Source organism: Methylobacterium sp. TK26 (assembly GCF_055361565.1).
In genome coordinates, this window is sequence record NZ_CM143965.1 from 2,278,374 (window position 1) to 3,158,850 (window position 880,477).

The 880,477-nt window shown below is 69.5% G+C and carries 876 protein-coding genes, 11 tRNA genes, 3 other RNA genes, 7 pseudogenes and 1 riboswitch (1 of these 898 running past the window's edge); of the genes and pseudogenes, 429 read left to right on the top strand and 468 right to left on the bottom strand.

The window, feature by feature from the left end:
* Positions 1-13: 13 nt before the first annotated feature.
* Positions 14-781: an SDR family oxidoreductase gene (locus ACXJ1Y_RS10920; protein ID WP_463846310.1), complete on the bottom strand. Its 768-nt coding sequence runs from the start codon at positions 779-781 to the stop codon at positions 14-16.
* A 16-nt stretch (positions 782-797) separates the two neighbouring features.
* The gene (locus tag ACXJ1Y_RS10925; protein WP_463846311.1) at positions 798-1,508 is read right to left on the bottom strand and encodes a GntR family transcriptional regulator; all 711 of its coding nucleotides are present in this window, start codon (positions 1,506-1,508) and stop codon (positions 798-800) included.
* Between the two features lie 131 nt (positions 1,509-1,639).
* Between ACXJ1Y_RS10925 and kce the strand changes: the two genes are divergently transcribed.
* From kce to ACXJ1Y_RS10940, 3 genes are read left to right on the top strand one after another with little or no spacing between them, the layout of a single operon-like run.
* Positions 1,640-2,569 (top strand): 3,5-dioxohexanoate:acetyl-CoA acetone transferase, encoded by a 930-nt coding sequence (gene kce / locus ACXJ1Y_RS10930; RefSeq protein ID WP_463846312.1) that lies wholly within the window; start codon positions 1,640-1,642, stop codon positions 2,567-2,569.
* 56 nt (positions 2,570-2,625) lie between these two features.
* Positions 2,626-2,856 carry an antitoxin gene (locus ACXJ1Y_RS10935; protein WP_463846313.1) on the top strand — a complete coding sequence of 77 codons (231 nt, stop codon included), beginning with the start codon at positions 2,626-2,628 and terminating at the stop codon, positions 2,854-2,856.
* Positions 2,853-3,275: a type II toxin-antitoxin system VapC family toxin gene (locus ACXJ1Y_RS10940; protein WP_463846314.1), complete on the top strand. Its 423-nt coding sequence runs from the start codon at positions 2,853-2,855 to the stop codon at positions 3,273-3,275. The genes ACXJ1Y_RS10935 and ACXJ1Y_RS10940 overlap by 4 nt, the downstream gene beginning before the upstream one ends.
* On the opposite strand, the gene ACXJ1Y_RS10945 is transcribed toward ACXJ1Y_RS10940, so the two are convergent.
* From ACXJ1Y_RS10945 to ACXJ1Y_RS10960, 4 genes are read right to left on the bottom strand one after another with little or no spacing between them, the layout of a single operon-like run.
* Positions 3,272-3,583 (bottom strand): DUF167 domain-containing protein, encoded by a 312-nt coding sequence (locus ACXJ1Y_RS10945; RefSeq protein ID WP_463846315.1) that lies wholly within the window; start codon positions 3,581-3,583, stop codon positions 3,272-3,274. The two genes, ACXJ1Y_RS10940 and ACXJ1Y_RS10945, sit on opposite strands and share 4 nt — an antisense overlap.
* 4 nt (positions 3,584-3,587) lie before the next feature.
* A complete protein-coding gene (locus ACXJ1Y_RS10950; RefSeq protein WP_463846316.1) occupies positions 3,588-4,958 on the bottom strand; it encodes an FAD-binding oxidoreductase in 1,371 nt (456 codons plus the stop codon).
* A gap of 33 nt (positions 4,959-4,991) precedes the next feature.
* Positions 4,992-6,599, bottom strand: a complete 1,608-nt coding sequence (locus tag ACXJ1Y_RS10955; protein WP_463846317.1) for an acyl-CoA synthetase — start codon at positions 6,597-6,599, stop codon at positions 4,992-4,994.
* Complete coding sequence (locus ACXJ1Y_RS10960) at positions 6,599-7,615, bottom strand: TRAP transporter substrate-binding protein (RefSeq protein WP_463846318.1); 1,017 nt, start codon at positions 7,613-7,615, stop codon at positions 6,599-6,601. The genes ACXJ1Y_RS10955 and ACXJ1Y_RS10960 overlap by 1 nt, the downstream gene beginning before the upstream one ends.
* 230 nt (positions 7,616-7,845) lie before the next feature.
* Here ACXJ1Y_RS10960 and ACXJ1Y_RS10965 point away from each other — a divergent pair, with 230 nt between their 5' ends.
* Entirely contained in the window at positions 7,846-9,480 is a 1,635-nt protein-coding gene (locus ACXJ1Y_RS10965; RefSeq protein WP_463846319.1) for a dihydroxyacetone kinase subunit DhaK, read from the top strand.
* 9 nt (positions 9,481-9,489) lie between these two features.
* Positions 9,490-10,440, top strand: a complete 951-nt coding sequence (locus ACXJ1Y_RS10970; protein ID WP_463846320.1) for a D-2-hydroxyacid dehydrogenase family protein — start codon at positions 9,490-9,492, stop codon at positions 10,438-10,440.
* A 4-nt stretch (positions 10,441-10,444) separates the two neighbouring features.
* Here ACXJ1Y_RS10970 and ACXJ1Y_RS10975 read toward each other — a convergent pair whose 3' ends face one another.
* From ACXJ1Y_RS10975 to ACXJ1Y_RS10995, 5 genes are read right to left on the bottom strand one after another with little or no spacing between them, the layout of a single operon-like run.
* Positions 10,445-11,509, bottom strand: coding sequence for an ABC transporter permease (locus tag ACXJ1Y_RS10975; protein WP_463846321.1), 1,065 nt, complete (start codon positions 11,507-11,509; stop codon positions 10,445-10,447).
* Positions 11,506-12,429, bottom strand: a complete 924-nt coding sequence (locus tag ACXJ1Y_RS10980; protein WP_463846322.1) for an ABC transporter permease — start codon at positions 12,427-12,429, stop codon at positions 11,506-11,508. Before ACXJ1Y_RS10980 ends, ACXJ1Y_RS10975 begins: the two co-directional genes overlap by 4 nt.
* Positions 12,426-14,018, bottom strand: coding sequence for a peptide ABC transporter substrate-binding protein (locus ACXJ1Y_RS10985; RefSeq protein ID WP_463846323.1), 1,593 nt, complete (start codon positions 14,016-14,018; stop codon positions 12,426-12,428). The genes ACXJ1Y_RS10980 and ACXJ1Y_RS10985 overlap by 4 nt, the downstream gene beginning before the upstream one ends.
* A complete protein-coding gene (locus ACXJ1Y_RS10990; protein ID WP_342165718.1) occupies positions 14,018-14,455 on the bottom strand; it encodes a GlcG/HbpS family heme-binding protein in 438 nt (145 codons plus the stop codon). Before ACXJ1Y_RS10990 ends, ACXJ1Y_RS10985 begins: the two co-directional genes overlap by 1 nt.
* A 13-nt stretch (positions 14,456-14,468) precedes the next feature.
* Positions 14,469-14,969 carry a GAF domain-containing protein gene (locus ACXJ1Y_RS10995; protein ID WP_463846324.1) on the bottom strand — a complete coding sequence of 167 codons (501 nt, stop codon included), beginning with the start codon at positions 14,967-14,969 and terminating at the stop codon, positions 14,469-14,471.
* A gap of 305 nt (positions 14,970-15,274) precedes the next feature.
* Here ACXJ1Y_RS10995 and ACXJ1Y_RS11000 point away from each other — a divergent pair, with 305 nt between their 5' ends.
* Positions 15,275-16,555: a glycosyltransferase gene (locus ACXJ1Y_RS11000; RefSeq protein WP_463846325.1), complete on the top strand. Its 1,281-nt coding sequence runs from the start codon at positions 15,275-15,277 to the stop codon at positions 16,553-16,555.
* A gap of 93 nt (positions 16,556-16,648) precedes the next feature.
* Complete coding sequence (locus ACXJ1Y_RS11005; protein ID WP_463846326.1) at positions 16,649-17,641, top strand: SDR family oxidoreductase; 993 nt, start codon at positions 16,649-16,651, stop codon at positions 17,639-17,641.
* 135 nt (positions 17,642-17,776) lie between these two features.
* On the opposite strand, the gene ACXJ1Y_RS11010 is transcribed toward ACXJ1Y_RS11005, so the two are convergent.
* A tRNA-Lys gene (locus ACXJ1Y_RS11010) sits at positions 17,777-17,852 on the bottom strand.
* Positions 17,853-17,953: 101 nt separating this feature from the next.
* Complete coding sequence (locus ACXJ1Y_RS11015) at positions 17,954-19,528, bottom strand: 2-isopropylmalate synthase (RefSeq protein WP_463846327.1); 1,575 nt, start codon at positions 19,526-19,528, stop codon at positions 17,954-17,956.
* Positions 19,529-19,940: 412 nt separating this feature from the next.
* On the opposite strand from ACXJ1Y_RS11015, the gene leuB reads away from it, so the two are divergent.
* From leuB to ubiB, 3 genes are all read left to right on the top strand, one after another.
* Positions 19,941-21,050: a 3-isopropylmalate dehydrogenase gene (leuB, locus tag ACXJ1Y_RS11020; RefSeq protein WP_463846328.1), complete on the top strand. Its 1,110-nt coding sequence runs from the start codon at positions 19,941-19,943 to the stop codon at positions 21,048-21,050.
* 103 nt (positions 21,051-21,153) lie between these two features.
* Complete coding sequence (gene ubiE, locus ACXJ1Y_RS11025; protein ID WP_342165724.1) at positions 21,154-21,927, top strand: bifunctional demethylmenaquinone methyltransferase/2-methoxy-6-polyprenyl-1,4-benzoquinol methylase UbiE; 774 nt, start codon at positions 21,154-21,156, stop codon at positions 21,925-21,927.
* 13 nt (positions 21,928-21,940) lie between these two features.
* The gene (gene ubiB, locus ACXJ1Y_RS11030) at positions 21,941-23,503 is read left to right on the top strand and encodes a 2-polyprenylphenol 6-hydroxylase (protein ID WP_463846329.1); all 1,563 of its coding nucleotides are present in this window, start codon (positions 21,941-21,943) and stop codon (positions 23,501-23,503) included.
* Positions 23,504-23,509: 6 nt separating this feature from the next.
* On the opposite strand, the gene zapE is transcribed toward ubiB, so the two are convergent.
* Positions 23,510-24,742 (bottom strand): cell division protein ZapE, encoded by a 1,233-nt coding sequence (zapE, locus tag ACXJ1Y_RS11035; RefSeq protein WP_463846330.1) that lies wholly within the window; start codon positions 24,740-24,742, stop codon positions 23,510-23,512.
* 266 nt (positions 24,743-25,008) lie between these two features.
* Between zapE and ACXJ1Y_RS11040 the strand changes: the two genes are divergently transcribed.
* On the top strand, positions 25,009-25,605 hold the full coding sequence (locus ACXJ1Y_RS11040; protein ID WP_463846331.1) for a GNAT family N-acetyltransferase: 597 nt from the start codon (positions 25,009-25,011) through the stop codon (positions 25,603-25,605).
* Here the strand turns inward: ACXJ1Y_RS11040 and ACXJ1Y_RS11045 are convergent.
* A complete protein-coding gene (locus tag ACXJ1Y_RS11045) occupies positions 25,602-26,309 on the bottom strand; it encodes a ComF family protein (RefSeq protein WP_463850094.1) in 708 nt (235 codons plus the stop codon). The genes ACXJ1Y_RS11040 and ACXJ1Y_RS11045 overlap by 4 nt on opposite strands.
* Positions 26,310-26,383: 74 nt before the next feature.
* The gene (locus ACXJ1Y_RS11050; RefSeq protein ID WP_463846332.1) at positions 26,384-26,614 is read right to left on the bottom strand and encodes a hypothetical protein; all 231 of its coding nucleotides are present in this window, start codon (positions 26,612-26,614) and stop codon (positions 26,384-26,386) included.
* 146 nt (positions 26,615-26,760) lie between these two features.
* Between ACXJ1Y_RS11050 and ACXJ1Y_RS11055 the strand changes: the two genes are divergently transcribed.
* The gene (locus ACXJ1Y_RS11055; RefSeq protein ID WP_463846333.1) at positions 26,761-27,642 is read left to right on the top strand and encodes a class I SAM-dependent methyltransferase; all 882 of its coding nucleotides are present in this window, start codon (positions 26,761-26,763) and stop codon (positions 27,640-27,642) included.
* Positions 27,643-27,664: 22 nt separating this feature from the next.
* On the opposite strand, the gene ACXJ1Y_RS11060 is transcribed toward ACXJ1Y_RS11055, so the two are convergent.
* Positions 27,665-27,904, bottom strand: a complete 240-nt coding sequence (locus ACXJ1Y_RS11060; RefSeq protein WP_463846334.1) for a DUF2188 domain-containing protein — start codon at positions 27,902-27,904, stop codon at positions 27,665-27,667.
* Positions 27,905-28,030: 126 nt separating this feature from the next.
* On the opposite strand from ACXJ1Y_RS11060, the gene ACXJ1Y_RS11065 reads away from it, so the two are divergent.
* Entirely contained in the window at positions 28,031-28,294 is a 264-nt protein-coding gene (locus ACXJ1Y_RS11065) for a hypothetical protein (RefSeq protein WP_463846335.1), read from the top strand.
* Between the two features lie 2 nt (positions 28,295-28,296).
* Here the strand turns inward: ACXJ1Y_RS11065 and fabI are convergent, their stop codons facing one another.
* From fabI to fabA, 3 genes are all read right to left on the bottom strand, one after another.
* Positions 28,297-29,127: an enoyl-ACP reductase FabI gene (fabI, locus tag ACXJ1Y_RS11070; RefSeq protein ID WP_463846336.1), complete on the bottom strand. Its 831-nt coding sequence runs from the start codon at positions 29,125-29,127 to the stop codon at positions 28,297-28,299.
* A gap of 99 nt (positions 29,128-29,226) precedes the next feature.
* The gene (gene fabB, locus ACXJ1Y_RS11075; protein WP_463846337.1) at positions 29,227-30,453 is read right to left on the bottom strand and encodes a beta-ketoacyl-ACP synthase I; all 1,227 of its coding nucleotides are present in this window, start codon (positions 30,451-30,453) and stop codon (positions 29,227-29,229) included.
* Between the two features lie 183 nt (positions 30,454-30,636).
* Positions 30,637-31,176 carry a 3-hydroxyacyl-[acyl-carrier-protein] dehydratase FabA gene (gene fabA / locus ACXJ1Y_RS11080; RefSeq protein WP_243955714.1) on the bottom strand — a complete coding sequence of 180 codons (540 nt, stop codon included), beginning with the start codon at positions 31,174-31,176 and terminating at the stop codon, positions 30,637-30,639.
* A gap of 191 nt (positions 31,177-31,367) precedes the next feature.
* Between fabA and irr the strand changes: the two genes are divergently transcribed.
* Positions 31,368-31,886 (top strand): Fur family transcriptional regulator Irr, encoded by a 519-nt coding sequence (gene irr, locus ACXJ1Y_RS11085; RefSeq protein ID WP_243955713.1) that lies wholly within the window; start codon positions 31,368-31,370, stop codon positions 31,884-31,886.
* A gap of 54 nt (positions 31,887-31,940) precedes the next feature.
* Here the strand turns inward: irr and ACXJ1Y_RS11090 are convergent, their stop codons facing one another.
* Positions 31,941-32,492 (bottom strand): SH3 domain-containing protein, encoded by a 552-nt coding sequence (locus ACXJ1Y_RS11090; RefSeq protein WP_463846338.1) that lies wholly within the window; start codon positions 32,490-32,492, stop codon positions 31,941-31,943.
* A 193-nt stretch (positions 32,493-32,685) separates the two neighbouring features.
* Here ACXJ1Y_RS11090 and ACXJ1Y_RS11095 point away from each other — a divergent pair, with 193 nt between their 5' ends.
* Positions 32,686-33,684: a 2-hydroxyacid dehydrogenase gene (locus tag ACXJ1Y_RS11095; RefSeq protein WP_463846339.1), complete on the top strand. Its 999-nt coding sequence runs from the start codon at positions 32,686-32,688 to the stop codon at positions 33,682-33,684.
* On the opposite strand, the gene ACXJ1Y_RS11100 is transcribed toward ACXJ1Y_RS11095, so the two are convergent.
* Both ACXJ1Y_RS11100 and ACXJ1Y_RS11105 read right to left on the bottom strand, forming a co-directional pair.
* Positions 33,681-34,301, bottom strand: coding sequence for a Crp/Fnr family transcriptional regulator (locus ACXJ1Y_RS11100; protein ID WP_463846340.1), 621 nt, complete (start codon positions 34,299-34,301; stop codon positions 33,681-33,683). The genes ACXJ1Y_RS11095 and ACXJ1Y_RS11100 overlap by 4 nt on opposite strands.
* Positions 34,302-34,365: 64 nt before the next feature.
* A complete protein-coding gene (locus tag ACXJ1Y_RS11105; protein ID WP_463846341.1) occupies positions 34,366-35,673 on the bottom strand; it encodes a flavin monoamine oxidase family protein in 1,308 nt (435 codons plus the stop codon).
* An 89-nt stretch (positions 35,674-35,762) separates the two neighbouring features.
* Between ACXJ1Y_RS11105 and ACXJ1Y_RS11110 the strand changes: the two genes are divergently transcribed.
* Positions 35,763-36,464: a sulfate transporter family protein gene (locus tag ACXJ1Y_RS11110; protein WP_463846342.1), complete on the top strand. Its 702-nt coding sequence runs from the start codon at positions 35,763-35,765 to the stop codon at positions 36,462-36,464.
* 94 nt (positions 36,465-36,558) lie between these two features.
* On the top strand, positions 36,559-37,833 hold the full coding sequence (locus ACXJ1Y_RS11115) for an efflux RND transporter periplasmic adaptor subunit (RefSeq protein WP_463846343.1): 1,275 nt from the start codon (positions 36,559-36,561) through the stop codon (positions 37,831-37,833).
* Positions 37,834-37,835: 2 nt separating this feature from the next.
* Here the strand turns inward: ACXJ1Y_RS11115 and ACXJ1Y_RS11120 are convergent, their stop codons facing one another.
* On the bottom strand, positions 37,836-38,213 hold the full coding sequence (locus ACXJ1Y_RS11120; RefSeq protein ID WP_463846344.1) for a cupredoxin domain-containing protein: 378 nt from the start codon (positions 38,211-38,213) through the stop codon (positions 37,836-37,838).
* 231 nt (positions 38,214-38,444) lie between these two features.
* Between ACXJ1Y_RS11120 and ACXJ1Y_RS11125 the strand changes: the two genes are divergently transcribed.
* Positions 38,445-41,207 carry an EAL domain-containing protein gene (locus ACXJ1Y_RS11125; RefSeq protein WP_463846345.1) on the top strand — a complete coding sequence of 921 codons (2,763 nt, stop codon included), beginning with the start codon at positions 38,445-38,447 and terminating at the stop codon, positions 41,205-41,207.
* Positions 41,208-41,242: 35 nt separating this feature from the next.
* Here ACXJ1Y_RS11125 and ACXJ1Y_RS11130 read toward each other — a convergent pair whose 3' ends face one another.
* From ACXJ1Y_RS11130 to ACXJ1Y_RS11160, 7 genes are all read right to left on the bottom strand, one after another.
* The gene (locus ACXJ1Y_RS11130; protein WP_463846346.1) at positions 41,243-42,625 is read right to left on the bottom strand and encodes a class II 3-deoxy-7-phosphoheptulonate synthase; all 1,383 of its coding nucleotides are present in this window, start codon (positions 42,623-42,625) and stop codon (positions 41,243-41,245) included.
* A 93-nt stretch (positions 42,626-42,718) separates the two neighbouring features.
* Positions 42,719-43,042 (bottom strand): RNA polymerase sigma factor region1.1 domain-containing protein, encoded by a 324-nt coding sequence (locus tag ACXJ1Y_RS11135; protein WP_243955700.1) that lies wholly within the window; start codon positions 43,040-43,042, stop codon positions 42,719-42,721.
* A 54-nt stretch (positions 43,043-43,096) separates the two neighbouring features.
* Positions 43,097-44,476, bottom strand: a complete 1,380-nt coding sequence (gor, locus tag ACXJ1Y_RS11140) for a glutathione-disulfide reductase (RefSeq protein ID WP_463846347.1) — start codon at positions 44,474-44,476, stop codon at positions 43,097-43,099.
* Positions 44,473-45,687, bottom strand: a complete 1,215-nt coding sequence (locus ACXJ1Y_RS11145) for an O-antigen ligase family protein (protein WP_463846348.1) — start codon at positions 45,685-45,687, stop codon at positions 44,473-44,475. Before ACXJ1Y_RS11145 ends, gor begins: the two co-directional genes overlap by 4 nt.
* Positions 45,688-45,694: 7 nt before the next feature.
* Complete coding sequence (locus ACXJ1Y_RS11150) at positions 45,695-46,237, bottom strand: DUF2059 domain-containing protein (RefSeq protein ID WP_463846349.1); 543 nt, start codon at positions 46,235-46,237, stop codon at positions 45,695-45,697.
* Positions 46,238-46,266: 29 nt separating this feature from the next.
* Positions 46,267-46,980: a ribose-5-phosphate isomerase RpiA gene (gene rpiA / locus ACXJ1Y_RS11155; protein WP_463846350.1), complete on the bottom strand. Its 714-nt coding sequence runs from the start codon at positions 46,978-46,980 to the stop codon at positions 46,267-46,269.
* A 127-nt stretch (positions 46,981-47,107) separates the two neighbouring features.
* Complete coding sequence (locus ACXJ1Y_RS11160) at positions 47,108-47,572, bottom strand: hypothetical protein (protein WP_463846351.1); 465 nt, start codon at positions 47,570-47,572, stop codon at positions 47,108-47,110.
* Between the two features lie 127 nt (positions 47,573-47,699).
* Between ACXJ1Y_RS11160 and gph the strand changes: the two genes are divergently transcribed.
* On the top strand, positions 47,700-48,377 hold the full coding sequence (gene gph / locus ACXJ1Y_RS11165) for a phosphoglycolate phosphatase (RefSeq protein WP_463846352.1): 678 nt from the start codon (positions 47,700-47,702) through the stop codon (positions 48,375-48,377).
* 6 nt (positions 48,378-48,383) lie between these two features.
* Here the strand turns inward: gph and ACXJ1Y_RS11170 are convergent, their stop codons facing one another.
* Positions 48,384-49,538, bottom strand: coding sequence for a pyridoxal phosphate-dependent aminotransferase (locus tag ACXJ1Y_RS11170; protein ID WP_463846353.1), 1,155 nt, complete (start codon positions 49,536-49,538; stop codon positions 48,384-48,386).
* A 123-nt stretch (positions 49,539-49,661) separates the two neighbouring features.
* On the opposite strand from ACXJ1Y_RS11170, the gene ACXJ1Y_RS11175 reads away from it, so the two are divergent.
* From ACXJ1Y_RS11175 to aat, 4 genes are all read left to right on the top strand, one after another.
* Entirely contained in the window at positions 49,662-50,438 is a 777-nt protein-coding gene (locus tag ACXJ1Y_RS11175) for a DsbA family protein (protein WP_463846354.1), read from the top strand.
* Positions 50,439-50,601: 163 nt separating this feature from the next.
* Entirely contained in the window at positions 50,602-51,069 is a 468-nt protein-coding gene (gene accB, locus ACXJ1Y_RS11180) for an acetyl-CoA carboxylase biotin carboxyl carrier protein (RefSeq protein WP_463846355.1), read from the top strand.
* A 20-nt stretch (positions 51,070-51,089) separates the two neighbouring features.
* A complete protein-coding gene (gene accC / locus ACXJ1Y_RS11185; protein WP_463846356.1) occupies positions 51,090-52,442 on the top strand; it encodes an acetyl-CoA carboxylase biotin carboxylase subunit in 1,353 nt (450 codons plus the stop codon).
* Between the two features lie 57 nt (positions 52,443-52,499).
* Positions 52,500-53,180, top strand: a complete 681-nt coding sequence (aat, locus tag ACXJ1Y_RS11190; RefSeq protein WP_463846357.1) for a leucyl/phenylalanyl-tRNA--protein transferase — start codon at positions 52,500-52,502, stop codon at positions 53,178-53,180.
* A gap of 7 nt (positions 53,181-53,187) precedes the next feature.
* Here aat and ACXJ1Y_RS11195 read toward each other — a convergent pair whose 3' ends face one another.
* Positions 53,188-53,838: a DUF2155 domain-containing protein gene (locus tag ACXJ1Y_RS11195; RefSeq protein WP_463846358.1), complete on the bottom strand. Its 651-nt coding sequence runs from the start codon at positions 53,836-53,838 to the stop codon at positions 53,188-53,190.
* A gap of 87 nt (positions 53,839-53,925) precedes the next feature.
* Positions 53,926-54,339 (bottom strand): NADH:ubiquinone oxidoreductase subunit NDUFA12, encoded by a 414-nt coding sequence (locus ACXJ1Y_RS11200; protein WP_243955680.1) that lies wholly within the window; start codon positions 54,337-54,339, stop codon positions 53,926-53,928.
* A gap of 481 nt (positions 54,340-54,820) precedes the next feature.
* Between ACXJ1Y_RS11200 and ACXJ1Y_RS11205 the strand changes: the two genes are divergently transcribed.
* The gene (locus ACXJ1Y_RS11205) at positions 54,821-58,525 is read left to right on the top strand and encodes a vitamin B12-dependent ribonucleotide reductase (protein ID WP_463846359.1); all 3,705 of its coding nucleotides are present in this window, start codon (positions 54,821-54,823) and stop codon (positions 58,523-58,525) included.
* 125 nt (positions 58,526-58,650) lie between these two features.
* On the opposite strand, the gene ACXJ1Y_RS11210 is transcribed toward ACXJ1Y_RS11205, so the two are convergent.
* Genes ACXJ1Y_RS11210 through ACXJ1Y_RS11235 form a run of 6 tightly spaced genes read right to left on the bottom strand, consistent with a single transcriptional unit; the run spans position 58,651 to position 66,167 of the window.
* A complete protein-coding gene (locus ACXJ1Y_RS11210) occupies positions 58,651-60,366 on the bottom strand; it encodes an alpha/beta hydrolase (protein WP_463846360.1) in 1,716 nt (571 codons plus the stop codon).
* Positions 60,367-60,370: 4 nt separating this feature from the next.
* A complete protein-coding gene (locus ACXJ1Y_RS11215) occupies positions 60,371-62,806 on the bottom strand; it encodes a glycosyl hydrolase 2 galactose-binding domain-containing protein (protein WP_463846361.1) in 2,436 nt (811 codons plus the stop codon).
* Positions 62,807-62,809: 3 nt separating this feature from the next.
* Positions 62,810-63,778: a DUF1839 family protein gene (locus tag ACXJ1Y_RS11220; protein ID WP_463846362.1), complete on the bottom strand. Its 969-nt coding sequence runs from the start codon at positions 63,776-63,778 to the stop codon at positions 62,810-62,812.
* 6 nt (positions 63,779-63,784) lie between these two features.
* Positions 63,785-64,753 (bottom strand): amino acid--[acyl-carrier-protein] ligase, encoded by a 969-nt coding sequence (locus ACXJ1Y_RS11225; RefSeq protein ID WP_463846363.1) that lies wholly within the window; start codon positions 64,751-64,753, stop codon positions 63,785-63,787.
* The gene (locus ACXJ1Y_RS11230) at positions 64,753-65,916 is read right to left on the bottom strand and encodes an acyl-CoA dehydrogenase family protein (protein ID WP_463846364.1); all 1,164 of its coding nucleotides are present in this window, start codon (positions 65,914-65,916) and stop codon (positions 64,753-64,755) included. Before ACXJ1Y_RS11230 ends, ACXJ1Y_RS11225 begins: the two co-directional genes overlap by 1 nt.
* Positions 65,913-66,167: an acyl carrier protein gene (locus tag ACXJ1Y_RS11235; protein WP_463846365.1), complete on the bottom strand. Its 255-nt coding sequence runs from the start codon at positions 66,165-66,167 to the stop codon at positions 65,913-65,915. The genes ACXJ1Y_RS11230 and ACXJ1Y_RS11235 overlap by 4 nt, the downstream gene beginning before the upstream one ends.
* Before the next feature lie 417 nt (positions 66,168-66,584).
* Between ACXJ1Y_RS11235 and ACXJ1Y_RS11240 the strand changes: the two genes are divergently transcribed.
* From ACXJ1Y_RS11240 to ACXJ1Y_RS11250, 3 genes are read left to right on the top strand one after another with little or no spacing between them, the layout of a single operon-like run.
* Complete coding sequence (locus ACXJ1Y_RS11240; protein ID WP_463846366.1) at positions 66,585-67,292, top strand: ImuA family protein; 708 nt, start codon at positions 66,585-66,587, stop codon at positions 67,290-67,292.
* Positions 67,258-68,736 carry a DUF6504 family protein gene (locus tag ACXJ1Y_RS11245; protein WP_463846367.1) on the top strand — a complete coding sequence of 493 codons (1,479 nt, stop codon included), beginning with the start codon at positions 67,258-67,260 and terminating at the stop codon, positions 68,734-68,736. The genes ACXJ1Y_RS11240 and ACXJ1Y_RS11245 overlap by 35 nt, the downstream gene beginning before the upstream one ends.
* Positions 68,733-72,020, top strand: a complete 3,288-nt coding sequence (locus tag ACXJ1Y_RS11250; protein WP_463846368.1) for an error-prone DNA polymerase — start codon at positions 68,733-68,735, stop codon at positions 72,018-72,020. The genes ACXJ1Y_RS11245 and ACXJ1Y_RS11250 overlap by 4 nt, the downstream gene beginning before the upstream one ends.
* Before the next feature lie 3 nt (positions 72,021-72,023).
* Here the strand turns inward: ACXJ1Y_RS11250 and ACXJ1Y_RS11255 are convergent, their stop codons facing one another.
* Positions 72,024-72,200 (bottom strand): hypothetical protein, encoded by a 177-nt coding sequence (locus ACXJ1Y_RS11255; protein ID WP_463846369.1) that lies wholly within the window; start codon positions 72,198-72,200, stop codon positions 72,024-72,026.
* A gap of 135 nt (positions 72,201-72,335) precedes the next feature.
* Here ACXJ1Y_RS11255 and ACXJ1Y_RS11260 point away from each other — a divergent pair, with 135 nt between their 5' ends.
* Entirely contained in the window at positions 72,336-72,785 is a 450-nt protein-coding gene (locus tag ACXJ1Y_RS11260; protein ID WP_463846370.1) for a hypothetical protein, read from the top strand.
* On the opposite strand, the gene ACXJ1Y_RS11265 is transcribed toward ACXJ1Y_RS11260, so the two are convergent.
* Together ACXJ1Y_RS11265 and ACXJ1Y_RS11270 are read right to left on the bottom strand one after the other, a co-directional pair.
* On the bottom strand, positions 72,786-72,953 hold the full coding sequence (locus ACXJ1Y_RS11265) for a hypothetical protein (protein WP_463846371.1): 168 nt from the start codon (positions 72,951-72,953) through the stop codon (positions 72,786-72,788). It lies immediately after the preceding gene.
* A 149-nt stretch (positions 72,954-73,102) separates the two neighbouring features.
* Positions 73,103-74,011 (bottom strand): histone deacetylase family protein, encoded by a 909-nt coding sequence (locus tag ACXJ1Y_RS11270; RefSeq protein WP_463846372.1) that lies wholly within the window; start codon positions 74,009-74,011, stop codon positions 73,103-73,105.
* 143 nt (positions 74,012-74,154) lie between these two features.
* Between ACXJ1Y_RS11270 and ACXJ1Y_RS11275 the strand changes: the two genes are divergently transcribed.
* A complete protein-coding gene (locus ACXJ1Y_RS11275; RefSeq protein ID WP_463846373.1) occupies positions 74,155-75,297 on the top strand; it encodes a ceramide glucosyltransferase in 1,143 nt (380 codons plus the stop codon).
* A 10-nt stretch (positions 75,298-75,307) separates the two neighbouring features.
* Here ACXJ1Y_RS11275 and ACXJ1Y_RS11280 read toward each other — a convergent pair whose 3' ends face one another.
* From ACXJ1Y_RS11280 to ACXJ1Y_RS11295, 4 genes are all read right to left on the bottom strand, one after another.
* Positions 75,308-75,790: a hypothetical protein gene (locus ACXJ1Y_RS11280; protein WP_463846374.1), complete on the bottom strand. Its 483-nt coding sequence runs from the start codon at positions 75,788-75,790 to the stop codon at positions 75,308-75,310.
* A 182-nt stretch (positions 75,791-75,972) separates the two neighbouring features.
* Entirely contained in the window at positions 75,973-76,476 is a 504-nt protein-coding gene (locus tag ACXJ1Y_RS11285; protein WP_243955651.1) for a hypothetical protein, read from the bottom strand.
* Entirely contained in the window at positions 76,473-77,948 is a 1,476-nt protein-coding gene (locus tag ACXJ1Y_RS11290) for a chromosome partitioning protein ParA (RefSeq protein ID WP_463846375.1), read from the bottom strand. The genes ACXJ1Y_RS11285 and ACXJ1Y_RS11290 overlap by 4 nt, the downstream gene beginning before the upstream one ends.
* A gap of 559 nt (positions 77,949-78,507) precedes the next feature.
* Positions 78,508-79,158 (bottom strand): metallophosphoesterase, encoded by a 651-nt coding sequence (locus ACXJ1Y_RS11295; RefSeq protein WP_463846376.1) that lies wholly within the window; start codon positions 79,156-79,158, stop codon positions 78,508-78,510.
* Between the two features lie 536 nt (positions 79,159-79,694).
* On the opposite strand from ACXJ1Y_RS11295, the gene ACXJ1Y_RS11300 reads away from it, so the two are divergent.
* Together ACXJ1Y_RS11300 and ACXJ1Y_RS11305 are read left to right on the top strand one after the other, a co-directional pair.
* Positions 79,695-80,033: a hypothetical protein gene (locus ACXJ1Y_RS11300; RefSeq protein WP_463846377.1), complete on the top strand. Its 339-nt coding sequence runs from the start codon at positions 79,695-79,697 to the stop codon at positions 80,031-80,033.
* Between the two features lie 44 nt (positions 80,034-80,077).
* A complete protein-coding gene (locus tag ACXJ1Y_RS11305; RefSeq protein WP_463846378.1) occupies positions 80,078-80,548 on the top strand; it encodes a hypothetical protein in 471 nt (156 codons plus the stop codon).
* A gap of 9 nt (positions 80,549-80,557) precedes the next feature.
* Here the strand turns inward: ACXJ1Y_RS11305 and ACXJ1Y_RS11310 are convergent.
* Positions 80,558-80,642: transfer RNA gene (locus tag ACXJ1Y_RS11310), tRNA-Leu, on the bottom strand.
* Positions 80,643-80,771: 129 nt separating this feature from the next.
* On the opposite strand from ACXJ1Y_RS11310, the gene ACXJ1Y_RS11315 reads away from it, so the two are divergent.
* A complete protein-coding gene (locus ACXJ1Y_RS11315) occupies positions 80,772-81,353 on the top strand; it encodes a YqaA family protein (protein WP_463846379.1) in 582 nt (193 codons plus the stop codon).
* A gap of 2 nt (positions 81,354-81,355) precedes the next feature.
* Entirely contained in the window at positions 81,356-81,844 is a 489-nt protein-coding gene (locus ACXJ1Y_RS11320; protein WP_463846380.1) for a disulfide bond formation protein B, read from the top strand.
* On the opposite strand, the gene ACXJ1Y_RS11325 is transcribed toward ACXJ1Y_RS11320, so the two are convergent.
* The 4 genes from ACXJ1Y_RS11325 to cpdR form a co-directional block, all read right to left on the bottom strand.
* Positions 81,841-82,293: a DUF1178 family protein gene (locus ACXJ1Y_RS11325; RefSeq protein ID WP_463846381.1), complete on the bottom strand. Its 453-nt coding sequence runs from the start codon at positions 82,291-82,293 to the stop codon at positions 81,841-81,843. The two genes, ACXJ1Y_RS11320 and ACXJ1Y_RS11325, sit on opposite strands and share 4 nt — an antisense overlap.
* A gap of 19 nt (positions 82,294-82,312) precedes the next feature.
* Positions 82,313-83,152 carry a carbon-nitrogen hydrolase family protein gene (locus ACXJ1Y_RS11330; RefSeq protein WP_463846382.1) on the bottom strand — a complete coding sequence of 280 codons (840 nt, stop codon included), beginning with the start codon at positions 83,150-83,152 and terminating at the stop codon, positions 82,313-82,315.
* Entirely contained in the window at positions 83,145-83,414 is a 270-nt protein-coding gene (gene grxC, locus ACXJ1Y_RS11335) for a glutaredoxin 3 (RefSeq protein ID WP_463846383.1), read from the bottom strand. Before grxC ends, ACXJ1Y_RS11330 begins: the two co-directional genes overlap by 8 nt.
* An 85-nt stretch (positions 83,415-83,499) precedes the next feature.
* A complete protein-coding gene (gene cpdR / locus ACXJ1Y_RS11340; protein WP_003603128.1) occupies positions 83,500-83,856 on the bottom strand; it encodes a cell cycle two-component system response regulator CpdR in 357 nt (118 codons plus the stop codon).
* A gap of 210 nt (positions 83,857-84,066) precedes the next feature.
* Here cpdR and ACXJ1Y_RS11345 point away from each other — a divergent pair, with 210 nt between their 5' ends.
* On the top strand, positions 84,067-84,978 hold the full coding sequence (locus tag ACXJ1Y_RS11345; protein WP_463846384.1) for an N-formylglutamate amidohydrolase: 912 nt from the start codon (positions 84,067-84,069) through the stop codon (positions 84,976-84,978).
* A gap of 203 nt (positions 84,979-85,181) precedes the next feature.
* Here the strand turns inward: ACXJ1Y_RS11345 and ACXJ1Y_RS11350 are convergent, their stop codons facing one another.
* A complete protein-coding gene (locus tag ACXJ1Y_RS11350) occupies positions 85,182-86,048 on the bottom strand; it encodes a UTP--glucose-1-phosphate uridylyltransferase (RefSeq protein ID WP_463846385.1) in 867 nt (288 codons plus the stop codon).
* A 166-nt stretch (positions 86,049-86,214) separates the two neighbouring features.
* Between ACXJ1Y_RS11350 and galE the strand changes: the two genes are divergently transcribed.
* The 3 genes from galE to ACXJ1Y_RS11365 all read left to right on the top strand — a co-directional run bounded on the left by galE (position 86,215) and on the right by ACXJ1Y_RS11365 (position 89,890).
* Complete coding sequence (galE, locus tag ACXJ1Y_RS11355; protein WP_463846386.1) at positions 86,215-87,207, top strand: UDP-glucose 4-epimerase GalE; 993 nt, start codon at positions 86,215-86,217, stop codon at positions 87,205-87,207.
* Between the two features lie 3 nt (positions 87,208-87,210).
* Positions 87,211-88,398, top strand: coding sequence for a lytic murein transglycosylase (locus ACXJ1Y_RS11360; RefSeq protein ID WP_463846387.1), 1,188 nt, complete (start codon positions 87,211-87,213; stop codon positions 88,396-88,398).
* A gap of 91 nt (positions 88,399-88,489) precedes the next feature.
* The gene (locus tag ACXJ1Y_RS11365; RefSeq protein ID WP_463846388.1) at positions 88,490-89,890 is read left to right on the top strand and encodes an SGNH/GDSL hydrolase family protein; all 1,401 of its coding nucleotides are present in this window, start codon (positions 88,490-88,492) and stop codon (positions 89,888-89,890) included.
* Between the two features lie 12 nt (positions 89,891-89,902).
* Here the strand turns inward: ACXJ1Y_RS11365 and ACXJ1Y_RS11370 are convergent, their stop codons facing one another.
* The 4 genes from ACXJ1Y_RS11370 to gltB all read right to left on the bottom strand — a co-directional run bounded on the left by ACXJ1Y_RS11370 (position 89,903) and on the right by gltB (position 96,661).
* Positions 89,903-91,336, bottom strand: a complete 1,434-nt coding sequence (locus tag ACXJ1Y_RS11370; protein WP_463846389.1) for a glutamate synthase subunit beta — start codon at positions 91,334-91,336, stop codon at positions 89,903-89,905.
* A gap of 79 nt (positions 91,337-91,415) precedes the next feature.
* Entirely contained in the window at positions 91,416-91,706 is a 291-nt protein-coding gene (locus ACXJ1Y_RS11375) for a BrnA antitoxin family protein (RefSeq protein WP_463846390.1), read from the bottom strand.
* Entirely contained in the window at positions 91,648-91,938 is a 291-nt protein-coding gene (locus tag ACXJ1Y_RS11380) for a BrnT family toxin (protein ID WP_463846391.1), read from the bottom strand. Before ACXJ1Y_RS11380 ends, ACXJ1Y_RS11375 begins: the two co-directional genes overlap by 59 nt.
* Positions 91,939-91,963: 25 nt before the next feature.
* Positions 91,964-96,661, bottom strand: a complete 4,698-nt coding sequence (gene gltB, locus ACXJ1Y_RS11385; RefSeq protein ID WP_463846392.1) for a glutamate synthase large subunit — start codon at positions 96,659-96,661, stop codon at positions 91,964-91,966.
* A 499-nt stretch (positions 96,662-97,160) separates the two neighbouring features.
* On the opposite strand from gltB, the gene ACXJ1Y_RS11390 reads away from it, so the two are divergent.
* The gene (locus ACXJ1Y_RS11390) at positions 97,161-97,994 is read left to right on the top strand and encodes a hypothetical protein (RefSeq protein ID WP_463846393.1); all 834 of its coding nucleotides are present in this window, start codon (positions 97,161-97,163) and stop codon (positions 97,992-97,994) included.
* 3 nt (positions 97,995-97,997) lie between these two features.
* Here the strand turns inward: ACXJ1Y_RS11390 and fdhD are convergent, their stop codons facing one another.
* Positions 97,998-98,750 carry a formate dehydrogenase accessory sulfurtransferase FdhD gene (fdhD, locus tag ACXJ1Y_RS11395; protein WP_463846394.1) on the bottom strand — a complete coding sequence of 251 codons (753 nt, stop codon included), beginning with the start codon at positions 98,748-98,750 and terminating at the stop codon, positions 97,998-98,000.
* 259 nt (positions 98,751-99,009) lie between these two features.
* On the opposite strand from fdhD, the gene coxB reads away from it, so the two are divergent.
* The 10 genes from coxB to ACXJ1Y_RS11445 all read left to right on the top strand — a co-directional run bounded on the left by coxB (position 99,010) and on the right by ACXJ1Y_RS11445 (position 108,260).
* Complete coding sequence (gene coxB, locus ACXJ1Y_RS11400; RefSeq protein ID WP_463846395.1) at positions 99,010-99,849, top strand: cytochrome c oxidase subunit II; 840 nt, start codon at positions 99,010-99,012, stop codon at positions 99,847-99,849.
* A gap of 51 nt (positions 99,850-99,900) precedes the next feature.
* Positions 99,901-101,532 (top strand): cytochrome c oxidase subunit I, encoded by a 1,632-nt coding sequence (ctaD, locus tag ACXJ1Y_RS11405; protein ID WP_463846396.1) that lies wholly within the window; start codon positions 99,901-99,903, stop codon positions 101,530-101,532.
* A gap of 201 nt (positions 101,533-101,733) precedes the next feature.
* The gene (locus tag ACXJ1Y_RS11410; protein ID WP_463846397.1) at positions 101,734-102,669 is read left to right on the top strand and encodes a heme o synthase; all 936 of its coding nucleotides are present in this window, start codon (positions 101,734-101,736) and stop codon (positions 102,667-102,669) included.
* Positions 102,670-102,675: 6 nt separating this feature from the next.
* Positions 102,676-102,840, top strand: a complete 165-nt coding sequence (locus ACXJ1Y_RS11415) for a cytochrome c oxidase system small membrane protein (RefSeq protein ID WP_243955622.1) — start codon at positions 102,676-102,678, stop codon at positions 102,838-102,840.
* A gap of 11 nt (positions 102,841-102,851) precedes the next feature.
* Positions 102,852-103,469 carry a cytochrome c oxidase assembly protein gene (locus tag ACXJ1Y_RS11420; protein WP_463846398.1) on the top strand — a complete coding sequence of 206 codons (618 nt, stop codon included), beginning with the start codon at positions 102,852-102,854 and terminating at the stop codon, positions 103,467-103,469.
* A gap of 109 nt (positions 103,470-103,578) precedes the next feature.
* Entirely contained in the window at positions 103,579-104,436 is an 858-nt protein-coding gene (locus ACXJ1Y_RS11425; protein ID WP_243955619.1) for a cytochrome c oxidase subunit 3, read from the top strand.
* 117 nt (positions 104,437-104,553) lie between these two features.
* The gene (locus ACXJ1Y_RS11430; protein WP_463846399.1) at positions 104,554-104,913 is read left to right on the top strand and encodes a DUF983 domain-containing protein; all 360 of its coding nucleotides are present in this window, start codon (positions 104,554-104,556) and stop codon (positions 104,911-104,913) included.
* The gene (locus ACXJ1Y_RS11435; RefSeq protein ID WP_463846400.1) at positions 104,910-105,650 is read left to right on the top strand and encodes an SURF1 family protein; all 741 of its coding nucleotides are present in this window, start codon (positions 104,910-104,912) and stop codon (positions 105,648-105,650) included. Before ACXJ1Y_RS11430 ends, ACXJ1Y_RS11435 begins: the two co-directional genes overlap by 4 nt.
* A gap of 223 nt (positions 105,651-105,873) precedes the next feature.
* Positions 105,874-106,992 carry a dimethylsulfone monooxygenase SfnG gene (gene sfnG / locus ACXJ1Y_RS11440; RefSeq protein WP_463846401.1) on the top strand — a complete coding sequence of 373 codons (1,119 nt, stop codon included), beginning with the start codon at positions 105,874-105,876 and terminating at the stop codon, positions 106,990-106,992.
* Between the two features lie 14 nt (positions 106,993-107,006).
* Positions 107,007-108,260 carry an SfnB family sulfur acquisition oxidoreductase gene (locus ACXJ1Y_RS11445; protein ID WP_463846402.1) on the top strand — a complete coding sequence of 418 codons (1,254 nt, stop codon included), beginning with the start codon at positions 107,007-107,009 and terminating at the stop codon, positions 108,258-108,260.
* Between the two features lie 11 nt (positions 108,261-108,271).
* Here the strand turns inward: ACXJ1Y_RS11445 and ACXJ1Y_RS11450 are convergent, their stop codons facing one another.
* The 3 genes from ACXJ1Y_RS11450 to ACXJ1Y_RS11460 all read right to left on the bottom strand — a co-directional run bounded on the left by ACXJ1Y_RS11450 (position 108,272) and on the right by ACXJ1Y_RS11460 (position 109,736).
* On the bottom strand, positions 108,272-109,159 hold the full coding sequence (locus ACXJ1Y_RS11450) for a cation diffusion facilitator family transporter (RefSeq protein ID WP_463846403.1): 888 nt from the start codon (positions 109,157-109,159) through the stop codon (positions 108,272-108,274).
* 87 nt (positions 109,160-109,246) lie between these two features.
* Positions 109,247-109,483 carry a hypothetical protein gene (locus ACXJ1Y_RS11455; protein ID WP_463846404.1) on the bottom strand — a complete coding sequence of 79 codons (237 nt, stop codon included), beginning with the start codon at positions 109,481-109,483 and terminating at the stop codon, positions 109,247-109,249.
* A gap of 4 nt (positions 109,484-109,487) precedes the next feature.
* Complete coding sequence (locus tag ACXJ1Y_RS11460) at positions 109,488-109,736, bottom strand: hypothetical protein (RefSeq protein ID WP_463846405.1); 249 nt, start codon at positions 109,734-109,736, stop codon at positions 109,488-109,490.
* Between the two features lie 168 nt (positions 109,737-109,904).
* Here ACXJ1Y_RS11460 and ACXJ1Y_RS11465 point away from each other — a divergent pair, with 168 nt between their 5' ends.
* The 3 genes from ACXJ1Y_RS11465 to ACXJ1Y_RS11475 all read left to right on the top strand — a co-directional run bounded on the left by ACXJ1Y_RS11465 (position 109,905) and on the right by ACXJ1Y_RS11475 (position 111,334).
* The gene (locus ACXJ1Y_RS11465; protein WP_463846406.1) at positions 109,905-110,609 is read left to right on the top strand and encodes a glutathione S-transferase N-terminal domain-containing protein; all 705 of its coding nucleotides are present in this window, start codon (positions 109,905-109,907) and stop codon (positions 110,607-110,609) included.
* A 3-nt stretch (positions 110,610-110,612) separates the two neighbouring features.
* A complete protein-coding gene (locus tag ACXJ1Y_RS11470; RefSeq protein WP_463846407.1) occupies positions 110,613-110,999 on the top strand; it encodes a UCP034077 family protein in 387 nt (128 codons plus the stop codon).
* Positions 111,000-111,115: 116 nt separating this feature from the next.
* Positions 111,116-111,334, top strand: coding sequence for a hypothetical protein (locus ACXJ1Y_RS11475; RefSeq protein ID WP_463846408.1), 219 nt, complete (start codon positions 111,116-111,118; stop codon positions 111,332-111,334).
* Position 111,335: 1 nt separating this feature from the next.
* On the opposite strand, the gene ACXJ1Y_RS11480 is transcribed toward ACXJ1Y_RS11475, so the two are convergent.
* The 6 genes from ACXJ1Y_RS11480 to ACXJ1Y_RS11505 are packed head-to-tail and all read right to left on the bottom strand — an operon-like array spanning position 111,336 to position 119,311.
* A complete protein-coding gene (locus tag ACXJ1Y_RS11480; protein WP_463846409.1) occupies positions 111,336-112,022 on the bottom strand; it encodes a response regulator in 687 nt (228 codons plus the stop codon).
* On the bottom strand, positions 112,019-114,733 hold the full coding sequence (locus ACXJ1Y_RS11485) for an ATP-binding protein (RefSeq protein WP_463846410.1): 2,715 nt from the start codon (positions 114,731-114,733) through the stop codon (positions 112,019-112,021). Before ACXJ1Y_RS11485 ends, ACXJ1Y_RS11480 begins: the two co-directional genes overlap by 4 nt.
* Positions 114,734-114,737: 4 nt before the next feature.
* The gene (locus tag ACXJ1Y_RS11490) at positions 114,738-115,343 is read right to left on the bottom strand and encodes a K(+)-transporting ATPase subunit C (RefSeq protein WP_463846411.1); all 606 of its coding nucleotides are present in this window, start codon (positions 115,341-115,343) and stop codon (positions 114,738-114,740) included.
* A gap of 14 nt (positions 115,344-115,357) precedes the next feature.
* On the bottom strand, positions 115,358-117,442 hold the full coding sequence (gene kdpB, locus ACXJ1Y_RS11495; RefSeq protein ID WP_463846412.1) for a potassium-transporting ATPase subunit KdpB: 2,085 nt from the start codon (positions 117,440-117,442) through the stop codon (positions 115,358-115,360).
* Between the two features lie 41 nt (positions 117,443-117,483).
* Positions 117,484-119,199 (bottom strand): potassium-transporting ATPase subunit KdpA, encoded by a 1,716-nt coding sequence (gene kdpA / locus ACXJ1Y_RS11500; RefSeq protein ID WP_463846413.1) that lies wholly within the window; start codon positions 119,197-119,199, stop codon positions 117,484-117,486.
* 22 nt (positions 119,200-119,221) lie between these two features.
* Positions 119,222-119,311, bottom strand: coding sequence for a K(+)-transporting ATPase subunit F (locus tag ACXJ1Y_RS11505; RefSeq protein WP_463846414.1), 90 nt, complete (start codon positions 119,309-119,311; stop codon positions 119,222-119,224).
* Between the two features lie 272 nt (positions 119,312-119,583).
* Here ACXJ1Y_RS11505 and ACXJ1Y_RS11510 point away from each other — a divergent pair, with 272 nt between their 5' ends.
* Positions 119,584-120,144: a PepSY domain-containing protein gene (locus ACXJ1Y_RS11510; RefSeq protein WP_463846415.1), complete on the top strand. Its 561-nt coding sequence runs from the start codon at positions 119,584-119,586 to the stop codon at positions 120,142-120,144.
* A gap of 56 nt (positions 120,145-120,200) precedes the next feature.
* Here ACXJ1Y_RS11510 and ACXJ1Y_RS11515 read toward each other — a convergent pair whose 3' ends face one another.
* The 3 genes from ACXJ1Y_RS11515 to ACXJ1Y_RS11525 all read right to left on the bottom strand — a co-directional run bounded on the left by ACXJ1Y_RS11515 (position 120,201) and on the right by ACXJ1Y_RS11525 (position 122,400).
* Complete coding sequence (locus ACXJ1Y_RS11515; protein WP_463846416.1) at positions 120,201-120,653, bottom strand: cupredoxin domain-containing protein; 453 nt, start codon at positions 120,651-120,653, stop codon at positions 120,201-120,203.
* 93 nt (positions 120,654-120,746) lie between these two features.
* Positions 120,747-121,340: a hypothetical protein gene (locus ACXJ1Y_RS11520; protein WP_463846417.1), complete on the bottom strand. Its 594-nt coding sequence runs from the start codon at positions 121,338-121,340 to the stop codon at positions 120,747-120,749.
* Positions 121,341-121,509: 169 nt separating this feature from the next.
* On the bottom strand, positions 121,510-122,400 hold the full coding sequence (locus ACXJ1Y_RS11525; protein WP_463846418.1) for a LysR family transcriptional regulator: 891 nt from the start codon (positions 122,398-122,400) through the stop codon (positions 121,510-121,512).
* A gap of 108 nt (positions 122,401-122,508) precedes the next feature.
* On the opposite strand from ACXJ1Y_RS11525, the gene kdgD reads away from it, so the two are divergent.
* From kdgD to garD, 5 genes are all read left to right on the top strand, one after another.
* Positions 122,509-123,423, top strand: a complete 915-nt coding sequence (gene kdgD, locus ACXJ1Y_RS11530) for a 5-dehydro-4-deoxyglucarate dehydratase (protein WP_463846419.1) — start codon at positions 122,509-122,511, stop codon at positions 123,421-123,423.
* A gap of 103 nt (positions 123,424-123,526) precedes the next feature.
* Positions 123,527-124,876, top strand: a complete 1,350-nt coding sequence (locus tag ACXJ1Y_RS11535; protein WP_463846420.1) for an MFS transporter — start codon at positions 123,527-123,529, stop codon at positions 124,874-124,876.
* Between the two features lie 78 nt (positions 124,877-124,954).
* A complete protein-coding gene (gene gudD, locus ACXJ1Y_RS11540) occupies positions 124,955-126,307 on the top strand; it encodes a glucarate dehydratase (protein ID WP_463846421.1) in 1,353 nt (450 codons plus the stop codon).
* A 33-nt stretch (positions 126,308-126,340) separates the two neighbouring features.
* A complete protein-coding gene (locus ACXJ1Y_RS11545) occupies positions 126,341-127,912 on the top strand; it encodes an aldehyde dehydrogenase (NADP(+)) (RefSeq protein ID WP_463846422.1) in 1,572 nt (523 codons plus the stop codon).
* A 19-nt stretch (positions 127,913-127,931) separates the two neighbouring features.
* The gene (gene garD, locus ACXJ1Y_RS11550) at positions 127,932-129,506 is read left to right on the top strand and encodes a galactarate dehydratase (RefSeq protein WP_463846423.1); all 1,575 of its coding nucleotides are present in this window, start codon (positions 127,932-127,934) and stop codon (positions 129,504-129,506) included.
* A 6-nt stretch (positions 129,507-129,512) separates the two neighbouring features.
* Here the strand turns inward: garD and ACXJ1Y_RS11555 are convergent, their stop codons facing one another.
* Positions 129,513-130,133, bottom strand: a complete 621-nt coding sequence (locus ACXJ1Y_RS11555) for a PAS domain-containing protein (RefSeq protein WP_463846424.1) — start codon at positions 130,131-130,133, stop codon at positions 129,513-129,515.
* Between the two features lie 205 nt (positions 130,134-130,338).
* Here ACXJ1Y_RS11555 and ACXJ1Y_RS11560 point away from each other — a divergent pair, with 205 nt between their 5' ends.
* The 9 genes from ACXJ1Y_RS11560 to ACXJ1Y_RS11600 all read left to right on the top strand — a co-directional run bounded on the left by ACXJ1Y_RS11560 (position 130,339) and on the right by ACXJ1Y_RS11600 (position 141,110).
* Positions 130,339-131,109, top strand: coding sequence for a polysaccharide deacetylase family protein (locus ACXJ1Y_RS11560; RefSeq protein WP_463846425.1), 771 nt, complete (start codon positions 130,339-130,341; stop codon positions 131,107-131,109).
* Complete coding sequence (locus ACXJ1Y_RS11565; protein ID WP_463846426.1) at positions 131,106-132,128, top strand: glycosyltransferase family 2 protein; 1,023 nt, start codon at positions 131,106-131,108, stop codon at positions 132,126-132,128. Before ACXJ1Y_RS11560 ends, ACXJ1Y_RS11565 begins: the two co-directional genes overlap by 4 nt.
* Positions 132,129-132,187: 59 nt before the next feature.
* Positions 132,188-133,420 carry an O-antigen ligase family protein gene (locus tag ACXJ1Y_RS11570; RefSeq protein WP_463846427.1) on the top strand — a complete coding sequence of 411 codons (1,233 nt, stop codon included), beginning with the start codon at positions 132,188-132,190 and terminating at the stop codon, positions 133,418-133,420.
* Between the two features lie 411 nt (positions 133,421-133,831).
* Positions 133,832-134,962 (top strand): DUF1972 domain-containing protein, encoded by a 1,131-nt coding sequence (locus ACXJ1Y_RS11575; protein ID WP_463850095.1) that lies wholly within the window; start codon positions 133,832-133,834, stop codon positions 134,960-134,962.
* Positions 134,959-136,329 carry a lipopolysaccharide biosynthesis protein gene (locus tag ACXJ1Y_RS11580; RefSeq protein ID WP_463846428.1) on the top strand — a complete coding sequence of 457 codons (1,371 nt, stop codon included), beginning with the start codon at positions 134,959-134,961 and terminating at the stop codon, positions 136,327-136,329. The genes ACXJ1Y_RS11575 and ACXJ1Y_RS11580 overlap by 4 nt, the downstream gene beginning before the upstream one ends.
* Positions 136,326-137,498, top strand: a complete 1,173-nt coding sequence (locus ACXJ1Y_RS11585) for a glycosyltransferase (protein WP_463846429.1) — start codon at positions 136,326-136,328, stop codon at positions 137,496-137,498. Before ACXJ1Y_RS11580 ends, ACXJ1Y_RS11585 begins: the two co-directional genes overlap by 4 nt.
* A 21-nt stretch (positions 137,499-137,519) precedes the next feature.
* Positions 137,520-138,653 carry an endo-1,4-beta-xylanase gene (locus ACXJ1Y_RS11590; RefSeq protein ID WP_463846430.1) on the top strand — a complete coding sequence of 378 codons (1,134 nt, stop codon included), beginning with the start codon at positions 137,520-137,522 and terminating at the stop codon, positions 138,651-138,653.
* 322 nt (positions 138,654-138,975) lie between these two features.
* Complete coding sequence (locus tag ACXJ1Y_RS11595; protein ID WP_463846431.1) at positions 138,976-139,920, top strand: hypothetical protein; 945 nt, start codon at positions 138,976-138,978, stop codon at positions 139,918-139,920.
* Positions 139,917-141,110 carry a GNAT family N-acetyltransferase gene (locus ACXJ1Y_RS11600; RefSeq protein ID WP_463846432.1) on the top strand — a complete coding sequence of 398 codons (1,194 nt, stop codon included), beginning with the start codon at positions 139,917-139,919 and terminating at the stop codon, positions 141,108-141,110. The genes ACXJ1Y_RS11595 and ACXJ1Y_RS11600 overlap by 4 nt, the downstream gene beginning before the upstream one ends.
* A gap of 68 nt (positions 141,111-141,178) precedes the next feature.
* Here the strand turns inward: ACXJ1Y_RS11600 and ACXJ1Y_RS11605 are convergent.
* Positions 141,179-141,263: transfer RNA gene (locus ACXJ1Y_RS11605), tRNA-Leu, on the bottom strand.
* A 92-nt stretch (positions 141,264-141,355) separates the two neighbouring features.
* Positions 141,356-142,768, bottom strand: a complete 1,413-nt coding sequence (gene leuC / locus ACXJ1Y_RS11610; RefSeq protein WP_463846433.1) for a 3-isopropylmalate dehydratase large subunit — start codon at positions 142,766-142,768, stop codon at positions 141,356-141,358.
* A gap of 188 nt (positions 142,769-142,956) precedes the next feature.
* On the opposite strand from leuC, the gene ACXJ1Y_RS11615 reads away from it, so the two are divergent.
* Both ACXJ1Y_RS11615 and ACXJ1Y_RS11620 read left to right on the top strand, forming a co-directional pair.
* Entirely contained in the window at positions 142,957-143,925 is a 969-nt protein-coding gene (locus ACXJ1Y_RS11615; RefSeq protein ID WP_463846434.1) for a 2-hydroxyacid dehydrogenase, read from the top strand.
* Positions 143,922-144,824 carry an AprI/Inh family metalloprotease inhibitor gene (locus ACXJ1Y_RS11620; protein ID WP_463846435.1) on the top strand — a complete coding sequence of 301 codons (903 nt, stop codon included), beginning with the start codon at positions 143,922-143,924 and terminating at the stop codon, positions 144,822-144,824. Before ACXJ1Y_RS11615 ends, ACXJ1Y_RS11620 begins: the two co-directional genes overlap by 4 nt.
* Positions 144,825-144,827: 3 nt before the next feature.
* On the opposite strand, the gene ACXJ1Y_RS11625 is transcribed toward ACXJ1Y_RS11620, so the two are convergent.
* From ACXJ1Y_RS11625 to ACXJ1Y_RS11640, 4 genes are all read right to left on the bottom strand, one after another.
* Positions 144,828-145,442, bottom strand: coding sequence for a cytochrome b (locus ACXJ1Y_RS11625; protein ID WP_463846436.1), 615 nt, complete (start codon positions 145,440-145,442; stop codon positions 144,828-144,830).
* 79 nt (positions 145,443-145,521) lie between these two features.
* Positions 145,522-146,121: an NAD(P)H-dependent oxidoreductase gene (locus ACXJ1Y_RS11630; protein ID WP_463846437.1), complete on the bottom strand. Its 600-nt coding sequence runs from the start codon at positions 146,119-146,121 to the stop codon at positions 145,522-145,524.
* Between the two features lie 98 nt (positions 146,122-146,219).
* Positions 146,220-146,879, bottom strand: coding sequence for a class I SAM-dependent methyltransferase (locus ACXJ1Y_RS11635; protein ID WP_463846438.1), 660 nt, complete (start codon positions 146,877-146,879; stop codon positions 146,220-146,222).
* A 2-nt stretch (positions 146,880-146,881) separates the two neighbouring features.
* A complete protein-coding gene (locus ACXJ1Y_RS11640; RefSeq protein WP_463850096.1) occupies positions 146,882-148,024 on the bottom strand; it encodes a glycosyltransferase family 4 protein in 1,143 nt (380 codons plus the stop codon).
* A 113-nt stretch (positions 148,025-148,137) separates the two neighbouring features.
* Between ACXJ1Y_RS11640 and ACXJ1Y_RS11645 the strand changes: the two genes are divergently transcribed.
* Complete coding sequence (locus tag ACXJ1Y_RS11645) at positions 148,138-149,265, top strand: DNA topoisomerase IB (protein WP_463846439.1); 1,128 nt, start codon at positions 148,138-148,140, stop codon at positions 149,263-149,265.
* 7 nt (positions 149,266-149,272) lie between these two features.
* On the opposite strand, the gene ACXJ1Y_RS11650 is transcribed toward ACXJ1Y_RS11645, so the two are convergent.
* Together ACXJ1Y_RS11650 and ACXJ1Y_RS11655 are read right to left on the bottom strand one after the other, a co-directional pair.
* Complete coding sequence (locus ACXJ1Y_RS11650) at positions 149,273-149,950, bottom strand: LuxR C-terminal-related transcriptional regulator (RefSeq protein ID WP_463846440.1); 678 nt, start codon at positions 149,948-149,950, stop codon at positions 149,273-149,275.
* Between the two features lie 193 nt (positions 149,951-150,143).
* Positions 150,144-151,055 carry a GGDEF domain-containing protein gene (locus tag ACXJ1Y_RS11655; RefSeq protein WP_463846441.1) on the bottom strand — a complete coding sequence of 304 codons (912 nt, stop codon included), beginning with the start codon at positions 151,053-151,055 and terminating at the stop codon, positions 150,144-150,146.
* Positions 151,056-151,223: 168 nt separating this feature from the next.
* Here ACXJ1Y_RS11655 and ACXJ1Y_RS11660 point away from each other — a divergent pair, with 168 nt between their 5' ends.
* Complete coding sequence (locus tag ACXJ1Y_RS11660; RefSeq protein ID WP_463846442.1) at positions 151,224-151,448, top strand: hypothetical protein; 225 nt, start codon at positions 151,224-151,226, stop codon at positions 151,446-151,448.
* Here the strand turns inward: ACXJ1Y_RS11660 and ACXJ1Y_RS11665 are convergent.
* Together ACXJ1Y_RS11665 and ACXJ1Y_RS11670 are read right to left on the bottom strand one after the other, a co-directional pair.
* The gene (locus tag ACXJ1Y_RS11665; protein WP_463846443.1) at positions 151,429-151,812 is read right to left on the bottom strand and encodes a hypothetical protein; all 384 of its coding nucleotides are present in this window, start codon (positions 151,810-151,812) and stop codon (positions 151,429-151,431) included. The genes ACXJ1Y_RS11660 and ACXJ1Y_RS11665 overlap by 20 nt on opposite strands.
* A 114-nt stretch (positions 151,813-151,926) precedes the next feature.
* Positions 151,927-152,082 (bottom strand): hypothetical protein, encoded by a 156-nt coding sequence (locus ACXJ1Y_RS11670; RefSeq protein WP_463846444.1) that lies wholly within the window; start codon positions 152,080-152,082, stop codon positions 151,927-151,929.
* Positions 152,083-152,352: 270 nt separating this feature from the next.
* Here ACXJ1Y_RS11670 and ruvB point away from each other — a divergent pair, with 270 nt between their 5' ends.
* The 3 genes from ruvB to ybgC all read left to right on the top strand — a co-directional run bounded on the left by ruvB (position 152,353) and on the right by ybgC (position 155,018).
* Positions 152,353-153,411, top strand: coding sequence for a Holliday junction branch migration DNA helicase RuvB (ruvB, locus tag ACXJ1Y_RS11675; protein WP_463846445.1), 1,059 nt, complete (start codon positions 152,353-152,355; stop codon positions 153,409-153,411).
* 340 nt (positions 153,412-153,751) lie between these two features.
* Positions 153,752-154,471, top strand: a complete 720-nt coding sequence (locus tag ACXJ1Y_RS11680; RefSeq protein WP_463846446.1) for a DUF4142 domain-containing protein — start codon at positions 153,752-153,754, stop codon at positions 154,469-154,471.
* Between the two features lie 136 nt (positions 154,472-154,607).
* Complete coding sequence (gene ybgC / locus ACXJ1Y_RS11685) at positions 154,608-155,018, top strand: tol-pal system-associated acyl-CoA thioesterase (RefSeq protein ID WP_463846447.1); 411 nt, start codon at positions 154,608-154,610, stop codon at positions 155,016-155,018.
* On the opposite strand, the gene dnaA is transcribed toward ybgC, so the two are convergent.
* From dnaA to ccmA, 4 genes are all read right to left on the bottom strand, one after another.
* The gene (gene dnaA, locus ACXJ1Y_RS11690) at positions 155,009-156,535 is read right to left on the bottom strand and encodes a chromosomal replication initiator protein DnaA (RefSeq protein ID WP_463846448.1); all 1,527 of its coding nucleotides are present in this window, start codon (positions 156,533-156,535) and stop codon (positions 155,009-155,011) included. The two genes, ybgC and dnaA, sit on opposite strands and share 10 nt — an antisense overlap.
* Positions 156,536-157,014: 479 nt before the next feature.
* Entirely contained in the window at positions 157,015-157,281 is a 267-nt protein-coding gene (rpsT, locus tag ACXJ1Y_RS11695) for a 30S ribosomal protein S20 (RefSeq protein WP_243955527.1), read from the bottom strand.
* A 1,197-nt stretch (positions 157,282-158,478) separates the two neighbouring features.
* Positions 158,479-159,147: a heme exporter protein CcmB gene (ccmB, locus tag ACXJ1Y_RS11700; RefSeq protein ID WP_243955870.1), complete on the bottom strand. Its 669-nt coding sequence runs from the start codon at positions 159,145-159,147 to the stop codon at positions 158,479-158,481.
* Positions 159,144-159,794, bottom strand: a complete 651-nt coding sequence (ccmA, locus tag ACXJ1Y_RS11705; RefSeq protein ID WP_463846449.1) for a heme ABC exporter ATP-binding protein CcmA — start codon at positions 159,792-159,794, stop codon at positions 159,144-159,146. Before ccmA ends, ccmB begins: the two co-directional genes overlap by 4 nt.
* 118 nt (positions 159,795-159,912) lie before the next feature.
* Here ccmA and ACXJ1Y_RS11710 point away from each other — a divergent pair, with 118 nt between their 5' ends.
* Positions 159,913-160,116, top strand: a complete 204-nt coding sequence (locus ACXJ1Y_RS11710; protein WP_463846450.1) for a hypothetical protein — start codon at positions 159,913-159,915, stop codon at positions 160,114-160,116.
* Here the strand turns inward: ACXJ1Y_RS11710 and ACXJ1Y_RS11715 are convergent.
* A complete protein-coding gene (locus ACXJ1Y_RS11715; RefSeq protein ID WP_463846451.1) occupies positions 160,094-160,855 on the bottom strand; it encodes an RNA methyltransferase in 762 nt (253 codons plus the stop codon). The two genes, ACXJ1Y_RS11710 and ACXJ1Y_RS11715, sit on opposite strands and share 23 nt — an antisense overlap.
* A 171-nt stretch (positions 160,856-161,026) precedes the next feature.
* On the opposite strand from ACXJ1Y_RS11715, the gene ACXJ1Y_RS11720 reads away from it, so the two are divergent.
* A complete protein-coding gene (locus ACXJ1Y_RS11720) occupies positions 161,027-162,241 on the top strand; it encodes an NADP-dependent isocitrate dehydrogenase (protein WP_463846452.1) in 1,215 nt (404 codons plus the stop codon).
* A gap of 230 nt (positions 162,242-162,471) precedes the next feature.
* On the top strand, positions 162,472-162,702 hold the full coding sequence (locus ACXJ1Y_RS11725; RefSeq protein ID WP_463846453.1) for a hypothetical protein: 231 nt from the start codon (positions 162,472-162,474) through the stop codon (positions 162,700-162,702).
* 4 nt (positions 162,703-162,706) lie between these two features.
* On the opposite strand, the gene ACXJ1Y_RS11730 is transcribed toward ACXJ1Y_RS11725, so the two are convergent.
* Both ACXJ1Y_RS11730 and ACXJ1Y_RS11735 read right to left on the bottom strand, forming a co-directional pair.
* Positions 162,707-163,144, bottom strand: coding sequence for a DUF3429 domain-containing protein (locus tag ACXJ1Y_RS11730; protein WP_463846454.1), 438 nt, complete (start codon positions 163,142-163,144; stop codon positions 162,707-162,709).
* A 171-nt stretch (positions 163,145-163,315) separates the two neighbouring features.
* Complete coding sequence (locus ACXJ1Y_RS11735; protein WP_463846455.1) at positions 163,316-166,456, bottom strand: hypothetical protein; 3,141 nt, start codon at positions 166,454-166,456, stop codon at positions 163,316-163,318.
* A gap of 378 nt (positions 166,457-166,834) precedes the next feature.
* Between ACXJ1Y_RS11735 and ACXJ1Y_RS11740 the strand changes: the two genes are divergently transcribed.
* Entirely contained in the window at positions 166,835-168,619 is a 1,785-nt protein-coding gene (locus tag ACXJ1Y_RS11740) for an acyl-CoA dehydrogenase C-terminal domain-containing protein (RefSeq protein ID WP_463846456.1), read from the top strand.
* A 15-nt stretch (positions 168,620-168,634) separates the two neighbouring features.
* Here ACXJ1Y_RS11740 and ACXJ1Y_RS11745 read toward each other — a convergent pair whose 3' ends face one another.
* The 5 genes from ACXJ1Y_RS11745 to aroA form a co-directional block, all read right to left on the bottom strand.
* Positions 168,635-169,915 carry an O-acetylhomoserine aminocarboxypropyltransferase gene (locus ACXJ1Y_RS11745; protein WP_463850097.1) on the bottom strand — a complete coding sequence of 427 codons (1,281 nt, stop codon included), beginning with the start codon at positions 169,913-169,915 and terminating at the stop codon, positions 168,635-168,637.
* Between the two features lie 73 nt (positions 169,916-169,988).
* On the bottom strand, positions 169,989-170,612 hold the full coding sequence (locus ACXJ1Y_RS11750; protein ID WP_463846457.1) for a DUF938 domain-containing protein: 624 nt from the start codon (positions 170,610-170,612) through the stop codon (positions 169,989-169,991).
* Between the two features lie 58 nt (positions 170,613-170,670).
* Positions 170,671-170,746 (bottom strand) — tRNA-Lys (locus tag ACXJ1Y_RS11755).
* A 56-nt stretch (positions 170,747-170,802) separates the two neighbouring features.
* The gene (cmk, locus tag ACXJ1Y_RS11760) at positions 170,803-171,441 is read right to left on the bottom strand and encodes a (d)CMP kinase (RefSeq protein ID WP_463846458.1); all 639 of its coding nucleotides are present in this window, start codon (positions 171,439-171,441) and stop codon (positions 170,803-170,805) included.
* A gap of 1 nt (position 171,442) precedes the next feature.
* Positions 171,443-172,792, bottom strand: a complete 1,350-nt coding sequence (gene aroA / locus ACXJ1Y_RS11765) for a 3-phosphoshikimate 1-carboxyvinyltransferase (protein WP_463846459.1) — start codon at positions 172,790-172,792, stop codon at positions 171,443-171,445.
* A 236-nt stretch (positions 172,793-173,028) separates the two neighbouring features.
* Between aroA and ACXJ1Y_RS11770 the strand changes: the two genes are divergently transcribed.
* From ACXJ1Y_RS11770 to ACXJ1Y_RS11790, 5 genes are all read left to right on the top strand, one after another.
* Positions 173,029-173,409 (top strand): TIGR02300 family protein, encoded by a 381-nt coding sequence (locus ACXJ1Y_RS11770; RefSeq protein WP_463846460.1) that lies wholly within the window; start codon positions 173,029-173,031, stop codon positions 173,407-173,409.
* Positions 173,410-173,547: 138 nt separating this feature from the next.
* Positions 173,548-173,623, top strand: a tRNA-Ala gene (locus tag ACXJ1Y_RS11775).
* A 68-nt stretch (positions 173,624-173,691) separates the two neighbouring features.
* Entirely contained in the window at positions 173,692-174,288 is a 597-nt protein-coding gene (locus ACXJ1Y_RS11780; RefSeq protein WP_463846461.1) for a hypothetical protein, read from the top strand.
* 10 nt (positions 174,289-174,298) lie between these two features.
* A complete protein-coding gene (locus ACXJ1Y_RS11785; RefSeq protein WP_463846462.1) occupies positions 174,299-174,712 on the top strand; it encodes a DUF2147 domain-containing protein in 414 nt (137 codons plus the stop codon).
* 117 nt (positions 174,713-174,829) lie between these two features.
* Positions 174,830-175,114 (top strand): hypothetical protein, encoded by a 285-nt coding sequence (locus tag ACXJ1Y_RS11790; RefSeq protein ID WP_463846463.1) that lies wholly within the window; start codon positions 174,830-174,832, stop codon positions 175,112-175,114.
* 53 nt (positions 175,115-175,167) lie between these two features.
* Here ACXJ1Y_RS11790 and alaS read toward each other — a convergent pair whose 3' ends face one another.
* The gene (gene alaS, locus ACXJ1Y_RS11795) at positions 175,168-177,831 is read right to left on the bottom strand and encodes an alanine--tRNA ligase (RefSeq protein WP_463850098.1); all 2,664 of its coding nucleotides are present in this window, start codon (positions 177,829-177,831) and stop codon (positions 175,168-175,170) included.
* Positions 177,832-178,108: 277 nt separating this feature from the next.
* Between alaS and ACXJ1Y_RS11800 the strand changes: the two genes are divergently transcribed.
* From ACXJ1Y_RS11800 to ACXJ1Y_RS11810, 3 genes are all read left to right on the top strand, one after another.
* Entirely contained in the window at positions 178,109-179,290 is a 1,182-nt protein-coding gene (locus ACXJ1Y_RS11800; protein WP_463846464.1) for a transglycosylase SLT domain-containing protein, read from the top strand.
* Positions 179,291-179,433: 143 nt separating this feature from the next.
* Positions 179,434-180,006, top strand: coding sequence for a response regulator (locus ACXJ1Y_RS11805; protein ID WP_463846465.1), 573 nt, complete (start codon positions 179,434-179,436; stop codon positions 180,004-180,006).
* A gap of 72 nt (positions 180,007-180,078) precedes the next feature.
* Positions 180,079-180,897, top strand: a complete 819-nt coding sequence (locus ACXJ1Y_RS11810) for a transglutaminase family protein (protein WP_243955493.1) — start codon at positions 180,079-180,081, stop codon at positions 180,895-180,897.
* A 6-nt stretch (positions 180,898-180,903) separates the two neighbouring features.
* Here the strand turns inward: ACXJ1Y_RS11810 and ACXJ1Y_RS11815 are convergent, their stop codons facing one another.
* Positions 180,904-181,497 (bottom strand): DUF3578 domain-containing protein, encoded by a 594-nt coding sequence (locus ACXJ1Y_RS11815; protein ID WP_463846466.1) that lies wholly within the window; start codon positions 181,495-181,497, stop codon positions 180,904-180,906.
* Positions 181,494-182,628, bottom strand: a pseudogene (locus ACXJ1Y_RS11820) (anhydro-N-acetylmuramic acid kinase). Before ACXJ1Y_RS11820 ends, ACXJ1Y_RS11815 begins: the two are co-directional and overlap by 4 nt.
* A gap of 113 nt (positions 182,629-182,741) precedes the next feature.
* Between ACXJ1Y_RS11820 and tyrS the strand changes: the two are divergent.
* Positions 182,742-184,013, top strand: coding sequence for a tyrosine--tRNA ligase (gene tyrS, locus ACXJ1Y_RS11825; RefSeq protein WP_463846467.1), 1,272 nt, complete (start codon positions 182,742-182,744; stop codon positions 184,011-184,013).
* On the opposite strand, the gene tatC is transcribed toward tyrS, so the two are convergent.
* The 8 genes from tatC to gltX all read right to left on the bottom strand — a co-directional run bounded on the left by tatC (position 184,010) and on the right by gltX (position 192,067).
* The gene (gene tatC, locus ACXJ1Y_RS11830; protein ID WP_463846468.1) at positions 184,010-184,810 is read right to left on the bottom strand and encodes a twin-arginine translocase subunit TatC; all 801 of its coding nucleotides are present in this window, start codon (positions 184,808-184,810) and stop codon (positions 184,010-184,012) included. The genes tyrS and tatC overlap by 4 nt on opposite strands.
* Positions 184,807-185,358, bottom strand: a complete 552-nt coding sequence (gene tatB / locus ACXJ1Y_RS11835; protein WP_463846469.1) for a Sec-independent protein translocase protein TatB — start codon at positions 185,356-185,358, stop codon at positions 184,807-184,809. The genes tatC and tatB overlap by 4 nt, the downstream gene beginning before the upstream one ends.
* A 91-nt stretch (positions 185,359-185,449) precedes the next feature.
* Entirely contained in the window at positions 185,450-185,722 is a 273-nt protein-coding gene (locus ACXJ1Y_RS11840; RefSeq protein WP_342165121.1) for a twin-arginine translocase TatA/TatE family subunit, read from the bottom strand.
* 157 nt (positions 185,723-185,879) lie between these two features.
* Positions 185,880-186,887, bottom strand: a complete 1,008-nt coding sequence (nagZ, locus tag ACXJ1Y_RS11845) for a beta-N-acetylhexosaminidase (RefSeq protein WP_463846470.1) — start codon at positions 186,885-186,887, stop codon at positions 185,880-185,882.
* Between the two features lie 172 nt (positions 186,888-187,059).
* Positions 187,060-188,427, bottom strand: a complete 1,368-nt coding sequence (locus ACXJ1Y_RS11850; RefSeq protein ID WP_463846471.1) for an SPOR domain-containing protein — start codon at positions 188,425-188,427, stop codon at positions 187,060-187,062.
* A 51-nt stretch (positions 188,428-188,478) separates the two neighbouring features.
* Positions 188,479-190,230: an arginine--tRNA ligase gene (gene argS, locus ACXJ1Y_RS11855; RefSeq protein WP_463846472.1), complete on the bottom strand. Its 1,752-nt coding sequence runs from the start codon at positions 190,228-190,230 to the stop codon at positions 188,479-188,481.
* A 167-nt stretch (positions 190,231-190,397) separates the two neighbouring features.
* Positions 190,398-190,673 carry a hypothetical protein gene (locus tag ACXJ1Y_RS11860; protein WP_463846473.1) on the bottom strand — a complete coding sequence of 92 codons (276 nt, stop codon included), beginning with the start codon at positions 190,671-190,673 and terminating at the stop codon, positions 190,398-190,400.
* Positions 190,674-190,735: 62 nt separating this feature from the next.
* Positions 190,736-192,067: a glutamate--tRNA ligase gene (gltX, locus tag ACXJ1Y_RS11865; protein ID WP_463846474.1), complete on the bottom strand. Its 1,332-nt coding sequence runs from the start codon at positions 192,065-192,067 to the stop codon at positions 190,736-190,738.
* A gap of 200 nt (positions 192,068-192,267) precedes the next feature.
* Between gltX and ACXJ1Y_RS11870 the strand changes: the two genes are divergently transcribed.
* The gene (locus ACXJ1Y_RS11870) at positions 192,268-192,570 is read left to right on the top strand and encodes a hypothetical protein (RefSeq protein ID WP_463846475.1); all 303 of its coding nucleotides are present in this window, start codon (positions 192,268-192,270) and stop codon (positions 192,568-192,570) included.
* Positions 192,571-192,658: 88 nt separating this feature from the next.
* On the top strand, positions 192,659-193,930 hold the full coding sequence (locus ACXJ1Y_RS11875; RefSeq protein WP_463846476.1) for an NAD(P)/FAD-dependent oxidoreductase: 1,272 nt from the start codon (positions 192,659-192,661) through the stop codon (positions 193,928-193,930).
* Between the two features lie 7 nt (positions 193,931-193,937).
* Here the strand turns inward: ACXJ1Y_RS11875 and ACXJ1Y_RS11880 are convergent, their stop codons facing one another.
* From ACXJ1Y_RS11880 to ACXJ1Y_RS11910, 7 genes are all read right to left on the bottom strand, one after another.
* Positions 193,938-194,408 (bottom strand): hypothetical protein, encoded by a 471-nt coding sequence (locus ACXJ1Y_RS11880; protein ID WP_463846477.1) that lies wholly within the window; start codon positions 194,406-194,408, stop codon positions 193,938-193,940.
* Positions 194,405-194,803 (bottom strand): hypothetical protein, encoded by a 399-nt coding sequence (locus tag ACXJ1Y_RS11885; protein ID WP_463846478.1) that lies wholly within the window; start codon positions 194,801-194,803, stop codon positions 194,405-194,407. The genes ACXJ1Y_RS11880 and ACXJ1Y_RS11885 overlap by 4 nt, the downstream gene beginning before the upstream one ends.
* A 58-nt stretch (positions 194,804-194,861) precedes the next feature.
* Entirely contained in the window at positions 194,862-195,281 is a 420-nt protein-coding gene (gene dksA, locus ACXJ1Y_RS11890) for an RNA polymerase-binding protein DksA (RefSeq protein WP_463846479.1), read from the bottom strand.
* A gap of 156 nt (positions 195,282-195,437) precedes the next feature.
* Positions 195,438-196,454, bottom strand: a complete 1,017-nt coding sequence (locus ACXJ1Y_RS11895; protein ID WP_463846480.1) for a hypothetical protein — start codon at positions 196,452-196,454, stop codon at positions 195,438-195,440.
* A 2-nt stretch (positions 196,455-196,456) separates the two neighbouring features.
* The gene (locus ACXJ1Y_RS11900; protein ID WP_463846481.1) at positions 196,457-197,830 is read right to left on the bottom strand and encodes an MBOAT family O-acyltransferase; all 1,374 of its coding nucleotides are present in this window, start codon (positions 197,828-197,830) and stop codon (positions 196,457-196,459) included.
* A 100-nt stretch (positions 197,831-197,930) separates the two neighbouring features.
* Positions 197,931-198,095: a Flp family type IVb pilin gene (locus ACXJ1Y_RS11905; protein ID WP_243955460.1), complete on the bottom strand. Its 165-nt coding sequence runs from the start codon at positions 198,093-198,095 to the stop codon at positions 197,931-197,933.
* 202 nt (positions 198,096-198,297) lie between these two features.
* Positions 198,298-199,563 carry an Hsp70 family protein gene (locus ACXJ1Y_RS11910; protein WP_463846482.1) on the bottom strand — a complete coding sequence of 422 codons (1,266 nt, stop codon included), beginning with the start codon at positions 199,561-199,563 and terminating at the stop codon, positions 198,298-198,300.
* A gap of 135 nt (positions 199,564-199,698) precedes the next feature.
* On the opposite strand from ACXJ1Y_RS11910, the gene ACXJ1Y_RS11915 reads away from it, so the two are divergent.
* On the top strand, positions 199,699-201,189 hold the full coding sequence (locus ACXJ1Y_RS11915; RefSeq protein WP_463846483.1) for a helicase HerA domain-containing protein: 1,491 nt from the start codon (positions 199,699-199,701) through the stop codon (positions 201,187-201,189).
* Between the two features lie 7 nt (positions 201,190-201,196).
* Here ACXJ1Y_RS11915 and ACXJ1Y_RS11920 read toward each other — a convergent pair whose 3' ends face one another.
* A complete protein-coding gene (locus ACXJ1Y_RS11920) occupies positions 201,197-201,622 on the bottom strand; it encodes a flagellar assembly protein FliX (protein ID WP_463846484.1) in 426 nt (141 codons plus the stop codon).
* 284 nt (positions 201,623-201,906) lie between these two features.
* Between ACXJ1Y_RS11920 and ACXJ1Y_RS11925 the strand changes: the two genes are divergently transcribed.
* From ACXJ1Y_RS11925 to ACXJ1Y_RS11935, 3 genes are read left to right on the top strand one after another with little or no spacing between them, the layout of a single operon-like run.
* Entirely contained in the window at positions 201,907-202,974 is a 1,068-nt protein-coding gene (locus tag ACXJ1Y_RS11925; RefSeq protein ID WP_243955868.1) for a flagellar basal body P-ring protein FlgI, read from the top strand.
* A gap of 12 nt (positions 202,975-202,986) precedes the next feature.
* Positions 202,987-203,343, top strand: coding sequence for a rod-binding protein (locus ACXJ1Y_RS11930; protein WP_463846485.1), 357 nt, complete (start codon positions 202,987-202,989; stop codon positions 203,341-203,343).
* The gene (locus tag ACXJ1Y_RS11935; RefSeq protein ID WP_463846486.1) at positions 203,330-203,803 is read left to right on the top strand and encodes a hypothetical protein; all 474 of its coding nucleotides are present in this window, start codon (positions 203,330-203,332) and stop codon (positions 203,801-203,803) included. The genes ACXJ1Y_RS11930 and ACXJ1Y_RS11935 overlap by 14 nt, the downstream gene beginning before the upstream one ends.
* Before the next feature lie 4 nt (positions 203,804-203,807).
* Here ACXJ1Y_RS11935 and ACXJ1Y_RS11940 read toward each other — a convergent pair whose 3' ends face one another.
* The 5 genes from ACXJ1Y_RS11940 to ACXJ1Y_RS11960 form a co-directional block, all read right to left on the bottom strand.
* Positions 203,808-204,122, bottom strand: coding sequence for a hypothetical protein (locus ACXJ1Y_RS11940; RefSeq protein WP_463846487.1), 315 nt, complete (start codon positions 204,120-204,122; stop codon positions 203,808-203,810).
* Positions 204,122-204,382 (bottom strand): hypothetical protein, encoded by a 261-nt coding sequence (locus ACXJ1Y_RS11945; RefSeq protein WP_463846488.1) that lies wholly within the window; start codon positions 204,380-204,382, stop codon positions 204,122-204,124. The genes ACXJ1Y_RS11940 and ACXJ1Y_RS11945 overlap by 1 nt, the downstream gene beginning before the upstream one ends.
* Positions 204,383-204,540: 158 nt before the next feature.
* On the bottom strand, positions 204,541-206,112 hold the full coding sequence (locus ACXJ1Y_RS11950) for a flagellin (protein WP_463846489.1): 1,572 nt from the start codon (positions 206,110-206,112) through the stop codon (positions 204,541-204,543).
* Positions 206,112-207,980, bottom strand: coding sequence for a flagellar hook-associated protein FlgK (gene flgK / locus ACXJ1Y_RS11955; protein WP_463846490.1), 1,869 nt, complete (start codon positions 207,978-207,980; stop codon positions 206,112-206,114). Before flgK ends, ACXJ1Y_RS11950 begins: the two co-directional genes overlap by 1 nt.
* A 38-nt stretch (positions 207,981-208,018) precedes the next feature.
* Positions 208,019-209,404, bottom strand: coding sequence for a flagellar hook protein FlgE (locus tag ACXJ1Y_RS11960; protein ID WP_463846491.1), 1,386 nt, complete (start codon positions 209,402-209,404; stop codon positions 208,019-208,021).
* Between the two features lie 298 nt (positions 209,405-209,702).
* Here ACXJ1Y_RS11960 and ACXJ1Y_RS11965 point away from each other — a divergent pair, with 298 nt between their 5' ends.
* Together ACXJ1Y_RS11965 and ACXJ1Y_RS11970 are read left to right on the top strand one after the other, a co-directional pair.
* A complete protein-coding gene (locus tag ACXJ1Y_RS11965) occupies positions 209,703-210,170 on the top strand; it encodes a BLUF domain-containing protein (RefSeq protein ID WP_463846492.1) in 468 nt (155 codons plus the stop codon).
* Between the two features lie 6 nt (positions 210,171-210,176).
* The gene (locus ACXJ1Y_RS11970) at positions 210,177-210,638 is read left to right on the top strand and encodes a response regulator (protein ID WP_463846493.1); all 462 of its coding nucleotides are present in this window, start codon (positions 210,177-210,179) and stop codon (positions 210,636-210,638) included.
* Positions 210,639-210,651: 13 nt separating this feature from the next.
* On the opposite strand, the gene ACXJ1Y_RS11975 is transcribed toward ACXJ1Y_RS11970, so the two are convergent.
* Positions 210,652-212,265 (bottom strand): peptide chain release factor 3, encoded by a 1,614-nt coding sequence (locus ACXJ1Y_RS11975; RefSeq protein WP_463846494.1) that lies wholly within the window; start codon positions 212,263-212,265, stop codon positions 210,652-210,654.
* A 177-nt stretch (positions 212,266-212,442) separates the two neighbouring features.
* Here ACXJ1Y_RS11975 and ACXJ1Y_RS11980 point away from each other — a divergent pair, with 177 nt between their 5' ends.
* Positions 212,443-213,954, top strand: coding sequence for a DUF1800 domain-containing protein (locus tag ACXJ1Y_RS11980; RefSeq protein WP_463846495.1), 1,512 nt, complete (start codon positions 212,443-212,445; stop codon positions 213,952-213,954).
* Positions 213,951-215,123 carry a DUF1501 domain-containing protein gene (locus ACXJ1Y_RS11985; RefSeq protein WP_463846496.1) on the top strand — a complete coding sequence of 391 codons (1,173 nt, stop codon included), beginning with the start codon at positions 213,951-213,953 and terminating at the stop codon, positions 215,121-215,123. Before ACXJ1Y_RS11980 ends, ACXJ1Y_RS11985 begins: the two co-directional genes overlap by 4 nt.
* A 7-nt stretch (positions 215,124-215,130) precedes the next feature.
* Here ACXJ1Y_RS11985 and ACXJ1Y_RS11990 read toward each other — a convergent pair whose 3' ends face one another.
* Positions 215,131-216,177 (bottom strand): threonine aldolase family protein, encoded by a 1,047-nt coding sequence (locus tag ACXJ1Y_RS11990; RefSeq protein WP_463846497.1) that lies wholly within the window; start codon positions 216,175-216,177, stop codon positions 215,131-215,133.
* Between the two features lie 250 nt (positions 216,178-216,427).
* Between ACXJ1Y_RS11990 and rpsU the strand changes: the two genes are divergently transcribed.
* Positions 216,428-216,754: a 30S ribosomal protein S21 gene (gene rpsU / locus ACXJ1Y_RS11995; RefSeq protein WP_243955433.1), complete on the top strand. Its 327-nt coding sequence runs from the start codon at positions 216,428-216,430 to the stop codon at positions 216,752-216,754.
* 103 nt (positions 216,755-216,857) lie between these two features.
* On the opposite strand, the gene ACXJ1Y_RS12000 is transcribed toward rpsU, so the two are convergent.
* Positions 216,858-217,253, bottom strand: a complete 396-nt coding sequence (locus ACXJ1Y_RS12000; RefSeq protein WP_463846498.1) for a response regulator — start codon at positions 217,251-217,253, stop codon at positions 216,858-216,860.
* A gap of 325 nt (positions 217,254-217,578) precedes the next feature.
* Between ACXJ1Y_RS12000 and ACXJ1Y_RS12005 the strand changes: the two genes are divergently transcribed.
* Both ACXJ1Y_RS12005 and ACXJ1Y_RS12010 read left to right on the top strand, forming a co-directional pair.
* Positions 217,579-218,376: a class II glutamine amidotransferase gene (locus ACXJ1Y_RS12005; RefSeq protein ID WP_463850099.1), complete on the top strand. Its 798-nt coding sequence runs from the start codon at positions 217,579-217,581 to the stop codon at positions 218,374-218,376.
* Between the two features lie 117 nt (positions 218,377-218,493).
* Positions 218,494-219,927, top strand: coding sequence for an NAD-dependent succinate-semialdehyde dehydrogenase (locus ACXJ1Y_RS12010; protein ID WP_463846499.1), 1,434 nt, complete (start codon positions 218,494-218,496; stop codon positions 219,925-219,927).
* Between the two features lie 7 nt (positions 219,928-219,934).
* On the opposite strand, the gene ACXJ1Y_RS12015 is transcribed toward ACXJ1Y_RS12010, so the two are convergent.
* A complete protein-coding gene (locus tag ACXJ1Y_RS12015; protein WP_463846500.1) occupies positions 219,935-220,141 on the bottom strand; it encodes a SlyX family protein in 207 nt (68 codons plus the stop codon).
* Between the two features lie 32 nt (positions 220,142-220,173).
* Positions 220,174-221,328: a GGDEF domain-containing protein gene (locus tag ACXJ1Y_RS12020; protein ID WP_463846501.1), complete on the bottom strand. Its 1,155-nt coding sequence runs from the start codon at positions 221,326-221,328 to the stop codon at positions 220,174-220,176.
* 156 nt (positions 221,329-221,484) lie between these two features.
* Here ACXJ1Y_RS12020 and ACXJ1Y_RS12025 point away from each other — a divergent pair, with 156 nt between their 5' ends.
* Positions 221,485-224,121 (top strand): MGH1-like glycoside hydrolase domain-containing protein, encoded by a 2,637-nt coding sequence (locus ACXJ1Y_RS12025; RefSeq protein WP_463850100.1) that lies wholly within the window; start codon positions 221,485-221,487, stop codon positions 224,119-224,121.
* On the opposite strand, the gene ACXJ1Y_RS12030 is transcribed toward ACXJ1Y_RS12025, so the two are convergent.
* Positions 224,108-224,545, bottom strand: coding sequence for a Ros/MucR family transcriptional regulator (locus tag ACXJ1Y_RS12030; RefSeq protein ID WP_463846502.1), 438 nt, complete (start codon positions 224,543-224,545; stop codon positions 224,108-224,110). The two genes, ACXJ1Y_RS12025 and ACXJ1Y_RS12030, sit on opposite strands and share 14 nt — an antisense overlap.
* Positions 224,546-224,882: 337 nt before the next feature.
* On the opposite strand from ACXJ1Y_RS12030, the gene ACXJ1Y_RS12035 reads away from it, so the two are divergent.
* Positions 224,883-225,980: an NAD(P)/FAD-dependent oxidoreductase gene (locus ACXJ1Y_RS12035; protein WP_463846503.1), complete on the top strand. Its 1,098-nt coding sequence runs from the start codon at positions 224,883-224,885 to the stop codon at positions 225,978-225,980.
* Here ACXJ1Y_RS12035 and ACXJ1Y_RS12040 read toward each other — a convergent pair.
* From ACXJ1Y_RS12040 to ACXJ1Y_RS12060, 5 genes are all read right to left on the bottom strand, one after another.
* Positions 225,977-226,693, bottom strand: coding sequence for an LrgB family protein (locus ACXJ1Y_RS12040; protein ID WP_463850101.1), 717 nt, complete (start codon positions 226,691-226,693; stop codon positions 225,977-225,979). The two genes, ACXJ1Y_RS12035 and ACXJ1Y_RS12040, sit on opposite strands and share 4 nt — an antisense overlap.
* A gap of 6 nt (positions 226,694-226,699) precedes the next feature.
* On the bottom strand, positions 226,700-227,104 hold the full coding sequence (locus ACXJ1Y_RS12045; RefSeq protein ID WP_463846504.1) for a CidA/LrgA family protein: 405 nt from the start codon (positions 227,102-227,104) through the stop codon (positions 226,700-226,702).
* Positions 227,101-227,571 carry a tellurite resistance TerB family protein gene (locus ACXJ1Y_RS12050; RefSeq protein ID WP_243955420.1) on the bottom strand — a complete coding sequence of 157 codons (471 nt, stop codon included), beginning with the start codon at positions 227,569-227,571 and terminating at the stop codon, positions 227,101-227,103. Before ACXJ1Y_RS12050 ends, ACXJ1Y_RS12045 begins: the two co-directional genes overlap by 4 nt.
* Positions 227,572-227,682: 111 nt before the next feature.
* On the bottom strand, positions 227,683-228,357 hold the full coding sequence (locus ACXJ1Y_RS12055) for a response regulator transcription factor (RefSeq protein WP_463846505.1): 675 nt from the start codon (positions 228,355-228,357) through the stop codon (positions 227,683-227,685).
* Positions 228,354-229,739, bottom strand: coding sequence for an ATP-binding protein (locus ACXJ1Y_RS12060; protein WP_463846506.1), 1,386 nt, complete (start codon positions 229,737-229,739; stop codon positions 228,354-228,356). The genes ACXJ1Y_RS12055 and ACXJ1Y_RS12060 overlap by 4 nt, the downstream gene beginning before the upstream one ends.
* A 355-nt stretch (positions 229,740-230,094) precedes the next feature.
* On the opposite strand from ACXJ1Y_RS12060, the gene ACXJ1Y_RS12065 reads away from it, so the two are divergent.
* Positions 230,095-230,985 carry a hypothetical protein gene (locus ACXJ1Y_RS12065; RefSeq protein ID WP_463846507.1) on the top strand — a complete coding sequence of 297 codons (891 nt, stop codon included), beginning with the start codon at positions 230,095-230,097 and terminating at the stop codon, positions 230,983-230,985.
* Between the two features lie 4 nt (positions 230,986-230,989).
* On the opposite strand, the gene ACXJ1Y_RS12070 is transcribed toward ACXJ1Y_RS12065, so the two are convergent.
* From ACXJ1Y_RS12070 to ACXJ1Y_RS12090, 5 genes are all read right to left on the bottom strand, one after another.
* Complete coding sequence (locus tag ACXJ1Y_RS12070) at positions 230,990-232,720, bottom strand: DEAD/DEAH box helicase (protein ID WP_463850102.1); 1,731 nt, start codon at positions 232,718-232,720, stop codon at positions 230,990-230,992.
* A gap of 225 nt (positions 232,721-232,945) precedes the next feature.
* Positions 232,946-233,182, bottom strand: a complete 237-nt coding sequence (locus tag ACXJ1Y_RS12075; protein WP_463846508.1) for a DUF6894 family protein — start codon at positions 233,180-233,182, stop codon at positions 232,946-232,948.
* A gap of 144 nt (positions 233,183-233,326) precedes the next feature.
* Positions 233,327-233,614 carry a hypothetical protein gene (locus ACXJ1Y_RS12080; protein ID WP_463846509.1) on the bottom strand — a complete coding sequence of 96 codons (288 nt, stop codon included), beginning with the start codon at positions 233,612-233,614 and terminating at the stop codon, positions 233,327-233,329.
* A gap of 28 nt (positions 233,615-233,642) precedes the next feature.
* Complete coding sequence (locus ACXJ1Y_RS12085; protein ID WP_463846510.1) at positions 233,643-234,395, bottom strand: FAD-binding oxidoreductase; 753 nt, start codon at positions 234,393-234,395, stop codon at positions 233,643-233,645.
* Positions 234,370-234,975: a sulfite oxidase-like oxidoreductase gene (locus tag ACXJ1Y_RS12090; RefSeq protein WP_463850103.1), complete on the bottom strand. Its 606-nt coding sequence runs from the start codon at positions 234,973-234,975 to the stop codon at positions 234,370-234,372. Before ACXJ1Y_RS12090 ends, ACXJ1Y_RS12085 begins: the two co-directional genes overlap by 26 nt.
* Before the next feature lie 139 nt (positions 234,976-235,114).
* Here ACXJ1Y_RS12090 and ACXJ1Y_RS12095 point away from each other — a divergent pair, with 139 nt between their 5' ends.
* Positions 235,115-235,420, top strand: a complete 306-nt coding sequence (locus tag ACXJ1Y_RS12095; RefSeq protein WP_463846511.1) for a hypothetical protein — start codon at positions 235,115-235,117, stop codon at positions 235,418-235,420.
* On the opposite strand, the gene ACXJ1Y_RS12100 is transcribed toward ACXJ1Y_RS12095, so the two are convergent.
* The 3 genes from ACXJ1Y_RS12100 to ACXJ1Y_RS12110 all read right to left on the bottom strand — a co-directional run bounded on the left by ACXJ1Y_RS12100 (position 235,378) and on the right by ACXJ1Y_RS12110 (position 237,951).
* Complete coding sequence (locus ACXJ1Y_RS12100) at positions 235,378-236,334, bottom strand: DMT family transporter (protein WP_463846512.1); 957 nt, start codon at positions 236,332-236,334, stop codon at positions 235,378-235,380. The two genes, ACXJ1Y_RS12095 and ACXJ1Y_RS12100, sit on opposite strands and share 43 nt — an antisense overlap.
* Position 236,335: 1 nt before the next feature.
* Complete coding sequence (gene infA / locus ACXJ1Y_RS12105) at positions 236,336-236,611, bottom strand: translation initiation factor IF-1 (protein ID WP_238250273.1); 276 nt, start codon at positions 236,609-236,611, stop codon at positions 236,336-236,338.
* 218 nt (positions 236,612-236,829) lie between these two features.
* Positions 236,830-237,951 carry a branched-chain amino acid ABC transporter substrate-binding protein gene (locus ACXJ1Y_RS12110; RefSeq protein ID WP_463846513.1) on the bottom strand — a complete coding sequence of 374 codons (1,122 nt, stop codon included), beginning with the start codon at positions 237,949-237,951 and terminating at the stop codon, positions 236,830-236,832.
* A 213-nt stretch (positions 237,952-238,164) separates the two neighbouring features.
* On the opposite strand from ACXJ1Y_RS12110, the gene ACXJ1Y_RS12115 reads away from it, so the two are divergent.
* The 3 genes from ACXJ1Y_RS12115 (at position 238,165) to ACXJ1Y_RS12125 (ending at position 242,612) form a co-directional block, all read left to right on the top strand.
* Positions 238,165-239,370: an amino acid aminotransferase gene (locus tag ACXJ1Y_RS12115; protein WP_463846514.1), complete on the top strand. Its 1,206-nt coding sequence runs from the start codon at positions 238,165-238,167 to the stop codon at positions 239,368-239,370.
* A 118-nt stretch (positions 239,371-239,488) separates the two neighbouring features.
* A complete protein-coding gene (locus tag ACXJ1Y_RS12120) occupies positions 239,489-241,120 on the top strand; it encodes an ABC1 kinase family protein (RefSeq protein ID WP_463846515.1) in 1,632 nt (543 codons plus the stop codon).
* A 259-nt stretch (positions 241,121-241,379) separates the two neighbouring features.
* Positions 241,380-242,612, top strand: a complete 1,233-nt coding sequence (locus ACXJ1Y_RS12125; protein ID WP_463846516.1) for a sensor histidine kinase — start codon at positions 241,380-241,382, stop codon at positions 242,610-242,612.
* Here ACXJ1Y_RS12125 and ACXJ1Y_RS12130 read toward each other — a convergent pair.
* A complete protein-coding gene (locus tag ACXJ1Y_RS12130; RefSeq protein ID WP_463846517.1) occupies positions 242,609-242,938 on the bottom strand; it encodes an Hpt domain-containing protein in 330 nt (109 codons plus the stop codon). The genes ACXJ1Y_RS12125 and ACXJ1Y_RS12130 overlap by 4 nt on opposite strands.
* Before the next feature lie 149 nt (positions 242,939-243,087).
* Here ACXJ1Y_RS12130 and ACXJ1Y_RS12135 point away from each other — a divergent pair, with 149 nt between their 5' ends.
* The 6 genes from ACXJ1Y_RS12135 to ACXJ1Y_RS12160 all read left to right on the top strand — a co-directional run bounded on the left by ACXJ1Y_RS12135 (position 243,088) and on the right by ACXJ1Y_RS12160 (position 250,881).
* Entirely contained in the window at positions 243,088-244,548 is a 1,461-nt protein-coding gene (locus ACXJ1Y_RS12135; RefSeq protein ID WP_463846518.1) for a sensor histidine kinase, read from the top strand.
* Positions 244,533-245,912, top strand: a complete 1,380-nt coding sequence (locus tag ACXJ1Y_RS12140) for a sigma-54-dependent transcriptional regulator (protein WP_463846519.1) — start codon at positions 244,533-244,535, stop codon at positions 245,910-245,912. The genes ACXJ1Y_RS12135 and ACXJ1Y_RS12140 overlap by 16 nt, the downstream gene beginning before the upstream one ends.
* A 134-nt stretch (positions 245,913-246,046) precedes the next feature.
* On the top strand, positions 246,047-247,357 hold the full coding sequence (locus tag ACXJ1Y_RS12145; protein WP_463846520.1) for an MFS transporter: 1,311 nt from the start codon (positions 246,047-246,049) through the stop codon (positions 247,355-247,357).
* A 10-nt stretch (positions 247,358-247,367) separates the two neighbouring features.
* On the top strand, positions 247,368-248,627 hold the full coding sequence (locus ACXJ1Y_RS12150; RefSeq protein ID WP_463846521.1) for a metallophosphoesterase family protein: 1,260 nt from the start codon (positions 247,368-247,370) through the stop codon (positions 248,625-248,627).
* A 36-nt stretch (positions 248,628-248,663) separates the two neighbouring features.
* On the top strand, positions 248,664-249,929 hold the full coding sequence (locus tag ACXJ1Y_RS12155; protein ID WP_463846522.1) for an arsenic transporter: 1,266 nt from the start codon (positions 248,664-248,666) through the stop codon (positions 249,927-249,929).
* A gap of 28 nt (positions 249,930-249,957) precedes the next feature.
* Positions 249,958-250,881, top strand: a complete 924-nt coding sequence (locus ACXJ1Y_RS12160) for a DMT family transporter (protein ID WP_463846523.1) — start codon at positions 249,958-249,960, stop codon at positions 250,879-250,881.
* On the opposite strand, the gene ACXJ1Y_RS12165 is transcribed toward ACXJ1Y_RS12160, so the two are convergent.
* A complete protein-coding gene (locus ACXJ1Y_RS12165) occupies positions 250,878-251,087 on the bottom strand; it encodes a hypothetical protein (RefSeq protein ID WP_463846524.1) in 210 nt (69 codons plus the stop codon). The two genes, ACXJ1Y_RS12160 and ACXJ1Y_RS12165, sit on opposite strands and share 4 nt — an antisense overlap.
* Positions 251,088-251,224: 137 nt before the next feature.
* Here ACXJ1Y_RS12165 and ACXJ1Y_RS12170 point away from each other — a divergent pair, with 137 nt between their 5' ends.
* From ACXJ1Y_RS12170 to eda, 3 genes are all read left to right on the top strand, one after another.
* Positions 251,225-252,334, top strand: a complete 1,110-nt coding sequence (locus ACXJ1Y_RS12170) for an asparaginase (protein ID WP_463846525.1) — start codon at positions 251,225-251,227, stop codon at positions 252,332-252,334.
* Between the two features lie 114 nt (positions 252,335-252,448).
* The gene (edd, locus tag ACXJ1Y_RS12175; protein WP_463846526.1) at positions 252,449-254,272 is read left to right on the top strand and encodes a phosphogluconate dehydratase; all 1,824 of its coding nucleotides are present in this window, start codon (positions 252,449-252,451) and stop codon (positions 254,270-254,272) included.
* Positions 254,273-254,453: 181 nt separating this feature from the next.
* Positions 254,454-255,083 carry a bifunctional 4-hydroxy-2-oxoglutarate aldolase/2-dehydro-3-deoxy-phosphogluconate aldolase gene (eda, locus tag ACXJ1Y_RS12180; protein WP_463846527.1) on the top strand — a complete coding sequence of 210 codons (630 nt, stop codon included), beginning with the start codon at positions 254,454-254,456 and terminating at the stop codon, positions 255,081-255,083.
* Positions 255,084-255,090: 7 nt separating this feature from the next.
* On the opposite strand, the gene ACXJ1Y_RS12185 is transcribed toward eda, so the two are convergent.
* From ACXJ1Y_RS12185 to ACXJ1Y_RS12195, 3 genes are all read right to left on the bottom strand, one after another.
* Entirely contained in the window at positions 255,091-257,202 is a 2,112-nt protein-coding gene (locus ACXJ1Y_RS12185; protein WP_463846528.1) for an ABC transporter ATP-binding protein/permease, read from the bottom strand.
* 145 nt (positions 257,203-257,347) lie between these two features.
* Positions 257,348-258,850 (bottom strand): NAD(P)/FAD-dependent oxidoreductase, encoded by a 1,503-nt coding sequence (locus ACXJ1Y_RS12190; protein ID WP_463846529.1) that lies wholly within the window; start codon positions 258,848-258,850, stop codon positions 257,348-257,350.
* Positions 258,851-258,914: 64 nt separating this feature from the next.
* Positions 258,915-260,114: a glycosyltransferase family 87 protein gene (locus ACXJ1Y_RS12195; RefSeq protein ID WP_463846530.1), complete on the bottom strand. Its 1,200-nt coding sequence runs from the start codon at positions 260,112-260,114 to the stop codon at positions 258,915-258,917.
* 118 nt (positions 260,115-260,232) lie between these two features.
* On the opposite strand from ACXJ1Y_RS12195, the gene ACXJ1Y_RS12200 reads away from it, so the two are divergent.
* Positions 260,233-261,999 (top strand): hypothetical protein, encoded by a 1,767-nt coding sequence (locus ACXJ1Y_RS12200; RefSeq protein ID WP_463846531.1) that lies wholly within the window; start codon positions 260,233-260,235, stop codon positions 261,997-261,999.
* On the opposite strand, the gene ACXJ1Y_RS12205 is transcribed toward ACXJ1Y_RS12200, so the two are convergent.
* From ACXJ1Y_RS12205 to ACXJ1Y_RS12235, 7 genes are read right to left on the bottom strand one after another with little or no spacing between them, the layout of a single operon-like run.
* Positions 261,996-263,225, bottom strand: a complete 1,230-nt coding sequence (locus tag ACXJ1Y_RS12205) for a molybdopterin molybdotransferase MoeA (RefSeq protein ID WP_463846532.1) — start codon at positions 263,223-263,225, stop codon at positions 261,996-261,998. The genes ACXJ1Y_RS12200 and ACXJ1Y_RS12205 overlap by 4 nt on opposite strands.
* 11 nt (positions 263,226-263,236) lie before the next feature.
* The gene (gene moaC / locus ACXJ1Y_RS12210; RefSeq protein WP_463846533.1) at positions 263,237-263,725 is read right to left on the bottom strand and encodes a cyclic pyranopterin monophosphate synthase MoaC; all 489 of its coding nucleotides are present in this window, start codon (positions 263,723-263,725) and stop codon (positions 263,237-263,239) included.
* Positions 263,722-264,591: an indole-3-glycerol phosphate synthase TrpC gene (gene trpC / locus ACXJ1Y_RS12215; RefSeq protein ID WP_463846534.1), complete on the bottom strand. Its 870-nt coding sequence runs from the start codon at positions 264,589-264,591 to the stop codon at positions 263,722-263,724. Before trpC ends, moaC begins: the two co-directional genes overlap by 4 nt.
* Entirely contained in the window at positions 264,588-265,625 is a 1,038-nt protein-coding gene (trpD, locus tag ACXJ1Y_RS12220; protein WP_463846535.1) for an anthranilate phosphoribosyltransferase, read from the bottom strand. Before trpD ends, trpC begins: the two co-directional genes overlap by 4 nt.
* A 32-nt stretch (positions 265,626-265,657) precedes the next feature.
* The gene (locus ACXJ1Y_RS12225; protein ID WP_463846536.1) at positions 265,658-266,272 is read right to left on the bottom strand and encodes an anthranilate synthase component II; all 615 of its coding nucleotides are present in this window, start codon (positions 266,270-266,272) and stop codon (positions 265,658-265,660) included.
* A 59-nt stretch (positions 266,273-266,331) separates the two neighbouring features.
* Positions 266,332-267,852, bottom strand: coding sequence for an anthranilate synthase component I (gene trpE, locus ACXJ1Y_RS12230; protein WP_463846537.1), 1,521 nt, complete (start codon positions 267,850-267,852; stop codon positions 266,332-266,334).
* Positions 267,852-269,753, bottom strand: coding sequence for a peptidyl-prolyl cis-trans isomerase (locus ACXJ1Y_RS12235; RefSeq protein WP_463846538.1), 1,902 nt, complete (start codon positions 269,751-269,753; stop codon positions 267,852-267,854). Before ACXJ1Y_RS12235 ends, trpE begins: the two co-directional genes overlap by 1 nt.
* Positions 269,754-269,949: 196 nt before the next feature.
* Between ACXJ1Y_RS12235 and tpiA the strand changes: the two genes are divergently transcribed.
* The 6 genes from tpiA to ACXJ1Y_RS12265 all read left to right on the top strand — a co-directional run bounded on the left by tpiA (position 269,950) and on the right by ACXJ1Y_RS12265 (position 276,124).
* A complete protein-coding gene (tpiA, locus tag ACXJ1Y_RS12240; RefSeq protein WP_463846539.1) occupies positions 269,950-270,711 on the top strand; it encodes a triose-phosphate isomerase in 762 nt (253 codons plus the stop codon).
* Between the two features lie 90 nt (positions 270,712-270,801).
* Positions 270,802-271,716 (top strand): polyphosphate kinase 2, encoded by a 915-nt coding sequence (gene ppk2, locus ACXJ1Y_RS12245; RefSeq protein ID WP_463846540.1) that lies wholly within the window; start codon positions 270,802-270,804, stop codon positions 271,714-271,716.
* 139 nt (positions 271,717-271,855) lie between these two features.
* The gene (gene secG / locus ACXJ1Y_RS12250; RefSeq protein ID WP_463846541.1) at positions 271,856-272,272 is read left to right on the top strand and encodes a preprotein translocase subunit SecG; all 417 of its coding nucleotides are present in this window, start codon (positions 271,856-271,858) and stop codon (positions 272,270-272,272) included.
* A gap of 165 nt (positions 272,273-272,437) precedes the next feature.
* A complete protein-coding gene (gene pyrG, locus ACXJ1Y_RS12255; protein ID WP_463846542.1) occupies positions 272,438-274,066 on the top strand; it encodes a CTP synthase in 1,629 nt (542 codons plus the stop codon).
* Positions 274,067-274,139: 73 nt separating this feature from the next.
* Positions 274,140-274,592, top strand: coding sequence for a DNA polymerase III subunit chi (locus tag ACXJ1Y_RS12260; RefSeq protein ID WP_463850104.1), 453 nt, complete (start codon positions 274,140-274,142; stop codon positions 274,590-274,592).
* A 14-nt stretch (positions 274,593-274,606) separates the two neighbouring features.
* Positions 274,607-276,124 carry a S10 family peptidase gene (locus tag ACXJ1Y_RS12265; RefSeq protein ID WP_463850105.1) on the top strand — a complete coding sequence of 506 codons (1,518 nt, stop codon included), beginning with the start codon at positions 274,607-274,609 and terminating at the stop codon, positions 276,122-276,124.
* On the opposite strand, the gene ACXJ1Y_RS12270 is transcribed toward ACXJ1Y_RS12265, so the two are convergent.
* The 8 genes from ACXJ1Y_RS12270 to hemA all read right to left on the bottom strand — a co-directional run bounded on the left by ACXJ1Y_RS12270 (position 276,121) and on the right by hemA (position 282,850).
* A complete protein-coding gene (locus tag ACXJ1Y_RS12270) occupies positions 276,121-276,498 on the bottom strand; it encodes a DUF423 domain-containing protein (protein ID WP_463846543.1) in 378 nt (125 codons plus the stop codon). The two genes, ACXJ1Y_RS12265 and ACXJ1Y_RS12270, sit on opposite strands and share 4 nt — an antisense overlap.
* A complete protein-coding gene (gene yihA / locus ACXJ1Y_RS12275; RefSeq protein ID WP_463846544.1) occupies positions 276,495-277,157 on the bottom strand; it encodes a ribosome biogenesis GTP-binding protein YihA/YsxC in 663 nt (220 codons plus the stop codon). The genes ACXJ1Y_RS12270 and yihA overlap by 4 nt, the downstream gene beginning before the upstream one ends.
* A 1-nt stretch (position 277,158) precedes the next feature.
* Positions 277,159-279,027: a membrane protein insertase YidC gene (gene yidC, locus ACXJ1Y_RS12280; RefSeq protein WP_463846545.1), complete on the bottom strand. Its 1,869-nt coding sequence runs from the start codon at positions 279,025-279,027 to the stop codon at positions 277,159-277,161.
* On the bottom strand, positions 279,017-279,478 hold the full coding sequence (rnpA, locus tag ACXJ1Y_RS12285) for a ribonuclease P protein component (RefSeq protein ID WP_463846546.1): 462 nt from the start codon (positions 279,476-279,478) through the stop codon (positions 279,017-279,019). Before rnpA ends, yidC begins: the two co-directional genes overlap by 11 nt.
* A gap of 77 nt (positions 279,479-279,555) precedes the next feature.
* Positions 279,556-279,690, bottom strand: coding sequence for a 50S ribosomal protein L34 (rpmH, locus tag ACXJ1Y_RS12290; RefSeq protein ID WP_238205808.1), 135 nt, complete (start codon positions 279,688-279,690; stop codon positions 279,556-279,558).
* A gap of 183 nt (positions 279,691-279,873) precedes the next feature.
* Entirely contained in the window at positions 279,874-280,419 is a 546-nt protein-coding gene (locus tag ACXJ1Y_RS12295; protein WP_463846547.1) for an adenine phosphoribosyltransferase, read from the bottom strand.
* 68 nt (positions 280,420-280,487) lie between these two features.
* Positions 280,488-281,288: an inositol monophosphatase family protein gene (locus tag ACXJ1Y_RS12300; protein ID WP_463846548.1), complete on the bottom strand. Its 801-nt coding sequence runs from the start codon at positions 281,286-281,288 to the stop codon at positions 280,488-280,490.
* Positions 281,289-281,554: 266 nt separating this feature from the next.
* Positions 281,555-282,850 carry a 5-aminolevulinate synthase gene (gene hemA, locus ACXJ1Y_RS12305; RefSeq protein ID WP_463846549.1) on the bottom strand — a complete coding sequence of 432 codons (1,296 nt, stop codon included), beginning with the start codon at positions 282,848-282,850 and terminating at the stop codon, positions 281,555-281,557.
* Between the two features lie 52 nt (positions 282,851-282,902).
* Between hemA and ACXJ1Y_RS12310 the strand changes: the two genes are divergently transcribed.
* From ACXJ1Y_RS12310 to ACXJ1Y_RS12325, 4 genes are all read left to right on the top strand, one after another.
* Complete coding sequence (locus ACXJ1Y_RS12310) at positions 282,903-283,139, top strand: hypothetical protein (protein ID WP_463846550.1); 237 nt, start codon at positions 282,903-282,905, stop codon at positions 283,137-283,139.
* A gap of 134 nt (positions 283,140-283,273) precedes the next feature.
* The gene (gene murA / locus ACXJ1Y_RS12315; RefSeq protein WP_463846551.1) at positions 283,274-284,563 is read left to right on the top strand and encodes a UDP-N-acetylglucosamine 1-carboxyvinyltransferase; all 1,290 of its coding nucleotides are present in this window, start codon (positions 283,274-283,276) and stop codon (positions 284,561-284,563) included.
* 50 nt (positions 284,564-284,613) lie between these two features.
* Complete coding sequence (locus ACXJ1Y_RS12320) at positions 284,614-284,916, top strand: type II toxin-antitoxin system HigB family toxin (protein ID WP_463846552.1); 303 nt, start codon at positions 284,614-284,616, stop codon at positions 284,914-284,916.
* A gap of 14 nt (positions 284,917-284,930) precedes the next feature.
* Positions 284,931-285,308 carry a helix-turn-helix domain-containing protein gene (locus tag ACXJ1Y_RS12325; protein WP_463846553.1) on the top strand — a complete coding sequence of 126 codons (378 nt, stop codon included), beginning with the start codon at positions 284,931-284,933 and terminating at the stop codon, positions 285,306-285,308.
* Positions 285,309-285,350: 42 nt separating this feature from the next.
* On the opposite strand, the gene ACXJ1Y_RS12330 is transcribed toward ACXJ1Y_RS12325, so the two are convergent.
* Positions 285,351-285,647 (bottom strand): hypothetical protein, encoded by a 297-nt coding sequence (locus tag ACXJ1Y_RS12330; protein ID WP_463850106.1) that lies wholly within the window; start codon positions 285,645-285,647, stop codon positions 285,351-285,353.
* A gap of 198 nt (positions 285,648-285,845) precedes the next feature.
* Here ACXJ1Y_RS12330 and ACXJ1Y_RS12335 point away from each other — a divergent pair, with 198 nt between their 5' ends.
* Genes ACXJ1Y_RS12335 through ACXJ1Y_RS12350 form a run of 4 tightly spaced genes read left to right on the top strand, consistent with a single transcriptional unit; the run spans position 285,846 to position 288,614 of the window.
* Positions 285,846-286,289 carry a DUF2948 family protein gene (locus tag ACXJ1Y_RS12335; protein WP_463846554.1) on the top strand — a complete coding sequence of 148 codons (444 nt, stop codon included), beginning with the start codon at positions 285,846-285,848 and terminating at the stop codon, positions 286,287-286,289.
* 18 nt (positions 286,290-286,307) lie between these two features.
* On the top strand, positions 286,308-287,603 hold the full coding sequence (gene hisD, locus ACXJ1Y_RS12340) for a histidinol dehydrogenase (protein WP_463846555.1): 1,296 nt from the start codon (positions 286,308-286,310) through the stop codon (positions 287,601-287,603).
* A gap of 10 nt (positions 287,604-287,613) precedes the next feature.
* A complete protein-coding gene (locus tag ACXJ1Y_RS12345) occupies positions 287,614-288,108 on the top strand; it encodes a UPF0262 family protein (RefSeq protein ID WP_463846556.1) in 495 nt (164 codons plus the stop codon).
* 35 nt (positions 288,109-288,143) lie between these two features.
* Positions 288,144-288,614: an arsenate-mycothiol transferase ArsC gene (locus tag ACXJ1Y_RS12350; RefSeq protein ID WP_463846557.1), complete on the top strand. Its 471-nt coding sequence runs from the start codon at positions 288,144-288,146 to the stop codon at positions 288,612-288,614.
* 3 nt (positions 288,615-288,617) lie between these two features.
* On the opposite strand, the gene ACXJ1Y_RS12355 is transcribed toward ACXJ1Y_RS12350, so the two are convergent.
* From ACXJ1Y_RS12355 to ACXJ1Y_RS12365, 3 genes are all read right to left on the bottom strand, one after another.
* Positions 288,618-288,962: a hypothetical protein gene (locus tag ACXJ1Y_RS12355; RefSeq protein WP_463846558.1), complete on the bottom strand. Its 345-nt coding sequence runs from the start codon at positions 288,960-288,962 to the stop codon at positions 288,618-288,620.
* Positions 288,963-289,060: 98 nt separating this feature from the next.
* On the bottom strand, positions 289,061-289,666 hold the full coding sequence (locus ACXJ1Y_RS12360) for a YceI family protein (protein ID WP_463846559.1): 606 nt from the start codon (positions 289,664-289,666) through the stop codon (positions 289,061-289,063).
* 98 nt (positions 289,667-289,764) lie between these two features.
* Positions 289,765-290,790, bottom strand: coding sequence for a polyprenyl synthetase family protein (locus tag ACXJ1Y_RS12365; protein WP_463850107.1), 1,026 nt, complete (start codon positions 290,788-290,790; stop codon positions 289,765-289,767).
* A gap of 189 nt (positions 290,791-290,979) precedes the next feature.
* Here ACXJ1Y_RS12365 and ACXJ1Y_RS12370 point away from each other — a divergent pair, with 189 nt between their 5' ends.
* The 5 genes from ACXJ1Y_RS12370 (at position 290,980) to ACXJ1Y_RS12390 (ending at position 293,556) form a co-directional block, all read left to right on the top strand.
* Positions 290,980-291,204 (top strand): putative signal transducing protein, encoded by a 225-nt coding sequence (locus ACXJ1Y_RS12370; protein WP_463846560.1) that lies wholly within the window; start codon positions 290,980-290,982, stop codon positions 291,202-291,204.
* On the top strand, positions 291,201-291,923 hold the full coding sequence (locus ACXJ1Y_RS12375; protein ID WP_463846561.1) for a tRNA1(Val) (adenine(37)-N6)-methyltransferase: 723 nt from the start codon (positions 291,201-291,203) through the stop codon (positions 291,921-291,923). The genes ACXJ1Y_RS12370 and ACXJ1Y_RS12375 overlap by 4 nt, the downstream gene beginning before the upstream one ends.
* Positions 291,924-292,001: 78 nt before the next feature.
* On the top strand, positions 292,002-292,799 hold the full coding sequence (locus ACXJ1Y_RS12380) for a heme ABC transporter permease (protein WP_463850108.1): 798 nt from the start codon (positions 292,002-292,004) through the stop codon (positions 292,797-292,799).
* An 8-nt stretch (positions 292,800-292,807) separates the two neighbouring features.
* A complete protein-coding gene (ccmD, locus tag ACXJ1Y_RS12385; protein ID WP_463846562.1) occupies positions 292,808-292,954 on the top strand; it encodes a heme exporter protein CcmD in 147 nt (48 codons plus the stop codon).
* Complete coding sequence (locus ACXJ1Y_RS12390) at positions 292,951-293,556, top strand: DsbE family thiol:disulfide interchange protein (protein ID WP_463846563.1); 606 nt, start codon at positions 292,951-292,953, stop codon at positions 293,554-293,556. Before ccmD ends, ACXJ1Y_RS12390 begins: the two co-directional genes overlap by 4 nt.
* 4 nt (positions 293,557-293,560) lie before the next feature.
* Here the strand turns inward: ACXJ1Y_RS12390 and ACXJ1Y_RS12395 are convergent, their stop codons facing one another.
* Together ACXJ1Y_RS12395 and ftsY are read right to left on the bottom strand one after the other, a co-directional pair.
* Entirely contained in the window at positions 293,561-294,169 is a 609-nt protein-coding gene (locus ACXJ1Y_RS12395) for a septation protein A (RefSeq protein ID WP_463846564.1), read from the bottom strand.
* A gap of 4 nt (positions 294,170-294,173) precedes the next feature.
* Positions 294,174-295,511, bottom strand: coding sequence for a signal recognition particle-docking protein FtsY (gene ftsY / locus ACXJ1Y_RS12400; RefSeq protein WP_463846565.1), 1,338 nt, complete (start codon positions 295,509-295,511; stop codon positions 294,174-294,176).
* Between the two features lie 44 nt (positions 295,512-295,555).
* Here ftsY and ACXJ1Y_RS12405 point away from each other — a divergent pair, with 44 nt between their 5' ends.
* Positions 295,556-296,296: an RluA family pseudouridine synthase gene (locus tag ACXJ1Y_RS12405; RefSeq protein WP_463846566.1), complete on the top strand. Its 741-nt coding sequence runs from the start codon at positions 295,556-295,558 to the stop codon at positions 296,294-296,296.
* Positions 296,297-296,382: 86 nt separating this feature from the next.
* Here ACXJ1Y_RS12405 and mtaB read toward each other — a convergent pair whose 3' ends face one another.
* Entirely contained in the window at positions 296,383-297,642 is a 1,260-nt protein-coding gene (gene mtaB, locus ACXJ1Y_RS12410) for a tRNA (N(6)-L-threonylcarbamoyladenosine(37)-C(2))-methylthiotransferase MtaB (protein ID WP_463846567.1), read from the bottom strand.
* Positions 297,639-298,529 (bottom strand): diaminopimelate epimerase, encoded by an 891-nt coding sequence (gene dapF, locus ACXJ1Y_RS12415; RefSeq protein ID WP_463846568.1) that lies wholly within the window; start codon positions 298,527-298,529, stop codon positions 297,639-297,641. Before dapF ends, mtaB begins: the two co-directional genes overlap by 4 nt.
* 197 nt (positions 298,530-298,726) lie before the next feature.
* Here dapF and ACXJ1Y_RS12420 point away from each other — a divergent pair, with 197 nt between their 5' ends.
* From ACXJ1Y_RS12420 to tam, 5 genes are all read left to right on the top strand, one after another.
* Positions 298,727-299,455, top strand: coding sequence for a GyrI-like domain-containing protein (locus ACXJ1Y_RS12420; RefSeq protein ID WP_463846569.1), 729 nt, complete (start codon positions 298,727-298,729; stop codon positions 299,453-299,455).
* 113 nt (positions 299,456-299,568) lie between these two features.
* Complete coding sequence (locus ACXJ1Y_RS12425) at positions 299,569-300,312, top strand: endonuclease III domain-containing protein (protein WP_463846570.1); 744 nt, start codon at positions 299,569-299,571, stop codon at positions 300,310-300,312.
* Positions 300,313-300,419: 107 nt separating this feature from the next.
* On the top strand, positions 300,420-301,469 hold the full coding sequence (trpS, locus tag ACXJ1Y_RS12430) for a tryptophan--tRNA ligase (protein WP_463846571.1): 1,050 nt from the start codon (positions 300,420-300,422) through the stop codon (positions 301,467-301,469).
* Positions 301,466-302,170, top strand: a complete 705-nt coding sequence (locus ACXJ1Y_RS12435; RefSeq protein ID WP_463846572.1) for a haloacid dehalogenase type II — start codon at positions 301,466-301,468, stop codon at positions 302,168-302,170. The genes trpS and ACXJ1Y_RS12435 overlap by 4 nt, the downstream gene beginning before the upstream one ends.
* A gap of 20 nt (positions 302,171-302,190) precedes the next feature.
* A complete protein-coding gene (tam, locus tag ACXJ1Y_RS12440; RefSeq protein WP_463846573.1) occupies positions 302,191-302,973 on the top strand; it encodes a trans-aconitate 2-methyltransferase in 783 nt (260 codons plus the stop codon).
* Positions 302,974-302,995: 22 nt separating this feature from the next.
* Here tam and ACXJ1Y_RS12445 read toward each other — a convergent pair.
* The 7 genes from ACXJ1Y_RS12445 to ilvN form a co-directional block, all read right to left on the bottom strand.
* A protein-coding gene (locus ACXJ1Y_RS12445) for an IS630 family transposase (RefSeq protein WP_463846574.1) occupies positions 302,996-303,951 on the bottom strand; the annotation gives its coding sequence in 2 pieces (ribosomal slippage) (positions 302,996-303,600 and positions 303,600-303,951; 957 coding nt in all).
* Between the two features lie 85 nt (positions 303,952-304,036).
* The gene (locus tag ACXJ1Y_RS12450; protein WP_463846575.1) at positions 304,037-304,690 is read right to left on the bottom strand and encodes a pyridoxamine 5'-phosphate oxidase family protein; all 654 of its coding nucleotides are present in this window, start codon (positions 304,688-304,690) and stop codon (positions 304,037-304,039) included.
* Positions 304,691-304,799: 109 nt separating this feature from the next.
* Complete coding sequence (ilvC, locus tag ACXJ1Y_RS12455) at positions 304,800-305,819, bottom strand: ketol-acid reductoisomerase (RefSeq protein WP_342165243.1); 1,020 nt, start codon at positions 305,817-305,819, stop codon at positions 304,800-304,802.
* Positions 305,820-305,951: 132 nt separating this feature from the next.
* On the bottom strand, positions 305,952-306,596 hold the full coding sequence (locus ACXJ1Y_RS12460) for a glutathione S-transferase family protein (protein WP_463846576.1): 645 nt from the start codon (positions 306,594-306,596) through the stop codon (positions 305,952-305,954).
* Entirely contained in the window at positions 306,593-306,967 is a 375-nt protein-coding gene (locus tag ACXJ1Y_RS12465) for a type II toxin-antitoxin system PemK/MazF family toxin (protein ID WP_463846577.1), read from the bottom strand. The genes ACXJ1Y_RS12460 and ACXJ1Y_RS12465 overlap by 4 nt, the downstream gene beginning before the upstream one ends.
* Positions 306,951-307,244: an AbrB/MazE/SpoVT family DNA-binding domain-containing protein gene (locus tag ACXJ1Y_RS12470; protein WP_463846578.1), complete on the bottom strand. Its 294-nt coding sequence runs from the start codon at positions 307,242-307,244 to the stop codon at positions 306,951-306,953. Before ACXJ1Y_RS12470 ends, ACXJ1Y_RS12465 begins: the two co-directional genes overlap by 17 nt.
* A gap of 53 nt (positions 307,245-307,297) precedes the next feature.
* Complete coding sequence (ilvN, locus tag ACXJ1Y_RS12475; protein WP_342165247.1) at positions 307,298-307,840, bottom strand: acetolactate synthase small subunit; 543 nt, start codon at positions 307,838-307,840, stop codon at positions 307,298-307,300.
* A gap of 110 nt (positions 307,841-307,950) precedes the next feature.
* Here ilvN and ACXJ1Y_RS12480 point away from each other — a divergent pair, with 110 nt between their 5' ends.
* Positions 307,951-308,886 carry a class I SAM-dependent methyltransferase gene (locus ACXJ1Y_RS12480; RefSeq protein WP_463846579.1) on the top strand — a complete coding sequence of 312 codons (936 nt, stop codon included), beginning with the start codon at positions 307,951-307,953 and terminating at the stop codon, positions 308,884-308,886.
* A gap of 15 nt (positions 308,887-308,901) precedes the next feature.
* Here the strand turns inward: ACXJ1Y_RS12480 and ACXJ1Y_RS12485 are convergent, their stop codons facing one another.
* The 5 genes from ACXJ1Y_RS12485 to aroQ all read right to left on the bottom strand — a co-directional run bounded on the left by ACXJ1Y_RS12485 (position 308,902) and on the right by aroQ (position 314,702).
* On the bottom strand, positions 308,902-310,677 hold the full coding sequence (locus ACXJ1Y_RS12485) for an acetolactate synthase 3 large subunit (protein WP_243955266.1): 1,776 nt from the start codon (positions 310,675-310,677) through the stop codon (positions 308,902-308,904).
* Positions 310,678-310,983: 306 nt separating this feature from the next.
* Positions 310,984-312,429 carry an amidase gene (locus ACXJ1Y_RS12490; protein WP_463846580.1) on the bottom strand — a complete coding sequence of 482 codons (1,446 nt, stop codon included), beginning with the start codon at positions 312,427-312,429 and terminating at the stop codon, positions 310,984-310,986.
* Positions 312,426-313,478, bottom strand: coding sequence for a dihydroorotase (gene pyrC, locus ACXJ1Y_RS12495; protein ID WP_463846581.1), 1,053 nt, complete (start codon positions 313,476-313,478; stop codon positions 312,426-312,428). The genes ACXJ1Y_RS12490 and pyrC overlap by 4 nt, the downstream gene beginning before the upstream one ends.
* 7 nt (positions 313,479-313,485) lie before the next feature.
* Positions 313,486-314,184, bottom strand: coding sequence for an orotate phosphoribosyltransferase (locus ACXJ1Y_RS12500; RefSeq protein WP_463846582.1), 699 nt, complete (start codon positions 314,182-314,184; stop codon positions 313,486-313,488).
* A 59-nt stretch (positions 314,185-314,243) separates the two neighbouring features.
* Positions 314,244-314,702: a type II 3-dehydroquinate dehydratase gene (gene aroQ / locus ACXJ1Y_RS12505; RefSeq protein ID WP_463846583.1), complete on the bottom strand. Its 459-nt coding sequence runs from the start codon at positions 314,700-314,702 to the stop codon at positions 314,244-314,246.
* A 137-nt stretch (positions 314,703-314,839) separates the two neighbouring features.
* On the opposite strand from aroQ, the gene ACXJ1Y_RS12510 reads away from it, so the two are divergent.
* The 5 genes from ACXJ1Y_RS12510 to fixJ all read left to right on the top strand — a co-directional run bounded on the left by ACXJ1Y_RS12510 (position 314,840) and on the right by fixJ (position 320,161).
* A complete protein-coding gene (locus ACXJ1Y_RS12510) occupies positions 314,840-315,685 on the top strand; it encodes a 3-oxoadipate:acetyl-CoA acetyltransferase (protein ID WP_463846584.1) in 846 nt (281 codons plus the stop codon).
* Between the two features lie 46 nt (positions 315,686-315,731).
* Positions 315,732-315,805, top strand: a tRNA-Gly gene (locus tag ACXJ1Y_RS12515).
* 169 nt (positions 315,806-315,974) lie between these two features.
* Positions 315,975-317,864, top strand: coding sequence for a heavy metal translocating P-type ATPase (locus tag ACXJ1Y_RS12520; RefSeq protein WP_463846585.1), 1,890 nt, complete (start codon positions 315,975-315,977; stop codon positions 317,862-317,864).
* A gap of 148 nt (positions 317,865-318,012) precedes the next feature.
* Positions 318,013-319,563: a PAS domain-containing sensor histidine kinase gene (locus ACXJ1Y_RS12525; RefSeq protein WP_463846586.1), complete on the top strand. Its 1,551-nt coding sequence runs from the start codon at positions 318,013-318,015 to the stop codon at positions 319,561-319,563.
* Positions 319,553-320,161, top strand: coding sequence for a response regulator FixJ (gene fixJ / locus ACXJ1Y_RS12530; protein WP_463846587.1), 609 nt, complete (start codon positions 319,553-319,555; stop codon positions 320,159-320,161). The genes ACXJ1Y_RS12525 and fixJ overlap by 11 nt, the downstream gene beginning before the upstream one ends.
* A gap of 74 nt (positions 320,162-320,235) precedes the next feature.
* On the opposite strand, the gene ACXJ1Y_RS12535 is transcribed toward fixJ, so the two are convergent.
* Positions 320,236-320,553, bottom strand: coding sequence for a phasin family protein (locus tag ACXJ1Y_RS12535; protein WP_463846588.1), 318 nt, complete (start codon positions 320,551-320,553; stop codon positions 320,236-320,238).
* Between the two features lie 198 nt (positions 320,554-320,751).
* On the opposite strand from ACXJ1Y_RS12535, the gene ACXJ1Y_RS12540 reads away from it, so the two are divergent.
* The 3 genes from ACXJ1Y_RS12540 (at position 320,752) to ACXJ1Y_RS12550 (ending at position 322,696) form a co-directional block, all read left to right on the top strand.
* Entirely contained in the window at positions 320,752-321,444 is a 693-nt protein-coding gene (locus tag ACXJ1Y_RS12540) for a helix-turn-helix domain-containing protein (RefSeq protein ID WP_463846589.1), read from the top strand.
* 101 nt (positions 321,445-321,545) lie between these two features.
* Positions 321,546-322,361 (top strand): universal stress protein, encoded by an 816-nt coding sequence (locus tag ACXJ1Y_RS12545; protein WP_463846590.1) that lies wholly within the window; start codon positions 321,546-321,548, stop codon positions 322,359-322,361.
* Positions 322,361-322,696 carry a c-type cytochrome gene (locus tag ACXJ1Y_RS12550; protein ID WP_463846591.1) on the top strand — a complete coding sequence of 112 codons (336 nt, stop codon included), beginning with the start codon at positions 322,361-322,363 and terminating at the stop codon, positions 322,694-322,696. The genes ACXJ1Y_RS12545 and ACXJ1Y_RS12550 overlap by 1 nt, the downstream gene beginning before the upstream one ends.
* 57 nt (positions 322,697-322,753) lie before the next feature.
* On the opposite strand, the gene ACXJ1Y_RS12555 is transcribed toward ACXJ1Y_RS12550, so the two are convergent.
* Both ACXJ1Y_RS12555 and ACXJ1Y_RS12560 read right to left on the bottom strand, forming a co-directional pair.
* Positions 322,754-323,560, bottom strand: coding sequence for a universal stress protein (locus ACXJ1Y_RS12555; RefSeq protein WP_463846592.1), 807 nt, complete (start codon positions 323,558-323,560; stop codon positions 322,754-322,756).
* Positions 323,561-323,625: 65 nt separating this feature from the next.
* Positions 323,626-324,027, bottom strand: coding sequence for a BON domain-containing protein (locus ACXJ1Y_RS12560; protein WP_463846593.1), 402 nt, complete (start codon positions 324,025-324,027; stop codon positions 323,626-323,628).
* A gap of 191 nt (positions 324,028-324,218) precedes the next feature.
* Here ACXJ1Y_RS12560 and ACXJ1Y_RS12565 point away from each other — a divergent pair, with 191 nt between their 5' ends.
* Both ACXJ1Y_RS12565 and ACXJ1Y_RS12570 read left to right on the top strand, forming a co-directional pair.
* Entirely contained in the window at positions 324,219-324,458 is a 240-nt protein-coding gene (locus ACXJ1Y_RS12565) for a biotin attachment protein (protein WP_463846594.1), read from the top strand.
* A gap of 153 nt (positions 324,459-324,611) precedes the next feature.
* Positions 324,612-325,430 carry a universal stress protein gene (locus ACXJ1Y_RS12570; protein WP_463846595.1) on the top strand — a complete coding sequence of 273 codons (819 nt, stop codon included), beginning with the start codon at positions 324,612-324,614 and terminating at the stop codon, positions 325,428-325,430.
* A 40-nt stretch (positions 325,431-325,470) separates the two neighbouring features.
* Here the strand turns inward: ACXJ1Y_RS12570 and ACXJ1Y_RS12575 are convergent, their stop codons facing one another.
* Positions 325,471-326,034 (bottom strand): chemotaxis protein CheB, encoded by a 564-nt coding sequence (locus ACXJ1Y_RS12575; protein WP_463846596.1) that lies wholly within the window; start codon positions 326,032-326,034, stop codon positions 325,471-325,473.
* A gap of 364 nt (positions 326,035-326,398) precedes the next feature.
* Here ACXJ1Y_RS12575 and ACXJ1Y_RS12580 point away from each other — a divergent pair, with 364 nt between their 5' ends.
* The 4 genes from ACXJ1Y_RS12580 to ACXJ1Y_RS12595 all read left to right on the top strand — a co-directional run bounded on the left by ACXJ1Y_RS12580 (position 326,399) and on the right by ACXJ1Y_RS12595 (position 331,884).
* Positions 326,399-327,628, top strand: a complete 1,230-nt coding sequence (locus ACXJ1Y_RS12580) for an NRAMP family divalent metal transporter (RefSeq protein ID WP_463846597.1) — start codon at positions 326,399-326,401, stop codon at positions 327,626-327,628.
* A gap of 155 nt (positions 327,629-327,783) precedes the next feature.
* Entirely contained in the window at positions 327,784-328,071 is a 288-nt protein-coding gene (locus ACXJ1Y_RS12585) for an MTH1187 family thiamine-binding protein (protein ID WP_463846598.1), read from the top strand.
* A 78-nt stretch (positions 328,072-328,149) separates the two neighbouring features.
* Positions 328,150-330,465, top strand: coding sequence for an FdhF/YdeP family oxidoreductase (locus ACXJ1Y_RS12590; RefSeq protein ID WP_463846599.1), 2,316 nt, complete (start codon positions 328,150-328,152; stop codon positions 330,463-330,465).
* Between the two features lie 54 nt (positions 330,466-330,519).
* The gene (locus ACXJ1Y_RS12595; RefSeq protein ID WP_463846600.1) at positions 330,520-331,884 is read left to right on the top strand and encodes a pentapeptide repeat-containing protein; all 1,365 of its coding nucleotides are present in this window, start codon (positions 330,520-330,522) and stop codon (positions 331,882-331,884) included.
* Positions 331,885-331,887: 3 nt separating this feature from the next.
* Here ACXJ1Y_RS12595 and ACXJ1Y_RS12600 read toward each other — a convergent pair whose 3' ends face one another.
* Together ACXJ1Y_RS12600 and selA are read right to left on the bottom strand one after the other, a co-directional pair.
* Positions 331,888-332,358: a MarR family winged helix-turn-helix transcriptional regulator gene (locus ACXJ1Y_RS12600; RefSeq protein WP_463846601.1), complete on the bottom strand. Its 471-nt coding sequence runs from the start codon at positions 332,356-332,358 to the stop codon at positions 331,888-331,890.
* A gap of 156 nt (positions 332,359-332,514) precedes the next feature.
* On the bottom strand, positions 332,515-333,918 hold the full coding sequence (gene selA / locus ACXJ1Y_RS12605) for an L-seryl-tRNA(Sec) selenium transferase (protein WP_463846602.1): 1,404 nt from the start codon (positions 333,916-333,918) through the stop codon (positions 332,515-332,517).
* Between the two features lie 130 nt (positions 333,919-334,048).
* On the opposite strand from selA, the gene ACXJ1Y_RS12610 reads away from it, so the two are divergent.
* Positions 334,049-334,387, top strand: a complete 339-nt coding sequence (locus ACXJ1Y_RS12610) for a hypothetical protein (RefSeq protein ID WP_463846603.1) — start codon at positions 334,049-334,051, stop codon at positions 334,385-334,387.
* Here ACXJ1Y_RS12610 and ACXJ1Y_RS12615 read toward each other — a convergent pair.
* The 5 genes from ACXJ1Y_RS12615 to ACXJ1Y_RS12635 are packed head-to-tail and all read right to left on the bottom strand — an operon-like array spanning position 334,348 to position 339,855.
* Entirely contained in the window at positions 334,348-335,388 is a 1,041-nt protein-coding gene (locus tag ACXJ1Y_RS12615; RefSeq protein WP_463846604.1) for an ABC transporter ATP-binding protein, read from the bottom strand. The two genes, ACXJ1Y_RS12610 and ACXJ1Y_RS12615, sit on opposite strands and share 40 nt — an antisense overlap.
* Positions 335,385-336,383, bottom strand: a complete 999-nt coding sequence (locus ACXJ1Y_RS12620) for an ABC transporter ATP-binding protein (protein ID WP_463846605.1) — start codon at positions 336,381-336,383, stop codon at positions 335,385-335,387. Before ACXJ1Y_RS12620 ends, ACXJ1Y_RS12615 begins: the two co-directional genes overlap by 4 nt.
* 10 nt (positions 336,384-336,393) lie before the next feature.
* On the bottom strand, positions 336,394-337,290 hold the full coding sequence (locus ACXJ1Y_RS12625; protein ID WP_463850109.1) for an ABC transporter permease: 897 nt from the start codon (positions 337,288-337,290) through the stop codon (positions 336,394-336,396).
* A 20-nt stretch (positions 337,291-337,310) separates the two neighbouring features.
* A complete protein-coding gene (locus ACXJ1Y_RS12630) occupies positions 337,311-338,252 on the bottom strand; it encodes an ABC transporter permease (protein WP_463846606.1) in 942 nt (313 codons plus the stop codon).
* A gap of 7 nt (positions 338,253-338,259) precedes the next feature.
* Complete coding sequence (locus ACXJ1Y_RS12635) at positions 338,260-339,855, bottom strand: ABC transporter substrate-binding protein (protein WP_463846607.1); 1,596 nt, start codon at positions 339,853-339,855, stop codon at positions 338,260-338,262.
* A gap of 364 nt (positions 339,856-340,219) precedes the next feature.
* Here ACXJ1Y_RS12635 and ACXJ1Y_RS12640 point away from each other — a divergent pair, with 364 nt between their 5' ends.
* The 4 genes from ACXJ1Y_RS12640 to ACXJ1Y_RS12655 all read left to right on the top strand — a co-directional run bounded on the left by ACXJ1Y_RS12640 (position 340,220) and on the right by ACXJ1Y_RS12655 (position 342,769).
* Complete coding sequence (locus ACXJ1Y_RS12640; RefSeq protein ID WP_463846608.1) at positions 340,220-341,812, top strand: ABC transporter substrate-binding protein; 1,593 nt, start codon at positions 340,220-340,222, stop codon at positions 341,810-341,812.
* Positions 341,813-341,855: 43 nt separating this feature from the next.
* Positions 341,856-342,047, top strand: a complete 192-nt coding sequence (locus ACXJ1Y_RS12645) for a DUF3606 domain-containing protein (protein WP_463846609.1) — start codon at positions 341,856-341,858, stop codon at positions 342,045-342,047.
* Between the two features lie 15 nt (positions 342,048-342,062).
* Positions 342,063-342,368 (top strand): hypothetical protein, encoded by a 306-nt coding sequence (locus tag ACXJ1Y_RS12650; protein WP_463846610.1) that lies wholly within the window; start codon positions 342,063-342,065, stop codon positions 342,366-342,368.
* A 212-nt stretch (positions 342,369-342,580) separates the two neighbouring features.
* Entirely contained in the window at positions 342,581-342,769 is a 189-nt protein-coding gene (locus ACXJ1Y_RS12655) for a putative motility protein (RefSeq protein ID WP_463846611.1), read from the top strand.
* 15 nt (positions 342,770-342,784) lie between these two features.
* Here the strand turns inward: ACXJ1Y_RS12655 and ACXJ1Y_RS12660 are convergent, their stop codons facing one another.
* The gene (locus ACXJ1Y_RS12660; RefSeq protein ID WP_463846612.1) at positions 342,785-343,132 is read right to left on the bottom strand and encodes an ArsR/SmtB family transcription factor; all 348 of its coding nucleotides are present in this window, start codon (positions 343,130-343,132) and stop codon (positions 342,785-342,787) included.
* A gap of 106 nt (positions 343,133-343,238) precedes the next feature.
* On the opposite strand from ACXJ1Y_RS12660, the gene ACXJ1Y_RS12665 reads away from it, so the two are divergent.
* Positions 343,239-343,985, top strand: a complete 747-nt coding sequence (locus ACXJ1Y_RS12665) for a glucose 1-dehydrogenase (protein ID WP_463846613.1) — start codon at positions 343,239-343,241, stop codon at positions 343,983-343,985.
* A gap of 19 nt (positions 343,986-344,004) precedes the next feature.
* Here the strand turns inward: ACXJ1Y_RS12665 and gcvA are convergent, their stop codons facing one another.
* On the bottom strand, positions 344,005-344,883 hold the full coding sequence (gene gcvA / locus ACXJ1Y_RS12670) for a transcriptional regulator GcvA (protein WP_463846614.1): 879 nt from the start codon (positions 344,881-344,883) through the stop codon (positions 344,005-344,007).
* Positions 344,884-345,014: 131 nt separating this feature from the next.
* On the opposite strand from gcvA, the gene ACXJ1Y_RS12675 reads away from it, so the two are divergent.
* Both ACXJ1Y_RS12675 and ACXJ1Y_RS12680 read left to right on the top strand, forming a co-directional pair.
* Positions 345,015-346,193 (top strand): MFS transporter, encoded by a 1,179-nt coding sequence (locus ACXJ1Y_RS12675; RefSeq protein WP_463846615.1) that lies wholly within the window; start codon positions 345,015-345,017, stop codon positions 346,191-346,193.
* Positions 346,190-346,612: a GFA family protein gene (locus ACXJ1Y_RS12680; protein ID WP_463846616.1), complete on the top strand. Its 423-nt coding sequence runs from the start codon at positions 346,190-346,192 to the stop codon at positions 346,610-346,612. The genes ACXJ1Y_RS12675 and ACXJ1Y_RS12680 overlap by 4 nt, the downstream gene beginning before the upstream one ends.
* 215 nt (positions 346,613-346,827) lie before the next feature.
* Here the strand turns inward: ACXJ1Y_RS12680 and ssrA (ACXJ1Y_RS12685) are convergent.
* The 8 genes from ssrA (ACXJ1Y_RS12685) to ACXJ1Y_RS12720 all read right to left on the bottom strand — a co-directional run bounded on the left by ssrA (ACXJ1Y_RS12685) (position 346,828) and on the right by ACXJ1Y_RS12720 (position 354,113).
* Positions 346,828-346,998: a transfer-messenger RNA gene (gene ssrA, locus ACXJ1Y_RS12685) on the bottom strand.
* 84 nt (positions 346,999-347,082) lie between these two features.
* Complete coding sequence (locus tag ACXJ1Y_RS12690; protein WP_463846617.1) at positions 347,083-347,361, bottom strand: adenylosuccinate synthase; 279 nt, start codon at positions 347,359-347,361, stop codon at positions 347,083-347,085.
* 93 nt (positions 347,362-347,454) lie between these two features.
* Positions 347,455-347,530 (bottom strand) — tRNA-Val (locus ACXJ1Y_RS12695).
* Positions 347,531-347,637: 107 nt separating this feature from the next.
* A complete protein-coding gene (lon, locus tag ACXJ1Y_RS12700; protein WP_463846618.1) occupies positions 347,638-350,067 on the bottom strand; it encodes an endopeptidase La in 2,430 nt (809 codons plus the stop codon).
* Positions 350,068-350,308: 241 nt separating this feature from the next.
* Complete coding sequence (clpX, locus tag ACXJ1Y_RS12705; RefSeq protein WP_243930939.1) at positions 350,309-351,580, bottom strand: ATP-dependent Clp protease ATP-binding subunit ClpX; 1,272 nt, start codon at positions 351,578-351,580, stop codon at positions 350,309-350,311.
* Positions 351,581-351,759: 179 nt separating this feature from the next.
* On the bottom strand, positions 351,760-352,386 hold the full coding sequence (locus ACXJ1Y_RS12710) for an ATP-dependent Clp protease proteolytic subunit (protein ID WP_243952693.1): 627 nt from the start codon (positions 352,384-352,386) through the stop codon (positions 351,760-351,762).
* Between the two features lie 126 nt (positions 352,387-352,512).
* Complete coding sequence (tig, locus tag ACXJ1Y_RS12715; RefSeq protein WP_463846619.1) at positions 352,513-353,907, bottom strand: trigger factor; 1,395 nt, start codon at positions 353,905-353,907, stop codon at positions 352,513-352,515.
* Between the two features lie 121 nt (positions 353,908-354,028).
* Positions 354,029-354,113 (bottom strand) — tRNA-Leu (locus ACXJ1Y_RS12720).
* Positions 354,114-354,270: 157 nt separating this feature from the next.
* Here ACXJ1Y_RS12720 and ACXJ1Y_RS12725 point away from each other — a divergent pair.
* A complete protein-coding gene (locus ACXJ1Y_RS12725) occupies positions 354,271-355,749 on the top strand; it encodes a multicopper oxidase family protein (RefSeq protein WP_463846620.1) in 1,479 nt (492 codons plus the stop codon).
* On the opposite strand, the gene ACXJ1Y_RS12730 is transcribed toward ACXJ1Y_RS12725, so the two are convergent.
* Positions 355,742-357,262, bottom strand: coding sequence for an NAD(P)H-hydrate dehydratase (locus tag ACXJ1Y_RS12730; RefSeq protein WP_463846621.1), 1,521 nt, complete (start codon positions 357,260-357,262; stop codon positions 355,742-355,744). The genes ACXJ1Y_RS12725 and ACXJ1Y_RS12730 overlap by 8 nt on opposite strands.
* A 162-nt stretch (positions 357,263-357,424) precedes the next feature.
* Here ACXJ1Y_RS12730 and ACXJ1Y_RS12735 point away from each other — a divergent pair, with 162 nt between their 5' ends.
* Together ACXJ1Y_RS12735 and ACXJ1Y_RS12740 are read left to right on the top strand one after the other, a co-directional pair.
* Entirely contained in the window at positions 357,425-357,763 is a 339-nt protein-coding gene (locus ACXJ1Y_RS12735; protein WP_238248076.1) for a P-II family nitrogen regulator, read from the top strand.
* Between the two features lie 166 nt (positions 357,764-357,929).
* Complete coding sequence (locus ACXJ1Y_RS12740; RefSeq protein WP_463846622.1) at positions 357,930-358,103, top strand: DUF2735 domain-containing protein; 174 nt, start codon at positions 357,930-357,932, stop codon at positions 358,101-358,103.
* Positions 358,104-358,169: 66 nt separating this feature from the next.
* Here ACXJ1Y_RS12740 and ACXJ1Y_RS12745 read toward each other — a convergent pair whose 3' ends face one another.
* Both ACXJ1Y_RS12745 and ACXJ1Y_RS12750 read right to left on the bottom strand, forming a co-directional pair.
* A complete protein-coding gene (locus tag ACXJ1Y_RS12745; RefSeq protein WP_463846623.1) occupies positions 358,170-359,204 on the bottom strand; it encodes a glutamine synthetase beta-grasp domain-containing protein in 1,035 nt (344 codons plus the stop codon).
* A gap of 373 nt (positions 359,205-359,577) precedes the next feature.
* Complete coding sequence (locus tag ACXJ1Y_RS12750; protein ID WP_463846624.1) at positions 359,578-359,730, bottom strand: hypothetical protein; 153 nt, start codon at positions 359,728-359,730, stop codon at positions 359,578-359,580.
* 671 nt (positions 359,731-360,401) lie between these two features.
* On the opposite strand from ACXJ1Y_RS12750, the gene glnA reads away from it, so the two are divergent.
* Positions 360,402-361,811 (top strand): type I glutamate--ammonia ligase, encoded by a 1,410-nt coding sequence (gene glnA, locus ACXJ1Y_RS12755; RefSeq protein ID WP_463846625.1) that lies wholly within the window; start codon positions 360,402-360,404, stop codon positions 361,809-361,811.
* A gap of 253 nt (positions 361,812-362,064) precedes the next feature.
* Here the strand turns inward: glnA and ACXJ1Y_RS12760 are convergent, their stop codons facing one another.
* Entirely contained in the window at positions 362,065-362,691 is a 627-nt protein-coding gene (locus tag ACXJ1Y_RS12760) for a ribonuclease D (protein WP_463846626.1), read from the bottom strand.
* A gap of 146 nt (positions 362,692-362,837) precedes the next feature.
* Here ACXJ1Y_RS12760 and ACXJ1Y_RS12765 point away from each other — a divergent pair, with 146 nt between their 5' ends.
* Positions 362,838-363,266 (top strand): cupin domain-containing protein, encoded by a 429-nt coding sequence (locus ACXJ1Y_RS12765; RefSeq protein ID WP_463850110.1) that lies wholly within the window; start codon positions 362,838-362,840, stop codon positions 363,264-363,266.
* 4 nt (positions 363,267-363,270) lie between these two features.
* On the opposite strand, the gene yddG is transcribed toward ACXJ1Y_RS12765, so the two are convergent.
* The gene (yddG, locus tag ACXJ1Y_RS12770) at positions 363,271-364,149 is read right to left on the bottom strand and encodes an aromatic amino acid exporter YddG (protein WP_463846627.1); all 879 of its coding nucleotides are present in this window, start codon (positions 364,147-364,149) and stop codon (positions 363,271-363,273) included.
* Positions 364,150-364,534: 385 nt separating this feature from the next.
* Here yddG and ACXJ1Y_RS12775 point away from each other — a divergent pair, with 385 nt between their 5' ends.
* Positions 364,535-366,214 carry a porin gene (locus ACXJ1Y_RS12775; protein WP_463846628.1) on the top strand — a complete coding sequence of 560 codons (1,680 nt, stop codon included), beginning with the start codon at positions 364,535-364,537 and terminating at the stop codon, positions 366,212-366,214.
* 335 nt (positions 366,215-366,549) lie between these two features.
* Positions 366,550-367,926 carry a 2-hydroxycarboxylate transporter family protein gene (locus ACXJ1Y_RS12780; RefSeq protein WP_463846629.1) on the top strand — a complete coding sequence of 459 codons (1,377 nt, stop codon included), beginning with the start codon at positions 366,550-366,552 and terminating at the stop codon, positions 367,924-367,926.
* Between the two features lie 16 nt (positions 367,927-367,942).
* On the opposite strand, the gene ACXJ1Y_RS12785 is transcribed toward ACXJ1Y_RS12780, so the two are convergent.
* Positions 367,943-369,010, bottom strand: a complete 1,068-nt coding sequence (locus ACXJ1Y_RS12785; RefSeq protein WP_463846630.1) for a GSCFA domain-containing protein — start codon at positions 369,008-369,010, stop codon at positions 367,943-367,945.
* 68 nt (positions 369,011-369,078) lie between these two features.
* Here ACXJ1Y_RS12785 and ACXJ1Y_RS12790 point away from each other — a divergent pair, with 68 nt between their 5' ends.
* Complete coding sequence (locus ACXJ1Y_RS12790) at positions 369,079-370,116, top strand: WcbI family polysaccharide biosynthesis putative acetyltransferase (RefSeq protein WP_463846631.1); 1,038 nt, start codon at positions 369,079-369,081, stop codon at positions 370,114-370,116.
* On the opposite strand, the gene ACXJ1Y_RS12795 is transcribed toward ACXJ1Y_RS12790, so the two are convergent.
* On the bottom strand, positions 370,101-370,499 hold the full coding sequence (locus ACXJ1Y_RS12795; RefSeq protein ID WP_463846632.1) for a response regulator: 399 nt from the start codon (positions 370,497-370,499) through the stop codon (positions 370,101-370,103). The two genes, ACXJ1Y_RS12790 and ACXJ1Y_RS12795, sit on opposite strands and share 16 nt — an antisense overlap.
* Positions 370,500-370,856: 357 nt before the next feature.
* Here ACXJ1Y_RS12795 and pal point away from each other — a divergent pair, with 357 nt between their 5' ends.
* The 5 genes from pal to glmM all read left to right on the top strand — a co-directional run bounded on the left by pal (position 370,857) and on the right by glmM (position 377,058).
* On the top strand, positions 370,857-371,375 hold the full coding sequence (pal, locus tag ACXJ1Y_RS12800; protein WP_463846633.1) for a peptidoglycan-associated lipoprotein Pal: 519 nt from the start codon (positions 370,857-370,859) through the stop codon (positions 371,373-371,375).
* Between the two features lie 82 nt (positions 371,376-371,457).
* On the top strand, positions 371,458-372,477 hold the full coding sequence (ybgF, locus tag ACXJ1Y_RS12805; RefSeq protein WP_463846634.1) for a tol-pal system protein YbgF: 1,020 nt from the start codon (positions 371,458-371,460) through the stop codon (positions 372,475-372,477).
* The gene (tilS, locus tag ACXJ1Y_RS12810) at positions 372,474-373,538 is read left to right on the top strand and encodes a tRNA lysidine(34) synthetase TilS (RefSeq protein ID WP_463846635.1); all 1,065 of its coding nucleotides are present in this window, start codon (positions 372,474-372,476) and stop codon (positions 373,536-373,538) included. The genes ybgF and tilS overlap by 4 nt, the downstream gene beginning before the upstream one ends.
* Before the next feature lie 64 nt (positions 373,539-373,602).
* A complete protein-coding gene (gene ftsH / locus ACXJ1Y_RS12815) occupies positions 373,603-375,525 on the top strand; it encodes an ATP-dependent zinc metalloprotease FtsH (protein WP_463846636.1) in 1,923 nt (640 codons plus the stop codon).
* A 192-nt stretch (positions 375,526-375,717) separates the two neighbouring features.
* Positions 375,718-377,058 (top strand): phosphoglucosamine mutase, encoded by a 1,341-nt coding sequence (gene glmM, locus ACXJ1Y_RS12820; RefSeq protein WP_463850111.1) that lies wholly within the window; start codon positions 375,718-375,720, stop codon positions 377,056-377,058.
* A gap of 7 nt (positions 377,059-377,065) precedes the next feature.
* Here the strand turns inward: glmM and ACXJ1Y_RS12825 are convergent, their stop codons facing one another.
* Positions 377,066-377,410 (bottom strand): MmcQ/YjbR family DNA-binding protein, encoded by a 345-nt coding sequence (locus tag ACXJ1Y_RS12825; RefSeq protein ID WP_463846637.1) that lies wholly within the window; start codon positions 377,408-377,410, stop codon positions 377,066-377,068.
* Positions 377,411-377,640: 230 nt separating this feature from the next.
* On the opposite strand from ACXJ1Y_RS12825, the gene ACXJ1Y_RS12830 reads away from it, so the two are divergent.
* The 3 genes from ACXJ1Y_RS12830 (at position 377,641) to ACXJ1Y_RS12840 (ending at position 379,749) form a co-directional block, all read left to right on the top strand.
* Positions 377,641-378,519 carry an outer membrane protein gene (locus ACXJ1Y_RS12830; RefSeq protein ID WP_463846638.1) on the top strand — a complete coding sequence of 293 codons (879 nt, stop codon included), beginning with the start codon at positions 377,641-377,643 and terminating at the stop codon, positions 378,517-378,519.
* Between the two features lie 193 nt (positions 378,520-378,712).
* The gene (locus ACXJ1Y_RS12835) at positions 378,713-379,474 is read left to right on the top strand and encodes an outer membrane protein (RefSeq protein ID WP_463846639.1); all 762 of its coding nucleotides are present in this window, start codon (positions 378,713-378,715) and stop codon (positions 379,472-379,474) included.
* A gap of 14 nt (positions 379,475-379,488) precedes the next feature.
* Complete coding sequence (locus ACXJ1Y_RS12840) at positions 379,489-379,749, top strand: hypothetical protein (RefSeq protein WP_463846640.1); 261 nt, start codon at positions 379,489-379,491, stop codon at positions 379,747-379,749.
* Here ACXJ1Y_RS12840 and ACXJ1Y_RS12845 read toward each other — a convergent pair whose 3' ends face one another.
* The gene (locus tag ACXJ1Y_RS12845; RefSeq protein WP_342164104.1) at positions 379,750-380,298 is read right to left on the bottom strand and encodes an HNH endonuclease; all 549 of its coding nucleotides are present in this window, start codon (positions 380,296-380,298) and stop codon (positions 379,750-379,752) included.
* A 557-nt stretch (positions 380,299-380,855) separates the two neighbouring features.
* Between ACXJ1Y_RS12845 and ACXJ1Y_RS12850 the strand changes: the two genes are divergently transcribed.
* Entirely contained in the window at positions 380,856-383,483 is a 2,628-nt protein-coding gene (locus tag ACXJ1Y_RS12850) for a DUF3772 domain-containing protein (RefSeq protein WP_463846641.1), read from the top strand.
* Here ACXJ1Y_RS12850 and ACXJ1Y_RS12855 read toward each other — a convergent pair.
* Positions 383,480-384,490 carry a diguanylate cyclase domain-containing protein gene (locus ACXJ1Y_RS12855; protein ID WP_463846642.1) on the bottom strand — a complete coding sequence of 337 codons (1,011 nt, stop codon included), beginning with the start codon at positions 384,488-384,490 and terminating at the stop codon, positions 383,480-383,482. The two genes, ACXJ1Y_RS12850 and ACXJ1Y_RS12855, sit on opposite strands and share 4 nt — an antisense overlap.
* A 126-nt stretch (positions 384,491-384,616) precedes the next feature.
* Here ACXJ1Y_RS12855 and ACXJ1Y_RS12860 point away from each other — a divergent pair, with 126 nt between their 5' ends.
* Positions 384,617-385,138 (top strand): CAP domain-containing protein, encoded by a 522-nt coding sequence (locus ACXJ1Y_RS12860; protein ID WP_463846643.1) that lies wholly within the window; start codon positions 384,617-384,619, stop codon positions 385,136-385,138.
* A gap of 6 nt (positions 385,139-385,144) precedes the next feature.
* Here the strand turns inward: ACXJ1Y_RS12860 and ACXJ1Y_RS12865 are convergent, their stop codons facing one another.
* Positions 385,145-385,978, bottom strand: coding sequence for an OmpA/MotB family protein (locus ACXJ1Y_RS12865; protein WP_463846644.1), 834 nt, complete (start codon positions 385,976-385,978; stop codon positions 385,145-385,147).
* Position 385,979: 1 nt separating this feature from the next.
* Positions 385,980-386,753: a motility protein A gene (locus ACXJ1Y_RS12870; RefSeq protein WP_463846645.1), complete on the bottom strand. Its 774-nt coding sequence runs from the start codon at positions 386,751-386,753 to the stop codon at positions 385,980-385,982.
* 241 nt (positions 386,754-386,994) lie between these two features.
* Here ACXJ1Y_RS12870 and ACXJ1Y_RS12875 point away from each other — a divergent pair, with 241 nt between their 5' ends.
* Entirely contained in the window at positions 386,995-388,773 is a 1,779-nt protein-coding gene (locus ACXJ1Y_RS12875) for a glucan ABC transporter ATP-binding protein/ permease (RefSeq protein WP_463846646.1), read from the top strand.
* Positions 388,774-388,847: 74 nt separating this feature from the next.
* Here the strand turns inward: ACXJ1Y_RS12875 and ACXJ1Y_RS12880 are convergent, their stop codons facing one another.
* From ACXJ1Y_RS12880 to ACXJ1Y_RS12890, 3 genes are all read right to left on the bottom strand, one after another.
* Positions 388,848-389,276: a hypothetical protein gene (locus tag ACXJ1Y_RS12880; protein ID WP_463846647.1), complete on the bottom strand. Its 429-nt coding sequence runs from the start codon at positions 389,274-389,276 to the stop codon at positions 388,848-388,850.
* Positions 389,277-389,362: 86 nt separating this feature from the next.
* Positions 389,363-389,860: a DUF192 domain-containing protein gene (locus ACXJ1Y_RS12885; RefSeq protein WP_463850112.1), complete on the bottom strand. Its 498-nt coding sequence runs from the start codon at positions 389,858-389,860 to the stop codon at positions 389,363-389,365.
* A 111-nt stretch (positions 389,861-389,971) separates the two neighbouring features.
* Positions 389,972-390,565: a cold-shock protein gene (locus ACXJ1Y_RS12890; protein ID WP_463846648.1), complete on the bottom strand. Its 594-nt coding sequence runs from the start codon at positions 390,563-390,565 to the stop codon at positions 389,972-389,974.
* A gap of 322 nt (positions 390,566-390,887) precedes the next feature.
* Here ACXJ1Y_RS12890 and ACXJ1Y_RS12895 point away from each other — a divergent pair, with 322 nt between their 5' ends.
* Entirely contained in the window at positions 390,888-391,871 is a 984-nt protein-coding gene (locus tag ACXJ1Y_RS12895; RefSeq protein WP_463846649.1) for a heparan-alpha-glucosaminide N-acetyltransferase, read from the top strand.
* Position 391,872: 1 nt separating this feature from the next.
* On the opposite strand, the gene efp is transcribed toward ACXJ1Y_RS12895, so the two are convergent.
* Positions 391,873-392,439 carry an elongation factor P gene (efp, locus tag ACXJ1Y_RS12900; RefSeq protein WP_463846650.1) on the bottom strand — a complete coding sequence of 189 codons (567 nt, stop codon included), beginning with the start codon at positions 392,437-392,439 and terminating at the stop codon, positions 391,873-391,875.
* Positions 392,440-392,600: 161 nt separating this feature from the next.
* Here efp and epmA point away from each other — a divergent pair, with 161 nt between their 5' ends.
* The 5 genes from epmA (at position 392,601) to ACXJ1Y_RS12925 (ending at position 396,855) form a co-directional block, all read left to right on the top strand.
* Positions 392,601-393,629, top strand: a complete 1,029-nt coding sequence (gene epmA, locus ACXJ1Y_RS12905) for an EF-P lysine aminoacylase EpmA (RefSeq protein ID WP_463850113.1) — start codon at positions 392,601-392,603, stop codon at positions 393,627-393,629.
* Entirely contained in the window at positions 393,626-394,675 is a 1,050-nt protein-coding gene (locus tag ACXJ1Y_RS12910) for a lysine-2,3-aminomutase-like protein (protein WP_463846651.1), read from the top strand. Before epmA ends, ACXJ1Y_RS12910 begins: the two co-directional genes overlap by 4 nt.
* Positions 394,676-394,831: 156 nt before the next feature.
* Positions 394,832-395,287 (top strand): glutathione S-transferase family protein, encoded by a 456-nt coding sequence (locus ACXJ1Y_RS12915; RefSeq protein WP_463846652.1) that lies wholly within the window; start codon positions 394,832-394,834, stop codon positions 395,285-395,287.
* 84 nt (positions 395,288-395,371) lie between these two features.
* Complete coding sequence (locus ACXJ1Y_RS12920; RefSeq protein WP_463846653.1) at positions 395,372-396,022, top strand: RraA family protein; 651 nt, start codon at positions 395,372-395,374, stop codon at positions 396,020-396,022.
* Between the two features lie 5 nt (positions 396,023-396,027).
* On the top strand, positions 396,028-396,855 hold the full coding sequence (locus tag ACXJ1Y_RS12925; protein ID WP_463846654.1) for a YdcF family protein: 828 nt from the start codon (positions 396,028-396,030) through the stop codon (positions 396,853-396,855).
* Here the strand turns inward: ACXJ1Y_RS12925 and ACXJ1Y_RS12930 are convergent.
* The 8 genes from ACXJ1Y_RS12930 to ACXJ1Y_RS12965 all read right to left on the bottom strand — a co-directional run bounded on the left by ACXJ1Y_RS12930 (position 396,792) and on the right by ACXJ1Y_RS12965 (position 401,554).
* Positions 396,792-397,091, bottom strand: coding sequence for a DUF3253 domain-containing protein (locus ACXJ1Y_RS12930; protein ID WP_463846655.1), 300 nt, complete (start codon positions 397,089-397,091; stop codon positions 396,792-396,794). The genes ACXJ1Y_RS12925 and ACXJ1Y_RS12930 overlap by 64 nt on opposite strands.
* Positions 397,088-397,837, bottom strand: a complete 750-nt coding sequence (locus ACXJ1Y_RS12935) for a DUF599 domain-containing protein (RefSeq protein ID WP_463846656.1) — start codon at positions 397,835-397,837, stop codon at positions 397,088-397,090. Before ACXJ1Y_RS12935 ends, ACXJ1Y_RS12930 begins: the two co-directional genes overlap by 4 nt.
* 55 nt (positions 397,838-397,892) lie before the next feature.
* Positions 397,893-398,177, bottom strand: a complete 285-nt coding sequence (locus ACXJ1Y_RS12940; RefSeq protein ID WP_463846657.1) for an acylphosphatase — start codon at positions 398,175-398,177, stop codon at positions 397,893-397,895.
* 13 nt (positions 398,178-398,190) lie between these two features.
* Positions 398,191-398,622, bottom strand: coding sequence for a gamma-glutamylcyclotransferase family protein (locus ACXJ1Y_RS12945; RefSeq protein WP_463846658.1), 432 nt, complete (start codon positions 398,620-398,622; stop codon positions 398,191-398,193).
* A gap of 22 nt (positions 398,623-398,644) precedes the next feature.
* Complete coding sequence (locus tag ACXJ1Y_RS12950; RefSeq protein WP_463846659.1) at positions 398,645-398,770, bottom strand: hypothetical protein; 126 nt, start codon at positions 398,768-398,770, stop codon at positions 398,645-398,647.
* On the bottom strand, positions 398,767-398,997 hold the full coding sequence (locus ACXJ1Y_RS12955) for a hypothetical protein (RefSeq protein ID WP_243955027.1): 231 nt from the start codon (positions 398,995-398,997) through the stop codon (positions 398,767-398,769). The genes ACXJ1Y_RS12950 and ACXJ1Y_RS12955 overlap by 4 nt, the downstream gene beginning before the upstream one ends.
* A 13-nt stretch (positions 398,998-399,010) precedes the next feature.
* Positions 399,011-401,014, bottom strand: a complete 2,004-nt coding sequence (locus ACXJ1Y_RS12960; RefSeq protein WP_463846660.1) for an acetyl-CoA carboxylase biotin carboxylase subunit — start codon at positions 401,012-401,014, stop codon at positions 399,011-399,013.
* A 99-nt stretch (positions 401,015-401,113) separates the two neighbouring features.
* Positions 401,114-401,554, bottom strand: coding sequence for a hypothetical protein (locus tag ACXJ1Y_RS12965; RefSeq protein WP_463846661.1), 441 nt, complete (start codon positions 401,552-401,554; stop codon positions 401,114-401,116).
* 316 nt (positions 401,555-401,870) lie between these two features.
* Here ACXJ1Y_RS12965 and ACXJ1Y_RS12970 point away from each other — a divergent pair, with 316 nt between their 5' ends.
* The 4 genes from ACXJ1Y_RS12970 (at position 401,871) to ACXJ1Y_RS12985 (ending at position 405,634) form a co-directional block, all read left to right on the top strand.
* A complete protein-coding gene (locus ACXJ1Y_RS12970; RefSeq protein WP_463846662.1) occupies positions 401,871-402,800 on the top strand; it encodes a histone deacetylase family protein in 930 nt (309 codons plus the stop codon).
* A gap of 145 nt (positions 402,801-402,945) precedes the next feature.
* Entirely contained in the window at positions 402,946-403,539 is a 594-nt protein-coding gene (locus ACXJ1Y_RS12975) for a TadE/TadG family type IV pilus assembly protein (RefSeq protein WP_463846663.1), read from the top strand.
* Between the two features lie 2 nt (positions 403,540-403,541).
* Positions 403,542-404,243, top strand: coding sequence for a TadE/TadG family type IV pilus assembly protein (locus ACXJ1Y_RS12980; protein WP_463846664.1), 702 nt, complete (start codon positions 403,542-403,544; stop codon positions 404,241-404,243).
* Positions 404,244-404,245: 2 nt separating this feature from the next.
* On the top strand, positions 404,246-405,634 hold the full coding sequence (locus tag ACXJ1Y_RS12985; protein ID WP_463846665.1) for a vWA domain-containing protein: 1,389 nt from the start codon (positions 404,246-404,248) through the stop codon (positions 405,632-405,634).
* 21 nt (positions 405,635-405,655) lie between these two features.
* Here ACXJ1Y_RS12985 and ribB read toward each other — a convergent pair whose 3' ends face one another.
* On the bottom strand, positions 405,656-406,726 hold the full coding sequence (ribB, locus tag ACXJ1Y_RS12990; RefSeq protein ID WP_463846666.1) for a 3,4-dihydroxy-2-butanone-4-phosphate synthase: 1,071 nt from the start codon (positions 406,724-406,726) through the stop codon (positions 405,656-405,658).
* Positions 406,727-406,779: 53 nt separating this feature from the next.
* A complete protein-coding gene (aroC, locus tag ACXJ1Y_RS12995) occupies positions 406,780-407,877 on the bottom strand; it encodes a chorismate synthase (RefSeq protein WP_463846667.1) in 1,098 nt (365 codons plus the stop codon).
* Positions 407,878-408,084: 207 nt separating this feature from the next.
* On the opposite strand from aroC, the gene ACXJ1Y_RS13000 reads away from it, so the two are divergent.
* A complete protein-coding gene (locus ACXJ1Y_RS13000) occupies positions 408,085-408,729 on the top strand; it encodes a L,D-transpeptidase (protein WP_463846668.1) in 645 nt (214 codons plus the stop codon).
* A 66-nt stretch (positions 408,730-408,795) separates the two neighbouring features.
* Here the strand turns inward: ACXJ1Y_RS13000 and ACXJ1Y_RS13005 are convergent, their stop codons facing one another.
* Positions 408,796-409,137: a hypothetical protein gene (locus ACXJ1Y_RS13005; protein ID WP_463846669.1), complete on the bottom strand. Its 342-nt coding sequence runs from the start codon at positions 409,135-409,137 to the stop codon at positions 408,796-408,798.
* A gap of 134 nt (positions 409,138-409,271) precedes the next feature.
* Positions 409,272-409,763: a phasin gene (locus tag ACXJ1Y_RS13010; RefSeq protein ID WP_463846670.1), complete on the bottom strand. Its 492-nt coding sequence runs from the start codon at positions 409,761-409,763 to the stop codon at positions 409,272-409,274.
* A 247-nt stretch (positions 409,764-410,010) separates the two neighbouring features.
* Here ACXJ1Y_RS13010 and ACXJ1Y_RS13015 point away from each other — a divergent pair, with 247 nt between their 5' ends.
* The 5 genes from ACXJ1Y_RS13015 (at position 410,011) to ACXJ1Y_RS13035 (ending at position 418,776) form a co-directional block, all read left to right on the top strand.
* A complete protein-coding gene (locus ACXJ1Y_RS13015) occupies positions 410,011-412,434 on the top strand; it encodes a sensor histidine kinase (RefSeq protein ID WP_463846671.1) in 2,424 nt (807 codons plus the stop codon).
* 237 nt (positions 412,435-412,671) lie between these two features.
* Positions 412,672-414,618, top strand: coding sequence for an acetate--CoA ligase (gene acs / locus ACXJ1Y_RS13020; RefSeq protein ID WP_463846672.1), 1,947 nt, complete (start codon positions 412,672-412,674; stop codon positions 414,616-414,618).
* A gap of 133 nt (positions 414,619-414,751) precedes the next feature.
* Positions 414,752-415,126: a DUF485 domain-containing protein gene (locus tag ACXJ1Y_RS13025; RefSeq protein ID WP_463846673.1), complete on the top strand. Its 375-nt coding sequence runs from the start codon at positions 414,752-414,754 to the stop codon at positions 415,124-415,126.
* Entirely contained in the window at positions 415,126-416,814 is a 1,689-nt protein-coding gene (locus tag ACXJ1Y_RS13030; RefSeq protein WP_463846674.1) for a cation acetate symporter, read from the top strand. The genes ACXJ1Y_RS13025 and ACXJ1Y_RS13030 overlap by 1 nt, the downstream gene beginning before the upstream one ends.
* 273 nt (positions 416,815-417,087) lie before the next feature.
* Entirely contained in the window at positions 417,088-418,776 is a 1,689-nt protein-coding gene (locus ACXJ1Y_RS13035; protein WP_463846675.1) for an MFS transporter, read from the top strand.
* A gap of 56 nt (positions 418,777-418,832) precedes the next feature.
* On the opposite strand, the gene purH is transcribed toward ACXJ1Y_RS13035, so the two are convergent.
* The 3 genes from purH to ACXJ1Y_RS13050 form a co-directional block, all read right to left on the bottom strand.
* Entirely contained in the window at positions 418,833-420,431 is a 1,599-nt protein-coding gene (purH, locus tag ACXJ1Y_RS13040; RefSeq protein ID WP_463846676.1) for a bifunctional phosphoribosylaminoimidazolecarboxamide formyltransferase/IMP cyclohydrolase, read from the bottom strand.
* Positions 420,432-420,528: 97 nt separating this feature from the next.
* Positions 420,529-422,283 carry a heparinase II/III family protein gene (locus tag ACXJ1Y_RS13045; RefSeq protein ID WP_463846677.1) on the bottom strand — a complete coding sequence of 585 codons (1,755 nt, stop codon included), beginning with the start codon at positions 422,281-422,283 and terminating at the stop codon, positions 420,529-420,531.
* Positions 422,284-422,407: 124 nt separating this feature from the next.
* A complete protein-coding gene (locus ACXJ1Y_RS13050; RefSeq protein WP_463850114.1) occupies positions 422,408-423,313 on the bottom strand; it encodes a metal ABC transporter solute-binding protein, Zn/Mn family in 906 nt (301 codons plus the stop codon).
* Between the two features lie 209 nt (positions 423,314-423,522).
* On the opposite strand from ACXJ1Y_RS13050, the gene ACXJ1Y_RS13055 reads away from it, so the two are divergent.
* The 6 genes from ACXJ1Y_RS13055 to ACXJ1Y_RS13080 all read left to right on the top strand — a co-directional run bounded on the left by ACXJ1Y_RS13055 (position 423,523) and on the right by ACXJ1Y_RS13080 (position 430,955).
* The gene (locus tag ACXJ1Y_RS13055) at positions 423,523-425,316 is read left to right on the top strand and encodes an ABC transporter ATP-binding protein (RefSeq protein WP_463846678.1); all 1,794 of its coding nucleotides are present in this window, start codon (positions 423,523-423,525) and stop codon (positions 425,314-425,316) included.
* A gap of 126 nt (positions 425,317-425,442) precedes the next feature.
* Entirely contained in the window at positions 425,443-426,531 is a 1,089-nt protein-coding gene (locus ACXJ1Y_RS13060) for a branched-chain amino acid aminotransferase (protein WP_463846679.1), read from the top strand.
* Between the two features lie 188 nt (positions 426,532-426,719).
* Entirely contained in the window at positions 426,720-427,505 is a 786-nt protein-coding gene (locus tag ACXJ1Y_RS13065; protein WP_463846680.1) for a hypothetical protein, read from the top strand.
* 73 nt (positions 427,506-427,578) lie between these two features.
* Positions 427,579-428,232 (top strand): ABC transporter ATP-binding protein, encoded by a 654-nt coding sequence (locus ACXJ1Y_RS13070; RefSeq protein ID WP_463846681.1) that lies wholly within the window; start codon positions 427,579-427,581, stop codon positions 428,230-428,232.
* Between the two features lie 119 nt (positions 428,233-428,351).
* Positions 428,352-429,593 carry a KpsE/RkpR family capsule polysaccharide export protein gene (locus ACXJ1Y_RS13075; RefSeq protein WP_463846682.1) on the top strand — a complete coding sequence of 414 codons (1,242 nt, stop codon included), beginning with the start codon at positions 428,352-428,354 and terminating at the stop codon, positions 429,591-429,593.
* A gap of 159 nt (positions 429,594-429,752) precedes the next feature.
* On the top strand, positions 429,753-430,955 hold the full coding sequence (locus ACXJ1Y_RS13080; RefSeq protein WP_463846683.1) for a hypothetical protein: 1,203 nt from the start codon (positions 429,753-429,755) through the stop codon (positions 430,953-430,955).
* Positions 430,956-431,064: 109 nt separating this feature from the next.
* Here the strand turns inward: ACXJ1Y_RS13080 and ACXJ1Y_RS13085 are convergent, their stop codons facing one another.
* Positions 431,065-431,697: a hypothetical protein gene (locus ACXJ1Y_RS13085; RefSeq protein ID WP_463846684.1), complete on the bottom strand. Its 633-nt coding sequence runs from the start codon at positions 431,695-431,697 to the stop codon at positions 431,065-431,067.
* A 125-nt stretch (positions 431,698-431,822) separates the two neighbouring features.
* On the opposite strand from ACXJ1Y_RS13085, the gene flhA reads away from it, so the two are divergent.
* On the top strand, positions 431,823-433,970 hold the full coding sequence (flhA, locus tag ACXJ1Y_RS13090; RefSeq protein ID WP_463846685.1) for a flagellar biosynthesis protein FlhA: 2,148 nt from the start codon (positions 431,823-431,825) through the stop codon (positions 433,968-433,970).
* Positions 433,971-434,147: 177 nt separating this feature from the next.
* Positions 434,148-435,284 carry a diguanylate cyclase domain-containing protein gene (locus ACXJ1Y_RS13095; RefSeq protein ID WP_463846686.1) on the top strand — a complete coding sequence of 379 codons (1,137 nt, stop codon included), beginning with the start codon at positions 434,148-434,150 and terminating at the stop codon, positions 435,282-435,284.
* Between the two features lie 7 nt (positions 435,285-435,291).
* Here the strand turns inward: ACXJ1Y_RS13095 and ACXJ1Y_RS13100 are convergent, their stop codons facing one another.
* The 3 genes from ACXJ1Y_RS13100 to fliI all read right to left on the bottom strand — a co-directional run bounded on the left by ACXJ1Y_RS13100 (position 435,292) and on the right by fliI (position 438,296).
* Positions 435,292-436,359, bottom strand: a complete 1,068-nt coding sequence (locus ACXJ1Y_RS13100) for a lysylphosphatidylglycerol synthase domain-containing protein (protein ID WP_463846687.1) — start codon at positions 436,357-436,359, stop codon at positions 435,292-435,294.
* Positions 436,360-436,476: 117 nt separating this feature from the next.
* Positions 436,477-436,884, bottom strand: coding sequence for a flagellar export protein FliJ (gene fliJ / locus ACXJ1Y_RS13105; protein ID WP_243954966.1), 408 nt, complete (start codon positions 436,882-436,884; stop codon positions 436,477-436,479).
* A gap of 59 nt (positions 436,885-436,943) precedes the next feature.
* Positions 436,944-438,296 carry a flagellar protein export ATPase FliI gene (fliI, locus tag ACXJ1Y_RS13110; protein ID WP_463846688.1) on the bottom strand — a complete coding sequence of 451 codons (1,353 nt, stop codon included), beginning with the start codon at positions 438,294-438,296 and terminating at the stop codon, positions 436,944-436,946.
* Positions 438,297-438,720: 424 nt separating this feature from the next.
* Here fliI and ctrA point away from each other — a divergent pair.
* Positions 438,721-439,419 (top strand): annotated as a pseudogene (gene ctrA / locus ACXJ1Y_RS13115) (response regulator transcription factor CtrA); the annotation flags it as partial.
* Positions 439,420-439,829: 410 nt separating this feature from the next.
* Positions 439,830-440,681: an outer membrane protein gene (locus ACXJ1Y_RS13120; protein WP_463846689.1), complete on the top strand. Its 852-nt coding sequence runs from the start codon at positions 439,830-439,832 to the stop codon at positions 440,679-440,681.
* Between the two features lie 287 nt (positions 440,682-440,968).
* Here the strand turns inward: ACXJ1Y_RS13120 and ACXJ1Y_RS13125 are convergent, their stop codons facing one another.
* Both ACXJ1Y_RS13125 and cysS read right to left on the bottom strand, forming a co-directional pair.
* Positions 440,969-441,724 carry a trypsin-like serine protease gene (locus ACXJ1Y_RS13125; RefSeq protein WP_463846690.1) on the bottom strand — a complete coding sequence of 252 codons (756 nt, stop codon included), beginning with the start codon at positions 441,722-441,724 and terminating at the stop codon, positions 440,969-440,971.
* Between the two features lie 25 nt (positions 441,725-441,749).
* Positions 441,750-443,132 carry a cysteine--tRNA ligase gene (cysS, locus tag ACXJ1Y_RS13130; protein WP_463846691.1) on the bottom strand — a complete coding sequence of 461 codons (1,383 nt, stop codon included), beginning with the start codon at positions 443,130-443,132 and terminating at the stop codon, positions 441,750-441,752.
* 309 nt (positions 443,133-443,441) lie between these two features.
* Here cysS and ACXJ1Y_RS13135 point away from each other — a divergent pair, with 309 nt between their 5' ends.
* The gene (locus ACXJ1Y_RS13135) at positions 443,442-443,789 is read left to right on the top strand and encodes a hypothetical protein (protein ID WP_342164164.1); all 348 of its coding nucleotides are present in this window, start codon (positions 443,442-443,444) and stop codon (positions 443,787-443,789) included.
* 12 nt (positions 443,790-443,801) lie between these two features.
* Here ACXJ1Y_RS13135 and ACXJ1Y_RS13140 read toward each other — a convergent pair whose 3' ends face one another.
* Positions 443,802-444,320: a CreA family protein gene (locus tag ACXJ1Y_RS13140; RefSeq protein WP_463846692.1), complete on the bottom strand. Its 519-nt coding sequence runs from the start codon at positions 444,318-444,320 to the stop codon at positions 443,802-443,804.
* Between the two features lie 158 nt (positions 444,321-444,478).
* Here ACXJ1Y_RS13140 and ACXJ1Y_RS13145 point away from each other — a divergent pair, with 158 nt between their 5' ends.
* From ACXJ1Y_RS13145 to mdcB, 3 genes are all read left to right on the top strand, one after another.
* The gene (locus ACXJ1Y_RS13145) at positions 444,479-445,528 is read left to right on the top strand and encodes a DUF2865 domain-containing protein (protein ID WP_463846693.1); all 1,050 of its coding nucleotides are present in this window, start codon (positions 444,479-444,481) and stop codon (positions 445,526-445,528) included.
* A 58-nt stretch (positions 445,529-445,586) separates the two neighbouring features.
* Positions 445,587-447,662 carry an OmpA family protein gene (locus ACXJ1Y_RS13150; protein ID WP_463846694.1) on the top strand — a complete coding sequence of 692 codons (2,076 nt, stop codon included), beginning with the start codon at positions 445,587-445,589 and terminating at the stop codon, positions 447,660-447,662.
* Positions 447,663-447,740: 78 nt separating this feature from the next.
* Entirely contained in the window at positions 447,741-448,562 is an 822-nt protein-coding gene (gene mdcB, locus ACXJ1Y_RS13155; RefSeq protein ID WP_463846695.1) for a triphosphoribosyl-dephospho-CoA synthase MdcB, read from the top strand.
* Positions 448,563-448,568: 6 nt separating this feature from the next.
* Here the strand turns inward: mdcB and ACXJ1Y_RS13160 are convergent, their stop codons facing one another.
* The 4 genes from ACXJ1Y_RS13160 to ACXJ1Y_RS13175 all read right to left on the bottom strand — a co-directional run bounded on the left by ACXJ1Y_RS13160 (position 448,569) and on the right by ACXJ1Y_RS13175 (position 451,687).
* Positions 448,569-449,615 carry a DUF2778 domain-containing protein gene (locus tag ACXJ1Y_RS13160; RefSeq protein ID WP_463846696.1) on the bottom strand — a complete coding sequence of 349 codons (1,047 nt, stop codon included), beginning with the start codon at positions 449,613-449,615 and terminating at the stop codon, positions 448,569-448,571.
* Positions 449,616-449,812: 197 nt separating this feature from the next.
* Positions 449,813-449,887, bottom strand: a tRNA-Thr gene (locus ACXJ1Y_RS13165).
* A 77-nt stretch (positions 449,888-449,964) separates the two neighbouring features.
* Positions 449,965-451,083 (bottom strand): 3-dehydroquinate synthase, encoded by a 1,119-nt coding sequence (gene aroB, locus ACXJ1Y_RS13170; RefSeq protein WP_463846697.1) that lies wholly within the window; start codon positions 451,081-451,083, stop codon positions 449,965-449,967.
* Between the two features lie 10 nt (positions 451,084-451,093).
* A complete protein-coding gene (locus tag ACXJ1Y_RS13175; protein ID WP_463846698.1) occupies positions 451,094-451,687 on the bottom strand; it encodes a shikimate kinase in 594 nt (197 codons plus the stop codon).
* Between the two features lie 268 nt (positions 451,688-451,955).
* On the opposite strand from ACXJ1Y_RS13175, the gene ACXJ1Y_RS13180 reads away from it, so the two are divergent.
* The 3 genes from ACXJ1Y_RS13180 to ACXJ1Y_RS13190 all read left to right on the top strand — a co-directional run bounded on the left by ACXJ1Y_RS13180 (position 451,956) and on the right by ACXJ1Y_RS13190 (position 453,664).
* On the top strand, positions 451,956-452,105 hold the full coding sequence (locus tag ACXJ1Y_RS13180) for a histidine kinase (protein WP_342164178.1): 150 nt from the start codon (positions 451,956-451,958) through the stop codon (positions 452,103-452,105).
* Positions 452,102-453,046, top strand: a complete 945-nt coding sequence (locus ACXJ1Y_RS13185) for a site-specific tyrosine recombinase XerD (RefSeq protein WP_463846699.1) — start codon at positions 452,102-452,104, stop codon at positions 453,044-453,046. Before ACXJ1Y_RS13180 ends, ACXJ1Y_RS13185 begins: the two co-directional genes overlap by 4 nt.
* A gap of 99 nt (positions 453,047-453,145) precedes the next feature.
* Entirely contained in the window at positions 453,146-453,664 is a 519-nt protein-coding gene (locus ACXJ1Y_RS13190; RefSeq protein ID WP_463846700.1) for a MarR family winged helix-turn-helix transcriptional regulator, read from the top strand.
* Positions 453,665-453,741: 77 nt separating this feature from the next.
* Here ACXJ1Y_RS13190 and ACXJ1Y_RS13195 read toward each other — a convergent pair whose 3' ends face one another.
* Positions 453,742-454,107: a c-type cytochrome gene (locus ACXJ1Y_RS13195; RefSeq protein ID WP_243954937.1), complete on the bottom strand. Its 366-nt coding sequence runs from the start codon at positions 454,105-454,107 to the stop codon at positions 453,742-453,744.
* A 211-nt stretch (positions 454,108-454,318) separates the two neighbouring features.
* Here ACXJ1Y_RS13195 and ACXJ1Y_RS13200 point away from each other — a divergent pair, with 211 nt between their 5' ends.
* Complete coding sequence (locus ACXJ1Y_RS13200) at positions 454,319-454,447, top strand: hypothetical protein (protein ID WP_342164181.1); 129 nt, start codon at positions 454,319-454,321, stop codon at positions 454,445-454,447.
* A gap of 4 nt (positions 454,448-454,451) precedes the next feature.
* Here ACXJ1Y_RS13200 and ACXJ1Y_RS13205 read toward each other — a convergent pair whose 3' ends face one another.
* Complete coding sequence (locus tag ACXJ1Y_RS13205) at positions 454,452-455,726, bottom strand: nucleotide sugar dehydrogenase (RefSeq protein WP_463846701.1); 1,275 nt, start codon at positions 455,724-455,726, stop codon at positions 454,452-454,454.
* A 59-nt stretch (positions 455,727-455,785) separates the two neighbouring features.
* Positions 455,786-456,799, bottom strand: a complete 1,014-nt coding sequence (locus ACXJ1Y_RS13210) for an NAD-dependent epimerase (RefSeq protein WP_463846702.1) — start codon at positions 456,797-456,799, stop codon at positions 455,786-455,788.
* A 176-nt stretch (positions 456,800-456,975) separates the two neighbouring features.
* Here ACXJ1Y_RS13210 and ACXJ1Y_RS13215 point away from each other — a divergent pair, with 176 nt between their 5' ends.
* The 7 genes from ACXJ1Y_RS13215 to ACXJ1Y_RS13245 all read left to right on the top strand — a co-directional run bounded on the left by ACXJ1Y_RS13215 (position 456,976) and on the right by ACXJ1Y_RS13245 (position 465,283).
* The gene (locus ACXJ1Y_RS13215; protein ID WP_463846703.1) at positions 456,976-457,188 is read left to right on the top strand and encodes a NepR family anti-sigma factor; all 213 of its coding nucleotides are present in this window, start codon (positions 456,976-456,978) and stop codon (positions 457,186-457,188) included.
* A 65-nt stretch (positions 457,189-457,253) separates the two neighbouring features.
* Complete coding sequence (locus ACXJ1Y_RS13220) at positions 457,254-458,216, top strand: glycosyltransferase family 2 protein (RefSeq protein WP_463846704.1); 963 nt, start codon at positions 457,254-457,256, stop codon at positions 458,214-458,216.
* Between the two features lie 263 nt (positions 458,217-458,479).
* On the top strand, positions 458,480-460,612 hold the full coding sequence (locus tag ACXJ1Y_RS13225) for an exopolysaccharide transport family protein (RefSeq protein ID WP_463846705.1): 2,133 nt from the start codon (positions 458,480-458,482) through the stop codon (positions 460,610-460,612).
* Positions 460,613-460,625: 13 nt separating this feature from the next.
* Positions 460,626-461,987 carry an O-antigen ligase family protein gene (locus ACXJ1Y_RS13230; RefSeq protein ID WP_463846706.1) on the top strand — a complete coding sequence of 454 codons (1,362 nt, stop codon included), beginning with the start codon at positions 460,626-460,628 and terminating at the stop codon, positions 461,985-461,987.
* Positions 461,984-463,447, top strand: a complete 1,464-nt coding sequence (locus ACXJ1Y_RS13235; protein WP_463846707.1) for an oligosaccharide flippase family protein — start codon at positions 461,984-461,986, stop codon at positions 463,445-463,447. The genes ACXJ1Y_RS13230 and ACXJ1Y_RS13235 overlap by 4 nt, the downstream gene beginning before the upstream one ends.
* A complete protein-coding gene (locus ACXJ1Y_RS13240) occupies positions 463,444-464,484 on the top strand; it encodes an NAD-dependent epimerase/dehydratase family protein (protein WP_463846708.1) in 1,041 nt (346 codons plus the stop codon). The genes ACXJ1Y_RS13235 and ACXJ1Y_RS13240 overlap by 4 nt, the downstream gene beginning before the upstream one ends.
* 1 nt (position 464,485) lies before the next feature.
* Entirely contained in the window at positions 464,486-465,283 is a 798-nt protein-coding gene (locus ACXJ1Y_RS13245) for a WecB/TagA/CpsF family glycosyltransferase (RefSeq protein ID WP_463846709.1), read from the top strand.
* A 4-nt stretch (positions 465,284-465,287) separates the two neighbouring features.
* On the opposite strand, the gene ACXJ1Y_RS13250 is transcribed toward ACXJ1Y_RS13245, so the two are convergent.
* Together ACXJ1Y_RS13250 and ACXJ1Y_RS13255 are read right to left on the bottom strand one after the other, a co-directional pair.
* Positions 465,288-466,172 (bottom strand): DUF6492 family protein, encoded by an 885-nt coding sequence (locus tag ACXJ1Y_RS13250; RefSeq protein WP_463846710.1) that lies wholly within the window; start codon positions 466,170-466,172, stop codon positions 465,288-465,290.
* Positions 466,173-466,195: 23 nt separating this feature from the next.
* On the bottom strand, positions 466,196-467,389 hold the full coding sequence (locus tag ACXJ1Y_RS13255) for a Gfo/Idh/MocA family protein (protein ID WP_463846711.1): 1,194 nt from the start codon (positions 467,387-467,389) through the stop codon (positions 466,196-466,198).
* Between the two features lie 126 nt (positions 467,390-467,515).
* On the opposite strand from ACXJ1Y_RS13255, the gene ACXJ1Y_RS13260 reads away from it, so the two are divergent.
* The 11 genes from ACXJ1Y_RS13260 (at position 467,516) to cobJ (ending at position 479,662) form a co-directional block, all read left to right on the top strand.
* Positions 467,516-468,463 carry a glycosyltransferase family 2 protein gene (locus ACXJ1Y_RS13260; RefSeq protein WP_463846712.1) on the top strand — a complete coding sequence of 316 codons (948 nt, stop codon included), beginning with the start codon at positions 467,516-467,518 and terminating at the stop codon, positions 468,461-468,463.
* The gene (locus ACXJ1Y_RS13265) at positions 468,460-470,079 is read left to right on the top strand and encodes a glycoside hydrolase family 44 protein (protein WP_463846713.1); all 1,620 of its coding nucleotides are present in this window, start codon (positions 468,460-468,462) and stop codon (positions 470,077-470,079) included. Before ACXJ1Y_RS13260 ends, ACXJ1Y_RS13265 begins: the two co-directional genes overlap by 4 nt.
* Positions 470,080-470,118: 39 nt before the next feature.
* Positions 470,119-470,306, top strand: a riboswitch (cobalamin riboswitch).
* A gap of 33 nt (positions 470,307-470,339) precedes the next feature.
* Positions 470,340-470,528: a CbtB domain-containing protein gene (locus tag ACXJ1Y_RS13270; RefSeq protein ID WP_243954908.1), complete on the top strand. Its 189-nt coding sequence runs from the start codon at positions 470,340-470,342 to the stop codon at positions 470,526-470,528.
* Between the two features lie 16 nt (positions 470,529-470,544).
* Positions 470,545-471,282, top strand: a complete 738-nt coding sequence (locus ACXJ1Y_RS13275) for a CbtA family protein (protein WP_463846714.1) — start codon at positions 470,545-470,547, stop codon at positions 471,280-471,282.
* On the top strand, positions 471,275-471,652 hold the full coding sequence (locus tag ACXJ1Y_RS13280; protein WP_463846715.1) for a DUF1636 family protein: 378 nt from the start codon (positions 471,275-471,277) through the stop codon (positions 471,650-471,652). The genes ACXJ1Y_RS13275 and ACXJ1Y_RS13280 overlap by 8 nt, the downstream gene beginning before the upstream one ends.
* Entirely contained in the window at positions 471,649-472,683 is a 1,035-nt protein-coding gene (gene cobW, locus ACXJ1Y_RS13285; RefSeq protein WP_463846716.1) for a cobalamin biosynthesis protein CobW, read from the top strand. The genes ACXJ1Y_RS13280 and cobW overlap by 4 nt, the downstream gene beginning before the upstream one ends.
* Positions 472,684-472,697: 14 nt before the next feature.
* Positions 472,698-476,000, top strand: coding sequence for a cobaltochelatase subunit CobN (cobN, locus tag ACXJ1Y_RS13290; protein WP_463846717.1), 3,303 nt, complete (start codon positions 472,698-472,700; stop codon positions 475,998-476,000).
* Positions 475,997-477,466: a ferredoxin-like domain-containing protein gene (locus ACXJ1Y_RS13295; protein WP_463846718.1), complete on the top strand. Its 1,470-nt coding sequence runs from the start codon at positions 475,997-475,999 to the stop codon at positions 477,464-477,466. Before cobN ends, ACXJ1Y_RS13295 begins: the two co-directional genes overlap by 4 nt.
* On the top strand, positions 477,463-478,125 hold the full coding sequence (locus ACXJ1Y_RS13300; RefSeq protein ID WP_463846719.1) for a precorrin-8X methylmutase: 663 nt from the start codon (positions 477,463-477,465) through the stop codon (positions 478,123-478,125). The genes ACXJ1Y_RS13295 and ACXJ1Y_RS13300 overlap by 4 nt, the downstream gene beginning before the upstream one ends.
* A complete protein-coding gene (locus tag ACXJ1Y_RS13305) occupies positions 478,125-478,904 on the top strand; it encodes a precorrin-2 C(20)-methyltransferase (protein WP_463846720.1) in 780 nt (259 codons plus the stop codon). Before ACXJ1Y_RS13300 ends, ACXJ1Y_RS13305 begins: the two co-directional genes overlap by 1 nt.
* Positions 478,901-479,662, top strand: coding sequence for a precorrin-3B C(17)-methyltransferase (gene cobJ, locus ACXJ1Y_RS13310; RefSeq protein ID WP_463846721.1), 762 nt, complete (start codon positions 478,901-478,903; stop codon positions 479,660-479,662). The genes ACXJ1Y_RS13305 and cobJ overlap by 4 nt, the downstream gene beginning before the upstream one ends.
* On the opposite strand, the gene ACXJ1Y_RS13315 is transcribed toward cobJ, so the two are convergent.
* Entirely contained in the window at positions 479,629-480,405 is a 777-nt protein-coding gene (locus ACXJ1Y_RS13315) for a cobalt-precorrin-6A reductase (RefSeq protein WP_463846722.1), read from the bottom strand. The two genes, cobJ and ACXJ1Y_RS13315, sit on opposite strands and share 34 nt — an antisense overlap.
* On the opposite strand from ACXJ1Y_RS13315, the gene cbiE reads away from it, so the two are divergent.
* From cbiE to ACXJ1Y_RS13335, 4 genes are read left to right on the top strand one after another with little or no spacing between them, the layout of a single operon-like run.
* Positions 480,404-481,639 (top strand): precorrin-6y C5,15-methyltransferase (decarboxylating) subunit CbiE, encoded by a 1,236-nt coding sequence (gene cbiE / locus ACXJ1Y_RS13320; RefSeq protein ID WP_463846723.1) that lies wholly within the window; start codon positions 480,404-480,406, stop codon positions 481,637-481,639. The genes ACXJ1Y_RS13315 and cbiE overlap by 2 nt on opposite strands.
* Positions 481,615-482,037 (top strand): cobalamin biosynthesis protein, encoded by a 423-nt coding sequence (locus tag ACXJ1Y_RS13325; RefSeq protein ID WP_463846724.1) that lies wholly within the window; start codon positions 481,615-481,617, stop codon positions 482,035-482,037. Before cbiE ends, ACXJ1Y_RS13325 begins: the two co-directional genes overlap by 25 nt.
* Positions 482,034-482,813, top strand: coding sequence for a precorrin-4 C(11)-methyltransferase (gene cobM / locus ACXJ1Y_RS13330; RefSeq protein WP_463846725.1), 780 nt, complete (start codon positions 482,034-482,036; stop codon positions 482,811-482,813). Before ACXJ1Y_RS13325 ends, cobM begins: the two co-directional genes overlap by 4 nt.
* Positions 482,810-484,129 carry a cobyrinic acid a,c-diamide synthase CobB gene (locus tag ACXJ1Y_RS13335; protein ID WP_463846726.1) on the top strand — a complete coding sequence of 440 codons (1,320 nt, stop codon included), beginning with the start codon at positions 482,810-482,812 and terminating at the stop codon, positions 484,127-484,129. The genes cobM and ACXJ1Y_RS13335 overlap by 4 nt, the downstream gene beginning before the upstream one ends.
* A gap of 30 nt (positions 484,130-484,159) precedes the next feature.
* Here ACXJ1Y_RS13335 and ACXJ1Y_RS13340 read toward each other — a convergent pair whose 3' ends face one another.
* Positions 484,160-484,573, bottom strand: coding sequence for a helix-turn-helix domain-containing protein (locus ACXJ1Y_RS13340; RefSeq protein WP_463850115.1), 414 nt, complete (start codon positions 484,571-484,573; stop codon positions 484,160-484,162).
* A gap of 371 nt (positions 484,574-484,944) precedes the next feature.
* Here ACXJ1Y_RS13340 and hmuQ point away from each other — a divergent pair, with 371 nt between their 5' ends.
* The 8 genes from hmuQ to ACXJ1Y_RS13380 all read left to right on the top strand — a co-directional run bounded on the left by hmuQ (position 484,945) and on the right by ACXJ1Y_RS13380 (position 493,169).
* Positions 484,945-485,253, top strand: a complete 309-nt coding sequence (gene hmuQ / locus ACXJ1Y_RS13345; protein WP_463850116.1) for a heme-degrading protein HmuQ — start codon at positions 484,945-484,947, stop codon at positions 485,251-485,253.
* 383 nt (positions 485,254-485,636) lie between these two features.
* A complete protein-coding gene (locus ACXJ1Y_RS13350; protein ID WP_463846727.1) occupies positions 485,637-487,145 on the top strand; it encodes an undecaprenyl-phosphate glucose phosphotransferase in 1,509 nt (502 codons plus the stop codon).
* A 55-nt stretch (positions 487,146-487,200) separates the two neighbouring features.
* An RNA gene (ffs, locus tag ACXJ1Y_RS13355) (signal recognition particle sRNA small type) lies at positions 487,201-487,299 on the top strand.
* Positions 487,300-487,335: 36 nt separating this feature from the next.
* Positions 487,336-489,207, top strand: coding sequence for a DNA polymerase III subunit gamma/tau (locus ACXJ1Y_RS13360; protein ID WP_463846728.1), 1,872 nt, complete (start codon positions 487,336-487,338; stop codon positions 489,205-489,207).
* Between the two features lie 168 nt (positions 489,208-489,375).
* Positions 489,376-489,699 (top strand): YbaB/EbfC family nucleoid-associated protein, encoded by a 324-nt coding sequence (locus ACXJ1Y_RS13365; protein ID WP_243954872.1) that lies wholly within the window; start codon positions 489,376-489,378, stop codon positions 489,697-489,699.
* 7 nt (positions 489,700-489,706) lie between these two features.
* The gene (locus ACXJ1Y_RS13370; protein WP_463846729.1) at positions 489,707-490,993 is read left to right on the top strand and encodes a glycosyltransferase family 61 protein; all 1,287 of its coding nucleotides are present in this window, start codon (positions 489,707-489,709) and stop codon (positions 490,991-490,993) included.
* 68 nt (positions 490,994-491,061) lie between these two features.
* Positions 491,062-491,814 carry a class I SAM-dependent methyltransferase gene (locus tag ACXJ1Y_RS13375; protein WP_463846730.1) on the top strand — a complete coding sequence of 251 codons (753 nt, stop codon included), beginning with the start codon at positions 491,062-491,064 and terminating at the stop codon, positions 491,812-491,814.
* Between the two features lie 332 nt (positions 491,815-492,146).
* Positions 492,147-493,169: a glycosyltransferase family 61 protein gene (locus ACXJ1Y_RS13380; RefSeq protein ID WP_463846731.1), complete on the top strand. Its 1,023-nt coding sequence runs from the start codon at positions 492,147-492,149 to the stop codon at positions 493,167-493,169.
* Positions 493,170-493,220: 51 nt separating this feature from the next.
* On the opposite strand, the gene ACXJ1Y_RS13385 is transcribed toward ACXJ1Y_RS13380, so the two are convergent.
* Entirely contained in the window at positions 493,221-494,840 is a 1,620-nt protein-coding gene (locus tag ACXJ1Y_RS13385; RefSeq protein WP_463846732.1) for a phosphoenolpyruvate carboxykinase, read from the bottom strand.
* Positions 494,841-495,199: 359 nt separating this feature from the next.
* Between ACXJ1Y_RS13385 and recR the strand changes: the two genes are divergently transcribed.
* The 4 genes from recR (at position 495,200) to truA (ending at position 498,107) form a co-directional block, all read left to right on the top strand.
* Positions 495,200-495,805 (top strand): recombination mediator RecR, encoded by a 606-nt coding sequence (gene recR / locus ACXJ1Y_RS13390; protein WP_463846733.1) that lies wholly within the window; start codon positions 495,200-495,202, stop codon positions 495,803-495,805.
* 88 nt (positions 495,806-495,893) lie between these two features.
* A complete protein-coding gene (locus tag ACXJ1Y_RS13395; RefSeq protein WP_463846734.1) occupies positions 495,894-496,409 on the top strand; it encodes a peptide deformylase in 516 nt (171 codons plus the stop codon).
* Positions 496,410-496,416: 7 nt separating this feature from the next.
* Complete coding sequence (gene fmt, locus ACXJ1Y_RS13400; protein ID WP_463846735.1) at positions 496,417-497,346, top strand: methionyl-tRNA formyltransferase; 930 nt, start codon at positions 496,417-496,419, stop codon at positions 497,344-497,346.
* Complete coding sequence (gene truA / locus ACXJ1Y_RS13405) at positions 497,346-498,107, top strand: tRNA pseudouridine(38-40) synthase TruA (protein ID WP_463846736.1); 762 nt, start codon at positions 497,346-497,348, stop codon at positions 498,105-498,107. Before fmt ends, truA begins: the two co-directional genes overlap by 1 nt.
* On the opposite strand, the gene dapE is transcribed toward truA, so the two are convergent.
* The 3 genes from dapE to ACXJ1Y_RS13420 form a co-directional block, all read right to left on the bottom strand.
* Entirely contained in the window at positions 498,089-499,252 is a 1,164-nt protein-coding gene (gene dapE, locus ACXJ1Y_RS13410) for a succinyl-diaminopimelate desuccinylase (protein ID WP_463846737.1), read from the bottom strand. The two genes, truA and dapE, sit on opposite strands and share 19 nt — an antisense overlap.
* 10 nt (positions 499,253-499,262) lie before the next feature.
* A complete protein-coding gene (locus ACXJ1Y_RS13415; RefSeq protein ID WP_463846738.1) occupies positions 499,263-501,578 on the bottom strand; it encodes an amylo-alpha-1,6-glucosidase in 2,316 nt (771 codons plus the stop codon).
* Between the two features lie 153 nt (positions 501,579-501,731).
* On the bottom strand, positions 501,732-502,862 hold the full coding sequence (locus ACXJ1Y_RS13420) for a glycosyltransferase family 4 protein (RefSeq protein WP_463846739.1): 1,131 nt from the start codon (positions 502,860-502,862) through the stop codon (positions 501,732-501,734).
* Positions 502,863-503,233: 371 nt separating this feature from the next.
* On the opposite strand from ACXJ1Y_RS13420, the gene rpmI reads away from it, so the two are divergent.
* From rpmI to chrA, 6 genes are all read left to right on the top strand, one after another.
* Positions 503,234-503,437: a 50S ribosomal protein L35 gene (rpmI, locus tag ACXJ1Y_RS13425; protein WP_007561407.1), complete on the top strand. Its 204-nt coding sequence runs from the start codon at positions 503,234-503,236 to the stop codon at positions 503,435-503,437.
* 49 nt (positions 503,438-503,486) lie between these two features.
* Entirely contained in the window at positions 503,487-503,867 is a 381-nt protein-coding gene (gene rplT / locus ACXJ1Y_RS13430) for a 50S ribosomal protein L20 (RefSeq protein ID WP_463846740.1), read from the top strand.
* 148 nt (positions 503,868-504,015) lie between these two features.
* A complete protein-coding gene (pheS, locus tag ACXJ1Y_RS13435) occupies positions 504,016-505,098 on the top strand; it encodes a phenylalanine--tRNA ligase subunit alpha (protein ID WP_463846741.1) in 1,083 nt (360 codons plus the stop codon).
* Positions 505,099-505,145: 47 nt separating this feature from the next.
* Complete coding sequence (gene pheT, locus ACXJ1Y_RS13440) at positions 505,146-507,566, top strand: phenylalanine--tRNA ligase subunit beta (RefSeq protein ID WP_463846742.1); 2,421 nt, start codon at positions 505,146-505,148, stop codon at positions 507,564-507,566.
* Entirely contained in the window at positions 507,563-508,435 is an 873-nt protein-coding gene (locus tag ACXJ1Y_RS13445; RefSeq protein ID WP_463846743.1) for a DUF1186 domain-containing protein, read from the top strand. The genes pheT and ACXJ1Y_RS13445 overlap by 4 nt, the downstream gene beginning before the upstream one ends.
* Positions 508,432-509,784 carry a chromate efflux transporter gene (gene chrA, locus ACXJ1Y_RS13450; RefSeq protein WP_463846744.1) on the top strand — a complete coding sequence of 451 codons (1,353 nt, stop codon included), beginning with the start codon at positions 508,432-508,434 and terminating at the stop codon, positions 509,782-509,784. The genes ACXJ1Y_RS13445 and chrA overlap by 4 nt, the downstream gene beginning before the upstream one ends.
* Positions 509,785-509,788: 4 nt before the next feature.
* On the opposite strand, the gene ACXJ1Y_RS13455 is transcribed toward chrA, so the two are convergent.
* From ACXJ1Y_RS13455 to ACXJ1Y_RS13470, 4 genes are all read right to left on the bottom strand, one after another.
* Positions 509,789-512,458 carry a TIGR02302 family protein gene (locus ACXJ1Y_RS13455; RefSeq protein WP_463846745.1) on the bottom strand — a complete coding sequence of 890 codons (2,670 nt, stop codon included), beginning with the start codon at positions 512,456-512,458 and terminating at the stop codon, positions 509,789-509,791.
* Between the two features lie 58 nt (positions 512,459-512,516).
* Positions 512,517-513,725 carry a polyhydroxyalkanoate depolymerase gene (locus ACXJ1Y_RS13460; protein ID WP_463846746.1) on the bottom strand — a complete coding sequence of 403 codons (1,209 nt, stop codon included), beginning with the start codon at positions 513,723-513,725 and terminating at the stop codon, positions 512,517-512,519.
* 336 nt (positions 513,726-514,061) lie between these two features.
* Entirely contained in the window at positions 514,062-514,301 is a 240-nt protein-coding gene (locus ACXJ1Y_RS13465; protein ID WP_463846747.1) for a hypothetical protein, read from the bottom strand.
* Positions 514,302-514,456: 155 nt separating this feature from the next.
* Entirely contained in the window at positions 514,457-514,627 is a 171-nt protein-coding gene (locus ACXJ1Y_RS13470) for a hypothetical protein (protein WP_463846748.1), read from the bottom strand.
* Positions 514,628-514,868: 241 nt separating this feature from the next.
* On the opposite strand from ACXJ1Y_RS13470, the gene ACXJ1Y_RS13475 reads away from it, so the two are divergent.
* Together ACXJ1Y_RS13475 and ACXJ1Y_RS13480 are read left to right on the top strand one after the other, a co-directional pair.
* A complete protein-coding gene (locus ACXJ1Y_RS13475; RefSeq protein WP_463846749.1) occupies positions 514,869-515,519 on the top strand; it encodes a Maf-like protein in 651 nt (216 codons plus the stop codon).
* Positions 515,516-515,701 (top strand): DNA gyrase inhibitor YacG, encoded by a 186-nt coding sequence (locus ACXJ1Y_RS13480; protein ID WP_463846750.1) that lies wholly within the window; start codon positions 515,516-515,518, stop codon positions 515,699-515,701. Before ACXJ1Y_RS13475 ends, ACXJ1Y_RS13480 begins: the two co-directional genes overlap by 4 nt.
* A 7-nt stretch (positions 515,702-515,708) precedes the next feature.
* On the opposite strand, the gene ACXJ1Y_RS13485 is transcribed toward ACXJ1Y_RS13480, so the two are convergent.
* Positions 515,709-517,727 carry an ATP-binding protein gene (locus ACXJ1Y_RS13485; protein ID WP_463846751.1) on the bottom strand — a complete coding sequence of 673 codons (2,019 nt, stop codon included), beginning with the start codon at positions 517,725-517,727 and terminating at the stop codon, positions 515,709-515,711.
* 179 nt (positions 517,728-517,906) lie between these two features.
* Between ACXJ1Y_RS13485 and ACXJ1Y_RS13490 the strand changes: the two genes are divergently transcribed.
* The 9 genes from ACXJ1Y_RS13490 (at position 517,907) to ACXJ1Y_RS13530 (ending at position 529,957) form a co-directional block, all read left to right on the top strand.
* A complete protein-coding gene (locus ACXJ1Y_RS13490; protein WP_463846752.1) occupies positions 517,907-519,550 on the top strand; it encodes an FAD-dependent oxidoreductase in 1,644 nt (547 codons plus the stop codon).
* A 90-nt stretch (positions 519,551-519,640) separates the two neighbouring features.
* Positions 519,641-520,375: a hypothetical protein gene (locus ACXJ1Y_RS13495; protein WP_463846753.1), complete on the top strand. Its 735-nt coding sequence runs from the start codon at positions 519,641-519,643 to the stop codon at positions 520,373-520,375.
* A 34-nt stretch (positions 520,376-520,409) separates the two neighbouring features.
* Complete coding sequence (locus tag ACXJ1Y_RS13500; protein WP_463846754.1) at positions 520,410-521,345, top strand: LysR family transcriptional regulator; 936 nt, start codon at positions 520,410-520,412, stop codon at positions 521,343-521,345.
* Positions 521,346-521,542: 197 nt separating this feature from the next.
* On the top strand, positions 521,543-523,195 hold the full coding sequence (locus ACXJ1Y_RS13505) for an acetolactate synthase large subunit (RefSeq protein WP_463846755.1): 1,653 nt from the start codon (positions 521,543-521,545) through the stop codon (positions 523,193-523,195).
* Between the two features lie 19 nt (positions 523,196-523,214).
* Positions 523,215-524,390 carry an iron-containing alcohol dehydrogenase gene (locus tag ACXJ1Y_RS13510; RefSeq protein WP_463846756.1) on the top strand — a complete coding sequence of 392 codons (1,176 nt, stop codon included), beginning with the start codon at positions 523,215-523,217 and terminating at the stop codon, positions 524,388-524,390.
* Between the two features lie 131 nt (positions 524,391-524,521).
* Positions 524,522-525,346 (top strand): poly(R)-hydroxyalkanoic acid synthase subunit PhaE, encoded by an 825-nt coding sequence (locus ACXJ1Y_RS13515; RefSeq protein WP_463846757.1) that lies wholly within the window; start codon positions 524,522-524,524, stop codon positions 525,344-525,346.
* On the top strand, positions 525,339-526,481 hold the full coding sequence (gene phaC / locus ACXJ1Y_RS13520) for a class III poly(R)-hydroxyalkanoic acid synthase subunit PhaC (protein WP_463846758.1): 1,143 nt from the start codon (positions 525,339-525,341) through the stop codon (positions 526,479-526,481). The genes ACXJ1Y_RS13515 and phaC overlap by 8 nt, the downstream gene beginning before the upstream one ends.
* 79 nt (positions 526,482-526,560) lie before the next feature.
* Positions 526,561-528,489, top strand: a complete 1,929-nt coding sequence (locus ACXJ1Y_RS13525) for an acyl CoA:acetate/3-ketoacid CoA transferase (RefSeq protein WP_463850117.1) — start codon at positions 526,561-526,563, stop codon at positions 528,487-528,489.
* Positions 528,482-529,957: an NAD-dependent succinate-semialdehyde dehydrogenase gene (locus tag ACXJ1Y_RS13530; protein WP_463846759.1), complete on the top strand. Its 1,476-nt coding sequence runs from the start codon at positions 528,482-528,484 to the stop codon at positions 529,955-529,957. The genes ACXJ1Y_RS13525 and ACXJ1Y_RS13530 overlap by 8 nt, the downstream gene beginning before the upstream one ends.
* Before the next feature lie 17 nt (positions 529,958-529,974).
* On the opposite strand, the gene ACXJ1Y_RS13535 is transcribed toward ACXJ1Y_RS13530, so the two are convergent.
* Positions 529,975-530,199, bottom strand: coding sequence for a hypothetical protein (locus tag ACXJ1Y_RS13535; protein WP_463846760.1), 225 nt, complete (start codon positions 530,197-530,199; stop codon positions 529,975-529,977).
* 287 nt (positions 530,200-530,486) lie between these two features.
* On the opposite strand from ACXJ1Y_RS13535, the gene ACXJ1Y_RS13540 reads away from it, so the two are divergent.
* The gene (locus ACXJ1Y_RS13540; RefSeq protein WP_463846761.1) at positions 530,487-531,500 is read left to right on the top strand and encodes an NUDIX hydrolase; all 1,014 of its coding nucleotides are present in this window, start codon (positions 530,487-530,489) and stop codon (positions 531,498-531,500) included.
* Here ACXJ1Y_RS13540 and panB read toward each other — a convergent pair.
* From panB to ACXJ1Y_RS13560, 4 genes are all read right to left on the bottom strand, one after another.
* Positions 531,497-532,315: a 3-methyl-2-oxobutanoate hydroxymethyltransferase gene (gene panB, locus ACXJ1Y_RS13545; protein WP_463846762.1), complete on the bottom strand. Its 819-nt coding sequence runs from the start codon at positions 532,313-532,315 to the stop codon at positions 531,497-531,499. The two genes, ACXJ1Y_RS13540 and panB, sit on opposite strands and share 4 nt — an antisense overlap.
* Before the next feature lie 99 nt (positions 532,316-532,414).
* Entirely contained in the window at positions 532,415-533,005 is a 591-nt protein-coding gene (locus ACXJ1Y_RS13550) for a rhodanese-like domain-containing protein (protein ID WP_463846763.1), read from the bottom strand.
* Positions 533,005-533,814, bottom strand: a complete 810-nt coding sequence (locus ACXJ1Y_RS13555; RefSeq protein ID WP_463846764.1) for a quinoprotein dehydrogenase-associated SoxYZ-like carrier — start codon at positions 533,812-533,814, stop codon at positions 533,005-533,007. The genes ACXJ1Y_RS13550 and ACXJ1Y_RS13555 overlap by 1 nt, the downstream gene beginning before the upstream one ends.
* Positions 533,815-533,855: 41 nt before the next feature.
* A complete protein-coding gene (locus tag ACXJ1Y_RS13560) occupies positions 533,856-534,824 on the bottom strand; it encodes a quinoprotein relay system zinc metallohydrolase 2 (RefSeq protein WP_463846765.1) in 969 nt (322 codons plus the stop codon).
* Between the two features lie 106 nt (positions 534,825-534,930).
* Here ACXJ1Y_RS13560 and ACXJ1Y_RS13565 point away from each other — a divergent pair, with 106 nt between their 5' ends.
* On the top strand, positions 534,931-535,515 hold the full coding sequence (locus tag ACXJ1Y_RS13565; protein WP_463846766.1) for a TetR/AcrR family transcriptional regulator: 585 nt from the start codon (positions 534,931-534,933) through the stop codon (positions 535,513-535,515).
* On the opposite strand, the gene queC is transcribed toward ACXJ1Y_RS13565, so the two are convergent.
* From queC to ACXJ1Y_RS13585, 4 genes are all read right to left on the bottom strand, one after another.
* Positions 535,496-536,218: a 7-cyano-7-deazaguanine synthase QueC gene (gene queC, locus ACXJ1Y_RS13570; protein WP_463846767.1), complete on the bottom strand. Its 723-nt coding sequence runs from the start codon at positions 536,216-536,218 to the stop codon at positions 535,496-535,498. The genes ACXJ1Y_RS13565 and queC overlap by 20 nt on opposite strands.
* A complete protein-coding gene (queD, locus tag ACXJ1Y_RS13575; protein WP_463846768.1) occupies positions 536,208-536,564 on the bottom strand; it encodes a 6-carboxytetrahydropterin synthase QueD in 357 nt (118 codons plus the stop codon). Before queD ends, queC begins: the two co-directional genes overlap by 11 nt.
* Positions 536,565-536,664: 100 nt before the next feature.
* Entirely contained in the window at positions 536,665-537,624 is a 960-nt protein-coding gene (locus ACXJ1Y_RS13580; protein WP_463846769.1) for a dihydrodipicolinate synthase family protein, read from the bottom strand.
* A gap of 99 nt (positions 537,625-537,723) precedes the next feature.
* Entirely contained in the window at positions 537,724-538,401 is a 678-nt protein-coding gene (locus tag ACXJ1Y_RS13585) for a GntR family transcriptional regulator (RefSeq protein ID WP_463850118.1), read from the bottom strand.
* A 117-nt stretch (positions 538,402-538,518) separates the two neighbouring features.
* Between ACXJ1Y_RS13585 and ACXJ1Y_RS13590 the strand changes: the two genes are divergently transcribed.
* Positions 538,519-540,111 (top strand): ABC transporter substrate-binding protein, encoded by a 1,593-nt coding sequence (locus tag ACXJ1Y_RS13590; protein WP_463846770.1) that lies wholly within the window; start codon positions 538,519-538,521, stop codon positions 540,109-540,111.
* Between the two features lie 57 nt (positions 540,112-540,168).
* Here the strand turns inward: ACXJ1Y_RS13590 and cobT (ACXJ1Y_RS13595) are convergent, their stop codons facing one another.
* Positions 540,169-541,194: a nicotinate-nucleotide--dimethylbenzimidazole phosphoribosyltransferase gene (gene cobT / locus ACXJ1Y_RS13595; RefSeq protein WP_463846771.1), complete on the bottom strand. Its 1,026-nt coding sequence runs from the start codon at positions 541,192-541,194 to the stop codon at positions 540,169-540,171.
* A 107-nt stretch (positions 541,195-541,301) separates the two neighbouring features.
* Here cobT (ACXJ1Y_RS13595) and cobS (ACXJ1Y_RS13600) point away from each other — a divergent pair, with 107 nt between their 5' ends.
* The 3 genes from cobS (ACXJ1Y_RS13600) to ACXJ1Y_RS13610 are packed head-to-tail and all read left to right on the top strand — an operon-like array spanning position 541,302 to position 543,063.
* On the top strand, positions 541,302-542,126 hold the full coding sequence (gene cobS / locus ACXJ1Y_RS13600) for an adenosylcobinamide-GDP ribazoletransferase (RefSeq protein WP_463846772.1): 825 nt from the start codon (positions 541,302-541,304) through the stop codon (positions 542,124-542,126).
* 32 nt (positions 542,127-542,158) lie between these two features.
* Positions 542,159-542,371: a DUF1289 domain-containing protein gene (locus ACXJ1Y_RS13605; protein WP_463850119.1), complete on the top strand. Its 213-nt coding sequence runs from the start codon at positions 542,159-542,161 to the stop codon at positions 542,369-542,371.
* Positions 542,368-543,063 (top strand): retropepsin-like aspartic protease family protein, encoded by a 696-nt coding sequence (locus tag ACXJ1Y_RS13610; protein WP_463846773.1) that lies wholly within the window; start codon positions 542,368-542,370, stop codon positions 543,061-543,063. Before ACXJ1Y_RS13605 ends, ACXJ1Y_RS13610 begins: the two co-directional genes overlap by 4 nt.
* 101 nt (positions 543,064-543,164) lie before the next feature.
* Here the strand turns inward: ACXJ1Y_RS13610 and dusA are convergent, their stop codons facing one another.
* Together dusA and miaA are read right to left on the bottom strand one after the other, a co-directional pair.
* Positions 543,165-544,196 (bottom strand): tRNA dihydrouridine(20/20a) synthase DusA, encoded by a 1,032-nt coding sequence (gene dusA / locus ACXJ1Y_RS13615; protein WP_463846774.1) that lies wholly within the window; start codon positions 544,194-544,196, stop codon positions 543,165-543,167.
* Positions 544,197-544,232: 36 nt separating this feature from the next.
* Positions 544,233-545,153 (bottom strand): tRNA (adenosine(37)-N6)-dimethylallyltransferase MiaA, encoded by a 921-nt coding sequence (gene miaA / locus ACXJ1Y_RS13620; protein ID WP_463846775.1) that lies wholly within the window; start codon positions 545,151-545,153, stop codon positions 544,233-544,235.
* Positions 545,154-545,166: 13 nt separating this feature from the next.
* Between miaA and serB the strand changes: the two genes are divergently transcribed.
* Positions 545,167-546,060, top strand: coding sequence for a phosphoserine phosphatase SerB (gene serB / locus ACXJ1Y_RS13625; protein ID WP_463846776.1), 894 nt, complete (start codon positions 545,167-545,169; stop codon positions 546,058-546,060).
* Here the strand turns inward: serB and ACXJ1Y_RS13630 are convergent, their stop codons facing one another.
* From ACXJ1Y_RS13630 to ACXJ1Y_RS13660, 7 genes are all read right to left on the bottom strand, one after another.
* Positions 546,061-546,903: a hypothetical protein gene (locus ACXJ1Y_RS13630; RefSeq protein ID WP_463846777.1), complete on the bottom strand. Its 843-nt coding sequence runs from the start codon at positions 546,901-546,903 to the stop codon at positions 546,061-546,063. It abuts the gene before it with no gap.
* Positions 546,904-547,196: 293 nt separating this feature from the next.
* Positions 547,197-548,711 (bottom strand): DegQ family serine endoprotease, encoded by a 1,515-nt coding sequence (locus tag ACXJ1Y_RS13635; protein WP_463846778.1) that lies wholly within the window; start codon positions 548,709-548,711, stop codon positions 547,197-547,199.
* A 121-nt stretch (positions 548,712-548,832) separates the two neighbouring features.
* Complete coding sequence (gene hflC / locus ACXJ1Y_RS13640; protein WP_463846779.1) at positions 548,833-549,795, bottom strand: protease modulator HflC; 963 nt, start codon at positions 549,793-549,795, stop codon at positions 548,833-548,835.
* Positions 549,792-550,976 (bottom strand): FtsH protease activity modulator HflK, encoded by a 1,185-nt coding sequence (hflK, locus tag ACXJ1Y_RS13645; protein WP_463846780.1) that lies wholly within the window; start codon positions 550,974-550,976, stop codon positions 549,792-549,794. Before hflK ends, hflC begins: the two co-directional genes overlap by 4 nt.
* Before the next feature lie 241 nt (positions 550,977-551,217).
* A complete protein-coding gene (locus ACXJ1Y_RS13650) occupies positions 551,218-551,709 on the bottom strand; it encodes a dihydrofolate reductase (protein ID WP_463846781.1) in 492 nt (163 codons plus the stop codon).
* A 2-nt stretch (positions 551,710-551,711) separates the two neighbouring features.
* Positions 551,712-552,506: a thymidylate synthase gene (locus ACXJ1Y_RS13655; protein ID WP_463846782.1), complete on the bottom strand. Its 795-nt coding sequence runs from the start codon at positions 552,504-552,506 to the stop codon at positions 551,712-551,714.
* A 60-nt stretch (positions 552,507-552,566) separates the two neighbouring features.
* Positions 552,567-553,460 (bottom strand): CPBP family intramembrane glutamic endopeptidase, encoded by an 894-nt coding sequence (locus tag ACXJ1Y_RS13660; protein WP_463846783.1) that lies wholly within the window; start codon positions 553,458-553,460, stop codon positions 552,567-552,569.
* On the opposite strand from ACXJ1Y_RS13660, the gene ssrA (ACXJ1Y_RS13665) reads away from it, so the two are divergent.
* Together ssrA (ACXJ1Y_RS13665) and ACXJ1Y_RS13670 are read left to right on the top strand one after the other, a co-directional pair.
* Positions 553,440-553,621, top strand: a transfer-messenger RNA (tmRNA) gene (gene ssrA / locus ACXJ1Y_RS13665). The two genes, ACXJ1Y_RS13660 and ssrA (ACXJ1Y_RS13665), sit on opposite strands and share 21 nt — an antisense overlap.
* An 18-nt stretch (positions 553,622-553,639) precedes the next feature.
* Positions 553,640-554,260 (top strand): SspB family protein, encoded by a 621-nt coding sequence (locus tag ACXJ1Y_RS13670; RefSeq protein ID WP_463846784.1) that lies wholly within the window; start codon positions 553,640-553,642, stop codon positions 554,258-554,260.
* A gap of 105 nt (positions 554,261-554,365) precedes the next feature.
* On the opposite strand, the gene ACXJ1Y_RS13675 is transcribed toward ACXJ1Y_RS13670, so the two are convergent.
* The gene (locus ACXJ1Y_RS13675) at positions 554,366-555,766 is read right to left on the bottom strand and encodes a cytochrome P450 (RefSeq protein ID WP_463850120.1); all 1,401 of its coding nucleotides are present in this window, start codon (positions 555,764-555,766) and stop codon (positions 554,366-554,368) included.
* Between the two features lie 155 nt (positions 555,767-555,921).
* Between ACXJ1Y_RS13675 and fumC the strand changes: the two genes are divergently transcribed.
* The 5 genes from fumC to mepA all read left to right on the top strand — a co-directional run bounded on the left by fumC (position 555,922) and on the right by mepA (position 559,546).
* Positions 555,922-557,331 carry a class II fumarate hydratase gene (fumC, locus tag ACXJ1Y_RS13680; protein WP_463846785.1) on the top strand — a complete coding sequence of 470 codons (1,410 nt, stop codon included), beginning with the start codon at positions 555,922-555,924 and terminating at the stop codon, positions 557,329-557,331.
* A gap of 63 nt (positions 557,332-557,394) precedes the next feature.
* Complete coding sequence (locus tag ACXJ1Y_RS13685; protein ID WP_342164292.1) at positions 557,395-557,592, top strand: DUF4169 family protein; 198 nt, start codon at positions 557,395-557,397, stop codon at positions 557,590-557,592.
* A gap of 9 nt (positions 557,593-557,601) precedes the next feature.
* Positions 557,602-557,829 carry a ribbon-helix-helix domain-containing protein gene (locus tag ACXJ1Y_RS13690; RefSeq protein ID WP_463846786.1) on the top strand — a complete coding sequence of 76 codons (228 nt, stop codon included), beginning with the start codon at positions 557,602-557,604 and terminating at the stop codon, positions 557,827-557,829.
* Positions 557,830-557,924: 95 nt separating this feature from the next.
* Positions 557,925-558,542 (top strand): ParB-like protein, encoded by a 618-nt coding sequence (locus ACXJ1Y_RS13695; RefSeq protein WP_463846787.1) that lies wholly within the window; start codon positions 557,925-557,927, stop codon positions 558,540-558,542.
* An 83-nt stretch (positions 558,543-558,625) separates the two neighbouring features.
* The gene (mepA, locus tag ACXJ1Y_RS13700; RefSeq protein WP_463846788.1) at positions 558,626-559,546 is read left to right on the top strand and encodes a penicillin-insensitive murein endopeptidase; all 921 of its coding nucleotides are present in this window, start codon (positions 558,626-558,628) and stop codon (positions 559,544-559,546) included.
* Here the strand turns inward: mepA and ACXJ1Y_RS13705 are convergent.
* The gene (locus ACXJ1Y_RS13705) at positions 559,543-560,469 is read right to left on the bottom strand and encodes a sugar kinase (protein WP_463846789.1); all 927 of its coding nucleotides are present in this window, start codon (positions 560,467-560,469) and stop codon (positions 559,543-559,545) included. The two genes, mepA and ACXJ1Y_RS13705, sit on opposite strands and share 4 nt — an antisense overlap.
* 110 nt (positions 560,470-560,579) lie before the next feature.
* Between ACXJ1Y_RS13705 and ACXJ1Y_RS13710 the strand changes: the two genes are divergently transcribed.
* On the top strand, positions 560,580-561,452 hold the full coding sequence (locus ACXJ1Y_RS13710) for an SDR family oxidoreductase (RefSeq protein WP_463846790.1): 873 nt from the start codon (positions 560,580-560,582) through the stop codon (positions 561,450-561,452).
* 7 nt (positions 561,453-561,459) lie between these two features.
* Here ACXJ1Y_RS13710 and ACXJ1Y_RS13715 read toward each other — a convergent pair whose 3' ends face one another.
* Positions 561,460-562,209, bottom strand: a complete 750-nt coding sequence (locus tag ACXJ1Y_RS13715; RefSeq protein ID WP_463846791.1) for a Crp/Fnr family transcriptional regulator — start codon at positions 562,207-562,209, stop codon at positions 561,460-561,462.
* 220 nt (positions 562,210-562,429) lie between these two features.
* Between ACXJ1Y_RS13715 and dgcN the strand changes: the two genes are divergently transcribed.
* Positions 562,430-563,443, top strand: coding sequence for an N-acetyltransferase DgcN (gene dgcN, locus ACXJ1Y_RS13720; protein WP_463846792.1), 1,014 nt, complete (start codon positions 562,430-562,432; stop codon positions 563,441-563,443).
* Positions 563,444-563,445: 2 nt separating this feature from the next.
* Positions 563,446-564,429, top strand: a complete 984-nt coding sequence (dgcA, locus tag ACXJ1Y_RS13725) for an N-acetyl-D-Glu racemase DgcA (RefSeq protein ID WP_463846793.1) — start codon at positions 563,446-563,448, stop codon at positions 564,427-564,429.
* Between the two features lie 24 nt (positions 564,430-564,453).
* On the opposite strand, the gene ACXJ1Y_RS13730 is transcribed toward dgcA, so the two are convergent.
* The 3 genes from ACXJ1Y_RS13730 to ACXJ1Y_RS13740 are packed head-to-tail and all read right to left on the bottom strand — an operon-like array spanning position 564,454 to position 567,412.
* Positions 564,454-564,798 (bottom strand): DUF1491 family protein, encoded by a 345-nt coding sequence (locus tag ACXJ1Y_RS13730; RefSeq protein WP_463846794.1) that lies wholly within the window; start codon positions 564,796-564,798, stop codon positions 564,454-564,456.
* A gap of 9 nt (positions 564,799-564,807) precedes the next feature.
* The gene (locus ACXJ1Y_RS13735) at positions 564,808-565,488 is read right to left on the bottom strand and encodes a peptidoglycan-binding domain-containing protein (protein WP_463846795.1); all 681 of its coding nucleotides are present in this window, start codon (positions 565,486-565,488) and stop codon (positions 564,808-564,810) included.
* Between the two features lie 22 nt (positions 565,489-565,510).
* A complete protein-coding gene (locus ACXJ1Y_RS13740) occupies positions 565,511-567,412 on the bottom strand; it encodes a sensor histidine kinase (RefSeq protein ID WP_463846796.1) in 1,902 nt (633 codons plus the stop codon).
* Positions 567,413-567,670: 258 nt separating this feature from the next.
* Here ACXJ1Y_RS13740 and ACXJ1Y_RS13745 point away from each other — a divergent pair, with 258 nt between their 5' ends.
* Positions 567,671-567,976 (top strand): hypothetical protein, encoded by a 306-nt coding sequence (locus ACXJ1Y_RS13745; RefSeq protein WP_463846797.1) that lies wholly within the window; start codon positions 567,671-567,673, stop codon positions 567,974-567,976.
* A 24-nt stretch (positions 567,977-568,000) separates the two neighbouring features.
* On the opposite strand, the gene ACXJ1Y_RS13750 is transcribed toward ACXJ1Y_RS13745, so the two are convergent.
* Together ACXJ1Y_RS13750 and ACXJ1Y_RS13755 are read right to left on the bottom strand one after the other, a co-directional pair.
* The gene (locus tag ACXJ1Y_RS13750; protein WP_463846798.1) at positions 568,001-569,095 is read right to left on the bottom strand and encodes a hypothetical protein; all 1,095 of its coding nucleotides are present in this window, start codon (positions 569,093-569,095) and stop codon (positions 568,001-568,003) included.
* A gap of 104 nt (positions 569,096-569,199) precedes the next feature.
* Positions 569,200-569,661 (bottom strand): GNAT family N-acetyltransferase, encoded by a 462-nt coding sequence (locus tag ACXJ1Y_RS13755; protein ID WP_463846799.1) that lies wholly within the window; start codon positions 569,659-569,661, stop codon positions 569,200-569,202.
* Positions 569,662-569,786: 125 nt separating this feature from the next.
* On the opposite strand from ACXJ1Y_RS13755, the gene ACXJ1Y_RS13760 reads away from it, so the two are divergent.
* Positions 569,787-570,077, top strand: a complete 291-nt coding sequence (locus tag ACXJ1Y_RS13760; protein ID WP_463846800.1) for a hypothetical protein — start codon at positions 569,787-569,789, stop codon at positions 570,075-570,077.
* A 118-nt stretch (positions 570,078-570,195) separates the two neighbouring features.
* Here ACXJ1Y_RS13760 and ACXJ1Y_RS13765 read toward each other — a convergent pair whose 3' ends face one another.
* Positions 570,196-570,711, bottom strand: coding sequence for a Ros/MucR family transcriptional regulator (locus ACXJ1Y_RS13765; RefSeq protein ID WP_342164311.1), 516 nt, complete (start codon positions 570,709-570,711; stop codon positions 570,196-570,198).
* A 348-nt stretch (positions 570,712-571,059) separates the two neighbouring features.
* Here ACXJ1Y_RS13765 and ACXJ1Y_RS13770 point away from each other — a divergent pair, with 348 nt between their 5' ends.
* On the top strand, positions 571,060-571,467 hold the full coding sequence (locus ACXJ1Y_RS13770) for a PaaI family thioesterase (RefSeq protein ID WP_463846801.1): 408 nt from the start codon (positions 571,060-571,062) through the stop codon (positions 571,465-571,467).
* Positions 571,468-571,470: 3 nt separating this feature from the next.
* Here ACXJ1Y_RS13770 and msrA read toward each other — a convergent pair whose 3' ends face one another.
* On the bottom strand, positions 571,471-572,127 hold the full coding sequence (gene msrA, locus ACXJ1Y_RS13775) for a peptide-methionine (S)-S-oxide reductase MsrA (protein WP_463846802.1): 657 nt from the start codon (positions 572,125-572,127) through the stop codon (positions 571,471-571,473).
* A gap of 172 nt (positions 572,128-572,299) precedes the next feature.
* Here msrA and ACXJ1Y_RS13780 point away from each other — a divergent pair.
* Positions 572,300-572,785: pseudogene (locus ACXJ1Y_RS13780) on the top strand (PAS domain-containing protein); the annotation flags it as partial.
* Positions 572,786-572,800: 15 nt separating this feature from the next.
* Here the strand turns inward: ACXJ1Y_RS13780 and ACXJ1Y_RS13785 are convergent.
* The gene (locus ACXJ1Y_RS13785; protein WP_463846803.1) at positions 572,801-573,121 is read right to left on the bottom strand and encodes a PetM family of cytochrome b6f complex subunit 7; all 321 of its coding nucleotides are present in this window, start codon (positions 573,119-573,121) and stop codon (positions 572,801-572,803) included.
* Positions 573,122-573,269: 148 nt separating this feature from the next.
* On the opposite strand from ACXJ1Y_RS13785, the gene ACXJ1Y_RS13790 reads away from it, so the two are divergent.
* Positions 573,270-573,938, top strand: a complete 669-nt coding sequence (locus ACXJ1Y_RS13790; protein ID WP_463846804.1) for an HAD family hydrolase — start codon at positions 573,270-573,272, stop codon at positions 573,936-573,938.
* A 394-nt stretch (positions 573,939-574,332) separates the two neighbouring features.
* Positions 574,333-574,632, top strand: coding sequence for a hypothetical protein (locus ACXJ1Y_RS13795; protein WP_463846805.1), 300 nt, complete (start codon positions 574,333-574,335; stop codon positions 574,630-574,632).
* A 22-nt stretch (positions 574,633-574,654) separates the two neighbouring features.
* Here the strand turns inward: ACXJ1Y_RS13795 and ACXJ1Y_RS13800 are convergent, their stop codons facing one another.
* The 3 genes from ACXJ1Y_RS13800 to argH form a co-directional block, all read right to left on the bottom strand.
* Positions 574,655-575,356, bottom strand: coding sequence for an invasion associated locus b family protein (locus tag ACXJ1Y_RS13800; RefSeq protein ID WP_463846806.1), 702 nt, complete (start codon positions 575,354-575,356; stop codon positions 574,655-574,657).
* A 125-nt stretch (positions 575,357-575,481) separates the two neighbouring features.
* Positions 575,482-575,763, bottom strand: a complete 282-nt coding sequence (locus ACXJ1Y_RS13805; RefSeq protein WP_463846807.1) for a hypothetical protein — start codon at positions 575,761-575,763, stop codon at positions 575,482-575,484.
* A gap of 99 nt (positions 575,764-575,862) precedes the next feature.
* Positions 575,863-577,254, bottom strand: a complete 1,392-nt coding sequence (gene argH / locus ACXJ1Y_RS13810; RefSeq protein WP_463846808.1) for an argininosuccinate lyase — start codon at positions 577,252-577,254, stop codon at positions 575,863-575,865.
* Positions 577,255-577,296: 42 nt separating this feature from the next.
* On the opposite strand from argH, the gene tlpA reads away from it, so the two are divergent.
* From tlpA to ACXJ1Y_RS13835, 5 genes are all read left to right on the top strand, one after another.
* Positions 577,297-577,932 (top strand): thiol:disulfide interchange protein TlpA, encoded by a 636-nt coding sequence (tlpA, locus tag ACXJ1Y_RS13815; RefSeq protein ID WP_463846809.1) that lies wholly within the window; start codon positions 577,297-577,299, stop codon positions 577,930-577,932.
* A 32-nt stretch (positions 577,933-577,964) separates the two neighbouring features.
* Positions 577,965-579,746, top strand: a complete 1,782-nt coding sequence (locus tag ACXJ1Y_RS13820; protein ID WP_463846810.1) for a carbamoyltransferase family protein — start codon at positions 577,965-577,967, stop codon at positions 579,744-579,746.
* A gap of 173 nt (positions 579,747-579,919) precedes the next feature.
* Positions 579,920-581,011, top strand: a complete 1,092-nt coding sequence (recA, locus tag ACXJ1Y_RS13825) for a recombinase RecA (RefSeq protein ID WP_342164322.1) — start codon at positions 579,920-579,922, stop codon at positions 581,009-581,011.
* A 105-nt stretch (positions 581,012-581,116) separates the two neighbouring features.
* The gene (locus ACXJ1Y_RS13830) at positions 581,117-581,341 is read left to right on the top strand and encodes a hypothetical protein (RefSeq protein WP_463846811.1); all 225 of its coding nucleotides are present in this window, start codon (positions 581,117-581,119) and stop codon (positions 581,339-581,341) included.
* Positions 581,338-581,634: a type II toxin-antitoxin system RelE/ParE family toxin gene (locus ACXJ1Y_RS13835; protein ID WP_463846812.1), complete on the top strand. Its 297-nt coding sequence runs from the start codon at positions 581,338-581,340 to the stop codon at positions 581,632-581,634. Before ACXJ1Y_RS13830 ends, ACXJ1Y_RS13835 begins: the two co-directional genes overlap by 4 nt.
* 105 nt (positions 581,635-581,739) lie before the next feature.
* On the opposite strand, the gene rpsQ is transcribed toward ACXJ1Y_RS13835, so the two are convergent.
* From rpsQ to rpsL, 15 genes are all read right to left on the bottom strand, one after another.
* Positions 581,740-582,006, bottom strand: a complete 267-nt coding sequence (gene rpsQ, locus ACXJ1Y_RS13840; RefSeq protein WP_243954713.1) for a 30S ribosomal protein S17 — start codon at positions 582,004-582,006, stop codon at positions 581,740-581,742.
* Positions 582,007-582,016: 10 nt separating this feature from the next.
* Entirely contained in the window at positions 582,017-582,235 is a 219-nt protein-coding gene (gene rpmC / locus ACXJ1Y_RS13845) for a 50S ribosomal protein L29 (protein WP_463846813.1), read from the bottom strand.
* Between the two features lie 11 nt (positions 582,236-582,246).
* Positions 582,247-582,660: a 50S ribosomal protein L16 gene (rplP, locus tag ACXJ1Y_RS13850; protein ID WP_463846814.1), complete on the bottom strand. Its 414-nt coding sequence runs from the start codon at positions 582,658-582,660 to the stop codon at positions 582,247-582,249.
* Between the two features lie 8 nt (positions 582,661-582,668).
* The gene (gene rpsC, locus ACXJ1Y_RS13855) at positions 582,669-583,415 is read right to left on the bottom strand and encodes a 30S ribosomal protein S3 (protein WP_238206636.1); all 747 of its coding nucleotides are present in this window, start codon (positions 583,413-583,415) and stop codon (positions 582,669-582,671) included.
* Positions 583,416-583,425: 10 nt separating this feature from the next.
* A complete protein-coding gene (gene rplV, locus ACXJ1Y_RS13860; protein ID WP_238206638.1) occupies positions 583,426-583,812 on the bottom strand; it encodes a 50S ribosomal protein L22 in 387 nt (128 codons plus the stop codon).
* 1 nt (position 583,813) lies between these two features.
* The gene (gene rpsS, locus ACXJ1Y_RS13865; protein ID WP_012319190.1) at positions 583,814-584,092 is read right to left on the bottom strand and encodes a 30S ribosomal protein S19; all 279 of its coding nucleotides are present in this window, start codon (positions 584,090-584,092) and stop codon (positions 583,814-583,816) included.
* Between the two features lie 5 nt (positions 584,093-584,097).
* Positions 584,098-584,934, bottom strand: a complete 837-nt coding sequence (gene rplB / locus ACXJ1Y_RS13870; RefSeq protein ID WP_238249991.1) for a 50S ribosomal protein L2 — start codon at positions 584,932-584,934, stop codon at positions 584,098-584,100.
* A 22-nt stretch (positions 584,935-584,956) separates the two neighbouring features.
* Positions 584,957-585,253, bottom strand: coding sequence for a 50S ribosomal protein L23 (locus ACXJ1Y_RS13875; RefSeq protein WP_463846815.1), 297 nt, complete (start codon positions 585,251-585,253; stop codon positions 584,957-584,959).
* Positions 585,250-585,870 carry a 50S ribosomal protein L4 gene (rplD, locus tag ACXJ1Y_RS13880; protein ID WP_463846816.1) on the bottom strand — a complete coding sequence of 207 codons (621 nt, stop codon included), beginning with the start codon at positions 585,868-585,870 and terminating at the stop codon, positions 585,250-585,252. Before rplD ends, ACXJ1Y_RS13875 begins: the two co-directional genes overlap by 4 nt.
* Positions 585,870-586,607: a 50S ribosomal protein L3 gene (gene rplC / locus ACXJ1Y_RS13885; RefSeq protein ID WP_463846817.1), complete on the bottom strand. Its 738-nt coding sequence runs from the start codon at positions 586,605-586,607 to the stop codon at positions 585,870-585,872. The genes rplD and rplC overlap by 1 nt, the downstream gene beginning before the upstream one ends.
* Positions 586,608-586,655: 48 nt before the next feature.
* Positions 586,656-586,964 (bottom strand): 30S ribosomal protein S10, encoded by a 309-nt coding sequence (gene rpsJ, locus ACXJ1Y_RS13890; protein ID WP_238206654.1) that lies wholly within the window; start codon positions 586,962-586,964, stop codon positions 586,656-586,658.
* Positions 586,965-587,037: 73 nt separating this feature from the next.
* Entirely contained in the window at positions 587,038-588,228 is a 1,191-nt protein-coding gene (tuf, locus tag ACXJ1Y_RS13895; RefSeq protein ID WP_463846818.1) for an elongation factor Tu, read from the bottom strand.
* Positions 588,229-588,272: 44 nt separating this feature from the next.
* Positions 588,273-590,348 (bottom strand): elongation factor G, encoded by a 2,076-nt coding sequence (fusA, locus tag ACXJ1Y_RS13900; RefSeq protein WP_463846819.1) that lies wholly within the window; start codon positions 590,346-590,348, stop codon positions 588,273-588,275.
* 30 nt (positions 590,349-590,378) lie between these two features.
* Positions 590,379-590,849 (bottom strand): 30S ribosomal protein S7, encoded by a 471-nt coding sequence (gene rpsG, locus ACXJ1Y_RS13905; protein ID WP_012319183.1) that lies wholly within the window; start codon positions 590,847-590,849, stop codon positions 590,379-590,381.
* Between the two features lie 111 nt (positions 590,850-590,960).
* Positions 590,961-591,332 (bottom strand): 30S ribosomal protein S12, encoded by a 372-nt coding sequence (gene rpsL, locus ACXJ1Y_RS13910; protein ID WP_007557568.1) that lies wholly within the window; start codon positions 591,330-591,332, stop codon positions 590,961-590,963.
* A gap of 477 nt (positions 591,333-591,809) precedes the next feature.
* Between rpsL and ACXJ1Y_RS13915 the strand changes: the two genes are divergently transcribed.
* From ACXJ1Y_RS13915 to ACXJ1Y_RS13980, 14 genes are all read left to right on the top strand, one after another.
* Entirely contained in the window at positions 591,810-592,193 is a 384-nt protein-coding gene (locus tag ACXJ1Y_RS13915; RefSeq protein WP_243952434.1) for a hypothetical protein, read from the top strand.
* Between the two features lie 321 nt (positions 592,194-592,514).
* Complete coding sequence (gene rplN, locus ACXJ1Y_RS13920; RefSeq protein ID WP_010686182.1) at positions 592,515-592,883, top strand: 50S ribosomal protein L14; 369 nt, start codon at positions 592,515-592,517, stop codon at positions 592,881-592,883.
* Positions 592,883-593,197, top strand: coding sequence for a 50S ribosomal protein L24 (gene rplX / locus ACXJ1Y_RS13925; RefSeq protein ID WP_238248916.1), 315 nt, complete (start codon positions 592,883-592,885; stop codon positions 593,195-593,197). Before rplN ends, rplX begins: the two co-directional genes overlap by 1 nt.
* Positions 593,190-593,756: a 50S ribosomal protein L5 gene (gene rplE, locus ACXJ1Y_RS13930; protein ID WP_463846820.1), complete on the top strand. Its 567-nt coding sequence runs from the start codon at positions 593,190-593,192 to the stop codon at positions 593,754-593,756. The genes rplX and rplE overlap by 8 nt, the downstream gene beginning before the upstream one ends.
* A gap of 39 nt (positions 593,757-593,795) precedes the next feature.
* Positions 593,796-594,101 carry a 30S ribosomal protein S14 gene (rpsN, locus tag ACXJ1Y_RS13935; protein ID WP_463846821.1) on the top strand — a complete coding sequence of 102 codons (306 nt, stop codon included), beginning with the start codon at positions 593,796-593,798 and terminating at the stop codon, positions 594,099-594,101.
* A gap of 12 nt (positions 594,102-594,113) precedes the next feature.
* On the top strand, positions 594,114-594,509 hold the full coding sequence (gene rpsH / locus ACXJ1Y_RS13940) for a 30S ribosomal protein S8 (protein WP_238248919.1): 396 nt from the start codon (positions 594,114-594,116) through the stop codon (positions 594,507-594,509).
* Between the two features lie 22 nt (positions 594,510-594,531).
* Positions 594,532-595,065, top strand: a complete 534-nt coding sequence (gene rplF / locus ACXJ1Y_RS13945) for a 50S ribosomal protein L6 (protein ID WP_243952431.1) — start codon at positions 594,532-594,534, stop codon at positions 595,063-595,065.
* A gap of 12 nt (positions 595,066-595,077) precedes the next feature.
* The gene (gene rplR, locus ACXJ1Y_RS13950; RefSeq protein WP_243952429.1) at positions 595,078-595,440 is read left to right on the top strand and encodes a 50S ribosomal protein L18; all 363 of its coding nucleotides are present in this window, start codon (positions 595,078-595,080) and stop codon (positions 595,438-595,440) included.
* Positions 595,441-595,523: 83 nt separating this feature from the next.
* On the top strand, positions 595,524-596,111 hold the full coding sequence (gene rpsE, locus ACXJ1Y_RS13955; protein ID WP_463846822.1) for a 30S ribosomal protein S5: 588 nt from the start codon (positions 595,524-595,526) through the stop codon (positions 596,109-596,111).
* An 11-nt stretch (positions 596,112-596,122) separates the two neighbouring features.
* Positions 596,123-596,314: a 50S ribosomal protein L30 gene (gene rpmD / locus ACXJ1Y_RS13960; protein ID WP_243952426.1), complete on the top strand. Its 192-nt coding sequence runs from the start codon at positions 596,123-596,125 to the stop codon at positions 596,312-596,314.
* A gap of 11 nt (positions 596,315-596,325) precedes the next feature.
* Positions 596,326-596,832 (top strand): 50S ribosomal protein L15, encoded by a 507-nt coding sequence (gene rplO, locus ACXJ1Y_RS13965; RefSeq protein ID WP_342166775.1) that lies wholly within the window; start codon positions 596,326-596,328, stop codon positions 596,830-596,832.
* Positions 596,833-596,985: 153 nt separating this feature from the next.
* Positions 596,986-598,329, top strand: coding sequence for a preprotein translocase subunit SecY (gene secY / locus ACXJ1Y_RS13970; protein ID WP_243952423.1), 1,344 nt, complete (start codon positions 596,986-596,988; stop codon positions 598,327-598,329).
* A 158-nt stretch (positions 598,330-598,487) separates the two neighbouring features.
* Complete coding sequence (locus tag ACXJ1Y_RS13975; RefSeq protein ID WP_463846823.1) at positions 598,488-599,090, top strand: adenylate kinase; 603 nt, start codon at positions 598,488-598,490, stop codon at positions 599,088-599,090.
* A gap of 72 nt (positions 599,091-599,162) precedes the next feature.
* Entirely contained in the window at positions 599,163-599,387 is a 225-nt protein-coding gene (locus tag ACXJ1Y_RS13980; protein ID WP_342166772.1) for a hypothetical protein, read from the top strand.
* A 4-nt stretch (positions 599,388-599,391) separates the two neighbouring features.
* Here the strand turns inward: ACXJ1Y_RS13980 and ACXJ1Y_RS13985 are convergent, their stop codons facing one another.
* Entirely contained in the window at positions 599,392-599,763 is a 372-nt protein-coding gene (locus ACXJ1Y_RS13985; RefSeq protein ID WP_463846824.1) for a hypothetical protein, read from the bottom strand.
* A 202-nt stretch (positions 599,764-599,965) separates the two neighbouring features.
* On the opposite strand from ACXJ1Y_RS13985, the gene rpsM reads away from it, so the two are divergent.
* The 5 genes from rpsM to rplQ all read left to right on the top strand — a co-directional run bounded on the left by rpsM (position 599,966) and on the right by rplQ (position 603,508).
* Positions 599,966-600,334, top strand: a complete 369-nt coding sequence (rpsM, locus tag ACXJ1Y_RS13990) for a 30S ribosomal protein S13 (RefSeq protein ID WP_243952416.1) — start codon at positions 599,966-599,968, stop codon at positions 600,332-600,334.
* 167 nt (positions 600,335-600,501) lie between these two features.
* Positions 600,502-600,891: a 30S ribosomal protein S11 gene (rpsK, locus tag ACXJ1Y_RS13995; protein WP_010686167.1), complete on the top strand. Its 390-nt coding sequence runs from the start codon at positions 600,502-600,504 to the stop codon at positions 600,889-600,891.
* A 32-nt stretch (positions 600,892-600,923) separates the two neighbouring features.
* Positions 600,924-601,796 (top strand): MBL fold metallo-hydrolase, encoded by an 873-nt coding sequence (locus tag ACXJ1Y_RS14000; protein ID WP_463846825.1) that lies wholly within the window; start codon positions 600,924-600,926, stop codon positions 601,794-601,796.
* 92 nt (positions 601,797-601,888) lie between these two features.
* Positions 601,889-602,923: a DNA-directed RNA polymerase subunit alpha gene (locus ACXJ1Y_RS14005; RefSeq protein ID WP_243952413.1), complete on the top strand. Its 1,035-nt coding sequence runs from the start codon at positions 601,889-601,891 to the stop codon at positions 602,921-602,923.
* Between the two features lie 174 nt (positions 602,924-603,097).
* Positions 603,098-603,508 carry a 50S ribosomal protein L17 gene (gene rplQ / locus ACXJ1Y_RS14010; protein WP_342166768.1) on the top strand — a complete coding sequence of 137 codons (411 nt, stop codon included), beginning with the start codon at positions 603,098-603,100 and terminating at the stop codon, positions 603,506-603,508.
* Positions 603,509-603,589: 81 nt separating this feature from the next.
* Here rplQ and cckA read toward each other — a convergent pair whose 3' ends face one another.
* From cckA to flgB, 7 genes are all read right to left on the bottom strand, one after another.
* Entirely contained in the window at positions 603,590-606,301 is a 2,712-nt protein-coding gene (cckA, locus tag ACXJ1Y_RS14015; RefSeq protein WP_463846826.1) for a cell cycle histidine kinase CckA, read from the bottom strand.
* Between the two features lie 130 nt (positions 606,302-606,431).
* Positions 606,432-607,499 (bottom strand): flagellar biosynthesis protein FlhB, encoded by a 1,068-nt coding sequence (flhB, locus tag ACXJ1Y_RS14020; RefSeq protein WP_463846827.1) that lies wholly within the window; start codon positions 607,497-607,499, stop codon positions 606,432-606,434.
* A 26-nt stretch (positions 607,500-607,525) separates the two neighbouring features.
* Positions 607,526-608,287, bottom strand: a complete 762-nt coding sequence (gene fliR, locus ACXJ1Y_RS14025) for a flagellar biosynthetic protein FliR (RefSeq protein ID WP_463846828.1) — start codon at positions 608,285-608,287, stop codon at positions 607,526-607,528.
* A 30-nt stretch (positions 608,288-608,317) separates the two neighbouring features.
* Positions 608,318-608,584, bottom strand: a complete 267-nt coding sequence (fliQ, locus tag ACXJ1Y_RS14030; protein WP_238248936.1) for a flagellar biosynthesis protein FliQ — start codon at positions 608,582-608,584, stop codon at positions 608,318-608,320.
* A 19-nt stretch (positions 608,585-608,603) separates the two neighbouring features.
* The gene (gene fliE, locus ACXJ1Y_RS14035) at positions 608,604-608,918 is read right to left on the bottom strand and encodes a flagellar hook-basal body complex protein FliE (protein ID WP_243952408.1); all 315 of its coding nucleotides are present in this window, start codon (positions 608,916-608,918) and stop codon (positions 608,604-608,606) included.
* Between the two features lie 10 nt (positions 608,919-608,928).
* Positions 608,929-609,336 (bottom strand): flagellar basal body rod protein FlgC, encoded by a 408-nt coding sequence (flgC, locus tag ACXJ1Y_RS14040; protein ID WP_342166764.1) that lies wholly within the window; start codon positions 609,334-609,336, stop codon positions 608,929-608,931.
* A gap of 50 nt (positions 609,337-609,386) precedes the next feature.
* Entirely contained in the window at positions 609,387-609,791 is a 405-nt protein-coding gene (gene flgB / locus ACXJ1Y_RS14045) for a flagellar basal body rod protein FlgB (protein WP_342166763.1), read from the bottom strand.
* 285 nt (positions 609,792-610,076) lie between these two features.
* Between flgB and ACXJ1Y_RS14050 the strand changes: the two genes are divergently transcribed.
* Together ACXJ1Y_RS14050 and dnaN are read left to right on the top strand one after the other, a co-directional pair.
* Complete coding sequence (locus ACXJ1Y_RS14050; protein ID WP_463846829.1) at positions 610,077-611,327, top strand: hypothetical protein; 1,251 nt, start codon at positions 610,077-610,079, stop codon at positions 611,325-611,327.
* A gap of 128 nt (positions 611,328-611,455) precedes the next feature.
* Entirely contained in the window at positions 611,456-612,577 is a 1,122-nt protein-coding gene (dnaN, locus tag ACXJ1Y_RS14055) for a DNA polymerase III subunit beta (protein WP_463846830.1), read from the top strand.
* Between the two features lie 33 nt (positions 612,578-612,610).
* On the opposite strand, the gene ACXJ1Y_RS14060 is transcribed toward dnaN, so the two are convergent.
* The 4 genes from ACXJ1Y_RS14060 to ACXJ1Y_RS14075 all read right to left on the bottom strand — a co-directional run bounded on the left by ACXJ1Y_RS14060 (position 612,611) and on the right by ACXJ1Y_RS14075 (position 615,958).
* Complete coding sequence (locus tag ACXJ1Y_RS14060; RefSeq protein ID WP_463846831.1) at positions 612,611-612,964, bottom strand: hypothetical protein; 354 nt, start codon at positions 612,962-612,964, stop codon at positions 612,611-612,613.
* A 71-nt stretch (positions 612,965-613,035) separates the two neighbouring features.
* Positions 613,036-613,710, bottom strand: a complete 675-nt coding sequence (locus ACXJ1Y_RS14065; protein ID WP_463846832.1) for a haloacid dehalogenase type II — start codon at positions 613,708-613,710, stop codon at positions 613,036-613,038.
* 48 nt (positions 613,711-613,758) lie between these two features.
* The gene (murJ, locus tag ACXJ1Y_RS14070) at positions 613,759-615,285 is read right to left on the bottom strand and encodes a murein biosynthesis integral membrane protein MurJ (RefSeq protein WP_463846833.1); all 1,527 of its coding nucleotides are present in this window, start codon (positions 615,283-615,285) and stop codon (positions 613,759-613,761) included.
* A gap of 73 nt (positions 615,286-615,358) precedes the next feature.
* Positions 615,359-615,958 carry a superoxide dismutase gene (locus ACXJ1Y_RS14075; RefSeq protein WP_463846834.1) on the bottom strand — a complete coding sequence of 200 codons (600 nt, stop codon included), beginning with the start codon at positions 615,956-615,958 and terminating at the stop codon, positions 615,359-615,361.
* A 195-nt stretch (positions 615,959-616,153) separates the two neighbouring features.
* Between ACXJ1Y_RS14075 and ACXJ1Y_RS14080 the strand changes: the two genes are divergently transcribed.
* The 3 genes from ACXJ1Y_RS14080 to ACXJ1Y_RS14090 all read left to right on the top strand — a co-directional run bounded on the left by ACXJ1Y_RS14080 (position 616,154) and on the right by ACXJ1Y_RS14090 (position 619,642).
* Positions 616,154-616,906, top strand: a complete 753-nt coding sequence (locus ACXJ1Y_RS14080) for a hypothetical protein (protein ID WP_463846835.1) — start codon at positions 616,154-616,156, stop codon at positions 616,904-616,906.
* Positions 616,907-617,021: 115 nt separating this feature from the next.
* Positions 617,022-618,437: a lipopolysaccharide biosynthesis protein gene (locus ACXJ1Y_RS14085; RefSeq protein ID WP_463846836.1), complete on the top strand. Its 1,416-nt coding sequence runs from the start codon at positions 617,022-617,024 to the stop codon at positions 618,435-618,437.
* Entirely contained in the window at positions 618,434-619,642 is a 1,209-nt protein-coding gene (locus ACXJ1Y_RS14090) for a GNAT family N-acetyltransferase (protein ID WP_463846837.1), read from the top strand. Before ACXJ1Y_RS14085 ends, ACXJ1Y_RS14090 begins: the two co-directional genes overlap by 4 nt.
* Positions 619,643-619,648: 6 nt before the next feature.
* On the opposite strand, the gene ACXJ1Y_RS14095 is transcribed toward ACXJ1Y_RS14090, so the two are convergent.
* A complete protein-coding gene (locus ACXJ1Y_RS14095) occupies positions 619,649-619,876 on the bottom strand; it encodes a hypothetical protein (RefSeq protein ID WP_463846838.1) in 228 nt (75 codons plus the stop codon).
* A gap of 70 nt (positions 619,877-619,946) precedes the next feature.
* On the opposite strand from ACXJ1Y_RS14095, the gene ACXJ1Y_RS14100 reads away from it, so the two are divergent.
* Positions 619,947-620,132 (top strand): hypothetical protein, encoded by a 186-nt coding sequence (locus tag ACXJ1Y_RS14100; protein ID WP_463846839.1) that lies wholly within the window; start codon positions 619,947-619,949, stop codon positions 620,130-620,132.
* On the opposite strand, the gene ACXJ1Y_RS14105 is transcribed toward ACXJ1Y_RS14100, so the two are convergent.
* Entirely contained in the window at positions 620,105-621,535 is a 1,431-nt protein-coding gene (locus ACXJ1Y_RS14105; RefSeq protein WP_463846840.1) for a protein adenylyltransferase SelO, read from the bottom strand. The two genes, ACXJ1Y_RS14100 and ACXJ1Y_RS14105, sit on opposite strands and share 28 nt — an antisense overlap.
* 41 nt (positions 621,536-621,576) lie before the next feature.
* Positions 621,577-622,053 carry a tRNA (cytidine(34)-2'-O)-methyltransferase gene (locus ACXJ1Y_RS14110; RefSeq protein ID WP_463846841.1) on the bottom strand — a complete coding sequence of 159 codons (477 nt, stop codon included), beginning with the start codon at positions 622,051-622,053 and terminating at the stop codon, positions 621,577-621,579.
* A 133-nt stretch (positions 622,054-622,186) separates the two neighbouring features.
* Here ACXJ1Y_RS14110 and ACXJ1Y_RS14115 point away from each other — a divergent pair, with 133 nt between their 5' ends.
* Together ACXJ1Y_RS14115 and ACXJ1Y_RS14120 are read left to right on the top strand one after the other, a co-directional pair.
* Complete coding sequence (locus ACXJ1Y_RS14115; protein ID WP_463846842.1) at positions 622,187-622,678, top strand: PRC-barrel domain-containing protein; 492 nt, start codon at positions 622,187-622,189, stop codon at positions 622,676-622,678.
* A 95-nt stretch (positions 622,679-622,773) separates the two neighbouring features.
* Positions 622,774-623,355, top strand: a complete 582-nt coding sequence (locus ACXJ1Y_RS14120) for an SCO family protein (RefSeq protein WP_463846843.1) — start codon at positions 622,774-622,776, stop codon at positions 623,353-623,355.
* Positions 623,356-623,364: 9 nt separating this feature from the next.
* Here ACXJ1Y_RS14120 and ACXJ1Y_RS14125 read toward each other — a convergent pair whose 3' ends face one another.
* Positions 623,365-624,000, bottom strand: coding sequence for a PilZ domain-containing protein (locus tag ACXJ1Y_RS14125; protein ID WP_463846844.1), 636 nt, complete (start codon positions 623,998-624,000; stop codon positions 623,365-623,367).
* Positions 624,001-624,113: 113 nt separating this feature from the next.
* On the bottom strand, positions 624,114-624,722 hold the full coding sequence (locus ACXJ1Y_RS14130) for a PAS domain-containing protein (protein WP_463846845.1): 609 nt from the start codon (positions 624,720-624,722) through the stop codon (positions 624,114-624,116).
* Positions 624,723-625,006: 284 nt separating this feature from the next.
* On the opposite strand from ACXJ1Y_RS14130, the gene ACXJ1Y_RS14135 reads away from it, so the two are divergent.
* Positions 625,007-625,825: a rhomboid family intramembrane serine protease gene (locus tag ACXJ1Y_RS14135; protein ID WP_463846846.1), complete on the top strand. Its 819-nt coding sequence runs from the start codon at positions 625,007-625,009 to the stop codon at positions 625,823-625,825.
* Between the two features lie 135 nt (positions 625,826-625,960).
* Positions 625,961-626,392 (top strand): CBS domain-containing protein, encoded by a 432-nt coding sequence (locus ACXJ1Y_RS14140; RefSeq protein ID WP_463846847.1) that lies wholly within the window; start codon positions 625,961-625,963, stop codon positions 626,390-626,392.
* Positions 626,393-626,404: 12 nt separating this feature from the next.
* On the opposite strand, the pseudogene ACXJ1Y_RS14145 reads toward ACXJ1Y_RS14140, so the two are convergent.
* The 5 genes and pseudogenes from ACXJ1Y_RS14145 to ACXJ1Y_RS14165 all read right to left on the bottom strand — a co-directional run.
* Positions 626,405-626,630 (bottom strand): annotated as a pseudogene (locus ACXJ1Y_RS14145) (alkaline phosphatase D family protein); the annotation flags it as partial.
* Between the two features lie 22 nt (positions 626,631-626,652).
* The gene (locus tag ACXJ1Y_RS14150; RefSeq protein WP_463846848.1) at positions 626,653-627,657 is read right to left on the bottom strand and encodes a magnesium transporter CorA family protein; all 1,005 of its coding nucleotides are present in this window, start codon (positions 627,655-627,657) and stop codon (positions 626,653-626,655) included.
* A gap of 132 nt (positions 627,658-627,789) precedes the next feature.
* Positions 627,790-628,056, bottom strand: a complete 267-nt coding sequence (locus ACXJ1Y_RS14155; protein ID WP_463846849.1) for a hypothetical protein — start codon at positions 628,054-628,056, stop codon at positions 627,790-627,792.
* A 55-nt stretch (positions 628,057-628,111) separates the two neighbouring features.
* A complete protein-coding gene (locus ACXJ1Y_RS14160; protein WP_463846850.1) occupies positions 628,112-629,347 on the bottom strand; it encodes a class I SAM-dependent RNA methyltransferase in 1,236 nt (411 codons plus the stop codon).
* Positions 629,344-630,081: a TlyA family RNA methyltransferase gene (locus tag ACXJ1Y_RS14165; RefSeq protein WP_463846851.1), complete on the bottom strand. Its 738-nt coding sequence runs from the start codon at positions 630,079-630,081 to the stop codon at positions 629,344-629,346. Before ACXJ1Y_RS14165 ends, ACXJ1Y_RS14160 begins: the two co-directional genes overlap by 4 nt.
* A gap of 78 nt (positions 630,082-630,159) precedes the next feature.
* Here ACXJ1Y_RS14165 and ACXJ1Y_RS14170 point away from each other — a divergent pair, with 78 nt between their 5' ends.
* A complete protein-coding gene (locus tag ACXJ1Y_RS14170; protein ID WP_463846852.1) occupies positions 630,160-630,705 on the top strand; it encodes a superoxide dismutase family protein in 546 nt (181 codons plus the stop codon).
* Here ACXJ1Y_RS14170 and yciA read toward each other — a convergent pair.
* The 6 genes from yciA to ACXJ1Y_RS14200 form a co-directional block, all read right to left on the bottom strand.
* On the bottom strand, positions 630,698-631,105 hold the full coding sequence (gene yciA / locus ACXJ1Y_RS14175) for an acyl-CoA thioester hydrolase YciA (protein WP_463846853.1): 408 nt from the start codon (positions 631,103-631,105) through the stop codon (positions 630,698-630,700). The genes ACXJ1Y_RS14170 and yciA overlap by 8 nt on opposite strands.
* A 10-nt stretch (positions 631,106-631,115) precedes the next feature.
* A complete protein-coding gene (locus ACXJ1Y_RS14180; RefSeq protein ID WP_463846854.1) occupies positions 631,116-631,253 on the bottom strand; it encodes a hypothetical protein in 138 nt (45 codons plus the stop codon).
* Between the two features lie 103 nt (positions 631,254-631,356).
* Complete coding sequence (locus tag ACXJ1Y_RS14185) at positions 631,357-631,773, bottom strand: PIN domain-containing protein (RefSeq protein ID WP_463846855.1); 417 nt, start codon at positions 631,771-631,773, stop codon at positions 631,357-631,359.
* A gap of 3 nt (positions 631,774-631,776) precedes the next feature.
* Positions 631,777-632,013: a type II toxin-antitoxin system Phd/YefM family antitoxin gene (locus ACXJ1Y_RS14190; protein WP_463846856.1), complete on the bottom strand. Its 237-nt coding sequence runs from the start codon at positions 632,011-632,013 to the stop codon at positions 631,777-631,779.
* Between the two features lie 66 nt (positions 632,014-632,079).
* Positions 632,080-632,265, bottom strand: coding sequence for a YegP family protein (locus ACXJ1Y_RS14195; RefSeq protein ID WP_243952373.1), 186 nt, complete (start codon positions 632,263-632,265; stop codon positions 632,080-632,082).
* 94 nt (positions 632,266-632,359) lie between these two features.
* Positions 632,360-633,895, bottom strand: a complete 1,536-nt coding sequence (locus tag ACXJ1Y_RS14200) for a DEAD/DEAH box helicase (protein WP_463846857.1) — start codon at positions 633,893-633,895, stop codon at positions 632,360-632,362.
* A gap of 353 nt (positions 633,896-634,248) precedes the next feature.
* Between ACXJ1Y_RS14200 and ACXJ1Y_RS14205 the strand changes: the two genes are divergently transcribed.
* Positions 634,249-635,628: an RtcB family protein gene (locus ACXJ1Y_RS14205; RefSeq protein WP_463846858.1), complete on the top strand. Its 1,380-nt coding sequence runs from the start codon at positions 634,249-634,251 to the stop codon at positions 635,626-635,628.
* A 25-nt stretch (positions 635,629-635,653) separates the two neighbouring features.
* Here the strand turns inward: ACXJ1Y_RS14205 and ACXJ1Y_RS14210 are convergent, their stop codons facing one another.
* The 8 genes from ACXJ1Y_RS14210 to ACXJ1Y_RS14245 form a co-directional block, all read right to left on the bottom strand.
* Positions 635,654-637,333 carry a sensor histidine kinase gene (locus tag ACXJ1Y_RS14210; protein ID WP_463846859.1) on the bottom strand — a complete coding sequence of 560 codons (1,680 nt, stop codon included), beginning with the start codon at positions 637,331-637,333 and terminating at the stop codon, positions 635,654-635,656.
* Positions 637,334-637,495: 162 nt separating this feature from the next.
* Positions 637,496-638,251, bottom strand: a complete 756-nt coding sequence (trmB, locus tag ACXJ1Y_RS14215) for a tRNA (guanine(46)-N(7))-methyltransferase TrmB (RefSeq protein ID WP_463846860.1) — start codon at positions 638,249-638,251, stop codon at positions 637,496-637,498.
* A 7-nt stretch (positions 638,252-638,258) separates the two neighbouring features.
* Complete coding sequence (gene metK / locus ACXJ1Y_RS14220) at positions 638,259-639,437, bottom strand: methionine adenosyltransferase (protein WP_342166735.1); 1,179 nt, start codon at positions 639,435-639,437, stop codon at positions 638,259-638,261.
* Positions 639,438-639,578: 141 nt separating this feature from the next.
* A complete protein-coding gene (locus ACXJ1Y_RS14225; RefSeq protein WP_463846861.1) occupies positions 639,579-639,983 on the bottom strand; it encodes a helix-turn-helix domain-containing protein in 405 nt (134 codons plus the stop codon).
* A gap of 177 nt (positions 639,984-640,160) precedes the next feature.
* The gene (locus ACXJ1Y_RS14230; protein ID WP_463846862.1) at positions 640,161-641,843 is read right to left on the bottom strand and encodes a B12-binding domain-containing radical SAM protein; all 1,683 of its coding nucleotides are present in this window, start codon (positions 641,841-641,843) and stop codon (positions 640,161-640,163) included.
* 100 nt (positions 641,844-641,943) lie between these two features.
* A complete protein-coding gene (locus tag ACXJ1Y_RS14235) occupies positions 641,944-642,753 on the bottom strand; it encodes an SDR family NAD(P)-dependent oxidoreductase (protein WP_463850121.1) in 810 nt (269 codons plus the stop codon).
* Positions 642,754-642,792: 39 nt separating this feature from the next.
* A complete protein-coding gene (locus ACXJ1Y_RS14240) occupies positions 642,793-643,551 on the bottom strand; it encodes an enoyl-CoA hydratase-related protein (protein WP_463846863.1) in 759 nt (252 codons plus the stop codon).
* A gap of 10 nt (positions 643,552-643,561) precedes the next feature.
* Entirely contained in the window at positions 643,562-645,301 is a 1,740-nt protein-coding gene (locus tag ACXJ1Y_RS14245) for an acyl-CoA dehydrogenase family protein (RefSeq protein WP_463846864.1), read from the bottom strand.
* A gap of 120 nt (positions 645,302-645,421) precedes the next feature.
* On the opposite strand from ACXJ1Y_RS14245, the gene ACXJ1Y_RS14250 reads away from it, so the two are divergent.
* On the top strand, positions 645,422-646,420 hold the full coding sequence (locus ACXJ1Y_RS14250; RefSeq protein ID WP_463846865.1) for an L-threonylcarbamoyladenylate synthase: 999 nt from the start codon (positions 645,422-645,424) through the stop codon (positions 646,418-646,420).
* A gap of 116 nt (positions 646,421-646,536) precedes the next feature.
* Here ACXJ1Y_RS14250 and wrbA read toward each other — a convergent pair whose 3' ends face one another.
* Positions 646,537-647,133 carry an NAD(P)H:quinone oxidoreductase gene (gene wrbA, locus ACXJ1Y_RS14255; RefSeq protein WP_463846866.1) on the bottom strand — a complete coding sequence of 199 codons (597 nt, stop codon included), beginning with the start codon at positions 647,131-647,133 and terminating at the stop codon, positions 646,537-646,539.
* A 119-nt stretch (positions 647,134-647,252) separates the two neighbouring features.
* Here wrbA and ACXJ1Y_RS14260 point away from each other — a divergent pair, with 119 nt between their 5' ends.
* A complete protein-coding gene (locus ACXJ1Y_RS14260; RefSeq protein ID WP_463846867.1) occupies positions 647,253-648,137 on the top strand; it encodes a LysR family transcriptional regulator in 885 nt (294 codons plus the stop codon).
* On the opposite strand, the gene greA is transcribed toward ACXJ1Y_RS14260, so the two are convergent.
* The 15 genes from greA to tuf (ACXJ1Y_RS14335) all read right to left on the bottom strand — a co-directional run bounded on the left by greA (position 648,127) and on the right by tuf (ACXJ1Y_RS14335) (position 668,072).
* The gene (gene greA, locus ACXJ1Y_RS14265; RefSeq protein ID WP_463846868.1) at positions 648,127-648,603 is read right to left on the bottom strand and encodes a transcription elongation factor GreA; all 477 of its coding nucleotides are present in this window, start codon (positions 648,601-648,603) and stop codon (positions 648,127-648,129) included. The genes ACXJ1Y_RS14260 and greA overlap by 11 nt on opposite strands.
* 56 nt (positions 648,604-648,659) lie before the next feature.
* A complete protein-coding gene (gene acuI / locus ACXJ1Y_RS14270; protein ID WP_463846869.1) occupies positions 648,660-649,646 on the bottom strand; it encodes an acrylyl-CoA reductase (NADPH) in 987 nt (328 codons plus the stop codon).
* An 89-nt stretch (positions 649,647-649,735) separates the two neighbouring features.
* On the bottom strand, positions 649,736-650,329 hold the full coding sequence (locus ACXJ1Y_RS14275) for a hypothetical protein (RefSeq protein WP_463846870.1): 594 nt from the start codon (positions 650,327-650,329) through the stop codon (positions 649,736-649,738).
* 276 nt (positions 650,330-650,605) lie between these two features.
* Positions 650,606-651,682, bottom strand: a complete 1,077-nt coding sequence (locus ACXJ1Y_RS14280; RefSeq protein ID WP_463846871.1) for a cell wall hydrolase — start codon at positions 651,680-651,682, stop codon at positions 650,606-650,608.
* 187 nt (positions 651,683-651,869) lie between these two features.
* Positions 651,870-656,078 (bottom strand): DNA-directed RNA polymerase subunit beta', encoded by a 4,209-nt coding sequence (gene rpoC, locus ACXJ1Y_RS14285; RefSeq protein ID WP_463846872.1) that lies wholly within the window; start codon positions 656,076-656,078, stop codon positions 651,870-651,872.
* A gap of 172 nt (positions 656,079-656,250) precedes the next feature.
* Positions 656,251-660,375, bottom strand: a complete 4,125-nt coding sequence (rpoB, locus tag ACXJ1Y_RS14290; protein ID WP_463846873.1) for a DNA-directed RNA polymerase subunit beta — start codon at positions 660,373-660,375, stop codon at positions 656,251-656,253.
* 243 nt (positions 660,376-660,618) lie between these two features.
* Positions 660,619-660,996, bottom strand: a complete 378-nt coding sequence (gene rplL, locus ACXJ1Y_RS14295; RefSeq protein WP_463846874.1) for a 50S ribosomal protein L7/L12 — start codon at positions 660,994-660,996, stop codon at positions 660,619-660,621.
* A gap of 51 nt (positions 660,997-661,047) precedes the next feature.
* Positions 661,048-661,566 carry a 50S ribosomal protein L10 gene (gene rplJ, locus ACXJ1Y_RS14300; protein ID WP_463846875.1) on the bottom strand — a complete coding sequence of 173 codons (519 nt, stop codon included), beginning with the start codon at positions 661,564-661,566 and terminating at the stop codon, positions 661,048-661,050.
* A 979-nt stretch (positions 661,567-662,545) separates the two neighbouring features.
* The gene (locus tag ACXJ1Y_RS14305) at positions 662,546-664,189 is read right to left on the bottom strand and encodes a B12-binding domain-containing radical SAM protein (protein WP_463846876.1); all 1,644 of its coding nucleotides are present in this window, start codon (positions 664,187-664,189) and stop codon (positions 662,546-662,548) included.
* A 146-nt stretch (positions 664,190-664,335) separates the two neighbouring features.
* Positions 664,336-665,034: a 50S ribosomal protein L1 gene (gene rplA, locus ACXJ1Y_RS14310; protein ID WP_342166721.1), complete on the bottom strand. Its 699-nt coding sequence runs from the start codon at positions 665,032-665,034 to the stop codon at positions 664,336-664,338.
* A gap of 10 nt (positions 665,035-665,044) precedes the next feature.
* A complete protein-coding gene (rplK, locus tag ACXJ1Y_RS14315) occupies positions 665,045-665,494 on the bottom strand; it encodes a 50S ribosomal protein L11 (protein ID WP_238248985.1) in 450 nt (149 codons plus the stop codon).
* 127 nt (positions 665,495-665,621) lie between these two features.
* Positions 665,622-666,155 carry a transcription termination/antitermination protein NusG gene (gene nusG / locus ACXJ1Y_RS14320; RefSeq protein WP_238248993.1) on the bottom strand — a complete coding sequence of 178 codons (534 nt, stop codon included), beginning with the start codon at positions 666,153-666,155 and terminating at the stop codon, positions 665,622-665,624.
* A gap of 44 nt (positions 666,156-666,199) precedes the next feature.
* Positions 666,200-666,496, bottom strand: a complete 297-nt coding sequence (gene secE, locus ACXJ1Y_RS14325; protein ID WP_243952353.1) for a preprotein translocase subunit SecE — start codon at positions 666,494-666,496, stop codon at positions 666,200-666,202.
* Between the two features lie 171 nt (positions 666,497-666,667).
* Positions 666,668-666,744 (bottom strand) — tRNA-Trp (locus tag ACXJ1Y_RS14330).
* A gap of 137 nt (positions 666,745-666,881) precedes the next feature.
* A complete protein-coding gene (gene tuf, locus ACXJ1Y_RS14335; RefSeq protein WP_463846877.1) occupies positions 666,882-668,072 on the bottom strand; it encodes an elongation factor Tu in 1,191 nt (396 codons plus the stop codon).
* Positions 668,073-668,360: 288 nt separating this feature from the next.
* Here tuf (ACXJ1Y_RS14335) and ACXJ1Y_RS14340 point away from each other — a divergent pair, with 288 nt between their 5' ends.
* The 5 genes from ACXJ1Y_RS14340 (at position 668,361) to ACXJ1Y_RS14360 (ending at position 672,168) form a co-directional block, all read left to right on the top strand.
* Positions 668,361-669,221, top strand: a complete 861-nt coding sequence (locus ACXJ1Y_RS14340; protein WP_463846878.1) for an outer membrane protein — start codon at positions 668,361-668,363, stop codon at positions 669,219-669,221.
* A 97-nt stretch (positions 669,222-669,318) separates the two neighbouring features.
* Complete coding sequence (maiA, locus tag ACXJ1Y_RS14345) at positions 669,319-669,966, top strand: maleylacetoacetate isomerase (protein ID WP_463846879.1); 648 nt, start codon at positions 669,319-669,321, stop codon at positions 669,964-669,966.
* 129 nt (positions 669,967-670,095) lie between these two features.
* Positions 670,096-671,427, top strand: coding sequence for an NAD(P)/FAD-dependent oxidoreductase (locus ACXJ1Y_RS14350; protein ID WP_463846880.1), 1,332 nt, complete (start codon positions 670,096-670,098; stop codon positions 671,425-671,427).
* A gap of 127 nt (positions 671,428-671,554) precedes the next feature.
* Complete coding sequence (locus ACXJ1Y_RS14355) at positions 671,555-671,857, top strand: EthD family reductase (protein ID WP_463846881.1); 303 nt, start codon at positions 671,555-671,557, stop codon at positions 671,855-671,857.
* Positions 671,854-672,168 carry a hypothetical protein gene (locus ACXJ1Y_RS14360; protein ID WP_463846882.1) on the top strand — a complete coding sequence of 105 codons (315 nt, stop codon included), beginning with the start codon at positions 671,854-671,856 and terminating at the stop codon, positions 672,166-672,168. The genes ACXJ1Y_RS14355 and ACXJ1Y_RS14360 overlap by 4 nt, the downstream gene beginning before the upstream one ends.
* 3 nt (positions 672,169-672,171) lie before the next feature.
* Here the strand turns inward: ACXJ1Y_RS14360 and ACXJ1Y_RS14365 are convergent, their stop codons facing one another.
* The 6 genes from ACXJ1Y_RS14365 to ACXJ1Y_RS14390 all read right to left on the bottom strand — a co-directional run bounded on the left by ACXJ1Y_RS14365 (position 672,172) and on the right by ACXJ1Y_RS14390 (position 682,145).
* Entirely contained in the window at positions 672,172-675,480 is a 3,309-nt protein-coding gene (locus ACXJ1Y_RS14365; protein ID WP_463846883.1) for an ATP-binding protein, read from the bottom strand.
* A gap of 195 nt (positions 675,481-675,675) precedes the next feature.
* On the bottom strand, positions 675,676-677,292 hold the full coding sequence (locus tag ACXJ1Y_RS14370; protein ID WP_463846884.1) for an ABC transporter ATP-binding protein: 1,617 nt from the start codon (positions 677,290-677,292) through the stop codon (positions 675,676-675,678).
* A 3-nt stretch (positions 677,293-677,295) separates the two neighbouring features.
* Entirely contained in the window at positions 677,296-678,717 is a 1,422-nt protein-coding gene (locus ACXJ1Y_RS14375) for a M20 family metallopeptidase (RefSeq protein ID WP_463846885.1), read from the bottom strand.
* A 38-nt stretch (positions 678,718-678,755) separates the two neighbouring features.
* Positions 678,756-679,703, bottom strand: a complete 948-nt coding sequence (locus ACXJ1Y_RS14380) for an ABC transporter permease (protein ID WP_463846886.1) — start codon at positions 679,701-679,703, stop codon at positions 678,756-678,758.
* Positions 679,703-680,617 (bottom strand): ABC transporter permease, encoded by a 915-nt coding sequence (locus ACXJ1Y_RS14385; RefSeq protein WP_463846887.1) that lies wholly within the window; start codon positions 680,615-680,617, stop codon positions 679,703-679,705. Before ACXJ1Y_RS14385 ends, ACXJ1Y_RS14380 begins: the two co-directional genes overlap by 1 nt.
* 13 nt (positions 680,618-680,630) lie before the next feature.
* The gene (locus ACXJ1Y_RS14390) at positions 680,631-682,145 is read right to left on the bottom strand and encodes an ABC transporter substrate-binding protein (RefSeq protein WP_463846888.1); all 1,515 of its coding nucleotides are present in this window, start codon (positions 682,143-682,145) and stop codon (positions 680,631-680,633) included.
* 135 nt (positions 682,146-682,280) lie between these two features.
* Between ACXJ1Y_RS14390 and ACXJ1Y_RS14395 the strand changes: the two genes are divergently transcribed.
* Positions 682,281-683,183 (top strand): LysR family transcriptional regulator, encoded by a 903-nt coding sequence (locus ACXJ1Y_RS14395; protein WP_463846889.1) that lies wholly within the window; start codon positions 682,281-682,283, stop codon positions 683,181-683,183.
* 300 nt (positions 683,184-683,483) lie between these two features.
* On the opposite strand, the gene ACXJ1Y_RS14400 is transcribed toward ACXJ1Y_RS14395, so the two are convergent.
* Positions 683,484-683,984: a thermonuclease family protein gene (locus ACXJ1Y_RS14400; protein ID WP_463846890.1), complete on the bottom strand. Its 501-nt coding sequence runs from the start codon at positions 683,982-683,984 to the stop codon at positions 683,484-683,486.
* A gap of 153 nt (positions 683,985-684,137) precedes the next feature.
* On the opposite strand from ACXJ1Y_RS14400, the gene ACXJ1Y_RS14405 reads away from it, so the two are divergent.
* Positions 684,138-684,344 carry a hypothetical protein gene (locus ACXJ1Y_RS14405; protein WP_463846891.1) on the top strand — a complete coding sequence of 69 codons (207 nt, stop codon included), beginning with the start codon at positions 684,138-684,140 and terminating at the stop codon, positions 684,342-684,344.
* Positions 684,345-684,349: 5 nt separating this feature from the next.
* Here the strand turns inward: ACXJ1Y_RS14405 and ACXJ1Y_RS14410 are convergent, their stop codons facing one another.
* Positions 684,350-685,015 carry a L,D-transpeptidase gene (locus ACXJ1Y_RS14410; protein ID WP_463846892.1) on the bottom strand — a complete coding sequence of 222 codons (666 nt, stop codon included), beginning with the start codon at positions 685,013-685,015 and terminating at the stop codon, positions 684,350-684,352.
* Between the two features lie 113 nt (positions 685,016-685,128).
* Between ACXJ1Y_RS14410 and ACXJ1Y_RS14415 the strand changes: the two genes are divergently transcribed.
* Positions 685,129-685,572: a VOC family protein gene (locus ACXJ1Y_RS14415; RefSeq protein ID WP_463846893.1), complete on the top strand. Its 444-nt coding sequence runs from the start codon at positions 685,129-685,131 to the stop codon at positions 685,570-685,572.
* A gap of 17 nt (positions 685,573-685,589) precedes the next feature.
* Here ACXJ1Y_RS14415 and ACXJ1Y_RS14420 read toward each other — a convergent pair whose 3' ends face one another.
* The gene (locus ACXJ1Y_RS14420) at positions 685,590-686,033 is read right to left on the bottom strand and encodes a cyclic nucleotide-binding domain-containing protein (RefSeq protein WP_243953762.1); all 444 of its coding nucleotides are present in this window, start codon (positions 686,031-686,033) and stop codon (positions 685,590-685,592) included.
* Positions 686,034-686,111: 78 nt separating this feature from the next.
* On the opposite strand from ACXJ1Y_RS14420, the gene ACXJ1Y_RS14425 reads away from it, so the two are divergent.
* Positions 686,112-686,903, top strand: coding sequence for a thioredoxin domain-containing protein (locus ACXJ1Y_RS14425; RefSeq protein WP_463846894.1), 792 nt, complete (start codon positions 686,112-686,114; stop codon positions 686,901-686,903).
* 6 nt (positions 686,904-686,909) lie between these two features.
* On the opposite strand, the gene ACXJ1Y_RS14430 is transcribed toward ACXJ1Y_RS14425, so the two are convergent.
* Positions 686,910-687,107, bottom strand: coding sequence for a hypothetical protein (locus ACXJ1Y_RS14430; protein ID WP_463846895.1), 198 nt, complete (start codon positions 687,105-687,107; stop codon positions 686,910-686,912).
* A gap of 190 nt (positions 687,108-687,297) precedes the next feature.
* Here ACXJ1Y_RS14430 and ACXJ1Y_RS14435 point away from each other — a divergent pair, with 190 nt between their 5' ends.
* A complete protein-coding gene (locus ACXJ1Y_RS14435; RefSeq protein ID WP_463846896.1) occupies positions 687,298-687,486 on the top strand; it encodes a con-10 family general stress protein in 189 nt (62 codons plus the stop codon).
* A gap of 131 nt (positions 687,487-687,617) precedes the next feature.
* Here the strand turns inward: ACXJ1Y_RS14435 and ACXJ1Y_RS14440 are convergent, their stop codons facing one another.
* Positions 687,618-687,977, bottom strand: a complete 360-nt coding sequence (locus ACXJ1Y_RS14440) for a hypothetical protein (protein WP_463846897.1) — start codon at positions 687,975-687,977, stop codon at positions 687,618-687,620.
* A 378-nt stretch (positions 687,978-688,355) separates the two neighbouring features.
* Positions 688,356-689,159: a response regulator gene (locus ACXJ1Y_RS14445; RefSeq protein ID WP_243953757.1), complete on the bottom strand. Its 804-nt coding sequence runs from the start codon at positions 689,157-689,159 to the stop codon at positions 688,356-688,358.
* 318 nt (positions 689,160-689,477) lie between these two features.
* Here ACXJ1Y_RS14445 and ACXJ1Y_RS14450 point away from each other — a divergent pair, with 318 nt between their 5' ends.
* Entirely contained in the window at positions 689,478-689,687 is a 210-nt protein-coding gene (locus ACXJ1Y_RS14450; RefSeq protein WP_463846898.1) for a NepR family anti-sigma factor, read from the top strand.
* An 87-nt stretch (positions 689,688-689,774) separates the two neighbouring features.
* On the opposite strand, the gene ACXJ1Y_RS14455 is transcribed toward ACXJ1Y_RS14450, so the two are convergent.
* Positions 689,775-689,951, bottom strand: a complete 177-nt coding sequence (locus ACXJ1Y_RS14455; protein ID WP_007568853.1) for a DUF1328 domain-containing protein — start codon at positions 689,949-689,951, stop codon at positions 689,775-689,777.
* A gap of 192 nt (positions 689,952-690,143) precedes the next feature.
* Here ACXJ1Y_RS14455 and ACXJ1Y_RS14460 point away from each other — a divergent pair, with 192 nt between their 5' ends.
* The 3 genes from ACXJ1Y_RS14460 to ACXJ1Y_RS14470 all read left to right on the top strand — a co-directional run bounded on the left by ACXJ1Y_RS14460 (position 690,144) and on the right by ACXJ1Y_RS14470 (position 692,505).
* A complete protein-coding gene (locus tag ACXJ1Y_RS14460; protein WP_463846899.1) occupies positions 690,144-690,335 on the top strand; it encodes a hypothetical protein in 192 nt (63 codons plus the stop codon).
* A 190-nt stretch (positions 690,336-690,525) separates the two neighbouring features.
* Positions 690,526-691,515 (top strand): DUF2865 domain-containing protein, encoded by a 990-nt coding sequence (locus ACXJ1Y_RS14465; protein ID WP_463846900.1) that lies wholly within the window; start codon positions 690,526-690,528, stop codon positions 691,513-691,515.
* A 42-nt stretch (positions 691,516-691,557) separates the two neighbouring features.
* A complete protein-coding gene (locus tag ACXJ1Y_RS14470) occupies positions 691,558-692,505 on the top strand; it encodes an MBL fold metallo-hydrolase (protein WP_463846901.1) in 948 nt (315 codons plus the stop codon).
* On the opposite strand, the gene ACXJ1Y_RS14475 is transcribed toward ACXJ1Y_RS14470, so the two are convergent.
* On the bottom strand, positions 692,463-693,242 hold the full coding sequence (locus ACXJ1Y_RS14475; RefSeq protein WP_463846902.1) for a DUF1499 domain-containing protein: 780 nt from the start codon (positions 693,240-693,242) through the stop codon (positions 692,463-692,465). The genes ACXJ1Y_RS14470 and ACXJ1Y_RS14475 overlap by 43 nt on opposite strands.
* Positions 693,243-693,282: 40 nt before the next feature.
* Positions 693,283-695,103, bottom strand: a complete 1,821-nt coding sequence (locus ACXJ1Y_RS14480; RefSeq protein ID WP_463846903.1) for an AsmA family protein — start codon at positions 695,101-695,103, stop codon at positions 693,283-693,285.
* Positions 695,104-695,367: 264 nt separating this feature from the next.
* Here ACXJ1Y_RS14480 and ACXJ1Y_RS14485 point away from each other — a divergent pair, with 264 nt between their 5' ends.
* Both ACXJ1Y_RS14485 and ACXJ1Y_RS14490 read left to right on the top strand, forming a co-directional pair.
* Positions 695,368-696,108 (top strand): CoA transferase subunit A, encoded by a 741-nt coding sequence (locus ACXJ1Y_RS14485; protein ID WP_463846904.1) that lies wholly within the window; start codon positions 695,368-695,370, stop codon positions 696,106-696,108.
* A gap of 21 nt (positions 696,109-696,129) precedes the next feature.
* Positions 696,130-696,789 (top strand): 3-oxoacid CoA-transferase subunit B, encoded by a 660-nt coding sequence (locus tag ACXJ1Y_RS14490; RefSeq protein ID WP_463846905.1) that lies wholly within the window; start codon positions 696,130-696,132, stop codon positions 696,787-696,789.
* Positions 696,790-696,838: 49 nt separating this feature from the next.
* Here the strand turns inward: ACXJ1Y_RS14490 and ACXJ1Y_RS14495 are convergent, their stop codons facing one another.
* The 4 genes from ACXJ1Y_RS14495 to ACXJ1Y_RS14510 form a co-directional block, all read right to left on the bottom strand.
* Positions 696,839-697,522: a metal ABC transporter permease gene (locus tag ACXJ1Y_RS14495; RefSeq protein ID WP_463846906.1), complete on the bottom strand. Its 684-nt coding sequence runs from the start codon at positions 697,520-697,522 to the stop codon at positions 696,839-696,841.
* A gap of 50 nt (positions 697,523-697,572) precedes the next feature.
* A complete protein-coding gene (locus ACXJ1Y_RS14500) occupies positions 697,573-698,274 on the bottom strand; it encodes a metal ABC transporter permease (protein ID WP_463846907.1) in 702 nt (233 codons plus the stop codon).
* Between the two features lie 146 nt (positions 698,275-698,420).
* The gene (gene acnA / locus ACXJ1Y_RS14505) at positions 698,421-701,120 is read right to left on the bottom strand and encodes an aconitate hydratase AcnA (protein ID WP_463846908.1); all 2,700 of its coding nucleotides are present in this window, start codon (positions 701,118-701,120) and stop codon (positions 698,421-698,423) included.
* A gap of 253 nt (positions 701,121-701,373) precedes the next feature.
* Positions 701,374-702,156, bottom strand: a complete 783-nt coding sequence (locus ACXJ1Y_RS14510) for a tetratricopeptide repeat protein (protein WP_463846909.1) — start codon at positions 702,154-702,156, stop codon at positions 701,374-701,376.
* A gap of 146 nt (positions 702,157-702,302) precedes the next feature.
* On the opposite strand from ACXJ1Y_RS14510, the gene ACXJ1Y_RS14515 reads away from it, so the two are divergent.
* Positions 702,303-703,700, top strand: coding sequence for a leucyl aminopeptidase family protein (locus ACXJ1Y_RS14515; protein ID WP_463846910.1), 1,398 nt, complete (start codon positions 702,303-702,305; stop codon positions 703,698-703,700).
* Between the two features lie 147 nt (positions 703,701-703,847).
* Here ACXJ1Y_RS14515 and ACXJ1Y_RS14520 read toward each other — a convergent pair whose 3' ends face one another.
* The 3 genes from ACXJ1Y_RS14520 to ACXJ1Y_RS14530 form a co-directional block, all read right to left on the bottom strand.
* Positions 703,848-705,020, bottom strand: coding sequence for a M20 aminoacylase family protein (locus ACXJ1Y_RS14520; protein WP_463846911.1), 1,173 nt, complete (start codon positions 705,018-705,020; stop codon positions 703,848-703,850).
* 64 nt (positions 705,021-705,084) lie between these two features.
* Positions 705,085-705,540 (bottom strand): Cu(I)-responsive transcriptional regulator, encoded by a 456-nt coding sequence (gene cueR / locus ACXJ1Y_RS14525; protein ID WP_463846912.1) that lies wholly within the window; start codon positions 705,538-705,540, stop codon positions 705,085-705,087.
* On the bottom strand, positions 705,537-707,993 hold the full coding sequence (locus tag ACXJ1Y_RS14530; RefSeq protein ID WP_463846913.1) for a heavy metal translocating P-type ATPase: 2,457 nt from the start codon (positions 707,991-707,993) through the stop codon (positions 705,537-705,539). Before ACXJ1Y_RS14530 ends, cueR begins: the two co-directional genes overlap by 4 nt.
* A gap of 118 nt (positions 707,994-708,111) precedes the next feature.
* Here ACXJ1Y_RS14530 and ACXJ1Y_RS14535 point away from each other — a divergent pair, with 118 nt between their 5' ends.
* Positions 708,112-708,714 carry a glutathione S-transferase family protein gene (locus ACXJ1Y_RS14535; protein ID WP_463846914.1) on the top strand — a complete coding sequence of 201 codons (603 nt, stop codon included), beginning with the start codon at positions 708,112-708,114 and terminating at the stop codon, positions 708,712-708,714.
* Here the strand turns inward: ACXJ1Y_RS14535 and ACXJ1Y_RS14540 are convergent.
* The 11 genes from ACXJ1Y_RS14540 to ACXJ1Y_RS14590 form a co-directional block, all read right to left on the bottom strand.
* Positions 708,705-709,952 (bottom strand): ATP-binding protein, encoded by a 1,248-nt coding sequence (locus ACXJ1Y_RS14540; protein ID WP_463846915.1) that lies wholly within the window; start codon positions 709,950-709,952, stop codon positions 708,705-708,707. The genes ACXJ1Y_RS14535 and ACXJ1Y_RS14540 overlap by 10 nt on opposite strands.
* Positions 709,953-709,967: 15 nt before the next feature.
* On the bottom strand, positions 709,968-711,071 hold the full coding sequence (locus ACXJ1Y_RS14545) for a lysylphosphatidylglycerol synthase domain-containing protein (protein ID WP_463846916.1): 1,104 nt from the start codon (positions 711,069-711,071) through the stop codon (positions 709,968-709,970).
* A gap of 176 nt (positions 711,072-711,247) precedes the next feature.
* The gene (locus ACXJ1Y_RS14550; RefSeq protein WP_463846917.1) at positions 711,248-711,871 is read right to left on the bottom strand and encodes a uracil-DNA glycosylase; all 624 of its coding nucleotides are present in this window, start codon (positions 711,869-711,871) and stop codon (positions 711,248-711,250) included.
* Entirely contained in the window at positions 711,861-712,619 is a 759-nt protein-coding gene (locus tag ACXJ1Y_RS14555; RefSeq protein ID WP_463846918.1) for a PIG-L deacetylase family protein, read from the bottom strand. Before ACXJ1Y_RS14555 ends, ACXJ1Y_RS14550 begins: the two co-directional genes overlap by 11 nt.
* 3 nt (positions 712,620-712,622) lie before the next feature.
* Positions 712,623-713,861, bottom strand: a complete 1,239-nt coding sequence (locus tag ACXJ1Y_RS14560; protein ID WP_463846919.1) for a glycosyltransferase family 4 protein — start codon at positions 713,859-713,861, stop codon at positions 712,623-712,625.
* 10 nt (positions 713,862-713,871) lie between these two features.
* Complete coding sequence (locus tag ACXJ1Y_RS14565) at positions 713,872-714,741, bottom strand: sugar phosphate isomerase/epimerase family protein (protein ID WP_463846920.1); 870 nt, start codon at positions 714,739-714,741, stop codon at positions 713,872-713,874.
* Positions 714,738-716,324 (bottom strand): YcaO-like family protein, encoded by a 1,587-nt coding sequence (locus ACXJ1Y_RS14570; RefSeq protein WP_463846921.1) that lies wholly within the window; start codon positions 716,322-716,324, stop codon positions 714,738-714,740. Before ACXJ1Y_RS14570 ends, ACXJ1Y_RS14565 begins: the two co-directional genes overlap by 4 nt.
* A 50-nt stretch (positions 716,325-716,374) precedes the next feature.
* Positions 716,375-717,370, bottom strand: coding sequence for a Gfo/Idh/MocA family protein (locus tag ACXJ1Y_RS14575; RefSeq protein WP_463846922.1), 996 nt, complete (start codon positions 717,368-717,370; stop codon positions 716,375-716,377).
* The gene (locus ACXJ1Y_RS14580) at positions 717,370-718,551 is read right to left on the bottom strand and encodes a class I SAM-dependent methyltransferase (protein WP_463846923.1); all 1,182 of its coding nucleotides are present in this window, start codon (positions 718,549-718,551) and stop codon (positions 717,370-717,372) included. Before ACXJ1Y_RS14580 ends, ACXJ1Y_RS14575 begins: the two co-directional genes overlap by 1 nt.
* Positions 718,552-718,609: 58 nt before the next feature.
* On the bottom strand, positions 718,610-719,536 hold the full coding sequence (locus ACXJ1Y_RS14585) for a hypothetical protein (RefSeq protein ID WP_463846924.1): 927 nt from the start codon (positions 719,534-719,536) through the stop codon (positions 718,610-718,612).
* Positions 719,536-720,726: an inositol-3-phosphate synthase gene (locus tag ACXJ1Y_RS14590; RefSeq protein ID WP_463846925.1), complete on the bottom strand. Its 1,191-nt coding sequence runs from the start codon at positions 720,724-720,726 to the stop codon at positions 719,536-719,538. Before ACXJ1Y_RS14590 ends, ACXJ1Y_RS14585 begins: the two co-directional genes overlap by 1 nt.
* Before the next feature lie 334 nt (positions 720,727-721,060).
* Between ACXJ1Y_RS14590 and ACXJ1Y_RS14595 the strand changes: the two genes are divergently transcribed.
* From ACXJ1Y_RS14595 to ACXJ1Y_RS14605, 3 genes are all read left to right on the top strand, one after another.
* The gene (locus ACXJ1Y_RS14595; RefSeq protein WP_463846926.1) at positions 721,061-722,170 is read left to right on the top strand and encodes a transglycosylase SLT domain-containing protein; all 1,110 of its coding nucleotides are present in this window, start codon (positions 721,061-721,063) and stop codon (positions 722,168-722,170) included.
* A 111-nt stretch (positions 722,171-722,281) separates the two neighbouring features.
* Entirely contained in the window at positions 722,282-722,923 is a 642-nt protein-coding gene (locus ACXJ1Y_RS14600) for an HdeD family acid-resistance protein (RefSeq protein WP_463846927.1), read from the top strand.
* Complete coding sequence (locus tag ACXJ1Y_RS14605) at positions 722,920-725,343, top strand: PBP1A family penicillin-binding protein (RefSeq protein ID WP_463846928.1); 2,424 nt, start codon at positions 722,920-722,922, stop codon at positions 725,341-725,343. The genes ACXJ1Y_RS14600 and ACXJ1Y_RS14605 overlap by 4 nt, the downstream gene beginning before the upstream one ends.
* Here the strand turns inward: ACXJ1Y_RS14605 and ACXJ1Y_RS14610 are convergent.
* The 8 genes from ACXJ1Y_RS14610 to ACXJ1Y_RS14645 form a co-directional block, all read right to left on the bottom strand.
* Positions 725,340-725,774 carry a DUF1810 domain-containing protein gene (locus ACXJ1Y_RS14610; protein WP_463846929.1) on the bottom strand — a complete coding sequence of 145 codons (435 nt, stop codon included), beginning with the start codon at positions 725,772-725,774 and terminating at the stop codon, positions 725,340-725,342. The two genes, ACXJ1Y_RS14605 and ACXJ1Y_RS14610, sit on opposite strands and share 4 nt — an antisense overlap.
* Before the next feature lie 90 nt (positions 725,775-725,864).
* Entirely contained in the window at positions 725,865-726,278 is a 414-nt protein-coding gene (gene lanM / locus ACXJ1Y_RS14615; protein WP_463846930.1) for a lanmodulin LanM, read from the bottom strand.
* 150 nt (positions 726,279-726,428) lie between these two features.
* Positions 726,429-726,674 carry a hypothetical protein gene (locus ACXJ1Y_RS14620; RefSeq protein ID WP_463846931.1) on the bottom strand — a complete coding sequence of 82 codons (246 nt, stop codon included), beginning with the start codon at positions 726,672-726,674 and terminating at the stop codon, positions 726,429-726,431.
* A 67-nt stretch (positions 726,675-726,741) separates the two neighbouring features.
* Entirely contained in the window at positions 726,742-728,358 is a 1,617-nt protein-coding gene (locus ACXJ1Y_RS14625; protein ID WP_463846932.1) for an ABC transporter substrate-binding protein, read from the bottom strand.
* Between the two features lie 80 nt (positions 728,359-728,438).
* Entirely contained in the window at positions 728,439-729,500 is a 1,062-nt protein-coding gene (locus ACXJ1Y_RS14630) for an MBL fold metallo-hydrolase (protein ID WP_463846933.1), read from the bottom strand.
* Positions 729,501-729,553: 53 nt separating this feature from the next.
* Positions 729,554-729,793 carry a DUF6894 family protein gene (locus ACXJ1Y_RS14635; RefSeq protein ID WP_243953720.1) on the bottom strand — a complete coding sequence of 80 codons (240 nt, stop codon included), beginning with the start codon at positions 729,791-729,793 and terminating at the stop codon, positions 729,554-729,556.
* 88 nt (positions 729,794-729,881) lie between these two features.
* The gene (locus ACXJ1Y_RS14640; protein ID WP_463850122.1) at positions 729,882-730,907 is read right to left on the bottom strand and encodes a Rieske 2Fe-2S domain-containing protein; all 1,026 of its coding nucleotides are present in this window, start codon (positions 730,905-730,907) and stop codon (positions 729,882-729,884) included.
* Between the two features lie 410 nt (positions 730,908-731,317).
* Positions 731,318-731,827, bottom strand: coding sequence for an ATPase (locus ACXJ1Y_RS14645; RefSeq protein ID WP_463846934.1), 510 nt, complete (start codon positions 731,825-731,827; stop codon positions 731,318-731,320).
* 293 nt (positions 731,828-732,120) lie between these two features.
* Between ACXJ1Y_RS14645 and ACXJ1Y_RS14650 the strand changes: the two genes are divergently transcribed.
* Genes ACXJ1Y_RS14650 through rimM form a run of 5 tightly spaced genes read left to right on the top strand, consistent with a single transcriptional unit; the run spans position 732,121 to position 735,293 of the window.
* Complete coding sequence (locus tag ACXJ1Y_RS14650) at positions 732,121-732,339, top strand: glutathione S-transferase (protein ID WP_243953718.1); 219 nt, start codon at positions 732,121-732,123, stop codon at positions 732,337-732,339.
* Between the two features lie 10 nt (positions 732,340-732,349).
* Positions 732,350-733,906: a signal recognition particle protein gene (gene ffh / locus ACXJ1Y_RS14655; RefSeq protein ID WP_463846935.1), complete on the top strand. Its 1,557-nt coding sequence runs from the start codon at positions 732,350-732,352 to the stop codon at positions 733,904-733,906.
* Complete coding sequence (locus ACXJ1Y_RS14660; RefSeq protein ID WP_342166087.1) at positions 733,903-734,232, top strand: chorismate mutase; 330 nt, start codon at positions 733,903-733,905, stop codon at positions 734,230-734,232. The genes ffh and ACXJ1Y_RS14660 overlap by 4 nt, the downstream gene beginning before the upstream one ends.
* A 9-nt stretch (positions 734,233-734,241) precedes the next feature.
* On the top strand, positions 734,242-734,604 hold the full coding sequence (gene rpsP / locus ACXJ1Y_RS14665; protein ID WP_463846936.1) for a 30S ribosomal protein S16: 363 nt from the start codon (positions 734,242-734,244) through the stop codon (positions 734,602-734,604).
* An 11-nt stretch (positions 734,605-734,615) separates the two neighbouring features.
* Positions 734,616-735,293, top strand: a complete 678-nt coding sequence (gene rimM / locus ACXJ1Y_RS14670; RefSeq protein WP_463846937.1) for a ribosome maturation factor RimM — start codon at positions 734,616-734,618, stop codon at positions 735,291-735,293.
* A gap of 365 nt (positions 735,294-735,658) precedes the next feature.
* On the opposite strand, the gene ACXJ1Y_RS14675 is transcribed toward rimM, so the two are convergent.
* On the bottom strand, positions 735,659-736,378 hold the full coding sequence (locus tag ACXJ1Y_RS14675) for a class I SAM-dependent methyltransferase (protein WP_463846938.1): 720 nt from the start codon (positions 736,376-736,378) through the stop codon (positions 735,659-735,661).
* 75 nt (positions 736,379-736,453) lie between these two features.
* On the opposite strand from ACXJ1Y_RS14675, the gene trmD reads away from it, so the two are divergent.
* Complete coding sequence (trmD, locus tag ACXJ1Y_RS14680; protein WP_463846939.1) at positions 736,454-737,161, top strand: tRNA (guanosine(37)-N1)-methyltransferase TrmD; 708 nt, start codon at positions 736,454-736,456, stop codon at positions 737,159-737,161.
* A gap of 6 nt (positions 737,162-737,167) precedes the next feature.
* On the opposite strand, the gene ACXJ1Y_RS14685 is transcribed toward trmD, so the two are convergent.
* Positions 737,168-737,347, bottom strand: a complete 180-nt coding sequence (locus ACXJ1Y_RS14685) for a hypothetical protein (RefSeq protein WP_463846940.1) — start codon at positions 737,345-737,347, stop codon at positions 737,168-737,170.
* 188 nt (positions 737,348-737,535) lie between these two features.
* On the opposite strand from ACXJ1Y_RS14685, the gene ACXJ1Y_RS14690 reads away from it, so the two are divergent.
* The 3 genes from ACXJ1Y_RS14690 to ACXJ1Y_RS14700 all read left to right on the top strand — a co-directional run bounded on the left by ACXJ1Y_RS14690 (position 737,536) and on the right by ACXJ1Y_RS14700 (position 741,421).
* Positions 737,536-738,705: a phosphoserine transaminase gene (locus tag ACXJ1Y_RS14690; RefSeq protein WP_463846941.1), complete on the top strand. Its 1,170-nt coding sequence runs from the start codon at positions 737,536-737,538 to the stop codon at positions 738,703-738,705.
* Between the two features lie 99 nt (positions 738,706-738,804).
* The gene (gene serA, locus ACXJ1Y_RS14695) at positions 738,805-740,412 is read left to right on the top strand and encodes a phosphoglycerate dehydrogenase (protein ID WP_463846942.1); all 1,608 of its coding nucleotides are present in this window, start codon (positions 738,805-738,807) and stop codon (positions 740,410-740,412) included.
* A gap of 88 nt (positions 740,413-740,500) precedes the next feature.
* Positions 740,501-741,421: an IS1595 family transposase gene (locus ACXJ1Y_RS14700; protein WP_463846943.1), complete on the top strand. Its 921-nt coding sequence runs from the start codon at positions 740,501-740,503 to the stop codon at positions 741,419-741,421.
* Between the two features lie 89 nt (positions 741,422-741,510).
* On the opposite strand, the gene ACXJ1Y_RS14705 is transcribed toward ACXJ1Y_RS14700, so the two are convergent.
* Complete coding sequence (locus ACXJ1Y_RS14705; RefSeq protein WP_463846944.1) at positions 741,511-742,278, bottom strand: DUF3800 domain-containing protein; 768 nt, start codon at positions 742,276-742,278, stop codon at positions 741,511-741,513.
* Positions 742,279-742,349: 71 nt separating this feature from the next.
* Here ACXJ1Y_RS14705 and ACXJ1Y_RS14710 point away from each other — a divergent pair, with 71 nt between their 5' ends.
* The gene (locus tag ACXJ1Y_RS14710) at positions 742,350-742,523 is read left to right on the top strand and encodes a hypothetical protein (protein WP_463846945.1); all 174 of its coding nucleotides are present in this window, start codon (positions 742,350-742,352) and stop codon (positions 742,521-742,523) included.
* A gap of 447 nt (positions 742,524-742,970) precedes the next feature.
* Here ACXJ1Y_RS14710 and ACXJ1Y_RS14715 read toward each other — a convergent pair whose 3' ends face one another.
* The 3 genes from ACXJ1Y_RS14715 to tesB all read right to left on the bottom strand — a co-directional run bounded on the left by ACXJ1Y_RS14715 (position 742,971) and on the right by tesB (position 746,068).
* Complete coding sequence (locus ACXJ1Y_RS14715; protein WP_463846946.1) at positions 742,971-744,470, bottom strand: ammonium transporter; 1,500 nt, start codon at positions 744,468-744,470, stop codon at positions 742,971-742,973.
* 97 nt (positions 744,471-744,567) lie between these two features.
* Positions 744,568-744,906 (bottom strand): P-II family nitrogen regulator, encoded by a 339-nt coding sequence (locus tag ACXJ1Y_RS14720; RefSeq protein ID WP_238248428.1) that lies wholly within the window; start codon positions 744,904-744,906, stop codon positions 744,568-744,570.
* Positions 744,907-745,204: 298 nt separating this feature from the next.
* Positions 745,205-746,068, bottom strand: a complete 864-nt coding sequence (tesB, locus tag ACXJ1Y_RS14725; RefSeq protein WP_463850123.1) for an acyl-CoA thioesterase II — start codon at positions 746,066-746,068, stop codon at positions 745,205-745,207.
* Positions 746,069-746,202: 134 nt separating this feature from the next.
* Here tesB and ACXJ1Y_RS14730 point away from each other — a divergent pair, with 134 nt between their 5' ends.
* A complete protein-coding gene (locus ACXJ1Y_RS14730; RefSeq protein ID WP_463850124.1) occupies positions 746,203-747,465 on the top strand; it encodes an FAD-dependent monooxygenase in 1,263 nt (420 codons plus the stop codon).
* Positions 747,466-747,474: 9 nt separating this feature from the next.
* On the opposite strand, the gene ppa is transcribed toward ACXJ1Y_RS14730, so the two are convergent.
* Both ppa and ACXJ1Y_RS14740 read right to left on the bottom strand, forming a co-directional pair.
* Positions 747,475-748,008 (bottom strand): inorganic diphosphatase, encoded by a 534-nt coding sequence (gene ppa / locus ACXJ1Y_RS14735; RefSeq protein WP_243953707.1) that lies wholly within the window; start codon positions 748,006-748,008, stop codon positions 747,475-747,477.
* A 106-nt stretch (positions 748,009-748,114) separates the two neighbouring features.
* Complete coding sequence (locus ACXJ1Y_RS14740; RefSeq protein WP_463846947.1) at positions 748,115-748,621, bottom strand: GNAT family N-acetyltransferase; 507 nt, start codon at positions 748,619-748,621, stop codon at positions 748,115-748,117.
* A 159-nt stretch (positions 748,622-748,780) separates the two neighbouring features.
* Between ACXJ1Y_RS14740 and ACXJ1Y_RS14745 the strand changes: the two genes are divergently transcribed.
* Genes ACXJ1Y_RS14745 through ACXJ1Y_RS14755 form a run of 3 tightly spaced genes read left to right on the top strand, consistent with a single transcriptional unit; the run spans position 748,781 to position 750,208 of the window.
* Positions 748,781-749,506, top strand: coding sequence for a tyrosine-protein phosphatase (locus ACXJ1Y_RS14745; protein WP_463846948.1), 726 nt, complete (start codon positions 748,781-748,783; stop codon positions 749,504-749,506).
* An 18-nt stretch (positions 749,507-749,524) separates the two neighbouring features.
* Positions 749,525-749,779, top strand: a complete 255-nt coding sequence (locus ACXJ1Y_RS14750) for a type II toxin-antitoxin system HicA family toxin (protein WP_463846949.1) — start codon at positions 749,525-749,527, stop codon at positions 749,777-749,779.
* A 15-nt stretch (positions 749,780-749,794) separates the two neighbouring features.
* Positions 749,795-750,208, top strand: a complete 414-nt coding sequence (locus ACXJ1Y_RS14755; protein ID WP_463846950.1) for a type II toxin-antitoxin system HicB family antitoxin — start codon at positions 749,795-749,797, stop codon at positions 750,206-750,208.
* 9 nt (positions 750,209-750,217) lie between these two features.
* On the opposite strand, the gene ACXJ1Y_RS14760 is transcribed toward ACXJ1Y_RS14755, so the two are convergent.
* On the bottom strand, positions 750,218-751,072 hold the full coding sequence (locus ACXJ1Y_RS14760) for a prephenate dehydratase (RefSeq protein ID WP_463846951.1): 855 nt from the start codon (positions 751,070-751,072) through the stop codon (positions 750,218-750,220).
* Between the two features lie 14 nt (positions 751,073-751,086).
* A complete protein-coding gene (locus ACXJ1Y_RS14765; protein WP_463846952.1) occupies positions 751,087-751,830 on the bottom strand; it encodes a 3-deoxy-manno-octulosonate cytidylyltransferase in 744 nt (247 codons plus the stop codon).
* 258 nt (positions 751,831-752,088) lie between these two features.
* Between ACXJ1Y_RS14765 and ACXJ1Y_RS14770 the strand changes: the two genes are divergently transcribed.
* On the top strand, positions 752,089-753,039 hold the full coding sequence (locus tag ACXJ1Y_RS14770) for a c-type cytochrome (protein WP_463846953.1): 951 nt from the start codon (positions 752,089-752,091) through the stop codon (positions 753,037-753,039).
* A gap of 6 nt (positions 753,040-753,045) precedes the next feature.
* Complete coding sequence (locus ACXJ1Y_RS14775; protein ID WP_463846954.1) at positions 753,046-754,230, top strand: multidrug effflux MFS transporter; 1,185 nt, start codon at positions 753,046-753,048, stop codon at positions 754,228-754,230.
* A 3-nt stretch (positions 754,231-754,233) separates the two neighbouring features.
* Here the strand turns inward: ACXJ1Y_RS14775 and ACXJ1Y_RS14780 are convergent, their stop codons facing one another.
* On the bottom strand, positions 754,234-754,737 hold the full coding sequence (locus tag ACXJ1Y_RS14780; RefSeq protein WP_463846955.1) for a GNAT family N-acetyltransferase: 504 nt from the start codon (positions 754,735-754,737) through the stop codon (positions 754,234-754,236).
* 138 nt (positions 754,738-754,875) lie between these two features.
* Between ACXJ1Y_RS14780 and ACXJ1Y_RS14785 the strand changes: the two genes are divergently transcribed.
* Positions 754,876-755,337, top strand: a complete 462-nt coding sequence (locus ACXJ1Y_RS14785) for an Rrf2 family transcriptional regulator (RefSeq protein WP_463846956.1) — start codon at positions 754,876-754,878, stop codon at positions 755,335-755,337.
* A gap of 1 nt (position 755,338) precedes the next feature.
* On the opposite strand, the gene ACXJ1Y_RS14790 is transcribed toward ACXJ1Y_RS14785, so the two are convergent.
* From ACXJ1Y_RS14790 to ACXJ1Y_RS14830, 9 genes are all read right to left on the bottom strand, one after another.
* Positions 755,339-756,448 carry a microcin C ABC transporter permease YejB gene (locus ACXJ1Y_RS14790; protein WP_463846957.1) on the bottom strand — a complete coding sequence of 370 codons (1,110 nt, stop codon included), beginning with the start codon at positions 756,446-756,448 and terminating at the stop codon, positions 755,339-755,341.
* Positions 756,449-756,452: 4 nt separating this feature from the next.
* The gene (locus ACXJ1Y_RS14795; protein WP_463846958.1) at positions 756,453-758,300 is read right to left on the bottom strand and encodes an extracellular solute-binding protein; all 1,848 of its coding nucleotides are present in this window, start codon (positions 758,298-758,300) and stop codon (positions 756,453-756,455) included.
* On the bottom strand, positions 758,297-760,132 hold the full coding sequence (locus tag ACXJ1Y_RS14800) for an extracellular solute-binding protein (protein WP_463850125.1): 1,836 nt from the start codon (positions 760,130-760,132) through the stop codon (positions 758,297-758,299). Before ACXJ1Y_RS14800 ends, ACXJ1Y_RS14795 begins: the two co-directional genes overlap by 4 nt.
* 184 nt (positions 760,133-760,316) lie before the next feature.
* Complete coding sequence (locus ACXJ1Y_RS14805; RefSeq protein ID WP_463846959.1) at positions 760,317-760,913, bottom strand: PAS domain-containing protein; 597 nt, start codon at positions 760,911-760,913, stop codon at positions 760,317-760,319.
* Between the two features lie 196 nt (positions 760,914-761,109).
* Positions 761,110-763,197, bottom strand: a complete 2,088-nt coding sequence (locus ACXJ1Y_RS14810) for a hypothetical protein (protein ID WP_463846960.1) — start codon at positions 763,195-763,197, stop codon at positions 761,110-761,112.
* A 16-nt stretch (positions 763,198-763,213) separates the two neighbouring features.
* Complete coding sequence (locus ACXJ1Y_RS14815) at positions 763,214-766,021, bottom strand: DUF4159 domain-containing protein (RefSeq protein ID WP_463846961.1); 2,808 nt, start codon at positions 766,019-766,021, stop codon at positions 763,214-763,216.
* Between the two features lie 7 nt (positions 766,022-766,028).
* Positions 766,029-766,937, bottom strand: a complete 909-nt coding sequence (locus ACXJ1Y_RS14820; RefSeq protein ID WP_463846962.1) for a DUF58 domain-containing protein — start codon at positions 766,935-766,937, stop codon at positions 766,029-766,031.
* 2 nt (positions 766,938-766,939) lie between these two features.
* The gene (locus ACXJ1Y_RS14825) at positions 766,940-767,956 is read right to left on the bottom strand and encodes an AAA family ATPase (RefSeq protein ID WP_243953694.1); all 1,017 of its coding nucleotides are present in this window, start codon (positions 767,954-767,956) and stop codon (positions 766,940-766,942) included.
* Positions 767,957-768,078: 122 nt separating this feature from the next.
* Positions 768,079-769,239 (bottom strand): AI-2E family transporter, encoded by a 1,161-nt coding sequence (locus ACXJ1Y_RS14830; RefSeq protein WP_463846963.1) that lies wholly within the window; start codon positions 769,237-769,239, stop codon positions 768,079-768,081.
* A gap of 341 nt (positions 769,240-769,580) precedes the next feature.
* On the opposite strand from ACXJ1Y_RS14830, the gene ACXJ1Y_RS14835 reads away from it, so the two are divergent.
* The 3 genes from ACXJ1Y_RS14835 to ACXJ1Y_RS14845 are packed head-to-tail and all read left to right on the top strand — an operon-like array spanning position 769,581 to position 771,535.
* Positions 769,581-769,889 (top strand): acyl carrier protein, encoded by a 309-nt coding sequence (locus ACXJ1Y_RS14835; protein WP_243953692.1) that lies wholly within the window; start codon positions 769,581-769,583, stop codon positions 769,887-769,889.
* A 39-nt stretch (positions 769,890-769,928) separates the two neighbouring features.
* Complete coding sequence (locus ACXJ1Y_RS14840) at positions 769,929-770,411, top strand: 3-hydroxyacyl-ACP dehydratase FabZ family protein (protein WP_463846964.1); 483 nt, start codon at positions 769,929-769,931, stop codon at positions 770,409-770,411.
* Positions 770,408-771,535, top strand: a complete 1,128-nt coding sequence (locus ACXJ1Y_RS14845) for a beta-ketoacyl-ACP synthase (RefSeq protein ID WP_463846965.1) — start codon at positions 770,408-770,410, stop codon at positions 771,533-771,535. The genes ACXJ1Y_RS14840 and ACXJ1Y_RS14845 overlap by 4 nt, the downstream gene beginning before the upstream one ends.
* Here ACXJ1Y_RS14845 and ACXJ1Y_RS14850 read toward each other — a convergent pair.
* Positions 771,522-772,892 (bottom strand): HAMP domain-containing sensor histidine kinase, encoded by a 1,371-nt coding sequence (locus tag ACXJ1Y_RS14850; protein ID WP_463846966.1) that lies wholly within the window; start codon positions 772,890-772,892, stop codon positions 771,522-771,524. The two genes, ACXJ1Y_RS14845 and ACXJ1Y_RS14850, sit on opposite strands and share 14 nt — an antisense overlap.
* Positions 772,885-773,562, bottom strand: coding sequence for a response regulator transcription factor (locus ACXJ1Y_RS14855; protein WP_463846967.1), 678 nt, complete (start codon positions 773,560-773,562; stop codon positions 772,885-772,887). Before ACXJ1Y_RS14855 ends, ACXJ1Y_RS14850 begins: the two co-directional genes overlap by 8 nt.
* A 199-nt stretch (positions 773,563-773,761) precedes the next feature.
* Between ACXJ1Y_RS14855 and ACXJ1Y_RS14860 the strand changes: the two genes are divergently transcribed.
* From ACXJ1Y_RS14860 to ACXJ1Y_RS14870, 3 genes are read left to right on the top strand one after another with little or no spacing between them, the layout of a single operon-like run.
* Entirely contained in the window at positions 773,762-773,959 is a 198-nt protein-coding gene (locus ACXJ1Y_RS14860) for a polyhydroxyalkanoate synthesis regulator DNA-binding domain-containing protein (RefSeq protein ID WP_463846968.1), read from the top strand.
* On the top strand, positions 773,952-775,286 hold the full coding sequence (locus tag ACXJ1Y_RS14865; RefSeq protein WP_463846969.1) for an efflux RND transporter periplasmic adaptor subunit: 1,335 nt from the start codon (positions 773,952-773,954) through the stop codon (positions 775,284-775,286). Before ACXJ1Y_RS14860 ends, ACXJ1Y_RS14865 begins: the two co-directional genes overlap by 8 nt.
* A gap of 10 nt (positions 775,287-775,296) precedes the next feature.
* The gene (locus ACXJ1Y_RS14870) at positions 775,297-778,431 is read left to right on the top strand and encodes an efflux RND transporter permease subunit (RefSeq protein WP_463846970.1); all 3,135 of its coding nucleotides are present in this window, start codon (positions 775,297-775,299) and stop codon (positions 778,429-778,431) included.
* Here the strand turns inward: ACXJ1Y_RS14870 and ACXJ1Y_RS14875 are convergent.
* Genes ACXJ1Y_RS14875 through ACXJ1Y_RS14885 form a run of 3 tightly spaced genes read right to left on the bottom strand, consistent with a single transcriptional unit; the run spans position 778,407 to position 780,916 of the window.
* On the bottom strand, positions 778,407-779,027 hold the full coding sequence (locus ACXJ1Y_RS14875) for a Smr/MutS family protein (RefSeq protein ID WP_463846971.1): 621 nt from the start codon (positions 779,025-779,027) through the stop codon (positions 778,407-778,409). The genes ACXJ1Y_RS14870 and ACXJ1Y_RS14875 overlap by 25 nt on opposite strands.
* Positions 779,024-780,196: a murein transglycosylase A gene (gene mltA, locus ACXJ1Y_RS14880; RefSeq protein WP_463846972.1), complete on the bottom strand. Its 1,173-nt coding sequence runs from the start codon at positions 780,194-780,196 to the stop codon at positions 779,024-779,026. The genes ACXJ1Y_RS14875 and mltA overlap by 4 nt, the downstream gene beginning before the upstream one ends.
* 12 nt (positions 780,197-780,208) lie before the next feature.
* The gene (locus ACXJ1Y_RS14885; RefSeq protein WP_463846973.1) at positions 780,209-780,916 is read right to left on the bottom strand and encodes a Tim44/TimA family putative adaptor protein; all 708 of its coding nucleotides are present in this window, start codon (positions 780,914-780,916) and stop codon (positions 780,209-780,211) included.
* 308 nt (positions 780,917-781,224) lie between these two features.
* On the opposite strand from ACXJ1Y_RS14885, the gene secB reads away from it, so the two are divergent.
* Together secB and ACXJ1Y_RS14895 are read left to right on the top strand one after the other, a co-directional pair.
* Positions 781,225-781,722: a protein-export chaperone SecB gene (secB, locus tag ACXJ1Y_RS14890; protein ID WP_463846974.1), complete on the top strand. Its 498-nt coding sequence runs from the start codon at positions 781,225-781,227 to the stop codon at positions 781,720-781,722.
* A 105-nt stretch (positions 781,723-781,827) separates the two neighbouring features.
* Positions 781,828-783,060, top strand: a complete 1,233-nt coding sequence (locus ACXJ1Y_RS14895; protein WP_463846975.1) for an MFS transporter — start codon at positions 781,828-781,830, stop codon at positions 783,058-783,060.
* 55 nt (positions 783,061-783,115) lie between these two features.
* Here the strand turns inward: ACXJ1Y_RS14895 and ACXJ1Y_RS14900 are convergent, their stop codons facing one another.
* The 8 genes from ACXJ1Y_RS14900 to ACXJ1Y_RS14935 all read right to left on the bottom strand — a co-directional run bounded on the left by ACXJ1Y_RS14900 (position 783,116) and on the right by ACXJ1Y_RS14935 (position 791,056).
* Positions 783,116-783,991 carry an RNA polymerase factor sigma-32 gene (locus ACXJ1Y_RS14900; RefSeq protein ID WP_463846976.1) on the bottom strand — a complete coding sequence of 292 codons (876 nt, stop codon included), beginning with the start codon at positions 783,989-783,991 and terminating at the stop codon, positions 783,116-783,118.
* Between the two features lie 326 nt (positions 783,992-784,317).
* Positions 784,318-784,914 (bottom strand): CarD family transcriptional regulator, encoded by a 597-nt coding sequence (locus ACXJ1Y_RS14905; RefSeq protein WP_463846977.1) that lies wholly within the window; start codon positions 784,912-784,914, stop codon positions 784,318-784,320.
* Between the two features lie 461 nt (positions 784,915-785,375).
* Positions 785,376-785,714 carry a ferredoxin FdxA gene (gene fdxA, locus ACXJ1Y_RS14910; RefSeq protein WP_243953677.1) on the bottom strand — a complete coding sequence of 113 codons (339 nt, stop codon included), beginning with the start codon at positions 785,712-785,714 and terminating at the stop codon, positions 785,376-785,378.
* A 187-nt stretch (positions 785,715-785,901) separates the two neighbouring features.
* Positions 785,902-786,177 carry an RNA-binding S4 domain-containing protein gene (locus tag ACXJ1Y_RS14915; RefSeq protein ID WP_463846978.1) on the bottom strand — a complete coding sequence of 92 codons (276 nt, stop codon included), beginning with the start codon at positions 786,175-786,177 and terminating at the stop codon, positions 785,902-785,904.
* A gap of 15 nt (positions 786,178-786,192) precedes the next feature.
* A complete protein-coding gene (locus ACXJ1Y_RS14920; RefSeq protein ID WP_463846979.1) occupies positions 786,193-789,420 on the bottom strand; it encodes a helicase-related protein in 3,228 nt (1,075 codons plus the stop codon).
* A gap of 96 nt (positions 789,421-789,516) precedes the next feature.
* The gene (locus tag ACXJ1Y_RS14925) at positions 789,517-789,789 is read right to left on the bottom strand and encodes a hypothetical protein (protein WP_463846980.1); all 273 of its coding nucleotides are present in this window, start codon (positions 789,787-789,789) and stop codon (positions 789,517-789,519) included.
* A gap of 11 nt (positions 789,790-789,800) precedes the next feature.
* Entirely contained in the window at positions 789,801-790,091 is a 291-nt protein-coding gene (locus ACXJ1Y_RS14930; protein ID WP_463846981.1) for a DUF1330 domain-containing protein, read from the bottom strand.
* Between the two features lie 65 nt (positions 790,092-790,156).
* Positions 790,157-791,056 carry a DUF3108 domain-containing protein gene (locus ACXJ1Y_RS14935; protein WP_463846982.1) on the bottom strand — a complete coding sequence of 300 codons (900 nt, stop codon included), beginning with the start codon at positions 791,054-791,056 and terminating at the stop codon, positions 790,157-790,159.
* Between the two features lie 260 nt (positions 791,057-791,316).
* Here ACXJ1Y_RS14935 and rpmB point away from each other — a divergent pair, with 260 nt between their 5' ends.
* Entirely contained in the window at positions 791,317-791,616 is a 300-nt protein-coding gene (gene rpmB, locus ACXJ1Y_RS14940) for a 50S ribosomal protein L28 (protein ID WP_243953673.1), read from the top strand.
* Positions 791,617-791,691: 75 nt separating this feature from the next.
* Entirely contained in the window at positions 791,692-792,165 is a 474-nt protein-coding gene (locus ACXJ1Y_RS14945) for a nuclear transport factor 2 family protein (RefSeq protein WP_463846983.1), read from the top strand.
* Between the two features lie 13 nt (positions 792,166-792,178).
* Here ACXJ1Y_RS14945 and cobT (ACXJ1Y_RS14950) read toward each other — a convergent pair whose 3' ends face one another.
* The 3 genes from cobT (ACXJ1Y_RS14950) to ACXJ1Y_RS14960 form a co-directional block, all read right to left on the bottom strand.
* Entirely contained in the window at positions 792,179-794,089 is a 1,911-nt protein-coding gene (cobT, locus tag ACXJ1Y_RS14950) for a cobaltochelatase subunit CobT (protein WP_463846984.1), read from the bottom strand.
* An 8-nt stretch (positions 794,090-794,097) separates the two neighbouring features.
* Complete coding sequence (cobS, locus tag ACXJ1Y_RS14955; protein ID WP_463846985.1) at positions 794,098-795,081, bottom strand: cobaltochelatase subunit CobS; 984 nt, start codon at positions 795,079-795,081, stop codon at positions 794,098-794,100.
* A 189-nt stretch (positions 795,082-795,270) separates the two neighbouring features.
* Positions 795,271-795,894, bottom strand: coding sequence for a J domain-containing protein (locus ACXJ1Y_RS14960; protein WP_463846986.1), 624 nt, complete (start codon positions 795,892-795,894; stop codon positions 795,271-795,273).
* A gap of 103 nt (positions 795,895-795,997) precedes the next feature.
* Here ACXJ1Y_RS14960 and ACXJ1Y_RS14965 point away from each other — a divergent pair, with 103 nt between their 5' ends.
* The 6 genes from ACXJ1Y_RS14965 (at position 795,998) to gmk (ending at position 800,886) form a co-directional block, all read left to right on the top strand.
* Entirely contained in the window at positions 795,998-796,276 is a 279-nt protein-coding gene (locus ACXJ1Y_RS14965; protein ID WP_243953668.1) for a BolA family protein, read from the top strand.
* A gap of 16 nt (positions 796,277-796,292) precedes the next feature.
* A complete protein-coding gene (arfB, locus tag ACXJ1Y_RS14970; RefSeq protein ID WP_463846987.1) occupies positions 796,293-796,712 on the top strand; it encodes an alternative ribosome rescue aminoacyl-tRNA hydrolase ArfB in 420 nt (139 codons plus the stop codon).
* Positions 796,713-796,790: 78 nt separating this feature from the next.
* Positions 796,791-797,735, top strand: coding sequence for a bifunctional DNA-formamidopyrimidine glycosylase/DNA-(apurinic or apyrimidinic site) lyase (gene mutM / locus ACXJ1Y_RS14975; RefSeq protein WP_463846988.1), 945 nt, complete (start codon positions 796,791-796,793; stop codon positions 797,733-797,735).
* 87 nt (positions 797,736-797,822) lie between these two features.
* Positions 797,823-799,235 carry an endolytic transglycosylase MltG gene (gene mltG / locus ACXJ1Y_RS14980; RefSeq protein WP_463846989.1) on the top strand — a complete coding sequence of 471 codons (1,413 nt, stop codon included), beginning with the start codon at positions 797,823-797,825 and terminating at the stop codon, positions 799,233-799,235.
* A 69-nt stretch (positions 799,236-799,304) separates the two neighbouring features.
* Complete coding sequence (locus ACXJ1Y_RS14985) at positions 799,305-800,183, top strand: YicC/YloC family endoribonuclease (RefSeq protein ID WP_463846990.1); 879 nt, start codon at positions 799,305-799,307, stop codon at positions 800,181-800,183.
* 49 nt (positions 800,184-800,232) lie between these two features.
* Entirely contained in the window at positions 800,233-800,886 is a 654-nt protein-coding gene (gene gmk / locus ACXJ1Y_RS14990) for a guanylate kinase (protein WP_463846991.1), read from the top strand.
* Here the strand turns inward: gmk and ACXJ1Y_RS14995 are convergent.
* The 9 genes from ACXJ1Y_RS14995 to rimP form a co-directional block, all read right to left on the bottom strand.
* The gene (locus tag ACXJ1Y_RS14995; protein ID WP_463846992.1) at positions 800,883-801,443 is read right to left on the bottom strand and encodes a biliverdin-producing heme oxygenase; all 561 of its coding nucleotides are present in this window, start codon (positions 801,441-801,443) and stop codon (positions 800,883-800,885) included. The two genes, gmk and ACXJ1Y_RS14995, sit on opposite strands and share 4 nt — an antisense overlap.
* A gap of 2 nt (positions 801,444-801,445) precedes the next feature.
* A complete protein-coding gene (locus ACXJ1Y_RS15000; protein WP_463846993.1) occupies positions 801,446-804,055 on the bottom strand; it encodes a histidine kinase dimerization/phosphoacceptor domain -containing protein in 2,610 nt (869 codons plus the stop codon).
* A 120-nt stretch (positions 804,056-804,175) separates the two neighbouring features.
* Entirely contained in the window at positions 804,176-805,579 is a 1,404-nt protein-coding gene (locus ACXJ1Y_RS15005) for a dihydrolipoyl dehydrogenase (protein ID WP_463846994.1), read from the bottom strand.
* Positions 805,580-805,651: 72 nt separating this feature from the next.
* Positions 805,652-806,677: a tRNA pseudouridine(55) synthase TruB gene (gene truB / locus ACXJ1Y_RS15010; protein WP_463846995.1), complete on the bottom strand. Its 1,026-nt coding sequence runs from the start codon at positions 806,675-806,677 to the stop codon at positions 805,652-805,654.
* 91 nt (positions 806,678-806,768) lie between these two features.
* Complete coding sequence (gene rbfA / locus ACXJ1Y_RS15015; protein ID WP_463846996.1) at positions 806,769-807,179, bottom strand: 30S ribosome-binding factor RbfA; 411 nt, start codon at positions 807,177-807,179, stop codon at positions 806,769-806,771.
* 108 nt (positions 807,180-807,287) lie between these two features.
* The gene (gene infB, locus ACXJ1Y_RS15020; RefSeq protein ID WP_463846997.1) at positions 807,288-810,317 is read right to left on the bottom strand and encodes a translation initiation factor IF-2; all 3,030 of its coding nucleotides are present in this window, start codon (positions 810,315-810,317) and stop codon (positions 807,288-807,290) included.
* Between the two features lie 109 nt (positions 810,318-810,426).
* Positions 810,427-811,131: an RNA-binding protein gene (locus tag ACXJ1Y_RS15025; protein ID WP_463846998.1), complete on the bottom strand. Its 705-nt coding sequence runs from the start codon at positions 811,129-811,131 to the stop codon at positions 810,427-810,429.
* A 23-nt stretch (positions 811,132-811,154) separates the two neighbouring features.
* Entirely contained in the window at positions 811,155-812,795 is a 1,641-nt protein-coding gene (gene nusA / locus ACXJ1Y_RS15030) for a transcription termination factor NusA (protein WP_463846999.1), read from the bottom strand.
* A 68-nt stretch (positions 812,796-812,863) separates the two neighbouring features.
* Positions 812,864-813,676, bottom strand: coding sequence for a ribosome maturation factor RimP (rimP, locus tag ACXJ1Y_RS15035; RefSeq protein WP_463847000.1), 813 nt, complete (start codon positions 813,674-813,676; stop codon positions 812,864-812,866).
* A 187-nt stretch (positions 813,677-813,863) separates the two neighbouring features.
* On the opposite strand from rimP, the gene ACXJ1Y_RS15040 reads away from it, so the two are divergent.
* The 7 genes from ACXJ1Y_RS15040 to ACXJ1Y_RS15070 all read left to right on the top strand — a co-directional run bounded on the left by ACXJ1Y_RS15040 (position 813,864) and on the right by ACXJ1Y_RS15070 (position 819,777).
* Complete coding sequence (locus ACXJ1Y_RS15040; protein WP_463847001.1) at positions 813,864-814,826, top strand: glycoside hydrolase family protein; 963 nt, start codon at positions 813,864-813,866, stop codon at positions 814,824-814,826.
* Positions 814,827-814,831: 5 nt separating this feature from the next.
* A complete protein-coding gene (locus ACXJ1Y_RS15045; RefSeq protein WP_463847002.1) occupies positions 814,832-815,797 on the top strand; it encodes a glycoside hydrolase family protein in 966 nt (321 codons plus the stop codon).
* A 133-nt stretch (positions 815,798-815,930) separates the two neighbouring features.
* Complete coding sequence (locus ACXJ1Y_RS15050; protein ID WP_463847003.1) at positions 815,931-816,680, top strand: class I SAM-dependent methyltransferase; 750 nt, start codon at positions 815,931-815,933, stop codon at positions 816,678-816,680.
* Between the two features lie 36 nt (positions 816,681-816,716).
* Positions 816,717-817,412 carry a spermidine synthase gene (locus ACXJ1Y_RS15055; RefSeq protein ID WP_463847004.1) on the top strand — a complete coding sequence of 232 codons (696 nt, stop codon included), beginning with the start codon at positions 816,717-816,719 and terminating at the stop codon, positions 817,410-817,412.
* 529 nt (positions 817,413-817,941) lie between these two features.
* Complete coding sequence (locus ACXJ1Y_RS15060) at positions 817,942-818,574, top strand: SPFH domain-containing protein (protein WP_463847005.1); 633 nt, start codon at positions 817,942-817,944, stop codon at positions 818,572-818,574.
* A 71-nt stretch (positions 818,575-818,645) separates the two neighbouring features.
* Positions 818,646-819,164 carry a hypothetical protein gene (locus tag ACXJ1Y_RS15065; protein ID WP_463847006.1) on the top strand — a complete coding sequence of 173 codons (519 nt, stop codon included), beginning with the start codon at positions 818,646-818,648 and terminating at the stop codon, positions 819,162-819,164.
* 25 nt (positions 819,165-819,189) lie between these two features.
* Positions 819,190-819,777: a hypothetical protein gene (locus tag ACXJ1Y_RS15070; RefSeq protein ID WP_463847007.1), complete on the top strand. Its 588-nt coding sequence runs from the start codon at positions 819,190-819,192 to the stop codon at positions 819,775-819,777.
* 111 nt (positions 819,778-819,888) lie between these two features.
* Here the strand turns inward: ACXJ1Y_RS15070 and ACXJ1Y_RS15075 are convergent, their stop codons facing one another.
* On the bottom strand, positions 819,889-820,905 hold the full coding sequence (locus ACXJ1Y_RS15075) for an aldo/keto reductase (protein WP_463847008.1): 1,017 nt from the start codon (positions 820,903-820,905) through the stop codon (positions 819,889-819,891).
* 164 nt (positions 820,906-821,069) lie between these two features.
* Between ACXJ1Y_RS15075 and msrQ the strand changes: the two genes are divergently transcribed.
* Both msrQ and ACXJ1Y_RS15085 read left to right on the top strand, forming a co-directional pair.
* Positions 821,070-821,969, top strand: a complete 900-nt coding sequence (gene msrQ, locus ACXJ1Y_RS15080) for a protein-methionine-sulfoxide reductase heme-binding subunit MsrQ (protein WP_463847009.1) — start codon at positions 821,070-821,072, stop codon at positions 821,967-821,969.
* A gap of 59 nt (positions 821,970-822,028) precedes the next feature.
* The gene (locus ACXJ1Y_RS15085; RefSeq protein WP_463847010.1) at positions 822,029-822,406 is read left to right on the top strand and encodes a hypothetical protein; all 378 of its coding nucleotides are present in this window, start codon (positions 822,029-822,031) and stop codon (positions 822,404-822,406) included.
* Between the two features lie 45 nt (positions 822,407-822,451).
* On the opposite strand, the gene ACXJ1Y_RS15090 is transcribed toward ACXJ1Y_RS15085, so the two are convergent.
* The 3 genes from ACXJ1Y_RS15090 to ACXJ1Y_RS15100 all read right to left on the bottom strand — a co-directional run bounded on the left by ACXJ1Y_RS15090 (position 822,452) and on the right by ACXJ1Y_RS15100 (position 823,799).
* Positions 822,452-822,853: a hypothetical protein gene (locus tag ACXJ1Y_RS15090; protein WP_463847011.1), complete on the bottom strand. Its 402-nt coding sequence runs from the start codon at positions 822,851-822,853 to the stop codon at positions 822,452-822,454.
* Positions 822,854-823,097: 244 nt separating this feature from the next.
* Positions 823,098-823,274 (bottom strand): hypothetical protein, encoded by a 177-nt coding sequence (locus ACXJ1Y_RS15095; RefSeq protein WP_243930532.1) that lies wholly within the window; start codon positions 823,272-823,274, stop codon positions 823,098-823,100.
* 114 nt (positions 823,275-823,388) lie between these two features.
* Complete coding sequence (locus ACXJ1Y_RS15100; RefSeq protein ID WP_463847012.1) at positions 823,389-823,799, bottom strand: DUF4174 domain-containing protein; 411 nt, start codon at positions 823,797-823,799, stop codon at positions 823,389-823,391.
* A gap of 124 nt (positions 823,800-823,923) precedes the next feature.
* On the opposite strand from ACXJ1Y_RS15100, the gene curA reads away from it, so the two are divergent.
* The 8 genes from curA to ACXJ1Y_RS15140 all read left to right on the top strand — a co-directional run bounded on the left by curA (position 823,924) and on the right by ACXJ1Y_RS15140 (position 831,535).
* Positions 823,924-824,943 (top strand): NADPH-dependent curcumin/dihydrocurcumin reductase, encoded by a 1,020-nt coding sequence (gene curA, locus ACXJ1Y_RS15105; protein ID WP_463847013.1) that lies wholly within the window; start codon positions 823,924-823,926, stop codon positions 824,941-824,943.
* Between the two features lie 354 nt (positions 824,944-825,297).
* Positions 825,298-825,873 carry an FMN reductase gene (msuE, locus tag ACXJ1Y_RS15110; RefSeq protein ID WP_463847014.1) on the top strand — a complete coding sequence of 192 codons (576 nt, stop codon included), beginning with the start codon at positions 825,298-825,300 and terminating at the stop codon, positions 825,871-825,873.
* Positions 825,874-825,935: 62 nt separating this feature from the next.
* Positions 825,936-826,829 carry an aliphatic sulfonate ABC transporter substrate-binding protein gene (locus ACXJ1Y_RS15115; protein ID WP_463850126.1) on the top strand — a complete coding sequence of 298 codons (894 nt, stop codon included), beginning with the start codon at positions 825,936-825,938 and terminating at the stop codon, positions 826,827-826,829.
* Between the two features lie 5 nt (positions 826,830-826,834).
* Positions 826,835-827,833 carry a sulfonate ABC transporter substrate-binding protein gene (locus tag ACXJ1Y_RS15120; protein WP_463847015.1) on the top strand — a complete coding sequence of 333 codons (999 nt, stop codon included), beginning with the start codon at positions 826,835-826,837 and terminating at the stop codon, positions 827,831-827,833.
* Positions 827,830-828,615: an ABC transporter permease subunit gene (locus ACXJ1Y_RS15125; RefSeq protein WP_463847016.1), complete on the top strand. Its 786-nt coding sequence runs from the start codon at positions 827,830-827,832 to the stop codon at positions 828,613-828,615. Before ACXJ1Y_RS15120 ends, ACXJ1Y_RS15125 begins: the two co-directional genes overlap by 4 nt.
* Complete coding sequence (locus ACXJ1Y_RS15130) at positions 828,615-829,454, top strand: ABC transporter ATP-binding protein (protein ID WP_463847017.1); 840 nt, start codon at positions 828,615-828,617, stop codon at positions 829,452-829,454. The genes ACXJ1Y_RS15125 and ACXJ1Y_RS15130 overlap by 1 nt, the downstream gene beginning before the upstream one ends.
* A 16-nt stretch (positions 829,455-829,470) precedes the next feature.
* Positions 829,471-830,646, top strand: coding sequence for an FMNH2-dependent alkanesulfonate monooxygenase (ssuD, locus tag ACXJ1Y_RS15135; protein WP_463847018.1), 1,176 nt, complete (start codon positions 829,471-829,473; stop codon positions 830,644-830,646).
* Positions 830,647-830,875: 229 nt separating this feature from the next.
* Positions 830,876-831,535: an SCO family protein gene (locus ACXJ1Y_RS15140; RefSeq protein WP_463847019.1), complete on the top strand. Its 660-nt coding sequence runs from the start codon at positions 830,876-830,878 to the stop codon at positions 831,533-831,535.
* A 9-nt stretch (positions 831,536-831,544) separates the two neighbouring features.
* Here the strand turns inward: ACXJ1Y_RS15140 and ACXJ1Y_RS15145 are convergent, their stop codons facing one another.
* From ACXJ1Y_RS15145 to ACXJ1Y_RS15165, 5 genes and pseudogenes are all read right to left on the bottom strand, one after another.
* Positions 831,545-833,833 carry a TonB-dependent receptor family protein gene (locus tag ACXJ1Y_RS15145; protein WP_463850127.1) on the bottom strand — a complete coding sequence of 763 codons (2,289 nt, stop codon included), beginning with the start codon at positions 833,831-833,833 and terminating at the stop codon, positions 831,545-831,547.
* Positions 833,822-835,186, bottom strand: a pseudogene (locus ACXJ1Y_RS15150) (PepSY-associated TM helix domain-containing protein); the annotation flags it as partial. The gene ACXJ1Y_RS15145 and the pseudogene ACXJ1Y_RS15150, both read right to left, overlap by 12 nt.
* 39 nt (positions 835,187-835,225) lie before the next feature.
* Positions 835,226-835,543 (bottom strand): hypothetical protein, encoded by a 318-nt coding sequence (locus ACXJ1Y_RS15155; protein WP_463847020.1) that lies wholly within the window; start codon positions 835,541-835,543, stop codon positions 835,226-835,228.
* A 106-nt stretch (positions 835,544-835,649) separates the two neighbouring features.
* Positions 835,650-836,852 carry a thermonuclease family protein gene (locus ACXJ1Y_RS15160; protein ID WP_463847021.1) on the bottom strand — a complete coding sequence of 401 codons (1,203 nt, stop codon included), beginning with the start codon at positions 836,850-836,852 and terminating at the stop codon, positions 835,650-835,652.
* 59 nt (positions 836,853-836,911) lie between these two features.
* The gene (locus ACXJ1Y_RS15165) at positions 836,912-837,706 is read right to left on the bottom strand and encodes a hypothetical protein (RefSeq protein WP_463847022.1); all 795 of its coding nucleotides are present in this window, start codon (positions 837,704-837,706) and stop codon (positions 836,912-836,914) included.
* A 229-nt stretch (positions 837,707-837,935) separates the two neighbouring features.
* On the opposite strand from ACXJ1Y_RS15165, the gene ACXJ1Y_RS15170 reads away from it, so the two are divergent.
* A complete protein-coding gene (locus tag ACXJ1Y_RS15170; RefSeq protein ID WP_463847023.1) occupies positions 837,936-838,826 on the top strand; it encodes a lipid kinase in 891 nt (296 codons plus the stop codon).
* Between the two features lie 162 nt (positions 838,827-838,988).
* Complete coding sequence (locus ACXJ1Y_RS15175) at positions 838,989-839,858, top strand: FkbM family methyltransferase (protein WP_463847024.1); 870 nt, start codon at positions 838,989-838,991, stop codon at positions 839,856-839,858.
* On the opposite strand, the gene ACXJ1Y_RS15180 is transcribed toward ACXJ1Y_RS15175, so the two are convergent.
* The 6 genes from ACXJ1Y_RS15180 to chpT all read right to left on the bottom strand — a co-directional run bounded on the left by ACXJ1Y_RS15180 (position 839,767) and on the right by chpT (position 846,414).
* Positions 839,767-840,612 carry a CheR family methyltransferase gene (locus tag ACXJ1Y_RS15180; RefSeq protein WP_463847025.1) on the bottom strand — a complete coding sequence of 282 codons (846 nt, stop codon included), beginning with the start codon at positions 840,610-840,612 and terminating at the stop codon, positions 839,767-839,769. The genes ACXJ1Y_RS15175 and ACXJ1Y_RS15180 overlap by 92 nt on opposite strands.
* Positions 840,609-841,778: a chemotaxis-specific protein-glutamate methyltransferase CheB gene (gene cheB / locus ACXJ1Y_RS15185; RefSeq protein ID WP_463847026.1), complete on the bottom strand. Its 1,170-nt coding sequence runs from the start codon at positions 841,776-841,778 to the stop codon at positions 840,609-840,611. Before cheB ends, ACXJ1Y_RS15180 begins: the two co-directional genes overlap by 4 nt.
* Before the next feature lie 132 nt (positions 841,779-841,910).
* A complete protein-coding gene (locus ACXJ1Y_RS15190; RefSeq protein ID WP_463847027.1) occupies positions 841,911-842,312 on the bottom strand; it encodes a response regulator in 402 nt (133 codons plus the stop codon).
* 11 nt (positions 842,313-842,323) lie between these two features.
* On the bottom strand, positions 842,324-842,845 hold the full coding sequence (locus ACXJ1Y_RS15195) for a chemotaxis protein CheW (RefSeq protein WP_463847028.1): 522 nt from the start codon (positions 842,843-842,845) through the stop codon (positions 842,324-842,326).
* Between the two features lie 35 nt (positions 842,846-842,880).
* A complete protein-coding gene (locus tag ACXJ1Y_RS15200; RefSeq protein ID WP_463847029.1) occupies positions 842,881-845,613 on the bottom strand; it encodes a hybrid sensor histidine kinase/response regulator in 2,733 nt (910 codons plus the stop codon).
* A gap of 105 nt (positions 845,614-845,718) precedes the next feature.
* Positions 845,719-846,414 (bottom strand): histidine phosphotransferase ChpT, encoded by a 696-nt coding sequence (gene chpT, locus ACXJ1Y_RS15205; protein ID WP_463847030.1) that lies wholly within the window; start codon positions 846,412-846,414, stop codon positions 845,719-845,721.
* A gap of 205 nt (positions 846,415-846,619) precedes the next feature.
* Here chpT and ACXJ1Y_RS15210 point away from each other — a divergent pair, with 205 nt between their 5' ends.
* Positions 846,620-847,462, top strand: a complete 843-nt coding sequence (locus ACXJ1Y_RS15210) for a 3'(2'),5'-bisphosphate nucleotidase CysQ family protein (protein ID WP_463847031.1) — start codon at positions 846,620-846,622, stop codon at positions 847,460-847,462.
* Here ACXJ1Y_RS15210 and ACXJ1Y_RS15215 read toward each other — a convergent pair.
* The gene (locus ACXJ1Y_RS15215) at positions 847,443-847,934 is read right to left on the bottom strand and encodes a YHS domain-containing (seleno)protein (RefSeq protein ID WP_463847032.1); all 492 of its coding nucleotides are present in this window, start codon (positions 847,932-847,934) and stop codon (positions 847,443-847,445) included. The genes ACXJ1Y_RS15210 and ACXJ1Y_RS15215 overlap by 20 nt on opposite strands.
* Positions 847,935-848,082: 148 nt before the next feature.
* On the opposite strand from ACXJ1Y_RS15215, the gene ACXJ1Y_RS15220 reads away from it, so the two are divergent.
* The 11 genes and pseudogenes from ACXJ1Y_RS15220 to ACXJ1Y_RS15270 all read left to right on the top strand — a co-directional run bounded on the left by ACXJ1Y_RS15220 (position 848,083) and on the right by ACXJ1Y_RS15270 (position 854,990).
* Complete coding sequence (locus tag ACXJ1Y_RS15220; protein WP_463847033.1) at positions 848,083-848,685, top strand: DUF1134 domain-containing protein; 603 nt, start codon at positions 848,083-848,085, stop codon at positions 848,683-848,685.
* 115 nt (positions 848,686-848,800) lie between these two features.
* The gene (locus ACXJ1Y_RS15225) at positions 848,801-849,463 is read left to right on the top strand and encodes a hypothetical protein (RefSeq protein WP_463847034.1); all 663 of its coding nucleotides are present in this window, start codon (positions 848,801-848,803) and stop codon (positions 849,461-849,463) included.
* A 135-nt stretch (positions 849,464-849,598) separates the two neighbouring features.
* Positions 849,599-849,877, top strand: a complete 279-nt coding sequence (locus ACXJ1Y_RS15230; RefSeq protein WP_463847035.1) for a 3',5'-cyclic-nucleotide phosphodiesterase — start codon at positions 849,599-849,601, stop codon at positions 849,875-849,877.
* Between the two features lie 124 nt (positions 849,878-850,001).
* On the top strand, positions 850,002-850,358 hold the full coding sequence (gene lptM / locus ACXJ1Y_RS15235) for an LPS translocon maturation chaperone LptM (RefSeq protein ID WP_463847036.1): 357 nt from the start codon (positions 850,002-850,004) through the stop codon (positions 850,356-850,358).
* Positions 850,359-850,395: 37 nt separating this feature from the next.
* Complete coding sequence (gene lysA / locus ACXJ1Y_RS15240) at positions 850,396-851,664, top strand: diaminopimelate decarboxylase (protein WP_463847037.1); 1,269 nt, start codon at positions 850,396-850,398, stop codon at positions 851,662-851,664.
* 27 nt (positions 851,665-851,691) lie between these two features.
* Entirely contained in the window at positions 851,692-852,492 is an 801-nt protein-coding gene (locus ACXJ1Y_RS15245; RefSeq protein ID WP_463847038.1) for a glycosyltransferase family 2 protein, read from the top strand.
* A 12-nt stretch (positions 852,493-852,504) separates the two neighbouring features.
* Positions 852,505-852,596: transfer RNA gene (locus ACXJ1Y_RS15250), tRNA-Ser, on the top strand.
* Between the two features lie 152 nt (positions 852,597-852,748).
* Positions 852,749-853,003: pseudogene (locus ACXJ1Y_RS15255) on the top strand (Arm DNA-binding domain-containing protein); the annotation flags it as partial.
* A gap of 73 nt (positions 853,004-853,076) precedes the next feature.
* Positions 853,077-853,415 (top strand): RHS repeat-associated core domain-containing protein, encoded by a 339-nt coding sequence (locus ACXJ1Y_RS15260; RefSeq protein WP_463850128.1) that lies wholly within the window; start codon positions 853,077-853,079, stop codon positions 853,413-853,415.
* A gap of 349 nt (positions 853,416-853,764) precedes the next feature.
* The gene (locus ACXJ1Y_RS15265; protein ID WP_463847039.1) at positions 853,765-854,187 is read left to right on the top strand and encodes a hypothetical protein; all 423 of its coding nucleotides are present in this window, start codon (positions 853,765-853,767) and stop codon (positions 854,185-854,187) included.
* Positions 854,188-854,510: 323 nt separating this feature from the next.
* On the top strand, positions 854,511-854,990 hold the full coding sequence (locus ACXJ1Y_RS15270) for a hypothetical protein (RefSeq protein ID WP_463847040.1): 480 nt from the start codon (positions 854,511-854,513) through the stop codon (positions 854,988-854,990).
* Here ACXJ1Y_RS15270 and ACXJ1Y_RS15275 read toward each other — a convergent pair.
* Positions 854,982-855,227 (bottom strand): hypothetical protein, encoded by a 246-nt coding sequence (locus ACXJ1Y_RS15275; protein ID WP_463847041.1) that lies wholly within the window; start codon positions 855,225-855,227, stop codon positions 854,982-854,984. The genes ACXJ1Y_RS15270 and ACXJ1Y_RS15275 overlap by 9 nt on opposite strands.
* Here ACXJ1Y_RS15275 and ACXJ1Y_RS15280 point away from each other — a divergent pair.
* Positions 855,226-856,569, top strand: a complete 1,344-nt coding sequence (locus ACXJ1Y_RS15280; RefSeq protein WP_463847042.1) for an LLM class flavin-dependent oxidoreductase — start codon at positions 855,226-855,228, stop codon at positions 856,567-856,569. The genes ACXJ1Y_RS15275 and ACXJ1Y_RS15280 overlap by 2 nt on opposite strands.
* 9 nt (positions 856,570-856,578) lie before the next feature.
* Here ACXJ1Y_RS15280 and ACXJ1Y_RS15285 read toward each other — a convergent pair whose 3' ends face one another.
* Genes ACXJ1Y_RS15285 through ACXJ1Y_RS15295 form a run of 3 tightly spaced genes read right to left on the bottom strand, consistent with a single transcriptional unit; the run spans position 856,579 to position 859,580 of the window.
* The gene (locus ACXJ1Y_RS15285; RefSeq protein WP_463847043.1) at positions 856,579-857,121 is read right to left on the bottom strand and encodes a c-type cytochrome; all 543 of its coding nucleotides are present in this window, start codon (positions 857,119-857,121) and stop codon (positions 856,579-856,581) included.
* The gene (gene soxC / locus ACXJ1Y_RS15290) at positions 857,108-858,349 is read right to left on the bottom strand and encodes a sulfite dehydrogenase (protein WP_463847044.1); all 1,242 of its coding nucleotides are present in this window, start codon (positions 858,347-858,349) and stop codon (positions 857,108-857,110) included. The genes ACXJ1Y_RS15285 and soxC overlap by 14 nt, the downstream gene beginning before the upstream one ends.
* A 10-nt stretch (positions 858,350-858,359) precedes the next feature.
* On the bottom strand, positions 858,360-859,580 hold the full coding sequence (locus ACXJ1Y_RS15295) for an acyl-CoA dehydrogenase family protein (protein WP_463850129.1): 1,221 nt from the start codon (positions 859,578-859,580) through the stop codon (positions 858,360-858,362).
* 410 nt (positions 859,581-859,990) lie between these two features.
* On the opposite strand from ACXJ1Y_RS15295, the gene ACXJ1Y_RS15300 reads away from it, so the two are divergent.
* The 4 genes from ACXJ1Y_RS15300 to ACXJ1Y_RS15315 all read left to right on the top strand — a co-directional run bounded on the left by ACXJ1Y_RS15300 (position 859,991) and on the right by ACXJ1Y_RS15315 (position 863,389).
* On the top strand, positions 859,991-860,980 hold the full coding sequence (locus tag ACXJ1Y_RS15300; RefSeq protein ID WP_463847045.1) for an ABC transporter substrate-binding protein: 990 nt from the start codon (positions 859,991-859,993) through the stop codon (positions 860,978-860,980).
* Between the two features lie 4 nt (positions 860,981-860,984).
* Positions 860,985-862,028: an LLM class flavin-dependent oxidoreductase gene (locus ACXJ1Y_RS15305; protein ID WP_463847046.1), complete on the top strand. Its 1,044-nt coding sequence runs from the start codon at positions 860,985-860,987 to the stop codon at positions 862,026-862,028.
* A 384-nt stretch (positions 862,029-862,412) separates the two neighbouring features.
* Positions 862,413-862,748 (top strand): hypothetical protein, encoded by a 336-nt coding sequence (locus ACXJ1Y_RS15310; RefSeq protein ID WP_463847047.1) that lies wholly within the window; start codon positions 862,413-862,415, stop codon positions 862,746-862,748.
* A 440-nt stretch (positions 862,749-863,188) separates the two neighbouring features.
* On the top strand, positions 863,189-863,389 hold the full coding sequence (locus tag ACXJ1Y_RS15315; RefSeq protein ID WP_463847048.1) for a hypothetical protein: 201 nt from the start codon (positions 863,189-863,191) through the stop codon (positions 863,387-863,389).
* A gap of 129 nt (positions 863,390-863,518) precedes the next feature.
* Here the strand turns inward: ACXJ1Y_RS15315 and ACXJ1Y_RS15320 are convergent, their stop codons facing one another.
* A complete protein-coding gene (locus tag ACXJ1Y_RS15320) occupies positions 863,519-863,653 on the bottom strand; it encodes a hypothetical protein (protein WP_463847049.1) in 135 nt (44 codons plus the stop codon).
* 3 nt (positions 863,654-863,656) lie between these two features.
* Here ACXJ1Y_RS15320 and ACXJ1Y_RS15325 point away from each other — a divergent pair, with 3 nt between their 5' ends.
* Positions 863,657-864,295 (top strand): glutathione S-transferase family protein, encoded by a 639-nt coding sequence (locus ACXJ1Y_RS15325; protein WP_463847050.1) that lies wholly within the window; start codon positions 863,657-863,659, stop codon positions 864,293-864,295.
* A 47-nt stretch (positions 864,296-864,342) separates the two neighbouring features.
* Here the strand turns inward: ACXJ1Y_RS15325 and ACXJ1Y_RS15330 are convergent, their stop codons facing one another.
* A complete protein-coding gene (locus ACXJ1Y_RS15330; protein ID WP_463847051.1) occupies positions 864,343-864,753 on the bottom strand; it encodes a DUF1761 domain-containing protein in 411 nt (136 codons plus the stop codon).
* A 37-nt stretch (positions 864,754-864,790) separates the two neighbouring features.
* Complete coding sequence (locus ACXJ1Y_RS15335; protein WP_463847052.1) at positions 864,791-865,432, bottom strand: TetR/AcrR family transcriptional regulator; 642 nt, start codon at positions 865,430-865,432, stop codon at positions 864,791-864,793.
* Positions 865,433-865,514: 82 nt separating this feature from the next.
* Between ACXJ1Y_RS15335 and ACXJ1Y_RS15340 the strand changes: the two genes are divergently transcribed.
* The 3 genes from ACXJ1Y_RS15340 to ACXJ1Y_RS15350 all read left to right on the top strand — a co-directional run bounded on the left by ACXJ1Y_RS15340 (position 865,515) and on the right by ACXJ1Y_RS15350 (position 868,366).
* The gene (locus ACXJ1Y_RS15340) at positions 865,515-866,561 is read left to right on the top strand and encodes an aldo/keto reductase (protein WP_463847053.1); all 1,047 of its coding nucleotides are present in this window, start codon (positions 865,515-865,517) and stop codon (positions 866,559-866,561) included.
* A gap of 164 nt (positions 866,562-866,725) precedes the next feature.
* Positions 866,726-867,367, top strand: coding sequence for a DUF47 domain-containing protein (locus ACXJ1Y_RS15345; protein ID WP_463847054.1), 642 nt, complete (start codon positions 866,726-866,728; stop codon positions 867,365-867,367).
* 9 nt (positions 867,368-867,376) lie between these two features.
* Complete coding sequence (locus tag ACXJ1Y_RS15350) at positions 867,377-868,366, top strand: inorganic phosphate transporter (protein ID WP_463847055.1); 990 nt, start codon at positions 867,377-867,379, stop codon at positions 868,364-868,366.
* Between the two features lie 103 nt (positions 868,367-868,469).
* Here the strand turns inward: ACXJ1Y_RS15350 and ACXJ1Y_RS15355 are convergent, their stop codons facing one another.
* Positions 868,470-869,675: an L-dopachrome tautomerase-related protein gene (locus tag ACXJ1Y_RS15355; RefSeq protein WP_463847056.1), complete on the bottom strand. Its 1,206-nt coding sequence runs from the start codon at positions 869,673-869,675 to the stop codon at positions 868,470-868,472.
* A 128-nt stretch (positions 869,676-869,803) separates the two neighbouring features.
* Between ACXJ1Y_RS15355 and ACXJ1Y_RS15360 the strand changes: the two genes are divergently transcribed.
* The 4 genes and pseudogenes from ACXJ1Y_RS15360 to ACXJ1Y_RS15375 form a co-directional block, all read left to right on the top strand.
* Positions 869,804-870,118 (top strand): hypothetical protein, encoded by a 315-nt coding sequence (locus ACXJ1Y_RS15360; protein ID WP_463847057.1) that lies wholly within the window; start codon positions 869,804-869,806, stop codon positions 870,116-870,118.
* Positions 870,119-870,198: 80 nt separating this feature from the next.
* Positions 870,199-870,825: an HTH-type transcriptional regulator RutR gene (rutR, locus tag ACXJ1Y_RS15365; RefSeq protein ID WP_463850130.1), complete on the top strand. Its 627-nt coding sequence runs from the start codon at positions 870,199-870,201 to the stop codon at positions 870,823-870,825.
* Between the two features lie 215 nt (positions 870,826-871,040).
* Positions 871,041-872,141, top strand: a complete 1,101-nt coding sequence (gene rutA, locus ACXJ1Y_RS15370; RefSeq protein WP_463850131.1) for a pyrimidine utilization protein A — start codon at positions 871,041-871,043, stop codon at positions 872,139-872,141.
* A pseudogene (locus ACXJ1Y_RS15375) lies at positions 872,141-872,290 on the top strand (pyrimidine utilization protein B); the annotation flags it as partial. The gene rutA and the pseudogene ACXJ1Y_RS15375, both read left to right, overlap by 1 nt.
* Before the next feature lie 320 nt (positions 872,291-872,610).
* On the opposite strand, the gene ACXJ1Y_RS15380 reads toward ACXJ1Y_RS15375, so the two are convergent.
* Positions 872,611-873,141, bottom strand: coding sequence for a hypothetical protein (locus tag ACXJ1Y_RS15380; RefSeq protein ID WP_463847058.1), 531 nt, complete (start codon positions 873,139-873,141; stop codon positions 872,611-872,613).
* Positions 873,142-873,603: 462 nt separating this feature from the next.
* Here ACXJ1Y_RS15380 and ACXJ1Y_RS15385 point away from each other — a divergent pair, with 462 nt between their 5' ends.
* Positions 873,604-874,836: a LamG domain-containing protein gene (locus tag ACXJ1Y_RS15385; protein WP_463847059.1), complete on the top strand. Its 1,233-nt coding sequence runs from the start codon at positions 873,604-873,606 to the stop codon at positions 874,834-874,836.
* A 165-nt stretch (positions 874,837-875,001) separates the two neighbouring features.
* Here ACXJ1Y_RS15385 and ACXJ1Y_RS15390 read toward each other — a convergent pair whose 3' ends face one another.
* Positions 875,002-876,948: a glycoside hydrolase family 16 protein gene (locus ACXJ1Y_RS15390; RefSeq protein WP_463847060.1), complete on the bottom strand. Its 1,947-nt coding sequence runs from the start codon at positions 876,946-876,948 to the stop codon at positions 875,002-875,004.
* Between the two features lie 228 nt (positions 876,949-877,176).
* Positions 877,177-878,712, bottom strand: coding sequence for an oligosaccharide flippase family protein (locus ACXJ1Y_RS15395; RefSeq protein WP_463847061.1), 1,536 nt, complete (start codon positions 878,710-878,712; stop codon positions 877,177-877,179).
* Between the two features lie 857 nt (positions 878,713-879,569).
* Between ACXJ1Y_RS15395 and ACXJ1Y_RS15400 the strand changes: the two genes are divergently transcribed.
* A protein-coding gene (locus ACXJ1Y_RS15400) for an acyltransferase family protein (RefSeq protein ID WP_463847062.1) crosses the window boundary here: on the top strand, positions 879,570-880,477 show its 5' portion. 295 nt of this gene lie beyond the right edge of the window; 908 of the gene's 1,203 nt are visible here — the first part of the coding sequence; it begins with the start codon at positions 879,570-879,572; the stop codon falls past the right edge of the window.

An 880,477-nucleotide genomic window follows, 5' to 3' on the forward strand; every position in this document is an offset into this window, starting at 1 on the left:
GTTCCGGCGTGGGTCAGGAGAGCATCCGCGTGTCGCCATCGATGGCGATGGCCTGCCCCGAGATCGTGCGCCCCCGGTGCGAGGCGAGCAGCAGGATCTGGTCGGCGAGCTGCCGCGCGGTGACGTATTCCTTCATCGAGACGAAGGAGAAGGCCCGCGCCTCCATCTCCGCGAAGCTCGTGCCCTGCTGCTGCGCCTTGGCTTCGAGCACGCGCCGCTGGCGATCCCCCGCCACGAGGCCTGGCAGGATCGCGTTCACGCGGATACCCGCCTCGCCGAGTTCGATGGCGAGCGACTTCGTGAAGCCGATCACCCCCCATTTCGCCGCCGCGTAGGGGCTGCGCAGGGCGAAGCCGAACCGGCCGGCCGCCGAGGACAGGTTGACGATGGAGGCGTTGTCGCTCGCCCGCAGGTAGGGCACCGCGAGCCGGGCGCAGTTGAACTGGCTTGTGAGGCACACCGTCAGGCAGCGGTCCCATTCCTCGGGTGCGATGTCCTCGACCCGGCCGGTCGGCCCGGCGATGCCGGCATTGTTCACGAGCACGTCGAGACCGCCGAGATCGGCGACCGCCGCTTCCATCATCGCGGCGACCTGATCGCGCTCGCCGACATCGGTGCGGCAGCGACCCACGCCCGCAGGCAGGCCGGCGAGGGCGGCTTCATCGACATCGCAGGTGAAGACCCGCGCGCCCTCTTCGAGGAAGGCCTCGACGATGGCCCGCCCGATGCCGTTGGCGCCCGCCGTGACCAGCACGCGCAAGCCGTTGATGCCGAGATCCATGGCCCGTCCTTTCTTCTCAGAGGGTGTCGGTGGCCGGCAGGGCGCCGCGCGAGAGGATGAAATCCGCCGCATCGCCGATATCGGCCGCGATGGCGGCGGCCGCCGCCGGGCCGTCCCGCGCCTCGATGGCGGCGAGCACTTCGGCGTGGCGGCGGACGGCGAAGCCCTGCCGCAGCCGTTCGGGATGGGCCCGCAGGTCGAGGTTCAGCACCGGCCCGGCCTTCAACCACAGGCGGGCGATGATCTCCCGGAGCGGTTGCAGGCCGCAGGCGGCATAGATCGCGACATGCAGATCGCGGTTCAGCGCCACCGCCCGGGCGCCATCGGGATGGGCCGTTTCCGCCAGCGAGCGGAACGACGCTTCTGCCCGGCGGATCGCCGTCAGTTCCTCGCCGCTGCGGCGGATCGCGGCCCGCGAGGCCGCCATGCCCTCCACGGCCATGCGCGTCTCGGCCAATTCGCGGAACGCCTCCGCGCCGAGGATCGGAACCCGCAGAGCGCGGTTCGGCGTGACCTCCAGGGCGCCGTCCGATGCCAGCCGGCTCACGGCCTCGCGCACCGGCATCACCGAGACCCCGAGCGCCGCCGCCATCTGGCGCAGCGAGAGCTTGTCGCCGGGCGCGAGGCGCCCGGAGGCCAGGAGATCGCACAGGGCGTCGTAGGCGGTGTCCGCGAGGGTGCGCCGCTCGATCTGCGGCAGCTCCGCGAGGGCTCGGGGCGAACTCATGTGCCGAGCCTAGACGAAAGTTGCACTATCGCGCTAGTGATGTGTGATCACAGTTCGGCCCGCCGCCGGAGGCGTCGCGACGCGCGCTTGGCCGCCCTTCGCGCCCACAAGAGCCAACAGAAGGATTGAGCATGGCCACCCAGCGGAAGGTTATCATCACCTGCGCGGTGACGGGGGCGATCCATACGCCGAGCATGTCCCCCCACCTGCCGGTCTCGCCCGAGGAGATCGCCGACGCCGCCATCGGCGCGGCGGAAGCGGGCGCGGCCATCGTTCACCTGCACGCCCGCGACCCGCAGGACGGGCGCCCCGACCAGAGCCCCGAGGCGTTCGCGAAGTTCCTGCCGGTCATCAAGCAGCGCTCGAACTGCGTCGTGAACCTCACGACCGGCGGCGCGCCCACCATGTCCATCGAGGAGCGCGTCCGCCCCGCCGCCACGTTCAAGCCGGAGGTCGCCTCGCTCAATCTCGGCTCGATGAATTTCGGCCTGTTCGGGATGCTCGACCGTTTCAAGGATCTGAAGCACCAGTGGGAGCGGGACTACCTCGGCAACAAGGACATCATCTTCCGCAACACCTTCGGACAGATCGAGCACATCCTCACCACCTGCGGCCCGAACGGCACGCGGTTCGAGTTCGAATGCTACGACACCGCGCATCTCTATAATCTCAAATACTTCTTCGACCGCGGCTTTGTGCAGGCGCCGCTGTTCATCCAGACGGTCTTTGGCCTTCAAGGCGGCATCGGCGCCCACCCGGACGACGTGATGCACATGAAGCGCACCGCCGACCGGCTGTTCGGAGATCAGTACCGCTGGTCGGTCCTCGGCGCCGGCCGCAATCAGATGAGCATCGCCGCCATGGCCGCCGCGATGGGCGGCAACGTCCGCGTCGGCCTGGAGGACAGCCTCTGGGACGGCCCCGGCAAGCTCGCCGAGACCAACGCCGCCCAGGTCCGCCGGGTGCGGAGCATCATCGAAGGGCTCGGCCTCTCGGTCGCCACGCCCGACGAGGCGCGGGAGATGCTGTCGCTGAAGGGCGGGGACAAGGTGGGTTTCTGAAGGTCTTGCACCGGTAAACGCCCCGGCATATGTCGATGCATATGCGGGGGTGGCTCATGGAACGCGTCGCAAGCCTGTTCATGAACAACCGAAGCCAAGCCGTTCGCATTCCGAAGGAATTCGAACTACCGGGCAACGAAGTCACGATCGAGCGCCAGACGGACGGCAGCCTCGTGATCCGCCCCAGGCTTCACCTGGCCACCCTCATCGCATCTCTCGATCCGTTGCCGCCCGGTGATATCCTTGATGACATCCCGGAACTCGATATCGAGGACGTGATGCTGTGAGCGTCGCGACGCATTACCTGCTCGATACGAACATCGTCTCAGATCTGATCAATCGCGGCAGGACTAGTGTGGTCTCCGCGATGCTCGACAAGTTCGGCGGCGTCGTGTGCACGAGCGTCGTTGTGGCGGCCGAAATCCGCTACGGCGTCGCGAAGAAGGGATCCGCGCTTCTGGCGGAACGCGCCGACGCGGTGCTGAAGACCATCCCCATCCGCGCCCTCGGCGATCCTGTCGATCGCCACTACGCCGAGATCCGTGTCCACCTGGAGCGCCAGGGGACGCCAATGAGCCCGAACGACCTTCTGATCGCAGCCCAGAGCCGCGCCCTGGACCTCTGTCTGGTGACGGCGAATGTCGGCGAGTTCGGGCGTGTGCCGGGCCTCGCGGTCGAGAATTCGCTCGATCCGCGCGACAGTTAAGACGCCACGCCGAACACCCGCGTCAGGTCCGCTTCCTCCACTCCCGCGATCTCCAACCGCTTCACCCGCGCCTGATGGCCGGCGACGACCTTCACCGCGCGGCCGGGCACGTTCAGTGTGCTCGCGATGAGCTTTTCCAGCGCCTCGTTCGCCGCGCCCTCGACGGGCGGTGCGGAGACGCGAACCTTGAGGCAGGGCGCGCCGTCGGCATCGCGGGTCCAGCCGTCGATGGCGTCGCGACCGCCGCGCGGGGTCAGGCGGACCACGAGGCGCGCGGGCTTGACCGCCTCGGCGGGAGCGCGGGCCATGGCCTCAGAAAACCTTGCCGGGGTTCAGCCGGTTGTCGGGGTCCAGCGCCCGCTTGACGAGCCGCATCGTGGCGATCTCCTCCGGCGAGCGCGACAGCTTGAGCTTGCCCCGCTTCATCAGGCCGATCCCGTGCTCGGCCGAGACAGAGCCGTTCAGGTGGGCCAGCGGCTCATAGATCGCCGCGTCGATGGCCGCATTGCCGGCGGCGTCGAGGTCGCTTGTGTTCCAGTGCAGGTTGTTGTCGCCGATATGGCCATAAACCACTGCGCGACAGCCGGGGATCGCGCCCATCCGCGCCAGGGCGCCCTCGACGTAGCCGTTCATCGTGTCGAGGGGTACGCTCACGTCGAAGGCGCGGACGATCCCGTCGGCATTCATGTTCTCGACGCGGTCGCGGATGCGCCACATCGCCTGCCGCTGCTCCTCGGACGAGGCGAGCGCCGCGTCGAGCACCGTGCCCTCGCCCATCAGGCGGTCGAGGAGATCCACGAAGCGGTCCGTTTCCTCCGGAACGCACTCGACCTCGATGATGGCGTAGAACGGGTAATCCGGCCCGAGCGGCGGGGTGGCGCGGCCTGGCTTGGTCATCAGCCGATAGAAGTCGGGCCACAGGCCCTCGAAGGAGGACACCCGGCCCTGGAAGGCCGATTGCGCGGCCCGCAGCAGCCGGGCGCCGTCGTCGACGCCGGGGCAGGCGACGAGGGCGGTGACGTAGCCCGCCGGCTCCGGCCGCAGCCGCAGCACCGCGCGGGTGACGATGCCGAGCGTGCCCTCCGTGCCGAGGAACAATTGCTTCAGGTCGAGCCCGGTGTTGTTCTTGATGAGCGGACGCATGGACGAGACGATGGTACCGTCCGCCAGCACGGCTTCGAGCCCGAGCACCATCTCGCGCATCATGCCGTAGCGCAGCACCCGCAGGCCGCCGGCATTGGTGGAGATCGTCCCGCCCACGGTGGCCGAGCCGCGCGCGCCGAGATCCAGCGGGAAGAACAGGCCGGCGTCGCGTGCGGCGTTCTGCACCGATTCCACCGTCGCGCCGCTGCCCGCCACCACGGTCATCGACAGGGGATCGACGGGGGCGATGCCGGTCATGCGCTCCGTGGAGAGGGTGATCTGGTCGGCCTCGCACAGGATGCCGTCCACGAGGCCGGTGGCCCCGCCGCGCGGCACGATGCTCACCCCCATTTCCGCGCAGGCCTTCACCACGCGGGCGGTCTCCTCCGTGTCGCGGGGGCGCACCAGCGCCAGCGCGGCGCAGGGCTCGGCGGGGCGGGTCCATGTGGCGGGGCGGCTGCGCAGTTCCTCACCCGTCACGAGGCCGTTCGGGCCGACGATGGCGGCGAGGTTGTCGAGGATCGCGGACGCTTGGGTCATGGCGCGTGAGCTATCATTCGAGTGAGCGTACGGTCACAGCGGAAGGCTGCCTCTGGCGTCGAGCCCCTCGCGGATGGCGCGCTTGGTGATCTTGCCGTAGCCGGATTTCGGCAACTCGTTCCAGAAGAAGATACGCTTCGGCAGCTTGTAGCGCGCCACCTCGGCCGAGAGCCATGCGATCAACGCAGCCTCGTCCACCGCCTCGCCGGGCCGCAGGACGCAGACCGCGACGCCGACCTCGCCCCAGGTCGCATCCGGCACGCCGAGGATCGCGGCCTCGGCGATGGCCGGGTGCTTCAGGAGCTTCTCCTCGGTCTCGCGCGGATACACGTTCGAGCCGCCGGAGATGTACATGTCCGAGGCGCGGCCGGTGATGAACAGGAAGCCCTCGTCATCAAGGTGGCCGAGATCGCCCGTGCGGAACCAGCCATCGCGAAAAGCCTCAGCATTGGCTTTCGGGTTGTCGTAATAGCCCGCGAATACCGCCGGGCCGCAGACACAGATTTCCCCAGTCTCTCCCGCCGGGAGCGAGCGGCCTTCCATGTTCTGAATATCGACCTGCATCCCCGTCCGTTCGAAGCCGCAGGTGCCGACCTTCACCGCCGGCCCATCCTCGGCGGCGTGGAGGCGCGGGGGCAGGACGGTGATGTTGCCCGTCACCTCGCCGAGGCCGAAATACTGCACCAGCACCGGGCCGATGGCCTTCAGCGCCCGCTTCTGGTCCTCCCGGTACATCGGCGCACCGGCATAGATGACGTGGCGCAGGCTCGAATGGTCGTGCTGCGAAACGGACGGATGCTCGGTCAGCAGCTTCACGATGGTCGGCACCGTGAACATGTTGGCGATGCGCCATTCCTCGACCAGCGCCCAGACCTCCACCGGGTCGAGCCGGTCGCCCGCCGTCAGCACCGTCGTCGCCCCGGCGGCGGCCTGCGCCAGTTGGTGGATGCCGGCGCCGTGCGAGAGCGGCGCCACCACGAGGGAGGTGTCGCCCTCCTGCGTGCCCGGCATCAGATCGCAGAGATGGTTGGTGATGACGAAGCCCATCTGGCCATGCGTCAGCACCGCCGCCTTGGGCCGCCCGGTCGTGCCGGAGGTGAAGAAGAACCAGCACGGATCGTCGTGCTCGACATCGGCCGTGGGGGCGGCCTGCCCCGCATGGTCCGCGACGAGGGCGTCGTAATTCTCTCCGAAAGTCGCCCCGCCGATCTCGACCACGATGTCGATGGCGGGGCACTCGGCCCGGATGGAAGCGGCGTGCTCGGGGAAGACGCTGCCGCAGATCATCGCGCGGGCGCCGCTCGCCTTGGCGAGATAGGCGACCTCTGCCGGCGTCTGCCGGTAGTTCGTCGGCACCCAGACGGCGCCGAGCCGGAAGCAGACGAACATCGATTCGAACAACTGGTGGCAGTTGCGCGACTGCACCAGCACCCGGTCGCCCTTCACCACGCCGCGCCGCGCGAGTGCGGCGGCCATGGCATCGACGCGGGAATCGAGGTCCGCCCATGTCCAGCGGCGTTCGGCCTGGACGAGGCCGAGGCCGTCGCGCAGGCGACGGCCGTTCTTGCGAAGGACATGGGCGAGGTTCATCACCCGCCGCGTGCAGGGGGCGACCCCGCCGCGCGGCGCGGTGGCCTCCATCAGGCGAGCTTCCCCGTATACTTCTCGAGGATCGACCAGCCTTCCTCACCGTAGCGGCTCTTCCACTCGGTGTAGAAGCCCGCCTTGCGCAGCTTGTCACGGAAGGGGGCCGGGTCCGGCTTGTTGAACGCCAGGCCGTTCTTGGTCAGCTCGTCCTGAAGGTTGGCGTTGAGCTTGGCGACGTCCTCGCGCTCCTTCATGCCGGCGGCGTTGATATGCTTGGCCACCATCTCGCGCAGGTCGGCGGGAAGCCTCTCGAAGGCGCGGCGGTTGGCCAGGAACCAGTATCCGTCCCACATGTGGTTGGTGAGCGAGCAGTACTTCTGCACCTCGTAGAACTTGGTGGTGGAGATCACCGCCAGCGGGTTCTCCTGGCCTTCCACGATCTTGGTCTGAAGCGCGGAGTAGGTCTCGTTCAAGTTGATCGAGGTCGGCGCCGCATCGAACGCCTTGAACATCGAGGTCCAGAGCGGCGACACCGGCACGCGGATCTTGAAGCTCTTGAAGTCGTCCGGCACGGCGATGGGCCGGGTCGAGGAAGTGGTCTGCCGGTAGCCGTTGTCCCAGATCTTCTCCATGGCGATGAGGTTTGCCTTGGCGATCTGCCCGCGCACCCAGGCGCCGAGTTCGCCGTCCATCGCCGCCCAGACCTTGTCGTAATCGGGGAAGGCGTAGCCGATGCCGTTGATCGAGGCGTTCGGTACGAGCGTCGAGAGGATGAGCGGCGACATCGTGAAGAACTCGACGCCGCCGTTGCGCAGCTGGCTCAACGTGTCGGTATCGGAGCCGAGCTGGCTGGTCGGGAAGATCTTCAGATCGAACCGGCCGCCGCTCTCGGTGCGCAGGGCTTCCGCCATCTCCCGGGCGCGCACGTTCATCGGGTGCGTGTCGGGCAGGTTGTTCGCGTATTTGTAGGTGAACTCGGCTCGCTGGGCGCGGGCGACGTGGGGCGCGGCGACTCCGGCGAGCACAGCGGTGGAACCGGCCGACAGGATGCGGCGGCGGGTGAAAAGCATGGCGGACGCCTTCCCGGTGGGGGCTTCGAACGAGCCCGGCATTTCCTCGTGGCCCACGGGTGAACCCCGCGGATTTTGTATGCGAAGTCATCGATAGCTTCGGTCGGGGTCGTGTCAACGGCCAAGACTCACGAAGCGCCGGCCGCCCACGGCCGTTGTCAGCCGGCGCGGATCGGGCCACCCTCGGGGCGGATCGCGCAGGGAATCGCGGCCGATGGGGAGAGGGTGTCATGGCGCGACCACTCGGGCATTTCATCGAGACGCGCGACAGCCTCGTGACCGACGCCATCGACGGGCTGCTGGCCGCGCGGGGCGGCGCGCTGGCCCGGCTCGACGGCTATCCCGACATCCGCGTCGTGGTCCGGGCCGAGCGCGATCCCAACAAGGTCGCCATCATCTCCGGCGGGGGCTCGGGACATGAGCCCACCCATGCCGGGTTCGTCGGCGAAGGGCTGCTCGACGCGGCGGTGTGCGGCGATGTCTTCGCCTCGCCCTCGGCCGATGCGGTGCTGGCGGGCATCCTCGCGGTGGGCGGCCCGGCGGGCTGCCTCGTGGTGGTGAAGAACTACGCGGGCGACCGGCTCAATTTCGGCCTCGCCGCCGAGCGGGCACGGGGCCTCGGCATCGCGGTCGAGACCGTGCTGGTGGCTGACGACATCGCCCTGCCGGAGGCCAAGCAGCCGCGCGGCATCGCCGGCACGTTGTTCGTCCACAAGGTCGCGGGCCATGCCGCCGCCGCCGGATTGCCCCTCGCGGAGGTCGCGGAGCGGGCACGGAAGGCGGCCTCGGTCGCGCGGTCCCTCGGCATCGCCGTCTCCACCGCGACCATTCCCGGCTCGCACAGGGCCGAGCGCATGGCGGAGGGGCAGGCGGAACTCGGGCTCGGCATCCATGGCGAGCCGGGCGTCGAACGCCTCGCCCTGCCGCAGGCCTCGGAGCTGGCGCGGATCATGACCGAGCGCCTTGCGCCGACGCTTCCGAAGGATGGGCCGCTGGCGCTGCTCGTCAACAACCTCGGCGCGACGACCGCACTCGAAATGCAGGTCCTGACCCGCGCCGTGCTCGCCACCGATCTCGGCCAGCGGGTGCGGCTGCTGCTCGGACCGGCGCCGGCCATGACCGCGCTCGACATGCACGGTGCCTCGCTGAGCTTCCTTCCCCTCGACGGAACGATGGAGGAGGCCCTGCTCGCTCCGGAGCCCATACCGTCCTGGCCGGCGGCGGTGACGGTGGTGGCGCCCATGGTGAAGCCGCTTCCCGGCGGGCTCGAAGGCGAGCGCTTCACGCCCTCGCAGAATGCCCTCGCCGCCGGGCGGATCGCGGCGGTGGCGAAGGCGCTGATCGCGGCCGAGGCCGACCTCAACGCCCTGGACGCAAAGGTCGGCGACGGCGACACCGGCACTACCTTCGCGGGCGCTGCCCGCGCCGTGCTGGCCGATCTCGACCGGCTGCCGCAAGCCGATCCGCCCGCCCTCGCCCGCGCCCTGGCCGAACGGGTCGGCCGCGCGGCCGGCGGGTCGAGCGGCGTCCTCGCCTCGATCTTCTTCGCCGCCGCCGGGGCGTCCCTCGCAGCGGGAGAAGGCTGGCCGGATGCCCTGGCGGAGGGCATTGCGCGGGTGCGGGCCTATGGCGGCGCCGGCTCCGGCGACCGGACCCTGCTCGACGCCCTGATTCCCGCCATCGAAGCCCTGAGATCGGGCGATCTCGCGGGCGCGGCGTCGGCTGCCCGCGAGGGCGCCCGCGCCACCGCCGGCATGGGCCGCGCCGCGACCGGGCGGTCGAGCTACCTCGCGGCGGGCGATCTGCAGGGCGTCGAGGATCCCGGCGCGGCGGCCATCGCCCTCGCCTTCGCCGCTCTCATCTGAAAGCCGACGATGCCCACCTGTCTGATCCTCGACGACTACCAGAACGCCGCCCTCGGGCTCGCCGAATGGGGGCGCCTCGACGGCATCGGTGTCTCCACCGTCACGGAGTATATTGGTGAACGCGAGGCCCTGGTGGCGCGGATCGCGGAGGCCGAGATCCTCGTCATCATGCGCGAGCGTACGCCCTTCCCGGCGGATCTGCTGGCGCGTCTGCCGAAGCTGAAGCTCCTCATCACCAGCGGGATGCGCAACGCCTCCATCGACCTTGCGGCGGCGAAGGCGCGGGGCATCACCGTCTGCGGCACGGAGTCGAGCCCGACGCCGCCCACCGAACTGACCTGGGCGCTGATCCTCGGCCTAGCCCGGCACCTGCCGAAGGAAGTCGCGAACATCCGTGGCGGCGGATGGCAGACCAGCATCGGCGCCGACCTGTCCGGCGCGACGCTCGGCATCATCGGCCTCGGCAAGATCGGCGCGCTCGTCGCGCGGGTCGGTCAGGCCTTCGGCATGAACGTGCTCGCCTGGAGCCCGAACCTTACGGCGGAGCGCGCCGAGGCGGCCGGCGCGACGCTGGCGCCGTCCAAGGAAGCCCTCTGCGAGGTCGCCGACTTCCTCACCCTGCACCTCGTGCTGAGCGAGCGCAGCCGGGGCATCGTCGGAGAGGCCGAGTTGCGGCGGATGCGCCGAAGCGCCTACCTCGTCAACACGTCCCGCGCGGGGCTCGTGGATCAGGCCGCACTGCTTCGCGCGCTGGAGGAAGGCTGGATCGCGGGCGCCGGGCTCGACGTGTTCGACACCGAGCCCCTGCCCTCCGACAGCCCGTTCCGCCGCCTGCCGAACGTCCTCGCCCTGCCCCATCTCGGCTACGTGTCGCAGGCGAACTACGCGCGCTTCTTCACGCAAGCCGTCGAGGATATCGCGGCGTGGCAGGCCGGCAGCCCGATCCGGCAGCTCGGCTGACCCCTCAGGCGGCGCGGGGGTCGAGGGCGTCGGCGAGGCCGTCGCCCAGGAGGTTCAGCGAGACCAGCGTCGCGATGAGGAAGAAGGCCGGCGCCGCGAGCATGTGCGGCGCGGCCTCGATGGCGCGGGCGCCTTCCGCGATGAGTACGCCCCAACTCGTCTGCGGCTCCTGCACGCCGAGGCCGAGGAAAGACAGGAAGCTTTCCAACAGGATCACGCGAGGCACGAGGAGCGTCGCCGCGACGGCCACCGGCCCCAGCGTGTTCGGCACGATGTGCCGGAGCACGATGCCCCCCGCCGACAGGCCGAGCGCGCGGGCAGCGCGGACGAAATCGCGCTCGCGCAGGGAGAGGGTCTGCGCGCGGACGATCCGCGCCATGTCGAGCCATTCCACGGCGGCGATGGCGAGCAGCATCAGCACGAGGCTCGCCCGGAAGAACACCAGCAGCAGGATGACGAAGAACACGAAGGGCAGCGCATAAAGCGCATCGACCGCGCGCATCATCGCGGCATCGATCGCCCCGCCGGCATAGCCCGCCGCCGCACCGTAGCCGACGCCGATCAGCAGCGCCACCAGCGTCGCCGTGAGGCCCACCGCCAGGGAAACGCGCCCCGCCACGAGGCTGCGCGTGAGCAGGTCGCGTCCATGCACGTCGGTGCCGAGGAGAAAGCGCAGGTGGCGAATCGGCACGTCGAGGACGAGGCGGCGCCCGTCCTCCTCCTCCGCCACCACCGCCGGAGGGCGGAACAGGTCGGAGCGCGGCAGGTAGACGAGGCTGCGCCGGTCGATGGGTTGGTCCGCCGCCAGGGTGAGGCGCAATCGGTCGCCCGCGCGTTCGGAGGCGGCGACGCGGGCCCGCATGCGGAACGCGATCCGTTGCAGGGCGGGCTTCAGATGCGCGTCGTCCGGTTGCGCCGTCAGCCCGGCGGGCAATTGGCGCAGGTCCGGGTAGAAGCGGTCGGGTTCGTGGCCGGTGAAGGCGGGGCCGAGGAGGCAAGCGAGCGCCAGCAATCCCAGAACGACGAGGGAGACGACGACGCTCCGCGCGCGGGCCAGCCGCCGGATCATGGTCCCGCCCGCAGGCGCGGATCGAGCCACGCGCAGGCGAGGTCTGCGGCAAGGTTCAGGACGATGACCAGGACCGCCACCAGCAACACCACGCCCATCACGAGCGTGTAGTCGCGGTTGACGGCGCCCTCGACGAAGTATCGCCCGATGCCGGGCAGGCCGAAGATCGTTTCCACCACCACCGAGCCGGTCAGCAGGGCGGCGGCGAGCGGGCCGAGATAGGCCACCACCGGCAGCAGCGCTCCGCGCAGGGCGTGGCGCGTCACCAGGGCGGGCGGCAGGCCGAAGGCGCGCATGGTCCGCACCGGCTGGGTGCGCAGCACCTCCCCGAGGGATGCGCGGGTCAAGCGCGCCAGCGCCCCGACCTGCGGCAGGGCCAGGGTGACGACGGGCAGGATGAGATGGCGCGGATCGCCCTCCTCCCATCCGCTCAGCGGAAGCCAGCGCAGCGTGAGCCCGAAGGCGATCTGCAGGAGGGGCGCGACGACAAAGCTCGGCAGCGAGAGGGTGAGCGCTGCGCCGAGCCCGATGGCCCGGTCGATCCATCCGTCCCGCCGCAACGCCGCGACGCAGCCGAGCCCGATGCCGAAGACACAGGCGACGACGAGGGCCAGGGCGCCGAGCGTCGCCGAAACCGGCAGGCCCCGCGCGATCAACCCGGCGACGCTCATGTCGCGGAACGAGAAGGACGGCCCGAGATCACCCCGCGCCAGCGCCGCGAGATAGCTGCCGAACTGCGCGATCAGCGGCCGATCCAGCCCGTAGACCTTGCGCAGGTTCTCCATCGCGGCCGGCGAGAGCGGGCGTTCGAGGTCGAACGGCCCGCCCGGCGCAAGGCGCATCAGGAAGAAGCTCAGCGCCACCACCGCGAGCAGCGTCGGCACCCCCTGCCCCAGCCGCCGCAGGACGAGGCCGATCATGCGGTCAGCCTCAGGTAGCGGGTCGGCGCGGCGTTGCGCAGGTTCGGGTGGTAGCCCCGGAGGCGCGGCGAGATCAGCGCCTTGGTCCGGTAATGCATCAGCGGAATCCAGGGCAGTTCGCGCAGCGCGATCTCCTCGGCCCGGTACATCAGGTCGGCCCGCCGCGCGAGGTCGCGCTCGCGGGCGCCCTGCTTCAGCAGCGCATCGTAATCCGGGTTCGACCAGCGGCCGGCATTGAAGCCGTCATTGCCGGTCTGGAGCAGGAACAGGAAGTTCTGCGGGTCCGAGTAATCGGCGATCCACGACATGCGGGCGATGTCGAAATCGCCGCCGTCGCGCAGATAGGCGAAGTGGGTCTTCGCATCGGTGTAGACGAAGCGCGTCACGATGCCGAGGTCGCGCCACATCTCCGCGAGCGCCACCGCCGTGTTGCGGTTGTTGTCGCTCATGTTGAAGCGGTACTCGACCTTGAGCGGATTGCTCTTCGGATCGAACCCGGCGGCGGTGAGGAGGGCGCGAGCCTCCTCCTCGTGGTCGATGGGCAGGCCCATGCGTCCGGCCGTCTCCGGCGGCGTGCGGTAATGGTCGAGCCCCTCCGGGCAGAGGGAATAGGCCGGGCTCATCGTGTCGCCGAACAGCGCCTGGGCGAGGTAGTCCCGGTCGATCACCAAAGAGAGGGCGCGGCGCACCCGGACGTCCGAGAACGGCGCCTTGCGGGTGTTGATGGCGAGCGCCGCGAGGCCGAGCGCCGGGCCGAGCACCACCTGCGGTCCGAACCGGTCCTGAAGCGCCACCATCTGGTCGCCCGGCAGGTCGGACAGGGAATCGATCTCCCCGGCGGCGTAGCGGCGCACGGCGCCCGACAGATCCGGCGTCGGCAGAAAGGCGACCCGGCGGATCGCCGCCGAAGCGGCCTCCGGGTGATGCGGGTTCACTTCCAGAAGGATGCGGTCCCCCGGCACGTTGTCGAGCAGCCGGTAGGGCCCGTTCGTCACGAGGTTGCCCGGCCGGGTGAAGGATTCGCCGTGCTGCGCCACCGAGGCGGCGTGGACGGGCGCCGCCGTCTGATGGGTGACGAGTTCGAGGAAGTACGGCGTCGGCTCTTCGAGCCTGATCTCGACCGTCGCCGGGTCGGGCGACGAGACGCCGAGGGTCTCCACGGGCTTCTCGCCGCGATTGATCGCGGCCGCTCCGGCGATGGGAAACAGCACCTCGGCGTATTTGGCACCCGTGGCCGGGTCCATGATCCGCCGGAGCGAATAGACGAAATCCGCCGCCGTCACCGGCTCGCCGTTCGACCAGCGCCCGTCCGGACGCAGGGTGAAGCGATAGGTCGTGCCGTCCTCCGAGACGGTCCATGCCTTCGCCGCGCCGGGTACGATGGCGCCGCGATTGTCGTAGGTGAGCAGCCCGTCGCAGAGGTCGCGCAGGATATGCGCCTCCGCGACCGTGGAGGACTTGTGCGGATCGAGGGTTTCCGGGTCGGCGTCGTTGCCGCGCCGGTAGAGCGGATCCCCGGCGGCCGCGACACCGGACGTGGCTGCGAGCGCGGCGGCGCCGGCGAGCCAGTCCCGCCGACGCAGGCGCATTAGGCGCCGGTCTCGGCCACGAGCCCGGCGGCCTCGATCCCGGCGACGGCACAAATCTCGTCGTTGTCGGAGGTGTCGCCCGAGATGCCGACCGCGCCGAGCAACCGCCCGTCCTTGCCCCGGATCAGGACGCCGCCGGGAACGGGCACAAGGGCGTCGGGCCCGGCGAGGTGGCTGATCGCGGCCACGAAATAGGGCTGCGCCTCGGCGCGGGCATGGATGGCCCGCGAGCCCATGCCGAGGGCCAGCGATCCGTTGGCCTTGCCGCAGGCGACCTCGGCGCGACGCAGGGAGGCGCCGTCCTCGACCTCGACGCAGCGGAGCGCGCCGCGCGCATCGTAGACCACCACCGCCATGGGCTTCAGGTGCCGCTCACGCGCGGTGCGCAGGGCCGTCGCCACGACGATGCGGGCGGCCTCCAGGGTCAGATCGATCATCGGTGCTTCGCGTTCAGGCTGAGGGGGACAGGCGTTCGAACGCGATTGTGGCCACCTGCGCCAGGATCTCAAGCCGCCGGACGGTGGATTCGTCGGGCTCTATATACGCGCACCAATAGGCGCCGAGCGCCGCGACGGGTTCCGGGGAGCCCATCGGCACCATGGCGAGGCTGCGCATCGACGTGCGCCGGTAGGCGATCTGCGGCACCCGCGGGTCGCTTTCGAGATCGGGAATGACCGCCGTGCGCGCGTTCAGCATCGCCCAGCCCGAGACGCATTCGGTCATGGGAAACCGTGCGCCGCGCCACAGGGGCTCGATGGCGTCCTCGGCGGCGTAATGGCAGAGATCGCCTTCCCGCAGTACCACCGCGATTCCATCGGAGCCGACGATATCGCGGGCCGTCCGGCAGAGAACCGCAACGATCTCGTCCACCGAGCGCGCGGCCGCCAGCGACTTGGCCGCCTCGGCCAGCCGGACTCCATGATCGTCATCGTATTCGGTCGTCAGTAGCATCCGTCAAGTCTCGCGATGAACCATCGCTCGAGGGGGATGAGCCAACCCCACATCGATCCAATAGGAGAATGAACGAGGCCGGAAAGGCGTTCCACCGCTACGCTATCATGCGTGGTGGCGAGGCAGCGAAGCCGCAGAGCCGCCGCCCACGGTGGAAACCACTCAGAGGAAATGGCCCCGCGCCTGAACCACCCGTGAATCGCCCACGCGACGTGCGGCGACGCACCTAAGCGGCTGCTGCACTGCAACGCCGCGGACGTTCCGGCGAATTGATTGGAGAAGACACACGTTCGTAGGAGTTCGCCGTGAGAGTGCTGATCGCCGCCACGCCCTTGACCGGGCACGTCAACCCGCTGCTGGCCATCGGCCGGCTGCTGTCGGCCCGGGGAGACAGCGTCACCGTCCTCACTGATCCCGCCTTCGCGGACAAGGTGACGGAGGCGGGCCTGCGCTTCGCGCCCTACGACGATCACGGCTCGGCCGGCTATCTCGAACCGAACCTGCCGCCCGGCCCGGAGCGCTGGACGAACGAGTTCGACCGCCGGTTCATCGCGCCGATGCCCGCTCAGGCCGGGCGCCTCCGCGAGTTGATCGCCAGCGATGCGCCCGACGTGATCGTGGCGGGCAGCATGTTCCTCGGGGTGCTGCCGCTCCTCCTCGATACGAAGCCCCGGCCGCCGATCGTCGTCGTGAACATCAGCATCCTGTTCCTCGACAGGCCGGATGGCGCGCCCATCGGGATGGGCCTGCCCCCCGCCCGCGACGAGGCGGGATTCGCCCGCTACGCGCAGCTGAAGGCCGGCATGGACGCGGCCTTCGTCGGCCCTGTGCGGGCGCGCGCCGACCGGCGCCTCGCCGAACTCGGTCTGCCGGGCCTGCCGGCCTCGCTCACCCAGTCCATCGCCATCCTGCCGGATGCCTTCCTCCAGCCGAGCGTGCCGGAATTCGAATACGATTTCGGTTCGCCGCCGGAGGCGCTGCGCTTCGTCGGCCTTCTGCCCATGGCGCGGACGAACGCCTCGGTGCCGGAATGGTGGCCGTCGCGGGACCGGAGCAAGCGGATCGTGCTGGTGACGCAGGGCACCCTGGCCAACGCGGAGTTCGGACAGGTCGTGGAGCCCGCCCTCGAGGCCTTGGCACACCGGGACGACCTGCTCGTCATCGCCACGACCGGCGGTCGTCCGGTCTCGGCCCTCACCGTTCCGGTCCCAGCCAATGCCCGCGTGGAGCGCTTCCTGCCCTTCGGCGAGATCCTTCCGGAGATCGACCTCCTCGTCACCAACGGCGGATACGGCAGCGTCTGTCAGGCGCTCTCGGCCGGCATCCCCATCGTCTCGGCGGGTTTGAGCGAGGACAAGGCGGAAGTCTCCGCCCGCATCGGCTGGTCCGGGGCGGGCATCAACCTCGCCACCAATACGCCCACCGTCGCGGCCCTGCGCAAGGCGGTTGAGACCGCCCTATCCGATCCGCGCTACCGGGACCGAGCCGGGATCATCGCCGAAGCCTTCGCCCGGCGTGATGCGGGGCGCGAGATCCTGGCCGCCATCGACGGACTCGTCCGTATCCCCGAAACGTTCGGAGCGTGATCCCGGCGGCCGGGCGACACGTCGCTTGGCCGCGGGAACAGGAGCGCCTGCCCCCGGTTCGCCCTTCGAACGGGACGGACAGGAGAGCGGAACATGGCGCAGGTGCGCGGATCGACGGTCGTCATCACGGGAGCGTCGAGCGGCATCGGACGCGCCGCCGCGTGGGCCTTCGCCGAGCGGGGCGCCCGTGTCGTCCTGGCCGCGCGCCGCGCCGAAGTCCTCGAAGACCTCGCGCGGCAAATCCGCGAGGAGGGCGGCGAGGCCCTCGCCATTCCCACCGACGTAACCGACCCGAAAGCCGTCGAGGCGCTGGCCGAGGGGGCGGTGCGTCGGTTCGGCAAGATCGACGTCTGGATCAACAACGCGGGCGCGGGCGTGTTCGGGCCGCTGCTCGACGCGCCGCTCGATCTCCACCGCGAGACCATCGCGATCAACCTGCTCGGCGCCATCCACGGCGCCTACACGGTGCTGCCACATTTCCAGCGGCGGGGACGCGGTACACTCATCAACACCGTCTCGATGGGTGGCTGGGCGCCGACGCCCTTCGCGGCGGCCTACACGGCAAGCAAGTTCGGTCTGCGCGGCTTCTCGGCGAGCCTCCGGCAGGAACTCGCCCGGCACAAACACATCCATGTCTGCGGCGTCTTCCCCGCCATCGTGGACACGCCCGGCCTTGAACACGGGGCGAACGTGTCCGGCAAGATTCTCAACCCCGGACATTTCTACTATGCCCCGGAGGATGTGGCCGACGCCTATGTCCGGCTCGTCCACCATCCGCGTCACGAGGTGGCGGTGGGCTGGCCGGCGCGTCTCGCCCAGGCGGGCTACGCCCTGGCCCCCGGCCTGACGGAGCGCATGATGGGCGCGGGCTTCCGCTTCGCCCTGGACCGCGCCGATCCGGGGCCGCGCACCCACGGCGCGCTGAAGGAGCCGATCCCGCAGGGCACGAGCGCCGATGGCGGCTGGCGCAAGCGCAAGGGCGTGCCCTCCGCCGGGACGATGAGCACCGGCCTCGTGGTGGCGGGTGTCGGCGCGGCGGCGCTGCTTGGTCTCGCCCTCGGCACGCGCAGACCACGACAGTACTGAACGATGGATTGGCTTGGTGCGGGGCACCATTCATCGAGGCCTAGGCGGCAGACCGACCTGCCGTCCTCAACGCCTGCCGCAATCCAGCCAGAAGTGGATGCGGTTTAAGATTATTGGAATGTCCGTGAGAAGTCTTGGTGGGCGCACTAGGGTTCGAACCTAGGACCCGCTGATTAAGAGTCAGCTGCTCTACCAACTGAGCTATGCGCCCGATCACTAAGTGATCGCCCCCGCCGGCCACCAAGTCCGTCTGGGGTGCCGGGCTGATACCAATGCCACCGGGGGCTGTCCACCCCCGGCGGCGATTTTTTCTCACTCGGCCGCAGCGTGCTGTGCATGGAGCCGCACGGCCTGGGCCGAGAGCTTGTTCAACGCCGACAGGTAGGCCTTCGCCGAAGCGACCAGCGTGTCCGGATCGGCGCCGCGCGCGGTGATGCTGCGGTCGCCGTCGCGCAGGCGCACCGTCACCTCCGCCTGGGCGTCGGTGCCGCCGGTCACGGCGTGAACGTCGTAGAGGTCGAGTTGCGCCTCGTGCGGGACCAGCGCGCGGATCGCGTTGAACACCGCGTCCACTGGCCCGTTGCCGTCCGCTTCCTCGATCCGCGAGCCGGCCTCGTCCTGGATGCGCAGGGTCGCCCGCTGCGGCCCGCGCGTGCCCGCGATGACCGACAGGGAGACCAGCCGGATCCGGTCCTGCGCCGTGGCGAGGTTCTCGTCCACCAGGGCCTCGATGTCCTCGTCGTAGACGTGCTTCTTCCGGTCGGCCAATGCCTTGAAGCGCTCGAACGCGTCCTGGAACTGGTTGTCGGACAGGTGCAGGCCGAGATCGTCCAGCTTGGAGCGGAAGGCCGCCCGGCCGGAATGCTTGCCCATGACGAGGGAGGTCTTGGTGAGGCCGACCGAGGCCGGCGTCATGATCTCGTAGGTCTCGGAATTCTTCAGCATCCCATCCTGGTGGATGCCGCTCTCATGGGCGAAGGCGTTGCGGCCGACGATGGCCTTGTTGAACTGCACCGGGAAGTTCGTGGCATGGCTCACGAGCTTCGAGGCGCGGGTCAGCATCTGCGATTCGATGCCCGTCTCGTAGGGCATGACATCGCCGCGGGTGCGGATCGCCATCACGATCTCTTCGAGCGCCGCGTTGCCCGCGCGCTCGCCGATGCCGTTGATGGTGCATTCCACCTGCCGGGCGCCGCCCTCGATGCCCGCCAGCGAGTTCGCGATGGCGAGGCCGAGGTCGTTGTGGCAGTGCACGGAGAAGATCGCCTTGTCGGCGTTCGGCACGCGCTCGCGTACGGCCCGGAACATCTCCCGGTACTCGGCGGGCGTGGCGTAGCCCACCGTGTCTGGCAGGTTGATCGTGGTGGCGCCCGCCTTGATCGCCGCCTCGACGCAGCGGCATAGGTAGTCGATGGGCGTGCGGGTCGCGTCCATGGCCGACCATTCCACGTCCTCCACGAGGTCGCGGGCCTGGGCCACGGTCTTCAGGATGATCTCCACCACCTCGTCCTGCGTCTTACGCATCTGGTGCGCGAGGTGGATCGGCGAGGTCGAGACGAAGGTGTGGATGCGTCCGCGCTGGGCGTGCCGCACCGCCTCGCCCGCCCGGGCGATGTCGGCGGTGATGGCGCGGGCCAGCCCGGCGATGGTCGCGCGCTTGGTGCGGCGGGCGATCTCGGACACGGCCTCGAAATCGCCGATGGAGGCGATGGGGAAGCCGGCCTCGATGATGTCGACGCCCATCGTGTCAAGCAATTCGGCCACCGCGAGCTTCTCATCGAAGGTCATGGTCGCGCCGGGGCATTGCTCGCCGTCGCGCAAGGTCGTGTCAAAGATCAGCACGCGGTCACGGGTGCCGGTCGTCTGGGTCGGGGATTGGGTGCTCATGGTATCGCCTTCTTGAACCCTGTCGCGCTCCGCCCGGGCTGCTGGCCGGAGGCGGGATATGCCCTCGTCGGGCGGTTATTCGCGAAACAAACTCCCCTAAGGGCCCAGGCGCACGCCCGGACGGCCCTCAGGGGCGGGTAAGCAGAAGGTCGAGAAGGAGGACCGGGCGCGCGCGCGACAGCAGGGCCACGTGAGCGGCACCGGCAATCTCGGACGCTGAGCCGGCGCTGGCCAAGGCTCGTCTCTCCTCATGGGTCGCGCAGTCGAAGCCGCGCGTCAGGCGCGAAGAGGTACATCCGCACCGTTCGAAACTCAAGGGCACCACGGGCACGGCGGGCGCGGACGGCTTCCCCTCGGGCGGAGACCGCACTAAAGCCGCGCAAGTTCTCTCAAATCGTGCGCGAGACCGACCATGGCCAGCTACAAACTCCTGCTCCTGCCCGGCGACGGCATCGGCCCGGAAGTGGCGGGCGGGCTTCAGGTGGTGCTCGGCGCGCTCAAGGAGACCGGGCTCGCCTCGTTCGAGACCGAGACCGACCTCGTCGGCGGCTGCGCCATCGACGCCCACGGCGTGCCCCTGGCGGACGCGACCCTGCAGCGCGCGAAGGACGCCGACGCGATCCTGCTCGGCGCGGTGGGCGGGCCGAAATGGGCAGGAATCGCCTATGAGAACCGCCCTGAGGCGGGCCTCCTGCGCCTGCGCAAGGATCTCGACCTGTTCGCGAATCTGCGTCCGGCGATCTGCTACCCGGCCCTGGCCGAGGCCTCCGCGCTCAAGCGGGAGCTGGTCGAGGGCCTCGACATCATGATCGTGCGGGAATTGACCGGCGGCGTCTATTTCGGCGAGCCGAAGCAGATCACCGAGCTTCCCGATGGCGGCAAGCGGGCGGTGGACACGCAGGTCTACACGACGGGCGAGATCGAGCGCATCGCGCATGTCGCCTTCGATCTCGCGGGCAAGCGCTCGGGCCGGGTCGCCTCGGCCGAGAAGCACAACGTGATGAAGACCGGCGTCCTGTGGAAGGAGGTCGTCACCCGCATTCATGCCGAGCATTACGCCGACATCGAACTCGAGCATATTCTGGCCGACAATTGCGCCATGCAGCTGGTGCGCCGCCCGAAGCAGTTCGACGTGCTCGTGACCGACAACCTGTTCGGCGACGTGCTCTCGGACATCGCGGCGATGCTCACCGGCTCGCTGGGGATGCTGCCCTCGGCCTCCCTCGGCGCCGTCGATGAGAAGGGCCTGCGCCGCGCCCTCTACGAACCCGTCCACGGCTCCGCCCCCGACATCGCCGGGCAGGACAAGGCGAACCCCATCGCCATGATCGGCTCCCTGGCCATGTGCCTGCGCTACTCGTTCGGCCTCGGCGACGCGGCGGATGCCCTCGACGGGGCAATCACCGACGCGCTGGCCGGGGGTGCCCGCACCGCCGACATCGCGGGCGAGAGCGCGAACCCGGTGGGCACGAAGGCCATGGCCGAGGCCATCGCCGGAGCCCTCAAGGCGCGCGTCGGCTGAAAACACCCCGTGGGACGCCGTCTGGGACGCATGGCGGGCTGGCCGGACTCCGGCTAAGACGCCCGGATCGCTCGGCGGTCCGGGTGAGAAGGGCGGGAGCAGCATGACGGTGTCGGACGAGGGCTCGGGTCGCGAAACCACGGATTTCGGCTTCGAGCGGGTGGCCCTCAACGAGAAGCAGGGGCGCGTCGACAGCGTGTTCCACTCCGTGGCCCGCCGCTACGACGTGATGAACGACTTGATGTCGGCGGGTCTGCACCGGGCGTGGAAGGCGCAGCTCGTCTCGATGCTGCGCCCGTCCAAGACGCGGCCCTACGACCATCTCGACGTGGCCGGCGGCACGGGCGACGTGGCGTTCCGGGTGCTCGATGCGGGCGGCCCGGCGACGCGGGTGACGGTGCTCGACATCAACGAGTCGATGCTGCGCGTTGGCGCGGAGCGGGCGCCGGAGAAGTACGAGGGCCGGGTGAACTTCGTCACCGGCAACGCCGAGAGCCTGCCGCTGCCCGACGCCTCCTTCGATTCGTACACGATCGCCTTCGGCATCCGGAACGTGCCGCGCATCGATCTCGCGCTCAGCGAGGCGCGGCGGGTGCTGAAGCCCGGCGGGCGCTTCCTGTGCCTCGAATTCTCGGCGGTCGACGTGCCGCTGCTCGACAAGATCTACGAGGCGTATTCCTTCCACGTCATCCCGCGCATCGGCGCGCGGGTGGCGGGCGATGCGGATTCCTATCGCTACCTCGTGGAATCGATCCGCAAGTTCCCGACGCGCGGCGCCTTCGCCGGCATGATCGAGCGCGCGGGCTTCCGCCACGTCACCGACCGGCCGCTCTCCGGCGGCATCGTGGCGATCCATTCGGGCTGGAAGGTCAGTTGAGGGTGGTGCACTCGTGATCGGCGCCGCCATCAACCTCGTCCGTGGGGCGAAGGTGGGTTTCGTGCTCGTCCGCGAGGGCGCGCTCGCCTTCGCCGACCCGTCCGAGATGCCGGCCGTCCTGCGGTTCGCCCTGAAGGTCGGCCGCTCCATCGAGCGGAAGGGCCTGGGCGACGGCGCCGCCCGCCTCTCGGCGGCAATGACGCGGCTCGGGCCGTCCTACGTCAAGTTCGGGCAATTCCTGGCGACCCGCCCCGACATCGTCGGGATGCGCGCTGCGCTGGACCTCGAACAATTGCAGGACCGGGTGCCGCCCTTCCCGCAGGCCACCGCCGTGCGGGTGGTGGAGGCCGCCTTCGGCAAGCCGATCGGCCAACTCTTCGTCTCGTTCAGCGAGCCCATCGCCGCCGCCTCCATCGCGCAGGTCCACCAGGCCGTGGTGCAGGATGCGGACGGCACGCAGCGCGCCCTCGCCGTGAAGGTGATGCGCCCGGGCGTGCGCGACGGGTTCAAGCGCGACCTGGAGGTCATGCGCTTCATGGCGCGGATCGTCCACGCCCTCTCGCCGGAGGCCGAGCGCCTGCGCCCGCGCGAGGTGGTGGAGATCCTCGCGCGCTCCGTGCTGATGGAGATGGATTTTCGCCTCGAAGCGGCGGCCGCCTCCGAATTGGCCGAGAACACCAAGGGCGACGACGGTTTCCGCGTGCCTCGCCCCGAATGGGAGCTGACCGCCCGCGACGTGCTCTCGTCGGAATGGATCGACGGCACGAAGCTGCATGGCCCGGCGGCCATCATCGCGGCGGGCCATGATCCGCGCGAAGTGGGCCGCGCGGTGATCCAGAGCTTCCTGCGTCAGGCGATCCGCGACGGGTTCTTCCACGCCGACATGCACCAGGGAAACCTGTTCGTGGACGGACAGGGCCGGCTGGTGGCGGTCGATTTCGGCATCATGGGCCGGCTCGGGCCGAACGAGCGGCGCTTCCTCGCCGAGATCCTGCTCGGCTTCATCACCCGCGATTACCTGCGGGTCGCGCGGGTGCATTTCGAGGCGGGCTACGTGCCGGCGCACCATTCGGTGGAGGATTTCGCCCAGGCCATCCGCGCCATCGGCGAGCCGATCCACCAGCGCAAGGCCGACGAGATCTCGATGGCCAAGGTGCTGACGCTGCTGTTCGACGTCACCGCCCTGTTCGACATGAGCACGCGCACCGAACTGGTGATGCTGCAGAAGACCATGGTGGTGGTGGAGGGCGTGGCCCGCTCCCTCGACCCCAAGCTCGACATGTGGACCACCGCCGAGCCGGTGGTGCGCGCGTGGATCGCCCACAATCTCGGCCCCATCGGCCGGCTCCAGAGCGGCGCGGAGGCGTTGCGGACCCTTTCCGACGTGGTGACGGACTTCCCCGACCTCGCCGTGCGCCTGAAGCGGGTGCTGGTGCGGCTCGATGAGGCCGGCACGGGGGACGCGAAGAGGCTCGAACGCTTCGCCCGTAACGAGCGTATCCGCGCATTGTGGTCGACGCTCGCCCTGTGGGGCATCGCCATCGGGGCGCTGACCATGGCGTTCCGGGGCTTCTGAAACCCGCTACGTCTCGACCAGACCGCTGCTCGACCCGCTGGCCTCGGACGTCGCCCGGCCGTGCGGCTTGGCGATGTACTCCTCGGAGCGCATCTCGATCAGGCGGGAGACGGTGCGGTCGAACTCGAAGGCCTCCCGGCCGGTGCTGGCCGTGTAGAGGTCCTGCGCCTCGGCCGCCGCCGACGCGACGAGCTTCACGTTGCGGTCGTAGAGGGTGTCGATGAGCGTGATGAAGCGCTTGGCCTCGTTGCGCTCGGCCTCCTGCATCACCGGAATGCCGTCGATCAACACCGTGTGGTAGGCGCGGGCGACGGCCATGTAATCCGAGGCACCGAGTGGCTGGCGGCAGAGGTCGTCGAAGCCGAAGCGGGCGACACCGCCGGCCTCCTGCGGCACCCGCACCGCGCGGCCATGCACCGTCAGGCTTGCCTCCGCGCCCTTCGTTCGGCCGGTGAGGCCCTTGAAGGCGGCATCGAGCGCGGCGCGAGCCGCGTCATCCGCCGGTACGTGCCACACCTTGGCGCTCCCCAGCTTTTCGAGGCGGAAATCCGTCCGCGAATCGAGCCGCAGCACGGAGACCCGCTCCTTCAGCACCTCGATGAAGGGAAGGAATAGCGCCCGGTTCAGGCCGCCCTCGTAGAGCCGGTCGGGCTCGACGTTCGAGGTCGCGATGACGGTCACGCCCCGGCGGAACAGGTGGTTGAACAGCCGCCCCAGGATCATCGCGTCCGCGATGTCGGTGACGGTGAACTCATCGAAGCACAGGAGCGTCGCCTCGTCGGCCAGAGCGTCGGCCACGGGGCCGATGGGGTCGTCGCCCTTCACCTCGCCGCGCTTCAGCGCCTGCCGGTAGGCGTGGATGCGCTCATGCGCGTCGGCGAGGAAGCCGTGAAAGTGGACGCGGCGCTTGGGCCCCGGCGCGGCCTCGTAGAACAGGTCCATCAGCATGGTCTTGCCGCGCCCGACCGAGCCCCAGACATAGAGGCCCCGCACCGTTTCCGGCTCGTCCTTGCGCTTGAACAGCCAGCCGAGGGCGCTGCTCTTGCTGGCGCGCTTGCGCCGGCCGAGCTCCTGCACGATGGCGTCCAGACTCCGCACGGCGGCGACCTGCGCCGGATCGCGCTCGATGGCGCCCGTGGCGATCAGCGTCTCATAGCGGTCATGGACGGGGCCGGGCGAGACGGCGCTGCGGCGTGCCTCGGGAGACGGGCCGCGCCCCACGCCGGATGTCTGGCTCACGAAACCGGTTCCTCGCCAAGTCCGATGCCCGGCGGCGCCGGGCGGCGCCGTTCCTGTGCCGTGGCCCGGCCCTTCGAATCAAGTCTTCCGACTCGATGGTTCAAGCAAACCGTTCCATGTCGGAGCGTCATCGCAGCCCCCGCGATACCACCCATGCGGCAGTTTTGCTGCATTGCACAACGCGAAAGGCTCTGCCATATCGCAGGTCTATTCGGGAGGAACGTCCGTGTCCCGTGGCGCTGGAGCGCCAACGACCGGAGACGTTCATGGCCGACCAACGGCACTCACAAACATCACCCATCGTCCGCCGGCTCTGGCTCAGCGACCGGCAGGCCGTGCTGGATTATTTCTGTCGCCTCGACGCCGACACCCGGGCCAACCGCTTCATGGGTCAGGTCAGCGAGGCCGGCCTGCGGGCCTATGCCGACCAGGCGATGTCCGCGCGCGGCGTCATGTTCGGCGCCTTCCTGGACGGGACCCTGCGCGGCCTCGGAGAGCTGCGTCCGGCCGGCCCCGGCCCGTCGAACTACTTCGTCGGGCCGGAGGCGGAAGCCGCCTTCGCGGTGGAGCGTCCGTTCCGCCGCATGGGCCTCGGCGCCGCGCTGTTCGCGCGCATCACGCAGGCGGCGCGGAACCGGGGCGTATGCGATCTCCATGTCCGCTGCTTCGCCCGCAACGGGCCGATGATCCGCCTCGCCACCCGGCAGGGCGCCACCCTCAGCCGCGACGGGCTGGACGCGGACGGCTCGCTCCACCTGAACCGGGCGACGCCCCTCTCGCTCTGGTACGAGAGCATCGCCGAAGCCTTCGACTTCACCCTCTCGGTCTCGGCGAAGACCCTCGACCGGAAGGACGCGGCCTAGCCGACCGGTTCGCCCACCAAGGCGAAGGTGAGCAGATCGACGGATTCCGCCCCGCCCCGCAGCAAGGCGCGGGCGGCAGCGTTCGCGGTGGCCCCCGTGGTGCGCACGTCGTCCACGAGGAGCACGCGAAGCCCGGCGAGCCGGTGCGCCTCGGCGGGCGGGACGTGGAACGCCCCCGACAGGTTCTCGGCGCGGCCCGCACGGCTCAGGCCCACCTGCGAGCGCGTGGCGCGTCGGCGTATCAGTGCGTGGGGGAGGAAGGGCAGACCCGCCCCGTCCGCGAGGGGCCGCGCCAGCAGCGCCGCCTGATTGAACCGCCGCCGCCACAGGCGTCCGCGATGCAGCGGAACCGGCACGACGCAATCCGCCTGCGCCAGTAGATCCCGCCCGGCGCCGGCCATCATCCGCGCCATCGGCCGGGCGAGATCGTGCCGGTCCTCGTATTTCAGGCGGTGGACGAGGCCGCGCGCCACGTCGTCGTAGAGCGCCACCGCCCGCGCCCGCGCGAAGACGGGGGGCTGTGCGAAGGCTTGGGGAGAGGTCAGCCGGCCGATCCCGAGATCGACGGCGAAGGGGATGCCGAGGCGGTCGCAGAGCGGCTCTTCGATGAGCCGCAGGCCGGACCAGCAGGCGGGGCAGAACGCGCCCGCATCGGCGGTGGCGGCGCCGCATCCGGCGCAGGTCGGGGGATAGACGAGGCCCAGCGCAAGATCCCGCGCCCGGCATAGGCAGGCGACGGCGCCCCTGAGGGCGCCGCCGGACTTGTCGGTAAGGGTGCTCAGCGCGCCCCGGCAGGCTGCATCGCCTGCTGGTCGGCGGCGCGGGCCTTGGAATTCGCCCGGTGACGGCCGATGGCGCAACCGGCGGCCGCGCCGGCAACGCCATGGCCCGCCATGTGGCCCGCAACACCGCCGACGATGGCGCCCTTGATGCAGCCCTTCGCCTCGGCGGCGCCGGTGGCGGTGAGGGTGGACAGGGCGACGACGGTGCCGAGAATCAGACGCTTCATTGAGTTTCTCCCGATCGATGACATGAGCCGACTGGCTTGTGGGGCAGGAACGGCGACTGCGGTTTCCAGTTCCGTTTTCATCCCTCGCCGGACTTCACGTCTTCGCGGGTGGTATCGCTCCCCTGCATACGCCATTTCAGGCGGTGATGAGTACTCCCCACCCCCTCTTCGACACCGCCCTGATCCGCCAACGCCTCGCCCGGGCGCAGGCCCGTGGCTATGCCGGCTTCCTGCTCGAACGCGCCGCCGAGGATCTTGAGGATCGGCTGGGAACGGTGCTCCGCGATTTCCGCCGGGTGCTCGATCTCGGCAGCCCCGCCGCATTGGCCGATCCCGTCCTGGCGCGGCGCTATCCCGAAGCCGAGCGCTTCCGGCTCTCGCCCTTGCCGGAAGCGGGTCCCGGCCGGGCCGTGGCCGACATGGAGGCGCTGCCCGTCGGCCCGGCCAGCATCGACCTCGTCGTATCGCTGCTCGCCCTGCATGCGGTGAACGACCTGCCCGGCGTGCTGGTGCAGGTCCGCCGGGCGCTCCGGCCGGACGGGCTGTTCGTGGGATGCCTGTTCGGCGGGGCGACCCTCACGGAACTGCGCCAAAGCCTGACCCAGGCCGAAAGCGAGATCGAGGGAGGCGTCAGTCCGCGCGTGGCGCCGTTCGTGGCGATTCGCGAGGCGGGCGGGCTTCTGCAGCGGGCGGGCCTCGCCCTGCCGGTGGCGGATTCCGATTTGCTGACGGTGCGCTACGCGGACACCTTCGCGTTGATGCGCGACCTGCGCGCCATGGGCATGACGAACGCCCTGACCGACCGCCGAAAGCGCCCGATGCGCCGGGCGACGTTGCTGCGTACGGCGCAAATCTACGCGGAGCGCTTCGCCGACACGGACGGCCGGATCCGGGCGAGCTTCGAACTGGTGTGGCTTCTCGGCTGGGCGCCGCACGAGAGCCAGCAGAAGCCGCTCAGGCGGGGCAGCGCCACGGCGCGCCTCGCCGACGCCCTCGGGACCGTCGAGTTGAAGGGAGAGGGCGGCTAACCCGCCCTCCCCGCGCCACGCCTTACTCTTCGACCTTGGCCACCGGGCGGTCATTGCCCTGCGCGGTCTCGTTGTGCCACTGGCCCGCCTTGTCCTGATAGCGGATGCCCTCGGTCGAGCCCGGCACCTGCTGCTCGGCGGCGGCGGCCTGAGCGGCCTGAAGCGCCTCTTCCCGGCTGGGGAAGGTTTCGGAGAAGACGTCGCCGACCTTGTAGGCGTAGCCGCCGTCGTGCTCGACAATGTGATAGGTGACTTCCGACATGAGGCCTCCGAACGCGTGAACAGGTTTCGGAGCGCGAACCCCTGGGGCACCGGAGCGGTTCCGCAGCCACCGATCCGCCCAAATGCGGCATCAGAGGCATCGGCTCCTCGCTCGCAGGGTCATTCGATGCCGCTTCGTCCCCGTCTTCTCGCCTGTGCCGCCTGCGTCGTGACGCTCAGCGCCCTGCCGGCCCGGGCTGAGGACGGCTTCCTGGACAGGCTGTTCGGCGGAACGCCGGGCGCCGCGCCGGCTAACCCGTTTGCCTCGAACTACCCGTCAGCACCGCCCTCTCAACGGGAGGTCGCGGCGGCGCGGGCGGAACGGGCCGCGCGCCGGTCGCGCGGGGGCGAAGGCGGGCCGATCCCGCCCGGCCGTATCCCGGAGGAGTAGCCTCAGGCGTCGCCGACGACGCCGGCCTCGTCCTGCGCCTGAAGCACGTCCGGGCGCGGCATCGAGATGATGTTGTAGCCCGAATCGACGAAATGGGTCTCACCCGTGACGCCGCCCGACAGTGGCGAGAGCAGGTAGAGGGCCGAGCCGCCTACCTCGTCCAGCGTCACCGTGCGGCGCAGGGGCGCGTGGGCGCGCTGGTGGTTGAACATCAGCCGCGCATCCGCGATGCCGGCGCCCGCCAGCGTCCGCATCGGCCCCGCCGAGAGGGCGTTCACGCGGATGCCGTCCGGCCCGAGATCGGTGGCGAGGTAGCGCACGGAGGCTTCGAGCGCCGCCTTGGCCACGCCCATCACGTTGTAATTGGGCATCACGCGCGTCGAGCCGCCGTAGGTCAGCGTCAGCAGCGAGCCGCCGTTCTTCATCCGCTTGGCCGCGCGCTGCGCGATCTCGGTGAAGGAGAAGCACGAGATCGTCATCGTGCGCACGAAGTTCTCGCGCGTCGTGACATCGACGTAGCGGCCCTTCAGCTGCGCCTTGTCCGAGAAGCCGATGGCGTGGACCACGAAGTCGAGCTGGCCGTCGAACCGCGCGTCGAGGGCGTCGAAGGTGGCATCGACGGAAGCGAGATCCTCCACGTCACAGGGCAGCACGATATCGGAATCGAGCTTGGCAGCGAGCGGCGTGACCCGGCGCCCGAGAGCATCGCCCTGATAGGTGAAGGCAAGCTGTGCGCCGTGGGCGTGGAGCATCTTCGCGATGCCCCAGGCGATCGAATGGTCGTTGGCCACGCCCATGATCAGACCGCGCCGGCCTGCCATCAAACCTGTCATGCGAAACCGTCTTCATAGTGGCCCGCCGCCCCCGATGAGAAGGCGGCTCTAAGCCCTTGCCTTAGCCCGCCCTCCGCGGCCCTGTCCAATCGCCGCCGGTCAGGCGTCGATATGCTTCAGGACCAGCGTCGCGTTGGTGCCGCCGAAGCCGAAGGAGTTCGACAGGACGTGACCGAGCTTCACCCCGTCGCGGCGGGCGCGGAGGATCGGCATGTCGGCGAAGGCGGGGTCGATCTCCTCGATATGTGCGCTCTCGCAGATGAAGCCGTTGTTCATCATCAGCAGGGAGTAGATCGCCTCCTGCACGCCGGTCGCCCCGAGGGAATGGCCGGTGAGCGACTTCGTGGCCGCGATGGGCGGGCACGCATCGCCGTTGCCGAACACCTCGCGGATCGCCTCGATTTCCTTGTCGTCGCCGACCGGGGTCGAGGTCGCATGCGGGTTGATGTAGTCGATCTTGACGCCCTTCAGGCCGGCGATCGCCTGCTTCATGCAGCGGATCGCGCCCTCGCCCGAGGGGGCCACCATGTCGTAGCCGTCTGAGGTGGCGCCGTAGCCGGCGATCTCGCCGTAGATTCGCGCGCCGCGCGCCTTGGCGTGCTCGTACTCTTCCAGAACCACCACGCCCGCACCGCCGGCGATGACGAAGCCGTCGCGGCCGGCATCGTAGGCGCGGGAGGCCCGGGCCGGCGTGTCGTTGTACTTCGAGGACATGGCGCCCATGGCGTCGAACAGGACGGAGAGCGTCCAATCCAGTTCCTCGCAGCCGCCCGCGAAGATGATGTCCTGCCGGCCGCCCTGGATGATCTCGGCGGCGTTGCCGATGCAGTGGTTCGACGTCGCGCAGGCGGACGAGATCGAATAGTTGACGCCCTTGATCTTGAACCACGTGGCAAGCGTGGCCGAGGCGGTGGAGGACATGGCCTTCGGCACCGCGAACGGGCCCACGCGCTTCGGACCCTTGCTGCGGGCGATGTCGGCCGCTTCGACGATGGCACGGGTCGAAGGGCCGCCCGAGCCCATGATGATGCCGGTGCGCTCGTTCGAGACGTCGCCGTCCTCAAGGCCGGCGTCGCGGATCGCCTGCTCCATGGCGACCTGATTCCAGGCGGTCCCGCCGCCGTGGAAGCGCATGGCGCGCCGGTCGAGCACCGTCTCCGGGTCGAGGGTGGGGGCACCCTGGACCTGACAGCGGAAGCCGTGTTCGGCGAAGGGCACGGCCCGGGTAATGCCCGAGCGTGCCTCGCGAAGGGAGGCCAGAACCTCCTGCGTGTTGTTGCCGATGGACGAGACGATGCCCATCCCGGTGATGACGACGCGGCGCATGGAAAGACCAAACCTCCGTCGCGGCGACGGTTGCCCGCGCCGCGTTGCGGTCAGCTAAGGGGTAGCCGGTGCAATCTCAACAGCCGGAAACGTCAGACGTTGCCCGTGCCACCCTCAACTTCGACCAGCCGGGCCGATTTCGACCCGGTCAGGCCTTCTAGATGGGAGCGGATATCAGGCGTTCTAGGCCCGGAAAAGCGCGACGCGCAGATCGGTCGCCTCGTAGATCCGGTTTCCGTCGGCTTCCAGCCAGCCATCGGCGATGCCGAGGACGAGCCGGCCCTGGCGGACGCGCTTGAGATCGACTCCGTAGACGACCTTCTTGACGGTCGGCAGCACCTGATCGGCGAACTTCACCTCGCCGACGCCGAGGGCGCGGCCGCGGCCCGACGCACCCAGCCAGCCCAGATGGAAGCCCACGAGCTGCCACAGGGCGTCGAGGCCGAGGCAGCCCGGCATCACGGGATCGCCCTGGAAATGGCAGGGGAAGAACCAGAGGTCGGGGCGAATATCGAACTCGGCCAGGACATGGCCCTTGCCGTGGGCGCCGCCCTCTTCGCCGATCGAGGTGATGCGATCGAACATCAGCATCGGCGGCAGCGGCAATTGCGCGTTGCCCGGTCCGAATAGCTCGCCGCGCCCGCAGGCCAACAGATCCTCGTAGGAGTAGCTCGAGCGGCGGCTCGGGGCCGGCGATTGCGCGGTGTCGGCGTCAGGCGGCATGAAAGCGCAGCAATTCCCGTTCAGTAGCGACGTCCCGGCGCCCATCGCCGGCACGTCCGCAGGCGGGTTAGCACGGGCGGGGGCGCGTTCAAAGCGTCTGGCACCGTCAAGCTGCGCCGGGTTGCGACGCGAGGTCGCCTTCCGTATACTCGCAACCATTGTTTGCCCTCTCTCAGAGCGTTCAGTCCCCAATGTCAGAGATGGTGCCCCTGCAGGCTGTCCTCAGCGGTCGTATCCCCGCCTTCCAAACGGAGGCGAACGGAGCCGGCCGTCGCGGTTGCCCGCTCTCGGACCTGCGGGAGCGGCTTCGCCGCGCCGGCCTGCGCCCGACCCGCCAGCGCCTGTCGCTGGGATGGCTGCTGTTCGGCCGGGGCGACCGTCACCTGACGGCGGAAATGCTCTACGACGAGGCGATGCGCGCCAAAGTGCCGGTCTCGCTGGCGACCGTGTACAACACGCTGCACCAGTTCACCGAGGCCGGGCTGCTGCGCCAGCTCGCCCTCGACGGGTCGAAAGCCTATTTCGACACGAACCCGAGCGAGCACCACCACTTCTACCTGGAGGAAGAGGGCGCGGTGATCGACATGCCGGATTGCGGCATCACGGTCGATTCTCTGCCCGAGGCTCCCGAGGGCATGGAGATCGCGGGCGTCGAGGTCATCGTCCGCCTCCGCCGCAGCCGCCCCGCCGGCCGTCGCCAGCAGGGCTGAGCGGCCGACCACGAGATTACCAACGGAAAAGGCCCGGCTCGCGCCGGGCCTTTTTCATTCCACCTTCTCGTTCGGATAGACGCCCCAGAGGCGATTCTGACGGATATACCCGTCGACATCGCGCTTCGACGGGAGCGTCACGACCAGGCGGCACCACGTCCCGCCGCAAGTCTTCACGTTGCCGATCACCCCGGATTGCAGCCTGGCCTGATCGCTCGCCGTGTCGTCGGGGCTCGCCCGCAGGGGCACCGCCGCCTTAACGCCGTCCTTGTCCGGGCCGGCATTCACGATGGCCGTGCGCCGGCCGGACAGCAACGAGTGCAGCACCCAGCCCTCGGTGCCCTCGGAATCGCGGATCCGCCGCCACGTCTCGAACTCGCCGATGATCTCGACGGGCAAACCGGCGCGCTGGAACACCCACAGGGTGCGGTGGTCCTTCGATGGACCCTCGCGCAGGTTCACGCGGTCGGTCTTGAGGCTGGCATAGCGCGGCAGTGGCAGCTTCGTGACAGGGCCGACGCCGTTCTCCTGCGCCATGGCGGGGCCGGCGAGGCCCATGGTGCCGGCGAACAGGACGGCGATGAGAGTCGGGCGTAGCGCGCGCATCGTCCCTCCGGGAATGACGTCCGGGGCGGATCCCCCAACGGTCGATCCGCGCTCCGATTGTGTTCCGCCCGGCCTCTGCTAGACAGGCCATCACGGCCGGCGCCAGCCGGCAACCGGGGTGCGGAAGCCAGTCCTGTGTGGCCGAACTCGGTTAACGGATGCTTGCGGCCCATGCGCCGGGGGGAGTGAGACCGTGTCGAAGCGTAAGCCGCTCGTGGTGGTGACGCGCCGTCTGCCGGACGCCGTCGAGACGCGGATGCGCGAATTGTTCGACGTCCGCTTGAACGAGAGCGACTCGCCGCTCAATGGCGAGGCGCTGGCCTCCGCCCTGCGCGAGGCCGACGTGCTCGTGCCGACGGTGACGGACGAGATCGATTCCGGTCTCCTCGCCCAGGCCGGGCCGAACCTGCGGCTCATCGCCAATTTCGGCAACGGCGTCGATCACATCGATGTCGGCGTCGCCCTGGAGCGGGGCATCACAGTCACCAACACGCCGGGCGTCCTCACGGAGGACACGGCGGACATGACGATGGCGCTGATCCTCGCGGTCGCCCGCCGGGTGCCCGAGGGCGCGCGGATCATCCCCGAGGACGATTGGACGACCGGCTGGTCGCCGACCTGGATGCTCGGCCGCCGGATCACCGGCAAGCGCCTCGGCATCGTCGGCATGGGCCGGATCGGTCAGGCGCTCGCCAAGCGTGCCCGCGCCTTCGGCCTGCAGGTGCATTACCACAACCGCCGCCGCGTCCCGGCCGCCATCGAGAGCGCGCTGGACGCGACCTACTGGGAATCGCTGGACCAGATGCTGGCCCGCGTCGACATCGTGTCGGTGAACTGCCCGCACACCCCGGCGACCTACCACCTGCTCTCGGCGCGGCGCCTCAAGCTCATGAAGCCCGAGGCCATCGTCGTGAACACCGCCCGTGGCGAGGTGATCGACGAGAACGCCCTCGCCCGCCTGATCGAAGCCGGCGACATCTCGGCGGCGGGCCTCGACGTGTTCGAGCAGGAGCCGGCGGTGAGCCCGCGCCTCGTGAAGCTCGCCCGTCAGGGCAAGGTCGTGCTGCTGCCGCATATGGGCTCGGCGACCCACGAGAGCCGCATCGACATGGGTGAGAAGGTCATCATCAACATCCGGACCTTCATGGACGGGCACCGTCCGCCGGACCGTATCCTGCCGAGCATGCTCTAAAGCATATCCCCGGCGGCGATGCGTTCGCCGCCGCCGGCCGTGTGGAACAGGCGCTCGCTGGTCAGCTTCAGGAAATAGAACCCGAATTCCGGGTTCTGGTAATAGAGCTGCTTGACCTCCGAATAGGACACCCGCAGCGCCCTCCCCGCCTGCATGCAGACCAGGGACGCTGTGCGGGTGTTGCCCGGCGAGAGCAGGCCGAGTTCTCCCACGATTCCGCCTGTCCGCACCTCGTACCCGACTTCGGGCACGAGGAAGACGCCGCTCTCGATGTAGTAGAGCTCGTCGGCCGGGTCGCCCTTGCGGAACACGGTCTCCCCCGTGCCGAAGCGGCGCTTGGTGCCGAACGGCGCCAGCCATTCGAGGGTCAGGCTGCCGGACGCCGCCGCCTCCGCCTGCCGCACGAGCCGCACCATCTCCCACAGCCTGTAGGCGTTGAACGGGATCTGGATGCACTCGGTCAGCACGACGGGCATGCTGCCGATCAGGATGCCGTAGGTGATGACGGCGCAACTCGCGCAGAGGGAGATGATCCGCAGCGGGATCATCGTGCTCATCGCGGAGGACGCGATCGTCAGCGCGGTCCCGAGATAGCCGATGGCCTCGATCCAGTTCATCGCCTTCCCCGGAAGCGGTTGCGGCGGGGGAATGCCCGTCCGCGTCCGTTCGGGCAAGCCGATCTCAGGTGGAAGTTGCGGCTTCCAGCGTCGTGCGGACGGCCTCTGCGGCGCGTATCCCCTGCTCGTAGGCGCCGCCCACCGTGCCCCATTGCTCCCGCGACAGCGCTTCACCCGCGAAGAACAGCTTGCCGCCGATGCCGTCGCGCAGGGTGAGCCGCGCCTGGGCATGGCCCGGCGGGACGACGGCCCAGGAGCCGCGCGCGAACGGATCGTGCCGCCACGCGCTGATGGCCGGGATCGTGAGGTCGCGCAGGCGCGCCCGCCCGACCTGCTCGGCCAGCACGGCGCGGACATGCCGGCGCACCGCATCGGGCCCCCCGCCCGTGGCGTCGATGGCGGCGGCCTCGTGGATATCCAGTTCGTAGAAGTGGAACGGCGTGCCGTCGATGCGGGTGAGCAACCCGGAGGGCGAGCGGCGGCGGCCGTGGAAGCCCGCGAGCCGGTCGCGGCCGCCGAACGGGCTCGACGGCCAGTGCAGCACCGCATGCTCGTAGATGCCGGTGGTGAACCCGTCGATGGCCGCCCGCACCGTATTGGGGAGCGGCGGCGAGAAGGCCGGCCCGTCGCGCAGGACCATCACCGGCACGGTGAGGATGGCGGCCTTCGCCGACAGGCTCGTGCCGTCTTCCAGCGAAAGCTGCACCCCCTCCCCCGCCCAATCGATGCGGCGAACGGGAGCCGAGAGGCGGATCGGCAGGCCGGCGGCGAGCCGCGCGAGGTAGTTGCCGTAGCCCCCGGCGATGAAGAAGTTGTCGCCGTATTCCATACTCGGGAAGTCGTGCAGGGAGACCTCCCCGAGGGGGCGTCCCGAGACGAGGCCGTGGACCTGCGCGACGCGCGCGGCCCAGGGCCCGAGCCCGGCCGGCAGGGCGCTGGCGGCGGGGCGATCCTCACCGTCCTTGCCGGCGCTGCCCGTCATGGCATGGTCGGCGCGCTCGAAGGCGCGGGCGCCCGCGCGGGCTTCCCGAGGGCGGGCGGGCTTGCCGGAAACCCAGGTATGGCCGTCCTGCGGCGCCCGGCGCAGGCGCTCGCCGCGCTCACGCCCGAGGGCCACGAGGGGATTGATCGGCCCGGCATGGAGCCAGTGCGCCCCGAGATCGACCGGGTGCCCGCGTAGCGAAACCGTCACGGCCCGGCCGCCGACTCGATCCCGCGCCTCTAGCACCGCCACCGACCGCCCGGCCGCGACGAGGCTCCGCGCCGCCGCGATCCCCGCCGCCCCGGCGCCGACGATCACCACATCCGGTGAGGCCGGCAACGGCGCCAGGGCCGGACGAAAATCGGGGGTCAGGGCCGGTTGCGTCGTCATCGTCACCGTCTCGCTTCTCGCCCGCCCTTGCACCGCAGCGGGCGCGATCCCACAACCCTGCCGTCTCGATCTGCTCCGGACCAGAACCGATGATTCTCGATTCCGCTTCCGCGGCCCTTCGTCAGACGCTGTCGCCGGCCCTGCGCGGCATCCTCTGGAAATCGCTCGGCCTCACCCTCGCGATCCTCGCGCTCCTGTGGCTCGGCCTGACGCGGCTGATCCAGGCATTCCAGGCGAGCCACCACATCTCGTCGCAGTACCCGATCCTCGACAGCCTCGCCTACTACCTCGCCGGGTTCGGCCTGTTCGTCGCCCTCGCCTACCTGATGCCGGCCGTGTCTATCATCGTCGCCGGCTTCTTCCTCGATGACGCCGCCGAGATCGTGGAGCGCACCGACTTTCCGGGCGAGCCGCCGGGGCAGGCGATGCCCTTCGGAATCTCGATGCTCTACGCCCTGCGCTTCGCGGGCCTGACGCTGCTCGTGAACATGGCCGCTCTGGTGATCTTCTTCGTTCCGGTGATCGGCGTGGCCGCGTTCTTCGCCGCCAATGCCTACCTGCTCTCGCGGGAATATTTCGAGATGGCGGCGGCGCGCTTCCGCCGGATCGACGGCGCTGCGCAGATGCGCCGGGACCATGCCCTGCGCACGCTCCTCGCCGGGTGCCTGCTGGCGGGCATGATGATCGTGCCTGTCGTCAATCTCGTGACGCCGCTCTTCGGCATCGCCCTGATGGTGCATCTGCACAAGCGCATCGCGGCCCGTCAGCCGCGCCTGACCTACCCGCGCTGACCCCCTCTGCGGCGAGGGGCGCCCTGGTATTCCAGCAAGTGCCCCTCTAGCGTACCGCAATGCCCGGTCGCCGCCGGGCCGGAGCGGGCCTGTGATGGAATCGCGTGAGGAACGCCGGGAGCCGCCGCCCCCGCCGGGCAAGGCGCCGTTCGTGCTCCTGATCCTCGCCGGGGCGGGCCTGATCGGCTGGGGCGCCTATGGGCAGTGGCAGCGCGACATCGAGGCGACGCGCACCCTCGACAAGATCCGCAACCTCGTGCCCCGCGTGCGCACCGCCCTGGCCGAGCGGGCCGACGGCCCCCTCGACCTGACGCTGCCCGGCGAGACGCGCCCCTTCATCACCGCCGCCATCGCCGCGCGGGCGACGGGCTACATCGCCGAGCGCCGGATCGACATCGGCTCCCGCGTGAAGGCGGGCGACCTCCTCTTCCGGATCGCAGCGCCCGATCTCGACCAGCAACTGGCGCAGGCCGAGGCGCAACTCGGCCAGTTGAAGGCGCAGAAGCTTCAGGCCGAGGCGCAGGTGGAGCAGGCCAAGGCCAACGTCACCCTGGCCAATCTCACCAACAACCGGACGACGACCCTGGCCGACCAGGGCTGGGCCTCCCGCCAGAACGCCGACACGTCGCAGGCGGGCGTCCTGTCCCAGGCCGCGACCCTGGCCGCCGCCGAGGCCGGCGTGAAGGTCGCCGCCGCCAACATCAAGGCGCAGGACGCGGCGGTGGAGCGCCTGAAGGCGCTCGCCGCGTTCGAGCGGGTCGTGGCGCCCTTCGACGGCGTGGTCACGACCCGGAACATCGATGTCGGCGATCTGGTGAAGGCCGACAACGGTGGCACCCCGCTCCTGACCATGGATCAGGACAGCACCCTGCGCATCACCGTGAACGTGCCGCAGAACCTCACCCGTGGCGTGGCCCCCGGCGTCGAGGCGACGATCCGCGTGCCGCAGCTTCCGGGTCGCACCTTCACCGGCTCGGTGAAGCGCAGTTCCGTCGCGCTGCAGGTCGCCTCGCGGACGCTGACCACCGAAGTCGACGTGCCGAACCCGGATGGCACCCTGCGCGCCGGCATCCATGCCGACGTCACCCTCAAGCTCCCGCGCGACAAGCCGGGCGTGATCGTCCCGTCGGAGGCGGCGATCTTCAGCAAGGGGGAGTTGCGCGTGGCCGTGGTGAAGGATGACGGGCGCGCCACATGGCGGACCATCCGCCTGCGCCGGGATTTCGGCCGGGCCCTCGAAATCGAGGACGGCATCGAGGCACAAACCCGCATCATCCTCGGGCCGTGGCCGGACCTGCGCGAGGACCAGCCCGTGGAGCGGGACGACGGCCCCGCCGGGCACCAGCCGATGCGTTCGGCGGCCCGTTAGGATCAGTTCACCCGGACGACGAGCTTCATCTTCGGGTGGATGCCGCAGAGCACCTGGAACACGCCCGTCTGCGTGAACGTGACCGGTGTGCGGCTGCCCGGTTCCTGATCGCCGGAATCGAAGCTGAAGGTCGGCGAATCGACGTAGGCGTGATGGAGCAGGTCGCTGTCGTCGTTGACGATGACGACCGTCTCGCCCTTCGAGACGACCAGCGTCTCGGGATGGAAGGTCCGCCCCTTCTGCGAGACGATGATGCCCAGGGCCTGCAGTTTCCCCACGACGGGAATGCCGGCGACGACGCCGAGACCCAGCGACAGCAATGTCGGGAACATCACTGCAAGGCCAGGCTTGCGCGGCGGGAGAGTGGCGAGGCTCGACATGCAGGCTCCCGTTTCTTCACAACACATAGCCATACAAGGTTGAGAAAGCCTTTTGCTTGATCACCCCGGCCACGCTGCTTGCGTTCGTGATGCAAGCATGGGTCCGGTACGTCACTTTCGTAATTCAATGAAACGCACAGCTAATCACACTTTAAGATGTCACCCATAGGATCGATGTTGCGGACCGAGTGGTGAACCGGTGAGATGCAATATTTCGAGGCGGCATTCCCGATGAAAGCGAGGGCGCAAGCCCCCGGGCGAAGCTCGCCGATCGGCGCCTTCGTCGCCACGATCAAGGCGCGCATCTTCATCGCCTTCTTCGTGATGAGCCTCCTCTCCGGCGGCCTCGGCTTCTACGCCATCGTGGCCATCGCCCATGTCGGCGATCTCGTCGGCCGGACCTACGACCAGTCGTTGATGTCCATCAACTATGCGCGGGCCACGGCGGCGGACTTCGCCAAGATGCGCGCCACCTTCGCGCGGCAGGGTCTTACCCGCGACAAGGCCGCCCTCGCCAGACTCGACGCGCAGATCACCGAACTCCACACCACCCTGGCGGAAGACCTGACCATCGCCGTGGAGCGAGCCCAGTCCGACCGGGCCGTGCGCGCCGCCCTCGCCGTCCAGACCGGCGTCGCCGCCTGGGACGACATCCGGCGCAGCTTCGGCGACCTCTCCGCCGTCCGCCCCGAGCGCTGGGACGCCCTCGACCATCAGGCCGACGCCATCGACGCCCAGATCGACATGCTGGTGAACTACACCGCCGGCGACGGCTTCACCTTCCGCCAGGCGGCGCGGATGGCGGTCGGCAGCGAGTTGCGCCTCAACATGGCGGCGGCGCTGCTCGCGATCTTCGGCTCGGGCGTAATCGCGTGGCTCCTGCACCGCCGCATCCGGGGGCCGATCGTCTCCGCGTCCCTCGCGGCGCAGCGAATCGCGGGCGGGCACCTCGACGATTCGATTCCCACCGACGGCCGCGACGAACTCGGCAGCCTGCTCCGCTCCATGGCGGCCATGCGCGACAACATCCGCGCGATGATGGAACGCGAGGTCCGCCAGCGCCAATCGGCGGAACGGCTCCTCACCGACGCCCTGCAAAGCTCGCGTGAGGGCGTCGTCGTCGTCGATGCCACGGGCGGCATCGCCTTCGCCAACCCGATGGCGCTGAAGTTCTTCGAAGGGCTCGGCACGGCGGATAACTCCTCCGGCGAGATCACCTGCCGCGAGGCCCTGTCCTGCGATGGCGAGTTCCGGCTGCCGAACGGGCGCTGGCTGCGCGTAAGCCGCAGCGCCACCGAGGGCGGCGGCTTCGTCGCCGTGTGCAGCGACATCAGCGTCGAGAAGGAGCAGGAAGCCAAGCTTCGCGAGACGAACCTGCGCCTCGACGCGGCCCTCGACAACATGTCCCAGGGCCTGTGCCTGTACGATGCCGATCACCGGCTGATGGTGGTGAACCGCCGCTACGGCCAGATCTACGGCCTGCCGGCGAACGCGGTGACGCCGGGCATGACCGCGCAGGAAGTGCTGGCGGTCAGCTCCAACGGCGACGGCTCGGCCGTGCCTTCGGTCTATCCGGTGATCGACGAGTTGCCGAACGGCAAGGTCATCGCCGTCGAGCGCCGGAACACCGCCGATGGCGGCTTCGTGGCCACTTTCGAGGATGTCACCGAGCGGCGCCATGCGGAGGCGCGGATCGCCTTCCTCGCCCATCACGACGTGCTCACCGGCCTGCCGAACCGCACCGCGCTGGAACAGCAGATCAACGCCTCCATCGCGCAGACCGGGCGGGACCAGGGTTTCGCGATCTTCGCCCTCGACCTCGACGATTTCCGGCCGATCAACGACACGTTCGGCCACGCGGTCGGCGACGAGTTGCTCGTGGCCGTGGCCAACCGGCTGAGCGCCTGCGTGCGCGAGATCGACTGCGTCGCCCGCATCGGCGCCGACGAGTTCGTGGTTTTGCAGCGGGCTGTCGAACGGCCGGAAGATGCCGCCGTCCTCGCCCGGCGGATCATCGACGTGCTGAAGGCGCCCTACGTCCTGTCGAACCAGACCGTGAGCGTCGGCGTCACCATCGGTGTCACGGTCGCCCCCGGCGACGGCACGAGTTGCGGCAAGCTCCTGAAGAACGCCGACGTGGCGCTGGCCAGGGCGAAGGCCGAGGCGCGGGGCGCGTTCCGGTACTTCGAGCCGGATATGGACGCCCGGTTGCAGGCGCGCCGCGAGTTGGAAAGCGACCTGCGCCACGCTTTGGAGACCAAGGCGTTCGAGGTCTACTACCAGCCGATCTACAGCCTCGGCTCCGAGCGGATCTGCGGGTTTGAGGCGCTGCTGCGCTGGAAGCACCCGGTGCGCGGCTTCATCTCGCCGGCCGAATTCATCCCCCTCGCCGAGGAACTGGGGCTGATCGTGCCCCTCGGGGAATGGGTGCTGGCCCAGGCCTGCGCCGACGCCGCCCGCTGGCCGGACGGGTTGAAGATCGCCGTCAACGTCTCGGCGGTGCAGTTCACCTCGGCGAGCCTCGTCTCGGCCGTGCGGGACGCCCTGCGCTCCACCGGCCTGCCGGGACGACGCCTCGAACTGGAGATCACCGAATCGGTGCTCGTCGCCAATCCCGGCGTGACCACCGCGATCCTGCACAGCCTCAAGGGGCTCGGGGTGCGGGTGTCGATGGACGATTTCGGCACCGGTTACTCGTCGCTCAGCTACCTGCGCAGCTTCCCCTTCGACAAGATCAAGATCGACCAGTCCTTCGTCCGCGACCTCTGTGAGGAGGACGGCACCGACTTCATCGTCCGCGCAGTTATCAGCCTCGGCGCCAGCCTCGGCATGACGACGACCGCAGAAGGCGTCGAGACGGAAGCGCAATTGGCGCGGCTGCGTGCCGAGGGCTGCGACGAGGTGCAGGGCTACCTCTTCAGCCGCCCGGTGCCGATCACCGACGTGCCGAACGTCATCGCCCGCTGGAACGGCGCGACACGCGCCATCGCCTGAGTTGGGTAGGCCGGGCTCGTCGCCCGGCCTTCGTCTTATTCCGCCGCGTCGAGATGCGGGGTTTCGAGATCGGCCCGCTCGCGCTTTACGAGTTCGGCCGTGCGGAACGCCACCTCGAGGGCCTGCTCCGCGTTGAGGCGCGGGTCGCAGTAGGTGTGGTAGCGGTCGCTCAGGTCGTCGGCCGTCAGGGCGCGCGCACCGCCGGTGCACTCGGTCACGTCCTTGCCCGTCATCTCCAGATGGATGCCGCCGGCAATCGTGCCCTCGGCGCGGTGGACGCCGAAGAAGCCCTCGATCTCCTGCATCACCCGGTCGAACGGACGCGTCTTGTAGCCGCCCGCCGAGATCGTGTTGCCGTGCATCGGATCGCACACCCACACGACCGACCGGCCTTCCCGCTCGACCGCCCGCACGAGACCCGGCAGGTGCTCGCCGACCTTGTCCGCGCCGAAGCGGCAGATGAGGCTGAGGCGGCCCGCCTCGTTCTCCGGGTTCAGGAGGTCGATCAGCTTGATGAGCCCCTCCCCCGTCATGGACGGCCCGCACTTGAGCCCGATCGGGTTCTTGATGCCGCGCGCGTATTCCACGTGGGCATGGTCCGGCTGGCGGGTGCGATCACCGATCCACAGCATGTGCCCGGAGGTGGCGTACCAATCGCCGCTCGTGGAATCGACGCGGGTCAGGGCCTGCTCGTAGCCGAGCAGCAGCGCCTCGTGGCTCGTGAAGAAATCGGTGGTCCGCACCTCCTGGTGCGTCTCCGGGTTGATGCCGATGGCGCGCATGAAGCTGAGCGCATCGGTCATGCGCGAGGCGACGTCCTGATAGCGCGAGGATTGCGGCGAATCCTTCACGAAGCCCAGCATCCAGCGATGCGCGTTCTCAAGGTTCGCGTAGCCGCCGGTCGCGAAGGCGCGCAGCAGGTTCAGCGTCGCCGCCGACTGCCGGTAGGCTTCGAGCTGGCGGCGAGGATCGGGGATCCGCGCCTCTTCCGTGAAGCCGATGCCGTTGACGATGTCGCCCCGGTAGCTCGGCAGGGACACGTCGCCCTGCGTTTCGTTCGGGGACGAGCGCGGCTTGGCGAACTGCCCGGCGATGCGCCCGATCTTCACCACGGGCGAACCGCCCGCGAAGGTCAGCACCATCGCCATCTGCAGAAACACGCGGAAGAAATCGCGGATGTTGTCGGCCGAGTGCTCGTCGAAGCTCTCGGCGCAGTCGCCGCCCTGGAGGAGGAAGGCCTCACCGGTGGAGACGCGGGCCAGCGCCGCCTTCAGCTTGCGGGCCTCGCCTGCAAAAACCAACGGCGGAAAGCTTGCGATCTGCGTCTCGACGGCAGCCAGGGCGGCGGCGTCCGGATAGGCCGGCACCTGCTGAATCGGCAGGTTCCGCCACGTCGTCGGTGTCCAGCGCTCGCCCATGATTCCTCTCCACGCACGTCACTCGTGCGGCCGCGCCCTTCGCGCGGATGGGGGCTTATAGAGACATTCCTCACGGATCGCGAGGGGGCTGCGCTAGAGGCCGGGCTCGCCGTCCTCCACCTCGATCCCGTGCTCCGCGAGGATCCAGAAGATGGCTTCCAGATCCTCCGCCGAGACGTCCCGGGGCGGCAGCGCTTCTTCCAGGTCGTCGTAGGTCAGGCAGCGGCTGCGCTGCGCCTCCGCCTTGGCGAGCAGCCTGTCGATGGCCCGCCGGATGTCGGCCGGCAGCGCATCCTGGCTCGGCAGGCGATACGAGAACGCCGGCCGCAAGGCTTCGGCCAGAAGGCCGTCAATGATTGCTTGACGCCGGTCGTGGGCGTCGTCGCGTTTTCCGTTGCCAGAGCCGTGCTTGCCCATGCGCCTGATATGGCTCAGGGGCGCACGGCGTCGAGGCCCCGCTATACGATAGCGTCAACCGACTCCCACCGGATGCTTGGTCACGGCCGGCACCCGCATGGTCACGAGTTCCTCGGCGGCGGTGGGGTGGACGGCGATGGTCCGGTCGAAATCCGCCTTGGTGGCGCCCATCGTCACGGCGATGCCGACCGCCTGGATCAGCTCGCCCGCATCCTGCCCGAACAGGTGCACGCCCATCACCCGATCCGTCGCGCAATCGACGATGACCTTCATGATCACCCGCTCGTCGCGGCCGGAGAGGGTCGCCTTCATCGGCCGGAACGACGCCTTGTAGACATCGATTCGCTCGCAGGCCGCGCGCGCCGCGCTCTCGCTGAGGCCCACGGTGCCGATCTCCGGCGTCGAGAACACGGCCGTGGGGATGAGGTGGTGATCGACGCTGGTGGGCTTCCGGCCGAACTCGGTGTCGGCGAAGGCGTGGCCCTCGCGGATGGCGACGGGCGTGAGGTTCGCGCGGTTCGTCACGTCGCCCACGGCGAAGATCGAGGGCACGGTCGTGCGCGAGAATTCATCGACGGGGATCGCGCCGACGGCGTCGGGCACGATGCCGACCCGGTCGAGGCCGAGCCCGCCGATATTCGGCATGCGGCCCGTGGCGAGGAGAACCTGATCGGCCTCGATCACGCTGCCGTCGTCGAGCGTCGCGGCAAGGCCGGAGCCCCGTCGTTCGATCTGGCTCAAGGTGCGCCCGAGGCGGAGGTCCATGCGCTTGGCGTAGGCCTCGGCCAGGGCGTCGCGCACCTCGTCGTCGAAGCCGCGCAGCAGCTTGTCGCCCCGGTGCAGGAGGGTTGTGCGGCTGCCCAAGGCGGCGAACACGCCGGCGAATTCCACCGCGATGTAGCCGCCGCCGATGACGAGGATGCGCTCCGGCAGGGTCTCCAACTCGAACACCTCGTTCGAGGTGATGGCGAGGTCCACCCCCGGCACGGCCGGCTCCTTCACCGGATGGGCGCCCACCGCCACGAGAATCCGCTCGGCGCGCACGAGGCGATCCGTTGTCAGCAGGCGCACCGTGTGGGCGTCCTCGATCACCGCCCGCTCGGGGACGATTTCGACGCCCGCCCGCATCAGGTTCACGTCGTAGATGCCTTCCAGCCGCGTGACCTCGGCGTCGCGCCGCGCCTTCAACACGGACCAGTCGAAGCGCGGCTTCTCCAGCGTCCAGCCGAACCCGGCGGCATCCTCGAACTCGTCGGCGAAGCGGCCGGCATAGACCATCAGCTTCTTCGGAACGCAGCCCCGGATCACACAGGTGCCGCCGACGCGGTATTCCTCGGCCAGCATCACCTTCGCGCCGTAGCCGGCGGCGATGCGCGCCGCCCGGACACCGCCCGAGCCGCCACCGATGACGAAGAGGTCGACGTCGAAGCTCATGTCGGCAGATCCGTCGCGGGTGTTCGGGAACGGGCGCGGGCCGCCCGCGCCCAGGTGATGGCAGCACCGAGCCCGGCCGTCCACCAGCCGGCCCAGCCGTTATGCTCCACGAAGGCGATGGAGGCCGCGCAGGCGACGAGGCCGAGGGCCACGGCGAGGTCCGCCGCCGGCAGGGTGGCGACCCGCGCCAGCATCAGCATCAGGACCAGGGCCGCGAGGAACGCCCCCGGCACGCCGAGCTCAGCCCAGACCTGCAGGAAGCTGTTGTGCGGATGGCCGACGCCGAGGAGGATCCGCATGTCCGGCGGCACCTGCGCGGCGACGGGCGCCTCCGCGAACCGTGCGCTCGTGCCGAAGCCCGCGCCGCGCCAGGGCGCGGCGGCGACCGCCGTGCCGAAGCTGCGGGCGATGGCGACCCGCGCCCGCGACGAGGATTGCGTCAGTTGCTGGTGCGCCGCCTCCGGCATGAGCCGGGCGAGGAGATCGCCCTCGACGGGCGCCAGCGCCACGGCGAGGCCGAGCCCGAGGCCGGCGAGGGCCACACCCGCCTTGCGCGGCAGCACGCGGCCGAGCCCCGCCATGGCGAGGCCCGCCGCCAGTCCCATCATCGCCGCGCCGCTGATCGAGCGCAGGACGCCGAGGCCGGCGAAGCCGAGCGTCGCGAGGGCGGCGACCCGCCTCTGCGACCGCCACAGCAGCAGGGCGAGGGGCGCCGCCACGAGGTCGAGGGTCAGCACCGGCCGGTTGTGCACGAAGGCCGCGACCCGGCGGCCGAACGCCCGCTCCACCGGCAGGTCGTAGGCGAGGTCGATGGCCACGAACAGGCCCGACGCCACGATGGCGAGGCAGCCGAGCGGCAGGGCGAATTCCGGGATGCGCCCCGGCGCGAGCCGCGCCAGCAGATAGGCCCCGATCAGGGTCGGCAGGAATTCGCCGAGGAGGCGCAGGGACAAAGCCGGAAACGGGCTCCACGCGATGGAGACGAGGCTCCACGCGAGGAAGGCCAGGGCCGCGAGCCCCAGCGGCGTCCGGAGCGGGCCGATGAGCAGGGCCGGCGTGTCGCCGCCCCCCTCGCGCCAGCGGCCGGCGAGGAAGGCGAGCGCCGCGATGCCCACGACGACCGGGCTCGACCGGTTGGCGAGCACCATCGCCAGGGGCAACAGCGCCAGCGCCGCCCCGCCGAGAGCGTAGAACGGCCGGGCCGCGTGCATGGGGGGCTTACTGAAGCTGGTGGCCGCGCTTGCCCATCTCCGCGCGGACGCGGATCATGATGTATTCCGAGACTTCCTCGGTCCAGCCCTGCATGGCGCGGACCATCTCGTCCAGAAGGGCCGGCTGCATCTCGACGTAGCGCTTGCCGGCGGGCGAGCGGAAGAAGGTCGCGATGTCGTTGAGTTCGGACTCGGAAAACTTCGCCGCATAGGTCCGCGCGGCGATGTCGATCATCCGCTGCTTCTGCAGTTCCATTTCCGGCTGAAGGGCGACCAGCACCTCATCGAGATCCTTCTGCAGCTCCGGCCGGGTGACGGCCTGCTTGCGGATCTGTTCCGCGAAGGACGGGATGATCGAATCGAACGAGCGCGCGATCCCGGAGGAGAGCATCACCTCGCGGGCGAGGGCGAGGTGGTTCGCCGTGTAGGTCGGCCCGGCCGGGGTGTTGGCGGCCGGCATCGGGGCGGCGGGCTTCTTGGCCTGGGCCAGGGCCGGCAGGCAGGGGGCCGCGAGGGCGAGGCCGACCAGGGCGGCGAGAAGGCGGGACATCAGCGGGTTCCGTCGTTGCGAGGATCGGTTCAGGCGAGGCGGCCGAGGATCGTGACCTCGGCTTGCCCGCCGACATCGGCGGCGAGGATCGCGGCGGTCGCGATGCCGAGGAAAAGGCCGTGCTCGACCACGCCGGGCACGGACCAGAGGGCCGTGCCGAGCCGTTCGGGATCAGGGATGCGGCCGAGCTTGGCATCGAGGATGACGTGGCCGCCATCGGTCTTCACCGGCTGGCCATCCGGGCCGCGCCGCAGGTCGACAGGCCCCCGGCAGCCGGCGGCGGCGATCGCCTCCTCGACGGCCTGCTGGGTCGCGGTGAGGCCGAACAGGTTCACTTCGATGGGGAGCGGGAAGGCGCCGAGCGTCGCGACGTGCTTGGCCGCGTCCGCGATCACCACCATGCGGTGGCTGGCGCAGGCGACGATCTTCTCGCGCAGCAATGCCGCGCCGCCGCCCTTGATGAGTCGCAGGTTGCTATCGACTTCGTCCGCCCCGTCGATGGTGAGATCGAGATGCGGAAGCTCGTCCAGGGTGGCGAGTCGGATGCCGAGCCCCTGCGCCTGACGCCGGGTCGCCTCGGATGTCGGCACGCCGACCACGTCGAGCCCGTCGCGCACCCTCGCGCCGAGGAGGTCCACGAAGGCGGCGGCGGTCGAGCCGGTGCCGAGGCCGAGGCGCATCCCCGGCTCGACGAGTTCGAGGGCGCGGGCGGCGGCGGCCCGGCGAAGGTCGGGCCCGCTCATGGGCGACGGTTCCGGGGTGTCTGAGCGAGGTGGACGACGCGCATGATCGGGCTGGCCCTGAGGGACGTTCGCCGCGCCCCTACCATGCCGGCCGCCCGACCGGAACGGGACTCGCGCGATGCCGGTATCACGGACGGCCACCCTGTGGGGGCGTGGCGCTGGTTCCCGGCCGCCCGGTGGAGATGCCGGGGACGGGCGAGCCGTCCTGCGCCTCGGCGCCGGCCTTCGATTGCTGGGTGCAGACGACCTGCTCCTTCTTCACCAGCACGAAGCAGATGCTCATCTCGCCGGTGCGGTAGTTCACCCGGAACACACCGGCCTCGCGGGCGTGGCGGCTGGCGACGAGGCCGTATTCCGCCGGCGGCTGGGCGCCCGCGCCCTCACCCGCGCCGAAGCACACGGTCTGGCCGATGCCGCCGCCCGATTCCTGGAGCCCGTATTGGCAGGAGGTGACTTCGCCCGTCACCTTGTCGACTCGGTACATGCGGTTCAGATCGGTCTGCGGCGCGGGCACGAATTCATACGAGGACGCCAGAGCCGGCAGGGCGTGCAGCGTGGCACAGACGAGAAGCGTCGGCAGGATCGGGCGCATGGGACATCCGGTGGAGGGAAGCCTCCGGTCTCGCTGAGGTTTCGGGCAAGTCTTAGGCATGGCGCGACTTGCCGGCCCGCCACCGGCCAGATAGCGAGGCGCCATTCCCAGACAGACGGATCTTGCCATGGCCGCCCCGCCCATCGCCGTGTTCGACCTCGACGGCACCCTCGCCGAGACGGCGGGCGACCTGATCGGCACGCTGAACGTGCTTCTGACCCGCGAGGGCCTCGCCGAGTTACCCCTGTCCCAGGCCCGCGAATTGATCGGCGCCGGGGCCAAGGCCCTCATCAAGCGTGGCTTCGAGGCCGAGGGGCGCGAGATCAGCCCGGCCGAGCACGAGCGGCTGTTCGATGATTTCATTGCCCATTACGGCGAGCATCTGGCCGATTCCTCGCACCTGTTCGACGGCGTCGTTCAGGCGCTGGACCGGCTGGAAGACTCGGGCTTCCGGCTCGCCGTCTGCACGAACAAGTACGAGGGGCAGTCGGTGAAGCTGCTGGGCCTGCTCGGCATCGCCGACCGCTTCGCCGCCATCTGCGGCCGGGACACGTTCCCGCAATCGAAGCCCGATCCGCGCCATCTCACCGGCACGATCGAGCGCGCGGGCGGCGATCCGGCCCGCGCCGTGATGGTGGGCGATTCGCGCACCGACATCGACACCGCCAAGGCGGCGGGCATCCCGGTGGTCGCCGTGACGTTCGGCTACACCGACACCCACGTCTCCGAACTCGGGCCCGACCGGGTGATCGAGCACTTCGCGGAGTTGCACGAGGCCGTCACCTCTCTGGTGCGCGTGGCCTGACCGGGCTCAGGCGAGCCATGTCCTGAGGCGGGCCACCGTGTCGCGGCAATCCTTCTCCGAACCGGCGAAGGAGAAGCGGACATGGTGGCCCCCGGCGGCGGGGTCGAAGTCGAGGCCGGGCGTCGAGGCGATGCCGGCCTCGTCGAGCATCCGGCGGCAGAAGCCGGCTGCGTCGTCCGTCAGGTTCGACACGTCCGCATAGATGTAGAACGCCCCGTCCGCCGGATGGACCTTGCCGAGGCCGAGGCCGGGGAAGGCGTCGAGTAGGATGGCGCGGTTGCGGGCATAGCCCTCGCGGACGGCTTCCAGCTCCTCCGTCGCGTCGAACGCGGCGAGCGCCCCGACCTGCGAGAGGTAGGGGGCCGAGATGTAGAGGTTCTGCGCCAGCCGCTCGACGGCGCGCAGCAGGCTTTCCGGCACGACCATCCAGCCGATGCGCCAGCCGGTCATGCAATGGTACTTCGAGAAGGAGTTGATGATCACCGCATCCGGCTCGAACTGGAGCGCGGTGGCGGCCGGCGCCCCGTAGGTGAGGCCGTGGTAGATCTCGTCCGAGATGAGCGGCAGCCCGAGGCGCCGGGCGCGCGCGCAGAGCTCTGCCAGCGCTTCGGGCACGATCACCGTCCCCGACGGGTTCGCCGGGCTCATCACGAGCACGCCGTTCAGGTCGCTCGCCTCGTGCGTCGCCTGCAGCAGGGCGGCGGTGGGGGCGAAGCGGTCCTCCTCGCGCAGGACCATCGGCACCGGCTCGACGCCGAGCGAGGCCAGGATGTTGCGATAGGCCGGATAACCCGGCTGCGGCACGCCGACCCGGTCGCCCGCATCGAACAGGGCCATGAAGGCGAGGAGGAAGCCCGCCGAGGAGCCGGTCGTCACCACGACCTGCTCCGGGGCCACCGTGACGCCGTAGCGCGACCTGTAGTCCCGCGCGATGCGCTCGCGCAATGCCGGCAGCCCCAGCGCTTCCGTATAGGGCACGCGCCCGAGGGTCAGCGCTTGGCGGGCCGCCTCGACCACCGGGCGCGGGGCGCCCGCCGAGGGCTGGCCGACTTCCATATGCACCACGTCGAGGCCGGAGCGCTCCCTGGCGGCGGCGGCGCTCATCACGTCCATCACCATGAACGGTGCGACGGAGGAGGCACGGCGGGACGGTTGCGGCATGGGATCCGACGGGTTCACGCGCCCGGCGGGCGCAGACGGGCTATTTGACCGCGCGCCGCGAAAACGCCAAACCCCTCGCTCATAGGCTCGCGCCTGTCAGACGCCCGCGTGCCGCGAGGATCCATGCCCTTCACCCGTTCCCTGCCCGCTCTCGCGCTCGCCCTGAGCCTCGGCGCGTCCGCCACCGCCCTGGCCCAGGAAGCCGCCGCGCCCTTCACCGACGCGCAGCGCTCGGCCATTGAGGGGATCATCAAGGAATACCTCGTCAAGAACCCCGAAGTCCTGCAGGACGCCCTCGCCGAGGCCGAGAAGCGGCAGGTCGAGACGCAGCGCCTCGCCCAGGCCGCCGCCCTCAAGGAATCCCGCGAGATGCTTGTGAACGGCAAGCACGACGTGGTGGCCGGCAACCCGACGGGGGACGTCACCCTCGTGGAGTTCTTCGATTACAATTGCGGCTACTGCCGCAAGGCGCTCAGCGACGTGCAGGCGCTGATCAAGTCGGACCCGAAGCTGCGGGTCGTCATCAAGGACTTCCCCGTGCTCGGCCCGGAATCGCTCGAGGCGAGCCAGGTGGCCATGGCCGTGGCGCAGCAATTGAAGGGCGACAAGCTCTTCGAGTTCCACCAGAAGCTGCTCGAGTCGAAGGGCCGCGTGAACGGCGCCAAGGCGATGGACGTCGCCAAGCAGATGGGCCTCGACACCGCGAAGCTGCAGAAGGACATGGCGTCCCCGGACGTGAAGGCGGCGCTTTCGGAGAATCGCGGGCTCGGCGACCGCCTCGGCCTGTCGGGCACGCCGGCCTTCATCATCGGCGACGAGGTGATTCCCGGCGCGGTCGGCGTCGAGCCGATGCGCAAGACCATCGCTGACGTCCGCCAGTGCGGCCACGCCTCCTGCTGAGGCATTCGACGCAACAACCTTTCATCGCCGCTTGTCGCGGGGCAGCCTCGTCGTCTAAGACCACGGGTGCCCGCGGCGAACCGCGGTGCCCCCCCGGCGCCCGGTTGAGCTCGAGCCCCCGCCCGCCGGAACATCGGACCCGATGCCAGACGAAGAAGGCCGGATGCCCAAGCACGACTCCATCGATCCCGAGCTCGTCCGCGAGCTCGCCCACCTCGTCACGGAGACCGGTCTCTCCGAGATCGAGGTCGAGAAGGGGGACCTGCGCATCCGCGTGGTCCGCCGGATCGAGCCCGTTTCCGTTCAGGTCGCGGCGCCGGCCCCCATCGCGGCGGCGGTGCCCGCGCCGATGCACATGCCTGCGGCCCTGGCCCCGGCCGAGCCCGCGCGCACGGAGCCGGGTACGGTGCCCTCCCCCATGGTCGGCACCGCCTACCTGCGTCCCTCGCCCGATGCGAAGGCGTTCATCGATGTCGGCTCGCGGGTCGAGGTCGGCGACAAGCTTCTGCTGATCGAGGCGATGAAGACCTTTAACGAGATCGTCGCGACCCGTGCCGGCACCGTGACGGCGATCTTCGTCGAGGACGGCCAGCCGGTCGAGTTCGGCGAGGCGCTCCTCGTCATCGCCTGACGCCCCGGGAAGCTGCCGCCATGTTCGACAAGATCCTGATCGCCAACCGGGGCGAGATCGCGCTGCGAATCCTGCGGGCGGCGAAGGAACTCGGCATCGCCACCGTGGCGGTCCATTCCACAGCCGACGCGGACGCCATGCATGTGCGCCTCGCCGACGAGAGCGTGTGCATCGGCCCGCCCGCCGCGCGCGACAGCTACCTCAACATCCCCTCAATCATCGCGGCCTGCGAGATCACAGGGGCGGATGCGGTCCATCCCGGCTACGGCTTCCTCTCGGAGAATGCCCGCTTCGCCGAGGTGCTGGCCCATCACGAGATCGGCTTCATCGGCCCCAAGGCGGAACACATCCGCATCATGGGCGACAAGATCGAGGCGAAGCGCACGGCGCTGAAGCTCGGCATCCCCTGCGTCCCCGGCTCCGACGGCGGGGTCGAGACCGGCGACGAGGCGAAGCGCATCGCCGCCGAGATCGGCTACCCCGTGCTGGTGAAGGCCGCCTCCGGCGGCGGCGGTCGCGGCATGAAGGTCGCCCGCACCGAAGCCGATCTGGATCAGGCCATCGGCATGGCCCGCTCCGAGGCGAAGGCCGCCTTCGGCGACGATTCGGTCTACCTCGAAAAGTATCTCGAAAAGCCGCGCCACATCGAGGTGCAGGTGCTGGGCGACGGTAATGGCGGTGCCGTTCACCTCGCCGAGCGCGATTGCTCGCTGCAGCGTCGCCACCAGAAGGTGTGGGAAGAGGGTGGCTCGCCGGCCCTCAACGAGGCGATGCGGGCCGAGATCGGCGGCATCTGCGCCAACGCCATGCAGAAGCTCGGCTATCTCGGCGCCGGCACGGTCGAGTTCCTGTATGAGGACGGCCGCTTCTACTTCATCGAGATGAACACCCGGATCCAGGTCGAGCATCCGGTGACGGAGATGATCACCGGCATCGACCTCGTGAACGAGCAGATCCGCGTGGCGGCGGGCGCGCCCCTGTCGGTCGTGCAGAGCGACATCAAGGTCGAGGGGCACGCCATCGAGTGCCGCATCAACGCTGAGGACCCGGAAACCTTCCGGCCCTCGCCGGGGCTGATCACCTATTATCACCCGCCGGGCGGCCTCGGGGTACGCGTCGATTCGGCCGCCTTCCAGGGCTACCGCATCCCGCCGAACTACGATTCGCTGATCGGCAAGCTGATCGTCCACGGCCGCACCCGGAACGAGTGCCTGATGCGCCTGCGCCGGGCCCTGGACGAGTTCGTGATCGACGGCGTCGACACCACCCTGCCCCTGTTCCGCGCTCTCGTCCGTAATCAGGACGTGCAGAACGGCATGTACGACATCCACTGGCTGGAGACGGCGCTCGCGAGCGGCGACCTGAAGACCTGACGCCGCACGGCTCTCGGGCCTCTGGCCTTTCGCGCGGCGCCGGGCGACATTTCCGCCATGCATGACGGCGCCCGTATCGACATCACGCCCGAGATCCTGCTCAAGGCCTACGCCGCCGGGATCTTCCCGATGGCGGAGGACGCGGACGATCCGACGCTCTATTGGGTCGAGCCCCGCGCAAGGGGCATCCTGCCCCTCGACGGGTTCCGCATCCCGCGACGCCTCGCCCGCACCGTCCGCTCGGATGTGTTCGAGGTCCGCTCCGACACCGATTTCGACGGCGTGATCGAGGGCTGTGCCGGGCCGCGCCGGGATAGCGAGCGCACCTGGATCAACGGGCGCATCCGCGACCTCTACGGCACCCTGTTCGATGAGGGCTACGTCCACACGATCGAGGTCTATGCCCGTGACACGCAGCGGCTCGTCGGCGGGCTCTACGGCGTGTCTCTCGGCGCGGCCTTCTTCGGGGAGAGCATGTTCCACCTCGCCCGCGATGCCTCGAAGGTGGCCCTCGTCCACCTGATGGCGCGGCTGAGGACGGGCGGCTACCGGCTGGCCGACACGCAATTCGTGACCGACCATCTCGCCCAGTTCGGCGCGGAGGAGATTCCCCGCCACGCCTACAAGCGCAGGCTCGCCACGGCCCTCGACGGCGAGGCGGATTGGGGCATCTGGCCGGGGGATGGCAGCGTTAGCGGAGAGCAGGCGCTGCTGGCGCTGGCACCGGTCGAGGAGTGACCGGGGACTAGCGGAAGATCGCGTCGAAGATCGATTGCGGCTGAGGCGGCGGCGGCGGGGCCGGCGCGGGGCCTTCGTTCGACGGGAAGAACTTGCGCGAGGGCTTCTGCTTCGGCTGCACCGGCACGCCGCGCGGCGCCTCCACGTCCACCTGCCCGGCCGAGTTGACCTGCTGGGCGGTCTTCGTCGCGTCCTTGCGCTTACCCGACTTCTCGGGCTTCGCCGCAAGGGCGGGTACGTCCTCCTGCTCCTTCGCCTCGGCGATCACGTCGCTGCCGCCCTTACAATCCACGAGCCAGACGTCGTAGATCGGGTGCTCGATGGCGTGCAGGCCGGGGCTCGACGCGAACATCCAGCCGGTGAAGATCCGGCGGTACTTGTTGTCGAGGGTCACTTCGTCCACTTCGAGAAAGGCCGTGGTCTTGGCAGGCTCGGTGGGCGGACGCGAATAGCAGACGCGCGGAGTGAGCTGCAGGGCGCCGAACTGAACGGTCTCGTCCACGGCGACCTCGAATGACACGATGCGGCCGGTGATCTTGTCGAGGCCGGAGAACACCGCCGTCGGATTCTTGATCTTGTCGGCGAAGGCCGGCACCGCCGCGAGGCACGCGGCACCGAAGCAGAGCGCCCGGACGGCGCGGAAGGGGGTGCGGCTCAAGGCGTCTGCCTTTCGGCGGTCTGGGCTAAGCGAGGTGCGCCCGTTTCAACACCGCAACGGTGGCGGCAAAAGGGCGCTGCGCTGCGCCTATTCCGGCGACCAGGGCGCATAATCGCCCGTCGCGGCGGGACGGGAGCCCCAGGACAATTGCGAACCCTGCGGCCGGTAGGCGTTGGCCGTGCCGGTCTGGTTCTCGACATGCGGCTTCTGCCAGGGCTTGGGCGTGTACTGCTCCTCGCTGGGCGCCACGTCGACGTTATGGCACAGCCAGCCGCGCCAGCCCGGCGGCACCTTCGAGGCGTCCGCGTAGCCGTTGTACACGACCCAGCGCCGCTCGCTGCCGACCGAACGGTCGATCAGCGCGCCCTGCGCCTTGTAGTACTTGTTACCCAGCTCGTCCTCGCCGACGAAGATGCCCGAGCGCGCGGTTTGTACGGCGACCGAGACGGTCTGTCCGTTCCACCACGTGAAGATGCGCAGCAGGGTGTCTTTAAGTGCCATCGCCCGATCCGCTCTGTGACGCGCCCGCGAGCGCGTCGGTGGCGGTTATGGGCAGGCCGCGCCCGCGAGTCCAGTGCCGCGTCGCCGTGGGCCGACCTGTCGCACGGATGTCACGGCCACGCTCCCGCATTTCCGGGCGGCTCGCGTTGCCATGTGGACGCAAAATAATCCCGGCGGAAATCATCGACGCCAGAACGACACTTAGGCGAGGCGTGATGGATATCCACAGGGATTTCTCCCGCACCACAAGATGTAGCGGGAAACCTTCCACCCTCACACCACTTGTTGACGTGAAAGGCGGGTAGGCGTTAATCTCTCGGACATGGTGGTGCCCCTTCGGTCACGGCGTTCAGTGGGCCGCCCCCGTCTCTAAAATTAACGTCGCGGAACCGAACCGAGCCCAGTGCGGGCCGGGTCGGAACCGCTGCCCCCGCCGCTGGCGGGACCGGGGACGCGTTCCCCGTTGGGAGAGGTGTGACTTATGCGGTTCGAGCGTCGCTACACCACGGCCGGGCAGTCGCCCTACGCGGCCATCGCATTCCGCAAGACGCTGAGCGAGATCCGCAATCCGGACGGGTCGATCGTGTTCCGTCTCGACGGCATCGACGTGCCGGAGAGCTGGAGTCAGGTCGCGAGCGACGTCCTCGCTCAGAAGTATTTCCGCAAGGCGGGTGTCCCGGCCCGGTTGAAGAAGGTCGAAGAGAACGACGTTCCCTCGTTCCTGTGGCGGTCCGTGCCGGATGAGACGGCCCTCGCCGAGTTGCCGGAGGAGGAGCGCCTCGGCTCCGAGATCTCCGCGACGCAGGTCTTCGACCGTCTGGCCGGCTGCTGGACCTACTGGGGCTGGAAGGGCGGCTACTTCTCCTCCGAGGAAGACGCCTCGGCGTTCATGGACGAGCTGCGTTTCATGCTCGCCCGCCAGATGGTGGCGCCGAACTCACCGCAATGGTTCAACACCGGCCTGCATTGGGCCTACGGCATCGACGGTCCGGGCCAGGGCCACTTCTATTGCGATTACCGTACCGGTGAGCTGACCCGCTCGGGCAGCGCCTACGAGCACCCGCAGCCGCATGCCTGCTTCATCCAGTCCGTGCAGGACGACCTCGTGAACGAGGGCGGCATCATGGACCTGTGGGTCCGTGAGGCGCGCCTGTTCAAGTACGGCTCGGGCACCGGCTCGAACTTCTCCATGCTCCGCTCGGAGAACGAGAAGCTCGGCGGCGGCGGCAAGTCGTCGGGCCTGATGTCCTTCCTGAAGATCGGCGACCGCGCGGCGGGCGCCATCAAGTCGGGCGGCACTACCCGCCGCGCCGCCAAGATGGTGATCGTCGACATCGACCACCCGGATATCGAGGCCTTCATCGACTGGAAGGTGAAGGAAGAGCAGAAGGTCGCCGCCCTGGTGACGGGCTCGAAGGTCGTCTCCAAGCACCTCACCGCCGTCATGAAGGCCTGCACGCAGTGCGAGGCCGAGGGCGATGCCTGCTTCGACGCCGAGCGGAACCCCGCGCTGAAGCGCGAGATCAAGGCCGCCCGCAAGGCGATGGTGCCGGACGCCTACATCAAGCGCGTCGTGCAGTTCGCCAAGCAGGGCTTCACCAAGATCGAGTTCCCCGTCTACGACACCGATTGGGATTCGGAGGCCTACCTCACGGTCGCCGGCCAGAACTCCAACAACTCGGTCTCCTTGACCGACGGCTTCCTGCGCGCCGTCGATGAGGACAAGGATTGGAACCTCACCGCCCGCGTCACCGGCAAGGTTACGAAGACCCTGAAGGCCCGCGACCTGTGGGAGAAGATCGGCGAGGCGGCCTGGGCGTCGGCCGATCCGGGCCTGCACTTCAACACGACGATGAACGACTGGCACACCTGCCCGGCGGGCGGGCGGATCCGGGCCTCGAACCCGTGCTCCGAGTACATGTTCCTCGACGACACGGCCTGCAACCTCGCCTCCACGAACCTGCTGACCCTCTACGACCGTGAGTCGAAGCGGTTCGACGTCGAGGGCTACGAGCACGTCAACCGCCTCTGGACGGTGGTGCTCGAAATCTCGGTGCTGATGGCGCAGTTCCCGTCCCGCGAGATCGCGGAACTGTCCTACCGCTACCGGACGCTCGGCCTCGGCTACGCCAACATCGGCGGCCTGCTGATGACGATGGGCCTGTCCTACGATTCGCATGAGGGCCGCGCTCTGGCCGGGGCCCTCACCGCGATCATGACCGGCGTCGCCTATGCGACCTCGGCGGAGATGGCGGCCGAACTCGGCGCCTTCCAGTCCTACGACGAGAACGCCGATGCGATGCTGCGGGTGATCCGCAACCACCGCCGGGCGGCCCATGGCGAGGCGGACGGCTACGAGTTCCTGAACATCGCCCCGGTCCCGCTGGACCACGCCAACATCCCGCAGGGCGACCTGGGCGAGCATGCCCGCGCCGCCTGGGACCGGGCGCTCGCCCTCGGCGAGGAGCACGGGTTCCGCAACGCCCAGGCGACCGTGATCGCGCCCACCGGCACGATCGGCCTCGTGATGGATTGCGACACCACCGGCATCGAGCCGGACTTCGCCCTGGTGAAGTTCAAGAAGCTCGCGGGCGGCGGCTACTTCAAGATCATCAACCGCGCCGTGCCGGACGCCCTGCGGACGCTCGGCTACCGGGAGAGCGAGATCGCCGAGATCGAGGCCTACGCCGTCGGCCACGGCTCGATGGGCCAGGCGCCGGGCGTCAATCCCTCGACCCTGCGTGCCAAGGGCTTCACCGACGAGAAGATCGCCTCGGTGGAAAAGGGCCTGAAGTCGGCCTTCGACATCAAGTTCGTGTTCAACCGCTGGACGCTCGGCGACGACTTCCTGACCCAGACCCTCAAGGTCCCGGCCGAGAAGCTCGCCGACCCGACCTTCGAGCTGCTGCCCTTCCTGGGCTTCGGCAAGAAGGAGATCGAGGCCGCCAACACCCATGTCTGCGGGGCGATGACGCTGGAAGGCGCGCCGTTCCTGAAGACCGAGCATTACGCGGTTTTCGATTGCGCCAACCCCTGCGGGCGGATCGGCAAGCGGTATCTCTCGGTGGAAAGCCACATCCGCATGATGGCGGCGGCCCAGCCGTTCATCTCGGGGGCGATCTCCAAGACGATCAACATGCCCAACGACGCCACGGTCGAGGATTGCAAGGCGGCCTACCTGCTGTCCTGGCGCCTCGCCCTCAAGGCGAACGCCCTCTATCGCGACGGCTCGAAGCTCTCCCAGCCCCTCAACTCGGCGCTCATCGCGGACGAGGACGAGGATGCCGACGAGGCGATCGAGGCTCTGGTCCAGGCCCCGGCGGCGGCCAAGGCGGCGGCGGCGGCCGAGCGGATCGTGGAGCGGGTGATCGAGCGGGTGGAGCGCATCCGCTCGCGGGAGAAGCTGCCCGGCCGGCGCAAGGGCTACACCCAGAAGGCGGTCGTGGGCGGCCACAAGGTCTACCTGCGCACCGGCGAGTACGACGACGGACGGCTGGGCGAGATCTTCATCGACATGCACAAGGAAGGCGCCGCCTTCCGCAGCCTGATGAACAACTTCGCCATCGCGATCTCGCTCGGCCTCCAGTACGGCGTGCCGCTGGAGGAGTTCGTGGAGGCCTTCACCTTCACGCGCTTCGAGCCGTCGGGCTTCGTGCAGGGCAACGACGCGATCAAGAACGCGACCTCGCTGCTGGACTACGTGTTCCGCGAGCTGGCGATCTCGTATCTCGGCCGCACGGACCTCGCCCACGTCAACCCGAACGAGATCGGCAACACGGTGCTCGGCGGCGGAGAGGCGGGCGACACCACCCGCGAGGGGCCGAAGTCGACCTCGGCGGCCTCGATCGTGTCGCGCGGCCTGCTGCGCGGCTCGGCCGACCGGCTGACCGTGATCCAGGGCGGCCCGGCGGGGGCGACCCTCGCGGTTTCCCCGGCGGCGGCCGGCGGCACGGTCCACGCCATGCGCGGCGCCACGGCCCTGAAGGCCGAGCCCGTCGAGACGGTGCAGATCGCCGAGACCCTGCCCTTCGCCGCGCCGACGCGCACGGTCGAGGATCGCCGGGCCGAGGCGAAGATGAAGGGCTATGTCGGCGAGGCTTGCCCCGAATGCGCGAACTTCACCCTCGTGCGCAACGGGACCTGCCTGAAGTGCGACACCTGCGGCGGCACCACGGGCTGCTCGTAAGCCCTCCGGCACCGCAATAAAAAGAAACCCCGCCCGGCTGAAGAGCCGGGCGGGGTTTCTCGTTTCAATCCTGGTCGGCGACGACCCGCAACACGTTGGTGGCCGCTGGATACGGCGAACGACGATCAGCGGCGCGTGGACGCGAGCGTGTCGGTGATGATGCGGCGCATCCGGTCCTGAGCACCCTGCGTGCTCATGTTGTGGTCGGTGTCGGGCAGCACGACCATCGGATGGCCGAGGCGCCGGGCCACGGTGGCGGGCGAACGTCCGAGATGGAGCGCCACCTCGCCGATGCCCGATTCACCCGTGCTGTAGACGAGGACCAGCTTGGCGCCCCGCTTGCGGAAGGCGGCGACCCGGCCCGCGACGCTGGTCGCGGAGGGAAAGGGCTGCACGATCTTCCCCGCGATCTGGCGCAGACGGCCCATCGCCACCCCCGCGAGCCGCCCGGCGATGGCGCGGACCTTCACCTCGCCGCGCAGGATACGGCGCCACGCATCCTTCCGCCGGAGCAGGGAGGCATAGGCCGCCGGGCTGCGGAAGCTCGGCTTCAGGGCCGCCGCGAGGTCGTTCGCCGGGTCCCAATCGAAGCAATAGAGGTTCGAGATCACGGCCGCCCGCACGCGCGGGTCGGTGCAGATGAGGTGGAAACCGAAATAGGCGCCGCTGCAATTGCCGGTGACGAGGACGCCGTTGCCGTCGTCCAGGCGGTCGATGCCGGCGCGGGCCTCGGGCAAAGCGTCGAGGGTGTAGAGGGGCGGTGCCTTGTCCGGCCTATCCTCGGCATCGCCGACGCCGCGCATGTCCATGCGTAGCGAGCGCACACCCTCGGCGGCGAGGTGGCGGGCGAGTTCCGTGGTCTGGCGCCCGTAGCCGGAGCGCGGGTTCACCCCGGAATTGAGGAACAGCACGGCCGGCGTGTCCGAGGCGGGCGTCTCGGGGGCGCAAACGATGCCGACATTGTCGCCGAACCGGATCACGCTCTCGCTCCAGCCGGGTCCGGTGATCGGCGAGGCGGGCGGGGCGAGGCTCGGGCTGCCGAACGAGGCGGGGGCGCCCTGCACGACGAAACCCGCCACCGTGGCAAAGACCTCCGTGGGGGTCTCGGAGATCAGGGCGTTCGAGAGGAACGGCGCGAGGCCGGGGAACGGCCCCGTCGTCACGGTGCTGCCCCCCGCGCGAAGGCGGGCGGCGAGCCCGGCCGGGTCCGGCCCGAGCCAGAGAACATCCGGTACGGGGGCCGGGGGGCGCTTGGCGAGGTCGACCGTGGCGACGCTCGCGAGCAGGGAGGGCGCTGGGCGGAAGCCGCCGAAGACCGGCGCCGCCGGGTCCTGCGGGAACGGGCGGCCATCCGGCAATTGGTCGATGGTCTTGGTGCGGATCGTCATCTCGCGCAGGTAGGCGCGGCCGGAGGCGAAGGGCGCGAGGAGCACCAGCCGGTCGATCCCGCCCTCTTCGGCGGCCATCGCGGCGAGGGTCGCGCCGAGGCGCAGGCCGACGAGGACGATCTCCTCCGCGCCGCCCTGCTCCCGGAGGAAGCGGACGGCCTTGCCGATGGCGGCGACCAGGGTCTCGACGTCGGCGCTGGGGGGATCGGCTGAATCGCCCTCGCCCGGGTAATCGAAGCGCAAGGTCGGGTAGCCGGCGGCGGAGAGGTCGGACGCGAGGCGCCGCCAGCCGCGCCCGGCCGAGATCTGCTCGTAGCCGAGGGTACCGCAGAGGACGATGCCCCGTCGCGAGAAGCCGGCGCCGTACCAGCCGAGCATTCCATCGAAGGTGACGGGCATGGCCGGGGCCGGGGTGGAATGGGCGAAATCGGTGTTGGGTCGGGCGAGCGTCATCGCGTCAGATCCTCACCACAGTGTCGTCGTTGAGGGTGCGCACGGTGCCCTGCGGGCGACCGGCGGGGCCGATGAGCGCAATCCTGCGCGGCAGACCGGGCATGAGGTGAAACCCGTTCTCGGCGGGCCTCCCCTGTCCTTCGATGTCGATCTGCACGCCGAGCGCGGGGCGCGCGGTCGAGAGATGCAGGCTCCAGCCCTCCGGTCCCTCGGCGAGTTCGGCCACGAGGCCCGTCGAATCGGGCGCCACGTCCCGGCCGGCGGGAAAATGGAAGGCGTCCGCGATCAGGTCACCCTGGCCGTCGAGCAGGATGGCGTGGGCGATGCGGTGCTGCGCCGGGCCGAAGCGGTAGGCGCAGGTCGCATCGAAGAAGCGCCCAAGCATCTCGGCGGAGGTGAGGGTGACGGCCCCGCGTGGGGCCAGGGTGACGGGACGCTCGGCCTTCACCACCGCCTTGCCGGCGGCATCGAGGAAGGAGAGGCGCAGCACGGCCTCGACGGGCCGGGGCGTCTCATTGAGGGCGTGGAGATGCAGCCCATTCAGACCCTCGTCGGAGAGCATCACCTGAACCGGCCGGAAGGCGCGCTTCAGGGCGTACCACGCCGATTTCGGTAGCCCGTCCTGCGCAATCACACCCCAGCCGGCGCCGGGGGCGATGTCCCGCCAGGACAGGACGAGCCCGCCCATCGTGCGCGAATGGGCGCGGCGCCATTCGGCGAAAGTCGCCTCCATGCATTCGGCCACCGCCGCGCGGCCGAGGGCGAGGTAGCGCTCGGGATCGTCGCGGCGCAGACGCGCCGGGTCGGCGCCGTAGAGGGTCGCGACGTAATGGTCGCGCACCGTCTCGAAATCCCAATCGGCGCCCCGGTCGCGGGGGACGCCGGCCGGCCAGCGCGGATCGTTCGGGTCGGTGAGGCCCGCGCGGCGCAGGCTCTCCGGCTCCGGCACGTTGGCAAAGGCGAGGCATTCGCTGGCGAAGCCCACTTCGGCCCGGCGGGCATCCTCGAAGGGGCGCAGATACGCGCCGACGCCGAAGTAATGCGCGACGCCAGCATCCACCGAGAACGGCAGGTCGCCGCCGGAGGGGGAGTTCGGCACCACGATCAGATCCGGCCGCCCCTCGGCCACGAGGCCGGGCAGGGTCTCGGCGGGGAAGCCGCCCGACCATGTTTCCCGAGGAAGCCCGAGCATCGAAGCCTGCTGCCAGACCTCGCTGCCCCCGCAGAGAACGCAGAGCGAGGGGGAGGTCTGGGTGCGGTCGAGGAACGCCGCGATCTCGGCCGCGAGGCTGTCGCGGAAGGCGGGATCGTCGTGGGGGTAGTCGAAATTGGCGAGCATCAGGTCCTGCCAGACCAGGATGCCGAGTTCGTCGCAGAGATCGTGGAACGCGTCCGCCTCGTAGAGGGTGATGCCGGGCACGCGCAGCATGTTCACCCCGGCCTCGCGGGCGAGGTCGAGGAGCGGGCGCAGGCTGTCGCGGTCACCGGAAAGGCCCACGAGGTCGGCGGGCGTCCAGATGGCGCCCCTGCAGAAGACGGGCTCGCCGTTGACGGCGAAGCTCAAGCCTTCCTCGAACGGGCGCGTCGTGGTGATCGCGCGGAAACCCACGCGGCCGAGTTCGAAGCGGCACCCGCCGATCTCGGCCTCCACCGTGTGCAGGCGCGGCTCGCCATGGGTGTGCGGCCACCAGGGCGCGACGTCCGGCAGAAGGAGTTCTCCGGCGTAGAGGCCGGGCGCCTCCTCGCGGAGGGCGGCTTGGCGGCCGTCGCAGCGGAGCACGGCCCTGCCCTCCCCGCCGGGGAGATTCAGACGGGCCACGAGGCGGCCGGTGGTGCCGGCGAGGCTGGCGCGCAGGTCGGCCGCCGGCGTGCCGGTGGGCTCGCGCAGCACCGGCCGGAACGGGCCGACATGGTCGATCACCGGGGACCAGCCGGGCATGAAGCCGAGAAGGCTCGTGCGCGCGTTCCGCAGGGAGCCCGGCGTCGCGAGGCGAGGCCGCCAGCGGCCCCGCTTCTGCGGTTTGCCGAGGGAGGCGGCGAGCGAGCGGAAGCAGAGGGTGAGTTCGCTCCGCGCCGTCAGATCCGCTTCGGCGGTGAAGGGGCGGAACATCGAGTCCGTGGCGAGGATCCGCACGCCGTCGAGCCAGATCTCGGCGTTCGTAGCCAAGCCCTCGAAGCGCAGGCGCTCGCGGCCGGATCCGGGGATCGGCGCGCGGTACCAGATGTCCTTGTCGTGGAGCGGCGCCGGCTCGGCTTCGTGCCATCGGCCCGCATCGCGCAGGGCCTGCGCGGCGGTGCCGGGTACCGGGGCCGGGATCCAGCCGTCCCGGCCGTCGAGGTCGCCCGGCCCGGCGCAGGCGCCGGCTCCGGTGACGAGCAGCCGCCACGGGCCTTCGACGGTACGCGGTTGCGCCCCATCGATGGCGTGGATCCGGGCCACGGCTCAGGCCAGGGTGTTGCGCAGGCCGGCGAAGACCTCGTCGTAGGTCTCGGCGGCCTTGTCGAGGCGCTGCGGCAGGCCGGCGGCGCTGCGCTTGGCGAAGGCGCGGGCCAGTTGGAACTGGAACGCCTTGGCCTCGCTCCCGAGGCGGGTGGCACACTCGGCGGCGGCGGTGAAATCGCCCGCGCCGGAGGCCGTCAGCCATGCGAGATGGCTGCCCAGCATCTCGAAATTAGCGCCGAGCTGGCGCGTCGTGTTGAACGCGTATTTGTGGAACACCGAGAGCGGGCGAACGACCAGCCCCTCGCCGGTCTCGGCGAGGGCGCCCGCGAAGGCCCTCACCGGGTTGCGCCGGGGGGCGCCCCGCAGGTTCTTCCGCAGCAGGTCGAGGGCGACGTGCGGCAGGCGCGCCGCCGGCACCGGATCGCCGACGTTCCGCACGAACTCGGCATAGGGGGGCAGCGTGGTCTCGGCGAAGATGCCGTCGTAATCCGCGCCGGACAACGCGAAGCGGCCGGCATTGTGCAGGTAGTCGAGGCGGCGGTTCGCCTCGTCGATGGCGAGGATGCCGATCGTGGTCTTCGAGTGCTCGCGGCCGTAGGTCGTGCCCGCCGTGTCGGGCAGGAAGATCGCGTCCACCTCCACCATCACGACGCTGCCGCGCGCGGCCTGGATCAGGGCGTGCCGTTCCAGGCCATCGTAGACCGCGAGCTCATCGAGGCGCAGGCCGTACAGCGCCTCGATCTCGGCCATGGACGGCTTGAAGAAGGTGAACTGGTCGCCCTCGAAATCCTGCCTCACCGTGAAGCCGAGCATCGCCTCCGGGGCAAGCCCGCGATGGTGCAGAAGCTCGATCCAGAGATCCACGTAGCAGTTGGTTTCGGGCCAGGCCCGGTCCTGCCCGTGGAGCGGATGCGCCGCATGAGCGGGCGCATCCGTCCGGTCTTCACGGATGGCGAGGCTGGCGGACACTGTGGCTCAGCCCCAGAGGGTCGCGCGGACGTCCGCCGGCCAGCGGGCGAGGTCGAGCCCGTGGTGGCGCAGCAGCGCGAGGGTGATCCGCTCCAGCCCGAACCCGACGCAGGCCGTGTGCGCGACGCTGCCATCGGCCTGGGTGAGTCCCCAGGTCGTGCCGAAATGGTCCTGGTGATAATTGAAGCTGAGGCAGGCGGTCGGCTTCTCGACGCTGTTGACCGGTACGTTCAGTTCGAACTTCAGGTTCTGGTTGCGCTGGTTGTTGGCGAGCATCTTGCCGGCGCGTCCGAAGAACGGATCGTTGGCGAGGTCCACCGCCAGCGGCAGGCCGAGGCCGGCCATCATCTGGGTGCCCCGGTCGAGCCATTGCTCGCGGAAGGCCAGCACCTCGTCCGGGCTGCCCATGCGCACGTATTCACGCATGCGGAACAGCTGCATCCGGGTCGGCTCCAGCGAGGGCTCGTGCCGGAAGCAGTAGGATTGCAGATCGAACAGCAGGCCGCCTTCCGGCAGCGGGCCGCGGGCGGCGGCCGTCGGGTAGAGCGGGTAGCAGGCGGCCGGCGTCAGCACGATGTCGGTCGCGGCCTGCTTGTCGGTCCAGTCCTTGCCGGCCTCGACGCAGGCCAGCAGGCGGGCATGGTCCGCCTCGTTGCCGCAGAAGCTGTGAACGGTGCCGGCGAGGTGCGGAAAACCCTTCAGGTAGCCGCTGCGCTCGAAGGTCGCCCGGCTCATGCCCGGCGGGAAGCGCATCACCTCGGCGCCGTCCTCCCCGCCGAGGCGGGAGACGAGACGGTCCAGGGCCTCGACGACGGATTCGAACGCGCCGCTGCGGCCGTAGAGGCCGTCCACACCGGTGCGCACGAGGAGGCCGGCATCGAACAGCCGGTCGAGGAAGGTGGGGGATTCCACGGTCGTGGAATCCTGCGGCACCTCGGTGGAGGTGTCGGCGTCGAGGGCGGGCAGGCTGTCCATCAGGCGCTCAGGAGCTGGCCGCCGCCCTTCTGCACGAGCAGGAGGTTGGCGGTGTTGGAGAGGATGCGGTCGTTGGCGATCATCAGCGGCGCCGACATCACGTCGCGCAGCGGGCGGCCGAGGCTGAACGGCGTGTCGTTGCGGTAGCCGGAGATCCCGACGATCCCGAGCGACCGCTGCACGATGTCGACGGCCATGCTGGACGCGGTCGTCTTGACGTTGTTGAGGCTCACCGCGAACCCGATGGAGCTGAGCTCGTCCGGTTCGTGCTGGGCGCCCTCGTATTTGCGCAGGCCGGAGAGGACGGTGGCCTTCATCGATTGCAGGGCGCTGGCGGCCTCGGCGAGGCGCATGGCGCTCGGCGGCACCGTGCCGGGGCGGCGGCGGGCCTCGCCCTGGACGAAGCTGCGCGCCCGGTCCACCGCGTAGCTCGCGATGCCGAACCACACCGCGCTCCACAGGAGGTGCGAGGAGGCGAGCATCGATTGCGCCGCGATCTCGGCGAAGGGCTTCGGCATGATCTGGACGGTCGGCACGCCCTTGGCTTCCAGGCGGAAGCCCTCGCTGCAGGTGCCGCGCATCCCCAGCGTGTCCCAGGTCGAGGTCCGGTTCAGGCTCATCTGGTCGCGCATCAGGGCGACGAGGACCTGATCGGAGGTCGGGGCCTCCGGGTTGCGCCGGGCGGTGACGAGGACGACGTCCGCCTGCGCCCCGTAGGAGATGACGCTGGCATCCTTGCCGAGGTTGAACAGGTCGCCCTCGGCCTCGACGGCGCAGAGGCTGTTGCGCAGGTCGCCGCCGATGCCGGCCTCGGTGGTCGAGGAGGCGATGAGCAATTGCTCGTTCGCAACCTTGGCCATCAGGCCGCAATGCCAATCGCTGGTGAGCCCGTGGGTGACGAGGCTGGCGAGCTTGATGTGGTGCATGGCGAACACCATCGCCGAGGCGCTGCACGCCTGGCCGAGGGTGCAGCACACCTCCGCGATCTGCGCGAGGCCGGCGCCTTCGCCGCCATACTGGCTCGGCACCTGAAGCCCGAGCAGGCGCTCGGCCTTCAGCGCGGCCACGGCCTCGGCGGGGAAGCGGCCCTCGCGGTCGACCGCATCGGCGTGCAGCGCGGCGACCTCCGCGACGCGCTTCGCCCGGCGAGTGAGGTCGATCACGCGGCGGCTCCCATGGAGAGCTTGCTCACCGTCTCGCGGATGATGCGGATGGTCGAGAAGGAACGGCGGTTCAAGAGCGTATCCGGGAACTCGACTTCGAAGCGTTCCTCCAGGGCCAGCATCAGCTGGACAGAACCGAAGGAATCGAGACCTTTCTCGAACAAGTCTTCGTCTTCGCCCAGGCTGTCTACGATCCCGGACATGGCTTCGTTCTGCCGAAGGATGTCCCGAACGACTTCATCGGAAACCATTGCGCTGTCCTCTATTGGAGGTTGTAGTCATACGCCGCGCTGGCGCCTTGTCAAAGCTAACGATGATCTATCGTAAATTTGAGCTTTTTGACGCGAACGCGTTAAGATCTGATTCCGAAATAGACTGCTCTTCCGGGGGCATAGTCGCAGACGATCACGAATGAATCGTTCCGAGATGGTGCTCAGATGAGAGAATCTCATCCTTAGGGTTGTGGAATCGCCCAGCCCCGAGGGGCATCCACAGCCATCCACACCAGTCCACAGGCCAAGCCGCTGGCAGGGAATGAGATTCCGGAACGGCCAAGGATCGGGTTGAGTTTGTTCCCGTTATGTTCCTATCTCGGAGCATGACCGGACCCGATGACGATGGCACAGGCGCCGACGAGCCCCCCCAAGCCGGCGAGCCCAACGGACCGCTTGGCCCGGCTTCGCGCGGAGCTTTCCGCCGAGACCTCCCGCGCCGTCGCCGTGATGCCCCTCGGGCATCCGGTGATCGACGCGCACCTCCCCTGCGGCGGGCTCTCCCTGGGGCCGCCTCACGAGATCGTACCCGCCGAGCCCGTCGACGCCATCGCCGCCTTGGCCTTCGCCCTGGCCCTCTGCGCCCGCCGCCTCGCGGAGGCGCCGGGCGAGGCGATGATCGCGTCCTCGGGGCACCCCCTCCCCTACGGCCACGGGCTCGCCTCGCTCGGCCTCGATCCGGGGCGCATTCTGCTGCTGGAAGCGGGGGGCGACGGGGAGGTGTTCCGCGCCCTGGAAGCGGCGCTCCACGCCAATTGCCTGTCCGCGCTGATCGGGCTCGTGGGCGAGGGGATGCCGCTCAAGGCCGGGCGGCGCCTGCAACTCGCCGCAGAGACGGGCGAACCGCCCCTCCTCCTCGTCCTGCGCCGGGCGGGGCCGGGCCTGCCCAACGGGGCGGCCACCCGCTGGCGCGTCGCCGCCGCCCCGGCCGGGGCCGACCGCTTCGGCGGCCTTCACGCCCCGCGCTGGCGGGTGCGCCTCGAACGGTGCCGCAACGGACGCGGCGGATCCTGGCTGGTGGAGTGGGACAGTGCCGCGAATCGTCTGCATCTGCCTGAGCGACTGGCCGATGACGCGGCTGCAGCGGGCCGGGCTCGCCCCTGAGGAAGGCCCGCACGCGGTCGCAGCCGTCGGGCCGGGGGGCCTGCGCCTCGTCGCCCTCGATGGGCAGGCCCGCGCCCTCGGCCTGGCGGTCGGGGAATTGCTCGGTCGGGTCCGCGCGCGGATCGGCGTCCCCCTGCGGGTCCACCCCGCCGAACCGGAGGCGGAGCGGGATGCCCTGCACCGCCTCTGCCGCTGGGCGATGCGCTACGCCCCCATCGTCGCGCCCTTCGGCCCGGCCGAGGCGTGCCACGGGCTCGCCATCGACGTCGAGGGCGCGTCCCATCTCCACGGGGGCGAGGCGGCGCTTCTCGATGACCTCGCCGAACGCCTCGCCCGGTCGCGGATCCCGGCGCGGATGGCGTTGGCCGACACGATGGGCGCGGCCTTCGCCCTGGCGCGCAGCGGCCGGGCTTCTCCGGCCCTGGTGCCGCCGGGCGAGCACGCCGCGCATCTCGCCCCGCTTCCCGTCGAAGCCCTTCGCCTCGATGCAGAGGTCGCAGCCGGTCTGCGGCGCCTCGGCCTGCGCCGGATCGCCGACGTGGAGGCCCTGCCCCGCTCCGGCCTCGCCCGGCGCTTCGGGCTGGCGCCGTTGCTGCGGCTCGATCAGGCCTATGGACGCCGAGCCGAGCCTCTGGCGCCCCTGGACGAAGCGCGCTCCTTTTCGGCCGCGCGCGGCTTCCTCGATCCGATCGGGCGGCAATCCGACGTGATCGCCGCCGCGCGCGCCCTCATGGAGGAGATCGCCCCGCGGCTCGAACGAGCCGGACTCGGCGCCTGCGCCCTGCGGCTCACCCTGCACCGGGTCGATGGGGCGTTGCGGAGTCTGGAGATCGGCCTGTCCCGGCCGGAGCGCAGCCCGGAGCGCATCGCCGGCCTGATCGGGCTGCGGCTCGAACGGCTCGGCGCTGGCCTCGATGCCGGGTTCGGCTTTGAGACGGTCGACCTCGCCGTCACCTCCGCCGAGCCGATGGCCGCGAAACAGGCCAGTCTCGGCGGATCGGGCGCGGGGGAGCGTGTGGCGAACCTCGCCGACACCATCGCCCAGCGCATCGGCCGGCGGCTTCAGCGCCTCGCCCCGCGTGAGAGCCATGTCCCCGAACGGGCCGAGGGCATCGTCTCGTGGGTCGCCCCGCCCCGGCCCTACCCGGCCATCCTCCCGGCGCGGCCGCTCGTGCTCTTCGCCCGGAGCGAGGCCGCGCAGGACGTCTTCGCCACGGCACCGGACGGGCCGCCCCACCGCTTCCGCTGGCGGGCGCGGGAATACCGGGTCGCCCGCGCCGAGGGGCCGGAGCGCATCGCCCCCGAATGGTGGCGCGAGCAGGCCGAGCCGCGCGACTATTACCGCATCGAGTGCGAGGCCGGTCGCCGTTTGTGGCTCTACCGGGATGGGCCGCACGGGCCGGAGCGCCCGGCCGCGTGGTTCGTCCACGGGATGTTCCCGTGAGCGGCTATGTCGAACTCGGCGCCACCACCAATTTTTCGTTCCTGCGCGGCGCCTCGCACCCGCAGGAATACGTGGTCCAGGCGGCGGCTTACGGGCTCGCGGGGATCGGCATCGCCGACCGCAACACCGTTGCCGGGCTGGTGCGGGCGCATTCGGCCGCCCTGCAGATGGCGCAGGACGGCACGCCGATCCGCTTCGTGCCGGGGGTGCGCCTCGTCACGGAAGACGGGTTCGAGGCCCTGACCTACCCGATGGACCGGGAGGCCTGGGGTCGGCTCTGCCGCCTGCTCACCGCCGGCAACCGCCGCGTCCGCAAGGGCGAGTGCCGCTTCTCCTTCACCGAGATGCTGGACGCCGCCGAGGGCCAAGTGTTCATCGCCCTCCCGACCGGGCGCCGGCCGGAACCGCAAGCCGGCTTCCTCGCCCGCCTCGAAGCCCTTGCCGCCGCCGCGAGGGGCCGAGTCTGGCTCGGCACCAGCCATCGCCGCCGGGGGGACGAGCGCCTGCGCCTGCGGCTCCTCGACGAGATCGGCCGCCGCTTGGGCACGCCGATGGTCGCCGTGGCCGACGCCCTCTACCACCACCCGGACAGGCGCCCGCTGCAGGACGTGCTGACCTGCATCCGCGAGGGCTGCACCCTCGACGCGGCGGGCTATCGCCTCGAAGCCAACGCTGAACGGCATCTGAAGCCCGAAGCCGAGATGGCCCGGCTGTTCCACGACCATCCCGAGGCCCTGGCGCGCACCGCCGAGATCGCCGCCCATTGCGATTTCGAGTTGTCGCAACTCCACTACGAATACCCGGACGAGCCCGTGCCCCCCGGCCGGCAGGCCCAGGAGTATCTAGCGGAAAAGACGTGGCACCGCGCCCGCTACTGGCGCTACCCGGACGGCATCCCAGCCTCCGTCGAGACGACCCTCGCGACGGAACTCGCCTTCATCGAAAAGATGAAGTTCGCCCATTACTTCCTCACGATCAGCCAGATCGTGGATTTCGCCCGCGACAAGGGCATCCTCTGCCAGGGGCGCGGTTCGGCGGCCAACTCCGCCGTGTGCTTCTGCCTCGGCATCACCGCCGTCGATCCGTCGAAGCACCGGCTGCTCTTCGCGCGCTTCATCTCCGAGAACCGGGGCGAGCCGCCGGACATCGACGTCGATTTCGAGCATGAACGCCGGGAGGAGGTGATCCAGCACCTCTACGAGCGCTACGGCCGCGAACGCGCGGCCCTGTGCTCGACGGTGATCCATTACCGTCCGCGCATGGCGATCCGCGAGGTCGCCAAGGTGCTCGGCCTGTCGGAGGACGTGGCCGCCTCCGTCGCCGATACGGTCTGGGGGTCCTGGGGCAAGGACCTGCCCGACGCCCATGTCATGCAGGCCGGGCTCGACCCCGCCAACCCGGCCCTGCGGCAGGCCCTGAACCTCGCCCTGCAACTGATCGGCTTCCCCCGGCACCTGTCGCAGCATGTCGGCGGGTTCGTCCTCACGCGCGGGCGCCTGGACGAGACCGTCCCCGTGGGCAACGCCGCGATGCCCGACCGGACCTTCATCGAGTGGGACAAGGACGACATCGACGTCCTCGGCCTGATGAAGGTCGATGTGCTGGCACTCGGGATGCTCACCTGCCTCAAGCGCGGGCTCGACTTCCTGAAGCGCGATCACGGCGTCGACTACCCGACGCTCGCCGACCTGCCCTCGGAGGACCCGGCCACCTACGCGATGCTGTCGAAGGCCGATTCCGTCGGCGTGTTCCAGGTCGAGAGCCGGGCGCAGATGTCGATGCTGCCGAGGCTGAAACCGAAGGAGTTCTACGACCTCGTGGTGCAGGTCGCCATCGTCCGCCCCGGTCCGATCCAGGGGGACATGGTCCACCCCTACCTGAAGCGCCGCTGCGGGCAGGAGCCGGTGGAATACCCGGCCCCGCACCCGGACCACGGGCCGGCGAACGAACTGGAGGAGGTGCTGAAGAAGACCTACGGCGTGCCGCTCTTTCAGGAGCACGCCATGCAGATCGCCATCACGGCGGCGGGCTTCTCCCCGGCTGAAGCCGATGGCCTGCGCCGGGCCATGGCGACCTTCCGCCATGTCGGCTCCATCGGCGGCTTCGCGGAAAAGTTCGTCGGCGGGATGACGCGGCGCGGCTACCCGCAGGCCTTCGCGGAGCGCTGCTTCGCGCAGATCCGCGGCTTCTCCACCTACGGCTTCCCCGAGAGCCACGCGGCGAGCTTCGCGCTCCTCGTCTACGCCTCGGCCTGGATGAAATGCGCCCACCCGGACGTCTTCCTGGCCGCGATCCTCAACGCGCAGCCGATGGGCTTCTACCAGCCGGCGCAGCTCGTCCGCGACGCCCGCGCCCACGGCGTCGAGGTGCGCCAAGTCTGCGTGAACGCCAGCGAGTGGGATTGCACCTTGGAGCCCACCGAGACGCCACGCCTCCACGCCGTCCGGCTCGGGCTGCGTCTGGTGAGCGGCCTGCCCGAGGGCGCGATGCGCCGCCTCGTGCGGCTGCGGGCCAACGGCTATGCCAGCATCGAAGGGTTGCAGGCCTCCCTCGCCCTGCCCCGCAACGTGCTGGAACGGCTCGCGGAGGCGGATGCGTTCCGGGCGCTCGGCCTCTCGCGGCGGGATGCGCTCTGGGCGGTGCGGGCGCTGGAAGGGCTGTCGCGCCGGGCCTCGGCGGCGCATGCGGAGAATGGGCGAAGGGCCGAATTGCTGGACGCGCCGCTGCCGCTCTTCGCATGGCACGCCGATGACGGCCTGTTCCGGCACGAGCCTGCGGCGGACCTGCCGGCGATGGCCCCCTCGGAGACCGTCGCCGACGATTACGCCACGACCAGCCTGTCGCTACGCGGCCATCCGGTGGCGTTCTTCCGGGAGCGTCTGGCGCGGATCGGCGCCATCACCGCCCGCGCCCATCTCGACCCCGCCCTGCCCCAGGGAACGCGGGCCATGGTCGCGGGGATCGTGCTGGTGCGTCAGCGGCCGGGCACGGCCAAGGGCGTGGTCTTCCTCACTATCGAGGACGAGACCGGCATCGCCAACATCATCGTGTGGAAGAAGGTGTTCGAGGCGAACCGCCGGATCGCCATGCAGGGGCGGTTCCTGGCGGTCCGGGGTCGGGTCCAGCGGGCCGGAGAGGTGGTCCACCTCGTCGCCGAGGGGTTTCGCGACCTCACCGAATCCCTGCGGGACCTGCGGGAAGCCGGGCTACGGCTACCGGCGGAGACCACCGATTTCGGGGCGCCGACCCAAAGGCAACCCTATCGCAGCCGCGACTTCCACTAAACATCAACGCTGGGCCGACTCGTCCAGCCGGATCGTCGGGAGCATTTCAAGGGCCTTCGCGGTGATCCGCTCGAGATGCTCGCCCTGAAGACCCTTCTCGGCCCCGAGCTTCTTGATGCGCTCGCGGTGCTGCGCGAGGGTGAGCCCGTAAAACGTCTGTTCGGTGGTCTGCTCGGCCATATATCACTCCTGTGGCGGGAGGGGTGATTTGGCAAAAGAGGCCCATCGTTTCAAGGGTCTGGCGGCTGCCGCGAGCCCTCGACAGCGGCTGTTTCCCACGCCAGAACGGCGCCAGACCGAAGGGACCAACACCCCATGCCGCGCCTGCCGATCGTCCTCGCCGCCTGCCTCGCCCTGGCGCCCCTCGCGGCCCATGCCGACGAATGCGACGACCTCACCCGACAGATCGCGGCGGCGATCGGCGGCAAGGTCGGCAAGCGCTCCGGCCCGAGCATCGACATCCGCCTGCCGGGGCCGAACCGGTTCGACGTGACCTGCCGGGCCGAGCCCATCGTGCAGGCGATCTCGGCGGAGCCGCAGCCCTCGGCCACGTTCTTCCGCGAACTCTCGACGGCCTCCGAAATCCTGACCGGGGAATCGGCCGGGACGGTGGAGCCGATCATCGCGAAGGCGTACCGCACCGCCGTCTCGGACGGGCGCAAATCCTTCATCCAGCAGAACGGCTGGTCCGCGAGCTGCTACGCCGACCCGACGAGCAGCACCATGCGGACCCTCTGCTCGGTCGGCCGCATCCCGCCGGGCTGATCACCGCGCGGACGGAATCGCCCCCGTCACGATGGGCTCGACCAGGGCGGCGTCCCGCGAGGGCGACGCCTTCTGGCGATCGAGCTTGTCCGCCGAGATCAGGGCGGCCGCGATCAATGCCGCGACCGCGAGTGTCGCTTTGATCGCTTCCCAGCTCCGCGCGAACATGGTCGAACCTCGACGGCGCCCCGGTTGATTTCACCCAGGCCGTCCATCGGCACCGGGCGTCGTAACCGTGATCCTCGGGTCCGCACCTTCTCAAAACCTTACGACGGAACGATTTCACCGCATTGCACAAGCACCGTGGCCGGGAAGCCTCAACCCAGTTCCGCCTCGGCCGCCAGGGCTTCGAAGACCAGGGCATGCCGCCCGGCCAGGGCCTCGACATCGGTCGAGTAGCCGCCGCCGATCACCCCCACGATGGGGATGCCCCTCACCCGGGCCGAGCGGACCACGAAGCGGTCGCGTGCCCGCAAGCCCTCGTTCGACAGGTTCAGCCGGCCGAGCCTGTCGTCCCGGTGCGGGTCCACCCCCGCATTGTAGAAGACGATGTCCGGCTGGAACGCATCGAGCAGCGGCGGCAGGCGCGCGTCCAGCACCGAGAGATACGCGCCGTCGTCGAGCCCATCGGGCAGGCCGATATCCAGATCGCCCGGTATCTTCTGCGACGGGTAGTTCCGCTCGCAATGGACCGAGAGGGTGAACAGGTCGGGCTCGCGGCTCAGGCAATCGGCGGTGCCGTCGCCCTGATGCACGTCGAGATCGACCACCATCGCCCGGCCGATCAGGCCCTCCTCCCGCAGGGTCAGCGCCGCCACCGCCACGTCGTTCAGCACGCAGAAGCCCGCGCCCTGCGCCCGCCGGGCATGGTGGCTTCCGCCGGCCGCGCTTCCCGCGAACCCATGCTGGAGTGCAAGCCGGCCCGCCAGCACCGTGCCGCCGACACTCGCCCGCGAGCGGCGGACCAGCGCTTCGCTCACGGGCAATCCGATCTCCCGCTCGACGGCCCTCGGCACGTCGCAGGCAAGGATGGACGCGACATAAGCCGGGTCGTGCGCGCGTTCGAGCATGGCCGCGCTCGCCGGCTCCGGCTCGACGAACCCGTCGGGCACGAGCCCGCGCGCCCTCAGCGTCTCCGCCAGGAGCCCGTATTTGCGCATGGGAAACCGGTGGCCATCGGGAAGCGGCGCTTCGTAGGCCGGGTGGAAGCAGATGGGGGGTCGCATGCCTCTCGCAACGTGCCGAAGGGGGACGCCGGAGGGAGCTGCACCGCGTCACACAACTGATATGCTGCGGCTGTTAGCCGGACGCCACGGGCGCAGGTGCGCTCCCACGACGCGCCCGGCTCGGCGCCCGACGGCTCTCCCGCATGATCAGCGCGCTGGACGGCGTCTTTCTTGCGCTCGCGGCCTGTCTCGCGATGGCTCTGGTGAACCTCGCGAGCCTCGCCCTAGCCGGCTTCCGCCTCAGGCGCCGCATGCCCCGCTCGACCTTTCCGGACGGCGCGGCCGTGTCCCTCGTCCGCCCAGTCTGCGGGCTTGAGCGGTTCAGCGAAGAGACGCTGGAGAGCGGCTTCCGCCTTGCCTACCGCGACTACGAACTGATCTTCTGCGTCGCCGACGCGGGCGATCCCGTCCTGCCCCTGGTGCGGCGGCTGATGGCCCGGCATCCGCGGATCCGCTCGCGGCTCATCGTCGGCGAGGAGCGGGTCAGCGACAATCCCAAGCTCAACAATTGCGTGCGCGGCTGGGACGCGGCGGAGCACGATTGGATCGTGCTGGCCGATTCCAACGTGCTGATGCCGCCCGATTACCTGCAGACCCTTCAGGCCGCGTGGCGGCCGAACACCGGCCTCGTCTGCGCGACACCCATCGGTGCCCGGCCGAATGGATTCTGGGCCCTGGTGGAATGCGCCTTCCTGAACACCCTCCAGGCGCGCTGGCAATATGCCGGCGAGGCGGTGGGCCTCGGCTTCGCCCAGGGCAAGAGCATGCTCTGGCACCGCCCCTTCCTCGATAGCGTGGGGGGCATCCGCGCCCTCGCCGCCGAGATCGCGGAGGACGCCGCCGCCACGAAGATCGTGCGGGCGGCCGGGCGGCGGGTGAACCTCGTCGCCGCGCCGTTCTCGCAGCCCCTTGGCCAGCGCAGCTTCGCCGAGATCTGGTCCCGCCAGGTCCGCTGGGCGCGCCTGCGCCGGGTGACGTTCCCGCTGTTCTTCGCCCCGGAGATCGCCAGCGGGATGCTCGTCCCCTGCCTGCTGGCCGCGCTCTATGCCAATGCGGCGGAGGCCGCCCTCGGCCTCGGTGCGCTGGTCGCCCTGATCTATGCGGGCGAATACGCCCTCGCCATCCGGGCCGGGTGGCTGCGCTCGCCGGCCCTGATCGCGGCCTTCATCGCCCGCGACCTGCTCATCCCCTTCGTCTGGACCCGCGCCTGGATGCGCAGCGGCGTCGTCTGGCGCGGCAATGCCATGGCCATCGAGACGAAGCCGGGGCGGATCCGAACCGCCTGAGGCGCGCGGCCTACGGGAAGTTCAGGTTGGAGCGCACCGCCTCGGAGATGCGGTTGAGCCAATCTTCGGCCTCACGGGCGCGGTCTTCGGCCGCCTGAAGCTTCTCTTCGAGGGTCTTCACTAAATTGGTGGCCCGGTGCTGCACATCGTGCAGTATCCGCTCGGCCGCCAGCGCACGGGCATTGGCGGCGGCGATCTCGTCCTGCATGTTGGCGAAGATCTTCTGGGCCTGCATCTCCTGCTGATGCCGGCTCGCCTCGATCTCCTGGATGTACTCCGCCGCATCCTGGATTCGTTCGCAGACGGCGGCCCATTCCTCCTGGCCGAACCGCTTGATCGGCTTCGGCATGTCCGAGCCCGATTTGGCGATCTCGCCGCCGCGCTCGATGGGGCTGAGCGCCTTCAATTCCTTTCGCATGGTCGGCGTCATCAGGAGCGGCGCGGCATCCAGCGTCCTGTCCCGCGTCTCGACCACCCGGTTGCCCTCAGCCATCGCCCCGCCCCGTTTCAGATCGCAACGCCGCCCACGGAGAGACCGGGCCACGCGACGGCCGGTCCCCTCAGCATGACCCCGACAGGGCCTCCGCGCGGCTCAGAGACCGAGGGACGCCCGAACGGTTTTCTTCAAGGCGCCTCCCGGCGCCGGACCCGCCACGACCTGCGCGCGGATGAACCTCAGTGCGACTCGCCCTCACCGGGGTGGAGCGGGCGGCGGAAGCTGGTGATGATCGTGTCGTGCAGGCGCGACAGCCACGTCTCCGCATCGTTGGCGCGGACCTCGGCGGCGCGGGCGCGCTCCTCGGACTTGATCAGCCGGCGCTCCAGCGCGGCGACCTGAAGTTCGAGGGCCTTCACCTGCTCGGCCGCGCGGCCGGACACCTGATGGAGCTGCTGCTCCAACTCGGAGGCGCGCTCCTCGGAGAAGCGGATCGCCTCGCTCGCTTCCTTGATGAGGTCGATGGCGGACTTGAAGTCACGGACAGGACCGCCTTCGCTCGGCTGCGGCTGCGACGGGAAGAACGAGACGTTGCCCGGCAGCGGCACCGGCTCGAAGTTCTGCACGGCTTCGGCCGCCGCGGCGGCAGCGGCGGCATGAGCCTTGAGCGCGGCATAGGCCGCCGCGTCGGCGTCGTCCTCGATGGGCATGCGAACCTGTTCCATCATGGTGACTTCACTCACGCATTCATGTCGTTATTGGGCTTCGTGTCACGCCCCTCGCGCTCCGGCGGCGCGAACGGGGTGACATTGCTCTCCTCAACGCGCTCGGTCCGCGCCTCGGGCATCGAGAGCCCGAGCAGCGTGGCCGGATCGACCCCGTGGAGGTTGCGGACGGCGCGCTTCAGGCCCTCATGCTGCTTCTGCAGCGAGGCGCGAGTCTCGCGGGCGATGTCGAGGGCACCCTGGGCGAGGGCCCGCTCGGAGCGCTCGTTCTGAAGTTCCTCCACGAGCCGCCGGTTGGCGGCCTGCAATTCGGCCTTCTCGGCCTCGTGCCGACGGCCCAGCTGCTCCATCCGGTCGGCCAGGGCGGCGACGCGGGTCTGCGACTGCTCCATGGCGGCTTCCTTGGCCGCCAGCGCCTTGGTGAGCATGTCGGCGCGGCCATCGGCCTCCGCGCGCAGGCGCTGGATCTCGGAGACGCGCTCCGTCTGCCGCTGAAGCTCGGCCTGCAAGCCTTCCAGGCGCCGGTCGAGGGTCGTCCGCTCGATCTGAAGCTCCTTGAGCGTCCGGTCGGCGGTGCGGGCATTCTCCTCCCGCTCGCGCAACTGGCTGCGGACCTGGGCGAGAAGCTGTTCCAGCGTCGCGGCCCGGCCAAGGGACGCGTCCAGCTTCATGGCGAGGTTCGCGCGGTCGGCACGGATCGCCGCCATCTCGGTTTCGAACTGACCCTCGGCCCGCTCGCGCGCGGAAACCTCGGTGCCAAGCTGCATTTCGAGATCGCGGGCGCGCTGGCGCAGCACCTCGATCTGCTGGGTCAGCTCGACCACCCGCGCCTCGGCCTCGGACAGGCGCACCGCCTGCTCGCCGGCCAGGGTCTGCAGACGCCGGGCATCCTGCTCGCTGAGCGACAGGCGCTCGCCCAGGTCGTTCAACTCGCGCTCGGCGCGGGTCATCGCCTGGTCGGCGGCCTGCGCCTCAATCCGCAGCGACTTGTTCTCGCCGGTCAACGCGCGGACCTGCTCGGTCTCCGCGAAGAGCTGGCGCTCCATGTTCTCGACCGCGACCGTCCGGTCGCGGACGCGCACCCGCAACTCCTCGTTCTCGGCATCGCGCTCGCGCAATTGCGTTTCGAGGCGCTGCAAATCCGTCGAGACCGCCGCGAGCTCGTTGGACGAGGACGCGGCCCGGCCGTTCACCTCGTTCAACTCGCGGTGCAGGTTGCGCATGTGCTCCTGCTCGCGGGCGAGCAGGACTTCGAGCTCGGCGATCTTGATCTTCGCCTGCGGGAGTTCGTCGGCGACGCCGGCCAGAGGTTCGAGGATCTGCGCGAAATCCGCCTGAAGGGTCTTCAGGTCGTCCAGCCGCTCCATCATCTGGCTGATGCGCACGCGCACCATCTCGTTGCGCTGGCCGATGGCGTCGAACGCGCTGTAGGGATGCGCCGCCGGCGCCTCCTGCTGCTGACGCGGCTGCTCGCGCGGCGCCTGCCGCATCTCTTCATACTCTTCGGAGTCGCGCTCGCGCGGCGGCGGGGCGGGCTGCTGCTGACGCGGAGGCTGCGGTTGCCGCTGCTGAGGCGGAGGCTGCTGGCGCTTCGGCTCCGGCCTCAGGGACTCAAGTTCCAGTTCCGGCAGCCACGCGGAGTCCGAGTTCCGCGACGAATCCGACGATCCCGATCCCTGCCCCAGCAGGCGTTTGATCGGCATCCATGCCATTGCCCGATCTCCTCCGCGCTCAGCCACAACCCGGCCACCCCTCGTATCGCGCGGTTGAGAGACCCTATTGATTAACAGGCATCAAGACCAGAGCGGCGCCGCCCGCCGTGAACAGCCCAAGGGGCGTTCTGCGAGGTTGCACCGGCCCACCGAGCCGTTCTCGTCGCTTAACTTCTGCCCCTGGCACCAGTCAATTCGGGTTATCCCAGACGGATCGCAATTTCCGCGATAGCGGATTGTCTGAGAAAACACTCCAAGGTAGAGGTTTTTCTGTTTGTTGCATATTTGCAACCTTCAGCGATCCTTTCGGCGGCATTCCCGGCAAAAGTAAGCCGGGCTAACGCACCTGGATGATGTCCACCGGATCGGGCTGGGTCTCGTCGAAGATGCCACAGGTGAACACGCCCGTGCGGCATCCGTCCGTGTCGAGGTTGCAGCGGTGCCGCAGGATCTCCGGCAACCCATCGGCCTGCGGGAAATGGCCGTGGACAAGGTATGGCGCCCCCAGATCCGCCGCGGGGGCGAGCGGGGCCCGCGCGCCGAGCAGCATCGTGTCGTCCTGGTCTTCCATGTTCCCGATCGCCGGGTCGATGGAGGCGTGGACGAAGACGCGCTCCGTATCCTCCACGTAGCGCAGCAGCTTCCGCCGCAGGAAATCGATGTAGCGGCTCGGGATCTCGGCGGCCTTGACCACGCCGAAGCTGCGCAGGGTCGCGCCGCCGCCGTGATAGTCGAAGTTCCAGATGGAGCGCGCATCGCCCCGGGCGGCGGCCAGCAGCATCATGTCATGGTGCCCGCGCAGCGCCATGATCGCGGGCCTGTCGATCAGGAGATCGAGCACCTTGCGCGAATCCGGGCCGATGTTGACGTAGTCGCCGAGCAAGACGATCCGGTGCGGCTCGCCGCCCGCATGCGCCGCGATCCGCTCCAGGACGAGACGAAGGCCATCGACGCAACCATGAATATCGCCGACGGCGTAGGTGTTCATCCCATCCAAGCCTGCGGTGACGGAATTGGCCGCTCTCGCCCGTCTCGCGCAGGGGATTGATCACATTTTTCGTTTTCGCTGGAAAGGTTGCGCGCAGTCAGTTTCCACACCTGTGGGCTGGGCAGCGCTGCGCATCCTCAATTGTACAACTCTAGGGAAATTACCGTAGCGATTGTCGCGGGGCTTTAGAGCGAAGTTCTAGCGAGCCGATGGACATTAACTGTCATTGAGAATGATCGCGCGGAACGGCCTCGTAAAGATGGAAAACTTGGCCGTTCCGGGGCTCCGGGACTTGAGTCGCAAGCCAATTCAGACAAAATTAACGACAAGGCTCAACGTCGAGTCTTGCCTTCCTGCGGGCAACGTCCACCATGTTTCCGACCATCCATCCGGTGAAGAGATTGCGGTTCGAACGGAGCGAAGACTTCGAGACACCGGCCGTGACAGCCCCCGCAGCCGCGCAGCCGACAGGCAGCATTGCGACGATCCTGAGGGCCTTCGGGTCTTCTATCGACGATGACTTGCCGAGGTCCACGATGCGCGAGCCAAATACGGACTGGTCCGCCCTCATCGACCGCATCCGCTCGACGGCCTCCCGCATCCGCGATGTCGAGGCGCAATCCCGTGAACGGGAATCGCATATCGAGGAATTGCTGGAACGCGCCCGCGCCGACATGAGGATGGCGGAGGAGCGCGTCCGGGCGGCGGAGGCGCAGGCCTCCGATCTGCAGGTCGCCGCGATGGAGCGGGTGCGCGCCGCCGAGGAGCGTGCCGCCCAGGCCGAGGAGCGCGCCCGGGTTTCGGAAGCGTGGCTCAAGCAGATCCACGATGCGATCTTCAACGAGTTCACCGTCCTCGACGAGGGCCCGCGCTGATGTCGCGCCGGCTCCATGATCGTCCGGACACCGACGGGGACGCCTTGTCCGACAACGATGGGGAGAACCGCCCGACCCTGCGCCAGCTTCTGGCGCCGGGACACGGAAGCGGCGTGGTGCAGCTCTTCCGCGAGCCGCCTCGCGCGGAGGAATCGGACGACGAGCTGAACTGGCCCGCCGCCATCGAGCTGATCCGCGATGTCGGATCGCGGATGCGTCAGGCACGCCGCTTCGCGCAGGACGTGGTGCAGCATTCGCAGGCCGTCCTCGACGGCACCATGCACCGCCTGGAAGAGACGGAGCGCCGCCTGCGCCTCGCGGAATCGGCGGCGCGGGACGCGCATCTGCGCGCCGAGCGGGCCGAACTCGCGGCGCAGATGGCCGATGCCCGCGCGCGGCGCGCGGAGGAGGAGACGGAGCTGAACCGGGCCAAGCTCGCGGAGGCGCAGATGTGGCTGAAGCGGCTCTACAGCAGCGTGCAGATCGAGTTCCGCGACCTGTCCGAGGAGGACTGAGCCTGCCTGTGGTGCGGGTAGAGGGAATCGAACCCCCACGCCTTGCGGCTGGCGATTTTGAGTCGCCCGCGTCTACCAATTCCGCCATACCCGCGCGGTGGCGCTCATCGCACAGGTCGCCCCGTGCGGCCAAGAGTTTTCTCCCGCCATCCGCCTCTCTGGCGTTACGCATTGGGCTGTGCTTGAAGGGACGCCGCTTTCCTCGCACTCCCCGGACGACTTGATGCTGCGGCGGCTCTACGCCTGGATCCTCGCCCTGAGCGACCGCCCTTCAGCGCCCTACGTCCTCGGGGCGGTGGCGTTCGCGGAAAGTTCGTTCTTCCCCGTGCCCCCGGATGCCATGCTGGTACCCATGGCAGTGAGCCGCCCGGACCGGGTGTGGTTCTACGCGACCATCGCGACGGTCTGCTCGGTGCTCGGCGGGTTGGTCGGCTACGCCATCGGCGCGCTGCTGTTCGATTCCCTCGGCGAATGGGTCATCAAGCTTTACGGCCTGCAGAACTCGGCGGATGCCTTCCAGCGCTCCTATGCCGAGTACGGCCATTGGGTGATCCTGCTGAAGGGCCTCACGCCGATCCCCTATAAGCTCGTGACCATCACGTCGGGACTGGCCCATTACAGCCTGTTCTGGTTCACGGTGCTGTCGATCATCACCCGTGGCGCGCGGTTCTTCATCCTCGCCGCCCTGCTCGGCCGCTACGGCGTGCAGATTCGTGGCGTGCTCGATCGGCATCTCAACGCGGTGGCCGCCATCTCCGTGGCGGTGATCGTCCTCGGCTTCGTCCTGTTCAAGGTGATTTTGTAGCAATGGATACGCGTGCTGCCGTCCGCCTCAAGACAGCCGGCCTCTGGCTCGCCCTCGTCGCGGCGGTCACGGTCGGCGCCGCGCTCGTGCTGCAATACGGCTACGGCTACGTGCCGTGTAAGCTCTGCCTGACCGAGCGCCTGCCTTATTACGCGGCGGTGCCGCTCGGCCTCGTGGCCCTGTTCGCGCCGGAGCGGCTCGCCCGGCTCGCCCTCGGCCTCGCGGCCCTCGGCCTGCTCTATGGCGCGGGCGTCGGCATCTATCATGCGGGCGCCGAGTGGGGCTTCTGGCCGGGTCCGACCGATTGCGGCGGCGGCTCTGGCGCCAACCCCGCCGCCGTGAGCGACTTCATGAATTCGCTCCAGAGCGTGCGCGTCGTGGATTGCTCGGTGGCAGCCCTGCGCGTCCTCGGCGTCTCGCTCGCCGGATGGAGCGCGCTCGTTTCCTTTGTCCTGGCGTCCTTCGCCGGGACGACGGCGCTGCGGCGCTAGTTCCGGTCGTCCGGCAGCATCGGGATCGGGGAGACCTCGATCCCCTCGTCGATCAGGGCGCGGGCCTCGTCGAGGCTCGCCTGCCCGTGGATCGAGCGGCCCTCGGCCTCGCCGTAATGGATCTTCCGTGCCTCCTCGGCGAAACGCTCGCCGACATGCTCGGAATGGGCGGCCACATGGTCGTGCAGCGCCTTGATCATCTCGCGCAGCTTGCGCTCCGGCTCGGCGATCATCCGCATCGGCGTTTCGGGCGTCGGCGCCGGGACGGGCACCTCGGCGCGGTCCTTGCGCGCGATCATCGGCGCCATGATGGCCTTGGAGACCGACCCGCTGCCGCACTGAGGACAGGTGACGAGGCCGCGCGAAACCTGGGTCTCGTACGAATCCGAGGATGGAAACCAGCATTCGAAGCCGTGCGCGGCCTCGCAGACCAGATTGTACCGGATCATGCGCGTGCGGTTCGGTGTCTCAGGACTTCGCCCCGATCCGTTCGATGCTGAACGGCCGGGCATGGCGAAGGGACGGGATGCGCGCCCTCGCATCGGCGACGAGCGAGAGGTCGATCTCGGCCAGGATCACCCGCGGCTCGGTGCCGCCCTCGGCGAGGACACGCCCCCAGGGATCGACGATGATCGAGTGGCCATACGTCTCGCGGCCGTCCTCATGGACGCCGCCCTGCGCGGCCGAGATCATGAACGAGCCGGTCTCGATGGCCCGCGCCCGTTGCAAGACCTGCCAGTGGGCCTCCCCCGTCTGCCGGGTGAAGCAGGCCGGGCCGGTGAGCACCGTGGCGCCCGCCTCCGCCAGCGCGCGGTAAAGGGCCGGGAAGCGGATGTCGTAGCAGATCGTCAGGCCGAAGGTGGCGAGGGGCGTCTCCGCCGCGACGGCACAGCCGCCGCCGGTATAGGTCGAGGATTCGCGCCAGCTCTCGCCGCTCGGCAGATCCACGTCGAACAGGTGCAGCTTGTCGTAGGAGGCGGCGATGCTGCCCTCCGGGTCGATGAGGAACGCGCGGTTGGCGATCTTCTCGCCGTTGCGCACGGCGATGGAGCCGACCTGAACCCAGGCGCCGACCTCCCGCGCCGTCTGACGCAGGGCGGTGAGGGTGGGGTCCGAGCCTTCGTCCGTGACGACCGCGAACAGTCGCTCGCGGCTGCGCTCCACCAGGGAGGTCATCTCCGGCGTCTGGATATAGCGGGCGCCCTGCCCCGCCGCCTCGCGCAGGCCCGCGACCGCCGCGTCGCGATTGGCCGCCGAGTCGCGCCCGGATCGCATCTGGATACACGCGGCGACGAAGCGCTCAGGCATCGGCCGATGCCTTCAGCAGCGGATCGAGCTTGCCCGAGCGGTCGAGGGCATAGAGATCGTCGCACCCGCCGACATGGGTCGTACCGACGAAGATCTGCGGCACGCTCGTGCGGCCGCCCGCCCGCTCGACCATCGTCGCACGGGCGCCGGCGGCGCGCTCCACGTCGATCTCCTGGAAGGCCACGCCCTTCTGCGACAGCAGGCTCTTGGCCGCCGCACAATAGGGGCACCAGGAAGTGGTGTAGATGGTGACCGGCTGCATCGTCGCTGCGTCCCGCGCGGAAGAACTCCCATATAGGGGCTTCGCGCGGAACTTGCCTATGGCAGCACGGTCACGCGCAGCCGTGTCAGGCCGCGAGCAGCTTCTCGACCTCGTTGACGAGATCGCGCAGGTGGAACGGCTTCGAGAGGACCTTCGCGTCCTTCGGGGCCTTCGAGTCCGGGTTCAGCGCCACGGCCGCGAAGCCGGTGATGAACATCACCTTGATATCCGGGTCGAGCTCGGTGGCCCGGCGGGCCAGTTCGATCCCGTCCATCTCCGGCATGACGATATCGGTCAGGAGAAGCTCGAACGGCTCCTCCCTCAGGCGGTTATACGCAGAGAGGCCGTTGTCGAACGAGAGCACGTCGTAGCCTGCGTTCTGCAGCGCCTTGGCGAGGAACCGGCGCATGTCATTGTCGTCTTCCGCCAGCAGAATTTTCATCGGACGGTTCCGAGACCTTGAGTCGAAGCGTTGATCCCACAAAGGGACGGCTTGGTAAACAACGGGTAACCAAAGCGGGTACCGCAAACTGATGACCTACGGGCCGTTGTGTCGTTGCAACCGAGCACGCGGCCAGTGGACAGGCGCGAATCCGCGCCCCAGACTGTGCAGACGGGATACGGGATCGCAGCCGGAGCGTCCACGCCGACGATGACAATCTCCGACACGGAAACGTCAGGGCCGACCGGGCCCGCCTCTCTGTTCGCCCCGCCCTTCGCGGTGGACGAGCCGGAGAGCCATTCCATCCCCTTCGTGTTCAACACCGGGCATTCGGGCGCGGTCTATCCGCCGAGCTTCCTCGCGGCCTCACGCCTGGACGGCCTGAGCCTGCGGCGCTCGGAGGACGCGCATGTCGACCGGCTGTTCGAGCCGGTGGTGCGGCTGGGTGCTCCGCTGCTGCGGGCGAACTTCCCCCGCGCCTATCTCGACGTGAACCGCGAGCCCTTCGAACTCGACCCGCGCATGTTCGAGGGGCGGCTGCCGCCCTACGCCAACACGCGCTCCATGCGGGTGGCGGGCGGGCTAGGGACCGTGCCCCGCGTGGTGGCCGACGGGCAGGAGATCTATTCCGGCCGCATCACCGCGCAGGAGGCGGTGGCGCGGATCGAGACGCTTTACAAGCCGTACCACCGCATGTTGCGCGCGCTGATCCAGCGCACGGCGAAGGCGCATGGCACCTGCATCCTGATCGATTGCCACTCCATGCCGTCGAGCAGCCTGGGGCGGGAGGAGGCGAAGGCCGACGTGGTGCTCGGCGACCGCTACGGCACCGCCTGCAGCCCGGCCCTCATCGACGCCTTCGAGGCGCAGTTCCAGGCGCACGGGTTCCGCGTGGTGCGCAACAAGCCCTATGCCGGCGGCTTCATCACGGAGCATTACGGCGAGCCGAACCTTGGGCGCCACGCCCTTCAGATCGAGATGAACCGCGCCCTGTACATGAACGAATCGAGCCTCGCCCTGACGCGGGATTTCCCCGCCCTCGTCACGGCCCTCGAATCCATCGTCGCGGCGGTGGCGAAGGGGGCTGGCAACGTCTCGCTGCCCCGGATGGCGGCCGAATAAAGCCTGCCACACAGAAAAAAGGCCACCCCCGAAGGAGTGGCCCGAAGTCTAGGGAGGAAACGCCCAAGAAGGGCAACAGGACCGCGACGCCATCGCGTTCCTGCGATGCACAAACTACAGTGCGTCGCACAAAAGACAAGGTGCGTTCCTGTCGCAATTCCTGCTCTTGGCGCATGGCACCCCCGCCGAAACGGGGGGCTCTCTCACTGCTCGGACAGGAGCTTCGCGATCTCGGCCTTGAGCGGGCCGGCGAGGTCCGGGCGCTCCAGGGCGTAGGCGACGTTGGCGGTGAGGAAGCCGAGCTTCGAGCCGGTGTCGTAGGTCCGGCCCTCGTAGCGCATCCCGTAGAAGGACTGCTCGGCCATGAGGTCGATCATGGCGTCGGTGAGCTGGATCTCGCCGCCCGCGCCCTTCTTGCCGTGCTCCAGGATGCCGAAGATCTCGGGCTGCAGGATGTAGCGGCCGGAGATGATATAGTTCGACGGCGCGGTGCCCTGCTTGGGCTTCTCGACCATGCCGGTGATCTCGAAGGTCTGGCCGAAGGTGTCGCCGACGCTGACGATTCCGTACTGATGCGTCTCCTCGGGGGCGACCTCCTCGACGGCGATGACGTTGCCGCCGTGCCGCTCGTAGGCGGCGAGCATCTGGCCCATGCAGCCCCGGCTCAGCATGTCGGGCAGCAGCACGGCGAAGGGCTCGTCGCCGACGATCTCGCGGGCGCACCACACGGCGTGGCCGAGGCCCAGCGGCGCCTGCTGGCGGGTGAAGCTCGTCTGGCCCGCCTGGGGCAGGTCCTTCTTCAATTCGTCATAGGCGGCCTGCTTGCCGCGTTCGACGAGGGTCTTGTCCAATTCGTAGGCGATGTCGAAATGGTCCTCGATCACGGCCTTGCCGCGGCCGGTGACGAAGATGAAATGCTCGATGCCCGCCTCGCGCGCCTCGTCCACGACGTGCTGGACGACCGGCCGGTCCACGACGGTCAACATTTCCTTGGGAACGGCCTTGGTCGCCGGCAGGAAACGCGTGCCCAGGCCCGCGACGGGGAGGACGGCCTTGCGGATCGGTTTCATCGTGCGTTGGCCCTGAAGCGATAGAGTTGAGGATGGACCCGACGATGAGACAGACCGCAACGGTCATCGCAAGGTCCGTTTCATGATACTGCCCAGCAGTCCGACGTAAATATATCGGCGGACGCTACGTGTAGCGTTAATTCTCGGCTTCGACGGAGACAATGCGATGGCGGTGCTGGTGACAGGGGGGGCCGGGTATATCGGCAGCCATATGGTGCTGGCGTTGCTCGATGCCGGACACGAGGCCGTCGTGGTCCTCGACGATCTCTCCACGGGCTTCGATTGGGCGGTGCCGGAGGGCGTGACCCTCGTGGTGGGCGATGTCGCCGATCAGGACCTCGTCACCCGCACCATCCGCGAGCACAAGATCGACGCGCTGGCCCATTTCGCGGCCAAGATCGTGGTGCCGGAATCGGTGTCGGACCCGCTGGGTTACTACCTCGCCAACACGGTGAAGACCCGGGCGCTCATCGAGGCGGCGGTGAAGGCGGGCGTACGCCACGTCATCTTCTCCTCGACGGCGGCCGTCTACGGCGAGCCGGAGGTGGTCCCGGTGACGGAGACCGTGACCCTCAACCCGATCAACCCCTACGGCCGCTCCAAGCTGATGAGCGAGTGGATGATCGCGGACGCCGCCACCGCGCTCGGCTTCACCTACGTGGTGCTGCGCTACTTCAACGTCGCCGGCGCCGATCCCAAGGGCCGCTCGGGCCAATCGACCCCGAACGCCACGCACCTCATCAAGGTCGCGACCCAGGCCGCCCTCGGCCAGCGGGAACGCCTCGACGTCTACGGCACGGATTACCCGACCCCGGACGGATCGTGCCTGCGCGATTACATCCAGGTCACGGACCTCGCCGAAGCCCATCGCCTCGCCCTCGATTATCTCCGGGGCGATGGTGAAAGCCTCGTGCTGAATTGCGGCTACGGCCTCGGCTATTCAGTGCTCGAAGTGGTCGAGGTGGTGAAGAAGGTGTCCGGCAAGGACTTTCCGGTGCGCATCTCCCCCCGTCGGCCGGGAGACCCCGCGCGGATCGTGGCGGCGGCGGACAAGATCCGCGACCGCCTCGGCTGGGTGCCCCGTTACGACGACCTGCAGACCATCGTGACCCAGGCCCTCGCCTGGGAGGATCACCTCAGCAAACGCAACCGGGTCTGAGCCATGCGCCATCTCGCGGCGTCCCTCGTCGCCGTCGCGCTGCTGGCCGCCGCACCGGCTTCGGCCAAGCCGGAGGGAAGCCCGTCCTTCGCGGGCTTCCTCGCCGACCTGCGCCGGGACGCCGCCGCGCGCGGCGTGTCGGACGCGACCTTCGCGTCGGCCTTCCGTGACGTGAAGGGTCCGGACCCTTCCGTCCTCGCGCGGACGAAGAAGCAGGGCGAGTTCAGCCGCCCCGTCTGGGACTATCTCGTCGGCGCGGTGACGCCGGGGCGGATCGCGCGGGGCCGGGCGCGGGCTCAGGCCCTCGCCGCGACCCTGAAGGGCATCGAATTGCGATACGGCGTGCCCGAGAGCGTCGTGCTGGCAATCTGGGGTGTGGAATCGGATTTCGGCGCCAGCGCGGGGACGATCTCCACCGTGAAGGCCCTCGCCACCCTCGCCGCCGCCGGCCATCGCGGCGACCTGTTCCGGAACGAATTGCTCGACGCGCTCCAGATCCTCCAGCGGGGCGACATCACCCCGGCGGCGATGAGCGGGAGCTGGGCCGGAGCGATGGGGCAGGTGCAGTTCCTGCCCTCGACCTATCTCGGCCACGCGGTCGATTTCGACGGCGACGGACGGCGCGACATCTGGCGGGACGATGCCGACGCCCTCGCCTCCATCGCCGCCTACCTCAAGGATCTCGGCTGGAACCCCGCGGTCTCGTGGGGCTACGAGGTGCGCCTGCCGGACGATTTCGACCTCAGCCGCTATGCTGGCGACCTCTCGGATTTCACCGCGCGGGGCGTGGCGCGGGCCGATGGCGGCGCCCTCCCCCGCTCCGGGAAGGCGAGCCTGTTCCTGCCGGGCGGACGCGGCGGGCCGGTCTTCCTCCTCACCGACAATTTCGAGGTGATCCGGGGCTACAACACCTCCGATTCCTACGCCCTCGCCGTGGGCCATCTGGCGGATCGTCTCGCGGGCGGCCCGGCCCTCGCCGCACCCTGGCCGACGGCTGCGCCGCGCCTCGACGGCACCGGCATCAAGGCGCTGCAGCAGGGTCTCGCCGGCAAGGGATTCTATCAGGGCGAGGCGGACGGCCGGGCCGGGCCGAAACTGCGCGAGGCGGTGCGCCGCTATCAGATCGATGCGGGGCTTCCGGCGGATGGCTACGCCTCGCCCGCCCTGCTCGCGCATCTCCGGGGGCGGTGAAGCATCGCAGGCCCGCGCGCTTAGACGGCGCAGGTTCGTTCCGCTATCGTGGGCGCTTCCTCCGGGTGCGCTGGACGGAAGGCGTGAGCGTATGACGAGATCCTTCTCTCCCCTCTCCCTAGCGGCCGTGCTCGCCCTGATGGTGCTGGCGCCGGGTGAGGCCGCCGCCCAATGGGGCGACGGCTATTCCGATCCGCGCGGCGGCTATTATCAGGCGCCCCCCCGCCGCCGGCCGCGCGACGCCTATTATCGCGACGACGGCGCCTACAATCGCCCGCAGCGTTACGCACCCCAGCCTGAGCCGCAGCGCCAATTCTACTGGCCGTGGGAGGACCGGCCGCAGCAGGCCGCGCCGCAGCCCGAGCGCGCCTATCGCCCGCCGCCGCCGCGCCAGCGCAACTACGGCGCCGCCGACAGCCAGCGCTCCCCGAGTGTGCAGCGCCGTCCGCAGCGAGTGCGCCCGCCGGAACCGCCGAAGGCCGTCGCCGCCAAGACCGATCCCAGCGTGCAGATCGCGGTGTTCGGCGATTCCCTGGCCGACCATCTTGCCAAGGGCCTGGACGACGCCTTCGAGGACAATTCCGACGTCGCCGTGGTCGACCGGGCCAAGGGCGATAGCGGCCTCGTCCGCAAGGACGTCGTCGACTGGCCGAAGGTGGCCGACGATTACCTGACTGCAAACCCCAAGGTCCGCTACGGCCTCGTCATGGTCGGCGCCAACGACCGCCAGCCGATCAAGGACGGCGACGCGACGGTCGATCCGCTGACCGACCGCTGGAAAGAGCTTTACCGCGCACGGGTCGAGGCCATGGTGAAGCCCTTCACCGACCGGAAGATCCCGCTGATCTGGGTCGGCCTGCCGCCCATGCAGAGCCAGAGCCTGACCCGCGACATCGCCTCGATCAACGACGTGGTGCGGGAGACGGCGACCAAGGCCGGCGCGACCTATGTCGACATCTGGCCCGGCTTCGTGGACGACCGCGACCGCTATACCGCGTCGGGTCCGGACCCGGAGGGTCAGATCGCCAAGCTGCGCACCTCGGACGGCGTGCATTTCACCAAGGCCGGCAACCGCAAGCTCGCGCATTTCGCCGATATCGAGTTGAAGCGGCTTATGGGCACGGCCGCGCCGTCCCTGCCCGACCAGCCCGCCACGGCTGCCGTCTCACCGGGCGTACCGGCCGGCGTGCCGGGGGCGAGCCTCGACGGCGCCGAAGCGCAGCCCGGCGACACGGCGGCCATCGACCGCCAGATCACCGCGATGCTGCCGAGCCTGCCCGAGCCCGCCGGGATACCCGCTCTGCCGGTGAAGCCGGCGGCGGGACCGGTCGTGCCGTTGCTGCGCACCGAGACATCGCCCGGCGGCGCGTTGCTGAGCGGCCGACCCCAGGAAGGCGATTCCATGGGGACGGTGGAGCGAACCCTCCAGCGCGGCAACGCCCCCGCCCCGCAGCCGGGACGGGCCGACGATTTCCGCTGGCCGCCCGGCTGAGTTCCTGCCGCCTCAGCGCGGCAGGACGCTGGCGCCCATGAGCGCCTCGTCGATGGCGCGGGCGGCCTGACGGCCCTCGCGGATCGCCCAGACGACCAGGGACTGGCCGCGACGCATGTCGCCCGCCGCCCAGATCTTCGGATCGGAGGTGCGGTAATCCTCCTCGTTGGCCGTGATGTTGCCGCGCTTGTCGACGGTGACGCCGGACTGCTCGACGAGGCCCTTCTGCACCGAACCGGCGAAGCCGATCGCCATGAAGACGAGGTCAGCTGGCAGCACGAATTCCGAACCCGGGATCGGCTGGCGCTTGGCATCGACGCGGGCGCAAACCACGCCGGTCAGCACGCCCTTCTTATTGCCTTCGAGGCGCAGGGTCGCCGCCTGGAACTCGCGCTCGGCGCCCTCGGCCTGACTGGACGAAGTCCGCATCTTGGTCGGCCAGTAGGGCCACACGGTCAGCTTGTCCTCGCGCTCCGGCGGGCGCGGACGGATGTCGAGCTGCGTCACCGATAGGGCGCCCTGGCGGAAGGCCGTGCCGACGCAATCGGAGGCGGTGTCGCCGCCGCCGATGACCACGACGTTCTTGCCGTTCGCCAGGATCGGCGCCTCGCCGTTGCCGCGCATCGGCTCCTGGCCGACCCGTCGGTTCGACTGCACGAGATAGGGCATCGCGTAATGGACGCCCTCCAGCTCCTGGCCCGGCAGGTTCGGGTTGCGCGGATCCTCGGCGCCGCCGCAGAAGATCACCGCGTCGAACTTGGCCTTCAGGTCCTCGACGGACTTCGTAACGCCGATATTCTCGTTGTAGTGGAAGACGACGCCCTCGCCTTCCATCTGCTTCACGCGCCGGTCGATGTGGCGCTTCTCCATCTTGAAGTCCGGGATGCCGTAGCGGAGCAGCCCGCCGGCCTTCGGCTCGCGCTCGAAGACGTGGACATCGTGCCCGACGCGGGCGAGCTGCTGCGCCGCCGCCATGCCGGCCGGGCCGGAGCCGATCACCGCGACGCGCTTGCCGGTGCGGATCTCCGGCACCTCGGGCTTGATCCAGCCCATGTTCCAGGCGCGATCCGCGATGGCCTGCTCGATCGTCTTGATGGCGACCGGCTGGTTCTCGAGGTTGAGCGTGCAGGCTTCCTCGCAGGGCGCAGGGCAGATGCGGCCCGTGAACTCGGGGAAGTTGTTCGTGGAATGGAGGTTGCGCGAGGCCTCCTCCCAATCCGACTGGAAGACGAGGTCGTTCCAGTCCGGGATTTGGTTGTGGACCGGGCAGCCGGTCGGCCCGTGGCAGAACGGAATGCCGCAATCCATGCAGCGGGCCGCCTGCTTGGTGAGGTCATGCTCGTCCAGCGGGAGCGTGAACTCGCGGAAATGCCGAACGCGGTCGGCGGCGAGTTGGTACTTCTGCTCCTGCCGATCGAATTCGAGGAAGCCCGTGATCTTGCCCATCGTCCTCGTCTCTTCCTGCCCGCTCGTTCGCAATCGTCTTCACTTGCACGAGTCGGACATCCGCCCGTGACGCCTCGGATCACACCCGCTCGGGGTGCTCCGCCAGCCATTCCTTCAGGGCCGCCTCGATCCTGCCCTGCCACCCGGCTCCGCGAGCGCGGAACCGCGCAACCACGTCGGCGGGGAGCGGAACCTGCTCGGTCTCCCGCGCCAGTTGCCCCCGCCGGATCAGCGTCCCGTTTCGCCTGAGTTCGGCTTCCGCAAACCAGCGTTCGTCGAGTTCGGGCGCATCATCCGGGTCCCAACCGATTTCATCCGGCGACATCGTCCGACCGGAGTCGGGCGCCGAAACGGGCTTGTTCGCGCTCATTGGCCTTCCTCAAGCTGATGACCCGACGATTGCCATCCCTTTCGGTCCAGACCGTCACCACAAGGCGGTCCTCAAGATAGCCGACGGTGATCCACCGCGTCTCCCCGTATTCGCCCCGCGTGTCCTGCCGGCTCAGTTCGGTCCCGTCGAAGATCTCACCGCATCTCTCGAAGTCCAATCCGCGCTCGCGGAGGGTGCGAGCGCGCTTCTCGGAATCGTAGGTGATACGCACGAGGGAGGGAGGCCGATGAAAGCCCCTACTCCGCCGCCACCGGCATCCGCGCCATCTCCATCTCGCGCAGCGCCCTGCGGTACTCCACCGGCATCACCTTGACGAACTTGGTGCGATAGCTCGCCCAATCCTCCAGGATCGCCTTGGCCTTCGGGCTGCCCGTGTACTTGAGATGGTTAGTGATGAGCTGGCTCAGCCGCTCCTCGTCGTGGCCCGACATGTCCGCGAGGATGTCGACTCGGCCCTTGGTCTCCAGGTCGCCGTCCTGGTGGAAGCGACGCATCAGGTCATCCTCCTCCTCGACGGGCTCCAGATCGACCATCGACAGGTTGCAGCGCTTGGAGAACGAGCCGTCCTCGTCGAGCACGTAGGCAAGGCCGCCCGACATGCCCGCCGCGAAGTTGCGCCCGGTCTCGCCGATAGACACCACCACGCCGCCGGTCATGTACTCGCAGCCATGGTCGCCCATGCCCTCGACCACGGCGATGGCGCCGGAGTTGCGCACGGCGAACCGCTCGCCGGCCGAGCCACGGATGTAGCACTCGCCCGCGATGGCCCCGTAGAGCACGGTGTTGCCGACCATAATCGTCCGCTCGGACGGCGACTTGAGGGCGTCGCTCGGCCGGATGATCAGCTTGCCGCCCGACAGGCCCTTGCCAACGTAGTCGTTGCCGTGGCCCGTCAGTTCGAGGGTCACGCCCGCCGCGGCCCAGGCGCCGAAGCTCTGGCCGGCGGTACCGGTGAGCTGCACCTTGATCGTGTCGTCGGGCAGGCCGTCATGGCCGTGCGCCTTGGCGACCTCGCCGGAGAGCATGGCACCCGCCGCACGGTCCGAGTTGCGGATCGTGTCGGTGAGCACCACCGGCTCGCCGTTGGCGATGGCGCCGCGCGCACCCTCGATCAGCCGTCGGTCGAGGACGTGCTCGATCGGATGATGCTGCCGCTCGACATGGCGGATCGGCATCTCGGGCCCGACATCCGGCCGGTGGAACAGCTTCGTGAAGTCGAGGCCCTTCGCCTTCCAGTGGGTGATGGCCGCGACCTTGTCGAGGATGTCCGAGCGGCCGACCACCTCTTCGAGCTTCGTGAAGCCGAGGGCGGCCAAGATCTCCCGGACCTCCTCCGCCACGAAGAAGAAGTAGTTCACCACGTGCTCGGGCGTGCCCTTGAAGCGCTTGCGCAGCACCGGGTCCTGCGTCGCCACGCCCACCGGGCAGGTGTTCAGATGGCACTTCCGCATCATGATGCAGCCGGCCGCGATCAGCGGCGCGGTCGAGAAGCCCATCTGGTCCGCGCCGAGCAGGGCCGCGACGATCACGTCCCGCCCGGTACGCAGGCCGCCATCCGCCTGGAGGGCGACGCGTCCACGCAGGCCGTTGAGCACCAGCGTCTGCTGGGTCTCGGCCAGACCGGTTTCCCACGGGCCACCCGCGTGCTTGAGCGAGGTGAGCGGCGCCGCGCCCGTGCCCCCGTCGAAGCCGGAGATGGTGATGTGGTCGGCCCGCGCCTTGGCGACGCCCGCCGCGACGGTACCGACGCCGACCTCGGAGACGAGCTTCACCGACACGTCGGCCGACGGGTTCACGTTCTTCAGGTCGAAGATCAGCTGGGCCAGATCCTCGATCGAGTAGATGTCGTGGTGCGGCGGCGGCGAGATCAGGCCGACGCCCGGCGTGGCGTAGCGGACCTTTGCGATCTTGGCGTCGACCTTGTGGCCGGGCAGCTGGCCGCCCTCACCGGGCTTGGCGCCCTGGGCAACCTTGATCTGCATCATGTCTGAGTTGACGAGGTATTCCGTCGTCACGCCGAACCGGCCGGAGGCCACCTGCTTGATGGACGAACGCCGCGAGCGGCCGTCCGGCAGGGGCTTGAACCGCTCGACCTCCTCGCCGCCTTCGCCCGAGTTCGAGCGACCCCCGAAGGAGTTGAGGGCGATGGCCAGCGTCTCGTGCGCTTCCTTGGAGATGGAGCCGTACGACATGGCGCCGGTGGCGAACCGCTTCACGATCTCGGCGGCCGGCTCGACGGCATCGAGCGGCACCGGCGCCCGGCCGAGTTCTTCGGCGGACCTGACGCGGAAGAGGCCACGCAGCGTCTTGAGCTGGTTCTCCTGCTGGTTCACCAGCTTGGCGTATTCCCGGTAGCGCTCGGGCACGTTCATGCGCACCGCGTGCTGAAGGGTCGCCACCGTGTCCGGCGTCCAGGTGTGGACCTCGCCGCGCAGGCGGTAAGCGTACTCGCCGCCGACATCCAGCGCGTTCCGGTAGACCGGGGCATCGCCGAACGCGTCGCGGTGACGGCGCACCGTCTCCTCCGCCACCTCGGCCATGCCGACGCCCTCGATGGTCGTCGCCGTGCCGAAGAAGTCGCGGGCGACGAAGGCCGAGTTCAGGCCGACCGCGTCGAAGATCTGCGCGCCGCAATAGGACTGGTAGGTCGAGATGCCCATCTTGGACATGACCTTCAGCAGGCCCTTATCGATGGCCTTGATGTAGCGGTAAATGATCTCGTCGTCGGTGAGGTCCGGCGGGAACTCGTCCTTCATCTCGATCAGGGTTTCGAAGGCGAGGTACGGGTTGATCGCCTCCGCGCCATAGCCGGCGAGGCAGGCGAAGTGGTGCACCTCGCGCGGCTCACCCGATTCGACCACGAGGCCGACCGAGGTGCGCAGCCCCTTGCGGATCAGGTAGTTGTGCACGGCCGCCGTCGCCAGCAGCGCCGGGATCGGGATGCGATCCGGACCGACCGCCCGGTCGGTGAGCACGATGATGTTGTAGCCGCCGCGCACCGCCGCCTCGGCGCGGTCGCAGAGACGGTCCAGCGCCCCTTCCATGGCCGCCGCGCCGTTCTCGGCGGGGTAGGTGACGTCGAGGGTCTTGGTGTCGAACCGGTCCTCGAAATGGCCGATGGAGCGGATCTTCTCCAGATCGCCGTTGGTCAGGATCGGCTGGCGCACTTCCAGCCGCTTGCGGCGGGAGGCCCCCTCCATGTCGAGCAGGTTCGGGCGCGGGCCGATGAACGAGACGAGGCTCATCACGGCCTCCTCGCGGATCGGGTCGATCGGCGGGTTCGTCACCTGCGCGAAGTTCTGCTTGAAGTAGGTGTAGAGCAGCTTCGACTTCTCGGAGAGCGCCGAGAGCGGCGTATCCGTGCCCATCGAGCCGACTGCCTCCTGGCCGGTGACGGCCATGGGCTGCATCAGCAGCTTGAGGTCTTCCTGGGTGTAGCCGAAGGCCTGCTGACGATCGAGCAGGTTCACGTCGCCGCGCGACTCGCGCGGCTGCACCGGGCGCAGGTCTTCCAGCACGATCTGGGTGTTCTTGACCCAGTCGGCATAGGGATGGGCCTGGGCAAGCTCGCCCTTGATCTCCTCGTCGGAGACGATGCGGCCCTTCTGCAAGTCGATGAGCAGCATCCGGCCCGGCTGGAGGCGCCAGGACTGGACGATCTTCTCGTCCGGGATCGGCAGGGTGCCGGCCTCGGAGGCAAGCACGACGAGCCCGTCATCGGTGACGATGTAGCGCGCCGGGCGCAGGCCGTTCCGGTCCAGCGTCGCGCCGATCTGGCGCCCGTCGGTGAAGGCCACGGCGGCCGGGCCGTCCCACGGCTCCATCAGGGCGGCGTGGTACTCGTAGAAGGCGCGCCGCTCCTCGTCCATGAGCGGGTTGCCCGCCCACGCCTCGGGGATCAGCATCATCATCGCGTGGGCGAGCGGGTAGCCTCCCATCACGAGGAATTCGAGGGCGTTGTCGAAGCAGGCGGTATCGGACTGGCCCTCGTAGGAGATCGGCCAGAGCTTCGAGATGTCGTTGCCGAACAGGTCCGAATCGACACTCGCCTGACGGGCGGCCATCCAGTTCACGTTGCCGCGCAGCGTGTTGATCTCGCCGTTATGCGCCACGAAGCGATACGGGTGAGACAGCCGCCAGGTCGGGAACGTGTTGGTCGCAAAGCGCTGGTGCACGAGCGCCAGCGCCGAGACGAACCGCTCGTCCTTCAGGTCGAGGAAGTAGTTCCCGAGCTGGTTCACCAGCACCATGCCCTTGTAGACGATGGTGCGGGTCGACACGGAGACCGGGTAGAATTCCTTCATCCGCTGGTCGTCGTGCTTGTAGATGGTGTTCGAGATCGCCTTGCGGGCGACGTAGATGCGCCGCTCGAACGCATCCTGGTTCGACACCGAGGCCGGGCAGCCGATGAAGACCTGGCGGTGGCAGGGCTCCGTCGCCAGCACGGCCTTGCCGAGATCGGACGAATCGACCGGCACGTCGCGCCAGCCGAGAAGGGGCAGGCCCTCCGCCGCCAGCGTCGAGGCGACGATGCCCTCGATCACCCGGCGCGGCTGCTCGGCCTTCGGCAGGAAGAGCTGCGCGATCGCGTATTGCCCGGCAGGCGGAAGCTCGAAGCCCAGCCGCGAGCACTCCTCCGCGAAGAAGGCGTGCGGGATCTGCGTGAGGATGCCGCAACCGTCGCCCATCTTCGGGTCCGCGCCGACGGCGCCCCGGTGGTCGAGGTTTTCGAGGATCTTCAGACCCTGTTGCACGATGGAGTGGCTGCGCCGGTCGTGCATGTCGGCGATGAAGCCGACGCCGCAGGCGTCGCGCTCATGGGCGGGGTCGTAGGCGCCCTGGGCTTTCGGGAAAGCAGGGTCGCGCACGATGAGCGGCGCCGTGGTGGCGCCGCGGGGAGCGTTCGGCTCGGGGGCGAAACCGCGTCCAGCCATGCTTCCTCTCGTCCTTCCCTCGTCACGAGCCGCGCCCGATCCTTCGGGTTCCGCCAGCAGGTTTCGTGCCTCGATATCACCTTCGACCGGCCGGAGCGCAAAAGACGCAGGGGGCCGCCCCGTGTGGCGGTGCCCGGAGGCCCGCTCGCACAACAGCGGCGCGGTCTCTTCTGCCGACGATTGCGCCCGCGCGCGACACGCGATCAAGGCGAATGGGACAGTGCTACTGTCCTAATAGGCGAAGTTGGCAGATTGGAGTGGTTTCAGCAAGGGCTTCAGCGCTTTGCCGGGGTTGCGACCCCAGGCAGTTGCTCTACCGGCCCGATATGGTCGGCGCCATTCGCAATATCGCCAGAATCGGCTTGTCTACGGAAGGGGCCGAGCACAAGCGGCATGCGGGGCAACGACCTCGCCGGCATGGCCGAGAACCGGGCGAACCGGGCGGGCCATGCCGGAACCGGACTACCCGGCCGGGTCTCCAGAAACGGGAACGAGTGTGATGAGCGTGAGCGCCAATCCCCTGAGCGCCAAGCTGCGATCCCGCGCGCTGCGGGCCGCCCTTCTGTCGGCGGGCCTCGTCGCGGCCTCGGCCGGCGGTGCGAGCGCGCAGGGTTTCGCCCGGACCTTCTTCGAGGATGACGTTTTGCCGCCGCGCGTCATCGCGTGGCGACTGGCCGACCGTGGCTTCACCGGGGTGACGCGCCCGCGCTACGACGGCCGCTTCTATCTCGTGGACGCGATCAGCCCCGCCGGCGCACCGGTGCGCGTCGTGGTCGATCCGACGAGCGGTGCCATCGTCGGCCGCGAGCGGATGCCGGGCCAGGAGGTCTATGCCCGCCTCGAACGCCCGCCCGTCCGCTCCATGCCCGGCTACGGCTGGACGGAGGAGGACGTCGCCCGTCCGCCGCAACCCGTCCCCTACGAACCCGGCCCGGCTGCCCGCCAGCCGCGCCGGCCCGGCGCCGAGGCCGTGCGTCCGCCCGAGGGCAATCCCCTCGGCCTGAACCCCGATGGCGGCCACCGCGCCGAACCGCCGCGCAAGGTGGCCCGCACCAGCCCGACCAAGGCGCCGGAGAAGCCGTCCCTCGCCAAGGTGAGCCCCATCGCCCCCGCGCCGAAGCCGGTCCCCGAGGCGGCGCAGCCCCCGGCCGAGCCCGCGACCCCGGCGGCCAACGCCAACCCGCCGCCCGAGCCGAAGCCCGTCGCTGCTGCGGCGGCGCCGAAGCCGGACTGGAAGGACCCGCCCGCCGAGGGCAAGCGCAACGTGCGCGTGATCGGCGGCGCGACCGTCGTGCCGGGCACGCCAGGGAAGGACGGCGAGGCCGCGCAATAGCTCCTAGCGCACGAGCCTTTCGCCGCCGGTGAAGACGGTGAGGGAATCGGAGCGGGCGATGGCGCACAGGGTGATCCCGTGCTCCTTCGCCCGTTCGAGGGCGAGGGAGGTCGGAGCCGAGATCGCGACCACCATTCCCGCCCCGAGCCGGGCCGTCTTCTCCACCATTTCGAACGAGCAGCGGCTCGTGATGACGAGGAATCCCTCGGCCGGGTCGGTGCCGGCCCGCATCATCGCGCCGATGAGCTTGTCGAGGGCGTTGTGGCGGCCGACATCCTCGCGCACCGCGATGAGCGTCCCGTCGAGGAGCGCCCAGGCCGCCGCGTGGACCGCCCGCGTCGTCGCGCCGAGCGTCTGCGCCGAATCGAGCGCGCCGAGCGCCCTGGCGATCGACGCCACCGGCACCCGCAGCGACAGGCCCTCACGGGTCTGGGCGCGCGGCAGGGAACCCAGATCCTCGATCCCACAGACGCCGCATCCCGTCCGCCCGCTGATCGCGCGCTTGCGGGCAAGGTGTTCGCGCAGCCGGCCGGGGGCGAGTTCGACCAGGAGACGAAGCCCATCCTCGACCTCCTCGACCCGGACGTCGCGGATTTCGGAGGCGTCCTCCACGATGCCTTCCGTCAGGCTGAACCCAAAGGCGAAATCCTCGAGATCGCCCGGCGTGGTCATCATCACCGCATGCGGCACGCTGCCGTAGACGAGGTTGACCGGCGCCTCGACGGCGAGCGGCCTCGTCCCGTCGCGGAATTCCATTTGAGCGTAGTCGACCACACTGATCTGTGCATCGACGGAAAGAAGCGACTTGTGTTGCTGTTCTGCGACGCTTCCAGCCTTTGGAAAGCCCTCCATGCGACGCTTGGGTGGTTGCACCACGATCGTCCTTGTGATCTGAAGCCATCCGCGGAAGCCCGTTCAGTGGATGATCGGGCATTCCGTCAGGTCGGCGATGGTCCCCGCGCAGTCAAGACGGGGCGAACGACCTGCAGCGAATGGACGGGGAGCCATGAGAGGAATGCGGACGGTGCGGACGATCACCAGGTCCTTGACGACCTTGCCGTTCCTCGGCGCATTGCTTGCGGGCGCCGCTCCGGCCTCTGCCGCCGGGTTCGGCCAGCCTGTGCCGTGGGAGATGAGCCGGCAGATCCCGGTCACGGAAAACGCCCGCGACATCCTGAATTTCGAGATCGGCCTGCACTGGCTGTCGCTGGCGATCTCACTGTTCGTGCTGGGCCTGATCCTGTGGTGCGTGTTCCGCTTCGGCGAGAAGCGCAACCCGGCGCCTTCGCGCTTTACCCACAACACCGCCATCGAGATCGCCTGGACCATCGTGCCGGTTCTGATCCTCGTCGCCGTCGCGATCCCCTCGTTCCGCCTGCTGCGCACGCAGCTCTCGGACCCGAAGGCGGACATGATCGTGAAGGTCATCGGCCACGCGTGGTACTGGTCCTACGAGTACCCGCAGACCGAGCAGGGCGGCGGCTTCACGTTCGACGCCAACCTCGATGAGGACAAGCAGCCCCGCCTGCTGCAGACCGACAACGAGATGGTCGTCCCGGTGAACAAGGTCGTGAAGATCCAGGTCACGGCCGCCGACGTGCTGCATTCCTGGGCCATGCCGGCCTTCGGCTTCAAGATCGATGCCGTTCCTGGCCGCTTGAACCAGATGTGGTTCCGCGCCGACAAGGAAGGCACGTTCCACGGCCAGTGTTCCGAGCTGTGCGGCCAGCGGCACGCCTACATGCCGATCGTCGTGCGCGTCGTCAGCGATCAGGCGTACGCGGAATGGCTGAAGGAGGCCAAGACCAAGTACGCCGCCATCGACAACGGCAAGAGCTTCGCCGACGCGCGCTGACCCGCGCCCGGCCTTCGCAACGCACCCGTCCATCCTTAAGGCACGTCTCAGATGGCAACACACGCCACCCATGCCGGGGCCCACGACGCCCACGACCACCACATGCCGGGGTTCTTCGCCCGCTGGTTCCTCTCGACGAACCACAAGGACATCGGCACGCTGTACCTGCTGTTCGCGTTCTGCGCGGGCATGATCGGCGCCTTCCTCTCCTTCGGCATCCGCATGGAGATGGAACAGCCCGGCCTGCAGTACTTCTCCAATCCCGCGACCTATAACGTCTTCGTCACGGGCCACGGCCTCATCATGGTGTTCTTCATGGTGATGCCCGCCCTGATCGGCGGCTTCGGGAACTGGTTCGTGCCGCTGATGATCGGCGCGCCGGACATGGCGTTCCCGCGCATGAACAACATCTCGTTCTGGCTCACCGTCGCAGGCTTCTGCTCGCTGCTGTGCTCGCTTTTCGTCGAGGGCGCCCCGGGCGCCAGCGGCGCCGGCACGGGCTGGACCGTCTATCCGCCGCTCTCGACCGTCGGCCATCCCGGCCCGGCCGTCGACTTCGCGATCTTTGCCCTGCACCTCTCCGGCGCGGGCTCGATCCTCGGCGCCATCAACTTCATCACCACCATCCTGAACATGCGCGCCCCCGGCATGACGCTGCACAAGATGCCGCTCTTCGCCTGGGCCGAGCTGGTCACTGCGTTCCTGCTGCTGCTCTCGCTGCCGGTGCTCGCGGGCGCCATCACGATGCTGCTGACCGACCGCAACTTCGGCACGACGTTCTTCGACCCGGCCGGCGGCGGTGATCCGATCCTGTACCAGCACCTGTTCTGGTTCTTCGGACACCCCGAAGTGTACATCATGATCCTGCCGGCCTTCGGCATCGTGTCGCACATCATCGCCACGTTCTCGCGCAAGCCGGTCTTCGGCTACCTCGCGATGGCCTACGCGATGGTCGCCATCGGCGTCGTCGGCTTCGTGGTGTGGGCTCACCACATGTACACGGTCGGCCTGTCGCTCCAGACGCAGTCCTACTTCGTGTTCGCCACCATGGTGATCGCGGTGCCGACGGGCGTGAAGATCTTCTCCTGGATCGCGACCATGTGGGGCGGCTCGATCCGCTTCACCGCCGCGATGCACTGGGCGGTGGGCTTCATCTTCCTCTTCACCGTCGGCGGCGTGACCGGCGTGGTGCTCGCCAACTCGGCGGTCGATAAGTACCTCCACGACACCTACTACGTCGTCGCGCACTTCCACTATGTGCTGTCGCTCGGCGCCGTGTTCATCATCTTCGCCGGTGTCTACTACTGGTTCCCGAAGATGACCGGCCGGATCATCCCGGAATGGGCCGGCAAGCTGCACTTCTGGCTAGCCTTCATCGGCGCGAACGTCCTGTTCTTCCCGATGCACTTCCTTGGCCTCGCCGGCATGCCGCGTCGCTACGCCGACTATCCGGAAGCCTTCGCCGGCTGGCATAAGGTCTCCACCTACGGCGGCCACATCTTCGGCCTCGGCATGTTCGTCTTCGTCATCGGCGTCGTCCTGGCGTTCCGTTCGAAGGAGCGGGCCGCGGACAATCCGTGGGGCGAGGGTGCCACCACCCTGGAATGGACCCTGTCCTCGCCGCCGCCCTTCCACCAGTTCGAGACGCTGCCCCGCATCATCGACGAGCCGGGCGTTCACTGATCACACGAAGCCGGGGGCCGTTCGCGGCCCCCGCCCTTCCCCGGAGGCCGCCGCGTGCGACCTCCCGGCAAGGGCGCCCCGGGGCCGATTGCCGGGGGACGCGGGCCGCAGAGCCCCGACACCTTGAACGGACTTGCACCTGAGTGACGACCCCGTGGCGCATGCCGCACCGTGGTCGCGGGCCGAGCAGCAGCGAACCTGATGACGAGTGCCACCAACACCCTGAGCCCTGCGGTCGCGTCCGTCGGCGGCGACGTTCCGGACTACTTCGCCCTGCTGAAGCCGAGGGTGATGGTGCTCGTGATCTTCACGGCGCTGGTCGGGATGAGCGTGTCGCACGGCCATGTCGCGCCGGCCATCGGCGTGATCTCGCTCTTCGCCATCGCGGTGGGCGCGGGCGCCTCGGGCTGCCTCAACATGTGGTGGGACGCCGACATCGACGCGGTGATGACCCGGACCTCGGGCCGGCCGATCCCCGCCGGCAAGATCACCTCCGGCGAAGCGCTGGGCTTCGGCCTGTTCCTCTCCGTGGCGTCGGTGCTGGTGCTCGGGCTTGCCGCGAACTGGCTCTCGGCGGCGCTGCTCGCCTTCACCATCGTGTTCTACGCGGTGATCTACTCGATGTGGCTGAAGCGGGCGACCGCGCAGAACATCGTCATCGGCGGCGCGGCGGGCGCCCTGCCCCCGGTCATCGGTCAGGCGGTCGTCACCGGGCAGGTCGGCATCGAGTCGCTGGTGCTGTTCGCCATCATCTTCATATGGACGCCCCCGCACTTCTGGGCCCTGGCGCTCATCAAGGCCGGTGAATACGCCCGCGCCGGCATTCCGATGATGCCGAACGTCGCCGGCCCGGATTCCACCCGCCGCCAGATCGTCTGGTATTCGGTGTTCCTGGCGCCGCTCGGCCTCGTTCCCGTGGCCCTCGGCTTCGGCGGCCTCCTCTACGCCGTGGTCGGCACGGTGGGCGGGGTTGGCATGGTGGCGCTCAGCGTCCGCGTTCTGAAGAACAAGACCGGCGAGGCCGAGAAGAAGGCCGCGATGGGCCTGTTCGGCTTCTCGATCCTCTACCTCTTCGCGCTGTTCTCGGCGCTGCTGGCCGAGCAGAGCCTCGGCCTGTTCCGCGCGGTCGTGGCCTGAGCCATGATGCCGGATCCTAAGGTCGAGTATCGGCCCCTCACCCCCGAGGAGGAAGCGCGCCGCCGCAAGCGCTCTGTGGCGATCGCCCTGGCGCTCGGCGCGATGGTGCTGCTGTTCTTCGTGCTGACCATTGCAAAGCTCGGCCCGCAGGTTCTCAACCGGCCGCTCTAGAGGGAGACGCGATGACTGCCTTGTCTCCTCGCCCCCCGACCACACGCGGCGCTGCCCGCACGGCGGTGATCTGCGCGGGCGTGGCCTTCGGGATGATCGGCCTCGCCTACGCGTCGGTGCCCCTCTACAACGCCTTCTGCAAGGCGACGGGCTACGACGGCACTCCCCGGCAGGGCCCCGCCCTCTCGGTCGCCGCCGCGCACAGCAACGACAGCATGGTCGTCCATTTCGACACCAACGTCGCGCCCGGCCTGCCGTGGAAGTTCGCTCCCGAAACGAACCAGGTTGAGGCGAAGCTCGGCGAGACCAAGACCGTGTTCTTCCGCGTGAAGAACGCGAGCGACAAGCCCTCGACCGGTGTCGCGACCTTCAACGTGCAGCCGGGCCTCATGGGCGGCTACTTCGTGAAGGTGGCCTGCTTCTGCTTCAACGAGCAGACGCTGCAGCCGGGCGAGACCATCGACGTGCCGGTCGTCTTCTACGTCGATCCGGCCGTGCGGGACGATTCGAACACCGCGCATCTGTCCGAGATGACGCTGTCGTACACATATTTCGCCTCGAAGAACGGGCAGCCGGTGACGGCGTCCGTGGCCAACACGGCACCATCGGGGACGAAACGCGATTTCTGATCGCGGGCGCGTGACAATAGGGGCCCGTAGCGATTAAAGCTTCGGGTAAGCTGGGCAAGAGCGGTGGTGCCGGAAGGCCTTACACCGCCGCGTGAGGAGCGACGGGACGATGGCTGAGGCGCACGCCAAGAATCACGACTTCCATATCCTCGCGCCGAGTCCGTGGCCGCTGATCGGCGCTTTCTCCGGCTTCCTCATGGCGTTCGGCGCCGTGTTCTGGATGAAGAGCCTGCAGATCGGCACCCTGTCGCCGGGCCCCTACGTGTTCGGCCTGGGCGCGGTCGGCGTGCTCTACACCATGTACTCGTGGTGGAAGGACGTCGCGCATGAGGCCGATGCCGGCGATCACACCCGCGTCGTGCAGCTCCATCACCGCTACGGCATGATGATGTTCATCGCCTCCGAGGTGATGTTCTTCGTCGCGTGGTTCTGGGCCTTCTTCGAGGCCGCCCTCTACACCGCCGACCCGATTCAGGTGTCGCGCGTGGAGTTCACCGGCGGTGTCTGGCCGCCGAAGGGCATCGAGGCGTTCGACCCGTGGCACCTTCCGCTGCTCAACACGTTGATCCTGCTCACCTCCGGCACCACCATCACCTGGGCGCACCACGCCCTCCTCGAAGGGGACCGCAAGGGCCTGAAGTACGGCCTGTGGCTGACGATCGTCCTCGGCGTCATCTTCACGGCCTGCCAGGCCTTCGAGTACAGCCACGCCGAGTTCGGCTTCGCGGGCAGCATCTACTCGTCCACGTTCTTCATGGCGACGGGCTTCCACGGCGCCCACGTCATCATCGGCACCATCTTCCTCGCCGTCTGCCTGATGCGGGCCTATGCCGGCTCGTTCACGCCCAAGCAGCATCTCGGCTTCGAATTCGCAGCTTGGTACTGGCACTTCGTCGATGTGGTGTGGCTGTTCCTCTTCGCCGCCATCTACGTGTGGGGCTCGGGAATCGGTCACGCGGCCCACTGACGGGCGGGTCTTCGAAAAGAACACTGACCCAAACACATGACGGGGCGGCCTTGGCCGCCCCTTCTTCGTTCTGCGGCAGCCCTTATCTTAGCGACAGTCTCAACGTACTGGATCGCCATGCCTACCCCCCCGCCGATACCGACAGGTTTGCGCGGCGCCTGTCCGCGCTGCGGCGAAGGCCACCTGTTCCAGGGCTACCTCACCGTGCGGCCCCGCTGCGAAGTCTGCCACCTCGATTATTCGAGCTTCGACTCGGCGGACGGGCCGGCCTTCTTCGTCATGTCGATCGTCGGCCTCATCGTCGTCGGCACCGCCCTGTGGCTGGAGATCAGCTATGAGCCGCCGATCTGGGTCCACGCCCTGGTGGCGGGCACCCTCTCCATCGGCTTGAGCCTCCTGCTGGTGCGCCCCCTGAAGGGGCTGCTGATCGCGCTGCAGTTCAAGAACAAGGCCGAGGAGGGCCGCTTCGAGCTGTGAGTGGTATTCGGGCCGGCGCGTGGCGCGATCTGATCGCGCCGGGTCTCTCTGCTTTGATCGCGCTGGCGATTCTGATCGGCCTCGGGACGTGGCAGGTCGAGCGCAAGTCGTGGAAAGAGGGCCTGATCCATCGGATCATCGCTCAATCCAAGGCTGAGCCGGTTGCGCCGCCGGCTCCGGCGGCCTGGGATCCGGCCGACGAGTTCCGGCATGTGCGCGTGACGGGCCATTTCCTCAACGACCGGGAGACGCTGGTTCACGGCCTCGCGGCGGGCGAGACGCCGGGACGGGCGCTCCAGGGCTATTATGTCCTCACCCCCTTCGTGCGCGACGACGGCGGCACCGTCCTCGTCAATCGCGGCTTCGTGCCAACGGAACTGAAGGCGCAGGCCGACCGTGCCGCCGGGCTGTCCGAGGGTGAGACCAGCGTCACCGGCATCCTACGGGCGAGCGAGCCGCGCGGGATGTTCGTGCCGGCGCCGGATCCCGCGAAGGGCGAATGGTTCAACCGTGACGTGGCGGGCATCGCCGCCGCGCGGGGGCTCGGCGACGTCGCGCCCTACCTGATCGAGGCCGATGCGGTGCCGGGCCAAACGACGTGGCCGCGCGGCGGCCAGTTGCGCGTCGATCTGCCGAACAACCATCTGCAATATGCCTTCACGTGGTACGGCATCGCCGCCTGCCTCGTCGGCGTGTTCGGTGTGTTCGCGTGGCGTCGGCTGCACGAGCCGGCCTGACCCACCCCGTTCTGCATACATTTGGACAAGAGAACGAACCGCCCTCACTGACGTGGGGACGGTGGCACGTCGTTCCGGGTCTTTGTTCGAAAAGAGCCGAACGTTCCTTTGACGGGGTGGAATAGGCTGGCGATACTCTGGCTGTCGGATCAGCCGAAGTACTTCAGCGGACGCCATGAGACGTCGCGATGTACTTCGCCCCTTAGAAGGACTTCGCCGCGCCATGACCATTCGTCGCGAGCACACCGATTCCGAGCCCGTTCGTTTCGCCTATTGGGTGCCGAACGTGTCCGGTGGCCTCGTCATCAGCCGTATCCCGCAGCGGACGAGCTGGGACGCGGAGTACAACCGCAAACTGGCACAGATCGCGGAAGAGGCGGGGATCGACTACGCGCTCACGCAGATCCGCTTCACCGCCGGCTACGGAGCCGAGTACCAACACGAGTCGGTCGCCTTCAGCCACGCCCTTCTCGCCGCCACGACCAAGCTGAAGGTCATCGCCGCGATCCTGCCCGGCCCGTGGAACCCGACGCTGGCCGCGAAGCAGATCGCCACGATCTCGCAACTCACGAGCGGGCGCATCGCGGTGAACATCGTCTCGGGCTGGTTCTCCGGCGAGTTCCGCGCCATCGGCGAGCCCTGGCTCGATCACGACGAGCGCTATCGCCGTTCGGAGGAATTCATCCGTTCCCTGCGGGGGATCTGGACGCAGGACAACTTCACCTTCCGTGGCGATTTCTACCGCTACACGAACTACACGCTGAAGCCGAAGCCGGCGGAGCCCTTGCCGGAGATCTTCCAGGGCGGCTCGTCGCGGGCGGCGCGGGACATGGCCGCGCGGGTCTCCGATTGGTACTTCACCAACGGCAATACGCCGGAGGCGATCCGCACGCAGGTCGATGACATCCGCGTCAAGGCGGCTGAGAGCGGCAACGCGCCGAAGATCGGTGTGAACGCCTTCGTCATCGCCCGCGACACCGAGGAGGAGGCCCGCGCCGTCCTCGACGAGATCATCGCCCATGCCGACCCGGATGCGGTGAAGGCGTTCGGGCACGAGGTGAAGAACGCCGGCAAGGCGAGCCCCGAGGGCGAGGGTAACTGGGCGAAATCCACCTTCGAGGATCTCGTCCAATACAATGACGGCTTCCGCTCGAACTTGATCGGCACGCCGGACCAGATCGCGGAGCGCATCATCGCCCTCAAGGATGCCGGCGCCGACCTCATTCTCCTGGCCTTCCTGCATTTCCAGGAGGAGGTGGCGTATTTCGGCCGGGAGATCCTGCCGAGGGTCCGCGCCTTGGAAGCGGCCAGTCAGGCGGCGCCCGCCGCCGCTGCGGCCTGAGCGCGGAGGCTGCCATGACTATCGCCCTCGCCCCTCACTCCCTCGGCGGCAGCGCGGCCGGCGTGCCCGGGCCGCCGAAACCCACGACGCCGGCCCATGTGATCCGTGACGACGCGGAGGCGATCACGGTCGCCACCACCCTCGCCGCCGAGATCCGCGCGGGCGCATCGGAGCGGGACCGTGACGCGGTACGGCCCCTGCGCGAGGTCGATGCCTTCTCGCAGAGCGGCCTCTGGTCCATCAACGTGCCGAAGGCCCATGGCGGGCCGGAGGTGTCCTACCGGACCCTGGCGCGGGTCATCGCCATCGTCTCGGCGGCGGACCCGTCCGTCGGCCAGATCGCGCAGAACCATCTCGGGATCGTCGCCGCGATCAGGACCGTCTCGGACGAGGCGCAGAAGGCGCTGCTGTTCGGGGACGTGCTGCGCGGCATCCGCTTCGGCAACGCCTTCTCGGAGCGGGGCACGAAGCGCGCCGCCGATTTCGAGACCCGCTTCGTGGACGAGGGCGACCACGTCGTAGTGCGCGGCCAGAAGTTTTACGCGACGGGCGCTTTGCTGGCGCATCTCGTGCCCATCGTCGCCGTCGATGGCGAGGGGCGCGCGTGGTACGCCATCGCCGAGCGGGATGCGCCGGGCCTCACGGTGATCGACGATTGGTCCGCCTTCGGCCAACGTGGCACGGCGAGCGGCACGGTGCTCATTGAGGATGTGCGGGTGCCGAAGACGCACCTCGTCCCGGCCTGGAAGGGCTACGAGGGGCCGCGCACGGATGGGGCGGTGTTCCAGATCATCCAGGCGGCCATCGATGCCGGCATCGGCCGCGCCGCGCTGGACGACACCATCGCCTTCGTGCGGGAGAAAGCCCGGCCGTGGATCGACAGCGGGCAGGAGCGCGCCTCGGACGATCCCTATACGATCCAGGCCATCGGCGATCTCACCATCCGCCAGCACGCCGCCGAGGCGCTGCTCGATCGCGCGGGCGAGTCGCTGGACGCCGCCATCGCCGCGCCGGATGCGGAGACGCTCGCCGCCGCCCAACTCGCGGTGGCGGAGGCGAAGGTGCTCACCACCGAGATCGCGCTGGCCGCGTCGAACAAGCTGTTCGAGCTTGCGGGCACCCGCTCGACCCTCGCCGCCGAGAATCTCGACCGGCACTGGCGCAACGCCCGGACCCACACGCTGCACGACCCGGTGCGCTGGAAATACGCCATCGTGGGCAACCACGCCCTCAACGGCGTCAACCCGCCGTTCCACGCCTGGAGCTGATCCCGCCCGCGTCAGAGCACCGGCACGCCGCGCGCCTTGGCCTTGTCGCCGGGCTCGACATGGATCGTCACCACGGTGCCGGGGATCGTGGTGGCGAGGGCGTCTTCCAGACGGTCGCAGATGCAATGCGATTCCGCGACCGTCATCTCCCCCGGCACGACGAGGTGGAAATCCACGAAGGTCGCGCTGCCGGCGGAGCGGGTGCGCACGTCATGCGCCTCCAGGGCGCCCTCCCCGTGCTGCGAGATGAGGGCGCGGACCTGTCCGACGACCTCGGGCGACGCGGCCTTGTCCATCAGCCCATCGACCGACTCGCGGACCATGCGGTAGCCGGACCACAGGATGTTGAGGGCGACGAGGCCCGCGATGGCCGGATCGAGCACCGGCATCCCCGTGAACCACACCGCCGCGACGCCGCTGAGCACGCCGATCGAGGTCAACACGTCGGCGAAGATGTGCCGGGCGTCGGCGATCAGGGCGGGCGACCGCCATTCCCGGCCCCAGCGGAGCAGCGCCCACGCCCAGGCGGCGTTGATGACGCCCGCGACGGCGTTGATCGCCAAGCCGGCGGCCGGGGCATCGAGGGGCTTCGGATCGAAGAAGCCGGTATAGGCCTCGCGCAGGATCAGCAGGGCGGCCACGATGATGAGCGCGCCCTCGATCACCGCCGAGAAGAACTCGGCCTTGTGGTGGCCGTAGGGGTGGTCCTCGTCGGCCGGCTGGGCAGCGATGCGCAGGGCGATGAACGCGCCCGCCGCCGCGACCACGTTGATGATGCTCTCCAGCGCATCGGAATACAGCGCGAGGCTCCCGGTGAGCCACGCGGCGTAGAATTTCAGCGCCGTGACGGCGACGCCGATCCCCGCGCTGAGCAGGGCGGCTTGCTGCGAGCGTTCCATGGTCGAACCGTGTGGGTGAACGCCGGCTGCATATCCGACGATGCCCCCGGAAGACCATGGCAAAGCTTGGAGTGCCGGGAATACCTCTTAGCCCAGGCTCAACTCGGCGGGCGTGTCGGGCGTCGGACCCTGGCGCTCGGCTTCCCGGCTGCGGCTCCGTTCCGCCTGGGCGCGGGCGCGCTCGGCCTTGCGGAGGAAGCCGCGCTTCTGCCACGCGAACCGGGCCTTCGCGGCCAGGGCGTCGAGGCGGGCAGCCTCGCGCGACCAGTAATCCACGAGTTGGCCGTCGAGCGTCACCCGCAAACGCGCTGTCTTGCGGTCCATGGCATCACTCCTTCGGTGAGGGAGGTTCGCTCGTCTCTTCGATCGTCAGGGCATCGGGCTCGCTGCTGAAGCTGCCGATCCCCGCATCGCGCACCGGCACGGCGGGGCTGCCATAGGGCTCGCTCGGATAGGCCTCTTGGAACCGCGACCGTGCCTCGTCGGGGTCATCGGCCTTCAGGACGATCTGCTCCGTCCCCGGCAGGGGCCAGCGCGGGTCGGCGGGATCACGCGGACGCACGGCGTACCACGGCATAGGCTCGCTCCTCCGGCCGTGCGCTCGTTCGGATCAGGCGTGGCGACGACCAAGCATTTAAGTCCGGCGGCGCGATTCGGTTCGGCCCGCTTGATACGAAGCGTCTTCCGTCCCACCTCCCCCGCGTCTGCACCGGGCCGGGATGACGGCCTGCAACGAGGACGTGCGATGATCGATCTGCATTACTGGCCGACGCCGAATGGCCACAAGGTCACGATGTTCCTGGAAGAGGCCGGGCTGCCCTACACGATCAAGCCCGTGAACATCGGCAAGGGCGAGCAGTTCGATCCGGACTTCCTCAAGATCGCCCCGAACAACCGCATGCCGGCCATCGTGGATCACGAGCCGAAGGGCGGCGGCACGATGAGCCTGTTCGAATCGGGCGCGATCCTCCTCTACCTCGCGGAGAAGACCGGACGCTTCATCCCGCAAGAGATGTGCGGCCGCTACGAGGTGCTGCAATGGCTGTTCTGGCAGATGGGCGGCCTCGGCCCGATGCTCGGCCAGAACCACCATTTCAGCCAGTACGCGCCGGAGAAGATCGACTACGCGATCAAGCGCTACGTCAACGAGACCAACCGGCTCTACGGCGTCCTCGACCGTCGCCTCGCCGACCGTGAGTTCGTGGCGGGGCCGGATTACAGCATCGCCGACATGGCCTGTTACCCGTGGATCGTGCCGTGGGAGAAGCAGGGCCAGGACCTCGACCAGCATCCGAACCTGAAGCGCTGGTTCCATGCCATCGCGGAGCGGCCCGGCACCACGGCGGCCTACGCCCACGCCCCGAAGATCAACCCCGATTTCGGGAAGACCATGAGCGAGGACGCCAAGAAGATCATGTTCGGGCAGACCGCCTCCCTCACGCCCCGCTAGGCCATGCGCCGGAGCCGCGCCGCCCTTCTCGCCCTCGGCGTCGCGGCCCATCCCGCCGGGGCTTACGCCGCCCCGGCGGACAATCTCGCCACGCTGTGGCGGACCCTCGGCGCCTGCGCCACGCTCGACGGCGTGCCGCCGGGGGCGGTGGGTTCCGAGGTGACGGTGCTGTTCAGCCTGAAGCGCGACGGCTCGCTCCTCGGCCAGCCGCGCATCACCCATTCCCGCCTCGTCGGGACGGGTGACGAGCAGCGCGGCTTCATCGCGGCGGCGCTCGGCGCGGTGTCGCGCTGCCTGCCGATGGCGATCACCGACGGGCTAGGCGGGGCCATCGCCGGGCGCCCGCTGAGCCTGCGGCTGACGAGCAAGAAGCCCGAACGGGCACTCTGAGGCCGATCCTCACGACATCCTTATCGCGGCCGGCGGCTCGCCCCCTCGAACCCTCACGCCGGCAGGCTCACATGGGGGGCGCGGTCCTCAGAGGATCGCGTGAACCCCTCCTTCCCATGTCACCCGCACTTCTCGTCAGCGCCTCGCCGGCGCCCATGAACACCTTCGTCGTCGGCCAGGATTCCCGGGGGCGCTGGGTCGCCGTCGAGATCCATGGACGCGGCGGCGGCCTGTTCCGCGACCGGCAGGCCGCGTTCCACTACGCCTGCGTCGAGACTGGCCGCCGGCCCGACGCGGTGCTCGTCTCGGGCGAGCGCATCGAACTGCGCACCTGATCTACGGCGCGTCGGGGGCGCGAAGCCGGTAGCCGACGCCCGTCTCCGTCAGCAGGAGGCGCGGACGCTCGGGATCGGCTTCGAGCTTCTGGCGGAGCTGGCGCATGTAGACCCGCAGGTATTGTGGGTCCGACGAGGTGGAGACCGCCTGCATCAGTTGCGCGTGGGTGAGCACCTTGCCGGCATGGTTCACCAGTACCCGCAGGAAATCGTATTCGCGCGGGGTCAGCTTCACCTCCGCGTCGTTCACGCGGACGATGCGGCGGACGAGATCGACCATCAGCCCCTCGACGCGGAAGATCGGCCGCTCGCCCTGCGTGGCCAGTTGGTGGCGCAGGGCCGCCCGCAGGCGGGCCAGCAACTCGGCCATGCCGAAGGGCTTGGTGACGTAATCGTCCGCGCCGAGGTCCAGCGCCTCGACCTTGCCGCCCTCGTCGTCGCGGCTGGAGAGCACCACCACCGGCAGGTCGGGATGGGCGGCGCGGATCGCCTTCAGCAGATCGTGCCCGCGCATGTCGGGCAGGCCGAGATCGAGGATGACGAGGTCGGCGCCCTCGCGCTTGAGCACGTCGAGGGCGGTGCGCCCGTCCGGCGCTTCGAGGATCGCGTAGCCCTGCGTCGACAGCCCCATGCGCAGCAATTTGCGGATCGGCGGTTCGTCGTCGATCACGAGGACGGTGGCGCTCATGCGGCGATGTCCTTCGAGGTCCGCCCCGCCGGCACGGGCAGGCTGATCGTGAAGCAGGCGCCCAGGCGGTCGCGGCGGTTGGCGGCCGTGACGCGCCCGCCCATCGCCTCCACGAAGCCGCGCGAGATGGCGAGGCCGAGCCCCGTTCCGGCGCGCACCCGGTCGCCCTTCCGGGCGCGGTAGAACTTGTCGAACACGCGCTCGGTATCCGCCTCGGGCAGGCCGTCGCCCTCGTCCGTCACCGCGATACTCAATTGGGATTCCGCGCGGCGGGCGCGCACCGTCACCGCCGAGCCCTCGGGCGCGTATTTGGCGGCGTTGTCGAGGATGTTCACGAGCACCTGCTCGAACAGGACGGGGTCGAGCCGCAGGGCGGGGAGATCCGCCTCGATTTCGACCACCACCCGGTGGCCGCGCAGCACCTTGTCCACCCGGCGCAGCGCCGTGTCGATGATCTCGCCGACATCCTGCAGGGCGAGGTTCGGGGCCACGGCGCCGGCTTCCAGCCGGGTCATGTCGAGGAGGTTGGCGATGAAGCGGTTCAGCCGTTCCGATTCCTCGATGATGGTGCCCAGCAGATCCGCCTTCGCCTCCGGGGGCAGCGCGGCATCGAGGTCGCGCAGGGTGCTCGCCGCGCCGAGCACGGAGGAGAGCGGCGTGCGCAGATCGTGGCTGATCGAGGTGAGCAGCGCCTGACGCAGGCGGTCGGTCTCGGCGGCGCGCTCGGCCTTGTCGAGATCTTCCACGAGGCGGACGCGCTCGATGGCGAGCGCCCCCATGTCGGCCAGGGCGTCGAGGAGACGCCTGTCCTCCGGCGTGAGGATCGGCCCCGTCCCGTCCGCGTCGAGCCCGACCACGCCGATGGTGCCGCGCCCGGTGCGCATGGGGATGAAGAGGCGTCGCGCGCCCGGCAGGGTGTCGGCGCCGCGTCCGGCCGGGCGGTCGTTGTCGAAGGCCCAGCGGGCGGCGGCGAGGTCGGCCTCGTCCAGCCGATCCTCCGGCGGGTAGCCGGCATGGACGGTCACGGCGTCGTTCTCCGGCAGGAGCAGCACCGTCCGCACATTCAGCATGGCGGCGATCTGCGCGCAGGTCGCCCACAGCACGTCATCGAGGGTGCCGCAGCCCGCGAGCTTGCGCGAGAAGCCATAGAGCCGTTCCGTCGCCCGCGCCCGCGACTGGCTGATCACCGCCGTAAGCCGCGAGCGCGCCGCGAGGTTCGAGACCAGCACGGCGACGATGGTGAAGAGAACGAAGGCTGCCACGTTCGACGGATCGGCGATGGTGAAGGTGTAGAGGGGCGGCAGGAAGAAGAAATTATAGGCGAGCGAGGCCGCCACCACCGCCGCGAGGGATGGCCCGAGCCCGCTGCGGATCGCCACGGCGACGACGCCTGTCAGCAGGAACAGGTCGGCATTCTCCGAGCCGAGGGTCGGCTGCGCCGCCAGCGCGAGGCCGAGGCCGCTAACGGTCACGAGCATCGCGAAGAGATACGGCCCCAACCCCTCGCGCCGCGCCGCGGCGACGGCGATGCCACGGGATTTCGCGGCCTCCGGCGCCATCGCCTCGCCGGGCACGACATGGACGCTGATCGCCCCCGAGCCGCGCACGAGATCGTGGACCACCGAGCCGTTCAGCAATTCGAACAGCCAGGAGCGCGACGCCTTGCCGACCACGATGTGGTTCACGTTGGCCGAGCGGGCATAGGCGAGGATGTCCTCCGCGACGCGACGCCCGCCGGGGATGGTCACGGCATCGCCGCCGAGTCTGTCTGCGAGGCGCAGGGCGTCGGCGATGCGGTCGCGCTGGGCTTCGGTGAGCGAAGCCGAGCGCGCGCCCTCCACCACCAGGGCGGTCCAGGGGGCGTGCAACCGATCGGCGAGGCGCTTGGCGTAGCGCACGAGGCTCCCCCCGCGCGGATCCTCGTTGAGGCAGACCAGCAGCCGCTCCCCCGCCGCCCAGGGGCCGGCGATGGCGTTGGCCCGCATGTGGCTGATGAGTTCGTCATCGACCCGGTCGGCGGTGCGGCGCAGGGCGAGTTCACGCAGAGCCGTCAGGTTGCCGCGCGAGAAGTAATGGTTTAGCGCCCGCTCGGCATTGGCCGGCACGTAGACCTTGCCGTCCTTCAGGCGCTGGATCAGGTCGTCGGGGTTGAGGTCGACCACCTCGATGTCGTCCGCCCGGTCGAGAACGCTATCGGGCACCGTCTCACGGACGCGGATGCGGGTGATCGCGGCCACCACGTCGTTCAGGCTCTCGACGTGCTGGATGTTGAGCGTCGTCAGGACATCGATGCCCGCATCGAGCAATTCCTCCACGTCCTGATAGCGCTTCGGGTGGCGCGAGCCCGGTGCGTTGGTGTGGGCGAGTTCGTCCACCAGGGCGAGGTCGGGGCGGCGGGCGAGGAGCGCGTCGAGGTCCATCTCCTCCAGCACGGTGCCGTGGTAGGGCACGCGGGTCCGCGGGATCGTCTCGAACCCGTCGAGCAGGGCTTCGGTCTCCGCCCGCCCGTGGGTCTCGACCACGCCGATCACCACGTCCGCCCCGGCCTTCAGCCGCGCCCGGCCGATGGTCAGCATCTCGTAGGTCTTCCCGACGCCGGGGGCGGCGCCGAGGAACACCTTGAGCCGGCCGCGCCCCCGCTCCTCCCGGCGCGCGGCATCGAGCAGAGCGTCGGGCGAAGGGCGGTTCGGGTCGCGTCCGGTCTCTGGCATCGGGTCAGGGGCGGGAGAGATCGTCCAGGGCGAGGTTCAGGGCCAGCACGTTCACGCGGGGCTCGCCGAGAACGCCGAGGGTACGGCCCTCGATGCGCGCCGTCACCAAGGCCCGCAAGCGATCCTCGGGGAGAGATCGCGCCTTGGCGACGCGGGGCACCTGGAACAGGGCGGCCTCCGGGCTGATTTCGGGATCGAGGCCGGAGCCGCTGGTGGTCACGAGGTCCACCGGCACGGCGGCGCCGGGGTTTCCCGCCTTGAGCGTATCGAGATCGCCCTTCACCCGCTCGGCCAGGGCCGCGCTGGTCGGCCCGAGGTTCGAGCCGGCCGAATTGCTGGCGTTGTAGGGCGCCGGCACGGTCTTGGTCGCATCGGCCGGATCGGCGGCCGTGGTGGCCGAGGGGCGGCCATGGAAGTAGCCGGCCGAGGTGAAGTTCTGGCCGATCAGGGACGAGCCGACGACATGGCCGTCGCGCTCGATGAGGCTGCCGGCGGCCTTGGCCGGGAAGACGGCCCCCGCGATTCCCGTGACCGCGAGGGGATAGGCGAGGCCGGTGATCGCCGTGAGGGCGATCATCAGGACGAGGGCGGGGCGAAGCTGGGTGAGCATGGGCGGACTCGTATTCAGGCGAGGTGGAGGGCGCTGACCGCGAGGTCGATCGCCTTGATGCCGATGAAGGGGACGATCACCCCGCCAAGGCCGTAGACCAGCAGGTTCCGGCGCAGCAGCGAGGCGGCGCCTACGGGCCGGTAGGCGACGCCCTTCAGGGCGAGGGGGATCAGCGCGATGATGATGACCGCGTTGAAGATGATCGCGGACAGGATGGCGCTCTGCGGCGAGGCGAGGCCCATCACGTTGAGGGCCTGAAGCTGCGGGTAGAGCGTCAGGAACATCGCCGGGATGATGGCGAAGTACTTCGCTACGTCGTTGGCGATGGAAAAGGTGGTGAGCGCGCCGCGCGTCATCAGCAACTGCTTGCCGATGCCGACGATCTCGATGAGCTTCGTCGGGTCGCTGTCGAGATCGACCATGTTGCCGGCCTCGCGGGCGGCCACCGTGCCGGTATTCATGGCCACGCCGACATCGGCCTGGGCCAGCGCCGGGGCGTCGTTGGTGCCGTCGCCGCACATGGCGACGAGCTTGCCCTCGGCCTGCTCCCGGCGGATCAGCGCCAGCTTGTCCTCCGGCGTCGCCTGGGCGAGGAAATCGTCCACCCCCGCCTCGGCGGCGATGGCGGCGGCGGTCATGGGGTTGTCGCCGGTGATCATCACCGTGCGGATGCCCATGCGGCGCAGTTCGGCGAAACGCTCGCGGATGCCGCCCTTCACGATGTCCTTGAGATAGACGACACCCAGCAGCCGGCCGTCGCGGGCCACCGCCAGCGGCGTGCCGCCGGCCTTGGCGATCTCCTCCGCGATGGCGCGGATCTCGCTGGCTGCGGCCGGCTCGGTTTCCGCGACGGCGAGCGCGCTCGACCCGCGCCCCTGGAGCGGGCGGCCGGTGAGCGAGGCGATCACCGCCTCCACCGCGCCTTTTCGGATCGCGGAGTTCTGGAAGTCCACGCCCGACATCCGCGACTGCGCCGTGAACGGCACGAAGGTCGCGTTGAGGCTTCCCATGTCGCGGGCGCGGATGCCGTATTTTTCCTTGGCGAGAACCACGATGGAGCGGCCCTCCGGCGTCTCGTCGGCCAGGGAGGCCAGTTGCGCCGCGTCGGCGAGATCCTGCTCGGAGACGCCCCGGACCGGCCGGAACTCGGTGGCCTGCCGGTTGCCGAGGGTGATCGTGCCCGTCTTGTCGAGGAGCAGCGTGTCGACATCGCCCGCCGCCTCCACCGCGCGGCCCGACATGGCGAGCACGTTGAAGCGCACCAGCCGGTCCATGCCGGCGATGCCGATGGCCGAAAGAAGTGCGCCGATGGTCGTGGGGATGAGAGTCACGAACAGGGCGACGAGGACCACGACGGGGATCGAGCCGCCGGCATAGTTCGCGAAGCTCGGGATCGTCGCCACCGCGAAGACGAAAACGAGGGTGAGCCCGGCGAGCAGGATGTTCAGGGCGATCTCGTTCGGCGTCTTCTGCCGGGAGGCGCCCTCCACCAGGGCGATCATCCGGTCCACGAAGGTGGAGCCGGCCGCCGCCGTGATGCGCACGGTGATCTCGTCCGAGAGGACCTGCGTGCCGCCCGTCACCGCCGAGCGGTCGCCCCCGGATTCACGGATGACGGGGGCGGATTCACCCGTGATCGCCGCCTCGTTCACGGAGGCGACGCCGGCCACCACCTCGCCGTCGGAGGGGATGAGGTCACCGGCCTCCACCAGCACGAGGTCCCCGACCTTCAGCGAGGTGCCGGGTACGGTCTCGTAGGTGCGGCCGGCGCCGGTCAGGCGCTTGGCCGTCATTTCGGTGCGGGTGCGCCGCAGGGAATCGGCCTGCGCCTTGCCCCGGCCTTCGGCGAGCGCCTCCGCGAAGTTCGCGAAGAGCAGGGTGAACCACAGCCACAGGACGATCTGGCCGGAGAAGGCGAGGTTCGCTCCCCCGGCGATCAGGTCGCGCAGGAAAAGGACCGTGGTGAGGGCGGCCACCACCTCGACCACGAACATGACCGGGTTGCGGATCATGGCGCGGGGATCGAGCTTGGCGAGGGCGCCGAGGAGCGCCGGCCCGACGAGGGCCGCGCTGAACAGGGAGGATGTCGGGCGAGACATGGGAGATGTCCGAAAGGGGATGGGGTGACGGCGGCGGGCGATCAGCCGCCCGTGCCGAAGGTCTGGCCGGCGGCGCCCGCGAGGTGTTCGACCACGGGGCCGAGCGCGAGGGACGGGAAGAAGGTCAGCCCGCCGATGATGAGCACCACGCCGACCAGCAGGCCGACGAAGAGGCCGCCATGGGTCGGGAAGGTGCCGGCGGAGGCAGGCACCGTCTTCTTGGCGGCCAGGGAGCCCGCGATGGCGAGCGCCGGGATCTTCACGAAGAACCGGCCGACCAGCATCGCGATGCCGAGCGTCGAATTGTAGAACAGGGTGTTCGCCGTCAGCCCGCCGAAGGCCGAGCCGTTGTTCGCCGCCGCCGAGGTGTAGGCGTAGAGGATCTCGGAGAACCCGTGCGGGCCGGCATTGGCCGGGCCGGCGAGCCCCGCCGGGAGCACCGCCGCCAGCGCCGTGAAGCCGAGCATCATCAGCGGCAGGCAAAGGATGCCGAGCATGGCCATCTTCACCTCCTTCGCCTCGATCTTCTTGCCGAGGTATTCGGGGGTGCGCCCGACCATGAGCCCCGCGACGAAGATCGCGATGAGCACGAAGATCAGCATGCCGTAGAGCCCGGCGCCGACGCCGCCGACGATGACCTCGCCGAGCTGCATGTTGACCAGCGGGATCAGGCCGCCGAGCGCCGTGAACGAGTCGTGCATGGCGTTCACCGCGCCGCAGGAGGCGGCGGTGGTGACGACGGCGAACAGCGCCGAGGCCGCGATGCCGAAGCGGGTCTCCTTGCCCTCCATATTGCCGCCGGTCAGGCCGAGCCCGTTCAGCACGGAACTGCCCTGCGCCTCGGCCCAGTAGGTGATCGCCACGCCGGCCACGAACAGCACGCCCATGGCGGCGAGGATCGCCCAGCCCTGGCGCTCGTCCCCGACCATCCGGCCGAACACGTTGGTGAGCGCGGCGCCGATCGCGAAGATCGAGACCATCTGCACGAAGTTCGAGAGGGCGGTGGGGTTCTCGAAGGGGTGCGCGGCGTTGGCGTTGAAGAACCCGCCGCCATTCGTGCCGAGCATCTTGATCGCCACTTGGCTCGCCACGGGGCCGAGCGCGATGCTCTGCTTGGCACCCTCCAGCGTCGTCGCATCGACGGAGGCGCCGAGGGTCTGCGGGATGCCCTGCCAGACCAGGAACAGCGCATACACCACGCAGAGCGGCAGCAGGACGTAGAGAGTCGCGCGGGTCACATCGACCCAGAACGAGCCGAGCGTGCGCGACGAGGCGCGGCTGAAGCCCCGGATCATCGCCACCGCCACGGCGATGCCGGTGGCCGCCGAGAGGAAGTTCTGGTGCGTCAGCCCCAGCATCTGCGACAGGTACGAGAGCGTGGTCTCGCCGCCGTAGGATTGCCAGTTGGTGTTGGTAATGAAGCTCGTCGACGTGTTGAAGGCGAGGTCGGGCGCGACCTCCCCCTGCCCCGCCGGGTTCAGCGGCAGCAGCGCCTGCAACCGCAGGATCGCGTAGAGCAGGAGAAAGCCCAGCACGTGGAACACGACGAGGGCGCCGGCATAGCCGAGCCATGTCTGTTCCTGCCGGGCATCGAGGCCCGCCACGCGGTAGAGCCCGCGCTCGACGGGGCCGAGCACGGGCGAGAGAAGGGTGCGCTCCCCGGAAAAGACGCGGGTCATGTAGAAGCCCAGGGGCTTCACGAGCGCCAGCACGACCGCGCAGAACAGCGCGATCTGGATCCAGCCGTTGGTTGTCATGGGGTGAAGTCCGTGCCGCCGCTCAGAACCGCTCGGGGCGGACGAGGGCGTAGGTGAGGTAGACGAGGAAGCCGGCGGTCACGAGGGCGCCGAGGGTGAGGTCGAGGGTCATCGCCGCCTCCTCACAGGCGCTCGCACAGGGCGGCATAGCCGGCGCTGGCGGCGAAGAAGGCGAGGCTTCCGGCGACGAAGATCAGGTCGAGCATGGTTAGCGGTCCGGTCGGCGGGTTCATCCCCGCCGCCGTGGATCCTCTCAGCGTCCGCGTGAGGGTTCGAGAGGGGCCGCAGCCTATCCGCATAAGGATCGTATCAGGATCGATGAAACAGGCCCGTGCCTGGGGCGTTCATGACGGCAACACACTCGAAAACGAGGGTTTACCCGCCATGACGAAGACGTTTGCCGCGACCGCCGGCCTGTTTCTGCTCGGCACCAGCCTCGCCTTTGCCCAGACCGCGACGACCACGGGCACGACGGGCGACATGAAGGACATGAAGGAGTGGCAGGTCGCCAAGACCGCCAAGGTCGCCCTGCCGCAGGCGATCAGCACCGCCGAGATGCAGGGCGAGGAGAAGGGCGGCCGCGCCATCGACGCCGACTTCGAGAAGGCCGACAGCAAGGACCCGGTGCATTACGCCGTGAAGGTCGTCTACCCGAGCGGCAAGCTCGTGGAATACGGCATCAATGCCGATACCGGCGCGGTCTACAAGACCGAGAACCAGCCGATCGAGCGTTACTTCACCTTCCTCACCACGAAGAACTTCAACGAGGCGAAGACGACCCTGAAGGACGCGCTCGCCATCGCGGAGCAGAAGGCCGGCGGCGGCAAGGCCTACGAGGCCGAGGTGTCGAAGGACGGCAAGGCCGTGCAGTACGAGATCAAGGTCGCGGGCGCCGACAAGGAGCAGACCGTGAAGGTCGGGCCGGACGGCAAGGTCGTCGACTGATCGTGTGACACGCGGCCCCGGACCAGCGCCGGGGCCGCCTTCGTCTCAGACGCAGATCAGCCGTTCGTCCCCTTCCGCGTGTAGGTGCTGGTAAACGGCTGGCTCTGGTTGTTCGTGGCGGTGCAGGCGTACTTCACCTGCCCCGGCCCCTCGGTCCGCAGCTTCAGCAGGCCCTTGCCGTTGCGCTTCACCAGATAGCCCTTCTCGCTCGCCACGTGGACGAGATCGCCGTCCGCGTGCTCGACGAGGCCGTTCGAGAATTGCCCCGGAATGGTCAGCGTCACCTCGGCGTTCGCCTGGCTGACGACGTTCAGGGCGATGTTGGTGTTGGCAGGCACGAGCAGTTCGGCCGGCGCGCAGACAGGCTTCCCGTCCTGCAGGGTGATCGACAATTCGATGGGCGGCGTGGCATCGCTTGCCGGCGGCGGCAGCGGCTTGCCCTGCGCGAAGGCCGTGGCGGGCAGGAGGCTCAGGGCCAGCCCGAGGGCGGTCGCCGGTCTCAATCGCATCGTCTCAGAACTCCGTCCGCTTGAATGCGGTCCCCCGGACAAGGGAGGGCCGCCCAGCCGGTTCCTCGACGCGTCAACTCGCCCGTGCCGGGCTCAGCCCCGGCGCAGGCGCAGGGCGGTCGGGAGGATCGTCTCGTGCCACCGCCCGTCGTCACGCGGGGTGAAGGGCTGATCGGTGGGGATGCGATAGACCGTATCGATCGAGCGCGCCTCGTAGGCCGGCACGAAGGCGGCCCGTGCCGGGGCGGGATGATGCCGCTTCAGGGCGGCGAGGCGCAGGGCGTGGCGCTTGGCCAGCATCGCCGCCCTCGACCGGGCGCGCGCCGCGAGCCGCAGCCTCTCGCGACGTTTGTGCTTGGCGTAATGCTTCTTCAGCTGGACGAACCGGCGCGGCGTCGCCGCCGTGCGGATCGCCGTCTTCACCGTCTCCAGCTTCGCTTCGGCGACCGGCGCGCTTCCCGGCTTCTCGTAGCTCGACGGAGCGACGCGGTTCGCGGCCGTGATGCAGCCGGAACAGATCGAGGCCGAGAGGCGGCCCCACATCTTCTCCTGTCGGTCGATGAAGGTGGTGTCCGTCGTCTCGACGGCGGCACGCCCGGCATTCTGGGGCTGCTTGTTCGAACCCGCCGCCTGGGCCACATCGAGCGTAGGCGTCACCACGGCGATCGTCACGAAGGCCGCGGTCATTGAGCGAATCACACGATGCAAGGCTCGCTCCAGGCAAGGCTACGGTTTCTTAACCTTTGTCCGGCCGCCAGCTCGACCGCAAGTCCTGCCGAGTACGTACAGGGCGTTTTATTCAATCTGCACTTGTAGTCGCCCCATCAATAGTGATGGAACCAAATCGCACCGAGCGTCAAAAGGCCTTCTCGATCACCTCCCGCACCGTGGGTAGGCACGGGTTGGCGTCGTCCCGGCGGGAGGCGAGGTGCAACTCCGGCTGCGCGGAGGCCGGCAGCCGGATGGCCCGCAGGGTGACGTTCGCCACCCGGATGCTGCGGGCGCCGTCCGGCACGAGGGCGACGCCGAGCCCGGCGCCGACCAAAGCCAGCATCGCGTGGACCTGGTTCACCCGCTGCACCACGCGGGGCTGGACCTCGCCGCCCTCGAACAGCGCATCGAGCAGGTCGATGAAGTAGCGTCCGCCCCGGGGGGACCAAGTCACGAACGGCTCGCCGTCGAGATCGGCCAGGGTCGGTGCCCGGCCGAGGGCGAGGCGATGACCCTGTGGCACCGCGAGGATCAGGCGTTCCCGCGTGAGCGGCACCGCCTCGATGGCGCTCTCCGACAGGGCCGGCGACGGGCGCAGCAGGGCGAGGTCGATCCGGTTGCCCTCCAGGGCCTGGATCTGCTCACCGGAGACCATCTCCTCCAGGGCGAGATCGATCTCCGGCAGCCGGTCGCGCAGATGCGTCACGAGGCGGGGGAGGATGCGGTAGGCCGAGGCGGCGGTGAAGCCGAGGCGGATCATCCCGCTCTCGCCACGGGCGGCACGGCGGGTGACGCGCTCCGCGTTCTCCGCCGCCGCGATCACCCGGTAGGCCTCCGCCACGAAGGTGCGGCCGGCGGGCGTCAGGCGCACCGCACGGGTGGTGCGTTCGAGCAGCGTCACCCCCAGCGTCTGCTCCAGCATCTGGATCTGCCGGGAGAGGGGCGATTGCGTCAGGTTCAGCCGGGCGGCGGCCCGGCCGAAATGCAGCTCCTCGGCCACCGCGACGAAACTGCGGGCGTGTCCCAGATCGAACATTGATGCAGCATCCGGGATAATCGATCCAAAATCAACGTTGGACGCGACAATTGGCGGGGCCTACCCAAGGTTCAGACGCCCGAACGGCGCGAATCATGGGAGATGACGATGGCGCGGATGAACCCGGCGGAGATGGCCAAGCAGTTGGGCTCCGGCCTGCTGTCGTTCCCGGTCACGCATTTTCGCGATGACTTCAGCTTCGACGAAGCGGCCTACCGCGACAACCTCTCCCGCCTCGCCGATTACAAGGTTTCCGGCCTCTTCGCGGCCGGCGGCACGGGCGAGTTCTTCTCGCTGACCCCCGCCGAGATCGACCGGGTGCTGCGCGCCTGCATCGAGGAGACCCGTGGCCGCACGCCGGTCATCGCCCCCGCCGGCCAGGGCACGGCCCTCGCGGTCGAGATGGCCAAGGCCGCCGAGGCTGCCGGCGCCGACGGCATCCTCCTCCTGCCGCCCTACCTTGTCGGCTCAGAGCAGGCCGGCCTCGCCGCCCATATCGACGCGGTGTGCAAGGCGACCAAGCTCGGCATCATCGTCTACAACCGCGCCAACGCGCAGCTGAACGAGACCACCCTCGCCGGCCTGTGTGAGCGCAACCCGAACCTCGTCGGCTTCAAGGACGGCGTCGGCGACGTCGAGCTGATGACCCGCGTCTATGCCGGCCTCGGTGATCGCCTCACCTATGTCGGCGGCCTGCCCACCGCCGAGACCTTCGCCCTCCCCTATCTGGAGATGGGCGTGACCACCTATTCGTCGGCGATCTTCAACTTCCTGCCGGAATGGGCGCTCTCGTTCTACGAGTCGGTGCGCCGCCGCGACCGCGACGCGGTCTATGCCGAACTGAAGGACTTCGTCCTCCCCTACATCGCGATCCGCAACCGCAAGCGCGGCTACGCCGTGTCGATCGTGAAGGCCGGCATGACCGCCGTGGGCCGCCACGCGGGGCCCGTGCGCTCGCCGCTGACCGATCTCGATGCCGGCGAACTGGCCGAGTTGAAGGCCCTGATCGGCGACCGCCGCTGATCCTCCGGGGGCGGCCCGCCCGCCCCCGCCCCCAGACGACACGCCGGCCAACGGCGGAAAACGATGCGTCCGAAAACGGGCGCGCCCTACCGGGAGAACGCCCATGGACATCACGACCACCACCGCCACGGCGGATGCGGCGGCCCCTTCGGGGGTCAAGCGCGGCCGCGTCCGCATCCTGATCGCGCTGATGCTCTTCATGGCGACCGCGATCAATTACGCCGACCGGGCGACGATCTCGATCGCCGGGCCGGACATGGCCAAGGAACTCGGCCTCACGCCCGTCCAGATGGGCTACGTCTTCTCGGCCTTCGCATGGTCCTACGTGCTGGCGCAGATTCCCGGCGGCTGGCTGCTCGACCGGTTCGGCGTGAAGTGGGTCTACGCCGCCTCCATCGCCGTGTGGTCGGGCTTCACCCTGATCCAGGGCGCGGTCGGCTTCTTCACCGGCCTCACCGCCGTCATCCTGCTCTTCGCCCTGCGCCTCCTCGTGGGGCTCAGCGAGGCGCCCGCCTTCCCGGCCAACGCCCGCATCGTCGCGGCGTGGTTCCCGGCTCGGGAACGCGGCATGGCCTCGGCCTTCTTCAACTCGGCGCAGTATTTCGCGACCGTGCTGTTCACGCCCCTCATGGCGTGGATCGTCCACACCTACTCTTGGCACCACGTCTTCACCGTGATGGGCGTGCTCGGCGTCGCCTTCGCGCTGCTCTGGCTGAAGGTCGTCCATGGGCCTGAGAATCACCCGATGGTGGGCCGCGCCGAGCGCGACTACATCCGCCAGGGCGGCGCGCTCATGGTCATGGACGGTGCCCGTTCCGGCGGGGCCGGCGAGGCCGGGCGCACCCTGAAGCAGCTTTTGTCGAACCGGATGCTTCTCGGCATCTATTTCGGCCAGTACTTCATCACCGTGCTCACCTACTTCTTCCTGACGTGGTTCCCGGTCTACCTCGTGAAGGAGCGCGGTCTCTCGATCCTGCAGGCCGGCTTCGCGGCGGTGCTGCCGGCGCTCTGCGGCTTCATCGGCGGCATCCTCGGCGGCTTCATCTCGGACGTGCTGCTGCGCCGGGGCTATTCCCTCACCGCCGCCCGCAAGATCCCGATCGTCGCCGGCATGCTGATCTCGATGGCGATCATCGGCTGCAACTACGTCCAGGCCGACGCCCTCGTGGTCGGGCTGATGGCGCTGGCCTTCTTCGGCAAGGGCGTCGGCGCGCTGGGCTGGGCCGTGGTGGCCGATACCTCGCCCAAGGAGAGCGGCGGCCTGTCGGGTGGCCTGTTCAACACCTTCGGCAACACCGCCGGCATCACGACGCCCATCGTCATCGGCTACATCGTCCAGCAGACCGGCTCGTTCAACGGCGCCCTGGTCTTCGTCGGCGCCAACGCCCTCGCCGCGGTATTTTGCTACCTCGTCGTCGTCGGCCAGATCCGCCGCGTCGAGCTGAAGGCTTAAGGCACGAACGCCCCGGGCCCGTCCCATGGGGCGGGCCCCCCTCTCCGATCACCGAGAACGCATCCAGGGAGGCAGACCATGCCGTTCGAACAGACCCAGCACGCCGCGCGCAACACCCCAGTCGTCACCGACATGAAGGTGGTGCCGGTCGCCGGCCGCGACAGCATGCTCCTGAACCTCTCGGGCGCGCACGGCCCGTTCTTCACCCGCAACCTCGTCGTGCTCACCGACTCGACCGGCGCGACCGGCCTCGGCGAGGTCCCCGGCGGCGAGGGCATCCGGGGGGTGCTGGAAGAGGCGCGCGACCTCATCGTCGGCAAGCCGCTCGGCGCGTGGAACGCCGTCCTCAACACGATGCGCAGCCACTTCGCGGACCGGGATGCCGGCGGACGCGGCCTTCAGACCTTCGACCTGCGCATCACCATCCACGCGGTCACGGCGGTCGAATCCGCCTTCCTCGACCTTCTCGGGCAGTACCTGAACGTGCCGGTGGCCGCGCTCCTCGGTGAGGGCCAGCAGCGCGACGCGGTCGAGCTGCTCGGCTACCTCTTCTACGTCGGCGACCGCCGCCGCACCGATCTCGACTATCGCGAGCCGGAAGTCCGCGACGGCTGGTTCCGCCTGCGCGACGAGGAAGCTCTCACCCCCGAGACCGTCGCCCGCCTCGCCGAGGCCGCCCACGAGGCCTACGGCTTCAACGACTTCAAGCTGAAGGGCGGCGTGCTGGCGGGCGAGGCCGAGATGGAGGCCGTCACCGCGATCAAGCGGCGCTTCCCGCAGGCCCGCGTGACCCTCGATCCGAACGGCGCGTGGTCGCTGAACGAGGCCATCGCCCTATGCAAGGGCAAGGGCGACATCCTCGCCTATGCCGAGGATCCCTGCGGCGCCGAGGGCGGCTTCTCCGGTCGCGAGGTGATGGCCGAGTTCCGCCGGGCCACCGGCCTGCCCACCGCCACCAACATGATCGCCACCGATTGGCGCCAGATGCGCCACGCGATCCAGCTCGGTTCGGTCGACATCCCGCTGGCCGACCCCCATTTCTGGACCATGGCCGGGGCGGTGCGCGTGGCGCAGCTCTGCCGCGACCACGACCTGACCTGGGGTTCGCACTCGAACAACCACTTCGACGTGTCGCTCGCCATGTTCACCCACGCCGCCGCCGCCGCGCCGGGCCGCGTGACCGCCATCGACACCCATTGGATCTGGCAGGACGGGCAGCGGTTGACCCAGGAGCCCCTGCGGATCCGCAACGGGCTCGTTCAGGTCCCCGAGCGGCCGGGCCTCGGCATCGAGATCGATTGGGACGAGGTCGAGGCCGCGTACCAACTCTACAGGAAGCACGGCCTCGGCGCCCGCGACGACGCCGCCGCGATGCAGGCCCTGATCCCGGGCTGGACCTTCGACAACAAGCGCCCCTGCCTCGTCCGCTGAGGCGGGACCCCTTCAGGCGCGATGGAGACGATCATGAACCTCACCGGACGCAGCATCATCGGCGGCCAATCGGCGGGCGAAGGCGAGAGCTTCCGCGCGGTCGAGGCCGCCACCGGCCACCAGATCGAGCCGGTCTTCCATGCCGCCTCGGCGGATGAGGTCGAGCGCGCCTGCGCCCTTGCCGACGACGCCTTCGACACGTTCCGCGAGATCACGCCGGAGCGCCGCGCCGCCTTCCTCGAAGCGATCGCCCAGGCGATCCTCGACATCGGCGACGACCTCATCGTCCGCTGCATGGCGGAAAGCGGCCTGCCCCGCCCGCGCCTCGAAGGCGAGCGCGGCCGCACGGTCGGCCAGCTGCGGCTGTTCGCGGGCGTCCTGCGCGAGGGCAGCTACCTCTCCGCGCGGATCGACCCGGCCCTGCCTGACCGGAAGCCCCTGCCCCGGCCGGACCTGCGCCTGCGCGCCATCGGCGTCGGCCCCGTCGCCGTGTTCGGCGCCTCGAACTTCCCGCTCGCCTTCTCCGTGGCCGGGGGCGACACCGCCTCGGCGCTGGCCGCCGGCTGTCCCGTAGTCGCCAAGGCTCACCCGGCCCATCCCGGCACGTCGGAACTGGTCGGGCGCGCTATCGCCAAGGCTGTCACCGAATGCGATCTGCCGGAAGGCGTCTTCTCGCTGCTGTTCGACGACGGCATCGAGGTCGGCAAGCGCCTCGTCTCCGATCCGCGCATCGCCGCCGTGGGCTTCACCGGCTCGCGCGCGGGCGGCACGGCGCTCATGAAGCTCGCCGCCTCGCGCCCGGTGCCGATCCCGGTCTATGCCGAGATGAGCTCGATCAATCCCGTGATCCTGTTGCCCTCTGCCCTGGAGGCTCGCGGGGCGGAGATCGGCAAGGCCTTCGTCGGCGCGCTCACCCTCGGCTCCGGCCAGTTCTGCACCAATCCCGGCCTCATCCTCGCGGTGGAAGGCCAAGGCCTCGATGCCTTCCTTTCCGGCGCCGCGCAGGCGCTGGAAGGGGTCGCGGCGCAAACCATGCTGACGCCCGGCATCCACAGGGCCTATTGCGCCGGGGTCGCCGCGCTCGAATCGAACGCGGCGGTGAAGCGCATCGCGCAGGGCCAGGCCGGCGGCGAGACGCAGGGGCGCGCGACGCTCTTCGCCACCGATGCCGGCTCCTTCCTCGCGGACCACAGCCTCGCCGAGGAAGTGTTCGGCGCCGCGTCCCTTGTCGTGCGCTGCCGCGACCTGAGCGAGATCCGCGCGGTCCTCGGAAAGCTCGAAGGCCAGCTCACGGCGGCCCTGCACATGGACGCGGGCGACCACGACGCCGCCCGCGCCCTGCTCCCGGTGCTGGAACGGAAGGTCGGCCGCATCCTCGTCAACGGTTTCGGCACGGGCGTCGAGGTGGGCCACGCCATGGTGCATGGCGGGCCGTACCCGGCGACCTCCGAAGGGCGGACGACCTCCGTGGGCAGCCTCGCCATCGACCGCTTCCTGCGGCCGGTCTGCTACCAGGATCTGCCCGACGCCCTGCTGCCGCCGGAACTGCGGCAGGCCAACCCGCTGAACGTGCCGCGCACGCTCGACGGCCGCAAAGACGCCTGAGCAGAGGGACGAGACGACGATGGCGACGCCGAGCGACGTGTCCGCACCAGAGCGGCCCTCCCGCCTGCCGGGGGATAGCCCGCGCACGATCCGCGTCCACGCGGACGACAATGTCGCCATCGTCGTGAATGCCTTCGGCCTGCCGGCGGGGACCACCCTGCCGGAGGGCGTCACCCTCCGGGAGTTCGTGCCGCAGGGCCACAAGGTGGCGCTCTCCGACATCGCCAAGGGCGGTGCCGTGCGCCGCTACGGCGAGATCGTCGGGCTCGCCATCGAGACGATCCCCGAGGGAAGCTGGGTGGAGGAATCCCGCGTCGAGACCCCAGCCGCGCCGGACCTCGACACGCTCGACCTGACGATCCGCCCGCCCGCGCCCCTGCCCACGCTCGACGGCTACACGTTCGAGGGTTTTCGAAATCCGGACGGCACGGTCGGCACCAAGAACATCCTCGCCATCTCCACGAGCGTGCAATGCGTGGCGGGCACGCTCGATGTGGCGATCCGCAAGATCAAGGAAGAGCTTCTTCCGCGTTTTCCGAACGTCGATGACGTGGTCGGGCTCACCCACACCTACGGCTGCGGCGTGGCGATCAGCGCCCCCGAGGCGCATATCCCGATCCGCACGCTGCAGAACCTCGCCCGCAACCCGAACTTCGGCGGCGAGGTGATGGTGGTCGGCCTCGGCTGCGAGAAGCTGGTCTCCGAGCGGCTGCTGCCGGACGCGACGCAGACCGGCGCCGTGACGCGGCTTCAGGACGAGCACCATGCCGGCTTCGGCATGATGATCGACACGATCATGCAAATGGCCGAGCAGCGGCTGGCCGTGCTGAACGCGCGGCGGCGCGAGACCTGCCCGGTCTCGGACCTCGTCGTCGGCCTGCAATGCGGCGGCAGCGATGCCTTCTCCGGCGTGACCGCCAACCCCGCCATGGGCGTCTGCGCGGACCTGCTCGTGCGCTGCGGCGCGACGGTGCTGTTCTCCGAGGTGACGGAGGTGCGCGACGCAATCCACCTCCTCACCCCCCGTGCCGCCACGCCGGAGGTGGCTCAGGCCTTGGTGCGCGAGATGGCGTGGTACGACGACTACCTCGCCAAGGGCGGCGCCGACCGCCGCGCGAATCCCTCCCCCGGTAACAAGAAGGGCGGGCTCAACAACATCGTGGAGAAGGCCCTTGGGTCCGTCGCCAAATCCGGCGCGAGCCCGATCAGCGGCGTGCTGGCCCCCGGCGAGCGCGTGAGGGAGAAGGGCCTGATCTTCGCGGCGACGCCGGCCAGCGACTTCGTGTGCGGGACGCTGCAACTCGCCTCGGGCATCACCCTGCAGGTCTTCTCCACCGGACGGGGCACGCCCTACGGCCTCGCGCAGGCGCCGGTCATCAAGGTCGCTACCCGCACCGAACTGGCCGAGCGCTGGTCCGATCTCATCGATTTCGACGCCGGCCGCGTGGCGACGGGGGAGCGCAGCCTTGAAGAGGCGGGCCATGACCTGTTCGAACTGATCCTCGACGTCGCCAGCGGGCGCAAGCGCCCGTGGTCCGACCGCTGGGGCCTCTACAACGACCTCGCGCTGTTCAACCCCGCCCCCGTCACCTGACGGGCGTCAGTTGACGTGGCGGCCCATCTTCCTCATCGCGGTCTGACCCTGCGCGATGGCCCGTCCGATGACCATCAGGAAGGCATCGACGGCCCTACGCAGGGGCGAGCCCTCCCGCTCACCGAGTTCGTCGATCTCCTCCCGTGCCCGCAGCGCCAGCGCGGCGACATGATCGAGGGAGGGGACATCCTCGTTCGGCGCGAAGAAGAGCGCCCGGTCTTCCATCTGCCCGTCGAGCTTGCTCTCGGTGATGTCGATGACGATCCCTCGTCCCGTCATCGCCTCGTTGCCTTCGATCCGCTCGTAACGACCCCGCGCCAAAACCCACCGAACGGTGTTCGGTGACGGCCGCGTGCGGTATTCGATGACGAACAGGCCGCCCGCCGCGCGAACACTATTCAACTTGTCGTAGAGTGTGGCGCGATCTTCTGCCACGACGTTTCGCACGTAATGCGCCAGCGGCAGACCCTGCGCGGCTTGAAGAGGATCGACGCCGAACAGAGCAGCGAGGGTGGCATCACCCCGTGTCCGGTCGTTTTCGAAATCCGTTTCCCACACACCGACTTGCGATGCACTCAAAGCATCGGGGACAAAAGAGAGCACAGGTTGTAACGCGGGCTCCGACATGCTCGTTCGCCTCGGCGGCTCGATACTAGCAAGTGTTATAAGGATGGAGGGAAGCGCGAGTTCCCGGTGTGATCACGCCCGGAACGAAAGGGCGCAGCTTCGGGTCTCAACCGGCGGTTGCGTGTCTCGCTCCGGCGGATCGGGGCTTTCGAGTTCTGAAACATTCTTGCCCCACGATGCGCGGAGATTGTCGAGATCCCCGCCCGTGACCCGCGAGACCTTGAATGAAAAGGTGAAGCGCCACCTCGCACGGCGCGTGGTGACATGCCGGGTCCCGCTCGCCCTCGGCCGCGCGACCGTGAGCTTCACCTTCGACGACATCGCCGATTCGGCGGCGCTGGAGGGCGCGCGCATCCTGGAGGACCGGGGCGTGCGCGGGACGTTCTATGTCTGCGGCGGTCTCGCCGGCACCGAGTGGGACCTCTATCCCCTGGCCAGCCTCGCGACGGTGGCGGGCCTCGCCCGGCGGGGCCACGAGATCGGCTGCCACACGGCCACGCATCCGAACGGCGCGACGACCGGAGCCAAACGCTACCTTCGCGATGTCGAAGAGAACGCCCGCATCCTGGGGCCTGTGATCGGGCAGCCGCTCGCGACCTTCGCCTACCCGTATGGGGCGATCGGGTTGCCGCATAAGATGGCGCTGCAACGCCGCTTCCTCGCCTGCCGGGGCATCCATGGCGGCCCGATGAGCCGGCGGGCCGACAGGGGCCGGCTCGAAGCCGTAGCCCTGGAGAATGCCAGCATCGGAGAGGCGGGCATCGATGCGGTGCTGGACGACGCCGTTGCGCGGGGGGCCTGGCTGGTCTTCTACGCCCATGACGTGGCGGACCGGCCCACCCGCTTCGGGGTGACGCCGGAGCGTTTGGCCTACGCGGTGGACGGGGCGCTCGCGCGCGGCTGCCGGGTCGAAACCGTCGCCGGCCTTCTCGGTACGGCTGCATCCGCCCCCGACATGCGGCGTGCGCCCAGATGAGTGATCTCACCATGCCATCACAGCGGGCCGAAGCGGAGACCTATACGGTCGCCTATGACGGCAGGGATGCCCGGCCATCCGGTGAGCCGGTGGTCGTCATCTGTGTCCTGACCCTGCGGCGGCCCGACCACCTCGCCGTCACCCTGCGCTCGCTCAAGGGACAGGATTTCGAACGCCCCTTCGCCTGCGTCGTCGCCGACAACGACCCCAACGGCCGCGCGGGCGCCGAGAAGGCCGAGGCGATGATCCGCGCGGGCGAGGTCGACGGGGTCGCCGTCGTGGTCTCGGAGCCGGGCCATTGTTCGGCATGCAACGGCGCCTTCACGGCGGCGCGGGACCTCTATCCCGGCACGGCCCTCGTCGCGATGATCGACGATGACGAGATCGCCGAGCCCGACTGGCTGCGCCGCATCGTGGAGGCGCAGGAGCGCTCCGGCGCCGATCTCGTCGGCGGACCCGTCGTGCCGCAATTCGAGAGGCAGGATGCCGGCCGGTTCGCCAATCACCCGGTGTTCAAGCCGTATTACACCGCCGCCGGCCCGGTGCGGTTCCTCTACGGCAGCGGCAATTTCGTGATGCGCGCGGCCGTGCTGGACCGGCTGGGGCAGCCCTATCTCGATCCGGTCTTCGACTTCGTCGGCGGCGGCGATCTCGACTTCTTCAAGCGCGCCCGCGATGCCGGCTTCACGGCCTATTTCGAACCGGCGGCGCGGGCGGTCGAGACCGTCCCGGCGAGCCGGACGACCCTGCGCTGGGTGATCGCGCGCAGCCTGCGCTACGGCGCGATCAACTACATGATCGAGCACAAGAACGCGCGGAGCCCGAGGGAGCGGCTGCGCATCTGGCTCAAGAGCGGGGCGCTCCTCGGCGTCGGACTGATCCGCGCACTGTCGCGTCTTGCGACCTCCCGGGATCCGCTCATCGCCGTCCATCCGATGCTGGAAGCCATCGGGCGGGTGACGGCGCAGGCGGGATTGCGGCCCGAGCAATATCGCCATCGCGGAGCGCGCCCGTCGTGAAGGGCGATGTCGCTACGAGGACCTCGAGCGTCGATCTCGACCTCGCGAGGCGGTCGGGTTTGTTCATCGTCACCCTGTCGGTGTTCTGGATCACCCTCGATCCGCTGAAGGATCTGTCGAGCGGGGCGGTCCTGAAGACGAGCGAGTCGTCGGACTTGCTGAACCAGATCCTGTACCTGACGCTGTTCGGCCTCAGCGTGTGGCAACTCGTGGAGATGGGCTGGCGCCGGATCCTGCCGCTGGCCCATCCGGCCTACGGGGCGGTCCTGGCGTGGTTCCTGGTGGATTGCGCCTTCGCCATCAATCCCGGCATCGCGGTGCGCCGGCTGATCCTGACCGTCATCGTCATGGCCATCGTCGGCACGCTGCTGCTCCTGCCCCGCGACCGCCGCCAATTCGAGAGTTGGCTCGGCGGCGTTGCCCTGATGGTCGTGATCCTCTGCTTCCTCGCCGTCCTGCTGGTGCCGCATCTGGCCGTGCACCAGAGCGATGCCGCCATGGAGGTGAACCTCGCCGGGTCATGGCGCGGCCTCTACGATCACAAGTCCCGCACCGGCCCGATGATGGTCGTGTTCCTGTTGATCGGGATCTACCTGGTTACGCAAAGGCGCCTCGTCCTGGGGCCGAGCCTCGTCGTCCTCGCGACCGTCTTCCTGGCCTTCACCGGCGCCAAGCAGCCGCAGGCCCTCGTCCCCTTCGTACTGGTCTGGTCGTATCTCGGGCTGCGCATTCCGTCCCTGCGGATGCTCCTCGCCTTCTGTCTGGTGCCGCTGGGGCTGTACCTGACCTTCACCGTCGGATCGGCCGTCCTCCCGGGGATCGCCACGATCAACGACCGGATCATGAGCGATCCCACCTTCACGAACCGCACCGGCATCTGGAGCTTCGCGATCGACCAATTCCGGGAGCGACCCCTGTTCGGCTACGGCTTCCTCGGGTTCTGGAACACGGACTACGCCCGCTACTCGGTCGATGACGCGAGCAACCCCTGGGCGGCCACCGCCTCCCATTCCCACGATTCCTACCTCGACCTCGCCCTCACCACCGGCATCCCCGGCCTCCTCCTCGCGTGCTGGGCGTTGGTCGTCCTGCCGATCCTCGATTTCGCCCGCTCCCGGGCCATCCCGGAGAACCGCGATCTGGCGCTGCTGTTCTTCCAGATCTGGCTGTTCGCCGTCTTCCTGGGCTCGATGGAGACGCTGTTCTTCCAGCGGGACGAGGCGTTCTGGGTCGCCTTCCTGATCGCGATCTTCGGCCTGCGGTTCCTGGCCGGTCATCGCGTCAAGGCATGACCGAGCGGGAGACATCGGGCGCCCATTGAACCGGTTTTAGCAGCCTAAATGGGTCGATTGGTTAATATGCCGGCCGTGATAACGTCTTCGATTATTATTACCGAGACTTCTCGACATCCCTGGGGATGCTATCGATAATTTATCGACCCAGGATTGACGCAATGCCGTTTATTGCGTTTCTTGGAGCGCAATCTTTTGGCCTGCGTCGACTTCGTGCGAAAGCGAATTGTCGAAGGTCTCTCCCGATCGGAACCGCCCCGCCTCATCCCGCGAAATTGACATCGGCGACGCATGACAGGTCGAGGAACGACAGTGCCGGATGACAGCGCCCAGGATCAGTGGAATCGGGGCACTCGCACGGGTGAATTCGGGGCGACAACGCCTGCGATCCTGATCCTCGGGTCGCGGGGCATCCCGGCGGCTTACGGCGGGTTCGAGACCTTCGCGGAGCGTTTGGCCCTCTACCTCGTCGCCCGCGGATGGCGGGTGGGCGTCTATTGCCAGAACGACGTGGACGCGGTGCGGCAGCGCTTCCGCACGGAGCACTGGAAAGGCGTGGAGCTGATCCAGATCGAGGTCGCCGGGCACGGGCCGTCCGCGACACTTCTCTTCGACGCCTACACCGTCCTCGACGCCGCGCGGCGCGACGCCGTGTGTCTCGTGCTCGGCTACAACAGCGCCGTCCTGCTTCCGTATCTGCGGTTATGGGGGCGCAAGGTCCTGACCAACATGGACGGGATCGAGTGGCGCCGCCCCAAATGGTCGCGCGCGATCCGCGCATGGTTCTGGATCAACGAATGGATCGCCGCGTGGTCGTCGCAACGGCTGATCGCCGACCACCCCAAGATCGCCGACCATCTGGCGACGCGGCGTCCCCGCCGGTCCATCGTCACGATCCCCTATGGCGGCGATCCGATCGCGCACCGTGATCCCGCGCCGCTCGCGCGGCTGGGGCTGACCAAGGATGGCTATCTGGTCTCGATTGCCCGGATCGAGCCGGACAACAACATCCTCGCCATCGTGCAAGCCTTCTCGCGTAAGCGTCGCGACTGCCGACTGGTGGTCGTCGGCGGGCTCGATGGGAGCAATGCGTACCACGCGGCGATCCGCGCGGCCGCGAGCGACGAGGTGATCTTCACCGGGGCGATCTACGACCCGGAGACCGTGGCCGCCCTGCGCGGACATGCCCGCGCCTATCTCCACGGCCACACGGTCGGCGGGACCAACCCGTCCCTGGTCGAAGCGCTGTGGGCCGGCAACGCGGTGCTCGCGCACGACAACGCCTTCAATCGCGGCACGGCCGGCGCGTCGCAGTTGTATTTCACGGATGTCGACAGCTGCGAGCGGGGGATCGAGATGATCCTGCGCGACGACGTCCTCGTGGCGCGGGCCCGCGCGGCCGCCCTCACGCAGGCTTCCGAGCATTTCGTGTGGGACGACATCCTGCGCGCCTACGAGGCCGAATGCCTCGCCGCGTGGGAGACGGCCCATCGGAACGACGGCAAGCGGTCTCACGCCGGGAACGCGGCGCCCGAGGCATGAATGTGCCGGCTGACCGCCGTTCCAGACCGTGGCGCCTCGGCCTGCTGGCCGAGCGATACGCCATGCCCGCGCTGGATTTCGCGCGCCTGCGCAGGGCCGGGCAGCGTCTGGGGCTTCCGTCGATCAGCGCGACGACCCTGCGCGACTACGCGCACCTGTTCAGCGGCTCGATGGGGCGGCTCTGCCTCTCGCTCCTGTATTTCCTGTGCCTGACGCACGGGCTGAGCATCGTCGATTTCGGGTTCTTCGCCGGCGCGGTGGCCGTCGGCACCGTGCTGGCTCGCCTCGCGGCGTTCGGGTACGGGTCCAACCTCTTCCAGGTCGGCGCGATCCGCCCCCGGCTGCTCGGGCATTACTATGCCAATTACCTGCTCTGGCTGTCGGCCAGCATCCTGCCCTGCGGGCTCCTGGCCTGGCTGAGCTACCAGCTGTTCTTCGATCAGCCGGATCGCCTCCTGCCCTACTTCCTGATCGTCGCCTCGGAGGTGCTGCCCTGGCGGATGATCGACACCGCCTCGACGGTCAGCAGCGGTCTCGGCCGCTTCGATCACGCCTCCCTGGCGTTCAACATCGGCGCGGTCTGCAAGGCGGCGATGGCGATCCTCTTCCTGTTCCTGCCGGGCTCGACGCTCATGGAATGGGCGGTGCTCTACCTCGTCAGCAATACCCTGGCTCTAGGGCTGATCCTCGTCTTCCTCCTGCCGCGCAGGCGGTTGCGCTGGCGCCGGAGCGCGACGCTGCTACGCGCCCGCAACGCCCTCGCGCTCAGCGGATCGGGGCTCGCCTACACGCTGCAGGCCGAAATCGACAAGGTGCTGGTGCTGACCTTCGGCGGCGGGGTCGCGGCGGGCATGTACGCCATCTGCATCCGCGTCATCGACCTCACGGCCGTGCCCATCCGGGCGTTCAACGTCCTGATGATCCAGCGGGTGCTGGTGAACCGCAGCAGCATGGCGGGAAGGCGGTCCAAGGTCGTCGTGGAACTGATGATCGCCGCCGTCTCGACCCTCGCCTATGGCGGCATCGTCGTCGCCCTCTGGTTCGCGCCGAACCTGCTGGGCCACGAGGTCGCGAAGGCCGTGGGCCTGCTCGGCCTGCTCTGGCTGGTGCCGGCGCTGCGCAATCTGATCGAGTACCAAGTCGAGCTGCTCTACGCGAACGGCCGCATGACGACGACGTTCTACGTCGCCCTGGCGGTGACGGTGGTGAAATCGGCCCTGATGATCGCCGTGTTCTGGCATTTCGCCGGAGACGGCGAGTGGATCACGCCGGTGAACTTCGTCTTCCTGGCGTCCTATCTGGTCTCGACGGTGATGACCTACCGGGCGCTGCGCGACCCGCCCGCGATCCCGCGCGAGGCCCCGTGACCATCCCGCTGCCCACGACGCCCATGCGGATCGCCTTCCTCACGACCCTCGTGCCGAACACCCTGCGCACGGGCAGCGAGATCGCCACGCGGGCGATCCTGTCGGTGCTGGAGGACCTTGGACACGAGGTGACGCTCTTCGCCTATGGCCGCGCCCCGTTCCATGTCGCCTCGCCCGTGGAGACGGTGCTCCTCGCGACGATCCCGGTCGAATCCGCGACCGCGCCGCGCCGCGAACAGGCGGCCTGGGCGTGGCGCTCCCTCCGCTCCGGCCTGCCGATCTCGTCGGAAAAGTACAATTACCTCCCGCCGGATCGTCTCGAAGCGGAGATCGCCCGCACGAACCCCGATCTGCTGATCGTGGATCACGTGAACCTCTATCCGTTCGTCACGGGACTGGCGCGGCGCCTGCCCCTCGGCGTCATCTTCCACGACGTGCAGGCCATTTCCTACGCGATGGTCGCGGAGAACTCGGCGCGTCCATGGTGGCGGGCCATCTACGCCCGCGAGGCCCGGCTGAATGCCCGCCTGGAGCGCCGCGCCGGGGCGGAGGCGCGGTTCTCGCTCTTCCTGTCGGAGGCCGATGCCAAGGAGGCGCGCAGGCGGTTCGGCATCGCCGCGCCGGCAGTGCTGCCGCTGTTCTTTCCCACCCCGCCGGAGCCGGCCCCCGCCCTCGCGCCGGACTACGATATCGGCCTGATCGGCACATGGAGCTGGCCCCCCGTGCGCCAGGGGATGGCGTGGTTCCTCGATGAGGTCGTGCCGCGCCTGCCGCCCGATCTCAGCATCGCCGTCGCCGGATCGGGCTCGGAAACGTTGCCCGCCGGCCGCGTCCAACGCCTCGGGCTGGTGCCGTCCGCCCGCGCCTTCCTGGCGAGCCTGCGCGTTTCCGCCGTGCCGACCACTGCGGGGACCGGCGTTCAGATCAAGACCCTCGAACTCGCCGCGACGGGCACGCCCGCCGTCTCCACGCCGCTCGGCGTGCGCGGGCTCGACGGGCTACCGGAAACGATCATCGTCGCGGACGGGCCGCAGGCCTTCGCCGACGCGCTGGCCGATGCCGTCCGCCGCCCGAAGCCCCGCGCCGCCGCCGCGGGTCACGCCTGGAACGAGGCCCGCCGCGAAGCGGCCCGGCGGACCCTGCACGACGCCCTGGCAAGGCTTTCCTGACGCGGCGGAAGGAGGACCGTCATGGCTTTTCGAGCGCGGATCGATCGTCGGACGGCGCTGCGGGGGGCGGCCCTCGGGGCCACCCTCGCGCTGGAACCGGCCGTCGCGGCGGCCGCGTCGCGGCCGAAGCCCCCTTCCATGCCCCTCGGCACCCCCGTGGGGTGCGCCGTCCAGGCCGAGCTTCTGAGTCAGGACGATGCCTACCGGCAGGCGATCATCCGCGACTGCGACATGGTCGTCACCGAAGATGCCCTGAAATGGGACCGGCTCCGCCCGAGCCGGGGCCGCTTCGATTTCACCGAGGGCGACGCCATCGTCCGCTTCGCGCAGGCCGCCGGTCTTTCCGTTCGGGGACACGCCCTCGTCTTCCACGGCCAAGTGCCGCCCTGGCTCGATACGCTGCGCACCCGTGCCGAGGCCGAAGCGGAGATGCGCAAACACATCACGACGGTCGTGGGCCATTATCGCGACAAGATCGCCTCCTGGGACGTGGTCAACGAGTTCACGGATGACAGCCCCGAGCGGGGGACCGGATTGCGGGACACGATCTGGCGCCGTCTGATCGGCGACAACTACATCGAGATGGCGCTGCGAACCGCCGCGCAGGCGGACCCTGCCGCGCAACTCGTCCTCAGCGACTACTTCCTCGAATTCGCGGGCGAGCATTACGATTCGCGGCGCGAGGTGATGCTCCGTACCGCCCAGGCCATGGTGACGAAGGGCGTGCCCCTGCACGGGATCGGGATGCAGGGACACCTCTATTCGGATCGCGTCGTGGACCGGGAGGCGGTCGGCCGCTTCGTCAGGGAGGTCCGGGCCCTCGGCCTCGTGGTGCTCGTGACCGAACTCGACGTCATCGATCAGACCTTCCCGGCCGATCTGCGCCAGCGCGACGACCTCGTGGCCCAGCAAGCCTTTGAACTCCTCGACGCCATCTCGGCGGCCGGCGGCGCCGACGCGGTGCTGACCTGGGGCCTGCGCGACCGCGACAGCTGGACCCGCTGGCACAAGCCGCGCCCCGATGGCCTGCCCACACGCTCGCTCCCCCTCGACGACGACCTGAAGCCCAAACCCCTGCACCACGTCGTGCAGCACTTCCGGCGCCGCGTCGTGGCGAGCGAACCCCCGACCGGGAATACGAAGCGGCTGCCGTGAATTCAGTAATTCGACCTCATTGATGCACCCGAAACAATCCGACTATCTCGAACCATGGCCCTTCGAGGTGCGTGAGATGGCAAGCGGCCCGTCGCGTCTCCGTCCGGTCGTCGCCGAGCGCGACAACCGTCTGCCCGCCTTCCTACGACGTGACATTCCCTCCGACGCGGCGATTGTCCTCGTGGCCCTCGAGTTGCACTATCGCAAATATGCTATCCCCCTGGGACAATATCGATCCAGTGTCGGGACGAAATCAGGACTGACGGGACGTGCATAACACGGCATGTCCCAAGACGAGACAGGATGGCGGCGCGAGGTTGTGATGGACGCGAAGAGCAGCGACCCGATTTTCACCGATTGGTCCGACCAGCACACGGCGCTCTGGGGGCACCAACCCCTACGCCTGCAGCACCGCCTGCACACGATGCCGCTCTTCTCGCGTGAATCGCTGGCGCAGCTGATCGATACCTATCCGCGCGATCAGTACAGCCTGATCCATATGGGCGGGCGCGGCGGCCGGCGCTTCTGGCGCGAGGGCGACACCGGCGGCCTCCCCGGCGAGGCGGTGATCGACGCGATCTCCAAGGGCCGGATGTGGCTGAACCTGCGCAACGTCCTGAAGGTGGACAAGCGGTTCGCCGACGTGGCCGATGCCGTCTTTGCGGAGATGGCCCAGCGTCTGCCGGGCTTCTCGACGCGCCATCGCAGCGCGGGCATCCTGATTTCATCTCCGGGGGCGCAGGTCTATTACCACGCCGACTTGCCCGGCCAGCATCTCTGGCAGTTGATCGGCCGCAAGCGGGTCTATGTCTATCCGAACTCGCCGCCCTTCCTGACCGACCGTCAGTTGGAGGATATCGCCCTCTTCGAGATCGAGGTCGATCTGCCCTACGAGCCCTGGTACGACGAGCATGCCCGCGTGCTCGATCTGGAGCCGGGCCAGATGTTGAGCTGGCCGCTGAACGCACCGCATCGGGTCGAAAACCTCGATTGCCTGAACGTCTCGATGACGGTCTCCTTCACCAACGAGGAGATTCATCGGTTGCAGAACCTGAACCTCGCCAACGGCCTGCTCCGGCATCGGCTCGGCATCGCGCCGAAAAGCCGTTCGATCTCTGGGCCGTCCTACTGGTCGAAGGCCGTCCTGCAGAAGGCTTTGCGCAACAGCCGCTGGGTCAAGCGCGAGCGCCATGCCCGACGGGTGGTCGATTTCCGGCTCGACGGCGCCAATCCCGGACAGATCATCGACGCCCAGGCGGCGGCGTGACCGTTCTGGATCGCGAACTCGGTCAGTCCCCCGCGCACGGTCTCGCCGGGCAGCCTGCGACCCCGGTCGAGTACCGGGTCGAGGTCGCACGGCAGGCCGGCGAGTCGGCGTTCCGTGGCGGCTTTTCGCCGACGATCTTCCAGACGGCGACGTGGCTCGACAGCTGGTACGAAACCCTGGCGGACCGGGACGACGTCACGACGCTCATCGTGACGATCCGCGATGGGCGGACCGGCGATCTCGCCATGGTGCTCCCCCTGGTGCTGCGGCGGATCGCTTCGTTGCGAGTGATCGAGTTCGCCGATCTCAATCTCACCGACTACAACGCCCCGATCTTGGGACCAGCCGCGCCGCGCGGGCGGGCCGAGGCGATCCGGCTGTGGCGCGCCGTCCGCCGCGCCCTGCCGCGCGCCGACCTGATCCGCCTCGCCAAGATGGAGGCCGACCAGCGCCAGCGGCCGAACCCGCTCACCCTGCTGCCGGGCGCCGTCGCCTGCGCCCTGAACGGCAACGTCATCCGGATCGACGGCGATTACGACGGATGGCGGCGGTCGGGCCTCGAGAAGACCGTGCGCAAGGAGCTGGAGCGCAGCTGGCGGGTTTTCTCAAAGAATCCCGGCGCGGCTTTCGTGCGTGTGACGGAGCCTGAGCACGCGCAGCGATTGCTGGCGGCGATCGACCGGCGCCAGGAAACGCGGATGGCGTCGCTGGGGACGGAATACTTCCTCAACGAGCCCGACGTCGCAGCGTTCTACCGCCGGCTGGTGGAACGGGCGCTCGCCGACGGCAGCGCCGTGCTGACAGCGCTGATGGCGGACGACGGTGCCGAACAGGAGATGGTGGCGGGTCTTCTCGGACTGCGCCAGGGCGACCGCTACATCATGATCCGCATTGGCCAGACGGGCGGCCGTTGGGCGAATTGCTCGCCGGGCCGTTTGATCATCGAGCGGACCATGGCGGCCCTGCACGCAGAGGGCGTCCGCACCTTCGATTTCAGCATCGGTAATTACGATTACAAGCGCCGCTTCGGCTGCGAGACGCTACCGCTCGTGGACTTCGTTCGGCCCCTGAGCTGGCGCGGTCTCGCACCCGCCGCCCGCGCCCTCCTCGTCGGCCACCTGCGGACCCGCCCGGAGCTTGACCGCCGGATGCGGACATGGCTCGGCCGGTTCAGTGCGTTCAAGCTCTGAACCGGTTCGGTCGTGATCGGCTCAGTTTTGTAGGGGATCTTTTGCGGATCAGCGCTTTAGGCCGCTGATGGTGCCCAGGAAAGGACTCGAACCTTCACCTCTTGCGAGACTGGTACCTGAAACCAGCGCGTCTACCAATTCCGCCACCTGGGCTCGCCGTCGGCCTTGGCCGGCGACGGGGTTCGTTTAGGCGGCGCAGGGGCCTGCGTCAATCGCGATTCCGCCGCGCCGCCATTTTCTTCGGCTCAGGCGTTCGGCCACTCGCGGATATCCACGAAACGGCCCGCCACCGCCGCCGCCGCCGCCATCGCGGGGGAGACGAGATGCGTGCGGCCGCGCGGACCCTGGCGGCCCTCGAAGTTGCGGTTCGAGGTCGAGGCGCAGCGCTCACCCGGCCGCAGCTTGTCCGGGTTCATGCCCAGGCACATCGAGCAGCCCGGCTCACGCCAGTCGAAGCCCGCCGCCTTCAGGATCTTGTCGAGACCCTCGGCCTCCGCCTGCGCCTTCACGAGGCCCGAGCCCGGCACGATCATGGCCGAGACGTTCTGGTGGACCTTGCGCTCGCCCACCACCCGCGCGACCTCGCGCAGATCCTCGATCCGCCCGTTGGTGCAGGAGCCGATGAACACGCGGTCGAGGGCGATGTCGGTGATCCGGGTGCCCGGCGTCAGGCCCATATAGGCCAGCGCCTTCTCCTTGGATTGCCGCTTGTTCTCGTCGGCGATCGCGGCCGGATCCGGGATCAGGCCCTGGATCGAGATCACGTCCTCGGGGCTCGTGCCCCAGCTCACCAGCGGCGGCAGGTTGGCCGCGTCGAGGCGCACCTCGCGGTCGAAATGGGCGCCCTCGTCGGTCACGAGGCTTTCCCAATAGGCCCGCGCGCGGTCGTAGGCCTCGCCCTTCGGCGACTTCGGCCGGTCCTTCACGTAGGCGAAGGTGATCTCGTCGGGGGCGACCATGCCGGCGCGGGCGCCGCCCTCGATCGACATGTTGCAGATGGTCATCCGGCCCTCCATCGAGAGGGCGCGGATCGCCTCGCCGGCATATTCCATCACATGGCCGGTACCGCCGGCCGTGCCGATCTCGCCGATGATCGCGAGAATGATGTCCTTGGCCGTCACCCCCGCCGGCAGCTTGCCGTCGACGGTGATCCGCATGTTCTTGGCCTTCTTCTGCACCAGCGTCTGCGTGGCGAGAACATGCTCGACCTCCGAGGTGCCGATGCCGTGGGCCAGCGCGCCGAAGGCGCCGTGCGTCGAGGTGTGGGAATCGCCGCAGACGATGGTCTGGCCCGGCAGGGTGAAGCCCTGCTCCGGCCCGATGATGTGGACGATGCCCTGGCGGCGGTCGAGGGCATCGTAGAACTCGATGCCGAAGTCGCGCACGTTCTCGGCCAGCGCCTCCAGCTGGATGCGGCTGTCCGGATCGTCGATGCCCTTCGTGCGGTCCGAGGTCTGCACGTTGTGATCCACGACCGCGAGCGTCTTGCCCGGCGCGCGGACCTTGCGGCCGGCGACGCGAAGCCCCTCGAACGCCTGGGGGCTCGTCACTTCGTGTACGAGGTGACGGTCGATGTAGAGGAGGCTGGTGCCGTCCGGCTGGACATCGACGACGTGGTCGTCCCAGATCTTGTCGTAGAGGGTGCGAGGGCTGGTCATGGTCTTGCTGTCTTCGGGAATGGCCTCGGCGGCGCTGTCGCTCCTGTCCGAAGCTCCTTAGTAAGGATCGGCGGGCGTTTTCGGAAGAGGCGTCGCATGCCGGTTCTAGCGGAAGCCCGACACAACAGCGTATGCCCTCGCTCGCACCGCTCTCCTCCCCGCCTTTTTCCGACACGAGGCCCGCCACGATGCCCGGAGCCGAGCCCGCCGAGATCCTGCTCCTGCGCAGGATGCATCCGCTGGTCGAGAGCACCCTCGACAGCCGCTTTACGGTCCACCGCCTCGACGGCACGGCCGATCCCGAGGCGCTGCTGCGCGAGGTCGGGCCGCGCATCCGGGGCCTGTGCGTCGGCGGCGGCGTGGACGGCGCGCTGATGGACCGCCTCCCCGCCCTCGAACTCATCGCGAATTTCGGCGTGGGCTACGATGCGGTCGATGCGAAGGCCGCCGCGCAACGGAACATCGTCGTCACCAACACCCCCGACGTGCTGACCGACGAGGTCGCAGACCTCGCCGTCGGCCTCGTCCTGGCAACGATCCGCCGGCTACCGCAGGCCGACCGCTACCTGCGCGAGGGCCATTGGCCCAAGGCGCCCTTCCCGCTCACCGCCTCCCTGCGCGGCCGGCGGGTCGGTATCCTCGGGCTGGGCCGGATCGGGCGCGCCATCGCCAAGCGGCTCGAAGGCTTCGAGGTCGAGATCGCCTATTACGGCCGCAACCGGCAGGAGGGCGTGGCCTACGCCTATCACGACAGCCCCGTCGGCCTCGCCAAGGCGGTGCATGTGCTGATCGTCGTGGCGCCCGGCGGTGCCGAGACGAAGAACCTCGTGGATGCCGAGGTGCTTCAGGCCCTCGGGCCGGAGGGCATTCTCGTCAACGTGGCGCGCGGCAGCGTGGTCGATGAGGATGCGCTGATCGCGGCGCTGAAGGCCGGCACGATCCACGGGGCCGGGCTCGACGTGTTCGAGAAGGAGCCGCATGTCCCCTCCGAACTGATGGCGCTGGAGAACACCGTGCTGCTGCCGCATGTCGGCTCGGCCTCGGAGCACACCCGCACCGCAATGGCACAGCTCGTCGTGGACAACGTGCTGTCGTGGTTCGAGGGGCGCGGGCCGATCACCCCCGTCGCCGAGACGCCCTGGAGCCCGAAGGCGTGACGCGCACCACCCCCCTCGTCCTCGCGGCGGCCCTGGTGCTCGCGCCGGTCGCGGCGTTCGCGCAGCAGGATGCGATGTCCCCCGCGCTGGGCTTCTCCCTCGGCTCGCAGCCGCCGGAGAACACCCTCACGCCGCCGCCGGCCCCGCCGACGCCCGCCGCCGTCCCGATGACACCGGCCTTCCCTGAGGACACGCTGCCGACCAAGGTCGCGGAGGTGCCCGGCACCTGGGACCTGTCACGCGACGGCACGAACCGCCGCTGCGTGATGACGCTGCTGCCGGACAGGGGCCCGGCCGGACAGAAGGTGAATTTCCCCGCCGGATGCCGCCGGTCGCTGCCCTTCATGGCCAATGTGGCCGGATGGCTCTACTCCGAGGATGCGGTGCGGCTGGTGGACGCCAATGTCCGTCCGGTGCTGCCGTTCAAGCGCCGCCAGGACCGCCGCAGCTATGCCGCCACGGAGAACGGCGAGACCTACAGCCTCGTGCCCCTCGACACGGCGGGGATGCGCCCGCCCGGCGCCGAGCCGCCGCCGGCAGACACGGTAGCGATGCCGGCTGCCGTGCCGTCCCTGGGGGAGCCCACCACGGCAGCGGCGGCCCCCGCCCCCATTCCGGCGTTGTTGCAGCAGGCCGGGACCTACCGCCTCGACCGGCTGCGCCAGCAGGGCACCTGCCGCCTCGGCCTCGCGGCGGACGGCACGGTGAAACTCCTGCCGGGGTGCCGCGACGACGGGATGGAGGTCTTCGATCCCGTGACGTGGCGCTTCGCCAACGGCCGGATGACGATGGTGGCCAAGCGCGGCCACACGATCGATCTCGTCCCGAACGGGGATGGCGGCTGGCGACGCGATCCGGAAACAGGCGTCACCCTGGTCCTGCGCAAGGTGACGCCGTAGGGCTCAGCGGCTGCCGCGCCCGTCCTGCACCGGCAGCATCCGCTCCAGCAGGCCGTCGCGGCGGATCACGAGGTGCCACGCCGTGCCGGCGATGTGCAGCGCGACGAGGAGATACACGGCGAACTGGCCGAAGACGTGCACCGCCTCGAAGGCGTTGTGCAGGGCCTCGTTCTTCTCCAGTCCGGGGATGGTGAAGAGCCAGAAATACGGGGTCGAGCGGCCGGAGAAGGCGCTGAGCAGGTAGCCGCTCACCGGCATGATCAGGAAGATCGCGTAGAGCAGCCAGTGGTTGACCCGGGCGATGAGTTCGAGACCCTTCGGCGTCTTGGGATCGGCCGGCGCCGGGCTGATCATCCGCCACACGATGCGGATCACCACCACCGCGAGGATCGTCAGGCCCGTCGACTTGTGGAGCACGAACATCGTGCCCTTCGACTCGCCGTTCGGAAGCGCCAGGGCGACCCAGGCGAGGGGCAGGATGGCGAGGAACAGGACGACCGTCAGCCAGTGCAGCGCCTGGGAGAGCGGGTTGTAGCGGGGAATACCGGAGGCGGTGGTGTAGGTCGCCGGAAGGACGGGGCCGCCGCCCTGCCGCGACGGAATCGAGGAACCAGACATGCACCCTCCGGACGATCGCTCGCCGCGACGCGGCGCCGGCCGAAGGGTGGCACCGAGCATTGCAGCGTGTCGAGCGGTTCTAACCTGCGGAGGTTTCGAACGTGTGTCGCGCCGTTGTCGCGGCCTCGGCCGCACGGGCGACGTCGATGAGCGCCGAGAGTTCGCTTGCCGCCGCCGTGATCCGCTTGGCGATGGCCGGGTCGGTCACGGTCTCATGGGTGATGCAGTCCGGCCCGGCATAGACCGAAGTCGGCGCCACATGGGCGGCGAAGAAGCCGAAGAGCGGGCGCATCGCATTCTCGACGACCAGCGCGTGGCGCAGCCCACCGCCGGTGGCGGTCAGCACCACCGGGCGACCGGCGAGCTTCGCCGGGTCGATGAAATCGAAGACGTGCTTGAACAGGCCCGCATAGCCGCCCTGATAGACCGGCGTGCCGAGGATGAGGGCGTCCGCCGATTCGATGGCGTCGATCATCCGCGCGGCGGGCAGGGTCAGGTCCGAGCGCTGGGTCGCGCCGAGGCCGGGGCCGGCGTCGAGGAGATCGTAGACTCGCAGGTCGATCCGGCGCAGGCGGAAGAGTTCGGCCGCCACCGCCTCGACGAGGAAGCGTGTCCGGGCCGGGCGCTTGGCGCTGGCGGCGAAGGCGACGACGCGGGGAACGCGCGGCGTGAGTGTCACGATGGTACACCTTTGAATCAGGTGGGGCCGGTGGCGCAAGGAACGGGCCGCCCACCAGACAAGTAGTGTAGCGGCTTCGGGTTGCGATGCGTCTCCGCTCAGTCGTTCAGCCGCCAGACGTGGCTGCGCTTCACTTCGGCATCCTCCAGGCTGCGCATCACCGGCACCGTATAGGTGGCGAGACAAGTGAGCCTGTCCTTCGGCAGATAGGTGCGGCCGGGATCGCCGATCAGCACCGTGCGCCCCTCGCGCTGCAGGCCGGTGAGCCAGTCCGTGACCATCGCGGCGACGTCGCGCTCGTAGAAGACATCCGCCGCGAGGACGATGTCGGCGTCGAAGGGGGCGCCGATCAGGTTGGCCTGCGTCGGCGCGATCCGTTCGGAGACACCGTTCTGTGCCGCATTGAGGCGGATCGCCGCGACGGCGAAGCCGTCGAGGTCGCTCGCGGTCACGTGGTGGGCGCCGGCCATGCAGGCCGCGATGGCGCAGAGGCCGGAGCCGGAGGCGAAGTCCACCACCCGCTTGCCGGCCACGAGGGCGGGGTTGTCGAGGAGGTAGCGGGCCAGGGCCTGCCCACCCGCCCAGGCGAAGGCCCAGAAGGGCGGCGGCAGGCCGATCTCCTGAAGCTCGTCCTCCGTGCGCTGCCACAGCGCGGTCGCCTCATCGGCGACGTGCAGGCGGATCTCCGGCGCGTGCGGTACCGGCAGCAGGCGCGTGTTGGTTCGAATGAATCCTTCGGGATCGTCGGGCGGGCGCATGGTCACGTATCCAGAAGGTCGCGCCAGAGGCGGCAGGTGGCGTCCGTCACGGCCGTCTCGGTGAAGCCGCCAGTCTCGATCCGCGCGCGGGCGCCCTCGCCCATCCGGGCGACGAGGGCCGGGTCGGCGGCGAGGCGAGACAAAGCCGCAGCGAGCGCCGCCGCATCACCCGGCTGGACGATCAGCCCCTCGACGCCGTCGCGCACCAGGGCGCGGCAGCCCGGCACGTCGGTGGTCACGCAGGCGCGTCCCGCGGCGGCGGCTTCGAGGAGGCTGCGCGGCAGGCCTTCACCGCCGCGCGAGGGCAGGCAGGCGACGTGATGCGCGGCCCAGACCGAGGCCACGTCGCGCGTCGCCCCGTGCCACGTGATCCCCTCCCCGTTCCAGGATTGGAGCGTCGCCTCGGGGATCGCCCGGCGGTTGCCGGGATCGGGCGCGCCGTAGAGCGAGAGTTCGACCGGCGCACCGCCCTGCCGCGCGAGGCGGACGGCCTCGACGGCGATATCCACGCCCTTCGACCAGAGCATCCGCGCCACGAGGGCCACCCGCAGGGGCGGGAGCGGCGGCAGGGGCGTCGGCGCGTAGAGCGCGGGGTCGATGCCCGCGCCGCCCACCACCGTCACCGTGCGGTCGGACGGGTCGAGGCCGAGCGCCAGGGCGTCGTCCGGGTTCTCGAACAGGAAGCGCGTGCGGCGGGAGGCGAGCGGCCCCCGGATCAGCGCCCGCAAGGCGAGACGCCCGGTGCGGCCGATGCTGTCCTCGCGGGCGCCGATCAGCCCGAGGCCGGTGACGGCGAAGACCCGGCCGGACACCCCCGCCATCGCCGCCGCCGTACCCCCGACCAGGATCGAGCGGAGGGCGATGCAATGGACGATGTCCGGCTTCAGCGCCTTCAGGATCGCGGCGAGCTGCCCCGCCGCGTAGCCGGCCGCCATCGGGTTGAGGCTCGACCGCTCGGCCTCGAACGGCACGACGCGGGCGCCCGTCGCGGCGATGATCTCGGCGTGGTCGCGCACCCGCGCCACGACCGACACTTGGAGGCCCATCGCCACCGCCGCCCGCGCCATCGGCAGGAAGTGCGAGGCGAAGAACCAATCCTCGGTGGCGATGAAGACGAGGCGGCGCGGCGAGTCGGTGTTCTCCATCGCCCGGTCCTGCACCGCCTGGGCCTGAAACGGAAGTCGCACCCGGAACGCGGCTTCGGCATCCAAGTTGTCGGAAGCCGGAAAGTCCGGCCCGGTACGGGAGGGTTTTCACCATGGCCGCGGTGGAATTGGCCGAGCGCGGCGGCGACCTGAAACACGCCGCCGAGGAAGCCGGGCTCGTCTACATGGACGACAGCCGCCCCGGCCTCACCCGCCGCCGCAGCGGCAAGGGTTTCAGCTACCGCGACCCCAAGGGATCGCCCGTGCGCGACGGGGCGACGCTGGAGCGCATCAAGAAGCTCGCCATCCCGCCGGCCTATGTCGATGTGTGGATCTGCCCGCGCCGCAACGGCCACATCCAGGCCACCGGTCGGGATGCCAAGGGCCGCAAGCAGTACCGCTACCACCCGGATTTCCGGCAGGCGCGCGAGGCCGACAAGTTCTCGCGCATCATGAGCTTCGCCGACGCCCTGCCCAAGGTCCGCGAGCGGATCGACGCCGACATGCGGCGCAGGGGCCTGCCGCGCGAGAAGGTGCTCGCCACCGTCGTCCACCTGTTGGAGACGACGCTGATCCGCGTCGGCAACGATGACTACGCCCGCACCAACCGCAGCTACGGCCTGACGACGCTCCGCGACCCGCATGTGAAGATCGCAGGCGCGGAACTGAGCTTCCGCTTCATGGGCAAGAGCGGCAAGGAATGGAACGTCTCGCTCAAGGACAAGCGCGTCGCGCGCATCGTGAAGGCCTGCCAGGACCTGCCCGGCCAGGAACTGTTCCAGTACATCGATGAGGACGGCATCCAGCGCGACGTCACCTCGTCCGACGTGAACGCCTACCTCCGTGAGATCACCGGGGAGGATTACACCGCCAAGGACTTCCGCACCTGGGCCGGCACGGTGCTGGCCGCCCTCGCGCTGCGCGCCTTCGAGGCGTTCGACAGCGAGGCCGGCGCCAAGCGCAACGTGCGCCAAGCGATCGAGGACGTCGCCCAACGCCTCGGCAACACCCCGACCATCTGCCGGAAGTGCTACATCCATCCCGAGGTGCTGGATTGCTACCTCGAAGGGGCGCTGCTCGATCAGATGAGCGGCGCGGTCCAATCCGAACTCACCGAGGATCCCGGCAAGCTCCGCGCGGAGGAAGCGGCCGTGCTCGGCCTGCTGCAATCGCGTCTGGCCCGTGTCCGCAAGGAGCTCAAGACCAAGCAGAGACGGCGTTCGGCGGCCAAGGCCGCCTGAACGCGTTTCAGTGGCGGGAGGAGTGATCCTCCTGCGAGCCCTGGCGCGGCTCGGCGCTGCGGCGGACGGGCTCCGCATCGACCACGGGCGACAGGCCGAGCTGGCGCGCGAGGGAGACGAGATCCTTCAGCCGGCCGGTCTGCGTCTTGCGCCGGAGATTGAGGCGGTGCGTCTCCACCGTGCGCACGCTGAGGGCGAGGCGGCGGGCGACTTCCTTGTTGCTGAAGCCGGCGCTGAGGAAGCGCAACACTTCCGCCTCACGGGGCGTCAGGCCCTGCCCGTCCATCACCTCGGCCGCCGGAACCGGCTCCATCCGCACGAGGCAATCGGCGCCTTCCGCCAGCGCGACGATGGCGGCGCCGAGATCGCGCGGCGACTTGGAGCGCGCCACGAACGCATCCGCGCCCACCGCGAGCACGGCCCGCAGGTCGTCGGCGGTGAGCGCCTTGAACGACACGAGCACGCGCAGGCTCGGCTGACGCTCCTTGAGGCCGCTGATGCGCGCGACGCCATCCGCCAAGCGGGCCTCGTCGAGGAACACGAGGGCGACGGCCGGCCCGCCGTCATGGGCGAGGTCTTCCTCCCCGATGGTCGAGAATTCCGGCATGTGTTCGAGGCTGGCGCGCACCGTGGCGCTCAGGTCCTCGGGTTCATCCAAGATAAGGACGCCAATCGGCGTGGTCATGGTTATCGCACCCCGTATTCCCTGACCGGGACATTCCGGCCAAGTCGTCCGAAGTAGCTCCAAGATCCGTTCCACCCCCAAACCGCCGAAATTAAGGATTACTGCGCACATCCAGGGCCAGTTTTCCGCGAACTGGCCTGGTGCGGTGTTCGAAAAAGAGATTGCGTAAAATTGTAATGATTTCGACGCGCCGTTACGAGACGTTCGGACGGGACATCGGCACCAAGCTATTCCGGCGCGTCTCGGTCATCACGCGATTCCGGCCGGCGGCCTTGGCTTCGTAGAGCGCGACATCCGCCCGCTTGATGAGGGCCGGGACGGTGTCGGCCTCGGCCCAGGTGGAGACGCCGAAGCTGCAGGTCAGGCCGATCGTCCCGTCGCCGCAGGCGATGCGCAGCGCACGGACGCGCACCCGCAGGCCCTCGGCGTGGAAGAGCGCCGAGTCGAGGTCGCGCTCGGGCAGGAAGATGCCGAATTCCTCACCGCCGAGTCGGCCGACGATGCCGCTCTCGTTGAGGAGGCCCGCCACGGCGCGGATCGCCTCGTCGCCGACATCGTGGCCGTGCACGTCGTTGATGCGCTTGAAATGATCGATATCGACCACGATCAGCGAGGGCGGCCGCCCAGTGATGCCCCGCGCGATGGTGTTGTCGATGCGCTCGCGGAAGGTACGCCGGTTGAGCAGGCCCGTGAGGCCGTCCGTCTCCGCGAGGCGGATCAGCTCCTCCTGGAGCTTGGCCATGCGCTCGGCGGCGCGCAGCCGCGCATGCAACTCCTCGGCGCGCGGGGGCTTCTCGATGAAGTCGTCGGCGCCGCTATCCAGCGCCTCGGCGAGGTTGTGGACGCTGTTCGCGGAGGACATCGTGATGATGTGCAGGGGCCGCCTGTCCTCGGCGAGGAGCCGCACCGCCCAGCAGAGTTCGAGCCCGTTCATGGGCCGGACTTCGAGGCTGGTGATGAGCACCCGCACCTCCGGCACGTCCGTGAGGAAGGCCAGGGCTGCATCGGATTCGGTGAACTCGTGAACGGTATGCCCGCGCGCTTCGAGCAACGAGCCGATCACCCGCAGGACGACCTGGCTCGAATCGACGACGACGATCTGCATGGCGGTCCCGGTTCACCTTCCGGGCACCGTGAAAGCAAAAAGCTTAAGTCCGCGCCAACGGCGAAGGCCCCGCCGCCGATTACGCCCGATGGACGCTACTTCGTCGTACGCGGAAGGCTGTGGAGGTGCGCTGATCCGTCGCTGCCGGTAGGGCGGCGTAAAGCTTTCGTGTCCGCCCTGATGGACGCGCGGCGGGCGGTGGCCCAGGCCAAGCGCAGCGGCGATGCGGCATCCATGAAGGCGGCGCGCGCGGCGGTCGATGTGGCGAAGGTCGCCCTCGGCGAGCGCGGGCCGGTCTGGTGGCAGGACGGATCGCCCGACCTCAACCGGCACATGGCGCGCAACACGCTCTATGCCGGCTGGTACGAGACGGTCAGCGACGGGGAACGTTGACGTTCACGACCCGCACGTCGCCGGCATCACCCTCGCGGCGCGCCGTCTTCCGCGCACCGGGGGCATGGATCACCGTGAGGGTCGGCGCCCCGGTCGGCGGGGCCGCGATGCCGGATACGGTCGGCACGCCATAGGTGCCATAGCTCCACGGGGCCGGGACGATCCGGTTCGGGCTCGGCACCTGGGTGAAGGGCGCCCCGATATACTCGCCGGCCACGAAGGGCTCTGCGAAGCCCCTTCCATAGGCCACGCGGGGGATGCCGGTGCCGTAATAGCCGTAGGACCGATACCCTTCCGCTGCGGCGGGCAGCGCGAAAGGCAGGGTCGCCAGGACGGCGAAGAGGGTCAGTGTACGCGTACGCATGAAGGGGCTCCGGTGTCGGCCGGTCTCGAACCGGGAACGGGTCATCACCGATGTCGTTCCGGGCGCGGCGGCCCCGCCAGCCGCGCGGACTGCGTAAACGCCCGTTAACCCCGCCTAACGGCAGGTCGCGATCTTGCGGACGACCCAGCCCTCGCCTTCGAGCCAGAGGCGGCGGCGGGTGTGCGTGCAAACAGGCTGGCTCTCCGTCACCATCGCCGAGACCGGGCGGACGGTCGCCTCCGCCTGGGCGGCGGGCTGCTCCGTTTCCAAGGGGCGGGTCGAACGGGCCTGCGCAGAAGCCAACCCAAGGCCGACGCAGACGGCGCCGAGGCAAAGCGATCGCAACATGATGGTCCTGGACTGGTGCAGAGATCCGGCGGGGCCGCACCCGTAAAGCGCTGACCGGCCGGATTTGGTTGCATTGCCAAGGTTGCAGCTTCACGACGATTCGCGCCAGAGGCGACATGCCCTCACGCTTAGACTTCCCCCACTCCACACGGTAGGAGGGGCGGTCCCGGACGCGCAGGCGCCGAAAGGTTCATGACCAAGCCCAAACCCCCGACGAATCCCCTCCTCTCGGCCGAGAAGCGCGGAGAGGATGCGGACCAGTCCATCCGTCCGCTGAACCTGTCCGAGTTCATCGGGCAGCGGGCGGCGCGGGCGAACATGCAGATCTTCATCGAGGCCGCGCGCAAGACGGGCCAAGCTCTCGACCACGTTCTGTTCGTCGGCCCGCCGGGGCTGGGCAAGACCACGCTGGCGCAGATCGTGGCCCGCGAACTCGGGGTGAACTTCCGCTCGACCTCCGGGCCCGTCATCGCCAAGGCCGGCGACCTCGCCGCGCAGCTGACCAACCTCGAAGAGCGCGACGTGCTCTTCATCGACGAGATCCACCGCCTGAACCCGGCGGTGGAGGAAATTCTCTATCCCGCGATGGAGGATTACCAGCTCGACCTCATTATCGGCGAAGGTCCTGCCGCCCGCTCGGTGAAGATCGAGCTGCCGAAATTCACCCTCGTGGGGGCGACGACCCGCGCCGGCCTGCTCACCACGCCGCTGCGCGACCGGTTCGGCATCCCGATCCGGCTCGAATTCTACGAGATCGACGAGTTGGAGAAGATCGTCAGCCGGGGCGCGCGGGTGCTGGGGCTCGGCATGTCGCCGGAGGGCGCCAACGAGATCGCCAAGCGCGCGCGCGGCACGCCGCGCATCGCCGGGCGCCTCCTGCGCCGGGTGCGGGACTTCGCCATCGTGGCCGATGCCGAGATGGTGACGCGGGCGATCGCCGACCGGGCCCTGCAACTCCTCGACGTGGACGGCGCCGGCCTCGACGTGATGGACCGGAAGTACCTGACCCTCATCGCCACCTCCTTCGGCGGTGGGCCGGTGGGGATCGAGACGATCAGCGCCGCCCTCTCGGAGCCGAGGGACGCCATCGAGGACATCGTGGAGCCCTTCCTGATCCAGAAGGGCTTCGTGCAGCGCACCCCGCGCGGGCGAGTCCTGACCCGGCACGCCTTCCGCCACCTCGGCTTCGCGGAGCCGAAGCGCGACCCAGCCAACCAGTTCGGGCTGTTCCAGAACGGCGAGGACGCCTGACGCATTGCGCGCCATGCATCTCGCTCCGGTCAGGCTTTCTCCTGCGACATAACGCGACACGACAGACAAGCTTGGCCGTTGCTTGCGCTACGTAGCCTATTTTCGGCCCAAGGCGCTGTAACGCCTTCAAATTCTTCCAGTCTAACGGCTACGTCTGCGTAATCCCATGCTCGCTGACTGCGTCGAATATCACGCGATCGCGATGCAACATCGATGGAACAGCGGCGTGTGGCTCCGGTTGAGCGCCCGACTGATCCCGAATGCGGGATGTCGTGCCAAGCAGCCGGGCTCCGCCGCCCAGCGCCGCTCAACCCCCTTTTGGAGAGGATTCTCCCCAACCATGAAGAACACCACGCTCGCCGCCCTCGGCTTCTCGGTTGCCGCCATCGCCACGCCGGCCCTCGCCCAGGACGCCCTCCCGGTCCGCATCTTCCCGAACCTGACCGAGACCGCCCCGGCCACCACCTCGACCCCGGAATTCCGCGCCGAGGCGCTGCGTTCGGACGCCGCCAGCATCGAGGCGAGCCGCATGGCCCTGGAGCGTTCGCGCAACCCGCGCGTCCGTTCCTACGCGAACCGCGTGCTCGTCGAGCGTAAGGCCACCACCGAAGCCCTGCTGCCGGCCGGCACCTCGCTGAGCCGTGGCGGCACGGTCGTCTCCGACAACCAGGGCATCCGCACCGACCTGTCGAACCCGGCCGGCATCCTGCTCGCGCCGGTGACGATCGCCGCCAACATCGGCACCTCGATCGTGGGCGGCACCCTCGGCGCCGTCGGCCTCGTGGACAACAGCCCGACCGAGCCGGGCCGTCGCGTCGCCCTCGGCGAGCGTGGCCAGGCCCGCCTGTCGCAGCTGCAGCAGGCCCCGAACGGCCGTGCCTTCGACCGGACCTACATCGACCAGCAGGCCCGCGCCGACGCCCGGACGCTCTCGCTCTACGACAGCTACGCCAAGGGCGGCGAGAACGCCCAGGGCCGGCAGTTCGCCAACGAGGCGCTGCCCTACATCGCCCAGGAGCATGCCGAGTCGTCGACGCTCGCCATGCGCTACGGCGGCTAAGTCCAGAACCCACCAAGGTTCGCGTGCGGAGGCCGTCCCCAGCCGGGGGCGGCCTTCGCCGCATTCAGGGGCACGCGAACACGCTATAGAGACCCGCCCCGTGCCGACGGCACGACCACGCGGATCAGGGACTGAGATGGACGAAGCGGGACACGCGCTGCCGGTGCGCGTCTACTACGAAGACACGGATTTCTCCGGCTTCGTCTACCACGCGAGCTACCTGCGCTTCATGGAACGCGGCCGGACGGAGCTTCTGCGCGGCCTCGCGGGCGATCAATCCGACCTGCACCGGGAGGCGAAGGGCCTCGTCTTCGTCGTCCGCCGGATGAAGATCGACTTCCTGAAGCCGGCCTACATGGACGACCAGCTGATCGTCCGCACGACGACGCGCGAGTTGCGCGGCGCCTCGATGACCCTGTCCCAGGACGTGCGGCGCGGCGAGGAGATCCTCGTCGCCGCCGAGGTGACGGTGGCCTGCGTGCGGGACGGCCGGGCCGTCCGCCTCCCGGACAGCCTGCGCGCCCTGCTGAGCCCGCCTCAGTCCTGAAGCATCCGCTTCAAGAGCTCGACCTCATCGCCGAGCACCGTGTCCTCGCCGATCTGCTTCTCGATCTTGCGCACGGCGTGCAGCACCGTGGTGTGATCGCGCCCGCCGAAGCGGCGGCCGATCTCCGGCAGGGAGCGCAGGGTGAGCACCTTCGAGAGGTACATGGCGATCTGGCGCGGCTTCACCACCGCCGCCGTCCGCCGCTCCGACAGGATGTCCGAGCGCGAGACGTTGTAGCGGCTCGCCACCAGCTTCTGGATGTCCTCGATCTTGATCCGCTTCGGCTCGCGGTTCTTCACGAGGTCGCGGATCGCGGTCTCGGCGGTCTCGACGGTGACGGCGGTACCGCTGAGCGTCGCGTGGGCCAGGAGCCGGTTCACGGCGCCTTCCAGGTCGCGGCCGTTGGCCGTGATCGCCCGGGCGACGTAATTCACCACCTGCGGCGTCACATCGAAGCCCGGATGCGAGTTCCGCACGGCGGCGAGGCGCGCCGAGAGGATCGAGACCCGCAGTTGCTCGTCCAGCGACCCGATCTCCACCACGAGGCCGCCCGCGAGGCGGGAGCGCACCCGCTCCTCCAGGGCTTCCAGTTCCGTCGGCGGACGGTCGGAGGCCACGACGACCTGACGGCCGGCATCGATGAGGGCGTTGATCGTGTGGCCGAACTCGGCCTGGATCGACTTGCCCTGGATGAACTGCACGTCATCGAGGATGAGCAGGTCGATGCCGCGCAGGCGCTCCTTGTAGGCGAGCGCGGATTGCGTCTTCAGGGCGTTGACGAAGCCGTACATGAACCGGTCGGCCGTCAGGTAGATCACCCGGCGCCCACCCTCGCGGGCGGCATGGCCGATGCCGTGCAGCAGGTGCGTCTTGCCGAGGCCGACGCCGGCATGGAGGTAGAGCGGGTTGTAGAGGGCACCCTCCCCCTGGTGCCGGGCGATGCGCTCGGCGGCGGCATGGGCCAGGGCGTTCGAACGCCCGACGACGAAGCTCGCGAAGGTCAGGCGGGCATCGAGGGGCGTGCCGGCGAAATCGGTGTTCGCATCGGCGCCGGCGGAGGCGGTGCGCGGCTCCGGCGACGGCGCCACAGGGGCCGTGGCGGCCGGGGTGGCGTGCAGGCGGGCGAGCGGGCCGCTGGTCGGGGCCGGCTTCGCGGTGCTCATCGCGGCGGCGACGGGGCGGACGGGGGCCGCCGTGCCGCGCACGCCGATCTCGACGCGGTCCACATCGGGCGCCTCGGCGCGGAAGGTGGCCAGCACGCGGTCGATGTAATGGGATTCGATCCAGCTCTTCAGGAAGCGCGTCGGCACCGTCAGGCGGCCCGCGCCCCCCGCGACGCCTTCGAGTTCCAGGCGGGCGAACCAGCTGGCGAACACGTCCTCACCGAGCTCGGCGCGCAGGCGGCGCTTCACGCGAGACCAGGCCGCGCCGTAATCCAGGGTAGCGGTCTCCTGAGCGCCACCATCCTGGGTGCGCCCCTCCTCGTCGCCGTTCGCCACTGTTCCGTCGACACGCATCACTGGCTCTCCCCCACGTTGCCGACGAAGATCATCCGCAACGTGTACGCACGATTCACGCTGTCAGCGTCTCGCAACTACGGCGCGAGACTGATTCCACATGTTGAGTCAACCCAGACACGAGGAACTTTTGCCGATTGGAAGAGCCTATCAACAAAGACCTGCGGTTCCCTTAACAGTGGGACTTATGGGGATGGCGGAGATTCCCAACGGCAAGTGTTCCGAACCGGGCTTGGGCGAAGAGCTAGAGTCTTGCGGCGACACGGGATTCGCCGGAATCCCCAGATCCAGCATGTTTTGCTTGAGCGTGGTGACGTTCTGTTAAGCTACACGGGGCCGGTGGACTCCGCAATGCAGCGAACTTTGGCGCAGGGTTAACGCTTCGTGAGGCCGCGGCCGCGGCGGCCAACGCGCAAAGAAAAAGCCCGGCGCGATGGCCGGGCTTTTTAAAAACCGTCAGGTCGGTGGGGTCGTGGCGATCAGGCCGCCAGGGCCTTCACCCGCGCGGCGAGGCGCGACACCTTGCGGGAGGCGTTGTTCTTATGAACGATGCCCCTCTGGGCCGCGCGCATGATCTCCGGCTCGGCGCTCTGCAGGGCGGACAGCGCGTCCTGCTGGTTGCCGGCGGCGATCGCCTCCTCGACCTTGCGCACGAAGGTACGCATGCGGGAGCGGCGGGATTTGTTGATCGCCGTGCGCTTGGCGATCTTGCGGGTCATTTTCCTGGCCGAAGCGGTATTGGCCATGTAAGTCCTCGTGTTTCTCGTCGGGCGATGCCGACGGGCCGGCACGGCCGGGGATCGGTCAACGCATCAGTTGTCAGGCGATGGCCGAGATGCAGCGCACGCGAAAAGCGCGGCCTCTCAACGAAGCGCCTCCTATAGACATGCGGCCTGCCGGCGTCAACGCGTGCGAACCCGGAGAGCCATTCAAGTCTTCATTTAAAACCTTGCAAATCGCGCTCCGCCCACCCGGCATCGAAACGATCCTGACAAAATACCTAAACGCAGATATAAGGCCTAATAATCTTTGCCGGAGAGGGCTATCGGGCGATAACCTCGAACTTACCCCAATTCTCAGAGATAAAGTCTCTACGCAGATTGTTAGCTGATCTTACTCTCAACGTTAAGCTATTAAAACTGCGGTACGTAATTCAACAAAAGTAATTACCGAGCCAACCGCGCGCGCCTGCTGGACAATCGAACGGCGGGCAGTGGATAAACCAACCGGGCGGGGAGTCATCGCGGCCAAAATATCAACTAATTGCGGAAACGTGACAGGAATACATATCCGCCAATTGCCGCGGAAAGATCAATCGCGAATTTCCGAAACAGTTTTTGGATCCCGAAGTCTCTGATCTTAAGGCGGCCGCGCAAGCCAACGAGCCCGGAGCCAAAAAGGCTTACGAGTTATTGTTCGATCTTCGCTTTCAAAAGCAAAGTAGACGACCGTGGAAACTCGATCAATCTTTAATATCTTGCGCCTGCTGGATGATCGGAAAGTCTCATATACACTAAACAGATCTAGACCAGACACTATCCGAGTAGACATGACACTATATGGACTACGTGTCGAGATCGAATGCTTCGAAGACGGTCATATTGAAGTTTCGACATTCCGAGGAAGCGAAGATATTGAAGGAGGATTTGAGTATTTAAAAAAACCTACTGCAAGAAAACAGTCTAGATTAGCACATCTTCAAAATATATATTTTATTTTACGTCTTCCGTCTTTGCGCACGTAGCAAGGAAATCCAGGGATCAAATACATCTGCGCAAATCTTGCAGCCCTAGATTGCTTCGCTGTCGTGCGCAAAGATGGTGGAAAAGGCAGCATATATTAGACTGAGACTGTTTTGTCGTAGAATTTCTTGCAAATTAGACTAATCTAATTCGTTTCGAGCGAGACAACGGCCCTCAGACGGCTGGCGCAGATTGAGACAACTACTCCGGCCATCTCAGCGCCGCCGCCGCCGCCACCGTGCCGACGACGGCGGCGATGAGGGTCAATCCCGTCAGCACCGCCAGCGGCACGAGGAACGGCACCGTCCCGCCCGTCGCGGCCTGCGCAGCCGAAACGCCGAAGATCAGCGTCGGAATCATCAGCGGCAGCACCAGCACCGCCAGAATGAGCCCACCCCGGCGAATCGAGGCAGTGAGCGCCGCCCCCACCGCGCCGATGAAGCTCAGGGCCGGTGTGCCGAGCGCCAGGGTCAGGGCGGTGGAGGCCATGGCGGTGCCGTCGAGGGCGACGAGGAGGCCGAAGAGCGGGCTCGCCAGCGCCAGGGGCAGGCCCGTGGTGAGCCAATGGGCCAGCACCTTGGCGAGAACGATTCCCTCCAGCGGCACGGGGGCGCCGGTCATCAGATCGAGGGAGCCGTCCTCCTCGTCGGCCTGGAACAGCCGGTCGAGGCCGATCAGCGTGGCGAGCACCGCCGACAGCCAGAGGATCGCCGGCCCGATCCGCGAGAGCAGGTTGAGGTCGGGGCCCAAAGCGAAGGGCACCAGCGCCACGATCATCAGGAAGAAGACGAGGGAGAGCGTCCCCGATCCGCCGACGCGGGCGGCGAGCCGCAGGTCGCGGGCGAGGAGGGCGAGGCCGGCGCGGATCATAGCCATTCCTCCGCATCCGCCCCGGCAGCGGGCGCGGCCTGCTCCGGCGCGGCGCGGTCGATGCGCAGTTCCATCGCGTCGTGCAGGCCGAGGGCTTGGTGGGTCGCGGCGATGACGAGGCCGCCTCCGGCCCGGTGCTCGGCCATCAGCGCGGCCAGGACCTCCTGCGAGGCGACGTCGAGGGCGGCGGTGGGCTCGTCGAGCAGCCAGAGCGGACGGGCGCAGACGAGGAGCCGCGCCAGCGCCACCCGCCGCCGCTGGCCCGCCGAGAGGTAGGCGACGGGCAGGTCGAGGGCATGGCCTAGGCCGAGCCGGTCCAGCGCCTCCGCCGGCATCAGGCGCGGCGCGCCCAGGAGATCGCGGGCGAAGGTCAGGTTCTCGCCGGCCGTGAGGGCGGATTTCAGCCCGTCCCGGTGGCCGACGACGTGCAGGCATTCCGGCAGGGTCGCCTCGCCGACGCCGGAGACCGCGATGCTCCCCGCATCGGGCCGCAAACGGCCGGACAGGATCGCCAGCAGGCTCGACTTGCCCGCGCCGTTGCGGCCGGTGACGGCCAGCGCCCCGCCCTCGCCCAGCGAGAAGGTCAGGCCGGCGAAGATCCGGCGGCCGGAGCGGCGGCAGGCGAGATTGTCGACGTCGAGCCGCACGGATTCCTCAAGATCGTCCGGCGGATCGAGGCGGCCGGCAGCGCCTCCATGCCCGATTGCGGCGGCGGACGGAACAGCGCCCGCGCTCCGGGGCGTTGTCCCCCCACGGAGGAACGCCATGATACAAGAGCGAGTCACCGCGCCGACCGAGGCCGAAGTCGCCGACAGCGAGGACGCCAAGGCGGGCCTTGCCATGGTCGCGGCCCGCGTCGGGCGCTGCACAGGCGAGGAGCAGGCCGCGTTCTGGGAGGCGGTCGGCCGCTGCTTCGGCGGCGGCAAGCCGCCGGACCTTTCGGCGATCAGCCCTTCCGCGAACGAGTGAGCGAGCGCAGCGCGCCCTGGAAGGTGCGGATGTCCTGCTCCGTCATCTCCATGCGGTGCAGCCTGTCGCGCATGTTGCGCACGATGCCGCCGCGCTTCTCCGGCGGATAGAACCCGGCCCCGTCGAGGGCCGCCTCCAGCTTGGCGAACAGCGCGATGAGGGCCTCCCGCGAGGCGGGGGGCGAGTGCATCTCCCCCGCGAAGGGCAGCACCGCCCGGCCGCTCGCCCGGCGCCATTCGTAGCCGACGAGCAGCACGGCCTGGGCGAGGTTGAGCGAGGGGAAATCCGGCGAGACCGGGAAGGTCACGATGGCGTCCGCCAGCGACACCTCGTCGTTCGAGAGCCCGACCCGCTCCCGCCCGAACAGGATGCCGCATCGCTGCCCGGCGCGGCCGGCCAGTTCGGCCATGCCCTCCTCCGGCGAGAACACGCGCTTCATCTGCCCGCGTTCGCGGGCGGTGGTGGCCAGCACGTAATGCAGGTCCGCCACGGCCTCCTCCACGGTGGCGAAGAGCGTCGCCCGGTCGAGGACGTGGGTCGCGCCGGAAGCCGCCTCGCGCACGCCCTTCTTCGGCCAGCCGTTCTTCGGGTTGACGAGGCGCAGTTCCGAGAGGCCGAAATTCGCCATGGCGCGGGCCGTCATGCCGATGTTCTCGGCGAGTTGCGGCTCCACGAGGATCACGGCCGGCGCCGTGCCCGGCGGAAGTTCGAGGTCCTTTTCGGCGTCGTCGCGGGTCATGCCGCCCTCTGGCACGGGGCCGGCGGTCCGTCGAGGGGGGGTTACGACACCGGCCGGTTGACAGCCCGAGCCTTCCGCTCGGAGGAGCCCCTTGCTATGTCGCCGGGCGCGTCCGCACGGCCCTTGCATGCCGTGCGCCCCGAGGACAGCGCACGAAAAGGCACCCGGCCCATGGCGAAGATCAAGGTAGCGAACCCGGTCGTCGAACTCGACGGCGACGAGATGACCCGGATCATCTGGGCCGAGATCAAGAACAAGCTGATCCACCCCTACCTCGACGTGGATCTCGAATATTACGACCTCGGCGTCGAGCACCGCGACGCGACGGCCGACAAGGTGACGGTCGATGCCGCCGAGGCGATCAAGCGCCATGGCGTCGGCGTGAAGTGCGCCACCATCACGCCGGACGAGGCCCGCGTGAAGGAATTCAACCTCAAGGAAATGTGGCGCTCGCCGAACGGCACGATCCGCAACATCCTCGGCGGCGTGATCTTCCGCGAGCCGATCATCTGCAAGAACGTGCCGCGCCTCGTCCCCGGCTGGACGCAGCCCTTCGTGATCGGCCGCCACGCCTACGGCGACCAGTACCGCGCCACGGACTTCAAGGTGCCCGGCAAGGGCCGCCTGACCATCAAGTTCGAGGGTGACGACGGCACCGTCATCGAGAAGGAGGTGTTCAAGTTCCCCGAGGCCGGCGTCGCCATGTCGATGTACAACCTCGACCAGTCGATCATCGACTTCGCCCGCGCCTCGATGAACTACGGCCTCGCGCGCCGCTATCCGGTGTACCTCTCCACCAAGAACACCATCCTCAAGGCCTATGACGGCCGGTTCAAGGACCTGTTCCAGAAGGTCTACGAGGAGGAGTTCAAGGCGCAGTTCGAGACGCTCGGCCTCACCTACGAGCACCGCCTCATCGACGACATGGTGGCCTCGTGCCTCAAGTGGTCGGGCGGCTACGTGTGGGCCTGTAAGAACTACGACGGCGACGTGCAGTCGGACACGGCCGCGCAAGGCTTCGGCTCGCTCGGCCTGATGACCTCGGTGCTGATGACCCCGGACGGCAGGACTGTGGAGGCCGAGGCCGCCCACGGCACCGTCACCCGCCACTTCCGCGAGCACCAGAAGGGCCGCGAGACCTCGACCAACTCCATCGCCTCGATCTTCGCCTGGACCCGTGGCCTCACCCACCGCGCCAAGCTCGATGGCAACGACGAGCTGGCGAAGTTCTCGGCCACGCTGGAGAAGATTTGCATCGACACCGTCGAGGCCGGTCACATGACCAAGGATCTCGCCCTCCTCGTCGGCCCGGACCAGAAGTGGCTCTCCACCACCGGCTTCCTCGACAAGGTGGACCAGAACCTCAAGACCGCGATGTCCGCCTGAGCGGACGGCACGGCCTGATGGCATGGGGCGGCGGGTGCGAGGCATCCGCCGCCATTTTCGCGTTTGGATTGTATCGAGGCATCATCTCCCGACCTGCGGCAGGGTATCTCGCCCTCCCCGGCGCCGTCTGCATGCAACCTCAGGTGACATTCGGCATGGGGCTGCGCTAGGCTGCGAGGGTTGAGTGGAGCCGCGCCGCGCGGGCGTCAGGCCGGACCTGGGAATGAGCGATGGCCGTGGTCGAACCGCCGGAGACCCGGGAGCAGCTGACGCGGATCGCGGCGGTGCTGTCGGTCTCGCCCGCCGCCTTCCGGTCCGCGCGCCCCACCACCGACGATGGGCCGGATCCGGCGGAGCGGGCCGAAGTGGCCCTGCTGTTCCGGCGATTGACGGCGCCGGACCAGCGCGCGGCCATCGTCGCCTTGCTGCGCGCCCTCACCCAGCCGGGCGACCGGGGCTAGGCCCTCACGCCGCGACGAGCAGCGCCGCCCCGGCGACACCGGACAGGACGAGGCGCAGGCGCCCGAGCCAGACGGGGGCGAGGCCGCGCCGCGACAGGTCCTGGTCCACGAGGCCCCAGGCCAGGACGAGCACGCCGAGGATGCGCAGGTCCCACGGGGCGGGCGCCGCCATGGCGGCCCAGGCGACCAGGGAGGGGACGATCGCGATGAAGTAATCGCCGTTGCCACCGCCGCGCGCGGCGGCGGCGCCCCAGCGGATGCCCCCGAGGAACGAGGCGATCACCGCGCCGTAGGCCGACAGGATCGTGCGCGGCGACAGGCCGATATTGCCCAGCCCGCCGTCGCTCCCCGACACCGCGAGGGCGGCGAAGCCTAGAAAGGGAATGAGCCCGGCCACGCCGAGCACGATGGCGCTCAACGGTACTGCGGGTAGGCGCGCCATCCAACCTCCGGTTCCATGCACGGCCATGGCACCGTACCTTACCGGGCCGGAACGACCGCGCTCTGCTGGGAGGCGTCACGCATCCGGTGTCTGCGGTCAAGTTCAGAACGGCCGTTGCGGCGCTGTGCCTCCCCGCCCCGTTCCGGATGGCGGGACGGGGCGGACGGGGGCTCAGATCGCCTTGCGGGCGTTGGGCGGGGTGACGGCGGCGGTGGGGATCGGCGCGCCGAGGAGGCTCACCGGGCCCTGGCCCGCATCGGAGACCGCCGGGGGCTCGTTCACCGCCGGATCGAGCCGGCGCGGCTTGAACGAGGCGGCGAGGCTCTTGGCCCGGGCGAGGTCGCCCGCGCTCAGCTTCGTGGCGACGTCGTCGCGCTTCTTGCCGGCATCCTCGTCGCCCTGCGCGGCGGCGGCGCCGAACCACACGAAGGATTGCATCAGATCCTGCGTCAGCCCGAGGCCACGGGCGTAGAGCACCGCGATGTTGTACTGGCTGTCGCGGATCCCGTGCTCGGCACCCTGGCGGAACCAGGAGGCGGCCGAGGCGAAATCGGGCTTGCCGCCCGCCGCCGGGTTCTCGGCATAGATCACGCCGAGGTTGTGCATGGCGCGGGCATGGCCCTGCTCGGCCGCGCGGCCGTACCAGAGCTTGGCCTGGGCGAGGTCGCGGGTCACGCCCGAGCCCTTCTCGTAATGGGCGCCGAGCTTGTACTGGGCCGGGGCGTAGCCGACATTCGCCAGCTTCTCGAACAGCTTGGCGGCGGCGGCGAGGTCGCGCGGCATCCCGCGCCCGTCCGCCTCACGCATCGCCAGTTCCCACACCGCCGACCCGTCGCCGGCGAGAGCGGCCTGCTTCACCTTGGCGAGGCCGGCAGGCACGTTGGCGAGGTCACCGGCGAGACCGGCCATGTTCGGAACCTGCGGCACGGCGGGCTTCGCCGGGGTGGCGGAATCCTGCACCTTGGGGCTCGCGACGGTCTGCGTCGTGGTCGGGTCCTGCGCGATCGCGGCGGGGGGGGCCTTCGGCGCCTCGGCGGTCCTCTGGGCGTCGGCGGGCTTCTCGGCCGTGGCGGCGCCCGGCGCGGGGGCAAGCTGCGGCACGCCCTTCGTGTCGTCGTTGCGCACGCCGACGGCCTGGATCGCGCCCAGGGTGAGGACGATGGCCGCCAACCCGAGGAGGAGCGGCTTGCGGTGCTGATCGATTTCCGAGCGCAGGCGGGTCATCCGCCCGGTCGTGGCGGCGGCCTGCGGGACGGGCCGCTGGCGGAGCGGCCGATCGACCGGCGTCTCGGCGGCGAGTTCCGCCTGGGCGGCCTGGGCCGCGCGGCGGGCGGCGGCGATGAAGCTCGTCTTGATGTCGCCGTTGGCCGAAGCGGCCTTGTCGATGGACGGCGCCTTCGTGAGAGGCTCGCGCCTCTCGACCGTGATCGCGGGAGCGCGGTTCGGGCGGGGCATGCCGGGTTCGAGCAGGGCGTCGCCGGCGGTCAGCACCGGGGCCGGCTCGGCCTCCTCCCGCTGCGGCGCCCGCCACGCGGGGCGGGGCGCCTCGACGGTGGTCGTGGTCATCAGGCGCTCGTCCAGGGACGCGGCGCGCTGGGCCGGGGCGCTCTCGACGGAGCCGAGGCGGTTCACGAGGCGGTCGAGGGCCGATTGCACGCCTTCGAGGGTTGCGCTCAGGCGCTCGTCGGAGGCGATCTGCCGGGCCTGCATCTCGGCGAGGCTCGCCCGGAGCAGGCCGAACTCACTCGGGTTGGAGGCGGGGTTCACCCCCCGGAGGGTCTCGGCGACGGCTTCCTTCGCGGCGCGGGTGATCACCGCCTCGCTCGGGGAGACATCCCGCAGCGCCTCGACCTGATGCATCAGGTCGTTCATCGTGCGCTCGAGGCTGGTCAGCGCCGGATCGAGGGCCGAGGGCGCCTCGATCTTGTCGACCAGGGTCAGGACCTGCTTCTCCAGGGCGTCGAGCCCGTCCGGGCCGTTGCGCTCGCCGACGCGGTCCACCTTCTCCGCGAGGCTGTGCAGCATCGCGTGGATCGAGGCCATGTCGCCGGAAGCGCCGACGGAGGCGGCGACCGGGGCGGCCCTCCGGGGACGGGCGCCGGCATCGACGTCGGCGCGGGCCGACAGGCTGTCCACCTTCTCGGCCAGCGCGCTGATCTCGTCCGCCAGCTCCACCTTCGGGGCGGGGCTGACGATGTGCACGGGCTCCGGCGTGGGCTCCGGCGCGGGGGGAATGCGGGCGATGTCGTCGCTCAGCGCCTCGACGCGGGCGATCACTTGGCCCAGGCGCGTCGGCTCGGCCAGTTCGGCGGCGGCGGCGCGGATGGAGGCGAGTTCGGCGGAGAGTGCGTCGAGGGCCGAACGGTCGGCGTCGGCCTCCTCGAAGGCGATGGCGACGTCGAGGCGGTTCTTGAAGCGCTTCAGGCCGGCGGCGACCTGCGCGTGGGCGGCCTCGGCCTCGGCATGGTCGAGTTCGTTGATCCGCGTGCGGATCACCGCCAGCGGCAAGGCGAGCGCCGGCACCTCGGCATCCGAGCGGGCCCGGCCGATGCTCGACGCGAGCGAATCGAGGGCGCTTTCGAGGGACGCGATGTCGCCGTTGGTGGCGAGGGGCGCCATGGTCTCGGTGAGCCGGGACGCCTCGCGGCGCAGCTCGTCCATCACGTAATCCGGCAGGGCGCTGGCGGGCTTCGCGGACGTCTCGCCCATGGCCTCGGTCTCGGTGACGAAACGACGCTCCAGATCCCGGTGCATCGTCGCGACGGTGCTGGCCGGCTCGGCCTGCCCCGCGAGTTCGCGCTGGCGCTGGCGGATGGCCTGCACGGCCTCGCGCATCTCGGCGGCGGTGGACTTGCCGCGCTTGGCGGCCGGGCGGACAGTGACCTGATCGCCGAGTTCCGCGACCCGGCGCTCGATGTCGCCGAGGCGCTCGGTCACCTGCTGAACCGGGCTCGTCTGGAGGGCGCGGTCGATGCGGAGTTCGATCTCTTCGAGGCGCTTCTGCTCGGCCTGGGCCGCCGCGCGGCGCTCGGCTTCCATGGAGCGGTCCAGACCGTCGAGGCGGTTCATGAGGGTGGCCAAACCTTCGGAGGAAGCGGTGCCAGCCGAATCGTGTGCGGGGTCCTGCACCATCCGGGTCGCCTCCTGGGAAACCTGTCGCTCGGCGCTGCCGCCGAGTGGGGTGAGATGCTGCGGCACGACGGAGGCGATCCACGCCTCGAGGGGGACGCCGGCACGGCTCGCGACATCGCGGGCGGCTTCGATCACCTCCGGATCGAAACTATCGAAATGCGAGATCGCGTTGCGGTTCATCGTCGGCCTGTCGTCATCGGCGAGCAGCGCGGTGGCCGACCGTTCCAGTCCGGGTCATCCCCGGTCCTGCAACCTGTGGGCCGCCTTGGCGTAACCATTAAATTTGTTGGTAAACATCGGGTTAAGGTTGTGCCGAGGATTGCCCTGAACCTGTTGATCCGCCGGATTGCAACTATAGCGTGCTGTCCGGCGGCCAATGCCGGCCCGTTCGGCGGTATGGCTTCCCCGCCAATGGCTTACGCGTTGCGGCATCGTGGCCGTGCGGCGTCCGGCGCCTTCGCGCGGGCGTTGCTGAAGGCGGCTCCGGCCGTTTAATATTTGGCCGTCGCAGGCGGTCCGGCAGATGGCCGCGCGAATCGTCAGGTGGGGAAACTTCGCATGCCGCAATACCGCGCTCCGGTGGACGACACGCTGTTCCTGCTCAACGATGTGCTGGGACTCCAGGGCCGCTCCAACCTCGCGGGCTTCGCCGATGCGACGCCGGATGTGGTGGAAGCGGTGCTGCGCGAGGGCGGCAAGCTCGCCGACGAAGTCCTCGCCCCCGTGAACCAGGCCGGCGACCGCGAGGGCTGCACCCGCCATCCCGACGGACGCGTGACCACGCCGACGGGGTTCAAGGCGGCCTACGACGCCTATGCCGGCGGCGGCTGGATGGGCCTGTCGGTGCCCGAGGAATTCGGCGGGCAGGGGCTACCTCAGGTTATCAACACCGCGATCCAGGATTTCGCCTCCGGCGCCAACCTCGCGCTCAGCATGTATCCGGGGCTCACCCAGGGCGCGGTGGCCGCTCTGCTCGTCCACGGCTCGGAGGAACAGAAGGCGCGCTACCTGCCGAAGATGGTGGAGGGCGTCTGGACCGGCACCATGAACCTCACCGAGCCGCATTGCGGTACGGATCTCGGCCTGCTCCGCACCAAGGCGGCGCCGAAGGAGGACGGGTCCTACGCGATCACCGGCACCAAGATCTTCATCTCGGCCGGAGAGCACGACCTGTCGGAGAACATCGTGCATCTCGTCCTCGCCCGCATCGAGGGCGCGCCGGCCGGCACGAAGGGCATCTCGCTCTTCCTCGTGCCGAAGATGCTGGTGAACGACGACGGCTCCCTCGGCGCGCGCAACGGCGTCTCCTGCGGCTCCATCGAGCACAAGATGGGCATCCACGGGAACAGCACCTGCGTGATGAACTACGACGGCGCCACCGGCTGGCTCGTCGGCGAGGCGAACCGCGGCCTCAACGCCATGTTCGTGATGATGAACGAGGCCCGCCTCGCGGTGGGCGTGCAGGGGCTCGGCCAGTCCGAGGCGGCCTACCAGAGCGCCGTCGCCTACGCGAAGGACCGCCTTCAGGGCCGCGCCCTCACGGGGGCCAAGGCGCCGGAGCGGGCGGCCGACCCGATCATAGTCCACCCCGACATCCGCCGCACGCTGATGCAGATCCGCGCCTTCAACGAGGCGGCCCGCGCCCTGGTGCTCTGGACCGCCCTGCAGGGCGACGTGCTCCACCGGGCGGAGGACGCCAGGGAGCGGCAGACGGCCGACGACCTGATGGGCCTGATGACGCCCGTGGTGAAGGGCGTGCTGACCGATCGCGGCTTCGCCAACGCCGTCGAGGCGCAGCAGGTCTTCGGCGGGCACGGCTATGTCGAGGAATGGGGCATGTCGCAATTCGTGCGCGATGCCCGCATCGCCATGATCTATGAGGGCGCCAACGGCATCCAGGCCATGGACCTGATCGGCCGCAAGCTGCCCAAGGACGGCGGCCGGGCGATGATGGCCTTCCTCGGCGAGGTCCAGGCCTTCCTGAAGGAGAGCGGCGAGGACGAGGCCGCCTTCGCCGCGCCCCTCCAGGCGGCCCTCGGCGACCTGCAGCAGGCGACGATGTGGCTGATGCAGAACGCCATGGGCAACCCGGACAACGCAGGCGCGGGCGCGACCGACTACATGCACCTGCTCGGGCTGGTGGCTCTCGGCTACATGTGGTGCCGCATCGCCCGCGCGGCGCTGGCGCGGAAGGCCGAGGGCGGCGACACCGCCCGGTGGGAGAGCAAGCTCGTCACAGGCCGGTTCTTCATGGAGCGCAGCCTGCCCGAGACGGCTTTGCGCCTCGCGCGGATCAGGGCCGGCGCGGGCACGACGATGGCGCTGGCGGCGGAGGCGTTCTAGTACGCCTCCCCGGCCCTAGCTCCGCAGGGCCCGGTCCAGATCCTCGATGAGATCGGCCGGGTCTTCCAGGCCGATCGACAGGCGCACAACCTCAGGTCCGGCTCCGGCGGCGGTCTTCTGCGCGTCGGTGAGCTGGCGGTGGGTGGTCGAGGCCGGGTGGATGATGAGCGAGCGCGTGTCGCCGATATTGGCGAGGTGCGAGAACAGTTCGAGGTTCGAGACGAGCTTTACCCCCGCCTCGTAGCCGGCCTTCAGGCCGAAGGTGAACACGGCGCCCGCGCCGTTCGGCGTATAGCGCTTGGCCAGCGCGTAATACTTGTCGCTCTCCAATCCCGGGTAGCTCACCCACTCGACGGCTTCGTGCTTGGCAAGGAAGCTCGCGACGACGAGGGCGTTGTCGGAATGGCGCTGCATCCGCAGCGGCAGGGTCTCGATGCCGTTGAGGATGAGGAACGCGTTGAACGGCGAGAGCGAGGGCCCGAGGTCGCGCAGGCCGAGCACGCGGCAGGCGATGGCGAAGCCGAAATTGCCGAAGGTCTCGGCCAAGACCATGCCGGCATATTCCGGCCGGGGCTGGCTCATCATCGGGTAGCGGGCATCGCCGGCCCACTGGAACGTACCGCCGTCCACGATCAGGCCGCCGATGGAGTTGCCGTGGCCGCCGAGGAACTTGGTGGCCGAATGCACCACGATATCCGCGCCGTGCTCGAACGGACGGATCAGGTACGGCGTCGCCATCGTGTTGTCGACGATGAGCGGGATGTTGTGCTTCTTGGCGATCTTCGACAGCGCGGCGATGTCGGTGATGACGCCGCCGGGGTTGGCGATCGATTCACAGAAGATCGCCTTGGTGCGCGGGGTGATCGCCGCCTCGAACGAAGCCGGATCGTCCGTATCGGCCCAGACCACCGACCAGCCGAAGTTCCGGTAGGAATGGTTGAACTGGTTGATCGAGCCGCCATACAGCTTGTTGGCCGCGATGAACTCGTCACCCGGCTGCATCAGCGCATGCATCGTGAGGAACTCGGCCGCATGGCCGGAGGCCACCGCCAGCGCCGCCGTGCCGCCTTCCAGCGCCGCGATCCGCTCTTCGAGCACCGCGTTCGTGGGGTTGGTGATGCGGGAGTAGATGTTGCCGAAGGCCTGCAGGCCGAACAGCGACGCGGCATGGTCCACGTCGTCGAACACGAAGCTCGTGGTCTGGTAGATCGGCGTGGCGCGGGCCCCCGTCGCGGCGTCGGGGGCAGCGCCTGCATGGATCGCCAGGGTGTTGAAGCCGGGCAGCCGGTCGGTCATCGCGCTCACAAGTCTCCGTGGGCTCTCGCCCTCAGCCTGTACGCCCCCTCGGGAGCACGGCGCAAGGCGGCCCTCAGGCAGCAGCCCTGCGGAAGACGAGGATGAGGTTGTTCGCCGGCATCTCGACCCGCTCCGCGAGGGCGAGGCCGTGCGCCTGCCCGAGCCGCGCGACCTCCTCCACCGGCCGCAGCCCCCAGCGCGGATCCCGCAGGCGGAGGTCGGCGTCGAACGCCTCGTTGCTCGGCGCCGACGGCCGCCCCTCCTCCCGGAACGGTCCGTAGAGGACGAGGGGCGCCCCCGCCGGCAGGAGACGGCCCGCGCCGGCCATCAGCCCCTCGGCGGCGGCCCAGGGCGCGATGTGGATCATGTTGATGCACACGAGGGCGTCCGCCTGCGTGACGGGCCAGTCCGGCACAGCGGCATCGAGGGGGAGCGGATCGCGCAGGTTCGGCAATCCGGCGAGGCGGGCATGGGCGGCGATACTGCGCAGGGCCGAGGGCTCGGGATCGCTCGGCTGCCACACGAGGCCCGTGAGCGCGCGGGCGACATGCACCGCGTGCTCGCCGGACCCGCTCGCCACTTCGAGCACCGTTCCGGTCCCAGGTAGAACCCGGCGCAGCACTTCAAGGATGGCGTCGCGGTTGCGCGCGACGGCGGGTGCGATCAGGGCATCGCCCTCGGAAGGCCAGCTCAGCATGGCGCCAGCCTAGCACAGTCCAGTGGAGGCTGGTGGTTCGACGGATTGTCCGAAGATGTGGTGAGCGCGCTGGGACTCGAACCCAGGACCTACAGATTAAAAGTCCGTTGCTCTACCAGCTGAGCTACGCGCTCGCGTCCCCGTCGAGCGGGGCCGAGGGCCACCGCAATAGGGGAGCGGATCGGGAGGGTCAACCGATGCTCGCGCGGGCCCGCTCCACGATGGCGCGGGCTTCATCGAACGCCGCCGCCGCGTCCAGTTCGGTCGTGTCGAGCTTCACCGCGTCGTCGGCCATCCGCAGGGGTGCGGCGCTGCGCGAGGAATCGCGGGCGTCGCGGGCCTCGATGTCGGCGAGGATGCCTTCCAGCGTCGAGGATTCACCCCGGCTCGCCAGTTCCCGGTGGCGGCGGCGGGCGCGCTCCTGCGCGGAGGCGGTGATGAACAGCTTCACGCCCGCGGAGGGGCACACCACCGTGCCGATATCGCGCCCGTCGAGAACCGCCCCGGCCGGATCGGCCGCGAAGCGGCGCTGCCACGCGAGCAGCGCCTCGCGCACCTCCGGCACGGTCGAGATGCGCGAGGCCGCCTCGCCCATCGCCCGGTCGCGCAGGCGCGAGTCGGTGAGATGCCGGGCGCTGAGGCTTTCCGCCGCCCGGATGGCCGCCCTGGTGTCGTCCAGGGAATCGCCCGCCTGAAGGAGCAGGAAGGCGACCGCGCGATAGAGCAGTCCCGTATCGAGATGCGGCAGGCCGTAATGGGTGGCCAGGCGCTTGGCGAGGGTGCCCTTGCCCGAGGCGGCAGGCCCGTCGATGGCGATGACGAGGGACATGTCAGGCTCCGATCCGTCCACCGAGGGCGGACATGGTCGGCAGGAAACTCGGGAAGCTGGTGGCGATCATCGCGCCGTCATCCACGCTCACGGGCTCGCGCGTCGCGAAGCCCAGGACGAGGAACGACATCGCGATACGGTGGTCGAGATGCGTCGCGACCGTGCCGCCGCCCTTGGGCGCCGCGCCGTCGCCCTCCACGATCAGGTCGTCGCCCTCGATGCGGTGGGGGATGCCGTTGGCCGCGAGGCCCGCCGCCACGGCGGCGAGGCGATCCGATTCCTTCACGCGTAGCTCGTGCAGCCCGTTCATGCGGGTCGTGCCCTCCGCGAAGGAGGCCGCCACGGCGAGGACGGGGTATTCGTCAATCATCGCGGGCGCCCGCTCGGCGGGGACATCGACGCCCTTCAGGCGGCTCGCCCGGACGCGAAGATCCGCGACGGTGTCGCCGCCCTCCTCGCGCTCGTTCACGCGCTCGATCTCGGCGCCCATCTCGATCAGCGTCGTGATGAGGCCGGTGCGGAGCGGGTTCATCATCACGCCCTCGATCACGATGTCGGAGCCGGGCGTGATGAGCGCAGCGACCAACGGGAAGGCGGCCGAGGACGGGTCGGCCGGCACGATCACGTCCGTGCCGCGCAGGGTCGGCTGGCCGGTGAGCGCGATGCGGCGGCCGTGCCCCTCGGGGCCGTGGGGCTCCACGCGCACGTCGGCGCCGAACAGACGCAGCATCCGTTCGGTGTGGTCGCGGGTGGCGGCGGTCTCGATCACCGTGGTGGTGCCGGGGGCGTTGAGGCCGGCGAGCAACACGGCGGACTTGATCTGCGCCGAGGCGGCGGGGGTCTCATAGGTGATCGGGATCGCCTCCTGCGGCCCGCGTAGGGTCAAGGGCACGCGGCCGCCCTCCGCCTCGGACACGACCTGCGTGCCCATCTGCGTCAGCGGGTCGAGGATGCGCCGCATCGGCCGCGAGCGCAGGGACGCATCGCCATCGAAGGTGGCGGTCACGGGCTGGCCGCCGACCACGCCCATCATGAGACGCGATCCGGTGCCGGCATTGCCGAAATCGAGCACGTCCGCCGGATCGGTGAGGCCGCCGATGCCGACGCCGTCGATGGTCCAGCGTCCTTCGCCCAGCCGCTCGATCGTCGCGCCGAGCGCCTTCGCGGCGGCGGCGGTGCGCAGCACGTCGTCGCCTTCGAGCAGCCCTTCGACGCGGGTGCGGCCCTGGCTGAGAAGGCCGAGGATCATCGCCCGGTGGGAGATCGACTTGTCGCCCGGCGGGCGCAGGCGCCCTGTTAGGGCGGCGCCGGGCGAGGCTGTGAGAGGCTGAGGGGGAAGGTCGTGCGACACGGGTGGAGTCCGTTCGGGTCTTCTGCGCCGGGTCTGTCCCGGAGGCCGGTTCGCGGCGCGGTTAACACGGGCGCCGGCCTTCGTCATCCGCGCGGAGGCCGCCGCCGGGCACCGTCGCGGACGAGGTTCGGGAAAACATTGGCGTTTCCCCTCTGCGGCCGCTTCGATTGACAGGCGCGGCAGCCGCGACTAACCGGGCGCCTTCCCAGATAAGTCTCGACGACGAGGTGTCCCCCGTGGCCCGACCGGAACTCGGCCTGAAACGGCAGTGCATGAGCTGCGGCGCGAAGTTTTACGACCTCGCCCGCGACCCCGCGACCTGCCCGAAATGCGGCGCGGTCTATCAGGCCACGACCAGCCGCGCCGCGCCGCCGGCGATCTCGCGCAGTACCGACGACGACGAAGACGAGACGGACGAGAAGGGTCCGGAGATGGTCTCCCTCGATGAGGTCGAGGCTGCCGAGGACGACGCCGATCCCACGCCCGAGGATGATTCCACGGAAGACGGGGATACGGCCAGCGACGACGACGACACCTTCCTCGAGGAGGAAGACAGTGGCGACGACGACGTGGCCGACCTGATCGACGGCGATATCGAGAACGACGAAGAGGGCTGAACAGTCCGGTCGAGCCCCTTTTGCAGATTCTCGCGAAAGGGGCTTGAGTCCGGCCGGCGGGGCGCTTATAGAACCGCCCTCGCCGGACGCCAGCCGGACCGGCGAACCCCGCGGTCCCCAACCGCGGCGGAAAATAGTGGGGCCTTAGCTCAGCTGGGAGAGCGCTTCCATGGCATGGAAGAGGTCATCGGTTCGATCCCGTTAGGCTCCACCATTTCTTTTTCGGATCCCAGTGCTGCTTCTGCTCGGTCGCGCTCCGGATCCTCTTCCCTTGGCACTGTCTTGAGCGCGGTCGGCATCCTGTCCGCCGTGATCGCGACACCGACGAATACGCAAGCCGAAGGTATCGCCGAGATCCGCCCGGCCTCTTCCGCCGAGGCGATGGTGGCCGATCTGCGCGGCCGCATCCTGCGCTCCGACAGCGCGACCGCCGTCCTCGAATCATGGTGCGCCGAGAAGGGGCTCGCCGGTCAGGCCCGCCTCGTCGCCCATCGCCAGATCGGCGCGGACAAGGCGCCCACGCCTGAGCAGCGCACACGCCTCGGCGTCGGGCCCGACGAGCCCGTCCGTTACCGCCACGTCCGTCTGGCCTGCGGGGACAGGGTCCTGTCCGAGGCGGACAATTGGTACGTGCCGGCCCGACTCACCCCCGAAATGAACGCAGCCCTCGACGGGTCGGACGTGCCCTTCGGCCGGGTGGTGCGCCCGCTGGCGCCCGTGCGCCGGGTCGTTTCCGTCGAGAGTTATCCGCTCGCCGCCGAGCCCGGCCCCGATGCGCCGCTGGTGCGGGTGGATGCCCTCCTCGTGACCAGCGCGGGCGCGCCGTTCTGCGAGGTGATCGAAACCTATCTCGGCGCGACGCTGCCGCCATCCCGCTAGGAGACCGTCCTTGACGCCCGTATCGCCTCGCCTCGCCGGTCTCGCGCTGCTCGTGGGTCTCGCCGCCCCTGCTCACGCCGCGCCGGGCGATCCGAGCGGCCTGTGGCTGACGGAAACCGGCAAGTCGCGGGTGAAGGTCGTGCCCTGCGGCGGCGGCTATTGCGGGACCATCGTCAGCGCGCCGGGCAAGGCGCTCGACGCCAACAACCCGGACCCGTCCCTGCGCGGCCGCAGCGTGATCGGCGTGCAGATCCTGGATGCCCGCAAGCCCGACGGCGCCGGCTTCTCGGGCACGCTCTACAATCCGAACGACGGAAAGACCTATTCGGGCTCGCTGAAGCTGACCAAGCCCGACGCCCTGGAGGTCTCGGGCTGCGTCCTCGGTTTCCTCTGCAAGAGCCAGACGTGGACGCGGACAAAGTGATCTATGACGGGAATTAATCCCGCCTATTTTGTGCGCTGCCACACCCTGCGATTCCGCACGATGGATCGATAGCGCACAACCTTGGTTCCACGTCCCACATAGCAAGGGACGGACCACATGACCCGCTTCACGTCACTGACGATCACCGCCGCGATGGCCCTCGCCGTCGCGCCCCCTGCCTTCGCGCAGGTCATCGAGAGCCCCACCGCCACGACCGTCGTCGTGCCGCGCGGTGCGCCGGGCGTCGAGACGCCCCTGAACAACGCCACGGGTGGCGACGCGGCGGTCTCGTACTCGCCGACCGGTCGCCCCGCCGATTCGATCTCGAACGACTCGGCCGCCGCCGGCAATGCCGGCCAGCCCTCGCGCGTCGCGCCGCAGGGTGGCGGCGGCGGCAAGTAAGCCCCTCGCACGCTAAGAAAAAGGCCGCGCCGGAGGGCGCGGCCTTTTTCGTATCAGGCTGCGGCGCCGAGCGCCTGTTCGATGGCATCGAGCGCCGCCTGGGCGCCCGTGCCGTTCGGCCCGCCGGCCTGGGCCATGTCTCGGCGTCCGCCGCCGCCCTTGCCGCCCAGCGCTTCCGCGCCCGCCCGCACGAGGCCGACGGCATCGAAGCGGCCGGTCAAATCCTCTGTGACGCCGACCACGAGCCCGGCCTTCCCATCAGGCGCGACGCCGACGATGGCCACGATGCCGGAGCCGAGGCGGCCCTTGCCCTCGTCCGCGAGGCTCTTGAGGTCGCGCATCTCCACGCCCTCGACCACCCGCGCCATCAGCCGCACGCCCGCGACCTCCTTCGGCGCGTCGGCGGCGGCCGTGCCGCCCCCGCCCATGGCGAGCTTCTTCCGCGCCTCGGTGAGTTCGCGCTCCAGGCGGCGACGGTCCTCCATGAGGGCCGTGAGCCGGTCGGGCGCCTCCGAGGCCGGGGCCTTAAGGATGCCCGCCAGGGAGGCCAGCGTGCGCGCCTCCTCGGCCCGGTGGCGACGCGCGGCGTCGGCCGTCAGGGCCTCGATGCGCCGCACCCCGGCGCCGACGGCGCTCTCACCGACGATGGTGATGGCGCCGATATCGCCCGTGCGCCCGGCATGGGTGCCGCCGCAGAGTTCCACCGAGAACGCCTTGTTGCCGGCCTCGCCGGTCGGCAGGCCCATGGAGACGACGCGGACTTCGTCGCCGTATTTCTCGCCGAACAGCGCCCGCGCGCCGGATTCGATGGCGTCGTCCACGGCCATCAGCTTGGTCACGACCGGCTCATTCTGCAGCAGGACCGCGTTGGCGATGTCCTCGACGCGGGCCATCTCCTCCGCCTCGATGGGCTTCGGGTGGCTGATGTCGAAGCGCAGGCGATCCGGCGTGACCAGCGAGCCCTTCTGCGCGACGTGATCGCCGAGCACCTGACGCAGGGCTTCGTGCAGCAGGTGAGTGGCGGAGTGGTTGGCGCGGATCGCCCGGCGCCGGGCATGGTCCACCTTCAGCTCGACGGGCTGCTCGACCTTGAGCGTACCCTCCTCCACCGTCACCGCGTGGACGAAGAGGTCGCCGAGCTTCTTCTCCGTGTCGGTGACGCGCACCTTCACGCCGGCCGTGAGGATCGTGCCGGTATCGCCGACCTGACCGCCGGATTCCGCGTAGAACGGCGTCTGGTTCAGCAGGGCGAAGCCCGATTGCCCGGCCTTGAGTTCGGCGGTCTCCGCGCCCTCGAACAGCAGGGCGGTCACGACGCCCTCGGCGGTCTCTGTTTCGTAGCCCAGGAATTCCGTCGCGCCGACGCGCTCGCGCAGGCCGAACCATACCGCCTCGGTGGCGGATTCGCCCGAGCCCTTCCAGGCCTCGCGGGCGGCCTGCTTCTGGCGCTGCATCGCCGCCTGGAAGGCGTCGGTGTCCACGCCGATGCCCCGCGCCTTCAGGGCGTCCTGCGTCAGGTCGAGGGGGAAGCCGTAGGTGTCGTAGAGGGTGAAGGCCGTCTCGCCGGAGAGGTTCTGGCCCGGCCGCAGGTCGCGACTCTCGGTGTCGAGGATCGAGAGGCCCCGCTCCAGGGTGCGGCGGAAGCGCGTCTCCTCGAGCTTCAGCGTCTCGCCGATCAGCGCCTCGGCGCGCATCAACTCGGGATAGGCCTGCCCCATCTCGCGCACCAGCGCCGGCACCAGCCGGTACATGGTGGGCTCGCGGGCGCCCAGGATCTCGGCGTGGCGCATGGCGCGGCGCATGATGCGGCGCAGGACGTAGCCCCGCCCCTCGTTGCCCGGCAGCACGCCGTCCGCCACGAGGAAGGACGCCGCCCGCAGGTGATCCGCGATCACCCGGTAGGAGGCCATGGTCGCGGGCTCCGGCGCGCGGGAGACCGCATGCGCCACCGCCTCGATCAGCGACCGGAACAGGTCGGTGTCGTAGTTGGACTTCACGCCCTGCAGGACGGCGGCGATCCGCTCCAGGCCCATGCCGGTGTCGATGGAGGGACGCGGCAGCGGATGGCGCGAGCCCGGCTCCACCTGCTCGTATTGCATGAACACGAGGTTCCAGAATTCGAGGAAGCGGTCGCCGTCCTCGTCCGGGCTGCCGGGCGGGCCGCCCCGAAGCTCGGGGCCCTGATCGATGAAGATCTCCGAGCACGGGCCGCAGGGGCCGGTGTCGCCCATCTGCCAGAAGTTGTCGGAGGTGCCGATGCGGATGATCTTGTGATCCGGGAAGCCGGCGATCTTCTTCCACAGCAAAGCCGCGTCGTCGTCATCCGCGTAGACGGTGACGAGAAGCTTTTCCGGCGAAAGCCCGAACTCCTTGGTGATGAGCGTCCAGGCCAGCTCGATCGCGCGCTCCTTGAAGTAGTCGCCGAACGAGAAATTGCCGAGCATCTCGAAGAAGGTGTGGTGGCGCGCCGTGTACCCGACATTGTCGAGATCGTTGTGCTTGCCCCCGGCGCGGACGCATTTCTGCGCCGTCACCGCGCGGTCGTAGGGCCGCTTCTCGACGCCCGTGAAGACGTTCTTGAACTGCACCATGCCGGCGTTCGTGAACATCAAGGTGGGGTCGTTCTTCGGGACAAGTCCCGAGGACGGGACGACCGTGTGGCCGGCCTCCGCAAAGAAGTCGAGGAAGGTCGACCGGATCTCGTTGACGCCGCTCATCTGGCAGACTTTCAGGCTTCTCACGTCATGTGTCGGAGGCCCGCTTGGGCGGACCTCCCTGTAGCGTCCTCTTAAGGATGGAACAGGCGGGAGTCACGAAGCGAGAGTGCGGCTTGCACGCGAGAGCGAAGATTGGCCGCCCGGCGCGGCCATGGCGCCGTGAAATCGCCTGGGGTTGCCCCACGCTCGCCACAAGCACGGCCGTGTTGTCGCCACATCTGTCAAGCCAGATTGAATCCATCGGCGCCACGTCGGCGCAGCGGGAAACGGAATCACGATGCAGGGCCGCGCGGTCGGATCGGGGAAGACGGGTAACGCGAAGTCCGGCGCGGCGCAGGTCCGCCGTTTCGGGAAGGGCAACCACGGCGCCATCGCGGCGCATTCGCCGGTCGGCGCCTCGCACGGCAGCACGACGGCTCTCGTCCGCTCGCTCCTGACGGTCACGTTCCTCGCCGGCTCGCTGAGCGCCGCGCTGATCGGGTCCGGCGTGGACCTGAGCAAGATCGGCCTGCCCCAGGCCGTCACCAGCGCCGAGGCCGCGACCGAGATCCGGATGCCGCGCCCGAACCTCCACCTCGTCGCCCTCAGCGAGGATCTGGAGAAGGCGACGCTGCGCGCCTCCGCGAGCTTCGCCCCGATCCACGATCTCGACACCGATGTCGGGTCGAGCGGGGTCGACCGGGTGTCCTACGATTACCTGCTGTCGCAATCCTCCGGCGGCGACCCGAACGACATCCTCGAATTCGGGCCGATGAAGATCCGGCGCCACTTGGTGCAGACGATCGTGAAGGCGGCGCAGGCCGTGCAGACCGACCCCGTTCTGCTGATGGCGGTCGCCGACAAGGAATCGAGCTTCATCACCGCCGTGCAGGCCAAGACCTCCTCGGCCACCGGCCTCTACCAGTTCATCGAGCGCACGTGGCTCGGCGTGGTGCGCGACTTCGGCGGCAAGTATGGGATGGCCAAGGAAGCCGCCCTCGTCACCGCCGACGCGAACGACAAGCCGGTCATCACCGACGCGGCCGAGCGCTCCCGCATCCTCGAACTGCGCCGCGATCCCTATCTATCGGCCCTCATGGCGGGCGAGATGCTGAAGCGCGACGCCGCCCGCATCAGCCAGCGCATCGGCCGCGAACTCACCCTCGGCGAGGTCTACCTCGCCCACTTCCTCGGCCCGGACGATGCCGGCGACTTCCTCGACAAGGTCGTGAACAAGCCGGCTGCGGCGGCCGCCGTGCTGCTCCCCGGCCCGGCGCGGGCCAACCGCTCGATCTTCTTCGCGGCCAACCGCTTCACCGGGCGCGGCCGCCATCGCAAGCCGATGAGCCTGTCCGTGGCGCAGGTCCACGAGAAGTTCGAGGCGATGATGCAGACCCGCGGCACGCGCTATCAGAATGTCCGCGCGCTCTCCGGCATCATGGCCTACGCCGACACGGATTCCGCCGTCGAAACTCAGTAAAGCTCTCGCGAGCCGCGCGACTTTCGGTGCGACAATCGCAACCGAGCGGGGATTACCGACTTCTCTACCCAGGTAGCCGCACGACAAAGCGGCGTGACACTGTGTCGGGGGGATCTTTGAGGAAGCCGCATCCTGAGACGCCCGTGCCCTACACGGACACGCTGACGCCGGGCGTTCCGCTCGACCAGATCGGGCAGACGCTGGCCTCTTTCTACGACGACCTCATCACCGAGGGCGTGCCGGCGCATCTCGCCGCCCTCGTGAAGCGGGTGAAGCAGGCGCAGCCGGCCCCCGCCCCCGAGCGCAGCGGACACGACCGCCCCGTCGGCGAAGCGAAGCCCGTCCACCTCGCCATCGTGGTGGAGGACGAGCCCGCGATCCGCCAACTCGCCGAGACCCTGCTCGAAGAGACCGAACTCGAGGTCATCGGCTGCCCCAGCGCCGAGGAAGCCCTCGCGGTCCTGCGCCAGCGCGGCGGGGAAGTGGCCCTCGTCTTCGCCGATGTCCGCCTCGCCGGAGAAATGGACGGGATGCAGCTCGCCCGCGCCGTCGCCACGTTGTGGCCGCGTGCACGGCTCGTCGTCACCTCCGGCCACGTCATCCGCCGCCCGGACCTGCCGCCGGACGCCGTGTTCATCGCCAAGCCCTGGCGACCGATGGACGTGCTGGTCGAGGCCGAGCGCGCCGCCCGTGAGCCGGCACCTCCCATCAGCTGAGGATTAATCGCACGGCCGACCGGAGCCTTGGCACGAGTCTCGCCTTGGGATTGCAAACACAAGGTGGGGACGATGCGGATCAGGACCGGCTTCGATATCGCGTTCGAGACGCTGCAACCGACTCCCATGATCCTGATGGTGAGCGTGCATCCGAACCGGATGCCCGACGTGCTGACCCCGCACGTGCTCACCTTCGATCCCCCGGTGCAGACGCGGGAGTATCGCGACGATTTCGGCAACCTCTGCCACAGGATCCTCGCCCCGCCGGGCCGGCTGACCGTCTCGGCCGATTTCGAGGTGCAGGACAGCGGCCTCCCCGATCCGATCGTGCCCGAGGCCCGGCAGATCCCGGTGCAGGACCTGCCCGACGAAGTGCTCGTCTACCTTCTGGGCTCGCGCTATTGCGACACCGACAAGCTCTCCCAGACGGCGTGGTCGCTCTTCGGCACGGCGCCGGAAGGCTGGGGCCGGGTGCAGGCCATCGTGGACTATGTCCACAACCATATCCGCTTCGACTACCAGCGTGCCGACGCGACCCGCACCGCCCATGACGGCTTCCAGCAGCGGGAGGGCGTGTGCCGGGACTTCGCCCACCTCGCCATCACCTTCTGCCGCTGCATGAACTTCCCGGCGCGCTACGCCACCGGCTATCTCGGCGACATCGGCGTGCCGAAGGACCCGGCGCCGATGGATTTCTCCGCGTGGTTCGAGGTGTTCCTCGAAGGGCCGGACGGGCCGCGCTGGTACACGTTCGACGCCCGGCACAACCGGCCGCGCATCGGCCGCATCGTGATGGCGCGGGGCCGCGACGCCACCGACGTCGCGATCTCCACTAATTTCGGCTTCGCCAACCTCGCCCGGTTCGACGTCCACACGGACGAGGTCGGCTGAGGCAAGTCAGAACGCGAGCCCGCCGCGCACCTTGAGCGCCCGGTAGGCCTCGATCCCGAGCGCGAGATCGGCCCGCAGCCGTGCCTCGTCGCCGAGGTCGTCCAGCCCGTAGGACAGGCCGAGGATGTGCGCGACCTCGTAGCCCTCGGGCAATTCGCCGGCCGTACCGAGGCTGACGCTCGCGACCGGCAATCGCTCCGCGAAATCCGTCAGCCGCTCGCGCAGCCGGTTGCCGCTCGCGCGCAAATGGTCCAGGGCCCGCGGGCCGTGCTCCCGCAGGGCCGCGACGGTGCCCTGTGCCAGGGAGAGATGCACCCGCTCCCGGTCTGCGGGGAAGAGGTAGACGAGATAGTAGCCCCGCGTGGCGCTCGTCGTCACCGAGGGGTCGAACACCGCGAGCCACGGTACCGCCGCCCAATGGGTGCCGCGCCCCGGACTGCCCTTCACGAGGAAGGTGCCCTCCACCGGCTCCAGCGCCTTGCGCAACTCGTCGGGGGCGCCCTTGCGGATCACCGTCGCGAGGACATGCCCGGCGGGCGGTTCGAGCTTGGCGAGGGGATATTCCTCGACGATGCGTCGGAGGGCGTAGCCGAGGCTCACGGTAGGGCGAGGCTGCCGCCGCTGATCGGCTCGCGGACGCCCGTCGTCGCCGGGAAGGTGATGGGCAGGCCCTTCTGCGAGCGCACCGCCAGGAAGGCGAAGGCCTGCGCTTCGAGATAGGCCGAGGACCAGCCGATGGCGTCCGCCGTCGTGATCTCCGAGCGCAAATGGTAGTTCAGCAGGCGCACCAATTCGCCGTTGCGCGCCCCACCGCCGGCCACGATCCAGCGGGTCGGGATTTCGGGAGCGTGGTCGAGGGCGCGGGCCACCGCGCGGGCGGTGAAGGCGGTGAGCGTCGCCGCGCCGTCCTCGGTGGAGAGCTGGCCCGCCAGCTTGTGCGAGAACCAGTTCCGGTCGAGCGACTTCGGCGGCTTGCGGAAGAAGAACGGGTGCGTGAGGAGCCACGCCAGCAGCGGCTCGTCCGGGCGCCCCCGCGCGGCGGTGCGGCCGCCGTCGTCGAGGTTCTTGCCCTCGCGCTCCTGCATCCACTCATCGATGAGGGCGTTGCCCGGCCCGGTGTCGAAGGCGATGACGCCGCCCTTCGAATCGATCAGCGTCGCGTTGGCCACGCCCCCGATGTTGAGGATGCCCACCGGCCCGGTGAAGCCCGACGCCTCGGCCAGGGCCTTGTGGAACACCGGCACCAGGGGCGCCCCCTGCCCTCCCGCCTCCACATCCGCCCGGCGCAGGTCCGAGACGACCGGGATGCCGAGCTGGCTCGCCAGCGCCTGCCCGTCGCCGACCTGCACGGAGATGCGCTGATCCGGCCGGTGGATCACCGTCTGGCCGTGGAAGCCGATCACGTCGATGTCGGAGGGCGTCAGAACCGTTCTCGGCGAGGAAGCGCTCCACCGCCTCGGCATGGGCCTCGGTGACGAAGCTCTCGGCTTCGGGCAGCCGGCCCGGCCGGTCGCCCGGCTGGACGATGGCCTCGGCGTCCTTGGTGGCGGCGCGCAGGAGCGCCTTCTCCTCGTCCGAATAGCCGCGATAGCCGGTGGGGCCGAGCGGTTCGAGGAAGTTGTTGTGGCCCTTCACCACGCGGACGGTCTCACCGTCCGTCTCGATGAGCGCCACATCGACACCGTCGAGCGAGGTGCCGCTCATCAGGCCGATCGCGCGCGACATCGCCATACCTTCCCCCGTGCCTTTCCCGGACTGGGCTGTTAAGAGCCCAGCCGTTCCCCATGACGGGGAGCTAGCACGCGGGCCGCACCCTGTCGCCCGCCCCGAACTTCGTGAACCCGATGAGCGCCGACTTCACGCCCAAATCCGACTTCCTGCGGATCCTGACCGAGCGCGGCTATATCCACCAGGCCTCCGACATGGCCGGGATCGACGCCGCCGCCCAGGAAGGGCGCCTGACGAGCTATGTCGGCTACGATTGCACGGCCGCCTCGCTCCATGTCGGCCACCTGCTCTCGATCATGATGCTGCACTGGCTGCAGGCGACCGGCGGCAAGCCCATCGCCCTGATGGGCGGCGGCACCACGCGCGTCGGCGACCCCTCGGGCCGCGATGAATCGCGCAAGATCCTCACCATCGAGCAGATCGACGCCAACAAGGCCGAGATCCGCAAGACCTTCGTCCGGTTCCTGCGCTTCGGCGAGGCCGGCAACGACGCGATGATGGTCGACAACGCCGAGTGGCTGACCAAGCTCAACTACATCGAGATGCTGCGCGATATCGGCCGCCACTTCTCGGTGAACCGCATGCTCTCCATGGACAGCGTGCGCATGCGCCTGGAGCGCGACCAGGAATTGTCGTTCCTGGAGTTCAACTACATGATTCTCCAATCCTACGACTTCGTGGAGCTGAACCGCCGCTACGGGACGATCCTGCAGATGGGCGGATCGGACCAGTGGGGCAACATCGTCAACGGCATCGATCTCGGGCGCCGCATGGGCACCCCGCAGCTCTACGCCCTGACCTGCCCGCTGCTCACCACCTCCTCCGGCGCCAAGATGGGCAAGACCGCCGCCGGCGCGGTGTGGCTGAACCCGGAGATGCTCTCGCCCTACGATTATTGGCAGTTCTGGCGGAACACCGAGGACGCCGACGTCGCGCGCTTCCTCAAGCTGTTCACCCTCCTGCCGATGGACGAGGTGGCGCGGCTGGCGGCGCTGGGCGGCGCCGAGATCAACGAGGCGAAGAAGGTGCTCGCCACCGAGGCGACGGCGCTGATGCACGGCCGCGAGGCCGGCGACGCCGCCGCCGAGACGGCGCGCAAGACCTTCGTGGAAGGCTCGCTTGCCGCCGACCTGCCGACCATCACCGTGCCGGGTGCGGTGCTGGAAGCCGGCCTCGGCGTGCTCACCGCCTTCGGGCCGGAGCACGCCAAGCTCGTGCCCTCGACCAGCGAGGCGCGCCGCCAGATCAAGGGCGGCGGGCTGCGGGTGAACGACGTTCAGGTCAGCGACGACAAGGCGGTGCTACGCCCGTCCGACCTGACGGCGGACGGGGTCATCAAGCTGTCCTTCGGCAAGAAGAAGCACGTCCTGCTGCGGGTGGAGCCTTAGGGCTCCAACCCGTCCGCGATCCGCTGCGCCTTGCGCCGCGCCTCGACCCGCGCCACCGAGAAGACCGACGCCTCGTAGAGGATCAGCATCGGGATCGCGAGGGAGAGCTGCGAGATCACGTCCGGCGGCGTCAGGATCGCCGCCGCGACGAAGACCAGCACGATGGCGTAGCGGCGCTTCTCGCGCAGGAACTTGGTGTCGATGATGCCGACCTGCCCGAGCAGGGTCAGGATCACCGGCAACTGAAACGCGAGGCCGAACGCGAAGATCAGCGTCATGATGAGCGACAGGTACTCATCGACCTTCGGTAGCAGCTTGATCGTCGGCTCGCCCGCGACGCCGACCTGCTGCAGAGACACCGAAAACTTGATGAGCAGCGGCATCGCCAGGAAGAACACGACCAGCGCGCCGAGGATGAAGAAGATCGGGGTGGCGATTAGGTAGGGCAGGAAAGCCTTGCGCTCGTTGCGGTAGAGCCCCGGCGCCACGAAGGCATAGATCTGCGTCGCGATCACCGGGAAGGCCAGGAAGGCGGCGCCGAACACGCTGAGCTTGATGTTCGTGAACACCTGCTCAAGGAAGTGCGTGGCGATCAGCTCGGCGTTCTGCGCCCCCACGATGGAGACGTAGGGGTAGACGAGGATGTTGTAGATATCGCGCGAGAAGAAGAAGCACGCGAAGAACATCAGCACGAACGCGATCAGCGACTTGATCAGCCGCGAGCGCAATTCGATCAGGTGTTCGAGCAGCGGCGCCCGCGACGCCTCGATATCGGCCTCGTCGGCCTCGGTCATCATTGTGCGGCCGTCTCGTTGCGGTGGGATACCGGCTCGGGCGTCCCGTAGGGATCGTCCACGGAGCCGGGCACGGGCGGGGTGTCGCCCTGCGTGGCCTGCCGCTCGGCCTTCAGCCTCGCAGTCGCGTCGGCGAGGCTGCGCGGCTTCGGGGCGGGCGGGGGCGGCGGCGGTTCGATCACCGGATCGGGCTTCGGCGGGCCGAAGGTCTCGGTCTCTGTCTCGGGCGCGGGAAGCGTGGCCGAAGCCTCCGGCTTCGTGGGCCGGCCCTCGACGGCGCCGCGCAACTCGTCGCGGATCGTCTGGACCGGATTGAACATCGATCCGCCGCGCACCGTGTCGCGGATGCCGTCGACCTCCTTGCGCACCTCATCGAGTTCCGCCTCGCGGATCGCCTCGTTGAACTGCATCTGGAACTCGCCGGCCATGCGGCGCAGCTTGGTCGTGACCTGACCGACGGTGCGGAGCGCCTTCGGCAGGTCCTTCGGTCCGATGACGATGAGGGCGACGCCGCCGATCAGCATCACCTCGCCCCAACTCATGTCCAGCATGTCGTCGACGGTCCTGCGGCCGTGGGGGTCTCGCTCCCCTCACGCCTCTCTGCGAGGGGGCACGCGCGCCCCAACGGCTCCCGGTTGATCCTCAGATCGTCTTGCTCTCGCCGCCCGGCAGGTGGCTCGCCGGAACGGCGGTGCCGGGGCTGGTCTCGGCGGTGTGGGGAATGGTGCGCACCGGCTGCTGCGGCGGCGCGACCGGCTGGGCCGGCGGCGGCGTCTCGTCCTCGGCCATGCCCTTCTTGAAGGCCTTGATGCCCTTGGCGACGTCACCCATCAGATCGGACACCTTGCCGCGTCCGAAGAGCAGCATCACGATGACCGCGACGATGACCCAGTGCCAGATGCTCATGCTACCCATGACGACCTCCTGCGCTCCGCGTTGACCTTGAGGCCACGCGACCGGAGCACCTCGCCTACTTCAGGAATTTCCCGCGAACCTAGGGAGCGCGCCCCCGGAACACAAGCGCAAGCAGCGGGTGGAGGGGTCACGCCAGTGGAGGGTCGTGGGCTGCGCGTCAGGCGGCCTCGGCGAAAGCCGCCGCGAAACGCGCCCGCGCCTCCGGCAGGTCGAGCCCGTCGCCGAGGCTCCCGAGCCGGGCCAGGGCGGCCTCCGCCCGGCGGGCGGCATCGCCCGACAGCAGCGGCGTGCCCTCGCAGACGGCCCGCATCTCGTCCATTTCCCCGTTGCAGTGCAGGGCGATGTCGATCCCCGCCGCGAAGGCGGCTTCGGCGCGGGCGCGGAACGGTCCGGTCAGGGCGTGCATCGACAGGTCGTCGGTCATCAGCAGACCGTCGAAGCCGATCTCGCCGCGAACGATGTCGCGGATCACGACGGGCGATTGTGTCGCGGGGCGATCCGGGTCGATCGCCGTGAACACCACATGCGCGCTCATGGCCATGGGCAGGTCGGCCAGCAGGCGGAACGGCGCGAAGTCCCGGCCGCGCAGGTCGGCCAGGGCAGCGTCCACCACCGGCAGGCCCTTGTGGCTGTCGCAGGCGGCGCGGCCGTGGCCGGGCATGTGCTTCACCACGGGCAGCACGCCGCCCGCCATCAGCCCCTCCGCGACGGCCCGGCCGATGGCGGCCACCGCCTCGGGACTGTCGCCATAGGCGCGGTCGCCGATGATGTCGTGCGAGCCCGGCGAGGGCACGTCGAGGACCGGCGCGCAATCGACGTTGATGCCGACCTCCGCGAGGTCGTGGGCGATGAGCCGGGCGCCGAGGCGGGCGATGGTCTCGGCCGAGCCGTTCAGGCGGCCGTAGCTGCCGCCGGCCGGGTATTTCGGCCAGTGCGGCGGGCCCATGCGCTGCACCCGGCCGCCCTCCTGGTCGATGAGGATCGGCGCCTCGGCCCGGCCGACGCAGTCGCGCAAGGCGCCCGTGAGGGCACGCACCTCGTCGGGGGTGCCGATGTTGCGCTTGAACAGGATGAAGCCCCAGGGCTGCGCATCCCGGAAGAAGGACGCCTCCTCGGGGAGGAGCGTCTTGCCGGCGCAGCCGAGAATCAGGGCGCGGGAGGTCATCGTGCGGCGTTCCGGGGCAAAGGGGCCGGGGGAGCGAATCGAGCTGTGGAGAATCGGGCCGCCCCCGCCGCCGCGCAAGGCGGGAACCCGGCCGCGAGGGCCGGTTCCGTGCGTGCGCGGATCGGTGTGGCCGGGGGGACTCGGTCCGGTCGGCCGGATCAGTCGGCCGTGGTCAGTTCTTCGCCACGAAGCACTGGCCGCCGCCGCCCTGCAGCGAGGAGCAGAGGCTCGACGCCTCGTCCTTCGACAGCGGCCCGACGCGGACGCGGAAGATGGTCTTCCCGTTCACTTCGGCCTGACGGATCAGCTCGGGCTTGCCGGCGAGCTGGCTGTACTTCGACTGCAACTGCCGGAAGGCGGCATGGGCATCGCCGGCCGAGCTGCGGACGCCGAGCTGCACGGAGAAGCCGCTGACCGGCGTGGTCGTGTCGACCGCCGAGGTGGCCTGCGTCGTCTCGGGGCTCGCGGCCGGCATCTGGTCCGGCGAGACCGAGGCCACGCGCTGGGGCGCCTTCTTCGGCGCGGCGACCGGCTTCGGCGCGGCGGCGACGGGCTGCTCGGGAGTGGTCGGCGCGGCGGCGGGGGTCGCGTCGGCCGAGCGGACGACGACCGGCTTCACCGGCTTGGCGGCGACGGGCGCGGGCGGCGCGGAGGCCGTGTCGTTGCCAGGCAGAACCATGGTCGGCACCGGGACCGCCGCGGGCGCCGCCTCGGCCTGCGCCGGGGGCGCGGGCGGGGCTTCCGGCTTCACCGAGACGGTGCGCACCCGGCGCGGCTCGCCGAACGCCTCGAACGGGCCGTTGCCCGGCGTGGTGCCCTGCGCGGCGGAGGTGCCCCCGGCGGCGCGGGCGGCCTCCGACACGTCGAGGGGCTGCTCCTCGCGGTTCACGACCTTGATCTGGCCGCTGCTGTCCTTCGAGGTCGCGTTGCGATCGTAGATCTGGCGGTTCTGATCGGGGATCTCGACGCCGTCGGCCACCTTCGGGGCGACCTTGAGGGGGGTCGTGTCGGCCTGGATCACCGGCACGCTGCCGTCACCCTTGCCGTGCATGCCCTTGTAGGTCAGTGCGCCCGTCACCGCGATGGCGACCACGGCAAGGCCGGCGCCCACGGAGGCGAAGCGGCGGCGCGGGGCGGCCCGGCGCAGGGAGCGGGTGTCGTCGTAGGAATCGTCAAGCTCGGGCTCAGGCCCGCTCTCGGCCGAATGGTCGGCGGCCGGATAGGCCTGCATGTCGCGCTCGACGGAGGCGAGATACTGGTCGAAGGCGTCGGCCGGGGTCGCGCGGGGCGCTTCCTCCGGCGCGAAGCGGGTGTCCGTGCGCAGGGGCCACGCGGCCTCCGGGGCCGGCTCCTCCTCCGGCGCGGGGCGGGTGCCGTTGCGGGCGGCCAGCAGCGCGCGGAACGGGTCGTCCTGCCCGACGATCTTCGCGAGTTCGGCCAACGGGTCGGCCTTCGCCGCCGCCCGCGCCGCACCCTCTTCGTGACGCAGATCGCGCGCGAGTGCTTCCAGATCGATCTGAGCGCGCGACGCGTTCGTCATGGCAGCTTCCTCAACCAGTGGCGGACCGGTGCCTCACCGGTACGATTTGGGCTAGCGCATCTCGTCCGGCGCGCTCACTCCGAGGAGGCTGAGACCGTCGGCCAACACCGATCGAACGGCCTCGACGAGCGCCAACCTCGCCCATGTGGACTTTCGATCCGTTGCATTAACAAACCGTAATTGCGGCAAGTCTTTGCCCTTGTTCCAGAAACCGTGCAGCGAAGCTGCCATCTCATACAAATGAAACGCGATTCTGTGGGGCTCGTGAGCCATCGCAGCCGATTCGATGACCCGTGGGTACTGGGCGATCAGTCGCATCATCTCGGCCTCGCCCGAATCGCTGAGCGGCGACAGGTCGGCCTCCGCGAGCAGCGAAGCGGGCGCGAGGTCGGCGCCCGGAAACGCCTCGCGCGCCTGCCGCTGCACCGAGCGGACGCGGGCATGGGCGTACTGCACGTAGAAGACGGGGTTGTCCTTCGATTGCTCGACCACTTTGGCGAGGTCGAAGTCGAGGGTCGCGTCGTTCTTGCGGAACAGCATCATGAAGCGGATCGCGTCGCGGCCGACCTCGTCGATCACGTCGCGCAGCGTCACGAACTCGCCGGCCCGCTTGCTCATCTTCACGGGCTCGCCCGCGCGCAGAAGCCGTACGAGCTGGCACAGCTTCACGTCGAGGACGGCCTTGCCGTCGCTCACCGCCTTCACCGCCGCCTGCATGCGCTTCACGTAGCCGCCATGGTCGGCGCCGAGCACGTCGATGATCTCTTCGGCGCCGCGCAGCACCTTCTCGCGGTGATAGGCGATGTCGGCGGCGAAGTAGGTGAAGCTGCCGTCCGATTTCAGCAGCGGCCGATCGGTGTCGTCGCCGAAATCCTTCGTGCGGAACAGGGTCTGCTCGCGGTCCTCCCAATCCTCGGGCAACTGGCCCTTGGGCGGGGGAAGCCGGCCCTCGTAGACGAGGCCGCGCTGGCGCAGATCGTTCAGCAGGGCGCCCACGGCGCCGCTCTCGTGGAGCTGCCGCTCGGAGAAGAACACGTCGTGCTTGATGCCGATGGCCGCGAGATCCTGCCGGATCATGTCCATCATCATCGACACGGAGACGTCGCGCACCGCCGGCAGCCACTCGGCCTCCGGCCTGTCGAGGAGCGCACGGCCGTGGCTCCGCGCCAGGGCCTCGCCCACCGGCTTCAGGTAATCGCCCGGATACAGCCCCTCACCGATGGTGAAGGGCTCGCCCAAAGCCTCGCGGTAGCGCTGAAAGGCCGAGCGGGCCAGCACATCGACCTGCGCGCCCGCGTCGTTGATGTAGTATTCGCGCGTCACGTCCCGTCCTGCGGCGACGAGCAGGCTCGCCAGGGCATCGCCGAACACCGCGCCGCGCCCGTGGCCGACATGCATCGGCCCCGTCGGGTTCGCGGAGACGTACTCGACATTCACCGGTCCGCCCGGCAGGCGCACCCGGCCGAAGCCGGCGGGATCGGCGAGAACGGCGCGGACCACCTCGTGGAACACGCCCGGCTGCAGGCGCATGTTGATGAAGCCCGGCCCGGCCAGGGACACCTCGGCCACCCGGGGATCGGCGCGCAGCTCCTGCGCCAGCGCCTCGCCCAGCACCTTCGGGTTGGTCTTCGCTTCTTTAGCCAGCACCAGGGCGGCGTTGGTGGCGAGGTCGCCGTGGGACGGATCGCGCGGCGGCTCGACGACCACGCGGCCGAAATCGAGCCCCTCGGGCAGCGTCCCGTTCCGGGTCAGCGCCTCGAGGGCCTCGCGCACACGCGCCTCGAACTGGGCGAAGATGTTCATTCGGATGGTCTCAGAGCTTCGGTCCGGCCCGTCCCCGCCGCGTCACGGCCGATTCGCGGAGACCGCGATGGGGGATCGGTCGGTGGGGTACCGGACGCGTCAGCCGCATAGCAAGGGTGGGCGGTCCTGTCACCGACCGGCCGCCCTCCTGCCCGCCGCAGCTCTGCTCAGGCGGCTTGCGCCGTGGCCACCGGGCCGTGCGCCTGCTTCATGATGGCATCGAGCCGCGCGCTCACGGCGGTCACGACGCCCGATGCGTCCTCGTCCCGTTCGATGCGGGTGAGGGTGTTGGCCACGCGCTGCTCCATCACCGCCAGGATCGCGGCGGCGGCCTTCGGCTGGGCGCCGCGCAGGACGGCGACCACATCGAAATAGGCATCCTGCAACAGGTTCAGGGTCAGCCGGTCGACGGCGTGCGCGTTCTCGTGCGTCAGTTCGGTCATGCGTGAATCGCTCCCTTCCGGACGGCCGAATTTCGCGCCCGGATGGTTAAAGCGACCTTTCCCTAAACCGACAGTCGTTCGAGCGCCCGCTCCCGGCCGATCAGCGGCAGCAGGCCGGCGAGGTCCGGCCCGTGTTCGAGCCCCGTCAGCGCGAGGCGCAGGGGCATGAACAGCCCCCGCCCCTTCGCCCCCGTGCGGGCCTTCACCGCGCCGGTCCAGGCCTTCCACGTCTCGCCGTCGAAGGGCCCCTCCGGCAGGGTCTCGCGGGCGGCGGCGATCAGGGCGGCATCCTCGATGCGCGACGCGACGGGGCCCTCGACCACGCGCCACCATTCGGCGGCCTCCGCGACCTTGCCGAGGTTCGCGCGCACGGCGAGCCAGAAGGCTTCGGCCTGCGCATCCGGCACGCCCATCGCGCGCAGCCGCTCGGCGGCCTCCGCGTAGGGCATGGCGTGGACGAGGCGGGCGTTGAGCCCGTCGAGATCGCCCTCGTCGAACTTCGCCGGGGCGCGGGAGATCTCGGACAGGTCGATGAGCCCGGCGAGATCATCGAACCCCTCCACCGCCCGCACCGATTCCGCCGAGCCGGTGAGCACGGCCAGGGAGCGCACGGCGGCGGGCTCGTAGCCCGCCTCGCGCAGGCCGCGCAGGGAGAGGTGGCCGAGCCGCTTCGACAGCCCTTCCCCGTCCGCCGTGGTCAGCAGGTTGTGGTGGCCGAAGACCGGCACGGGGGCGCCCAGCGCCTCGAAGATCTGCACCTGCACACCGGTATTGGTGACGTGGTCCTCGCCCCGGATCACATGGGTGATACCGAAGTCGATGTCGTCCACCACGGAGGGCAGCGTGTAGAGGTAGGTGCCGTCCTCGCGGATCAGCACCGGGTCGGAGAGCGAGGCGCAGTCGATATGCGCCGGCCCGCGCACGAGGTCGTCCCAGGACACGGTGCGGGCGTCGAGCAGGAAGCGCCAGTGCGGGCGCCGTCCCTCGGCCTCGAAGACGGCGCGCTCTTCCGCCGTCAGCTTGAGGGCCGCCCGGTCGTAGATCGGCGGCTGGCCCCGACCGAGCTGGCGCTTGCGGCGGCGGTCCAACTCCTCCGGGGTCTCGTAGCAAGGGTAGAGCCGTCCGGCCGCCTTCAGCCGCTCGGCGGCGGCATCGTGCTCGGCCTTGCGGTCGCTCTGCCGGGCGAACAGGTCCGGCACGATGCCGAGCCATGCGAGATCCTCGCGGGCGGCCTGGGCGAAGGCCTCGGTGGACCGGGCGAGGTCGGTGTCGTCCAGGCGGAGCAGGAACTTCCCGCCGTTCCGCCGGGCGAACAGCGCGTTGAGCAGCGCCGGCCGGGCATTGCCGATGTGGAGATAGCCGGTCGGGGACGGGGCGAAGCGCACGAAAGTCATGGCCGCTCCTTAGCAAACCCCCGCGAAACTCCCAGCCCGGATCTCGCCGGCTCAGGGTGAAACACAACGCGGTTCTTCACGTTGACTGCCCGTGTTCACGGGAGCGTGAGCCATCCCGAGGGCACGCGACCCCGCCGACAGGGCGGGTGCCCGGCCGTTCTTGCGGCCTCCAACTGACGGGGTGAACGATGCGGACAGCGTTGATTCTGATTCTCTCCCTCGCGGCGGGCGGGGCCATGGCGCAGGAGGCCGGCAACAAGCCCGCGCCCCCGCGCGACATCGGCCCGCCCAGGGCGGTGGCGCCGACCACCCCGCCGAACAGCACCGTCGTCGTGGCGCCGGACGTCCAGAACAGCGGCCCCGGCGCCAACACCACGATCGCCCGCTCGGGCACGGGCGCGGACACGATCACCACCGACACCGCTGTGGGCGGCAATGCGGAGCAGCCAAGCCGCGCGGTCCCGCAGCAAGGCGCCGGCGGCGCGTCCGGCGGCGGCTCCTGACAGCTGAGCCATTCCGCCAGCGCACCTGTTCGGGCCCGCCCGAATCCGCCACAAGGCGGCGTTCGGGCGGCTTGGCAGCGGTGGCGGAATGATCGAGCGTGCGGAAATCGCAGTCATCGGCGGCGGCATGGTCGGCCTCGCCTGCGCCCTGGCGCTACGCGAGCGCGGCCTCGACGTCGTCCTGTGCGATCCCGGGGAGGCGCGAGCGCGCACCTCCTACGGCAATGCCGGCGTGGTGAGCCGGGGTTCGATCCTGCCGATGGCGAGCCCCGCCCTGTGGGGCAAGCTCCCGTCCTATCTCCTCAACGCCGACCGGGCGCTCCGCCTCGACTATCCACACCTGCCGCGCATCCTGCCCTACCTCACGCATTTCCTGGCGAACGCGCGGGAATCGCGCTGGCGCCAAGCCGCCGCCGCGCTCCTGCCGCTCACCAGCGCCGCCTACGCCGCCCACGAACGGCTCGCGGCCAGGGCCGGCACCACGGATCGCCTCGCCCGCACCGGCTGGATCAAGGCCTACCGCACCGAGGAGGCGTTTGCCGGCGCGGCGCTCGAACGCGACATCCTCCAACGCCACGGCGTCGCCTTCGAGATCCTGGACGGCGACGCCCTGCGCGAGCGCGAGCCCGCCCTCGTGCGGCGCTACGCACGGGGGATGCTCCTCACCGAGACCGGCTCCGTGCGTGAGCCCGGCCGGCTCGTCGAGGCCTGCGAGGCCCTGTTCGCCCAGGGCGGCGGCCGGCGCATCCGGGGCAGCGTCACGCGCCTCACCCCGGGGAGCGACGGCTGGAGCGTGACGCATGACAGCGGGACGCTCGCGGCGAAGCAGGTCGTCCTCGCCGCCGGGGCCGCCTCGGGCACCCTCACGAAGGACCTCGGCTATCGTTTCGCAATCGCCGCCGAGCGCGGCTACCACCGGCATTACGCGCTGCACCCGGACAGCCCGCCCCTCACCTGCCCCGTCCTCGATACCGGGGCGGCCTCGATCATCGCCCCGATGGGGCCGGATCGGGTGCGGGTGCTCTCGGGCGTCGAACTGAACGCACGCCACGCCAAGCCCGACCATTCGCAGATCGAGGCGGCGAGCCGCGAGGCGGCGGAAACCCTGCGTCTCGGCGGCCCCCTCGACAACGAGCCATGGCTCGGCTCGCGCCCCGCGACCCCGGACGGGATGCCGGTGATCGGCCACGCCCCCCGCCACACCGGCCTGATCTTCGCCTTCGGCCACGGGCATATCGGGCTCTCCACCGGCCCGATCACGGGGGAGATCGTCGCCGATCTCGCCACGGGGCGGGAGCCGGCGGTGCCGATCGCCCCCTTCGCGCCCCAGCGGCTGCTCGGCTTCCCGCGCCTGCTCTGAACAGGCGCTAGCGCCAGTCGTAGGGGTTGTATGGGTCGAGGGCCGCCTGGACCCGACGCTGCATCTCCGGCTGGCGCTGCAATGCGGCCTCGCGGGCAAGCGCCCTCAGAAAGGCGCGCGGCCCGTGTTCGAGATCGCGGCCGATCCCGTCATAGCGGTCGGACGGCTCGACATGCGGCGGGTTGGTGCCGACCAGATATTCCACCGGGCAGGCCGGCACATCGATGCCGAGGCGGTAGCAGATGCGGACATGCTTGAACGGCTCGTTCGGCCGCTGCTCCACCTGATAGCCTGTCAGTGCGAAGGCGCCCCGGCTGATCCGTTCCGCATGGGCGATGGTCCGCCCCACGGTGACGTAGCCGTCTGTGACGTGGGCCTTCACCAGATCGACCGCCCGTTGGTCGCCCGGCACGAAGGGCTCGGCGAGGGCGGGCGCCGTGGCGAGCAGGGCGGCGAGGAGGATCGGGGCGCGTCTCACGGCTTCCTCATGCACACGGCCACGGGCGTGGCGTCCTTGGCGGGCTTCGAGGCGAGATCGATGCAGGCCACCGTCGCGACCCCCTCGGTGACGCTCACCGAGGGCAGCACCGACATGCCCCGGCAATAGGCGCCGATCAGCTCCTCGTCCTTGCGGCAGGCGACGTCGAGGCGGATCTGGCTGTTGGGCGAGGGACCGGCTTGCCCCTGCTCGCCCTTCGGACCCTGGGGGCCGGCGGGGCCGCTGGCGCCGGTCGCGCCGTTGAGGCCGGCGGGCCCCTGCGGACCGGCGGGGCCCTGGTCCCCCTTCGGGCCGGGCGGGCCGGCGGGGCCGGGCTTCGATTCCCCGCAGGCGCCCAGGGCGAGGATCAGCGCGACGGCCAGCAGGGATCTCATGGATGCTCCGAAAGGCGCGCCATCGCGCCCATCGAGGATAGGGTCGCCGGAGGGCCGATCAATCGTCGCGATAGACGCGCTCGCGGCGCTCGTGTCGCTCCTGCGCTTCGAGCGACAGGGTTGCGATGGGCCGCGCGTCGAGGCGCTTGAGGGAGATCGGCTCGCCGGTCTCTTCGCAATAGCCGTAAGACCCGTCTTCGAGACGCGCCAGGGCAGCGTCGATCTTGCCGGTCAGCTTGCGCTGCCGGTCGCGGGCGCGCAGCTCGATGGAGCGGTCGGTCTCGGACGAGGCACGGTCGGCGAGGTCGGGGTGGTTCTCGTTCTCGCTCTGCAGCGCCGTCAGCGTATCCTGGGCTTCGCGCAGGATCTCGCTTTTCCAATTCAGTAGCTTGCGACGGAAATACTCGCGCTGCCTTTCATTCATGAAGGGCTCGGCCTCGGACGGAACGTAGCCGTCCTCCAGAGTCACCTTCGCCATGCGTCGCCCTCTTCCGAATAGGGTGGCCGGTATGCGGCGATAATTCGAGTGCCGTATAGTCGAGGCTCGAAGCCACCACAACGCGGGGGCGGCGTTCCATCCGGCCTCGGCCGCACTGCGTCGTTGCGTGCGGCTTGGTTGCCACGGTCGCGCGCCTCACTCCGCGTCCTTCGCCCGCAACCGAATGATCGCATTGGCGATCTCAGCGCCGATCTCCCGTGCCACCGGCAGGCGGTAATGGGTCTGGTCCAAGAACAGGCTCGGGTCCCTCAGCTGAGGGCGTCCGTCCCGCCAATCCACCACCGCGCTGAGGCGGTGGCGGGCGAGTTCCGCGCGGATCGTCGCCCGGCAGGCAACCTCGGCCTTCGCGCGGGGCGAGCCGGTGGGGGGCTCGCCGGCCGCGTAGACCGGCGGCATCAGCAGCACGACCGGCGTCGCCTCCGGGATCGCGGCGAGCGCGGCGCGGAACGCCTCGGCGATGGGGAACGGCCCGCCCCGGTGCGGCTCCGGCTCCGCGCCGACGGGCTTGTCGAGCCGCGCGATCAGCACGGGATCGCGCCCGAAGCCGAGGGCAAGGTAATCCGGCTCGTAATTCCACCAGCCATCGGCGGGGGCCTTCGGGCGCTTGGCCGAGATCAGCCAGCCGATGCGGCTCGCCACCTCCTCGGCGGCGGGCAGACGCAGGAGGCCGGAGAGATAACCGGGCCAGTCGCCGATCAGCCAGAACGGGAAGGGGTTCGGGTTCGGGAAGGCGGGGTCGTCGGCGCACCAGAAGGCGTCGGCGCCGAGCACGATGGCCGCCGGCTGCGGGTGATTGCGCAGAAACCAGCGGAGCACGGCGAAATGCTCGGCCGCGCCCGTGGCCGGGATCGTGAGCTGCACGAACGGGATGCCCGTCCGCTCGGTCAGGACCGAGGGTTCGATCAGTTGCAGGTGCGAGTTGCCGATCAGCGCGCCTTCGAAGGCGGGGTCGCGGCCGCGCCACGCGATGGCGGTGCGCGGCCCCTGCGGCCGGATCGCCCCGTGCGACAGAAGCTTCACCCGCCCCGTCTCGTAGGGATCGACGATCACGGCGAGGGCCAGGTAGCCCGCCAGCAGGCCGGCGGTGCCGAGCAGCACGGCCGCGGCGAACCCGCGCCAGCGCCGCGCGATGGTGGGAAGGCCGCCCGCCATCCTCAGAACTGGAAGTAGATGAATTCGTAGTTCGCGTCGTCGCCGATCTTGAGCAGGACGAGCACGAACAGCAGCGCGACGGCCAGGGCGAGGCTGCGCCGGGGCGGCAGGCGGTGGACGGCGTTCCAGGCGGTCGGCCCGAGGGTCGCGACGAGGCCCGCCACGGCGATGGCCCGCCATTTGAACTCGGAGACGCCGGGGGTGAACCCGAGGAGGCCCCTGTAGATGGCGAGCGCCGCGTCGAACGAGGTCGCGCGGAACAGCACCCAGGTCAGGGCGACGAACACGCCGGTCATCAGCCAGCCGAGGGGCGCGGGGATGCGCCAGCCGGCGCGACGGGTCAGCAGGCCGGCGCCGAGCCCCGCCCCGTGCAGCGCCCCCCAGGCGAGGAAAGTGAGGCCGGCGCCGTGCCACAGCCCGCCCAGCGCCATGGTGGCGAACAGCGCCCCGACCTGACGAGGCAGCCCGTGCCGGTTCCCGCCGAGGGGGATGTAGAGGTAGTCGCGCAGGAAGCGCGACAGGGTCATGTGCCAGCGCCGCCAGAAATCCTGGAGGGAGGTCGCGCGGTAGGGCACGTCGAAGTTCTGCGGCAGGACGAGGCCGAACATCAGCGCGATACCGAGCGCCATGTCGGTGTAGCCGGAGAAGTCGAAATAGATCTGGAAGGTGAAGCCGAGGGTCGCCTGCCACGCCTCACCCAGCGCGATGGCCTTGCCCTGCGCCGCCGCCTGGAACACCGGGTTGACGTAGGCCGCCAGCGGATCGCCCAGGAACACCTTCTTGGCGAGGCCCACGGCGAGGAGGATCAACCCTCGCCCGAACCGCTCGGCGGCGTCGGGGCGCGCGTAGGGGCGCTCCTCGAACTGGTGCATGATCTCCGACCAGCGCACCAGCGGCCCCGCCAGGACCTGCGGGAAGAAGGAGATGTAGAGCGCGTACTTCACCAGCCCGAAGGACGGCGCGCGGCCTGCCCGCAGGTCCGCGAGGTACATGATGTGGTGGAAGGTGAAGAACGAGATGCCCAGCGGCAGGGCGAGCCCGAGCCGCGGCGCGTCGAGCCCCGGAATCCGGTTGGCGAGGTCCGCGAGGAAGTCCGCGTATTTGAACAGGCCCAGCAGGGCGAGGTTGCCGGCGATGGCGGCCGGAATCAGCCACGCCAGCGAACGCCGGCCGAAGGCGCGGGCGACCAGCCAGTTGACGAGGATCGAGCCGCCGAGCAGCGGCACGAAGCGCAGGTCCCACCATCCGTAGAACACGAACGACAGCAGGACGAGGAGCGGCAGCCGCCATTTTGGCGCGGCCCGCGCCACCAGCCCGTGCAGCACGAGGGCGGCGGGCAGAAAGGCAAGCAGGAAGACGTAGGAGTTGAATAGCATTCAGCGGCGCGGCCGGGCCGCCTGACTCCCCTAAGCGGCGCGCCTTTTCGGAAATCGGGGCAGCCACGTCAACACGCGGCGCTGCCCCAGGCCGGTCAGGTTACTGCAGCTGGGCGGAGATCGAGCCGAACTTGGCGTTCAGCTGGGTCCCGATGACCTGCAGCGTCCCGATGATCACCACCGCGATCAGCGCGGCGATCATGCCATACTCGATGGCGGTGGCGCCGCCCTCATCCTTCACGAATGCGGAAAAGATCTTCTGCATGGCCTTTGACCCCTTTGGACAGGACAAAACCTAATCACAAATCGTTGAGCAAGGACTAATGCAATCTAGGGATTAGGGGTGACCCGGCGAATTTACGACAGGTCTTCCGCCATCTCGACGAAGATGGTTTATGTCGCGACATTTCCCGCGAACGTGCCACGCCTTTAAGTATCGCCGGCAACTGAATTGCCCGCAATACGGCTTAGGCGTCGGCGCGCGACCGCCCGGCGAGGGTCTCGGCCGCGATGGTGAGGCCGAGCCCCACCGACCCGAACGTGTCGCCGGCCACGATCCGCGCCTCCGGCAGGCAGCCGGCCAGGGCGGCGCGCAGATGAGGCAGCCCCGTCGAGCCGCCGGTGAGGAACAGGGCGTCGATCCGCTCGGCGGGCAGGTTGGCCTGCCGCAGGCAAGTGCCGATCCGTGCGGCGACGGCGCGGGCGAGCCCGTCCGTCTGCGTGGCGAGACCACTCCGGTCGAGGGAGGCCGAAAGGCCGCGCTCGATGGGACCGAGGTCGATGGCGGCATCGCCGGTCTCGGAGGCCGCGATCTTGGCGGCTTCCACCGTCCCGGCGAGGGCGTGGCCGCGCTCCTCCTCCACCGCCGTGCGCAGGCGCCCGACGAGGTCCGGCCGGGCGCAGTCGCGCAGCACGTCGTCGATCTCGCGCAGGGTGCGCCCGTCATACAGGCGGTTGATCGCCGACCAGGTGGCGAGGTCGTGGTAATAGGCCCCCGGCACGTCGAGGTCGCCGCGCTTCATCGGGCTGCCGAAGCCCAGGAGCGGCATCACCGTCGCGAGGCTGAGCTGCCGGTCGAAATCCGTGCCGCCGATGCGCACGCCGTCGTTGGCGAGGATGTCCGCCGCCCGGTCGGCCTGACGCCGCCGCTCGGGCGAGAGCCGCACGATGGAGAAGTCCGAGGTGCCGCCGCCGATATCCGCGATCAGGGCGATCTCTTCCCGTTCCACCTGCCGCTCGTAGTCGAGGGCGGCGGCGATGGGCTCGTACTGGAACGCGATGTCGCGGAACCCGACTTCGCGGGCGATCTCGCGCAGGACGTTCTCCGCCCGGCGGTCGCCCTCCGGGTCGCCGTCCACGAAATGGACCGGCCGCCCGTGGACCACCGCGTCGAACGTCGTGCCGGCCTGCTCCTCGGCGCGGGCCTTCACGATGGCGATGTAGCGGGCGATGACGTCACGCAGCCGCAGGCGCTCGCGGCCGACCGGCGTGGCTTCCTCGATGAGCGGCGTGCCGAGCACCGATTTCAGCCCGCGCATCAGCCGTCCGGGCTTGCCCGCGACATAGGCTGCCGTCGCCGCGCGGCCGATCAGCGGATCCCGGCGCGGCTCGAAGAAGATCGCGCTCGGCACCGTCACATGGCTCCCCTCCAGCGGCAGGAGGGCCGGGCCGCCGTGCGCGCGGTGGCCGAGGGTCGTGTTCGACGTGCCGAAGTCGAGGCCGCAGGCCGCCATCGGGGCAATCCGATCGGTTCGTGTGGGGTGGGGCGTGGCGATTACCCGGCCCTGTGCCGCCGGTCCAGGCGCGAAGCCGTGGACAGGCGCATGGCGGACCCGCCTCTCGGGCACAAGGCGTGATAAAGGGGCGGCATGCGCTGCGACATCGATCTCGGACTGACGGGCGACCGCCCGGCTCTCCTCGACCTGACCGAACTGCTCGCCACGCGTTTGCTGGTGCAGGGCAATTCCGGTTCCGGGAAGTCGCACCTGCTGCGCCGGCTGCTCGAACAGAGCGCGGGCTACGTCCAGCAGGCCATCATCGACCCGGAGGGCGATTTCGCGAGCCTCGCGGAGCGCTATGGCCATGTCGTGGTGGAGGCGGATGGCGACGACGCCACGCTCCAGCGCGTGGCGGCGCGGGTCCGCGTCCACCGGGTGTCCGTGGTACTGACCCTCGACAACCTCGACGCGGACGGCCAGATGCGCGCCGCCGCCGCCTTCCTCGGCGGGTTGTTCGATGCCGACCGCGAGCATTGGTACCCGGTGCTGGTGGCGGTGGACGAGGCGCAGCTTTTCGCCCCGGCGGCGGCGGGCGAGGTCTCGGACGAGGCGCGCCGCCTCTCGCTCGGCGCCATGACGAACCTGATGTGTCGCGGGCGAAAGCGCGGGCTGGCGGGGGTGATCGCGACCCAGCGCCTCGCCAAGCTCGCCAAGAACGTCGCGGCGGAAGCCTCGAACTTCCTGATGGGCCGCACCTTCCTCGACATCGACATGGCGCGCGCCGCCGACCTCCTCGGCATGGAGCGGCGGCAGGCCGAAACGTTCCGCGATCTCCCGCGCGGCCAGTTCGTGGGGCTCGGGCCCGCCCTCTCCCGCCGCCCGATGACCATCGCGGTGGGGGCGACGGAGACGGTCAGCCGCGCCGCCGCGCCGGGCCTGCTTCCGCTCCCCAGCGACATCGAGGATGCCCGCGCCCTGATCCTGACGCCGGAGCCCCGCGGCGAGGCGCCGCCCGTGCGCCGCCAGCCCAAGGCCGCCCCGGTGCAGGACGTGCTGTCGCAGCTCGCCTCCTACCGTCCGCCGGTCCCCTCCGAGGAGCCGGAGGAGGACGCCCTCGATCCGGCCGAGCGCGACGCGATCATCGCCGAGGTGATGCACTCCGTCATCACCGACGCGGATGCGGGCACCTGCACGCCCGCGACCCTCTACCAGGACTTCACCGTCCGCTGCCGCATCCGCCGCATCCGGGGAGAGGCCCTGTCGCTGCCCGAGTTCAAGCGCCGCCTCGCCGTGGCGCGGGCCGAGGGCGGGAGCGAGGTGAGCGACGGCTCGGGCTGGGGGAAGGCGCAAGAGATCGCCGCCGGGCTGCCCGACGACCTCGCCGGGCTATTCCTCGTGGTCGCCCGCGCGGCCATCGAGGGCGCGCCCTGCCCGACGGATGCGGCGCTGGCGGAGGCTTACGGCACGAGTTCGGGCGGCCGGGCGCGGCGGATGCTCGCTTTCCTCGAAGAGCGCGGCGCCATCGTCACCCGCCGCGACCTGCGCGGCGCGCCGATCATCGCCGTGCCGGATCTCGGCGCGGAAACCGCCCCCGGCGCCCCGCAACCGGCGGCCGGCGGGCTGCGGCGGCGATTGGGGTAGCGCGGCCTCACACCCCGCGCCGCATCTCCAGCTTCGCCAGTTCCACCGCCGTGCGAAGCTCGATCTCAGCCATCAGCCCGTCGAGGCGCGGGTCGCCGGAGGAACCGGCGCGCTCGGCGAGGCGGGAGGCCACCGCGCGCAGCTCGCCCGCGCCCACCCGCCCGCCGAGGATCGACGCCTTGAGGCGGTCGAGCCCGTCGAGGAGGTCGTGGCCCCGGCGGGCGGCGCGGCGGCGGCGCTCCTGCGGGGTGTCGGTCTCGGTCTGAAGCAGGAGGACGGCATCGAGTCCGGCGAGGGTCGCCGGGCCGGCGGGAGCCGAGGTGTGGGAGGGCGCGTCCGGCGTGGCGTCGAGGCTGAAGCCCCGCACCCCGTCGCGTCGCCCGGCCGAGACGCCGACGGTCGTCCGGATCGGCTGGCGGGAATCGACGCGCATCATCTCATACGGTGCCGGAAGGGGTGAGCCGACACTCGGCCCGACAGGGTTAAGCGGCAGTAAACGGGGCGGCAGAACCTGCCGGGTCGGCAAGAACCGGCCCGGCCCCATCAGGGAGGCCCGCTACGGAAACGGTGCGGAAACAGGGACTTACGGGTTTGGCCCGGTTGGCACGGCGCTGGCCTTATCGGAGCAGGCCCCGCCACCTCACCGAACCCGGCATGCAACTCCGTCTTCCGACGACCCGCCTGATCCCGGTCATTGCCGCAGCGCTCGTGACGCTGATGGCCTTCGCCGTGCCGGCCCTCGCCCTGTCGCGGGTCAAGGACCTCGCCTCCATCGAAGGCGTGCGCCAGAACCAGCTCGTCGGCTACGGCATCGTCGTCGGCCTCAACGGCACCGGCGACACCCTCAACAACATCCCGTTCACCAAGCAGTCGCTGCAGGCGATGCTGGAACGGCTCGGCGTGAACACGCGCGGCGCCACGATGCGCACGCAGAACCTCGCGGCGGTGATGGTGACGGCGAACCTCCCGCCCTTCGCCGCCCAGGGCACGCGGATCGACGTGACCGTCTCCTCGCTCGGCGACGCGAAATCCCTCCAGGGCGGGACGCTTCTCGTCACGCCCCTGCTCGGCGCCGATGGCGAGGTCTACGCCCTGGCGCAGGGGTCCATCGCCATCGCCGGCTTCTCGGCCGAGGGCGACGCCGCCAAGATCACCCGCGGCGTACCGACCAACGGGCGCATCTCGAACGGCGCGAATATCGAGCGCGAGATCGCATTCAAGCTGAGCGACGCGCGCAACCTGCGCCTGTCCCTGCGCAACCCGGATTTCACCACCTCGAAGCGGATCGCCTCCGCGATCAACGACTTCATGGGCGCCGACACGGCCGAGCCCACCGACCCGGCCACCGTCACGATCCAGATCCCCGGCAAGTATCACGGCAACATGATGCGGCTGATCACCGAGGTGGAGCAGCTGAAGGTCGAGCCGGATCAAGCCGCCCGCGTGGTAGTGGACGAGCGCTCCGGCATCATCGTGATGGGCCGCGACGTACGGGTTTCCACGGTGGCCATCGCCCAGGGCAACCTGACGGTCACGATCACCGAGCAGCCGCAGGTGAGCCAGCCCGCGCCGTTCTCCAACGGCCAGACGGCGGTGGTGCCGCGCACGGGGGTGAAGGTCGATACCGGCGACGGCAACAAACTCGCCCTCGTGAAGGAGGGCGTCAGCCTGCGCGACCTCGTGGACGGGCTCAATGCCCTGGGCGTCGGCCCGCGCGACCTGATCTCGATCCTGCAGGCGATCAAGTCGGCAGGCGCGCTTCAGGCCGATATCGAACTCATGTGAGGGGGGGAGACCATGATCCAGCTAGCCAGCATCGCGGCGAGCGCCGCCATCGGGGTCGCGAAGTCCATCTCGGGGAGCGTCGCCGAGAAGACGGCCTCGACGAATGTGAGCCCGGCCAACGCCACGAAGGTCAAGAAGACCGCCACCGACTTCGAGAAGATGTTCCTGGAGAACAGCCTCGACCGCATGACACAGTCGGATGGCACGGACGGGCCGCTCGGCGAGAACGGCACGGGCGGCGGCGTCTACCGGTCGATGCTCACGAAGGAATACGCCAACAAGATCGTGCAGAGTGGCGGCGTGGGTATCGCCGATTCGGTGTTCCGCGAGATGATGAAGATGCAGGGGGCGACCAATGTCGGCGCCTGAACCGTTGCGACTGGTGGACCGGGCCGGCGCCGAGGCGCTGGTCGCGGGCATCCTCGCGAACATGAATGCCCTGAAGTCCGTGCTGGACGAGGAAGCGGCGCATATCCGCGCCGGTCGCCTGAAGGCCGGCGTCGTGGCTGCCGAGCCGAAGACGGAGCTCGCTGCCGCCTACATGCGTGGGCTGGAGGCGGCCAAGGCGAACGCCGTGGCGATGGCGCGGCTCTATCCGCAGGGCGTCACCACCCTGCGCGAGGCGCACAAGACCTTCACCGCCGCCGTCGAGGCGAACCAGGCCGTGCTCGCCACGGCCCGGACGGTCTGCGAAGGGCTGATCCGCTCGCTGGCGGACGACATCGCCAAGTCGCGGGCACCCGCCGGCTACGGCGCCGCGCGGACGGCGCCCTCCCCCTACGGACGCGGCGCGCGCAGCGGCCCTCTGGTGGTGTCGCGCTCGCTCTAAGAGATCAGCGCCGGCCGTTGCCGACGCGGACATAGGTGCGGACCTCGCCGAAATCGGTGTCCGCCCTGTTGTCGATGGCGATGCGTCCGGCAGCGACCGGCCGCGTCGCAACCCCGCCCGCGCCGGCCCGCGCATCGACGCCCGCCGCGACCCGGCCCGACAGGCGGGTGCAATTCGGAGCGCCCGGCATCCGCACGAAGCCCGGCCGGCCGGGACAGGCCTCCATGGTCGGCGCGATCTTCGCCAGATCGAGGTCGAGGGCGTCGGCGCCCGCGCCGCCGACGAGCAGGGCGGCGAGAGCCAGCAGCGCCCGGTGCATCAGGCCGCGAGCCCGACGAGGTCGCGGTGGAGCGTGTCGAGGTAGCCTTCGATCTCGGTGATGAACCCGTCGAGGTCCGGCTCCCGGCGGCGCAGCCGGGCGAGATCGCGGAACAGGGCGTCGAGGGCGAGCGATCGCTCGGCCCTGTTCGCGAAGCCGGCGACATGGGTGTCGACGACCTGCTCGGCGAGCACGATGGCCCCGATCGCATTGGCGGCCCCGAGGCGGCGGATCTCTTCGACAGGCTCGCGAGACGTCATCCGACACCCGATCACTTGCGGTCGTTCACGGCGTCACGCCGGAGGAGAGGCTGGTTCGGCAGGCCCAAGCGTCGCGCGGGCCGTTCGCGGGCGTCAGACACGCCTCAAAAACGGCGACAGTGTGAAGTTTCATCGTCGTCCGGCGGCCCGGTGAAGCGCTACGAGATGTAATTGACCAATGACAACTTCGAGAGCGAGGACGTGATCTGGTAGCTTGCCTGCAAGCGTGTCTGCAGATCGAGGAGCTTCGTGGCCACCTCTTCGGTCGAGGCCTGCTCGATGCCGTCCACCGTGTCCTGCAGGGTGCTCTGCTGGGCGGCGTTGGCGGTCTTGGCGTTCGACATCCGCGCCGAGGCGAGGCTGAAGTCCGTGACCATGTCCTGAACGCTCTGGCCGGTGGCGTTGGCCGCCAGCAGCGGCGTCGCTTGATTGACCACCGCCTGATAGGCTTGCGCGTTGCTCGCCGTGCTGCCGGTCGGCATCCCGAGGGCGATCGTGGCGAGACCCGCGAGCACGTTCTGGATCGGCGTCTCGTTCGCCCGCGCGCCGAGCTGCACCGTGGAGCTGGAGCCGATCTGGAAGGATTGCGACGCGCGGGCGGTGGCGTCGGTGCCGCTCTCGCCCTGATACCAGACCACGGATTGCTTCACCGCCGTGGCGGGCGTGGTGGTCGGGTAGGCGTAGGTCGGCCCGCCCGTGGACGGATCGGTGTAGATCCGCCGGGGCGTCGTGCCGGCATCGGTGGAGGCGGCGAAGAAGTTCGTGGAGGCCCGCGCCGTGGCGCTGGCCGAGAGCGTCGTCGTGGCCGCGCCGCCGATGGCGCTGGCGAGGGCGGCCTTCAGGTTCGAGGCGGTGGCGTCGGTGTTCGCCCCGATGGCGAAGGTGTTCGCACCCGACGTCGTGGCGGATGACGACGCGGTCAGGGTGATCGAGGTGGTCGACTTGTCCGGCAGGGTGAGCGTCACCGTCACCGTGTCGCCGGAGGCGGGCTGGCTCGCCACGGTCAGCGAGGAGGTGCCGGCCGTCGCGTTCTGCGCGAAGGTGATCGAGGCGGTGTTGCTCGCCACGGCGCCGCCGACGGAAAAGCCGAAGGGTCCGTTCGGTGCCGCCGAGCGTGAGCTGGCCCCCTCGCTCAGCGAGACGACGCTGCCCGCCACGCTCGATGCGAGGTGGCCATCCTGATTGGGGCCGAGATCGGCGGCGACCTGCTCGTTGACGATGGTCGAGAGGCCATCGACCGTCCCGTTGGCGTTGCTCGTCCCGTAGAGGATCGTGCTGGCATCGAGGACCGGCGGGGTGGACCCGTTCTTGCCGCCGAACAGGTAGACGCTGCCGTCCGACTGGTTGAGGGCGTCGAGCGCGGCGTTGAGATTGTTGAGGGCGGTCGATTTTGCCGCCTGCGTGTCGGTCGAGGTGCTCTGCAGGCCGTTCTGCAGGGTCGTGTTGGTGTCGGCCGCCACCGTCGCGACCTGCGTGAGGCTGGTCGTGCCGAGCTTGGCGCGGGTCTGCGCGGTGTCGATCACCGCGCTGTAGCCGTTCAGGGCGCTGATCGAGGCCTGCGCCGAGAGCGCGGCGGTGCGTCCGCTGCCGAGGCCGCCGTAGCTCTGCGCGGTGAGGCCGCTGCTCAGCTGGTTCGTGAGGTCGCTCAGCTGCGACTTCAGATTCAGGAGCTGTGAGGTGTTGCGGTTGGCGATGTAGCTGCCGGCCGCGAAAGGCGCGATGGTTGTCATCAGATCTGCAGCAGCTGGTTGAGCATGTCGCGGGCGGCCGTGAGCACACGGGCGTTCGCGCCATAGGCCGTCTGAAGGGCGATGAGGTTCGACATCTCGGAGTCGATGTTCACCCCGGCGGATGCGGAGAAGCGGCTCTGCGCAGTGGAGAGCGCCACCTGCTGCGTGTTGTCGAGGGACGTGGCCGCGCTGGCGGCGGCGCCCTGCGCGGAGATGATGTCCTGCGCGAATTGCGACACGGACGACGAGTAGGGCGCCGTGACGCCGCCGATCCCGCTTGCGGAGGAGAAGGTCTGCGGCGTCACGGTCAGCGAGGTGAACAGCGCCTGCGCCCGCGTCCCGGAGGCGGTGAGGTCGCTGGGGCCGGACGCCGTCAGGTAGGCGGAATTGTTGGTGAGGTTCGTGTTCACCGCGATCCGCTGGGCGAACCCGGTGATCTGCGGGCTGGAATCCACGCTGCCCGTGTAGAGGGCGCTGGCGCCGTCGGTGAACAGGGCGATCTGCGGGTAGCCGCTGGCGAAGTCCGAAACGCCCTTCGGCTGGGTGATGCTTGCCGTCGCGCCACCGATGGTCGTGTTGGCGCCGCCGGCGAGGCTCACCGTCGTGCCCGTGACGGTCGCCGTGATCGACGGAACGTTCTTGTAGCCCGCCTTCGTCGCATCCGCGCTCATGGCGGAGAGGGCGGCGTTGATCGAGGTCTGAAGGTCGGTGCCCGACGAGATGTCGAAGGTCCGCGCGAAGCTCGTGGCGTCCGTCGTCAGCGACGGTTCGACGGCCTTGCTGGCGCCGTTGGCGGCCACGAGCGTCACGTTGCGCACGCTGCCATCCGTGAAGGTCACGGGGATCGTCAGCGTGTTGCCGGCCTGGATGCCCGACAGGTTGACCTGGGCCGGGTTCGTCGTGGACGTGACGGTCTTGTTGGTGAGCGAGGTCGCCATGCCGGCGGCGAGGTCGTCCAGCTGGCGCTGCGCCTGCGGCAGGGTCGTGTCGCGCAGTTCGAGCCCGGCGGCGAGCGAACCCGAGCGCAGGGCGCCGGGGGCGCCGAGATCGATCTGCCCGCCGCCGGGCGTCGTGGCGGTGATGGTGCCGACGGTGCGCTTCGACGCATCGGTCGAGTAGCTGGACGCAGCGTTCAGCGTGCCATGCCCGTCGAAGCTGAGGGTCGCGGCGTTGCTGCGGTCCACGAGCGTGACGCCCGACCCGGTGAGCACGGTGACGGTGCCGTCGCGCTGATCGACCGTGTTGAGGTCCATGTAGCTCGACAGGCTGTTGATCGCCTGATCGCGCTGGTCCTGAAGGTCGGCCTTGGACGACGCGTCGGTGGTGTTCTGGATCTTGGAGTTCAGCGCCGCGATGTTCTTCAGCAGCGAACTGGCCATGGCCGTGTCGGTGCCGAGTTGCGCCTCGATGCCGGTGCGCAGATTCTGCACCGTGGAGGCGGCGCCGTTGATCTGGCTCGCCAGCGTCGCGGCGTTGCTGAGCACGGTGCTGCGGGCGGCGGCCGAGGTCGGGCTCGCGGAGAGTTCCTGCACCGATTGGGTGAAGGTGTTGAACACGCCGTCGAGGGCGCTCGACGTGCCCGGCGTGCCGTAGAGCTTGTCGAGTTGGGTCGTGATGCTGGAGCGCGTGGCGGTGTAGGCCGCCCCGGCGGTCTCGGAGCGCAGCTGCTTCAGGGCGGCGGCGTCGAAGCTGCGCGTCACCGCGCCGGAGGCCACGCCGGTATTGCCCGGCGCCGTCGACACGGTGTCGATGGTCCGCCGGACGTAGCCGGCCGTGCCGGCATTGGCGACGTTCTGCGAGACGACGCTGATCGCCGCCTGGGTCGCCTTGAGGCCCGCCGTAGCGGTCCAGAGCGCGTCCATGCTCACGGGCGTGGCCCTTTCCTACGAGACGAGAGTGGGTCCGATCACCGGATCACGTTCAGGAGGTCGCTCATCATCGTCTGCGCGGTCGACATGACCCGCGTGTTCGCAGAGTACGCCTGCTGGGTTACGATCATCTTTGAGAATTCCGACGCAATGTCCGTATTGGACTGTTCGGTGCTCTCCCCGACGATGGTGCTGCCGGCGAGGCCGGCGAGGGGCGAGCCGGAATCCACCGTCTGGGAGTAGTGGCCGTTGGTGTCGGGCTTCAGGCCGTCGGGATTCGTGAACCGCGCGAAGCCCACCGAGGCGAGGCCCACCACCGACCCGTTGGAGAAGGTACCGTTGATCTTGCCGTCGGCGGTCACTGCCACGCTGGACAGCGTGCCGGAGGTGTACCCGTCCTGGGTCAGGGTGTTGGTCGTGGCGGAGCCGGAGGCGTCGGCGTACTGCGTCAGGCCGGTCTGCCCGTAATTCAGGGAGACGTTGCCGAGGTTGGTGCCGCTGACGGTCAGGTTCGGAATGTTGATGCTGCCGCCCGTCGGGCTGGTCAGCTGCCCCGCCGAATCGAAGGTGAAGGCCGAGCCGGCATTGGTCCACGCGCTCTTCGAGGCCGAGGCCGTCGTGTCCGACTGGTAATAGAGGTTCCAGACGGACGGGGTGGCCGGGTTCGTGACGGTGTTGGAATCCTGGACCTTGGCCCAACGGGTCGTGACCGTGACCGGGGCGCCGGTGGAGGTGTAGCCCGTCACCGCCGGCCCGGCGATGCTGCTGCCGACGAAGTTGGCGGCGTCGCCGCTCGCGATCTGCGTGGCCGTGCCGGTTGAGCTCAACAGGACCGAGGCCGGGTCGGCCGGCGTGTAGAGATCCGAGCCGGAGGTCGTGGAGTTCGCGGTGGTCGGCGAGGCCGGCAGGTTGGCGCTGTAGGAGATCGTCGTCGTCGCCTTGGCCGGCAGGGTCGAGTTCCCGATCTTGATGAGGCCGTTGCTCGTGGACTGGCCCGTGGCCGGGTCGATGTTCTGGCCGGTGAGGTAATCGCCCGCGCCGTTGACGAGGTAGCCGTCCTTGTCCGGCGCGAAGTCGCCGCGGCGGGTATAGAGCGTCTGGCTGCCGAAGCTCGCCTGCCCGTTGGCGTCGCCGGTCTTCTGGAGCACGGTGAAGAAGCCCTGGCCGTTGATGGCCATGTTCGTCGCCACCTGCGAGGAGATCACGTTCCCCTGGATCGTGTTGGTGAGCTGCGCCTGCGCCAGCACGGTGCCCGCGACCTCGCGCTTGGAGGTCTGCTCCGCCATCAGGTCGATGAAGCTGGTGTCGACGCGCTTGTAGCCGGTGGTCTGAGAATTCGCGATGTTCCCGGAAATGTTACTGATCGCGTAGGACTGCGCCTGGAGACCAGAGACCGAGGTCTGCAACGCGGAAAAGATATCCATGGCACATGGTTCCCGGCACGAGGGCCAACGCAACGGCTCCCCGCAGCAACCCCCGTGCCAAGACTAAGCCATTGCAATCGCTCGATCTTTTTCTAGAGCGTCCGGCCAACCCGGCATCCGGCGCCGAGCAGTCGCGGCCGGGCCGGCAAAATCTGCAGGGTCCAGAGTCGAATCCGCAGCGGGAGAAGACTGCTTTATCGCCCGGCGTTTACGGCACGTTATTTTACCTCAGCGATCATCCCGCGAGGTGCCGGCTTCGGGTCGAGTCGCGGCCGGTCGGGGATGCGGACAGCGGGATATGCGGGCCAAGCGGACGAGCCTCGTCCACATCATCTACTTCTCGCGGCTCACCCTGTCGGCCGATCTGGCCAAGCGTTCGGCTCAGATCGACGACATCACCCGGGTCGCGCAGAAGAAGAACGAGTTCGCGGTGATCACGAGCTTCCTGATCATCGAGGCCAACTTCGCCGCGCAGATCGTGGAGGGCGAACGCACCTCGGTGCAGGAGACCTTCGAACGCATCAACGCCGACCAGCGGCATCGGGAGGTCCAGATTTGCGAGTGGCGCGAAATCGCCAAGCGCGAATTCGTCCATTCGTTCAAGTGCGCTCAACGCGGAGCGCCGAACGACAATCTCTTCGCCAAGGCCAACCTGCTGCCCATGTTTCAACGCGGAACGCCCAAACCGTCCGCAATCCTGAGTCTGGCGATGGCGCTCCAGGCCGACGCGATGACCCGCCAGGGCATCGATCATCTTTTCGTCTGAGGTTCCATGAGCGAGCCCATCGAACACCCGCCGATCCTCGTCGTGGACGACCAGGAGAAGCTCCTTCGCCTCGTGGTGATGCTGCTGTCGCGCATCGGCTTCCCCGACGTTGACGGCGTGACGAACGGTCCCGAGGCGATGGAAAAGCTGCGGACCCGCCGCTACGCCCTCGTCATCTCGGACCTCGACATGGAGCCGATGGACGGGCTGACGCTGCTGCGGGAGATCCGCGGCGACGACAACCTGATGAACACGCCCTTCATCCTGACCGAGTCGTCCTTCGAGTTCGAGGACATCAACCTCGCCCACCAGGCCGGGGCGGACGCGTTCATCCTGAAGCCGTTCGACATCGCCGTCCTGAAGACGAAGCTGAAGAACGTCATCAACCGGAAGCCGCGCAAGCGCGAGGCGCCGATCGCGACGCAATCGACCCTCTCGCAGGAATTCCCGATGCTCGGGAAGTACTAGGCGGCGCGGCCTCTCACTCCGCCCGCTTCTGGTAATCCTTCACGTCGGTGAAGCGCACGTCCGGGTAGCGCTCCTCCTCGTACCGCAGCGAAAAGGCGGTGGAGGCCATGAAGACCGGCGCCCCGTCGAGGTCGCTGGCCATGGCCGAGCCGTGGCTGTCGAGGAACTTGTCGAGGGCGACCTCCGAGTCCGACGACACCCAGCGGCAGACGGTGAAGCGCGAGGTCTCGTAATCGACGGGCAGGCCGTATTCCGCCTGCAAGCGCTCCTTGAGCACGTCGAGCTGCAGGGCGCCGACCACGCCGACGATGGCCTGGCTGCCGTCGTGGGGCACGAAGACCTGAACCACGCCCTCCTCGCCCATCTGCTGAAGCGCCTCCTTCAGCTTCTTGGCCTTCATGGCGTCGGTGAGCTTGATCCGGCGCAGGATTTCCGGAGCGAAGCTCGGGACGCCCCGGAACACGATCTCCTCGCCCTCGGTGAGGGTGTCGCCGATGCGCAGGGTGCCATGGTTCGGGATGCCGACCACGTCGCCGGCAAAGGCCTCGTCCGCGATGGCGCGGTCCTGCGCGAAGAAGAATTGCGGCGCCGAGAGCGAGATCGGCTTGCCGGTGCGCACCAGCTTGGCCTTCATCCCCCGGTTCAGCTTGCCCGAGCACACCCGCATGAAGGCGATGCGGTCCCGGTGGTTCGGGTCCATGTTCGCCTGGATCTTGAACACGAAGCCGGTCATCCGCGCCTCGGTGGGCTCCACCCGGCGCTTGTCGGCATCCTGGCCGCGCGGGGCCGGGGCGACCTTGGCGAGGCCGTCGATCAGGTCGCGCACGCCGAAATTGCGCAGCGCCGAGCCGAAGAAGACCGGCGTCAGGTGGCCCTCGCGGAAGGCGTCGAGGTCGAACGACTTCAGGCCGCCCTGGGCGAGTTCCACTTCCTCGCGCCATGCATCGGCGGCGCCGTTCTCGGTCAGAAGCTCATCGAACAGCGCGTCGTCCGGCCCCGAGACCGGCACGGTGCCGGCGTCGTCGGCGGCGTCGAGGCGCCGGACCCGGTTCATGCCGAGTTCGTAAGTGCCGGAGAAGTTGCGGCCGGAGCCGATGGGCCACGTCACCGGGGCCGCATCGAGGGCAAGCGTCTTCTCGATCTCGTCCAGCAGGTCGAACGGATCGCGTGATTCGCGGTCGAGCTTGTTGACGAAGGTGACGATCGGGATGTCGCGCAGGCGGCAGACCTCGAAGAGCTTGCGCGTCCGCGCCTCAATGCCCTTGGCGGCGTCGATCACCATCACGGCCGAGTCGACGGCGGTGAGGGTCCGGTAAGTGTCTTCCGAGAAGTCCTCGTGGCCCGGCGTGTCGAGGAGGTTGAAGACGCAATCGCCGTACTCGAACGTCATCACCGAGGTGACGACGGAGATGCCGCGCTCCTTCTCGATGCCCATCCAGTCCGAGCGGGTGGAAACGCGGTTGCGCTTGGCCTTCACCTCGCCGGCGAGCTGGATCGCGCCCCCGAACAGCAGCAGCTTTTCGGTGAGCGTCGTCTTGCCCGCATCCGGGTGGGAGATGATGGCGAAGGTCCGCCGCCGGGCCACCGGATCGGCCGGAGGCGCCTCGGTTCGTGTCTGCATCAACATGGGAAGGTCTTCGTCGCGCGGGTGCGGTTTGCGCCGGGTGTACCCCGAGCGCCGCAACCGGCCAAGGGCGCCCGTCGCGGCTGCAACGCAACGCAAACTTCGCGACACATCGCGGACATTCTCCGGCGCCACCGTCACGGTCCCCGGCACCGACGGGCGTGGAAAGGACCCGGACCGATGATGCGACCCGCCTGGACATCGATTCTGGCCGGCGCCGCGCTCTGGCTCGCCGCCTCGCCGCTATCGGCCGCGCCCTCGGCAATCGAGGATGCCGCCTTCCTCGACGCCCTCACCTGGGGCGTCTCGCCGACCTCCTTCGCCGAGCTGCGCGCCAAGGGCCGCGAGGCGTGGCTGAAGGAACAACTCCATCCGCCGGCCGTCTCGCCGCTTCCCGCCGCCGTGCAGGGCGTCGTCAACGACGGGCCGAGGGACGGGCTCTACGAGCACACGCTCACCCTCTTCGCCTTCAGGCAGGCCGCCGAATCCGAGCCCGACCCGGACGCGCGCAAGAGTGCGCGCCAGTATCACCAAGCGCTCCTGAACGCCGATGCCCGGCATTCCACCTCCGCCGCGATCCTGCGCGCCCTCTACGCGCCGGACCAGCTGCGCGAGCGCCTGACGTGGTTCTGGTTCAACCGGTTCAACGTGCATCAGGCCAAGGGGCCGGTGCGGATCTGGGTCGGCGATTACATCGACACCGCCATCCGCCCCCACGCGCTGGGCCGCTTCCGCGACCTGCTGGAGGCCACGCTGCGCCACCCGGCGATGCTGCGCTACCTCGACAACACCGACAACGCAGCGGGCCATATCAACGAGAACTACGCCCGCGAGATCATGGAACTGCACACGATGGGCGTCGGCTCCGGCTACACGCAAGCCGATGTCGAGGCCCTGGCGCGGATCCTCACGGGCGTCGGCATCGCCCCCAACCGCGACGAGATCAAGGTGAAGCCGGAGCACCGGGCCGATCTGCTGCGCGAGGGGCTGTTCGTCTTCAATCCGAACCGGCACGATTACGGCGACAAGCTCTTCCTCGGACATACGATCGCGGGCCGTGGCTTCGGCGAGGTCGAGGAAGCCCTCGACCTCATCGCCCGCTCCCCCGCAACGGCGCGCAACGTCACCCGGGCGCTGGCCACCTACTATCTCGGCCGCGCCCCCGACGACGCCCTGGCGGCGACCCTCGCGGCGGTCTTCACCCGCACGGACGGCGACATCGCCGCCGTGATCGACGCCCTGGTCCACAGCCCGGCCTTCGCCGCCACGCGGGACGGCGGGTTCAAGGACCCGATGCGCTACGTCCTCTCGGCCCTGCGCATGGCCTATGACGGCCGCGTGATCCTCAACACCGGCCCGGTCATCGGCTGGCTGAACCGCCTCGGTGAGGGTTTGTTGGCCCGCACCACCCCGGATGGCTACCCGATTGATCCGGCGGCCTGGATGGGGCCGGGGCAGATGTCCGCCCGGTTCGAGGTGGCGCGGCAGATCGGCTCCGGCCCGGCGGGCCTGTTCAAGCCGGCCTCCGGCGACGAACCCGACGCGCCGGCCTTCCCACTCCTCGCCAACGGCCTGTTCTTCACCACCCTCGAAGCCAACCTCGGCACGGCGACCCGCGCGGCCCTGGCGCAGGCGATCTCGCCGCAGGACTGGAACACGCTCTACCTCGCCTCACCGGAATTCGCCCGATGAACCGTCGCGATCTCCTCGGCCTCGGCGCCGGCCTCGGCCTCTCCACCATCGCCGGCCGCGTCTGGGCTGCGCCCAAGGCGGATGCGCGGCTCCTCGTCGTGTTCCTGCGCGGCGCCTACGACGCGGCCAACGTCGTGATCCCGACCGGCAGCGACTTCTACTACCGCGTGAGGCCGAACCTCGCTGTCTCGCGGCAGGACGCGCTCGCCCTCGACGGCGATTGGGGCCTGCACCCGGCGCTGCGCGATACGATCCTGCCGCTCTACGCCAAGGGACAGGCGGCCTTCGTGCCCTTCGCGGGCACCGACGACCTGACCCGCAGCCATTTCGAGACGCAGGACACGATCGAACTCGGCCAGACGGTCGGCGCCTCGCGCGACTACAATTCCGGCTTCATGGCGCGGCTCGCGGCCGAGCTGACCCGCGTGCGGCCCATCGCCTTCACCGAGCAATTGCCGCTGATCTTCCGGGGGGGCGGAGAGCCGGTGCCGAACATGGCCATCACCGGAATCGGCAAGCCGGGCATCGACGACAGGCAGGCCAAACTCATCGCCGCGATGTACCGGGACACGCCCCTGGCCGGTGCCGTCTCCGAAGGCTTCCGCGTCCGCGACGAGGTCTACCAATCGATCTCGAACCACGCCGACCAAGCGGATCGCGGGGCAACCTCGCCGCGCGGCTTCGAACTCTCCGCCCGGCGGATCGGCCGCCTGATGCGCGACACGTTCAATCTCGGCTTCGTGGATGTCGGCGGCTGGGACACACACGTGAACCAGGGCGGGGCCAAGGGCTACCTCGCCGAGCGCATGGGCGAACTCGGCCGGGGCATCGCCGGATTCGTGGAGGAGATCGGGCCGGGCTGGTCAGACACGGTGGTGGTGGTGGTCTCGGAATTCGGCCGCACCTTCCGCGAGAACGGCTCGCGCGGCACCGATCACGGCCACGGCTCGGTCTATTGGGTGCTCGGCGGCGGAGTGCGCGGCGGGCGGATCGCCGGCCCGCAGGTCCGCGCCGACGAGGCCCATCTGTTCCAGAACCGCGACTGGCCGGTGCTGACCGATTACCGCTCGCTGCTTTCGGGCCTGCTCGGGCGCCTCTACGGCCTCGACCAGAACGCCCTGCGACGAATCTTCCCCGGCAACGACCCGGCGAATCTCGCGCTGATCTGAGCCGGCGTCAGGCCGCAACCGCAGCCAGCGACCGCAGGTCGGCGATCAGCGCATCGACGCGCTGGTCCTGCGCGTCCCAGCCGAACATGAAGCGGGCGCCACCGCCGATGAAGGTGTAGAAGCGCCAGCCCCGCGCCCGCAGCCTCTCCGCCATGGCCGGCGGCAGGCTGAGGAACACCGCGTTCGCCTCCACGGGGAACAGGGCGCGCACGCCGGGCAGACCCGCCACGGCTTCCGCGAAGCGCGTCGCGCAGGCATTGCCGTGGGCGCCGTTGCGCAGCCACGCGCCGCTTTCCAGCATTCCGACCCAGGGGGCGGCGAGGAAGCGCATCTTCGAGGCGAGCTGGCCCGCCTGCTTGCAGCGGTAGCCGAAATCCTCCGCGAGCTTGGCGTCGAAGAACACCACCGCCTCGCCGGCATGCATGCCGTTCTTCGTGCCGCCGAAGCACAGCACATCGACGCCCGCCCGCCACGTCATGTCGGCGGGGCTGCAGCCGAGGCTGGCGCAGGCGTTGGCGAAGCGCGACCCGTCCATGTGGAGGGCGAGGCCGAGCCGGCGGCACTCATCCGACAGGGCGCCGATCTCGCGCAGCGAATAGACCTGGCCCGTCTCGGTCGGCTGGGTGATCGTCACCACGCGCGGCCGGGGGAAGTGGATGTCGCTGCGGTTTGTGGCGAGCCCGCGGATCGCCTGCGGCGTCAGCTTGCCTCCCTCGGTGCGGACGGTGAGCAGCTTCGAGCCGTTGGAGAAGAACTCCGGCGCGCCGCACTCGTCGGTCTCGACATGGGCCGAGTCCACGCAGATGACGCTGTGGTAGGATTGGCACAGGGAGGCCAAAGCGAGGGCGTTGGCGGCGGTGCCGTTGAAGGCGAAGAACACCTCGCAGGGCGTCTCGAACAGGGCGCGGAAGGCGTCCGCCGCACGGACGGTCCAGGCATCCTCGCCGTAGGCCGGGGCATGGCCGGAATTGGCGGCCTCCATCGCGGCCCAGGCCTCCGGGCAGATGCCGGAGTAGTTGTCGCTGGCGAATTGCTGCGATTGGTCGTGCGTCATGGCCAGAGCATAGCATCTCCCGGCGCGCGAAGGCCAAATCGCCCTCGCATGTCAGGCGCGAACCCTACGCGCGTGTCTTGGAACTCGGCGGCGCTTGGTGTAGAAGCCCCGCCAAGGCGCGTTCCACGTGCCGATTCGTAGACCGATCCGTGCATCCCTCCCCGGTTCGATCCGGCCGAGGGACTTTGTCGGTTTACGCATCGGCGACTGGTCGCGCGTTCCACAGACTTAGGCCAAAGGATCTTTTCCGTTGCAGGTACTCGTCCGCGATAACAACGTCGACCAGGCGCTCCGCGTCCTCAAGAAGAAGATGCAACGCGAGGGCATCTTCCGCGAGATGAAGCAGCGCAAGGCTTACGAGAAGCCGTCCGTGCGCCGCGCCCGCGAGAAGGCCGAGGCCGTCCGCCGCGCCCGCAAGCAGGCCCGCAAGACCGCGATCCGCGAGGGGCTGATCGCCGCTCCGAAGCCGAAGCCCCGGGTTGCCGGCGCCGGCCGTCGTCCCGGCCTGCCCGCCGCCACGCCGCAGCAGAACAACCAGTTCTCGGCTGCCAACGCCGCGCCCGCCACGGCGGCCTGATCCGGCTCTCCCGCCATCATGGCGGGATGACCGACCGAAATTGGAAAAGGCCCGGACCGTTCGACGGTCCGGGCCTTTTCCGTTTGGCGTAGAGGAGGCGGCGTCAGGCCGCCTTCTTCGTTTCCAGCGTGGCGCGCTCGGCCTGGACAAGCACGTCAAGGGCGCGCCACGGCTTCTGCATGAACACGGCGCCGCGCGGCAGGGTCACGTCCTGCTTGGCACCGGAGGTGACGATCACCCGCACGTCGGGCCAGCGCCGCTCGACCGCCTTGGCGAGGGTGACGCCGTCCATCTTGCCGGGCAGGCGGATGTCGGCGAAGAGCAGCGCGACGGTCACGTCGTCCCGCTCCAGGACGGAGAGGGCGTCCTCCGCGCTCTCGCAGGCGATGACGCCAAGATCGGTTTCCTCAAGGACCGCCGTCGCGAGGTCTCGGATCGCCGCATCGTCCTCCACGACGAGGGCGACGGGGGCGTGACTCTCGGTGCGTGCGCAGTCCATCGAAGGCTCCTGTCCTAAAAGGGGGGCAATGCCTCTTGCGGGGGCAAGATGCCGACGCGCGCAAGTGATTCCCCGATTCGGCCATGCTGGCCCGCCATGAAGCCGCCTACAAGAGTCGCAGAAGCGTGGCTCATGCCTGCCCAGCGGTCAGCTCGCCGCGCACGCAGGCGTGACGCCTCAATTATGCGCAGGGCGGCGGCGGTTAAGAAACTGTTCACCGAACCGGCGCGACGTTTACACTTATATGACGCATCCCGGCGTTCAGGCCGGGGCCGCGTCCGAGCGGATCCCCCGCCATTTCGCGTCTGAGGAACTAGGTCCGATCATGTGCCGCTTCCTCGCCTATAGCGGTGAGCCGGTCTTTCTCTCCGACCTCGTCTGCGCGCCGACGCACTCGCTCGTGCATCAGTCCCTGCACGCCGACGAAGGAAAGACCGAGACCAACGGGGACGGCTTCGGCATCGGCTGGTACGGCGAACGCGCGGAACCGGGCGTCTATCGCGACATCTCACCTGCGTGGTCCGACGAGAACCTCGTCAACCTCTGCGGGCAGGTTCGGGCGCGCACCTTCTTCGCCCATGTCCGCGCCGCTACCGGCACGGCGACCGCGCGGGCGAACTGCCATCCCTTCGCCCATGGCCGGCACCTGTTCATGCACAACGGTCAGATCGGCGGGTATTGCCGCATCAAGCGCCGGCTCGAAGCACTGATCCCGGACGAATTGTACGACAGCCGCCGGGGCAGCACCGATTCCGAGGCGATCTTCCTCCTCGCCCTGGCGAACGGCCTCGCCGAGGATCCGGTCGGCGCCATGGCGCGCACCGTCGAGACGATCCGGGGCCTGATGCAGGCCGCCAACGTGACCGAGGCCCTGCGCTTCACCGCCGTGGTGACGGACGGCGAGGCGTTGACCGCCTATCGCTGGGCCTCCGACGGCCGTCCGCCGAGCCTCTACTTCCGCGAAGGGCCCGGCGGTCTCGTGGTCGTCTCCGAGCCCATCGACGGGTGCCGCGAAGGCTGGCAGGTCGTGCCGAAGGGCGCGACGCTCCAGGCCCGCAGGGGCAGCCCCGTTGCGGTCACGCCCCCGGCCAAGCCGGTCGCCGCCGCCAAGCGCGCCGCCTGAGGGTCACGTCCTGGGCGGGGCTGCGATCTCGTTTTCGGGATTGCCGACAGCCCTCCCCCGTGCCGAAATCCGGCATGGTGATCGGCCGTGAATCGGCGGCCGTCCCGGGAGCGAGACATGTATCCGAACACCGACCTGCACATTGCCGGGCGCTGGCGCTCCGGCGCGGAGAGCCGGACCCTGCCCGTGCTCAACCCGGCGACGGGCGAGACCATCGGACATTGTGCGGTCGCCACGACGGCTGACCTCGACGAGGCCCTGGAAGCCGCCGCCCGCGCCTTCCCGCAATGGCGCTCCGTCGCCCCGTTCGAGCGCTGCAAGCGCATGCGCAAGGCGGCCGATCTCCTGCGCGAGCGCGCCGATGCCATCGCCCGCGTGATGACGATGGAGCAGGGCAAGCCCCTGGCCGAGGCGAAGGTCGAGACCCTGGCCGCCGCCGACATCATCGATTGGTTCGCCGAGGAGGGGAAGCGCGCCTACGGCCGCGTGATCCCCGCCCGCGCCGACGGCGTGCTGCAGGCGGTGGTGAAGGAGCCTGTCGGCCCCGTCGCGTGCTTCACGCCCTGGAACTTCCCGATCAACCAGGCGGTGCGCAAGATCTCGGCGGCGCTCTGCACCGGCTGCACCGTGATCCTGAAGGGGCCGGAGGACACCCCGGCGAGCTGCGCCGAACTGGTCCGCGCCTTTCTCGATGCCGGCATTCCCGGCGACGCCCTGTCCCTCGTCTACGGCGATCCGGGCGAGATCTCGGCCTATCTCATCCCGCACCCCGTGATCCGCAAGATCTCGTTCACCGGCTCGACCGTGGTGGGCAAGAAGCTCGCGGCCTTGGCCGGCGAGCACATGAAGCGCGCGACGATGGAGCTCGGCGGGCACGCCCCGGCCATCGTGTTCGGCGATGCCGACGTGGAGAAGGCGGTCTCGGTCCTGGCACCGTCGAAGTTCCGCAACGCGGGCCAAGTCTGCGTGTCGCCGACGCGCTTCCTCGTCCACGATTCGGTGTTCGACCGGTTCGTCCAGGGCTTCAGCGACTTCGCGAAAGGCGTGAAGGTGGGCGATGGGCTCGACCCCGAGACCAAGATGGGGCCGCTGATCCACAGCCGCCGGCTCGATGCCATCGAATCCCTGACCGCCGACGCCGAAGCGGCCGGGGCCACCCTGCGCACGGGCGGCAAGCGCATCGGCAACCGGGGCAACTTCTTCGAGCCGACGGTCTTCACCGAGGTGCCGCTGTCGTCGCGGCTGATGAACGAGGAGCCCTTCGGGCCCGTCGCGATCATCAACCGCTTCTCGGACGACGACGAGGCCTTCGCCGAGGCGAACCGCCTGCCCTACGGCCTCGCCGCCTACGCCTACACCCGCTCGGTGGAGCGGTCGGCGCGGGTGATGAATCAGGTGGAGAGCGGCATGATCTCCATCAACCACCACGGCCTCGCCCTGCCGGAGGTGCCCTTCGGCGGCGTGAAGGATTCGGGCTACGGCAGCGAGGGCGGGCCGGAGGCGCTGGACGCCTACCTCGTGACGAAGTTCGTCACGCAGGCCAACTTCTGATCCGGTCTCAGTAATGGGGTGGCGGCGGCTCCGGCCCGCGCTGCGCGGCCCGCGCCGTCGCCTCCTCGACCTGCTCGCGCAGCGCCGACACGAGGCGGGTGAGCCGGTCGATCTGCCGCCACTGGTCGGTGACGATGCGGTTCAGATCCTCGACGGTGGCCTCCTGCTCGGTGAGGCGCGTCTCCAGCCGGTCCAGGCGTTCGGTCGATTCCATGGCATCCCTGCGAGGGGGCGGCGCGGGGCGCCCTACGCCACGCGCAGGACGTACTCGGCCATCTCGACCCGGTCCCGTCCGCCCTTCTTCGCCACGTAGAGCGCCTCGTCGGCCCGACGCAACAGCCGGTCGAAGTCGCAATCGGGCGTCGCCACCGCAACCCCCACGCTGACGCTGAGGGAGAGGTCCGACATTTCCGGCAGGGCGACGGTGGCGAAGGTCCGGCGAACCCGCTCCGCCGCGAGCATGGCCGAGGCCGGCGTGGCGCCGATCAGCAGACAGGCGAATTCTTCCCCGCCGAGCCGGCCGAACATCGTACGCGTCGGCAGCGTCTCCGTCGCCACCGCGCAGAAGCCGACGATCACGGCATCGCCGACCTCATGCCCGAACTGGTCGTTGATCGCCTTGAAGCGGTCGAGGTCGAACAGCAGCAGGGCCGTGCCGGTGCCGGTGGCGAGCAGCCGGTCGGCGGTCTCCACGAAGGCCCGGCGGTTGGCGATACCGGTCAGCGAATCGGTGCGCGCGGCGACGCTCTGCATCCGCTCGGCGCGCTCCTTCACGAGACCGATGAAGGTGAAGGCGGAGGCGATGGAGAACAGCATCGCGGCGAGGCACAGCACCGCCACCCAATAGGCGGCGATGGCCGCCTCAGGCTTCGGCAGGGGCGCCAGGAAGGCCGCCGGCACCCGCACGGCGTAGCAGACGCCGTAGACGGCAAGCAGCCCCACGGCGAAGGTCCGCGAGGCCAGGGGCTCCCCTCGCCCGCGCCAGAAATCCCACGCGCCGCCGAAGCAATAGAGCGCCGCGACCGTGGAGGCGAAAGCCACGCGCAGGGCGATCGACCCATAGAATTCGGGGATGAGGCAGAGCAAACCCCACGCGATGCCGCCGGCCAGGGCCCAGGCTGGATGGCGCCGCCGCCCCTCGAACAGGCTGACGCCGCGCCAGATCAGCCCGTAGGCGCTGATCATGACCACGTTGGAGACGCCGATGGAGATCCAGTTCGGGATGTGACCGCGCATCGCCAGCCCGACCGAGGCCAGGGAGCCGATGAAATGGGCGACGCCCCAATACCCCAGGCACGGCGAATCCGGGTGCTGGCGCCAGGATACGAAGAACTGCACGCAGACGAGAAAGGTCGTCGCGCAGCTTGCGATCAGCAGGGTGGCGGGGTCGAGACCCGGCACGGGCGTCCTCTCGTGTAGACGCCGGTCCGGGGGCGACGGCCAACTATCTCATAAGTAGTTCGAATGGCCAAGCTTAGGTTGCTTGGTGGCAGCTAATTCTCGGGCTGGGTGTGTCATCGGCTTGACGGGAACCGGCCGCCGGTGGAAGCGTCGGAGATGGAAAGGGTGGATCGCGTGACGCAAATTTTCGAGACAGTAGAAGGACTTCGCCTCGTTGCCGCCCGCTCCGACCCCGCCTGGCGGGAGTGGGGCCCATATCTCAGCGACCGCCAATGGGGCACCGTCCGTGAGGATTATAGTGCCGGGGGCGATGCGTGGACGTATTTCCCTCACGATCACGCCCGCTCCCGCGCCTATCGCTGGGGCGAGGACGGTATCGGCGGTTTCGGCGAACGACATCTGCGGTGGTGCCTGTCTCTCGCCCTCTGGAATGGTCGCGATCCGATCCTGAAGGAGCGGCTGTTCGGTTTGACAAACGAGGAAGGCAATCACGGCGAAGACGTAAAGGAATTATATTACTATCTCGACGGCACACCGACGCATTCCTACATGCGGATGGTCTACAAGTATCCGCAAGCAGAGTTCCCCTATTCCCGCCTGCTCGCGGAAAACCGCAACCGAGGTCTGGACGCGCCGGAATTCGAGCTCCTCGATACCGGCCTGTTCGACGAGGGCCGCTACTTCGATATCGAGATCGCCTACGCCAAGGCCGCGCCCGACGACATCCTGATGCGGGTCCGCGCCACCAATCGCGGGCCGGACGCGGCGGACCTCACCCTCCTGCCCCAGTTCTGGGCGCGCAACCTATGGTCATGGCAGCCCGGCATGGAGAAGCCGGCCCTGCGGCGCGACGAGGGCGGCGGAATCCTGGCGACCCACCCGGATCTGGCGCCCCTGCGCCTGCACGCGGACGGGCCGGATGCGTGGCTGTTCACCGAGAACGAGACGAACCTCCACCGCGTGTTCGGCGTCGGCCCGGCGGAGGGCCTGTTCAAGGACGGGATCGACCGGCACGTCGTCCATGGCGAGGCCGGCGCCGTCGATGACCGGGCCGGCACGAAATGCGCCGCCCGCTTCTCCTTCCGCCTCGCACCGGGCGAGACGCGGGAGATCCGCCTGCGCCTGCGCCCCGCCGATGCCGCAGGAGAGCCGTTCGCGGATTTCGACACAACCTTCGCGATGCGCGAGACGGAAGCGGACGCCTTCTACGCGGCGCTGCAATCCTCGACCCCCGATCCCGACCGGCGCCGCGTCCAGCGGCAGGCGCTGGCGGGGATGCTGTGGTCGAAGCAGCTCTACCATTACGACGTGCGCGAGTGGCTGGTCGGCGATCCCGGCCAGCCGGCGCCGCCGGCCGAGCGGCGGCACGGGCGCAACCACGATTGGACGCACCTTCGCGCCAACGACATCATCTCCATGCCGGATGCCTGGGAATATCCCTGGTTCGCCTCCTGGGATCTCGCGCTCCAATCCCTCGTCTTCGCGATGATCGATCCGGACTTCGCCAAGAACCAGATCCTGCTCCTCGTCGGGGATGCCTACAGCCACCCCAACGCGGCGCTGCCCGCCTACGAATGGGGCTTCGAGGACGCCAACCCGCCGCTCCACGCCCTGGCGGCGTGGCGGGTGTTCGAGATGGACCGGGACCTGACCGGCCGGCCGGACCACGACTTCCTCAAGCGCGTCTTCCACCGCCTGACGTTGAATTTCACGTGGTGGGTGAACCGCAAGGATGCCAACGACCGCAACCTGTTCCAGGGCGGCTTCCTCGGCCTCGACAACATCGGCATCTTCGACCGCTCGAAGCCCCTCGGCGGCGGCGCGACGCTCACCCAATCCGACGCCACCGCCTGGATGGCGATGTACGCCCTCAACCTGATGCGAATCGCCATCGAGCTGGCGCTGGCGGACCCGGCCTACGAGGACATGGCGGGGAAGTTCTTCGAGCACTTCCTCCTCATCGCGGCGGCGACGGGCGACGGTGTGTGGGACGAGGCGGACGGCTTCTTCTATGACGTGATCGAGACGCCGGAGGCGCGTCTGCCGATTCGCGTGCGGACCATGGTCGGGCTCATCCCGATCCTGGCGGTGGCGGTGCTGCGGGAAGCGGATGTGGAGCGCCTGCCGCGCCTGAAGGAGCGGCTGGTCTTCTTCCAACAGAACCGGCCCGACCTCTGGCGGCTCGTCTCCCACTGGAACGAGCCGGGCGCCGGGCGCTCGGCACTGCTCTCCCTGCTGCGCGGCCACCGGCTGAAGGCGCTGCTGCAGCGGATGCTCGATCCGGCCGAGTTCCTGTCCGATCACGGGGTGCGGGCGGTCTCGCGGGCCTACGCGGAGGCGCCGTTCTGCTTCCCCTGGGACGGGCGCGACCTCGGCCTCGCCTACGAGCCCGCGGAATCACGCTCTCGCCTGTTCGGGGGCAACTCGAATTGGCGCGGACCCGTCTGGATGCCGGTGAACTACCTGCTCATCGCGAGCCTGCACCGCTTCCACGACTATTTCGGCCCCGACTTCACGGTCGAGGCGCCGACAGGCTCGGGGCAAAGACACAATCTGCGCGAGATCGCGGACGAGTTGTCCTGCCGGCTGATCGCCCTCTCGGCACGGGGGCCGGATGGGCGTCGGGCGGTCTATGGCGACAGCCGCCTCGAACAGGAGGATCCCCACTTCCGGGACCACATCCTGTTCTACGAGTATTATCACGGGGATACGGGGCGCGGTGTCGGTGCCTCGCATCAGACCGGCTGGTCGGGCCTCGTGGCGCTGCTGATCCAGCAGGTCACTGAATCGTAGCGGTCGCGCCCTTGGCCGTCTCGACCAGGGAGAGCTTCGCCCGCTGCTGCTGGCCGACGCTGATCTCGCGGGAGATCTCCGAGCGGCGGGCGCTGTAGGTGGCGCAGACCATCGGATAATCGACCGGCAGACCCCACTTCGCGCGGTAGGTCTCCGGCGTCAGGCCCCGCAGGGTCAGGTGACGGCGCAGGGCCTTGTAGGGCTTGCCGTCCTCGAAGCTGGTGATCGCGTCCGGGCGGATGGAGGCGGCGACCTGGGCCGGCGACGGACGCTGGAGCGTCGGCTGTTTCGGTTTGGCGAGGTGATCGATCGCCTGATGGATCTCGGTCAGGAGTTCGGGCAAATTGTTCGCAGGGACACGATTGCGACTCACGTAGGCGGTCAAAATCCGGGTCGCGAGTTCCACGGTCGGCTTGTCGGTCATCGTGCGGTCCCTGGTTTCCACCCTCGCGCGGCAGGCCTTGTCGCGGCCGTCTTCACGTCGGTGCCATGAGCATGCGGGCGTGCTCCGACTCCCCCCAGGTGGTCCGTCGCCCGAGAAAATCGGGCGACCCGCCAAAGCCGGTGTACACTAGGATACTATACTACTTATGATTGCATTCACTCGTCAACGGCACCGCGACTTATTCCGAAGCTCTTTTTGAGGCGCGAAGGCCCCTTTTTCATGCATCCTTCAGCGAAATGGGCCCGGTTACGATAGTTTCAGCCTGTTACCCTTCCTTCTAAAGAACGCATATGTTGAATTTCGAGAGGAACGCCTGATGGACGTGCTCGTCGTGGGAGCGGGAGTTGTCGGCCTCGCGATCGGACGAGCGTTCGCGCTGCGGGGTCACACCGTGATCGTGGCGGAGGCTGAGCAGGCGATCGGCACGGGCGTCTCCTCCCGAAGTTCGGAGGTGATCCATGCCGGGATGTACTATCCCACGGGATCGTCGCGGGCCCGGAACTGCGTCAAAGGAGTGCAGCAGGTCTACCACTTCTGCGAGAGGACGGGGGTGCCCCACCGCCGCTGCGGCAAGCTGATCGTCGCCTGCGACGCGGGAGAGGCGGACGCCATCGCGAACATCCATGCCAGGGGCGAGGCGAACGGCGTCGCCGGGCTCGAACTGCTCGATGCAGATCAGGCCAAGCGCCTCGAACCGAATCTGACCTGCACCCTCGCCCTGTACTCGCCGAACACCGGCATCCTCGACAGCCACGCCTTCATGCTCGCGCTGCAGGGCGAGATCGAGGACCGCGGCGGCGCGCTCGCCCTCCGCACCCCGGTTCAGCGCCTCGCTCGCGAGAACGGGCAATGGCAGGCGAGCTTCGGCGGCGACGAACCGGACACGATGCCCTTCGACGCGGTGGTGAACGCGGCTGGCTTCGGCGCCCCCGCCATCGCGGCGAGGACGCAGGGCTACCCGACGGCTTCGGTACCGCGCCTCCATCTCGCGCGGGGCAATTATTTCGGCTGCACGGGCAAGCCGGCCTTCACCCGTCTGATCTATCCCGCGCCGCGCATCGATGGTGGGCTCGGCATCCACCTGACCCTCGACCTGAACGGCCGCGTCCGGTTCGGGCCGGACGTGGAATGGGTGGACGAGCCGGATTACCGGGTCGATCCCGGCCGCGCGGCCTCGTTCTACGGGGCGATCCGCCGGTACTGGCCCGGCCTGCCGGATGGTGCCCTGTTCCCGGATTACGCGGGCCTGCGCCCGAAGCTCACGGGGCCGGGCGAGGCGGCGGCGGATTTCCGCATCGAGGGCCCGGCCGAGCACGGACTTGCGAACCTCGTGCACCTGTTCGGCATCGAGAGCCCCGGCTTGACATCGAGCCTGTCCCTCGCTGAGGACGTGGCCGCCCGGCTCGACGCCTAGCTGAAGAGGTGCAGGGCCAGCGGCGCGAGGATCGCGGTGACGAAGGCGTTCAGCCCCATCGCGATCCCGGCGAAGGTGCCGGCGACCTCGCTGACCTGGAAGGCACGGGCCGTGCCGATGCCGTGCGCGGCGAGCCCGGCCGCGAAGCCCCGCGCCCGCATGTCCGAGATCTTCAGCGCTTCCATCATCGGCGTGACGAGGATCGCCCCGATGATGCCGGTGAGGATGACGAGGATCGCGGTCAGCGTCGGGTCACCGCCGAGCGTCGCGGCGATGCCCATCGCGACGCCCGAGGTCACGGATTTCGGGGCCAGCGACACGAGGATCGGCTGCGGGATCGAGAACAGCCGCGCCAGCACGATCACGCAGACGAGCGTCGCGACCGAGCCCGCCGCCAGCGCGGCGAGCATCGGCACCAGGGCGCGCATCACCGTGGCCCGGCGCTCGTAGAGCGGGAAGGCCAGCACCACCGTCGCTGGCCCGAGCAGGAAGTGCACGAACTGCGCGCCCTCGAAATAGGTCGGGTAGGGCGTGTCGGTCAGCGCCAGGACGGCGGCCACGAACACCACCGCGACGAGCACCGGGTTCGCGAGGGGATGCCGCCCGGTCGCGGCGGCGATCCTGTCGGCGGCGACGTAGGCGGTGAGCGTCACGGTCAGCCACAGGAGCGGCGTGCGGGCGAGATACACCCACAGGGAGAAGTCGCTCCCCACCATCGCTCAGCCCTCGTCCTTGCGGCCGCGCCGGTCGACCAGGGCCGAGACGCCCCGGAAGACGAAGACCGTGGTGAGCAGCGAGACGGCCGTCGAGACGAGTAGGATGACCGCGAGCTTCGCGCCCTGCGTCTTCAGGAGATCGAGCCGCCCGACCACGCCGACGCCCGCCGGCACGAACAGCAGCGAGAGGTTGGCGAGCAGCCCCTTGGCGATGGTCTCCAGCGTGCCGTCCACCAGCGGCGGCGGCAGCAGGCGCGGGAGGGGGCTGCGGGCCGAATCACGCAGGAGCAGGAAGCCGAGCATCAGACCCATGCCGATCACCGGACCAGGCACGGGCAGGCCGAACCCTCGGGCGAACGCCTCACCGCAGAGTTGCGCCAGCAGGATCAGCGCGAGGCTGGCAGTCATTCGGCGGGTACGCCGGAGAGGCCGCTGCGGCGGGCGGCGGCGATGCCGGCCTCATCGAAGCCGAGGAGACGGCCCAGGCGCTCCACCAGCGCCTCCTCGAACTCGTCCACCTTGCCGTCCGCCCCGGCGACCGACCACGCCATGGCGAGCAGCGCCTCGCGCTCGGCGCCGTTGGCCTCGTGCGGGATCATCTCCACGAGGCTCGCCACGTCCCGCACCTCGGTGTCCACGGCGGTCGCGCGGGCGATGAGGGCGTGGGCGGCGGCGGGACCGTCGGCGTAGCGGCCTTCCACGAGGCGGGCGAGGCGCTCGCTCTCGGCGGGGGCGAGGATGCCGTCGACGCGGGCGACATGGACGAGCAGGGCGGTCGCGGCCAGATGCGTGTCGTCGGCGGGGTCGCGCGCCTCCGAGGCGCCGATCCCCAGGGCCTCCACCGCGTAGGCACGCAGGCGTGCGATCAGGGACATGTCCGCTCCAGGCCAAACGTGCATCGCAACATTCGGCCCCGCCTCGCGGAAATCAAGCAGCCGGGGACAGGTTGCGACGGGCCGTGGCCCGTTTGCATCGCCTGCGCGGGCTCAGCCCTGGCGCTGCGCGTGGGTGACGGCGACGTGGATGAGTTCGGCCAAGGTGCGCACACCGAGCTTCTGCCGCATCTGCGAGCAGGAATTGGTGACGGTCTTGTAGCTCACCGACAGGTCGGAGGCGATAGCCCCGTAGGAACGGCCCTGCGCCAGACGGGCCAGGATCTGCTGCTCGCGCGGCGTCAATTGCAGTTCCGGGGTGCGGCGGGCATCGGCGCGCAGCATCGCCACCTCGGTGGCGAGGCGGCGGTCGAGATAGACTTCCCCGATGCGCACCTTCTCGAAGGCGTCGAAGAGTTCGGCCGAGGCGTGATCCTTGAGCACGTAGCCCAGCGCCCCGGCTTCGAGGGCGCGGGCGACGATCACCGGATCGTTGTGCATGCTGAAGACGAGGATGCGCGTGTTCGGCGCCACCGCGCGGATGCGCCGGATCAGCCCGAGCCCGGCCAGCCCGCTGCCCTGGAAGGTCAGGTCGCAGATGACGACCGGCGGCCGCAGGCGGTGGAAGATGCGGTAGCCGCCCACCACCGTCGTCGCCTCGGCGATGGTCTCGACGCCCGCATCCTCCAGGACGCGGCGGCATCCCTGCAGGACGATGGGGTGGTCGTCGATCACGAGCACCGGGAGGCGCGTGCTGGCAGGCTCGATCTGAGAGGCGATGGCGTTCATACGCTTTGCGCGGAGATGAGTTCGTGGCCGGGCTCCGGGCTCCGCTCGGGCGGGATCGGAATGGCAATACGGACGATCGCCCCCGGGCCGATATTGTCAAGGGCGAAAGTCCCCTGCAGGGCCTCGACGCGTTCGCGCATCCCCGACAACCCGAGGCCGATCCGGTGTTCGGTGGGGATGCCGGTGCCGTTGTCGCGGATCTCCACGTAGACGTTGCCGTCGCGCTCGGCGGCGGTGGCCTCGACGCGGGTCGCGCCGCCGTGGCGCACGGCGTTGGTGGCGCTCTCCTGCACGCACCGGAAGATGGTGAGGTCGAGGAGATCGCCGTAGCCCCGGGCGAGCCCGTCGAACTGCCCGACGAAGGCGATGCCGGGGTGCCGCTCGCCGAAGCCGCGCAGCAGCAGGTCGAGGCAGGTCGGCAGCGGGGCCTGCCCCAGCCCGTGCGGGCGCAGGCGGTTGAGGAGCGCGCGGTTCACCCCCTGCACCTGCCCGACGATGGTGCCGATCTCGGCCGCGCGGGCCGCGAGCTTGGAGCGGTCCACCTCCTTCGCCCCGGCCGCAATGCGGGCGATGGAGGCGGCGTTGGCCTCCAGGGCGAAGAGGCAGGGGCCGAAATCGTCGTGGAGTTCCAGGGCCGTGCGGCGGCGCTCGTCGTCCTGTGCGGTCAGGAGCTTCTGGTTCAGGCTGGCATTGGCCGAGCGCGTCTGCGCCAAGGCTCCCGCGACCTTGTTGAACCGCTCCGCGATGACGGCCAGTTCGGGCGTGCCCGGCGGTGCGAGGCGGGCGGTGTAATCGTGGTGTTCGAGCTGCGTCAGCGCCTCGCCGAGGCGGCGCAGCGGCGCGAGGATGCGCGCCAGCGCCAGATAGAGCGCCACCAGCATCGCGAGGTTGACCGCGAAGGTCGTGAGCGAGAGGGCGCGGGCGTAGCCCCAGATCTCCTCGATCTCGTCCATGGGCTGCGTCGTGATCTGCGCCGTGCCGAGCACGCGGCCGCCGACCGCGATGGGCAGGCTGTGTCGCTCGATGGGCGGCAGGATCATCCGCGCGAACCATGCGGGCGCCTCGCGCTCGGCGCGCTTGTCGGGCCCCGCATGGCCGACGCGCTGCCCCTGCGCATCGAGCACGGCCACGCGGACATGCCGCAGCACCCGGAAGCGCAGGTCGAGGGCCTGGAGCAGCGCCTCCGGCGAGGCGGTATCCGAAAGGCGGATCGTGTCGGCCACCAGGGATTCCACCGTCGCGAGGGAGGCGCGGGTCTCGACCCGCACCGCCGTGCGGGCGTTCAGCACCACCACCGCGCAGGAGGTGACGGCCGCAAGCAGGTCGATGAGCAGCACCACCGCGATGAGACGGGTCCGCGTCGACCAGCCGGACCAGGGCATGGACCTCGCCCGGGCGGGCCGATGCGGCGGCAGCAGGTTCGGGCGCGTATCCACGGTGTGACGAAACCCGTTCCAGGGGAGCAGAGGGTGAGGTCCTGAAGGACGGCTCGACTACTATTCCTTAAGCGAAACGCCGTAAATCCTGTGGATGACTTCGACGCGACCGGACTCGACTAGAAACGACACTGGGTCGTCGCACGGCGACATCATTGTGCCGTATTGCGAGCCATCAATCGGTGAGCTTGCCGATAGCCGGCGGGCGCATCGGGCCGGACCGGCCGAATCCGGGCGTTCCGATGGCGACCGTCGCGCATCAGGTCCGAGATCGCAACCGATGTCCGAGTTATCATTAGACATGTCGGAGCGGCGCACCGCCCGTCCCGCCGCCGCGCCGCAGGGCAAGCGCTCGCTGGCGCGGCCGCTGCTCCTCAGCGCCACCGGCGCCGCGCTGCTCTCCGGCTTCGCCGTGGCGGCGTCCTCCGTCATGGCGGGGCTCGTCACGCCGGCCCCGCGGCTGACGCAGCCTCCGGCCATCGGCCAGGGCCTCGCATCGAGCTGGCCCGACTTGAAGGACGGCCTGCCCGCCCGGGCCGGCGAGCCCGTGAAGATCACCGAGAGCAAGGCCGAGGCGCCGAAGCCCGCGCCGGGCCCGCGCATGGCCTCCTTCTCCGCCGACCCGAAGGCCTTCGACGGTGGCACGCCCACGCTACCGGCGCCGCAGCCGAAGCCCGTCGCCGAGCGTCCGGCCCCGGTGAAGCCGACAGAGCGCATCCCGGTGCCGACCGAGGTGGCCGTTCAGGCGAGCCCGCCCGCCGCCCGGATCGTCACGCCGAACCGCAGCGTCGCCGCCCTGGCGCCCCGCCCGTCGGAAACGGTGCGGGCCCGTGACGAGGCCGTTCCGGTAGCGGAAGCGCCGGCCAAGGTCGCGCCGCCCAAGCCCGTCGCCGTGGCGACGCCGGTTCCGGCCAAGCCGAAGCCGGCCCCGGTGGCGACGGCCAAGCCCGTGCCCGAGCCGGTGAAGGCCGCGAAGGCCGAGACACCCAAGCCCGCCGTGAAGGCGGCGGCCGCCAAGCCGGCCCCTGCCCCCGCCATGGCCAAGCCGACCGTGACGCAGACCGCCTCGGCGGAGGCCGATTCGGACGAGACCGAGATCTTGGGTGTGAAGCTGCCCTCGCTCGCGCCCACCGGGCGCAAGATCAAGGACAGCGTGAGCGCGCTGGGCGACGCCGTCCGCAGCGCGTTCTAGGGACTCAGCCCCGCTGCTGGGGTTTGAACCCGCCCTTGCCGGCATTGCGGCGGTGGCGGTCGGCGCGGGGCGAACCAGGGCCCTTACCGGCGCCGGGCGGCCCCTTGCGGGGCGCCGGGGCGAATTCCGCAGGCAGCGCCTCGACCTGGATTTCCGGCGATCCGTTCCGCGCGAAGGCTTCCGCGAAGCGTGAGGCGGCGTGGCCGCGCACCTCGAACTTGGTCTCCCGGTCGAAGATGCGGATGGCGCCGATCTCCTGACGGTCGAGCCCGCCGCGACGGGTCAGCAGCGGCAGCAGGCGGCGCGGGTCGGCGTTGTCGCGCCGGCCGAGGTTCAGGCGGAACCACACCGCCGGGCCCATCGCCGCGATCTTCTCCGGGTTCATCGGATCGTAGGGCGGACGCTCCGCGCGGGCGCGCCCCTCGCCGGGGTCCGTGACCTCCTCCGGCGCCGGCAGCCGCGTGCGGTAGATACGGGCCACGATGTTGGCCAGCTCCTCCGGGCTCTTATGGGTCAGGAGCATCTGGGCCATCACCGAATCGTCCTCGGCGGCCGGCTCGGCGATCAGGGTGTCGCTGAGCATCCGCTCGGCATCGAGGCCGCGGATCGTGTCGGCCGAAGGCGGGCCGCACCATTCCGGCTGCACCTTCGCCATGGCGAGCATCTGCTCGGCCCGGCGGCGACGGGCGTTCGGCACCAGCAGCACCGAGGTGCCCTTGCGCCCGGCCCGGCCGGTGCGGCCGCTGCGGTGCTGCAAGGTCTCGGCGTCGTGCGGCAGGTCGGCGTGGATGACGAGGCTCAGCGAGGGCAGGTCGATGCCGCGCGCCGCCACGTCGGTGGCCACGCAGACCCGCACCCGGCCGTCGCGCAGGGCCTGGAGGGCGGCGTTGCGCTCGCCCTGCCCCATCTCGCCCGAGAGCCCGACCACGGAGAAGCCGCGCTCGGTCAGGTTCGCCTGCAGGTGGCGCACCGCGTTGCGGGTGTTGCAGAACACGATGGCCGTGGGGGCATCGGCCTCGCGCAGGAGGTTGAGCACGACGTGCTCGATCTCGCGCGGGACCACCCGCACCGCCTTGTAGGCGATGTCCGCGTGGCCGCGCGTCTCGCTCTTCACGGCCAGCCGAAGGGCGTCGCGCTGGTAGCGCTCGGCCAGGGCCTCGATGCCCTTCGGCAGCGTCGCGGAGAACAGGTAGGTCGAGCGCTCCTGCGGCGTCGCCGAGAGGATGAACTCGATGTCCTCGCGGAAGCCGAGGTCGAGCATCTCGTCGGCCTCGTCGAGGACGACGGCCCGCAGGGTGGAGAGGTTGAGGGAGCGGCGCTCCAGGTGGTCGCGCAGGCGGCCCGGCGTGCCGACGACGATCTGCGAACCGTCGGCGAGGCGGCGGGCCTCGCGGCGGGGGTCCATGCCGCCGACGCAGGCGGTCACGCGGCCCTGCGCGGCACCATAGAGCCATTCGAGTTCCCGCTGCACCTGCAGCGCGAGTTCGCGGGTGGGGGCGATCACCAGGGCGAGCGGCGCGGCCGGGGCCGGCATGGTCTCGTCCTCGCCGACCAGCATGTCGGCCATGGCGAGGCCGTAGGCGACGGTCTTGCCGGAGCCGGTCTGGGCAGAGACGAGCAGGTCGCGACCGCCGCCGGCGGCTTCGAGCACGGCCGCCTGGACGGGGGTGGGTTCGGCATAGCCGCGCTCGGCCAGGGCCCGCGAGAGGGGAGCGGGCAAGTTCGGGAAGGGCACTTCGGTCAGGCTTTCGGTAAGGCGCCGTCCGCCGGGGCAAAGCCCAGTCGGCATCGAACGACGCGGTATCATCAGGACAGACACGCGGCGCTCATGGCCCGCGCGGGACGCTTGAGAGCGTCCATCCGAAGGCCGCCCGTTTTGGTCCGAGGCGCGCATGGTAACGGTTGCGGGGCGGGCTGACCACTCCACCCCGGGCATGAGGGGCCTGCTTGCGCGTTCGGACTATTCCGAGGGCTCGGGGTCCAGGGACATCCGCATCCTCAGGCGCACGGTGCCGTCCTCCGTGCGCACGGCCAGGACGTAGTCCTGCCGCTCCGGCCCCTCGGCGATCCCCTGCGCGATACGCGTCATGATTCGCGCGGCCTGGGCGCGGGCGGCGTCGAGGTCCGGCAGATCGAACCCCTCCTTGTCGCGGACGAGGTTGCTGCCGTCATGGAGGTCGATGAAGTAGCGGGGCACAGCGCGAATCCGGTCCAACCGGTGGACCCCGCTTATGCGCCTCCGTTGTTTCTACGCAATTGCCGATCCGCCAATGTCCGCCGCAGGATCGACGCAGGGCGGCGGTCCTGGCGACCGCCGCCAATTCATTCGCGCAACGCGCGCTCAGTAAGCTCGGCCGAAATATGGCTGAGACACCGGCCGGTAACGCTCGGAAACCGGCCAAGTATAAGGCCGAGCCGTACCGGAAACGTGAGTATTGGCTTGATAGGCCGGCTTGAACCCGTTGAGGGTCGTGGTGTGGCCCTTCTTCTTGGGGGCCGAGGCGTCCCTGGCGGCGACCGTGCCGGTCAAGCCGACGACGGCGAGGGTGACGAAGGCAAGGCGAGACAACATCCCGGGCATCGAGACCTCCAACGACGGCGCAATTGCCGGCACGGATCGAACGGTCATGCCGACGCCCGGTTCCGGGTCTCGCGGCTCAGGCGCCGAACCGCTCCGTGCGGATGATCGTGGGCGGGACTCCCGCCGCCATGATGAGGTCGGCCGCCGGGCTGACGAAGCGGTTCGAGCCGCAGAGGAACACCTTGGTGGGGGAGCCGATCCCGGCGAGGGCCGCCCGCACCAGGGCGGCATCGATCCTTCGCCCCTCGCCCTCCCGCGTGGTGCGCAGGAACAGCGAGAAGTTCGGCTCGTCGCGGTGGCGGGCTTCCAGCTCTTCGAGGGCGATGGCCTCGGCGCGGCTGCGCACCGAATAGATCAGCGCCGCCGGGATCTCCGGCGCCACCTCGGCCCGCCGCCGCAGCATGGCGAGGAGCGGCACCACGCCCGAGCCGCCGCCGGCCAGCAGGAGCGGCCCGCCATCCGGCCCATCCCAGGAGAACGAGCCGCCGATGGGTCCGCGCAGTTCGAGGCGGTCCCCCACCTCGGCGGAATCGAAGAACCAGCCTGAGACCTCGCCTCCGGGCAGGCCCTCGACGAGCAGTTCGAGGGTCCCGCTGTCGTCCGGCACCGAGGCGACGGAATAGCTGCGGCTCGCCCGGTAGCCATCCGAGGCGGTGAGGCGCACGTCGACATGCTGCCCCGCCCGCTGCCGGCCGGCGATGGCGCAGCGCAGGCGCACGCTCTTCACGTGGGGCGTCACCACCGTGACGGAGGCGACCTCGGCCTCGTGCCAGCGGAAAACGATGGGCTCGGCCGTCGCCGGCTCAATCTCCGATGTACCGCTGCTCACGCCAAGGGTCCCCGTACATGTGATAGCCGCGCAGTTCCCAGTAGCCGGCGGTGTCGGTGTTGGTGAAGCGCAGGCCCTTCAGCCACTTGGCGCTCTTCCAGAAATACAGGTGCGGCACGAAGAGACGCGCCGGCCCGCCATGGTCGGCATGGATCGGCTCGCCCGCGTAGCGCGTGGCGATCATCGCCTTGCCGTTGAGGAGATCCACGACCGGCACGTTGGTGGTGTAGTCGTCGAAGGATTCGGCCAGCAGGTAGGCGGTCGGCGCCGAGATGTTCGCATCGGCCAAGAGGTCGTCGATGGTGACGCCCTCCCATGCCGTGTCGAACTTCGACCACTTGGTCACGCAGTGGATGTCGCCGTGCCACTTCGTGCGCGGCAGGGCATCCAGCTCCTCCCAGCGATACGCCTTAATGGGCCGGGACCCCTCGCGCAGCGTGAAGCGCCAGGTGGAGAGGTCGATCACCGGATTCGGCCCGATCTGCAGGATCGGGAAATCCTGCGTCAGGTACTGGCCCGGCGGAAGCCGCGCTCCGGTCTCCGGAGGCTGCCGTCGCCCGACGAAGCCGCGTGTCACCATGCCGGTTTCCTCACCCATGGCCCGGTTTCGAACGCGAAACGCCGTCCGTCAAGCGCCGTGACTTCGCCGAATAATCGCCCGAAAGCTCATGTGTGATAGGCTCAACGTCGCAAGGCGTGGACTCATCACAGGAACGGACATGCGGACGACCTTCGCGACCGCCGCGCTACTGGCCGGCGTCATCTCCCTCGCCCCCGCCGCACAGGCGCGGGACGGCATCGGCCCGGCGGGCGCTGCGGCGCTCGGCGCCATCGGCGGCCTCGCGGTCGGCAGCGCCATCGCCGGCTCGGCCAACAACGGCTACTACCCCGGCCGCCCCGTCTACCGGGCCCCGCCCCCGGTCTACGTGGAAGAGGATTACGGCCCGGTCTGCCATTTCGAGCGTCGCCGCTACGTCGATGCCTATGGCGACGTGCTGTTCCGCCGCGTCCGCGTCTGCGAGTAAGCCGGCTCCGACACGGGCCGCGGCTTGAAGCGCTCGGCGCAGGCGATCCCGCCTAGCACGAGCGCCAGGGCCGCCGCCTGGACGGGACCGAAGGGCTCGCCGATCACCAGGACGGCGAGCCCGGCCCCGAAGATCGGGACGAGGTTCACGAAAAGGCCCGCGCGGTTGGGGCCGATCAGTTCGACCCCGCGCATAAAGCAGAGCTGCGACAGCAGCGAGGGCCCGAGGCCGACGAAGGCGACCATCGCCCAGCCCTCGTGGCTCGGCCAGACGGAATGGCCCGTGGCCCATTCCACCGCGAGCGGCGGCAGGGACGTCACGAAGGCCGCGATGGCCATGGCGCCGAAGAAGCCCAGCGCCGACACCTTCGGCCGCATAGGCAGCACCACCGTATAGCCCGCGTAGAGCAGGCAGGCCCCGAACACGAGCACGTCGCCCCGGTTGAAGGCGAGGTTCGTGAGCACGGAGAGGTCGCCATGGCTCGCGGCCATCGCCGCGCCCGCGAGGGTGAGCACCACCCCCACCGCCTGCCCCCCGCCCACCGGCACGCCGTAGGCGATGCGGTTGGCCAGGATGACGATGACCGGGATCGCCCCCTGGAACAGGGCGAGGTTGACCGCGCCCGTATAGGTGCCGGCCGCATAGAACAGGCAATTGAAGGCGGTGTAGCCGAGCCCGCCCATGAGCAGGATGCGCAGCCAGTGCCGCCGCAGGATCGGCCATTCGACCAGGATGCGCGGACCCGCGAACGGGATCAGCACCGTGCAGGCCACGAGCCAGCGCAGGGTCGTGATGACCTGCGGCGACACATGGCCCGGGGCCCACCGGCTGGTGACGGCGTTGCCCGCCCAGAGCAGCGCGGTGAGTGTGAGGAGGGGATAAGCCGCGGCGGCGCCGCCGCCCGGCCTCGTCACCTCAGCGGCGACGGAACTGACCGCCGCGCACTGGCGGACGGGGACCGGAGGCGCGCTCGTCCTTGTGACGGAACACGAGGCGGCCCTTCTCCAGATCGTAGGGCGACATCTCGACCGTCACCCGGTCGCCGGCCAGCGTCTTGATGCGGTTCTTCTTCATCTTGCCGGCCGTGTAGGCGACGATCTCGTGGCCCTGGTCCAGCTGCACCCGATAGCGGGCATCGGGAAGGATCTCGATCACGAGACCGTCGAACTGCATCAACTCTTCTTTGGCCATACACCTTCTCCAGTCGGACCGTCCGGCAGCAGGCGTTCCGGCAAAACAGCGTTCGACAACCCGTGTCGTCTGAAAAACGCCGGAGCACGACGGTCCGATCCGAAAGGGGGATCACTTCTGCCCGGCGGCGAAGCACGGATTTAGTCGCCATGGAACACAGCCGCAAGTCGGCTGCGACGATCCCGGTGCCGCAATACAATCCGTTTCACCATTCTTCCTCAGGATGGCGGCTCTTGCCCGGCATAATCGAGCCGCCCGTCCGGCGTGCGGCGCCAGACGCGCAGCAACACCATCCCGCCCGCCGGATCGCCCCGCCCGTCGAAGGACAGATCGCCGAGGACCGTCTTGTACTTACCCGTGCGCAGGGCGTCGGCGAGCTTGCGTCCGTTCACCTTGCCCTTCGCATCGGCCGCCTGCCCCCGGTCGAGGGCCTGGGCGAGGAGCTGCACGGCGGCATAGGCGCTGGCGGCCGCCGAATCCGCCTCCGGCGTGCGGGGCGCCGCCTTGCCGACCTTGAGGTCGGGCAGGCGCGGCGGATCGGAGGGCAACGTCATCACCGTGCCCTCACCCGCCGGGCCACTCGCGGCGAAGGCCGGGGCGAGGATTCCGTCGCTGGCGACGAGGGGTGCCGTCAGGTGAGCCTCACGCATGGCCCGCACCAGGGTGGCGGCGTCGGCGCCCGTGCCCCCGAAATACACCGCCGCCACCTTGGCCGCCGCGAGGCGCTTCACCAGCGCCGAGAGATCGCGACTGCCGCGCTCGATCCCCTCGAACGCCGCCTCGTGCTGGTTGAGGTCGTGCAGCCGCGTGGCGACCGCGTCGGCAAGGCCGCGCCCGAACGTCGTGCGGTCGTTGAGGATGGCGATCGGTTTCCCGGCATAGACCCTGGCGAGATAGTCGGCGGCGGCGCGGGCCTGCTGCGGATCGCTCGGGCCGAGGCGGAACAGGTTCCACAACCCCCGCCCGGTGAGCGGCCCGTAGGTGACGCCCGGCGCGACGAGGACCGTGCCGGCCCGCTCGTAGACCGGCGCCGCCTTCGCCACGGCGGCGGATTCGAACGGGCCGACCACCGCGCCGATCCCGTCGGCGGCGAACCGCGCGGCCACGGCGGCGGCCTGTTTCGGATCGCCCCCATCGTCGGCGGCGGTGAGACTGAAGCGGCGCCCGCCCGCGCGGTTGAGATCGGCCACCGCCTGCTCGGCGCCCGCGCGCAGGCCCTGCCCGAAGCCGGCATCCGGCCCCGAAAGCGGCGCGGACAGGCCGATCCGGACCGGCGGCGAAACCTGCGCGGCAGCGGGCAGCGTCCCGAGGAAGCACAGGGCCAGGGCGAGGGCTCTCATGGTCCGGGGCGGCCTCGGCGGATACAAACTTGCGCGAGTATACGCAGCCTCACCTACGCGCGGCGATAGTCGTCATGGATTTTCGACCAGCCCTGCGTGCAGACAGGGTCGCGGTCCCGCGCGATCTGCGCGATAAGGCGTCCCGATCCGCAGTACCGCGGCGGCGAAGCATCGTCCCCGGCGGGTCGCCCCAGCCGTTTCGGGACCATTTTCATGACCTCGTTGTTCGCCGGCATCCAGGATGCGCCGCTCGACCCCATCATGCGCCTGTTCGAGGCGTTCAATGCCGACACCCGCCCGGGCAAGCTGAACCTCGCCATCGGCGTCTATACGGACGCGGAGGGCAAGGTGCCGCGCCTGCGGGCGGTGCAGGAGGCCGAGAGGCGCTGGATCGAGAAGGGCCTGCCGAAGACCTACCGGCCCATCGAGGGTACGAAGCCGTTCCGGGACGCGGTGCAGGCGCTGCTCTTCGGCGAGGGCGCGGCGATCCTCTCGCAGAACCGGGCCGCGACGCTCCAGAGCGTCGGCGGGACCGGCGCCCTGAAGATCGGCGCCGACGTGCTCGCCAAGCTGAAGCCCGGCGCCACCGTCGCCGTCAGCGACCCGACCTGGGAAAACCACCGCGCCCTGTTCACCCAGGCCGGCTTCACCGTGGTGGACTACCCCTACTTCAACGACGAGACCGGCGGCGCCGATTACCCGGCCATGCGCGCGGCCCTCGAGACGATGCCGGCCGGCACCATCGTCGTGCTGCATGCCTGCTGCCACAACCCGACCGGCGCCGACCTGACGGACGAGGAATGGGCCGACCTCGTGCCGCTGATGCAGAAGCGCGGGCTCATCCCCTTCCTCGACATCGCCTACCAGGGCTTCGGCCTGGGCCTCGACGCCGACGCCGCGCCGGTGCGCCGCTTCGCCGAATCGGGCCAGGAGTTCTTCGTCGCCTCGTCGTTCTCGAAGTCGTTCTCGCTCTACGGCGAGCGCGTCGGCGCCCTGACCATCGTCGCGGCCGATCCGGCCATGCGCGCCAAGGTCGAGGCCCTGGCCAAGCGGCTGGTGCGGTGGAGCTACTCCAATCCTGTGACGCACGGCGCGGCCATCGTCGAGATCGTGCTGACCGATCCGGCGCTCCGGGCCGATTGGGAGAAGGAGCTCGGCCAGATGCGCGAGCGCATCCAGGCGATGCGGGTGCGCATGGCCGACAGCCTGCACCAGCGCCACCCCGACCGGGGTTTCGAGGCGATCAAGGTGCAGAAGGGCATGTTCTCGTATACCGGCCTCAGCCCGGACGAGGCCGTGCGCCTGCGTGAGGAGCACGAGGTCTACGCCCTCGAGACCGGCCGCGTCTGCGTCGCCGCGCTGAACACCCACAACATCGACCGCGTTCTCGACGCCATCGACGGCGCCGTGAAGGGCTGAACCACCGCGCCGGCATCGCCCTGCGGCGATGCCGGCAGCGGATCTGCGTAAGTAGGTCCCAAAAAAGTCCTTAAGATCGGGCTGCGGTGAAGCCCCATTCAGGAATGCCGCCAGCCTCATGCTCAAAACCGCCTTCGTTGCCGCACGCGACCGCCAGCGGCTGTCGGAGATTGCCTCGATCCTGATCGGTTTCGGCGTCACCCGCGTCGTGGACCGTCTCGGGCTGCGTGCGCTTCCGCTGCTGCCGCGTCGCCAGCCGCGCGTCGATGTCACCCGCCTCTCCGAGCCCGAGCGGATGCGCCGGGCCATCGAGGCGCTGGGCCCGACCTTCATCAAGTTCGGACAGATCCTCGCGAGCCGGCCCGATCTCCTCTCCCCCGCCTGGACGGAGGAGTTGCAGAAGTTGCACAGCCAGGTCCCTCCCGTGCCGTGGGAGCAGATCAAGGACCAGTTGGAGCAGGACCTCGGCGGCCCGGCCGCGGAGATCTTCGCCGAGTTCAACACCGAACCCCTCGCCTCGGCCTCCATCGCCCAGGTCTACCGGGCGCGGCTGCATTCGGGCGAGGACGTCATCGTCAAGGTGGTGCGGCCGAACCTACGCAAGATCATCGAGGCCGACCTGCGGCTGATGGCGCACGGCGCCCGCATCGTGGAGGCGGAGTGGCCGGACATGGCCCGCTACCAGCCCCGCGAGCAGATGCGCCACCTCGCCGACGGCCTGAACGGCGAGCTGGATCTCCTCAACGAGGCCCGCAACTGCGAGCAACTCGCCCAGATCTTCGAGGGGCGCGACGACATCGTGTTCCCGCGCATCCACTGGGAGTATTGCTCCGAGCGGGTGCTGGTGCAGGACTTCATTCACGGCATCCCGCCCAATGACGAGGCCGCCCTGGAGGCGGCGGGCATCGACAAGAAGATGCTCGCCCAGAAGGGCACCGACGCCTTCCTGCAGATGGCCCTGATCGAGGGGCAGTTCCACGCCGACCCGCACCCCGGCAACATGCTGGCGATGGCGGGCAACCGCATCGGCTTCATCGATTTCGGCATCATCGGCCGCCTCTCGCAGCGGCGGCGCAACCAGTTGCTGGTGCTGATCGGCGCCATGCTGAAGCAGGACGCGGACGGTTTGATGGCCGTGCTCCTCGACTGGACCGGCACCAGCAACCCCGACCTCACCAAGCTGCAGGTCTCGGCCCAGGCCTTCGTGGAAAGCCATTCCACGATCCCGCTGAACCTCGGGCTGGTCCTCACCGACTTCATGAACATGGCCCGCGAGAACGACCTCGCGATGCCGACCGACCTCGCGATCCTGTTCAAGGGCCTCGTGACGGCGGACGGCGTGATGCGCCATCTCGATCCGAACTTCGACCTCTTCGCCGCCGCCGCGCCCACGGTGCGGGCGAGCATGCGCTCGCAATTCTCCCTCGACGGGCTGAAGCAGAAGGCCGAGGCCCTGGGCGCGGGCCTCTACGGTGCCGCGTCCGAGTTGCCGACGCTCATCCACCTGATGCTGGTGCGGCTGAAGCAGGGCCGCGTCACCGTCGAGATCGAGATCAAGGGCCTCGACAAGGTCACGCGGGGGATCGAGCGCGCCGCCGCCCGCGTCGCGGTGGCCCTCGTGGTCGCGGCCTTCGCCACCCAGCTCGCCCCCCGGCTCATCGACCTCGGGACTCCGGTTTTTGTGTCGATCGGCTTGGTCGTGTTTATTCTCGGCATCGGGTGGCTGGTATTGCTTATGCGAAAACGCTGAACGTATCCTCCAATACAATTCTGCGGATTCGTCGCTTTTGTCGCAAGCGAATTGAAACAGTCTTCGCTTGCGGCAGCTTGGCCGCATGATACGGTCGAGCACCCCTCGAATCGCGCGGTTGCGGGCAGGGGCGGCGAGAGAGAAGCGGACCCGGTCCGCCACCGCCGTCCCCGCTCCGAATTGACCGTCGCCGACCGCGCTTTCGCAGGGCTCGAGCCCCGTGACGGGGCCTCCGGTGGGGTACGGCGGGGGCGCTGCGATGGATCTGCTTGTTGCGCTGAGTGACCTGGAACCGGCCGTCGTCCGGCGTGAGGACCTTGAGGCCGAGAACGCACGGCTGCGGCTTCTGCTGAGCCAGGCGACGGAACTCGCCGACACCGAGATCCGCCGCAACGCGCGCCTCAACCGCATGGTGGAGAGCGGGCGCATCGTCGCCGAGGACAGCGCCACCCGCCTCGCCAGCGCCGAGGGACTGAACGCGAAGCTCCAGGCCAGCGAGGAATTGAACCGGCGCTTGCTGTGGACCACGAACGATTTCGTGTCGGTGCTCGATCTCGACGGGCGCCTGATCACGCTCAGCGAGAACGGCCCCTCGATCCTCGGCCTCGTCAGCGCGGCGGGGGCGCTCGGCCAGCTCTGGGTCGACTTCTGGATCTGCCCCGACAGCCGCAGCGCCGTGCTCTCCGGCCTGCACTCGGCCCGGCTCGGCCGCGCCAACCGGTTCCAGGCGGAACTGGAGGTGCGCGGGATTGCGACGTGGTGGGACATCGCGGTGACGCCGATCCTCGGGGCCCACGAGCGGCCGGAGCGCATCCTGGCGGTCGCCCGCGACATCACGGAATTGAAGACCACCGAGGCGCGCCAGACCCTGCTGATGCAGGAACTCGCCCACCGCATGAAGAACACGCTGGCGCTGGTGCAGGCGGTGGCCGCGCAGACCCTGCGCAACGCCGTCTCCCTCGAAACCGCATCGGAATCCCTCTCCGCGCGGCTTCTCGCGCTGGCGCAGGCGCATGACGTTCTGGTGCAGGGCTCCTTCGCCAGCGCCTCGCTGACGGCCCTCGTCGGCACGGCCGTGTCGCTGCACGGCGACGGCGTGCCGGGCCGTTTCCGCGTCGAGGGGCCTGACGTCACGCTGAACGCCCACCAGGGCATGACGCTGGCGCTGATGCTGCACGAACTCGGCACCAACGCCACGAAGTACGGCTCGCTCTCGACCCCCGCCGGCCATGTCGCGGTGACGTGGCGCGTGGCCGAGGCCCGGCCCGAGGGCGATCCGGTCCTGTGCTTCCGCTGGGAGGAGATCGGCGGGCCGCCCGTCGCCCCCCCGACGCGCACGGGGTTCGGCACGCGGCTGATCGCCCGCAGCCTCGCCCACAGCTTCGGCGGCGCGGTCACGCTGGATTACCCCGCGAGCGGGGCGGTGCTCACCTTCGAGAGCCCCTTGCCGCCCCTGCCCGCCGAGGCCCAGATCTTCCAGCGGGCAAGCTAGGCGAGGCTGTTTTCCGAGAGGGCGCCGAGGGTGGCGTCGCGCAGGCGCCGCGCCTCGGCGAGGGGCGCGGCGATGCCATCGCCCGCCTTCGCCTCGTGCTCAAGGGTGCGGCAGGCGGCGCTGAAGGCGTCGCAGCCGAGCATGCCGGACATCGAGACCAGGGTGTGCGCCTCGCGCCCGATCTCGGCGGTCGGGCGCTCGCCATCCGGGAAGGCGTCGGCCAGGGCCTGGGAGAAGCGGGCGATCAGCTTCTCCAATCGTTCCCGCCCGATCACGTCGCCGAGTTCGGCGAGCGTGCTCGCATTGACGAGGGCGGGCGTGGACAATGGCACTGTCCCTTTTCATAGATCGGTTGACTTCGCAGGTCACAGGATGCCCCGCTGACCGTCATCATCCAACCCCTCCGGGCCCCATCGGTCACGATGTCGCTCCGGGGCGGATCCCGCAGCCCGACGGCGCCGCGCGGAGCCCGCCCTTGAGGACGAACAGCCTGCGGGCGCGCCTGTCCGCGCTGTGGATGATGCTGCTCGCCTCTGGCGCCGCCACGGGCCTGCTGCTCTACGGGCTCTATGGCCAATCGACCGCCGTGCAGGTGGCGGAAGCCGAGGTGGCGGTGACGCGCGGATGCCGCGAGATCATCGACCGGGTGGCCGGGCGCAAGGGTCCCCTCCCGCCGGGCACCGCCCCCGAGCGCATCGTCGCCCTGGCCCTCGAAGCCCTGCCCGGGGTCGAGGGGGGCATCTGGACGGCCTCCGGCGGCTCGGTCGCCTACGCCTTCCCGACCTATGAGGGCACCGGCCCGAAGACCGACCTGCCGGAGGCCGAGCGTCCGGTCATCGCGGCGGTGACGACCGAGGCGCTGCAGGTGGAGCACGCCGTGACGCTGCGGCGGCCGAACCGGACGCAGGTGCTCGTGCTCCAGGGCTGTCCGCTGCGCGCCTACGGGCCGGACGCCACCGCCTGGACGATGATCCGCGCCCATGTGGCCGAGGGGCCGTCCTACATGCGGCTGCTCGTAGGCCTCGGATTCCTGGCGGTGACGGTGGTCGGCGCCGCGATCTTCCTCGGGCGGTTCCTGATCGGCTTCTCCCGCCGGATCGCGCAATTGGAGGCCGCCCTCGCCTCGCCCCTCGCGGAGGCCGAGGAACTGCCGCATCTGCAGCGCACGGGGGAATCGGAACTCGACCGGCTGGTTGATGCCCTGAACGCCGCCGGGGGGCGGCTACGCGCCGCCCGCGAGCGGGCCGTGGCCGCCGAACGCCTCGCGGCGGTGGGACGCCTCGCCGCCGACCTCGCCCACGAGATTCGCAACCCCATCGCCGCCATGCGGCTGAAGGCCGAGAACGCCCTGGCCAACGGCGAGCCCGAACGGGCGGCGACCGCCCTGAAATCGGTGCTCGGGCAGATCGCCCGCGTCGACGCCCTGTTGCGTGACCTCCTGAACCTGACGCAGCCGCGCTCCATCGCCCGCAGCCCGGTGCCGGTCGGCCCGCTGCTGGCGGAATGCGCGCAGGACCACCGGGACTTGGCCGAGGCGCGCGATGTCCGCATCGCCATCGAGGCCGGCAGCCTGCCGCCAGGGGACGATCCGCATCTCGACCGGGCGCAAATCGTGCGCGCGGCGGAGAACCTGATCCTCAACGCGATCCAGCACAGCCCCGACGGCGGCACCGTCCGCGTGGAGGCCCGGCGTGTCGTCCGCGAGGGCAACGTGCTGCTAGAGATCGCCGTCGCGGATTCCGGCGCGGGGGTCGATCCGGACCTGCGCACGGCGATCTTCGAGCCCTTCGCCACCGCGCGTCCCGGCGGCACCGGCCTCGGCCTCGCCATCGTCCGCGAGATCGCGCGGGCGCACCGGGGCGACGTGACCCTGGCGCCCTCCTCGGCGGGGGAAGGCGCCACCTTCATCATGGAGCTGCCATGGCGACCGTCCTGATCGTGGATGACGACGCCGCCCTGCGGGAGGGTCTGGCGGAGACGGTGGGCGATCTCGGCCACCGTCCGGTCGTCGCGGCGAGCGGCAGCGAAGCCCTGGCGCGCCTCGCGGCGGGGGGCGTGAACGCCGTGCTCCTCGACCTGCGGATGCCGGGCGACTTCGACGGCATGGCGACCCTCGCCCGCATCCGCGCGCAGGCCGAGCCGCCGCCGGTCCTCGTGCTCACCGCCTATGCGAGCCCGGCCAACACCATCGAGGCGATGCGGCTCGGCGCCCACGACCATCTCACGAAGCCCGTGGGCCGGGCCGACCTCGCCGCCGCCCTGGACGGGATGCTCCAGCGGTCGCGGCCCGATCCGGTGCAGGGGGGTAAGCGCCCGGCAGGTGGGCTCGTCGGGTCGAGCGAGGCGATGCGCCGGGTGCAGAAGACCATCGGCCTCGTCGCCGACAACCCCGCGACGGTGCTGATCGGCGGCGAGACCGGCACCGGCAAGGAGGAGGTCGCCCGCGCCATCCACGCCTATTCCGCGCGGCGCGAGAGGCCGTTCGTGCCGGTGGATTGCGCTGCGATCCGGCCCGACCTCCTGGAGATCGAGCTGTTCGGCCATGCGCGCGGCGGCTTTCCCGGCGCCACCGCCGACCGGAGCGGCGCCTTCGCCCAGGCCGCCGGCGGCACGCTGTTCCTCGATGAGGTCGGCGACATGGCCCCCGCCATGCAGGCCAAGATCCTGCGGGTGATCCAGGACCGCACGGTCACGCCCCTCGGCGGGCGTCCGCTGCGGATCGATGTCCGCCTCGTCGCGGCGACCCACCGCGACCTGCCGGCCCTCGTGGCGGAGGGCCGCTTCCGCGCCGACCTCTATTACCGGCTGGCGGTCGTCCCCATCGCGCTGCCGCCCCTGCGCGACCGCCTCGCCGACATCGTGCCGCTGGCCGAGCATTTCCTCGCCGCCTTCGGCAAGCGCCTCAGCGCCGGGGCGGCGGCGCGGCTGCTGGCCTATCCCTGGCCCGGCAACGTCCGCGAATTGCGCAACGTGGTGGAGCGCGCCGCCGTTCTGGTGCGCGGCGGGATGATCGCCGCCGACGAGATCGACCTGCCGGGCAGCGCACCCGCCGCACCGGACACGCCCGGGGACGAGGCCGGTGACCTGCCGGGGGCCGTCGCGCGGCTCGAACGCCGGATGATCGCGCGGGCCCTCGACGAGGAAGGCGGCAACCGCACCCGCGCCGCCAAGCGCCTCGGCATCCAGCGGCAGCTGCTCTACGCGAAGATCGAGCGGTACGGCCTCGCCGTCGATGATCCGGCACTGTCGCAAAATACGACAGAGCACGTCGCTAAATCAGACAGCGAAGACACTCTTTAGCGGGTGAAACCTGCCGGATTCAGCCGATTTGCTCAACTAATCGTCATCAGAGACTGGCAACCGGAACTGCACCTGCCGTGGCGCGTCATGGTGGCGCTCGGTCCGCAGGGGGCGGGCAATCGAGGATTTTATCCATGGCCGGGGCATCGGTGCCGAACGAGATGCGGGACGGGAGCACGAAGGCTCCCTCGGAGAAGGCCCTGCGCGGCCTCGACGCCCTCAACTTCTTCCTCGCGGACGTGCGCGATGGCCTCGGCCCCTATCTCGCGATCTACCTCATCGCCGTGCGCGGCCCGGACCAGGGCTGGAACGAGGCGACGACCGGCCTCGTGATGACCATCGCGGGCATCCTCGGCCTCGTGATGCAGACGCCCGCCGGGGCCTTCATCGACAGGACCAACCACAAGCGGGCGGTGGTAATCGCCGCCGCGATCGCGGTGACGGCGAGCTGCCTCGTCCTGCCCTTCGTCTCGAACTTCTACGTGGTCACGGCCACGCAATCCCTCGCCCACGTCGCGGGCGTGATCTTCGCGCCGGCCCTGGCCGCGATCACCCTCGGCCTCGTCGGCCCCAAGATGTTCTCGAAGCGGATCGGCCGGAACGAGGGCTTCAACCATGCCGGCAACGCCGTCTCGGCGGCGGCGGCGGGCGGCCTCGCCTACTTCTTCGGGCCGGTGGTGGTGTTCTGGCTGATGGGCATCCTGGCAGCCCTCTCCATCGGAGCGATGCTGCTGGTGCCGGCCAAGGAGATCGACGACGACCTCGCCCGGGGCATGACCACCCCCGAGACCAAGAACGAGGAAGAGCCGTCGAGCCTCAAGACCCTGCTCAAGAGCAAGGGCCTGCTGCTCTTCGCGGTGCTCTGCGCGATCTTCCACCTCGCCAACGCGGCGATGCTGACCTCGGTCGGACAGTTGCTCACCCATATCTCGGGCAAGGACCACGCGACCTCGCTCATCGCGATCTGCATCGTGGCGGCGCAATGCGTGATGGTGCCGACCGCGATCTTCGTGGGCGCCAAGGCCGACGCCATCGGCCGTAAGCCGATCTTCCTCGTCGCCTTCGCCATCCTGGCGATCCGGGGCGTGCTCTACACCTTCTCGGACAGTCCGTTCTGGCTGGTGGGCGTGCAGCTCCTCGACGGCATCGGCGCGGGCATCTACGGCGCCCTGTTCCCCGTCGTCGTGGCCGACCTGACGCGCGGCGGCGGGCGCTTCAATGCCGCGCAGGGCGCGGTCGCGACGGCGCAGGGCGTCGGCGCCTCGCTCAGCGCCACGCTGGCCGGCGTCATCATCGTCTCGGCCGGGTATTCGGCGGCGTTCCTCTCCCTCGCGGCCATCGCGGGTGTCGGTTTCGCCCTGTACCTCATGCTGATGCCGGAAACGCGGGACGATCTGCCGGCGACCGGCAACGACGCCCTGCCCCGCGCCGCCGCGACCGCCTGAGCAGGCCGACATGAGCACGCCTCCCTCGGACGGGTCGTCCCGGCCCTTCGTCTTCCTGCATGTCGGCGACCAGCACCTTACGGTGCGGGACGCCCCCCACCACCGGGATCTCGTCGCGATCCTCGACCGGATCGCCTCCTTCGGCCGGGACGCATTCGACTTCGTCTACCTGCCGGGCGACATCGCGGAGAACGGTGCCGCCGCCGAATACGCGCTGATCGAGGAGGCGCTGCGGGGCCGTCCGTCCCTGCCGGTCCTGCTCATCCCCGGCGACCACGACCGGCAATACGGCGCGATGGCGGATTTCGCCCGCTTCCACGATGCCGTGATGGCCGGGCGCCATCCGAGCGTGGCCAACGACCTCCTTCAGCCCCCGGCGGGACCGGGGGTCGATCCGCAGCGCGCGTCGATCCCGCAATATTACTACGCTGCCGATTACGGCGATGTGCGCTGCCTGTTCGTGGACATGATCAGCGCCGGGTTCGGCCAGAAGGGCAAGGGCCTCGATTTCCGCATCGGCCCCATGCAGATGGATTGGCTCAGCGCGGAGGTCGTGCGCGCCCGCCGCGAGGGGAAGACCTGCGCGGTCTTCATGCACGCCTATCCCGACGATCTGGAAAAGAAGGAAGCCAAGGAAGTCGCGGGCCTCTTCTGGGGCCAGGGCGTGCGCCTCGTGGAGATGGGCCACACGCACTACAACGAACTGGCCCATGACGGCCGCACCACCTACGCCGCCGCCCGCTCCGTCGGGCAGAACGAGGATGGGTCCGTCGGCTACGCGGTCGGCGCCATCGACGCGGGCGAGGTGAGCTGGCGCTTCCGTCCCCTCGACAGGGTCGGCCCCCTCGTCCTGATCACCAGCCCCGCCGACCGGCGCCTCGCCACGCACGGCCTGCGCGGCGATGAGGCGGGACGCATCACCGTGCGCGCGGTCGTGCTGTCGGACGAGACGCCCTCGCCCTGCCGCTGCCGCGTCGATGACGGGCCGTGGCAGATGATGGAGCGCATCGCGGACGGACCGGCCTATTCGGCCTCGGTCGAATGGCCCTACGGCGCCCGCCGCCTCGCAGTGGAGGCGATCGATCCCCGCTGGCCGGGGTATGGGCCGGACCACATCGACCGCGACGTGATCGAACCGCCAAGCAGCGTCTTCCTCAGCCCGACGCGCCCGGACAGGCCCGGCAGCGATGCCTGCAGCCTCGGCGCCTGGCTCGATAAGGGCGTGCGGGGCGACCAACTCGGCCCGAACCGGGCCGGTCGCGACTGGTGATTTCCTTTTCCTTCTGACCGAAAGACCGACACCGCGATGGGTGCCCTGACCCTGACACCGAACCTCGCGACCTGGGGCATCGCCGCCCTGGCGACGCTGGGCGTGATCCTGCGCCCCTTCTCCTGGCCCGAGGCGATCTGGGCGGTGCTCGGCGCCGCGCTCCTCGTGGTGCTTGGCCTGCTGCCCTGGCAGGTCGCCATCGACGGCATCGCCAAGGGGACGGACGTCTACCTCTTCCTCATCGGCATGATGCTGCTGGCCGAGATCGCCCGGAAGGAGGGCCTGTTCGACTGGCTGGCGAGCCACGCGGTGCGCGCCGCCAAGGGCTCGGCCACGCGCCTGTTCCTCCTCGTCTACATCGTCGGCACGGTGGTGACGGTGTTCCTCTCGAACGACGCCTGCGCCGTGGTGCTGACGCCCGCCGTCTACGCCGCGACCAAGGCGGCAAAGGTGAAGGACCCCCTGCCCTACCTGTTCATCTGCGCCTTCATCGCCAACGCGGCGAGCTTCGTGCTGCCGATCTCGAATCCGGCCAATCTCGTTGTCTTCGCGCAGAACATGCCGCCGCTCGGGACCTGGCTGCGCCTGTTCGCCCTGCCCTCCCTGCTGGCCATCGTGACGACCTACCTCGTCCTGCGCGTCACCCAGAACGGGTCCCTCAAGCAGGACATCGAGGCCGACGTGGAGACGAAGCCGCTGGAGACCGGCGGGAAAGTCGCCGGGCTCGGCATCGTCCTCACCGGCGCCGCGCTCATCGGCGCCTCGGCGGCCGGCATCGAACTCGGCCTGCCGACCTTCGTCGCCGGCCTCGCCACCGCCATCGTCGTGCTCGCCATCAAGCGCGGCGGCGTCGTGGAGGTCGCCAAGGACGTGTCGTGGAGCGTGCTGCCCCTGGTGGCGGGGCTTTTCGTGCTCGTCGAGGCCCTGGAGAAGACCGGCGTCCTCAAGATGCTGGCCGACACGCTGAAGTCCTACGCCTCCGCCGATCCGACGATGACCGCCTGGGCGGGGGGTGCGGCCGTGGCCTTCGGCTCGAACCTCGTGAACAACCTGCCCGCCGGCCTGCTCGCGGGCGCGGCGGTGCAGACGGCGGAGGTCTCGCAGAAGGTGGCGGGCGCCATCCTCATCGGCGTCGATGTCGGCCCGAACCTCTCCGTCACCGGGTCGCTGGCCACGATCCTCTGGCTGACGGCGATCCGCCGCGAGGGCCAGGACGTGTCCGCCGGCCAGTTCCTCAAGCTCGGGGTGCTGGTGATGCCGCCGGCCCTCATCCTGGCGCTGGCCGCGCTTCTCTACCTCTGACCCTGTCGAAGACCGGAGACCACGCGGCGTGACTGCGACCCTGCTCTATCCCTTCATCATCGTCGCGGGGTGCCTTCAGGCCCTCGGCAATTCCATGAACGCGCAGCTGCGCGGCAAGGTGGTCAACCCGTGGCTCGCCGCCACGGTGTCCTTCCTGCCGATCGTCTTTGTCTTCGCGACGCTGTTCTTCACGATGCCGACGCCGATGCCGAGCCTGGACACCCTGTCCAAGATGCCGTGGTACGCGCCGCTCGGCGGCGTCGCCGGGGCCGTGGCGGTGTTCGGCGGCCTCGCCTTCATCGACAAGGTCGGCGCCGGGCCGTTCAACGGCCTGACGCTCACTGCCAACATCCTCACCTCCCTCGCCTTGGATGCGTTCGGCCTGTTCGGGCTGCAGGCGGCAGGCTTCAAGCCGCTGCCGTGGCTCGGCGGCCTGCTCATGGCGGTCGGCGTCGTCTTCATCGCCCGCTCGGGCGGCAAGAAGGACGGGAGTGAGCACACCAGCACCGCCGGCAAGCTGCTCTACCCGTTCATCATCGTGGCCGGCATGCTGATGGCGGTGGGCGTGGTGTGGAACGCGCAGCTGCGCGGCGCCCTCGTGAACCCCTGGCTCGCCGCCACGGTGTCCTTCGTGCCCGTGGTGTTCGTCTTCGCCTTCATCTTCCTGCTGCGCCCGACGCCGCTACCGAAGCGCGAGGATCTGGCGGGCGTGCGCTGGTACATGCCGCTCGCCGGCATCACCGGGGCGGTGGCGGTGTTCGCCGGCCTGCTCTTCGTGGACAAGGTCGGGGCCGGCGCGTTCAACGGCCTGCTCATCACCGCCAACCTGCTCACCTCCGTCGCCCTCGACCATTTCGGCTGGCTCGGGATGAAGCAGGTGAAGGCCGGCCCGGCACGCCTCGTCGGCGCCGCCGTGATGGTGGCCGGCATCGTCCTGATCTCGGTGTTCTAGGCCGGCAGCGGGGGCGCCGCCTCCTCCGCCGCGATCTCCGGCTCGGGGGGCGCCTTGCGCGAGAAGTAGTAGAGGTCCACCGCCCGCCAGAAGGCGCCGCGCTCGGCGTCGCTCCGGTGGGCGAGGGCCGCTTCCAGATGCGCCATCGCCTCGCGGGCGATCTCGCTGCCCTGAAGCTCATCCATCAGGTCGGAAAGATCAGGCATGACAACCTCCGTTCTCTAACCGAGAAAGAATAACGCCTAAGCTTGAATAGCGATCCAAAACCGGCCCGGCCGCTTGCCAGGGTCGAGGCTACGGCTACGATCACCGCACTGCGAAAGCTCGTCGCGGGAGATTCTACATGCAGCTTCGTCGTCGCTTCCTCCTGTCGGCGGCCCTGCCGCTGGCCCTGGCCTTCGGCCTCCAGGCCGCACCGCTCGGGGCGAAGGAGATGCCGGACCCCCAGGCGACGACCGAAGCACGCAAGCCCAACGTGGTCATCATCGCCACGGGCGGCACCATCGCGGGGGCGGGCGCCGACGCCACGAACAGCGCGAGCTACGTCGCGGCCAAGGTGCCGGTGGACAAGCTGATCGCCGCCGTGCCGCAGATCACCACCATCGCCAACGTGCGCGGCGAACAGGCCTTCCAGATCGGCTCCGAGAGCTTCACCGACGCGAAGCTGATCCAGCTCGCCAAGCGCGTCTCGACGCTGCTGAAGCAGGACGACGTGGACGGCGTGGTCATCACCCACGGCACCGACACCCTGGAGGAGACCGCGTTCTTCCTCGACCTCGTGGTGAAGAGCGACAAGCCCATCGTCGTGGTCGGCTCGATGCGCCCCTCCACCTCCCTCTCGGCGGACGGCGCCCTGAACCTCCTCGACGCGGTGACGGTGGCCGGCAGCAAGGAGGCCATCGGCAAGGGCGTCACGGTGACGATGGGCGACTACATCCAGAGCGGCCGCGACGTCACCAAGCGGACGAACGTCGTCCCGAACGCCTTCTTCAGCCAGTGGGGCCCGCTCGGCATGGTGGTCGAGGGCAAGACCTACTTCTACCGGACGCTGGCCAAGCGCCACAACACGAGCTCCGAGTTCGACATCGACCAGATCGACAGCTTGCCGCTGGTGGGCATCGTCTACGGCTCGGGCAACATGATCCCGGCCGTCTACGACACCGAGGTCCAGGCGGGGGCCAAGGCGATCATCCATGCCGGCACCGGCAACGGCTCGGTGGCCGATTACCTCGTGGACAAGCTCAAGGACATCAGCGCCAAGGGTACGATCATCATCCGCTCGGCGCGGGTGCCGGACGGGTTCGTGGTGCGCAACGCCGAGCAGCCCGACGACAAGTACGGTTGGGTCGTCTCCCACGACCTCAACCCGCAGAAGGCCAAGCTTCTGGCCGCCGTGGCGCTCACCAAGACGAGCGACGCGAAGGAGCTTCAGCGCATCTTCTGGGAATACTGACCCCTCCCGCCCCCGCCCGGCATGCGCGTCACGCGGGGCGGGTGGCGATGCCGTCGTGATCCCCTCGCAATTTCTGGCGTAAAGTCTCACCTGCATGCCGCAGGAGAAACACCCATGAGCGACCTTCATCCGGAAGTCGCGGCCGTCACCGCGCGCATCGTCGAGCGCTCGCGGGACAGCCGCCGCGCCTATCTCGACCTGATCGAGCGGGAGCGCGAATCCGGCGTCAACCGGCCGACGCTGGCCTGCGGCAACCTCGCCCACGGCTTTGCGGCGTCGGGGGAGGACAAGGCGGCGATCCGGGCCGGGCGGTCGATGAACATCGGCATCGTCACCGCCTACAACGACATGCTCTCCGCGCATCAGCCGTACGGACGCTACCCGGACCAGATCAAGGTCTTCGCCCGCGAGCGCGGAGCCACGGCGCAGGTTGCGGGCGGCACGCCGGCCATGTGCGACGGCGTCACCCAGGGGCAGCGCGGCATGGAATTGTCGCTGTTCTCGCGGGACACCATCGCCCTCTCGGCGGCGGTGGCGCTCAGCCACGGCATGTTCGACGGCGCGGCGCTCCTCGGCATCTGCGACAAGATCGTGCCCGGCCTGCTGATCGGCGCGCTCCGCTTCGGCCACCTGCCGACGATCCTAATCCCGGCCGGGCCGATGCCCTCGGGCCTCGCCAATAAGGAGAAGGTGCGGATCCGCCAGCTCTATGCCGAGGGCAAGGTCGGCCGCGAGGAACTGCTCGAATCCGAATCCGCCTCCTATCACGGGGCCGGCACCTGCACGTTCTACGGCACGGCCAACTCCAACCAGATGATGATGGACATGATGGGCCTGCACATGCCGGGCGCCTCGTTCATCAACCCCGGCACGAAGCTGCGGCAAGCCGTGACCCGCGCGGCGATCCACCGGCTCACCGAGATCGGCGCGGACGGCAACGATTACCGTCCGCTGGGCAGGTGCGTGGACGAGAAGGCCATCGTGAACGCCACCGTGGGGCTGCTCGCCACGGGCGGCTCGACCAATCACGCCATCCACCTGCCGGCCATCGCCCGCGCGGCGGGCATCGTCATCGACTGGGAGGACATCGACCGGCTCTCGGCGGTGGTGCCCTTGATCTGCCGCGTCTATCCGAACGGCGCGGGCGACGTGAACCACTTCCACGCGGCGGGCGGGATCAGCTTCGTGATGTCCGCCCTGCTCGATGCCGGGATGCTGCACGACGACATCCTCACCGTGTCCGGCGGGCGCCTGCGCGACCATGCCCGCGACCCGAAGCTGTCGGGCGAGGAACTGGTCTTCGAGGATGCGGTGCCGGAGAGCCTGGACGACACGATGATCCGGCGGCCGGATCGCCCGTTCCAGTCGGATGGCGGCATGCGCCTCGTGAAGGGCAACCTCGGCCGGGCGACGTTCAAGACCAGCGCCGTCGATGAGAAGCGCCACGTCATCGAGGCCCCGGCGCGGGTGTTCGACGATCAGGACGAGGTGCTGAAGGCGTTCAAGGCCGGCGAGTTGGAGCGGGACGTCGTGGTCGTCGTGCGGTTCCAGGGTCCGCGCGCCAACGGGATGCCGGAACTGCACAAGCTCACCCCGCCGCTCGGCGTGCTTCAGGATCGCGGCTTCAAGGTCGCGCTGGTGACGGACGGGCGCATGTCCGGCGCGTCGGGCAAGGTGCCCGCCGCGATCCACCTGACTCCTGAGGCTCTGGCCGGCGGGGCCATCGCCCGGCTGCGCGACGGCGACATGGTGCGCCTCTCGGCCCCCGAGGGTCGTTTGGAGGTGCTGGTGGACGAGGCCGACCTCGAAGCCCGCGACCTTGCCCCGACGCCGAAGCCGCAGGCCGGCACCGGCCGGGAATTGTTCGCCTTCATGCGCGCCGGCGCCGACGGGGCCGAGCAGGGCGCCTCGGCCATGCTCGCCGCCGCCGGCCTCTAGGCGAGAGAACACCCACGCTCACCCCTTGCACAACCTCATCCTGAGGTGCGGCGCAGCCGCCTCGAAGGAGGGCTCCAGGGATCGCAGAGGCATCTGGACGCCTCCTTCGAGGCCCGCCGAGGCGGGCACCTCAGGATGAGGGCATTGGGCGGGATCCCAGGCAACGGAAAGGAACGGCACCATGAACGACCTCGCCAGCATCGACACGCTGATGCGCTCCGTGCCGGTCATCCCGGTACTGGTGATCGACGACGTGGCCCAGGCCCGGCCCATCGCCGAGGCGCTGGTGAAGGGCGGGCTCACCGCCCTCGAAGTCACCCTGCGCACCCCCGCCGCCCTCGACGTGATCCGCGAGATGACCTCGGTGGAGGGCGCGGTGGTCGGCGCGGGGACGGTGCTGAACCCGCGCGATCTCGACGCCGCCATGAAGGCCGGGGCCGAGTTCATCGTCTCGCCGGGGCTCACGGCGCCGCTGACGGAAGCGGCCAAGGCGAACGGCGTGCCCTATCTGCCGGGCGTCGCTACCGCCGCCGACATCATGCGCGGGCTCGACCACGGGCTCGACCGGTTCAAGTTCTTCCCGGCCGAGGCGGCGGGCGGCATCAAGGCGTTGAAGGCGCAATCGGCCGTGTTCGGGCAGGTGCGCTTCTGCCCGACCGGCGGCATCACCGAGGCCACCGCCCCGGACTGGCTCGCTCTCCCGTCCGTGCTCTGCGTCGGCGGGAGCTGGGTGGTGAAGCCCGGCGCGCCGGATTCGGCCGCCATCACGGCGGCGGCGCGGGCGGCCTCCGGCTTGCGGAAGACCGCCTGAGGGCGGATCACTCCGCCGGCATCGCCTGCATGGACTCGCGGGGCACGAAATGCGTGCCCTCCTTTTCCAGCACCACCTTGCGGTCGTGCAGGGCTTCCAGCGTCGAGCGGTGGCCGATGGAGACGATGGTCGTCTCGGGCAGCCGCTCGCGCAGCATCCGGTAGATCTTCGCCTCCGAGGGCTCGTCCAGCGAGGCGGTCGACTCGTCGAGGAACAGCCATGCCGGCTTGGCCAGCAGCGCCCGCGCGATGGCGAGCCGCTGCTGCTCGCCGCCGGAGAGGCGCCGCTCCCACACGTCGTCCTCATCGAGCTTGTCGATCAGGCCCGGCAATTGCGCATCGGTGAGCGCCTGCCGGATCTCACCATCCGAGAACCGGGCGCGGTCGTTCGGATAGACCACCGCGTCGCGGAGCGTCCCCAGCGGGATGTAGGGCCGCTGCGGCAGGAGCAGCGACGATTGCCCGGCCGGCACGTCGATGCGACCCCGGCCGAAGGGCCAGATGCCGGCGATGGCGCGGAACAGCGTCGACTTGCCCGAGCCCGAAGGCCCGGTGACGAGGGTCGCCACGCCCTTCGGGAGCGAAAGCGTGTCGGCGGCGACGATCTCGCGGCCGTCCGGCAGGGCGAGGGCGAGGCCCGTGGCGGTGACGCCGCCGGAGGTGGCGTTGCCCTGCGTGAGCCCGCCGCCGGTCGTCCCCATGGCTTCGGCCTTGGTCATCGCCCGGCGGAAGGAGCCGAGACGGATCGTGTTGGCCTTGTAGGCCGCGAGCGTGGTGTAGGCGTCCACGAAGAAGGACAGCGAGGTCTGCACCTGACCGAAGGCGTTGCCGGTCTGCTGGAGGGCGCCGAGCGTGATCTTCTTGGCGAAGAAGGACGGCGCGGCGATCAGGTAGGGGAAGATGACGCTCGCCTGCCGGTAGCTGAAGGTGAAGGCGATCAGCTTGATCCGGCGGAAGATGATGCCGGTGTAGTTGGCCACCACCATGTGGAACAGCGAGGAGAGGCGGCTGGCCTCGGCCTTCTCGCCGCGCAGCAGGGCGATCTGCTCCGAATAGATTCGGTTGCGGGCCAGCGAGAAGCGGAAATCGGCCTCGACCCGCTCCTGACGGAAGTTCAGCCCGATGAGCGGGCGGCCGATGAGGTGCGTCAGCCACGTGCCGACGACAGCGTAGGCGATGACGAGCCATACGAGGAAGCCCGGCACGACCGTATCCGTGAACGGCAGCACGAAGTCCTTCGAGATCGTCCAGAGGATGACGATGAAGGAGACGAGCTGCGCCGCCTGGCTCAGCAGGCGGATCGACAGGCTCGCCGTCTGCCGGATGAAGGCATCGACGTCCGACTGGATACGCTGGTCGGGGTTGTCCGCTTCCTCGTCGGTGAACGGGATGCGGTAATGGGTGCCCTCCCCCAGCCAGCGGCCGGTGAGGCTGTGCGTCAGCCATGTCCGCCAGCGGATCAGCAGGGAGGAATCCACGAACAGGTCGAACATGCCGATGGCGATGTTCAGCGCCGCCAGGGGCACGAAGATCCACAGCAGCTGATGCCAGAAGGCGTCCGCGTTGTACTCCTGCAGCGAGTTGTACATGTCGCGGTAGAAGAAGTTGAACCGCAGCGTCAGCGCGACGTCGGCGAAGTTCACGAAGATCGACAGGGCGACGAGATTGCGCCCGATGCGCCCCTCGGTGCTGCCGAACCAGCTGAACAGGCTGATTTCCTTGGTCGGCGCGTCGCGGTTGGCGAAATACGGATCGGCGATCATCGTGATGGCGCGGATCGGCTCAAGGTACGAGATGCCGAGCACGATGCCAGCGAAGACCACGGCGCCGGTCGCCGCGAAGGCCGGCGGCAGCAGCGCGGCGAGGAAGGGCGGCAGCACGCCCGCCTCGGCCAGCGCCCGCGACCCGGCAAGCAGCAGATAGCCGACGCCGTAAACCGAGATGAAGACCTTGAGATAGGCCGAGATGGTGTTCGAGGCGACGAGGATCGCGGCCATCGTGAAGCCCGCCAGCGAGACGTAGAGCGGTGGGCTGGGAACGCCGGGGAACGCCAGCAGGACCAGCGCGCACAGCGCGGTCACCACGGCCTGGATACCGAGTCCGGTCCTGATCGCCGCCACACCCATCTCCCTTCACGTCCCCCCGACCGCGAACGGACGGGACCCGCGGACATGGCCGCGGGACGTGGCGAGATAGCGGCAGGGGAGGAACCTGTCGCGTGAAACTTCGGACAGGTTCGGTTTTGGCGGTTATGTCGCTGGCGTTTCAGGCCACCTTGCGCGGCACCAGACGCTCGCTGCCGAGCGCGTCCTGCGCCCCGGAAATCCCGGCTTCGGTGTATTCGGCGTCCTCGTTGACCCGCCAGACATCGTGAAGGCGGGTGCCGGCGCGGATGTTCTCCACGGTCAGCATCGCCGTCATCATCGCGTGGTCCTGGTTGTTGTACTTGTGCATGCCATTGCGGCCGACGAGGTGCAGCGTCGGGTAATCCCGCTGTAATTCCCGGCGCACGGTGGCGACGTGGGCTGAATAGTCCTCGTCGTAGACCGGATAGGCCTTCGGCTGGCGCACGACGCAGGCATCGACTACGTCGGCCGGGTCGATCAGGCCGATGCGGCCGATCTCGGCCTTGGCCAGGGCCACGAGATCCTCGTCCGAGGAGGTCCAGAGCCCGTCGCCCTCGAAGCAGAAATACTCGAGGCCGAGGCAGGTATGGGCCTCGTCCGGGATCATCTCCGGAGACCACGAGCGGAAGTTCTGCACGCGGCCGACCTTCACGGACGGGTCGTGGATGTAGATCCAGTTGTCGGGGAAATTCCTGTCGGACTTGGCGATGAGCGCCACCGTCAGGAAGTCGCGATAGGCGAGCGCCCTCGCGTTGAAGGTGCTGAGCGGACGCGGGCGGATGGCGTTCACGAGGTCGCGCACCGGCGCCGACGAGATGACGTGCTTGGCGGTGAAGGTCTCGCGGCTGCCGTCGCCGCGCTTCGCGGACACGGTCCAGAGGCCGGTGCCAGTGTCGAAGGACAGCGAATCGACCCGGCGGTCGAGCAGCACCTTGCCGCCCTGCGCCTGCGTCTTGGCGGCGGCGGCCTCCCACATCATGCCGGGCCCCCGGCGGGGATAGCGGAACGATTCGATCAGCGTCTTGATGACCGGCCCGCCGGCCTTCTGGCGCTTGCGCAGGCCGAGGGAGCGCTTCACCCCATCGAGGATCGCAGCCCCGAGATCGAGCCCCTTGATGCGCTGCGCCGCCCAATCGGCCGAGATCGCATCACAGGACATGCCCCACACCTTCTCGGTGTAGGTCTTGAAGAAGATCGAGAACAGGCGCTCGCCGAACTGGTTGCGCACCCATTCGTGGAAGTTCTTCGGCGCCTGCACCGGCCGCGCGCGGGCGTAGAGGTAGGAGGCGACGCAGGCGGCGCTCGTCGCAAGCCCGAGATTCTTCAGCGCCTCGAAGGCTTTGAGCGGATAGGCGTAGTACTTGCCGTTGTAATAGATCCGCGACAGGCGCGGCCGCTCGATGAAGTCGTTGGGGAGGATCTCGTCCCACAGGTCCACCACCGCCTTCGACTTCGAGAAGAAGCGGTGGCCGCCGATGTCGAACAGGTAGCCGTTGTGTGAGACGGTGCGCGAGATGCCGCCGACCTGCGCGGGGTCGCTTTCCAGCACCGTCACCGCGTGGCCGTGCTTCGACAGCAGGTAGGAGGCCGTCAGACCCGCCGGCCCAGCGCCGATCACCAGCGTCTCGGTGTGATGACTCATCAGTCGCTCCGGCCCGGATCGATACATGTCAGCGCGCGTCTGCTCGATTCATGTCCGGGCAGGGTTAAGACTTCGCTGCCGCGAGGCCGCCGACATCAATGATCGTGGCATCTTCTGGCCGAAACAGGCGCTTGGCCTGCGCGAACAGCGAGCCCGTCACGAGGATTCCGAGGATCGGCAGGTCGAACACGATGAGGATGCGCGCCAACGGCATCAGCACCCACGCCGCCACCGTGAACGGCGCCGCGCCGGGCGCGCGCCCGAGGATGAGGAGCGTCACGGCGGGCGCCGCGATGGCGAGGTCGTAGTGGGACACGTAAGGTTGCATCGCCAGGGCCGCGACGAGGATGACCGCCAGCGTGCCCGGCTCGCCCGCGCCACGGTGGAGCGCCTTCGTGCCGAAGGCGAGCGCCGCCGCGCTCACGACCCCCTGGATCGCCCAGGCGACGTTGCCGGGCACGCCCGAAAACCGCGCCGCGAAATAGGCGGAGACCGAAGTCTCGATCATCTTGGCGTTGAACTCGGTGATGAAGGCGCTGTGCACCGGCATCAGCACGGTGAGGAAGATCCTCCATACGTCGATGCCGAACACGGCCACCGAGAGCCCGACGAGGGCGAGCGTCGCGACGGCGCCCGCGACGAGGCAGCGCCACTGGCCGTTGAGCAGGAGCATCAGCCCGATGGCGGCGGCGAATTGGGGCTTGGTGGAGAGGAAGGCGAGGCAGAGCCCCGACAGCACCGGTCGCGGCCCCGCCTGGGTGAGGGCGACCGTGGCGGCGAGCGCCAGGAAGCCGTCGAAATGGCCGTACATCACCATCGCCACGGCGGGCGGCGAGAGGCACACGGCCAGCGCCGGGCCGAGGAGCGCCGCGCCGCGTAACAGCATCCGCGTCGTCAGAGCGAGAGCGGCGAGGTTCAGGGCGGTCCAAAGAAACACGCCCGGCGCGAAGGGCATGAGCGCGAACGGTGCGAAGACGAGCATCGCGTGCGGCGGATAGACGAAGAGCAGGCCGGGATCGCGCGTGAGCCCGAAGGTCGATTTGATCGCGGCGCCGTAGGCCGGCAGGTCGCCGAGGATCGCCGCCTGCCCCGCGAGCACGAGACGCGGGCCCATCCAGAAGTTCACGAAGTCGCGGCCGAGCGGCGCCCCGATCATCCAGCCATGGACGTTCCAGGGCTGCATCGCCAACCACGACAGCGCGGACACGAGCGCGCCGCCCACGAGGATCGCGCGTTCCCGTCCCTGCAAGGTTGGTGTGAACATCGGTCGGCTCCTCGCGGGCACAACCCTAGGAAGCAACGGCTGACGATTGGTTAACCCAACAATGCTTCATCCTGAGGCGCGGCCCGGCGCCCCCTCCGGGCGGGGAGACGAGACGACGATGCCGGACCGAGCCCCGCCGGCCGAACTGCCCGCGCGGCGCATCAACCCGGCGATCCTGCTCTGGCTGCTGGCCGCCTTCGGCTTCGCCACGATGATCGCGCCGGCCGATCTCGGCATGGTCATCCACCATTTGCGCGTGCCCGATCCCGACGACGCGATGCGCCTCGTCGAGGTGCGCGACCTCGTGAACGGACAGGGCTGGTTCGATCTCGTCCAGCACCGCTTCGGGCCGCCTGCCGGGATCGTCAGCCACTGGTCGCGGCTCGTGGATGCCCCGCTGGCCGGGCTGATCCTGCTCCTCACCCCCCTCACCGGCCAGGGCATGGCGGTCGGCCTCGCCGCCGCGTTCTGGCCGATCGCGCTGTTCGGGCTCTACGCCGTCGTGCTGATGCGCGGGACCGGGGCCATTTTCGGCCACAGGGCGGGGCTGATCGCCCTCGTGGTCGCGACGCAGACCATCGGCGTCACCGTGCAATTCGCCGCCGGGCGGGTCGATCACCACGGGTTGCAACTCACGATCATCCTCGGCATGGCGCTGGCGCTGATGCGGGGTGGCGGCCGGGCGGGGCTCGTTGCGGGAATACTCGCCGCCGCCTCGATGGCGGTGGGGCTCGAAGGGCTGCCCTACGTGGCAGTGGGGGCGCTGTTCCTCTGCGGAGATTGGGGCCTGCGCGGGCGGGCTGCGCTGGCTGCGCTCGTCGGCTTCGGCCTCGGGCTCGGCCTGACGGCGCCGATCCTGTTCGGCGTGCAGACCGATCCAACCCGGTGGGGCATCACCGCCTGCGATGCCCTGTCGCCACCGTGGCTCATGCTCGCGGCAGGCGGGCTCGCTTTGACCCTGGCCTGCGCCGGCCTCGACCGGGTGCTGGCGCGTCCCGCCGCGCGGTTCGCCGCCGTGGCCGGGCTCGGCCTCGCCGTGGTGGCGGGCTTCGCGGCGTTGTTTCCCGTCTGCCTCGCGGGGCCCTTCACCGGCATGACGGCTGTTGTGCGAGAACACTGGCTGCTGAAGGTCAACGAGATGACCAGCGCGGCGACGTTCATCGCGCGGGGCCAGTGGGAGGGGCTGGTCTTCTACCCCGTCCTGATCCTCGCGACGCTCGCCGCCACCTGCCTCGCGCGGCGCGGGCGAGAATGGGCGGTCGCCGCGTTGCTGCTGTGGCCGGGGCTCGTCATGGGGCTGATGGAAGTCCGGGGCCTCTATGTCGCCAGCGGCCTCGTGCCCCTCGTGGCGGGCGGCTTCATAGACCGGGCGCTCGGCTCATCTGGCATCCGCTGGAAGAAGCTGTCGGCGGTGACGGCCGCCGGCCTCGTCAGCACCGTCTGGATCGCGCCCGCCGTCCTCGGCGAGACGTTGCTGCCCTGGACGCGCACCGCCAAGGACCCCGAAGGCGCCAGGATCTGCCTCACCGATACGGCCCTGCGGGATCTCGCGGTCCTGCCACGGGGCACGGTGCTGGCACCCGTCTTCATGGGGCCGGCGATCCTGCTGAACACGGCTCATTCGATCGTGGCCGCGCCCTATCACCGGGCGGTGCCGCAGATCGCCGCCTCCCTCGAAGGGCTCGGCGGCACCGAGGCGGATTTGCGCCGGGCGACCGCCTCGCAGGGCGCGACCTACCTCGTCGCCTGCCCGACGCGGCCGGCGGACGACCTCCAATCGGAGACCGCCTTCGCCACCCGGCTCACGCGCGGCGAGGCGAGCGCGGCGTGGCTGCGTCCCGAGCCCTCGCAGGGACCGCTGAAGATCTGGCGGGTGGCGCCTTAGACGAGCCGCCGGTCGAGGCGGATGATCCGGCACGGCTCACCTGCCTTGGCGGGCGGAGCATGCGGCTCGCGGACGAGCAGGGCCTCCGAGCGGCCGAGCACGGCGAGCATGGACGAATCCTGCCGGTTCTCGGGGGTGGCGACGGGCAGTTGCCCGGCTTCCATCGTGAGGCCGGCGCGCATGTAGTCCGCGCGGCCATCGTTGGCCGGCAGATCGCGGCCAAGAAGCGCCGGCTCGGTGCGGTCGGCCCCCGCCTGGGGATCTCCGAGCATCGCCCGGATCGCCGGCACCACGAAGAGCAGCCCGCAGACGATGGACGAGACCGGGTTCCCCGGCAGGCCGATCACCAGCATGTCCCCGAGCCGACCGTGCATCAGCGGCTTGCCCGGCCGCAGGGCGACCCGCCAGAAGCCGAGTTCCAGCCCTTCGCGGGCGAGCGCCGCCTGCACGAGGTCGTGGTCGCCCACCGAAGCGCCGCCGAGGGTGATGAGCAGGTCAGCCTTCGCCTCGCGCGCCCGGCGGAAGGCGGCTTCGAGCGCCGCATGATCGTCGGCGGCGATGCCGAGGTCGATGGCCTCGGCGCCCGCTTCCTCCGCGAGGGCGGCCAGGGCGAGGCTGTTCGAGGCGACGATCTGGTCCCAGGCCGGCGTCGCGCCGGGCTCGACCAACTCGTCCCCCGTGGCGAGGATCGCCACCCGCGGACGGCGGCGCACGTCGAGGCGCGGATGCCCGGCGGCGGCCGCCAGGGCGAGGCGGCGTGCGTCCAGGGTCATGCCTGCGGCCAGCAGCACCTGCCCCGCCGCGAAATCGAGCCCCTCCCGGCGGATGAACCGGCCCTGCTCCACCGCCTCGCGGACGTGGACCATGTCGCCCTCGGCCTCGGCATCCTCCTGGATCAGGATGGCGTCGGCGCCCTCCGGCACCGGGGCGCCGGTAAAGATCCGCACCGCCTCGCCGGGTTGGAGCGTGCCCGAGAAGCCGTGGCCGGCGGCGCTGGTGCCGGCGAGCGTCAGGCGCGCGCCGACCGTGCCCGCATCGGCCGCCCGCACGGCGTAGCCGTCCATGGCGGAAGCCGGGAACGGCGGCTGCGTGCGGGTCGAAGCGACCGGCGCCGCGAGCACCCGGCCGGCGGCGCGCGCGAGGGGCACGCTTTCGGCCTCGACGGGCCGGGCGACACTGGCGAGGATGCGGGACAGCGCCTCGGCGACGGGGATCAAGCCGCTCATCGGCGTCGGCCTCACTCTGCTGCGTCTGCCCTGTAGGCGCCGGAGCGCCCGCCATCCTTGGCGAGGAGGCGGATGCCCTCGATGCGCATGCCGCGATCCACCGCCTTCACCATGTCGTAGACGGTGAGGCAGGCGACCGAGACGGCGGTCAGCGCCTCCATCTCGACGCCGGTCGGCCCCTGCACCCGCACCTCGGCGGTGAGGCGCAGGCCGGGAAGGCTCGGATCCTCTTCGCACTCCACCCGCACCTTCGAGAGGAGCAGCGGGTGGCAGAGCGGAATGAGTTCGTGCGTGCGCTTGGCTGCCATGATCCCGGCGAGCCGGGCCGTGCCGATCACGTCGCCCTTCTTGGCGTCGCCCTCGCGGATGAGCGCCAGGGTGTCCGGCAGCATCACCACGCATCCCTCCGCGCGGGCGGTGCGGGTGGTGGCGGGCTTGTCGGTGACATCGACCATGTTGGCCGCGCCCGAGGCGTCGAGATGGGTGAGTCCCTCGCTCATGCCTTGGACTTCTTGCCCGTGTCCCCGAACAGCAGAGCGCGGGTCGCCTTGGTGACGTCGCCCTGGCGCATCAGGCTCTCGCCCACCAGCACCGTGTCGAGGCCGTGCTTCGCCAATGTCTCCACGTCGGCATGGCTGCCGATGCCGCTCTCGGCCACGGCGATGCGATCATCCGGGATGCCGGGCTTCAGCCGCAAGGCGTTGTCGAACGAGACCTCGAAGGTCTTCAGGTTGCGGTTGTTGACGCCGACGAGGGCGGTGCCGAGCGGCAGGGCGCGGGCCAGTTCGGCTTCGTCGTGGACCTCGGCCAGCACGTCCATCTTCAGGTCGTGCGCGGTCTCGACCAGGGCGGCGGCCTCGTCGTCATCGAGGCAGGCCATGATGACGAGGATGCAATCGGCCCCCCAGGCCCGCGCCTCGTAGACCTGATACGGCTCGAACATGAAGTCCTTGCGCAGCACCGGCAGGCGGCAGGCCGCCCGCGCGGCGATCAGGTAATCGGGCTTGCCCTGGAAGGACGGCTCGTCGGTGAGCACCGAGAGGCAGGTGGCGCCGCCCTTCTCATAGGCCGCCGCGAGGGTGGCCGGATCGAAATCGGCGCGGATCAGCCCCTTCGAGGGCGAGGCCTTCTTCACCTCGGCGATGAGGGCCGTGCGCCCCTCCGCCCGGTGGGCGCGGATCGCTTGCGCGAAGCCGCGCGGCGGATCGGCCTGCGCGACCTTCTTCTCAAGCTTGGCCAGCGGCACGCGCAGCTTCGCCTCGGCGATCTCGCGGCGCTTGTACGCCTCGATCCGCGCGAGCACGTTCGGCCGCTCGGGCGCCTCGGCGGCGGGGTCGGGCGCGGCCTCTTGCGTCAGCGAGGTCATCGGCTCTCCTGCCCCTTCGAGCATTCTTGCGACACGCGCACCAGACGCGCGAGGGTGGCACGGCCCGCGCCGGTATCGATCGCATCCTGCGCCCGGGCGACCCCGTCCGCCAGGGTCCCGGCGCTTCCCGCGACGACGAGAGCCGCGCCCGCATTGACAACTGCGATATCGCGGTAGGCGTTTCGTTCGCCCGCGAGCACCGCTTCGAGGGCTTTGGCGTTGTGCGCCGGATCGCCGCCGTGCAGCTCCTCCGGGGCGCGCAGGGTCAGGCCGACATCGCGCGGGTCGATGCTGAACCGCGTGATCCGGCCGTCCTCCAGGGCGACGACGCCTGTCGGACCGGTGACGGTGATCTCATCGAGCCCGTCCGACCCGTGCACGGTCCAGACCCGCTCGCTGCCGAGTTCGGCCAGCACCCGCGTCAGGGGCTCGGCGCGGGCGCCGTCCGCGACGCCGAAGAGCTGGCGGGTGACGCCGGCCGGATTGCACAGGGGGCCGAGCAGATTGAAGATCGTCCGCACCGGCAACTCGGCCCGCACCCCCGCCAGATGGCGCATCGCGCCGTGATGGGTCTGGGCGAAGAGGAAGCACAGGCCGGCTTCCGCGAGGCAGCGCTCCTGCTCCGCCGGATCGAGCCCCAGGGCCACGCCGAGCGCCGCGAGCACGTCGGCCGCGCCGGAACGGGAGGTCGCGGCACGGTTGCCGTGCTTGGCCACCGGCACGCCGCAGGCCGCGACGAGGATGGCGGCCAGCGTCGAGACGTTGACGCTGCCCGAATGGTCGCCGCCCGTTCCCACGACATCGACCGCGCCGGCCGGCGCCGTCACGCGCACCATCCGCGCCCGCATCGCCTCGGCAGCGCCGACGATCTCCTCCACATCCTCGCCGCGCATCTTCAGCGCCGTGAGGAAAGAGGCGGATTGGACGGGAGTCACCTCCCCCGACAGGAGCAGGTCGAAGGCCGCGCGCGCTTCGGCGCGCTCGAGGGGCTGGCCCCCGGCGACCTTGGCGAGGAGCGGTCTGAAGCTGTCCATCGGAATCGTCGCAGGGAGCGGGGCTGGCGGCGTCAATGCACGTCGGCGGCGGGCCTGTCACGCTGCGCGTTCCAGGCCCTGGCGAGATCGAGGAAGTTCTTCACGATTTCCGCGCCGTGCTGGGAGCGGATGCTCTCCGGATGGAACTGCACCCCGTGCACCGGCAGGGCCTCGTGCTGCAGGCCCATGATGAGCCCATCCGCCTCGGCGGTCACGGCGAGTGCTGAAGGGCAGGTCGCCCGGTCCACTACCAGCGAGTGGTAGCGCGTCGCCTCGAAACTGTCGTTGATGCCCCGGAACAGGCCGCTCGCCCCATGGCGGATGGTCGAGACCTTCCCGTGCAGGGGAAGGGGTGCGCGCACGACATCCCCGCCGAAGGCCTGCCCGATGGCCTGCAACCCCAGGCAGACGCCGAAGATCGGGATCTCGCCTGAGAGATCGCGCACCACGTCAAGGCAGATGCCGGCCTCGTTCGGGCTGCAAGGGCCCGGCGAGAGCACCAGCGCGTCCGGCGCCTTCTCGCGGATGTCGGCCACCGACAGCGCATCGTTCCGCGCCACCTCGATCGAGTCGCAGAGCGGGCCGATCAGATGGACGAGGTTGAAGGTGAAGCTGTCGTAATTGTCTATGACGAGGACTTTGGACATGGCGCGGATCCGAACCCTGGCGCGGTGTGGCGCGTCGGGGCGGGCGGGTCAATGGCGCGCTATTGCCCCCGCCGCGCCTGCGCCGCGAAGCGCACCGCCTCTTCCGCCGCCCGGAACAACGCCTTCGCCTTGTTGACGCATTCCTGCTGCTCGGAGGCCGGGTCGGAATCGTAGACGATGCCCGCGCCCGCCTGGACGTGCATCCGCCCGTCCTTCACCACGGCGGTGCGGAGCACGATGCAGGTGTCCATCTCGCCGCCCGCGCCGAAATAGCCGATGCAGCCGGCATAGGGCCCGCGCTTCTGCTTCTCCAACTCGTCGATGATCTCCATGGCCCGCACCTTCGGCGCGCCGGAGACGGTGCCCGCCGGAAAGCCGGCGGTGAGCGCGTCGAGGGGATCGTGCCGCGTGTCGAGGTCGCCCTCCACGTTCGACACGATGTGCATCACTTGGCTGTAGCGCTCGATGAAGAACTGATCGGTGACGCGCACGGTGCCGATCCGCGAGACGCGGCCCGCATCGTTGCGGCCGAGATCGAGGAGCATCAGGTGCTCGGCGCGCTCCTTGGGATCGGCGAGCAGTTCCTCCGCGAGGGCCCGGTCCTCGGCCGGCGTCGCGCCCCGGCGGCGGGTGCCGGCGATGGGCCGGATCGTCACGACGCCCTCGCGCACCCGCACCAGAATCTCCGGCGACGAGCAGACGATCTGGAAGGCGTCGAAATCGAGGTAGCAGAGGAACGGCGCCGGGTTCGTGCGGCGCAGGGAGCGATAGAGCGCGAAGGCCGGCAGGGTGAACGGCGCCTCGAAGCGCTGCGACAGCACCACCTGGAAGACATCGCCCGCGACGATGTACTCCTTCGCCCGCGCAACCATCGCGGCGAACTCTTCCGGCGTGGTGTTCGAGACCGGCTCCGGCGCGGCGACCGTCGCGAGGTCGATCCGCGCCTCGATGGGCAGCGGGCTTTCCAGCGCGGCCGCGACGCCGTCGATCCGCGCCAGGGCCGCCTCATAGGCGGCGCGGGCGGAGATTCCCTCGGCCGGGCGCACGGGCGTCACCACCGTGATGACGTCGCGGATCGAATCGAACACCACCATCAGGCGCGGGCGCATCAGGATCGCGTCCGGCACGCCGAGCGGGTCCGGGTTCGGAACCGGCAGGCGCTCCATGGCGCGCACCATGTCGTAGCCGAGATAGCCGAACAGCCCCGCCGCCATCGGCGGCAGGTCGCGGTCCTCGTCGGCGCCGATGGCGCTCTCGGCGATCAGCCCGCGCAGGCTCGCGAGGGGATGCCGGCCATCGGATTCGAACGCGGTGAGATCGGGCTGGCGGGCGAGGGAGGCCGCGCCGTCCCAGCAGCGCCAGATCAGATCGGGGTCGAGCCCGATCATCGAGTAGCGCCCCCGCACCGCCCCGCCCTCGACCGATTCGAGCAGGAAGGCGGGCCCGGCATGCCGGGCGCGGAGCTTCATGAAGGCCGCGACCGGCGTTTCGAGATCGGCCACCAGGGCGATCTCGATCAGGCTCGGACGCCCGGCCTCGTAGGCGACCCGGAAGGCGTCGAAATCGGGCAGGTCCGACATCAGTACTCGCCGCCGAAGACCTTGCGGAGCGCCGCCTGATCGACCTTCACGCCCGCGTTCTTCTGCACATCCGTGATGTACTGGGAGAGCACGTCGTCGGCGATGGCCGACTGGAAGTTCTGCGTGACGGTCTTGTCGCTGGGGCTGTCGGCCACGAAGGCCGGCATCGTCGCCGACGTCACCTTGAACACGGCGCGCGAATCGCCCGAGGCCGCGCTGCCGGACTTACCGACCGGCGTCGCGAAGATCAGGTTCACCACATCGGCGGTGAGCATGTCCTTCGGCTGGTTGCGCGCGAGGTCCGAAGTCTCCTGCGGGTTCACGCCAACCTCCTTGGCCGCGTCCTCGATGCTCGCGCCCTTGTCGAGCTTCTCGACCAGTTCGCGGCCCTTGGCCTGGAGGCGCTTGGCGGTCTCAGCCTGCATCCAACCGGCCTTCACCGCGTCCTTCACCTCGTCGAACGGCTTGTCGTGGGCGCCGTCGATCTTGGTGACGTCGTACCAGATGTAGCCGCCGCTCTTCGTGCGCAGGGGCTCGTTGTCGCCGCCGATCTCGGCGCGGAACACCGCCGGCAGGGTCGTGTCCGCATCGGGGATGGTGCCGATGCGGGTGCCGTCCGGCGCCTTGCCCTGGCCGTCCACCGCCTGCACCGCCACGAGGTTGAGCTTGCGCTCGGCGGCGATGTCCGCGAGCGACTTGGCGCTGGCGCGCTGGTCCTCGATGGCGTCGCGGATATCCTCGATCTTGTCTTTCGCCCGCTGCAGGGCGAGATTCTTGCGGATCTCGCCCGAGACCTCCTCGAACGGCTTCACCGTGCCGGGCTCGATCTTGGTGACCCGCAGCAGCACCTGGCCGAACTGGCCCTTCACCGGCGGGCTCACGCCGCCCTCGGGCAGGCTGAACGCGGCCTCGGCCACGGTCTTGTCGAACAATTCGTCGCGGGAGAGCGTGCCCAGCGTCAGCTCGCTGCCGCTGGTGCCGCGCGCCTCGGCGACCTGATCGAAGGTCTTGGCCCCCTCCTCGATCTCCTTGCGCGCCGCCTCGGCCGAGGCCGCATCGGGGAAGACGATCTGCTGGATGGTGCGCTTCTCGGGGCTGCCGTAGCGGCTCTTGTTGAGGTCGTAGGCCTTGCGCGCGTCCTCGTCCGAGACCGGCTCGGACTGCGCCACCGTCTCGGGATCGACCACGAGGAAGTTCACCGTGCGGTACTCGGAGGCGCGGAACTTGTCCTTGTTGCCCTCGTACCAGGACTTCAGCTCCTCGTCGGTCGGGGCCGCGATCTGGCCGGCATCGGAGGGCTGCAGGAACAGGAAGGACACTGCCCGCCGCTCGGTCGTGTAGCGATGCACCGACTCGCGGAGGGCCGTCGGCACGCTGATCCCGCCGGAGACCGCCTCGGCCAGCTGGATGCGGGCGATCACCGAGCGCTGCTCGTTCACGAAGCGCTGCTCGTTCAGGCCGGCGCGCTGGAGCGTCTGGTAGAACAGCTGCGGGTCGAACTGCCCCTGGGCGGTCTGGAACGACTTCTCCTCGTGGATCGCCCGCAGCACGGCGCTGTCGGGGACGGCGAGGCCGAGGTCGCGGGTCTTCTGGTCGAGGGCCGCCTCGGTGATGAGCTGCGACATCACCTGCCGGTCCAGGCCGAGCGCCCGCGCCTGCTCCGGCGAGAGGGCGCGCTTCAGCTGCACCTGATAGCGCTCGAGCTGGTTCTGGTAGGCCTGCCGGACCTGCTCGGACGAGATCTTGGTGTTGCCCACCGTGGCGACGGCGCTCGTCCCGCCGCCGCGGATCAGATCCTCGACGCCGTAGATGCCGATGCCGAACATCAGCAGCGAGAAGATGATCGCCAAAACGATCTTGCCGAGCCAGTGCTCGGTGGCGGCGCGGATGCCCTGCAGCATGGTGTGTCTTGGAAACGCCGGTCTGGAAAATGCTTCGTCGCGGCTCGCGATAGACCATTCGCGCGGTGAAACAAAGGCTCGGCCGCGTCACCGTCCCCGCCCGCAGCGGGGAGAAAGGGTTCGCGCGCGGTTTGCGCGCCTAAGCTTGCTCTGGTACGGCCGCCGGATCACGCAGCGGTGAGGAGTGGGGCGGGGAATGACGCAGGGCGGGCGGCGGCCCCTGGTCGCTGGCAACTGGAAGATGAACGGCACGCGGTCCTCGATCGCGGTGGTGGAACAGATTCGCGACGGCCTGTCGCCCGATCTGTGCTCCCGGATCGACGTGTTGATCTGCCCGCCCTCGACCCTGATCGGGTCCTGCGTGGCGGCGGCCTACGGGTCCAACATCGCCATCGGCGGCCAGAACCTGCACGCCCGCGAGAGCGGCGCCTTCACCGGCTCGATCTCGGCCGAGATGCTGGCCGACCTCGGGGCGAAATACGTGATCGTCGGCCATTCCGAGCGGCGCGCCTACCACCACGAGACCGATGACGGCGTCCACGCCAAGGCGCTCGGGGCCCGCCGCGCCGGGCTCTGCGGCATCATCTGCGTCGGCGAGACCATCGAGGAACGCGAGCAGGGCCGCGCCCTGGACATCGTGCGCGCCCAATTGGCCATCGGCCTGCCCAAGGGTGCGACGGCGGCCGATACGGTGATCGCCTACGAGCCCGTCTGGGCCATCGGCAGCGGGCGCACGCCCACGCCGAAGGACATCGCCGAGGTCCACGCCTCTCTGCGCGACATGCTCGACAAGCTGGCCGGCGAGGAAGCGCACAAGATCCGCATCCTCTATGGCGGCTCGGTGAAACCCGGCAACGCCCGCGAAATCCTCTCGGTCGAGAACGTCGACGGCGCCCTCGTCGGGGGCGCGAGCCTCGTGGCCGACGATTTCCTGGGGATCTGCAAGGCCTACGCCTGAGACGAATCCGGGGCGCAACGCCCCGGGCTTCGCATGGGTGTCACACTGACTTGGTCTTGAGGGTGGGCGAGTCCCGTCCGAAAGCGCCCGATGTCCGAGGATCTGAGTTCCGCCCATCCCGCCCTGGTGGAGATGATCCGCCGGGAGATCCTCGACAGCTACGACGAGGAGCTTGAGCAGGATCTCGAGGAGTCCCGCCTCGACGCCCTCGGCCCGGCCGAAGGCCATGGGGCGCTCGACCGGCGCTTCTATTTCCGCGAACTCCTGCGCCTTCAGCACGAATTGGTCCGGCTGCAGGATTGGGTCCAGCACCACAAGCTGCGCGTCGTCGTGATCTTCGAGGGCCGCGATTCGGCCGGCAAGGGCGGCGTCATCAAGCGCATCACACAGCGGCTGAACCCGCGCGTCTGCCGCGTGGCGGCGCTGCCCGCGCCGAACGAGCGCGAGCGGACGCAATGGTACTTCCAGCGCTACGTCGCCCACCTGCCTGCGGCGGGGGAGATCGTCCTGTTCGACCGCTCCTGGTACAACCGGGCCGGCGTCGAGCGGGTGATGGGCTTCTGCACCGAAGGCGACGTCGAGGAGTTCTTCCGCTCCGTGCCGGAGTTCGAGCGCATGCTGGTGCGCTCCGGCATCGTCCTGCTGAAATACTGGTTCTCCATCACCGACGAGGAGCAGGCCCTGCGCTTCACCATGCGGATCACCGACCCGCTGAAGCAGTGGAAGCTCTCGCCGATGGACGTCGAATCGCGGCGGCGCTGGGAGGATTACACCCGCGCCAAGGAGGACATGCTGACCCGCACCCACATCCCCGAGGCGCCGTGGTGGGTGGTCGAGGCGGTGGACAAGAAGCGGGCGCGGCTCAACTGCATCAGCCATCTCCTCGGACAGATCCCCTACGGCGAGGTGGAGCACCCGCCGGTCCACCTGCCCGCGCGGGTGCGTCACGCCGATTACCTCCGCGCGCCGATCCCGGCCGAGATGCACGTGCCGGATCGCTACTGAACCGTGACGCGGGCGTGGTTGGCGCTGGCGTCCGCATGGTGTAAGGCCCGGTGCATCTCGATGGAGCGGCGCCGGACGCCGCCCCGCGCCCCTGCCTAGACCGCACCCGGTCGGCGCGGGCGAGTGAACCGGATCCCCGATGCAGACCGTCCTGATCGTCGTCCACCTTCTTATCGTCCTCTCGCTCATCGGCGTCGTGCTGCTGCAGCGGTCCGAGGGCGGCCTTGGCCTCGGCGGGGGCGGCGGGGGCGGCGTCGGCGGGTTCATGACCGGCCGCGGCCAGGCCAACGCCCTGACGCGGGCCACCGCGATTCTCGCGGCCATGTTCTTTGTCACCAGCATGACCCTCGCGGTCATGTCGCACCGGTCGGCGGCGCCGAAGTCGATCCTCGACACGGGCGCCCCGGCCGTGCCCGGCGCCCCGGCGACCAAGGCCCCGGCGGGCGCGGACAACCTCCTCGACACGCTGCGCAGGGCGCAGGACCGGGCGCCCGAGCAGGCGCCCGCCTCGCCGGCACCCGAATCCGGTGTCCCGACCGCGCCGCAGTCGCGCTGACGTCTTGCGCGGGTCGTCCACGGCCCGCGTCCTGCCCGAGTTTCGCACGGATACGCCCGCGGGTTCCGAACCCGCGGCCGTTTCGCGTTTCATCCCCAGCCACCGCCGGTTTGCGACGGTTCTCCGTTTGGCAAACGCGGCTGCCTTCTTTATGGATCGAGGCCCATGACGCGGTACGTTTTCATCACCGGCGGCGTGGTCTCCTCCCTCGGTAAGGGGCTCGCCTCGGCGGCATTGGCAGCGGTGCTTCAGGCCCGCGGCTACCGGGTGCGGATGCGCAAGCTCGACCCCTACCTGAACGTCGATCCGGGCACGATGAGCCCGACCCAGCACGGCGAGGTCTTCGTCACCGACGACGGCGCCGAGACCGACCTCGACCTCGGGCATTACGAGCGCTTCACCGGCGTGCCGGCCTCGCGGGCCGACAACATCACCACCGGGCGCATCTATCAGGACATCATCGCCAAGGAGCGGCGGGGCGACTATCTCGGCGCCACGATCCAGGTGATCCCGCACGTCACCAACGCCATCAAGGACTTCGTCCTCGAAGGGAACGATGCGTTCGACTTCGTGCTGGTCGAGATCGGCGGCACGGTGGGCGACATCGAGGGCCTGCCCTTCTTCGAGGCGATCCGCCAACTCGGCCAGGAACTGCCGCGCGGCACCACCGCCTTCGTGCACCTGACCCTGCTGCCCTACATCCCGAGCGCGGGCGAGTTGAAGACCAAGCCGACGCAGCACTCCGTGAAGGAACTGCGCTCCATCGGCATCCAGCCCGATATCCTCCTCTGCCGCTGCGACCGGCCGATTCCCGTGGAGGAGCGGCGCAAGCTCGCCCTGTTCTGCAACGTGCGCGAGACGGCGGTGATCGAGGCGCGAGACGTGGCGTCGATCTACGAAGTGCCCCTCTCCTACCGCACCGCCGGGCTCGACCGGGAAGTGCTCGGCCATTTCGGCCTGGAGCACGGTGACGAGCCGGATCTCGCCCGGTGGCGGACCATCGCCGAGCGGGTCCGCAATCCCGAGGGCGAGGTCTCCATCGCCATCGTCGGCAAGTACACGGGGCTGAAGGACGCCTACAAGTCGCTGATCGAGGCCCTGACCCACGGCGGCATCAACCACCGGGTGAAGGTGAACCTGCAGTGGATCGAGGCCGAGGTGTTCGAGCGCGAGGACCCGGCCCCGTTCCTCGAAGGGCTCAACGGCATCCTCGTGCCGGGCGGGTTCGGCCAGCGCGGCGCCGAGGGCAAGATCCGCGCGGCCCGCTACGCCCGCGAGAAGAAGATCCCCTATCTCGGCATCTGCTTCGGCATGCAGATGGCGGTGATCGAGGCGGCGCGCTCGCTGGCCGGCATCCCGCAGGCGAACTCCTCCGAGTTCGGCGAGACCGCCGAGCCGGTGGTCGGCCTGCTGACCGAGTGGCTGCGCGGCAACGAATTGGAGCGGCGCCGGGCAGAGGGCGACCTCGGCGGCACCATGCGGCTCGGCGCCTACGACGCGCATCTCGACCCCGAATCGAAGATCGCGCAGATCTACGGCTCGGAGCGCATCTCCGAGCGCCACCGCCACCGCTACGAGGTCAACATGGCCTATCGCGAGCGGTTGGAGGCCAAGGGCCTGCGCTTCTCCGGCCTCTCGCCGGACGGGCTCCTGCCGGAAACGGTGGAGCATGTCGGCCACCCGTGGTTCATCGGCGTGCAGTTCCACCCGGAGCTGAAGTCCCGGCCGTTCGATCCGCACCCGCTGTTCAAGGGCTTCGTCGGCGCGGCGATCGAGCAGAGCCGCCTCGTGTGATGGATCGGTCGCGCTGCGTGATCCTGCCGCCGTCCTTCGCTGAGGGACGGTGCAGCCCTATCTTACGCTGATCGTGACAGAGATCCTGTTCTACCACCTCCAGCACCAGCCCCTCGAACGGGTGCTGCCGACCCTCGTCGAGCGGTCGCTGGAACGCGGCTGGCAGGCGGCGATCCAGGCCGCGAGCGAGGAGCGGCTGTCCGCCCTTGATGACCAGCTCTGGACCTATGCCGACGAGAGCTTCCTGCCGCACGGCACGGATCGCGAGCCGGATGCGGCGAGCCAGCCCGTCGTGCTGACCCTCAAGGACGCGAACCCGAACGCCGCCTCGATCCGCTTCCTCGTGGAGGGCGCCGACCTTCCGGCGGATGCCGGCGCGTATGCCCGCATCTGCATCCTGTTCGACGGCACCGATCAGGAGGCGCTTCTGCGCGCCCGGGAGCAGTGGAAGCAGGCCAAGGAGGCGGGCCACGCGGTCGCCTATTGGCAGCAGGACGAATCCGGCCGCTGGAACAAGAAGGCGTGACGCCCTCCATGACGATGCACAGAGCCGGCCGCCTCGCGGGCGCCCTCCTCCTGACCCTCGCCCTGCCCCTGCCGCTCGCGGCGCAGGAGGCCCACCAGGGCCCGCCGCCCCGCGCGCAATCCTCCGGCCCCGAGGGACGGCGCCTGCCGGCCGATTCGGTGACGAGCCAGAGCCTCACCCTCCCGGATGGGCGCAAGCTCGATTTCACCGCCACCGCCGGCAGCCTGCCCATCGTGGACGAAGGCGGGAAGCTTCAGGCCGAGATCGGCTTCATCGCCTTCACGCGCCCCGCCGAGGAGGGCCGCGAGAGGCCGATCACCTTCGCCATCAATGGCGGCCCCGGCGCGTCGTCGGCCTATCTCAACCTCGGCGCCATCGGGCCGTGGCGCCTGCCGCTCGGCAAGGACAGCATCAGCCCGTCGCAGGGCGTCGCCGTCGTGCCGAACGACGGGACGTGGCTCGATTTCACCGACCTCGTCTTCATCGACCCCATCGGCACCGGTTACAGCCGCGCGACGGACGGCGATCCGAAGAAGTACTGGTCGGTCGATTCGGACGCCTCGATCCTTTCGGCGGTGATCGCGCGCTACCTGCGGGTCAACACCCGCATGGCGAGCCCGAAATTCTTCGTGGGCGAAAGCTACGGCGGCTTCCGGGGGCCGCTCATCGCCGCGAAGCTGCAGGAGGAGATCGGAATCGGGCTGTCGGGCATGGTGCTGCTCTCGCCGGTCCTCGATTTCGCGTGGCTCGAACGGCCGCGCTCCGATCCCTGGGGCTTCGTGCTGCGCCTGCCCTCCCTGGCGGCGACGGCGCAGGAGCGCGGCGGCAAGGACCCGAGTTCGGCCTCCCTCGCCGACGCCGAGGCTTACGCCACGGGCGCCTATTTCGCCGACCTTCTCAAGGGTCCGGGCGACACGCAGGCCGTCGACCGGATGGCCGACCGGCTCGCCCCCCTCACCGGGCTCGACCGCGAGTTCCTGCGCCGGCAGGCGGGCCGTCCCTCGGGTCGGGGCGTGCAGCGCGAGTATGGCCGCGAGAACGGCCGGGTGACGAGCCTTTACGACACCGGCATCACCGGCTGGGACCCGGAGCCTGATTCGCTCGCATCCCATTTCGAGGATCCGCAACTCATGGCGATGCAGGCGCCGCTCACCAGCGCGATGCTGGACCTCTACGCCCGGACGCTGAAATGGCCGGTGCCGAACATGCGCTACGAGTTGCTGAACGGCGCGGTGAACAGCGGCTGGAATTGGGGTTCGCGTCGGCAGGCCCCGGAGGCCCTGACGGCCTTGAAGGGCGCGCTGGCGCTCGATGGCAAGTTCCGCGTGCTCGTGGTCCACGGCGCGACCGATCTGGTGACGCCGTACTTCGCGTCGAAGTTGCAGATCGCGCAGGTGCCCCCCTACGGCGGCGGCCGGCTCAACCTCGCCGTCTATCCCGGCGGGCACATGTTCTACGGGCGGGATGCGTCGCGGGCGGCCTTCCACAAGGATGCCGCCGCGCTCTACGACGCGGCGCTGAAGGACCGCTAGACGCGGGCCGGGACGAGCAGCGCGACGATCCCGAGCAGCCAGCCACCCATCAGGGCGAAGCCACCGCTCGGGGCGGCCATCGGCAACAGCGCGTGGCCCACCAGCGCGCGCAGGCTGAGATCGCCGCAGAACAGGCAAAGCCCCAGGGCGAGCAGTGCGGCCGCGATGCGGGCGAGGGGCGCCCGCACCAGCCCCGCCGCGCCAAAGGCCACGAGGGCGAGGATGGCGGGGGCGTGGAACAGCAGGAACTGCGCGGCGGTCTTCAGCGAATCGGCGCCAGGGATGTGCGCCGCCGCCGCGCTGGCTGCGACGCCGAGGAGTCCGCACAGGCAGGCGAAGGCGCCGAGCGCCCGGTCCGGCGGCGCCAGCCTCACAGGCCGCGCTCGGCGAGCAGCCGGGCCACCGCCGCCCGCAGGTCCGCCACGCCGTAATCGTCGCGGCTGGAGGTCAGGATCACCTCGGGATAGGCGGCGGGGCGCTTGGCCAGGGCCTCGCGGATGCCGGCGAGGCGGGCCTCCATCTGGCTCTTTTTGAGGGCGTCGGCCTTGGTCAGCACGACCTGATAGCTCACCGCCGCCTTGTCGAGCCCGTCGAGCACGTCCGTGTCGATGCTCTTCAGCCCGTGGCGGGAATCGATCAGCACGAAGACCCGCGCGAGGTTGGCGCGGCCCTTCAGGTAGGAATGGATGAGGTTCGTCCAGGCCTCGACCTTGGCCTTCTCGACGGCGGCGTAGCCGTAGCCCGGCATGTCCACCAGGGACAGGCGCTCGCCAATTCGGAAGAAGTTCAATTGCTGCGTGCGGCCCGGCGTGTGCGAGACGCGCGCCAGGGTGTTGCGCCCGGTCAGGGCGTTGATGAGGCTGGACTTGCCGACATTCGAGCGCCCGGCAAAGGCGATCTCGAGACTCTCCATCGGCGGCAGCCGGTCGAGGGTCTGCGCGGCGGCGTAGAAGTCGGCGCTGCCGGCGAACAGCAGGCGGCCAGCCTCGGTGAGGCCGGCCGTCTCGTCGTCTGTCGTATCGGGTGTGGTCACGTCAGCCCTTGGTCGGCGCCGTCTTGGCCGGTGTCTTGGAGCCGCGCTTGAACGTACCGCGCAGGTTGTCCCACAGTTCCACCTTCACGCCGTTGCGGCGCATGATGACGTATTGCTGCAGCACCGACAGGCTGTTGTTCCACGCCCAGTAGATCACCAGTCCGGCCGGGAACGAGCCGAGCATGAAGGTGAAGATGATGGGCATGAAGGTGAAGATCTGCGCCTGCACCGGGTCCGGCGGCGCGGGGTTCATCTTCATCTGCACGAACATCGTGATGCCCATGATGATCGGCCACACGCCCAGGTGGATCGGGATGTATTCCGGGGGCGTGAAGGGCAGCAGGCCGAACAGGTTCACGATGCTCGTCGGATCCGGCGCCGCAAGGTCGTGGATCCAGCCGAAGAACGGCGCGTGCCGCATCTCGATGGTGATGAACAGAACCTTGTAGAGCGCGAAGAAGACGGGGATCTGGATCAGCACCGGCCAGCAGCCGGCGACCGGATTGATCTTCTCCTTCTTGTACAGCTCCATCATCGCCTGTTGCTGCTTGATCTTGTCGTCCTTGTACCGCTCCCGGATGGAGGTCATCTCGGGCTGGACGGCCTTCATCTTGGCCATCGAGATGTAGGACCGGTTGGCGATCGGCAGGAACAGCAGCTTCAGGCCGAGGGTCACGATCAGGATCGAGACGCCGAAATTGCCGAACAGGCGGTAGATGAAGTCCAGCGCCCGGAACATCGGCTGGGTGATGAACCAGAACCAGCCCCAATCGATCATCAGATCGAAGTGCCGGAGGCCGAACTCCTTCTGATAGCCGTTGATGACGTTGACCTCCTTGGCGCCCGCGAACAGGCGCTGGGTGGCCGTCGCCGAGGCCCCGGCGGCGAGGTTCACCGCGTCGCCACGGGCGCTCGCTTGATAGACGTTGGTGGCGCCATCGGTGCGGTCGGTGAAGGCGCCGGTATAGGGCGCATTCTGCTCGGGAATGACGGCCGCCGCCCAGTACTTGTCGGTGATGCCGAGGAAGCCGCCGGTGACGTTGCTGAACGCCTTACCCTTTGTGTTGGCGCCGCCATAGGCGCCTTCCTTGGCGAGCTTGTCGTAGGTGATCTCCTGCAGGCCGTCGTCGCCGAGATAGCCGATCATGCCCTCGTGCAGGACGTAATAGCCCTGGGTGTGCGGCTTACCCCAGCGGGAGACGAGGCTGTACGGGTAGAGCGTGACCGCACCCGAGCCCTTGTTCTCGACCGAGTCGCGCACGGTGAACATGTACTTGTCGTCGACGGCGACGATGCGCTTGAACGTCAGGCCCTCGCCGTTGTCCCAGGTCAGGGTCACGGGCATGCCGGGCGAGAGCGTCTTGCCGTCGGAGGTCCACACCGTCTCGCTGTTCGGCAGCTTCGCGTTGGCGCCGACCCAGCCGAACTCGGCGTAATAGGGCGTCTCCGTCCCGGCCGGCGAGAACAGGACGATCTCGGGGCTCTGGGGGTTGATGGTCTCGCGGTAATTCTTCAGCGCCACATCGTCGATGCGGGCGCCCTTCAGGTTGATGGACCCGGAGATGGCGGGGGTCTCGATCTTCACGCGCGGGGCGCGGGCCAGCGCCGCCTCACGGGAGACCGGGCCGCCCGGAGGCGTCGGCGCGGTGCCGGGGGCCGGGGCGGCAGGGCCGCCCTCCTTCGGCGAGGGCGAGGGCACGCCGTCCGGCGTCACGCCCGGCGGCTGGGTCTGCGCCTGGGCCGCCTTGTTCTGGGCCTCGATCTGGCGCTGCTGCTCGAGGCGCGGCCCGGCCACGAAGTACTGCCAACCGAGCAGCACCAGCAGCGACAGGCCGATGGCCACGAACATGTTGGTCTTGTCATTGCCCATTGGGGACACCAAGGCCTTTGTTCGGGGAGGCGGGCGGCGCCGGGGGGCGCTTTCCGCGTCGGGATGAAGGGGGGTTCGGCCTGCCGCCGGAGTCCGGCTTGCCGGCGCGGGCCACCGCGGGAATCGCTTTGCGGAGATCGTCGGCGAGGGCCGCGAAATCCGCATGGAGCGCGGGGCGGCGGGCGACGAGCACGATATCGGCGGTGCGGCCCGCGAGGTCGGCGGGCAAGCCGGCGGCGACCTCGGCGACGACGGCACGAAGCCGCCGCTTGATGCGGTTGCGCTCGGTCGCATGACCGACGCGCTTGGTGACGGTGAAGCCGAGGCGCAGGCCACCGGCTTCCTCAGAGCGCAGGATACCCTGCGCCGTCATCCGTTCGGTGTGAAAACGGCGGCCCGCGGCAGCGGCCAGAAAGTCGGGCCGCTTCTTGAGCCGTTCGATCGTCGCCATCGACCGTTCGATCCCGGCTTCAATGCCCCGGAAGGGGCCGCGCCAGGGGCGCGGCGGCGGGTCTCGACCCGCCGGGCTCAGGCCGACAGGCGCTTGCGGCCATGGGCGCGGCGACGGGCCAGCACCTTGCGGCCGCCGGCCGTCGCCATCCGCGCACGGAAGCCGTGGCGACGCTTACGGACGAGCTTACTCGGCTGATAGGTTCTCTTCATGACGAATGGCCTTCAAAGGTCGAGGCGCGCTCGCGGGCGGCTATGCCGCTCCCGACCTTCACGCGTCCTGCATGTCTCGCAAACACGAAGGGCGCCCAAGTGGGGCGCCCCGTCGCGGGTGGCCGGCTTATGGCGGAAGGGTTGGCACAAGTCAACGTTTTGCAGCCCCCTTCGGGCCATTCCTTAGTGTCCCTCGAACTCCATGAGGGTACGCACTTCCACGCCGAGGTCGCGCAGGCGCTTGGCGCCGCCGATCTCCGGCAGATCGATCACGAAACAGGCCGCCACGACCTCCGCGCCGATCTTGCGCAGCAGGTTGATCGCCGCGATGGCTGTGCCGCCCGTGGCGATCAGGTCGTCCACCAGCAGCACCCGGTCGCCGGGGCCTACCGCATCCACGTGGATCTCGATCTCGTCGGTGCCGTATTCGAGGGCGTAGGCCATCGAGACGGTCTTGTGCGGGAGCTTGCCCTTCTTCCGGATCGGCACGAAGCCGCAGGACAATTGGTGGGCGATGGCGCCCCCGAGGATGAACCCCCGCGCCTCGATTCCCGCCACCTGCTTGATGCCGCCGCCCGCGTAGGGGTGCACCAGCGCGTCCACCGCCCGCCGGAACGAGCGCGGATCCGACAGAAGCGTGGTGATGTCGCGGAAGACGATGCCGGGCTTGGGATAATCGGGAATCGAGCGAATCGATTCCTTCAGGGAGACGTGGCGGCGGGCTTCCATGCGGCGATCTTCCCTGACGAACGGGGCGGTTAAAGCAGATGGGCTGGCGCGATGCCAGGTGGCGCCCCTCAGCCGGCGCCCTGCGCTTTCTTGAGAATCGCCAGCAGGTCGCGCTGCAGGCTCTCGTTGCCGCAGCAGACCGAGCGCGGCGCCAGGGGCTCGGCCGCGCCGTCCGCCGAGGTCACGAAGCCGCCGGCCTCGCGCACCAGGGCGACGCCCCCGGCGAAATCGTAGGTCTGGAGGTCACGCTCCCAGTAGGCATCGAGGCGCCCGCAGGCGACGTAGGCGAGGTCGAGCGCCGCCGAACCCATGCGGCGGGTGCCGCCGGAGACCGCCATCACGGCGGAGATCTCGCGCAGGAGGCGCGGATGGCTGCCGCGCCCGAGATAGGGCGTGCCGTAGCCGACGAGGGCGTCCGCCATCTCGGTGCGCGCGGCGACCCGGATGCGGCGGTTGTTGAGGTAGGCGCCCTTGCCACGCTCGGCGACGAAGAGCTCATCCTTGATCGGATCGAACACCACGCCCGCGACGATCACGCCCTCGCGCTCCAGCCCGATGGAGACCGCGAAATGCGGCACGCCGTGCAGGAAGTTGGAGGTGCCGTCGAGGGGATCGACGTGCCACGTGTGGCTCTTGTCGGTGCCTTCGATGATGCCGCCCTCTTCCAGCACGAGGCCGTAGCCGGGGCGCGCCTTCAACAGGGCATCGCGCACCACCTCCTCGGCCTTGCGGTCGGCGGCGGAGACGAAATCGCCCGGCCCCTTGCGCGAGACCTGGAGGTTCTCGACCTCGCCGAAGTCGCGCCGCAGGCTGCGGGCGGCCTTGCGCGCGGCATCGACCATCACGGTCATGAGGGGCGAGGAAATCATAGCGTCTTGGACTCTTGCGTCGCGGATTTGCGACGGTGGTTACAGGCAGGAGGCTGCGATGGCGAGGCCACGGCGCGCTCGCCGTCATTCGCGTGGACTGGTGTCGTACCAGCCAACCCCATTCTCACCCTCATCCCGAGGTGCGGCGAAGCCGCCTCGGAGGAGGGCTCAAGGGATCGCGGAGGCTTCTGGAGCGCTCCTTCGAGGCCCGCTGACGCGGGCACCTCAGGATGAGGTGGAGGGTAGGACCCACCTTGCCGGGCAGGCTACTCAGCCGCTTCGACGAACACCGTGCCCGCGCGCGGCAGGCCGAGCGTCGCCCAGGTCTCCTTCAGCGCCTCGGTGAGGCGAGCGATCTGGGCGGCGTCGTGGAACGGCGACGGGGTGATGCGCAGGCGCTCCGTCCCGCGTGGGACGGTGGGGTAGTTGATCGGCTGGATGTAGATCCGGTGCCGTTCGAGCAGATGGTCGGCCGCGGCCTTGCACAGCTCGGCATCGCCCACCATCACCGGGACGATATGGGTCTCGGTCTCCAGCAGCGGCAAGCCGGCCGCGTCCAGGGCCGCCTTGGTCGCGGCGGCCTGACGCTGATGCGCGGCGCGCTCCGCGCTCGACCGCTTCAGGTAGCGCACGGAGGCCGTCGCCGCCGCCGCCACGGCCGGCGGCAGGGCAGTGGTGAAGATGAAGCCCGGGGCGAAGCTGCGCACGGCGTCGCAGATCGCCGCCGAGCCGGTGATGTAGCCGCCGACGCAGCCGAAGCCCTTGGCGAGCGTGCCCTCGATCACGTCCACCCGGTGCATCACGCCATCGCGCTCGGCGATGCCGGCGCCGCGCTCGCCATAGAGGCCCACCGCGTGGACCTCGTCGAGATAGGTCATGGCGCCGTAGCGTTCCGCGAGGTCGCAGATCCGGCCGATCGGCGCCACGTCGCCGTCCATCGAGTAGACCGATTCGAACGCGATCAGCTTCGGCCGGTCGCCGGCCTCGCGCAGCAAGTCCTCGAGATGGCCGAGATCGTTATGGCGAAAGATCTTCTTCTCGCAGCCGGAATGGCGCACGCCCTCGATCATCGAGTTGTGGTTGAAGGCGTCCGACAGGATCAGGCAATTCGGGATCAGCTTGGCGATGGTCGAGATGCCGGCCTGGTTCGACACGTAGCCCGACGTGAAGACGAGGCCCGCCTCCTTGCCGTGCAGGTCCGCGAGTTCGCGCTCGAGATCGACCAGCGGCGAGTTGTTGCCCGCGATGTTGCGGGTGCCGCCCGCCCCGACGCCGCAGCGCGCGACCGTCTCGGTCATGGCGCCGACCACGTCCGGGTGCTGGCCCATGCCGAGGTAATCGTTCGAGCACCACACGGTGATCTCGGCGACGGAGCCGTCGGGGCGGCGCCACTTCGCCACCGGGAAGCGGCCGGAGATACGTTCGATGTCCGCGAAGACGCGGTAGCGGCGCTCGCTATGCAAGCCGTCCAGGGCCTTGCGGAAATACGAGTCGTAGCCGGCACCCGCCCGCACCTCCGCCACGGGGGAGAGCGTCTTGCCGGGGTTCCGGTGTGCAGGCATTGCGCGTCCTTCTGAGGGGGTCGCCGCCGGTTGGCTGTCGTGAGGGTGCGCGTTGTATACCGACTTCACGCCGATCTGGAACCGCTACAAGTCGAAGGTCGGCCCATTGCGCCCTGCAACCCTCCCTGGATCCAGATCAATGCACGAGGACAAACCGGCGGCGCGGGAAGAGCGTTTGAAGGCGGCGCTCAGAGCGAATTTGCGTCGGCGCAAGGCCCAGGAGCGCGGCCGGGCGGCGCCGGAAAAGCCCACCACCGAGCGGGACGATGCGTCGCGCGAGCGAAGCTGAGCCGTCTTTCGCGGCGCGCGGTCCCGATTCCGACAAATCCGGTCTATAGCAGGCTTCACTTAAGCCTGGGCGTTCCCCGCCCGATACAGTTTTCAAGCTCCCGCCGCCGCTGCGGGGGCACCAGGACGGACCCGATGGATCGCATCCACATTACCGGCGGCGCGCCGCTCAACGGCACGATCCCGATTTCGGGCGCCAAGAACGCGGCGCTTCCGCTGATGATCGCCAGCCTGATGACCGGCGAGACGCTGGAGCTGATCAACGTCCCGCGCCTGGCGGACATCACCGCCCTGCTCCGCATCCTCGGCAATCACGGCGTCGACCAGATGGTCGTCGGCAAGCGGCCGGGCCAGACCTCGGAGACCGGCCAGACGATCCGCCTCACCGCCTCGAACATCATCGACACGACGGCGCCCTACGACCTCGTCTCGACCATGCGGGCGAGCTTCTGGGTGATCGCGCCGCTGCTCGCCCGGTTCGGCGAGGCGAAGGTCTCGCTGCCCGGCGGCTGCGCCATCGGCACCCGGCCGGTCGACCTGCTCATCATGGCGCTGCAGCAGCTCGGCGCCGAGACCGAGATCGACGGCGGCTACGTCATCGCGAAGACGAAGAAGGGTCTGCGCGGGGGGCAGGTGTCCTTCCCGAAGGTCACGGTCGGCGGCACGCATGTCGCCCTCATGGCCGCCGCGCTGGCCTACGGCACGAGCGTGATCGAGAACGCCGCCCGCGAGCCGGAGGTGGTCGACCTCGCCGAGTGCCTCAACAAGATGGGCGCGCGGATCAAGGGCGCGGGCACGCCGCGCATCGAGATCGAGGGCGTGGCCCGCCTCGGCGGCGCCCGCCACGAGGTGTTGCCCGACCGGATCGAGACCGGCACCTACGCCATGGCCGTGGCGATGACCGGCGGCGACGTCATTCTCAAGGACACCCGCGCGGACCTGCTCCACTCGGCCCTCGACGTGCTGGCAACGACGGGCACCGAGATCACGCCGGTCGATGGCGGCATCCGCGTCCGCCGCAACGGCGGCGGGATCGCGGCGGTGGACGTTACCACCGATCCGTTCCCCGGCTTCCCGACCGACCTGCAGGCGCAGTTCATGGCGCTGATGACCCTGGCCAAGGGCCAGTCGCATATCCGCGAAACGATCTTCGAGAACCGCTTCATGCACGTGCAGGAGCTGGCCCGTCTCGGCGCGAAGATCCGTCTCGACGGCGACATGGCAATCGTGGAGGGCGTCGACCGCCTGCGCGGGGCGCCGGTCATGGCGACCGACCTGCGCGCGTCGGTCTCCCTCGTGATCGCAGGCCTCGCTGCCGAGGGGGAGACGCAGATCAACCGCGTGTACCACCTCGACCGGGGCTTCGAGGCCCTCGAAGCCAAGCTCAACCGCTGCGGCGCGCAGATCGAACGCGTGCGGGGGTAAGTCGCACGGATCGCTTGTTCCCAGATTGGAAACACGCTATCAAATGCGTTATGCGGGTCATCGCCTTCAGTTCGCTCCGTGGATTCACTGAGCGACATCCGAAAGCGAGGCCCGCCATCGACCGCTGGCACCGGGCGTTCAAAATCCTGGAGCCGGCCTCGATGCCGGAGGTTCAGGCGGCCTTCCCGAAGGCGAAAGTCCTCAACGGGGATCGCGTGAGGTTCGAGATTGCCGGTGGGCAATTCCGTCTTATCGCGGCCTTCGACTTCGAGAAGCAGATTGTCTTCGTCAAGTTTCTAGGGACGCATGCCGAGTACGACGCGATCGATGCTTTAACCGTCTCGCAATTCTAGGGGTGGCTCATCTCATGGAGATCAAACCCATCCGAACCGCTGAGGACCACAAGGCGGCGCTGCAGGAAATCGACCGGCTCTGGGGCGCGCCTCGCGGGACACCCAACGGCGATAAGATCGACATCCTCGCGACCCTGGTGGAAGCCTACGAGAGCGAGCACCACCCCATCCCCGCGGCCGACCCGGTCGACATGCTGCACTTCGCCATCGAGGACATGGGTCGCTCGCAGGCCGAGCTGGCGGAACTTCTGGGATCGCGGGCGCGGGCGTCGGAGATCCTGAACCGGAAGCGGCACCTCACCCTGGCGCAGATCCGCCTCATCAGCGAGGCGTGGCATCTGCCGATCGATGCGCTGGCGGCACCCTATCGCCTGGATCGGGACGCAGCCTGAAACGGCGACGGGCGGCCCGAGCCGCCCGCCACCGCTGTCGCGTCAGCCGCCGATGGCGCCGCGCTTGAGGCCGAAACCGGGGATCTCGCAGCCGCAGGGGGCGTTGAACGGGCCCGGACGGGTCGGGCAATTGCCGCGGGCCGTCACGCAGATCCGGCCGAAGCGGCGCGGGCCGTAATCGTAATCGTCGCGCTGGAAGCGGCGCGGGCGGTCGTCATAGTAATCCGGCGGCGGGGGCCGGCGCGGGCGGTAATCGTCCTCGTCGCGGTAATACTGCGCGCTCGCCGGCGTACCCAGCGCCGGAGCGAGCGCGAGGGCGGCCAACACCGCCAGCGTGATGCGCTTCACCGTCATCGTCCTGCTCAATCGTTCGGCCGCTTTCCGGCGGCCACGGTCGCCCACAACTTAGGCGTGCCATCATGAACGGTGCATGAGGCGGTGCGATCCGACCATAGCGGCGTTGCCCGGACAAGCCGGCGCCGCTACTGACGCCATGCCGCCCCGTCTTGGGCACCCTCACCCGACCGGAACCTCTCGATGGAGCTTCTGAAGCTCGCCGCCCTGGACGCCGAAGACCTCACCGTGATCTCGGCTCATCTGCAGGACGCGATCCTGCGGCCGGAGGATCTGACCTATCTGAAGGGCGAGAAGCGCTTCGCCCTAGTGCTGCGCCGGTTCGACTGGTCGGCGGGTCCGAAGGCGCCGCCGCAGCGTCGGCTGAGCGGCCTTCATTTCGAGCGGGTGCTGGCGGTGCGCATGCGTGGGCTGGACCAGGGGCCGGAGGCGATGCCGCTCAGCCTGCTGGCGATCACCTTCACGCCGGGCGACGCACCCTCGGGGCAGGTCGAGATCCTGTTCTCCGGCAACGGCACGATCCGCCTGGAGGTGGAGTGCATCGAGGCGCGGATGCGCGATCTCGGGCCGGTCTGGGAAGCCGGCGGGCGCCCGGGCCACGACGATACGAACGGGCCGGCGGCCTGACACGGAGGGGGGACGACCATGGTCCGCATCGACAGCCGGGAGCCGGATTTCGCGAAGGACTTCGCGCACCTGCTCACCTTGAAGCGTGAGATCTCCGAGGATGTGGACGATGCCGTCCGCAAGATCATCGCCGACGTGGTGGAGAAGGGCGACGACGCCCTCGTGGCGTACACGCGCCGCTTCGACCGGCTCGGTGCCGACTTCTCGGCCGAGCGCCTGCGCATCGGACCGGATGAGGTCCAGGCCGCCGTCGCCGCCTGTCCGCAAGAAGCCCTGGACGCCCTGCGCCTCGCGGCCGAGCGCATCGAGACCTTCCACAAGGCGCAGACGCCCGCCGACCACAAGGCGACGGACGCGCTCGGCGTCACGTCCGGCTGGCGCTGGACGGCCCTCGAATCGGTCGGGCTCTATGTGCCGGGCGGGACGGCGAGCTACCCGTCCTCCGTGCTGATGAACGCCATCCCGGCTCGGGTGGCGGGCGTGCCGCGCATCGTCATGGTGGTGCCCACACCCGATGGTGTGCTGAACCCGCTGGTGCTCGCCGCCGCGCATCTCGCCGGGGTGGACGAGATCTACCGGGTCGGCGGCGCGCAGGCCGTGGCGGCGCTGGCCTACGGCACCGCGACCATCGCGCCGGTCGCCAAGATCGTCGGCCCCGGCAATGCCTGGGTGGCGGCTGCCAAGCGCCGGGTGTTCGGGCAGGTCGGCATCGACATGATCGCCGGCCCGTCGGAAGTGCTGATTCTGGCGGATGGCGAGGCGAACCCGGACTGGATCGCCGCCGACCTGCTGGCCCAGGCCGAGCACGACGTCGCCGCGCAGGCCGTGCTGATCACCGACAGCAGCGACCTCGCGGACGCCGTGGAAAGCGCGGTCGAGCGGGCCTTGGCCACCCTCCCCCGCGCCGAGATCGCGCAGGCGAGCTGGCGCGATTACGGCGCCATCATCCGCGTCCGGGACTTCGACGAAGCGGTCCCGCTGGTCGATAGGATTGCCCCCGAGCATCTCGAGATCGAGACGAAGGACGCCGAGGCCCTGTCCCTCAAGGTCCGCAACGCGGGCGCGATCTTCCTCGGCTCGCACACGCCGGAGGCGATAGGCGATTACGTCGGCGGGCCGAACCACGTCCTGCCGACCGCCCGCTCGGCGCGGTTCTCCTCCGGGCTCGGCGTGCTCGATTTCATGAAGCGCACCACCGTTCTCGCCTGCACGCCGGAGAGCTTGCGGGCGCTCGGGCCGGCGGCGATAACGCTTGGCCGGTCGGAGGGGCTGGACGGGCACGCCCGTTCCGTGGCGATCCGGCTGAACTTGTGAGGCTGCGGGGATGTCGGACAAGGAGCGGGGGGCGGACAAGGGGCCGAACCGCCTCGTCGCGGTGACGCTGGACGAAGCGTCCATCGCCCGTGGCAACCCCGATCAGGAGCATGAGCGCGCCATCGCGCTCTACGACATCCTGGAGGGCAACAGCTTCTCGATTCCCGGCCGGGAGGGTCCGTTCAGGCTTCTCCTCGGCCTCGTGGAGAACAAGCTCTCCTTCGCCATCACCACGGCCGACGGCGAGCCGGTGATGACGCATCTGCTCTCGCTGAACCCGTTCCGCCGGGTCATCCGCGATTACGAGATGGTCTGCGAGAGCTACTACGACGCCATCCGCACCGCCTCGCCGAGCCAGATCGAGGCCATCGACATGGGGCGGCGCGGCTTGCACAACGAAGCCTCCGAGACGCTGAAGCAGCGGCTCGACGGAAAGGTCGATCTCGATCACGACACGGCGCGACGCCTGTTCACGCTGATCTTCGCCCTCCACTGGAAGGGCTGAAATCAGTGGCGGACCCGCGTCCGGTCTGAGCCGTCATGGCCGAGCCGCCACCCGATCCGGCCCCGCGCAAGCAGCGGGTGCAATCCGTGCTGTTCATGTGCAATTACAACGCGGTGCGCTCCCCCGCCGCCGAGGCCATCGCGCGCCATTATTTCGGCAAGTCGATCTACGTGCAGTCGGCGGGCGTCCGGCAGGGCGAGCCCATCGACCCGTTCATGGTCGCCGCCCTGGACGAGATCGGCATCGACGCGAGCCGCCACCGCCCCCGCACCGTCGAGGAACTGGAGGATTGGGAGGGGCTGAACTTCGACCTGATCATCACCCTCGCGCCGGAGGCCCACCACAAGGCCATCGCGCTGACGCACATGCTGGCCGCCGACGTGGAGTACTGGCCGACTCCGGACCCGACGCTCGTGCAGGATGCGTCGCGGGAGCAGCGCCTCGAAGCCTATCGCGACGTGCGCGACGGCCTGACGGCGAAGATCAAGCATAGGCTGAAATCGTGAGGGTCAGCGCAGGACCGCGCGGGGGCCGCTGACGGTCTCGAGCAGGGCGGCGCGCGCCCGCGCCACGAGGTCCGGCCGCGCCTGGGCGATGTCGTCCGCGTCGAGCAGCGGCGAATCCGAGAGGGCGGCGAGGTAGGCGGTCTCCTCGCCCCGGCAGGACCGGAGCGCGGCATCCGCCGCGAGGTCCCGGCCGGTGAACGCCGCGCCCTCGACATAGGCGCGCCCGAGGCAGCTTCTCCACGAGGTGTGGGCGGAGGCCGCGTCCCCGGCCAGCGCCGGGGCGGCGGTCAGCGCAACCATGATGGCGGCGGCGGAGAGGACCGGGAGGGAGAAGCGAAGGGCGGCCACGGGACGATCCGTTCGGCAGAAAGCACCTGTTAGCCTTCACCGAGAGGATAAAGGATCCCTTAACGCGGCCGCCCCGGTTGTCGATAACTCCCGCCGGATCAGTCCTGCTTTTCGAACGCCCCGGCGATGGTGAGGTGGAGGTCGTCGCCGATCAGCGGCAGGTAGGTCTTCACCCCGAACTCGGAGCGCTTGACCACGCCGGTCGCCTCGAAGCCGACGGTCATCTTCTTGTCGAGGGGGTTCACGCCCGCACCGACGAGGGTGACGTCGAGGGTCACGGGCTTGGTCACGCCGTGCAGGGTGAGGTCGCCGGTCACTTTCGCGTGGTCCTTGCCGGCCGGCGCGATCTTGGTGGAGACGAAGGTCATTTCCGGGAACTTGGTGCCGTCGAGCCACTGGTCGCCCTTCAGCTCGTCGGTGAGCTTGGCGCTGGTGGTCGTCACCGAGGCGACGGGGATCTTGATCGTCAGCTTGGAGGCCGAGGGATTCTTCGGCTGAAGTTCCAGCGTGCCGGACGCCTCGGAGAAGCCGCCGGCATAGTTCGAGAAGCCCATATGCGAGACGCGCCAGCCGACCTGGGTGTGGTTCGGATCGACGGCGTAGGTGCCGGCCGGGATCTGGGCGGGGTCACGGGTCGGCGGGGTCTGAGCCTGCGCGCTGGCGATCCCGGCGAGCAGGAGGGTGAGGGTGGCGAACGTCTTCACAGGGCATCTCCGTGTGGGTGATGCGAGACGGCCTAAACCCCTTAATCCCATCGGTTAAGGCGACGCTTGCCGTTCCTGTGCCGAAGCGCACACGGGCGTCAGTGCGCCCGCGCCACGCAGAATTCCACCGCATCGAGGAGGGCGGACCGCACAGGCCCCTCCGGGAAGATCGAGAGCGACGCCTTGGCCTTCTCGCCGTAATGGCGGGCGCGGGCGACCGTCTCTTCCAGGGTGCCGTGGCGGCGCAGGGTCGCCAGGGCGGTGGCGAGGTCGTCCTCGCGGATCTCGCCGCGCGTCAGGGTCCGCCGCCAGAAGGCGCGATCTTCCTCGCTGCCGCGCCGGTAGGCGAGGACGATCGGCAGGGTGATCTTGCCCTCGCGGAAATCGTCGCCGACGTTCTTGCCGAGTTCGGTGGAGGTGCCGCCGTAATCGAGCGCGTCGTCGATGAGCTGGAAGGCAATGCCGAGATTCATGCCGTAGGCGCGGGCGGCCTCCTGCTCGGCCTCGCTGCGCCCGGCGATCACCGGCCCGACCTCGCAGGCGGCGGCGAAGAGTTCGGCGGTCTTGCCCCGGATCACCGCGAGGTAGGCTTCCTCGCTGGTCTCCAGGTTCTTGGCGGCGGCCAACTGCATCACCTCGCCCTCGGCGATCACCGTGGCGGCGGCGGACAGGATGTCGAGCGCCCGGAGCGAGCCGACCTCGACCATCATGCGGAAGGCTTGCCCCAGCAGAAAGTCGCCGACGAGCACGCTCGCCTCGTTGCCCCACTTGATGCGCGCGGCGACGCGGCCCCGGCGCATGTCGCTCTCGTCCACCACGTCGTCGTGGAGAAGCGTCGCGGTGTGCATGAACTCGACGCTGGCGGCGAGTTTCACGTCCCCGTCCTTGCCGGCTTGGTCCGCGTAGCCGCAGAGTTGCGCACAGGCGAGGGTGAGGATCGGCCGCAGGCGCTTGCCGCCCGAGGCGATGAGGTGGTTCGCCACCTCCGGAATCATCGCGACGTCGGAGCCCGTCCGGGAGAGGATCGTGGAGTTGACCCGCTTCATCCCGTCGGCCACCAGCGCGACGAGGTCGTTCAGCCCGGCATCGTCGGGCTTCTGCGGGTTCTCGATCGTGCCGGCGATACCCAAGATCCGTGACTCCCAAACCGGGCCGCGCGGGAGACGTCCGCACGGAAAACATCGGCGCCGCTCAATCGCATGGTGCCTGCGGCGTCGCAACATGGGCGGATATGGGACAGGCGGCTTCCGCACTCCACGCGGCGAATGCGCCAACCCCATACCGGAATCCCGGCAGACGGAGGAGAGACGGGTTTGGTCGAACTGATCCGGGCGAACGACATCGTGCTCATCGGCTTCGCGCGTTCGCTGCTGGAGGATGCGGGCATCCCAGTCCTCGTGGCGGACGAGCACATGAGCGCCATGGAAGGCTCCATCGGCATGTTCGGGCGGCGCCTGCTCGTGCCGGACGATCACGCCGCCCAAGCCCGCCGTATCCTCAAGGATGCCGGGCTCGCGGACGAATTGCGGGTGCCGTGAGCGAAGCCGACGCCTTTCTCGGGGGGCGGCTGCGCCTGCGCCAGCCGCCGCGCGGCGCCCACCGGGCCGGCACGGACGGCGTGCTCCTGGCGCGGCTTCTCGCCGCCGCGCCGGGGGAGAGGCTGTGCGACCTCGGGTCGGGGCCGGGCATCGTCGGCCTTGCCAGCGCGATCCTGCGGCCGGGCGTCTGCGTGACGCTGGTCGAGCGCGACCCCGCCCTCGCGGACCTCGCCCGCGCCAACGCCGCGCTGAACGGCGTGGCGGCCGAGGTGATCGAGGCGGATGTCCTCGCCCCCGGCCGCGCGCGGGAGGAGGCCGGCCTCACGCCCGACTGCTTCGATTGCGTACTGACGAACCCGCCCTTCTTCGAGGACGGCCGCTACCGCCCCTCCCCCGACGCGGCCAAGGCCAGCGCCCACGGCTTCCCGGCCGAGGGGCTCGACGGCTGGATCCGCACCTGCGCGAGCATCCTGCGGCCGGGCGGGCGACTCGGGATGATCCACCGGGCCGACGCCCTGCCCCGCTGCCTCGCCGCGCTGGCCGGTCGCTTCGGCGGGATCGCGGTGCGGCCCGTCCACGCGAAGCCGGAGGAGCCGGCGATCCGCATCCTCGTCTCTGCCGTGAAGGGCAGCCGGGCGCCCTTCTCCCTCGTGCCGCCCCTCGTCCTGCACGGGCCGGACGGGCGCTTCACCCCCGAGGCCGACGCGCTCCACCGTTGAGAGAGCCCGCGCCGAAGCGCGCATTGTTGCTGCACCGCACCCTGAGGTAGGAGCAGAGCCATGTCCGAGACCGTGACGATGACGCCCTCCCTCTGGACCCGGATGTCCAACCCCGGCCATTTCATGCGCTGGTCGGGGAAGGCCGTGCCGTGGCTGACGGCCCTGTCCCTCGCGGCCCTCGCCGTGGGGCTCTACCAGACCTTCTTCGTCGTCCCCGCCGATTACCAGCAGGGCGAGACGGTCAGGATCATGTACATCCACGTCCCGGCGGCGTGGCTCGGGGTGTTCTTCTACGGGGCCATGAGCCTGTCGGCGATCGGCACCCTGGTGTGGCGCCATCCCCTGGCGGACGTGGCCCAGCGGGCCGCCGCGCCCATCGGCGCGGCCTTCACCCTCGTCTGCCTCGTCACGGGCTCCCTCTGGGGCAAGCCGATGTGGGGCACCTACTGGGTTTGGGATGCGCGGCTCACCTCGATGCTGGTGCTGTTCCTGATCTATTGCGGCCTCATCGCCCTGTGGCGCACCATCGAGGACCCGAACCGGGCGGCGCGCGCCGTGGCGATCCTCACGCTGGTCGGCGCGGTGAACCTGCCGATCATCAAGTTCTCGGTGAACTGGTGGTCCACCCTGCACCAGCCGGCCTCGATTCTGCGGATGGGCGGCTCCACCATCGACCCCTCGATGCTCTATCCGCTGCTGCTGATGATCTTCGCGGGGACGCTCGGCGGCTCGACCCTGCACCTCTACACGATGCGCACCGAGATCATGCGCCGCCGGGTGCGGACCCTGACGATCCGCGAGGCGGAACGGCTCGATTCGGGCGCCCGCCGGATCGTGCCCGCCCCCGCCGCCGCGCCGCTTCCTCAAGCCCTGTAGGCTCGATCGTGTTCGATCTCGGATCGCATGGCGGCTTCATCGTCGCCGCCTACGCCTTCACGGCGCTGATCATGTTCGGCCTCGTGGGCAACGCCCTGCGCGACCGCGCCGCCCAGCGCCGCGCCCTGAAACGCTTCGGGGAGGACCGCCGGTGAGCGAGACCCACGACATCGCGGCGCCGCCCGCCCGGCGCTCGCTGCTTCTGATCCTGCCGGTTCTGGTGTTCGCCGTGCTGGCGGGCGTGATGTTCCTGCGCCTGCGCTCCGGCGCCGACCCGTCCGCCCTGCCCTCGGCGATGATCGGCAAGCCCGCGCCGAGCTTCGACCTGCCGGCCGTGCCTGGCCTCGCCAAGGACGGCGCACCCGTCCCCGGCCTGTCGAGCGCCGACCTCAAGGGCGGCGTGACGGTCCTCAACGTCTTCGCGTCGTGGTGCGCGCCCTGTCAGGTCGAGCATCCGATGCTGATGCGGCTCGCCCGCGAGCCCGGCATCCGCTTCGTCGGCATCGACTACAAGGAGCCGAACCCGGCGGCCGGTCAGAAATTCCTGGCCCGGCACGGCGTGCCCTTCTCCGCCGTCGGCGCGGATGCCGAGGGGCGAGCGGCCATCGATTTCGGGGTCTACGGCGTGCCGGAGACCTTCATCATCGGGCCGGACGGGGTGATCCGCGACAAGATCGTCGGCATCCTCACCCCGGAGAATTTTTCGAGCGTCCTCGCGCGCATCCGCGCCGCCGGGAAGGTGGCGGAGGCGCGCTGACGCCTCACGCCTCCGGCTGCTTCTGCTCGTAGCGCATCAGCAGCGGCGTCTGGGCGAGGGCGAAGAGCACGGTGATCGGCATGATGCCGAACACCTTGAACTTCACCCAGAACTCGTAATCCTGCGTGCGCCAGACGATCTCGTTCAGCACCGCCAGCGCCAGGAAGAACAGGCCCCAGCGGAAGGTGAGGCGCCGCCAGCCCTCCTCCGTCAGCGAGAACACGCTGTCGAGCACCACCGAGAGCAGCGGCTTCTTGAACAGCAGCCCGCCGAGCAGGATCAGCCCGAACAGGCTGTTCACGATGGTCGGCTTGATGACGAAGAACGTCTTGTCCCTCAGCGCCAGGGCGAGGCCGCCGAAGACCAGCACCACCGCCCCCGACACGAGGGGCATGATCGGCACCCGGCGCAACAGCGCGAAATGGATGCCGAGCGAGAGGATCGTCGCGCCCACGAACAGCGCGATGGCGACGTAAGTCACCTGATCGCCGTCGAGCCCCAACCGCTCGCCGAAGGCGTTGGCCAGGAAGAACAGCACCAGCGGACCCATTTCGAGCCCGAGCTTGGCGAGCGGCGGCAGGTGCCGGCGCGGTGGAATGGCTTCGATCTGCATGGTCTCAGTCCCGTTCCAGGCCGGCGACGGCCCTGGCGAAATCGCGGGCCGCGAAGGGCTCCAGATCCTCGACGCCCTCGCCGACGCCGATGAAGTGCACCGGCAGGCCGAATTTCGCCGCCAGCGCCACGAGGATGCCGCCCCGCGCCGTGCCGTCGAGCTTGGTCATCACCAAGCCGGTAATCGGCGCGGCCTGGGAGAACAACTCCACCTGCGAGAGGGCGTTCTGGCCGACCGTCGCGTCGAGGATCAGCAGCGTCGCGTGCGGCGCCTCAGGGTCCTGCTTGCGCAGGACGCGGACGATCTTCTCCAACTCGGCCATCAGGCCGGTCTTGTTCTGCAGGCGGCCCGCCGTGTCGATCATGAGGATGTCGGTGCCCGCCGCCTGCGCCTGCTTCAGCGCATCGAAGGCGAGCCCCGCCGCGTCCGCCCCCTGGGCACCGCTGATGACCGGCGAGCCGGTGCGGGCGCCCCAGACGTTCAATTGCTCGATGGCCGCCGCGCGGAACGTGTCGCCGGCCGCGAGCATCACCGAGCGGCCCTCGGCGCGGTAATTGGAGGAAAGCTTGCCGAGCGTCGTGGTCTTGCCCGCGCCGTTGACCCCGACGGTGAGGATCACGAACGGCTTCTTCGCCGTGTCGATCTCCAGGGGCTTGGCCACCGGCTCCAGCGCCCGCTCGACCTCGGTGGCGAGGATGGCGCGCACCTCGTCGGGGGAGATGCCCTTCTCGTAGCGCCCCTTGCCGACGGCTTCGGAGATCTTCACCGCGGTCTCCAGGCCGAAATCGGCCTGGATCAGCGCGTCCTCCAGGTCTTCGAGGGTGGTGGCGTCGAGCTTGCGCTTGGTGAACAGCCCCGTCACCCGGTCCGACAGGGCCGTGGAGGTGCGACGCATGCCCGTGGTCAGGCGGCTCCACCAGCCCTTGGCCTCCGGCTCGCGGTCGGGGCCCGCGCCGGCATCGTGCGCCAGGGCGGCAGCCGTGTCGGTCGGCTGGATGTCCGGGTCGAGGGCGACATCCGGCTCGGGCGAGACCTCCACCGCCGGGGAGACGTTCGGCTCGCGGTTCATGGTGCCGGTATCGACCGGGTCCGCGCCGTGCGCCGGCCGGTCGCCGGCCGTGCCGGTGGGGGGCTTCTCGTCCTCGCCCTCGACGGGCAGCAGGTCGGCGCCCTCGGTGGCGTCTTCGTCCTCGGGCAGCGGGATGTGCTCCACATCCTCCGCGCCCGTGGCGAAATCCAATTCGCCCTCGGCGGGGGTGGCCGGCACCTCCTCTTTGACCTCGTCCTTGCCCTTGCGCCCGAACAGGCGCCCGAACCAGCCGGGCTTGTCCTCGCTCGTCATAAACCCTCGCCTTCCGCCCGAATCCGGCGCATGTCCCGAATCCGATGCCTCATACAACCGACATAGGCGCGCGCCTCCTGTATCGCGATGCCCTGGTGCTCGTCATCGACAAGCCTGCGGGTCTTCCGGTCCATCCCGGCCCCCGTGGCGGCGAGACGCTGACCGACCATCTCGACGCGCTCCGCTTCGGCCTGCCCCGCCGGCCGGAAGCCGCGCACCGCCTCGACCGGGACACGTCCGGTTGCCTCGCGCTGGGCCGCCACGCCAAGGCGCTGGCCCGCCTCGGCAAGCTCTTCTCCGGCAATTTGGCCGAGAAGACCTACTGGGCCATCGTCTCCGGCGGCCCCGCCGGGGAGGCCGGCAGCATCGACATGCCGCTCGCCCGCCGCTCCTCCGATCCGCGCTCGTGGTGGATGAAGGCCGATCCGGCGGGCGATGCGGCCCTGACCCATTGGCGCGTCCTCGGCCGGGCCGAGGGACGGACATGGCTCGAACTCAAGCCGGTGACAGGGCGGACGCACCAATTGCGCGTCCATTGCGCCGAATCGGGCTGGCCGATCCTTGGCGACCCGATCTACGGCGGCGCGCCGCGCGGCAGCGCCCTCCACCTCCACGCCCGCGCCCTGTCGCTGCCGCTCTACCCGAAGCGTGAGCCCATCGTCGTTCAGGCACCGGCTCCGGTGCATATGGAGGCGGCGCTTCGTGAACTCGGCCTCCACGCAACAACCTCGTCTCGGGAGTCTGACCGGCAAGCCGATTCCTCCCCTCACCCACCCTCATCCTGAGGTGCGGCGCAGCCGCCTCGAAGGAGGGCTCCAGACAGCGGTGCGATCGCTGGAGCCCTCCTTCGAGGCCCGCTGACGCGGGCACCTCAGGATGAGGGACCGTGTTGGACGAACGAATAGGTACAGTCCGCGATCAGCCGCGTCCCGTCATGGCCGACGATACGCGCCGAGATGAATGCCCCCGGCTCCGTGCCGTCACCGAGCCAGACAGTGGAAAAATCCTCCGCCCTGCCGGTACCGCCGCGCTCGGCCAGCACCGTCAGCGACTTCCCCACCTGACCGGCGAGATGCCGGGCGCGGGCGGCATCGCCCGCCTCCCGCAGACGCGCCGCGCGCGCGCGGATCGCCTCCGGCGCCACCGGGGGCATCCGCGCGGCCGGGGTGTCGGGGCGGGGCGAATAGGGGAAGACGTGCAGATGCGTCAGGCCGCATTCCTCGACCAGGGCGAGGGTCTGGCCGAACTGCGCCTCGGTCTCGGTGGGGAAGCCCGCGATGAGATCCGCCCCGAAGACGAGGCTAGGCCGGGCGGCGCGGGCCTGCGCGCAAAAGCGAATCGCGTCGTCGCGGGAATGGCGGCGCTTCATGCGCTTGAGGATGAGGTCGTCGCCGGCCTGAAGCGACAGATGCAGATGCGGCATCAGCCGAGGCTGCCCGGCGATGGCATCGAGCAGGGCGTCGTCGGCTTCCACGGAATCGATGGACGACAGCCGCAGCCGCGCGAGGTCCGGCACCTCCGCGAGGATCCGCAGCACCAGGCCGCCGAGGGACAGGCCCTCATCGAGATCGCGGCCATAGGCGGTGAGGTCGACCCCGGTGAGCACCACCTCGCGCCCGCCGGCCTCGACGGTGCGGGCCACCTGCTCCACCACCGCGCCCGCCGGCACGGAGCGGGAGCGCCCCCGCCCGAACGGGATGACGCAGAAGGTGCAGCGATGGTCGCAGCCATTCTGCACGGGCACGAAGGTGCGGGTGTGCCCCGCCATCTCCGGCACGTCCGCGCGCTCGGCGGTGAAGGATTCCATCACCGCGCCGGGTCCCCGCGCCGCACCGGTCCAGGCGGCGGGGTTCAGCTTCTCGGCATTGCCGATCAGCCGCCCGATTTCCGGCATGGCGCGGTAGGCCTCGGTCTCCACCTCGGCGCCGCAGCCAGTGACGACGATCTCGGCCTCGGGATTAGCGCGGGCGGCGCGGCGGATCGCCTTGCGCGCCTGCCGCCCGGCTTCCTGCGTCACTGCGCAGGTGTTCACCACGAGGCGCGGGCGCCCATCGCGAGCGGCGAGGCGGCGCATGGCCTCCGTCTCGACAGTGTTGAGCCGGCAGCCGAAGGACAGGGTCTCGACGCTCAACAATCGATCCCGGCGAACAGCTCCGGCGCGAGGGTACCTTCCGCGACGAGGGCGACCGGGCCTGTCATCAGCACATGGTCGTCGGCCCGCCACTCCACGAAGAGGTCGCCGCCGGGCAGGCTCACATTGGCCTGCCGGCCGATCATCCGCAGGCGGGAGGCCGCCACCACGGTCGCGCAGGCCGCCGTGCCGCAGGCGAGCGTCAGGCCCGCGCCGCGCTCCCACACCCGGAGCTTGATCGCTTCCCGCGCCAGCACCTGGGCCACCGAGATGTTGGCCCGCTCGGGGAAGACCGGATGATTCTCGAGGAGCGGCCCGATCCTGCCCAGGTCGTACCCGTCCGGGTCCGCATCCACGAAGAACACCGCATGGGGGTTGCCCATGTTCACCACCCCCGGCGAATGCAGCACGGGGTCGTCGATCGGCCCGATCTGCAACTCGATGCGGCGGGTGTCCGGGAAGGGCTCGGCCAGCGGGATCTCGTCCCAGGCGAGGTGCGGGCGGCCCATGTCCACGGTGAAGGACCGCTCGGAGTTGCGCCGCACGCCGACGCGGCCGGCGCTGGTCTCCAGCAGCAGGCGGCTCCCCTCGGCGGGGCGGGCCATGGCCGGGTCGTCCAGCATCGCGTAGGCGACGCAGCGGGTGCCGTTTCCGCAGGCGCCGGACTCCGACCCGTCCGTGTTGTAGATGCGCATGAAGGCGTCGGTCCCCCCGCTCACGGGATCGTGCAACACCATCAATTGATCGAACGACGAGCCCGGATCGGCGGCGATGGCCCGCGCTTCGGCCGCCGAGACGCGCAAAACCGTGCCGCGCAGGTCGAGCACGACGATGGCGTTGCCGGCGCCGTGCATCTTCAGGAAACGTCGATGGGCGAGTGCGCTCATACGAAAGGATCTGCCGGAGGGGTTCGCGCGCTTATGGCAAACCCGGCGCCCAAGCGCGAGTGCGCCGCAGCGTTGCAGATCCGCCGCACAGGCCGGGACCCGTGGCGGACGGCCTCGCGGCACCGGCGGAACCGAATTACGTTAACACCCGGCCGCCGCGAGACCCCGAGTCGCCGCCGCCGATGGGAGCCACCCGCGTGACCCGTTGCCGTCGTCTCGTCCCCGCGCTCTGCGCCCTCGCCGCAGGGCTGGCTACCGCCATGCCCCTTGCGGCGCAGCAGCCCCCCTCCCCCGCGCAGACCAACCCGCTGCCGACGACCACCGCGCCGAACCCGCCGGCCGACCCGAACAAGAGTGCGGCCCCGGCGCCGGAACAGGCCATCGTCCCGCCCCCCGCGGGCCAAGCGGCGCAGCCCGCCGATCCGTCGCGCCCGCCCCTCGTCGCCAAGCCCGCCGAGGCGGGGGACGTCGATGAGGTGACGCTGCCCGCGAAGCCCGCCGCCATCCTCTCCGGCAAGGCCAAGTGGGAAGAGGCCGTGCCGAGCCTGCAAAAGGCCTTCGCGCAGATCGAGGCCGACCTCGCCAAGGCCGGGATCAAGCCGGCCGGACGCCCCATCGCCGTCTTCACCAAGACGGAGGATGCCGGCTTCGACTTCGAGGCGATGATCCCCGTCGCCGCCGCGCCGGCCACACCGCCGGTCTCCGAGGACGGGCTGCGCTTCGGCACGACGCCCTCCGGCAAGGCCCTGCGCTTCGCCCACCGGGGCTCCTACGAGGGCATCGACACCACCTACGAGACCCTGACCGCCTATCTCGATGCCAAGGACATCGTGGTGCAGGACAAGTTCGTGGAGGAATACGTGACCGACCTGAAGGACGGCGCGGACGACACCCTCGACGTCAGCATCTACGCCCTGCTGAAGTGACGTCCGTGAGCGGGTTCCTCTTTGCGCGGGCGGCCCGGCCGCTCGCCGATGGACATTTTGCCGCCGCCGACTCCGGGCGGGAACGTGGCCAAGCTGCCGGTGATTTGCCGGTTATGCTCGCCGCGAACGATCATTCGCCCCCCAAGGTCGTGCCCGCCGCCGAGATCGACGGGGCGGGCGACCTCGCGCTCGTGGTGCATGCGCGGCTCTGCGCCGTGTACAAATGCCCGATCCCGTATTTCAGCGAGAAGGAGCCGCTGTCCGAACTGATTTCGGCGCTGCTCTCCCACCGCACGCGCAACGCCGCCTCCGGCAAGGCGTTCAAGAGCCTGCGCGCCCGCTTCCCGACCTGGGAGGAGGTAATGTGCGCCGACCTCTCCGCAATCGAGGAGGCCATCGCCGGGGTGACGTGGCCGGAGTTGAAGGCGCCGCGCATCCGCGAGATCCTCTCGGCCATCGACGTCCGGGCCGGGCGGCTCAGCCTCGACTTCCTGGCCGACCTTCCCCCGGAGGAGGCGCGGGGCTGGCTGGAGCAATTCCCCGGCATCGGACCGAAGACCAGCGCCGCCGTGCTCGCCTTCTCGTCCCTGCGGATGCGGGCTCTGCCGGTGGACAGCCACCACCACCGCGTCGCCCAGCGCCTCGGGCTGATCGGGCCGCGCGTCGGCCTCGGGCCCGCGCATGTCCTGCTGCTGGCGCAACTGCCCGCCGACTGGTCGGCGCAGGACCTCTACGACAACCACGAGATCCTGATGATGCACGGTCAGCAGGTCTGCCACTATCGCCGCCCCGCCTGCGGGCGCTGCGCCCTGGTGGATCTCTGCCCGAGCGCACTCGTGGAGATGCGCGAACCCTGAGCATCGCCTCCGCTTGACCCTTCGGCGGCGAGGTTCCACTAACCGGCGCCCGGCTGGCGAGACGTGACCCCGTGAGACCCGGCCCTTCACTCACAGGATCGGCGCCGATGGCCGCGTTCAAGGAATTGGTGTTCTCCGGCGTCCAGCCGACCGGCAACCTCCATCTCGGCAACTACCTCGGCGCCATCCGGCGCTTCGTGGAGATGCAGGCGCGCGAGGCGCAATGCCTCTATTGCGTCGTGGACATGCACGCGATCACCGTCTGGCAGGACCCGGAGGCCCTGCGCGGCCAGATCCGCGAAGTCACCGCCGCCTTCCTCGCCGCCGGGATCGATCCGAAGCGCTCCATCGTGTTCAACCAGAGCCAGGTACCGCAGCACGCCGAACTCGCCTGGGTGTTCAACTGCGTCGCCCGCCTCGGCTGGCTGAACCGCATGACCCAGTTCAAGGAGAAGGCCGGCAAGGACCGGGAGAACGCCTCCATCGGCCTCTACGATTATCCCGTGCTGATGGCCGCCGACATCCTCGCCTATCGCGCGACGCATGTGCCCGTCGGCGAGGACCAGAAGCAGCACCTCGAACTGACCCGCGACATCGCGCAGAAGTTCAACACCGATTTCGGCGCCTCCATCACGGCGCAGGGCCATGGGGAAGGCTTCTTCCCGATCACCGAGCCGATCATCGGCGGCCCGGCGGCGCGGGTCATGTCCCTGCGCGACGGCACGAAGAAGATGTCGAAGTCCGACCCCTCGGACAATTCGCGCATCAACCTCACGGACGATTCGGACGCCATCGCCCAGAAGATCCGCCGGGCGAAGACCGATCCCGAGGCCCTGCCCTCCGAGGTCGCGGGCCTCAAGGAACGGCCGGAGGCGGACAACCTCGTCGGCATCTACGCCGCGCTCGCGGGCACGACCCGCGAGGACGTGCTGCGCGAGCATGGCGGCGCCCAGTTCTCGGCGTTCAAGCCGGCGCTGGCCGACCTCGCCGTGTCGAGCCTCGCGCCCATCGCCGCCGAGATGCGCCGGCTCTCGTCCGATCCCGGCCATATCGACGCCGTCCTGGCCGACGGCGCCGAGCGGGCCGAGGCCATCGCCCAGGAGACCCTGGATGCGGTGAAGGACATCGTCGGGTTCGTGCGGAGGACGCGGGGATGACGATCCGGGCGCTGGTCTTCGACGTCTTCGGGACGCTGGTCGATTGGCGCTCCGGCGTCGCGCGGGAGGCGCGGCGCCTCCTCTCCGCGCAGGCTCCGGACCTCGATGCCGGCGCCTTCGCCGATGCGTGGCGGGGGCGCTACCAGCCCTCGATGGAGACCGTGCGCTCGGGCGCCCGCCCCTTCGTGGATCTCGACACGCTTCACGCCGAATCGCTCCCCGACGTGCTGGCGCAGTTCGGCATCGCGGACGTGTCCGACGCGGTGCGGGCCGAACTGGTCCAGGCGTGGCACCGCCTCGATGCATGGCCGGAAGTGCCCGCCGCCCTGGCACGGCTGCGCGAGCACTTCATGCTGGCGCCGAACTCGAACGGACCGGTGCGGCTGATGGTCGACCTCGCCCGCCGCAACGGCCTCGTCTTCGACGCGATCCTCGGCGCGGGCTATTCCCGCGACTACAAGCCGAAGCCCGCCCTCTACCGGGACGCGGTGGCCGCCTTCGGCTTCGCGCCGGAGGAGACGATGATGGTCGCCGCCCATTCGAGCGACCTCGCGGCGGCGGCGAGCCATGGGCTCTCCACCGCCCACATCGCCCGGCCCTCGGAGAACGGGCCGGCGGGCGGCGAAACGGGGCCGAGCGTACCCGTGACCTACGCGGCCTCCGATCTGGCGGACCTCGCCGACCAACTCGGCTGCCGCTGACGCGAGAGAGGGGAGCCCACATGGCCGATTGGAACCCCGCCCTCTACACCCGCTTCGAGGACGAACGGACCCGACCGGCGGCGGACCTGCTGGCCCGCGTGACCCTCGACAGGCCGGCGCTCGCCATCGACCTCGGCTGCGGGCCCGGCAACTCGACGGCGCTCATCGCCGCCCGGTACCCGGAAGCCGAGATCGTCGGGCTCGACACCTCCCCCGCCATGCTCGACAGCGCGCGGGCGCGCCTGCCGCATCTGCGCTTCGGCCTCGCCGACGCCGCGACCTGGGAGCCGGAGCGGGCGCCGGACCTGATTTACGCCAACGCCGTGCTGCAATGGCTGCCGGATCACCCGGCCTTGCTGGCGCGCCTGTTCGGCCATCTGGCGCCGGGCGGGGTGCTCGCCGTGCAGATGCCCGACAACCTCGCGGAGCCGACCCACCGGCTCATGCGCGAGGTCGCGGCCTCCGGCCCCTGGGCTTCGGCCATCGGGGATCCGGCCGTGGCGGGCCGCCTCGGCCGGATGCTGGAGCCCGCCGGCTATTACGACGTCCTCGCGCCGCTGGCCGCCGAGGTCGATGTCTGGCGCACCGCCTATCACCACCGCATGGCCGATGCGGCGGCGATCGTCTCCTGGGTGAGCGCCACGGGGCTGCGCCCCTTCCTCGATCCCCTCGACGAGGACCAGCGCGCCGGCTTCCTCGCGGCTTACGAGGCGGCCATCGACGCCGCCTACCCGCCCCAAACGGACGGGCGCCGGCTGCTCGCCTTCCCGCGCGTCTTCATCGTGGCGCGCAAGGGGCCGTGAGTTTGGCTAGGGCTGTTGTCGTTTAGGTTGGGTCATAAGCGTCGTATCCGGCGGCGGCGATGTAGTTGCGGCATTCCGCTGGGGTGAAGGCTGCGAAGGCCCGGGCGATGGCTGCCCAAAGGTCTGGGACGGTTCGGGCAGCGGCGGTGCGCAGCAGCGCCTTGAGCTTTGAGAAGGCCTGCTCGATCGGGTTGAAGTCGGGCGAGTAGGCCGGGAGGTAGAGGAGCCGCGCGCCGGCCGCCTCGATGGCTTCGCGCACGCCGACGACCTTGTGGGATTGCAGGTTGTCGAGGATGACGGTGTCACCCGGCTTCAGCACCGGGACCAGGGTGTCGGTGACGTAGGCGCGGAAGCGCGCGCCGTTGGTGGCCCCGTCGAACAGGGTGGTGGCGACCAAGCCGCTGGTGCGCAGGGCGGCGGTGACGGTGGTGGTCTTGTAATGGCCCTGGGGCACGAGGAGCCGGCAACGCTCGCCGCGTGGAGCCCGACCATAGGTGCGGGCCATGTTCGTGGCGGTCGCCGTCTCATCGATGAAGACGAGGGTGTCGGGATCGAAGTCGAGTTGGCCCTCGAACCACGCCTCCCGTGCGGCTCTCACGTCCGGACGCTCCTGCTCGGCCGCGTAGACAGCCCCTTTTTACGGGTGATCCGATGCCGGGCGAAGAACCGCCACAGCCCGCTGACGCTCGTGCGGACACCCTGCTCGGCCAGGATATCACGCACCTCGTGCAGGAAGGCCTGCGGCTGCTCCCGATCGACCTGAAGGATCCGCTCAGCGTGCGCTTCGAGGGCCGGTGCGGGTCGCTGCCCGCACGAGGGCCGGGGCGCGATCGCGCCCTCCGCCTGGAAGCGTTCATGCCAGCGGATCGCGCTGGATGGGCCGACCCCGAAGCGCTTGGCCGCCTGTCGGCGCGAAGCTCCCGCCTCGATCGCCGCGATCACGCGTTCTCGCAGATCCATCGATAGCGCTGACGGCATCCCGACCTCCTCGGAAAGCCCAACATCGAATCAGATCCGCAGACTGCCCGCTACCCCCAACGATTCAACCCAGCCGGACACGGCTCTAGCCCTGCCCGCGCGCGACGAGTTCGCCGTAGGCCCCGAGATCGAGTTCGCCTTCGGCGGCGACCCGCGCCCGATCCTCGTCCGCGATGACCGGCTGCACGAAGTCAAGGCGCTTCCACTGCGCCAGCGGCGTCTCCTGGCCGTCTTTCGGCACATAGCGGCTCTGCTCGACCTTCGTGTAGCGGTGGATGTAGCGGGGACAGTTCACCCACAGCGTCTCCACCTCGACGCGCACGATATACTGCGCCTCCGGGTAGCGGGCCTGCAGCGGGTCGTCCCTCACGATCCGCGCGGTGCCCTGGACACGCAGGCGGTGCGGCGTCTCGAAATCGATGAACAGCAGGCCGACCTTCCCCTGGCCGACGATGTTGCCCATCGACAGGAACATGCCGTTCCCGTCGTAGCCGGGGAAGGCGAGCGTGCTGTCGCCGACGACCGACACGACACCGGTCGGGCCGCCCTTGTAGGAGACGGTCGGGTTGCCGTTCTCGTCCACCGTCGAGAGGAAGAACATGTCACGCGATTCGATGAAGGCGCGGTCCTGCTCATCGATGGCGCGGTGGACGTGATGCTTGTCGAGGAAGTCGGCGAGCTTCGTCGTGCCGAAATCATCCTGAAGGGCGCGGTGCGCTTCACCGTACAACGTGTCCAAAGGCTCCTCCCATACTTGTGGTTGGAACCGTTCATTCCAGAGGCCGCGCGCAAAGAAAAGGGCCGGCCCCATCTCTGGAGCCGGCCCCGTTGCCTCACGGCGGTGGAGATCAGTTGCGGGACTTGTCGACCAGCGCCTTCTCCGAGATCCACGGCATCATGCCGCGCAGCTTGGTGCCGACTTCCTCGATCGGGTGGGCGGCGAGCTTGGCGCGGGTGGCCTTGAACGAGGTCTGGTTGACCTTGTTCTCCAGCATCCAGTTGCGGGTGAAGGTGCCCGACTGGATGTCGTTCAGCACGCGCTTCATCTCGGCCTTGGTCTCGGGCGTGATGATGCGCGGACCGGTGACGTACTCACCGTACTCGGCTGTGTTGGAGATCGAGTAGTTCATGTTGGCGATGCCGCCCTCGTAGATGAGGTCGACGATCAGCTTCACCTCGTGCAGGCACTCGAAATAGGCCATCTCGGGGGCGTAGCCCGCCTCGACCAGGGTCTCGAAGCCGGCCTTGATCAGCTCCACGAGGCCGCCGCAGAGCACGGCCTGCTCGCCGAACAGGTCGGTCTCGCACTCTTCCTTGAAGGTGGTCTCGATGATGCCGGCGCGGCCGCCGCCGTTTGCGGAGGCGTAGGACAGGCCGAGGTCGTGGGCGTTGCCCGAGGCATCCTGGGCGATGGCGATCAGCGTCGGCACGCCGCCGCCGCGCAGGTACTCGGAGCGCACGGTGTGGCCGGGGCCCTTCGGGGCGACCATCAGCACGTCGAGGTCGGCGCGCGGCTCGATCAGGTTGAAGTGCACGTTCAGGCCGTGGGCGAAGAGGAGCGCGGCGCCCTGCTTCATGTTGCCGGCCAGCGACTCACGGTAGATGTCGCCTTGCAGCTCGTCCGGGGTGAGCATCATCACCACGTCGGCCCACTTGGCGGCCTCGGCGACCGACAGGACCTTGAAGCCTTCGTGTTCGGCTTTCTTGGCGGTGGCGGAGCCCTCGCGCAGGGCGATGACGATGTCCTTCACGCCCGAATCGCGCAGGTTGAGCGCGTGGGCATGGCCCTGGCTGCCGTAGCCGACGATGGCGACCTTCTTGCCCTTGATCAGGTTCAGGTCGGCGTCGCGATCGTAATAGACCCGCATGGCGGCAATGTCCTCTTTCGTGTCGGTGAGCGCGCGCGGGCGCTCCGTGGGTGTGCGGCCGTGCGATAGCGCGGGCTTTTAGCCGCGCAAGCCTCTGAACGGAAGGCCAAACCGTACAGGGCTGGTCCGCCGTCAGGCCGGCAGCGCCAAGCCTTCGCGGGCGAAGACGGCTTGCACCGCCGGCCGGGCGGCCACACGCTTGGCGTGCGCCGTCCAGGCGGGGAAGCGACCGGCCATGTCGAACTTCAAGAACGGCCCGCGTCCCCAGACCCAGAAGACCATCAGGTAGGCATCGGCCACGGTGAAGCGGTCGCCCACCGCCCAGCCCCCGTGGGACAGGCGCACCTCGGTCATGGTGCAGAGATCGCCGTAGGTGTCGGCGCCCTTGGCGCGGATGCCGTCATGGGCATCCTCGTCGTTCGTGTAGCGCTCCGCGCGGCGGACATGGGCGTAGGTGACGTGATGGTTGCAGGCGAGCCAGCCGAGCCATTCGTCGGCGACCGCCATCTCGCGCAGGTCCGCCGGCCACAGGCCCGTCTCCGGCACCTGCCGGGCGACGTGGCGCATGATCGCCGAGCATTCGGTGAGCACCCAGCCATCCTCGACCAGCGCCGGCACCCGGCCCCGGTCGTTGATGGCGAGGTATTGCCCGGAGCGCTGGTCGCCCCTGGCGAGATCGAGGGCCTTGCCTTCGAAGGGCAGGCCAGATTCCTCAAGGACGATATGCGCCGCCAGCGAGCAGGCGCCGGGGGCGTAGTAGAGGGTGCGGGCGGTCATTGCTGTCCAGTATTGATGGGGGCTTCGATGCCGATCAACGTCGCGACCTGATGGCGAACCTTGGTGAGGGTCGTCGTCGGCACAAAACCGAGACGTCTCAGAATGCGGGCATGTTGATCGATGGAGCGAACCTGATCGGTCAGGACCGCCCCCGTCGTACCCAGTCCCGGCGGCAGCATCACTTTGGTCGGCCAGGGTTCGATGTTGCTCGTGATCGGACAGACGATGACACGACGCGTGGCAGCATTCATCAGCGCTTCCGAAATGATGAGGGCCGGACGGCGCCCATCCTGCTCCGTCCCGCGAACCGGGCCGAACTCGACGAGAATCAAATCGCCGGCCTGAAGCGCCGTTTCACCGGGAATAGTCATCGTCGATGATCTCGGAACCGCGATCCGCCCCCCAATCCACGGTCGGAGGCTCGAAGTCGGGCCCGAGGCGGCGCATCTCCTCGACCATTTCAGCGAGTGTGTAGGCCGGTGATCCATCGGCGTAGCGGCGACCCGTCCAAGGTCGAGACTCGGATTCCCGCTCGCGCTTCGCGACGATCTCCACGGTCTGGCCTTCCCGGACGCCGAGTTCCTCGGCCTCCGAGTCGGTCAATCTCACAACGAGATCGTCACCCCAGCGGACGACCTTGGCTTCCATGGCTCGCGACTCCCAAGGGACGAGCGCATCATAGCAGACGCGCCATCTCCATCCTAAAGCGGCTCGGCACCCCGGCTCATCGCGGCGATGCCGGTGCGGCAGATCTCCACGAGGCCGATCACGCTCATCAGGCGCACGAACCGGTCGACCTCCTCCGTCGCGCCGGTCAGCTCGAACACGAACGAATTGAGCGTCGCGTCCAGCGTCTTCGCGCCGAAGGCGGCGGCGAGGCGCAGGGCCTCGCTGCGGTGCTCGCCCTCGCCCTTCACCTTCACGAGGCAGATCTCCCGCTCCAGGGCGTTGCCCTGCAGGGTCAGGTCCACCACCCGGTGCACGGAGACGAGGCGGTCCAGCTGCGCCTTGATCTGATCGATGACGGCGTTGGTGCCCGTGGTGACGATGGTGATGCGCGAGATGTGGCGCGCCTCCTCCGTCTCGGAAACGGTCAAGCTCTCGATGTTGTAGCCGCGACCGGAGAACAGGCCGGAGATCCGCGCCAGGGCACCCGGCTCGTTGTCCACCACCACCGCCAGCGTGTGACGGTTCACCGCTTCGACCCGGACCGGATCCGGGTAGTGGGTGTTCATCGCGTTCATGCCCGTGGTCCCGTCCTGTTGTTGCGGCCCGCATCGGGCCGGTCCCTGCGAAGTCCCGCCCCGGAAGGTCGCCTGGACGCTCCCCGAGACGCATGATAACGGCGCGGCGGATGACAGCCCGACAGCGCGCCCTCGATGCCGTGTGCCCCAGCGGACGCCTCGGCGTCGAACTCGGCCCCCTGAACCGGCCGCTGATCCGGCGCGAGGACGGCGACATCCTCTATGCCGACCACCGGACCACCGACGACCTCCGCGCGAAATACGCGGGCCACGAGTCGGTCATCGGACCCGACGCGCAGCCGATCGTCGAGGTCGATCTCGTCCTCGAACACCAGAGCCTCGCCGAAGCGCTGGGACCGCGCGCGCCCGTGGACTACATCGTCGCGAGCCACGTCATGGAGCACATCGCGGACCCGCTCGGCTGGCTGAACGAACTGGCCGCCGTGTTGCGCGAGGGAGGGGTGATCTTCCTCGCGGTCCCCGACAAGCGCTTCACCTTCGATTTCCACCGCCGCCCCTCCACGACGGCGGACCTCGTCGGCCACCATATCGCCGGAGCGCGGCTCGCGAGCCCCACCCAGGTGTTCGACTACGTGTCCCGCGTCGCCGAGGTCGATCCCTTCGCCGTCTGGGCCGGGCGGGAACGCGATCCGAAGCCGATCTTCGAGGGCCAGCTCGCGCGGGCGCTCATCGATGCGCGCAACGTCGCCGCCCATGGCAGCTATTACGACGCCCATTGCACGGTCTACACGCCCGCGAGCTTCCTCGGCGTATTCCGGGAGGTGATCGCGCTCGGGCTGATCCCCTTCGAGATCGCCCGCATCGACCCCACGGCGCGCAACACGATCGAGTTCTTCGTCACGCTGCGCAAGCACGAGGCGGCGAGCCCGGCCGAGCGCGCCGCCGCGACGCCGCCCCTCGACGGGCGACGGCACGGCGAACTGCCGGACGTGCCGGTGCGCGGGCTCCGGCGGCGCCTCGCCCTGGCGCTGCGGATGCTGCGCACCGGCAGCATCCACGGGTCTGAGGAGGGCCGACACGGCTGATCCCCGGAGCGGGGCTCAGACCAGCATCTTCCCTTCCTCGGAGATCACGTCGCCCAGCTCGACGCCGGTCTCGCCGAGGTAATCGGAGAGCAGCATCTCGTTGTGCGCCTTGCCCGAGGGGATCATCGGGAAGCAGTTCTCGGTCTTGTCGACCACGCAGTCGAACAGGACCGGGCCATCATAGGCGAGCATCTCCGCGATGGACGCGTCGAGATCGCCCGGCTTCTCACAGCGCATGCCCTTGGCGCCGTAGGCCTCCGCGAGCTTCACGAAGTCCGGCAGGCTCTCCGAATAGCTCTGCGAATAGCGCGAGCCATGGAGCAGTTCCTGCCACTGGCGGACCATGCCCATGTACTCGTTGTTGAGGATGAACACCTTCACCGGCAGCCGGTACTGGATGGCCGTGGAAAGCTCCTGGATGTTCATCAGGATCGAGGCTTCGCCCGCGATGTCGACCACGAGCCCGTCCGGGTTGGCGAGCTGCGTGCCGATGGCGGCCGGCAGGCCGTAACCCATGGTGCCGAGGCCGCCGGAGGTCATCCAGCGGTTCGGCTCCTCGAACTTGAAGTACTGCGCCGCCCACATCTGGTGCTGGCCGACCTCCGTGGTGATGAAGGTCTTGCGGTCCTTGCACGCCTCGTAGAGCCGCTGCACCGCGTATTGCGGCTTGATGATCGTGCCCGAGGGCCAGTAGGCGAGGCAGTCGCGGGCCTTCCACTGGCGGATCTTCTGGAACCAGCCTTCGAGGTTGGACTTCTCCGGCTTCGACGGCAGGGCGCGCCACGCCTCCAGCATGTCGGCGAGCACGTAGGCGCAATCGCCGAGGATGCCGACATCGACCTTCACGACCTTGTTGATCGAGGAGGCGTCCACATCGACGTGGATCTTCTTCGAGAACGGCGAGAAGGCATCGAGGCGGCCGGTGATGCGGTCATCGAAGCGCGCGCCGATGCAGATCATCACGTCGCATTCGTGCATCGCGAGGTTGGCCTCGTAGGTCCCGTGCATGCCGAGCATGCCCAGGAACTTCTCGTCCGAACCCGGATAGGCGCCCAGGCCCATCAGCGTGGAGGTGATGGGGAAGCCGGTCTCGGCCACGAGTTCACGCAGCAGGCGCGAGGCCTCCGGGCCGGCGTTGATGACGCCGCCGCCGGTGTAGAAGACCGGGCGGCGGGCGCCGGCCATCAGCTCGACGGCCGCGCGGATGCGCTCCGGGTCGCCCTTCACGGCCGGCTTGTAGGTCTTGTGCCGCATCGTGGTGGGGCGCTCGTAGAGGCCCGAGGCGAACTGGATGTCCTTCGGCAGGTCGATGACGACGGGACCGGGGCGACCATTCTTCGCGACGTAGAACGCCTCGTGCAGGATGCGCGGCAGGTCCTCGATCGATTTCACGAGGTAATTGTGCTTCGTGCAGTGGCGGGTGATGCCGACCGTGTCGCATTCCTGGAAGGCATCGGTGCCGATCAGGTGCGTCGGGACCTGGCCCGTGATGCAGACGAGCGGGATCGAATCCAGCATCGCATCGGTGAGGCCGGTGACGATGTTGGTGGCCCCGGGGCCCGAGGTGACGAGCACGCAGCCGACCTTGCCGGACGAGCGGGCATAGCCCTCGGCGGCGTGAACGGCGCCCTGCTCGTGGCGCACGAGGATGTGCTTCACCGCCTCCTGGTGAAACAGCGCGTCGTAGATCGGCAGCACCGCGCCGCCCGGATAGCCGAAGAGCGTATCCACGCCCTGATCCTGGAACGCCCGGATGACCATCTCGGCCCCGGTCATGACCTCGCCGCCCATGTCCGTCTCCTCGTCCTATCGGCCTTGTCGCTGGCCGTCCCTCGTTCCGATGCGCCTGTCGCGGGCAACAAAAAAGGGCCCCGAGGGACCCTGCAAGCGCCACCAGCCGGATTGCGGCTCGTGTTAGAGCCGCCCGGTCGGTGACGCCACCGCTACAATAAGGACCGTGCGCATCGCGAAAACCAAACTCCGCCCGGCGTGTATCCCCCGATCGTTCGGAGGCCTCGCACCAAGGATTGCGCGTCTTACTCCCGGAAAGTCGGCCGGTCAACGACCCGACTCACGAGAAACCTTGCCGGCAACGCCTCACGCCGCCGGGGGCGGGAAGCGGCGCACCCAGCCGCTCGCCGCGTCGTAGGCCGCGCCGAGCTGCAGGCAGGCGAGTTCGCCGTGATTGCGCCCGACGATCTGGATTCCCACCGGCAGGTTGTTCGGGCCGAACCCGGCCGGCACGGCCAGCGCGGGAAGCCCGGCCATGGTCGCGGGCACCGCGATCTGCATCCAGCGATGGTAGGTGTCCATCGCCTGCCCGTCGATCGTGTCGGGCCAGCGCGTCGCGGTGTCGAAGGGAAAGACCTGCGCGGTCGGCATCACCACGAAGTCGTAGACGTCCATGAAGCGGCGCAGCGCTCCGTACCAGCGCGTCCGGCCTTCCAGCGCCGCCATCACCTGATCGGCCGTGAGGTCGGCGCCGCGCTCGGCTTCCCACACCGCCTCGGGCTTCATCAGCGCCCGGCGGGCCGGGTCCATGACGAGGGGGCGGAGATTCGCCGACACGGTGAAGGCGCGCAGCACGCCCCAATCGTGCCAGACCTGCTCGATGTCGAAATCGGGCACCGCCTCGTCCACGAGGCAGCCGATATCGGCGAAGGCGGTGAGCGCGGCGCGGCAGGTCTCCAGCACGCCCGGCTCGAACGGGATGCGCCCGCCGAAATCCCCGAGCCACGCGATGCGGACGCCCCGGAAGTCCCGCTCCAGCGGCCCGGCGAAGCCGGCGGGATCCTGGCGGATCGAGTTCGGGCAGCGCGGATCGTAGCCGGCCTGCACTGACAACATCAGGCCGATATCGGCCGGGCTGCGCCCGATGGCGCCGTGAACGCTGAGACTAGGGCTGAACACGTCGAGGGTTTCGGACGGGATGCGCCCCCAGCAGGTGCGCAGGCCGTAGACGTTGTTGAAGGCCGGCGGATTGCGCAGCGAGCCGCCATGGTCGGTGCCGTCCGCCACGGGCTGCAGGCGCAGGGCGACGGCTACTGCCGCGCCGCCGCTCGACCCGCCGCCGGTCTTGCCCGGATCGTAGGCGTTGCCGGTGACGCCGTAGACCGGGTTGAAGCTGTGCGAGCCGAGGCCGAATTCGGGGATGTTGGTCTTGCCGATGAAGATCGCCCCCGCCGCCCGCAGGCGCGAGACCATGATCGAGTCGGCCTCCGCGATCCGCTCGGCGAAGATCGGCGACCCTTGGGTGAACGGCAGGCCCCGGACGGGGTCGAGATCCTTCACCGCCAGGGGGAAGCCGTGGAGGGCCCCCACCGGCTCGCCCCGCGCCAGGACGGCATCGGCCTGCGCGGCCTCGTTCAGCAAGATCGCCTCGTCGCGCAGGGCGACGATGGCGTTGAAGGTCGGGTTGAGGCGCGCGATCCGGTCGAGATAGGCGCGCATCACCTCCACGCAGGAGATCGCCCGGCCGCGGATGGCGGCGGAGAGATGGACCGCGCCGAGCGCGGTGATACCGTCCGCGCCAGGCATGGTCATGCGCTCCCGATGGTCCAGGGAAGGGTTTCGTCGCCCCGGAAGACGACGACCTCGGTCTCGTCCACGGCGACGCAGGAGACGATCCGGCCGGGTAACCGTTCCAGGGTGATGGTCTCGGCGTTCGGTTCGATGCCGTGGAAGCGGGCGCCGTGGAGGGAGGCGAAACCCTCGAACCGGTCGAGGGCGCCTTCCTCGTCGAAGACCTGAACGTAGGTTTGCAGGGCGGTGGGCCCGCAGAACACCCCCGCGCAGCCGCAGGCTGATTCCTTGGCGCCGACCGGATGCGGCGCCGTATCGGTGCCGAGGTAGAAGCAGCTCTCGCCCGAGGTCGCCGCCTTGCGCAGGGCGAGGCGGTGCCGCTCGCGCTTGGCCACCGGCAGGCAATACAGGTGCGGCCGCAGGCCCCCCTGGAAGATGTGCGTGCGGTTGATGACGAGGTGGTGCGGGGTGATCGTCGCCGCGACGCGCGGGGCGTGGGCGCGCACCACGTCGAGGATTTCGGCGGTGGTGGCGTGCTCCACCGTCACCTTCAGCCCCTGGTGCCGCGCGAGCAGCGGCAGGAGCTTCGTCTCCATGAACACCGCCTCACGGTCGAAGATGTCGACCGCCGGGTCCGTCACCTCGCCGTGGATCAGGAGCGGCATGCCGATCCGCTCCATCCGCTCCAGCACGGGGGCGATGTTGGCGAGGTCGGCGACGCCCGCGTGGGAATTGGTCGTGGCCCCGGCCGGATAGAGCTTGGCTGCGATCCACACCTTCTCGCGGAATCCCCGCTCGATCTCGTCCGGACTCGTGGCGTCGGTGAGGTAGCAGGTCATCAGCGGCGTGAAGCTCTGCCCCTCCGGCAGTGCCGCCAGGATGCGGTCCCGATAGGCGGCGGCGGCGTCCACGCTCGTCACCGGCGGCACGAGGTTCGGCATGATGATGCCGCGGGCGAACTGCGCCGCCGTGTAGGGCAGCACCGCGCGCAGCATGGCGCCGTCGCGCAGGTGGATGTGCCAGTCGTCCGGCTTGCGGATGACGAGGCGGTCGAGGGGGGACGCGGCCATGGCGCGCTCAGCCCTGACCGAAGGCGGAGATGCCGCCATGGGCGGAGGACCACGTCGCCGGTTCGTGCAGGAAGCTCTCCACCTCCTTGAGCGTCGCGGGGTCGAAGGTGCCCATCTCCTTGGCGACTTCGAGCACGTCCCACCACGTGGTGAGCGCGTGCATTGTGAGGCCGTTCTCCTTCAGCAGGTCATCGCTGTCGGGGAAGATGTCGTAGTAGAACAGCACGAAGCAGTGATCGACCACCGCGCCCGCGTCGCGCAGGGCCGAACAGAAGTTGATCTTGCTGCGCCCGTCCGTCGCCAGATCCTCGACCAGCAGGGTCTTGGCGCCTTCGACGACTTCGCCCTCGATCCGCGCGTTGCGGCCGAAGCCCTTGGCCTTCTTGCGCACGTACTGCATCGGCAGGCCGAGCCGGTCGGCGATCCAGGCGGCGAAGGGGATGCCGGCGGTCTCGCCGCCCGCGATATGCGTCAGCGACTCGTAGCCGATCTCCTGCACGATGGTCGCCACCGCGAAGTCGGTCAGCGCCGAGCGCAGGCGGGGGAAGGAGATGATCTTCCGGCAATCGGTATAAACCGGGCTCGCCCAGCCGGAGGTGAACTTGAAGGGCTCGCCCTTGTAGAAATGGACGGCCTCGATCTCCAGGAACATCTTCGCCGCCTCGCGGGCGATCAGCTTCCGGTCGATCGGCAAGTAGGAAGTCATGTCACGGCTTTCGGGGAGAGCGGATTTAAGGGGTTTCCTCAGGCCATCGGCAGCGTGCGTCAACCCTTCTCCGACCCTGTGCCCGCGCGCAGATGCGCGAGGTGGCGGATCGCCAGGGCGTAGCCGTGGATGCCGAAGCCCGCGAGGACGGCGGTGGCGGCCTTCGAGACGTAGGAATGGTGCCGGAATTCCTCCCGGCGATGCACGTTGGAGATGTGGCACTCGATCACCGGCACCTCGCAGGCGTTGAGCGCATCGAGGATCGCCACCGACGTATGGGTGTAGGCGCCGGCATTGATGACGATGCCGGCGCATCCGACGCGGAACGCATGGATCGCCTCGATCAGGACGTGCTCGGCATTGCTCTGGCGGCATTCGGCCGTCAGCCCGAACCCGGCGGCGGTGGCCCGGCACAGATCCTCGACGTCGCGCAGCGTCGCGCAGCCGTAGATCTCCGGCTGGCGTTGGCCGAGCAGGTTGAGGTTCGGCCCGTTCAGGACCAGCACCGTGTCGTCCATCCCAATCCCCTTCGCCCCCAAGCGAGAGGTGCAACGATCCCGGCGGCGACTCAAGCCCGGGTGACGCTCTTCTGTCGTGCCGATGCAGGCGCTATCACCCCCCGGGGGCGGGACCGATCAGGGAGAGGAGACGCGCGATGGCGGCAAACGGGAACGACGCGCCGGTGGTGATCGCGGTGGCGATCACGGGGTCCGTGCCCCGCAAGAAGGACAACCCCGCCGTGCCGACCACCGTCGCGGAGCAGATCGAGTCGACGCAGCAGGCCTTCGAGGCCGGCGCGACCCTCGCCCACATCCATGTGCGCAACGACGACGAGAGCCCGTCCTCCGACCCCGATAAATTCGCCGCCGTGCAGGAGGGCCTGCGCCGGCATTGCCCCGGCATGATCGTCCAGTTCTCGACGGGCGGGCGCGGACGCGATCCGGCGGCGCGGGGCCTCTCGCTGAAGCACCGGCCGGACATGGCCTCGCTCTCGACGGGTTCGGTGAACTTCCCGACCATCGTCTACGAGAATGCCGCGAGCTTGGTCACCGACCTCGCCACGCAGATGAAGCAGAACGGCGTCCGCCCCGAGATCGAGATCTTCGACCTGTCGCACCTGCACGGGGCCAAGCGCCTGATCGAGGCGGGGCTGATGGACGAGCGTCCGCACGTTCAGTTCGTGATGGGCGTGCAGAACGCCATGCCGGCGGAGGAGCATCTCCTCGAAATCCTGCTCAACGAGTGCCGCCGCACCCTGCCGAAGGCGACCTGGACGGCCGCCGGTATCGGCCGCAACCAAGCGGTGGTGATGGACTGGGCGCTGGCGCGCGGGGCGGATGCGGTGCGCACCGGCCTCGAGGACAACATCCGCGTCACCAGGGACCGGCTGGCGGCGAGCAACGCCGAGTTGGTGAGCCTCGCGGCCGAGGCGGTCGCCCGCCACGGACGGCGCGTCGCGACACCTGCGGAGGCCCGTGCCGCGCTCGGTCTTACAACCTGAAGCCCGCCTTCTCAGGCGGCGGCCGCCATGCTAGACGAGCCGTCGCGCGGGTGTAGCTCAATGGTAGAGCAGCAGCCTTCCAAGCTGAATACCCGGGTTCGATTCCCGGTACCCGCTCCAGCTTCCCCTCATCGGTATCGGCAGTCCTGCCGCCTGACGCCCGCAGGCGCTTGGCGAGACCTTGCCCCTCTCCGCCAGCCTGATGATCGTGGGTTGATTTACCGCAAGGCCCCTCGAACGGACTGAGTCCAAACCGAGACCTGCAAGCCGGCTGAGGGCGATCCCGACCATGACGACGGCGGCCCTGAGCCCGACCGAGACGGAGCGGCCGGCCTACGACGGCTGGATGCCGCGGCTGCGGGGATGGTTCGCGGTGCTGCCGCTGATCGGCCTCTGCACGGGTCTGGCGGCACAGGCGTCGGGTCATCCCGAAGCCGCCGCATGGGCATGGACACTCGCGACCCTGGTGGTCCTCGTTCTCCTGGCGTCGCAGGTGGTGACGAGCCTCGCGCACGGCGACATCGGGCTCGACCTCGTCGCCCTGCTCGCGATGGGCGGCGCGCTCGCCCTGTCGCAGCCGTTGGCCGGGGCCGTCATCGCCTTGATGTACGCCGGCGGCCAGTCGCTGGAAGCCTACGCGGCCGGCCGGGCCGGGCGGGCGATGACGGCGCTGATCGCGCGCCAGCCGCGAACCGCCCTGCGCGAGGAAGACGGGACGTGGCAGGAGGTGCCCCTCGGGGCCCTGCTTCCAGGAGACCACATCCTGGTCCGCGTCGGCGATGTCCTGCCGGTGGATGGCCGGGTCGCCGCCGGTCGCGCCATTCTCGACCGGTCGAGCCTCACCGGCGAGGCGCTACCGGTCGCCTTCGGGGTGAACGATCCCGTGCTCAGCGGCACCGTGAACGCGGGCGAGCCGTTCACCCTGGTCGCGGAGCGGCTCGCGGCCGAGAGCACGTATGCCGGCATCGTCCGGCTCGTCGAGGCGGCGCGGTCTCAGAAGGCTCCGATGGCGCGCTTGGCCGACCGCTACGGGCTGGCCTTCCTCGTCCTCACGCTCTCGCTGGCCGGAAGCGCCTGGATCGCGACGGGCGACCCGATCCGGGCGCTGGCCGTCTTGGTCGTGGCGACGCCCTGCCCACTGATCCTGGCCGTGCCCGTCGCCCTCGTCTCGGGCCTCTCGCGTGCGGCCGGCATCGGCGTCCTCGTCAAGGGTGGCGGGGCTCTGGAGATGCTGGCCAAGGTCCGCGTCCTGGTGATCGACAAGACCGGCACGCTGACCCACGGCACCGCCCGGCTCGTCTCGACGGGCGTTCTCGGTTCCCTCGACGAGGGCGAAGTCCTGCGTCTCGCGGCGTCCCTCGACCAAGCCTCCGGCCATCCGGTGGCGCGGGCCCTGGTCGAGGCGGCGCGGGCACGAGGTCTGGCCCTCTCGCAGCCGGCGATGGTCGCGGAGTTTCCCGGCGAGGGTGTGACCGGCAACGTGGAGGGGCGGCCCGTTCTCGTCGGAGGGCCGCGCCTGATGACGGCCCACGACGTTCTCTTCCCGCCGGCTGACGGGGTCGGAGACGCCACGGCGGCCGTCGCGACGGTGCTCGTCGCCATCGACGGCACACCGGCCGCCAGACTGGAATTCGCCGATCCCCTGCGGGCGGACGGCGGAAACACCCTCGCGGCGCTGCGTGCGTGCGGCATCGAGCGGGTGGTGCTCGCCACCGGAGACCGGCGCGCCGTCGCGGAGGCGCTGGTGGCCGGCCTGCCCGTCGATGCCGTGGCCGCCGACCTCGATCCGGCGGGCAAGACGGACACCGTGGCGGCCGAGCGTCGGAACGGTCCCGTGATGATGGTGGGAGACGGGGTCAACGACGCGCCCGCCCTGGCGGCCGCCGACCTCGGCGTGGCCTTGGGCGCGCGCGGTGCGGCGGCGGCGGCCGAGGCGGCGGATGTCGTCCTGCTGATCGACAGCCTCGCTCCGCTGCCCCAGGCCATTCGGATCGCCAAGCGCGCCCGCGCCATCGCGCTCCAAAGCGTGTGGGTCGGCCTCGGGCTGTCGGTCGCCGGCATGGTCGCGGCGGCGCTGGGCTACCTCACCCCCCTCCGAGGGGCGCTGCTGCAGGAAGCCATCGACGTCGCCGTGATCCTCAACGCCATGCGCGCGCTCGGCGGCCCCCGTGGCGGGTAGCCCCTCCGCCCAGTCCCAGGGTCTGACGAAGCCCCATCCAGCCGCCGGCGCGCGTCGCTTTGTGCCAAGCGGTTCCGCGCAGTCCGTGCTGTTCGCCGGGCGCACCACGGAGTAGCATCGTCGACGCGCTTCGTCTGGGGTGAAAACGATGACGAGCCCCATCGACGCGCCCAGCCTGGACCCTGCCGGCGACGGCACATCGACCGTCGATGAACTGCGGCAGACCCTCGACGACGTCGGCGTCTGCATCTGGTCGCTCGACATCCCAACGGGCCGGGTCTCGGTCACGCCGACCTGCGCCCGCCTCTTCGGGGTTCCGCCGGAGAGCCTGACCAGCTTCGCCGCGACCCAGGTGCTGGTGCATCCCGACGACCGTCAGGCGAGGTCCGACGCGATCCAGCGCGCCTTGCGGGAGGGCGGCGGCTACGAGGTCGATTACCGCGTGATGCGGCCGGCCGGGCCGACCTGCTGGCTGCGCTCCCGTGGGCGTGTGCAGCTCGGCCCCGATGGGCGACCGATCCGGCATCGCGGCGTCGTGTACAGTATCCACGAGCAGAAGCAGGCGGAGGCCGACCTCCGGGCCCGCCACGCCCACCTGCGCTCGATCCTCGACACCGTGCCCGAGGCGATGGTCGTCATCGACGAGGCCGGCCTCATCCACTCTTTCAGCGCCGCCGCCGAACGCCTGTTCGGCTACCCGGCCGGGCAGGCGGTCGGACGGAACGTCCACATCCTGATGCCGGAGCCGATGCGTCACGAACACGACGGCTACCTCGATCATTACCGTCGGACGCGGGAGAGGCGCATCATCGGGACCAACCGGATCGTGACGGGCCGACGGGCCGACGGTTCGACATTCCCGATGGAGATCGCCATCGGCGAGATGCGCTCGGGCGAGCAGGTGTTCTTCACCGGCTTCGTCAACGATTTGACGGAGTATCAGAAAACCCAGGCCCGGCTCGACGAACTCCAGTCCGAACTCGTCCACGTCTCGCGCCTGAGCGCCATGGGCGAAATGGCCTCGGCCCTGGCGCACGAATTGAACCAGCCGCTCGGCGCCATCGCCAACTACACCAAGGGCTGCCGTCGCCTGCTCGAAAGGGCCGGGCCGGAGGCCATCGCCCGGTCGATCGAGGTTCTGGACAAGACCGCCGAGCAAGCCCTGCGGGCCGGCCAGATCATTCGCCGCCTTCGGGAGTTCGTGACCCGCGGCGAGACGGAGCGGAGGCTGGAGCCGGTCTCGCGGCTGATCGAGGAGGCGAGCGCCCTGGCCCTCGTCGGCGCCCGGGAGCAGGGCGTCGTCGCCCACATCCGGGTGGCCCCTGGCCTGAAGGCGGCGCTGGCCGACAGGGTTCAGGTCCAGCAGGTCCTCGTCAACCTCATGCGGAACGCGCGCGAGGCCATGCAGCGGAGCGAACGCCGCGAGATGACGGTCGAGGCCCATGCGCTCTCCTCGGACCTCATCGAGATCGCGGTGTCGGACACGGGTCCGGGCATCTCGGACGAGGTGGCCGACCGGCTCTTCCAGCCCTTCGTCACCACGAAGGCGAGCGGGATGGGCGTCGGCCTCTCGATCTGCCGCACCATCATCGAGGCACATGGCGGGCGGCTGACGGTGGAGCGCAACGGAGCTGGCGGGGCCACCTTCCGCCTGACGCTGGCGACCGCCTCCGCGGGAGATCCCACCGATGGGCCATAGCCTCGTGCACGTCGTGGACGACGACCCCGCCATGCGGGACTCGCTCGGCTTCCTCCTCGACACCGAGGGCTTCGGCGTCCGGCTCTACGCCGATGGCGCCGACCTGCTCGCCGGGCTCGGGCCGGTCGCGGAGGGCTGCGTCCTGACCGACATCAGGATGCCCGGCATCGACGGCCTGGAACTGCTCCGCCGGTTGCGGGCGACCGGCCACGAGCTACCGGTGGTGATGATGACGGGACACGGGGACGTGTCGCTGGCCGTGGCGGCCATGAAGCTCGGGGCCTGCGACTTCATCGAGAAGCCATTCGACGACACGACGCTGATCCAGGCGCTGCGCACCGCCCTGGAGCGCGGCGGCCCGGCGGAGTCGACCGACCCCGCCCTTCGGGAGTTCGTGCGGCGCGTGGCCACGCTGAGCCAGCGGGAGCGGCAGGTGCTCGACCATCTGGTCGCCGGCGAGAGCAGCAAGGATATGGGCCGCGCGCTCGACATCAGCCCGCGGACCGTCGAGATCTACCGGGCCAAGCTCATGGCCAAGACCCAGGCGGCCAGCCTGCAGGAACTGGTGCGCTGGGCGGTCTTGGCGAGGCTGGCCTGACCGGACACATCCAGGCCGTTCGACGCATCCTCGCCGTCCGCGTCAGGGTCTGAGGAATCCCCGACGCGGCTCGGTCAGGCCGCCCTTGGGAAGGTCGTCTCGGTCACGTTCTGCGACAGCGTGGCGGCCTCGTCGCGGTAGTCGGACACGCCCTTGGTCACGAACGCCGTCTGAAGCGACACCGCGTCCTTGAGCGAGCCGCATTGGGCCAGCGCCGCGAGGTGGTCCGCCTGCGCCTGGAGGCGTCGTCCCGTGAAGCGCACGGTCTCGGCCGCGAGGCGCAGCGGCAGGCCGAAGATGACGGTGTGCCAGGCATTCAGGCCTTTCCCGAACGTCTCGACCGGGTCGATGGAAGACTGGGCGTGGGGATGCGTCGTCTGTCCGGAATTCATGGGGATCTCCGTGTTATGCGGTATCCGCCATCGTCTACCATGCCGCCAATATAACATTGATCCAGATCATGCCTTCCAATTGGCGCAGGTGGTTACGTAGTTGCCCTTAAGCGAAATCTCTTAAGAGAGCGGCCGGACTGTCGTTCGCCGGGTCGCGCGACAACTCTACCTCAGCCGACACGGGTGAGGAGCGACGCGATGAGCCTGGAAGATCCGCCGTCGATACCAGTCCACGCGGTGAGAAGCCGTTCTCCCCTCGCCTATGGCCCGCCCATCACCCCGCTGTTCGCGGGCTGCCCCGAGGTCATCGGAACGCCCTTCGCCTACGGCCGCGAGGAGGAGATCTACGGCGAGGGCGAGGAGGCCGAGCTCGTGTACAGGGTGGTGAGTGGCGCGGCCCGTACCCACAAGGTGCTGAGCGACGGCCGGCGACAGATCACCGGCTTCCACCTGCCCGGCGACCTGTTCGGGTTCGAGCAGGGCGAAACCCACCGCCACACCGCCGAGGCGATCTCCGACACCAGGGTCCTGATCTTCAGGCGCCGGCAGGTCGAGCGCGCCGCCACCGTCAGCGCCGAGGTCGCCTGCCTGCTCTGGGGCATGGCCACGAACGACCTGCGGCACGCCCAGGACCACATGCTGCTGCTCGGGCGCCGCTCCGCGGCGGAGCGCGTCGCGACCTTCCTCATGGAGGTGGACGAGCGCCTGGGCGGCACCGGCATCTTCGCCCTGCCGATGACCAGACGCGACATCGCCGATTTCCTCGGTCTGACCATCGAGACCGTCTCGCGCACCCTGTCGCAGCTGGAGGAGGACGGGGCCCTGGAACGGGTCGGCGGCCGCCACGTCAGCCTGCACCGCGCCCGGCTCCAGCACGTGGTGGAACACTGACCGGGTCACGCCGATGGCGTTGAGGTGGATCAAGGTCGTCCCTGCGGACAAGGGCCAGTGTCCCTCCATCGCGCCGACAGGCCCGGGCATCGGAGGCGGTCATGCGGATCTCGAACATCATGGTCTCGGTCGACCTGGGGGCAGCAGCCTCGGACCGCGTCCGGCTGGCGGCGGGCCTCGCGGAGCGGTTCGGGGCCAAGCTGACCGGCGTCGCCGCACGCCCGGTCCTCGGCCCCATGCCGGTCGGCGACATGCTGGAAGTCGAACGCGTCTGGGCCATCGAGGAGCGCCTGACGGACGAACAGCTCGCGGCGGCCAAGGCGCTGTTCGAGCGCCGGGCCGGGCAGGCGCCCCGGACGGACTGGCGCTCCGCCCCCACCGGCCCGCTGACCTACCTCGGGTCGCAGGCGCGCATCGCCGACCTCGTGGTCGTCGGCCGGCAGGGTCCGGCGGACGGTGATCCCGGCCCGATGGCAGTGCCTACCGGCGCGCTCCTGATGCAGGTGGGACGTCCGGTGCTCGTCGTCCCGCCGGGCATCGAGCACCTTTCGGCCAAGCGGGTCGTGGTCGCCTGGAAGGACACGCCCGAGGCACGCCGCGTCCTCCAGGACGCTCTCCCGTTCCTGGGCCATGCCGAGCAGGTCTGCGTGGTGGCGGTGGGGCCGGACGCGCAGCACGCGGGCGCCGAGGGCGCGGCCGAGTACCTGGCCGGGCACGGGATCGAAGCCACGACGCACCTGCTGCGCAAGCCGGAGATCGGCGCCGCGGACGAGATCCTCCGGTTCGCCCAACGGGAGGACGCGGACCTCATCGTGATGGGCGCCTACGGACATAGCCGACTGCGCGAGTGGGTCTTCGGCGGCGCCACCCGCGACATCCTGCAAACGACCACCGTCTGCTGCCTGATGAGCCATTGATGCGCCCGGCCACCCCCGCGCCCGCGAGCGCCCTCGCGCTGCTGTCCATCCTGATCGCCACCGGGTCCGCCGGTGCCTGGGACCGGCAGGTCAAGGAAGGCGAGACCCTTGCCAGGACCAACTGTGCCCGCTGCCACGCCATCGGGCGTGCCGGGGCGAGCCCGCTGCGTGACGCACCGCCCTTCCGCGAGTTGCACACGCGCTACCCGGTGGAAGACCTCAGCGAAGCCCTGGCCGAGGGCATCCGCACCGGCCACCCGAGCATGCCCGAGTTCCGTTTCGACCCCGATCAGGCCGAAGCCCTGATCGCCTACCTGAAATCGCTGGAACGCTGAGAAGGCAGGCGCCAGGACGGCCGAACGGCAGAATGGCGGCACGGCCGCCGGCCCATATCAGTGGCTCATCAGGCAGCAGATGGGGGCGCCGGCCAGCAGGTCGCGCGAGACGCCGCCGAAGGTCCATTCCCGCAGCCGGCCGTGACCGTACCCACCCGTGACGATCAGATCCGCGCCGTGTTCGGCGGCCGCCTCGACCAGCGCCCGGGCGACGGATGCGCCCTGGGCATCGCGACGGACGCGGATGGCGTGGACGCTGTGAGCCTGAAGCAGGCGAAGGGTGTCCTGCCCGTCGCCGCCCGCCGTGTCCTCGACGGAGACGATGATCACCTCGGCCGCCCGCTTCAGGAACGGCAGGGAGTCGCTCACGGCGCGGCGTGCCTCACGGGTGTCCTTCCAGCCGACCACGATGCGCTGGGCGCCCACATGGTCGATCCCCGGAGGGACGACGAGCACCGGCCTGCCCAGGCTCATCAGGGCATCGCCCGGATCGACCGCCAGGGCCGAGGCGCCGCCGCCTCTGCCCCCGACGACCACCAAGTCGGCGGCGGCGGCCTGCGCGATCAGGAAGGGGAGCGGGAAGTCGAGGGTCGAGCGCCATTCGATCCGGTCGCACGCCCCCGCGGCATCCCTGAAGCGCGTATGGGCCCGTGTGAGATCCTTCAGCACCTCTTCCCGGATCGAGGGGGCGCCGTAGACCCCGCCCGGCGTCGGGCCGGCTGGAGCCCAGCTGTAATCCGGCATCTCGGCCGCGACGCCGATGAGGCGGGCGTGGAAGTCGTCGGCGAGACGTGCGGCCAAGCGGACGCGGTCATGCGCCGGCTCGCCGAGGTCGACCGCGACCATGATGTTCGTGAGGATCATCGAGGATCTCCTTAAGGAGCGGGCGCGGGACCGCGGGGGGCGATCGCCGCCCTCGCCGTCGCGCCTCAAGCCAGGGTCAGCCGGTCGTCGACGACGCGCACTCCCGGCGCCGACCACGCGGCGTTCTCGGCCAGCCCGCGTTCGTGCCAAGCGTTCACCTTGCCCTCCAGCGTGATCTTCGCGTCCGCCTCCAACTTGGCGTTGCGCTTGAGCGCGGCCATGATCTTCGCCCGAATCTCAGACACGCTCGCCTTGGGGCTCACCTCGACCTTGTCGATGATGCCGGCGACCACGCCGCGCACCGTCCGGACTGCCTTCTCGGCGGCGACCCGCTGCGCGCAGGTCCCGACATGTCCGGTCAGAGTGACGAGGCCCTTGTCGACCGCGACGCCGATATGCGCCGCATCGATGCTCGGCTCGAAGTCGAGCTCGTCGATGACGTTCTGGCGGATCAGCCTGTCGTTCATCTCGGTCTCCTCGGATGAGGACCGGCCATGCCCGGCGAGAGGCGACGCTAGGCGCCGCAGACCTTGGGACATTGATTCAGCGCAAAGGCCGTCCCGGCCGCATCGAGTGATCCAGATCAACGCGGCCCCTCACCCGCCGGTCTCTCCTTCCCCGGTGTTCCTGGGCCAGTGCCCAGTCACGGGAGGCGATCATGGCCGACATCCACGTAGCCGAAGACCTCTGGTCCACGGGCATGTTTCCCGAGGGCGTCCTGGAGCGATGGCTCGTCCCTGACGGGGCGCGTGTCCGGGTGGGGGAAGCCGTCGCCGCCGTGCGCATCGGCGAGGCCCTGCACGACATCGCGTCCCCCGCCGAGGGCCGTCTGGCGGTTCTGGCGCCCATCAACGAGGTGGTCGATCCCGGCTGCATCATCGCCGAGGTCCACGCCTGACAGCCGGGACGCATCCCGTGTCCCGCGTCGACCCGGCCGCCGGTTCTACGAGGGTTTCACGGCCGGGCCCGGCGGGCTTGAGGCAGATCAAGGCCGCACCGTCGGGATGCCCGCAACGTCGCCCTTGGGAATCCCGGTTCTTGGGAGGTCACCATGTCGTATGCCAGTATCATGGTCGCGGTCGATGACGGCCTGCACGCCCCGGCGCGGGTGCGTCTCGCCGCCGATCTCGCGCACCGTCTCGGCGCGCGCCTCGTCGGGGCCGCCGCGTGCATGCCGGACTACCCACGCGGCTACGGCGAGACCGCCGTGCCGATGGGCATGGTCATCGAACAGATCCGTCAGGCGGCGCTGAACCGGCTCGCGGGCGTCGAGCAGGTGTTCCGCCATGCCTCCTGCCTGAACGACCGGGTCGTCTGGCGCTCGGACCTCGTTTCCCCGGTCCTGTTCATCGAAAGCCAGTCGCGGGTCGCGGACCTCGTCGTGGTCGCCCGCTACGCGGATGACGAGGGGGTGACGGTCGGCATGGCCGTCGATGCCGGCGACGTCCTGATGGGACTGGGCAAACCCGTCCTCGTGGTCCCGCCCGGCATCGAGCACCTGGAGGGGCGGCGCGTGCTGGTCGGCTGGAAGAACACCCCCCAGACACGCCGGGTCGTGTCGGACGCCATGCCGCTGCTCAGGCGCGCCCAGGAGGTTCAGGTGTTCCGCGTCTCGGACGGGGAGGATCGTGCCGAGGTCGAGGACGTCGTGCGCTACCTGGCGCTGCACGACGTCAACGCGACGGCGCACGTGTCCAAGCCCTCGGGCTGGCCGATCGCAGAGGACGTGCGAAAGGCTGCGCTCGACTTCGACGCCGACCTGATCGTGACGGGCGCCTACGGCTACAGCCGCATGCGCGAATGGTTCTTCGGCGGGGTCACGCGGGATCTGCTGGAGCAGGCGCCCGTCTGCTGCCTGCTGTCCCACTGATGTCCGTTTGGGGACGTGGGGGTCCGCCTTGGCGACACCGTCAATCGCTGGACAAGCAGTGCGCGACGATCCGCTCGGCCAGTCGGGCGATTGGGAGGGGTGCCTCCGGGTGATCGAGCCTGAGCGCGGCCATGGGCATCTCGGGGTATTCGGCCTCGGCGAGATCTTGCACGAGGCCAAGGCCACCGCGTGCCGTGATGGCGCGTATGCCCTCGGCCCCGTCGCTATTGCCGCCGCTGAGCACGATCCCGACGACGCGCTCGCCGTAGGCGACGGCCGCCGAGACGAAGAGCGGATCGGCAGCCGGGCGGGTGAAATGAACCTTCGGGCCGTGATCCAGCCGGATCACGCCACCTTGCAACCGCATGTGACGGTCGGGCGGCGCGATGTAGATGCGGCCGCGCTCGATCGCCTGTCCGTGCCGGGCGAAGGCTGCCGGGAGACTGCCCCATGCGCTGAGGAGATCGGGGAGACGACTTGGGTTCGCCCCGATGTGCTGGACCACGAACACGGAGGCGCGGAGGCTGGACGGCAGCACTGAAACGATCCGTCGGAGCGGATCGAGGCCCCCCGCTGAGGCGGCGATGACGATGATGGCGCCCATTTCGATGCAACAATCATCGGAGAGAGCGTAAGTTCGTCGCATCCGGGATTATGTTTCGCATGAACCGTCGGCGAAGCTATCGCGAGCCGAAGGGCCTGCCCGGCGACGGCCGTCTTCGATCTCCCCGCGAGCAAACTCTCAAGGCGACTGAAACCCGGAACCGATGTCCCTCATCCCCGATCTGCAAAGGCGCTGCCCGAATGCGGGTGACACAGGGTCCGTCACTGAACCGCCCGGACATTCTCCGGACACACCCGACGGACTAGCCGGCCTCCCCGGTTCCGCTCAGGACCCAACTCATCCGGCCGGCCGGATGAGGACTTCATCCAGCGAAGCGCCTCGCACGTCACCGTCCGCCATCGGCATGCTCCGCCGGCTCGGGCCCGGCCTCATCACCGGGGCCGCTGACGACGACCCGAGCGGCATTGCCACCTACTCTCAGGTCGGTGCGCAGTTCGGCTACGGGCTCGCCTGGACCATGCTGTTCAGCCTGCCCTTCATGATCGTGATCCAGGAGATTAGCGGCCGCATCGGCTGCGTGACCGGCCGCGGCATCGCGGCGAACTTGCGGCGCCACTATCCGCCCTGGCTCGTGCGCTCCATCGTGCTGCTGCTGCTCGTGGCCAACGTCGTCAATCTCGGCGCGGACCTCGGCGCCATGGGCGCCGCGCTCACCCTTCTGCTGGGCGGCAATCCCAAGCTCTACACCATCGGCTTCGGCATCCTGTGTGTCGTCGCGGAGATCTTCATCCCCTACGCCCCCTATGCGGGCGTCCTCAAATGGCTGACGCTGACCCTCTTCGCGTATGTCGCCGTGGTGTTCACCGTGCACGTGCCGTGGGACGAGGCCCTGTTCGCAACCCTCGTCCCGCACCTGCGCTTCGATGCCGTCAGCGCGACGGCCATGGTGGCGGTCCTCGGGACCACGATCAGCCCTTACCTGTTCTTCTGGCAGTCGGCGCTGGAGGTCGAGGACCTGAACAGACGCGGTGTCCGTCCGCTCTGCCGCACGCCCCGGGAGGCCGGCCCGCAATTCGCGCGCATCCGCACCGACACGGTGGTCGGGATGGGTGTCTCGAACGTCGTGGCCATCTTCATCATCTTCGCCACCGCCGCGACGCTGCACGCGAACGGGGTCACGGACATCCAGACCTCGGCCCAGGCCGCCGAAGCCTTGCGGCCGATCGCCGGCGTCTTCACCTTCGCGCTGTTCGCCCTCGGCATTCTCGGGACGGGACTTCTGGCGGTGCCGGTCCTGGCCGGATCGGCCGCCTACGCCCTCGCGGAGACCTTCCAGTGGAGCGAGGGCCTCGACCGCCGTCTGCGGCAGGCCAAGGCCTTCTACGCGACGCTCTCGGTGGCGACCCTGGCCGGTGTCGCCCTGAACTTCACCGCGCTCGATCCGGTCAAGGCGCTGTACTGGGCCGCCGTGGTCAACGGCATCCTCGCGGCGCCGGTCATGGCCGCGCTGATGCTCGTCGCCAGCAATGGCCGCCTCATGGGGCGGCTCAGTCTCTCGACGCCGATGCGCGTCGGCGGCTGGCTGGCCACCGCGATCATGGTCATCGCAAGTATCGGTTTCTTCGCCCTGTGACCGGAACCCGGACAATGCGTGGGTCGTGCCTCGGCTTGCACGCCGACATGGAATGTCTGAACGCCTCGTGGTTCCTACTGGGTCAACCTCAGTTGGATGGCGCCTGCCTTCGCGTATAGGCTTGGTGCGCGCGTGAGGAAGCCGAGGATCCGCCCATGAAGGTGTCAGCCGACCTGTGCATCGTGCCGATGGGTGTCGGCCCGTCGGTGTCGCCCTATGTCCGCGAAATCAAAGCGATCATCGAGGCGAGCGGGCTCGATGCCACGATGCATCCGAACGGCACCAACATCGACGGCGAACTCTCCGACATCTGCGCGCTCGCCGAGAGATGCGAAGCGCGGCTCGCCGAGCTCGGCGTGCAGCGGACGTTCTTCACGCTGATCTTCTCGACCCGGCGGGACAAGGTGCAGACCATGGCCGACAAGCTCGCCGCCGTGTCCTGATCCCTGCGGCCGTCTGACTTTGATCGTTACGGCGTCTGCCGCGTTCACGCAGCAACGATGGTGTGGCGGGAGACGGTCATGGACCAAGCAGGCAGCCAGGACGACCGGGCCCGGAAGGTCACAATCGAACCCTACGACGGGCCTGCCGGCGGGTGGGGCTCGGCGCGCTCGCTCCTCGAGATCCTGACCCGGGAAGGCGTGCCGATCACCGGCACGGCGCTGCTCACCAAGCAGAACAAGCCCGGCGGCTTCATGTGTACGTCCTGCGCCTGGGCGAAGCCGGCCAAGCCGCTGGCCTTCGAGTATTGCGAGAACGGCGCGAAGGCGACGGCCTGGGAGCAGACCCGCCGCCGCGCGACCCCCGACCTCTTCGCCGCGCATACGGTGAGCGAGCTTCTGACGTGGAGCGATTACGCCCTCGAGGAAGCCGGGCGCCTCACGCACCCGATGCGCTACGATCCGGCCACCGACCGCTACCGCCCCTGCACCTGGGAGGACGCCTATGCCGAGATCGGCCGCGAGCTGAAGGCGCTCGAACCGAAATCGGTGGTGTTCTACGCCTCCGGCCGGGCCTCGCTGGAATCGAGCTACATGTGGGCGCTGCTCGCCCGGCTCTACGGCAACAACAACCTCCCCGATTCCTCGAACATGTGCCACGAGCCGACCTCGGTGGCGCTGCCGCAATCCATCGGCTCGCCGGTCGGCACGGTGCGACTGGAGGATTTCGAGGAAACCGACCTGCTCTTCTTCTTCGGGCAGAATGTCGGCTCGAACTCGCCGCGGATGCTCCATCCGCTGCAGGAAGCCCGCAAGCGCGGCGCCTCGATCATCACCTTCAACCCGCTCAAGGAGCGGGGCCTGGAGCGCTTCACCGATCCGCAATCCCCCGTGGAGATGCTGACGCGGTCCTCGACGCAAATCTCGACCCAGTACCATCAGGTGAAGGCGGGCGGGGACCTCGCCGCCATCACCGGCCTGTGCAAGGCGCTGTTCGCCGCCGACCGTCACGCGCGGGCCGCCGGGAAGCCGGGGGTTCTCGATCACGCCTTCATCGCTGAGCACACGCACGGTTTGGAGGCGTTCGAGCAATTCTGCGATGAGCAGGAATGGCCCGCGCTGGAAAAGCGCTCCGGCCTCAGCCGCACCGCCCTGGAGGGCGCCGCCACGGTCTATGCCCGCGCGAAGGCGACGATCGGCATCTACGGGATGGGGCTGACCCAGCATCGGCGGGGCACCGAGACGGTGCGCATGCTCGCCAACCTGCTCCTGCTGCGCGGCAACATCGGCAAGCCCGGCGCCGGCATCTGCCCGGTGCGCGGCCATTCGAACGTCCAGGGCCAGCGGACGGTCGGCATCACCGAGAAGCCGGAACTGGCGCCCAACGACAAGCTGCGCGAGCTCTACAATTTCGAGCCGCCGCAGGAGAAGGGCCTCAACACGGTGGAAGCCTGCGAGGGCGTCCTCGACGGCAGCGTCCGCGCCTTCATCGGGCTCGGCGGCAACTTCCTGCGGGCGGTGCCGGATACGGGCGTGATGGAGCCGGCGTGGCGCAAGCAGCGCCTGACGGTGCAGGTCGCGACCAAGCTCAACCGCTCCCACCTCGTGAACGGCGAGGTCGCCTACCTCCTGCCCTGCCTCGGCCGGATCGAGATCGACCGGCAGGCCACCGGGCCGCAGGCGGTCTCGATGGAGGATTCCACCGCGCGCTTCCACGGTTCGAAGGGCGCCGCCGATCCGGTGAGCCCGCAACTGCGGTCCGAGCCCGCCATCATCGCCGGGATCGCCAAGGCGACCCTGCCGCCGAACCCGCGCATCGACTGGAACGCCTGGGTCGGCGACTACTCCCTCGTGCGCAAGGCCATCGAGGCGACCTATCCCACCGTCTTCCACGACCTGAACGGGCGGATGTTCGATCCGGGCGGCCTCGCCAAGCCCCTCCCCGCCCGCGAGCGGCGCTGGGAAACCGAGAACGGCAAGGCGAATTTCGTGGTGCCCGGCGGCCTGGAGGCCGACCCGGATCTCCCCGAGCGCAGCGGCGATATCCTCGACCTCATCACCCTGCGGTCGAACGACCAGTTCAACACCACGATCTACGGCTACCACGACCGCTTCCGGGGCATCGACGGCACCCGCGACGTGCTGTTCATGAACCGCGCGGACATCGCCCGCCTCGGCCTGCGGGATGGGGAGAAAGCCGCCGTCGAGACGGTGAGCGACGACGGGGTGAACCGGCGGCTCGGGGGCCTGAGGGTCGTGGCCTACGACATCCCGGAGGGGAATTGCGGCGGCTACTACCCCGAGATGAACGTGCTGATCCCCCTCTGGCACTACGATGCCCAGAGCAAGACGCCCGCCGCCAAGTCGATTGCCGTGAAGGTGATCGCAGAAGCGTGAGCGCCGCAGGCCGGGAGGCTGGCGCCCGGCGCCGGCCTCCGGCATGGATCGGCCATGAACGACACGACACAGGTCGCGGGCGCCCCCGTGCCGGATCAGCGGATGCGCGATTTCCTCGACCGGCTGGGCCGCACCGAACCCCTCGCCGCGCCGGGCCTCGATCTCGCGCGCCTCGATTGCGGCCGCGATGCGCTGTCCGCGCAGGGTGACGACGCCCCCTGGCGCGACGCCGAGAGCGGCGGCCTCGCGCTCACGGGCGCTGACCTTTCGCGGGCGCGGCTGGACGATGCCGATCTCAGCGGCGCGAACCTGCGCCGGGCGAAGCTCGCCGGGGCGGTCGGGCGCTCGGCGCGCTTCACCGGGGCGATCCTCGAAGAGGCGGACCTTACCGAAAGTGACCTCTCCGGCGCGGATTTCACCCATGTCGTCGCCGGGCAGATCAGCCTGTCGCAGGCGATGCTGGAGGATGCGCGCTTCGGCGGTGCGGCGATGCGCTTCGCCGACTTCTCCGAGGCGCTGCTGGACGGGGCCGACTTCACCCGCGCCGACCTGTGGGGCACCGATTTCACCGGGGCAGACGCGGACGACACCGTGTTCCGCGACGCGCGGCTCGACGAGGCCAAGCTCAAGGACGCCAACCTGACCCATGCGGATTTCGAGGGCGCCAGCCTGACGAAGGCGGTGCTGACGGGATCGCGCCTGCGCGGGGCATCCTTCACCGGGGCGAAGCTCGACGGGGCCGATTTCTCCGGCACCGACCTGTCGGACACGAACCTCGTTCGCCTCAACCTCGCGACCTGCCGGCTGACGCACGCCCGGTTTTCCGGCGCGTGGCTCAACGGCACCCGGATGCATGTCGAGCAGCTTGGCGGCGCCGTGGGCGAGGAGGTGGCGGGCGACTTTGCCGCCGCCCAGGCGAGCTACCTCGCCCTCGAACAGAACTGGAAGAGTATCGGCGATCAGGACGGGGCGAGTTGGGCCTACAAACGCGGCCGCCGGATGGGCCGCCACCATGCCGGCGCGCAGGCCAAGGCGTCCTGGGCCGCGCGGAACTGGCGAGGCGTGACCCGCCACGGCTATCGCTGGATCGCCGACCGCTTCGTGGAATGGCTGTGCGATTACGGCGAGAGCCTGTCGCGCATCGCCCGCGCCTTCGTCCTGCTGATCGGCGTCTTCGCCGTGCTCTACGGAATGACCGGCGGGCTCATCATCCTCGAAGGTCCCGAGGCCGGGCCGACCTACAACCCCCTCGACCTCATGAGCTACAGCGCCCTCAACATGATGACGGCGAACCCGCCGGAGATCGGCCTGAAGCCCACGGGCCGCGTCACCAACCTCCTCGTCGGCCTCGAAGGCGCGGTCGGGATCATCCTGATGGGTCTGTTCGGCTTCGTCCTCGGCAACCGCCTGCGGCGGTGAGGCTCACTCGGGCGCGCCGAGGCGGTCGATCACCAGATTGAGGTCCCGGCGCAGGTTGCGGATCTCGGGCTCGCTCATTTCGAGCTGGCACATCACCGTCTCGCGCACGGTGGCGGCCTCCACCCGCAGCTCCCGGCCCTGATCCGTCAGGCCGATCTCGACCTCGCGCTCGTCGCTCTGCCGCCGGGTGCGCCGCAGGAAGCCCGCGCTTTCGAGGCGCTTGAGCACGGGGGTGAGCGTCCCGGAATCGAGGCGCAGGCGCCGGCCGATCTCGGAGACGGTCACGCCGTCCTGCTCCCACAGGACGAGGAGCACGAGATATTGCGGGTAGGTGAGGCCCAGCCGTTCGAGCAGCGGCCGGTACGACTTCGTCATCCGGTGCGCGGCAGCGTAGAGCGCGTAGCAAAGCTGGTTGTCGAGGCGCAGCGACTCCGCGACGGACGGATGGTCGATCGTCTCTGCCGTGTCCGCCATCGTGAACGCTCGTCCAATACTCTACGTCGGCCGTTCCGCCCGGCGTCGCGCCGACTGCATCGACAGCTTTAGCACATTGCCGGGAAATCGCATGCGTGGGCCGGACGCATGAGAGATTTCGCACCGCATCATTCGCGGAAGGTGCAGATATCAGGCCTACAACGCCGCAAGGCTATCCAGGAAGCCCCGTTCGTCCTCCAGGGTGCGTAGATCGAGCAGGACTGTATCATCCTTGATCCGTCCGATGATCGGTACGGGCGCGCCGCGTAGTCTCTCGGCGAGGCGGCGGCAGCGGCCTCCCGTGCCGCGCGAGCGGCCCTCCGCCTCCGGCGTCAGGACCAGGGCGGCGCTGGGCAGGGTTTCGACCGGCAGGGCGCCGGAGCCGATCTGGCTCATCGTCTCCGCGACCGCCACGCCGGCGCGGCCCTTCAGACGCTCCGCGACCTCGGGGGCGAGGCGTTCGGCCTGCGCGGCGATGTCCGCCCGCTCCCGGGTGAGCAGGCGCAGGGTCGGCAATTCCTCGCGCAGCCGCTCCGGGTGGAGGTAGAGGCGCAGCACCGCCTCCAGGGCCGCGTAGGTCATCTTGTCGACCCGCAGGGCGCGCTTGAGCGGGCTCTTGCGGATGCGCGCGAGGAGATCCTTCCGCCCGGCGACGATCCCGCATTGCACCGCGCCGAGGAGCTTGTCGCCGCTGAAGGTCACGACATCGGCCCGCGACAGGGCTGCGCTCACGGTCGGCTCCGGGGGGAGGCCGTAGGCGGCGAGGTCGATCAGGCTTCCGCTGCCGAGATCCTCCGCCAGCGGCACGCCGCGCTCGCGGCACAGGGCGTGGAGCGCGTCCGGATCGGGCTGGGCGGTGAACCCGCTGATGGCGTAGTTGCTCGGATGCACCTTCATCGCGAGGCCGGTGGCGGGGCCCATCGCCTCCGCGAAGTCGCGCAGATGCGTGCGGTTGGTGGTGCCGACCTCCCGCAGCTTGCAGCCGGCGCGGACCATCACGTCCGGCACGCGGAAGGACCCGCCGATCTCCACGAGTTCGCCGCGCGAGACCACCACCTCCTTGCGCATCGCGAGCGCGTTCAGCACCAGCAGCACGGCGGCGGCGTTGTTGTTCACGACGATGGCCGCCTCGGCCCCGGTGATCCGGCAGATCAGCCGCTCGATATGGTCGTCGCGCTCCCCCCGCTGCCCGGTGGCGAGGTCGAATTCGAGGTTCGTCGCCTGAACCATCACCGCCGTGACGGCCTCCGCCGCCGAGCGCGGCAGCAGGGCGCGGCCGAGATTGGTGTGCAGCACCGTGCCGGTCAGGTTGAAGACCGGCCGCAGGGACGGTCGCCGCTCGGCCGCCAGCGCCTCGCCGCAGCGGGCGAGGATCGCCGCCTCGTCCCCCGCCGAGGCCTCGCCGGAGCGGATCCGCGCGAGTTCGCCCCGAATCGCATCCGTCACGGCGCTACGTCCGAAGGATTCGGCGAGGGATTGCCCCTCCGGGTGGGCGAGCAGCCTCTCGACAGAGGGAATCCGGCGCTTCTCCGGCGCGGCGACTTGGAGAACGTGCGTCATCGGGCAAGGACATAATGGGTCCGCCGGAGGACGCCAGGGCGCCGCGCCCATCGGCCACTTTTCTCCCGTTCCGATTTCCGACCAGATCGCCCTGCACACGCAGGTTGAAACAACCGGAGGAGACCGTTCCGTGAAGAAGACCGCCCTCGGCCGAGCTTCGGCTCTCGCCCTCGTCCTCCTCGGCGCGGGCTACGGCGCCGCCCAGGCCGAGACGATCACCAAGAACCGCTTCGGCTGCCACGCGCAGGAAGTGACCGAGCGCCTGTTCCAGCTCGTCCAGGCGGGCGACGAGGGCGGCTTCGGCCAGCTCCTGCAGGCGAGCCTCGCCTCGGGCGAGTGCCGGAACTGGAAGACCGGCGAGGAGGTGACGATGCAGAACCGCACGATGGGCTATGCCTGCCTCCTCCCCAAGGAGGGCGGGAGCAAGTGCTACTGGACGCCGCTCAGCGCCATCGAAGGCGACAAGTGACCCCTCGCCTCCCCGCCTGACGCCTCGTTGAGGTGGCAGGCGGCGAAGTGGCCGCGGCCCACGGGGTCGAGCGTGGGCACCTCCGTGCGGCAGCGGTCGAAGGCGTAGGGACAACGGGTGTGGAAGCGGCACCCGGGCGGCGGGGCGATGGGGCTCGGCACATCGCCCTTGAGGACGATGCGGGTGCGCGCCGCCCCCGGCTCCGGCACGGGCACCGCCGAGAGCAGCGCCTGCGTGTAGGGGTGCTTCGGCGCCGTGAAGAGTTCCCGGCGCGGCCCGATCTCGACGATCTTGCCAAGATACATCACCGCCACCCGGTGGGTCATGTGCTCCACGATGGCGAGGTCGTGCGAGATGAACAGCAGGGCGAGGTTGAGCTCGCGCTGCAAGTCGCCGAGCAGGTTGACGATCTGCGCCTTCACCGAGACGTCGAGCGCCGAGACCGCCTCATCGCAGATGATGAGGTCCGGCTCGGCCGCCAGCGCGCGGGCGATGCCGATGCGCTGACGCTGGCCGCCGGAGAACTCGTGCGGGTAACGCCCCAGCGCCTCGCGCGGCAGGCCGACCCGCTCCATCAGGGCCGCGAGGCGGCTTTCCATGTCCGCCCTGTTCCGGGCGAGGCCGAAATTGCGGATCGGCTCGGACAGGATCGCCCGCACCCGCATGCGCGGGTTGAGGGACGAGAACGGGTCCTGGAACACCATCTGGATGCGGCGGCGCAGGGGCCGCAGCGCCCCGTCCGACATCTCGTCGATCCGCGTGCCGCCGAGGACGACCTGCCCCGCCGTGGGCCGGTAGAGGCGCATCAGCGCCTTGGCGACCGTCGACTTGCCGCAGCCGGATTCACCCACGAGCGAGAGGGTCTCCCCCCGCGCCACGGTGAAGGACAGGCCGTCCACCGCCTTGAGCACCTTCTTGTCGCGGCCGAACAGGCCGCCGCCGAGGGCGAAATGCTTCTTGAGGTCGTTGACCTCCAGCAGGGTCTGAGGGGTGCCGCTCATGCCGCGAGCGCGTCCTTCGGCGCGAAATGACAGGCGGCGAGATGCGCCGGCCCCTTGCGTTCGAGGGCGGGGGCCGCCGTTCGGCAGATCTCCGCGACCTGCGGGCAGCGCCCGGCGAAGACGCAGCCCTCGATGCGGGTCTTCAGGCTCGGCACCATGCCGGGGATCTCGGCGAGGCGCCCGGTCTCGCCGTGCTCGGCGGAGCCGAGGCGGGGCACCGCCCCCATCAGGCCGCGCGTGTAGGGATGGCGCGGATTGCGGAACAGGTCCGTCACCGCCGCCTCCTCCACCTTGCGGCCCGCATACATGACGACCACCCGGTCCGCGACCTCGGCCACCACCCCGAGATCGTGGGTGATGAGCATGATCGCCGCGCCGACCCGGCGCTTCAGGTCGCGCATCAGGTCGAGGATCTGCGCCTGGATCGTCACGTCGAGGGCCGTGGTCGGTTCGTCGGCGATGAGGAGCTTCGGTGAGCAGGCGAGCGCGATGGCGATCATCACCCGCTGCCGCATGCCGCCGGAAAGCTGGTGCGGATATTCCCGCACCCGCCGCTTCGGCTCGGGGATGCCGACCAGCGTCAGCATCTCCACCGCCCGCTCCTCCGTCTGCGCCCGGCTGAGACCCTGGTGCAGGCGCAGGGTCTCGCCGATCTGCCGCCCGACCGTGAGGACGGGGTTCAGGCTCGTCATCGGCTCCTGGAAGATCACGCTGATGTCGTTGCCGCGGATCTTGCGCATCTCCTTGTCGGAGAGGTCGAGCAGGTTCGTGCCCTGGAAGCGGATCGCCCCCGCGATGGCCGCCGGAGGCTCCGGCAGGAGCCGCAGGATGGACATCGAGGTCACGGACTTGCCGCAGCCGGATTCACCCACGATGGCCAGCGTCTCGCCCGCGCCGATGGCGAAGGACACGCCGTCCACCGCCCGGTTCACCCCGTCGGGGGTGCGGAAATGGACCTGAAGGTTCTCGATGGAGAGGAGCGGTGCCTCGTTCATGCGCTGCACCTCACACTTCCTTGGCCATGCGGGGGTCGAGGGCATCGCGCAGCCCGTCGCCGACGAGGTTCACCGCCAGCACGGTGAGGGACAGGGCGATGGCCGGGAACAGGATGATGTAGAACTTCACCTGCCAGAGGGCCCGGCCCTCGGCCATGATGTTCCCCCAGGTCGGCACCGAGGGCGGCACGCCCGCGCCGATGAAGGAGAGGATCGCTTCCGTGATCATCGCCGAGGCGCAGATGTAGGTCGCCTGCACCGTCATCGGCGCCAGGGTGTTGGGCAGGATGTGCCGCCAGATGATCGCCGGCATCCGCGTGCCGGTCGTCACCGCCGCCTCGACATAGGGCTGCTCGCGCAGGGACAGCACCACGCCGCGCACGAGGCGGGCGACGCGGGGAATCTCCGCGATGGTGATGGCGATGATGACGTTCTGCACCGAGCCCCGCGTCAGCGCCATGAGGGCGATGGCGAGCAGGATCGGCGGGATCGACATCATGCCGTCCACGATGCGCATGACGATGCCGTCGAGCCAGCGCACCATCCCGGAGACGAGGCCGATGGCGAGGCCGCCGATGGAGGCCAGCACCGCCACCGAGAAGCCGACGAGCAGCGAGACCCGCGCCCCGTAGATGACGCGGGAGTAGATGTCCCGGCCGAGCATGTCGGTGCCGAACCAGTATTGCGCCGAGGGCAGGCGCGTGCGCTTGGCCGGGGCGAGCGCGGTCGGATCGACCGTGCCGAGCCAGGGTGCCAGCAGCGCGGCGAGGAGGATGAGGGTCAGGATGACCCCACCCACCACCACCGTCGGGTAGCGGCGGACGAACCGCCAAACCGGCCCCCGCGCCTTACGCGGGGGGATGACGTCGGGGAGCGGAGCGGCCACGGCCGGGGCGGCGGCGTCCATGTGGGGAACGATCGTCGCGCTCAATAGCGGATCCTCGGATCGAGTATCGTGTAGAACAGGTCGATGGCGAGATTGACCAGCACGTAGATGAAGCTGAACAACAGCACGACGCCCTGGATGACCGGGTAGTCGCGCCGCAGGATCGCATCCACCGTCAGCCGCCCGAGGCCGGGGATGGCGAAGACGGTCTCCGTCACCACCGCGCCGCCGATGAGCAGGGCGATGCCGATGCCGATCACAGTGACGATCGGCACCGCCGCGTTCTTCAGGGCATGGACGAACAGCACGTTGTGCTGGGCGAGGCCCTTGGCGCGGGCGGTGCGCACGTAATCCTGGCTCAGCACGTCGAGCATGGTCGCCCGCGTCACCCGCGCGATGAGGGCGATGTAGACGAGGCCGAGCGTCACCGACGGCAGGATCAGGTTCGAGAGCCAAGGCCACAGGCCCTGCGACAGGGGCGTGTAGCCCTGCACCGGCAGCCAGTTGAGCTGCAGGGCGAAGACGTAGGCCAGGATGTAGCCCACCACGAAGACCGGCACCGAGAAGCCGGCCACCGCGAGGCCCATCACCATGCGGTCGATGAGGCTCCCCGCCTTCCAGGCCGCCAGCACGCCCAGCGGCACCGCCACGACGATGGCGAAGACCAGCGTGACGCACATCAGCGAGACCGTGGGCTCGACCCGCTGCCCGATCATGGTGGTGACGGGCAGGTTGGTGAAGATCGAGATCCCGAGATCCCCGTGGAGGATCCGCCACGCCCACTCGCCGAAGCGGACGAGGAAGGGCCGGTCGAGCCCGAGCGAGGCGCGGATGCGCTCGATATCCGCAGGCGTCGCCTGATCGCCCGCGATGATGGCGGCCGGGTCGCCGGGGGAGAGGTAGAGGAGGCTGAAGACGAACAGCCCCACCACCGCCATCACCGGAATCGTGGCGAGGACCCGCCTGCTGATATAGCCGAGCATCGGAACCTCAGGCCTTCGAGACGCCCCAGACGAAGGGGAGCGGCCCCTTCACGATGCCCTCGACATTCTTGCGCCACGCCTGGTAGCCGAGGAAGAAGCCGGTCGGCGCGTAGACCACGCCGTCGAGGGCGGCGGCGTTGGTCTTGTCGATGGCCGCCTTCTCGGACGCCTCGTCCGGCGCATCGAACCATTCGGCGATGCCCGATTCCACTCCCGGGACGGTCGGCCAGCCGAACCACGCCTTGTCGCCGTTGGCCCGCACCGCCGGGTAGCCCGCCGGGTTGATGGCGTCCGCGCCCGCGTGCCACGTATGGAACATGTTCCATCCGCCCTGCGCGATGGGCGCCTTGGAGGCGCGGCGGGTGCCCACCGTGCCCCAATCGGTGGCCACGAAATCGACGTTGAAGCCGATCTGCTTCAGGAGGTCGGCGGTGATGTCGCCCTGCGCCTTGGTGATCGGCTGATCCTGCGCCACGACGCAGACCACCTTCTCACCCTTGTAGCCCGCCTCCTTGAGCATCTTCTTGGCGGTCTCGATGTCGCCCTTGCCGACCTTCGCGCCGCCGGCCTCGCTGTAGAGGGGCGTGCCGGGGGTGAAGAAGCCGGGCAGCGGCTTCCACAGGGCCTCGTCGTCGCCGACGATGGCGCGCATGTAATCCTCCTGGTTCATGCCCACGAGGACGGCCTGCCGGATCTTCGGATTGTCGAAGGGCGGGAGCAGATGGTTCATCCGGAACGAGCCGACATTTCCCAGCGGGTCGGCGATGTCGACGCGGATGTCCTTGTTCTTGCGCAGGAGCGGGACGAGGTCGGGGATCGGGTTCTCCCACCAATCGACCTCGCCGTTCTGGAGCGCCGCCGAGGCCGTGGCGGCGTCGGGCATGATGACCCATTCCACCCGGTCGATCAGCATCCGCTTGCCGCCCGCGAGCCAGGAGGCCGGCTCGTCGCGGGGCTTGTAGTCCTTGAAGGTCTCGAAGGCGGCCCGCGCGCCGGGCACCCACTCGTTCTTCAGGAACTTCATCGGCCCGGAGCCGACATATTCGGTGATCTGCGTGAACGGGTCGGTCTTGGCGATCCGCTCCGGCATGATGAACGCGCCGGGGACGTTGGTCTTGCCGAGCGCGAAGAGCAGCTTCGGAAAGGGCTTCCTCAGGCGCCAGCGGAAGGTGGTGTCGTCCACCGCCGCCAGCTCGTCCTGGATGGCCTTGATCATCACGCCGATCGGATCGCGCGCCATCCAGCGGTTAAGGCTCGCCACCACGTCCTTGGCGAGGACCGGCTCGCCGTCGTGGAATTTCAGGCCGGGGCGGAGCTTGAAGGTCCAGGTGAGGCCGTCGGGGCTCATCTCCTCCGAGCCGACCATCTGCCGCTGCGGCTTCAGGTTGGCATCGACGCCGTAGAGCATGTCCCAGACCATCGCGCCGGCATTCCGCACCACGTACTGGGTGCCCCAGACCGGATCGAAGTTGGCGAGGTTGGATTGCGGCACGAAGCGCAGGACCTTGGCGTTCTGTGCCAGGGCCGGGGTGGCGAGACGGGGAGCCGCGAGGCCGGCGGCGCCGAGGGCGGCGGAAGTCTTCAGGAAGGTCCTGCGGTCCATCATCGTCTCCAAGCCGGGGCTGGCCGCCCCATCGAGCAGCCCCCGGAGGGCATCAATCGTTCGTTGGACTCGCGCGGCACACGGTGCCGGGATGGCCGGCGCTCGATGGCGAGCCCGCATCCGCGCGACGGTCGGTGAGACGCCGGGATCACCGGGCTCGGTTGGGATCGTTGCAAGCGCTGGGCCACCCTCGCCGTACTCTCCGTCCGCATGACCAACGGATGGGCAGCTTATTATCTGTGCAGCCGGCGTCCAGTTGTGTTCGCGAATTGGCGTTGGAGAGAATAAATTTCTCCCGCGAGGCGGTTCGGCACGGGCGTTGCCTCAGCGGAAGGCACGATATTCAAAATTCGAGAGGGGCTCGATGAAGCGACGCACGGTGATCACGGGTGCCGGCGCCCTGCTGGCCGGGGCCATCGCCCGCCCCGCCCTGGTGCGGGCGGCCAGCGCCTCCACCCTCCGCTTCGTGCCCTATGCCGATCTGGCGCTGCTCGATCCGATCATCACCACGAACTACGTCACGCGCACGCACGCGCTGATGGTGTTCGACACCCTCTACGGCCTCGATTCGTCCTACCGCGCGCAGCCGCAGATGGTGGCGGGCCACAGCGTCGAGGATGGCGGCCTGACATGGCGGCTCACCCTGCGCGACGGGCTGCTCTTCCACGACGGCATCCCCGTCCTCGCCCGCGACGCGGTGGCGAGCCTGAAGCGCTGGGGCCAGCGCGATTCGTTCGGTAGCGCGCTGTTCGCAGCGGTGAACGAACTCACCGCCCCCACCGACAAGGAGTTGCTGTTCCGGCTGAAGCGCCCCTTCCCGCTCCTGCCGGAGGCATTGGCGAAGCCGGTCTCCTACGTGCCGGTCATCATGCCCGAGCGGCTCGCCGCCGTGCCGCCGACCCAGGCCGTCACGGAGATGATCGGCAGCGGCCCCTTCCGCTACGTGGCGCAGGAGCGGGTGCCGGGCTCCCTCAACGTCTATCGCCGATTCGAGGGCTACAAGCCCCGCGAGGGCGGCACGGCGAGCTTCACCGCCGGCCCGAAGATCGCGCGGTTCGACCGGATCGAATGGCGCACCATCCCCGATGGCTCAACCGCCGCCGGCGCCCTGCGCTCCGGCGAGATCGATTGGTGGGAGCAGCCCCTCGTGGATCTCGTGCCGGCCCTGTCGCGGCAATCGGACATCAAGGTCGCGCTCATCGAGAGCACGGGGCTGATCGGCCAGATCCGCCTGAACCACACGCAGCCGCCCTTCGACAACCCGGCCATCAGCCACGCGGTGCTGACGGCGGTGGACCAGGGCGAGATGATGGACGCGGTGGCGGGGACCGACCACGCCATCCGCCGCGGCCCCTGCGGGATCTTCACCCCCGGCGGGCCGATGGCCTCGGATGCCGGCATGAAGGCCCTGACCGGCCCCCGCGACCTCGCCGCCTCGAAGCGCGCCCTGGAAGCGGCGGGCTACAAGGGCGAGAAGGTGGTGCTGCTCGCCGGCACGGACGTGCCGCGCATCTCCGCGATCTGCGAGGTGATGGGCGATGTCTGCCGAAAGCTTGGGCTGAACCTCGATTACGTCGCCACCGATTGGGGCACGGTGAACCAGCGCATCCTGAACGCGAAGCCCATCGACCAGGGCGGCTGGTCGATGTTCGGGGTCTTCTCGGGCGGGCTCGACCAGCTCTCGCCGGCCTACCACCTCGCCGCGCGCGGCAACGGCCGCTCGGGCATCCCGAGCTGGCTGACGGACGCGCCCATCGAGGACCTGCGCAACGCGTGGTTCCAGGCCCCGGACCTGCCCGCGCAGCAGGCGCTCGCGGCCAAGATCCAGGCGCGGGCGCTAGAAGTCGGCGCCTATCTCCCCTGCGGGCAGTACTTCCAGCCTTCGGCCTATCGCTCCGACCTCGACAACATGCTCACCGGGCTGCCGCTGTTCTGGAACGTCAGCCGCGTCGGCTAGAACCAAAATCCCCTCCGGCGGATTGCCCCTGCCGGAGGGTGACATGGCCGATCTGACCCAAGAGCCGAAGCACGTGAACGTCGCGGATCCGAGCGCCGCCGCCTACTGGGCGCGGCGCTTCCAGGTGCCCGTCGAGGCGATCATTGCCGCCGTCCGCGAGGTCGGCGACGATCCGTCCGCTGTCGCCGCCCATCTCGGGCTGCCATGGCCCTACGAGGCCAGCGGCATCGTGTAGACGGGAGTCCTGATCGTGCGGATCACCACGCCCTTGGCGGCGGCTCTCTTCGCCGCTTCGGCTGCGCCCCTTTCGGCCGGGGCCTGGGGCGTGCCGGGCTGCATCAACCTTCCTGAATACGAGCGGGCCCTGGGCGCCCTCGGAGGGATGCCGGGTGCCTGCAACATGAGCGTCGAGGAGGCACGCCGGATCGTCGCCGCACAGGGCAACCGGCCGGGGGGCCTGCTGGGCCGGATCATCGGCGGATCGCCCCCGCCCGTCGCCGATCCGTACCCAGCGGACCAAGAGCGTGGCCATCGCAACAAAGCCGTGAATCGGTGATATCTGCCACCTGATCGCTGCGACCGAGAGGCGATAGGGGAAACGCGATGCTGATGACCGTGGTGTACGTCATTGCCGTGCTGACGGCGCTGGACATGTCGGGCGTGGCGTTCCGCTGGGCCACGAACAAGCTGTCCCGGTAACGGCGTCATCGCTTCAAAGCGAGTGAAAGCGGTGACGATGCCTTCACGACTGAAGTGTTACCGTCACTCATGAACAGCATCGCTACCCAAGTCGTCCAGATGCAGGCCGGAAGCTTCTCGCAATCCGTCGGGACGGCAGTGGCGCGGCAGCAGATCGACGCCCAGAAATCCGTCGCCGACATGGTGGCCCAGACGGCCAACGCGGCCTCGCCCCCAGCTCCCCCCGGTCAGGGCCAGCTCCTGGACATCCGCGCCTAAGCGCGCGGCCGATCCTCAGGTCTTGTCCCGGCTGCGCCCAGTGTCCGCCGCATAGGCGTTGATGATCCCGGCCAACAGCCCGGGAAAGCGCGCCTCGATCTCCTCCCAGCGGGAATGGTTGCGCACCTCGACGCCGTGGCGCTCGCTGCGGATCAAGCCGGCCTCGCGCAGCACCTTGAAGTGGTTGGACAACGAGGATTTCGGGATTACCCGATCCCCGACCGCCGCCACGGCGGAACAGGCCTCGACACAGCCCGCCTGCATGATCTTGGCGAAGATCGCCGCCCGGCTCGGGTCGGCGAGGGCGTGCAGGATCGCGTCCGGTCGCACGTCCTCGATGGCGGGGTGAAGCAACGGTCTCATCTTTCATCCATATGGGGTCTTGAACTGCGCTCCGTTAGTTCCGAATTTCCGAACTATGGGACGATGGCCACGACATCGCGGCCGCCCCCTGTCGGAGTTAGCACACATGTCGAAGCTTGAGGGCAAGGTCGCCGTCGTGACCGGGGCATCGAAGGGCATCGGTGCGGGAATCGCCAAGGCGCTGGCGAAAGAGGGTGCCGCGGTGGTGGTGAATTACGCCTCCAGCCGGGAGGGTGCCGACACCGTGGTGGCGGCCATCGCCTCGGCCGGCGGCCGGGCCATCGCGGTGCGGGGGGACGTGTCGAAGGTGTCCGACGCGCAGGGCGTGATCGACGCGGCCGTGAAGGAGTTCGGCCGGCTCGACGTGCTGGTCAACAATTCCGGCGTCTACGAATTCGCGGCGATCGAGGACGTGACCGAGGCGCATTACCGCCGGCAGTTCGACATCAACGTGCTCGGCGTACTGCTGACGACCCAGGCGGCCGTGAAGCATCTCGGCGAAGGCGGCAGCATCGTGAACATTTCCTCGGCGATCACGCACGTGAAAACGCCGAGCGCGGCGGCCTATGCCGGGACCAAGGGCGCGGTGAACGCCATCTCCGGCGTGCTCGCCAATGAATTGGCCCCGCGCAAGATCCGCGTGAACGTGGTCAGCCCCGGCTTCGTCGTGACCGAGGGTACGCACACGGCCGGCGTCGTCGGGTCCGACATGGAGACCGGTCTCGTCGCGCAGACGCCCCTCGGCCGCGCCGGCCAGCCCGACGACATCGCGGGGGTGGTCACGTTCCTCGCCTCCGACGACGCCCGCTGGCTCACCGGGGAGAACATCACCGCCAGCGGCGGCATCCGCTGACGCGGGAGGCCGTCCCGCCTCAGGCGGTGGTGGACAGCCAATCGCAGAACGCCCGGACGGCGGCGTGCTCGGCGCGCGCCTCCGGGACGTAGGTGTGGTAGCTCCGCGCCGGCAGCGCGGGGCCCGCGAAGGGCAGCATCAGCCGGCCCGCCGCCACGTCGTCCGCGATCAACCGTTCCGGGCCCATCGCCACGCCCAGCCCGTCGAGCGCCGCCTGGAGCGTCAGATAGAAGTGCTCCAGCGTCACCGACGCCTGCGGTTGGAGGTCCGGGACGCCGGCCGCCTGCAGCCATTGCGGCCAGACCTCGGTCAGCGTCGCCGCGTGCAGGAGTGTGTGCCCCGCCAGATCCCGGGGCTCCTCCAACGGTCCATGCTGCAGAAGCGCCGGGCTGCACACGGGGATGCGCCGTTCCGTGAGGAATTGCCGCCCGACGAAACCCGGCCGCGTCTCGGGGCCGCCCCGGATGGCGATGTCGAACGGCTCGATGATCTGCGCGAGCGGCACGTTCGAGGTGGTCAACCGGATCTCGACCACGGGATTCGCGCGCTGAAAGGCCGACAGACGGGGGATGAGCCAGCGCAGGGTAAAGGTGGCCAGCGCGTTCACATGCAGCACATGTGATGGGCTGCGCTCCATCTGGCGGGCTGTCGCGAGGGCCATCCGGTCGAGGGCCGCGCCGATCTCCGGGAGATAGCCGCGCCCCGCCTCCGTCAGGACGACGCGCCGGTTGTGCCGCTCGAACAGGAGGATGCCGAGCCACGCCTCCAGCGTCTGGATGTGCCGGCTGACCGCGCCGTGGGTCACGCGCAGTTCCTCCGCCGCCAGCGTGAAGCTCCCATGGCGACCTGCCGCCTCGAAGGCCTTCAGCGCGTTGAGCGGCGGCAGGCGGCGATGCATGCGTCAGCTTTCCTCACGTGAGCGTCAGCATAAGGCGTTTGTCGGGCCCTGGGGAGACGGGCATCCTCACGAGCATGATCACCGACAGCCGGACACTGCCCTGTGCTCGGAGCGAGCAAGACGACGCCGCAGTGGATGGCCGGCGCTCCCTCGTCGTCGTCGGCGTGAACCACGCCCTCCACGATGGCTACACAGACATGATCTACGTGCTGCTGCCGGTCTGGCAGGCGGAGTTCGGGCTCGGTTACGTCGCCCTCGCGGTGCTGCGCTCTCTCTATGTCGGCGCACTGGCCGGGCTGCAGATGCCGGCGGCCGCGCTCGCGGACCGGTTCGGCGTGCGAACGGTGCTCGCCCTCGGCACGCTGCTCGGTGCGGGCGGCTATGCCCTGGCCGGCGCCTCCGGCGGATTGATCGGCCTGAGCTGCGCCCTCGCCCTCTCCGGCGCCGGCAGCAGCACGCAGCATCCGCTCGCCTCGTCCGTCATCGCCCGCACCTACGGCGTGGCGGCACGCGGCCCGCTGGGCACCTACAATTTCACGGGCGATCTCGGGAAGGCGGCCCTGCCGCCCCTCGTCGGCTTCCTGTTGGTCCGCACCGATTGGCGGCCGGTGCTGTGGCTCGTCGCCGGCGCGGGCTTGGTCGTCGCGGCTATCGTCGCCTGCCTGCTCCCGCGTGACCCGGCTTCGCGCGGCACCGCGTCCGCGAAGAAGGCCTCCCCCGCTCCGACCCGGGCGCCCGATCCGACGGGCTTCCGCCTTCTCGTGGCCATCGGGATGCTCGACAACGCCGCGCGCCCGGCCTTCCTCATCTACCTGCCGTTCCTGCTCCAGGCGAAGGGCGCGGGGCTATCCCTGGTGGGCATCGCCTTCGGGCTCGTCGCCATCGGCGGTGCCCTGGGCAAGGCCGTGTTCGGGCGGCTGGGCGAGCGGTTCGGCGTGACGCGCAGCGTGATCGTCACTGAGGCCGGCACGGCGGTGGCGATCCTCGCCGTCGTCCTCCTGCCCCTCGCTCCGGCGCTCGCGGTGCTGCCGCTGCTCGGGCTGATGCTGAACGGCACGTCGTCCGTGCTTTACGGGACGGTGCCGGATCTGGCGCCCGGAGGCCACGTCGAGCGCGCCTTCGCGATCTTCTACACGTGGACGCTGGGCGGGAGCGCCCTGGCGACGCCGTTGCTCTACGGCCCGCTGGGCGACATCGTCGGGCCGGGCTGGGCCGCGATGGCCGCCGCCGCGACGGCCGCGATGGTCGTTCCGCTGATGCTCTGCCTCTCCCCCCGCCTTACGGCCCAATCTGCGCAGGAGACGCCATGACCAGTCGAACCGGGCAATGCCATTGCGGCGCGGTGCAGTTCGAGGTGACGCTCGCCGAGGACTTCAGCACCATCCGCCGCTGCACCTGCTCCTACTGCCGGATGCGCGGCGCGGTCGTGGCCTCGGCGGCGATGGGAAGCATCCGCTTCACGCGGGGCGAGGATGCGCTGACGAGCTACCGGTTCAACACCGGAACGGCGCAGCACTTCTTCTGCTCACGCTGCGGGATCTACACGCACCACCAGCGCCGATCCAACCCGCACCTGTACGGCGTGAACGTCGCCTGCCTCAATGGCGTCAGCCCGTTCGATTTCGCCGAGGTTCCGGTGGTGGACGGCGTCCAACACCCAAGCGACACCGGGCAGGCCACCCGACGCGTCGGCACGCTGCGTTTCGATCCAGGCGTCGAAGTGAGATGATGGGGAAAGGTGGGCCCCAGGGCCGAAGCCCTGGGTTCTGTTTCTACGGCTGCCCTGCCGCAAGATGCTTACGCCGCGAGGCGGGCATCCATGACAACGTTATCGTTGGCATTTAGAGTTTTGGTCAGGTGCCCGGAACAGGGGTTGCCTGCGCCAGACCGGTCGAGTCCTTACCGAAAGTCGCATCTTATCCTGCCGAAACAGGGTAGAACTCGCGATCCCTTTACCGTCCAGTCGATCCTGTTTCGCCCCCAGCAGAAGCACCCTGGCAGCGCGCGACCCGCAATGGTGGGCGCTCGCTCTACCCCCTACGGTATCCGGGGCAGGATGCTTATGGTGGAGGCGCCGGGTACCGCCCCCGGGTCCTGAAACGTTATTACGAATCGGTCGTCAACCTCACGGCCAATATAAGCCCTTTGAGGCGGCCGGTCCATTCCCCATGGAAGGATTTGAGCGAAGTCCGCGCGGTCCTAGGAGGCCGCGTCGATGGCGAACTCCATCCCGCGTCCGGGGCCCTGATCGCTATAATCCGCGAGCACCAGCCCGCGCTCGGACAGTGTCTCCTCGACGATCACGCGCTCCTTGCGGATCATCAGCCCGACGGCTTGCGGCGTGAGGCGCGGATTGACGGCCTTCAGGCGATCGACGCCGATGGCGGACGGCGTACCATCGCCCTCCGCGAGTCGCGCGAGGGCCAGACCCAAATCCCGCGCCTTCGTTTCCGACGCCGACCGTCGTGCGAATGCCATGGCTCAAACCTCGGCGGAGTGTTGCAGCGTTCAGCAGACCGCGCGGATCCGAGTATGCGGAGGGCAGCGGAAAGCGAAGTCGGCTGACAACAATGGTGGGCGGTGACGGGCTCGAACCGCCGACCCTCTCCGTGTAAAGGAGACGCTCTACCAACTGAGCTAACCGCCCGCAGCGGTGGTCGATACGGCATTGCCGGGCGTCTAGGCAAGGGCCGCCGCCTCGACGTCAGACATATGAAAAAGCCCGGAGCGGTGAGGCTCCGGGCTCTTTCGATCCTAGTGGGCGATGAAGGCCGCGCCTTCCTCGTCCGGGCGGGCGGCCGGCTTTACTGGCGGGAGCGGCTCGTCCCACTCGATCGGCTCGGGCTTGCTTAAGAGCGCCCGCTCCAGCACCTGCTCCATCCGCGAGACCGGAACGATCTCAAGACCGTTCTTCACGCTGTCGGGCACCTCGGCGATGTCCTTGGCGTTCTCCTCGGGGATCAGCACCGTCTTGATGCCGCCGCGCAACGCGGCGAGCAGCTTCTCCTTTAGGCCGCCGATCGGCAGCACCCGGCCGCGCAAGGTCACTTCGCCGGTCATCGCGATGTCGCGGCGAACCGGGATGCCCGTCAGGGTCGAGACGATGGCGGTGGCCATCGCGATGCCGGCGGACGGACCGTCCTTCGGCGTCGCGCCTTCCGGCACGTGGACGTGGATGTCGCGACGCTCGAAGAGCGGCGGCTCGATGCCGAAGTCGAGGGCCCGCGAGCGGACGTAGGACGCCGCCGCCGAGATCGACTCCTTCATCACATCCTTCAGGTTGCCCGTGACCGTCATCTTGCCCTTGCCAGGCATCATGACGCCCTCGATCGTCAGCAACTCGCCGCCGACCTCGGTCCAGGCCAGACCCGTCACCACACCGACCTGATCGTCCGCGTCGATCTCGCCGTAGCGGAACTTCGGCGGGCCGAGGAAGGTCGGCAGGTTGTCCTCCGTGGCGTTCACCGATTTCGCCTTGGTGATCAGGATCTCCTTCACCGCCTTGCGGGCGAGGTTGGAGATTTCCCGCTCCAGGTTGCGGACGCCGGCTTCCCGCGTGTAGCGGCGCACCAGCATCATCAGCCCGTCATCGGTGATCGACCACTCCTTCTTGTCGAGGCCATGCTTCTTCATGGCGCTCGGAATCAGGTGCTTGCGGGCGATCTCGACCTTCTCTTCCTCGGTGTAGCCGGCGATGCGAATGATCTCCATCCGGTCCATCAGCGGCGCCGGGATATTGAGCGTGTTCGCCGTCGTCACGAACATCACGTTCGACAGGTCGTAATCGACCTCGAGGTAATGGTCGTTGAACGTCGAGTTCTGCTCGGGATCCAGCACCTCCAGGAGGGCCGCCGACGGGTCGCCGCGGAAGTCCATGCCCATCTTGTCGATCTCATCGAGCAGGATGAGCGGGTTGGACGTCTTCGCCTTCCGCATCGACTGGACGATCTTGCCGGGCATCGAGCCGATATAGGTCCGGCGGTGGCCACGGATCTCGGCCTCGTCCCGCACGCCGCCCAGCGACAGGCGTACGAACTCGCGACCTGTCGCCTTGGCGATGGACTTTCCGAGGGACGTCTTGCCGACGCCGGGAGGGCCGACGAGACACAGGATCGGGCCGGTGAGCTTGTTCGCCCGCTGCTGCACGGCGAGGTACTCGACGATCCGCTCCTTGACCTTGTCGAGGCCGAAATGATCCTCGTCCAGCAGCGCCTGCGCGCCGAGGAGGTCCTTCTTGATCTTCGAGCGCTTGCCCCACGGGATGCCGAGCATCCAGTCGAGGTAGTTGCGCACGACGGTCGCCTCGGCGGACATCGGCGACATCTGGCGCAGCTTCTTCAGCTCGGCCGTCGCCTTCTCGCGGGCTTCCTTCGAGAGCTTGGTCTTCTCGATCTTCTCCTCGAGCTCGGCCAGCTCGTCGCGGCCATCCTCGGAGTCGCCAAGCTCCTTTTGGATCGCCTTCATCTGCTCGTTGAGGTAGTACTCGCGCTGCGTCTTCTCCATCTGCCGCTTGACGCGGGTGCGGATGCGCTTCTCCACCTGCAACACGGAGATCTCGCTCTCCATCAGCGACAGCACCTTCTCCAGGCGCTGGGCGACGGTGGGCGTCTCCAGAATGCCCTGCTTGTCGGCGATCTTGACGAGCAGGTGCGAGCCGATCGTGTCGGCGAGCTTGGACGGCTCGTCGATCTGCGTGACGGCGGAGACGACCTCGGGGGAGATCTTCTTGTTCAGCTTGACGTAGTTCTCGAACTCCGAGAGCACCGAGCGCGCAAGCGCCTCGGCCTCGACCTGATCGCCGAGCTCGTCATGGAGCGCCAGCGCGGTCGCCTCGTAATACTCGTCGGAGCGGGTGAAGTTCGCGATCTTGGCGCGGCCGACACCTTCCACCAGCACCTTCACGGTGCCGTCGGGCAGCTTCAGCAGCTGGAGGACGCTGGCCAGCGTGCCGATCTTGTAGATCGCGTCGGTCGCCGGATCGTCGTCGCCCGCGTTGATCTGCGTGGCGAGGAGGATGTGGCGGTCGGAGCGGACGGCCTCTTCCAACGCGCGAATGGACTTCTCGCGCCCCACGAAGAGCGGCACGATCATATGCGGAAAGACGACGATGTCGCGCAGGGGAAGGACGGCGTAAGAGCCCGTCGAGCCCGGAATGACCGGCTGGCGCGATTTCGACTGGGTCATATCGGAAACCTCATCAGGAATGCCGGACAGGATGCTCCTCCGCAGACGGAGCAAGCACGCTGCCACGGCCGACCGGGCCGCGAGGGTCTTGTTGGGGAGATTGAGCGGCTGGTGGCGCGGTACCGTACCTCTAAGGAGCGTACGGCCACCGCGCTGAGCCTGAAATGATGACGCCCCGGACGCCTTTCAAGGAGAACGGGACAGCGCAGCCCGGCACTACAACGCCGGGCTGTCATCGTCCTTACGCACTGACGCTGGCGGGCGCTTCTTTGCCGCGCTCGCCGTGGATGTAGAGCGGGCGCGACTTGCCCTCGACCACCTCCGGCCCGATCACGACCTGCTCCACGGACTCGAGGCCCGGCAGGTCGTACATCGTGTCGAGGAGGATGGTCTCCAGGATCGACCGCAGGCCGCGGGCACCGGTCTTCCGCTCGATCGCCTTGCGGGCGACGAGGGACAGAGCCTCGTCCTGGAACGTCAGGTCGACGTTCTCCATCTCGAACAGGCGCTGGTACTGCTTCACCAGGGCGTTCTTTGGCTCCTGAAGGATCTTCTTCAGGGCGGCCTCGTCGAGATCCTCGAGGGTCGCCAGGACGGGGAGACGGCCGACGAACTCGGGGATGAGGCCGAACTTCAGCAGGTCCTCCGGCTCCACCGAGCGGAAGATCTCGCCGGTGCGGCGGTCGTCCGGGGCCTGCACGGCGGCGCCGAAGCCGATCGAGGTGCCCTTGCCACGCTGCGAGATGATCCGCTCCAGCCCGGCGAAGGCGCCGCCGCAGATGAAGAGGATGTTGGTGGTGTCGACCTGCAGGAACTCCTGCTGCGGGTGCTTGCGGCCGCCCTGCGGAGGCACGGAGGCGACCGTGCCTTCCATGATCTTCAGGAGCGCCTGCTGAACGCCCTCGCCCGACACGTCGCGGGTGATCGAGGGGTTGTCCGACTTGCGGGAGATCTTGTCGATCTCGTCGATGTAGACGATGCCGCGCTGGGCGCGCTCGACATTGTAGTCGGACGCCTGAAGCAGCTTGAGGATGATGTTCTCGACGTCCTCACCGACGTAACCGGCCTCGGTCAGCGTCGTGGCGTCGGCCATGGTGAACGGCACGTCGAGGATGCGGGCCAGCGTCTGCGCGAGCAGCGTCTTGCCCGAGCCCGTCGGCCCGATCAGCATGATGTTGGACTTCGCCAGCTCGACGTCGTTGTGCTTCGTCGCGTGGGCGAGCCGCTTGTAGTGGTTGTGCACCGCGACGGAGAGAACCTTCTTCGCGAAGTCCTGACCGATGACGTAGTCATCGAGGACGCGGCGGATCTCCTTCGGCGTGGGCACGCCGTCCCGGCTCTTCACCAGAGAGGACTTGGACTCCTCGCGGATGATGTCCATGCACAGCTCGACGCATTCGTCGCAGATGAACACCGTCGGGCCGGCGATGAGCTTGCGGACCTCGTGCTGGCTCTTGCCGCAGAACGAGCAATACAGCGTGCTCTTGGAGTCGTTGCCGCCAGACTTGCTCATATCGGTCTCCGATTCCCCACATGCGCTGCCGGCAAAGGGGCGCATGGCCATTTCGTGAAACGTAAGGGGGTTCGCTTAAAGAAACAGTGTGCTGCGCGCCTTTGACCGTGAGGTCACATCCCCCGATGCAAACACGCTGCCGCGGCAGGATCAAGGCCGCGGCAGCGCGTCGTGTCCGCTCAGGCGGCGGCCGGCTCGGGCCGCTTCTGAATGACCTCGTCGATGAGGCCGAACTCCTTGGCCGCGTCGGCGGTCATGAAGTTGTCGCGCTCCAGCGCCGTATGGATCGCCTCGTACTCGCGGCCGGTGTGCTTCACGTAGATCTCGTTGAGGCGCCGCTTCAGGGCCTCGATCTCGCGGGCATGGATCAGGATGTCCGTCGCCTGCCCCTGGAAGCCGCCGGAGGGCTGGTGGACCATGATCCGGGCGTTCGGCAGGGCGAAACGGTGGCCGGGCTCACCGGCCGTCAGCAGGAGCGAGCCCATCGAGGCGGCCTGGCCGACGCAGAGCGTCGTCACCGGGCAGCGGATGAACTGCATCGTGTCGTAGATCGAGAGGCCCGATGTCACCACGCCGCCGGGGGAGTTGATGTAGAAGGAAATTTCCTTCTTCGGGTTCTCGGCCTCGAGGAACAGGAGCTGCGCGACGATGAGCGACGCGCCGTAATCCTCGACCGGGCCAGTCAGGAAGATGATCCGCTCACGCAGCAGGCGGGAGTAGATGTCGAAGGCGCGCTCGCCGCGGCTCGATTGCTCGACCACCATCGGCACGAGGGCGTTGTTGTAGACGTCGATCGGATCTCTCATCTCATCCTGCCCCGGGGGTGAGGCCCGGGGCCCGTCGAATCACGGGCCACCGGGCATGCCAGCGAACAACGGCGATGCTTAACCATCGCCTAAAATGGTTGCCCGCTGCCCAAGGTAGGCGCGGGCTCAGTCGGCCGAATCGGCCTTTTCAGCCGGCTTTTCACCGGTCGTGTCGTCTTCCTCGTCGTCGGCGAACAGGGCGTCCTTCGCGACGGGCTCTTCCGTGACTTTCACCTGACCGAGGACGTGGTCAACCACCTTTTCCTCGAACAGGGGGGCCCGCAGCTCCGCGAGCGCCTGCGCATTCTTACGGTAGAAGTCCCAGACCTGCTGCTCTTGGCCCGGGAACTGCCGCACCCGGGCGATGAGGGCCTGATTGACCTCCTCGTCGGAGACCTTGATATCGGCGCTCTCGCCGACCTGCGCAAGCACAAGGCCGAGACGCACGCGGCGCTCGGCGATCTTGCGGTACTCGCCCTTGGCCTTTTCCTCGTCGGTGCCCTCGTCCTCGAAGGTCTTGCCGCGGGTCTTCAGGTCCTGCTCCACCTGCGCCCACACCGCCGCGAATTCCTGCGCCACGAGGGACGGGGGAAGCTCGAAGGCGTACTTGCCGTCGAGGGCGTCGAGCAGTCCCTTCTTCAGGCGGCGTCGCGAGGCGGCCTCGTAATCGCTGCCGATCGCCTTGGAGATGGCGTCCTTCAGGTCGGCCAGGGTGTCCATGCCCATGGTCTTGGCGAACTCGTCATCGATCTTCGCCTCGCCGGGCTGCTGGATCTTGGTGACGGTCACGTCGAACTCGGCATCCTTGCCGGCCAGTTGCTCGGCGCCGTAGCCCTCCGGGAAAGTGACCTTCACGAGGCGCTGCTCGCCGACCTTGGCGCCGACCAGCTGGTCTTCGAAGCCGGGGATGAAGGTGTTCGAGCCGAGTTCGAGGTCGATGCCCTCGCCCTTGCCGCCCTGGAACTCCTCGCCGTCCATGCGGCCGACGAAGTCGATGGTGACGCGGTCGCCCTTCTCGGCGGCGGCGCCCTCCTCACGGTCGGCGAAGGGGCGGCTCTGACCGGCCATGCGGTCGAGGGCCTCGGTCACTTCCTCGTCCGAGGGGGTCGCGACGAGCTTGGTGAGGCTGACATCCGAGAGGTCGGCGAGCTCGAAGCTCGGCATCACTTCGAGAGCGACCTTGAAGGCGAGGTCGGCCTTGGCGTCGAGGGCCTTCTCGACCTCCTGCTGATCGGAGGGGAACTCGATCTGCGGCTCGAGGGCGAGCCTCAGGTTGTTGTCGCTGACGATCTTGCGATTCGCCTCGTTCACGGCGTTCTGCACGACGTCGGCCATCACCGAGCGGCCGTAGACCTTGCGCAGGTGGGCGACCGGCACCTTGCCGGGGCGGAAGCCCTTCAACTGCACCTTGTCCTTCATGCCGGCGAGTTCGCTGGTCAGGCGCTCCTCGAGTTCCTGGGCGGCCAGCAGGACCTGATATTCCCGCTTGAGGCCCTGGGTGTTGATCTCGGTGACCTGCATCGTCGTCGCTCTTCCAGAATCGTGTGCCGCCCCGCCCCATCGAATCCGGGCCGAGGTTCAACGGCAGGGAAGGAGGCGGGCGTCGGCAGACGCAGGAGCTTCCTGCCGTCGCGGGGTGGCCTGGTGCGGGCGGAGGGGCTCGAACCCCCACGTCTTGCGACACTGGAACCTAAATCCAGCGCGTCTACCAGTTCCGCCACGCCCGCGCGCGCCGACAACCCGGCCCGTCGCCGGCCGCCGGAAGCGCGCCCTATAGCACGCGCGACGGCGGCCGCAGCAAAAAAGTTCGGCCTCTTGCCTCCGGTGGCGCCATCGCCCTCGCGCGGTTATGGAGCGGCGCTGTCCCGCCGCCCACGAGGATCCATGGCCGACGAGTCCACGCCGCATCCCGTCCTGATTCCGGGGCCCGATTCCCGGCCGTCGCGCCTCGCCGTCGCGCCCTCGCGGCGGGCGATGGTCGGCGGCCTCGCGGTGCTCGGCCTCGCCGGCACGGCCAGGGCTCAGACCCCGCCGGCCGCGCCGGAGCCGAGGGGGCTGCAGGCGGGGCCGGGCAAGGTCCGGTTCAAGCCGGAGCCGGCGCCGGAGACGGCGATCTGGTGCTTCGACGGGAAGGTCACGCCGCCGATCGTGCGGGTGAAACTCGGCCAGCCGGTGCGGCTCCGGCTGAAGAACACCACCGACAAGCCCCTGTCGCTGCACTGGCACGGGGTGCGCAACGTCAACGCCATGGACGGCGTCGGCGGGGTGACACAGGCCCCCGTGCCGCCCGGCGGCGACTTCCTCTATGAGTTCACGCCCCCCGACGCGGGCACCTTCCTGATCCGGCCCCTCGTGGTCGGCGGATCGAGCGAGCCTTCCGGCCGGGGGCTCGCCGGGATGCTCGTGGTGGAGGAGGCGAACCCGCCCGCCGTCGATGCCGATCTCGGGCTGGTGCTGCAGGATTGGCGGCTCGAAGGGGACGGCACCCTGATGCCGTTCGGGCAGACCAGCTTCGCCGCCGCGAGCGGGCGGCTCGGCAATCTGGTGACGGTGAATGGCGGCCCGGTGCCGCAGACCCTCGAGGCGCGACCCGGCAGCCGGATCCGCCTGCGGGTCGCCAACGGCTGCAATGCGCGGGGCACGCGGCTGCGCTTCGAGGGCGTGAAGGTCTACGTAGCCGCCGTCGATGGCCAGCCCACGGACACGTTCGAGCCCCTGCGCGCCACCCTGCCCTTCCCGCCGGGCACCCGCTACGACCTGATGATCGACCTTCCCGACGAGGAGGGCGCGAAGGCGAGCGTCATCGCGCTGATCGGCTCCGGCCTGACCCTGGCGAGCGTGACCACGAAGGGCGACAAGCTTTCTCAGAAGCGCGCACCCATCGGCCCCATCGGCGAGAACAAGAAACTTCCTGCCGAGGTGAAGCTGCAAAACGCCATGCGGCGGGACGTGGTCATCACCGGCGGCGCCTTCGTTCCGAAGGAGACCGGTGACGCGAAGGACAAGGCCGCGCCGGAGCCGGTCTATACCGGCGATCCGAAGAAGGTCTGGGCGATCAACGGCACCAGCGGCGCCGCCGGGCAGGCGCCGATCTTCACGGTGAAGCGCGGGCAGGTCGTGGTGCTGGCGCTGCGCAATGACACCGCCTTCCCCCAGGCCCTGCACCTGCACGGCCATTGCTTCCGCCTGCTCCACCCGCTGGACGACGGCTGGGAGCCCTACTGGCTCGACACGTTCCAGTTGCTCGAAGGCCGCACGGCGCGGATCGCGTTCCTCGCGGACAACCCCGGCCGGTGGCTTATCAGCGCCACCGTGCTGGAGCGATTCGATACCGGGCTCTGGACCTCGTTCGAGGTCACCTGAGCCCGGCAAGCACGGCGGGCATCAGTTCGGGCAGGTCCTCCGCGATGAGGCCCGGCCCGTGCCGCAGGCCGGCATCGCCGTGGAGCCACACGGCGGCGCAGGCGGCTTCGAACGTCGGCATTCCCTGCGCCAGCAGCCCGGCGATCAGACCGCCGAGGACATCGCCGGAGCCGGCCGTGCCGAGATAGGGCGTGCCGTGGTCGTTGATCGCGGCCCGCCCGTCCGGATGCGCCACCACCGTATCCGCGCCCTTGAACACGATCACCGTCCCCGTCAGCACGGCGGCGGCGCGGGCGCGCTCCACCTTGCTGCCTGCCTGCATGACCTTCGTCTCGTCGAACAGCCGGGCGAATTCCCCCGCATGGGGGGTCAGCACCGCCTCGCCGCCGCCTTCCGCGATCAGCCCGGCGAGGTGCCGCGCCCCGCCCGCGAAGCTCGTCAGCGCATCGGCATCCAGGACGAGGCGACGCCCCGCCGAGGCCGCCACCGCCACGCGATCCCGCGTCGGCTCGCCCACGCCGAGCCCCGGCCCGAGCAGGACGACGTTCAGCCGCTCGTCCGTCAGCAGATCGTCAAGGTCGTCGGGCTCCTCGCAGCGGCGGAGCATGATCGCCGTGAGATGGGCCGCGTTCTCCGCGAGGGCGGCGGCCGGCGAGGCCATCGTCACGAGCCCCGCCCCGACGCGCAGGGCCGCGCGAGCGGCGAGGCGCGCCGCGCCCGTCTTGGTCGCGGGGCCGGACACCACGACCGCGTGGCCGCGCGTGTACTTGTGACTCGCCCGCGTGAGTCGCGGGAATTCACCCCGCCATAGGTCGGGCCCGTTGTGATGGAGCGGCGGCAGCGAGGCTGCGAGCCCGGCGGCGAGGGCCGCCTCCCCCGCGCCGATCTGCGCCACATGGATGTGGCCGCAGAGCGACCGGCCCGGTTCGAGCAGATGCGCGGGCTTGCGCGCGACGAAGGTCACGGTCTCCACCGCCGCGAAGGCGACGCCACGCACCGCGCCGCTGTCGCCATCGACGCCGCTCGGCACATCGACCGCCAGGACGGGCAGGCGCGCCGCCGTCACCGCCTCGACCATGGCCCGCGCCGCGCCGTCGAGGTCGCGGGAGAGGCCGGCGCCGAACAGCGCGTCGATCACGAGGTCGGTGCCCGCGAGGTCGCCCGGCAGGTCCGCCAGCACCGGCTCCAACCATGCCTCGGACGCGAGGGCGGCATCGCCCTTCAACGCCGCCCGGTCCCCCAGCAGCACCAGCGTCACGCCATAGCCGTCGGCGGCGAGGAGGCGCGCCGTGACGAAGCCGTCGCCGCCATTGTTGCCCGGCCCGCACAGGACGAGCACCCGCCCGCCCTGCGGCGCCAGCGCCCGTGCCCGCCCGGCGACCGCCGCGCCGGCCGCCTCCATCAGGGCGATGCCCGGCACACCGCCGGCGATGGCCGCCGCATCGAGCTTGCCCACCGCCGCAACGCTGAGCACCCGAGTCCCTGCACCGCTCATTGCCCTAGCCTCGACCATCGGATGCTCACCTAATGGACAGAATCACGCCGATCGCCTGAATGATGCGCAGGAATTGAGCACGAAATAGGCAGTTTCTAGCCAAGCGACGGCAAAACGCCGTGGCGGCTGGGTCGCGGCGATGTTACTGTCCCGCGACGTGTACAGACAGGCCCGAGCGGCATGAAGAAGATCGAAGCGATCATCAAGCCCTTCAAGTTGGACGAAGTGAAGGAGGCCCTCCAGGAGGTGGGCCTTCAGGGAATCACCGTGATCGAAGCCAAGGGCTTCGGGCGCCAGAAGGGCCACACCGAGCTCTATCGCGGCGCCGAGTACGTGGTCGACTTCCTGCCCAAGGTGAAGCTTGAGATCGTTCTGTCGGACGCGCTCGTGGAAGGCGCGGTCGACGCGATCCGCAAGTCGGCCCAGACCGGCCGCATCGGCGACGGCAAGATCTTCGTCTCCACCATCGAAGAGGCGATCCGCATCCGCACCGGCGAGACCGGCCCGGACGCCATCTGAGCGCGGCGGCAGTCGAGGGACACTATTCCCGGACTGCCTGATTTTCGCTCTTGCACGAATATCCGGCAAAACCGGTTTTGGCATGGTTGCCGGCAACGCGTGACCTTACATTCCTCCTGACGGGGCGGCCGAATGGGCCGCTCCACAGAGCCAGGAGGGCTGAGCGATGGCCGAACACGAGCTGCGCGGGTCCGCGAAAGTCTACGATCTCTCAGCTTTCCGTCGCGCGCAGGCGGCCCGCCGGCCCGTCGAGGCCACCAAACCCGTGCCCGTGGTGAGCGGCGGCGCGTGGTACCACGAAGCCGCCATCCGCGACGACGACCGCCCCCGGGAGCGCTGACACCCTAAAAACTAGAAAGCCGGACCCAAAGGCCCGGCTCTCTTTTATCGAGAGACCGACTTGGTCTCAGGCCGCAGCAGAGCTGGCGTCCTGCACCGAGGCGATGGTCTTCAGGACCTGCGAAGCGATCTGGTAGGGGTCGCCCTGCGAGTTCGGACGGCGGTCTTCCAGATAGCCCTTGTAGCCGTTGTTCACGAAGGAATGCGGCACGCGGATCGAGGCGCCACGGTCAGCCACGCCGTAGCTGAACTTGTTCCACGGCGCGGTCTCATGCTTGCCGGTAAGGCGCATGTGGTTGTCCGGGCCGTAGACGGCGATGTGGTCCTCGATGTTGACCTCGAAGGCCTTCATCAGGCTCTCGAAATACTCCTTGCCGCCGACTTCGCGCATGAGCGCGGTCGAGAAGTTGCAGTGCATGCCCGACCCGTTCCAGTCGGTGTCGCCGAGCGGCTTGCAATGGTACTCGACGTCGATGCAGTACTTCTCGCAGAGGCGCTGCAGGAGGTAGCGGGCCATCCACATCTCGTCGGCGGCCTTCTTGGAGCCCTTGCCGAAGATCTGGAATTCCCATTGGCCCTTCGCCACCTCGGCGTTGATGCCCTCGTGGTTGATGCCGGCTTCGAGGCAGAGGTCGAGATGCTCCTCGACGATCTGGCGGGCGATGTTGCCCACGTTCGAGTAGCCGACGCCCGTGTAGTACGGGCCCTGCGGGGCCGGGTAGCCCTGCTCGGGGAAGCCGAGCGGACGGCCGTTCTGGTAGAAGAAGTACTCCTGCTCGAAGCCGAACCACGCGCCCGCGTCATCGAGGATGGTCGCGCGCTTGTTCGACTCGTGCGGGGTCTTGCCGTCCGGCATCATCACTTCGCAGAGCACCAGCACGCCGTTCTTGCGGGCCGGATCGGGGAAGTGGCGCACGGGCTTGAGCATGCAGTCGGAGCTGCCGCCCTCGGCCTGCTTCGTGGAAGACCCGTCGAAGCCCCACATGGGAAGCTGCTCAAGGGTCGGGAAGCTGTCGAATTCCTTGATCTGCGTCTTGCCACGCAGGTTTGGCACCGGCGTGTAGCCGTCGAGCCATATATACTCGAGCTTGTATTTCGTCATTCCGGTCTCTCGCCGATCTCTCGATCCCTTGTCGACGCGGCGCCCCGCAGATCATGGGGCTCCGGCGAACGGCACGCCGCCTTTGCGACGGTCGCCGAACCCTAAGCATGCATCGTGCCATTGGCGCGGCGCAAACTGCGATGTTCCATCCCAATTGGTCACAGAATCGTGAGACGCCGGCACGACGAGGCCGGGCATTTCAAGCCATTTTTACAATGCTGCTTTTTATCCTATTTTAGATTCGCGAGATTGATGGGCAGCGGGAGGAAATCGATCCCGTTCGAATTTAGCGGCAACGTTGGCGCCTTTCAGCTTTGACGGTGCCGGTGGCCCTTCTTCGTTGCGGACTGTTCCTCAAAACCTTCGGCCCAAATCAACCGCGCGTTTCGGCAACGGCCGGCGGACGAAGGAAGGCGAAGGTGTTTAAGGCTTTTCGCAAGATGCCAGCAACATCATCTTCACCGCAGATCCTGATAAACTTCTCTATAACCTCGATTTGCGCGAATAATACGATGGCAGCAACCATGCTCTATAAAGCATCTTGGAAAGACAAATTCACTACAGGTAGATTCGGCAGCTGAGGGGAGGTCTGAAAAAGCCTCTATAACTCCGGCACTTCGGCTACCCGACGGGACGCGAAGCTTTTAGTAAAGATGTCCTAAAACTTTAAATACGCAACACATATAGTGTCGGCGCATTTATCGTAAATGATTAAACAAGAGCCCGTGGCTATCGCATTATCACGGCCTATTCTCGAAACGACGGTGATTAAAATGCAGCCATCTGAAGAACTCAAGCAATTTGGTCGCATGTTTATCCAAGATATACACCTATTTGGAACCTCAGAGGAAGAAATCATAGATTATATAGCTAGAGGATACGATTCGAAAAAATCAGCTAATCTACGTAGGTTCATCGCCAAGATACTCGAATTAAACCTCACACACCAAGAATTGCAGCGACTTTGGTCGGCGACAGACAGTGATATTTATTTCCGCTCGGCAGAAGGATTCAAGGACTTCCTGAGGACGACGCGAGATCGGCTCTGACTCGGAGGTCGGACCGCAGCGAGCAGGTGCCTGACGCAGTTTAATTGAGCCCACGGCTTGAGCGTGATTCCCTTAACCCGGGTGGTGCCGAGCCGAGCCGGGCTGTATGGGTCGGCCCGGCTGAACGAAAGCCAGGAGAGACGCCACGATGACCACCGCAGCCGAAGTGCTCAAGACGATCCGGGACAACGACGTCCGCTACGTCGACCTCCGCTTCACCGACCCGCGCGGCAAGTGGCAGCACGTGACCTTCGACGTCTCGATGGTGGACGACGCCTTCTTCTCCGAGGGCCAGATGTTCGACGGCTCCTCGATCGCCGGCTGGAAGGCGATCAACGAGTCGGACATGCTGCTGATGCCCGATCCGTCCACCGCCTGCATGGACCCGTTCTTCTCCGCCGCGACGCTCTCCGTCGTCTGCGACGTGCTGGAGCCGGAAAGCGGCGAGCCCTACGGTCGCGACCCCCGCTGCACCGCCAAGCGCGCCGAGGCCTACCTGCAGGAGATCGGCATCGCGGACACCGTCTATGTCGGCCCCGAGGCCGAGTTCTTCGTGTTCGACGACGTGAAGTTCTCCGCCGACCCGTACAAGACCGGCTTTGAGCTCGATTCGACCGAGCTGCCGACAAACGGCTTCACCGATTACGAGGGCGGCAACCTCGGCCACCGGATCCAGACCAAGGGCGGCTACTTCCCGGTGCCGCCGCAGGATTCGGCGCAGGACATGCGCGGCGAGATGCTCGCGGCCATGGCCGCGATGGGCGCCACCGTCGAGAAGCACCACCACGAGGTGGCCAGCGCCCAGCACGAGCTCGGCCTGAAGTACGACACGCTCACCACGATCGCCGACCACCTGCAGATCTATAAGTACTGCATCCACAACGTGGCGCAGAGCTACGGCAAGACCGCGACCTTCATGCCCAAGCCCGTCTACGGCGACAACGGCTCGGGCATGCACGTCCACCTGTCCCTTTGGAAGGACGGCAAGCCGCTCTTCGCGGGCGACAAGTATGCCGGCCTGAGCCAGGAGTGCCTGTACTTTATCGGCGGCATCATCCGGCACGCCAAGGCGCTGAACGCCTTCACCAACCCCTCGACCAACTCGTACAAGCGGCTGGTGCCGGGCTACGAGGCCCCCGTGCTGCTGGCCTATTCGGCCCGCAACCGCTCGGCCTCCTGCCGCATCCCGTGGACGAAGAGCCCGAACGCCAAGCGGCTCGAGGTGCGCTTCCCCGATCCGACCGCCAACCCGTACCTCGCCTTCTCGGCGCTGCTGATGGCCGGCCTCGACGGCATCCGCAACAAGATGGATCCCGGCGCGGCGATGGACAAGGATCTCTACGATCTGCCGCCGAAGGAGCTGCGCCGCATCCCGACCGTATGCGGCTCGCTGCGCGAAGCCCTCACCAGCCTCGACAAGGACCATGCCTTCCTCACGGCCGGCAACGTCTTCACCGAGGATCAGATCGAGTCGTTCATCGAGCTGAAGATGGCCGAGGTGCTGCGCTACGAGATGACCCCGCACCCGATCGAGTTCGTGCAGTACTACTCGCTCTGATGGGGCAAGGGCCGCGGGTCTCGCATCCGCGGCCTCACTGAAGCCCGGGCCGGCGCGGTCGACGGACCCTCCTCGCCGGCCTGATCGGGAAGTGACCGGCGAGGAGGATCTGGCCCAGTTGCTAAGCTCGGGCCCGTTCAGGCTAGCAGTATCCTGAACGGAAACCGTCACCGCAAAACCTCACCCCCACTCCGATAAAGCGCGAATCCGCAGTCTTCCGCGTCTCAAACGTCGCAGTGTAGAGCTTTCGCGCTCAGGTATGGGCGAAGATGTCGGCCTCGTCCCATCCGAGCAGGTCGAGCCGGGCGCGGGACGGCAGGAACCGGAAGCACGCCTCGGCCAGATCGGTGCGCCCCTCGCGCGCGAGCATCGAATCGAGTTTCGCCTTGGCAGCGTGGAGATGCAGCACGTCCGAGGCGGCGTAATCGAGCTGCGCCTGGGTGAGCGTGTCGGCGCCCCAATCCGAACTCTGCTGCTGCTTCGAGAGATCGACCCCCACTGTCTCGCGCACGACGTCCTTCAGGCCGTGCCGGTCGGTGTAGGTGCGGGCGAGCTTGGAGGCGATCTTGGTGCAGTAGACCGGCGAGGGCATCACGCCGAGCCGGTGGAACAGCACCGCGAGATCGAACCGGGCGAAATGGAAGAGCTTCAGCACCGATTCGTCGCCGAGCACCCGGATCAGGGTCGCGGGGGCCGGGCCGCCGGGGACGATCTGCACCACGTCCGCCGTCCCGTCGCCCGTCGAGAGTTGGACGACGCAGAGCCGGTCGCGGTGGGGGTTGAGGCCCAGCGTCTCGGTATCGATCGCGACGGAGGTGCCGGGATCGTAGGAGGCGGGCAGGTCGCCCCGGTGGAGGCGGACATTCGGGTTCTGGGACACGGGATCGGCTCGGTGAATGAGGATTGCGGCCGGTATCACCCGAACCGAAGGGGAACAAGGCTGGGAGGACGCCTGCGGGCGCCCTAAGCTCGCCGGGCGCGGATCGCGCGCGGGAAGGACCTGAGCCCATGCAAGACATCGCCTCCATGAGCGCGGCCGAGGTGATCACGGCGCTCGGGCTGCAGCCGCACCCGGAGGGCGGGCATTACAAGGAGACGTTCCGCGATCCCCGCAGCGCGGACGGCCGGTCGGTCGGCACGGCGATCTACTTCCTGCTCGATGTCGGCGAGGCCTCGGCGTGGCACCGGGTCGATGCCGCCGAGATCTGGCATTGGTATGCGGGCGCGCCCCTCGTGATCACCGTGAGCCCGAACGGGCACGATGCCTCGGCCCACCATCTCGGCCCGGAGATCGGTCGCGGGCAGCGGCCGCAATTCGTGGTGCCCGCCGGCCATTGGCAGACCGCCACCAGCCTCGGCGCCTGGACCCTGGTCGGCTGCACCGTGGCGCCCGGCTTCGACTTCGCCGGATTCGAACTCGCCCCGCCGGATTGGCGCCCCCTCCCCCGCGCCTGACGCGTCAGGCCGTCCGCGACGCCCGCACCGCGAGCAGCGCCCCGGCCACGATGAGCAGACACGAGAGGGCGAGCGCCGGCCGGGCTGGCGCGTATCCCGCCGTCACGAGGATGAGGGTCGAGAGAACCGGCGCCGCATAGGCCGCGACGCCGAGGAGGCGCACGTCGCCCCGCTTGCAGCCGATATCCCAGAGGTAGAACGCGGCGCCGACCGGGCCGAGGCCGAGCAGGACGATGGACGCCCAGGCGCTGGCCTCCTGCGGCCAGACGCTCGTCTCGAAGGCGAAGTGGCAGAGGAGGCTGAGGAGCCCGGTCGCGAGGCAGAAGCCGGCGACCGCCTCGGTCGGGACCGCACCGACCCGCGCGGACAGCACGGAATAGCCGGCCCAGACGAAGGCCGCCGCGAGAGACGCGGCGTAACCGGGCAGCGCATCCGTACCGAAGCCGATATCCCGCCCGGCGAACAGGATGCCGACGCCCGCGAGCCCCATCAGCGCGCCCGCCACATGGCCGGGCCGCAGCCCCTTCGCGCCGGGGAGCCACGCGGAGAACAGCACGATCAGCAGCGGCCAGAGATAGTTGATGAGCCCCGCCTCGGCCGGCGGCGCGAGGCGCAGGGCCGTAAAGTACAGCGCGTGGTAGCCGAACAGCCCGCCGACCCCGAGGAGCCACACGGGCAATGGCTGGCGCAGCGCCCGCGCCAGATCGGGCCGGACGAGGAAGCGGGTGCAACCGAGCGCACCACCGATCAGGAAGGTGATCGCCGCCAGCTGAAACGGCGGCACTCCGCCGGATGCCGCCGTGAACAGGGCAAGCAGAGCCCACAATAGAATTGCCCCAAACCCAATAAGAGTGGCGCGGGTATCTCGCGAATCTGCCGTCATCTTCCATCCGTGGGTCGGCCGAACCGACTCGGCCGCCTGAGAAACCGAGCCTTCGGTGCGCCGATGCCCCAGCAACACTGCACGTCCAACGGGCAGCGACCGCACTTTGCCCGAGCTTCATGCACAGGACGCAAACCTTTGCCGGCAATAGCCTTCCCAAAATGTTGCGGGCCAGCAACATCACGTCGCAACGACACGGGGAAAGACAAATCCAAGTTGAACCGGCTTGGCCGTTCGCACATGGTGATTGGGCACGGGGGCATCGCCAAGCGACGGCCCGCTGGAGCCCGCCAATTAAGACGCGGGCCAGATCAAAAAAAGAACGCGGCGTGATCCGGAAAACCGGGCAGTCCGCATCTTGGGTCTCGAAGCTTTGGAGATGATGATGAAGCTCTTGAAGAGCTCTCTGCTCGGGTCGGCTGCGGCTCTCGCAGCCGTCGGCGCCGTGCAGGCCGCCGACTTGCCGGTCAAGAAGGCGGTCCCGATCGAATTCGTGCGCGTCTGCTCGGCCTACGGCGCCGGCTTCTTCTACATTCCCGGCACCGACACCTGCCTCCGTCTCTCGGGCCGCGCCCGCTTCGAGTACGGCTATCAGGCTCCCCTCGGCCGCGGCCAGGGCAACGGCGACTACAGCGGCTACCGCGGTCTCGCCCGCATCAACGTCGATGCCCGCACCCAGACCGGCTACGGCACCCTGCGCGCCTTCCTGCGCATCGAGGCCGCCAGCCGCACCGGCATCCCGACCCTGCACTCCGGCACCCAGATCCGTATCGCCAACGCCTTCCCGGGCACCGGCATCGATCAGTTCGGCCGCGTCGAGCAGTTCCTCAACACCGACAAGGCCTTCGTGCAGTTCGCCGGCCTGACCGCCGGTCGCGCGTCCTCGTTCTTCGACTTCTACGCTCACGACTTCGAGTTCGTGGCCGGCACGTCGGGTTCGGACGTCTCCTCCACGAACCTCCTCGCCTACACCGCCACGGTCGGCAACGGCTTCTCCGCCACCCTGTCGATGGAAGATCCGAGCTTCCGCCGCTCGCCGATCTACTCGCCGACCTCGGCCCTCGCCGCCACGGTGGGCAGCACCTCCACCGCCATCTTCGGTCAGGCCAACTCGCTGATCCCGGTCGTCCTCGGCGTCAACGCCGCCGGCGCCCCGATCGGCTTCGGCTTCACCGACGGCATCCAGCGCAACCGCATGCCCGACTTCGTCGGCGTGCTGCGCTACGATCAGCCCTGGGGTTCGGCGCAGATCTCCGCCGCCGTCCACGAGCTGAACACCGGCAACGTCATCTCGCAGGGTGGCTTCCTCGGCTTCAACAGCGCCGGTCAGGCCCTCACCGCCGTCAACGCGGTCGCCCCGCGCACGCAGAGCGAGTACGGCTGGGCCGTGCAGGGTGGCCTGAAGATCAACGCCCCGTTCATCGCGCCGGGCGACGCCTTCTACCTCCAGGGCGCCTATGCCGAAGGCGCGCAGATGTACACCGGCAACGGCTCGTACAGCGGCTCCTACGCGATCAACCCGACCTCGATCCAGGGCGCGTCGTTCAACCAGAACTTCTCGGACGCGACGATCAACCCGTTCACCAACCAGATGCAGCTCTCCACGAGCTTCTCGGTGGTCGGGTCGTTCCTGCACTACTGGGCTCCCGAGTGGCGTTCGGCGGTGTTCGCCTCCTACGGTGAGAACACCTTCGGTGCCGGCGCCCGCGCCGCCCAGGGTGCCTACTTCGGCTTCATCCCCGGCGCCGGCGGTGCCAATGCCGGCAGCACGGCCGTCTCGGCTCTCGGCGTCGGCGTCCCCGGCACGCGCTTCTACAATCTCAACGGCAACCTGCGCGACACGTACATGCTCTATGCCGGCGCGAACCTGATCTGGTCGCCGGTGAAGGACCTCGATATCGGTTTCGAGGGCATCTACGCTCAGTACGGTGTCCAGAACGGCCGGGTGCTCGACACCCAGAAGTTCAACTACACCGCCGCCCAGGTGAATTCGGGCATCCCGGTGAAGACGATCTCCAGCACCGATGTGTTCCAGGCGCGCTTCCGCGTCCAGCGCGACTTCTAAGTCGCAATAAGCGCCGGGGAGAATCTTCCCCGGCGCCCCGGATGAACCCCGTGTCATGCGGTCTTCGAGGCTCGGCGCCAGCGCCGGGCCTTTTTTGTTGTCCTGCCGCCTAAATGCGCGGCGCGATGCAATGCCGACGCGATCTCTTCGCGGAATGACATCCGCGTGGGATGAACTACACTGCGAGTTCGTTGTCTCTCCCGCCGCGTTGCCGCCCCGATAGCGCGCTGATACCCCAGACCGACATCTGACGGCGCCGCCCGCTCCGAATCCGGCCAGGGCTTCGCACAGGACAACGGACCGGCCCGCCAGAGGCCGGATTTCGGAGGACAGCGATGAGTACCGGAGCTTCGAGCCCGAGCGCCGCCACCGTGACACAGGCGGTCGCGCCGGCCTCCCGCCGCTTCTGGCCCGAGGGGTGGTGGCGCCTGATCGACATCAAGATCGGCATCATTCCGCTGCCGGTCTACCTGATCCTGGCCGTCCTCATCGCGATCCTGATGCAGGAGGGCGAGATCAAGCCGGACGGGCCGACGATGATCGCCGTGCTGGTGATGGGCGGCTTCACCTGCGCCGAAATCGGCAAGCGGCTTCCGATCCTCAGGAACATCGGCGCGGGCGCGATCTTCGCGACCTTCATCCCCTCGGCGCTCGTCTACTACAAGTTCGTGCCGCCGCAGATGGAGAAGGCGATCGTCGACTTCACCAAGTTCACGAACTTCCTCTACATCTACATCGCCACGATCATCGTCGGGTCCATCCTGGGCATGGACCGCGAGGTGCTGATCAAGGGCTTCCTGAAGATCTTCGCGCCGCTGGCCGTCGGCTCCGTGGCGGCCGGCCTCGTCGGGACCCTCGTCGGCACGTTGCTCGGCATCGGGGCCTACAAGACCTTCTTCTTCATCGTAGTGCCGATCATGGCCGGCGGCGTCGGCGAGGGCGCGATCCCGCTCTCCATCGGCTATGCCGCGATCCTCGGGACGCAGCAGGGGGTGATGTTCGCGCAGGTGCTGCCGCCGGTCATGCTCGGTTCGCTCACCGCCATCGTGCTGTCGGGCACCCTGAATTACGTCGGCAAGAAGAAGCCGCACCTCACCGGCAACGGCAAGCTCCAGCCCGACGCCGAGGAGTTCAAGTCCAGCGACGCCCAGGCCAAGGCCGAGGCCGCGCAGAAGGGCATCGACCCCGCCACGATCGGTGCGGCCGGGCTCACCGCCATCACGCTCTACCTGCTCGGTGTGATGTGCCACCACCTCACCGGCCTGCCGGCGCCCGTGGCGATGCTGTTCCTGGCGGTGTTCGCCAAGCTCGCCAGCGCGGTCTCGCCCCGGCTCCAGGCGGGCGGCTTCGTGGTCTACAAGTTCGTGCAGGTCAGCATGACCTACCCTCTGCTCTTCGCCATCGGCGTGGCGCTGACCCCGTGGAAGGACCTGATGGCGGCGTTCACCCTCGTGAATCTCATCACCATCATCGCGACCGTGGGGACCCTGATGACGGTGGGGTTCTTCGTCGGCCGGGCCATGAACATGTACCCGATCGAGACGGCCATCGTGAACGCCTGCCACAGCGGCCAGGGCGGCACGGGGGACGTGGCGATCCTGACCGCCGCCGACCGCATGGCGCTGATGCCCTTCGCCCAGATCGCCACCCGCATCGGCGGCGCCCTGACGGTGACGGGCACCCTCATCGTGATGAAGTGGATCGGCGCGTAACAACGCTCGCGCGGCGTCAGGCGACGCTGCGCTCGATCTCCTCCTCGTCGCAGATCACGCCGGCATTGCCCTCGAACTCGGCGGCGAGGTCGACGGGCGCCTGAAGCGGGGCGGCCGAGATCCTGTCCTTCGCGAAGGTGGCGAGGAACAGCCGCATCACGTGGCGCACGCCGGCATCGTTGATGGTGCGCTGGTCGTCGTTGTAGTAGCGCCCCGCATTCACGTTGCTGGTGACGATGTCGTAGGCGGGAAAATACACCGCGCGCGGGTCGTTGCGCGCCACGACCTCCCCCGCCGCCACGCGCAGGACCGACTTGGAGTAGCTGTTCGACTCCATGACGTGCCGGTCCATGTAGGTGGCGATCATCGGGACGGGCGACACGGTGAAGATCACCCGCGCCGTCGGGTTGACGCTCCACAGCCGGTCGAGGAACCCGTTCAGATCGGCCAGGACCTCGGCCGAGCCGGCATTGACGCACTCGTAGAGGTCCGCGTCGAAGGTGCCGCCGGCCACGCCCGGTGCCAGGGGCAAAGCCGCCCCGTCCGCCCGCCAGCGCCAGCCCTCGGTGAGGCCGAGGGTCAACACGAAGACGTCCAGGGTCTCGAACAGGTGGCGCACGGCAGCGAGATGCGCGTCGCGGGCGGCGATCACCTCCGCCTCGCTGGCGAAGCCCTGCGGCTCGACGGTCGGCCGGAACGGATCGACATAGCGCCCGTCGTCGCGCAGCCACGCCTTCAGCTCCGGCTCGAAACGGCCGTAGGCGCGGTCGAAGAGCTGCACGAACTGGCGCGTGTAATAGAGGTTGCCGTAGCGCGCGGAGAAGGTGCCGAACTGCCGGGCATTGGCCTCGGACTCGGTCATGCCGGTAAGCGGCGGCTCGGTGAGATAATAGTTGAACCCGGCCCCGCGCACCGCTTCGGCCACCCGTTGCGCGAAGCAGGATCCGCCCGTCGCGACCTTGTCGGTCGGCGCGATGGTGAAGGCGCCCTTCGGGTGCGGATTGACGGCGAAGGGCGGCACGTTGCTCACGACCTTGCGCCAGAAACGCTCGGCCGGTAGACCCGTGTACGGATTATTCGCCATCACCGAACCCTCTTGCCGCCGCGGCGGGTTACGCCGCAGCCGCCCTCCGCTCAAGACCAGCGCGCAACGTGGCCCTGACCGATCTGCCCCGGCGCGCGCGCCATGCGCTCTCCCTGTCGGCCCCTTCCTGGGCGACAGCGTGGCGGAACCGGTCCCGCGAGGACCAGGCGCGCAAAGGCCCCTCCATCGCGATCATCGGCAATTGCCAAGCACGGGCGCTGGCCCAGGCCATGCGGCTGCTCGCGCCGCAGAGCCCCGTGCGCTACCTCTCCATGGGCACGCTGAAGCGCGAGCATGGCCGGCTCGACGCCCTCGCGCGGGTGCTGCACGGGCATGACCGCGTCTTCGCCCAAGCGTTTCCCGAGGGCCTGATCCCCGGCGGCGGCAGCGCGCGGCTGAAGGAGATCGAGCCGCGCCTGACGCTGGTGCCCTCCATCGTCTTCTCGGCCTTCCACCCGGACATGGTCTATGCCGGCGCGGCCTCCGATCTCGCCTCCCTGAAGCTCGCCCCCTCCCCCCTCGGGCAGTACCACTCGGCCATCGTGCTGACGGCGCACAGGCTCGGGCTCGATGCGGCGCGTGCGGTCGGCCTGTTCCGCGAGGAGGTCTTCGCCCGGCTCGGCTATCTCGATTGGTGGGAGCCGGCGGTGCGCGAATTGACGGGCGGCGCCGAGCAGGCCGGCTTCAGCCTCGACCGCGAACTGACCCGCTGGGCACGGCGCGGCGCCTTCATGCACCTGATGAACCACCCGAAGCCGTTCGTGGTGGGCGACATCGCCAAGCGGCTGTTGCGGGAAGCCGGCATCGAGCCGGCGCCGGTCGAGGTGGAGGATTACCTCGCCGACGAGCTCGTCCACGACGTGATCTGGCCGATCTACCCGCCGATCGCCGCGCAGTTCGGGTTGGCCGGCTCCTACCTGTTCAAGGCCAAGGCGCGGGACGGGGCGTTCCCGGTGCTCTACGACCTGCCGGCCTTCGTCGCCGCGAGCTACGCGCTCTATGACGGGATGTCCCCGTCCGACCTGCACTGCGCGCGCGTCGAGATCTGGCTGAGCCTGCCGGAGGTCGTCGCCCTGTTCCGCGGGTCGGATCAGCCCGCCGCGTAGCGCACGGCCGGAACGGCGAAGCCCTCCGCCATGGCACGGACGGTGGCATCGATCTCGCGCACCTGGAACGGCTTGCGCAGGAACAGGCTGCCGGGCACGCCCCGGTTCCGGGACGACGTATCCGCCGAGGTATAGACCACCGGCCCCTCCGGCTTGATCGCCCGGAACGCCCCCGCGACCGTCCAGCCGTCGATGAGGCCCGGCAGGTGGATGTCGGTGAGGAGCCAATCGACCTCCTCCCCGCGGTTGCGCAGCAGGGTGAGCGCCGCTTCCCCCGTCGAGGCTTCAAGCACCCGGATGCCGCGCGCCTCGCACAGGTTCGCGACGATCTCCAGCAGGAGATAGCTGTCTTCGACGATCAGGACGCTCTGGCTCTGGAGCATGGGGGGCGCACCGATGAACGCGACGATTTAGGATCGAGCGACCCGATTAAGGCACGGTTAAACATGTGCGGAGCTTTCGCGCCCGCCCTGCACCTGTGGCCCGGCCGACACCGAGCCGGCGAAAACGCAGCCTGCCGGGGGAGATGCCGTGCCTGGGCCGCATTCCAGGTGCCTCACCGGAGCGCGGGTGCGTCGGCGCACGCTCCGACGGAGGCCACGGGCGCAAGCGCCGTTTCGGGCGGCCCGCTGAACCCGGGCTTAACCATCGTAGCCTTAATAGGACGCAGACAAACGGACGCGGCCCTGCCTCGAAGACCCCAGCCGGCCTTCGGCACCGCCCGAGGAGTTTCGTACACGATGTCCGCCATCATCACCCGGCGCCTGCGCGCCGTCGCCCTCGGTCTCTCGGTCTGCGCCGCCCTCGGGCTCGGCGCCTGCAGCAAGGACAGCGATCTCGCCGACGCCTCGGCCTACGGTGCCAACGGCGCCGGCGGTGCCTCGACGCCCGGCAGCGCCCAGGATTTCGTGGTCAATGTCGGCGACCGCGTCTTCTTCGAATCGGATTCGACCGATCTGACGCCCACTGCCACCGCCACCCTCGACAAGCAGGCCACGTGGCTGCAGCGCTACCCGCGCTACACGTTCATCGTGGAAGGCCATGCCGACGAGCGCGGCACCCGCGAGTACAACTTCTCCCTCGGCGCCCGCCGCGCCCAGTCGGTCTTCGACTACCTGACCACCCGTGGCATCGCCGCCGGCCGGATGCGGACCGTCTCCTACGGCAAGGAGCGTCCGGTGGCCGTGTGCAACGACATCTCGTGCTGGTCGCAGAACCGCCGCGCGGTGATCGTGCTCGATAGGGGCGCGGGCGCCTGATCCGGCCCACCGGCCGTCTTTTTGCCGCGGACGGGGCGTTCTGTTAGGGCGCGCCCCGCCCGCTGACTGCAAGCCGAGCCCCATGCACGCCCGCCTCCCTAGACGTTTCCTCGCCGCCCTCGTGATCCTGCCGGCCCTGTTCGGACCAGCGGCGGCGCAGGACGCCTCCGAACTCGTCGTTCGGCTGGGGCGGCTCGAGAGCCAGTCCCGCACGATGTCGGGACAGATCGAGACCCTCCAATACGAGAACCGCCAGCTCAAGGAGCAGCTGCGCAAGTTCCAGGAGGATGTGGAATTCCGCCTGAACGAGAAGGGCGGCGGGGGTGCCGCCGCCGCCGCGAAGCCCGCCCGCAGCCCCGCGCCCTCGGCCGCGCCGGCTCCCGCCGCGCCGAACTCGGTCAATGGCGGCAATCCCGGCTTCAACCAGGGCGGCACGCGTCAGCCGCCGCAGAAGCGCGGCGACGCCTTCGATCCCGAGCAGAACCCCGAGGCGCCCGGCGCGCCGATGCGGCTCGGCGCCGCAGAACCCTCCGCGCCGCTCCCCTCCCGCGAGACCGCCGAGGCCGCGCCCCTCCCGCGCGGCGCCCTCGACGACGAGGGCGAGGCCACCGGCCCCTACGACGAGCCCGTCGACCTGAACCCGCCGCGCCGCACGGGCGCGATCCCCCCGGTGGCGCCGCGCCCCAGCGAGAGCGTCGCCGCCACCGGCACGCCGGATGCCGAAGCCGATTACGACTCGGCCGTCGAACTGATCCAGTCGCGCCAATACGAGCAGGCGGAGATGAGCCTGCGCCAGTTCCTGCAATCGCACCCGCGCGACGCCCGCGTGCCCGGCGCGACCTACTGGCTGGGCGAGAGCTACCTCGCCCGGGGCCGCACCCGAGAGGCGGCGGAGCAGTTCCTGAAGGTCTCGACCGATTACGCCCGCTCGGCCCAGGCCCCGGAGGCGATGCTGAAGCTCAGCGTCTCCCTGAACGCGCTGGGCGCCAAGGAGCAGGCCTGCGCCACCCTCGCCGAACTCGAGCGCAAGTTCCCGAATGCCGGGACCGGCGTGCGCCAGGGCGTGACGCGGGAACAGAAGCGCGCCCGCTGCGCGGCGTGACCCCGCCGGACGATCCCGTCCTTGAAGCGCTCCGCCCCTGGCTGAGACCGGACTTCTCGCGAACGCTCCTCCTCGCCGTCTCCGGCGGCCCCGATTCGACCGCGCTGATGCACGCGGCGGCGAGCCTCCGCCCCGATACGCCCCTCCAGGTCGCCACCGTCGATCACGGCCTGCGCCCGGAAGCGGCCTCGGAGGCCGCCTCGGTCGGCCGCGCCGCCGCCGATCTCGGATTGCCCCACGCGGTACTGCGCTGGCAGGGCGACAAGCCGGCCACCGGCCTTCAGGACGCCGCCCGCGCCGCGCGCTACACGCTCCTCGCCGCCCATGCCGCCGCCATCGGCGCGGATCTCATCCTCACCGCCCATACCCGCGACGATCAGGCCGAAACGGTGCTGATGCGTCTCGCCGCCGGCAGCGCCCTGGCCGGGCTCGCGGGCATGCGCCCCGAGCGGATGCTCGCACCGGGCCTGCGGCTCGGGCGGCCTTTCCTCGGCCTCGACAAGGCGGTGCTGGTCGGCTGGTGCGAGGCGCGGGGCCTGACGTTCCTGAACGATCCCTCGAACACCAATCCGCGCTTCGCCCGCGCCCGCCTGCGTGCGGCGGCCTCGGCCCTCGCCGCCGAGGGCCTGACGAGTGCGCGGCTCGCGCGGCTGGCCCAGCGCGCGGCCCGCGATGAGGCCGCCCTGCGGCAGACTGCGGAGACCGCCCTTCGCGACGCCCTGCTCCCGGCCCCGGACGGCACGCTGCGCCTCGACGGAAGGCGCCTTCGCGCCCTGCCGGAGGCCGTCGCCCTGCGCTGCATCGATCTGGCGATCACGCGGGCGGGCGGAGCCAGCTACCGACTGGAGAAGCTCGAAGCCCTGGTGCTCGACGCCTTGCTCCCCGCCTTGCACGCCGGAGCAACCCTGCGGCGAACCCTCGCGGGGTACTGCGTGTCGGCCGATGGCAGCGGAACGGTGACACTTGTGCCCGCTCCTCCCCGGAAGAATGCCGGGCCTGCGGCACCGCCGACCGTCTTACTTGGCAACGAACACCCCCCCGCCTACATTGGCGATGCGTGATCGGACGGGCTGGCGCTGCTGCGCGAGAGCCATCTGGGGGACCGCGCGCGCCAAGGATCGATCGATGAACCCGAATTTCCGCAACTTCGCCTTGTGGGTCGTCATCTTCCTGCTTGTGCTCGCCCTCGTGACGCTGTTCCAGAATCCTGGGCATCGGGGCGGCGGCAGCGAGATCGCCTATAGCCAACTGCTGAACGATGCCGATGCCGGCAAGATCCAGTCGGTGGTGATCTCCGGGCAGGACGTGTCCGGCACCTATGTCGGCGGCGGCAACTTCACCAGTTACGCGCCCAACGACCCGAACCTCGTCACCAAGCTCCAGGGCAAGGGCGTGCAGATCACCGCGCGCCCGCCGTCCGACAACACGCCCTGGTTCATCCAGCTTCTCGTGAGCTGGCTGCCCATCCTCGTGTTCATCGGCGCCTGGATCTTCCTGTCGCGCCAGATGCAGTCCGGCGCCGGACGGGCGATGGGCTTCGGCAAGTCGAAGGCCAAGCTCCTGAACGAGGCGCATGGGCGCGTCTCCTTCGATGACGTCGCCGGCGTCGAGGAGGCCAAGGAGGATCTGCAGGAGATCGTGGAGTTCCTCCGCGACCCGCAGAAGTTCCAGCGCCTCGGCGGCCGCATCCCGCGCGGCGTGCTCCTCGTGGGCCCGCCCGGCACGGGTAAGACGCTCATCGCCCGCGCCGTCGCGGGTGAGGCCAACGTGCCGTTCTTCACCATCTCGGGCTCCGACTTCGTGGAGATGTTCGTGGGCGTCGGCGCCAGCCGCGTGCGCGACATGTTCGAGCAGGCGAAGAAGAACGCGCCCTGCATCATCTTCATCGACGAGATCGACGCGGTCGGCCGCCATCGCGGCGCCGGCCTCGGCGGCGGCAACGACGAGCGCGAGCAAACCCTCAACCAGCTCCTCGTGGAGATGGATGGGTTCGAGGCGAACGAGGGCGTGATCATCATCGCGGCCACCAACCGTCCCGACGTGCTCGACCCGGCGCTGCTTCGTCCGGGCCGGTTCGACCGCCAGATCATGGTCCCGAACCCCGACGTCACCGGCCGTGAGCGCATCCTGCGCGTCCACGTCCGCAAGGTGCCGCTGGCTCCCGACGTCGACCTGAAGACCATCGCCCGTGGCACGCCCGGCTTCTCGGGCGCGGACCTGATGAACCTCGTCAACGAATCGGCCCTGCTCGCCGCCCGTCGCGGCAAGCGGATCGTGACGATGCACGAGTTCGAGGACGCCAAGGACAAGGTGATGATGGGCGCCGAGCGGCGCACCCTCGTCATGACCGAGGATGAGAAGCGGCTGACCGCCTATCACGAGGGCGGCCACGCCATCGTCGCCCTCAACGTCCCGGCGACCGACCCGGTCCACAAGGCCACGATCATCCCGCGCGGCCGTGCGCTCGGCATGGTCATGCAGCTGCCCGAGCGCGACAAGCTGTCGATGTCGTTCGAGCAGATGACCTCGCGGCTCGCGATCATGATGGGCGGCCGCGTCGCCGAGGAGATGATCTTCGGCCACGACAAGGTGACCTCCGGTGCCCAGTCGGACATCGAGCAGGCCACCCGCCTCGCGAAGATGATGGTGACACGCTGGGGCTTCTCGCCCGAGCTCGGCACCGTCGCCTACGGCGACAACAACGACGAGGTCTTCCTCGGCATGTCGATGGGCCGCCAGCAATCGGTGTCCGAGTCGACCGCCCAGAAGATCGACGCTGAGGTGCGCCGTCTGGTCGAGACCGGTCTGACGGATGCCCGGCGCATCCTCGCCGAGCGCAAGGACGACCTGGAGTCGCTGGCGCAGGGTCTCCTCGAATACGAGACCCTGACCGGTGAGGAGATCCGCAACCTCATCAAGGGCCAGCCCCCGGTCCGCGACGGCGGCGACACGCCTTCGACGCCGGCCCGGCCCTCCTCGGTCCCCTCCGCCGGCCGCGGACGGCCGAAGGAGAGCGACGGCGGGATGGAACCTCAGCCGCAGGTCTGAGGCTCGGTGAACTGACGTGATGAGGGGCGCCGCGAGGCGCCCCTTTTCGTTGGACGACGCAGGTTGCCCGCCCCATTTCGACCGCCTTTATCGCGGAGCACCCGATTCACGACGTCCCCGCCCGAAACGCGGCCGGGGGCGAAATCTGCTATGGTGGCCGGACGCGCCCCGAACGGCGCCGGAGACGCGACGTTGCGCAAGTATTTCGGGACCGACGGCATCCGTGGCCGCGCCAACGGCATCATCACGCCGGAACTCGCCCTTAAGGTCGGGCAGGCGGCGGGCCTCGTGTTCCAGCGCGGCGACCATCGCCACCGGGTGGTGATCGGCAAGGACACGCGCCTCTCTGGCTACATGATCGAGACCGCCCTTGTCGCGGGCTTCACGTCGGTCGGCATGGACGTGCTGCTCCTCGGCCCCGTGCCGACCCCGGCGGTGGCGATGCTCACCCGCTCCATGCGCGCCGACATCGGCGTGATGATCTCGGCCTCGCACAACCCGTTCGAGGACAACGGCATCAAGCTGTTCGGGCCCGACGGCTTCAAGCTCAACGACGACGTCGAGCGCGAGATCGAAGCGCTGATCGACGCCGAATTGCACAAGCGCCTCGCCGGCTCCTCGGACCTCGGCCGGGCGAAGCGGATCGAATCCGTCCATGCCCGCTACGTGGAGTTCGCCAAGCGGACCCTGCCCCGCTCCGTCACCCTCGACGGGCTGCGAGTGGTGGTGGATTGCGCCAACGGCGCGGCCTACCGCGTCGCGCCGGAGACCCTGTGGGAACTCGGCGCGGACGTGATCAGCATCGGCGTCGAGCCGGACGGGTTCAACATCAACCGCGATGTCGGCTCCACCGCGCCGACCGCCCTCGTGGACATGGTGCGCGAGCGCCGCGCCGATATCGGCATCGCCCTCGACGGCGACGCCGACCGGGTGCTCATCGTGGACGAGAAGGGCCATGTGGTCGACGGCGACCAGCTGATGGCCGCCATCGCCCGCTCCTGGAAGGAGGACGAGCGCCTCACCCAGCCGGGCGTCGTCGCCACCATCATGTCGAACCTGGGCCTGGAGCGCTTCCTCGGCGGCATCGGCCTGAACCTCGCGCGCACCGCCGTGGGCGACCGCTACGTGCTGGAGCATATGCGCGAGCACGGCTACAACCTCGGCGGCGAGCAATCCGGCCACATCATCATGTCGGACTACACCACGACCGGGGATGGTCTGGTCGCGGCCCTGCAATTGCTCAGCGTCGTCCAGCGCAGCGGCAAGCCGGTGAGCGAGGTCTGCCATTGCTTCGATCCGCTGCCGCAGATCCTGAAGAACGTCCGCTACCGCTCCGGCGAGCCCCTGCGGCAGGACAGCGTGGTGACGGTGATCGAGCAGGCGCGGGGGCGGCTCGGCCAATCCGGTCGCCTCGTCATCCGCCCGTCCGGCACCGAGCCGGTGATCCGCGTCATGGCCGAGGGTGACGACCGCACACTGGTCGCCGAGGTGGTGGACGAGGTGGTCGAGGCCGTCGCCAAGGCCGCCGCCTGACGTAGGCTCAGCCCGGCCGCCCCTCGTAGCGCAGCACGAGGTCGGCCGGGGCGGTGATCCGCCACGCCGCGAGCAACGCCTCGCGCAGGGTGTCCTCCTCGCATTCATACAGGTCGAGGTTGGTCCAGCCCCGGCGCCCCCAGGCGCCGTCGAGGGGCTGGAACAGGTCGGGCTCGGCCTCGCAGAACGCCTCCTGCGCCTCCGGGCTCAGCCGCAGCACCACCCGCTCCTCCTCCACCCACAGCGTGCCGAGCACCCGTCCGCCGACGCGGAAATCCGGGTTGCCGCGATGCGCGCCTTCGATGACCTCCGGCAGGAGGCGGGCCAGGGCGCGTACATCGTCGCCGGTCATCGGCCGAACCTTCCCGAAACCCTTCCGAAATCTTCCAAACCCAATCCCAGCCTCGTAACCGGCATGTTTCCGAGACCTTAACGGCCGCGCAACACTTCGCGTACTGGTCGAAAACTTTATCAGGACTAAAACTTAACGTTAAGCCCGATTTAAGGTGTTCCCGTCATCCTCACGAATGTCAATCAGCCGGCACTAAGCTTCCGGCACACGATACGAGTGAAGGAATCCTTATGGCCCGCTCCAAGCTTCATGCTCTGGTGCGCGTCGCGACGCTCGTGGCGAGCGTCGGCGCACCCGGTCTGGCATTCGCCGCCGATCTTCTGCCCCCGCCCCCGCCGCTCCCCCCGCCGATCGATTTCGCCGGCGGCTGGTATCTGCGCGGCGATGTGGGCGCCAGCATCTACACCGCTCCGAAGTATGCCGTGAACGACATTCCCGGCACGCATTTCTTCGGTGAGTCCCAGTCGGGCGGCCTCTTCGCGGGCGTCGGTGTCGGCTACCAGTTCAACAACTTCTTCCGCGCCGACGTCACCGGCGAGTACCGCACGGCGTCGCTGCGCCTGTCGAGCTACAACGATTTCGGCAGCGGCTGCGGCTGCGATCCCACGGGCCGCAACTTCAACCTAACCAGCGGCCATTACGACGCCGCCGTCGTCCTCGCGAACGGCTATTTCGATCTCGGCACGTGGTACGGCATCACGCCGTTCGTCGGCGGCGGCGTCGGCGCGGCGTTCAACTACTTCTCGGGCTTTACCGACAGCGGCGTCACCAACTTCTACTCGCCGTACGTCTACAACCAGCCGACCTCGCCGGGCGTCTTCAAGTCGAAGACCACGGAGAGCTTCGCCTGGGCGCTCCATGCCGGTCTCGCCTACGACGTGACCCCGAACTTCAAGGTCGAACTGGCCTACCGTTACCTGAACCTCGGCCACGCCCAGACCGGCGCGCTGACCTGCCTCGACGCCGCCGGGCCCGCCTGCACCACCGTGCTGAAGGCGAAGAACCTGGAGGCGCACGACATCAAGCTCGGCGTCCGCTACCTGATCGGCAGCGCCTTCGTGCCCGCGCTCCCGCCGCTCATGCCCGAGCCATTGGTCCGCAAGTACTGATCGAACCTACAGGACGTTTCCGGACGGCGCGGGCTTCCCGCGCCGTTCGTGTTTGTCGCGGACTGCAGATTGAGTTCAGCTTGAGGCGAAACACGCTGAACTTGCTTAATGCAACGATCGATTAAGGTTACTGCGGTACCCCTAAACCGTGGCGTGAAGATTCAATGGCTTCGCAGCCCCGAGGATTGTTGGGATGCGTAAGATCCTGGTTTCACTGTTGGCCCTGAGCGCGGTCGGCACGGCGCAATCCGCCGACCTCGACTACGATTACCTCCGCGGCGCGGACTTCGATCCGCCCCCCGTCGCCGTCATCGACTGGAGCGGGTTCTATATCGGCGGGCACGGTGGTTGGACCTCCGGCAGCCTGACGAAGCGAGCCGATGCCCAGGCGGCATTGCTGAACTACGCCAATTCGACGCCTTCGGCCGCTGGCTACAGCCTCTACAATTCGACGATCTTCGCGTCACGCGGTTCGAACGATAGCTTTGGCGCTTATGCCGGCTTCAATGCTCAGTTCGATGACGTCGTCCTCGGCCTTGAGGCCGACTACACGCACAACAGCCGCAAATCGCTCTGGATCGGAACTGCGACGAACTTGCCGCCGCAATACGCAGTCACGGCAACGAACCGGACGAGCTTCGAGAATTACGGGACGATCCGTGCGCGCGCCGGCTACGCCATCGGAAGCTTCCTGCCCTACGTCACCGGCGGTTTGGCCATCGGCGAGGCGAACTTCAGCCAGAACCTGTATCGTCCTCCGTATCCGGCGGCGCCCTTCGCCCAGGTGACGACCTCTAAAATGGTGGTCGGCGTCGCCGCCGGCGCGGGTATCGACTACGCCATCACGCCCAACGTGATGCTGCGTGCCGAATACCAGTATCTCAATTTCCCAGAGTTCAATGGTCGCCAAGTTCAGCTGAACACCTTCCGCGGTGGCGCGGCGGTCAAGTTCTGATCCCGGAGCCTCTCATGACCCTCGGTTCGCGGGCCCTCGGCCTGCCGTTGCTCGCGATCCTGCTCTGCGGCGGGTTCACCCCCGCCGTGGCGCACGAGGACGCCTTCTCCGATGCGCCGCCGCGCCATATGCGCGTCTACCGCCGGGTTGTGCCGGCGCCGCGCTACGTGTCTCCGCCGCCGGTCATCAGCGGCTACCTTCCGCACAACAACGCGGTGCCGATGTACAACGAGCCGCCGGGCCTGCCGTCCGGCTACGGCGCCTACGGCCGCTGATCAGCTCTCCAGCTCGCTGTCCCAGTAGAGATAGTCGAGCCAGGTGTGGTGATACTGGCGGTGGTCGAATTCCGGCTGGCGATGGTGCAGTTCGTACCGCGTCGGCCGGCGCGGCGCGTTCATGAGGGGCATCTCGGCCTCCTCCGGGGTACGGTTCGCCTTGCGCAGGTTGCAGGGCGAGCAGGCGGCCACGACGTTCTCCCAACTCGACAGGCCGCCCCGCGAGCGCGGCACCACGTGGTCGAAGGTCAGGCCGCCCGAGGGCAGGCGCAGGCCGCAATACTGGCAGGCGAAGCCGTCCCGCAGGTAGATGTTGTAGCGGGTGAAGGCCGGGCTGCGCGCCAGGGCCACGTAGTTCTTCAGCGCCACCACGCTCGGCACCCGCAGCGACCGCGAGGGCGAGCGCGCCTCCACGTCGTAGCTGGCGACCAGGGTCACGCGGTCGAGGAAGAGGGCCGTGAACGCGTCCTTCCAGGACCACAACGACAACGGATTATACGAGAGCGGCCGATAATCCGCGTTCAGGACGAGTGTTTGAAGGTCCATCATCGGCGCGTCTCGCTCACGGCTATCTCTGGCGCGTCCAGCGCGCGGGAAGTGTCCCGCGCCCCGCCCATCCGCCGCGCTCGCGGCCGGAAACGGGCGGAGAGCGGCGTCGGGAGACCGCCGCAGGGCGGATCCCGTCGCGCGCCTCGCGCGGTGTCGGAACGTGTGTGAGAATGGGGAACAGGGCCGGAGGCCGGCGCGAACACGCGCCGGGGCTGGCACTCGGATACGGTACGCGGCCGGGCCGGGACGTGAGATCCGCAGGCCGCGCCCCTTCGCGTGGTGACGAAAAGGCCCTGTCCATAAGGGCTTCATCTAATCCCACCGTGACACCCTTGTGAAGCTGTCCGCGCCGTCCGCAGGGACGCACCCACATCCGATTGCGCTTTTCGCGGCTCCGGCGGGGCAATGGGGCTCCGGGGGTTGGGTCACGCACGCTTTGGCCTTATTCGTCTGGCGAAACGGCCGCCCCGCGCGGCCCGCCCGCCGCGACTCGCCCGCGAATCGCCGGAGGCCCCGTCATCCGGCGTCGTCCTGGCCACCCGTCGAGAGGTTTGCCTATGCAGTTTCCGCCAGTGCGCGTGACCACGCCGCACGGCCCGCGCCGGCTCCGCACCACGCCGCTCGCGATTCTGGCCGCCCTCGGGACGGCCCTGTGCCTTGCCTCCCCCCTCCCCGCGTCCGCTCAAGAACCCGCGCCGCAGGCTCCGGCCGCCCAGACGCCCGCGAAGCCCGCCGAGGCGAAGAAGCCGGAGGCCAAGCCCGCCATCGCGCAGGTGGAACCGCCGGAGCAGTTCAAGGCCGTCCGCGCCAAGCTCGACGAGGCCAAGGCCGAACTCGACAAGCGCGAGAAGGAACTCGGCCACACCGACGTCCCCCCCACCGACCTCGCCGCGATCCGCGAATCCGTCACCACCGTGACGGACGACGTGCGCGCCATCGTCAGCCGGCTTGACGATCCGCTGGCCTCCGCGCGGGAGCGCCTGTCGCAGCTCGGCCCCAAGCCGAAGGAGGGCGAGGAAAGCCCCGACGTCGCGCAGCAGCGCGCCGAGCGCGAAGCCGCCGTCACCCGCATCGACGAGACGCAGCGTCTCGCCCGCTCCCTCGTGGTGCAGGGCGACCAGCTCGTGGACCGCGTCTCGAACCGGCGCCGGGCCTCCTTCACCCGCGACCTGTTCCTGCGCACGCACCCGCTCATCAGCCCGACCCTCTGGGAGAAGGTCGTCGCCGACCTGCCGCGCGACATGCGCTCGCTGCAGAGTGCGGTGGCGGATATCGGCGTGCTGTTCGCGCGTAACGGCAGCATCGGCAACCTGCTGCTCCTCGGCCTCGCCTTCGGCGTGTCGGTGGCGTTGTACTTCGGCCGCCGCAACATCGCGCCACGCGCCGCCCGCCGCGACGAGAACAAGACCGAACCCTCCCGCCGGGCGACGCTGATGGGGGCGTGGCGGGTCATCCTCGTCGGCACGGTGCCGGCGGTGGCGGGCTCCTACGCGGTGTTCTACGCCCTCGACGAGACCAACCTGCTCCCCTCCCGGCTCCTGCCGGTGGCCGGCGCGATCCTCGGCGGCCTCGCCTTCATCGCCGCCGTCGAGGCCCTGTGCGACGGCCTGCTCAGCCCGGACAAGCCGGCCTGGCGCCCGGCCCCGGTCAGCGATTCCGCCGCGACGCGCCTCAAGCTGCTGGCGGTCAGCATCGCCACCATCGCGACGGTGGTGAAATCCGTGGAGGCACTGAATTCCGGCATCTCGGCCGCGCTCACCATCTCCATCGCCACCCGCGGCATCGGCGCGGCGGCGACCTCGCTGATCCTCGCCATCGGCCTGCACCGTTTCGCGGACACGGAACAGGAGGAGGAAGCCTGCTTCGGCCCCTACGTCCCCACCAAGACGACGACCGGCATCGGCGGCCCGGCCCGCCTCGTCGGCTGGATCGCGGTGGTGGTGATCGGCTTCGCGGCGCTGGGCGGCTACGTGGCGCTGGCGACCTTCCTCACCGACCAGTTGATCTGGGCGACCTGCATCCTCGTGGTGCTGTACCTGCTGGTGCAGAGCGTCGACACGTTCCTCGGCAAGGCCCTCACCGACGAGAGCCGCCTCGCCACGGCGTTGCAGGCCAATACCGGCCTGCGCAAGCGCTCGCTGAACCAGATCTCGGTGCTGGCGACGGGGGCCGCCCGCGTGGTGCTGATCCTCGTGGCGGCGCTGCTGATCCTGGCGCCCTGGGGCCTCGATTCCACCGACATCACCGCCTCGATGCGCTCGGCCTTCTTCGGCTTCCAGGTCGGCGGGGTGACGATCTCCCTGTCCTCCATCGTGCTGGGGATCGGGGTGCTGGCGATCGGCGTGATCGTCACCCGCGCGATCCAGCGCTGGCTCGACCAGACCTACCTGCCGGCCACCGACCTCGACGCGGGCCTACGCAACTCGATCTCGACGGTGGCCGGCTATTGCGGCTTCCTGCTCTCGCTGGCCCTGGCCTTCTCGTATCTCGGCCTGAGCCTGGAGAAGATCACCATCGTCGCCGGCGCGCTTTCGGTCGGTATCGGTTTCGGCCTGCAATCCATCGTCAACAACTTCGTCTCGGGCCTGCTCCTGCTCTGGGAGCGGCCGATCCGCGTCGGCGATCAGGTGGTGATCGGCGATTCCGAGGGCATCGTGAAGCGCATCTCCGTGCGCTCCACCGAGATCCAGACCTTCGACCGCTCGGCGGTGATCGTGCCGAACTCGAACCTCATCTCGGGCATCGTGAAGAACCGGGTGCGCGGCGACAGGACGGGGCGGCTGTCGCTCACGGTCAACGTCCTGCGCAACCAGGACCCGGTGCGGGCGGCCGAGCTCATCACCGGCTGCGCCGACGCGCATCCCAACGTGGTGCGCGATCCGCCGCCGCGCGTGGTGTTCCGCAAGATCGGCGACACGTTCCTCGAATTCGAACTCCTCGCCTGGATCAGCGACGTCTCCCTCGGCCTCAAGGTGCAGACGGACCTGAACTTCGCGGTGTTCCGGACGCTCACCGAGCAGGGACTGATCCCGCCGATGGGGCCGGGGTCGAGCATCGTCACGATCCAGGGACTCGACGGGATGCAGAGCGCGATGGGCGAGATCGCCAAGACCTTCGTGCGCCCGACCCAGGAGACGGAGAAGGGCCCGCAGGCGCCGGAGAAGACCGCGACCGCGCCGATCTAGGCGGGCTTACGCGCCGCGCGCGGCTTCTCGGCCCCGTCGTGGTCGAGGACGGCCGTGTTGCGGCCGGATTCCTTGGCGGCATAGAGCGCCGCGTCGGCGCGGGCGAAGAGGCCCGGCGTGGTGTCCGCCTCCGCGCGGGCGATGCCCACGGAGGCGCCGACCTTCAGGAGAAGGCCGGCATGGGCGAAGGGCCGCCCGAGGCCGGCGACGATGGCGGTGCCCAGCGCGCGCAGGACGACGGGATCGGCCGGGCGCGGGACCAGCACGGCGAACTCGTCGCCGCCGAGCCGCGCCACGAGGTCCGCCCCCTTGCAGATCCGCGCCAGCCGCGCCGCCGCGCGCTTCAGGCAGGCATCCCCCACCACATGGCCGTGGACATCGTTGATGGCCTTGAACCCGTCGAGGTCGATGAGGATCAGGGCGCCCGTGGGAAGGCAGCCGCAGGCCTCCGGCTCTCCGAAGCAGCGCTCGAAGGCCCGCCGGTTCGCGAGGCCGGTGAGGGGGTCGAGGTCGGCGCTGCGGTGAAGCTCGGCGAGGCGCGCGATGTCGGCGGTGATGTCCTGATGGGTGCCGAACAGGCGGTGGGGCACGCCGTCCCGGGTCTCGATGCCCGCCCGCGTCCGCAACCAGCGGCGTTCGCCCCCCGGCGTGACGATCTCACTGTCGAACTCGAAATTATGCAACCGCGATAGGGCTTTGGTGCGCAGGACGTTCAGCAGCTTCAACGAGGCCGCCTCGTACATCTGCAACACGCGCGGGCGGTACAGGGCCGCCCCGCGGGGGATGCCGAAGATGTCGAAGCTGTTGCTGGACCAGTCGAGCGCCTCGTCCCGCAGGCGGCACGACCACAGGCCGACGCCGCCGGGCAGGTCGACCCGGCGCAGCATCCCCTCCTGCCGCTTCAGCAGGGCGGCCTGCGCCCGGATGATCGCGGCTTGAATCGCGTATCGCGCGACGGCGTCGTCACCGTCCAGGAGCGAAGGAGAAGGGCCGACGGATTCTGACATCGTCCCGCATTCGTCTCGTGCGCAACCAGAATGCCTGCGATCGGTAAACGTCCGGTCACTCTTTGCCGGCGATGCGCATTCTTGATGCGATCATTATATGGCGGGTTCGATGGCGGGGGTATGGGGATGACGGACGTGAACGGGTCGGGCGGACGGAAGACGGGCATGGGTCTCGGCGCGCTGGCGGTGGCGGCGGCGCTGCTCGGCGGCTGCAGTTCGAACGTCCCCGTCAACAACGCCGTGCCCGCCCTGTACCTGCCGTTGGCCTCGAACACGGCGCAGGTCGACACCGAGACCGCGCGGGACATGATCTCGTCCTACCGCCGCAACCACGGCGCGGGGCCGCTCACCGTCGATCCCGAATTGCAGAAGCTCGCGGAGACCGAGGTGGCGGCCATGGCGGCGGCCGACCGGCCGAGCAAGGCGCAGACAGTGAAGGCGGCGGTGACGCGGCTCGGCTACTCGGACGTGAACGCCAACCTCTCGGCCGGCTACCACACCCTGGCCGAGGCCTTCTCCGGCTGGCGGGAGAGCCCGCCCCACAACGCGACGATGCTTGATACGCAGGCGACCCGCATGGGCATCGCCACGGCCTACGCGCCGGGCTCCAAGTACAAGGTGTACTGGGCGCTGCTCACCGCGCGCTGAGGCGGATCAGGGAATCCCCCTTATCATCGGGGTCGGGGGCGACTCCTTCAGGAGCGTCACCGTCACCCGGCGGTTGGCCGGCATGTAGGGGTCGTCCGGGAACAGCGGCTCGGTGTCGGCCTTGCCGGCCACCGTGCTGAAGCGGTCGTCGGGCACGCCGGCGCTGGCCAGGATCTCCCTGACGCTGATCGCCCGGCCGGCGGACAATTCCCACGGAGGCCCGGACGGGCGGCGCCCCGGCCGGTCGGTGGCCGTGTAGCCGGTGACGGTGATGCGGTTCGGCATCTGCCGGAGCGCGGGGGCGAGCTTTTCGATGAGCCGCCGCGTGCGGTCGTTCGGCCGGCTCGACCCCTCGGGGAACATCGAGCGCCCATCCTGATCCACGATCGAGACGTCGAGCCCCTTCTCGTTGCGGGCGATCATGACGTTCTTCGAGATCTCCGCGAAGTCCGGCATGTCCTGAAGCGCCTGCCGCAGGGAGGCGGCGGCGAGGCCGAAATTCTCGGCCTGGCCCTTGTCGCGCAGGCCGTCATCGGCGCCCTTGTCGATGGCCGGCGGCGTGGTGCGGTCGGTCGCCCTCTCGGGCGGGATGTCGCGCAGGTTCTTCAGGCGGTCGGCGGCGGGAATGCCGTCCACCTCGGTGATGCCGGCGAACTTCGAATCCTTGGACACGCCGAAGGCGTCGCGCATCGAGCCCGCGACGAGCTGGAGCTTCTTCTGGTCCTGCGTCGAGTAGGCGGCGACCATCACGAAGAAGCTCATGAGGAGCGCCATCAGGTCGGCGAAGGTGACGAACCAGCCGTGGCCGCCATGCGCTCCGCCGCGCTTCCGCCTGGCCATGTCAGGCTGCCGCCTCCAGCAGCGCTTCGCGATTGTTGTGCGGCAGGTAGGCGACCAGCATCTCGCGCACCAGCGTCGCGCTCTTCTGGTCGCGGATCAGCAGGATGCCGTCGATGATGAGGGAACGGGAGACGTCCTCCTCCTCCAGCTTGACGTGCAGCTTGTCGGCGAGCGGCAGGGTGATCAGGTTGGCGATCACCGCGCCGTAGAGGGTGGCGAGCAGGGCCGTCGCCATGGCCGGGCCGAGCTTCGACGGATCGGACATGTTGGCGAACATCGCGACCATGCCGAGGATGGTGCCGATCATGCCCCAGGCCGGCGCGCAGTCGCCGTAGGCGCGGTACACCTTCGACCCCTCGTCGAGGTGCAGCAGGAAGTTGTCGCGGTCCCGCTCCATCGTGTCGCGGATGAACTCCCGGTCGTAGCCGTCGGCGATGTAGCGGGCGCCCTGGGCGAGGAACGGGTCGGAGATCTCCATGTTCTCCAGGGCCATCGGGCCCGACTTGCGCACCACGTCGGCGATCCGGGTCAGTTCCTCGATCAGCTCCATCGGCTTCACGGAGCGCGTCATGAACGCGAACCGCAGACCCATCGGGATGCCGTGCATGATGGTGGAGAACGGGAAGCGGATCATGGTCGCGGCGGTGGCGCCGCCGAACACCACCACGAGGGCGTGCTCCGAGACGTAGGCGCCGAAATGCCCGCCATCGAGCATGATCAGGCCGATGACGACGCCGACGCCGGACAGGAGCCCCAGTGCGGTAGCGAGATCCATGTGCTGTGGCCCGGCGCGATCATCAGGGTCGGCCGGATCGGGATCGCGGCGGACACGCCGGTAGCGTTAGGCCGGCGTGCTGAATGAAGCGTAAAGGTCGCGGATCCTGTCACATCGCGTCATCGCCCGTTCAGCGAGGAAAGGGCATAAGCGCCTCGGCACAAGGGGCAATGCCCCTGAGCAATGACGAGAGGGGCGGCTTCGAGCCTGAACGGGCCGGAGCCGGCGGCGGAGCGGTACGATGGTTCGTCTTTACGGACGGGTTCTGGGTTTCCTGAAGGCCGAGCGGCGACTCGCGATTTCGCTCGCGCTCGCCAACGTGCTGTTGGCGGTGGCGTCCTTCGCCGAACCGCTGCTCATGGGCCGCATCATCGACGGGCTCACGCACCTGAAACGCGGCGGCAACGCCATGACCCAGATGCTGCCATTGATCCTGGCCTGGGTTGGTTTCGGATTCTTTACCATCGGCGCCGGGGTGTTCATCGCCCTGCATTCCGACCGTCTGTCCCACCGCAACCGCCTGTCCAGCATGGCGGCCTATTTCGAGCACGTCCTCGATCTGCCGCTGGCCTTCCACTCGGCCAACCATTCCGGCCGCGTCCTGAAGGCGATGCTGGAGGGCACGAACGGCATGGCGTGGCTGTGGCTCGGCTTCTTCCGCGACCACCTCGTCGCGCTCGTCTCCCTCGGCGTGCTCCTGCCGATGACCCTGTTCATCAACTGGCAGCTCGGCTCGATCCTCGTGGTGCTGGTCCTCGCCTTCACGGCCCTGACCACCTTCGTCATGCGCCGCACCGAGACCCTTCAGGGTCAGGTGGAGCATTTCAACTCGGGCCTCGCGGCCCACGCCTCGGATGCGCTCGGCAACGTCGCGGTGATCCAGTCCTTCACCCGCGCCAAGGCCGAGAAGGACGCGATGCGCGACATCATCGCCAAGCTCCTCGCCGCGCAGATCCCGGTCCTGTCCTGGTGGGCGCTCGCCAACGTCGCGACCCGCGCCTCGGCGACGATCACCATGACCGCGATCTTCGTGACCGGCATCTCCCTCTATCAGGCCGGCTCCACCACGGTCGGCGAGGTCGTGGCCTTCATGAGCCTCGCCACCGCCCTGGTCTCGCGCCTCGACCATGTGGTCGGCTTCGTGAACGGCCTGTTCCAGCAGGCGCCGAAGATCGCCGAGTTCTTCGCAATCTACGACACGGTGCCGTCCGTGGCCGACCGGCCGCACGCCAAGCACGTCGCCCGCTTCGAGGGCGAAGTCACCTTCGATGACGTCGGCTTCACCTATGACGGCCGCCGCAAGGCGCTGGACGGCGTGTCCTTCTCGGCCAAGCCGGGCGAGACCATCGCGCTGGTCGGCACCACCGGCTCGGGCAAGTCGACCACGCTCGGCCTCCTGCACCGCAGCTTCGATCCCGCCGCCGGCGCGATCCGCATCGATGGGATGGACGTGCGCGACGTCGCCCTCTCGTCGCTGCGCCACAACATCGGCGTGGTGTTCCAGGAGCCGATGCTCTTCGCCCGCTCGATCCGCGAGAACCTGCAGGTCGGCCGTCCGGACGCGACCGATGCCGAGATGCTCGAAGCCCTGGACCGCGCCCAGGCCGGCGAGTTCATGGCCCGGCAGGCGGACGGGCTCGACACGGTGATCGGCGAGCGGGGCCGGTCGCTCTCCGGCGGCGAGCGCCAGCGTCTCTCGATCGCCCGCGCCCTGTTGAAGAACCCGCCGATCCTCATCCTCGACGAGGCCACCTCGGCGCTCGACGCCTCCACCGAGCGCAAGCTCCAGGGCGCCCTCGAAGCGGTGATGGAAGGCCGGACGACCTTCGTGATCGCCCACCGCCTCGCCACCATCCGAGACGCGGACCGGATCCTCGTCTTCCACGAGGGCCGGATCGTGGAGAGCGGCACCTTTGACGATCTCGTCGCCCAGAACGGCCGCTTCGCCGACCTCGCCCGGGCTCAGTTCATGGCCGCCCAGGCGGACGACGCCGAGGATCGCCTCGCCCTCGCGGCCTGATCCTCAGGGCACCACAACGACAAAGGCCCCGGCGATGGGAATCGCCGGGGCCTTTTGCTGTCAGCTTCAAGGAATCAGACGGCGGCGTAACTCCGAACGGCGCGGCGGGCGGGGGCGACGGCCGGAGGAGCCTCGCGCGGGCGCAGCACCTCGGAGATCTTCACGAAGCCGTCCGCGCTGCGGTCCTCCACGGCGCGGATCCCGAACCCGAGGGCGAAGGAGCGGGTCAGGTCGGTGTCGCGCTCGATGCCGAACCGGTCGAGGGCGGCGAGGAACGCCTCCCGGAACAGGCTCGGCCGGCACCAGCCCTTCTCGGCCATCTGGAGCGGCCAATCCCACAGGCGCTCGGCCCGGCGGGCCGCCACCGCCCCACGGGCAATGAAATAGCCCGTGCCGCGATGCTCCAGCCCGTCCTCTTGGACAGACCATTCGGCGTTGCGGAAGAGTTCGACGGAGACCGCGCCGTTCATCGGGAAGCCCCAACTGTTAATGGAACGTTCCACGAACACTGAACCGGAACACCCAATGCGTCAAGCGCTTGTTCTTGTCCTGTTCGCGGAAGCTCCGTCGGGGCCGGGGGCTGGCGCGGTCAGCGCTTGGCGAACATCGGATGCTCGACCCGGTCGCCTTCCTTGATGCCGAGCTTGGCCGCCGTCCCGGCATTGAGTTCGAGCACGGCGAGGACGGGACCGTTCGAGGGGATGATGGCCGTCGACAGCGGCTCCGTGTCCGCCGCGACCCGCGCGACCGTGCCGTCCGCGCGGATGAACACCATGTCGAGGGGGAGATAGGTGTTCTTCATCCACATCGTCACGGGCTCGCTGCGTTCGAAATCGAACAGCATGCCGTGGTCGGGGGCCATGTGGCGGCGGAACATGAGGCCGCGGCTGCGCCCGGCATCGTCGCGCATCACCTCCACGGAGAATTGGCGCGGGCCGCCCTTCGTGGCGATGGTCAGCGGCTCGGTCGGCACCGGGGCCGCCTTCACCACGGTCTGGGCCATCGCCGTCCTAATCGCGACGGGGGCGAGCCCGATGCCGGTGACGAGGAGGGTGGCGAGGAAGCGGGCGGATCGGGAAACGCAGATCAAGGATCGAGCCTCACGCGGAACGGGCCGTCGCGGCCTGGGAAAGATCCGACATAGCGCGTCCCTCACGGGAGCGCGACGCATCCACCCGACACCGATTCGTGTGCGGACTCAATGCGAGGTGGGCAATCCGCCTTCGAGCAGCCGCACTTCGGCGGCCATCACGCCCTTCGAGCCGTCGCCGTAGCGCACCAGCACCGACTCGCCCGGCTTCAATTCCGCGATGCCGTAGCGTCGCAGGGTCTCCATGTGCACGAAGATGTCCGGCGTGCCGTCGCCCCGCGTGAGAAAGCCGAAGCCGCGCAGGCGGTTGAACCACTTCACCACCGCCGTCTCCAGGCCGCTCGTCGGCGTCACCGTGACATGGGTGCGCGGCATCGGCAGTTCGGACGGGTGGAGCGCCGCCGACTGGTCGAGGGAGACAACCCGGAACGCCTGCCAGCCGCGCGGGCGCTGCACCGCCTCCACGACGATGCGCGCGCCCTCGCTCGCGGCCTGGAATCCGTCCCGGCGCAGGCAGGTGACATGCAGCAGCACGTCGGGCGAGCCGTCATCGGGGACGATGAAGCCGAAGCCCTTGGAAACGTCGAACCATTTGATGCGACCGGAGACCTCGATCAGGTCCAGCGGCTCGTCCGCGCGCTCAGCCGCATGCCCGTCGGGCATCTGGGGGATCTCCGGCCCGGATCCGCGTTCGTCAGACATGGCCGAAACTACCTACACTGAATCGCGAAGCGCGCTCACGAGAGAAGATTAACGAAGTCCTGATTCGCTGGAAGCCCATTTGGCCGGCAACCGAGCCTGCCAGGGTTGCAATCTTGGGCGGGGCGGCAGGGCCGCAACAGTTTTGAGCCGCGCCCAAGGACAAGCTGAGCGGCGGCGCGTCGAGCGACGCAATCTCCGATTTCCGCTTGAACCGAAGCGAAGACAGATCGCACCCTTGCCCGCGACTTCGCGCGCAGCCGCTCACGTTTGCGAGAGCATGAAAGCGGTGGCGGCGACGCGCCGCCCATGGTTTGAGCGGAGCATGGTCGCGCTTCCCCCGTCCGACGCCCCCGCCACGCGGCGCCTGCCCATCATCGACGCCGCCCGCGCCGTCGCCCTGCTCGCCATGGCGTGCTTTCATGCGCTCTGGGACCTCGGCAACGTGCGGTTGACGGCCGAGAACTACGCCGCCACCCCCATCGGGCGCCATGCGGCCGAATGGATCGCCGGCTCATTCCTGATCCTCGTCGGCGTCGGACTGGTGCTGATGAACGGACGGGGCCTGCGCCTTCGTCCCACGCTGCTTCGCCTCGGGCGCATCGCGGCTGGCGCGCTCGCCGTCACCGTGGCCACGCGCCTCGTCTTTCCCGATGCCTACGTGTTCTTCGGCATCCTCCACTGCATCGCCGTGTCGAGCGTGCTCGGCCTGCCGTTCCTGTTCCTGCCCGGGCCGGTGACGCTCGCCGCCGCCGCCGCGATCCTGGCCGCGCCCCTGGCGGTGCACGCCGACTGGCTCGATTCCCCCGCCCTCTGGTTCCTCGGCCTCGGGCGGCTCACCCCGCACACCAACGATTACGTGCCGTTGTTTCCGTGGTTCGGGCTGGTGCTGGTCGGGATCGTGCTGGGGCGGCTCGGCCTGCCGGTGCTCGCCCGCTCGCGCCTGGGCGCCTGGGAGCCGCGCGGGGTGATCGGCCGGGGCGCGACCTTCGCCGGGCGGCACAGCCTCGCGGTCTATCTCATCCACCAGCCGATGCTGTTCGGCCTCGCCTTCGCCCTGGCGCAGGTCATGGGGCCGAACCCGAAGGCCGGGCTCAAGGCGTTCCGGGCGGATTACCTCGCCATGTGCACGCGCGGCGGGGGCGAGAGCGACCCCTGCCGGGTGGCGGCCCGCTGCACCAGCGAGGCCCTGGTGCGCGAGGATCTGTTCCGGGACGACGGGCGCCCCTACACCGTGGAGCAGCGCGCCCGCGCCCAGGCTCTGTCACGGGGCTGCTACGCCGCCGCCGAGGGCGACGGCGCGCGTTGACTCAGTCCTTGGCGCGCTCGACGTAGGCGCCATCGGCGGTCATCACGACGACGCGGGTGCCGGCGGCGATGTGCGGCGGCACCGTGGTGCGCACGCCGTTCGAGAGCGTCGCGGGCTTGTAGGACGACGAAGCGGTCTGGCCCTTGAGCACCGGCTCGGTCTCGGCGACCTCCAGGGTCACGCGCTGGGGCAGCTCGATGGTCAGCGGCACGCCGTTATGGACGGAGAGCATCACCGCCATGCCTTCCTGAAGGTACGGGGCGGAATCGCCGACCACGTCCTCCGGCACGGCGATCTGCTCGTAGTTCTCGGGGTTCATGAAGTGGAACCCCTCGGCGTCGTTGTAGAGGAAGGTGTGCTCGCGATCCTCCACGAAGGCACGCTCCACCTGCTCGGTGGTGCGGTAACGCTCCGAGACCTTCACGCCGTCGGTGATGCGGCGCATGTCGAGCTGCGTGACCGGCGTGCCCTTGCCAGGGTGGATGTTCTCCGCGAACAGGATCACATACAGCTTGCCGTCTTTTTCGACGACGTTGCCCTTGCGGAGCGTCGAGGCGATCACCTTCACGGGAAATGGTCCTAAATTGAAGAGGTTCTGGCGGCGCGCGGAGGGCGCAGTTCCGCGAGCGGATGTCCGCAACTATCTCATTCGCGGTTCGGTTGCCAGCGGCGCCACGCGACTTCCCCCGGAGCGCCCGCATCGTGGCTGACGCCCCCTCCCCCTGGTGGATGCCCGCCCGGCACGCCGACCGGCGGCCGAGGCTGATCCTGCGCAACCGAATCACCGCCCGTTTCCGCGCGTGGTTCGAGGCGCGCGACTTCGTGGAGATCGAGGCCGCCTGCCTGCAGGTCTCCCCCGGCAACGAAGCGCATCTCTCGGCCTTCTCGACGCAGGCCATCGGCGCGAGCGGGGCCCGCACCGCCCTGCACCTGCACACCTCGCCGGAATTCGCCTGCAAGAAGCTGCTGGCGGCGGGCGAGCCCCGGCTGTTCAGCCTCGCCCACGTCTTCCGCAACCGGGAGCGCGGGCCGCTGCACCATCCCGAATTCACGATGCTCGAATGGTACCGCGCGGGCGAGGGCTACGAGACCCTGATGCGCGACGCCGCCGCGCTCATGGCGCTCGCGGCCGAGACGGCCGGGACGCCGACCTTCACGTGGCGGGGCCGCGCGGCCGACCCCTTCGCCGAGCCGGAGCGTCTGACCCTGGCGGAGGCCTTCGACCGGCACGCCGGGATCGATCTCCTGGCCTGCATCGCTGCCGACGGCGCCACCGACCGGGACCGCCTCGCGGCGGGCGTCACGGCGGCGGGACTGCGGGTGGCGGCGGACGACACCTTCGCCGACCTGTTCTCGCGGGTGCTGGTGGCGCGTGTCGAGCCGCATCTCGGCCTGGGGCGGCCGACGATCCTGTGCGAGTACCCGATCAGCGAAGCGGCCCTCGCGCGGCCGGCGCCGCACGATCCCCGCGTGGCCGAACGCTTCGAGCTCTATGCCTGCGGCGTCGAACTCGCCAACGCCTTCGGGGAATTGACGGACCCGGCCGAGCAGCGCCGCCGCTTCGAAGCGGAGATGGACGAGAAGGAGCGCGTCTACGGCGAGCGCTATCCCGTGGACGAGGATTTCCTCGCGGCCCTCGCGCGGATGCCGGAGGCTTCGGGCATCGCGCTGGGCTTCGACCGGCTCGTCATGCTGGCCTGCGGCGCCGGGCGCATCGAGGACGTTCTCTGGACGCCCGTCGCGGAGACCGCCCCGTGAGCGGCATCCTGCGCCACCCGGAGCAATTGGCCGAAGCCGGCCTCGTCACGGAAGCCGAGCTGGCGGCGCTGCGGCCGGTGCTGGCGCGCTACGCCCTGTCGATCACCCCCGACATGGCCGAGTTGATCGACCCCACGGACCCGGCCGACCCCATCGCCCGCCAATTCGTGCCCCGCGCCGAGGAGTTGCTCGCCACGCCGGAGGAGCGCGCCGACCCCATCGGTGACGGGGAGCATGAAAAGCTCCCGGGCCTGATCCACCGCTATCCCGACCGGGTGCTGCTGAAGCCGCTCCATGTCTGCCCGGTCTATTGCCGGTTCTGCTTCCGCCGGGAGAGCGTCGGGCCGGACGGGCTCGGCACCCTCAACGAGGCCGAGTTCGCGGCGGCGTTCGCCTATATCGCGGCCGATCCGGCGATCTGGGAGGTGGTGCTGACGGGGGGCGATCCGCTCGCCCTCTCGCCTCGGCGCCTCGGCATGATCGCGCAGCGCCTTGGCGCCATCCCCCACGTGAAAGTGCTGCGCCTCCACACCCGCGTGCCGGTGGTGCAGCCCGCCCTCGTGAGCGACGCGGTGGTCGAGGCCCTGGCCGGGTTCGGCGGCGCGGTGTTCGTGGCGCTCCATGCCAACCACCCCCGCGAGTTCACGCCGCAAGCGCGCGAGGCCTGCGCGCGGCTCGTCGGGGCCGGCATCCCGATGGTGAGCCAATCGGTGCTCCTGCGCGGCGTCAACGACGATGCCGCCACCCTGGAGGCGCTGATGCGGACCTTCGTGGAGAACCGCATCAAGCCCTATTACCTGCACCACGGCGACCTCGCGCCGGGCACGGGCCATCTGCGCACCGGCATCGCGGAGGGGCAGGCGCTGATGCGCGGGTTACGGGGGCGCCTCTCCGGTCTCGCGCAGCCGACCTTCGTGCTCGACATCCCCGGCGGGCACGGCAAGGTGCCGATCGGGCCGAACTACCTGAGCGAGACCGAAGCCGGCCTGGACGTGACCGACCCCGCCGGCCGGGCGCACCCCTACCCACCCAAGGAGACCCGATGATGCGCAGGCTCTGGGGCCGATTGAGTTCGGTGAACGTCCAGAAGGCCGTCTGGGCCCTGGACGAGGCGGAACTCGCCTACGAGCGCCTCGACGCGGGCGGCGCCTTCGGCGTGGTGCGCGAGCCCGCCTACCGCACCATGAACCCGAACGGTCTCGGTGCCGACCCTGGAGGAGGACGGCTTCGTCCTGTGGGAGTCGAACGCGATCATGCGCTACGTCGCCTCGCTGAGCCCGGCGCTCGCGCCGCCCCTCGACCCGCGCCAGCGCGCCCAAATCGACCAGTGGCTCGATTGGCAGGCGACGAGCTTCACCCCGGCCATGCGCGATGCCTTCTGGCAATTGTTCCGCTCGGCCGATCCGAACCGGACCCTCATCGCCGCCTCGCTCGCGGCCTCGGAGGTCTATGCGGCGATCCTCGACGGGCATCTCGCCGGGCGCGACTACGCTGTAGGCGAGAGCTTCAGCATCGCCGACATCGCGCTGGGCTGCGCGGCGCATCGCTGGCTGAACCTCCCGGCCGAGCGGCAGGACCGCCCGAACCTGCGCCGCTGGTACGAGCGCATCGCCGTCCGGCCCGGTGCCGCCCGCGCCCTCGCCGAGCCGGTGGGCTGAGGCAGTGGATCGGGGAAGGCGGCGCTTGCGTTGCCGCCGGGGTCACGCCATCCCCCCATGGAAAACCTGAGCCGGAGCGTCCGTATGGCCATCGACCCCACCCTGCGCGATGCCCTGAGCGCCGTCACCACGGCGAGCATCGCGCGGGCCCTCGAACGGGCCGGCCTGCGCGACTTCGTCCCCGCCGGCATCGGACGGCGGTCGAGCACGACCATCGTCGGCCCCGCCCATACGCTCCGCATGGTGCCGGCCCGCGGCGAGGGCATCGGCGATCTCGCGACCGCCATCGAATCGGTGCCCGAGGGCGCGGTGGTGGTGATCGACACCGCCGGCACGGGCCGAAACCTCCCCTTCGGCGCCATCCTCGCCGGCCGCCTGTCGAGCCGGGGCGCGGCGGGTCTCGTCACCGATGCCACCGTGGCGGAAGAGGTCGGCCTGCCCGTCTGGGCGGCGCAGGGCGCGGCGGCGGGCGGCCTCACCCTCGCCGGAAGCTGGCAGCCGGTCGCCTGCGGCGGCGCGGCGGTGCATCCCGGCGACATCGTCGTCTGCGGGCCGGACGGCGTCGTGATCGTGCCGCCCGACATGGCCGAGCAGGTCGCCCTTGAGGCGGTGGAGCAGCAGCGCCTCGACCTGTGGCTGCAGCGGGAGGCCGAGAAGGGCACGAGCCTTTACGGGCTGCTGCCGCCGGACTCGAGCGCCCGCGCGCGGTTCGAGGCCGAGACCGGCTCGGTCTGAGGGGGATGTTCTTCCCCGCCTCGAAGGTGATCTACTTCCTGATCACCCCCTCGAACCTGCTGATCTTCCTGAGCTTGGCGGGCATCCTCCTCCTCGCCGTCACCCGTAGGCGCCGCACGGGCGCGACCCTCGCCCTCACCGGTACCCTCGGCCTGCTGCTCGCAGGCTTCGGGCCGGCCTCGGAAATCGCGCTGCTGCCCCTGGAGCAGCGCTTCCCGGCCTTCGACGCGGAGGGCCCGGCGCCGACCGGGATCATCATGCTCGGCGGGGCCATCGAGACCGGATTGTCCGAGGTGCGGGATCAGGTCGTCGTCAACGACGCGGGCGAACGACCGATCTATTTCGCCGACCTCGCCCGACGCTTCCCGCAGGCGCGGCTGGTCTTCTCCGGCGGCAGCGGCTTCATCGGCGGCGGCGTCTCCGAGGCCGATATCGTGAGCCGCCATGCGGACGTCATCGGCGTGCCACGCAGCCGGATGATCCTCGAGAACCGCTCGCGCAACACCCGCGAGAACGCGATCTTCTCGGCGGATCTCGTCCATCCGAAGCCCGGCGAGCGCTGGCTGCTCATCACCTCCGCGTGGCACATGCCCCGCGCGGTGGGGTGCTTCCGGCAGGCGGGCTTCACCGTCGAGGCCGTTCCCGTCGATTACAGGACCAAGGGATGGGGCGACGTGCTCCATGTCCACGGCTTCGCCTCGGACGGGCTGCTGCAGCTCGACCTCGCCGCGAAGGAATGGATCGGCCTCGTGGCCTATCGCCTCGCCGGCTACATTCCCGATTGGCTGCCCGGCCCGGCCTCGCCGCCGCCCTCGGGCAGCGCCAGCCGGTAGATGCCGCGAAAGTCGTCCGGGTCCACCGGGCGGCCCTTGCGCAGGATCGCGACGCGCCCCTCATGAGCGAGGCGTACCGCCACCCGCCGCACCGGCTGCATCAGCGGCCCCCAGCCGTCCGGGTGCGGCCCGCCGAGTTCCCGCGCCACCTCCGAGGGGCAGATCGTCTTGCCCGCGCCGCGCGCCTCCACGAGGCGCAGCATCGTCTCAGCGATGGTCTCCGCATCCGCACTCATCGCCTGCTCCCGTCCAAAGGACCCTCATGCTCGCATTCGCCTAGGGCGAGCAACTCGCGCCGGATGCGCGAGAGGAATTGCCGGTGCCACATGACGCACACGACGAACGTCGTGGAGCCGAACAGGATGACCGGGCTCACGAACCAGCCGAGATAGGCCAGCGCGAAGAAGAACGCCCGCTGGCCCCGCGCGAAATGGCTCCCCGCGCTGACGTTCATGGAGGCGATGCGGCTGACCGTGCGCAGCATCTCGGGTTCGGGCACGTCCGCCCCCTTCGGCGGGACGGCGCCCAGGAGGATCGCGCTGTAATTGAACAGCCGGTAGGCCCAGGCGAACTTGAATAAGGCGTAGGTGAAGACGCAAGCGAGCCCCGCCACCTTCACCTCCCAGGTCAGGCGGTTGGCCACCGTGCCGAAGGGCAAGGTCGCGAACAGGTTGATCACGTCGTCGCCGGAGCGCGACAGGGTGAGCACCGAGCCCAGGGCGATCAGCGAGGTCGAGGCGAAGAAGGCCGTGCCGTTCTGCAGCGAAGCGTTGATCTGCGTGTCCACTACGCGGTTCTCCCGCGCGATCACCTGCCGCGCCCAGTTCTCCCGGTGGCGGTCCATGATGCGGCTGAGGGAGATGCGCTGGCCCCGCAGGCGGCTGACGCTGACGCCGTAGGCCGTCCACGCCGCGAGAAAATAGAGCAGGGCCCCGAGATCGAGGGGCGAAAAGCCGGGGGCGGCGGTGGACAGGTCGGTCATGATCGACCGGCTCTACCAGCCGCATCGCCGGGGCAGAACCCGCTTCGACCCAGGATCAGCTCCGTTCGACGGTGAAACCGGGCGTTGTGGGCGGCGTGGCGCCCTCGCTGACGGCCACATCATCGACGCGGGCGAGGAGCGGCCCCTTGCGGCACAGGCCGAGCATCCGCTCCACATTGTCCGCGGGTCCGCTGAACAGGGCCTCGACGCTCCTGTCCGGCCGGTTGCACACCCAGCCCGACAGGCCGAGTCCATCCGCATTCTCCTTCGTCCAGGCGCGGTAGGAGACACCCTGAACACGGCCCCGGACGATGACGGAGACGGTGCGCACGTCGCTCATGCGGTCTTGTCCTTCACCAAGGCGGCCCGCGCAGCCAGCCGCCGATCTCGCGGAGATAGGGCGCCGGCAATTGCGCCGCCGAGGCCGCCGCCAGCACCGCTTCGAGGTAGCCCGGCCGCGGCCGCCCCGGCGCCGTCGACCGCCCGAGATAGATGAGCGCCCGGCGCACGCCTGCCTCGGTGCGGACGGCCAAGCTCGCCTTGGCGTAGAGGCCGCTCGCCACGCCCTCGTAGCGGTCCAGGGCCGGGATGTCGTCGAGGGCCAGTTCCCACAGTACGCCGTGGACGACCCGCGCAGGGTCGCGCACCACCGAAGCGTAGCCCTCGCGCATGACGATGAAGCGGTGGCCTGCCAGACGCCCTCGCCCGATTAGGCGCGAGACGGGGCAGCGCAGGGCCATGGCGGCGGCGTCCATGTTGGCGCCGTAGGCGAAATAGAGCGGCAAATCTCGTGGGGCGTCGGCGCGATCACTCGCCGGGCTGGCGATGGTCGAGCCGCCGGGTCGCGCGCTCGTTTGCGAGCACCGCCGCGTAAGCGATGGCCAGCGTGATCGCCGGAATGCCGAAAGTGACGAAGTACCAGTCGAAGGTCATGGCCTGAGGCTCCGCAGGGCCCGCCGCGCACCCAAATGTAGTGTCACTCCGGTCAAAAGCCAAACCAGAGAGAACGACAGGGTCTCGAACCGCGCCACGGGGGCGCTCGCGACCCCGAAGCTGAGGGCCGTCATCGGCGTCACGAAGCCGATGACGACGTAGGCGACGGCGACGTTGTTCAACGCCGTCGCCAGGAGCTTCGTCTGCTCGTTGTGGATCGCCGTCACGGTCGCGCGGCGGTCACGCGAATTCGAGGATCACCGCGTCGACGGCGAGGCTGTCGCCTTCCTTCGCGTGGATCTTGCCGACCGTGGCGTCGCGCTCGGCCCGCAGGACGTTCTCCATCTTCATCGCCTCGACCACCGCGATGGGCTCGCCGTTCTTCACCTCCTGGCCCTCGGCCACGAGGATCTGCTTCACGAGGCCGGGCATCGGGCAGAGCACCTGCTTGCCGGAGCCTGCCTGCTCCTTCACCGGCATGAGGGCGGCGAGTTCGGCCTCGCGGCGGGTGAACACCCGCGCCTCGGCCGCCGCGCCGGCATGCTGCAGGAACGCGCCGTTGAGGAGGCTGCGCACCTGGATGGCGCAACGCTCGCCGTCGATGGTGCCGATCCAGACCGGCTGGCCGGGGCGCCAGTCGCTGGCGACGTGCAAGGCCGCGCCGTCCTCGCGGGTGACGATCACGCCCTCGCCGTCGGTCTCGACGGTCACGGGGAAGCGCTCGCCGGCCAGCGTCACCACCCGCTCGTTCTCGAAGGCGAACAGGCCCGGCGCCCGCATCTGGCCGCTGATGCCGCGCTTGCGCTGGTTGAGCTTGTGGTCGATGGCCGCCGCCGCCGCCATCATCCGCGTCGCGACCTTGCCCTCGGGCTCCGGCGCGGCGAACCCGCTCGGGAATTCCTCGGCGATGAAGCCGGTGGAGAGCCGACCCTCCTGCCAGCGCGGATGCGCCATCAGGGCCGACAGGAACGGGATGTTGTGGCGGATGCCGTCGATGGCGAAGGCGTCCAGCGCCTCGGCCTGCGCGTGGATCGCCTCCAGGCGGGTCGGCGCCCAGGTGACGAGCTTGGCGATCATCGGATCGTAGTGGATCGCGATCTCGCCGCCCTCTTCCACGCCGGTGTCGTTGCGGACGATGGCCTCGCCCTGCGGACCTTCCTCCGGGGGCTGGTAGGTGGTCAGCCGGCCGATGGACGGCAGGAAGTTGCGGGTCGGGTCCTCGGCGTAGACGCGGCTTTCCACGGCCCAGCCGTTCAGCTTCACCTGCGCCTGCGAGAGCGGCAGCGTCTCGCCGGCCGCGACGCGGATCATCAGCTCGACGAGGTCGAGGCCGGTGATCATCTCGGTGACGGGATGCTCCACCTGCAGGCGGGTGTTCATTTCGAGGAAGTAGAAGGACTTGTCCTGCCCCGCCACGAACTCGACCGTGCCGGCCGAATCGTAATTCACCGCCTTGGCGAGGGCGACGGCCTGCTCGCCCATCTTGCGGCGGGTCGCCTCGTCGAGGAGCGGCGACGGCGCCTCCTCGATCACCTTCTGGTTCCGGCGCTGGATCGAGCACTCGCGCTCGCCGAGGTAGATCACGTTGCCGTGCTTGTCGCCGATGACCTGGATTTCGATGTGGCGCGGGTCGGTGATGAACTTCTCGACGAACACCCGGTCGTCGCCGAAGGAGGACGAAGCCTCGGACTTGGCGCGGGCGAAGCCCTCCGCGACCTCGTCGGCGGAATGGGCGATGCGCATGCCCTTGCCGCCGCCGCCGGCCGAGGCCTTGATCATCACGGGGTAGCCGATCTCGTCGGCGATGGTCACCGCGTGCTCGGGGCTGTCGATGACGCCGAGGAAGCCCGGCACCGTCGATACGTTGGCGGCGGCGGCGGCCTTCTTCGACTCGATCTTGTCGCCCATCGCGGCGATGGCGCCGGGATTGGGGCCGATGAAGACGATGCCGGCGGCTTCCAGCGCCTTCGGGAAGGCCTCGCGCTCGGAGAGGAAGCCGTAGCCGGGGTGCACGGCCTGCGCCCCCGTCTGCTTGCAGGCCTCCACGATCTTCTCGATGACGAGGTAGGACTGCGACGCGGCGGCCGGACCGATATGGACGGCCTCGTCGGCCATCGCGACGTGCACGGCGTCGCGGTCGGCATCCGAGTAGACCGCCACGGTCTTGATACCCATGCGCCGCGCGGTCTTGATCACCCGGCAGGCGATCTCGCCGCGATTCGCGATCAGAATCTTATCGAACATCCTTCGGGCCGCCCTGCATCGGATCGCCGGATTGCAGACCGGCTTATTCGTTCCGATAGAGCAGATGTGACGCGGACGGAAGCTGTACCGATAGGCGGTTCACGCCGCGAGGGCGAAGTGCCGGCGGGAGCGGGCGGCCGGCTCGCGGATCCAGCGGTTCGCTTCGAGGGCGAAGGCGGTGAGCGACTCGGCCGACCCTTGCGCCTCGCGCACGATCTCCTGGGCGATCCGCGCGGCGACCGGGCTCGGGCCGGAGCGGCCGGTGAACGTGGCGGCGAGCCAGGTGGCGGTCTCGCGGTCGACGTAGCCGGTGGAGCGCTCGCCCCACACCACGTAATCCACCACCGTCGCCACGAGGAAGTCGGCGAAATCCTCCGAGCTCGGCACCGCGCGCTCCAGGGCGACCAGCAGGTCGACCTCCTCGCGGCGGGTGATGCCGTCCGGGATCACCTCGCGCTTGAGGGCCAGAAGGTCCTCCGCCGAGATCTCGCCGGCCGAGACGGCATGGTTGCAGAACTGTTCAACGGAGATCTGGATCATCTGAGCCTGCCTTCGCGACCTTCTGAGAGGTCGTCCCTGTCGTTCCGTGTATCGGACAGTACGAGGCGGCTGATCTTCCGGAGGTTAACGGCCAAATCTGAACGGCTCTTCAGGTAAACACCTGCCAACGAGAGAGCGTTATTCGAAGGTTGCGGTGTTTCGTTAGCGGAGAATGACCACGGCCCAGGCCGGTGTCGGATCGCACGGATTTACAACCCAGGCTCCCATCGCCCCGTAGTCCGCACGGCGGCGGCGTGGCACATTGCCGGCTCCCGACGCGGAGGCGCGGCGGGGTGGATTTCGGGAGACAGCCCGCGTGACGACCCTCTACGTGAGCCATCCCGCCAGCTTCGACCATGTGGTGCCGGAGGGGCACCCGGAGCGCCCCGCCCGCATGCGGGCGATCGAGCGCGCGCTGGAGGACGAGCGGTTCGCGTCCCTCGTCCGGGTGCAGGCGCCCCGGGCCGAACCCTCCGTCGCCACCCTCGCCCATCCGGCCGAGTACGTGGACGCGCTGATGGCGGCGGTGCCCGAGCAGGGCATGGTCGGCATCGATGCCGACACGATCCTCTCCCCCGGCAGCATGGAGGCGACACTGCGGGCGATCGGCGGCGCGGTGCACGCCGTGGACGCGGTGATGCGCGGGGAGTGCAGCAACGCCTTCGTGGCCATGCGCCCGCCGGGCCACCATGCCGAGCGGATGAAGGCGATGGGCTTCTGCCTGTTCAACCACGCCGCCATCGCCGCCCGCCACGCCCGCGCGGCCTTCGGCGTCGACCGGGTGGCGTTGGTCGATTGGGACGTCCACCACGGCAACGGCAGCCAGGACATCTTCTGGGACGACGACGCGGTGCTCTACTGCTCCACCCACCAGATGCCGCTCTATCCCGGCACCGGCGCGGCCTCCGAGCGGGGCAATAAGAACACGATCGTGAACGTGCCGCTCCACGCCAACGACGACGGCGAGGTGTTCCGCGAGGCGTTCGAGGCCGGCATCCTGTCCCGGCTCGAGGCGTTCCGGCCGGACCTCATCCTCATCTCGGCGGGGTTCGACGCGCACCGGCTGGACCCGCTCGCCAACCTGCGCCTGGAAGCGGAGGATTTCGCCTGGGCGACAAGACGCCTCATGGAGGCGGCCGAGCGCAGCGCGGGCGGGCGCGTCGTCTCCGTGCTCGAAGGAGGCTACAGTTTGGAAGGGCTGTCCAAGTCGGTCGCGGCGCACGTCAACGCCCTGATGGGCCACTGACGCCGGAAACAATAAACGAAACGATGCTTGCGCAGCACTTGTGCGTTGCACGAACCGGGGCGGGATCTCGCGCACTGGTTGAATGAATTATTAGACCTTTTGCAAATAGGGTCGCGGCCTCGATACAGGAGTGCTTCGCGGCCCCATGGCAGCATCCTCACACAGGTGCACGGCGGCGATCCGGAAGCTGCGCGGCGACCGGACGGGGACGACGGCTGTCGAATTCGGCCTGTTGATCGTTCCGTTCATGCTGACGCTGCTTGGGGTGTTCGAGGTCGGCTACACGTTCTTCATGATGTCGGCGCTCGATTCCGCCGCGCGGGGAAGCGCCCGCGCGGTGATGACGGGTGCGGTCTCCACCGCCGGCATGACCGCCAGCCAGTTCCGCACCACGATCGTCTGCCCGAAGCTGCCGGCCAACTTCGCCTGCGGCGACGTCTTCATGAACATCAGCGTGGTGCCGGCCTCATCGACCCAGACGGGGTACTATTCCTACGTCAACACGGCCAAGAGTGCCCTCGTCGTCCCGCCCCTCGACGTGACGCAGAACCTTTTCTGCCCCGGCTCGGGCGGGCAATACGTGGTGGTGCAGATCCTGTACCCGGCCAGCTACTTCACGATGCTGTTCGCCGGGTCGGCGTCGGTCACTTACAAGGGCAAGAAGGTCAACGTCCTGATGTCGACGGCGACGTTCCGGGCCGAGCCGTATAGCGGCGGCGCCGCCTATGCGGGCTGCTGACGATGGTGCCCGCCGCCCTCCTCACCCGGTTCGGACGTGATCGCGCGGGGATCGCCGCCGTCGAGTTCACGCTCATCTTCCCGATCCTGCTCGGCGTCTCGGCAGGGATCTTCGAGTATTCGAGCTTCGTGCGGCAGTCGCGCCAGCTTACGGACACCGCCAACTCCATCGCCGAGATTCTCGCGGCCGATGCCGACACGACGGTCTCCTCGACAGACCTGCATTACGCCGTCGATTCCACGATGCTGACCTTCCCGAAGGTGCTGAGCGACTCGACGCGCAAGGGCATCGCCTGGGCGAACGACATCACCATCTCCCTGACGGGGATCAGCTTCGCGCCGACCGTCTCGGGCTGCACGAGCGGGTGCACCTACAAGGCCGCCGTCAACTGGACCGGCGGGGCCAAGCAGCGGGTCTGCGGCAGCCTGCAATCCTCCGCCACCGACACCAACGCCCCAAGCCCGACGACCCTGCCCGCGAGCCTGTTCACCCCGGTGGCGAACCCGCAGGGCGGCAACGGCTCCCCGCTCTTCGTCGTGGTGGCGGACGTCACCTACACCTGGTCGCCGGCCGTGTTCACGGGGCTGCTCAACGCCGTCACCCTGAAGCGCTCGTCGTACATCAACCCCCGCTACGTCAGCTCGCTCAAGTACACGGCCGGCAGCGGCGACGATGGATTTGGCCAAGCATGCTCCGGTTACTGACCATGCGCGCATCGACGCTGCGATCCGGCCTGCTCGGCCGACTTCTCACGATGGTGCGCCGTGCCTGGGCGGCCCGCGCGGGCAGCCTCACCACGATCACCGCCTTCTCGGCGATCCCGATGATCGGCTTCATCGGCCTGTCGGTCGATTACGGCATGGAACTGGCGGCGAAGTCGAAGCTCGACCATGCCGCCGACGCGGCGGTGATCGCCGCCATCACCAGCGCCCAGACCTACATCGTGACCTATACCGGCACGGGCGATCCGACGACGAACGCGATCACCGTGGGGAAGGCGCAGGCGCTGGCGCAGTTCAAGGCTAATACCGGCTCCCTGCCGGCGGCCGTGCCGACCCCGAACATCACGATGAGCGTGTCCGGCCGGGTGGTGAGCGCCAGCGCGTCCTACTCGTTCTCGATGCCGACGATCTTCATGCGCGTGCTCGGCACGAAGACGGCGAGCTTCACCGGCACGGCGGGTTCGACCCTGACGATCCCCGCCTTCACGAACATCCACATCGTGATCGACACCTCGTCCTCGATGGGCATCGGCGCCACCACGGCGGACCAGCAGATCGTCTACAATGCCACCGGGGGCTGCGCCGTCGCCTGCCACCACACCGGGACGACCGATCTCGCCCGCAACAAGGGCGCGACGCTGCGCATCGACGTGGCCAAGAACGCCGTCGTCTCGGCCTTGAAGCAGATCATCTCCTCCGGCAACGCGACCCGCTTCCAGGTCTCCGTCTGGACGATGAGCACGCAGTTCACCAACGTGTTCCCCCTGTCCAACAAGATCTCGAATGCGGTGACGACGGTTCAGGCCCTCGACATCACCGACAGCGCGAAGGACGGCGGCACCAACACGACGTACAGCCTCCAGACCCTCGGCAACTCGCTGAACACAGACGGCAACGGCCTGACCTCGGCCACGGCCCAGGGCTTCGTGATGCTGATCACCGACGGCGTGCAGGATTCGGACATGAAGGTGAAGTCCGGCAGCAACTGGGTGGACGGCTACGATTCGAACTTCTCGCCCTATTCCCCGTGCCAGACCCCCAACTGCAAGAGCCTCACCGGCTTCGCGGTGCCGATCATCATCCAGTCCTTCGACCCGACCGCCTGCAACTCGATCAAGTCCAAGGGCTACACGTTGATGACGCTGAACACGAAGTACATCGTGCCGCCCTCGAACCTCCAGAGCAGCAGCGCGACGCTCAATAGCGTGTTCGACTTCGTGAAGGCCTATCTGGCGAGCTCGATCGCCTCGAACCTGTCGTCCTGCGCGACATCGTCGAGCTACGCCTACGCGGCCGACTCGCCGAGCGAGATCAACACCGCCGTCCAGCAGATGTTCTTGGCCGCCGGGGCGCAGGCGCGGATCACCAACTGATCCGCGCCTGCGCGGCCGCGTTTACAGCGGCTCGTCGCCCAGATGCTCGATGCCGAAGCCCGAGAGGCCGACATAGGAGCGCGACGAAGTCGCGAGGTTGCGGATCGAGACCACGCCGAGGTCGCGCAGGATCTGCGCCCCGAGGCCGACCTCGCGCCATTGCCGGGCGCGCACGGCCTCGGCGCCCTCGTCGTTGACGCTCTTGAGGGGCACGCCCGCCGTCCCGTCGCGCAGGTAGACGAGAACGCCCCTGCCCCTCTCCGCGAAGCGGCGCAGCACCGCATCGATCTGCGTGCCGCCGCCGATCACGTCCGCGGCGACGTTCGACCGGTGCAGGCGCACCAGCACGTCGCGCCCGTCGCCGATATCGCCCATCACGAAGGCGAATTGCTGGATCGTCTCGAAGGGCGTCGAATAGGCGTGCGCCGTCATCGCCCCGTGCGCCGACTGGACCTGGAAATGACCGACGCGCTCCACCAGCCGGTCGCGGGCCTGCCGGTAGGCGATGAGGTCGGCGACCGAGATCCGCTTGAGCTTGTGCGTCTCGGCGAAGGCGTCGATCTGCGGCCCCTTCATCACGGTGCCGTCGTCGTTGGCGAGCTCGCAGATCACGCCGACCGGCGGCAGTTCGGCGAGCTTGCACAGGTCCACCGCCGCCTCGGTATGGCCCGAGCGCATCAGCACGCCGCCGTCGCGGGCGATAAGCGGGAAGACGTGGCCGGGCCGCACGAAATCGGCCGCGCCCATGTTGCCGTTGGCGAGCGCCCGCACCGTGTTGCAGCGCTGCTCGGCCGAGATGCCCGTGGTGAGGCCGTGCTTCACATCCACCGTGACGGTGAAGGCGGTGCCGAGGGGCGCATCGTTCGAGGCGACCATCGGGTCGAGGCGCAGGCGCCGCGCCTCGGCGAGCGTCAGCGGGGTGCAGACGATGCCGCAGGTGTTGCGGATGATGAAGGCCATCTTCTCCGGGGTGCAGAGCGAGGCGGCGACGACGAGGTCGCCCTCGTTCTCGCGGTCGTCATCGTCGGTGACGACGACGATCTCGCCCCGGGCGAAGGCTTCGATCACTTCGGTGACGGTGCAATGGCTCACGGCTGACGTCCTAAAATCGCGACGGATCGCTCCCGGAGGAGCGGCATCAAGGGTCAGGGCTGCCCCACCTGACCGCGATGACGGAGATAGTGATCGGCCAGCACGCAGGCCATCATCGCCTCGGCCACGGGCACGGCCCGGATGCCGACGCAGGGGTCGTGGCGGCCCTTGGTGATGAGGTCGATTTCGGTGCCGTCCCGGCTCACCGATTGCCGGGGGGTGAGGATCGAGGAGGTCGGCTTCACCGCGAAGCGCACCACCACCGGCTCGCCGTTGGAGATGCCCCCCAGGATGCCGCCCGCATGGTTGGCGAGGAAGCGCGGGCGCCCGCCATTGCCGGCGCGCATCTCGTCGGCATTGTCCTCGCCGCGCAGGGCCGCCGCCGCGAAGCCGTCGCCGATCTCGACACCCTTCACCGCGTTGATCGACATCATCGCCGCGGCCAGATCGGAGTCGAGCTTGCCGTAGACCGGCGCGCCGAGGCCCGGCGGCACGCCCTCGGCCACCACCTCGATCACCGCGCCCACCGACGAGCCGTCCTTGCGGATGCCGTCGAGGTATTCCTCATAATAGGCCGCCGTCTCCGCGTCGGGGCAGAAGAACGGGTTGCGGGCTACCTCGTCCCAGTCCCAGCGGCTGCGGTCGATGGCGTGCGGGCCCATCTGGACGAGGGCCGCGCGGATCGTGACGCCGGGGATGACCTTCCGCGCCACCGCGCCGGCCGCCACGCGGGCGGCGGTCTCCCGCGCGGAGGAGCGGCCGCCGCCGCGATAGTCGCGGATGCCGTACTTGGCATCGTAGGTGTAGTCCGCGTGGCCCGGCCGGAAGCTGTCGCGGATCTCGGAGTAGTCCTTCGAGCGCTGGTCGGTGTTCTCGATCATCAGCGCGATGGGCGTGCCCGTGGTGAGCTGGCGCCCGCCGGTGCGGTCATCTGAGAAGACGCCGGAGAGGATCTTCACCTGATCGGGCTCGCGCCGCTGCGTGGTGAAGCGCGACTGGCCGGGCTTGCGCCGGTCGAGTTCGGCCTGGATCTCCTCCGCTTCCAGCGCCAAGCCGGGCGGGCAGCCATCCACGACGCAGCCGAGCGCGACCCCGTGGCTCTCGCCGAAGGTGGTGACGCGGAACAGGTGGCCGAACGTGTTGTGAGACATGGCGGCCCGCTCTAGCGCGGGTCGGCGCGAGTCACAAACCGCCGCGAAAGCGGGACGGACCTGCGCCGCGCTCCGGACCGGGCCGGAGACTGTTGAAACATAAAAACTTACGTATTTGCGGTGGGAATAAAAATCCCAGGACCCTCGTGGAACTCACGTGGCATGGTCCCGCTTGTAACAGCAAAGGTTACTGCACAGGTAGGCACCATGAAGACCTCGGTCACTGCGCTCGCTGCGCTCCTCGGCGTCTGCGTTCTTTCCGCTCCCGCCTTCGCCGCGTCGTCCTACGATCCCTTCGGTGGGAGCGATGCGGAGGATTACTACACCGAACAATCCCCGTACGGTTATCAGGGCACCTATAACCCCAGCTACGGCCAGGGTGTGCAGGCCGCGCCGCAGGCGCAGGTCCAGCCGATCCCGCGCGAGGTCGTCCCCTTCACCGCGAACTACGCGCCGGGCACCATGGTCGTCTCGACCTCGGAGCGGCGCCTCTATCTCGTGCTGGGTAACGGCGAGGCCCTGCGCTACGGCGTCGGCGTCGGCCGTCCGGGCTTCACCTGGGGTGGCGTGAAGACGATCACCGCCAAGAAGGAATGGCCGTCGTGGGTGCCGCCGAAGGCGATGCTCGCCCGCCGTCCCGACCTGCCGCGCTACATGGCCGGCGGCATCGAGAACCCGCTCGGCGCCCGCGCCATGTATATCGGCGGAACCGAGTACCGCATCCACGGCTCCAACGAGCCCGACACGATCGGTCAGGCGGTGTCGTCCGGCTGCATTCGCATGACCAACGACGACGTCAGCGATCTCTACGAGCGCGTGAAGGTCGGCGCGAAGGTCGTCGTCCTGAACTGATCGCCGCTTGCGCAGCGACCTTTAGGAGCCCTGCCCGGCGCGACCCGCCGGGCAGGGTTTCTTGCGTTACGGGACGACGTGCCCGACCGCCGTCTGCGCCGGGCTGAACGAGGCGATCGGCAGATCGCAGAAGCAGCGGGCGCCGAGCGGACGCGGGCCCGGCAGCGGGCAGGAATAGGGGCGCGGCCCGGTCAACCCGCGCTGCACGGCATCGCAATTGTAGCCGACCTCGCGCACCACCCGGCGGCGCGGCGGCGCATACTCTTCCTCGTAGGCCGGGCCACGGCGCTCGTAGCCGTCGCGCGGGCCGTCGTAATACTGGGCGCCGGCCGTCGTGACCGACGAGGCGAGGGCCAGCGCGCCCAAGGCGCCGCAGAGCCAGCGCGCGCCACCACGGAATCCGTTCATCGTCGCACTCCCGTTCCAATCGGGCCGCATCGGCCCCGTTTCGCCGCTGTCAGCGGGAATGGGGGCGAAAACGAGACGGCCCGCCCCGGGGTGGGGCGGGCCGTCTACCGATACGGTGACTCGGACGATCCGAATCAGTGGTTGGCGGCGCGCTCGGTGGCGTTCTGGGCGTTCTCGACCGTCTGGTTGGCGGCGTCGCGGCCCTGCTCCATGGCGCGGCGGGCCTCTTCGGCGCTCTGCTGCATGGCGGACTTGGCGCGCTCGGCGCCTTCCTGCATGGCGCTCTGCGCGATGCCGCTGAACTCCTTGGCCTGGGTCTGCATGGCCGCGAACTGGCTGCGGACGAAATCGGCCTGGATCTGCATGGCCTCCTGCACGTCCCGCGCCCGGACGAGGCGCTTGGCGAAGTCGAACGCCGCGTTCACGTTCTGCTCGGCGTACTCGAAGCCGCGCGACGACACGCTCTGTGCGTTGGTGCGGGCCACCTCGGCCGAACCCTGCACGGTGTCGGCGGTGCGGCGGGCGGCGCCCATGAAGCTGTCGAACGCCTTGCGGGCCTGATCGACGCTCTTCTCGGCGAAATCGCGCATTTCGGTGGGGATTTCGTAATTGGGGGTGTTGCTCATGGGGGCCGTCCTCTCGTTAGCGGCTGTTGATGGCGCGTTGTGCACTGCACAATAATCGATTCGCAGCCATATGCCACCCGCGCCGCAGGCATTAAGGTTGACATGACGTAAACGTGTGACGGCTAGCGCCATAGTCCAGCCATTGGCGCTACTAAGGGCTACAAACAGGGTCGTTCGCATGCAGAACACGCATGCCGGACGCACCGGACGGGACGAACATTCGCAGCCGGGAGCGGAGTCGCGGGGCTTGGACACCGACAGCACAAAGCGGGACGCGCGCCTGTCGCCGGCCTTCGCGCTCTGGGAGCGCGATACGGCGCTGGCGGCCGCCCTGAAGGATTCGACCGGCAGCCATCTCGTCCTCGACGCGGGGGATGGGCGGTTACGCCATGCCTCGCCGGCCGCCGCGCGGCTGGCCGAGGCCCTGCGCGGGCTCGACCTGCCCGGCATCGCCCGCCAGCTCGCCGCCTGCTGCCCGTCCGAGGGCGGCCACCGCATCGTGCGCCTGCGCCTCGATCCGCGCCGGATCGCGCCGCCCTCCCTGTTCCTCGTGTCGCGCGCGGCGGATGACGAAGGTCGGCCGGTCTATCTCGCCGTGCCGTCCGGGGCGCCGGCCTTGCCGCGTCTCGCCCCCGCCCCGGCGGCGAGGATCGAGGCGCCCCGCCCCCCTGCCCCGGAAGCCCCCTCGCCCGCGCTCGAACCCCCGCGCGAGGGCGACCGCTTCCTGTGGCGCAGCGACGAGGCCGGGACGCTCACCCGCCTCACGGGCCCCCTGTCGGGGCTCGCTGGACAGGATTGGCGCAGGCTCGCCGGGGGCGATGCCTCCGGCCTGCGCGCGCTCCTCGCGGCGCTGGCGGGCCGAGCGACCTTCCGCAAACTGCCGATCAGCTTCCGCCTCGGGCTCAACATCGTCCATGCCGAGGTCTCAGGGGCGCCCTCGGCGCGGGACGGCGCACCCTTCCGGGTCTTCGAGGGATTCGGCACGATCCGTGGCGTCGCGCGGGCGGATGCCGGGCCGGCGACCCTCGCCGACGACCTGATCGCCTTCGCCTCGGACGAGGATGGGATGAGCGGCGCCGACGGCACGCTCTCCAACGACGAGCACGCCGCCTTCCGCGAGATCGCGCGGGCGCTCGGGGCGCGCTATGCCGGCGACGACGACAGCGCCGCCCCCCTGGCCGAGCGCCTCGCCGGTTCGGTGATGCCCTTCCCCGGCATGCGGGCCGACATCGCGCCCGCGATCACGGACGAGGGCGACGAGAGCGGCGGCCTCCTCGACAGCCTGCCCATGGCCGCCATGGTGCATCGTGGCGAAGCGATCCTGGCGGTGAACCGTCCGTTCCTCGACATGACCCGCCACGCCGACCTCGACTCGCTGCGCGCGGCGGGGATCCACGCGGTATTCCCCGGCGGCCCCCCGAACTTCCGCAGCGGCCAATCGCACGAGACCGCCATCGGCACGGCGGCTGGCGGCGCCTTCCCCGTGGAGGTCACGCGCGGCATCTGTGCCTGGGCCGGCGGCCCGGCGGCGATCCTGCTGCTGCGCGGCCTGGACGAGAACGACCCCAGGCGCGAACTCGCCGCCGAACGTCTGGCCCGCGAGGTCCAGGCCGGGCGGGCGCTCGGAGCGGAGGCCGCCCTCGACGCGCTCCAGGCGGGCGTCGTCACCATCGACCGCGACGGGCGGGTCGTCACCCTGAACCGCGCGGCGGCGGCCTGCCTCGGCGGCAGCCCCACCGAACTGGTGGGCAGCGCCTTCGCCGGGCTGTTCGACGCGGGCAGCGCCGTGCCCCTCGCGGCGGCCCTGACCGGCAGCGGCGAGGCGCCCTCGGCCGTCCTCGCCCAAGGCCGGGCGATGACCCTCGCCCTCGCCCCGCCGCGCGCGGACGGGCAGCGGGTCGCGGTGCTCCACCGCCTGCCGGATTCGACGGCGAGCAGCGCGGCTCCGGCGGCCCGGCCCGAACCCGCCCTGCCTCGCCCCAGCAGCCTGCTGCGCCTCGATCACGAATTGCGCGAGCCGGTCGATGCGATCCTCTCGCTGACCCACGCCATGCTGGAGGAACGCTACGGCGCCCTCGGCGACCGCCGCTACCGCGCCTGCCTCACGGACATCCGCGATGCGGGCGAGCGGATCGTGGAGCGCATGGCCGAACTCTCGGACCTCGCCGCCATCGAGGCCGGGCTGATCGACCTCTCGCCCCGCCCGCTGGCGCTGAACGACGTGGTCGCCGGATGCGTCGCGGGGCTCCACGCCGACGCGGCGCGGGGGCGGATCGTCCTGCGCACCAGCTTCTCGGCGGATCTCGCCGAACTCGAGGTCGATGAGGCGAGCGTGCGCCGCGCGGCCACCCTCGTCATCGAGGCAGCCATCCGCCGCTCGGCGGCCGGGGGGCAGGTCATCGTCTCGACGGGCAGTGGCGAGAACGCCGAGGTGGCGTTGCGCGTCCGCGACGGGAGCCCGGCCCAGGAGGCGGCGAAATCCGCCGCGAGCGAGGACGAGCCCCGCCTCGCCCTGCCCCGTGCCCTGATCCAGGCCAATGGCGGGCGCCTGCGCTCCACGGCCCGGGGGGATGAAGGAACGCTGGTCGAGATCCTTCTGCCGTCGAGGCGCGGCACCCGTTCGAGCGGGCGAGACAAGTCCGCTGCTTTGTCATCGCAAGAACCCGGCTGACCGGATTGTTAGTGGCGCTTGACTGTTTCATTCTGGAAAGTCGCTTGACAGCGCGGTGACGCCCCGTTCATCACGTTTCCATTGCGCTCAATTTAACTCGAGCCGGTCGGTTCTTGTGCGCAGGGGGAAGTTCCGGGGTTACCGGAGCCGCCTTCATGACGCTACACGACTTTGGAAGTCCTGGCTGCGCGGTGTGAACCGCGATACGATCAGGCACCAAAACAGGGATGAAACACGATGGAAGGCCGAGTCGTCGAAGTCCAGGACGCATGGCGCGATGGCGCCCTCGTCGATGATGCCAAGTATCGCGAGATGTATCAGGCGTCGGTCACGGATCCCGACGCCTTCTGGAGCGAGCACGGCAAGCGGATCGACTGGATGACGCCGTATACGCGCGTCAAGAACACCAGCTTCGAACCGGGCAACGTCTCGATCAAATGGTTCGAGGACGGCAAGACCAACGTCGCCTACAATTGTGTCGATCGTCATCTCGAGACGCGCGGCGAGCAGACAGCGATTATCTGGGAAGGCGACAACCCGGACGAGTCGAAGCACATCACCTATCGCGAATTGCACGCGCAGGTCTGCCGCTGGGCCAACGTGCTGCGCAACCGCGGCGTCGAGAAGGGCGACCGCGTCACCCTCTATCTGCCGATGGTGCCCGAGGCCGCCTACGCGATGCTCGCCTGCGCCCGGCTCGGGGCGATCCACGCCATCGTGTTCGGCGGCTTCTCGCCGGATTCCCTTGCCCAGCGCATCCAGGGCTGCGGCTCGAAACTCGTCATCACCGCCGACGAGGGCCTGCGCGGCGGCCGCAAGGTGCCGCTGAAGGCCAACGTGGACGAGGCGATCAAGCGCCTCGGCACGCCGATCGTCGACCATGTCGTCGTCGTGCGCCGCACGGGCGGCGCCGTCGCCATGGAGCCCGGCCGCGACGTCTATTACGACGAGGCCGCCGAGCAGGTGACGGACGAGTGCCCGGCCGAGCCGGTGGAGGCGGAGCACCCGCTCTTCATCCTCTACACCTCCGGCTCCACGGGCCAGCCGAAGGGCGTGGTGCACACCACGGGCGGCTACCTCGTCTACGCCTCCATGACCCACGAATACGTCTTCGATTACCGCGAGGGCGACGTCTACTGGTGCACGGCCGATGTCGGCTGGGTCACGGGCCACAGCTACATCGTCTACGGGCCGCTCGCGAACGGCGCGACGACCCTGATGTTCGAGGGTATCCCGACCTATCCGTCGAACTCCCGCTTCTGGGACGTCGTGGACAAGCACAAGGTCAACATCTTCTACACCGCGCCGACCGCCATCCGCTCCCTCATGGGCGGCGGCGAGGGCCCGGTGAAGAAGACCTCGCGCCAGAGCCTGCGGGTGCTGGGTTCGGTCGGCGAGCCGATCAACCCGGAAGCCTGGGAATGGTACTACAAGGTGGTGGGCGACAGCCGCTGTGCCATCGTGGATACGTGGTGGCAGACCGAGACCGGCGGCATCCTCATCACCCCGCTTCCGGGCGCCACCGCCCTGAAGCCGGGCTCGGCGACGCGCCCCTTCTTCGGCGTGCAGCCGGAGATGGTCGATGCCGAGGGCAAGCCCCTGCAGGGCGCCTGCGAGGGCAACCTCTGCATCACCGATTCCTGGCCGGGCCAGATGCGGACGGTCTACGGCGACCACGAGCGGTTCGAGCAGACCTACTTCTCGACCTATCCCGGCAAGTACTTCACCGGTGACGGCGCCCGCCGCGACGCGGACGGCTATTACTGGATCACCGGCCGCGTGGACGACGTCATCAACGTTTCGGGCCACCGGATGGGCACGGCGGAGGTCGAATCCTCCCTCGTCGCGCACCCGAAGGTCTCCGAGGCGGCGGTGGTCGGCTACCCGCACAACGTGAAGGGCCAGGGCATCTACGCCTACGTCACCCTCAACGAGGGCGAGGACGGCGACGACGCGCTCCGCAAGGAACTGGTCGCCTGGGTGCGCAAGGATATCGGGCCGATCGCCTCGCCCGACCTGATCCAGTTCGCCCCCGGCCTGCCCAAGACCCGCTCCGGCAAGATCATGCGCCGCATCCTGCGCAAGATCGCGGAGGACGATTTCGGCTCGCTCGGCGACACCTCGACGCTCGCCGATCCGGCGGTGGTCGATGACCTGATCGACAACCGGCAGAACCGGGGCTGATCTTTCCCACATCGCGTGGGCAAGAATACGGGGCGGTCGCCGGAGAGGCGGCCGCCCCCAATAACAAGAGCGAACACGACAAAGCGTGACCAGGGAGCGGAAGGCCAAAGCGCCTTCCCGGGAGGATGGTTCGATGAGTGGGTCAAGGGTTGGACGGCTGGGGGCGAAGGTCACGCCCATAGGAGCGGTGGGCACGGACACCGTCGATCCGCAGCTCGAACGCATCGCCCGGACGCCGGAATTCCAGCAGCTCGTGGCCGAGCGCACCAAGTTCGGCTGGATCCTCACCGGCCTGATGCTGGTGGTCTATTTCGGATTCATCGGCCTCATCGCGTTCGACAAGTCGGTCCTGGCGATCAAGGTCGGCGGCGGCACGGCCTCGCTGGGCCTGTTCCTCGGCGTCTTCGTCATCCTCTTCGCCTTCCTGCTCACCGGCATCTACGTCACCCGCGCGAACACGCGCTTCGACGCCCTGAGCGACGCCCTCAAGCGCAAGGTCGCCCGTTGATGCGCCACGCTCCCCTCTTCCTCGGCCTGACCCTCGCCACCATGGCGGCGACGGCGGCCTACGCGGCCGGGCCGGATCTCGGCGCCGTGCAGCAGGCGGCCACGAACTGGCCCGCCATCGGCATGTTCCTGTTCTTCGTGCTGCTGACGCTGGGCATCACCTACAAGGCGGCCATGGGCTCGAAGTCGGCGGCCGACTTCTACGCGGCCGGCGGCGGCATCTCGGCCGGCACCAACGCGCTGGCCATCGCGGGCGATTACATGTCGGCGGCCTCGTTCCTCGGCATCTCGGGCCTCGTCTACACCTCCGGCTTCGACGGGCTGATCTACTCGACGGGCTTCCTCGTCGGCTGGCCGATCGTGCTGTTCCTGATCGCGGAGCGGCTGCGCAACCTCGGCAAGTTCACCTTCGCCGACGTGGCGAGCTTCCGCCTCGACCAGACCTCGATCCGCATCATCTCGGCGACCGGCACCCTCGTGGTGGTGGCGTTCTACCTGATCGCCCAGATGGTCGGCGCGGGGAAGCTGATCCAGCTGCTCTTCGGCCTGCCCTATCTCTACGCGGTGGCCATCGTCGGCGTGCTGATGATCGTCTACGTCGCCTTCGGCGGCATGAAGGCGACCACCTGGGTGCAGGTGATCAAGGCCTGCCTGCTGCTGGGCGGCGCGACCTTCATGGCCGGCGCCGTGCTCTACTCCTACGGGTTCAACCCCGAGATCCTGTTCAAGAAGGCCGTCGACGTCCACCCGAAGGGTGATGCGATCATGGCGCCGGGCGGCCTCGTGTCGAACCCGGTGGAGGCGATCTCGCTGGGCGTCGGCCTGATGTTCGGCACCGCCGGCCTGCCGCACATCCTCATGCGGTTCTTCACGGTCTCGGACGCGCAGGCCGCCCGCAAGTCGGTGTTCTACGCCACCGGCCTGATCGGCTACTTCTACATCCTCACCTTCATCATCGGCTTCGGCGGCATCGCCCTGCTGATGTCCGACCCGAGCTACTTCAAGCTCGGCGCGGCCGGGACCTTCGACAAGCTGAAGGACATGGTCGGCGGTACCAATATGGTCGCCGTGAACCTCGCCAACGCGGTGGGCGGCCCGTACTTCCTGGGCTTTATCTCGGCAGTGGCCTTCGCGACGATCCTCGCGGTAGTGGCGGGCCTGACGCTCGCCGGCGCCTCGGCGGTCAGCCACGACCTCTACGCCCAGGTGTTCGCCCGCGGGCGCACCACCGAGGCGGCCGAGGTGCGGCTCTCCAAGATCGCGGCGGTCGGCATCGGCATCGTCGCCATCGTGCTCGGCTACATCTTCGAGAACCAGAACGTCGCCTTCATGGTCGGCCTCGCCTTCTCGGTGGCGGCGAGCTGCAACTTCCCCGTGCTGGCGATGTCGATCCTGTGGCGCGGCACCACGACCTGGGGCGCGCTGACGGGCGGCCTCGTGGGCCTGACGGCGGCGGTGGTGATGGTGGTGCTCTCGAAGGCCGTGTGGGTCACGACCTTCGGCCATCCGGTGGCGCTGTTCCCCTATGACAACCCGGCCCTGTTCTCGATGCCCCTGGCCTTCGCGACGATCTGGATCGTGTCGCTGATGGACAGGACCCGTCGGGCCCAGCGGGAGCGGGCAGCGTTCGAGGCGCAGTTCGTGCGCTCAGAGACCGGCATCGGCGCCGTGGGCGCCCACGCCCACTGACCAGTTTTAATTCTTCACCGAACGAGGAACGGGGCGCGGCGCAAGTCGTGCCCCGTTTTCGTTCCACGGCTTGATTACGCTTCGTGCCGGATGTGTTGAAAGTTGGGGTTCACGAACGCTTTACCAGTTGGGCTTGCCGCGCTCCTGATGTAACGCATGGGTGATCTGCGAAAAACGCAGACCGCGCCGGAAAGGCGCCGTAATCCACGAGGGAGGGCACGACAGATGGCAATGGCAGCCGCGTTACCGCGGGCCGGAGAGACCGTAAAGCCGATGACCGCGGGCGAGAAGAAGGTCATCCTGGCCTCCTCGCTCGGCACCGTCTTCGAATGGTACGACTTCTTCCTCTACGGCTCCCTCGCGACCGTGATCGGAGCGCAGTTCTTCTCGGCCTACCCGGAAGCCACGCGCAACATCTTCGCCCTTCTCGCCTTCGCCGCCGGCTTCATCGTGCGCCCCTTCGGCGCCCTGGTGTTCGGACGCCTCGGCGACCTCGTGGGCCGCAAGCACACGTTCCTCGTCACCATCCTGATCATGGGCATCTCGACCTTCGCGGTCGGCCTGCTGCCCTCCTACAACACGATGAATGCCTACGGGATCGGCTGGGTCGCGCCCGTGTCGCTGCTCGTCCTGCGCATGCTTCAGGGGCTGGCGCTCGGCGGTGAGTACGGCGGCGCGGCGGTCTACGTGGCCGAGCACGCGCCCGCAGGCCGGCGCGGCTTCTACACGTCGTTCATCCAGGCGACCGCGACGCTGGGCCTGCTGCTCTCGCTGATCATCATCCTGTCGACGCAGGGCTATGTGAACAGCGCGTTCCCGGCCACCACCGTCACGAACGCCGACGGCACCACGACCACGCTCACGGCCTTCCAGGTCTGGGGCTGGCGCATCCCGTTCCTCGTGTCGGTGGCGCTGCTGGCGATCTCGGTCTGGATCCGCCTGCAGATGAGCGAGAGCCCGGCCTTCAAGAAGATGAAGGAAGAGGGCACCCACTCGAAGGCACCGCTCTCCGAGGCCTTCGGCCAGTGGAAGAACGCCAAGTGGGCGCTGCTGGCGCTGCTCGGCCTCACCGCCGGCCAGGCGGTGGTCTGGTACACCGGCCAGTTCTACGCGCTGTTCTTCCTGCAAAGCATCCTGAAGGTCGATCAGTTCACCGCCAACGTGATGGTGGCGTGGTCGCTGATCGCGGTGACGGGCGGGTTCCTCCTGTTCGGCGCGCTCTCGGACAAGGTCGGCCGCAAGCCGATCATCCTCGGCGGCTGCCTGCTCGCCGCCCTCACCTACTTCCCGTTGTTCAACATGCTGACCGCCAGCGCCAACCCGGCGCTGCACGCGGCCCAGAAGGACGTGCCGGTGGTGGTGAAGACCAACACCGCCGATTGCTCGTTCCAATTCAACCCGGTCGGCACGGCCAAGTTCACGAAGGAGTGCGACGTCGCCAAGGCGCTGCTCGCCCGGTCCGCCGTCAACTACACGACCGAGAACCAGGCGGCCGGGACGCCGACCGTCGTCACCGTCAAGGGGAAGGACTTCCCCGTGGCCGACCCGGCCTTCGCCAAGACGGTGTCGGCCGCCCTCACCGAGGCCGGCTACCCCTCGGCCACGGCGAACCCGACCGTGATCAAGGCCGCGCATCCGCTCGACATCTTCACGAGCCAGAAGCTCGCGGTGATCGGGATCCTGTTCATCCTCGCGGTCTACGTGACGATGGTCTACGGCCCGATCGCCGCCGCGCTGGTGGAGCTGTTCCCGACCCGGATCCGCTACACCTCGATGTCGCTGCCCTACCATATCGGCAACGGCTGGTTCGGCGGTCTCCTGCCCGCCACCGCCTTCGCGATGGTGGCCCAGACCGGCAATATCTACTACGGCCTCTGGTACCCGATCGTGATCGCGCTCTTCACCTTCGTGGTGGGCCTGATCTTCATCCCCGAGACCAAGGACCGGGATCTCCTGGCCTGATCGGCGGACCATGATCGAACCCCTCGCCCGCCCTGCGGCGCGAGGGGTTCTTCGTTTCAGTGCCGGAAGTGGCGGTGTCCGGTGAAGACCATCGCCAGCCCCGCCTCGTCGGCGGCGGCGATCACCTCGTTGTCGCGCATGGACCCGCCCGGCTGGATCACCGCCGTGGCGCCGGCCTCGGCGGCGGCGAGCAGGCCGTCCGCAAAGGGGAAGAACGCGTCGGAGGCGACCACCGCACCCTTGGCGAGGCTGTCGGCGAGGCCGAGCCGGTCGGCGCCCTCGCGGGCCTTCCAGGCGGCGATGCGCGAGGAATCAACCCGCGACATCTGTCCGGCGCCGACGCCCACCGTCGCGCCGTCCTTCACGTAGACGATGGCATTCGACTTCACGTGCTTGGCGACGCGGTAGGCGAAGCGCATGTCGAAGGCCTCGGCCTCGGTCGGCGCGCGCTTGGTCACGACCTGGAACGGCATCTCATCGACCACCACCGCGTCGCGGCCCTGGACCAGCAGGCCGCCCGCGAGCGTCCGCACCGTGACGCCGGGCGCGCGCGGGTCGGGCAGGCCGCCGGCGAGGAGCAGGCGCAGGTTCTTCTTGCCCGCGAGGATGGCGATGGCCTCCTCGCTCGCCCCGGGGGCGATGATGACCTCGGTGAAGATCTCCACGATCTTGCGCGCGGCCACGGCGTCGAGGGTCCGGTTCAGGGCGACGATGCCGCCGAAGGCCGAGACCGGATCGCAGGCAAGCGCCCGCTCATAGGCTTCGAGCAGGCTCCCGCCCTCGGCCACGCCGCAGGGGTTGGCGTGCTTGATGATCGCCACCGCCGCCGTGCGGGCCGGGTCGAACTCGGCGACGCATTCGTAGGCCGCGTCCGTGTCATTGAAATTGTTGAACGACAACTCCTTGCCCTGAAGCTGCCGGGCCGTCGCGACGCCCGCGCGCGGGATGCCGGGCGAGCGGTAGAAGGCGGCGCTCTGGTGCGGGTTCTCGCCGTAGCGCAGCCCCTGGGCGAGGCTGCCGCCGAAGGCGCGGAAGGGCTGCGGCTCGTCCACCTCGAACCGCGTCGCCATCCAGTTGGCGATGGCCGCGTCGTAGGAGGCGGTGCGGGCATAGGCCTTCTGCGCCAGCTTGCGGCGCAGGGCGAAGCCGAGCGTGCCGTCGCCGGCCTCCAGGGCGTCGAGGATCGTGCCGTAATCCGAGACGTCGGTCACGACCGCCACGTCGGCGTGGTTCTTGGCCGCCGCGCGGATCATCGCCGGGCCGCCGATGTCGATGTTCTCGATGCAATCCTCGTCGGGCCTGTCGGCCGCGATCGTCGCCTCGAACGGGTAGAGGTTCACCACGAGGAGATCGATGGCGCCGATCCCGTGCGCGGCCAGCGCCGCCTGATGCTCGGGGTTGTCGCGGATCGCGAGCAGGCCGCCATGGACCGCCGGATGCAGGGTCTTCACCCGGCCGTCCATCATCTCCGGGAAGCCGGTCAGGTCCGCCACCTCCGTGACCGGGATGCCGGCCTCCGTCAGCGCCTTGAAGGTGCCGCCCGTCGAGACCAGCGCGATGCCGCGCGCGTCGAGGGCGCGGGCGAAGTCGACGAGGCCGGCCTTGTCGGAAACGGACAGGAGCGCGCGGGACACCCGCACGTGATCGTGGGTCATGAGTCGGGCCGAAGTGGTTGTATGTCGCGGTGCGCTACCATGGAACCGCCGCGCGCGGCCAGCCTCGGCGGATGACCCTCCGCCGCCGCTGAAACCCTCAGCGGGCGCCATCCGCGAGGCGGGCGAAGGTCCAGCGGACCTCGGCCGCGTCGGTGACGGCGAGGTAGAGCACGATCTGGTCCGTGCGGCGGGGCCCGCTCAGGCCGGCGAAGTAGACGCTCTCCTCGATGCGTACCTCGGCGCCCTCGGCATCGAACAGCCAGACCTCCCCCAGCGCGGAGGCAAGTTCGATCCCGCCGGGCACGTGGCGTACGGCGATGGCCGGATGGATGTGGAAGCGCACCGCCACGGAGAGCCCGCGCGTGCGCCCCGGCAGGCGGGAGGTCGTGCCCTTGCCCTGGCGCATGAAGGCATCGTGCCCTTCGAGGCGCCCCTCCTCCGGCAGGAGGTGCCAGCGCCGCTCGTGGACGAGTCCGAATTCCTGCATGTAGCCGTCGTGCCGGGCGGCGAGGACGATGCCGTCCGCCTGCTCGTCGCGCTCGGCGGCGACCGCCACCGGACCGCGCAGCACCACGGGGCCCATCCGGCGGCTGATCCAGGCGCTCATGCGCCGCTCCCACCACCAGCCCGACTTCACCACGAATCGGCAGGAGGAGGCATCGGACACCGTCGCGGTGGAATGCGCCGCCGTCGAGCGCGCGAGGAGGCGCATGTCCGGCCCGCTCGCCGGCAGGCCGCAATTCACGACGATCCGCTGAGGCCCGCTCGACATCTCGAAGGAGAGGCAGCCCGCCCCCGCGCTCACCGTGTAGGGCAGCGGCGCGCAGGCCCCGACATCGGCGGTGAGGACGACGCGCCCGCCCTCCATCCGCTCGTAGCCGGAATTCGGCGCGTGCATCATCGGCCGCCCGAACGTGTCATCGTAGACGAGGAGCGTCGCGAGGTGGTCGGCGTCGGTGGCGCCCATGCCGTTGAAGTGGCTGAGCGAGGCATCCGGGTGGCGCAGCAGCCGCAGGAGCGGCAGCATCCGGTCGATGGCGCGCAGCAGCGCGGCCGGCGGCTCGACGGAGCGGCTGAGGAAGGCCTGCCGCAGGGGCAGGAGATCGAGCAGCAATTCCATGCCGAAGCGCGGATTGCGCGAGCGGTGGCCGCCATCGGCCAGGATCTGCCGTTCCAGTTCGCGCGAGAGCACCCGCGTCGCCCGGCGCAGGATCGACTGGATCCCCTCGCAGCACAGGCCGGCATAGCAGAGCGCCACCGCCGCGTTCAGCCGCGCGGCCGGCATCACGCCCTTGCGCAGGTCGCGCTCCAATTGCTGCGCGTTGCGGCCGATGGCCCGCAGGAAGCTGTCGTAGAAGCCGTGATCGGCCCCTTCCAGCACCAGGGGCGACTGGCACAGGAACGAGATCAGCCGCCGCGCGGCGACGGGTGTCTGCCGCGCCAGGACCGGATCGCCCCGGCCGGCGATGAAATCGGAGACGAAGCTCCGGGCGTTGGCGCGGGCCAGCGCCGTATCCGCCGCGCGCAGGTGGCGCAGCCAGCCGAAGCCGTAGAGCTCGTCCGCCCATTCCGGCGAGGGCGGCGCGTAATCGAAGGGCGAGCCGCCGCCGGCCGCGAGCGAGCGGCCCGCGAAGACGAAGAGCCCGGCATAGATGTCGTCAGCGAAGGTCGCGTCGGAGGTGCGCAGGTCCTGCGGCGCGATCACCAGGGCGCCGACGCGGACACGCGCGAGAATCGCGGGCGGCGCGCTGACGCGCGCGGCGGCGGCGCGCGCGGTGCGCGCGACCTCCCGCCCGACCAGCCGGTACAGTCGCCAGCGGTCAGGCCCCCAGCCATCAGGCCCCCAAGCCACGCGTTCTCCCATGACTTCAGGCCCGGGAGACCTCACGGTCGAGGTTCGGCCGGCACCCTCCCTCCTCAAGGTAGGGCGGGCCTCTTAACCATTGGTTTACGCTGTGTCAGCCCACCCGGCCCCCTCACCGTGGCGCGAGCGCGGTCGCGAAGGCCTTCACGTTCGTAGCGATCATCGCGAGATAGGTCGGCGCCGGGCCGTCCGGGGGGGAGAGCGCGTCCGAATAGACCTCGCCGCCGATCCGGGCGCCGCTTTCGCGGGCGATGCGCTCCATCTGGCGCGGATCGGTCACGGTTTCGAGGAAGACCGCCGGCACCTTCTCCTTGCGGATCTGGGTGATGATCTTGGCCACGTCGCGCGGGCTCGCCTCGCTCTCGGTGGACAGCCCCTGCGGCGCCAGGATCGTCAGCCCATACGCGGAGCCGAAATAGCCGAACGCATCGTGCGTGGTGATGAGCCGACGGTTCTGCGGCGGGATCCGCTCCAGGGCGGCGCGCACGTCCCGGTCGAGGGCGTCGAGCTTGGCCTCGTATGCCGTCGCGGCGGCGGCATAGTCTTCGGCATGGACGGGATCGACCTTCGCCAGCCCGTCGCGGATGTTGGCGACGTAGATCTTCACGTTCGCGACACTCTGCCAGGCATGGGGATCGATGTCGTCGTGCCCGTGGCCGGCATGGGCATGCGGATCGGCTTCCGCGATGGTCGGGACGCCCCGGCTCGCGGTGACGATGGGGGCCTTCGTGCCGGAGGCGCGGATCAGCCGCTCGATCCAGCCTTCGAGGCCGAGCCCGTTCATGAACACGATGTCCGCCCGCGCGAGGGTCCGCGCATCCCCCGGCGCGGGGCTGAAGGAGTGCACGTCCGAACCCGGCCCCACCAGCGTGGTCACCTCGACGTGCCGTCCGCCGACCTGCCGCACGAGATCGCCAAGGATCGAGAAGGTCGCCACCGCGCGCAGGGGCCCATCCCCCGCGACGGCCGAGACCCCCGACCAGAGGAACACGGCGAGCACAGCCGCCACACGCACCATTCCGCTCACCGTGGATCTCCCTGCCGTCGCGGCCTGATAATGTAACAGTGTTACATGCACAAGGCGGGATCGGGCCCCTCGCGATCATGCCGTCCCGCGCCGCCGAACCCTCTTTCGGCCGGAATGGCTTGATCCGCGGCGGCGGGGGCGGCACACCGCCTCCGCGACTCCGCACCGGGGCCGCCACACGGGTTCGAACCGGACTTTCCATGGCACGCCTGCCCGGCGACACGGCCCCCCTGCTCGCCCGGCTGTGGCGGGAATGGCTTTCCCCCCACCGAGCGGCCCTCGCCATCGTCATGGTGCTGGTCGCCGTGGTCGGCGCCTCGACGGGGCTGTATCCGGCGCTCATCAAGGCGGCGTTCGACGCGTTCGACCGCAAGGATGCCTCGGCCATCGCCTACGGGCCGATCATCGTGGTGCTCGTCACGTCGCTGCGCGGCTTCGCCCTCTACGGGCAGACGGTGCTGACCAACAAGGTCGTCACCCGCGTCGAGGCCGACATGCAGGCCGCCCTCTACGGCCATCTCATCGAGGCCGACCTCGCCCAGCTCGGGCGGGAGAGCCCCGCCGCCCTCACCCAGCGCTTCACCACCGATTTCGCCTTCATCAAGGAGGCGCTGACCCGCATCTCGACGGTGCTCCTGCGCGACATCGCCATGCTGATCGGGCTCGTTGCCGCCCTCCTCTGGATGGACCCGATCCTGACCCTCGTCGCGGCTATCACCGTGCCCTTCGTCGCGGGGCCCATCGGCAAGATCGGCAAGAAGCTGCGGAAGGTCTCGACCTCGACGCAGGAGCAGATGGGCGCCACGGCGAGCCTCATTTCCGAGAGCCTGCAGGGCGCCCGCGTCGCCAAGACCTTCGCCATGGAGGGCTACCTGAAGGGCCGCGCGGCGGGATCCCTCGAAGAGGTCCGCCGCCTGAAGATGAAGGCCGCCAACGCGCGCGGGCGGCTCGACCCGCTTCTCGAAATCGGCGGCGGCCTCGCGGTGGCGGTGGTGCTGGTCCTCGTGGGCCAGCGGGTGCTGAACGGCGACCGCACGGTCGGCGATTTCACCGGCTACGTCGCCGCCCTGCTGCTCGCCGCCCAGCCGGCGCGGGCGCTCGGCAACCTCAACGCCATCCTGCAGGAGGCGGCGGCGGCGCTGCGGCGCTACTTCGACCTGATGGACGAGGCGCCCACGATCCGCGAGGCGCCGGGCGCGGTGCCGCTCATGGTCGGCGCGGGCGAGATCCGCTTCGAGGCGGTGCGCTTCCGCTACCGCGCCGACGCGCCGGCCCTGGAGGGCATCGACCTCACCGCCCCGGCGGGCGGCGTGACGGCCCTCGTCGGCCGCTCGGGCTCGGGCAAGTCGAGCCTGCTCAACCTCGTGCCGCGCCTCTACGACGTCGATGCGGGCCGCGTCCTGATCGACGGGCAGGACGTGCGCAGCGTCACTCTCTCCTCCCTGAGGGCGGCGGTGGCCGTCGTCTCGCAGGAGGTCGTGCTGTTTGATGACACCATCGCCGCCAATATCGGATTCGGGCGCCCCGGCGCCTCGCAAGCCGAGATCGAGGCGGCGGCCGAGGCGGCGGCGGCGCACGGCTTCGTCTCCGCCCTGCCGGGCGGCTATGCCTTTCGCGTCGGCTCCGGCGGCGGACGGCTCTCCGGCGGCGAGCGCCAGCGCATCGCGCTGGCCCGCGCCTTCCTGAAGGACGCGCCGATCCTCCTCCTCGACGAGGCGACCTCAGCCCTCGATTCCGAATCGGAGCGCCTCGTGCAGGAGGCCCTGGGCCGGCTGATGCGCGGGCGCACCGTCCTCGTCATCGCCCACCGGCTCTCCACCGTGCGCGACGCGGGGCGGATCGCGGTGATGGAGGCGGGACGGGTCATCGAGACCGGCCGGCACGACGACCTCGTGGTGCATGGCGGCGCCTATGCCCGCCTGCGCCGCCTGCAACTCAGCGACGACCCGATCCGGCCGGAGGGCAGTGGCGTCCCGGCGCAGACCACGCCATAAGGCATCGGATGCGCTCCCCGCCGCCGCGGACGCCCGTCCCACGCGGGGAGCGCGCCGGAACATGGGTCCGGAGCCGCGCCGTCCCGCCGTGAGGCAAGGCGCGGGTCCGACCGAGAGGACCTGACCGTGAGCGACCTGACGTTCGAGATCGAGACCAACCCGGCCCCCCGCTCGGCCGAGGACCGTGCCGCCCTGATGGCCAATCCGGGCTTCGGCAAGGTGTTCACCGACCACATGGCCATCGCCCGCTACAGCGCGGGGCGCGGCTGGCACGATGCGCGGATCACCGCGCGGGCCCCCATTCCCCTCGATCCGGCGGCGGCGGTGCTGCACTACGCCCAGGAGATCTTCGAGGGTCTGAAGGCCTATCGCACCGCCGATGGCGGCGCCGCCCTGTTCCGGCCGGAGGCGAACGCCCAGCGCTTCCGCCGCTCGGCCGAGCGCATGGCGATGGTCCCCTTTCCCGAGGACGCGTTCATCGACGCCCAGCGCAAGCTCGTGGAGATCGACCGCACCTGGATCCCCGACACGGCGGACGGCAGCCTCTACCTGCGCCCGTTCATGATCGCCAACGAGGTGTTCCTCGGCGTGAAGCCGGCGACCGAATACCTCTTCATCACCATCGCCTCGGCCGTCGGCTCCTACTTCAAGGACCCGAACGGCACCGTCACGGTGTGGCTCTCCGAGCATTACACCCGCGCCGCCCCCGGCGGCACGGGCGCGGCCAAGTGCGGCGGCAACTACGCGTCGAGCCTCGCCGCCCAGGCCGAGGCGGCGAGCAAGGGCTGCGAGCAGGTGGTGTTCCTCGACGCGGCCGAGCGCCGGTACGTCGAGGAGCTGGGCGGCATGAACGTGTTCTTCGTCTTCGAGGACGGCACGCTGCTCACCCCGCCCCTCTCGGACAGCATCCTGCCCGGCATCACGCGGGATTCGATCATCACGCTCGCCCGCGAAGCGGGGCTGACCGTGCGCGAGGAACTCTACGCCATCGACCAGTGGCGCGAGGACGTGCGGTCCGGCCGCCAGACCGAGGCCTTCGCCTGCGGCACGGCGGCGGTGATCACGCCCATCGGCCGGGTGCGCGGCCGCGAAGACGACTTCACCATCGGCAACGCCGTCGCCGGCCCGGTGGCGCGCCGCCTGCGCAGCCTGCTGGTCGACATCCAGCGGGGCAACACCAACGACTCGCACGGCTGGTTCCAGAAGGTCTTCTAGGACCGCCCGCCGCCGGCGGCCAGGGATGGTCGCCGGCGGGGTGCAACCGAAGATTGCGGACATAGAACTAAAGTATTCACAATTGTATTTACGCCGGTCCCGGCGAAAACACTTTTGATCGCCTCCGTGAAACGGTACAGCGAGGGTATCGGCCCCTCTCGACCGCATTGCCCCACGGAGACGTGCTCATGCTGCTGCCGGATACGGCGCTGCGCTCGATGAAAGTGATGTTCGCGACGCCCTGTTACATCTCGGCGGTGTCGATGAACTACGTCACCAGCATCTACGCCCTGGCATATTCATGCTCCCAGTTGGGCATGACGACGCAGCTGGCGATGCGTAGTGAGAGCCTGATCACCCGCGCCCGGAACCGGATGGTGCGGGACTTCCTGGCCGACGAATCGCTGACGCACCTGTTCTGGATCGATTCCGACATCGCCTTCACGCCGCAGGCGGTTTACCGCATCCTGCTGGCCGACCGGGACATCTGCTCCGGCGTCTACCCGCTGAAGATCAATTACTGGCCACAGGAAGGCCTGCCGGCGGGCATGACCTATCCGGAATTCCAGCGGCACTACACGCAATACGCCTTCAACCCCGTGGGTCAGGGGCTGGAACCGCTCCCGCCCTACACGGACGGTGACGGGTTCATCGAAGTCGCGGAGGCCACGACCGGCTTCATGGCGATCAAGCGCGACGTCTTCAAGCAGATGATGCGGCACTACCCGGACCTGCAATACGTCCCGGACGGGCGGGAGAAGGACCCCCTCGCCCATCTCTACTGGCTGTTCTTCGATTGCATGGTCGACCCCGATTCGGGCCGTTACCTGTCGGAGGATTATGCGTTCTGCCGCCGTTGGCGCGACATGGGCGGCAAGGTCTACGCCGACCTGCACTCGAAGCTGGATCACCTCGGGCAACACACCTACCAGGGCGATTTCCACGCAAGCCTCATCGCGCAGGGCCATCTCTAAGACCCTGCGGCATCCTCAGATTCGCCTCTTTCCTGCCGCAGGGCTCGCCCGCATCGGTACGGAGGCCCTCTCGTTGATCCGCTTCGAGAACGTCACGAAGGTCTACAAGACGGACGGCCATCGCCGCACCATCCTGGAGCAAGCGTCCTTCACCCTGAAGCCGGGCATTTCCTACGGCATCCTGGGCATCAACGGCGCCGGCAAGTCCACCACGATGCGGCTCATCGCCGGCACGGAGGAGCCGACCCGGGGGGTGGTGAAGCGTGGCCTGCGCGTCTCCTGGCCGCTCGGCTTCGGCGGCGGCTTCCACCCGCAGATGACCGGTCGCGACAACGTCAAGTTCATTGCCCGCATCTACGGCGAGGACCCGAAGCGCGTGCTCGACTTCGTGGAGGATTTCTCCGAACTCGGCAGCTACCTCGACGTGCCGATCCGGACCTATTCCTCCGGCATGAACGCCCGCCTCGCCTTCGGGATGAGCATGGCGATCCCGTTCGATTGCTACCTGATCGACGAGGTCACGTCGGTGGGTGACGGGCGCTTCGCCCGGCGCTGCGAGGAGGTGTTCTCGCAGCGGCGCAAGCATGCCGACGTCATCATGATCTCCCACTCGATGGAGGTCATCCGGGGCTGGTGCACGCAGGGCATCGTGCTCCTCAACGGCCGCGCCATCGTCTACGAGGACGTGAACGACGCGATCGAGGTCTATCACCGCCTCAACGCCTGAGACCCGGCCCGCCGCCGACATGCTTTTGCCGTGAGGCCCTGGCATGGCAGATCGCTGCAGGGGTCGATGGCCGACCATCGCGTCGGCGCCGGACGTTCGGACAGATCGGGAATCACTCGATGAACATGGAGATCGGCAAGCCCGAGGGCAGGCCGCTCACGCCGGCCGACCGGCAGCAGCAGATCGCGGAATCGCTTCGGCAATTCGCGCGGATGTCGCGCTTCGCCGACCGTCGCAAGGGCATCCGGTCGTACCAGAGCCACGTCAAGAGCGACCCCTGGGTGCCGGTCCTCTTCGTGATCTGCTTCGTGCTGCCCGCCCTGGCGGGGGCGATCTATTACGGGCTGATCGCGTCCGACCGCTACGTCACCGAGGCCCGCTTCGCCATCCGCCCCGCCATCGGCAGCGCCGAGAAGGCGACGCCGGATTCGGTCGGCACCAATGCCGGCGTGCCGCAGCAGATGATCGCGCAGGATACGCTGATCACCTACAGCTACATCCTCAGCCGGCCGATGGTGGAGACCATCCAGAAGCAGCTGCCGGTACGGGAATGGTTCGGCCGCGACAGCATCGACTTTCTCTCGCGCTTCGATGCCGACAAGCCGATCGAGAAGTTCATCAAATACTGGAAGCAGCGGGTCGAGGTGGATGTGGAATCCTCCTCAGGCATCATGAGCCTGTGGGTCGAGGCGTTCGACCCCGACGAGTCCCTGGCCATCTCCAAGGCCGTCCTCAAGGAGGCGGAGCGGATGGTCAACGAACTTAGCATGACCGCCCGCAACGACGCCCTCGCGGAGAGCAATCGCGAGTTGAAGCTGGCCGATGAGCGCCTGCGGAAGGTGAGCCTCGCCGTGCGCGACCTGCGCAACCGCGAAGGCGTCCTCGACGCGCAGAAGAGCAACGAGGCCAACCTCAAGGTCATTTCGGAATTGCGGGCGAACCGCATCAACCTCGCGGTGCAGCTCGCCATCGGCCAGCGCGACCTCGGGCCGGAATCCCGCCGGATCATGGATCTCAAGCAGCAGATCCGTGACATCGACGAGAACATCGCGCGGATCGAGAAGACCTCGGCGACCCAGGATCCGGAGCAGAAGCGCGTCCTGTCCGAGGCGCTGACCCGCTTCGAGGCCCTGGAAAACGAACGCAAGAACGCGACGAAATACTACGAACTGGTGCTCGCCGCCCATGAGCGAGCCCGCATCGTGGCCGCGCGGCAGATCGAGTTCTTCAGCCCCATCGTCCAGCCGGTCAGGGCGGAATCCTCCACCCAGCCCCGGCGCCTGCTGATGACCAGCCTCATCGCGGCGGGGGCGGCGCTCCTGTTCGCAACGGCCCTGTTCGTCCGCAAGCTCATGGAGTGAACGAGCCGCAGAGCGGCTTGAAGGAGGGATAGACCCCAATTACACTGCGACGAGTGCGCCAATACAGTACAAGTTGTTGTTTTTAAAGCATACAACTTAGCAGCGCAATCGGCACGGTGACTTGGAATGAATCCCGGCGAACACGCTGTCTGCGTTGCGATGAACGACAACGACCGGGCGTGGTACGAGATGCTGGTCCCCTTCATCCTCTCGTTGCGGCTGGGGGATTACCAGGGCCACATCGTGGTGATCAGCTTCGGGCTGTCCCAGCGGAAGATCGACATCTTGCGCGGCCAGCACGTCAACGTGGTGCTGGCCGAGGAGCCCTCCTTGCCGGTGGGCCGCTATCTCGAAGTGGCGCGGATCTGCGATCTCAATCCCGGCTTGCGCAAGATCGCCCTCTACGATGCCGACATCTGGTTTCCGAGCGAGACGTTCGACCTGTTCTCCTTGGTCGAGGGCCCCGACATCCATGTCTGCAAGGACGCCTTTCTCTGTAATTTCGTCACCGACCCGCTGATCGGCCCGCTCAGGCAGGTTCACGCGCAGATGGTGCGGGACGAGGTGGTGCATCTCTACGGGGGGGCCCTGCAAGCCGGGCTCATCGCCGGCACCGCGCAGGCGTGGCGGGATTTCGCGGCCCATGTCCGCGAATGCCAGAGCCGCGTCGGCACCGATTTCCGCGTGACCTACGGACTGGACACGACCTTCCTGCACCTGTGGGGGGCGAAGGAACGGGTGAAGCTGCTGCCGGAGACGCAGAACTTCGTCACCAAGCATGGCGTGATGGAGGGGCGGGACGCCCAAGGCCGGATCGTCCTGTTTTCCGCCTCGGGCCCGATCCGGGGCCTGCACATGACGACGGATATCCGCTTCCTCAACAGCTGGCGCTTCTACAGCATCCATGGCGGCCACGCCCTGCGGGCCGGGCAGCCCTTCGCCCTGGCGGAGTCGCTGGTCGCGCCCGTGAAGGTCGTGCCGGCTCAGGTCGAGGGCGCGGCGACGGCGATGGGGTTCGAGATCCTGTCCATCGACGGCGAGGAGGGCGTGCAGTGGCACGCCTTTAGGGATAGCGACGGTTTGAGCATCGTCGGCGCCGGCAATCACGAGATCCGGTTTCGGACCACCCGGCGGTTTGAAACGCTGGCCCTCACCGTCATGTACCTCTCCGGCCATCCGGCGCCGATCCGGGCACGGATCATGATTGGGGGCCAGGAAATGGTCATCGGCAAGGATCTGAGCCAGTCGGCCTCGCTCACGGCGCCGCACGGCACGGAGGTGTTCCTGCAATCGGAAAGCCTGCCGGGGCAGAACTGCAAGATCGTCTGGATCCTGTCCGAACGCCACGCCCTCCTGCAATAGCGCCCCTAGTGCAGCGACGCACTCACTCCCTTCATGCGTCTCTGCCCTAGCGTTTGTTTTTGCATCAATTTTTCCAGACACGGCCGAGGCCTTCGTCTGGATCGATGCACTAGGACCGGTTGCCGCCGAAGACCTGATGCGGCGCCTTGCCGGTCTCGTCCCCGGCGGTGCCGCCGGTCCAGCCTTCGGCGCGCCAGCCCTCGGCCCGCTCATCGAGATCGATCGAGCCCGCTTCCTTGAGCGCCGCGATCACCTGATCCGCCCGGCCCGCTTCGCTGCGTACCGTCACAAGGGTGCCGCCCCGGCGCACGCCCTCCGCATAGGCCGCCGCTTCGGCCTCGTTCATGCCGGCTCCGGTGAGCCCTCCGACGAGCCCGCCCGCCGCCGCGCCGATCCCCGCGCCGGTCAGGGCCGAGACGAGCCAGCCCGCCGCCACCACCGGCCCGACGCCCGGCACGGCGAGCATCCCGAGCCCGGCCAGCAGCCCCGCGCCGCCGCCGAGAAGGCTGCCGACCGTGGCGCCGGTCCCGGCCGTTCCCGCATTCGCCGTCCCAGCAGCGTTGGCCTCGGCCTCGCCGGCCACCGGAGCGGTGCCGGGCGCCGAGACGTCGGGCGCATCGGAAGAATGGCTCGCGACGATGGCGATGTCGGCATGGGGGATGCCGAGGGCTTCGAGGCGCTCCACGGCGGCCTGCGCATCCGCGTAGCGTTCGAACAGGGCGGTGACGGCGCGGTCCGGCATGGGGCCTCCTTCGATCCTGCCCGGTCAAACCCCGGGGCGCCGCGCGGTTCCGGTTAACGGGCCGCTAACCATCTGCCCGGCAAATCTTGCCGGGTGGGACGGGCGTGGCCCGGCGGGGGAGCGGAATGAGCGAGGTGGCCACGCCGACGGGTGGGGGGATCGGCGGCGCGGCGGCGTTCCTCGGCCAGATCGGCCTGCCGAGCCGGGGCGACCTTCAGGCGCTGTCGCGGCGGTCGGACCTGCTCCTCGCGACGGGCGTGCTCGGCATCCTCGCGGTGCTCATCTTCCCGCTGCCGTCGGTGCTGCTCGACCTGCTGCTCGCGGTGTCGATCATCCTGTCGGTGCTGATCATGATGGTGGGGTTGTCGATCGACAACCCGCTGGAATTCACCGTCTTCCCGACCCTGCTGCTCATCGCGACGATGCTGCGGCTCGCCCTGAACCTCGCCTCGACGCGGCTGATCCTCGGCCATGGGCACGAGGGCACCGCCGCCGCCGGCCACGTCATCGAGGCGTTCGGCCAGTTCGTGATGGGCGGCAACTTCCTGATCGGGATCATCGTCTTCGCGATCCTGATCATCGTGAACTTCGTCGTCATCACGAAGGGATCGGGGCGCATCGCGGAAGTCGCGGCCCGCTTCACCCTCGATGCGATGCCCGGCAAGCAGATGGCCATCGATGCCGACCTCTCGGCGGGGCTCATCGACGAGAAGGTCGCCAAGGCCCGCCGCGCCGCCCTCGAAGAGGAATCCGCCTTCTTCGGCGCCATGGACGGCGCCTCGAAATTCGTGCGCGGCGACGCGGTGGCGGCGCTGCTCATCACCTTCATCAACGTCATCGGCGGCATCATCATCGGCGTGGCGCAGCAGGGGCTGAGCTTCGGCGACGCCGCCAAGAGCTACACCCTGCTCACCATCGGCGACGGGCTCGCGAGCCAAGTGCCGGCGCTCATCGTCTCGACGGCGGCCGGCATCCTCGTCTCGAAGGCCGGCGTGCGCGGCGCCGCCGACAAGGCGCTCGGCAAGCAGCTCGCCAACTACCCGAAAGCCCTCGGCATGTCGGCGGCGGTCATGCTGCTGATCGGCCTCCTGCCCGGCATGCCGATCCTGCCCTTCCTGCTGCTCGGCGGGGGAGCGGGCTACGCCGCCTGGAAGCTCAACAAGACGGCCAAGGAGGCGCCCGCCGTCGATGCGCAGGGCATGCCGGTGGAGGCCGCGCCCGGCGGCGCCGCCGCGAAGGAGGAGACGGTCACCGACCTCCTGAAGCTCGACGACCTGAAACTGGAGATGGGCTACGCCCTGCTGCCGCTGGTGAACGGCGAGGGGCAGGACAGGCTCACCGACCAGATCAAGGCCCTGCGCCGACAGCTGGCGGCCGAACTCGGCTTCGTGATGCCCTCCGTGCGCATCCTCGACAACGTGCAGCTCGATGCCAACGCCTACGTGGTGCGGGTGAAGGAGATCGAGGCCGGCACGGGCAAGATCTTCCCTGGCCAGTTCATGGCGATGGACCCGATGGGCGGGCAGGTGCAGTTGCCCGGCCAGCACATGCTGGAGCCCACCTTCGGCCTGCCCGCGACCTGGATCGACGCCTCCCTGCGCGACGACGCGCAGCTCAAGGGCTACACGGTGGTGGATGCCGCCACGGTGGTCTCGACCCACCTCACCGAGGTCATCAAGGCGCATGTCTCCGAGCTTCTGAACCATGTCGAGGTGCAGAAGCTGATGCGCGAATTGCCGAAGGAGCACGGCGACCTGCTCAAGGAGGTCTGCCCGTCGCAGATCTCCACCACCGGCATCCAGCGCGTGCTGCAATTCCTCCTCGCCGAGCGGGTCTCGATCCGCGATCTCGGCACCATCGTGGAGGGCATCGCCGAGGTCGCCGGGGGCGTGAAGAACCCGCGCGACGTGGTGGAGCATGTCCGCGCCCGCCTCGGCCGGCAGATCTGCGCCCAGTACCAGGGGCCGGACGGTGCCCTGCCCATCGTCACCCTGTCCCCCGCCTGGGAGCAGGCCTTCGCGGATTCGATCATCGGCGAGCGCGAGGAGCGCTACCTCGCGATGCAGCCCTCCAAGCTCTCGGAGTTCGTGAACGCCGTGCGCGACCGGTTCGAATCGGCCGCGCGCATGGGCGAGATGCCGGTCCTCGTGACCTCGGCGCAGTCCCGGCCCTTCGTGCGCTCGATCATCGAGCGGTTCCGCCGGGAGACCCCCGTCATGAGCCAAGCCGAGATCCATCCCCGCGCCCGGCTGCGGACGGTCGGATCCATCTGAGAACCGTTTCTTGTCAGGCCGGGATACGGCAATATGCGCCGCATCGGTGCAAGCACAACAACGAGTTGAAGAGACTTATCACAATTTAACCGTGTCTATATCCTAGAAATCAATCCTTAATACGTAGGGTGGCTACTCGGCCGCATCGACCGTTGCGCGCAGTTTGAGGGTCCGTCCGTGGAGATCACCCGCCAGGACTCGTTTCGCGAGACGCCGGAAGTGCGGGCGTTGCTCGTGGCGGACCTCGCCTATTCCCTCATTCCCACCAGCATCATGGGCGTGACGCTGGTCGGCGTCAGCCTGTTCGTCCATGCCGCCATCGGCGCGGATCTGCTGCTGGCCGCCGCGATCTGGGGCGGTCTGGCCTGCCTCGGCAAGCTGGTGCTGATGGCGGTGCAGGTCCGCATGGCCCGAACCGGCATACCGGATGCGCGGATGACCGCGCGGTTCGAGGCGGCGCATCTCATCGTGACCGTCGGGATGGCCTCGGCGGTGGGCGCGGTGGCCTTCGTCGTCTTCCACCAGTCCGACATCCAGCTTCAGCTGCTCGCGACCGGGATGCTGTTCGGCTACGGCTCCGGGGTCGTCGCCCGCGTGTCGGTTCGGCCCGGCATCGCGATCATCTCGCTGCTCGTGGCGGGCGTGCCGGCCGTCGTCGCGGCGGCGTTGTGGGACGACACGCCCCACCGGGTGATCGCCCTGACCTTCCTCGTCTTCCTGATCGGCTCCTTCGAGAGCGTGCGCCACGCCCATTCCACCGCCGTGCGGCACGTCGCCATGCGGATCGAGATGGCACGGCTTGCCCGCAACGACCCGCTGACGGGCCTGGAGAACCGGCTCGGCCTGCGCCGGGCGTTCGCCCGCCACGAGACCGAGACCGACCCGTTGGTGGCGATCCACTGCCTGGACCTCGACGGCTTCAAGGGCATCAACGACCGTTTCGGCCACGCGGCGGGCGATGCCGTCCTGGCCGAGGTCGCGCGGCGCCTCGTCGCCGCCGTCCCGGCCGACGCGACGGTGGCCCGGATGGGCGGCGACGAGTTCGTGGTGCTGCAGAGGGCCGTCCGCCGGCCGGAGGAGGCCGAGGATCTGGCCGCCCGGATCCACGGGCAGCTGCGCGAACCGATGCGGATCGACGGGCGCGGCCTCAGTGTCGGTGTGAGCCTCGGCTACGCCGTCGCCGGGGCGCACGGGGCGCAATTGGAAGACCTGCTGCGCCGGGCGGACGAGGCGTCGTACCGGGTGAAGCGGGCGGGCGGCGGAGTGTCCGCCGAAGCCGTCACCCCGGCGCCCCGCCTGCGCGACGTCGCCTGAGGCGCGCTCAGACCGCCTTGCGCTTGAGGTCCCGCTCCAGTTCGTGGGCATCGAGGCCCGGCACCGAGACCGGCGCCTCCGGCACGGGCTTGGGCGACTTCGGATGGGCGGCCGTGCCGATGGCGGCGGCGAGGCGGGAGCGCTCGAAGGCCACCACGACGACGATCGAGATCAGCGCCGGGATCCAGAAGTAGAAGATGCGGAACACGATCACCGCCGCGATCACCGCGTCCTTCTGGGCGGCGTCGGTGATGTGCATGGCGGTGATGAACACGATCTCGAACACGCCGAGGCCGCCGGGGGCGTGCGAGGCGAGCGCCACGGAGAACGAGGCGAGGAAGATCGCAAGCACCGGAATGAAGCCGGGGTTCATGGCATCCGGCAGGGCGAAGTAGATGATGCCCGCCGCGCCGAGCAGTTCGAGGGGCGCCGCCAGCAGCTGCCGCGCCATGATGCCGGGGCGCGGATATTCCAGCTTGAACGAGCGGATGTGCAGCGGGCGGAGCCGCAGGATCGAGCCCACCGCGTAGAGCGCCACGAAGCCGAGCATGCCGGCGCCGACGATGTAGGCGGTCTTCGGATCGGTGAGGAAGCTCGGCAGCTTGCCGTCGAGGCGGGTGAGGAGTTCGGGGTCGATGACGAGCGTCAGGCCGCCGAGGAACACCGTGCCGAGGAAGAAGGTGAAGGAGCACAGGGCGACGAGCACCGCCACCTGCGCCGCCGTGAGGCCCTTGGCCGTGTAGGCGCGGTAGCGCACCAGGGCGCCGGAGAAGACCGAGGCGCCGATGTTGTGCGAGAGCGCATAGGTCGTGAACGAGCAGAGCGAGACGAACAGCCACGAGATGTGGCGCACCCCGAGATGCAGCAGCGCGATCCGGTCGTACCAGGCCAGGGCGGCGTAGGCGACGAGGGTCGAGAGCGCGGCGAGCAGGATCCGGTGCGGCGGGATCGCGAGGATTGCGTCTCCGATCGCCGAGATCGAGGTGGTCTTGAGCTCCTGATACAGGAAATAGCCCGAGATCACGACGGCCGCGAGGCCGATGAGCGGCCAGAGGAACTCGCTGAGCTTCTTCATGGATGATGACGCCTCGGGAACGGCCCCTGATGCGCCACTAAGCGGCGCGCCGCAACCCGGTGGACCCGGTTGCCGGCGCGCTCCCATGTCATCCGATCGTGACGGTTTCGTGCAGCCTCAAGCGCGGGCGCGGTTGAGGCCGATACCGTCCATGGCCGCCTGATCGCGGGCATTCTCGGCAGCGCGCTCGGCGGACCGCTCGCGGTCGTCGAGGATCTCGACCTTCTTCAATTCCTCGAAGGCTTCGCCGAGCTCGGCCTTCGCCTCGGCCAACTGGCCTTCGAGGGCTTGGGCCGATTGGCGCATGTTGTCCCGTCGGGTCGCCGCCGCGCGGGCATAGGTCGGGTACGCAAAGTGACCGACGTCGGTGATTCCGGCGCGGGACTCCTCCATGGCGACTTCCCGATCAAGTTCGGTCGCCATGCGGTTGAAGTCCGCCATCATCATCTCGATCTGGGTCACGCGGCGACGCTTCTCATCGACCTGAAAGCGTCGCAGGCGGATCAGCGTGTCACGCGATTTCATTGAGGGACGCTCACTCCACGCGGTGCGCGCCGGCCATTGCCGCCCGATGCGCGACTCGTTCAGGCTCCCCCGACGATCTGGGCGAGCCGTGCGTAACCATCGCCGATGGACGTTGCTTCTTCCTTACCCTGCCCCAGAAAAGCCTCAAGATCTGGCATGAGCGCGACCGCCTCATCGACCTCTTGGGACGAGCCGGCGCGGTAGGCGCCGAGCCGGATCAGCTCCTCCATGTCCGCATAGGTCGAGAGGACCCGCCGCGCCCGGCGCACCACCGGAAGGTAGGCCGGATCGCAGGAGCGCGGCATGGTGCGCGAGACCGAGCGCAGCACGTTGATCGCCGGGTAGCGCCCCCGTTCCGCGATGGAGCGCTCCATCACGATATGCCCGTCGAGGATGCCGCGCACGGCATCCGCCACCGGCTCGTTGTGGTCGTCGCCCTCGACCAGCACTGTAAAGAGAGCCGAGATGGTGCCGGCCCCGACCCCCGGCCCGGCGCGTTCGAGCAGGCGCGGCAATTCGGAGAACACGGTGGGCGTGTAGCCCTTGGCCGTGGGCGGCTCCCCCGCCGCGAGGCCGATGTCCCGCTGGGCCATGGCGAAGCGGGTGATCGAATCGATCATACACAGCACGCGCGCGCCCTGGTCGCGAAAATGCTCCGCCACGGAGAGGGTGACGTAGGCCGCGTTGCGCCGCATCAGCGCCGGCTCGTCCGAGGTCGCGACCACGACGACGGAGCGGGCGAGGCCCGCCGCGCCGAGGTCGTCCTGCAGGAATTCCTGCACCTCGCGCCCGCGCTCGCCCACGAGGCCGATCACCGCCACGTCCGCCGCCGTGTAGCGCGCGAGCATGGAGAGCAGCACCGACTTGCCGACGCCGCTGCCAGCGAAGATGCCCATGCGCTGCCCGGCGCACATCGTAAGGAAGGTGTTGATGCAGCGGATGCCGAGATCGAGGGGCGCGCCGACCCTCTGCCGGGCATGGGCGGGCGGCGGATCGGCCCGCAACGGGTAGATCTGCCCGCCCTGCGTCAGCGGCCCGAGCCCATCCACAGGTCTTCCGAGGGCGTCGATGACGCGGCCGAGCCAGTCGCCGGAGGGACGGATCGCCCCGGCGGCCTCGTCGCGGACGAAGGCGGGGCAGCCCCGGCGCACGCCCTCCAGGGAGCCGAAGGGCATGGCCAGGGCCCGGTCCCCCTGGAAGCCGATAATCTCGCAGGGGATCGTGCCCTGCCCGCCCGCGCCTTCGATATCGAGGCGCCCGCCGAGGCGCATCGCGGCCACCGGCCCGGCGACCTCGACCAGAAGGCCCCGGATGGCCACGACGCGGCCGTAGGTCGACAGCGTTTCGACCCGCTCAAGGCCGCCGATCGCCGCCGACAAATTCGCAACGGTTCTTGCCGGCTCGTTCGCCAACGGCCTCGTCCTCAACGGTTCGTTTACCCGCCTCCTTAACACTGCGGTCATCGGGCTTGTAGCGGCCTGGTGCCGGGACGACTTTCCTGCCCTCCCCCACGCATTACCGTCGGGGTGTGGCAGGCGGGTGACGCCTCCGCGCCGGATCGTTGCGGCCGAAGCACTTAGTGTCGTGTCGTGGGCCAAACGCGCCGCGGTCGAGGGGACGCACGGGCGTTCCACCAGCGATGCCGGGGGAATTTTCTCCGGCCAAGCTGGTCGATCGCGCAAGTAAGAGCTTGCGGGCGGGAATCAGGTTTTGTTAACGATTAACTCATAGCGTTTCACGTCAAGAGCGGTGGGGCGCCTGTCCACAGGCCGGTGGCAGGCTGTCGACGGGGACGTGTGCGCGCACTGATACGGCCGGCTGGGCTGGGGACCGACGATGCGGGTACTTCTGATCGAGGACGATAGCGCCACGGCGCAAAGCATCGAGTTGATGCTGAAGTCCGAGAACTTCAACACGTACACGACTGATCTTGGGGAAGAAGGTATCGACCTCGGGAAGCTGTACGACTACGACATCATCCTCCTCGACCTGAACCTGCCCGACATGTCGGGCTACGAGGTGCTTCGCAACCTTCGCGTCGCGAAGGTGAAGACCCCGATCCTGATCCTGTCGGGCCTCGCCGGCATCGAAGACAAGGTGAAGGGCCTCGGCTTCGGCGCCGACGACTATCTCACCAAGCCGTTCCACAAGGATGAACTTGTGGCGCGCATTCACGCCATCGTCCGCCGGTCGAAGGGCCACGCCCAGTCGGTCATCACCACGGGCGACCTGATCGTGAACCTCGATCAGAAGACCGTCGAGGTCGGCGGCGCCCGGGTCCACCTCACCGGCAAGGAGTACCAGATGCTGGAACTCCTCTCCCTGCGGAAGGGCACGACCCTCACCAAGGAGATGTTCCTCAACCATCTCTACGGCGGCATGGACGAGCCCGAGTTGAAGATCATCGACGTCTTCATCTGCAAGCTGCGCAAGAAGCTGGCCAATGCCAGCCAGGGCAAGAATTACATCGAGACCGTCTGGGGCCGCGGCTACGTGCTGCGCGAGCCGATGGACGGCGAGGAGCGCATGGCGGTCGATTCGCCTCATACTCCACCCGGACGCTTCAGACCCCGTCGGCCTCGGCCGGCGGGGTTTTTGCATACACGGCACAGCGCGGCCCGATCGTCGCCGGCGCCGTCCGAAACAATGTCTGGCCCCGTTGGATCACCACGCCTGTCAGTCCTTGCGAGCGACGACAAAGCGTCTGAGCCGATCCAGGCCACCCTGATACTAATTCGAGCCGTCTCCGAGATTGTGCAGTGAACGGCCGATATCGCTCAAATCTTATTATCTCGAGATACCTCAGAATAAAGTCTTTTGATCGGATATCTATGTATTGAATAGGTTTTAATACCAAATGTGATGCACAAGCGCAACATCATTACCGGACCAAGGCCCTATAACGGCGCATCCGGCGCATTGTTTGGCCGAGGGGGAAGGTACAGATGAAGCACAGATTTCCGCTATCACTGGTTGCAACTGCACTTCTGACGTCTGGTTCTTTCGCTGCCGACCTGCCGCGCCGCGCCGCTCCTCCGCCGGTCTTCACCCCGGTGCCGGCCTTCAACTGGACCGGGCTCTATGCCGGCGTGAATGCTGGATACGCCCTCGGCCGCGACAGCATCGCGAACACGAGCACCGACCTGGCTTCGACGTTCGCCGCGCTGAATGCCAACAAGGTCGACCTGAAGAGCAACAGCTTCACCGGCGGCGGCCAACTCGGCTACAATTATCAACTCACTCCGGGCAACGGTCTCGTTCTCGGCGCCGAGGCCGACGCGGAATATGTCGGCCTGCACCGCAAGCGCAGCTTGGAAAGCACGTCCACCATTACGGTGCCGAACTTGCCGAACGTCTCTTTCAATTACGTCGACCGCTACGTCGGAGAGTCATCCACCGACGCGCTCTTCACCGTCCGCGGCCGGGCCGGGTACGCGTTCGATCGCTTCCTCGTCTACGGAACCGGTGGTCTGGCCTTGGCCGATATCCGGACGCGCGGAACCTATACCTCGACCGAGACGACGTATCAGGAAGGCAAAGTCAAAGACGTCGACTCGGGCACGATGAAGCATTTCCGGCAGGCCGGCATTCTAACCGGCTACGCCGCCGGCGGTGGCATCGAGTACGCGCTGCCGCAGTTCGACAATGCGGGCAATGCCGTCACGCTCCGCGTCGAATACCTGCACTACGATCTCGGCCGCCGGACCATCAAGATCGACGAGACCCTGAAGGCGAAGGTGACCAACGAAGGCAACCTCATCCGCGCCGGGCTTAACTACAAGTTCAGCGGACTCTGAGTCCACCGGCTCGATCGAGTTGAAGAACGGGCGCTCCCGAGCGGAATTCCGCGCGGGGGCGCCTTAACTTTTTTGGGAAGCAATGGCGTCGATGCGGCGGGGCAACCGGCCAGCCCTTCCCGATCGGCGGCCGGTCATGTCGAGGCGGCTCCTACCCTCGCACCTCATCCTGAGAGTCTGGCCGGACAGGCGACGACCACCTCCGTCCTTGCGAGTGCAGCGAAGCAAAGACGCAGGTGGGATGAAGGGGCCGCTCAGGCTCCTCGGCCAGACCATCAGGTGAGGCGCTATCGCACCCCTGCCCCGGTAAACACCTGCGCCGCCGGAGCGACGATGACGTAGGTGCCGCAAGGCGCCGATTGCGAGATGACCGCGCTGGCCACGCCCCAGACGTAGGTACCACCCCGGTCGGTCGCGACGACCGGCCCACCCGAATCACCGAGGCAAATCCGGCCGCCGCCATCGACGCGGGCGATGGTCAGCCCAGTGCTGGTCGAGGCCACGGGAGTCAGCCCCGCCGTCCGAAGGCGGCCGACGCCCGTGCGCGAGAGGCCCGCGCCCGCGAAGCGCAGGTGCTTCGGCACGCGGCTCGGGTCGCTCGCCAGCGGCACGGGGCGGCGGCCGCGCACCGGCTCGGTGAGGCGCAGCACCGCGAGATCGACGGAGAGGTCGGCGATGCTGATGTCCGGCGCCGCGTTCGGCAGCATCTCGCCAGGATCGGGGCTGTAACGCGCCGCGACCTTCGCCGCGTAAACGGGGCGAATTGGGTTGCCGCCCTTGAAGAACACGACGAGGGCGCCGAGGGGATCGCCGTTCACGCAATGGGCGGCCGTGAGCACGAGATCCGGCGCGACGAGCACGCCGGAGCAGCGGGTGAGGCGCAGCGCGTCCTCCGGCTTGGTGATCGTGCCGAGTCCGACCGTGGCCTGGGCGAGGGCATCCCCGCCCGCCACCGACCCGCCGTCGATGGCGTGGCCGGGCGAGGCGGCGAAGACCGCCATGGCCGCCGCGAGACACAGGCGGACCCTACCGACGATGCGCAAATGCGTGCTCCCGAGTGATCCGCGCTCAGCCGGCGACGGTCCAGGTGGTGGTGCCGTCCTTGTTGTCCTTCACCGCCACGCCCATCGCCGCGAGGGCGTCGCGGGCGCGGTCGGAGGCCGCCCAGTCCTTTGCCGCCCGCGCCTCCTTGCGGGCCGCGATCAGCGCCTCGACCGCAGCAACATCGATGCCGGAGGCGGCGACGCGGGACTCCTCGCGCTCCGAGCGGGTCAGCCGGAGGAAGCCGAGGATGTTGCCCGCCGCGCGCAGGGCTTCCGGCGCCGTCAGCTTGTGCAGCTCGGCCATGGCCGCCGGGGTGTTGAGGTCGTCAAGGAGGGGCGCGAGAACGCTCTCGGGCATCCCGCCCGCCGGCTCGGCATCGCCGGCCGTGGCGTACCAGCGGTCCAGCATCCGGCTGGATTCCTCCAGCCCGCGCAGGGTCCAGTCGATCGGCTGGCGGTAATGCGTCTTCAGCATGTTGAGGCGCACGACCTCACCCGGCCAATCGTCCAGCACCTGCCGGATGGTGATGAAGTTGCCGAGGGACTTCGACATCTTCTCCCCTTCGACCTGCAGGAAGCCGTTGTGCATCCACACGTTGGCCATGACCGGCGTGCCGAAGCAGCAGCGCGACTGCGCCACCTCGTTCTCGTGGTGGGGGAAGATGAGGTCGATCCCGCCCGCGTGGATGTCGAAGGTCTGGCCGAGGTGCTTGGCCGACATGGCCGAGCACTCGATGTGCCAGCCCGGCCGCCCCGGCGCCGCGATCCCGCAGGGCGAGGGCCACGAGGGTTCGCCCGGCTTCGAGGGCTTCCAAAGCACGAAATCGAGGGGCGAGCGCTTGTAGGGAGCGACCTCGACGCGGGCGCCGGCCTCCATCTCGTCGAGGGGCCGCTTCGAGAGCCGGCCGTAATCCGGCATCGAGGGCACGTCGAACAGGACATGCCCGTCCGCCACGTAGGCGTGGCCCGCCGCGACCAGACCCTCGATCATCGCCGTCATCTCGGCAATGTGATCGGTGGCGCGGGGCTCGATGAAGCGCGGATTTTCGCCCGGACGATTCACGTCCTCCGGCATCAGGATGCCGAGGTCGCGCACGTCCTTGTGGAACTGCGCCAGCGTCCCGTCCGTGAGTTCGCGGATGGTGATGCCGCGCTCGGCGGCGCGGGCGTTGATCTTGTCGTCCACGTCCGTAACGTTGCGGGCGTAGGTGACATGCGCCGGCCCGTAGAGGTGGCGCAGCAGCCGGAACAGCAGGTCGAAGACGATGATCGGCCTGGCATTTCCGATATGGGCGGCGTCGTAGACGGTGGGTCCGCAGGCGTAGAGGCGCACGTTGCCGGGATCGATCGGGCGGAAGGCGTCCTTCTGCCCGGTCAGCGTGTTGTAGAGCCGCAACATCGGCGCCATGAAACCCCGTTCCTCCCGGCCGCCCTGCCCCGCGACCGATCTCCCAATGACCCCTCGCCCAGAGGGGGCGAGGCGGCCGTCCGGCGGCGGCGCGGCGAAACCGTGGCGATCCGCCGGGCTCGGCCCGCACGCCTGTTGCACCGCCGCGACGGTGCTCGGCGCCCGATGGGGCTAACGCAAAAGGGTGAGGATTTCGAGAAGGGAGACGGGCGGCGGGACCACGCAGAGGCGTAAGGATTCCTTAACGCTCCTCTCCGACCGTCCCCTCAGCGATCGTCACGTCACCGTTCCCGTGACAGAGGAAACCCCATGCGACGCAAAGCTGCCGGATCCCTTGCCATTGCCGCGTTGACGGCGCTCGGCCTTGCCGGGCAGGCCCTCGCGGGCAGCGACGGCGAGACGCCCCGCGTGGCGGCGAACCATGTCGAGAAGACCTTCCTGATCCCCTCCAGCGACGGTTACGGCGTGGCCGATTGCCTGACCTCGCCGGGCAGCGAGTGCGGGCAGGTCGTCGCCAACGCGTGGTGCGAATCCCAGGGCTTCGCTTCGGCCGGCTCCTACGGCACCGCCGCCGCCGACGAGTATACCGGCGCCATCGAGCAGCCGGCCGTCACCAAGCCGGCCGACCGCCCGATCCGCATCACCTGCCAGGATTGATTGGCAGGCTTGTCACTTCACGAAGTCGGAGCACTTGGCGGCCGGCTCCGTGCCCCAGGGGGCCAGCGGCACCGCCGAGGTGGAGTTCTTCGGCGAACCCTGAATGACCTTGTCCGAATAGACCATGTAGATCAGCGTGTTGCGCGCCGCATCGCAGCCGCGGACGATCTGCATCGACTTGAAGATCAGCGAGCGCCGCTCGCTGAACACCACCTCCCCTTGCTTGAGGTTGTTCTGCTTGAACTGCACCGGGCCGGTCCGGCGGCAGGCGAGGGAGATGTCCGACACGTCCTCGGCGAGGCCGAGGGTGCCCTTGATCCCGCCCTTCTCGGGCTGCGTGTACCAGCAGGCCACGCCCGTGACGGCCGGGTCGTCGATCCCGTAGACGACGAGCTTGTCGTTCGGCGTCAGCGGACGCCACACCGTGGACTTGTCGAAGATCCGGTCGGGGTCCTGCGCCAGGGCCGCCGAGGCGGCCGATACCGCCAGCGCGGCGGCGAGACCGAACCGGGTGAGACTGCGAAACAACATGGGCTGCGAATTCCCCCGTGACGATACCGGGACGGATGTAGGAGGGGTGACGCCCGGCTGCGAGGAGGACTAATGTTGTATTCGTCTCCCACGCGAACACGAACCGGCCGCGCCGCGGTCGCTGCCTGATTCTGAGCGCGATTTCAGCGATGACACGGATGCGTTCCACGCCGTTTGCCAGCCCGGCCCGCCACGTCCTGGCGGCGCTGGCGCTCGTCGTCGGACTCGGCGCGGCCCCCGCCGCCGCCCTGCCGTCGCCGCTGCCGGAGACGCCGAATTCGCCCGCCAGGGTCGAGCCCGTGGCGCCGCAGCCGCAACTGCCCTCCCCGGAATGCCGCCGCTACCGGGCGGAGCTGGTCTCGGTCCAGACCGGGGCCAGCGCGACCCGCGCCCTGCAGGACGAGATCGGCCGTCTGCAGACCTATTTCCGCAGCCTCAATTGCGAGGGCGGCAAGTTCCTGTTCTTCGACACGAGGCCCCCGCAATGCGGGGCGGTGGAGCAGCGCATCCGCGCTCTCAACGCCACCTATGGCGGCGCGGTGATCGACGACAACGGCGCCCGCAAGCGCGAATTGCAGGGCCTCGTCGCCCGCACCTGCCCGGCGCGGGAGAGCACGTCCACGGGCGAGAGCTACGCGAGGGGCGGCGGGCAGGTGATCTGCGTGCGCACCTGCGACGGTGGGTACTTCCCGATGCCGAACCTGCCCGAGGGGCGCGGCGGCGCCGACGAGATGTGCCAGGCGCTCTGCCCCGGCACCGAGGCGGTGGCCTATTCGATGCCGCATGGCGACGAGGCGCTGAAGCAGGCGGCGACCGTGAAGGGCAGCCGCGCCTATACGAGCCTCGCCAACGCCTTCAAGTTCCGCAAGGCCTTCGTGCCGAACTGCTCCTGCAAACCGGACGGCAAGACCTGGGCGCAATCCCTGGTGAAGGCCGAGAGCATGCTCGTGCGGCACAAGGGGGACATCTTCGTCACGCCGATGCAGGCCGAGGCCCTGTCGCGCCCGAAGGTGCGCCTGACCCTCGTCGGCCGCGCCGACCGGACGGCGGCCGAACTCGCTGCCGACGCCGCCGGCCGCGCCGGGATCGACGGCGGCAAGGCCGGCGAGGAGAAGGTCAACACGCCGGAGATTCACAAGGGCGAGCACGTCGCCGTCCGCGTGATCGCCCCCGATCTCGTGGCCGTGCCGGCCCGCATGACGCCCTGAACAGGGAACCATTCGGCCTCTGCGAAGTTCGGTACCGCCCGTACTGAACGAGATGCCGATGCAGCGTTTCCGCCTCCTTCTCCTGGCCGGCACCGTCCTGCCCGCCCTTGCCCTCGCCCAGGTCGCCGCCGCGCGGCCGGAGGGCATCGTCGTGGCCCAGGGGGGTCCCGAGGAGCGCGGACCCGGCGGCCCCGGCCATGGCGGCCCCGGTGGACCGGGTGGTCCCGGCGGACCCCGCCCCGGACCCGAGCGGGGTGGTCCCGAGCGCGGCGGCCCCGAGCGTGGCGGTCCCGGACCGGCCCAGCGCGAACGCCCCGAGCCGCGCCCCGAGCGCGCACCGCCCGCCGCCCGTGAACGGCCGGAGCCGCGCGAGGCGCCCGAGCCGCGCCAGCCGCGTCCCGAGCCCCGCGAGGAGCGGCAGGCCCCGCCGCGCCCCCAGCCGCAGCCGCAGCCGCAGCGCGAACGGCCCGAACCGCGCCCGGACCAGCGTGAGCAGCGGCCGGATCGCGACGACCGCCGGCCGCAGCAACAGGACGAGCGGCAGCAGCGCCAGCCGCGCGAGGACCGTCGGCCGGACGCCCGTCCCGACGCGCCGGAGCCGCGCCAGCAGCGTCCCGAGCCCCGCGAGGATCGTCAGGCCCCGCCGCGTCCGCAGCCGCAGCCGCAGCTGCAGCCGCAGCCGCAGGGTGGCCCCGACCGTCCCGACCGTCCCGACCGTCCCGGCCCGGATCGTGGCCCGCAGGATCGCGACAACCGCCCCGGTCCCGACCGCGCGCCCCCCGGCGCCGAGCGCAACGCGCAGCCGCCCGCGCCGAACGCCGCGCCGGGCGTGCCCGGCCGCCCCGTGCAGCGTCCGGACGACGGCCCCCGCCCTGGCGGCGACCGCAACGCCCCGCCTCCGGCCCCGAACGCCGCGCCCGGCGCGCCGGGGACTCCCGGCCAGCCCGGCCCGCGCCCCGATGGCGCGCCCGGTGCCGAGCCGAACCGTCCGCTGCCGCCGAACATGCGGCCGGGCGTCCCCGGCCGTCCGTTCCAGCCGCCGGGCCAGCCTGCCCCGAACGCCGTCCCCGGCGCGCCGGGTGAGGTTCCCGGCCAGCCGCCGGGCCTGGGCCAGTTCCGCGACGACCGGGGTGGCCCCGGCGGCGCGCCGCGCAGCGACTTCAACGCGCCCGGCCGTCCCGGCTACATCCCCGGCGGCTTCCGCGAGAACGATCAGGTGCGCGACTACGATCAGGTCCGCCGCGACCGTCGCGAGTTCAGCGCGGACGGCCGCACCTATTACCGCGAGCCCGGCCGCGTTATCGTGCAGGACCGGAACGGCTACCTGATCCGCCACGACGAGAACGAGCGGTTCCGCGACCTCGACCCCCGTGGCTACCGCTACGAGCGCCGGGGCGACGACTACATCAGCTACATCGACCGCCCCGGCGGCGACCGCATCTACACCGTCACCGACGACGACGGCCGGCTGCTGCGCCGCTACCGCCGGTTCCCGGACGGGCGTGAGGTCGTCATCATCGACAACAGCTACGCCGGTCCGCCGCGTCCGATCTACGACGACGTCGTGGTGCTGCCGCCGCCGGATATCCGCATCCCGCGCGACCGCTACGTGGTCGAGTACGATCAGGCCGATCCGGGTCTCGTCTACGAGGCCCTCACCGCCCCGCCGGTCGTGGCGGTGGACCGCCGCTACACCCTGGACCAGATCCGCTACAGCCCGGATCTGCGCGCCCGGATGCGCTCGGTCGACATCGACACGATCAACTTCGACACCGGATCGTGGACCGTCACCCCGGATCAGGCCCGCCGCCTCTCGGTGATCGCCGACGCGATCAACAAGGCGGTTCGCGCCAACCCGCAGGAGGTGTTCCTGATCGAGGGCTACACCGACGCGGTCGGCACCGACATCGACAACCTGTCCCTGTCGGATCGCCGGGCGCAATCGGTGGCCACGGTGCTGACGCAGCAGTTCCAGGTGCCGCCGGAGAACCTGACCACCCAGGGCTACGGCGAGCAGTACCTGAAGGTGAACACGCAGGGCGCCAGCCGCGAGAACCGTCGCGTCACCGTCCGGCGCATCACCCCGCTGCTGCAGCAGGGCAACGGCCAGGGCTCGGCCCCGCCGCCGCGCTAAGAGAGAAACGCCCCTCTCCCGTCATCACGGGTGGGGGGCGTTTTCGTGCGTGAGGGCTCAAGCGTTGTATGAGGCGGCGTGCCGAATCCCGCCTCAATCGCCCGCATCGCGGACCTCGCCCACCGCGCCCTGATCGACGAACTCGAGGCCTATCCCAAGCCCGGCCTCGTCAGCCCGGTCGATTCGGGCAGCCATCGCGACATGGACGCCGATACGCTCCGGCGCAGCGCCGGGGCCATCGCCCCCTTCTTCGCCGACCTCGTTCGTGCCGGCGCGGCGGACGCCCCGCTCTCCGACCTCCGCCGGATCGGCCTCGACGCCGAGGCGGCGATGCTCGCCGCGACCGGTGGGGTCAACGCCCATCGTGGGGCGATCTTCTCCCTCGGTTTGATCTGCGCCGCCGCCGGTCGGGCGGGCGATGTGGCCCAGTCTGCCGAGGCGCGCGCCGAGCAGGTCGGGGCCCTCTGGGGCCGCGAGATCGCCCGGCGGCCCGCGTCCCCCGTCACCCATGGCGGGCGGGCGTCGCTGCGCTACGGCGTCGGCGGGGCGAGCGCGGAGGCGGCGGCCGGCTTCCCGGCCGTGCGGGAGGTGGGCCTTCCGGCCCTCCGGCGGGGACGCGACTTCGCGCCGGGCGATGGGCAGGCGGCGCGGGTCCAGTGCCTGTTCGCCCTGATGGCCGAACTCGACGACACCAACCTGCTGCACCGGGGCGGCCCGGAGGGCTTAAGCTTCGCCCAGGGTTCGGCCCGGGCCTTCCTCGACGCGGGCGGGGTCGGGGCGGCGGAGTGGCGGCAGCGGGCGCTCGCCCTTCACACCACCTTTGTGGAGGCCCGCCTCAGCCCCGGAGGGGCGGCGGACCTGCTGGCGGTGACGCTGTTCCTCGACAGCCTGGCGGCCTGAACGCGCTCAGTTGCGCGCCATCCGCACCGTAGCGGACGAGGCGAGGTTCGGCGGCGCGCCGCCCGAACCGGCCACGACGACGAGCTGGCGGATCTCGCCGCGCAGATACGACTCGAGGAAGCGGCTGTAATCCCGGAAGGAGACGCAGCCGTTCGAGGCGCCCGTCGGGCCAAGCATGAAGGTGTGCGCCAGGAGCCCAACCCGGCCATAGACCGCCTCCGGCCCGCCGACCGGCGTCAGGCGGATCGCCCGCACCCCATGGAAGGGCTGCTCGCGCTCGGTCAGGGCATAGGTGCCGGGGGGCGTCGCCCCGCGCATCCGCACGTTGACGTGGCGGGGGTCGTCCATGATCTCGCCGAGGCCGGAATGGGCTTCGAGCTTGTCGCCGTTCGGCAGGGTCACGATCCGGGCGGTGATGTCGTAGATCGCGGTGCCGCCGTCGCCCGGGGGCGGGGCCAGCGGCGGGCTGAGGCGCGGGCGTGGGGTGAGGTCGATGGGCTTCGTCTCCAGCGCCGCGTAGGCGCGGGCCGGCGAGGATTCGACGCCGAACAGCTTTTCGAGGAACGAGCGGTTGTCCTCCGGCGCCGGCTGCGGCGGCAGGGCCGCCTCCTGGCGGACGGGGGCGCGGCCGGCGCGGCGGGGGGCGGTGCCCCGCAGTTCCGGCGGGCGCGGCACCGGTAGGGGCACCGTCATGGCCGTGCGCGGCGGGGTCGCTTCGGCGGCGGGGGGAACCAGGGCGGGCGCCTCCTCCGCGACGGGGGCATCGGGGGCCGTCCAGGCCCAACGCGAGAGCTTGCCCGCGAGATCGGTGTGCCAGGGGTCGAGCACGTCCTGCGACGGGATCGGCGCGGCCTGCGCGGGGGCCTCGTCCTGAACCGGTTCGGGCATCCGCAGGGCGACCCGCTCCTCGGCGCGGGGCACGGGCAGGTCGGCGACGCGGCCATGGCCGATGGCGGCGAGGGCCACCACGGCCGTGAGGAGGCCAAGCGGCGGCAGCCAGGAACGGCGGCGGCTCCGGGTCGGGCCAGCGGCGGGCTGCGTGCGGTCGATCATCGGGACGCCCATCCTCCTCGTCGCGGGACGGCGATCCCGCTGAGGCGCAATCAGCGTAACCGGAGGGGCGATTTCACGGCGTGGATGTGATCGATCCGGGACGCAACCGGACGGTTTCGGGGCGAAACCCGGCGCGGGCCCGCTTTCCGCCGCAATTCAGCGGCCCGGCGCAACATTTCGCAATGAAGGGGAAGAAGTGGTGCCGGAGGAGGGATTTGAACCCCCGACCTTCGCTTTACGAAAGCGCTGCTCTACCACTGAGCTACACCGGCAACCCGCCGAACCCAGGGCCCGGACGCGGGAACGCTCATAGCCCCCCGCCCCGCTCAAAGCAAGACGCGCGGACGCCTCACTGCGCCGCCAACTCGTCTTCGAGGAAGGCGCGCACCGCCGCCCGGTCGACGCCCGGGGCGATGAAGCTCCGGCCGATGCCCCGGGCGAGGATGAAGGTGAGCGCGCCGTCGCGGACCTTCTTGTCCTGCGCCATGGCGTCGAGGATCGCCTCGGCATCGCCGCTGCCGCCGGGCACCTGCTGCAGGCGGGTGGGAAGGCCGGCGAGCGCCAGATGGTTCGCGACACGCCCCGCCTCCTGCCCGGCGCACAGGCCGAGCCGGGCCGAGAAGCGGAAGGCCAGGGCGAGGCCGATAGCGACGCCCTCCCCGTGGACGAGACGTTCGGACGAGTAGCCGGTGATACGCTCCAGGGCGTGGCCGAAGGTGTGGCCGAGGTTGAGGAGGGCGCGTTCGCCGTCCTCGCGCTCGTCGCGGATCACCACGCCCGCCTTGGCGCGGCAGCAGGCGGCGACCGCCTCGTCCCGCTCCGGCCCGCCGGAGAAGATGCCCCGCCAGTTGGCCTCGCACCACGCGAAGAAGGCGTCGTCCGCGATCAGCCCGTATTTCGCGACCTCGGCATAGCCCGCGCGCATCTCGCGCTCCGACAGCGTGTCGAGGCTCGCCGTGTCGGCCAACACGAGGCGCGGCTGGTGGAAGGCGCCGATGAGGTTCTTGCCGAGGGGCGAATTGATGCCGGTCTTGCCGCCGACGGAGGAATCGACCTGCGCCAGCAGGCTCGTCGGCACCTGCACGAAGCGGACGCCCCGCCGCAGGCTCGCGGCGGCGAAACCCGCGAGGTCGCCCACCACGCCGCCGCCGAGCGCCACGACGAGGTCGTTGCGCTCGATCTTCAAGGCAAGAAGCCCGTCGCAGACCTCCGCGAAGCGTCCGTAGGATTTCGACGCCTCGCCCGGCGGCACCGTGACGATGCCCGCCCGCAGGCCGGCGGCTTCCAGGCTCGCCTTCAGGTCGGCGGCGTAGAGGGCGCCGACATTCGAATCGGTGACGATTCCAGCCGCCCTGGCGCCGAGCGCCGCGAGCCGCGCGCCGGCCTGCGCCACGAGGCCCCGGCCGATGAGGATGTCGTAATCGCGGCCGCCGTCGAGGGCGACATGGACGGAGAGCGGTTCGGTCACGTCTGGCGGCTCACTGGGCCGCCAGGGCGGGCGGCGGATCGAGGAAGGCGACGAGGGATTCCATCACGTCGTCCACGACGCGGTCGTGCGACACGTCGCGGGAGACGACCACCACGTTCGCCTCGGCGTAGACCGGGTGGCGGATCTCCATCAGCGCCCGCATGGTCGCCTCGGGATCCTCGGTGTGGAGCAGGGGGCGGTTGCCGCGCTTGCGCACCCGGCGCATCAGCACGTCGAGATCCGCCTTGAGCCACACCGAGACGCCGCGCTCGCGGACGCGCTCGCGCGTGGACTCGCGCAGGAAGGCGCCGCCGCCCGTGGCGAGGACCAGCGGGCCGGCGCGCAGGAGGCGGGCGATCACCCGCTCTTCGCCGTCGCGAAAGCTCGGCTCGCCGTAGATGGAGAAGATGTCGGGGATGGTGAGGCCGGCGGCGGCCTCGATCTCGTTGTCGGCATCCTTGAACAGGAGGCCCAGCCGGCTCGCGAGGCGGCGGCCCACGGTGCTCTTGCCCGCGCCCATGAGACCCACGAGCACGATCGACCGGAGCCCGAGGCCCCGCCGCAGCCGTGCTTCGATAGGCTCGCCGGCCTCCGTTTCGTTCATCGGACCCACAACAGACATTCTACTCGACGCCGACACCGGGTCGCCCTTGGGCAGCGCCCCGGCTGCGGCCACACGGACCGCACCCTGCGGGTGGCTCTTAGCGCGTTTCACGGTCAGCGCGAAACACGCCGTTCGTCCGGAACCTGTGGCCCCGCCGGCCTTGTCAGCGCCGCGTTCGCATGGTGCAACCCGGCTTTCCGTAGCGGCTCAGCAAGGCGGCCCTTCGGCCTTCCCGACCCGCGCCCGTCCGCCCCGAGGATCGACCGACGTGCCGACCCTGTTCCGTTTCTTCGCCACCATCGCGATCCTCGCCGGCCTCGTCTTCGCCGGCATGTTCGCCCTGGCGACCTTCGTGAAGCCGACCCCGCGGGAGATGACCGTGTCCATCCCCGCCTCGAAGCTCCAGCCGCCCAAGTGAGCGGGACGGCGGGGCCGCTTCCGCCGGAGGTCGGCGATTACCTCGAAATGCTGGCGGCCGAGCGGGGCGCGGGCGCCAACACGATCGACGCCTACCGGCGGGATCTCACGGATTACCTCGCCTACCTCGCCCGCGCCGGGCTGGGCGTCGAGGACGTCGACACCGCCACCCTGCGCGGCTTCGTGGCCGATCTCGAAACCCGGGGTCTCTCGCCCTCCACCGCCGCCCGGCGCCTGTCCTGCGTGCGCGGCTTCCACAAGTTCCTCTACGCGGAGGGCGCGGCCGAGACCGACCCGAGCGCCCCGGTCTCGGGGCCGCGCAAGGGCCGCCCCCTGCCGAAGGTGCTCTCGGTGGCCGAGGTGGACCGCCTCCTCGCGGGGGCGCAGCAGGCCGCCGCCCTGCCCGACCAAGCCCCCGGCCCCGCCCGGCGGGCGCGGCGGATGGCCTGCCTGCTCGAACTGCTCTACGCCACGGGCCTGCGCGTCTCGGAACTCGTGGCCCTGCCGCGCACCGCCGCCAGCATCGACGCGCGGCTCCTCGTGGTGAAGGGCAAGGGCGGGCGCGAGCGCATGGTGCCCCTCACCGAGACCGCCCGGGCCGCCATGGCCGCGCATTTGCCGGCGGTGCCGGAGGACAGCCCATGGCTCTTCCCGGCGGACAGTGAGAGCGGCCACCTGACGCGCCAAGCCTTCGCGCGCGACCTGAAGGATGCCGCCGCCGCCGCCGGCCTGCGCGCGGACAAGGTTAGCCCGCACGTTCTCCGCCATGCCTTCGCGAGTCACTTGCTCCACAACGGAGCGGACCTGCGTATCGTGCAGGAACTGCTGGGCCACGCGGACATTTCGACTACGCAAATCTACACGCACGTTCTGGACGACCGCCTGAAGGCGATGGTCCGAGATCTGCATCCGCTGATGGATAACCCCCTTGACGCGGCGTGACTTGCCACTGAATTCATTGTGCGAGCGCAGCCAAGTGTCTACGTATGGACGATGGGGGCTGGACGGCGCGCGTTTGCGGATGTTCGAGAGGTAGACGGAATGGCGGGGCCCGCCGCACGGCGCCAAGGCGCAACAACGACCGAGACCGAGACCGGCCCGGAGACGCGGGAGACCGGTCTGAACGAGTCCCAGCGGCTCGACAACCAGCTCTGCTTCGCGGTCTACGCGGCGGCGCATGCCTTCGGCCGGGCCTATCGCAACCTGCTCGGGCGCTACGACCTCACCTACCCGCAGTATCTGGTGCTGATGGTTCTGTGGGAGGAGGACGGCCTCACCGTGAAGGAGATCGGCGAGAAGCTGTTCCTCGATTCCGGCACGCTGACGCCCCTGCTGAAGCGGCTCGAAGCCTCGGGCCGGGTCCGCCGCGCCCGCGACCGGCCGGACGAGCGGCAGGTGAGCATCTTCCTCACCGAGGCGGGCGAGGGCCTGCGCGGTACCTTGGCCTGCATCCCCGACGAGGCCGGCGGCATGACCGGCTTCGACATGAAGGGCCGCAAGGACCTGCTGCAGGACCTCGTCTCGCTCCGCGACGGGCTGCGCGGCAACGACCTGACCTGAGGCGCCCATGAAAAAGCCCGGCCGTGGGGCCGGGCGCGGTGTGACGATGCCCGGCCACGGGGACCGGGCAGGACGCCTTAGGACTGGGTCTTGAGGTAGGCGATCACGTCGTTGATCTTCTTGTCGTCGGGGTAGCCCTGGAAGATCATCTTGGTGCCCGGCACCTTCGCCTTCGGGTTCTTCAGCCACTCATGCAGGTTGGCCTCGTCCCAGGTGATGCCCGAGTTCTTGAGCGCGGCCGAGTAGTTGTAGCCCTCGTAGGTGCCCGCCTTGCGGCCGACGACGCCCTTCAGGTCCGGTCCGACGCCGTTCTTCTGGAAGTTGTGGCACGCCTTGCACGGGGCGAACGCCTTCTCACCGGCTGCCGCATCGCCGGCATCCTGGGCCTGGGCCGACAGGGGGATCATCGCGGCGAGGATGGCACCGAGAACGAGCTGACGCATGAATTTCCTCCTAATTACGGCCTAGGCCGGCGCGGAGGGGTGACACCCGCCGCGACTAGAAAAGGTCTAAGCTGATACGCTCAATGCTGGCAACGCCCCAAGGATGCGTCGAGATGCGACTTTCTTCGCTTTCCGTCACGAATCTGGGCCGTGGCGACGGATTAAAATAGGTGCAGCGCACCAATCGCCCCACCCGTGCTAAGGCTCGCTGATGCCCCGCTGGATCTTCGTCCTATTCTCCATCGCCCTCGGGCTCTCCGTCGTGGGGAGCCTGCTCATCGTGCTGCGCAGCCCGAACTCCCTGCCGCCCGCCACGAACGAGGCACGCCCGCCCCGCTGAGGGGCTACAGCCGCCAGAGATCGACGCCGGGGGGCGCCGTCTCCCGGTCGAGGGCGCCGGTCACGTCGAGGACATCGCCCCGGCCCTCCACGAGGAGCGGGAGGATGCCGTCCCACCCGCGCTCCCGCAGGACGCGATGGGGCACGGCGAGGATCACCGCGTCGGCGGGTTCGAGCGCAGCGAGGGGCGTGAGGGGGAAGCCGTGCTCGTGCGCCACCGCCAGTCCGTCGGCCATGGGGTCGGCGGCCTGGACGGTCAGCCCGAACGCGGCGAGCCCGCGCACCACGTCGGCCGCGCGGCTGTTGCGGATGTCGGGGATGTCCTCCTTGAAGGTCACGCCCAGCACCGTCACGCGGGGCGTCGGCCGGCCCCGCCGCAGCAGCCGGCGGATGCAGGTCTCGACCACATGGGGGGCCATGGCCTCGTTGATCCGCCGTCCGGCGAGGACGAGTTCGGGATGGTGGCCCGCCTCCTGCGCCCGGTGGGTGAGGTAATACGGATCGACCCCAATGCAGTGCCCGCCCACGAGGCCGGGGCGGAAGGGCAGGAAGTTCCACTTGGTCCGGGCGGCGGCGAGCACGTCGCCGGTATCGAGGCCGATCTTCGCGAAGATCAGGGCGAGTTCGTTCATGAGGGCGATGTTCACGTCGCGCTGGACGTTCTCGATGACCTTCGCCGCCTCCGCGACGCGGATCGAGGGCGCGCGGTGCACCCCCGCCAGGGCGACGGCCCCGTAGACCCGCGCCACGATGGCGAGGCTGTCGGCATCGCTCGCCGAGACGACCTTCACCACGCTGTCGAGGCGATGCGCCCTGTCCCCGGGGTTGATCCGCTCCGGCGAGTAGCCCAGCGCGAAGTCTCGGCCCACCGTCAGGCCGGATGCCGCTTCAAGGATCGGCGCGCAGACCTCCTCAGTGACGCCGGGATAGACGGTGGATTCGTAGACCACGATGGCGCCGGGCGAGAGCACCCCGCCCACCAGCCGCGAGGCCGCTTCGAGCGCCCGCAGGTCGGGGCTGCGCGCGGCCGTGATCGGCGTCGGCACCGTGACGATGTAGAAGTCGCGTCCGCGCAGGTCGTCCGCTGCGGCGCTGACCGTCAGGGCCGGCAGGTCGGCCTCCGGCACCTCGCCGGTGCGGTCCCGGCCGGCGGCGATCTCGGCGACGCGGGCGGGATCGATGTCGAAGCCCAGCGTGTCGAACCCGGCCTTGGCGAAGGCCACCGCGACCGGCAGGCCGACATAGCCGAGCCCGATCACCGCGATCCTGCGACCACCCATTGTCCCGCGCCTCGCCCGCACCCGTTGCAATGCCACCGGACGCGGATGGGGGACGCCCGTCAAGCTTGGTGGTAGGCGCGGTACCAGTCCACGAACGATCCGATGCCGGCTTCGAGGGGCGTCGCGGGCGAGAAGCCGACATCGCGGGCGAGGTCGGCGACGTCGGCGAAGGTCTCCGGCACGTCGCCGGGCTGCATCGGCTTGAGGTTCAGCACCGCCTTGCGGCCGAGCTTGGCTTCCAGAAGGCCGATCATCCCCATCAGGTCGGCGGGCTCGGAATTGCCGATGTTGTAGATCCGGTACGGCGCGAGGCTCGTGCCGGGATCGGGCTCGCCCCCGTCCCAATCGGGGTTGGCGGCGGCCGGGCGGTCGATCAGGCGCACGATCGCCTCGACCACGTCGTCGATATAGGTGAAGTCCCGCCGCATCCGGCCCTCGTTGAAGACCTCGATGGGCTCGCCCGCCAGGATCGCCTTCGTGAACAGGTAGAGGGCCATGTCCGGCCGCCCCCACGGGCCGTAGACGGTGAAGAAGCGCAGGCCCGTCGTCGGCAGGCGGTAGAGGTGGCTGTAGCTGTGGGCCATCAGCTCGTTGGCCTTCTTCGTGGCCGCGTAGAGGCTGACGGGATGGTCCACGTTCTGGTGGACCGAGAACGGCATCGCCGTCACCGCGCCGTAGACCGAACTGGACGAGGCGTAGATCAGGTGCCCCACCCCGTGGCGGCGGCAGCCTTCGAGCACGTTGAGGAAGCCGGTGAGGTTGCTCGCGGCGTAGGCATGCGGATCGGTCAGGGAGTAGCGCACCCCCGCCTGGGCGGCGAGGTGGATCACGCAGGTGAAGCGCCCCTCCCGGAACAGGGCGTCGAGTGCGTCCCGGTCGGTCAGGTCCAGGCGGTGGAAGGCGAAGCGCCCGCCCGCCAGCCGGCGCAGGCGCGCCTCCTTCAGGTCGGTGTCGTAATAGGCGTTCACGCTGTCGAGGCCGGTGACGGCCCGCCCCTCGCCGATCAGGCGATGGGCCACGTGGTTGCCGATGAAGCCGGCGACGCCCGTGATCAGGATACGCTGTTCGGTCATGCTGGGACGGGGGTCTCCTCGGGGGCACATTGCCGCGCCGAGGCTCCGGCAACAAGTTCGAGTGATCGTGATCGCATCATTTTAGCCGACAAGCATTTCCTGCTGGGCAGCTTCGCGCTATTGCGCAAAACTCGACAAATGCGCTTGCCGCCGACCACAGCGAGTCCGATCTCTTGATGATGTCCGAGACCCCGCGCCGCGCCGGAGCCTTCACGCTCCGCACCATCCCGATCCCGGCGCAGGCGCCCGTCCTCGATGAATTCACCCGCCGTCGCCTCGGGCGGGAGTTGCGCGCCCTCTACGATCCGGTCATCGACGAGCCCATCGACCCGCGCCTCGCCGAGTTGCTGCAACAGTTGGAGACCGACCGGGCCGACACCGGAAACTGACGAAACGGCCACACCGTTTGGTGAGCTTTTCGCGATAGACGCATCTCCTCGCCGGAGGACTTGTGATGCGGCTCAGCGTGGTGATCTGCACCTACGAGCGGCCGGCGCTGCTCGGCGCCCTCCTCCGCTCCCTGACCGCGCAGCGCGGCGCCGAGGCCGGCGACGTCGAGATCGTGGTGGTCGACAACAGCGACGGCGAGACCGCCCGGCCGGTGGTCGAGGGCCTGGCGCCGGGGGCGCCCCTGCCGATCCGCTATTGCACGGCCCATCCGGCCAACATCTCGGTGGCGCGCAACGCCGGCTGCCGGGCGGCCGAGGGCGAGGCGCTGGCCTTCCTCGATGACGACCAGCAGGCGGAACCCGGCTGGCTGGCGGCGGTGCTCGACGGGCTCGACCGCTTCCCGCACGACGTGTTCTTCGGGCCGATCACCCCGCATTTCGAGGATCCCGGCGCGGTGACGCCGGCCTCCCGCACCCTGTTCACCCGCCAGGGCGATCAGGCGGCGGGGCACGACCTCTTCGCCCTCGCCCGCCCGGCCTCGCAGGGCTTCGTGCTCTCGACGGCCAACAGCGTGTTCCGCCGGGCGACCGCCCTCCCCGGCCCCGACCCGTTCGACCCGCATTTCGGGCAATGCGGCGGCGAGGATCTTCATCTCCTCTGCCGCCTCGCCCGGGACGGGCGTCGGTTCGGCTGGCTGCCGGCGGCGCGGGCGACCGACTTCGTGCCCGCGCACCGATGCCGCACCGGCTATCTCGTCCGCCGCCATTTCGCGGGCGGGCAGGCCTATGCCGCCACGCTGATCCGCACGAGCGCGCACCCCTTGCGCGACGAGGCGGTGCTGCTCGCCAAATCCCTGGTTCAGGTCGGCCTGCTGCCCCTCACGGCCCTCGCCCTGCTCCGGAAGGAGGCGCCCGGTCGCAGCGTCGCGATCCGCGCGGCGGGCATCGCCGGCAAGCTCCTGTGGCGGCGGCTCTATCCCCTCTACAGGACCGAAGCCGCCTCCCTCGCCCCCGCCGCCAGTTCTTGATCGCCCGGTTCGGGTTTTGATCAATCGTCGCGCATCCAATTCGCCGAAAAGATACTGTTAACGCTGTCGGCAATTGCAGCACGGACTTCACGGTCAGTTTTAACTCAAGACAAGCGGCCGCGCGTTACAAAACAGTCGATACGGGCCATGCGCCCGCCGGCATGACGGCTCCAGCCGGGATCGTCCCGTCCGGAGGCGGCTCGTGCCGGGCCGTGCCCTGCCCCTCCGGGTGCGGGGCGTCGCGATATCGGGGAAGCCGGTCGATGCAGTTGGTCGAACGTCAGAGCCCTCGCAGCTCCTACGCTGCCGAGACCGACGAGTGGGACGCGTTCCGCCTGGAGATCCGGGAGGCGCTGGCGTCGATGCGGCGCCATGCCTTCGCGATCACGCTGTGCGTCCTCGGGGCCGTGGCACTGGCCACGCCGGTCATCGCGCTGCGCACCCCGAACTATCTCGGCACCGCCCAGGTGCTGCTCGATCCGCGCGGGCTGAACGTCGTCAGCAACGAACTCGTGCCGCAGCCGCCCTCCGCCGACGTGAACGACGCGGTCATCGAGACTCAGTCGCGCTTCCTGCATTTCGACGCGGTGCTGCAGGAGGTCGTGAAGCGCCTCCACCTCACCCAGGATCCGGCCTACATGGCGCGGCCCGGCCTCGTCGGCCGGATCAAGGAGATGGTCGGCCTGTCGAGCACCGGCCCGGAGGCCGATCCGGTCGATGTCGCGAGCAAGATCCTCGGCAAGCAGACCACCTTCCAGCGCGAGGGTAAGAGCTTCGTCGTGAACCTGACGGTGCGGGCCGACGACCCGGTGAAGGCGTCCCGCCTCGCCGGGGCCATCGGCCAAGCCTTCGTGGACGATGCCGAGCGCCGCCGGAAGGATGTGGTGATCAAGGCCCGCGACGCCATCGGCGCGACCCTGAAGGGCCAGGGCGAGCATGTCATCGCCGCCGAGCAGGCCGTCGAGGCCTACAAGCGCGAGATCGGCGTGGTCGATCAGGACGGGCGCGTCCTCAACGCCGCGCGCATCGCCGAGTTGAACTCGCAGCTCCTCGCCGCCAAGGCGCAGACACGCGCCGTCTCCTCCCGGGTGGCCGCCCTCGAAGGCCGCAGCGCCACGCCCTCCGACGGCGCGGGCGCCGACACGGTGGAATCCACCACCCTCTCTCAGCTGCGCCTGAACCTCGCCGAGGTCGTGCGCCAGCAGGACAACCTGCGCGCCACGCTCGGGCCCCGCCATCCGGCGGCGGTGGAAGTGGATGCGCAGGTCCGCAGCCTGCGCGCCGCCATCTCCCGCGAGACCGGGCGCCTGCAATCCTCCCTGCGCGCCGACCTCGCCGCCGCCCGCACCCGCGAGGCGTCCCTGGAGCGCGACCTCGCCCGCGCCGAATCCGACACGTCGCGCACCAACACCGCCCTCGTCACCCTGCGCCAGCTGGAGCGCGAGGCCCTGGCCCAGCGCTCGGTCTACGAGAAGACCCTGTCGCGGGAGCGCGAACTCCTCGAACAGGAGAGCGTCGGCACCGCGAACGTCTCGCTGGTCGGCACGTCGAAGCCCGATCCGCAATCGGCCGACCTGTCGCCGGCCCTGGTGGTCGCGGCCGCCGGGCTCCTCGGGCTGCTCGGCGGTGCCGGCGGCGCGATCCTGTTCGACCGGCGCGGCGGGCGCATCCATTCGGCGGAACGGCTCACGGCGCGCACCGGCATCCCGGTGCTGGGCACGCTGCCCCTATCGCGCAAGCGCCTGCGGGAGGCGCGCGAGACCGTGGCCGTGCTCGCGGGAGCGCGCGGGTCGCCCTCGGCACGGATCCTCACCCGCCTCGCGGATTACCTCGACGAGGCCGCCGAGCACGGGCAGGTGCGCCTGCTCATCGTCTCCGCCTCGGATGGGCCGATCTCGACCATCATCGCCCAGAACCTCGTCCTGGCGCAGGCCGCGCGCGGACGCCGGGCCCTCCTTGTCGATGGCGACGCCCGCTCCGGCCGGCTCACCTGGATGATCCCGCGCGATCCGCAATCGGGCGTCGTCTCCTGCACCGTGGAGGGCTACCCGCCCTTCTGCGCCACGGCGGCGAGCGAGCGGGTGAGCCCGGATGCCGTGCCGGACCGCGACGAGGGCTACGATTGCGTCGTGATCGACGGCGGCGAGGGCCAGGACGAGACGCGCCTGCGCCGCTCGGCGGCGACCGCCACCGCCATCGTGATCGTGGCCGAGGCCGGCGTCGCCACCGCCGACCGGATCGAGGACCTGCGCGCGGCGCTGCTGTCGAGCGCCGACAAGATCGCGGGCGCGCTGTTCGTGGTCGCGGGCGCCGATCCGGTCGTGCCGGCCCCGGCCCGCTCGCGGCCCCTGCCCCAGCGCTTCGCCCTGGCCGGCGAGAAGGGGGCGCTGGCGTGAGCGCGCGTTTCCGGTGACCACAGCGCTCCCGAGTCTGACGCAGGCGCAGGGCCTCTCGGCCCTCGCCGAGACGCGCGCGTCCGCCCGACGGCCCCGGCGTGCGCCCTGGTTCCTGCGGGCACTGCCCGCCGCCCTGTATCTCGCCTTCCTCGCCTACATGTTCATCGGCGTGATGCCGATGTCCGATGCCAGCGCCATCACCTCCGGCGACGGCAATTCCACCGAACGCCTCGCCGTGCTGGCGATGACCGGCATCGCCCTGTTCGAGATCGTGCGGCGTCGGCGGGTCGTGCTGCCCCTCGTGATGCGCTCCTGGCCGGTCTGGCTGGTGCTCGGCTGGTTCTGCGCCAGCGTCACCTGGGCCGCCTTCCCGGACATCGCCGTGCGGCGCGTGATGGTGATGGTGTTCCTCTGCCTCATCACCCTCGCCATCGCGGCGGGGATCGGCCCCCTGCGCCGGACGCTCGGCCTGATGGCGGGCATCCTCGTGGTGGTGATCGCGGGCGATCTCGCCGTCACTGCCCTCAACCCGGCCTTCGCCTTCACCGAGATCGGCGTGCGTGGCTACCACCAGCAGAAGAACGTCGCGGGCCTCGTGGCGATGCTGGCGGTGATCGTCAGCGTCGGGTGGGCGCTGGCGCGCCCGACGCCGCGCCGGATCCTGGCCGGCTTCGCATTCTTCGTCGCCGCCTTCGGCTTCCTCGTGCTCACCAAGAGCAAGACCTCGATGATGCTGGCGCTGCTCGGCGTCGGCCTCCTGCCCTGCATGCTGGTGCTGCGGCGCCTCGGCCCCGCCGCCGCCCTGTTCCTGACGCTGGCGGGCGTCGGGGCCGTGGGCGTGACCTATCTCGGCGTCACGGCCTTCGGCGGCGATTTCGTCGGCCTGCTCACCCCCGGCAACGATTCGAGCTTCACCGGCCGCACCCAGATCTGGGATTTCGCGGCCTCGGAGATCGCGCGCCGGCCCTGGACCGGCTATGGGTTCGGTTCATTCTGGGACGTCGGCGACGCCAACGATCCCCTGCTGCGCGCGCCACCCGGCTCCTGGCTCGCCACCCTGAAGATCGGAGAGCGGGCCGACGTGGTCATCAACGAGGCGCATAACGGCTACCTCGATCTGCGGCTTCAGGGCGGGGCTCCCGCGCTGATCTTCGCCGTGCTGGCGCAGATCCTCACCATCCTGGCGCTGGCCAGGAAGCTGTTCTCGCGCGGCATCCAGCGCGCCGACGCGGTGGCGGCGGCGACCTTCCTCGTCATCGCCCTGGTGGTGCTCGTGCACAACGCCACGGAATCGAGCCTGTGGATGCGCGGGCAGGTGCTCGCCAACGTCTCGATCCTCATCAGCCTCCTGGCCTTCCGGCGGGAGCCCACATGACGATCCGCCGGATCGGCGGCTGGATCGGAGCGGGGCTCGCCGATGCGGCGGGCCGGCTCGTCATCCTGTCCGCCACGACCGCCTTCCTCGCCCGCCTGCTCCCGCCGGGGGATTTCGGCGCCACGGCGCTCACGCTCTCCATCGTCACCGCCTTCTCCATGGCGGTGGGCACGCCCTACGAGGAGGCGCTGACCCAGGCGAAGGTGGTGCGCCGGGCGGATCTCGGCGCGGTGCTCGGTCTCTCGACCGTGGCCGCCCTCGTCTTCCTCGCCCTCTGCGTGCCGGCGGGCCTGCTGCTCGATCACGTCTACGGCCGCGAAGACCTCCACCTGCTCCTCCCCGGAACGGGTTTCCTCCTGCTGGCGCAGGGGCCGATGACGATGGCGACCGCCGTCGCGCGGCGGCGGAAGGCGTTCTACGTCATCAATGCGTCGAGCATCGTCGGCCATCTGGCGGGCGCCCTCGTGGCCATCGGCCTGGGAATCGCCGGGGCCGGGATCTGGGCGCTGGTGAGCCTGCGCATCGTCCTCGTCTTCGCGACGGCGGCGAGCCTGTTCTGGATGCTCGGCCTGAGGGTCGCCCCCTCCTGGTCCTGGGGACGCCTGGGCCGGTTCAACCGCTTCGCCGGGCTGGTCCTGGCCTCGCGCCTCGTCGAGAACGCCACCTACGTCGTCTACAACACCCTCACGGGCGCGCTGTTCGGGCTGACGGTCCTTGGCTACCTCAACATCGCCATGCGGCTCATCGAGCCGGTGCGCGGCGCCATCGTCGCGGTGACGCACAACCTCTGCTTCCCACATTTCCGGGGCAGCGCGCTGTCGCGGGACAATGTCGGCGAGGCGGCGGCGGAGGTGGCCCGCGAGACCTCGGCCTTCGTCGCGCCCACCATGATGGGCCTTGCCGCCGTCAGCCCCCTCGTCGTGCCGCTCATGGCCGGGCCGGGCTGGACCACGGCCGAGCCCATCGCGGCGGCGCTGGCGGCCGGGGGACTCCTCGCCCTGCCCTCGCAGGTGGTGCAGACGGCGCTCTCCGCGAGCGGTCGCCCGCAGAGCGTGCTCCTGTCCTACGTCGTCGCCCTCGTGACCCTGGCCGCCGCCCTGGTCGCGACGGTGGGGATGCACCCCGCCACGATCGGCCTCGCGCGGCTCGCGGGCGATTTCGCGCTCACCGTCACGACGGTCCTCGTCAACGGCCCCCGGATCGGCCTCTTGCCCTGGCCGCTGCTGCGGCGGCTCTCGGGGGTATGGCTCGCCGCGGCCACGATGGCGGTGATCGTCGCGTGGCTCGGCATCCAGCTGGCGGACTCGCAGGGTCAGGTGGTCGCCCTCCTCATCGCCATCCCCGCCGGGGTGATCATCTACATTCCGCTGCTGTTCCTCATCAGCCGCGCGAGCTTCGACTCCCTCGTGGAGCGGATCCGCCCCCTCCTCGGGCGGACGAACCTGGCCGGCGCGCGATGACCGGCCCGGTCCTCGTCACCGGCGCGGGCGGCTTCATCGGCCGGGCCACCGTCGCCCGGCTGAGGGAGACGGGCCTGCGGGTCCGCGCAGGGCTCCATCGCCTGCCCGACGGCCGCAGCCCCGCCGAGGGCACCGTGCGCTGCGACCTCGACGATCCCCGCAGCCTCGATGCCGCCCTGGCGGGCGCGTCGTGTGTCGTCCATGCGGGCGGCCGTTCCGCCGTCGCCATGCCGGACCAGTTGCGCGCCCTCCTCGCCGCCGCCGACCGGGCGGGGGTGGACCGCGTCGTCCATCTCAGCTCCATTGCGGTCTATGGCCCCGAGGAAGGCCGGATCGGCGAGCCCGACGCCCCTCCGGCCACGGCCGCGCCGGACGATCCCTATTGCGTCGCCAAGCGCGCCTGCGAAACGATGCTCCGAACCTGGGTCGCGGCGCGGCCCGGGCGGCGGGTGGCGATCCTGCGGCCGGGCGTCGTCTACGGGCGCGGCAGCGACCTCTGGGTCGAGCGGCCCGCCGCCGCTTTGCGCGCCGGGGTGCTCGGCCCCCTGGGCCCGCGCGGACAGGGCGTGGCGGCGCTGATCCACGTCTGCGACGTCGCGGAGGCGATCCGCTGCGCGCTCGCCGCGCTGAACGGGCCGGGCAAGGGCCTCATCGCCGCCAACCTCGTCGGCCCGGACACGCCCACCTGGAACGCCTATTTCGCGATGCTCGCCGGGCCGAAGCCCGCGCACCCGCTCACGCCGGCGCGGCTCGCCCTGCTGCGGGCCCTCGCCCTGCCGGCCAAGGCCCTCGGGCGGCTGCGGGTGCCCGTGCCCCGCGCCCTACGCCTCGTCCCCGCCTCCGGGGAGCTTCGCCTGTTCGCCCGCGCGGCGCAGTACGACACCGCCCGCGCCCGCACCGAACTCGGCTTCCGCCCCACCATCCGCCTGTCCGACGGATTGGGCGAAGCCCTCGGCCCGATCCCTGCAGCGAGCGCCGGGAGCGGCGCCTCCCTGGCCCGGAACGGGACGGATCGTACTGTTTCAGGACACGAGTAGCGTGAGCGAGGGACGAGCCATGGCCACCACCGCCGAACCTGCCCTCTTCCCGTCCAAGGCCGAGCCGCGCACGGACTTCCTCGACCTGCCCTTCGACAGGCTCGACCTCGACGGCGCGCTGAACACCCTCCTCGCCGTGCCGGCGAGCCAGAGCTTCCGCTACCTCGTGACGCCGAACGTCGATCACATGGTGCGGATCACCGAGGATCCGGAGGTCGGCCGCCTCTACCGGGAGGCGTGGCTGTGCATCAACGACAGCCGCGTGCTGGCCCTGCTCGCGAAGTCCTGCGGCACCGACCTGCCCCCCGTGCCGGGCTCGGACCTCGTGGCCGCGCTCCTCACCCATCCGAAGCTGACGGCGGATTCGCCGATCCTCATCGTCGGCGGCGGCGACGGGCTCGCGGAATCGGTGGCCGATCTCTGCGGGCTGACGCGGGTCGAGCAGATCCGCCCGCCCATGGGCCTGCGCACCGACCCCGCCAAGCTCGCGGCCACCGTCGAGGCCATCGAGGCGCGGCCGGTGCGGTTCGTCGTGCTGGCGGTCGGCTCGCCGCAGCAGGAGCTTCTGGCCAACGCGCTGGCCCGGCGCGGCATCGCCAAGGGCGTCGGCCTCTGCATCGGCGCCGGGCTGGAATTCCTCGTCGGCGACCGCGCCCGCGCCCCGGCGATCCTGCGGACGCTCAACCTCGAATGGCTGTTCCGCCTCGCCTGCGAGCCACGGCGGCTCGGCCGCCGCTACCTGATCGACGGCCCGCAGATCTTCCGCCGCGTCTGGGAATACCGGCGCCGGGCGCGCTGAGCCCTCAGCCCCGCGCGATGGCCGTGCCCACGATGGAGCGTCGCGCCTCCCAGGAGAGCGGGATGGTCGACTGGATGCCGAGGCCGTAGCGGCCCGGCCGGACCTCCGGGATGCCGCCGCCCTCGGACCAGACGGTCTCGCACAGGCTCTCCTCCGCCCCGGCATGGCCGGAGGCGGTGAGCCCGAGCACATGCTCGCAATAGACGCCGTAGAGGATGTATTCGGAGAAGTCGCTCGTGGCGGCCAGGGCCTCGATGGGGTCGCGCCCGGTGACGGCGCCGATCCGCTCCAGCAGGCCGCGCACGTTGGCGCGCCGCCACGTCACGAACTGATCGATGTAGTCGGCCCCGTGGTAGTCCGTCGGCGGCAGGCCGAGTAGCGTCGAGGCCGCGCGGTGCCAGGGCGCGTGCATGGCATCGTCCGCCGCGCCGGGGAAGCGGGCGAGGCGCAGAAGCCCGTCCTGGGCCAGCGCCCCGGCGGGCAGCGGGCGCACGAAGGCGGTGTCGCTGTCGAGGTGGAGCACCGTGTCCGTCGCCGCCCCGGCGGCGGCGTTGAGCTTCATGATCTGCTGGGCGATCCAGCCCCGCACCGGCCGCCCCTTGAACGAGATGTAGACGTTGCGCCGGGGCAGCCGCAGGCGCCGCCGCCATTCCGGCCCCGGCAGGGGGAGCTTGCGCAGCCAGCCGGGCAGTAATTCCTCCTGCGGGACGAGCGCCCGGCGCCCGCCGGCCAGCGGCCGGAACAAGGGCATGTCCGCCGCCGGCACGGCGAGGAGATGCGCCGCCCCGGCGGGGGCGAAGCGGTCGGCCGTCTCGCAGAGCAGGCGGCAGCAATCGAGATCGCCCGAGAAAGACAGGGTGATCAGGGTCGGGGGGCTTGGAACGTCCACGGGTCGCGTTCTCCTGCGGGTCGTCAGACCGCCCACTCCATCGGCCGCATCGCCCCAGGCGCGGACGAAACCGGCGCCGGGCGCGGGAAGCGTTCGGGGTGCTGCAGCATCTCGGTGACTTCGGTGATGTGGACCGCGAGATCCGCGTCCATCCGCCCCGGCGCGCCGGAGGCGATGGCATCCGCGAAGTCCCGGATGCCGCGCATGAAATCCATCGGCGGACGCCCGCGCCCGGCCCGGAACGGCACCGGACGGGCGGGCGGCACCACCCTGCCCCGCCGCAACGGCAGGCGCCGTTCCAGGAAGCGATCGAGCCGGCTCGTCGCCGTGCGCTTCAATCGGACGGGGCCGGCGAAATCCCACGGCTCTTCGACCTGCAGCACCCCACGGTCGCCCACGATCCGCAGGCGGTGGTCGTAGGGCGCGACGATGGAGTTCGTGACCCGCGCGACGATGCCGCCGTCGAACTCCAGGAGACCGCAGGAGAAATCCGGCGCCGGATGCACCGGCTGGTCGCATTCCTTGTCCGGGATCAGCAGGGAGGCATGGGCCGTCACCCGCCGCACGGGCCCGAACATCGCCACGAGCAGCGTCACGACGTAGCCCGCATGCTCGAAGGTGCAGCCGGTCTCGAACTCGCCTTCCGCCGGCCAGCGCCGCCCGCTGCGGCTGATCCAGTTCCGGTAATCGGCCTTGTGGACCATGCCGTCGTCGAGTTCGGCATAGACGAGCCGCACCCGCCCGACCGCGCCCTGCCGCACCGCCCGCCACAGGGTCTGCGCCTGCTCCCCCAGGATGTTGCTCGGCGCGGCGGCGAGGCGCACGCCGGCCGCCGCCGCCGCGTCGTTGAGGCCGCGCGCCTCGGTCAGCGTCAGGCCGAGGGGCTTCTCCGAATAGACGTGCCGACCCGCCGCGATGGACGCGCGGGTGACGGGGGCGTGGTTCTCCGGATCGGTCAGGTTCACCACGACCACGCCCGGCTCGGCCAGGAGTTCGGCCAGCGAGCCGAAGGCCCTGTCGCCCCAGGTGCGCGCGAAGGCGGCGAGCCGTTCCGGGTCACGGTCGTAGACGCCGATCAGATCGAGCCCGTCCGCATGCAGATCGAGGCACTGCCGGTACATATCGGCGACATAGCCGCAGCCGACGAACGCGATTCTTGTCCGCCCGGCGCCGTCTACAGCATTTCGTTTACCATTGTCGGAGAAATTAACGCGCAAATGCGGTATTGATCTCACGATATCAGATGCCGACTTTACTTCCGGCTGGAATAAGTCGCAACGGCGTACAAATTATAACTCGCCGGTTATCTATTAATGAACTTCTCAGGGAGCATCGGAGACGGTATGCCCGGAACCGAGCCGGTCGCGGTCAGCGTGGTCATCCCCACCCTGAATCGTCATAAGGCGCTCGAGCGCGCCCTGGGATGCATCCTCGCGCAGCGCCTGCCGCCGGACACGGGGGCCGAGATCGTCGTCGTGGACAACTCCTCCGACGGCAATGCCCGCACCCTCATCGAGCGCCTCGCCGAGGGCGCGCCCATGCCGGTGCGCTACGTCTCCGTGCCCCAACCCGGCATCGCCACGGCGCGCAATGCCGGCGTGGCGGCGGCGCGGGGCGAGTGGATCGCCTTCATCGACGACGACGAGACCGGCGGGCCGCATTGGCTGGCGGCGCTCCTCGCCGTCGCCCGCCGGGGCGCCTACGATGCGGTGTTCGGCCCCGTGAGCGCGCGGGCCGACGACGACCGCGAGATCGGACCCTTCGCGGCCTATTTCGCGCGGGGCGTCACCGCCGAGGACGGGGGAGACGTCACCCACCGCGCCGCCTATCTCGGCACCAACAACTCCCTTTTCGCGGCCTCCGTCTGCGCGATCCCCGGTGGCCCGTTCGAGGAACGGCTGAACAGCATCGGCGGTGAGGACAGCCTGTTCCTGCAGCGCCTCGTCCACGAGGGGCGGCGCTTCGGCTGGGCGGCCGCCGCCGAGGTGACGGAATGGGTGCCCCCGCGCCGTCTCGACTGGGCCTATGTCCGCCGCCGCCGCTTCCTCAGTGGCCAGATCCGCACCTTCGTACATGAGATGGCCTCCCCCCGCCGCCGCCTGGAGGTAGCGCGGTGGATGCTGGTCGGCGTCGCGCAGACCATCATCTCCGGGGTACTGTCGCTGCTTCTGAAGCCGATCAACCCGCCCGCCGCGCGCCACCACCGGATCGCGGCCTGCGGCGGCCTCGGCAAGGTGTTCTGGATGACCCGCTTCCGGGGATCGCTCTACGGGTCCGGGCTCGTCTCGTGAGGCCGAGCCGCCGGGCGCTGCTCGCGGGCGCCGGGGCGACGATCTGGGCGGGCCCCTCCCGTGCGGGCGAGCCGCTGGGCGTGCGAGTCCGCAACGGTGCCGACCCGGTGCCGGTGAGCCCGCTGATCTACGGCTCGGGTGAGATCGGCACCCTCGACGGCGGCCCACGCTCGGCGGAGCTCGACCGGGCGGCCGGCGTCACCCTGCGCCGGTTCGGCGGCAACTTCGCCACGAGCTACAACTGGACCAACAATGCCTGCAACGCCGGCAAGGACTGGCAGCAGGCGAACGGCGATTTCCTGAGCCAGAGCCTCGGCCTGCCCCCCGCCGAGCGCGGCGTGCCCGGCGCGGTGATTGCGGCGATGCACGGCGCCTCGCTGGCGATGGGCGCGCGCAGCATCGTCACCCTGCCGCTCGCGGGTTACGTCGCCGCCGACAAGGACGGCCCCGTCCCGGCCGACCGAGCGGCCCCCTCCCCGCGCTTCGTGCCGGTCTCGTGGGAGGGACGGCGCGACGCCTCCGCGCCCGTGGACCCACGCGTCGCGGACATCCCACACCTCCTGGCGCGGCTCGTCGCCCGCTACGGCCCCGCCTCCGGCGCCACGGGCATTCGCGGCTACATCCTCGACAACGAGCCCGGCCTCTGGGCGACACAGCACCCGCGCATCGTGCGTCAGCCGGTGCGGATCGCGGATCTGCTGGCCCGGTCGATCAAGGCGGCGCGGGCGATCAAGGCCATCGATCCCGACGCCTGGGTGATCGGCCCGGCGAGTTGGGGCACCACGGGGATGGTGAGCCTGCAGAACGCCCCCGATTGGAACGCCTTCCGGCAGCACGGCAGCTTCCTGGCCGCGTATCTCGACGCCTTCCGCCTCGCCTCGGAGCGCGAGGGCAAGCGCCTGCTCGATGCCCTCGACGTGCATTGGTATCCGTTCAGCGAGCGGGGCACCCTGTTCCGCACGGAGGATCCGGCCCTGGCCGGGCCGCTGCTCGATGCGCCGCGCTCCCTTACCGAGCCGGGCTTTCGCGAGGCGAGCTGGGTCTCGCAGGCGCTGCCCGTGTCGAACGAGGGCGGCCTCGCCCTGCCGTTGATGCCGAGCCTCGAACGGCTGACGGCGGCGAACTTCCCCGGCACGCGCACCGCCGTGACGGAGTACAATTACGGCGGCGCGGGCCAACTCGCCTCCGGCCTCGCCCTCGCCGACGCCCTCGCGCGGTTCGCCCGGCCCGAGATGCTGCTCACCGCCCATTGGGGGTCCCTCGCCGGCTGGCTCGGGACGGCCTTCCGGCTCTATCGCAACTACGACGGCCGAGGCGGCCGCTTCCCCGACAACGCCCTGCCCGTCGAGGCCGCGCGGCCCGATGGCCTCACCGTCCGGGCCGGCACGGACGGGGCGAGACTGCATCTCGTGGCGATCAACCGCGCGGCCGAGACGCGGCCGGTGGAGATCGCCTTCGAGCGACCGCTGCCGGCCTCGCGCCTCACGCAGTACGGCTTCGATGCCCGCCATCCCGAGATGGCCGCCCTGGGCGCGGCCGAGCCCGTCTCCGGCGGCACCCTGCGCCTGACGCTGCCGGCGCGTTCGGCCCGGCATTGCGTGGTCGTGCCCGGTTGATCGGGTTGTCGTCGCCGTTGTGCCGGGCACGGACTCCGTCTACACAGGGCGGATGACGGTGCCCCGAGAGGGGTGAAAAGGGAACGCGGTGAGGGCCTGCCCGACCCCGCGGCTGCCCCCGCAACTGTAAGCGGCGAGCGCCTGCCAGCAGCCACCGGAGCGATCCGGGAAGGCGGTGGGCGCGCCGAGCCGCGAGCCAGGAGACCTGCCGTCATCCCGACTTTTCACAACGCCGCCGGTGGGGCGGCTGGAGAGCCCAGATGACGACCACGACGCAGTCCTCGTCCTTTGCCCCCGTCGCCACCCGCGCCAACGAGCGCCTGATGGCGGCCGCGCTGGCGGCGTTCCTCGGCCTCGGCCTCGTGTTCATGGCGGGCTTCTCGCCGGCCATCGCGCTCCACAACGCGGCGCACGATTTCCGGCACGCCCAGAACTTCCCCTGCCACTGACGCGAACGCGCCAGGAATGATCCTTCGCCTTCTGTCGGCGGCGCTGGCCGCCGGCTTCCTCGCGGCTGTCGTCGCCACGGGGCTGCAACTCGCCTTGACCTCTCCCCTCATCATCGAGGCGGAGAAGTACGAGCAGCGGGAGCCCAGCCGCGCGGCACAGGCCCTGCCCCCTGCCCTGCCGATCGTGCTCGCCCATGCGGGCCACGACCACGCGGCGCCCGATGCCGCACCGGAATGGCAGCCCGCCCCCGGCTTCCAGCGCATGGCCTTCACCGGCCTCGCGACCCTCGTCGGCGGCGTGGGCTACGCCCTGATGCTCGGCGCGGTGCTGATCGCGTGTGGCCGCGAGCCGACGCTGCAGACCGGCCTCGCCTTCGCGCTGGCCGGCTTTGCCAGCGTCTCCCTGGCGCCCTCCCTCGGCCTGCCGCCGGAATTGCCGGGGCAGGAGGCGGCGCCGCTTCTGGCCCGGCAGGCGTGGTGGGTGATGACCGCCGCCGCGACGGCGATGGGCCTCTACCTCATCGGCGTGCGCCGGTCGTTCATCGCCATCCTGGGCGGGCTCGTGCTGATCGCCGGGCCCCACATCGCCGGAGCGCCGCCACCGCCCGACGGCGCATCGGAACTGCCGGCCGCCCTCGCGGCGCAGTTCGCCGCGCGCTCGCTCGCCATCGGCGCGGTGTTCTGGGCCATGATCGGCCTCGGCTTCGGCTGGGCGTGGCAGAATGTCGGCCCGGCGAGGCGCCGTCATGCCTGAGCCCGTCACGACCCTTTACGTCTGCACCACCTGCAAGCGCGAGGGCGACGACCCGGAGGGACCCCGCGCCGGGGCACGCCTCCATGCCGAGTTGGCGCGACGGGCCGAGGGCCTGCGCGTCGAGCCGGTGGAATGCCTCTCGGTCTGCAAGCGGCCCTGCACGGTGGCCGTGGCGTCGCCCAACCGCTGGACCTACATCTACGGCGACCTCGACGCGGAGGCCGCCGCGACCACCATCCTCGATGGCCTCAGGGCCTATGCCGGCACCCCGGACGGGATCGTCCCCTGGCGGGAGCGCCCGAAGGAATTCCGCTCGGGCGTGATCGCCCGCATCCCGCCGTTTCCCCCGTTGCCTGAGGCCGCCGAATGACCATCGTCGCGAAGATCCCCTGCACGATCGTCACCGGCTTCCTCGGCGCCGGCAAGACGACCCTCGTCCGCCACGTCGTGGAGAACGCGAAGGGCCGCAAGCTCGCGATCCTCGTCAACGAGTTCGGCGATGTCGGCTTCGACCGCTCGTTCCTCGCCGCCTGCGGCATCGAGGGCTGCACGGAGGATTCCATCGTGGAGCTTCCGAACGGCTGCATCTGCTGCACCGTCGCGGACGATTTCGTGCCGGCCCTCGAAACCCTGCTCTCCCGCGCCGAGCCGCCGGAGCACATCCTGATCGAGACCTCCGGCCTCGCTTTGCCGAAGCCCCTCGTCCAGGCGTTCCAGTGGCCGGCGATCCGCTCGCGCGTGACCGTCGATGGCGTGGTGGCGGTGGTGGACGGCCCTGCGGTCGCGACCGGCGCCTTCGCCGAGGACCCGGAGGCGCTCGCCGCCCAGCGCGCGGCCGACACCTCCGTCGATCACGACAACCCGCTGGAAGAGGTGTTCGAGGACCAACTCCTCTGCGCCGACCTCGTGGTGCTCAACAAGACCGACCTGATGGATGCCGAGGGCCTCGCCAAGGTCCGGGCCGAGGTGCAGGGCCACCTGCCCCGCGCCGTGAAGGTGGTGGAGACCGCCAACGGCGTGATCGACCCGCGCGTGCTGCTCGGCCTCGGCGCGGCGGCCGAGGACGACCTCGCCAACCGCCCCTCGCACCACGGCGAGGGCGAGGACCACGACCACGACGACTTCGAGACCGTGGCGCTGCCCGTCCGCGCCGCCGTGACGGCGGGCGACCTCGCCGCCCGCGTCGAGAAGGCGGCCGAGACCGAGGGCGTGCTGCGCATCAAGGGCTTCGTGGAAGTCGAGGGCAAGCCGATGCGCCTCGTGGTGCAGGGCGTGGGTCGCCGGGTGTCGCACCATTTCGACCGGCCCTGGCGCGCGGGCGAGGCCCGTGACGGGCGCCTCGTGGTGATCGGCCTGAAGGGCTTCGACCAGAACGCCGTCGCCAGCGCCCTGGCGGGATAAGCCGAGGAGGCGCGATGCACCTCCTGCGCGTCGATACGGTCTCCCTCGACGAGGGCGAGGCGGCGATCGATCTCGGCCAGGAGCCGGGCGACCTCGTGATCCTGTCCTTTACGGACAGCGACCTCGCCGGACTCGCACGCGCGCATGCCGCCGCGCCGGACCTGCCCTCGCTGCGGCTGGCCAAGCTCGCCAAGCTGCGGCATCCGCTCTCCGTCGATCTCTACGTGGAGAAGGTCGTCGCCCGCGCCCGCGCGGTGGTGATCCGCTGCCTCGGCGGGCTCGATTACTGGCGCTACGGCGTCGAGCGCTGTGCCGAGGCTGCGCGGGCGCATGGCGTGGTGCTCGCCGTCCTCCCGGGGGACGACCGGCCCGACCCGCGCCTCGCCGCCTTCAGCACCGACGCCGCCTTGGCCGACGACCTCGACGGCTACTTCCGTGCCGGCGGCCCCGAGAATCTGCGCCGCCTGTTCCACCGCCTCGCGACCCATCTCGACGGTGGCGGCCCGGTGCCCCCGCCGCAGCCCCTGCCGCGAGGCTTCCCCTCCTGCGCCGGCTGCGGGCCGGTGACGCTGGATCTGGCCCTGGCGGCGGGGCGGAGCGTGGTGCCGATGGCGGGCGAACCCCTCGCCCTCCTCCTCGTGTACCGCTCGGCGGTGCTCGGCGGGGATACGGCGCCCTTCGACACGCTGGCCCTGGCGCTGGGTGAGCGCGGGATCGGCGTCATGGTCCTCGCCGTGTCGAGCCTGAAGGACCCGGAGGCGGTCGCCGCCGTCGAGGCCGCGCTCGCCGCGCGACGGCCCGACATCGTGATCGCGGCCACCGCCTTCTCGGCGCGGGACGATGCCGGCTTCATCCTCGACCGGGCGGGATGCCCCGTATTGCAGGCCCTCACGGTCGGCTCACCCCGCACGGCCTGGGAGGTCTCGTCGCGGGGGCTCGGCGCCTCCGATCTCGCCATGCAGATCGCCCTGCCGGAATTCGACGGGCGGCTGTCGGGCTTCCCCATCGCGTTCAAGGAGGAGGCTCCCGAGGCCGAAGGCTTCTCCGAGCGCCGGCTCGTGCCGCATGCGGAGGGCATCGCGGCCCTCGCGGAGCGGGCACGCGGCTGGCTGCGCCTTGCCGCCCTGCCCCCGGCCGAACGGCGGGTGGCCGTCGTCATGTCGGACTATCCCGCACGCGGCGGACGGGCCGGTTTCGCCGTGGGGCTCGACACGCCGGAAAGCGCCCGCGCCCTCTTCGCCGACCTCGCGGGGGCGGGCTATCCCGCCGCGCCGCTGCCCGATGACCCGATGTCGGCGCTGACCGAGGGCGAAGCGACCTTCGCGGTCCCCCTCGCCGAGTATGCCGCGTGGCTCGCCGCGCTGCCGGAGGACGCCCGCACCGCCCTCTCCGAGAGTTGGGGCGCCCCGGAGGCCGATCCCCTCTGCCGCGAGGGGGCGTTCCGCTTCCGCCGGGTCGGGGAGACCTGCGCCCTGTTCCTCCAGCCCGACAGGGGCCGCGATGCCGACCGCAAGGCCGGCTACCACGACCCCGACCGGGTGCCGACGCACGCCTACCTCGCCTTCCATCTCGGCCTGCGCCGCCACTTCGACGCCCTGGTCCAACTCGGCACCCACGGCACCACCGAATGGCTGCCGGGCAAGGCCGTGGCGCTCTCGCCGCTGTGCTGGCCCTCCCTCTGCGTCGGGGCGCTGCCGGTGGTGTATCCCTTCGTCGTGGACGATCCCGGCGAGGCGGCTCCGGTGAAGCGGCGCCTCGGCGGCATCGCGCTCGGCCACCTGACCCCGACCGTCGCCCGCGCCGGCCTGCCGCCGGAGACGGCCCGCCTGCGCGAGCTGGTGGAGGAATATTCCGCCGCCACGGTGCTCGACCCACGCCGGGCGAAGCTGCTGGCCGCCGCCATCCTGGAAGAAGCCGAGGGCCATGGCCTGCTGGCCGGCGCGGGCATCCCGGAGGGCGCCCCGATGGAGGAGGCCCTGACCGCCCTCGACGCCCATCTCTGCGACCTCGGCGAAACCTCGTTCCGGGATGGGCTGCACATCTTCGGCCGCGCCCCGGACGACGCGCCCGAGCCCGTCCGCGCCTGCGCGGCGGGCGAGCGCGCCGGCCTGCTCGCGGCCCTCGACGGACGCTTCGTGCCCCCCGGCCCGGCCGGCTCGCCCTCGCGCGGGCGGCTCGACGTGATGCCGACCGGGCGCAACCTCACCACCCTCGACCCGCGCGCCATCCCGAGCCGGGCGGCGACGCTGCTGGGCGAGAGGGCCGCGCAGGCGGTGGTGACGCGCTACCTGCAGGACGAGGGTGCCTATCCGGCGCGGATCGTCATGGACCTCTGGGCCTCGCCGACCCTGCGCACCGGGGGCGAGGATGTCGCGCACGCCCTGGCGCTGATGGGCGTGAGGCCGGTCTGGGACCATGCCAGCACCCGCGTCACCGGCTTCGAGGTGATGCCGCTGGCCGTGCTCGACCGCCCCCGGATCGACGTGACGATGCGCGTCTCCGGCGCCTTCCGCGACACCTTCCCCGACACGCTCGCCCTCCTCGACCGGGCCGTGCGCGCCGTCGCCGCCCGCGACGAGGAGGAGGAGGACAACCCGCTCGCCGCCGCCGCCCGCCGGGGCGAGGCCGGGGCACGGGTCTATGGCGCGGCGCCGGGCCGCTACGGCGCGGGGGCCGCCGCCCTCGCCCTCGACGGCGACTGGCAGGAGCGCGACGCGATCGGCCGGGCCTACCTCGACGCCAGCGGCTACGCCTATGGCGACCGCGAGGGGCCGGATGCCGGCTTCGGCCGGCGGGTGGCGCAGGCGGATGCCTATGCCCACGCCTTCGACGTGGCCGAGCGCGACCTGTTCGACGGCGACGCCGCCGTCGATGCGATGGGCGGGTTCAGTGCCGCCGCCTCGCTCAGCGGCGCCAAGCCGGCCCTCTACAGCCTCGACGTGTCCGAGCCGGAGCGCCCGAAGGCCCGCACCGCGCGGGAGGATTCCGCCCGGCTGATCCGCGCCCGCCTCGCCGATCCCCGCTGGATCGCGGCGCAATTGCGCCACGGCTATCGGGGCGCGCAGGAACTGGCGCAGGGGCTCGATGCGGTGTTCGTCCTGGCCGCCGGCAGCGATGCCGTGACCGATGCCGGGTTCGAGGCGCTCTATTCCGCCTGGATCGCCGACCCCGACGTGTTCGAGCGCCTGCGCGCCGCGAACCCCGCCGCGACGCGGGCGATCCTCGACCGGTTCGACGAGGCCCGCGACCGGGGCCTCTGGACGAGCCGCCGCAACGCGCTTCCCGCCGACGCCCTCCTCGGCGAGCTGGCCGGATGAGCCGCGCCCTCCCCGATTCCGCCCGCCGGGGCTGGTGCCCCGGTCTCAGCCGGCCGATGCCGACCGGCGACGGCCTCCTCGCGCGCATCCACCCGCCGCTCGGGGTGCTGAGCCTGGCGCAGAGCCGCGCCGTAGCCGAGGGCGCGCGCCGCTACGGCAACGGCCATCTCGACCTGACGGCGCGGGCGAACCTGCAGATCCGGGGCGTCACCGAGGCGACCACCGCGCCGCTCGCCGCCCTCCTGGATCACGTCGGCATTGGGGATACCCGCCGGGATGGCGGCCCCCAGCGGCTGACGCTGACGAGCCCCTTCGCCGAGGCAGGCCTCTCCGCGCTGGCGAAGGCCATCGAGGACATCGGGCGCGGCGTACCGGGCCTGCCGCCGAAGACGCTGGTCGCGGTGGGCATGGCGATGGACGAGGCGGACCTGTCCGTCCTGCCGCTGCCGGCGGATCGCGTGGCCATCGTCGCGGGGACGTCCGCATGGGAATGCGGTTCGGATGACACCCCGTCCGCCATCGGCGCCCTGCTCGCCGCCTTCGTCGCGACGGGCCAACGACGGATGCGGGATGTGAATCCCGACGATCTCCGTCATTGCGAGCCAAGCGAAGCAATCCGGGGCAGCGCAACGTCTCAGAGTCTGGCCGGAAAGCCGATTCCTCCCCTCACTCCCCCTCATCCTGAGGTGCCGCGCGGCGGCCTCGAAGGAGGCCTCCAGACAGCGCCGCGATCCCTGGAGCCCTCCTTCGAGGCCACCGCCGCGCTCCGGCACCTCAGGATGAGGTCGAGGGTGAAAGAACCGCCGACTTCTCGGTCAGACACTCAGAACGTGGCGCCGCTGGATCGCTTCGCTCCGCTCGCAATGACGGTGGCGGTTCCGGCGCCCGGCCTGTCCACCCATGACGGCCGGCCCGTTCTCGCCCTCGACGCCCCGTTCGGCCGCTGCGCCGTCGGCGCATGGGAGCGGCTGATCGCCGTCGCGGAGGACATCGGCGCGCCGGAGATCCGCCTGTCGCCCTCGCGCGGCATGGTGCTGCTCCCCTCCCGCCCGGAGCGAATCCGCCTCGCCGACCTCGCCGCCGACTTCATCGTCGCGGCGGACGATCCGCGCCGGGCGGTGGCCGCCTGCACGGGGGCGCCGGCCTGCGCCTCGGGCTCGACGCCGACGCTCCTCGACGCCGCCCGCCTCGCAGAGACGTTTCGCCCCCTCGCGGCGCGGGGCCTCTCGGCGCATGTCTCGGGCTGTGCCAAGGGCTGCGCGAAGCCCGGCCCGGCCGACCTGACCCTCGTCGGGCGCGAGGGGGCCTACGCCATTATCGTCGGTGGAGCGCCCGGCGATTCACACCAACTGGAAGTCCCTATCGAGGCGGCTTTGGAGCGGTTAGGAAGGGCGGCAACTCTCGGGCTTGCCGCCGCCTTCGCGTCGGCTACCAACGACGGGGGGAGGAACCGGAGACCGGCATGAGCGCGAGCCCGACCGCCGTGCAGCACGACACGTCGCGTTACGAGTATGTCCGCGATGGCGGCGCGATCTACGCGAAGTCCTTCGCGATCATCCGCGCCGAGGCCGACCTCGCCCGCTGGTCGGGGGCGGCGGAACGCTGCGTCGTGCGCATGATCCACGCCTGCGGCATGACCGACCTGCCCGCCGACGTCGAGATGTCGGACGGCTTCGCCGAGGCCGGCGCACGGGCGCTCGCCAACGGCGCGCCGATCCTGTGCGACGTCCATATGGTGGCCGACGGCGTGACCCGCGCCCGGCTTCCCGCCGACAACCGGGTCGTCTGCACCCTGCGCGATCCGCGCGTGCCGGAGATGGCCCAGCGCCAGAGCACCACCCGTTCGGCGGCGGCGATGGAATTGTGGCGCGAGCACCTGCCCGGCAGCGTCGTCGCGGTCGGCAACGCGCCGACCTCCCTGTTCCGGCTGCTCGAATTGCTGGACGAGGGCGTCGCGCCGCCCGCCGCCGTGATCGGCATCCCGGTCGGGTTCGTGGGCGCGGCGGAATCCAAGGAGGCGCTGGCGCGTGACGGGCGGGTGCCCTTCGTCGTCGTCCACGGGCGCCGGGGCGGCAGCGCCATGGCGGCGGCGGCCGTCAACGCGCTCGCCAGCGAGGTCGAGTGATGGACGGGCTGATGCCCTTCGAGGGTGAGACGGAAGAGGTGGCGCAAGCGGTCGCCACCGGCACGCTCTACGGTGTCGGCATGGGGCCGGGCGACCCGGACCTGTTGACCGTGAAGGCCCTGCGCATCCTGCAGCGGGCGCCGGTCCTCGTGCATTTCTGCAAGCAGGGGAAGCGCGGCAACGCGCGCGGCATCGCCGACGCGATCTTCAGCGATCCGTCCCGCGAGATGGCGCTCGCCTACCCCTACACGACCGAGCTTCACCCGGAACACCCGGACTACGTCTCCGCCCTCGCGACCTTCTACGACGAGGCGTCGGACAAGCTCGCCGGGCATCTCGATGCCGGCCGCGACGTGGCGATCCTGTCGGAGGGCGATCCCTTCTTCTACGGCTCGTTCATGCACCTGTGGCGGCGGCTGAAGGATCGCTTCCCGGTGGAGGTCATCCCCGGCGTCACCGGCATGTCCGGCTGCTGGACGCGGGCCGGCACGCCGATCACCTGGGGCGACGACGTGCTCACAGTGCTGCCCGCGACCCTGCCGCTGCCGGTCCTGACCGAGCGCCTGAAGGGCACCGACGCCGCCGTGGTGATGAAGCTCGGCCGGCACCTGCCGAAGGTCCGCGCGGCGCTGACCGAGGCGGGGCTTTTGTCCCGCGCGGTCTATGTCGAGCGCGGGACCATGGCGGGCGAGCGGGTCATCCCGTTGGAAGTGAAGGCCGACGATTCGGCGCCGTATTTCTCCATGGTCCTCGTGCCGGGCGAAGGCCGCCGGCCGTGAGCGGCAGCGTCACGGTGGTCGGGCTCGGCCCCGGCGACCCGTCGCTCCTGACGGATTCCGCCCGCCGCGCCCTCGACGCGGCCACCGACCTGATCGGCTACTTCCCCTACGTCGCCCGCGTACCGGAGCGGGACGGCCTCGTGCGCCATGCCAGCGACAACCGCGTCGAGGTCGACCGCGCCCGCCATGCCCTGAGCCTCGCCGCCGCCGGCCGGCATGTGGCGGTGGTGTCGGGGGGCGATCCCGGCGTCTTCGCCATGGCCTCGGCCGTGTTCGAGGCCGTGGAGCATGGCGAGCCCGGCTGGCGCGACCTCGCGATCACCGTCGAGCCCGGCATCACCGCCATGTTGGCCGCCGCCGCGCGCCTCGGGGCGCCACTCGGCGGGGATTTTTGCGCGATGTCGCTCTCCGACAACCTCAAGCCCTGGCCGGTCGTGACCGCGCGACTGGAGGCGGTGCTGCGGGCGGATTTCGTGATCGCCCTCTACAATCCGATCTCCTCGGCACGGCCCTGGCAGCTCGGCGCCGCACTGGAATTGGCCGCCGGCATCCGCCCGCCGGAGACCCCCGTGATGTTCGCCCGCGCCATCAGCCGGCCGGACGAGGCGATCCGCGTGACCACGCTCGCCGAGGCGCCTGCCGCGCCCGCCGACATGGCGACGATGGTGATCCTCGGCGCCTCCGGCACGCGGCTGATCCCCCGCGAGGGCAAGGCGCCCTTCGTCTACACCCTGCGCAGCGTGCCGGGGGCGGCGTGATCGCGCAGCCAAGCGAGCGCCCCGGCCGCATCCGCCACGCTCGGGACCTCCGGCTTGGTGGGCCGGCGCACCATCACCACCGGCAGGCCGAGGCGGCGGGCCGCGACGATCTTGCCGTGGGTCGCCGCGCCGCCGGCATTCTTGCTGACCACCACCTCGATGCCGGCCTCGCGCATCAGCGCGGCTTCGGCCTCGGCATCGAAGGGACCGCGCGCGGCGATGGTGGTGAGGCGCGGCACCGGCAGGGCATCGCCCACCGGCTCGATGCTGCGCACGACATACGCATGGTGAGGCGACCCGGCGAAGGCCGAGACCTCCTGCCGGCCGATGGTGAGGAACACCACGCGCGGCACCGGCCCGAGGGCGCCGGCCGCCGCCGCCATGTCGTCGACCTCGATCCAGGCATCGCCCGCCTCCCGTTCCCAGGCCGGGCGGCGGATCGCCAGCAACGGCACGTCGGCGAGCTCGGCGGCCCGCGCCGCGTTGGCGGAGATCCGCGCGGCGAAGGGATGCGTGGCGTCGATCATCGCCCCGATTCCCCCCTCGCGGAGAGAGCGGGCCAGCCCCTCGGCACCGCCGAACCCGCCGACCCGCAGGGGCACGGGGCTCGCCATCGGCGCGCTGGTGCGGCCGGCGAGCGACAGCACGGCCGCGAAGGCCGGATCGTCGGCGAGCGCCCGCGCGAGGGCGGTCGCCTCCGTGGTGCCGCCGAGGATCAGAAGTCGCGTCGGGGATTCGGGCATGGCCGCCTTGTCCTCGTCCGGTGAGCCCGTGTCGAGCCGCTGGCTGACGATCGTGGGGATCGGCGAGGACGGCCGCGCCGGCCTCTCGCCCGCCGCAAGCGCCGCCCTCGATGCGGCCGAGATCGTCTATGGCGGGCGCCGTCACCTCGACCTCGCCGCACCGCTCACGGCCGAGACGCGGATCTGGCCGAGCCCGATCACCGACGCCTATCCCGGCATCCTTGCCCGGCGCGGACGGCCGACCTGCATCCTGGCGACGGGCGACCCGTTCCATTACGGCATCGGCGCCGAGATCGCCCGACTGGTGCCGGCGGACGAGATCGCCGCCTTCCCGCAGCCCTCCGCCTTCAGCCTCGCCTGCGCCCGGCTCGGCTGGCCTCTCGCCGAGATCGGCCCTGTCACGCTGCACGGGCGGGCTTTGGAGCGGATCGTGCCGCATCTCCGGCCGGGGGCGCGGCTCCTCGTCCTCGCCTGGGACGGCGGCACCGCGTCCGCCCTGGCCGGGCTTCTGACCGCGCGCGGCTTCGGCGCCAGCGCCGTCACGGTGCTCGAAGCGATGGGCGGCCCGCGCGAGCGCATCCGCCGCGCCCGCGCCGACGCCTTCGACCTCGGCGACATCGCCGCCCTCAACACCCTGGCCATCGAGGTTTGCGGCGAGGCCGAGGGATTGCCCCTCGCGCCGGGGCTCGATGACGAGTTGTTCGAGAACGATGGCCAGCTCACCAAGGCCGAGATCCGCGCGCTGACCCTCTCGGCCCTTCGGCCGCAGCCGGGGCAGCACCTGTGGGATATCGGCGGGGGCGCCGGCTCGGTCTCCATCGAGTGGATGCTGCGCGCGCCGTCCCTGCGGGCCACCGCCATCGAGGCGCGGCCCGAGCGGGCGGAGCGGATCCGCCGCAACGCCCACTCCCTCGGTGTGCCCGACCTCGCGGTCGTCCTCGGCCGGGCGCCGGCCGCCCTAGACGGTTTGGCGCCGCCGGATGCCGTGTTCGTCGGCGGCGGCGTGTCGGAACCGGGGCTGATCGACCTTGCGGCCGGGGCGCTGAAGCCGGGCGGGCGGTTCGTCGCCAACGCCGTGACCCTCGAAGGCGAAGCCGCCCTGCTCGCGGCCTATGCCTCGCGGGGCGGAAGCCTGCGCCGGGTTTCGGTGGCCCGCGCGAGCGCGGTCGGCGGCCTCCAGGGCTGGCGGACGGCGATGCCGGTGACGCAATGGGCCTGGACGAAGCCGCGATGATCGTCGCCGGCATCGGCTTCCGCCGGGGGGCCGACGCGTCCGAGATCGCGGCGCTGATCCGGCGTGCCCTGTCGGAGGCCGGCATCGCGCCCGTTCGGCTCGCCGCCATCGCCACCGCCTACGACCGGGCCGGCGACACGGCGCTCCGCGAGGCGGCGAGCGCCTTCGGCCTCGTGCCGGAGGGCGTCACCCCCGAGTCGCTCCTCGCCTGCGATGCCCGCGTGCCGACCCGCTCGGCGCGGATCGAGGCCCTGCGCGGCGTCGGCTCCCTCTGCGAGGCGGCGGCCCTCGCCTGTGCCGGGCCGGACTCGCGCCTCGTGCTCGACAGGATCGCCAGCGGCAGCGTCACCTGCGCACTGGCCTTCCGGCCGGAAACCCGCCAGAGGGCTGAAGGATGACGGTCCATTTCATCGGCGCCGGCCCCGGCGCGGCCGACCTCATCACCGTGCGCGGGCGCGATCGCATCGCCGCCTGCCCGGTCTGCCTCTACGCGGGCTCCCTGGTCGCCCCGGAGATCCTGTCCTGGTGCCCCCAGGGCGCGCGGATCGTCGACACGGCGCCGCTCTCCCTCGACGCGATCGTGGCCGAGATCGAGGCGGCCCATGCGGAGGGCCACGACGTGGCGCGCCTGCATTCGGGCGATCTCTCGATCTGGAGCGCCCTGGCCGAACAGCTGCGCCGCCTCGACCGGCTCGGCATCCCCTACACGATCACCCCCGGCGTGCCCGCCTTCGCGGCGGCGGCCTCGGTGCTCGGCCGGGAACTCACCGTGCCGGGCCTCGCCCAGTCCGTGGTGCTCACGCGGACCTCCGGCCGGGCCAGCGCCATGCCGGAGCGCGAGCGGCTGGCCGCCTTCGCCGCGACGGGGGCGACGCTGGCGATCCACCTGTCGATTCACGTCATCGAGATGGTCGCCGCCGAATTGACGCCCTTCTACGGGGCTGATTGCCCGGTGGCCGTAGTGTTCCGCGCGACCTGGCCCGACGAGCGAGTAGTCCGTGGAACGCTCTTGACGATCCCACAACTTGTGCATGCAGCAAATCTTGAGCGGACCGCAATTATTTTCGTCGGACCCGCACTAGAGGCTGAGGACTTCCGCGAGAGCGCGCTTTACGCCGCCGATTACGACCGCCGCTTCCGGCCGAACGGGGCCGTGGGGGGCCGTTCGGCATGAGTGCGCCGGGCCTTCTGATCGCCGCGCCGCGCTCCGGCTCGGGCAAGACCACCGTCACGCTGGCCCTGATGCGGGCCCTGCGCCGCCGGGGCATGCGGGTTCGGGGCGCCAAATGCGGGCCCGATTACATCGATCCGGCCTTCCACCGGGCCGCAACGGGGGAGCCGAGCTTCAACCTCGACAGCTTCGCCATGGCCCCCGCCCTGCTCGATACCCTGGCCGGCGCCTCGGCGGCCGAGGCCGACATCGTCCTCGCGGAGGGCTCGATGGGCCTGTTCGACGGGGTCCGCGCCGCAGAGAACCGCTCCGGCGCCAACGCCGACATCGCCGCGCGCTACGGCTGGCCGGTGATTCTGGTGATCGACGTGTCAGGCGCGGCCCAGTCCGCCGCCGCCGTGGCCCTCGGCTGCACGCTCTACGATCCGCGCCTGAGCATCGCCGGGGTGATCCTGAACAAGGTCGCGAGCCCGCGCCATCGCCGTCTCGTGGAGGCGGGAATGGAGAGGGCGGGGCTCCGGGTCTTCGGCGCCCTGTCGCGTGAGGCGGGGCTGGTCCTGCCGGAGCGGCATCTCGGGTTGGTCCAGGCGGGGGAGACCGCCGACCTTGCCGCACGCCTGGAGCATCTGGCCGGGCTGGCCGAGGCCGGGATCGACCTCGATGCCCTCGTGGCCGCCGCTGGCGGCGCGGCCCCGATGGGCGGCAGTCGCCCCCTCGTGCCGCCTCCGGGTCAGCGGATCGCCATCGCGCAGGACGAGGCGTTCAGCTTCGTCTACCCGCACATGGAGGCGGGGTGGCGGGAGGCCGGAGCGGTGCTGGTGCCGTTCTCGCCGCTGGCGGACGAAGCACCGCCCGAGGATTGCGATTGCTGTTGGCTGCCGGGGGGCTATCCGGAACTCCATGCCGGCCGCATCGCCGCCGCGTCACGCTTCGTGGCGGGCATGCGGGCCTTCGCGCGGACCCGCCCCGTCCATGGCGAATGCGGGGGCTACATGGTGCTGGGGGACAACCTGGAAGACGCGGACGGGGCGGTCCATCCGATGCTGGACCTTCTCCCCGTCGCCACGTCCTATCGTCGGCGGAAGCTGCATCTCGGCTACCGCGTGGCGCGGCTCGCCGGAGATTGCGCCCTGGGCCGGTCGGGGACCGGCCTCGTCGGGCACGAGTTCCATTATGCCAGCGTCACGTCGGACCCGCCGGACGAGCGCATCGCCCTCGCCCGCATCACCGACGCCGAGGGCACCGACCTGGGCTTCACGGGTCATCGCCTCGGGCATGTCAGCGGAAGCTTCTTCCACCTGATCGCGGCCGGAGACTGACCCGCCGCCCCCCCGCAGGGCGGCCGGACCTCACGGCTGGGCGGCGGCCTCGGCAGCGGTGGCGCGCAGATGCGCGAGGCGGGCGGCGCTGCGGACCAGCGCCAGAACGTCGCGGCGCATCTGGTCGTCCACGATCTGCGTGTAGGCGCGCAGCAATTCCACCGAGCCCGGCGCGTTGAGGAAGCTGAAGACGTCCTCCTGCGGCCCGTCCGACGAGGTGTTGTCGTCGAAGAAGGCCGAGACCGGCACTTCGAGGAGCCGGGCGATCTCACGCAGGCGCCCCGCGCCGACGCGGTTCTGGCCCTTCTCGTACTTCTGCACCTGCTGGAAGGTCACGCCGACGGCGGTGCCCAGGGCGGTCTGGCTCAGGCCGCGGGCCTTCCGCAGGGCGGTAATTCTCAGGCCGACGAGCCGGTCGACATCCGTGGTCTGCTTCGGCATCAGCGGCGGCATCGCGTCCTTCCCAGCGGGGCGACTGCCTTTCAAATGCAGATCCGTCAATTTATTCTCACTTCTGTCCACTTTCCCCACCCCGTCGTTGGTGCGTCACCGGAAAGCATCCCCTTCATGCTCCGGGGCGGTGCATCGTGTCACCGACGCAATCACTAGGACCCCAAATCTTTGAAATCTGCAAGTCACGCAGTGCACGTTGTGGTTTCACGAAGTCAGATGAGCGTTTCCGAGCCAATTTCCGAATTGAACTCACCGGTTGTGTCGTTCTATACATCGCAACCTCAGAGCACTTGATTGCGGAACGTCGCCACCCGTTGCCAAGTTTTGCCTCAGTCACCGGCCAGAACGAAGGAATTTATCTTATGTTTCTCGCTATGAACCGCTTTAAAGTCGTCAAGGATGCCGCCGCCGAATTCGAGGATGTCTGGCGCAACCGCGACAGTCATCTGGGAGAGATGGAAGGATTTATTAACTTCCATCTGCTCCGAGGCCCCGAAACGTCTGACTATATTCTGTATGCATCTCATACGGTGTGGCGGTCTCAGGCGGATTTCGAGGCCTGGACCCGTTCCGAGCAGTTCAGAAAGGTACATAGTCGCGCACCTTCGACTCGACCTTTGTATCTGGATCATCCGAACTTTGAAGGATTTGTGTCGGTTCAAGAGCTTTAATCTGCTAGCTCATCTGCATTGTACGCAGCGCATAGGAATTCGCCGGGCCGGCATTCACGCCGGCCCGCGCGCCTGAATGATTCCGGCGGATCGAAGCTGGCCGTGAAATAAGTATTTCGCGGAGTTGCCGTCTCGTTATGGTACGGCTATTCCCGCGCATGCTTTCAAGCATCGACGGGAGCGACGTGCTGTCGCGAGGGAGTTCATCGCACGCGCGAGACTGAAGCCGGGAAGGGGCGATCGACATCCTCGGACCGGGCCGGAATAGGGTGTGTCACGGGGGCAGGCTCGACGCTTGCTCACCCCCCCGGTGGGAGCCGTGACTGAAACCACGTTCGTTTCAAAACGGCACAGAGACCGACCGGTACGGGACAGCCACACCGATGCTTCAAGAGCGGGTCCCACAATCGTACGAGCCCATCACGCTGGGAACGGCGACGCGCCGCCGCCGCGTCTGGGCGGCGCTGCTGCCGCAGCGCGGCCGTGGCGTCATGCGGCTCATGCTCTCCGTCGCGGCGGCCATGGCGGATCTGGCGGCCATCGCGGGCGTGACGCTGGCGAGCGAACTCTCCTACCGGATCGCCTTCTCCAACGACGACGCGTGGCCGACCGAGACCCGGGGCCTTCAACTCACCGCGCTCCTCAGTCTCGTGATCGTGACCACAAACGCCCTGCGCGGCGAATACGCCCTCGACCGTCTCGTCGAGGGGCGCGCCGGCCTGCGTCGCGTGGTTTCTCTGTGGTTCGTCGCCTGGGCGGTGGTGTTGGTCATCGGCTTCCTCACCAAGACGACAACAGACTATTCGCGCCTCGTCTCCATCGTCGTTTTCTTCGTCGGCCTGCCGACCCTGTTCGCGAGCCGGCTGGCGATGAGCCGTCTCATCGGCCGCAGCCTCAACCCCGCCTCGCCCACGGTGAGCCGCGTTCATCTCGTCGGCTACGAGGAGGATATCCAGGCCTTCTATGCCTGCAACCACACCGACGGGCCGGGCCTGCGCGTGGTCGGCACCAGCTACCTTCGCCGCACCGATCCGCAGGCCGACGCCGCCACGCGCTACGAGCAGCTTCAGGAAGACCTCGACCTCGCCGTCTCGGTGGTGCGTTTCCTGCGGCCGGACGACGTGTTCGTCCTCGTGCCCTGGGCCGACGCCGCCGAGGTGGAACGCTGCATCGACGCCTTCCTGCGCGTGCCCGCCGCACTGCACCTGCGCCCCGGCACCGTGCTCGACCGCTTTCCGGACATGCAGGTTGCCCGCGTTGGCAAGGTCTCCGGCATCAATATCGGCCGCCGCCCCCTCAACCTCGGCGAGATCGTGCTGAAGCGCTGCTTCGACGTGGTCGTGGCGCTGCTCGCGCTCTTCGCCCTCTCGCCCCTGCTGGCGATGATCGCGGCGGCGATCAAGCTCGACAGCCCCGGCCCGGTCTTCTTCCGGCAGCGCCGCTACGGCTTCAACCAGCAGCCCTTCGACGTGTTCAAGTTCCGCTCGATGAAGGCGGAGCGCAACGCGGCCTTTGTTCAGGCCACCCGCAACGACAGCCGCATCACCCGGATCGGCGCCCTGTTGCGCCGGACGAACCTCGACGAGCTGCCGCAGCTCCTGAACGTGATCCTGGGCGACATGTCCCTCGTCGGCCCGCGTCCGCACGCGCTCGCCCACGACCGCAGCTTCGAGCGGCGCATCGCCCTCTATGCCCGCCGCCACAACGTGAAGCCGGGCATCACCGGCTGGGCGCAGGTCAACGGCTTCCGGGGCGAGACGCAGACCGACCAGGACATGGCGGGCCGCGTGGAGCACGACCTGTTCTACATCGACCACTGGTCGATCTGGCTCGACATCCAGATCATGATCCTCACGGTTCTCTCGCGCCGCGCCTACCGCAACGCGTTCTGAGGACGGGCGGCGCGGGCCGGCTTGCGTTCGCGCGGCGAGCCGGCCATATAGCCGGCGGGGGGTTGGCGGGGGACGTTTCACTCGCCAACCGGGTCAGGTCCGGAAGGAAGCAGCCCTAACGAGACCGAGCGGGTCTCTGTCCAGCCTCCCACCCCTGATCCAGGGCGCAAAGCTCCTTACCCGACACGTCATGGACGCTACGACCGGCACGCCTGACGACGAGCCGGGGCTTCCCGGGCTCAAAGCCCCGACTTCGCAGCCGGCGCCCTATCGCGTCCTGGCGCGCAAGTACCGCCCCACCCATTTCGGCGACCTGATCGGCCAGGAGGCCATGGTCCGCACCCTGGGCAACGCCTTCGCGGCCCAGCGCATTCCCCAGGCCTGGATGCTGACCGGCGTGCGCGGTGTGGGCAAGACCACCACCGCCCGCATCCTGGCCCGTGGCCTCAACTATGCCCGCGCGGGCATGCCGGACACCGGCCCGACCGTGGACATGCCGGAACTCGGCGTCCACTGCCAAGCGATCATGGAATCCCGGCACATGGACGTGCTGGAGATGGACGCCGCCTCCCATACCGGCATCGACGACGTCCGCGCGATCATCGACGGCATCCGCTACGGGCCGGTCTCGGCCCGCTACAAGGTCTACATCGTGGACGAGGTCCACATGCTCTCGGAGAAGGCGTTCAACGCCTTCCTGAAGACCCTGGAGGAGCCGCCGCCCCACGCGAAATTCGTGTTCGCCACCACCGAGATCCGCAAGGTCCCGGTGACGATCCTCTCGCGCTGCCAGCGCTTCGACCTGCGCCGGGTCGAGGCGCCGGTTCTGCGCACCCACCTCGCCCGCATCTGCGAGGCCGAGAAGGTGGGTGTCGAGGACGAGGCCCTCGCCGCCATCGTCCGCGCGGCGGAGGGCTCGGTGCGCGATTCGCTCTCGCTCCTCGATCAGGCCATCGCCCACGGGGCCGGCACGGTCTCGGCGCAGGGCGTGCGCGACATGCTCGGCCTCGCCGACCGCGCGCGGATCGTGGATCTGTTCGAGGCGGTGATGCGGGGCGCCGTGCCCGCCGCCTTCGCCGAACTGCGCGCGCAATACGATTCCGGCGCCGACCCGGCGGTGGTGATGTCGGACCTCGCGGCCTTCACCCACCTCGTCACCCGTCTCAAGATCGTCCCCGACGCCGCCGCCGACCCGACCCTCAGCGAGACCGAGCGCCTGCGCGGGGCGGAGTTCGCGGGCAAGCTCTCCATGCGGGCGCTGTCGCGGGCGTGGCAGATCCTGCTCAAGGCGATCCCGGAGGTGCAATCCGCGCCCCGGCCCCTGGCCGCCGCCGAGATGGCCCTCGTCCGCCTCGCCTACGCCGCCGACCTCCCGACCCCGGACGAAGCCCTGCGCCGCCTGCGCGAGGAAGCCGCCGCCGGGGGCGAGGGCGAGCCGCGCCAGGCCCTTCCGCCGACGCCGCCCGCGCCCGTCGCCCTCGCCGCGCCGCGCCCGGTCCTCGAACGGCTCGTGCCGCCGCCGGCCCAGGCCGTGAACGCTCCGCCTGTGGCCGCGCCCTTGGCCGCCCCCGCCCGCCGCCCGGCGCCGACGCCCGCGCCCGCCGCGGAGGCGGGTCCGAGGCTCGCGCGATTCGAGGACGTGGTCGCCCTGGCCGATGCGCGGCGGGACATCCTGATGAAGGCCGCCCTGGAACGCGACGTGCACCTCGTGCGCTTCGAGGAAGGCCGGATCGAGTTGCGCCTCGCGGCCGGGGGGCGGCCGAGTCTCGCCAACGACCTCTCCGCGTCGCTGACGGCCTGGACAGGTCGCCGCTGGGTCGTGAGCCTGTCGCAGGAAGACGGCGCGCCGACGCTCGCCGAGAACAGCCGCATGGCGAGCGAGACGCGGCGGGAGAACGCCGCCGCCGATCCGTTCGTGCGGGAAGCCCTGACGCGGTTTCCGGGGGCCGAGATCGTCGACGTGCGCGAGACGGCGATGGATTCGGGCGCCACGGCCGAGGAGGAAATCCTCGGCGATGTCGATGCGGCCCGCGTCGAGGAAACGGAGAGCGACGACCTTTAGGGGCGTTGCAGGAAATCGGCCGACCCGCCACCTCATCCTGAGGTGCCGCGGAGCGGCTTCGAAGGTTGGCCCCTTGCTTCCGCACGGGGCACCACAGGATTGAGGTTTTCGGGCGGGAGGCGCGGTGCCTCCCGGTCAGGCACGATCGATGGGTGTAGGGAATCCGGCATGCGCGACCTGATGGGCATCATGAAGCAGGCTCAGGCCATGCAGGAGAAGATGGCCGGGATGCAGGCCGAACTCGACACCGTCGAGGTCGAGGGCGCCTCCGGCGGCGGCTCCGTCCGCGTGACGATGACGGCCAAGGGCCAGTTGCGCCGGGTGAGCATCGACCCCGCTCTGATGGTGGCCGACGAGCGCGAGATCCTGGAAGACCTGATCGTCGCCGCCTCGAACGATGCGCGCGGCAAGGCCGAGCATGTCATGCAGGAGCGCATGGCCGACCTCACCAAGGGCCTGCCCCTGCCGCCCGGCATGAAGCTGCCCTTCTAGGCGTCCCATGCCATCCGACGCGGGTGTGTCGTGCCAAGTCGGCGACGGCATTCCCGCCGAAGCACTCGTCTTCTCTTGCCCCGAGGCGGCCACCCACGCCGAAGCCAGTTTTGGCGGGGCCACGGATCTGCATGCGTCCCTGCTATCGCGTCCGAACACTCGGACGCGGGTGGTGGAAACCCTGTTTCCGGCCTGCCGCTATGACCGCCCGCCACCGGCCCATCTCGGAGGTCGTGATCAGGCGGGTGTCGCAGCTATCGCGCACCACTTCGCGGACGTCGGCGACCGACACCGTTCGCTGCCGGCGACACTCCTGTGCGTGTCGTCGGACATCCGATTGAGTGGCGATGTACTCCATTATCGCGAGAACGGGGCGCTGCGCGTTCTCTACGAGACCTGCCGCATCACCGAACGCCACGTGATCCGGGCGCCCGGATTGAACGAGGATCGGATTGACCACTGGTTCGACGATGGGGTCGTCCACCTTCTTCTCGCCTCGGCCGGCTCATTCAATTACGGCCACTGGCTGATCGACGACATGCCACGTCTCGAAGCCTACTTTGCCCTCCGCCGACGGCATCCGAGGGAGGTAATCTCGATCGCCCTGCCCTCCTACGATGCGCATATGGATGAGGTCCGGCGGCGGATGATCGCGCTGTATCTTGGCCCGCAGGCGAACTTTCGCACGGTCTTCCTCGCGCGTGACAAGGTCTATGCCTTCGCCCGGCTGTACCATGTGACTCCCTGCAGTCTCGAACCGGTCCTCAAGTCACCCGAGGCGACGGCGGCGATGCGTGCGCGCCTCATCGCGGAGACACGGTTCGCGAGGGCTCGATACACTTTCGAACGCTTGCTCCCCCCGGCTCGAGGAGAGACCTGGAACAGCGGACAGCGCCTGTTCGTGGACCGAGCGGTCAGGCGGGGCCGAACGCTCACCAATCGAGACGAGATCGTCGCTTTCGTGAAGACGCGTGGCTTCGACATCATCGATCCGGAAGCTCTCTCCCCCCGGCAGCAGGTTGTGCGCTTCGCCAGGGCCAGGACCATCGCCGGGATCATGGGCGCCGCGATGACTAACGTCGTCTTCTGTCAACCCGGCAGCCGTGTCCTCGACATTGCACCCGATCCAGAATGGACGGACCCGTTCTTCTGGGATCTCTCGGCGATCTGCGGCCATCGCTACTGCGCGGTCTATGGACAATGGGCAGAGTCCGAAGTGCCAGCGGCGCGGCGCAATTTCACGCTTCCGCTCGACGTGATGGCCGACGCCATCGCCGCGCTGGAGGCGGATTGACATCGGCGTGTCGGCTTCCCTTTTGAAACTCATTAATCTATTTATGGCAACAAAGAGGATGGCAATCTATGGCTGCATCGACAATCAAACACACAGCTATGCCACGCGGATTTACGGGTGCAAACTATATCGATTTTATCGAATCAATATCACGCAAGCGCGAGACCCGAAATTATCTGGAGATCGGCGTCCATTACGGCCATATGCTGTGCCGCGTCGGCTGCGATACCGCGGTGGGGATCGATCCGTCCTACGTGTTGCAAGAGGACGTAACGCGTGACAAGCGGCGGACCTTTCTGCACCGGATGTCCAGCGACCGGTTCTTCGCCGAAACCGACGTTCGGGTGATGCTAGGTGCGGGCTTCGACCTCGCCTTCCTCGACGGCCTTCACCAGTTTGAGTACCTTCTGCGGGACTTCTACAACACCGAAGCGGTAAGCGAGCCCAACGGCCTGATCATACTGCACGATTGCATGCCGCTGAACGGAGCGATGACTGTCCGTGACCCGGCCCTCGAACGTAGCGACGAGTTCAAGCAAATGTGGACCGGCGACGTCTGGAAGCTGATTCCTATTTTGCGCGAGTACCGCCCGGATCTCACGATACAACTTGTCGATTGCCCGCCCACGGGGCTCGTCTGCATCACCGACCTGGATCCTGACAACCGCGTCCTCAAGGAACGGTACGGCGAGATCGTCCGCGAGCATCACACCATTCCGAGCAACGAGGATCGCATCGTGCAAATGTACCGGCAGAACCCAGTAATGCGTTCCACCGACATCCTGAACGGCCTCGATCACACGCTATTTTTTCCAATTTGAGGTAGGTGAAAGATCTGACGCCCTTTTCTTGCGATCGACGCGTGGCTGAATATCCAGAAACAGAACCCGGAGGGGCGGAAAATATACCCCTTCTCCCCCGCCCAATCGGATCCCACGTCCCGAAGGACAGCCTCGTCTTTTCGTGCGCCGAGGCCATTACGGGAACCGAGACGGATTTCGGGAACCACCCGGACCTCTTTGCGGCCATGAAGGCACGGCCGAACCCTCGTACCAGGGCGGTCGCGCCACTTTATCCCGCTTACACCTATGCGCGACCCACTCCGCGATACCTGGGTGGAACCGAGCCGGAGGCGGTAGATCGGATTGCCCAGATGGGACGGGACATCGACGCGGCCTTCCGGACCATGCCGCCGTCCTATGTCTGCGAGTCCCGTGATGTGCGCATCAATGGCGACATCATCCATTTCCACGAGGAGGGGCAGCTCCGGATCCTCTACGAGACTTGCCGCTTCAACGATGCTCCCTCGGCGGAGGGTTCACGCGCATACGACCCTCGGGTTGACGAGTGGCCCAACGAATCGGGGGTCTACCTCCATCTCGCCTCGGTCGGGTCGCATAATTACGGGCATTGGCTAACCGACGACCTGCCGCGCCTGCGCGCTTTCTACATGTTGCGGCACATCTATCCGAATAGAACGATCACGATCGTCACGCCTTCCTACAACATAACCATTGATGAGGTTCGCCTTCGGACGATCCGCCTGTTCCTCGGCTGGGATACCGATTGGCACGTCCTGTTCCTGAACCGCGAGAAGGTCTACGGCTTCAACCTGCTCTACCATGTCACGCCGTGCTGCTATCAGCCGGTCGCAAAATCCCCGGCCGCGATCGGATCGGTGCGGCACCTGTTGCGCCGGAACACCAGTGTCGCCAGACGGCGGGCGCTGATGGAGCGTATGAAGACGGCGCCTCTCGACACGCTCAGGGGCGCCGGGCGCCGGATCTTCATCGACCGGCAGCCATTCCGCGGGCGCGCGATCGTGAACCGCGCTGAGATCATGGCTATCCTGCAGAAGCGTGGCTTCGAGATCCTCGATCCCGAGACGATGAGCCCGACCGAGCAGGTCGTCCGCTTTGCGTACGCGAATGTCGTGGTCGGCATCATGGGGGCGGCCATGACCAACACGATATTCTGCCGGCCGGGGACGCGTGTGGTCCACCTGTCGCCGGATGCCACGGGCTGGCCCGATCCGTTCTTCTACGATCTCGCCTCTGTCTGCGACCACCGCTACGCAGCGATATACGGGCAGTGGATCCCCTCCGACGAAGCCTCACGCCTGTGGAACTTCACCCTTGACCCGGATTTGCTGGAGGAGGCGCTGCGGCGGGTCTGACGCGGGCTGCGATGGCAAGCGGCGGCGCCCCGTGGGACGCCGCCTGTCGGATCAGGCCGCGATGGCCTGGGCGCTCGGGCCGGCGGCGCGGACATCCGCGTCGACGTGGTTCTCGAAGCGCTTGAAGTTGTCCTCGAACATCTTCACGAGGCGGGCCGCCGTCTCGACGAAGGCGCTCTTGTTGCCCCAGGTCTTCACCGGCTGGAGGATGTGCGGCTCGACGCCCGGGACGAAGACCGGCACCGCGAAACCGAAATACGGGTCGCGGCGGAACTCGGCGTTCGAGAGCGAACCGTCGAGGGCGGCGGCCAGCAGGCGGCGGGTGACGCGGATCGGCATGCGGCGGCCGGTGCCGACGCCGCCACCGGTCCAGCCGGTGTTGACGAGCCAGCAATCGACGCTGTGCTTGGCGATCAGGTCGCGCAGCAGGTTGCCGTAGGTGCTCGGGTGGCGGGGCATGAACGGCGCGCCGAAGCAGGTCGAGAAGGTCGCCTCGGGGCCGGTCAGGCCGCGCTCGGTGCCGGCCACCTTGGCGGTGTAGCCCGAGAGGAAGTGGTACATCGCCTCGGCGCCGGTCAGCTTGGCGATCGGCGGCATCACGCCGAACGCGTCGCAGGTCAGCATCACGATGTTCTTCGGATGCCCGGCCCGGCCGGTGCTGCTGGCGTTGGCGATGAAGTCTAGCGGGTAGGCGCAGCGGGTGTTCTCGGTGCGCGAGGCGTCGTCGAAGTCCGGCACGCGCGTCAGCGGGTCGATGACGACGTTCTCCATCACCGTGCCGAAGCGCTCGGTGGTGGCGTAGATCTCGGGCTCGGCGTTCCGCGAGAGGCGGATCGTCTTGGCGTAGCAGCCGCCCTCGAAGTTGAAGATGCCCTCGTTCGACCAGCCGTGCTCGTCGTCACCGAGCAATTGGCGCGAGGAATCGTTCGAGAGGGTGGTCTTGCCGGTGCCCGACAGGCCGAAGAAGATCGCCGAGCCGCCCTCGGCGTCGAGGGCCGCGTTGGCCGAGCAGTGCATCGGCATCACGCCCTGCTTGGGCAGCGTGTAGTTCAGGTAGGTGAAGACCGACTTCTTCATCTCGCCGGCGTAGGCCGAGCCGCCGATCAGCACGAGCTTCTTGGCGAAGTCGATGGCGATGACGGTCTTGGAGCGGCAGCCGTGCCGGGCCGGGTCGGCCTGGAAGCTCGGCAGGTCGATGATCGTCAGGTCGGGGGTGTAGCCGGCGAGCTCGGAATGGTCCGGCCGGATCAGCAGGTTGCGGATGAACAGCGAGTGCCACGCGAACTCGGTGAACACCCGGGCCTTCACCCGGTGGGCCGGATCGGCGCCGCCGTAGAGGTCCTGGGCGAACAGTTCCTTGCCCTCGGCGTGCTTCAGGAAATCCTGGCGCAGGGTCTCGAACTGCTCCGGCGTGATGGCGCCGTTGTTGTCCCACCAGATCTCGTTCTCGGTGGAGGCGTCCCGCACCACGAACTTGTCCTTGGGCGAGCGGCCGGTATGCGAGCCGGTGGTGGCGACGAAGGCGCCGCCGCGGGCGAGCTGGCCCTCCTTGCGGGTCAGCGCCTCCTCGTAGAGCCGGGGGGCCTCGAAGTTCCAGTGAACCGCCTTCAGCTCCCGGAAGCCGGCAGCCTCAGCGCCGTGGGCCGCGTTGAAATCACCGATGTTGTTCAAAAGCGAATCTCCCGGGCACCTGCGCACGGCGCACCCTGACAAGCGGACGGCAAGGCCGTCACACGGCTCTTCCGTTGCGTAGACGGCAAAGCGTCGCCGTCAATATGACCTTCGTAGGGGCCTCGCAACGTCGCCTGAGCCCAATTATATCAATGCGGCCCAAACGTCATGGCGATCAGCATAGCAACTCGCCAGTAACCTGAACGGAGGGAGCCCCTCCAACACCATTACAAAATCCACGAAGTCTATCGCGACATGCTGGATATTGCCGAATCCGCTTCTTCGCGCCGCACCCGCTTCCCCTTGGGCCAGGAGCGTTCTAGACGGAATGCCGATCCGCCGGAGACCCACGAGACCCGATGCCTCAAGCCGTCGCCGGCCCGGAGATCGAACGCCTGATCCAGTTGCTGGGCCGGATGCCGGGGTTGGGCCCGCGCTCCGCCCGCCGGGCCGCGCTCCAACTCATCAAGAAGCGGGACACGCTCCTCGCGCCGCTGGCCGAGGCCATGCGGGTCGCCTCCGAGCGGATCGTCGTCTGCTCGAATTGCGGCAACGTCGATACCAGCGAGCCCTGCACCGTCTGCCGCGACCCCGGCCGCGATCCGACGACCCTCGTGGTGGTGGAGGACGTGTCGGACCTCTGGGCGCTCGAACGCTCCGGGGCGGTGAAGGCGCGCTACCATGTGCTCGGCGGCGTCCTCTCCGCCCTCGACGGGGTGCGGCCGGAGCACCTGAACATCGCACGCCTCGTGGAGCGGGCGGCCGACCCGGCGGTGAGCGAGGTGATCCTCGCGCTGAACGCCACCGTGGATGGGCAGACGACCGCCCATTACATCACGGAGGCGATCCGGCATCTCGACCGAAGGATCACCCGCCTCGCGCACGGCGTGCCGGTGGGCGGTGAACTCGACTATCTCGACGAGGGCACCCTCTCGGCGGCGATCCGCAGCCGGACGGTGTTCTAGACCCGGCGGTATTTGACCACCCTCGGGTGCCGCCATATTGCCACAACTGATTAGGGCGCCCTCTTCCGGCGCCACGCCGGTAGACGCCATGACCATTCGCCCCCTCGTCATCCTGCCCGATCCGCGCCTGAAGCTCGTCTCCGAGCCGGTCGGTCCGATCACCGACGAGATCCGCACCCTCGTCGCCGACATGCTGGAGACCATGTACGACGCGCCGGGCGTCGGGTTGGCCGCGATCCAGATCGGCGTGGCCAAGCGCGTCGTCACCATCGACACCTCGAAGGAGGAGGGCGTGCGTGAGCCGCGCGTCTTCATCGATCCCGAGATCGTCTGGGCGTCCGAGGAGAAGCGCGTCTACGACGAGGGCTGCCTCTCGATCCCGGAATACTATTCCGAGGTGGAGCGCCCGGACCGCGTGAGCGTGAAGTTCCGCGACCTCGACGGCAAGGAGCAGGAGATCGCGGCCGACGGCCTGCTCGCCACCTGCATCCAGCACGAGATCGACCACCTCAACGGCGTGCTGTTCATCGACCACCTGTCGAAGCTGAAGCGCGACCGGGTGATGAAGAAGTTCACGAAGGCCGCCAAGCGCGACGCGGCCTGATCCCGCCATGCGCGTCGTCTTCATGGGCACCCCGGATTTCGCGGTGCCGACCCTGGCGCGGCTGGCGGCGGACGGGCACGCCATCGCCGCCGTCTACACCCGCGCCCCGGCGCGGGCCGGGCGCGGCATGGCCTTGCGCCCCTCCCCCGTCCACGCCCTGGCCGACAGCCTCGGCGCCCCCGTCCTGACGCCCGCGACGCTGCGCACGCCGGAGGCCGCCGAGACCTTCGCCGGCCATGGCGCCGACGTCGCGGTGGTGGTGGCCTACGGGATGCTACTGCCGCAGGCGATCCTCGACCTGCCCCGCCATGGCTGCCTCAATCTGCATGGCTCGCTGCTGCCGCGCTGGCGGGGCGCCGCGCCGATCCATCGGGCGGTGATGGCGGGCGATGACGAGAGCGGCATCGGGGTGATGCGGATGGAAGCCGGGCTCGACACCGGCCCCGTCGCCCTGGAGGCCCGGGTGCCGATCACGGCGGGGATGACGGCCGGCGCGTTGCACGATGCGCTGATGCCGGTCGGCGCCGGGCTGATGTCCGATGCGCTGAAGGCCCTCGACGGCGGGGGCCTCACCTTCACGCCGCAACCCGAGGAGGGCGTGGTCTACGCCCACAAGATCACCAACGAGGAGGCGCGGATCGACTGGTCGCGCGATGCCGCGACGGTGGCCGCGCACATCAACGGCCTGTCGCCCTTCCCCGGCGCCTTCCTGGAGGCCGATCTCGGCAAGGGGCCGGAGCGGGTGAAGGTGCTGCGCGCCCGCCCCGCCGAGGGCGAGGGCGAGCCCGGCACCCTCCTCGACGGCGAGGCGACCATCGCCTGCGGCTCGGGCGCCGTACGGCTCCTCGAAACGCGCCGGGCCGGCAAGGGCGGCAGCGCCACCGGCGGCGAGTTCGTGCGCGGCGCGCGTCTGGTACCGGGCGCGCGCCTCGGCTGATGCCCCGCTACAAGCTCGTCATCGAATACGACGGCGGCCCGTTCTGCGGCTGGCAGCGCCAGAGCGACGACCCGACCGTGCAGGGCGCCATCGAGGCGGCGGTGACGCGGTTCTCAGGTGAGGCGGCCCGCCTCACCTGCGCGGGGCGAACGGATGCCGGCGTCCACGCGACGCATCAGGTCGCCCATCTCGACCTCGCCAAGGAATGGCGGACGGATACGGTGCGCGACGCCCTGAACGCGCATCTGCGTCCGCGTCCGGTGGCGGTGATCGCGGCCGAGATCGTGCCCGAGACCTTCGACGCGCGGCATTCGGCGATCCGCCGGCACTACCGCTACCGCATCCTCAACCGGCGCAGCCCGGCGGCGCTTACCCGCGCCCATGTCTGGCACGTCCCCTGGCCACTCGACGCGGAGTTGATGCACGCGGCCGCGCAGAGGCTCACCGGCCTGCACGACTTCACCGCCTTCCGCGCCGCCGAGTGCCAAGCGAACAGCCCCGTGCGCACCCTCGAAAAGCTCGACGTGAGCCAGCAATGGATGGGCCAGCACGGGGAGATCGTGATCGAGACCTGCGCCCGCTCCTTCCTGCACCATCAGGTGCGGGCGATGGTCGGCACGTTGATGCTGGCGGGATGCCGCCGGCTCTCGGCCGACGACGTGGCCGACATCCTCGCCACGGGTGACAAGACCCGCTGCGGCCCCCTTGCGCCGGCCTGCGGGCTCACCTTCGTGGGGGTGGATTACGAGGCTGGGAAGTAGGCGTCGAGCACTCGGCCGTAGATCGCCGTCAGCCGCTCGATGTCGGCGACCGCGACGCACTCATCGACCTGATGCATCGTCTCGCCGACGAGGCCGAACTCGATCACCGGGCAGACATCCTTGATGAAGCGCGCATCCGAGGTGCCGCCGGTGGTGGAGAGCACCGGGGTCAGGCCGGTCTCGGCGCGGATCGCCTCCGAGACGAGATCCACGAAGGCGTTCGGCCGGGTCAGGAAGGCCGGCGAGTTCGAGGGCTGCAGGTCGAGGAGGTAGCGCACCGAATTGCCGGCCGCCTTGTCCAGGCGGCGGCGGATCTCGGCGCCGAGGCTGTCGCCCGTCCAGTCATCGTTGAAGCGGATGTTGAACACCGCCCGCGCGGTCGCCGGGATGACGTTGGTCGCCGCGTTGCCGACGTCGATCGTCGTGAATTCGAGGTTCGAGGCGTCGAAATGCGCGCTGCCGCCGTCGAGCGGTTCGGCGATCAGCGCCGTGGTCAGGCGCAGGAGGCCGGGAATCGGGTTCTCGGCCTTGTGCGGATAGGCGACGTGGCCCTGCCGGCCGAGCACCGTGAGCTTTCCGGTGAGCGAGCCCCGCCGGCCGATCTTGATCATCTCCCCAAGGGTGCCGGGGTTGGTCGGCTCGCCGAGGACGCAATGGTCGAAGCGCTCGCCCCGCGCCCGCGCCCAGTCGAGGAGCTTCACCGTGCCGTTCACGGCGGGCCCCTCCTCGTCCCCCGTGATGAGGAAGGCGATGGAGCCGGGGAAGGCGCCGCCGCGCTTCTCCACGAAGGCGAGGGCCGCCGCCATCATGCAGGCGACGCCGCCCTTCATGTCGGCCGCGCCGCGCCCGTAGAGCATCCCGCCCTCGATCACCGCGCCGAACGGGTCGTGCCGCCACGCGGCCGTCTCGCCCGTGGGCACCACGTCGGTGTGGCCCGCGAAGGCGAAGCACGGACCCTCGCGGCCGATCCGCGCGAACAGGTTCGGGGTGTCGGGATGGCCGGGTTCCGCGAAGACCGGCCGCTCCACCGTGAAGCCGGCCTCCGCCAACGCCCCCGCCACCACGCCGAGCGCCCCCGCATCCTCCGGGGTGACGGAGGGGCAGCGGATGAGGGCCTGGGCGAGGTCGAGGGCTGAGGCGGACACCGGCGACCCCTTACTTCATCACCACCACCCGCGCGTCGCCGTGGCGGCGCATCACGCTCACGGTGACGTCGCCGTCGTAGGATTGGAAGCGCAGGTCGAGCCGCGAATCGCGGAGCTTCACGTTGTACAGCGTCACCCCGTCGAGGAAGGCCGGCAGGATCGGGTTCTTCAACAGGACCCGGTTGCGGTCGTGGTCGAGTTCGAGGCCGAGGCAAGCCGCGAGGAAGGCGAAGGGCGCAGCCGCCGCCCAGGCCTGCGGGCTGCACGCCACCGGATAGGAGACCGGCCCGCGCTGAGGCCGGCGCATGAAGCCGCAGAACAGCTCCGGCAGCCGCTTCTGGTCCTGGTAGAGGGAGGTGTCGAACATCCCCTGGAAGATCCGCGCCGCCTCGGCCTTGCGGTCGTAGCGGGCGAGGCCCATCGCGATCAGCGCGTTGTCGTGGGGCCAGATCGAGCCGTTGTGGTACGACATCGGGTTGTAGCGCGCCTCGCCCTTGGCGATGGTGCGCACGCCCCAGCCGTTGAACCCGTCATTGCCGAGCAGGGTCTCCGCGACGCGGGCGGCCCGCTCCGGCTTGGCGATGCCGGTGAACAGGGCGTGGCCGGCATTGGACGAGCGCACGGCGCATTGCTTCTTCGCACCGTCGAGGGCGAGGGCGTAGGTGCCGATCTCCTCGTTCCAGAAGGCCTGATCGAACTTCTCGCGCAGGCTCTTGGCCTCGGCCGTCAGTTGCTCGGCCATGTCGTCGTGGCCGAGCAGGCCGGCGAGCTGACCCATGCCGTTCTTGGCGGCGTAGACGTAGCCCTGCACCTCGCACAGCGCGATCGGCCCCTTCGCGAGATGGCCGTCCGCGTGGAAGATCGAATCGTGGCTGTCCTTCCAGCCCTGGTTCTCCAGGCCCTTGTCGGTGTCGCGGGCGTATTCCACGAAGCCGTCGCCGTCGCGGTCGCCGTACTTGTTCATCCATTCGAGCGCGAGTTCGAGCGCCGGCCAGATGTCGCGGATCGTCTGCAGGTCGCCGGAGACGAGGTAGTATTCCCAGGCCAGCATCACGAAGAGCGGCGTGCCGTCGATGGTGCCGTAATAGTGCCGGAACGGCACCTCCCCGAGCATCGCCATCTCGCCGCGCCGGGTCTCGTGCAGCACCTTGCCGGGCTGCGCGTCGGCGGCCGGATCGACCGCCTTCGCCTGCGTGGCAGCGAGGTAGCGCAGGACGCCCCGGCCGAACTTCGGATCGATCCACAGGGCCATCATCGCGGTGATGATGCCGTCGCGGCCGAACACGGTGGAGTACCAGGGGATGCCGGCGAAGGGGTAGATGCCCTCCGGCGTGCGGCTCGCCAGCATGTAGAGGTCGGCGGTGGCGCGGCAGAGCCCCTCGTTGAACTGGTCGTTCGAGGAGATGATCGTGGTGATGCCGGCGGTTAGCGCCCGCAGGTCGCGGCGGGAATCGCGGTAGGCGCGGGCGAAGATCATGCCCTCGCCGAGGCCCTTCGGATGCTTGGGCGAGCCGCCGCCATTGGCCACCTGCGTCAGGCGCGCGGCGGCATCCTCGCCGACCATCGTCTCGGTCGGCGGCTTGGTGAAGGCGCGGTGCGATTCGAACACCACGCGGATGAACAGGGAGGTCTGTGAGCCGGGCGAGAGCGAGATCTCGAACTCGGCCTTGCCGGGCTCCAGCAAGGCGGGCTTCGGCCCGAAATGCAGGCTCGTGGTGCGCACCACGTCGTCGAGGCCGACATAGCGGAACTGCACCTCGGTGGGGCTCGCGACCTGCACGCCGCGCTTGCCGCGCTCCTTGCGGTCGGTGCCGCGCACCTCGAACAGGTCGCGGTAATCGGCGTCGAACGCCACGCTCACGCGCAGGCGGCGGTGCTTGGTGTCGTAGGAGCGGAGGCCGATCCGGTCGTAGCAGGCACCCCGGAACAGGAACTTGGTGCGCTCGATCGCCACCGTCTCGCGGGGGATCGAGGTCTCGTCATGGGCGTCGAGGCGGATGTCCGGCGTCGTCATGTCGACGCTGAGCGCGCCGTTGTCGTCCTGCATGACGGAGGAGAGCATCAGCGGCCGCTGGCCCTCGATCTTCACTTCGAGGCGGGAGAGGTAGCGCGTATCCTGGAAGTACAGGCCCTCGGGGCCGGGCTGCACACCGATGTCGCCGTAGGAATCGAGGACGCCGAAGGCTTCGCCGAACTTCAGCGAGCGCAGCGGGCGCTCGACCAGGGAGGTCTGCGCCTCGATGTGATAGGTCGGCAGAACCTCGTCCGCATCCTGAAATCCGTGGCCGAACGGGGTTTCCGTCGCGAGGTCTGTCTTTGCCGCCATGCAGGCTTCTCCGGGGATGTCGCGGAATCGAGAGGGCCGCCGCATCGGCCTCGATGCGGCGGCCCTGTCTCAAGCAGTCGGATGAGTCGCTTTCGCGACGCTAGGACGGGCGACCGGTCCCTCGCAAGCCCGGTGCCGCCCGAATTCGCGTCCTCAGGCCGGGAAAGCCGCCGCCGGCATGGCCGGGCGCGAGGACCCGTTCACGTCGCTCGGCACGGTCTTGAACGTGGCCTTCGGCAGGCGGATCACCTCGGCGGTGCGGGAGAGAAGCTCCTCGTAGGCCGCGACGTACTTCTGAACCATGCGCTCGGCGGTGAAGCCGCCCTCGAAGTGGCGGCGTACGCCCGCGCGGCTCATGGCCTTCACCTTCGCCACGGCGGCGACGGCATCGTCCATCGAATCGCAGAGCACGCCGCTCACGCCGTCGGCGATGACTTCGGGCACGGAGCCGTTGCGGAAGGCGATCACCGGCGTGCCGGCCGACATCGCCTCGATCATCACGAGGCCGAAGGGCTCCGGCCAGTCGATCGGGAAGGCGAGCGCCAGGGCGTTGCCGAGGAAGTCCTTCTTCTGCTCCTCGTTGATCTCACCGATGAACTCCACCAGCGGGTGGTGGATCATGGGCTCGATCACCTCGTTCCAGTAATCCTGGTCCGCCTTGTCGACCTTGGCGGCGATCTTGAGCGGCGTGCCCGAGCGGATGGCCATCTCGATGGCGCGGTCGGGGCGCTTCTCGGGGGAGATGCGCCCGAGGAAGGCGAGGTAGCCGCCCTTCGCCTCGGGGTAGTACGGGCAGTTCTGCGCCGGCAGGCCGTGATGGATCGTGGAGAGCCAGTTCACGTTCGGCGGCATCGGCAGGCGCTGGTTGTCGGAGATCGACACCAGGGGCATGCCCGTGAAGGTGCGGTAGACCGGCATGAAGTCCGGCACGTCGAGGCGACCGTGCATCGTGGTGATGCACTTGTGGTTCATGTCCTCGAACATTGGATACTGAAGCAGATCGATGTGGAAGTGCAGCACGTCGAACTCGTGCGCCCGACGATGCACCTGATGCAGCATTGCGAGGTGGCTCGCGGTATGGTCGCGGTAGCCGAGCAGGCGCAGGCCCTCCGGGGTGCAGGCCGCGAGCTTCGCCGACGTCTCCGAATCGCCGCTCGCGAACAGGGTCACGTCGTGGCCCTGGCGGACCAGTTCTTCCGTGATCCAGCTGACGACACGCTCGGTGCCGCCGTAGAACTTCGGAGGGACCGCCTCCGAGAGCGGAGCAATCTGAGCAATGCGCACGAAGTGTCTCCTTGGTGACCGACTTTGAGCGGGGTCTAACGAGATCGGCCTGAGCGGGACATGAATGAAACAGAAAGCCAAGGTTATGGTTCCTGCGCCCCCCTCGTCACGGCTGCGTGACCCCTGTCGGCCGCCCCTTCCCCGCTTTCCCCGGCATCCCTCCTGCCCGAGAAACCGGCTTGCATTTCGCGCGCCGTCACGAAGGCGTTGCCGGAACGGGCGGTTTCTGCCATAAGCCGCCCCGCGTTGGACCGCCCGGCCGATCAAGGGCTGCCGTGGCGGTTCATGCTGCTCCTTCAGAAGCATCATCGCGCAAACCCAACCCGGTCCTCGCGGGCCGAACCGGCGTTTCGCGCAACCAGGAGAGCCAAATGCCCAAGCTGAAGACGAAATCAGGCGCGAAGAAGCGCTTCAAGATCACCGGCACCGGCAAGGTGATGTACGCCCAGGCCGGCAAGCGCCACGGGATGATCAAGCGGACGACGAAGCAGATCCGCAACCTGCGCGGCACGACGACCCTGTTCGAGGGCGACGCCGCCAACGTGAAGAAGTACTTCCTGCCGAACGCGCGGTAAGTCTTCACACAAGCCGATACTGTCTGAGTCGAAATCCAGGAGATAACCGATGGCCCGCGTCAAACGCGGCGTGACCTCTCACGCCAAGCACAAGAAAGTCCTGAAGGCCGCCAAGGGCTATTACGGCCGGCGCAAGAATACCATCCGGATCGCCAAGCAGGCGGTCGAGAAGGGCATGCAGTATGCCTATCGCGACCGGAAGAATAAGAAGCGCACGTTCCGCGCCCTGTGGATCCAGCGCCTCAACGCCGCCGTCCGCGAGCATGGCCTGACCTATTCCCGCTTCATCGACGCCCTGGCGAAGTCCGGCATCGTCGTGGACCGGAAGGCCCTGTCCGAGCTCGCCATCCACGAGCCGGCCGCGTTCGCCGCCGTGGTGGAGAAGGCCAAGGCCGCGATTCCCGCCCAGCCGGAGAAGAAGGCCGCCTGAGCGGACCCTTCGCTGATGTGACGGAAGGCGCGGTGCCCGAGGGGTGCCGCGCCTTCGTCGTTTTTGGAGCCGCGCGGCTTGCATGAATGCGAGCGGCGCGCAAAAGCACACCCGTCGGCGGCACGGCCCCCGCGATCCGAATGAAGCGATGACCGATCTCGACAGCCTCGAACGCGATCTCCTGGCCCAGGTGTCCGCCGCCCCCGACGAGGGCGCCCTCGACGCCGTGCGCGTGGCCGCCCTGGGCAAGAAGGGCAGCGTCTCCGAACTCCTGAAGACGCTCGGCGCCATGACGCCGGACGAGCGCAAGGAGCGCGGCCCGCTCATCAATGGCCTGCGCGACCGGGTCGCCACCGCCCTGACGGCGCGCAAGACCGGCCTCGCGGAAGCCGCCCTCGAAGCACGCCTCGCCTCCGAGCGGATCGACGTCACCCTCCCCGGCCGGGAGGCGCCGGAGGCGCGCGGGCGGATCCACCCGATCAGCCAGGTGATCGACGAGGTGACGGCGATCTTCGCCGACATGGGCTTCGCGGTGGCGGAAGGGCCCGACATCGAGACGGACGAGCTGAACTTCACCGCCCTGAACTTCCCGCCCGGCCACCCGGCGCGGGAGATGCACGACACGTTCTTCCTGGCGCCCGACGCGAACGGCAAGCGCAAGGTGCTGCGCACGCACACCTCGCCGGTCCAGATCCGCACCATGCGGAGCCAGCAGCCGCCGATCCGGGTGATCATCCCCGGCCGCACCTACCGGCACGATTCCGACCAGACCCACACGCCGATGTTCCATCAGGTCGAGGGGCTGGTGATCGACACGGCGGCCAACATCGCCTCCCTGAAATGGGTGCTCGAAGAGTTCTGCAAGGCGTTCTTCGAGGTGGACGGGGTAAAGATGCGCTTCCGCCCCTCGTTCTTCCCCTTCACCGAGCCCTCGGCGGAGGTGGACATCCAGTGCTCGCGCAAGGGCGGCGAGATCCGCTTCGGCGAGGGCACCGACTGGCTGGAGATCCTAGGCTGCGGGATGGTCCACCCGAACGTGCTGCGCAATTGCGGGCTGGACCCGGACACGGTGCAGGGCTTCGCCTTCGGCGTCGGCCTCGACCGCATCGCCATGCTGAAATACGGCATGCCCGACCTGCGGCCGTTCTTCGAGGCGGATGTCCGCTGGCTGGATCATTACGGCTTCCGGCCCCTCGACGTGCCGAGCCTCGTGGGCGGGCTGACGGGCTAAAGACCCGCGCCGCACCCTCGACCGTCCCTCTTCCCGAGCCGCACCCTATGAAATTCACCCTCTCCTGGCTCAAGGATCACCTCGACACCGAGGCGTCCCTCGACACCGTCGCCGAGACCCTGACCCGCATCGGCCTGGAGGTCGAAGGGATCGAGGACAAGGCGGCGACGCTGAAGCCCTACGTCATCGCCCACGTCCTCACCGCCGAGCAGCACCCGAACGCCGACCGGCTGCGGGTCTGCTCCGTGGACACCGGCGAGGGCGCGCCCGTACAGGTGGTTTGCGGCGCGCCGAACGCGCGGGCGGGGATGCGTACCGTGTTCGCGCCCCCCGGCACCTACGTGCCCGGCAAGAACATCACCCTGTCGGTCGGCAACATCCGCGGCGTCGAGAGCCGGGGCATGCTCTGCTCGGCGGCCGAACTCGGCCTCGGCGAGGACCATGACGGCATCATCGACCTGACGACCGAGGCCCCCGCCGGCACGCCCTACGCCGCCTTCGCGGGGCTGGACGACCCGGTCATCGAGATCAACCTCACCCCGAACCGGCCGGATTGCACCTCGATCCATGGCATCGCCCGCGACCTCGCGGCGGCGGGGCTCGGCGTGCTGAAGCGCGAGACCGCGACGCAGATCCGGGGCGAGGGCTGCTGCCCTGTCACGGTCGTCCGCGACTTCGCGCCGGAGGATACCGGCCTGTGCCCGATGTTCGCCCTGCGCCTCGTGCGCGGCGTCAGGAACGGCCCCTCGCCCGAGTGGATGCAGGCTCGGCTGCGGGCCATCGGGCTCCGGCCGATCAACGCGCTGGTGGACATCACCAACTACATCACCTTCGACCGGGGCCGCCCGCTCCACGTCTTCGACGCCGCCAAGGTGAAGGGCGCGCTCACCATCCGCCGGGCGAAGGCGGGGGAGACGCTGCTCGCCCTCGACGGCAAGACCCACACGCTGACCGACGACACCGTGGTGATCGCCGACGAGGCCGGCATCGAATCCATCGCCGGCATCATGGGTGGCGAGGCGTCGGGCTGCGACGAGGGCACGACCGACGTGCTGATCGAATCGGCCCTGTGGGATCCGGCCAACATCGCCCAGAGCGGGCGGCGGCTCGGCATCGTCACGGATGCCCGCTACCGCTTCGAGCGGGGCGTCGATCCGCTCTCGACCGTTCCGGGCCTCGACCTGGCGACGCAGCTCGTCCTCGACCTCTGCGGCGGCACCGCCACCGAGGCGAGCGTCAGCGGCGAGCCGCCGGAGACCGAGCGGATCATCGACTTCCCCTGGACCGAGGTGCGCCGCCTCGCCGGGCTCGACCTGCCCCGGCCCGAGATGAAGGTGACGCTGGAGGCGCTGGGCTTCCACGTCTCCGGCACGGGCGACCGGGTGAAGGTGCTCACGCCGTCCTGGAGGCCGGATGTCGAGGGCAAGGCCGACCTCGTGGAGGAGGTGATCCGCATCGCCGGCCTCGACCGGATCGAGGCGAAGCCCCTCCCCCGCCCGGCGGGCGTCGGCCGTCCGCTGCTCACGCCCATGCAGAAGCGCACCCGCACCGCCAAGCGGGCCCTGGCGAGCCGGGGCCTGATGGAGGCGGTGACGTGGTCGTTCATCCCCCACCCCGACGCGACGCTGTTCGGCGGTGGCGGGGCGGACCTGAAGCTCGCCAACCCCATCGCCTCAGACCTGTCGGACATGCGCCCGAGCCTTGTGCCGGGGCTGCTGCGCGCCGCGCAGCGCAACGCCGACCGGAGCTACCCGGACGCCGCCCTGTTCGAGGTCGGCCAGTGCTTCGCAAACGACCAGCCGGAGGGCCAGACCACCCGCGCGGCGGGTGTCCGGCGCAACACCGCCGCCCTCCTCGGCGCCGGCCGGCACTGGGACGGCGCGACCCGCACCGTCGATGCCTTCGACGCCAAGGCCGATGCGATGGCGCTGCTCGCGAGCCTCGGCATCCCGACCGGCGGATTGCAGGTCACGGCCGGCGGCCCGGCCTGGCTGCATCCCGGCCGCTCCGGCACCCTGCGCTTCGGGCCGAAGACCGAGATCGGCTGGTTCGGCGAGGTCCACCCGCGCACGATGCAGGCCCTAGACCTCAAGGGCAGCCTCGTGGCCTTCGAGCTGATCCTCGACGCCCTGCCTCTGCCCAAGCACAAGCCGACCAAGGCGAAGCCGGCCCTCGCCCTCTCGGAATTCCAGCCGCTGACCCGCGACTTCGCCTTCGTGGTGGGCCGCGACGTGCCGGCGGGCGACGTCGTGAAGGCCGCGCAGAACGCCGAGCGCAAGCTCATCGCCGGGGTCGAGGTGTTCGACCTCTACGAGGGGCCGGGCGTGGCCGAGGGGTCGAAGTCCATCGCCGTCGCGGTGCGGCTGCAGCCCACCGACAAGACGCTGACGGACGCGGAGATCGAGGCGGTGAGCGCCAAGATCGTCGCCGAGGTCTCCAAGCGCACCGGGGCGAGCCTGCGCGCATGACGCCGCTCTCCGCGCTCATCGAGGATCTGGCGGCGGCGATCCACCTGCCGGCGCCGGCCCTGCGCAAGGCGCTGGAGCATCCCGAGGCCATCGCCGAGGCGACCCTCCCGCTCCTGAACGCGGCGGCCGAGGGCGAGGACCTCGACCAGGGACAGGCGAACCTCGTCTTCTGGGGCCTGCACCTCATGGCCTCGGCGCGGGATACGCGCGCCCTGGCGCCCCTCCTCGGCTTCCTGCGGCAGGACGGCGAGTTCATCGATGCGGTGCTGGGCGACGCCGTGACGGCGACGCTCTCGCGGGTGCTGGCGAGCCTCTACGACGGGCAGGCCGAGCCGCTGTTCCGCCTGATCCTCGATTCGAGCCTGGACGACGGCATCCGCGAGGCCATCCTCGCCGCCTGCACCTTCCTGTGCCTGGACGGCCGGATCGACCGCGACGCCCTGCACCGGGTGCTGGTGCGCTTCGATGACGCCAAGGCGTCGGTCGAAGGCGACAGCGGCTGGACCGCCTGGGAGGAGGCCATCGCCACCCTGGGCTTCCGCGACCTCGCCCCGAGGGTCGAGGCGGCGCGCAAGGACGGGCGGATCGACCCCGAGCACAGCGACCCGGACTGGTTCAAGGAGACCCTGCGCGAGGCCGAGCGCCACCCGCACGACAGGGAGCGCCTGCCGCCGGAACTCTACGGCTATCTGGACGACCCCGTCGCCGCCCTCGAATGGACCCGCGAGGGCTATGGCGAGCCCCAGCGCAACCCGTTCAAGGATGTCGGCCGGAACGATCCCTGCCCCTGCGGCTCCGGCCAGAAGTTCAAGAAATGCTGCCTCGGCAAGGTCGAGACCGAGGCGCCCTGGATACCCCCCGCCCCATGACGGAGCCGCCGTCCCATGGAGTGAGCCTGCGCGAGGCGACCTCCGTGTGGGCGCGGATCGCCGCCCTGTCCTTCGGCGGGCCGGCGGGGCAGATCGCGGTGATGCACCGGATCGTCGTGGAGGAGCGGCGCTGGGTCGATGAGGGCCGCTTCCTGCATGCCCTCAACGTCTGCATGCTGCTGCCCGGCCCGGAAGCGCAGCAACTCGCCACCTATCTCGGCTGGCTGATGCACCGGACGCTCGGCGGGGTGATCGCCGGGGTGCTGTTCGTGCTGCCGGGCGCCCTGTCGATCATGGCGCTGTCGATCATCTACGCCCTCTACGGGCAGGTGCCGGCCATCGGCGCGCTGTTCTTCGGGCTGAAGGCCGCCGTGCTGGCCATCGTGCTGCAGGCGGTGCTGCGGGTGGGCCGACGGGCCCTGCGGAGCCGGGCGCAATGGGCGCTGGCGGCCGCCTCCTTCCTCGGCATCTTCCTGTTCGGCATCCCCTTCCCGCTGATCGTGCTGGGCGCGGGGCTGATCGGCTACGTCGCGGCGCGCGCCGGCTCGACGGCCTTCGCGGGCACGGCGTCCCCGGCCCAGGCGACAAGCCTGCTCGGCGACACGCTGCCCGCCCATACCCGCGACCGGCGCGCGGCCTTCCGTATCGCCGCGATCTGCCTCGCCCTGTGGTTGGTGCCGGTGGGGGCGATCCTGCTGGCGCTCGGCTCCGGCGACGTGTTCGCGCGGATCGCGACCTTCTTCTCGACCATGGCCGTCGTGACCTTCGGCGGGGCCTATGCCGCCCTCGCCTACGTGGCGCAGCAGGCGGTGGAGAGCTTCCACTGGCTCTCGGCGCGGGAAATGCTCGACGGGCTCGGCCTCGCGGAGACGACGCCGGGGCCGCTCATCATGGTGATGCAGTTCGTCGCCTTCATTGGGGCCTATCGCAACCCCGGCGATCTCGCGCCGCTCGTGTCCGGCATCCTCGGCGGGCTGCTCGCCACCTGGGTGACGTTCGTGCCCTGCTTCCTGTTCGTGTTCCTCGCCGCCCCCTTCGCCGAGGCGTTGCGCGGCAACGCACGGGTGGTCGGCGCACTGAACGCCGTGACGGCGGCGGTGGTGGGGGTGATCCTCAACCTCGCGGTGTGGTTCTCCCTGCACACGATCTTCCGGGAGGTGCAGCCCGTGCGTGCCCCCGGCTTCGCCTTTGACGTGCCGGTCCTGTCGAGCCTCGATCCGGCGGCGCTCGTCCTGTCGCTTGCCGCCATCGTCGCGACGCTGCGGTTCGGCGCGGGGCTCGCCACCGTCCTCGGCGGCTGCGCGGCGGCGGGGCTGCTGCTCCACCTCGCCGGCTACGCGACGGGCTGAACGCTCAGTTCCGCCGAAGCAGCCGTTCGAAGTAATCCAGCTCCTCCTGCGGCCGGCTCGGATCGCCGAGCTTGCGCCGCAGCTCCTCCATGATCCGGCGGGCGCGCTGAACGGCCGATTCGTCGGCGGTCGGCACGCGGACGCGGCCGTCGCTCATGTCCTTGCCGCGCGTCGGGCGGCCGAGCGGGTCGTCGTCGCGGGCGCCGGCCTGGCCCTCCTGGCCCGGCTGCTGGCCCTCGCCCTGCTGGCCTTCGCCCTGGGCCTGGGCCATCTCCTGCATCTGCTGCGCCATGCCCTCGGCCCCGCGCTGGAGCCCGTCGAGGGCGCGGCCCTGGGCCTCGACGGCATCGCCTTCCTGGCCGTCCTTCAGCGCCTGCTCGGCATCGCGCATGGCCTGCTCGGCATCGTCGAGCCCCTGCTCGCCGCGCATGCCGTTCTCCTTCATGCGCTGTTCGAGTTCCTGAAGGCGCTCCCGCAGGGCCTGCTGCCGGTCGCCGGGGCTGCCACCCTGCTGGCCCTGCTGCTTCTTCCCGCCCTGCTGGCCTTGCTGGCCCTGTTGCCCCTGCTGACCTTGTTGGCCCTGCTGCTGCTGTTGCTGGCCGCCGCGCTGGCCCTGCTGCTGCTCGCCCCGGTTCGACGGACGCTGCTGGCCGTTGCGCGGCTGCTGGCCATCCTTGAACGTCTCGTCGCGCAGCTCCTGCTGGTCGCGGGTCATCTGGTCGAGGTCGCGCATCTGCTTCTGCATCTGCTTGGCGGCCTCGTTGCCCTGCTGGCCCTTCTGCGCCGTCTGCAGGTTTTCCAGGACGTTGCGCAGTTGCTCCATCAGGCGCTGCGCCTCGGCGGTGTCGCCGCGCTGCATGGCGTCGGCCATGTCCTGGATCATCTTGTTGAGATCGTCAGGCGTGACCGACTTCGCGTTCTTCTGATCGCCGCGCTGCTGCTCCTGGCTCTGCTGGTTCGGGTCGCGGCCCTGCTTCTGGGCCATTTCGTTCAGGAACTTGTCGAGGGCCTGCTTCAGGTCCTGCGTCAGGCGCTTGATCTCCTCGTCCGGCGCGTTCCGGTCGATGGCCTCCTTCAGCCGGTCCTGGGCCTGCCGCAACTGCTTCTCGGCATCGGACAGGTCGCCGTCCTCGATCTTGAGGGCCATCTCCCAAAGAAGGTCGGCGACCTCCGTGAGTTCGGCATCGGTCCTGGCCCGGCGCAGGCGGTTCGTCGCCGTGCGCAGGCCGAGGAAGATCGCCGGCTGCGGGGTGAACAGGTTCGGCGCGATGAGCAGGGCGTCGAGCCCGGCCTGGACGCGCGGACGGCCGCCGTCGGGCTCGGTGACGAGGCGGCGGCGTTCCTCGGCGAGGGAGCGCGCGAGGGGATCGCGGAACGGGCGGCCCGGCAGGGTCATCTCGCTGACGGGGGTGGTGCCCTCCTGCCCGGCCTCGTCCTTCACGACGATGTGGAAGCGCACCCGCGCGCCGGCCCAGGGGTTGTCGGTGAGGTCCACCAGGGACTTCGTGTCCGCCTGCCCGCTCGGATCGGAGGGCAGCGCCAGCGCGATATGCGGCGGCGGCACAAGCGAGCGGCCGGGCTTCAGCGGCTGCACCAGCCCCTCGGCGGAGGCGATGCCGTAATCGTCCTTGGCGCGGTAGGTCAGGTTGAACGTGCCGCGCCCGTTCACCTCCGGCCCGCCCACGAGCGTGACCTCGGGGGCGGTGTCGGGGATCGCGTCGATGGTCAGGCGCTGCGAACCGGCGGGGGTGGCGAGCGTCAGGTCGGCCGCGCCGGTGACGCGGAAGCGCTCCTCGCGCAAATCCGGACGCGGGGCCTGCCCCGGCACGGACACGAGGCCGCGCGCGGGGGTGAGGTTCGTGTGCGCGCCCTGCCCCTCGCCCGCGATGCGGACGATGAGTTGCGAGTTCACGGGCGCCCGCAGGTGCTGGTCGCCCGCGCCGATGGAGATCAGCAGGGGCGGCATCCGCGTGTAGAGCGGCGGGTCGATCCAGGCATCGACGCGGAAATTCGGGCCGGGGGCCGGCGGGGCGCTCCAGTCGAAGGCGGCGGTGAGGCGCTGGCGCCATTCCGGCCCCGCGACGAACAGGGCGGCGGCGGCGGCCACGATCAGCCCGGCGCGGAACGCGTAGGGGTCGCGCCGCACCATGCCGGGCTTCGGACGGCCGACCCGGAGGGCCGCTACCGCCCGCGCGGCCCGCGCCCGGTGCAACTCCCACAGGGCGCGGCTGCCCGCGTCGCCCGTGCCGACGGCGAGCACGTCCTCCGCCGCCGAGGCGGGGCCGTGGGCGAAGATCGGATCGCGGCCGGCGGCCTCCCGGTCGAGCCGGGCGAGCGCGGCGCTGCGGCCGGGGCGCGGCAGGCGGACGAGGGGGATCAGCGTGGCGACGAAGGCCAGGGCGAAGAGGCCGAGGCCGATCTTCCGCCAGAGCGGCGGGAGGTCGAGCCACAGCCCGGCCCAGGACAGGGCGAGGAAGGCGAGGACGAGGCCGAGGCTGCGCCACAGGATCGGCCACGCGGCCTCCCACAGGACGACGGCCTTCGCCTGGGCGACGAGGCGATCGAGCCGTGCGGCCTCGCCGGACTTCGTCCGCCGGCCGTCCGCTCCGTCACCGCGTTGGCTGCTTGTCACGCTGCCCGATCCGCCGTTCCGCTCCGGCGCCGCAGCGCCCATCCACCGAGGTTAGCATGGTGGCCCCGGCCGGACGCCGGGTCAAATCGGCGCTGCGGGTTCAGGCGTGCGACTGGATGAAGTTGCGCACCTGCGGGTAGATCTGGTTCTCCCATTTCCGCCCGGCGAAGACGCCGTAATGGCCGACGCCTGCCTGGAGATGGTGGGTGCGCATGTAGGGCGGCAGGCTGGTGCACAGATCGTGCGCCGCCATGGTCTGGCCGGGGGCGCAGATGTCGTCGCGCTCGCCCTCCACCGTCATCAGCGCCGTCCTGCGCACGGCGCGCATGTCGATGGCCTCGCCGCGCCACGTCAGTTCGTTCTTGGCCAGCGTGTAGTCCTGGAACACGGTCTTGACCGTCTCCAGATAGAAATCCGCCGCGAGGTCGAGGACGGCGAAATATTCGTCGTAGAAGGTCTCGATGGCCGTCGCCTTGTCGACCTCGCCGTTGGCGAAATGCCAGAACAGGTCGGAATGGCCCTGGATGTGCCGCTTGGCGTTCATCGACATGAAGGCCGAGACCTGCACGAAGCCCGGATAGACCTTCCGCCCCGCCCCCTTGTGCCGCGCGGGCACGGTGGCGATCAGGTTGCGCTCGAACCACTCGATGGGCTTCGAGGTGGCGAGTTCGTTCACCCCCGTGGGATTCACGCGGCAATCCACCGGCCCGGCCATCAGCGTCATGCTGCGCGGCGCGGCGGGATCCTTGGTCTGGGCCATGACGGCGGCGGCGGCGAGCGCCTGCACCGCCGGCTGGCAGACGGCGACGATGTGCGAGCCCTCGCCCATCGTCCGCAGGAAGCCGACGAGATGGGCGACGTAATCGTCGAAGCCGAACACCCCGTCCGCCAGCGGCACGTCGCGGGCATTGTGCCAGTCGGTGATGTAGACGTCGTGGTCGGGCAGCATGGTCCGCACGGTGGCGCGGAGCAGCGTCGCGAAATGGCCCGAGAGCGGCGCCACCACGAGCACCTTCGGCTGTTCGGTCACGATGTCCTTGCGGAAGCGCAGCAGCGTGCCGAAGGGCGTGACCTCGACCTTCTCCTCCGCGACCGCCACCTCGCGGTTGCCGACCATCACGGTCTCTATGCCGTAGGCGGGACGGGCGAAGGTCAGGCCGGTGCGCATCATCATGCGAGCCCCCGCCGACATCCAGTTGATCGGCTCGCCCCACATCGCCCAGGGGGACCAGGCGGAGTCGAGGAGGCGGCCCCAGCCCCTCATCTGCTCGGCGAGATCGCTCTGCAGATCGAACGCGTCGTACAGCATCGGTCGGGAGCTCGCAGGTGCGCGGCCCGGCACGCGGGCGAAGAAGGGAGGAGGCGGAGGCGCAGGCCTTACGGGCAAATGCATCTGCATGGCCCTCCAACGATGTGCCTCCACCGCCGGCCCGGCAACTCCCCCATAGGGGAGTATCCTCCCGAAACGGGCCACCTGTGGCAACGATGCACCAATTTTAGTGCGTACTCCGCTGAAATCCCGGCGACCTGCACACCTGTTCGGCAGAAAACTGCAACCTCCCGGTGAAGAAGCAGTCAGTTCGTCCGGCTATAGGGCCGGACTTCAGGTCTTAACGATAGGCCGAGTCGTGGGGCGTCGCCCCCGTCAGGAGGCCTGCCGGGCGATGACGGCCCGGTCGGTGCGGCGATGCTCGCAGGCGACCTTGAGGTAGCGGTCCCCGCCGCCCGGCAGACCGGCCTGCGCGGCCATGGCCTGGGCGTGCATCAGGCACTCCATGGGCGAGTGGGCGGGGGAGACGATGACATCGAGGGCGGTGTCGCGGGAGCAATCCTGCGCGATCAGCGTCCCGGCACAGACCAGGGCAACGGCCAACAATTCCGGCATAACGGACCTCATGTTCGAGTGTTCGAAAGGTCCGCGGAATGCTCCGGCGTGCGAGCGACCGCGTTCTTGTTGCCTGGACGTCCCCTCCACCCATCAAACGGCTTAGCATGCGTCATGCCAGCCGGCTTAAAACGGTTGAATTCAGTCGAAGTGCGTCAGGCGCGGGCCGGAAGCCATTGTGTCTCGGGCTCCTCGGACGGCAGCAGGGTCGCCACCGCGTCGAGGTCGACCACGAAACGCTCGGTGAGCAGGCGCCACATCTCGGCGGTGGAGCCGGCCTTCTGGCGCAGCTCGCTCATCGCGCTGGCGACGCCGGTGGTGTTCACAAGGACCGGTCGGCGAACTCGGGGATCTACGTTGGGCATCGGATTCAAACCCGCTTCGTTACGGGTGATTGTTGTCGGTCGTAGTTAACGCGCAGTTAACGGCAGGCATTCGCAACCATTGGGCGAGATGAGCCGGCGCTGCGTCCGCGTGGTTCACAAGAACGGCGCCTTCCCCTATCAAGCGCGCAGCAAAGGGCCGGCCCGGCACAGCCATGGCGGGGGCCGGCCGGACCGGAGCATCATGGACGCCTCCCCCGACACCGCCGGCGCCCCGGCGCGCGCGACACGCCTCGTCCTCGCCTCGGCCTCGCCGCGCCGGCTCGCGCTGCTGCAGCAGATGGGGATCGAGCCGGACTCCCTCCTGCCCGCCGACATCGACGAGACCCCGCGCAAATCCGAGCCGCCGCGCGATCTCGCCCGCCGTCTGGCGCGCTCGAAGCTCGCGGCGGCGGAGGCCGCCCTGCACGGGGCGCAGGACGCGACGCCGACATGGCTTCTCGCCGCCGACACGGTGGTGGCGGTGGGCCGGCGAGTGCTGCCCAAGGCCGAATTGCCCAACGAGGCCGCCGATTGCCTGCGCCTGCTCTCGGGGCGGCAGCACCGGGTCTACACGGCGGTGTGCCTGCTCTCGCCCAAGGGGCGGCGCGAGCGGGTGATCGAGACGCGGGTGCGCTTCAAGCGCCTCTCCGGCCGCGACATCCAGGGCTATCTCGATTCCGGGGAATGGCGCGGCAAGGCCGGCGGCTACGCGATCCAGGGGATCGCGGGCGCCTTCGTGGTCAAGCTCGTGGGCTCCTACAGCGCCGTGGTCGGCCTGCCGCTCTACGAGACGCTGAGCCTGCTCGACGGCGAGGGCTATCCCGTCCGCGCGGCCTGGGGGGCGGCGGCGTGAGAGGCGCGCCCTGCCCGATCTGCCGCAAGCCGGCAGCGCCCGCGTTCAGCCCGTTCTGCTCGCAGCGCTGCGCCGACGTCGATCTCGGCCGCTGGTTCAACGAGCGCTACGCGGTCCCCGTCGAGGACGACGAGGAGGAGGCGCAGCCGGAGCCGCGCCGCCCCCTGTCGGACGAGGACTGAGCCGCCCTCACGCCGCCTTGCGCTGAAGCGGCGCGAGGAGGTCCGGCAGGGCCTTCAGGTCGAGGGGCTTGGCGAGGAAGCCGTCGAACCCGGCCGCGTGCGCCTTCGCCTCGTCGTCGCGGCTGGCATTGGCGGTCAGCGCGATGAGCCGCAGATGCCCGCCCTGATCCGCCTCGGCCGCGCGGATCTGCCGGGCGACGTCGTGCCCGTCGAGCCGGGGCATGCGGATATCGATGAGGGCGAGGTCGAACGGTCCTGAATCCCTGAAGCGCTCCACCGCCTCGGCCCCGTCGGGCGCGTGGACGACGTGGCAGCCCAGCCGTTCCAGGGCGCGGGTCGCGAGCAGCGTGTTGATCGGGTTGTCCTCCGCAAGCAGCACCCGCAGGCTCCCGGAGGCCGGCGCAGGCTGCGGGGCCGGCCGCACGGGCGCGGCGACGGCCGGCGAGACGGCCAATTGCTCCACCAGCGAGCGCGCCCGCACCGGCTTGATGAGATAGCCGTCGAACCCGGCGGAGGCCGGCGCGCCGAAATCCCGGCGGTCGAAGGGCGAGAGCAGCACGAGGCGGCGGCGCACGCCGCAGCTGCGGGCGGCCTCGGCGATCCGCCGCACCGCCGCGTCGCCCAGCGCCCGGTCGGCGATCACCGCATCGAAGGCGACGGCCGAGATGGCATCGAGCCCTTCCTCCAGGCCGCGCACGATCACCGCCGCGCCGCCGTGGCGGGCGAGCGCGCTGGCGAGATACGGCGCCTGGAAGGGCGAATCGGCCACGATCAGGCAGCGGCGGCCGGCGAGGCGCGGCGCCTCGGCCGTCCCCTCGCCCTCGGCAGGCGCGACCGGCAGCGGCAGCAGGGCGCGGAAGGTCGAGCCCATCCCGACGCGGGATTGCGCCTCGACGCGCCCGCCCATCCGCGTGGCGAGGCGGCGGGTGATGGCGAGGCCGAGGCCCGTGCCCTCGTGACGGTTGGCGCCCTTCTCGTCGCCCTGCTCGAATTCCTCGAACAGGCGCGGCAGGCGCTCCTCCGGGATGCCCGGCCCCGTATCGGTGACGGTCACGGCGAGCCCGTCGCGGCCGAAGGCCAGGGCGACGCCGACGCCGCCGCGTTCGGTGAACTTGATGGCGTTGCCGGCGAGGTTGAGCAGGATCTGGCGGAAGCGGTCGGCATCGCCGATCAGCGAAGGCGGCACCTCGGCGGCGACGTCGAGGGCGATTTCCAGCCCCTTGTCCTGCGCGCGGGGCGCCAGAAGCTCCACGACGCCCTCCGCCACGGCGGCGGCGTCGAAGGGCTCGGCGGCGAGGTCGAGGCGCCCGGCCTCGATCCGCGAGAAATCGAGGATGCCGTCGATCAACCCCAGGAGCGCCTTGCCGCTCGCCCGCACCGCATCGACGTAGGTCTTCTGCTCGGGGTCGAGCCCCGTGCCGATCAGCAGATCGGTCATGCCGATGATGCCGTTGAGCGGCGTGCGCATCTCGTGGCTGACCGTGGCGAGGAAGCGGGACTTCGCCACGCTCGCGCTCTCGGCCCGCGCCAGGGCGGCATCCAGCGCCTTCACCGCCTCGACGCGCTCGGTGATGTCCCGGCCCGCTCGCATCCATTGCATCGGCCCGTCGCCGTCCGCGACCGGCACCTCGACCACGTCGAACCAGCGCTCGCGGCCGTCGGCGGCGATGATGCGGGTCTCGATCCGGCGCAGCCCGTCGGCGCGCACGGAGACCGTCTCCCCGTCGAGGACATGCGGTTCGATCGATTCGCCGATGAGGTCGGCGGGGGCGCGGTCGAACAGCCCCGCATAGCCCTCGTCGGCATAGGTGATGCGCCCGTGCACGTCCCGCTGCACGACGAGATCGGTGGTCGCGGCCACGAGGGTGCGGTAGCGTTCCTCGCCCTCGCTCGCCCGCCAGACGCGGTCGTGCAGGCTCTCTTCCTCGCTGTCCGTCACCCGGCGGCGCCGGACGCGGGACGCCATCGCGATGCCGCCCGCGAGGGCAAGCAGGATGGCCGCCAGGATAAGTTCGGTGATCGGCATGAACGTCTCCGCGCCGGGTCGAGCGGGGACGTTCGCAAACGAACCTGAAGGTGACGTCAGGAAAAGCACTTAACCACTGGTTGCTGTGGATACACGTCGCGGGGGAATTTGGACCGGGCCCCCGATCCAGGCGGCGCCTTGGGCGTTGGCTGCGCGGAACGGATCCAGCGGAGACTTGGATGCAGGGCGAACGCTACGACGTCATCATCATCGGCTCCGGCCCCGGCGGCGGGACGATGGCTTGGCGCCTCGCCCAAACCGGCAAGCGCATCCTGCTGGTGGAGCGCGGGGACTACCTGCGCCGGGAGCCGCGCAACTGGGACAGCCAGGCGGTTATCGTCGATGGATACTATCAGGCCAAGGAGACGTGGTATTCCTCAGATGGAAAGAGCTTCCATCCCGGCCTGCACTACTATGTCGGCGGTAATTCGAAGTTCTACGGCTCGATCCTGTTTCGCCTGCGCGAGAAGGATTTCGGTGAGATCCGCCACCAGGACGGGCTCTCTCCCGCATGGCCGGTCGGTTACGACGAGTTCGAGCCGTATTATCAGGCGGCCGAGGAACTGTTCCACGTCCACGGGTTGCGCGGCGAGGACCCGACCGAGCCGTGGGCCAGGAAGCCCTACGCGCATCCGCCCGTCACCCACGAGCCGCGCATCGAGCAACTGTCCGAGGACCTGAAGCGCGAGGGGCACCACCCGTTCCACCTGCCGGTGGGGGTGCGCCTCCAGGAGCGCGACGGCCAGCCGCTCTCGACCTCGCCCTGCGTCAAGTGCGAATCGTTCGACGGCTTCCCCTGCCCCACCAACGGCAAATCGGACGCGCAGGTGATGTGCGTCGATCCGGCGCTGCGCGACTGCCCGAACCTGACCCTCTCGACGCGGACCTATGTCGAACGCCTCGTCACCGACGCGGCGGGCCACAGCGTGACCGGCATCGAGGGCACCCGCGACGGCAAGCCCTTCGCGGCCAGCGCCGACCTCGTGGTCGTGGCCTGCGGCGCCCTCTCCTCGGCGCTGCTGATGCTGCGCTCCGCGACGGACCGCCACCCGGACGGGCTCGCCAACGCCTCGGGGCAGGTCGGGCGCAACTACATGCGCCACAACAACTCGACGGTGCTGGCGATCTCGAAGATCCCCAACCCGACGCGCTTCCAGAAGACGCTCGGCGTCAACGACTTCTACTTCGGCGACCCCGACCCGAAGGACAGTTGGGAGTTCCCCCTCGGCCACATCCAGATGGTCGGCAAGTCGGACGGGGCGCAGATCCACGGCGAGGGCCTGCCGGGCTTCCTGCAATGGTTTCCCGAAAAGCCGTTCGACTGGATCGCCCAGCACTCCGTCGATTTCTGGCTGACCTCGGAGGACATCCCGAAGGCCGAGAATCGCATCTTCTACAAGGGCGGCAAGGTGCATCTCGACCTCACCGAGACCAACGCGGAGGCGCACAAGCGCCTGCGCCGCAAGCTGCAGGCGCTCTGCGACAAGACCCACATCCACCCGCACCTGTTCGACCGCTCGCTCTATCTCGGCAAGGACGTGCCCATCGGCGGCACCGCCCACCAGGCCGGGACCCTGCGCTTCGGCACCGATCCGGCGACCTCCGTCCTCGACCGGGACTGCAAGGCCCATGGGCTCGACAACCTGTACGTGACGGATGCGAGCTTCTTCCCGTCGATCGGGGCGGTGAACCCGACGCTGACGATCATCGCCAACGCCCTGCGGGTGGCCGACCGGCTCATCGCGCGCCTGGGCGCCCGCGACGAGATCCCCGCGCCCTGCCTTTTCGACCACACGGAACCCAGCGAACCCCTTCCCGCGTGAGGCGGGCGAGCGCATCCTCGCCCAGGAGCGAATCCTGCATCGATGGCGCGGGACCGGCGTTGCCATCGGCGGAGCCAAGCGAGTCGAGTCATGAGTACGCCCGCTGCCGGTCTGTCGCCCCTGTGCGAGGCCATCGCCCGTCGCCTCTACGAGCATGACGGGAGCGGCCTCGCGGGGGCGCCCGAGTGGGAGGGGGACCGGCTGGACGGCGAGCATCCGGGCCTGCGCGAGCGTTATCGCGCCCGCGCCGAAGCCCTGCTCGACGGGCCGCTGAAGGACTTCATCGCGGGCCTGGAGCGCGGCGACCGGCTGCGCGGCGAGATGGAGGAGGAGTTGCGCGTCCTGCGCCGCCAGCGGATCGCGGCGGAGCGGGAGCGCGAATTGCTCGAAGCCAACAACCGGATGCTGGACCGCGCCCGCAAGGCCGACGCGGCCCGCGCCGGCACCGAGGCCGCGCTGAAGACCCTGGAACGGGAGCGGGACGTCGCCCGCGAGGCGGAAGCGTTCTGGCAGCAATTCGCCTTCGATGCCGACGACCTCGCCACCCAGCGCCTCGTGGCGGCGGCGGAGTCGCAGGCGGCGGCAGAGCGCGAGGCGATCCGCGAGCGGGCGCAGCGGGAGCGCGTCGAGGGGGCGCTGAAGCTCTTCGCCGACCGGGCCGACATGATGCCGAAGGAGGGCTGGATCTCGGACCTCCTGGGCTCGAACCGCGACCTGCCGCTCTGGTGGTTCCACGCCGCCCAGGTCGCCCTGCAGCGGGCCGAACCCGCCGCCGACTACAAGCCGCCGGGGGCGGACCGGCCCGGCGAACGCGGGGCCAGCTGATGCGGCGCGCCGGCCGGAACCGGGCGCCTCGCTGATGGCGATCGACCACATCGATCTCGCGCGCCTCGACCTGAACCTGCTCGTCGCCCTCGACGCGCTGCTGCAGGAGCGCAGCGTGACGCGGGCCGCCGCGCGGATCGGCATCGGCCAATCGGCCATGAGCGCGAGCCTCGCCCGCCTGCGCCGGCTGTTCGACGACGAGCTTCTGACCCGCGCGCCGGACGGGATGCGCCCGACGCCCCGCGCCCTCGCCCTGGCCGAGCCCCTGCGCGGGGTGCTGCGCGGGGTCCAGGCGCTGGTTCATCGCGAGGAGCAGTTCGACCCGGCGACGGTGGAGCGGACCTTCATCGTCAGCCTGCCGGACAGTCTCGAAATCCTGCTGGGGCCGCATCTCGTGGCGCATCTGCGCACGCACGCGCCGGGTATCCGGCTGCTGCTGCGCTCGGTGGAGGCGGTGCGCATCCTCGACGAACTCGACGCCGACCGGGTCGACCTCGCCCTTGGATTCTTCACGCGGGGGCAGGTCCACCACAAGCAGCGGCTGCTCTACCGCGACAGCTACGTGGTGCTGTTCAACGCGGACCTCGTCGGGCTCGAAGCCCCGATCAGCCTGGACGACTACCTCCGGTTCCCCCACGTCCTGACCTCCCTGCGCGAGACCGCGCACGGGGTGGTGGACGATGCGCTGGCGCTGATCGGGCGCTCGCGGGAACTCGCCGTGACGACGCCGCGATTCCTCGTCGTGCCGTCCCTCGTGCGGGCGGCGCCCCTGATCGCGACCATGCACGCGCGGCTCGCGACCTTCTTCGCCGGCTCGCTCGGGCTCAGCGTGAGCCCGGTGCCGGTCCCACTCGATGAGGTCGCAGTCTCGATGCTCTGGCATACTTCATACGACCGGGATCCAGCCCATCGCTGGCTGCGAAACCTGTTGGTTCAGCTGTCGGGGGACAGTCCAACAGCCCCGGAATGAGAACCGGCGCCATCTGTGACTTGTGTGCGGCTCCCGGCCTTGACCCGGTGGGGATGGGAATCCTCTAACCGGGCGAGCAGGGACGGTTTTCTCGGTCCCGAACGAACCCCTTGGGCGGGCCGCCGAGGCGACGGGCGGTGCCGTGCCTCAGCCGAACGCTTTCGTTCCGCCCCCTCGTCACCTCAGCGGACACTACGATGCCCAAAGGATCAGAGCTTCTCGTCGCAGCCCTGGAGAACGAGGGTGTCGATCGCATCTTCGGCATTCCCGGCGAGGAGAACCTCGACGTGGTCGAGGCCCTGCGGACCTCGAAGATCCAACTGGTGCTGACGCGCCACGAGCAGGCCGCCGCCTTCATGGCCGCGACCCACGGGCGCCTCACCGGCCGTCCCGGCGTGTGCCTCTCGACCCTCGGCCCGGGGGCGCTCAACTTCTCGACGGGCGCGGCCTACGCCCACCTCGGCGCCATGCCGATGATCATCATCACCGGCCAGAAGGGCATCCTGACCTCGCGGCAGGCGAAGTTCCAGATCGTGGACGTGATCAGCTCCATGAAGCCGATCACCAAGATGGCCCGGCAGATCGTCTCGGCCTCCTCGATCCCGACCATCGTGCGCGACGCCTTCCGCGTCGCCATGGAGGAGCGGCCCGGCCCGGTCCTGCTCGAACTGCCGGAGGACATCGCCTCCGAGGAGGCCGACGCGAGCCTCGTGCCCTCGCACCCGATCGACATCCCGGTGGCCCATCCGAAGGCCATCGCCCGCGCGGCCGAACTGATCCTTCAGGCCGAGCGCCCGCTCATCATGCTCGGCGCCGCCGCGAGCCGGCCCCGCGCCACGGGCGAGCTCGGCGGCTTCGTCCACCGGACGCAGATCCCGTTCTTCACGACGCAGATGGGCAAGGGCACCGTCGCGGGCGGCACCAAGCTCTACATGGGCACCGCCGCCCTCTCCGAGCGCGACTACGTCCACGAGGCCATCGACCGGGCGGACGTGATCATCGCCATCGGCCACGACACGATCGAGAAGCCACCCTTCTTCATGGGCCAGAAGGACCAGAAGGTCATCCATATCGGCTACGTGCCGGCCAACGTGGAGGAGGTCTACTACCCCGACGCGGAGGTGGTGGGCGATCTCGGCCCGACCCTGAAGCTGCTCGCCGACGAACTGGAGGGCAAATTGCCCAACGCCGGCGCGCTGCTCTCCCTGCGCGAGCACATCCTCAGCCACATCGCCGACCGCGCGACCGAGGACCGCTTCCCCGTCACGCCGCAGCGCCTCGTCCACGACGTGCGCCAAGTGATCCCGGAGGACGGAATCGTCTGCCTCGACAACGGGATGTACAAGATCTGGTTCGCCCGGAACTACCGCACCTACGTCGCCAACACGCTGCTCCTCGACAACGCGCTGGCCACGATGGGCGCGGGCCTGCCCTCCGCGATGATGGCGGCGATGCTGTACCCCAGCCGCCGCGTGATGGCCGTGTGCGGCGACGGCGGCTTCATGATGAACAGCCAGGAGATGGAGACCGCGGTGCGCCTCGGCCTCAACCTCGTGGTGCTGGTGCTGGACGATTCGGCCTACGGGATGATCCGCTGGAAGCAGGCGGTCGATCATTTCGAGGATTACGGCATGACGTTCCGCAATCCGGACTTCGTGAAATACGCCGAATCCTACGGCGCCACGGGCCACCGCATCGAATCGGTGCAGGACCTCGTGCCGACCCTCGACAAGGCGTTCAACGCGGGCGGCGTCCACCTCGTGGCCGTGCCGATCGACTATTCGGAGAACACCCGCGTGCTGGTCGAGGAGCTGCGCGCGAAGGTGAAGCCCTTCGAGCAGGCCCAGTGAGCCGGAGGACAGGCGCGCCATGAACCCATTCACCTTCCAGACCACACCGAACGTCCTGTTCGAGGCCGGCGCCTCGAAGAAGCTCCCCGACATCGTGGCGAGCTACGGCGCCCGGCGCGTCATGCTCGTCACCGACAAGGGCGTCCGGGCGGCGGGCCTCACCCGCTCCGCCGAGGAGGCCCTCGCCACGGCGGGCATCGCCGTCGACGTCTACGAGGACGTCGTGGCCGATCCGCCCTCGACGGTGATCGAGGCCGCTGCCGCCCGCGCGCGGGACCTCGGCACGGACCTCGTCCTGTCCATCGGCGGCGGCTCGGCGCTCGATACGGCCAAGCTCGTCGCCTATCTCGCCAAGTCGGACGACAAGCTGGAAGACATCTACGGCGTCGGCCTCGCCAAGGGCGACCGCCTGCCGCTGATCCTCGCGCCGACCACCGCCGGCACGGGCTCGGAGGTGACGCCGATCTCCATCGTCACCACGCCGACCACCGAGAAGAAGGGCGTCGTCGCCCCGAAGCTCCTGCCCGATTGGGCGGTGCTCGACCCGGAACTGACGCTGGGTCTTCCGGCCCACGTCACCGCCGCCACCGGCATCGACGCGATGGTGCACGCCATCGAGGCCTTCACCAGCAAGAACAAGAAGAACCCGATCTCGGACCAGCTCGCCAAGCAGGCGCTGGCCCTGCTCTCGGCCAACATCCGCACCGCCTGCTCGGACGGCAAGAACGTCGAGGCGCGCTCCGGCATGCTGCTCGGCTCGATGCTGGCCGGCATGGCCTTCGCGAACGCGCCGGTCGCGGCGGTCCATGCGCTCGCCTATCCGGTGGGGGCGATCTTCCACGTGCCGCACGGGCTCTCGAACGCCCTGGTGCTCATGGGCGTGATGCGCTTCAACCTCAGCCACGCGCAGGGGCTCTACGCGGAACTGGCGCCGATCCTCGACCCCGCCGCCGCCGACCTGCCCGAGGCCGAGGCCGCCGCCCGGTTCGTGGAATGTCTTCAGGCGATCTGCCACGACTGCAAGGTGCCGGCCTCGCTCAGCGAAGTCGGCGTCAAGCAGGGCGATCTGGAGCGCATGGCGACGGACGCCATGAAGCAGACCCGCCTCCTCGTGAACAACCCGCGCGAGGTCACTTACGACGACGCCTACGCGATCTACGCCGGGGCGCTCGGCGAGGTCCGCCCGGCGGCGTAACGAAAAGGACGCGGGAGGGGTCGGTTCATCCCCTCCCTCCCCTCATCCTGAGGTGCGGCGAGGCCCGCCAAAGCGGGCACCTCAGGATGAGGTCGAGAGCGGAATGAGCAACGGACGGGGGACACGCCAGGATGGACCAGTTCGACGCGTTCAAGGCGATGGGCGAGTTCTGGGCCCGCACGGGGATGGGCTTCCTGACGCCCCCCGGCATGGGCAACGGCGCGGCGGCCTTCGGCGCCTTTCCGCCGGCCCCCGATCTCGGCCAATTCGCGGAGGCGCAGACCTCCCTCACCCAAGCCTGGGCGGCGGCGACCTCCCTGTCGCAGACGCTGGCCGCCTCGCTCCAGAGCGTGGCCGCGACCAGCGACCCCACGGCCGGCGCCGTGCTGGCGCGGATCTTCGACCCCCAAGCCTGGCTCGGCGGCACGAGCGATTTCAGCGCGACCCTCAACCGGATGTCCGAGGGGCCGCAACTCGCCGACCTGTGGCAATCCGAGAAGCGCTTCGCCGCCCTGTTCACCGCCTTCGCCACCCTGCGGCAGGCGCAGGGGAAGCATCAGGCGGTGATGCTCGACGCCTGGACGCGGGCCGCCGGCACCTTCGCCCGCGAGGCGAACGCCCGCGCCGCGCGGGGTGAGACCTACCCGACCGGCCGGGACATGATGCAGCACTGGATCGAGACCGCCAACGGCGTGCTCCTCGACGTGCAGCGCTCGGACGCCTTCCTCGCCTCGCAGCGCGACATGCTGAAGGCGGCCACCGAGTTGCGCCTCGCGCAGCAGGACGTGGCCGGCTTCATGAGCGACCTCTACGGCCAGCCGAGCCGGGCGGAACTGGACGACGTCCACCGCAGCCTCACCGAGCTTCGCCGGGAGGTCCGCTCCCTCAAGAAGGACAAGCGCGCCGCCACGAAGCGCGCGAAGGCCGGGGCGACACGGGAGGAAAGCCATGGCTGAGACCACGGACGGCGGCGGACGCGGCACCCCGGCCGCCACGCCCCTCGACCTCACCCCCGCCGAGATGATGGCCGAGGTCGGCGCCCTCGGGCGCAAGATGGCGGAGGGCGCCAAGCTTTTCGCCAGCGTCCGCGACGAGGACGTGCGCATCGCCACGACCCCGAAGGACCTCGTCTGGAGCCAGGACAAGGTCAGCCTCTACCGCTACCGGCCGCTCACGGAGAGCCGGGGCCTGCCGCCGGTCCTGATCGTCTACGGGCTGATCGGCCGCTACACGATGGCCGACCTGCAGGAGGACCGCTCGCTGGTCCGCAACCTCCTCAACCTCGGCCTCGACCTCTACGTGGTCGATTGGGGCAATCCCGGCCGGGCCGACCGCTTCGTCACCATCGACGATTACGTCGACGGCTATCTTGCCGAATGCGTCGCCTTCATCAACGACACGACGAACCGCGAGAGGGTGAACCTGCTCGGCATCTGCGAGGGCGGCGTCTTCACCACCTGCTACGCGGCGCTCTACCCCGAGACCGTCAACGCCATGGTGCTGACGATCACGCCGGTCGATTTCCACGCCGACACCGTCGAGAACCGCAAGGGCCACGGCTTCATCAACATCTGGGTGCGCTCGCTCTCGGGCGAGGACATCGACCAGTTGATCGCCGCGCAGGGCTCCCTGCCGGGGGAGTTCATGGGTTCGGTCTTCTCCATGATGACGCCCATGCGCACCATGACGAAGTACAACCTCGATTTGCTCGAAGCCCTCGACGACCGCAAGAAGTTCCTGAACTTCCTGCGCATGGAGAAATGGATCTCCGACCGGCCGGACCATCCCGGCGAGGCGGCCAAGCAATGGCTGAAGGACCTCTACCAGGACAACAAGCTGGTGAAGAGCGACTTCGAACTCGGCGGGCGCAAGGTGGAACTCAAGAACATCACCTGCCCGGTGCTGAACGTGTTCGCGCAGGACGACCACATCATCCCGCCCGCGACCTCGCAGGCCCTGCGCGGCAAGATCGGCACCGAGGATTACACCGAACTCGGCCTGCCAGGCGGGCATGTCGGCGTATTCGTCGGCGGCAAGGCGCAGAAGCTGCTGGGCTCCGGCATCGCGGATTGGATCGCCGCCCGTGGCTGACGGTCAGCGCCTGCCCACCGGCCTCAAGAACAAGATCGTCACCGCCGACGAGGCCGTGGCCATCGTGCAGGACGGCGACATGGTCGCCGTCTCCGGCTTCGTCGGCATCGGCACCCCCGACGAACTCATCCTGGCGCTCGCCAAGCGCTTCACCGAGGGCAAGGGCCCCCGCGACCTCGGCCTGATGTTCGCCGCCGCCCCCGGCGACGGCAAGGATCGCGGCCTCAACCGCCTCGCCATGCCGGGCCTGATCCGCCGCGTCGTCGGCGGGCACTGGTCCCTCGTGCCGAAGCTCGGCGCCATGGCGATCGAGGGCACGATCGAGGCCTACAATTTGCCGCTGGGCGTGGTCTCGCACCTCTACCGGGACATCGCCGCCAAGACCGCAGGCCACATCACCAAGGTGGGGCTCCACACCTTCGTGGATCCGCGCAAGGGCGGCGGCAAGCTGAACGACCGCACGACGGAAGACCTCGTCAGCCTGATCGACCTGCACGGCGAGCCGTGGCTGCATTACCGGACCTTCCCGGTGAACGTCGCGCTCATTCGCGGCACCACCGCCGACCCGGCCGGCAATGTCACCATGGAGCGCGAGGCGCTGACGCTCGACAACCTCGCCGCCGCCATGGCCGCGAAGAATTCCGGCGGCTTCGTCATCGCGCAGGTGGAGCGCATCGCCGAGAACGGGTCGCTGGCCCCGCGCGAGGTGACGGTGCCGGGGGTGCTGGTGGATTGCGTGGTGCTCTCGAAGCCCGAGAACCACCACCAGACCTACGCGACGCCCTACAACCACGCCTTCACCGGCCGGCAGCGGGTGCCCCTGGACCGGATCGGCACCCTGCCCCTCGATATCCGCAAGGTGATCGCACGGCGCTGCGCCTTCGAACTGCCGATGGGCGGCGTGGTGAACCTCGGCATCGGCGTGCCGGAGGGCGTCGCCAAGGTGGCGGCGGAAGAGCGGGTGCTGAAATACCTGACGCTCACCGCCGAGCCCGGCGTGATCGGCGGCCTGCCCCAGGGCGGGCTCGATTTCGGCGCGGCGCTGAACCCGGCCGCCGTGCTGCACCAGAACCAGCAATTCGATTTCTACGACGGCGGCGGCCTCGACCTCGCCTGCCTCGGCCTCGCGGAGGCGGATGAGGAAGGCAACGTCAACGTCAGCCGCTTCGGCACCAAGCTCGCCGGGGCCGGCGGCTTCATCAATATCTCGCAGAACGCCAAGCGCCTCGTCTTCGCCGGGAGCTTCACGGCGGGGGGCCTCGACATCGGCGTCACGGACGGGACGCTGCGTATCCTCACGGAGGGCAGGTCCAAGAAGTTCGTGCGCGCCGTGGAGCAGGTGACGTTCTCCGGCGCCTACGCGGCCGAGCGCGGGCAGCCGGTGCTCTACGTGACGGAGCGCTGCGTCTTCCGCCGCACCACGGAGGGCGTGGAACTCGTCGAGGTGGCGCCGGGCATCGACATCGGGCGGGACATCCTCGCCCACATGGACTTCACGCCCATCGTGCGCGACCCCGCGCCGATGGATTCGCGCCTGTTCCGGGACGAGGCGATGGGCCTGGAGCAGTGGCTGCTGGGCATGAGCCTGTCGGAGCGCATGTCCTACGATGCCGAGCGGAATACACTCTTCGCCAATTACGAGGGCTTCCAGGTCCGCACGGTGGAGGATGTCGATCTCGTGCGGCGGGAATTCGAGCGGACCTGCCAACAGATCGGCAAGCGTGTCCACCTGATCGCCAACTACGACGGCTTCGAGCTTGATCCGGCCGTGGCCGAAGCTTACTTCTCGATGATCGCCTATCTGGAAAGCCGCTACTACGCCACGGCCTCGCGGTACACGACGAGTGCCTTCATGCGGCTCAAGCTCGGCGCCTCCCTGCAATCGCGGGATCTTGCGCCCCACGTGTTCGAGACGCGCGCGGAGGCTCAGGCCCGCAGCACGGCTCGCAGCGTGCCCCCGCGCGCCCAGACCGAGCCGTCACCGCCCAAGGAACCGTTGGATGCCTGAGACCGGTGGTCGCCTCAGCCTGAAGAACCCCGAACTTCTCGTGGAAGCCTGCCTGATCGGCGGGGAATGGTCGAAGTCCGGCGCGGGCCAGATCGACGTCACCAACCCGGCCACGGGCGCGGTCATCGCGCGGGTGCCGAATGCCGGCGCCGAGGAGACGAAGCGCGCCATCCAGGCCGCGCACGCCGCCTACCCGGCCTGGCGCGCCAAGACCGCGAACGAGCGCGCCGCGCTCCTCCGCAAGCTCGCCGCCGTCATCACCGAGAACCAGGAGGATCTGGCGCAGATCCTCACCGCCGAGCAGGGCAAGTCCCTCGCCGAATCGCGGGGCGAGGTCGGCATGTCGGCCGCCTACGTCCTGTGGTTCGCCGAGGAAGCCCGCCGCGTCTACGGCGAGACCGTCCCCTCCCCGTGGGCGGACCGGAAGATCCTCGTCACCAAGGAGCCGATCGGCGTGGTGGCGGCGATCACCCCGTGGAACTTCCCCTCCTCGATGATTGCCCGCAAGCTCGCCCCGGCGCTCGCGGCCGGCTGCCCCATCGTCATCAAGCCCGCCTCGCAGACGCCGCTCTCGGGCCTCGCCTGGGGCAAGCTCTGCCAGATGGCCGGCATCCCGGACGGGCTAGTCTCGATCCTCACCGGCCCGGCCCGCGCCATCGGCGGCGAGCTGACCGGCAACCCGCTGGTGAAGAAGGTGACGTTCACCGGCTCCACCGAGGTGGGCAAGGTACTGCTGCAGCAGGCCGCCGGCACGGTGAAGAAGGTCTCGATGGAACTGGGCGGCAACGCGCCCTTCATCGTGTTCGACGACGCCGACCTCGACCGCGCGGTGGCGGGCGCCATGCTCGCCAAGTTCCGCAACTCCGGCCAGACCTGCATCTGCACCAACCGCTTTCTCGTGCAGGACGGCATCTACGATGCCTTCGCCGAGAAGCTGGCCGAGGCGGCGAACAGGCTCAAGGTCGGCGACGGCACGCACGAGGGCGTGGCCCAAGGCCCGCTCATCGACATGGCCGCCGTGGAGAAGACCGAGGCCCATATCCGCGACGCCCTCGAAAAGGGCGGCAAGGTCATCGCGGGTGGCCACCGCCACGCGCTGGGCGGCCAGTTCTTCGAGCCGACCGTCGTCGTGAACGCGACCCCGGCCATGGATGTCGCCCGCGAGGAAACCTTCGGGCCGCTCGCCCCCCTCTTCCGCTTCAAGGACGAGGCCGAGGCGGTCCACATGGCCAACGACACCGAGTACGGCCTCGCCTGCTACTTCTACACCCGTGACCTCGGCCGGATGTTCCGGGTTTCCGAGGCGCTGGAATACGGCATGGTCGGCGTCAACGAGGGCATCATCACCACCGAGGTGGCACCCTTCGGCGGCGTGAAGGAATCGGGCCTCGGCCGTGAAGGCGGCCGCCTCGGCATCGAGGATTACCTCGAGGTGAAGTACATCTGCGTCGGCGGCCTCGGCGCCTGACGTCGTGCGGGGAGGCCTCAGGCCTCCTCGCTCTGCCTCTCTCCGGCGAGCGCCGCATCCGGCTTCGGCTGGGCGCCCGGCGCCGCCCCCTCCGCCTGCGACACAAGTCGAATGGCCCGCGCGGTCAGAAACCAACATCCGGGATCGGAGGCGCGGTCGCGCCCGCGGTCGCGCGTGCGGAGCAGACCGCGCCGCACGAGGGAGCGCACGGTGCGCATCTCACCGGGATCGGGGGTCGGCAAAGGCCCTTCGCACCACAGACGCCGCAGCATCGCCCGCTGTGCGGGGGTTAATTGCCACCAGAGGTTTGGTGCTGTGCGTTCAGGCATCTTGCGTTTGGAATCAATCCAGATTCGCCCGCAAACGCAAGGGATAATTTGGCAATCCAAACCGACTTTCTCGTGCCTCTTCTCTGAGCAGCATACCAGTGCCGCCCCGCCGCGTTGACGGATGGCCCGTCCTCGCGCCTATAGCGCCGGGCGGCTTCACGCGGGGCGGCCTCGGGCAGGCGGGAGACGAGTCCGGGCGCATGTCGGTCGCCGAGGAGAAGATGGGCGGAAGGACGGGCGCGGGCGACGGGCAACCGGAGACCGACCGCTCGGCCGTGGGCCTCGTGGCGGTGATCGTGGCCGCCAACGAAGGCGAGCCCCGCGCCCTGACGATTCGCGTTCCCGGACAGGCCACCTGCCGGGGCGACGGCCTTCCCGCCGGCCCCCTGGTGCCGGAGCACGCCACCCTGGAACGCGGGCTGCGCGCCTGGGTGGAACGCCAGACCAACCAGCGCCTCGGCTATGTCGAGCAGCTTTACACCTTCGGCGACCGCGACCGTTCCGGCAGTGAGGACGCGCCGGCCGCGCATGCCCTGTCCGTGGCCTATCTCGCCCTGGTGCGGGAGGAGCGTCCCGCCGGCCTCGCCGAGGCCGCGTGGCACAATTGGTACCGCTACCTGCCCTACGAGGATTTCCGCCGGGGTCGCCCCGCGCAACTCGATGCCATCGAGCCCCGTCTCATGGCCTGGGCCGCCGAGACCCCGGACAAGGCCCTGCGCCAGCGCCGCCTCGACCGGTTGGGCCTGACCTTCGGCATGAACGGCGGCACCTGGAACGAGGAGCGTGTGCTCGAACGCTACGAGTTGCTGTTCGAGGCGGGGCTAATCCCCGAATCGCGGGGCAATCCGGGGCCGGGCCGAGCGGGCGACCCGACCGGCGTGCCGATGGCCTTCGACCATCGCCGCGTGCTCGCCACGGCGATCGGGCGCCTGCGCGGCAAGATCAAATACCGCCCCGTCGTGTTCGAGCTGATGCCGCCGGAATTCACGCTGCTGCAATTGCAGCGCACCGTCGAGGCGCTGTCGGGCGTGCAATTGCACAAGCAGAATTTCCGCCGCCTCGTCGCCCAGCAGGGGCTGGTCGAGGAGACGGAGAGCCTCACCAGCGGCGCGGCGGGCCGCCCCGCCCGCCTCGTGCGCTTCCGCCGGGAGGTGCTGCTGGAACGCCCGGCGCCGGGCCTGCGCCTGTCCGCGCGCCGGGTCGGGTCGCTCTAACCGTAGGTCTGGTCCCGCCCCGGGAAGGTCCCGGCGCGGACCTCCTCGGCATAGGCCTGCACCGCCCCCTCGATATGGGCGCGCAACGAACCGAACTGGCGCACGAATTTCGGCGTCCGCTCGGACAGGCCGAGCATGTCCTCCAGCACGAGGATCTGCCCGTCGCAGACGGAGGAGGCGCCGATGCCGATGGTGGCCGCCGTCACCTTCGGGGAGGTGGCGATGGCCCGCGCCACGGGCTCCACGATGCCCTCCAGCACAATCGCGAAGGCCCCCGCCTCGGAGATGGCGCGGGCATCCTCCAGCAGGCGGCGCTCGTCGTCCGGCGCGCGGCCCTGCACCTTGAAGCCGCCCATCACGTTCACCGCCTGCGGCGTGAGGCCGATATGGCCCATCACCGGCACGCCGCGCTGCACGAGGAAGGCCACCGTGTCGGCGAAATGGGCGCCGCCCTCCATCTTGATCGCCCCGGCGCCGGTCTCCTTGAGCACGCGGGAAGCGTTGACGAAGGCCTGCTCCCGGCTCGCCTCGTAGGAGCCGAAGGGCATGTCCACGACGACCAGCGCCTTCGCGGTGCCGCGCATCACCGCCTGCGCCTGGAGGATCATCATCTCCAGGGTGACGGGGATGGTCGATTCCATCCCGTGCATCACCATGCCGAGGGAATCGCCCACGAGGATGAAATCGCAGAAGGCATCGACGATGCCGGCCGTGTGCGCGTGGTAGGCCGTGAGGGCGACGATCTTGCGCCCCTCGGCCTTGCGCTTGCCCATGTCCACCGCCCGCAGGCGGCGGGATTGGATGACCTGGGACATCCCGCGCTCCCAACGCTCACCGCCGGGATCCGGCGTGGCGCCTTATACGACAGGCGACGCCCCGAGACAGGGGCCGGTCGCGGCGGAACGGAGGAGATGTCAGGGGCCGGTGGCCTGCTTCCACTCCGGGTCCTCGGTGAGGTTCCGGGTCTCGTGGAAATCCTGCCAACCCTCGACGCCTTGCGGGAACCAGCTCACCGCCGTGTAGCCCTTGTCCACGAGGCGCTTGCCGGCGTTCCAGCTTCCCCAGCACTCCACATGGCAGAAGACCACGATGGGCTTCGCCTTGTCGCCGCCGGTCAGTTGCTCCACGCGGCCGAAGAACAGGGTCTCGCGCTCCGGCGGCAGGGGCGCCGCGCCCGCGTTCGGCAGCCAGACCGCGCCGGGAATCGACGGGTGGACCGGCAACCACAGCCGGCCCTCGGGGAAGTTGGCGGGCTTGCGCTCGCGCATGGCCACGTCGATCAGCACCGGCTTGTCCGGGCCCGCGATCATCTCCGCGACCGTCGCCCCGTCGACGACGCGGGCGCCCTTCAGGGTCGGGGGCGTGTAGCCCCGCTGCGGGCCGGTATAGAGACCCGGCGGCTCCGGCACGTTCACCGGCGAGTCGGCGGGCTCGGCGGCGGCGAGGCAGAGGGCGGCCGCCGCAATGGCCGCCGCCCGCCCCAGATAAAGGCCGCGAGGCCCCATCAGTTCGTCGGGCTCGGCGCGTTGAAGCTGTGCGACCAGCGACCGCCCTGGTTGTCGCTCGCTGCCACCTTGAGTGCCTTCCCATCCGGCTTGAAGCCGAAATTGATCACCGGGTTCGAGGCGATGGAGATGTCGCCCGTCATGGTGAAGACGGTCTCGTCGCCGGCCGAGACCGTGACCTTGTCGATGTAGCGGGCCGGCGTGAAATCACGCGTCACCTGGTTCATCTGCATGCCCGAGAAGTTCGGGTGGCGGATCATCAGCGTCGCCTCGACGGGCTTGCCGGGCTGCACCTCCGCGAACTTCATGCGCATGTCGCCCATGCCCTTCATGGCCTCCTCGTCGCTCATGCCCATGGGCGCCGAGCAGCCGCCGGAGGCCTTCACGAACTGCTTCGCCTCGTAGAGTTTGCCGTCCGGCGTCTCCACCACGGCGTGCATGTCCGTGTAGTTGTTCACCCGCACGCGCAGCTTCAGCTCGCGGGTGTCGGCGGCCGGGCCGAACTCGAACTTGGCGGCGTAGGGCGCCGGGTTGTCGTCGATGATGAGCGAGACCGACTTGATCTTGTCGCGGTCGGGCATCGACAGGGTGATCGGCACGAGGGCCGCGTCCTCGGCGCGCTTGGGCGCTTCGATCTTCACCAGCGTATCGGTGGATTCGATTGTCTTGTCGCCGAAGATCGACTTGGCGATCTCCTGCCAGCGCGCGTTGCGCTCCTGTTCGGTATCGGACGCGCCCGCCGCCTGGGCGAGCGGCGCGAACAGGGTCGCGGCGGAAAAAGCGAGGGCGAAGGCGAGGGTCGGGCGCATGGCGTGGTCTCCCGTTGTTGTGTTTATCGGTTGATGACGGATCAATCCCACTCGAGTTCCTGGTAAGCCACCGTCACGTTGCGGCGGTTATAGTGCTCGAACAGCTTCCACTTGTCCTGCTGGCCCTGCGCGACCAATCCGACCGCCTTGTCGATAGGCACGTCCTTGGCGATGGCCGCCTTGGTCTCGTCCCGGAGGGCGGTGAGATAGGCGGTGAGGTCCGCCACCGCTGGAGCCAGTTCGACCCGCACCGGGCCATGGCCGGGCACCGCCTGCGCGGCGCCGGTTGACTTGATCCGCTCCAGCTCCGTCAGCCAACCCTTCAGGCTGCCGTCGAGGGAGGGGATTCGTTCCACGAAGAGCAGGTCCGCCGGGAAGAGCAGGCCGCTCAGGGAATCGCGCATCGACAGGTCGCTCGTCGTATGCGCCGGGCCGTGGGCGGTGAAGGCGAGCTTGCGGTCGCCGAGGTCGATCTCGGCGGTGTCCGCCACCGCCATCGTCGGGTAGACGACCGGCCCGGTCTTCTCCTCCCCGAACAGGTCGATGAGGCGCTTGCGGTAGAACTCGCCGCGCGCGTCCAGCGCCTCCTTCAGCTTGGCGTGGCCGACGTAGACCGGCTTGTCCGCCGCGAAGGCCCCGGCGCCGAAGGCGTGGTCCGGGTGGACATGGGTCAGCACCACGTGGGTGATCGGCTTGTCCGTGCGCTTGGCAATCTCGCCCCGCAGCCATTGCCCGTCCGCGAGGCTCCCGCCGGATTCGGTGACGAGCACGCCGCTCTTGCCGACGATGAAGCCGATATTGGCGATGGCATCCAGGTTCTGCGCATCGGCATCGGCGATGAGGCCCTTGCGGATGAAGATACCGGGGCCGACCTCGTCCATCGTGAAGGATTCGGCGTAGGCGCGCGGCGAGAGGCCGGCCGTCCCGAGACAGCACAGGCACAGGCCGCCGAACAGCGATTGCCGCCGTGTCAGGCCGCTTCTCGTCGGATGAACGGACGAAGCCGCCATGCCGAAACCTCCCGGTCTTTCTTTCCGACCAATTAGTAGGTAGATTTCCAGGGGCGTCAAGCGGCGCTGATGATTCCGTGATCGTGATGCAGAGCCGAGGAGAGCGATGCGGGACACCCGGGCCGAGTTGCTGATGGAGGCGGAGACCCTGGTGCGCAGCCGGGGCTATGCCGGATTCAGCTATGCCGACCTCTCGGCGGCGGTGGGCATCCGCAAGGCGAGCATCCACCATCATTTCCCGACCAAGGCCGACCTCGCCGCCGCGCTGATCGCGGCCTACGAATCCCGGTACGCCGAGGCGATGGCCTCCATCCGCGCCGAGGTGCCGGACGGGCCGGGGCGCATCGCCGCCTATGGCAAGCTCTATCTCGGCGGGGTCGAGCAGGGGCTCGGCTGCCTCTGCGCGGCGCTGGCCATCGAGGGCGAGGCGCTGCCGGAGCGCCTGCGCGCGGACGTCGTGGCGTTCTTCCGCAAGCACCTCGCGTGGCTGGAGGAGGTGCTGGGCGAGGGCGTGGCCGACGGGAGCCTGCGCCCCGGACTCGACCCCGCGACGCAGGCCCGCGCGATCCTCGCCACCCTGGAAGGGGCGCTGTTGATGGAACGGCTCTTCGCGAGCCCGGCCGCCTTCGGGGATACGCTGGCGGCCCTGGTCGGCGGGCTCGCCGCCGGTTCTAGGCCGCCGTCGCCGTGAAGCGCGCGTAGCCTTCGGCCCTCAACCGGCAGGCGGGGCATTGGCCGCAGCCATAGCCCCATGCGTGGCGCGCCCCGCGCTCGCCGAGGTAGCAGGTGTGGCTCTCCTCCACGATGAGGTCCGTGAGCCTCGCGCCGCCGAGGGATTGCGCGAGGCGCCACGTCGCTGCCTTGTCGATCCACATCAGCGGGGTGTGCAGCACGAAGCGGCGCTCCATGCCGAGGTTCAGCGCCACCTGCAGGGCCTTCACCGTGTCGTCCCGGCAATCCGGGTAGCCGGAATAATCCGTCTCGCACATGCCGGCGACGATGTGCCGGATGCCCCGCCGGTAGGCGAGCGCGGCGGCGAAGGTCAGGAAGACGAGGTTGCGCCCCGGCACGAAGGTGTTCGGCAGGCCCGACGCCTCGAAGCCGATCTCGGTCTCACGGGTTAGCGCCGTGTCGGAGACGGCGCCCAGCGCGTCGAGGGAGAGCACGTGATCCTCGCCGAGGCGCTGCCCCCAGACGGCGTCGATGCCCACGAGGCCGGTGCGCAGGCTCTCCCGGCAATCGAGTTCGATCCGGTGGCGCTGGCCGTAATCGAAGCCCAGCGTCTCGACGCGGACGTAACGGTCGAGCGCCCAGGCGAGGCAGGTGGCCGAATCCTGCCCGCCGGAGAACAGGACGAGGGCCGCGTCGTCTCCCGCGATGCGCTCAGTCACCATCGTAGTCGGCCCAGGACATCGGCGTCTCGTTGATCCGCACCCGCGCGAGGCCGGGCAGGTCCGGCTTCAGGCGATGCCAGATCCAGGCCGCGATGTTCTCGGCGGTGGGGTTTTCGAGCCCCTCGACCTCGTTGAGGCAATGATGGTCGAGCCGCAGCAGGAGCGGGCCGAAGATCGACTCGATGTCGTAGAAGTCGATCACCCAGCCCGTCCGCTCATCGACCGGCCCCTCGACGGTCAATTCGACCCGGTAGGAATGCCCGTGCATCCGGTGGCAGCGATGGGTCGCCGGAACGTTCGGCAGGCGGTGGGCCGCCTCGAAGGTGAAGGCCTGGGTGATTCTCATGACGGGGTTCGTGGGCTGTGAACGATCGCGCCCCCGCCATAGCGCCGACGGCCCCTCCGGCGCAAAGGCGCAGTGCGCCGGCCCTTCCGGTTCGAGACGGTCAGGCCGCGTCCCGTGCGCATTCCTCGGCCCACGATGCGTACCACGCCTTGAATAGCTTCAACTGCGTCTCCGCGTAATGGCGCTGCCCGGCGCTCAACTCGTCGGAGGCATTGAAATGCAGGGCGTATTCCGGGTTCCCCTCTAGGACCATCAGGTACTTGTAGAAGAGAACGAGGTCGGTCCCCTCGTCGAAGCTCGACAGGATCCCGAGGGCCGAATCGAGCTCCATCGCTCTCCGCCGCGCCGAGACGTCGCCCGTGGCCGCCTTCTCGCACAGCGACACGAGGTGCAGCACCTCGCGCGGCAGGACGTTGCCGATGCCCGTGATGGCCCCCTTGGCACCGCAATTCACGTAGCCGTGCACCACCTGCGTATCCACGCCGACCATCAGGGTGATGTCGGGGGACTGACCGGTGATGTGCTCGGCCGCGTAGGTCAGCGACTGGGCGCCGCCGAACTCCTTGAACCCGACGAGATGGGGGTAGCGGGCACGCAGGCGGAAGAAGAGGTCCGCCCGGGTCTCGAACCCGTAATAGGGGCTGTTGTAGATCACCGCCGGCAGGTCGACCGCCGCCTCCAGGATACCGGCGAAATGCGCTTCCTGCGCGGAGGCGGCACTGCCGCGCGACAGGACGCGCGGAATGACCATCAGGCCATGGGCGCCGGCCGCCTTGGCATGGGCGGCGAGCGCCGCCGCCCGCTTCGGGTTCTGGGCTCCCGTCCCCACGATCACCTTCACGCCGGCCGCGAGAAGCCGCTCGACGCCCTCCATCCGCTCCTCGTCGGTCAGGAGCGGCCAATCCCCCATCGAGCCGCAATAGACGACCGCCGACATCCCCGCCGCGACGAGTTCCCTCCCCTTGCGGGCCAGCGCCTCGAAATCGGGCGACCGATCCGGGCGGCAGGGCGTCATCAGGGCCGGGATCGTGCCGGAGAAGATCTGTCGGTCGGAGGCCATCGGCGGTTCGTCCGGTCTGAGGAGGCAGGGGCGCAGCGGCGTCGGCGCGCCGGGCGGGTCGCCTTTCTGTGACAGCGATCAGCCTCCCGCGCAAGGATTTTATACAATATGGACGTTCTCGGTGCGCACCTTCGGTTCGCTGAGAAACGCCAGCAGCGCGGTCGAGACATGCGTGATGTGATCGAACAGGAGGGCGCAGGCGGCCGATGCATGCCCGTTCCGGCAGAGGCGGACGATCTCGCGATGCTCGCGGTCGGCCCGCGCCAGCTCCGCCGCGTCGGTCGAAAGCTGGACACGGGTGTAGCGGTCGCATTCCGTCAACAGGGAGCCAACGAGGCCGAGCGAGCGCGGGCGATCCGCACGGCTGTAGAGGAGAAGGTGCAGCTGCGTGTTGAGCGTCCCCCAGCGGGCTGTCGCACCGTCGCGCAGGGCGGCGGCGTAATCGTCCAACAGCCTGTCGGCATGATCGAAATCGGCTTCCGTCAACCGGGGTGCGGAGAGCGCGAGGAGGCGCGGCTCGAGGATCGACCGGAGTTCCAGGGCTTCGGCCGCATCGGCCGGGGATAGCGGCGCCACCGTCGCGCCCCGGTGCGGATGGATCCGCACCAACCCCTCGGCTTCAAGCTGGAACAACGCCTCGCGGACGGGAATCCGGCTGGCGCCGAATTCCGCCGCCAAGCCGTCCTGGCGCAGCTGCGACCCGGCCGGATAGCGCCCGTCGAGGATGCGCTGCCGGATCTCGGCGCCGATCGAACCCGCGATGGTCCGGTTCTTCATCGTTTCGCCCACTCAACATTCCCACCCGAAACAGAACCCTTGACGGCCGACCCTTGGCTTGAAATTGTATAAAATCATGAGGGCATCGATGCCCGAGCACAAGAGGGGTCGACCGCGATGACGCTCCACCGTCGCCAGCTACTGGCCGGCACCGCCTCGGCGGCCGCCGCCGGGATCGGCCTCCCCTATCGTGCGAGGGCGCAGTCGGGCGGCAGCGTGTTGCGCTTCATCCCCTCGACGCCGCTGCCATCCCTCGATCCGATCGTCGCCACGAGCTACGTGATCCGCAACCACGGCTACCTCGTCTACGACACGCTGTTCGCGACAGACGAGTCGTTCCGGATCCAGCCCCAGATGGTCAGCGCGTGGCAGACGGCGCCGGACGGCCTGCGCTGGACCTTCCATCTCCGGGACAGGCTCACCTTCCACGACGGCACCCCCGTCGAGGCGAAGGACTGCATCGCCTCCATCGCGCGCTGGTCCAAGCGGGATGCCTTCGGGCAGACGCTGGCCGGGTTCGTGGCGGAGTACGGGCAGGAGGACGCGCGGACCTTCACCATCAGCCTGAAACAGCCCTTCCCGCTGCTGCCGGCGGCTTTGGGCAAGCTGTCGTCCAACGTGCCCTTCATCATGCCGGAGCGCATCGCCCGGCAGGATGCCTCCAAGCCGATCACCGAGGCGCTCGGCTCCGGCCCGTGGCGCTTCGAGGCGCGTGAATGGATCCCGGGCCAGAACGCGATCTACACACGCCACGCCGCCTACCGGCCGCGCGAGGAGCCGCCCTCCTGGGCGGCCGGCGGCAAGGTCGCCAAGATCGACCGGATCGAATGGCTCGCGCTCACGGAGGCCTCGGCGGCGGTCGGCGCCATGATGCAGGGCGCTGTCGATTGGTACGAGCAGCCGCCGATCGACCTCATTCCCGTTCTGAAGGGCAAATCGGACATCGAGATCCGCAACGTGCCGCTCGGGGTGATCCTGCTGATGCGGTTCAACCACACGCAGCCGCCGTTCAACAATCCCGAGATCCGGCGGGCCGTGATGATGGCCATGAAACAGGACGACTATCTTCAGGCGGTGGTCGGCAATCCGGAATACTACAAGGAAGCCAAGACCTTCTTCACGCCAGGCTCGCCGATGTCGACTGGGGCGGGCGGGGGCGCCGCCATGCAGGCGGACCTCGCCAAGGCCAAGGCGATGCTGGCCAAGGCCGGCTACGCGGGGGAGCGGGTGGTGTTGCTGGCGCCGGCCGATCAGCCGATCGCCTACAACCAGTCGCTCGTGACCCAGGATCTTCTCAAGCAGCTCGGGATGAACGTCGATCTGGTCTCCACCGACTGGGGCAGCTTCATCGCCCGGCGCGGCAACCGGGGGCCGGTCGATGCCGGGGGCTGGTCGGTGTTCCACACCCTCTGGTCGGGTGCCGACGTCCTCAACCCGGCCCTGCACCCGCTGATCCGCGCCAACGGCCAGGCGGCATGGTTCGGCTGGCCGGACGACCCGATGCTCGAGGGCCTGCGCAACGAATGGATCGCGACCACCGACGAGGCGCGGCAGAAGGCGCTGGCGGCACAGATCGAGGAGAGGGCCTTCTCCGTCGTGCCCTACGCCCCGGCGGGCCTCGTTCAGCAACCGATGGCCGTGAGCAGGAAGCTCAAGGGCATGGTCATGGCGCCGGTCCAATTCTTCTGGAACATCGAGAAGACCGGCTGAGATCGCTTCGCTCCGCCCGCAAGGGCGGCGGGGGGTTCCCGCCGGGAGAGCGCGGCGTCACCCCGTGGGGGGCGCCGCCTTCTCGGAGACCCCCGCCTGGGCGAAGGTCGCCATGCCCTTATGGCAGGCGAGCGCGCCCTTGATGATCCCCATCGCCACGGCGGCGCCGGAGCCTTCGCCGAGGCGCATCCCGAGCGACACGACCGGCTTCAGGCCGAGCCGTTCCAGCACCTCGGCATGGGCGCCCTCGGCCGAGACATGGCCCGCGACGCAATGATCGAGGGCGGACGGATCGAGCGCATGGAGCACCGCCGCCGCGGCGGTGGAGACGTAGCCGTCGATCACCACCGGCACATGCTGCAGCCGCGCGGCGAGGATGGCGCCCGCCATCGCCGCGATCTCGCGTCCGCCGAGGCGGCGCAGGACTTCGAGCGGATCGTCGAGATGCCCGGCATGGCAGGCGAGCGCCGCCTCCACCGCCGCGACCTTGCGCGAGAACCCCGCGCCATCGACGCCCGTGCCGCGCCCGACCCAACGGGCGGGATCGCCCCCGAGCAGGGCGGCGTAGAGCGCCGCCGCGACGGTGGTGTTGCCGATGCCCATTTCGCCGATGCCGAGACAATCGGTGCCCGCCGCCACCGCCTCCATGCCGAAGGCCATGGTGGCGACGCAGGCGCGCTCGTCCAGCGCCGGGCCCTCGGTGATGTCGCCGGTCGGCACGTCGAGGGCGAGGTCGAACACCTTGAAGCCGAGCCCATAGGCCGAGCAGAGTTGGTTGATGGCCGCGCCGCCGGCCGCGAAATTGTCGAGCATCTGGCGGTTCACGGCATCGGGGAAGGCCGAGACGCCCTTCCTCGTCACCCCGTGGCTGCCGGCGAAGACGCAGACCAGCGGCCGGTCGAAGCTCGGGGGCGCCTTGGCCTGCCATGCGGCGAGCCACGCGACGAGATCCTCGAGCCGGCCGAGGGCGCCTGCGGGCTTGGTGAGCACCGCATCGCGCTCGGCGACGGTGGCGGCGGCCTCGGCATCGGCGCCCGGCATGGTGCGGACGAGGTTGCGGATGTCGTCGAAGGGCCCGCTCATCGCTGCCTCGATCCTGTGGGTAGCCGCGTTCCGGGCGGACGAAACCGGCGCCGCCCGCTATGAATGGTGGAGCCGGTGCATCGAACCGGGCATGCGGGACCGCTTCGATGGACAGGCAGACCGGCGGCGAGGCCGAGTGGCCAGGGCGCGAGGCCCTGCACGATCTCGCCGCGTGCCTGCGCTTCTACTCCCGCCTGCCGGTACCGCAACTGCCGGGCGAGCCGGACCCCCACCGCGCTCCGGATTTCACCCGCCTGCCCCGGATGCTGCCGCTGGCCGGCGTGATCCTCGCGGCGCCCGCCGCCCTGGTGCTCGCCGCCGGCTGGCTCGGGGGGCTGGGGCCGTTCCTCTCGGCGACCCTCGCGGCGGCGACCCTCGCCGTCACGACGGGCGGACTGCACGAGGACGGCCTCGCCGACCTCGCGGACGGGCTCGGCGCGGGCGGCGACCGGGCGCGGATGCTCACGATCATGCGCGACAGCCGCATCGGCTCCTACGGCGCCCTCGCCCTGTTCCTCGCCCTCGCCCTGCGGATCGGTGCGCTGGCGACGCTCCTCGACCGCACCGGCCTGCCCGCCGCGACGGGCCTCGTCCTCGCCGCCTCCCTCTCGCGGGTGGCGGCGCTGGCGCCGATGGTGCTGCTGCCCCCCGCCCGCAGCGACGGGCTCTCGGCCGCCGCCGGGCGCCCCAGCCACGGGAGCCTCGCGATGGCCGGTCTCGTCGGGCTGGCGCTGGCGCTCGCCGCCCTCGCCCTCGGGCTCGAGCCGGGCGGGATCGCCGCGATGATCGTCCTCTGCGGCCTCGCGGCCTATGGCGTCACCGCCCTCGCCCGGCGGCGCCTCGGCGGGCAGACGGGCGACGTCATCGGCGCCTGCCAGCAGGCCGCCGAGATCGCCGCCCTGCTCGGTCTCGTCGCGGCCCTGGCGCCTTGACCGCGCCACCCTCGTCCCACCACATCCCCCGCATGCCCGCCAGCCCGCCCAAGCCGTCCAGCCCCTGCACCAAGATCTGCGTGCTCGATGACGCGACCGGCCTGTGCCGGGGCTGCGGCCGGACCCGCGCCGAAATCGCCGCCTGGGGGATGATGCGCGAAGCAGAGCGGCAAGCGATCATGGCCGGGCTCGATGCACGGCTGCGCGCCGCCTACCCCGCCCTGGCGGAGCCCTCCGGCGCATGATCTGGCTCGGCCTCGGGGCGCTCGGGCTCGTCCTCGCCGCCCTCGTCCTGTCGGACGGCGGCGACACCATCGGCGGCGGTTTCTCCCCCGACATGCTCGCCAACATCGCGTGGACGGGCACGATCCTCGCGCTGATCGTCGCCGGGTTCTGGCGGCAGTTCCGGGCCTCGCCGCTACGCCACGTCCAGGCGCTCGCCGCCTGGGGATTGATCGGCGCGGCCCTCGTCCTCGGCTACAGTTACCGCGACCGCCTTCAGGACGTCTCCGCGGGGGTGATGGGCGACCTGCGCCCCGGCGCGGCGGTGGACGGCCCCGGCGGGACGGTCACGGTCACGCGGCGCTCGGACGGGACGTTCCGTGTGCGCGGCCAGATCGGCGGGGCGAGCCAGGACTTCCTGTTCGACACGGGGGCGAGCAGCGTGGTGCTGACGGCCGAGAACGCGGCCTCCCTCGGCTTCACGCCCCGGCCCGACGAGTTCACCGCCCGCGTCTCCACCGCGAACGGCCCGACCAGCGCGGCCCCGATCCAACTGGACTCCCTTTCGGTCGGGTCGATCACCGAGCGCAACGTGAACGCCATGGTGGCCCGGCCCGGCGCCCTCTCCGGCAACCTCCTCGGCCAGACATTTCTGGACCGCCTCTCCCGCTACGAGGTGCGGGGCGACAAATTGGTCATGACCCAGGGGCGCTAGGGCAGTGACGCACTCACTCCGTTCATGCGTCCCTGCCCTAGCTCCTTGTTTTTGCATCAATTTTTCCAGACACGGCTGACGCCTTCGTCTGGATCGATGCACTAGGCGGCTTCCCGCGCGTCGCCCCTGTCCCGCGAGACCAGCGCGATGGCCGCGCGCAGGGTGTCGAGGTCCGCCTCGGGCCGCATCCCGTGCGTCGAGAGGTGGCGGCGGAAGGCGCGGGCGCCGGGCCGCCCGTTGAACAGGCCGAGCATGTGGCGCGTCACGGCGTGAAGGCGCTCGCCCGATTGCAGCACGCCCGCCACGTAGGGCTCGAACGCTTCGAGCGCCGCGAAGGCGTCGGGCGCGGGCGCCGGCACGCCGTAGAGATCGGGATCGACCCGTAGCAGCAGGGCGGGCTCCATGTAGGCCGCGCGGCCGACCATGGCACCGTCGACCTCCGCGAGGCGCGCCTGCACCTCCGCGATGGTGCGCAGGCCGCCGTTCACCGCCAGCGGCAGGGACGGCCGCGCCTGCTTCAGGCGGGCCGCCCGGCTGTAATCGAGGGGCGGCACGTCCCGGTTCTCCTTCGGCGACAGGCCCTTGAGCCAAGCTTTGCGGGCATGGACGACGAGCCCGTCCACCCCCGCCGCCACGACGGCCTCCGCGAGGGCATCGAGGGCGGCTTCGGGATCCTGATCATCGACGCCGATACGGCACTTCACCGTCACCGGCACCCGCACGGCGCCCTTCATGGCGGCGACGCACGCGCCGACGAGGGCGGGCTCGCGCATCAGGCAGGCGCCGAAGCGGCCCTCCTGCACTCGGTCGGACGGGCAGCCGACATTGAGGTTGATCTCGCCGTAGCCGAACCCTTCGGCGATCCGCGCCGATTCGGCGAGATCGGCCGGGTTGGACCCGCCGAGCTGCACCGCCACCGGATGCTCGACCTCCGAGAAGCCGAGTAGCCGTTCCCGGTCGCCGTGGATCACCGCGCCGGTCGTGACCATCTCCGTATAGAGCCGCGCCCGGCCCGACAGCGCCCGGTGGAAAGCGCGGCAATGCCGGTCGGTCCAATCCATCATCGGGGCGACGGAGAACCGCCAGCCCGGAAGGGCGGCCGGCTCGTCCGCATAGGAGGCGGGAGAAGTCACGGGCAGGATCTGCGGCTTTGGGAAGATGCCGTTCCTCTAGCAGAAGTCCGGCCGGGCGGCATCCTCGGGATCGACCCAGCGCCATGCCTCGCCCATCTGGTGGCGGAACCACGTGAATTGCCGCTTGGCATAGGCACGGGTGTCGGCCTGCCCCCTGGCGATGGCCTCGTCCAGGGCGAGCGTGCCGTCGAGATGGGCGATCAGGCTCGGCACGCCGTGGGCGCGCATCACCGGCAGCATCGGATCGAGCCGCCGGGCGCGGAGCGCCGCCACCTCATCGAGCGCCCCGGCCGCGATCATCGTGCGGAAGCGGGCATCGATCCGCTCGCGAAGGACCGCCCGGTCGGGGGCGAGGAACAGCTTGACCAGATGCCGGCCCGCCAGCGGCCCGGGCACGGGGTCGCCGTAGAAGCTCGCGATGGGGCGGCCGGTGGCGGCGAGGATTTCCAGCGCCCGCATCACCCGCATCCGGTCGCTCGGGCGCAGCCGCGCCGCCCCCTCGGGATCGCGGCGGGCGAGGTCGGCATGCAGCGCCTCCGTGGGCCGCCCCTCCGCTTCACGGCGGATTTCCGCGCGAACCGCCTCCGGCACGGGCGGCAACTCCGAGAAGCCCTGTTCGAGGGCGCGGAAATACAGGCCGGTGCCGCCGACGAAGACGGGCATCCGGTCCTCGCCCTCCCCGAGCAGGGCCGCCGCATCGCGGGCGAAATGGCCGAGGGAGTAGTTCGTCGCCCCGTCCACATGGCCGTAGAGCCGGTGCGGCACGGCCGCCTCCTCGGCCGCATCGGGCCGGGCGGTGAGAACGCGCAGATCCGCATAGACCTGCATCGAATCCGTGTTGACGACGACACCGCCGGCCGCACGGGCGATGCGGCTCGCCAAGGCCGACTTGCCCGAGGCGGTCGGGCCTGCGATGAGAACCGCCGCCGGGCGATCCCCGGCTTCCCACAACGGCAAGGCTTACCTCCGCATGCTGGTCGCGGTCCTGATAGCAAACCCGGACCGCCCGGCCATCACGGATGCGGTGCTGGCGGAAAGCCGCCGGGTGCTCGCCACCGAGCATCCCACCCGCATCCTCCACCGTGAGGTCGCCGCCGAAATCCTCGTGGACGGCGATCCTGCCGACGCCGCCGCGCTCACGGAGCGCCTGCGGACGGCGCTCGGCAGTGAGCCCATCGACCTCGCCGTGCTGCCGGCCGACGCCCACCGCCGCAAGCGCCTGTTCCTGGCCGACATGGATTCGACCATGATCGAGCAGGAATGCATCGATGAACTCGCTGGGACGCTCGGCCTCAAGGACCATGTGGCGGCGATCACCGAACGGGCGATGCGCGGTGAGGTCGCCTTCGAGCCCGCGCTGCGCGAGCGCGTCGCCCTCCTGAAGGACATTCCGATCGGCGTGGTGGACGGCCTCATCGCCGATACCCTGACCTTGACGCCCGGAGGGCGCACCCTGGTGCAGACCATGGCCGCCCACGGCGCCCATACCTGCCTCGTGTCCGGCGGCTTCACCCTGTTCACCGGCCCCATCGCGGCCAAGCTCGGCTTCGCGGAGCACCGGGCGAACCGCCTCGCGGTGGCGAACGGCAAGCTCACGGGCGCGGTCGAGGACCCGATCGTCGGCAAGGCCGAGAAGCGCGCGACCCTCATGGAATTGCGCGACCGGTTCGGCCTCGCGCCCGCCGAGACGATGGCCGTGGGCGACGGCGCCAACGATCTCGACATGCTGGGCGAGGCCGGGCTCGGCGTCGCCTTCCGCGCCAAACCGGCGGTCGCCGCCGCCGCGCGGGTGCGCGTGGAGCACGCCGACCTCACCGCCCTCCTCTACCTTCAGGGCTATGCGGCCTCGGAATTCGTCGGCTGATCAGGCGGCGAAGATGCGCCGCTGGTAATCGATCACCAGTTCGTCCACGGCGGCCGCCGTCAGCGCGGCCTCGCCCTTGGGGCGAAGCCAGAGCCACGACATCATCCGGTAGCGCGCCTCGACGCAGAGCAGCCACGAATCCCAGTCCGACCAGTTCCGCAGGAGCGGGATGTTGCGGATGTCGCGTAGGCCGTCCTTGACCTCGCACACGTCGAAATAGCGCTCGGCCGCCAGCCTCAACTCTGCGATGGCGCTCTCCCGCCGGACGGGGTCGGTGAGCAGGAAATCGTGGAGTTCGATGATGACGTGGGATTTCTGAAGCCGGCTGAGAACCGCGTCGGAGAACAGCGAGAACTCCGCCCCCTCAATGTCGCAGAGCACGACGCATTGCGGCAGCGGGACACCGCGCGCCTCCACGAGATCGAGGAAATCGGGCGTCGCCTCGCCGAAGACGGAGACTTTGTCTGCGACGCCGTGGGCCTGCGCCATCTCGGCAAGGCCCCGCCGCCGGTCGGCGTCCAGCTCGAAGATGAGGCTTCGGCCGAAGGCGCCGACCTCGACCAGCCCCACGCCGAACACCCCATCCGCCCCGCCGAGGTCGACCAGCACCTTCCGGGGGCTGCGGAGCAGATCGAGGATGGCGCAGACGGAGACCTCGTAGGTCCCGAGGATGTAGGCGCTGGAGATGATCTCGGCCCAGTTGCTGGGCGGCACGCGGAACCCCTTCAGGATCCCGTACTGCACCACCGAATCGCACTGCGACCGGATCATCATCGACAGGTACTCGCGCCGCGCATGGACCGCGCGGCTCGTCGTGTCGTCGAAATAGCGGAGCAGTTCCATGCCGGATCGTCAAATCAACCAGAGCGTCGGAGACGACGTTTCTAGCTATCCGGCATGGCAATAGCCAGCGATCGGGCGAATTAACAATATTGGGTTGAGCAATACTGAGATTGCAACCCTTAGTTACAATCTCTCACCCCGTTCCACCCACCAACCTCATCCCGAGGTGCCCGTGAAAGCAGGCCTCGAAGGAAGGTTCCAGATCACGCAGCGATCTCTGGAGCGATCCTTCGAGGCAGCTTCGCCGCACCTCAGGATGAGGTGCGGGCCGGGATCCGTGTGTCGGCTCTATCTCAGTCCAGCCCAAGCGCCACGAAGCGCACATCACCATTCGCGGCGGCGACGAGCAGGAGCACGGACTTGCGGCCGTCCTTCTTCAGGGCGTCGATGCGCTTGGTCACGTCGGACGGCGTCGAGACGGCCTCCTGGCCGACCTCCACGATCAGTTCGCCCGGCTGAATGCGCTTGTCGGCGGCGTTCGAGCTGGGATCGACGCGGGTCACCACGACGCCCTTCTGGCCGTCCTTGATGTTGTAGCGCTTGCGCAGATCGTCCGTGAGCGAGGACAGGTTGAGGCCCAGAGCCTGACGCACGGCGTTGTCGGCGTCGGGCTGCTTGAGGTTGGCCTGCTGCGGCTTCTCGTTGTCCTCCAGGCGGCCGAGCGTGACCGCCTTCGTCACTTCCTCGCCCTTGCGCACGACGACCACATCGACCTTCTGGCCGACCGGGGTGGAGGCGACGATGCGAGGCAGGTCGCTCGACGCCTTCACCGCCGTGCCGTTGAACTTCACGATGACGTCGCCGACGTCGAGACCGGCGGTCTTGGCGGGGCCCTTCTCGTCCACGCCCGCGACGAGGGCGCCGCGCGCGCCGCCCTTGAGGCCCAAAGCCTCGGCGGTGGCGTCGTCCACGTTCTGGATGCGCACGCCGAGCCAGCCGCGACGGACCTCGCCGAACTCGCGCAGTTGGTCAATCACCTGCTTGCCGGTGTTCGACGGGACGGCGAAGCCGATGCCCACCGAGCCGCCGGTCGGCGACAGGATCGCCGTGTTGATGCCGATGACCTCGCCGTCCATGTTGAACAGCGGGCCGCCGGAATTGCCCTTGTTGATGGCCGCGTCGGTCTGAATGTAGTTGTCGTAGGGGCCGGACTCGATGTTGCGGCCCCGGGCCGAGACGATGCCGGCCGAGACCGAGCCGCCCAGGCCGAACGGGTTGCCGATGGCGATCACCCAATCGCCCGGCCGCATCTTGTCGGAATCGCCGAAGGGCACTGCCTTGAGGGGGCGGTCGGCCGTGGGCTTCACCCGCAGCACGGCGAGATCGATCTTGGAATCCTTGCCGATGATCTCGGCCTTCAGCTTCGTGCCGTCGTGCAGGATCACCTGAATGTCGTTGGCGTCGCCGATGACGTGGTTGTTCGTCACCACGATGCCGGAGGCGTCGATGATGAAGCCGGAGCCAAGCGAGTTCGACTTGCGTGAGCGCGGCGCCTCCTCGCTGTTGCCGCCGCCGCCCCCGCGACCGCCGCGCTTGTTGAAGAACTCCTCGAACAGGTCCTCGAAGGGCGTGCCCGGCGGAAGCTGCGGCATGGTGCGGCTGGAACGCGCCTCGACGGTGGTCGAAGCCGAGATGTTCACCACCGCGTCGGTGACCTGCTCGGAGAGATCGGCGAGGGAGGCCGGTCCCTTGGCGAAGGCCGGCGCCGGCAGGGTCGCGCCCAGCACGGTGACGCCGAGCATGATCGCCGTGGCGACGGGGCGCAGGCGGGTGAACGGCCCCGGACGGGATGCCTCGACGGGGTTCATGGCGGACCTCTTCAGCAAAGCGTTTCCCTCAGGCGCCGGCCGCTGCATGGCGGCCGGCGGTTCGTCACGGGTCATGCCCGTGCAAAGGTAGCCCGCGGACGCGCAGCGTCCAGCGTCGGGGTCAGCGCGCCGCGCCCACCGTGGAGCCCGTCGTGGCCGCCGGATCCTGGCCGGGGCGCCCATTGGCCGGCGCCTGCCCAGTTTGGCCCTTCGGATCGCTGAAGAAGCGGAAGAAATCCGTGTTCGGGCTGATCACGAGGCGCGTGTCGGGACCCTTCAGCCCCGTCTCGTAGGCCTGCATCGAGCGGTAGAACGCGAAGAAGTCCCGGTCCTTGGCGAAGGCATCGGCGAGGATGCGGTTCTTGTCGGCGTCGCCCTGTCCGCGCAGCTGCTCGGACTTCTGCGTCGCCTCGGCGAGGATCACCGTCACCTCCCGGTCGGCCTTGGCGCGGATGGTCGCCGCCGCCTGCTCGCCGTTGGCGCGGATGTCGGCCGCCTCCCGCTCGCGCTCGGTCTTCATCCGCCGGTAGACGGCGGCCGAGTTCTGCGCGGGCAGATCGACGCGGGTCATGCGCAGGTCCACGATCTCGATGCCGAGCGCCCTGGCCTGCCGGTTCACGTCTTCCTGGATGTTGTGCATCAGCTGGCCGCGCTCGTTCTTGACGATGGCGTCGCGGGTCGAGCGGGCGAGCACGCTGCGCAGGCCGGAATTGGTGAAGCTCTGCAGGCGCTGGTTGGCGAGGTTGATGTTCCCCACCGACTGGTAGAAGCGCAGCGGATCGAGGATCCGGTAGCGGGCGAAGGCATCGACTTCGAGGTTCTGCCGGTCGGCCGTGAGGATCGTCTGGACCGGCAGGTCGAGATCGAGCACCCGCTTGTCGAAGGTGATGACCGTCTCGGCGAACGGGATCTTGAAGTAGAGGCCCGGCTTCTCCTCGCCGGTGGCGTTGAGAACGGCGCGGACGCGGCCGAACTGCAGGACGAGGGCCTGCTGCATCTGGCCGACGACGAAGACCGACGCGTAGAGGCCGATCGCCACGATCGCCGCGACGACGATGAGGCCGGTGCGGAGTGCCTGGTTCATCGGGCGGCTCCCGTCTGGGCCGGGCCACGGGCGCCGAACTCGGAGAGGGGCAGCACGGGCAGCACCCCCGCCGCCGTGGAGGCGGAGCCGGGCGACCCGTTCTGGTCGATGATCACCTTGTTCACGGAGCCCAGAACCTTCTCCATCGTCTCCAGGAAGATCCGCTCGCGGCTGATCTCCGGGGAGAGCTTGTACGAGGCGTAGACCTCGTTGAAGCGCGCCGCTTGACCGGTGGCATCGGCGGTCGCCTTCGTCTTGTATGCCTCGGAGGCCTGGACGATCTGCGAGGCCTTGCCTCGGGCCTGCGGGACCTCACGGCTGGCGTAGGTCTTCGCCTCGTTCTGCGCGGTGTCCGCGTCCTGCTGCGCGGCGTTCACGTCCACGAAGGAGGGACGCACTTCCGGCGGCGGGTTCACCGAGACGAGCTGCACCACCTCGATGCGCACGCCCGCGCCGTATTCGTCCAGCGCCTTCTGGACCATCTCCTTCACTTCCTGCGCGATGCTCGCCTGCTCGTTGGTGAGGATCGCCTGGATGTTCCGGCGGCCGATCACCTCGCGCATGGCGCTCTCGGCGATGGCCTTGATGGTGCCTTCGGGGTTCTGGATGTTGAACACGAAGTCCGAGGCCTTGAGCGGGTTCACCCGCCACTGCACCTCGAAGTCGAGATCGACGATGTTCTCATCGCCGGTCAGCATCAGGCTCTCGTCGGGCACGTCGCGGTTGCGCGTCTGGCCCGGCCCGGTGCGGTAGCCGACCTGGATCGAGTTCACCTGACCGACATTCGGCTTCACGACGCCGCCGATCGGATAGGGGAAGTTGTAGCGAAGGCCCTCGCCCGTCGAGCCGACATAACGGCCGAAGATGGTCTCGATGCCGACCTGATAGGGCTCGACCTTATAGAAGCCGGTGGCGAGCCACACGGCCACGGCGAGCGCCCCGATCACCAGGGCCCCGCGACCGCCGCCGAAGCCGGAGCCGCTGCCCGAGGGGCCGCCCGGTCCGCCACCGCCGGGGATGATCCGCCGCAGGCGGTCCTGGCCGCGCCTCAACAGATCCTCGAGGTTCGGCGGGGTGTTGCCACCGCCCCCGCCCCCGCCCCAGGGTCCACCGCCGTTGCCGTTGGGGCGCCCCCACGGGCCGCCACCACCGCCACCGCCATTCTGATTGCTCCAAGGCATCCTGGCCGTCGTCTCCTGACCTGCCGCACCCGCCGCGCCCGCGTCTGGGCGCCCCCTGCCAACGGTCGCACCCGCCGGCTCAATCCCGAGTGCCGCCCAATCGCCTGGGATTCACACCGTCGACATCCACAGAGGCGCAGGCGACGGCGGACCCCTCACGGCACCTGCGGGTCCGCCCCCCTCGCTGTCAAGGCTGGCAGGTGGGCACGGCGAGGCCCGAGTACAACCGCGACGGGCCGCCTCAGCGCAATCGTGCCAAGTCGATAAATGCGTAAGGATAATCGTCCCTGGGCCCGGCCGGGTGCGCCTCGCGGGACACCTCGCGGTAGGCCGCGCGGTCGAAGGCCGGGAAACGCACGTCGCCTTCGGGCTCGGCCTCGACCTCCGTCAGGTGGATGATGTCGGCCTGCGGCAGGGCGAGTGCGTAGACCTTCGCGCCGCCCACCACCATCAGCCGGTCCCCCGCCGCCGCGACGGCGCTCTCCCAATCATGCACCGTCTCGGCGCCCTCCACCCGGAAGGCGGGATCACGGGTGAGCACCAGCGTCCGACGGCCGGGCAAGGGCCGCCCGATGGACTCCCAGGTGCGGCGGCCCATGAGCATCGTCGTGCCCATGGTGAGCGCCTTGAACCGCTTGAGATCGCTCGACAGGTGCCACGCGAGCCCGTTGTCCCGTCCGATGACGCCGTTGCGGGCGACCGCGACGACGAGGGCGATGGTCGGTGCGGCCATGGTCAGACGGCGACCGGCGCGGAGATCGCCGGGTGCGGGGCGTAGCCCTCGATGGCGATGTCCTCGAAGCGGAAGGCGAAGAGATCGCGCACCGCCGGGTTCAGGCGCAGTTGCGGCAGGGGCCTCGGCTCGCGCTCCAGCAGGGTGCGGGTCTGGTCGAGGTGGTTGCGGTAGAGGTGCACGTCGCCGAAGCTGTGCACGAAATCGCCGGGGGCCAGCCCCGAGACCTGCGCGACCATATGAGTCAGCAGCGCATAGCTCGCGATGTTGAAGGGCACGCCGAGGAAGGCGTCCGCCGAGCGCTGATAGAGCTGGCAGGAGAGCCGCCCCTCGGCCACGTAGAACTGGAACAGGCAATGGCAGGGCGCCAGCGCCATCCGGTCGAGATCGGCCGGGTTCCAGGCGGAGACCACGAGGCGGCGGGAATCCGGGTTGCGGGCGATCTCGTCGAGCACCCAGCGGATCTGATCGACGCTGCCCCCATCCGGCTTCGCCCAGGAGCGCCATTGCCGGCCATAGACCGGCCCAAGGTCGCCCGCCGCGTCGGCCCACTCGTCCCAGATCGTCACGCCGTTCTCGCGCAGATACGCGACGTTGGTGTCGCCCGCGAGGAACCACAGCAATTCGTGGACGATGGACTTCAGATGCAGCCGCTTCGTCGTGACGAGCGGGAAGCCCTGGCTCAGGTCGAAGCGCATCTGGTGCCCGAAGACCGAGAGGGTCCCCGTGCCCGTGCGGTCCTCCTTGGCCACCCCCTCGTCGAGGAGTTTTCGGAGCAGGCTCTGATACGCGTCCATCGGACGAGCCTGCGCCGCCGGGTCGCCGGGGGCAAGCCCGGCGCGGCCCTGTCCCCAGGGTCAGTGCGGCCAGAGCAGGTAGACGACCAGCGCGAGGTTCGACCATCCGTGCAGGGCGATGCCGGGCCAGAGCCGTCCGGTGCGCCAGCGCAGCAGGCCGAGGGCGAAGGCGAGCGGCAGCAGCGAGATTGGCCGGGCGAGGCCGAAAGACGAGATATGCGCCAGCGCGAAGACGAGGGCCGTCGCGCTCACCGCCCAGACCGCCCCAAGGCTGCGGTTGACGAGGTGATACATCTCGCCGCGCACCAGCAGTTCCTCCGCGAGCGGCGCGAGGATCGTGAGGTAGGCGAGCCACGCCACCACCGCCGTCCGGTCCATGAAGGGCGAGAGGCGCAAGCCCCGCCCGAAACCGCCGCCCATCAGTTCGGCCGTGCCCGTCACCCAGGCGATGTGCAGGACCGGCCAGAACAGCAGGATACTGAGCAGGACCACGGGCCGCAGGCCGTTCGCCTTTTCCCTGTCGAGGGCGAGGCGGCGGCGCCAGCCGCTGCGGTCACGCCGCCACGCCCAGGCGATCACCATCGAGGCGAGGAGAACCTGTCGCAGCACATCGACGGCGAAGGCCCTGTGGGCGAGCTGCACCACGCCGACGAACGGTCGCCGCGCCGTCGGCAGGAACGGATCGATCCCGTACCAGAGGTCGAACCCCACCCGCACGATGCCGAGGGCGGCGAGGCTCGCGACGCCGAGGCAGACGATGCCGAAGGCGACCATCCGGCCGAGGGCGAGGAAGGTCGGCCCGAGCCCATGCGCGCCCGTCCGATCGCGTGGGTGCGCGTCGGCGGCCACACTCGCCGGATCGCCCATCGCCTCCGGCATGGTTGCGGCGTGATCGGGCTTCAAAACCGGGCCGATCCCCTCTATATTCGTTTTGCCGGTCGTAAGGCCGGCCATGGCGATAAACGTTCTTCGAAATAAACCTATCGGACCCGGGGGCGGTACCCGGCGCCTCCACCCAAGCCCAGGACCGATGGCCGCAAGGCCGCGGTGGAACCCACGGGGCTTCGGCAGGGGCGAAGGTGGATCGACGAGGGCGTAGGGGCGGCGGACGGGTCGGGCAAAGCGAACGCAGAATGGCAGACGACCTGATTCGCTACGACCTGCTGGTGCAGGACGCCCTTCGCGGCGTCGTCCGCAAGGTGCTCTCGGATGCCGCCCAGAACGGGCTGATGGGCGAGCACCACTTCTACGTCTCGTTCCGCACGGAAGCGCCGGGCGTGCGCATCTCGCAGGCCCTGCGGGACAAGTACCCGCAGGACATGACGATCGTCCTGCAGCACCAGTTCTGGGACCTGAACGTCACCGAGCATGCCTTCGAGGTCGGGCTGTCCTTCTCCGGCGTGCCGGAGCGGCTGCTGGTGCCATTCGATGCGCTCTCCGGCTTCTTCGATCCCTCCGTGCAGTTCGGCCTGAAGTTCGACCTCGGCGAGGTCGGCAACGACCTCCCGGCCGAGCCCGAGGCGCCGGTCGCCAAGAACGGCCCGCGCGGCGCGGCGTCCGAGCCGGGCGAGGTCAAGCCGAAGACCGGCACCGGCCTCGCGACCATCGGCGCGACGGGCGTCCCGACCGTGCTGCCGGCCGCCACCCAGGGCGGCAAGACCGACGACAAGGCCTCCCGCCCTGCCGCCAAGAAGGACGGCGAGGAAGGCACGGCCGAGGTCGTCAGCCTCGACGCCTTCCGCAAGAAGAGCTGACGCTTCCGTCATTGCGAGCGGAGCGAAGCAATCCAGGGACACGCTCCGTTCGGAGGTGTTCCGACGCCCTGGATTGCTTCGTTGCACTCGCAATGACGGGGGAATTCACCCCCTCACCTCGGCATCCATCCGCAACCCGTGCTCCGGCCGGAGCGTGACCCTGTGCAGGGGCGTCACCGGCGGATGGTCCAGCGGCAGGCGGAAGCGGACGGCGCGGAGGACGTGGGCGAGGAGGATCGTCGCCTCCTGCACCGAGAAGCTCTGCCCGATGCAGACACGAGGCCCTGCCCCGAACGGCAGATAGGTGAAGCGCGCGATCTGCTCCCGCCGACCGGGCATGAACCGCTCCGGCATGAAGGCATCCGGCTCGTCCCAGAGCAGATGGTGGCGGTGCAGCACCCAGGGGGCGATCAGCACGAGGGAGCCCTTGGGCACCTTGATCCGCCCGAACCGATCCGGCTCGATGGCCTGACGGCTGAGGAAGGGCACGGGCGGGAACAGGCGCATCCCCTCCTCCACCACGGCTCGCGTGAAGGGGAGCGCGTCGAGGGCGAAATCCCCCTCGCCCGCCGCATCGATTTCCGCCTCCACCTGCTCCTGCGCCGGCTCGTCCTGCGAGAGGCAGTAGAGCGCCCAGGTGAGCGCGTTGGCGGTCGTCTCGTGGCCGGCGGCGATGAAGGTGGCGATGTTCGCCCGCACCGCGAGGTCCGTGAGGCCGTTGCCGGTCTCGGGATCCTGCGCGGCGAGGAGCAGGGTCAGGAGATCCTGCGGCGCCTCGGCGGTCTCCATCAGCGCGCGACGCCGCGTGATGAGTTCATCGACGATCTCGGCGAAGTACCGCCCGGCGGGGCGCGCCCGCAGCCGGCCGATGCGCGGGATGAAATCCGGCATGCCGAACACGTCGAGGGGGTCGATGGGCCCGACCGCTTCGAGGAAGCGGGTGATCGCCCGGCCCAGGGCGTCCGGGTCGCCGGACAACCCTTGCGTGAAGATCGTCCGTTCCAGCACGTCGAGGGTGGCGCGGGTCATCTCCAGGGCGACATCGACGCGCATCCCGTCGCGGCGGCGCAGGCGCTTGGCGATGCGGGCACCGGCCGCGTTCATCGCAGCCTCGAAGCTACGCACGGTGCGCGCGGAGAAGATCGGCGCGAGCGTCCGCCGTTGCAGCCGCCACTCGTCGCCCTCGGCGCTGAGCAGTCCGTTGCCGAGGCCGGGCGCCAGCACGCGGCGCTGGAGGTCGTCCTTGCGGTAGCGTTCGGCGTTGTCGATCAGCACCTGCCGGATCAGCGACGGCTCGCTCACCACGGTGATGCGCCCCATCACGCCCTCGGCCGCCACCACGGGCAGTCGGAAATGGGCATCCGCCCAGGTGGTGATCGGGTTGCGCCGGGCGGCCTTGAGGAAGTCGAGCAGGCCGAGCGGCTGCGTCAGCGGCGGCGGGACCGGCGGGCGGAAGCGAGTCGCGGCGGCGTGTCCCTGGACGGGATCGGATAGGTCGGTGGACAGGCTCGTCGCTCCCGGGCTCGTGGTGGCCGTCGCCGCCCCGCCGTTAATGGTGGACAGAGCGGCATGGATGTCGGGCAGCCCCGACCCTGCGGCATCGCGCTCGGCCCCCGCCTCCGTTAAGTAGGCACCGCACCGCACCAGACGTAGAGGCCACGATGTCGCCCACCGAAACCGCGACCCGCACCGAGTCCGACACCTTCGGCCCGATCGAGGTTCCGGCCCATCGCTACTGGGGTGCGCAGACCCAGCGCTCGATCCAGAACTTCAAGATCGGCACCGAGCACATGCCGGCGCCGCTGGTCCATGCGTTGGGCCTCGTGAAGCAGGCCGCCGCGCTGGTGAACAAGGATCTCGGCGTCCTGGAGCCGAAGCTCGCCGACGCCATCGCCGCCGCTTCCGCCACCGTCGTGGCCGGCGAGTACGACGACGAGTTCCCCCTGGTGGTCTGGCAGACCGGCTCGGGCACGCAATCGAACATGAACGCCAACGAGGTGATCGCGAGCCTCGCCAACGAGGCGATGGGCGGCCAGCGCGGCGGCAAGAGCCCGATCCACCCCAACGACCATTGCAACCGGGGCCAGTCCTCGAACGACACCTTCCCCACCGCGATGCACATCGCCGTGGCGCGGGAGATCGAGGGCCGGCTGATGCCCGCCCTTTCGCACCTCCACGAAGCCCTCGACGCGAAGGCGAAGGCCTTCGAGAGCATCGTGAAGATCGGCCGCACCCACCTGCAGGACGCGACCCCGGTCTCGCTGGGCCAGGAATTCTCCGGCTACGCCACCCAGGTGGCCCTCGGCGGCGCCCGCGTCGCCGCGACCCTGCCGGGCGTGCTCGCCCTGGCGCAGGGCGGTACGGCGGTGGGCACGGGCCTCAACGCCCACCCCGAATTCGCCGACCGCTTCGCGGCGAAGGTCGCGGAACTGACCGGCCTGCCCTTCACCTCGGCGCAGAACAAGTTCGAGGCGCTGGCCACCCACGACGCCCTGGTCTTCACGCAGGGCGCGCTCTCGGCGCTGGCCGCCGGCCTGTTTAAGATCGCGCAGGATATCCGCCTGCTCGGCTCCGGCCCGCGCTCGGGCCTCGGCGAACTCTCCCTGCCGGAGAACGAGCCGGGCTCCTCGATCATGCCGGGCAAGGTGAACCCGACCCAGTGCGAGGCGCTGACGATGGTCTGCGCCCAGGTGATCGGCAACGGCACCACGGTGAGCTTCGCCGGCTCGCAGGGCAATTTCGAGCTGAACGTGTTCAAGCCCGTGATCGCCAACGCCGTGCTGCAATCGGTGCGGCTCCTCGCCGACGCGGCGGTGAGCTTCACCGACAATTGCGTCGTCGGCATCAAGGCCAACGAGGACAAGATCGCCGACCTGATGAGCCGGTCGCTCATGCTGGTCACGGCGCTCGCCCCCTCCATCGGCTACGACAAGGCCGCGACCATCGCCAAGACGGCGCACAAGAACGGCACGACCCTGAAGGAAGAAGCGCTCCGCCTCGGCTACGTGACCGAGGAAGAGTTCGAGCGCGTCGTGCGGCCGGAGACCATGCTGGCGCCGAGCGCCGAGTAAGACCGGGACGGGCCGGCGCGGTTCTTGCGCCGGCCCCGATGACGGACAGGGAGGGTTCGCGGGATGGGTGAGGTCATCAACCTTCGTCAGGTCCGCAAGGCCCGCGCCCGCGCCGAGGCCGACGCGCAGGCGGAGACGAACCGCATCGCCTTCGGCACCCCGAAGAAGACGAAGACCCTGCAGCAGAAGCGCAAGGCGCTGGAGGAGACCCGGCACGAGGGCCACCGCCTCGAAGAGCCGGAGGACGGGGCCAAGGATTAGGCCGATCCGTTGAGCGGGATCGTCAAACGGTCGGTGATGATCGCCGGCCACCGCACCAGCGTGTCCCTCGAAGACCCGTTCTGGCAGGCGCTCACCGCCCTCGCCGCGGGCGAAGGGCGCTCGGTCCAGGCGCTGATCGGCGCCATCGACGGCGCACGCGGGGAGCAGAACCTCTCCTCCGCGATCCGTGTCCATGTCCTCGACGCCGCGCGGAAGGGGCTCCTCCTCACATCGTGATCCCCCCTGCCCCGTGAGGGAGCCGCCCGGCCGTGACTTGCGCCGTCGCCGTGATCTACCTGCGTGATCACGACGCAACCTCCCGAGAGGCGCTCATGGCCAACCGCGAACCGCTCCTGAAGAGCATCCCGATCAGCGAGCTGCGCCCGACGCAGATGACCGTTGGCTTGAGGGAGGTCGCCGAGAAGCGGCGCCGCTGGCAGGCATACGATGCCGAGAAGAAACGCGCCTTCCTCGGCGCCCACATGATCCCGACCCTGCTCGGCCCGAAGAAGCGGCACTTCGTCATCGACCATCACCACCTCTCCCGCGCCCTGCACGAGGAGGGCGTGGAGGAGGTGCTGGTGACGGTGGTCGCCGACCTGCACGACCTCGGCAGGGACGCCTTCTGGACCGTGTGCGATCACAAGTCCTGGGTGCACCCTTACGACGAGGAGGGCATCCGCCGGGACTTCACGGACATCCCGAAATCCATGTCCGACCTGAAGGACGACCCGTTCCGCAGCCTCGCGGGCGAGTTGCGCCGGGCCGGGGGCTTCGCCAAGGACACGACGCCATTCAGCGAGTTCCTGTGGGCGGACTACCTGCGCCGGAACATCAAGGGGAAGCGGGTCGAGGACGACTTCTCGGCGGCGCTCGAGAAGGCGCTCTCCCTCGCCAAGTCGAAGGAGGCCGGCTACCTCCCCGGCTGGTGCGGGCCGTCGAAGGGCTGACGCTCCCGCGATCCTGCCCGAAAAACGCCGCGGCCTTCGGCGAGGCTGCAGCGTTTCTCCGCGCCTCCCGGACCGACGCCCGCATGACGCTTCCGCGCCTCGCCTGCCTCACGACCTTCGCCGCCCTGGCCCTGACCGGCGCGGCGCATGCCCAGGACAGGGGGAGCGTGAACCCGAAGCCCCTGCCGCCGCTGGCCAATCCGGACGATCCCTCGACGCCGGCCAAGGCCCTGTTCGGCCGCGTCACCCGCCCGAGTTCGGGGGCGCCGCACATCTACGGCTTCTACGCCAAGGGCTGCTTCTCCGGCGGCGAGGCGCTGGCCCTCGACGGGCCGCACTGGCAGGTGATGCGCCCCTCCCGCAACCGGATGTACGGGCTGCCGGTGATGGTCGATTTCCTCGAACGCCTGTCCGAGAAGGCGACGCGGGTCGGCTGGCCCGGCCTCCTCGTGGGCGACATGGCGCAGCCGCGCGGCGGGCCGATGATCACCGGCCACGCCTCGCACCAGATCGGCATCGACGCCGACGTGTGGCTCACGCCGATGCCCGACCACCGGATGAGCCGCGCCGAGCGCGAGGAGACCTCCGCCACGGACATGGTCCGCAGCGACCGCCTCGACATCGACCCGGATGTCTGGACGCCGAACCACCTGCAACTGATCAAGCTCACCGCCGAGCAGCCGGAGGTGGAGCGCATCTTCGTCAACGCCGCGATCAAGAAGGCCCTGTGCCGGGAATCCGGCGGGGGGCGCTGGCTGTCGAAGGTCCGCCCGATGTACGGGCACAATTATCACTACCATATCCGCCTGAGCTGCCCGGCGGGCCAGGGCGATTGCCAATCGCAGGACCCGCCGCCCTCCGGCGACGGCTGCGACGACCTCGGCTACTGGTTCTCCGACGCGGTGCTTCACCCCAAGCCGCCGAAGACCAAGCCGAAGCCCAGGCCGCCGATGACCATGGCCGCCCTGCCCGCCGCCTGCCGCGCGGTGCTGAAGGCGCCCTAGCCCGGCATCGCCTCGCGGGGGATGATCGCGCCCGGATGGGCGATGACCACGGCGGCGAGCCGGTGCCCGGCCCGCGCTGCGGCGGCCGGGGCCTCCCCCCGGAGGCGGGCGGCGAGGTAGCCGGCGGCGAAGCTGTCCCCGGCGGCGGTCGTGTCGACGGGCGACACCCGCTCCGGCACCGGCACCGCCTCGGCGGGGCCATCACCGCGCACGAGGCAGCCCGGCTCGGCGAGCTTCACCACCGCCTCCGCGACGCCGGCCCCGTCGAGCCAAGCCAGCACCGCGTCGGGTGAGCAGTCCCCCGCGAGCGCGGCCCAATCCTCGCAGCCCGCGAGCACCACGTCGCTGAGCCCGGCCATGCGGTCGTAGGCCTCCCGGGCCAGCGCGCGATCGGGCCAGCCGCGCGGCCGGAAATTCGTGTCGAAGGCGATCCGCGCCCCGCCCGCGCGGGCCCCTTCCAGGGCGGCGAACAGCGCCTCCCGCGCCGGTCCGGCGAAGAGCGACAGGCTGATCCCGGAGAGGTAGACGAGTCCCGCCCCGGCGAGCGCCGCCTCCGTCGCCGAGCTATGGGGCGGGTCGAACAGCCGGCGCACGGGCGCCGCGTCCCGCCAGTAGAGGAAGCGCCGCTCGCCGTCCGGGTCGGTCTCGATGACGTAGAGCCCCGGCAGGCTGCCGGGGATGCGGCGGACAGGGCCTGTGCCGATGCCCTCGTCCTCCCAGGCGCGCAGCATCTCCGTGCTGAAATCGTCGTCGCCGAGGGCGGTGACGTAATCGACCGCCGCCCCCAGCCGGGCGAGGTAGAGGGCCGTGTTGAGGGTGTCGCCGCCGAAGCCGCGCGAGAGCAGCCCGTCGGGCCGCGTGCGCAGTTCGAGCATGCATTCGCCGAAACAGGCGACGCGGCGTCCGGTCAGGTCGGCGGGCATGGTCGGGCCTCCTGTTCGCGTCCCATCGCCACGGGACAGGCGTGGAACGTGAGCGAACCGCGTCCTGTTGGCGGGGTAACTGGCGCAGGGCGCCTGCAGAAGGACACCCCATGACCGATCCGCTTCACAAGTATCCCCGTCCGCCCTTCGAGGGCCAGCCGCAGAGCTTCCCCGGCAAGACCGGCAAGATGAGCCCCGAGCCGGACCACGGCGAGGAGAGCTACAAGGGCTCGGGCAAGCTCACCGGCAAGGCCGCACTGATCACCGGCGGCGATTCCGGCATCGGCCGGGCGGTGGCCATCGCCTATGCCCGCGAGGGCGCCGACGTCGCGATCTCCTACCTCCCCGACGAGCAGGCGGATGCCGAGGCGGTCGGCCAGTGGATCGAGAAGGCGGGCCGCAAGGCGCTGCTCCTGCCGGGCGACCTGAAGCAGGCGAGCTACGCCAAGGAGATCGTGTCCAAGACCGCCGAGGCGTTCGGCCGGCTCGACATCGTCGTGAACAACGGCGCCTTCCAGCAGCCCGGCAAGAGCCTGGACGAGATCGAGGACCACATCTTCGAGGACCACTTCAAGACCAACGTGTTCGGCTCGTTCTACGTCACCAAGGCGGCCCTCGCGCATCTGAAGCCGGGCTCGTCGGTGATCTTCACCTCGTCGGTGAACTCGAAGCATCCGATGCCGACGCTCATGGCCTACAGCGCTACCAAGGGCGCGCTGAGCAACATGGTGTTGAGCCTCGCGCAGCTCCTCGCAGAGAAGGGCATCCGCGTGAACGGCGTGCTGCCGGGCCCGATCTGGACGCCCTTCATCCCCGCCGGCATGAGCGAGGACGCGGTGAAGTCCTTCGGCAGCCAGGTGCCGTTCGGCCGCCCCGGCCAGCCCGCCGAACTCGCCTCGGCCTATGTGATGCTCGCCGCCGAGGAGAGCAGCTACACCTCCGGCGCCCTGATCACGGTGGCCGGCGCGATGCCGGTCCTCTAGGCGCCGCTCAGGGCCTGATCGCCTCAAGGCCGCGCGCCGCATCGCGCGCGGCCCGCAGGTGCAGGTAGGACGGATCGAACTTGGCAAGCCGGCGCAGCCCCTCGGGATCGAGCAGGGTCAGGCGCCGGCTCTTCAGGCTGAGGAGCCGGGCCGCCCGCACATCCTGCAACGTCCGGTTGATGTGCACCGTGGTCTGGCCGAGGGCGTCGGCGAGGTCGGGCTGGGTCAGCGGCATCGGGCAGCTCGTCCCGTCTGCGAGGCCCACGGCGGCGAGCCGCGCGTGCAATTCGCAGAACAGGTGCGCAAGGCGCTCCACCCCCGAGCGGCGCCCGAGACTCACCGTCCATTCCCGCTGGATCGCGGCGCCGGCCAGTTCCTCCCGGTGGAAGGCGAGGTCGAGGGACGGGTTCCGGCTCTTCAACTCGGCCATGGCCGTGCCCGGAATGCGGGCGATGGCCACGGGCGTCAGGGCGCCGATGGCGTGGTCGCGCCGGTCGAGCAGATAGATGTGCGGGTCGCAGCAATCCCCCGGCAGGAGGATCGAGATGATCTGGCGGCGGCCATCCTCGAATTGCCTGTAACGGCAGGCCCAGCCGCTCATCACGACGTTGACGGCGCGCGGATCTTCTCCCTCCTCCACAATATCCGCCCGAGGCTCGATCAGTCTCGGCGGTTCGAGGACCTCCGCAAGCATGTCCCGGTCGGCGATCGTGAGGGGTACGAAGTTTTTCAGCTTTCGCGACAGGGGGGTTTCCATCAGGGCCGCGGACTTGTTTGAGATGCGTTGTCCCGCCTAGCCCTGGGCCGGGGAGCGACCACCACACAGGTTATGATCGGTCGAAGCTCCGGTCGGTTGTGTCGGATTTCACATGGGGCAACGAGGATCGGCCAAGGTTGCACCGGGAACGGTCGAGCTTCCGCCTTGCGGGACGGCGCCCCGATCCCGCATAGACGGGACGAAGCGAGAGGTCCGTCCGATGCAGATCGCCACGCCCTACCTGATGTTCCTCGGCGACGTGCCCGACGCGCTGGCGGCCAAGACCGCCTACGGCATCAAGGATTGGCGGCCGGAATGGTGCATCGGCCAGATGCGCCTGCCGGGCTGCAAGGCCGATCTCGGCATCCCCGACCTCACCCTCCCCGAGGCCCTGGCCAAGGGGTGCCGCACCCTGGTCGTCGGCGTCGTGAACGCGGGCGGCGTCCTGCCGGACCATTGGGTGAAGGAGATCGTCGCCGCCATCGAAGCCGGGTTCGACATAGCGAGCGGGCTGCACGTCCGCCTCGGCGCCGTGCCCGCCATCGCCGAGGCGGCAGCCAAGCGGGGCAGCAAGCTCCACGACGTGCGCCACAGCAGCGAGACCTTCCCCACGGGCAAGGGCACTCGCCGCGTGGGGCGCCGCCTGCTGACCGTCGGCACAGATTGCTCGGTCGGCAAGAAGTACACGACGCTGGCGCTTGAGAAGGGCATGCGCGCGCGCGGCCTCGACGCCGACTTCCGCGCCACCGGCCAGACCGGCGTGTTCATCTCCGGCAAGGGCGTCGCCATCGACGCCGTGGTGGCGGATTTCATCTCCGGCGCCGTCGAGACGATCTCGCCGGAGGCCGCGCCGCGCCATTGGGACCTCATCGAGGGCCAGGGCTCGCTCTACCACCCGTCCTTCGCGGGCGTGAGCCTCGGCCTGCTCCACGGGGCGCAGCCCGACGCCTTCGTCGTCTGCCACGAGCCGACCCGCACCACGATGCGCGGCGTCGCGCACCCGCTGCCGACGATCCGGGAGGTCATCGACCTCACCGTGCAGCTCGGCCGCCTGACCAACCCCGACATCCGCCCCGTGGGCATCGCCGTGAACACGCAGGCCCTCGCCGAGGACGAGGCGCGCGCGCTCCTCGACGGCCTCGCCGCCGAGTACGGCCTGCCGGCCACCGACCCGGTGCGCTTCGGCGTCGAGGCGCTGGTGGACCGGATCGTCGCCGACTTCCCGGAGACCTGACCATGGCCCGCCGCCTGAGCCTGTCGGTCGAGCGGTTCCCCATCGCGGGGGCCTTCACCATCTCGCGCGGAAGCCGCACCGAGATCGCCGTCGTGGTCGCGCGGATCGAGGACGGCGCCCATGCGGGCCGGGGCGAGTGCGTGCCCTATCCCCGCTACGGCGAGAGCGTCGAGAGCGTGTCGGCGCTCATCGCGGCGCAGGCGGACGTCCTGGCGGGGGGCATCGACCGTGAGGCCCTGGCCCGGCTGATGCCGGCGGGCGCGGCCCGGAACGCGCTCGATTGCGCCCTCCTCGACCTGGAGGCGAAGCGGTCCGGGCGGCGCGCCTGGGAGATCCTGGGCCTGCCCGCGCCCGTGCCGGCCACCACCGCCTACACCCTGAGCCTCGGCACGCCGGAGAGCATGGGCGAGGCGGCGCGCAAGGCGGCGGCCCGCCCGCTGCTCAAGGTGAAGCTCGGCGGCGACGGCGACCCGGAGCGGATCGCCGCCGTCCGGGACGGCGCCCCGGATTCCAGGCTGATCGTGGATGCCAACGAGGCGTGGCGGCCCTCGAATGTCAAGGCCAACCTCGCGGCCTGCCTTGCGGCGGGGGTCGCGCTGATCGAGCAGCCGCTGCCGGCGGGCGAGGACGATCTGCTGGCCGCCATCCCGCACCCCGTGCCGGTCTGCGCCGACGAGAGCCTACACGACCGCGCCGGGCTCGATGCCCTGGCCGGGCGCTACGACGCGATCAACATCAAGCTCGACAAGACCGGCGGCCTCACCGAGGCGGTGATGCTCGCGAACGAAGCGCGGGCGCGTGGGCTGACCGTGATGGTCGGCTGCATGCTCGGCACCTCACTGGGCATGGCGCCCGCCACGCTGTTGACCGGCGGCGCCGCCTTCATCGACCTCGACGGGCCGCTGTTGCTGGCCCGCGACCGCGAGCCGCCGCTCCGCTACGAGGGCAGCACCATCTTCCCGCCCGACCCAGACCTGTGGGGATAGCGGCGCATCGCCGTCCGTCACGCCTCACTCGGCGATGTCGAGGAAGTGCCGGCCGGCGCGGTCATCGATCTCCATGATCCACAGATCGGAATCGAAGCGGATCTCGCGGGTGAGCCGTTCCTCCACGTCGAGGGGCGTGGCGCCCGCGAGCACGGGGGTGAAGCGCCGCTCGCCGAGATCGTCGGGCTCGGCCATCAGCGCCTGGGGCGCCGGGCCGTAGAGGTCGGCGGTACCGTCGAGGCGGTCCATCTTCACGAAGATCGCCCCCGCCTCCGCCGCGCCGCGACGCCGGAGCACGGCGGGAATGGTGAGGTCGTTGAGCCGGCGCAGATGCGCGGAGACCCAGAAATCGGAACGCAGGCGGGGCATGGCGTAGCCCTACCCCTTCGCGGCCCCGGCTTCGAGGGCCTTCAGCGTGCGCCCGGCCGCTTCGCCCGTCACCGGCAGCTTGCGGTCGCGCTCGAACTTCTCGATGGCCGCCTTGGTGGCGGGCCCCATGGCGCCATCGGCCTTGATCGGCCCGTAGCCGAGCTTCGTCAGGGCGCGCTGGGCGCGTGTCACCGCCACGTCGGCGGCCGACGCCTCGGCCTTCGCGGGGGCGGCGACGGGCTTCTGGCGCGGGTTCACCGAGGCGGTCGTGTCCTCGGCGCGGATCAGGTCGCCGATGGAATCCCCGGCGGCCGTCTTCGCCGTCTCCTTGGGGGCCTCCTTCGCGGCGTCCCGCTGGACGGGCGCAGGGGCGGCGGCGGGCGCCGGCACCTTCGCGGCGACCTTGGCGGGCACCTGCGGCAGGATCGGCGCCGGGTGGCGGCCCTTCTGGGAATCGAGGGCGTTGACGCAGATGAAGCCGGCGGCGCCGAGCGCGATCACCGCGCCGAAGACCGCCCCCGGCCGCTCGCGGCACAGGACCTTGCCCTCGGCGAAGCCGAAGCGCAGCACCTCGGCCGCGACGGCCTTCCAGCCCCCCTTCCGCAGGGACGGCATTGGTCTCTGAGCGGCCCGCGCCGGACGCCGTTGGCGCCCCTCGCTCGCGACGGTGATCTCGCGATAGCCAGCCATCGAATCTCCTTCCAGGCTCTCCTCAGCCGGCCCGCCGGAACGGCACCGATACGGTGAGATCGGACGCCGCCACCGCGCCGGAGATCGGCTCGGGGTCGAACAGGCCGAGGGGGAGCCTTACAACCTTGGGCTTTGCCTGCGCCGCACCGCGGATGGCGGTGAAGATCGGCGCGGGGCCGCCCGGCGCATCCTGATCGCAACCGGCATAAGGAAGTGTCACCGTCACGATCGTTCCGAGGCCCGGCGCGCTCTCGATGCGGATCGTGCCGCCGTGCAGGCCCACGAGACCCTGCACAACCGAGAGTCCGAGGCCGGTGCCCTCGTGGCTGCGGGCATAGCCGCTGGTGCCCGCCTGGAAGAACGGGGTGCCGAGGCGCGGCAGGTCCTCGGCGGCGATGCCGACGCCGGTATCCGCGACGGTGATCTCGAGCCCGTCCACCGCACGGTTGAGGCTGACCGACACGGTGCCCCCCGCGCCCGTGTATTTCAGGGCGTTGGAGATGAGGTTGATGAGCATCTGACGGCAGGCGCGGGGATCGGCCACGATCTCCTGCGGCCCGGCCGGGTTGGCGATGAGGTGCACCGCGCCCTCGCCGGCCTTGAGCTTCATCAGGTTGCAGCAGGACAGGACCAGTTCGGACGCGTCCATCAGGTCCGGCTTGTAGTCGAAGTTGCCGCTCTGGATCCGGCTCATGTCGAGGAGCGTGTTGACGACGTCGAGGAGGTGGCGGCCCGATTGCTCGATCACGCTGGCATATTCCTGCGACTGATCGGGCCCGATCGTGATGCCGCCCGCTCCCGAAAGCACTTCGGAGAAGCCGATGATGGCGTTGAGCGGCGTGCGCAGCTCGTGGGTCACGTTGGCGAGGAAGCGGCCCTTCACGGCGTCGGCGAGTTCGGCGGCCGTGCGCGCCGCCTCCAGTTCCTGGGCGTGGCGGTGATGCTCGGTCATGTCGCGGGTGACGGCGACCACCGTCATCTCGCCGGCCAGCCCCGCATCGGCGATGCGGTGGGCGCGCATTTCCACATGGATCAGATCCGCCCGGTCGGCCCGGCGGGCGGCCGGATCGACGTGCAGCCGCACGGCCAGCGTCGCCGGGCGGCCGGTGGCCGCGACGTCGCTGAGCGCGCTCAGCAGGGCCGGCCGGTCGGCGACGTGGACGCGCTTCAGGAGGCCGTGGCCCCGCAGGGTCGCCGCGTCGCTGCCGACGAGCTTGATCGCCGAGGCGGAGGCCTCGATCACCCGGCCGTTGCAATCGTGCCAGGTCACGAGGTCGTCGATGGCCGAGAGGAGCAGGCGGTCGCGGGCCTCGTTGCTGCGCAGGCGCTCGCGCCATGCGCCCTCGTTGCGCAGGTGCTCGACCGCCTGGGCCGCCACATGGCCGAGGGCGGCCAGGGCGAAGACCGGGAGGGCGATGTTCACGGGAAGGGAGATGACCGGGTTGGCGCCGAGCCACAGCGAGCCGATCAGCACGGCGCCGACGCCGAGGGCGGCGAGGACCGTCGCGGCCACGGTGGCGCGCCAGGAGCCGGAGACCAGGGCTTCGAGGGGGATGACCGCGAGCCACACGGCGGCGGGCGAGGCCGGGCCGCCGGTCATCATGGCGAGGCAGACGACGAGGCCGGTGAGCCCCGCCGAGGACACCGCGTGGGCGATCCAGAGGGAGCCGGTGCGCGACAGGAGCACGGCGGCGATGACGGGCAGGAGCAGGCTCGCGAAGGCGGCGGCCTCGATCGCCGAGGGCACGCCCCGCCACAGGAGGTAGGGAGGCAGCGCCGCCATGGTGACGAGACCGGTGGCGAGGCGGGAGACGAGGAACCGCTCGTGGCGGTGCCGCATGCCGGAATCCTCGCTCGCCGAGCGGTGAACGAGACCGGCAAGGCGCTCGTCGAACAGGCTGGTCAGGACTTTATGGATGGTCAAGACTCACACCCGCGGCGCCAAGGTGATTGTCAGACACCCGGAACGCTTCCTGTTCGACTTCGAACGACACGGATAAGCTCTCAGACCCCCCTTAAACGAGTGTTGCGGAACCTTCGCGACTGCCAGAGATGCTTTCCACGAAGTAACCGAGATACCTGGGGAATACGTTCACCATTTCGCAGGAATGGCGGCGACGGTTGACGCCGGCTTCACCGAACCGGGCCAATCGTCCGCTCCGCATTCACGAAGGGGCGCCCCATGCTGTTCGTCCTGCGCGTCGTCCTGGTTGTCGGGGCGCTGTCCTATCTCGCGCTGCTGCGCGGCGGCGCCGATCCGGTGCAGGAGGCGCGCAAGCTCGCCACCCTCCCCTCCGCGAAGGCGGCGGCGCCGGCCGTCACGGCCCTCGTGCCGCCGGAGACCCGCGAGCGGGTGGTGCGCGATGTCCTGGCCAAGGGGCTGATCGCCGAACTGAGCCGCCGGGCCGGGGCCGAGGAGCCGGCCGCATCCCGCGACACCCTCAACGAAGCCGACCGCAGCCCCGCCTGGCGTGGCGTGGAGCGGTAAAACGCCGGCCGATCCGCGAACGGTCTAGCGGCTGCCGTCGAGGCGGTTGCGCACGGGCGGGGTCGCGCGCACCGGCGCCGCGCGCTCGGCGCCATGCCGGAAGGAGGCTTCCGGGCCGTGATAGGGCCGGTGGAGGTCTGGCGTGCGCTCGGCCAGGGGCCGGTCGAGGAGCGTGGCCAGCAGGTCGCGGGCCGCCGCGCGGCCGAGGGAGCGGAACACCGCCACCAGCGCCGTGACCCGTTCCCCCGAGCGCGCCACGCCCTGGTTGAGCGTGAGGAAGACGTAGACCGCCTCGTCCTCGTGCAAACCGGCGGCGCGCATGGCCAGGGTCAGCAGGTCGTAGCGGCCATCGGGGGCGTCGGCCTCGGTCACGAAATCGGCCGGCAGGCCGAGGGAGGCCGCCAGCGTCTCGACGAAGCTCGGCACGTCCCGGTCGGTGGACAGCGCGGTCAGCGCCGCGCCGAGGCCGCGCGGCACGGGCGGACAGGGCCGCAGCCCCGCCGTCGCCTCGACGGCGCGGACGATGCCCTCGCGCGTGGCCGGATCGGCGTGGAGATAGAGCGGGGCGAGGTCTCCCGCCGCGAGATCCGGCCGGGCGAGGATGACACGGGCGAGATCGGCATCGCGCCGGGCCCGGCCGACCACGCGGCGCAGGGGCTCGCCCCCCAGGACGATCCCCCGGTTGAGGGCGAGGGCGAGATCGACCTCCGGCCGGCCGTCGCGCGACAGGTCCTCGATCGCCTCGCGGCGGAGCGATGGGAGCGAGGCGAGCCGGGCCGTGAGCATGGCCGGCATGGGAGCGTCTTCGGCCGGGTCCGTTTCGGCGGCGGCCGGGGGCGCGATGATGCCCCGTGCCGCCAGGGCTTCCAGGACGGCCGGGGGCGTCTCGGGATGGGTGGCGAGCTTCTCGGCGACGAGGCGGAGGGTTTCCTGATCGACGGTCGGGATCAATCCACAGGCCAGGGAGGTAAAAGTCTCGCGCACCGCCCGGTCCCGGCGGGGCGCGCGCAAGTAGAGGTCCGTCTGCACGCGCAGGACGACGGGTTTGAGATCGAGCTGTTCGATCCTCGACAGTTCGAGGAGCCCGGAAAGGTCCGGCAGCGCATCAGATGCAGGCATCAGGGACCGGTTTACGCACGAGTACCGTTAGCCGAACCTAAGCCAGCGGCGTGAATCGACCTTTAAGCTGCGCCTTTTCCGATATGCTCCACCCTGGGACCGTCTCACTCGGCCTGCGGCCCGCGCCGCAGCAGCGGCCGGACGAGCAGACCGCCCTCCGGCAGGAAGCCGGTCGCCGCCGCGAAATCCATAAGCCCCGCCGCCCCGGCATCGGGCACGAGGAGCAGCCGGTCGCATCCCGCGAGTCGGGCCGAGCGCGACACCGCCTTCACGAGCAGCCGCCCGATGCCCCGCCGCCGCGCATCGGGGGCGACGGCGAGGGTCGCGATCAGCCCGGCCGGGCGGGCCGCTGCGAGATCGTGGACCGCCTGCAGGACGACGATCCCGCTCGGCGGCCCCCATTCCACGGCGATGAGGGCGCTTCCGCCCGCCCTGGCCAGGGCCTCGACCCGCCCCGCGAGGGCGGCTTGGTCGGCGGGGGCGCCGAGATCCGCCATCAGCGCCGCGAGGCCCGGTGCGTCGGCGGGGGATGCGGCGCGGATCTCCAGCCCGTAACGTTGGCCCAATCCGGTCTCCGGGATACGGGACCGGATCGTCCGGTCCTGACGGTGAGATAGCGGCGCATCGGCCGCCCTTCCACGGCAGACGGGCTGCACCCATGTCTCAGAACAGCCAATCCGAGGAGTCGAGAATGACGAAGACGGGCATTTCCCTGGCGGCGGCCCTGGCCGTCCTGCCGCTGGCGACGGGCGCCGTCCTGGCCCAGCCCCTTCCGCCGGGCGTCGCCCCGCCGGCCCCCGGCGGCTTCGCAATCATCGACCGCAACAACACGGGCGGGTCGGTGAACGTGACGATCCCCCGGGGCGCCACGGGCGCGGAGACCTACACGTCGAACTCGGCGGCGGGCGGCAATGCCGGGCGGCCGGAACTGGCGGTGCCGAACGGCAGCAGCGGCGGCGGGGGCGGCGGCAATTCCCGCTGAGACACAAAAGGTGCCTGGCCCCTGAGGGCCGGCACCTTTCAAGTCGGCATGGTCCCGGTGAGAACGGGGGCTCGCGCCCCCATCTCGGAGGGCCTTCCCGCGGGAAGGCCGGCGGCGACTAGGCCGGCTCCTTCGTCTTGCGGGCGCGGGGGGCGCGCTTCGGCTTCTCGGCCGGCTCGTCCTGCGCGGCCGGCTCCTCGGCGGCGGCCGAGGCCGACGACTTGCGGCGCTGCTGGCCGAGGCCGAGGCTACGGGCGAGTTCCGAACGCTGCGCCGAATAGCTCGCGGCGGTGGACGGGTAATCGCGCGGGAGGCCGTAACGCTCGCGATACTGCTCAATGGTCAGACCATTGCGCGAGAGGTGACGCTTGAGCGTCTTGTACGGCTTGCCGTCGATGAACGAAATCAGCGCATCCGGCGTGATCGACTTGCGCACCTGCGCGGGGGTCGGCTTGTCCGCGACTTCCGGCGCAGCCGGGGCGGGAGACGCCAACTTCAGTAACGCCTCATGCACGCCGGCGAGAAGCGCTGGCAGTTCCCCGACCGGGACCGAATTATTCGAGACATAAGCGGACACGATATCCGAAGCTTGCTCGATCAAGCTCTCGTAGGGGACTGCTGCCGTATCGTCCATCGTTGATTCCCTCTCCTTGGGGCTTCAGCGACGGTTCTAACGTTTGTGCGCCAAAATCAAGAGACATGAGAACACAATTTTGGTCAGTCACAGAGAAATCTGTCATGATTATTCGCAAAGGCCTCAAGCGCAGTCGTCCGAAACGAAACTTCCTGCTCGAAGCAGCCTGAGACGCGCAAGCGCTTCGGCTTCCAGCCGCGTCTCGTTTTGAAGGGTTACGACGCGAGTAGTACGGGTTTCGACATTGATCGGTCTAAACTTGCCGTATCTGGTATGCCTGCACTGTACGACCGTTGCGAGCATCGCGCGGTCGGCTCACTGCCGGGGCGCGGATGAAGAGGCGTCAAAATGACGGAATGGGATCCCGAGACCATCTTCGGAGCGCAGATTCCATTCGTGCGGTTCTGCGGAATAGAAGCTTTGGACGTCACGGAGGGGCGCACCCGCCTCAGGCTTGTCATGCGCCCAGAGCATAGTAACAACTTGGGTATCGCCCATGGCGGGATCGTCTGCACCCTGCTCGACGTGGCCATGGGCACCGCCGCCCGCCTCACCGCCGGATGCCCGGTCGTGACCCTCGACATGCAGACGCGCTTCCTCAACCCCGGCCGGGGCACGCTGGAGGCGGTGGGGCGCGTGACGCGCGGCGGGCGCTCGATCCTGTTCTGCGAGGCCGAGATCCGGGATGCCGAGGGTGTCCCGGTGGCGAGCGCGACGGGTCTCCTGAAGCCGGTGGCGAAGACGCCGACCGGCTGAGGCTCAGGCCGGGGCGCCGGCCTCCACGGGGCAGCTGACGCCCGTGCCGCCGAGGCCGCAATAGCCGCCCGGGTTCTTGGCCAGATATTGCTGGTGGTACTCCTCAGCGAAGTAGAAGGGGCCAAGGGGGACGATCTCGGTGGTCACGTCGCCGAACCGTCGCGCGCGCAGCGCCTCGGCATAGGCCGAACGGACGCCCTTCGCGACGTGGGCCTGCTCCGGCCCGTTCGTGTAGATGCCGGAGCGGTACTGCGTGCCGACATCGTTGCCCTGGCGCATCCCCTGGGTCGGGTTGTGGCTCTCGAAGAAGATCCGCAGCAGCGCGCCCAGGGGCAGGACGGCCGGATCGAACGCGACCAGCACCACCTCGTTATGCCCGGTGCGGCCGGTGCAGACTTCCTCGTAGGTCGGGTTCGGCGTGTAGCCCCCGGCATAGCCGACCGCCGTCACGAACACGCCCTCCGGCACCTGCCAGAAGCGCCGCTCGGCGCCCCAGAAGCAGCCGAGGCCGAGCACGACGGTCTCGGCACCCTCGGGATAGGGCCCCTTCAGCGGGTTGCCGTTCACGAAGTGGCGCTCGGCCGTGCGAAGCGGCGTCGGACGGCCCGGCAGGGCGTCGGCCGCATTCGGCATCTCGACCTTCTTGCGGAAAAGGAACATCGCTCGCCCCGCGTGATTGTTCGTACCATCCCCAAGATGGGATCGCCCGCTCCACCGCGAAAGCGAAGGCATCTCTTCGCCGCAGCGGGAAACATGTTTCGAGGGACTAGACCGCGGGCCGGTATTTCTGGTTGTACTCGGCGACGCGGCGCCGGACAGGGGGACGAGACAGGTGGGAACGGAGCAGGCCACCACCCATCTTCTCGGAAGTCTCGAGAGCGAGGCGCAACTGGGCGACCCCTTCGCGGCGGCGGTGCGGGCCACCCGCATGCCGATGATCGTCACCGACCCCCGGCAGTTCGACAACCCCATCGTGTTCGCCAACGAGGCGTTCCTCAAGCTCACCGGCTACAGCCGCCTTGAGGTGACGGGGCGCAATTGCCGCTTCCTGCAGGGCCCGGACACTGATCCCGAGGCCGTCGCGCGGCTCCGCGGCGCCATCCGCGACGAGACCGACATCAAGATCGACATCCTGAACTACCGCAAGGACGGCTCGACCTTCCACAACGCCCTCTATGTCGGCCCGGTCCGCGACGAGGACGGCAAGGTCGTCTACTTCTTCGCCTCGCAGCTCGACGCCTCGGAGCATCACCGGATGCAGGCCGAGATCGATGACCTGAAGAGCCGCCTCGCCGAGGCCGAGGCGCGGCTCGACCGGCGCTGAGGCGGCGCCTCAGGGCCGCGTCAGGAAGCCGATCGGCTCGCGGCCGGGCTGGCCGAGCCACAGCAGGAACGCCCCGAGGACGAGCCCGACCAGGGAGGCCGGCGCGAGGGTGAGCGGCAGCCCGAGCACGTGCCACAGCCAGGGCGCCGCGCCTTCCACCCCCGTCTGCAGCGCCCCCGCCCTGTCCTTGAACAGGGTGGTGATCACGTCCGACACGGAGGTGAGGCGCGGGCCGTTATTCGCGATGGAGCGGGCGCCGTCATAGACCAGGGCGACGAAGCCGCCGGCCATGAACACGAGACCGAGCAGGCGGGCGAGGAAACGGAGCATCACCGGGTCATCGAACCGCGCCGGGGCGGCGCGGCATTCCGCCTACGGGCTGCGGCGGGCCGGTGCAAGCGGTTGCCTGCCGCCGGGCCCCGTGCCACAGCCCCGCTTCGGAGGGCATCCCTCCGCGCGAGGGGGACGAGGGCTCGGCATGGCAAGCGCGACACCCGCCCTCGTGATCTTCGATTGCGACGGCGTCCTCGTGGACAGCGAGCCGCTGAGCCTCGCCACCCTCACCGCCGGCCTCAACCGCATCGGCGTACCCATCGACCTCGACACCGTGCGCAACCGCTTCGCGGGCACCTCCATGGTCTCGATCATGGGGCATATCGAGCGCGATTACGGCATCCCCGCCCCCGAGGGCTTCGTCGATGCCGTGAAGGCCGAGACCCTCGCCACCTTCGACCGGGAGTTGAAGGCGATGCGCGGCGTCGCGGCGGCGATCCGGGGCCTCGGCCAGCCGGTCTGCGTCGCGTCGAGCAGCGATCCGGTGCGGCTGCGCCACTCCCTCGCCCTGACCGGCCTGCTCGATCTCTTCTCCGGCAACGTGTTCTCCTCCGCGCAGGTCGCGCGCGGGAAGCCTTTCCCGGACCTGTTCCTGTTCGCCGCCGAACAGATGGGCACGGCGCCGGCCTCCTGCCTCGTCATCGAGGACAGCGTGCCCGGCGTGACGGCGGCGGTGGCGGCCGGGATGCGGGTCGTCGGCTTCACCGGCGGCGGGCATTGGGGCCACGACCGGGACGGCACCGATCTCCTGCGCGCCGGGGCGGGCACGGTGTTCTCGGATTATTTGAATCTCTCCAAAGTCATCACAGATTAGAAATGCACTTCAGAGTTGCGTTGCTGAGCAACTGGCGAGCGTTGCCACAATTCCACTGAGCCCGGCCGCAAAAACGGAAGACAATTCCGTTGACGTCTGATGTTCGTGGAGGCACCATGGTGTCGTCGGCCTTGCAAAGGGCGGCCGCGGTGATTTGATTAGCGTCGCTTGCGCCGCGTCACCAAACGCTAAAGCACTGCGAGGGCTCGGCTTCGCCTCGCGGTCCTTCACTGTGGAGGACAACGTGACTGTCATGCTCATGTCGAATCGGTTCGCGCACCAGCTCCATCCGCGCTGTCGACGCTAGCCGCCCGCTCCGATCGTTTCGGAAGTCACCGGCCCGTCACCGCAATCAGGCACGGCTCTTGCGCCGGCCCAGGGAGTCGCTCGTCCGATGCCCACATCCCTTTCGCTCGTCACGCCCGTGAATCACTCAGACACCCCCCTCCCCTCAGGCGAACCACCGCCGCTGCCCTTCGAGCCGGGCCCCGCCCTCGCGCGGGTGATCGAAGTGGGGGAGGTCGCGGCCGGCATCGCGGTGCCGGAGGATCGCGGCGTGCGGTTCTTCTCGGCCTCGCGGGATTTCGACGGCCTCGACGGCATGCTGTTCCGCAGCCCCGAGCAGGCGGCCCGCGCCGTCCGCGATCTAACGCGTCCGGGCGCGCGGAAGACCCCGCGCGCCGTCGCCGTCTAGAGCCTGACCAGGGTCGCGCGCTCTACTTGGCGCATTCCTCGCGGGCGCGCTTGATCGCGTCCGCGAAGCCGGCCAACTCGTATTCGTCGCTGGTCGGGTTGCCGCGCATCGAGGTGGTCTTGATGGTCAGCTTCGGCGCGCGGCCGCTCATCTCCGTCACCACCCGCGTCTCGTCCGTCGGGTTCTGGAGCCAAGCATTGCCGTCCTTGACGACAAGCCCGTAGCGGGACGCTCCGAGGCTCAGGCTCGGATCGGTCGGCATCGCCGGGGAGCCGGCCTTGACCTGCGCGGCGGCGGGCTTGGGCGGGAAGCCCAACATCACGGCCACCTCGTTGGGCACGTTCTCGGCCTTGCGCACCGTGACGAACAGATAGGCGCTGTCGCGTTTCAGGGTCTTGGGCGAACGGGTCTGGGGCTGCGCGATGGCGTAGCAGATCCGGCTGCGCGCCTCGCCGTTCACGAAGACGTTCCAATCCCCGAAGATCGCCACCGGCACCGCCTGCTGCATGCCCGGCGGGGTCACTTGGCTCGTCTCGGACTTCCGGCTGCTCCGGCGCGAGGCGTGGCGGGAGCGCCGGCTGGGCGCCGCCTCGGCCGGTGCCTCCGCGTCCTGCGCCAGGGCGGGTGCCACGCCGAACAGGCGGTTTGCCATCGAATTCGGTGGCGCGGCACAGGCGAGCAAAGTGACGAGGCCGACCGGAATCAGATGGGAGACGCGGACCATATTCATTCCCTGCGGGCGCGAGCCGGAGCGAGCTTTGCCGTTAGGGATCGATTAATGAACCCGGCTCGGGACAACAGCAAGGCAGCCGGCGACGAGCGCCGTGGACTGATCAGCCGTGAGCCGGCTCAGACCGCGCGGATTTCGGCGGCGGCGATGGCCGGGGCGACGAGGGCCGGCGACGGCTCGCTGTCCGCGTCCATCTGCACCGTGACCGGGGCCGGCACGGCGTTGGGCAGGGCCCGGCGCTTCGGCGGATCGTTGTAGGGGGTGTTGTAGCCCTTGCGGACGGCGGCCCAGAAGACCTCCCGCGACAGGTCGGTGCCCACCAGGGCGGCGTCGATGACCGCGCTCGCATGGGCAGCGAGATCGGCAACCTCTTCGGGCGTCATCCAGCTCTCGATCGACATGCTGTGCGGTCTCTCCGGTCGCGCGCTTTACCCCCATAACGCGGCGCACCTAGCTAGACGGTGAACGCGCCACCGCCTCGCTGGTTGCGCCGCATCATCTCAGCGTGAGGATTCGTCGAGACGGCCGAGCCAGGCCTGCGCCTGGGTGCGGACGTTGTCCGGTGCCGTGCCGCCGTAGCTGGTGCGGCTCGCCACCGAATTCTCGACGCCGAGCACCGCGTAGATCGCCTCGGTGATCTTCGGCTCGGCCTCCTGCATCTCGGCGAGGGAGAGGTCTTCGAGGCCCACGCCCTTCGCGGCGGCCGCGCCGACGAGGCGGCCGGTGACGTGGTGGGCCTGCCGGAACGGCATGCCGAGTTCGCGCACGAGCCAGTCGGCGAGGTCGGTGGCCGTGCTGAAGCCGGAGCCTGCCGCCTTGGCGAGCACGTCGGCCACCGGCTCCAGGTCCCGCACCATGCCGGTCATGGCCGCGAGGCAGAGGGAGAGGGCCTGGAGGGCGTCGAACGTGCCTTCCTTGTCCTCCTGCATGTCCTTCGAATAGGCGAGCGGCAGGCCCTTCATGACGATGAGCAGGCCGGTGAGCGCGCCGACGATCCGCCCCGCCTTGGCGCGGACCAGTTCGGCCGCGTCGGGGTTGCGCTTCTGCGGCATGATCGAGGAGCCGGTCGTGTAGCCGTCCGACAGCTTCACGAAGCCGAACTGGGCCGAGGTCCACACGACCAGTTCCTCCGCGAAGCGCGACAGGTGGACGGCGCAGATCGAGGCCGCCGAGAGCGCTTCGAGGGCGAAGTCGCGGTCTGCCACGGAATCCAGCGAGTTCGCCGTCGGCCGATCGAAGCCGAGGGCCGCCGCCGTGGCGTGCCGGTCGATGGGGAACGAGGTGCCCGCCAGCGCCGCCGCCCCGAGGGGGCATTCGTTGAGCCGCGCCCGCGCGTCGCGGAACCGGCCCCGGTCCCGGGCCAGCATCTCGACATAGGCGAGGCAATGGTGCCCGAACGTCACCGGCTGGGCGGATTGCAGGTGCGTGAAGCCCGGCATCACCGTACCGGCATGGGCCAGCGCCTTCTCGGCCAGCGCCCGCTGAAGGTCGGCGGCCTGGGCATCGAGGGAATCGAGGGTGTCGCGCACCCACAATTTCATGTCGGTGGCGACCTGATCGTTGCGCGAACGCGCCGTGTGCAGGCGCCCGGCGCCCGGCCCGACGATCTCGGTCAGCCGGCTCTCGACGGACATATGGATGTCCTCAAGCTCGCGCTTGAACACGAAGCTGCCGCCCTCGATCTCGTCACGGACGCTCTTGAGCCCGGCCTCGATCGCCGCCACATCCTCCGCAGGCAGGATCCCCGCCTTGCCCAGCATCGCCACATGCGCCAGCGAGCCGCGGATATCCTGGGGCGCGAGGCGCTTGTCGAACCCGATGGAGGCGTTGATCTCCTCCATGATCTCGGCGGGGCCGCTCGCGAAGCGCCCGCCCCACATCCGGTTGCTCATGTCGATCCTTCCGCGCCGCGCCAGTTCCAAGAGGCAAGCCTGATGCCCGTCCGCAAAGGTCTCATCGCGGGCGCCGGCCTCGCGGCGCTCGGCCTTGCCGGGCTTGCCCTATACGGGAGCGGTCTCGTGGGCGGCAACGGGGGAATGGCCTCCGGCCCCTGCGCCGGCTCCGCCCCCGCCCTCACGCGCGTCGATGCCGCCGCCAGGGGCGACGTCGCCGGCATGCAGGCGCCGAAGCAGTCGAAGCCCGCCCCCGACCTGACGTTCAAGGGCCCCGACGGCGCCGAGACGACCCTCGCCGCCATGAAGGGCCGGCTGCTGCTGGTGAATTTGTGGGCGACGTGGTGCGCCCCCTGCAAGGCCGAGATGCCGGCCCTCGACCGGCTCCAGGCGCAGATGGGCGGCAAGGACTTCGACGTGGTGGCGATCAACGTCGACACGCGCAACCTCGACAAGCCGGCGGAATGGTTGAAACAGGCGGGCATCACCCACCTGCCCTTCTACGCCGATCCCGGCGGGCGCGTCCTGCCCGCCGTCCAGCGCCACGCCGATTCGGCGGGCCTGCCCACGACGCTGCTGATCGATGGTGCCGGCTGCACCATCGGCGTGATGAAGGGCGGGGCCGAATGGTCGAGCCCGGACGGCCTCGCCCTGATCCGCGCCGCCCTCGGCCGTTGATCGCTGGAACGGCGCGGGCTAACCCCGCGCGGATGCGGTTCTATCTCGGTCTCGCGACCACCTTCCACGATCCGGCCCTCGCCCTGGTGGGGCCGGACGGCACGCTACTCTTCGCCGAGGCGACGGAGCGCTTCCTGCAATACAAGCGGGCGCCGAATTGCGAGCCCGATGCCCCGGCGATCATCGCGCCGCTGCTGCGCGAGTTCGTCCCGCCGGGTTCGGAGATCGTCGTCGCCTCCACCTGGGGCGAGCAGTTCAGCGGTTTCCTGAAGGGGCAGGCCCAGGCCGGCACCTTCGACCTGCCGACGCTGGCCGCGCATCCGGTCGATCTCAACGCGTCCTTCGTGCCCGAACAGGCCGAGCGGGTCTTCATCGCCGACCTCCATCTCGCGCAGCAGCGCGCCGGCCTCGGCACCCTGCTCGCCCTCACCCAGGACGTGCGCACCGGCGGCAGCCCACCCCGCGCGCGGGTCGTCGGCCAGCGGCGCTATCCGCACCATCTCTGCCACGCCGCCTACGGCCTGTGGGGAAGCCCCTTCGCGGAGGCCACCTCCGTGACCGTCGACGGGATGGGCGAGACCGGCGCCTCGGCGATCCACCGCCTCAAGGATGGGCGGATCGAGGAGGTGAAGCGCCATCGCGGGCGCGGGTCGCTGGGCTTCCTCTACGGCCTCATCACCGACCTCGCCGGGTTCGATCAGGTGAAGGGCGAGGAATGGAAGATCATGGGGCTCGCTCCCTATGGCCGCCCCGATCCGGACCTCGCCGCCATCCTCGCCCGCCTCTACCGGGTGGAGGGCACGCGCCTGCGCTTCGCCGATGCGGATACGATCCGCGGCGTCGCCGCCGAACTCCTGGCCCGCCGCCCCGCCGATGCCCTCGAAAACGGCTGGGCGGACCTCGCCCGCTGCGGGCAGGACCTGTTCGGCACCCTCATGGACGTCCTCGTCGCCGAGGCCCATGCCCTCGCCCCGTCCGAAAACCTCGTGATCGCGGGCGGCTGCGGGCTGAACTCCTCGTATAACGGCCGCGTGCTCGGCCGCTCGCCCTTCACGCGGCTGCATGTCCCCTCGGCCCCGGCCGATGACGGCAACGCCGTCGGCGCGGCGTGGCTGGCCTTTCAGGAGGACCACCCCAGCTGGTCCGGCCCGCCGGAGGAATCCCGGCCGCTGACGCCCTATCTCGGCGCGCGGGTCTCGACCACGCCGATGGAGCGCCTCGCCGAGCAGGAGCCCCGCGCCCGCCGCCTCGGCCACGGCGCCGTAAGCCGCGAGGCCGCGCGCATCCTGGCCGCCGGCGGCCTCGTCGGCTGGGTGCAGGGTCAGGCCGAGTTCGGCCCCCGCTCCCTCGGCAACCGCTCGATCCTGGCCGATCCGCGCCCGGCCGGCGCCAAGGACGCGCTGAACGCCAAGGTAAAATACCGCGAGGCCTTCCGCCCCTTCGCCCCGTCGATCCTCGCCGAGGCCGGCCCGGACTGGTTCGAGGACTTCGCCGACAGCCCCTACATGGAGCGCACGCTGGTCTGGAAGGACAGCGTGCGGGACAAGGTGCCCGCCGTCGTCCACGAGGACGGCACCGGCCGGCTCCAGACCGTCACCGCCCGGCGCAACCCCGCCTATGCCGCCCTCATCGAGGCGTTCCGCGAGTTGACCGGCGTGCCGGTGCTGCTCAACACGAGCTTCAACGTAATGGGCAAGCCGATCCTCCATACGGCGGAGGACGCGATCCTCATGTTCTACACGACAGGCCTCGACGCGCTCGTCGTGGAGGATTGGATCGTCGTGAAGGATCCGGCGATGATTCGCGGATCCTGACGCGCGATTGCGCGCTCGCGGCTCGCGTTCTCAATCACAGGTTAGAACCCGCGGCGTTCCGCGGTTCGGAACGCCGTTCCCGCCCTTGCCGAACGAGAACAAATAGAGTACGAAATCGCTCCGGCGGGCGCGTTGTGATCGGCGCCCATCCTCTCCATAAGGAGCGTCGCCAGATGGCCCAGCCCGCGCTGAAAGTGTTGGATATGCCCCCCGCTGATAAGGACAAGTCGAAGGCGATCGACGCCGCCCTGTCGCAGATCGAGCGGGCGTTCGGCAAAGGCTCGATCATGCGCCTTGGCAAGAACGACAAGGTGCAGGAAGTCGAGACGATCTCCACCGGCTCGCTGGGCCTCGACATCGCGCTGGGCGTCGGCGGCCTGCCGCGCGGCCGCGTGATCGAGGTGTACGGTCCGGAATCCTCCGGCAAGACCACGCTCGCCCTGCACACCATCGCCGAGGCCCAGAAGAAGGGCGGCGTCTGCGCCTTCGTGGACGCCGAGCACGCCCTCGATCCGGTCTACGCCCGCAAGCTCGGCGTGAACCTCGATGACCTGCTGATCTCGCAGCCCGACACGGGCGAGCAGGCCCTGGAGATCACCGACACGCTGGTGCGCTCCGGCGCCATCGACGTGCTGGTGGTCGACTCGGTGGCGGCGCTGACGCCCCGCGCCGAGATCGAGGGCGAGATGGGCGAGAGCCAGCCCGGCCTTCAGGCCCGTCTGATGAGCCAGGCCCTGCGCAAGCTGACGGGCTCGATCTCGCGCTCGAACTGCATGGTCATCTTCATCAACCAGATCCGCATGAAGATCGGTGTGATGTACGGCTCACCCGAGACCACGACGGGCGGCAACGCCCTGAAGTTCTACGCCTCTGTGCGCCTCGACATCCGCCGCGTCTCGACCCTCAAAGAGCGTGACGAGGCCATCGGCAATCAGGTCCGCGTGAAGGTGGTGAAGAACAAGGTCGCCCCGCCGTTCAAGCAGGTCGAGTTCGACATCATGTTCGGCGAGGGCATCTCGAAGGTCGGCGAACTGATCGACCTCGGCGTGAAGGCCGGCATCGTCGAAAAGTCGGGCGCGTGGTTCTCCCACGACAGCCAGCGCCTCGGCCAGGGCCGTGAGAACTCGAAGGGCTTCCTGCGGGACAATCCGGCGATCGCCGCCAAGATCGAAGGCATGATCCGCCAGAATTCCGGCCTCGTCGCCGAGAAGATCCTCGAGAACGCCAAGCCGACCGAGGACGATCTGGACCCGGGCGAGGCGTAAGCCTCACCCGCCACGGCCTTGCCGTGGTCTCGGGTATTCGAGAGAATAGCGCGGCCTCGGAGATGATCCGGGGCCGTTGCCGTTCGTGGAGGGATGGACTGCGCCGTGACCGACTTGTTGGAGAAGGCCGTCGATACCGTCCGCCGGATGCCGGCCGAGACCCAGGACGACATCGCCCAGGTGATGCTCGAGCTCGCCCGGATGGGGACACTCTCCCCCATCGATCCGACTCATCTTGACGACGTGCTGGCAGGACTTGCTGAGATTGCGCGGGGCGACATCGCCAGCGACGCCGAGGTCGAGGACGCCTTCCGCCGCTTCACCCCGTGAAACTCGTACTCTCCCGCCGCGCGGTCAGGCGGCTGACGGAGATCGCGGATTACCTAGCCGAACGGAATCCCGCCGCCGCGCAGGATGCTCAAACGACGATCCGCGCCACGCTCGACCTGCTGACACGGTTTCCGCATGTCGGACACCTCGTCGGCCATGAGGGCACTACGCCAAACACGCGCGTCCTCGCGGTCCCGCGCCGCCCCTACCTCATCTACTACCAAGTGGACGAGCTTGCGGAATGCATAACGGTCATCACCATCCGCCACGCGGCCCAACGGCGCTTAAGCTGACGAATGCCACCAGAACGCAAAACGGCGAAGCGATCCCGCGGGGGGATCGCTTCGCCGTCATGGTCCGAGGAAGGAGCGTGGTCGAGCGTGTTGCCCGACCGCGCCTCAGGCGGCTTCGCCGGCCTCGGTCTGAGTGGCGGCCTCGCCCTCGACCAGCTTCCAGGTCTTGAGCTTGGAGAAGGGGCGGCACTCCTCGATGAACACCGTCTGCCCGACCTTGGCCGCATTGGCCTCGTCGTGCGCATGGTAGTTCTTCGAACGGCGGACGGTCTTCTTCATCACCGGGTGGGTGAAGCGACGCTCCACCTTCACGACGACGGTCTTCTCGCCCTTGTCGCTGACGACGACACCCTGCAAAACGCGCTTCGGCATGGTGTTCTCCTCAAGCCTTGGCGGCGGACGCGAGCGTCTGCTGACGCTGCAGCGTGCGCACGCGGGCGATGTCCCGCCGCACCTCACGGATGCGGGAGACGTTCTCGAGCTGGCCGGTGGCCCCCTGGAAGCGCAGGTTGAACTGCTCCTTCTTGAGGTTCAGCAGCTCATCGGAGAGCTGATCAGCGGACAGCGCCTTCAGGTCGGCATGGCGTTGGATGGTCTTCACGAACGATCTCCTTAATCGGCGATGCGCGTGATGATGCGGGTCCGCACCGGCAGCTTCGCCGCGCCGAGGCGCAGGGCCTCGCGGGCGATGTCGGCGGCGACACCGTCGACCTCGAACATGATGCGGCCGGGGTGGATGCGCGCGGCCCAGAAGTCCGGCGCACCCTTACCCGAGCCCATGCGGACTTCGGTCGGCTTGGTCGAGACCGGGACGTCCGGGAATACCCGGATCCAGACACGGCCCTGACGCTTCATCTCACGCGTGATGGCGCGGCGGGCGGCCTCGATCTGGCGGGCGGTGACGCGCTCGGGCTCCATCGCCTTCAGGCCGAACTGCCCGAAGTTCAGATCGAAGCCGCCCTTGGCCGCACCGTGGATGCGGCCCTTGAACTGCTTGCGGAACTTGGTCTTCTTAGGTTGCAGCATGGCTTACCTCACGCGTGCTCGCGCTCGCGACGCGGGCGGTCACGACCACCCTCACCGTCGCGCTCGCGGCGCCCGCCGGAGCGGCCGCCCTCTTCCTGGGCCTTCTTGTCCTGGGCCATCGGATCGTGCTCGAGGATCTCGCCCTTGAACACCCACACCTTGATCCCGCAGGTGCCGTAGGTCGTGAACGCCGTGGCGGTCCCGTAATCCACGTCCGCACGCAGGGTGTGCAGCGGAACGCGGCCCTCGCGGTACCACTCCTGACGGGCGATCTCGGCACCGCCGAGACGACCGGAGCAGTTGATCCGGATGCCCTCGGCACCGAGACGCATGGCCGACTGCACGGCGCGCTTCATGGCGCGACGGAAGGCGACACGACGCTCGAGCTGCTGGGCAATCGAATCGGCCACCAGGGTGGCGTCGATCTCGGGCTTGCGGACCTCGACGATGTTGATGGTCACGTCGGCCTTGGTCATCGTGCCGACGAGCTTGCGCAGCTTCTCGATGTCCGCGCCCTTCTTGCCGATCACCACGCCCGGACGACCCGAGTGGATGGTGACGCGGCACTTCCGGTGCGGACGCTCGATGACGATCTTGGAGACCGCCGCCTGCTTCAGTTGCTTGGTCAGGGCGGCGCGGATCGCGACGTCCTCGTGCATGAGCTTCGCGTATTCGCCCTTGTTGGCGAACCAGCGGGAGTCCCAGGTCCGGTTGATGCCGAGCCGGAGACCGATCGGGTTGACTTTCTGACCCATCAGATCCTCCTCACGCCGCTTCCGCCGCGCGGACTTCGCGAACCACGATGGTGAGGTTCGAGAAGGGCTTCAGAATGCGCGCGCCGCGACCGCGGGCACGGGCGTGGAAGCGCTTCAGGACCAACGCCTTGCCCACGAAGGCCTGGCTGACGACGAGGTCGTCGACATCCAGATCGTGGTTGTTCTCGGCATTGGCGATCGCGCTTTCGAGGCACTTCTTCACATCGGTGGCGATGCGCTTGCGGGAGAACTGGAGATCGGCGAGCGCCGTCTCGACCTTCTTCCCACGAATGAGCTGCGCCACGAGGTTCAGCTTCTGCGGGGAAACGCGCAGCATGCGCGCCACCGCCTTGGCCTCGTTCTCGGGGAGCGCGCGGGGGGTAGCCTGCTTGCCCATATCAGCGCCTCTTCGCCTTCTTGTCGGCCGCGTGGCCGGGGAAGGTGCGGGTCGGCGAGAACTCGCCGAACTTGTGGCCGACCATTTCCTCGGTGACGTAGACCGGAATGTGCTTCTGGCCGTTGTGAACGCCGAAGGTGAGTCCGACGAACTGCGGCAGGATCGTGGAGCGGCGGCTCCAGATCTTGATGACCTCGGAACGCGAGGAACCCCGCGCCGCCTCGGCCTTCTTGAAGAGGTAGCCGTCGACGAACGGCCCCTTCCAGAGAGAGCGTGCCATGGTGGTTACTTCTTGCGGTTGTGGCGGCTGGACAGGATGAAGACGTCGGTCCGCTTGTTGGACCGGGTCTTCTTGCCCTTGGTGGGCACACCCCACGGCGTGACCGGGTTACGGCCGCCGGAGGTGCGGCCCTCGCCGCCGCCATGCGGGTGGTCGACCGGGTTCATCGCCACGCCGCGGTTGTGCGGGCGCTTGCCGAGCCAGCGATTCCGCCCGGCCTTGCCGAGCGAGATATTCATGTGGTCCGGGTTCGACACCGCACCGACGCTCGCGAAGCACTGGCCGTGCACGAGACGCTGCTCGCCTGAGTTCAGGCGAACCGTCACGTAACCCTGGTCGCGGCCCACGATCTGAGCGTAGTTGCCGGCGGAGCGGGCGATCGCGCCGCCCTTGCCGATCTTCAGCTCGACATTGTGGACAATCGTGCCGACCGGCATGGAGCCGATCGGGCCGGCATTACCCGGCTTGATGTCCACGTTCTCGCCGGCCACCACCTTGTCACCGGCGGCGAGCCGCTGGGGAGCCAGGATGTAGCTCTGCTTGCCGTCGGGATAGTTGATCAGCGCGATGAACGCGGTGCGGTTCGGATCGTACTCGATCCGCTCCACGGTCGCGGACACGTTGAGCTGGTCACGACGCTTAAAATCGACGTTACGCAGCGAACGCTTGTGACCACCACCGCGGAAGCGGACGGTGATGCGGCCGAGATTGTTGCGGCCGCCCGAGGAGCTCTTGCCCTCGGTCAGCGCCTTTACCGGCTTGCCCTTGTAGAGCTCACGGCGGTCAACGAGCACGAGCTGACGCAGGCTCGGCGTGACCGGTTTGAATGTCTTCAAAGCCATCGGCTCGTCCTCGAATCCGTCCTCAGAGCCCGGTGGTGACGTCGATCGTGTGGCCTTCGGCCAGGGTCACGATCGCTTTTTTCACATCCGAGCGCTGGCCGCGAAGCCCGCGGAAAACCTTCTTCTTGCCCTTGGTGACGAGCGTATTCACGCCGGTCACCTTGACGTCGAACAGCTTCTCGACCGCTTCCTTGATCTGCGGCTTGGTGGCCTTCGGGGCAACCCGGAAGACAACCTTGTTCTGTTCGGTCTGGTTCGTCGCCTTCTCGGTGATGACCGGGGAGACGATGATGTCGTAGTGGCGCGGATCGGCACTCATTTGAAACGCTCCTCCAGCGCGTCGACCGCCGCCTTCGTGAGCACGAGCTTCTCGCGGCGCAGGATGTCGTAGACGTTGATGCCCTGGACGGGCAGCACGTCGATCTGCGGGATGGCGCGAGCCGCCCGGCCGAAGTTCACGTCGACCTCGGCACCGCCGATGATCAGGGCGTTCGACAGGCCCATCTTGCCGAAGGTCTCGATGAGCCCCTTCGTCTTGTGGTTGTCGACCTTGATGTCGTCAACGACGATCAGGGTCTCGGCCTTGGCCTTGGCGGACAGGGCGTGACGCAGGGCCAGCGCACGGACCTTCTTGGGAAGATCGTGGCTGTGGTCGCGCACGACCGGACCGAAGGCACGGCCACCGCCGCGGAACTGCGGCGCAGACGCCGCGCCGTGACGGGCGTTACCGGTGCCCTTCTGCTTGTAGAGCTTCTTGCGGGTCCGGTTCACGTCCGAGCGGTTCTGCACGGCATGGGTGCCGGCACGCCGCTTGGCGAGCTGCCAGCGGACCATGCGCTGCAGAAGGTCGGCGCGGGGCTCCAGGCCGAAGATCTCTTCGTTCAGGTCGACCGAGCCGGCTCCGGCTCCGTCGAGGGTGGTGATATCCAGCTTCATCACACGGTCTCCTCAGCCGCGGGGGCCTCGGGGGCGGTCTGAGACGCGTCGGCGGAGGAACCGTTCTCACGGAACTTGCCCGGCAGCGGCACGTCGGCGGGGAGCTTGCGCTTCACCGCGTCGCGGATCTGGATCCAGCCGCCAGCCACGCCCGGCACCGCGCCCTCGACGAGGATCAGGCCCCGCTCGGGATCGGTGCGCACGACGCGCAGGTTCTGGGTCGTGACCCGCTCGACGCCGAGATGGCCCGGCATCTTCTTGTTTTTGAAGGTCTTGCCCGGATCCTGGCGGCCACCGGTCGAACCGATCGAGCGGTGGGAGATCGACACACCGTGAGTGGCGCGCAGACCGCCGAAGTTCCAGCGCTTCATACCGCCGGCGAAACCCTTACCCGTGGTGGTGCCCGTCACATCGACGAACTGCCCCGGGATGAAGTGATCCGCCGTGATCTCGGCGCCGACCGGGATCAGCGCGTCCTCGGACACGCGGAACTCGGCGAGCTTCTTCTTCGGCTCCACCTTGGCGACCGCGAAGCGGCCACGCTCGGCGGCGGAGACGTTCTTGACCTTGGCCTTGCCGACGCCAACCTGCAGCGCAACGTAGCCGTTCTTTTCCATCGTGCGGTGGGCAACCACCTGGCACTGATCGACCTTGAGCACCGTGACCGGCACATGCTCCCCCGCGTCCGTAAAGACGCGGGTCATGCCGACCTTCTGTGCAATGACCCCTGAGCGCATAGGTATCTCCCCCGCGCGGTGAAACGGTAAGCTCTAACCCTCAAAGGGTCAGAGCTTGATCTCCACGTCGACGCCGGCAGCGAGGTCGAGCTTCATCAGCGCGTCCACAGTCTGGGGAGTCGGATCGACGATATCGAGGACACGCTTGTGCGTGCGCATCTCGAACTGCTCGCGCGACTTCTTGTCGATGTGCGGCGAGCGGTTGACGGTAAAGCGAGCGATGTGCGTCGGCAGCGGGATCGGGCCCCGGATCTGCGCGCCCGTCCGCTTCGCCGTCGAGACAATCTCGCGGGTCGAGGCATCGAGGATGCGGTGATCGAACGCCTTGAGGCGAATGCGAATGTTTTGACCGTTCATGACCTTCGGGCCTTGAGAGGGAGGGCGGGGAGGCGGATCCCCGCCCCTCCCTTCAGGTTCTGATGTGACGAGATCAGTCGTTGATGGCGGCGACGACGCCGGCACCGACGGTGCGGCCGCCCTCGCGGATGGCGAAGCGCAGCTTCTCTTCCATGGCCACCGGCACGATCAGCACCACGTCCATGGTCACGTTGTCGCCCGGCATCACCATCTCGGTGCCCTCGGGCAGCGTGCACACGCCCGTCACGTCCGTCGTGCGGAAGTAGAATTGCGGGCGGTAGTTCGTGAAGAACGGCGTGTGGCGGCCGCCCTCCTCCTTCGTCAGGATGTAGGCCTCGGCCTTGAACTTCGAGTGCGGCTTCACCGAACCCGGCTTGCACACGACCTGGCCGCGCTCCACGTCCTCGCGCTTCGTGCCGCGCAGCAGCACGCCCACGTTGTCGCCCGCCTGGCCCTGGTCGAGCAGCTTGCGGAACATCTCGACGCCGGTCACGGTCGTCTTCGTCGTCGGGCGGATGCCGACGATCTCGACTTCCTCACCGACCTTGATGATCCCGCGCTCGACGCGGCCCGTCACCACCGTGCCGCGGCCCGAGATCGAGAACACGTCCTCGATCGGCATCAGGAACGGCAGGTCGATCGGGCGCTCGGGCTGCGGGATGTAGGCGTCCACGCTCTCCATGAGCTTCAGGACGGCTTCCTTGCCGATCTTCGGATCCTTGTCCTCGAGCGCCATCAGGGCCGAGCCCTTGGTGATCGGGATGTCGTCGCCGGGGAAGTCGTACTTCGACAGGAGCTCGCGCACCTCGAGCTCGACGAGCTCGAGCAGCTCCTCGTCGTCGACCATGTCGACCTTGTTCAGGAACACCACCAGCGCCGGCACGCCGACCTGACGGGCGAGCAGGATGTGCTCGCGGGTCTGCGGCATCGGGCCGTCGGCCGCCGACACCACCAGGATCGCGCCGTCCATCTGCGCCGCGCCCGTGATCATGTTCTTCACGTAGTCGGCGTGGCCGGGGCAGTCGACGTGCGCGTAGTGACGGTTCGTGGTCTCGTACTCCACGTGCGCGGTCGAGATCGTGATCCCGCGCGCCTTCTCCTCGGGCGCCTTGTCGATCTGGTCGTAGGCCGTGAACGTCGCGCCGCCCGACTCCGCCAGGACCTTCGTGATCGCCGCCGTCAGCGACGTCTTGCCGTGATCCACGTGCCCGATCGTGCCGATGTTGCAGTGCGGCTTGGTGCGGGAGAACTTTTCCTTGCCCATAAGAGCCTCCTAATTCGAATTGAGGTTGGACGAAGAGATGGAGCTTACGCGTACTTGGCGATGACCTTGTCGGCTTCGCCGCGCGGCACCTCTTCGTAGTGATCGAACTGCATCGTGAAGTTGGCGCGTCCCTGCGAGAAGGAGCGCAGCTGGTTCACGTAGCCGAACATGTTGGCCAGCGGCACCATCGCGTTGATGACGTTGGCGTTGCCGCGCATGTCCTGGCCCTGGATCTGACCACGACGGGAGTTGAGGTCGCCGATGACCGAACCGGTGTACTCCTCGGGAGACACCACCTCGACCTTCATGACCGGCTCAAGCAGCACCGAGCCGCCCTTCTGGAGGGCTTCACGGAGCGCCGCGCGTGACGCGATCTCGAAGGCCAGGGCCGACGAGTCGACGTCGTGGTAGGCGCCGTCCACCAGCTCCACCTTGATGTCGACCACCGGGAAGCCGGCGAGGATACCGGCGGTCAGGACCGAGTTGAGGCCCTTTTCGACACCGGGGATGTACTCCTTCGGCACCGCGCCGCCGACGATCTTCGACTCAAAGGCGAAGCCGGCGCCCGGCTCGTTCGGCTCGACCACGAACTTCACCCGGGCGAACTGACCGGTACCGCCGGTCTGCTTCTTGTGGGTGTAGTCGATCTCGGTCCGACGGGTCAGCTTCTCGCGGTACGCCACCTGCGGCTGGCCGATATTTGCGTCGACCTTGTAGGTGCGGCGCAGGATGTCGACCTTGATGTCCAGGTGCAGCTCGCCCATCCCCTTGAGGATGGTCTGACCCGATTCCTGGTCCGTCGAGACGCGGAAGGACGGATCCTCGGCGGCGAGCTTGGAGAGCGCGATGCCGAGCTTCTCCTGGTCCGCCTTGGACTTCGGCTCGACGGCGATCTCGATCACCGGCTCGGGGAATTCCATCTTCTCGAGGATGACGGCCTTCTGCGAGTCGCAGAGGGTGTCACCCGTGCGGGTGTCCTTGAGGCCGGCCAGGGCGACGATGTCGCCGGCGAAGGCCTCCTTGACGTCCTCACGGTTGTTGGCGTGCATCAGGAGCATGCGGCCGACACGCTCCTTCTTGTCGCGGGTCGAGTTGATGACGTTGGCGCCCGACTCGACCTTGCCCGAGTACACGCGGCAGAAGGTGATCGTGCCGACGTGGGGATCGTCCATGATCTTGAAGGCGAGCATGGAGAAGGGATCCGAGTCGGTCGGGTGGCGAACCACCTCTTCCTCGGTCTTGAAGTCGATGCCCTTGATCTCGCCGCGATCGGCCGGGGACGGCAGGTAGTCTACGACGGCGTCGAGGAGCGGCTGCACGCCCTTGTTCTTAAAGGCCGAGCCGCAGAGCACGGGATGGAACGCGCGGCGCTGCACGGCCGTGCGGACGAGCTTGCGAAGGCCCTCCTCGCTCGGCTCCTGGCCGTCGAGGTAGGCCATCATGGCCTCGTCATCCATCTCCACGCAGGCTTCGACCAGCTTGGCGCGGTACTCGACGGCCTGATCCTGCAGGTCGGCGGGGATCTCTTCCTCAGCGTAGTTGGCGCCGAGCGCCTCGCCCGACCATACGATGGCCTTCATCTTAATCAGGTCGACCACACCCTTGAAGGTGCTCTCGGCGCCGATCGGCAGCTGCAGGCACACCGGCTTACCGGCGACGCGGTCGATGATGTCGGCCACGCATTTGAAGAAATCGGCGCCGATCTTGTCCATCTTGTTGACGAACACGACGCGCGGCACGTCATACTTGTCGGCCTGACGCCACACGGTCTCGGTCTGCGGCTCGACGCCCTGGTTGCCGTCGAGGACGCACACCGCGCCGTCGAGCACGCGCAGGGAGCGCTCGACCTCGATGGTGAAGTCCACGTGGCCGGGAGTGTCGATGATGTTCAGGCGCTTCTCGCGCCAGAAGCACGTCGTCGCGGCGGACGTGATCGTGATGCCGCGCTCCTGCTCCTGTTCCATCCAGTCCATCGTGGCGGCGCCCTCATGGACCTCGCCGATCTTATGGGACTTTCCGGTGTAGTAGAGGATCCGCTCCGTGGTCGTGGTCTTGCCGGCATCGATGTGGGCCATGATGCCGAAGTTGCGGTAGTCCTCGATCGCGTGCGTGCGGGGCATCGGACTGCTCCTGAGAGACGGGTGGGCCGCTTACCAGCGGTAGTGCGAGAAGGCGCGGTTGGCTTCAGCCATCCGGTGCGTGTCTTCCCGCTTCTTGACGGCGTTGCCGCGGTTGTTCGCGGCGTCGAGCAGCTCGGCCGACAGGCGCTCGACCATCGTGCGGTCGTTGCGCGAACGGGCGGCCTGGATGAGCCAGCGGATGGCCAGAGCCTGGCGACGCTCGGTACGAACCTCGACGGGAACCTGGTAGGTCGCACCGCCGACGCGGCGGGAGCGGACCTCGATCATCGGGGCGACGTTGTCCAGCGCGGCGCGGAACACCTCGATCGGGTTCGCGCGGGCGCGGTTCTCGACGATGTCGAAGGCGCCGTAGACGATCCTCTCGGCGGTCGACTTCTTACCTTCGTACATGATCGAGTTCATGAACTTCGTCAGCACCACGTCCCCGTACTTCGGGTCCGGGATGATCTCGCGCTTCTCTGCAGAGTGACGACGGGACATTGGCTTAACTTCCAATGAGTAGATCTTAAGCACCTAACGCAGGCCGCCTTGAGCGAAAGGCCGGCGGCATCCTTGTCAGGCAGTGGAAAAGCTGTCTGCGGACCGAAGAAATTACTTCGGACGCTTTGCACCGTACTTCGAACGGCGCTGCTTCCGGTTCTTCACGCCCTGCGTATCGAGGACACCGCGAAGGATGTGGTAGCGCACGCCCGGAAGATCCTTCACGCGGCCGCCGCGGATCATCACCACGGAGTGCTCCTGAAGGTTGTGACCCTCGCCGGGGATATACCCGATGACCTCGAAGCCGTTGGTCAGTCGCACCTTGGCGACCTTACGGAGCGCCGAGTTCGGCTTCTTCGGCGTCGTCGTATAGACGCGGGTGCACACGCCACGCTTCTGCGGGCAAGCGTCCAGAGCAGGAACCTTATTACGGCTCCGCTGGATCTTCCGCGGCTGGGCGATCAGCTGATTGATCGTCGGCATCCTGTGCCCTCTTCCTCGGTCCCTTCCGAACTGCCGGAGCAGTCCGCAAAACGAATATGCGCCGGAAGGGCTAGTCAAAGCCCCTCGGCGCGGTGTGGGCAGAGGATCGCGCCTCGGGAGGCGCGTTCGTACCTACGGATCTGACTTAAGCGTCAGGCGATTTGAGCCTTCAGGTCGCGTCGGGGGCGAGGACGGCGGTTCGGGTCAAACCCGCAGGCCGTCGGCTGCCGAATGCCAACCGAAGTGGGGCGCTTCTAGACGCAACACCCGCCCCGGTCAATGCTCCGGAACCGGAAAAACGCACCCCCGAGAGCCATTAAAGAAGAGTGACCGCCCTGTGGAAGGCCCTGCCCGTGCCGGATCGGGGCAGTCCTAGCGAAACGGAGTCCACGGGGGGTTAATCCGATTCGTCGAATTGTCCGCATCGACGGTGTGCCCGAGGCGGGCGCGCTGGGTGGTGTTCGAGGATAGTCGCGTATGGGTTGCGTCGCAGCGAGCAACGTCGTCCCCTTCCGCCGCGTGTCGGCTCCCCCGCCGATGTCCGAGCGCGAGTCGGGTCTCCGCCGCCGTGGCGAGCAGCGGGTCCTGATGGAGACGGTCTACGCTCTGGGCTCCATGGTTCTCGGCGCGGACGACCGGGAGACGAAGCTCACCGCCTCACGCCTGCAGGTCTACGGCTTCGTGACGATCGAGGAGCTGGGCGAGGATGGGCGCGGCCGCCGCCTTCGCCCGTCGGAGGCGATTCGCGCGCGGATGGATCGCCCGTGGCGCCTGTCGAAGCCGGCCATGGCCGCTCCCGTCACGATCCCGAGTCTCGACGACTTCCTGTTCGAGAACGAACCCCTCGATCAGCCGGCCTGATTCGCGGCGATTCTCCGACTTCCTGTAAGGACGGCGTCGTCTCACCCGAGGCGGCGCCGTCTTGCTTTGGCGCCCCTCGGAAGCGGCCTGTTTCTGGGGCCCCAGCGGTTGCGTTTCTCGCCCACCCGATGTATGGCCCCGGCCTTCGCGACAATTCGGATGGGCCTCGCGCCCGTTCCACCGCGGTGACCGCGCCGGCGTCCCTGACGCCGACAGCGCGGTCGTTCACATGAGCCGGGGACCACAGATCCCCATCAGGCGTCGTCCGCCGGGCAATACCGCCCGCGTGCGGAAACCCGCCTGAGAGAAGGAGTCACGCACGTGATCCAGATGCAAACGAATCTGGACGTCGCCGACAACTCTGGTGCACGCCGTGTGATGTGCATCAAGGTTCTCGGCGGGTCGAAGCGGAAGTATGCCGGCGTCGGCGACGTGATCGTCGTGTCGGTCAAGGAGGCGATCCCGAGGGGTCGCGTGAAGAAGGGCGACGTCATGAAGGCGGTGGTCGTGCGCACCGCCAAGGACGTGAAGCGCGCCGACGGCTCGGTGATCCGGTTCGACAAGAACGCCGCCGTTCTGATCAACAATCAGAAGGAGCCGATCGGCACCCGCATCTTCGGACCGGTGCCGCGCGAGCTGCGCGCCCGCAACCACATGAAGATCATCTCGCTCGCCCCGGAGGTGCTGTGATGGCTGCCAAGATCCGCAAGGGCGACAAGGTCGTCGTGCTGACGGGCCGTGACGCCGGCCGGTCGGGCGAAGTCATTCAGGTGCTGCCGAAGGAAGGCCGGGCGTTTGTGCGCGGCGTGAACCTCGTCAAGAAGCACCAGAAGCAGTCCCAGAACCAGGAAGGCGGCATCATCTCCAAGGAGGCCGCCATCCAACTCTCGAACATCGCGGTCGCGGATGCCAACGGCAAGCCGACCCGCGTGGGTTTCCGCATCCTCGAAGACGGGCGCAAGGTCCGGTTCGCCAAGAGCACGGGGGATCAGATCGATGGCTGAGGCCGACAAGAACGCGTACGTCCCGCGGCTGCGCAAGCACTACGACGAAGTGGTTCGTCAGAAGCTGATCGAAGAGTTCGGCTACAAGAACCCGATGCAGGTGCCGCAGATCGAGAAGATCGTCATCAACATGGGCGTCGGCGAGTCCACCGCGGACTCGAAGAAGGCCTCGGTGGCGGCTGGCGATCTCGCCCTCATCGCCGGCCAGAAGCCGGTCATCACCCGCGCCCGCAAGGCCATCGCGACCTTCAAGGTCCGTGAGGGCATGCCGATCGGCTGCAAGGTGACGCTGCGCAAGCAGCGTATGTACGAGTTCATGGACCGCCTGATCACCATCGCGCTGCCGCGCGTGCGTGACTTCCGCGGCCTGAACCCGCGCTCGTTCGACGGTCGCGGCAACTACGCCCTGGGTCTCAAGGAGCACCTCGTGTTCCCGGAGATCTCCTACGACAAGGCGGAGCAGATGTGGGGCATGGACATCGTCGTGGCGACCTCCGCCACGACCGATGCCGAGGCCAAGGCACTGCTCGCGGCCTTCAAGTTCCCGTTCCGGCAGTGACGTTCCCGAACGTCAGACGCGGACACTGGAGATAGACACATGTCGAAGAAAAGCTCAGTCGAGAAGAACAACCATCGCAAGGATCTCGTGAAGCGCTTCGCTGCCAAGCGGAAGGCGCTGCTCGATATCGCGAACAACGAGTCGATCGAGATGCAGGAGCGCTTCGAGGCGCGCCTGAAGCTCGCCGAACTGCCGCGCAACTCGTCGGCCACCCGCATCCGGAACCGGTGCGAGATCACGGGTCGTCCGCGGGCCTACTACCGCAAGATGGGCATCTCGCGCATCGCGCTGCGGGAGCTCGGCAACCGGGGGCTCATCCCCGGCCTCGTCAAGTCGAGCTGGTAAGGAGGTCCCCACATGGTCAACGATCCCGTGGGTGACATGCTCACCCGTATCCGCAACGGCCAGCTGCGCCGTCGCAATGTCGTCCAGACGCCCGGTTCGAAGCTGCGCGCGAGCGTGCTCAACGTGCTGAAGCGCGAGGGCTACATCCGCGACTTCGCGCAGACCGAGCTGGGCAACGGCCGGTCCGAGTTCGCCATCGAGCTCAAGTACTACGACGGCAAGCCCGTGATCCGTGAGATCAAGCGCGTGTCGAAGCCGGGCCGCCGGGTCTACTCGTCTGTCGGCGAGCTGCCGCGCGTGGCCGACGGCCTCGGCGTCACCATCGTCTCCACCCCGCAGGGCGTCATGGCCGACCACGAGGCGCGTGAGCGCAACGTCGGCGGTGAAGTGCTCTGCACCGTGTTCTGATCGGGACGGAGGAGGACATCCCATGTCTCGCGTAGGCAAGAAGCCGGTTCCCGTTCCGGCGGGCGTCACCGCCACCGTCACGGGCCAGACCGTGAAGATGAAGGGCTCGAAGGGCGAACTGCAGTTCGTCGTTCCGACCCTCGTGAACGTCGCCATGAAGGACGGCGCCATCGAGGTCGAGCCCGTCAACCAGTCGAAGCCCGCCCGGTCCCTCTGGGGTACCTCGCGCGCCCAGATCGCCAACATCGCAACCGGCGTCTCGAACGGCTTCTCCAAGAAGCTCGAGATCACCGGCGTCGGTTACCGCGCCGCCATGGCCGGCAAGGCGCTCAAGCTGTCGCTCGGCTACAGCCACGACATCGAGTACGCCGTGCCGGAAGGCATCACCATCGCCACCCCGAAGCCGACCGAAATCACCATCACCGGCATCGACCGGCAGAAGGTGGGCCAGGTCGCCGCCGAGATCCGCGATTACCGCGGCCCCGAGCCCTACAAGGGCAAGGGCGTTCGGTACGAGGGTGAGTTCATCTTCCGCAAGGAAGGCAAGAAGAAGTAAGGGAGGGCGAAGATGTCTCGTAAGCTCGAAGCCCTCGATCGGCGCAAGGCGCGCGTTCGTCGGGCGATCAAGGCGGCGGCCAATGGCCGTCCGCGTCTCTCGGTGTTCCGTTCGTCGAAGCAGATCTATGCTCAGGTCATCGACGACGTGAAGGGCCAGACCCTGGCCGCCGCGTCCACCATCGACAAGTCGCTCAAGGGCGACCTGAAGACCGGTGCCGATGTCGCCGCCGCGACTGCCGTCGGCAAGCTCCTCGCCGAGCGTGCCAAGGCCGCCGGAGTCACCAAGGTGATCTTCGACCGCTCCGGCTACATCTACCACGGCCGCGTCAAGGCCGTGGCCGAGGCCGCCCGAGAGGGTGGCCTGGAGTTCTAAGTGAAATCGTCCCTCCCCCGTCCGGGGAGGGACTATCGAGCGAGCGGGCCTCCGGGCTCGCGCCAGTGAGATAGGCAAGAATTATGGCACGTGAACGTGAAGGCGGGGGCCGCGGCCGCCGCGAAGACCGCGAGGAGCACGACAGCGAGTTCGTGGACAAGCTCGTCCACATCAACCGCGTCGCGAAGGTTGTGAAGGGTGGCCGTCGCTTCGGCTTCGCCGCCCTGGTCGTCGTCGGCGACCAGAAGGGCCGCGTCGGCTTCGGCCACGGCAAGGCCCGTGAGGTGCCGGAGGCCATCCGCAAGGCGACCGAGGCCGCCAAGCGCGGGCTCATCCGCGTGTCGCTCCGCGAGGGCCGGACCCTGCACCACGACGTCAACGGACGTCACGGCGCGGGCAAGGTGATCCTCCGCGCGGCCCCGCAGGGAACCGGCATCATCGCCGGTGGCCCGATGCGCGCCGTGTTCGAGACCCTCGGCATGCAGGACGTCGTGGCCAAGAGCCTCGGTTCCTCGAACCCCTACAACCTCGTTCGCGCCACCTTCGAGGCGCTGAAGAACGAGGACAGCCCGCGCGCCGTGGCGGCTCGCCGGGGCCTCAAGGTGTCCGCGCTTCAGTCGCGCCGCCGCGATGCCGATCCGGCCGATACGTCCGAAGCTGCGGTCGCGTAAGGGAGGATGGCATGGCTGACAACACCAAGACCGTCCGCATCGAGCAGATCGGTTCGCCGATCCGCCGCGAGGCCAGCCAGCGCGCGACGCTGATCGGCCTCAAGCTGAACAAGCTGCACCGGGTCGCCGAGCTTGAGGACACGCCGGCCGTGCGCGGCATGATCCGCAAGGTGAATCACCTTGTTCGCGTCCTCGAAGCCTGAGGAGGTGACCGATGAAGCTTAACCAGATCAGCGACAATCCCGGCGCCACCAAGGACCGGATGCGTGTCGGCCGGGGCATCGGCTCCGGCAAGGGCAAGACCGCCGGACGCGGCGTGAAGGGTCAGAAGGCCCGGACCGGCGTGGCCATCAAGGGCTTCGAGGGCGGCCAGATGCCGCTTCACCGTCGCCTGCCGAAGCGTGGCTTCAACAACATCCACGCGGCGGACCTGAACGAGGTGAACCTCGGCCGGATCCAGGCCGCCGTGGACACGGGGCAGCTCGAGGCCGGCGCGACCATCACGGTCGAGACCCTCGTCGCCGCCGGCATCCTCGCCCGTCCCCGCGACGGCGTGAAGCTGCTGGGCGTCGGCGAGCTGACCTCGAAGCTCAGCTTCGAAGTCACCCGCGCCTCCAAGTCGGCCGTCGAGGCCGTCGAGAAGGCCGGCGGCTCGGTCAGCGTGGTCTACGCCTCCGGCGTCTCGACCCGCGGCAAGGCCGAGGCCGAGGCGACCGCCTGAGGCAGACGGCGGCCGCGCGACACGTTGCGCGGCGCGTCCCCGGCCTTTAAGTCGGAGACCATCGAGCGGCGGCCCCACGCGACCTCGCGCGGGCCGCCGCTTTTTTCGTTTCATCCGGGCACTCGCCCGGCGACACGCGTAGGACGCGACGCTATGGCCTCAGCCGCCGAGCAGCTTGCCGCCAACCTCAACTTCGGCGCGATCGCCAAGGCCGATGAGCTGAAGAAGCGCATCTGGTTCACGATCGGCGCGCTGATCGTCTTCCGGCTCGGCACCTACGTGCCGATCCCCGGCATCGATCCGGAGCAGTTCGCGCGGAACTTCCAGCAGCAATCGGGCGGCGTGCTCGGGCTGTTCAACATGTTCTCCGGCGGTGCCGTCGAGCGCATGGCGATCTTCGCGCTCAACATCATGCCGTACATCTCGGCCTCCATCATCGTGCAGCTCCTGACCTCGGTCATCCCGAGCCTGGAAGCGCTGAAGAAGGAGGGGGAGTCCGGCCGCAAGGTCATCAACCAGTACACTCGCTACCTGACGGTGGTGCTGGCCCTCGTGCAGTCCTGGGGCATCGCGGTGGGCCTGCAGGGCTCCTCGGCGGCCATCGATCCGGGGCCGTTCTTCCTCGCCTCGACGGTCATCACCCTGACCGGCGGCACCCTGTTCCTGATGTGGCTCGGTGAGCAGATCACCTCGCGCGGCATCGGCAACGGCTCGTCGCTCATCATTTTCGCGGGCATCGTCGCGCATCTTCCGGTGACGATCATCGGCGCCCTGGAGCTCGGCCGCACCGGCGCCCTCTCGCCGGTCATCATCCTCGGCGTGGCCGTGGCCGCCGTCGCCCTGGTCTACTTCATCGTGTTCATGGAGCGCGCCCAGCGCCGCATCCTGATCAACTACCCCAAGCGTCAGGTCGGCAACCGCATGTACGAGGGCCAGACCTCGTTCCTGCCGCTGAAGCTCAACACGTCGGGCGTCATCCCGCCGATCTTCGCCTCGTCGCTGCTGCTGCTGCCGGCCACCGCCGCCAGCTTCTCGGCGAACAACGGCAGCGGCTGGCTCGGTGCGGTCACGGCCTATCTCGGCCATGGCACGCCGCTGTTCATGGCGCTCTACGCGGCCCTGATCATCTTCTTCACGTTCTTTTACACGGCGGTTGTCTTCAACCCGCAGGAGACCGCCGACAACCTGAAGAAGCATGGCGGCTTCATCCCCGGCATCCGTCCGGGTGAGCGCACGGCGGCCTTCCTCGACAAGGTGCTGACCCGCATCACGGTGATCGGTGCCCTGTACCTGACCCTCGTGTGCCTTTGCCCGGAGATCCTCTCCTCCTACGCCTCGGCGAGCCTGGGCTTCGGCGGCACCTCCCTGCTGATCCTCGTGACGGTGACGATGGACACCGTGGCGCAGATCCATGGGCACCTGATGGCGCACCAGTACGAGGGCCTTGTGAAGCGCGCGAAGCTCCGGGGTGCGTCGGCCGGCCAGCGCCGCCGCTGAACGGCGACAGAAGCGCGGAAATGAGCGAAGTCCGCCCAATGGCGGGCTATCGCCGTCCGCGCAAGGCGCTAGAAACAGACCCCAAGGGGGCGATGCCCGGGCTGGCGTCGTCGAATGGATCCGGAGCCCGGGAAAGCGGGCCCTAAGAGGACAACGCCATGCGCATCATTCTGCTCGGACCGCCCGGCGCGGGGAAGGGCACGCAATCCGAGCGAATCGTGAAGAAGTACGGCATTCCGCAGCTCTCGACCGGCGACATGCTCCGCTTCGCCGTGGCGGCCGGCACGCCCGTTGGGCTGCAGGCCAAGGCCGTGATGGAATCGGGCGGGCTCGTCTCGGACGAGATCGTCGTCGGCATCGTCGCCGACCGGATCGAGCAGGCTGACGCCAAGCCGGGCTTCATCCTCGATGGCTTCCCCCGCACCGTCGCCCAGGCCGAAGCGCTGGGCAAGATGCTTGCCGGCAAGGGTCTCGAACTCTCGTCCGTGATCGAGCTGAAGGTCGATGAGGACGCCCTGGTCGGCCGCATCGCCAACCGCGCCGCCGAAGCCGCCGCCCGCGGCGAGGCCGTGCGCAAGGACGATACGCCGGAAGTGTTCAAGCAGCGCCTGGAGGCCTACCGGGCCCAGACGGCGCCGCTCTCGGCCTATTACGACAAGCTCGGCATGCTGAAGACCGTCGACGGCATGAAGCCCATCGACTCCGTCACAGAGGATCTGACGGGAATCCTGGAGCCGCACCGGGAGCGCATCGCCTCCTGAGGCGTTGGGCGGGTCATCCGAGGGGCGTTCGCCGGCCGGCGGGCGCCCCTTTTTTCTTGTCCGGAAGCACCGATGATCGCCCGCCTGACCCTGGCCGCCGCCCTCCTCGTCGCAGGGGGCGCCCTGCCCGCCGCCGCGCAGAGCCCGGCCCAATCTTTCGTCTACGGCCAGAAGCAGTTCCGCAACGCCTGCCGCCCGCCGCTGAAATACGCCGCCGGCGCCTGCGTCCGGCGCTGCCCAGGGGGCTATCGCGACGAAGGCCGCACCTGCCGCCTGTCGAATCAGCGGATGCGCTGACCCGTCAGGGCCGGGTGCGCGCGGCTTCGGCCGCGCGGCTCGGCCCGAAGAAGTTGAGGATATCCACCGAGAGGGAGCGGCGGCCGAATCGGCGCAAGGGATGCTCCTCGTGATCCCCCGACCGCAATTCGATCATCGCGGTCATCGGATTGTAGCGGAAGGCCACCCGCTCGCCGCCGAACGAGGCCCAGAGCGTCCCGCCCGCCCCATCATCGGCATCTTGGAGACTCACGCTCTCCGGCTCCGCGACGGCGAGGATTCCACCTACCACCGCGAGCAGGATGGGGACGACTTCCTCGGCGTTCGGCTCGGCGGCTTGCATCACGCCCGCCACGTAGCGTCGGAGGGTATCGCCGTGATGCGTCGCCTGCGTCATTGCTTTTTGTTCCCATAAGATTGACAGGCCGCCTCGCGCGGAGTAGCAGACCCCCCTTCGTCCAACCGAACGATGGTTCGAGGTGCCCTGAAGAGGGGCCGCCACGGGCCGCGTCGTCGTTGCACGCGCGCAGGGGCCGGCCTCCACCGGACGCGCGCGAAACCCGAGCCCGGCACCGCCGGGCCTCACATGGAGTGAGACCGTGGCCCGTATCGCAGGCGTTAACATCCCGACTGGCAAGCGCGTCGTCATCGCGCTTCAGTACATCCACGGCATCGGCCCCAAGAAGGCTGAAGAGATCACCGGCAAGGTGGGCATCCCCGCCGAGCGTCGCGTCAACGAACTGACCGACGCCGAGGTTCTCTCGATCCGTGAAGCCATCGACCGCGACTACATCGTGGAAGGCGACCTGCGTCGCGAGATCTCGATGAACATCAAGCGGCTGATGGATCTCGGCTGCTACCGTGGTCTGCGTCACCGCAAGCAGCTGCCCGTGCGCGGCCAGCGGACCCACACCAACGCCCGCACCCGCAAGGGCAAGGCGAAGCCGATCGCCGGCAAGAAGAAGTAATTTTTTTGGATTGGGAGGCCGTGCGTCGCTCGGCCTCCTCCCGCGGCGGGTGTCCCTTGGCGGATCCCGCTCAGCCTCGCCGGTCCTGCAAGACCGCAAGGCCAAGTCCCTAAAGAATCCCGAGCGCCTGGTATTACGGGCGTGCCTGAAGGAAGAGTGGAAGTCAGATGGCCAAGGAACCGCAACGCGTTCGTCGTCGTGAACGCAAGAACATCGTGTCGGGCGTCGCCCACGTGAACGCCTCGTTCAACAACACGATGATCACCATCACCGACGCCCAGGGCAACACCATCTCGTGGTCGTCCGCCGGCGCGATGGGCTTCAAGGGCTCGCGCAAGTCGACGCCCTACGCCGCCCAGGTCGCCGCCGAAGACGCCGGCCGCAAGGCCGCCGAGCACGGCATGCGCACCCTCGAAGTCGAGGTGTCGGGCCCCGGCTCCGGCCGCGAGTCCGCGCTCCGCGCCCTCCAGGCCGCGGGCTTCACCGTGACCTCGATCCGCGACGTCACCTCGATCCCGCACAACGGCTGCCGTCCGCGCAAGCGTCGTCGCGTCTGATCGACCATCCTTCGGCGAAAAGGGAGAAGCTTATGGCGGGATCGAAGCCACTGCCCGGCGTGCTGCGTTGGAACCTCGGCGACCTTACGGTCACCGCGCTCAACGACGGCTGGTTCCAGGCGAGCCTCGATCTCGTCACGGGCATCGACAAGGGAGAGGCGGCGCGCCTGCAGCGGGCCGGCTTCCGCACCGAGCAGCCGAAGATCACTCTGAACTCCTTCCTGATCACCGGGCCCGGCCGCAAGCCGGTCCTGGTCGATACCGGCTACGGCGCCCTGGCGCCGGTCGAGACCATGGGACGCCTGGGCGCCGCTTTGGCGACCACCGGCGTCGCGCCCGAGGACGTGGAGACGGTGCTGATCACGCACCTGCATCCCGACCATTGCGGCGGTCTCGCCCAGGACGGCAAGGCCGTCTACCCGAATGCCGAGATCGTCGTGCATTCGGATGAGGCGGCGTTCTGGCTTCCCGACGAGGCGCTTTCCCGGGCGCCGCAGGATGCCAAATCGTATTTCGAGGGCGCGCGGAATGCCGTGGCGCCCTATGCCGGCCGGATGCGCGAGCATCGCGGCGGCGAGGTGCTTTCCGGCATCGAGGCGGTCCATCTCCCCGGCCATACGCCGGGGCATTGCGGCTTCCGCGTGTCGTCGGGCGCCGAGTCGCTGCTGATCTGGACCGATGTGGTCCACCTGCCGGCGATCCAGTTCAAGAACCCCGATGCGGGCGTCGGCTTCGACGTGGACGGCGATCAGGCCCGGGAGACGCGCAAGCGGATCATGGATCAGGCGGCGTCGGAGCGGAGCTTCATCGCCGGCTGTCACCTGGAATTCCCAGCCCTCGGCTACGTCGATCGCGACGGGGCCGGGTACAGCTTCGTCCCGGCCCTGTGGGTCGGCGGCGAGTGAGTCCAGATAGATGAATCGAGACCGGGCGGTGTGCCAGGGGGCGCCCCCACCCGGCCGGAACGTGGGTACCGGACGATGCGGACCCGCGAGGCGTGAGAGGTAGGACCGTGGTCATTCAGAAGAATTGGCAGGAACTCATCAAGCCGAACAAGCTGCAGGTCTCGACGGGCGATGACCCCAAGCGGATCGCGACGGTCGTCGCCGAGCCGCTCGAGCGCGGCTTCGGCACGACCCTGGGCAACGCCCTGCGGCGCGTTCTGCTGTCCTCGCTCCAGGGCGCGGCGGTGACGTCGGTGCAGATCGACGGCGTGCTGCACGAGTTCTCGTCCATCCCCGGCGTCCGCGAGGACGTGACCGACATCGTCCTGAACATCAAGACGATCGCCATCCGCTCGCAGACCGACGCCCCCAAGCGCATGACCCTGCGCAAGACCGGCCCCGGCACGGTGACGGCGGGCGACATCGGCACGGTCGGCGACATCCAGATCCTCAATCCCGAGCTCGTCATCTGCACGCTGGATGACGGCGCCGAGATCCGCATGGAGTTCACGGTTTCGACCGGCAAAGGCTACGTCCCGGCCGAGCGCAACCGCCCCGAGGACGCGCCGATCGGCCTGATCCCGGTGGATTCCCTGTTCTCCCCGGTGACGAAGGTCAGCTACCGCGTCGAGACCACCCGCGAGGGCCAGGATCTCGACAAGGACAAGCTGACCATGACGGTCGAGACCAACGGCGCCGTGAGCCCCGAGGATGCGCTGGCCTATGCCGCCCGCATCATCCAGGACCAGCTCCAGGTGTTCGTGAACTTCGAGGATCCGCGCAAGGAAGAGGCCGCGCCGCTCACGCCGCAGCTGCCCTTCAACCCGGCGCTGCTCAAGAAGGTGGACGAGCTGGAGCTGTCGGTCCGTTCGGCGAACTGCCTGAAGAACGACAACATCGTCTATATCGGCGACCTCATCCAGAAGTCCGAGGGCGAGATGCTGCGCACCCCGAACTTCGGCCGCAAGTCGCTCAACGAGATCAAGGAAGTGCTGGCCGGCATGGGCCTGCACCTCGGCATGGATGTCCCCGGCTGGCCGCCGGAGAACATCGAAGATCTCGCCAAGCGCTTCGAAGAGCATTACTGAGCGCCTGCGGCGCTTAGTGGGCGAATAGGGAATAGCGAATAGCGAATAGGGAAGCTTGCGAAACGAGATGGTGGAGCCTTACTGCGGCCGACCACTCGCTATTCGCTACTTCGCTATTCGCTCAACAGGCGGCCGACCCTTGGCACGGCGGTCGCGAACAACAGGAGAGCCACCATGCGTCACGGGTACCGCGGTCGTCGTTTCAACCGCACCGCCGAGCATCGCCAGGCGATGTTCGCCAACATGTCCGCCGCGCTGATCAAGCACGAGCAGATCGTCACCACCCTGCCGAAGGCAAAGGACCTGCGTCCGGTCGTCGAGAAGCTGATCACGCTCGCCCGCACCGACAGCGTGCACGCCCGCCGCCTCGCCATGTCGAAGCTGCGCGACGCCGACATGGTCAAGAAGCTCTTCTCGGTGCTGGGCCCGCGCTACCAGGGTCGTCCGGGTGGCTACTGCCGCATCATGAAGGCCGGCTTCCGCCAGGGCGACAACGCCCCGCTCGCCGTGATCGAGTTCGTGGATCGCGACGTCGATGCGCGCGGCAAGGATTCCGGCCCGTCGCAGATCGCCGACGCCGCCTGAGGCATTCGCTGTTTCATAAAAAAAGGCCGCCCCGGTTCGTCCAGGGCGGCCTTTTTCGTTGGAGCGGTGAGGCTTTCAGCCTCAATCCGCCATCGTCTTCTTCACGGTCTCGACGAGCTGCTTCAGACTGAAGGGCTTGGGCAGGAAGTTGAAGGCTTCGCCCTCCGGCAGGTTCTTGCGGAAGGCGTCCTCGGCATAGCCCGAGACGAAGATCACCTTCAGGTGCGGCTGGTGCTTGCGCACCTCACGGAGCAGGGACGGGCCGTCCATTTCCGGCATCACCACGTCCGAGACCACGAGGTCGATGGGCTGCTCGCCGTCGCGGACGATGGCAAGCGCCTCCAGGCCGGAGGCGGCTTCCAGCACCGTGTAGCCCCGCGCCGAGAGGGCGCGGCTGTTCACGGCCCGCACCGGATCCTCGTCCTCCACGAGGAGGATCACGCCCTGGCCGGTATGGTCCGTCGCCGGTCGGCGGGGCGCCGGGGGGGCCGCCTTGGTGCCGGACGCGGCGGCATCCTGCGGCCGCCCGTCGGCCAGGGCCGGCGCCTCCGCCGGGGCCACCTCCGGGACGGGGATGTGGCGGGGCAGATAGATCTTGAACGCCGTGCCCCGGCCCACCGTCGATTGCACGTCGATGGTGCCGCCGGATTGCTTGACGATGCCGAACACCGTCGAGAGGCCGAGGCCCGTGCCCTTGCCGATCTCCTTGGTGGTGAAGAACGGCTCGAAGATCTTCTCCATCAGCTCGGCCGGGATGCCCTGGCCGGTGTCGCAGACCTCGATGAGGACGTGATCCCCGGCCGGCGGGCCGCCGCGCCCGTCGGTCGCCGCCTGCGGGCCGGGATCGACCACGTTCTCCGTGCGGATCGTCAGCTTGCCGCCTTCCGGCATCGCGTCGCGGGCGTTCACCGCGAGGTTCACGATCACCTGCTCGAACTGGTTCACGTCGGCCTTCACCGGCCAGACGTCGCGCCCGTGCTTCAGTTCGAGGGTAACGCGCTCGCCGAGGAGGCGCTTCAGAAGTAGCGTGAGCTCCGACAGGCTCTCGCCGACATTCATCACCTCCGGCCGCAGGGTCTGCCGCCGCGAGAACGCCAGGAGCTGGCGGACGAGGCCCGCCGCCCGGTTGGCGTTCTGCTTGATCTGCATGATGTCCTGGAAGGCCGGATCGTTCGGCCGGTGGCTCGCCAGGAGCAGATCCGAATAGCCGATGATCGCCTGCAGGACGTTGTTGAAGTCGTGCGCGATGCCCCCGGCCAGCTGGCCGACCGCGTTCATCTTCTGCGCCTGCGCGACCTGCTGCTCCAGTTGGCGCTGGGCCGTCGTGTCGAGGGCGTAGAGGATCACCCGCTCGGCTTCGTCCGCCTGCTCGCCCTCGTTGCCGCCATCGGCCGGGCTCAGCCACAGCCGCGCCGAGCGTCCGCCCGGCCCCTGCAGCAGCACCTCGATGGGCTCGGCCTCGGTGATGCCGCTGGCCGCGCGGTTGAGGCCGGCTTCCAGCGCCGTCCGGTCCACGACCGAATCGTTGAGGTTCGGCTCGGCGCGGGTGCCGCCCTCCCCTTCCAGTTCCGCCTCGTCGGAGGTGAGCGGCGCGGTGCCGAACAGCCGCGTGAACGAGGCGTTGGCGCGGGCGATCCGGCCGTTGCGGTCGAGCGTCGCGATGGCGATGGGCGAGTTGTTGAGGAAGCGGGCGAGGCGCACCTCAGCGGCGCGCTGCGGCTCGTCCGCGTCGGCCCCGGCCGAGCGGTTGATGACGAAGGTGCGCGAGGCGCCGGGCTTCCCGTCCTTGCCGAAGGCGACCCGGTGGTAGAGGCGCACGGGCACCGTGTGGCCGTTGCGGCGGCGCAGATCGAGGTCGAACCGGTCGGTGCGGACCTCGCCGGGCAGGCCGGCGGTGCGAATCAGGACGTCGGCGCTGGGGGCGATCTCGGTGAGGTGCAGCCCGCCCGAGCCGACGCTGGCGAGATCGTAGCCGAGCCACGCGGCGAGCGTGGCGTTCATGTAGACGATGGTGCCCGTGGGGCTGATCGACAGGAAGCCCGCCGGGGCGTGGTCGAGATAGTCGATGGCGTGCTGCAGTTCCTGGAAGACGTTTTCCTGCCGCTCGCGCTCGGCCGTCACGTCGGCGACGGTCCAGAGGGAGGCGGCCCGGCGCGGGCGCGGCAGGGGCCGCACCGACACCCTGTACCAGCCGAAATCGCGCTCGCCCGCCACGCCCGCCATCTGCCCGAGGGGCGGCGCCATGCGCATCTCCTCGGTGTGCGGGCGTCCGTCGCGGGCGGCCTGGGAGAGGCGGTAGACCGCCTCCGACACCTCCGGCGAGCCGACGAAGATCCGCTCCACGGGGGCGAGGTTCGTGAAGCTGTCGCCCCCGGCGAGGCGCAGATACGAAGCGTTGGCGTAGATGAGCCGCCCGCCATCCTCCACCACGAGGGCGCCGTCGGGCCCGCCATCGACGATGGCGCGGGTGATGTCGTCCCGGGCGTTGCTGCCGGAGAGCTGGATCGCGCCGATGGCGAGGGCGAAGAGGAAGAACACGCCGGCCATGGCGAGCAGCGCCAGCAGCCACACGATGAGCGCCTGCGCCTGTTCATTGGCGACGAAAGACAAGCCGATCGCCGCGCCCACCAGCAGCCCCGCGAGCATCAGGAGCAGGCCGACACGGCCGGGCTGCTCCGAACGGTCGATGGACCCGTTCACCGGCGGCTGAACCGCCAGGATCTCGGACGTGCTCTCCGGCCTCGCCGGGTCTGCCTTCAAAGTCGGGGCCGGGGATCCGGTCACGTCGGCCATCGGGGTCTTTCCAGAAACGGGCTCCGGTTTGGCCCGCGGTCCGCCCCACGGCAAGGGGCGTCGGACCACGGACGGCACCAAGCCCATCAAGAGCTTCGCGCAAAATGGTGGAGGAAGGGTAGCCCCGCCCTCACGCGGCCCGGCGGCGCAGGCGCATCACGAAGCCGATCACCTCCGCCACCGCCTTGTAGTGCTCGGCCGGAATCTCCCGGTCGATCTCCACGGTGGCGTGCAGGGCGCGGGCAAGGGGCGGATTCTCTACGATGGCGACGTCATGCGCCTTCGCGACCTCGCGGATGCGCAACGCCAGGGCGTCGACGCCCTTCGCGACGCAGATCGGCGCGGGCATCCCCGCCTCGTAGCGCAGGGCCACGGCGTAGTGGGTCGGGTTGGTGACGATGACGGTGGCCCCCGGCACGGCGGCCATCATCCGCTTCTTGGAGCGGGCCATGCGCAATTGCTTGAGCTTGCCCTTCACCTCGGGGTTGCCCTCCGATTCCTTCATCTCCTGCTTGATCTCTTCCTTCGACATCCGCAGCCGGCCGCGCCAGCGGAAACGCGCATAGAGATAATCCGCCCCGGCGATGGCGACGTGGACGGCGAGCATCCCCGCCAGGAGCTTGAGGCTGAGGGTCAGCACCGCCGGCAGGCAGGCGCCGGGATCGAGCCGGGCGAAGACCTCCAGCCGGTCGCGGTCCCGCCACAGGATGGCGCCGCCGACGACGCCGACGGCGATCATCTTCGCGAGACCCTTGCCGAACTGGAACAGGGCCTCGACGCCGACGATGCGCTTGAACCCCGCCATGGGCGAGATGCGCTCGAATTTCGGCATCAGCGCCTCGGCGTTGAACACCGGAGGGTGCTGGAGATAGCCCGCCGCGACGCCCGCCACGAGGGCGACGCCCACCGGCACCGCCACGGCTTCGAGCCAGATCCACAGGCCGCTGCGGGCGGCCCGCGCCATGGCCCAGGGCCCGTCCGGCACTTGGTGGGCGTTGGCGAGGAAACTGGTGAGGCTGCGCATCAGGCCGCTGGCGATGCTCGGCGCGGCCACGAGGAGGGCGAGGGTGAAGGCGCCGAGGATCGCAAGGGTGTTCACCTCGATGCTCTTGGCGACGTCGCCGCGTTCGATCGCCTGTTCGATCCGCCGCGGAGTCGGCTCTTCGGTCTTGTCTTCCTGTTCCGCGCCCTCGGCCATGGCTCAGCGCCTCCGGCCGGGGGCGGTCAGCGCCCGACGAACTCGCCGAGATACCGGCCCATGTCGTCGATGAAGACGCCCATCATCACGCCGAGGGACCCGGCGAGAATCAGCATGCCGATCAGCACCGAGGCCGGCACCGCCAGGAAGAACACCTGCAATTGCGGCATCAGCCGCGAGAGCACCCCGAGCCCGAGGTTGAACAGGATGCCGAAGGCGATGAACGGGCCGGAGATCTGCACGGCCAGGGTGAAGCCCCGCGCCACGGCCCTGAGGGCCAGCATCAGCGCGTCGCCGAAGGCCGGCACCCCGTCCGGCGGCAGCACCTGATAGCTCCGGGCGATACCCGCGATGGCGAGGTGGTGCAGGTCGGCGGCGAAGATCAGCGTGATGCCGAGCAACGACAGGAAGTTGCCCACCGCCGCCGATTGCCCGCCCACGGTCGGGTCCACGGTCATGGCGTACGACAGGCCGAGCTGCTGCGAGATGATGAGGCCCGCCGTCTGCAGCGCGGCGAGCACCATCCGCACGGTCAGCCCGATGACGAGGCCGATGATCGTCTCCCCGAACAGGAGCGCGATCAAGCGTGGCCCGGCGATCCCCTCCGTGCCGCCGAGCAGCGGACGCGCCATGGGATAGAGCACCAGCGTGACCATCAGCGCGAAGGCGAGGCGCAGGCGCGGCGAGACGGTCTGCTCGCCGACGCCCGGCATCAGCATGATCAGCGTGCCGACCCGCGCGAACACGAGGAGGAAGGCCGAGGCCACGCCCGGCAGGAGGAGGTTCATGCGCCTCCCTATAGCGCATGACGGGCGCCATCACCCGCCCGCCGCGATCCGCGCCGCGATGCGGGTCATGTAGCCGGCCATGGCATCGCCCATGAACGGGAGCATCAGCAGGAGGGTCGCGAAGACCGCGACGATCTTCGGCACGTAGATCAGCGTCTGCTCCTGGATCTGCGTCAGCGCCTGCACCAGCGAGACGACGAGACCCACGAACAGGGCGACGAGCATCAGCGGGCCGGCGACCTTCAGGAAGACGAAGATGCCGTCGCGGGCGACGTCGAGGATGGCGAGGCCGGTCATCGTGGGGTTCCGCGCGGCGTCAGATCTGCATCCGCATGATTTCCTCGTAGGCCGAGATCATGCGGTCGCGGACGGCGACCATGGTTTGCAGGGCCGTCTCGCTCTCGGCGACGGCGGTGACGACATCGACCACGTTGGCCTTGCCGGAGGCGGCGGTGATCGCCTGGGCATCCGCCCGGCGGCCGGCATCGCCGACGCCGTCGATGGCCTGTCCGAGGAGGCCGGCGAAGCCCTCGCCGGGGGATTGGGTCTGCTGGACGCGGGGGGTGGGCCGCCCTGAGGCGAGTCCCTGGACGGCGGCATAGGCGCCCGCCGCGAAGTTGCTCGAAGCCATGGCGCCGCCCCTACTTCAGGATCGCGAGGGTCTGCGCGATCATCTTGCGCGTCGTCGTGACCATGTTGAGGTTCGCCTCGTAGCTGCGCTGGGCCTCGCGCATGTCCATGTTCTCGATCAGCGGGTTCACGTTCGGCATCGACACGTCGCCCTTCGCGTCGGCGACGGGGTTGCCGGGGTCGTGCTTCACGCGGAAGGCGCTCGAATCGCGCCGCACGCGGCCCGTCTCCACGACGTTGGCGCCGGTCTCGCGGTCGAGATGGCTGGTGAAGGTCGGGATCTTGCGGCGATAGGGCTCGGCGCCCTTGCTCGCCGGCGCGGAATCGGCGTTCGCGATGTTCTCCGCGATGATCCGCATCCGGCCGGACTGGGCCTTGAGGCCGGATGTCGATGCCGCCAGGGATTTCGAAAATTCCACCGCCCGCCCCTCTCTCTAGGAGTTCCGCACGCTCAAAAGGCCGGGTGCGATCAGCTCTTGCCGATGGCGATCTTCAGGGTCGTCAGGCTGTGCTGGTAGAGCGAGGCGGCAAGCTGGTAATCGGTCTGGATGTCGCCGGCCTTCATCATCTCGTCCTCGAGATTGACGCCGTTGCCGCTCGGCCGGATCTCGAAATCCTTGACCTTCCTCGGGTCGCCCGCCGCGTCGGATTGTCCGATGGGCGCCAGATGGCCCGCCGCCGTAAGGGCGAGGCCGGGCGAACTCCGCTGCGCCTGGCCGGTGCCCTTGTCGAAGCGCAACTCGGTGAGATCCTGGGGCTTGAAGCCCGGCGTATCGGCGTTGGCGACGTTCTGGGCGATGACGGTCTGGCGCGCCTGGTTCCACTGCATCCGGGTGCGCAGCATCGCCAGCATGGGCAGGTCGGAAATGGCCATGGCCCCCTCGCGCGGCGCACCCGGCAGGTCCGGGCTCGGCAAAAACTGCCGTGTGCATGGTTAACGCGCCGTTAAAGACCTCGCCGTCCCCTCCTGGACGCACGAATGCCGGATCAACCCGACCCGAACAGGCACGTTAACGCGCCCGGCACACCAACGAGCTGTTAACGAAGCCTTAATTCGGCCTGCCCGTTTGGCGCGGCCTCGTGTTATGACGTGGGGCCTGCCGCGGAACTCGCCACGGCAGGAATGTGCGAGTGCGTAACCTTGTCATGGCTACGATCCGTGTTCGGCTCTGACGGCTCCCCGGTCATCCAGTACCTCGTCATCTTCGCGATCATCTTCTCGGCACTGGCCGCGATCGTGCTCGTGGTCCGCCGTCTCACCGGGACCGGCGGAGCGCTCCAGGGGCGCAGCGGCCGCACGCGCCAGCCGCGCCTCGGCATCGTCGACGTCTACGAGTTGGACCGCGCCCGGCAGTTGATCCTGCTGCGGCGGGACAATGTGGAGCATCTGCTCCTCGTCGGCGGCCCGAACGACGTGGTGATCGAACGCAACATCCAGCGCGGCCAGCGGCCCCTGCCCGAGGCGACGCTCCGCGCCGAGCCCGCCGCCGAGCCCCTGCCCGATCCGCTGGCGGAAGCCGGCCGCCTGCCCGAGCCGCCCCGCGCCATCGCCGAGGCCGGGCGCCCCATCCTCGAAACACCGCCGCGCCGCCCCGAACCCGCCTTCGAGATGCCGGTGGTGGTGCCCCCGCCGGTGCCGGGCTCCAGCGCCCCGCCGCCCGTGCGCCTTCCCCTCGACGCTGCCCTGATCGCTGGCGACGAGCCGGGCCGGGACATCCCCGTTCCGCCGCCGAGCCCGCCGCCGCCGCCCGCGCCGGTCCTCCCGACCCCGCCTGGCTCGGTGCGGGAGGCGTTGATGCGCCCCCGGCCGCCGCGCGGCGCCACGCCGCCCCTCGACCGCAAGCCCGAGGCCGAGCGTCTGGCCGAACGGGCCGCCGAGCCGATCCGCCTGCCGGATGCCAGCATCGCCATGCCGCCGCTGACATCCCCTCCGGTGACGCTCCCGCCCCTGACGCCGCCTCAAGTGACACCTCCGGCGGCCGATCCGCGCCCGGTGGACCCCGCCGTCCTGTCGGACATGGCCCGCCAGCTCCAGGCCGCCATCGCGCGTCCGAGTTCGGCGGTCGTCCCGCCGCCCACGTTGTCGACGGCTCCCACGCCGCCGGCGCCGGTCGTACCGCCGCCGGCCCCGCCGCAGGTCGATCCGATCGCTGCCGCGATGGCCGCCCTGGTGGCCCCGCCCCTCGATCCGGTCGCCTCCGGGATGTCGGGCAAGGCCGGGGCCGAGCCGGCCCCGAAGCCCGAGCCTACTGCCCGGCCGACGCGGGCCGAGAAGAAGGCCGCCCCCCAGCGTCCTGAACCGGCCGCGACAAAGCCCGAGCCGAAATCCGCCGGCAACCCGTTCTCCGTCGAGGAGATCGAGGCGGAATTCGCCCGGCTGCTCGGCCGTCCCCTCGACAAGCGTGGCTAAGGCGGGCGTTTGAACGCCTCGCCTGTGCGAGTTGGGCTGCACGGCCTTGCCTTCGCTCCGGCGCTTCGCCAAGCTGAACGACCGTTTTCCAGGGGCCGCCGCGGTCCCGAATAGTCAGAGTTTGTGCGATGAGAGTCATCGTCGAGCGCGCGGCCCTTCTCAGGTCGCTCGGCCACGTCCACCGGGTGGTGGAGCGGCGCAACACCATCCCGATCCTGTCGAACGTGCTCCTGCGCGGCGAGGGATCGACGCTCCAGTTGAAGGCGACCGACCTCGACATCGAGGTGACGGAGGGCATCGCCGCCGACGTGTCGGATCCCGGCGCCACCACCGTGCCGGCGCATGTCCTCTACGACATCGTGCGTAAGCTCCCCGAGGGCGCGCAGGTCTCCCTGGAGACCGGCGGCGAAGGCGGGCAGATGTCGATCCGCTCCGGCCGCTCGCGCTTCGCCCTGGGCGCCCTGCCGGAGGGCGACTTCCCCGATCTCGCCACGGGCGAGATGCCGCACGGCTTCGAGATCGGCGCTACCGACCTCAAGCGTCTCATCGACAAGACGCAATTCGCGATCTCCACCGAGGAGACGCGCTACTACCTGAACGGCATATTCCTGCACGTCCTGGAATCGGACGGCGCGCCGGTCCTGCGCGCGGTGGCGACGGACGGGCACCGCCTCGCCCGCGTCGAGATCCCCGCCCCGGCGGGCAGCGTCGGGATGCCGGGGGTGATCGTGCCGCGCAAGGCGGTGGCCGAGATCCAGAAGCTCCTCGACGACGGCGGAGAGATGGTCGGCATCGACCTGTCGCCCGCCAAGATCCGCCTGCGCTTCGCGGACGGGCTGACGCTGATCTCGAAGCTGATCGACGGCACCTTCCCCGATTATCAGCGGGTCATCCCGGCCAACAATGACAAGCGCCTGACCGTGGAACGGGATACCTTCGCCAAGGCGGTGGACCGCGTCTCGACCATCTCGTCGGAGCGGGGCCGCGCGGTGAAGCTGGGGCTGACGGACGGGCGCCTCGCCCTCTCCGTGAACAACCCCGATGCGGGCAGCGCCACCGAGGAGCTGGACGTCGACTACGCGGCGTCCGCCCTCGATATCGGCTTCAACGCCCGCTACCTGCTCGACATCACGGCGCAGCTCGAAGGCGACACCGCCCTGTTCAAGCTCGCCGATCCCGGCTCGCCGACCCTGATCCAGGATCGGGAGGGCGCCTCGGCGCTCTACGTGCTGATGCCGATGCGGGTGTGAGGCTGCGGGCGGGGTGCCCGCAGCCCGCCCCCCTTACTCGCAGACCTGCACGCGCTTGAAGGTGAAGTTCTCGTCGTCGAGCCACACCTTCCGGCGCTCGTAATGGCAGATCGGGCCGCGACGCTCGTGGACGATGACGGTCTCGGGCTCGTCTTCCACCAGCACCCGGCGCGGGCGGTATTCCGGCGGGGGCGGCGGCGGCGGGTTGTTGGCGCCGTTCACAATGGCGCTACCGACCATGCCGCCGACGACGCCGGCCGCGAGGCCGCCGATGATCGCGCCATTATGCCCGTCGCGGGCGGTGGCGGGCATGGCGGTGACGGTGAGAAGACCGGCCAGCGCGAGGGCGCCGGCGCGGATCGTGGACAAGGACGGGTGAACGGACACGCGAGAACTCTCCTGCTCGTGTTGAGCGGATGAGAGCGCGAGAGCCTTAATTTTGTCGGAAGGCCGCCGGGCTAGACCAGCCCGTCGAGGGAGCCGAGCACCGCCACCGGGGCGAAGTCCGGGTACTCGTCGGGCAGGCCCTTCCGGTTGATCCAGACCGGGCGGAAGCCGTAGGCGGCAGCCCCCGCGATGTCCCAGCGGTTCGAGGAGCAGAACAGCACCTCCTCGCGGCTCACGCCGAATTCATCGAGGGCGATCCGGTAGGCGTCCGGGTGCGTCTTGAACATCCGCACCGCGTCCACCGTCAGCACTGCGTCGAGTTGCCCCGACAGCCCGGCCGAGGCCACGGCCCGGTCGATCATCGGCTTGTCGCCATTGGTGAGGATCGCCGTCCGCAAGCCCCGCTCCCGCAGCGCCGAGAGCACGCCCGGCACCTCCGCGTAGGCGTCGAGGTCGCGATAGGCGTCGAGCAGCCGCTCGCGCAGCCCCCGGTCCACCTCCGGGTGCTTGGCCAGGGCGAAATCGAGGGCCCGTTCGGTCAGCGTCCAGAAGGGCTCGTACCGGCCCATCAGGCCGTGGATCCAACTGTATTCCAGCTGCTTGGTGCGCCACGTCTCGGAGAGGGACGTCGCCTGCGGTCCGATCGCGGCGGCGTGGCGCTCCACCGCCGCGTTCACGTCGAACAGCGTGCCGTAGGCGTCGAAGACCGCCGCGCGGATTCCATCCAGAAGGTTCACGTCGGACATGCGGCCTCCTCGCATTCTCCGCCATCAACTCGACCGGCGGCGCTCCGTTCACGCCCGCCGCAGGCGAAGCCCGAACAGGTGCAGCAAGCCGAGGAGCAGCCCGCCATAGACCACGGCCCCGGCGAGGCCGAGGAGGACGAGCACCGCGATCTCGCGCCCGTGGGACAGGGCCGGCACCAGCGCCTCGGCGACGGGCCGACCGAACAAGGCGATTCCGGTCAGGGCGATACAGGCGAGCACCACCCCCGCGACGGTGAGGCCGAGGGTCCGCCCCGGCGCCGCCCAGCCCCGCCGCAGGGCGAGGCCGACGAGGATCGCGAGGTTGACCCATTGGCTGACCGCCGTCGCCATGGCGAGGCCGGTGACGCCGTAGGGGCCGGTGAGCCACAGCTTCAGCACCACGTTCACGGCGATGGCGGTGAGCGAGGCCCAGAGGGGCGTCTTGGTGTCCTGGCGGGCGTAGAAGCTCGCCACGGCGCTGCGCACCAGCACCACCGCCGGCAGCGCCAGCCCATAGGCCGCGAGGACCGAAGCGGCGCGGGCGGCGTCCTCGCCGCTGAACTCGCCCCGCTGGAACAGGGCTGCCATGATGAGGCCGGGGATCGTCAGGAAGGCGACGGTGAAGGGCGCCGAGAGCGCCAGGGAGAACCCCGCCGCCCGGTTCTGCGCCCCATGCGCGCCGGCCACGTCGCCGGCCGCGATGCGGCGGCTCATCTCCGGCAGCAGCACCGTGCCCGCCGCGATGGCGATGACGCCGAAGGGCAGTTGGTAAAGCCGGTCGGCGTAATAGAGCGCCGAGACCGCGCCGGTCGGCAGCCAGCTGGCGATGATCGTGTCGGCGAAGGCCGCGATCTGGAAACCGGCCGAACCGATCACCGCCGGGCCGAGCACCGCGAAGAACCGCTTCAGCGCCGGATCGAGGCGGGGCACCGCGAGGTCCGGCATCACCCCCGCGCGGCGGCAGCCCCACCAGAGCAGGCCGAACTGGAGCAAGCCCGAGACCGAGACGCCCCAGGCGGCGGCATAGGCGGCGTTGGGGAACAGGGCCGTCAGGCTGAGGGCCGCCAGCATGGCGAGGTTGAGTAGGACCGGCGCGCCCGCCGCCACGGCGAAACGGCGATGGGCGTTGAGGATGCCCGACAGCAGCGTCACCAGGGTCATGAACAGCAGGTAGGGAAAGGTGATTCGCGTGAGCGCCACCGCGAGCTGGAAGCGCTCGCCGCCCTCCTCGAAGCCCGGCGCCAGGGCATGGACCACCCACGGCATCAGCGGCAGGGCGAGGTTGAGCAGCACGAGCTGCACGATCAGCATCAGCGTGAACACGCGGTCCGCGAAGCGCCGCGCGGCACCGGTCGCCCCCGCCTCCTCCAGGGAGGCGTAGGAGGGCACGAAGGCGGTGTTGAACGCCCCCTCGCCGAAGATGGCCCGGAAATGGTTGGGAAGCCGGAAGGCGACGACGAAGGCATCGGCGATGGGGCCGGCGCCCATCACGGCGGCCATCACCACGTCGCGGGCGAAGCCGGTCACGCGCGAAACGAGCGTCCACCCGCCGACGGAGAGGATGGAGCGGATCATGATCGGGTTTCGGCTTTCATCTCAAGGGCCCGGGCGCCACAGCCGCATGCCGCGGCGCCCGGTGGGATGCGCCTCAGGCGGTCGCCTCGGCGTACATCTTCTCGACGTGCTCCCAGTTCACGAGGTTCTCGATGAACGCCTTGAGGTAGTCGGGGCGGCGGTTGCGATAGTCGATGTAGTAGGAATGCTCCCACACATCGACGCCGAGGATCGGCTTGGCGCCGTGGACCAGCGGGTTCTCGCCGTTGGGGGTCTTCATGAGGGCGAGCTTGCCGTCCTTCACGACGAGCCACGCCCAGCCCGAGCCGAACTGCGTCACGCCGGCCTGGATGAAGTCGGCCTTGAACTTCTCGGCGCCGCCGAGGTCCTCATCGATCTTCTTGGCCAGGGCGCCGGGGATGGCACCACCGCCGTTCGGCTTCATCCAGTTCCAGAAATGGATGTGGTTGTAGTGCTGGCCGGCGTTGTTAAAGAGCGCCTGATTCGTGTTGTAGGCGGCCTTTACGATCTCCTCGACGCTCTTGCTGGCCAGATCGGTGCCTTCGAGCAGCTTGTTGCCGGTATCCACATAAGCTTTGTGGTGCTTGTCGTGGTGAAACTCCAAGGTCTCCTTCGACATGTACGGCCCGAGGGCGTCGTAGGCGTAGGGCAGTTCCGGCAGGGTGAAAGTCATTGAATGTCTCCGTGCGGCCGAGGGCAACCGCATGCCCCCGGCGGGGGGCCCCCGGGTTGACGTCCGGTACGTAAGTCGGGCCTGCGTCATCGGCAACGCCGATAGGGCTGTGCGAACAGGTTTTGCAAAACCTGTGCAGCGCCTTATCGTGCCGGCCATCTTCGGGGCCCTCTCGGCCCGCGTCCAGAGTGTACAATGATCGCTGCGCTGTTCGCGCTCGCCGCCGCCATGCTCATCGCCGGGGTGATCGCCGTCGTCGAGGGCTTCCCCTACGTACGTCTCGAAAGCGGGATGGCGATGGTCTATGGGGGCGCGGTCGTCGCCTCCTCCGGTCTCCTGCTGTTCGGCCTCGCCGTCGTCGCCACTTGGCTGCGCCGCATCGAGCGGGTCCTGCGCGACGGCGCAGTCCACGCCGAGGCCGCGCCCGTCGAGGTGCCGGACCTCCCGGCGCAAGAGGTCGGCCACGACCTCTTGACGGCCGTGCCCGTCCCGCCCGTGGTCGGCATGGGCTCGGACCGCGCGCGGATCGAGCCCTCCCTCGTCCTGCCGCCGCGCCCCCTGGCCGCCGAGCCGGAACTGCCTCTGCCGGGCCTCGCCACGCCCGCGACGCCCCCTGCGGACGTGAAGCCGCCCGAGGCACCCGCCAAGCCGGAGCCGGTCGGCGCGGAGCCCGCCGACGACCTGTTCGTGCCCGGCCGCCCCGAGCCGGTGGCGCCGGAGCCGGCGCCGGAGCCGGCCCTGCGGTCGAGCCTCGACGCGGCCCCCGAGGCGAAGCCCGAGCGCGCCGTGGTTGGGCGCTACAGCTCCGGCGGCAACACCTACATGATGTTCGATGACGGGGCGATCGAGGCGGATACGCCGAACGGCCGCTTCACCTTCGCCTCCCTCGACGAGTTGAAGGCGTTCGTGGACGGCGGCGGCGAGGCCGGCACGCGGGGTGCCGCCTGAAGGCACGGCCCCTGCAACGGAGCGGCGTGACCGACAGCCCCGCCCTCCCTTTCGACCCACGACAGCACGGACCCGCCCCATCCGGGGATTCGGGCAGCGCACCGATCGCGATTCCATGATCGCTCGGCACAGTTTGATCTATGTCGGCTCGCGCGGCGTCGCGGCGGCCCTGAACATGGTCTCCGTGGCGGTGTTCACGCGCCTCGCGCCCAGCGAGATCTACGGCAGCTACCTGTACCTGTTCTCCTGGGCGCTCGTGCTCTACGGCGCGACCTGCCAATGGCCGAAATTCGCGTTCTTCGCCCTCTACGACGAAGCCCGCGCCTCGGCGCAGATCGGGACGGTGGTGCGCCTCCTCGGCGGCTCGCTGCTGCTCGCCGGCGCCGCCGCCGGGCTCGCCGCCCTCCTCGGGCTGATCTCCCCCCCGGCGGCGGGGGCGATCCTGATGCTGGCTTTGGGCTTCGTCCTGTTCGAGGGCTCCACCGAGATCGCCCGCACCCGCCTCGCGGCGGGCGCCGTGGCCGCCGCCGTGCTGTGCCGGGCGGTGCTGATGCTCGCCCTCGGCAGCATCGTGCTGAAGGCGACGGACGACCCGGTCGACCTCGCCATGGCCATCGCTGTGGCGAACGCGCTGGGCTCTCTGCCCGCCCTCGTCACCATCGCGCCGCTGATGCGCGGGCCAGGGAGCCGCGACGAGGCCCTGCGCCTCCTCGCCTATGGCTGGCCCCTGGTCCTGTCCTTCGCCACGGCGGCGCTGGCCCAGAGCCTCGACCGGCTGATCATCGCCAAGACCGTCGGGCCGGCGGGTCTCGGGACCTACGGCGCCATCGCGGACTTCCTGCGCCAGAGCTTCATCGTGTTCGGGGAGGCTTTGGCCCTCTCGCTCATGTCCATCGCCAAGCGCGAGGCGCGGCGCGGCGGCATGGCGGCGGCCTCGGGCGTGCTCTGCGATGCCGCCCGGTCCATGACCGCCATCGCCGCCTTCGGCGCGGTGTTCTTCCTGTGCTTCGACGACCTCGTGGTGACGATCCTGCTCGGGCCGGGCTACCGCGAGGAGGCGCGCCGCCTCGTCCCGGTGCTGATTCTGGCAAGCATCCTGATGATGTTCCGCTCGTATTATTTCGGGCAGGTCATCTACTTCACCCGCACCAGCCGGCTCGAAGCGGCGGCCGCCTTCGCCACCCTCGTGACGGTGGCCGCGGCCTCATTGCTGCTGATCCCCAGGCTCGGCGCCATGGGCGCGGCCCTCGCCTTCGCGGGGGGGCAGGCCGCCGCCTGCCTCGTCCTCATCGTCGGCGCGAAGCGGGCCGGCACCGCCATGCCCCTGCCGCTGCCCGACATGGCCGGCATCCTCGCCGCCGCCCTCGCGGCGGGGCTGGTGGTGGTCGGCATCGGCCTCCTGCCCGGCGGCACGCAGCCCCCCGGGCAGGTGCTTGGTATCCTCGTCCTCGGCGCGGCCTTCGTCACCGTGGCGTGGCGCCTCGACATGCTCGGTCTGGCGGGGGCGATCCGCCGCCGGCTCGCGGCATGATCGCCCCCGCCCCGATGCCGAAGCCCCCCCTGCCGGACACCCGTTCCCCCTCCGCGACGGCGCCCCTGCCCGGCGGTCTCGTCGCCGCGATCCGGCCCCTCGACCCCGCCGCGCCCTGGGTGGGCGCCTGGGAGGCGCTGGGCGCCCGCGCCCTCATCGCGAACCCGTTCTACGAGGCATCCTATGCGCTCGCCGCCGCGCCGGCCTTCGGCGGCGGGGTGCGGATGCTCCTCGTGGCGGACAGGCCGCCGGAGGAACCGGGCGCGCGGCTGCTGGCCGCGTGGCCGCATCGGCGGATCGCCCGCCGCTGGGGCCTGCCCCTGCCGGTGCTGATGGGCTGGACCCACGGCTACGCGCCCCTCGGCATCCCCCTCCTCGACGGAGACGATCCCGCCGCCGCCCTCGCCGCGTTCCTCGCGGCGCCGCAGGCCCTCGGCGAGCCGCCGCGCCTGCTCCTGCAGAACGCCCCCGCCGACGGCCCTTTCCGCGCCCTCCTCGATGACGCGGGTGTCCGGCAGGACGCCTACTGGGGGCATGACCGGGGCTTGCTCGATGCCGCCGGGCTCGATCCGGCGGCGCGGGGCGCCTATCTCGATCACCTCTCCGGCAACCGCCGCCGCCGGCTGCGCCGCGCCCGCCGCCGCCTCGACGCGGACGGCCCCGTCACCTTCACCATGCTGGCCGATCAGGCAGCTTTCCCCGCCGCCCTCGACGCGCATATCGCCCTGGAGGCCGCGAGCTGGAAGGGCCGCGCCGGCACCGCCCTCGCCCAGCGGCCGGCGGAAGCCGCCCTCCTGCGCGCCGCCGTCGCCGCCCTGGCGAAAGGGGGGCGGGTGCGAATCGCGCGGCTCCACAGGGGCGACACGCTCCTCGCCTCGATGGTCCTGCCCCTCGCGGGCCGCGACGCCTTCGTCCTGAAGGTCGCCCACGACGACACCGACCCGGCCGTCGCGACGGGCGTCCAGCTGGTCCACCGCCTGACCGAGGCGGTGCTGGCGACCTCCGCAATCGACCGGATCGATTCCTGCGCGCCGCCGGATTTCGAACTCGCCACCCTGTTCTGGATGGAGCGCCGGGCCATCGCCCACCGCCTGATCGAATCGGGGCGCGATCCGCTCTTTCCCCTCGCCGCCCAGCTGGAGCGGGCGCGCGAGAGGCTGGCGCGTCTGCGACTCAGGCTCCGGGAGCGGCGGGCGAAGGGCTAGGCGCCGTCAGTCGCCTTCCTCGAATCGTGTGCGGTGGAACACTTCCCGGCCCGCGCCGTCGATCACCCGCACGGCCTGGGCCGGCTCGTCCCGGCGCTGCGGCACCCGCGAACGGGCGAACAGGCGCAGGGCGCGCTCCTGCGCAAACTCCAGATTCGCGACGCGCACGGAGATCCGGGTGACGACCTCCTCGCCATCCGGCCCGATCACTTCGATATGGAAAGTCTCGCGCAACCGGGGGCACCTGATCTATGTGGGGCGCAACCGACCATTCCGATCGGCCCTGCCGCAATAGGGGAGACGCGTGGATCCACTCAAGGCCGCCGCCGCCACCCTGTTCTGCCTCGCCCTGTTCTGGCTGGTGCTGCGGCTGACGCAGCGCCTGATGGCGATGGCCATCGCCGCCGGCCACGCCGAGGAGCGCCGCCGGATCGAGGCCGAGGCGCTTGCCGCGCAGGCCGATCAGACCGGCGCGGGCGCAGTCCCGTAGGCGTCCGCCATCTCCCCGATCCGCGCGAGCTTGGCCTCGTAGACGGACCAGTCGTCCCGCTCCGCGATGGGCGCCCACAGCGCCTCGACCTCATCGATCAGCATCGTGCAGGGCTCGCCCGCAAAATACGGGTGATCGAGGCGCGCCTCCGCCGAGGGTTCCACGCCCTCGAAGGCGGCTCGCACCGGGGCGAAATTCTCGGTCGCGTAATGGCTCGCGCTCGGGCTCGCCGCAGCCCGCTCCGCGCTGGCGAGGCCCCCGCGCCAATCGAAGAAGAACCGCTCGAACGGCGCCCGGCTGTCGCCGAGGAAGCGCCAGATCGCGGCGACGAGGCGGTCGGTCTGCGCCTGCGGGGCCGGGGCGAGGCCGAGCCGGGCGAACAGGGCCTGCGCGAAACCCTCCTGCAGGGCCGGGCCGAACCCTTCGAGGGCCTTTTCCAGCCGCGCCTGCGGGGCGAGCGCCAGCAGGCAATCGGCCAGCCGGCACAGGTTCCAGAACAGGGCCTCCGGCTGGCGGCCGAAGCTGTAGAGGCCGGATTGGTCGAAATAGGCCGCCGTGAAGTTCGGATCGAATTCCGGCAGGAAGCGCCAGGGGCCGTAATCGAAGCTCTCGCCGGTGACGTTGATGTTGTCGGTGTTGAGCACCCCGTGGACGAAGCCCGCCGCCGCCCACTGCGCGCCCATCCGCGCCACCCGCACCGTCACGTCCTCCAGGAAGGCGGCGGCGCGGTCCTCGACGCCCTCGCGCCAGAGCTCCGGCCGATGCGTCGCGATGGTGTGGTCAAGGAGCTTGCCCACGTTCTCCGGCTGCTCCAGCGCCAGGAAGCGTTGGAACGTGCCGATGCGGATATGGCCGTGCGAGAGCCGCACCAGCACCGAGGAGCGCGTGGGCGAGGGCTCGTCGCCCCGGATCAGGTCCTCGCCGGTCTCGATCAGGCTGAAGGATTTCGATGTGTAGACGCCCAGCGCCTCCAGCATGGAGGTCGCCAGCACCTCGCGCACCCCGCCCTTGAGGGTCAGGCGCCCGTCGGCGGTGCGCGACCACGGCGTGGTGCCGCTGCCCTTGGTGCCGAGATCGAGGAGCCGCCCGTCCTTCAGGTCGTGGAGTTGCGCGAACAGGAAGCCGCGCCCGTCCCCGAGTTCGGGGTTGTACGAGCGGAATTGGTGCCCGTGATAGCGCAGCGCCAGGGGCTCCTCGAAGCTGCCGGGCAGCGGCTCGAACCGGCCGAAATGGGCGACCCATTCCTCGTCCGTCAGCCCGCCGAGGCCCACTCGCTCGGCCCAAGGCTGGTTGCGATGGCGCAGGACCGTCTTCGGGAAACGCGCCGGGGCGACGACGTCGAAGAAGTCCGGCCCGAGATCGGCATGGCGGCGGGACGGATTGGGTTGGAGCTGATCCGGCAAGGCTTCTCTCAGGTGGGCGCGGGCTGAAGGTATCTGTCGGGTCAAGCCCGCTCGGGGCGATCCGTTGCGTCCCCGACCTGACGGAGGGCTTCGCCGAGGATCATCGCCGCCGCCATGGCGACGTTGAGGGAGCGCATCCCCGAGCGCATCGGCACCACGACGCGGGCGTCGGCGGCGGCGTGGACCGCCTCCGGCACGCCGGCCGATTCCCGCCCGACCATCACGCAATCGCCGGGGCGGAAGGCGAAGTCCGTGTAGGGCACGGCCCCGCTCGTGGTGGCGAGGACGAGCCGGGCCCCCGCCTCCCGGCGCCACGCCTCGAAGGCCGCGAAGGACCGGTGGCGGGTGATGGCGACGTGATCGAGATAATCGAGCCCGGAGCGGCGCAGGTGCCGGTCGGACACGTCGAACCCCGCCGGCTCCACGATCTCCACCGGCAGGCCGAGGCAGGCCGCCATGCGCATCATCGTGCCGGCATTCTGCGGGATGTCGGGCTGGTAGAGGGTCAGGCGGGGCATCGGGGACCGGCTATCGCCGCTCAGCCGGCAAAGCGCAACGTTTTCAACATCGCGCGTGGAACCCTGCGGTGCCGCTGACCCTTGAGCGGGCGTCGCAGCCGACGCGGCTGCCCGACCGGAAGGCTCCCGCACCATGCGCAACCCGCTCGCGACCGTCGCCCTGGCGACGGCCCTCGTCACCGCCGCCCTCGTCCCGGCCCTCGCCCAGAATGCCGACACCCCGGCGGCCGGGGGTCCCGTGGCCGCCAAGCCGGCGACGCTCTCCGACGACCTGCGCCCGAAATTCGTCGCCCAGGCGCCCTCCGACATGGTGTCGAGCAAGCTCGTGGGCCTCAGCGTGACCAACAGCGCGAACGAGACGATCGGCCAGATCGCCGACCTCGTCCTCGACGAGAAGCAGCAGGTGAAGGCCTGGATCGTCGGCGTCGGCGGCTTCCTCGGGATCGGCGCGAAATACGTCGCCATCGACCCCACCGCGATCAAGGTCGGCCGGGGCGACAACGACACCCTGAAGGCCACGATCGACACCACGAAGGACCAGCTCCGCGCGGCGCCGGAATACATCTACCTCGGCAAGGAGAAGCCGAAGGACGCGCAGGCCGCCGAGCCCGCCCGCCAGCCCTGAGCGGATCCGCCTCGCCCGGCGGCGACGTGCGGGCTTGAAGACCGGGTTCGTTCCGTGCACCACCCCGGCACACCAGTGCCGGGGTTCCTCACGCCATGCGCCGCGCCCTCATTCCGCTCCTCGCCTTCTGCCTGGGGCTCGTCGGCATCACCGCCGCCGCCTTCGTGATGCTGCGGCCGGAGGTGACCTCCGTCGGCACCGCCGCCGTGGGCGGCCCGTTCACCCTCGTCGACCAGGACGGGCGCACGGTGACGGAGAAGGATTTCACCGGGGCGACGCATCTCGTTTTCTTCGGCTTCACCCATTGCCCCGACGTCTGCCCGACGACGCTGCAGCAGATCTCCGACGTGCTGGCGGCCCTCGGCCCCAAGGCCAAGGCGATGAAGGTCGCCTTCGTGACCGTCGATCCCGAACGCGACGATCCGGCGAGCCTGAAGACCTACCTGTCGAGTTTCGATCCGCGCATCACCGGCCTCACCGGCACGCCGGAGCAGATCACCGCCGTCGAGAAGGCCTACCGCGCCTATGCCCGCAAGGTGCCGGACCAGAAGGGCGACTACGTCATGGAGCACACGGCGATCGTGTACGTGATGGACGCGCAGAACCGCTTCCTCGGCGCCCTCGACATCTCCCGTCCGCCGGAGCAGACGGCGGCGGAACTCGCCAAGAAGATCTGAGCCGGGTTCCTACAGCGTCATCCCGGCATGGAAGCGGTCGGGGGAGAGCGGCAGCAGGAACTGCACGCCGAACCCGCCTTCGAACACGCGCACCAGCCGGCTCGGCGTGCTGCCGACCAGCACGATGCTGCCCATCGGCGGGGTCGCGTTGCAGGTGATGGCGGCGCCCGACAGCGAGATGTCGATGAGCCGCGCCATGACCTCGCGGTTGTTCTCGAGCTTCAGGGTGACGCTGGGCTTCTCCGGCACGACGCGCTCGTGGCTGCGGCCCTCGGGCAGGCCGAGGATCTCGCGGTTGGCGAGCCATGTGAGCTGAGAGGCGAGCTTGTCGCGCTTGCGCGACGTCGCCGCGAGCTTCACCGCGAAGCCGCCCGCCGTGTGCCGGGCCACGACCCCTTCGATCCGGCCGATGAATTCGAGGTAGAGCACCACCCGCTCGCCGATCTCGCCGAGGACGGCGCAGGTCAGGCGGACGCCGCCGGGCGACATGTCGACGGTCTGACAGGGATATTCGCGCCGGTCGGAGAGCATGTAGCGGCCGAGCACGGCAACGCGCACCCGCTGGTGCTGGCGACGGTTCGACGCCACGCCCACGACGGGGCGACTTCTTAAAGTCTGGAGTGGGCCGGCATCCACCGCGATCATGCCAAGATCAGTCGCCGAGTAAGCTTCGCTGCGGCAACCGTAGTGATCACGAGTTACGGAATGCCTTCACCGGCAGGGTTCTTGTCGCACTTTCGTCAGAAAGACGGACCGGCTCAGGCGCGCCCGCCGGGATGGACCATCAGGTGCCCCCGCCGCACTGGCGCATCGGGCATCAACACGCGGCGAATGCCCTCACCCGGCCCGGCGGCGGGCGGGCGGGCGCTGCGGCTGCGCGGCGCCAGGATGCGCAGGGAGGTCGTCTCGGCCCGCTCCAGGGGCTTCAGGCCGAGCCAGGGCGGCGCCCCGACGAAGCTCAGCGCGCCGAGGGCGCGGATATGCGGGCGGCCTCGGTGGCGCAGGGGCAGCAGCAGGAGTTCGAGATCGACGCCCTCCTCCGCGCGGTTCACGCCGCGCAGGCCCGCCACGACGCCGAGCGTGTCGAGGGCGACCGTCTCCGCGAGGCGCCATGCGTCGCAGGCCCGGTCGCCCCAGAGGGCGCTGAAGGGCTGCCCGCGCAATTCCCGGCCGTAGAGGGCGCAGACCCGCGTCCCCGCGAGGCGGATGATCGCCGAGCGCGCCGGCACGTCGAGTTCCAGGATCAGGCTATCCGCCAGAAGATGACGGATCTCGCCAGGCTCAATTTCGGCCCGCTCCGGCGCGGCACGATCACCGCGGAGCTTTTCCCAGTAAGCGTGAAGCAGATGACTTGTGGGATGCTTCATGTCTGTCCCGGATCGGTACAAAAGTGCCTCGTGGATGCCCGTTCCGAAACGTCTGGACGACGTCTGCGGCCGCGCATCGGGCGGTTACCGTCCCTGGCCGCAATCCCTATGCCCTCGGGCGCGCCGATGCATCCGGCGAGTTACGCTTTGGTTAAGGTTGATCGCCACTGAAGCCTGTACCCTCCGGCACAACACAACGCTGAGAAGGAGTTGCACCCCGAGGATTCGCCTTCGTGTGGCAGCGCGGGCTTGTCCGCAACTTTCCAGTGACAACATGTGGGGCAATGGACGCTTCGCCCGATTTCCCCCGCCAGAGCCGTGCCCCGGTCTTCAACATGCCGGGGGTGGTCACGGCCTCCATCGCCGTGCTCGTCGCGATCCAGGCGATTCGCGAGTACCTCCTTTCGGACGTGCGCGACATCCAGGTCGTGCTCGACCTCGCCCTGGTTCCCGCCCGGTGGACGGTGTGGTTCGACCCGAGCCGCATCGCGGAGGTGATCCAGGCGGCGGCCTCGGGGGATCCCGATGTCGCGGCGATGCGTGAGGCCTTCGCGCGCTACGTCACCGGCCAGCAGAGCCTGGAGCCCTGGACGCTGGCCACCTACGCCCTGCTCCACGGCTCGTGGATGCATGTGCTGTTCAACAGCGTGTGGCTCGCGGCCTTCGGCACGCCCGTAGCCCGGCGCTGCGGGGCGTGGCGCTACGGCGCCCTCGCCCTGGCGGGCATCATCGCGGGGGGCCTGCTCCACATCCTGATCGATCCGCTGAGCGCCACGCCCCTGGTCGGGGCCTCGGCGGGGATCTCGGCCCTGATGGCGGCGGCGGCGCGCTTCGTCTTCCAGCCGCCGGTCTCGGGCTACGGCACGCAGCCCTGGCAGAAGCCGGCGCACCGCCCGGCCGAGACGATCCCCGAATTGCTGCGCAACCGGACGGTGGTGTCGTTCCTGGCGATCTGGTTCGTCACCAACCTCCTGTTCGGCATCGTGAGCCTGCCGCTGGGCGCCGAGAGCGCGGCGGTGGCGTGGGACGCGCATCTCGGCGGCTTCATCGCCGGCTTCCTGCTCTTCCCCCTCCTCGACAGGAAATCTCCCCCAACGCGATGACCGGCGGCCTTGCCAGGGCGCCGGAACAATCACACACTCGGGCACGATCGAGAGCCGGGACCAACCCGGCCGGCATGTCGCAACCGGTGCGCCGGAGCTGACGGTGCACCCAACCGATGACACAGGGAGGGGTCGATGACCGTCGCGCGGATTCTGTCGGAAAAGGGAGCTTCGGTGGCCACGGTGGGCCCGGAGAAGACCCTCGGGGACGTCATTCACATCCTGGCGGAGAAGCGCATCGGCGCCCTCGTCGTCGCGCATCCCGACGGCACGGTGGTCGGGATCGTCTCGGAGCGGGACATCATGCGCGCCCTGGCCCGGCTCGGCGCCGCCACCCTCGACGCCCCGGTCGGCGACCACATGACGGCCAACGTGACGACCTGCAACCGCTCCACGACGATCGAGGACGTGATGGAGCTGATGACCAACGGCCGCTTCCGCCACATCCCGGTCTGCGAGGACGGACGCCTCGTCGGCATCGTCTCCATCGGCGATGTGGTGGCGCGCCGCATCGCCACCGTCGAGGCCGAGCACCAGGCCCTGCGCGAGTACATCACCACCGCCTGAGCGGCGGCGCCCTCACCCCCGCGCGGGGGCGGGGGTGACTTGCCACAGGTCGGTGTCGGCGGCGTCCTTCAGGGTCACGGTCACCTGCTCCGTGCGCCCGTCCACCTTGACGTGGCCGACGAACTGCAGGCCCGCCCCCGGGGGGCGCCTTCACGGAGCGCAGCTGCGGGCTGAAGGCTCCAGCATGGAGCGGGCCTGAGATGAACTCCCAGAACGGCTCGACATCCTGAAACTGTGACGTGCCTCTCCGATCGTGTTCGTCACAGCCAGCGCTTCCATCGGAAGAAGGCGTAGGGCAGCACGGCCGCCACCACCATCATCACCACGGCCATCGGGTAGCCGAAGGACCAGTCCAGTTCGGGGATGGACTTGAAGTTCATGCCGTAGATCGACGCGATCAGCGTCGGCGGCATGAACACCACGGCCATGACCGAGAACAGCTTGATGATGTTGTTCTGCTCCAGGTTCACGAGGCCGAGGGTCGCGTCGAGCAGGAACTGGATCTTGGTGGAGAGGAAGGTCGCGTGCTCCTCCAGCGATTGCAGATCGCGCAGGGTGGAGCGCACATCCTCGCGCAGGTCGCGGGGGGCCTTGTTGGTGCGGTAGGTCGCCGAGAGCGAGAGCAGGATCCGCTCCATCGAAACGAGGCTCTCGCGCTGCTTGGAGATGAGGTCCCCGTGCCGGCCCAGGGCCCGCAGGGTGTCCTGCAGGGCGGTGTTGCGGGCGCTAGGGTCGTCCTGCACCTCGAAGATCGTCCCCGACAGGCGGTCGATTCGCTCGCCCTGGAGCTGGAGCACGTCCGCCGCCCGGTCGATCACCGCCTCGATCAGCCCGGCGAGGATCGCGTCGCCGGAGGCGACGGTGGCGTGGCCGTTGCCGGTGGCCCGCCCCGCCCGCTGCGCGAACATGCGGAAGGATTGCGGCTCCTCGTAGCGCACGGTGATGAGCCGGTTGCCCCGCAGGATGAAGGTGATGCCGGCGAGCCCCGGCTCCTCCGAATCGCTGACCTTCGAGAGCACGCGGCCGGTCATGTAGCGGGCGCCGTCCTCGACATAGAGGAGTTCGGACGGCTCGATGTCCTTCATCTCCTCGCGGGTCGGCACCTCGATCCCGGCGAATTCCTCGACCTTCAGCTCCTCCTCGCGGGTCGGGCGGATGAGGTCGAGCCAGATCGTGTCCTCGGGGATCACGTCCTGCAGGTTCACGGCCCGGCGTTCGAGCAGGCGCTGGCCGGCCTCCGTGACGGGCTGATGGATGAAGATCACGCGGGAATCTCTTCAGGGACGCGGCGGCTTGTGGCGGCCCCGGCATCCCGCAGGCGGTCGGGAGGCGCAAGGGGCCGACGGCATGTGACCCCGTTTCTTGAAGGTTCCGTGACAGCGCCGCCGCCGGGCGCCTCAGTTGCAGCCGTCGCAGATGCTGTTTTCGATCCGGTTCGTCAGGGAGCGCTCCTGCCGCCGCTCGCGCGAGGACGGCACCTCCCCCGGCCCCATGGACGTGCCCGGCGGCTTCGTGACGCCGAGGCTGTTGGTGTTGGGCGCCGTGATGGTCGAGCGCGGGCCGCCTCCGGTGCCGGTCTCGTCGGGGGCCACGCGGCCCTGCGCCAGGGCCGAGCCCGGCAGCATGAGCGAGGCGATCAGCAGGGAAAGGGTCGTGGCGCGCATCGTCCGGGTCTCCGTCGTCGGGAAAACGTACGATGCGCGCGGCAGTTGCCTTGACCTAGCGCCGGACTTTCTCCCGCCGGAACACGCCGACCATCTCCACATGGCCGGCATGGCGGAACTGATCGACCGGCGTCACCCGCTCCAGCTGGTAGCCCCCCGCGACCAGGGTGGCCGCGTCGCGGGCGAAGGTGCCGGCATCGCAGGAGACGCCGACGACGACGGGCACGGCGGAGGCCGCGAGCTGCTTCGCCTGCGCCTCGGCGCCCGCGCGGGGCGGATCGAACACCACGGCGTCGTAGGCCTTGAGTTCCAGGGGCAGGAGGGGGCGGCGGAACAGGTCGCGCCGCTCCTGGGTGATGCGCTTCAGGCCGGTCGCCGCCCGCATCGAGCGGTCGAGCCCGGCGAGCGCGGAGGCCTCGCCCTCCACCGCGTGGACGGAGGCACGGTTCGCCATGGCGAGCGCCAGCGGGCCGCAGCCCGAGAACAGGTCGGCCACCTTCTTCACCTTCGGGCCGAGGGCGTCGAGGACGAGGCCGGTGAGGATCGCCTGCCCCGCCGCCGTCGCCTGCAGGAAGCCGCCGGGCGACGGGAACAGCCGCGCACCCTCGCCCGCGACCGAGACCGGCTCGGCCTCCATCAGCCGCTCCCCGTGAAGCGAGAGCCGGGCGAGGCCGAGTTCCCCCGCGATGCGGACGAGGGCGGCGCTGGCGCCGGGCGAGACCGCCCCGTGGCCGCGGATGTCGACGTCGAGCCCCTGGTCGGTGGCGCTCACCGCCACGTCGAGGGGCTTGCGGCCGCCGCCGATCGGCACCGACAGGGCGCGGGCGACATCCGGCCCCCGGTGCAGGGCCGGCACGGTGATCGGGCAATGGTCGAGGTCCACGAGGGCATGGCTGCGCGCCTCCATCAGCCCCGCCTCAGTCCGCCCCTCGACGAGGCGGACATGCAGCGTCAGCCGCCGCCGCCCCGTCCCATGGGCGTCGAGGGTCGGTTCCGGCACGACCGGGAGCCCCGCCTGCGCGAGCCCGTTCGCGACGATGCCCCGCTTCCATTCCAGTTCCGGCTCGCGGGCGAGATGCTGGGTGCGGCACCCGCCGCAGCGCATGAAGTAGGGGCAGAACGGCTCCACCCGCTCCGGCGACGCCCGCTCGATCTCCTCGAGTTCGGCCCGCGAGCCCTCCCGGCGGATCGCGGCGCGCTCCCCCGGCAGGGTGTAGGGCACGATGGTCCCGTCCTGCGCGATGCCGTCGCCGCGCGCGCCCAGGCGAATGATCTCGACGCTCTCGCTCACGGCAGCTTCGCCCCCATCAGAAATTCGACATTGCCGTCCCCGCCCTCGACGGGAGACGGGACGAGGCCGAGGATCGTGGCCCCCCGGCCTTCGAGAAGGCCGCGCACCGTCGCGCAGACCTCCGCATGGATTTCGGGATCGCGGACGATCCCGCCGCGCCCGACCCGCTCGCGCCCCGCCTCGAATTGCGGCTTGATCAGCGTGACGAGGGACGCCCCCGGCGTCAGCAGCGGCCACAGGGCCGGCAGGACGAGGCGCAGGGAGATGAAGCTGACATCCACGCTGGCAAGGCGCGGCGCCGGATCGAGACTGCCGGGTGCGAGACTACGGATATCGACACCCTCACGGCTCGTCACCCTCGGATCGGCCCGCAGGCGCGGATGCAGCTGATCGCGCCCGACATCGACCGCGTGGACATGGGCCGCCCCGCGCATGAGCAGCACATCGGTAAAGCCGCCGGTCGAGGCGCCGACATCGAGGCAGGGCAAGCCCGCCGGATCGAGGCCGAACGCATCCAGGGCGGCGCTGAGCTTCAGCCCTCCGCGCGAGGCGAAGGGATGCTCGGGCTGCGCCTCCACCGACGCGCCCGGCGGGATCGTCTCGGAGGCGCGGGCGAGCACGCGCCCGTCCACCCGCACGCGCCCGGCGCGGATGGCCGCCTGCGCCCGGGCGCGGCTCTCGAAATGGCCGTGCTCCACCAGATAGAGGTCGGCTCTCTGCCGCTCGCGGGTCATGTGTCTCCGGTCTCGGGTAGGGGTGTCGGCGCCGCCCGCGACCCCTACCTAACCGCGGCCAGAGAAGAGGGCCATCGCATGACACGCACGTTGACGCTGCTCGCCGCACTGGGATGTTTCGCGGCAAGCGGGGCTTTCGCGCAGGAGCCCGCGAAGGACGCGGCCAAACCCGCCACCCCCGAGACCTACGAGAGCCCGATCAAGAACGCCAAGGGCGACACGATCGGCAAGCTCGCGATCCGCGACGGGGCGAACACCCTGGTCCTGCGCCTGACCATCCAGCCCGGCGGCCTGCCCCCCGGCTGGCACGGCATCCATTTCCACGCGGTCGGCGATTGCTCCGATCCGAAGTTCATGAACTCCAAGGCCCACGTGAACCACGATCAGAGCAAGCACGGCCTGCTCAACCCGGACGGGCCGGACGAGGGCGACCTGCCGAACATCTTCGCCAATCAGGATGGCTCGGCCAATGCCGAGGTCTCGTCCGAGACGGCGCTGACCGGCGAGGGCGGGCTCAAGGACGGGGACGGCTCGGCCCTGATCATCCACGCCAACGAGGACGACCACACCACCCAACCCATCGGCGGCGCGGGGGACCGCATCGCCTGCGGGGTGATCAAGTAGCGATCGCGCGCGGGCGGCCCTCGTCGTCGATGGCGACGAAGGTGAAGGTCGCCCGCGTGACCTTCTCCCGGTTCTGGGTGCGGAAGCGCCGCGCCCAGGCCTCGACCTCGATCTTCATCGAGGTGCGGCCCACATGGGCGACGCGGGTGTAGACGCAGAGCACGTCGCCCACGGAGACCGGGCGCAGGAAGGTCATGCCGTCGAGGGCGACGGTGACGACCCGCCCCCGTGCCCGCTCCACCCCGGCGATGCCGCCCGCCTGATCCATCTGCGACAGCACCCAGCCGCCGAAGATGTCGCCGTTGGCGTTGGTGTCGGCGGGCATGGCGATGGTGCGCACCGTCAGGTCGCCCTGCGGCGTCTCCCCGTTGGTCTCGTCCGCAGTGCCGGAAACCTGCATCGGGCCGCCCTCAAGGAAACACCCCGGCGAGCGTGAGCCCCGCCGCGGCGAACACGAACACCGCGCACAGGATGCAATCGAGCGGGATCGATTGCCAGAGGTCACGCGACGCACGCGCCTCCGCGTGACGCTCGGCGATATCGTTCATGGCGAGTAGTCCGCGTTTCCTCGCGGCCAGTCGGATCTGACGCCGACCGTGCCGAACCAGCACCATAGCGCAGGGCGGGCCCGGACGCGATGGGCGGGGCGCGTTACGTGTCCGGCGTCGTCAGCCACGTCTCCACCCGCAGGTCGGGCACGCGGGAGAACTCACGGAGATTGTCCGTCACCAGCGTTGCGCCGATGGCGATGGATTGGGCGGCGATCCAGGTGTCGTTCGCGCCGATCGGCGTGCCCTGCCGTTCGAGATGCGCGCGGATGCGGCCATAGCAGCGGGCCGTCTCCGGATCGATGCCGACCACCGGGATGCGCCCCGTCAGAGCGGCCAGGTTGGCGCGATTGCGGTCGCTATAGGCGCTCTTCTCCGCGCCGAATTCCAGTTCGCCCAACACGATGGTGGAGAGGCGCAGCGCCGCCGCCGGTTCGGCTTCCAGTCGCCTTCGAACCTCACGGTGTCCCTTCAGCGCGGCGATGACGATGTTCGCGTCCAGCAGGAACAGGAGTGGCACGGCTCACGCGTCCCAGGACGCCACCGGTTCCGCCGGGGGGTCCTCGGGCGCCGCCAAATCGATGGCTTCGGCGGAGGTCCAGAAATCGCGGAAGAGGTCGGCCGCGCTCCGGGGTTGATCGGGGACGATCCGCGCCACGATCCTGCCATGGCGCGTCACGGCGATTTCCGCGCCGGCCTCGACTTCAGCCAGCAGAGCCGAGAAATGCGCCTTGGCCTCGACGATCGGAACGCTCCTCACGCCATACTCCAGCAAATGACCATATGGTCATAATATCGGTGGCGTGAGGAGGGAGTCAAACGTGTCTCACGCGATCTTCGTCGTCATGTCCTCGATCTTCGCCTCGGCGCTCTGGCGCACGAGGTTGATGCCGTGTTCGCAATCCTCGCGGCGGACATAGCCCTCGCCCGATTCGGCGATGATCTCGCCGTTGCGGGCGCGCAGGCGCCAGCGCCATTGGCCGCCGGCATCCCGGTAGAGTTCGAAGCGCATCACCGTCTCCCACGAAAACGGCCGCGACGCGGAACGCATCGCGGCCGGATGGCCTCAAGATAAGGTCGTTGTGGCGCGTCGGAAGACGGGACGGTTACGAGCGCGGGGCGCGGTCGAGCCAACCGATGCTGCGGCCGTCATTGCCGCCACGGCCGGACGCCTCGCCCTGGCGCGGACGGTTGTCCCGGCCGGAGCGCGGCTGCTGCGGGCGGGCGTCGCGGCCCTGGCCGTCACGAGCCTGCGCCGGGCGGGCGCCCTGCGCGGGACGCCCTTGCGGACGCCCCTCGGCCGGACGCGCCTGACCGTTCTGACCCTGGCGGTGCTGGCCGGGGCCGGCACCGGGACGAGAGCCCTCGGCGCGACCCTGCTGCGGACGGCCCTGGCCCGGACGGCCGCGACCGTCCTGCTGGCGAGCGCCGCGCGGCTGCTGCTGCTGGCGCGGGGGACGGCGGGCCTCCTCGCGGGCGATCTCGGCGGCGGCCTCGCCGGAGGGGGCCGTGAACCCCTCGGGGAAGCCGACGACCGGCACCTTCTGGCGGGTCAGCCGCTCGATGTCGCGGAGGTAGGCGCGTTCCTCGTCGTTGCAGAACGAGATGGCGAGACCGTCCTTGCCGGCGCGGGCCGTGCGGCCGATCCGGTGGACGTAGCTCTCGGGCACGTTCGGCAGGTCGAAGTTCACGACGTGGCTGACGCCATCGACATCGATGCCGCGGGCGGCGATGTCGGTGGCGACGAGCACGCGGCACTCGCCGTCGCGGAACGCCTGGAGGGCGCGCTCGCGCTGGGGCTGGCTCTTGTTGCCGTGGATGGCGGCGCCGGCGATACCCGACTTGTCGAGGCCGCGGACCACCCGGTCGGCGCCGTGCTTGGTGCGGGTGAAGACCAGCACCCGGTCGATCGCCGGATCGCGCAGGATGTGGGCGAGCAGGGCCTGCTTCGCGCCGGTATGGGCGAAGATCACCTGCTGCTCGACGCGCTCGGCCGTGGTGGCGACGGGCGTGACGGCGACCTGCACCGGATCGTTCAGGTACTGGGCGGCCAGCCCGGCGATGTTCTTCGGCATGGTGGCCGAGAAGAACAGGCTCTGGCGCTTCTGCGGAAGCATCCGCACGATGCGCTTCAGGGCGTGGATGAAGCCGAGGTCGAGCATCTGGTCGGCCTCGTCGAGGACGAGGATCTCGACGCCTTCGAGGGTCAGCGAGCGGCGGTCGACGAGGTCGATCAGCCGGCCCGGCGTGGCCACGAGGATGTCGACGCCCGGCGCCAGCGCCCGCTCCTGGCGGCCGATGGTGACGCCGCCGAACACGACGGTGTTCGTGTAGCGCAGGTGCTTGCCGTAATCGGAGAACGAGTCGGCGATCTGGTTGGCGAGCTCACGGGTCGGCGACAGGACGAGGACGCGGCAGCCCCGGCGGGGCGGGCGGCGGTCTTCCAGGCTGAGGCGGTGGAGGATCGGAAGGGCGAAGGCGGCGGTCTTGCCGGTGCCGGTCTGGGCGATGCCGCAGAGGTCGCGGCCTTCCATGGCGGGGCGGATGGCCTGCGCCTGGATCGGCGTCGGCGTGGTGTAGCCGGCCTCCTCGAGCGCCCGGAGCACGGGCGGAGCGAGGCCGAAATCGGAGAACTGGGTCAAAGTGATATCCGTCGCAGCAGACCGGCCGGCCGCGCGAGAGGCTGCGGCACCGTGTGGGCGGTCCATCGAGTGGGGAAAGCCCGCGTGATGGGGCCGTCCGGGTGCATGCACGTTATGAAGAGGGGGGCCGGACCGCGGCGCTGAAGCCCGTCCGTCACGCAGCCCCCTCAGGCGGTCCATCGATGTGGCCGCTGACGCTGCATGCCGCATATGCTGCGCTGCGGTGCGGAAGTCAATGGCGCGACCGGCACCGGCCCGGTGCGCGGTTCCCCGGCATCCAGCCCCGGCTTGCGGGAAGCATGACATCACGCCTATCACTAGACCTGCGACAATTCGCGCATCCGGGTAGGCTCATGCCGGGGATTTCGGGAAAGACGCTCGTCGCGTGGGGGGTGCCGCCCGGCTCGCACATGGGCTCCGCCCTCGCCCTCGCCAACCGGATGTCCGCCGAGGGGGCCGACCGGCAGGCCATCCTAGCGGCCGTGCTCACGCTCGTCCCTCAGGCCATTCCGATGCGGACGGTTGCCGCTCCCTATGCCGTCGCGCTCGACGCGGAGACCGAGTTGGAGCGCGAGAACGCGGCGGCTGTCCTGGAACATATGGACCACCTGATGAGGGTGCCGACGATCAGCGCGGGTGCGGTGATGCCGGATGCCTGTCCGTCGGGCCATGCGCCCGGCACGATCCCCGTCGGGGGCGTCGTCGCCTGCCGGGACGCGATCCATCCGGGCTTCCACTCGGCCGACATCTGCTGCTCCGTGGCGATCACCGTCCTGCGGGACGAGATCGACCTCGCGTCGCTGCTCGACGCGGTGCAGGCCGTCACTCATTTCGGGCCGGGCGGCCGGGCGAACCCGCCTCCCCTGCCGACCCCTGTCGCTGCGAGGATCGCCGCGAACGCATTCACGTCCGACCTGATCTCCCGGGCGATCGGCGATTTCAGCTCGCAGGGCGATGGAAACCACTTCGCCTTCGTCGGTCGGCTGCGCTCGACGGGCCAGCCGGCCCTCGTCACCCATCACGGGTCCCGTGGCTTCGGGGCAACGCTCTACAAGAAGGGAATGCAGGCCGCCCAGCGGCACACGGCGAAGGTCGCGCCGGCCGTGCCGAAGCACAATGCGTGGCTGAAGGCCGACAGCGCCGCCGGCCAAGCCTATTGGGATGCGCTGCAGATCGTCCGTGAATGGACGCGGGCGAACCACATCGTCATCCACGATCAAGCCATGGCACGGGTCGCCGCGCGGATCGATCGGCGGTTCTGGAACGAGCACAACTTCGTGTTCCAGCGGGCGGACGGGCTCTTCTACCATGGCAAGGGCGCGACCCCCTCGTTCAAGGGCTTTTCCGCCGACGACGTTGGATTGACGCTGATCCCCCTCAACATGGCCGAGCCGGTGCTCGTGACCGCCCACCGGGACAACCCCGACACCCTCGGCTTCGCGCCGCATGGCGCCGGCCGCAACCAGAGCCGCGCGGCCTACCTGCGCGAGAACCGCCCGGAGATTCCGGAGGGCCTGGATGTCCGATTCTTCTGCGGCCAACCGGATCTGTCGGAGCTGCCGGGCGCCTACAAGAACGCGCGGGCCGTGCGCGAGCAGATCGGTCGCTACGGGCTCGCCGAGGTGGTCGACCATGTCGATCCATTCGGCTGCATCATGGCGGGCGACTGGGAGAGGGACGCGCCCTGGCGCAACAAGGGCCGCTCCCGGGCCGCCACCGCGACGGCCGCCTGACGAGGCGCTTGCCCCAAGGGCGATCTCAGGCCAGCGGGTTCAGGCTCGCGTTCCGTGGCGGCAGCGGCGCGCGCATGGTGAGGGAGAACCCATCGGGCGAATAATCGGTCGTCACCTCGGCCTGGACCTGGGTGATGAGCACCCGGTGCAGGAGGCGCGAGCCGAAGCCCTGGCGGCGGGGCGGTTGCACCACGGGACCGCCGCTCTCGCGCCAGGTGAGGCGCAACGTGCCGGCGGGGCCGCCGGGCTCCAGATCCCAGGCGACGGTGACGCGGCCGGTGCGGTTCGAAAGGGCCCCGTATTTCGCGGCGTTGGTGGTGAGCTCGTGGATCGCCATGCCCACCGGCACGGCGATGTCGGAGGGCAGGTCGATGGACGGCCCTTCGAGGACGACGCGCCCGTCCTCGCCGCCGGCCTCGGCCACCTCGGCGTAGGGGCGCAACTCGTTGACGAGGAGGCCGGTGAGGGAGGCCGTCTGCCACGTCGCCTCGGTGAGCACCGAATGGGTGTGGGCCAGCGATTTGATGCGGCCGACGAAGGCCTCGTAGAAGCTGTCGATGTCTGTCGCCGTCCGCGCGGTCGAGCCGACGATGGCCTGCACCGTGGCCAGGGTGTTCTTCACCCGGTGGTGCAACTCGCGGATGAGCAGGGTCTGCCGCTCCTCCGCGAGGCGGCGGTCGGTCACGTCGGCGACCACGCCGATCAGGCGACGGGGCAGCCGGTCGGGGGCATCGCGCTCGAACCGGCCCGCCATGTCGATGGTGCGCCACGCCCCGTCGGACTTGCGGCGGATGCGCCCGCTGATGTGGAGGTCGCGGTCCTCGCGCAGGGCCGCCGAGATCGCCTTGCGCACCGCCGCCCGGTCGTCGGCATGGAGGATGCCGCTGAGGAACTCGGTCTTGCCGATGGTGCCGTCCTCCGGCGCATGCCCGAAGATCTCGTACATGCGGTCATTCTCCCAGACCGCGTGGTCATCGAGCATGTGCCACTCGAAGATGCCGAGCTTGGCGACCGCCGTCGCGGCGCGCAGGCGGTGGTCGTGGGCCTGCAACTCGCTTCGGGTCTCGATCCGCGTGGTGATGTCCTGCACCACGCCGACCATGCCGCTGACCGCGCCCGCCTCGTCGGTGAGGGCCTGCCCGCTCACCTGCACGACGACGCCGCGCCCCTCGATGGTGAGGCGCGTTTCGAACCGGTAGGGCTCCAGGTTCTCCACCGCCGCCTCGATCAGGCGCGAGACCCGTTCGGGCTCGATGAGGAAGGGCCGCAGCACGCCCCAGGTGACGGAGCGCCCCGGCGGCTGGCCGAGGATGCGCGCGGCCCGGTGGGACAGGGTGAGGTCGCCGCTCGCCCGGTCCCAGCGCCATTCGCCGAGCCCGGCGGCGGCCATGGCGTCGCGGTTCGCCTCGGAATGGGCGGCCTCGTCCGGGTCCACCGCCTCGACCACCAGCGTGTCGCCGGAGCGGCGCACGCGCACGTCGATCTCGACGCCGTCCGCCCGCCGCCAGACGCGGATGCCGGAATGGAGGGAAGCCGCATCGGCGGCGAGGTCCGAGACGGGCGCCCCGTCGAGGCTGCCAGAGGGCCGCGCCAGGAGGGCGTGCAGCGCCGGGTTGGCCACGAGCACGCTCTCGCCGTCGCCCGCGAGCAGGGCGAGCCCGACCAGCGCCCCGTCGAAGGCCGACCGGCGCGCGTCGATCGCCATGGAATCGTGCTTCACCCTTCCCGTCACGCCAGGAACCCTTGGACGCGCGGCTCTACGGGACTTGAGCGTCCTCAGCCGCCACCAAATCCAGCCACCCCGCGCCCCAAGGATGGGGCTCAAGCGTGGCGGCGGCAAGGCTAGAGGTGTCGCGGACCCGACTTGTCAGCGGGTATTCCGGACGAATTCGAGGTAGGTCGGCCGTCGTCCGGTGGCGATGGCCTTCGCCTCGTAGCGGGTGCCGGGCCAGCCGGGGAAGGGCTGCAGCCAGTCACGAGAAGAGGCTGCCTCCCAGCGCAGGTCCGGGCAGCGGGCGACCCGTGCCAGGGTCCAGCCGGCGTAATCGTCGATGTCGCTGGCGAAGCGGAACACGCCGCCATCCTTCAGGAGGCGGGCGATCTGCGCCAGCGAGTCGTCCGAGACGAAGCGCCGCTTGCGCTGGCGCCGCTTCGGCCAGGGATCGGGATAGAGCAGGCTGACCTGCCCAAGGCAGGCATCCGGCAGGTGGGCCAGGAGCGGCGCCACGTCGCCGTCGCGGACGCGGACATTGCGCAAGGCGCGCGCCTCGACGTCGGCGAGGAGCTTCACCACGCCGTTCACGAAGGCTTCGGCGCCGATGAAGCCGATCTGGGGATGCTGCGCGGCCCGGGCGGCGAGGTGCTCGCCGCCGCCGAACCCGATCTCCAGCCAGATCTCGTCCGGCGGGGTGTCCATCTGCCCGAACAGCGTCCGGGGATCGATCCGGCCGCCGCCCGGCGGCAGGTCGATCCGCAGGGCCGGCAGAAGGGTTTCGAGGCGCGTTTCCTGCGCGTCCCGCAGGCGCTTGCCCTTGCGGCGGCCGAAGAAGGCGCGATCCGCCTCCTCCAGGCCGTCCTCGTGTTCACCCTCCGTCGCGGGAGGGACATCCGCCCTCCCGGTCATGGCAGGGTCAGGCGAGGGTCGAGCGGAGCTTGTCGGCGAGGTCGGTGCGCTCCCAGGAGAAGCCACCGTCCGCCTCGGGCGCCCGGCCGAAATGGCCGTAGGCGGCGGTGCGGGCGTAGATCGGCTTGTTGAGGCCGAGCGCCGTGCGGATGCCGCGGGGCGAGAGGTCGATGGCGTCCATCAGGACGGCTTCGAGCTTGGCCTCGTCCACCTTCCCCGTGCCGTGCAGATCGACATAGATCGACAGCGGCTTGGAGACGCCGATGGCGTAGGAGAGCTGGATCGTCGCCCGCGAGGCGAGGCCGGCGGCCACCACGTTCTTGGCGAGGTAGCGGGCGGCGTAGGCGGCCGAGCGGTCCACCTTCGTCGGGTCCTTGCCGGAGAAGGCGCCGCCGCCATGCGGGGCCGCGCCGCCGTAGGTGTCCACGATGATCTTGCGGCCGGTGAGGCCGCAATCGCCGTCCGGACCGCCGATGACGAACTTGCCGGTCGGGTTGACGTGCCAGACGGTGCCCTCGTTCACCCAGCCCTGCGGCAGGGCCTTGAGGATGTAGGGCTCCACGATGGCGCGGACGTCGGCCGAATCGAGGTTCTCATCGAGGTGCTGGGTGGAGAGCACGATCTGCGTGACCTCGACCGGGCGGCCGTTCTCGTAGCGGACCGTCACCTGGCTCTTGGCGTCCGGCCCGAGCTTGGCGGCATCGCCCTGCTTCGCCTTGCGGGCGTCGGCGAGGTCCTTGAGGATCTTGTGGGCGTAGAAGAGCGGAGCCGGCATCAGCTCGGGGGTCTCGTCCGAGGCGTAGCCGAACATGATGCCCTGGTCGCCGGCACCCTCGTCCTTGTTGCCGGCCGCGTCCACGCCCTGGGCGATGTCGGCGGACTGCGCGTGCAGGTAGATCTGAACCTCGTTGTTCTTCCAGTGGAAGCCGTCCTGCTCGTAGCCGATGTCCTTCACGGCTTCGCGGGTCAGCTCCTCCAGGTCCTTGAAGGTCACCGAATCGGGGCCGCGCACCTCACCGGCGATGACGACGCGGTTCGTGGTCGTCAGGGTCTCGACGCCGAGGCGGGCCTCCGGCATCGCGGCGATGTAGGCATCCACGACGGTGTCGGAGATGCGGTCGCTCACCTTGTCCGGGTGCCCTTCGGACACCGATTCGCTGGTGAAGAGGTAATTCGAACGCGCCATCGGTTCTCTCGTCGCCTTAAGGTCGCGGGCGTTCGGCCCTCACGGCTCCGCACCCTTAGGGGAGGGCTTTTCCCATCCGTCCGAGAAAGGGTCAAGACGATCCGACGAACCCGTTCGTTATAAAGGACGAGTGTGGCGTCTTCAGCCGCGCAAGCGCCTTTCGAGGACGTGGACGGCCGCGGCGATGTCGCGCCGCGTTTCGTCCGGGAAGGATTCGTTGATGTGCCGGCCCACGAGGTCGGCGAGGCCGGTCAGACCTCCCTCCGCGTAGGGCACCTGGGCGTCCTCGGCGAACCCGTCCGGCCCCTCCGCGCCGTTCGGCATGCCCCGGAAGAAGTACTCCATCGGCACACCGATCATCCGGGAGAAGATGTCGAGATGGACCGCACTGATGCGGTTGGTCCCCTTCTCGTATTTCTGAAGCTGCGCCGCCGACATGCCGAAGCTTTGTGCGACCCGGCGCTGTGTCAGCGAGGCCTTCCGCCGCTGCTCGGCAATGCGCTGACCGATGTAAACGTCGCGCTGGTCCGTCTTCTGGCCTGCCATCGAGAAACTCTCAGACCTCCTGACTGCTTCCGGACCCGCACGCTGACGCGCGAGCTCCGACAAGCTTAGCCGCGGGCTGACAATTTGTCACGGCGCCGGCCGTCGCAGCTTGCACCGACCCCGCAAACGGCGCCGATGGCCGCGAATGTCTCCAGGATGGGCTTATCCCGCATCCCGTCAAGCGACGGCCGCGAAATGCTCCACCGCCACCCTGCCGACCCGGCCGGTCGCGGTGGCTTCCGCCTCCGGCGCGAGCACCGGAGGTTGCACCCAGGTCCCGGCGTCGATGGCGGCGAGCCGGGCGTCGATCTCCTGCATCACGTAGCGGGAGAACGGGTAGACGTGCAGGTAGATCACGATGTTCGTGACCACCGCCTCCAGGGCGGCGGGGTTGCGCCGGGCGGTCTCGGCGAAGACGCTCCAGGCGAGCTTGGCGAGGTCCGGACGGCGGACGGAGACCCGCCATAGGATCCGCGTGAGGGAGGCGAGATCCTTCGCCACCACGCCCCAATGGATGCGCTGCGCCGCGAATCGCGGGCGGTTCAGGCGCCGCCCCGTCTCGCGCACCCGGGCGAAGAACGCGTTCGGCTCGTAGATCTGCTCCAGGACACCGCGATAATCGGCCAGAACGTCCCGCTGCGGGCGTGAGGTCACGAAGTTCAGCCCCTGGGTGCACTGGTCGCCCTGGTCGGCGGTGGTCTCGGCGTAGTTCGCGTAGAGCCGCCCCTCGCGCCGCAGCCGCCGGGAGAGCTGCGTGTTCGGCAGCGCGAACAGCAGGCCGACCATGGCGATGGGGATGCCCGTGTCGGCGATGCAGGTCGCCATGGCGCGGGTGATGCTGTCCTTCTCGCTGTCGAAGCCGACGATGAAACCCGCCGTCACGAACATGCCGGCCTCGTAGAGCTTGTGGACGCTCTCCGCGATGGACCGGCGGGTGTTCTGCTTCTTCTGCGTCTGGATCAGCGTCGCCTCGTCCGGCGTCTCGATGCCGGTGAACAGGGCGAAGAAATTCGCCCGGCGCATCAGGTCGAGGAGTTCTTCATCGTCCGCGAGGTTGAGGGAGGCCTCGGTCGAGAACTTGAACGGGTAGCCGTGCGCCTCCTGCCACGCGATCAGGTGGGGCAGGAAGAGCTTGATCGCCTTCTTGTTGCCGATGAGGTTGTCATCGACGAAGTCGACGTGGCCGCGATAGCCGAGGGCGAAGAGGCGGTCGAGTTCGGCCAGCATCTGCGGCGCGGTCTTGGTGCGCGGCGAGCGGCCGTAGAGCTCGATAATGTCGCAGAACTCGCAGGTGAACGGGCACCCGCGCGAGAATTGCACGCCGATATACAGGTAGTGGCTGAAGGTCAGCAGATCGAAGCGCGGGATCGGGCTCGTGGTCACGTCGGCCGTGAACTTCGCGGCGGTGAAGCGGCCCCTGCGCTCGCCGCGCTCCCAGGCGGCGACGAACTCGGACAGGATCCCCTCGGCCTCGCCGGCCACGACGAAATCGGCGCGGTCGTACACGTCCGGCGTCGAGGTCGGGGCCGGGCCACCGACGCAGACCGGCGTGCCGAGCGACCGGCAGCGCTCGATGATACCCAGGCAATCCGGCTCCTGCGGCAGCATTCCGCCGGTCATCACGAGGTCGGCGGCGCGGATCGCCTCGTCGATCAGGGGTTCGCAATTGGCGTTGATGAGGGTGATCTGCCACGTCTCCGGCAGCATCGCGGCCAAGGTTATCAGGCCCAGCGGCGGCGCGGCGGCGCGGGCGCCCTGGATCTCCATGGCCTCCTTGAAGTTCCACATCGAGTTTTCGTAGAACTTTGGAAACACGAGCAGAACCCGCGGAGCCGTGTTCACGTCCGACTTACGGTTCATCAACGCCTCGCAACCTTAGCCGGCAGAATTAAATCCACCGGCATCATAGCACCCTTACGGGAAACCTGCGCTGCAATTGAGGCTGATTTGCGCGGGTGCCCTACTCCGCGAGCCGCAGCCGCTCGGGCTGCGCGCCGTCCGCGTCGGTGAAGCCGTAGCGTCGGGCGAGGTCCCCGGCATGGAGCACCTGACCGGCGAAGGCCGACACGCCCGGATCGGCGGCGAGCGCCGCGAGCGCCCGGCCGGCATAGAGCGGCGTCTCGCCGGGCGGGTGCTCCTCGTCGATCTCCCGCGCGCGCTCCGTCGCCACCGCGCCGGGCGAGAGGCCGAGGGCGGTCACGCCGTGGGGCGCGAGTTCCCGGGCGAAGGCCAGGGCGAGGCGGTTCTCGGCGGCCTTGGCGGAATCGTAGAACACGTCGCCGAGATAGGCGTCCGCCGTCCCGAACGAGACAAGGACGAGGAGGCCCGAACGGGCGGCGACCATGGCCGGCGCCACGGCGCGGGCGAGGAGCAGAGCCGGCACGGGACCGGCCTGCATCAGCCCGAGATAGGGCTCGGCCGAGCGGCGCCAGAACGGAGTGCCCCAGGCGGTGCCGTCGGCGTAGCGCTCGCCGTCGAAGCCCTCGTTCCCGCCCCAGACGGCGCTGGCCACGACGTCGATCCGGCCGAAGCGCCGGAGCACCCAATGGACCATCTCGTCCGTCGCCCGCTCGGAGCGGTGGTCGCAGAGGTAATGGTGCCCCCGCCCCCCGGCGAGGTCGACCATGCGGGCGGTGTCCTCGATGGCCTCGCTGCGCATCTCGGTGCGCGGCCCGGTCTCGCTCGACCGGGCGGTGACGATGACGGTCGCGCCGCCCTCCCCCAGGGCGCGCGCCAGCCCCCGTCCGACACCCCGCGAGGCGCCGGCCACGAGACAGACCTTGTGGGAGAGATCGGGTGCGGCCACGGCTCAGGCCGGCTTGGCGCGCGACAGGAAGGCTTGCAGCCGCTGCTGTGATTCCGGCGATTGCAACTGCGCGTCGAAGGCCTTGGCCTCCGCCTCCAGGGCGGCTTCCACCCGCTCCCGGTCGCCCCGGATCAGCCTGCGCGAGGCAGCCAGCGCCCCCTGCGGCAGGGCGGCGAGGCGGGCGGCCTGCGCGAGGGCGTGCTCCACCACCATGTCGGCGGGCATCACCGCGTTGACGAGGCCGAGGGCGTGGGCCGCATCGGCATCGAGGGTTTCGGAGAGGAGCAGCAGTTCCGTGGCCTTCAACCGCCCGACCCGCAGGGGCAGGAGGTAGCTCGACGCGGCCTCCGGCACGAGGCCGAGCTCCACGAAGGGCATCCGCAGCCGCGCCACCGGGCTGGCATAGACGAGGTCGCAATGGAGCGTCAGCGTCGCGCCGATGCCGACGGCGATGCCGTCCACGGCGGCGACCATCGGGGTGTCGGTGCGGGCCAGTTGGCGGATGAACCGCAGGGCCGGTGCGTCGCTGAAGCCGTTCCGCGCCTGGCCCAGGAAATCCGCGAGGTCGTTGCCGGCGCTGAACACCCCCGGCTGGCCGGCGAAGACGACGGCGCGGATCGCCGCCGAGGCGTCGGCCTCTTCGAGCGCCCCGCGCATCGCGTCGTACATCGCGCCGGTCAGGGCGTTCTTCTTCTGCGGCCGGTCGATGACGATGAGGCGGACGCCGTTCTCGCCGTCGCTGATCGTGATGAAGTCGGTCATGGCCGGGTCCTCAAACGGCGAGCGCCAGGGCGGCATCCTCGGTGAAGGCGCCCCCGGCCAGCACCGCCTCCTCCAGGCCGGACACGGCCGGCAGCAGGTTCTCCGCGTAGAAGCGGGCGAGCGCGATCCGGGCGCGGTGGGCCGGATCGGTCTCGCCGCCCTTCAGCGCCGCCGCCGAGGCGAGGGCCGCGCGGGCATGGCAGGCGCCGCCGAGCGCCAGCCCGAACAGGCGCAGATACGGCGCCGCCCCCGCGAGCGCCGCCTCCGGCCGGTTCGAACCGAGGGCCGCGAGCTGATGGCTCGTCGCGCGGTCAAGGGATTCGATGGCGGTGCGCAGGCGGGGCGCCATCTGGCCGAAGGCCGGGTCCGCGTTCTTGAGCAGGCCCTCGGCGGCCCGGCGCATCCACGCGATCTGCGACCGCGCCGTGGCCCCGCCGTTGAGCGGCAGCTTGCGGGCGGTGAGGTCGATGGCCTGGATGCCGTTGGTGCCCTCGTAGATGCCGAGGATGCGGGCGTCGCGCATGAACTGCGCCGCGCCGGTCTCCTCCACGAAGCCCATGCCGCCATGGACCTGCACGCCGAGCGAGGCGACCTCGTTGGCGATGTCGGTGGAGAACGCCTTCGCCACGGGAGTGAGGAGCGAGGCCCTGTCGTGGGCCGCCCGCCCCTCCGGTCCGTGCGCGGCATCGAGGGCGGCGGCGGTGAGGAAGCAGAGGCTGCGCGAGACCGCCGTGTAGGCCTTCATGGTGAGCAGCATCCGCTGCACGTCCGGGTGGGCGATGATCGGGCTGGTGGTCTCGGCGGCGCCGATGGCCTTCCCCTGGCGGCGCTCTGCGGCATAGGCCAGCGCCTTCTGCGTGGCGGCTTCGGCCACCCCGACACCCTGCACCCCGACGCCGAGGCGGGCCGCGTTCATCATCGTGAACATGCAGGCCAGCCCCTTGTTGGCCTCACCGATCAGCCATCCCGTGGCCCCGCCATTGTCGCCGAACGCCATGGAGCAGGTCGGCGAGGCGTGGATGCCGAGCTTGTGCTCGATGCCGGAGCAGCGGAGATCGTTGAGCGACCCGTCCGGCAGCACCTTCGGCACGAGGAACAGGGAGATGCCCCGCGTGCCCGCCGGCGCATCCTTCAGCCGGGCGAGGACGAGGTGGACGATGTTCTCCGAAAGGTCGTGCTCGCCATAGGTGATGTAGATCTTCGAGCCGGTGATCCGGTAGCGGCCGTCGCCGACCGGCTCCGCGCGGGTGCGCAGCAGGGCAAGGTCCGAGCCCGCCTGCGGCTCGGTGAGATTCATGGTCGCCGGCCATTCGCCCGTGACGAGCTTTTCTAGGTAGCGCGCCTTCAATTCGTCCGAGCCGTGCGCCGCCAGCGCCTCGATCCCGCCCTGCGTCAGCAGCGGGCAGAGGCCGAAGGAGAGGTTCGCCGCGCTCCACATCTCGGTGCAGGCCGCCTCGATGGCCTTGGGCAGGCCCTGGCCGCCATGGTCCGCATCGGCCGAGAGGCCGTTCCAGCCGCCTGCGGTGAAGGTGGCGTAGGCCTCGCGCCAGCCCGGCGGTGTGGTCACGCGGCCGTCCTCGAAGCGCGTCCCGTGCCGGTCGCCGACCCGGTTCAGGGGCGCCAGCACGTCGGCGGCGATGCGCCCGGCCTCGGTGAGGATCGCCTGCGCGTCGTCCGGATCGACCCCCTCCAGCCCCGAGACGTGGCGCAGGGTGAAGAGCATTTCGGAGACGGGCGCGCGGTAGCTCATGGACGTGTCCTCACCTTGGCTCCGGCCTTCCCTGGTTTGACCCCGCCACGCTGCCGGCGCTAGGGCGGGTACGGTCTCAACCCACGGGGCGGCGCGATGCCGCCGGAGATGGCATCCCGCATGAGCAATCCGGGGTCAACGGTCCCGGCCGAAACCCGGCTGCTGCCTGCCGACGCGGCGGGCATCGCGGAGGCGGCGGCGCTGCTCCGCGCGGGGCGCCTCGTCGCCTTCCCGACGGAGACGGTCTACGGGCTCGGCGGCGATGCCACCGATCCGAACGCGGTGGCCGGCATCTACGCGGCCAAGGCCCGCCCGAGCTTCAACCCGCTGATCTCACATGTCCCGGATGCCGGGGCCGCCCGCGCGCAGGGCGTGTTCGGAGAGGAAGCGAACCGCCTCGCCGACGCCTTCTGGCCCGGCCCCCTCACCCTGGTCGTGCCGGCCTCGGCCGGGACGCGGGTCTGCGAACTGGCCCGCGCCGGGCTGCCGAGCGTCGCCCTGCGCGTGCCGGGCAGCGAGGCCGCCCGCGCCCTCCTCGCGGCGTTCGGCCGCCCGGTCGCCGGGCCTTCGGCCAACCGCTCGGGCCGGGTGAGCCCGACACGCGCCGCTCATGTGCTCGAAGACCTGAACGGCCGCATCGCGGCGGTGCTCGACGGCGGCGATACGCGGGTCGGGCTGGAATCGACGGTGGTCGCCTGCCTCGGCAGGCGGGCGCGCCTGCTCCGGCCGGGTGGCATCACCCGCGAGCGCCTGCGCGACGTGCTCGGCTACGACCCCGAAGGGCCGGAGGCCGCCGATACCCACGCCCCCGTGGGGCCGGGGCTGTTGGCCTCGCATTACGCGCCGAACGCGGCGGTGCGCCTCGACGCCAGGCGGATCGCCCCCGGCGAGGCGCTGATGCTGTTCGGCTCCTTCCGGCCGGAGGGCCATGACGCCGCCCGCGCGGTGGTGAACCTCAGCGAGGCGGGCGATGCCACCGAGGCGGCGGCCCGTCTCTTCGGGGCCCTGCGCGATCTCGACGCCTCGGGCGCGGCGACCATCGCAGTGGTGCCGATCCCGCCCGAGGGTCTCGGCGAGGCGATTCGCGACCGGCTGGGAAGGGCCGCGGCGCCCCGCTGATTTTTTTGTGGAACAGAAAGGCCGCCGGCCCGTTCATATGACAGGAAGGCCACTCAGCCCCCATACGGCCTTCAACCTTTCGAGGCTCGGAGAAATCCGAGCCTTTTCTTTTGGCCTCAGGCCAGCTTCGCCGCGATGCCGGCGACGTGGCGGCCCTGGAACCGGGCGCCGTCCAGTTCGATCGGGCTCGGCTGACGCGAACCGTCGCCATCGGCCAGGGTGCTGGCGCCGTAGGGCGTGCCGCCCTTCACCTGCTCCAGACCGGCCTGGCCCTGGAAGGCGTAGGGCAGGCCCACCACCACCATGCCGTGGTGGAACAGCACCGTATGGAAGCTGGTGAGGGTCGTCTCCTGGCCGCCGTGCTGCGAGGCGGTGGAGGTGAAGACCGAGCCGACCTTGCCGACCAGCGCGCCCTTCATCCACAGGCCACCGGTCTGGTCGATGAACTGCTTCATCTGCGAGGCCATGTTGCCGTAGCGGGTCGGCGTGCCGAAGATGATCGCGTCGTATTCGGGAAGCTCCGCCACCGTGGCGACGGGCGCCTGCTGGTCGAGCTTGAAGTGGTTCTGCCGGGCGACCTCTTCCGGCACCAGTTCCGGCACGCGCTTCACGACGACTTCCGCGCCGGTCTCGCGGGCACCCTCGGCGACGGCGTAGGCCATCTGCTCCACGTGGCCGTAGGTCGAGTAGTAGAGCACAAGGATCTTGGCCAAGGCGATGACTCCTCCGCTGGGCGCCGTAGCGGCGCGATGCCGCTCACATCGCCCGTCCCGCCGCTTGCAGGAAGCCCATACCGTGCAAGAATGACCTTGCAGGATTGCAAGGAGCCACGATGCAGGCCGGCTGGGACGATTTCCGCTTCGTGAAGGCGGTGGCCGATGGACATGGTCTGACCGGCGCCGCCGAGGCCCTGGGCATCGACCATTCCACCGCGTTCCGGCGGCTCGGCGCCATCGAGAAATCGCTGGGCGCGCGCCTCTTCGAGCGGCACCGGAGCGGCTACACAACGACCGCCGCCGGCCAAGCGATGCTCGATGTCGCGACGCGGATGGAAGCCGACATCGACGGCTTCGCCCGCGAGGTCGTCGGGCAGTCGGACGCGATGGTCGGGGAATTACGGATCACCGCCCCGACGAGCTTGGCGGGTACGTTCCTCATGCCGATCCTGGCCGAGTTCTCCCGCCGGCACCCGGCCGTGCGGCTTCAACTGATCCTCGCCGAGGAAACCCTCAACCTGTCCCGCCGGGACGCCGACGTGGCCCTGCGCGCCAGTCGGGGGCCGGACGAAACCCTCGTGGGCCGCCGCCTGACCGGCGTGGGCTGGGCCCTCTACGGCATGGCTGACCGGTCTTACGGACCGCTCGCGGAGGAAAGATGGGTCGGGCTCAGCGAGAGCGTGGCCGGCGGGTTGTTCGCTGGCTTCGTTCATCGGCGGACGGCGCCGGAGCGCGTCGTCCTCTGCCTGAACGGTGTGGCCGGGCTGCGGGAGGCCATCGCCGCCGGCATCGGCATCGGCCCCCTCCCCTGCGCGGAGGGCGACGCCGATTCCCGTTTCCAGCGTCTCGGCGGCCTGGAGCCCGAACTGCACACGGATCTGTGGCTGCTGACCCACCAGGACCTGCGCCGCTCGGCGCGGGTCCGTGCCCTCATGGATCACGTCGCGGCGGCGATTCAGCCCCTGCGGCCCCTCTTCGAGGGAAGGGCGGTCAGTTCTTGATTTCGAGGATCTCGACGTCGTTGCCGTTCACCTCGACCACGTCGCCGACGCTCTTGCCGGTGATGGCGCGGGCCAGGGGCGCGACGTAGGAGATCGAGCCCTTGTGCGGGTCGGCCTCGTCCTCACCGACGATGCGGAAGGTCTGCTTAGTTTCCTTGCCGGAATCGTCCTCGCGCACGATCGTCACGGCGGCGCCGAAATGCACCGTGTCGCCGGCCTTCGGCTCCACGAGCTGCGCCGTGTTCTTGCGCGACGCCCAGTAGCGCAGGTCGCGCCCGATGCGGGAATCCTCGGCCTTGTCGGTCGGGTCCAGGGACGCGACCTCCTTCTCCAGCCGCGCGACCTCGGCCTCGATCTGCGCGAGGCCCTCGGGCGTGACGAAGTTGGTGTGAGGCGAGATGGGACGGTCGGGAAGGTTCTCGAACGCTTCCCCGCCCTCAGGCTCTTTAACGAATGCGACGCTCATAAAATGACCAACCGGTTCGCTAAGGTGACGGTTCCAACGGGCTCGCGAATCCCGGATCAGGCGATCTTCACGACCGTGCGACCACGCACCTGCCCGGCCAGGATCGCCTCGCCCAGACGGCCGACCTCGTCGAAGCCGACGGTGCGGGTCATGGAGGAGAGCTTGTCGAGATCGAGGTCGCGGGCGATCCGTGCCCAGGCCGCGCGGCGCTTCGCCTGGGGCGTCGTCACGCTGTTGATGCCGAGGAGCGAGACACCGCGCAGGATGAAGGGCGCGACCGATGTCGGCAGGTCCATGCCCTGCGCGAGGCCGCAGGCCGCCACCGCACCGTCCGCCTTGGTCATCGCCAGGACGTTGGCCAGCGTCGCGGAGCCCACCGCATCGATGGCCGCCGCCCAGCGCTCCTTGCCGAGCGGGCGGCCGGGCTTCTCCAACTCGGCCCGGTCGAGGATTTCGGCGGCGCCGAGGCCCTTCAGGTAATCTGTCTCGTTGGCCCGGCCGGTGGAGGCGATGACGTGCCAGCCGGCCCGCGCGAGCAGCGCCACCGCCACCGAGCCGACGCCGCCGGAGGCGCCCGTCACCAGAGCCGGCCCATCGGCGGGGGTGACGCCATGGGCATCCAGGGCCATCAGGGAGAGCATCGCCGTGTAGCCCGCCGTGCCAACCGCCATGGCCTGCTCCGGCGTCAGGCCCTCCGGCAGGGGCACAAGCCAGTCGCCCTTCAGCCGCGCTTTCTCGGCATAGGCGCCGAGATGCGTCTCGCCGACGCCCCAGCCGGTGAGCACCACCTGATCGCCGGGCTTGTAATCGGGATGGTCCGAGGTCTCGACCGTGCCGGCGAAATCGATGCCGGGGATCATCGGGAAGCGGCGGACCACGGGCGAGCGGCCGGTCAGCGCGAGGCCGTCCTTGTAGTTCAGCGTCGAGTGGCCGACGCGGATGGTGACGTCGCCGTCCATCAGGTCAGCCTCGTCGAAGTCGCGGAAGGCGAGGCTCTGCCCGCCCTCGGTCTTGTCGACCACCCACGCCTTGAACGTGACCATCGCCTGCTCCTCCCGTCGATGACGGGGAGGTACGCCGCAGGTCGCCGGAATCAAGACGGCCCGGATGGTCGATCCGGGCCGTGCGTCACTCAGTAACCGTCGTAGATGCTGCCCCGGGAGAAGCCGAGGCCGACGCCGATATCCGCCGAGCTGGCCCCGGTGATGCCGAACGCGTCCGGGATCGAGCCGACGAGCGGGCCGCCATAGCCCGGGCCGTAACCACCGTAGGCCCCATAGCCGCCGCCGACCGGCACCCAGCCCGCCCGCGCCGGGGCGACCTGCACCCGGCGGCTGACGGTGGCGTATTCCGGCGGGTAGGTCTCCGGCACCGTCTCGGCCGGGCGGACCAGCACGGTGCGCTGGCGGAGGGCGAAGCGCGGCGGGGTGACGACCCAGCAGCCGATCAACTCGCCGCCGGGGCCACGGCTCGTCTGCCAGACGCGGCCGCCGGGGGCGACCATCACCTGCTCCTGCACCGTGTCGTAGACCGGCGGGATGGTGCGGTAGACGGTGCGCGGCGGGCGCACCAGCACGTTCTGCTGCACCGTATCGAAGACCGGCGGGGTCGTGGCGTAGCGGTAGCAGCCGCCACCGTAGCAGCCGCCGGCCATGGCCGGGGCGGCGAAGAACAGGCCGCCCAGGGCGGCGGCCATCAGGACAGTCTTGGCGACCGGCGCGGTCATCGCTGCGAACCTCTTGAAGCGTGGGACAATCCGGGCCGCGGAGATTTCCGCGCCCTACGCTCAACGAGGAAAGCAGTATCCCGAGCTTCGCAGCAACCGAGATCCTGAATCACAGTAAAATTAATCTATGGGCCGAACTGCGTAGAACCGTCCGATTCGTTCGTTAACTGTTGTTCGCGCTTTCGCGGAACCAACTGAACTTGCACCCCGGCGGCAAACAAAAACCCCCGCCGGCTCGCACCGGCGGGGGTTGTGTTTCGCAGCTCTCAAGCCGGCTCAGGTCTGTCCGGGCTTCAGGCCGTAGAAGATGTGCCGGCCGATCACGTCGAGCTTTCGCATCCGCCGCGACCAGCCCGGCCTCACGTAATCGGCGTGATAATGGGTCGCCCCGCCGACCTCCGCGACGTAGGTCCGCCCTTCCAGGACGGAGCGGGCGACGCGGGTGGCGTTGGACCAGGCCGAGGCATCGCTGATGCGCAGGGACTTGCCCTCGCAGGCGAAGGAGAACTGGCAACCCATGTAATGGTGCCGGTTCTGATAGACGACCCCGCAGATGCTCTGCGGATAGAGGCCACTCTTCACCCGGTTGAGCACCACCTGGGCGACGGCGGCCTGCCCGGTCTCGGATTCGCTGCGGGCCTCGAAATACACCGCCTCGGACAGGCAGCGCTGCTCCTTGTCCTGGGCCTCCGGGTCGATCAGGTCGGCGTAGCGGCTGCGCGCCTCGTCGGTCGGCGCCGCCTCGATCTCCGCGCCGCTGCGCAGGGGATAGTCGGGCATCACGAGGCTGGCGGCGGTGATCTCCACGGGGATCGCGTCCGCCGGGGCCGGGGTGGTGGACGACAGGGCGACCGCCTTCGGCACCGCCGGGGTCGAACCGTCGAAGCGGTTGCCGTCTTCGTCGTCGGTCCGGTCGGCGGTGGCCGCGCCCGTGGATTGAGCGGTGCCGGCCCCGGTCGTCAGGCCGAGATCCGCGACGGGCATGAAGCCGGAAGTCGGCTCGGCCTCGGAATCCCACACGGCGGAGCCGGTGGTGATCATGCCGCTGACGCCGCCGGTCACGTCGCCGAACAGCATGGCGAGGCCGGATTCGCGGGTGAAGGCGATGGGTTCGGGCCGCTGGGGATCCTCGCCGATCCGCCGGATGGCCGCGCCGATCAGCGCGGTGCCGGCGGGCATGGCGGGCACGGCCCGGCGGACATCGGCGGCGCCGAGCACGCCCGAGCCCACGGTGCTCTCGGTGCCCGCGCTCGCGGTGAAGGAGACGAGCAGCCCGAGCCCGGCCATCCACGGCGTGAACACCGCCGACAGCCAGCGCAGGTGGGTCTCCTGTTGCACTCGTCTCGTCGCCACGCCCTGCCGACCCGTTCCGATGTGCCGCACTCGCCACGCTGCCCGCCGATGGCGGCGGCAAGTGGCCCTCACGAAATTTATCGGGCGGGATGGTTGACCGGTGGTTAACGGGCGGGGCGACCGGCGCGGATACGAAAAAGGGGCGGCCTTTCGGCCGCCCCCTTCGGGTCTCGCAAGGGTGGATCGATCACTCGGCGGCGGGCGGAAGGCCCTCGACCGGATCGATGCCGCTCTCCGTCTGGCGCTGCTGCAGGATGAGGTTGTCCCGGCGACGGGCCACCGAACGGATGTCGGCGACGAGCGAACCGGTGCCGGCCGGGATGAGCGAGCCGACGATGACGTTCTCCTTCAGCCCCTCCAGGGTGTCGACCTTGCCGTTGACGGCGGCTTCGGTGAGCACCCGGGTGGTCTCCTGGAACGAGGCCGCCGAGATGAACGACTTCGTCTGCAGCGACGCCTTGGTGATGCCGAGCAGAACCGGCACGCCCTGGATCGGCTTCTTGCCGTCGGCAATCAGCTTCTCGTTGAACTCGGCGAGTTCCGTGCGGTCGATCTGGTCGCCCGAGAGGATGTCCGAGTCGCCGCCATCGGTCACTTCGACCTTCTGCAGCATCTGACGGACGATCACCTCGATGTGCTTGTCGTTGATCGACACGCCCTGCAGCCGGTAAACCTCCTGGATCTCGTTGACGAGGTAAGCGGCAAGCTCCTCCACGCCCTTGATCGCCAGGATGTCGTGCGGAGCCGGGTTTCCGTCGACGATGTAATCGCCGAGTTCGACCACGTCCCCGTCCTGCAGGTGGATGTGCTTGCCCTTCGGGATCAGGTACTCGACCGCCTCCGAGCCGTCATGCGGCGTCAGCGTGAGCCGACGCTTGTTCTTGTAGTCGCGGCCGAACGCGATGGTGCCGGACTTCTCGGCGATGATCGCCGCGTCCTTCGGGCGCCGGGCCTCGAACAGCTCCGCCACCCGCGGCAGACCGCCGGTGATGTCGCGGGTCTTGGCCGAGTCGGTGGAGACGCGGGCGAGGATGTCGCCGGCCTTCACCTTGGCTCCCGGATCGTAGCCGATGATGGCATCGACCGGCAGCGCGTAGCGGGCATCCGCGCCGCGCGGCAGCTTCACGGCCTTGCCGTCCTTGTCGACCACGACCATCGAGGGCTTCAGGTCGGAGGTCCGGGCGGACCCGCGCCAATCCACCACGACGCGCTTGGCGATACCCGTCGACTCGTCGGTCGTCTCGGTCATCGACTGGCCGTCGTAGAGGTCCTCGTAGGCCACGATCCCATCGACCTCGGTGAGGATCGGACGGGTGTAGGGGTCCCACTCGGCGATGCGCTGGCCACGCTTGATCTTGTCGCCCTCGTCCACGCGGACACGGGCGCCGTATTGCAGGCGGTGGACCGCCCGCTCGACCCCGTCCGCGCCGACGATGACCACCGCCACGTTGCGGCCGGTCGCGACCAGATCGCCGTCCGAGTTCTTCGCGAGAGCCCGGTTGCGGATCTTGATCGTGCCCTCGAAGCTCGACTCGATGAAGGACGAGTCGGCGATCTGGGCGGCGCCGCCGATGTGGAAGGTACGCATCGTGAGCTGCGTGCCCGGCTCGCCGATGGACTGCGCCGCGATGACGCCGACGGCCTCACCCATGTTGACGGGCGTGCCGCGGGCGAGGTCGCGCCCGTAGCAGGTGGCGCAGACGCCGCTGCGGGTGGCGCAGACCAGCACGGAGCGGATCTTCACCTCCTGGATGCCGGCGGCGTTGATCGCCGGCAGGTGCCGCTCCTCGATGGTCTCGCCGGTCTTCACGATGACCGTGCCGTCCTGCGCGACCAGATCCTCCGCGGCCGCACGGCCGAGGATGCGGGTGGCCAGCGTCGCGACCACCTGGCCGGCATCGACGATGGCGCGCATCTTGATGCCGTTGGTCGTGCCGCAATCCACCTCGCGGATCACCGCATCCTGCGCCACGTCGACGAGGCGGCGGGTCAAGTAGCCGGAGTTGGCGGTCTTCAGGGCGGTGTCGGCGAGGCCCTTACGGGCACCGTGCGTGGAGTTGAAGTACTCCAGCACGTCCAGACCTTCCTTGAAGTTCGAGATGATCGGCGTCTCGATGATCTCGCCCGACGGCTTGGCCATGAGGCCGCGCATCGCCGCGAGCTGCTTCATCTGCGCGGGCGACCCACGGGCGCCCGAGTGGGACATCATGTAGATCGAGTTGACCTGCTTGTCGGCGCCCGTCTCGTCCTTCTGGACGGACGAGATCCGGCCCATCATCTCCTGGGCGAGCTTGTCCGAGCACTTCGCCCAGGCATCGACGACCTTGTTGTACTTCTCACCCTGGGTGATGAGGCCGTCGTTGTACTGCTGCTCGTAATCCTTCACGAGCGTGCGGGTGCCCTCGACGATCTCCCACTTGTTCTCCGGCACGACCATGTCGTCCTTGCCGAAGGAGATGCCCGCCTTGAAGGCGTGGGTGAAGCCCAGGCCCATGATGCGGTCACAGAAGATCACCGACTCCTTCTGACCGCAGTGGCGGTAGACGGTGTCGATCATCGCCGAGATTTCCTTCTTGGTCATCAGCTTGTTGACGACGTCGAAGGGCACCTTCCGGTGCAGGGGCAGCGCGCCCGACAGGATCACGCGGCCGGGGGTGGTCTCGTAGGTCTTGGTCAGCGGCTCGCCATCCGGGCCGATGCCCTTCCAGCGCCACTTGATCTTCGAGTGCAGCTTCACGACGCCGGCGGCCAGGGCGTGCTCCAGCTCGCCGAGGTTGCCGTAGACGCCCTGCATCGGGTTCAGCTTGTTGGTGCCGTCGAAGGCGCCCGGAAGGCCCTCGCCCACGATCGACAGGTAGTAGAGGCCGAGCACGATGTCCTGCGAGGGCACGATGATCGGCTGGCCGTTGGCCGGATGCAGGATGTTGTTGGTCGACATCATGAGGACGCGCGCTTCCAGCTGCGCCTCGAGCGACAGCGGGACGTGCACGGCCATCTGGTCGCCGTCGAAGTCGGCGTTGAACGCGGCGCAGACCAGCGGGTGCAGCTGGATCGCCTTGCCCTCGATCAGCTTCGGCTCGAAGGCCTGGATGCCGAGGCGGTGCAGCGTCGGCGCGCGGTTCAGCATCACCGGGTGCTCGCGGATCACCTCATCGAGGATGTCCCAAACCTCCGGCTTCTCCTTCTCCACGAGCTTCTTGGCCTGCTTGACAGTGGCCGAGAAACCCTTGGCGTCGAGGCGCGCGTAGATGAACGGCTTGAACAGCTCCAGAGCCATCTTCTTCGGCAGGCCGCACTGGTGCAGCTTCAGCTCCGGGCCGACCACGATGACCGAACGGCCCGAGTAGTCGACGCGCTTGCCGAGCAGGTTCTGGCGGAAGCGGCCCTGCTTGCCCTTCAGCATGTCGGCGAGCGACTTCAGCGGACGCTTGTTGGCGCCCGTGATGACGCGGCCGCGACGGCCGTTGTCGAACAGGGCGTCCACGGCCTCCTGCAGCATCCGCTTCTCGTTGCGGATGATGATGTCCGGCGCGCGCAGCTCGATCAGCCGCTTCAGGCGGTTGTTGCGGTTGATGACGCGGCGATACAGGTCGTTGAGGTCGGACGTGGCGAAGCGGCCGCCATCCAGCGGGACCAGCGGGCGCAGGTCCGGCGGGATCACGGGGATCACCGTCAGGATCATCCACTCCGGCTTATTGCCGGACATCTGGAACGCCTCGATGATCTTGAGGCGCTTCAGAAGCTTCTTCGGCTTCAGCTCGGAGGTCGTGACCGCGATCTCCTCACGGAGGTCGTTGGCGATTCTGTCGAGGTCGAGTTCCTGCAGGATCCGGCGGATGGCCTCGGCGCCGATCATGGCGGTGAAGCTGTCCTCGCCGTACTCCTCCTGGGCGCGCAGGTACTCCTCCTCCGTCAGGAGCTGACGCTCCTTCAGGGGGGTGAGGCCCGGCTCGATGACGCAGTACGATTCGAAGTACAGGATCCGCTCGAGGTCCTTGAGGGCCATGTCGAGCAGGAGGCCGATGCGCGAGGGCAGCGACTTCAGGAACCAGATATGCGCGACGGGGGCGGCCAGCTCGATGTGGCCCATGCGGTCGCGCCGGACGCGCGCCAGCGTCACCTCGACGCCGCACTTCTCACAGATGACGCCCTTGTACTTCATGCGCTTGTACTTGCCGCACAAGCACTCGTAGTCCTTGATCGGCCCGAAGATGCGCGCGCAGAACAGGCCGTCGCGCTCGGGCTTGAATGTCCGGTAGTTGATGGTCTCGGGCTTCTTGATCTCCCCGTAGGACCAAGAGAGGATCTTCTCCGGCGACGAGATCGAGATCTTGATCTGGTCGAAGTTCACCGGCTGCGGCTGCTGGTTGAAAAGGTTCATGACCTCTTGGTTCATGATCCGCTCCTCGGCTCGACGCCGCCAGCCCCGCGCCGGGCCGCAGCGTCTTCAAAAAAAGGGCCGGCGCCGTGACCCCGGAGGGTTCGGCTCGCCGTCGTGCCGGAGGCTCTTCCCCTCCCCGCTCGACCGTGGCGGCGCGGACGCCGCCACGGGAGGTTTTTTCGACGTCTTACTCGGCCGCGTCGGCGGGCGGCTCCAGCTGGTCGTTCGCCGCCTTCTTGGAGGACGTCAGCTCGACGTTGAGGCCGAGCGAGCGCATCTCCTTGACGAGCACGTTGAACGACTCGGGGATACCCGCCTCGAACGTGTCGTCGCCGCGCACGATGGCCTCGTAGACCTTGGTGCGGCCGGCCACGTCGTCCGACTTCACGGTGAGCATCTCCTGCAGGGTGTAGGCGGCGCCGTAAGCCTCCAGCGCCCAGACCTCCATCTCGCCGAAGCGCTGACCGCCGAACTGCGCCTTGCCGCCCAGCGGCTGCTGGGTGACGAGGGAGTACGGGCCGATCGACCGGGCGTGGATCTTGTCGTCCACGAGGTGGTGGAGCTTCAGCATGTAGATGTAGCCCATCGTGACCTTGCGGTCGAAGGGCTCGCCGGTGCGCCCGTCGTAGAGCGTCGACTGCGCCGAGCGGTCCAGCCCGGCCATCTCCAGCATCTGCTCGATATCCGCCTCCTTGGCGCCGTTGAACACCGGAGTGGCCATCGGCACGCCGCGACGGACGTTGTTGCCCGCCTCCAGCAGATCCTCGTCGGACAGGCCTTCGAGCTCCGAAGGCGAGTAGATGGACTGCATCTCCTCCTTCAGGGGGGTGATGTCCTGGTTCTTGAGATAGGCATCGACCGCCTTCGCGACCTTGCGACCCAAGCCCGCAGCGGCCCAGCCCAGGTGCGTCTCGAGGATCTGACCGACGTTCATGCGGCTCGGCACGCCGAGCGGGTTGAGCACGATGTCGGCGTGCGTCCCGTCCTCAAGGAACGGCATGTCCTCGATCGGCACGATCCGCGACACGACACCCTTGTTGCCGTGACGGCCGGCCATCTTGTCGCCCGGCTGGATCTTGCGCTTCACCGCCACGAAGACCTTGACCATCTTCATGACGCCGGGCGGAAGCTCGTCGCCGCGCTGCAGCTTCTCGACCTTGTCGAGGAAGCGCTGCTCGAGGCGCTTCTTCGACTCGTCGTACTGCTTCTGCATCGCTTCCATCTCGGTCATGAGACGGTCGTCGATGACGGCGAACTGCCACCATTGCGAGCGGGGGTAGTCGTTGATCAGCTCGCGGGTGAGCGTGGTGTCCTTCTTGAAGCCCTTCGGCCCGGCCACCGGCGCCTGACCGATCAGCACATCCGCGAGACGGGCGTAGGTGTTGCGGTCCAGGATCGCCTGCTCGTCGTCGCGGTCCTTCGCGAGACGCTCGATCTCCTCGCGCTCGATCGCCTGGGCGCGCTCGTCCTTGTCGACGCCGTGCCGGTTGAACACCCGCACCTCGACGATGGTGCCGGTGACGCCCGGGGGCACCCGCAGGGACGTGTCGCGCACGTCGGAGGCCTTCTCGCCGAAGATGGCGCGGAGGAGCTTTTCCTCCGGCGTCATCGGGCTCTCGCCCTTCGGCGTGATCTTGCCGACGAGGATGTCGCCGGCATGGACCTCGGCACCGATGTAGACGATGCCGGCCTCGTCCAGGTTCTTGAGCGCCTCTTCGGAGACGTTCGGGATGTCGCGGGTGATTTCCTCCGGACCCAGCTTGGTGTCGCGGGCCATCACCTCGAACTCCTCGATGTGGATCGAGGTGAACACGTCATCCTTCACGATCCGCTCGGAGAGCAGGATCGAATCCTCGAAGTTGTAGCCGTTCCACGGCATGAACGCGACGAGCACGTTCCGGCCGAGCGCCAGCTCACCGAACTCGGTCGAGGGACCGTCGGCGATGATCTCGCCCTTCTTCACGAACTCGCCGACGCGGACCAGCGGCTTCTGCGTGATGCAGGTCGACTGGTTGGAGCGCTGGAACTTCTGAAGACGGTAGATGTCGACGCCCGGCTTGTTGGCGTCGGCCTCTTCCGTGGCGCGGATGACGATACGGGTGGCGTCCACCTGATCGACGATGCCCGCGCGCCGGGCGGCGATGGCCGCGCCGGAATCCCGGGCGACCACCGCCTCCATGCCGGTGCCCACGAACGGGGCGTCGGCGCGGACGAGGGGCACCGCCTGGCGCTGCATGTTCGAGCCCATGAGGGCGCGGTTGGCGTCGTCGTTCTCGAGGAACGGGATGAGCGCCGCCGCAACCGACACGAGCTGCTTCGGCGACACGTCCATGAGGTCGACGCGCTCGGGGCCGACGACGATGACTTCACCCGCCCGGCGGCAGACCACGAGGTCTTCCGTGAGCTTGCGGGCCTCGTCCATCTGCGCGTTGGCCTGGGCGACGTAGTACTTCGCCTCCTCCATGGCCGAGAGGTAGGCGACCTCGTCCGTCACCACGCCGTCGCGCACGCGGCGGAACGGGGTCTCGATGAAGCCGTACTTGTTCACGCGGGCGAAGGTCGCCAGCGAGTTGATCAGGCCGATGTTCGGGCCTTCCGGCGTCTCGATCGGGCAGATGCGGCCGTAATGGGTCGGGTGCACGTCGCGCACCTCGAAGCCGGCGCGCTCGCGGGTCAGACCGCCCGGGCCGAGCGCCGAGAGACGCCGCTTGTGCGTCACCTCGGAGAGCGGGTTGGTCTGGTCCATGAACTGCGACAGCTGCGACGAGCCGAAGAACTCACGCACCGCCGCCGCAGCCGGCTTCGCGTTGATGAGGTCCTGCGGCATGACCGTGTCGATATCGACCTGGCTCATGCGCTCGCGGATGGCGCGCTCCATGCGGAGCAGGCCCAGCCGGTACTGGTTCTCCATGAGCTCGCCGACCGAGCGCACCCGGCGGTTGCCGAGGTGGTCGATGTCGTCGATCTCGCCCTTGCCGTCGCGCAACTCCACGAGCGCCTTGACGACCGCGAGCATGTCCTCCTTGCGGAGGGTGCGCACCGTGTCGGCGGCGTCGAGGTCGAGACGCATGTTCATCTTCACGCGGCCGACCGCCGAGAGGTCGTAGCGCTCGGAATCGAAGAACAGCGAGTGGAACATCGCCTCGGCGGTGTCCAGCGTCGGCGGCTCGCCCGGGCGCATCACCCGGTAGATGTCGAACAGCGCACCCTCGCGGGCCGAGTTCTTGTCCACCGCGAGGGTGTTGCGGATGTACGGGCCGATGTTGACGTGGTCGATGTCGAGCACCGGCAATTCGGTGACACCGACGTCGTCCAGGGACTTCAGCAGCTTCTCGGTGATCTCCTCGCCGGCTTCGGCCCAGATCTCACCCGTCTGCATGTTGACGAGGTCCTCGGCGATGTACTGGCTGACGAGATCCTCGTCGGTCGCCTTGAGGAACCTCACGCCCTTCTCGGTGATCTGGCGGGCGTTGCGGGCGTTGAGCTTCTTGCCCGCCTCCAGCACGACCTCGCCGGACTCGGCGTCGATCAGGTCGGAGGTGGTCTTGATGCCCTTCATGCGCTCGGCATCGAACGGCACGCGCCAGTCGGCGCCGTCACGGTCGTAGACCACGCGGTTGTAGAAGGTCGACAGGATCTCCTCGCCGTCGAGGCCCAGCGCGTAGAGCAGCGACGTCACCGGCAGCTTGCGCTTCCGGTCGATGCGGACATGCACGATGTCCTTGGCGTCGAACTCCACGTCGAGCCACGAGCCCCGGTAGGGGATGATGCGCGCGGCGAACAGGAGCTTGCCCGAGGAATGGGTCTTGCCCTTGTCGTGGTCGAAGAACACGCCCGGCGAACGGTGCATCTGGGAGACGATGACGCGCTCGGTGCCGTTGACGATGAAGGTGCCGTTCTCCGTCATCAGGGGCATGTCGCCCATGTAGACGTCCTGCTCCTTGATGTCCTTCACGGACTTGGCCTGCGTGTCCGGATCGACATCGAACACGATGAGGCGGAGCGTCACCTTCAGCGGGGCCGCGAAGGTGATGCCGCGCTGGCGGCACTCGTCCACGTCGTACTTCGGGGGCTCGAACGTGTAGCGCACGAACTCGAGGAGGGCCGTCGCGGCGAAGTCCGAAATCGGGAAGACCGACTTGAACACGCTCTGCAGGCCTTCGTCGGCGCGGCCGCCTTCCGGCTCGTCGACCATCAGGAACTGGTCGTAGGACGCCTTCTGAACCTCAATGAGGTTCGGCATCTGCGCCACTTCCTTGATCTTGCCGAAGAACTTCCGAATGCGCTTGCGACCGACCAGCGTGTTGGCCATGTGACCTCGCTCCATTCCGCGTGCCCGTTGCCCGGGGAAGCTCTGGGCTCCCGCACCGTGGCTGTGACGCGCGCCCCGCCGGACCACGCCACCCGTCCCGAATTCCGCCGGCCCCGTTTCAGGGGCCACCGGTCGCCCGAAGCGACCTTAAGCCCGCGGGCGTTCGCACCCGCGGGCTCCGGTCCCGGTCAGCCCTGTGCGGACCGCCGGGGAGTGATGGGCCGTGGCCGGCCCATCGCCGTCTTACTTGAGCTCGACCTTGGCGCCAGCCTTCTCGAGCTGGGCCTTGAGCTTGGCGGCGTCGTCCTTGGACACGCCTTCCTTGACCGGCTTCGGGGCGCCCTCGACCAGGTCCTTGGCTTCCTTGAGGCCGAGACCGGTGATCGCGCGGACCTCCTTGATGACCTCGATCTTCTTGTCGCCAGCGGCGGCGAGAACGACCGTGAACTCGGTCTGCTCCTCGACGGCAGCGGCAGCACCACCGGCGGCCGGGCCAGCGGCCACGGCGACGGCGGCAGCGGCCGAGACGCCCCACTTCTCTTCGAGCATCTTGGCGAGCTCGGCAGCCTCGAGCACGGTCAGGGCGGACAGGTCGTCGACGATCTTGGCGAGATCAGCCATGTCGTATTCCTTTCAGGATATCGGTTCGAACGGGTTGATTTTGAAGGGGCCTCAGGCGGCCTCGTCCTTCTTGGCATAAGCCCCGAACACGCGGGCGAGCTTGGCCGCCGGCGCGGTGCTGAGCTGAGCGATCTTGGTCGCGGGAGCCTGGATGAGGCCCACGAGCTTGGCGCGCAGTTCGTCGAGCGACGGGAGCGAGGCGAGCGCCTTCACACCATCGGGGTTCAGGGAGGTCGTGCCCATCGCCCCGCCAAGGATCACGAGCTTGTCGTTGGTCTTGGCGAAGTCGACCGCGACCTTCGCGGCGGCGACCGGATCGCCCGAATAGGCGAGCAGGGTCGGGCCCTTCAGGAGCGGCTTGATGGAGGCGACGTCCGTGCCTTCCAGAGCGATGCCGGCGAGGCTGTTCTTGGCGACCTTCACGGTGGCGCCGGCCTGCTTCATCTGCGAACGCAGCTTCTGCATGTCGGCGACCGTGAGGCCCTTGTAGTGGGCCACGACGACGACGGCGCTCTGACTGAACACGCCGTTGAGCGTCGAGACGAGATCAGCCTTTGCTGTCCTGTCCACTGGGCTCTCTCCGGTTGGCGGAACCTGGATTGGCTCCGCCGGTTGCACATGCCGCCCGGACGTGCTCGGCCTCGCGAAAGACCGTGAACGTCCGAACGACGCTTCGCGGCCCTGTCCCCGACGAACCCCTGAACGGGACCCTGCGGGTGAGTTGGTTCAAACCGATTGCCCCCCCAGTACCGAAGCCCTGGTGCGGCTGTCGTAAAACGTCGGTCATCCCCGTCTGTGCAGGCTGGGGGATTAAGCCAGCAAACCGGCGCCTGCAGTCTCGGACAGGACACGGCCGGACTGAGCTCCACCGGGCTCGTCGCCCTTTGGATCCCGCCGGCCAGTGACGTCCGGTTGCCCGGACGACATTTCAAACGGAAGCCGGCCTATCGGCCGTCTCCCTCAATGACGTAAATAGCGTGAGGCGCGGTGTATAGAACCTAGCAAGCCGCCTGCCAAGGCCCGCAACGCGACTTTTCCGCCGCAGGCAAGGGGCAAAGCCCGGAATGGCTGCCATGCACCGGCTCGCGCAGCGGGCAGGCGCGATCCCGCTGGCTTTGCTTTTTTGCGTCTCGGGGATATCTTCCTCGGTGAGGGCCCACGGGGGGCAAGCCCGTGGGCCCTCTTATCAGACGATCCGACTAGATCATCATGGCGAGATGGATGGCGAACCGCCACCCATCTCGCGTTTTCGCGATGGTGATGCTCACCATCAGCGGAAACACGATCAACGTCCTCACCTCCTCCGACGAGCCTGCTCTCTGGCGGCGGCCGGCTAGCTCCGCCACAGGCTTCCATGCCCGAAGCCGTCGCATCGGAGGATGATCGACTGACCGACCAAGCTTAGGATCGGAGTCTTAGGCTGTCACGTCTCTGCCCCATCTGGGGCCAGCTTTTCGCATCGAGGCAAAGTTTCCTTCGCCCCGATGGCTTATCCACACGTCTTACACTGGTCTTTCTGCGGCAGGATAAAACCCGAGGTGGAGGCGACCTAAGCCGCCTCGCGCTCCGGCACGAATCGCCGACGGGCGTTCTCCCACCATGTCCGCTCCTGCGCCTCTTTCGCCTCGGCGGCCTTGGCCGCGTAGAACGAGGCGTTGTGCTCGCCGCGCAGGGCCTCGCGGGTGAAGCGGATCAGGTGGTGGGCCACGAAGCCCATGTTGAACACCGCCTCGATCTGCCCGCGCTTCAGGGCGAAGGCCGCCGCCCGCCAGAATGGCCCGCGATAGTCGGAGAACAGGCCGACACGCGTGATGATGTTGAAGCCGAGGATCAGCCCGCGCCGCAGGTTGGTGAAGGTGAGTTTGCCCGCCGTCGGCGTGGTGATCCGGTGCGGGTAGGTCGTCTCGCACTGGTGCTTAAACCGCTCGAAGATCTTCTCGGGCTCGTAGGCGTGGGCGATGGCCCGGCGCCAGCTCGCCACCACCGTGTCGTGCGGGCGCTTGAACAGCACGTTGGATTCCAGCGCCGCATCGTGGATGAGGCGCCCTTCCCTCTCCAGCCGGTCCCAGAGGGGCGTCTTCGGCAGGGCCTGGAGCAGGTTGATCGTCAGCACCGGAATCGCGGAGCGGTCGATGAAGTCGATCAGGTTCTGCTCGGACTTGTCGCTATCCGAATCGAGGCCGAGGATGATGCCCGACGTCACCTCAAGCCCGTAGGAGTTGAGCGTCTCGATGGCCTCGTACATGGGCACGGCGGCGTTGTGTGTCTTGTCGATCCCCTTCAGCGCCTCCGCCTCCGGCGTCTCGATGCCGACGAAGACGGTCATGAAGTTCGCCTGACGCATCAGCTCGAGGATCTCGGGCTGCTTGGCCATGTTGAGGGTCGCTTCGCAGGCGAACTGGAGCGGGTAGTTGTTCCGCTTCTGCCACTCCACCAGCACCGGCAGCATCTCGCGCGTCGCCTTGCGGTTGCCGATGAAGTTGTCGTCCACGAAGTAGACCACCGCCGGGTGGCCGGGCTGGCTGATGATGGCATCGAGCTCGGAACAGAGCTGCTCGGGGCCCTTCAGCCGGGGCTGGCGGCCGTAGAGCTGCGGAATGTCGCAGAACTCGCAGCGGTAGGGGCAGCCCGAGGAGAATTGCAGCGAACCGATCAGGTAGCGCTTGAGCGGCACGGCCTCGTAGGCCGGCGTCGGAAAGTCGGCGAGCGCCAGACGCTCGCCGGTCTCGTAGGTCTCCTGCGCGGCCGGACGGTCGACGCTCTCGTCGAGGCGGACGATCAGCCGGTCGGTGGCGTCGCCGATCTCGCCGATATGGAGGCAATCGAAATCCGGATACTTCTCCGGCGCGCCGGAGACGGAGGGGCCGCCGAGCGCCGCGAGCTTGCCGGCCGCGTGGGCGCGCTCGCAGATATCGTGGATCTGCCCTTCCTGAATGTGCATGCCCGACACGAACACCGCGTCCGCCCAGGCGAAATCCGCCGCGGTGGCGCGCTTGATGTTCTCATCGATGAACCGGCACTCCCAGGTCTCGGGCATGTAGGCCGCGATGACGAGGAGCCCCTGGGGCGGCATGAACGCCTTCACGCCGCCCATTAATGGGTAGGCGTGGGAGAACGTGCCGAAGGACGGCGTGTAGGCGGGGAAGACGCACAGGATGCGTCGACGGGAGGTGACGGAGACGGTGCTACGCATGGGCGCCTATCTAGCACAGCTAATCGTGCCGGCGCCCCCTCTACGACCAGGAATGGTGCGATTGCGAACGTCGACCTGGGCTAGAAACGCGAAACGCCCGGCCGTTGCCGGCCGGGCGCTTCGCTAGGTCGCAGGTTTATGACCGATCAGGCGGTCAGAACCGTGTTCGGCTCGACCTTCACGCCCGGGCCCATCGTCGAGGTGACGGCGATGCGCTGGACGTAGGTGCCCTTGGCCCCCGCCGGCTTGGCCTTGGCGACCGCATCGGCGAACGCCTTGATGTTCTCGACGAGCTTGTCGGCGTCGAACGAGGCCTTGCCGACGCCGGCATGGATGATGCCGGCCTTCTCGACGCGGAACTCCACGGCGCCGCCCTTGGCGGCGGCCACGGCGCCCTTCACGTCCATGGTGACGGTGCCGACCTTCGGGTTCGGCATCAGGCCGCGCGGGCCCAGCACCTTACCGAGACGGCCGACGAGCGGCATCATGTCCGGGGTCGCGATGCAGCGGTCGAAGTCGATCTTGCCGCCCTGGACGATCTCGAGGAGATCCTCGGCGCCGACGATGTCGGCACCCGCCGCCTTGGCGTCATCCGCCTTGGCGCCACGGGCGAACACCGCCACACGCACCGTCCGGCCGGAACCGTTCGGCAGGTTGCAGACGCCGCGGACCATCTGGTCGGCATGGCGCGGATCGACGCCGAGGTTCATGGAGACCTCGACGGTCTCGTCGAACTTCGCGGTCGCCCGCTCCTTCACGAGCTTGACCGCATCGGCGATCGAATAGAGCTTGGTCGGCTCCAGGCCCTCGCGGGCGGCGCGGATGCGCTTTCCTTCGCGTGCCATGTGTCCCTCCTCAGGCCGTGACTTCGAGGCCCATGGCCCGGGCGGAACCCCGGATCATGGCAACGGCCGCCTCGACGGAATCACAGTTGAGGTCGGGCATCTTCTTTTCGGCGATCTCGCGAAGCTGAGCCTCGGTGATCTTGCCGACCGTCGGGCCCTTGCCCGGGGTCTTGGAGCCGGAGGCCGGCTTCTTGCCGATCTTCAGGCCGACCGCCTTCTTCAGGAAGAAGGTGACCGGGGGCTGCTTCATCTCGAAGGTGAAGGAGCGGTCCTGATACGCGGTGATGATCACCGGGATCGGGGTGCCCTTCTCCATCTGCGCGGTCTTCGCATTGAAGGCCTTGCAGAATTCCATGATGTTGAGGCCGCGCTGACCGAGCGCGGGGCCGATCGGCGGCGACGGGTTGGCCGCGCCGGCCGGGACCTGAAGCTTCACGTAGCCCGTGATCTTCTTCGCCATAGGGACTGCTCCCAATGTTCATCCACCCCCGCGCTGCCGAGGCGCGGCGGGTCGGACGGTTGCAGGTCGCGGTGCGATCCGAAGCTCCCGGAGGCGAAGCCGGGCGGATCTCCCGCGGGTGTTACGCTCAGGCCTTCTCGACCTGGGCGTATTCCAGTTCCACCGGGGTGGCGCGGCCGAAGATCGACACGGCCACCTTCAGGCGGGAGCGGGCATCGTCGATTTCCTCGACGGTGCCGTTGAAGCTCGCGAACGGCCCGTCCGCCACGCGGACGGTCTCGCCGATCTCGAAGGAGATCGAGGGCTTGGGACGGTCGACGCCTTCGGCGACCTGACCCTTGATGCGCTCGGCCTCGGCGTCCGGGATCGGCACCGGCTTCGACTTGTCGGCGCCGAGGAATCCCGTGACCTTCGGGGTGTTCTTGATGAGGTGATAGACCTCGTCGGTCAGGTCGCACTTCACCAGCACGTAGCCGGGGAAGAACTTGCGCTCGGCGTCGACCTTACGGCCGCGACGAACCTCGACGACCTTCTCGGTCGGGACCATCACCTCGTCGAACAGGTCCGTCAGGCCGCGCTGCGCGGCCTGGTCCTTGATGGACTGGGCGACCTTGTTCTCGAAATTCGAATAGGCGTGGACGATGTACCAGCGCTTGGACACGGCGTTCGCTCAACTCCGATGAAGTCCGGGACCGGAAGGATCCCTCAGAGCCCGAGGATCAGGCCGACGATGAAGCGCATGGCCTGATCGACCACGGTGAAGAAGAGGCTCGTCACCACCACCATGATGAAGACCATCATCGTGGTGATCGTGGTCTCGCGGCGGGACGGCCACGTGACCTTGCGGCCCTCGTCGCGCACCTGCGAGAAGAACTCGCCGGGGCCGACGCGCTTCTGGGGCACCTTGGCGGGCGGAGTCTGACGGGCCGGCGGCGCAACATCGCGACCACGGTTCGTGCCGCGGGCGAGGTCCACCTTCTTCGTCGCTTCGTTCGATGCCATGGCGCCAGATTCGTTGACGGATTCGTGCCTTACGGCCGCGTTCAAAAACGCGAACGGCCGGCGCCGAGGGCCTTTCCAGCCCGCACCGACGGTCGTTTCAGATCTCGGATCGGAGCCGCTCTAACGCAAGTCGGGCGACTTGTCGACCGAGGAGCGGCTGGCGGACCGGACTGGCAGGAGTGGAGGGACTCGAACCCGCAACCTCCGGTTTTGGAGACCGGCGCTCTGACCAGTTGAGCTACACTCCTGTGTGCCCCGCTCGCGCGGCGCGAAGGCTCCATGCCGCAACCGCATCGCGGATGCAAGGGCCGCCGCGCCTCCCGGAGGCCGAAAAAGGAAAAGGCCGGCGCGGGGCCGGCCTTTCCCGTCATCGCTGCGGAGGCGATCAGTCGTTGATGGCGGCGACGACGCCGGCACCGACGGTGCGGCCGCCCTCGCGGATGGCGAAGCGCAGCTTCTCTTCCATGGCCACCGGCACGATCAGCACCACGTCCATGGTCACGTTGTCGCCCGGCATCACCATCTCGGTGCCCTCGGGCAGCGTGCACACGCCCGTCACGTCCGTCGTGCGGAAGTAGAATTGCGGGCGGTAGTTCGTGAAGAACGGCGTGTGGCGGCCGCCCTCCTCCTTCGTCAGGATGTACGCCTCGGCCTTGAACTTCGAGTGCGGCTTCACCGAACCCGGCTTGCACACGACCTGGCCGCGCTCCACGTCCTCGCGCTTCGTGCCACGCAGAAGCACGCCCACGTTGTCGCCCGCCTGACCCTGGTCGAGCAGCTTGCGGAACATCTCGACGCCGGTCACGGTCGTCTTCGTCGTCGGGCGGATGCCGACGATCTCGACTTCCTCACCGACCTTGATGATCCCGCGCTCGACGCGGCCCGTCACCACCGTGCCGCGGCCCGAGATCGAGAACACGTCCTCGATCGGCATCAGGAACGGCAGGTCGATCGGGCGCTCCGGCTGCGGGATGTAGGCGTCCACGCTCTCCATGAGCTTCAGGACGGCTTCCTTGCCGATCTTCGGTTCCTTGTCCTCGAGCGCCATCAGGGCCGAGCCCTTGGTGATCGGGATGTCGTCGCCGGGGAAGTCGTACTTCGACAGAAGCTCGCGCACCTCGAGCTCGACGAGCTCGAGCAGCTCCTCGTCGTCGACCATGTCGACCTTGTTCAGGAACACCACCAGCGCCGGCACGCCGACCTGACGGGCGAGCAGGATGTGCTCGCGGGTCTGCGGCATCGGGCCGTCGGCCGCCGACACCACCAGGATCGCGCCGTCCATCTGCGCCGCGCCCGTGATCATGTTCTTCACGTAGTCGGCGTGGCCGGGGCAGTCGACGTGCGCGTAGTGACGGTTCGAGGTCTCGTACTCCACGTGCGCGGTCGAGATCGTGATCCCGCGCGCCTTCTCCTCGGGCGCCTTGTCGATCTGATCGTAGGCCGTGAACGTCGCGCCGCCCGACTCCGCCAGGACCTTCGTGATCGCCGCCGTCAGCGACGTCTTGCCGTGATCCACGTGCCCGATCGTGCCGATGTTGCAGTGGGGCTTCGTACGAGAGAACTTTTCCTTGCCCATGATTCCCGTTCCTGCGGAGGGGGCAACGCGGGCGCCCCGGTTCCAGCTCGGCCGCCCCGACGCTTCACGGGGGCGAAAAGCGCCGACCGCTTAGAGGGTCGGCAGGCCGGGATCAAGGGCCACGCCGAATCCCCGTGCCCCTGTCAAGGCGGATTCGGCCGCCGGGCCCCTCAACCGCAACTGCTCCGCTTTGACCGAGTACTGTGTCTTTGAGGGCATAGGCACCGCCGGAGCGCGCGATTAACTTGGCCACAGACACGAATTAGAGAAACACCGGGTCTCGCCTCCATGATGAAGAAAGTCCTCCTGTCCACCGCCGCGACGGCCCTGCTGGCGACCGCTGCCTCGGCCGCCGACCTGCCGCGCCGCGCCGCGCCGCCGCCGGTCTTCACGCCGGTTCCGGTCTTCACCTGGACGGGCTTCTACGCCGGTCTCGAGTCGGCCTACACCTTCACCGACAACCAGCGCATCAACACCAGCGGCCTGAACGCCGTGACCGCCGGCAACGTCGCCGCCGGCCGCCGGCCCGCCTCCGTGACGACCTCGCAGGACGGCATCGCCAACATCGGCGGCACCGCTGGCTACAACTACCAGTTCACGCCGGGCTCGGGCATCGTCGTCGGTATCGCGAACAGCATCGACTGGACGGACATCACCAAGAACCGCTTCATCCTCGGCGCCCCGCTCGCCGGCGGCGTCCTGCCGAACCCGAGCCAGTACCGCCAGAGCCTCGACTGGCTCGGCACCCTCACCGGCCGCGTCGGCTACGCCTTCGACCGCGTCCTCGTGTACGGCACCGGCGGTCTCGCCTACGGCAACGTCTTCCACGACGTGAACTTCTACACCCCCGGCGGCGCCCTGCAGTTCGCCGGCCGCTACGACGACTTCAAGACCGGCTACGCCTACGGCGGCGGCATCGAGTTCGCCCTGCCGACCGACAGCTTCCTGAACACCTTCGCCATCGGCCGCTACCTCGGCATCAAGTACGACGCCATCACCATCAAGGCCGAGTACATCCACTACGACCTGGGCACCCAGAACGTCGTGGTGAACGCGGTCGCCACCGGCGCCCCGTCGTACCTCTCGCGCTTCAAGACCGAGGGCAACATCGTCCGCGCTGGCTTCAACTACAAGTTCGGCGGCTTCTAGGACCTTTGACGGGGAGACTTCCCCGCGCGACACAGGGGGCGGGTGCCGATCGCGGCGCCCGCCCCTTTTTTGGTTCTGACCCGGTGGAGCGGCTTCGATGCACATGTACGGCAACTGGCGGTCCGCCGCCGCTTTCCGGGTGCGAATCGCCCTGAAGCTCAAGGGGCTGGCCTACGAGGAGACGTTCATCGACCTCGATGCCGGCGACCAGCACAAGCCGGAGTTCCGCGCCATCAACCCGCAGGGCGCGGTGCCCGCCCTGTTCGACGGCGAGGGCCCTCCCCTCACGCAGTCCCTGGCGATCCTCGATTATCTGGAAGAGGCGAAGGGCGGCGAGCGCCTGCTGCCGGCGGATCCCCGCGAACGGGCGCGGGCCCGCTCCCTGGCGCAACTCGTCGCCTGCGACACCCACCCGCTCTACGTGCCGCGCGTGCGGAATTTCCTCATGGAGGAATACGGGCTGCCGAAGGAGCGCATGATGACCTTCGTGCGCCACACCTTCGAGACCGGGCTGAAGACGCTGGAGACGCGCCTGACCTCGGAGCCGGGCACCGGGCGCTTCTGCCAGGGCGACGCGGTGAGCCACGCCGACCTCTGCCTCGTGAGCCTGTGGGTCGGCACGGGCATCTTCGGCGTCGACACGGGCCCCTACCCCACGGTGAAGCGGATCGCCGAGACCTGCCTCGCCCTTCCGGCCTTCGCCGAATCCCATCCCCTGCGCCAGCCCGGCGCGCCGCAGAACTGACGCGACAACGCGGCACGGCGTCTTCGTGAAAGACGCCGTGCGGGAATAACTGGCAAAGCACGGACGCGTCGGTCTATGCAGGTCCTTCATCGGCGCGAAGATCAGAACGTCGAGAGTCTTGAGGCATCCATGGTCCCAGTGGGAAGCGAGACAACTCCTCATCGAGTCGTCGTGGTGGGCGGCGGCGCCTCCGGCCTGCAACTGGTGACCAAGCTCGGAAACCGGTTCGGGAAGCGGCGGAAGGCCGAGATCTCGCTGGTCGACCGGGCGCGCACCCATATCTGGAAGCCGCTGCTGCACGAGGTCGCCGCCGGCAGCCTCGATGTCGGCCATCACGCGGTGGATTACCTCCACCACGCGCACCAGCACCATTTCCGCTACCGGATCGGCCAGATGATCGGCCTCGACCGGGCGGCGCAGCAGATCACCCTGGCCCCGAGCTTCGACGCCGAGGGACGGCAGGTCACGCCCGAGCGCAAGGTCGGCTACGACACGCTGGTGATCGCGGTGGGCTCGACCACCAACGATTTCGGCACGCCCGGCGTGGCCGAGCACGCGATCGCCCTCGACACGCAGGAGCAGGCGGTGCGCTTCCACCAGCGCCTCGTGAATGCGAGCCTGCGGGCTCACACCCAGGACGGGCCGGTGCGCCCCGGCCAGCTGCACGTGACGGTGATCGGCGCGGGCGCGACGGGGACCGAACTCGCGGCCGAGTTGCACCGCACCCTGCGCGACGTGGTGGCCACGGGCCTCGACAAGATCGACCCCGACAAGGACATCCGCATCACCCTCGTGGAGGCCGCCGAGCGGGTCCTCCCGGCCGTGCCGGAACGGCTCTCGGCCGAGGTGATGCAGATGCTGCGCAAGATCGGCGTCGACGTGCGCCTGAAGGCGCGCGTCACCGAGGTGCGGGCCGATGGCGTCGCGCTGGCGGACGGCACGTTCCTGCCGTCGGAACTCGTCGTCTGGGCGGCGGGCGTGAAGGCCCCGCCCTTCCTGCAGGGGATCGGCGGCCTGGAGACCACCCGGACCAACCAGCTGGTCGTCACCCCGACCCTCCAGACCACCCGCGACCCGGACATCTTCGCGATGGGCGATTGCGCCTACCTCGTGGAGGCGGGCTCCGACCGTCCGATCCCGCCCCGCGCCCAGGCCGCGCACCAGCAGGCGACGCACCTGATCGGGCAGATCGAGGCCAAGATCGCCGGCAAGCCGCTGACCGCGTTCAAGTACCGGGATTTCGGCTCGCTGGTCTCCCTCGGCCACTACTCCACGGTCGGGAGCCTGATGGGCTTCATCCGGGGCCGGAACATGCTGATCGTCGGCCTGTTCGCCCGGATGATGTACCGCTCGCTCTACAAGATGCACGAGCGCGCCCTGCACGGCAGCGTGAAGACGACGATCGACGCGATGGCCCGCGCCCTGACCCGGCGCACGGTCTCGCGCGTGAAGCTGCACTAGTGAAGAGACGCATTCACTCCGTTCATGCGCCTCTGCACTCGCTTCTTGTTTTTGCATCAATTTTTCCAGACACGGCTGACGCCTTCGTCTGGATCGATGCCCTAGGCAGACCACAAGGGAGAACGCCGTGATCCTCGTGAGCGTGATGTACCCGGCCGGACCGAAGTTCGACATGGGCTATTACCTGAACACCCACATGCCGCTGGTGCGCGAGCGCTGGTCGAGCCTCGGCCTGCACGAGGCGACGGTGGTGACGGGCAAGGGCACGCCCGATGGCGGCCCGGCCCCGTTCCAGGTGATGGCGCTGCTGAAGTTCGAATCGGCCGACGCCTTCGCCAAGGCCGCCGAGGCGCACGGCGCCGAGATCTTCGCCGACATCCCGAACTTCACCGAGGCCCAGGCCCAGGTGCAACTCAACGACTTCGCGTGATCGACGTCATCGAAGCGGTCAAGAAGGCCGATCCGTCGCTCGGTCCCTACGTGCTCGTCCTGCGCGGCGACGCGCGGGCGCTCGCCGCGCCCGACCGCCTCACCCCGGAGGCGCAAGCCTGGATCGATGCGAACGCGCCGGGCGGCCGCCTCGTGCGGGTGGACGTGCTGCTCAGCCCCTATCCGGGGGCGGAGCCGGCGCCCCGGAGCCTGAGCGTCGCGGCCTTGGCGGATCCGCGCCAGCTCGCGGCCTTCGCCACGGCCTGGACCGCCGATCCCATCGAGGACGAGGACGAGGCGCCCGCCGCCTGACCCTCAGGCGGCGCGCAAGGTGCGGATGACCCGCAGGGTCCTGGCCCGCTGCACCTCCAGCCGCCGGATCAATTGAGACAGGTCGCTGCCCGCATGGGCGGCGGCCTCCAATTCGCGGCACAGGTCCGAGAGGCCGGCAAAGCCGAGCATCCCCGCCGCCGAGACCATGGCGTGGGCGTCGTGGGCGATCTCCTGCCGGTCGTTCGCCGGCACGCGGAAGCGCTGGGACAATTCCCCCGCCAGCATGTCGAGCAGGCCGTCGACGCGCTCCGGCCCGAAGCGCAGGCGCATGGCGTCGAGCACGTCCGCGTCCAGCGTCTGCGGATCGACGCGGGGCGGGTCCGGCTCCGGCTTGGCGAGGCGCTTGCGCGCATCTGGCATCGTCCAGCGCTCGATGATGGCGCAGAGGTCCTGGCGCTTGAACGGCTTGCCGACATGGTCGTCCATGCCGGCCTTGAGCAGTTCCTCGACCTGCTCGGGCAGGACGTTGGCCGTCATCGCCACGATCGGCACGTCGCAGGCGGGCGCCGCGAGGCTGCGGATGCGGCGCGTGGCGGCGAGCCCGTCGACGCCCGGCATCTGCACGTCCATCAGCACGAGGTCGAAGCCGCGTCCGCCCGCGAAGGCCGCTTCGACGGCCGCCAGCGCCTCGGCGCCATCGACCGCCACCGCGACCTCGTAGCCCTGGGCTTCCAGCACCGCGCAGGCGAGTTCGCGGTTGATTGCGACATCCTCGGCCAGGAGCAGCCGCAGATGGCGCCTCGCCTCGGCAGAGGTGGCGGCCGGTTGCTGCGTCGGGGCCGGGTCGTGGACCGGCTCGTCCCCGCGCGGAAGGATCAGGGTGAACCAGAAGGTCGAGCCCTCGCCCTCGCGGCTCTCGACGCCCATCCGTCCGCCCATCAGCTCCACGAGCTGGTGCGAGATGGCGAGGCCGAGCCCCGTGCCGCCGAAGCGGCGGCTGATCGAGCCATCGACCTGACTGAAGCGGCGGAACAGGCGGGACTGGTCCTCCGGCGCGATGCCGATGCCCGTGTCGGTGACGGCGAAGCGCAGGGCCTCGCCCTGGCGATAGACGCTCAGGGTGACGGAGCCCTCGGGGGTGAACTTCACCGCGTTGTTCAGGAGGTTCAGCAGCACCTGCTGCAGCCGGCTCGAATCGCCGACCACGAAGCGCGGCAGGTCGGGATCGAGTTCGACCGTGATCGTCAGGCCGCTCTTGAGCGCCGCCCCGCGCACGATGGAGATCGCCGCCTCGATGATCGAGACGAGGGGGAAGGACAGGGATTCGAGGGTCAGTTCGCCGGCATTGACCTTCGAGAAGTCGAGGACGTCGTTGACGACGGTCAGCAGCGCCGCGCCGGAATTCTGGATGAGGGCGAGGCGGCGCCGGTCCTCGCCGTGGATCGTGTCCCCTTCGAGGAGCAGGTCGGCATAGCCGATGATGCTGTTGAGCGGGGTGCGGATCTCATGGCTCATGGCCGCGAGGAAGTTGCTCTTGGCCGCGCTCGCCCGCTCGGCCTCGGCGCGGGCGACCTCGGCATCGTGGGTCGCCGCCCGGAGCGCCGCCTCGGTCGCCTTGGAATCGGTGATGTCGAGGTGCAGCCCGACCATGCGCATCGGCCGCTCGTCGGAGCCGAACACCGTGCGCCCGCGCCCGTAGATCCAGCGATCCCCGACGCGGAACTGCGCCGCGTAGGTGCTGCGGGAATCGATGGCCCGCCGGACCTCGTTCCAGGCATCGGCCGCGTCGTCCGGGTTGAGGAGGCCGGTCCAGACGGCGGCGCTCAACAGGCGCGGCTCGCCGTTCGGGCAATCGAGCCCGTGCATCCGCGCGCTCTCCGGGGCCAGGGAGACCACGCCGGTCTGCATGTCCCAATCCCAGGTCCCGGCGCCCGCCGCCTCCAGGGCCAGCCCGAGGAGCTGGCGCGCATCCTCCACGGCGATGCGGGCGGTGACGATGTCATCGACGTCGAGGGCCGTGCCGAGCCATTCGAGGATGTCGCCCTTGGCGTCGAGCAGGATCGGCGAGATCGAGATCTGGTGCCAGCGGTACACGCCATCGTGGCGGCGGATCCGCCACTGCCCGGAATAGCCGACGCCGCTGTCCAGCGCCCGCTTCCACGCCGTCTCCATGGCGGCCGCATCGTTGGGGTGGTTGCGGGCGAGGCGTTCGGCCCGGCCCGGGCCGATGGGGCCGTAATAGGTGCGGAACTGCGCGTTGAGATAGGTCGCCTCGCCGTCGCTGACCCGCATGGTCCAGACGAGGAGCGGCAGGCTCTCCGCGAGGCCCCGGTACCGCACGTCGCTGCGGCGGACGGCGTCCTGCACCTGCCGCATCTCGGTGACGTCGATGAGCACGCCGACGAGGCCCGTCACCGCGCCGCCCGCGTCGGCCTGGGCGACGCCGCGCACCACCACGTCGCGGATCGTGGCGTCGGGGCGCAGGATCCGCGCCTCGTAGGCGAAGGAGCCCCCCGCCGCGATGGCCTCCGCCACCGTCGCCTGGATGCGGGCGCGGTCGTCGGGGTGATAGAAGTCGGCGAGTTGCCGCATCGTGGGCGGGGGCGCGCCCGGATCGAGGCCAGCGATCCGGTAGAGGCCGGGGGACCACGTCACCCGCCCGTCCGCGAGGGTGACTTCCCAGGTGCCGATGGAGGCGAGCCATTCGGCCATCATCAGCTGGGCGTCGGCGCTCTCCTGCGCCCGGGCGCGCAGTTCGATCTCGCCGTTCTGCTTGAAGATGACGGCCTCCCGCGCCTCCACCGTCGCGGCGGCCTTCAGGCGCTCTGCGTCGGACAGGGCGAGCCGGAGATGGGCGATCACCGTCTCGGCGAGATCGGTCAAGGTCGCCTCCTCGTCCGCCGTGAACGCGCGCGGGGCGGTGTCCACGAGACAGAAGGTGCCGAGCGGCAGCCCCGGCTCCAGGCAGAGCGGGGTGCCGGCATAGAAGCGGATGCCGCGCTCGCCCTTCACCCCCGCGAGGTCGCGGAACTCGGGGTGCTCCCAGGTGTCGTGGGCGACGATGGGCACGCCGCGCTCGACGGTGACATGGCAGAAGGTCTGGCGCCTCGGGGCCGTGGTGGGGATCAGCTCGCAGGGGGTCTTCAGCCAGACCTGCTCCTCGCCCATCAGCGCGACGAAGGCCCCGGCGACGCCAAAGACGCGCTTCGCCACCCGGCAGACCGCCTCGAAATGCGGTTCCGGCGCGGTGCCGAGGATCCCGAGGGCGGCCAGGGCCTCGACCCGCGCCGCCTCGTCCCGGACCGTTCCCGGCTCGCTGTCGTCAGGATGCCGGGGGCTGTCCTGCGTCATGGGCTGCGAACCACTCCGTCCTCCGAAAGCGTCGCGTGCCCATACTGCCAGGACAACCGGGCCGCTTCCAGAGCCCGAACCGTGGCGGGCCTTAAAGCGACGGCACGGCATGAATCTGGAACGCGACCGCGCGGGCCGCTACATAAGCCCGCTGCCCTCTCTTCGCTTGGAAAGGTTTCCGAGCCGTAACGGAGGCTATTCCGCCGCCTGCGCCCCCGGCACCGCCGCGAGCAGGTTGCGGGTGTAATCGTGTGCGGGCGCGGCGAAGAGTTCGGCGGTGGGCCGCATCTCCACCACCTGCCCACGATGCATCACCGCGATCCGGTCACAGATCGTGGCCGCCACCCGCAGATCGTGGGTGATGAACAGCATGGCCAGGGACAGGCGCTTCTTCAGGTCCTCCAGCAGGTCGAGGACCTGCGCCTGGACCGAGACGTCCAGCGCCGAGACCGCCTCGTCGGCCACCAGCACGTCGGGCTCCATGGCCAGCGCCCGGGCGATGCCGACGCGCTGGCGCTGGCCGCCGGAGAAGGCGTTCGGGTAGCGGTCGTAGGCCCTGGGGTCGAGGCCGACGAGGGCGAGCAGTTCCTCGGCCTTGGCCCGCGCCTGCTTGCGCGGGACACCGTGGGCGATGGGCCCGGCGGTGATGATCTGCCCGACCGTGCGGCGCGGGTTGAGGGAGGCGAAGGGATCCTGGAAGATCATCTGGATCCGGCGGCGCTCCTCGCGCAGCTGCGCGGGCTCCAGGGCCGAATAATCGAGGTCGCCGACGCGGATCGTGCCGCCGTCCGGCTCGATCAGGCGGATGGCGAGCCGCGCCGTGGTGGATTTGCCGGAGCCCGACTCGCCGACGAGGCCCAGGGTCTCGCCCCGGCGGATGTCGAAGGTGACGGCGTTGGCCGCGTTGACGATGCGGTGCGGCCCGAACCATCCGGCCTTGGTCAGGTAGGTCTTCTTCAGCCCGCTCACCGAGAGGGCGACGGGCGCCCCGTCGAGGGGTTCGCGCTTGGGCGGGTTGAGGGTCGGCACCGCCGCCAGGAGCTTCTTCGTGTAGGGCGCCTGCGGGTTGTGCAGCACCTCGGCCGCCGGGCCGAACTCCACCAGCTTGCCGCGCTGGAGCACGGCGACCTGATCCGCGATGTCGGCCACCACACCGAAATCGTGGGTGATGAACATCACGCTCATCCCGCGCCGCCGCTGCAACTCGCGGATCAGCTTCAGGATCTGCGCCTGCGTGGTGACGTCGAGGGCGGTGGTCGGCTCGTCGGCCACCAGCACAGAGGGTTCGAGGGCGAGCGCCATGGCGATCATCGCCCGCTGGCGCTGGCCGCCTGAAAGCTGATGCGGATAGGCGCGGACGATCTCCCGGGGGTTCGGCAGGCCGACCTCGGTGGCCAGCGCCACCACCTTCTCCCGGCGCTCCGCCCGGGTGAACAGGTCATGCGCCTCGTACATCTCGGCGATCTGGTCGCCGATGCGCATCACCGGATTGAGCGCCGTCATCGGCTCCTGGAAGATCATCGCCACCCGGCGCCCGCGCAGGTCGCGCCATTCCGCCTCGCCGAGGCCGAGGAGGTCGCGCCCCTCGAAGGTGATGGTCCCGGCGGTGGGCTTGAGCGAACGGGGCAGGAGGCCGGTAAGCGCGTAGGCGCTCATCGACTTGCCCGAACCCGATTCCCCCACGACGCAGAGGATCTTGCCCGCCTCCAGATCGAGTTTCAGCCCCTCGACCGCGTAGGGGCGGTCGGCGCCCTTCGGCAGGGCGATGGTGAGATCGCGGATGCGGACGACCGGGCTGACGGGCTCGGACATGGCTCAGGCTCCTCCGGCGCGGCGGCGCAGGATGGCGGGGCCATCCTCGCCGAGATCCCAGAACAGGCCCGCCATGATGGCAATGGCCTCGCGCGATTCCGAGCCGAGCAGGTGCTCGTCCGGGGCGTGCTGCTGGCAGGCGGGATAGGAATGGGGCACCCACAGGGTGGGCAGGCCGAGGATCTCGGAGAAGGCGTCGTTCGGCAGCGAGCCGCCGAGATTCGGCAGCAGCGCCGGGTTCTTCCCGGTGGTCGCCTCGATGGAGCCGAGCGCCCAGCCGACCCAGGGGTCCTCCACCGGAAGGCGCGTCGCCTGGAACACCTCCGCCGCGCGGGCGGGGCGCACGCCGACCATCGGGAAGCCGTTCGCGTCGAGATGGGCGCGCACGGTCTCGATCAGCGTCTTCCACTCCGTGCCGACGACGAAGCGCAGCTGCATCACTGCCATGGCATGGGGCGGCACGGCGTTGACCGGCCCGTCGGGATCGCCCGTGCGGAAGGCCAGCACCTCGAGGGCGTTCCAGCCGAACACCCGCTCGGCGGGGCTGAGGCCCGGCTCGCCCCAATCCTCGTCGATCTTCGGCGCGTTCGGGTCCTCTCCGACGCGGATGTTGGCGAGTGCCGCGCGCACGCCCTCCGGGATCGGCGGCGGGCGCAAGCCCTCCACGAGGATGGTGCCGCGCGCATCGACCATGGAGGCGATGGCGCTGGCGAGCACCGTGCCGGGGTTGCGCAGCAGCCCGCCCCAATTGCCCGAATGGTGGCCGCCCTCGCGCAGGTTCACCGAGAGTTCGAAATTGTAGGCGCCGCGCGAGCCGAGGAAGAGCGTCGGCCGCTCGGCGTTGAGGCGCGGCCCGTCCGAGGCGATCAGCACGTCGGCCTTCAGCGCCTGCGCCTGCGCCCGGCAGAACGGGCGAAGCCCCGGCGAACCCAGTTCCTCCCCCATCTCGATGATGAGCTTCGTGTTGAAGCCGAGCCGGCCGCCGCGCGCCTCCATCACCTGCCCGAGGGCGACGAGGTTCAGGATGTGCTGGCCCTTGTTGTCGGCCGTGCCGCGCCCGTACCAGCGGTCGCCCTCGACGGTCACTTGCCAGGGGTCGAGCCCGTCGCGCCATTGCTCGGGGTAGCTGCGCACCGTGTCGCCGTGGCCGTAGACGAGGACGGTCGGCAGGTCGTCGCCCTCGTGGCGGCTGGCGATCAGGAACGGCCCGTTCGCGCCGTTCGGATTCGGCAGGATCGACGTGTCCCGGAAGCCCAGCTTCGCGACGAGCGGAACGATGAAGTCCTTGAGGTAGGCGTCGAGCTGGCCGGCATGGTCGGGGCGCTGGCTCTCGGTCGGGATGGACACCGCCTCGCGCAGGAGGGTGAGGAAGCCGCCCGCATCGAAATGGGCCGTGGCTCGGGCAATGGCGTCGTCGCGCGTCATCGGTGTTCTCGGATGGGAATGTCGGGGAAAGTGACCCGTCAGTTGCGGCCTTCGGGGGCGGTCACGTCGCGCAGCCCGTCGCCCAGCAGGTTGATGGCGAGGACGAGGACCAGCAGCGCCACGCCGGGGATGGTGATCACCCAGGGCTGGAAGAACATGTACTGCTTGCCCTCGGCGATCATCAGCCCCCACGAGGGCAGCGGCGGCTGCACGCCGAGGCCGAGGAAGGACAGGGCGGCCTCCAGCAGGATGGCGTGGGCCATCTCCAGGGTCGCCACCACGATCAACGCGTTGCCGATGTTGGGCAGGATCTCCTGCAGGACGATCCGCAGGTTCGTGAGGCCCGAGGCGCGGGCGGCGCTGATGAAATCCTGGTTGCGGATCTGCTGCGTGGCCGCGCGGGCGACCACGGCGAACCGGTCCCAGAGCAGGAAGCCCAGCACCAGCACCACCACCTTCAGCGAGCCGCCGACGAGGGAGGCCATGGCGAGCGCCACCAGCACCACCGGCAGGGCGAGGCGGGTTGTGACGACGTAGCTCACCGCCGCATCGACCCGGCCGCCGAAATAGCCGGCGCAGACCCCGAGGAAGGTGCCGATCGCCCCCGAGATCAGCGCCGCCGAGACGCCGATGAGCAGGGAGATCTGGGCCCCGTAGAGGAGGCGGCTGAGATAGTCGCGCCCGAGCTTGTCCGTGCCGAGGATGTGGTCCCACGTCCCCTTGGCGTGCCAGAGCGGCGGGATCAGGCGGCGGGACACGTCCTGCGCGTAGGGATCGTGCGGGGCGACGAGGGGCGCGGCCAGCGCCGCGAGCACGATGAACCCGAGGAGCCCGCCGCCGATCAGGCAGCCGCCGTGGCGCATGAACCGGCCGAGGACGATGGCGCCGGGGGAGCGCGCGGCCGCGGGGATCACGGCGGCGGAGGGGCTGTCCGTGTCCGGCGGCAGAGTGGCGGCGAGGGCCGCCCGGTCGGTGGGCAGGGTCATCACTGGCGAAGCCTCGGATCGAGGAAGGCGTTCAGCAGGTCGGCCGCCAGCGTCAGGGCGATGTAGATCATCGCCAGCACCAGCACGATGGCCTGGACCACGGGGAAGTCGTTGCGGGCGATGGATTCCCAGGCCAGCTGCCCGAGCCCCTGGAGGGAGAACACCGCCTCGATCACGATGGAGCCGCCGAGCATGAAGCCGAACTGCACCGCCGCCAGGGCGATCACCGGGATCACCGCGTTGCGCAGGGCGTGCCGGATGAGGATCTTGCGCGGCGGCAGGCCCTTGGCGCGGGCGGTGCGGACGAAGTCCGAGGACAGGACTTCCAGCATGCCGTTGCGGGTGAGCCGCATCACGGCGGGCATCGCGTAATAGCCGAGCGCCACCGCCGGCAGGACGAAGTGCTTCCACGTCGCGTTGCCCGAGACCGGCAGCCAGCGCAGGTTCACGGAGAAGACGAGGATCAGCGTGAGCCCGAACCAGAAGCTCGGCATCGCCTGCCCCAGCACCGAGACCGACAGGGCGAGCCGGTCGATCCAGGTGTCGCGCCGCACCGCCGCCAGCACACCGAGGGGGATCGCCACCAGCAGCGCCACGGCGAGCGCGATGACGCCGAGATAGAGCGTGATGGGCAGCCGCGCGGCGAGCAGGTCGATCACCCGTTCGCGGAAGTAGAACGAGTTGCCGAAATCGAGGTGCAGGGCCTTCCAGCCCCAGGCCAGGAACTGCGTCAGCAGCGGCTGGTCGAGGCCGTAATCCCGGCGGATCTGCTCGATCTGCGGCCCCGAGGCGTCGGGGCCGGCGATGGAGGTGGCGAGGTCGCCCGAGAGATGAAGGAGCAGGAAGCTCGCCACCGCGACGGTGAAGGCGACGGCGAAGGCGACGAGGATGCGCCTGAGCGTGAAGGCGAGCATGGCGGACGCCCCGCTACTTCCACGACGCCGCGTAGAAGCGCGGCACCTCGTCGGGCTGGGCGGTGAAGGTCAGGTCCGAGGTGAAGGCGTAGTTGGTGGAGTAGGAGAACATCGGCAGGGCATAGGCCTGCGAGGCGATCCGCCCGAGAGCCTTCCCGTAGGCCTCCTTGCGCTTGGCCGGATCGGTCGAGCTGTCGCCGGCCTGGAGGTCGGCGATCACCTCGGGATCCTTGGTCAGGTCCTCCTCGCCACCCCGGAAGTAGACGCCCGCGAAGGCCGAGACGTCGTTCACCGAGAACGAGCCCCAGGTCTGGTAGCCGATGGAGACCTTGCCGGAGCGCAGGGTGTCGCGGAAGGCGGCGTAGCGCAGGTAGTTGAGCCGCGCCTTGATGCCGACCGCGCCGAGATAGCCGATCACCGCCTCGGCGTAGTCCCGCTCCCGGTAGGCGCCGAGATCGATCTCGAACCCGTTCGGGTAGCCGGCGTCCTTCAGCAGGGCCTTGGCCTTGGCCGGGTCGTAGGGATAGCGCATCACGCCCTGATCGACGCAGCCGAACTGGTCGATGAAGCACAGGGCGTTCATCACCCGCGACGAGCCGCGGACGAGGTTGTCGACCATCGCCTTCCGGTCGATGGCATAGGAGATCGCCTGCCGGACGCGGACATCCTTGAGGGGGGAGTTCTCCTTCGCCCGGCCGAGGGTGTCGAACTGGAGGAAGCCGACGCGCATCGTCTCGGAATTGAGGATGGTGATGTTGGGCGCGGCCCGGAGCTGGTCGGCCTGATCGCTCGGCACCCGCCAGATCCAGTCGACGCCGCCGGTCATCAATTCGGCCATCCGGCTCTCCCCATCGGGGATGACCCGGAATTCCAGCTTGCCGATCTTCGGCGTCCCGAGAGGGCTGCCGGCCCAGTATTGCGCGAAGCGCTCCATCTTCACGCCGCGGCCGCTGTCCACGGACACGATCTTGTAGGGGCCGCTGCCGACCGGCGCCTTGGCGAAGCCGTCGAGCCCGACCTTCTTGAAATAGGCCGCCGGGAAGATCGGCGTCGGGCCGGCGAGGTATTCCAGAGCCGCCGGGAACGGCTGCTTCAGGTGGATCCGCACCGAATGCGGGCCTGTGACCTCGGTCGACTTCATCCAGTCGACGTTCTGGCGCGTCACGGTGCGCGCCTCGGGGGTCAGGACATAGTTGAAGGTGAAGGCGACGTCTTCCGGGCCAAGGGCATCGCCGTTGTGGAAGGTAACGCCTTCGCGAATCACCAAGTCGAGGGTCGTATCGTCGACCCATTTCCAACTGGTGGCCAACATCGGCTCGTAGGCGCCGGTCTTGGTGTTGCGGTAGACCAGCGTATCCCAGCAATTGCGGGCGAGGATGACACCTTCCCGTGCGCTGTTATGGTAAGGGCTGACGTTCTCGGGCTCGGAGTCAGACGCATAGACTAACGTGTCGTTCGCTTTTCCTGCGAGTGCGGGACCGGCGAGCAAGCTGGCAAGCAAAGCGGCGACGAGAGTGCGTGGCGGCATACAGTTCTGCTCCACAACTCGGATGGGCCGTCCGCCCATGCCCGTTTTTTCACCTTGCCAGCATGTTGTGCAGGAACCATCGCAACAAGTAGAATTTGGCGATGGATGCCATGCCGAATCGGCAAGGGAGACCGGATGCAGACCACGAGCCTGCGCTACTTCCTGACGGTTGCGCGCACCGGATCCATCACCGCCGCGTCGTCGCAACTGAACGTCGCCGCGTCCGCGATCAGCCGCCAGATCGCCAACCTCGAAGCGGAACTCGACTGCGTGCTGTTCGAGCGGCTGCCGCGCGGCATGGCGCTCAGCCCGGCGGGGGAATTGCTGGCCCGCCACGCCCATCAGGTGCTGGTCCGGGCCGATCAGGTCGTGATGGAGATCCGCGAGATCGAGGGGCTCGCCAGGGGGCGTATCCGGGTCTCGTGCTCGGAGGGCTTCGCCCTCGACATCATCCCCACCGTCATCGCCGAGTTCCACGCGGATTATCCCGGCATCCGCTTCGAGGTGTCGATGCTGCCCCCGGCCCAGGCGACGACCCTCGTCGCGCAGGGCGATTCGGACATCGCCATCACCTTCGCCATGTCCCCGGCCGAGGGGGTCGACGTGCTCTATGACGGCACGGTGGAGATGATCGCTTTGGCCGCCCCGGACCATCCCCTCGCGGGGGCGCCGGAACTCGCGCTCTCGGACATGCCGAACTATCCCCTCGCCCTGCCGACGCGGGACACCACCGTGCGGCTCGTCTTCGATGCCGCCTGCCAAGCGGAGGGGATCGTGGTGGAGCCGGTGCTGACGGCGAACGTGCTCTCGGCACTGCTGCCGTTCGTGCGCCGCTCGCGGGGGCTGGCGCTGATGTCCGCGCTGCCGGTGCAGACTCCCCTGCGGCTGAACGAGATCGTCAGCCTGCCGATTCGCTCGCGCATGCCCCTGTCGCGGCGGATCCAGATCCAGTCGATGCGCGGGCGGCGCCTGCCGCGCTCCGTGCAGACCTTCGTGAGCCGCATCCGCGCGGCGCTTCCGCCCTCGCTGGAGATGTGAGCGCGGAGGCGACATAGGCCGGAAACATGCCCCCGCCACTGTCGCGGATCGGGAGGGTCGGGCGATGCTTCAGGACGATTTCGATAGCACCCGCAACAGGATGATCGACCGGGCGCTGCTCGCGGCCGCCCTGGTCTCGTTCTGCTTCGGCCTCACCGCCATGCTCGCCGGCCTGCTCCGGTGAGCGAGCGCACGACCCGGCGGGCGGACGACACGCGGCGGGCGGCGCTCCTCCTCATGGGCGCGGGCATCGTCCTTCTCGGCCTCGCGCTGGCCCTGGGCGGGCTCCCGTAGGACCGCTCAATTCGTCGCGGGGTCGGCGGTGGCTTCCCGGCGGCGGTGGTCGTGGCGCCAATCGGCCGGGGGCTCGAAGGTGCCGGCCCAGATCCCCTTCCGGGTGGCCCAGGCATGGGCTTCGTGCCGGACATAGGCGGGCGTGACCGCGCGGCTCGCCAGCGCGTAGCCCTGGCTCACGAGCCAGGCCGACAGATCGTCACCGCCGGCCTTGCAGGTCGCGGTGAGGCGGCCCTTCGCATCGGGCTTGTGCGGCTCGCAGGTGACGGGCCCCTCCCCGATGCGCTTGCGCAGGAGCCGGGTGGCCTCGTTCCCACAGGGGTAGGAGCGGCCGGCGGCATTCTCGCAGACTTGCCCCGCCTCGGGGGCGTCGATGCCGTAGAGATGGACGCGGGTGCCGTGCAGATCGAGCGTATCGCCGTCCACCACGGTGGCGGGGCCGGTCAGCGGCTCGGCGAGGCAGGGGGTGCAGCCGAGGAGGGCGAGAGCGAGAACGAATCTCCGCATCAGGGGGTCCAGATCCACAATGTCCTGTCAGGATGTCGATAGAGGCGACGATCCCTGCCGGATGTTTGTGGCATATTTGGTAAAACGTTGACTTAAGATCGCCACGCTCGCCAGAGCGGTGGAACGGGCGCGGGGCGTCCCGGTTGACGCCATATGCGCACCTTCAGCACCCTTGCTTACGGCTTTGCCGCGACGCTCGCCCTCATGGTTGCCGCCGCGCATGTCATCGGCCCGCCGAACCCGGACGACGTTCGGCGCGGGGGTCTGACGGCGGCGACGGTGCTGGGCAGCGACGGATCGCAGGCGGACGCGGCGCGCGGCCCCGCCCGCAGGGCCGCCGACGCCACGCCGTCGAGCTAACCGCTTCAGACGCGCGGCCGGCTGCCGCGCTTGACGATCACGCGGGCCCCGACGGGAACGTGCTCGTACAGGTCGGCCACATCCTCGTTGAGCATGCGCACGCAGCCGGAGGACATCTGCTCGCCGATGCTCCACGGCTCGTTGGTCCCGTGGATGCGGAATAGGATGTCGCGGTTGCCCTGGTAGAGATAGAGCGCCCGCGCCCCGAGGGGGTTGTCGAGCCCGCCCTTGCGGGTACGCGGCAGGTCGGGATGTAGGGAGACCATGGTCGGGGTCGGGCTCCAATCCGGCCAGACGCCCTTGCGGCCGACCCGCGCCTCACCCTTCCACGAGAAGCCCGCCTTACCCACGCCGACCCCGTAGCGGAGCGCCGTGCCGCCCTCCTGCACGAGGAAGAGCTGCCGCTGGTCGATGTCCACGACGATCGTGCCGGGGGCCTCCAGGCCGGTATAGGCGACGGTCTGCCGTCGGTACTTCGGATCGAGGCGGCCGGTATCGACCAGGGGAATGTCGAACGGCTTGTCGGCCTTCGCGCCGATGTACCACGCCGATTCGTCGTCCTGCGCCAGTTGCGACTGACGGGTCTGGCAGGCGCCGAGCGACAGGATGGCCGTCAACGCGAGACAGACCGTCCTGATGCGGCGGCCATTGTTCGGGCGTGGCGCGGCCATGAGGTGCCTTTGCAATCGTGATTTGTCTGCCTAGCCCGATCACGTCCCCACCGATGTAGCTTTTGCGCCGCATCCGGCGCCCTAGATCATCCGGGCCGGTAGGAGGCCCCCCCATGCCCGAGACCCAGACGCAACCGACCGAGACCGTCGAGGCCCCGGTCATGGATCTCCGTCCGGCGATCCACCTCGACCATTGCGTCATCCATGTCAGCGATTGGGAGCGCTCGAACGCCTTCTACCGGGACGTGGTCGGCGCCGAGGTGATCGCGCGGGGCCCCGGCTTCGCTTACCGGTTCGGCGGCGTGCAATTGAATTGCCACGGGCCCGGGGTGACGCCGGAGCCGGTGGCGGCGCAGCCGGTCCTGCCCGGTAACAGCGACCTGTGCTTCCGCTGGTCGGGGAGCATCGAGGAAGCCATGGCCCATCTGGAGGCGGCGGGCGTGCCGGTGGAACTCGGCCCCGTGGAGCGCCACGGCGCGGCGGGGGCCGGGCGGAGCGTCTATTTCCGCGATCCCGACGGATCGCTCCTCGAATTCATCACCTATCCGACGCCATGACGGCGCGGGCGGACGGATCAGCCCCGGCTTTCCGCAAGTGCTTGGTTCGTCTGTTCGAGGCGCGTCGCCAGGACGCGCATCAGCGCGATGCTGATCTGGGGGAACTGCGCCAGCAATTCGAGGAACACGCCCCGGTCGATGCGCAGGGCCGTCACGGCGGTCTCGGCCGTGATCGTCGCGGAGCGCGGCTGGTCCGCCAGGATGCCCATTTCGCCGACCAGCGCGTCGGCGCCCAGCAGCGCGAGGCGCACCGGGCCCGCCGGGCCGTCGATGCTGACCTCCGCGCTGCCTTCCAGGATGACGTAGGCGGCATCCGACACGTCGCCCCGCGCGAAGAAGCGCTGGCCGGGCTCGAAATGCACCCGCTCGCTGGTGAAGGCGAGGAGCTTGAGACGCGCCGGCTCCACTTCCCGGAACAGCGGGACCTGGCGGAGGGACGTAACCTCGGTGTCGAGGGTCATGCGATGCTCCGCGACCGGGAAGACGATCGGACGACGTCTCCTCGCCCGGCCGGTCCATCCATGCGGCTTGTCCGGTCTTTGTCCAGTCCCGTGCGGTTGCTGGCCCTCGCGGCCCTGTTCGCCCTCGCCCCCGGCGGGTTTGCCGAGGCGCGCCTCGCCCGCGCCGAACTCGACCGGGTGGCGCTGGCCCCCGCGCCCGGCGCGCGGGCCCCCCTCGACCTCCCCGTCACCGACGTGCTGACCGGCGAGACGACGCGGCTCGGCGCCGTGCTCGACGGCCGCCCGGCCTTGCTCCTGCCCGTGGACTATACCTGCGGCAATGTCTGCGATCCGATGATCGGACTGTCCGGCGACGCCCTCGCCAAGACCGGCCTCGATCCGAAGGACAGGCGCCTCGTCCTCGTGGGCATCGACCCGAAGGACGACGCGGCCACGGCCAGGGAGAGGATCGCCGCGATCTGGGGCGACCGGCCGGGGCGGCCCGTGACCCTCGTCGCCGATGCGGCCGGCATCACCCGGCTCACCGGAGACCTCGGCTACCGCTACGCCTACGACGCAGCCAGCGACAGCTTCGCGCACCCCGCCGCCGCGCTGCTCCTGACGGGGGACGGGCGTCTCGCCCGCGTCCTGTCACCCCTCGCCCTCGACGGGAAGGATCTGCGCCTCGCCCTCACCGAAGCGGGCGAGGGACAGGTCGGCACCCTCTCCGACCGCCTCGCCCTGCTCTGCTACGGCTACGATGCGGCGAAGGGCGTCTATACGCCGCTGATCGCGCGGATCCTGACGGTGGCCGGGGTGGCGACGATCCTCGCCATCGCCGGCCTGATCCTCGTGCTCATCCGCATTCGCGGGCGGCAGGAAACTGCCTGATCCGCGTCAGCGCTTGGTGGCGAGACCCTGCTTCTGGCCGTCGGGGGCGTCGCGCTTGGCGCTGGCGTTCGGCTGGGGCGAGTCGATCGGGTCCTCGTGGGTCGTCGGACGGGCCGCATCCTCGGGTGCCGGCATGGCCGGAAGGGGCGCCTCGTTCGGGGCGACCGACTTGGCGCCCTCGTTCACCATGTTGCGATTGGTCATCCGCTGAGATCCTGCGCTGCAAAAAAACGGCCAATGCACGTAGGCCGCGATGTAGTCGCCAACGTTTTCGCAAGCGTGGCGGTTGCTGCCAAGCTCAGGTGCGGTTTCCGGCCTAGCTCGCAGGCCTAGCAGGAACCTTGGTTATTGCTGAAGGTTGTTGACGAGTGCAGTGAAGCCTGAGGAGGAACTGATGGCATCCGGAAACTCGACCTCGAAGCGAGGCTTTGCCTCGATGGATATCGAGCGTCAGCGCGAAATCGCGAGCAAGGGCGGTCGCTCCGTTCCGGCCGAGAAGCGCTCGTTCTCGCAGGACCGCGAGCTGGCCTCGAACGCCGGCCGCAAGGGTGGCCAGTCCACGGGGACCGGTCGCGGCGAGTGATGTGTGAAGCGTGAGTTGCGTACGGCGCCGCGTCCCCTGGACCGGCGCCGTTTTCGTATGTGGCATCGTCTCGTGGGCAACAAAAAAGCCCCGCACGAAGCGGGGCTGTTTTTCGTCGGCTTGGGATGCGTTCAGGAGATGCAGCGGCCGGGCACCATCCGCCGGGCCTCGGGGCCGACGAGGGAGCTGAGCGGGGCCTCGCAGCCCTCGCGCTGAAAGCGGCGGAAGGGCTTCACCGGCATCGGGCCGGTGGGGATCTGCATTTCGCTCGCCATCGGACCGCGAATCCCCTTGTCGATCCCCGCGACGCGGGTGGGACTCAGGGCGAGGGAGGCGGGACGCATCCCCGGCAGCACCATCGGCGAGGCCGGGGCCACCACCGGGATGGACGGGGCGAATTGATCGGCCGTGTCGCGGACGACCGGCTGCGCGAGCACGGTGAGCAGAGCCGCCGGGGCACCGATCCCGAGAATGACACCAGACCGCCGCATCACCGTGACCTCACGAGGAGCTTGACAGGATGTTCTGATAACGCCGACTGCGTTATGCGGTTCCTCCACTGTCATGCTTCTTTAACGAGTCAGTATTCGCACTGCGCCGGGGACGGCGTGCGGCGCCGCACCCCCGTTATCCACAGCCTCGCCGTGTGACGCGAAAAACACGTCGCGAATTAAAAAGCGCGGAACCGGGGTGCCGTGGCGCCGTTTTGTCCTCACCCGGCCACTTGGTCCTCCCCGCATTCCCCTTGTGCATCGGCCGGAACCTCTTTGACGGGCTGGAGCGTGCTCCGGCCCGTTTCTTTATGTCCGGACATGAAAAAGCCCCGGCCGGGGCCGGGGCTCTTGCCGAACGGGTGAGGTTCGGGTGGATCAGGCCGACTTGGCCTCGCGGCGCCGGGCGGTCTGCTGGAAGAACAGCGCCTGGCTGATCACCGCCGACACGTTGGCCGGCTGGAAGGGCTTGGCGATGAGGAAGGCCGGCTCGGGACGCTCGCCCGTGAGGAACCGCTCGGGATAGGCGGTGATGAAGATCACCGGCACCTCGAAGGTCTTCAGGAGGTCGTTCACCGCGTCGAGGCCCGACGAGCCGTCCGCCAACTGGATGTCCGCCAGGATGAGGCCCGGACGGTTCTCGCTGTTGGCGATCTTCACCGCCTCGGTGCGGGTACGGGCGACGCCGATCACGTTGTGACCCAGGCCCTCGACCAGCGCCTCGAGATCCATGGCGATGAGCGGCTCGTCCTCGATGATGAGGATGCCGGTCGCCATGTCGGCGGCGAGTTCGCGCCCGGCCTCATCCACGAGGTCGCGGACCTCGGCGACATCCACGCCCAGGATCGTCGCGGCATCCTCTTCCGAGAAGCCTTCGAGGCACGAGAGCAGGAAGGCCTGCCGGGGCAGCGGCGTGATCTGGCCGAGGCGAACCTCCGCCGGGAGATCGTGCTGCACCTGCTCGCTGCGGCCGTTCACCGAGAGCGAGTTCCAGATCCGGGTGAAGACGCGGAACAGGTCCGCCTTGATGTTGGTGCTGCGCCCGAGCGTATCGGGCTCGTTGACCAAGGTCTCCAGGGTCGCCGCCACGTAGGCATCACCCGCCACCTGGCTGCCGGTCAGCGCACGCGCATAGCGGCGCAGATACGGCAGATGCTGCACCACGAGTTGCGATGTCGACATTCGTTCTACCTGTGCCTCGCCATTGATCGCCGACCCCCGTCCCACCGCACTGGGTCGGAAAGGTGCCCGGACCGTGGCAATTTAGATCCTTGGCCTCCCGCCCAACGCGGGGACCGCAGCTCCGTTCCGCACAAAGCGGAACCGAACTGCAGAGCGGACGTTGCCGCCGAAGCCATGACGCAACTCGAGCCGCAGCACAATGTGGCCGTGTGCGAGCATGCAACAAGGGGCGCTCGGATGACGGTGGAGAGATCGGGAGAGGATCTCCGAAACGAGATGTCCGTCGCCCGAGCCAGTGGCGAGACGGTTGAAGGTGACATGTTGACCGAGAGACCGGAACACGAAGACCCTCAGGACCAAGCCGGCGAGCGGGAACCGCGCAGGGCGGCGACGCTCTCGCCGCAGATCCGTGACCGCATCGCGCTGCAGTTGCGCTCGATGTACGATTCCGTCGCGACCCAGCCGGTGCCGGATCGGTTCGCCGACCTGATCGCCCGCCTCGATGCCAACGACCGAGAACCGGGCTGATCTTTTTTCTCGTTTGTTCGTCCCGAAACGAAATGGGCCGCTCCGATGGAGCGGCCCTTTCCGTTTAATCGCCGGGGCGACCCGTCGTTACAGTGTCGGCGAACGGCCGCGCATCAGGCCAACGACGGCCGAGATGGCGAAGAGAACGATCGCGACGAAGAAGACGAGCTTCGCAGCTTCCATTGCGGTGCCGGCAATACCGCCGAACCCGAGCAGAGCGGCCACGAGGGCGACGACGAGGAAAGTGACGGCCCAACCAAGCATCTCGAAGATCCTTCTAAAGCTTCGGCACGTCCGAACGTCCGTGCTGTCATTGCCTTCAAAACGCCAAGTTTCAGCTACGGTTCCCGTGCTTGGAGCCATTGTGTCGCAACGTGACGTGCATAACCTATTGAGGAACAGTCGGCAGCGGACGGCGTTCGTGAGAGGGTCAAGGACGCCTTCGCGAGGTGAGCGATGCCGGATTTCGGGTTCACGACTGCACGCAAGGCGCGCACCTCAGGGTTCGGCGCCGTGAAGACGCGCCTGTCCGGCCTCGGCAAGGCGATGGCCGACCTCGTGGACAGCATCGTGCGCGGCCTCGCGCCGCCGCCCGTGCTCCAGCCGATCCCCGTCCGCGTGAGCGACCGGCGCCGGGTCCGCAACTGAGCCCCGACATCCTGATGCGAAGACAGTCTTTGAGAATATCCGTCGGCTGAAGTCAGTCATGGCACGGCGCACGAGCGTCGGATTTCGGGACATCCCACGAGGAATGCTCTTCATCCGTTGTTTACCTCTGTTGCCCGGCGGCGTCCTGCGCGCCTGAGTCGCGGCATATTGCGCGCGGCGAGGGACGATCGTGTTGCAGCTCTTGGGGGGACGCCGCCTCGTCACGGCGCTCGCCGCCGGCATCGCCTCGGGAGGTAGCCGCCGCAGGATGCTCGGCACGGCCCTCGCCGGGCTGATCCTCGGTCTCGGTTCGGTCGCGGTGGGCAGCACCTTCGTCCAGGCCTCGGAGCGGGATGGGATCGCCGGCTTCTTCGAGATGCTGTTTGGGGGCAGCGCCCGGCGTCAGGCCGCATTGCGCCCCCCGCCCCAGCCGACCCGCTACAACGCCCTGCCGCGCCCGAGGCTCGACCGCATCCCGAAGCGCGTCGTGCACACGCCGCGCCCGGAATCCTTCCGCTACGCCACGGGGGAGCGCCGCCGTGCCGTGAAGCGGAACGAGGTCGCGGCCCTGTCGTCCGGCCGGAGCGGCGACACCACCGTCTGCGTGCGCCGCTGCGACGGCTACCTGTTCCCCCTCGGCGCCCTGCACGACAGGGCCGACCTGCCGCTGCACCGGAGCGCCTGCGCCGCCGCCTGCCCGAACGCGGCGACGGAGGTCTTCACCCTCGCCGCCGGCGATGCGGAACTGGAGCACGCCGTCGGCCCGAACGGCATGCCCTACCGCGCCTCGGCGCTCGCCAACGTCTACCAGCAGCGGCGGGTGACGGATTGCTCCTGCCAGCCCCTCGGCAAGGCGGTTCACGCCGCCCTCGAAGCCGACACGACCCTGCGCCCCGGCGACATCGTCGCCACGGGCACGAGCGCGCAGGTCGTCACCCGCGTCCGTGCCGGCCGGGTCGATATGCGCGACTACCGCCGGGCCGCCATCGGCCGGGGCGAGATGCGGGCCATCGAGGCGCGGGTCGGCACGATCCGCCGCGAGGCCGCCGCCCGCAGCTTCCGCCAGCAACTCCGCGCCGCCGAGCCCACGCCCATCGTGCAGGTGGCCGGCGCGGGGGACATCGCCCTGGCGGCGTCCCCGGCGCTTCGCGTCGTCGCGCCCTCGCCCTACCGCCGCTGACGCCCGGTCTCGCCTCCGCGCGAAATGCGCTAGATGCGGGCCATGGCAGAGAGCGACGACACCACCCCCGCCCTGAATCCGGCCATGCCGGAGCCGGGACGCCTCGACGCGGTCGCGCCGCTGATCCGGCGGCGGGTCGCGGGCAATCGCGGGCCGTTCACGGCCACGGGCACCTGCACCTACGTCGTCGGGCAGGGCCGGGTGGCGGTGATCGACCCCGGCCCCGACGAGGCCGCCCATCTCGACAGGCTCCTCGCCGACCTGTCGGGCGAGACCGTCGAGGCGATCCTCGTCACGCATACGCATAAGGATCATTCGCCCGGCGCGCGAAGGCTGCAGGAGGCGACGGGCGCGCCGATCCTCGGCTGCGGCCCGCACCGCGCGGCGCGGCCCCTGGGCGAGGGTGAGATCCCAGCCCTCGACGCCAGCGCCGACCGCGAACACCGCCCCGACCGGGAACTGCGCGAGGGCGAGTCCGTCGCCGGGCCGGGCTGGACGCTGACGGCGATCGAGACCCCCGGCCACACGATGAACCACCTCGCCTTCGCCTTCCCGGAGGCGGATGCGCTGTTCTCGGGCGATCACGTCATGGCGTGGTCCACCACGGTGGTCGCGCCGCCGGACGGGCAGATGCGCGCGTACATGGAGTCCCTCGACAAGCTGCGCGGACGCGGCGAGGCGGTCTACTGGCCCGGCCATGGCGGGCCGGTGCGCGAGCCCGCCCGCTTCGTGCGCGGCCTCGCCGGGCATCGCCGCCAGCGCGAGGCCGGCATCCGCGCCCGCCTCGCCGCCGGGGACGAGCACGTCGCCGCCATCGTGGCGGCGATCTATCAGGGGCTCGATCCGCGCCTGCGCGGGGCGGCGGCGCTCTCGGTCTTCGCCCATCTGGAGGATCTGGTGTCGCGCGGGCTCGTGGAATGCGAGGGCCCGCCCCTCCTGAACAGCCGCTACTTCGTGGCGAGGGCGAGGTTGGACACGTCGTCGAGATAGGCGCGGATGCGGTCGGCATTGCCGCCGAAGTCGCGTGCTCCGAGCCGGGAGGCCGAGCGCACGTCGATCCGCGCCCCGTCGGCGCGGGGGCGCACCCGCACGGTCACGTCGTCGGGCAGGTTGAGCACGAGCCCGCGGGCGATGGCGTCGATGCGCCCCTGCCCCATCCGTCCGCCGGGGCGGATCGCCTCCACGATCTGCCACTTCCGCTTCAGGGCCGCCTGCCGGGCGAGTTCGAACGCTTGGTCGGCGTCGATGTCGAGGGTGAGCGGCGCGATCTGCGGATAGGCCTTGCGCTGGGTCTCCCGCGCGGCGCGGGGCGGCTCGGGCGGGATGCGCCCGTCCCGCGCGGCGAAGGCGACGCGGGAGCGCGAGAAGGCCGGCGGCGAATCCGGATCGGTGGAGATGTCGGACAGGGCGGGCAACCGCGCCCCGCGCAGGCCCGCATAGGCCGGGTAGGCCAGCACGAGCAGGGCGAGGAACAGCCCGCCCAGGGCCGCGCCGAGACCCCGCGCGCCCTCCCGCCAGACCCGGACGAAGGCGAAGGCCGCAGCCAGGATCGCCAGGATTGCCACGGACAGCCCCGCCGCCAGGGCGACGAGGGCGGCGGACACGTCGGCGCGCGGATCGCGCACGACGAGAAGCGCGATTCCCGTCGCGAGGAGCGAGAAGACCGCGAGGTGCCGGGCCAGGGGGCCGGCACGGGTAACGGGGTCCTCGACGAGCAGGCGGCGCATGGCTCTCCCATACCCGGCGGCGGCCCCGTCTGCCAGACGGCTAAGGCGCGTAGGCGCGGATATCGACCGGCAGGCCGAGCGCGGCCGGCACCTGCAGGATGCCCCGCATCCGCGCGAAGGTGGAGGTCTGCCCCCCCGGATCCTCCGCATCGCCGCGCTGCGCCTCGGTGGTCAGGGCGTCCCACGGCCCGGCGATGGCGATGCGCACCGTGCGGGCGCCGTCGAGCGACGGACGCGGGGCGAGCAGCGCCATCATGTCCAGGCGCTGGCCCGGCAGCGAGACCTGCCCCCGCAGGGTCGCGGCGACGCCCGCGCCGCGCAGATCCGCTTCCGTGATCTCGCCGATCCCGTCCGCGAAGCGCACGGCGATCATGGCCTTGTCGAAGCCGGTGCGTCCGTTCCGCCGGGCGAGCGCCCCCGGCGCGAGGCCGCCGTTGCGGTGGATGACGTCCGAAAGGTCGAGCCCGGAGAGCGCGCCGCCCTCGATGGAGACGCTCGCCTTGCCGCCGATCCCGGCGACCAGCGACGCCACGTCCTTACCGTGGCTCTCCAGGGTGAATTGCCCCTGGAGCGGCCCCGTCACCCAGCGGGTGCCGCCGAGGTCGCTCATCAGCCCGCCGAGATCGACCTGATCGAGCCCGCCCTGGGCCTTCATCTCGGTCTCGGCCGGATCGGCGCCCCGGGCGAGGGTGAGCCGGCCCTTCAGGATCCCGTCCTTCAGCCGGGCGCGGTTGACCGCGACTTCCACGGCCGCATCGCGCACGAGGACGCTGGCGGCGAGGTCCCCCAGGACGAGGGGGCCGACCTGCCCCTCGGAGGCCGACATGCGCAGGTCGAGGTCGCCCCGGCTGAGGGGGGCGAGGGCCACGGGGGCGCGGCCATCCGCGAACAGCTTCACCAGGGCGCCGGCCAGGGGCGCGAGATCGAGCCGGTCGGCGGCGAGCGTCGCCTGGACCGAGAGGCGCGGCGCATCTCCGCTGCCGAGGGAGAAGGCGCCCGCCCCCTCCATCACCGTGCTGCCGGTCCCGATCCGCAGGACCGGCCAGGAGACCGCCCGGCCCTGCGCCTCGAACGCCCCTTCCAGGCTGAAGGCGCTGGTGAGCGGGGCGAGCGGCGCGTCGCGGCCGAGCCACGCCAGGGTCTCCGGCAGGGAGGTCGTCTCGAACCGGGCGCGGCCGGAGAGGGACGGCGAGCCCGCCGCCTCGGCGGGTAGCAGCGCCGTGCCATCGAGGCTGAGCCCCCCGCCCGGCCACGTCGCCTCGGCGACGAACGGGCTGCGGTGGCCGTCGATGAGGTCGGAGGGGCGCAGGCGCGACAGCGACAGCCGGGCCGGCATGCCGCGCCATGTCAGGCGGGCCGTGGCCGCGACGGTGCCGCTCCAGAACGGCCACGCGATGTCGAGGTCGAGGCCGCGCACCTCGTCGCCCGCGCCGACATCAGCCCCGGTGACGGTGACGCGGGGCGGGCGCTGTCCGCCGCCGACGCCTTCGCGGATGCGCGTGAGCGGGTTCGCCCAGGCGGCCCGCTCGGCGGAGAGCCGCCCGCCCTCGAAGCGCAGCCCGCCGATGGGCGGGCGGCCGGTGACGAGGCCGAGCGGGTCGATGTCGGCGGTGAGGTGGGCGTTGTCGATCAGGGTCGGCCCGCTCGCATCCGCGATGCGCACCTCACCGAGCGAGACGGAGGGGAACGGCAGCAGCCGGAAGGAGGCGGGGCCGGAGGCCGTCAGGGTCAGCCCGTAGGCCGCGAGCGGCCGGTCCGCGAAGGCGACCGCCCGGTCCGTCCGCATCGGCCAGTCACGCAGGCCGAGCCCGGCGACCACGAGGGCGCCGATGGCGAGAAGGATGGTCGGGCGGCGCGACATCGGGCTCCGGAGGGGCCGCGCCGCGACGCGGCGAGAGAGCCGGCGCGGCCCGGCAGGGCTCGTCGAGTATCCAAGCCCTTAACGGTTTCCGAAGCTTTTGTCTGCCCGCGCCCCTCCAACCCTAAGGGAACCTGTGATTCCCGTGTGTAACGGATCGGCCGCGCTGCCGCTCCGGGCACTGGACCCGGGGCCCGGAATGGGGAAGAGCAGGCCCGGATCATGCTTACCGGCTCGGCAGAAGCCGACGGGAGGAAGGACGGTTCGATGCGGAAGGTCTTTAAGGGTCCGACGGAGGCGCTCGCCGGTCTCCTGCGCGACGACATGATGATCATGTGCGGCGGCTTCGGCCTGTGCGGCATCCCCGACGAGCTGATCGACGCCGTGCAGGCGTCGGGCGTGAAGGGCCTCACCATCGTCTCCAACAATGCTGGAATCGACGGCGTCGGCCTCGGCAAGCTCCTGGAGACCCGTCAGGTCGCGAAGATGATCTCGTCCTACGTGGGCGAGAACAAGGAATTCGCCCGCCAGTATCTCGGCGGCGAGTTGGAGATCGAGTTCAACCCGCAGGGGACGCTCGCCGAGCGCATCCGCGCGGGGGGCGCCGGCATCCCGGCCTTCTTCACCAAGACCGGCTTCGGCACCAAGGTGGCCGAGGGCAAGGAGACACGCCAGTTCGACGGCGAGGATTACGTGATGGAGCGCGGCCTGTTCGCCGACATCGCCCTGGTCCACGCCCATACCGGCGACACCGAGGGCAACCTCCGCTACCGGATGACCGCGCGCAACTTCAACCCGATGATGGCGACCGCCGCGAAAGTCACCATCGCGCAGGTCGAGAACCTCGTGCAGCCCGGCGCCATCGACCCGGACACGATCCACACGCCCGGCATCTTCGTGAAGCGGATCATCGCCGTGAACACCGGCGAGAAGCGCATCGAGCAGCGCACCACCCGCAAGCGCAACGACGCGACCCCGGCCGCCGCGGCCGGCGGCGGCACGCACTGATCGAGGGAGAGGAGACCGCACATGGCCTGGACCCGCGAGCAGATGGCGGCGCGCGCCGCCAAGGAGCTGGAAGACGGCTTCTACGTGAATCTCGGCATCGGCATCCCGACGCTGGTGTCGAACTACATCCCCGACGGCATGTCGGTGCAGCTGCAATCCGAGAACGGCATGCTCGGCATGGGCCCCTTCCCCTACGAGGGTGAGGAGGACCCGGACCTCATCAACGCCGGCAAGCAGACGATCACCGCCCTGCCGACGACGAGCTACTTCTCGTCCTCGGATTCCTTCGGGATGATCCGGGGTGGGCACATCAACCTGTCGATCCTCGGCGCCATGCAGGTGGCCCAGAACGGCGACCTCGCCAACTGGATGATCCCCGGCAAGATGGTGAAGGGCATGGGCGGCGCCATGGACCTCGTGGCCGGCGTCAAGCGGGTCGTGGTGGTGATGGAGCACGTCGCCAAGAACAAGGACGGGACCGAGAGCGCGAAGCTCCTCAAGGCTTGCGACCTGCCGCTCACCGGCACGCATGTGGTCGATCTGGTGATCACCGACCTCGGCGTCTTCACCATCGACAAGAAGGGCGATGGCGGCATGACCCTGATCGAACTCGCCGACGGCGTCAGCGAGGAGGACATCCGCGCCAAGACGGAAGGCGACTACACGGTCGCGCTGAAATAGCAGCCGGAAGGCCCTCTCCCCGCGCGCGGGGAGAGGGTGAACCGCCGGATTACATGGGCGGGGTCAGGCCGTCCTTGCCGACCGCCACGAGCTTGCCGTTGGCCTTGCCGCCGTCCTTGTCGACCACCGCGAACACCTTCGCGCCCGGCTTGAGGACGCTGGCGTCCGCCGGCTCGAAGGCTACGATCGGGGCCGAGGACGGGACGACGATCTGCTTCGAGCCGTCCTTGTCGTAAGTGACCGTGAGCGTCCGCTCACCGCCGGCCGCCGGCTTGTCCGCCTTCACGGTGCCGTTGGTCATCGCGCTCTTCACCTTCGGGCCGCCGGAGGTCTCGGCCTTCACGGTGCCGTTGGTCATCGCACTCTTCACCTTGGCGCCGCCCGTGGCGGTGTGGTCGGTGATGGCGTCCCAGCCGTAATGGCCCTCGGCCGTGCCGCGCATCGAATCGGGGAACAGCACCACTTCGAGGGCGGTCATCGGGTTCTCGCCCTTGGTGGCGGTGCCGATGAAGGTGCCTTCCTTGATCTGGTCCAGGCTCGACGGGACCACGGACACGACCTTGGCGCCGGTGAGCGCGATGGTCTCGGTGCCGCCGGCCTCGGTCTTGAGGGTGACGGAGCTGGCGTCGGCCTTGTCGATCGTGCCGCGGACGCGCTCGAGGGCCGAGGCCCCGGTGATGCCGGCCAGGGTGACGATGCCGGCGGCGGCGAGGCGAAGAGAGACGAGTGTCATGGGTAATGGGCTCCGGTGAAAGGGATCGGGGGTTTGGGGGACCGAACCGGTCACATCGGCGGGGTCAGGCCGTCCTTGCCGACGGCGACGCGGGTCGCGGTGAGGGTGCCGTCGGTGCGGGTGGCGACCACGAACACCTTCGCGCCCTTGCCGAGAGCGTTTCGCCCTGTGGGCTCGAAGGTTACGACCGGCGCGGACGGGGGCACGAGGATCGTGCTCGACTGGCCGCCGTAATTGACGGTCAGCGTCTTGGCGCCGTCCTTCCCGGCCTCGGCCTTCACCGTGCCGTTGGTCATGGCGCTCTTGACCTTCGGGTGAGCGGTGCTCCCCGTGGTCTCGGCCTTCACGGTGCCGTTGGTCATGGCGCTCTTCACCTTGGCGCCGCCGGCCGCCGTGGTGTCGGCGATCTCATCCCAGGGGTATTGTCCCTCGCCGGTGCCGCGCATGGCCTCGGGGAACAGCACCACTTCGAGGGCCGTCATCGGGTTCTCGCCCTTGGTGGCGGTGCCGATGAAGGTGCCTTCCTTGATCTGGTCCAGGCTCGCCGGGATCACCCACGACACCTTGGCGTCGTCCGCCAGCGCCACGCGCTCGGTCTTGCCGTCGCGGGTCGTCAGGGTGAGGGCGTTCGGCTCGACCGACTCGATCGTACCCCGCAAACGCTCGGGCGGGGCGGCCTGGGCGATGGCCGTGAGGCCAAAGAACCCGGCGACGGCGATGCCGGCAAGCGTTGTCCTCGCGAATGACGTCATGAATCATGTCCTGGCTGCGGGACCAGAACATGGGGCGCGTCCGAACGGCGACAAGCTTGCGCACGATTGATCTGCCGGCCACCGTCACGGCACGAAAAAGGGGCGGCGCCAGCGGCACCGCCCCCTTCATCGTGTCCGGTTGCGCCTTACGCCGCGAGCGAGCGCAGCACGTAAGGCAGGATGCCGCCGTTGCGGAAGTATTCAAGCTCGTCGAGCGTATCGATGCGGCAGGTCAGCGGGACCTGCTTCACCGAACCGTCCGACGACTTGATCTCGGCGGTCAGGGTCTGGCGCGGCTTCAATTCGCCCGACAGGCCCTTGATGGTGACGGTCTCGTCGCCCTTGAGGCCCAGCGAATCCCAGCTCGTGTCGCCCTGGAAGACCAGGGGGACCACCCCCATCCCGACGAGGTTCGAGCGGTGGATACGCTCGAAGCTCTCGGCAATGACGGCGCGGATGCCGAGCAGCTTGGTGCCCTTGGCCGCCCAGTCACGCGAGGAACCGGTGCCGTATTCCTTGCCGGCGAAGACGACCAGCGGCGTACCCTCGGCGGCGTATTTCTGCGCCGCGTCGTAGATGAACATCTTCTCGCCGGTGGGCTGGTAGAGGGTGTAGCCGCCCTCGACCACGTTGCCCGACGGATCGCGGACCATCTGGTTCTTGATGCGGATGTTGGCGAAGGTGCCCCGCATCATCACCTCGTGGTTGCCGCGCCGCGTGCCGTACTGGTTGAAGTCCTGCACCCGCACCTGATGCGATTGCAGGTATTCACCGGCCGGCGAGGCCGCGCGGATGTTGCCGGCGGGCGAGATGTGGTCCGTCGTGATCGAGTCGAGGAACAGGCCGAGGATGCGCGCATCCTCGATGTCCGTGACCGGCGCCGGGGTCTTCTGCATGCCGACGAAGTAGGGCGGGTTCTGCACGTAGGTCGAGCCGCCGTTCCAGGCGAAGGTCTCGGCCTCCGTCACCTCGACGCCCTTCCAGTTGTCGTCGCCGCCGAACACGTCGGCGTAGCGGCTCTTGAACAGCTCGGACGAGATGGTCTTCTCGATGAAGCCCTGGATCTCGGCGGCCGAGGGCCAGATGTCCTTGAGGTAGACCGGCTGACCGTCCGACCCCGTGCCCAGCGGCTCCTTGGTCAGGTCGATCTGCATCGAGCCGGCCAGCGCGTAGGCGACGACCAGCGGCGGCGAGGCGAGGTAGTTCGCCCGGACGTCCGGGTTCACCCGGCCCTCGAAGTTGCGGTTGCCCGAGAGCACGGCGGCGGCCACGACGTCGTTGTCGTTGATCGCCTTCGAGACGGCCGCCGGCAGCGGGCCGGAATTGCCGATGCAGGTGGTGCAGCCGAAGCCGACGAGGTTGAAGCCGAGCGCGTCCAGGCTGTCCTGAAGGCCCGCCTTCTCGAGATACTCGGCCACGACCTGCGAACCGGGCGCGAGGGAGGTCTTCACCCACGGCTTGGAGCGCAGGCCCTTGGCGACCGCGTTGCGGGCGAGCAGGCCGGCGCCGATCATCACGCTCGGGTTCGAGGTGTTGGTGCAGGAGGTGATCGCCGCGATCACCACGTCACCGTGGCCGATGTCGAAGTTGGTGCCCTCGACCGGGAAGCGGCCGGAGATGTCGCCGCCCTTCTTGAACTCGCTCTGCATCGAGCCGGCGAAGCCGGTCTTGGCGTCGGTGAGCAGCACCCGATCCTGCGGGCGCTTCGGGCCGGCAAGCGAGGGCTGCACCGTGCCCATGTCGAGTTCGAGGGTGTCGGTGAAGACCGGGTCCGGGGTCTGCGCGTCGCGCCACATGCCCTGCGCCTTGGCGTAGGCTTCCACGAGGGCGATCCGGTCGTCGGCCCGGCCGGTGACCTTCAGGAAGTCGATGGTCTTCTGGTCGATCGGGAAGAAGCCGCAGGTGGCGCCGTATTCCGGGGCCATGTTGGAGATGGTGGCCCGGTCGGCGACCGCCATGTCGTCGAGGCCGGGGCCGTAGAACTCCACGAACTTGCCGACCACGCCCTTCTTGCGCAGCATCTGCGTAACGGTGAGCACGAGATCGGTGGCGGTGGTGCCCTCGGGCAGCTTGCCCGACAGCTTGAAGCCGACGACCTCGGGGATCAGCATGGAGAGCGGCTGGCCGAGCATGGCCGCCTCGGCCTCGATGCCGCCGACGCCCCAGCCGAGCACGGCGAGGCCATTCACCATCGTGGTGTGCGAATCGGTGCCGACGAGGGAGTCGGGGTAGGCGATCTCTTCCCCGCCTTCCGTCTTCGTCCAGACCGTCTGCGACAGGTATTCGAGGTTCACCTGATGGCAGATGCCGGTGCCCGGGGGCACGACGGAGAAGTTGTCGAAGGCCGACTGGCCCCACTTCAGGAAGGTGTAGCGCTCGCCGTTGCGGGCGTATTCGAGGGCGACGTTCTCGCCCAGCGCCTTCGGGGTGCCGAACTCATCGACGATGACCGAGTGGTCGATCACGAGGTCCACGGGCACCAGCGGGTTGATCTTCTGCGGGTCGCCGCCGAGCGCCACCATCGCGTCGCGCATCGCGGCGAGGTCGACCACCGCCGGCACGCCGGTGAAGTCCTGCATCAGCACCCGGCTCGGGCGGAAGGCGATCTCGACCTCGGCCTTGCCCTTCTGCTCCAGCCAGCCCACGGCGGCGGCCACATCGGCCTTCTTGACCGAGCGGTCGTCCTCGAAGCGCAGGAGGTTCTCCAGGATCACCTTCATGGAGAAGGGCAACGCGGTGGCGGAGGCGAGGCCGTTCTTCTCGGCTTCGGGGATCGAATAATAGGTGTAGGTCTTGCCCCCGGCGCTCAGCGTCTGGCGGGCCTTGAAGCTATCGAGAGATGCCACGGCTGGTCGTATCCTCGCTGCGAATTGATCGAACACGCGCAGGCATAACCCGCGCCACGACGGTGTTCGGCCTGTGTAGCGCCCGACGGGCGCGCGCCGCCCCGGGAGTGCCCGGATCGAACGGTGCGCGGGGGGCGATTTGGACGCCCTGAATGCCGCGCGGCGCAGCCGTGGCCCGTATAGAACGTTTCGAATGTGCCCGCTACCGGGGCATGGTGACAGGCGCGGGAGGGTGTTCGTGCGGCGCGGGGCTTCAGCCCCGCTGCGCCTTCGCCAAGCCTTCCTTGAACTTGTTCGGCTGGGCGGCGAGGCGGCGAAGGGCCGCGACGTTGGCGGTGGCTTCCTCGGGGCCCATGTCCTCGCGAAGCACCGTCTCGGCCTCGGCGTAGCGCCCCTTGAGGCCCAGCACGAGGGCGAGGTTCGCCCGCATCTTCGAGTCGGCCCCGGGCAGGGAGACGGCGAGGCGCATCGTCTCCTCGGCCTTGTCGAGGTCGCGCGACAGCGCATAGGACAGCCCGAGATTCGACAGGAGCGAGGGCTCGTTCGGACGGATCTTCAGCGCGGCCTCGTAGAAGCCCTGCGCGCGGGCTTGATCGCCCATCTGCGCCGACGCCGAGCCCTCGGCCGAGAGGATCCGCCAATCGGGATTGGCCGGGGTGTGGGCGTTGGAGAGGACGTCCAGCGCGTCGCGGTAGCGCCCGGCCTCCACGAGCGACTTGCCGTAGGCGCCGAGGATCACCGTATCCTTCGGGTTGCGCAGGGCGGCCTGCTGCAGGACGGCGCTCGCCTGGGTGATCTGGTCCGTGGCCCGCAGGGCGCGGGCGTAGCGGAAGGCGGTGCGGGCATCGCCCGGATTGGCCTTGTAGGCCTCCGCGAGGCCGTCGAGATCGCGGCGGGCCGAGGCGGCGGCGGCGGCGGTGGGGCTCACGGCGCCGAGGGAGCCCGTGGTCTCGGGACCGTCGGTGTTGCAGGCGCCGAGCGCGAGGGCGATGGCGAGGACGGCGAACCCGCGACGGGCATTCGAGGCCGAGATCATCTTACGCTCCGCACGCACTCGGACGACGGCGGCCCGGATCGAGCGGACCGCGCTTCTCCGTCCCGTCGTGGCGGTGATAGACCGTTAAGCCTAATCCGGGGTTAAGGGCGCGGCGGGCGCCCGGCCGACACAGCGTGCGAGGGTCCATGAGTCATTCCGCAGCGGCGCAGACCAGCTCCATCGCCGAGCTTCTGCCGGCCGACACGCCCGCCATCGGCGTGACCTGCCTGCGCGCGAGCGGCTGGGAGGACGGCCTGACCGCGACCGAGCGGGCCTTCGCCTGGGCGACGGGCTTCACCGCCAAGGCCGGCAGCCTCGCCTACCTGCCGGCGGCGGACGGGAGCCTGTCGCGGGTGCTGTTCGGCCTCGGCGACCCGGACGCACCGGGCGCGGACCCACTGATCGCCGGGCGCCTGCCCACGATGCTCCCGGTGGGCGCCTATCACCTCGACGACGCGCCGGACCCCACCACCGCGACCCTGGCGTGGCTCCTCGGCAGCTACCGCTTCGACCGATACCGCAAGGGCGACGGGGCGAAGGCCGGCCTCGTGACGCCGCACGGCGTCGACGGGGCGGAGGTGACGCGCATCGCCAGGGCGGTGGCCCTGGGCCGCGACCTCGTGAACACCCCGGCCAACGATCTCGGCCCGGCCGAGATCGAGGCCGCCGCCCGCGCCCTCGCGGAGCGTCACGGCGCGGCGATCCGCGTGGTGCAGGGCGACGAGCTGGCGCGGGAATTTCCGCTGATCCAGGCCGTGGGCGAGGCGGCGACGCGCCCTCCCCGCCTCATCGACCTGACCTGGGGGAAGGAGGATGCGCCGCGCGTGACGCTGGTCGGCAAGGGCGTGGCCTTCGACACGGGCGGGCTCGACATCAAGCCCTCCGCGGCCATGCTCCTGATGAAGAAGGACATGGGCGGCTCCGCCGTCGCCCTGGCGACGGCGGACATGGTGATGGGCGCGGGGCTGAACCTGCGCCTGCGCCTGCTGATCCCGGCGGTGGAGAACGCGGTGGCGGGCAACGCCTTCCGCCCCGGCGACGTGCTGCGCAGCCGTGCCGGCCTCACGGTAGAGATCGGCAACACCGACGCCGAGGGCCGCCTGATCCTCGCCGACGCCCTGGCGCTGGCGGATGCGGAGGCGCCCGACCTGATCCTCGACTTCTCGACCCTGACCGGCGCAGCCCGCGTCGCCCTGGGGCCCGACCTGCCGGCCTTCTTCACCGAGGACGAGGCCCTGGCGCAGGAGGTGGCGCAGGCCGGCGCGCGGGCGATCGACCCGATCTGGCGGATGCCCCTGCACCAGCCCTACGCGTCGATGCTCGATTCGAGGGTGGCCGACCTGAACAACGTCTCGAACGGCCCCTTCGCCGGGGCGATCACGGCGGCCCTGTTCCTGCGCCGCTTCGCCCCCAAGACGAAGCGGCACGGCCATTTCGACCTCTACGGCTGGAACCCCTCGTCCAAACCCGCCCGTCCCGAAGGCGGCGAGGTGCAGACCGCGCGGCTGGCCTACGCGCTGCTGAAGGGGCTTTATGGGGGGTGAAGCGGGCACGCCCCGTCAGGCCGCTTTGAGCTATGGGTTTGTCGAAGCCCTCAGCCCAATCGAAAAGGGAAAGTTGGGAACGTAGCCGGGGCTGCGTTCAGAACCTGTCACAGGGCGTTTCTCTCCCGGCGCAACGCAATTCCGCGGTCACGCCCCCAAAGGCAACCCGGTCTCGATGAGCCGCGCCCAGAGGGCGGCTCCGTAGGGGGCGGCTTCATCGTTGAAGTCGTAGAGCGGGTGGTGCAGCGAGGCGCTGTCGCCGTTGCCGATGAACATGTAGGCGCCGGGTCGGCGGCCGAGCATGTAGGAGAAGTCCTCGGCCGTCATCATCGGCGCCACCGCGCGGTCGACCCGCTCCGGCCCGACCAGCGATTCCGCGACGCCGGCCATGAAACCGGTCTCGGCGGGGTGGTTCTCCGTGACGGGATAGCTCGCCCCGTATTCCACCCGGCCCGTCGCGCCGAACCCCGCCGCGATGTCGCGCACCAGCGTCTCCAGCCGGGTCTTCACCGAGGCGCGCACCGCCTGCGAGAGGGTGCGCATCGTGCCGCGCATGGTCACGCTCTGCGGCAGCACGTTGAACGCCTCGCCGGCATCCAGCGCGCAGACCGAGACCACCGCCGATTGCAGCGGGTCGAGATTGCGCGAGACGATCGTCTGCAGGGCGATAATGACGTGGCTCGCCACGAGCACGCTGTCGATGGCGTTGTGCGGCAGGGCGGCGTGGCCGCCGCGCCCCTCGATGGTGACGATGAACCGGTCGGTGGAGGCCATGATCGGGCCGGGCCGCACGGCGAAGGTGCCGACGGCCATGCCGGGGATGTTGTGCATCCCGTAGACCGATTCGATGCCGAACCGCTCCATCAGCCCGTCCTCGACCATCGCCTCGCCGCCGCCCCCGCCCTCCTCGGCAGGCTGGAAGATCAGCACGGCGCTGCCGTCGAACTCGCGCGTGGCGGCGAGGTAATGCGCGGCCCCGAGCAGCATCGCCATGTGCCCGTCATGGCCGCAGGCGTGCATCTTGCCGGGCACGGTGGAGCGGTAGGGAAGGTCGCGGACTTCCTGGATCGGCAGGGCGTCCATGTCGGCGCGCAGGCCGATGGCGCGGTTCGAGCCACGGCCCCGGCCCCGGACCACCCCGACCACCCCGGTGCGGCCGATACCCGTGGCGACCTCGTCGCAACCGAACTCGCGCAGGCGTGCCGCGACGAAATCCGCCGTGCGCTCCACGTCGTAGAGCAGTTCGGGATGGGCGTGCAGCGTGCGCCGCCACGCCGTCATCGGGGCGGACAGGGCTTGGATCGGTGCGGGGACGGGCATGCCGGCCTGGAGGGGTTGAAGAGGCGTCCGTGAAGCCGGAGCAAGCCGGAGGCCAGATGCTGCGTCAACCCGCGAGCGGTCGCCGCGAAGGCTTCGTCCCCCGCGCAGGCGGAGGCGTGCCGGCGGCCAAATCGTCGAGGATCGGGCAATCCGGCCGCTCGTCGCCGCAGCAATCGGCCGAGAGCCGTTCCAGGCTGCGCGCCATCCCCTCCAGGGCGGCGATCCGGCGGCGCAGCTCCGCGATCCGCGCCTGCGCGATGGCCTTCACCGCCGCGCTCGGGCGCTCGCGGTCGCTCCACAGGGCCAGCAGTTCGGCGATGGACTCCACGTCGAAGCCGAGATCGCGGGCGTGGCGCACGAAGTGCAAGGTGCGGATCTCGGCCTCGCCGTAATGGCGATAGCCGGCCGCCGTGCGCGCGGCCGGCGGCAGCAGCCCCCGCGCCTCGTACCAGCGGATCATCTTGGCCGAGACGCCGGTGAGCCGGGCCGCCTCGCCGACGGTGACGGTGTTCTCGCTCATGCCGACCTCGGCGCGGCGCGGCGCAGCCGGAGGGCGTTGCCGAGGACGAACAGGCTCGACAGAGCCATCGCCCCCGCCGCCAGGATCGGCGAGAGGGACGGCCCGCCGAGAGGCACGAGCAGCCCCGCCGCGAGGGGGATCAGCGCGGCATTGTAGGCGAAGGCCCAGAACAGGTTCTGCCGGATGTTGGCCATCACCGCCCGAGACAGGTCGAAGGCGGCGCCCAACGCCTCCGGCGCGCCGGACATCAGCACCACGTCGGCGCTCTCGACCGCGATGTCCGTGCCCGTGCCGATGGCGAGGCCGACATCCGCCTCGGCGAGGGCGGGGGCGTCGTTCACGCCATCGCCCACGAAGGCGACCGGCCCATGGGCCTGCCGGAAGCGGCGCACGGCCTCGGCCTTGCCGCCGGGCAGAACGCCCGCCGCCACCTCCGTGATGCCGAGACTCTCCGCGACCCCGGCGGCGGCGCCGGGATCGTCGCCCGTCACCATCGCCACGATGATGCCGCGCCCGCGCAGGGCGGCGACCATCTCCCGCGCGCCCTCCTTCACCGGATCGGTGACGGCGAGGACCGCCGCGTGGCGCCCGTCGAGGACGAGGTGGACCGGGCTCATGCCCGAACCCGCCCAGTCTCCGGCCCGCGCCATCAGGCCGGCATCGCGGGCGACGCCGAGGCGGTCGAGATAGCGCGGAGCGCCGACGGCCACCACGCGACCCTCCACACGGCCGGCGACGCCGAACCCCTCGACGGCTTCGAAGCCTGCCGCCTCCGGCAGGTCGAGCCCGCGCCCCCGCGCCGCAGCGATGATCGCCCCGGCGAGGGGGTGTTCGGAGCGGCCTTCGAGCCCGGCCGCGAGGCGCAGGGCCTCGTCCGGAGCGAGGCCGGGGATCGTCTCGCAGCCGGCGAGCGTCGGGCGCCCTTCGGTGAGGGTGCCGGTCTTGTCGAGGGCCACGACCTTCACCCCCTCCAGGGCCTGCAGGGCGGCACCGTCGCGGAACAGCACCCCGCGTTCCGCCGCCCGGCCGGTGCCGACCATGATGGCGGTGGGGGTGGCGAGCCCCATGGCGCAGGGGCAGGCGATGATCAGCACCGCCACGGCGTGGACGAGGGCCGGCCCCAGCGCGGGCGCCGGGGCGAACACGATCCAGGCGAGGAAGGTGAGGACCGCGAGGCCGATCACCGCCGGCACGAACCGGCCGGTCACGCGGTCGACCAGGGCCTGGATCGGCAGCTTGCCGCCCTGCGCGCGCTCGACCATGGCGGCGATCTGCGCGAGGACGGTCGCGGCCCCCACCGCGCCGACGCGCAGGTCGAGGCTGCCGCCGCCGTTGAGCGTCCCGCCCACGACCTCGGCACCCGGCGCCTTGCGAACGGGGACGGGCTCGCCCGTCACCATGCTCTCATCGACGCGGCTGTCGCCCGCCACCACCGTCCCATCGGCGGCGATGCGTTCGCCGGGGCGCACCCGCACCACGTCGCCGACCTTCAGGGACGCGAGGGGCACCTCACGCTCACCGCCGTCGCGGACCACCCGCGCCGTCTTGGGCGAGAGGTCCATCAGTCGGGCGATGGCCTGCCCGGTGCGTCCGCGCGCCCGCGCTTCGAGGGTCCGCCCGAGCAGGATCAGGGTGACGATGACGGCGCTCGCCTCGAAATAGAGATGCGCCGCCCCCTCCGGCATCGCCTGGGGGACGAGCGCCGAGACGAGGGAGTACAGGTAGGCCGCCCCCGCCCCGAGGGCGACGAGGGCGTTCATGTCGGGGTGGCCGCGCAGGAGGCCGGGAATGCCGGTGGTGAGGAAGCGCCGCCCCGGCCAGGCCAGGACGAGGGTCGCCAGCAGGGCCTGGAGCAGGGGCAAAGCCGGCATCCCGTGGCCGACGACGTGCCCGCCCATGTCGAGGACGACGATGGGCGCCGAGAGCAGGGCGGCGACGATCGTATCCCGCCGCAGCGCCCGCGCCTCGGCCTCGCGCCGCTCGGCCTGATCGACCTTGGCCACCTCGTCTGGCAGCAGGGCGGTGTAGCCCGCCGCCTTCACCGCCGCCGCGAGGGCGGCGGGGGCGACGACGCCCTCCCCGTGCCGCACCAGCGCCTGCCCGGTGGCGAGGTTGACGCTCGCCCCGGTGACGCCGGGCACGGCGGCGAGCGCCCGCTCGACCTTGCCGACGCAGGAGGCGCAATGCATCCCCTCGATCGGCAGCAATGTCTCGGCGACGGCCACGGGGTAGCCGGCCTTCTGAAGGGCGGCGGCGACCTCGGCGGGGGCATGCCCGCCGGACAGCGCGAGGCTCGCCCGCTTGGTGGCGAGGTTCACCGAGACGTCGCTGGCGCCGGGAAGCCCGGCCAGCACCCGCTCGACCCGCGAGACGCAGCCGGCGCAGGACATGCCCTCGACGGGCAGGTCCAGGCGGGTCTGTCCGGGCACGGAGGAAGAAGAGACGGTATCCATGCCCCCTCAGATGGACCTTCCCATCGTGGGAAGGTCAAGGGGTGGCCTCACGCTGGCTTGACCGCAGCCCATCGACCTCCCGAACTGAAGCAGGCCGATTCGGCACGAGGGACCCGCGATGCAGCCGCTGACGATCTATGGGAATGCGGGCTCCGGGAACTGCCTGAAGGTGAAATGGGTCGCCGCCCATCTCGGCCACCCCTTCACCTGGGAGGAGGTGGACGTGCCGGCCGGCGGCACGCGCACCCCCGCCATGCTCGCCCTCAACCCGGCCGGGCGGGTGCCCTTCGTGGTGCTGCCGGGCGGCGAGGTCCTCTCCGAATCCAATGCGATCATCGCCTATCTCGCGGAGGGCTCGGCGCTGATCCCGCAGGTGGCGCTCGCGCGGGCGCGAATGCTGCAATGGATGTTCTGGGAGCAGTACAGCCACGAGCCTTACATCGCCGTGCGGCGCTACCAGCTCCATTACCTCCATCGCGATCCGGCGGAGCTCGATCCGAAGCTGAAGGAGCGGGGCGAGGATGCCCTGCGCCTGATCGAGACGAGCCTCGGCGGCGGGCCGTATCTCGCGGGCGAGGCGCTGAGCCTCGCGGACGTGGCCGTCGTCGCCTACACGCGCATGGCGCATGAGGGCGGATTCGACCTCGCCCCCTTCCCCCGCATCCGCGCCTGGATCGGCCGCGTCGAGGACGGGCTCGGGATCGGGCCGTATCAGGGCTGATCCGCCCCGGGCAGGAACTCGGGCAGGCTCACGCGGGCGACCGTGCCCTTCCCGATCTCGCTCTCGATGCTGAGCCGGCCTCGGTGGCGCCGAAGGGTGTGCTTCACGATGGCGAGGCCGAGGCCCGTGCCGCCGCGCGCCCGGCTCGACGCGGCGTCCACCCGGTAGAACCGCTCGGTCAGCCGGGGGATGTGCTCGGGGGGGATGCCGGGGCCGTCGTCGGAGACGGTGAGCACGATGCGCGGCCCGTGCCGGGGATTCTGTTCGCGCGCGAGGCCGACCGCGATGGCGCCGCCGCCATATTTCACGGCGTTCTCGATGAGGTTCTCGATGACGCGGGTGAGTTCGTCGGCATCGCCCTGCACCGGGTAGGGGCCGTCCCCATCGGTGAGCATGACGCTGGCCCCGCGCGCGGCGGCGAGCGGTGCCTGCGCATCGACCATCTGCCGGGCGAGGCCCCCGAGATCGACCGTGCCCGTCGGGGCGACGTGCTCGCGCAACTCGATCCGCGAGAGCGACAGCAGGTCGTCGATCAGCCGCCGCATCCGCTGCGCCTGGACGCGCATGATCTCCAGGAAACGCTCCCGCGCCGCCACGTCCTCGCGGGCGGGGCCCTGCAGGGTCTCGATGAAGCCGAGCAGCGAGGAGAGCGGCGTGCGCAATTCGTGGCTGGCGTTGGCCACGAAATCCACCCGCATCGATTCGAGGCGGTGGGCCGAAGTGAGGTCGCGCAGGAACAGCATCGCGCCGGGTCCGGAGCCGTCCGGCATCTGCAGGGCGCCGATCTGGATCTCGAAGGTCTGCTCCAGGGGCACCCGGGTCCGGTAGGTCACGCGCTGCGGCGGGCCGCCGCTCAGCACCGCTTCGACCGCGTCGGTGATCTCGGGGTTGCGGAGGGCGAAGGCGAGCGGGTGCGACAGGTGCAGGGCCGGCAGCATCGCCCGCGCGGCGGGGTTGGCCTCCAGCACGCGGGTGCGCCGGTCCACGAGGATCACCGGATCGGGAATGTGGGCGAGCAGCGCCTCGGCCACCGCGTGGCGCGGGATGCCCGCGACGGGCCGGGTCGGGGGCTGCGCCCGCCGCCGGCCCGCGATCAACCCGCCGAGGACGATGGCGGCGAGGGTGCCGAGCACCATGACGATGCCGATGTCCCGCTCCCAGGCGAGGAGCAGGAGGATCGATCCGCCCGCGATCGTCGCGCCGCTCCAGGCCGCTGGCCTCCGGGGATCGTCGATCACGGGTCGGTCTCCCGGTCAGCCTTCGCGCTGATCCGGCCAGGGCTTGCCGGAGGGGCCGGCTGTGCCCTCGGGCGGGACGGACGAGCGTTCCTCCCGGTCGCGGGCGCCGCCGGCGCGCTTCACGATCTCGTACAGGCCGAGCATCGCCAGGGCGACCACGAAGGGCACGACGTAGTAGCAGCCCCGGAACAGCAGCAGCGAGGTCAGCACCTCGTTGCGCGGCAGGCTCGACAGGGCGAGGAGGATCGTGGCCTCGAACACGCCGATCCCGCCCGGCGCGTTGGAGGCGATGCCGAGCATCGCGGCCAGGACGTAGATGGCGAGGAAGGTGGTGAAGGCGATGCCCGTCTGCTGCGGCAGGAGCACGTAGAGCACCGCCGCCGCCGCGCAGACATCGCCGATGCCGACGATCATCTGGCCGATGGAGACGGAGGCGCCGGGCAGTTCGAGCCGCCACTGCTTGACCGTGACGCTGCGGCGCTTGGCCGAGACCCAGGCGAGGTAGCCGAGGACGGCGAGCAGCGCCGCGAAGCCGACACCCTGGTTCAGCCGGATGGAGGTGAAGGCGAGCCCGGCGAGTTGCCCCGCTTCGATGATGAGGGACAGGCCCAGCACCACGCCCATCCCGAGCCAGAAGGTGAAGCCGGCGATCACCGTGAGCGCGGCGATCTTCGAGGTGGAGAGCCCCTGGCGGGCGTAGATCCAGTAGCGGATCGTCCCCGCCGTCAGCAGGGGGAAGCCGAGGGTGAAGCTCACCGCGTAGCTCGTGAACGAGGCGAGCGCGGTGATGCGGTAGGGCACCTTGATCCGCAATTGCCGCAGCGCCAGCGCGTCGTAGCCGGTGAGGAAGATGTAGCTGACGCCGACGAACAGGAAGGCGAGGCCGAGTTGCCGCGCGGACGCATTGTGCAGGGCGTCGGTCACTTCCGCCCAGGACACGCTCTGCACGAGCTTCCACAGCACGAAGAGGGAGACGGCTACCAGGACGATGCTGGCGACGGTGCCGATCCATGCGAAGCGGCTGCCGCTCATGCGTATCTTGCCCGCGTCGCCGCGCTTGGCGTCCTCGACCGGTTCGGCCGAGGCGACATCATCCCGATGCTGCCCCTGAAAATTCATGCCGATCGGCGTCCGTCCCCTCGCTCGCGCGGGCCGGACGGGTTCGAAGCCCCATGCCGGATCATCCCGGACCGCGGCCCGTCGCCCGCCATGTAAGCCGAACAGGCGGTGATGGCCAGCGAGGCCGTGTGCAATCTCCGCAAACAAGAGGCGATAGCGGGAGCGACAAGGGCCGATCACCCTCCGATCAGGATCGCCGCCGCCTCCGCGAGGCCCCGCCGGATCCGGGCCGACACCTCGGGCGAGGTGCAGACATAGGTCGGGCTCGGGTGCGAGATGGCGATCACGGGCAGGCCCGGCCGCAGAGTCGCCAGCGCCGGGGCGCATTGGCCTGCGACGCGCCCGGCGAGGATGACCACGGCGAGGCGCGGCAGCAGGTCGAGGAGCGGTGCGAGGTAGGGCTCGGCCTCCCGCGCCTCGCTCCGGCGTGGGGCGCGGTTGAGGGCGCCCGGCGCGTGGATCACCCAGGGGACGGCGTTCCAGATCAGCGTGTCGGCGCGGGGGATGTCCGCCTCGCGCAGGAAGCGAAACAGGTTGGCGGCCGTCCCGTTCGCGCCGTCGCGGGTGACGAAGCCGGCGCGCAGTACCATCGGGCCGGGGGTTTCGAGGAGTAGCAGGAGCCGCGCGTTCACGCCCCCGTCCATGGGGTCGGGATCGGGGACCGGCGCGCCGCGCTCCGCGGCGATCCGGCGGGCGAAATTCCGGATCGGGGCGACATGGGGCAGGGAGGCCATCTCGCATCGAGCAGCGAGGACGGCGGGGTCGGCGAGACTCTTGGGGGCCTCGGGCTCAGGCCGCATCGGCGAGGGGGAAGGGCTTCGGCAGCGTCCCCGTGAGGCGGTAGCGCTCGATGCCCGCTTCCCGCGCGAGGCGTTCGGCCAGTCCGTCCCGCCCGCCGAACTGGAAGCCGATCTGGCTGGCATAGGCGGCGCAGGACGCGAGCTTCCTCGCCTGCGCCTCCGCGTCGAATGCGACAGCCTGCGCCGGCAGGTCCGCGAAGAGCGGCGCCAGGGGCTCTTTCGGGGTCGCCTCGCGCACCGTGTAGGGGAAGTCGCGCCACCACAGGATCGGCGCGGCGGGGGCGACGCTCCGAAGGGCGCGCACCACCTGGACATGATCGACATGCCCGCCCACCGCCTGCGGCGCCAGGAGGAGATCGGGTGCCTCGGCGGCGATGAGGTCGGCCAGCGCCGGAGCGATGGCCCGGTCGATCGCGTCGTCCGCGCGCAGGTCCGCGAACAGTTCCGGCGCGGAGGCGTAGCCCCGGTGCGGCGCCTCGCGGAAGGGCAGGTGGCGGGGTGCGGCAATGCCCAGGGCCGCGGCCGCCGCGTCGTCCTCATCCCGGCGCAGGGCCATGTAGTCGATGTCGGGGTCCAAGCCCTTGTCGAGTTGGCAGGCCAGGGCGAAGCCCTGCGGCGCGGACACGCTCTGCGTGAAGATCGTCGCCATCACCACCCGCCAGCCCCCGGCGGCGAGGGTGGTCAGCAGCCCGCCCGCCGAGAAGGCGGCGTCATCGAGATGGGGCGAGAGCGCGAGCGCGGTCGGCATCGGTCAGAGCAGGTGCGGTTCGGCGCGGAAGCGGCAGGACGGGTCGAAGGGCAAGGTGTCGGGCACGTCCTGGGAGGGGGGCTCGCGCAATACGTCCGCGTAGACGCCCATGATCTGCGCCCCCACCGCCCGCCAGGAATAGACCCGGCGGCATTCCTCCAGCCCGGCGGCGGCGATGCGGTGGCGAAGCGCCCCGTCCGTCACGATCCGCGTCAGCGAGGCGGCGAGCGCCGGGATGTCGCCGGGGTCGGTGAGGAGGCCGTTCTCCCCGTCACGCAGGCAATCCGACACGCCGACCGCGTGGCAGGAGACGACCGCGAGCCCCGCCGCCATGGCTTCGAGGATCGTGTTGGAGAACCCCTCCGCATAGGTCGGCGAGGCGAAGACGTCAGCCTCGCGGTAGAGGGCGGGCACCGTGTCGTACTCGGCGTAGCCGGTGAAGCGGATCGCCTCCGGCCCGAAGCCGTGGCTCTCGGCCAACGCCTTGGCCGGATCGACATCGGGGCCGATGCCGGAGATCGTCGCGGCGAAGGGCGTGCCTTGTCCGCGCAGGAGCGTCAGGGCCTCGATGAAGTCGAGCACGCCTTTCCGGCGGTCGACGCGGCCGTGATAGAGCATCCGCACCGGGCCGGAATGGGCCTCCGGCAGCCCGTCCGGCGTGCCCTGCGCGAACCGGGCGGTGTCCACCGCCCCCGGCACGATGGTGAAGCGGGCGGGGTCCGAACCCAGCCGGTCGCATACCTCCTTCACGAAGGAGGTGCCGCCGATCAGCAGGGCGTTGGCGTGGTCGAGGACAGCGCGCATGCCGAGGCGGTGCGTCTCGCAGCACGAGCCGACCCAATGCCCGTCGCCCCCCTGGATGGACACGACGTTCGGCACCCCGAGGCGCTTCGAAGCCAGCAGCACGGCGTAGCCGGTCGGGTAGCCGTACTGGGCGTGGAGCACGTCGAAGGGCCGCTTCGCGTGCTCGGCGCAGATGGTCTCGACCATCGTGGCGATGTCGCGCTCGAAATCGCCGTTGGTCTGCTCGCCGACCTGTTCCAGGCCGATGACCTTCACCCCTGGCACGGGCGGGGGCGGGCCGCCGCCATAGACGCGGGTGCCGAAGGCATCGCCCCGGTACTGCGAGACCATGGTGACGTCGTGCCCGGCGGCGACGAGTTCGCGCAGCAGGTTCTGGGCGTAGACGCTCATCCCGGAAATGGCCGGGAAGTAGCGGCGGCTGAGGAAGAGGATTCTCATCGGGTCGTGCTCAAAGCTGCCGCCGCGTCTCCTGCCCTGCGGCGACGACCGGACCGGGCCGGCGGCAGGTGCGCAGGAAGTCGAGGGCTTGCGGGATCATCACGTCGGCGCGGTGGCTCTCGCGGGACAGCTCGACGCAGATCAGCTTGCCGTAGCCGACCTCCTCCAGGGCTTCGAGGACGCCCGGCACATCCATGTCCCCCTCGCCGAAGGGCAGGTGGATATGGCTGCCGCGCTTCATGTCCTCGATGGCGACCGTGCCGATCCGGTCGGCGAATTCCCGCACCGCCGCCGCAGGATCGCGCTCGCCGGTGACGAGGCAATGGCCGGTGTCGAGGGCGAGCTTCAGCCCCGGAATGGCGAGGGCGGCGTAATCGTCCAGCGTCTCGATCAGCATGCCGGGCTCGGGTTCGAGGCAGGGCACCACCCCGGCCTCGTTCGCGAAGGCGGCGACCTCCGCGAGCCCGTCGCGCAGCCAGCCCATCGCCTCCTCCCGGTCGACGCCCTCCTTGGGCACGCCGGCCCAGAACGAGACCGCCTCGGCCGAGAGCATCGCGCCGATCTCGCAGGCCCGCTTCAGGAAGCCGACCCGCCGCGCGCGGCCCGCCGCATCGGCGGTGACGAGGGTCGGCTCGTGCTTGGCGGTGGGGTCGAGGAGGAAGCGGGCGCCGGTCTCGATCACGCAGGCGAGTTCGAGCTTCTCCATCAGGCTCGCGATCCGGCCCGCTTCCGCCGACCAGTTCTCGGCGAAGGGGTCGAGATGGTGGATGTCCAGCGTCAGGGCGACGCCGTCGTAGCCGGCCGCCTTGATGAGTTGGAGGGCATCGTCCAGCCGGTGGTTGGCGGCGCCGTTGGTGTTGTAGGCGAAGCGAAGCGTCATGCCGCCCTCCCCTTGCGTTGCTGCAACCGGAACGGCGCGTGGTGCGATTCCGGCTCGCGGTACAGGGGATAGTGGCGCCCGACGATGCGCTCGGCCAGGGCCACGTCGAACAGGGGCTGGCCGCCGAACCGCTCCAGGGCCTCCGGCGTCAGGCGGACGGGGCGCAGGGTCTCGCTCTCCTGCCCGAACTTGATCAGCGGGTGGTCGCGCTCGATGAGCTTGCGCGTGTTGCGCTCGCCGATGCGGTAATAGCTCATGGTCTCGACTTCGAGGCCCGGCACGATGGCCTTCACCACCCCGACGCCGCCGCCATGGGGCGAGCAATCGACGTAGAGGACGTCGAAGCCGGCTTCGAGAAGCCGGTCGCAGGCGATCTTGCCCCGGGCGTGCCCATCCTCGGCCGGCGTCGAGGGCAAGTCCGAGAAGCGCTTGGTGGAGCGCTCGGAATAGACCGTGTCGGAGAGCATCGCCCGCAGGTCGGCTTTCGGCATCTCGATCCATTCGAGCATGGCCTGCAGCGCCCTTCCCTCTTCGAGGTCGAGGCTGGGGAGCGCCTTCTGAATGAACGCATCGACGTAGCCCGGCGGGGTGACGGTCGAGGCGAGATCAAGGGGGCCGTGGCCGAAGGTCTTGCGTACCCGCGCGGCCTGGAATTCCAGCAGCGCCTTGCGCAGGGCGCGGTCGCGGTCGGGATCGCAGGCTTCGCCGCAGGCCGAGAGGGCGATGGGAGCGGGCGCCCGGTCGGCGTCCTCGTCGTAGCCGACGACGTAGAGGTTCGTCAGGCCGAACTGGTCGGTGGCGAATTTGGGAAGCGCCCGGATGCCGAGATCCTTCAGGCGGGCCAGCATCGCGGCGTTCTCGGGCCCGATCCCGTCGAGGTCGAGCATCACCCCCTGGTCGAGGGCGCGGAACAGCAGGCCGTTGCCGTCGCGCTGGAGGAGTTCGAGCACGCCGTGGCCCAGCGCGAAGGGCACGTCCGGCCCGGCGCCGAGGCCGTTGGTGATCAGGTTGGTGAAGGGCTGGTAGCCCTCGGACAGTTCGAAATAGTCGGTCGCGGCGATGTCGAGGGGCATCAGCACGATCTCGCCCGTGGCGTGGCGCACGGTCGGCGTCCATTCGAGCACGCTGCCGCGCCCCACGGGGGAGCCGGCGGGCAGGCACAGGGTCAGCGGGTCGGCGACGGACTTGGCGCCGTAGACCCGCACGAGATCGTCGTAGCTCGCCCGCTCCTTGGCGCGGGGCAGCACCGCGAGCGAGGGCATCAGGTTCTCGGCGATCTCGGCCACCGCGCCGATCAGCGCCTCGTCGTCCGTGGCGCCGTAGCCGATGCCGGAGGGCATCGCGCCGACGAAGAACGGATCATCGAGGAACAGGGCCACGAACCAGACCGGCACGCCCGTCCGGTCGAGGGGCGCCAGGGGGAAGCCGACAATCTTCCCCTCGGGCAGGATGTCGAGATAGGCGCGCACGGGATCGGGCAGGCGCTCGGGCAGGCCCTCGATGGGGCGGGCACCGCCGAATGGATAGGAGCGCGGCGCCTTCAGCTTGGCGTGGCGGGCGCGTTCGTCCTGGGTCTCGCTCACGTGATCAGTCCGTTTTCTTCTTTGTCGTCATCGCATCGCTCGCGGTGACGTCATGAATTGCCATAGGCCCGCGCCACGAGGCGCATCGTATGGAGGTCGCGGGCAGCGCTGTAGGCGGCGCGCTCGGGCGGGTTGCGGAGCGCCACGCCGAAGGCGCGGACCTGCTCGGTGAAGGGCGATGCCTCGCCGTCGAAGGCGACCGGCGTGGTGCGGCCCGTGGCGCCGTCGTGGAAAACGAGGCTGCCGCCGGGCGTCTGGCCCATCGTGTTCTCGGCGACCAGCAGGCCCTTCGTGCCGACGATTTCGAGCCGGCGCCGGGGCAGCGCGTCGGGACAATTGTAGGCGACGTGCAGGCTCGCCAGCGTCCCCGCTTCGGTGCGCCCGATCAGCAGGGCGCCGTCATCGACGGCGTAATCCTGCACCTTGCTCTGCGTCAGGGCCGTGATGTCGGCCAGCGGCTCGCCCAGCAGAAAGTCGATCAGGTCGATCCCGTGGGGGGCGAGGTCGATCAGGGCGCCGCCGCCGGCCTGAACGGAGTCGATCCGCCAGTTCGGCTGCCCCGCCGCCGACCAGTCCCGCCCGAGCCAGCAGGCATAGACGATCCGCACCGTGGTGACGGTGCCGAGCGCCCCCGAGGCGATGTGGTCGCGGATCGCCCGGTGCGCCGGGTGGTGGCGCTGGTCGAAGGCCGTGCCGTAGAAGATGCCGCCCGCCTCGACGGCGCGGACCATCGCTTCCGCATCGGAGAGAGATGCCGCCATCGGCTTCTCGCAGAGCACCGCCTTGCCGGCCCGCGCCAGGGCTTCCACCGCCTCCCGGTGGAGGTGGTTCGGAGTGGCGATGTAGACCGCCTCGACCTCCGGGTCGGCGAGGAACGCGGCGAGGTCCGCATGCGTCCGGGCGCCCTCGGCGGCGGCGGCCTCGCGGCAGGCGGGGTTCGGGTCGCAGACGGCGACCAGCCGGTGCCCCGCCTCGCGGATGCCCGGCGCCATGTAATCGCGGGCGACCCAGCCGTAGCCGACGATGCCCCAGCCGACCGGTGCCATCACCACCGCTCCGGCAGGTCGACGAATTCGCGCACGCGGACGCGGCGCGTCTCGGGGGCGTCGATGCCCCCGCCATAGGTCAGGCGCTCCGGCCCCGGCGAGCGCATCGGGTAGGTGACGCGCGGGCCGTACTCGGCCGCGTACCGCTCGGACGGGAAATGGATGGCGAAGTCGTTGCCGTCCGGCCCGTAGAGCGGGTTCAGCGCCAGCGGGGTGCCGGCCTTCGGCAGGGTCAGGCCGTCCACCACGGAGCGCGGCGCCGGGCGCATCCCCGGCCCGGCCACGACGGCGAACGCCTCGCAGCCGCGCAGCTCGCCGGCCTCGTGCGGGATCGGCGCGCGGGCCTCCGCGAGGGAGCGGGTCAGCTCGTCATCGTCGTAGACGAGGGCATCGGGGAAGAGGTCGCCGATATCCTCGACGCTCACCGCCTTGCCGGCGGAGAAGCCGGGGCAGTCGCGGTTGTGGATGTGGCTGAGGGCGAGCCAGCCCTCGTCGCCCGCCATCTGGCGGAGGTGATCGAGGACGCGCGGCTTGTCGTCGAGGAAGTAGAAGGCGTCGTTGCAGACGACGAGATCGACCGGCGCGCCGGGGACCGGCCAATGCGGCGAGTTCGCGTCGAAGCAGACGAGTTGCGCCTTCTCGCCGACCACCCAGTGCCGGGCGACCCAGAGCTTGGCGAAGACCACGTCGGCCCCGGAGACCTTGCAGCCGCGCCGGGCGAGTTCGCGCAGGTAATGGCCGATGCCGCAGGCGAATTCGAAGACGCACACGGGATCGTTCCAGTGCGCCTCCAGCATGGCGAGGCCCGCGAGATAGGTCGGGTCGCTCCAGCGGTGCAGGAAGTAGTCGCCCACGCGGCCCCAGCCGAGCAGGCGCACGGCGTCCCGCAGGGTGGCGGTGCGGCGCTCGCGGATGAGGGTGATGAGGTCGGCCGGGTCGGCGGGCGGCCCGTTCCACCAATCGTCCTGGTCGGCGAGGATCGCGCATAGGGCCTCGTCCGGCTCGCCCCCGTCGAGATGGGCGAGCACCCGCTCGACCAGCGCCTCGCGGCCGACGCGCAGGTAGGGGATGCCGTCGATCACCGGCCAGCGCTCACCGGTCTCGACGTCCCGCAGGGCATGCGGGGCGTCGGGCTTGAGGGCGTGGCCGGTCGAGGGCGAGACGAGGGGAAAGGGTATCATGGCGCTCCCGGACAGGATCGGCAGATGGGCGCGGGCGCCCGTCGATCAAGCCGTCGGCTCAAGGGATCCGCATGTCGTGCAGGACCCTGTCATGGAAACCCTTCACCGGCCCGGCATGGACCAGCTCCATCTCGTCCAGCACCGTCCCCATGGTGAGGGAGGCCGCCCGAAGATGCTGGGCGATCTGCAGAACCCGGTCGATGCAATCGGCCGCATGGAAGGCGCGGCCCTCGGCGGTGGAATCGTCGGGCAGGACCGCGCGGGCGCGCTCGACCTCGGCGCGGAGGTCCCCCGCATCGTCGAGTTCGCCGAGCGCCCAGCCGGTCGAGACCGCCATGATCGGCAGGAGGTGGTCGCCGAGCAGCATCTCTCCGGTGAAGCCGGCATCCGGCATCGCCGCGTTATGGAAGTGGTGGGCCATCGCCGCCAGGAACACCGTCGCCGGGTCCGCCCGATAGAACGGGGCGAGGCAGACGCCGTAGACCGCGACCATCAGGCAATGCTCGGCGTGGTTCTCCGGCGGCTCCAGCAGGATGCGCGGCCTGCCGGGGCAGGTGACGCCCGCCCGGGGCTGGGCGGCGAGCGCCCCGACGAAGCTCGGCACGAAGCCGGCCTCGGGCTCCTCGCCGGGGGTGAGCCGAGCGCGCAGCCGGTCGCGGAGGGCGGGATCGAGGGCGCCCGTCACCTCATCGAACCCCGCGCGCAGCACCGTCGCCGCCTCGGCCTCCGAGAGGCCGGCGGCGGTGAGAAAGGCGGCGTCGAGATCGGTGAGGCGGGTGGCGGCGAGCGCCGTCGCGGTGATGTCGAGGGCGACATCCTCCGCGCTGGCCCCGCCCGTCAGCATCGACCAGCCCTGCGCGAACAGGCGCTCGGCGATGGTGCCCTGGCGCCCGGCGGACCGGACGCGCTTGAGGTCGTTGAGCTCGACGAACAGCTCACGCAACTCGGCGGGTGCGCTGGCGCCCGCCGCTGTCTCGCTTGGCATCAGTGTACGCCGAGCCAGTCGAGGAGCATCTTCTCCTGCTTGCCGAAGGCGTGCTCCGGCCCGTGGCCGTTCTTGACCATCGGCGCCTTGAAGAAGGTCGAGAGCTGCTCCTGCACGCCGCCGTCGCCGCGCTTCTTGGCGAGGTCGAGGACGCGGGCGATCTCGATCACGAGCGGAGCGGCCAGGATCGAGTCCTTGCAGAGGAAGTTCACCTTCACCTGCATCCGCTGGCCCATGAAGCCGGTGATGTCGATGTTGTCCCAGGCTTCCTTGTCGTCACCGCGCGGGCGGTAATAGTGGATGTGCACGAGGTGGTCCTCGACCGGGTAGCCGAGGATCGAATCGAGCACCGTGCCCTTGGTGTTGAGCTTCGACTGCAGCGAGTTCGGATCGTTGAGGGCGAGGCCGTCGCGGTTGCCGAGGATGTTGGTGGAGAACCAGCCATCGACGTGGAGGGCGCGGGCCTTGAAGGCGGGGGCGAGCACCGTCTTCATCATGGTCTGGCCGGTCTTGCCGTCCTTGCCCGCCACCGGGACGTTGAGGTCCTTGGCGAGTTCGAGGAGGGCCGGCACGTCGGCGGCGACCGACGGGGTGAAGTTGGCGTAGGGGATGCCGCTCTTGATCGCCGCATAGGCGTAGAGCATCGCGGGCGAGATCGCCTCGTCGCTCGAATCCAGCCCCTTCTCGAAGGCGGCGGTGGAGTTCAGCGTCGGGTCGGAGAGGTCGGGCCAGCGCTCGGTGGAGGCGAGGTTCACCACCACGACCTCATCGAGGTTGCTCTCCTTCTTGAAGCGGTTCAGGTCGTTGGCGATGACCGAGACCGCCTCGCGGTGGTCCTTGGCGACGATGCGGTTCTGGCCGTCGATGTTCTTGCAGAACTTCGCGCTGCCGACCGCCGGCCACGGTACGATGCCCTTGAGCACCTGGGCGCCGTTCTCGATGTCCTCCCGCGACAGCACGCCGTGACCGGCGGCGGCGGAGGCGAGGTCGTCGCTGTTCAGGTCCCAGCCGCCGAAGACGAGGTCCTTGTAATCGGCCATCCCCGCGACCGGAACGCCTGCGAGCGGCAGACCATCGAGCCGGTTCGAACCGGACTTGATCATCTCGATGCCGGCGATGGCGGTGGTGGCGACGGCGCCCCCCATGCCAACGATGGCGACGCCGACGCGGCGACCGGGCTGCATGCTCATGGGAAACTGGTGTCCTTGTGAGGACGCATGACGCGTCCGGGATGGAAGGTCGAACCTCCGGCGCCCGGGTTGCGGGCCCTACCCAACTGGTCCCTGCGTTCTTCGTTCCAAGACCGGCTGCGACATCTTGCGACTGTCACAGGCCTGCGCCGCCCCGAATCCCGCCCTGCGGGGCGCCTTCCGACGGTGAACGCGCGGAAGGGCCTGCCACGGTCCAATCATCTGACCGTCCCATTCTGGTCACGGCCGGCGCCGATAGAGCCCGCCGCCCGACGCCACCCGGCCGCCAGAGCCGGGGCCTTCGGGGGAATGCACAGAACAAGAGGACCTAAGGATGGGGGTTTTCCCGGAGCCGGCGCGTTGCACCGACGACGTGGGCGGACTCATGCTCGCGACGACCACGCGCACCCGGCGGCAGGGCCGCTCCCGTGCGACCTGCGCCCTCGCGCTCGGCCTGCTGGCCGGTTTCGGCCTTCCGCAGGCGGCCATCGCGCCGGCCTTCTTCGTCCCGGCCGCCCAGGCCCATGACCGGATCGAGTCCAGCCCGAAGACCGAGACCGCCCTCATCGCCGCCCCGCCGACCGAGGCCCGCTCCGCCTGGAACGGCCTGCCCCTGCCGGAGCAGGATCCGCCGACCACGGACCTCATCGCGGACAACCTCGCCACCCTGCCGCATGTGACGCAGGAAGACGGCGAGGGCGCGGTGCGCTTCGGCCAGCGCAGCGTCCCGCTGAAGGTGGTCGACACCATCGTGAAGGCCTCCGAGGAGGCCGGCGTCGATCCCGTCTACATGATGGCGCTCGCCGACAAGGAATCCAGCTTCGACACCGACGCGAAGGCGGCGACCTCCTCCGCGCAGGGCCTGTTCCAGTTCGTGAAGGCGACCTGGCTGGAATTGATCCGCGATTTCGGTGCCCGCCACGGCCTCACCGAGGAGGCGGCCTCCGTGAAGGGCAGCGGCCCGGCCATCACCGTCGCCGGGGGCATGAAGGACCACGTCCTCTCCCTGCGCAACGACCCCCGCGTCGCCGCCCTGATGGCGGCCGAATTGATCAAGCGCGACCGCGACCGGATCGAGGCCCGCGTCGGCCGTCCGCTCTCGACCACCGAGATGTACCTCGCCCATTTCCTCGGCACGGCGAGCGCGGGGCGGTTCGTCTCCCTGTCGAGCGAGAAGCCCGACGAGACCGCCGCCAAGGCGTTCCGCTCGGCGGCGAAGGCGAACCGCAGCCTGTTCACCCAGAAGGAGGGCGGCAAGCGCCGCCACCTGACCATCGCCGAGTTCCAGAGCCGCATCGAGGACATGATCGATGCCCGCCTCGCCCGCTACCGGGGCGTGACAGCGGTGGCCGCCGCCGTCGATACTGGGACCCAGCCGGAGACCGAACCCTCCGCGCCGCGCCGCATCGAAGTGACCGAAGCCCTCCCGCCCGACGCGGAGTAACCGGGCCGACGCAGACTGGGGCAGGAACGCCCCGGCACGCGCCGCGTTTGGGGGGCGAACGGTGGAGCTTGCTCGCGACGCCGCAGCCCCCTCGCCGGAGCACGTCACACCATGACAGGCGGTCCCTCTCTCGATCCAAGGTCCACCACGCCGACGGGCGTTCCCCTCGTCGGGGCCGCCCGCCTCGACGCCATGAGCGCGTCGCTCGCCCGCAACTGGTGGCTCATCGCCCTGCGCGGGGTGGTCAGCATCCTGTTCGGCGCCGTCGCCTTCGCGGCGCCGGCCGCCTTCGTGCTCTCCCTCGTCCTGTTCTTTGCCGCCTACATGCTGGTGGACGGCATCTTCACCATCGTCGGGGCGATCCGCGCCGCGCAGAAGCACGAGCGCTGGGGCTTCCTGCTGGTCGAAGGCCTCGTGGACATCGTCGTCGGCGTGGCCGCCTTCCTCGTGCCGGCGGCGGCGGTCTGGGCCTTCGTGCTGCTGCTCGCCGCCTGGGCCTTCGTGACCGGCGCCCTGATGATCGCCGCCGCCTTCCGGCTGCACCTGCATTACGGGCGGTGGTGGCTCCTGCTCGGCGGGATCGTCTCCGTGCTGTTCGGCTTCGCCCTGGTGATCGAGCCCGGCATGTCGGCCCTGGTGCTGACGTGGTGGCTCGGCGCCTATGCCATCGCCTTCGGTGTGATGCTGGTGATCCTCGGCGTCAGCCTGCGCAGCCGCCACGCCTCCGCGACCGTGCTGCCGCGCAGGCCGTGAACGACGGCCCTCACCCGGACCCATCGCCCCCCGGGGGCAAATCGCCCGACACCCGCGCCGCCGGGCGCGAGGTGCTCGGCGCGGCCGCTGCCCTCGGGCGCAGCCTTGGCATCTTCGCCGGACGGGCCGGGGGCGGCGCCTACCGGGCGGCCCGCTCCGGCCTGGAGGGGGCCGTCGCAGCGCGTCGCCGCCGCCGGGAGGCGCGGCCCGCGCCCGAGCCGCGACCGGCGGCGACGGGCCGGCTCGCCAGCCTCCGCGCCATGTCGTCCGGCAGGCCGGCGCTCGCGGTCGCGGGGGCGGTCGTCCTGCTGCCGATGGCGGCGCTCGGACTCTACGTTCTCGCCGCGCTCGTGAGCCTGCCGCCGCTCGGGAGCGGCGCGGCGGCGCCGGCCCAGCGCGCCGTGACGGTGGAGGCCGACAACGGCAAGGTCTTCGCCACCCGCGGCAGCTTCCGGGGCCAGAGGCTCACCCAGGCCGACCTGCCGCCGCACCTCGCCCAGGCGATCGTCGCCATCGAGGACCGGCGCTTCTACCAGCATTGGGGGATCGACCTGCGCGGCCTCGCGCGCGCCGCGTGGCGCAACCTGCGCGGCGGAGGCGTGCGCGAGGGCGGCTCGACCATCACGCAGCAATATGTCCGCCTCGTCACCCTGAACCAGGAGAAGTCGCTCTGGCGCAAGACGCAGGAGGCGCTGCTGGCGCTCCGCGCCGAGGCGACCATGAGCAAGGACGAGATCCTGCTCGGCTATCTCGATGCCGCCTATTTCGGCGCGGGCGCCTATGGCGCGGATGCCGCCGCGCGGCGCTATTTCGGCAAGCCGGCCAAGGCCCTGACCCTGCCCGAGGCGGCGATGCTCGCGGGCCTCGTCCGCGCGCCGTCGCAACTCGCCCCGACGCGCAACCTCGGCGGCGCCAAGGAGCGCGCCGACGTGGTGCTCCAGGCCATGGTCGAGACCGGGGCCATCACCGCGAAGGAGGCGGATGCCGCCCGCCGCCAGAGCGTGACCCTGAAGACACCGCCCGAGGCGCCGCCGGGCTCGAACTACTTCCTCGACATGATCGCCCCGGACCTGAAGCGTCTGGCGGGCAGCGACGGCGACATCACCGTCCGCTCGACCCTGAACCTCGACCTTCAGAGCCTCGCCGAGGCGGCCGTGGCCAAGCGCCTCGACAAGGACGGCGCCCGCCGCAAGGTCGGGCAGGCGGCGATGGTGGTGCTGTCGAAGGAGGGCGCGATCCTCGCCCTCGTCGGCGGGCGCGACTACGAGGACAGCCAGTTCAACCGCGCGGTGCAGGCGAAGCGCCAGCCCGGCTCGCTGTTCAAGATGCTCACCTACCTCACCGCTTACGAGAAGGGTTTCTCGCCCGAGTCGGTGCTGGTCGACCGCCCCGTCCGCATCGGCGATTGGGAGCCGGAGAACGACGACAACAGGTACCGGGGGCCGGTGCCCCTGCGCACCGCCTTCGCCCTGTCGATCAACACCGTGGCCGCCCAGCTCGGCCAGGAGGTCGGCATTCCGGCGATCATCGCCACGGCGAAGCGGCTCGGCATCCAGTCCGACCTGCCGGCCGTGCCGAGCCTCGTCCTCGGCTCCGGCGCGGTGAGCCTCCTGGAGATGACCCGCGCCTTCGGCTCGGTGCTCGCCGGGCGCACGCCGCTGGACACCTACGCTGTCAACGCGATCCGGGGCGGCGATCCGAAGCCGGTCTACGTGCGCGCCGACCCCGCCGATACGGCGAGCCTGCCCGTCGAGCCGCGCACGATGATGCTCGATTCGCTCCAGGCGGTGGTCGAATCGGGCACCGGCCGCGCGGCGCGGGTGACGGGCCAGATCGTCGGCGGCAAGACCGGCACCAGCCAGGATTTTCGCGATGCGTGGTTCGTCGGCATGACGCCGGACCTCGTGGTCGGCGTCTGGGTCGGCAACGACGACGACAGCCCCATGAACAAGATGTTCGGCGGCGAGATGCCGGCGGGGATCTTCCACGATTTCGTGCAGCGGGCCTCGGCGCTCATCGCCAAGGGCAAGGCGCGGGCGCCCGTCTCCGCCGCGCGGGCCGAGGCCGTGCCCGCCGCGCAGGTCGCCCCGCCGCCCTCCGGCACGTCGGACGAGGTCCGGGGCGTGCCGAGCGTCATCGACACCGCCACCCTTTCGTTCCGGGGTCGTGCCGTGCGGCTCCTCGGCGTCGAGGGCCAGGGGGGGCATCTCGCCCGGCAACTGGCCGCCTATCTGCGGCGGCGCGAGGTGGTCTGCGCGGGCGGCGGCGCGGAGGGTGCCCGCTGCACCCTCGACGGGGCCGACCTCGCCGGGCTCATCGTGGCGGCGGGCGGCGCCCGCGCCCGCGAGGACGCCCCGCCCGACCTCCTCGACGCGGAGGACCAGGCGCGGGCCGAACGCGTGGGGCTGTGGGGACGCTAGTCTTCGAGCTTTCCGAGCGTCTTCGCATCCTCCTGCCCGCCGTAGAACCGCGCGAGGGCGTCCCGGAACAGCGCCTCCCCCAGCGCGGCCCGGGCGAACAGGGTCAGGCAGGAGCGGAACTTCATGTCGTCCGGGCTCCCGAACACCGCGTGCGCCGAGCCCGGCGCCGCCAGCGCGGCCTGCGTGCACTCCCGCAGGCGGGCGCCGAGGACGGGATGGGCGAGATAGGCCCGCGCCTCGTCGAGGGAGGCGATGGCGTAGCGCTGCGCCATGGGGCTCGACCCGAGCCCCGCGATCTGCGGGAACACGAACCACATCCAGTGGCTGCGCTTCCGCCCCGCCCGCAACTCGGCGAGGGCCTGCTCCACTGTGCCGGCCTGGGCCTCCACGAAGCGTGAGAGGGCGAAGGGATCCTGATCGGACGGGTCCATGGCGGCTCCTGCCGGTTGCGTGATGCGCGGCTCGCCAACAAAAAACCCCCGGCTCTCACCGGGGGTTCGTCCGTCCAGCGGGGATGCCGCTTACTTGATGAGGGCGAGGAGCGCCTTGCCGGCCTTGGAGTTCAGCTCCTTGGCGTCGAGGGTGCCGTCACCGTCCGGGTCGGCCATCTTGAAGCGCTCACCGACGGCGGCGAGGTATTCCTTCTTGTCGAGGGTGCCGTCGGAATCCGGATCGGCGGTCTTCACGCCGGCCTTGCTCAGGCGGCCCTTCAGCTCCTTGGCGTCGAGGGTGCCGTCCGAATCCTTCTCGAGGCGGTCGAACGTGGCGGAGGCGACGGCCTCGACTTCCTTCATATCGACGGTGCCGTCGTTGTCGGTGTCGATCATCTTGACGGCGCCGGCGCCGCCCATCGGCTTGGCCATGGCGGACGGCGCTGCAAAACCAGCTGCCAGGAGCGCCACGGCGGCGAAACCACTGATGGTGCGAAGGGTCATTGCCACTTTCTCCCGAAAATAGATGCGTGAGTGTCCTAGTGCGCGGACCAACATAACGCAAGTGCGAAAAGTGGCCTCGGGTTGCGGCGTGACTACAAAAACGCGAAAGGGGCCGGTGAGTACCGGCCCCTTCAAGTCCTGGCGGCTGGATCAGTATTCGTAGCTGCGGCGATAGGCGCGACGCTCGTCCCTATAGCGCTCCTGGCGGTAGTAGGAGCGGCGCTCGGCCTCCCGGTCGCGGCGATACTCCTCGCGCTGGAAATCCCGCTCGCGCTGGCCGCGAGACCGCAGGTCGATGCTGGGGCCGCCCGGCCCGATATCGATCCGCTGGGCGACGGCCGGAGCCGCGCTGGCGATCGAGGCTACGACGATCGCACCGGCTAGCAGTGTCTTCATAAGTTCCTCCTTCGCGTGTCGCGACTCAACACGAGTTCGCGAAGGAGGTTCCGATGTTCGATTGTCTTCAGGCGAGCGTGGTCAGATCCTGGAACCAGTGCTGCGCCTGGACATACTGCTTCACACGGCTCGACAGCGCATGCGCATTGGTGTCGTGCACCACCCAAACTTGCACCGCGTCGTTCACCGCGATTTCGTGGATGCGGGCGAGGAGTTTGTCCTGCTCGGCGGGGTCGAGGCTGGCCTTCACCTTGTCGCAGAGGCCATCGACTTCCGGGTTGCGGTAATGGCTCCAGTTCACGCCGTTGGGTGAGATCTGCTTCGAATCATAGAAGCGCAGGATCGCGTAGAACGGGTCGGAGGTGACGTAGGCGATGTTCTCGGCCGCGACGCCCTTCAGGCTCGGATCCGCCGCGCCCTGCCGCCACGCGGTGTAGGCGACCTCCAGCTCCACCACCTTGAACTCGGCCTGGATGCCGACCTCCGCCCAGCTCTGCTGCACGAATTCGTTGATCGGCAGGGAGAGCATCTGCCCGGTGCCGCCGCTCGGGATGAGGATCGTCGTCTTGAGCGGGTTCTTCACCGAATAGCCCGCCTCCTCCACGAGCTTGCGGGCCTGATCGACGTCGGTCTTGATCGCGAAATCCGGCTTGCCGAACCACGGGCTCGACTTCTGCACCTGCCCGGCGGCCGGGGTGGCGAGCCCGCCCATCAGCTGCACGACGCCGTCGCGGTCGATGGCGAGGTTCGCCGCCTTGCGCAGGCGCAGGTCGCGCCAGGGCGAGCCCTCCAGCATGGAGAGGTGGTAGTTCCAGACATGGGGCGTGTCGTTGCCGACGATGCGCATCCCCGCCCCCTTGAGGCGCGGCACGGCATCGGGCGCGGGCGATTCGATGAGATCGACATTGCCCGAGAGCAGGGCGTTCACCCGCGCCAGATCCTCCGGCACGCAGGTCAGGGTGAGCTTCGACAGCTTCGGAATCCGCTTCGGATTCCAGTAGGCCGCGTTGGGCACCATCTCCAGGCTGACGCGCGGCAGGAGCTTCATCAGCTTGAACGGCCCGGTGCCCGAGGGCTCGAAGGCGAACTTCGCCCAGTCCCGGCCGACCTTCTCGTATTGCGCGGGCGAGGAGATCAGGAACCACAGCATCTGGTAGGGGAACAGGCTGTCGACGGCCTTCGTCGTCACCTGCACCGTCATCGGATCGAGCTTCTTGTAGGACGCCACGCCCGGAAGGCGCGGGCGGACCTGCGCCGCCTGGCGCTGGTCGAAATGCGGTGCCTCCTTGTTCAGCACCTTGTCGAAGTTCCAGATCACCGCGTCGGCGTCGAAGGCCGAGCCGTCGTGGAACTTCACCCCGTCGCGCAGGCGGAAGATCCAGTTCTTCCGGTCGGCGGGGTCGCTCTCCCAGGAGGTGGCGAGCCCCGGCACCATCTTGCCGGGCCGGTCGGCCACGTCGAGTTCCCAGGCGACCAGCGGATCGTAGAGGGTGAGGCCGGTGAACTGGTAGCCGCCCGCGCCCCTGTCCGGCTGGCCGGTGGTCAGCGGCAGGTCGGTCATCGAGATGCCGTAGGTCAGGGTCCCCGGTTCGCTCGCGGCCTGTGCTCGGCCGGCGGTGCCGAGGGCGGCGAGCGCCGCGCCTCCGGCCATGAGGGAGCGGCGTGTCGGCACGACGAAGGTCATCAGTTTCCCGGCTCGGACGCGGCTGGCGTCGCCGCGCCCGGTATCTTGCATACATCGTGCCGTATGCTTGGCCGGAGGGATCAGACCTGCCAGACCTCGCCGGGCCGCAGGGCGAGGAAGGTCTCCGGCGCCAGGCCGGACGCGGCGAGGGCGGCGGCGAGGTCTTCCGCCGGGCGCTCGACGCCCTCGTCGGTCAGTTGGAACGTGCCCCAATGGTGGCCGAGCGCCTGCTCCGCGCCGAGGATGCGGGCGATCTCCACCGCCTCGGCGGGATCGACATGCTGAGGCCCCATGAACCAGCGCGGCTCGTAGGCGCCGATGGGCAGGGTGGCGAGGCGCGGCGATCCGAATCGGGTGCGCACCGCCTGGAAGATCGACCCGTCGCCGAGGCCGGTATCGCCGACATGGTAGTGGAAGCCCTGCGGCGACAGGATCGCGAAGGCGCACCACAGCGCCATGCGGCGGTCGTTGATCCCCCGCGCCGACCAGTGGTTGGCGGGCGTCAGGTGGATGGACAGCCCGTCGCCGAGGTCGACCGACTCGCCCCAGTCGCGGGTCTCCACATGCATCGTGTCGTCGTAGCCGCGCAGGATGGCATCGTTGCCGAGCGGCGCCACCATGAGGGGTTGGTGCGCCTGCCAGATCCGCGCGAGGTTCGGCCCGTCGAGATGGTCGTAATGGTTGTGGGTGATGAGCACCGCATCGATGGGCGGCAGGTCGGCCAGGGCGATGCCCGGCGGGTTCACCCGCTTCGGCCCGGCGAAGCGCACGGGGCTCGCCCGCTTGGCGAAGACCGGATCGATCAGGATGTTACGGCCGGCGACCTGCACGAGGTAGCTCGCGTGGCCGATGAGCACGACGCGCAGGCCAGCCACCCGCTCCGGCGGCCGGTCGGCCGGGAACGGGCTCGGGACGCTCTTCGGCCAGGGCGTGCGGCGGCGCTGGGCCTGCCAGCGGGCGACGTCCTTCAGGCCACGGTCGGTGTCGACCCCCGGCAGGAAGAAGCGCTTCCCGTCGAAATGGTCCGAGACCGGCCCGGAATAATAGGGGTTCGCGTTGCGGCGGTGGGCGGCATAGCCGACGCCGCCGAGGGTCATGACCGTGGCCGCGCTCGCGACCGTCAGCAGGCTGCGCCGTTTCATGCTTCAGGAGATGGCCGCCGCGCCGCGCCGGTCAAGCGCGACGCGATAGCGGATCAGCCCTCGATGATCTCCGTCGCCAGGGAAAGACGCACCCGGTAGACCACCTTGCCCACGGCATCGCGGACACCCGCCACGTAATCCTGGCGCTCCACGTCGGGGAGCATGTCGCGGGCGATGGCCGACATGATGCGGACCACCTTGGCGCGTGCCGCCGGCAGATCGGGCAGGTCGAAGCCGACCTCGTCCTTGATGGGCTGAATGCCGTCGTGCAGATCGATGTAATAGCGGGGCATTGGGCAACGTGTCTCGGGGCGACGAACCGTCCGCGAGACTACGTAAATCATGGTTAACAGGAGCTTTCCGCGCACGGTATCCGGCGGGTCACGAGCGCCAGCGCAGCTCCCGCCGCTCCAGCGGATTGACGAAGGGACGCCCGGCTAGGCCCGATTCCAGCGCCTCCCGCTTCAGCCGGAAATACCATTGCGAGGGCAGGTCGCCCTGGCCGAACAGGACCATGGTCGGCTTGCGGTCGAGCCCCTTCTGCGCATCCTGCAGAACCCGCTGATCCTGGCCGAGGAACTGGCGCATCAGCGGCCGGGCGACGGGCTTCAGCAGGTTGAGGGCCGGCATGCTCCAATAGAGCGCGTTGGTCAGCATGGTCCGGTGGGGCGAGAGCGGCGTGGCGTAAGTGTAGTTCGCCACCCGGCGCGTGCCCGCGCGGATCCGCTCCAGCCGCACGCCCGGCAGGCGGAACTCGATCTCCACATCCGGCACGCCGCCCAGGAGCTTGTAGACCGGCGAACTCGTCGTGGTCGCGTGGCTCGCCATGGTGAAGCCGTGCATCACCGGCTCGAAGATCTTCACCTTCTCGCGCAGCTGCTTCGAGGGGCGGAACCACCACGTATCGTGGACGAAGGCGACATGGCCCGGATCCACGAGGCTGAGCACCGTGAGGTCGAAGGAGGCCTCGACCTCCAACTCCACCACGAGGCTGCCGGCCGGCTCGAAATCCAGGGAGGGCAGTTCGGGCGGCGCGCCGAGGGCCGGGCCGAGATGCGGGTTCACCCAGAGGAAGCCCGCGCTCTCGCGGATCGGGAAGGGCTGCACCCGGATGCGGGAGAAGTCGGCGGCGTCGTGCTCGGACAGGGTCGGCACGTCGCGGCAGCCGCCATCCGTGCCGAAGCGCCAGCCGTGGAACGGGCACATCAGGGTCTGCCCGTCGAAGGGCCCCTTGGACAGGGCCATGCCCCGGTGCGGGCAGCGGTCCCGCAGGGCGAAGAGCGCCCCATCCTTGTCGCGACCGACCACCATCTGCTCGCCGTTCAGGGCGACGGCGCGGACCTGTCCGCCCCCGACGCTGTCGGCCCGGCCGACGCAGTACCACGCGCTCGGCAGCGGCTGGCGCATCGCATCCGGATCGAGGGCCGCCTCGTCGGCGGGGCGGGGCGGAGGAACCTGGACGTTCACGGGCGGGATCGCGGTGAAGGGATCGGAAGGTCTTGCGGCCTCCGGGCCGTCTTACTCCCTTCCGCACCTCCGGCAAAAGCGAGGGCGAAGCGACGCAGCCCCCCGCCCTTCACAAGCCGGCTTCGGCCACCTAACTTCCTCCCACCCGCAACTCACGAAAGGAGGTGATCCAGTGTCTCATTGTCATCAGCCGACCGTCTCGGCTTCCCGGACCTGGACCTTCGCCTCCGGCGCGTCGCACTAAGCGCGTCTGAGACTCGAATACGGATCAGTTCCGCCGGACTGTCGGTTCGGCAATGGAAGGGCCATCCCGGAAACGGGGTGGCCCTTCGCCGTTTCAGGACGTCGCGTCAGGCCTTGACCGACTGGAACAGCGGCTTGGCCAGGGCCTCGGCCCGCGCCCGCCACAGGTCCCGGTCCTCGCGATAGCCATCCCGCTCGGCCGTCAGGGCGTCCCGCTCCGCGTGGAAGGCGGCGTACTCGGCCTGAACGGCCTCCTGCTCGGCCCGCAACTCCTCGAGCGAGGCCATCTCCTGCGCGATGTGCTCACGCAACTCGCGGATCTGTGCGGCCAGCGCGCTCTGGAGGGCATCCTGCCGGTCGTGCTCGACCTGCAGCTTCGCCTTCAGCATCAGGTTCTCCGCCATCAGTTCGGAGATGTCGGCATCCTCGGCCTGCTCGGGGGCCGTGGGCTGCGTCAGGCGCGGCCCGCCGGGGCTGTTGTCGGCGGCCGGCGCCTGGAGCGGGCCGTTCGCCTCGGACTCGTAGCGCTGCAGGGCGTTGAGCCAGTCCCGCAGCGGTGCCGGAGCCGCCTGGTTGTCGTCCTCGTAGGCCGGAAACGCGCGGGCGGGTTCAGACATCGGCATGCGTCCTGGGAATCATTCCCCTTCACCCAAGCCGAACATGCTTAACGAGCGGTAAAGAGCCGCAGGCCCCCTGCCGCCGCCCCATTCATCGCGGGCGAGGGAAAAATTGACTTTTCTCCGTTCGGCCGCTACGCCCCGCGCTCCCGATCCTGAGATGATCGCGTCACGACCCGCCGACCGGCCCGCGAGGCCGGAGGTCAACGCCCGACAGCGCGTCTGCGCCCTCGGGCGCGATGGGTGTTGGGCGAACTCCCGAAGGCGGGCCGGGTGGCGGAGGCTTGCACCGCATGGTGGCCGAGAGACACGTGCTGAAGATCGAGGACGCGGTGAACGACGCCTGCCCGTGGTCGGGTAAGCCGATTTCGGCCGACTCGCTCACGCTCTACAACGGCGCCGTCGTGGGCTTCTGCAACCCCGAGTGCCGGGACAAGTTCGCCCGCGCGATCCAGAGCTTCGAGGCGTCGCTGCAGGCCCGCCGGGTCTCGCGCGCCGGGCTCGAGCAGTAACGGGCCCGGCATGTTCGAAGGACTTTCCGACCGGCTCTCCGGCATCCTCTCCGGCCTCACCCGCCGGGGCGCGCTGACCGAGGCCGACGTCACCGCCGCCATGCGCGAGGTGCGCCGGGCCCTGCTGGAAGCCGACGTCGCCCTCGAAGTGGTGCGCGGCTTCACCGACCGGGTCCGCGACAAGGCGGTCGGCGCCACGGTGCTGAAGTCGGTCACGCCGGGCCAGATGGTGGTCAAGCTCGTCAACGACGAGCTGGTGGCCATGCTCGGCACCGATGCCGAGGTGATCAGCCTGAACGCCCCCGCCCCCGTGCCGATCCTGATGGTCGGCCTGCAGGGCTCGGGCAAGACCACCACCACCGCCAAGATTGCCCGCCGCCTCAGCGAGCGCGAGCGCCGCAAGGTGCTGCTCGCTTCCCTCGACACCCGCCGCCCGGCCGCCATGGAGCAGTTGGCGGTGCTGGCGAAACAGGTCGGCGTCGAGAGCCTGCCCATCGTCGCCGGCCAGTCGGCGGTGCAGATCGCCCGCCGGGCGATGGAGGCCGCGCGGCTGGGCGGCTTCGACGTGGTGATGCTCGACACCGCCGGCCGCACCACGGTCGATGAGGCCCTGATGGTCGAGGCCGCCGACGTGAAGGCGGCCACGAACCCGCACGAGGTCCTCCTCGTCGCCGACGCCCTGACCGGCCAGGACGCGGTGAACACCGCCCGCGCCTTCGATCAGCGCCTCGGAGTGACGGGCATCGTGCTGACCCGCATGGACGGCGATTCGCGCGGTGGCGCGGCGCTGTCGATGCGCGCCGTCACCGGCAAGCCGATCAAGCTCGTCGGCACGGGCGAGAAGGTCGATGCGCTGGAGGAATTCCACCCGGCGCGGGTGGCCAACCGCATCCTCGGCATGGGCGACATCGTCTCGCTGGTCGAGAAGGCCGCCGAGACCATCGACCACGAGCAGGCGCTCCGCACCGCGGAGAAGATGCGCAAGGGCAAGTTCGATCTGGAGGACCTGTCCATGCAGCTCGCCCAGATGGAGCGGATGGGCGGCATCGGCGGCCTGATGGGGATGCTGCCCGGCATGGGGCAGATCAAGAAGCAGGTCGAGGGCGCCAACCTCGACGAGAAGATGTTCAAGCGCCAGCGGGCGATCATCTCCTCGATGACCGCGCAGGAGCGCAAGAACCCCGACCTCCTCAAGAACAGCCGCAAGAAGCGCATCGCGGCGGGTTCGGGGGTGGACGTCTCGGAGATCAACAAGCTCCTGAAGATGCACCGGACCATGGCCGACATGATGAAGGCGATGGGCTCGGGCAAGCGCGGCATCGGCCAGGCGCTCGGCTCGATGTTCGGGCTCGGCGGCGGCGGCGGGATGCCGGGGGGCATGCCCGGCCTGCCGCCGGGGATGCCGGAGCCGACGCCTGAGCAGATCGCCGCCCTGGAGAAGCAGTTCGGGGGCAAGCTGCCGCCGATGCCGCCAGGTCTCGGCGGCGGCGGGATGCCGAAGTTGCCGGGCCTCGGGGGCCCGAAGCTCCCCGGCCTCGGCGGCCTGCCGTTCGGGAAAAAGAAATGACGATCCTTTCCGCTCAAGGCGTCGATCCCGAGCTGGCGCGCCTGCGCGACAGCATCGACAATTTCGATGCCGCCCTGATCCATCTGCTCGCCGAGCGCTTCCGCTGCACCCAGCGGGTCGGCGAGCTGAAGGCCCGCAAGGGGATTCCCCCTTCCGATCCGGACCGGGAGGCCCGTCAGGTCGCCCGGCTCCGCACACTCGCGGTCGACGCCAAGCTCGACCCCGATTTCGCCGAGAAGTTTCTGGCGTTCGTCGTCAAGGAAGTCATCCGGCACCACCAGACGATCGCGGCCGAGCACGGCGCCACGGTCGACAACCAGAACTAGGAACACACCATGTCGCTCAAGATCCGTCTCACCCGCGGCGGCGCCAAGAAGCGCCCCTACTACCGCATCGTCGTCGCCGACGCCCGCTCGCCGCGCGATGGCCGCTTCATCGACAAGGTCGGCGCCTACGATCCGATGAAGGCCAAGGACGATCCGGCCCGCGTCGTGCTCGACAACGAGAAGATCCAGAGCTGGCTCGCCAAGGGCGCGCAGCCGACCGACCGCGTCCTGCGCTTCCTCGACGCCGCCGGCCTTGCCAAGCGTCCGACCCGCAACAACCCGCAGAAGGCCGAGCCGGGCGAGAAGTCCAAGGAGCGGGCCGCCAAGCGCGCCGAGAAGGCCGCCGCCCCCGCCGAAGACGCCGCCGCGTAAGGCACCCGCTGGTGACGCGCCGCCCCGCTGGTCCCCATTCCCGCGACGGCGCTCGCCGCGCCCGACCTCCGGCCCTCGCGCCGGAGGTCGCGACCTCGGCCAAGCCCCCCGCTCCGAAGCCGCCGCCGGCCGCCGTCGATCCGGATCTCGTCCTGATGGGCGAGTTCGGGCGGGCGCACGGCCTCAACGGTGAGGTGCGGCTGAAGTCGTACACGGCCGAGCCGCTAGACATCGCCGGCTACGGCCCCCTGACGACCGCCGACGGGCGGGCGCTGGCCCTCGCCGAGGTCCGCCTCGCCCCGGGCGCATCGGCCGACATGCTGATCGCCCGCGTCCAGGGCGTCTCCGGCCGCACCGCCGCCGAGGCCCTGAACCGCCTCGCGATCTATGTCCCCCGCGCCCGCCTTGGCACGCCGGAGGACAATGACGAAGTCTTCACCACCGACCTGATCGGCGCCAGCGCCGTCGATGCCACGGGGACCGTCGTCGCGACGGTGGTCGCGGTGCCGAATTACGGCGGCGGCGATCTCTTGGAACTGCGCCCGGCCGCCGGCGGGGCGACGGCGCTCCTGCCCTTCACCAAGGCGTTCGTGCCCGATCTCGACGTGTCGGCGAAGCGGATCACCGTCGCGCTGCCCGAGGATTTCTTCGAGGCGCCGGGACCGAAGCCCGCCGACGATCCGGGCTGAACCACTCGAACGGGGCGATTGAAATTCAGGGCCTGGGGATTTATCCTCAGGGTGGAGCCGGGGAAAGCGCTACCTCGCCTCGGCTCCTTTGCTCTATGGCTAGCAGAGCTTCAGTGCCAGCGTGATGGTCACAGACCACGCGCTGGCATTTTTACTCACGGTGACGGTGAGTATCGGTATCCCGAGCACACGAATCACCTCCTCTCCGATCGATCTCCTCACCCGTGTGGGGGCGACGGCCGATCAGCTCCGCCGCAAGCCCCGTAGCGGGGGCCTTCGGATCGGAGAGGCGCCTCAAGCGTGGCCGTTATCACCTCCGGCGTGACGGCGCTCAAGCAACGGTGCGTTGATTCGTACGGCCGCCCTCATCGCGCCGTCGCTCCATCCCGGCACGGGCGAATCGCCTCCGGCTTCGGCCTCGCCTCCGGCGCGGGGGCCTCGAAGACGGCGAGGTAGGTGCCGTCGGGCATCGGGTGGAAGCCGGTCTCGCGGTAGCCCACCGCCGCCAACTCGCAGCGCAGGAGGGCGGGCGGCGTGCCATGGCGCGAGGGGATGTCGTCCGCGTCGAGGATGCCGACGCGACCGCCCGGACGCATCGCGGGGGCGAGGTTGTAGAGCAGGCCGAAGGGCTGCGTGATCTCGTGGTACATGTGGACCAGCACCACCGCATCGACGGAGGTCGGCGGCAGGCGCGGGTCGTGCGGCTCGCCCTTCACGACCGTGACGTTGCCGAGCCCCTTCACCCGCCGCTCCAGGGCGGCGAGGTAGGACGGCGTCACATCCTCCGCGAGGACCTTCCCCGAGGGCCCGACGCGCGGGCTCAGCCGCACGACGTAATAGCCGCTGCCCGCCCCGATATCGGCCACCGTCTCGCCGGGGGCGATCCGCATGGCCTTGGCGACCTGTTCGAACTCGCCCACCTTGTCGCGCTGGGCCTCGGCCGTCCATTGCGGCGCGACGATCTCGGCGACGGGGCGATCCGGTTTTGAAAAGGCCTCGGCCGGGGCGCCGGGAGGCGCCAGCGGTTGCGCGGCCCAGGCCGGCACGGTGAGGGCGAGGGAGAGAAGAAGCGAGAGGCGCAGCATGCCCGACAACCGCCGAGCCCCCCAGCCGGTGCCGGCCGCGTTGACCGTGCCGCACCGGACGCGCGATGGAGCGCCATGACGCGCGCGGACATGCCCTGGCGGGCCACGATCCTCACCCTCTACCCGGAGATGTTCCCCGGCCCCCTCGGCGTGTCGCTCTCCGGCGATGCGCTCGCGCGGGGCGAGTGGAGCCTGGAGGCGCGCAACATCCGCGAGCACGGGCTCGGCCGGCACCGGAACGTGGACGACACACCCTCCGGCGGCGGGGCGGGCATGGTCCTGCGCTGCGACGTGCTCGCCGCCGCCATCGATGCCGCCGCGCCGCAGGAGGATCCGCGACCGCGCCTGCTCATGTCCCCCCGGGGCCGCCCGCTGCGCCAGAAGCGGGTGCGCGAACTCGCGGCGGGGCCGGGCGTGGTTGTGGTCTGCGGTCGGTTCGAGGGGGTGGACGAGCGGGTGATCGCGGGACGCGACCTCGAAGAGGTGTCGATCGGCGATTACGTGCTCTCGGGCGGCGAGATCGCGGCGATCACCGTGCTCGATGCCTGCGTGCGCCTGCTGCCCGGCGTCATGGGCAAGGTGGAGTCGGGCGTGGAGGAAAGCTTCGAGGGCGGGCTCCTCGAATACCCGCACTACACCCGCCCGCGGGAATGGGAGGGCCGCGCCATCCCGGACATCCTGAACGGCGGCAACCACGGTGCCATCGCCAAGTGGCGGCGGGCCGAGGCCGAGCGAATCACCGCCGAGCGGCGGCCCGATCTGCTGGCGGGGAAGAAACCTTGAACGGCCTCAGGCGGGCTTGAGGTCGAGGACCGGCCCGTCCGCATCGACGACGAGGGGGTCGAATTCGAGCACCTGCACCTGCGGGCGCTCCATCAGGTCGCCCTTCCGGCTGCGCGGCAGCAGGGCAATCACGATAGCGAACAGAACCGTAAAGGCCGCGACGATCGCGGCATCTTCATAGGACATCGGCGCACCCGGAACACAACGCGGTACGCCGTCCAGGCTAATCGGCCGATCTTAATCGCCCGTTCCGTGCCCCGGAACGTGATCGTCCCGGCGCGGATCGCGCTTGCAACCGGCCAAGTTTGAGCGCATCCGCGTCGGCGGGACACTCCTCCCCAACGAGGAGCGCCCATCTGCAAGGATGGATCATCATGAGTGCTCGACCCACCACGCGCCCGCGCGTGAACCACTTCTCGTCCGGTCCCTGCGCCAAGCGCCCCGGCTGGACCCCGCAGGCCCTGGCCGACGCCGCCCTCGGCCGCTCGCACCGCTCCCCCCTCGGCAAGGCCAAGCTCTCGCAGGCGATCGACCTGACCCGCGAGATCCTGCAGGTGCCGGCCGATTACCGGATCGGCATCGTCCCGGCCTCGGATACCGGCGCCGTCGAGATGGCGATGTGGACCATGCTCGGCTGCCGCCCGGTGACGGTCGCCGCCTGGGAGGCCTTCGGCAAGGAGTGGGTCACGGACGCACTCAAGCAGCTCAAGATCGAGCCGACGATCCACCAGACGCCCTACGGCGTGCTGCCGGACCTCGCCTCCATCGACACGAAGACCCATGACGTCGTCTTCACCTGGAACGGCACCGCCGCCGGGGTGAAGGTGCCGGACGGCGCGTGGATCGCCGCCGACCGCGAGGGGCTGACGATCTGCGACGCCACCTCGGCCGCGTTCGCGCAAGACCTGCCGTGGGACAAGCTCGATGTCGTCACCTTCTCCTGGCAGAAGGTGATGGGCGGCGAGGCCGCGCACGGGATGCTGATCCTCTCGCCCCGCGCCGTGGCGCGGCTGGAGAGCTACACCCCATCCTGGCCGCTGCCGAAGGTGTTCCGCCTCACCAAGGGCGGCAAGCTCATCGAGGGCATCTTCAAGGGCGACACGATCAACACGCCCTCCATGCTCGCGGTCGAGGATTACCTCGACACGCTGAACTGGGCGCAGCGGATCGGCGGCCTGCCGGCCCTGCACGCCCGCGCCGACGCCAACGCGGCGGCGATCTATGCCTGGGTCGACCGCACTCCGTGGGTCGCGCCGCTGGCCGTCGATCCGGCGACGCGCTCCAACACGGGCGTCTGCCTCGTGATCGCCGACCCGGACGTGCTGGCCAAGGGCGACGAGGCCGTGGCCGCCCTCGCCAAGAGCATCGCCGCGCGGCTGGAGAAGGAGGGCGTCGCCCTGGACATCGCGGCCTATCGCGATGCCCCCGCCGGCCTTCGCATCTGGTGCGGCGCCACCGTGGAGACCGCCGACGTCGAGGCGCTGCTTCCGTGGCTCGATTGGGCCTTCGCGCAGGAGAAGGCGGCCCTCACCCAGGCTGCCTGAGGCGCCACGCCTCCCCCCGCTTCGTGCATCCCTCCCCGGTGACGGGGAGGGACGGTGCCCTCTCGCCTGACGCCGCCCTGCGGCGCCGGAGGCCCCCTCATGCCCGCACAGATTTCACAACCGAAGCGTGTCCTCGTCTCCGATGCCCTCTCCGAGGCGGCGATCCGCATCTTCCGGGACCGCGGCATCGCCGTCGATTTCCGGCCCGACCTCGGCAAGGACCGCGACGCGCTGATCCGCGAGATCGGCGCCTATGACGGCCTCGCCATCCGCTCGACCACCAAGGTGACGCCGAAGGTGCTGGAGGCCGCGACCCGGCTGAAGGTCATCGGCCGGGCCGGCATCGGCGTCGACAACGTCGATGTCGCCGCCGCGACGGCCAAGGGCGTGATCGTGATGAACACGCCCCACGGCAACGCGATCACCACCGCCGAGCACGCCATCGCGATGATGTTCGCGCTGGCCCGCCAGATCCCGCAGGCCGACGCCTCGACGCAGGCCGGGCAGTGGGAGAAGAACCGCTTCCTCGGCATCGAGCTTACCGCCAAGACGCTGGGCGTGGTCGGCTGCGGCAACATCGGCGCCATCGTCGCGGAGCGCGGCATCGGCCTGAGGATGAAGGTGATCGCCTACGATCCGTTCCTCTCGGCGGAACGGGCGGTGGCGCTCGGCGTCGAGAAGGTCGAACTCGACGATCTCCTCGCCCGCGCCGACGTCATCACCCTGCACGTCCCCCTCACCGAGAAGACGCGCAATATCCTCTCGGCCGAGGCTCTGGCGCGGACGAAGCCTGGCGTCCGCATCGTCAACTGCGCCCGTGGCGGCCTTTTGGACGAGGCGGCCCTGCGCGCCGCCCTGGATTCCGGCCATGTGGCGGGGGCGGCCCTCGACGTGTTCGCCGTCGAGCCGGCGAGGGAGAACCCGCTCTTCGGGCATCCGAACGTGATCTGCACACCGCATCTCGGCGCCTCGACGGCGGAGGCGCAGGAGAACGTGGCGCTGCAGGTGGCGGAGCAGATCTCGGCCTACCTCACGGACGGGGCCATCGCCAACGCGGTGAACGTCCCCGCCATCACCGCCGACGAGGCGCCGCGCCTGCGGCCCTTCGTGGAACTCGCCGAGAAGCTCGGCTCGTTCCTCGGGCAGCTCACGGAGGCGCCCGTCACCGGCATCCGCGTGATCTACGAGGGCGCGGTCGCGGAGATGAACACCCGCGCGCTCACGGCGGCGGCGGTGACGGGGGTGCTGCGCGCCTTCCGCTCCGACGTGAACATGATCTCGGCCCCCGCCTTGGCGCACGAGCACGGGATCGTGGTGGACGAGGTGCGCCGGGGCGGCGCCCACAGCAACTTCGAATCGGTCGTGCGGATCACCGTCGAGGCGAAGGACATGCCCCGCGACGCGGCAGGCACCGTCTTCCAGGACGGCAAGCCGCGGGTGATCGAGATCCGCGGCATCGCCATGGATGCGGGCTTCGCGCCGCACATGCTGTTCGTGCGCAACGACGACAAGCCGGGCTTCATCGGGCGCTTCGGCAGCCTGCTCGGGGAGGCCGGCATGAACGTCGCGACCTTCAACCTCGGCCGCGAGCGCGAGGGCGGCGACGCCATCGCCTTCGTCGCCGTGGACGGGCCGGTGACGGAGGACGTGCTGGCGCGGATCGCCGAGATCCCGCAGGTGAAGCGCGTGCGGGCCCTGCGGTTCTAGAAGGTCCCGGCGTTGGAAAACGAAAGGCGATTATATCGTTGACAAATACACCGGGCGGGAATAGGTTTCAAATCAAGGAGTTAGCCCAATGTCCGCCCTGTCCACAGCCTTCTTCCACGACGAAGCCGCCGCCTTCGCGAAGCTGGAAAGCCTGCTGTGGCCGGAAGGTCCGGTCTGCCCCCACTGCGGCGGCATGGGCCGGATCACCAACGTCAAGGGCGGTCGCATGGGCCTCCGTCGTTGCGGCGATTGCAAGAAGCAGTTCACGGTCACGGTCGGCACGGTCTTCGAGTCCAGCCATGTGAAGCTGCACCTGTGGCTTCAGGCGGCTCACCTTCTCGCGTCCAGCAAGAAGGGCTTCTCCGCGCATCAACTGCACCGGACGCTCGGCGTAACCTACAAAACCGCGTGGTTCATGTTCCACCGACTGCGCGAGGCGATGCGTGACGGCGCCCTTGCTCCGATGGGCGGCATGGACGGCCCGGCCGGCGGCGCTGGCATCGTGGAAGCCGACGAGACGTTCATCGGCCGCGAGCCCGGCATGCCGAAGAAGCGCGCCTACCACCACAAGATGAAGGTCTTGAGCCTCGTGGATCGCGACACGAAGCAGGTTCGCTCCGTCGTCGTGGACGATCTCAAGCCCGCCACCGTCATGCCGATCCTGGCCGAGAACATCGCCAAGGAAGCTAGCCTGTTCACCGATGAGGCCGGTCACTACCTCAAGCTCGGCGCGTCCTTCGCGTACCACCAGTACACGTCCCACGGTCGCGACGAATACGTGCGCGGCATCGTCCACACGAACACCGTTGAGGGCTACTTCTCCGTGTTCAAGCGCGGCATGAAGGGCGTCTACCAGCACTGCGGCAAGCAGCACCTGCACCGCTACCTCGCGGAGTTCGACTTCCGGTACAACAATCGGGTGAAGCTGGGTGTGGACGATGTGCAACGGACAGACGCAGCGCTAAAAGGCGTTTCTGGCAAACGACTTAAGTACCGGCCAGTTGTGTAATAAAGCTTGAAATTCTGGTGGGTTGCGCTATGTTTTGAATGTCGGGGATGCGGCGAATGCATCAGGGGGCGAAAGCCCCCACCCGACGGCTAGCGGCGCCATGTAGCTTTCGGGAACTTGACCAAACCGAAGCCGTCGATGACCCCTTTGGGGCTCGCTCTGAAAGCCGGCGTTAGCATATCTGCAAATCTTGTATCACCAGAGTTGAAGGCTCGCCCGACTGCTCCCGCGACCATATCAGCAAGCTGTATTCCCACACTATGGTGCGACGGTGTTAGAAATACTGTTTCTATAAAGCTTTCGTAGTTACTAACGAACATACTATCATTATCTACTAGTCTGTGGTGTTTTATTCTAAACGTTTCGTCCTGTTTCTTTCCTCTGTGGTCTGCGACAATAATGCCATTTTGGCGGTCGCCTACGGTTCTGCTAACATCTTGCAAGTAATATTGAAAACGCTCAGAAACTGGCTTGTATGTATGATGATATAAGTCTTCTTCCGAATTTACATATGCAGTTTCGTAAGCTGCTTCACAGCATGTAACGCAACAAACTATCCTTATACTTTTGCGCTTTGTGATTATAGCGTAAAGTTCTTCTCTGAAACTGTCCCTTCCATTTTGGTTTAAATGACCAACACTATTGTCTTTATCGTCGTTATCTGATCCAAAATAACGCCATTTTATTTCACCCGTTACACGGTACTGTGGTCGTGCTTTAAGTGCCGCCAATTCTTGCGAAATTCCGTGCCATTGCGCCTCGTGCATTATGACGCCGGCGATGACAAAGTGCCGGCGGTTCCCGATCTTGCCGGGCTTTGGCGGCGAACCGCTTTCGTCTACGAAGCAAAGGTGCATTCGCCATTTTCAGGCGCAACTCGTACAAAGAGTCAATACGACCGAGCTTTTCTTCTAATTATGGATCGCCGATGCCGACAGACACCCACGCCAAACCCAAGCCCGCCAAACTCGGCGCGGAAAAGCTTACCCCCGAGGAACAGCGCCGCCGGTTCATTGAAGCGGCACGGGAGGCCGGGGCGAGCGAGGATGAGGCCGCGTTTGATGTAGCGTTGAAGAAGATCGCGAAAGCGAAGGGGTCTTAACCCTCGTCGTCGTCCTCGGCCGTGTTGAGGGTGATGCGCCACATCCCCCTTGCTTGCCCTTCGCGCCACCAACCTTCAAGGATTGTGCTTTTAGGAAACTGGTGCAGCGTAGCCGTTCCCTCATGTGACGTCGCGTCTAGCTTAAAGTGGCCGGGAGCCAATGCCCGTCCTTGGTATTGGCGATACTGACCTTCATGCCGATAGGTCAGGACGATCTCATCACCGTCAATGCGGACATCAGTACGTTCTCCGTCTGCCTGACCGCTCTCATACCAGTTCTCAGTTCTGCAATTTCGCCAAAGAGGCATGGGCGGCTCCACAGAGTGATGGGCCATCATGCCTATGCGTTAGCTGCCCGGCAACTGCCGTATGTGCGAACGGTATAATCGCCAAACGAAAAGGCCCCGGCTCGCGAGAGCCGGGGCCTTTCTCGTCAGAGCCTATGGCTCAGTAGTTGTAGGCGCGCTCGCCGTGATCGGCGATGTCGAGGCCTTCGCGCTCCTCTTCCTGCGTGACGCGCAGGCCGATCGTCAGGTCGACGAGCTTGTAGAGGATCGCCGAGCCGATGCCCGACCACAGGAGGGTCAGGCCCACGGCCTCGGCCTGCACGATGACTTGGCTCATCATGTCGTAGGCGCCGACCGCCAGCTCACCGGGCTTCGACGTGTAGTCGGGGATGCCGACGCCGCCGAGGCTCGGATCGACCAGGATGCCGGTCGCCAGGGCGCCAAGGATGCCGCCGACGCAGTGGACGCCGAAGACGTCCAGGGAGTCGTCGTAGCCGAGCGCGTTCTTCACGGTCGAGCACATGATGAAGCAGACCACGCCGGCCACGAGGCCGAGCACGATCGAGCCCATCGGGCCGGCGAAGCCGGAGGCCGGGGTGACGGCCACGAGGCCGGCGATGGCACCCGAGACCATGCCGAGCAGCGACGGCTTGCCCTTGAGCGCCCACTCGGCGAACAGCCACGCCACCGCCGCGCCGCAGGTGGCGACGAAGGTGTTGAGCATGGCGAGCGCGGCGGTGCCGTTGGACTCGAGGTTGGAGCCGGCGTTGAAGCCGAACCAGCCGACCCACAGGAGCGAGGCGCCGATCATGGTCATGGTTAGCGAGTGCGGGGCCAGCAGGTCACGGCCGTAGCCGATCCGCTTGCCGAGCATCAGACAGCCCACGAAGCCCGCGATGCCCGCGTTGATGTGCACCACGGTGCCGCCGGCGAAGTCGAGGGCGCCCTTCTGGAAGAGGAAGCCCGCGTCCTTGTTGACGGCGTCGAGGGCGGCCTGGGCGCTGGCCTTGGAGGCCTCGTCCGTCGCGGCGGCGAGCGCCTTGGCGGCATTGCCTACCGCATCCGGCCCGCCCCAGTACCAAACCATGTGGGCCATCGGGAAGTAGATCAGCGTGATCCAGAGGATCATGAAGACCACCAGCGCCGAGAACTTCATGCGCTCGGCGAAGGAGCCGACGATCAGGGCGGGCGTGATCATCGCGAACGTCATCTGGAAGCAGATGTAGACGTATTCGGGGATCACGACGCCGTTGGAGAAGGTCGCCACCGTCGAGTTGGCATCGACGCCCTTCAGGAAGGCCTTCGAGAAGCCGCCGACGAAGTCGTTGATGCCGCCGCCGTTGGTGAAGGCGAGGCTGTAGCCGTAGAACACCCAGAGCAGGCCGGCGATCGCCACGATGGCGAAGACCTGCGTGAGGACCGAGAGCATGTTCTTGGTGCGGACGAGGCCGCCGTAGAACAGGGCGAGACCCGGCACGCTCATCATGAGCACGAGGGCCGCCGAGATCAGCATCCAGGCGGTGTCGCCCTTGTTCGGGATCGGCGACGGGGGCGGAGACGCGGCCTCAGGCGTGGGCGTCTGCGCGAGCGAGGGCTCGACCAAGAGAAGGGCGAGCGCCGCCCCTCCCAAGCCGAGCGTGAGGGCAGTACGGAGTTTCATGGGCACGAGGCTCCCGGTCGCGGTCGCGGTGTGGAAGATCGGAAAGGGGATGGGGGGTCGAACGGGCGCTGCCGGCGGGCCGGCGCAGCCCCTTCGCTCAGAGGGCGTCGGCGTCGGTCTCGCCGGTCCGGATGCGCACCGCCTTCTCGAGGGGCATCACGAAGATCTTGCCGTCGCCGATCTGGCCGGTGCGGGCGGCACCCGCGATGGCATCGACGACGCTGGAGGTCAGGTCACTGGCCACCGCCACCTCGATCTTGAGCTTCGGCAGGAAGCTCACGGCGTATTCGGCGCCGCGATAGATCTCGGTATGGCCCTTCTGACGGCCGTAACCCTTCACTTCGGTCACAGTCAGGCCGTGCACGCCGATGCCGGTGAGGGCGTCGCGCACCTCCTCCAGCTTGAATGGCTTGATGATGGCCATCACGATCTTCATGGGAGGCACCCCCTTGATGCGTCTTGGGATCCGTTGCCGCTGCCGGACCGGCGCGGCACCCCGGTCCGGGTGGTCCACATGGCCGGAATGGCCTGCGGTTGTGCGACCCCATTCAAGGACTGTGCCAGCCAAGCTCGGCCTTGGGAACCCGCCGTCTGGAAGGGCCTGCCCGCAAATTAGCCGCGCGATTGCCCGCGAAATGCGCAGCGACCGCGCGCCACTGCATGCGGATGAGGCAGATTGAGCAAGGAACGTCCGGGCCGACGCGAAACGCGCCCCACACGTCGGCGACGTGCGTTTAATCCAGCCTTGGGCGGATCAGCCCTTCCTGCGCGACGGAGGCCACGAGCACGCCGTCCCGGTCGAAGATCTGCCCCCGCGCGAAGCCGCGCGCGCCCGCGGCGGCCGGGCTGTCCTGCGCGTAGAGGAGCCAGCCATCCGCCTTCACCGGCCCGTGGAACCACAGGGCGTGGTCGAGGCTCGCCGCCTGGACCTGCGGATCGAACACCGAGCGCCCGTGCGGGATCAGCGACACGTCGAGCAGCGTCATGTCGGAGGCGTAGGCCAGCACCGCCCGGTGTAGGGCGGGATCGTCCGGCAGGGCGGCGGCGGCACGCAGCCACACGTTGAAGGCCGGCTCGCGCAGCTCGCCGCCGCGATAGCGCCGCAGGTCGACCGGGCGCAGCTCGATGGGCCGGGGCCGGGCGAAATACGCGGCGATGGCCTCCGGCAGGGCGAGCCCCGCTTCGGCGGCGATCTCCCGCCCGCCGGGCAGGCCCTCCGGCCCCGCCACCGGGGGCATCGTCGGCCGGTGGGTGAAGCCGTCCTCCACGATCTGGAACGAGACCGTCGTCGCGAAGATCGCCCGGCCGTTCTGGATCGCCTTCACCCGGCGGGTGGTGAAGCTCTGGCCGTCGCGCAGGCGCTCGACCTCGTAGACGATGGGGATCCTCGGATCGCCCGGCAGCAGGAAATAGGCGTGCAGCGAATGGACCGGCCGGTCCTCCGGCACGGTGCGGGTCGCCGCGACGAGGGCCTGGGCCACCACCTGCCCGCCGAAGACCCGCCGCCAGCCGGTCTTGGGGTTCTGGCCCCGGAACAGGTCGGTCTCCAGCCGCTCCAGGTCGAGGATGGCGATCAGTTCGGCGACCGCCTCGGTCATCGCATCGATGTCGGCGTCGGACATTCGGGTAGGATCCGCTGGGCCGGGGTTTCCGTTCCGGTTTCGGATGCGACATAGGCTGAGGCACAGGCGCGGTCCATGCGCCGCCTTCACGGAAACGGAGACTTGCGATGATGGCGAGCGCGCTCGCTTCCGCCCGGGACAACGCCCGGCCCGGCAGCCGCACGGTGCTGATCGCCGGAGGCGGCCTCCCCGGGCTGACCCTCGCCCTGGCGCTCAAGCGGGAGAACGGGGCGTCGATGATCGTCGGCGTGCTCGATCCCGGCGGCGCCGCGCCGGAGCGCCATCGCGGCCGGGCCTACGCCGTCGCGGCGGGCGGGCGGCGGATGCTGACCCGGCTCGGCATCTGGGAGGCGATCACCGACGCCGCCGAGCCGATCACCCGCATGGAGATCAGCGACAGCCGCGTCGCGGACCCGGTGCGGCCGGTCTTCCTCAGTTTCGGCGACGCCCCGCGCGAGGCCGGCGAGCCCTTCGCCCACATGGTCGAGGCCGAACCCCTCGGCGTGGCCCTCCGCGAGGCCTGCCTGCGCGAGGGGATCGTCATCGCGGCGGCGGCGGTGACGCGCGCCGCCTGCGCGGGCGGCCGGATGCGCGCCGAACTCTCCACGGGCGAAGCCGTCGAGGTCGATCTCCTCGTCGCCGCGGACGGCGCCCGCTCGCGCCTGCGCGAGGCCGCCCGGATCGGCTGGGTCGGCTGGTCCTATCCGCAGGTCGGCATCGTCGCGACCATCGCCCATGCGCGCCCGCACGAGGGCCGGGCCTTCGAGCATTTCCTGCCCTCCGGCCCCTTCGCGATCCTGCCGCTGCGCGACGGCGGGGCGCTCGGCCACCGGTCGTCCATCGTCTGGACGGAGCGCGCGGAGGATGCGCCCGCGCTCCTCTCCGGCGCGCCGGACGAGGTGCTCGGGGAGATCGGCCGCCGCTTCACCCTCGACCTGGGGGAGATCGCCCTGGAACAGGAGCCGCACAGCTACCCGCTGTCCGTCGGCCTCGCGCGGGCGTTCCAGGCGGAACGGCTGGCGCTGCTCGGCGACGCGGCCCACGTCGTCCACCCCATCGCCGGCCAGGGGCTCAATCTCGGCCTCGCCGACGCCGCCGCCCTCGCGGAGGGCATCGGCGACGCGATGCGCCTGGGGCTCGATCCGGGGAGCCCCGACGTGCTGCGGGGCTACGAGCGCGCCCGCCGCTTCGATTCGCTGGCGATGGCGGCGACCACGGACGGGCTGAACCGCCTGTTCTCCAATGACGCCCTGCCGCTCCGGCTCGCCCGCGACCTCGGCCTCGGCCTCGTGGACCGGCTGCCGGGGCTGAAGGGCTTCTTCATCCGCGAGGCGGCGCAGCAACGCGAGAGCGTGCCGCGCCTGATGCGGTGAGGAAGGGGCTCAGGCCTTGGACTTCGCCCGCTCCAGGCCCTCGGCGATGAGGCGGTGCGCCTCCTCCTTGTCGCCCCAGCGGACGAACTTCACCCACTTGCCGGGCTCCAGATCCTTGTAGTGCTCGAAGAAGTGCTGGATCTGGTGGATCGTGATCTCCGGCAGGTCGGTGTAGTTCTCGACCCGGTCGTAGCGCTTGGTCAGGTGGCGCGAGGGCACGGCGATGATCTTCTCGTCCTCGCCGCCCTCGTCCTGCATCACCATCACGCCCACGGGGCGGGCGCTCATGATCGCGCCGGGGATGATGGCGCGGGTGTTGGCGATCAGCACGTCGCAGGGGTCGCCGTCGCCGGAGAGGGTGTGCGGGATGAAGCCGTAGTTCCCGGGGTAGAACATCGGGGTGTAGAGGAACCGGTCCACGACCAGCGCGCCGGATTCCTTGTCCATCTCGTACTTGATCGGCTCTCCGCCGAGCGGCACCTCGATGATGACGTTGACGTCATGCGGCGGATTCTTGCCGATCGAGATCGCGTCGATATTCATGGGGGGTCGCTCCCTGTGGCGGACATGGCCGCGCTGGGGGTCTCAATAGACACGCGCGCGCCCGGTGCAAATCGCCGAGGCGCCACGACGCGGGAAATCCGTTCGTTTAGCTGAAGATGTAGCCGACCTTGGGCAGCGTGATGCCCGCCACGCGATCCGGCACGAGCGGCCCGCGCCGGCCACCCATACTTTCGTAGAAGGCGCCCGCGCGAATATTATCCTCCAGCGTCCAGACGCCGAGCCGGCCGAGGCCGTGATCGGCGAGGTCGTTGCGGATCGCACGGAAGAGCCGCCGTCCGAGGCCGATCCCCTGGTATTCGGGCAGGAGGTAGAGTTCATCCACCTCGCCGTCGGTGCCCAGCGCCCGGCTGCGGGCCCGTCCGTAGGCGGCGTAGCCCACGATCCTGTCACCGGTCTCGACCAGCGCGATGGGCCGCCCCCGGCCGAGGGCCGACCGCCACCACGGCCGCCCCCGCGCCGCGATCATCTTTTCCAGGGCGATGCCGGGGATGATCCCGCGATAGGCCTCGCGCCACGCCGCATCGAACACCGTCGACAGGCCGCCGATATCGGCCTCCCTGGCCCGGCGGATGCTCGTGGTGCGCGTGCTCATCGGCTCGGCCTCCCGTCCGTTCGCGGCAAACAACCTCCGGACCCGTGCAGGTTCGATGCCGATCCAGGCGGAGTGAAGGCAAGATCGGCGCCGTTTTGCGCACCGATTGCCCCTCCACCGGCCGGCTGGTACAGGCGGCTTTCGCATTCTGGACCCACCGTGCTCAAACGTTTCCTCACGCCCGAGACGCGCTACGCCCGCCGCATGGCCCGCATCGCCCGCTTCGAGCGGCCGATCGGTGGCCCGGGCAGCCGGCTCATGGCCTGGGCCAACATGCTGCTCGTGGACCACGGCGTGTTCCGCCTCGCCTATCTTAACCGCCACCGGGTCGGCCGGGGCCAGGTGTGGCGCTCGGCCCAGCCGGGCCCGCACCAGTTCGCCCGCTTCCGCGCGGAGGGGGTGCGGACGGTGATTTCCCTGCGCGGCGGGCGCGAGCACGGTTCCTGGCCGCTGCAGCGCGAGGCCTGCGAGCGCCACGGCCTGACGCTGGTGGAGTTCGTGCTGCGCTCCCGCGATGCCCCGGACCGGGAGACGATCCTGGCCGCGCAACGCTTCTTCGCGGGGATCGAGTACCCGGCGGTGATGCACTGCAAGTCGGGCGCCGACCGGGCGGGGCTTGCGGCGGCGCTCTACCTGATCCTGCACGAGGGGCGCCCGGTGGCCGAGGCCGCGCACCAGCTTTCGGCCCGCTATGGCCATTTCCGCTTCGCCAAGACCGGCATCCTCGACGCCTTCTTCGCCCGCTACCTCACCGAGGGCGAGCCGCGCGGCCTCGACTTCCTGACCTGGGTCGAGACCGTCTACGATCCGGAGGCGCTGAAGCGCGACTTCCGGCCGGGCTTCTGGTCGGACGTGATCGTGGACCGGGTGATCCGGCGGGAGTAGCAAGGCTACGCTTGTCCCATGGGTGCGGGACGAGTCGCGTTCGGCGGCGTGTCCGTCCGGGGACTTGTTCCGGTGACCGATTCCAGGGACCTCATCCGCCTCCTCGAGCAGGACGGCTGGGTTTGGCATTCCAGCACCGGAAGCCATCGCCACTTCAAACACCCGACGAAACCGGGCAAGATCACGATCCCCCACCCGAAGAAGGACATGCACCCCAAGACCGTGCGATCGATCCTCCGGGCCGCCGGTTGTGACAAGCCCTCGCACTCCTGACGACGGGATGCCGACGTGACCGCCTACATTGCCTTCGTTCACCCGCCGGAGGACGGCTCCGAGTGGGGCGTGACCTTCCCCGACGTCGCGGGGTGCGTGTCGAGCGGCACGACCTTCGAGAGCGCCGTCGAGGCGGCGCAGGAGGCCCTGTCGGGCCATCTCTCCTGTCTCGCGGCGGACGGCGATCCGCTCCCGGACGCGCGCACCCTCTCGCAGATCCAGGCCGATCCGCTCGCGACGGCGGAGGCAGCCGGAGCGATCACGCAGCTCGTCGTGCCGGACCAGATTCCCAGCGAGCGGGTGCGGGTGGACTTGACCCTCGACCGGGGATTGCTGCGGCGGGCCGACGAGGCGGCGCGGGCGCGGGGCCTGAGCCGCACCGCCTTCATCGAGGCGGCGCTGTCGGCCGAAACCCGCAGGTCGCCCTAGCCCCGCCGGCTATTCCGCCGCCGGGCGTGCCATCTCGCGGAAGGGGTGCGCCGGGTACGTCCCGACGATCCGCAATTCCCGCGAGAAGTAGCCGAGTTCGTCGAGCGCCCGGCGCAAGCCCGGCTCGTCGGGGTGGCCGTCGACCTCGGCGTAGAATTGCGTGGCGGTGAACTCGCCCTCGATCATGTAGCTTTCGAGCTTCGTCATGTTCACGCCGTTCGTGGCGAAGCCACCGAGCACCTTGTAGAGCGCCGCCGGGATGTTGCGCACCCGGAAGACGAAGCTCGTCACGAAGGCGCCCTCGCCCGTGGCCGGCTCGGGCTCCGGCGAGAACACCACGAAGCGCGTGGTGTTGTGGGCCGCGTCCTCGACGTCGCGCATCAGGATGTCGAGGCCGTAGACATCGGCCGCCATGGCCGGGGCCAGCGCCGCCCGGCTCGGATCGCCGGCTTCCGCGATCTCGCGGGCGGCGCCCGCCGTGTCGCCGCTCACCACGGAGCGCAGGCCCAGGCGGCGGATGATCCGGCGGCATTGGCCCAGCGCGTGGACATGGCTGTGCACGCTCTTCAGCGCCTCCACCGGGGTGCCCGGCAGGACCATCAGCTGGAAGTGGATCGGCAGGAAGTGCTCGGCCACGATGTGCAGCGGCGAGGTCGGGATCAGGTGGTGGATGTCCGCCACCCGGCCCGCCAGCGAGTTCTCGATGGGGATCATCGCCCGCTGCGCGCGCCCCTCCGTCACCGCCGCGAAGGCGTCCTCGAAGGTCGGGCAGGGCAGCGGGATCCAGTCCGGATAGGCCTTCGAGCAGATGATGTGCGAGTTGGCCCCGGGCTCGCCCTGGTAGGAAATGGTACGCTCAGACATCGTCTCGTGCGGGTTCAGTTGAGGCGGCGGCGCTGCATCAGCGCCCGCGCCTTCTCGAGGTCGGCGGGGGTGTCGACGCCGAGCGGCAGGTCGTCCACGACCACCGCGTCGATGCGCATGCCCGCTTCCAGGGCGCGGAGCTGCTCCAGCTTCTCGCGAGTCTCCAATTCGCCCGGCGGTAGGGCGACGAATCGGGTCAGCGCCTTCCGGCGGTAGGCGTAGAGGCCGATATGGTGCCAGAGCGGGCCGGGGCCGTAGGGCGCGCGGGCGCGAGTGAAATACAGGGCGCGCAGGCGGCGCGGGGCCACCTCGTGGCCGACGAGCTTCACCACGTTGGGGTTGTCCGCCTCCTCCGGGTCGGTGATCGGCGCGCAGAGGGTGACGATGTCCACCGTGCGGTCGGCCAGCGGCAGGATGGCCGCGCCGATGATCGCCGGGTCGATGGTCGGCAGATCGCCCTGGACGTTGACGACCACGTCGTGCCGGCCCTCCGGGTCGATGCTCTCCAGCGCCTCGGCGAGGCGGTCGGAGCCGGAAGGGTGGTCGGGCCGCGTCAGCACCGCGAGGCCGCCCGCCGCCTCCACCACCTGCACGATCTCCGGCGTGTCCGTCGCCACCACGACGGGGCCGATCCCGGCCTCCACCGCACGGCGCCAGACATGGAGGATCATCGGCTCGCCCGCGATGTCGGCGAGGGGCTTGTTCGGGAGACGGGTGGCGGCGAGTCGCGCCGGGATGAGAACGAGGGGATCGGACATGGCTTCGCGGGTCCGTGGAACGGTCGGGTCTGTATCAGGCCGGGTGGCGGTTGTCGTCCCTGGGGGCCGGCCGATGCAAGGCAGTGACAATACCGGCGAAATTCTGCATGCGCGCCACCCCCGCGACCCTGCGTTATCCCTTGGCGGCATTGTCAAGGTCGGGGCGAAGCGGCTAAGGCACCCTCGAAGCCTTCCAGAGTGCGGCGGAGTAGCCGGGTATGCCCGCGCAGGCGCGGCCCCGGGGACGTAGAGAGGCCCATGAACTCGTTCGAGGTGAACAAGATCGCCGGTGCCGTACTCGGCGCCATGCTGTTCGCGGCTGGCTCCGGCTTCGTGGCCGAGCTGATCTACCATCCGAAGCCGGCCGGCAAGGCGGGCTACGACCTGCCGGAGGCCGAGGCCGAGAAGCCCGCGGCGGCCGGCGCGGAGGCGAAGGTGGAGCCCATCGCGGTGCGGCTCGCCAGCGCCAACATCGAGAAGGGCCAGGGCGGCACCAAGGCCTGCCATGCCTGCCACAGCTTCGACAAGGGCGGCCCGAACAAGGTCGGCCCGGACCTGTGGGACGTGGTCGAGCGCAAGAAGGCCGCCCACGAGGGGTTCGATTATTCCGCCGCCCTGAAGGAGAAGGGCGGAAGCTGGACCTACGCCGACCTCGATGGGTTCCTGGAGAACCCGAAGGTCTACGCGAAGGGCACCAAGATGGGCTTCGCGGGCATCGCCAACCCGCAGGAGCGGGCGAACGTGATCGCCTACCTGCGCACCCTGTCGGACAGCCCGAAGCCGCTCCCCGCCGCCGAGAAGGCCGAGGACAAGCCCGCCGCCCAGCCGGCCGCCGCCAAATCGGATGAGAAGCCCGCCACCGAGAAGCCAAGCGCCGACAAGCCGGCCCTGAACAAGGGCTCGGAGGGCAAGGATTCGCCCGCCAAGCCGGCCGACACGAACACCGCCAAGCCGGCGATCGAGAAGCCCCCGGGCAGCCCGCGCCCGGACGGCAACGGCAGCGACCGCAACGCCCCGGCCCCGCCGGCCAACGCCCATGACGGCGACCAGCAGGGCCAGCCATCGAGCGTGATCCCGGCGGAGCCGACCGCGCCGTCCGCCCCGGCCACCAAGGAGCCGCCGTCGCAGGCGAACCCCGAGGCGGTCGACCGGGCGAAGGAACTGGACATCCAGGTTCCGAAGAAGGACGACAACGCGCCGCCGAAGTAAGGGCCGTTGCCGGACGAGCCTCTCGAACGGCCCGCCCCGCGCCAGGCGTCCCTGGCGCTCCTCGTGGCCGTGACGATGACGGGCACGGTGGCGCTGCACATCTTCGTGCCGGCGCTCGCCGCTGCCGCGTTCGACCTCCACACGGACGCGGCCGGGATCCAATCGACGATCACGGTCTACCTGGTCGGTCTCGCGGGCGGGCAACTGGTCTACGGCCCCCTCTCCGACCGCTACGGCCGTCAGCCGGTGCTGATCGGCGGGCTCGGCCTCTATCTCGCGGGCCTGCTGCTCGCGATTCCCGCGCCCAATCTCGGCGTGCTGCTCATCGCGCGGATGATGCAGTCGCTCGGCGCCTGCTCCTGCCTCGTCATCGGCCGGGCGATGGTGCGCGACGTCTCGACCCGTGAGGACGCGGCCCGCAAGCTCGCCATCCTCGTCACCGCCATGACCCTCACCCCCGCCCTGGCCCCGGCCATCGGCGGCGTGGTGAGCCACGCCTTCGGCTGGCGGTCGGTGTTCGTGGTCCTCGCCGGCCTCGTCGCCTTCCTCGGGGCGATGGTGGTGCTGACCCTGCCGGAGACCAACCGGCACAAGGTGGCGTTGCCGGGCCTCGCAGCGGTGCTCGCGGCCTATCTCCGCCTCGTGCGGATGCCCGTCTCCCGCGCCTATCTCGTGGCCGGGGGCTGCGCGGGCACGAGCCTCTACGCCTTCCTGGCGGTGGCGCCGTTCCTGCTGGTCAACCGCCTCGGGCGCTCGCCGCAGGAGGTGGGGTTCGATTGCCTGCTCGTGGTGTTCGGCATGGTCGCGGGGGCGGTGATCGCGAGCCGGATCGCCCGCCGCGTCTCGATCCTGCAGGGCGCGCGGAGCGGCAACCTGATCTGCATCGTGTCGGCGCTGGCCCTGCTCGCCGTGGACCGGTCGGGCGTCCTGACGATCGAGACGCTGATCGTCCCGCTCTTCGCCTACGCGGTCGGGGTCGGCCTGCTGAGCCCCAACGCCGTGGCCGGGCTGATGAACGTCGATCCGCACGCGGCGGGCTCCGCGTCGAGCCTCTACGGCTTCACGCAGATGACGTTCGGAGCCCTGTTCACCGCCGCCGCGACGGCGTGGCCCGCCACCTCGGCGGCCCCGGTCGCGCTGACGCTCCTCGCCGCCGGGCTGATCGCGGGGCTGTCGCTCCGGCGGGTGTGAGCCTCAGCCCTGCGCCGGCAGGATCGCCCCGGACAGGCCGGCGGCGAACCCTTCCCGCAGTTCGAGCCAGAGCAGCCGCGCCGGATCCACCGGCCCCGGCATGGTCAGGCGCCCCGGCGGCACGGGCGCGAAGCCGAACCGGGCGTAATAGGGGGCGTCGCCCACGAGGATCACCAGCCCCTCCCCCGCCTCGCGGGCGGCCTCGATGGCGGCGCGGGTGAGGGCCGAGCCGATGCCGCGCCCCTCGAAGCTCGGATCGACCGCGAGCGGCCCGAGCATCAGGAAGCCCGCCTCCCCCGCCTGCACCGGGCTCATCCGCACCGCGCCGACGAGGAAGCTGCCGACCGAGGCGGTGACGCCGAGATCGCGCCGGTACGGGTTGCCCTCGCGCAGGCGATAGGCCGTGCGGGCGAAGCGGCCCGGCCCGAAGGCGCGGGCTTCCAGGCGGGCGATGGCGGAATCGTCCTCCGGCCGCTCGGGGCGGACGACGAGGGAGAGTGAGGTCACGGCTCGGGCGGCTCCGCGAAAAACCTGAGCCGCGTAACAGTGTGCGGGCGCCGCGGCAAACCGGCGTCGGGAGCCAGGCTCCGAATCCCTGGGCGCCGGCTCGCGAGTGATGATAAGTCGAGCCGCGAGAGGACCAAGATGCGCCTGACCCGCTATACGGATTACAGCCTGCGGACGCTCATCTACGTGGGGCTGCGGGAGCCGGGCCAAAGCTCCATCGGCGAGATCGCCCGCGCCTACGGCATCTCCGAGAACCACCTGACCAAGGTGGTGCACCAGCTCGGGCGCCTGGGGCTGGTCCGCACGATCCGCGGGCGCGGCGGCGGCCTGCGCCTCGGCATGGCGCCGGAGCGGATCGTGATCGGGCAGGTGGTGCGCCAGACGGAGGACGACCTCGCCCTCGTGGAATGCTTCGCCTCGGGCGCCTGCATCATCACCGCGCCGTGCCGGCTGAAGCACGCCTTGGGCGAGGCGCTGGGCGCGTTCCTTGCCGTCCTCGACGGCTACACCCTGGCGGACCTCCTCGGGGCCCCGGAGGGTGGCGAAGTCGCCCGCCTCCTCGGCATTCCCACGCCGGAGCCAGAGGCGGCCGTGCTCTGACTCAGGTGGCGCGCGCCGAGAAATCGATGCGCGGATCGATCCAGACGTAGATCAGGTCCGAGAGCAGGTTCACGGCGAGCCCGATCAGCGAGAAGATGTAGAGCGTGGCGAAGACCACCGGGTAATCCCGCCCGACGATGGCCCGGAACGAGAGTTCCCCGAGCCCGTCGAGGGAGAAGATCGTCTCGATCAGGAGCGACCCGGTGAAGAAGGCCGAGATGAAGGCCCCAGGAAAGCCGGCGATGACGATGAGCATCGCGTTGCGGAAGACGTGCCCGTAGAGCACCCCGCGTTCGGACAGGCCCTTCATCCGCGCGGTGAGGACGTATTGCTTGCGGATCTCATCGAGGAACGAGTTCTTGGTGAGGAGGGTCGAGGTGGCGAAAGCGCCGATCACCAGGGCGGTGAGGGGCAGCGCCATGTGCCACGCGTAATCCGTGATCTTGTGCCAGGGGGTGAAGCTGTCCCAGCCCTCGCTGGTGAGGCCGCGCAGCGGGAACCATTGGTAGAACGAGCCGCCCGCGAACAGGATGATCAGCATCAGCCCGAACATGAAGCCCGGCACCGCGTAGCCGACGATCACCACCGCCGAGGTCCAGCGGTCGAACCGCTCCCCGTCCTTCACCGCCTTGCGGATGCCGAGCGGGATCGAGATCGCGTAGGACAGGAGCGTCATCCACAGGCCGAGCGAGATCGAGACCGGCAGCCGCTCGCGGATGAGCTGGATGACGCTGACGTCGCGGAAGTAGCTGAGGCCGAAATCGAACCGGATGTAGTTCCACATCATCATCGCGAAGCGCTCGGGCGCCGGCTTGTCGAAGCCGAACTGCTTTTCGAGCTTGGCGATGAATTCCGGGCTGAGGCCCTGCGCGCCGCGATAGCGGGAATTGGCGGCGCCCCCGCCGCTGCCGCCGCCGCGCGATCCGCCGCCGAGGTCGCCGTTGCCGCCGGTGACACGGGACAGCGCGCCCTCGTTCTGCCCCTGCATCTTCGAGAGCACCTGCTCCACCGGGCCGCCGGGGGCGAATTGCACGATGGCGAAGGTGATCAGCATGATGCCGAACAGGGTCGGGATCATCAGGCCGATCCGGCGCAGGATGTAGCTCAGCATCAGGTCATTCCCGCCCGATCCGCCGGGCCTTGTCGGCGTCGGACCACCAGGTCGCCGGAGCGCCGAGGTCGTATTTCGGCGGAGTGGCCGGGCGTCCGAACACGTCCCACAGGGCAAGGCGGTGCTGGTCGCCATACCACATCGGCACCCAGTGGCGCCCGGCGCGCAGCACCCGGTCGAGGGCGCGGCAGGCCGTGGTCAGCGCGGCGCGGGTGTCCGCCCCGGCGATGGCCGAAAGCAGCGCATCGATAACGGGGTCCTCGATGCCGGCCATGTTGTTGGAGCCCGGCGTCGCGGCGGCGCGGGAGCCGTAGAGGTCACGCAGTTCCGCGCCGGGGGTGACGCCGCCGGAATAGCGCCGGGCGGTGAGGTCGAAGTCGAAATCTTTCAGCCGCGCCTGATATTGCGACGGATCGACCATGCGGCTCGACGCGCGGATGCCGACGAGGCCGAGGTTGCGGATGTAGGGCTGCGTCACCGGCTGGAAGACCGGATCGTCGTCCAGGAATTCGAGGGTCAGGGGCTCGCCGCCGGGCAGGCGCATCTCGCTGCCGGCGCGGGTGCAGCCGGCCTCCCGCAGCAGGGTGTCGGCGCGTTTCAGGAGCGCCCGGTCCTGGCCCGATCCGTCCGAGACCGGCGGTAGCCAGGGCTCGCCGAACACCTCGGCGGGCAGCTTCCCGCGCCAGGGTTCGAGGAGCGTCAGTTCCTCCGGCGACGGGGTGCCCGTGGCCTTGAGATCCGAGTTCTCGAAGAACGAGGCCGTGCGGGTATAGGCCCCGTACATCAGGTTGCGGTTGGCCCATTCGAAGTCGAAGCACAGGCCGATGGCCTCGCGCACCCGGGGGTCCTTGAACTTCGCCCGCCGCTCGTTGATCCACCAGCCCTGGGTGCCGCTCGGTCGCGCGTCCGGCACGCGCTCGCGCACCACCCGGCCCTCGGCCACGGCGGGGAAATCGTAGCCCGTCGCCCAGACCCGCGCGGTGAACTCCTCGCGGAAGGTGAAGGCGCCGCTCTTGAACGCCTCGAAGGCCACCGTGCGATCGCGGAAATACTCGTAGCGCAGGCTGTCGAAGTTGTGCCGCCCGACATTCACCGGCAGGTCGGCGGCCCAGTAATCGGTCACGCGCTCCAGGCCGATGGAGCGGCCGGGATCGACCGCCGCCACCCGGTAGGGGCCGGAGCCGAGCGGCGCGTCGAGGGTCGAGGCCTCGAAATCGCGCTTGGCGTAATAGGCGGCGGAGAACACCGGCAATTGCGCCACGATCAGCGGCAGGTCGCGGGCGCGGCCCGGCGCGAAGGTGACGACGAGGCGCCCCTCGCCCTCGGCGCGGGCGTCGGTCATGTCGCGGATCGTCTCCGCGATCTCGGGATGGCCCTTGTCCCGGAGGATCTTCAGGCTGAACGCCGCGTCCTGCGCCGTCAGCCGGGAGCCGTCGTGGAAGCGGGCCTGGGGGCGCAATTCGAACGTGTAGGTCAGCCCGTCCTGGCTGACGCTCACGGAGCGGGCGAGGAGGCCGTAGATCGCGTCCGGCTCGTCGAGCGCCCTCGTCATCAGGCTGTCGAAGGTGAATTCGAGACCCGCCGCGCCGGAGCCGCGCAGCACGTAGATGTTCAGGGTGTCGAAGGTGCCGAGCGACTGGTTGCCCACCGTGCCGGAGATCTGCCCCGAGAACCGCCCGCCCTTAGGCGCCATGGGGTTCACGTAATCAAAGGTGCGGAAGTCCTTCGGGTATTTCAGGTCGCCGAAGCTCGACAGCCCGTGCCGCTCTTCGTCGGCGGCCCGGGCCGGCAGGGGGAGCGGCAGGGAGGCGGCCAGCCCGCCCAGGACGAGGCCGCGCCGCGTCGCCCTCACCGGGGCGCCCCCGTCTTCGCGGCCAGGGCCTCGTCGTACCACCACGTCGTGGGGAAGCCGGAATTGGCGTAGAGCGGCAGGATCGGCGGCCGGTTGAAGCGGTTCCAGCGCAGGGTCCGCTGCCGGTCGGACGCCCATTGCGGCACGACGAAATCGTGGGCCAGCAGCACCCGGTCGAGGGCGCGGGTGGCGGCGATGACGCCCTCCCGGTCGGGGGCGAAGATCACCTTCTCGATCAGGGCGTCGATGGCCGGATCCTTGATGCCGATCAGGTTGCGCGAGCCGGGCGTGTCGGCAGCCTTGGAGCCCCAGTATTCGCGCTGCTCGTTGCCCGGCGAGAGCGATTCGCCCCAGCCGGTGGTGGTGATGTCGAAATCGAAGTTGCGGATGCGGTTCTGGTACTGCGCCTGATCGATGACCCGCAGGGTCGCGCCGATGCCGATGAGCTTCAGCTGCGCCGAGAAGGGCAGGATCACCCGCTCGAAGGTGTTCTGGAACTCCAGGAACTCGACGGTCAGCGGCGTGCCGGACTTGTCGACCATCTGGCCGCCCTTCAGCTCGTAGCCGGCCTCGCGCAGGAGGCGCACCGCCTCGCGCAGGTTGGCCCGCACCGCCTCGGGGCTGTCGTTGACCGGGTTGGCGTAGGGCGTGGTGAAGATCGAGGCCGGAACCTTGTCCTTCACGCCCTCCAGGATCTCCCGCTCACGCCCCTCGGGCAGGCCGGAGGAGGCGAGTTCCGAGCCGAAGAAGTACGAGTTGATGCGCTTGTAGAGGCCGTAGAACAGCGACTTGTTCATCTCCTCGTAGTTCAGGGCGAGGTTGAACGCCCGGCGCACGCGCGGGTCCTTGAACTTGTCCTTGCGCGTGTTGAACACGAACGCCTGCATGATGCCCGTGCCCCGGTCGGGGAAGGCCTCCTTGATCAGACGCCCGTCCTTCACGGCGGGGAAGTCGTCGTAGGCGGTCGCCCAGTTGCGGGCGATGTTCTCGACGCGGAAATCGTAGAGGTCGCCCTTCAGGGCCTCGACCAGCACGGTGCCGTCGCGAAAATACTCGTAGCGGACGGTGCCGAAATTGTTGCGGCCGGCATTCACCGGCAGATCCTTGCCCCAGTAATCGGCGACGCGGACATAGGTCGCGGTGCGGCCGGGCTCGAACTTCTCCAGCCGGTAGGGGCCGGAGCCGAGCGGAATCTCAAGGCTCGTCTCGGTGGGGTTGCGCTGGCGGCCCTGCGCGTCCTTGCCCTCCCACCAGTGCTTGGGCAGCACCCGCAACTGGCCGATCACCTGCGGCAACTCGCGGTTGCCCTTCTCGGAGAAGGTGAACGTCACCTCGCGCGGGCCGGTGGCCTCGGCCTTGTCCACGGTCTGGTAGTAGGCGGCGTAGAACGGCGAATTCGCCTTCAGCACGCCGAACGACCAGACCACGTCATCGGGGGTGATCGGCTTGCCGTCGTGCCACTTGGCGCCCTCGCGCAGGCGGTAGGTGACAGAGCCGAGATCGGGGGGAATGCGCACCGCCTCGGCGAGGAGCCCGTAGGAGGTGAAGGGCTCGTCCGAGGATTCGGTCATCAGCGTATCGTAGATCTGCTGGACGCCGCCTTCGAGGTCGCCCTTCAGGCCCGAGACCACGATGTTGAAATTGTCGAACCCGCCCTGGGAGCCGAGCCGCACGAGGCCGCCCTTGGGGGCTTTGGGGTCGGCGTAGTCGAAATGCGTGAAGTCGGGCCCGTATTTCGGCTGGCCCATCAGCGTCATGGCGTGGGTCCATTGCCCGTTCGCATCGGGCGGCGTGGGCTGCGCGCCGGCCCGGCCGACCGTATTGGCCGCCAGGAGAGTGCCCAGAAGGGTGCCATTGAACAGGCGGCGGGTCACGGGCTGCGTCACGCTTGGGCTGCCTCCGGTCCTCGCGGTCGCGGGGCATTCCGGCCCCCGACCCTCCGGGGGTCTTAGGACGGCGCCTGGGTCGCGTCGAGTGCGCGGGCGCCCCGTGCGTCACGTCGCCGGGGCGGCGGAGTCAGTGTCGGGCGCGGCGGGCGAGGTGCGTTCCGACCTCGAACAGGGCGAGGTCGAGGATCACGCGCAGGTGGTTGTCCGTCTCGTCGCCGAGTTCGTCGATGGCCTTGCGCGCGTCGAGGAGCGAGGCCGCCGCCCGGTCGAGGGCGTGCCGGCCGTGCGCATCGGTCTCCGCGAAGAAGCCGTTGCCCTCCTCGCGGGTCTCGGTGATGTCGATGATGATGCCCTTGGACCGGACCGGACGGCCGACATCGTCCTGGTAGACGCGGCCCCGGCTGAGGATCCAGCGGATGCCGCGATCGGCCGTGACGACGCGGTATTCGGCGAGGAACAGGCGGCCGTTGGCCAGCGCCCGCCAGAGCGCCTGGATCAGCCATTCGCGGTCGTCAGGGTGGATGCCGACCATCCCGGCCTCGCCCTGCAACGGCTGGCCGGCGAGGTCGGGATCGAGGGCGAGAAGGTTGGCGGCGCCCCGGTCGTACCGGGCGGTGCGGCGCACGATGTCCCAATCCCAGGTTCCGACCACGCCGGAGGCGTCGAGGGCGGAGCGCAGGTCTTCGAACGACTCGCGGCAATCGTTATCCACCTCGGTGGCCACGAGCAGCAAACCCCTCAGTTCAGAAGCATACAAAGCGGCGGGGACCGGCCTCGTGCCCCTCAGGCGCCTATCACCTAGAGCAGTGATAGTTACTCAATTGGAAACGTGACGATCCCCTATACTATCGATTCTGATACGGACGTTTCCCTTCGTAAGCAACCTTGGCCAAAGGGAAATCCGTGGGGGCGGATGCGCCTCAGGCACGCCCCTGCCCCCGGCGCCCCTCGACCAGCCACATCGCCAGCACGGCGGCGGCCAGCGCCGCGAGGGCGGCGAGCCCCAGCGCCAGGGGATAGACCTCGACGCCCCGGATGTTGGCGCTGTCGCTCGGCCGGAAGCCGATCCAGTCGCCGCCCGACAGGCGCCCGCCGCGCAGGCTCTGGAGCCGCGGCACCTGCAGCGCCCCCGACGCATCGGAGAGGCGGCGCACGGAGCCGCCCGAGCCCTCGGAGACGGCTCGCAGGCGCTCGGTGTCGCTGAACACGTCGGCGAGTTCGCGCGGGTTGGCCGGGCCGACGCTCACGAAGGCGACGAGGTTGCCCGAGCGCAGGGTGTGCAGCCCCAGGCTCTGCGCGTCGAAGGTCGCGGTGAACAGGCCGGGCTCGGAGGGCTTGAGGGTCAGGGTCGTGACCTTGCCGGTCGGCCCCGTGACCGTCACCGGTTCGGCGGTGTCGGCCATGGTCTGGCGCTCGACGCGGACCTCGCGGCCGTGGCCCGTCGTCTGCGCGCGCAGGGCCTCCTCTTCGAGGGCGGGCTCCTTCATCAGCCAATGGGCGAGGCGCCGGAGCAGGTCGAGATACGGCCCGCCGTCCTGATAGCCCCGCGCCCAGAGCCAGGCATGGTCGGACAGGAGCAGCGCGACGCGGCCCTTGTCCTCCCGCGAGAGGGCGAGCAGCGGCAGGTTGTCGGCGCCGGACAGGATCGGCTCGATGCCGGGCCGCAGCCGCGCCTGGACGATGCGCAGCCAGTCGCCCCAGGCGGGGGGCGAGGCGTCGGAGCCCGGCAGGTCGCGGGTGACGGGGTGGCGCTTGCCGGTCTGCGTCGGGGTCGCCTTGTAGGGCCGCTCGACCACCCGCCCGTCGGGATCGCCCGGCAGGATGCCCGCGAGCCGGGTGCGGGCGAGGCTCGCCGCGCCGGCATATTCCGGCCCGGCGGCGATCAACAGCGCCCCGCCCTCGCGGACATAGCGGACGATGTTGTCGAAATAGGCCTGCGGCAGCACGCTCTGGTTGGCGTAGCGGTCGAAGATGATGAGATCGAAATCCTTGATCTTCTGGACGAACAATTCGCGCGTCGGGAAGGCGATGAGCGACAGTTCGGAGATCGGCGTGCCGTCCTGCTTCTCCGGCGGACGCAGGATGGTGAAATGCACGAGGTCGACGTTGGCGTCGGACTTCAGGAGGTTGCGCCACGTCCGCTCGCCCTGATGGGGCTCGCCGGAGACGAGGAGCACGCGCAGCTTCTCGCGGATGCCTTCGATCGGCAGGACGGCGCGGTTGTTGACCGTCGTCAGCTCGTTCGGCAGCGGATCGACCTCGATCTCGACGACGTTCTGGCCGCCATGCTCGATCCGGGTGGAGAGGTCGAAGGGGCGGCCGGTGGGCACGTCGCGCCGGTCGATCTCCTCGCCGTCGCGGCGGGTGACGACCACCGCGTGGCCGGTGCCGCCGCGCTCCATCACCTCGGCGCGGATCGTCAGGTCCTTGCCGACGATGCCGAAGCGGGGGGCCTCCAGCAGCTTGATCTGCCGGTCGCGCTCGTCGGCATGGCCGGTCACGAGGACGTGCAGGGGCGCCTTGATGCCGAGCTGGGCGAGGTTTTGCGGGATGTCGTGGACGACGCCGTCCGTCACCATCACGACGCCGGCCAGCCGCTCCGGGGGCACGTCGGCCAGCGCCTGGCCGAGGGCGGCGAAGAGCTTGGTCCCGTCGTCGCCCTCGCCGGCATCGGGCACGTCGATGAAGCGCGGCTCGATGTTGGTCAGCGACCCGAAGCGGCGCTGCAACTCGGCGCGGACCTGATCCGTCACCTGCGGCCGGTCGCCCAGCGCCTGCGAGCCGGAGCGGTCGATCACCACGGCGGCGATGTCCTTCACCGGCTCCCTGTCCTCGTGGACGAGGGCGGGGTTGGCGAGCGCCGCGAGCACCAGGGCGAGGACGAGGGCGCGCAGCAGCGCCGTGCGGCCCCGCGCCAGCACCGCCAGAACCGCCATCGCCAGGGCGACGAGGCCGAGGACGGCGAGGACCGGCCACGGCAGGAGAGGCGTGAAGCTGAGGCTCAGCATGGCGGGGCCTTTTCCCTCACTGCCCCAGCCGTTCCAGCAGCGCGGGCACATGGACCTGATCGGCCTTGTAGTTGCCGGTCAGGGTGTAGATCACGATGTTGACGCCGCCCCGGAAGGCCATTTCCCGCTGGCGCTGGTCGCCGCCGGTGATGGGATAGAGCGGTTCGCCCCGCCGGCCGATGGCCCAGGCGGTGGCGAGGTCGTTGCTCGTGATGATGATCGGGCTCACCCCGTCGCCCGCCCGCGCCGGCCGGCGCTCGCCGCCCTCGGCGGCCGGCGGCAGGGCCTCGACCCAGGTCTGGCCGGTGGCGTAGCGGCCGGGGAAGCTGTCCACGAGGTAGAACGCCTTGGTCAGCACGTGGTCGGCCGGCACCGGCTCCAGTTCCGGCACTTCCAGCGTCGCCAGCATCTTGCGCAGGTAGGCGGCCTCCGGCGTCGTCGGGCCGCCGGGCCGGGCGGTGAGGGCGTCGCGGGTGTCGAACAGCACCGTGCCGCCGTTGCGCATGAAGGCGTCGATCTTGCGGATCGCGGCCTCGGACGGAAGCGGCCGGTTCGGGGCGATGGGCCAGTAGATCAGCGGGTAGAAGGCGAGTTCGTCCTTGGCCGGATCGAGCCCCGCCGGCTCGCCCGGTTCCAGGGCGGTGCGGGCGGCGAGCATCTGCGTCAGGCCGGAGAGCCCGGCGCGGCTCGCCTCGTCCACGGCGGCATCCCCGGTGACGATGTAGGCGAGCCGCGTGATGAGGGCCGATTCGATGCCGTTCGGCCGGTTCGCCACCTCTTCGGCGCGAAGCCCCCGCACCGGCATCGCGCCCGCGAGGAGGGCCGCGAACACCAGGGCGGCGGGGCGGGCGCGCAGGGCCCACAGCCGCCCGAGGAAGCCGCCGAGCCACAGCCCGGCCAGCGTGTCGAGGACGAGGAGGAGCAGCCCCGCCGTGAACAGGCCGGGCCGCAGGTCCACGGTGGAGGCCCCGGCCAGGGAGCCGAGGGCGGCCCCGGTGAGGGGCGCGTAGTCGACGGGCGTGAGCCGGTCGTCGGGCTTGAGGGCGTTCACGCTGATCCCTCCGTCCGGCGGGCCGTAGAAGCCCGGCGGATGCTCCTGGCTCGCCCGGTCGGCGTAATCGGCCGGGACGGCGGTGGCGATGGCCGGCGCCGAGCCGAGCGCGCCGAACCCGTCGAGGGTGACGCGGGGCGCCAGCACGGCGACCTTCGCACGGTTGGCGCCCGCCTCGGCGGAGGCCGGGCCGGCGCCCGCCAGCGCCACCACCCGCCGCAGCATGTCGATGAACAGGCCGGAGAGCGGCAGGTTCGACCACGTCGTGTCGGCGGTGACGTGGAACAGCACGATCCGCCCCTGCCCGCGCTTCTGCGCGGTGACGATGGGCGTGCCGTCCTGGAGCGACGCCCAGGTCTTGCCCGGCAGGTCGCCATCGGGCTCGGCGAGGATCTGGCGGCGCACGCCGATATCGGCCGGCGGGGTCAGGCCGGCGAAGGGGCTCTCCGGCGGGAACGGCGCCATGGTCTTCGGCGCGTCCCAGGACAGGGCGCCGCCGAGGTTGCGGCCGCCCCGGCGCAGGCGCACCGGCACCAGGGTGTCGTGACCGGCGGCGAGACGCGCCCCGGCGAAGCGCAGGAGCAGCCCGCCCTCGTCCACGAACGTGTCGATGCGCCCCGCCGTCTTGTCGTCCAGGGCGCCGACATCGGCCAGCACCAGCACCGAGACCTGATTGTCGAGGAGCTGGTTGATGGAGTCCGAGAGGCTCGCCGCGCCCCGCGCCTGCTGCACGTCCGCGAAGGGTTCGAGGGCGCGGGAGAGGTAGTAGAGCGGCGCCAGCAACGGCTGCGACTGGTCGAGGGTGCCGCCGAACACGAGGCCGACCCGGCGCCGCTTGCCGCGCTCGTCCATGAGCGAGACCGCCCCGGCCGAATGCTCGTTCGCCACCTCGATGCGGCTGATGCCGTTGCGCAATTCGGTGGGCATGTCGAAGACGGCCTCCGCGCTCAGGGCATCGCCCGCGAAGGCGAAGTCGCGCTCGGCCAGCGGCAGGCCCTTCTGGTCCAGCGCTCGGATCACCCCGGCATCCCGGCCGTTGCCGGCCGCGCGGAGCACATGGGCGGTGAGCCGCCCGCCGGATTCCGAGACCGTGAGCGCCAGGGCCGGCGGCCTGTCGGCCTTGAGGACGCTGAGCGCCGCCCCGGCGCCGCTGGCGAGGTCGTTCAGGCCCTTGGCGAAGCGCTCGTCGGCGCTGCCCGCGACTCCGTCCGTGATCCAGACGATGCCGGCGCCCTGGTTCTTGTCGAGGAAGGCGCCGATCCCCTGCAGATGCGCGTCGCGGGTGGGCAGGTAGGGCCGTGGCGCGAGGGCGCGCAGCCGTTCCAGGGTGGCGGCGGGGGGCTTCGCCTCGACGGCGGCGAGGGGCTCCGCGAGGCCGACGAGCGCCACCGCGCGCCCGTCGCGGGCGGCGCCCTCGACGGTGTCGGTGGCGACCCGCATCCGGTCGCGCCAATCGTGCGCGGCGGCGAAGCCGTTGTCGAGGAGCACGAGGAGGGGCTTCTTGCCCCCGCCCGCGCCGATGCCGCCGGGGCTCCAGACGGGACCGGCCACCGCCAGGATGAGCGCGGCGGCGATGAGCAGGCGCAGGAGCAGCAGCCAGGGCGGCGTCCGCGCCGGGGTCTGGCGCTGCGGGATCAGGTCCGCGACGAGCTTCAGCGGCGGGAAGTCGATCCGCCGGGGACGCGGCGGCGTCACCCGCAGGAGGATCCACAGGGCCGGGAGGCCGATCAGGGCGGCGAGCGCCAGGGGCGCGGCGAAGGTCAAGCCGAACATGGTCGCCTCAGCCGCCGCGGGCGATGACAAGGGTCGCGAGACGCAAGGCCGCCTCGCTCGCGGGACGGTCGGTGCGGTGGAGCGTCAGCGTCCAGCCCGCCCCGCGCACGATCTCCTGCAACCGCTCCCGGTGGGCGGTGATCCGCGCCCGGTAGCGCTCACCCCAGGAGCCGGCATCGCCGATGGCGAGCGAAGGGCCGCCTTCGAGGTCGTGCAGCACCGCCTGCCCCGTGAAGGGGAAGGTCTCCTCGATGGGATCGACCACCATGAGCAGGTGCCCCCGGCTCCCCGCCGCCGAGAGGCCGCCGATCGACTCCGCGATCCGCTCCGGCGGGGTGAGGAAGTCGCCGATCAGCACCACCTCGTCGAAGCGGGCGGGCTGGGCGGCCGGCGGCAGGTCGCGGTCGAGCCCCGCCTTGTCCGCGACCAGGGCCTGGGCCAGATGCTCCACGATGCCCCGCGAGGCCCGCGCCCGGGTCAGGCCGAGCAGCCCGACCCGCTCGCCGCCATCCACGAAGGCGTCGGCGAGCGCGAGGCCGAGGACGAGCGCGCGCTCCACCTTGGACGCGCTCGCGAGGTCCGAGGAGAAGGCCATGGAGGCCGACCGGTCGATCCAGAACCAGATGTTGTGGGCCGCTTCCCATTCCCGTTCGCGGACGTAGAGCCGGTCGTCGCGGGCCGAGCGGCGCCAATCGACGCGGGCGGCGGCCTCGCCGGTCACGAAGGGGCGGAACTGCCAGAAGCTCTCGCCCGGCCCCGCCCTACGGCGCCCGTGCAGGCCATGGGCGAGCAGGCTCGACACCCGCCGCGCCTCCAGCACGAGATGGGGCATCGTCGCGGCGAGCGCCGCCGCGCCCTCGGTCTCGCGGCGCCCCGGATGGCGCGTCTGCGCGGCGAGGGCCTGTGTCGCGACCAAGGTCAGAGCTTCTCCGCGAGCTTGGCGATCAGACCCTCGATGGTCTCGCCGTCGGCGCGGGCGGCATAGTTGAGCGCCATGCGGTGCTTCAGAACCGGCTCGGCCAGCGCCTTCACGTCGGCGACGGAGGGCGCGACCCGGCCCTCGATCAGCGCGCGGGCGCGGGCGGCGAGCGTCAGCGCCTGGCTGGCGCGGGGGCCGGGCCCCCAGAGGAGCTTGTCCTTCACCAGCGCGTCGCCGCCATGGGGGCGCGCCGAGCGGACGAGGTCGAGGATCGCCTCCACCACCGCCTCGCCCACGGGCAGGCGGCGCACGAGGCGCTGGGCGGTCATCAGCTGGTCGGTGGTCATCACCGAGGTGGGGCGGACCTCGTCGGCGCCGGTCGTCTCGATGAGGATGCGCCGCTCCGCCGCCCGGTCGGGATAGCCGACGTCGATTTCCAAGAGGAAGCGGTCGAGCTGCGCCTCCGGCAGGGGGTAGGTGCCCTCCTGCTCGATGGGGTTCTGGGTGGCGAGCACGTGGAACGGGCGGGGCAAATCGTGCCGCTCGCCGGCCACCGAGACGTGACCCTCCTGCATCGCCTGCAGCAGGGCGGACTGGGTGCGCGGGCTGGCGCGGTTGATCTCGTCTGCCATCAGCAGTTGCGTGAACACCGGGCCCTTCACGAAGCGGAAGGCGCGGCGGCGCTCGGCATCCTCCTCCAGGATCTCGGTGCCGAGGATGTCGGAGGGCATCAGGTCCGGGGTGAACTGCACCCGGCGGGCGTCGAGGCCGAGTACGGTGCCGAGCGTCTCCACCAGCTTAGTCTTGGCCAGACCCGGCAGGCCGACGAGGAGCCCGTGGCCGCCCGCGAGGATCGTGACCAGGGCGAGGTCCACGACCTTCTCCTGCCCGAAGATGACCCCGTGGATCGCCTCGCGGGCCTGTCCGACCGCCGCGAGGCAGCTCTCGGCGGTGGCGACGATGCCGTCATCGAGGCTGGTGGCGGGGCTCGTGCCCTGGCTGGCGGCCTGGATCATGCCGGTGTCCGTCTCCCTGGGACGCTGCGGACGGGCGTCCGCGAACGTCCAAGAGTGTGGGCCGGCTTCATGGGGCTGGCAAGGTCGGGATCGCCGCACGGTTGCGTGGGCGCCCTTCCCTCTCAAGCCTTCACGTCCCGCCCCTCGGTGAATTCCCGCCACAGCAGAACGAGGGCCGCCATCACCGCCGGGCCGAGGAACAGGCCGAGCAGGCCGAAGGATTCCACGCCGCCGAGGATGCCGAGCAGCACCCACAGGAAGGGCAGCTTGGTGGTGCCGCCGATCAGCGCGGGCCGGATGAAGTGGTCGGCCACGAAGGTCACGACGAGGCCCGCCACGGCGACGATGATCGCCGCCTTCACCGCGCCGGCCCCCACGAGGAGCAGCGCCGCGATGGCGATGGCCAAAGCTGCGCCGAAGGGGATCATCGCCGCCACCGCCGTGAAGGCGCCGAGCAGCACCGGATGCGGCACGCCCGCGAAGTAGTAGACGATGCCGAGGATCACGCCCTCGCCCAGGCCGACGAGGACGAGGCCGTCCACGGTCCCGTGGACCGAGGCGACCATCTGCCGGCCGACCCGCTCGCCGCGCGGGCCGAACAGGCGGTCGCAGGCCTTGAGCGCCTGCCGCGCGACCGTATCGCGGTCGCGGAACAGGAAGAACAGGGCCACGAGGCTGAAGCCGAACAGCACCACCCGGTGGACCACCTCCCGGCCGATGTTGCGGCCCGCGCCCAGGACCTTGCCGTTGTCGAAGCGGTGCAGGATCTCCGACCCCGCCTGGGCGTGGCCGAGGTTGTCGTTCCACCACGCCGTCGCCTGGGCCGCGCCGTAGGGCAGATGGTTGAGGAACTCGGGCGCGGGGATGCCGCTCTCTTCGGCCTTGCGGACGAACTCGGCGACGTCGTGCGCCTCCCGCGCCGCCTGCACGCCGAGGACGACGAGGGGCACGAGGAACACGAGGGCCACGGCCAGCACCGCGAGGCTCGGCAGGACGATGTTGTGCCGGCCGGGCGGGAAACGGCGCTCGATCCGGGCGTAGAGCGGCCCCAGGGCGATGGCGAGCACCACGGCCCAGGCGAGCGCCGGCAGGAACTCCCGCAGGATGTAGATCCCGAGGGCGCCCAGCGCGAGGACGAGGATCACCCGCGCCGCGCCCTGCGAGGGGGCCCGCTCGGCCGGAGGCGGCGGGGGATGGCCCGGCCGCGCCTCCGCGAGCGCGCGGGCCGGGGGCACGGGCGCGGCGAAGGTCGGGTCGAGGGTCGAGGGGGGCGACGGTTTCATCCGCCTTCTCCGATTCGGGTTGTCGGGCTGATTCGGGCGCGGCCGAGCGTGACAATGGCCCGTCGCAGATAGGTCTTCCCCGCGCATCCGCCACCGCGAGGGCGCCTGGCTGACCGGGTCGTGAACGCGCGATGCTGGCAAACGGCCCCGCGTCGTGTTGCGGTTGCCGCACCCGACCCCCTCGTGTAGAGGTCCGCCGATCCGTCGGCGCCGAGCGGAGGGTTCGGGATTCCGGGCCCGCCGCCCGCGCCTCATGGCAGCGAGGGATGGGACGCCGGGCACCCGGCGCGAGGGGGCTCCCGCCGCCGAACCGGAAACCGTTTCAGAGCCCACGAGAAGACATGTCCGACGATCCCGCCACCGGCAGCGCGACCTTCCAGCGCGTGGCCGACATCATTGCCGAGACGGCCGACATCGAGCGGGACAAGATCACTCCCGAGAGCCACGCCATCGACGACCTCGGCATCGACAGCCTCGCCTTCCTCGACATCGCCTTCGCGGTGGACAAGGCCTTCGGCATCAAGCTGCCGCTGGAGCGGTGGACGCAGGAGGTCAACGAGGGCAAGGTCCCGGCCGAACAGTACTTCGTGCTGAAGAACCTCTGCGCCCGGATCGATGCCCTGGTCGCCGAGAAGGCCGCCAAGGTCTGAGCGACCCGACGCGCCCGCCCGCCATGCGCCCAGCTCGCCATGCGTCTTGAATATTTCGAGATGATCGATGCCGTGGTGCGGCTCGACCGTACCGCCGGCACCATCGAGGCCGTGGCGAAGGTGCCGGACGCGAGCCCGGTCTTCGAGGGGCATTTCCCCGGCCACCCCCTGGTGCCGGGCGTGCTCCTCACCGAGACCATGGCTCAGGCCTCGGGCTATCTCATCCTCGCCCATCTCGGCTTCGAGCGGATGCCCTTCCTGACGGGCGTCGACAAGGCGCGGTTCCGCAGCTTCGTCGGCCCCGGCGCGGTGCTGACCGTGACGGCGAAGCTCGAACACGACGGGTCGGGCTACGCCGTGACCAAGGCGGCGATCCGCCACGAGGGCAAGGCGATCTGCGACGCGGAGCTTCGCTTCCGCACCATGCCCTTCCCGGAAGGGCTCGACGCGCCGATGCGCGAGCGCGCCAGGACCAGCGGCCTCCTCCACCTCGCGGGGATCGGCGACGGAGCCCCATCATGACGCGTCCGGTCGTCGTCACCGGTATCGGCCTCGTCTCCTGCGCGGGCGAGGGCGAGGCGGCGCATCTCGCGGCGCTCGCGGCCGGCACCCCGCCGCGCGCCGACGCGGATAGCTTCGCGCCCTACCCCGTCCACCCGGCCCCCGCCATCGCCTGGGACCGGCAGATCCCGAAGAAGAGCGACCAGCGCCAGATGGAGGCGTGGCAGCGCCTCGGCGTCTATGCCGCCGGCCTCGCCCTCGACGCGGCCGGGGTGAAGGAGGATGCCGCCTTCAAGCAGGCGCTGCACCTCGTCGTGGCGGCGGGCGGCGGCGAGCGCGACTACGCGGCCGACGGCGCGATCCTCACCGGCCTGCGCGACGCGACCGACCCGGGGGCCTTCCTCAACGAGCGCCTGCAGAACGACCTGCGGCCGACCCTCTTCCTGGCGCAGCTCTCGAACCTGCTCGCGGGCAACATCGCCATCGTCCACGGCGTGACCGGCGCCTCGCGCACCTTCATGGGCGAGGAGGCGGCGGGCGTCGATGCCCTGCGCATCGCCCAGGCGCGGATCGCCTCCGGCCAGAACGAGGCGATGCTGGTCGGCGGCTCCTACAGCGCCGAGCGGCCGGACGCGCTCCTCGTCCACGCCATGGGCGGCTTCGCCAAGCAGGGCAGCTACGCGCCGGTTCGCGACCGCGCGGCGCCGGGCGGCTTCATCCTGGCGAGCTGCGCAGCGTTCCTGATGCTGGAATCGGCCGAGCACGCGCAGGCGCGGGGCGCCCGGGCCCTGGCGCGCCTCGGCCCGGTGGCGAGCGGCCGCTGCCGCCGCGAGCCCGGCTCCGTCGCGGACTCCCTCGCCGCGCGCTGGGGCGAGGCCGTGACCGCCGCCCCCGACGCGGTGATCTCCGGCGCCACCGGCGTCGCGCCGATCACGGCGGAGGAGACCGAAACCCTTCGCCGCCTCGCGCCCGAGGCGCGGATCCATCCCCTCGGCGACCTGATCGGCCACGGGCTCGAAGTGGCCGCCCCGTTCGGCGCGGCCCTCGCGGCGGCGCTGATCGCGGAAGGCCGCGCGGGCGACATCGCCGTCACCACGGTGGGGCACCGCCGCGGCGAGGGCGTGATGCGGCTCACGCGGGCCTGACGCCCGCCTCCGGGAACGCCAATTCCAGCCGGCAGCCGCCCCCCGGCGCCTCGGTCACGGCGATCGTGGCGCCGTGCAGCTTGGCGATGGCCGCCACCAGCCCGAGGCCGAGCCCGTTGCCGGGCGTCGCGCGGGCCGCCTCCGCCCGGTAGAAGCGGCGGAACACGCGCTCCCGCTCGGCCGCCGGGATGCCCGGCCCGGTATCCTCGACGACGAGCAGGCACATCCCGTCCCGCCGGGCGACGACGACCTGCACGGTGCCGCCCTCAGGCGTGAACTTCAGGGCGTTGTCGATGAGGTTCGACAGGGCCTCGGCGCAGAGGTCCCGGTCGGCATGGATCGCCGGCACCGGGGCGATCCGCGCCCGGAGGCGGATGCCGCGCTCCTCCGCCAGGGGCTCGAACAGGTCCACAGCGTCCTCCGCGAGGTCCTTCAGGTCCAGGGGGCCGAAGGCGGCGCGGCGGCGCTCGTCCTCCATCTCGCCGATGCGCAGCACCGCCGTCACCATGGCGAGCGTCTGGTCGATCCAGGCGAGGCCCTGGCCCACGGCCTCGCGGAACTCGTCCACCGTGGCGGCATGATCGCGGCTGCGCTCCAGCCGGGCGCGCAGCCGTGTCAGCGGCGTGCGCAGATCGTGGGCGACGGCATCGCCGACGCTGCGCATCTCGCCCATCAGGTGCTCGATCTTGTCGAGCATCCGGTTCACGTTGCCCGCGAGCCGGTCGAACTCGTCGCCCCGTCCGTCCACCGGCAGGCGCTGGCGCAGGTCGCCGCGCATCACCCGGTCGAGGGCCGCCTCCGTCGCCGCGAGGCGCCGCCGCGCCCGGCCGGCGAGGAGCAGGCCCCCCGCCATGGAGAGCACCAGCGTCGGGACGAGGCCGAGGCCGAGGGCCCGCACCGACATGTCCCGCACCCGGTCGAGTTCGTCGGAATCGTGCCCGATCACCGCGACGCTGCCATCCGGCAGGGCGAGGGCGGCCGCCCACATCTCGTCGCGGATCGTCCGCTGCCCGAGCTCGACCTTGGCCGCCACGCGGTAGGCGTCGCCGTCCGGGGGCAGGCCGGCGGGCAGGGTGTCGAGGTTGCCCGCCCGGCGGGTGTCGCCCGGCCCGAACAGCCCGGCATAGTGGCGGGCATGGGGATCCATGGCGATCCACGTATCGATCCGCCGGGCGGCCCCGCTGGGGTCGCTCGCCACGGCGCGGATTTCGAGGCGCAGGGTCTCGGCCAGTTCCTCGCGCAGGAGGCCCGCCGTCTGCCAGTAGACGAAGGCGAAGATCGCCAGGGCGAACAGCACAGACCACAGGGCGATGCCGCAGGCGAGGCGGAAGGCGGTGGAGCGGAGAAGGTCAGTCATCGGCCTGCAGGGTGAAGCCGATGCCCCGCACGCTGGCGATCATCGGCGCCTCGCCCCCGGCTTCGAGCTTGCGCCGCAGCCGGCCGACATGGACGTCGATGAGGTTGGATTTCGGGGTGAAGCGGTAGCCCCAGACCTCCTCGAACAGCATCGCCCGGGTCACGACCTGCCCCTGCCGCCGCATCAGGTAGGCGAGGAGCTTGTGTTCGCGGGGCAAGAGGTCGAGGTCGCGCCCGCCGCGCCGCCCCTGCCCCGCCATCAGGTCGAGTTCCAGGCTCCCGACGCGCAGCACCGTCTCCGGCGCCTCCACCGGGCGGCGCAGCAGCGCCTCGATCCGCGCCGCGAGTTCCCCGAGGGCGAAGGGCTTCGTCAGATAGTCGTCGCCGCCCGCCCGCAGGCCCCGGATGCGCTCGTCGACGTCGCCCAGCGCGCTCAGCACCAGGGCGGGCGTCCGGTCGCCGGATTGCCGCAGGTCCTGCAGCAGGCGCAGGCCTTCGAGGCCGGGCAGCATCCTGTCGAGGATGATCGCCCCCCAGCCGCCCTCCCCCGCCGCCCGCGCGCCGGCCGGCCCGGTCTCGGCCCAGGCGACCTCGTGCCCGCGCCCGCGCAGGTCGGCGAGCACGTCGGCGGCCGTGTCGGAATCGTCCTCGATCAACAGCAGGCGTGCCACGCTGCCCCCCTTCGGCGGTCTCTGTGCCGCAACGGCGCGGGTCCGTCGCGCCGCACCGCACTGCATGAACCCGAATTTAATGGCGCGGCGCGGTCGCCGCACCACAATCTGGAATAACTCTAAATCGTACCGCAACCCGACGGCATCCGCCTGTTTGGCGGAGGTGGCCGGCCGGGTTGACCGCATTGGGGGGCGGATCGTGGCCAGGAAGCGGCGCCCACGGCGCCTGATCAATCGCTACGCGCAGGCCCGGCTCTACGACGTCACGACCGGGGCTTACGTCTGCGTGGACCAACTCAAGGTGTGGCGCTCGGAGGGATTCGACGTGATCGTGCGCGAGGTCGAGAGCGGCCGTTACGTCACCGAGGCGGTTCTGCCGTCGGGCTTCGATGCGTGACGCGCCCTCCCTCCGGTACGGGCCGAACCCCGCCTCGCGTCCGCCGCCGCAGCGCAGCGCGACGCCCTCCTCGGCGTCCGTGAGCGCGCCGCGCGGCCGGAGCGGGTGGGGCCGGACGCTCGTGCTCCTGCTCCTCGCCGGGCTCGCGGGGGCCGGCTGGATCGAGCGCGACGCGCTGATGTCCATCGCCGGCTACGGGGCCAAGCCCGAGGCGCCCGCCGCGCAGGCCAAGGACAAGCCGGCCGATGGCGATCCCGACACCGTGACCCTGGACGAGGCGGGCCGCACACGGGCGGGCATCGCCGAGGGCAAGGCGGTGATCCGCAAGATCGTGCTGCCCGTCCGTGCGCCGGGCACGGTGGCCTTCGACGAGCGGCGGGTGACGCATCTCAAGCCGCGCACGCAAGGCCGCGTGCTGAGCCTCGCGGTGCAGCCGGGGGACCGCGTCCAGGCCGGGCAGGTGCTGGCCACCCTCGACGCGGCGGGCATCCTCGACGCGCGCAACGGCCTCGCCTCGGCCAACGCCGCCCTCGGGGAGGCCGTCGCCTCGGAGCAGGCCGCCGCGCTGCAGGTGAAGCGCGGGCAGGATCAATTGTCCTTCGGCGGCGTCGCCAGGGCCGAGGTGGAGCGGCGGCAGGTCGATCTCGCCAAGGCGCAGGCGGCAGTGACGTCGGCCCAGGCCAACGCGGCCATGTACCGGGCGCAGTACGAACGCCTCGCCCCCGCCGAGGGCGCGGCGCCGGGCACGAGCGCCATCGTCACGCCCATCGCGGGTGTGGTGACGAGCGTCGGCATCACCATCGGCGACGTGATCGACACCGCCCGCGACGCGATCACCGTGGCCGACCCGTCGCGGATGCTGGTCCTGGCGAACCTCTACGGCCCCGACATCGCCCGCGTCAGGACGGGGGACGAGGCCACGATCGAGGCGCCGATCCCCGGTTCGGAGCGGTTCGCCGGCACGGTCGGGGCGATCAATGCCGCCCTCGACCCCGCCACCAACACCGCCCCGGCGCGGATCGAGATCGCCAACCCCGGCGACAAGCTGCGCGCCAACATGTTCGTCTCCGTGACGATCGCGGCCGACCTCGGCCGCTCGGGCGTGACGATCCCCGCCGCCGCGGTGCAGGAGACCGAGCAGGGCCCCATCGCCTTCGTCCGCACCGGGCCGGACACGTTCGTCCGCCGCCCCCTGACGCTCGGCATCCGCCGGGCGGATTGGGTGGAGGTCGAGGGCGGCGTGGCCGAGGGCGAGACCGTCGCGACCAAGGGCAGCTTCGCCCTCAAGGCGATCCTGCTGCGCAGCCTCCTCGGCTCCACGGATTGAGCGCCGCGCCATGACACGCTGGTTCGCGATGCTCGTGCGGCGGCGCCTCCTCGTCCTCGTCCTGGCGCTAGCCGGGGCGGCGGGGGGCATCGCCAACCTCCGGGGCCTGTCCATCGACGCGGTGCCGGACATCTCGCCCAAGCAGGTGATGGTCCTCACCCTCTCGCCGGGGCTCGGGCCCCTGGAGGTGGAGCGGCTGATCACCTTCCCCGTCGAGAACGCCATGGCCGGGGCGCCGGGCATGGAGGGCGTCCGCTCCGTGTCGCGGGCGGGCATCTCGGCGGTCTACGTGACCTTCCACGACGCGGTGCCGATCCGCGACGCGCGGGATCAGGTGTTCCAGCGCCTGCCGCTCGCCAAGAGCATGATGCCGGCGGGCGTCGGCGACCCGCAGATGGGGCCGATGGCGACCGGCCTCGGGGAGATCTACCAGTTCGAATTGCGCGGCCCCGCCACCTCGCCGATGGAGCTGAAGCGCATCCTGCAATGGACCATCGCGCCCAAGCTCAGGCTGACGCCGGGCGTGGTGGACGTGAACATCTACGGCGGGCAATTGCCGACCTACGAGGTGCAGGTCTCGTCCGAGGCCCTGCGCCGCTACGGCGTGACCCTCGCCCAGGTCTACACGGCCCTTCAGGACAACAATGCCGACGGCGGCGGCGCCTATATCGAGCACAACGACCAGCAATTGACGATCCGGGGCCTCGGCCTCGCCAAGGGGCCGGAAGATCTCGGCACCATCGTCGTCACCACCGCCGCCGGCGGCATCCCGGTGCTGGTCTCGACGCTGGGCAGGGTGGTGCAGGCGCCGAAGGTCCGCCTCGGCGCCGTTACCCACGACGCCCAGGGCGAGACGGTCGTCGGCATCGCGCTGATGCAGTACGGCGAGAATGCCAGCGCCGTGGTCGAGGGCGTCAAGACAACCATCGACTCCCTGCGGAGCGAGTTGCCGCCGGGCGTCGCCATCGTCCCCTATTACGACCGCAGCGCCCTGGTGGACCGCACGATCCACACCGTGGCGCACAACCTCCTCGAAGGGGCGGCCCTGGTCATCGTGGTGCTGCTGCTCCTCCTCGGGAACCTGCGCGCCGGGCTCATCGTGGCGGCGGCGATCCCGCTCTCCATGCTGATGGCCTTCGCGGGGATGCGGCTCATCGGCCTCTCCGGCAACCTGATGAGCCTGGGGGCCATCGATTTCGGGCTGATCGTCGACGGCGCGGTGGTGATGATCGAGAACGTGCTGCGCGCGCGTGGCGCCCATCCCGACCGGCCGCCCCTCGCCGTGGTGAGCGAGGCCGCCGCCGCCGTCGCCAAGCCGGTGATGTTCGCGGTGGCGATCATCATCGTCGTCTACGTGCCGATCCTGGCGCTCCAGGGCGTGGCGGGGAAGATGTTCGTGCCGATGGCGCTCACCGTCATCCTGGCGCTCGGCGGCTCGCTGATCGTGACCATGACGCTGATGCCGGCGCTGGCCGCGATCTTCCTGTCCGGCAAGGGGCTCGGGGAGCACGAGACCCGCCTCGTCCACGGGATGCGCCGCGCCTACACCCCGGTGCTGCGGCTCGCCGAGCGCCATGCCGGGATCACCCTGCTGCTGACGCTCTCGCTCTTCGCGGGCTCGTGCCTCGTCGCCACGCGGCTCGGCGGCGAGTTCCTGCCGCAACTGGCCGAGGGCTCCATCGTCATCACCTCGGAGAAGCTGCCGGGCATCAACCTCGACGCCTCGCTCAAGACCGTGCATCGGATCGAGGCGGTGCTGAAATCCTTCCCCGAGGTGAAGAAGGTCGTCTCCCTCACCGGCAGCGCCGAGATTCCGACGGACCCGATGGGCGTCGAATCCACCGACAGCTTCATCACCCTCACTGATCCCGCCACCTGGACGACCGCCGACAGCCAGGACGGGCTCGTCGCCGCCTTCGACAAGCGCCTGCAGGCGGAGGTGCCGGGCGTCGCCTATTCCTTCTCGCAGCCGATCCAGATGCGCATGGACGACCTGCTCCAGGGCGTGCGCGGCGACGTGGCGATCAAGCTCTACGGCGACGACCTGAAGGTGCTGGCGAGCAAGGCCGACGAGATCGTGAAGGTCGTCTCCGCCGTGCCCGGCGCCGCCGACGTGAAGGCCGAGGCCCAGGCCGGGATGCCGACCCTCACCGTCGCGGTCGATCGCGCCAAGGCTGCCCGCTACGGCATCAACGTCTCCGACGTGCTCGACGTGGTGAGGAGCATCGGCGGGCGCACGAGCGGCGTCGTCTACGGCGACGACAATTCCATTACCGACATCGTCGTGCGCCTCGATCCCGCCGACCGCAGCGACATCGAGCGCATCCGCACCCTGCCGGTGGGTGGTTCGGGCAAGATGATGATGCCGCTCTCCATGGTGGCCAGCGTCGAGGTCGCCTCCGGCCCGGCGCAGATCAGCCGCGACAGCCTGCAACGGCGCATCTCCGTGCAGGCCAACGTGCGCGGCCGCGACGTGCAGAGCTTCGTGGACGCGGCCCAGGCCGCCGTGAAGGCGCAGGTGACGCTGCCGCCGCGCTATTCCCTCGAATGGGGCGGCCAGTTCCAGAACCTGCAGGAGGCGACCGCCCGGCTGATCCTCGTCGTGCCGGCGGCCTTGGCCGCGATCCTCGTGCTGCTCGTGGTGATGTTCGGCGACATCCGCCTCGCCGGGCTGATCTTCCTGAACGTGCCCATCGCGGCGACGGGGGGCATCCTCGCCCTCGCCCTGCGCGGCCTGCCCTTCTCGATCTCGGCGGCCATCGGCTTCATCGCGACCTTCGGCATCGCGATCCTGAACGGCGTCGTGCTCACGAACACCATCCACGACCTCGAACGCGAGGGGCTCAGCCCCCGCGACGCGGCGACGGAGGCCGCCGAATCCCGCCTGCGCCCCGTGATGATGACGGCCCTCGTCGCCACCCTCGGCTTCCTGCCGATGGCGCTCTCGACCAGCGCGGGGGCGGAGGTGCAGCGTCCCCTGGCCACGGTGGTGATCGGCGGCCTCGTCTCCGCGACGCTGCTGACCCTCGTGGTCCTGCCGGCGATCTACCCCTACGCCGCGCGGCTGCGCCTGCCCTTCCTGCCGGAGGCGGAGAGCCGGCCCGAGCCGGAGCCCGAGCCCTACCGCCGCCGCAGCCGGATGTAGAGGGCGCCGCCGCCGCCATGGTGGCGGGCGGCCTCCTCGAAGCCCAGGACGATGCCGCGCAATTCCGGTGAGCGCAGCCAGTGCGGCACGTTCCGGCGCAGCACGCCGCGCTCGCGATACGGGTCGGCATAGGTCTCCCCGCCCTTGCCGGTGACGACCAGGACGTAGCCGTGCCCCGCCGCCCGCGCCCGCAGGATGAAGCCGGTCAGCGCCGCATGGGCCTCGGACTGGATCATCCCGTGCAGGTCGAGCCGCGCCTCGATGGGCTGGCGCCCGCGCTTCAGGGCGTTCCGCGCCTGCCGTTCGAGCCCCGCATGGGGCATCGCGTTCTGCGGGGGCGCCTGATAGGGCGCGGCGGTCGCCATGCGGGGCGGTGGCGGCACGAATGTCGGCGGGGCCTTGGCGGGCGCTCCCTTGAAGGGCGTCGCCTGGGGGCCGGGCAGGCGCTCCGGCATCGTGGCGGCGGAGGGCGCGGGGATCGGCTCCTCGGCCTGCGGGATCGCGCGGCCCTGCAGCGGCGTGAAGCGTTTGGCGACCTCGCGCCACAGGCGGCTGTCGCCGGAGGTGAGGCCGCGCGAGCGGCGCGGCGACTTCACGACCCGCCCCCGTGGCGCGGCAGCAGGACGACGAAGCCCACCGGATCGCGCAGGTTGCCGGCGGCGATGCCGGCCTGCGCGCCGCTGCCGACGAACAGGTCTCCCCGCGCCGGCCCGACAATGGCCGAGCCGGTGTCGGCGGCGATGGTCAGGCGTCCGCGCTCACCCTCCCGCGCGCCCGGCAAGCGGCCCTCCAGCCAGAACGGCAAGCCGTAGCGCCACAGCGTGCCATCGACGGCGAGGCCGATGCCGGGGGAGAGCGGCGCGTTCGCCGCGCCCGGCGGGCCAAGGGTGGGCTCCTCGACCTCCGCGAGGCGAAAGAAGATGTAGGAGGCGTTCCGGCGGATGAGCCGCCGGGCCTCGTCCGGATGGTCGCGCAGCCAGCCCGTCCAGCGGGCCAGCGTCAGCCCTTCAAGGGGCAGGTGCCCCTCCTGCACGATGAGCTTCGCCACCGCCGTGTAGGCGCGGCCGTTGCGCCCGTCATAGAGCGCCCGCACCGCCCGGCCGTCCGGCAGGCGGATCCGGCCCGAGCCCTGGACCTGCAGCACGAGGAGATCGACGCCGTCGCGCAGCCACAGGATCGGCCGCGCCCGCTCGGCGAGCGCCCCGTCCTCGATGGCGGCCCGGTCGGGATAGGGTTCGAACCCCGTCGCCGTGGCGCGGGCGGCGCGCAGGGCCGGATCGAGGCCGGGCCGCGTCTCGCCGGGGCCGAGATTCACGAGATCGTCCGGCCGGGCGAGGATCGGCGTCGTGAAGCCCGGCGCCTGTCTGAGGGAGCCCGGCAGTTCCGGTTCGAAATAGCCGGTGAGGAAGCCCGGTGTCCCGTCCGGCCGCACGATGCGATAGGCGGCGAAGGCGCGGCGGAAGAAATCGGCGGCGCCCTGCGGGGCCACAGTGAGCGCCTTGGCGCAGGCGGCGATGAGATCGACGACGTTCCCCGCGACGCCGTTCCGCTGGGGCGGCGCGGGCATGGGCGCGGCGCAGACGCGCCGGAACGCTTCGAGCGCCCCGGCCGGGTCCGGCCCCGGAAAGCCCGCCAAGTCGGCGACGGCGACGGGTTCGAGGCGCGCGCCCGCGATCTCGGCGGGCGCCGAGGCGGCCGGCGGCGCCAGCAGCGCCGCGGCTAGGGCGACGGAGGCGAGTCCGAGGCGGGCACGCGGAGGTCGCACGTCACCAAGCGGTCAGGCGCCGGCCTCGGTGGCGACGAGTTGCCAGTTCGGATCGCGCGAGCCGAGGGTGCGCGCGAAGGTCCAGACATCCGGCACTTCGACCACCGTCTCGGCGCTACCGTCCACGACCTTGCCGTTGGCGTCGCGGGTGGCGGTGATGAGGTTCGAGAGGAAGCGCACCGTGACGTGGGCGACGCGGTTGCGCACGTCCACGGCGACGATCTCGGCCCGGTCGATGGAGACGAAGGTCGTCTCCAGGGTCTGCCGGTTGCGCTCGCGCTCGACGATGGCCCGCTCGAACGCCTCGCCGACCTCCTTCGAGAGCAGGGAGCGCAGGGTCTTCCGGTCGCCCTTGGCGAAGGCGATCATGATCGCCTCGTAGGCCACCTTGGAGCCCTCGATGAAAGAGCGCGGCTCGAAGTTCGGCTCCAGCTGCACCACGGCCTCCAGGCCGCGTGCCACCTCCGAGCCCGGCTCGGCGATGCCGCGCCAGTCGCGCGGGGCGGCGGCCGGGGCCGGCTGGGCCACGCGGTCGACGCCGGGCAGGCGCACGACGTTGTCGCCGCCCCGGTTCTGCGGCTCCGTGCGGCTGCGCTCCACGGGCTTGAAGGGCGAGCGTTCGGCGCCGGTCTTCTGGCCGAGGACCGAGCGTAACCGCCAGATGACGAACACGGCCAGCGCCAGGAAGATGATCGTCGTTAAGTCGAAACCGTCCTGCATCACCGATCCGATTGCGGCCGTCCGCGCGTCTGTCGCCCCGCGCGTCTGGGCCCTGCCGTAGCGCGTCGTACGCTCACCCTTATCCGACCAACGCGCCCGGATCGAGCCGGTTGTTCGAGCAGTCTCGTTTGAGATGCGACGAACCCGCGCGACTCCGGGTTGAATCTTGAGCCGATCTCGCTCTGCCGCGTCGCTTGTGGGTTCCCTGCGGGCGTGATAGCCGCGCCGGAGTCAGGGCCCTCTGCGGCCCGTGCCAAGACAGTCTTCCGCCGTCCGCGCCGGACGCCAGATCGAGAAGGATGAATCCGATGGCCGATTCCCCGGCAGCCAACGGCAACGGCGGCGGCATGCCGCAGGGCGCCCCCACCATCAACGCCCTGGCGCAGTACGTGAAGGACCTGTCCTTCGAGAACCCGCACGCTCCGCGCTCCCTTCAGCCGAAGGAAGGCGCCTCGCCGCAGATCAACATCCAGGTGAACGTCAACGCCTCGCAGCTCAGCGAGACGGATTTCGAGGTCGAGCTGACCCTCGAAGGCGACGCCAAGATGGACAACGAGGTGCTGTTCGCCTTCGACGTGAAGTATGCCGGCATCTTCCGCATGCTGAACATCCCGGAAGACCAGATGCACCCGGCCGTGATGATCGAGTGCCCGCGCCTGCTCTTCCCCTTCGGCCGGCAGATCGTCGCCGAGGCGGTGCGCAACGGCGGCTTCCCGCCCCTCTACATCGACCCGATCGACTTCGTCGCCCTCTACCGGCAGAAGATGATGGAGCAGCAGGGCGCCACGGGTCCGCTCGCCTCCTGAGGTCTCGGGCCCGCCCCCTCGGGCGGGCCGCCTTATCACGGGCGCGAGAGCTTGACCGCACCGTCCGGGCAGCCCATGCGGGCGGCCCCACGGTAGCCGGACAGCATGCCCCCCACCGCCCACCTTTCCCTGATCAACCTCTTCATCGGCGACATCCAGGGGGGGCTCGGCCCCTTCCTCGGGACATGGTTGGCGCAATCGGCCCAATGGGGACCAGCGCGGGTCGGGTTCGTCGTCACCCTGGTCGGGTTCTGCACCCTGTTCCTGAGCGGCCCCTTCGGCGCCCTGGTGGACCGGGTGCCTCGGCCCCGGCTGCTGATCGGCGGGGCCTGCGCCGCGATCCTCGCCGGCACGCTCCTCCTCCTCCCGGCCCGCAGCTTCTTCGCCGTCTTCACCGCGCAGCTCCTCGCGGCGGCGGGCGGCACGCTGCTCCTGCCCGCCGTGGCGGCGCTGACGCTGGGCATCGTCGGCAAGGACGGGTTTCCGAAGCAGCAGGGCCGCAACCAGGCCTTCAACCATCTCGGCATCCTGCTGGCGGCCGGCATCATCAGCCTCGGCGCCCCCTTCGGCCCGGCCACGGCCTTCTACGTGCTCGGCGCCATGGCGCTCGCCGCCATCGTCGCGACGGTGACGACGCCCGCCAACGCCTGGAACCGCCGCCGGGCGGTGGGCTGGACGGAGGATGAGGAGGACGAGCCCGAGCGCTCCGGCATCCGGCAGGTGCTCGGCAACCGCCGCCTGCTGGTGCTCACCGTGGCACTCACCCTGTTCAACCTCGGCAATGGCGGGATGCTGACCCTGCTCGGGCAGAAGCTCGTGGCGACCTCCGGCGACGCGACCGTCTGGACCGCCCGCTACGTGATGGTGGCGCAGCTCGTGATGGTGCCGGTCGCCCTGTTCGCGGGGTCCCTAGCCGACCGGCGGGGCCGGCGGCTCCTGCTGATGGTCGCCTTCGCCGTGCTGCCCCTGCGGGCGGTGATGTCGGGGCTGATCGACGATCCGTGGTGGCTCATCGGCGCGGAGGTGCTCGACGGCATCGCCTCGGGCATCGTCGGCGTGGCGGTGCCGGTGGTGGTGGCCGACCTGACCTGGGGATCCGGCCGCACCCAGACGGCGCTCGGCAGCGTCAACGCGGTGCAGGGCGTGGGCGGCGCCCTCTCGGGATGGTACGGCGGCCTCGCCTACGGATGGTTCGGCTGGACCGGGGCCTTCCTCGCCCTCGGCGTGCCGGCCCTCTTCGCCCTCGGCCTCGTGATCTGGCTCGATGCGACGCCGGAGCCCGGCCGCCGCCGGAAGCGCAGGGAGCGGCGCGCTTCCCACCGGAAACAGCCCGCCTGACATGACAAAGCCCGGCCGAGGGGCCGGGCCTTAAGGTTCCGCGTCGCGCGGGCGATCAGCCGACGTAGGGGCTGCCGGTCTCGGCGGGGAAGCGGTCGGCGAGCGCGCGGCGGAGCTTCTCCAGGGCGCGGTTCTCGATCTGACGCACGCGCTCCTTCGAGATGCCGAGGCGCTGGCCCAGGGCTTCGAGGGTCGCCTGATCCTCGGCGAGGCGACGCTCGCGCAGGATGCGCAACTCACGCTCGGAGAGGACGCCCAGCGCCTGCTGCAGCCAGCCGAGGCGGCGCTCGCCGTCCACGGCCGCGCCCACGGTCTCGTCGGGAAGGGCCGCGCCGTCCACGAGGAAGTCCATCCGCTCGGAGGCCGCGTCGCCGTCCTCGCCCACGGGGGCGTTCAGCGACATGTCCGGCCCCGAGAGGCGGGCATCCATCAGAGCCACGTCGTCCCGCGAGACGCCGATGGCGCTGGCGATCCGCCGATGGATCTCGTCGCCGACATGCTCTTCGGTGGATTGCATCAACCGGGCGCGCAGGCGGCGCAGGTTGAAGAACAGGGCCTTCTGCGCCGAGGACGTCCCGCCGCGCACGATCGACCAGTTGCGGAGGATGTAATCCTGGATCGAGGCCCGGATCCACCACGTCGCGTAGGTGGAGAAGCGCACCTCCCGCTCCGGCTCGAAGCGCGCCGCCGCCTCCATCAGGCCGACATGCCCCTCCTGAACGAGGTCGGCCATCGGCAGCCCATAATGACGAAAGCGCCCCGCCAGGGCGATGACGAGACGCATATGGGCGGAGATCAGACGGTGAAGGGCACGCTCGTCGCGCCTGTCCTTCCAGCGGACGGCAAGGTCGCGCTCCTCGTCGCGGGCGAGGAAGGGCGCCTCCATCGCGGTCCGGATGAATTGTCGACGAATTCCCGCGATTTCCGCCATCCCGCCTGCCTCTCAAAAACCGAGTGCTTGTGCGGCACCGGTCCCAATCGTCCGGCGCGCAAGGCGTCCGTTCGAACGACGCCAAGCAACCGGTAACGGCAGCGCAAACGCGAAAGTTCCGCGCCGGCATCGCTGAATGATGCTCGGCCGGACAAGAATCGCGATCAACTTTCCGAAAGATGGGTCGGTTCGCGCCGCTTTCCAGAGTCGAAAGACAAGTCCAGGGGGAAAAGTGACGCGGTTACCATTTCTAGAGCATGCAACGAAAAAGCCCGGCCATGACGGCCGGGCTTTTCGTCAACTCAATCAGAAGGCGAAACGACCTCTCAGGCCGCCTCCTCCTGGATGTCGTCACCCTCGGTGTCGCCCTCGCTCTCGGCCTCGGCTTCCGCCTTGGCCCGGCGCGGCGACTTGGCGAGGCTCTGCTCGATGAGCTTCAGCGCCTCGGTCTCGGTGATGCGGTTCACCGAGGAGATTTCGCGGACGATCCGGTCCAGGGCCGCCTCGTAGAGCTGACGCTCGCTGTAGGACTGCTCCGGCTGGGCCTCCGAGCGGAACAGGTCGCGCACCACTTCGGTGACGGCCAGCAGATCGCCCGAATTGATCTTCGCCTCGTATTCCTGCGCCCGGCGCGACCACATCGTCCGCTTCACGCGGGCGCGGCCGGTCAGGACGTCCAGGGCCTTCTTCACCACTTCCGGCTCGGCGAGCTTGCGCATGCCGACGGAATTGGCCTTCGCGGTCGGCACCCGAAGGACCATCTTGTCCTTCTCGAAGGAGACGACGAACAGCTCAAGCTTGTATCCAGCGATCTCCTGTTCCTCGATCGCGGTGATCCGACCGACACCGTGGGCCGGGTACACGACGGCCTCGCCGGTCTTGAAGCCTTGCCGGCCTGCGGTCGTCTTCTTGGCTGTGGTCATGCGAGAAGGGCCTCCACTGACGCGCGACACGGCGGGCGCCTCGCGCGAAAAGCTGTTCCCGGGCGGACGACACCCGGTCGGATCGCAACTTCCCGGAACCGGCGCATGAAGAGCGCGACCCCGGAACACTCGCGAAGCCGTGCACGCGACAATGCCTTCCGCCGGGAGAGACCCGGCGGCCGAACACATGCAACCCCAATGAGGGAAATGCGTTTCGGCGCGGAGTAGGCACGTCTGACGCGAGCGACGGCAGGCGGATTGTGTATCACAATCCGCGCCAGAATCAAAGCTCGCTCGAAGGTACGCGGGCGCCTGTAGCGCCTGCGTCCTGGGTTTTACACCGGCATGCCGGCCCGCCTAGCGAGACAATGCAGGGCAGGTCTTCCCGCAACGCACGGCCGTCCTGCCGGATTCATGCGGCGCCGCGCCGGGTGCGGTCAATCACACAGATCAGAGAGCGATCAATCGCCCGTGCCGGCGTTCGGCGAGAAATGCGCGTCCAGCTTGCCGGAGACGCCATCCCATTCCTTCGCGTCGGAGGGGGCGTCCTTCTTCTGCGTGATGTTGGGCCAGCTCTTCGCGTAGTCGGCGTTGAGCTTCAGCCATGTCTCCAGGCTCGACTCGGTATCGGGCTTGATCGCCTCGGCCGGGCATTCCGGCTCGCAGACGCCGCAATCGATGCACTCGTCAGGATGGATGACGAGCATGTTCTCGCCCTCGTAGAAGCAGTCCACCGGACAGACTTCCACGCAGTCCATGTACTTGCACTTGATGCAGTTCTCGGTGACGACGTAGGTCATCGGCTCTCTAGGTCCTCAGGTCCCGCATCATCCGGATGGGGCACACGGCCCGCGCATCCGGGGCTGCGCTGGCGCGCAGGCGCTGTTGGTAAGCGTTGTTGGGAAGGGCTCTAGACTCTGCCTCCCCCACTGACAAGCGCGCCGACGCCGCTCCCCCGGCAGGACGCCCACCTGTGGCAGCGCGTCATCACCCCGGCTCGCCGGAGATCGGCTCGTAGAGGCCCCTTGCCTCCTCGGCGGGGCCGCGCCGCGTGCCGAGATCGGCGACCCGCACGGCCATGGTGGCATGCGCCGCCGCCACCGTGACCACATCGCCGAGGCCTAGGGCCTTGGCCGGGTTGTCGCAGCGCGCCCCGTTCACCCGGACATAGCCGTCTTCGACGAGGCGCGCGGCCAGGGTGCGCGTGCGGGCGAAGCGCGCGAACCACAACCATTTGTCGAGGCGCTGGCGCCCCTCGCGCATCGCGCCTCCCGCCGATCAGCGCTTGTCGCCGCCGCCCGATTCCAGCTGGGCCTTGAGGGCCGCGAGCTTGGCGAAGGGCGAATCGGGATCCGGCGCGCGCTCGCGCCGGGGCGGACGCTGGTCGGGACGCGGCCCGCCATGGCGCTCCTGCCGCGGATCGTGCCGCCCCTCGCCGCGATGCTCCGGCCGGCGGTCGGGACGGCCTTCGTCTCGGCGCCGCTCGGGGCGCGGACCCTCGGGACGGTCGCGACGACGCTCGTCGCGGCCTTGACCCTGGCCCTGGCCCTGGCCCTCGGCCCGGCGCGGCTGATCGGAAGCCCCGGCCGGGGCGCCATCGCGACGGCCTCCGCGCGGACGGTTATTCTGGCGGGCATTGGCCGGACGCTGGTGACGCTGGAGGCGCCACACCTCGACCTGGGCGATCTCGGCGGGCGCGGCCTCCTCGGCGGGAGTCTCGTCCGACGGTTCGGCGGCGGCCTCGCCCTCGGCGGCGGCTTCCGCGACCGGCTCGGCGTCCACGGACCCGGCCTGCTCAGGCTCGGCCTGTTCGGGCTCGGCCGGGGTCTCGGCCTCGATTTCGGCGGGCGCGGTCTCCGGCTCCGGCGCGACGGGGGTCTCCGCCTGGGCGATCAGCGGCTCGACCTCCGTCTCGGAGATTAGATCGTCAGACGGCGCGCTCTCGGCAGGCGCGTCATCGGAGGGGGCTTCCTCCGTCGCGGGCTCGGCGGTGGCCTCGGGGGCCTCCTCCGGCGCTTCGGCGGCGACGACGGGCTTGGCCGGCTCGGTCGGGGCGGCGGCGAGCAGCGGCACGGTGATGGCCGGGCCGGGGCGCGACTCGTTGGCGTAGCCCAGGGACTTCAGGATCGAGGCGAAATCCTCGCCCGAGCAGCCGACCAGGGAGGTCATGCCCACCGTGGCGACGAATCCGTCGCCGTCGGCGCTGCCGTCCGGCGGGGCGCCCGGCGTCGTGCCGGGGCGGTAGGCGATGGCCGGGCGGATCAGGTCGGCGAGGCGTTCGAGGATGTCGACGCGCACCGCCCGCTCCCCGCAGACGCGGAAGCCGGCCGCCCGGTAGAGGCCCTTGGCGATCTCCTTGTCGACCTTGATCGAGGTGCGGCCGGAGCCGGCGAGATGGGCGATCTCGTCCAGGCCGCGCTGGTCGAGCCCGCCGTTGCGCAGGGCCCAGAGCTGGGCGGCCAGCGTGCGAGGCGCCGGCTTCAGCAGGGCCGGCAGGAAGATGTGGTAGGCGCCGAAGCGTACCCCGTGGCGGCGCAGCGCGGCGCGGCCGTCCTGATCGAGGCTGCGCATCTCCTGCGCGACCTTCGAGCGCTCCAGCACGCCGAGCGATTCGACCACCTGATAGCCGATGCCCTTGGACAGGCCGGTGAGGTCGGCGGCGGTCTCGATCTCCATGAGCGGGCCGAGGAGGCGCGTCACATGCGCCTTCAGCCACGCCTCGAGGCGGGCCTGGACCTTCTCACGCCCCCCCGTGTCGAGGCTGTCATCGGCCAGGACGCGGATCTGCGGGGCGAACAGCTTGTCCCCCGGCACCAGGCGGCCCACCGGGGCGCCGGTCCAGCGGATCGTGCCGTCATGGGAGAGCACGAGGGTCGAATCCGCCGTCGAGGCGAACCGCTCGGCCCGTGATTCGAACTCGCTGGCGAGCGCCTTCTCGGCCGCGCTGCGGAGCGTCTTGGCCTCGTGGCCTTCCGCACTCGCATCGGGCACGAACAGGAAGCCGTTCAGCTGGCCGACATGCTGACCCTCGACGGTGACATCCCCGTCGGGGGTAATTTGGGCTTCGAGCATCGTGTTCTCTCGTAGGCGTCGCATCAGGACGCTGGTGCGCCGGTCAACGAAGCGGCTCGCAAGGCGTTCGTGGAGGGCGTCCGACAGCCTGTCCTCTACCCGACGCGTTTCGCCCTGCCAATGTTCGGGGTCGCGAAGCCAGTCAGGTCTATTCGCGACGAATGTCCAGGTGCGCCCCTGCGCGATGCGCCGGGACAGGGTGTCGATGTCGCCGTCCGTCCGGTCGATCGACGCCACGTGCTCGGCGAACCACTGGTCCGGGATGCGCCCGGCCATGCCCTTCATCAGGAAGCGGTAGAGCTCGGCGACGAGGTCCGCGTGAACCTGCGGGTGCACCTTGCGGTAATCGGGCACACCGCAAACGTCCCAGAGGCGGCGCACCGCCGAGGGGCCGCGCGCCATGTCGCGGATGTCGTCCTCGCGCATCAGGATTTCCAGCGCCTGCTGGTCCTCCCCCATGGGCGCGCGGGTCAGGCCCGCCTCGCGGGGGTGCTCGTCGAGGCTCGTCTGAAGGGCTTCCAGGCTCCCGAAGGACAGATCCGGGTTGCGCCATTGCAGGATGCGCAGCGGATCGAAATCGTGGTTCTCCAGGCGCTCCACCAGTTCGGCGTCGAAGGGCTTGCAGCGGCCCGTCGAGCCAAAGGTGCCGTCCGACAGGTGGCGCCCGGCCCGGCCGGCGATCTGCCCCATCTCGGCCGGGGTGAGGCGGCGGAAGCGGGTGCCGTCGTATTTCCAGCTCGCGGCGAAGGCGACGTGGTCCACGTCGAGGTTCAGCCCCATCCCCACCGCGTCGGTGGCGACGAGATAGTCCACGTCCCCGCTCTGGTAGAGCTCCACCTGGGAGTTGCGCGTGCGGGGCGACAGGGCGCCGAGCACCACCGCCGCGCCGCCGCGCTGGCGGCGGATCAACTCGGCGATGGCGTAGACCTCCTCCGCCGAGAAGGCGACGATGGCCGTGCGCCGGGGCAGGCGCGAGAGCTTCTTCTCCCCGGCGAAGGTCAGTTGCGACAGGCGCGGCCGGGTGGTGGTGTGGACGTTCGGGATCAGGTCCTGCACCAGCGGCAGGATGGTCGAGGAGCCGATGAGCAGCGTCTCCTCCCGGCCGCGCACGTAGAGCAGGCGGTCGGTGAAGACGTGGCCGCGGTCCATGTCAGCGGCGAGTTGGATCTCGTCGATGGCCACGAAGGCCACGTCGAGATCGCGCGGCATCGCCTCGATGGTGCAGATCCAGTAGCGCGGCCGGTCCGGCTTGATCTTCTCCTCGCCGGTCACGAGGGCGACCTTCTCGGGGCCGACCTTGGCGACGACGCGGAGATAGACCTCGCGGGCGAGCAACCGCAGGGGCAGCCCGATCATCCCGGTCGGGTGCGCGAGCATCCGCTCGATGGCCAGATGCGTCTTGCCGGTATTGGTGGGGCCCAGGACGGCCGTCACGCCGCGGGCACGGGCGTCACGGCGGAGGGAGCGCTGGGTGGGGCGAAGCAGGGCGTCGATGATCGGCTGTTCCTGCGGTCGGACGACCGGCTGCCCCTAATATGGGACGGTGCGCCCGCCCCTGCCAACCTGCGGCACGATGACGGGGTATGCGTCGATCCGCACATCCGCCTGCGGATGCTGTGGCTCGACATCGGCGCAGAGGGTGTCCGGCACCGCCGTGATCGGCCCGCGCCGGGGCGGCCGGTGCTCGATCACCTGCGCCGAGGAGAAGGCATCGCCGCCGCAGGGCGAGCCTGCGGTGAGGGGCTGCGCCAGCGCCGGGGCGGCACTCAGGAGGATGACGAGGACGGCAAGGCGCGGCAGCATGGGGGGAGCCTTCAGTCCACGCCCTCGACCAGCACCACTTCGCCGGTTCCGGCGGGCAGGCGCTTGGCGACGGCGGCTTGGTATTCCGGCGAATAATAATAGGTCCGCGCCGCCTCGTAGGATTCGAATTCGAGCACGACGTTGCGCGGGCGGGCCTCGCCTTCGAGCGCTTCGCTGCGGCCGCCCCGCACCAGGGGCTTGCAGCCGTGGAGCTTCATCGCCTCGGAGGCCATGGCGGCATACTCCTTGTACGCCTCCGGGTCCGTGACCGTCATGCGGACGATGATGTACCCCTTGGCCATGGCGTCTCCTCAAGCGGGCTCGACCGCCCCACCGGGATAGGGCCGCCCCACGCCGAAGGGAAGCGTCACTGGCCGGGCAGGCTCGCCTGGGCGAGGGCCGGGTCTCCCGCGCGCCCGGCGGTCTCGGTCTCGCCCGCCCGCGTCCAGCGGGTTGCTTCGATGATGTTGGTGCCGATCTCGGTGAGCACGGAGATGCGCAGGGGCACGAGGACCTTCGTGCCCTCGACGGGCGCGAGCCACACGGACATCTCGCGGTTGTCCTCCATGAACTTCACCCCCGGCCGGTCGGGCCGGTGGCCGGCGATCGCCCGGTAGCGAGCACCGCAGACGAGGACCGGGCCGGAATAGCCGGGCTTCTGCACCTCCCGCGTCTCCGCGTAGCTCAGCACCACGTCGAAGCGGGTCGCCCCGTCGAAGAGCGGCAGGGTGCGGTCGCAATTGGCGGGGTCGGTGGGGGCGGTGCCCGCCCGCACCGGCATGACGAGGGCGCTCGCGGGGTCCATGATGCTGCGCTTCATGGCCGCCGTGACCGGCACCCGGTCCTGCATGTCCACGAGCGGAGGGGTGATCTCGGTCTGGACGACGTTGCCGTGGGCGAGCGCCATGCGCACGGCGATGCCGGAACTGGCGGTGCGGGTGGCGATGGAGAAGGCGTCCGGCTGCGGGCCGGCGCCCACGCTCCCCGAGGAGCGCGCGGAGCCCTGGCCACCGGTGATGGCGCCGACGAGGCCGGTGAGCGTCGCGGAGACGTCCATCCGGTACGAATCGCGTTCGAAGGCGCCCGCGAGACGGGCAGTGCCGATCCGCAGGCCGGCGAGCGCGATGGCGTAGTCGACGGCGAGGGAGGCAGGAGCGGCGGCGGTCTTCGCCTTGCGGGGCCGCGCCTCCGCCTGCGGGGGAAGCAGCCCCAGGGCGGCGGCGAGGGTCGCCGCAAGGAGGGGTCTGACCGGGATCGTGATACGCATGGTCCGGCTCGAAATCCTGGACCGCGCCGGCCGGGCCGCGCGGAATGGGCCCTGGTTATCCCCGCGCCATGGTTAACAGAGGGTTCGGACGACGGCATTGCCGGTCGAGCCTTGACGGGACGGCCCTGTGTCGCCTATAGCCCGCGCCTTCAACAGGACTCCGCCGGACCTGGTTTGACGCACGGGCGCAGCCCGCGGCGCGAAGGTTTGCGCAGGCTGCGATCTGGCCCGCGGCGGAACGAAACGGGATTGTTTAAGTCATGGCGCGCCGCTGCGAACTCACCGGCAAGGCTGTTCAGGTCGGCCACCTCGTGAGCCACTCGAACCACAAGACCAAGTGCCGGTTCCTGCCGAACCTGTGCAACGTCACGCTCCAGTCCGATGCCCTCGGCAAGCGCGTGCGGATGCGCATCACCGCCCACGCCCTGCGCACGGTCGAGCACCGCGGCGGGCTCGATGCCTTCCTCGTGAAGGCCTCGGAAGGCGACCTGTCGCAGACCGCCCGTCTCCTCAAGCGCGAGCTGCACAAGAAGCTCGCCGAGGTTCCGGCCGCGGCCTGAGGCCCTTTTCGGATTGATCTGAAAGCGACCGGCGCTCACAAGGCGCCGGTCGCTTTCGTGTGTCCAGGATCCATCATGTTCGAGAGTCGTCCGCCGCTTCCGCCCTTCACCGCCGAGTCCGCCGCGAAGAAGGTCCGCGCCGCCGAGGATGGCTGGAACGGCCGCAACCCGGAGAAGGTCTCCCTCGCCTACACGGCCGACAGCCGCTGGCGGAACCGCGCTGAGATCTTCTCCGGCCGCGAGGCCATCGTCGCCTTCCTGACCCGCAAGTGGCAGGCCGAGCACGAGTACCGGCTGATCAAGGAGCTGTGGGCGTTCCACGAGAACCGCATCGCCGTGCGATTCGCCTACGAGTTCCACGACGCGTCGGGGGCGTGGTTCCGGGCCTGTGGCAACGAGAACTGGGAGTTCGACGCCAACGGCCTGATGCAGGCGCGGCATGCCAGCATCAACGACCTTCCGATCCGCGAGGACCAGCGCCTGTTCCACTGGGACCGCTCCGGCCCCCGCCCGGCCGACCATCCGTCGCTGAGCGACCTAGGGCTGTGAGAGAGGGCGGCGCCTAGCGCCGCCCGCCCGCCGCCATCCGAACCGGCTGCCGGATCGGGGACGGCGCGCCATCCTCCTCGAACAGCTCCGCCAGCTTCTCCGTCATCGCGCCGCCGAGTTCCTCGGCGTCGATGATCGTCACCGCGCGACGGTAGTAGCGCGTCACGTCGTGGCCGATGCCGATGGCGAGCAGTTCCACCGGCGAGCGGGTCTCGATGTCCTCGATCATCCAGCGCAGGTGGCGCTCAAGATAGTTGCCGGCGTTGACCGAAAGGGTCGAATCATCGACCGGCGCGCCGTCCGAGATCACCATCAGGATCTTGCGCTGCTCGGGGCGGCCGAGCAGGCGCTTGTGCGCCCAATCCAGCGCCTCGCCGTCGATGTTCTCCTTCAGCAGACCCTCGCGCATCATCAGCCCGAGGTTCTTCCGCGCCCGGCGCCAGGGGGCGTCCGCCGCCTTGTAGACGATGTGGCGCAGGTCGTTCAGGCGGCCGGGCGAGGCCGGCTTGCCGGCGGCGAGCCATGATTCGCGGCTCTGGCCGCCCTTCCACGCCCGGGTGGTGAAGCCCAGGATCTCGACCTTCACGCCGCAGCGCTCCAGCGTCCGCGCCAGGATGTCGGCGCAGGTGGCCGCCACGGTGATCGGGCGCCCGCGCATCGAGCCGGAATTGTCGAGCAAGAGGGTGACGACCGTATCGCGAAAATTCGTGTCCTTCTCCTGCTTGAAGGAGAGGGGCTGGAACGGGTCCGTCACCACGCGTACGAGGCGCGCGGGATCGAGCTGCCCCTCTTCGAGATCGAAGTCCCAGGCGCGGTTCTGCTGGGCGAGGAGACGGCGCTGCAGCCGGTTCGCCAGCCGTCCGACGACGCCCTGCAGGTGCGAGAGCTGCTTGTCGAGGTAGCTGCGCAGGCGGGCGAGTTCGTCCGCGTCGCACAGGTCCTCGGCGTGGATCACCTCGTCGAATTTCGGGCTGAACACCTTGTATTCGGGGCCGCGCGCCTCGTTCGCCTGACGCGGCGGCGGGCGGGAGCCCTCGGCGGCCTCGTCCGATTCGGCGTCCTCGGCCTCGTCGGGCAATTCGCCGGAGGGGGCGTCGGCCTGCTCCTGCGCGCCCTCCTCGATGTCGTCAGAGGCTTCCTCCGAGGTCTCGATCTCGGCGCGGTCGCCTTGCGACTTCTCCTCCGAATCACCCTCGCTCGGGTTCTGCTCGTCGTCCTGGGCGTCGTTCTCGTCGTCGTTCTCGTCGTCCTCCGGGTCGAAGGGCGTCTCGTCCGACATGTCGAGGGAGGTGAGGAGGTCGCGGATCGAACGGGCGAAGGCGCGCTGGTCCTCGATGGAGCCGATGAGCCCGTCGAGGTTCGGCCCGGCCTTCTCCTCGATGTGCGAGCGCCACAGGTCCACGATCTTGCTGGCCGCCTCGGGCGGGGCTTGGCCGGTCAGCCGCTCGCGCACCATCAGGGCGACCGCGTCCTCGAGCGGCGCGTCGGCCCTGTCGGTGATGGTCTCGTACTTGCCGCCCCGGTGGTAGCGGTCCTCCAGCATCGCGGCGATGTTGCTCGACACGCCCGACATCCGCCGGGAGCCGATCGCCTCCACGCGGGCCTGCTCCACCGCGTCGTAGATCGCCCGCGCCGGGGCGTTCTCGGGGGCGAAGCGGCGGTGCAGGCTCACATCGTGGCAGCCCAGTCGCAGCGCCATGGCGTCGGCGTTGCCGCGCAGAACCGCCACGTCCCCCGCCGACATCTTCCGCGGCGGCTCGGGCAGGCGGGCCTTGTCGCCCGTCAGCGCCGGCCGGTCGGTGGCGTAGGTGACTTCGATCTCGGCCTTGCGGGCGATGGCACGCAGGCACCCCGCCACGGAGCGCTTCAGGGGCTCCGCGACGGGCTCGCGCCGCTCGCCGGGCTTGCGGTTGGACAGGGACATGCTGGCCTTCAGCTCAGGGCGACGTTCATCGCGCTCTCGGGCAGTTCCTTGCCGAAGGCGCGCTGGTAGAACTCGGCCACCAGGGTCCGCTCCAGCTCGTCGCACTTGTTCAGGAAGGTCACGCGGAACGCGAAGCCGATGTCGCGGAAGATGTCGGCGTTCTCGGCCCAGGTGATGACCGTGCGCGGGCTCATGACGGTGGAGAGGTCGCCGTTCATGAAGGCGTTGCGGGTGAGGTCGGCCACGCGCACCATGCGGCTGACGATGTCGCGCCCGCTGTCGCCCTTGTAGTGGGGCGCCTTGGACAGGACGATGTCCACCTCGCGGTCGTGCGGCAGGTAGTTCAGGGTCGTGACGATGGACCAGCGGTCCATCTGGCCCTGATTGATCTGCTGCGTGCCGTGATACAGGCCCGACGTGTCGCCGAGGCCGACCGTGTTGGCCGTGGCGAACAGGCGGAAGGCCGGGTGCGGGCGGATGACCCGCTTCTGATCGAGCAGCGTCAGGCGGCCCGAGACCTCCAGTACCCGCTGGATCACGAACATCACGTCCGGGCGGCCGGCATCGTACTCGTCGAAGACGAGGGCGACGTTGTTCTGCAGGGCCCAGGGCAGGATGCCGTCCTGGAAGGCGGTGACCTGCTTGCCGTCCTGCAGCACGATCGCGTCCTTGCCGACGAGGTCGATGCGCGAGACGTGGCTGTCGAGGTTGATGCGGATGCAGGGCCAGTTCAGCCGGGCCGCGACCTGCTCGATATGGGTCGACTTGCCGGTGCCGTGATAGCCCGTGACCATCACGCGGCGGTTGCGCGCGAAGCCGGCCAGGATGGCGAGGGTGGTCTCCCGGTCGAAGATGTAGTCCGGGTCGAGATCGGGCACGTGCTCTTCGGCTTCGGCGAAGGCCGGCACCTTGAGGTCGAGGTCGATGCCGAAGACGTCGCGGACGTTGACGGTGCGGTCGGGGAGCCGGGCGGGCGTATCGTCAGAGAGCATTCGGGACCTCTTGGAGCGCGGGGCAGCTTGGAAGGCCGCATCCGCGCAGGAGACGCTTGGGAGCGGATTCCGCAAGACGCGGAACCTTAGACGGCAGCGCGGGGACTCGCCACCGTGGGAACGAGACCCCTCATATAGAGCCGACCGGCCTCCGCTTCGAGCGGGGCAACGTGCATCCTTCGTGCCGTCTCAGCACAGGCCGGCGGCGCGCAGCACATCGTGGGCGCGGATGATGTCGCGCAGGCGCTCCTCGAACGACCGGTCGCCCCCGTTGGCGTCCGGGTGGAAGCGCTTCACCAGCGTCTTGTACTGCGCCTTGATCGCGGCGGTGTCGGCGGTGTCGTCGAGGCCGAGCACGTCGAGCGCCTTGCGCACGGCGGCCGAGCGGCGGGGGCGCTCCGGCTCCTCCTGCTTGGCGCGGCGGCCGGTGGCGCCGACGCCGTTGGCGCGCAGGATGCCCAGCGGATCGACATAGGCCCAGTCGCGGCCCGCCTCCTGCTCCGGCTTGGCGTCCGCCGTGCGGTTCACGCCCATGGCCCAGGTCGGGCGGTGCCCGATCAGCGCGTCCTTCTGGAAGGCCTGGACGGCGGCGTCGTTCATGCCGTCGAAATAATTGTACGAGGCGTTGTAGGCGCGCACGTGGTCCATGCAGAACCGGTAGTACTGCCCCTCCGCCTTGCGGCCCTTCGGCGCGCGGTAGAGCCCCGGATTCGTGCAGCCGGGCGCTTCGCACGCCGTGTCGGCAGCGGCCTTGGGCTCGTCGCAGGACGGCTTGATGCGGATGCTGTCGAACAGGCGCGAGTTGAGATCCATGACGGGCCGATTATGAGGGGGCGTATCGCCAACACAAGGGCGCTGGGCCTGATGACGCATGCGCGGGATCGGGCTTGACGGGAAAAGCGACGCAGGACGCGAGATGGCCGAAACGCTTCGGGACTGGATCGAGATGCAGCTTCGCCGTGAGTTGGCGCCCGCGCATCTCGACGTGATCGATGAATCGCACCTCCATGCCGGCCATTCCGGGGCACGGCCGGGGGGCGAAACCCACTATAGGTTGGATATCGTATCGTCCGCCTTCGAGGGAAAGAGCCGGGTGGAGCGCCACCGCCTCGTCAACGGGCTGCTCGATCCCGCCTTCGCCCGGGGCCTTCACGCCCTGGCGATGCGCGCGCGCACCCCGGCCGAAGCCGCGTGATGGGAGGCCTCCGGCCGTGACCCTCGTCTGCACGCCGGAGATCGCCATCCCCGAGGCGGACCTGGTCGAGACCTTCGTGCGCGCCTCCGGCCCCGGCGGCCAGAACGTCAACAAGCTCTCGACGGCGGTGCAGCTGCGCTTCGACGTGCGCCGCTCCCCCGCCCTGCCCAACCCGGTGGCCGTGCGGCTGATGCGGCTCGCCGGGCGGCGACTCACCGATGACGGGATCCTCGTCATCGTGGCGCAGCGCTTCCGCACCCAGGAGCGCAACCGGGCCGACGCCCGCGAACGCCTCGCCGCCCTCGTCGCGGAGGCGGCCGTGCCGCCGACGCCCCGCCGCGCGACCCGCCCGACGCTCGCCTCGAAGAAGCGCCGGCTGGAGGAGAAGACCAAGCGCGGCGCCACCAAGCGCCTACGTGGCGCGCCGATGGACTGAGGGCCGCGCCCGCACGGCGCATTGCGGCCCGGCGCCGGGGCGCCGATATCGGCGCCATCACGCGATACGCAGGACGACATGCCCGAATTGCCCGAGGTCGAGACCGTGCGCCGGGGCCTGGAGCCCGCCATGGTCGGCGCCCGCTTCAGCCGCGTGACGCTCCGGCGCCCGAACCTGCGCTTCCCCTTCCCCGACCGTTTCGCCGCGCGGCTCGAAGGGCGGAGCGTCACCGCCCTCGCCCGCCGGGCCAAGTACCTGACCGCGAGCCTCGATTCCGGCGAGACGCTCATCATGCATCTCGGCATGAGCGGGCGCTTCGACGTGGCGATGCCGGACGGCAGCAACCTCTCGCCGGGGGATTTCTATCTGGAAGGCGCGCAGGGCGTGCCGAAGCACGACCATGTGGTGATGGCGATGTCCTCGGGCGCCACGATCACCTACAACGACGCCCGCCGCTTCGGCTTCATGGACCTCGTGCCGAGCGAAACCCTCGACACCTGCCGCCATTTCGCGAAGATGGGCGTCGAACCCCTGGACGGGCTGACCGGCGCGGTGATCGCGAGCCTGTTCCGAGGCAGGATCACCCCCCTCAAGGCCGCCCTCCTCGACCAGCGGCTCATCGCCGGGCTCGGCAACATCTATGTCTGCGAGGCCCTGCACCGGGCGAAGCTCCACCCGGAGGCACCGGCGGGCTCCCTCGCCAAGCCGGACGGGCGCCCCACGGCCCCGGCCAACGCGCTGGCCCGCGCCATCGTCGCCGTGCTGACGGAGGCGGTGGAGGCGGGCGGCTCGACGCTCCGCGACTATGCCCGCACCGACGGCACCGCCGGCGGCTTCCAGCACGCCTTCCGGGTCTACGACCGATTCGGCCTCACCTGCACTCGCGCAGGATGCACCGGCACGGTGGCGCGGATGGTCCAGGCGGGGCGTTCCACCTTTTTCTGCGCCACCTGCCAGCCGTCCACGGCCGAAGCGGCACGACCTCGCGTCGCGGAACGGCAATTTCGCCACAAAAGTGGCTAGGGTCGCGCACACGACGCGACACCCTGATGTGGGCGGCCGACCCCAGCCCGTTCGCGGAACGGTTCGGCCGGACCGCCGAGGATCCCGATGTTCTTTCGCCGTTCCAAGACAAAGCCCGGTGAGGGACAGGACGTGGTCGATCGCGGCCACGATCACGACGGCCACGACGACGAGACGCCGTTGCCGCAGCGCCTCTCCCCGCGCTCTCCCAGCGAAGCGATCAAGCCCATCGCCGCGCCCCCGCCGCCGGAGCGCCCCGAGCGCGAGCGCGGCAGCTTCATCGGCCTGGTCAGCGGCCTTCTGACCTTCGCGGTCGCCGCCGCCCTGGCGGCGATGGTCACGCTCACGATCTACCAGCGCAACGTGCAGGAGCCGGGACCGCTCGCAGCCGACAAGGTCATCGTGATCCCGCGCAGCAGCGGCACGACCGAGATCGCCGAGACCCTCGCCAAGGAGGGCGTGATCCAGCACACTGGCCTGTTCGAGTTCGCGGCGCGCTTCGGCGGGCGTGCCCCGCTCCGGGCGGGCGAATACCTCTTCAAGGCCCATGCCAGCATCGGCGAGACCCTGGACACCCTGGCCACCGGCCGGCAGGTCCAGCACGCGATCACCTTCCCCGAGGGGCTGACTTCGGAGCAGATCGTCGCCCGCCTCAACGAGAACGACGTGCTCTCGGGCGAGATCGGCGAGGTTCCGCCGGAGGGCTCCCTCCTGCCGGATACCTACAAGTTCGAGCGGGGCGCCACCCGCCAGCAGATCGTCAACCTGATGAAGGCGAAGCAGCGCGAGGTGCTGAACCAGATCTGGCAGCGCCGCAGCGCCGACGTGCCGGTGAAGACCCCGGCCGAACTCGTCACCCTCGCCTCCATCGTGGAGAAGGAGACCGGCCGCGCCGACGAGCGCCCCCGCGTCGCCGCCGTCTTCGCGAACCGCCTGAACCGGCGGATGAAGCTGCAATCGGACCCGACCATCGTCTACGGCCTCGTCGGCGGGCGCGGCACCCTCGGGCGTGGCATCCTGCGCTCCGAGATCGACCGGGCGACGCCCTACAACACCTACGTGATCGAGGGCCTGCCGCCGGGCCCCATCGCCAATCCCGGCAAGGCCGCCCTCGAAGCCGCCGCCAACCCGTCGCGCACCCGCGACCTCTTCTTCGTGGCGGACGGGACCGGCGGCCACGCCTTCGCCGAGAGCCTGGACGCGCACCAGCGCAACGTCGCCCGGTGGCGCGCCGTAGAGAAGAGCCGCCAATCCCCGCCGGACGCGGTGGACAAGGCCGACCCGCCGGCCACCTCCGACACGTCGGGCGCGGCGGCGACCGCCGGCACCAACGCGGCGCTCCTCGACCCCGCCTCGCCGGAGGCCCGGTCGCGCGCCTTCGACGCCTCCGAGGGCACCCGCCTCGACCCCCTCAAGAACAAGACCTACGATCTCGGCTCGCCGAAGAGCATCCCGGTGCTCGCCGATCCGCCGGGCCTGAAGCAGAAGCCGAAGCGGTAGGGTCCGGCCCTCTTTCCCCCGCCGGAATCCGTGCTACAGCCGCCGTCCCTTCGGACGACGGCACCGCCCATGGCCCAGATCGCGAGCATGACGGGATTCGCCCGCGCCGCCGGCACGACGGGCGCGGTGCAATGGGCCTGGGAAGTCCGCAGTGTGAACGGCCGCGGGCTCGACGTGCGGGTCCGGGTGCCCACCGGCTTCGAGGCCGTCGGAGAGACCGCCCGCACCGCCCTGCAGAAGACCCTCTCGCGCGGCCAGATCCAGCTGTCGCTGAACCTGACGCGCAGCGAAGGCGCGCCGAAGGTGCGCATCAACGAGACATTGCTCGCGAGCCTCGCCCTGGCGGTGGCGCGGGTGCCCCGGCCCGAGGGCGTCGCCCCCGCCACGATGGACGGCCTACTCGGCATCCGGGGCGTGGTTGAGGCCGAGGAGGAGGCATCCTCCGACACCGATTCGCTCAACCGCGACCTCACCGAGGGCGTGGTGCGGCTGGTCGCCGACCTTGTGGAGGCCCGCCGGGCCGAGGGACGGCAGCTGGAAGAGGTAGTCTCGGGTCAGGTCGCGCGCATCGCCGCCCTCACCCAGGCCGCCGAGGACGAGCCCTCCCGCCATGCCGACGCGGTGCGGACGCGGCTCAATGCGACGGTGGAGGCCCTGTCGAACACCGGCCTGGACCCCGAGCGCCTGCACCAGGAGGCGGTGCTGCTCGCCGCCAAGGCCGACGTGCGCGAGGAACTGGACCGCCTGCGCGCCCACGGCGCCGCCGCCCGCGACCTGCTCGCCGCCGGAGGGCCCATCGGCCGCCGGCTCGACTTCCTGGCCCAGGAATTCGGCCGCGAGGCGAACACCCTCTGCGCCAAGGCCGGCGAGATCGGCCTGTCGCGGATCGGCCTCGACCTGAAGGCCGTGGTCGAACAATTCCGCGAGCAAGTTCAGAATATCGAATAGGTCCGCGGGCTACCGTGACGCCTCACCCCCACTGGAGACGGGCTGACCCGTGATCGACGAGACGAGAATTGCGCGGCGGGGCCTGATCCTCATCCTGTCCTCGCCTTCGGGCGCGGGCAAGACGACGCTGACCCGCGCCATCGCCGGGGATTCGAGCTGGGCGCTCGAACTGTCCATCTCGGTGACGACCCGCGCGCGGCGCCCGTCCGAGATCGACGGGCAGCACTACCACTTCATCGAGCGGGAGGCCTTCGAGGACCTGCGCGCCCGGGACGACCTGCTCGAATCCGCCGAGGTCCACGGCAACTTCTACGGCACGCCCCGCCGGCCGGTGGAGAAGGTGCTCGGCTCCGGCCGGGACATGATCTTCGACATCGACTACCAGGGCACCCGTCAGGTGCGCAGCAAGCTCTCCGGCGACGTGGTGAGCGTGTTCATCCTGCCGCCGAGCATGGCCGAACTGCGCCACCGCCTGGAGCGCCGGGCCGAGGATTCCGCCGAGACCATCGAGCGCCGCCTCGCCAACGCCCGCACCGAGATCCAGCGGTGGAGCGAGTACGATTACGTCATCGTCAACGACGACCTCCAGGCGGCCTTCAAATCCCTGCAGGGCATCCTCGCCGCCGAGCGGCTGAAGCGCACCCGGCGCACCGGCCTCGCGGCCTTCGTGGACGGATTGCTGGCCGAGGGCGACAGGGCCTAGGCCGGGTTCAGCCACAGGCGCATGGCGTCGAACGTCGCGTTCGCCGACGCCACCACAGCCTCGCCCTCCCCGTCGAACGCATCGAGCCGGGCGCGGAAGGCCGACCACATGGCCCCGGTTCGGGGTCCGTGGCCGGAATAATAGGCGAGCCCTTCCCCGCCGAGCCCGTGCGCCGCCGCGATGTGCCGGCCGATCACCCGTCCGCCCAGCGTCGAGCCTTCGAGCACGTAGAGCGCGCCCATCGCCTGGGCGGGCCCCGTAAGCGCGATGGGCCGGGCCTGCGGCAGCGCGCCGATCTCCGGCCCCGTCAGCCCCAGGAAGGCGAGGTCGTCCGCCAGCGACGCGATGCGGCGGCGAGCGTCGAAGAACGCCCCGTCGCCCAGCGCCGTGCCAATGGCCGGCTCCCAGGTGGCGTGGAAACCGTGCAGCCGTCCGAGAAGGTCGCGGTAGCCCGTCAGCGTGGCGACGCGCGCCTCCCAGCCGAGGTCGCGTTCCAGCGCCTCGTGCGCCGAGGCCGTGGCCGTCCTCAGCCTCAGGTGGAGCGTGGGGTCGGACATGCTCAGGCGGTGATGGTGAAGCAGGCGCCGGGGTTGTTCACGACGTCGAGGCGGGCGTTGATCTGGTCGAGCATCGCCCGGATCAGCTTCATGCCGAGGCCGGAGCCCTGCGCGCTGCCCTTCGGCTCGGCCCAGTCGTCCGGCAGGCCGGCGCCGTCGTCGCAGACCTTGAGCTGCACGCCGCCCTCGGTGTCCGAGGACGAGACCGTCACCTCGACCCGCCCGCCACCCGTGGCCGTGGTGGCGTATTTGAAGGCGTTGGTCACGAGTTCGGTGGCGATGAGCGAGAGGGCTACCGCCTTGCGGTAGGGCACCATCATGCCGCGCTCGACGGTGAGATCGACGGAATGCCCGTCCCCGGCGAGCCCGGCGAGGTCCTTGCACAGGCTCTCGATGGTGACGCCGAGATCGACCTCGTCCACCCGGTCGGCCTGATAGAGGCTGTCGTGCACGCGGGCGACGCTCATCACCCGCGCGGAGGTCTCGGCGAAGGCTTGGCGGGCCGCCGCGTCGGCGATCTGCCGCCGCTGCATCTGCAGGAAGGCCGAGACGATCTGCAGGGAGTTCTTCACCCGGTGGTCGATCTCGCGGGTGAGCAGATCCTTCTGCGCGAGAAGGCGCTCCTTCTCCGCCAGGAGGCCGGTCAGCTCGTCGATCTTGCGGCGCTGGCGCAGCACCACGCCCTCCACCGCCTCCGCGAGGGAGGTGGCGAGGTTCGATTGCCATTCCGCCCAGGGGTTGGCATGGCCGGTGCGCTCCTCGACCCAGCGCTCGAAGGAGCGCCGGGGCAGGACCGCCACCGAACCGCTGCCGGCGAGCACCGGCTTGCGCGGGTCGCCGCCCCACGTGACCGTGCTCGGCATCTCCGGCCGGAACCACACGAGCAGCGTCTCGCGGGCGTCGTCCACGAAGGCCGCGAGCAGGCCGCTCGCCACCTCGCGATAGGGCGCAGCCTCGTCGTAGATCGTGGTGAAGTGGCTGCTCTCGAACCGGGTCTCGCCCTCCGGCAGGGTTTCGCGCAGCCACGCGGCGATCCGCACCACCGCCTCTTCCGGGGGCGCGCGGCCGATCAGCGTCGCCCGGTCCCCCGTGACGATGCCCGCTCCGGTGGATTCGAACAGGTGCAGCAGCGTCGTGACGCCCCCGGTGAGGGCGGCGACGAAATCGTCCGAGCGGGTGAGGCTGCGGACCAGCCGCCCCTCGACGTCGAGATGCGCCTGCCGCTCGGCCCAGAGGCGGCGCGACTCGATCTCCTGCACCCGCATGGCGAAGGCGTCGGTCAGCACGGTGGCCGCCGCGCGGGTCTCCGGCGGCACGTAATGCGGCCGGCGGTGATGGCCGATCATCAGCCCCCACAGGCGACCGTCCACCATGATCGAGATCGACATGGAGCCGTTCACGCCGAGGTTGCGCTGATACTCCAGATGGATCGGCGACAGGGAGCGGTGCTGCGCGAAGGTGAGGTCGATGGGGGCGTTGGCGCCCCCCGGCGCGCCGACGAGGGCCACCGGCACGCTGTCGCGGTCGATCACGAAGCGGCTCTTGGCCTTGGTGTAGAGGGCGCGGGCCTGGGCCGGGATATCGGAGGCCGGGAAGCGCAGGCCGAGGAGGCTGCGCGACCAGTTCGGCGTCTTGTCCTCGGCGACGGCCTCGCCGTTCCAATCCGCATCGAAGCGGTAGACCAGCACGGACTCGAAGCCGGTGAGTGCGCGGATCTCCAGCGCGGCGACGCGAGCCGCGCCGGCCAGGGTCTCGGCGGCGCGCAGCCGGGCCACGGCGAGTTCGGTGTCGGTCTGGCTCGCCAGCCGGAAATCGTCGGCGAGGTCGGGCTCGCGCTCGATCTCGACGATCAGGCGCTCGGCATGGACATGGGCCACGGCGAGGTAATTCGCCTCCGAGCGATCCGGGAACCGCACCCGCAGCCGGAGCGAACGGCCTTCGTCCAGGGTCCCGCTCGCGAGCCGCGCCTTCACTGCCTCGATGAAGGCGGGGGGCAGGATGTCGCCGAGGGAGCGGCCGAGCAGCGGCGGCTCGGCCGAATCGACCACTTCCGTCACGTTGGTGGAGAAAGCGGTGACGAGGAGGGTCGCCGCGTCGGCCGCGAACAGGACGGCGTTGGGCTGGATGGAGCCCGGAATGTGGATCGGCTCGCGCTCGCACAGGCTCGGATCGACCGGCTCGGCGCGGACCCGGCGCCCGATGGCGGAGACCACCGCGTCCCGCGAGGCCCCGTAGCCAAGGCTCTCCAGGGGATCGATGCGCAGCCACGTGACCGGCGCGCCTTCGAACCGGCCGTGCTTCATCTGCACCTGTGCCCGCAGGGGCTGCGGCAGGCGGCCGAACACGTATTCGAACCGCTCGTCCAGGTCCCCGCGCCGGGCCCCGGCGAGGAAGCGGCCACGGAAGGCCGGCACGTTGGCGGCCGGCATCACGTCTTGGAAATAATCGCGCCCCAGCACCGCGTCCCGGGGAAGCTTGAGCAGCGTGCTCGCACCTTCACTGAACGCGACGATGGTCCCCGCGCCGTCGAGGGCGATCACGCCTGCATCCAGGCGGTCGAGCTCGTCGGGGGCGAGGGTATCGAGGTCGGCACCGCCCTCGCGGCTCTCCATAGGGGGCTCGCTCGACGGCATCAGGCACGAGACCGGATCATCGGAGACGGTATGCCGGGGCTATCCGCGAAGTGCAATGCTTGCACGTCCCGTGTTGTACCCGCGATGCTCCGAAGTCGCTCACCCGTTTCGAGCATCCGTGATCCTTTGTATCATTTCGGACAATAGCGTATTGAGCCCTTCTTCCACGGTCGGATGGTAAACGGGCCGGTCCATCATGGCGCGAACGGTTAAGTTGTCGCGCAGGGCGTTCGACAGGATCTGGGACAGGTGCTCCACCGCCGGGCCCAGAAGCTCCCCGCCCAGCAGGCGGCCGTCCGGCGCGGCCCAGAGGCACGCGCCGCCCCGGTTCACGCCCTCCGTGCGGGCGCGGCCCTGATCGGCGAAGCTCGTCCGCGCCACGATCCGCCCTTGCGCCTCCGGGTCGAAGGAGGCGCCCACGCTGGCGGCCTGGGGGTGGGTGAAGACCATCGCCAGGGCCGGCCAGGTTTCCGGCGCCTCGACCGGGCGGCCGGCGGCGAGGGCGGCGGCGTTCTCGCCCGCGATGTGGCCCTGCCGGCTCGCCTCGTGCAGGATCGGCCGCCACCCATTGGCATCCCCGGCGATGAGGATCGGCGCGCCCTCGCAGACGAGGCTGCGCGTGTCGAAGGCGGGCATCCCGTCCTCGTCCAGGGACAGGCCCGTCGTGTCGAGGCCGAGATCGGACACGTTCGGGGGCCGCCCCGCCGCCGAGAGCACATGGCTCACCTCGGTCGATTGGCGCGCGCCGTCCCTGTCGGTCCAGTCGAGGCGGACGAGATCGCCGACGCGCTCCGCCCCCTCGACCCGCGCCCCGAGATGGAGTGCGAATTCGCCGGAGAAGATTCGGGTCGCCTCGGCCACGAGACCGGGCTCGGTCAGCCCGGCGATGGTGTCGCCCGAATCGAACGCCGTGACCCGCACGCCGAGGCGGGCCATCGCCTGGGCGAGTTCGACGCCCACCGCGCCGAGGCCGAGCACCGCGAGGGAGGGCGGGAGGTCCGGGATCTCGAAGATCGTGTCGGTGGTGAACAGGCGGTCGCCCAGCCCCCGCAGGGGCTTCGGCACGGCCGGGCTCGACCCCGTGGCGACGATGGCGGCGCCGAAGCGCAGGCGCGTCGCTCCCTCGATCACCAGGGTGCGGCCGTCGAGGAAGCGGGCCTGCCCGGCCACGCGGTCGTCCCCGGGGATCTCCTCAACGCCGTCCAGCACGGCGCCGACGAAGCGGTCGCGCTCCCGGCGCAGGCGGGTGAGGACGGCCGGGCCGTCGACGCGCACCGACTCGACCCGGATGCCGAACAGATCGGTGCCGCGTGCGCCGTGGGCGGCCTCGGCGGCGGCGATGAGGAGCTTGGAGGGCATGCAGCCCACGCGGGCGCAGGTCGTGCCGCCGGGCCCCCGTTCGATGAGGATGGCCCGGGCTCCCTTGGCACGCGCCGCCCGATACGCGGCGAGACCGGCGGTTCCCGCACCGATCACCGCCACGTCGCATTCCCGTTCGCGCATCCAGCCCCCGCGTATCGCAACGGGGGGCCAACAGGGCTGAAATGCCCCGCGTTCCGGGTGCGCCGACGCGCCTCAGGCGCGGCCGGGAGCCGTCCCGCCGAGGTGGAAGACTCGGTGCGGCACGAGCTCGCCGCGCTCCACGTCGCCCACGGCCACGAGGATGCCGGAGCAGGTCGCGAAGGCCTTGCCGGAGACCGGGGCATCGCGCCCGCGCAGGATCACCGGCTGGCCGCGCATCAGGCGCAGGCCCATGTCGCGGGAGACGGCGATGCCGGGAATGGCGTCGAGGGCCGTCTCGACGGAACGCAGATGGGCCAGCGCCGCCTCCGGTCCCTGGTCGGTCAGGGTCGCCACGGCGCAGGATTCCGCCTCGGTGAAGGGCCCGACGCGGGTGCGGCGCAGGGCGGCGACGTGGCCGTAGCAGCCGAGCATCCGCCCGAGGTCGCGGGCCAGCGCGCGGACATAGGTGCCCTTGCCGCACTCGGCCTCGATGACGGTCTGCCCGTTCTCGTGGCCGACCACCTCCAGGCGGTCGATCTGCACCGGGCGGGCGACGAGTTCCACGGTCTCGCCGTCACGGGCGAGGTCGTAGGCGCGCTCGCCCTGAATCTTGATGGCCGAATAGCGCGGCGGCACCTGCTCGATGGCGCCGACGAAGGCCGGCAAAGCCGCCTCCACCGCCGCCCGCTCAGGCCGCGCCTCGCTGGTGGCGACGGGACGGCCCTCGGCGTCGTCGGTATCGGTCTCGACGCCCCAGGAGACGGTGAAGCGGTAGGCCTTGCGTCCGTCCATCACGAACGGGACGGTCTTGGTCGCCTCACCCAGCGCGATCGGCAGGATGCCGGAGGCCAGGGGATCGAGGGTGCCGGCATGGCCCGCCTTCTTCGCGTTGAAGGCGCGCTTCACCACGGCGACGGCGTGGGTCGAGGTCATGCCGACATGCTTGTCGAGGATCACCCAGCCCGACACATCCTTGCGCTTCGGGCGATCGGGCCGGGGACCGCGCTGCTGAGGGCGGCGCCCGTCGTGGCTGCGGGGCTCGCCCGGCAGGCCGGCGACCGGCTGCGCCGGAGCGTGATCGTCGGTGGAAACCGTCATGTCCCTCTGTGCCCTGAAACGTCAAAAACAAGGTTTCAAAAGGACTTGGTCCTTTTGCGGGTGCAGGGCGGCGCCCTGCTGGACTCCCGACTCAATGATCCGCGTCGTGATCCGTTTCGTCGAGATCACGCCGAACCCGCTCGTCGCGGAGCAGGCGGTCGATCCGCGCCGCCTCATCGAAGGTCTCGTCGCGGCGGAAGCGGAGCTCCGGCGCGAATTTCAGGTTCACCCGGCGGGCCACCTCCTGGCGCAGGACCTTCCGGTTCCGCTCCAGGGCCGCGATGACCGGGGCCTCATCCTGCCCGCCGAGCGGCATGATGTAGGCCGTCGCCAGCTTCAGATCCGGGGACATCCGCACCTCGGGCACCGTCACGACATGCGAGCCGAGCACGGGATCCTGGATGTCGCCCCGCTGCAGCACCTCGGCGAGCGCATGGCGGATGAGCTCCGCGACGCGCTGCTGGCGCTGGGAAGGGCCTGTCGGTGTGGGTTTCTGCGCCATGTCCGTGAGCTAAGGCCCCGCCGTGAGGGGGGCCCTGCCTCCTCGAAAAAGAAAAGACGGCCGCGGCATGTGCCGCGGCCGCCCTGTCCGGACGGTTCGTCCGGACGATCAGAGCGTGCGGCGGATCTCTTCGACCCGGTAGCACTCGATCTCGTCGCCTGCGCGCATGTTCTCGAAGTTCTCGAAGGCCATGCCGCATTCCTGGCCGCTCGTGACCTCCTTCGCGTCGTCCTTGAGACGCTTGAGGGTCTTGAGCTTGCCTTCGTGGATGACGACGCTGTCGCGCACGAGGCGGACATGGGCGCCGCGCTCCACGACACCGTCGGTGACGCGGCAACCGGCGACCTTGCCGACCTTCGACACCTCGAAGACCTGAAGGATCGTCGCCTCGCCTAGGCGCTCCTCGCGGAGCGTCGGTGGGAGCATCCCCGACAGCGTGGCTTTGATGTCGTCCACGAGGTCGTAGATGATGTTGTAGTAGCGGATATCGACGCCTGCGCGCTCGGCGGCCTCGCGGGCCTCCTTGTGGGCGCGGACGTTGAAGCCGATCACCACCGCCTTCGAGGCCTGGGCCAGGGTGATGTCCGACTCGGTGATGCCGCCGACGCCCGAGAGCAGGATGCGGGCCGCGACCTCGTCGTTGCCGAGCTTCTCCAGGGCGCCCACGATGGCCTCGACCGAGCCCTGCACGTCGCCCTTGATGAGGACGGGCAGTTCCTTGCGGAGCGAGCCTTCCTTGGCCTCGCGCATCATGTCGACGAGCGAGCGGTTGGCACCGCCGGTGCGGGCCGCGATGCGCTCGCGCTTGATGCGGGCGCGGTACTCGGTGACTTCGCGGGCGCGGGCCTCGGTCGGGACCACGATCACGCGGTCGCCGGCATCGGGCGTGCCGTTGAAGCCCAGAACCTCCACCGGCACCGACGGGCCGGCGTACTGAACGTTCTCGCCGAGATCGTCGATGAGGGCGCGGACCTTGCCCCACTCGGCGCCGGCCACGACGATGTCGCCGGTGAAGAGCGTGCCGCGCTGCACGAGCACGGTGGCCACGGGACCACGGCCGCGATCCAGCTGCGCCTCGATCACGGTGCCCTCGCCATCGCGCTTCTCGTTGGCGCGGAGGTTCATGATCTCGGCCTGGAGCTGAAGACCCTCGAGGAGGTCGGGCAGACCGTCGCCGGTCTTGGCCGACACCTCGAATTCCAGGGTCTCGCCGCCCATGGACTCGACCTGGATGTCGTGCTGCAGCAGCTCGGTGCGCACCCGCTGCGGGTTCGCGTCCGGCTTGTCGATCTTGTTGATCGCGATGATCATCGGGACGTTCGCCGCCTTCGCGTGCTGAATCGCCTCGATGGTCTGGGGCATGACGCCGTCATCGGCCGCCACCACGATCACCACGATGTCCGTCACCTTGGCGCCACGGGCGCGCATGGAGGTGAAGGCCGCGTGGCCGGGGGTGTCGATGAAGGTGATGAGGTCGCCGGAGGGCGACGCCACCTGATAGGCGCCGATATGCTGGGTGATGCCGCCGGCCTCGTCGTCGGCGACGTTGGCCTTGCGGATCGCGTCGAGCAGCGAAGTCTTGCCGTGATCGACGTGGCCCATGATCGTGACGACGGGCGGACGGGGATCGAGATCCTCCTCCAGATCCGGCTCGTCCGAGGACAGGCCCTCTTCGACGTCCGACTCGGCGACGCGGCGGACCGTGTGGCCCATCTCCTCGGCGATGATCTGGGCGGAATCCGAATCGATCACGTCTGTGATCTTGTGGATCTGGCCCTGCTTCATCAGCATGCGGATCACGTCCACCGCCCGCTCCGACATGCGGTTGGCGAGCTCCTGGATGGTGATCGTCTCGGGGATCGTCACCTCGCGGGACAGCTTTTCCTTCTGCTCCACTTGGCCACGGCCGCTCATCCGCTGCTGGCGGCGGCGGAACGAGGCGACGGAGCGCGTGCGCTCGTCCTCGCCGGCGGTGGCGTTGGCGATCGTCAGACGGCCGCGGTTGCGGTCGCCGCCCGGACCCTTGGGGGTCTTGGGCGGGGTGATGATCTTGAGGGGCATGCCGGGACGGCGGATGACCCGCTTCGTCTCCGACTCGTCCTCGTTGGTCTGCGCGCCACGACCGGCGGCGGGCCGGGCCGCCGTGGCGCCGGCCGGACGAGCCGCCGTGGTGGGCGTGGCCGACTTCTCGGGCTCCGGCGCGGGCGCCGGGCGGGCCATGAAGTTCAGGTCACGCGGCTTGCGGTTGTCGGCGGTGAGGATCTTGCGCGGCTCGTTCGACGCCGGGCGCGGGGCCGGCGGGGCGGACGGACGCGGAGCCTGACCCGCCGCAGCGGCGGGACGGCCGGCACCGGCCGGACGCACAGCCGACGGCTGGCGCGCCGGAGCGGCCGGCTGACGCGGCGCGGAGACCGGAGCCTGAACGGCGGCCGGGGCCGGAGCCTGGGGCGCGGCCGGGGCTGGAGCCTGGACGGCCGCCTGGGCGGGAGCCGGGCTGGCGGCGGCCGGCGCGGACGCGGCGGGAGCCGGTGCAGCGGGGGCCGGAGCGGCAGGCGCGGGAGCGGCCGGAGCCGGGGTCGCGGCGGCCTGGGCGGCGGCGGCAGCCTGAGCCTCGGCGGCGGCCTTGCGGGCAGCCTCCTCGGCGGCCTTCGCCTCGGCGGCGGCGCGGGCGGCCTCCTCCTCGGCGCGGCGGCGGGCGTCCGCCTCCTCGCGCTGGCGGCGGGCCTCGGCCTCGGCGGCGGCGCGCTGGGCAGCGGCATCCTCCTCGGCCTTGCGGCGGGCATCCGCCTCGCGACGCTGGGCGTCGGCCAGGGCGGCGGCGCGGGCCGCGCTTTCCTGTTCGCTCAGGGTGCGGAGGACGACGCCACCGGCAGCGGGACGCTGCGGCGGACGCTGCGATCCGGCCGGTGCCGCCCCGGCGGGGCGGGCATTGGCGGCGGGACGCGGTGCGGGCGCTGTCGGAGCCGGGTTCGCCGGCGTACCGACGCGGCGCTTCACAGTCTCGACCATGACCTGCTTCGTGCGGCCATGGGAGAAGCTCTGACGCACCACGCCCTGTTCGATCGGACGCTTCAAGGAAAGCGGCTTGCGGGGGCCCCGCTCCGCAGTCTTGTCGCCCGGGTTGTTCGTATCACTCATCCAGTCAGAACCCTGGGGGTTTCCATTCGTGCCGTGGACTGCGCGCCGGTGGCGCCGGCTGCGCAATCAATCTCGTGTCGTCTCGTGGGGCTCGTACGATCCCGCCCTGTCAGGCAGTCTCGGGCTCCTCGGTCGCCGTGGCGGCGCCCTCGAACGAGCGTAGCCGACGCCAACGCGACAGGCAGCCGGCAGCTCCGGCTCCTGCGACGAGCGCAGCGTGTATCACATGATCCCGACCCAAAGCCATGTCCAATTCGTCCTCGGACAAGTCATCGACGATCGGGATACCCGATATGGCCTGTCCATGCCGCCGCATCAAGGCCGCCGCGATCTTCCTGCGCCCGTCCGGACTGGCTTCGGCGGCGTGAATCACCGCCGCGACGCCGGGATCCGCGCCGATTGCCGATTCGACCTTGCCGAAGCCGGCGACAACGCTTCCCGCCTTGTTGGCCATCGCGATCGCCTGCCGCAACTCGGCACGCAAGGCCTCGCCGATTCGGTCGGGGAGATCGGCCCCGACTGGGGTCGGCCCCTTAAACGCCCGTGAGAACAGGTTTTTCTTCACAGCCGTCGCCACCACCTCGCGCCGGGCACTGATCCAGGCGCCCCGGCCGGGCAGCTTGCCCCGCAGGTCCGGCACCACGGTCCCGTCCGGGCCGCGCACGAAGCGGATCATCGCGTCGGGGGCCTGGGCCACCCGCGTGACGATGCAGGTGCGCGTGCGCGCACGGCGGCCGGGGCCCGCGTGGTCGGGGCCCGAATCGAGGGCATCCTCGATGTCGGACTCCGTCGAGTCGTCCACGGCCTCGCTCATGCTGCGGCGCCCGGCCCCCTCGCTCAGGCCTGCTGCTCGGCCGGCTCGGCCTCGCCCTCGGCGCCCTCGTCCTCGGCCTCGGCCTCACCGTCGGCCTGCTCCTCCGATTCGGTCGGAGCCTCGATCCAGCCCGCATGGACGCGGGCGGCCATGATCAGCGCCTCGGCCTCGGCCCGCGACACCTCGAACCCGTCGAGGAAGCCCGCATGGCGCACGGCCTCCGGCCCACGGCCCTCGACATAGCCGACGAGGTCGTCCGTGGCGCAGCCCGCCAGATCCTCGACCGACTTCACGTCGTTCTCGCCGAGCGCCACCATCATCGGCGTGGTGATGGTCTCCAGCTCGCGCAGGTCGTCGGAGACGCCGAGTTCGCGGCGGCGGTCATCGTGCTCCTGCTCGATCCGGGCGAGGTGATCCTGGGCGCGGGCCTGGATCTCGGCGCCGGTCTCCTCATCGAGACCCTGGATGTTCGACAGTTCCCCGGTCTCGACGAAGGCGATCTCCTCCACCGAGCGGAAACCTTCCGCCGCCAGAAGCTGGCCGACCGTCTCGTCCACGTCGAGGGCTTCCATGAAGATCTGGGTGCGCTCGGCGAATTCCTTCTGGCGGCGCTCCGATTCCTCGGCCTCGGTCAGGATGTCGATGTCCCAGCCGGTGAGCTGCGAGGCGAGGCGCACGTTCTGGCCGCGACGGCCGATGGCGAGCGACAGCTGGTCGTCCGGCACCACCACCTCGATGCGGTCGGCCTCCTCGTCCAGCACCACCTTCACCACCTCGGCAGGCTGGAGGGCGTTGACGATGAAGGTCGCCTGATCCTCCGACCACGGGATGATGTCGATCTTCTCGCCCTGCAACTCGGCCACCACCGCCTGGACGCGGGAGCCGCGCATGCCGACGCAGGCGCCGACCGGGTCGATCGATCCGTCGCGTGAGATCACGGCGATCTTGGCGCGGGAGCCCGGATCGCGGGCCACCGCCTTCACCTCGACGATGCCGTCGTAGATTTCGGGCACTTCCTGGCCGAACAGCTTGGCCATGAATTGCGGGTGGGAGCGCGACAGGAAGATCTGCGGCCCGCGCACTTCCGAGCGCACGTCGAACAGGTACGAGCGGATGCGGTCGCCTGGGCGGAAGGTCTCGCGCGGGATCATCTCGTCGCGGCGGACGATGCCCTCGCCACGGCCGAGATCCACGATCACGTTGCCGTACTCGACGCGCTTCACGACGCCGTTGAGGATTTCGCCGATGCGGTCCTTGTACTCCTCGAACATCCGGGCGCGCTCGGCGTCGCGGACCTTCTGGACGATGACTTGCTTGGCCGACTGGGCGGCGACGCGGCCGAAATCGAAGGGCGGCAGGGTGTCGGAGATGACATCGCCGACCAGCGCGCCGGGGTTGAAGCGGCGGGCCTGATCGAGGGTGATCTCGCGGGCGTCGTTCTCGACCTGCTCCACCACCAGCAGGTGGCGGGAGAGGCGCAGCGCGCCGCTCTTCGAATCGATCTCGGCGTGCACGTCCGTCTCGGCGCCGTAGCGGGAACGGGCGGCCTTGGCGATCGCCTCCTCCATCGCCTCGATGACGATGCTGCGGTCGATCACTTTCTCGCGGGCAACCGCGTCGGCGATCTGGAGGAGTTCGAGCCTGTTGGCGCTGACGACGGCCATGGGTTCAGGTCCTTCTTCTCAAACGGGAAATTCTAAAGCGGCTCGTCGTTCTAGAGCGGCTCGTCATTCTAGAGTGGCTCGTCTTGGCCCTTGAGCCGGGCGGCCTTGGTGATGACCGGCCCCTTCGGCCCGCTCCGCGCGGGCTTCTCGGCGGCCGGCTTCCTGGCCGGAAACTTGGTCGCCTTGCCAGCGGGTGCCTTGCCGGCGGGTGCCTTGCCAGCCGGCTTGCCGGGTGACTTGGCCTTCGGTGAGGCGGCCTTGCGCGGAGCCGGACGCGGCGGGGCCTCGTCCTCCTCCTCGATCTCGTCCATCTCGTCGGCGGGCGGGCCGCCCCGGCGCAGGGATTCGCGCACCAGTTCGTCGGTGAGGACGAGATGGGCCTCCGCGAGGTCGCGCAGCGGCACCGCGATGCAGCTCGGCAGGCCCTCCTTCACGTCGGGCAGGTCGACCGGCACCGTTTTGCCCTGGGCATCCGGCGTGCCGAGGATGCCCCGGAAACGCTTGCGCCCGTCCAGCGGCACGGCAAGCTCCAGCTTCGCCTCGTGCCCCGCCCAGCGGGCGAAGTCCGAGACGCGCACCAACGGCCGGTCGATGCCCGGCGAGGACATTTCGAGGTTGTAGGCGCCGCCCACCGGATCATCGAGGTCGAGGATCGGCGAGAGGACGCGGCTCGCCGCCTCGCAATCGTCGATGGTGCAGGTCCCGTCCGGCCGCTCCAGCATGATCTGCACGGTACAGCCGTTCTGGGCGGAGACCTTCACGCGCACCAGCCGGTAGCCGAGGCCCTGCAGCGGGCCTTCGATGACGCGCGCCACCTGGGCGCCGACGCCGGTCTCGCCGGTGAGGCGCGGTTCCGCGAGATCGGAGGGAATGTCGGCCATGGAGGTTTCGCGCAAGAGCCCGCTTCGGAGGCGACGTTGCGGCCAAAAAAAAGAGCGGGCCCGGGGGCCCACTCCGAACCGCAGCCTCGCGACTGCCATCAGAAATGTTGCTCGTAACTTACGGGCATTCGCCTTCCGCCGCAAGGGCCGGGCGGGTACTCTGCGCCATCGCGGAAGGGGGAACGACGTGCCGCATTGGCGCAAGCTCGGCCGGGTCTTCGACCCCATGGCGGTCCACGACAGGCCCTGGCTGAAGGAATTCGCGCAGGCGCCGAGCGCGCTGATCTGCGGCGACGTCGTGCGGATCTACTTTTCCTGCCGCCCGCCCGCCGACGCGGCCGGGCAATACGTGAGCCACAGCGCCTATGTCGATCTCGACCGGGCCGACCTGTTCACGATCCGCGCCGTGGCCGAGGCGCCGATCCTGCCCCTGGGGCAGACCGGCGCCTTCGACGAGTTCGGCGTCTATCCCGTCTCGGTGATCCGGCACGGGGACGAGGTGCGGGCCTATTACGCCGGCTGGACGCGCTGCGAATCGGTGCCGTTCAACACGGCCATCGGCTGCGCCGTGAGCCGCGACGGCGGGATGCGCTTCGAGCGCCTGGGGCCGGGGCCGATCCTGCCCTACGGCCCGGATGAGCCCTTCGTGATGAGCGGGCCGAAGGTCCGCATCTTCGGCGGCACGTGGTACCTGTTCTACATCGCCGGCCGGAGTTGGAAGATGCATGGCGGCCGGGCCGAACCGGTCTATCGCATCCGCATGGCGACCTCGCCCGACGGCCTGACCTGGACCAAGGCGGGCCGTGACCTGATCCCGCCCCGGATCGAGCCCGACGAGGCGCAGGCGAGCCCCGACGTCTTCTTCGCGGACGGGCGCTACCACATGCATTTCTGCTACCGGTACAGCACCGATTACCGGAGCCATGAACGCGGCTACCGCATCGGCTACGCCTGGAGCGACGACCTCGTGACATGGACCCGCGCGGACGAGCGCGCCGGCCTCGACGTCTCGGCGGAGGGGTGGGACGCGCAGATGGTGAGCTATCCGCACGTCTTCGCCGTCGATGGGCGAACCTACCTCGCCTATCTCGGCAACGATGTCGGGCGCGGCGGCTTCGGCCTCGCCGTCCTCGACGGGCCGATGGGGTGAGGCCGATGCGCTGGGAGAGGCTCGGCCTCGTCTTCGACCTGCAGGCGCATCCGCTGCCCTTCGGCATCGGCGCGTTCGCGCAGGGGCCGCAGGCCCTGGTGCTGGACGACCGCGTGCGGGTCTACTTCTCCACCCGCAGCCGCGATCCGGACGGGAAGTACCGCAGCCTCGTCGCCTTCGCGGATTTCACCCGCGACCTCTCGGCCGTCCTCGGCGTCAGCCGGAGCCCGGCGATCGAACCCGGCGGCCTCGGCACCTTCGATGAGCACGGCATCTTCCCGATGACCGTGTTGGCTCAGGGGGATCGGGTCTTCGGCTACACGACGGGATGGAGCCGCCGCGTCTCGGTCTCCGTCGAGACCGGGATCGGCCTCGCCATCAGCCGCGACGGCGGGCTCAGCTTCGAGCGGCACGGGACCGGGCCGGTTCTCTCGGCCACCCTGAACGAGCCCTTCCTCGTGGGCGACGGGATCGTGCGGGTGATCGGCGGCCGCTTCCACATGTGGTACATTTTCGGCACGCAATGGACCCGGCCCGCCCCCGGCGCGGAGGCCGAACGGGTCTACAAGATCGGGCACGCCACCTCGTCGGACGGGATCGCCTGGGTGAAGGAGGACGGGCGCCGGATCGTGCCCGACCGCCTCGGCCCCACCGAATGCCAGGCGCTGCCCACCGTCTTCGACCGGGACGGGCGCCACCACATGGTCTTCTGCTACCGCGAGCAGGTCGGCTTCCGCACCGACCCGTCCCGGGGCTACCGCCTCGGCCATGCGTGGTCCGACGACCTCGCCACCTGGACGCGGGACGATGCCATGCCCGGCCTGCCGGGCGGGCCTAGCGGGCCGGGCGCGTGGGACGGGGCGATGCAATGCTACCCGAACGCCTTCACCTGCGACGGGGCCACGTACCTCCTCTACAACGGCGATGCGTTCGGGCGATTTGGGTTCGGCGCGGCGCGATTGGTGGGGTGAGGCCCCCGCCCTGTCCCGCCCGCACCCTCATCCTGAGGTGCTGCGGAGCAGCCTCGAAGGCGGGCACCTCAGGATGAGGTAATCTCCTGGGAGTACGTACGAACGGGTTCCGCGCTGCGACGAGGATCGGACCATGACCGGACCACGCGACTTCGACCGTGAGGCGCAGGATGTGCAGGGGCACCGCTACGCCTACGACTTCGATTTCGACGTCATGCACGGCTACATGGTGCGGGCCTTCGCGCCGTTCTTCCGGCCGGGCCGGCTGCTCGAACTCGGCAGCTTCCGGGGCGACTTCACCCGGCGCCTGACGCCGCACTTCTCCGACATCACCTGCGTCGAGGCCTCCGGCGAGGCCGTGGAGGCCGCGCGCGGCCGGCTCGGCGACGCGGCGACCATCACCCACGCCACCTTCGAGGAGGCCGCCCTCCCCGGCCGCTTCGACACGGTGGTGCTCACCCACGTCCTCGAACATCTCGACGACCCGGTCGGCGTCCTGCGCCGGGTGAACGACGAATGGCTCGCCGAGGGCGGGCGCCTCCTCGTCGCCTGCCCGAACGCCAACGCGCCCTCCCGCCAGATCGCCGTGCGGATGGGCCTCATCTCCCACCACAGCGCCGTCACCGAGGCCGAGCGCCAGCACGGCCATCGCCGCACCTACGCCCTCGACACCCTGGAGCGCGATGCCGTGGCGGCGGGCCTGCGCGTCGTCCACCGCTCCGGGATCTTCTTCAAGGCGCTCGCGAACTTCCAGTGGGACGCGCTGCTCAAGACCGATATCGTCTCGCAGGACTACCTCGATGGGTGCTATGCGCTCGGTCAGGTCTATCCCGACCTCTGCGCGAGCATCTACCTCGTCTGTGAGGCAGGCCGCGCGGCCTGACCCGGAGCCGCCCTTCGCGCGGCGTGAGAGTGAACCGTGCTTCCCTGGATCGAGATCGACACCGGCCCCGTCCCCGGCTGCGAGGCGCCCCTGCGGCTGATGCAGCGGGGCCATGAATTCTCGATCTTCGCCGGATCGAACGAACTGATGAACAGCTTTCGCGGCGGCTCGGAGGAGGCGCTGGCCGTCCTCGCCTGCGAGCGGCTGGCCGGGATACGCGCACCGCGCGTGCTGATCGGCGGGCTCGGCATGGGCTTCACCCTCCGCGCCGCCCTGGCGAGTCTCGGGCCGGACGCGCATGTCGCGGTCGCCGAACTGGTGCCCAAGGTCATCGCATGGGCCAAGGGTCCGCTGACCGGCGTGTTCAAGGGCTGCCTCGACGATCCCCGCCTCGCCCTGCACGAGGCCGACGTGAACCGCCTGATCCAATCCGGCGAGGGCGCCTGGGACGCGATCCTCCTCGACGTGGACAACGGCCCCGAGGGCCTGACCCGGCGGGAGAACGACCGGCTCTACGACAGCTGGGGGGTGAAGCGCGCCCTGTGGGCGCTGAGCCCGAACGGGGTGCTCGGCGTGTGGTCGGGCGGGCCGGACCGCAAGTTCAAGGCCCGTCTCCAGAACGGGGGCTTCGTGGTGGACGAGGTGCGCCCCCGCTCCGGCGGCCGGCGCGGGGCCCGTCATGTCGTCTGGCTCGCCACCCGCGCACAGGGGGCCGGCCACCGCGCCCGGTGATTTTTTAACGCGGACGGGGCGCTCTCCTGGCGGGCGCCTCGTTCAGTATTCGTCGGGACACGGGAGCGACTTCCCCGCCCCGCGCAAGCATTCCCCGACACCCCTCGCCCTTGTGAAAATCTGCCCATCCGGTCTTCGCGGCGACGCTTATGCCAGTCGGGGTTGTATTTCTTCCGCCTTGCTTCTGATCCTAAAGCGATTGAACCACCCGGGGTTGCGTTACTGCCTGGCCCAGGCGGATCGTCCAGCACAGTGCAACGCAGCGCGATCGACTGAGCTACGCGCTCGACCCGGCAGAAACTGCCTCCCACATGTTAATCTGCGGCAGGACAGATTAGAAAAGCCTTACCCGGCAACTGGATGTTAACTGCGCATTAACCATGGCCATGGTCCATATACGATCAGATTAAGTTTTCGTGTGGAGGGCAGAAACATGGCGGTGACTGCGCGCACTCCCTGGTCGCAGATCTTGAACCAGTTTGCGGAAGGGCTCGACGCTATACCTGATCAAAGGAGCGCCGAAATTCTTGTGTTGAAGTCCAGTCTCGACAACCCGACCGCGTCTCGCGACGAGGACGCGGTGGAGGTGGCGGCGGAGGCGATCCGGCCGCAGGTGACGGCCCAGATGTCGGCCCCGGTCGCGCCCCAGGCGACGGCCCAGGCGTCCATCTCGGCCTCGGCCCAGTACGCCGCGCAATATGCGGTGGCGGCCGAGCTGGACCCGGCCTCCGGCGAGGACCTGTCCGACTGGACGGCGACCCTCGATATCATCAACGGCATGGCCGGCTACGCCGACGAGCAGCGCTCGCGGGTGAAGGAGCAGGCCAAGTCGTACAAGGAGACCCTGCAGGACCTGCAGAAGGAACTTCGCGACGTCCACCAGCGCCTGCGCCTCTTCGAGAAGCAGGCCGCCGAGACGCAGCTTCAGGCCGATGCCCGCGTCCAGCGGATCCAGGCCGAGGCTGACGCCCAGGTGCAGGACATCCGGCTCGCCGCCGAAGCCCAGATCCGCTCGATCCGCAACGAGGCCGACGGTCGCGTGAAGATCGCCGAGGAGAAGACCCGCGCCGCCAACCTGCGCGCCGTGACCGCCGAGAAGTGGTTGCAGCGGATCGACAACGCCGCCAAGAACCTTCTGACCGGCGTCCATACCGGCGTCTGAGCCGCCCGCTCTCACCGTGCCCGGCCCATGCCGGGGACTACCGCAACAGGGACGAAACGGGACAGGGACCGATGGACGACCACAACTACGATCAGAACCCCACGGTCAGCTCCCTGATGGACAAGGGCAAGAAGTTCGCGAACGCCGAGCAGGTGAAGAAGATCCTGCTGCTGAACACGTCCGGCAAGTCCTCCGCCGAGCGGGGCACCTTCGACGGGTTCCCGAACTCGGAGAAGATGGCCGGCCTGCTGGACCGGGTCCGCGACGCGGCGAGCTACATCCGCGACGTCGAGGACCGTGCCCAGGAGCAGGAGTTCCGCACCCAGGAATTGCTCGACCAAGTGCGCGCCGACATGCAGGCCGCCCGCAGCCAGGTGCAGGCGGCCGAGCAGCGCACGCGGGAGATCCAGGCCCAGGCCAACGCCCTGATCAAGGCCGCCGAGGACCGCGCCCGGGTCGCCGAGGAGCGGGCCGAAACCGCCGAGGGCTGGCTGCGCCGCATCGCCGAGGCGATCGAGTCCGAGTTCGCGCCGGGTTCCGACGAGGCCGCCGCGATCCGCTCCAGCATCGGCCGCGCCGCCGTGGCGTGACGGTCCGCAGGGACAGGGGACCGTCATGCCAGGGATAGACGAAGGATTCTGGGACCAGCTCGACGCCCGCATCGCCGCCACCATCGTCCGGGCGCCGCGGCGCCCCATGCGCCCGCAGGGCCCCATGCGCCCGCAGGCCCCCTTGCGCCCGCAGGGCCCGTCGAACCCGGCGCGGGTGTCGCGGCCCGCGCCGACGATCGAGGCGCAGGCGGACCGGCACCACGTCTCCGACTGGACGGGGCTCGTGGAGACGATCTCGGCGGCCGGTGCCGCCGCGCAGGTGCAGGATGAGCGCCTTCGCGAACGGAATGCCGCCTACGAGGTCCTGGCGAGCGATCTCAGGCGCGCCCTGGACGACGTCGAGCGCTACAAGGGCCTCGTCGCCCAGGCGCAGGCCCAGGCCGAGGCGAAGGCCCGCGAGATCCAGGCCCTGGCGGAGGCCCGGATCAACGCGATCCAGGCCCGTGCCGATGCCCGCGTGCAGCGGGCGGAGGAGCGCGCCCACGCCGCCGACCAGCGGGTGATCGTCGTCGAGGACTGGCTCACCACCTTCGAGGAGGCGAGCCGGAGCCTCCTGCCGGCGCTCCGCGCGCCGATCGCCAAGGCGTCCTAGTGCATCGATCCAGACGGAGGCGTCAGCCGCGTCTGGAAAAATTGATGCAAAAACAAGAAGCTCGGGCAGAGATGCATGAACGGAGTGAATGCGTCACCGCTCTAGCGCCCCTCATGCCTCCCCGGATCGCGGCAGGCGCCCCTCGATCGGGTAGGCCGGATCGTTGTAGCCGGGCGTTGAGGGGTGGCCGACCGCGACATGCGCGTCCACCAGCGCCTCGTCCTCGGCCGTGAAGGCATAAGCGAGGGCGCCGACATATTCCTCCCATTGCGCGAAGGTGCGCGGTCCGGCGATCACCCCCGTCACGAGGCGGTTGTTGAGCACCCAGGCCGTGGCGAACTGCCCGGCGGTGATGCCGCGCGCCTGCGCGTGATCGCGGAACAGGCGGGCGATCCTCAGGGATTCCGGCCGCCACTCGGTCTGCATCATGCGCGTGTCGGCCCGGCCCGCGCGGGTTTCCTGCGGCGGCGGGGCGTCGGGATCGTACTTGCCGGTGAGCACGCCGCGCGCGAGGGGCGAATAGGGGAACACCCCGAGCCCGTAATGGGCGCAGGCCGGCAAATGCTCGGTCTCCGGCATCCGGTTGAAGGCGTTGTAATAGGGCTGGCTCACCACCGGGCGGTCGATGCCGGCCTCGTCGCACAGGCGGCAGATCTCCGCGACGCGCCACGCGCGGTGGTTCGAGACGCCGAAATGGCGGATCTTGCCGGCCCGGACGAGGTCGGCCATCGCCCGCACGGTCTCGGAGAGCGGCGTGCCGTGATCCTCCTTGTGCAGGTAGTAGATGTCGATGAAGTCGGTGCCGAGCCGGCGCAGGCTGTCCTCGACCGCCTTCATGATGTGGACGCGGGAGAGGCCGCCCTCCTGCGGGCCCTTGCCGGTCGGCGTCGCGACCTTGGTCGCCAGCACCCAGGCATGGCGGTCGGCGGCGATGAGCCGGCCGGTGACCTCCTCGGAGCGCCCCTCGGTGTAGACGTTCGCCGTGTCGATGAAATTCACCCCCGCCTCGCGGGCATGGGACACGATCCGGCCGGCATCGGCCTCGTCGGTCGGGCCGCCGAACATCATCGTGCCGAGGCAGATCGGCGAGACCTTGAGGCCGGAGCGGCCGAGACGGCGGTACTGCATGGCGGCGTTGGTCCTTGTCACGCGAGGGCCCAATGTCGGCCGCGTTCTCCCCGCGTCAACCGGCCGGCGGCGTAACCGGGAGCGGCGGCGCGGCGAACTGACCCGCGAGGGGACGGAACGGCCTCCCCGCCGTTACCGTCTCCGTGTCCCAGCAACCGATCCCGATGACGCGCACCGCATCCTTGGCTCCCCACCCGGCTCCCCGGTTCTGGCCCTGGCTCGACAGGGCGGGCCGGCTCTCCTGGCTGAAGCTCGTCCTGTTCCTCGCCTGCCTCGCGCCGGCCTGCGAACTCGCCATCGCCTACCGGCTGGACGCGCTGGGGGCGAAGCCCGTCACCGCGCTGATCCACGGGACAGGCGAATGGGCGGTGCGCTTCCTGCTAGCGGGCCTCGCCATCACGCCCCTGCGGCGCATCGCGGATTGGCCGAAGCTGATCCTGGTGCGGCGGATGCTCGGCGTGACCGCCATGGCCTACGCACTGGCCCACCTCGCCCTGTACGTCGCCGACCAGAATTTCGACCTCGTGAAGGTCGTCTCGGAGATCGCCCTGCGGATCTACCTGACGATCGGCTTCGTCGCCCTGGCCGGGCTGATCGCGCTCGGCGCCACCTCGACGGATGCCGCGATCCGCAACATGGGGCCGAACTGGCACCGGCTGCACCGGCTCGTCTACACGATCACCGTGCTGGGCCTCGTCCACTACTTCCTGCAGGCGAAGATCGACGTCTCCGCGCCGGTCTTCTGGACGGGGGTGTTCCTGCTGCTGATGGGCTGGCGGATCATGCGCAAGTTCCGCCTGCCCGAGCGCCCCTGGGCGCTGCTGCTCCTCGCCATCGCCGCCGCCCTGCTGACGGCGGGGCTGGAGGCGGCGTGGTACGGGCTCGCCAGCGGCGTGCCGGCCAGCCTCGTCCTTGCGGCGAACCTCGATTTCTCCGGCCCGATCCGGCCGGCGTGGTGGGTGCTGGCGGTGGGCCTCGCCCTGCCGGTCACGGCCCTGGTGCGGACCTCGCGCGCCGCCGCCGGCATCCGGGGCGCGGCGCCGCGCTTGTCGCCGCGCGCCTGATGCCGCAGAACCCGCCGGCTCCCCCGCCCTCCCGGCGGGGCGATGGCGGAGTGTTCCGGATGACGCGCGGCCTGCTTCTCCTCCTCGCGGGCGCCCTGTGGCCCGCTGCGGCACTGGCAGCGCCCCCGGCCAAGCCGCCCGCGCCGCCGGTCCAGGCGGCCCCCGCGCCGGTCGCGACGATCTGCACGGTGCCGGCGCCCCCCGCGATCGGCGAGCGGCCCGCCAAGCCGGCCCTGCCGCAGAAGCCCGCCTGCCTCGACGCCAAGGAGGGCTGCCCCGGCTGGGAGGCCTACAGCTACAACGATGCGGTGAAGGTCTATAACACCCAGGCTCAGGCGTTCCGGCCCTTGGCCGAGGCCTATCTCCAAAAGCTCAACGCCTACGTGAAGGCGAGTTCGGCCTACGCCCAGTGCGAGGCCGAGGCGATGCAGAAGTAGGCAGGACGCCGGCCGCGCCGCGAACGGGCGGCCGGCGCCGTCACCTCAGGCCGCCTTGGTGGAGTCGGGCTTCGGGAAGGCGTCCGCGAACGAGTCGGAATTCGACCAGCCCTGCGAGTCGGTGCCGGTGTGGCTCGACGTGTCGTGGTTCCAGGTCTCGGTCACGGTCGAGAAATCGGGGCCGTGCTGCTCGACCACATGCGGCTGGACGCCCCCGAAATCGAACGAACCGTCGTGCGGCAGCGTGAACGAGGTCGGGACCTCGACCTGCGGGATGTCCTGCGCGATCACATCCAGGTCGCCGAACGAGGCGAAGTCTTCGGCGACATCGTCGAAGGTCGGGACCGTCACCTCCGGCGGCAGGTACTGCGCGAGGTGCGACAGCTCCGACAGGCCGTGATTGTAGATCGAGTCGTAGCTGAAGTCGAAGTCTTGGCCAAAGCTCACGGGAAACTCCCAAGCTGGTCAGCCGGTTGCAGAAGTATCAAGCAAACACAACCCGGCCGTTATGAGCCGACATAGCATTCGCTACCGGCATCGAAATCTACTTTTTCCTTATACCGGGAGTCAATACCCCTAAAATCGCCGCATTCAACTCAACAGATCGGCGAATAGTGCGCTCGATACTCAAATATCAGGCCGTGCATCGCGTGCTCCGGGACACTATCCCGGCGAGGCCGGCGGCGGGACATCAGATCCGCGCCGGGGCCTTCTTCAATGCGGCGGCGAAGGCCTTGAGCTGGCGGTTGAGGTCGGCCAGCTCGTTGAGGGCGATGGTCTTGTGACCATCGCGGACCGCGCGCTCGATATCCTCGACCTGCGAGGCGACGAGGCGGCGGAGTGCGGTGGCGACTTGTTCACGGGTCATCGGTCGAGCGTCTTCGCGGAGGATCGGGAGGACGGCCGGACGGGCGGCCAGGCACCTGCCGGTGATAGGCGGGTAGGCTTAACCGTTCGTGTCGCGACGGGCCTCGCCCCCGGATCACGGTCCGCTCGAGCGGGTCCGCATCTCGTCCTTGCGCATCGGCATGGCGTCGATGGTGGCGAACAGGGTCTGCGGCGGGATCGGCTCCTCGGAGACGAGCTTCGCCCCGCCGTCCTTGCCGATCAGCACGGCGCGGAACGCCTCCGGCGGAAGGCGCAGGCGCTTGCGCAGGGCCGTCGCCTCCGGCCCCGTGCCCACCGCTTCCATCACGACGAGGTGCCGCTCGGCGAGGCCCTCGCGCACCGGCCCGAGGGCGGCGCGCTGGGCCTTCAGCCCGGCATCCCCGGCGCTCGGCGCCGAGACCACGAGGATCCGCGCGCGCCAGCGCTGGGCGGCCAGGGGATCACGGGCCGCCGAGGCCCCGAAGGCCAGGGCCGCCAGGCAGAGGCCGGCCACGAACGCACGCATTCCTTCTCTCCCGTCGCAGGACAGGCCCAACGCGCCCGCGCCCCGGTCGTTGCGGATTTGCTTCGGCGGGCCCTGCGCCCCAGATCCGGGGCCCGATCCACCTCTCGCGCATACGGGGTCCCCCATGGCCGCCATGAACCGCCGCATCGTCCTGGCTTCCCGCCCGCACGGCGAACCGAAGCCCGGCGATTTCCGCCTCGAGGAGGTGCCCGTGCCCGAGCCGGGTCCGGGGCAGGTGCTCCTGCGGACGCGATGGCTCTCCCTCGACCCGTACATGCGCGGCCGGATGAGCGCGGCGAAATCCTACGCCGCCCCTGTGGAGATCGGCGCGCCAATCACCGCCGAGACGGTCGGCGAGGTCGTGGCCTCGAACCACCCCGACTACAGGGTCGGCGAGCTGCTCACAGCCTTCGCCGGCTGGCAGGAATACTTCGTCACGGACGGCAAGGGCTCCCGCCGGATCGACCCGGCCGACGCCCCGCCCTCCACGGCGCTGGGCGCCCTCGGGATGCCGGGCATGACCGCCTATACCGGCCTGCTCAACATCGGCCAGCCGAAGGCGGGCGAGACCGTCGTGGTCGCCGCCGCCACGGGGCCGGTGGGCTCCATGGTCGGGCAGATCGCCCGGCTGAAGGGCGCGCGGGCGGTCGGCATCGCGGGCGGGCCGGACAAGTGCCGCTACCTCACCGAGGAACTGGGCTTCGACGCGGCGGTCGACCACCGCGCCCCGGGCTTCGCCGACGCCCTGGCCCGCGCCTGCCCCAAGGGCATCGACGTCTATTTCGAGAATGTCGGCGGGGCCGTGTTCGACGCGGTGCTGCCGCTCCTCAACGACTTCGCCCGCCTGCCGGTCTGCGGCCTCGTCTCGGCCTACAACGCCACCGAGGTGCCCCCCGGGCCCGACCGCCAGCCGGCGCTGATGCGCATGGTGCTGACCAAGCGCCTGCGCATCCAGGGCTTCATCGTGTGGGACTTCGCCGCCCAGGCCGAGGAGTTCCGCCGGGAGGTCGGCGCGTGGATCAAGGACGGGCGTGTGCAGTACCGCGAGGACGTGGTGGAGGGGCTGGAGAAGGCGCCCGAGGCCTTCATCGGCCTGCTCAAGGGCCGCAACTTCGGCAAGCTCGTGGTGCGCGTCTCGTCCTGAGCCCCCGGCCCCGAGGCGGTTTTCCTCTCCGGGACACCGCCTCGGGGCGATTTTCTTCGCCGCGGCGCCCGCACGGCGACACAGTTCTTCCAAATATCCATTGCGCAAAAGATGAGTGCGGCGAACATTTCGCCAGCATCAACCGCCACGCGGCGAGGCTTTTTCTGCCTCTTTGAGCAAAGCCGGAAATATCGTCTGGCGCGACGGCGATCTTTGAAAAGGCATTTCATTGACGGGAATGCCGCCCGGGGCCACCCTTTATGGCGACAACTTGGCCCGGCGGGGGCGGATGCGGACCGGAGTGGCCGGAGCGCACCGCGTCGTCGCGGCCAGACCCACCGGAAAGATCCCGCGATGACACGTCCGAGACTCGTCGGCCTGAGCGCGAACGTCCAGCGCCCCTCCAAGACGCGCACCCTGGTCGACCTGATCGTCCGCGAGGCCGCCGCGCGCGGCCCCGTCGAGACCCGCGTGTTCGACTTCGTGGATGCGGGCACCGGCCTCGGCGCCGCCTGGACGCGGGACCAGCTCTCCCTCCCCGCGCGGCGGCTGGTGGAGGCCATCGAGGAGGCGGACGGGCTCGTCGTCGGCTCGCCGGTCTACAAGGGCAGCTATACCGGGCTGTTCAAGCACCTGTTCGATCTGGTCGATCCCGCCGCGCTGGCGGGCAAGCCGGTCGCCATCGCCGCGACGGGCGGCGGCGCCCGCCACGCGCTGGTGGTGGAGCATTCGTTCCGGCCGCTCTTCGGCTTCTTCGGCGCGCTTCAGGTGCCGGTGACGGTCTACGCCTCGGATTCCGAGTTCACCGACGGCGCCCTCACCGACCAGGGGGTGCGCGAGCGCGTCGGGCTCGCGGGCAGCCTCCTCGCCGACCTGCTGGCGCACCGGGCGGCGGCGGATGCCCCCCTCTCCCTCGCCGCGGCCCGGTGAGCGCCGTGACCCTGCACAGGCGCACCCTGCTGGCCGGGCTCGCCGCCCTGCCGACCCTCAACATGGCCCGCGCGGCGGAGCCGGGCGTGCTGCGCATCGGCTACCAGAAGAACGGCATCCTCGTCGTCGCCAAGCAGCAGCGGGCGATCGAGGCCGCCCTCGAACCCCTCGGCCACACGGTGACGTGGGTCGAGTTCTCCTTCGGGCCGCCGCTCCTCGAAGCCCTGTCCCTCGGCGGGATCGATCTGGGCCAGACCGGCGATGCGCCGCCGATCTTCGCGCAGGCCGCGAAATCCACCCTCGTCTACGCCGCCGCGCAGGAATCGGGCGGCTCGGGCTCCGGCATCCTGCTGCCGAAGGGCTCGACCATCGGGAGCCTCGCGGAGCTGAAGGGCAAGCGCGTCGCCTTCGCCAAGGCGTCGAGCGCCCACAACCTCACGGTGGCGGCGCTGGAGAAGGCCGGGCTGTCCTACGCGGACATCGAGCCCGTGACGCTCGCCCCCGCCGACGCGGCCGCCGCCTTCTCGCGCGGCAGCATCGACGCCTGGACGATCTGGGACCCCTATTTCGCCATCGCTGAGGCGGGCGAGGGCGTGCGGGTGCTGGCCAACGCCAACGACATCGCCCCGCAGAACAACTTCTTCCTGGCGAGCCGCGCCCTCGCGACGGAGCGGGCCCCCGTGCTGTCCGCCGCCATCGCCACCCTCGGCCGGGTGGCCGAGTGGTGCACCCGGAACCGGGGCGAGGTCGCCGCCCTGCTCTCGCAGGGGACCGGCGTGCCCCTGCCCGCTACGAGGCGGGCGGTGGACCGCACCGATTACGTGATCGGCCCGATGAACCCGCGCGTCACCGCCGCGCAGCAGGCCATCGCCAACCGCTTCCACGCCCTGAAGCTCATCCCCCGCCCGATCCGCGTCGCCGACGCGGTGTGGACGGCGCCCGACCGCAACGGCTGATCCCGATGACCCAGACGAAAGCCCTGTCTCCCGGCGCCGATGCGGGCCCGAGCCGGCGCCTACTCCTTTCCGCCGGCCTCGGGCTCGCGGCCTCCTTCGCCTTGCGCCCCGCCCGCGCGGCCGACGGCATCGTGCGGATCGGCTACCAGAAATACGGTTCCCTCGTGCTGCTGAAGGGACGCGGCGCCCTGGAGCAAGCCCTGAAGCCCCTCGGCTATGCGGTCGAATGGTCGGAATTCCCCTCCGGCCCGCCGCTGATGGAGGCGCTGAACGCCGGGGCCATCGATTTCGGCTCGGCCGGCGAGGCGCCGCCGATCTTCGCCCAGGCGGCGAGCACGGAACTCCGCTACGTCGCCGCCGAGCCGCCGGCCCCGAGGGGCGAGGCGATCCTCGTGCCCAAGGACAGCCCGATCAAGGATCTCGCGGACCTGCGCGGGCGGACCATCGCCCTCAACAAGGGCTCGAACGTCCACTTCCTGCTGGTGCGCGCCCTGGAGAAGGCGGGCATCCCCTACGACGCGGTGAAGCTCGCCTTCCTCGCCCCGGCGGACGCCAACGCCGCGTTCCTGCGCGGCGCCGTCGATGCCTGGGCAATCTGGGACCCCTACCTCGCCGCCGCCGAGCGCTCCACGGGGGCGCGGGTGCTGGCCGACGGCCAGGGCCTGGCGCCGAACCGGCAATTCTACCTCTCCCGGCGCGGCTTCACCGACGCGAGCCCCGCGATCGTCACGGAGGTTCTGAAGGCGATCGGCGAGGTCGATACCTGGGCCGAGGGCCATGCCGAGACGGTGGCGGCCGACCTCGCCCCCTCGGTCGGCATCCCCGCGCCGGTGCTGCGCGTGGCTCTGGAGCGCCTGTCCTACGGCGTCGCGCCCCTCGACGCGGCGGCGGTGGACGACCAGCAGAAGGTGGCGGACGCGTTCCACGCACTGGGCCTGCTGCCGAAGCCCATCCGCGTCGCGGACGCGGTGTGGAATGCCCCGAAGAAGGCCGCCAGCCGATGAGCCGCGCCCTCACCCTGTCGCGCCTGCGCGACGCCACGGTGCCCTGGCTCTTGCCGGCGGCGCTGGTCATCGGCTGGCAGGCCGCCGTCTCCACCGGGCTCGTCTCGAACCGCTTCATGCCCGCCCCCCTCGACGTGGCCCGCGCCGGCTACGACGCCGCGCGGACGGGCGAGCTCTGGACCAATCTCGGCGTCAGCACCCTGCGCGCCCTGGCGGGCTTCGCGGTCGGCGGCGGCATCGGGTTCGCCCTCGGCCTCGCCAACGGGCTGTCGCGCCTGTCCGAGACCTTGACCGACACCTCCGTGCAGATGGTGCGCAACGTGCCCCACCTGTCGCTGATCCCCCTGGTGATCCTGTGGTTCGGCATCGGCGAGGAGGCGAAGCTGTTCCTCGTGGCGCTCGGCGTGTTCTTCCCGATCTACGCCAACACGCTGCACGGCATCCGCTCGGTGGATCCGGCGCTGGTGGAGATGGGCCGGGTCTACGGCATGTCCCGGGCGGAGCTGTTCCGCCGGGTGGTGCTGCCGGGCGCCCTGCCCTCGATCTTCGTGGGCTTGCGCTACGCGCTCGGCATCATGTGGCTGACGCTGATCGTCGCCGAGACGATCTCGGCCTCCTCCGGCCTCGGCTACATGGCGATGCAGGCGCGCGAGTTCATGCTCGTGGACGTCGTGGTGCTGGCGATCCTGATCTACGCGGCGCTGGGCAAGCTCGCGGACACCCTCACCCGGGCGCTGGAACGCAGCTGCCTGTCCTGGAACCCCGCCTACAGGAGCGCCTGATGCTGCTCGACGCCGTGAGCCGGGACGCGCTCCCCGCCTCCGCCTCCGCCCCCGCCGCCCCCCGCACGGCACCGCCTCCCCGCCCGGCCGGGCGGGGCCTCTCCGTCACCGTGAACGGCCTGCACAAGAGCTTCGACGGCAACCCCGTCATCACCGGGCTCGACCTGTTCCTGCCGGCCGGCAGCTTCACGGCCATCGTCGGCCGCTCCGGCTGCGGCAAGAGCACCCTGCTGCGCACGATCCTCGGATTGGAGCGCCCCAGCGCGGGCCGCGTCACCGTCGAGGCGCCCTCGGCCGCCTCGGCCCGTGCGGCCCCACCCCGGCGGATCATGTTCCAGGAGCCGCGCCTGCTGCCCTGGGCGAGCGTGCTCGACAACGTCGCCGTGGGCCTGACGGGGCTCGGCCCCCGCACGGAGCGCCGCGACCGGGCGCAGGCGGCGCTCGCCGAGGTCGGCCTCGCGGACAAGGCGGGGCAATGGCCCGCCACCCTCTCCGGCGGGCAGCGCCAGCGCGTCGCCCTGGCCCGCGCCCTGGTGAGCGGGCCGGGCCTGCTCGCCCTCGACGAGCCGCTGGGCGCCCTCGACGCCCTGACGCGGATCGGGATGCAGGACCTGATCGAGCGCATCTGGCGGACGCAAGGGTTCACCGCCCTCCTCGTCACCCACGACGTGAGCGAGGCGGTGGCGCTCGCCGACCGCATCCTCGTGATGGAGGATGGCGGCGTCGCCCTCGACCTGCGGGTCGACGTGCCCCGCCCCCGCCGCCGGGGCGAGCCGGACCTCGCGCGCCTGGAAGGGCGCATCCTCGACCATCTCCTCGGCGCCCCGCAGGCTGCCTGAGTAAGGACCAAGCACCATGACCCAACCGCATGACGGGCGCGCCGACGTCCTCTGGTTCCTCCCGACCCACGGCGACGGGCGCTACCTCGGCGCCTCCGAGGGCGCGCGGGAGGTGTCCCTCCCCTATCTCCGGCAGATCGCCCAGGCCGCCGACGAGCTCGGCTATTTCGGCGTGCTGCTGCCGACCGGGCGCTCCTGCGAGGATTCGTGGGTGGTGGCCTCGGCCCTCGCCCCCCTGACGCGGGACCTGCGCTTCCTCGTGGCCGTGCGGCCCGGTTTGCAGGAGCCCTCCGCCGCCGCGCGCATGGCCGCGACCCTCGACCGGATCTCGAACGGCCGCCTGCTCATCAACGTCGTGACCGGCGGCGATCCCGTGGAACTGGCCGGCGACGGCGTGTTCCTCTCGCACGACGAGCGCTACGCGGTGACGGACGAGTTCCTGCACATCTGGCGCGGCCTCGTGGCCGGGGAGACGGTCAGCTTCGAGGGCAAGCACCTGCGGGTGGAGAACGGGCGGGTGATCTTCCCCTCCGTCCAGAAGCCCTATCCGCCGCTCTATTTCGGCGGCTCCTCACCCGCCGGCATGACGGTCGCCGCCGAGCATTGCGACGTCTACCTGACCTGGGGCGAGCCCCCGGCCCAGGTCGCGGAGAAGATCGCCGCCGCGAAGGAGGCCGCCGCCGCGAAGGGCAAGACCTTCTCCTACGGCATCCGCCTGCACGTCATCGTCCGCGAGACCGAGGCCGAGGCCTGGGAGGCCGCCGAGCGGCTGATCTCGCGCGTGGACGACGCCACCATCGCCAAGGCGCAGGAGACCCTGAAGCGCCAGGATTCCGTCGGCCAGAGCCGCATGATGGCCCTGCACGGAGGCAAGCGCGACAAGCTCGTCGTCTCGCCGAACCTCTGGGCCGGCGTCGGGCTGGTGCGCGGCGGGGCGGGCACGGCCCTCGTCGGCTCGGCCGATCAGGTCGCCGACCGGATGAAGGAGTACATCGACCTCGGGATCGACCGGTTCATCCTCTCCGGCTACCCGCATCTGGAGGAGGCCTACCGCTTCGCGGAGCTGGTCTTCCCCAAGCTCCCCTTGCGCGAGACCACCGGTCGCGCCGCAAGCAAGGCCCGCAACGACGGCCCGTTCGGCGAGATCATCGCCAACGACCTCGTGCCGCAGCGGCAGGTGTCGGCGAGCTAGGACGGGGATACGCCGTCATTTTCAGCAATCGACCTCATCCTGAGGTGCCCGCGCCAGCGGGCCTCGAAGGAGGGCTTCAGGGATCACGGAGCCTTCTGGAGCCCTCCTTCGAGGCGGCTTGCGCCGCACCTCAGGATGAGGGGGGGGAATGGGATGAGGAGGGCGGTGGCAAACCCGCGCCTGCATCTTTATCTGAAGGAGGCTCCCGCGCCGCCTTCGGATGCCGCCCGTGATTCCGACCCCGCTCGCATTCCTCGCCTCCGGTGTGATGCTCGCCCTCGTGGCGGCGGGCACGGGCGCGATCATGCTGCAGCAGGGCTCGTCCTTCAGCCATCCGCGGCGGGTCGGCGGGCCGTTCGCCCTCGCCGACCTCGACGGCAAGCCGGTGACGGAGGCGGACCTGAAGGGCAAGCCGACCGCCCTGTTCTTCGGCTTCACCCGCTGCCCGGACGTGTGCCCCACTACCCTCTCGACGCTGTCGAGCGTGCTCGGCCGGATGGGCAAGGACGGCGACAAGCTGAACGTCGTCTTCGTCACCCTCGACCCCAGCCGCGACACCCCTGACGTGGTGCGCGAGTACCTGACTTCGTTCGATCCGCGCATCCGCGCCCTCACGGGAACGCAGGCCGAAGTGGACCGGATGGCCGACCTCTTCCACGTCCATGTGAAGCGCATCGCCGGCAAGGACGGCGACTACACGCTGGAGCACAGCGCGGCCGTCGAACTCTTCGACCGGACGGGCAAGGTCGTCGGGGAGATCGGCTACAACGAGGAGGAGGCCTCCGCCCTCGCCAAGCTGATCACCCTGGCCTTCCCCGGCCAATGCCATCCCGGCGGCGGCGTCAGCCTCTGGGACGGGGCGGCGGATGGGACCTGCCGCCCCTCGTGAGGGTCCGCCTCAGAACGACAGCTTCATCCCCCCGGTGATGGTGCGCGGCGCGCCGGCATAGACCGAGCCCGTCGTGGTCGCGAGCACGCCTGCCCCGTTCTGGAACCCGGTCGTCCCGCTGATCGTGTTCGCGAGGTTCTGCGCCGAGGCGACGTAGACCGTGTCGAACAGGTTGCGGACTTCGAGATAGAGGTTCAGCCGCTTGGCATAGCCGCCGGTCAGCGCGGTCTCGTAATGGACGTTGGCGTTGACGATGGTATAGCCCGGCGCCTTCAGCAGGTTGGCGTTGTCGATGTAGAAGTCGTCCTGGAAGACGGTCTCCACGAAGGCGCCGAGCCCGGCCAGCGGGCCGGTCGGCACGTCGTAGCCGATCCGCGCCAGAAGCTGGTGCGCCGGCACGCCGGGGATGGTGTTGCCGGCCCGGTCGAACGCCCGCGTGAGGCTCCCGGCGCTGATCTGCTCGACGTAGCGCGTGTAGACCTGATCGTTGAACCCGTAGGCGGCATAGGCCCGCCAGCCGGGGGCGAAGGCCCAATCCGCCCCGAACTCGATGCCGCGATGTTCCGAGGCCGGCGCGTTGAACGTGTAGGCGAGGAGCCCCGCGCCGGGGGATTGCGAGACCAATTCGTTGCGGAAGAACTCGTAGAAGCCGGTGAGGCTGAAGGTGAGGCCCGGCTGCGGGGTCCAGTCCGCACCGAGGTCGAAGCCCAGATTCTCCTGCGTCTTCAACTGCGTGTTGTTGCCCGGCAGGCCCGCCGGGGTGATGAACAGGTTCGAGGCGGCCGGCGTGGTGTAGCCGGTCGCCGCGCGGGCGCGCAGCTGCCACGCCTCGCTCGCCCGGTAGACGAGCGCCAGTTCCGGCGCCGTGTTGAGGAACTGCCGGTCCGTGTCGCCGACGGTGCGGGTGATGCCGCTGGCCGCGTAGCTGTAGGCGAGGTTGCGCCCGGTGATGCGGGTCGATTCCGCGCTGATCCCGGCCACCGCCGTCAGCCGGTCGGTGAGCGCCACCTCCATCCGCGCCCGCCCGCCGAGATTGTCCTGCACGGCAGTCTGATCGCCGATCAGCCCCCCGAGGCTCGGGCCGCCATAGGGCGCGCGGGTGTAGGTCGCGATGTGATTGTCGATGCGGTTGTAGGCCAGCGCCACGTAGCCCACCGCCGGCAGGCCGAAGAGGTCACCGCGCCGGGTCAGGTCGGTGAGGAAGTTCCACGACGGGTACGAGCCGGTCGAGGAGGTCGTGTAGAACGGCTGGTCGAAGTTGCGCTCATCGAAGCCGAGTTGCGTCCGCCACGTCGTGTCGGCGTCGAAATCGTGCTCGTAGCGCAGGGCCACCACGGTGCGGCGGTCGCTGCGCTGGAGGGCGGCCTCGCTCGCCGTCACCGGCACGGTGCGCCCGAAGGCCCCGTTCACGAAGTAATTGTAGGTCGTGCAGCCCGGCGCCGCGTTCAGCGCCGAGGCGCAGCCCAGCTGGTACGGGTTGATCCCGTACTGCGCCAGGGACGATCGCGCCGCGAGGTTGGCGTGCAACTCGTTGTTGATGACCTTCAGGGTGAAGCGGTTGTCCGGCGTCGGGGTATAGCTCGCCAGCAGGTTGATCGTCTGCGTGTCGTAGGAGGAATGGTCCTGATAGCCGTTCCCGCGCACGTCGCTGGCGAACAGGCTGATCTCGAACGGGCCGCTCACCCCGCCGACCGTGAAGTAGTTCGACAGGTAGCCGAACGAGCCGGCATCGACGCCGTACTCGTAGCCGTCGATCTCCCGGCCGGTGCGGGTGCGGAAGGCGATGGCGCCGCCCGTGGCGTAATTGCCGAACAGCGCCGATTGCGGCCCCCGGAACACGTCGATCCGGCTGTAGGCGCGCGGATCGGTGAGATCGAACCGCGCGGCGCCGTCCGGCTGGGTGAGGATGAACCCGTCCTCCAGCACGACCGTGTTCTTGATGACGCCGGTCGAGCGGGCGTTGTTGCCGCGGATCGAGACGATGACGTCCCGCGCGCCGTTGCCCTGGCGCACGGTCACGCCGGGACTGTTGATCAGCACCGAGCCGATGCTCGTCGCCGGCCGGTCGGCGATGGTGTTCGCGCGGCCGATGGCGGTGACGACCTGCCCCACCGGCTGGTCGATCACCACCGATGAGCTGTTGGGCGGGGCGGCGACGCCGAAGGACCGGACGTTGGCCGGGCCGCCTTCGCCCGTGACGGAGAGTTCGTCGAGGGTCACGGCCTCCTGCGCCCGCGCGGGCGAGGCGCCGATGAGGCACGCGCCGCAGAGGAGCGCAGCCGGTGCCGCGCGGCGCACCGCGACCCGCCGGAGGGCGAGGTCGAGGCCGAGCATGACGAGGATCGCGAGGCCGGTGAGCGGAAACAGGGCGCCGAGCCCGATCACCAGGGCGGTGACGCCCGCCATCACCCGCCTGTCGCGGGGCCAGGGCGGGGCGCCGAGGCTGCCCTTCGGCCGCCGCTTCCACCACATCGTGCCCGCCGTGACGGAGAGCAGGATCGTGGCGAGGCAGAAGGCCAGCATGGCGAACTGGTTCGCCCGCCCCAAATACTGGCCGAGATGGATGCCGATCCCGTACTGGATCAGCCGCCCCACGGGGCCGAGTTCGCGGAAGGGCACGTCGACCAGGGGCGTGCCGGAATACTGGTCGAGGGAGACCACCCGCTGGCGGGCGACGTCCTTCGGATAGACCGCCGCCGCGTAGACCCCCTGCGGCCCCATCGGCAGGGAGAGTTCGTAGCCGCGCGGCATCCCGAGGCGGCCGAGGATCGCGGCGGCCTCGTCGATGCCGATGGGCTTGCCCGAGGCGGTGGATCGCGGGACCGGCGCGTCCCGCATGGTCCAGCCGGTGGCGTCGAGCACCTGTCCCATCGGGACGGTCGAGACCGGCTTGCTCGCCCAGAGGATCGTCGGCTGGCCGAGGCCGGCGACGTTCGACCAATGACGGAGCTGGTCGCCCCACCAGACCGACCAGGGCAGGCCCGTCAGCGCCAGGAAGAGCAGCCCGCCCCCCGCGACGACGCCCGTGACCGCGTGGAGATCCCGCCACCAGACCCGGCGGCGGGGCGTGGCGCGGATCGTCACGACCCCGCCCTCCTGCCCGCGCGGCCACCACAGGTAGAGGCCCGTGAGCACGAGGATGATCGCGAAGCCGGCGACGATCTCGATGATCCCGTTCGCCAGCGGCCCGAAATAGGCGAGGCTGTGCAGGCGCTTCACCACGGTGAAGAACTCGGAATCCCGGTCCACCGTGTCGAGGACGGTGCCGTCGGCGGGGTCGAGATAGACGAGGATCCGGCGCGGCCCCTCGGCCAGCGTCACCACGGCCGAGGCATCGGGCCGGGCGGGATCGGTAAAGGAGAGCGGCGTGCCGCCGGGGACCGCCTGCATCGCCTCGAAGATCAGCCGATCCGGCCCCAGCGGCCTGGCAGCGGGCGCCACGATGCTGCGGCCCGCGAAGACGGTGGCGTTGATCTCGTCCTTGAAGAGGTAAAGCGCCCCCGTCGCGGACAGGGTGACGAGGAAGGGCAGGCACAACAGCCCGGCATAGAAGTGCCAGCGCCAGACGGCGCGATAGATGGCATCGCGCGAGACGCGCGTGGCCTGCGCGACGCCGAGCGGGCGGGCGCTGCCGGAAAGCGAGAGCGACATGACGATTGGTCCGTGAATGAGCGATCGGGAAAGGATCGTTCAGACGGACGGCGGACCTCGGGAGGAGACGGCGCGGTTCGGCGGGCCGCGCACGGGCGGCCGCTCGGCGACGCGCCACACCGGCGCCACGTCGCGGCGGGGTGGGACGACGAGGGCGACGGCCTCCGGGACCGGCGCGACGAGGGGCTGGGCAAGATGGGCCGCGAGGCAGCAGAGTTGCTGCGGACAGGGCGTGCCCTCGTCGGCCGGGCCGCCGTCATGGGCGGCGCAGATCACCCCGTCGGCGTTGAGGAACGTCGGGACGGGCTGGATCGAGACGAGGAAGACCTGAAGCAGCAGGCCGTAGAGCGCGGCCACGGTGATGACCGCGCGGCATCGAGCCGATCGGTCTGAGGGCCTGCGCATGGAGCTTAACTAGGCGGGAGAATCGGTCCGCGTCAACGCCCCGCGTGGCCTCGTGCGGTCAGCGTTTCCATACCCCGAGGCGCTCGCTGCGGGCGTGGTCCTCGGCGGCCACGAGTTCGGGGCTCGCCTCGGGGGAGGCCCGGCCGCCGCCGTTGTAGAGCACCACTTCCGAGAGGTCGCGGCCATCGACGGTGCAATTCATGTTCTCGCTGCCCGGCGCCGGCTGGCAGCTCACCGTGCGCCCGCCGATGTAGCGGGCGAGTTCGTCCGCCTGCCCGCCGCGCACCCATTCGACGCCGAACAGGTGCAGCAGCTTGCCGCCGACCTTCAGGGTCGCGGTGTCGATCACCTGCACCGTGCCGGTGATCGCGTTGGCGGCGGGGGGCGGGGCGTCGGGCTCGGGGTCGCCCCGTCCGTCGCCTTCCGGCGGCGGCGTCACGTTGTCCGGCACCGAGGGGGCGCGGGCGGTCTGGGCCGGCTCCGGCGCCGTGGTGGGCGTAGGCGCGGTCTGGGCCTGCCGCGTGGCCGGGGGCTGCGTCGTCTCCGGCGAGCGGGGGGCGCTCACGATCACCGCCAGGAGCACCATGGCGCCCGTCGCCACGGCGGCGGCGCCGAGCCAGAACCCGCCGCGATGCCCGTCCGCGTCCCCTGCGGTGATCCGGTCGCGCAGGGAGCCGACGCGCTCGCCCAGCGCCTCGCGGACGTTGCCGCCCGCCTCGCCGTCCCGCTGCAGGCGGCCCTTCAGGGTCGCGAAAACCCCGGCGGCCGAGCGAGCCAGGGCCCGGCCCTGCACGGAGGAATGTTCGGCGAGCGAGCGCGCCCGCTCCGATTGCGAGCCGATGAAGCGCGCCGTGGCGGCCCGCATCTCTGAGGCCTGTGCCGCGAGGGCGGATTCCGCCGCCGGCTTGGCCTCGGGCTCGGGGGCCGGCTCCGGCTCGGGGGCCAGGAACAGGCCGGGATGCTTGGTGCGCTGCTCGGCGACGAGGTCGGCCAGGGTGAAGGGGCGTGCCTCGGCCCCCTCTCCCGCCGCGTGAACGCGCGGGGCGCCGTGCCGGTCGAGGACGTGGTAGCCGGGTTCGCCCTCCTGCGGCTCCAGGGCCGCCTGGAGGATCAGGAGCAGGGTGCGCTCGGCCACCGGATGCGGCCGCGCCTTGCGGATCTCGGCGAGGATGACCTCGCGCAGGGCGGCACGCTCCGGCGCGTCGAGCCGGGGATGCGCCGCCGCCTTCTCCTGATCCGCCGCGACTGTCGAAGCCGTCATCCGCCCCTGCCTGCTGCTCCCGCCGGCCGGGAGGGCGGGCGGGGAACGATGGGAGGCTCTTAGCCCCTGCCTGCGGACGGGGCCAGGGTCTCGGCCCGCGCCTGGCCGGCGCCGTCCCGGTGCAGCACCCGCCCGCTCTCGGCGACGATGACCGGGCGCTGACCGGCGAAGCTCACTTCGAGCACCAGTTCGGACGCGCCCCGCGACACCGCGCCTCGCTGCGGGTTGGCGGCACGGAAATCGACGATGGCCCGCACGATGCAGGTCGCCCCGTCGGGGGTGCAGCGGGTGCTGAAGGCGCGGGCCGCGTAGCGCCGCTCCGGCCAGCGCCGCACGAAGCCGCGCTTCTCGTCGAGGAGCCCGGCAAGCGTGGTCGGGCGACCGTAGAAGCGGACGCGGGTGCCGTAGAAGCGCGGCGTGGCCCCGACCATCTCATCGCCCGACGAGGAGACCACCGAGAGGTAATCCATCGCGAGCGCCTGGGCGGCCTCGACCCGCCCGGCGGGCGCGGGGGCCTGCGCCACCGGCGCGGCGACCGGGCCCGCGGCGGGGGTGTCGGCGAGGCGGGTCGCGCGGCGGGCGTGCCGGTGGCGCGGCGCCGGGCGCTCGACCTCGGCCTGACGCGTCAGGCGCTTGGGACGGGCGGCCGGGGCGGCGGCGGCCTTGGTCGGCGGCGCCTCGGGGGCGGCCTTCGCGGGCGCCTCGGCCGCCGGAGCGGGCTTCGGCGCGGCCGGGGCGGATTTCGGCGGATCGACCCAGGCGCGTGGATCGGCCGAGGCCGGCAGCGCGAGCAGGGGCAGCACGAGCCCCAGGGCCGTGGCCAGGGGGCGGAAGGGAATGGGGGAGGCGCGCATGGGACCGGCCCGACCGAAGCGAGGGGGGAGGCTCTAGGGGGGAAAACGCGCCCGGATGCCGCATCGGTTCCGGGCGGAGTTCAGGCATCGCAGGTGCCGACCCGACTCACCAGTGGCGAATTCCGGGGATGATGGGGTTGAGTTCACGCGTCTGACGACCAAGTGCCGAAAAGCAACACGTGTGCGACAGCCGGCGGAGAACGATGCGCAACCCCATGACGGTCTCCCAATGAGCGCGCAGACCCGTCGGGCGCTGCTCTGCTGCAACGCCAAGGCCCGCAACGGCAGCCTCTCGCTGGACGAGGTGCGCGCCATCCTGCGCGCGGGGGGCATCGAGCCCGTCGACCCACCGGGCGACGGCGATGCCTGCGCCGCGATCCGCTCGATGGCGGGCGAGGTCGATCTCGTCATCCTCGGCGGGGGCGACGGCACCATGAACGCCGCCGCCGAGGCCCTGGTGGAGACCGGCCTGCCGCTGGCGATCCTGCCGCTCGGCACCGCGAACGATCTCGCCCGGTCCCTCGGCCTCCCCCTCGATCCGCTGGCCGCCGCGAAGTTCATCCCGGGGGCGCAGCCGCAGCCGGTCGATCTCGGCTGGGTCAACGGGCATTATTACTTCAACGTCGCGAGCATCGGCTTCTCGGCCGAACTCGCGGGCGAACTGACCTCGGAGGCGAAGAAGCGCTTCGGCGTGTTCGGCTACGCCGTGGCCGCCGTGCGGGTGCTGCGCCGGGTGCGGCCCTTCGGCGTCACCATCGAGCACGACGGCAAGGTGGAGAAGGTCACGACCATCCAGGTCTCCGTCGGCAACGGGCGCCATTACGGCGGCGGCATGACGGTGGAGCAGGAGGCCGCCGTCGATGACGGCAACCTCGATTTCTACAGCCTCGAAGTCGCCCATTGGTGGCGCCTCCTCGCCCTGCTGCCGGCCCTGCGCCGGGGGACGCACGGCAAGGCGGCGGACGTTCGCGCCTTCAAGACGCGGGAGATCCGCCTGACAACGCGCAAGCCCCGGCCGATCAACACGGACGGCGAGTTGACCACCCACACCCCGGCCCACTTCAAGGTGATGCCGAAGATCCTGCGGGTCTACGCGCCGCCGCCCTCCCAGCGGGGCTGACCGGCGCGTCACTTCACGCGGCACTCTGTATTGATCTACGAAGACAACCGAAAGTAGTTATTTGAATTCGGTGGGATGCATCGACAATCATTGCCTAAATCGCACACGATCATGATAGACCCGCCGCCTCAGGACTGAAAGCCCAGGGTTCAAGGCGCCGCGATGGCCAGAGCGATCGTTTACGATTTCGGCATGAACCAAGGCGATGACGTCGAGTACTATCTCGCAAAGGGTCACGACGTCGTCGCCGTCGAAGCGAATCCTGCCCTGTGTGAAGAATGCGTGGCGCGTTTCGCCGCGGAGCTGCAATCCGGGCGGCTCACCATCCTCAACGCCGTCATCACCGATGCCGACGAGGAGGAAGAGGTCGATTTCTACATCCACAAGACGAACCATGTCCTGAGCCAGTTCCCGGCTCCGCGCCCCAGCCAGAGGGACGAGTTCGACCGGGTCAGGCTGCCTAGCATCCCGGCCGCCACGATCGTGCGCCGGCACGGCGCGCCGCACTACATCAAGATCGACCTCGAGGGCTTCGATCAGAACGTCCTGAGGAACCTGTTCGCGGCCGGCATCAGGCCCGCCTTCCTCTCGGCGGAGAGCCATTCCATCGAGGTGTTCGCCCTGCTCTGTGCGAACGGCTACAAGTCTTTCAATCTCGTCGATGGATTAACCGTCAGCCAAGTCTATCGGCACACCATCATCGTCTGCGCGACGGGAAGGAAGTGGCATTCCTTCAAGTTCCACTCGGCCGGGCCCTACGGCCTCGACCTCACGTCGCCCTGGCTCGATGCGGAGGCGTTCTTCTACAAGCTGGCGGAGGCCAAGCTCGGTTGGAAGGACATTCATGCGAGCCGCGAGCCGATGCCGAGCAGGCTCACGCCGGCGCTGAACGGCGCCGTGCGGAGCTGGCACTGGGGTTGCGGGCCACCACTCGCGGAGCCTATCCCGCCGCCGCCCGCAGCGCCGTGGTCGGGGCCGGCGCATGACCGTACAGGCCCCGGTGCTTGGCATCCGGGGCGAGACGGTCGGTGAGGCCGATCACCGTCTCGGCGGCGCCCAGCAGCAGCGCGCCGCCGGGCACGAGGCTGTTGCCGAACCGCGCCAGGATCTCGGACTTGGTCGGCGCGTCGAAGTAGATGAGCACGTTGCGGCAGAAGATGACGTCGAACGTGCCGAGCCCCTCGTAGCCGTGCAGCAGGTTGAACTGGCGGAACTCGACCATCGACCGCAGCGAGGCCGCGATCTGCCACTGTTCCCCAATCTGCGTGAAGTACTTCAGCAGCCACTGCACCGGCAGGCCGCGCTGCACCTCGAACTGGCTGTAGAGCCCGAGCTTGGCCTTATCGATCACCTCGCCGGAGATGTCGGTGGCCACGATGTCCACCTGCCAGCCGGCGAGCTTGGCGCCCGCCTCCTGCAGCAGCATGGCGATGGAATAGGGCTCCTGCCCCGTCGAGGCCGCCGCGCACCAGATCCGCAGCCGCCGCCGGATGGCGTTGCGGGCCAGGGCCTCCGGCAGCACCACATCCCGGAAGAGGTCGAAGGGCAGCCGGTCGCGGAAGAAGAAGGTCTCGTTCGTGGTCATGGCCTCGACCACGGCGCGCTCGATGGCGGTGTCGTGGCCGATCTTCAGGCTGCCGATCAGGTCGCGCAGGGTGGCGTAGTTGAAGCGCCGGCAGACCGGGGCGAGCCGGCTCTCGACGAGGTACCGCTTCTCGGCGGTGAGGGCGAGCCCGGAGCGCTGCTTGAGGTAGGCGCGCAGGAACTCGAAATCGAGCTCTGTCATGCCGGTTGACCCATGATCATGGCCCGGAGCGCCGGGCCGATCTCGGGCAGGGGCAGGATGGCCTCGGCGAGGCCGGCGCGGGCGACGCTGCCCGGCATGCCCCAGACGGTGCTGGTGGCCTCGTCCTGGGCCAGCACCGGGCCGCCCGCCTCCACGAGGGCGCGGGCCCCGTTGGTGCCGTCCGAACCCATGCCGGTGAGGATCACCGAGGCGGTCGCCGCGCCGAAGATCGCCGCCGCGTCCTTGAAGAGCACGTCCACCGCCGGGCGGCAGAAATTCACCGGGGCGCCGTCGTTGAGCTTGATCACCGTGGCGCCGGCCACCGTCGCGAGGCCCATGTGGCGACCGCCGGGGGCGACGTAGATCCGGCCCGGCTCGATGCGCTCGTCCGCCTTGCCCTCGGCGGCCGGCAGGCCGACCCGCGCCGAGAGGTGCTCGGCGAACACCGCCGTGAAGACCGGCGGCATGTGCTGCACGATGAGTGTCGGCACCCGCTTCAGGGCCGCCGCGCCGATGCCGGCCAGGGCTTCGCCCACGGCGCGCGGGCCGCCGGTCGAGGAGCCGATGAGCAGGACGCGGGGGGTGGTGGTGACGCGGGCGCGGGGCCGCAGGACGACGGGGGCGGCGGGCTTGGCCGCCGCGACGGGCGTGGCCGAAACCGGCGTGGAGGTGTGCGTCGAGGGCGCGGCGGTGGTGCGCCGGCCCCGGGCGCGGGCGGCGCCGAAGACGCGGACGCGCTCGATCAGGTCGGTGCGGAACGCGTCGGAGGTGGTGACGCCCCGGTTGCTCTCCGGCTTGGCGATGTAGTCCACCGCGCCGAGGGCGAGGCATTTCAGGGAGATGTCGGCGTTGCGCGTGGTCAGCGTCGACATCATCACGACCTGCAGGGTCGGGCTCGCCGCGAGCATGCGCGGCAGCGCCTCCGTGCCGTCGAGTTCGGGCATGTCGATGTCGAGGAGCACCACGTCCGGGTCGTGGCGGGACATCATCTCCAGGGCGATCTTGCCGTTCGAGGCGGTGCCCACGAGCTGGAACCCGGCCTCGGTGATCCAGCGGGCGACGAGCCCCCGCACCACCGCCGAATCGTCGGCGATCAACACGCGCACCGGGCTGCTCGGCGTTGAGGCAGGCATGCGCGGCGCCGCCGCCGCAGGACTCGAAGCCATGACCTTGTCCTCTCCCCTCGCCGATCCGATCCCGGCTCCGGAGGCGCCGCACCTCACCCGTGATGGCGGGGAGGCGGCGGCGCCCACCCCGGGCCCGGTACAGCTTGAATATTCAAGAATAAGCGTAAGAGATTAAATAAGATTGGATGCGGCTTTCGCCGAAACACCAACCTGCTCGAGCTTCGCGGTCAAGATGTCGCGATCGAACGGCTTCATAATGTATTCGTCGGCGCCGGCGTGAAGGGCGCGGGCGATGGCGCCGACATCGTTCTCGGTGGTGCAGAAGATAACCTTCGGCTGGCGCCCCGCCTCGCTCTGCCGCAATTCCTGCAGGAAGGCGTAGCCGTCGCGGTTGGGCATGTTCCAATCGAGCAGGATCACGTCCGGCATCGATTCGGCACAGAGTTCGAGGGCGGTGTCGCCGTCCTCGGCCTCCATGACCACGTAGCCGATATCCTCGATGATGCGCCGGGCGACCTTACGGATCACGGCGGAATCGTCGACCACGAGGCAGGTCGTCTCGCGCGGGCTCATGCTGGCCACCCTTACGCCGCCTCGGCGCCACGGGCGCCGCGCGAATCCTTGGCGCCGAAATCGAGGAGCGAATCCACGTCGAGGATGACGAGGAGGCGCCCTTCCAGGCGGTGGACGCCGGTCGTCAGGTCGCGCCAGCGGGCATCGAGGTTGATCGGCACGCTCTCCCGCGTGTCGGCACCGAGCTTCAGCACCTCGCCGACCCCGTCCACGATCAGGGCGAAGGTCTCGCCGCCCTGCTCCAGGCCGATGGCCATGCCCCGGTCGTTGCCGGTGGCCTCGCCCTCGGTCCGCGCGGCGGCCGGCGCCATGCCGAGGCGGCGGCGCAGGCACAGGGCCGTCACCACCCGCCCGCGCAGGTTCAGGAGCCCGACGATCTCCGGCGGCGCCAGGGGGACGGGGGTCACGCCCGAGGGCACGAACACGTCGTGCACCCGTTCGATGGCGAGGCCGAACAGGACCCCGTCGACATGGACCGTCACGAAGTCTTCTGTCGGGCCGGTCTCGGCGCCGTTGGCGTTCGCAGCCTTCATCTCACCCACTCCGGAATACGCTACAACCGTTCCGATCAGGCCGCGCGGGCCACGCCGTTCTGCGTCTCGGCCTCTTCGGCAGAGGCACCGATCTCACCCAGGGCGGCGACGAGGCCGCTCCGGTCGAACTTCGCCACGAGGTCGGTGATGGCGAGGGTGCGGGCACGCTCCACCGCCTCCGCCCCCACCGAGCCGCTGAGGCCGACCACCGGCATCCCGGCGAGTCGCTCGCCGCCGTGGCGCATGGCGCCGACGAGGTCGAACCCGCTGCGGCCGGGCATGTCGAGATCGGTGACGACCACGGAGATGCGCTGGTCGGCCTGGAGGGTGGCCATAGCCTCGTCCGCGCTGCCGGCGGTGACGACCTGGAAACCCGCCGCCTTGAGCACCGGCGAGAGCATGTCGCGGAAGAACGCCGAGTCGTCGACGAGGAGCAGGGTCGAGGCCTGCTTCTGCGCCTTGCGCGGCCCCCGCGCCCAGTCGTCGTAGGCCATGGGCAGGAAGTGGGCGATGTTGATGATGTCGGTCGCCCGGCCCCGCAGCACCGCCGAGCCGATGAGGTCGGAGCGGTCGGCGGCGATCTCGATGTCGAGGCGCTCCTCCACGATGTCCACGATCTCGTCCACGACGAGGCCCATGGCCCGCTCGCCATCGGAGAACACGACGAGCGCCTGACGGCCCTCGGTCTTGATCGCGATGCCGTCGTCGGCCGGCACCAGCGGCATCAGGCGGCCGCGGTACTGGATGAGCGGACGCCCGCCCAGCCACTCGACCTTGTCGCCCTCGATCTCCTCGAGGCGCGTGACCAGCGACAGCGGCACGGCCTTGAAGCCGCCCCCGCCGCCCTTGAACACGAGGAGCGTGGTGGTCGCCTCGGCGGCGTCGGCCGCTTCGGCCTCGGCCTCAGCCTGGCCGGCGGTGGCCTGGGCGCCCTGCGCCACTTGGTTGGCGACGCCGTTCGGATCCACGATCAGCACCACGGCACCGTCGCCGAGGATGGTGTTGCCGGCGAAGAGCGGGATGTGGCGCAGCTTCGCCGACATCGGCTTCACCACGATCTCCTCGGTGTGGAACACCTCGTCCACGAGGATGCCGAAGCGCTGGCGGCCGACCTGGGCCACCACGACGAAGCCGGTGGCCTCGGCCGCCGCCCCCGCCCCGAGCAGGCCGGTGAGCGACACGATGGGCAGCAGCCGCTCGCGCAGGCGCAGGACCGGCGAGCCGTTGATGTACTCCACGGGCTGCGCGTTGGCGCCGACCCGCACCAGTTCGAGCACCGCCACCTGCGGCAGGGCGAAGCGCTGCTCGCCGGCCCGGACGATGAGCGCCGCCACGATGGCGAGGGTGAGCGGGATCTTGATGGTGAAGACGGTGCCCTTGCCCGCCTGGGTGGCGATGTCGATGACGCCGCCGATGGTCTCGATGTTGGTCTTCACCACGTCCATGCCCACGCCCCGGCCCGAGACCGAGGTGACGGCGGCGGCGGTGGAGAAGCCGGCGTGGAAGATGAACTTCGCGACCTGCGCGTCGGTCATGCGATCGATGTCGGCCTGGCTCGCGAGGCCGCGCTCCACCGCCTTGCGGCGGATGGCGGCGAGGTCGAGGCCCTTGCCGTCGTCGGCGATCTCGATGGTGATCGTGCCGCCCTCGTGGAAGGCCGAGAGGCGGATCGAGCCCCTTGCCGGCTTGCCGGCGGCGACGCGCTGGGCGGTGGATTCGAGGCCGTGATCCGCCGAGTTGCGGACCATGTGGGTCAGCGGGTCCTTGATGACCTCCAGGACCTGTCGGTCCAGTTCGGTCTCGGCGCCCTGCATCACCAGTTCGATCTGCTTGCCGAGTTCGGCCGACAGGTCGCGGACCACGCGGGGCAGCTTCTGCCACGCATTGCCGATGGGCTGCATGCGCGTCTTCATGACGCCTTCCTGCAGCTCGGCCGTGACGTGCGACAGCCGCTGCAGCGGCACCTTGTAGGCGGAATCCTCGTGACGGCGGGCGATCTCGAGGAGCTGGTTGCGGGTCAGCACCAGTTCCGAGACCATCGTCATCAGGTGTTCGAGGGTGTCGACGTTCACGCGGATCGTCTGCACCTTGTTGCTGTGGTTGGCTTCGCCCTCGGCGGCGGCCACGGGCGCATGCACCTCGGGCTTGCCTTCGGCCTTGGCTTCGGCCTTCGGGGCCTCGACCTTGGGTGCCTCGGCCTTCACGGGCTCGGGGGCCGGCAGCGCCGGGACGGAGCCGAAATCCATCTCGTCGGGACCCGGCGCGGCCAGGAATGCCGCCTCCAGATCGTCGAGGGTGACTTCGCCGGGCTTCAGTTCCCGCGACACGGGCTCGGGCAGGACGATCTCGGGGACGATCACCGCCGGCACGGGGGCCTCGGCGGCCGCGCCCGTGCCGTGCTCCGCCATGTATTCCAGGGCTTCGATCAGGTCCGAATCCGCGCCCGTCGGCTCGGAGCCGGTGGCTTCGAGGTCGGCCAGGATCGCCTTGAGGCGGTCCAGGGTGGCGAGGATCAGCGTCACGCTCGCGGAGGAGACCGGCATCCCGTCGCGGAAGCGGCCCATCAGCGTCTCGGCGGCGTGCGCCAGGGCTTCGAGGCGCGGCAGGCCGAGGAACCCGCAGGTGCCCTTGATGGTGTGCACCAGACGGAAGATGTTCCGCAGGATCGTCTCGTTGTTCGGATCCTGCTCGAAACGGACGAGCTCCGTGTCGACCGTATCGAGATGCTCCGCGCTCTCGGTCAGAAACTCACGCAGCAGGTCGTCCATCGCCGATACTCGTTACGTGCGAAACGTCTCGCACCGGCGATGATGACGATGGGGCGTTATCGAAGAGTTGCGCCCGATTGGTTCCACAGTGCTATTTTAAGCGCCTCAAGCGATTTCGGTGCCTGAATTCCCAGCATCGCTTTCCGGCGTCTGTTCAATCACGGTCGGTTCCGCCGTCACCGTGACCTCATCACCGTCGATGGCGAACTTCACATCCATCCGCGCCGCGCGGGCCACGAGGCCGGCATAGAAGGGCAGGATGCCATGGGCGTCGACGGTGCCGCTCTCGGGCTCGCCCGCGATCAGCTCCACGACATGTGGGGGGATGCGGGCATGGGAGCCCTTGGCCTTCAATACGAAGGTCGGCGCCTCGCCGTCGCCCGTCACCGTCACGTCGATCAGGCCGCCGCGCGGGATCGCGGAGGTCGTCACCATCACGAGGTTGAGGATCAGCTTCACCTTGTTCTTCGGGAACAGGGCCTGCGGCGCGCGCCATTCGAGCTTGGTCTTCTCGTCGGCGAACATGCCCTTGGCCACGCTCTCGGCGTCGGCGAGATCGATGGAGGCCCCGGCCGAACCCGCCGCACCGAAGGCGATCCGGGCGAATTTCAGCCGGGCGGAGGCCTGCCGGGCGCTCTTGCCGATCAGCTCCAGCGCGAATTCGCGCATCGATTCGTCCTGATCGTCCTCCAGCACCTCAAGCCCGTTCACGATCGCGCCGACCGGGCTGATCACGTCGTGGCAGACGCGCGAGCAGAGCAAGGCGGCGAGATCCAGGCCGTCGAGGGTGAGAGTAGGCATCGGGAACTCCGGGGCGAAATGGTGCGCACGGATAGACGCGCAACGCCCCTTTGCAAAGCGTTAACCGGCTGTGCGGAGACCCGATTCGAGCGCGGCAACACTTGCGGACATGACTTGCGGACAAGACTTGCGGAATCGACATCCGTTGCCGGCTGGGGCATCCCTAGGGCGGGAGGATCGCGGCCTCATGGGCAGAGCGGCGACGATGACGGAAGCCGAGGCCCGGCAGAGCGCGGACGTGCTCGCCGAGATCGCCTGCGCCGCCGGAACGGTGCTGCGGCGATGGCACCGCGCCGACTGCCCGCATGTCACGAAGGAGGACGGCTCGCCCTCCAGCGCGGCCGACCTCGAAGCCGAGGCGCTGATCCTCCAGGCCCTCACGGCCCGCTTTCCCGGAATCCCCATCGTCGCGGAGGAGAGCGCCCGCGACCTGCCGGCGGGCGACCTGTTCTTTCTGGTCGATCCCCTCGACGGCACCCGCGACTTCCTGGCCGGCACGCCTGATTACTCGGTCAACATCGCCCTGGTGGCGGAGGGGCGGCCGGTGGCGGCGGCGCTCGCCGCGCCGGGGCTCGAACGGGTTTGGCTCTCCGGCCGGGACGCCTACGAGGCGCCCATCGTCCAGGGCCGCCCCGGCACGGCGCGGCGGGTGCGGGCGCGGGGGGCGCCGGAGGCGGGCCTCCTCGCCCTCGGCAGCCGCCGCCACGGCGACCCGGACACCGCCGCCTGCCTCGCCGCCCTCCCCGTCATGGAGGTGCGCACCAGCGGCTCGGCCCTGAAGTTCGGCCTGCTCGCCTCCGGCGAGGCGGATATCTACGTCCGCTGCGGGCCGACCATGGAATGGGACACGGCGGCGGGCGACGCGATCCTCACGGCGGCGGGCGGCTGCGTCATCGTCTCCGACGGCGGGCCGATCCGCTACGGCCGCCTCGGCGACGGCTACCGCAACGGGCCCTTCGCGGCCCTGGGCGACCCGGCGCTCGCCGCCGACATCGTCCTGGCCCGGGGCTTCTCCTGCGACCGGCCGCTCAGCGCGCCGCGCCCGTGATCTCATCGGGGTCGTCGAGGAGCCGGGTCAGGCCCGGCCAGATCGCCTCGGCCTGCCGCGCCAGGGCCGGATCCGCGAGGAAGCGCTCCCGGCGCTCCTTGTCCCGGAACAGGTAGAGCCGCCCGTCGAGCACCGCGAAGGTGGCCGGGTCGGCATCCACGATCCGCCGGTCGAGGATGCCGACGGCGTCGTATCCCCCGAGGCGGGGCGCGTAGATTGTGGGGGCCTGCAGGAAGGCCGCCCGGTTGCCGTCGAGGGCGAATCGCCACACGCGGCCGTCCCATTCCGCCTCGAACCGCGCGGTGCCGGGCTGCGGCCCCTCCGGCAGGAAGTAGCTCACCGGGTCGTAGCCGTTGAGGGCGAGGGGGGCGATCCGCGTCGGCCCGGCCTGCGCACCGGAGGCGAGGATTGCCAGAAGCCCGGCGACGACGAGGCGCCGCGATCGGTCGCGGTCACGCCCCGTTAACCCCATCTTGCGAATTTGGCCCAATGCTGGTCCCACTCCCGGCCCCGGCGCGGGAGCCGTTGCCGCACATCCGGCCCGAATGCGCAAGGGGCGCCGGGCGGTGCGGCAGGCGCGACGCACGGGGCGCGGCCACGCTCATCGGCGGAGGATGCCCATGACGTCATTTGTCTCTTCCGGCCTTCCACGGCGGCAGGTCCTGCGCGCCGGGCTCGGCCTCGCGGTCGGCGGCCCGGTCTCGGCCTGGGCGGGCAACCTGCCCCCGAACGCCGACCCCGAGACCTTCCGCGCCGAGGAGCTGGTCGATTCCGGCCACCGCTTCTTCGGCACGGTCTCGCGCGGGCTCGCCCTCACCGTCGAGGAGGCCGGCCGCCGCTGGGGCCAGCCCAACGGCTACATCCTGGGCCAGGAGGGCTCCGGCGCCTTCGTCGCGGGCCTGCGCTACGGCGAGGGCACGTTCTACACCCGCAATACCGGCCAGCAGCGGGTCTACTGGCAGGGCCCCTCCCTCGGCTTCGACGTGGGCGGCGACGGGGCGCGGACGATGATGCTCGTCTACAACCTGCCCGGCACGCGCGCGCTGTTCCGCCGCTTCGGCGGCATCGACGGCTCGGCCTATTTCATCGGCGGCTTCGGCTTCACGGCGATGACCGACGGCGGCATCGTGGTGGTGCCGATCCGCAGCGGCGTCGGCGCGCGGCTCGGCGTCAATGTCGGCTATCTGAAATTCACCCATCAGGCGACCTGGAACCCGTTCTGAGGCCGGATGCACCCCCACTCCGCGCAAGACGGGCTCGGACTTGCTTGAGAGTTGCGCTAGAAGGCCAATGTGAAGCAGGGCCGGACCGGCCGGCCGGGGACGCGAGCGGTTCCTCTTGATCGAAACGGCGATGATCTTCGCGCTGGGTTTCCTGGTCGCGAGCCTGTTGGCCCTCCTCGTGCTGCCGGCGGTGAACGCGCGCGCCGCGCGCCTTGCCCGGCGCAAGGCGGAGGCCCGGCTTCCCCTCTCCCCCAGCGAGATCGCTGCGGAGCGGGATTTCCTGCGCGCCCAGTTCGCCATCCGCGAGCGGCGGCTGGAACGGGCCGTCGAGGCGGCCCGGGCCAAGCGCCACGCGGACATGGCGGCGATCGGCGCGGGCACGATGAAGGTCGCGAGCCTGAACCGCGACCTGGAGGCGCTGGAGCGCCAGCTGGCGGATGTTCGCCTCGCCAACGGCAATCTCGAAGCCACCCTCGCCCAATCCCGCGAGGACGGCACGGCGAGCCTCGCCACCCTGCGCGCCCTGGAGGAGGCCCATGCGGACCTCCTCGACAGCCTCCTCGCCGTGCGCGGCACCGACACGGCCGCCCTGGCGGCGAGCCTGGAGGCCGCCGAGCAGGCGCTGGCCGGAGGGCCCGGACGCGACGAAGCGACCGAGCGCGAGAACGCGGACCTGCGCCGCCGCATTACCGAAGTCGCCGACGCCGTGATCGGCCAAGCCCGCCTCCCGCGGGCCGGAGCCTTCGCGGTGCCCGAGCAGGAGCCGGAGCGGGTCTGAAGCCCCCCGCCCGCCTCGCAGGGCAGACGCCACGGGGCTGCAGTGCTGATTTCGCGCGGTCGCCATGTTTCGACCACGCGGAGGCATCATCGCAGCGCCACACCTTTGAAGACGAGCACACGGAAAGCGTACTCTATGCGCCTCAAGCACATCGTTCTCGCCGCGGTCGCGGCGCTCGCCCTCACGCTCCCGGCCGCCGCGCAGCAATCCAAGCGGGGCAACGAGACGCTGAAGAAGTACTGCACCGGCGATTATCTCTCCTATTGCGGCAACCTCGCCCCCGACGATCCGGCCACCGACGCCTGCATGCAGAAGAACTGGAAGCAGCTCTCCGAGAATTGCCGCCGGGCGATCGACGCCTACGAGGCCCAGGGCGGCCAGGGCGGCGCCAAGCGCGACGGCAAGCGCGGCTGAGGCCGCGCGAGCGCGCGGGCGGCATGGCTGTGGCCGATCGGCGCTCGCCCCGCGCCCGCGCAACGGCTAAGGTAGGGCTCCGGCCGGGCACGGTGCCCGCCGGGGACCGCCGGACCCGCGCGTGATGTTGCCCCGTTCCGCCCTTCAGATCCTGTTCGCCGCCGGCCTGTCGGCCCTGGCGCTCGCCGGATGCGGCCGCCGGGGCTCCCTGGAGCCACCGCCCACGGCCGCCGCCCCGGCCTCGACCGTGGCGCCCCCGAACAACGCCTCCTCGGTGAAGACCGCGCGCATCCTGCCCGGCAGCATCGGGCTCGGCGGCGGCCAGGCCGAGCCGGACGCCGAGGCGGTGCGGGCGGGGGACGAACTCCCCTCCTCCGCGGTCCCGCCCGCCGGCACCGAGGCCCCCATCCAGACCTCGAAGGGCGCCAAGCGCGGATACCGGATCCCCAAGGAGCCTTTCATTCTCGACCCGCTGCTGTAGACGGGCCCCGAACCACGCAGCGACGGCGACAGGCGCGATGCACCACTTCCACTACCGCAGCGGCCGCCTCCACGCGGAGGAGGTCGATCTCGCGCGGCTCGCGGCCGAGGTCGGCACCCCCTTCTATTGCTACAGCACCGCCACGCTGGAGCGGCATTACCGCGTCTTCGCCGACGCCTTCGCGCAGGACGGGGCGCTGGTCTGCTTCGCCATGAAGGCGAACTCGAATCAGGCCGTGCTGGCGACGCTGGGCCGCCTCGGCGCGGGCATGGACATCGTCTCCGGCGGCGAACTCGCCCGGGCGCTGGCCGCCGGCATCGATCCGCAGCGCATCGTCTTCTCCGGCGTCGGCAAGACTCGCGAGGAGATGGCGGCGGCGCTGAAGGCCGGCATCCTGTGCTTCAACGTCGAGAGCGAGCCCGAACTGGCGCAACTCTCCGAGGTCGCCGTGAGCCTCGGCGCGGTGGCGCCGGTCTCGGTGCGGGTGAACCCCGACGTCGACGCGTTGACCCACGCCAAGATCTCCACCGGCACCTACGAGAACAAGTTCGGCATCCCGATCACCCGCGCCCGCGAGGTCTATGCCCGCGCCGCCGCCCTGCCGGGCCTCGCGGTGCACGGGATCGACATGCATATCGGCAGCCAGATCACCGACCTGACGCCCTTCGCCGACGCCGCCGCCCGGCTCTGCGGCCTCGCCCGCGACCTGATGGCCGACGGGCATGCCCTGAAGCACATCGACTTCGGCGGCGGCCTCGGCATCCCCTACCGGGACGACAACGCCCCTCCCCCAGACCCGGCGGCGCTGGCCGCGACTCTGCGCCCGCATTTCGCCCCGCTCGGCCTGCGCCCGGTCTTCGAGATCGGCCGGATGATCGCGGGCAATGCCGGGATCCTCGTGACGAAGGTGCTCTACGTGAAGCGCGGCGAGGGCCGGACCTTCGTGATCGTCGACGGGGCGATGAACGACCTGATCCGCCCGACCCTCTACGACGCCTTCCACGCCCTGCGGCCCGTTACCGAGCCGACGGCCGAGGCCCCGCGCCTCGTGGCCGACGTGGTCGGCCCGGTCTGCGAGAGCGGCGATTATTTCGCCAAGGGCCGCGAGATGCCCGAGCCCGCCCCCGGCGACCTGATCGCCGTGATGAGCGCGGGAGCCTACGGGGCGGTGCAGGCGGGCACCTACAACACCCGCCCCCTGGTGCCGGAGGTGCTGGTGCGCGGGGCCGAGGCGGCCGTGGTGCGCCCGCGCCAGGAGGTCGAGGCGATCATCGCCCTCGACCGCATGCCCGCCTGGCTCGGCTGACCCGGCGGCATCGGAGCCTCGACCGGCGTGCTACCGCTCTCCGTCTTCATCATCGCCCGCAACGAGGCGGATCGGCTCGGCGCCACGATCCGCGCCGTGCGTGAACTGACCGACGACCTGATCGTGGTCGATTCGGGCTCGACGGACGGGACGCAGGCGCTCGCCGAATCCCTCGGCGCGCGGGTGATCCACCACGACTGGCCGGGCTACGGCCCGCAGAAGCGCTTTGCCGAGGAGCAGTGCCGCCACGCGTGGCTCCTGAACCTCGACGCGGACGAGGTGGTGCCGGACACGCTGGCTGGGGAGATCCGCGCCCTGTTCGCGAAGGGTGAGCCGGCCCATCCGGCCTGGCGCATCGGGATCGCGGAGATCTTCCCCGGCGAGGCGAAGCCGCACCCCTTCGCCTACACGCTCCATCCGGTGCGGCTCTACCGGAAGGACCGGGGCCGCTATTCCTCGTCGCCCGTCTTCGACCGGGTGGATCTGGAGCCCGGCGCGACGGCGGGGCGGCTCAAGGCCAAGATCCACCATTTCTCGGTGCGGTCCCTGGGGGACCAGCTCGACAAGCTGAACCGCTACAGCGACCAGCAGGCGGACGACCTGGAGGCGCGAGGAGTGGTGATCCCGAGCTGGCGGGTGTTCGTGGAGCTGCCGGGCAACTTCCTGAAGGCCTATTTCGGCCGCCGCCACTTCGCCCGCGGCACCTACGGGTTCCTGACGGCGATGAACTACGCGATCTCGCGTCACTTACGGATCGCCAAGCATTACGAGCGCCGCCGCCTCGCCACCCACCGGGATCGTCTTGACCGCTCCGGCCGGACGTCCTAGAGCCGGTCTGCCGGAGACGTGGCCGAGAGGCTGAAGGCACTCGTTTGCTAAATGAGCATACCCTTAATCGGGTATCGAGGGTTCGAATCCCTCCGTCTCCGCCACTCCCCTGATACGTGGGGACACGCGCGGCTTCGCCCGTTGCCGAAGCCCTTGACACAGCACCTTATTCTCCAGCAGAGCGGTCACGACGAGATCGCTAAGGACACGCGTTGTGCGTGGGCCATCGCTTGGGCACAGCTCGCTGGAGCCCGCTATGGCCGCGATCAACAAGCTGACCGCCAAGCAGATCGTCTCCCTGCCGGTCGGCCTCCACAGCGATGGCGGCAACCTTTATCTCTCCGTCCGGCCAGGCGGATCGCGCCAATGGGTCATGCGCTATCGCTTCGGTGGCCGACAGCGTGAACTCGGGCTGGGCGGTGCCGGCCCGCACGGTCTGTCCCTCGCCGCAGCTCGCACCTCAGCCGAAAACGTCCGTGCTCAACTTCGCCAAGGCCTCGATCCGCTCGATCAGCGAGAGGCGTCGGCTAAGGCGGTGAGGGTTCCGACATTCCGTGAAGCGATGGACGATCATATCGCTCGTCATGTCAAACGGCTCAGGGCAGCTGACGGAGAAGTACGCCTACACGGCCTACGGGACGGGAGTGGTGACGGGCTCGGGGACGGCGGCGTATCGGTTCGCCGGGCGGCGGTTGGACGAGGAGACGGGGCTGTATCACAACCGGGCGCGGGCGTACTCGCCGGTGCTGGGGCGGTTCCTACAGACCGATCCGATCGGGACCGAGGGCGGGATCAATCTCTACGCTTACGTCGGGAATGATCCGGTCAATGAAACGGATCCGAGTGGGCTGGCGTCCAGTACGGCACAAACAAACCCTGTAGTCCTTAGCGATGCTAACCCGGATCCAATCTATCCGGGGTAAAATAACGCTCAAGCTCAAATAAGTTTATGTGCACTTGGTCCTGCTGGATGCGGAGCGGGAGCGTGAACAAAGGTGACCCAAGCGATAGCTGCCAACAGCATGTGCGGGACGGAGCTGTATTATTCGATCAACAAATTTACATATTAAACCCCTAAATTGGAATTAGTTCAAGTGTACTGGCGCGCAATCCGCAGATTTTGTAAAAATCAGGTAACGATCGGTATGATCAACATGGAAATTATGACTGGCTTTATACTGCTATATTCGACGAAATTATCCGAATCACCTTTTATAGATTCGAGAATGGCCGATCGCCAAGCCTCAATCAACTGACTCAGTAGGGTTATAGATGGAATTCTGGGCCTCTGCGGAAGTTTTTCAAGCAGCTGACGCAGCTGTCGATAGAGCGCGACGCTGTGTCAGTCCCTTCCTCAATGCAGCATTCGCGGCATCAAGCCTCACGAAACTCGAATGCAAATTGCGTTATGTCCCCATCGTGATGCCAGAAGGTATGCAGGAGCGGTATCCTGCGCGTTCGAAGCTAGTTAAACAAGAGAAGCTCTACGACTGTGCGCCACAATTAAACTACGAAGTTTTTGTCGAAGGCAGCTTCAAAGATCAAATTCGCGAATATTTGCGGGGAATTGCACTTTCTGAGCCTTATTTGGCGCCCCTTGGTGCATCGCCGAAACAAATTCAGGAATTCAATTATATAATGTCGAATGCTGTCGATAGGATAATTGCCGAGCGTCCCGACGAGATTCGACATTGATTTTCACAAATCAGCAATTTTGCATATCCGTCCGTGTCGCTTGGCAGAGATATGTTAAAATTGAAGATAGCGCTAGGTATTAAGATAATAAAAAAGCAGTTAAATCGTGATTACGTTCATGTCATCAATATGTATCTTTAGACCTGATCGAATTAGTACTGCTGCCGATAAAAATTATGTGGTATTATCCTATAATTAAGACAGCCTCGGCCGGATCGCCAAGGAGATCTACCCCGCCAACTCGGCGGCCTTCGCCTATGACAACGCCGGCAACCGCTCCTTGATGACGCAAAACTGAGCCACATCCCGCCGTGATGCGGGCAGTGTCCAGTTCCCCCAGGGGCCAGGACGGCTTTGCCCTCATCCTGGTGATCTGGGGCCTTGGCATCATCGCCCTGATCGCCTCGTCGCTGACCCTCGTCGAGCGCTATCGGCTCCGGGCCGCGGCCAACTTGGTGGCCAACGGGGAAGCGGAGGCTCTCGCCGAGGCGGCGATATCCCTCGCATCCGAGTTCCAGGGACGCAGCGACCGGCGAGTGCAACTCGCCATCGGGGGAGCCCCCTCGCTCTGCACGCTGCCGCCCGGAGGGACCGCTGCGATCGCCATCGAGGACGAGGGCGGCAAGGTAGACCTCAACGCGGCCTCCCCGCCGCTGCTCCAAGCACTCCTGCGCGGCATCGGTGCCGGCGATGCCGAGGCCGACCGGATTGCGGGTGCCATCGCCGCCTTCCGGACGCGCCCGACCAGCGACATCCTCGCCGACGCCGAAGCCCGGGATGTCGCCCCTCCCTGCCTACCCTGACGGGACGATGGGGAGGAGCGCATCGACGGGCTCACCCGGCGGAAGCGCACAGGCCTGGGTGATGCCGCCGATGGGCAGGAGCACGGGTTTCGCGTTGTCCCGCGCCTGCTGATAGAACGCCGGGACAGGCCCCGTCGTCGTCGCCACCCCGGAGCGGGGGGCGGTCCGGCGCCGGGGCGTCATCCGATACAGGTTCCGCGCATTTCGGCGGGACGGCAACACGATCAGACCGATCATGACACAGAATGTCCTGCGCCTGGGCGCCTTCTTCTACGCGACGGGCCACCACATCGCCGGCTGGCGGCACCCGTCCAGCGAAGCGGATGGCGGGGTCGACCTCGGCCGCTATGTCGGCTGGGCGCAGAAGGCGGAAGCCGCCAAGTTCGATCTCATCTTCCTCGAAGACGGCACCGGCATCCGCGACACCAACCTCCGCTCCAGCGAGCGCACGGCCCGCTCCACGCATTTCGAGCCGGTGACGCTGCTGTCGGCGCTCGCCGCCGTCACCAGCCGGATCGGCCTCGTGGCCACCACCTCCACGAGCTTCAACGAGCCCTACAACGTCGCCCGCCGCTTCGCCTCCCTCGACCTGCTGAGCGGCGGCCGGGCGGGCTGGAACCTCGTCACCTCGGCGACCGACGCCGAAGCCGCCAATTTCGGCAACGACCGCATCGCGCAGCACGCCGACCGCTACGAGCGCGCCGAGGAATTCGTGGACGTGGTCCTCGGGCTCTGGAACACCTGGGACGACGACGCCGTGGTGATCGACCGCGCGAGCGGCCAGTTCTCGAAGCCGGACGGCTTCCGGCCCCTGAATCACAGGGGCACGCATTTCGAGGTGCGGGGGCCCCTCAACGTTTCGCGCTCGCCGCAGGGCCAGCCGGTGCTCGTCCAGGCCGGCTCCTCGGGGCCGGGGAAGGACCTCGCCGCCCGCACCGCCGAGATCGTCTTCACCGCCAACCAGACCCTGGCCGAGGCCGTGGAGTTCTATGGCGACCTGAAGGGGCGCATGGCCGGCTTCGGCCGCGCGCCGGATGATTTGAAGGTGATGCCGGGCCTGTTCCCGGTGGTCGGGCGCACGGAATCCGAGGCCCGCGCCAAGTTCGAGGCCCTTCAGGACCTGATCGACCCCGTGGTCGGGCTGGCGCTGCTGGAGCGCATGATCGGCGGCTTCGACCTCTCCGGCTATGACCCGGACGGGCCGGTGCCGGAATTGCCGGAATCCAACGGCGCCAAGTCGCGCCAGCAGCTGATGTTCGACCTCGCCCGCCGCGAGGGGCTGACCCTGCGCCAGCTCTACCTGCGGATCGCCGGGGCGCGCGGGCATTCGCAGATCGTGGGCACCCCCGCCCAGATCGTGGATGAGATGGAGGCGCGCTTCCGGGCGGGCGGCGCCGACGGGTTCAACATCATGCCGGCGACGCTGCCCGGCGGCCTCGACGACTTCATCGAACTCGTCCTGCCGGAGTTGCGTCGGCGCGGCCTGTTCCGGCAGGATTACGAGGGACGCACCCTGCGCGCGCATCTCGGCTCCCGCCCGGCGCCCGGCTTCGGCCGCGGCGCCGCCGGGCGCGGGTAGAACCGCGCGTCAGGGCCTCACATCCGGCCTCGGGTCCGGGACGAAGCCGTCCCGGTTCGGCATGCGGATGGCCGCAAGCGAGCGGGCGTCGAACACCGCGTCCCCCGGCGCAAGCCCGTTCAGGTGAAGGACGTAGCCCGAGACCGCATAGACGTCGTCGTCGCTGAGCGATTGCGGCGCGTTCATCGGCATCGCCCGGCGAATATAGTCGAACAGGGTCGGCGCGTAGGGCCAGAAGCTGCCGACCGTCTTGACGGGCTTGGCCGAGGCCAGCGTGCCCCGGCCGCCGGCCAGCCGCTCGCCGAGACCGCCTTCCCCCGTCGCCCCGTGGCAGGAGGCACATTGCGCCGCGAAGATCTCGCGGCCATGGGCGACGCTGCCCCGGCCCGGCGGGAGCTTCAGCCCGTCGCGGTCGATGTCGATGTTCCAGGCGGCAATCTCGGCCTCCGTCGCCGGGCGGCCGATTCCGAAGCGCTCCGCGCCCCCGGCCGCCCCGGCGAGGCCGAGTAGGAGGCAGGAGGCCGCGACGAGGCCGATCTCACGCATAGCCATTGGCGACCTCGCCATCCGCCGCGATGCGCCAGGGCACGACCGCGTTGTTGTGGTAGAAGGACTTGAGGCCCCGCACCGCCGTCAGGTCCTCGAAGGTGGGCTGCACGTAGCCGGTCTCGTCGATGGCCCGGCTCGCGATGATCGTCGGCGCGCCGTCCCAGGTCCAGGGCAGGCGGAAGCGGGTCAGCGCCCGGTTCAGCACCGGCTCCTGCAGGACGGCGTCCTGCCAGGTCTTGCCCCCGTCGGCCGTGACCTGCACCCCCCGGATCCGGCCGCGCCCGGTCCAGGCGATGCCGGTGATCTCGTGGAAGCCCGGTGCGATCCGCTGGGTGCCGGAGGGCCGGGTGATGATCGACTTCGCCTCCATCACGAAGGTGAATTGCCGGGCGGTGCCGTCCGGCATCAGGTCCGTGTACTTGGACGTCTCCTCGCGGGAATAGGCCGGCTCCGCGCTCACGTTGAGGCGGCGCAGCCACTTCACGCTCATGTTGCCCTCGAAGCCGGGCAGGAACACCCGCAGCGGGTAGCCCTGCTGCGGACGCAACCGCTCGCCGTTCTGGCTGTAGACCAGCAGCGCGTCGTCGAGACATTTCGCGATGGGGATGCTGCGGGTCATGGCGGCGGAATCCGCGCCCTCGGCCACCACCCATTGCGCCTCCGGCTTCAGCCCGGCCTCCCGCAGGATCGTCGCGAGGCGCACGCCCGTCCACTCGGCGCAGCTGACGAGCCCGACGAGATCGGAGGCGGTCTTGCCCTTGATCGCCTCGAAACCCGGATTGCCCGAGCATTCGAGGAAATGGATGTGCGATTCCGAGGGAAAGCGGCGGATGTCCTCCATGGTGAGGACCAGGGGCCGCTCCACCAGCCCGTGGATCAGCAGCCGGTGCCGGGCGGGGTCGATGTCGGGGATGCCGCCATGGTGGCGTTCGTAGAACAGGCCGTTCGGCGTGAGGATGCCGTCGAGGTCCTGCAGCGGCGTGCGGCTCGAGGCCGAAATGTATTGCTTCAGCCCCTTCGGCACGTTGCGGACGAGCCCCGCCTCGAAGCGCGAGGGCGTGCCGTAGGTCTGGCTGCCGACATCGGCGCCGGGGGCCTTCATCCCATCGGGGATGCCGGGCGGCGTCGCCTCCTGCGCGCGGGCGGAGCCGGCCACCGTGCCCACGGCCGCCGCCGCGCCCTGCACGAGGAAGCGGCGCCGGGCGGGGATCGTCGTGTCGCTGTCGCTCATGGAAGACGCCTCATGCCGAGCCGACCCTGTACTGCCGGGGCGGCGCCTCGCCGGAGATCGCGAAGGCGCCGACGCTGCGGTCCCGGTAGAGGCGCGGGTTGTGGGAGGTGATGGTGCGGGCGTTGCGCCAGTACCGGTCGAGGCCGGCGCCGACCTTCACCGCCGAGGCGCCGAGGGCATCGAACAGGCTCGTCGTCGCCGCGAGGATCAGGTCGGTGACGACGCCGACCGCTTGGTTGACCTCGACATCGGCCAGCGTCGCCTGCCGGTCCGCCTCCGGCGATCCGGCCCGGTGCGCGTCGTGGACCCGCTGGACCGCCTCGGCGGCCTTCAGCACCACGGCGCCCGCCGCGTAGGCGTTGGCCCGCACCCGGCCGACGACGGCCTGGATCTGCGGATCGTCGGCGGTGCGCCCGGCATTGCCGTGGCTGTAGACGCGGGTGCGCTCGGCGACCAACCGGGCTACGTCGTCCGCCGCCGCCCGGCCGATGCCGGCGAGCGTCGCGAGATGCACCAATTGGAAGAACGCCATGGCGTAGGGGAAGCGGGCCGGGTCCGGCTTGATGAGCGCGGGGTCGAGGGCCACGCCCGCGAAGGTCGCGGTCCCGCTCGCGGTGAGCGCCTGCCCGAACCCGTCCCAATCGTCCACGATGGTCACGCCCGGCGCGCGCACCGGCACGGCGGCCGTCACCGGCCCGCCCGCCTCGTCGTCCGCCGAGAGGTGGATGTAGTCCGCGAAGAGCGAGCCGGTGGTGTAGAACTTCCGGCCATCCACAACGAACCCGCCGTCGCGCCGCCGCACCACCGTGTCGAAGGCGCCGACCTTGGCCGGCCCGGTCTCCGAGACGCCGCTGCCGATCGTTTCCCCCGCCCCGATCCGCTTGATCCAGGCCGCGCGCCATTCCGGCGAGGCGGAGCAGAGCGCGTCCTCCGTGAAGCCGAAATGCGCCCGCAGCGCATTGGTGACGTTCGAATCCGCCGCCGACAGCTCGATCAGCAGGGCGAAGAGCTCCGGCAGGCTGGCGCCGTGGCCCCCCTCGTCGGGCGCGAGCCGCAGGGTGGTGAAGTTCGCCTCCCGCAGCCAGCCGATCTCGGCATGCGGCAGGCGGCGCTCCCGGTCCCGCTCGACGGCGGTGGCGCGGATCTCGGCGAAGACGGGGCGGAACCGCTCCGCGAGACTTTCGTAGCGCCCGCTCGGCCCCGCACCCCAGCCCGCATCCGTCCGCGACATGGCCTCGACCTTCCGATTCACGACATCGCCCCGGGGGCGGTCGCCCGAAGGAATCGGCGAGGCGTTTCCCGATCTCAATCCCGATTCTCCCTCGACCCTCGTCTTTGGGACCGATGTATCGCACAGCAACCGGCAAGTGGAATTTCGTTTTTCCACGGCGCGCCGCGCCGACAATCCATTCTCGGCCTCAGGCTTGCAACATCTCTCGGCATTCCATTGGGCCGTCGCGGGCGGGAAGGACGATCTTGTCCGCGGATCCTCCTGCGGGGGACATGATCCCCCGTGCGGGCGCCAAATCGAAAACCCGTTTCATTGATTCGCGGCCCTGCGCGCGTCTTCAATAGTGGGGCCGGCGGCGGTCAGGCCCCGGCGCCCTCCCCCGCTGTTCCCTCACGATTCGCGAGCGCCCGATGATCGACGACAGCACGGGCCGGTTCGGCCCCTCCCGCCGCACGCTCCTACGCGGGGGGCTCGGCGGGGCGGCCGCCCTGGCACTCGGCGCTCCGGCCGTGCACGCGGCGCCCCGCGAGGTGAAGCTCAGCATGCAGCGCTCGTCGGTGCTGCTCACGGTGCTCAAGGTGAAGGGTACGCTGACCGAGCGGCTGGCGCCGCTGGGCTTCACGCCGAGCTGGCATCTCTTCACCAGCGTCATCGAGCCGATGAATGCCGGGGCCGTCGATCTCCACGCCGACGTCGCCGACGCGGTGCCGATCTTCACCCAGGCTGCCAAGGCGCCCCTGACGTTCTACGCCCGCGAGCGGGGGGCGCCCTCGGCGGAGGCGATCATCGTGCCGGCGGATTCGCCCATCCGCACCGTCGCCGACCTGAAGGGCAAGACGGTGGGCGTCTCGCGGGGCTCCGGGAGCCACTACGTGCTGGCCGCCGCGCTCAAGCGCGCCGGCCTGACCTTCGCGGACATCAAGCCCGCCTACCTCCAGGCGCCGGAGGGCGCCGTGGCCTTCGAGCAGGGCAGCCTCGACGCGTGGTCGATCTGGGATCCGTTCCTGGCCTTCGCGGAGGCCAAGCGGCCGGTGCGGACCATCGCCGACGGCAACGGCCTCACGAGCTATCACCGCTACTTCCTCGCCAACGACAGCTTCGTCGCCGCGCAGCCCGAGGTCGTGGCGGTGGTCTACCGCGCCCTGATCGAAGCCGGTGCGTGGATGAAGGCGAACCCGGAGGAGGCCGTGGCGCTGCTCACCCCAATCTGGGGGGACCTGCCCCCGGCGGTCGTGGCCGCCGCCAACCGTCGCCGGACCTACGTGGTGGAGCCGGTGGAGCGCAGCCAGCTTAGCGAGCAGCAGGCCATCGCCGACGCGTTCTTCGAGGCGAAGCTCATCCCCCGCCGGATCGACGCCACCGACGTGACGATCTTTCAGCCGCCGACGGGCCGGGGCTGAGGCCGTGACGCGCCCTCCCCGCTTCGGCATCTGGGCCGCCGTCCACGGCTCCCGCGCCGCCCACCACGATCCCGACGAGCCCGACGACGCCGGCTGGGAGCGCAACCGGGCCCTCGTGCTGGAGGCCGAGGCGCTCGGCTTCGATGCGGTGCTGGTCGCCCAGCACACGATGAACCCCTACGACCCGGAGCGGGACCAGCTCGAAGCCTGGACCGGGGCGGCGGCGCTGGCCGCGCTCACGCGGCGGATCGAGATCATCGCGGCGATCAAGCCGGGGCTGTACCACCCGGTGGTGCTCGCCAAGATGGCCCTGCAGATCGAGCAGATCAGCGGCGGGCGCTTCGCCCTGAACCTCGTGAATGCCTGGAACAAGGCCGAGTTCGAGCGCGCCGGCCTGCCCTTCCCGGCCCATGACGCGCGCTACGCCTATGGCCGCGAATGGATTGGCCTCGTCGACCGGCTGATGCGCGGCGAGCGCGTCACCTTTGCCGGCGACCACTTCCGGGTGGAGGATTACCAACTCCGCCCCGCCGGGACCTTCCGGCCCCGGCCGACGATCTATCTCGGCGGCGAATCCGAGCCGGCGCGGGCGCTCGCGGCGGACCAGGCCGACGTCTGGTTCATCAACGGCCAGCCGCTCGCGGACGTCGCCGCCCTCATCGCCGACGTCGCCCGGCGCCCCGCGGCGAACGGGCCCCTGCGCTACGGCCTTTCGGCTTTCGTGATCGCGAGGGAGACCGACGCGGAGGCTGAAGCGGAGCACGCCCGGCTCCTGGCCCTCAGCGCACGCGACGCGGCTCTGCGCGCCGACACCCGCGCCCGCACCGACACGGCGAGCGTGATGTTCGCCAAGACCGATGCGGCGGCCTCCCGCCATGTCGGCACCAACGGCGGCACGGCGGCCGGGCTCGTGGGCAGCTACGCCACCGTCGCGGAGCGCATCCACGCCTTCCACGCCGCCGGCATCGAGTTGTTCATGCTGCAGTTCCAGCCCTTCGAGGCGGAGATGCGCCGCTTCGCCGAGCAGGTGCTGCCCCGGATCCGCTGACCGGCCCTCTTCGACCGGCCCTCCCGACCCACCGCGTCTCACCCGAAGGACAGCGTCTCGTCCGTCGTCCATGCGGCGAAGCCGAACAGGGTGGAGAGCGGCGCCCCGGCATCGAACCCGCTCCTCGCCTTTTCGGCCGAGGGCATCCACGCGCGGTCCTGGTACAGGTAGGGCTGATCGTCTGGCCCCCGCCCGTAGAGGGAATCGAGGTCGAACCGCGGGGTTCGGAACGCCTTCGCGGTCCAACGCGACCCGCCGCGAACGCGGCATCACGGAAGCTTGAATGATTTTCGACCAGACTCGTTCGCTTATGAGAGCCCGATGCTAGCCTTTTCTTAGCTCCGGCGACCGAATGATCGGCGCAGGTCTTCAGACGGCTTCGCCATGCCCCGGTTTCGTGCCCCTCCCGATGTCGCGAACAGGATCCGTCAGCAGACCACGTGGGGCGGCACGTCGCGTTCGGATCGCGACGGGTTTCTGTCGAGCCATAACCTCGGTGTCCAGCGGGCCGCTCCGGCCGGCTCCGGCCGACGGGAGATGTTGTTCACCGGGCTGATCGGCGTCCTGATCTTCTCGGCCGTGGTGATCGGCTGCGCGGTGGTCTGGCCGGCGTATCTCTCCTGCCGCCACGTGCAGCAGACGACAGGCCTCATCGGCGGCCAGACGTTGACGACTTGCACGGCCCAACGCGCGCTCTGGCGCATCGGCCTCTCGTTCTAATCACGGTTTTCGCTGCGCCGACGACGAGCCGCATGCCCGAGAAACGGCATGCCGACGAGGTTCGCGAAGCGCGGGGCAAGTTGCCGAGGCCGATCATCGCCAATCGGTGCTGTCGAGCGTATGCTCATCGCCACAGGGGAACCGGCGATGTCCATGACCAATCGGCGAGAACTGTATCGAAGCCCGAACGGCGACAGCTGGTTTCTCGGGCGCGAGCCGGAAAGCGGTCATGCCTTCGTGATCCATCAGCCGAACGGGCCCTCCGGCGGACGTCTCTCTCACATCGCGTTGGGGGACTTCCTCCGGGGCAGCGCGCACGGCCCCGAGCACCAAGCCTTGCTCCGCCTCATTGGATCGCTCGTCGAGGTCCCCCCATATGCGGAGCGGACCTAGCCGACGGCCGACCCTTGGCCGCCAGCGCGTCGATGAGGAGAGAATGCGTGACCAGTCAGAACGCGATAGACGCCTTGGCCCTCGAAAATCGGCGTTTCAACGAGATCATGCGGAGCTTCGACGGCGGAATCTGGTGGTCGTCTGACGCCACCGCGCAGATCGACGTGGACGCCATCTGCGCCCAGGCCGCGCATATCAAGATCGCCTTGGACGAGATCACCAGGCTGGCGAAGAACATCGCGGAGTGATCGCGGTGGCGGTCGATTGAAGGGGTCCCGGGCGGCCTCGATCTCGACAGCGCCTTTCTGCTGTCTTGCATCCTCATCGGCGGCGTCGTCCCGGCGAACGCGACCGGACCCGCCGCCTGAGGGCCGCCGTCATCCCCGGCGGATCGGGAGGAGGCGCTGGCCGCCCGCTTCGAGGCCGAGGGCTTCCGGGATCTCGATGGCGTCTTCGACCATTGAACCGCACTCGCGCAGAGCCCGCGCGCCGCCCTCGAAGACATGGGACAAGCGATGAAGTTCTACTGGGGACCGCATACCTGCGCGATCGGCATCCACATCCTGCTGGAGGAGATCGGCAAGCCCTACGAGAGCGTGAAGATGGATGTCGCCGGCGGCGAGGCCGGACGCGCGCCGTTCAAGGCGATCAACCCGAAGGGCAAGGTGCCCACCCTCGTGCGCGAGGACGGGACCGTCATGACCGAGTACGGCGCCATCGCCACATGGCTCGCCCGCACCAACCCGGACAAGGCGCTGATCCCCGCCGACCCGGACGCGGAGCGTCGGGGCCTCGAGGTGATGGACTACGCCATCGGCACGCTGCACCTGCAGGGGTTCGGACGGCTGTTCAAGACGGCGAACTACGAGCCGCAGGATATGCTGCACCAGACGCTCAAGCTCGGGCAGGCCTCAGTGAAGGACCAGGGCCGCGCGATCATCGACGAGGCGTTGGCCATCCTCGACCGGCAGATGGCGTCCCACCCCTACGTCGCGGGCGATGCGTTCTCGATCGGCGACAGCGCGCTGTTCTACGCGACCCGCTGGGCGCCGCAGGAGGGCATCGCCCTCCCGCCCAACCTCGCCGGGCACTACGAGCGCATGATCGCGCGGCCGGCCGTGGCGCGGGTGCGCCGGATCTGGGGCGAGGAGTAGGACGGCACCGCACCACGCGACCGTGGGGTGGCGGGTGTCCGGCCCGATCACCCCACGACGAACAGGATGACGCAGATCAGGATGCTCGACGCGAGGAAGTAGCTCGCGCTGAGGAAGCCGTAGCGCAGGGGACGCGGAATGTTCGGGTTGATCCCCATGTTCACCGCCGTCGATCCGAGCAGCCCGACCCCGACGAGGGCGCCCAGTCCGGCGGCCTGCGGAAGGCTCGGCACGGCGAGCCATCGCATCAGGAGGGCGAGCGCCACCGTGGTGACGAGCATGCACAGGGACGGCCCGACGAAGTACAGGGGCGCGGGCTTCGAAGGCGGGAGATGGTCCCGTCCCAGGACGACCGCGTAGGTCCGTCCGAAGAGCAGATCGAACCAGAGCCAGCCGAGCATCATCACGGTGAAGCCGGCCGCCAGGATGCCGAGCAGGGTCATCGGGGTGAAGGACATCGCGACAGGGCTCCGGTGGTGGTGAGATGAGGTCGGATCATGGGCGGGGAAGGCCGAGGGCCGGCAGCACCAGCCCGTCGATCATCGTGACGAGGAAGGCCCGGTCGAACGGCCGGCGCTGGACGAGCGACCGGTAGGCGCCCATCGACGGCGTGACCTGGGCGACCGTCTCGATGTCGGCGTCCGGCGCGATCTCGCCGCGTTCACGGGCGCGGCGCATCAGGGCGCGGTTCGCCTCTACCCAGGGGGCGACGAGGGCGTCGTGCGCCGTGTCGGCGAGCGCCGGATGGTGCGACAGCAGGGCGGCCATGCCGGCCATCGCCTGCAGCTTGCGCTGCGTCTCCTCCATCGGCTGCGGCCGGAACAGGGCGAGCAGGTCGTCGCGCAGGTTGCCCGTGTCGGGCAGGTTATCGAGATCGACCTGCTCGCGCTTCATGCGGGCGACCGCCTCCAGCACCATGTCGGCCTTGGTCGCCCAGCGGCGGTAGACGGTGGCCTTCCCGGCCTTCGCCCGCACCGCCACCATGTCCATGGTCATCCCGTCATAGCCGGCTTCCGCGAGGATCGAGATCGCCGCATCGAGGATGGCCGCGTCCCGCGAGGCATCGCGCTTGCGGCCGACCGGGGCGCCCGCGCGCGCCGCGCCGTCGTTCGGGTCCTGGGGAGCTTCGCCTGCCATCGCTTTTCGATACTCTGTGGTTTCGAAACTTGCAAGTCTCGTAATTGGCGGATAGGGAGGGGCACCGGAAGAGGAGCCCCCCATGCGCTACAACCGTCTCGGTCGCACAGGCCTGTTCGTCTCGGAACTGTGCCTGGGCACGATGACCTTCGGCCAAGCCGGCGGCCGCTACGCCGCCGCCAGCGGCGTCGGCCAGGAGGCCGTCGACGCGATCCTGCGGCGCGCGGTCGATGCGGGCCTCAACTTCATCGACACGGCCAACGTGTATGCGAATGGGCAGGCCGAGGAGATCGTCGGCCGTTCGCTCAAGTCGCTCGGCCTCGCCCGCAAGGACATCGTGATCGCGACCAAGTTCGCGCACGCCGTGGGGTCCGGCCCCAACGACGGCGGCGGCTCCCGTGCCCATATCGTGGCGGCGGCGCATGCGAGCCTGCGGCGGCTCGGCGTCGATCACATCGACCTCTACCAGATGCACGGCTGGGACCCCGCGACGCCGGTCGAGGAGACGCTGCGCGCCCTGGACGATCTCGTCCGGCAGGGCGTGGTGCGGTATTGCGGCGTCTCGAACTGGGCGGCGTGGCAGGTGGCGACGGCCCTCGGCATCGCCGACCGCCTCGGGACGAGCCGCTTCCAGTCCTACCAGGGCTACCATTCCCTCGTCGGGCGCGACATCGAGCGCGAGGTGGTGCCGATGGCCGCGGCGGAGGGGCTCGGCCTCATCGCGTTCAGCCCGCTGGCGGGGGGATACCTGACCGGCAAGTACCGGAACGGCGTGAAGGCCGGTCGGCGGGCGACCGTTCCGTTCCCGCCCGTGGACGAAGCGCGCGGCGCGGCGGTGCTCGCGGCGATGGACGGGGTCGCGGAAGGATACGGCACGACGCACGAGGCCATCGCCCTCGCGTGGCTGAGGCAGCAGCCGGGCGTCACCAGCACCATCGTCGGCGTCAAGGGCGTGGACCAGCTCGACGCCAACCTGGCGAGCCTGAATGTGACCCTCAGCCCCTCGGATTTGGCCGTCCTCGGCGAGGCGGGAGCCCTTGCCCCCGAATACCCGGGCTGGATGCTCGCGCAGGCGAGCGCGGCGCGGGCGGACCTGCTTCGCACGGGCGCGGTGCCGGCGGGCCATTAAATCCCGCTCATCAGTCAGCCGGCTATCTTGTGGCGCCATGTACGGACACCTTCGGGGAACCGGCACACCGCTTGGTGATTAGCCAACTCAAAATGCCCCTGGGACAGGCTGGCCGATAAGGCTACGGTTCGGTCCCGTTCCCTTTCGGTCATCGAGGCGTCGGCATGCTGGGTTGGTTCCGTGCGCTGATGCCGAAGGAAGACCGGTTCTTCGACCTGTTCGAACGGCATGCCGCGACCCTGGTCGATGGCGCGGCGGCGCTACGGACTTTGCTCGACGGCTCGCGGGACCTCGTCGAGGCCTGCGCGGCCATCGCCGCGCACGAGGACAAGGCCGACACCATCACGCAGGAGGCGATGCAGGTGGTGCGGCGTACCTTCATCACGCCCTTCGACCGCAGCGACATCCAGGAACTCGTCGGCTCCCTCGACGACGCCATCGACCAGATGCTGAAGACCGCCAAGGCGGCCCGCCTGTTCGAGGTGACGCGCTTCGAGCCCGAGATGCAGGAGATGGGCGCGATCATCCAGGAGGCCGCCGCCGTGGTGGCCGAGGCCGTTCCGAAGCTGCGGGCGCTGAACGAGAACGCCACCGCCCTCAACGCCTTGACCGAGCGCGTCATCCAACTGGAAGGCCGTGCCGACGACCTGCACGAGGCCGGGCTGAAGGCCCTGTTCAGGGCATCCCGGCAGGATCCGATGGTGTTCCTCGTGGGCTCGGAACTCTACGACCACCTGGAGAAGGTCATGGACCGGTTCGAGGACGTCGCGAACCAGATCAGCAGCATCGTCGTCGAACACGTCTGAGTGACATCCGTGACGCTTTTGATCTTCCTCGTCGCCGTCGCCCTGTTCTTCGACTTCCTCAACGGCCTGCACGATGCGGCCAACTCGATCGCGACCATCGTCTCGACGCGGGTGCTCGCCCCCCGCTACGCCGTGTTCTGGGCGGCGTTCTTCAACTTCATCGCCTTTCTGGTGTTCGGCCTGCACGTCGCCGGCACGGTGGGCTCCGGCATCGTCGATGTCGCGGTGGTGGACGACCGGGTGATCCTCGGGGCGCTCGGCGGCGCCATCACGTGGAACCTGCTGACGTGGTATCTCGGCATCCCGTCCTCCAGCTCGCACGCCCTCATCGGCGGGCTGCTCGGCGCCGGCATCGCCAAGGCCGGTCTCGGCTCCATCGTCTGGTCGGGCGTCCTCACAACGAGCGCGGCCATCGTGCTCTCGCCGGCCCTCGGCTTCCTGCTGGCCCTGGTCCTCGTGCTCGCCGTGTCGTGGACCTTCGTCCGCGCCACGCCCTCGTCCGTCGATGGGACGTTCCGCAAGCTCCAGTTCGTCTCGGCCTCGCTCTACTCCCTCGGCCATGGCGGCAACGATGCGCAGAAGACCATGGGGATCATCGCCGTGCTCCTCTACGCCCATGGCGGGGGCAGCGGCGCGTTCCACGTCCCCCTCTGGGTCGTGCTCTCCTGCCAATCCGCCATGGCCCTCGGCACCCTGCTCGGCGGCTGGCGCATCGTGCACACGATGGGCTCGAAGATCACGCGGTTGACGCCCGTGCAGGGCTTCTGCGCCGAGACCGGGGGCGCGCTCACCCTCTTCGCTGCGACGGCGTTCGGGATCCCGGTTTCGACCACCCATACGATCACGGGGGCCATCGTCGGGGTGGGTGCCGCCCGCCGCGTCTCGGCCGTGCGCTGGAACGTGGCGCAGGGCATCGTCGTCGCCTGGGTCGTCACCATGCCGGCGGCGGCCCTGGTGGCGGCGCTCGTCTACTGGCTCTCCGGCTTCGTCCTCGCCTGATCCCCCCACTTGCGGAGGATTACATCGCCACGCACCGGAAGCCCGGCGAGACCGCTTGCACGCTGGGGCGACGCGGCTCTCGTAAAGCCGCGCCGCCCCTCGATCAGCGGGCGGTGCCGGAGCCCGTGGAGCCGGTGGCCTCCGCCGAGCCGGGCTTGATCGACCACAACTCGGTCGGCAGGCTGATCGGCGCGCCGGGCTTGTAATCCGCCGAATCCTGGATGTGCGACGTGGTGAAGTAGATCGTGCCGTCCGGCCCCTCGGAGAACGTGTCCGGCCAGCGCAGACGCTCGTCCTGGACGAGGGTCGTGAGGGGCGCGTTCGCCTTGGACAGGTCGCGCACCTTCACCGCGTTGTCCTGCGGCGAGGTCACGTACATCCGCCCGTCCTTGCGCGCGATCAGCAGGCCGTCGGCCACGCCGTTTTCGCCCACGGTGGCGATCTTGCCCGTCAGGGTCTTGTCGCTCAGCATCTCCGGCACGAAGGAGGCGGTGGCCCAGCCGGTCAGCGCATCGGTCGGCAGGCTGTAGAGCGTCTTGCCCTTGATCGCCTGCCAGTAGAGCGTCTTGCCGTCCGGCGAGAGCGCGATGCCGTCCGCCGAGAATTCCACGCCACGCCCGTCGGGGCGGCGGAGCGGCTTGCCGTCGTACTGCACGGTGACGCTCTTATCGGGCATGGTCGAGGGGTGCCCCGACAGCAGCCGCTTGGCCGTGCCGCTGTCGAGATCGACCACGATCAGCGCGCCCTCCGCGCCGGAATCGGTGAGGTAGGCGGTCTTGCCGTCCGGGGAGATCCGCACGTCGTTGATGTAGGACGCCTGCATCACCGTGCCGGTGTCGAAGGGAATGGTCTTCACGACCTTGTTGGTCTTCAGGTCGATGCCGACGAGCTTCGGGCCGTCCTTCACCACATGCGCCATCGCGGGGGCGGCGGCATCGACCACCCAGAGCCGGTCCTGCCCGTCGGCGACGACGCTCTGCACGCAGACGAAATGCGTCTTCGGATCGACCTCGTCCTTCTTGGCGTTGCGCCAGCCGTTCCACTCCTCGTCCGGGTAGGCGACCGGCTTGCCGTCCTTCAACTCCGCGACGGAGACGGGGGCGTCCTCGCTCCAGCGGGGGAAGTTGACGAACATGCGCCCGTCCCGGCTCACGGTGATGCCGGTGACTTGATGCGCGAAGCTCGCCACCTGCGTGAGCTGGCCCTGGCCGGCGGCCGGGCCCTGGGCCAGGGCGGGGCTCGCGAGGATCCCGACACCGGACATCAACGACAGGGCCAGCCCGATCCGGGCCGTCACGGGACGATTCATGCGCTACGCTCCTTCTGGATATGCAGGCCAACGCCGCTTGGGCGGGACGGCTCCCGCCTGCGACGCGGCGGCCGCGACCAAAGCGGGCCTCGCGCGTTACCCGCATCACACGCCCGAAGGGGATCCCGATGCTGATCCGCGCTGCCCTCGTCTTCGTCGCCCTCACCTCGGGGGCGCACGCCGCCGCCTTCGATGACCTGAAGGGCTATCTCGCCTCCTGTCTGCGGTTCGAGATGAACGGCGCCAGCGTGCCGCGCGGCGTCGCCGCCTCGACCCGCGTGCGCTACGCCCTCGACCGCTGCTCGGACGAGGTCGCCCGCCTCGACCGGGCGGATGGGCGCCGCCTGCGCGCCGATGGCGGCATCAGCCCCTCGACCAAGGAAGTGATCGGCGCCGTCGTGACCCGCAGCGGCGGCAGCGGGTTCGCCAACGTCCGCTATTGAGCGCTTCCCAGCCGCCCGCCGCTCCGCGATAGGATGGGCGCGGCGCGGGGCAGAGGAGTGCGGGTGTGACGGGACGCAGCATGCCGGTGCCGGCGCGACGGCGGCGGCGGGATGGCGAGGCGCGCCGCGAATCCGTGCTGGACGCGGCCCTCGACATCTTCTCCACCACGGGCCTGCACGGCGCCAGCCTCGACCAGATCGCCGAGCGCGCCGGCCTCTCGAAGACCAACCTGCTCTATTACTTCCCCTCGAAGGAGGAGCTGTACATCGCCGTGCTGCGGCGCGTGCTCGACGTGTGGCTCGATCCGCTGGTCTCGCTGCAGGCCGACAGCGAGCCCGCCCAGGCGCTGCGCGACTACATCCGCCGCAAGGTCATGCTCTCCCGCGATGCGCCGCAGGCCTCGCGCCTGTTCTGCCTGGAGATCGTGCAGGGCGCGCGCCTGCTGCGGGCGGAACTCGAAGGGCCGCTGCGTGCCCTCCTGGACGACAAGGCGGCGGTCCTGCGCGCCTGGACCGAGGCCGGGCGGATCGCCCCGCACGACCCCCACCACCTGATCTTCTCGATCTGGGCGATCACCCAGCACTACGCCGACTTCGCCACGCAGATCGAGGCGATCACCGGCCATACCCTCGATGACCCGGATTTCTTCGAGGCCACGGTGGCGAGCACGCAGGCGCTGATCCTCGGCCGGCTCGGCCTCACCTGATTCGCCCCTCCCCGACGCGTCTTCGCGCCCGCGCCTTGCGCAGACGCCGCCTTGCCCGTGGTCAACCGGCGGAGAGTTTGTGCAAACGGTCAAAATTCGCCGGTTGAAGTTTGACCGTTTGGTCCGACCATCTCATCCTCCTTTCGCACCGGCCAGTATTCCAGTCCGGCCCGTCCTGATTGCGACAGGTGAGGGAGATTGCGATGGCCAATCCCATGAATGTCGGCGTCTTCATCCCGATCGGGAATAACGGCTGGCTCCTGTCCGAGAACGCGCCGCAATACAAACCGAGCTTCGATCTCAACAAGGCGATCACCCTGAAGGCCGAGGGCTACGGGCTCGATTTCGCGCCCTCGATGATCAAGCTGCGCGGCTTCGGCGGCAAGACCGAGTTCTGGGACCACAACCTCGAATCCTTCACCCTGATGGCGGGCCTCGCCGCCGTCACGAGCCGGATCAAGCTCTACGCCACCGCGCCGACCCTGTGCTTGCCCCCCGCCATCACCGCGCGGATGGCCGCCACCATCGACTCGATCTCGCATGGGCGGTTCGGCATCAACCTCGTCACCGGCTGGCAGCGGCCGGAATATTCGCAGATGGGCCTGTGGCCGGGGGACGAGTATTTCGCCCGCCGCTACGATTACCTCTCCGAGTACGCGCAGGTGCTGCGCGACCTGTGGGGCACCGGGCAGAGCGACCTGAAGGGCGAGTTCTTCCAGATGGACGATTGCCGCCTGAGCCCCCGGCCGCAGGCGCCCATGAAGATCATCTGCGCCGGCCAGAGCGCGGCGGGGATGGCGTTCACCGCCACCTACGCGGACTACAATTTCTGCTTCGGGAAGGGCGTGAACACGCCGACCGCCTTCGCGCCGACCGTCGCCCGGCTGGAGGAGGCCAAGGCCAGGACCGGCCGGGACGTGTCCTCCTATGTCCTGTTCATGGTGATCGCCGACGAGACCGACGCGGCGGCGCAGGCCAAGTGGAAGCATTACAAGGCGGGCGCGGACGAGGAGGCCATCGCGTGGCTCGGCGTCCAGGGCGCGGCCGACACCAAGTCCGGCAGCGACACCAATGTCCGCCAGATGGTCGACCCGACCTCGGCCGTGAACATCAACATGGGCACGCTCGTCGGCTCGTTCGCGACGGTCGCGCGCCTGCTCGATGAAGTGATGACCGTGCCGGGCACGGGCGGCGTGCTCCTCGTCTTCGACGACTTCCTGAAAGGGCTCGACGATTTCGGCACCTGCATCCAGCCCCTGATGGAGACGCGGCGGCACATCACCGCCGAGGCCGCGCCCCTGGCGGAGGTCGCCTGATGGACGCGCCCGCGGGCTACCGGGATCCAGCGGGGCGCTTCGGGGCGGTGACGCTGCCGGCGCGGCCCGAGCCCATCGCCTTCGATCCCGCCACCACGGCGCTGATCGTGATCGACATGCAGAACGCCTACGCGACGAAGGGCGGCCACGCCCACAGCGTCACCCAAGCGGACCTCGTGAACCGCACACTCCTCGAATTCCTCGCCCGCCCTGAGAGAGGATTGACCCGCCCCCAATTGGTATGGCTTCTGAGCCTGGAAGACGGACGTTGTAGCTATCGCATAATCAGCGCGCCGCAGAAGGCGGCCGGGTGGCGCGTCAACGACGGCTCCTGCTGGTGTTTTCGCCCGGGCCGATCACGCTCTCCGACGGGCCTCCGCATGGGGTCCGCAACGCAGTTCCGTCACGTCGCCCATTTCAGGACGTCGCCGGACCAGCCGCTGCCTCCGCGCAGGGGCCTGAAACTGCCTTAGTTCAGGGAAATCCCGGCTGCCGGCAAACCGGACGGTATGGCAGGCGGTAAGCCGTTCGGCACCTGAAGACTCGCTGCCTTGGATTCCTCTGCCTTGGACGTCTTCGAATTTCCGATCAGCTGCGCAAGCGCTTCGTTGCCGATGCGTGGGCGACGAATAGTCTGATGAAGATCGGCGGCCGAACTTCGACGAGACGACAGGCTCAGTTGCAAATGCTCAAGCATATCTTTTGCAACTTGCAGTTTATATTTCTCTTTCTCCGCATTGGCCAATCGAATGTTCTCGGCCTCAGCTTCGCGTAGCTGTGCTTCCTGCGACAAATATCTTAGCTCCAAAGATGCCAAGGTCAGCTTCGACGATGCATGCTCTAGGATATCACTCGTTTGGACCGTAGGCTTCGAGAAATACAAATAAAATGCGTTAGCCAGAAACAAGAATGTCAAGCCAAAAAGCAGGATATCGAATGTTCTGTTAAAAAGGATCCACCCCCCAAAAATGATGATCGAAGTGAGGGCAGAGCTATACATCAACAGTTTTCGTAAGGCTGCCATTATGCTCCTGCCATTATCCAATCAATGGTTTATAGTTAAAATTCCCTAAAAATTATTTGAGGCAGGAATGTGACGTGCAATATTCTGTCAACATCCATATAGCACTTAGATGAAAATACGTGCGGCAATGATGAGAATTGATATTTAAAGAGGCGAACCGCTTCATAGCTGGCTCCACGTTCTGGCCGTCGCGCTGTTCGCCTCGAATGAGCCGGGGCAACACCAACCCGTCGGATCGGCGCCGTCTTCCCCTGAGCCAGCCTTGTACGCCTCGCTCGGTCGCACAGGCCGCGCTCCCCATGGATGGAGGACCAGCCCCGCACTACATTAAAAGTGGCGTCATTTTGCGAAGAGCCAATCTTCCGAGCGGATGCTCCTTTCGCTCGAGAAAACACGGATGCCGCTCGGTGGTGGAATAACAGATCGAGGACGTATCCCTTGAAAATTGACAGACGTTCACTGATTGGCGTTGGCGCCAGCGCACTCGGACAAACTGCCTGTCTGACACGTCCAGCGGATGCCGCAACTGCGCGCAGCATATCGCTCCTGTCCCCCGTCCGCACGGGCGTAGCGACCGTCGATTCTCAGGGCTGCGTGACCTATCCGGACCAACCCGTCGCAGCCAGTAAGACCTTCGACTTTGCCGGCGAAGCTACCGGAACCTTCAAGAACATCATGATTTCGGTTCCCGGCGTCCGGCCCTGGGGCAAGGTCGTTCAGCAAAGCAACGGTAGCTGGACATGCACAATGGATCTCAGCACGGTTCGGACCGGGCCGCTCAATTGTCGCATTATGGCGTGGTACGACGATTGGGGCGAGAAGGTTATCAATCTCGATTTCACGTTGCTTATCGACAATCCTCTGGTTAGGCGCGCTGCATTGGGAGTTCCTGCCGCTGCGGCAGGTATGAAGCCAATCCTCGTTGACGACTTCGATGCCCTTCCCGAAGAAAGACGCTGGGCGTTTGGTGTTCGTCCAGACGGAAGCCAGTGGGGATCCGGCTCCCACTTCATGACGAACAAAGAAAACCTCAGCGACGTATTCCAGCTGCCGATGCCCTCGTGTCTCCGCATTCGGGCGGTCCATGATGAGAACTACAGAGATCCCGAACGGTGGAATCGGAAGTGGCGTTCAGGTCTTCTCTGTACGGCCTATGCCGACCAGCGGCCGCCCATCGCGACGTTCCGTAAAGGCTATGTCGAGATGAAGGCCATCCTGCCCCTCGGCAAAGGCATGTGGCCCAGCATGTGGGGTTTGCCACTTCACAAAGACGGGCGCGGACCAGATAAATCTTTTCCTCTCAACGAACTCGATCCCCTAGAAGGATATTGTCAAACAGCGGACCCGGGTAAGTATTCTATCAGCAACGGTGCCATCGAATGGACCAGCCCCGGAAAGATGGGCAAAGTCAGTGGCCCGAAGTTTACCCGAGAATTCGACGCCACATCCGATTGGCACGTGTACGCATGCTCAGTCGATGACACCGATATGACATGCTACATAGACGACAAAGTAACCTACAAGATACCGATCCCAGTCCCAGAAATAAAAGATCCATTTTACTGGATGTTTGACAATGCCCTTTCGGCCGGTGACTGGCCAATCGTGGTTCCGCCAGCCGGGTATGTCGATATGTGGATAGACTATATCCGAATATTTTCAGCCGACTGACGATCCACGTCAGCAGAAAGGCCCCCCAGGCATCCAGGCGCCGGCGCAGCGGGCCATCTATGATGCTCGCTCGCCCTCTCATCGCAGGCATGGGGCTGTTCGGCGCCACTCTCTCATTGCGGTCCTGTGGCCAGTCCAATCGGACAGACAATGGGGACCGAAACATCAGATGTGGAACAGCCCGTGATCGTCGAACCGAAAATTCTCCATCGATAGCGATCCAATATTGACGTTCTTGAGCAGGATGCTGTCGGAAGGACTTACGGTGATGAGCGTGTCATTTCCCAGCGCGCTCATATGAGACGCCTTCAGCTCAGCAAAACTGTGCAAGTCGATGCGGTCAATCAGGATCGTATCGTGATTGGGTCCGGCGCCAGCGATGAAGTTGGTGATGCTGTCCTTGCCGAAGTTGGCTGAGAATACGAACGTATCCCCGCCGCTGCCCTTGAAGGAATCTGTTACAATCGCGGTCGAAACCAGGACCGCTCCGGTTTGATAAGCGGTTTGGACGTGACTTCCGTCCGTGCTCGTCTGATCGACCGACATCAGTTTCCCTGCGGCGTTGTAGCTATCCCGCTCGGCGACGTAGCTCTTGCCGGTGATGTTGGTGAGGTACACGTCCTTCGACTTGTCGGCGTGGACCTGCGTCTCGCTCGTCAGGACGGGCTGGCCGCTGGCCGTGGCATAGACCTTGGTGTTGGAGGCTTCCACGCCGCCCGGCGCGTACTTGATCGCCTGCGTGGCCAGCACCGCCTTCCCGCTGACTAAGGCGTAGGTGGAGGTGTCCGACGTGCCGTTGCTGGCGATCACCGCGTGCGACTTGAGCAGGCCAGCCGCATCGTATTGGTCAGCCGTCACGGTGCTGTTCAAGGCGACGGTGTAGCTGTAGTCTAACGTTCCGTCGGCATGGGTGCGGCTCAGACCGGTGAGGGTGCCTGCGGCGTTGTAGCTGTCCCGCTCGGCGGCGTAGCTCTTGCCGGTAATGTTGGTGAGGTACACGTCCTTTGACTTGTCAGCGTGGACCCGTGTCTCGCTCGTCAGGACGGGTTGGCCGCTGGCTGTGGCATAGACCTTGGTGTTGGAGGCTTCCGCACCGCCCGGCGCGTACTTGATCGCCTGCGTGGCCAGCACCGCCTTCCCGCCAACTTCGGTGTAGGTGGACGTGTTGACCGTTCCATCCGCCGACGTGACTTGAACGGACGCCAGAACAGCTTTGGCGTTGTAAAGGGTCACAGTCTTCGGCGCCTCGACGGCAGGCACGACCTTCGTTCCATCCGGGATTGTCGGCTGCGTCGCCGTTGTCGGCGTGCTACCCGAATTGCTGGTGCTGGGTGTGGTTTGAACTGCGTCCGGAATCTTCGCATATGCGCGAATGTAATCGATCTTTGATGTTATCGGCACACCCAACGCATCGGCATTATTATTGCCAGATCCCTGGGTCGCCAAGTTGGCGACGAGATACATGGGTCCATGCATGTCGCTCGGCGTTGCCTGAGAACCTACAAAGTTTCCATCGACATAGAAGCTGATCTTATCAGTCTGCCAATCCATGCCGTAGGTATGATAGCCGCCAGGGTTTTTGACTTCGCTGTAAACCTGCCTGTTGATCTGCCAAGGTATGGTCGGGGTCTGATCCGTAGTGTGGATCGTGCTGTATATACCTTTTGTATTGGAACCATACTGTTCGACAACATCAAGTTCCTGCCAACCTGGCAGGTTGTTTAGATTGAGGGCAGCGTTGACGGGCAGTAGCCAGAACGCATTCCAGGCGCCCTTAGCGGTTGAGAAATCCGCACGGATCTCGAAATACCCGTAAGTCTGGGAAAAACTATTCTTGCTCGAGATCAGACCAGACTCCCAACTTCCGACATAGCCGGATGCCGTCTTGTCCGGGACTGCGGTGATCGAGAGAACCCCATCCGCTACCTTGAACGGATCATAGCCAGACGCCGGATCGACAAATGAGGAGTGCCCGAAACCGATGTCGGAATTGGCATCATACCGCCATTGGGAGCGGATATCGGCCCATGTTGTCCCGATTCCATTCTGAGAGATGCTACGGGCATCGAATCCATCACTGAAAGTCAGTTTGTATTTACCAAGGTCCGGCATCTAGACCCCCAAATTACTTTATTCAATTCTTGCTCGCCCCCCCTTACGAATCCACTAAAAGAATGAAGACATGAAATCGCAAATAGATAAGCAATGCTTCGATGGTTGCCGGAAGATGAAGACGTCATCTTTCTGTATGGAACGATACTCGTCAGCGCTTCATACAGCCTCGCCGGACCGGAGATCGCGGCGATGCGGTGGGGAGAGTTCGTCCTCGACCCGCGCCCGTCACCGCCCGATCAGCTGCCGGATCCCCGCGAAATCTTCGCGCAAACGGTTTCCGATCAGGATGAACAGGGCGATGACATAGAAGGCGCTTCCCGCGAGGAGCGCCAGGCCGATGTGTATGGCATCCGCGAAGGCGTTCCTGACGACGAGGTGGCAGATGAACCCCGCCACCATGCCAACCGCGACCGGCGCCAGGATCCCCCGCATGAGGGACCTCAGCGACAGGATGCCGATGCGCTTCAGGGCGAGGAAAGCCAGGCAGGAAAAAAGGACCTGCGCAAGGCTTACTCCCCATACCACGCCCAAAGGGCCGAACCAATAGCCGAGGGCAACCGACGCGATCCTGGCCACCACAAGGAGGACGGTGAGCCAGAAGATCGTCCAGCCATGCCCCCGGGCGAGGAGCACGGAACCGCAGAGCGACGCGATGACGTTCAGAGCGTAGAACGGTATCAGCACACTCAGCAGCGTTGCCGCATCCTGCCAAGCAGGGCCGAGAAACATGTGAATCAGGCCCGGCACTGTCGCCGAGGCAAAGAAGGCGACGGGAGCTACAACGAGAGCGAGGATGTGGACGAGCTTTGCGTGAAGCTGCCTGATGCTGGCGTCGTCCTCACGGAGGGCATGGGCGTAGAGCGCGCCCCAGAGGGGGTTCGAAGCGGATTCGCACACGAAGCGCGGAACCTGATTAGCGAAGGTGTAAGTTCCCAATGCCGCCGGCCCAAACATGCGGCCAAAGGCAAGATTCTCGGCGAAGCGCCCCGCGAAATCTGCCAGCCGGCTGCACACGAGCGAACTGCCCGTTGAAATGTGCGACTTCAGGACGGTGAGACGGAACGTGAAGTCCGGTGGAACGAACGCGATCGCGTTCAGAACAATGGAGCGCACCAAGTACAACGTCACGTACTGAGCTGCCAGACTGAGTGCACCCGCTCCAGAAACCGCGAGTGTGACAGCGACCGCAGCCCCGGTGAGATTGCCCGCGAGGTCCGCGCTGGAGATCGCAACGAGGCGACGCTCCCGAGTCAGCCGCGCGTAGGGCAGTACAGCTGACGTCACCAGAATGAAGCTGAATGCGAGCAGCGACATCACATTCGCCACGCGGGGTTCGTTCGAGAGGGAAGCCAGAACCATCCCCCATCCCGCGATGAGCACCCCGAGCAGGACACCGAGAATCAGCACCAACCAGAACGCCGTGGACCACACGTCCCGTGATTCGAGCGGCTCACGCGCGAGCGAGGCGCCCAAGCCGCCATCCGCCAGCGTCATGAAAAAGGCCACGGTCGGCAGGGCCAGAGCGTAGATTCCGAATTCCGCCGGCCCTAGCAGATGGGCCATCAACGGCAGCATCACCAGTTGAAGCGCAATTTTGACGAGATTCGCCCCGCCACCAGCGAGGACGTTGACCGCGAGTCGCCGGCTCTCATTCTTTGTCTTCGGATCAGCCGAAACCGCCTCGGCCTCTATCCCAATGAGGATTCCGTCAGTCGACTCATCGTTAAGGAACGCGCCGTTGTCGCCGGATTTATTTCGCAAATCCTTATCGGAGCTCTCGTTGGGTGCACTTTGAGCCTTCCCATCTTTACTATGCATAACAGGAAACGCTCATATGCAATCCTTTACTTATTTATGCCCCAAAAGGAAGAAGCAAATTATCGTAGTCTGACGAGAGGAAATGATTTGGACGGCGATTCAATTCTTAGTCAACGCCATATTTGCAAAATTTCATCGAACAATCAATCGTGATCTATTTAAGACCCGGCCGGATTTGGGGGTAAGCTAAACGGATGACCTTCGAGCGCATCAAGGACCTTCCGCCGCCATCTGCTGCCGTAACCACGTCCACTCCAAGTAGGTAGCCCTCACTGAACCTGAACCGAACGACCGAACCAACCGTTGAGTTCAATCAAAGTCGTTCATAGTGCGCGACATGAACGGCGCCCACGAGCCTCACATTCATGGCGGCATTTAGCGGCAATGGAAGGCCCATTAGGGATCATTAAGTCAAAGCCAAATGGGAGCGCGCTCGATAACGTGAACGATGAGACCGGTTGCCGCATCGGCAACAGGCCTCTGAAGGTGCCTATGCGCACATCCTGATCAACACCTAACATGGGCCACGTTGTCTTGAACACCGTGGCCTCAGAAACATGGCAGCACCGTTTACGCGCTGAAGTACTTAATCAGATTGACAGATAAGGATAATCAGGATTTACGCCTCTTATGTAGTTTCCGCTGGCGCGATTTCCTAGGAATTCGATGACATTGCGACCCACACGACTTACGGACGTCTGAGGAATTATATACCTAATGGTCAATACATTGCGATAATTCCGCACTATACTCCAACAGTTTAGTTGAGTGGTTCAAATCGAAGGGCAGATATTCACCTTATGATTATCTCCGCACAGACCAATCAAAACGCAAAAAAACAAACAAGTCAGCACTATGTCTACTTGGACTTTTTACGGTTTGCCGCAGCTATTATGGTCATGCTCTATCACTACTCAACAGCTAACTATGTTTCAGGGTCCTGGCAGATCGGCACCAAAGCCGCGATCGGGACAAACCTTGCCGATTACCAACCGTTGATGCCTTATTTTTCAACAGGCTGGATTGGAGTGGACATTTTTTTCGTGATCTCTGGATTCGTGATAGCGCTATCGGCTGAAGGAAGGGATATCAAAAACTTCATACAGAGTCGGGTTTTACGCCTTTATCCTGTCATCGTGATTGGCACAGTCATAGCGATGGCGGTAGCCCTTCTGTATTCCGAAAAAAGCTGGGAAACTATTTTGATTTTCAGCTTAAAGCAGCTTGTAATATTCCCCAAGGGCGAATGGATCGATGGCGTTTTTTGGACCTTGGTTGTCGAGGTTGCATTCTATATGGCAATTGCGCTTATTATATACTTTGAAATGTATAAAAAGATTGAAATTATTGTGACGTACTGGTCGATAACGACACTCGCCGTCTCATTGATCACTCTGTTTTCGTATCTATCGGATATATCAGCTCTGGACCATATCTATCGCTTCGGCGTGTCGTACTTTTCGAGAATCATTCTCGTTTCGACCGGACCCTATTTTTGCTCCGGGATCTTCATTTACATTGTCGCGCAAAGCGGGATATCACTCAAACGGGCAGTCCTGCTTGCGGGAAGCACCGCGGCATGTCTCATCAACATCTATCTCGCGTCGAGCGACGACGAGTTTGTCCAGCAGGGATACGCGACAGCCTTTGTGCCGATGATCATTTGGACTCTCGCGGTCATCGGTATCGCGTTTTCCGCCTGGTCCGG

Bases quoted from the DNA above. Each gene is read 5' to 3' on its own strand.
- ACXJ1Y_RS10920 (WP_463846310.1), bottom strand. From the start codon at position 781: ATGGATCTCGGCATCAACGGCTTGCGCGTGCTGGTCACGGCGGGCGCC.
- ACXJ1Y_RS10925 (WP_463846311.1), bottom strand. From the start codon at position 1,508: ATGAGTTCGCCCCGAGCCCTCGCGGAGCTGCCGCAGATCGAGCGGCGC.
- kce (WP_463846312.1), top strand. From the start codon at position 1,640: ATGGCCACCCAGCGGAAGGTTATCATCACCTGCGCGGTGACGGGGGCG.
- ACXJ1Y_RS10935 (WP_463846313.1), top strand. From the start codon at position 2,626: ATGGAACGCGTCGCAAGCCTGTTCATGAACAACCGAAGCCAAGCCGTT.
- ACXJ1Y_RS10945 (WP_463846315.1), bottom strand. From the start codon at position 3,583: ATGGCCCGCGCTCCCGCCGAGGCGGTCAAGCCCGCGCGCCTCGTGGTC.
- ACXJ1Y_RS10950 (WP_463846316.1), bottom strand. From the start codon at position 4,958: ATGACCCAAGCGTCCGCGATCCTCGACAACCTCGCCGCCATCGTCGGC.
- ACXJ1Y_RS10955 (WP_463846317.1), bottom strand. From the start codon at position 6,599: ATGGAGGCCACCGCGCCGCGCGGCGGGGTCGCCCCCTGCACGCGGCGG.
- ACXJ1Y_RS10960 (WP_463846318.1), bottom strand. From the start codon at position 7,615: ATGCTTTTCACCCGCCGCCGCATCCTGTCGGCCGGTTCCACCGCTGTG.
- ACXJ1Y_RS10965 (WP_463846319.1), top strand. From the start codon at position 7,846: ATGGCGCGACCACTCGGGCATTTCATCGAGACGCGCGACAGCCTCGTG.
- ACXJ1Y_RS10970 (WP_463846320.1), top strand. From the start codon at position 9,490: ATGCCCACCTGTCTGATCCTCGACGACTACCAGAACGCCGCCCTCGGG.
- ACXJ1Y_RS10975 (WP_463846321.1), bottom strand. From the start codon at position 11,509: ATGATCCGGCGGCTGGCCCGCGCGCGGAGCGTCGTCGTCTCCCTCGTC.
- ACXJ1Y_RS10980 (WP_463846322.1), bottom strand. From the start codon at position 12,429: ATGATCGGCCTCGTCCTGCGGCGGCTGGGGCAGGGGGTGCCGACGCTG.
- ACXJ1Y_RS10985 (WP_463846323.1), bottom strand. From the start codon at position 14,018: ATGCGCCTGCGTCGGCGGGACTGGCTCGCCGGCGCCGCCGCGCTCGCA.
- ACXJ1Y_RS10990 (WP_342165718.1), bottom strand. From the start codon at position 14,455: ATGATCGATCTGACCCTGGAGGCCGCCCGCATCGTCGTGGCGACGGCC.
- ACXJ1Y_RS10995 (WP_463846324.1), bottom strand. From the start codon at position 14,969: ATGCTACTGACGACCGAATACGATGACGATCATGGAGTCCGGCTGGCC.
- ACXJ1Y_RS11005 (WP_463846326.1), top strand. From the start codon at position 16,649: ATGGCGCAGGTGCGCGGATCGACGGTCGTCATCACGGGAGCGTCGAGC.
- ACXJ1Y_RS11015 (WP_463846327.1), bottom strand. From the start codon at position 19,528: ATGAGCACCCAATCCCCGACCCAGACGACCGGCACCCGTGACCGCGTG.
- leuB (WP_463846328.1), top strand. From the start codon at position 19,941: ATGGCCAGCTACAAACTCCTGCTCCTGCCCGGCGACGGCATCGGCCCG.
- ubiE (WP_342165724.1), top strand. From the start codon at position 21,154: ATGACGGTGTCGGACGAGGGCTCGGGTCGCGAAACCACGGATTTCGGC.
- ACXJ1Y_RS11040 (WP_463846331.1), top strand. From the start codon at position 25,009: ATGGCCGACCAACGGCACTCACAAACATCACCCATCGTCCGCCGGCTC.
- ACXJ1Y_RS11050 (WP_463846332.1), bottom strand. From the start codon at position 26,614: ATGAAGCGTCTGATTCTCGGCACCGTCGTCGCCCTGTCCACCCTCACC.
- ACXJ1Y_RS11055 (WP_463846333.1), top strand. From the start codon at position 26,761: ATGAGTACTCCCCACCCCCTCTTCGACACCGCCCTGATCCGCCAACGC.
- ACXJ1Y_RS11060 (WP_463846334.1), bottom strand. From the start codon at position 27,904: ATGTCGGAAGTCACCTATCACATTGTCGAGCACGACGGCGGCTACGCC.
- ACXJ1Y_RS11065 (WP_463846335.1), top strand. From the start codon at position 28,031: ATGCCGCTTCGTCCCCGTCTTCTCGCCTGTGCCGCCTGCGTCGTGACG.
- fabI (WP_463846336.1), bottom strand. From the start codon at position 29,127: ATGACAGGTTTGATGGCAGGCCGGCGCGGTCTGATCATGGGCGTGGCC.
- fabB (WP_463846337.1), bottom strand. From the start codon at position 30,453: ATGCGCCGCGTCGTCATCACCGGGATGGGCATCGTCTCGTCCATCGGC.
- fabA (WP_243955714.1), bottom strand. From the start codon at position 31,176: ATGCCGCCTGACGCCGACACCGCGCAATCGCCGGCCCCGAGCCGCCGC.
- irr (WP_243955713.1), top strand. From the start codon at position 31,368: ATGTCAGAGATGGTGCCCCTGCAGGCTGTCCTCAGCGGTCGTATCCCC.
- ACXJ1Y_RS11090 (WP_463846338.1), bottom strand. From the start codon at position 32,492: ATGCGCGCGCTACGCCCGACTCTCATCGCCGTCCTGTTCGCCGGCACC.
- ACXJ1Y_RS11100 (WP_463846340.1), bottom strand. From the start codon at position 34,301: ATGAACTGGATCGAGGCCATCGGCTATCTCGGGACCGCGCTGACGATC.
- ACXJ1Y_RS11105 (WP_463846341.1), bottom strand. From the start codon at position 35,673: ATGACGACGCAACCGGCCCTGACCCCCGATTTTCGTCCGGCCCTGGCG.
- ACXJ1Y_RS11110 (WP_463846342.1), top strand. From the start codon at position 35,763: ATGATTCTCGATTCCGCTTCCGCGGCCCTTCGTCAGACGCTGTCGCCG.
- ACXJ1Y_RS11115 (WP_463846343.1), top strand. From the start codon at position 36,559: ATGGAATCGCGTGAGGAACGCCGGGAGCCGCCGCCCCCGCCGGGCAAG.
- ACXJ1Y_RS11120 (WP_463846344.1), bottom strand. From the start codon at position 38,213: ATGTCGAGCCTCGCCACTCTCCCGCCGCGCAAGCCTGGCCTTGCAGTG.
- ACXJ1Y_RS11125 (WP_463846345.1), top strand. From the start codon at position 38,445: ATGAAAGCGAGGGCGCAAGCCCCCGGGCGAAGCTCGCCGATCGGCGCC.
- ACXJ1Y_RS11130 (WP_463846346.1), bottom strand. From the start codon at position 42,625: ATGGGCGAGCGCTGGACACCGACGACGTGGCGGAACCTGCCGATTCAG.
- ACXJ1Y_RS11135 (WP_243955700.1), bottom strand. From the start codon at position 43,042: ATGGGCAAGCACGGCTCTGGCAACGGAAAACGCGACGACGCCCACGAC.
- gor (WP_463846347.1), bottom strand. From the start codon at position 44,476: ATGAGCTTCGACGTCGACCTCTTCGTCATCGGTGGCGGCTCGGGCGGT.
- ACXJ1Y_RS11145 (WP_463846348.1), bottom strand. From the start codon at position 45,687: ATGCACGCGGCCCGGCCGTTCTACGCTCTCGGCGGGGCGGCGCTGGCG.
- ACXJ1Y_RS11150 (WP_463846349.1), bottom strand. From the start codon at position 46,237: ATGTCCCGCCTTCTCGCCGCCCTGGTCGGCCTCGCCCTCGCGGCCCCC.
- rpiA (WP_463846350.1), bottom strand. From the start codon at position 46,980: ATGAGCGGGCCCGACCTTCGCCGGGCCGCCGCCGCCCGCGCCCTCGAA.
- ACXJ1Y_RS11160 (WP_463846351.1), bottom strand. From the start codon at position 47,572: ATGCGCCCGATCCTGCCGACGCTTCTCGTCTGTGCCACGCTGCACGCC.
- gph (WP_463846352.1), top strand. From the start codon at position 47,700: ATGGCCGCCCCGCCCATCGCCGTGTTCGACCTCGACGGCACCCTCGCC.
- ACXJ1Y_RS11170 (WP_463846353.1), bottom strand. From the start codon at position 49,538: ATGCCGCAACCGTCCCGCCGTGCCTCCTCCGTCGCACCGTTCATGGTG.
- ACXJ1Y_RS11175 (WP_463846354.1), top strand. From the start codon at position 49,662: ATGCCCTTCACCCGTTCCCTGCCCGCTCTCGCGCTCGCCCTGAGCCTC.
- accB (WP_463846355.1), top strand. From the start codon at position 50,602: ATGCCCAAGCACGACTCCATCGATCCCGAGCTCGTCCGCGAGCTCGCC.
- accC (WP_463846356.1), top strand. From the start codon at position 51,090: ATGTTCGACAAGATCCTGATCGCCAACCGGGGCGAGATCGCGCTGCGA.
- aat (WP_463846357.1), top strand. From the start codon at position 52,500: ATGCATGACGGCGCCCGTATCGACATCACGCCCGAGATCCTGCTCAAG.
- ACXJ1Y_RS11200 (WP_243955680.1), bottom strand. From the start codon at position 54,339: ATGGCACTTAAAGACACCCTGCTGCGCATCTTCACGTGGTGGAACGGA.
- ACXJ1Y_RS11205 (WP_463846359.1), top strand. From the start codon at position 54,821: ATGCGGTTCGAGCGTCGCTACACCACGGCCGGGCAGTCGCCCTACGCG.
- ACXJ1Y_RS11210 (WP_463846360.1), bottom strand. From the start codon at position 60,366: ATGACGCTCGCCCGACCCAACACCGATTTCGCCCATTCCACCCCGGCC.
- ACXJ1Y_RS11225 (WP_463846363.1), bottom strand. From the start codon at position 64,753: ATGGACAGCCTGCCCGCCCTCGACGCCGACACCTCCACCGAGGTGCCG.
- ACXJ1Y_RS11235 (WP_463846365.1), bottom strand. From the start codon at position 66,167: ATGGTTTCCGATGAAGTCGTTCGGGACATCCTTCGGCAGAACGAAGCC.
- ACXJ1Y_RS11245 (WP_463846367.1), top strand. From the start codon at position 67,258: ATGACGCGGCTGCAGCGGGCCGGGCTCGCCCCTGAGGAAGGCCCGCAC.
- ACXJ1Y_RS11255 (WP_463846369.1), bottom strand. From the start codon at position 72,200: ATGGCCGAGCAGACCACCGAACAGACGTTTTACGGGCTCACCCTCGCG.
- ACXJ1Y_RS11260 (WP_463846370.1), top strand. From the start codon at position 72,336: ATGCCGCGCCTGCCGATCGTCCTCGCCGCCTGCCTCGCCCTGGCGCCC.
- ACXJ1Y_RS11265 (WP_463846371.1), bottom strand. From the start codon at position 72,953: ATGTTCGCGCGGAGCTGGGAAGCGATCAAAGCGACACTCGCGGTCGCG.
- ACXJ1Y_RS11270 (WP_463846372.1), bottom strand. From the start codon at position 74,011: ATGCGACCCCCCATCTGCTTCCACCCGGCCTACGAAGCGCCGCTTCCC.
- ACXJ1Y_RS11275 (WP_463846373.1), top strand. From the start codon at position 74,155: ATGATCAGCGCGCTGGACGGCGTCTTTCTTGCGCTCGCGGCCTGTCTC.
- ACXJ1Y_RS11280 (WP_463846374.1), bottom strand. From the start codon at position 75,790: ATGGCTGAGGGCAACCGGGTGGTCGAGACGCGGGACAGGACGCTGGAT.
- ACXJ1Y_RS11290 (WP_463846375.1), bottom strand. From the start codon at position 77,948: ATGCGGCAGGCGCCGCGCGAGCAGCCGCGTCAGCAGCAGGAGGCGCCG.
- ACXJ1Y_RS11295 (WP_463846376.1), bottom strand. From the start codon at position 79,158: ATGAACACCTACGCCGTCGGCGATATTCATGGTTGCGTCGATGGCCTT.
- ACXJ1Y_RS11300 (WP_463846377.1), top strand. From the start codon at position 79,695: ATGCGCGAGCCAAATACGGACTGGTCCGCCCTCATCGACCGCATCCGC.
- ACXJ1Y_RS11315 (WP_463846379.1), top strand. From the start codon at position 80,772: ATGCTGCGGCGGCTCTACGCCTGGATCCTCGCCCTGAGCGACCGCCCT.
- ACXJ1Y_RS11320 (WP_463846380.1), top strand. From the start codon at position 81,356: ATGGATACGCGTGCTGCCGTCCGCCTCAAGACAGCCGGCCTCTGGCTC.
- ACXJ1Y_RS11325 (WP_463846381.1), bottom strand. From the start codon at position 82,293: ATGATCCGGTACAATCTGGTCTGCGAGGCCGCGCACGGCTTCGAATGC.
- ACXJ1Y_RS11330 (WP_463846382.1), bottom strand. From the start codon at position 83,152: ATGCCTGAGCGCTTCGTCGCCGCGTGTATCCAGATGCGATCCGGGCGC.
- grxC (WP_463846383.1), bottom strand. From the start codon at position 83,414: ATGCAGCCGGTCACCATCTACACCACTTCCTGGTGCCCCTATTGTGCG.
- cpdR (WP_003603128.1), bottom strand. From the start codon at position 83,856: ATGAAAATTCTGCTGGCGGAAGACGACAATGACATGCGCCGGTTCCTC.
- ACXJ1Y_RS11345 (WP_463846384.1), top strand. From the start codon at position 84,067: ATGACAATCTCCGACACGGAAACGTCAGGGCCGACCGGGCCCGCCTCT.
- ACXJ1Y_RS11350 (WP_463846385.1), bottom strand. From the start codon at position 86,048: ATGAAACCGATCCGCAAGGCCGTCCTCCCCGTCGCGGGCCTGGGCACG.
- galE (WP_463846386.1), top strand. From the start codon at position 86,215: ATGGCGGTGCTGGTGACAGGGGGGGCCGGGTATATCGGCAGCCATATG.
- ACXJ1Y_RS11360 (WP_463846387.1), top strand. From the start codon at position 87,211: ATGCGCCATCTCGCGGCGTCCCTCGTCGCCGTCGCGCTGCTGGCCGCC.
- ACXJ1Y_RS11365 (WP_463846388.1), top strand. From the start codon at position 88,490: ATGACGAGATCCTTCTCTCCCCTCTCCCTAGCGGCCGTGCTCGCCCTG.
- ACXJ1Y_RS11370 (WP_463846389.1), bottom strand. From the start codon at position 91,336: ATGGGCAAGATCACGGGCTTCCTCGAATTCGATCGGCAGGAGCAGAAG.
- ACXJ1Y_RS11375 (WP_463846390.1), bottom strand. From the start codon at position 91,706: ATGAGCGCGAACAAGCCCGTTTCGGCGCCCGACTCCGGTCGGACGATG.
- gltB (WP_463846392.1), bottom strand. From the start codon at position 96,661: ATGGCTGGACGCGGTTTCGCCCCCGAGCCGAACGCTCCCCGCGGCGCC.
- ACXJ1Y_RS11390 (WP_463846393.1), top strand. From the start codon at position 97,161: ATGAGCGTGAGCGCCAATCCCCTGAGCGCCAAGCTGCGATCCCGCGCG.
- fdhD (WP_463846394.1), bottom strand. From the start codon at position 98,750: ATGGAATTCCGCGACGGGACGAGGCCGCTCGCCGTCGAGGCGCCGGTC.
- coxB (WP_463846395.1), top strand. From the start codon at position 99,010: ATGCGGACGGTGCGGACGATCACCAGGTCCTTGACGACCTTGCCGTTC.
- ctaD (WP_463846396.1), top strand. From the start codon at position 99,901: ATGGCAACACACGCCACCCATGCCGGGGCCCACGACGCCCACGACCAC.
- ACXJ1Y_RS11410 (WP_463846397.1), top strand. From the start codon at position 101,734: ATGACGAGTGCCACCAACACCCTGAGCCCTGCGGTCGCGTCCGTCGGC.
- ACXJ1Y_RS11415 (WP_243955622.1), top strand. From the start codon at position 102,676: ATGCCGGATCCTAAGGTCGAGTATCGGCCCCTCACCCCCGAGGAGGAA.
- ACXJ1Y_RS11420 (WP_463846398.1), top strand. From the start codon at position 102,852: ATGACTGCCTTGTCTCCTCGCCCCCCGACCACACGCGGCGCTGCCCGC.
- ACXJ1Y_RS11425 (WP_243955619.1), top strand. From the start codon at position 103,579: ATGGCTGAGGCGCACGCCAAGAATCACGACTTCCATATCCTCGCGCCG.
- ACXJ1Y_RS11430 (WP_463846399.1), top strand. From the start codon at position 104,554: ATGCCTACCCCCCCGCCGATACCGACAGGTTTGCGCGGCGCCTGTCCG.
- sfnG (WP_463846401.1), top strand. From the start codon at position 105,874: ATGACCATTCGTCGCGAGCACACCGATTCCGAGCCCGTTCGTTTCGCC.
- ACXJ1Y_RS11445 (WP_463846402.1), top strand. From the start codon at position 107,007: ATGACTATCGCCCTCGCCCCTCACTCCCTCGGCGGCAGCGCGGCCGGC.
- ACXJ1Y_RS11450 (WP_463846403.1), bottom strand. From the start codon at position 109,159: ATGGAACGCTCGCAGCAAGCCGCCCTGCTCAGCGCGGGGATCGGCGTC.
- ACXJ1Y_RS11455 (WP_463846404.1), bottom strand. From the start codon at position 109,483: ATGGACCGCAAGACAGCGCGTTTGCGGGTGACGCTCGACGGCCAACTC.
- ACXJ1Y_RS11460 (WP_463846405.1), bottom strand. From the start codon at position 109,736: ATGCCGTGGTACGCCGTGCGTCCGCGTGATCCCGCCGACCCGCGCTGG.
- ACXJ1Y_RS11465 (WP_463846406.1), top strand. From the start codon at position 109,905: ATGATCGATCTGCATTACTGGCCGACGCCGAATGGCCACAAGGTCACG.
- ACXJ1Y_RS11470 (WP_463846407.1), top strand. From the start codon at position 110,613: ATGCGCCGGAGCCGCGCCGCCCTTCTCGCCCTCGGCGTCGCGGCCCAT.
- ACXJ1Y_RS11475 (WP_463846408.1), top strand. From the start codon at position 111,116: ATGTCACCCGCACTTCTCGTCAGCGCCTCGCCGGCGCCCATGAACACC.
- ACXJ1Y_RS11480 (WP_463846409.1), bottom strand. From the start codon at position 112,022: ATGAGCGCCACCGTCCTCGTGATCGACGACGAACCGCCGATCCGCAAA.
- ACXJ1Y_RS11485 (WP_463846410.1), bottom strand. From the start codon at position 114,733: ATGCCAGAGACCGGACGCGACCCGAACCGCCCTTCGCCCGACGCTCTG.
- ACXJ1Y_RS11490 (WP_463846411.1), bottom strand. From the start codon at position 115,343: ATGCTCACCCAGCTTCGCCCCGCCCTCGTCCTGATGATCGCCCTCACG.
- kdpB (WP_463846412.1), bottom strand. From the start codon at position 117,442: ATGTCTCGCCCGACATCCTCCCTGTTCAGCGCGGCCCTCGTCGGGCCG.
- kdpA (WP_463846413.1), bottom strand. From the start codon at position 119,199: ATGACAACCAACGGCTGGATCCAGATCGCGCTGTTCTGCGCGGTCGTG.
- ACXJ1Y_RS11505 (WP_463846414.1), bottom strand. From the start codon at position 119,311: ATGACCCTCGACCTCACCCTCGGCGCCCTCGTGACCGCCGGCTTCCTC.
- ACXJ1Y_RS11510 (WP_463846415.1), top strand. From the start codon at position 119,584: ATGACGAAGACGTTTGCCGCGACCGCCGGCCTGTTTCTGCTCGGCACC.
- ACXJ1Y_RS11515 (WP_463846416.1), bottom strand. From the start codon at position 120,653: ATGCGATTGAGACCGGCGACCGCCCTCGGGCTGGCCCTGAGCCTCCTG.
- ACXJ1Y_RS11520 (WP_463846417.1), bottom strand. From the start codon at position 121,340: ATGACCGCGGCCTTCGTGACGATCGCCGTGGTGACGCCTACGCTCGAT.
- ACXJ1Y_RS11525 (WP_463846418.1), bottom strand. From the start codon at position 122,400: ATGTTCGATCTGGGACACGCCCGCAGTTTCGTCGCGGTGGCCGAGGAG.
- kdgD (WP_463846419.1), top strand. From the start codon at position 122,509: ATGGCGCGGATGAACCCGGCGGAGATGGCCAAGCAGTTGGGCTCCGGC.
- ACXJ1Y_RS11535 (WP_463846420.1), top strand. From the start codon at position 123,527: ATGGACATCACGACCACCACCGCCACGGCGGATGCGGCGGCCCCTTCG.
- gudD (WP_463846421.1), top strand. From the start codon at position 124,955: ATGCCGTTCGAACAGACCCAGCACGCCGCGCGCAACACCCCAGTCGTC.
- ACXJ1Y_RS11545 (WP_463846422.1), top strand. From the start codon at position 126,341: ATGAACCTCACCGGACGCAGCATCATCGGCGGCCAATCGGCGGGCGAA.
- garD (WP_463846423.1), top strand. From the start codon at position 127,932: ATGGCGACGCCGAGCGACGTGTCCGCACCAGAGCGGCCCTCCCGCCTG.
- ACXJ1Y_RS11555 (WP_463846424.1), bottom strand. From the start codon at position 130,133: ATGTCGGAGCCCGCGTTACAACCTGTGCTCTCTTTTGTCCCCGATGCT.
- ACXJ1Y_RS11565 (WP_463846426.1), top strand. From the start codon at position 131,106: ATGAGTGATCTCACCATGCCATCACAGCGGGCCGAAGCGGAGACCTAT.
- ACXJ1Y_RS11580 (WP_463846428.1), top strand. From the start codon at position 134,959: ATGAATGTGCCGGCTGACCGCCGTTCCAGACCGTGGCGCCTCGGCCTG.
- ACXJ1Y_RS11590 (WP_463846430.1), top strand. From the start codon at position 137,520: ATGGCTTTTCGAGCGCGGATCGATCGTCGGACGGCGCTGCGGGGGGCG.
- ACXJ1Y_RS11595 (WP_463846431.1), top strand. From the start codon at position 138,976: ATGGACGCGAAGAGCAGCGACCCGATTTTCACCGATTGGTCCGACCAG.
- leuC (WP_463846433.1), bottom strand. From the start codon at position 142,768: ATGACCAGCCCTCGCACCCTCTACGACAAGATCTGGGACGACCACGTC.
- ACXJ1Y_RS11615 (WP_463846434.1), top strand. From the start codon at position 142,957: ATGCCCGGAGCCGAGCCCGCCGAGATCCTGCTCCTGCGCAGGATGCAT.
- ACXJ1Y_RS11625 (WP_463846436.1), bottom strand. From the start codon at position 145,442: ATGTCTGGTTCCTCGATTCCGTCGCGGCAGGGCGGCGGCCCCGTCCTT.
- ACXJ1Y_RS11635 (WP_463846438.1), bottom strand. From the start codon at position 146,879: ATGCGCCCGCCCGACGATCCCGAAGGATTCATTCGAACCAACACGCGC.
- ACXJ1Y_RS11640 (WP_463850096.1), bottom strand. From the start codon at position 148,024: ATGGAGAACACCGACTCGCCGCGCCGCCTCGTCTTCATCGCCACCGAG.
- ACXJ1Y_RS11645 (WP_463846439.1), top strand. From the start codon at position 148,138: ATGGCCGCGGTGGAATTGGCCGAGCGCGGCGGCGACCTGAAACACGCC.
- ACXJ1Y_RS11650 (WP_463846440.1), bottom strand. From the start codon at position 149,950: ATGACCACGCCGATTGGCGTCCTTATCTTGGATGAACCCGAGGACCTG.
- ACXJ1Y_RS11655 (WP_463846441.1), bottom strand. From the start codon at position 151,055: ATGCAGATCGTCGTCGTCGATTCGAGCCAGGTCGTCCTGCGGGTGATC.
- ACXJ1Y_RS11665 (WP_463846443.1), bottom strand. From the start codon at position 151,812: ATGCGTACGCGTACACTGACCCTCTTCGCCGTCCTGGCGACCCTGCCT.
- ruvB (WP_463846445.1), top strand. From the start codon at position 152,353: ATGACCAAGCCCAAACCCCCGACGAATCCCCTCCTCTCGGCCGAGAAG.
- ACXJ1Y_RS11680 (WP_463846446.1), top strand. From the start codon at position 153,752: ATGAAGAACACCACGCTCGCCGCCCTCGGCTTCTCGGTTGCCGCCATC.
- ybgC (WP_463846447.1), top strand. From the start codon at position 154,608: ATGGACGAAGCGGGACACGCGCTGCCGGTGCGCGTCTACTACGAAGAC.
- dnaA (WP_463846448.1), bottom strand. From the start codon at position 156,535: ATGCGTGTCGACGGAACAGTGGCGAACGGCGACGAGGAGGGGCGCACC.
- rpsT (WP_243955527.1), bottom strand. From the start codon at position 157,281: ATGGCCAATACCGCTTCGGCCAGGAAAATGACCCGCAAGATCGCCAAG.
- ccmB (WP_243955870.1), bottom strand. From the start codon at position 159,147: ATGATCCGCGCCGGCCTCGCCCTCCTCGCCCGCGACCTGCGGCTCGCC.
- ACXJ1Y_RS11710 (WP_463846450.1), top strand. From the start codon at position 159,913: ATGATACAAGAGCGAGTCACCGCGCCGACCGAGGCCGAAGTCGCCGAC.
- ACXJ1Y_RS11715 (WP_463846451.1), bottom strand. From the start codon at position 160,855: ATGACCCGCGACGACGCCGAAAAGGACCTCGAACTTCCGCCGGGCACG.
- ACXJ1Y_RS11720 (WP_463846452.1), top strand. From the start codon at position 161,027: ATGGCGAAGATCAAGGTAGCGAACCCGGTCGTCGAACTCGACGGCGAC.
- ACXJ1Y_RS11725 (WP_463846453.1), top strand. From the start codon at position 162,472: ATGGCCGTGGTCGAACCGCCGGAGACCCGGGAGCAGCTGACGCGGATC.
- ACXJ1Y_RS11730 (WP_463846454.1), bottom strand. From the start codon at position 163,144: ATGGCGCGCCTACCCGCAGTACCGTTGAGCGCCATCGTGCTCGGCGTG.
- ACXJ1Y_RS11735 (WP_463846455.1), bottom strand. From the start codon at position 166,456: ATGAACCGCAACGCGATCTCGCATTTCGATAGTTTCGATCCGGAGGTG.
- ACXJ1Y_RS11740 (WP_463846456.1), top strand. From the start codon at position 166,835: ATGCCGCAATACCGCGCTCCGGTGGACGACACGCTGTTCCTGCTCAAC.
- ACXJ1Y_RS11745 (WP_463850097.1), bottom strand. From the start codon at position 169,915: ATGACCGACCGGCTGCCCGGCTTCAACACCCTGGCGATCCATGCAGGC.
- ACXJ1Y_RS11750 (WP_463846457.1), bottom strand. From the start codon at position 170,612: ATGCTGAGCTGGCCTTCCGAGGGCGATGCCCTGATCGCACCCGCCGTC.
- cmk (WP_463846458.1), bottom strand. From the start codon at position 171,441: ATGTCCCTCGTCATCGCCATCGACGGGCCTGCCGCCTCGGGCAAGGGC.
- ACXJ1Y_RS11790 (WP_463846463.1), top strand. From the start codon at position 174,830: ATGACCCGCTTCACGTCACTGACGATCACCGCCGCGATGGCCCTCGCC.
- alaS (WP_463850098.1), bottom strand. From the start codon at position 177,831: ATGAGCGGCGTCAACGAGATCCGGTCGACCTTCCTCGACTTCTTTGCG.
- ACXJ1Y_RS11800 (WP_463846464.1), top strand. From the start codon at position 178,109: ATGCAGGGCCGCGCGGTCGGATCGGGGAAGACGGGTAACGCGAAGTCC.
- ACXJ1Y_RS11810 (WP_243955493.1), top strand. From the start codon at position 180,079: ATGCGGATCAGGACCGGCTTCGATATCGCGTTCGAGACGCTGCAACCG.
- tyrS (WP_463846467.1), top strand. From the start codon at position 182,742: ATGAGCGCCGACTTCACGCCCAAATCCGACTTCCTGCGGATCCTGACC.
- tatC (WP_463846468.1), bottom strand. From the start codon at position 184,810: ATGATGACCGAGGCCGACGAGGCCGATATCGAGGCGTCGCGGGCGCCG.
- tatB (WP_463846469.1), bottom strand. From the start codon at position 185,358: ATGCTGGACATGAGTTGGGGCGAGGTGATGCTGATCGGCGGCGTCGCC.
- ACXJ1Y_RS11840 (WP_342165121.1), bottom strand. From the start codon at position 185,722: ATGGGTAGCATGAGCATCTGGCACTGGGTCATCGTCGCGGTCATCGTG.
- nagZ (WP_463846470.1), bottom strand. From the start codon at position 186,887: ATGACCTCCCGCGCCCTGATTCTCGGCTGCGCCGGCAAGACGCTCCTC.
- ACXJ1Y_RS11850 (WP_463846471.1), bottom strand. From the start codon at position 188,427: ATGACGAACGCGTCGCGCGCTCAGATCGATCTGGAAGCACTCGCGCGC.
- argS (WP_463846472.1), bottom strand. From the start codon at position 190,230: ATGAACATCTTCGCCCAGTTCGAGGCGCGTGTGCGCGAGGCCCTCGAG.
- ACXJ1Y_RS11860 (WP_463846473.1), bottom strand. From the start codon at position 190,673: ATGACCGAACTGACGCACGAGAACGCGCACGCCGTCGACCGGCTGACC.
- gltX (WP_463846474.1), bottom strand. From the start codon at position 192,067: ATGACTTTCGTGCGCTTCGCCCCGTCCCCGACCGGCTATCTCCACATC.
- ACXJ1Y_RS11875 (WP_463846476.1), top strand. From the start codon at position 192,659: ATGATCGAGCGTGCGGAAATCGCAGTCATCGGCGGCGGCATGGTCGGC.
- ACXJ1Y_RS11885 (WP_463846478.1), bottom strand. From the start codon at position 194,803: ATGAGATCCCTGCTGGCCGTCGCGCTGATCCTCGCCCTGGGCGCCTGC.
- dksA (WP_463846479.1), bottom strand. From the start codon at position 195,281: ATGGCGAAGGTGACTCTGGAGGACGGCTACGTTCCGTCCGAGGCCGAG.
- ACXJ1Y_RS11895 (WP_463846480.1), bottom strand. From the start codon at position 196,454: ATGGCGGGCGGCCTTCCCACCATCGCGCGGCGCTGGCGCGGGTTCGCC.
- ACXJ1Y_RS11900 (WP_463846481.1), bottom strand. From the start codon at position 197,830: ATGCTATTCAACTCCTACGTCTTCCTGCTTGCCTTTCTGCCCGCCGCC.
- ACXJ1Y_RS11905 (WP_243955460.1), bottom strand. From the start codon at position 198,095: ATGCAGAAGATCTTTTCCGCATTCGTGAAGGATGAGGGCGGCGCCACC.
- ACXJ1Y_RS11910 (WP_463846482.1), bottom strand. From the start codon at position 199,563: ATGGCGGCCTGCGGCCTCGACTTCGGCACGTCGAACACGACCCTCGGC.
- ACXJ1Y_RS11915 (WP_463846483.1), top strand. From the start codon at position 199,699: ATGCGCTGCGACATCGATCTCGGACTGACGGGCGACCGCCCGGCTCTC.
- ACXJ1Y_RS11920 (WP_463846484.1), bottom strand. From the start codon at position 201,622: ATGCGCGTCGATTCCCGCCAGCCGATCCGGACGACCGTCGGCGTCTCG.
- ACXJ1Y_RS11925 (WP_243955868.1), top strand. From the start codon at position 201,907: ATGGCCTTCGCCGTGCCGGCCCTCGCCCTGTCGCGGGTCAAGGACCTC.
- ACXJ1Y_RS11930 (WP_463846485.1), top strand. From the start codon at position 202,987: ATGATCCAGCTAGCCAGCATCGCGGCGAGCGCCGCCATCGGGGTCGCG.
- ACXJ1Y_RS11935 (WP_463846486.1), top strand. From the start codon at position 203,330: ATGTCGGCGCCTGAACCGTTGCGACTGGTGGACCGGGCCGGCGCCGAG.
- ACXJ1Y_RS11940 (WP_463846487.1), bottom strand. From the start codon at position 204,122: ATGCACCGGGCGCTGCTGGCTCTCGCCGCCCTGCTCGTCGGCGGCGCG.
- ACXJ1Y_RS11945 (WP_463846488.1), bottom strand. From the start codon at position 204,382: ATGACGTCTCGCGAGCCTGTCGAAGAGATCCGCCGCCTCGGGGCCGCC.
- ACXJ1Y_RS11950 (WP_463846489.1), bottom strand. From the start codon at position 206,112: ATGACAACCATCGCGCCTTTCGCGGCCGGCAGCTACATCGCCAACCGC.
- ACXJ1Y_RS11960 (WP_463846491.1), bottom strand. From the start codon at position 209,404: ATGGATATCTTTTCCGCGTTGCAGACCTCGGTCTCTGGTCTCCAGGCG.
- ACXJ1Y_RS11965 (WP_463846492.1), top strand. From the start codon at position 209,703: ATGCGGGCCAAGCGGACGAGCCTCGTCCACATCATCTACTTCTCGCGG.
- ACXJ1Y_RS11970 (WP_463846493.1), top strand. From the start codon at position 210,177: ATGAGCGAGCCCATCGAACACCCGCCGATCCTCGTCGTGGACGACCAG.
- ACXJ1Y_RS11975 (WP_463846494.1), bottom strand. From the start codon at position 212,265: ATGTTGATGCAGACACGAACCGAGGCGCCTCCGGCCGATCCGGTGGCC.
- ACXJ1Y_RS11980 (WP_463846495.1), top strand. From the start codon at position 212,443: ATGATGCGACCCGCCTGGACATCGATTCTGGCCGGCGCCGCGCTCTGG.
- ACXJ1Y_RS11985 (WP_463846496.1), top strand. From the start codon at position 213,951: ATGAACCGTCGCGATCTCCTCGGCCTCGGCGCCGGCCTCGGCCTCTCC.
- ACXJ1Y_RS11990 (WP_463846497.1), bottom strand. From the start codon at position 216,177: ATGACGCACGACCAATCGCAGCAATTCGCCAGCGACAACTACTCCGGC.
- ACXJ1Y_RS12000 (WP_463846498.1), bottom strand. From the start codon at position 217,253: ATGGACTGCGCACGCACCGAGAGTCACGCCCCCGTCGCCCTCGTCGTG.
- ACXJ1Y_RS12005 (WP_463850099.1), top strand. From the start codon at position 217,579: ATGTGCCGCTTCCTCGCCTATAGCGGTGAGCCGGTCTTTCTCTCCGAC.
- ACXJ1Y_RS12010 (WP_463846499.1), top strand. From the start codon at position 218,494: ATGTATCCGAACACCGACCTGCACATTGCCGGGCGCTGGCGCTCCGGC.
- ACXJ1Y_RS12015 (WP_463846500.1), bottom strand. From the start codon at position 220,141: ATGGAATCGACCGAACGCCTGGACCGGCTGGAGACGCGCCTCACCGAG.
- ACXJ1Y_RS12025 (WP_463850100.1), top strand. From the start codon at position 221,485: ATGGAAAGGGTGGATCGCGTGACGCAAATTTTCGAGACAGTAGAAGGA.
- ACXJ1Y_RS12030 (WP_463846502.1), bottom strand. From the start codon at position 224,545: ATGACCGACAAGCCGACCGTGGAACTCGCGACCCGGATTTTGACCGCC.
- ACXJ1Y_RS12035 (WP_463846503.1), top strand. From the start codon at position 224,883: ATGGACGTGCTCGTCGTGGGAGCGGGAGTTGTCGGCCTCGCGATCGGA.
- ACXJ1Y_RS12045 (WP_463846504.1), bottom strand. From the start codon at position 227,104: ATGACTGCCAGCCTCGCGCTGATCCTGCTGGCGCAACTCTGCGGTGAG.
- ACXJ1Y_RS12050 (WP_243955420.1), bottom strand. From the start codon at position 227,571: ATGTCCCTGATCGCACGCCTGCGTGCCTACGCGGTGGAGGCCCTGGGG.
- ACXJ1Y_RS12055 (WP_463846505.1), bottom strand. From the start codon at position 228,357: ATGAACGCCATCGCCTCTCAGATCGAGCCTGCCAGCACGCGCCTCCCG.
- ACXJ1Y_RS12060 (WP_463846506.1), bottom strand. From the start codon at position 229,739: ATGCCCTGGTCCGGCTGGTCGACGCGGACCCGTCTCATCGCGGTGGTG.
- ACXJ1Y_RS12065 (WP_463846507.1), top strand. From the start codon at position 230,095: ATGTCGGAGCGGCGCACCGCCCGTCCCGCCGCCGCGCCGCAGGGCAAG.
- ACXJ1Y_RS12080 (WP_463846509.1), bottom strand. From the start codon at position 233,614: ATGACCGTTCGATCCGTGCCGGCAATTGCGCCGTCGTTGGAGGTCTCG.
- ACXJ1Y_RS12090 (WP_463850103.1), bottom strand. From the start codon at position 234,975: ATGGTGACACGCGGCTTCGTCGGGCGACGGCAGCCTCCGGAGACCGGA.
- ACXJ1Y_RS12095 (WP_463846511.1), top strand. From the start codon at position 235,115: ATGCGGACGACCTTCGCGACCGCCGCGCTACTGGCCGGCGTCATCTCC.
- infA (WP_238250273.1), bottom strand. From the start codon at position 236,611: ATGGCCAAAGAAGAGTTGATGCAGTTCGACGGTCTCGTGATCGAGATC.
- ACXJ1Y_RS12110 (WP_463846513.1), bottom strand. From the start codon at position 237,951: ATGAGAGCCCTCGCCCTGGCCCTGTGCTTCCTCGGGACGCTGCCCGCT.
- ACXJ1Y_RS12115 (WP_463846514.1), top strand. From the start codon at position 238,165: ATGACCTCGTTGTTCGCCGGCATCCAGGATGCGCCGCTCGACCCCATC.
- ACXJ1Y_RS12120 (WP_463846515.1), top strand. From the start codon at position 239,489: ATGCTCAAAACCGCCTTCGTTGCCGCACGCGACCGCCAGCGGCTGTCG.
- ACXJ1Y_RS12125 (WP_463846516.1), top strand. From the start codon at position 241,380: ATGGATCTGCTTGTTGCGCTGAGTGACCTGGAACCGGCCGTCGTCCGG.
- ACXJ1Y_RS12140 (WP_463846519.1), top strand. From the start codon at position 244,533: ATGGCGACCGTCCTGATCGTGGATGACGACGCCGCCCTGCGGGAGGGT.
- ACXJ1Y_RS12145 (WP_463846520.1), top strand. From the start codon at position 246,047: ATGGCCGGGGCATCGGTGCCGAACGAGATGCGGGACGGGAGCACGAAG.
- ACXJ1Y_RS12150 (WP_463846521.1), top strand. From the start codon at position 247,368: ATGAGCACGCCTCCCTCGGACGGGTCGTCCCGGCCCTTCGTCTTCCTG.
- ACXJ1Y_RS12155 (WP_463846522.1), top strand. From the start codon at position 248,664: ATGGGTGCCCTGACCCTGACACCGAACCTCGCGACCTGGGGCATCGCC.
- ACXJ1Y_RS12165 (WP_463846524.1), bottom strand. From the start codon at position 251,087: ATGCCTGATCTTTCCGACCTGATGGATGAGCTTCAGGGCAGCGAGATC.
- ACXJ1Y_RS12170 (WP_463846525.1), top strand. From the start codon at position 251,225: ATGCAGCTTCGTCGTCGCTTCCTCCTGTCGGCGGCCCTGCCGCTGGCC.
- edd (WP_463846526.1), top strand. From the start codon at position 252,449: ATGAGCGACCTTCATCCGGAAGTCGCGGCCGTCACCGCGCGCATCGTC.
- eda (WP_463846527.1), top strand. From the start codon at position 254,454: ATGAACGACCTCGCCAGCATCGACACGCTGATGCGCTCCGTGCCGGTC.
- ACXJ1Y_RS12190 (WP_463846529.1), bottom strand. From the start codon at position 258,850: ATGAGTCATCACACCGAGACGCTGGTGATCGGCGCTGGGCCGGCGGGT.
- ACXJ1Y_RS12195 (WP_463846530.1), bottom strand. From the start codon at position 260,114: ATGTTCACACCAACCTTGCAGGGACGGGAACGCGCGATCCTCGTGGGC.
- ACXJ1Y_RS12200 (WP_463846531.1), top strand. From the start codon at position 260,233: ATGCCGGACCGAGCCCCGCCGGCCGAACTGCCCGCGCGGCGCATCAAC.
- ACXJ1Y_RS12205 (WP_463846532.1), bottom strand. From the start codon at position 263,225: ATGAGCGGCTTGATCCCCGTCGCCGAGGCGCTGTCCCGCATCCTCGCC.
- moaC (WP_463846533.1), bottom strand. From the start codon at position 263,725: ATGAGCGAGGGACTCACCCATCTCGACGCCTCGGGCGCGGCCAACATG.
- trpC (WP_463846534.1), bottom strand. From the start codon at position 264,591: ATGACCTCGCTGACGCAAGAGGCCGCGCCCGACCCCGCCGCCGAGGCG.
- trpD (WP_463846535.1), bottom strand. From the start codon at position 265,625: ATGGACAGCTTCAGACCGCTCCTCGCCAAGGTCGCCGGGGGCCAGCCC.
- ACXJ1Y_RS12225 (WP_463846536.1), bottom strand. From the start codon at position 266,272: ATGTCCAAAGTCCTCGTCATAGACAATTACGACAGCTTCACCTTCAAC.
- trpE (WP_463846537.1), bottom strand. From the start codon at position 267,852: ATGTCGGACCTGCCCGATTTCGACGCCTTCCGGGTCGCCTACGAGGCC.
- ACXJ1Y_RS12235 (WP_463846538.1), bottom strand. From the start codon at position 269,753: ATGCTGCAGGGCATCCGCGCCGCCACCGAGCACTGGCTCGGCAAGATC.
- tpiA (WP_463846539.1), top strand. From the start codon at position 269,950: ATGACGCAGGGCGGGCGGCGGCCCCTGGTCGCTGGCAACTGGAAGATG.
- ppk2 (WP_463846540.1), top strand. From the start codon at position 270,802: ATGTCCGAGGATCTGAGTTCCGCCCATCCCGCCCTGGTGGAGATGATC.
- secG (WP_463846541.1), top strand. From the start codon at position 271,856: ATGCAGACCGTCCTGATCGTCGTCCACCTTCTTATCGTCCTCTCGCTC.
- pyrG (WP_463846542.1), top strand. From the start codon at position 272,438: ATGACGCGGTACGTTTTCATCACCGGCGGCGTGGTCTCCTCCCTCGGT.
- ACXJ1Y_RS12265 (WP_463850105.1), top strand. From the start codon at position 274,607: ATGCACAGAGCCGGCCGCCTCGCGGGCGCCCTCCTCCTGACCCTCGCC.
- yidC (WP_463846545.1), bottom strand. From the start codon at position 279,027: ATGGGCAATGACAAGACCAACATGTTCGTGGCCATCGGCCTGTCGCTG.
- rnpA (WP_463846546.1), bottom strand. From the start codon at position 279,478: ATGGCGACGATCGAACGGCTCAAGAAGCGGCCCGACTTTCTGGCCGCT.
- rpmH (WP_238205808.1), bottom strand. From the start codon at position 279,690: ATGAAGAGAACCTATCAGCCGAGTAAGCTCGTCCGTAAGCGTCGCCAC.
- ACXJ1Y_RS12295 (WP_463846547.1), bottom strand. From the start codon at position 280,419: ATGGAAGCCCGCCGCCACGTCTCCCTGAAGGAATCGATTCGCTCGATT.
- ACXJ1Y_RS12300 (WP_463846548.1), bottom strand. From the start codon at position 281,288: ATGATTTCCTCGCCCCTCATGACCGTGATGGTCGATGCCGCGCGCAAG.
- hemA (WP_463846549.1), bottom strand. From the start codon at position 282,850: ATGCCTGCACACCGGAACCCCGGCAAGACGCTCTCCCCCGTGGCGGAG.
- murA (WP_463846551.1), top strand. From the start codon at position 283,274: ATGGATCGCATCCACATTACCGGCGGCGCGCCGCTCAACGGCACGATC.
- ACXJ1Y_RS12320 (WP_463846552.1), top strand. From the start codon at position 284,614: ATGCGGGTCATCGCCTTCAGTTCGCTCCGTGGATTCACTGAGCGACAT.
- ACXJ1Y_RS12325 (WP_463846553.1), top strand. From the start codon at position 284,931: ATGGAGATCAAACCCATCCGAACCGCTGAGGACCACAAGGCGGCGCTG.
- ACXJ1Y_RS12335 (WP_463846554.1), top strand. From the start codon at position 285,846: ATGGAGCTTCTGAAGCTCGCCGCCCTGGACGCCGAAGACCTCACCGTG.
- hisD (WP_463846555.1), top strand. From the start codon at position 286,308: ATGGTCCGCATCGACAGCCGGGAGCCGGATTTCGCGAAGGACTTCGCG.
- ACXJ1Y_RS12345 (WP_463846556.1), top strand. From the start codon at position 287,614: ATGTCGGACAAGGAGCGGGGGGCGGACAAGGGGCCGAACCGCCTCGTC.
- ACXJ1Y_RS12350 (WP_463846557.1), top strand. From the start codon at position 288,144: ATGGCCGAGCCGCCACCCGATCCGGCCCCGCGCAAGCAGCGGGTGCAA.
- ACXJ1Y_RS12380 (WP_463850108.1), top strand. From the start codon at position 292,002: ATGACGCCCTCCCTCTGGACCCGGATGTCCAACCCCGGCCATTTCATG.
- ACXJ1Y_RS12395 (WP_463846564.1), bottom strand. From the start codon at position 294,169: ATGCAGATCGAAGCCATTCCACCGCGCCGGCACCTGCCGCCGCTCGCC.
- ftsY (WP_463846565.1), bottom strand. From the start codon at position 295,511: ATGACGAGCGAGGACAAGCCCGGCTGGTTCGGGCGCCTGTTCGGGCGC.
- ACXJ1Y_RS12405 (WP_463846566.1), top strand. From the start codon at position 295,556: ATGCCTCATACAACCGACATAGGCGCGCGCCTCCTGTATCGCGATGCC.
- dapF (WP_463846568.1), bottom strand. From the start codon at position 298,529: ATGAGCGCACTCGCCCATCGACGTTTCCTGAAGATGCACGGCGCCGGC.
- ACXJ1Y_RS12425 (WP_463846570.1), top strand. From the start codon at position 299,569: ATGCTCGCCGCGAACGATCATTCGCCCCCCAAGGTCGTGCCCGCCGCC.
- trpS (WP_463846571.1), top strand. From the start codon at position 300,420: ATGGCCGCGTTCAAGGAATTGGTGTTCTCCGGCGTCCAGCCGACCGGC.
- ACXJ1Y_RS12435 (WP_463846572.1), top strand. From the start codon at position 301,466: ATGACGATCCGGGCGCTGGTCTTCGACGTCTTCGGGACGCTGGTCGAT.
- tam (WP_463846573.1), top strand. From the start codon at position 302,191: ATGGCCGATTGGAACCCCGCCCTCTACACCCGCTTCGAGGACGAACGG.
- ilvC (WP_342165243.1), bottom strand. From the start codon at position 305,819: ATGCGGGTCTATTACGATCGCGACGCCGACCTGAACCTGATCAAGGGC.
- ACXJ1Y_RS12460 (WP_463846576.1), bottom strand. From the start codon at position 306,596: ATGACCGCCCGCACCCTCTACTACGCCCCCGGCGCCTGCTCGCTGGCG.
- ACXJ1Y_RS12465 (WP_463846577.1), bottom strand. From the start codon at position 306,967: ATGACTATTCCCGGTGAAACGGCGCTTCAGGCCGGCGATTTGATTCTC.
- ACXJ1Y_RS12470 (WP_463846578.1), bottom strand. From the start codon at position 307,244: ATGGAAGCCAAGGTCGTCCGCTGGGGTGACGATCTCGTTGTGAGATTG.
- ilvN (WP_342165247.1), bottom strand. From the start codon at position 307,840: ATGAACGCGATGAACACCCACTACCCGGATCCGGTCCGGGTCGAAGCG.
- ACXJ1Y_RS12480 (WP_463846579.1), top strand. From the start codon at position 307,951: ATGACAGCCCGACAGCGCGCCCTCGATGCCGTGTGCCCCAGCGGACGC.
- ACXJ1Y_RS12485 (WP_243955266.1), bottom strand. From the start codon at position 310,677: ATGGGCGGCGAGGTCATGACCGGGGCCGAGATGGTCATCCGGGCGTTC.
- ACXJ1Y_RS12490 (WP_463846580.1), bottom strand. From the start codon at position 312,429: ATGACCATGCCTGGCGCGGACGGTATCACCGCGCTCGGCGCGGTCCAT.
- pyrC (WP_463846581.1), bottom strand. From the start codon at position 313,478: ATGGCCGCGTCCCCCCTCGACCGCCTCGTCATCCGCAAGCCGGACGAC.
- ACXJ1Y_RS12500 (WP_463846582.1), bottom strand. From the start codon at position 314,184: ATGACTTCCTACTTGCCGATCGACCGGAAGCTGATCGCCCGCGAGGCG.
- aroQ (WP_463846583.1), bottom strand. From the start codon at position 314,702: ATGGACGACACGGTGCTGGTCCTGAACGGGCCGAACCTCAACCTGCTC.
- ACXJ1Y_RS12510 (WP_463846584.1), top strand. From the start codon at position 314,840: ATGGCGGCAAACGGGAACGACGCGCCGGTGGTGATCGCGGTGGCGATC.
- ACXJ1Y_RS12520 (WP_463846585.1), top strand. From the start codon at position 315,975: ATGACGACGGCGGCCCTGAGCCCGACCGAGACGGAGCGGCCGGCCTAC.
- ACXJ1Y_RS12525 (WP_463846586.1), top strand. From the start codon at position 318,013: ATGACGAGCCCCATCGACGCGCCCAGCCTGGACCCTGCCGGCGACGGC.
- fixJ (WP_463846587.1), top strand. From the start codon at position 319,553: ATGGGCCATAGCCTCGTGCACGTCGTGGACGACGACCCCGCCATGCGG.
- ACXJ1Y_RS12535 (WP_463846588.1), bottom strand. From the start codon at position 320,553: ATGAATTCCGGACAGACGACGCATCCCCACGCCCAGTCTTCCATCGAC.
- ACXJ1Y_RS12540 (WP_463846589.1), top strand. From the start codon at position 320,752: ATGAGCCTGGAAGATCCGCCGTCGATACCAGTCCACGCGGTGAGAAGC.
- ACXJ1Y_RS12545 (WP_463846590.1), top strand. From the start codon at position 321,546: ATGCGGATCTCGAACATCATGGTCTCGGTCGACCTGGGGGCAGCAGCC.
- ACXJ1Y_RS12550 (WP_463846591.1), top strand. From the start codon at position 322,361: ATGCGCCCGGCCACCCCCGCGCCCGCGAGCGCCCTCGCGCTGCTGTCC.
- ACXJ1Y_RS12555 (WP_463846592.1), bottom strand. From the start codon at position 323,560: ATGATCCTCACGAACATCATGGTCGCGGTCGACCTCGGCGAGCCGGCG.
- ACXJ1Y_RS12560 (WP_463846593.1), bottom strand. From the start codon at position 324,027: ATGAACGACAGGCTGATCCGCCAGAACGTCATCGACGAGCTCGACTTC.
- ACXJ1Y_RS12565 (WP_463846594.1), top strand. From the start codon at position 324,219: ATGGCCGACATCCACGTAGCCGAAGACCTCTGGTCCACGGGCATGTTT.
- ACXJ1Y_RS12570 (WP_463846595.1), top strand. From the start codon at position 324,612: ATGTCGTATGCCAGTATCATGGTCGCGGTCGATGACGGCCTGCACGCC.
- ACXJ1Y_RS12575 (WP_463846596.1), bottom strand. From the start codon at position 326,034: ATGGGCGCCATCATCGTCATCGCCGCCTCAGCGGGGGGCCTCGATCCG.
- ACXJ1Y_RS12580 (WP_463846597.1), top strand. From the start codon at position 326,399: ATGCTCCGCCGGCTCGGGCCCGGCCTCATCACCGGGGCCGCTGACGAC.
- ACXJ1Y_RS12585 (WP_463846598.1), top strand. From the start codon at position 327,784: ATGAAGGTGTCAGCCGACCTGTGCATCGTGCCGATGGGTGTCGGCCCG.
- ACXJ1Y_RS12590 (WP_463846599.1), top strand. From the start codon at position 328,150: ATGGACCAAGCAGGCAGCCAGGACGACCGGGCCCGGAAGGTCACAATC.
- ACXJ1Y_RS12595 (WP_463846600.1), top strand. From the start codon at position 330,520: ATGAACGACACGACACAGGTCGCGGGCGCCCCCGTGCCGGATCAGCGG.
- ACXJ1Y_RS12600 (WP_463846601.1), bottom strand. From the start codon at position 332,358: ATGGCGGACACGGCAGAGACGATCGACCATCCGTCCGTCGCGGAGTCG.
- selA (WP_463846602.1), bottom strand. From the start codon at position 333,918: ATGACGCACGTTCTCCAAGTCGCCGCGCCGGAGAAGCGCCGGATTCCC.
- ACXJ1Y_RS12615 (WP_463846604.1), bottom strand. From the start codon at position 335,388: ATGAGCGGCACCCCTCAGACCCTGCTGGAGGTCAACGACCTCAAGAAG.
- ACXJ1Y_RS12620 (WP_463846605.1), bottom strand. From the start codon at position 336,383: ATGAACGAGGCACCGCTCCTCTCCATCGAGAACCTTCAGGTCCATTTC.
- ACXJ1Y_RS12625 (WP_463850109.1), bottom strand. From the start codon at position 337,290: ATGGACGCCGCCGCCCCGGCCGTGGCCGCTCCGCTCCCCGACGTCATC.
- ACXJ1Y_RS12630 (WP_463846606.1), bottom strand. From the start codon at position 338,252: ATGCTCGGCTATATCAGCAGGCGGGTCCTCGCCACGATTCCGGTGATG.
- ACXJ1Y_RS12635 (WP_463846607.1), bottom strand. From the start codon at position 339,855: ATGGACCGCAGGACCTTCCTGAAGACTTCCGCCGCCCTCGGCGCCGCC.
- ACXJ1Y_RS12640 (WP_463846608.1), top strand. From the start codon at position 340,220: ATGAAGCGACGCACGGTGATCACGGGTGCCGGCGCCCTGCTGGCCGGG.
- ACXJ1Y_RS12645 (WP_463846609.1), top strand. From the start codon at position 341,856: ATGGCCGATCTGACCCAAGAGCCGAAGCACGTGAACGTCGCGGATCCG.
- ACXJ1Y_RS12655 (WP_463846611.1), top strand. From the start codon at position 342,581: ATGAACAGCATCGCTACCCAAGTCGTCCAGATGCAGGCCGGAAGCTTC.
- ACXJ1Y_RS12660 (WP_463846612.1), bottom strand. From the start codon at position 343,132: ATGAGACCGTTGCTTCACCCCGCCATCGAGGACGTGCGACCGGACGCG.
- ACXJ1Y_RS12665 (WP_463846613.1), top strand. From the start codon at position 343,239: ATGTCGAAGCTTGAGGGCAAGGTCGCCGTCGTGACCGGGGCATCGAAG.
- gcvA (WP_463846614.1), bottom strand. From the start codon at position 344,883: ATGCATCGCCGCCTGCCGCCGCTCAACGCGCTGAAGGCCTTCGAGGCG.
- ACXJ1Y_RS12680 (WP_463846616.1), top strand. From the start codon at position 346,190: ATGACCAGTCGAACCGGGCAATGCCATTGCGGCGCGGTGCAGTTCGAG.
- ACXJ1Y_RS12690 (WP_463846617.1), bottom strand. From the start codon at position 347,361: ATGGCATTCGCACGACGGTCGGCGTCGGAAACGAAGGCGCGGGATTTG.
- lon (WP_463846618.1), bottom strand. From the start codon at position 350,067: ATGACCCAGTCGAAATCGCGCCAGCCGGTCATTCCGGGCTCGACGGGC.
- clpX (WP_243930939.1), bottom strand. From the start codon at position 351,580: ATGAGCAAGTCTGGCGGCAACGACTCCAAGAGCACGCTGTATTGCTCG.
- ACXJ1Y_RS12710 (WP_243952693.1), bottom strand. From the start codon at position 352,386: ATGAGAGATCCGATCGACGTCTACAACAACGCCCTCGTGCCGATGGTG.
- tig (WP_463846619.1), bottom strand. From the start codon at position 353,907: ATGCAGGTCACCGAGATCAACACCCAGGGCCTCAAGCGGGAATATCAG.
- ACXJ1Y_RS12725 (WP_463846620.1), top strand. From the start codon at position 354,271: ATGGCCGACGAGTCCACGCCGCATCCCGTCCTGATTCCGGGGCCCGAT.
- ACXJ1Y_RS12730 (WP_463846621.1), bottom strand. From the start codon at position 357,262: ATGGTCGAGGCTAGGGCAATGAGCGGTGCAGGGACTCGGGTGCTCAGC.
- ACXJ1Y_RS12735 (WP_238248076.1), top strand. From the start codon at position 357,425: ATGAAGAAGATCGAAGCGATCATCAAGCCCTTCAAGTTGGACGAAGTG.
- ACXJ1Y_RS12740 (WP_463846622.1), top strand. From the start codon at position 357,930: ATGGCCGAACACGAGCTGCGCGGGTCCGCGAAAGTCTACGATCTCTCA.
- ACXJ1Y_RS12745 (WP_463846623.1), bottom strand. From the start codon at position 359,204: ATGACGAAATACAAGCTCGAGTATATATGGCTCGACGGCTACACGCCG.
- ACXJ1Y_RS12750 (WP_463846624.1), bottom strand. From the start codon at position 359,730: ATGGTTGCTGCCATCGTATTATTCGCGCAAATCGAGGTTATAGAGAAG.
- glnA (WP_463846625.1), top strand. From the start codon at position 360,402: ATGACCACCGCAGCCGAAGTGCTCAAGACGATCCGGGACAACGACGTC.
- ACXJ1Y_RS12765 (WP_463850110.1), top strand. From the start codon at position 362,838: ATGAGCGCGGCCGAGGTGATCACGGCGCTCGGGCTGCAGCCGCACCCG.
- yddG (WP_463846627.1), bottom strand. From the start codon at position 364,149: ATGACGGCAGATTCGCGAGATACCCGCGCCACTCTTATTGGGTTTGGG.
- ACXJ1Y_RS12775 (WP_463846628.1), top strand. From the start codon at position 364,535: ATGAAGCTCTTGAAGAGCTCTCTGCTCGGGTCGGCTGCGGCTCTCGCA.
- ACXJ1Y_RS12780 (WP_463846629.1), top strand. From the start codon at position 366,550: ATGAGTACCGGAGCTTCGAGCCCGAGCGCCGCCACCGTGACACAGGCG.
- ACXJ1Y_RS12785 (WP_463846630.1), bottom strand. From the start codon at position 369,010: ATGGCGAATAATCCGTACACGGGTCTACCGGCCGAGCGTTTCTGGCGC.
- ACXJ1Y_RS12795 (WP_463846632.1), bottom strand. From the start codon at position 370,499: ATGCTCCAGAGCCAGAGCGTCCTGATCGTCGAAGACAGCTATCTCCTG.
- pal (WP_463846633.1), top strand. From the start codon at position 370,857: ATGTCCGCCATCATCACCCGGCGCCTGCGCGCCGTCGCCCTCGGTCTC.
- ybgF (WP_463846634.1), top strand. From the start codon at position 371,458: ATGCACGCCCGCCTCCCTAGACGTTTCCTCGCCGCCCTCGTGATCCTG.
- ftsH (WP_463846636.1), top strand. From the start codon at position 373,603: ATGAACCCGAATTTCCGCAACTTCGCCTTGTGGGTCGTCATCTTCCTG.
- ACXJ1Y_RS12825 (WP_463846637.1), bottom strand. From the start codon at position 377,410: ATGACCGGCGACGATGTACGCGCCCTGGCCCGCCTCCTGCCGGAGGTC.
- ACXJ1Y_RS12830 (WP_463846638.1), top strand. From the start codon at position 377,641: ATGGCCCGCTCCAAGCTTCATGCTCTGGTGCGCGTCGCGACGCTCGTG.
- ACXJ1Y_RS12835 (WP_463846639.1), top strand. From the start codon at position 378,713: ATGCGTAAGATCCTGGTTTCACTGTTGGCCCTGAGCGCGGTCGGCACG.
- ACXJ1Y_RS12840 (WP_463846640.1), top strand. From the start codon at position 379,489: ATGACCCTCGGTTCGCGGGCCCTCGGCCTGCCGTTGCTCGCGATCCTG.
- ACXJ1Y_RS12845 (WP_342164104.1), bottom strand. From the start codon at position 380,298: ATGATGGACCTTCAAACACTCGTCCTGAACGCGGATTATCGGCCGCTC.
- ACXJ1Y_RS12850 (WP_463846641.1), top strand. From the start codon at position 380,856: ATGCAGTTTCCGCCAGTGCGCGTGACCACGCCGCACGGCCCGCGCCGG.
- ACXJ1Y_RS12855 (WP_463846642.1), bottom strand. From the start codon at position 384,490: ATGTCAGAATCCGTCGGCCCTTCTCCTTCGCTCCTGGACGGTGACGAC.
- ACXJ1Y_RS12860 (WP_463846643.1), top strand. From the start codon at position 384,617: ATGACGGACGTGAACGGGTCGGGCGGACGGAAGACGGGCATGGGTCTC.
- ACXJ1Y_RS12865 (WP_463846644.1), bottom strand. From the start codon at position 385,978: ATGGCCAGGCGGAAGCGCGGCGGAGCGCATGGCGGCCACGGCTGGTTC.
- ACXJ1Y_RS12870 (WP_463846645.1), bottom strand. From the start codon at position 386,753: ATGGATCTCGCTACCGCACTGGGGCTCCTGTCCGGCGTCGGCGTCGTC.
- ACXJ1Y_RS12875 (WP_463846646.1), top strand. From the start codon at position 386,995: ATGGTTCGTCTTTACGGACGGGTTCTGGGTTTCCTGAAGGCCGAGCGG.
- ACXJ1Y_RS12890 (WP_463846648.1), bottom strand. From the start codon at position 390,565: ATGTCTGACGAACGCGGATCCGGGCCGGAGATCCCCCAGATGCCCGAC.
- ACXJ1Y_RS12895 (WP_463846649.1), top strand. From the start codon at position 390,888: ATGGTCGCGCTTCCCCCGTCCGACGCCCCCGCCACGCGGCGCCTGCCC.
- epmA (WP_463850113.1), top strand. From the start codon at position 392,601: ATGCCCGCCCGGCACGCCGACCGGCGGCCGAGGCTGATCCTGCGCAAC.
- ACXJ1Y_RS12920 (WP_463846653.1), top strand. From the start codon at position 395,372: ATGGCCATCGACCCCACCCTGCGCGATGCCCTGAGCGCCGTCACCACG.
- ACXJ1Y_RS12925 (WP_463846654.1), top strand. From the start codon at position 396,028: ATGTTCTTCCCCGCCTCGAAGGTGATCTACTTCCTGATCACCCCCTCG.
- ACXJ1Y_RS12930 (WP_463846655.1), bottom strand. From the start codon at position 397,091: ATGAGTGCGGATGCGGAGACCATCGCTGAGACGATGCTGCGCCTCGTG.
- ACXJ1Y_RS12935 (WP_463846656.1), bottom strand. From the start codon at position 397,837: ATGACCGACCTGTCCACCGCCGCCCCCGGCTTTTCGCCCCTCGATCTC.
- ACXJ1Y_RS12940 (WP_463846657.1), bottom strand. From the start codon at position 398,177: ATGAGCGACGTGCGCACCGTCTCCGTCATCGTCCGGGGCCGTGTTCAG.
- ACXJ1Y_RS12950 (WP_463846659.1), bottom strand. From the start codon at position 398,770: ATGACCTTCGACTGGTACTTCGTCACTTTCGGCATTCCGGCGATCACG.
- ACXJ1Y_RS12960 (WP_463846660.1), bottom strand. From the start codon at position 401,014: ATGTTCGATAAGATTCTGATCGCGAATCGCGGCGAGATCGCCTGCCGG.
- ACXJ1Y_RS12965 (WP_463846661.1), bottom strand. From the start codon at position 401,554: ATGATCCAGATCTCCGTTGAACAGTTCTGCAACCATGCCGTCTCGGCC.
- ACXJ1Y_RS12975 (WP_463846663.1), top strand. From the start codon at position 402,946: ATGGCAGCATCCTCACACAGGTGCACGGCGGCGATCCGGAAGCTGCGC.
- ACXJ1Y_RS12980 (WP_463846664.1), top strand. From the start codon at position 403,542: ATGGTGCCCGCCGCCCTCCTCACCCGGTTCGGACGTGATCGCGCGGGG.
- ACXJ1Y_RS12985 (WP_463846665.1), top strand. From the start codon at position 404,246: ATGCGCGCATCGACGCTGCGATCCGGCCTGCTCGGCCGACTTCTCACG.
- aroC (WP_463846667.1), bottom strand. From the start codon at position 407,877: ATGTCTCACAACACGTTCGGCCACCTGTTCCGCGTCACCACCTTCGGC.
- ACXJ1Y_RS13000 (WP_463846668.1), top strand. From the start codon at position 408,085: ATGAAGACCTCGGTCACTGCGCTCGCTGCGCTCCTCGGCGTCTGCGTT.
- ACXJ1Y_RS13005 (WP_463846669.1), bottom strand. From the start codon at position 409,137: ATGAACGGATTCCGTGGTGGCGCGCGCTGGCTCTGCGGCGCCTTGGGC.
- ACXJ1Y_RS13010 (WP_463846670.1), bottom strand. From the start codon at position 409,763: ATGAGCAACACCCCCAATTACGAAATCCCCACCGAAATGCGCGATTTC.
- acs (WP_463846672.1), top strand. From the start codon at position 412,672: ATGGAAGGCCGAGTCGTCGAAGTCCAGGACGCATGGCGCGATGGCGCC.
- ACXJ1Y_RS13025 (WP_463846673.1), top strand. From the start codon at position 414,752: ATGAGTGGGTCAAGGGTTGGACGGCTGGGGGCGAAGGTCACGCCCATA.
- ACXJ1Y_RS13030 (WP_463846674.1), top strand. From the start codon at position 415,126: ATGCGCCACGCTCCCCTCTTCCTCGGCCTGACCCTCGCCACCATGGCG.
- ACXJ1Y_RS13035 (WP_463846675.1), top strand. From the start codon at position 417,088: ATGACCGCGGGCGAGAAGAAGGTCATCCTGGCCTCCTCGCTCGGCACC.
- purH (WP_463846676.1), bottom strand. From the start codon at position 420,431: ATGACCCACGATCACGTGCGGGTGTCCCGCGCGCTCCTGTCCGTTTCC.
- ACXJ1Y_RS13050 (WP_463850114.1), bottom strand. From the start codon at position 423,313: ATGGTGCGTGTGGCGGCTGTGCTCGCCGTGTTCCTCTGGTCGGGGGTC.
- ACXJ1Y_RS13055 (WP_463846678.1), top strand. From the start codon at position 423,523: ATGGCACGCCTGCCCGGCGACACGGCCCCCCTGCTCGCCCGGCTGTGG.
- ACXJ1Y_RS13065 (WP_463846680.1), top strand. From the start codon at position 426,720: ATGCTGCTGCCGGATACGGCGCTGCGCTCGATGAAAGTGATGTTCGCG.
- ACXJ1Y_RS13075 (WP_463846682.1), top strand. From the start codon at position 428,352: ATGAACATGGAGATCGGCAAGCCCGAGGGCAGGCCGCTCACGCCGGCC.
- ACXJ1Y_RS13080 (WP_463846683.1), top strand. From the start codon at position 429,753: ATGAACGACAACGACCGGGCGTGGTACGAGATGCTGGTCCCCTTCATC.
- ACXJ1Y_RS13085 (WP_463846684.1), bottom strand. From the start codon at position 431,697: ATGCCGGACCGCGCCGTCACCGCCCTGTTCGAACGCTACGCGGATGCG.
- flhA (WP_463846685.1), top strand. From the start codon at position 431,823: ATGAGCGAGGTGGCCACGCCGACGGGTGGGGGGATCGGCGGCGCGGCG.
- ACXJ1Y_RS13100 (WP_463846687.1), bottom strand. From the start codon at position 436,359: ATGAAGAAGCTCAGCGAGTTCCTCTGGCCGCTCATCGGCCTCGCGGCC.
- fliJ (WP_243954966.1), bottom strand. From the start codon at position 436,884: ATGAAATCGCGTGACACGCTGATCCGCCTGCGACGCTTTCAGGTCGAT.
- ACXJ1Y_RS13120 (WP_463846689.1), top strand. From the start codon at position 439,830: ATGAAGCACAGATTTCCGCTATCACTGGTTGCAACTGCACTTCTGACG.
- cysS (WP_463846691.1), bottom strand. From the start codon at position 443,132: ATGGCGCCGATGTTGCGGCTCTACAACACGCTGACCGGGCAGAAGGAC.
- ACXJ1Y_RS13135 (WP_342164164.1), top strand. From the start codon at position 443,442: ATGCGACGCAAAGCTGCCGGATCCCTTGCCATTGCCGCGTTGACGGCG.
- ACXJ1Y_RS13140 (WP_463846692.1), bottom strand. From the start codon at position 444,320: ATGTTGTTTCGCAGTCTCACCCGGTTCGGTCTCGCCGCCGCGCTGGCG.
- ACXJ1Y_RS13145 (WP_463846693.1), top strand. From the start codon at position 444,479: ATGCGTTCCACGCCGTTTGCCAGCCCGGCCCGCCACGTCCTGGCGGCG.
- ACXJ1Y_RS13150 (WP_463846694.1), top strand. From the start codon at position 445,587: ATGCAGCGTTTCCGCCTCCTTCTCCTGGCCGGCACCGTCCTGCCCGCC.
- ACXJ1Y_RS13160 (WP_463846696.1), bottom strand. From the start codon at position 449,615: ATGATCGACCGCACGCAGCCCGCCGCTGGCCCGACCCGGAGCCGCCGC.
- ACXJ1Y_RS13175 (WP_463846698.1), bottom strand. From the start codon at position 451,687: ATGAACGAAACGGAGGCCGGCGAGCCTATCGAAGCACGGCTGCGGCGG.
- ACXJ1Y_RS13190 (WP_463846700.1), top strand. From the start codon at position 453,146: ATGGCGGGGCCCGCCGCACGGCGCCAAGGCGCAACAACGACCGAGACC.
- ACXJ1Y_RS13195 (WP_243954937.1), bottom strand. From the start codon at position 454,107: ATGCGTCAGCTCGTTCTCGGTGCCATCCTCGCCGCGATGATCCCCCTG.
- ACXJ1Y_RS13200 (WP_342164181.1), top strand. From the start codon at position 454,319: ATGCCCCGCTGGATCTTCGTCCTATTCTCCATCGCCCTCGGGCTCTCC.
- ACXJ1Y_RS13205 (WP_463846701.1), bottom strand. From the start codon at position 455,726: ATGGGTGGTCGCAGGATCGCGGTGATCGGGCTCGGCTATGTCGGCCTG.
- ACXJ1Y_RS13210 (WP_463846702.1), bottom strand. From the start codon at position 456,799: ATGACCGAACAGCGTATCCTGATCACGGGCGTCGCCGGCTTCATCGGC.
- ACXJ1Y_RS13215 (WP_463846703.1), top strand. From the start codon at position 456,976: ATGATGTCCGAGACCCCGCGCCGCGCCGGAGCCTTCACGCTCCGCACC.
- ACXJ1Y_RS13220 (WP_463846704.1), top strand. From the start codon at position 457,254: ATGCGGCTCAGCGTGGTGATCTGCACCTACGAGCGGCCGGCGCTGCTC.
- ACXJ1Y_RS13225 (WP_463846705.1), top strand. From the start codon at position 458,480: ATGCAGTTGGTCGAACGTCAGAGCCCTCGCAGCTCCTACGCTGCCGAG.
- ACXJ1Y_RS13235 (WP_463846707.1), top strand. From the start codon at position 461,984: ATGACGATCCGCCGGATCGGCGGCTGGATCGGAGCGGGGCTCGCCGAT.
- ACXJ1Y_RS13240 (WP_463846708.1), top strand. From the start codon at position 463,444: ATGACCGGCCCGGTCCTCGTCACCGGCGCGGGCGGCTTCATCGGCCGG.
- ACXJ1Y_RS13260 (WP_463846712.1), top strand. From the start codon at position 467,516: ATGCCCGGAACCGAGCCGGTCGCGGTCAGCGTGGTCATCCCCACCCTG.
- ACXJ1Y_RS13270 (WP_243954908.1), top strand. From the start codon at position 470,340: ATGACGACCACGACGCAGTCCTCGTCCTTTGCCCCCGTCGCCACCCGC.
- ACXJ1Y_RS13275 (WP_463846714.1), top strand. From the start codon at position 470,545: ATGATCCTTCGCCTTCTGTCGGCGGCGCTGGCCGCCGGCTTCCTCGCG.
- ACXJ1Y_RS13280 (WP_463846715.1), top strand. From the start codon at position 471,275: ATGCCTGAGCCCGTCACGACCCTTTACGTCTGCACCACCTGCAAGCGC.
- cobW (WP_463846716.1), top strand. From the start codon at position 471,649: ATGACCATCGTCGCGAAGATCCCCTGCACGATCGTCACCGGCTTCCTC.
- cobN (WP_463846717.1), top strand. From the start codon at position 472,698: ATGCACCTCCTGCGCGTCGATACGGTCTCCCTCGACGAGGGCGAGGCG.
- ACXJ1Y_RS13295 (WP_463846718.1), top strand. From the start codon at position 475,997: ATGAGCCGCGCCCTCCCCGATTCCGCCCGCCGGGGCTGGTGCCCCGGT.
- ACXJ1Y_RS13300 (WP_463846719.1), top strand. From the start codon at position 477,463: ATGAGCGCGAGCCCGACCGCCGTGCAGCACGACACGTCGCGTTACGAG.
- ACXJ1Y_RS13305 (WP_463846720.1), top strand. From the start codon at position 478,125: ATGGACGGGCTGATGCCCTTCGAGGGTGAGACGGAAGAGGTGGCGCAA.
- cbiE (WP_463846723.1), top strand. From the start codon at position 480,404: ATGGCCGCCTTGTCCTCGTCCGGTGAGCCCGTGTCGAGCCGCTGGCTG.
- ACXJ1Y_RS13315 (WP_463846722.1), bottom strand. From the start codon at position 480,405: ATGCCCGAATCCCCGACGCGACTTCTGATCCTCGGCGGCACCACGGAG.
- ACXJ1Y_RS13325 (WP_463846724.1), top strand. From the start codon at position 481,615: ATGGGCCTGGACGAAGCCGCGATGATCGTCGCCGGCATCGGCTTCCGC.
- cobM (WP_463846725.1), top strand. From the start codon at position 482,034: ATGACGGTCCATTTCATCGGCGCCGGCCCCGGCGCGGCCGACCTCATC.
- ACXJ1Y_RS13335 (WP_463846726.1), top strand. From the start codon at position 482,810: ATGAGTGCGCCGGGCCTTCTGATCGCCGCGCCGCGCTCCGGCTCGGGC.
- hmuQ (WP_463850116.1), top strand. From the start codon at position 484,945: ATGTTTCTCGCTATGAACCGCTTTAAAGTCGTCAAGGATGCCGCCGCC.
- ACXJ1Y_RS13350 (WP_463846727.1), top strand. From the start codon at position 485,637: ATGCTTCAAGAGCGGGTCCCACAATCGTACGAGCCCATCACGCTGGGA.
- ACXJ1Y_RS13360 (WP_463846728.1), top strand. From the start codon at position 487,336: ATGGACGCTACGACCGGCACGCCTGACGACGAGCCGGGGCTTCCCGGG.
- ACXJ1Y_RS13365 (WP_243954872.1), top strand. From the start codon at position 489,376: ATGCGCGACCTGATGGGCATCATGAAGCAGGCTCAGGCCATGCAGGAG.
- ACXJ1Y_RS13370 (WP_463846729.1), top strand. From the start codon at position 489,707: ATGCCATCCGACGCGGGTGTGTCGTGCCAAGTCGGCGACGGCATTCCC.
- ACXJ1Y_RS13375 (WP_463846730.1), top strand. From the start codon at position 491,062: ATGGCTGCATCGACAATCAAACACACAGCTATGCCACGCGGATTTACG.
- ACXJ1Y_RS13380 (WP_463846731.1), top strand. From the start codon at position 492,147: ATGGGACGGGACATCGACGCGGCCTTCCGGACCATGCCGCCGTCCTAT.
- recR (WP_463846733.1), top strand. From the start codon at position 495,200: ATGCCTCAAGCCGTCGCCGGCCCGGAGATCGAACGCCTGATCCAGTTG.
- ACXJ1Y_RS13395 (WP_463846734.1), top strand. From the start codon at position 495,894: ATGACCATTCGCCCCCTCGTCATCCTGCCCGATCCGCGCCTGAAGCTC.
- fmt (WP_463846735.1), top strand. From the start codon at position 496,417: ATGCGCGTCGTCTTCATGGGCACCCCGGATTTCGCGGTGCCGACCCTG.
- truA (WP_463846736.1), top strand. From the start codon at position 497,346: ATGCCCCGCTACAAGCTCGTCATCGAATACGACGGCGGCCCGTTCTGC.
- ACXJ1Y_RS13415 (WP_463846738.1), bottom strand. From the start codon at position 501,578: ATGGCGGCAAAGACAGACCTCGCGACGGAAACCCCGTTCGGCCACGGA.
- rpmI (WP_007561407.1), top strand. From the start codon at position 503,234: ATGCCCAAGCTGAAGACGAAATCAGGCGCGAAGAAGCGCTTCAAGATC.
- rplT (WP_463846740.1), top strand. From the start codon at position 503,487: ATGGCCCGCGTCAAACGCGGCGTGACCTCTCACGCCAAGCACAAGAAA.
- pheS (WP_463846741.1), top strand. From the start codon at position 504,016: ATGACCGATCTCGACAGCCTCGAACGCGATCTCCTGGCCCAGGTGTCC.
- pheT (WP_463846742.1), top strand. From the start codon at position 505,146: ATGAAATTCACCCTCTCCTGGCTCAAGGATCACCTCGACACCGAGGCG.
- ACXJ1Y_RS13445 (WP_463846743.1), top strand. From the start codon at position 507,563: ATGACGCCGCTCTCCGCGCTCATCGAGGATCTGGCGGCGGCGATCCAC.
- chrA (WP_463846744.1), top strand. From the start codon at position 508,432: ATGACGGAGCCGCCGTCCCATGGAGTGAGCCTGCGCGAGGCGACCTCC.
- ACXJ1Y_RS13455 (WP_463846745.1), bottom strand. From the start codon at position 512,458: ATGGGCGCTGCGGCGCCGGAGCGGAACGGCGGATCGGGCAGCGTGACA.
- ACXJ1Y_RS13460 (WP_463846746.1), bottom strand. From the start codon at position 513,725: ATGCTGTACGACGCGTTCGATCTGCAGAGCGATCTCGCCGAGCAGATG.
- ACXJ1Y_RS13465 (WP_463846747.1), bottom strand. From the start codon at position 514,301: ATGCCGGAATTGTTGGCCGTTGCCCTGGTCTGTGCCGGGACGCTGATC.
- ACXJ1Y_RS13475 (WP_463846749.1), top strand. From the start codon at position 514,869: ATGGACGCCTCCCCCGACACCGCCGGCGCCCCGGCGCGCGCGACACGC.
- ACXJ1Y_RS13485 (WP_463846751.1), bottom strand. From the start codon at position 517,727: ATGCCGATCACCGAACTTATCCTGGCGGCCATCCTGCTTGCCCTCGCG.
- ACXJ1Y_RS13490 (WP_463846752.1), top strand. From the start codon at position 517,907: ATGCAGGGCGAACGCTACGACGTCATCATCATCGGCTCCGGCCCCGGC.
- ACXJ1Y_RS13495 (WP_463846753.1), top strand. From the start codon at position 519,641: ATGAGTACGCCCGCTGCCGGTCTGTCGCCCCTGTGCGAGGCCATCGCC.
- ACXJ1Y_RS13500 (WP_463846754.1), top strand. From the start codon at position 520,410: ATGGCGATCGACCACATCGATCTCGCGCGCCTCGACCTGAACCTGCTC.
- ACXJ1Y_RS13505 (WP_463846755.1), top strand. From the start codon at position 521,543: ATGCCCAAAGGATCAGAGCTTCTCGTCGCAGCCCTGGAGAACGAGGGT.
- ACXJ1Y_RS13510 (WP_463846756.1), top strand. From the start codon at position 523,215: ATGAACCCATTCACCTTCCAGACCACACCGAACGTCCTGTTCGAGGCC.
- ACXJ1Y_RS13515 (WP_463846757.1), top strand. From the start codon at position 524,522: ATGGACCAGTTCGACGCGTTCAAGGCGATGGGCGAGTTCTGGGCCCGC.
- phaC (WP_463846758.1), top strand. From the start codon at position 525,339: ATGGCTGAGACCACGGACGGCGGCGGACGCGGCACCCCGGCCGCCACG.
- ACXJ1Y_RS13525 (WP_463850117.1), top strand. From the start codon at position 526,561: ATGGTCGCCGTCTCCGGCTTCGTCGGCATCGGCACCCCCGACGAACTC.
- ACXJ1Y_RS13530 (WP_463846759.1), top strand. From the start codon at position 528,482: ATGCCTGAGACCGGTGGTCGCCTCAGCCTGAAGAACCCCGAACTTCTC.
- ACXJ1Y_RS13540 (WP_463846761.1), top strand. From the start codon at position 530,487: ATGTCGGTCGCCGAGGAGAAGATGGGCGGAAGGACGGGCGCGGGCGAC.
- panB (WP_463846762.1), bottom strand. From the start codon at position 532,315: ATGTCCCAGGTCATCCAATCCCGCCGCCTGCGGGCGGTGGACATGGGC.
- ACXJ1Y_RS13550 (WP_463846763.1), bottom strand. From the start codon at position 533,005: ATGGGGCCTCGCGGCCTTTATCTGGGGCGGGCGGCGGCCATTGCGGCG.
- ACXJ1Y_RS13555 (WP_463846764.1), bottom strand. From the start codon at position 533,814: ATGCGCCCGACCCTCGCCTTCGCCCTCGCTTTTTCCGCCGCGACCCTG.
- ACXJ1Y_RS13560 (WP_463846765.1), bottom strand. From the start codon at position 534,824: ATGGCGGCTTCGTCCGTTCATCCGACGAGAAGCGGCCTGACACGGCGG.
- ACXJ1Y_RS13565 (WP_463846766.1), top strand. From the start codon at position 534,931: ATGCGGGACACCCGGGCCGAGTTGCTGATGGAGGCGGAGACCCTGGTG.
- queC (WP_463846767.1), bottom strand. From the start codon at position 536,218: ATGGTGACTGAGCGCATCGCGGGAGACGACGCGGCCCTCGTCCTGTTC.
- queD (WP_463846768.1), bottom strand. From the start codon at position 536,564: ATGAGAATCACCCAGGCCTTCACCTTCGAGGCGGCCCACCGCCTGCCG.
- ACXJ1Y_RS13580 (WP_463846769.1), bottom strand. From the start codon at position 537,624: ATGGCCTCCGACCGACAGATCTTCTCCGGCACGATCCCGGCCCTGATG.
- ACXJ1Y_RS13585 (WP_463850118.1), bottom strand. From the start codon at position 538,401: ATGAAGAACCGGACCATCGCGGGTTCGATCGGCGCCGAGATCCGGCAG.
- ACXJ1Y_RS13590 (WP_463846770.1), top strand. From the start codon at position 538,519: ATGACGCTCCACCGTCGCCAGCTACTGGCCGGCACCGCCTCGGCGGCC.
- cobT (WP_463846771.1), bottom strand. From the start codon at position 541,194: ATGAGCGGGCCCTTCGACGACATCCGCAACCTCGTCCGCACCATGCCG.
- cobS (WP_463846772.1), top strand. From the start codon at position 541,302: ATGGACAGGCAGACCGGCGGCGAGGCCGAGTGGCCAGGGCGCGAGGCC.
- ACXJ1Y_RS13605 (WP_463850119.1), top strand. From the start codon at position 542,159: ATGCCCGCCAGCCCGCCCAAGCCGTCCAGCCCCTGCACCAAGATCTGC.
- ACXJ1Y_RS13610 (WP_463846773.1), top strand. From the start codon at position 542,368: ATGATCTGGCTCGGCCTCGGGGCGCTCGGGCTCGTCCTCGCCGCCCTC.
- serB (WP_463846776.1), top strand. From the start codon at position 545,167: ATGCTGGTCGCGGTCCTGATAGCAAACCCGGACCGCCCGGCCATCACG.
- ACXJ1Y_RS13630 (WP_463846777.1), bottom strand. From the start codon at position 546,903: ATGGAACTGCTCCGCTATTTCGACGACACGACGAGCCGCGCGGTCCAT.
- ACXJ1Y_RS13635 (WP_463846778.1), bottom strand. From the start codon at position 548,711: ATGAACCCCGTCGAGGCATCCCGTCCGGGGCCGTTCACCCGCCTGCGC.
- hflC (WP_463846779.1), bottom strand. From the start codon at position 549,795: ATGAACCAGGCACTCCGCACCGGCCTCATCGTCGTCGCGGCGATCGTG.
- hflK (WP_463846780.1), bottom strand. From the start codon at position 550,976: ATGCCTTGGAGCAATCAGAATGGCGGTGGCGGTGGTGGCGGCCCGTGG.
- ACXJ1Y_RS13650 (WP_463846781.1), bottom strand. From the start codon at position 551,709: ATGGCCGCACCGACCATCGCCCTCGTCGTCGCGGTCGCCCGCAACGGC.
- ACXJ1Y_RS13655 (WP_463846782.1), bottom strand. From the start codon at position 552,506: ATGGACGCGTATCAGAGCCTGCTCCGAAAACTCCTCGACGAGGGGGTG.
- ACXJ1Y_RS13660 (WP_463846783.1), bottom strand. From the start codon at position 553,460: ATGGCCGGCCTTACGACCGGCAAAACGAATATAGAGGGGATCGGCCCG.
- ACXJ1Y_RS13670 (WP_463846784.1), top strand. From the start codon at position 553,640: ATGGCAGACGACCTGATTCGCTACGACCTGCTGGTGCAGGACGCCCTT.
- fumC (WP_463846785.1), top strand. From the start codon at position 555,922: ATGTCGCCCACCGAAACCGCGACCCGCACCGAGTCCGACACCTTCGGC.
- ACXJ1Y_RS13685 (WP_342164292.1), top strand. From the start codon at position 557,395: ATGGGTGAGGTCATCAACCTTCGTCAGGTCCGCAAGGCCCGCGCCCGC.
- ACXJ1Y_RS13695 (WP_463846787.1), top strand. From the start codon at position 557,925: ATGGCCAACCGCGAACCGCTCCTGAAGAGCATCCCGATCAGCGAGCTG.
- mepA (WP_463846788.1), top strand. From the start codon at position 558,626: ATGACGCTTCCGCGCCTCGCCTGCCTCACGACCTTCGCCGCCCTGGCC.
- ACXJ1Y_RS13705 (WP_463846789.1), bottom strand. From the start codon at position 560,469: ATGCCCGCCGACCTGACCGGACGCCGCGTCGCCTGTTTCGGCGAATGC.
- ACXJ1Y_RS13710 (WP_463846790.1), top strand. From the start codon at position 560,580: ATGACCGATCCGCTTCACAAGTATCCCCGTCCGCCCTTCGAGGGCCAG.
- ACXJ1Y_RS13715 (WP_463846791.1), bottom strand. From the start codon at position 562,209: ATGGAAACCCCCCTGTCGCGAAAGCTGAAAAACTTCGTACCCCTCACG.
- dgcN (WP_463846792.1), top strand. From the start codon at position 562,430: ATGCAGATCGCCACGCCCTACCTGATGTTCCTCGGCGACGTGCCCGAC.
- dgcA (WP_463846793.1), top strand. From the start codon at position 563,446: ATGGCCCGCCGCCTGAGCCTGTCGGTCGAGCGGTTCCCCATCGCGGGG.
- ACXJ1Y_RS13730 (WP_463846794.1), bottom strand. From the start codon at position 564,798: ATGCCCCGCCTGCGTTCCGATTTCTGGGTCTCCGCGCATCTGCGCCGG.
- ACXJ1Y_RS13735 (WP_463846795.1), bottom strand. From the start codon at position 565,488: ATGGCTGGCTATCGCGAGATCACCGTCGCGAGCGAGGGGCGCCAACGG.
- ACXJ1Y_RS13745 (WP_463846797.1), top strand. From the start codon at position 567,671: ATGCTGTTCGTCCTGCGCGTCGTCCTGGTTGTCGGGGCGCTGTCCTAT.
- ACXJ1Y_RS13750 (WP_463846798.1), bottom strand. From the start codon at position 569,095: ATGCCTGCATCTGATGCGCTGCCGGACCTTTCCGGGCTCCTCGAACTG.
- ACXJ1Y_RS13760 (WP_463846800.1), top strand. From the start codon at position 569,787: ATGACGAAGACGGGCATTTCCCTGGCGGCGGCCCTGGCCGTCCTGCCG.
- ACXJ1Y_RS13765 (WP_342164311.1), bottom strand. From the start codon at position 570,711: ATGGACGATACGGCAGCAGTCCCCTACGAGAGCTTGATCGAGCAAGCT.
- ACXJ1Y_RS13770 (WP_463846801.1), top strand. From the start codon at position 571,060: ATGACGGAATGGGATCCCGAGACCATCTTCGGAGCGCAGATTCCATTC.
- msrA (WP_463846802.1), bottom strand. From the start codon at position 572,127: ATGTTCCTTTTCCGCAAGAAGGTCGAGATGCCGAATGCGGCCGACGCC.
- ACXJ1Y_RS13785 (WP_463846803.1), bottom strand. From the start codon at position 573,121: ATGCTCCGTTTCCTCGCCCGCCTGCTCGGTCTCGTGTTCATGGCCGGC.
- ACXJ1Y_RS13790 (WP_463846804.1), top strand. From the start codon at position 573,270: ATGGCAAGCGCGACACCCGCCCTCGTGATCTTCGATTGCGACGGCGTC.
- ACXJ1Y_RS13795 (WP_463846805.1), top strand. From the start codon at position 574,333: ATGCCCACATCCCTTTCGCTCGTCACGCCCGTGAATCACTCAGACACC.
- ACXJ1Y_RS13800 (WP_463846806.1), bottom strand. From the start codon at position 575,356: ATGGTCCGCGTCTCCCATCTGATTCCGGTCGGCCTCGTCACTTTGCTC.
- ACXJ1Y_RS13805 (WP_463846807.1), bottom strand. From the start codon at position 575,763: ATGTCGATCGAGAGCTGGATGACGCCCGAAGAGGTTGCCGATCTCGCT.
- argH (WP_463846808.1), bottom strand. From the start codon at position 577,254: ATGAGCAACCGGATGTGGGGCGGGCGCTTCGCGAGCGGCCCCGCCGAG.
- tlpA (WP_463846809.1), top strand. From the start codon at position 577,297: ATGCCCGTCCGCAAAGGTCTCATCGCGGGCGCCGGCCTCGCGGCGCTC.
- ACXJ1Y_RS13820 (WP_463846810.1), top strand. From the start codon at position 577,965: ATGCGGTTCTATCTCGGTCTCGCGACCACCTTCCACGATCCGGCCCTC.
- recA (WP_342164322.1), top strand. From the start codon at position 579,920: ATGGCCCAGCCCGCGCTGAAAGTGTTGGATATGCCCCCCGCTGATAAG.
- rpsQ (WP_243954713.1), bottom strand. From the start codon at position 582,006: ATGCCGAAGCGCGTTTTGCAGGGTGTCGTCGTCAGCGACAAGGGCGAG.
- rplP (WP_463846814.1), bottom strand. From the start codon at position 582,660: ATGCTGCAACCTAAGAAGACCAAGTTCCGCAAGCAGTTCAAGGGCCGC.
- rpsC (WP_238206636.1), bottom strand. From the start codon at position 583,415: ATGGGTCAGAAAGTCAACCCGATCGGTCTCCGGCTCGGCATCAACCGG.
- rplV (WP_238206638.1), bottom strand. From the start codon at position 583,812: ATGGGCAAGCAGGCTACCCCCCGCGCGCTCCCCGAGAACGAGGCCAAG.
- rpsS (WP_012319190.1), bottom strand. From the start codon at position 584,092: ATGGCACGCTCTCTCTGGAAGGGGCCGTTCGTCGACGGCTACCTCTTC.
- rplB (WP_238249991.1), bottom strand. From the start codon at position 584,934: ATGGCTTTGAAGACATTCAAACCGGTCACGCCGAGCCTGCGTCAGCTC.
- ACXJ1Y_RS13875 (WP_463846815.1), bottom strand. From the start codon at position 585,253: ATGAGTGCCGATCCGCGCCACTACGACATCATCGTCTCCCCGGTCATC.
- rplD (WP_463846816.1), bottom strand. From the start codon at position 585,870: ATGAAGCTGGATATCACCACCCTCGACGGAGCCGGAGCCGGCTCGGTC.
- rplC (WP_463846817.1), bottom strand. From the start codon at position 586,607: ATGCGCTCAGGGGTCATTGCACAGAAGGTCGGCATGACCCGCGTCTTT.
- rpsJ (WP_238206654.1), bottom strand. From the start codon at position 586,964: ATGAACGGTCAAAACATTCGCATTCGCCTCAAGGCGTTCGATCACCGC.
- tuf (WP_463846818.1), bottom strand. From the start codon at position 588,228: ATGGGCAAGGAAAAGTTCTCCCGCACCAAGCCGCACTGCAACATCGGC.
- fusA (WP_463846819.1), bottom strand. From the start codon at position 590,348: ATGCCCCGCACGCACGCGATCGAGGACTACCGCAACTTCGGCATCATG.
- rpsG (WP_012319183.1), bottom strand. From the start codon at position 590,849: ATGTCCCGTCGTCACTCTGCAGAGAAGCGCGAGATCATCCCGGACCCG.
- rpsL (WP_007557568.1), bottom strand. From the start codon at position 591,332: ATGCCGACGATCAATCAGCTGATCGCCCAGCCGCGGAAGATCCAGCGG.
- ACXJ1Y_RS13915 (WP_243952434.1), top strand. From the start codon at position 591,810: ATGGGTTGCGTCGCAGCGAGCAACGTCGTCCCCTTCCGCCGCGTGTCG.
- rplX (WP_238248916.1), top strand. From the start codon at position 592,883: ATGGCTGCCAAGATCCGCAAGGGCGACAAGGTCGTCGTGCTGACGGGC.
- rplE (WP_463846820.1), top strand. From the start codon at position 593,190: ATGGCTGAGGCCGACAAGAACGCGTACGTCCCGCGGCTGCGCAAGCAC.
- rpsN (WP_463846821.1), top strand. From the start codon at position 593,796: ATGTCGAAGAAAAGCTCAGTCGAGAAGAACAACCATCGCAAGGATCTC.
- rpsH (WP_238248919.1), top strand. From the start codon at position 594,114: ATGGTCAACGATCCCGTGGGTGACATGCTCACCCGTATCCGCAACGGC.
- rplF (WP_243952431.1), top strand. From the start codon at position 594,532: ATGTCTCGCGTAGGCAAGAAGCCGGTTCCCGTTCCGGCGGGCGTCACC.
- rplR (WP_243952429.1), top strand. From the start codon at position 595,078: ATGTCTCGTAAGCTCGAAGCCCTCGATCGGCGCAAGGCGCGCGTTCGT.
- rpsE (WP_463846822.1), top strand. From the start codon at position 595,524: ATGGCACGTGAACGTGAAGGCGGGGGCCGCGGCCGCCGCGAAGACCGC.
- rpmD (WP_243952426.1), top strand. From the start codon at position 596,123: ATGGCTGACAACACCAAGACCGTCCGCATCGAGCAGATCGGTTCGCCG.
- rplO (WP_342166775.1), top strand. From the start codon at position 596,326: ATGAAGCTTAACCAGATCAGCGACAATCCCGGCGCCACCAAGGACCGG.
- secY (WP_243952423.1), top strand. From the start codon at position 596,986: ATGGCCTCAGCCGCCGAGCAGCTTGCCGCCAACCTCAACTTCGGCGCG.
- ACXJ1Y_RS13975 (WP_463846823.1), top strand. From the start codon at position 598,488: ATGCGCATCATTCTGCTCGGACCGCCCGGCGCGGGGAAGGGCACGCAA.
- ACXJ1Y_RS13980 (WP_342166772.1), top strand. From the start codon at position 599,163: ATGATCGCCCGCCTGACCCTGGCCGCCGCCCTCCTCGTCGCAGGGGGC.
- ACXJ1Y_RS13985 (WP_463846824.1), bottom strand. From the start codon at position 599,763: ATGACGCAGGCGACGCATCACGGCGATACCCTCCGACGCTACGTGGCG.
- rpsK (WP_010686167.1), top strand. From the start codon at position 600,502: ATGGCCAAGGAACCGCAACGCGTTCGTCGTCGTGAACGCAAGAACATC.
- ACXJ1Y_RS14000 (WP_463846825.1), top strand. From the start codon at position 600,924: ATGGCGGGATCGAAGCCACTGCCCGGCGTGCTGCGTTGGAACCTCGGC.
- rplQ (WP_342166768.1), top strand. From the start codon at position 603,098: ATGCGTCACGGGTACCGCGGTCGTCGTTTCAACCGCACCGCCGAGCAT.
- cckA (WP_463846826.1), bottom strand. From the start codon at position 606,301: ATGGCCGACGTGACCGGATCCCCGGCCCCGACTTTGAAGGCAGACCCG.
- flhB (WP_463846827.1), bottom strand. From the start codon at position 607,499: ATGGCCGAGGGCGCGGAACAGGAAGACAAGACCGAAGAGCCGACTCCG.
- fliR (WP_463846828.1), bottom strand. From the start codon at position 608,287: ATGAACCTCCTCCTGCCGGGCGTGGCCTCGGCCTTCCTCCTCGTGTTC.
- fliQ (WP_238248936.1), bottom strand. From the start codon at position 608,584: ATGACCGGCCTCGCCATCCTCGACGTCGCCCGCGACGGCATCTTCGTC.
- fliE (WP_243952408.1), bottom strand. From the start codon at position 608,918: ATGGCTTCGAGCAACTTCGCGGCGGGCGCCTATGCCGCCGTCCAGGGA.
- flgB (WP_342166763.1), bottom strand. From the start codon at position 609,791: ATGGCCATTTCCGACCTGCCCATGCTGGCGATGCTGCGCACCCGGATG.
- dnaN (WP_463846830.1), top strand. From the start codon at position 611,456: ATGAGAGTCATCGTCGAGCGCGCGGCCCTTCTCAGGTCGCTCGGCCAC.
- ACXJ1Y_RS14065 (WP_463846832.1), bottom strand. From the start codon at position 613,710: ATGTCCGACGTGAACCTTCTGGATGGAATCCGCGCGGCGGTCTTCGAC.
- murJ (WP_463846833.1), bottom strand. From the start codon at position 615,285: ATGATCCGCTCCATCCTCTCCGTCGGCGGGTGGACGCTCGTTTCGCGC.
- ACXJ1Y_RS14075 (WP_463846834.1), bottom strand. From the start codon at position 615,958: ATGACTTTCACCCTGCCGGAACTGCCCTACGCCTACGACGCCCTCGGG.
- ACXJ1Y_RS14080 (WP_463846835.1), top strand. From the start codon at position 616,154: ATGATCGCTGCGCTGTTCGCGCTCGCCGCCGCCATGCTCATCGCCGGG.
- ACXJ1Y_RS14085 (WP_463846836.1), top strand. From the start codon at position 617,022: ATGATCGCTCGGCACAGTTTGATCTATGTCGGCTCGCGCGGCGTCGCG.
- ACXJ1Y_RS14090 (WP_463846837.1), top strand. From the start codon at position 618,434: ATGATCGCCCCCGCCCCGATGCCGAAGCCCCCCCTGCCGGACACCCGT.
- ACXJ1Y_RS14110 (WP_463846841.1), bottom strand. From the start codon at position 622,053: ATGCCCCGCCTGACCCTCTACCAGCCCGACATCCCGCAGAATGCCGGC.
- ACXJ1Y_RS14115 (WP_463846842.1), top strand. From the start codon at position 622,187: ATGCGCAACCCGCTCGCGACCGTCGCCCTGGCGACGGCCCTCGTCACC.
- ACXJ1Y_RS14120 (WP_463846843.1), top strand. From the start codon at position 622,774: ATGCGCCGCGCCCTCATTCCGCTCCTCGCCTTCTGCCTGGGGCTCGTC.
- ACXJ1Y_RS14125 (WP_463846844.1), bottom strand. From the start codon at position 624,000: ATGATCGCGGTGGATGCCGGCCCACTCCAGACTTTAAGAAGTCGCCCC.
- ACXJ1Y_RS14130 (WP_463846845.1), bottom strand. From the start codon at position 624,722: ATGAAGCATCCCACAAGTCATCTGCTTCACGCTTACTGGGAAAAGCTC.
- ACXJ1Y_RS14135 (WP_463846846.1), top strand. From the start codon at position 625,007: ATGGACGCTTCGCCCGATTTCCCCCGCCAGAGCCGTGCCCCGGTCTTC.
- ACXJ1Y_RS14140 (WP_463846847.1), top strand. From the start codon at position 625,961: ATGACCGTCGCGCGGATTCTGTCGGAAAAGGGAGCTTCGGTGGCCACG.
- ACXJ1Y_RS14155 (WP_463846849.1), bottom strand. From the start codon at position 628,056: ATGCGCGCCACGACCCTTTCCCTGCTGATCGCCTCGCTCATGCTGCCG.
- ACXJ1Y_RS14165 (WP_463846851.1), bottom strand. From the start codon at position 630,081: ATGACCCGCGAGCGGCAGAGAGCCGACCTCTATCTGGTGGAGCACGGC.
- ACXJ1Y_RS14170 (WP_463846852.1), top strand. From the start codon at position 630,160: ATGACACGCACGTTGACGCTGCTCGCCGCACTGGGATGTTTCGCGGCA.
- yciA (WP_463846853.1), bottom strand. From the start codon at position 631,105: ATGCAGGTTTCCGGCACTGCGGACGAGACCAACGGGGAGACGCCGCAG.
- ACXJ1Y_RS14180 (WP_463846854.1), bottom strand. From the start codon at position 631,253: ATGAACGATATCGCCGAGCGTCACGCGGAGGCGCGTGCGTCGCGTGAC.
- ACXJ1Y_RS14195 (WP_243952373.1), bottom strand. From the start codon at position 632,265: ATGCGCTTCGAACTCTACCGGGATGCCGGCGGCCAATGGCGCTGGCGC.
- ACXJ1Y_RS14205 (WP_463846858.1), top strand. From the start codon at position 634,249: ATGCCGGGGATTTCGGGAAAGACGCTCGTCGCGTGGGGGGTGCCGCCC.
- ACXJ1Y_RS14210 (WP_463846859.1), bottom strand. From the start codon at position 637,333: ATGGCGATCGACGCGCGCCGGTCGGCCTTCGACGGGGCGCTGGTCGGG.
- trmB (WP_463846860.1), bottom strand. From the start codon at position 638,251: ATGACCGGGAGGGCGGATGTCCCTCCCGCGACGGAGGGTGAACACGAG.
- metK (WP_342166735.1), bottom strand. From the start codon at position 639,437: ATGGCGCGTTCGAATTACCTCTTCACCAGCGAATCGGTGTCCGAAGGG.
- ACXJ1Y_RS14225 (WP_463846861.1), bottom strand. From the start codon at position 639,983: ATGGCAGGCCAGAAGACGGACCAGCGCGACGTTTACATCGGTCAGCGC.
- ACXJ1Y_RS14230 (WP_463846862.1), bottom strand. From the start codon at position 641,843: ATGAACCGTAAGTCGGACGTGAACACGGCTCCGCGGGTTCTGCTCGTG.
- ACXJ1Y_RS14240 (WP_463846863.1), bottom strand. From the start codon at position 643,551: ATGACCGACTTCATCACGATCAGCGACGGCGAGAACGGCGTCCGCCTC.
- ACXJ1Y_RS14245 (WP_463846864.1), bottom strand. From the start codon at position 645,301: ATGAGCTACCGCGCGCCCGTCTCCGAAATGCTCTTCACCCTGCGCCAC.
- ACXJ1Y_RS14250 (WP_463846865.1), top strand. From the start codon at position 645,422: ATGAGCAATCCGGGGTCAACGGTCCCGGCCGAAACCCGGCTGCTGCCT.
- ACXJ1Y_RS14260 (WP_463846867.1), top strand. From the start codon at position 647,253: ATGCAGGCCGGCTGGGACGATTTCCGCTTCGTGAAGGCGGTGGCCGAT.
- greA (WP_463846868.1), bottom strand. From the start codon at position 648,603: ATGAGCGTCGCATTCGTTAAAGAGCCTGAGGGCGGGGAAGCGTTCGAG.
- acuI (WP_463846869.1), bottom strand. From the start codon at position 649,646: ATGGTCACGTTCAAGGCGTGGGTGGTCGACAAGACCGAGGGCGGGCAG.
- ACXJ1Y_RS14275 (WP_463846870.1), bottom strand. From the start codon at position 650,329: ATGACCGCGCCGGTCGCCAAGACTGTCCTGATGGCCGCCGCCCTGGGC.
- rpoC (WP_463846872.1), bottom strand. From the start codon at position 656,078: ATGAACCAAGAGGTCATGAACCTTTTCAACCAGCAGCCGCAGCCGGTG.
- rpoB (WP_463846873.1), bottom strand. From the start codon at position 660,375: ATGGCCAACACGCTGGTCGGTCGCAAGCGCATTCGGAAGTTCTTCGGC.
- rplL (WP_463846874.1), bottom strand. From the start codon at position 660,996: ATGGCTGATCTCGCCAAGATCGTCGACGACCTGTCCGCCCTGACCGTG.
- ACXJ1Y_RS14305 (WP_463846876.1), bottom strand. From the start codon at position 664,189: ATGCGTAGCACCGTCTCCGTCACCTCCCGTCGACGCATCCTGTGCGTC.
- rplA (WP_342166721.1), bottom strand. From the start codon at position 665,034: ATGGCACGCGAAGGAAAGCGCATCCGCGCCGCCCGCGAGGGCCTGGAG.
- rplK (WP_238248985.1), bottom strand. From the start codon at position 665,494: ATGGCGAAGAAGATCACGGGCTACGTGAAGCTTCAGGTCCCGGCCGGC.
- secE (WP_243952353.1), bottom strand. From the start codon at position 666,496: ATGGCATCGAACGAAGCGACGAAGAAGGTGGACCTCGCCCGCGGCACG.
- tuf (WP_463846877.1), bottom strand. From the start codon at position 668,072: ATGGGCAAGGAAAAGTTCTCTCGTACGAAGCCCCACTGCAACATCGGC.
- ACXJ1Y_RS14340 (WP_463846878.1), top strand. From the start codon at position 668,361: ATGATGAAGAAAGTCCTCCTGTCCACCGCCGCGACGGCCCTGCTGGCG.
- maiA (WP_463846879.1), top strand. From the start codon at position 669,319: ATGCACATGTACGGCAACTGGCGGTCCGCCGCCGCTTTCCGGGTGCGA.
- ACXJ1Y_RS14350 (WP_463846880.1), top strand. From the start codon at position 670,096: ATGGTCCCAGTGGGAAGCGAGACAACTCCTCATCGAGTCGTCGTGGTG.
- ACXJ1Y_RS14365 (WP_463846883.1), bottom strand. From the start codon at position 675,480: ATGACGCAGGACAGCCCCCGGCATCCTGACGACAGCGAGCCGGGAACG.
- ACXJ1Y_RS14370 (WP_463846884.1), bottom strand. From the start codon at position 677,292: ATGTCCGAGCCCGTCAGCCCGGTCGTCCGCATCCGCGATCTCACCATC.
- ACXJ1Y_RS14375 (WP_463846885.1), bottom strand. From the start codon at position 678,717: ATGACGCGCGACGACGCCATTGCCCGAGCCACGGCCCATTTCGATGCG.
- ACXJ1Y_RS14380 (WP_463846886.1), bottom strand. From the start codon at position 679,703: ATGACCCTGCCCACCGACCGGGCGGCCCTCGCCGCCACTCTGCCGCCG.
- ACXJ1Y_RS14385 (WP_463846887.1), bottom strand. From the start codon at position 680,617: ATGCTCGCCTTCACGCTCAGGCGCATCCTCGTCGCCTTCGCCGTCGCC.
- ACXJ1Y_RS14390 (WP_463846888.1), bottom strand. From the start codon at position 682,145: ATGCCGCCACGCACTCTCGTCGCCGCTTTGCTTGCCAGCTTGCTCGCC.
- ACXJ1Y_RS14395 (WP_463846889.1), top strand. From the start codon at position 682,281: ATGCAGACCACGAGCCTGCGCTACTTCCTGACGGTTGCGCGCACCGGA.
- ACXJ1Y_RS14400 (WP_463846890.1), bottom strand. From the start codon at position 683,984: ATGCGGAGATTCGTTCTCGCTCTCGCCCTCCTCGGCTGCACCCCCTGC.
- ACXJ1Y_RS14405 (WP_463846891.1), top strand. From the start codon at position 684,138: ATGCGCACCTTCAGCACCCTTGCTTACGGCTTTGCCGCGACGCTCGCC.
- ACXJ1Y_RS14410 (WP_463846892.1), bottom strand. From the start codon at position 685,015: ATGGCCGCGCCACGCCCGAACAATGGCCGCCGCATCAGGACGGTCTGT.
- ACXJ1Y_RS14415 (WP_463846893.1), top strand. From the start codon at position 685,129: ATGCCCGAGACCCAGACGCAACCGACCGAGACCGTCGAGGCCCCGGTC.
- ACXJ1Y_RS14420 (WP_243953762.1), bottom strand. From the start codon at position 686,033: ATGACCCTCGACACCGAGGTTACGTCCCTCCGCCAGGTCCCGCTGTTC.
- ACXJ1Y_RS14430 (WP_463846895.1), bottom strand. From the start codon at position 687,107: ATGACCAATCGCAACATGGTGAACGAGGGCGCCAAGTCGGTCGCCCCG.
- ACXJ1Y_RS14435 (WP_463846896.1), top strand. From the start codon at position 687,298: ATGGCATCCGGAAACTCGACCTCGAAGCGAGGCTTTGCCTCGATGGAT.
- ACXJ1Y_RS14440 (WP_463846897.1), bottom strand. From the start codon at position 687,977: ATGCGGCGGTCTGGTGTCATTCTCGGGATCGGTGCCCCGGCGGCTCTG.
- ACXJ1Y_RS14445 (WP_243953757.1), bottom strand. From the start codon at position 689,159: ATGTCGACATCGCAACTCGTGGTGCAGCATCTGCCGTATCTGCGCCGC.
- ACXJ1Y_RS14450 (WP_463846898.1), top strand. From the start codon at position 689,478: ATGTTGACCGAGAGACCGGAACACGAAGACCCTCAGGACCAAGCCGGC.
- ACXJ1Y_RS14455 (WP_007568853.1), bottom strand. From the start codon at position 689,951: ATGCTTGGTTGGGCCGTCACTTTCCTCGTCGTCGCCCTCGTGGCCGCT.
- ACXJ1Y_RS14460 (WP_463846899.1), top strand. From the start codon at position 690,144: ATGCCGGATTTCGGGTTCACGACTGCACGCAAGGCGCGCACCTCAGGG.
- ACXJ1Y_RS14470 (WP_463846901.1), top strand. From the start codon at position 691,558: ATGGCAGAGAGCGACGACACCACCCCCGCCCTGAATCCGGCCATGCCG.
- ACXJ1Y_RS14475 (WP_463846902.1), bottom strand. From the start codon at position 693,242: ATGCGCCGCCTGCTCGTCGAGGACCCCGTTACCCGTGCCGGCCCCCTG.
- ACXJ1Y_RS14480 (WP_463846903.1), bottom strand. From the start codon at position 695,103: ATGTCGCGCCGCCCGACCATCCTTCTCGCCATCGGCGCCCTCGTGGTC.
- ACXJ1Y_RS14485 (WP_463846904.1), top strand. From the start codon at position 695,368: ATGCGGAAGGTCTTTAAGGGTCCGACGGAGGCGCTCGCCGGTCTCCTG.
- ACXJ1Y_RS14490 (WP_463846905.1), top strand. From the start codon at position 696,130: ATGGCCTGGACCCGCGAGCAGATGGCGGCGCGCGCCGCCAAGGAGCTG.
- ACXJ1Y_RS14495 (WP_463846906.1), bottom strand. From the start codon at position 697,522: ATGACACTCGTCTCTCTTCGCCTCGCCGCCGCCGGCATCGTCACCCTG.
- ACXJ1Y_RS14500 (WP_463846907.1), bottom strand. From the start codon at position 698,274: ATGACGTCATTCGCGAGGACAACGCTTGCCGGCATCGCCGTCGCCGGG.
- ACXJ1Y_RS14510 (WP_463846909.1), bottom strand. From the start codon at position 702,156: ATGATCTCGGCCTCGAATGCCCGTCGCGGGTTCGCCGTCCTCGCCATC.
- ACXJ1Y_RS14515 (WP_463846910.1), top strand. From the start codon at position 702,303: ATGAGTCATTCCGCAGCGGCGCAGACCAGCTCCATCGCCGAGCTTCTG.
- ACXJ1Y_RS14520 (WP_463846911.1), bottom strand. From the start codon at position 705,020: ATGCCCGTCCCCGCACCGATCCAAGCCCTGTCCGCCCCGATGACGGCG.
- cueR (WP_463846912.1), bottom strand. From the start codon at position 705,540: ATGAGCGAGAACACCGTCACCGTCGGCGAGGCGGCCCGGCTCACCGGC.
- ACXJ1Y_RS14530 (WP_463846913.1), bottom strand. From the start codon at position 707,993: ATGGATACCGTCTCTTCTTCCTCCGTGCCCGGACAGACCCGCCTGGAC.
- ACXJ1Y_RS14535 (WP_463846914.1), top strand. From the start codon at position 708,112: ATGCAGCCGCTGACGATCTATGGGAATGCGGGCTCCGGGAACTGCCTG.
- ACXJ1Y_RS14545 (WP_463846916.1), bottom strand. From the start codon at position 711,071: ATGAATTTTCAGGGGCAGCATCGGGATGATGTCGCCTCGGCCGAACCG.
- ACXJ1Y_RS14550 (WP_463846917.1), bottom strand. From the start codon at position 711,871: ATGCGGCCTGAGCCCGAGGCCCCCAAGAGTCTCGCCGACCCCGCCGTC.
- ACXJ1Y_RS14555 (WP_463846918.1), bottom strand. From the start codon at position 712,619: ATGCCGACCGCGCTCGCGCTCTCGCCCCATCTCGATGACGCCGCCTTC.
- ACXJ1Y_RS14560 (WP_463846919.1), bottom strand. From the start codon at position 713,861: ATGAGAATCCTCTTCCTCAGCCGCCGCTACTTCCCGGCCATTTCCGGG.
- ACXJ1Y_RS14565 (WP_463846920.1), bottom strand. From the start codon at position 714,741: ATGACGCTTCGCTTCGCCTACAACACCAACGGCGCCGCCAACCACCGG.
- ACXJ1Y_RS14575 (WP_463846922.1), bottom strand. From the start codon at position 717,370: ATGGCACCGGTCGGCTGGGGCATCGTCGGCTACGGCTGGGTCGCCCGC.
- ACXJ1Y_RS14580 (WP_463846923.1), bottom strand. From the start codon at position 718,551: ATGATACCCTTTCCCCTCGTCTCGCCCTCGACCGGCCACGCCCTCAAG.
- ACXJ1Y_RS14585 (WP_463846924.1), bottom strand. From the start codon at position 719,536: ATGCCAAGCGAGACAGCGGCGGGCGCCAGCGCACCCGCCGAGTTGCGT.
- ACXJ1Y_RS14590 (WP_463846925.1), bottom strand. From the start codon at position 720,726: ATGAGCATGCAGCCCGGTCGCCGCGTCGGCGTCGCCATCGTTGGCATG.
- ACXJ1Y_RS14595 (WP_463846926.1), top strand. From the start codon at position 721,061: ATGGGGGTTTTCCCGGAGCCGGCGCGTTGCACCGACGACGTGGGCGGA.
- ACXJ1Y_RS14600 (WP_463846927.1), top strand. From the start codon at position 722,282: ATGACAGGCGGTCCCTCTCTCGATCCAAGGTCCACCACGCCGACGGGC.
- ACXJ1Y_RS14610 (WP_463846929.1), bottom strand. From the start codon at position 725,774: ATGGACCCGTCCGATCAGGATCCCTTCGCCCTCTCACGCTTCGTGGAG.
- lanM (WP_463846930.1), bottom strand. From the start codon at position 726,278: ATGACCCTTCGCACCATCAGTGGTTTCGCCGCCGTGGCGCTCCTGGCA.
- ACXJ1Y_RS14620 (WP_463846931.1), bottom strand. From the start codon at position 726,674: ATGAAGACACTGCTAGCCGGTGCGATCGTCGTAGCCTCGATCGCCAGC.
- ACXJ1Y_RS14625 (WP_463846932.1), bottom strand. From the start codon at position 728,358: ATGACCTTCGTCGTGCCGACACGCCGCTCCCTCATGGCCGGAGGCGCG.
- ACXJ1Y_RS14630 (WP_463846933.1), bottom strand. From the start codon at position 729,500: ATGAAACGGCGCAGCCTGCTGACGGTCGCGAGCGCGGCCACGGTCATG.
- ACXJ1Y_RS14635 (WP_243953720.1), bottom strand. From the start codon at position 729,793: ATGCCCCGCTATTACATCGATCTGCACGACGGCATTCAGCCCATCAAG.
- ACXJ1Y_RS14640 (WP_463850122.1), bottom strand. From the start codon at position 730,907: ATGCGCCAGCCGCTGCCGAGCGCGTGGTACTGCGTCGGCCGGGCCGAC.
- ACXJ1Y_RS14645 (WP_463846934.1), bottom strand. From the start codon at position 731,827: ATGTCTGAACCCGCCCGCGCGTTTCCGGCCTACGAGGACGACAACCAG.
- ACXJ1Y_RS14650 (WP_243953718.1), top strand. From the start codon at position 732,121: ATGGTGGCCGAGAGACACGTGCTGAAGATCGAGGACGCGGTGAACGAC.
- ffh (WP_463846935.1), top strand. From the start codon at position 732,350: ATGTTCGAAGGACTTTCCGACCGGCTCTCCGGCATCCTCTCCGGCCTC.
- ACXJ1Y_RS14660 (WP_342166087.1), top strand. From the start codon at position 733,903: ATGACGATCCTTTCCGCTCAAGGCGTCGATCCCGAGCTGGCGCGCCTG.
- rpsP (WP_463846936.1), top strand. From the start codon at position 734,242: ATGTCGCTCAAGATCCGTCTCACCCGCGGCGGCGCCAAGAAGCGCCCC.
- ACXJ1Y_RS14675 (WP_463846938.1), bottom strand. From the start codon at position 736,378: ATGCTGCGCCTCTCGCTTCTTCTCTCCCTCGCCCTCACCGTGCCGGCC.
- trmD (WP_463846939.1), top strand. From the start codon at position 736,454: ATGACGCGCGCGGACATGCCCTGGCGGGCCACGATCCTCACCCTCTAC.
- ACXJ1Y_RS14685 (WP_463846940.1), bottom strand. From the start codon at position 737,347: ATGTCCTATGAAGATGCCGCGATCGTCGCGGCCTTTACGGTTCTGTTC.
- ACXJ1Y_RS14690 (WP_463846941.1), top strand. From the start codon at position 737,536: ATGAGTGCTCGACCCACCACGCGCCCGCGCGTGAACCACTTCTCGTCC.
- serA (WP_463846942.1), top strand. From the start codon at position 738,805: ATGCCCGCACAGATTTCACAACCGAAGCGTGTCCTCGTCTCCGATGCC.
- ACXJ1Y_RS14700 (WP_463846943.1), top strand. From the start codon at position 740,501: ATGTCCGCCCTGTCCACAGCCTTCTTCCACGACGAAGCCGCCGCCTTC.
- ACXJ1Y_RS14705 (WP_463846944.1), bottom strand. From the start codon at position 742,278: ATGCACCTTTGCTTCGTAGACGAAAGCGGTTCGCCGCCAAAGCCCGGC.
- ACXJ1Y_RS14710 (WP_463846945.1), top strand. From the start codon at position 742,350: ATGCCGACAGACACCCACGCCAAACCCAAGCCCGCCAAACTCGGCGCG.
- ACXJ1Y_RS14715 (WP_463846946.1), bottom strand. From the start codon at position 744,470: ATGAAACTCCGTACTGCCCTCACGCTCGGCTTGGGAGGGGCGGCGCTC.
- ACXJ1Y_RS14720 (WP_238248428.1), bottom strand. From the start codon at position 744,906: ATGAAGATCGTGATGGCCATCATCAAGCCATTCAAGCTGGAGGAGGTG.
- tesB (WP_463850123.1), bottom strand. From the start codon at position 746,068: ATGACCGAGGCGGTCGCCGAACTGATCGCCATCCTCGACCTGGAGCGG.
- ACXJ1Y_RS14730 (WP_463850124.1), top strand. From the start codon at position 746,203: ATGGCGAGCGCGCTCGCTTCCGCCCGGGACAACGCCCGGCCCGGCAGC.
- ppa (WP_243953707.1), bottom strand. From the start codon at position 748,008: ATGAATATCGACGCGATCTCGATCGGCAAGAATCCGCCGCATGACGTC.
- ACXJ1Y_RS14740 (WP_463846947.1), bottom strand. From the start codon at position 748,621: ATGAGCACGCGCACCACGAGCATCCGCCGGGCCAGGGAGGCCGATATC.
- ACXJ1Y_RS14750 (WP_463846949.1), top strand. From the start codon at position 749,525: ATGGGTGCGGGACGAGTCGCGTTCGGCGGCGTGTCCGTCCGGGGACTT.
- ACXJ1Y_RS14760 (WP_463846951.1), bottom strand. From the start codon at position 751,072: ATGTCTGAGCGTACCATTTCCTACCAGGGCGAGCCCGGGGCCAACTCG.
- ACXJ1Y_RS14765 (WP_463846952.1), bottom strand. From the start codon at position 751,830: ATGTCCGATCCCCTCGTTCTCATCCCGGCGCGACTCGCCGCCACCCGT.
- ACXJ1Y_RS14770 (WP_463846953.1), top strand. From the start codon at position 752,089: ATGAACTCGTTCGAGGTGAACAAGATCGCCGGTGCCGTACTCGGCGCC.
- ACXJ1Y_RS14785 (WP_463846956.1), top strand. From the start codon at position 754,876: ATGCGCCTGACCCGCTATACGGATTACAGCCTGCGGACGCTCATCTAC.
- ACXJ1Y_RS14790 (WP_463846957.1), bottom strand. From the start codon at position 756,448: ATGCTGAGCTACATCCTGCGCCGGATCGGCCTGATGATCCCGACCCTG.
- ACXJ1Y_RS14810 (WP_463846960.1), bottom strand. From the start codon at position 763,197: ATGCTGAGCCTCAGCTTCACGCCTCTCCTGCCGTGGCCGGTCCTCGCC.
- ACXJ1Y_RS14815 (WP_463846961.1), bottom strand. From the start codon at position 766,021: ATGTTCGGCTTGACCTTCGCCGCGCCCCTGGCGCTCGCCGCCCTGATC.
- ACXJ1Y_RS14825 (WP_243953694.1), bottom strand. From the start codon at position 767,956: ATGATCCAGGCCGCCAGCCAGGGCACGAGCCCCGCCACCAGCCTCGAT.
- ACXJ1Y_RS14830 (WP_463846963.1), bottom strand. From the start codon at position 769,239: ATGAAACCGTCGCCCCCCTCGACCCTCGACCCGACCTTCGCCGCGCCC.
- ACXJ1Y_RS14835 (WP_243953692.1), top strand. From the start codon at position 769,581: ATGTCCGACGATCCCGCCACCGGCAGCGCGACCTTCCAGCGCGTGGCC.
- ACXJ1Y_RS14840 (WP_463846964.1), top strand. From the start codon at position 769,929: ATGCGTCTTGAATATTTCGAGATGATCGATGCCGTGGTGCGGCTCGAC.
- ACXJ1Y_RS14845 (WP_463846965.1), top strand. From the start codon at position 770,408: ATGACGCGTCCGGTCGTCGTCACCGGTATCGGCCTCGTCTCCTGCGCG.
- ACXJ1Y_RS14850 (WP_463846966.1), bottom strand. From the start codon at position 772,892: ATGACTGACCTTCTCCGCTCCACCGCCTTCCGCCTCGCCTGCGGCATC.
- ACXJ1Y_RS14865 (WP_463846969.1), top strand. From the start codon at position 773,952: ATGCGTGACGCGCCCTCCCTCCGGTACGGGCCGAACCCCGCCTCGCGT.
- ACXJ1Y_RS14870 (WP_463846970.1), top strand. From the start codon at position 775,297: ATGACACGCTGGTTCGCGATGCTCGTGCGGCGGCGCCTCCTCGTCCTC.
- ACXJ1Y_RS14885 (WP_463846973.1), bottom strand. From the start codon at position 780,916: ATGCAGGACGGTTTCGACTTAACGACGATCATCTTCCTGGCGCTGGCC.
- secB (WP_463846974.1), top strand. From the start codon at position 781,225: ATGGCCGATTCCCCGGCAGCCAACGGCAACGGCGGCGGCATGCCGCAG.
- ACXJ1Y_RS14895 (WP_463846975.1), top strand. From the start codon at position 781,828: ATGCCCCCCACCGCCCACCTTTCCCTGATCAACCTCTTCATCGGCGAC.
- ACXJ1Y_RS14900 (WP_463846976.1), bottom strand. From the start codon at position 783,991: ATGGCGGAAATCGCGGGAATTCGTCGACAATTCATCCGGACCGCGATG.
- ACXJ1Y_RS14905 (WP_463846977.1), bottom strand. From the start codon at position 784,914: ATGACCACAGCCAAGAAGACGACCGCAGGCCGGCAAGGCTTCAAGACC.
- fdxA (WP_243953677.1), bottom strand. From the start codon at position 785,714: ATGACCTACGTCGTCACCGAGAACTGCATCAAGTGCAAGTACATGGAC.
- ACXJ1Y_RS14915 (WP_463846978.1), bottom strand. From the start codon at position 786,177: ATGCGCGAGGGGCGCCAGCGCCTCGACAAATGGTTGTGGTTCGCGCGC.
- ACXJ1Y_RS14925 (WP_463846980.1), bottom strand. From the start codon at position 789,789: ATGCTGCCGCGCCTTGCCGTCCTCGTCATCCTCCTGAGTGCCGCCCCG.
- ACXJ1Y_RS14930 (WP_463846981.1), bottom strand. From the start codon at position 790,091: ATGGCCAAGGGGTACATCATCGTCCGCATGACGGTCACGGACCCGGAG.
- ACXJ1Y_RS14935 (WP_463846982.1), bottom strand. From the start codon at position 791,056: ATGCGTATCACGATCCCGGTCAGACCCCTCCTTGCGGCGACCCTCGCC.
- rpmB (WP_243953673.1), top strand. From the start codon at position 791,317: ATGGCGCGCCGCTGCGAACTCACCGGCAAGGCTGTTCAGGTCGGCCAC.
- ACXJ1Y_RS14945 (WP_463846983.1), top strand. From the start codon at position 791,692: ATGTTCGAGAGTCGTCCGCCGCTTCCGCCCTTCACCGCCGAGTCCGCC.
- cobT (WP_463846984.1), bottom strand. From the start codon at position 794,089: ATGTCCCTGTCCAACCGCAAGCCCGGCGAGCGGCGCGAGCCCGTCGCG.
- cobS (WP_463846985.1), bottom strand. From the start codon at position 795,081: ATGCTCTCTGACGATACGCCCGCCCGGCTCCCCGACCGCACCGTCAAC.
- ACXJ1Y_RS14960 (WP_463846986.1), bottom strand. From the start codon at position 795,894: ATGGATCTCAACTCGCGCCTGTTCGACAGCATCCGCATCAAGCCGTCC.
- ACXJ1Y_RS14965 (WP_243953668.1), top strand. From the start codon at position 795,998: ATGGCCGAAACGCTTCGGGACTGGATCGAGATGCAGCTTCGCCGTGAG.
- mutM (WP_463846988.1), top strand. From the start codon at position 796,791: ATGCCCGAATTGCCCGAGGTCGAGACCGTGCGCCGGGGCCTGGAGCCC.
- mltG (WP_463846989.1), top strand. From the start codon at position 797,823: ATGTTCTTTCGCCGTTCCAAGACAAAGCCCGGTGAGGGACAGGACGTG.
- ACXJ1Y_RS14985 (WP_463846990.1), top strand. From the start codon at position 799,305: ATGGCCCAGATCGCGAGCATGACGGGATTCGCCCGCGCCGCCGGCACG.
- ACXJ1Y_RS14995 (WP_463846992.1), bottom strand. From the start codon at position 801,443: ATGTCCGACCCCACGCTCCACCTGAGGCTGAGGACGGCCACGGCCTCG.
- ACXJ1Y_RS15000 (WP_463846993.1), bottom strand. From the start codon at position 804,055: ATGGAGAGCCGCGAGGGCGGTGCCGACCTCGATACCCTCGCCCCCGAC.
- ACXJ1Y_RS15005 (WP_463846994.1), bottom strand. From the start codon at position 805,579: ATGCGCGAACGGGAATGCGACGTGGCGGTGATCGGTGCGGGAACCGCC.
- truB (WP_463846995.1), bottom strand. From the start codon at position 806,677: ATGACGGTTTCCACCGACGATCACGCTCCGGCGCAGCCGGTCGCCGGC.
- rbfA (WP_463846996.1), bottom strand. From the start codon at position 807,179: ATGGCGCAGAAACCCACACCGACAGGCCCTTCCCAGCGCCAGCAGCGC.
- infB (WP_463846997.1), bottom strand. From the start codon at position 810,317: ATGAGTGATACGAACAACCCGGGCGACAAGACTGCGGAGCGGGGCCCC.
- ACXJ1Y_RS15025 (WP_463846998.1), bottom strand. From the start codon at position 811,131: ATGAGCGAGGCCGTGGACGACTCGACGGAGTCCGACATCGAGGATGCC.
- nusA (WP_463846999.1), bottom strand. From the start codon at position 812,795: ATGGCCGTCGTCAGCGCCAACAGGCTCGAACTCCTCCAGATCGCCGAC.
- rimP (WP_463847000.1), bottom strand. From the start codon at position 813,676: ATGGCCGACATTCCCTCCGATCTCGCGGAACCGCGCCTCACCGGCGAG.
- ACXJ1Y_RS15045 (WP_463847002.1), top strand. From the start codon at position 814,832: ATGCGCTGGGAGAGGCTCGGCCTCGTCTTCGACCTGCAGGCGCATCCG.
- ACXJ1Y_RS15050 (WP_463847003.1), top strand. From the start codon at position 815,931: ATGACCGGACCACGCGACTTCGACCGTGAGGCGCAGGATGTGCAGGGG.
- ACXJ1Y_RS15065 (WP_463847006.1), top strand. From the start codon at position 818,646: ATGGACGACCACAACTACGATCAGAACCCCACGGTCAGCTCCCTGATG.
- ACXJ1Y_RS15070 (WP_463847007.1), top strand. From the start codon at position 819,190: ATGCCAGGGATAGACGAAGGATTCTGGGACCAGCTCGACGCCCGCATC.
- ACXJ1Y_RS15075 (WP_463847008.1), bottom strand. From the start codon at position 820,905: ATGCAGTACCGCCGTCTCGGCCGCTCCGGCCTCAAGGTCTCGCCGATC.
- msrQ (WP_463847009.1), top strand. From the start codon at position 821,070: ATGACGCGCACCGCATCCTTGGCTCCCCACCCGGCTCCCCGGTTCTGG.
- ACXJ1Y_RS15085 (WP_463847010.1), top strand. From the start codon at position 822,029: ATGACGCGCGGCCTGCTTCTCCTCCTCGCGGGCGCCCTGTGGCCCGCT.
- ACXJ1Y_RS15095 (WP_243930532.1), bottom strand. From the start codon at position 823,274: ATGACCCGTGAACAAGTCGCCACCGCACTCCGCCGCCTCGTCGCCTCG.
- ACXJ1Y_RS15100 (WP_463847012.1), bottom strand. From the start codon at position 823,799: ATGCGTGCGTTCGTGGCCGGCCTCTGCCTGGCGGCCCTGGCCTTCGGG.
- curA (WP_463847013.1), top strand. From the start codon at position 823,924: ATGGCCGCCATGAACCGCCGCATCGTCCTGGCTTCCCGCCCGCACGGC.
- msuE (WP_463847014.1), top strand. From the start codon at position 825,298: ATGACACGTCCGAGACTCGTCGGCCTGAGCGCGAACGTCCAGCGCCCC.
- ACXJ1Y_RS15115 (WP_463850126.1), top strand. From the start codon at position 825,936: ATGGCCCGCGCGGCGGAGCCGGGCGTGCTGCGCATCGGCTACCAGAAG.
- ACXJ1Y_RS15120 (WP_463847015.1), top strand. From the start codon at position 826,835: ATGACCCAGACGAAAGCCCTGTCTCCCGGCGCCGATGCGGGCCCGAGC.
- ACXJ1Y_RS15125 (WP_463847016.1), top strand. From the start codon at position 827,830: ATGAGCCGCGCCCTCACCCTGTCGCGCCTGCGCGACGCCACGGTGCCC.
- ACXJ1Y_RS15130 (WP_463847017.1), top strand. From the start codon at position 828,615: ATGCTGCTCGACGCCGTGAGCCGGGACGCGCTCCCCGCCTCCGCCTCC.
- ssuD (WP_463847018.1), top strand. From the start codon at position 829,471: ATGACCCAACCGCATGACGGGCGCGCCGACGTCCTCTGGTTCCTCCCG.
- ACXJ1Y_RS15160 (WP_463847021.1), bottom strand. From the start codon at position 836,852: ATGACGGCTTCGACAGTCGCGGCGGATCAGGAGAAGGCGGCGGCGCAT.
- ACXJ1Y_RS15165 (WP_463847022.1), bottom strand. From the start codon at position 837,706: ATGCGCGCCTCCCCCATTCCCTTCCGCCCCCTGGCCACGGCCCTGGGG.
- ACXJ1Y_RS15170 (WP_463847023.1), top strand. From the start codon at position 837,936: ATGAGCGCGCAGACCCGTCGGGCGCTGCTCTGCTGCAACGCCAAGGCC.
- ACXJ1Y_RS15175 (WP_463847024.1), top strand. From the start codon at position 838,989: ATGGCCAGAGCGATCGTTTACGATTTCGGCATGAACCAAGGCGATGAC.
- ACXJ1Y_RS15180 (WP_463847025.1), bottom strand. From the start codon at position 840,612: ATGACAGAGCTCGATTTCGAGTTCCTGCGCGCCTACCTCAAGCAGCGC.
- cheB (WP_463847026.1), bottom strand. From the start codon at position 841,778: ATGGCTTCGAGTCCTGCGGCGGCGGCGCCGCGCATGCCTGCCTCAACG.
- ACXJ1Y_RS15190 (WP_463847027.1), bottom strand. From the start codon at position 842,312: ATGAGCCCGCGCGAGACGACCTGCCTCGTGGTCGACGATTCCGCCGTG.
- ACXJ1Y_RS15195 (WP_463847028.1), bottom strand. From the start codon at position 842,845: ATGAAGGCTGCGAACGCCAACGGCGCCGAGACCGGCCCGACAGAAGAC.
- ACXJ1Y_RS15200 (WP_463847029.1), bottom strand. From the start codon at position 845,613: ATGGACGACCTGCTGCGTGAGTTTCTGACCGAGAGCGCGGAGCATCTC.
- chpT (WP_463847030.1), bottom strand. From the start codon at position 846,414: ATGCCTACTCTCACCCTCGACGGCCTGGATCTCGCCGCCTTGCTCTGC.
- ACXJ1Y_RS15210 (WP_463847031.1), top strand. From the start codon at position 846,620: ATGACGGAAGCCGAGGCCCGGCAGAGCGCGGACGTGCTCGCCGAGATC.
- ACXJ1Y_RS15215 (WP_463847032.1), bottom strand. From the start codon at position 847,934: ATGGGGTTAACGGGGCGTGACCGCGACCGATCGCGGCGCCTCGTCGTC.
- ACXJ1Y_RS15220 (WP_463847033.1), top strand. From the start codon at position 848,083: ATGACGTCATTTGTCTCTTCCGGCCTTCCACGGCGGCAGGTCCTGCGC.
- ACXJ1Y_RS15230 (WP_463847035.1), top strand. From the start codon at position 849,599: ATGCGCCTCAAGCACATCGTTCTCGCCGCGGTCGCGGCGCTCGCCCTC.
- lptM (WP_463847036.1), top strand. From the start codon at position 850,002: ATGTTGCCCCGTTCCGCCCTTCAGATCCTGTTCGCCGCCGGCCTGTCG.
- lysA (WP_463847037.1), top strand. From the start codon at position 850,396: ATGCACCACTTCCACTACCGCAGCGGCCGCCTCCACGCGGAGGAGGTC.
- ACXJ1Y_RS15260 (WP_463850128.1), top strand. From the start codon at position 853,077: ATGTCAAACGGCTCAGGGCAGCTGACGGAGAAGTACGCCTACACGGCC.
- ACXJ1Y_RS15265 (WP_463847039.1), top strand. From the start codon at position 853,765: ATGGAATTCTGGGCCTCTGCGGAAGTTTTTCAAGCAGCTGACGCAGCT.
- ACXJ1Y_RS15280 (WP_463847042.1), top strand. From the start codon at position 855,226: ATGACACAGAATGTCCTGCGCCTGGGCGCCTTCTTCTACGCGACGGGC.
- ACXJ1Y_RS15275 (WP_463847041.1), bottom strand. From the start codon at position 855,227: ATGATCGGTCTGATCGTGTTGCCGTCCCGCCGAAATGCGCGGAACCTG.
- ACXJ1Y_RS15285 (WP_463847043.1), bottom strand. From the start codon at position 857,121: ATGGCTATGCGTGAGATCGGCCTCGTCGCGGCCTCCTGCCTCCTACTC.
- soxC (WP_463847044.1), bottom strand. From the start codon at position 858,349: ATGAGCGACAGCGACACGACGATCCCCGCCCGGCGCCGCTTCCTCGTG.
- ACXJ1Y_RS15295 (WP_463850129.1), bottom strand. From the start codon at position 859,580: ATGTCGCGGACGGATGCGGGCTGGGGTGCGGGGCCGAGCGGGCGCTAC.
- ACXJ1Y_RS15300 (WP_463847045.1), top strand. From the start codon at position 859,991: ATGATCGACGACAGCACGGGCCGGTTCGGCCCCTCCCGCCGCACGCTC.
- ACXJ1Y_RS15310 (WP_463847047.1), top strand. From the start codon at position 862,413: ATGCCCCGGTTTCGTGCCCCTCCCGATGTCGCGAACAGGATCCGTCAG.
- ACXJ1Y_RS15325 (WP_463847050.1), top strand. From the start codon at position 863,657: ATGAAGTTCTACTGGGGACCGCATACCTGCGCGATCGGCATCCACATC.
- ACXJ1Y_RS15330 (WP_463847051.1), bottom strand. From the start codon at position 864,753: ATGTCCTTCACCCCGATGACCCTGCTCGGCATCCTGGCGGCCGGCTTC.
- ACXJ1Y_RS15335 (WP_463847052.1), bottom strand. From the start codon at position 865,432: ATGGCAGGCGAAGCTCCCCAGGACCCGAACGACGGCGCGGCGCGCGCG.
- ACXJ1Y_RS15340 (WP_463847053.1), top strand. From the start codon at position 865,515: ATGCGCTACAACCGTCTCGGTCGCACAGGCCTGTTCGTCTCGGAACTG.
- ACXJ1Y_RS15345 (WP_463847054.1), top strand. From the start codon at position 866,726: ATGCTGGGTTGGTTCCGTGCGCTGATGCCGAAGGAAGACCGGTTCTTC.
- ACXJ1Y_RS15355 (WP_463847056.1), bottom strand. From the start codon at position 869,675: ATGAATCGTCCCGTGACGGCCCGGATCGGGCTGGCCCTGTCGTTGATG.
- ACXJ1Y_RS15360 (WP_463847057.1), top strand. From the start codon at position 869,804: ATGCTGATCCGCGCTGCCCTCGTCTTCGTCGCCCTCACCTCGGGGGCG.
- rutR (WP_463850130.1), top strand. From the start codon at position 870,199: ATGCCGGTGCCGGCGCGACGGCGGCGGCGGGATGGCGAGGCGCGCCGC.
- rutA (WP_463850131.1), top strand. From the start codon at position 871,041: ATGAATGTCGGCGTCTTCATCCCGATCGGGAATAACGGCTGGCTCCTG.
- ACXJ1Y_RS15380 (WP_463847058.1), bottom strand. From the start codon at position 873,141: ATGTATAGCTCTGCCCTCACTTCGATCATCATTTTTGGGGGGTGGATC.
- ACXJ1Y_RS15390 (WP_463847060.1), bottom strand. From the start codon at position 876,948: ATGCCGGACCTTGGTAAATACAAACTGACTTTCAGTGATGGATTCGAT.